This window comes from Aurantiacibacter marinus (assembly GCF_001021555.1).
Classification (GTDB): Bacteria; Pseudomonadota; Alphaproteobacteria; order Sphingomonadales; family Sphingomonadaceae; genus Alteraurantiacibacter; species Alteraurantiacibacter marinus.
Genome location: NZ_LDCP01000001.1, coordinates 566,161 through 1,338,863, shown reverse-complemented (window position 1 = coordinate 1,338,863; position 772,703 = coordinate 566,161). Strand labels below are relative to the sequence as shown.

The window sequence follows — 772,703 nt, the reverse complement described above, 5'->3', positions numbered from 1 at the left end:
TTACCGCGCCAGCCATCCGCCATCGACGGCAAGGATATGGCCCTGCACATAATCTGCTGCGCTACTGGCAAGGAACACTGCTGCGCCGCCAATATCTGCCGGATCGCCCCAGCGCCCTTCCGGAATACGCTCCAGGATCTGGCGGTTGCGGTTTTCGTCTGCCTGCAAGGCGGTTGTATTGTTGGTCGCGATATAGCCCGGAGCAATCGCGTTCGCATTGATGCCCTTGGTCGCCCACTCATTCGCCATCAGCTTTGTCAGACCGCCCACGCCGCTTTTGCTGGCGGTGTAGCTGGGCACCCGAATGCCGCCCTGGAAGGTCAGCATGGAGGCGATGTTGATGATTTTCCCGCGCGGCCCGTCCTGGCTCGCCCAGCCCACCATGTGGCGGGCCACAGCCTGGCTGAGGAAGAACAGCACTTTCAAGTTCACATCCATCACCGCATCCCAATCCTCTTCCGAGAAATCGAGCGCATCTTCGCGGCGGATGATGCCGGCATTGTTCACAAGGATATCGACCTTGCCAAAGGTCTCTACCGCCTCGTCCACAATGCGCTGGCACGGTTCGATAGAGGAAAGATCGGCCATGATGACATGCGCGCGCACGCCCTCTGCCTCTACCATTTGCCGCGTTTCTGCCGGATCACGCCGTGCCGTCAGCACAATATCTGCACCGGCTTTGGCCAGCGCCACGGCGATACCCTGCCCGATGCCGGTGTTGGCACCGGTCACAAGCGCTACCTTGCCCGAAAGATCGAAAACACTGGCCGACATGAACTATCCTCTTGTGATTGGAATATGGCGCGCGTCATTGGCCGCGAAGCTAGGCATGGCTGCCGCTTGCAGCCTGATCAAGGCGGAGACTATCGACGCCGCCGTACCGGACCGTTATCACCCAGCAGGTACATCCGGCGATCATTTGTGCCGGGCGGTCTTTCTGCCACGATCACCCGCGCATCGGGATGCGCATTGCGAATGAAAGCGCTGGTGGCAAAACTGGAATTGGGACGCTCTAGCAGGGTCTCGCCCTGTTCAAAGCTTTCACCGCCATCATTGCTGTTCCACCAGGACACGATACCGTTCCCTTCAGAGGTGCGCGAACTCAGCAGGAAGCGGACACTATTGGCTGTTGGCGCCTCCAGATCACCATTGCCAATCGGCAACGCGCTGGGATGGCCGCCGACCCATTCCTCGCCCGACCAGCGGAAATGGCGCATATATTTGGGACCACCTGCGTGATCCCCGATATCTTCGCCCATCGTGATGCCGATATTGGGCCGTCCCTGAGGGTCCAGCGCCACTGATCCATTGAAGGTCCACAAACCGTTACTGCGGCCGACCAGCGCCATTTCTTCCGCGTCCTGACGGTACAGCGGCATCGGCAATTGTTCGCCTTCGATGTTGTGCCACGCGCCTGTCGAGGTATCGAAAACCATGTAGAACAGGTCTTGACGGTTGGGAGTATGGCCACGCTCGTCGGGTGCACCGTCACGATCCCAGCAAAGGTGGTAGTCAAAGCTGACGATAATGTCGTCACCTTGGCCGCGCCTTACGAATGGATACCAGCTGTCTACAGCTTCCAGATCGTCACGCCTCCTATGCCCGAGGAAAGACACCGCCTCGCCAAAGGTCCGGCCATTGTCGCTGGATTTGTGATACACCCAATCGCTACGGTGGGCGCCGTGGCGATAGAAGATGTACATGTCGCCATTGTCCATCTTGATGGCCTGATTGTACGTCCCGAATGGCGGGATATTGTCCAGATCGACCCATTCCGTGATGTCATAGGGACGAGCAGAAACAGCGTGGCGATTTCTGCCGTTATGCACATTGCCCAGCGGGTTCACCCCGTCACGGGCCGATCCGCCATGACCGCCGTAGAAGATGTGGATGTAGCCTTCATCATCAATGATCAGAGTCGGCTTGCCGTGATTGTCAATGCGGCCTTCGCTGAGCGGCATTCGGCCAAGCTCGCTAATGCCAGCCTGAAACGGGCCGAACCATTGCTCGGTTTCGTGATTGTATGTCGCAACATAGGGATCTTCCAGCGGCCCCTGGTAAGACACATAAGTGATACCATTGAGATACTCGCCAGCAGGATGCTGCACGACGGCCACAGCATTGCCGAGGCCATTGTCCGCAAAATAGTCATTATATTGTGCGGCCCTATCGGTTGACGACGGGCTCTCCATGTTTGCGGTGCAGGACGCCGCCGCGCCCATGCATAACGCAAGCGCGATGCCCTTTGCGCCCCTGGTCATGGTGGAAAAGATCATGATGGTCAGCCTCGTTCAATTAATCGTGGTCAAGCATTTCGGAGGCGAACAGCAACATGCCGCCTGACGCATAAAGCTGGCTTGTGCCGGCCGTGGTGGATTGCGGATCCTTGCCGATTTGCTGGACCCATCCGACCATTCCGCTGTTTTCCGTCGCAGCGCGCATCGCATCCCATGCCCGGTCGCGTGATTGCACATATTCATCACCCTCGATGAAGCCATTGTTCAGGCCCCATGCGAGACCGAAGCCGAAGAAAGCGGTGCCGCTGGTTTCGGGTTCAAGGATCAGCGTGGGGTCGAGCAGTGAAGTCGGCCAATAGCCATCCTCCCGCTGGATCGTCACCAGTCGCGCCGCCAAAGTCTGGAAGGTTTCCACCATCAGCGGGCGTTCCGGATGATCTTCCGGCATGGCTTCGATGAAACGGGCAAGGCCTGCAAAGACCCAGCCGTTCCCGCGGCTCCAGAACACCGGCAAACCATGCTCGGTGCGCGCTTCGAAATAACGACTGTCGCGGAACAGCAATCCGCTTTCGGGATCCTGCAAATATTCGATAATCGCGCGCGTTTCGCTGGCGGCATAATCAAGATAGCGGTCATCGCCTGTTACCTGCGTGGTAAGAGCCCATGCGGGTGGCGCCATGAAAATTGCATCGGCCCAGCACCAGCGCAACTGGCATGTCCCCTCTGTGCTGCCATCGGTAGGCTCTATAAATTCAAGGCTGTTGGTGTGATTTTGAGCGATTATGTGATCGAATTGTTCTTGCGTCTTTTCCATCATGCCGGGATTGCCATCACGCAGCGCGACATTGGCATAGATCGCGGCAACAGCCTGATCATCGCCGTGCCAGGGCCGGTCACCCAGCTCCAGCCCGTTATCGAAAGAATACTGGCGTACGCGGGCGAGCAGATATTCATCACCCATAGCCGCTGCAAACCGGTCTAGCCCTACGTAAAAGGCCGCCTTCACCCAGCCCCGGCCATACGAACTTTCCGGATATTTGACATCGAGATAGGTCATGTCCTGAGCCGCAGCCAATTGCCATTGAGCTACCGCACAACCGGCCTCTTCCGCTGTCGCTTCCGTCGGGGCATGCAAAGCTGGTGCACGCAAAGGCGGAATGATCGAAGCGCATGCCTGCCGGCCAGTTTCGGTACCGCTCTCATGGTCGTGAGCGGAAACGCTGGTCGCGCCAGCCAGTGCGATTGCGGCTGCAATCGTAGCGGTTGTGATGCGGTAATTCATGAGCTTTCCTCTATCCCGGTCAATGTCTGATTGACCGCAGTTTTGCACCATCAGCCATCCGTTTTCTTTGCACGCAGTAACGCCTGTTTTGGTTGCAATTGCAATATTTAAATGTTCAATTACGATCAAGAACGCGCAAAAGTGATAGTTTTCCAGATGGAACGCACGACTGCCGATCCGGGAGAGTTGCAATGTTGATTAATCGCAGGACGTTTTCGCTGGGAATTATGGCCAGCATGGCGGCGCTGGGCGGCTGCACCTTCCCTTCAGCTTCGGGCGGCGCTTCGCCCAAAAATTTTCTGCTGCTGATGATTGATGATCTCAATGACTGGGTAACTGCCCTTGGCGATCACCCACAGGTTTTCTCTCCAAATATCGACGCCCTCGCCGCGTCCGGCACCGTATTTGCGAACGCGCACGCACAGGCACCAATTTGCGGCCCATCGCGGGCGAGCCTGTTTTCCGGCCTCTATCCGGCGCAGACCGGCATTTACGGTCAGATTCCTGACGATCAGCTTGGCGCTGCCGTGGCTGCGGTTTCTCCAACGCAATTGATGCCGCAACATTTGCGCGGCCATGGGTTCTACATCGCCGGATCGGGCAAGGTGTCCCACCAGGGCGGGCAGGAAGGCATGTTTGATGAATATGTCGGCCGAGTGGACGAGCATCGCGGGCAATACGGCCCCGGACCTGAACAACGGATGCGCTGGTTCGACAATCGCACCCACACAGATTGGGGAGCATATCCCGACCGCGACGAGGACATGTTCGACTATCAAACCGCAGCGTTCGGCGCCGAATTCCTGAGGCGCGACCATGCAACGCCTTTCATGCTGGCGCTGGGTTTCGTGCGCCCGCATGTTCCGTGGTATGTGCCGCAGCGCTGGCTCGACATGTTCCCGCTGGACGAAATCGAACTGCCGGTTGTGCGCGAAAACGATCTGGACGATGTGCCGCAGGCCGCCCGCGATCTTGCCGCAGTGCCGCAGATGCCGACGCTGGAATGGGCGCAGAGCAATGACGAATGGCGTCCGATCATGCAGGCCTATCTGGCTTCCATCGCATTCGTGGATCACTGCGTTGGCATGGCCATGGATGCCTTGCGCGAAAGCGGTCATGCAGATGACACTCTGGTCTGCCTGTTATCCGACAATGGCTATCACCTTGGCGAAAAACAGCGGTTTGCAAAAATGTCTCTGTGGCAGCACTCCACCCGTGTCCCGCTAATCTTCTCTGGCCCCAATGTGCAGCAGCGCGTCTACACCGATCCCGTTGGCCTGATCGATATTTTCCCGACCGTGCTCGACATGCTTGGCCTGCCTGCGAATGCCGAAAACGCAGGGCGCAGTCTGAAGCCCATTCTCGCCAGCGATGCCGTAATGGCTCTCCAGCCGCAAGTTTCGGTATTTGGCGCAGGCAATTTTGCCGTGATCGACCAACGTCATCGCTACATCCGGTATACTGACGGTTCGGAGGAACTGTACGACCATGAAAGCGACCCGATGGAATGGCACAATCAGGCCGCCAACCCAGCCATGGCAGAGGTGAAGGCCCGGCTCGCCGCCTATATCCCCGCCGAACCGGCAGCGGACATTGCGGCATAGGTGGTCTTAGGTTGAATGTATTCGCATGTTGCACAGCGCACCCGCTCGGCAGCAAAGCAAATTCTATCTCAGCACAATGTCATCCTCGGCGAGCAAAAGCCGGTCCTCACTGCCATCTGCAAAGGTGATACGGGCTTCGAAACTGTGGTGCTCTTCGCCCGGTACAATCCGGATTTGCGGTACATCATCGCCTGAAAATGGAATAACGAAGCTGATCAGCTCCGGGCTTTCATCGATGAAGTTGGCCGTTAAACGGCGCATATAGTCGTCATAGCGAAACTGCGTCCCGCGCCTTCGCAGCACTGTTTCGGATAGGTCGTCTTCTGCTATCGCAATGGGCTGCGTGCCGGAAAATGCCGCCAATAGCGCCTTGCCGCCATGCCGCTCCCCATGGATGATGACCGCGTCACCGTGCTGTTCGATCCGGTTGCCGGGATAGGTGATATACCGGCTGGAGAAAGGTGTGTCTCCGCCGTTTTCCGTCCGCAGATCATCCCGAAACACCATGTATGGCCGTGGGGACCGCACGAAATACATCTTTCGGTCGGCCTGCCCGATAAAGGCAGCTTCGAAATCATACGCCTCTTCCGCTTGCCCGCGCACCATCGCGCCGCGCGTATCCTCGCGGTATTGGACAATTCGTCCGTCGCCGCCCTTGATTTGTTCCGCCCCTTCGACCGTCAGCGTGGTGTGCGCGTCACTGGTTTCCAGCCAATATTGCGGATCGATCAGAAAGCCTTCGCCATTGGCGTAGAAGGTGACCGAGTTTTCATCCTGATGGTCGTGTCCGCGGTGGAAATCATAACCGGAAGTGAAAGACGCATGGGCGGCGTCCTCCCCTTCCCACGATGATCGCAGCATTACGCGCCCGGACTGGAAATGATGGCCAAGGGGCAGGTTGGCGGTAACCGGATCGACCGGCACCACTGCCTCGTCACCCCACAGAAACAGGAAGGGCGAGGTGTAAGTGATCCCGAAATAGCCGCCCAGTTCATCCACGCTGCCGGATTGCTCCAGACTTTCCAGAAACGCCCAAAGCTGGTCCCCGCGCCCTGCCCTCAAAGTTGCGGCCAGCGCAGCAACTTCGCCAGGACGTTCGAAATTGTCGTTGAGGGCAAGCATCCGGCCTTCGAACGGCAGCAGCTTCCACAACATCTGATCACCTACCAGACCCAGCGCGTGATGCTCTTCCGCCTCGGCAAGCAAGTCTGGACCGCCGTGGCGCGCCAGTGCCATAGCAAAGGGCACCGCCCCGCCCATGCCATAACCGACATAGTGATGGCCTTCGGTGGCATATCCTGTGTCATCGGAGAAATGTTCGAAATATAGCCTGATGCGATCAGTCGACGCCGCCAACCATTCCGGCTTGTCACCCAGTGCCAGAGCAACAAGGCCAAGCGCCCCGAAATGCACCGAGTTATGATTGCATGACGCGACACCCGGAGCAGGCGCGCCCCACGGGGTGTCGGATTCGTAAAGGACCGTGCCGATTGCCACCAACTCGGCGCGCACCTCTGCGCGCTCTGCCGGAGTCATCACGTCGAACATCCAGTCGTAACCCATCGCGAGGGCATGGGCTGCGTCTGCCTGTTGCAAATGGCCGCGCCAGTGATCGTGATTGTCAGGCTCTGTCTGGCGCACCACGGCGAGCAACATGTCGCGGCCCTTCTGCGCGTAACGCTCCTCTCCGGTAAGATAAGCGGCAAAGCCCAGCGCACCGAGCCGGTTTTGCAAGGCCCGACCGGCTGTGCCTGTATCGTTTTGCGGTCCGACCAGCGGATACGGATCGAGCGGCGTCGCCATATATTGGTCTGCCCGCTGCAGAATTTCGGTCCGCGCCTGTTGCAGCCAGGGCAGCGCAGTAGAGCGAGCCTCTATTGCGGCGTGATCGCTTTCATCGAAGAACAAATTCGGCGCATCGGCCTGTGCCAAAGCCGGTGTTGTGAGGGACACTGCCAGCATCGCAGCAGAAACCAGAAAACCGGCACGACGTAACTGCGTCATATTTGTTGCCTCTCCAAGCGAACTATTGCAGCAACATTGACCCGTTATGATCATAAATGCAATAATATGATCATAGTCGGCGGTGCTAAACAAAAAAATCTAAGTTGCAGAATTTTCGACACCGGTTACCTTCAGGGAAATAACCGGGTCTGCATCAAACGGACTGGATCAAATTAGGAGAGGGTTCTTGCTGGTGCATTCCAGACGCAGACATCTGCAATTTCTGGCCGCTGCCGGGCTGACAACGCTCTTGCCGGGCTGCGGCTCATTCGGCGGCAAAGACCGGATCACGCTGGCGCATACGCTGGATGAAGCGCACCCTGTGCATCTTGCGATGGAGCGGTTCAGGGATGAACTCATCGCCCTGTCGGGCGGCAGCATGGCAGTAGAGATCTTTCCCAATGCCCAGCTCGGCACCGAACGCGAGCTGGTGGAGCTGGTGCAACTGGGCGCGCTGTCCATGACCAAGGTGTCTTCGCTTTCGCTTGAGAACTTTTCCGAAGACATGCGGGTCTTTTCCCTGCCCTACATTTTCAATGACAGTGCCCACCAATGGCGCGTGCTTGAAAGCGAAACCGGTCAGGAAATTCTCGGCAGCCTGTCAGATGTCCTGCTGAAAGGCGTGGGTTATTACGATGCAGGCGCGCGCAGTTTCTATATGACTGACGGGCCTGTTCTGACACCTGCCGATATTCGCGGCAAAACCCTTCGCGTCCTGCCTAGCGAAGCCCTGGTCCAGACGATCGAGGTATTCGGCGGGGCTGCGACACCGATTGCATTCGGAGAGCTTTATGCGGCCCTTCAGCAGGGTGTGGTCCAAGGTGCGGAGAACAACCCGCCCAGCCTGCTTAACGCGCGCCATTACGAGGTGTGCAAATACTACTCGCTCGATGAGCATGTCAGCGCGCCCGACGTGGTAGTGATGAGCCAGCGGGTGTGGGACGATCTGAACGAGGAACAGGCTGGCTGGGTCCGCGAGGCAATGGCAATCTCTGTCGCCTATCAGCGAGAGGCGTGGAACAGTGCGTCAGACGCGGCGCTGGCGGAACTGGAAGCGAATGGCGTTGCCATCAACCGGCCGGACAAGACACCATTCCGCGAAGCGACAGCCGCTCTGCGCGCCGGTTTTGACGGAACCCGCGTGGGCGATCTTGCCCAGAGGATTGCCGCGATGGAAGGAGGCGTGTGATGCGACTGATCATCGAAAAAGCGCTCGCCGCAGTGCTCGTCTTCCTTTTCGTTATCACTGTCATGACGGTGACATGGCAAGTGATTGGCCGCTATGTGCTGGCCGCCCCAAGCTCCGCCACCGAAGAAGTTGCGCGGTTCCTGCTCATCTGGCTCGGCACGCTTTCAGCAGCCTACGCCTTTGCCCGCCGGATGCATGTCGGGGTTGATCTGATTTCCGCCAGAATGTCGGAAGGCTCCCGCGTAATGGTCGCCCGGTTTATCTGGTTTATCTGCGCTGTCTTCGCCCTTGGGGTGATGGTTTATGGCGGCGGCCAACTGGTCAATATCACCCGGACACTGGGGCAGACATCGGCTGCGATGGGGTTGCCTATGTGGACTATTTACACCGTGATGCCGATCAGCGGCCTCATCATAGCCTATTTCGCCATATCCTTCCTGATCAGCGGCACACCGAGCGACCATGCTCCGACAGAGGAGCCAGCCAATGAATAGCGGTCTCATACTGGTTTTCGTGTTCTTCATTCTGGTCGCGTTGAACGTGCCGATTGCCTTTTCCATCGGGATGGCGACCATCGCGGCCCTGCTTTCGATCATGCCGTTTGACCCGGCGACAACCACCATGGCGCAGCGCATGGTTGCGGGGTTGGACAGCTTCACCCTGCTCGCCATTCCGTTCTTCATTCTCAGCGGATATCTGATGGGCGCAGGCGGAGTAGCTTCGCGCCTGATTGCAGCGGCCAAGGGGCTGATCGGGGCGCTTCCGGGCGGCCTGGCGGTGGTGAACATCATTTCCTGCATGCTGTTCGGATCGGTTTCCGGTTCCGCAGTTGCAGCGACTTCGGCTATCGGATCGTTCATGGTCCCGGCGATGAAGAAGGAAGGCTATGACGCGCCTTTCGCCGCCTCTCTCACCACATCGGCATCCATCCTCGGCCTTCTGATCCCGCCGTCCAACGTGATGATCGTATATGCGGTCGCTGCCGGCGGTGTATCCATCGGCGCTCTGTTCCTGGCGGGATACGGGCCTGGTCTGGTGGCCGGTCTTGCCCTGATCATAACCGCAATTATCATTGCCAAACGGAAGGGATATCCCGTTTCGGAACGGCTTCCCTTACGCGAATCGGTCAGCACGCTTGTTGCCGCGCTGCCCAGCATTGCCATGTTGGTGGTGGTAGTTGGCGGGATTGTTGCGGGTTATTTCACAGCGACAGAGGCCAGCGCCTTTGCCGTGATCTATTCGCTCATCCTTGGCCTGTTCGTGCACCGCGAAATGCGCTTTGCAGAGCTGCCCGCAATCATCGCAAAATCTGCCGAGACGACCGGTATCGTCCTGTTCCTGATCGCCGTTTCCACAGGAATGGCGTGGATGCTCGCCTATTCCGGCATGCCCGGCGCAATTGCCGAGGCCTTGCTGACAATCTCGGACAATCCGATCCTGCTGTTGTTGCTGATCAATGTGATCCTGCTGGTGATTGGTGCGTTCCTCGATATCACGCCCGCGATCCTGATCTTCACGCCGATCCTGTTGCCCGTTGCAGTGGCGATGGGGATCTCTCCGGTGCACTTCGGGATGATCTTGATCTTCAACCTATCCATCGGACTGTGCACCCCGCCGGTCGGGACCGTCCTGTTTGTCGGCGCGGCTGTCGGGCAAACCAAAGTTGCGCACATGATAAAGCCGCTCTTGCCGCTTTATCTTGCGATGCTAGCCGCACTCGCGCTGACAACAGCAGTCCCTGCACTTTCCGAAGCCTTGCCACGCGCATTTGGTATGATGTGATGGCGCCAACGGATTAAGGTCCCCTATCCGGCACAATTCCGGAGTGATCTATTTTGATCACTTCCGATCAATTTGTTGCATAAACCGAAAAGGCAGCTAGTCTTGCCGAAAAAACGGGATTGGAAGGGATTCTCTTGGAAGAGTATGAACAGAAGCCGGTGGCGCCGTCTGCGCTGAAGCCTGGACGCTATTTTGCTGCATCTTATGCAGGGGAGCATGTTGCTGGCACCGAATTTGTGATCGGGGCGATGTTTGTGTCCTGGGGCGTAGGTGCAGGCGATGTGATCGCCGGATTGCTCGTTGGCAATTTGCTCGCGGTACTCAGCTGGGTGCTGATCTGCGCGCCCATTGCAACCGACACCCGTCTTACCCTTTACGCCTATCTCGAAAAGATCGCCGGTCCGGCATTTATAAAGATATACAGCGTCATCAACGGCCTGCTGTTCTGCATCCTTGCAGGCGCGATGATCACCGTTTCGGCCAGTGCCGTTCGCATTCTCTTCGGCATTCCGCCGCAGGTAGAATGGTATCCCACCAGCGGGACCTTCATCCTGATCGCGCTGGGCGTCGGCGCGGTCGTGTCGTTCGCCGCCATGCGCGGTTTCAGCTTTGTCGCCCGGTTCTCCGAAGTGGCTGCGCCATGGATGATCGCGATGTTCTTCGTTGGCGGTGCAGCCCTGCTGCCGGTCATTCTTGCGGGGACGCCATCAATCTCCTCGATCGACGGATACAGTGGCTTTCTCGAACTGGCAGAAACCAGCATCTGGGTCGATCAGGGCACAGAGATGGGCTTCTGGCACGTGGTTGCGATTGCTTGGGGAGCGAATCTCGCTTTCCACGGCGGATTGGGCGACATGTCCATCCTGCGTTACGCCCGCAAATCCTCCTATGCGTGGTATTCCTCGCTCGGCATGTTCATCGGCCACTTTGCCGCATGGCTTGCAGCAGGCATCATGGGTGCAGGCGCGGCCATGATCCTGAGCCAGCCCCTGACCTCGCTCGACGCGGGTGAAGTGGCGTTTCAGGCACTCGGACCGATCGGCATTCTTGCCGTGATCGTTGCTGGCTGGACGACGTCCAATCCCACGATCTACCGTTCCGGCCTGGCGTTCCAGTCACTCCACCCCGCATGGTCCAGGCAACGTGTGACATTGATCGTCGGTGTGATCACCACGATCATCGCCTGCTTCCCATTTGTCTTCACCCGCCTGCTGGATTTCCTCGGAATCATGGCGCTGGTGATGGCACCGATTGGCGGTTTGATTTTCTCCGAACACTTCCTGTTCAAGAAGGTCGGACTGACCCGCTACTGGCGCAGTGCGACAGGGGCCGCGCTTAACATGCCAGCCTTGCTGACATGGATTGCCAGTGTCGGCGTTGCAGCCCTGCTGGGATATGGTCTGGGCATCCACGTGTTGTTCCTGTTCGTACCTGCATGGATCACCGCACTGGTGCTCTATCCGGTCTTGGCCGGAGCGATGGGCGCGAAATCGGTGGACCCCGTTGCGCTGGCAGAGGCCAATCAGGCCGAAAGCCAGCGGCGCGTAGCCGAAGACGCGTATCTCGCCAGCCATTCCAAGACCCGGCTGGCAGGATCGGGCAGCAACCGCCTGATGCTGGCAGGCGCAGCATTGTCGCTCGCCGCGGCGGCATGGCTGGGGATTTCAGCACTGGTCACAGGCGACCTGGAAACTTTCCAGACGCTGATCATCTGGCCCACGGTCACCTATTTCATTTTCGCAATCATGCTTGTGATGCGCGAATCCGCACAAGAAAAACTCGCCGTGGATGAAGGCTGATCATCGCCTTACAGTCATCGGAAGGATATCGACAATGAAGCCGCTTTTCATCAGTTCGCTTGCCGTATCGCTGACACTGCTTGCCGCCTGCACGTCCGAGGCAGGTTATCCGGAAGCTGGAACCGAAGACCCTGCCGCCGCTAGCGGTTCTGTGAAGGTTGATCTGCGTCTCCGCGATGATCCGGAAGGAGCTTACCGGTCGGTCGACGAATTCACCGTTCCCGCTACTCACGAGATTGGCGATGGCATGTTCCCGTATGAAGGGATCGGCTGGGAGAACGGTCTGGTTGGATATCGCCTGTATCTGGACGGACGACTGGTCAGTGACATTTTCGGCAAGCAGGGTGCAGATCCGGTTCTGGGCCAGATCGGCGAACTGGGCAGCTATCACGATCTTGCGCCGTGGGGCATGGATGTTCTCAAAGTCGGCCCAAGCCTTGGCATTGGCGGTCTGGGTATCATGCGCGGCGATGCACCGGCACAATTCGGCAGCGTGCCTGAACTCAGCGCAAGAATTTCCGAAAGTGGCGGCGATGCGGGCCGCTTTACGATTACTGCCGGCGGAATTGATGTAGGCGAAGGCGCAAGTGGTGGCTTTACTGCAGACTATTCGATTGGCGCACAAAGCCCCCTGACCCGTGTTTCCGTCAACGCCAGCGACACCCTCCCGCTCGCAACGGGCATCGTCATGCATGATGGTGCAGAATTCATCCGGTCCGCCGGGGCGAGCTCAGGCGACTGGCAATATATCGCGACCTGGGGCGATACACAGAGCGAGAACGGAGACGGCCTTGGCATGGCGCTGTTCTATCGCGCAGATCAGGCAGGCTACGGCGGCCTCGCCAATGAAACACATTTCGTCACATTTGATGACGCGGAGTTCGAATACGGTTTCCTCGCCGCCTGGGCACTTGATCCGATGGCCATAACCGACCGTGATGGCTTCGTTGCCCTTCTCGAAGAAGAGCTGACCAAACTTGAAGGAAGCGCGCAATGATGCGTAAGTTTGCACCGATCCTGCTGGCTGCCAGCGCCCTGGCGCTGCAAGGATGTGCCACGACGACGCCTACCGCTACAATCGAAACGGCTGGCCCTGCTGTGGCAGTGGAGGCGCCCCGGCCCAATGTCTTGCTGATCCTGCTGGACGATCTTGGCTACGGACAGCTTGGGGTGACAGGTCACCAGATCATCGAAACTCCCAACATAGACAGGCTTGCAGCCCAAGGCATGATCTTCGCCAATGGCTATGCCGGCAGCACAGTCTGTTCGCCATCGCGCATCTCTCTGCTTACAGGGCGAGACACTTCGCGCCTCAGCAGCGCGGCTAACGATATCCAGCTGCGTGCCGGTGACAGGACGGTCGCCCACACACTTAGCGATGCCGGCTATATGACGGCGCTGTTCGGCAAATTTGGCGTTGGCACCAGCTTTGGCAGCACTGATCCAATGGCGATGGGTTTCCAGCACTGGGTCGGATTGATGCACAATATCCAGGCGCACCGGCAATATCCGCCGTTTGTGTACACTGACAATCAGGTAACCTTTGTTCCAGGCAATCTTGCCGGTGCCGAAGGCTCCTACGCACAGCGCTTGTTTACCGATGCCGCGCTTGATTTTCTCGGTACGCAGGACGGTCAGCGGCCGTTCTTCGCATTCGTCAGCTACACCTCGCCGCATTCCGAAATGGCGGCGCCGGAAGAATTCGTCGCACCGTATCGCGGACGCTTTGCCGAAACGCCTTATAACGGCCTTGCCGGACCGACACCGGCGGGCCAGTTTCCTGAATATTATCCGGACCCGATAGATGAACCCAATGCGGTTCAGGCAGGTATGATCGCAGCGCTGGATTCCTATATCGGAGAACTGCTGGCCAAGCTGGAAGAGCAGGGGCTTGCCGATAACACGCTGATCATCCTTTCATCCGACAACGGCCCGCATTCGGAAGGCGGCGGCGATCCCATCGGCATTGCCGCGGCAGGGCCGTTTCGCGGCGGAAAGCGTGATCTGACAGAGGGCGGCATCCACATGCCATTGATTGCCCGCTGGCCAGGAACTATCCGGCCCGGCCGCGTGGAAGACGAGCCGGTGATGTTCGCTGACATTCTGCCCACGCTGGCAACCCTTGCGGGTCTACCGGACGCAGCCGAAGAAATCGACGCCAATGGCATGTCTCTGGCCGAACTGATGATGCGCGAAGATGCGCAGCTTCCCGAACGGATGCTATACTGGGCCTTTGCCCGCCAATTGGGCGATCCCAATTCCGGAACCATCGGGATCACCCAGCAGGCAGGCCGCATCGGCAATTGGAAGGCAATCCGCAGAGATCCGAGTGAAGCGGTCCAGCTTTACAACCTCGCCAATGATCCGGGCGAAGCTCGCGATCTGGCTGCATCCTACCCGGACATGGCCGCAGATTTTGCAGCCCGCTTTGATGCAGAACTGGTTGAACAGGAAGCCTACCGCTGATCAATTTCGGCGGGCAGGCTTCCTGCCATCCCGGTCAATAAGTGGATCAGGCCAATGCGGCCTGTTTCACATGATCCATATCGTCAAATTCCTGATTTTCGCCGCCCATTGACCAGATGAAGCTGTAGGCGCCGCTGCCGACACCGCAGTGCATCGACCATGAGGGCGAAAGGGCTGCTTCCTCATTGCTCATGGCAAGCGCTTTCAATTCATCCGGCTTGCCCATGAAGTGGAACACGCGGGCATCATCATCGAGATCGAAATAGAAGTAGAATTCAGAGCGCCGATCATGGGTGTGCGGCGGGAAGGTGTTCCACACGCTGCCTTCGGCAATGCAGGTGAAGCCCATCACCAGCTGGCAGCTTTCAACAATGCCGGGACGCAGCGACTGGAAGATCGTCCGTTCGTTGCAGGTCTTGCCCTCGCCCAGATCTATCCGGTGCGCTTCAGCTTGTGTCACCCGCTTGTGCGGATAGCTGGCGTGGGCGGGATAGCTGACGAAATAGAAGCGTGCCGGATCAGCCGGATCGTCGCTCTTGAAACTGACGGAGTGATCGCCGCGCCCGATATACAGACTGTCCAGCCGGTTCATGGCAAAGCTTTCGTCGCCAACCGTGATAGAGCCGGGCGCACCTATATTGATAACGCCAACTTCCCGGCGCGATGTGAAGGCGCCGCCGCCAAGTTCCTCGAAGGAACCGAATGCAAGGATTTCGCCAGTCGGCACGGCACTGCCGATAATGCCGCGGTCGATATCGGACAGGGTCATGGCGAGCACGCCGTCCTGCATCAATTCGCCCACCACAAAACTCTCGCGCAGATCCTCGTTGCGCATCGTGCGATAGCGGTGCTGGTCGGCGGCGAATTTTCTCTCAAGCTTCAAGGGGTATCTCCATTACATCAAGCGATGATCACTTATGATCAAATGCGGCTTTTCGTGCGCGTTTATGCCTGCTAAGCGCCGCAATGGAAAGAGGGAGATTTGTGATGGCGTCTTATGCGTGGGTCCTTGAAATCCGGCCGGGTTACGAAGACGAATATCTCAAACGCCATGACGAAATCTGGCCCGAAATGACCGAAGCTCTTCAGCAGTCGGGCATTCACAATTACCACATCTTCAAGCACGGTCTGACCCTGTTCGGCTACTTTGAAACCGATGATTTCGAAGCGACTGCCGCCTTTCTGGCCGGCAATGATGTCAACGCGCGCTGGGCCGAATATATGGCCCCGATCATGCGTGTAGAGATCGACCCCTCAACCAGCTTTCCCTATCTTCTGCCGAAGCAGTTTTCACACAATTGATACGCATCGCGCGTCCGCTATTCGAAACTGATTGCATCGAGCGCGATGCGGCCCCGCTCATCACTTTGCAGGGCGATGACCAGGCTTTCGGTCTCGCCCAGCGCGCCGAGCGGAATGCGCCATTGCCGCGCGCCGGACAATGCATGACGAACGATCGGTGCAGAGGCGCCTTCGCGCCTGACTGACAGGGTGAAATCGGCATCAGCCGCTCCCATCATGTGCAGGAGCAGCGTATCCTTCCCGCCCAGCCCGCGGATATTGGGGAAAGTCAATTCACCTGAGCCACTGTCCAGCAAAGCGACAAAGCCGTTCGATGCACCTGCATCCTCCTGCTTTGCAAAACCGCTGTTCGCGAAGAATTCCTCCGCCTCTATTACACCGCTTTGCGCATCATATTCACCCACCCCCGTCAGATCGACACGGATCGGCGCAATGGATCCATCAGCGCGGTAGTGGACGTAACTGATGAAGGTATCGCGGAAGTAGCGATTGCCGCTTTGCGAGATATCGCAATAGGCGAAGTAGTCTTGTCCGTGCCAACTGAAGAAGGAACCATGCCGCCCCTGCTGGAAGCTGACGGGCCAAGTCGGCGTGCTCAGCCCCGTGGGGAAGCTGGCCTCGGTGAGTACAACTCCGCGATAGTCATAGGGGCCGTAAAGGTCCTCCGAAGTGGCGTAGAACGCCCCCCAGGAAAGGTAATACAAGCCGCCGCGATAATGGAGGAAGGGTTTGTCATCCGTCAATCGCCCGTCGTACGGCGTGCCTTGCGCAAATGTATAAGGCCCCTGAGCGCCGCGTATCTCGATCCGCTGTGGCTCTTCCGCCAGCGAAACCATATCATCGCCAAGTCGGGCAAGATAGTAATCCCATACACCGAAGATGATGTACCGGTCGTCACCTTGGGCAAACAGGCCGGGATCATATTCGTGTGTGGGCGTCAGATCTTCAGTCAGCAGCGGACCGCCCAGGGGATCGCGCCACGGGCCGACTGGGCTATCCCCGATCACCACGCCGGTTTGCCGGTTGGCTTCAGAGAAATACCAGTAATACAGCCCGTTTTTCTCGGCGATATCGGTGGCCCATGCGGAAGCGAAACCCGGCTCTTCGCGCAAATATGTCTCTTCAGGAGAGAGGGTGGAGCGCAGCGTCCAGTTCACCAGATCGGTTGAGGACCAGACCTGCCAATCCTCCATGATAAAATCTGCATTGCGTGCAGATTTGTCATGCGAGGCGTAGAGATAGGCGGTATCCCCGAACACGTGGATATGCGGATCATTGACGCCTTGATTGGCAACAATCGGGTTGCCTGCAGAAACCGGCGATCCTGTCGCTATCAAGGCAAAAGTCGCCGCTGTCAGGGCGCGCCTTGCTGAGGCTCTCGATGTCATCACTTTCACTGCATCCCGCATCATTCGAAAGAGATATCAAAGACCTGCAAGGGCGATGAAACGCCGTTGCTTTCAGGATCTCGGTGCCACAGCATTGTTGCGCGTCCACTTTCAAGCATCGACAAATCCCATGTGATGAAACCGCCGCTGGGATCAAACTTGCCACGCTCACCCACTTCGATATCCAGTCTGCGCCAACGACGGAAATTATCGCTCCGCTCTGCATAGTATATCTGACCGCGATCGCGCCCGACAAAGGCGTAAAGTCTGTCACCTACTACCGTCAGGGAGGCGTTATTGCCGTCGAAGTCGGTGCGGTTCTGTGTCCACGTGCCATCAGGTTGGCCAAGGTAGTGGAAATAAGCAGTTCCGTTTGCTCCCGGACCGGGCAAGTGGCGAAGCAGCACGTGCATTTCGTCGCTTGCTGTATCGATCGTCGATGTGATCGAAGGATTGCTCGGGCCCAAACCCTTGGGCACGTCGAATACCGGCCCACCCAGGTTGTCGATCGACATGACCTCTCCCGCCTCTGTATCCGCAATCACGGTGCCATCGGCACGAAGCCAGGTGCGTCCTTCATCTTCGGATCGGGCATAAAACAGGCCGTGGTTGCAGAATATCTCGCTGCGCGATGATGTCGTGAAGTCACAAGGCCTCTCACGGAATAGCCATGCCGCATGCAAGGAACCGTCTCCGCCAACCTGCATCCCTTCGGCAAGATATGGCCCGCGCGTCGTCTCCTCTCCTTCAAATGTCCCTCTGCGGCTGGAGATATTGCGCACCTGCCCCCATGATCCGGTTTCTGAATCATACCTCGCCACGCGCATTTCGCCGCCAGTGGATCCGCCCGAACGGAAATACACCAGCAGGTTTCCGCCCGGGAAAGGCGTAAAATCAGGATAAGTTACATTGAGGCGTTCCGATGCGTCACCGCCGAGGTTTTCCGCATAAGTGAAAACGTTATCGTCCCACTCAACCGAGGACGGATTTGTTGCCACACCAACGGCGGTAGCAGCGTAATTCATCTGTGGGCGATTATGGTGGTCGAACGAAATATGGATGACGCCATCGCCTTCGGAAATACCGATTGTCTGGCGATTGTGCGCATCATCTGAAGTAACCTCGTAATTCTGCAACGTTGCGCGCTGCCAGCCGAATGCGCCAAGCTGCCGCCGGGCGACAACAACCCGCGACGACGCTTCTTCGCGGTCCACAGTTCGGTCCCGGCCGGTATAATAGACAACATATTGATAGCCGTTGTAGCTGACAGCTTGCGCCCCCATCGGGCCGGTAAAGATCGGGCTGCCGTCTCGCGAGCGTTCCATACCGTCAGATACGTGTGAAGCAGACGCCAGCTCGTCCCAGCCGGTGATGTAGGCGCGGTCTGCATCCTCTGCCTGGGCCAGCGCGGCCGCAGGCACCAGACTTCCTGCCATCAGTAGGGCGGGAATGATTGTGTATCGCATCGGCATTTCCTCTCAATATTACTGCGCGGTCACTTCAGTGCCCTGCGCTTTGCTGGCGAACAGGGCGCGCAGCCTCGTTTTGCTCCATCAATTCGTGTGGTGGATAGGGGCTCTGCGTGAGATAAAAGGCGTCGAAAACAAAGCCGTCTTCTCTCATCGAAAACTCGACATTGTGCGTTCCCGCAGTTGGCACATCGAGCCACAATCCGCCGCGCACCCCGCAATGATTTTCGCGCGTGCGCTGGCTGCTTTCCCAGAACCATTGATTGCGGCCTTCGCAATATTGGATACGCGCGCCGCTTTCGGGCCAATCGCCGTTCAGCCCCGCGTGCAAGCCATTGTCTTCCGAGCCGCTCGAATAGGCGCGCACCCAAAGATACCAGCGACCGGCTTCGGGAAATTCGACATCGTATGACAGGATGGCCATGCGCCCGGGTTCCCCGCTGAAGTTCTCCCCGCGCACAAGTTCATCGTCATGGGTACGGCGCGTGTCCGGAACCAGCGCGATGTAATTCTGTGCACCTGTGCGCTCCCAACCGGCGGGGCAATCAGCCGCGATGCACCACTGGCGAACGTCATCATCGCGCTGTGCCGCGAAATCTTCCGCCTCGACCAGAATGCCGTCATGCACGCGGGACACCACCGCGACCCATTTGCCGCTGCCGCCAGCGGGAGGGTCGCCTAGCGCTGTGTTCCGGCTGTGCGGTTCGATCATATCGAGCGAGCCGGTTTGCAGCGCCCCGCCCTGCGCCCGGTCAAACCAGCGTACGGCAAAACGGCCCTCGATCCCGCCAGTGCGCCAGATGGTTTCTTCATCCTCCCGGCTAGTGACGATGACATAAAATTCACCCGGTTCGGCAAAGACGTAATCGTCCAGCGGCGAGGTAACGTAATCGGCTGGCATCATCCGCACCGCGCGGTTGCCCACGTGTTCACGGAAGAAATCGAGCGCGATGCGCCCTTCCCGCCACAAGAGTGCGCGTGTCCGGTGGTCCTGACAGTCCAGATCACTGCAACCCGTGCGGTATCCGTAATAGGCCTCCACACCATTGGCGCCCGCCGTCAGCGCATTCCACAACCCGTCACGCAGGAAGATATCCGGATCGAGCTCTATGCCGCGTGCGCTGGGCAGCAATTCATCCGGGTAATCGGGATCGACGCCTGCACCGCCATCGGCACGCCCCGGTTCGTCATAGGACATAACCATTGGCCGGCCCGCCAGACGCGCGGCGCTGGACCATGTCATTACATCAAGCCGTAGGTCGGAAATATCGTCCTGCCGTCCCTGAAGGCTCAGGCCATTCAGCGGCGAGCGCGGACCCAGAAAAGCGCGGTATCGTTGCTTCTGGTCAGGGTAGGAATGCAGCACCAAAGGATGATCATACGGGTCCAGCGCATCCATATAGGTTGCGATATGGCGCACATCGCCGGGCTGCTGGACATTCTCCTCCCCCAGATTCCATGTCAGCGCGAGAAAATGGCCGAAACGGGCGACCATTTCGCGCAGGAATATCCGGCGGGTCCGCCCCAGCGCCCCGTCATCCATGAAGAGATCGTTTTCAGTTTCCTGCAGTTTGAAATGCAGGTGGAGGCCAAGACTGTCGGCATAGGACAGTGCGCGCTGCCACTGATCCAGCTTTGAAATGTCGAACCGGTCCTGATCCAGTCCTTCATCCCACTGCGCACGCGGTTCCATTTGCGCGTATTCTTCCGGTCCGACATTCAGCAGATGAGGGAATACGTTGCGATCATCGCCGCCTGCATTCCACAGCAGCATGGAAACCGAATTGGCCCCTGCTCCGGCAAGATAATCAAACGTACCGAGCAATCCTGCCCCGCGTGCTTCCTCTCCCCAAAGATGAGACAGGCCCTCTGCCCGCAGATCGCCCGCATGCGCTTCCCATGTCTTGCGGAAGCCCAGCGAATTGGGTGTTTCGTCAAAATCGGCAAAGGCGAGCATGTTTTCCGGGGCATCCGGCCCGAATTTGAAGAAGATGCTCTCGTCACCTGCAAAGCGGTAATAATTCTCGCCCGTATATTGCAAAAGGCCGCGTGCGCGCACCGGATCGGCTGATTGGCCGGATACGGTAAAGCCGCCTTCAGCGCCGTGGCCATCCAGTCGTTCACCGGGCGATGGCGCAATGGCCATGTCGGCCCCGGCGCGGAAATCGACTTCCCAGCGGTAATCGCCTGAAAGAGGCGGTACGAAATGCGCGCGCCAGATGTTACCCGAGGTACAGCCGCTGTCCGCCGCATCGCCGCATCCGGCAAAATAACCCGGAATGGTCCAGCTTTCGCCGCCGGAAGTGACGGTCCAATCCAGCTTTACATCGGTAAAGGGATTGCGCCCGCTGCGCTCATCAAGAACAGGACCTTCGATCTCGAGAGTGACTGTTTCAAATGGCGCGCCTGCGTCAGTCACAGTTTGCGCCTCCGCCACTTCAGCGAAAAGTAACAGGGCTGCCACAGTCATTGCAGCGTGAAACGGGGCCTTGATCATATCAGTCTGCCTGCTCGTAGATAGTTACCGGGCCAATCAGACCGGACGGGACCAACGGATCATCCGGGGACTGGAAATATTGCGTTGCAAAGGTTCGGCGCGGGCCGGGTGGTGGAGGCTCATTGGCGCTGTACCATTCAATCATCTGGCGTTCGGGCCAGCGCCCTTCGGGTTCAAAGCCGCTGGTGTCTTCCAGCGCCGCATCACCGATCAGGCGATTGACCCAGAGTGTCGCGACCTCGATCTCAAGAATGTTCTCGCCCTGCCGGATCGCATCGCTCACATCGAGCGCGAAAGGCCGTGTCCACGCCGTCCCCACGGCCACTCCGTTGAGCTGCACCGTTGCCACGCTTTCGACTTGGCCAAGGTCGAGCATCGCGCCATCCCGTTTGCCATTCCACGAAAATGTCGTGCGCCAGGTCGCCTTGCCGGAGAAATGCCGGATTTCAGGATCGTCCAGCGTGCTGAGGTCTGTCAGATGCTCCAGTTCGATAGTGCCAGCATCGCTATAGGCAGGATCGAAAGCGACAGTCCACGGCCCCTCAACGCCGGTCACAACATTGGCTGAAGCGCTTTCTGGCTCAGCGACGACGGGCAAGAATGCATTCGCGGTGTCGAAAATCAGGAAAGTGGATTGGCCAGCCCGAAGCGGGAGGGACAATTGTGTGCGCCCGTCATCACCCACTTGCGCGGGCAGAGCCACAGCTTCGCCGGTCACCGGGTTCCACATCTCGGGCGCGTGTCCGCTGGCGGCGAAGGCCAGATCATACTGCTGATCCATTTCGCCAGCATTCAGAACGAAGAAAATGTGCGTGTCACCAACGCGGCGCTCGGTGAACATGGGCAGTGTCCCGTCGGACTGCACGCGCGAAGCAAGACCCGCCCCGTCAAATACCGCCGCTGCATCTTGCCCCATATGAGCCAGCGCAACAGGGACACCGGCTGCCCGGGCTTCTTCCATCCGGGCAAGTGCCGCATCGCTGGGCACGCGGTCTTGCGGCCACCATATCATCCCGTATCGTGCGCCATTGGGAAGCTCTAAAGTGCCATCCACAAAGCGCGATCGTGACAGCAGCGTTTCCGCATTGAGACAGTTGAATTCCACACCGGCAGGCAGGCGGTCCTGATAGACCTGCCGTTCAGGACATCCAACGGGACTGTCTTCACCAACGAACATGGCGACATCAGTCACCGGCAGTCCTTGCCGCAGCAAATGCTGGCCACGCGCCATATAGGTGAACCATGCCGCACCGCCTTCATCCCACCATGGCTGTGTGCGATCGAAGTGCGACCCATAACGATTCATCGTCATGCCCGGCATCACATGTGTATTGGCCTGATGGGCAAAGCGATGAAACATGAACTGGTTGATCCCGCCGATCCACGCCCGATCTCCCCACACGCGGCCCATGTCCGGGTCGAAGTGCCAATTTACCTCGTCCTGCGAAGTGAACCCTTCGGCGGCCACGATATTGCGGCCATACAGGCGGGCGGCGGATACTGCATCGTTGAAATGCGCGGATTCCCGGCCCATCCAGAATTCACCGGCGGGAATTGAGGCAGTCGCACCGACATCGACATCATTCGTCGGGCCCATGCCATATGGTTCTACAATACTTTCAAGTCCTTCGCGCGCCATCGTATCGGCAAAAACACGGTAGTAATTCTCGCGCATCAATTCGGCATTGTAGGAACGAACCCGGGCCAGCATGTCACGTGTTTCAGCGGCGCTGGATACCAGCCTGCCCGTATAGGCCGGCAGCCAGGGGATGATGGATTGGCCGAACCTTTCGGCGAACATGCCATCGTAACCTTGCGTCCAGTTTTGTCCGCCGACCTCATAACTGTCTATCACCACGCCGGTCAGCGCGCCGGGCGCAACTTCGCGGGACCGGGCAATGACAGGGCCGATGAATGCATCGTAATGCGCCATGAAGGCGGAAGCAGAAAACTTGTCGACTTCAAGCCCGGTGCCTTCAGGCGAGGCGATAACATTGGTCGCCCCGGTCGAAGTATAACCGAAGCGCATGATCGTCCAATCGCCTGCGGGCAGGCGCGCGGTGATGCGGCCATCGCCGCCCATTTGTGCCGAAAGATCAATGATCCGGGCCGGATCGATAATCGTCTCCGCCGCCATATCCAGCCTCTCGGGCAGCCGTATGCCTGTCCCTTGCGCCAGGCTGGTATGGAGCACCAGATTGGGGATGCGCGGTAAAGTAGAGAGTTCCAGCTCCCCCAGTTCGAAGCTCTCCGGCGCGCTGATGCGAAAATGCTGCGCTGCGACTGGTTCGAAAGCTTCGTCCAGCATCCATTCAAACTTGCCGACCCGCTGTTTGGCAAAGCTGTCGACCATCTCCCAGTTCTCACCATCCTGAGAAATTTCGAGCGAAGCATCGAGACTTCTGCTTGGCGAATTCAACAGGCTGATGCTTCGTATTTCTACCTGCTCATCATAGCTGAAGCGGATCCATCCCCGCGTGCCAGCAGGCACTGCAAGGGTTGCCGAGGTGTCAGGATTTCCATCACGAATGATGTCTGTTGCAAATTCCGGATCCGATGCCGTGACAACCGGCTGCAATGCGGCATCGCGCAGTTCGCCAGGAAGCGCAGGATACGCCAGCACTGCGATATCGCGATAAAAGCCTTCGCGCGCAGGTGGCTGTGGCAATCGCAATGATACCGCCCCGCCATCAACCAGCGTCTCGCTCCAGACAACACGCTTCATGGATTGTTCGGGTGTAATCCAGGGGCCACCCGATGACGACCAGCCATCGGCATTATGGAACATGAATTGCAGGCCCAGCCGCTCGCATTCGGCAGCGACATGGGCGATCAGATCAAGATGCTCGGCCGAATTGAACCGCACCGTGCCATGAGAAATGCCTTGGGTCACATGGAACAGAACGATCCCGCCCACACCGACATTTGCCAGCGATTCCAGATCACGGGTAATGCCTTCGCGGCTCATATTGCCGCTCATCACATGGAACCATGTCCACGGACGGGCTTCTGCCGGTGGTTGGGAAAAATCCTGCCGAAGCTGCGCCAGTTCTGATTGTGCCTGAACTGATTGTGCCTGAGCTGGCGAGGCCATTAGAAGCATCGCCAAAGGGCCGAGTGAGGCCGAAGCCAGGCGCTTGTTCGTGCCAGACATGTCAGTCTTGCTGCCGGTAGATAGTCACCGGCCCGATGAGGCCGGAAGGTATCAGCGGATCGTCCGGTGTCTGGAAGTAATGCGTTGCCCAAGTCCGGCGCGGCCCCGGCGGAGGTGGCTCGTTGGCGCTGTACCATTCGACCATCTGGCGCTCAGGCTCTCTGCCTTCGGGCACATAGCCGCTGGTGTCGGGCAGCCCTGCATCGCCGATTAGCCGATTGACCCAGAGGTTAGCGACTTCGATCTCGATTACATTATCCCCAGCCCGCAGCGCGTTGGTGATGTCCACCATATATGGCGCAGTCCACGCCGTGCCCGTTTCCACGCCATTGACCCGCACACTGCCCACGGTTTCCACTTTGCCGAGATTGAGCAGTATCCGCGCATCACCTTCCAGATCACCACTCGAGAGCGATACAGAGTTGCGATAGGTGGCCTTGCCGGAGAAATGACTGATCTCCGGGTCGTCACTTGTGCTCCAATCGAACAGCGCGAAATCGGTAATTGTCCCGGCATCGCCATAAGCGGGATCGAAAGTGAGAGACCAGCCGCTTTCCAGCGTGGTCAGCACTTGCAGCCCAGTTGATGCGCGATCATCGGCGGACCGGAAGCGCAAGGACGGATCGAAAACCACGAAGCGCGATTCATACGGGGCGAGCGTCAGGGAAATGCGCGAGCAGCCGTCGTCCTCCACTACGCCCACAATCGCTTCGCTCGTCCCGGTTACTGCATTCCAAACCTCGCCCGCATTGCCGCCAACGCGGAAACACAGGTTGAAGCTGCGTTCCTGCGCGGCATCGTTGAATGTGAAGAAAACATCCCTCGTCCCGGCCCGGCGCTGGGTGAAGCCCGGCAAATCACCTTCTGCTGAAAGTCGGGGAAGAAGACCCGCAGCCGCAAACGTGGAACGGACATCGTCACCCAGATGCGCCATGGCCACCGGAACCCCGGCAGCCCTCGCCGCTTCCAGCCGGGCCAGCTCTGAAGGACGCGGCGCATGATCGTACGGCCACCAGATCAATTGATATCGCGCACCATTGGGTAGAACGAAGGCGCCATCCTCGAACCGGCCGCGTTCAAGCAATGTCGGAGTGTCGACGCAGTCGAACTCCACCCCCGCAGGCAGCGTGTCGGCAGCAGTCCATTTCTCGGGGCATTCAACCGGGCTGTCCGATCCTACTATCATCGCGACATCCGCAACGCCGTACCCCTGCCGCAGCATATGCTGTCCGCGCGCCATATATGTGAACCACGCCGCGCCGCCTTCATCCCACCACGGCTGGGTACGGTCGATATGCGCCCCCCAACGGTTCATCGTCATGCCCGGCATCACGTGCGTATTCGCTTGATGCGCAAAACGGTGGAAAAGGAACTGGTTGACCCCCGCTACCCAGGCGCGGTCACCCCACGGCTTGCCGAAAGAAGGAGAGAAGTTCCAATTGATCGGTGAATTGGCCGTAAAGGATTCCGCTGCGGCAATGGGCAGGCCATAGGTGCGGGCGGCGGATACGGCGCTGTTGAGGTTGAAGGGATTGACATCCCGCACCCAGAATTCGCCCGCCGGGATAGAAGCGATCGCGCCTACGCTCACTTCGTCGAGCGGGCCATTCCCATAAGGCTGGACAAGGCTTTCCAGCCCATCCTCGGCCATGGCATCGGCGAAGGCACCGTAATAGTTTCGGTTGACGAGCGCTGCGTTGAAATTCCGGATACGTTCAAACATGGCACTGGTTTGTGCCCCACTCGCCACTACGCGCCCGGCATAAATGGGCAGCCAGCGGGTGAGATTCTCGCCGTACGCTTCCGCGAACATCGCATCATAGCCTGCTGTCCAGTTCTGCCCTCCCACTTCATAACTGTCGATCATCACGCCGGTCAGCGCCTGCGGGCCGGCAGCGCGTGTGCGGGCTATTACCGGGCCCAGAAAAGCGTCATAATGCGTGCGGAATGCGTCTGCATCGAACTTGTCGACTTCCAGCCCCAGCCCTTCGGGCGATGGATTGACATTCTGCGCACCTGTAGTGGTGTAACCGAACCGCAAAATCGACCATTGGCCGCCGGGCAGTTCAGCCTCGAGACTTCCGTCGCTGCCCATATTGGCAGACAAATCGCGGATGTCGGCAGGTGCAATCGTAGCCTCTGCCGGGAAGTCATCGGCTGGCGCAATATTGCGGCCAAAGACATAACCGAGCGTACTGTGCGAAGCCGGATTGTCGAGCAATTGCGCCTGCGAAAGCGCCACTTCGCCGAACTCGAACGTCTCGTTCCCTACGAGGCGGAAGTATTGGCCAGTCACCGGTTCAATAGCGGAATCGACTTCCCATTCGTTCTTCATGATACGGGTCTTGGGAAAGTCCTGCACATGACGGAACGATATCCCGTCGTCGGAAACCTCCAGCGATAGTTCCAGATTTCGCACCGGCACATTGGCGAGCCGCGCATGGCGGATCGTGACGGGTTGATCGTAGCTAAACTGTACCCAGCCGCTTTCGCCCTGCGGCACGGTGACCGTGCCCATGCTCGTGATATCGCCATCGCTGACGCGCGAGAGGTCAAGCGAACTGTCTGAAGCTGAAAGGCGCGGCAGGATTGCCGCATCGGCCAACTCGCCCGCCAAGGCAGGATAGGCAATGACTGCGATATCTTCGTAAAATCCTTCGGCCGTCGAAGGCTGCGCCAGCTGTGTGGTGATCGGCCCGCCCTGGACGAGCGTTTCCGACCAGACCACACGCTTCATGGATTGTTCGGGTGCAATCCAGGGACCGCCGGTGGAGGACCAGCCATCAGCATTGTGGAACGAAAATGCCAGCCCCAGCCGCTCACATTCGGCAGCGACATGGGCGATCAGGTCGAGATGCTCGGGCGAATTGAACCGCACCGTGCCATGAGAAATGCCTTGGGTCACATGGAACAAAACGATCCCGCCCACACCGACATCTGCCAGCGATTCCAGATCACGGGTAATGCCTTCGCGGCTCATATTGCCGCTCATCACATGGAACCATGTCCACGGACGGGCTTCTGCCGGTGGTTGGGAAAAATCCTGCCGAAGCTGCGGAAGGTCTGATTGTGCCTGAGCTGATTGTGCCTGAGCTGGGGTAGCTATCAGAAGCGTCACCAAACTTCCGAATACGGCCGTGAACGGATGCTTCATCATATCAGTCTTCCTGCCCGTAAATGGTCACTGGGCCAATCAGACCAGACGGGATCAGCGGATCGTCTGGCGTCTGGAAATACTGCGTTGCCCAAGTCCGGCGCGGCCCCGGCGGGGGTGGCTCGTTGGCTGTGTACCATTCCACCATATTGCGGTGCGGCAGGTTATCTTCTGCGCGATATCCAAGGTTGTCTTCGGGTTCATACCCGCTGGTGTCCGGCAACGCCGCGTCACCAATCAAGCGGTTGACCCACAGGTTGGCGACTTCGACTTCAATTGTGTTGTTTCCTGCTCGAAGCGCACTGGTAATGTCGATTTGATACGGCGCGGTCCACAAAGTGCCCAGTTCGATCCCGTTTATGCGCACGGTCGCCACTGTTTCCACCTGACCCAGATCAAGAGCAAAACTCTTACCGGAGGCAAGTTCATCAGGGGCCAGGTTCACCGTCCTGCGATAGGTGGCCTTGCCGGAATAATGGCGGATTTCAGGATTGGCGCTCTGGCTCCAATCAAACAATGAAACATCGCGCACGGTGCCGGCATCGCCGTAGGCCGGATCGAAAGCGAGCGACCAGCCGTCATCCAGCGTGGCAATCAAGCCCGGTATTGGCCGGGCCGCATCATTTTCAGGCAGGAACTGCAAGCCTGCGTCGAATATTACAAAGCGGGATTCATTGGGGGCAAGATCCAGCACTACGCGCGAACACCCGTCGCTATCCACGCGCCCTGCAACCGCCGCGCCAGTGCCGTCTACCGGGTTCCACACTTCTCCGGCTTTGCCATCGACGCGGAAGCAAAGATCAAAGCTGCGCCGGTGATCCGCATCGTTGAACGTGAAGAAAATATCCATTCCGCCCACGCGGCGCTGTGTGAAACCGGGTAGGTCTCCTTGAGCTGAAACGCGCGGCAGAAGACCCGCATCTGTAAATACCTGCCCAGGCAATTCGCCCCGATTTGCCATCGCGACCGGCACGCCGGCAGCGCGCGCTTCTTCCAGCCTCGCCAGTTCTGCAGGACGTGGTGCGTTTTCGTGCGGCCACCAGATCATCTGGTAGCGCGCGCCATTTGGCAGCACGAATTCGCCATTTTCAAAACGCCCGCGGCCAAGCAGCGTAGGCGTATCCAGGCAGTCAAACTCCACTCCTGCAGGAAGAACGCCGGACGCGGTTGATTTTTCTGGACATAACACTGGCGTGTCAGACCCCACCGCCAAGGCAACATCTGCCACTCCATGACCTTGCCGCAGCATGTGCTGGCCACGTGCCATGTAGGTAAACCACGCCGCGCCGCCTTCATCCCACCACGGCTGGGTGCGATCGAAATGCGAGCCCCAGCGGTTCATCGTCATGCCCGGCATTACATGCGTATTCGCCTGGTGAGTGAACCTGTGAAAGAAGAACTGATTGATACCGGCAACCCATGCGCGGTCACCCCAGGGTTTCCCGAACGCAGGAGAGAAGCTCCAGTTGTCGTCCCAGATCGCGGTAAATGCTTCTGCCGCAACAACAGGGGCATCGTACATGCGTGCTGCCGAAACGGGCCCGGCAAGATGCGTATTAACGTTGCGACCAACCCAGAATTCCCCTGCCGGAATAGAAGCGATAGCGCCCACGCTCACCTCATCAATCGGGCCATTGCCATAGGGTTCGATCAGGCTTTCCAGCCCGTTTGCCGCCATCAACCGTGCAAATTCGCCAAAGTAATTATCATTCATCAGCCCCGCATTAAAATTGCGGATGCGCGCGAACATGGCGCTGGTTTCCGGCCCGCTGGAGACGAAACGGCCAGCGTAAATCGGTAGCCATGGAGTCAGATCTATTCCGTGGGCCTCGGCAAACTGCTGGTCGTAGCCAGCCGTCCAGTTCTGCCCGCCCACTTCATAGCTGTCGATCATAACAGATGTGAGCGCTTCCGGCGCCGCTGCTCGGGTGCGAGAGATTAGCGGCCCGAGAAATGCCTCGTAATGGGTGCGCAATGCAGCGGCATCGAACTTATCAACCTCCAACCCGCTACCTTCAGGAGAAGGCACAACATTACGCGAACCGGTGGAAGTGTAACCGAAGCGCATGACCGTCCACTGACCATCCGGCAAGCTGGTTTCAACGCGGCCGCCGGCATCCACCAATCCGGTGAGGTTGATGACACCGGCCGGATCGATCACTGCACTGGCAGAAACTTGTCTGGGTTGCGGCAGGTCCTGTCCGGGGACATGGGCCATAGTGCTATGCGCCGCCGGGCTGGCCAACCGCTCTTGCTGCGACAAAGCAATTTCGCCGAAATCGAAGCTGCGGCTCGCCGCCACGCGGAAATGCTGGGCAGTTACGGCTGCGAAGGGAGTGTCGACTTCCCATTCGGCGCGCAGGACACGGGTCTTTGGAAAAGCGAACAGAGGGCGAAATGTCTCGCCATCGTCGGATACTTCCAGAGAAAGCTGTACGTCACGCTCTTGCACATTGGCAACGCGAAGATGACCAATGCTGGTCGGCTCCGCAAAGCTGAACTGTATCCAGCCCGCGTCGCTCATATGGGCAGTGGTGCTGGTATCACCATCGGTCAAACGCGCCAGGTCAAGAGAACTGTCGGAGGTTGTTATTTCGGCCGGACTGGCGGCATCGCCAAGCTCCCCGGCCAGCGCCGGATATGCCACGACGGCAATGTCTTCGTAAAAACCTTCCAGTGTCGATGGCTGCGGCAGCACGACTGACACATCGCCGCCCGCAACCAGACGCTCGCTCCACACGACCCGCTTCATCGACTGTTCCGGGGTGATCCACGGTCCAGCAGTGGAAGACCAGCCATCGGCATTGTGGAAGGAAAAAGCCAGACCCAGCCGTTCACACTCTGCTGCGGCATGAGCCATCAGGTCGAGATGTTCCGGTGAATTGAACCGCACTGGTCCGTAGGAAATGCCCTGCGTGACATGGAACAGAACGACCCCGCCCACACCGACTTCAGCCAGAGATTCCAGATCGCGGGTTATGCCCTCGCGGCTCATATTGCCGCTCATCACATGGAACCAGGTCCACGGCCGGGCCTCCGCAGGAGGCTCGGCAAAGTCCTGCCGAAGCTGCGCAATGTTGGACTGCGCGCTTACCGCGGTGGCGGGCAACACAATAACAGCGCCGAGATAAAGCGCACGCAGAACTGCTTTTGTAAACGTGTGAGCGGCCTTTGATTTCATGCGGACCGACACGTCAGCTCAGCGTGGTATGCGGTGCAACCGCAGGGTCGACGGCGCAGGAATGTCTCCGCGCGCCTGATCCTGATTACTGGGGTTGGCTTCCCAGCTTAAATAGAAATCATACCGGCTATCCTCAGCCACGCCCTCTGCCCGCCGGACATATTGAACAAGCTCTTGATTGTCCTGAAATCCCGGAATGACACCGGGCACGACTTCGTAGCTGCCGATGTCTGCAGTGGTGTTGGTCCGTGGATCTACTGTAAATTCTATCGCATTCCCGTCACGGATGGCGCGCACCCGGATGGTGCCGTCATCCGCTACGAATGGGGCCTCCTGCACGAGGATGGATACGTTCAGGCTGCCGCCGCGGTCCAATTGCTGAACGCTGCCGGTCCAATCGCTGATCTGGTGAACTGCCCAGCCGTCGCCAACCTTGCGCGCCAGCATGATCTGCGTGTCGCCATTTTCGTCATGCTTGTAATATGAAATCATGGGCAAGCCATCGCTATCGAAGCCGAGGCGTTTTTGGCCATTGAGGATACCGCCGTATGGCGGAACCGGATCAACGATATCACCGGTCGATCGAACAATCGGAAGAGCAACCGGGTTGCCGTTGGAATCTTCCCAATCAATCAGATTTGCGCTGCGAGCATAGGAGAGGTTGTTGTTGGTCGCGGCGGAGGGCGTTTCACGCCATACCCAGACCGTGTGAAACAGCCCGTCGGGGCCCAATACAGGGCCGATATAATAGGTCCCGCGTTCACCCTCGCCGTCAAAGAAATTCTGGTCGTGAAGAAGTTCCCAAGTCATCGTTCCAGTATCGAAGCGATGATAATAATACCGCCCGTCGCCGCTCGATCCGATGCGGAAGATCGCAATCAGATGGCCTTCGGTATCATGCAGGAAAGTCGGGTAGGTTACACGCTGCTCACGCTCCGCATCGACCATGTAATCGACCTGCTCAAGTGACCGCACATTCCACGGCTCAGTTGAACGAAAATACACCAGTGGATCGGCGTGCATGTTGCCCATGACGTGGATGTAACCCGCTTCGTCCACATCGACTGTCGCGTAATTGTGACTGTCCCATCCCACGAAACTTGGCAGTTTCTGATAACGCCAAGGGGCGCGTTCATGAGGGCGGTGAGCAATGCTCATCTGGCGACTTGCGTCATAGTAGATGATGAACTGGTGACTGCCCCGCTGAATCATCTGGGAATTGACCCTGTGGCCGGACCACACGAAATCAATCGCTTCCACATCGGAGGCCAGATTGAGCTGGGTATCATCGAGGCGATCTGAATCCTGCGCCTGCGCCGGAGTAAACGACAAGACCATCAACGCCGCGGCAAACATCAGATTACGCGTCATCAGAACGCTCCATCAAAAAGTTTGGGGCCGGTGCGCGGTATGAACGCACCGGCCCCTGGGAGAAACGCAGGTTAGAAACGCACTGTCGTAGAAACAGAGTATGTCCGACCGTCATATTCATACAGGCGGAAAAGTTCTTCGAAGCCCACATATTCACGGCGCGATGTGTTCGTGATGTTGAAGACTTCAAAACGGAGCTCGACGTTCTTGATCGGCTGGATGCGACCAGTGAAATCAAGCTGGTCACGCGGCGCGATGATGGTCGATCCACCCAGGAATGACGAACCACCCTGACGCTGGATTTCAGACTGGCTGTTGTATGCCAGACGGAACTGGAACAGTTCATCTTCATAGTAGCCAATGAGGTTGTAAGTATCCTCTGCCACGTTGAAGAGTTGCACATCATTGTCACCGCCCGAACGGACGCGGGTATAGTTCGCAACGAAGCCGGTGTTGCCAAGCAGGCCCGGCAGGAAGTCGAAGGACTGCTGAATCTGCGCTTCGAAGCCGGTCACATTGATGGTGTCCGGATTGTTCACGCTGCGATTGACACGGATACGTTGCGGATCGCCCAGATCGTTGGTGAACACGCAGTTTCCTGCAAATGAACTTTCGATCGGGTTGGGCGAGTTCACGTCCGCAAAGCGGATGTCCTGAAAAGTCCGACCACCCACTGTGAGATCTTCACCTGCAGGACAGAAATTGCGCTGGGTGGAGATATCTCCGATCAGGGATTTGCGGAAGAACCCGATGGCGACGACGGAACCGGGACGGTTGTACCAGCTCAGTCCAAGATCGAAGCCAGTGGAACGACGCGGCTCAATGTCGAGCGAACTGATGCTTACAGTCGTCCGCGGAATGGGCTGCCCGTCTGCACCTACGATCGAATCGTCAGCATTCTCATCGTCGAATTCCGTGCCAGGCTCGGATTCCCGGATGAAAGTCGGCGAAGGTGAAAATTCGGCAAGATCGAGCGCTTCGAATGTTTCATAATAGGCGGCACGAACCACCAGATCCGGAGTGATCTCATAAATGAGGTTGGCCGATGGAAGGAACCGCTCGAAGGTGTTGTTGGCTTCATCGAAGTTAAGCTCAGCCCCTTCGCGGAATACCAGCGGGTCGCCGCCGTTTGCCGCACGAATTGCCGCCAGATTTGCGTAAAATTCTGCCGAGATCGGGCGGACCAGACCGGTAAGATCGGTACGGACATAACGCCCGCCGACATTGCCGCGTAGCTGGAAATCGGAAACCTCGCCAAAATCGAACTTGGCCATGCCGTAAAGTTCAATGGTATCCCGCGAGGAATCGAAGTTGGTATCGATCGTGCGGTTCTGCGGCAGTCGCGGCAGATACGTAGTACCTGGAACCACCGGCAATGCAGCCAGCAGTTCATCAACCGTAACCGATTGCGCGCTCGCCGTTGTCAATTCCGGCATATAATTGCGCAAATTGCCGTTGTTGGGCGAGAAGGCAAGTCCATCGACCTGGCCGCCGTTCGCAGCACCCAATTGGCTTTCCAGAACCGGGATATCGATTGAAAGGAACTGGTCGGTTTCAATTCCCGGAATGTTTCCGCCTGCGAAAAAGCTGCCACTAGTAACGCCATCATTCAGACGAAGAATATCAGCTGTGATCGCCGGAAAGTTCAGGCCAAGAGCGGAAAATTCCTGGCGGAAACGGGCCGAGTTTTCCTGCGAGTAATAACCACCGATACCGACTTCTGTGATGAAGCTGTTCGAGAATTTGCGAGCGACATCGAAGTCAACGGATGCAAGGTCGCGTTCTGCGCCTTCGAGGAAGCCCAATGCAAGGATCGAAACTGGCGAATTGAACGCCCCGCCGTTAGGTGCGGTGATGCGGAAATCATCGCGCGCACCGATCGCACTGCCGGTCTCAATCCGCCAATTGCCGAGCGTATTTCCGAGATCCAGAAGTTCGGCGGGGACGAAATTATCGACAAAGATATTGTTGAGATTGCCGAGACCCTGATCGAAGATGGCAAGTTGTCCGGTACCACGATCATCGATGCCATCCAGATTGGCATCGGGTGAGCGTGTGGAAGCGCTGCCGCCGCGGTTGCGAATGCGCACGTCATACTGGCTGAGAGCTGAAGTACCGGTTGCCTCCGAATAGGTCCCGATGATGTCGACCCGCCAATCATCGTTTTCGAAATTCATTTGCGGGTAGATTGCCCACGATTCATCAAGAGCCGGAAAACTGCGGTTGCCGATTGCGGTCTGTTGGTCGCTGACCTGAATGCGCGGCACGATGTACACGTTTTCCTCGACGTTGTTTTCGTCAAAGTCAGTTGTGCCCAAGCGGACCGGGTTTGAAAGCGGCGAAATGAGCGAGCTGCCATTGTTTGGCGCTTCCGTGATGAAAATATCCTGATTGGATTCACCAAGATCGCGGCGCGTATAAAGACCGTCGAGACGGAATTGCAGGTTATCGGTCAATTCGTAAGCGAGGCCGGCGGCACCAGAGACACGGTAGCCGCGATTGTTCTGGACAATCTGCCGGATCGCCTGCGGATAGATTACAGAATTGTTCAGGCCATTTTCGCCCACAGGCGCAATATCGAAGAATGAATTCGGCTGAGCACTCAAGGTATCGCCAGTGCCGCTAACGGCGCTGCCGTCAGCATAGGCAGCTACTTCGGCATTGCTGAACGCGCGGTACTGATTGATGCGGAAAGTATCGCGGCGGAAGCTTTGGTCCGAATAGGACACGGTTCCGTAAACGCCAAAGCGATCTCCCAGGCGCTGCGCCCCGGTGAAATAGAAGGACGGATTGTAATCTTCCGTCGTACCTTCGTAAGTCAGCTCTGCGCGGGCCGCAAAGCCTTCGCGCCGCTGCAACGCACTGTTGAGGCGAAGATCAACCTGGGCAGCAAGGCCGCCGGCAGGCGTATCCGCAGTGAACGACTTGATGACATTTGCGCCATTGAAGATCGCACTTTCGAAAATCCCGAACGGGTTACCGGTGTTGCTGCCACGCGTGGTCGACGCAATCGCCTGACCCATAACAGTTGTCTTGGTGAACTGGCCCGGAAGCCCGCGGACGGAGATCGTCGCATCGCGGCGTGCCCCTTCGCGGTTGATCTGGACACCGGGGATACGCGCAAGCGCCTCACCCAGGTTAAGGTCCGGCGTCGAACCGATGTCATCGGCAGAAATACCGTCGAGAACAACGTCAGCATTCCGGCGAATATCCAGCGCATTCGCAAGACTGTCGCGGATACCGCTGACGATAATCACATTGTCGTCGGTTGTTTCTGCCGTTTCAGGAGCCGGCGCATCCTGCGCCGAAGCAAATCCAGGAACACAAAGCGCGGTGAGCGCAACCCCTGCAAAAAAAGCCGATTTACCAACGAATGAGCCATTGCAGGCGCCGCGAATTTTCATAATTTCTCCCCAAGTGAATTCTTATTATTTGATCAAAGTGTATCAAGCCGACTGAGCAGGTCAATGCTCTTAAGTGATGTTTTATGATTTTTTATGATTGATTGCGCTTACAGTTGCAAATCCGCAACTAGCGGCGATTATGCAACCATCACGTTAAGCCATTGACCTTGGTCGTTTTTGCCGATTCGAGGCTGATTGCGCTCACCTCGTGCGAAGGCGCTCGATCTGTCCTGCTGCAAGCAGGAATGCTCCGACTCCGTAAAGCTGCGTATCGTCCGGCTGAACCCCCTCGGGCTGATCGCCAACCTGCTGCACGTAACCCAGCCGGCCATCGGCATCGACATTTGCGACAAGCGCATCCCAGCCTGCATTTGCCGCGGTTTCGTAGCGATCGCCCACAAGCACGCCTTCGTTCAGGCCCCACGCCAAGCCGTATGTGAAGAACCCGGTACCGCTGGTCTCCGGCGGGGTCTCGCTAGTTGCCAGCAAGGACGCACGCCACATGCCTTCATCAGTCTGGATAGCGACAAGGCTGTCGGACATACGCCGGAACAGCGAGATATAGTAATCGCGGCGCGGATCATTCACGTCCATGACCTGAAGAATGTTCACCAGCCCGCCGTACACCCAGCCGTTTCCGCGGCTCCAGAACAGTTTTTCACCATCGGCGCCGCGCCGATCGAAGAACCGACTGTCACGGTAGTACAGCCCCACTTCCTGATCGAAGAGCAGATCGGTCGCCACCACGAATTCTTCATGCGCAAAATCTGCATAGGCCGCATTGTTCAAAGTCGATGCAGCGTCCCACCATGTGGCTGGCGCCATGAATAGAGCATCGGACCAGCACCAGCGCCGGGCACAACCAGGATCGCTCTCGACATCAGGATGCATCATCTGGTTGGTCGGGCGATCAGCCAGAATGGCATCAAGTGTCGCCTGTGTTGGAGCAAGGTCTGCCGACGCCACGCCGGCGCGATCCAGCGCGAAATAGACTTGCCCGATCAGGTGATCATCGGCGTGATACAGCCTGTCACCAAGACGCCAGTCCTGATCATCGGCAATCCGCGTTAACGATTGGAGATAGAGCGGCTGATCGGTCCGCTGGGCGTAATCCGCCAGTCCAAGGAAGAACGTGCCCATAACCCAGCCGCGTTTGTTTGGCGTTTCGCGGGAAATGTAGCGAATCGTTTCTTCCAGATTATCCAGGTTTGCCAGCTGCCAGTTCGCCGCACGATTGGCGACCTCGCGGATCTCCGCTCTCGTGTGCTGTTCCGCCATGACGTTCTGTGTCGCCGGCACCGGCACTGTTGCACAGGATGACAACAGCATCGCCATAGGGGCCAGCACCAAACCGGCCGCGGACAGTGGATTACGCATCTTGGACATCATCTCTCGCTTTTTGTCTTGATTTCAGGCGCCTGTTCAGACGATGCCGGCACCAAGGCCGACTGCTTTGCGCTCTTGCGCTTTGCGTTCACGGTATTTGCTGGCGCGATAGACCCCAAGCCAGTCGATTGCCCCGCCCTGCTCTTCTCGGGCCTTGGCAAGTATCGGGCCGACATCGGTATCATAGGCGGCACGCAGAGTGCGGAACGCGAGCATCACGTCATTATCGTTTTGCGCGGCCGACAAGGCTTCGCGGTCAACGATCACGGCACGCGCAAAGCATCCGGCAATTGTTTCCGCCGAAGACAACATGCTTTCGATAGGGTCCGTGACGTTGTGCGACTGGTCTATCATGTAGGAAGGATCGAACCCTTCCCGCGGATTGCGTTCCGCCTCGATCAGTTCGTTGAACACCAGAAACAGCTGGTGTGGATTGATACTGCCGCTGTCCAGATCATCGTCGCCGTATTTGCTGTCGTTGAAATGGAAGCCGCCCAGCTTTCCGGCACGGTGCAGACGCGCAACGATCTGTTCGATATTCACATTCGGCGCATGGTGACCAAGGTCGACCAGACACTTGCACTGATCGCCCAGTTCCTGCGCTGCCATGAGCGAACTGCCCCAGTCCGCAATCACGCTGGAGTAGAATGCAGGTTCGAACATCTTGTGTTCCAGCATCATTGTCCAGTCTGCTGGAAGCGCGTCATAAACGTGGCTGGTGGCATCGATATAGCGATCAAGAGAGCGCCCGAGATCCTGCTGACCTGGGAAATTGGTGCCGTCACCAACCCATACTGTCAGCCGCTTCGAGCCGATCTTCTTACCGATCTCGATACAATCAATATTGTGCTCTATCGCCTGCTGGCGGGTCGCCTCCACTGTGGAAGAAAGCGAACCGGTGGCGTAGGTCTGCACCTGATCGGGCTGATCCTGAAATGTGTTGGAATTGACTGCATCGAAGACGAGGTCATAAGCCGCCGCCTCTTCACGCAGGCCGGCGTAATCATCCACGCAATCCCACGGGAAATGCGGACTAACGCCGGGAGTGCTTTTCCCAAGCTGATGGATTACCGCGCAATCCTCCAGCTTTTCATGGATGTTGGTCGGTTCGCCGGCCAGCGGGAATTTGGCAAAGCGCGTACCGCCCCTGCCCGCACCCCAGCTTGGCACTGCAACGCCAAAATCTTTTACGCGGTCCTTGATCGCATCGATTGCGATTCCGCGCCGTTCAAGCTTCCTGCCCAGTGCCGCATATTCGTCTTCCAGCACTTCGCTGGCGGACGCGTTGGACTGCGACACCAGATCGATTGAAATTGGTGATCCCGTCATGTGAACCCCTCCCGGGTTTTGATTTTCTAACGTGTAAATGCCTGCGCGTTGCCCGCGTCTACATTGATCATATTGCCGGTTGATTTGGCCGAAGCCTCACTGGCGAACCAATAGGTGGCTTCAGCGATATCATCGGGAAGAACCGAACGCTTCAGCATGGAACGCTGGCGATAGTGTTCTTCAAGCTCGTCACCGGAATCGATGCCATGCGCACCGGCACGTTCCTGACGCCAGTCGCCATCCCAGATGCGGCTGCCACGAATGACTGCATCAGGATTAACGACATTCACGCGGATACCGCTGTCTGCCCCTTCAAGCGCGAGGCAGCGTGCAAGGTGATTGGCAGCAGCCTTTGCACTGGCATAGGCGCTGGCATTCTTTGCAGCAGCCACAGCGTTCTTGGAACCGATGAACACGATGCTGGTACCACCCATGTCGGCCATACCCTCCATCAGGGGCCAGGCGTGCTTTGCCGTAAGGAAATAGCCCTTTGACAGAACATCGAAGTTCTTGTCCCACAGCTCTGTGGTGGTTTCCGAAATCGGGGCCGAGGATGCGATACCGGCATTGGCCACCAGCACATCAATACCGCCGAATTCGCGGGCACATTCTGCAACCGCTGCTGCGACCTGCGCCTCGTCGGTTACGTCGCACTTTACAGACCGCACAACATCAGCACCGAAAGCCTTGGCGAGATCGCCATGCACAGTTTCGACGCTGCCTTCATCGCGGTCTGCCAACATAACACATGCGCCATCCTGCAACATGCGGCGCGCAACGGCTGCACCGATGCCGCCAGCACCGCCGGTTACCAAGGCGACCTTGCCGACCATTTCCTTGGGGGCAGGCATGCGCTGTAGCTTGGCTTCCTCAAGCAGCCAGTATTCGATGTCGAATGCTTCCTGCTCGTCCAAAGCGATGTAATCACCGACAGCTTCTGCGCCGCGCATCACATTGATCGCGTTGAGATAGAATTCACCTGCAATACGCGCGGTGGCCTTGTCTTTTGCGAAAGTCATGCGGCCTACGCCAGGCACCAGCACAACCACCGGATTGGCATCGCGCACGGCAGGCGAATTGTCGCGCTTGCAGCGGTCGTAATATGCGCCGTACATGGCGCGATAATCGGAGATAGACTGCGCCAGATACGCGTCATCTTCCAAACGGTCAGCGTCCAGCGTCAGCGGAGCGATTTTGGTGCGCAGGAAGTGATCCGGGCATGATGTTCCCAGCTCCGCCAAACGGTGGAAGTCCTTGCTGCCCACAAACTCCATCGTGGCCGCATCATCGGAGAAGTGGCCGACCTTGCGGCGATCGCCAATCATCAGACCGCGAAGGCGCGGCATCAGGCCTGCCGCAATTTCCGCACGATCTTCACGCGCACCGGTCACCGCGCCACCGAAGGCCGGGGCGCTTTCAAGCTTGCCGTTGAGATATTCGGCAGCCTCGGCAATCAGACGAACAGTCTGGTCGTAGCAATCCTTGGCAGTGTCGGCCCAACAGATGATGCCATGGCCAGCCAGCATTGCGCCCTTGGCATTGGGATTGGCCTTAGCGAAATCGCGGATTTGAACACCCAGCGTAAAGCCGGGGCGCTTCCACGGTAGCCAGCCTATCTCTTCACCCCAAAGCTCCCGCGTGGCAGCTTCGCCGCCGCTTGAAGCAGCCAGAGCGATGATCGCGTCCGGATGGACATGATCAATATGCTTGGACGGAAGCAGGGAATGCAAAGGTGTATCGATGCTGGCAGCGCGGCCATTCAGGTTGAAAGTGCAATGCGGAAGGAAGCCGACCATCTTGTCGTCATCTTCATCGCCGGAATAGTGCGATTCAAGAGCGAGAAGCTTTTCCTGATAAAGCGTCGAAAAGCCATCAAGCCCCATGGAGCCGATATCGCCGCCGGAACCCTTTACCCACAAGACCTCCACTTCCTCACCCGTCAGCGGGTCCCGCTCCATAACTTTCGCGGAGGTGTTCCCCCCGCCAAAATTGGTTACAGTCAGATCGGCACCGAGAAGGTTGGAGCGATAGAGCAACAGCTCCGATTCGCTCATGTTCGATGCTTCACTAGCGTCCCAGTTGTTTTCCGGGATCGCAAACGGGATGGCTTTCTCAGCCAGAGGCGTGTGCATGTTCATAACGCCGAGCGTTACCATCGGGACTTTTCATAAGCAATCAATTTCGCTAATCAGCAATCATAAAACGTATAAGTCTTGGTGCCGGGAGAGTGTATTGCAAAGTGGGTTCGCGGTTGTTGTCGACATCGGCAAAACTCTCAGCAAACTGACCCTTTGGTCGCGTGAAGGTGAGATACTTGAACGATTTACGCGGCCCAACGAGCGCATCGTAGAGGAGGGCGTAGCCCGCCTCGACGAAAGCGGGATCGCAGGCTTTGTTCTCGATTCGCTTGCCAAAGTATCTGATCATCCGGTCGAATTCATCGTACCAGTAGCGCACGGCGCTGGGGCAGTGGCGATAAAGGATGGATCCATCACCCATCCACCGTTTGATTATGAAGCCGAACCGCCAGAAGAAATTGTCTCGGCCTATCGCCAGATCCGCGCGCCATTTGCCGAAACCGGATCTCCTGCCCTTCCAGCGGGACTCAATCTGGGAATGCAGCTGTACTGGGCCGACTCGAAGTTTCCCGAACAGACCAAAGGTGCGACCCTGGTGCCCTGGACGCAATACTGGGCGTGGCTTCTGTCCGGCGTGGCCGCCAGCGAAGTTACCAGCCTGGGTTGCCACACGGATTTATGGGATCCGGTGTCCGGCGATTTCTCCTCCCTCGCCAAACAGCGCGGTTGGGCAGATCGATTCGCCCCGCTTCGCAAGGCAAACGATGTGCTTGGCACGCTTCGTCCGGAATTGGCTGCGAAGACCGGCTTGTCGCCTGATGTCAAAATTCTTGCCGGCCTGCACGATTCGAACGCCGCGCTGCTCGCAGCGAGAGGCTTTGCCGAGATCGAGGACAATGAGGCGACCATTCTATCTACCGGAACGTGGTTCATCGCTATGCGGCTTGCCCGATCGGCAGTCGATCTTGCAGACCTGCCCGAAAGCCGTGATTGCCTGGCGAATGTCGATCCCTTTGGTCAACTTGTCCCGTCGGCCCGCTTTATGGGCGGACGGGAGATCGAAAGCCTGATCCAGATCGACACCCGCCGAGTGGACATCAAACCAGACCAGCCCAAGCTGCTCGAAGCGGTGGCCGATGTTTTCACTCAGCAGGCCTTTGTGCTGCCCACCCTGTCAGCCGGAAATGGCCCATACCCCGATCTTGCAGGTGGCTGGGTCAGGCGCCCGGAAGATTGGTATGCCCGCCGCGCGGGGGCATGTTTGTATGCAGCACTTGTAGCCAACACCGCGCTTGATCTGGTGGGCGCACAGGAACGGCTTCTGGTAGAAGGCCGCTTTTCCGAAGCGGAGGTTTTTGTCCGCGCGCTCGCATCGCTCCGGCCCGGCACGAAGGTTTATGTTGCCAATGCCCATAATGATGTCAGCTTCGGAGCCATGCGCCTGATTGATCCTTCTCTTCGTCCGTCCGGCGAATTGCGACAGGTCCAGCCACTTGACGAAGATATCAGCCTTTACGCCGCCGCGTGGCACGCACAATTGGAAGTTCCGGCATGAAACCCGCCAGCACAACAGACTACCGCGAACTGGCCCGTCGCCGCCTGCCGCATTTCCTGTTCGAATATATCGACGGCGGTTCCTATGCGGAACAGACGCTGGGCCGGAATATCGCGGATTTGCAGGACATTGCCCTGCGCCAACGCGTGTTGACCGATGTTTCGAAACTTGATTTGACCACGCAGCTGTTCGGCAACAAGCAGCAACTTCCTGTCGCACTTGCGCCGATTGGCCTTGCCGGCATGAACGCCCGTCGCGGTGAGTGTCAGGCCGTTCGGGCTGCGAACAAGGCGGGTATTCCGTTTACGCTATCCACCGTGTCGGCCTGCGATCTGGAAGAAGTCGCCGCGGCCGCAAGTGATCCGTTCTGGTTCCAGCTTTACATGATCCGCGACCGGGAATTCATGCGCGATCTGATGGCCCGCGCTGTCGCAGCAGGCTGCACGGCACTGGTCTTTACGGTGGACATGCCTGTGCCCGGTAGCCGTTACCGCGATTACCGTTCCGGCCTTGCCGGCGCACCGGGTTTCGCAGGCGACCTTCGCCGCGCCTGGCAAGGTGCGATGCGTCCGCGCTGGGCATGGGACGTTGGCATCCACGGTCGGCCGCACAGTCTGGGAAATGTCGCTCCGGTTCTTGGTGAAGGTTCAGGCATCGAAGATTTCTTCGCGTGGATGCGCGACAATTTCGATCCGAGAGTAACGTGGGATGACATCGCTTTCATCAGAAGCGAGTGGAAAGGGCCACTAATTATCAAGGGCCTGCTGGATGCAGAGGATGCCCGTATGGCTGCCGACGCCGGAGCGGACGGAATCGTGGTATCCAATCACGGCGGCAGGCAGCTGGACGGCGTACCGTCCACCGCACAGGCGCTACCGCCAATTGCTGATGCGGTGGGCGACCGGCTTACCGTTCTGGCAGACGGAGGCGTTCGCACGGGCCTGGATGTTATTCGGATGCTGGCACTCGGAGCGAAAGGTGTTCTGCTTGGGCGCGCATGGGCATATGCGCTCGCCGGCAACGGCGAGGCCGGGATCACGCATATGCTTGCGCTTATCGAAGCGGAAATGCGGGTCGCGATGGCGCTGACAGGGGTGACCTCGATTGATGCCATCTCACGTGATATTCTGGTGAAGGACCACTGACTGTGTGCGATCTGCAGCCTGAAGGCCGCAGAAAGTCAGCTGGCGTCAGCTCGCGTCAGGCTCAACGATCTCGATGTGCTTGAGCCCGGCATCGCGCAGCTGCGCAATCAGTTTGGGGTCGGCATTACTGTCCGTGATCATGCGATCGATACGCGCCAATTCGCACACGATTGCGCCCGATGATACTTCCAGCTTGCTTGAATCGACCATCAGGATCGTTTCATCCGTGCGTTCAAGAAAGCGCCGCTGGCTCGCCACGAGAAGCGCGTCAGCCTGAAATATTCCGCGCGGGCTGACAGCGGCCGCCCCGATAAACAGCTTGCCCGCGTGAAAATTGGGCATGCTGGTTTCGCCCGCAGGAGCAAGAATGATGTTCTGTTCGCGGAAAATAGGCCCTGACGGCACCAACAATTGCGTAGTTTCCTGCCGTAGCAATGCATTCACGATATGCAGCGAGTTTGTGAGAACCTGCAGTTCGATCTCGTCCAGAAATTCGCACATCTGGTAGGTCGTCGTCCCGCCGTCGATGATGATGCCTTCGTGGGGCCTGCAATATTTTGCCGCCGCCCTCCCGATGGCCCGCTTCGCCAAGACGTTCTGTCGCAGGGATTTATCGAATGGCGTCCCGGTCAGACTTGGCAGGGCGGACTGCTCTGATGAAGAAGGATCGACTTCCTTGGCCCCGCCATGCAGCCGCGTGATTTTGCCCAGCTTCTCAAGCCGCGCCAAATCCCTTCGGATCGTTGCCGGGGAAGCGTCCACCTTTTCTTCCAGATCACGGTAGGTCGCAAAGCCCTTTTCACGCAGAGCGCCGAGGATAATATCCTCTCGCTCCGATGCGTGCATGCCCCGCGCTTTTTGAATGTCAGCCATAACTTGAAAATCGCCTGTTCAATCAAATTCCCCTTCTACCACTACTGCATGTTGGCCAAGTGGGTAGCAAGGCACAAACTGACGCAATTGTATCACAGCGCGCACGAGGTTGAAGATTCATGCAAGCTGTCCGAGGCTTTTCAAAGCACGAGATGTCATCTTACCATAAGCAACCCTGGCCAATAACCCGCTGTTGTATAAAGAAATACTATCCCACGCAGACTCATCTGCCGCACGTCGGGCCAGTCGGCACGAACAGGTGGCAAGCTGCGCAAGGCTCATTCTTAAAGTAGGCAATATTTGAGACAATCCACAACGCAGGATGAAACAATAAAGCAACAATGTTAATTCAAGTTCAGTCATTATATTGCAAGACTGATCATAATTTTGCATAGACCCGATTCAGGCCCTCACAAAAGACAGGGTCGACATTGGAGAGGGAAATGCGAAAGACAATCAAATCGGCCCTATGCACGGCCGCTTCCACTGCTGTGGCATCGGCCCTGCTACTGGTTTCGAATCAAGCACTTGCACAATCAACCGATGATCAGGATTCTACTTCGCCAGACAATGACACCAATGTCATTATCGTTAGCGGCATTCTCGGTTCGCTCGCCAGCGCGCTTGAAGAAGAACGTCGTGCGGACAATATCGTGGAGGTCATTCGGGCCGAGGATATCGGAAAGCTGCCCGATCAGAACCTCGCCGAAGTGCTCGAAAACATCACGGGCGTTCAAATTGATCGTTCAGCGGGGGTTGGTACATCAGTACAGATCCGCGGCACGGGCGCAAACCGGGTTGAGATTAACGGCGTTTCTACTGTCGGCGCTGGTAATGGCCGGTCAGGTATCAGCTTTGAAGATTTGCCCGCAGCACTGATTGCCGCCGTTGAAGTAACCAAGGTCTCTGAAGCAAGCACGATCGAAGGTTCAGTTGGCGGGACGATCAATCTGCGCACGATTCGCCCGCTCGACCTGCGTGGCCCATTGATCTCGGTGCGCGCGCAAGGCGAGTACAGCGATCTGTCCGACACAATTTCACCGCGCATCTCGGCGACGGTCGGCAACAATTGGGATACGGGGGCGGGAGAGATCGGTCTCGTGTTGAGCGCGAGTTACGCTGAACTCGACGTCACCCAATTTTCGCCGCGCGTTGATCGCGACCGCGCGGTGCTTCCCAATTCCGGATTGGCCAGCGCTGAATCGTTTCCCTTCCTGCGCATCCAGTTTCTTGATCAGCAACTGACGAACCAGGAGTATGAAACTCTCAACTTCACCGGCTCAGTCGAATGGAAGCCGACGGACAACCTTCGGCTTTATGTTGACGCGACCATCAACGATCAGAGCCGCATTCAGCAAAGTTCGCGCGCATTCTTTTCGGGAACTACCGCCACACCGGTAATCAACAACACCGATAATACCTCTTTCGAAACCGTAGATCTCGGAACAGTCGATGGCCCTAACGGCCCGCTCGTGTTGGGCGAGGTCCAGGCAGTTACGTCGGGTGTTCTGGGCGTTGGTGTAGCCGGCAATGGCTCAATTGATGCCAATTTACGAATGGGCACGCAGACAGGTTCACGCCTTACTGAAAGTTCGGTGCTCGCCGCAGGCTTCGAATGGAATTTCGACAGGCTGACAGCCAACGTGGAACTTTCGCGCTCGAAATCGGTCACAGATCTTCCGAACCTTTCGTCAGAGATCGATTTCATCAACCCCCGCGGCCCGCAACCTTCGTTGGGTCGCAGCAGCGACAATGGCGTTCCCGCCATTTTCGACACTCGCGATGGAATACTGCAATTCGGGATTGCTCCCGGCCTTGCAGAAAGCCCTACGAGTGCGGATCTGCTCAATCCGGCGAACTATCGCCTTCGGGGTCTTGGCCAAGGGGCCAGCAGTAACGACAATCAGGAAGACGCGTTTCGGGTCGACCTCAATTTCGACACTGTAGGGGTTTTGCCGCTGTTTTCGTCGATCGACGCAGGCTGGCGACACAATGTGAGTTCTGCGGTAAATCTGGACAGCACTTTGTCCAGCAACTTTACAGCAACGAGTTCACCTTCGTTCTTCCGCCCTAGCCTTGATCAGTTCAGTCAGTTCGTCGTCGCCGGACCGAACAATTTCAACGCCGCCGATAGTCGGACATTGTTCATTCCGGATTATCTGCAAATCGATCCTGTCGCATCTGTGACAGATCGTGCTGGTTTGATTACAGCGATCAACGCTGCCATCAGCGAAAACAATCAGGCCAACAATGTCAGTCTGCCTCTCATCGGAGAGCCAACGCAAACGCTGACTGCGTTTTTTGACATCGAAGAAAAGACCAATGCCTTGTATGTACAAGGCAATTACGACTTCGACGTCGGGAATATCCCCATTCGCGGCAACCTGGGCGTGCGCTGGGTACAAACCGATATCAATTCAACGGGCAACAATGTCATCAACGGCGTGGTGGAGGGACAGCTCAACCAATCGTCGAGCTATGACTTCCTCCTGCCAAGATGGAGCTTTGTTGCAGAGCCGGCTGCAGATTTACTGATACGCGCTGGCATATCGCGTGACCTTCGCCGACCGAATTTTGATGATTTGTCGATCTCGGTCGCTTTTTCCGGCAGCGCAACGGCACCAGTTACGATCGGCAACCCTGATCTTCAGCCGGAAACTGTGTGGTCATATGATCTGGCGGGCGAGTACTACTTCTCCGATACAGGATTGATCAGTGTCGGCGTCTTCCACAAGCGGCGTACAAATCTGTTTGCTCGCGAAACCGCATTTCCGACAGAAACCACCGGTGCAGGAGGCCAGATTGAACGGGATATCACTCCGCCATGCGAAGGTGGCGGTATCTTCAATCCGTTTGCAGACCGTAACGTCTTCTCGTCCATACAGGGCCAAGGACTGTGCGTGCCCGTCGCCTCGACCATTAACTCAAGCGGCGTTGCCACACAGACCGGTGTAGAAGTTGCCTTTCAATATGATCTGTCCCGCTTCGAAAACACGCTCGGGTTTGCGTCCGGCTTCGGATTTATCGGCAATTTCACGTATCAAGAAGATGGTGGTGACGTCAGCAACTTCTACAACGGAAGTGGTGGAGGCAATGCTCTCAACCAGTTGCTGGGCCGGACAGATACAAACCAGTCAACCCAGACGCTCGATGATGATGTCGTGTTTCAACGGATAACGCTCCCGAATTTGTCGAATTACGCTTACAACGCTACGCTCTTCTACGACAAATATGGCATCAACTTCCGCGCCCGCTACACTTGGCGGTCCGACTTCGTCATTCAGGAAACGCAGCGTTTCGGCCTGCCCCGCGTAGTCGATGATCGTGGTCAGCTGAATGCTAGTCTGAGCTATGCGATCACGGACCGACTGAGCGTCGGTATCGACGGGATCAACCTGCTACGCGAAGACCGGAATGAATGGTGCATCAATGACGATGCACTCCTGTGCGAGCAGGGCTTGACCGACCGCCGATTTGTCGCCGGCGTCAGCTTCCAGTTTTAAGGCACAGGCAGTTGAACAGGAAAGGGGGTGCCGCGCTGCGGTGCCCCCTTTTTCCTGCGGCCCCAGATCATGAAATCCGGAGCACTACCGGCCTCTTGACCACAATAACAATCATGTTAGGTCAGAAAGAATCATAAATAATCATAATGTGTTTAATGGGACGACGGGATAGATGCGCAGGATTGCCAAAGGGATTACAGCCAAACCAATAACGCTCGCCGTAATTCTGGCTGCATCGATGCCGCTTGTCGCATGCGGAGGAGGTTCCAGCAGCTCACCTACTCCGACTGTGTCAGGCACGCCAACACCATCACCAAGTCCAACACCCAGTCCATCACCTCCGCCAAGTGGTAATACCTTCGCGGCTACTGGAGGGGAATGTGATGGAACTGCCGGTTGGCTCGCAATTGCAAATGACGGGCTGGACGACACGCAGGCAATCCAGACCTCGCTGCAACAGGCTGCCAGCAAGGGCGACACACTTACTATCCCTGCGGGCACGTATAACATCAACAGCGCAGATGGCGTCACTGCAGTGATCCAGAACAAGAGCTTTGCCATTATTGCAACCGGTGCGGTCTTTGTGGCCGGGCCGGATGTGAATTCCGATCTGATAGATTTCGATGTGACTGCTTCCTCCTTCAGCGGAAATTGCGGCGGCAATGATGTCGTGGACATAGGCTGGACGGGAGGAGAGCTGAATATATCCCAAGCACGCCTTTCCGGCACAGTGCCACAGGGAACCGGCGTTGGGGCTACCACCACAGGTACGCCGGTGGCGGGCACTACAGATGGCCTATCCTTCCGCGGCATCAACGGCGGCGGCACCCTGTCAACCAGCCCGCCACTCAAGGTCGGGGCAGTAACCGTACGCAGCCTCACAGTAATCGGCGCGCCGATCGCGGATGCCAACCGAAATGCCTATTTCGACAATCCCCGGACTGCCCCCGCGATTGACAGCACTAGCGACACGTGGCGCAATGCTGGCGGGGACAGCGGATTATTCATCACTGGCGTCAGGTCTGCACTGGTGGAGGATTCCACATTCTTCGGCATCCGCGATGCCAGCATCTATGTCTCCGCTTCCCCATATGATCCCACACTCGGCGGTAATTACGTGCTGCGAAACAATCGCTTTTACGGCGGGTTCGACGGCATCTCGTCCAAACGCGGCGCACAGAACATTCGCATGGAAGGCAATCTGTTCGTGAATATCGTGCGCGGCCTTTCGCTCGAATCCCTCAGCGGTCCGCTGCGCACTACCAATGGGCAGACAATAGAGCGGATTGTCCAACCCGTGGTGATGAAGGACAATATCTTCAATGGCGTACAGCGTAACATTCAAGTCGAATCCGCCAATGATGTTACCATATCGGGGAACCTGATCCGCAATCTTGGCGCCCGCGTTTCGCAGGCCGACAGCCCCGTTCGCTACAGCCGGTACGAAGGCATTGTGCTTGAAGGCGTTACCAATGCCAGCGTGGCCGACAACAGCATTTTCGGCGTTGAGGGCGCACGCAGCACGGCCTCCACGACGGTCGGCATCACTATCGGCTCCCATGCCGGGATCGCCGGAACAATTGCATCCGCCAATGTCGATATCGCGGCAAGCAATGCTTTCAGCGATCTGGACAGCAACATTGAGTAGGCACTCCCGATTGGATTGCTGATTGCTTCTGCGCCTTAATGATGCATATTGATCATATCGAATCTGGAGGGGTTTATGTCTCGATTTAGTTGGCGCTCAGGCGTGTTCGGTCTTCCGCTTGTGGCCGCAGCTGCGCTTTTCCTAAATCCGCAATCAGGTTTGCAGGCAGGGTCGCCCGTTACATCTGCCGCAACAATCGCGCCGCTCCACCTTCAGGTAGAGAATCAACTGGTGCCCCGCGCAGTGGACCGCACCTCTCCGCGCCTTTCATGGCGCAGCCCGGTCACTGCGCAGGATGCCTACCAGATTGAAGTGGCGAGCACGGCTGGACGGTTAACCGCGGGCGAAGCTGACCTTTGGAACAGCGGGAAAGTGTCTGACGGCCGCTCGCTGGCCATTCCCTATGCCGGCGCCCCACTGGCTTCGCGGCAGCAGGCGTTCTGGCGGGTGCGGATCTGGGCTGACGGAGCGGATGCTCCCGGCGCGTGGAGCGAAACTGCATCATGGAATATGGCCCTGCTGGAACAGACTGACTGGCAGGCGCGCTGGATAACCAGCCCGTTGTTTGATCCGGCAGAATCAACGCCCGGCCTGGAACGCTGGCTTGCTGCGACGGCTAATGATCCACAGTTCCGTGACCCGGCGACGGTCGCAGACACGTTCGGGCGGCTGAGGGCGATGCGCCCCGCAACCTATTTTCGGCGCGATTTTACAGTTGATCGCCCGGTTCGCTCGGCCATGCTGTATTCTACATCAGCGGGCTATTCCGAATTCTTCCTGTCCGGCGAGAAAATCGGCGACCGTATCCTGAACCCGGCACAGACTGATTTCGACAAGCGCATCTATTACGATGTCGATGATCTTACCGACCGGCTGGGCATGGGCGAACACACGCTGGCCATCCATCTGGGCAACGGCTTTTACGCAGAGCGCACGGCGTTCGGGCTGGACAGGCTGTTCTACGGCGAACCCGCCGCCATCGCCCAGTTGGAAATCGAGTATGAGGATGGATCGCGCGAAGTGATCATCAGCGATGAAAGCTGGCAGGCCCACCCCTCCCCCATTCTGAAGAACGGCGTCTATTCGGGTGAAGTGTTTGACGCGCGGGCGCAGCTTTCCGGATGGACAACGCCAGCTGGCGCGTCTTCCGCTGATTGGGTGCCTGCAGCCGTCTTTGCCGATGCTCCCACTCAGCAACTTGTCGCTGCTGAAATGCCGCCTGTGCGCCGGGTGACAGAGGTAACACCGCAGGCGGTGCTGAACCCTGCAACGGGTGTCTGGACAATCGACTTCGGGCAAAACTTCACCGGAATTCCCACGATCGATTTCTCGCAACTGAATCTGGAGCCGGGACAGACGGTGATCTTCCGATATGCCGAGTGGGCGGACGATACCGGCCAGGTTGGCATGAATTCAGGAGGAGGAGCGCCGCGCACCAAACAAGTTGACGCCTATGTTTCAGACGGCGTGGACGCGCAGCCGTGGTCGCCTTCTTTTACGTGGCACGGGTTCCGTTATATGGAAGTTACAGGCCTTTCAGGCCCTCCTCCGATCAATGCGTTCACGGCCCACCTTACCCGCACCGATGTTGACCGGATTGGCCATTTCCAATCGTCGAGCGAATTGCTCAACCGCATTCACGAAACCGCTCTCTGGTCCTTCGAAACCAATTTGGTCAGTGTGCCTTCGGATTGCCCGATCCGGGAACGAAATGGCTGGACCGGCGATGCCCATGCCACTGTAAACATGGCCAGTTACAACTTCGATATGGCGCCGTTCCTTGAAAAATATTTGGGCGATTTCGAAACCACCGACCAAATCGCCCCCACCATCGTGCCGGGTCGCCGGACGCGGTCCGGCATGATTGACTGGGCTGCGGCCGAAGTTTTTCTGGCGTGGGAGCATTATCTGCACAGCGGCGATCTTTCAGTGATCGAAGGGCAATATGAAAGTCTGCTGGAATATGTTGCCTATGTCGAAACCGTCGCAGATGGCGACCTGTTCACGGACGACACACATTTCTACGGCGACTGGTGCGATACCCTGCCAGCGGTCGGCGCGGCGCGTCCGCTGGGACGCTGCATGTCCGTCAGCACGCCGGGCGAAGTGACCGCCACAGCGCTGATTGCGCGGGTCTACGACCAGATGGCAGATATGGCAGCGCTGACGGCCCGGAATGACGATGCCGAAGCGTTTACTGCGCGCCGCGATGCGATCCGCAATGCCTTCAACGCTGCCTATTACGATGCCGCTGCGGGCAGCTATGGCAGCCAGACGGCCAACGCGATGGCGATATCCTTCGGGATCGCGCCAGATTCTGAACTTGAACGTGTCTCTGCCGCGATTGAACATGATGTGCGCGTAACCTGGGGCGGGCACGCCAGCGTAGGCGCGTTGGGACAGACCTGGCTTTATCCGGCTCTCAGCGATCATGGCCATGCCGATACAGCTTTCGCAATTTTCACGGCGCCGGGTGCGCCGGGATACTCTTACCTGTTCGATACGCTTGGCGGCACGACCCTGTGGGAAGACAATATGCAATATGTGCCGGAAGACGGTGCTGAACCGGGCAAATCACTGAACCACCCGTTCAAAGGGGGTTACGATGCGTGGTTCTACAGCGGACTAGGCGGCATAAATCCCGATCCCGACAATCCGGGTTACAAGCATTTCCGGCTCAGCCCTGTGTTCCCGGCCGATCTTGATGAGGCAATTGTCTCTCTGGAAACAGGTTACGGCCTTATCCGCAGCGAGTGGGCGCGGACCGATGATACCATCGGCTGGGAAGTCGAAGTGCCGTTCAACACGCAGGCTACTGTCCGGCTCGGCGTGAACGATATCGCCGCGCGCAGGATTGGCCCCGGAACGTACCACTTCACCCTGTCTCAAGCAGGTGACCGCATCGTTTCCGTGGAACGGGAATAACAATCAGACTGGGAATTCAGACTATGCAAATCCGCATTCCGGCAAGAATAGTGGCGACCATCGGGTTGCTCTCGATTTTGGCAAGCTGCGCCTTTTCGCAGGACAACCCTTTGGCAGAGGCTGCGCTGGAGCAGGAAACCCCGCCAAACATCGTCTGGATCATCGCCGATGATCAGGCCTATGGCGATTTCGGTTTCATGGGGCATGACATTGTGCAGACCCCGAACCTCGACCAGCTTGCTGCTGAATCGGCGGTCTTTCCCAATGGCTATGTGCCGACCAGCCTGTGCCGTGCGTCACTGGCCACTCTGATTACCGGCAAATACGCTTGGGATCACGGTATCTGCTTCAATGATCCGCCCGAAGGCATGGCGCATTCTGATACTTTCCGTTTCCTCGAAATGCAGACTCCGATGCCGATGGATCTTCGCAGGCAGGGATATCGCAGCATGCAGACTGGCAAGTTCTGGGAAGGCCCCTTTGCCAATGGCGGCTTTACCGATGGAATGACGCAAGGGACGCGTCATGGCGACCAGGGACTGAGTATTGGCCGCCGCACAATGCAGCCGATTGATGATTTTCTGGGTGATGTCGGGGATGATCCATTCTTCGTCTGGTTCGCGCCTTACCTGCCGCACTCGCCCTTCGATGCCGAACCCCGCTTCAGGGAGCCTTATGAAAACATGGGCCTCGATGATCGGACCCTTGGATATTATGCCAATATCGCCTGGCTCGACGAAACTGTCGGGCAGATGATGGATTTGCTGGAAGCGCATGGTCAGGCAGACAACACCGTTATCATGTTCATCGTCGACAATGGCTGGGTCCCCAACCGGCAAGGGGAAAGCTTCCGTGACCTTCAGGGGCGCACGCTGCGGTACGATCCGCGAAGCAAGAGCTCGCCCTACGAAGGAGGGGTTCGCACACCGATCATGGTACGCTGGCCGGGACATATCGAACCAGGCCGACGCAACGATCTGATCAGTTCTGTCGATTTCTTCCCGACCACATTGGCGCTAGCCAATCTGCCGCAGCGGCCCGAACTGAAAGGCACAAATCTGCTGCCGTACCTGCGCGGCCAGTCCAGCCTTGCCCCGCGCACGATGTTCGGGGAAATCTATTACCACACCTCGGTCGATCTTGATAATCCGACGGTCAATGTGACCCATCGCTGGGCCCGCGAAGGCGATTGGAAGCTGATCGTCAATGATCACGATGGAGGCCGGGCAGAACTGTATAATCTGGTTAACGATCCTGATGAGCGTGATGATCTGGCTGGGGACGCTGCGCAAACCCAGCGGGTCGCCTCGCTGCGCGCCCAAATCGAAGAATGGTGGCCGGACTAACTCCATGCAGCATCTGAAAAGCCTGCTCGCCGCCCTCGCGGTGCTGCTGCTGGCAGGATGCGTAGCCACCTCTGCTGGAACGGGTTCGGAACCATCACCCGATGCGCGGCCCAATATCGTTTTGATCGTTTTCGAAGATATGGGCCCGCGCATCGGTGCCTTTGGCGATGATATCGCCACAACCCCCCACCTCGATGCCTTTGCCCGGCAGGCGGTCCGCTATCCCAACACTTTCACCACTTCGGGTGTATGCTCGCCAAGCAGATCATCGCTGATCACTGGCGTCCATCAGCAAACGCTCGGCACACAGCACATGCGCACCCGCTCTCCGGTCACGTGGATTTCCGGCGGCGGTCCGATTGAATATGAGGCGGTGCCGCCAGCCGATGTGAAGGCCTTCCCCGAACTGCTTCGCCGCGCAGGATATTACACGGTCAACAACGGCAAGACGGATTACCAATTCGGCGACCCCTTCACCATTTGGGACGCCAATGGCGGCGATGCGGACTGGACTGGCAGAGCCGAAGGGCAGCCCTTCTTCGCCATGGTCAACATTTACGAGACGCACGAAGGGTACATGTGGCCGGAAGATCGCGTAAGCGATGATCCGCTTGTCACCAGAGTGACAGAGCGGAACCGGCGGGCGCTTGCGGGTAAGCAGCGGCTGACTGATCCCGCGTCCGTTGAAGTGCCTCCATACCTGCCCGACACGCCAATCGTGCGGCGCGATATTGCCACGCTTTATGACAATGTCGCATTCGCCGAACAAAAAGTGGGTGAAATTGTCGCGCGGCTTGAGGCAGAAGGGCTGGCGGACAACACCATTGTCATCATCACCACAGACCATGGCGATGGACTGCCGCGCATGAAAAGAACCGTTTACGACAGCGGTATTCAAGTGCCCATGATGGTCCGTTATCCCGATGGCAGGCGCGCAGGCGAGATTGACACAAGCCTTGTAAGCTTTGTTGATCTTGCACCCACATTGCTCGCTTTTGCAGGCGCGGATAGTCCGGCCTTTATTCAGGGCCGCGACTTCACCACCCAACCTGCGGCTGAGTACGTTTTTGCAGCCGCCGACCGGCTTGACGCTGTTCCGGGACGGACAAAGGCGGTGAGGGATGCACACTTCAAATACATCCGCAATTATCAGCCGGAACTCGCTGTCCTGCGGCCTCTAGCCTACAGGGACAATCTGCCCACGATGCAGGAATTCTGGCGCGTCGCAGCAGAAGGCGGCCTTCCGCCAGCCGCCGCCCGGCTAACACAGCCGCGCGGGGCCGAAGAACTGTATGACATCATCGCCGACCCGCATGAAATCCATAATCTCGCCAGCGATCCCGCCTATTCATACCATCTGCGCAGGCTGCGCGGTGCCATGGACGACTGGATTACGTCCACAGGTGATCTCAGCGCCCTGCCCGAGATCGAGATGATCGAAGCGATGTGGCCGGGACTGGTCCAGCCGCAAACCGCCACTCCGCAGATCACGGTCGAACAAGGACTTGTCACCCTGTCGAGCGGGACGGCGGGTGCCAGCATCGCCTATACGCTCGGAGCCGAGGCACCCGAACCGGGGCGCATCTACACAGGGCCGTTCCACGCCGAACCGGGCACCACCATCAGCGCGCGCGCAATAAGGTACGGCTTCATGGCCAGCGAACTTGCAGCAACCCAGCTACCCTGAATATCCGCGTCCAGTCCTCTTGGGACGGAAGGCCGCTAAAGCTTGATCACTTACTCCAAAACAGTCAGAACAAATCATAAGCAATCAATATTGCACAAATGGTGAAGAGGTAAACAGACATGCAGGTAAGCAGACGCGCCCTACTGGCCGGAATTTCAGGCGCGAGCCTTACGGCTGCGTTTCCAATGCCGGTGCTTGCCGCAGTAAATCAGGCAAGCGACGATTACCGCGACAGAAGCCTTTCTCCTGCAAGGCGCGCAGCGGCACTGGCCAATCTGATGACGCTGGACGAAATGGCCGCCCAGCTCAATTGCCCCCGCGCTGCCGATGTCATGTCTGACCCTGCCGGGTTTGAAGCGGATTTCCCCTATTTCGCGCACGGGATCGGCGGCGTCTATTCCGCCAGCCTTGAAGCCGGGCCGGAAGACAACGCCCGCGCCGTGATGGCGATGCAGCAGGAAGTTGTCAGCCGCAGCCGCTTCGGAATTCCCGCCTTCGTGTTTGAAGAATGCCTGCATGGCCTGCTCGCCGACGGGGCAACACAGTTCCCGCAAGCGATGGCAATGGCCTGCGCCTTCCGCCCCGATATGGTGAGGCAGGTGTTTGAAGCCACCGCCAAAGAAGCGCGCTCACGCGGGTCGCAGGGTTGTTTCTCTCCGAATATCGACATCTGCACAGACCCGCGCTGGGGCCGTTCGGAAGAAACCTGGGGCGAAGACCCACACGTTGTTACCGTGTCTGCGAAGGCTATTGTCGAAGGGCTGCAAGGTGCTCCTGCGGAATACCTCCCAGCTAACCGGATCGCTACCAGCGTGAAACATTTCGCCGGGTACGGGCAAGGCATTGGCGGCCGAAACTTTGCACCGTCGCACATCGGGCCGGTGGAAATGCAGAACGTGGTGCTTCCGCCTTTCCGGGCGGCGATCACAGAGGCGGGATCGATTGGCCTGATGGCTTCGCACGGGGAAATCGACGGCGTGCCCGCCCATGCCGATACGCATTTGCTGAATGATGTGCTGCGCGATGACTGGGGTTTCGAAGGCTATGTCGTGTCCGACTGGGACGATGTGCGCCGCATTCACAGTTTGCACGGCGTTGCCGGATCAGAAGCAGAGGCGGCCATCATGGGTTTGCGCGCGGGCGTTGATATCGAACTGGCGAACAATGGCGTTTACCTCATGTTGCCCCAGCTTGTCCGCGATGGCTTGCTGGAAGAACGTTACGTGCGGCGCGCGGCCGAACGCATCCTTGCCGCCAAGTTCAAATGCGGTCTGTTCGATATGCCGTTTGCCGATCCTGCCCTTGCCGGCCGGTTGGCCCGCAGTACCGAGCACAAACTGCTCGCCCGGCGCATGGCAGAGGAATCAATCGTCCTCCTCCAGAATGAAGGCAATGTCCTCCCCCTGCAAAGCTCTGCGGTACGCAAGATGCTGGTGGTCGGCCCAAATGCCGCATCAGTCCATCTGGGCGGATATTCGCCCAAACCCTTCGTCGGGGTCAGCGCGCTCGAGGGGTTGCAGGCCTATGCCGAGCAGGCGGGATTTGAAGTCGAATACGCGCAAGGCTGCGCTATCACTGCAGGCGATGAAGGCAATAATGAGATCGAGACCGATGCCTCGGATGAAAGCGTTCAGGCCGATCCTGCGCGCAATCGGCGCTTGATCGCAGAAGCTGTTGCTACCGCACAGGATTGCGATGTCATCGTGATGTGCCTGGGCGGAAACGAATCCACCGCAAGAGAAGCCTATTTCGCCGGAGATTCACGCGGTGACCGTGATGATCTGGAACTGATCGGAGAGCAGAATGAACTGGCAGAGGCCCTGCTGGCGCTCGGCAAGACCACCGTCGCCGTGCTGATCCATGGCAGGCCGCTATCTCCGCTGGTTCTGGCAGAGAATTGCCCGGCGATCCTTGATGCCTTCTATCCCGGCGAACAAGGCGGCCACGCCATCGCCAGCATCCTGTTCGGTGACGTGAATCCCAGCGGCAAACTGCCGGTGACAATCGTACGCAATGTCGGACAATTGCCGGGCTATTATTACCAGAAGCCGACGGGGCGATTCCGCAATTATGTGTTCTCCGATTCGACGCCGCTCTATCCGTTCGGGCACGGGCTGAGCTACACGAGTTTTGGTTATGGCGCTCCGCAAGCAGAGCGTGCTTCAATCGGTCTGCAAGACAGGTTGCGGGTATCGGTGTCAGTCAGAAACACTGGTGACCGTGCCGGGCAGGACGTTGTCCAGCTCTATATTCGCGATTCCATCGCCAGCAGGGCGCGCCCGATCAAGGAAATGCGGGGATTTCAGAAAGTCTTATTGGAACCGGGGGAGGTGCAAGTTGTGCAGTTCGAGCTTGGGCCGGAAGATTTCGGGTACCGCGATGCCGACGGCAAACTGCTGGTAGAGCCAGGCGAAATCGTGATCATGGCCGGGCCAGATAGTCAAAACCTGCAAGAAACGCGCATCACGCTTGTCTAGAGCGTGCGGAGTTTCGGCGGCTGGTAAGTGGCGGAGAGGGAGGGATTCGAACCCTCGGAACCCTATAAGAGCTCAACAGTTTTCGAGACTGCCCCGTTCGACCACTCCGGCACCTCTCCGCGAGATGAGGTTGCGAGATTACCCGCATGGCCTTTTAGGAGCGCGGCGGTTAGCGGATGGGCGAACGCTTGCCAAGTCCTTGTGTGCCATTCGCAGCCAAAAACCGGTGATTGGCCGAAGGTCCGCCTTGTTGTGACAGCTTCCCCGCCTATATTTGTTATCATGGACCGCGCCGATTTCTATTCTTCCCACGCCGGACGCCGGGTGGACGCACCTCGCCGTTCCCGAGCCCGCTTTGCCATTGGCGACATTGTAAGGCACCGCAGCCATGATTTTCGCGGCGTCGTGTTCGATATCGACCCCGTCTATGCCAATTCGGAAGAATGGTACGAACAGATACCGGAAGGCCAACGTCCGCGCCGCGATCAGCCGTTCTATCATCTGCTCGCCGAAAACGATGAAAGTTCTTATGTTGCCTATGTCAGTCAGCAGAACTTGCTGATGGATTTGGCTAGCGAGCCGATTGACCATCCGCAAATCGGCCAATTGTTCGAGGACTTTCAAGGCAGTCGCTACCGTTTGCGCCGCTCACTCACGCACTAGCGGGCTTCCGCGATCAGCTTTTGAGCTTCCAGCCGCTTTTGAGAACCGCGTAGGTAAGCAGGCCCAGCACCACATTCAGCACACCAACGCCAATGGCTGCGCCCAGCACCGCCGTATTTGTGTTGCCGATGTCGCTTTCACCCAGGAAGCCGAAGCGGAAGCCGGAAATCATATAGAAAAACGGGTTCGCGCGGCTGATCGTCTGGAAAAAGGGCGAGAGGTTGGAAATGACGTAAAACGTGCCCGACAGAAGGCTGAGCGGGGCGACAATAAAATTGCTGATCGCCGAATTGTGGTCGAACTTTTCTGCCCAGATGCTCACCAGAAAACCAAACAGCGCCAGCATTGTCGCGCCCATCAAGCCGAACCAGATGACAGCCCATGGATGCGCGACATGCAAATCGACGCCGGGATAAAGCCACATTGCCAGCGCCACCGCGCCGCCTACCAGCACTGCGCGCGTCACCGCTGCGGCGACAATGCCCAGCATAAGCTCCGCATTGGAAATGGGCGGCATCAGCAGATCAATGATTGTGCCTTGCATCTTTCCTGCCAGCAGGCTGAAGCTGGAATTGGCAAATGCGTTCTGCATCATGCCCATCATAATCAGCCCCGGCGCAACGAAGGTGCCGAACGGAACGCCCAGCACTACCCGCCCCTCACGCCCGAGCGCGACGGTAAAAATCACCAGGAAGAGCAGCGTCGTGACAGCAGGGGCCCAAACAGTCTGCGTCTGCACCTTGAGAAAGCGCCGAATCTCCTTAATATAGAGGCTCCACAGTCCGATCCGGTTGATACCGGTGATCTGGGGCTCCCCCTTTGGCGGGAACTGGCGCTTGGCACGGTTTTGCGTGCCCGCGAATTCGGCGGAAGCGGCTTTGCCCATTCCGGCGGTTTCAGATGCTTGTTCAGCCATGGGAGTGCGCCTATCTTGAGCGGAGCGGACTGGCAAGAATTACGGCACGCAGCTTTTAAAAGCGCCTGCACGAACACGATTGGACAAGATTGCATGAGTTGGACGGAAGAACGCATTGGAACGCTCACCAAAATGTGGGAGGGCGGCTCCACTGCCAGCCAGATTGCAGAGCAACTTGGCGGCGTGTCACGCAATGCAGTGATCGGCAAAGCGCACCGGCTCGGCCTGAAAGCGCGGCCAAGCCCTGTGAAGGCCAAGGACACCAAGAAAGCGCCTGCCAAGAAGAAGGCGGCGGCAGCGCCCGCAGCGAAGCCTGCTGCGCGCAAGCCGGCCGCACCGGCACGGCAAGCGGCGCCTGCCGCTGCCCCTAGTGCTGCGCCAACCCCTTCTCCCGCCCAATCCGGCATTCCAAGCCAGCCGATGCCGAACAAGCAGAACGATCTTCCCAAAATCGTGTCTTACGGCCCTGGCGGGTTTCTGCGTCAGGGACCGGGTGACCAGCAGCCACCCATCCCGCCGGCGCCTCCGCGTCGCCTGGTGCCCGCCAAGCCGAGTCCCGAAATGGCTGAAAAAACCAGCCTGCTGGATTTGAATGAGCGTGTGTGCCGCTGGCCGATGGGCCATCCGGGCGAACCGGACTTCCACTTTTGCGGCGTGAAGGTGAACCCCGGCTTCCCCTATTGCGTCGAACATTGCGGAAGGGCCTATCAGGCACAGCTGCCCCGGGGTGCGCGCCGTCCCCCACCGCCTTTGCCGTTTGGCGGCCCACGCGTGCGCTGATTCACCGGCAAATCATGGCCTACCGGGCCGGAACAAACCCGCCGTGTCATATTTGACCGGCGGGTTTTTTCACGTCTGCTCAATGCAAAAAAAGCGCCCTTTCGGAGGGGGGCTCCGAAAGGGCGCTTCGTAAGGTATCGGCTGCGGACCTATGAAGGTCCACGGCAGATAATTTGGCGTCCCGGTGTGGGTTCCAAAACGCCAAGGCGCTGTGAGTCCACGGTGCGACCCGAAGCCTCAGCCAGCGCCTCTGTAGGTTCATATACGGACCACGTTCTTCATAGTCATGTTACGCAATCGCTTGAATCTCAGATATTTACGCTTTTTTACACTTGCGCCTGAGCTGTGCCGTCAGCGGCGCGGCTCATCACGCACGCGCGCTTTTTCGACAAGTGTTACAACCTCTTGGCTGGCAATCAGGCCCAGCGAATAGGCCCGCACACAGGCGGCAGTGCGGTCCGTGGTTCCCAACTTGGCAAAGATCCGCCGGATATACGCATCTATTGATGATCGAGAGACTCCGATGATTTCCGCCATCGCAGGATTGCTCTTGCCCGAACACATCCAGCCCAGCACCTCCAGCTCGCGATTGGACAGCGGCGTTATATCGATGTGTTCGCGCATGATCTGGCAGTACCGCTGAAACGATGTCTGCCCGATCTGGTGGACGGTCAGCAGGATATTATCGGAAGGACGGATATCGCCAGTCCAGGCCGTCCCAAGAAAACCCGCTCTGCCATGAGGCCCGTAGCAGGCAACCCCTATTCCGCATGCCAATCCATACTGCGACGCAATTTCCATATAGCGGCGTTCTTGCTTGCTGAGTTTGCCGCTGTGCACATCTTCCGGCCAGAAAAACGCATTGCTGAAATCAAAGGACAATGTGGGCAGCGGATCGACAAAATGCAGGCGAGCACGATAGTGGCGTTCCCACACACGGGGGAAACCCATGTTGGTCAGCAAGCGGCCGGCGCGCATATCGCGGGCCAGCGGCGCCACAAAAAAGGCTGCGTCAATCCCGCACAATCCAAGGGCGTGCATCACCTCTGTGCGCAAGCCAGCGACATCAGTCGCGTCCCGGATCGCACCGAGAGCCCTGGTCATAGCGTCATTATTTACCTGCATCGCCAAACCCCCACACAGCGGCGTGATGCGACCGGTCAATCGCTTGTTGGATAAGCAGAGTATTGCGGACTGACTCGGTCTTGTTTTTGTCATGCTTCAGTATGGGGCGCAAATGTGGAACATAAGGCCCTAATTTGTAACATGAATTTCGATGTGGCCAATTTCGCGAGCGACAAGCCAAGGCGAATCGGCTGAATGCTAACTGCCCTTTTGGCGCTGGTACGGCAACCCGCAGGACGCTTGAAAACAGCTGCAGCGAGTGGCAGCAAGTTCCAATACATTGATCGCGCGTCCCTGCGCGGCTGTCAGGAGCTTTAGGTCCATGTCTTTTTCTCTATATGAAGCCACTATTCCGTCGATGATCCAGCTTTTGAAAGCCGGACAGGGCTGGATTGGGAAAGCCAAGGATTGCGACATTCCGGAAGAGGAACTGGCAGGGGCCCGTATGGCCGAGGACATGCTTCCTTTTGCCTATCAGGTAAAAAGCATGGTCGTGCATTCGGTGGGTGCGATCGAGGGCGTACGGCGCGGCGCATTCTCTCCAGATATGGAAGAACCCGCGACAGGGCTTGAACAAATGCGCCTGAACCTAGGAGCCGCGGAAAATACGTTACGCGCCATTTCGAAGGGCGAAATCGATAGCTTTGTGGGCGGAGAGACACGGTTCGTATTCGAGCGCGCCAAGATTGATCTGCCCTTCGCGAGCGAGGAATTCCTGCTGAGTTTCAGCCAACCGAACTTCTATTTCCACGCGACCACTGCCTATGCCATTTTGCGCATGAAAGGCCTGAAGGTCGGCAAAATGGATTACATGGGCGCGCTGCGGATGAAGCAGGCCTAGGCAATACTGATCAGCGCCGGCGCGCAAACCAGATCGTGTGGTGCGGGCCCTTGTTATTGGGGCGCGCACGCACGGTGCGCACTTCGACATCCAATTGCGCATCACGCAGTCGGCCGGTGAACTTGTGATCTGGTGCGGCGGACCAGATCGCGATGATCCCGCCGGGCTTCAGCGCATCGCGCATGCGGGCAATGCCGGTGCGCGTGTACAGCCGTTCATTGCCTTCACGCACAATACCATCTGGCCCATTGTCAACATCCAGCAGGATCGCATCGAACAGGGGCGTTGTGCCGTCGACTGCGTCATCTATCAGCGCAGCGACATCGGCCAGTACGACTTCGCCGCGCGGATCGGAAAGGCTTTCGCCGGTCAGATCCGCCAGCGGCCCCTTCGCCCATTCGAGAATACCGGGCACCACTTCGGCCACAATAACACTGCCGCCTTCAGGCAGATGTTCCAGCGCAGCGCGGTACGTGAACCCCATGCCGTATCCGCCAATCAGGAGGCGAGGACCTGGCACGTCCAGCCGCTCCAGCGTCAGCTGGGCAAGCTGTTCTTCGCTGAACTGCATCCTGGTGCCCATCAGCTCATCCCGGCCGAGCATGATGATGAAGTCACGCCCATGGCTGACGAGGGTCAGCGTATCGCCGCCGGGTATCTGCGCAGTTGCTATTTCTTCGCGTGGTAACATTTCACATTATCTCGTCTTCATCGAATAGGGGATCGTCGATTGTAGCTTCCTCAATCGCCGTGAGGCGGGCATCGGCGGTGCCCGGAATGCGCACTCTGGCGATATGCATCAGCGCATCGCCCTGGTTGACGACCGGCATGACGCTGCGCCCTATTATCAGGCCCGTGAGAGGCGCCAGGACTGGGGTATCGTGGTCGCCGAAGGGATCGCTGATATAGCCAATCTGTTCATGTTCAAGAACCATTGTGCCGGTGTTCCGCATCGCACGGAATATGCCGCCTTGCTCTGCGCGAACCCAGCGACTGCCATCGCTGCGCACTGCACTTGCCGCAGGTGCTGGTTGTTTGCGCACGCCCATCTGTAGGTGAGCCATTACGCGCAGTATCCCGCGAACGCCGATACGAATGGCATATTCATTGAACCGCAGCGCTTCTCCCGATTCCATCAGCAACATTGTGCAGCCCGCCTCGTCCGCTGTCTGGCGGAGCGACCCGGGGCGGAGCGGCGACGCAATAATTGCAGGTGCGCCGAAGACATCTGCCAAAGCAGAAGCACCCAGATTATCCGGACTAAACCGGATTTGCGGCAAGTTTTCGCGGTTCATGCCAGCGGAATGCAGATCGATGCCGTAATCACTGCGCGCAAGAATCTCTGTTGTGAAAACATTGGCAAGCTGCGCTGCCAGAGAACCACGCTCGTTTCCGGGAAACACGCGGTTGAGATCGCGGCCATCAGGCAAATAACGACTGTGTGCGGTAAAACCGTATGCGTTCACCACTGGAATACACAGCAGCGTCCCGGCAATGCGCTTCGGCGATACATTTTTCAGCAACCGGCGGATCATCTCGACGCCGATGATCTCATTGCCATGCACCGCAGCGCTGACAAACAGGGTTGGCCCGGGCTTGGTGCCATGCAGCACCCGAACAGGCATGTTGATTTCAGTGCGTGTGGACAGGCGGCTGATAGGCAAATCGATCGTACGGGACGCACCCGCCTCGACGGTTTCCCCGCCAAGTGAAAACGGTTCACGCAAGGGTGCTCGCCTGCGGGGCGTGACTTGGGGCTTATCGTCCAACAGGAAATCCTCCAGCATTGCAGACAACGGTTTGCCTCGTTCCCATATTGGTAGCCTGCGCGGTTTTGGGGAAGCAACGCAGTCCCGGATCAACAGTCCCAGATTAGCTGTCAGAGAACAACCCGCCGCCATGAAAAAGGGCCGCGATCGCTCGCGGCCCTTTCCCTATAGTATGGTCGACGCGATTAGTCGTCCTTGAGGAAGGCAGGCATGTGGTCGGCACTGCCGCCACTGTCCTTGCCGCCGCCATCGTTGCCGCGAGGACCACGATCACCGCCACCGCGAGGACCACGGCCACCGCCGCCGCTGCGTGGGCCACGACGATCGCCACCGCCGCCGCCGCCGCTGCGCGGCTTGCTTTCGCGGGGAGGACGGGTGTCTTCCAGTTCCTCGCCGGTTTCCTGATCGACAACCCGCATAGACAGGCGAACCTTGCCGCGCTGGTCGATTTCAAGAACCTTGACCTTCACTTCGTCCCCTTCGGAAACGACGTCGGTCACTTTTTCGACGCGCTCGTTCTTCATTTCGGACACGTGGACGAGACCGTCCTTGCCGCCCATGAAGTTCACGAAGGCACCGAAATCAACGATGTTGACGACCTTGCCGTCATACACCTTGCCGACTTCGGCTTCTTCCACGATGCCGGCAATCCATGCCCGCGCCGCTTCGATCTGGCTGATGTCGGAGGAACTGATCTTGATCAGGCCTTCATCATCGATGTCCACCTTCGCGCCGGTTTCAGCAACGATTTCGCGGATAACCTTGCCGCCGGTGCCGATGATGTCACGGATCTTCGCCTTGTCGATCTGCATCGTTTCGATACGCGGTGCGTGAGCCGAAAGTTCAGTCCGTGCGCCGGTGAGTGCCTTGGCCATCTCGCCCAGAATGTGCGCGCGGCCAGCCTTGGCCTGCGACAATGCCTGTGTCATGATTTCCTGGGTGATCCCGGCAACCTTGATGTCCATCTGCATGGTGGTGATACCCTGTTCGGTACCGGCCACCTTGAAGTCCATGTCGCCAAGGTGATCTTCGTCGCCCAGAATGTCGGACAATACGGTGAATTCGTCACCTTCGAGGATCAGACCCATGGCGATCCCGGAAACCGGACGCGTCACCGGCACACCGGCATCCATCATCGACAGACAGCCACCGCAAATCGTGGCCATCGAAGATGAACCGTTGGACTCGGTAATGTCGCTGAGAACGCGGATCGTGTACGGGAAATCTTCCTTGGAAGGCAGAACAGCACGCAGAGCGCGCCATGCCAGCTTACCATGGCCGATATCGCGGCGGCTTGGTGCGCCAAAACGGCCCACTTCACCAACCGAATAGGGCGGGAAGTTATAGTGCAGCATGAAGTTGGTGTACGTCAGACCTTCCAGCCCGTCGATCATCTGCTCGCTGTCCTTGGTGCCCAGCGTCGTGGTGCAGATTGCCTGCGTTTCACCGCGCGTGAACAGCGATGAACCATGTGCACGGGGCAGGAAGCCAACGATGGCTTCAATCTGGCGCACTTCGTCGGTCTTGCGTCCGTCGATGCGTGTGCCGTCCTTCAGGATAGCGCCGCGAACGATTTCGGCTTCGAGCTTCTTGACGACCTTGCCAGCTGCCATTTGCGTCTGGCCGTCTTCGTCGGCAAACGCTTCCTTGGCCTTGGCCCGGACTGCGTTGAGCGCGTCCGAACGCGCAGACTTGTCGGTCAGTTTGTAGGCAGCAGCAATATCGCCGCCGACTACGCCGGCCAGCTTGTCCTTGATGGCGGAGTTGTCGGAAACGGCAACATCCCAAGGTTCCTTGGCAGCCTGCTCGGCCAGATCGATGATCGCACTGACGACCTTCTTGATCTCGTCATGAGCGAACATGACGCCGCCCAGCATGACTTCTTCAGAAAGCTCTTTCGCTTCCGATTCCACCATCATCACGGCATTGCCGGTCGCGGCGACAATCAGGTCAAGCGCGCCATCGGCAGCAACCGACTGAGCCGGGTTCAGCGTATATTCGCCGTCTTCATAACCCACGCGGCATGCGCCGATCGGGCCCATGAAGGGAACGCCGGAAATGGTCAGTGCAGCGGAAGCTGCGATCATTGCGACGATATCCGGTTCGGTTTCGCCATCATAAGACAGGACCTGGCAAATCACGTTGATTTCGTTGTAGAAACCTTCGGGGAACAGCGGGCGAACCGGACGGTCGATCAGGCGGCTGGTCAGCGTTTCCTTTTCGGTCGCGCCGCGCTCACGCTTGAAGAAGCCGCCGGGAATGCGGCCTGCTGCGGAGAATTTTTCCTGATAGTGGACGGTCAGCGGGAAGAAATCCTGCCCTTCCTTCACACTCTTGGCGGCGGTCACGGCGCACAGCACCACGGTTTCGCCATAAGTGGCCAGAACAGCGCCGTCGGCTTGACGGGCGATTTGGCCTGTTTCGAGGGTGAGGGTCTTGCCGCCCCACTCAATCGATACGGTTTTCTTGTCGAACATGTATTTTCCTTATTGAACCCGCCCGCCACATTGCGATGCGGGGCCTATTTGTCTGGTTGTATCGCGGTCGCAGAAACCGGTTTCCACTTTCTGCCGCGATACTTCCAATCCGGGAAAACCGTCCCGGTCCGGTGCGAGGCGCTTGTAAGCCCCAAGGATGGCAGCCGGATGCCGCCATACCCCAAATGCGAGAAAGGCGGCCCGTTGGAGCCGCCTTTTTCACGAAACTCTTATTTACGAAGACCCAGCTTCTGGATCAGCGCGTTGTACCGCGCCAGATCTTCTTTCTTCAGATAGGCCAGCAGCGAACGACGCTTGTTGACCATCTTCAGCAGACCACGGCGGGAATGGTTATCCTTGTGGTTGCCCTTGAAGTGATCGGTCAGGTTGCGAATGCGCTCTGTGAGGATCGCTACCTGTACTTCGGGGGAGCCGGTGTCGCCGTCGCTCTGGGCGTTTTCGGCAATGACTTCGGCCTTACGTTCTGCAGTAATCGTCATGTAATTCGTACCTTCCGCAGTATCTTTAAAGGTTGAACCCCCGCACGACCTTCATCGCGCCCCCGTTAAGTTCCACCAAAGCCACCGGAACATCGTCCAGTCTGGCAAAGTAGAGCCCGTCGGGGTGGGGCAGATCAGAAACGACCCGGCCTTGTCTGGCCGCCTGCGCACTTGTCTGATCGAGAGCGAGAACCGGGATACCGTCCAGCCCCGCCTCCAGTGACAGGAGGTGGTCTTGAAGAGGCGCGCCCTTACCGATTTCATTCAGCATGTCCAGCGAAATCGCCTGTTCCTCGCGGAATGGGCCAGCCTGTGTTCGCCTTAGATAGGTGACGTGGCCAACTGTGCCAAGGGCGCGCGCGATGTCCCGTGCAAGAGAACGGATGTAAGTCCCTTTGGAGACACGCGCGACCAGCGTGACGGCATCGGCCATCTCCAACGGCGCCTGCGGGTCCCACGGGTCAGGCCTGCCAAGCGTGGTGTCGAAAGCAGAGACGCCTTCGCCGGACAAATCAGGGCCAGTGAAAGAAAGCGAATGAATGGTGACGCGCCGCGTCTTCAGCTCAACTTCCTCCCCTGCCCGCGCCAGATCATATGCGCGTCTGCCGTCCACCTTCAGCGCGGAATATTTGGGAGGGACCTGGTCAATCTCGCCAGTGAAATGCTCACAAATTGCGGCAATGGCGGCCAGCGGCGGGCGGCGGTCTGACGTGGCGGTGACTTCGCCTTCTGTGTCGAGAGTGGTCGTTTCTTCGCCAAACTGGATCGTGAATTCATACGTCTTGTCGGCATCAAGCATACGGCCGGTCAGCTTCGTCGCTTCTCCCAACGCAATGAGCAGAACACCCTCTGCCAGCGGATCGAGAGTGCCGCCGTGGCCCGTCTTGACCTTGCCGTAACCTGCTTCGCGCAAATTTCGCTTCACCGCGCCAACCGCCTGTGTAGAGCCAAGCCCGCGCGGCTTGTCGAGGATCAGCCAGCCGTTTGGTGCGGTCTTATCAGGGACTGGCCTGTCACTCACCGGCAATTGCTCCAGCCAGCGACAGATATTTGTCCATCACCCATTCGACCGGCGGCAGCACCACATTCTCGACGATGCCAGCACCGGGGAAGATATACGGCACGGCCACCAGCAGGACGAACAGCAACGGGAATCCGAGCGGGCGGATTTTCTCATAAGCCTTTGCGGCAGAGCGCGGCAGGAGTCCCTCAATCACGTGCGATCCATCAAACGGCGGGATTGGCAGCAGGTTGAAAAGCGCAAGGAAGATATTGATCGAGATGAAATAGACCAGGGCTGTGACAAACAAGTGCGGTTCCCCGCCTGGGCCACCGGCAAGATTCGGCGCGATCAGGCCGAGCAACACCGCCCCGATCGCCGCCAGCACGAAATTCGTACCGGGCCCTGCCGCCGCCACAGCCATCATGCCAAACCGCGGATTGTTCAGGCGTTGTTTGATGACCGGCACCGGCTTGGCCCAGCCGAACACCGGCATTCCGGCCAGCGCGAGCGCTCCCGGCACCAGCAGCGTCCCGATGGGATCGACATGGCGGATGGGATTGAGGCTGAGCCTGTTCTGCTCCTGAGCGGTCGGATCGCCCAGCATCAAAGCGACCCAGCCGTGGGCCACTTCATGAAAAACGATGGCGATGATCAAGCAAGGGATCAGGATGCTTGCCAGAAGAAGGGTGTCAGTCATTGCGTCCTAGATGGGGAAGGCTGCAGCAAGGGTAAAGACCTGCGGCCATCTGCATGTTAGCAGACGCCATATTGTTTTTCGGGACAGGACGCAAAATGAACGATACCGCCGCCGCTGCGCCTCAGGCTCAAACAGGTTTTCTCGGATACGTTGAACGCACGGGCAATAAATTGCCCGATCCTGTTTTCATCTTCTTTTACCTGATCTTGGCGCTCGTAGTGATATCGATCATCTGCGAACTGGCAGGCGTTTCTGCGTTCCATCCGACCTTGGTGGACGAGGCGACCGGATTGCCAAGCACGATCCAGGCCACCAGCCTGCTTTCGGCGGAGAACATACAGCGGCTCTGGGTGCAAATGCCGACGACGTTCACCCATTTCCATCCTCTCGGCTATGTTCTTGTCGTAATGCTGGGCGCAGGTGTGGCGGAACGGTCCGGCTTTTTTGCTGCAGGCATGTCCGCCGCAGTCAGAAAGGCACCGACAGCCCTTTTGACGCCCGTAGTTGCACTGGTGGCGATGCTGGGCAACCATGCCGCCGACGCAGGATATGTGGTGTTGATCCCGCTCGCAGGCATTCTGTTCGCCGCGGCGGGCCGGCACCCGCTGGCAGGTATTGCAGCCGCCTTCGCCGGTGTGTCCGGCGGTTTCTCGGCTAACATCTCGCCCGGTCAGCTTGATGCACTATTGTTCGGGATTACCGAAGAAGCGGTTGGCGGCAGCGGGCTTGACCCGATGTGGACCACCAATATTGCGGGCAATTGGTATTTCATTACCGCAATGACGTTCCTGTATCTGCCGCTGATCTGGTACGTCACCGACAAGATAATTGAACCGCGTCTGGGCGCTTGGAAGGGCGGTGCCTCGGCACCGGGAACTGCGTCTACCGTGGCCACGGAAACCAGCCCTGATCCGGATGAACATACTGGCCCCGCAGCAGCCAAAGGCCTGCGGCATGCGGGCCTTGCTGCAATCTTTGTCGTCGCCCTGTGGGCGGCCATGGTGTTCGCGCCGGGAACTCCGCTCATCAATGAGGCTGCGTGCGAGGGTTTGACCGATTGTTCAATCCACACGGAGCTCGATCCGTTCTACAAATCGCTGGTCGCTGCATTCTTCATTCTGTTTCTGCTGACGGGCTGGGCCTATGGCCGCGCGGCGGGGACAATCAACGATCACCGTGACCTCGTGGCCATGATGGCGGAGTCCATGAAAGACATGGGCTACTACCTCGTCCTCGCCTTTGCCGCAGCGCATTTTGTGGCGATGTTCAACTGGTCGAATCTCGGGCTTATTTCGGCCGTTCACGGCGCAGATGCGATCCAGTCGACTGGCTTGCCGCTTCCGCTGGTCATCGGCCTGATGGTGCTGTTCGCGGCGCTGCTGAATCTTTTCGTGGGTTCGGCCAGCGCGAAATGGGCTTTGCTCGCGCCGATCCTGGTGCCGATGCTAATGCTGCTCGGGATTAGCCCCGAGGGCGCTACCGCAGCGTACCGTGTTGGCGACAGTGCAACCAACATCATTACTCCGCTGATGGTCTATTTCCCGCTGATCCTCGTCTTCGCCCAGCGCTGGCAGAAGGATTTCGGCCTTGGTAGCCTGACCGCCATGATGCTGCCGTACTCGATATGGCTGTTGATTTCGGGCACCTTGCTGATTGTTGTCTGGTTCTATCTCGGCATTCCGCTTGGGCCCGATGCGCCGGTCGGTTACGTCCTGCCTTCGGCAGCAGATGCGTCCGGCATGGCTTTACCAGCTACGCAATAGTCCGAATTTGCCAGCATACCGGGGGGGAAGAGATGAACACGAGCGGCACGCCAACTGCGCAAAGCGGTTTTCTCGGCTGGATCGAACGGACGGGCAACCGCCTGCCCGATCCGGTGCTATTGTTCGTTTATTTCATCGCCATCCTGATCGCGCTGTCTGTGGCGGCGAACCTTGCCGGATGGGCCGCGCCGCATCCGGCAGAGATAGATCCGGACACCGGTACCAATCGCCTGATCACGGTTGAGAGCCTGCTGTCGGAGGAAAACCTGCGCCGGCTGCTGACGCTGGTGCCCGAAACCTTCACCCACTTCCCGCCATTGGGCTTCGTGCTGGTGGTGATGCTGGGCGCTGGCGTGGCAGAGCGGTCCGGCCTGTTCACCACCGCCATGCGCGCCAGCGTCGCCAACGCACCGCGCTTCTGGCTCACCCCCGCGATGGCGCTGGCCTGCATGATGGCGAACCACGCCGCCGATGCCGCCTTTGTGGTGATGATCCCGCTGGCCGCGATCATCTACCACGCAGCGGGCCGCCATCCGCTTGTGGGCATCGGGGTTAGCTTTGCCGCAGTGTCAGGCGCGTTCAGCGCGAACCTGGTACCGGGCCAATTGGATGCGCTGCTGCTGGGCATTACAGAGGCCGCCGTTCAAACGGTGTTCGGCGATTACACGATCAATATCGCAGGCAATTGGTACTTCATCGCCGCGATGACTGTTGCCTATCTGCCAGTCATCTGGTTCGTGACGGACCGGATGATAGAGCCGCGCCTTGGCGCCTATGATCCATCGCTTGCAGGTGAAGCGGCCACCGAAGAAGCGCCCACGGCCATTACCGCGGATCAGAAGCGCGGTATGCGCAACGCCGGGCTGGTAGTGCTGGGCCTCGTGGCCCTGTGGCTGTTCCTCTTCTTCGGACCTGTGACACCTCTGATAGACCCGGCCGCCCCGCCCGAAGCACAGTTGAACCCCCTTTACAAAAGCCTGCTGCCGTTCTTCCTGCTGGTCTTCCTGCTGCCCGGATACGCCTATGGCAAAGCTGCCGGGACAATTGGCGATCACCGCGATCTGATTGGCATGATGGCAGACGCAATGAAGGACATGGCCTATTACCTCGTCCTCAGTTTCGTAGCGGCGCATTTCGTGGTCATGTTCGCGTGGTCCAATCTTGGTATCGTGCTGGCGGTGACTGGCGCAGATACACTGAAGGCGAGCGGGTTGCCGGTGTGGGCCATGCTGATCGCCATCGTGCTGTTCGGTGCGGCGCTGAACCTGATCATCGGTTCTGCCAGTGCGAAATGGGCGCTGCTCGCCCCGGTCCTGGTGCCCATGCTGATGCTGCTCGGCGTCTCCCCCGAAATGACCACAGCGGCCTACCGCGTGGGCGACAGCGCGACCAATATCATCACCCCGCTGATGGTGTATTTCCCGCTCATCCTGATCTTTTGCCAGCGCTGGAACAAACATTTCGGCCTGGGCAGCCTGACCGCGCTGATGATGCCGTATTTCTTCGGGATTATGGCAGCGGGGCTGGCGGTAACGGTCAGCTGGGTGGTGTTCGATATTCCGCTTGGGCCGGGCACGTCAGTGTTCATGGATATTCCCGCTGCAACGGGCTCAGGGTGACAAAGGTTACACCCTGTCACCTTGTACGATAGGCTGGTTTTCCGCAGAAATCCGCCATGCACCGGCTGATTGAGACAGGGTGACACTTTTCGTTTGAAAAACGCGCAATGCCGGGATCAACAGTGTCAAAGAACTGTCCGGTCCAATGCACAACGCGCCGCTTGTAGGACAGGCCAGAGCCTCTAAGCTGCCGGACGATGGAAAAGACACTTGCGATCATCTGGTACAGTTTCACCAGCGGCTCCCGCCAGTTGGCGGATGCCGCGCGCGGCGGCGCCGTGGAGGCGGGGGGCGTGGACGTGCGCCTCCTGGCAGCAGAGGACGCTGAATCCGCCGATTTGCTGAACGCAGACGGCTACATTTTCGTCTGCCCGGAAAACCTCGCCGCGATTGCCGGCGTGATGAAAGCCTTTTTCGACCGGACCTATTACGATGTCCTCGGCCAGATCGAAGGCCGACCCTACGCCGCGATGATCTGCGCCGGATCGGACGGGAGCAACGCACAACGCCAGTTGGAGCGGATTGCAACCGGATGGCGGCTGAAGCGGGTGGCTGAGACGCGGATCGTCAATGTGAAGGCGCAGACGAAAGAGGAAATCCTCTCGCCGAAGCAAATAGACGAGGCTGAATTGGCCGAGGCCCACGTACTAGGCGAAACTTTGGCGGCTGGTCTGGATCTAGGGGTTTTTTGATGCAAGGTAACTTCAGGAAATCAACGTCGCTTTCGATGGGAACATGCTCGAATGGCTGAAATCTTCGAGCCGACCAGAGCCGCGCAATGGCTGATGTTCAGCGGCGCACTGGCGATCTTCTGGGCCTCTCTGCTGGGCCTGTTCATGATGATCCCGCACTTGCAGATGAGCACTCTTTCCAAAGCAACGCGGAGCGTCAACTTTCGCCTGCTCCTATCCGCGCACCTCGACTGGATTATGCTGGCCTTCATGCAAGGCCTGGCGGCAGGACTACTCGTGCTCTTCGATCTGTCAGCACCGGTTTGGCTGGTCGCAGGCATCATCTTTGGCGGCTGGATGAACGCAGTCCCCTATTTCCTGCGCGCTTTCGGCATAAACGCTTTCGTTTATGGCGGGGAAACCATCCAGAAGACCGCGTTTATCCTAGGCGGTATCTCCGTCTTCATCTTGACGATAGCGTGGGGAATACTGGCCTGGAAAGCCGGAGCGGTATTGCTCGGATAATCCCTGTTCCCGGGATTAGTGACCGCACCTATTTGTACATCGCAAGCGATTGCGCAAAATGCCGCCGGCACAGCGCGAGATAGCGTTCATTCCCGCCGATTTCGGTCTGCGCCCCCTCGCCCACCGCTTCGCCGGTGTCGGACACGCGCAGGTTCATGGTCGCCTTGCGGCCGCAGTGGCACACCGCTTTCAGTTCCTGCATCGAGTCTGCGATGCCGAGCAGCACGGCAGAGCCGGGGAACAGATCGCCGCGAAAATCCGTGCGAAGGCCGTAACACAGCACTGGAATATTAGCCTCGTCCGCCAACCGTGCGCATTGCCACACCTGCATCGCGGTGAGGAATTGCGCCTCGTCGATCAGCACGCAGGCGAGCGGGGATGCGGCGTGCTGCGAAGAGACTTCACTCCACAAATTCGTGCCGGGGGTGAAGCGCCGCGCGTCTGCGGTCAGGCCGATGCGGCTGGCAATAGGGCTTTCGGTTCGCGTGTCGATCGCGGCGGTCCACAGCATGGTGGCCATGCCGCGTTCGCGGTAATTGAAATCTGCCTGCAGCAGCGTGGTCGATTTGCCCGCATTCATGCTGGCGTAGTAGAAATAGAGTTTGGCCATGCTTCACGGTATGAAAGCAAGGACGACCCTTCGACAAGCTCAGGGTGAACCGAATTCGGGAGTTATTCCCCGCCCGCTTACCTGCCCGCTTCCCCGTCCGCTTCATCGTCCGTAATATCCCGCCGCACCTTCGGGTCATCCAGCAGTTCCTCGATCCGGCTCGCCTCATCGAAGCTCTCGTCGGCACGGAATTGCAGTTTCGGCGCAAATTTCAGGCCAAGGCGCTGGGCGACTTCGCGCTGGAAAAACGCCGTGTTGGTACGCAGCGCCTTGATGATCACATCTTCGTCCTGGCCCAGCAGCGGCTTCACATAGACCTTGGCATTGCGCAGATCGGGCGACATGCGCACTTCGGTGACGGAGATGCTGGAGGCGCGCAGAAGCGGATCATGCGCCTCTTCCCGCGCGAGCAGTTCGGACAGGATATGGCGCACGCGCTCACCCACCTTCAGCAGGCGGACGGATTGTTCTTCAGGGGCGGAATGGCGGGGCATTATTCTTCCATCTTGTCCAAAATGCGCTGCAGGGATCGCATGTTGCGTGCCGTGCCGCGCATCTGCATTCTGCGTTCGATAAAATCGCCGGTCAATTTGCTGGAGCCGACGCCGCCAGCGTAATCGATATAGAGGCAGCGCGGCCCCTTGGCGATGCGTTCCGGTCCGCGTGCTCCTTTGCCGCGTCCGTTGTGATCGTACAGCAGCGCATCGAAACCTGACGGATCGACTTCCCCTTCGAGGAACAGCGTGTGGACGAGATTGTCCTCGCCCTCACCGTAAAACGGGTTGTCTTCGATGGCGGAGCGCACTTCGGCAGCATTGCGCACGGCGGCAAAGGTTTCAAAGCGGAAGCGGTCCTGCACGATGAAAGCGAGCATTTCGGACAGGCCATCTGTCGGGCGATCTTCGTAGGAGAACAGCACGTTGCCGCTGGCGACAACGGTTTCGATGTCTTCCAGTTCTTCGCGCTCCAACGCCTCGCGCAATTCCGCCATGGTCAGCCGGTTGCCGCCGACATTCATGCTGGCGAAAAAGGCGACGTAACGCTGCATCAGGCGTCTGGCCCCTGCTCCTTGGTCGCGCCGGGCCAATCGGTCGGGATCGTGGTGGCGGTTGCGCGCGCGCACAGCTTTCCGCTGGCGTCGAACAATTCGCTTTCAACAAAGGTCACTCGCCGGCCAGCTTTCACCGCCCGCGCTTTCACCGTGATTCGTTCCAGGGGCACCGGCCGCAGCAGCGACAGATTGATGTCCAGCGTCAGTTGCAGCTTGCCCTGCGTGGCAAGATACACCGCCGCGCCCATCGCTTCATCCATCGGCGCCGCTAGCAATCCGCCCTGCACGCTGCCGCGCATGTTGGAAAACTCGGGCGGCATGGTGAACGCCATTTCGACGGTCATGGTGTCTTCATCCATGCCGACGAATTCAGCGCCCATCAGCTTGGCAGAGGGCCATTGCAGGATCCCCGACCGCTCTGTCATCGGTGGTGCGTTCAAAGCGTACGCTCTTGCTCGTTCACCTCATACACTTCGAGCTGATCGCCAGCCTTGATGTCGTTGGTGTCTTCCAGAACCACACCGCATTCGAGGCCCGCGCGGACTTCGTCCACATCGTCCTTGAAGCGCCTGAGCGAGGCGATGGTGGTGGCGGACACGATGATATCGTCGCGGGTGAGACGAGCGTGCAGACCTTTGCGGATGACGCCTTCCTCGACCAGCAGACCAGCCGCCTTGTCCTTCTTGCCGGACTTGAACACCTCTTTGACAGCTGCACGGCCGACAACGGTTTCGACTTTGAGCGGGCCGAGTTCACCCAGCAATTCGCCGGTGACTTCGTCGGTCAGGTGATAGATCACATCGTGATACATCATCCGCACGCCGTCCCGCTTCACCAGTTCGCGCGCCTTGGCATTCGGGCGCACGTTGAAGCCGATGATGGGGGCCTTGGACCCTGACGCCAGCTGCACATCGGTTTCCGTGATAGCACCAACGCCGGCGTGCAGGACGCGGACCTTGATGTCATCGTTGGAAAGATTGTGCAGCGCCGTGGTGATAGCTTCCACAGAGCCCTGAACGTCCGCCTTCACCACACATGGCCATTCGATGACGTTCGATTTGTTGAACATCGTATCAAAGCTGGTGGGGGCAAGAGCGGTACGCTTTTCAGTCGCCTTTTCCTGACGATATTGCGCCACTTCACGGGCGCGCTGTTCGTTTTCGACCACGGTGAGCAATTCACCAGCCGACGGAACGCCGCCAAGGCCGAGGACTTCGACCGGCATGGAAGGGCCAGCTTCCTTGATCTGCTTGCCCTGATCGTTGACGATCGCGCGGACCTTGCCGCTTTCGGTGCCGACAACAAAGGTATCGCCGCGCTTCAGCGTGCCGCGATTGATCAGCACAGTGGCAACAGGGCCGCGACCCTTGTCCAGCTGTGCTTCGACCACGGTGGCTTCGGCCGGACGGTCCGGGCGGGCCTTCAGTTCAAGCAATTCAGCCTGCAGCGCGATCTTCTCGATCAGTTCTTCCAGGCCGGTGCCGTTCTTGGCGGAGATTTCCACGTCCTGCACATCGCCGGACATGGCTTCCACCATCACTTCATGTTCCAGCAAACGCTCGCGAATTTTCTGGGCGTTGGCTTCGGGCTTGTCGATCTTGTTGATCGCCACGATCATCGGGACATTGGCCGCCTTGGCGTGCTTAATCGCCTCGATCGTCTGCGGCATGATGCCATCATCGGCGGCAACCACCAGCACCACGATATCGGTGACGTTGGCACCGCGCTGGCGCATTTCGGTAAAGGCCGCGTGGCCCGGCGTATCGAGGAAAGTGACCTTGGAGCCGTCCTTGGTCGTCACCTGATAGGCACCGATATGCTGCGTAATCCCCCCAGCTTCGCCGCGTGTCACATTGGTTTTGCGAAGCGCATCAAGCAGGCTGGTCTTGCCATGATCGACATGGCCCATGACCGCCACGATGGGTGGACGCGGAACCATTGTTTCAACCGGATCATCGTCCTCGGTCGTCTGAATATCGACGTCGGCTTCGGAAACCTTCTGAATGGTGTGGCCGAACTGTTCGACCAGCAATTCTGCGGTGTCCTGGTCAATCGTCTGGTTGACGGTGACCATCATGTCGAGGTTGAACAGTTCTTTCACAAGATCTGCGCCCTTCTCGCCCATGCGTTTCGCCAGTTCACCAACGGTGATGGCTTCCGGCACGACCACGTCGCGGAACTGCTTTTCACGCGGCGCGCTGGAGCCGCCGCCATGTGCACGGCGTTCCTTTTCACGGGCCCGCTTGAGCGCAGCGAGACTGCGGGCACGGCGGCCTTCGTCTTCGTTCAGCGCACGGTTGACCGTCAGCTTGCCCGAACGGCGCTTGTCGGCCGGGGAACTGCCCGCACCGCCGCCGCCACGTTTCGGCTTTTCTTCGCGCTTCTTTTCCGGACGTTTGGGTTCAGGCCGGGCAACAGGGGTAAACTTGCGTGCAGCTGGCACAGTTTTGGCTTCAGCTTCCGGAGCCTCTGCCGGCGCGTCCTGCACTGCCTGTTCGGCCTCAGCTTCGGCCTTGGCCTCAGCCTTGGCTTCCTGCTCAGCATCCTTTGCAGCAACAACTTCTGCCTCACGATTGGCCTCGGCGCGCTGTTTCTCTGTCTCGGCGGCCTTTCTGGCCTGCTCTTCCTCACGCTTCCGCGATTCCTCGCCCTGGCGCAGCCGGTCTTCCTCAGCCTCGCGCTGCATCCGAGCGACGCGTTCCTGCGGGGTTTCGCCCGCCGGTGCAGCCTTCTTGGGCGCAGGAGCCTTGGCCACCGGAGCCGGGGCCGGTGTCGGCGCCGGAGGGGGTGGCGGCGGAGGAGGAGGCGCCGCAACGGGTTCTTCGCCCGGCTTCACGAGCTTACGGCGACGCTTCACTTCAACCGCAACCTTGTTGGTGCGGCCGTGGCTGAAGGTCTGCTTGACCTCGCCTGCGTCTACCGAGCGCTTGAGGCCAAGCGGCTTGCGGGTGCGCTTCGGTGTGTCGTTTTCTTCGCTCATGTGCTCGTACTAGTCCTTCAAAATCAATCAATCACGCGGAAAGGCCGGCAGCAGTTTTACTGCCAGCTTCTTCGCTTGTCCCGGCCACATCTGCGGCCCCAAGATAGGTCTGCAAGCGCCCCAGCGGGATCGCTACCCGCTGCGCCGATTGGTAATCGGCTAACGCCAGATGGACGACATTGTCGCGGCCCAATGCCACAGACAGGGCCTCCCGGTCCAGTGTAAGCCGCGTTCCGGTTTTTCCCGAACCTTCAGCATCACTGCCGACGCGCCATGCCTGGTCCAGCTTCTTGCAGCCGTCTTCGCTGGCATCGACCGCGTGATAAAGCGCAGATACCCGGCCCATGCGCGCTTCCTGCGCAATCCGGTCAGACCCGAGAATAAGGCGTCCGGAGCGCATTTCCAACCCAAGCCGCTGTAGGAAAGCGCGTTTTAGTGCGTTTTCCGTCATGGCAGGAAGATCGTCTGGAATGGCGAGCTTGCCGGTTTTGCCCAGTTTGAATGCCCGCGACAGTGCGCCGCGCAATTTGCCAGAGGCCATGGCCTCAGTCAGCGCATCGCGCGAAACGCCGATCCACGCACCCCGGCCCGGAGCCTTGGCCAGCGGATCGGGCGCCACGTGGCTGACCCCATCATCATCGGCAGGCGACAAGGCAAGGCGCACGAGATCATCCCGCGCAGAGCTTTCTCCGCTCAGCACGCAGCGGCGTTCGCTCCCGCTTTCGCGAGAAACGCCGGTGTCGGTTTTAGGCGAGCCTAATGGGTCACGTTGAGGATTCCGCATCGGCGGCCTCCTCTGCTTGGGGCTCAGCGTCAGCAGCCGGAGCGGCCTCTTCTTCAACCTTGGTGTCTGCGTCGGCAGCCGGGGCGGCCTCTGCTGTGTCCTCATCTTCAAACCAGTGCGCACGCGCGGCCATGATGATTTCGTTGCCCTGCTCTTCAGACAGACCGAACACGCCAAGCACGCCGCCCTTGTCTTCAGCGCGCTGCGGACGGCGCTGCGGCGGACCATCTTCGGTCTTGCGGCGACGCGGCGCTTCACGCTTCTTGGCGATCAGTTCATCGGTGGCCAGATCGGCCAGATCGTCCAGCGTCTTGATATCGGCCTTGCCCAGCACCACCAGCATTTGCTCAGTCAGGTGCGGCAGTTCAGCCAGATCATCTTCAACGCCAAGTTCACGGCGAGCAGTCCGGAAGGTTTCTTCCTGACGCTGCAACGCTTCCTGGGCGCGGCTTTGCAGTTCTTCGGCCAGTTCGTCGTCAAAGCCTTCGATGCTGGCGAGTTCGGCCAGTTCGACATAGGCGACTTCTTCCAGCTCCACGAAACCTTCGGCAACCAGCAGCTGCGACAGGGTTTCGTCGACGTCCAGTTCTTCTTCGAACATCTTGGAACGCTCGGCAAATTCCTTGCTGCGCTTTTCCGAAGATTCCTCTTCGGTCATGATGTCGATCTGGCTGTCGGTCAGTTGGCTGGCGAGCCGCACGTTCTGGCCGCGGCGACCGATGGCGAGCGAAAGCTGGTCATCGGGGACAACCACTTCGATGCGGCTTTCGTCCTCGTCCAGCACCACGCGCGACACGGTAGCCGGCTGCAATGCGTTAACGACGAAGGTGGCGGTGTCTTCCGACCATGGAATAATGTCGATCTTTTCGCCCTGCAATTCCTGCACCACCGCCTGAACGCGGCTGCCCTTCATGCCGACGCAGGCGCCGACGGGGTCGATGGAGGAATCGTGGCTGATCACGCCAATCTTGGCACGGCTGCCGGGATCGCGGGCCGCAGCCTTGATCTCGATAATGCCGTCGTAGATTTCCGGCACTTCCTGCGCGAAGAGCTTGCGCATGAAATCAGGGCTGGAGCGGCTGAGGAAAATCTGCGGGCCGCGGTTGTTGCGTTCGACCTTGCTGATCAGCGCGCGGACGCGCTCACCCACACGGGCAGCTTCGCGCGGGATCTGCTGATCACGGCGGATCACACCTTCGGCGCGGCCGAGGTTGACGATCACATGGCCGAATTCCACCGACTTGATAACGCCGGTGATGACTTCGCCTGCGCGGTCCTTGAATTCTTCAAACTGGCGTTCACGCTCCGCATCGCGGACCTTTTGGAAGATCACCTGCTTCGCGCTTTGCGCATCGATGCGTCCCAGATCGTCCATGGCGGGAAGCGGATCGACGATGAAGTCGCCCACTACGCTACCCGGCTCCAGCTTTTCAGCCTGTTCCAGATCGACCTGCTTGAAGTAGTCCTCGACTTCCTCGACCACTTCGACAACGCGCCACAAGCGCAGATCACCGGTAACCGGATCCAGCTTGGCGCGAATATCGTTTTCCTGGCCGAAACGCGCACGCGCGGCCTTCTGGATTGCTTCTTCCATCGCTTCGATCACGATGCCTTTGTCGATCATCTTTTCCGATGCGACGGCATTTGCAATTGCAAGCAGTTCCGCTTTGTTAGCTGAAATGGGGCTGGCCATCAGGATTGAGCCTCTTCTTCCTCGTTGGATTCTTCAATATCGTCGACACCGCTCATATCGAGCGGCTGGGTAGCGGCAATCAGTCTGTTTGTCAGGACAAGCTGCGCCGAATGAATGGTGCTGAGCGGAACCGCAACCTCGCCGGATGTCTTATCCGCGATGGTGACAGTCTCGCCTTCGATGCCAACAAGCTCCCCATGGAGCTTGCGGTGGCCGTGGACTTTCTCGGCAAGGTTGATCCGAGCTTCATGTCCGGCCCAATTAACGTAATCCTTGGCGCGGGTCAGCGGGCGATCGATGCCGGGGCTGCTGACTTCGAGGTGATAGGCGCCTTTCACAAGTTCCTCGCCCTCTTCTTCAAGAGCGTCGATCCGGGCGGAAATGGCGCGCGACAACTTCGCGCACTGCGCAACGATCAACTGACCGTTTTCCGGGTCTTCCGCCATCACCTGCAACGTGCGCTCCAGGCCAGAGCCGGTCAATTTCACGCGCACAAGCTCGAAACCGAGAGCTTCGGCTTCGGGTTCAAATACTTCAATCAGGCGCGCAATATCGGCCACACGGTCTCCATCATTGGATCGGCAGTGTCATGACAAACCGGTTTCGCGCCGGCCCCTTTCGGCGCCAGCCCCACTCTGTCAGACAATGTCGGGATGGCGGCTATGTAGGGCGAGCCGCGCAGGAAAGCAATATGCGAAATTGGTGCGCGCTTCAGTTCGCCGCGATGTCGTGCTTCTTTATGCAGTGGCGCAGCTGGTCGTAACTCAGACCCAGCGCTTTCGCAGTCTGGCGCTGGTTCCAGCGGTTTGCGCCCAGTGCATGTTCGACGATAGCGCGTTCATGCGCGTCCACTGCAGCGCGCAGGTCGTTTACATCGTCAAAGCGCGGCGCGGCTGGCGCAGGTTTTGCAGCCACCCTCCCCGTCTTGTCATGCTCATGCTGCGCGGCAACGGGAAGCGGCTTCCACGGACTGTCGAACGGATCGAACACGACTTCACCGACAGGCTGTTCCCAATTGTCCCAGCGGTAAATCGCGCGCTCTGTTACATTGCGCAATTCGCGGACATTGCCGGGCCAGGGATGATCTTCCATCGCCTGGGCAATGTGATCGGCAAAACCGGGCCACTGTTCCCAGCCCAGTTCCGCTGCCATGCGCCTGCCGAAATAATCGGCCAGCACCTGAATGTCTCCTTCGCGCACCCGCAGAGGGGGCAGAGTGATGACTTCGAAGGTAAGCCGGTCGAGCAGATCGGCGCGAAACGTGCCTTCCTCCGCACGGCGCGGCAGGTCTTCATTGGTGGCCGCGACGATCCGCACATCGACTTGCGTCGGGCGCGATGATCCGATGCGGGTCACTTCGCCATATTCCACCGCGCGAAGCAGCCTTTCCTGTGCGCCCATGGACAGCGTGCCCAGTTCGTCGAGAAATAACGTGCCTCCGTCGGCTTCTTCGAAACGGCCCTCGCGCGCTCTGGTAGCGCCGGTGAATGCACCCTGTTCATGGCCGAACAGTTCGGCTTCGATCAGGGTTTCGGGCAAAGCCGCGCAGTTCATCGTGACCAGCGGATTTTCCCAGCGATTGGACAGGCGGTGAAGACGTTCGGCAATCAGTTCCTTGCCGGTCCCGCGCTCTCCGATCACGAGCACGGGCCGCGCCATCGGAGCAGCTTTACTGGCCCGCTCCACCGCATCGAGAAAAGCACCCGACTGGCCGATAAACTGGTTCTTCTGCTCCATGACCCAATATATAGGGAAATTTCCCACATCTTGGCAAGCAGAACCACATTGCGTTACGCCGCGTTACCAAAAACCCGCAGAAATCCGCCATTCCGAACATCTGGCACGGGTGTTGCTATTAATCGGATGTACAGAATTTCAGGAGGGTTTCACAATGTTCAATCACAGCTTCTTCTCCAGCAAGGTAGGACACGCCGCGATGGTTAGCGTGATGGCAATGGTTGCATTCACCGTTTTCGCGCAGATGCAGTCCGATGTGTCAGACGCTGACGCCATTTTGAGCCTTGCCACTGTTGGCGAACTGGCGTGAGCGACGAGAACAACAACCCCCTAGCGCCGATTGGCGACGGGCTGAAGCGCGCGGGAACGCGGCTCGATCAGGAAATCGAGCGCCTGCGCACCAGCCCCACCCCAACCGCGCGCGCACTTAACTCTGGAGGAAACTGGATGGGCATTTTTAGCCGCACCCGTGATATTATCGCTGCCAACTTCAACGAGCTGCTCGACCAGGCGGACGACCCCACGAAGATGATCCGCATGATTATCCTCGAGATGGAAGAAACGCTGGTCGAAGTTCGGGCAAGCGCGGCGCGCACCATTGCCGATCAGAAGGAAATGCATCGCCACACGGTGAAGCTGGACCGCTTGCAGGCCGACTGGGGCGAAAAGGCCCAGCTGGCGCTCAGCAAGGACCGCGAAGACCTGGCGCGCGCTGCGCTGATGGAAAAGCGCAAAGCGACCGACATGATTGATCAGCTGAAGCAGGAAATGGCTGTGCTGGACGATGCATTGCGCGCTTACGAACAGGATATTGCCAAGTTGCAGAACCGCTTGCGCGAAGCCCGCAGCCGCCAGACCCAGATCGCGGCCCGCCTGGAAAGCGCGGAAAACCGTGTGAAGCTGCGCAGCCTGATGACGAACGAACGCGTGGACGATGCACTCACTCGCTTCGACCAGCTCGAACGCCGTGTCGATTACGCCGAAGGGCGCGCAGATTCGCTGCAGATTGCCCAGGGCAGCAGCGGCAGCCTCGCCGATGAATTCGCAGCGCTGGAAGGCGGCGACAAGGTGGACGAGGAACTGGAAGAAATGAAGCGCGCGCTTGGCAAAGGCGGCGACGTTAAAAAGATCGAAGGGGAATAAACGTGGAAGAAATCATCATCATACCGGCCATTTTCATCGGCCTGCCGTGGGTGATCCTCCATTACGTAACAAAATGGAAAACCGCCGCAACCATCACCACCGATGACGAGGCGCTGCTGGAAGACCTCTACAGTCTGGCCAAGCGTCTGGATGAGCGGATGGACACGGTTGAACGTCTGGTCGCGCATGACAATGCCGATTTCCAGCCCGCCCGCATCCAGCACAACAAGGAAGCGGACAATGTGCCGCTCCGCGAACTGGAAGAAATGCTCGCCGCAAAGAAGGGAGAACGCGCATGAATACCCCCCGCACCACGCTTTACCGTGACAAGCAGAATGGCAAGCTCATGGGCGTTTGCTCCGGCATCGCCGACTACACCGGGGTCAACGCAATCTGGGTCCGTCTGGCAACCATTGTGCTGACAATAACGATGGGTTGGCCGTTCCTGATCTATATCGTCATGGGCGTCCTGCTGAGCAAGAAGCCGGCGCATCTTTACTCCGCCGATCCGGGTGAGAACCAGTACTGGCAGGGTGTTCGGCAGAATCCGAAACGCACGGCCCGCGAAATCCGCGGCCAGATGAAGGATGTCGATCGCCGGCTGGCCGAGGTTGAAAGCTACTACGTCAGTTCTAACCCGCGCCTGACTTCCGAAATCGAGCGCCTGCGCTGAAACATTTGCATACGAGGGGACGTTACGATGGGTGAACTTGCACTGCTGATACCAATTCTGGGCGTGAGCATCCCGATCATCGCGATCTGGACCAGCCACCAGCGCAAAATGGCGGAAATGCGCATCGGCGCCACTGCCGAACACACCGCCGAAATGGCCGCCCAATATGCCGCCAAGACGCAAGCGCTGGAAGACCGGGTGCAAGTGCTGGAACGCATCGTCACCGACCGCGGATATGATGTCGCAACCCAGATCGAAGCATTGCGGGACACCCGTGACGTGGAGGCCAGAAGCAGCGGCGTACAGATGAACTTTGATCAGAAGGAAAAGGCATAATGGATTGGGGCAGCCCTGAATTCGTCATCGCGATCATCGCCGTCAGCACGCTTGGCTGGCTGATCAACAACTGGATCCGCGCCAAGCACGGCTATTCGCTGGAAGACGAATGGGGCGGCAAGACCGAACCACGCGTCCAGCGCGATGATAATGCGCTGCAAGAAGCGAACCAGAAGCTGCTGCAAACGATGGAAAAGATGCAGGACCGCATGGTCGTGCTGGAACGCATCGTTACAGACAAAGGCTACACCGTGGCCGAAGAAATCGAGGCGCTGCGTGATGCGCCGCCTGCAAGGAATGCCGCTCCGGCAACGGACAGCGGCGTACAGATGAACTTTGAACAGAAGGAACAGGTTTAATGGATTTGAGCATCATCACACCCGCAGTTCTGGGCGTTGGCGTTGTTTCGCTATCCGTGGCCTGGGTGATCAACACCTTCATTCGCGTGCGCCACGGTTATCCGCTGGAAAACAGCTGGGGCAAGGCCGTCTATCCCAAGGGCGCTGAAAACGAGGAGCGCGTGAAGCTGCTCAGCCAGGAAAACGCTGCCCTTCGCGCCGAACTTGGCTCCATCAAGGACCGCATGGCCAATGTGGAGCGGATTGTGACCGACAGCGGATACCAGCTGACCCATGACATCGAGAGCCTGCGTGGTTCCAAGACGGAGGCCAACTGATGGGTGAACTGGTCGTCATATTCACTTTCATTCTGCTCGCGGCCTCTCTGGTTTTTGCCATGGGGCAGAAATTTCACCAGCGGGCAGTCGATCATGAGCAGCGCAAGCTGGAGCTGGAATTGCAGATCGAGCAGGCGAAAAAGGGCCAGGCTGGCGCACGCAATCAGGATTTCCAGCAAATGGAAGATCGCCTGCGCGTGCTGGAACGCATCGCCACTGATCCTTCCGCCGACATATCGCGCCAGATCGAAAATTTGCGCGAAATCAAGGTTGATGGAGAGAAAGTCGCATGAGCTTTTATAGTGCCATCGTACTGATCGTGCTGATTGTGGTCGCGGCTGGCGTGTTTCGATCACGTAGCGGGAAAAATAACGAAATCCGCCACGTTCATGATGATCCGCAGCAGGTGTCCAGCCTGCGCGAGAAGGAACTGGAAAACGAAGTCGAAAGCCTGCGGGAGCGGGTGAAAGTGCTGGAACGCATCGCCACAGATCCATCGCGGCGCACCGCCGAAGAAATTGAAAAACTGCGGGACGAATAGGAATATCGCAAATGGCAAGCTCGGCAGGGAGAACATGATGATGATGGAAATCGACATGATTGTTGCTGCAACCGTGCTGGTTGCGCTGGTGATTACCGCGGGAACCATGCTGCTGGGATGGCAAGGATGGCTCGCGCTGAAGAACCGCGAACTGGAACTGCGCCGCCTGCCGCCGGAAATGGAGCACGGCTCTCCCGAGGGAATGGCCCGCATCGAAATCGCGGACCTGAAAGAACGCATCCGCAAGCTGGAAGCGATCGCCAGCGGGGTGGACCTCTGAGGCGAAACGCCTACATGCGCATGCATGCGCACACTTGAAGACATCCACGAAGAGTATGATTTCCTCGATGCTGACGAACGGTATCGTCTGCTGATCGAGCTGGGCCGCGATCTGGAGGAGATGCCAGCAGCGCTGCAAACGGACGCCACTCTGGTGCGCGGCTGTTCGGCGCAGGTATGGGTCTATCCTACGGGAGAGGCAGACAAATTGCATTTCCTGGCAGACAGCAACGCGGCCATTACCAAAGGCATCGTCGCGCTGGTTATTGCCGCCGTGCAGGACAAACCCGCAAGCGAAGTGGCACAGATGGATGTGGCGCAGGCACTCGCGCCATTCGATCTGAAGAACCAGCTCAGTTCGCAGCGCACCCAAGGCGTGCCGAACATGATCGCACTGGTGCGTGAACACGCGGCCCGCCTTGCCGCTGGCTGAACCGCTGAATGTTCCGCTGATTGGGCCGCGCAACTGGCAATGGGCCGCACGCCCTTTGGTATAGATTGCAGCGCGCCACCGCCCGTGCCATCCTCCGCGGTGGTATCAGGGGACAGAAATGCGCGAACATGAACTCAGGCGGCGCGTCGTATCGGAAATGCATTTGCGCCGCTGGCCGCAGCTCAGTGTGCCGGGCAAGGTGTTGCAATGGGTTCTTGTTGTCGAAAAGGACGAGCGCAGCGCGGAGGCCGAGTATCTCGACCATATGTTGCCCGCCCCGCTCGACAATCCCGGCGCAGCGCATCGCTCCGGCCAGTTTGCACCCGGCGTCTCCATTGCCTGGGAACGGCATAGCGAAGGCAGCAGCCTTGCGCTGTTTGCCGAAGGAACCGATCCTGACCTGACTGCCGCAATGGGCTGGGCCACCGGCCTGCCGGGCCGGATAGTACGTGCGACCAGCCTGACGCTGGTAAAGGATGAGCGCGCCGCCACACGCCTGCTGCCCAAGATGAATTTCAATTCCGACGAAATCGTCAGCTGCATGATCAGCGGCAAAGCGCGCATCTGGGCGGATTTCAGGCTTCAGGGTGACGGATTTGGCCATTTGCTCGTCGCGCAGAATGGCCTCGATGACCGCGATTTCACCCGCACGGTGCAGCGGCTTCAGGATTTGGGCAATTACCGCAACAAGGCGCTGCTGGGTCTGCCCGAAGCGCAAAAGAACTGGCCGCAGCTGGACGATATCGAACACAAGCTGGCCGATCTGGCGGACCGGCTGTGCGCCAAGACAGGGCGCGATGATGATTTGATGAGTGAATTGTCGGCGCTTTCCCTGCAGCTGTCCACGGTGGCAACTTCAACCGGATATCGGATGAGCGCCACGCGCGCTTACGCGCAGTTGGTGCAGGAACGGCTGGAGGAATTGCAGGTCCAGCCTCTGGACGGCTACGCCTCGCTCAACACTTTCACCAAACGCCGCTTCCAGCCCGCTGTGCGGTTTTGCGATGCGCTGGTCGTGCGCGAACAGCAATTGTCGGAACGCGCCGACCGGCTCGGCAGCCTGCTGCGCGCACGGATCGACACGCGGATCGAAAACCAGAACGCCGAACTGATGCGCAGCATGGAACGCTCCAGCAAGCTCCAATTGCGGCTGCAACAGCTGGTCGAGGGCCTGTCCGTCGTCGCGCTCAGTTATTATCTGCTCGGACTCGTCCAGTGGGGCTTGCGGGGGTTTGACGGCGTGGATGTGGAACGCACGTTGGCCATTCTGGTCGTGCCGACAGTGCTGACAATGTGGATCGGCGTTCGCGTTGCGAAGCGGCGGCTGCTCGGTAGCCCGGAAGAGTAACCGGAACGACTCCGCCAACAAGCCGTTGGTTTTCCATATGAACGGCGGGACACCGTCAATTTAGGGAAAACATACAAATGGCAATTCTTGTTCTTATCGCGACTATTCTGCTTCCCCCATTGGGCGTTGCAGCCAAGCACGGCCTTGGCAAGACGACGCTGATCAACCTTGTGCTGACGCTGCTGGGTTTCATCCCGGGCCTGATCCACGGATTGTATGTGAATTACGCTCGCTAAGGCTGGCCATCACATGATGAAAAGGGGCTGCGGACGAAGGTACGCGGCCCCTTTTCGTATCTATAGCCTACCGCTCCACAACGATTTCTGCCTCGCGTTCTTCCTCTGCCTCCGCACCGCCGCGCCGAGTCATTTCGAAGGTGCCGTTCATGTGCAGCAGGCTCCAAACACCGGTGATCCGTTCGCCGCGATCCAACAGTTGACCGACATAATCGACCGGATTTTCGTAACCCCGTGTCGCCTTGCGGTATGTCTTGGTGAAATCGACCGCATCCCCTGCGATCACGCCCACAATCGTCGCTTCTGCCGCGTTGCCTGCCAAATGAATGTCCGGTTCCATGATGAAGCCGGTAAAACTGGTGCCGCGCTGGTTTAGGTTGGCCAGAAACGGAGTGACCGGGCCGCTCCCCGCAGGATAGGAAAACTCCCCGTCCCATTCGCCCGAAAGATCGTTCGTCCGCGACGTCATGCGCGGCTCTTGTCAGGCCCCGGCGCTTTCGCGCACCACGGCGATGCCGGCCTCTCGCTGGCGTTTCAGTTCTGCCTTCAGCTTGGCAGGATCGCGCGCGAACAGGAAGCCGAAGCTGACCCCGCCTTCCTTGCCGATCGTCGCATGATGCAGCTTGTGGGATTGTACCAGCCGCTTGGCATAGCCGCTTTTGGGGACCCATTTGAAATAGCGCTGATGCACGAGCCCATCGTGGATAAGCGTGTAGATCACGCCGTACAGCATGATGCCGATGCCGATCCAGTTGGCCGGTATCCATGCGCTTTCACCCAGCAGGACCGGGCTGCCGATGCCGAACATCGACAGGCTGAAAACTGCGCCGAATATGCCAAACAGATCGTTCTTTTCCAGCGTGTTATCGTGGGGTTCGTGATGGTCGCGGTGCCAGCTCCAGGCAAAGCCATGCATGATATATTTGTGCGAAAACCATGCGACGCATTCCATGAACAGGACGGAGGCGGCGATCAGCAGGAGGATGGCAAAAACAGACATGCTTACTTCCGAATAAGTTGCGCGGACCGGCGATATCGCGGCAACCCCCACCACGGGGTTTGCGGCGACCGATGATGTTCCGCATGATAACCGAAATGGAAGCAGGTGGCGAGGCTTAGCAAAACGGGAAAATCATCGGACCGGGCGTTGTGCCGGTCTTCAAACGCAACACCGCCGTGGCGATGCGGGCGAAAGGTACCGAAATAGAACAATTGCAAGCTGCTGCCGATGGCAGGCAGACCGAATACCAGCACGATCTGCGCCATGGGCACACCCACCACCAGCCAGTAAATGCCCACGACCACATGGACATACAGCAGCGATTGCCAGCCGAAATAGCGCTTGAGAAATGTCCCGTACCAACGCCAGAAACTGGTGGGATTATCGGCGTCGAAATCGGGATCACCTTCCGTCCCCGAATGGCGGTGATGATCGAAATGGGCCTCACGCATTTTGCGCCAGCCAAAACCTGCATAAAGGAACAGCAAGGCTCCGCCGATTGCACCGTTGAGCCGCTTCCAGCCGGGCACCAGCGAACCATGCATCGCATCATGGCTGATGATGAATACACCCACAGACAACCAGCACTGGACCAGTGCAATACCCAGCGCGGCGGGAATATTTGACCAGTTCAATTCGAAAACGAATATCGCATAGAAATGCAGGCCCAGCCAGCCGCCGGCGATCAGTATGGCCAGCGCCAACCCAATGGCCGCTTGCGCCGTCCGTTGCGGATTGCGGGCGTATGAGTTGGAGATGGCCGGGTTTTCCATTTGGTTACGCAGCAGTAGACGTAAATTCGCGCAAATGCAGCATGGGCAAAGGCCCATATGAACGGCTGTTATTTGCGCGGGATGCCGAAATGCGTTTCCGCCACTTCCCGGTTGATGCGCGCGGGGCGCAAGGTTGCCGCGTCAATGCAGCACCACATGGATTCTACCTCTGCCAACACTTCTTCACCGCGGCGTATGACCGTGTTGTAGAAGCTGCGCGCACCGGCAATCTTTTCCAGCACGGTTTCGGCAATCACATCATCGTCGATAAAAGCCGGGCGGCGATAGGTAATCTCATGCTTGAGTGCGACCCACGCCTTGCTCGCCACTTCTTCCGCCGGGGCAAGTTTCTGCCAATGCTGTAGCACAACATCCTGCACCCAATTCAGGTATCGGGCGTTGTTCACATGGCCCATGAAGTCGATATCTTCGGGCAGAATGCGAATAGGAATCGCGAATGGTTTGATTGACATGGTTGTCAATTAGCTACGGAGCCTCGAGATTCCAAGCCGCATGCGGTGAAGCGATTGAATTTCTTGCCGCTCCCCGCACGGTTGGGCTATCAGCATCCCATGGCAAGCAAACCGCGCACTTTGTATGAGAAGATCTGGGATTCGCATGTGGTGGAACGCCGCGATGACGGCACCTGCCTGATCTTCATCGATCGTCACCTTGTACACGAGGTAACCAGCCCGCAGGCGTTTGAAGCGCTACGCATCGCGGGGCGCAAGGTGCGCCGCACCGATCTGACGCTGGCTGTGCCCGATCACAATTTGCCGACTACTGCGCGCCTCGATGCACATGGGCAGCATGTTCCCATTGCCGATCCGCAAAGCGCGCAGCAGCTCGCCACACTTGAAAAGAACGTTGCCGATTTCGGCATCCGCTATTTCAACGCAACAGCGCGCGAACAGGGCATCGTGCATGTCGTCGGGCCGGAGCAGGGTTTCTCCTTGCCCGGAAGCACAATAGTCTGCGGGGATTCCCATACAGCCTCGCATGGCGGGATCGGTGCGCTCGCCTTCGGTATCGGAACGAGCGAGGTCGAACATGTGCTCGCCACGCAAACGCTGCTGCTTACCCCGTCCAAATCCATGGAAGTGCGTGTGGAAGGGCTGCTTGGCCCCGGTGTGACGCCCAAGGACCTTATCCTGCACATTATCGGCGTGCTCGGTACGGCAGGCGGGACCGGCCATGTCATTGAATATCGCGGCAAGGTGTTCGAGGAAATGAGCGTGGAGGGGCGCCTCACAGTCTCCAATATGAGCATTGAGGCAGGCGCACGTGCGGGCCTGATCGCGCCGGACGAAACAACCCTCGCCTACCTGAAGGGCAGGCCACTCGCGCCGCAGGGTGCGGAATGGGATGCAGCAGTGAAATACTGGCGCACTCTGCACACCGATCCGGGTGCAGAATTCGACACATCGGTCTTGATTAACGCCGCCGATATCGCGCCAACCGTCACATGGGGTACCAGCCCCGAAGACGTCGTGCCAATCACCGGGAGCGTGCCCTCCCCCGGCAGTTTTGCCGATCCGTCAAAGCAGCAGGCAGCGGCCAAAAGCCTGGAGTACATGGGCCTTGTTCCCGGCACACCGATGACGGAGATCCCGGTCCAGAACATCTTCATCGGCAGCTGCACCAACAGCCGCATCGAAGACCTGCGCGCTGCGGCAGAGGTGCTGCGGGGACGCCGGATCGCCAGTAATATCAAATGGGCCATTGTCGTACCCGGTTCGGGATTGGTGAAGGAACAAGCCGAGGCGGAAGGGCTGGATAAGGTCTTCACCGATGCCGGGATGGAATGGCGGGAACCCGGCTGTTCAGCCTGTCTGGGCATGAACCCGGACAAGGTTCCCCCCGGGGAATCCTGCGCCTCCACCAGCAACCGCAATTTCATGGGCCGCCAAGGTCCCGGCGCACGCACCCATCTTGTCAGCCCGGCAATGGCAGCGGCAGCAGCAGTGACCGGTCGGCTGGCTGACGTGCGCGATTTCCAGCGCGAGGATGCGTAGCCGTTTTCAAGCACGGCCCGCTTTCAAACACGGCAGCGTACTGGAACTGCGCGAATTCCTGCCGATCATCTTGTCACCGCAATTCACAAGGCCCATTGAAGAAACATGACGAAGAAAATCCCCGGAAAGGCCGCGATGGCGGCAGGCGCGATCGGTTCGGCAGCGGTTGCTGCTGCCCTGTTGTACGTGAACAAGCGCAAGAAGAAGAACGAGCCGACCCAGCCTGGCCCCATTCCCAGCGGTGAAAAACCGGAAACAGATTGATGGAAGCCTTGCGAGCAGTCGATGGGCGCGCGATCCCGTTCGGACGTGAGAACGTCGATACAGACCTTATCATTCCGGCGCGCTGGCTGAAAACCATCAGCCGCGAAGGGCTTGGTGAAGGCGCTTTCGAAGCGCTTCGGGCAAGCGATCCGGACAATATCTTTGACCAGCCGGAATACACCGGCGCCCCGATTTTGGTGGCCGGTGATAACTTCGGCTGCGGGTCAAGCCGCGAACATGCCGCATGGGCCTTGCTCGATATGGGCATTCGCGCCGTCATCGCGCCCAGCTTCTCCGACATCTTCGCTGGCAACGCTTTCAAGAACGGCATTCTGACTGTGGCCCTGCCGCAAACTGCAATCGACCGTTTGATGGAAGTTGCGGCAACGGATCCGATAAGCATCGACCTTGAAGCGCAAAGCGTAACCACGCCGTTCCAGGATCGCTTCAGCTTCGAAATTGATCCGTTCCGCAAAGAATGCCTGCTGCAAGGACTGGACGAAGTAGGCCTGACGTTGGCCCGCGATGCTGCTATCACGGATTACGAAACACGGCTGGCAAATGCCCGCCCGTGGCTTGCACGCGGAACCGCCGCCGCAGCGTGAGCCCGGCCGCAGACACTAGAACAAGGACAGTAGCAACATGACAGATTTCAAAGACCGCGAACGCGCCGAAGAAGCCAAATTCGCAATGGACGGGGAAACCGCCTTTCGCGTTGCCGCACGCCGCAATCGCCTGATGGGAGAATGGGCTGCCGAGCTGATGAGCCTCACTCCCGAAGAAGCCGAGGCCTACAAGAAGGCCGTTGTGCAGGCCGACTTCGAAGAAGCTGGCGATGAAGATGTGATCCGCAAGCTGCTGGGCGACCTGACCCAGGCCGAATGCGATGTGGACGAGGCGACCGTGCGGGCGAAGCTCGATGAAAAAATGATCGAAGCCAAGCGCCAACTGATGAGCGAGTCCTGATTTGATGCCCCCGGAGTATTCCTGATGCCGATGCCCGCAGAACAAATCGAGGCGCTGATCAAGGAAGCGATCCCCGACGCCAATGTCGTAATGGAAGCGCTGGCCGATGATAATGATCACTGGCTCGCCCGCGTCACATCCGCGCAGTTCGCAGGCAAGAACCGCGTGCAGCAGCACAAGATGGTATTTGCGGCGCTGGGCGGACGCATGGGCGGGGAACTTCACGCCTTGCAACTGCATACCAGCGTTCCCAACTGACGCTTACACAAGAACATCCGGGTGGGTAAAATGACTGAACTGAACGCCGAAACCAAAGACCGCATTTCCAAGATCGTTGAAGGCAATGATGTCGTGCTTTTCATGAAAGGCACGCCGCTTTTCCCGCAGTGTGGCTTTTCCAGCCGGGCTATCGCAATCCTCGATCACTGCAAGGTCGCCTTCGACAGTGTTGATGTGTTGCAGGACATGGAAGTGCGTCAGGGCATCAAGGCCTTTTCCGACTGGCCGACCATTCCGCAGCTCTACGTTAAGGGCGAATTCGTCGGCGGCAGCGATATCATGATGGAAATGTTCGAAGCTGGCGAATTGCAGCAACTGATGGACGAACAAAAGGTCGCCAAAGCCGAAGATTAATCGCCTTGGTTTGCGCACCCCTATCAGGGCGCGCGTCCTTACGGCTTTTCCCTCGCCCTGAAACGCGTCCAGGGTGCGGGGCCGGTCCGGGTGGCCATTGGGCCTCGCGGGCCGCGTTTTGCAGTCCGGTTGTGTTCAGGAACGCTCCGCTTAAACACGCGCAGCATACCCAACTGGAGCACCTATGATCCGCACCCTCGTCCTCGCCCTTGCCGCAGCAAGTTTACTGCCTGCACCACTTTGGGCGCAGGACCAGTCCGATTTCGACGCAAATATGCAAGCCGCCACACAGGCGCAGGAAATCGCACAATTGATGGGCGAAGTGCAAATTGCATCTGCGCTCGCGCAGGCGCAATATGCCGGTATGACCGTGGGCAATACCGGCCCCGGCTATCAAGGCGCTATCGCGCTTCCCACAGAAATTCCGGATGTGTGGCTGGCGGTAATCGTTGGCAAACGCAGCGATGCACCCGACGCGGATTATCTGGCGCTGGCCGAATATGAAGTATCGGGCGGACGCATAATCTCGGAGATTATTCATCCCACTGATGCCATTCCGCTTCTGGATGGACCCGCATCTGCAATGGCGCAGGCCCGCAGCTTTGCCCCGCGTGCGGTGCTCGCATCCGGCCAATCCGCCTTTTGCGCTGCCGAGAGCGGCGACGGCGCAGTGCAACCCTCCGTCACCTTCGCCACTATCGTGCTCCCACCGCGAAGCAATGGCACATTTGACGCCTATGTTCTCAACGGCCCGATCGAAGAAGGCGCGATCCCTCTGGGAAAGCACTTCCGCGTCGGCTTCGACAGCTTTGGCCTCGACGGTGAACCGGAACTGGTGACAGACACATGCGAAGTCGTGACTTGGGATACAGCTGATACCGATCTGGCGATGAGCGTCTATGTCACCGAATATGAAGGTGCAAATGCGCCCAGCCCGGTGCACATTTATGTATCCGGCCTGCTGCCGATGAGCATGGGTGTGGTGACTGGCGAAATGATCTGGCCCATGGCTGGCGGCATGATCGCCCCGCCCGTGCCGGCAGCAGAAGCGGGCTACGTATCCGGGGAATAGGCGCGCGATGTGCAACCTTTATAAAATGTCCAAATCGCAGGACGAAGTTGCGCATTTCTTCGATGCCATCGCGCAGGACATGGCAGTTTCTCCCGCCGGAAATGCGCCCGAAGCGGTCTATCCCGGCTATCCTGGCATGGTGCTGGCAGACGGCACATTGCAGCAAATGGTGTGGGGCTTTCCGCTTGCACGCAAGGGCGCAAAAGGCCAGCCGCTGAAACCGAAACCGGTCAACAATGCGCGCACCGATAAGCTTGGCAGTTCGTTCTGGAAGCCCAGCTTTGAAAACCGCCGCTGCCTGATTCCGGTATCCGCCTTTGCCGAGGCCGAGGGGCCAAAAGGCAGCATGACCCGCACCTGGTTTTCACCCGCCGATGCACCGCTATTCGCCATAGCTGGCTTCTGGCGCGACACTGCCGAATGGGGCCGCGCCTATACCATGCTGATGACTCAGGCGAGCGAAGCCATGCATGGCGTGCATGACAGAATGCCGGTGATTTTGGCTCCGGAAGACTGGAACACCTACCTCACCGCCCAGCCGCGCGATGCCTATACGCTGTTCAAACCTTATGCGGGCGCCATGCAGATGGACCGCACGGACGAGCCTTGGGCCGCACGCCGCTAAGACGCGTCGCTGTCAGGTCGGTTAGCCAAAATGTGAGAGGGAAAGCTTCGGGTGGCGGGGCCGGGAGACTGGTTGAGGACCATTTGAACGGCCCCGCCGTTATCGAAGACTTAGATTTCCCCTGTAACATTGCATGTCCCGTGCCAGTTTCGCTGATCCGCAGTTTCCTGCGGGACACGATGGTTGGCGATAAGTTAACACGGGTGCGTGATGTAAAGAAAACCGGCATCTGCTTTCCTTTCGAAGGCGCATCCGCGCCTTCGTCCTCGGTGCTAATCTCTCCGCTACGCTGCGGGGCACCTGCGGTCGCGCAGTCGCGCTCTGTCGTCGCCTGGTCGGCGACGATTTGAGCGCTTGGCTATCACAAGGTTAACTGACCTCGGTCGCGACCAGCGACCGACAAAGGGCGACCGCCCGCCCGGACCGGCCCCGCAGCGTAGCGAAGGGAATAGCCGGGAGGACGCTCGCCCGGATGGGCGAGCGAAAAGCAAGAAGCACCAATTCTATTCTCCGAAAAGAATTGGTGCGCCCGGCAGGACTCGAACCTGCTGCCTCAAGATTAGAAGTCTCGCGCTCTATCCAGATGAGCTACGGGCGCCTGATATGGGCCATTAGCGATGTTTGAGCTCCACGCAAATGCAGGTAGACCCATGCGATGTCCGAAACCCCGAGAAAAATTGCCGGTAGCGAAGTCGCCAATGCGAATTTCCGCTATTTTCCCTATATTATGGCCGCGTTTGTCGCGATCCTGCTGCTCAGCAATATCATCGGCGCATCAAAGCCCAGCTATCTTGTGCTGCCGAACGGCACACAATGGGCCTTCGGTGCGGGCGTGTTGTTCTTCCCCATCAGCTACATCATCGGAGACGTGCTGACCGAGGTTTACGGTTATGCCAACGCCCGCCGCGTGATCTGGACTGGCTTTGCAGCGCTGATCTTCATGGCGTTTATGGCTTGGGTGGTCGTCTCTCTGCCCGCCGCAGAAGGCTGGCCGGGGCAAGAAGCGTATCAATTCGTGTTCGGGAACAGCTGGCGTATCGTTCTGGCCAGCATTGTCGCCTTTTGCGTCGGTGAATTTGCCAATTCCATCGTCATGGCGAAGATGAAAGTCTGGACCAAAGGCAAGATGCTGTGGAGCCGCACGATTGGTTCAACCGTGGTCGGACAGGGGCTGGACAGCCTGATCTTCTATCCGCTGGCCTTTTATGGCCTGGCCGGCTGGCCGATCGAACAATTGTGGGAAGTGGTCGTGTCGCAGTGGCTCATCAAAACGGCGTGGGAAGCACTCCTCACGCCGGTGACCTACTGGGTCGTAAATTTCCTCAAGAAGCGCGAGGGGGTCGAAGTGTACGATACGGACACTGACTTCTCGCCGTTTGGGCATCGAGAAAGCCGCAGCTGAGGGGGTGGCGGCTGGCCGGCAATCCGTGGGGATTACTTGGCCAGCAACCAGATCGCGAGGTAGATAAGGATGAAGCTGCCGAAACCGGCGACTGCACCTACCAGGAAGACCAGCCGAACGATCAGCGGATCAACACCAAAGTATTTGGCGATACCGCCGCATACTCCGCCGATTTTTCCGTCAACTTGATCGAGGCGGAATTTCTTGGATGGCGGGCCTCCATTGGGATTGCTGATATTGTTCACACCAGCATCCGGGTGAAAGTGGTGGCAGCCGGGTTGGCAAAGCTGCTGATGAACAGCGTGGCAGAAATGGCCAGCGCGCCGATGGCGGCAAAGATCCGGCCTGTAATGTCATTGGTGTTAGTCATTTTTGTCTCCTGTTGATTGTATTTGAGTCAGCGGGCGATCAGGCAAGCATGCCGATGACGCTGGTTGCATTGGGGTTGGCAAAGCTGCTGACGAGCAGAGTTGCAGTGATTGCGAGAGCGCCGAAAGCAGCGAAAACGCGGGCGGTGAAGTCATTGGTCGTAGTCATGTCGAAATCCTTGTGTGATAGTTGGAAGTAAGACTGCCGGTTCAGGCGAGCCCAGATTACGCAAGCAAGCTCACAACGCTGGTGGCGGCAGGGTCTGCAAAGCTGCTGACGAAAAGCGTCAGGCTGATTGCGACTGCACCAAAAGCGGCGAAAACCTTGGTGGCGAATTCATTTGAGTTTGTCATTTTGTGTCTCCTCATTGGTATATTCAAACTGTTACGTCTCTTGCACCAAACATTGCAGGAGGCGTGCCAATTGGAAAAAACGGGAGAATTCTGCCATTCCTGTTCATCCACCAGACAGGTTGCAGGTTTTTACATCCTAACCCTTGGGATATTTTCCCAACTTCTGGTGAGTGACATTTCCGGTGGCCTGCTTCCCGCCGCTCGCATAGGAACTTCAGCCTCACATGGCGCTCGACCGCATCACTCTTTCGACCTTTCGCAATCACGCTGAAACGCGGCTGGATGGCACGCGCCAGATCAATTTGCTGGTCGGGGAGAACGGCGCAGGGAAAACCAATGTGCTCGAGGCCCTGTCTCTATTCTCGCCTGGCAGGGGACTGCGCCGCGCAGCACTTGCAGATATGGCGGCCCAATCCGCGCAGGGCGGGTTCGCCGTCAGCGCTTTGCTGAATGCAGGCGATAACGGAGAGCCGGTGAAGCTTGGTACCGGGATGCAGGCAGACCGGCCCGGCAGGCGTATTGTGCAAGTGAACGGCACAGAAGCGAGCGCAATAAGCCTTGGCGAATGGCTCGCGGTTGGCTGGCTGACCCCGGCGATGGACCGCCTGTTTGCCGAAAGCGCGGGCACAAGGCGCCGCTATATGGACAGGCTCGCCGTCGCCATAGATCCGGCCCATGCGCGCTATGCCAGCCGTTACGAAGCATCATTACGGGAACGCAACAAGCTGCTGTCAGACGAGCGGACACCCGAACCGGCATGGCTGGACTCAATCGAGGCGCAAATGGCGGCGGCAGGTTCGCAATTGGCGCAGGGGCGTGCGCGGCTCATCGAAGCGCTTTCGCAGGAATTGTTTGCCCTTCCCGCGCAGCCTTTTGCGCGCCCGGCCCTGACCCATATACCGGGCGGAGCACTGGAGGAGGACGCACTGGTCGATCAACTCGCCAGCAACCGCAGGCGTGACCGCGCAGCGCAGCGCACGCTGAACGGCCCTCACCGCGATGAATTGAAAGTGGTGATGGATGGCAAAGGAATGCCTGCTGCCGAATGTTCGACCGGCGAACAAAAGGCGATGTTGATCGCGATTACGCTTGCCCATGCCGCACTTGCCGCACGCGGGCGCGCCAGCCTGCTATTGCTGGATGAAGTCGCCGCGCATCTCGACCCTGTGCGGCGAGAGGCCTTGTTCGAGCGGTTGCAGGATAGCGCCACTCAGGTGTGGTTGACCGGAACGGAAGCCGGCCCTTTTTCTGGTATTGCCAGCGTGGCGGCAAGCTGGCGGGTCGCCGATGGTGCGGCGGAGCGGCTCTAGCTACCTTCGTTATCTTCCGGCAAAGCGCCAATAACCGTATCCACCGTCGCCGCGACCATTTCCTCAATGCCCTTGGCAGTGGGATGGATGCGGTCCGGCATCAGCAGATCGGGGTTCGCCATCAATGGTTCCATGAAGAAGGGCACCAAGGCTGCGTCATATTGCCTGGCCAGATCGGGATAGAGGCCGTCGAACGCAGTTTGGAATTCACTGCCGAAATTGGGCGGCGCGCGCATACCCATGATCACCGCAGGAATATCGCGCGCGGCCAGCACATCCATAATGCCTGCAAGATTGGCGCGCGTCTGATCCGGCGTAATGCCGCGCAGCAGATCATTCCCGCCCAGTTCCACAATCGCCAGGTCCGGTGTCTCCGCCAGATTATCGAGAACGAAGGCAATCCGCTGCAATCCCGCCGCTGTCGTATCGCCGGAAACGCCCGCGTCGATAAGGCGTGCGTTCACGCCGCGCGTGCGCATCACCGCTTCCAGGCGTTCGGGATAGCCCTGCGCCTCTTCGAGGTTATAGCCAGCCATCAGGCTGTCGCCAAAGCCAAGGATCACCCGCTCCGGCCCCATGACCGGCAGCACATCCGCAATCGGCGTTTCGGCTTCGCTCACCGGCTCCGCCATGGGAGCCTCTGTTCCGCAGGCGGCCAGCATCAAAGTCGCAGCTCCTAGGGGTGCAATCGACAAAAGGCGGACAGGCTGCGCCCACGGGCTTTGGTATGGCTTGTTCATGCCCTCTAGCTATGCCATCGCACCGGTGTGACAAGCCCTTCTAACAACTCACCCGTCATTTCCGCCCGCAACCTGCGCCTGACCCTTGGCGAAGGGGACGCTGCTGTGGAGATCCTGCGCGGCATCGACCTTGATGTTGCGCGCGGAGAAACACTCGCCCTGCTCGGCCCGTCCGGCAGCGGGAAAAGCTCGCTCATGTCCGTGTTGTCCGGGCTTGAACGCGCAACGTCCGGCAAGCTTACTGTTGCGGGCGAGGATTTTACCGCGCTGAACGAAGATGCGCTGGCCATGGCGCGGCGCGGACGGATCGGTATTGTTCTGCAGGCCTTCCACCTGCTGCCCACGATGACCGCAGTCGAAAATGTTGCCACTCCGCTGGAACTGGCGGGCGAGGACGGAGCGTGGGAACGGGCAACAGCTGAACTTGAGGCTGTTGGCCTTGGCCACCGCCTTACGCATTATCCCGCACAGCTTTCCGGCGGAGAGCAGCAACGCGTGGCCATCGCCCGCGCCATCGTTTCCCGGCCGCCGTTGATCTTTGCCGATGAACCGACCGGCAATCTCGACACCAATACCGGCGCAAGCGTGGAAGACGCCCTGTTCGAACGCCGCGCAGAAACCGGAGCGACGCTGATCATCATTACCCATGATCGCAAGCTGGCGGAACGCTGCAACCGCGTGGTGACGCTTGGCGACGGGTTGATTGCCACCGATACGGCCGCCGTTTGAACGCCATGAGCTGGAGCCGCGCCTGGAGCATCGCGAAACGCGATTTGTCGAGCGGATTTCGGGGCTTGCGCTTGCTGCTCGTATGTCTTTTCCTGGGCGTGGGCGCGCTGGCGGCAATTGGATCGCTGACGTCTGCCATTCAAAACGAACTGGATTCGCAAGGTCAGACGCTGCTTGGCGGCGATTTCGAAATCGAGCTGTGGCAGCGGACGCTGAATGCGGAAGAAACGGCTTTCCTTGAACAATACGGCACGCTGTCGCCTGGTTACCGGCTGCAGGCGATGGCCAGCACGGTAGAAGCTGCGGTCCCTATCGAGCTGAAGGCCGTTGCCGACAATTATCCGATGTATGGCACGCTGCTTCTGGAAGGCAGCGGTGCGGCGAGCGCACCCACAGGCAATGATGCCTATCTCGCCCCTGGCGCAGCGGAGCGGCTCAATGTCGGAACGGGCGATATCATCACCATTGGCACGCAGGCCGTTACGGTTGCTGGAATCATTGCCGAAGAACCTGATCGCCTGAGCGAAGGCTTTGCGCTGGGCCAGACTGTCATCGTCCCGGTTGATTTTCCGCAAAGTGCAGGCCTTACGGCGCCCGGTGCGATGTTCGAAAGCAAGACGCGCCTTGCCTATAATGGCAATCACGACCCGGAGCAGCTTCAGGAAGCGCTGGAAAAGGCCTTCCCCGGCGTTCCCTTCGACACCCGCAGCAGCGAGCGTGCGTCACCAGGAGCAGACAGATTTGTCAGCCGCATGGGTGAATTTCTGACGCTGGTCGGACTTGCTGCACTGGTGATCGCCGGCATCGGCATTGGCGGCGGGGTAAATTCCTATCTGGAAGCGCGGCGCAACTCGATTGCCACGCTCAAGATACTCGGCGCGACATCGCGCGACATCACCCGCATTTACGGTTTGGAAGTGGGCGCAGCGGCCTTGGCGGGCTCGCTTGCCGGGCTGGTGGTTGGTGTGCTGGTGACGCCGTTGCTCGCGGGCGCTTTGGGCGCGCTGCTGCCGGTCAGCAATACGCTGGTGTTCGACCCGTGGGCGCTGCTGCGTGCCTTGTTGTTTGGATTGCTGGTAGCGCTCATTTTTGCGGCTCCTCCTTTGATTCGGGCCCGCGATTTCCCGGCCATGGCGCTGATGCGTGCGCGCGTTTCCCCGCTCGCACGGCAATGGCGCGGCGCGATTGTACCCGTCGGTCTCGGTCTGCTTGGAATAGCGATCCTTGCGATCGGTTTTTCGCAGCAGCCGCTGCTTTCGGCAGGCTTCCTTGGCGGAGCTGCATTGGTGCTCGGCTTTCTGGCGCTGCTCGGCCGCGCTATCCGCAGCGGTGCCGCCCGTGCGCCGCGCGCCGTTAATCCGATTGTCCGCGCCGCCGTGGCCAATCTCCACCGCCCTGGCGCGGCGACAGGATCGCTGGTCACTGCCCTCGGGTTTGGCCTTTCCGCCTTCGTTCTTCTGGCCGCCATGCAATCCAGCCTTGACGGTAATATCCGCCAATCCGTGCCCGAACGCGCGCCGGATTACTTTGTCCTCGATATCCCCAAGGATGGGCTGGAGGAATTCTACGCCACGGTGAATGCCGTTTCGGCTGATGCTGCTGTCGATGCTGTACCAACCATGCGCGGATCCATCGTGTCCTACGGCCCGGACGATGCACAGATAGTGGTGGCCGAACTGGAAGAACTGCCGGAAGGCGCTTGGGGCCTCAGCGGTGAGCGCGGGCTGACATATTCCGCAGCGCTGCCCGACGGCAACGTGCTGACCGAAGGCGAATGGTGGGCAGCGGACTATGACGGTGAACCGTTGGTATCGGTTGATGTCGATCTTGCGACCGCCGCCGATATGTCCATTGGCGATATGATCACCATTTCGATCCTCGGTGTGGAGCGCAGTGCGCGCGTTGCCAATTTCCGGCGGGTGGACTGGGAAAGCCTTGGTTTCAATAACGTATGGGTCTTTTCTCCAAATACACTTGAAGATACGCCGCATAATCTTGCCGCCACGATCGACTTGCCCGAAGGCACCGATACCGGCGGGTTGTTGCGCGATCTGGTGCGCGCCTTCCCATCCTCAAGTGTGATTGAGGTTGGCCCGATCCTGAACGAAGCACGGGCGATCCTTGACCAGGTCTCGCTCGCCATTCTCGCTGCGGCTTCGGTTGCGGTATTGGCAGGTATAGCCGTCTTGCTGGGCGCAATTGCCGCCGCGCGGGCAGCGCGAATTTATGACACGGTGATCCTGCGCGTGCTGGGCGCAAGCAAGCGGCAATTACTCGCGCTGCAATTTGCTGAATTCGGCCTGCTTGCCGGGTTGCTGGCAGGGGTTGCGCTGGCGCTGGGTACAGGGGTGGCATGGCTGATCGTCACGCAGCTGTTCGAATTCGACTGGCTGCCCGACTGGACCGAAATCCTCAGCGTTCTTGGCGGCGGGCTGGTGCTGGTGCTGGCTTTCGCATTGAGCGCTTCGCTGCCGTTGCTGCGTGCGCGTCCTGCGCAAACGCTGCGGTCCCTTTAATCCGCTAACACTACTAGACACGCTCGCCTGTCCCGGGTCCTTCGGGCTTGAGCCCCATTTATGGGGAACCACTTCTCCCTCCAGGCACAGGAATATCAGCAGCACTAGATAGCCGGGAAGGACAAGTATGTTCAAAGGCGGCACGAAGCCAAGCAGCAACAAGGCGCCGAACCACCAGCCTGACAACCCGCGATCATGCAGGCGCCGCATTGTGACGGCCACGAATGGGACAAGCGTTGCAAGAAACCTGATTGCATAGATGGCAAGCCCGGTCATGAAGATCAGGCCGAAGCCTTGTCCCGAGTGGGTGCCGCGATTGTCCATTTCACGCCAAAGCATTTCAGCAAGGATCAGTGCATAGATCGCGAAGGTGGCAATCCAGTACAGCAACTGGAACAGCCAGAATTCCTTGCGCCGCGAACGCCCCTTGAAATCAGCATAGCGTTTGAACGGCAGGATCATCCATCTTGTATCGATATTGCTCCGTTTGCCGAGGGCACGAAAACCGGCAAGGAAAAGGGGGCGAATTGCCCCCTTCCCGATTAAGTGTTTGTGGCAATCAGCCGCGCCTCAATCGAAGACGCCTGCGGTGCCATGGCTGCCGGGCTGGCCTTTCACGACCAGAGTGCTTGCCAGCATATCATGCAGGCCCTGCTTCTTGTCAGTGAAGGCCACCATGATGAAACCGATGAAAATGATGATGGCCGAAAGAATCTTGGCGAAATAACGCCCAACGCCTCTGAGGAAACTGATGCGATCACCGCTATTGTCTGTCACAATCAGACCCAGCGCCTTCTTGCCTATGGTTGCCTGCCAGTTGGAGCTTTCCATGCCGGCAAAATACGCGACACCAACGACAATGTTGATGAGTGAACCGAACGAGCTCGTGGTCTGCGTACCCCCGGAAATTGCGGCGTCATCAAGGGCAGCGCTGAAGTCCATGCCCATGTCGATGCCCGTAACCGTCTGCACGATATACAGGGCGATACTCAGAAGAATTACGTCAATCAGATACGCAGCCACGCGAATCCAGAAACCTGCATATGCCATTGGAAAGTCCCCTCAAAAATTTAGCACCGGCAAAGCACCATACATTTGCGCCGCGTGCAACCCGCTTTCCACACAAAGAAAAGGGGGCCCGAAAGCCCCCTTCCCCTCCCATTATTTCTTAGGCCGCCAGGACGCGGCCAAGGCGACTACCAGCGGAAACGACCGGTAATGCCGTATGTGGCCGGATCGTTCGGGTAACCCGAAACGCTGAGCGGCTGTGCCGGGCTGTCGAACACGGTTCCGAGGAAGCGTTCGTCCAGAATATTGCGGCCCCAGATAGACACCGAATAACCCATGTCGCTTTCGTAAGTCAGCGATGCAGTCAGATTGTTCTGGCGACCAGTGAACGGCAGGCCGGCATCGATGGACGGCTGACCGTCAGCAATCGTACCGTCAGGATTCTTCACTGCGAAAGCCGGCAGGCCTTCAACCAGCTGATATTCCGACGTCCAGAGGTAGTTCACCCGCGGGACCAGTGTACCGCCGCCCAGATCGGCTTCATACTGCGCGCCCACAATCACGGTGAATTCAGGGATACCCGATGGCGTTGTGCCAGAGATATCGCCCTGTGCCGACTGCAGGAATTCGTCGAACACCGGATCGAGATACGTCACCGCCGTGTTGATCGTCAGGCCGTCTACCGGGTAGAACAGGCCTTCATATTCAACACCGAAGGTCGACTGGCTGCCAGCGTTTGCCAGCACAAAGCCGGAACCGGTGAAGATGTTGGACTGGAAGCCCTCGATCTCCTGCTGGAACACGGTCAGGTTGAGCGCAGCGATATCGAAATCGGTCTTGATACCAAGTTCGTACACCGTCGATTCTTCCGGACCGGCAAAGCGCGAACCGTACGTCTGATTCGGCTGTTCAAGATTGGCTGCGATAATCGCTGCCCGATCGGCCAGAGTCGGGCGAGCATCGCGCGACAGGTTGACCGAGCTTGCCTTGAAGCCCGTGGCGTAGCTGAGATACACGTTGACGTCTGGCGACACATCATATGCCAGGCGCGCGGTGTAGCTGAACTTGTTATCGCTGACGCGGCCATCTTCGACCGTATTCGGTACGTTGATGAACGGCGGCAGGAATTGCAGCGCACGGAGCGGGTTCAGCGGGTTGGCCAGCGGATTGTTGACATTGGCAGCGGCAAAAGCCTGTGCCCCTGCAAGGATTGTCGGGAAAGCAGCAGCACCGGCAGCACCAGCAGGACTGGTGCCCGTCGCAAACGCCGTTACCTCAGCTGCAGTCGCACGGCGGCCGAGGTTCAACTGATTACCTACAGTCGTCGCTACCGCGCCCTGTGTCAGGACCTGACCACGGAACGGCGCAAGCTGCGGCGCATCGAAGTCAATCGAGGAAAACAGATCGGTCGACACAGCATTCTGCGTAAACTGCTTGCTGTCATCCGTGTAATTTCCGCCCAGCGTCAGTACGAGACCATCGATCAGCTCGAAATCGACCTGGCCAAAGATGGAGTAGGCTTCGGAATCCAGCGTGTAGGCTTCGGTGAAGCCCTGACCCTGAAGGTAGAACTGGTTCACATAGTTCTGACCGAAAGCCTGGCTGAACACCAGATCAAGCGGAACTGCGGTAGGGTTGTTCGGGTCCTGGAACAGGGAGAACGCCCCGCCGCTTCCGCCAACTGTCAGCAAATTGGCATAGTTGCGGAAATCCGCACCATACAGCAGCTGGTTGGACTGTTCGACATCTTCGTTGATGTAGAACACGCCCAGCAGCAGATCGATGCGGTCACCAATGGTTCCGGATACGCGGAATTCCTGGGTGAAGGTGCTGATTTCCAGATCCTGTGAGTTCGGGAAAATCAGATCGGCAGTGGAGAAATCCGAGTCCTGCTCTGTGAAGGATTCGGTCGTGCGCGACGCTGTGATGGATGTGAAGGTGAAATCACCAACATCATAATCAAGCTGCGCGGATATGCCGTGGTTGACGATCTGGTTGATCGAATCGAAATTGTTCGTGACCACATCGGCAAACGGATCGTTCGGATCAGTAAACTGACCGCCAACACCGCGGATGGCATTGGCTGCCGGGCCGCTTTGCGCGTTGATAACGGCACAGCAAATTTCATCGATGCTGTCATAATCGGCAATGATGCGCAGGCTGAGGTCGGTGCCATTGTCGATCAGGGCCTGACCGCGGACGAACCAGCGATCGCGGTTGTTGGACTCGTTACCTGTGCCAAGGTCTTCATAGAAACCTTCGCGTGAGTTGAGGCCACCACCCACGCTGACAGCAACCGTATCGGACAGCGGGCCGGTTACATAAGCGCGCGCCACGATGGCATCGTAATTACCGTAGGAAAGTTCGGTAAAGCCGCCGAAATCGAACTGCGGCTCTTCGGTCACGACCGAGATGACACCGGCAGAAGCGTTCTTGCCGAACAGGGTCGACTGCGGTCCGCGCAGAACTTCGATCCGCTGCACGTTGGGCAGATCGCTGATGGAGGAAGCCGTACGGCTGCGATACACACCATCGATGAACACGCCGACAGACGGTTCGATGCCGGCGTTGTTCGCACCGTTACCGAAACCACGGATGAAGAAGCCGGTGTTGGCACTGGACTGCCGCTGACCGACCGAAAGGGAGGGAACAACGGTCTGCAGATCGCGAATGTCGCGAATCTGGTCACGTTCCAGCGTTTCACCGCCGGTAACAGAAACAGCAACCGGAATTTCCTGCAGTGTTGTTTCGCGCTTGGTCGCCGTCACAAGGATTGTGTTGCCCTGGGCAACTTCTGCCTCTTCTTCCTGATCGTCCTCAGGGACATCTTGCGCTAGAGCAAGCCCGGGAACGGTCAAAGCAGCGGCAGCAACGCTGCACAGGAACAGGCGCGAAAGACCGGCAGTGCCGGCGTGAATGTTTTTCATCGAAATCTCCATCTCTCCCTCGGGACCGAGCGATGCCGCCGTTTTCGGCGATCTTCACTGGTACCTTGGCGACCTATTATCAGGTGGTGCTGTATTAGTCGTCGATATTCGGGGGCACAATCGGCGTAATTGCGATGATTAAGCAATGTGATACCGACTGTAGCAATATCGCAACAGGTAGAACCCTGACCTATACGTAAAGCACTTTACCCTGACGACTGCCAGACCAGAGTTTGCCTATCCTCCTTGCAGCCAAGGCAGTTACAAGCTAGGGGCGCGCGTATTCGCAGGTGCAGCATAGCCGCACTGCATTATTTTGGTCCGGTTTCGGCTGGGCCCCTCAAACCCAGGAATACAACAGCATGTCCGCGCCCCTTCGTAACGTGGCGATTATCGCCCACGTTGACCATGGCAAGACCACTCTTGTCGATCAGCTCTTCCGTCAATCCGGCACCTTCCGCGAAAATGAGCGCGTTGAAGAGCGCGCAATGGATTCCAACGAACTGGAGCAAGAGCGCGGGATTACCATTCTTGCGAAGCCCACCAGCGTCGAATGGTTGCCGCCGGGTGCGAAGCAAAGCTACCATATCAATATCGTCGATACGCCCGGCCACGCCGATTTCGGCGCCGAGGTGGAACGCATCCTCAGCATGGTCGACGGTGTCGTGTTGCTGGTAGACGCTGCCGAAGGGCCCATGCCGCAGACCAAGTTTGTGACCGGCAAGGCGCTTGGCCTTGGCCTCAAGCCCATCGTCGTCGTCAACAAGATCGACCGTCACGATGCGCGCGCCACCGAAGTGCTGGATGAAGTGTTTGACCTGTTCGTCAATCTCGACGCAAACGACGAACAGCTCGACTTCCCCGTGCTCTACGCCTCGGGCCGCTCAGGCTATGCCAGCGCCGATCAGGATGCGCGCGAAGGCGATCTGATCCCGTTGTTCGAAATGATCGTGAATCATGTTCCTGCGCCTGATCTCGATCCCGACGGCGAATTTGCAATGCTGGCAACCCTGCTGGACCGCGATGCCTTCCTTGGCCGTATCCTGACAGGCCGCATTGAAAGTGGCCGCCTTGAAACCGGTATGCCGATCAAGGCGCTGGATGTGCACGGCAACCAGGTCGAAGTGGGCCGCGCCACCAAGGTGTTTGCATATAACGGTCTGGAACGAGAGCCTGTTCTGCACGCCAAGGCGGGTGATATTGTCGCGATTGCCGGACTGACAGAGGCAACCGTATCGAACACGCTTTGTGCACCGCACGTCAGCGTACCGATCCACGCATCCCCGATTGATCCGCCGACCCTTTCGATGACTTTTGCCGTCAACGACAGCCCCTATGCGGGCCGCGAAGGCGACAAGGTACAAAGCCGCGTCATTCGTGAACGTCTGGAGCGTGAAGCCGAAGGCAACGTCGCCATCCGCATCACCGAAGCTGAGGGCAAGGACGCCTTCGAAGTGGCGGGCCGCGGCGAATTGCAGCTTGGTGTCGTGATCGAAACGCTGCGCCGCGAAGGCTTTGAACTTTCCATCAGTCGCCCCCGCGTGCTGTACAAGGAAGAAGACGGCCAGCGGATGGAACCGTATGAAACGGTTGTAGTCGATGTGGACGAGGAATATTCGGGCACAGTCGTTGAGAAAATGGCGACTCGCAAGGCGGAAATGACCGACATGCGCCCCAGCGGCGGTGGCAAGACCCGTTTGACCTTCATCGCACCCAGCCGCGGCCTGATCGGCTATCACGGTGAATTCCTGTCCGACACGCGCGGCACCGGCATCATGAACCGTCTGTTCGACAGCTACGGCCCGTACAAGGGCAAGATCGCAGGCCGCCAGAACGGCGTGCTTATCAGCATGGAAATGGGCGAGGCGCAGGCCTATGCGCTCAACATGCTGGAAGAACGCGGCACATTGTTCATCGGCCCGGGTGAAAAGCTGTATGAAGGCATGATCATCGGCGAAAATGCCAAGCCGGACGATCTTGAAGTGAACCCGCTGAAATCAAAGCAGCTCACCAACTTCCGCGCCAGCGGCAAGGACGAAGGCATCCGCCTGACCCCGCCGCGCAAGATGACGCTGGAACAGGCGATTGCCTACATTGGCGACGATGAGATTGTGGAGGTGACGCCGAAAAGCATCCGCCTGCGCAAACTCCACCTTGATCCGCATGAGCGCAAGCGCCATCGCCGCAAGGGCGACTAAACCATTGCCGATTTCCCTGCTTCGCCGATTTGGCGAAGCAGGGGCTCAAATCGGTCTTTGCGTCGAAACGTCGCTTCCGCTAATTCCCCGTCCCACAACCGGGCGCCTCGTGCCCGGAGGTAAGGGTCGCTTCTTATCTTTCTAAGGGAAATACGAATGGTTGATGCCAAGCTTTGCTGGACACGCCCGACGATCACCGACCTCGATCGTGCCGAGATCGAGAGCAATCCCATCAGTGCGGTGACCGATTCGCTGGATCTGCCTTCCAGCTAGGCAGCGATAATTGGCGGCGCAGTGGCGATCGCCGAGCGCCTTTACCTCCCTGCATGGCCGTCCTGACGAAGCAGGGTTGGACGATAGCGTGACGAATAGATCATGACGAGAGCGCCACAAACCACTTCCCCCGTGAACAGGTTATAGCTACGGCTTGGGCATTCACATGATTAGGGGGAAGATAGATGACTGAAGACCAAAAGCGCCGCACCTGGACCAAACCGCAGCTTGTGGAGGTCGATGGCGGCAATGCTGATGCGATTGAGGCATTGACTGGCCCCGGTACCGATGGCGGCGAAATGACGAGCTAGGGTTTCCGCCGGGAGCAAGCACGTGTTGCACAGGTGGTGCTGATGCAGATTGATCTCCCGATACCGCGCAAGCTGGTTCGCGCCGAACACTATCGCCTGCTCGGCCAGATTGCCAAGCCATCAACGTCGCTACGCGAGCAACGCGCCGCCCTGGCGCTCGCGCTAGACGATTTCGCTACCGCCAAGGCAGATATTACCGCAATTGCGCCAGACTCTCGCTCTCCCGGTGCAAGTTTGCTGCTGGCCCGCGCTTGCCTGAAAATGGGTGAGGCGCAAGAGGGCGAAAATTGCCTCGCACTGCTTGATACCGCAGTTCTAAAGCCTCGGTTGCGCTGTGCCGTAATGATTGAACAGGCAGCGGTGCTGAGAGCGCTTGCGCGGCCCGAAGAAGCCACCATTCTGCTCGAAAGCGTACTGGCCGAAGATCCTGCAAATTCGGCGGCGCTGCGCAAATTGGCAGCAATCCTGTTTGATCTTGGCAAGCCGGACGAGGCGCTGCGGATTTGCGAAGCTCTCCGTAACCGGGGCATCGTCACCACGCGCCTCCTCGGAACGCAGGCCACCGCGCTGGCCGCGCTCGGGCGCCGTGGAGAAGCCGAAGCTGTGCGCGGAAGCAGCGCCTTTTTCTCATCAGAGCAACTGGAGGATGTGGACGCCCTCAACAGCGAAGTAATCGAGGAATTGCGCAGCCATCCGGCGCTGCGCTTCGGCAATAGCGCACAGGCGAGCCGGGACAGCTGGCGGGTGGACGAATTGCGCCTGCGCGAACAGCCTGCAATCACCCGCTTGCTGCAAGAAATCGCACATCATGCCGCCGGCTTCGCCGCGTCGCTGAAACCTTCGGACCATCCGTGGTTCACATCCCGGCCGGATCGCGTACGCATGAACGCCTGGGCTATCATCGCCCCGGCAGGGGGATGCGAGACATGGCACACACATGACGGCGGCTGGCTATCGGGGGTCTACTATCTCGCCGTACCCGGTGGCATGTCGAAAGGGCCGGATGATCCGGCCGGCGCGATCGAGTTCGGCTGGACCGAGCGGCTGCTGGATGCAGCAACCCACGCCTCGCTGCCGTCACACCTGGTGCATCCGGAACCCGGGATGCTGCTGATGTTCCCCAGCCATATCCACCACCGCACCTTTCCCCACATGTGCAGCGAAGACCGCATCTGCATCGCCTTCGATATGGTGCCGGAAGGCTGAAACCTTGCCCGCAACACAAACAGAGAAAACCCGGCCAACCGGGGGGCGGTTGAACCGGGCCCAATCCCCGGGGCGACCCGAAGGATTGTCGGGGGGGCTTTAAAAGCCAAAATCTTAAAATCGCGTGGTGAATTCCACCAATGATTGCGGCAGAGCATCCAGCACCAGGATTTCGATCACCTTGTCGAAACCTGTCACCACCAGCACACCGGCCAGCAGAACCGACGCGCCAAGGATGGGCTTTGCATATCTGGCAACCGCCAGCATCGTCTTGCTGCGTTCCCCCAAAGCCTTGCGGGAACCGTAAGCAAAGGCGAGGATGGAGGTTGCAACCCCAAGCCCGAAGATCAGGAATATGCCAAACGCGCTGAACAGGTTTTCGCCCTGCGCCGCCGCAGCAATGGCAATACCCAGTGTGGGCCCCACACACGGGGCCCACACCAGACCAAGCAACAGTCCAACCACGAACTGGCCTGCTGCACCATCACCGCTTGTCCGGCCGAGCAAACGTTGCCCTGCCCCGGTCAGCGGCGCGGCAGCCCCGCTTAACGCCATCTGTGCGCGCGGAACCAGCAAGACGAAGCCAGCCGCAATCAGCAAAGCCCCCGCCACAAGCCGTACCAATCTTTCATCGATGCCAATGCTGAAACCGAAGCTGAGGATCAGCAGGCCGAATACCGAAAAACTCAGCACCAGCCCGCTTGCCAAGGCCACCGGCCCCCAGCGGCTTTTGCCCATGGCTGTGGCGATAATTATCGGCACCAGCGGCAGGACACAGGGATTCAGGATCGTCACCAGACCGGCGACAAAGGCCAGGGCAAGGCTAGCTAACATGATGCCGAGCTTTCAGTGATTGCCGCGCGGATCAGATCTGGCCGAGGACGAATGTGCGCAGGCGGCCGCGATTGGTTTCCGCGATGGAACGGCCCTTTTCATCACCATCCCTGAAAACCAGAATGGTGGACTGTCGCGCAATGCGGTGGGCGCGCAGGAAATCCCGGTCATTATCGAAGTCAACACGCATGAAAATGGCATCGGCGAGCCGCGGGTCGGAGCGAAGCTCGTTCAGGATCGGCGTCTGCGCGCGGCAGGTTGGGCACCAGTCGGCATGGACATCAACGACAATGGTGCGCCCTTCCTGCTGCGCGGCGGCAAAGCTGGTGGCGGAATAATTTGTCCAGCTGACCTGCGCAGTGGCCGCCAGCGGAAGCGCCGCAAACAGCGCGGCAATGGCAAGGATAAGGGCTCTGATATGCTTCACGAATAATCTCCTGGAGTAAGTGATACACCGCCATTCGCCATGAGCGGACGGGCGGTTACTCAGGGTGCGTGAATTATTTATGCGGATGGGACGAACGGGGGGTACGAACAGGAGCTACGATCAGGAGCCGAAGTCACGTGGCCGGTCAGCTTTGCCAGTCCGCCCCTTCAACAGCCTTCAAAATCCTCCCACAGCCTTCATCGCATCCGCAGTCGCGTTTGTATCCTCACCTATCCGCACGACTTTGGCGAGCATGGTGATTATGTGAGGGGGAACCCGGCACTTTCATTTGTCCCGCCCCTCCTCCTCTTGCGCCGTCCCGCCTGGCATCACAGCGCTCAGCCCACCCGCAAACGCGGTACAGGGAAACTTCGCAAGGTTCTGGTGCCTGCAACCTCTCGCCAACCGCGCGCCACTCCCCTAAGGGATTGCGCAATGGATGTGACCGACCTTCGCGTTGCGCTGTTCAGCGGCAACTACAATTATGTTCGTGATGGCGCGAACCAGGCTTTGAACCGTTTGACCGAGTATCTGCTGCGTCAGGGCGCACAGGTGCGGGTTTATTCGCCCAAGGTGGACAATCCCGCCTTTCCGCCTGCTGGTGATCTGGTCGGTGTGCCCAATGTGCCGATCCCCGGGCGCGGTGAATACCGTGTGCCTTTGGGCTTCAACGCCGCTGTGAAGGCCGATCTGGCGGCTTTTGCGCCCAACGTTATCCACGTCTCCTCCCCCGATCCGACCGGCCATGCTGCGGTTCGCTGGGCGCGGGAACGGGGATTGCCGATCCTATCCAGCGTGCACACACGGTTCGAAACCTACCCACGTTATTACAAGATGGCTTTTCTTGAGCCTGTGGCGGTGGCGATTCTGCGCCGGTTCTACAACCGCGCCGATGCGCTGGTCGCCCCTTCGCAGAGCATGGCGGAGGTTTTGCGCGAACAGGGTATGGGGGATGACATCACCATCTGGGCGCGCGGGGTGGACCGGGAGATTTTCCATTCCGGCCAGCGCGATCTGGAATGGCGGCGCAGCCACGGGATCGGCGATGACGAGGTGGCTGTGGGCTTTCTCGGGCGTCTGGTGCTGGAAAAGGGCCTCGATGTCTTTGCTGAAACGGTGGAGGAACTGCGCGGACGCGGCGTCGCGCACCGCGTGCTGGTGGTGGGAGAAGGGCCGGCCAAACCATTCTTCGCGCAGCATTGCCCCAATGCGGTGTTCGTCGGCTTTCAAGGCGGACAAGATCTCGGCCGCGCGGTCGCGAGCATGGATATGCTGCTCAATCCGTCCGTCACCGAGACATTCGGAAATGTGACGCTGGAAGCCATGGCCTGCGGTATTCCGGTGGTTGCAGCGCGCGCCACGGGTTCAACAAGCCTGGTGCTGGACAATGCGACCGGCCGATTGGTCACGCCAGGCGACGCACCAGGCTTTGCCGACGCGGTCGAAGCCTATGTTCGCGATATCGGCCTGCGGGAAGCGCATGGCCGCGCAGGCGAAGCGCGCAGCCGCGAATACGCATGGGATGCGATCAATTCCGCTGTTGCCGATGCCTATCTGCGATTGGTGTCCGAACGGGGCGGAGCGAAAGTCGGGACCCTAGCGTAGCACCCCGGCTGCGATCATCCGCTTGCTGTAATAAATCACCGCCAGAAGTACGATTACAACAATGGCGCTGAAGCCCCACATCGATGGCGTATTGAGAGCATCCGGCAAGTCCGATGTAAGGGTGTGCACCGTCGTCAGCGCAAGCCCCGCAATCGAGACATAGAATGCAGGAAGCGCAAAGCGGCTTCGCAGCAGCAACAGCAGTGATCCTGCAACCGCACCCCATACGCCAAATGCCCATGCGGCGTCGGCCCAAACCGGCCAGTCGGTGAAGTATTCCAGTATGACCGCCAGCGGCACATCGGCCTCATCGGCTGCCATTTGCAGGTAATCCATGTTGCGCGTCTGGGTCATCGCGTAATCGAAAGCCCCGCCCGCATGCCACAGCAGCGTAACCAGACCGACGGCCCAAAGATGCCACGGCGTCGATGATGTTTGCGTGTTCATGATACCCTCCCCCGGGAAACGCCCCGGGGAAGGTTTATCATGGCTCACGCAGCTTGCAAAATCGCGCAGCTACAGCCGCTCGATCCGGCGGGCGAGTTCGTCGATCAGATCGATGACCTTGTCCTTATCGACAGAATTCATCCCGTTCTTTGAAGCACGGTTGGTGATGACCGTCGCCAGATTGCCAAGCGAACGGAACAGGTCGGCCGATGCCGTCGGACGGGCCCGCTCTGCCTTGCGGCCAAGCCGGTTCCACAGCCCTTCAAGATCGTCTGCGCGGTCTGCCAATTCGGCAAGACCTGCTTCGGTGGCCTGATACAGCTTGCGTGCGTCTTCGCTTTCCTGCGCGGCAATGACGCCTTCATCATTAAGCAGTTGCAGCGTCGGGTAAATGATGCCTGGACTTGGCGAATAGGCACCCTCGGTCATTTCTTCGAGCGCCTTGATCAGCTCATAACCGTGGCGCGGCTCCTCGGCGAGCATGGCCAGCAGGACCAGCCGCAATTCTCCGGGCCCGAACATGCGCTCCCGTTTCTGCATTGGTCCGCCTTGGCCGCGGCGCCGACTGCGGTGGCCGCCACGTTTGCCGCCCTGCCCGAACAATCCGCCAGGACCGAACAGGCCTTGGGAACCGAACGGCCCGCCTGCCCCGAACGGCCCGCTTGCGCCGAACGGACCGTCGGGTCCGAATACGCCGTCGGAGCCGAACAAATTCTGGCCGTCGAATTCGCGGCGATAGCTGCGGCTTCTGCGGCGCGAGCCATTTCCGATCTCTACCTCTATCTCGATATCATCATTGTCGTGGCCGTGATCCGCATCACCATCGACCGCTTCCATCTCTTCCGGCTCGATCACTTCCTCTTGCGCCTTGGCGGTGCGGCGACGTGTCGCTGGCTTGGGCGGCTTGGGCGGCTTCGAGGGTTTGCGCGGTTTCGCGTTCTTTTCAGTCTTCTTGACCATGATAAGCTCCTGACTTGTCCCACCACTAAGATATATCTTAGATCTATCGCAACAAGGGTTCGTGCAAAATTTTTCGAGCACGTTAAAAGGCACGCACATGGCCGACCTATTCAACGATGACCCGCCCCAGCCTTCGGCAGATGAGAGTTCCGCTGATGCGCCACTGGCCGATCGCCTGCGACCCGCTGTGCTCGCCGAGATTATCGGGCAGGAACATCTGACCGGTCCGGAAGGCGCAATCGGCCGAATGGTGACAGCCGGGCGCCTGTCCAGCACGATCCTGTGGGGACCTCCGGGCACCGGCAAGACCAGCATCGCTCGATTGCTCGCGGATGCAGTAGGCATGCGGTATCAGGCTGTCAGCGCAGTATTCAGCGGCGTGGCTGATCTGAAGAAGGCTTTTGCCGCTGCTGAAACAGCCAAGAAAGCTGGTCAGCGCACATTGCTGTTCGTGGACGAGATCCACCGGTTCAACCGCGCACAACAGGACGGTTTTCTACCATTCGTAGAACGCGGCGTAGTAACGCTGGTCGGCGCGACGACGGAAAATCCCAGCTTCGAGCTCAACGCAGCATTGCTCAGCCGTGCGCAGGTCCTGATCCTGCACCGCCTTGATGCGGAGGCCTTGGGCAAATTGCTTGACCGGGCAGAGGAACTGGAAGGCCCCCTGCCTCTTACTCCGCAAGCAAAAGACGCCTTGATCGCCAGCGCCGACGGCGACGGGCGCTTTCTGCTCAATCAGGCCGAAACGCTTTACAATGCGAAGATCGAAAGCCCCCTTGATCCCGCGGCCCTGGGCCAATTCCTGCAACGCCGCGTGGCCGTTTATGACAAGGACCGGGAGGGGCACTACAACCTCATTTCAGCCCTGCACAAGGCAGTGCGCGGGTCCGACCCTCAAGCCTCCTTGTATTACATGGCGCGCATGCTTGTGGCGGGGGAGGAACCGCTGTTCCTTGCCCGGCGACTGGTACGTATGGCGGTGGAAGATATCGGCATGGCCGACCCTGCCGCGCTGACGCAGTGCATGGCGGCAAAGGATGCTTACCAGTTCCTCGGCAGTCCTGAAGGCGAACTGGCACTGGTTCAGGCCTGCATCTATCTTGCCACCGCACCCAAATCGAACGCGGTTTACAAGGCGCAGAAAGCAGCTTTCCGCAGCGCCAGGGAAACTGGCAGCCTGATGCCGCCAATGAACATCGTGAATGCGCCGACCAAGCTGATGAAAGACGTGGGGTACGGCAAAGGGTACACCTACGACCACGATGCGGATGAAGGATTTTCCGGCGACAATTATTGGCCAGAGGGCATGCCGCGGCAGGAATTTTACCAACCCGTCCAGCGGGGTTTTGAACGCAAGGTGCAAGAACGCCTGGATTATTGGGCGAAGCTGCGGGACGAAAGATCTTGAGAGGCTTGACCGCACTTGCAAGCTTTCTGGTTCTGACCGCATGCCAGATCCAACGGCCCGCAATGTCACTGTCGCAACCCGCAGTCGCTCCGCCCGATCTCGCGGCCTGCCAATCGCTCCGGATTGAGCCGATGGACCCGGAAGAATTCGGCCCACCCGAGGCAATCCCTGTACCAGACGGCTTTCATCACGCGGCCGCGACAGATGTTTCATACATCGCCGTTTCGACGCTTGGCGGCAGCACGGTCTGCGTCGACAATACCAAGACCGGCGAGATTACCGAGATGGAATGGTTCTCAGGCGAGCGTTTTCTTGGCTGGCAATGGTGGGGGTATGAAGGCTTTGGCTACAAGATCGTCGATCGCCAGGGCGATGGCAGCATCATGGACGTAGGCGCGCGCCCGCATTTCTCCCCCAGCGCAAATCGTATGGCCAGCCTGCAAGTCTCCGGCGCGGGATGGGGCGGATTGGAAGGCTTTGCTGTCTGGCAAGTCAAACCGCACGGGTTCGATCTGCTCAGCGCCCAGGTGGCGGATGAACAGGGCACACTACCGCAGATTATTGCCGATAACTTCGGGCAATGGTCCTTCGTTGGTTGGCGGGGCGAGGATTGCATGCAGATGGCTCTGGATCCTTTCAGGGTATCTCCAGCCGATCCGCGCGGCACTGCCCGGCGCATTTACTTCGCGGATAAGGACAATGCGTGGGAAATCATGGAAGGGCGCTGCTCCTGACGGGTTTTCGCGACTTCGAATGGTTTGTCGCCGTTGATTGGTCGGGTGCACAAGGGGCGCGGCACAAGGCGATTACCATGGCGATCGCCCATGCCGATGGCGGACCTCCTGTGCTGGTGGAGCGAAAACGCGGTTGGGCGCGCAGTGAAGTACTGGCAGTTTTGCGCGATAAACTTCCCGCCAATTCGCTCGTTGGCCTTGATCTGGGAATTGCCCTGCCCTTTGCCGATGCAGGCGCGTATTTCCCTGGCTGGGACCGCAGCCCTGCCGACGCACGGTCGCTGTGGAGAATGATCGACGCAGTGTGCGAAGGCGATGATCATCTGTCCGCCTCCAGTTTTGTCGACCATCCGGTCGCCAGCGCCTATTTCCGCCGCCATGGCGGGCGAGAGGGAGAGTTGTTCGCGCCCCAAGGGGAAGCAGGTGGCCGCGGGCGTTTCAGGATTACGGAGCGGGCGCAGGAAGCCGTTGGTTGCAAGCCCTATTCCAATTTCAACCTCGTCGGCGCGGCGCAGGTTGGCAAATCCAGCCTGACAGGTATGCGGGTCCTCCATGCGCTTGATGGCTCTATTCCCGTATGGCCGGTAGATCCCCTGCCGCGCGAGGGTTCGGTCATTGTAGAAATCTATACTGCCCTCGCCGCCATGGCGGCGGGGCGGAGCGCCTCGCGCAGCAAAGTGCGCTTCCGCGAGGAACTGGACATAGCGCTCATCAACCTCGGCAGCGCCCCGATTGGTGGCACCGGGCCAATGGATGACCATTCCTCCGATGCGCTGATGACGGCTGCGTGGCTGCGCAAGGTGGCAGGAAACATTGCACTTTGGGCACCTGAGGGAATGAACCGCCGGATTGCGCAAACTGAAGGCTGGACCTTCGGGGTGCCCTGACGCATCATGACGGTGTGAGCGATTTTTCGATCAGTTTCGGTCTGTCTGGCGTTGCACCTCCAGCGTGGCAGGCAGCAGCTGGCAATGGCGATAACCATGGTGATGGCGATGGCGAGCCACGCATAGAATTTCTATGCGATCCCGGCCTTGAAGGCACAATCCCGCCGCCGGAGCGCGCAATCCGCTTCGCTCCCGAATGGTTCCGCAAGCTCGAACGCGAAATGGGAATGCCCGATGCCCATGGCCTGCCCGGCCTCACTGCAAAGGCGTGCTTGCCAATGACCGACGCGTTCTCGCTCGGCTTCGTCATACCGCTGCCGTATGATGTGCAATTGCGAGTGCCAGATGATGGCATGAATATTGCGATGGGCTGGCCTGAAAACGTGGCTTTCCAGCCGCTTGAACAGCATCATCCCGCGCAGCTTGGCGCTCCACAACCGCCGTTTGCAGGGACCATGCCGCTCAAATTCGTCAATCCGTGGCGGATCAGGGTGCCAGACGGATACTCCGTACTGTTCCAGTCTCTCACCAATCGGCCCGAGCTGCCATTCTATTGCTTTTCCGGCCTGGTTGATTGCGACAGGTTCGCCACTACCATCAACTTTCCGTTTATCTGGACCGGTGGTCCAGGCGAATTCGTGCTTCCGGCCGGATCGCCGATTATTCAGCTCATCCCGATCCGGCGTGATACGTTGATCAAGGCAAACGCCGTACGGATCTCCACCAAAGAAGAGCTCGCCGATCAGAAAGCTGCCAACGCGCGCAAATACGGCGAAGAGTCCACATATCGCAAAGACTGGCGTGTCAAAAAGTAGGTACGGATGCGCCGCGCGAAAACGATGCTGGACAAGTCAGGCAATTTGGCGATAGAGGCGCGCCTTCTTGATTCCCGAACGCCATCGTGGCGATGGGACAAAACGGTAGCCGGCTTAGCTCAGTTGGTAGAGCAGTTGATTTGTAATCATCAGGCCGAGGGTTCGAATCCTTCAGCCGGCACCAGTTTCCGCTAGAGAAAACCGTCCTGGGCACGGTTTTGCATGAAACGGATCAACGCCCCACGGCGATGTAAGTGAAACCGTGCTCCTCGACATCGCGGCGCGAATAAAGGTTCCGCAAATCAACGAGTAGCGGAGATTTCAGCAAGCTCTTCATTCGTTGCAGATCGAGCGCGCGGAAAGCATCCCATTCGGTCACAATCACTGCCGCATCCGCTCCGTCCAGCGCTTCGTATGGGCCATCGCAATAGATTACGTTGTTCAGCACCTTGGCGGCCTGATCCATCCCCTCGGGGTCGTAGGCCTTCACCTTTATCCCTGCATCCTGCAAAGCTTGCACCACGCTGATTGCCGGGCTATCGCGCATATCGTCCGTATTCGCCTTGAAGGTCAGGCCCAGGACAGCAACGGTTTTGCCGTGCTGTTCCCCGCCGCCCATCGCACTAACGACCTTGCGGCCCATGGACCGTTTGCGCTGATCATTGCTGGCGACCACGCTTTCCACAATGCGCAGGGGCGATTCATAATCCTGGCCGGTTTTCAGCAGCGCCAGCGTGTCCTTGGGGAAACATGATCCGCCATAGCCCGGGCCCGGCATCAAGAAACGGTTGCCGATCCGGCTATCAAGCCCGATTCCCTTGGCGACATCACCCACGTCGGTGCCAACTTTTTCGCATAAATCAGCGATTTCATTGATGAAGCTGATCTTGGTAGCGAGGAAGGCGTTGGCGGCATATTTGGTCAGTTCCGCGCCCCGGCGGCTCATGGTGATGAGCGGACTTTCGTTGCGTGTGAGCGGGCGATAAATCTCTTCCAGTACCCGCTCTGCATGCTCGTCGTTCACGCCGATCACGACACGGTCGGGTCGTTTGAAATCATCAATTGCAGCGCCTTCGCGCAGGAATTCGGGATTGGAGGCAACGGAGAATTCCAGGTCCGGCGCTTCTTCGCGGATGATGCGCTCCACCTCGTCTCCCGTCCCTACTGGCACGGTGGATTTATCGACCACGACTACACCTTTGGGAAGCAATGGTGCCATTTCGCGTGCGGCGGCATAGACATAGGAAAGGTCTGCATGGCCGTCGCCGCGACGGGAAGGTGTGCCGACTGCAATAAACACGGCATTTGCAGTTGGCAGAGCTTCTGCAAGATCAAGCGTGAAGGAAAGCCGTCCGGCTTCGACATTTTTGGCGACCAGTTCATCAAGCCCTGGCTCGAAAATCGGGATTTCTCCGTTGAGGAGAGCATCGATCTTGGACTGGTCCTTGTCCACGCAGATTACATCATGGCCAAAATCGGCGAAGCAGGCCCCCGAAACTAGCCCGACATAGCCGGTGCCGATCATCACGATGTGCATCGATGTATCCTTTGCGTGATAGGTAATGCGGCAAAAAAGCTTGCCGGAAGAAGTGTTGCCCGCCTCTAATCGAAACGCAATCGTGCAGGCAAGCCTCGGCCTTTAACCAGAAGCTTGGCCAGCTTTCTGGTCAACCGCGCCCGCGATAGGGAGCAACGCCCTGGTCGGGCAGCCACAGACCAGCCGGGGGCGCGCCACTTTGCCAAAAGACGTCAATGGGAATGCCGCCGCGCGGATACCAATACCCGCCGATCCGCAGCCATCGGGGCTGCATTTCTGCAAACAACCGCTGACCGATGCCAACTGTCACATCTTCATGAAAGCCATTGTGGTTGCGAAACGCACCAAGGAACAGCTTGAGGCTCTTGGATTCGACAATCGTCTCACCGGGCGCATAATCGATGACCAGATGGGCAAAATCAGGCGCACCGGTCACTGGGCACAGGCTGGTGAATTCCGGCGCTGCGAAGCGTACCAGATACAGCGCGCCTGCTCGCGGATTGGGGACATAATCCAGCACCGCTTCTTCCGGGGAAGCTGGTAATGGTGTCTGCTGGCCAAGGAATTGCGGCTGGCCCTGCTGTAATTTCGTGTTTTGCGTATCGTTCATGGTTTGCACAAATGGCGCGAAGCGTGCCTGCGCACAAGTGCCGGAGAGACATATGCTAGGCAGAATTGGCTTCGCAGCCTATTCGGCGAGACATGGATGAGCAGGACCAACAGCCAGAAGATGCCGTGAATGCGGTTGACGCCAGCCATGAGCATGCTTTGGCGCTGGAACTTTTTCCAATCCGCGTATCAATCGGGCCGACGCGCGTGTTGCTGAACTGGCGCCTTAATCTGACGAACGGCGGAGCCAGTCATATCGTGGCGCTGCGGGTGTGGAGCGACATGGTCAGCGCCCACAGCAGCCTGGCTAGTGCGGAACAGTTGGGCGGGCCGGACATGGCAGATGCGCGATTGCACAAGATCTCCCAGCTTGATCCAGGTGCGCGGGAAAGCGTGGTGGGCGAATGGCAATTGCCGCGTCATGCAATAATGCCGGTGGGCAATTCGCCGGACCAGATGATCCTGCCGCTGGCGCGGCTGCGCTGCATCGGGGCGGGAATTGCCCCCATCCGGCAGGCATTCGTGATTGGCCAACCGCCAGCCGCCGGAGAAGAAAGGCTTCGCGCGCTGCAATTAAGCGGTGATATGCAAATCCACACGCGGCTTTCCGCAAGGGCGGTAATGTGACCGCGGATCACTGGCCGATTTACCTGAGTGTACGCAGCGGCTATCCCCTGGATCATGCAATCACTCGTCACAACGCAATGGCTCGAAGATAATCTGGGTGCCACTGGCCTGGTGGTACTGGATGCATCGGCGCACTTGCCTGCCGCGCAGCGTGATCCGTCGCACGAATATGCGCAAGGTCATATTCCCGGTGCGCGATTTCTTGATTTGAAAGCGCTGACAGATCCGGACGATCCGGTTCCATCTGCCCCGCCAACCCGCGCACAATTTGACGCCCATATGTCCGCTTTGGGCCTTCCTGAGAACGCACGCATCGCGCTGTATGACAACAGCCCCATGCGAACTGCGGCAAGGGCGTGGTTCTTGCTGCGGATGTACGGCGTGAAGGCGATGGTGTTGGATGGCGGACTGGAAAAATGGCGCGCCGAAGACAGGCCGATCGAGACAGGCGAAATTCCTTACCACCCGCGCCCGTTTGCTTCTGCCGGAGGCACAGAGACAAGCTCGCTACGATACAAACAGGGTGTGCTTTCCAACATCGACACCAAGTCGGAACAGGTTGTCGACGCGCGTGACGCTGCCCGGTTTTGCGGCGACGCGCCCGATATTCGCGCAGGAACAGCAACAGGTCACATCCCCGGATCGCGCAATTTGCCGTTCGGCTATGTTCTGAACCCGGATGGTACGTTCAAGGATGCTGACGGAATACGCGCCGCGTTTGAATCAGCCGGCGTTGATCTTGACCGGGCAATTGTCGCCTCTTGCGGCAGCGGAATAACCGCATCGGTGCTGCTGTTCGCACTCCATCTGATTGGCAAGGAGGGCGCGTTGTATGATGGCAGCTGGAGCGAATGGGGCGCCGACCCCGCCTTGCCTGTGGCGACCGGAGAACCTGCATGAGCGGCAAAGACCATGCCAGCAAATATGGCCCCGCAACCCGTCTGGTGGAAGCCGGTCGGCGCAAACAATGGACCAGCGCACCCGGGCAGAAAGGCGGGGTGGTCAACCCGCCCGTCTGGCGCGGAAGCACCCATTTGTATGAAGATACTGCCGATCTCGCCAAGGGCAGGCCTAATGCCGATGGACATTTCTATTACGGGCGGCGCGGCGGGCCTACCCAATGGGCGCTTGCCGATGCGCTGACCGGGCTCGAACCCGGGGCAGACGGGACTGAATTGTTTCCAAGCGGCGTTGCCGCCATCGCCTGCACGCTGATGGCTATCCTCCAGCCAGGCGACGAATTGCTGTTCTCCGACAATTCCTACGAACCGACGCGCGGCATCGCGCTGGGTATGCTGGAACGCTTCGGCATAACAGCACGTGCATTCGATCCGCTGGATCCAAAAGCCCTGGCGGCGATGATCTCAGATCAGACCAAAGCGATCATGCTGGAAAGTCCTGGCAGCCTGACGATGGAAGTCTGCGACATCCCTGCCCTGACCGACATAGCTCGGGATCGCGGCGTCATTTCCATTGTCGACAACACCTGGGCATCCGCGCTTGGCTTCCCTGCGCTGGAGCGTGGCTGCGATATCAGCATCATGAGCCTGACCAAACACGTTGGCGGCCATTCCGACCTGATGATGGGCTGCGCATCAGCGGCCGCGCCGCTAATCGACCGAATAAGGCAACATTCGCAATATATGGGACAAGTCGTATCGCCTGATGATGCGGCGCTGGCACTGCGCGGCCTGCGCACGATGGGCATCCGGCTGGAGCGGACCACGGCAAGCGCGATTACAATTGCCAGCTGGCTGGAAGCCCGCCCGGAAGTTTCTGCCGTGCTTTGTCCGATGCTGCCCGGTGCGCCCGGGTTCGGCCTTTGGGAGCGCGATTTTACCGGAGGCTGCGGGCTGTTCTCTTTCATATTCCGTGACGCCGACAAGCAATCGCGCGCGCGCTTTATTGATGCGCTCGACCTTTTCGGCATCGGATACAGTTGGGGCGGGTATGAAAGCCTTGCTATTCCTGTAGATCCCGGCCGCGTGCGCGACTTCAGGGCATGGCCCGGAAGCATCGATACAGGATGCGGGCTTGGCGTGCGGCTTGCCATCGGGCTAGAGGATGCAGACGACTTGATGAATGACCTGATACGCGGGTTTGCCGCGATGGAGATCTGATGAGCGCGACTGCCGTAACCCCGCCCGATACCACTGGCACCGAAGCAGACGCTGGTGCTGGCGCTGGCGCCCTCACTGATGGATCGGTCACGCCTGCATCAGAAGGCACGAACGAAATAGTTACACCGGTTGTCGAAGCAACGCCCCAAGCGAGCGCTGCCGACGAAGCGATTGCGGGTGCGGAAGCGCTGAAAGACGCTGTTGCTGATTCTGCGCCCACCGTTGGCGGGATTATCGAACAGCTTGATGCATGGGGCTTTACCATTGCCGATACGCGGTTCTCTGTCTGGACAGTGCTCACCGTCGTCATGGTCATCGTGGGCGTGTTCCTGTTTGCGCGGATCAGTACCTCCCTTGCCAAGTCAGGCCTGAAGCGCGCTACGAAACTGGATGTTTCACAGCGCCTGCTTGCTGAAAAGCTGATCACCGTAGCTTTATGGGCCGTAGCGCTGCTGATCGGTATCGACATTCTCGGCATCGACCTGACTGCTCTGGCAGTCTTCTCAGGCGCGTTCGGTCTGGCCATCGGTTTTGGCTTGCAGAAGACATTCGGTAACCTGATCGCGGGCATCATCCTGCTGATGGACAAATCGATCAAGCCCGGCGATGTGATCAATATCGCCGATCAGGCAGGCAACGAGGTTTTCGGGCAAATTCGCAAAATCGGCATTCGTGCTGTTTCCATTACCACCCGTGATGAGCGCGAATATCTTATTCCCAACGAAAACCTGATGATCAATCAGGTGGAAAACTGGTCATACTCCAGCCGCAAGGTGCGCATCCAGGTGCCTGTCGGGGTCAGTTATGGCGCCGACATGAAGCAGGCGCAGGAATTCATGCTGGAGGCGGCGAGAAGCTGCAAACGCATCTTGAAAAGCCCCGCCCCAACTGTTTGGATGAGCGAATATGGCGACAGCAGCGTCAATTTCGTCATCCACTGCTGGATCACCGATCCGGAAATGGGCGTTGGCAATATCCGATCCGAAGTGCTGACCAATCTTTGGTATCTGTTTCAGGACAATAACGTGGAAATTCCCTTCCCCCAGCGCGATCTCAACTTGCGGGACAGCGAGCAATTCCAACAGCTGGTTGCGGCGATTTCGCAGCGAGTTGAGCAGAGGTCGGTTAAAGACAGCTAAAGCTAACCTACACCCGTCCCAACCCATTCTCGCTGGTGGCGCTGGCGCCCCGCGTCCATTTAGCTGCCATGCAAACTGGCACCATACATCTTGTCGGAGCAGGTCCGGGTGATCCTGACCTGCTGACCTTGCGCGCGGCGCGGCTGATCGAAAATGCCCGGCTCATCGTTCACGATGGGCTGGTCGATCCTGCCATTCTGGCACTGGCGCGGCCCGGTGCACGGCTGATTTCTGTCGCGAAGCAACGCTCCAAACACACTCTCCCGCAGGAGGACATAAACGCCCTTCTGGTCCGCGAGGCACAGGCTGGACGCGATGTCGTGCGGCTGAAAGGGGGCGACCCGTTTGTGTTCGGCCGCGGCGGAGAGGAAATGGAAGCAGCCAAGGCTTATGGCGTACGCGTTGAGGTCGTTCCGGGCATTTCCGCTGCCAACGGCGCAGCGGCGGCTTCCGGTATCGCCCTTACCCACCGCGACAGCGCCAGCATCGTCAGCTTTGTGGCGGGCCAGTGCAAGGGCCTGTCCGATCAGGACTGGGCCGGACTTGCAGGCAAGGGGCGCACGTTGGTGATCTACATGGGCGTCAAAACCGCCCCGCAAATCGCTGAGAAACTCATGGCAGATGGCCTTGCGCCGAGCATGCCGGTGGCCGTCATTGAAAACGCCTGCCGCCCGGAAATGCGCGTGCTGCGCGGACCGCTGGCCGCCTTGCCCGATCTGGTCGAGGCGGAGGCGGTGCAAAGCCCGGCGCTCATCATAATTGGCGAAGTGACCGCGCGCGAAAACGCCGCACTCGAACAAATTGCAGCGGAGGTTGCAGCGTGAAAATCCTGACTGGTAACGATCTGAAGACCGGCGCGGTCGTGTGGTGGGATGGCCAAGGCTGGTCGCTCCACATCGCCGATGCCGCCGATGCTGGCGAAGAAGCCGCCGAAATTCTCGCCCGCGAGGAATCGGCGCGCCGCGTCAACGCCGCCTACGCAATCGCCGCAGAGGCAACAGATGGCGGGCCGCGCCCTGCGCATATCAAGGACCGCGTACGTGCGCTCGGCCCCACTGTGCGCCCCGACCTTGGATATAAAGCAGCCGAGAAAAACGGCTGGGACTGGGTAATCTGATGTACAAATATGACCAATATGATCAGGCGATGGTGGATGCGCGTGTCGAGGAATTTCGCGACCAGTGCCACCGCCGCCTCGAAGGCAAGTTGACAGAAGACCAGTTCAAGCCGCTGCGGCTGATGAACGGGCTGTATCTGCAATTGCACGCCTACATGCTGCGCGTCGCCATCCCCTATGGCACGCTGAACGGCACACAGATGCACGCGCTGGCGGACATCGCCGACAAATATGACAAGGGTTACGCCCACTTCACCACGCGGCAGAACATCCAGTACAACTGGATCAAGCTGGAGGAAGCAGGCGACCTTCTGGCGGACCTCGCCAAGGTCGAAATGCACGCCATCCAGACCAGCGGCAATTGCATCCGCAACATCAGTTCAGACCATTTCGCTGGCGCTGCCGGGGACGAGCGTGTGGACCCGCGCCCTTATGCAGAATTGCTACGCCAATGGTCCAGTTTTCATCCTGAATTCAGTTATTTGCCGCGCAAGTTCAAGATCGCCGTTATTGCGTCTGACAAGGACCGAGCAGCGATGCGGCTTCACGATATCGGCATCAATCTCGTGCGCAATGAGGCGGGCGAATTGGGCGCAGCATTCTATGTCGGCGGCGGGATGGGCCGTACGCCGATGATTGCACCGCTGATCCGCGATTTCGTGCCGCTTGATCAGCTGGTGACCTATTCGGAGGCGTGTTTGCGCGTCTACAACCGCCACGGTCGCCGCGACAACAAGTACAAGGCCCGCATCAAGATCCTCGTCCACGAAATGGGCGCTGAGGAATATACCCGGCAAGTCGAAGCGGAATTCGCCCACCTTCTGGAACAGGGCGTGGAACCGCCCTTGGCCGAGCTGGAGCGGATCAAGCCGTATTTTGATGCCCCTGCATTTGCCAGCGGATTGACAGATCGCGCAGACCGGTCGGACCCGGACTTCGCGCTGTGGATCGACCGCAATTGCGTGGCCCACAAGGCACCCGGCTATGTCTCTGCTGTTATCAGCCTGAAGCCGGTCGGCGGTATTCCCGGTGATGCCAGCGCAGAACAAATGCATCTGATGGCAGACCTCGCCCGCGAATATTCGTTCGACGAATGCCGCGTGATGCACACCCAGAACATCCTGCTGCCACATGTCGAAATCGGACGGCTGCACGAACTCTGGACCAAGCTGGAGGCAGCAGGCCTTGGCGCGCCCAATCTGGACCAGATCGGCGATATCATCGCATGCCCCGGCCTTGATTATTGCAGCCTTGCCAATGCCCGCTCCATCCCCGTGGCGCAGAAAATTTCGGAACGCTTCGCCGCCAGCGGCAAGGGAGAAGCTCTGGGCGAATTGAAGCTCAAGATCTCCGGCTGCATCAACGCCTGCGGGCACCACCACGCAGGCCATGTCGGTATTCTTGGCGTCGATAAGAAAGGCGTCGAAAACTATCAGCTGCTGCTTGGTGGCAGCGAAGCGGAAGATGTCGCTCTCGCCAAGATCACCGGGCGCGGCTTTGACGAGGCAGGCATTATCGCGGCGGTCGAAACGGTTGCCGATGTCTATCTCGAAAAGCGCCAGGATGGCGAACGCTTCCTCGATACATACCGCCGCATTGGCATGGATAGCTTCAAGGAGGCGCTTTATGGCTGATTCCGATACGGGCACTGATCTTGGTACTGATCTTGGTACTGATCTTGGTACTGATCTTGGTACTGATCTTGGTACTGGCCGCGACGAAGTTCAGCTGCGCTTCCGCGACGATGAAGCGCCAGACGGCGCACAGGTGACCGTCGATGCGTTCCTGGAGCAGGCCGATGCCAGCGCCGTGCGCGTGGAACCGGGCGATGACGCGCGCGACTTGCTGCCGCACCTGCCGCGCATCAGACTAATCGAAGTGAACTTCCCCGTTTACGGAGATGGGCGCGGCTATTCCGCAGCCCGCCTCTTGCGCGAAAATGGCTACACCGGCGAACTGCGCGCCGTGGGCGATGTGCTGGTGGATCAGATCGCCTATATGCGCCGCTGCGGGTTTGATGCTTTCGCGCCCGATCAGCCGCTGGATGAGGGCGATGTTGCAAACGCCCTTGCCCGCTGGCCACATGTCTATCAGCCCGCCGCCGACGAGGCTGTTCCAATCTGGAAATTGCGGCATGGGTGAACCTGCGCGCGACATCGACCGGATCGAAACCGGGCCTGCGTTTACACAGGCCGACGCTGATGCACTTAATGCCCGCTTCACCGGCGTTGGAACACTCGATATGCTGCGCGTCCTGTTTGCGGAAAATCTGCTGGGCGAAGTCGCTGTCGTATCCAGCTTCGGTACTGAAAGCGCGGTGTTGCTGGACCTCGTCGCCCGCGCAGATCCCACTGTGCCGGTGGTCTTTGTCGATACGCTGAAAATGTTCGAGGAAACCCTGGCCTACCGCGACGCTTTGATTGAGCGGCTTGGCCTGCGCAATACATCCGTAGTCCAGCCGGATCCTGCCGTTCTGGCGGCAAAGGACGAGACGGGGCTGCGGTGGTCCTACGATCCCGATGGCTGCTGCGCGATCCGCAAGGTAGAACCGATGGCCCGCGCCAAAGCCGGGCTGGATAGCTGGATTTCCGGTCGCAAGGCATTCCAGTCGGTAACACGGCAGGACATCCCGCGCTTCGAAATCGAAGAGGGCCGCCTGAAGCTTAACCCGCTGGGCGACTGGGTGAAGGCGGATCTGGAAGCATATTTCGTAGAGCGTGATCTGCCGCGCCACCCGCTGGAGGCCAAGGGTTTCCTGTCGGTCGGGTGCGAGCCTTGCACTTCGCCAGTCGCACCCGGAGAAGACCCGCGTGCCGGACGCTGGCGCGGGTGGGACAAGACCGAATGCGGCATCCACTCGCCTGGCAATGCTGACGCGGACGACGGCGCGCTCCCACCGGGCTACGAACCGTTCCTGTAAAGCCTTCGCTTCAGCGGATCAGCAATCCGTAGGCGACAAGCGTTCCGATCACGTCTTCCAGTTCCTCTGCGTCGCTGACATCGAACTGGCTCTTGCGGAGACTGCCGGACGAGAGCCGCTCCTGCAATTGCGCACCCAGCTTGTCCGATAACGGAATGCTGGATCCTGAAAGCACAATCTGAAGCTCTTCACCTTCCCCATCGGCAGCGGGCGTCGTTTCAAAGCTGTAGAGAATGTGGTCACGCACATGCAGCACATCATCCGAGCCAATCCCTTCAGCGAGCGCCAACAGCGCACCGCGAACGCGCGGTCCCTGCGCCCGCACGAAATTGCCCGAGAACACGTTGAGCGTAGTTTCGAAATCGGCCTTGGCAGCAAGTTCATCCGATAATTGCCGGAACATGCCAGCATGCTCGGCCAGCGCCTTGTCCCGGTCGAAGAACATGTCACGCGGTAAGGAATTGCGCATGGCCGGGATACGCAGGCTCGCCTCCGCCACCGCTTCCAGCATGAATTCAGCCCATGTCTGGACAAGAATGCCAACGGTGATGTGCAGGCTGGGCTCATTGCCGTGATTGGGTGCGCGGTGCGCAGTCCCACGCGGCACATACAGGCACTCTCCCGCAGACAGGACGAATTTCTCTTTCAACTCGCCCGTTTCATCCACGCCTTTGCGGAAGCCTTCGCCGCGGAACGGCAGGCCATCACGGCTCCCGTAAATTTCCCACTCCTTGGCTCCGCTGACCTGGATCACAAAGACATCGTGATTGTCGTAATGCACGCCAAAACCATGTGCCTCTGGCGGAGTGAGATAGACATTTGTTTGCACCCGTGCGCCAAATTCCCGCTCCAGCCCGAGGCAGAAACTGTACAGCTTCCCGTCGGCGAAATGCAGCTGCGGCAGGATAATCGTCGCTCCGTTGCGGAAATTGTCCAGCACCGCGCCACGATCTACTGCATTGTTGCCGCCGATGAATTCGGAAGACTCCAGCCCCTGACCGGATTTCGCCATCCCGATTGCGGTGGCGGGCAATTCGCTGTCAGAGATAATCTCGTCGATGCGATCAAGGCTCAGCAGATCGACAATGTCCGGATGCTTGACCGGACTGCGAAAGACAGACCGTTCGTAATACTGGGCAAAAAATTCATCGGCGGAAAGCGGGGCAATAAGCTTTTCCAGCGCGCCGGTTACCGGGGATTTGTCTGTCATGGAATACTTCCAGCCTAGTGCAGAAATACGAAGGGTCGGAAGCCGAATTTTCGGATCCGTCCCCACAATATCAGATAATGAGACGCTTACCCGTTTGGTGGACGTGGCCCTGCGCAGCTTGGCCGGCCATGGCCCCTTTCATATCGCGGATCTCAGTTCGTATGGCCACTGCCGGTGCCGCGACCACGATTAAGACAGTCCAAATATCACCCTTGGGGAAGACCAAGGGAAAGGATATCTAGCTTACTAAGGGCAGGTGCCACGAGGGCCAGCGCCACGACGACTAGGGCCACGGCCGTAACCGGCACGGTCGGACCCGTCCTGATCAGACCGGCCACTGCGGCCATTGCCACGCACATCGCCGCTGCGGCCGGAATCGCGGTCTGAATCTCCAGTGATGTTGCCACGACCGAGACCAGCGCAGTCGCGATTGGTACCGGTGTCGTAATCGGTGACATTTCGGTTACGACCATTGCCCGCCAGGTCCTCGCCGCGGCCAGTGTCACTGTCTGTGACGCCAGAGCTTTGCGCCATAACTGGCGTGGCGATTACTGTGGTCGCTGCGGCGCCGGTAATTAGACCAACGAACGAACGGCGTGAAACTGATTGTGCTTTTTTGGCCATTATGCCCCCAATTTACATCCCTTCCCCGACGTGTGTCGAAGAGCCCGATGTGATGCCTATCGCACGGGAACAGCTTTGCAAGTGCGACTGAAGTTTTTGGTACTGTCAGCGCAATAAGTTAGGCCGCCGCCCCCGCATAGGAAAGCTTAAGGGCCTCCTGTAGGGGAGGCCAAAGCCACGTGGACCTCTATCATGAAGCGCAGGAACCCCGGCCGCGGCCATAGCCCGATGAATCGGTCGGGTCGGAATCTGTCCTTCCGGTCCGGCCATTGCCACCTGAATCGGCATAGGATCCGGAATCACTATCCGTTTCACCGGTAGCATTGCCACGGCCTCGCCCGGCGCAATCGCGGTTCGAACCGTTATCGGCATCGGTCGTTCCTGAGCTACCGCGACCATTGCCGGCAGGATCAGCGTATTTGCCGCTATCGCTGTCTGTCTGTCCAGAGCTGTTGCCCCGGCCATTTCCGGCAGGATCGGCATAGTTGCCGCTGTCGCTATCTGTCAGTTCCGTGCTTCTACCGCGGCCATTTCCGGCGGAATCGGCATAGGATCCAGTATCGCTGTCCGTCAGACCGCTGCGGCTTCCGCGGCCGTTGCCTGCTCGATCGGCGTAATTGCCGGTATCGCTGTCCGTTATTCCTGAACGTCCGCCACCTGCAGGATCAGCGTTCGAGCCTGAATCGCTGTCAGTATAGCTGCGCTGCGCCGATGCTGGCGCGCTGATGACTGTCGCCGCCGCTGCGCCTGTAATAAGTCCAACGAATGAACGCCGTGAAACCGGCCGAGTTCTCTTTGCCATGAAGCCCCCCTTTTTCTTTTTCGGCAACAATCCCCGAAAATCCCTAGCTGGAGCGTAACAATTGAAAACTTAATAGCAAGTGACCGGACCGAACAATTGCCGTGACATCACAACCAGCCCGTATCGCGGTACCACTTCGCAGTGGCTGCAAGCCCTTGATCTGTCTTTATAACAGCTTCCCAGATTGCAGCCGGAACGCGCTTTTCGGGATCGGACACCCAATCAGGATGGGACATGTAACGGGCCCGGTCTGGCGTCAATTTGGCCTTTTCACCCCGCAGGGCGCGGTCAATTCGGGCGGCCCCGGCAAGCCATTTGCCTGGAAGACTAGGCGCCCAAACGCCTTTGCCCATTGCCTTGCCGATAGCCCGCGCAAGTTCCTTGTGCGTAAAACCTCCCGCTGCCCCATCGTCCGGTTCGAATATCCGGTCCTGCACTATGGGAGGTGACGCAAGCAGGCTTAGCAGCAGCCGGGCAAGATCATCGACATGGATAATCGAAGTCCGCCCTGGCGGCGGCATTGGCAAAAAACGCCAGCGTGCAGCTCGGAACAGCTCGAACATTTCCGTATCGCGGGGCCCGTAAACGGCGGGGGGGCGAACAATGGTCCAGTCCAGGCCGCTCACTTGCACAACTTCTTCAGCGAGACGTTTGGATCGCCCGTAATCGGACAGCCCCGGCTCACGCGCGGCCAGTGAAGACACATGGACAAAGCGCGGCACATCGGCCTGCCTCGCGGCCTCCGCCACATTCTGCGTGCCTTCTACATTACCCGCAAGAAATCCTGCTTCATCCGGCGCATTCACCACCCCGGCAATATGCAGCACCGTGTCGCAGCCTTTCATCAGCCGTCCGAGCGCATCAGCGGACGAAAGATCACCCCTGACCCACTCGACACCTTGGCGCGGATCCTGTTCGCGGCGAGCAAGCGCGCGGACCGAAAGGCCGCGCCGCGCCGCTTCATCCAACACCGCCTGACCGACGAAGCCGGTCCCTCCAGTCAGCGCTAGGGTTTTTGCGCCGCTCATCCGCGAACCATATGATCACGGTGTACAACTGCGGCACGCGGCGCGTAACCCAGCCGATCCTCTTGTTCGCTGCCTTGCAGACCAAGGATCGCTCGGCATTCCTCTGCGCTGTATTCGACGAGGCCCTGCCCCAACCGTTCACCATTCGGGCCGTGCAGACTGACAAGCGCGCCGCGTTGAAATGCGCCGTCAACATCGGTCAATCCGGCGGCCAGCAAACTTGCGCCATTGCCCAGCGCATCCACGCATCCGGCATCGACTGTCAGCACACCTTCAGGGGCCAGGCGTCCGCCAAGCCAGGCCTTGCGCGCGTTGTCCGTCCGAACCGGCAAGAACACCGTTCCGCGATTTGCAGCGATCGCATTGGCAATTGGCGATTCATACGTACCATTGATAATGCCAAGCATAATCCCTGCACGCTCTGCTATCCGGGCAGCCTGCAATTTGGAGGTCATCCCGCCAGAGCCGAGGCCAGAACTGGACCCGTCGCTTGCCATGGCGATGATTTCCGGCGTGACCCCTTCGATCCGTTCGATCAACCGGGCACCGGCTTGGCCCGGCGGACGGTCATACAGGCCATCCACATCGGAAAGCAGCAACACCGCATCAGCCCCTGCCGCCTGCGCTACGCGGGCGGCCAGCCGATCATTATCGCCAAACCGGATTTCTTCGGTCGCAACGCTGTCATTTTCGTTGACCACCGGCACAGCGCCGGCTTCCAGCAACCGTTCCAGCGTTGCTGCCGCATTGAGATAACGCCGCCGGTCTTCCAGATCACCCAGGGTTACCAGCATCTGAGCCGCTGTGAGATCGTGCTTGCCCAGCGCTTCTGCCCATAACTGCGCCAACACAACTTGGCCGACCGATGCGGCAGCCTGCGCATCGGCAAGGCTGGCCCGCCCCCCCTTGGGCAGACCCAACCGCGCCGCGCCAAGCGCGATCGCGCCGGAACTGACCACGATAATTTCGACGCCCGCTTCACGCAGCGCCCACAAATCCTGTGCGAGCGATTGCAACCGCAACAGGGCGGGCTTGCCGTCTTCGACCAGCAGCGCGCTCCCGATCTTCACGACCAGCCTGCGTGCTGAGGCAATATCCCTGATTGCGCTTACGGCCATGGCCTCAGATCGGCGACCAGGGCTTGTCATCTTCGATCACGCCATCATCATCGATTTCCGCCGATGGTTGCTCTGTCATGGTGCGATGGGGCAGATAACCCAGCACTGCATCCATCAGCGCTTCCATGCCCTGGCCGGTCGCGCCCGATACCGGGAACACCTTGTCCGCGCCCGCAGCTATCAGTTCTTCGGCAAAGGCTTCGCCCAATTCAGCGTCAGCGAGATCCATCTTGTTGAGCGCAATCAGGCGCGGCTTGTCTTCCAGCGCTGCGCCGTAAGCTTCCAGCTCGCCTTCAACGATGCGCATGGCTTCGACCGGATCATCGCCATTGATGTCGATCAAGTGGACGAGCACACGGCACCGCTCGATATGACCCAGGAAACGGTCACCGATACCGGCGCCATCCGCTGCACCCTCGATCAGACCGGGGATATCCGCGACCACAAACTCACGCCCTTTGTGGCGCACGACGCCCAGTTTCGGGATCAGCGTGGTAAAGGCATAGGCGCCCACTTTGGCGCCAGCATTGGACACGGCATTGATAAAGGTCGATTTGCCCGCATTCGGCAAGCCGACAAGGCCAACGTCTGCCAGCAGTTTCAGGCGCAGCCAGACCCACATTTCCTCACCCGGCTCACCAGGCTGATGCTGACGCGGAGCGCGGTTGGTGGAGGATTTATAGGCAGCGTTACCGCGCCCGCCCAATCCGCCTTCAAGCAAAAGCTCGGTCTGTCCTTCATGGGTGAAGTCGAACAGGACCTCTTCCTTGTCTTCCGACAGAACCTGGGTGCCCACCGGCACTTCGATCACCAGATCTTTTGCGCCAGCGCCATAACGGTCCCGGCCCATGCCGTGCCCGCCGCGCTTCGCTTTGAAATGCTGTGCGTAACGGAAATCGATCAGCGTGTTGAGACCCGGTGCTGCCACCATGATGACATCGCCGCCTTTGCCGCCATTGCCGCCGTCAGGGCCGCCATATTCGATGTACTTTTCACGCCGAAAGCTGACCGCTCCGGGACCGCCGGGTCCGGATTTGAGGAATATCTTGGCTTGGTCGAGAAAATGAATTGGTGGTCTCCTGGGGCGCCAGCGAGGTGATCAGCCCCCTTGGCTGTCCTCGCTTACAGACAAATCTGCCCATGTCGCGGGCGCATGGTCGCGCTTCCTGCCGTTTCGGGCAGATGTTCAATTTGTCCGATAGGCGCAAGATCGGGCCGCGACAAGACAATCGCAAGACCTGTAGTTTGCCTGACCGTAGTCCTGAAGCCGCAAATCGACCTATTGCGCGGCGTCATCACCAGCTGACGGGGGCGGCGGAACGACCACTCCTTCACCTGACAACGGCTGCACAACAGGGGTGCCGGACGCTGCTTGATCAACAGGAATTATGGGAATCGTTGCCCCCGTTTCCGCGTCGGGCACAGAAACCGGATCCAAAGGAACAAGACCAGTCGTGGCAACGCCCGCTGCCGCCTGCTGCGCGCGATCGCCATAAATCGCGACCCAACCCGGCTGGGACCGGCCATATTGGGCGCCGTAACGGGCATCCCAGTCGGCCGACGCGAGTTGATACTGCTCGTACGCGCTGAAGAACTGTTCAAAAGCCATTTCATACCGCTGAAGCCCAGAGAGCGCGAAGCTCATGAAATCGGCTGGCTGCGCTGCCGTATACTCATTCGCTATAGCCAGGGCCGTGCTGCAAAAGTCGCGCCGCGCAGGTGGCGATGCAAAGTAATTATACATCTCCGTCGAATGCGTTTCACGCGCCAGCAAGGCATCACGGCGCGACCCGCCTGTTGATTCGCGGAACTGCGCTTCAACGCGGGTATTTACAGACGACAACAGCCTGGCCTCCTGCCGCAACATGACAGCGTAGGCATCAAGGATAGGCTGATCGATATCGCGGGTGCAATTAAGCGCCGCCACGTTCCAGCCAGACCGGAAATGCCATACCGCTTCGTCCTGCGACAGCATGGAGTTGACCGTCTGCCGCATACCAAAGGCGTTCTTGGCCGGAATCGTCATCTGGTACGCAGCCTGTGGCGGCGGAAGCGGGCGATAGGGCACGGCTTCCACGACCGGCGGCGGAGGAGGAGGAGGAGGGGGAGGCGGAGGTGGAGGCGGCGTCGTTGCGCATGCGGCGAGTAGAACGGTTGCCGTGGCGGCAAAGACGGCGCGCGCGGCAATAGACCTGATCGTCACAGGAGCCTTCATCTCAGGCGAACATTCGGGTTTCAATGAACGGTTCATATCGCGCAAAAATCCTCTCGCCGGGGATCATTCCCCAATCGGCGTTAAGCCAAGCTGACTAACCCGCCGAAACAATAAAGAAAATGCCCGGAGCGCAGATTTGCACCCCGGGCACGTTCAAACGAATCCTTTGTGCGACCAATGGGGCCGCCAAGGCATATCCTATTCGCGGGCGGAGCCCATAAAGCGCAGCAGGAAGAGGAACATGTTGATGAAGTCGAGGTAGAGCGACAGCGCACCCATTACGACCATCTTGCCCAGCGGGTAGGCAGCAGCCGCCGATGGATTGGTCATCTTCATCTGCTGGATCGTCAGATATTCCGTCTTCAGACGCTGTGTGTCGTAAGCCGTCAGTCCGGCGAAGATCAGCACTCCAAGGAAACTGATGGCCAGCTCAAGAGTGCTGGATCCCAGGAACATGTTGATCACAGTCGCGATGATCAGGCCGATCACACCCATGATGAGGAAACTGCCCATACCGGACAGGTCCTTCTGCGTGGTGTAGCCGAACAGGCTGAGGCCGGCAAAAGCACCAGCCGTTGCGAAGAACGTCGCTGCAATCGAGCCGCCTGTGTACACCAGGAAGATCGTCGAGAGCGAAAGGCCCATCAGAACCGCAAAGCCCCAGAACATTCCCTGCAGCGTTGCTGTCGAAAACTTGTTCCGGCCAAAACTCATGGCGAACACGATCGCCAGCGGCGACAGTGCGACCAGCCACATCATCGGCCCCTGGGCAAATGTGATCGCCAGGCCGCTTTGCGCAGTCAGCAGGGCCACAATGCCTGTGAGCATGATGCCCGATGCCATATAATTGTAAATCGAGAGCATGTGCTTGCGCAGGCCCGCATCAAAGCTTGTGCGGCCAGTCACGTCACCCATCTGGCTCGGCGCCACACCCAGCCCTTCAGGGCGTGTGCGGTTGTCGTTCCAGTTTGCCATGTTTTCAAACTCCTTTGTCCGGCCTCTCCGTAGTGGGCCGGGTTGAAAACAATATCGGGTTTTTGCGAATGATTTTCAAGCAAAACCGGTCGATTTTCGATAAACCGCCGGTTAACCGAAGAAACGGCTCAATCGCGGGCTTCTCGGGCCATTTCAACGCTGCGGTCACGGGCTGCGCGCAGGGTATCCGTAATCAGGCGGGTTAGTGCTTCGCCATCATCGAGCACATCCATGCCCTTCCGCGTGACCCCGCCAGGGCTGGCAACCATGTCCGCCAGCTTGCCCGGAGGATATTCCGAACTGGCAGCGAGCGCGGCTGCGCCCTCTGTCATGGTGATAGCAAGTTCGCGCGCCTGATCTTCTGGCAAGCCAAGCCGCACAGCCGCAACACTCAGCGCATCGATAAAACGGTAGACGAAGGCCGGACCGCTTCCTGCAAGCGCTGTCACAAGGTCGAACTTGTCTTCCCCCACCCAGGCAGGCGTCCCAAGATGGTCGATCAATTCCAGAAGCTCGATACGGCCCTGCTCGCTCAAACCTTCCTCTGCCAGAGCGACCGGTGATTTGCCCAGTGCGCAGGCCAGATTGGGCATCACACGAACGACCGCGCCTGCTGCCGGAAAGCGTTCCCGCAGGACATCCAGCTGAACGCCTGCCAATACGGAAAGCACAGCCGTTTGCGGCCCGCATACAGCTTGCAACGCGGGCGCAATTTTAGCGAGCATGTACGGCTTGAAGCCCAGCAGAACAGCGTCAAAATCGCGCCCGTCCGGCACTTCGCGAAGCAATTCGACATCGCCGGGCACGCTTTCCCGCGTCGGCGTGACGACCGTGAAGTGTTTCTGCGGGAGGCCAGCAGCCAACCAGCCTTCAAGCATGGACCCGGCCATATTGCCGCAACCGACGATCAGGATGGATTCGTAAGACATGCAGCGCCGTTTAAGCCTCTCCGGCTGCATCCACCAGTGCTGCGTCCAGTGCATCACGCGGGTTCTTGTCACCCCACAACAGGAATTGGAACGCGGGGTAGAAGCGATCGCATTCGGCAACAGCGGATTCGATGGCGTGCTGCGCCATGTCGATGCTGAGCATCCCGTCATCACCCAGCATCAAACCGTGGCGATACAGCAGCATTCCGCCCTGCGACCAGATATCGAAATGACCGAGCCATAACTGTTCGTTGATCATCGCCAGCAATTCGTAGGCAGGAGTACGCTTGTCATCGTTCACGCGGATTTCGGGCAGGCAGAGCAATTGCAGGACATGGTCCTCCCGCCGCCATACGGCGCGCAGTTGATAGGTCGTCCAACTCCCTGGAATCTCTACGGTAACTTCGTCTTCGGAGACTTGCTCATGACTCCAGCCATGGGCTTCGAAGAGCGCCGTCAACATCTCCACCGGAGCCGCATCATCGGCCCGTTCCATTGTCGCGCGATCCGTATTCATCGGGCCCTTGCCAGTTCATATGTCATGCAAGGCTTAATGCGTCGGCAAGCATCTTTGGCGCAATCGAAGCGGGTCAAACGGTCGGGCAAAACTCGACTGGGTTGTTCACAAGGTGTGCACAAATTGCCCTCGCCCTAGGGCAGCCGATCATCGCAGCGGAACCACCTCTTCACCCGCGGCACTGGTGAAGCGGAAGGAATCCACCCCAGCTTCAGCCAATTCGGCGATGAATGCTTGCGCTGCAGAACGCGATTCGAACGGACCGGTGACCAGCCGGTTGGTCTGGTTCCACGGGGCTGTGTAAGCTTCTCGCCCATCCAGCAGTCCGCCGGCACCGCGCACAATCCGGCGCCAGTCGAAACGGAATGCGCCGACATCCTGTCCGGTTGCAACCTGGACCCAGTGCCTGCTGGGGTTTGCGGGCGGCGGCGGAGATGTGGGTGCCGGTGCCGGTGCCGGTGCCACAACTTCGCGGGCAGGCTGGATCGCAGTGATATCGACCGCGCCCGCACTGGGCGCGACCGGCAGGCCCTGGCCCGGCAAGGTGAAATCGGCGAATGCTTCCGCAAGGCCAAGCTGTTCAGCTGTCTGTTCGGATTCAGCTTCGAAAATCGGAGAACTCTGCGCCACCGGCTCCGACAAGGAAAACGAAGGCCGTGACTCTTGCTCGGCTGGAAAGGCCGCATCTTCGCCGATAGTTGCTACAATTACCGGGGACTGTTCGCGCGCTGGTTGGGGCGGTCGTATCGGGCGTTCAAAGGCCGGTTGCATGGTAGGTTGGGCGGTAGGCTGAACCGCAGCTTCCGCCATGCGCACCGCTTCGGACGTAGTGATGGCAGGAAGCTCACCTGATATCGCGGGAGTGGGTGTCGGGGTTGGTGCCTGAACACGTGCCTGAACGGGTGCCTGAACAGGTGCAGGCTCGGGTGCGGAGGCTGGGGGCGCAACCACTGGTTCCGCCGCAGCTTGCCGTGCAGGACCAAGCGCTGCACCGCTTGGCGTCAGGCGGTCTCCACCGGACACAGGAGCGCTGGTGGTTTGGCCTGCGCCTCCGGCCAAGGCAGCAATTTGCGGCGAGTCCTGACCGATCCGAGAGGCCGCCGGAAAACGGCCAAGATTGGCGGCTGCGGCCTGCTGCGAGGGGGTAAGTCGCGGCATATAGCGCAAATACGGCGCCAACCGGCCTGACAGGCGAGGAGGCAGCATTGTTTCCGCAATCGTAACTGCCTCTGTATCGCGGCCCATTATGGCCAGCGCGAAGGCGCGGCTGCGATATGCGCTGCGATCCTGCCGTTGCAGGAGCGGCAACAGGGTCGCCTCCGACGCCGCAGCATCACCCGAAATGGCATAGGAAAGGGCCAGTCGCCGAATGACTTCGTCGCTTGCCTGGCGAGAAAGTGCTTGGCGGTAGAGCCTCTGGGCGCGGGCATTATTGCCGATCAGATCATAGGCCAGCCCACGTTCGGCGGCGACATCCGACAGCGATGCGCCCGCCGCATTGGCGTTGTCGAACAGCTGGACCGCTGTGATACCTTCTCCGCGCCGAACCGCGACCAGTGCCAGTCCCGTCAAGACGCGGCCATCTTCGGGCCGCCGCGCCTGCGCACGACTAAGAAAGCTGAGCGCTCCGCTCACATCGCCAAGCGCCAGAGAGGCGCGTCCGGCATCAACCAAAGCCGCCACATTATCGGGGCTACGCGAAAGGCGGCGCAAGGCATCGCTCAGTTCAGCACTGGCCGGATTGGGCAGCGCCTGTACCACTTCCTGCGCATGCGCAGGTGCGTTCAACGCCGATGTAAGGGTAAACGAAGCCACACTTGCGGCGAGCATGAAACTGATAGGGCGGGGACGATTCATATACCCCGCCCTATACAGTCTTCACTGAACCGAGCGAAAACGAATTCGTTCGGCTGGTCCGATTACTGGTTGTTCTGACGGCCCAGGAAACGCGGAATCCGCATGGCGCTGCCATCATCATCGTCTTCGTCCGCTTCGCTGTCTGTATCGTCAGCTTTGCCCTGGCGCGAAAGGTTTGCCATGCGTTCGAACAAGGTCGTTCCTGACGCGGCTTCACCGACTGCGGCTGCGGCAGGTGCCACAGGTGCGGACGACGCGGTATCGACCGATGCGCCGTCTTCATCCGCGTCATGCGGCGCTGCGGCTCCGCCCAGCATCCGCGCACGGCGGCCACCTGTGCCCGGCTCGACCGGCTCGTCCTGCTCGGCAAGGCGATCAGCATCAAGCAACAGCTCGTCATCTCCGCCAGCGTCATCGCTTTGATCTGCAGTAGCACCATCCATCTCTGGCTCTACTTCCACTTCCTCATCGCTGGAGGTCAGGTCAAACGTGTCATCCCCGTCACCGGAAGCACTGGCACTGCTGCCAAAACCTGTATCGTCCATACCGAAACTGTCATCACCAGCCGGTTCGGGCAGCGAGGTATCAGCGGTATCCACGGCTTCTGAAAGGACAACTTCGTCTTCCTGCTCTTCCATGGCACCAAGATCGAGCGCATCGTCTTCATCCATGTCATCCGAAAGATCATTATCGGTGGGAATAGGGATTGCAGGACGTGAAGGGCCGCGCGCGGAAGTCAAATCAACCGGACGTGTGTTTTCGGCCATCTGTTCCGCACTTTGCTCAATCCCGGTAGCGACGACGCTAACGCGGATTTTGCCATCCAGCTCGGGATTGAAGGCGCTGCCCCAGATGATGTTGGCTTCCTGATCGACCAGTTCGCGAATGTGGTTCGCGGCTTCGTCTACTTCCAGCAACTTCATGTCTTCGCCGCCGATGATGGAGATGATGACGCCCTTGGCGCCCTGCATCGAGACACCATCCAGCAGCGGATTGGCGATGGCGCGTTCGGCTGCTTCGAGTGCCCGGTTATCGCCCTCGCCTTCGCCAGTGCCCATCATTGCCTTGCCCATTTCACCCATGACAGAGCGCACATCGGCGAAATCGAGGTTGATCAGGCCTGGCATCACCATCAGATCGGTGATGGAGCGCACGCCCTGCTGCAACACTTCGTCGGCCAGCAGGAACGCTTCCTTGAAAGTCGTTTCCGCCTTGGCGACAAGGAACAGGTTCTGGTTGGGGATGACGATCAGCGTATCGACATGCTTTTGCAATTCATCGATGCCGTTCTCGGCGCTGCGCATCCGGCGCGTGCCTTCGAACAGGAATGGCTTCGTCACCACGCCAACTGTCAGAATGCCGCGATCGCGCGCGACCTTTGCGATTACGGGTGCAGCGCCGGTCCCGGTGCCGCCGCCCATACCGGCCGCGATAAACACCATGTTCACGCCTTCCAGCGCGCGTTCGATTTCCTCGGTCGTTTCTTCGGCAGCCGCACGGCCGACTTCGGGACGCGAGCCTGCGCCCAGACCCTGCGTAATATCAGGGCCAAGCTGGATGCGATGTTCGGCAGAGGAGGTGTTGAGTGCCTGTGCGTCCGTATTCGCGACAATGAAATCGACGCCCTCGATATCCGCCTCGATCATGTTGGCGATGGCATTGCCACCAGCACCGCCTACACCGATCACGGTGATGCGGGGGCGGAGTTCTTCGACGGAAGGGGGGCCGATATTGATGCTCATGGTGATGTTCCCTCGGGAAGCAGCTAAAACTGTCCGGTGATCGTTGTTAATACTTCTCTGTGCCACAAAGCGATTCACTGCGTGACATATAATCTGACACTATCCACAATTGTGCATAAGTTCAGAAATACTCCCTCATTGCCGACCAGACCCGCATGACGGTTGCAATCGGCCCATATGTAGACGTGCTGGTAAAGCGCGATCCGACCGAACGGATATCGATCGGATCTTCCGCAGCATAAAGAACAAGGCCCGCCAGCGTTGCGAAACCGGGCGCGGAATGGGCCTCTGGCAGTCCCTTCAGCGCGACCGGGCGGCCAATCCGCACAGGCACGCCAAGTGTGCTCTGCGCGTAATCTGCAAGGCCGGCCATTTCCGCGCCGCCACCGGTTATCGCGATCTGCCGGGCGGCAGAGCCAGGTTTTCCGCCTTTGAAGCCCATAACCTCCAGTGCCTTGCCAATGTCCCGCATCAGCAGGTCCAGCTCTCCTGTAATAACGCCGATCAATTCCGCACGCGGGACCTGGTTGCGGTCATCCGCCCCGCGCGCGACGGGTCCGCGCCCTTCTTCACCGGGAGCGGTTACCGGGATCATTTCGCGGTGGTCGGTCGGGCTGGCGATGGCCGAGCCGTTCACGCATTTCAGCCGCTCTGCCTGAAAGCGGCGGATGGAAAAGGCGCTCGCGATGGCATCGGTTATGTCATTCGATCCGCGCGGGATGGCCGTCAGACCGACCAGCATTCCGCCCGCATAGATGGAAACATTGGTTACTTCACCGCCAAATTCCACCATCGCCACGCCCAGATCGCGTTCCTCTGCGGTCAGGCAGGCAAGGCCGGTGGCGAGCGGAGAGGCGACCACGCCTTCCACATCGAAATGTGCGTTCTGCACAGCCTCGGTCACATTTCGCACCGGCGCGCCATCGGCAAGCATCACGTGGATATCCACGCCCAAGCGTTCGGCATGAAGCCCCTTCGGATTGGCAACGCCGTGCGCGCCATCAAGGAAATAACACGCCGGCTGGGCATGCAGCACCGTGCGGCCATCGGGCGCGATCGCTTCGCGCGCAGACATCAGCAGCGCCTCAATATCCTCTTCCTCGATCCGGCGACCACCAATGGCAATTTCAACAGGCCGGATTTCGCTGGCGAGACCTGCCCCCGAACACCCGATCCACACGCTTTCGACATTGGTTCCGGCGAGCTTTTCGGCCCGGTCAATGGCATCGCGCGCGGCGTAGGTTGCTGCTGCCATATCAACTACATAGCCTCGCGAGATGCCCTGGCTGGCGCGGTGGCCGCTGCCCAGCACCTGAAGTTCACCGCTTTCGGTTACTCCTGCGATCATGGCGGATATGCGGAACGATCCGATATTCACGGCACCAATTACACGCGTAATTCTCTGCTGGGATGCCATCAGCTTTCCTCCCCCAAGGCCAATTCCTGCGCCTCGGCGCGGCCCGGAACATTCATGTACATGCGCGGCGCATTGCGCATGTCGAAGCTGGCCGCCTGCCCGCCAATCAGGCGATGCACGCCGTCAGCCTGCGCAAAACTTATAAGCGCCGCGGCAGCCCGGTCTCCGCCTTCAGGCAGGGCGAGCCGCTGATCTGTGATGAACGTCAAATTCCACCGGCGATTGCCGACCCATTCCGCAGCCTTCACTTGCGACTGCAATGCAGGTGCGGTGTCGAGCAATGAGGTCAAATCGCGTACGCGGTCTTGTGCGCCAGGCCCTTCGATCAACAGATAATCCTTCGCTGCATCGCGGCTGATCGGTTCCAGTTCGACACCGGAGGGATCGATAAGCATCAGGCGGTCTGGCCGTTGCAATACAGCATGGGGCTGGCGTTCGATGATATCGACCACCAGCGTTGAGGGCAGTTGGCGCGAGACCCGGGCATCCCGGACCCACGGCAGTTCGAGCAGCTCTTCACGCAGGCCGTGCATATCCACCCGCGTCATCGCCAGATCGTTCTGTCCGAACGCGCGTTCATAAACGCTCATTTCATTCATGCGCTGCGTGCCATTTACCTCGACATTGCCGACTTTGTAACCGGCATTGGAGGCGACATGCGCGAACCGGTCGGACGCCACAGCGCTCGCGCCCGAAACATTGGCAAGAAACAGTGCAAAGGCCACGCCCCCCGCGAGGATCATCACGGTGAAGGCCTTTTGCAATTGTTCGTCCGTGAAAGGCAACATGCCAAGCGCCCGCCAGATGATCGACTGGCCGGTATTGCGCGCGGAGCGAACACGGCGGCTGTTACCCTGCGCCCGGGCCTGGCGGCGCACACCTTTGGTGTTGCGGGTGACTTTGCGCGCCATCAATCCTGGCCCGAGCCTGACGAGTGGAGCGTACCGGTGCGGCGCAGCGCATCCTCGACGATCATTTCGCACAAATCGGGATATTCAATTCCGCAATAGCGCGCCTGCTCGGGCACCAGACTGAGCGGCGTCATCCCGGGCTGCGTGTTGGTTTCGAGCACAAACAATCCGTCTTCGCCGCGTTCGTCATCCCAGCGGAAATCGGTCCGGCTGGTGCCGTGGCAGCCCAGCACGCGGTGTGCCCGTTCCGCATAACGGAGACAAAGGGCGGCAATATTGTCCGGGATATCGGCGGGGAAGACGTGGGTTGTTTGTCCCTCGGTATACTTGTGCTCGAAATCGTAGAACCCGCTCTCGATTATCAGCTCTGTCACGCCGAGCGCCTTCACGCCTTCTGCCGTGTCGATCACTGCTGTCGTCATTTCGCGGCCGCGAATATATGGCTCTGCCAGCAAGCTTTCGAAATCCTGCCACGGTCCCTTGGCATCGCGCGCGATTGGATTGCCGTAGGTACTATCATCCATGACGATCGCCACGCCAACAGACGAACCTTCGTTCACCGGCTTCAGCACATAAGGCCGCGCAATCGGATCGGCTTCGAACAGGTCTGCGCTTTTTACCACGCGCCCGCCGGGCATAGGCACGCCGTGCGGGACGAGTGCCTGCTTGGTCAATTCCTTGTCGATGGCGACAACCGAGGTGGCGAGGCCGGAGTGCGTATAGGGCACCCCCATCAGATCAAGCATGCCCTGAACCGTGCCGTCTTCCCCCGGAACGCCGTGGAGTGCATTGAACACAACATCGGGCGCAGCTTCGGCAATTTTCGCAGCAACATCCCGGTCCATATCGAGGCGAGTCACACGATGCCCCGCGCTTTCCAGAGCATCAGCCACACCTTTGCCGGACATGAGCGAAACTTCACGCTCGTTAGCCCAGCCGCCCATCAGGACAAGTATGTGCAAGGGAGAAAGACGCGCCATTATTCTAGGGCCTCCCGACCCGCTTGATTTCCCATTCCAGCGACACGCCGGTCTTCTCGTTCACACGGCGGCGCACTTCCTCGCCCAGGCCTTCGATGTCGGCACTGGTGGCATCGCCGGTGTTGATCAGGAAATTGGTGTGTTTTTCGCTCACTTGCGCTCCGCCCTTGGTCAGTCCGCGGCAACCGGCCTTGTCAACCAATTGCCACGCTTTCCCGCCTACGGGGTTCTTGAAGGTCGATCCGCCGGTCTTGGTCCGCAATGGCTGCGAATTCTCGCGTTCTTCGGCGATGCGGTCCATTTCTGCGCCGATTGCCTCGGGATCGCCGGGTTCGCCTTTGAAACGGGCGGCGGTAACGATAGCGCCTTCAGGCAGCCGCGAATGGCGATAGCTGTAGTCGAGATCCGAGGCGGGAATGGTTACACAATTACCGTCAGGCATTACAACATCGCAGTCGACCAGAATATCGGCCACTTCGCGGCCATAGGCACCGCCATTCATGCGCACGAAGCCGCCGACTGTTCCTGGAATGCCGCGCAGGAATTCCATGCCGGCAATCCCTGCATCACGGGCTTTGGAAGCAACCAGAATACCCGGCGCACCACCGCCGCATTCGATCACATTGTCGCGTTTCACCTCGATACTGGAAAATGCCTTGCCCAGCCGCACGACCACACCGGGAATCCCGCCATCGCGGATTATGAGATTAGATCCCAGGCCCAGCGCCATGATGGGAGTGCCCGGCTGCAGCCCGGAAAGGAAATTGGTTAGATCTTCAAGGTCGGCAGGCTCAAACAGCCAGTCCGCCGCGCCCCCGCTCTTGAACCAGACCAGCTTGGCCAGCGGCGCGTCCTTTTTCAGATCGCCCCGCACTCCAGTTGGCACAGAACCGCTGCCGACGGGCTCTTCGTCAGAACCGGGTGCCGGTTGGGCATTCATCTGATCGTTCGGCTGAATACTCATCCGCGCGCCTCTCCGGCCCGGTATTTCGCTACATCGCCCGCAAGACCTGCTGCCCATTTGGTAATATCACCCGCGCCGAGACACACGACCATGTCACCCGGAGCAAGCGCCCGTGAGAGCTTTTCCGCAAGATCAGCCGGACCATCGACCGTTTCGGCGTGGCGATGGCCGCGCGCTTTCAAACCTGCCACCAGCGCATGTTCGTCCACGCCCTCGATGGGGTCTTCACCTGCAGTATAAACCGGCGCGGCGTAGATCAGATCGGCATCGCCAAAGGCGCCCTGAAAATCCTCCAGCAAGTCACGTAGCCGGGTAAACCTGTGCGGCTGGGCGACCGCGACTACGCGGCCTGACGCGGCATCTTTTGCCGCCGACAGTACGGCGCGGATTTCAACTGGATGGTGCGCGTAATCATCAATCACTGTCACGCTGCCGCCGCCATCCATGGCAATATCGCCAACATGGCTGAAACGCCGCTTCACCCCGCCAAACCGGGAGAAGCCATCGCGGATTGCGTCCGCCGTGCAGCCCATTTCCAGCGCCACGGCAATCGCACCGCAAGCATTCTGCACATTGTGCCTGCCGGGCATAGGAAGAACAATATTGTCGATGCGGGTTTCGCTTCCGTCACGGTCCGTCTGCACAGCGTCAAACCGCGTTACACCCCCGTCAGGCACCACATTTTCGGCGCGCACATCAGCATGGGCGGAAAAGCCGTAAGTGATCACGCGCCGGTCACGCACCTTGGCAATCACATTGCGCACTTCGTCATGATCAAGGCACAGTACCGCCGCGCCGTAAAAGGGTACGTTTTCGATGAACTGCACGAAGGCATCCTTTACGGCATCGAAATTGCCGTAGTGATCGAGGTGCTCGGGATCGATATTGGTGACGACTGCAATCGTACCGTCTAGCCGCAGGAAGCTGCCATCACTCTCGTCGGCCTCCACCACCATCCATTCGCTATCACCAAGCCGCGCGTTGGAGCCGTAGCTTTCGATAATGCCGCCATTGATAACCGTGGGGTCAACGCCGCCAGCATCCAGCAAGGCGGCGATCATGCTGGTCGTGGTCGTCTTCCCGTGCGTACCTGCAACAGCGACCGTACGCTTCAAGCGCATGAGTTCCGCCAGCATTTCTGCACGGCGCACCACCGGGATGCGGTTTTCCAGCGCAGCGGCAACTTCGGGATTGGTGCGGCGTACCGCCGTGGAGGTCACCACCACGGCGGCATCGCCCAGATTGGCTGCATCATGGCCGATGGCAATGATCATGCCGCTGGCACGCAAGGCCTCTACCCGCGCACTTTCGGCGATATCGCTGCCTTGCACTTTATAGCCAAGATTGTGCATCACTTCGGCAATGCCGGACATGCCGATCCCGCCAATACCGACGAAATGGATCGTGCCAATATCGGTGCCCACGCCCTTCATTCGCCGCGATCCCGCGCCGCGCCATTGGTGGCAGTTGCCTGAGATGCGCCACGCGCATTGTTTTCGCCAACACGAATGACATCCATCATATCCGCGCCGCCAAAACCTTCGACCAGATCGGCAAGGTCACTTGCTGCTTTGGGTCTGCCACAATTCCATGCAGCGTGGGCTGCATTGGCCAATGTTTCCGGCCGTTGTGCCATCGCCTGGATCTGGCGGCTGATATCCTTGGTGAGCTTCTGCAAGGTTTCCGATTGACGTTTGCGGTCTTCATTATCCTTGTCGGTAAAGCCTGCGTTCTCCAGATCGGCCACGGTCGACATAGGCTGACGGATAGAACGGGCACCACCTGACTTGACCATTTCGCGCGCATTAGCCGTCTGATGATCGTCTGTTGCGATCGGCAAAGGCAACAGGATGGCCGGCCTCCCGACTGCTGTGAGTTCGGCAATGGTCGATGCCCCGGCGCGCCCGATGAACAGGTGCGCATCGGCGAGCGTTGCGGCCATATCTTCAAAATATGTGGCTAGTTCTGCCGGGATATCGTGATCGGAATAGCGTTTGCGAACCACTTCGATATCTTCGGCCCGGCATTGCTGGGTCACTTGCAGCCGGCTGCGCAAGGCCGTGGGAAGGATCGAAAGCGCATCCGGGACCAGCGCCGACAGCACTCTTGCACCCTGGCTGCCGCCAGTTACCAATACGCGGAAAAGGCCGTCTTCTGTAAAAGCCGGAAATGGTTCTTCACGTAAAGCAAGCACGTCTGGGCGTACCGGATTGCCGACCAGATGAACCTTGGCGCCGTATTTCGGCTTCAACCGGTCAACTTCGGGATAGGCCGTGGCGATGGCATCGACGCGGCCCGCCATCAGGCGATTGACCCGGCCCAGCACCGCATTCTGTTCGTGAATTACCGTCGGGATGCCCAGCGCCTGCGCACCCAGCAATGCTGGCAAGGCGGGATAACCGCCAAAACCGATCACGGCGCTAGGCGCGAAGGTTTCATACAAGCGCTTCGCCATGCTGCGGCCCTTCAGGACTGCAGACGCGCCGCGCGGCCAACCGAGCGGGTTCTTGCCAAAGCGGCCAGCAGGCAGAACATGGGCGGTCAGGAAATCGGGCTTGCCGGGAATTGCCGCCCCGCGTTCATCGGTGATCAGCGCCACATGGTGGCCGCGACGTTCCAATTCGTGCGCCAATGCGAAGGCCGGCGTCAAATGGCCGCCGGTGCCCCCGGCAGCCAGCACGAAATGGCGGGCAGATGCGGTCATATTTCCTCGTCCTTCTCGAAAGAGCCTTTGATGTCGAAGGGCTCTCGCTCGAGATAGGGGTTTCGGCGGGTTACCGCCAGCAGCAGTCCCACAGTGAAGCAGATCGCGAGCGTTGACGATCCGCCGTAACTGACCAAGGGCAAGGTCATGCCCTTGCTGGGGAAGAGCTGAAGGTTCACCAGGATATTGATGAAGGCCTGCCCGCCGAACATCGCGGTCAGCCCGCTTGCGGCAAGGATGATGAACAACCGGTCTTCCTCCACCAGCCGCACCAGTACGCGCAGCACGATCGCAAGATACAGCAGCACGACAACGCCGCAGATCAGCAGGCCGAACTCCTCACCGATAACGGAGAAGATGTAATCGGTGTGCGCTTCAGGCAGGCGCATCTTGTTTTGACCCAGCCAGAACCCGCTGCCTGTCCAGCCGCCGCCTTGTAAAGTCCGCCCGGCCAGATCGACATGATCATAGGCGGTAGGCCCGCCAAGAAAGGAGTCGATGCGGTTGCGGGCGTTATCGTAAAATACGTAAGCCGCCATCAGCGCTGCAAGCCCCGCACCGGTCAACATTCCGATCCTTTGCAAAGGCAGGCCCGCCAGCATGACCATCACAAACCAGGTACCCACAAACAAGATCGCGCCGCCCAGATTGGGCTGAAGCATCAGCAGCGCCACAATCAAACCGACGAATGCCCCGGATATGCCGATGACCGGCAATTTGGGGTCGCGCATTTTCCAAGAAAGTATCCACGCAATTGCAATTGCAAAGGCAGGCTTCATGAATTCGCTGGGCTGCAACGACATTCCGACGTTCAGCCAGCGCCGCGCTCCATTGACCTCTGTGCCGATTACCGGAACGAGGAACAGTGCCGTCAGCATGAGGCCTGCCAGAACAACGCTGCCGCGCCGCAAAAGCGTGACCGGCATCAATGACGTTCCGATCAGGACGCACAGGCCAAGTACCTGCATTCGGACATGTGCCCAGAAGAAATACAAATCCGGCAGGGTTTCAGAAACAGTGGACAGACGCCCCGCACTGGCGGGCGACGCTGCCGCGACGGCCAGCGTGCCGACCAGCATCAGCAGAAGAATGAAGAACAACAGCCAACGATCAACCTCGCGCCACCAAACGCGCAATTCGCGTTTCCAGTCACGCTGGATGCGCGGCCCCTGCGGTCCGCTGCCGCGTTCTCCGGGACGCGGAATGAAGATCGGGCTCGTCGTCATGCCGCCGAACTTCCCGGATTGCGCCCGGAATCCGAACCAGTGAGCCCGCATGCTTCGCGGTCTCCGCCGCAGCAAAGCGCGGCTACCAGTTCGCGGAACGTATCGCCGCGCACTTCGAAATCGCGGAATTGGTCAAAGCTGGCACAGGCAGGGCTCAGCATGATGACATCGCCCGCGGCGGCCCGTTTGCGCGCCTGATTGACAGCTTGCGCCAGCAATTCGCTCCGCTCGACGGGCATATGCGGCTCCAGAATATCCGCGAACATCGCACCTGCCTCGCCGATCGTATAGGCTCCAGCGATATTCCCGAAGTACGGCACGCAATCGTCCAGGTTGTCTTCCTTGGCAAGGCCACCGCAAATCCAGTGGATGCGCTTGCGTCCTTCTTCCGGCGGAAACGCGGCGAGTGCCGGGGAAGTGGATGCCGGATTGGTGGCCTTGCTGTCGTTGATGTACAGCACGCCATCGCGGACCGTCACACGTTCCATACGGTGCGGCAGGCCGGGGAAACTGGCCAGGCCTGTCAATATCTGTTCGCGGCCAAACCCCATGTCTTCCATCATTGCCGCAGCGATGGCGACATTCTGTAGGTTATGGGGACCTTGCAAGCTTGGCCAATCGGACTGGTACTCTGCCCATTTGCCCGCATCGATGCAAACCGCCCGGCCCGGAGCGCGGCGCGCTGCTTCAGCCTGCTGCACAGCCTTGGTCGGCGCATCAGCACAGCCGAATACAGCGAAATTTTCCGCGCCCTGCATCGTGAAAAGGCGGCCTTTGGCGAAGGCATAGGATGCAAACCCGTCGTAACGATCAAGATGGTCCGGCGTAATGTTGATCAGCGCAGCCAGGTCGCACGCCAGCGAGCGCGTCAGATCGATCTGATAGCTCGACAGTTCAAGAACATAAACTCCGCCTTCCGGCAGCGGTTCTTCAGCAAGGATAGGCAAGCCGATGTTGCCCCCCATGCGGGCCGCAACTCCGACGCTAGAAAGCAGATGGTGGACAAGCGCGGTCGTGGTGGATTTGCCATTGGTGCCAGTGATTCCGACAACCTTGTGCGGCGGCAATTCAGGCCGGGCCAGCGCGAACAGTTCAATATCGCCGATAATCGGCACGCCCGCCGCCTTCGCCTTTTCCGTGAGCGGGTGCGTGTTCAGCGGCACGCCCGGTGACAGGATGATTGCATCGAAACCGAGAAGATCGATTTCCAGCGGATCGGCAATCCTGGCAATCCCCGCCAGTGCTTCACGCGGTTCGCTGCGGCGGTCCCAGACAGTCACGTCAGCTCCGCTGGCAAGTAGCGTCTCAGCCACAGCCATACCCGACCGCGCCAGTCCCAGCACGCAATAGCGTTTCCCGGAAAAGGCGCGCGCAGTAATCACCGGACTTTCAACGTCGCAAGGCCGATCACGGCAAGAACTATGGCGATGATCCAGAAGCGGATCACAACGGTGGATTCCTTCCAGCCGAGCTGTTCGAAATGATGGTGAATCGGCGCCATGCGGAATATCCGCCTGCCGGTCCGTTTGAACCAGAAAACCTGAATGATGACGCTCACAGCTTCGAGGACAAACAACCCGCCCACGATACCCAGTACGATTTCATGATGGCTTGCCACAGCAATCGCGCCCAGCGCACCGCCAAGGGCAAGCGATCCGGTATCGCCCATAAACACGGCCGCAGGCGGCGCGTTGAACCACAGGAATGCGAGACCCGCCCCCATGATAGCCGCGCACATGATAGCCAGCTCGCCTGCGCCTGCGACATGCGGGATGCCCAGATATTCGGAAAAATCGACGCGGCCGACAAGGTAGCAGATAATCAGGAACGCGCCCGCCGCGATCACCACTGGCATGGTCGCCAGTCCATCCAGCCCGTCAGTCAGGTTCACCGCGTTGCCGGCACCCACGATCACCACGGCTGCAAAAATGTAATAGAACCAGCCCAGCGCAACCGATGTACCGAAGAACGGGATATAGAGATTGGTGTTGATCTGACTGACAATCAGATAGCTGGCGATCCCGGCCACGACGAATTCACCCAGCAGCCGCACCTTGGCCGACACGCCCTTGTGACTGCTTTTGGTGACCTTGTCGTAATCATCCAGAAAACCGATCAGGCCGAAGCCCAGCGTCACGGCAAGGCAGGCCCAGACAAAGGGGCTGGCAAGATCCATCCACAGCAGCATGGAAAGCGTCAGCGCAGTCAGGATCATCAGCCCGCCCATGGTCGGCGTGCCAACCTTGGCTTGATGCGATTCTGGCCCGTCTGCACGGATCGGCTGGCCTTTGCCCTGCCGCACGCGCAGCATGCTGATGAATTTGGGCCCTATGACCAGCCCGATGATCAGCGCTGTCATCATGGCCGCACCGGCGCGAAACGTCTGGTAGCGAATGAGGTTCAGAAGACCTTCGAATTCGAACAGTTCGGCGAAAAAATACAGCATGGGTTCGCGGCAAGGCCTTTTTGTCAGCGTTTTCGGGCGGCGAAATGTTCTACCACGCGGGAAAGCCCTACTGAATTGGAACCCTTCACCAGCACAGCGTCTCCGCCAGCCAATCCGAATTCCTGTAGCGCCGCGATAGCTTCACCCGCATTCTCGCAATGGGCAAAGCGGATAGCGTTGCCAAGCGTGTCGCGCGGAAGTTTCCCCATTTGCCGAGCGAGCGCCAACATTTCCGGGCCGACCAGAACGGCAAAGTCCACGCCAGCTTCTGCCACGGGCTGCGCCAGCTGGGTATGAAATGCCTCAGCAAAATCGCCCAATTCCTTCATGCTGCCAAGCACGGCAATGCGGCGGGTGGCGGGTGTTTGCCCCAATTGCTGCAAAGTGGCGCGCATGCTGGCTGGATTGGCATTGTAGCTTTCGTCGATAAACAGCGCTTGCCCGCCGGGAACCTTGGCCGATAGCCGCGCCCCGCGGCCCTTGAGACCGCCCATTTCAGCCAGTGCAAGACCGGCAGCGCCCAAATCGCCGCCCGCGGCATGGACTGCGGCCATCACGCAAAGCGAATTGTCGATCCAGTGCTCTCCCGGCTCCGCGACATTGTAGCACAGCCCTATCGCACCCATTCTGGCAGTCACGAGCGCGCCCCCATTGGCCTGCGGCACCGCATCCATCAGGCGCATATCGGCGTGGGCAGAGCGGCCAAAGCTGATCACCTTCGCGCCCAGTTTCAGCGCAGTATCACGCAGCAATTCAAAATGATCGCTGTCCGCCGGGATAATCGCCGTGCCACCGGGCTCGAGTCCGCCAAAAATCTCTGCCTTGGCGGCTGCAATTGCCGCCATGCTGCCGAGGTTCTCGATGTGAGCGGGGGCGATTGTTGTGATCACGGCAACATGCGGGCGAACCTGTACCGTCAGGTCTGCGATTTCGCCGGCGTGGTTCATACCCATTTCGAGAACGCCAAAGCGGCTGCGTGCCGGCATGCGCGAAAGGCTCAGAGGTACGCCGACATGGTTGTTGTAACTGCGCACAGAGCGATGCGCACCGCCTCTGCTGGCGCGTTCCAGCGAAGTGAAAATTGCCTCTTTCACACCCGTCTTGCCGACTGATCCGGTGACACCGATTATCGTGGCAAATGACCGTACGCGCGCGGCATGGGCCAGCGCATGCATGGCGGATGTTGTATCTTCTACCAGGACATGTGGATAATCGACCGGGCGGTCCACGATGGCAGCTGCCGCGCCGTTGGCGATTGCTGCATCAAGGAAACGGTGGCCATCCATCGCTTCGCCCTTCAGCGCGACAAACAGATCACCTGCCTGCACATCGCGGCTGTCCATTTCGACACCGCTAACCTGAAATTCACCATAAGCAGTCCCGCCTGTAGCGGCTGCGATTTCAGCAGAAGTCCACAATGCAAGGCGAACCCCGTCGGAACGGACGCGCGGCCAGCTGAGTGCCTGTGCCAAGGCGCTCATGCCGCCCCGCCCGCTGCGAATGCTGCAGCGCATTCACGCGCCACAGCCACGTCGTCAAAGGGCAAAACCCGCATGTTTTCTCCTGACCCCACTATTTGTCCCTGTTCATGTCCTTTGCCGGCAATCAACACGATGTCGTCGCGCCCCGCCTCGGCAATTGCGGCAGCAATGGCTTCACGCCGACCGGCGACTTCACGTGCACCGGATGCTCCGGCGAGCACTTGCGCGCGAATTGTTGCAGCATCTTCGCCGCGCGGATTGTCGTCTGTAATGAATACCAGGTCTGACCCGGCCATTGCAGCTTCGCCCATCGGTGCGCGTTTGCCGGTATCGCGGTCTCCGCCCGCTCCGAACACGGTGATCAGGCGGCCTTCCACGTGTGGACGCAGGGCGGCAATCGCAGCGCTCAATGCGTCCGGGGTATGGGCATAATCGACATAAATCGGCGCGCCGGTTGCAGCAATTGCTGCGCGTTCCAGTCGGCCTCGGACGGGCTGCAAGCGTGATACCGCGTCGAAAACCTGTGCCGCCGGGCTGCCGGTTACCAAGGCAAGGCCTGCAGAGATCAGCGCGTTGGCAACCTGATAGGCTCCGATCAGGGGCAAGCGGAAGCGATAGGTTTCGCCGCCATGCGCCACAGCAAGTTCCTGGCCCAATTGCGTTGCTGTACGAGAGAGAATGCGAATGCCCTCATACTCTTGCGCGCCTTGCTCACCCACTGTGAAGATTGTCAGGCCCCGTGCCTGCGCCACATCCATGGCGCGTTGCGACCATTGATCATCGGCCCAGATTACCGCAGCGCCGCCGTCATCAACGACTTCGCTGAACAACCGCATCTTGGCGGCAAAATAGTCTTCCATGTCGGAATGGTAATCGAGATGGTCGCGGCTAAGATTGGTGAAAGCGCCAGCAGCGACAGGCAGACCTTCGTTGCGATACTGCGACAGCCCGTGGCTGGATGCCTCATAAGCGACATGGGTCACGCCTTCACGCGCAAGACCGGTGTTGTTGGCGAGGAAAGTGACGATATCGGGCGTGGTCAGCCCGGTGGAAACGCTTTCATCAGGTGTGGTGACACCCAGCGTACCGATGCTGGCAGCGCGCAATCCGCACATGCGCCAAATCTGCCGGGTCATTTCAACGCAGGATGTCTTGCCATTTGTACCGGTCACCGCGACGACGACATCCGGCGTCGGGCGGAAATACAGCGCAGCCAGTTGGGCAAACAGCTTGCGCGGCGTGGCATCTGCAATGTGCAACGCGCCTTCGACCTTGGCTTCGGGCCGCGCGACAATGGCGACCGCGCCGCTGGCAATTGCTGCAGGGATGAAATCCTCGCCGTTTACAACCGCGCCTTCGAACGCGCCAAAGACATTACCCGGAGCGATCTTGCGGTGATCGATGGCAAAACCTGTGATGAGCGCGTCACCAGCAGATCCCGCATCGATCCCGGCGTGTTGGGCGAGATCGAACAGGCGCATCAGTTGCCCCTCTCGACCAGTGGGCGCAGATCAGTCAGATCGATATCACGGTCCGCATCGGGCAGGACGCCGAGCTGCGGGCCGATACGCGGCACAAGGCGGCCTACGATCGGGGCAGCATTCCATGCAGCAGTCCGTTGATAGGAACTGGCAGCAGTTCCCTGCGGTTCATCCAGCATTGCGATCACGACGTAGCGCGGGCGATCCATCGGGAACGCCGCGGCAAAAGTAGAAACCAGCGTTGTACGGCGATAGCCGCCAACGCCCGGCTTTTCCGCACTGCCTGTCTTGCCGCCAACGCGAAAGCCCGGCGCATCTGCATTGCGGCCTGTGCCGTAAACAGCGATCATGCGCAGCAATTGGTTCATCCGTGCACTGGTGCTGGCCCGAAAAACGCGGCGTCCGCGGGGGGCCTGGCCCGGTTCCACCCGGTGCAGCGTGGCTGGACGCCAGATGCCGCCATTGACCATGGCAGCGTAAGCACTTGCCAGATGCAGCGGCGTAACCGCGATACCGTGACCAAAGCCGGCATAGATCGCCTTTGACTCGTTCCAGTCACCGCGCATGCCGAGCGGAGAGCCCCGAGCGGGAAGCTCGATATAGGCAGGCTCTGCCATGCCGAGCTGCGTCAGATAATCGAGCATGCGCGGCCCGCCGACTTCCGCAGCGATCTGGCCCGATGTGATGTTTGACGAATGGATCAGCGTTTGCGGCACATTCAGCCGTTCGCCGATAGTGTGGCTGTCGCGCACCGGATTGCCGCCAACCATCAAAGGACGCGAGGCCTGCCAGGTGCGGCCAAGATCGGTAATCGTCCCGGCATCTATACCCATCGCCACGGTCAGCGGTTTGAAAGTTGAACCAAGTTCATACACCTGGTTGGTCACGCGGTTGAACGAACGCGGCATTTCGCCCGCGTCACTGCGTTCCTGCGACAGGACAACATCTTCGGTCACGACCTGGTTGGGATCGAATTCGGGCAAGGATGCAAGCGCCAGGACTTCGCCGGTATCGACATCGAGCACGATGCCTGCCGCGCCCACAGCATTTACCGAAAGCATGCCGCTGCGCAGTTCGTCTTCCAATGCGCCCTGCACGCGCATATCGATGCTGAGAGCAACAGGTTCCCCGCGCGTGGCCGGATCGAGCAGGCGATCATTAAGCACCTGCTCCATTCCCACGCGGCCGTTCCCGTCCGCTGCGACATAGCCGAGGATATGCGCCGCCAATGACCCTTGGGGATAGTGGCGATCATCCTCCTGCGGCAATTCCAGCGCCAGTTCACCGATGCGCATTACCCGGTTGGCATCGTCAGGCAGCACGCGGCGGCGCAAATATCCGGGGCGACCGGATGCCAGCTGCTGCGTGATTTCATGCGTATCGAGATCGGGGAATATGGCTTTGAGTTCCAGCGCAACTTCTTCCGGCGTGCGCACCAACGGAGGGCCGCCATCACCGCCCTCTGTCATCGCGGCTGGATTGTACCACAGGGCGTAGGCCGGAAAGGCGCGCGCCAAAGGCACACCGTTTCGATCCGAAATCTCGCCGCGCGGAGGCAGCAGCGCATCAGCCATGCTCTGATGCGCAGGGCCCGGCTGGACGAGGCCGATGAATGCGATCTTGAACAAAGCCGCCATCGCGACCAGCACGAACACCACGATAACCAGAAGCAGGCGGAGGCGCGCAATCAACAGGGATCGGCGGCGCTCGTCAACCAGCGCGGCCTGCCCGGCAATGATCGTACGCGGTACAGCGTAAACGGTCACCTTTGGGCAACTCCCACAGTGGCTTGTGCGCGGCCCGCAATCGGAATGCGCAAGGGACCTGGAGCAATAGTTACAGCCAGAGTGCCTTCCCTTTCGGAAGACCGATCTTCTTCGAGCAGGTTTGCGTCAATCGGCTTGCCGGTGAGCGGGGAAACGATCTGCGGAAATTCAGGCACATCCTCGCCGGAACGCAGACCCGCAAGGCGAATAGGCGGCGGCGCGCCTTCCGCAGGAGCCATGCCGAATTGCGCCAGTTGGCGCGGGCTATCGATATACTGGTCTGCAGTCGGCGACTGGAAGCCGAAATCAACCCGGTTCCACGCCGCAAGCTGGACCTGATTGGAACGGGTGAGGAATTCTGTTTCCAGCAGCATGTTCTGTTCTTCAAGAAATACAATCTGCCGTTCTGCGCGGACGACATCGGCATGCACAGCTGTCACCTTGATGTGAAGCATCCCGTAAAGCGCAAGGCATGCGCCAAGCGCCGCGAACCAGCCGATCCGGCGAATGCCGCGCGGGCCATTGGAAGCAAGCGCGTTCATGCTGCATCCTCCCGGGCCGGTTCCGCCGTGCGGGTCGCGCTACGCAGAGTGGAAGATCGCGAACGCGGATTACGTGCGAGTTCCGCAGCCGATGGCCTGATCGCTTTGCTCAGTTGCCCGAAGCGCGGGGAGGGGGCGATCCGCGCTTCGGGCAGATGACGCGAGCCGCGGGGGTTCATGTTTGCGGCATCGCGAAGAAAGGTTTTCACAATCCTGTCTTCAAGGCTGTGAAAGCTGACAACAGCAAGACGACCGCCTTCGCGCAGCAGGGTTTCGGCGGCATTCAGGCCCGCCTCAAGTTCGTCCAGCTCTCCATTCACATGGATGCGGATCGCCTGAAAACTGCGCGTCGCCGGGTCTTTGCCCACGCCCGATTTATACCGCAGCGCTTTGCGTACGACATCAGCCAGCTCGCCCGTCGTGGTCAGCGGACGCGCTGCTACGATGGCGCGTGCAACGCGGCGCGACTGGCGCTCTTCTCCGTAACGATAGAGCACGTTGGCAATATCTTCTTCCGCCGCCTCATTGACAAAATCGGCAGCGGTCGGACCTGCCTTGCTCATTGTCATATCGAGCGGACCGTTAGTGGAAAAGGCGAAGCCACGTTCCGCCTGGTCCAGCTGCATGGAGGAAACACCGATATCCATGGTGATACCGTCCACCTGCGCGATGCCGACTTCGGCCATCCCGGCAACCATTTCGGAAAACCGCCGCGGATGCAGCACCAGGCGCGGGGCATCACCTTTCGTTTCTGGCCATTCCTCGCCCGCGGCGATGGCATCGGGATCACGGTCGAAGGCATGTACGGTCACGCCCGCATCCAGCAGTGCCCGGGTATACCCGCCTGCACCAAAGGTCGCATCGATCATGACATCGCCGGGCTGAGGGGCAAGCGCCTCAATCACTTCATCGAGCAGTACAGGGATATGCGGAGCAGGGGCGATCATTTGCGCTTCGCCTCCGCCTTGGCCATTTCGGAACGGCATTTGGCCTGCGGGCCGCGGAAATTGGGGCCTTCCTGCGCCAGCAAGACCTGCGGGTTCCACATAGTGATGAATTCGCCCACGCCCTGAAAATAGATTTCGCCCGCAACGTCGAACATGCCGACCACCGTGTCTGGCAAAACGAAGCGGCCGCTCTTGTCGAACGGCACTTCTTCGAAATCCCACAGGTTGAGCATCATTTCATCACGGTCGAACTGGTTGCCCAATTCGGTTGCAATGCGCTGTTCGCGGTCAAGGATGGTGTCGAACTGTTCCTGCCGATCAAGACCAAAGCCGGTCAGGCAGGGCCATTTGGAATGCTGGCCGATGCACAAGGTACGCTCGCCAGTGGCTTCGAAGATACGATTACGCAGCTTGGGAGGCAGGACAAAGCGATCCTTCTCGCCGCGAAGCGAAAAGCCTTGTCCTCCAAATCCTGTCGGCCGCTGCGACACGTCCTCACTCCCCGGTTCAAATTTCCCCGCCGGACAAAGCTCTCTCGTATCCAGCCGCGCGCAAGCGCAGCCAGACCGCCCCAGTTCGAGGCGCAACACAGTCGGCTTCTCCGATGAAGCAGAGGAATAACGCGGGTTTGCGCGGGATGGAAGGGGAAATTGCGGGAAATTGTGGGAGAAGCCCGCAAGTCGTTGATTTTACTAGGGCGGATTCGCACCTCTAGCGTGATGATTGGCCACAGATACTAAAGGGAAACTTGGCGGATTTCCGTCACTTCCGACTCGAGCCTGGGGCAAATCCTCGCGATTTCCCGCATTTTCCCCGATTTGTGGAAAAATCTGCGTCAGGAGCGACTCGAGGCCCGCTTCGGCATGGAGGTAAGGCCCTGCAACGTCGAGAATCGCTGCATCTGCCATGACCAGCACTTCACCCTCTCCGATCCGGCAATGGGCGAGCAGTCCGTCCAGCAGGAGCGTACAAAGTTCACTTTCAGGCAGAATAACGAATTGCCCGGCCAGACTGGTCGGCAACACCTGATCACCATGCCGGACATATTCGACTTCGCTGTGATCGTGGTCACCGCCGGAATTGTCCTCAAGGCGCATCTCAAGACCCCAGCGGGCCAGAATCGGTGACAACAGTGCAATATCCTGCGGCCTGCGCCTGTCTCCGACATGAAAGCGCGATTCGCCTGTCATCCACGGATCGGCAAACAGCAGCAGGCGCCCTCCCCCGCGCACCCACGCGTCGAGCGCGACGTTTTCCTCCCCGTTCAAACCGCGCGGCTGAGCGAGCAGGAGATGACGGTGGGGCGAAAGGGCTGCTTCCGATAAATAGTCCAGCGGAGCAATTGCCGCGCGGCGTTCCAGCACCTTGCGCGCCCAATGGGGTGGCGCATTGCCGGCAATCAGCTCTTCGAACCCGGCGGCCTCTCCCCAGTAAATCGGAACCGTTCCCATCAACCCAATTGTATGCGGCGATGGCACTTCCTGCGGAGATGCCTGGTCCTGCGCAGCAGCCGGTACCGTCGACAATGCAAGCAGCATTGCGCCGCACAGCGCCTTATTGGAGCGGAGCATTGGGAACGCTGGAGGGCGGCGGGACATCGCCCGTCTTGTTTGCGGAAGGATCAGCTGCCGCGGGCGTCGGGGTTGCAGGTACATCGGGCACCACACCTGCATCAGCAAGAGGATCACTCGGCGCGCTCGTTTCGCTTGCGGCCACGGTAGGCGCAGCTTCGGGTACGGAATTCGCTTCTGTTTCCTGAGCGCGGGTGATCACAATATCGGCCAGCCCGATGAGCAGGATCATCGCAAGGATGCCAAATCCACCAATCTGAAGCCGCTGAAACCGCTCCGCCCGCGTGCCGCCAAGCGCAACGTAAACCTGTTCTGCCGGTGCAGCAGGCGTTACAGCCGCCGACATCCGGGATTTCAAAAGATCGCGCGGGTCCAAAACCATGACTGCAATCCTAACCGATCAAGATGAACCTAGCCAGTCGAATACCGGCAGGCCTTTCTTCTTCAGCCATTCCGCGTTGTAGAGCGTTGAAAGATAGCGGAATCCGCTGTCGCACAGGATGGTGGCAACCCGCGCGTCCTCGCGCCCTTCGGCCACCAATTGCCGGCCGAGCGCAACCGCGCCTGCCACATTGATGCCGGACGACAGGCCAAGGCACAGGCCTTCTTCGCGCAATAGCCGGGCAACCCAGTCCATCCCTTCCTCATCCGAAATGCGGAATTGCGTATCGATGGGCGCATCTTCCAGATTGGCCGTGATCCGGCCTTGCCCAATGCCTTCTGCTACGGAAGACCCTTCGGACTTCAGCTCCCCATTGGCGTAATAATTGAACAGCGCCGCGCCATGCGGATCGGTCAGCGCGATGCGCACATTCTCGTCCTGCGCTTTCAGCCCCATGCCCACACCCGCCAGCGTACCGCCGGTGCCAACGGCACAGGTAAAGCCATCCACCCGGCCTTCCAGCTGCGCCCAGATTTCCGGCGCTGTGCCTTCGATATGGGCGCGGCGGTTGGCGACATTGTCGAACTGGTTCGCCCAGATCGCATTGTCCGTTTCCTCCGCAATGCGGCGGCTGGTGTGGACGAAGTGATTGGGATCCGCGAATTTGGTTGGCGGAACGGTGACCAGCTCCGCGCCCAATGCCCGCAGCGTATCCATCTTTTCCCTGGACTGGTTGTCCGGCATGACAATCACGGTCTTGTAGCCCAGCGCGTTGGCCACCAGCGCAATCCCGATGCCGGTATTGCCCGCCGTACCTTCGACTACGGTTCCGCCCGCCTTCAACTCACCGCGCGCTTCCGCATCGCGAACAATGTACAGCGCGGCACGGTCTTTTACAGATGCGCCGGGGTTGGCGAATTCACACTTCCCCCAGATCTCGCACCCCGCAGCCTCGCTTGGGCCGGACAGGAGAACGATCGGCGTGTTGCCGATAAGGTCGAGTGTGTCGGTGCGGACTGGAGCAGTTGTCATGTGCACAGAGTTAGGAGCGCCGCGCGCCTTGCGCAACGCGAGATGTCTTGATCAAAGGCAAGCTTGGCTATTCACTATGGAAAACGGACACCTTGGTGATCGCGGTACAAAAGATTAGTCTTCTTCGGCGCTAGTCTTCTTCAGCGATAGTGACCTTCAGCCCGTCAAGCGCACTGGTGAACGGAATCTGGCACGACAGGCGCGATGTGTCGTTGCGGTGATCGCTGGAATCCAGCAGGTCATCTTCGTCCACGCCCATTTCCGGCAGCTTGTCTGCAAAGGCAGGGTCGACATGCACATGGCAAGTCGCGCAGGAACAACAGCCACCGCATAGCGCCAGCAATTCATCAAATCCGTTATCGCGGATCGCTTCCATCACGGTCAGGCCTTCGGCGGCCTCTATAGTGCTTTCTTCGCCGGAGCGGTTGACGACTGTGAGCTTTGGCATGGGTGCGTTATTCCTCTGGTGAGCTTCTCTGCGGCTGCTAGGGAATGGCGAAACGAATGGCAAGCACGGGCAAAAGGGCACGACATGGGATTAACTGCAGGGCAAATTGAAACCGCGCTGAATGAAGTCGCTGCCCGCGAGCCCGCGATTGCCCGCGCGCTGGAACTGGCAGGCTACCCAGAGCCGCGCATTCGGGAGACCGGCTACAAGACCTTGCTGCGCACCATTGTCGGCCAGCAAGTCAGCGTAGCAGCGGCAAGCTCCATGTGGAACAAGCTCGAGGCCGAACTGGGCGAGGATTTCACGCCCTCATGCTTGCTGGAGCGCGATTTCGACACGCTGCGCGCCTGCGGCCTTTCGCGCCAGAAGCAAGGCTATGCGCGTTCGCTTTGCGAGTTGGTGTCAGCGGACGAGCTGGACCTGACCAATCTGCCAGCGGATGACGAGGAGGCCATAACCGAACTCACACGCATCAAGGGAATCGGCCGCTGGTCAGCGGAGATCTATCTGCTGTTCGCCGAAGGCCGCCCCGATATCTGGCCCGCCGGAGACCTCGCGGTAATGGCAGGCATCGGCAAGATATTGGGCCTTGCAGAACGCCCTGATGAAAAGGCCACCCGCGCGCTGGCCGAACCATGGCGCCCCCACCGCGGCGCGACGGCGATTTTCACGTGGCATTGTTATAACAACCCGGCGCTTTGAGGCGTATGGCAAAAAGGTCCAGCATTCCGAAAACTCTTGTGATGCCGGTATCAGGCGCCGTTTTGCTATTGATCAGCGCGTGCGCCAGCCCGTCAGGGCAAACACATACGACTGTCCCGATCACGACCGCCGCGCCTGCGGTCGCCCAAATGGACCAAACCGTTTTCGCTTACGGGAGGATGATCGACACCAGAGCGAATGCTCCACTGGCAAGCTTGAACGCCGGGACCGGCAAGTTGCAATATGCGCTCTACGCCAATCATCGGCAAACCAACGCTGACCATATGTTGCCCGATTTTTCCTATGCCGGGTACGGCGGCGGCGGAGTGGCTTTGCCAAGCTATGCCAGCATCGAGGTGAAGCGAACGCTCACGCCAGTCGCAGGTGACAATCACACAGCAATCCAGGCTGCGATCGATTCCGTAGCCGATATGCCAAAAGATAGCCGCGGCATTCGCGGCGCAGTGTTGCTGCGTGCAGGCGAATACGAAATCAGCGCGCCTCTGGAATTCACCGCAAGCGGCGTGATCTTGCGCGGCGAAGGACAGGGTTTGGGCGGAACCGTTCTGATCGCGACAACTTCCGTGCCGCAAAGCACCCTCATCTCCGTTCAGGGTTCTGGCGGCGGTGCCTTGCCCGACATGGCCGCCGAAGGCGCGCGAACCGCAATCGTTCAAGACTATGTTCCCGTCGGAACTATTGCAGTCAAAGTTGCCGACGCGTCCGATTACCGGCCCGGCGATGCCATTGCGATCGTCCGCACGCCCAATAATAACTGGATCGGCGCGAACGGTGTCGACATGGCTCAATTCGGCTGGGACGCCGAAACATATACTCTTGCCATGGAGCGCACAGTCACTTCAGTCTCTGGCAACTGGATCACCTTCGATGCTCCTGTGACAGACACGATAGAGGCGGGTTTTGGCGGCGGCTATGTCTACAAAACCGAAACGTCTGCTCGCCTGCAACAGGTCGGTATCGAGAACTTGCGCCTGCAAACTCTGGATTATGACGATGTCACGCGGGATGACCGCGCTTTCTTCGCCGTCGCGTTCAGGGAAGTGGAAAACAGCTGGGTCCGTGATGTCACGTCGCGGTTCTTTTCGCGGGGCTTCAATATCTACGACGGGTCACGCTTCAATACGATGCAGGATGTGGCCTTCATCGATCCGGATTTCGAAGTTGTTGGCGGCCAGCACTACGCTTTCGATTTCAATGATGCCGGGCAGAATTTCTTTCAACGGTGTTACAGCCGCGAAGGTCGCCACAGCTTCACCTCAGGATCCCGCACGACTGGCCCGAACGTGTTCCTGGATTGCCTTGCAGAAAACAGCACAAATGATAGCGGCCCCCATCACCGGTGGGCCACCGGCACTCTGTATGACAATGTCAGCGACAATTTGCTGCGCGTGCAGAACCGCGCCAATTCCGGTGGAGGTCATGGCTGGGCAGGGGCACAGCAAATGTTGTGGAACAGCGCATTGGACGAGTACGTTCTGCAAACTCCGCCGTTTGCCATGAATTGGGCAGCAGGAATTGTCGGCACGCGCATTCGCGGTAGCTTTTCGCCGGATGAGCCCGATGGCATCATGCAGGACATGGGCGGCCACGTCGCCGTGCGCAGCCTCTACCTACAGCAACTGCAAGATCGGCTAGGCGCTGAAGCCGTGGGCAATATCACCCTGCCTGCGCAGCGCGGCGGGAGGATCTGGGATAAATTGTCCGATTGGCGCGGTGAGGGAAAGTTTGCGCCTTAACAGCGCAACAAAGCCGAAGTTGCCCGGCCCCGCCACCCGCCTTCATTGCTTTTTCCTATCCGGTCCCTAACTCCCACACCTGACATTTGGGAGTTTCCATGACCGATACCGCCTCCGCCACTACAGCCGCCACGCGCATTTCCGACACGCCGCTGATCCCGCGCGATCATCTGTTCGGAAATCCGGCCCGCGCGGGAGGAAAAATCAGCCCGGATGGCAAGTGGGTCAGCTGGATGGCGGCTTGGGAAGGCGTGATGAATGTCTTCATGGCCCCGGCAGATGACGAGACAAATGTGCGCCGGATGACCAGCGCCAAGGATCGCCCGATCCCGCAATATTTCTGGGCACCCGACAGCCAGAGCCTGCTGTATATCCGCGATAAGGAAGGTGATGAAAATTACCTGCTGTATCAGGTCGATTTGGAAGCGAAGGCGGAAACCTGCCTGACGCCGTTCGATGATACGCGCGTCCAGATTGTCGGCGGGTCCGAAACGCACAAAGACAAGCTGCTGGTCGGCATCAACAACCGCGATGCGCGCTTCCATGATGTCCACATGCTGGATCTGAATACCGGCGAGTTGACGCTGGTGTTCGAGAACAACGATTGGGCCGGGTTCGAGGCGGATGACAGCCTGACCCTGCGCTGGGCCGTGCGGCAGAATGCCGCTGGCGGCACCGACATGCACGAAATCACCGATGGCGTGGTGGCTGAAACCCCTCGCGAAGTGACCGGGCTGGACGATGCGCTGACCACTGCCATGGCAGGCTACACGACCGATGGATCGATCCTGTACTGGCTCGACAGCCGGGGCCGCGACACCGCTGCCCTGTTTGCCGAAGATACCGCGACGGGTGATCGCACCTTGATTGCGCAGCATGACAAGGCCGATATCGGCGGCACCATGCGCCATGCCAAGACCGGCGTAGTACAGGCGTGGAGCGCAACCTATCTGCGCAGGGAGGACCACCCGCTCGACAAGGATATCGGCGATGCTCTGGCTTGGCTGCGCGAACGGCTGGAAGGTGATTTCGGCGTGCAGTCGCGCACTGATGACGATCGCCGCTGGCTGGTGTGGAACGATCCGCTGACCGGACCGATTGCAGCCTATCTGTTCGACCGCGACGCGATGAGCCTGCGGCAATTCTATGTGACCAAGCCGGAGCTGGAAGGCGCTCCGCTCCAACCGATGCACGCGCTTGAAATCAAGGCGCGTGATGGCCTGACCCTCCCCAGCTATCTCACCCTGCCCCCGCAATCTGATCCGGATGCGGCAGGCGTGCCCGATGCGCCGGTGCCGATGGTCCTGCTGGTCCACGGCGGCCCCTGGGCGCGCGATGGATACGGTTTCAATCGTACGCACCAATGGCTCGCCAATCGCGGCTACGGCGTGCTGAGCGTCAACTTCCGCGGCTCGACCGGCTTTGGCAAAAGCTTCATCAGCGCCGGTGACAAGGAGTGGTCGGGCAAGATGCATGATGATCTGATTGATGCGGTGAACTGGGCCGTCGATCAGGGCATTGCGGAGAAGGACAAGATCGCGATCATGGGCGGCTCCTACGGCGGTTATGCCACGCTGGTCGGACTGACATTCACGCCGGAAGTGTTCGCCTGCGGAGTTGACATCGTCGGCCCGTCCAACCTCGAAACGCTGCTGGAAACGATCCCGCCCTATTGGGAACCGATGGTAAAGCAGTTCCATGAACGCATGGGCGACCCGACCACGCCCGAAGGCCTGCAATTCCTGAAAGACATCAGCCCGCTGTACAAGGCGCATGAAATTACCAAGCCGCTGCTGATTGGCCAGGGCGCGAATGATCCGCGCGTGAAGCAGGCCGAAAGCGATCAGATCGTGGAAGCGATGGAGCAAGAGCAGGTGCCCGTTACCTATGTACTGTTCCCCGACGAAGGCCATGGCTTCGCGCGGCCCGAAAACAACATTGCCTTCAACGCGATTGCAGAGAATTTCCTTGCCGAAGTTCTCGGCGGGCGCGCAGAGCCGGTGGGCGAAGTGCTGGACGCCTCAACTGCGGAAATCCGCACCGGGCGAGAGCATGTGAAGGGACTGAACTGATGGACGATTACCAAAGCATATTTATCACCGGCGGTGGCAGCGGCATCGGGCGCGCCGTGGCACAGCGCTTTTCGCGTGGCGGCTGGTTCGTCGGCCTCGCCGACGTGGACGAAGCGGGCATGGCTGAAACGGGCGCATTACTGCCGGACGGCACATGGTCAGCGCACAAATTGGACGTGCGCGATCCGCAGGAATGGGAAACGGCGTTGTCCGATTTCAACGAGGCTTGCGGCGGCCGGATCGATGCCTTGGCCAACAACGCCGGTGTTGCTTTGGGTGGCCGACTGGATGCGCTTTCTACCGAGGAAATCGACCGTACGCTGGCTATTAATCTCAGCGGCGTGATCTATGGCGCACGCGCGGCCTATCCATATCTGAAGGCTGCTGCGCCGGGGTCATGCCTCGTCAACACATGCAGCGCTGCCGGCCTGTACGGCCAAGGCGGCATGACCATCTACTGCGCCAGCAAATTCGGCGTGCGGGCGCTTACCGAAAGCCTCGATATCGAGTGGGCCGCCGACGGTATCAGGGTAACCGATGTGATGCCCAGCTATATCGACACCCCGCTTCTTGCCGGGTCCAGCCACGCCAAAAGCAATACGCCCATCCGTGAAAGTGTGCAGCGTGCCGGGCTGGAATTCACTCCGGTGGAGGAAGTCGCAGAAACATTCTGGCGCGCAGTCCAAGGCGGCGATCTGCATAATCCCGTGGGCAAGACCGCCAAGATGGTCGCCCGCGCTGCCCGCTGGATGCCGTCCTACGTGCGTGGCAAATCGCGCAAGCTGGCCGAAAAGGGCGCGAAGCTGATGGGTTGACGGGGTCTCCCCTCACCCGGATACGGGCACGGAGAGGATACATCCATGCAGAAGAGCATTTTCATCACCGGCGGCGGATCGGGCATCGGGCGCGCCATGGCGCAGCATTTTGCGGCGGAGGGCTGGCTGGTCGGTATTGCCGACCGCAATCAGGCAGGAATGGATGAAACCAGCGCACTGCTGCCCGAAGGCCAGTGCCGCACTTACAAGTTCGACGTCACCGACCGCGAGGCATGGGCCGCAGACCTGTCTGCCTTCACGCAGCATACCGGCGGCAGGCTGGATGTGCTGGCCAACAACGCCGGCCTGCCCTCAGGCGGACCGCTGAGCGAAGTGACGCATGAGGAGCTTGACCTGTTGCTGGATGTAAACCTGCGCGCAGTGTTTTACGGTGCGAAGGCCGCCTTCCCCTACCTCAAGGCCGCAGCGCCGGGGTCTTGCCTGCTCAACACCGCCAGCGCGGCAGCGATCTACGGGATGGCCAATCAAAGCGTTTACGGCGCGACCAAGGCTGGCGTTAAGTCGATGACCGAAAGCCTCGATGCCGAATGGGCGCCGCTCGGCATCAAGGTCCGCTCGCTCATGCCAAGCTTTATCGACACACCGCTGCTCCAAAATCCGCCTAACCGCAGCCGCAATACGCCTATTCGCGAAGCTGTGATCAAGGCTGGCCTGGAATTCACGCCGGTCGAAGTGGTCGCGCAGGAAGCATGGAACGCGGTGCACGGTGACAAGGTGCACATCCTTGTTGGCAAGACGGCGAAAAAGATGAACCTGATCGCCAAGCTGTTCCCCGGCAAGCTGCGCCAGCGTGCGCGGACCTTGGCCAGCGCGCATGAACGTAGCGAGGGCCGGCCTGCGAGCGATTAGCGGCGGGCGGCCAAAGCGGTGCCAGCCATGCGGATTACGCCAACAGTTCCTCGATCGCGCGGGCCATTTTCATGTCGAGCAGCGAAAGCCCGCCCGCATCATGGGTGGTCAGCTCAATATCTACCTTGTTGTATACGTTGGACCATTCGGGATGGTGATCCATTTTTTCGGCCAGCAGCGCCACTCGCGCCATGAACGCAAACGCTTCGCTGAAATCGTCGAATTGAAATGTGCGGCCAATGGCATCGCCCCCGCGTGTAAACGCCCAGCCGTTTAGCGTCCCGAGCTCCTCTTCAGCGTCGCTGCGCGTCAGACCTTCAACTGCCATCATGTAATTCCCCAATTTCGAATGCTTGCGCGCTGCGCCTACATTGCCCTAACGCAGAATGCGATGGAACCGTGCCGATTAGCCGCGACTGAACTTGCCTGCAGGCGCGGCGACCGCGTGCTGTTTAGCGGCCTTTCCCTGGCGCTGGAAGCCGGCGAGGCATTGCAGGTCACTGGCCCCAACGGCACAGGAAAATCCAGCCTCATCCGGATTCTTGCCGGATTGATGCGACCTTTCGCGGGGGATGTAGAACGCGCAGGTTCCATGGCGCTCATTGATGAACGGCTTGCGCTGGACGAACACCTGCCGCTGGGCAGCGCACTGGACTTCTGGCAAAAACTGGATGGCTGCGGCGTGCCGGATGCCGCTCTTGCAACATTGCAGCTTCAAGGATTGCTCGAAGTCCCCGTGCGCTTTCTTTCCACTGGCCAGCGCAAACGCGCAGGCCTGGCCCGTCTGCTGAACAGCGGGCGGCAAGTGTGGCTGCTGGATGAGCCGCTGAACGGATTGGACGATCAGGCGCGCGGCGCGGTAGAGGCCTTGCTGGCACTGCATTGCGGCGGCGGGGGAATTGCTGTTGTCGCCAGCCACCAGCCAATTGCCCTGCCCGGCCAGAAAACACTGCATCTGCCGAATTTCACCGCATGAAAGCTTTGATGGCTCTGCTCCGGCGCGATCTTGGGGCGCTGCTTCCCGGTTCCTCGCGCGGCAACTCGCTTTTACCGCTGTTATTTTTTCTCGCCGTGTCGATGCTATATCCTTTTGCTGTGGGACCGGAGCCGGAATTGCTGGCCGCAACCGGCGGCGGCGTGATCTGGGTGGCCGCACTGCTGGCTGCGATCCTTCCGCTCGACCGGTTGCTTGCGCCGGATGTGGAAAGCGGTTTTTTCGATCAATGGGCTTTGCGCGGCATTGCGGAAGAGGTGGTGGTCGCTGTGCGGTTGCTGGCCCATTGGCTCAGCTTTGGCCCCTTCATTATCGCCGCAGCATTCCCTGCAAGTGCACTGGTCGGGATCGATGGGCCAACACTGCACGTAGTGCTGCTGGGCTTGCTGGCGGGAACCCCCGGATTGGCTGCCATCGGCATAATCATTGCCGCTGTGACAGTAGGGCTTAAAGGCGGCGGAGCGGCGCTTTCCGGCCTGCTTATGGTACCGCTCGCGGTTCCGTTGCTCATCTTTGGCGCCGGCTCCCTATCGACCGGCGGTGAAAGCGGGCTTGCGCTGACGGCGGCAATCAGTCTGGTTCTGGTCGCCATTGCGCCTTTTGCGGGCGGCGCCGCGATCAGGGCTGCCCGAGAGGGTTAAACCTTCTCAGTATGGCGGGTGATAATCGTCCCGCCGTAACGTCAGCATGTAATCGACAAGCTGCTCAACTTCATCTTCGTCCAGATAAAAATCCATCTGCTCGGGATAATTATGCGCCTCGGTAAGCCAGAAGGTCAGCGTTTCACGCGTCAGGCCGGGAGTATTGGCAATAACCGGCCATTCCGGTGCGGCAGAATTGGGCGACAAGCCATAGGCTTCGACAGAGTGGCACCCCGCGCAAGCGGCCTGCGCCAATGCGTGAGCCTCCCGGTGCTGTTCTGCGACAGGGGCGGCAGTTACGGGTTCGGGTGTTTCGGCATACTGGCAAGCGCCAAGCAGCGACGCTGCGGCTATGACAGCGGCGATGACAAAGGTGGTTTTGATTTCCATAGTCCGAACCTTCTTGTGTGATTTCACCAACACTTAGGCCCAAATGACAGACAATCTTTGCGCCAGATCAAATATAGGGCGGCTTGTCCAAACCGGTTGGCGATTTGGTGAAAAGCTCTGCACCGTCTTCTGTGATGCCGATAGAATGTTCAAACTGTGCCGATAACGACTTGTCCCGCGTTACCGCAGTCCAGCCGTCATTGAGCAATTTGACATGGGCGCGGCCCAGATTGATCATCGGTTCAATGGTCATGAACATGCCGGCCTTCAGTTCCGGACCGGTGCCAGCTCGCGCCGCATGGACGACTTCGGGCGCATCATGGAACAGACGCCCCAGCCCGTGCCCGCAAAAATCGCGGACGACACCGTACCGGCGGCTCTCGGCAATTTTCTGGATAGCTGCACCAATATCGCCCAGCCGCGCGCCGGGCCGAACCTGGGTTATGCCTGCCATCAGGCATTCATAAGTTACGTCCACCAGCTTTTTCGCCTTCAGCGGCACATCGCCGACAAGGAACATCCGGCTGGTATCACCGTGCCATCCATCCAGCAGCGGGGTTACATCGATATTGACGATATCGCCGTCTTTCAAACGTTTGTCGCTGGGGATGCCGTGACAGACGACGTGATTGATGGAAATGCAGCAGCTGTGGGTATAGCCGCGATAGCCAAGCGTCGCAGGAACTGCGCCGCCGTCCAGCGTCATTTCGCGCACCACGCGGTCAAGTTCTTCCGTGGTCACACCGGGCTGCACCCGCGCTGCCATCTCGTCCAGAATGCGCGCGGCCAGCTGGCCAGCCTTGCGCATGCCTTCAAAGCCTTCCGGCCCGTGAAGTTTGATGGTCCCGTCGCGGTAGACAGAGGTGTCGGCGGTTACGTGCTGATATTGCGTCATGCCGGTGTATGTAGCGACTGGCGCGCCAAATTGCGAGACAGTTGAAGGTCCGCCCTTTTGGCGCCCGTTTCAGTTCCGCACGCTAAAGGCTTCGCGGTACTCTGGTCGAACAATGGCAAGCAGATCTTCATCCATGTTAAACGTGAATTCGTACGAGCCTTCGGCATACGGACCGGCAAGATAAGGCGCGATCTGGATGCCGATCCGGTTGAAAGTCCGCCCGTTGCTGGAACCGAGCAGCAGGTTTGTTTCATCCGGCTTGATGCAGGCATCGAAAATGTCCGTCGAGCCGGCCTCTACCGGTGCCCCTCTGCGCTTCTCACGTTCGGCATTCAGCGCTTCGCACAATCGTTCTCCGAGTGCATTGTCCAATGCTTCCGCCGAGGTGAAGAAGGCAACCGGTTCAAGCGGGCGATCGCCTTCCTTATCCCAAACGATGGTATCAAAACCGTAATTGGGATGTGCGCCGCCGCGATAACTGTCGAGCGCGGCAGAGAGACTGAGCCAGCCTGGCAGGTCTGCGACAACTTCCCACGAAGTGCCGCTGGAATACATGTTGAACGGAAATCCATTTTCGCGTGCCTCTGCCCGTCCCCGCGCCGCGTCCCGTTCAATGGCCTGCCGCCGTCTTTCCATCCGCTGGTCGAGCCAGGCAGCAAGGGCCGGAAGCTCTCCGGCCTGTTGCGGATAGGAATATTCGAACAGGAAACTGTCCGTTTCGGTCGATACATCGCGTGCACCGCCAGTCGCTTCGCCTTTTGCAGTTTCGCTGGCATCCGGAACCGGCAAATCCGTCACAGGCACGTCTGGCGTAGCTGGGGGAACGGGTTCGTCGCCACCAGAGGGTACATTACAGCCCGACAAGGCGAGCAGCGGTGCCAAAACCAAAATGATTCGTCGCAACATCAATTCCCAGCTTTTCAAACGCGGGCGAAAACGGCAAGCGATATTCCATGAGTATTGCAGACAACCTGATACGCCCGGATCGCGGGCAAGACGCTATTGCGATCCACCTTGTCAACAAAGATACGTTCGAGAGCTTTGCGAAAGCGCTGAGCGGACCGCAGCGCGCAGCCCTTTCGGCGCAGAAATTTGCCGGCGGCGGATACCAGACAGGGATCGTACCTGATGGAGAAAGCTGGTTTGCCGTTGGCGGCGTTGCCGATCCGGCAGAGCTTTCAAGCTGGTGCCTCGCCAGGCTTGCCGAGACGCTCCCGGAAGGAACATACCGCTTGCATGGCCGACAGCCCGGTCCGGCCATGCACGGCTGGCAAACAGCACAATACACATTCGAACGATACAAGAAGGACGAGGAGGCCGAAGGGCCGCGCGTTCTGCTTACAGAAGATGTAGCGAAGATCGATCTGGCAATCGCGGAAGCGGTCGCCACCGGGCTAGTAGCCGACATGGTCAATACGCCAGCCGAAGACATGGGCCCAGCCGCAATCGAAGCGGAAGCAGAGCGCATGGCAAAGGCGCACAATGCCGATCTTAACGTGATCCGCGGTGACTCGCTGGAAACCGGATACCCGATGATACATGCCGTAGGCCGGGCGGCAGACCGCAAACATGCGCCCCGTCTGGTCCATTTTACATGGGGCAGTGCGGATCACCCGCGCGTGGCCATTGTGGGCAAAGGTGTGAGCTTTGATTCCGGCGGTTTGGATGTGAAATCAGCTGCCGGAATGAAGCTGATGAAAAAAGACATGGGCGGCGCTGCCCACGCGCTCGCGCTGGCCGAATTGATTATGAAGGCTGGCCTAAAGGTATATTTGCACTGCCTGGTGCCCACGGTCGAAAACGCCATCTCGGGCAATGCTTTCCGGCCCGGAGACATATTGAACAGCCGCAAGGGCCTGACCGTGGAAATCGGCAATACCGATGCCGAAGGCCGCCTGATTCTGGGAGATGCCCTGACTTTGGCAAGCGAAAGCGATCCTGAGCTGATCATTGATTTCGCGACACTGACAGGCGCGGCCCGGGTCGCTGTGGGTCCCGATCTGCCTGCCCTGTTCACACGCCGCGATCAAACCGCAGACCAGCTGATTGCCGCGGGCCGCGCGCATGATGACGAGCCCTGGCGTCTGCCGATCCATGATGCATATGCCGAATGGCTGAAATCCGACCTTGCCGATCTCAACAACGCGCATGGCAATTCCTTTGCCGGCGCCAGTGTGGCTGCATCTTTCCTCGACAGATTTGTGGGCGAGGACATCGACTGGGCGCATTTCGACACGTTCGCATGGCGCCCTTTTGCAAAACCTGGTCGGCCGAAAGGCGGCGGAGCGCTGGGCCTGCGCGCGGCATTCCACATGTTGCGCGGTCGGTATGGCTGATGCCACACTTGCCGGGTGAGAGCGGTGCGTCTAAGCGCGCAGCTTCACGAATGGACAAAGCAATTTCCAAGAGGGTGGCTGATTGAGCCAAGCTGATACTTCCAATGGCGATAGGCCAACCGGCGCCAGCCAGGTGCAAGGTCCATACGTTTTGGCCGGTGCCATCGCACGCCCTGATCCGCGGAAGGATCCGATCCGAGGTGACTTGGCCCATATCGCTCTGGCCGGAAAGCATTTCGTGCCCCACTATGCCGTGCCGCAGCCGCGCACAGTGATGCCCGGCGGCGCATCCTTGCTTACCGACCCGCAGGACGATGCAGAGGAATTGTGCGTGTTGATGGAAGGTGACAGTTTCGAAGTGCTGGACGAGGCAGGCAAATGGGTCTGGGGTTGCTTGTCGGTCGAAGGGCCGGTGGGATACATTCGGGCAGACCGTCTTGAGAGACTGGCCTGATGGCGCATACGGTATTTATTGACGGTGCCGAAGGCACAACCGGGCTGGAAATCGTAGACCGGTTGGAAGGCCATGCCGATTTCGAACTTGTCCGGCTGAGTGACGCAGAGCGCAAGGATACCGAATGCCGCCGCTCCGCACTCAACTATGCCGATTTCGCGATACTGTGCCTGCCGGACGACGCCGCCCGCGAAGCGGTTGCCCTGCTTGACGAAAGTTCAGGGACCCGCGTGATCGACGCATCCACGGCACACAGAAATGCGGCCGGCTGGATATATGGTTTTCCCGAACTTGTCGGGCCCAGTGTGATTGCAGGCGCTGCGAGGGTCGCCAATCCGGGATGCTATCCGACCGGTTTTCTTGCCCTGATCGCTCCACTGGTGCGGGCCCGCCTGTTGCCGCGCGACTGGCCGTATACGGTCAATGCCGTATCGGGATATTCCGGCGGCGGAAAATCCATGATCCAGCGTTTCGTGGAAGAGCCTGACATCGCCTACCGCGCTTACGGCATGACGCTTGACCACAAGCACCTGGAAGAAATGCAGCGCAAGGCAGGGCTGGAACATTCGCCTGTATTTTCGCCAGCCGTCGTTCCTGCATTCCGCGGGATGCTGGTGGAAGTGCCGCTCGCAATATCTGCGATGCGCTCCGCTGCGAAGCCGGACAAGCTGCGCGCCGAACTGAAGCGCTACTTTGCCGAATCCGCCTTGATCACCGTCCATGACAATGAACAGCCGTCGGAACTGCTGTTGCGCACCGATGCAGAGCCGTCGGACCGGCTCGACCTATGGGTATTCAGCGACCCGGAAGGCAAGACTGCGAGGCTTGTCGCGCGGCTGGATAACCTTGGCAAAGGCGCCAGCGGGGCCGCTGTGCAATCACTCAACCTCATGGCTGGTTGTAACGAACTGGCAGGCCTGCGGGTCTGACAAACGCGGCTCGCGTGCCCAGCAATTGGGCACGCTTGCCTGCATTTTCACCATGCACGTTTCAGCGCAAATGCTGCCGTGCGCACGATTGTTCTGCGAAACACCCGGTCAGCGCTGATAATGTTGCGAATCCGCCCTTTCGCATAGGCGTGTGATTGTCTACGCCTCGTTGTCACGCTCTGGCATGATTCTTGAAACTCCCTGTGGCAGGTGATCCAGCCGCAGACATCGGTTTCAGAACGATGCGGACCGGATGGCGTGTTTGCGCGTTGACCGTGTGGGGCGCGGAGATGCTGATAGGGACGGTAACAATAACGTGAAAAAAATCGAAGCCATCATCAAGCCATTCAAATTGGACGAAGTGAAAGACGCGCTGCACGAAGTGGGTATTTCCGGAATCACGGTAACCGAAGCCAAGGGCTTTGGCCGGCAGAAGGGCCACACGGAACTGTATCGCGGTGCCGAATATGTGGTCGATTTCCTGCCCAAGGTGAAATTGGAAATCATCGTACCCGATGCCATGGCAGACCAGGTCGTCGAAGCTATTGCCGGGGCCGCCCAGACCGGGCGCATCGGCGACGGCAAAATCTTCGTATCCGATATCGGAACGGCAATCCGCATTCGCACCGGCGAACGGGATGAGGACGCGCTTTAAAGCCGCCAGCCCGACACAAACTTATCCAACATCACAACAATTCTATCCCAGAAGGAACGACAACAATGGCCAGTGCAAAAGACATCGTAAAGCTCATCAAGGATGAAGAAATTGAATGGGTTGATGTGCGTTTCACTGATCCCAAGGGCAAGTGGCAGCATCTTTCCATGTGCGCCGACGTCATCGATGAAGACGCGCTTGAAGAAGGCCTGATGTTCGATGGTTCTTCCATCGAAGGCTGGAAAGTCATCAATGAAAGCGACATGATCCTGAAGCCGGATCTGGACGCGACCTATATCGATCCGTTCAGCGCCACGCCGATGTTGATCATCGTGTGCGACATTGTCGAACCCAGCGATGGCTCCCTGTATGGCCGTGACCCGCGCTCAACCGCAAAGCGCGCCGAGGAATATGTGAAGTCCAGTGGCCTTGGCGACACGATCTATGTCGGGCCGGAACCTGAGTTTTTCATGTTCGATGATGTGCGCTTTGAAGATGGCTATGCCGGATCAGGCTACCAGATCGACGATATCGAACTGCCGACCAACACCGGCACCGAAATCGAAGGCGGCAATATGGGCCACCGTCCGCGTGCCAAGGGCGGTTATTTCCCCGTGGCACCGGTCGACAGCTGCATGGATATCCGCGCCGAGATGGTCACGACCATGAAGGAAATGGGCCTGCCGATGGACAAGCAGCACCACGAAGTGGCCGCTGCCCAGCACGAACTAGGTATGACCTTCGGCACGCTGGTGGAAACCGCTGACCGTATCCAGGTGTACAAGTATGTCGTGCACCAGGTCGCCCATGCTTACGGCAAGACGGCGACTTTCATGCCCAAGCCGATCAAGGACGATAACGGTTCCGGAATGCACACCCACATGTCGATCTGGAAAGACGGCAAGAACACATTTGCGGGCAATGGTTATGCCGGCCTGTCGGAACAGTGCCTGTATTACATCGGCGGCGTCATCAAACACGCCAAGGCGATCAACGCTTTCTCCAACCCGACCACCAACAGCTACAAGCGTCTGGTACCGGGCTTTGAAGCACCTGTGCTGCTCGCCTACTCGGCGCGCAACCGCTCCGCTTCGTGCCGCATTCCGTACGGCGCAGGCGAAAAGGCCAAGCGCGTTGAATTCCGCTTCCCCGATCCGCTCGCCAATCCGTATCTGTCCTGTGCAGCGCTGCTGATGGCCGGCATTGACGGGATCAAGAACAAGATCCACCCGGGTGAAGCCATGGACAAGAACCTCTACGACCTGCCGCCGGCAGAGCTCGCCGAAGTTCCAACCGTTTGCGGCTCCTTGCGTGAAGCTCTCGAATCCCTCGAAGCCGATCACGAATTCCTTCTGGCCGGCGGTGTGTTCACCAAGGACCAGATCGATGCCTATATCGAACTGAAGTGGGACGAAGTGCACCGTGTGGAAATGACTCCGACCGCAGTTGAGTATGATCTTTACTACAGCGCCTGATTTGCCGCGCTAACGATCAACCAGATCACCAAGAGGGGCCGCTCGGGAAACCGGGCGGCCCTTTTTGCTGTTTCGGTACAGAACTGGGCCTTCAACGCATTGCCAACATGCCGCGCCTGCCGGTCACAATGAACGCGGCGAGCAGCATCAGCGCCCAGAACATCGTCAGCCAGTCGAGCGGTGCTGGACCAGTGACAAACCCGAGATGCGCCAACAACGCCCATGTGCCGCCAACAAGGACAACGAGGTAGAACGATGTCGATCCCGCCTCTTTTCCGACCGCCTGCATCAGCTCATCCTGGAATTTGATGGACTTGAGTGAGGTAAACACGGCCACAACGCTCAAGACGACATAGGACACCAGCGCCACCACCGGGCCAATCACCCCGCCCTGTCCTGACAAAGCGACGATAAGCAAAGCAAGCCCCGCAACGGCCATGCCGATGGTTGAAAACATGAGCATGCCGCGCTGCTCGTCCAGTTCCTCCGCATCCTCAACATTCAAGAACCGCGCACCAGCCTTCGGATTGACAAGGCCAATCCCGATAGCCCCTGCCGTCAGCAGATAGACAAGCGCAACCAGTGCGGCGACTTCACGCGATGCTCCCAAGTCGCCCAGCAAGCCAGTGTCAATCAGTTCCATAAGGCCCATAGCGCCTAAGAAACCGGCCACTCCTCCCAGTATTAGCGCAAACAGCGTTTTCTTGAGCTTACGCTTCTTTTCAGTCGCTTCGAATTCTGTGTCGGTCATGGCTGCGGCTCCCAATCGTCAATAAAAAGCTCCGGCACGTTCACGCCGAATAATTTCGACATGCGCAGTGCCAAGGGCAGTGATGGATCATATTTATCTGTCTCGACCGCGTTGACCGTCTGGCGTGATACACCCAGTCGCCGGGCAAGTTCACCCTGGCTCCAGCCATGCTTTTCGCGATATTCCTTCAAGCGGTTCTTCACCAAATCATCCAATCTACCTGTAAAGAGCTCTTTACTGTAAAGACCTCTTGTCAGTCAAGAGCTCTTTACAGGCCTTTCCTACACAGAGCCTTGCTCCCTAGCGCCGTGATCCAATTCAGCGCAGGAAAGGCCGCAATCATGGACCGCAAGCCACTCTTCGATATCATCCGACGCATCATCGGGCGTCCGTTTCGCCAGAACGAGGTGGACGCAATCGATCGCGTTCTTGACCGCGGGATTGCGGATCCGGTCACCGGTGGCTCCGGAGATGCAAGCGAGATGCACCATCGTTCGATCGGGCCAGACGGCATTGCTCTCATCAAGCGATTTGAAGGCTGTGCCAGACGGCGCAGCGACGGGCAGTTCGCCGCATATCCCGATCCGGGCACAGGCGCTGATCCCTGGACCATCGGTTGGGGAGCAACTGGCAAAGGGATCGGTCCGGGAACCGTGTGGTCGCAAGAACAATGCGATGCGCGGCTGGAGGCGGATCTGGTGCGTTATGCGAATGACGTTGATCGCGCCTTGGGCGACGCGCCGACCAGCCAGTCGCAGTTCGATGCCATGGTCAGTTTTCACTACAATACCGGTGCCATCAGCAAAGCCACTTTGACGCGCAAGCATAAGGCAGGCGACATTGCCGGGGCGGCGCGCGAATTCGATCGCTGGTGCTACGCCGGCGGGCGCGTGATGAAAGGCCTTGTTCGCAGACGCTGCGCTGAAAGTACGCTGTACCGAAAGTGACGAATGTTTACTCGGTTCATCGTATTCGTGGAACTCGAACCACGCGCGCTCCGTTGCGGCTTGTAACGGAGATAAAGAAATGAAGTATCTGGTCACAGCAATATCCGCGCTCGCATTGGCTGCAAGCCCTGCGATTGCGCAAGGCAACGGCAATGGCGCTGGCAACGGCAACGCCAATGGCGCTGGCAATGCGAATGGCAATCGCGGGGGCGCGTCTCAGCAGGCAGATCGCGGCAGTCCCGGAAACGGGAATGCGCAGAACCGCAATCGCGGCGAAGGCCAGCGCGGCGGCCAGGGAAGTAATCAGCGCCCCGACAATCGAGGCGGGAACGCGGATCGCGGCAATACCGGTCGTGGCAACCAAGCCCAGCCAGATCGCGCTCGCGGCAACGCAACTGGTGGTTCCAATCGCAATGATCGCAATCGCGCAGACCGCGATCGTAATGACGGATTGATTGATCGCATCTTCTATCGCGAAACCGGCATCATAGACGGGTGCCCTCCCGGCCTTGCCGCCAAACGCAATGGCTGCCTGCCGCCTGGACAGGCGCGGCAGCGTGACAGGACGAACCGGTTCGGCAGAAATGCTCCGAACTGGTGGGGCCTTCCTTACCAGAGCGGCAACTTTTTCTACGATGATGGCGTCCTGCTGCGTTACGATGGAAACCGCGTTTCGGGCTACATTCCGCTGCTTGGCGGCGCATTGGCCATCGGCAATCCGTGGCCGCGCGGCTACGGTAATAACCGGGTGCCGGATTACGAATCGCGCTTTTATGGACTTGGCGACAACTATCGGTACGCCGATAACGTAGTATACCGCTTAGACCCGCAGACTGCTGCGATCACCTCTATCGCGGCGCTCCTGACGGGGAACGAATTCGTGGTCGGTCAGGCCGCACCGCAAGGTTACGACGTTTACAATGTGCCCTACGGCCAGCGAGAGCGGTATCGCGATACACCGGATGCCTATTACCGTTACAATGATGGCTATGTTTACCGGATCGATCCGGAAACGCGGCTGGTTGCCGCTGCTTTCGAACTGCTGCTTTGAGGGAATTGATCATGTTGCCTAATAATTTCGGGCGCGCGTCCATGTGCGCGATTGCCGCAGCAAGTCTGCTGGCTCTTGCCGCATGTGGTGCGGAGCCATCAGCCCAGGGACCAGACACAGCGCAAAACGCGCCCGGTACGCAGAATATTGCCGCCCTGATCGCCGGCGCGGATAATTTGAACACGGTGGAGGAGCTGGTCGAAGATGCAGGCCTGGCGCAAACGTTTGACGGAATGGCTGCCTACACCGTTTTCGCTCCGACTGATGGCGCGCTTGCAGCGCTGGATGAAAGCTTCAGCGGTGCTGAAGCGCGGCCCGCATTGATTGCCGCGCTGCGTGATCATATCGTGCCTGGCTATCTGACATCGGAAGACCTCGTGGCCGCGATCGAAGCCAGTGGCGGGCCGGTCGAAATGCAAACGATGGGAGCAGGCGCGCTGACCTTCGATATGGACGGGGATACTTTGACTGTGACTGCGGCTGATGGTTCTTCATCCGCCGCCATCACAACTGAAATGCTCGGCGTGAATGGCGTGGTTTTGCCGGTTGATGCGGTTTTGAAGGACATCAGCCCCGAAGGTTAATAGTCGCGCCGGTATTCCAACGCTGCGCTATTGCGGCCCACAGTACTTACGGTCGCCAGCAGGTTGAGCCAGCTGGTCACGCGGAATTCCACATTGCTGGCGGAATAGCCCGCACCGTCCGTGATAATTTCGACATAGAACCGGCGGCCGAAGTTCTTGCCCAAAGCGACAGAGGTACCCCTGTCCAGCGCCGGGTCAGCGGCCACAATGCGCAACCGGTCGAGGCCGATAGCGTTGCGCAGCTGGTTGATCGGGCCAACGCCTGATCCACCACGAAGGCTAGCGACCGCAGCGCCCAATTGCAGGGCATCGGTAGCCGAAAGATTGGTTATTGAACCGCCGAACAGCAACCGCGCCAACAACTCTTCCTCCGGCAACGCAGGTACGGACGAGAATGCTATATCCGGCTGGCTGGCGTTGCCACGCACGTTCACTGTCACAGAAAGCGCATCCACCTCGGTCTCTGCGACCAGATCAATCCGCGGATCGATGGGCGCATTTTCATCGAAGTAGATATCACCTTGCGTGATCTCGAACCGCGTTCCTGCAAATGAGTAGAAACCCTGCCGCGGTACCACGCTGACTTCGCCGCCAAGACGCGGATCGTCAGTCGTCCCGCGGATTTGGAGGTTATTTGTCCGCCATTCGCTTTCCAGACCCATTCCGTCGACCTGGATACCGCCCGGTGCGCGAACATCGATCAGATAGCGCCATGGGCCGGTGTTCACAGCAACCGGGGCCACATCAGCCGGCAAATTGATTTGCCTGGTATTGACGCTTGGCAATTGCGCAATCGCTTCTGCAGTCATGCCCAGTCGCCATCGAACATCACTGGCGCGCAGACGGCCTGCAATCGTGCCGCCCACGCCGTTCGAAACAATCCGCATCGGCCCGGTAATCGTGGCGCCCATATTGGCGATATCAAGGATCTGGGCATTTGTGGCAGCCAGTCGAATATCCATCCTGGGCCCACGTGATGCGGTGATGCCCGAAAGATCGATAAAGCCGCTCCCGCTCACACGCCCGCCGTTCGGCGCCGTCCCGGCAAAGCTGGTGAGGTTGAAACGCGATCCGTCGAACCGGCCACGTGCACTTACGCCGGTGACGTCTGTTCCAGTCAGCCCGCTGCGCACACGCAGCGCATCGCCTGAAATTGAACCACGCACTTGCGGATCACCCAAGGACCCGCGCAAATCCGCGGCCACTTCAAGATCGCCGGTAACATCAAGAAGGTCGATTGCGGCCAATCGCCAAAGCGCGGCAGCGTCACCGTTAAACCGCAATTGCGCGAACAAATCACCAGCATAAAGGCGCTGAATCAGGCTGCCGGTCTGCGGCAGATTGGCGATGCGCCCCTGCAAGCGCCCGTCCGCGTTACCGCCGTCGGATATGACTGCGCGCGCCTGAGCCAATGTCTCTGACAATTGTCCAACAATCGCGATATCCATCGGGCGCGAAGTCAGGAGGGAACTTGCGCGTGTCAGATCTTCGATCATCAGCCGAGCTTCACCGGTTGGCAACCCGCCGGCCCCGCCAGTAAATTCAAGCACGCCAGATACCGTACCGCCCACACCCAGTTCGCCTGTGAGAACATCGGCGAGGCCAAGCGGCATATTGGCGAGCGACACATTCCCCGACATCGAAGCGTCTGCACCGATGCGCCCGCTGGCGAGCACAAAGCCGTCGCCGAACGACAATTGCGACCGCTCCAACTGCCAGCCGCCGCCTTCCAGTGCTGTAAGCACAGCGCGGCGCGGCATGCTAATATCACGTCCGGCGTAGGATCCATCCACTGCCACCGCAATCCGTTCTGCGGTTGCATTGCCGTTGATCGCCAGTTCGAAGCGGCTTCCCCGCCTGCCCGTCAAAGCTGCGTCAAACGATCCGATCCCGTCGATCAGCTGCGCTCTTGCAGCCAGTCGGCCAATGAAAATGTTGCCGTATGACAGGCCCTGCAAACTGGCAAAGCCACGCACAGTCGTCCCGTCAGCCGATATCAGTCCGCTTGCGTCGATAGTTCCGCGATTGATGGCAAGCGGTGTGTCACCGCCGAAACGCGCATTGTTCGCATTCACATCGATATCGAAACCTTGCCCGCCATCGCGCACAGCGAGGCCGATAGTGCCGTCGATACCACCGCGCGACAGGTCCAGATCGCCCGCAACGCCGCCTTCGATGATTTGCAATACGCCCGAAACGCGCGATTGAGCCACGTCCAGCCGGGTAATGTCGATAAAAGTGTCACCATTCTCGGCGATGTTCAGATTGATCTGTCCATCGAATGCGCCAAGCAGCGATCCTCCTTGCGTATCGATGGCAAATCCGTTTTCTGACGGGGCCAGCACCACGCGCACATCGGTAAGTCCGGCGGCTGGAAGAGGATCGGCGAACACCAGTGCAGCGCGCGGGCCATCATCGGCCAGCAAGGCTTCCACCGTAAAGGGGCCGTAATCCACATGCCGTCCGGATCCGGCCAGTGTCGTGCCCTCTGCATCAACACGCCCATCAAGCGTCAGTGAAAGCTTGCTGGCATTGATGCGCATGTTATCGAAAGCGACCGGTGAGCCGGAGCCAAGCGAAAGGCCGCCGGTAAAGCGGATGTTCTCGCCTGCCAGGTTTGCGAGCGTAGCATTCGTGACCGTATCCACGCGGCCCTGCAAATCGGCATCAAGGCTCCACGGCGCTCCGCCGCCAATGGCAAAGCGGATTTGCGCGCCAGCGTCTATTGTCCCGATCCCGTCGAACGGCAGGTCTGCGATGTTCACTGGCCCCGTGACCTGCGTCAGGCCGGTCCCTAGATTGCTGTTAAGGCCTAGTTGCGCCTCCAGCCCCGAGAAGTTCACCGCCAGATTGTCTGAAAGAAGTTCACTGCCAGCATAGACCAGTGTCCCGCCGACTGTGCCGTTCACCAGCCGTGGATCGAACAGCGCGTTTCCGCTGACAATCCGTGCGATGCCAGCATCCACAGGCACAGTGAAGCGCGTTCCGTCATACGCCAGCGTACCGTTTTGCGTGACGCCGGACACTATGATCCCGCTCGCGTCGATTTCCGCGACATTCAGACGGTGGGGCACTGTCAGGTCGCGGAAGGCCCCGTTCAGTGTCGCCTCGAGATTGGCGCCATTCAGCGCAACATCTTCGGAAAACAGCGTGGGGTCGAGCAATTGTGCGGCGAGACGAACATTGTCGAAGCTGTTATTGGCCAGATCGATTGCGCCAGCACCATCGGCATTCACTCCGCTCGCGCGGAGTACGAAATCGCCTTCCAGAACGCTATCCTCCAACGTGCCGGACGCAGTCAGCATGACCGTCTCGCCCAGAGCGCGGGCTGGCAGACCCTCTACATATGTGCCGGGACGCGCCCGGCCGACAATGCGATATTGCCCGCCGTCGTTATAGATATCGAAATCAAGCAGGTCGGCACCGCCCTGTACCGCGTCCAGCTCGCCTTCCCAGGAAGTCCAGGTGCCATCGCCCTTCAATTGGACCGAAAGATCACTTTGCGCGCCGACCATGGCCGCCAGGAAGCCGTCACGGGGAGCCTGCCAATCAAGATCGAGGTCGAACCGGTCGCCATCCGGTTCGGCATGGACAAGCGCTTTAAACACATCGCCGCCGCCAAACTCACCGCCTGCATCCAGGTATACCAGCCCGTCGCGGATATTGGTTTCTGCGGCGAAATCCACTGTCCGCTCTTCACCCAGCAAGCCTTCGGCAACGGTCAGATTGACGATGGCAAAGCGGTCAATCCGGATATCGAAGTCGGGCAGAACCGGCGCATCGGGATCGCCTGCGATCAGTTCCGGCGCGGCGTAGAGCGTGCCGTCCGTCAGCACCAGATGGCGCACATCCAGCCCGCTGGTGAACCATTTGTACGGCCGCCAATTGAGATCAATCAGAGGGACTTCCAGGAACAGCGTGTCATTCGCATCGCGGAATTTGACGTCCTTCAGCGTGGCGCTCCACAGGACCGAACCTTCTATCTCGCCCACTTCCACAGATAGCCCGGAAGCTGGCGCGACTTGCGAAATCTGATCGACGATGAATTGTCGTCCCGGCGGTGTGTGCAGAAAGCCGACGAACAGAATCACGAGGGCGGCAATGCCCAGCAGCAGCCAGACAATCGCCTTGAGCGGAGCTGTCAGGAAGCGCCGTTTGCGCTTTGCCGGCGCGCCGGTTTCTGTCTCAACCAGAGCTTCGCCATCAGTGACCGCATCTCCGGACATCAGAAAGCCTGCCCCAAAGCGACATAGACCGCGATCCAATTGTCATTGGGACCCGGATTGACCGGAAAAGCTACGTCCAGCCGCAACGGGCCAAATCCGGTGGCGTAGCGAACACCTACACCCGCGCCGAATTTGATGGAGTCAAAGCTTGGCACCGCACCCTCGCCGACAGACCCTGCATCCACAAAGGGCACAACGCTGATCGCGCCATCCATGAAACTGGTGCCGATACGCGCCTCTGCCGACAGTTCGACCACGCTGCGACCACCGATGGGATTGCCTTCATCATTACGCGGACCGATTTCTCGGTAACCGTAACCGCGCACTGATCCGCCGCCGCCTGCGTAGATCCGCCGTGACGGGGCGATGCCTGCGATTTGCGCTCCTGGTATGCTTGCCACCCGCACCCGGCCCGCCAGCACGTTGTTTTCGCCGATCGACTGGTAATAGGATGCATCGGCCTGACTGCGAACGTAAAAGCTTTGCACGCCGTCATTGTCCGATATTTCAGGTGAAAGATTGGCGGATACGCGCCAGCCTTCGGTGGGATTGAGCAGATCGTCCGAATTATCCAGCTGCGCAAACAGCGGCAAAGCGGCGACAAAATAGGTCTCCCGTTCCAGCGCGTTGCCTTCGCTGTCCAGTTCGCTTTCCTGTGTCGCGACCAGTTCCAGCCCGACTGACCAGCTCAACTGTTTCTGGAACAATAGCGTGCTGATACGCTCGAACGTGCCGACGGCAGAGATGGTCCGTGCGTCATAGGCATCATAATCAATCGTGCTGGCATAGGCATCAAGCGTCAGGATACGGTCACGCCCGGTGAAATTGTTCTTGCGAACGGTGACGCCAAGCAGCTGTTCCTGAGTGCCGATTGTACCGCGCACACGAAGCAGGCCTTCGGACGGGAAGAAATTGCGGTGTTCCCACGATCCATTGATGCGAATGCCGGTTTCTGTACCGATGCCGATACCGGCCGCCAGGGAACGCAGCGGCGCCGGTTCAAGCGAAGCAGCCATGTTGAGCAGTCCCGGCTGGTCGCCAACCGGCTCTTCGACCACGACCGGGGTCAGTGTGACAGAGCCAACCAGACCGGTGGCAAGAATTGCGCGGCGCAGATCCATTTCATCACTGCGCCGATAAAGATCACCGGATTCCCAGCGCGCAATTCGCGTAAGGTGCTCGCCCGAAAGGAAATCGGGAAGATCGCTGGTCACGACACCAAGATTATATTTCCCGCCCGGTTCGACCGGCATGGTGAGATCACCTTCCACGCGGTCATGGTCGATCAGCAGCGCTGGCTCTTCAATCGCAGCAAACGCGAAACCGCTTTCGCCAAGCGCTGTATCAAGGTCTGCCTGCTCGGTTTCAATCGCATCGAGCGAGACGGGATCACCCGGATAAATCTCGAATACAGAACGCAACGCCGCGAAATCATCGCCTGCAGCGGAAAGGTTGCCAAGATCAACAGCGCCAAACCGGTACCGCACGCCCGGAATGATATCGAAACGCGCAGCCGGGTCCTGGAGATCAACTTCGATCCCCTCATCCACTTCGCCAACGCTCCTGATAATTTGTGCGTCGTAATAGCCATACACGCGAAGCATCTGCTGGAGCAGCGCCTCGTCATTGCGGGCCTGCACCCTCAGCCGCGCGAGATTGCCTTCATCGTCCAGCTGTTCAATCGTTGAAAGCGCTTTGAACCGGTCAAGGAATTCATCGCGTTCGGGGAACAGCGACGTGTCCGACGGGAAGACCAGTACCAGTTCTTCGGAAATGCGTTCTTCACTGCCTGCGGGGATCGGCGGGATTTGCTCTTCGAAGGTGGCAAACTCTATCGGCTCTTCGGGTTCGAGCGGCGCAAGCTGCGGCAGATCGACCTGTTCGGGCCACGGAATCGTAATCTGTGGCATTTCCGCCAGCGGAGCATCCGGATCAAGCGGAAGCGGCGCATCTTCCTGCTCTGCCGCCTCTGCAGTCACACCGTCGCGCGCCCATTCTTCAGGATTATCGACGGCAGAATCCGGAATCAGATCCTCAAGGCTCGGTGCATCTTGCCTGTCTTGCGCAAGCACAGGTTGCGCGGTGAGCGCCAGGACCGCCGCCAAGGCAGTGGTCAGTCTGGATAGAGCTGGGGCGATATCAGGCGAGTTTGTATTCGCGCTGCAAGCCAGGTGTGTTGTCTTTGGAACCGCCATCGGGTGCTGGTGCTCTTTCTCCGCCCCCGGAGGTAACCCGCTCGATAAGATCGCGCTGTTCTGCATCGGACAGACGGTGCCAGCCATCCGGGCCAAGCAGTTCAAGCGGGCGGAAGCGTACCTTGTACTGCATCCGGTCCGATCCTTCCACCCAGTAACCAAGGTAGACATAGGGAAGCCCCAGGTCCGCAGCCCGGCGAATATGGTCAAGAATGACATATGTACCAAGCCCGTTGCGGTCCTCGTGCTCCGGGTCATAGAAGCTGTAAATCATGGAAAGACCGTCGGCCTGCCTGTCCATCAGGCAAGCCGCGACCAGGCGACCCTGTGTTCCGTTATCAGAAGGTTCCCTGTATTCAACGACAAAACTCGAAACGCTGGTGTGTTCGACCATATCGGCGAAGTCGATTTCATCCATCGCTGCCATGCCGCCGCCGGGATGGCGATGTTCGAGATAGCGTTGCAGCAGATCAAATTGTTCAGTGGTTGCCCAGGGGCGGCATTCGGCAGTCACTAGATCGGAATTGCGCTTCAAAATGCGCTTCTGCGAACTTGATGGCCGATAATCCATGGCCGCGACGCGAACCGATACGCAGGCGCGGCAATCCACGCAGGACGGGCGATAGGCAACTGTCTGGCTGCGGCGAAAGCCGATCCGCCCAAGTGCATCATTCAGCTGTTCGGCATGCGGCCCTTTCAGTTCCGTAAAGACCTTCCGCTCCGTCTTCCCGGCAAGATACGGGCACGGAGCAGGGCTCGTCACGAAAAATCGGGGGAAGCGAACGGGAGCCGTCACGGGTGGATGAGATCCTTTTGCCTAATGGTCTGTCACACAGCGGTACGTGCGGCGAACACCTGTATTGCACATGGGATTCGCTCAGGAGAACCATGTTAACCACAAAATGTGTCTTGTGCAGAGATAATTTCCACAATCGCCTGACCTGCGCCGACAAGCGCCCCGTAACGGGTCAGTTCAATTCCACTTGGCTTACATGATAACCTTTATCGGTCAGCGATTTGACCAGAGCTTCCAACTGCTGCCGGTCTCGCGCTTCGCATTCGATATCGGTCACAAGGCCTTTGGCAGGCAAATTGGTGAAAATACGCTGGTGGTAAATCTCGATTATATTGACATTATGCGCATCGAACTCGCGCATCACCTTGAACAGGGCACCGGGGCGATCCTGCAAGGTAATCTGGAGCCGCGCCAATCTGCCGGACCGGGCAAGATCGCGTAGCAGCACATTGGCCAGCAGCCGGGTATCAATGTTGCCTCCGCACAGGACCAGCCCGATATTCTTGCCCTTGAACCGTTCTGGGCTGGAAAGAATGGCCGCCAGCCCGGCTGCGCCCGCCCCTTCGACCACGGTCTTTTCAATCTGCAACAGCAGGCTGACCGCTTCTTCCAGATGGGGTTCATCGACCAGCACGATATCATCGACCACCCGCTCAATTACCCGGCTGGTGAATTTTCCCGGCTCTTTCACCGCAATACCTTCAGCAAGCGTATCGCCGCCGCATGGCAGACCTCCCCCGAAGCGGGCGTTGTGGCTGCTGGGAAAAAGCCTTGCCTCGGCTCCGATCACTTCGATGGGGGGTTCGTGGGCTTTGGCCACCGTCCCCATCCCGCTGACAAGCCCGCCGCCGCCGATCGGGACAACGATACAGTCGAGCGCAGGCGCATCTTCCAGCATTTCAAGCGCCACCGTGCCTGCACCTGCAGCCACATGTGGATCATCGAAAGGATGCACGAACGTAAGGCTCAGTTCCGCTTCCAGTTGGCGGGCGTGAGCATAGGCATCGTCGAATGTTTCGCCTTCAAGCACGACATTGCCGCCCACCGCTTCGGTCTGCATCACCTTTACCACCGGCGTGGTGCGCGGCATCACGATGGTGACGGGCACGCCCAGACGGGTGCCATGATAACTAAGGCCTTGGGAATGATTTCCGGCAGAGGCCGCAATCACGCCGCGTGCACGCTGTTCGTCGGTCAGTTGCAACAATGCGTTCAGCGCGCCGCGCTCTTTATAAGCGGCGGTAAACTGCAGGTTTTCAAACTTCAGCCAGATATTCGCGCCGGTAATCGCAGACAGCGTTTTCGAATGAAGCGTTGGCGTTCGTACCACCGCACCTTCGATGCGCTTTGCGGCTTCACGGATATCGGCGAGTGTGAGGGTGGCTTCAGTCATGGGCATTGCGCCTAGCCAAATGGAAGCGTCAGGGGAATAGGCGGAGGTGTTTCCGCGCACAAACTTTGTCTTTGCCGGATTGCGTCTTGGCAGCGAACACGGCAATCACGCATCCCATGACAAATATTGCATTTCTGGGCCTTGGCGTGATGGGCGCGCCCATGGCTGGCCACCTCGCCCGCGCCGGACACATCGTTACAGGATACAACCGCACCACCACTCGCGCAGAGGCGTGGCAACAAGGTTTGGCGGATGAAGGGGTGGAGGTTGTCACCGCTGCGACCGCGGCAGAGGCTGTGGCGGACAAGGATGTGGTCCTTGCCTGCCTTGGCAATGATGATGATCTGGCGCACGTCATGCTGGGCGCTGATGGCGCCCTTTCGGCGATGCGCAAAGGCGCTGTTTTCGTAGATCATACGACCGTTTCGCCCGCACTTGCGCGCTGTATTGCCGAAACCTGCCAAAATCACGGTCTGCTGGCGGTCGATGCGCCGGTATCGGGCGGGCAGGCCGGTGCGCAGAATGGCAAGCTGGCCATCATGTGCGGCGGATCGGACGCGGCGATGGCTGCGGCCACGCCCGTGATGGAAGCTTATGCCGCGCGTATCGTTCACATCGGCGGTGCCGGCGCGGGGCAGGCCTGCAAGGCTGTCAATCAGGTGTGCATTGCAGGGGTATTGGCAGGCCTTTCCGAAGGCGTGCGGTTGGCGCAGGCGACCGGCGTGGATACGGATAAGGTGCTTGAGGCCATATCCGGCGGCGCGGCGCAAAGCTGGCAAATGGAAAACCGCTGGCAGACCATGGTTCAGGGAGAGTTCGACTTCGGTTTTGCAATAGACTGGATGCGGAAAGATCTCGCTATCGCTTTGGCTGAAGGCAAGGCGAAAGGAGCCTCGCTTCCCGTCGCCGCCCTGGTCGATCAATTCTATGCGCAAGTACAGGCCGCAGGTGGCTCCCGTCAGGACACGAGCGCCCTCATCCGCCACCTTCCGGAGATCAAGCAATGATTACCCGTTTTGCAGCTGCCCTCACGCTGCTTTGTATGTCATCCACTGCACTTGCCGACACATGGATCGACAACGTCAACGGCATCTCTGTCAATCGGGACGGATCTGTCGACCGGTTTGCCGGACTGGTGATCGACGAAGACGGGCGCATTTCCGAAATTCTCGATTTTGGAGACAGGCCGACGCGCGAAATCGAATACCGCGTGGATGGCGACGGGCGCGTAATGGTGCCGGGATTTATTGACGGTCACGCGCATCTCATGGACCTTGGCCTGGGAACTCTGGTGCTTGACCTTTCCGGCACGCAATCGCTGGAGGAAGCGCTCAGCCGGATCGCAGCTTACGCCGCCGCCAATCCCGATCGCCCGTGGATCATCGGGCGCGGGTGGAACCAGGAACGCTGGGGTCTTGACCGGTTTCCCACGGCAGCCGAACTGGACGCAGTCGTATCGGACAGACCCGTCTGGCTCGAACGGGCAGACAATCATGCGCACTGGGGCAATTCCCTGGCTCTGGCTGCGGGCAATGTCACAGCTCAGACGCGCAATCCCGCTGGCGGCCGGATTGAACGGCTTGCGAACGGCGCGCCTGCCGGGGTGCTGATCGACAACGCGACAGACCTTGTAACGTCTCAAGTCCCCCCGCCCTTACCCGAAGACCGCGACCTGGCGCTGTATAACGCGCAGCAATTGCTGCTCAGTTTTGGAATAACGGCCATGGCCGATATGGGCACAACCGTAGAAGACTGGATGACGATACGCCGCGCGGGCGATGCGGGATGGCTGCAAATCCGGATAATGGCTTACGCCGACTCTCTGGCAGAAATGCTGTTGATCGGCGGACCGGGGCCAACGCAATGGCTGTACGAAGATCGACTGCGCCTCAACGGATTGAAAGTGAAGCTGGACGGCGCGCTTGGATCTCGAGGTGCCTTGCTGAAGCAACCGTATGCCGATGATCCAGGCAATCAGGGACTTCCACTCACCAGCGGCACGCAGTTGCGCAATCTCATGAGCCGCGCAGCGCTCGACAACTTCCAGATCGCTGTCCACGCCATTGGCGATGCGGCCAATGCCGACCTGCTGCAGGCCATCGACGAGCTGGCCAAAGACTATACAGGCGACCGCCGGTGGCGCGTCGAACATGCGCAGATCGTGGACACCTCGGACATGGCAATGTTCGGCCAGCACGGCATCATCGCCAGCATGCAGCCGGTTCACCAGACCAGCGACATGTTCATGGCAGAAGCGCGGCTGGGTGCCGACCGGCTGGACGGCGCATATGCCTGGCGAACCATCCTGGATCAGGGCGGCACGCTGGCTTTCGGAACCGATGCACCTGTCGAACCCGTTGACCCGCTGTCGGGGATTGCCGCTGCGGTCAGCCGCACGAATGCAGAGGGCGAACCATTTGGCGGATGGCTACCCGAACAGACGATAAGCCGCGAACAAGCGCTAGCCGCGTACACCGCCAACGCTGCCTATGCAGGTTTTGCCGATGGCCGCTTTGGCCGCCTCGCCCCGGGAGAACGTGCTGATTTCGTGTTCCTTTCCGCCGACCCGCTGCTCGCAAGTCCCGAACAGATTCGCGGGGTTCAGGTTATGGAAACGTGGATAGCTGGACAGCGTGTTTATGATGCGGATGTTCAGAACCCGCTGATAGAAGGCCCGCACGGGGCAGAAGCTGCTGGTCGATAAGCCAAGATTTTTTCTCGCCATCCGAACAAAATCGCGCTAAGAGACTGGCTACGACGAGTAATTAGAGGATAAGGATCCCATGATCGCCAAGACGTTTACAACTGCCGCCGCCGTTATCGCGCTTACCGCAACACCAGTGCTCGCGCAGGAATCGTCCATCGATCGCCTGCCCGCTTCCGTGGATGCACAGGGCGAACAGCTTGAGGGGCAAAACGGCATCTTCATCGCATTGCTCGCCGCTGCGGCAATCATTGCAGGCATCATCATTGCGGCCAGCGATGATGAAGAACCGCTGCCGACCAGCCCGTAAGCTGATCACATCATACAGATTTCAAAACGGGGTCCTGAGTGGCCCCGTTTTTTTGTGCAGATTTTCGGTACCGGATTGATCCATATTACCACATGGCGGTGCGGTGCGCACTGATCGGTCATCATGCGGCCAAGCCGCGTGATGACCTACTCCGCGGGGTCTTCCGCCTTCTTTACGACAGAAGTAGCGCCTTCTGTGTCATCTGTGCTTTCGGCAGCCTTGGCCTTGAGGCCGCGCTTTTCGGTAATGCGCATCAGCAACAAAGAGCCTTCGAACAGCACGATAAGGGGGGCAGCAAGCATGATCTGGGTGACCGGATCGGGCGGCGTGATGATCGCTGCCACAGCAAACACGGCCACAATGACATAACGGCGCGCTGCCACCAACTGCGTGCGCGATACAAGGCCCGCCCGGTTGAGCAGCATCAACAGTACAGGCAGCAGAAAGCTGACCCCAAAGGCAAGGATGAACCGCATCACCAGATCGAGGTAATCGCCCATTGCAGGCAGCGCCTGCGCCTCCAGCCCGCCCGATTCTCCCTGGAACCCCAAGAACCAGGTGAAAGCCAGCGGCATCACCACGAAATAAGCGAGCGATCCGCCTAGTGTGAACAATACCGGTGTAGCGATAAGGAAAGGCAGAAAGGCCCTCTTTTCCCGCGCATAAAGTCCTGGCGCGACAAAGGCCCAAAGCTGGTTCGCGATCACAGGGAACGCTATGAAAAAGGCTGCAAACAAAGCGACTTTGATTTCCACGAAGAAAGCTTCGTAAAGCCGCGTATAGATCAGTTGCCCCTGCCCTTCGGGAAAAGCCCGGGTCAGCGGGCGCACGAGGAAACCGAAAATCTGATCAGCAAAATAGAAACATACCGCAAACGCCGCGCCCAACGCCGCAACAGCACGGACCAACCTGCCGCGCAGTTCAATCAAATGATCGAGCAGAGGTGCCTGCGTATCGTCCAGATCTTTCAGTTTGAGGGCCATCGGCTAGGCTTCCTTCGCCGGGCCTGGCGGTGCTTTCGGCTCCGCGTTAGCATCACCCTCTGACGCAGCCAGTTTGCTCTCTGCCGTGGCTGCGGGCGCATTACCGGCAGCTTCAGGTGCGGGATCGACTGCGGCTGCCGCTTCCTTGGCCGCGATTATGGCTTGCTCTTCCTTTACAGCGATAATGGCCTGCTCGTCACCCTGTGCCGCCAGCTTGCGAATTTCCGCGGCCTTTTCAGGCGGCAAATTTGACGGATAGGCTCCTGTCGGTTCCATTTCTGCAGATACGCCGCCGGGATGTTCGCGCATGATCTTTTCATTTTGCGCTTTCCACTTTTGCTCCATTTCATCCAGCTCGGCTTCGCGGACGATATTGTCGAAGCCAGTACGGAACTGGGCGGACATCTTGCGGAACTTGCCGACCCACTTGCCCACAGTGCGCAGCGCAAGTGGCATATCCTTCGGGCCGATCACCAGGATCGCCACCACTATCAGAAGCAGCAATTCGGTTGCGCCGATATCAAACATGGCTGCGGCGCTCGCTTAAAATGTTTAGGACGCGGGCTTGTCGGCCTGAGACTCGGTAGTTTCGGAAGCGGCGGGCGCGGTAGTGGGCGCAGTTGTGGTCGCCGGCGCTTCGATTTGCGGGTTCACTTCGGAAGACGCGCGGTTTTCCTCTGTCATACCCTTCTTGAAGCTACTGATTCCCTTGCCGAAATCACCCATCATTTCAGAAATTCGTCCTCGACCAAAAAGGACGAGAACGACGAGGGCGACAATCAAAATCTGCCAAATACCTGGCTGCATGGGACTTTCCTTAGGGTAACGCTATGATACCAATCTAGGCGCTTTCGCCGCGGTTTTCCAGCATTGCCGCATCTTCCGCGTCAGAATTCTCTTCTTCGCCTTCTTCAACCTGAGCTTCTGCGGCAGCGAGCTGTTCTTCCTTCTGCGCCACCATGTCTTCATAGGTGTCATCAACCGGATCGAGCAGGCCAGCCGCTTTGAGCTCATCCAGGCCCGGCAAATCCTTGCGGGATTCAAGGCCAAAATGGCTCAGGAAATCGGGCGTTGTGGCGTAAATGACAGGGCGACCGGGGACTTCGCGCCGGCCCGCCGCACGAACCCAGCCCGCTTCCATCAGTACATCCAGCGTGCCGCTGCTGGTCTGCACGCCGCGGATTGCCTCGATCTCCGCGCGACTGACGGGTTCATGATAAGCGATAATCGCAAGCACTTCGGTAGCAGCGCGGGAGAGGCGACGCAGCTGTTCCTTCTCGCGGCGCAACAGATGGGCAAGATCGGGCGCGGTCTGGAATTGCCAGTGCTTTCCGCGCTCTACCAGAACCACGCCGCGCCCTGCATAGAGCGCCTGCAATTGTAACAGCGCCTCCCGCACATCGGCATCGCCCAGATGCGCGCCAATCTGTTGATGCGTCATCGGCTCTTCGGCAGCGAACAGGCATGCCTCAACAGCGCGGACGAGTTCCGATGGCTGATCACTCATGCAGATACCCGGCGCAAATGCAGCGGCCCGAAGATATCGGCCTGCCGCAGTTCTGCCCGGCCGGTGCGCGCCAGTTCCAGTGCTGCGACGAAACTGGAAGCCAGTGCAGATTTCTTCAGCCGAGGATCAGCGTTGTTCGGCAGGAAGGAGCGGATTTCCATCCAGTCCACACTGACACCAAGTATGGCCGACACACGTTCGAGCGCGGAATCGAGCGTCATCACCGGACGCTCTGCCACCATATGCACCACTGGTTCGGTCCGCAGTTTCACCTGCCCATATGCGTAAACGAGGCTGTACCAGTCACATTGCCACGCATTCTTGCGCAGCACCTTCAGGCCTTCCGGCGCACCGCGCGCAAAGACATCGCGCCCCAGCCGGTCCCGCCCCATCAAACGCGCACCTGCTTCGCGCATCGCACCAAGGCGTTGCAGGCGTAATTGCAGTTTCAGGGCGAGTTCTTCGGGGCTCGGGTCTTCCTGCTCCTCCTTTGGTAGCAGCATCCCGGATTTTAGATATGCCAGCCAGGCGGCCATCACGAGATAGTCGGCGGCGATTTCCAGCTTCAACGCCTCCGCCCGCTCGATATAGGCGATATACTGGTCGACCAGTGCAAGAATGGAAATCGACTTGAGATCGACTTTCTGCCGCCGTGCCAGGTCGAGCAGCAAGTCCAGCGGGCCTTCCCAGCCGTCAAGCTCCAGATACAGCGCACTATCATCATCGGGCGCCGGTGCAGCGACGCCATTCCAATCTTCTCCGCTGCCGGCTTCGACTGCAAAAAGATTGCCGGTGTTCATGCAGCAACTCCGGCGATGGCGAGCAGGCTGTCCCGGCTTTCCACCAGGTCTGCCCGCAAGGTTGCATCGCCGATTGTGCCGACATGCATCAACGCATTTTCAAGCCGTGTTGCAGTCGCCTGAGACATCGCCGGCAGGGCGGCGACGATGCCCGTCATGTCACGCTGTTTGCCCCAGCAATTCAGCACAATATCGCATCCAGCCGCGATGGCACGGGCTGAACGTTCAGGTACTGACCCGTCCAGCGCTTCCATATCAATATCGTCCGTCAACAGCAGTCCGCCAAAGCCAATCCGCTGACGGATGATCTTTTCAATCACGTATTCGGATTGTGTCGCCGGGCGTTCTGCATCCCATGCGGTGAAGCGGATATGCGCCGTCATTGCCATGGGCGCCTCATTCAGCTTCGCGAAGGGCGCGATATCGGTTTCAAGCTCCTCTGCAGAGGCGGTTACAAGGGGCAAATCCTTGTGGCTATCCACCGTCGCCCGGCCATGCCCAGGCATGTGCTTTATGCAACCGGCAACACCGCCGCGCGCCAGCCCATCCAGCACGGCGCGCCCCAACGCGGCGACCTGCATCGGTTCGTAGCCCATCGCACGGTCACCTATGACATCATGTGAACCCTTTATGGGCACATCAAGCAACGGCAGGTAATCGACCGTAATGCCAACCTCGGTCAGGTCCAGCGCAAGCAATTGCGCATTGGCACGCGCCGCCTGAATCGCGCTCGCCGGGGCGATCTCATACAGCTTCGCGAAGACACCCTGCGGCGGATATCTATCCCACTCTGGCGGCTTCATCCGGACGACGCGGCCGCCTTCCTGATCGATTGATATCAGCAGGCGATTGCGACCATGGATTGCGCGCAATTCATCGGTCAGCGCGCGCAATTGCTCGCGGTTGTCGCAATTGCGCGCGAACAGGATGTAACCTGCCGGATCGGCCTCTTTGAAGAAGGCACGTTCATCATCGGTCAGCTTGGGACCGGACAGGCCAAAGATTGCAGGCGTCATACGCCTGTTTACGCCTTAATCCGGTGCTTCACGCAAGCGGTTTGACACAAGCCATCGGGGAAAACATCCGCCACCGGCCATCCATTACCGGATGTAGCAATCACCGCCTGCATTGCGGATTGCGCGGCATGTAGCGTCGGCGCTTGAACGATTCCCGGCGATGGCTTGCAAACGATACACTTTCGCCCCGTTTACATCAGCCTCTACAACGCGGTGACGCAAACCGGAAAGCGCACTGTAACGGCCCGAAGCACTGTTCCATGCGGTTTCAGCATCGGATTCGCTGCCAAATGCGCCGATCTGGACATAGACCGCACCACTGCTGTCAGCCGCAGGTGCCGCGTCGGTAGATCCGCTTTCGCTGCTGCTGCCATTCTGATTGCGGTCAATAGTGGGGCGTGCCGCGCTGGCGGTTTGGTCGTTATCTGCGATCCGGCTACGGGTGCTTTCGCCTTCCGCAACTTCAAAAGCCTGATCGCCTGTGCCCGCAACTTCGGTGCCGCCGGGATCGTCCGGGCGCTGCTTATATGCACCTTCGGGCGCCTCTATCGTGCTGCCATCGGCGACAAGTTCCGCGTCAGGGCGATCGCGCAGGCCAAACCACAGTGCAGCAAGCGCGGCACCGACAACGGCGAGACCTAGCAGCGCATATGTGACAAGGCGCCAGTCGAAGCCGCCTTCTTCTTCATATTCGTCTGCTTCGAGCCAGGGCAGGTCTTCATCTTCGTCGGCGAGAGCAAGCTGCTCCTCTTCCGCCCAGGAATTCCCGACGCCTTCCCCCGGATCGTGTTCCAGGTTGTTTTCTTCGTCACCCGGATACGTCATCGCTTACAACTCCTCGACCGCCTCAACGCCCAATAACGCCAAACCGTTTCGAATCACCTGCCCGATTTGGGATGCCAGAAAAAGCCTCGCCGCCGATAGTGCGGGATTCTGTGCCACAATGAAGCGTTTTTCCGCATCATCATTGCCCATGTTCCACAGCGCATGAAACTCCGCCGCGAGGTCATAAAGGTAAAAAGCAATGCGGTGCGCCTCGCGGGAGCGCGCGGCGGCTTCGACTTCGCGCGGGAACTGCGCAGCCTGTTTGATCACTGCAAGATCGTGCTCACCCAGCAAATCAAGCCCATCGGCCGAAGGGGTGATGCCTTCAGCTGCAGCCTTGCGCAGGATAGAGCTGATCCGCGCATGCGCATATTGGACATAGAATACCGGATTGTCCTTGGACTGCTCCACCACCTTCGCAAAATCGAAATCCATCTGCGCTTCGGGCTTGCGGGTAAGCATTGAGAAACGCACAACGTCCTTCCCCACTTCTTCCACCATGTCCGCGATGGTGACGAAATTGCCGGAGCGTTTGGACATTTTCACCGGCTCTCCGCCGCGCAAGAGCTGGACCATCTGGACCAGTTTCACGTCGAACGGGATTGGTTCGCCCTGCCCTTCGGACAATGCCGCGACTGCCGCCTTGATCCGTTTTACAGTGCCGGAATGATCCGCACCCCATACGTCGATCAGCGCATCGGCGCTTTCGGCCTTCTGCATGTGATAGGCGAGGTCAGCGCCGAAATAGGTCCATTTGCCGTCTGACTTCTTGATCGGGCGATCCTGGTCGTCGCCATATCTGGTGCTGCGAAACAGCGGCAGCTCAACCGGCTCCCAATCTTCGGGTGGAGCCTTGCCTTTGGGCGCTTCCAGCACGCCATCGTACACCAGATCATGTTCGCGCAGCCACGCCTCGGCAGCTTCGGGCTTTTTTGCCGCCTGCAAAGCTGCTTCCGATGAGAAAACGTCATGCTTGATGCCGAGCATTGCGAGATCCGATTTGATCAGATCCATCATCCGTTCGACTGCAAAAGCGCGGAAAATCGGCAGCCATTCGCTTTCCGGCAGGGACTGGAAACGATCGCCGAATTCTTCTGCGGCGGCCTTTCCAACCGGCACCAGATAATCGCCGGGATACAGACCCTCAGGGATATCGCCTATGTCGTCGCCAAGTGCCTCGCGGTAGCGCAGGTGTGCCGACCGGGCGAGCGTGTCGACCTGCCCGCCAGCGTCATTGACGTAATATTCGCGCGTGACCTCATGACCGGCAAATTCGAGCAGTGATGCCAGCGCATCTCCCACAACCGCCCCGCGGCAATGGCCCATGTGCATTGGGCCGGTCGGGTTGGCGGAGACATATTCCACATTCACGCGGGCACCCGCGCCCATCGCGGACTTGCCGTAATCAGCGCCAAGCTCCGCTATGGCGGCGAGTTCTTCGATCCAGTTTTGCCGCGCAAGGCGCAAATTGATGAAACCGGGTCCTGCAATCTCGGCGCTTTCGATCATTGGATCGTGTGCCAGATGCTCGACAATCTTTTCCGCGAGAGCGCGCGGGTTGGTCGCGGCACCCTTCGCCAGGACCATGGCGGCATTGGTGGAAAGGTCGCCGTGCGACGGATCACGCGGCGGTTCTACGCTCACATTGGCACGGTTGGTATCAGGCGGCAGATCGCCTTCCATCTCCAGCGCGTCCAGAACAGCATCGATCCGGGCCGTAAATGCGGAATACAGAGTGTTTGCTTGTGTCTCGGTCATATACTTCGTGAGCTCCCGCGAAGGCGGGAGCCTCCCTCAAACAGGTCACAGCATTCGCTGCGACTCACGTCAATTTAAAGAGCGCTCTTACCGAGTCGCGTTGTAGGCGAGTTGATCTTCGTCCAACTGAAAGCCGATCAGCAATTCGAACGTGGCGCGGGCCACGGCTGCGCGCACATCAGGTTCGGACAAGGGATCGATCGCAGCGGACTGATCACCTGCTCGCCTGCGGCGGGTAATCCGGTCACGAATATCTTCCGGCAGTGTTGCCGCAGCGCGGTCCACATAGGCTCCGGCTGTGCCGCTGCCCTGTGCGCGCTCCTGCCCGTCGGCAAAATTCAGCGTTACCGTTCCGATCCGCTTGGCGACAACTGACGTTCCGCCGCGCATGACGGTAGAGAAGTAAGGCAGCTCAACGGTTCGTGCGCCACGCACATCGCGCCGTACAGCGACGACATCGAAGGTGGCTGAGGTGTAAACCTGCTCGCCTGTATCATTACAATCGCTGCGGACATTGGTGATTGCCGCTGATACATCCAATGCATCGGCAGTGCGCGCATCTGGGCGGGAAAACAATGTCACATCACCGGTGTAATCCGGCACGCCGACAGCAGGGCATACTGAACGTAGCGAGGTGATTCCCACGCCCTGGTCGACAACAATATCACCATCTTTGGCACAGCCCGAAAGCAGGGCGGCGGGTATGGCGAGTGCAAAAAGGGCGGATCGAAACTGCATATGCGTCCTTGATAATGGCGAGAACGGGGCAACATGAGGCCCGTTCAAACGAACAGGCTCCTAGCCCTTTCACGGGAGCCCTACAACCGCTAGAGACAGCACTATGAACGCCCCCTTTCAAGAAACGCCCGCCGACACCTCTTCCGACAAGGGCAAATTGCCCCTGAAGGTGCTTATCGCTGCCCCGCGCGGCTTTTGCGCAGGAGTGGACCGCGCCATCGAAATCGTGGAGAAATCGATCGAGCGCTTTGGCGCGCCGGTCTATGTCCGCCATGAAATCGTCCATAACCGCTATGTCGTTGAAGGCTTGCGTGAAAAGGGCGCCATTTTCGTGGAAGAGCTGGACGAGGTGCCAGACGATGCACCGGTCGTGTTCAGCGCGCACGGCGTGCCCAAGTCTGTGCCCGCAGAGGCAGAGCGGCGCGAAATGATCTATCTCGATGCAACTTGCCCGCTGGTCAGCAAGGTTCACCGTCAGGCCGAGCGGCAAATCGAAAAAGGCCAGCACATCATTTTTATCGGCCATGAAGGCCATCCCGAAGTTATCGGCACAATGGGCCAGGTGCCCGAAGGCCGGATGACGCTGGTGGAAACCGTGGCTGATGTGGCAGAATTGACGTTTTCAACAGAAGACAGCCTTTCTTTCCTCACCCAGACGACCCTGTCGGTGGATGACACTGCAGAAGTGATCGCTGCATTGATGGAACGCTATCCGCAGATCGTGGCTCCGCGCGCGGAGGACATTTGCTACGCCACATCCAACCGTCAGGCCGCGGTGAAGACTATTGCTGCCGCATGCGACCTGCTGCTGGTCATCGGTGCGCCGAATTCATCCAACTCGCTCAGGCTGGTCGAAGTGTCGGAGCGGCTGGGCACCAGTTCCAAGCTGATCCAGCGCGCCAGCGAGATCGATCCGGCCTGGCTGGATGGCGTAGGAACACTTGGCCTGACTGCTGGGGCATCCGCACCAGAAGTTCTGGTGCGTGAAGTGGTCGACAAGCTGGCCGAATGGCGCGACATCGACGAAGAGAAAGTGCGCACTATGGACGAGAAAATGGTTTTCAAGCTGCCGCGCGAATTGACTGAATAGGCACTTTAGTGGCGGTCTACACGCAGCTGTCTGCCGAAACCCTTGGCCATCTGATCGCCCATTACGATGTCGGCGGCCTGGTGTCGGCAAAGGGCATTGCCGAAGGTGTATCCAATTCCAACTGGCTTCTGGAAACCACCGGCAGCGTGGCCAATGGCACGCGCTTCATCCTGACCATGTACGAACGCCGCATCGACACCAGCGAACTTCCCTTTTTCCTTGGATTGCTGGATCATCTTTCAGAGCGCGGCGCACCTGTGCCGCGCACGATCCATGATCGCAGCGGCGGCGCATCGCGGGAAATTGATGACAAGGCCGTGGCATTGATTGAATTTCTGCCGGGTGTCTCTGTTGACAGACCCACGCCCGCGCAGGCCTTCAACGTTGGTGCAGTGCTGGCGCAGATGCACCTGGCCGCGCAGGATTTCCCCATGCGGCGGGCGAATGATCTCGGGCCGGATGTCTCGGCCGCAGTGCTGGCGGATTGCGGAGAAGCGGCGCTTGCCGACATCGCACACGACCTGCCAGCTGCCGTTGATGCGGCGCGGGTGGTGGCGGACGGTTGGCCACAAGGTCTGCCGCGCTCCATCATCCATTCTGACCTGTTTCCCGATAATGTGCTGATGCTGGGCGACACGGTGAGCGGTCTCATCGATTTTTATTTCGCCTGCCATGATGCAATGGCCTATGATCTGGCGGTGACCCATGCGGCGTGGAGCTTCACTGATGCCGGACGCAGCTTTCGCTCCGAAATCGGACAGGCACTTGTGGCAGGCTATGAATCGGTGCGCCCGCTGGATGCCGTGGAACGCAGCGCGCTGCCTTTGCTGGCGCAAGGTGCTGCCATGCGATTTGTGTCCAGCCGCGCGCAGGACTGGATTGAAACCCCCGCAGATGCGCTGGTGACCCGCAAGGACCCGATGGATTTCATGCGGCGATTTGCATTCTACAAACACAATGGCGCAAAGGCGTTCGGATGAAACATGTCGAAATTTTCACCGATGGCGCATGCAAGGGTAATCCCGGTCCGGGCGGTTGGGGCGCATTGCTGCGCATGGGCCGCCACGAAAAGGAGCTGCACGGCGCCGAACCGGATACAACCAACAACCGCATGGAAATGACGGCTGCGATCCGGGCGCTCAAGGCCTTGATTGAACCTTGCGAGGTTACGCTCCACACAGACAGCCGCTATCTGATTGACGGCATGACCAAATGGATTGACGGCTGGCAGCGAAAAGGCTGGATCAACGCCAGCAAAAAGCCGGTTCGCAACGAAGATTTGTGGCACGAGCTGATCGAAGCTGCCGCGCCGCATGTCATCCAGTGGGAATGGGTAAAGGGCCATTCAGGCCACGATGAAAATGACCGCGTGGATAGATTGGCCAGCGATGCGGCGGATGCCATCAACGGCAAATAAAACGGCCGGCCCCGTGAAGGACCGGCCGATCGGTAATTCTATTTCCGCAAAAGCTCAGCTTTCGTCGACAACCTTGGCGCCGGGGCCGTTCTTCTGAATGGATTCAATCGCGTTCTTCGCGCTTGCCTTCGAAGAATATCCTTCGGTCGAGAACATTATCTCGTCATTATACTTGAAGCGCACACGGAACTCGCCGGCCTTATCCTTGTAGATCTGGAAATGGTGACCCATCGAAACTCTCCTGTTGTTGAACCAGTGCACCATAACAATTGTGCATCTGTTGGCTAGGCTTTGACCGGCGCGAATCTGTCCGGCGCATATAATTTTACATTCAGGTTTGCGGTCATCGCATCCCGCTGTTTGCCCGTTAGCAATTGGGCGCCAAGCCGCGCGGCCGCCGGGGCCGTCTGGATGCCGTAGCCGCCCTGCCCCGCAAACCAGAAGAAGCCCGGCACTTGCGGATCAAATCCATACACTGGCCGGCGGTCAGGCGTGAAGCTGCGCAAACCGGCCCATTTGTGTTCCACCGCCTGAATACGCCAATCCAGTGCCTTCTGCAGTCGGTCTATCGCTGTAGCAATATCGATTTCCTCTGGCGCTGCATCGCAGGGGTCGGACGGAATTTCATCATGCGGACTAAGCCACAAGCGGCCATTCTCAGGGCGAAAATAAAAGCTGCCGGAAATATCGAGGCACAGCGGCATGTCGGCTGGCGGCGCAGGATCGGTGCGCAATTGCACGACTGTGCGGCGAAACGGCTGAATACCTATCGCCTTCGCGCCCGCCATTCGAGCGATGTGATCGGCCCATGCCCCGGCGGCGTTGACCAACACGCCAGCGCGCACAGTCTCCCCATTGCCTAGCTGTAATTGCCATTCGTCATTAGAACGCTGTGCCGAGGTAAGGCGCGCGCGGCAGCGCATTTCGACGCCGTCACTTCGAGATGCGCTGAGGTAATGTCCGTGCACCCCGGCCACATCAATATCTGCGCAGCGCGGCTGGTGGATCGCCCTGTCCCACGCCGGACGGATGCCGGGCACAAGGCGTTCAACCTGACCGCGACCGATTCGCCGCGGGTCAGCGCCCGATCCGGCAAAGGTCCTGAAGAAATTCTCAATCTGCGGCTCGTCTTCTTCCCGCGCGAGATACAGCGCGCCGCGTTTGGCCAGAAAGCCGCGCTCTTGCAGCCACGGGCCGGACGCGCTGGTGAGCGGGACGATATCCGGCCCGCCATAACATTCCTCCCAGAAAGCTGCCGAACGCCCGGTCGCATGGTATCCAGGCCGTTCTTCTGCCTCCAGCATGACGATCCGGTATTCTGGGCCGATTTCGGCCGCCAGGCTGGCCCCTGCCATGCCCGCGCCAACAATTGCGACGTCAAAACGATCAGCCATCGGGTGCAGTCTTCCGCATCAGAAAGTCATCGATGGCGGCGAGCGCTTTGCCACGTACGCCGTCCTCTTCACGCAATATCTCGTGCCGCGCTTCTGGGCCCAGCATGAGTGATTCGGCATTGGGGATGCGAGCAATCGCGCTGCGAATTGCCGACGGGCTGACGAGTTTGTCAGCAGTCGTGCCGAGAATGAAGACCGGCAGATCAACGCTTTCCAGCGCGCCCCGGCGGAACATTGTTGCAGAGCTTTCCATTGCGCCGTTGACCCAGCCCCAGCTGCCGGGCCCGAGCTCCAGCTCTGGCCGGTATTTGCGCCACCAAAGCTCATCCTCGTAGCGAATAACATCATGTGTAAGCAGGGTTTGCCGCAGGCCCGGCTTGGCCCCGGGTTTCTCGCTCATTTTCCAGGCCGGGCGTTTCGGATCGCCCAATTTCAGCATAGCCCAGGCAAAACCGCGCTTGATTGGCAGCGGCACGATTTCAGGAAAAGTGTCGAGCATAGGTGCCGACAGCACCAGCGCATCCGGTGCAGGATCGAGCACCTTTTCCATGACCGCGCGCAGCGTCAGATGCCCGCCCATGGAATGTCCGACCAGCACCAGAGGGCCTGTGCGGCCATCGGCCCAGCCGCGCCAGTAATCGGCCAGATCGGCAATCCAGAGGGCAAAATCGTCAATATGGCCGGTGGCATCATCATTGCCTAGCCGACCCGATCCACCCTGTCCGCGCCAGTCTGCTGCGCTGACTTGCCAGCCTTCCAGTCGCCAGTGTTCGAAACTTTCAAGATATTTTTCATAGGCGTCACCGCGCCCGGGCATAAACAGCATGGACCCGCGCGGCATTACGCCTTCGGGGGGACCGGGCCATTCGATGGAGCGAATTTTATGCCCGTCTGCGGCATGCCAGATACCTTCCTTGGCCTCGGCGGGAATGGCCCGGCGATCGAATGGTATGGCGGTGACCTTTGCAACTTGGCTAATTCTAACCTCCTGCCCTTGGTTACTTTTTGGTAAGTGATAGGCGCTAGCACAAGGCTCCAAGAGATACCTGGGGGCTTTATGCTAGACGATCCGATCAAATACGCACTGCTTGCCGCGCTTGCAATCGCGCTGGTTACCGCTGCGTTTACCGATCTCAAAAGCCGCCGAATCGCCAATTGGCTGAACGGCGCAATTGCGCTGGGCGCGCCATTGTTCTGGCTTGCGAGCGGTATGGCCCTGTGGCCGGACATCGCAATGCAAATCGGCTGCGCGGTCGCAACCTTTGCCATCCTTTCCATTCTGTTCGCGCTGCGCGCCATGGGCGGCGGAGATGTGAAACTGCTGACTGCGCTGGCGCTGTGGATCCAGCCTCTGATCTTCGTGAAATTGCTTATCATGATGGCGCTGCTGGGCGGCGTGCTGACCATTGGTTTTGGCATGTGGCACGTTGCCCGCCGCCAGAAAGACAAGCTTGCAATCCCTTATGGTGTGGCCATCGCGCTCGCCGGATTGTGGACCATCGGCACATTTTATCTTCCCGCAACTGCCGTAGCGGCGGTCGCGCAATGAACCTGATTTTAACCATTGCTGGACTAACCAGCGTCAACGTTAATCCAAGATCCAACTGAGGGGGCTTGAAGCACCATGGACAAGAAGAAGCTCATCCTGCTGGTAGGGGCACTGATCGTAGCGATCGGGACCGCTCTTGCTGCCCGGAGCATGTTCGCAGGCGCTGCGGCTCCCCAAGTCGAAGCAGCCGCACCGGAGCCGGAAGGCCCCAAAGTACTGGTTGCCAAGCGCAGCCTGCCAGTCGGCACTATCGTGACAGCTGATGCGGTCGCATACCAGCTCTGGCCACAGGAATTGGTGCAGGACGCCTATTTCATCGACGGCGAAGCCGACATGGAACAGCTGCTCGGCACCGTGGTTCGCAACCCCATGACTGCTGGTGAACCAGTGACGCAGGGCTCGCTTGTGGCTCCTGGTGATCGCGGCTTCCTTGCAGCGGCGCTTGGCCCTGGCATGCGCGCAATTACAGTACCCGTATCAGCCCGTACCGGCGTCGGCGGCTTCGTTTTCCCGGGTGACCGGGTGGACATGATGCTAGTTCAGTCGGTTCAGGGTGAAGGCGGCGGCGCACAGGCGCTTCAGACAGCTGAAACGATCCTGACCAACCTTCGCGTGCTTGCCACCGATCAGTCTACCGAGACAACTACCGGCGAAGATGGCCGCACCGTTGTTCGCGCCTTCCGTACAGTGACACTGGAAGTGACACCGCGGATCGCAGAGAAGATCTCTGTCGCGCAGACCATCGGCACAATCAGCCTCGCGCTGCGGTCCATTGCCGATAACCAGACCGAACTCGAACGGGCACTTGCCTCGGGTGATATCCAATTGCCGGAAAATGCCACTGCGGAAGAAGAAGAAGCATTGCTGCGCCGTGCCGTCTCCCGCCCGTCTGAAGGTGGAACCACATTCGTAACCGGCGGCGATGTGTCGCGCTTCCAGCGCAGCTCCATCCCATCGCGTAGTCCGGTCCCGAGCGCCGCACCCCAGGGCGCTGCACCTCAGGGCAATCCCGGCTTCGCCGCTGCTCCTGCTGTGCCTACCGGCCCGACGGTCCGTGTGACCCGCGGCCAGAGTACCAGCGTGGAAGCTGTGGACCGCGGTGCCGGTGCCCTGCTTGACCGTCAGGCCGGCTCCATGGGTCAGGCTGGCCGGGTTGCTCCGATCAGCACTTCGACCCTGCGGTGATCGCCATGACCATGAACAACACACACGAACACCAGACTTCCACCGGAATCGTTCCGAAAGGCAAGACTATGACGAGCCGTCTCATCAAGACCGTATTGAGTGCCGCCTGCGCGCTCGCGCCGCTGGCAATGCTGCCTGCGACCTCCGCCCAGGCACAGTCCGTTCGCCCGGCTCAGGACATGGTCCTGTCTATCGGCCGCGGTGAACTGGTGACGGTACCCGGCAACATGGCCGACATCTTCATCTCCAATGAATCGGTTGCCGATGTACAGGTGAAGTCGCAGCGCCAGTTGTATATCTTCGGCCTGGCAGGCGGTGAAACCACGATCTACGCCAGCAACGCTGCCGGCGATATCATCTGGTCAGCCAATGTCCGTGTCGGCTCCAACCTCGACAGCGTAGATCAAATGTTGGGCCTGGCCATGCCGGAAGCGCGCATCAATGTTGCCACGATGGGTAGCAACACTGTTTTGCTGACCGGTACGGTTGCCGCGCCGGAGGATGCCTCGGAGGCCGAGCGCCTGGTCCAGGCTTTCGTTGGAGCAGACACCAATGTGATCTCCCGCCTTCGTATGGCCACGCCGCTACAGGTCAATCTGCGGGTCCGCTTTGCCGAAGTCAGCCGGTCGCTGGTGCGCAGCATCGGCGCGAACGTCGCGACGATCGACAGTTCCAGCGGTTTCCAGTTCGGTGTGGCACAGGGCCGCACACCCACTTTCGGACGCGCGCCTTCACTGGGCGTAGGTCCGAGTGATATCATCGGGCAGATCGCAAACCCGGATTTCAATCCGACTCTGCCGGCTAGCGTGACCAACCCGCGCCTTATCGATGCACCAGGTTCTTCGATTTCGGGCATCTCGCCAGGAACGACGCTCGGCGCGCTCGGCCAGTTCCTCGGTCTCGATATCGGCGCTGCGCTTGACCTTGGCGAACGCCGCGGTCTGGTGACAACGCTGGCCCAGCCAAACCTGACCGCGCTTTCAGGCGAAACAGCCGAATTCCTTGCCGGTGGCGAGTTTCCGATCCCGCTGAGCCAGGGTCTGGGCACGACAACCATCCAGTACAAGAATTTCGGTGTCAGCCTTTCGTACACGCCGATCGTGCTGGCCAATGGCCGCATTTCGATGCGCGTACGTCCGGAAGTGTCGGAACTGTCGAGCCAGGGGGCGGTCACGCTCAACGGCTTTAACATCCCGGCACTGACGATCCGCCGCGCGGAAACGACAGTGGAACTCGGTTCGGGCGAGAGCTTTATGATCGCTGGCCTGCTACAGAACAATGCGCAGCAAACCATCGATCAGTTGCCTGGCGTGGGTGATCTGCCAATCCTTGGTAATCTGTTCCGCTCTACAGAATTCGCACGCGGCGAAACCGAACTTGTGATCGTGGTTACGCCTTATCTGGTGGAGCCTGTGAACGATCGTGACATTCGTCTGCCTACCGATGGCTTCAATGTTCCCGATGCCGCTGCGCAGTTCATGATGGGCCAGGAAACAGATGGCGTCACCGGCGGATCGCGCCCGATGCCGCGGCCAGCCAATCCGAGCCCGACCGGCCCGGATCTCAGCCTTACCGACCAGAACGGTACTGCACTTGCGGGTGGCCAAGCCCCCAACGGTGCCGCCCCGCAATCCGCCGCCGCAGCTCCCCTGCCCGGCTTCAGCTTCAACACCGGAGAGTGATCGCCATGACCAACCGTACCAAACGCATTGCCGGAACGGCCCTGGCGCTCTCGCTCGGCTTCGGCTTGTCCGCCTGTGGAACTTTAAACGATGGACCGCAGAACATGTCGCTCAACTCCGTCAACCAACCGGTTGTGGAGCGCAACAACTACGCGCTCGATCTTGTCAGCGGTGGCAGCGGCCTGACCGTGCCGGAACAGGCACGCCTGGCCGACTGGTTCGAAACGCTGGACCTTGGCTATGGTGACCGTGTTGCTGTGGACGACCCGGCCATGAGCCCTGCCGTCCGTCAGGATGTTGCCGCAGTCGCCAGCCGCTTCGGCATTCTGGTCAGCGAAGGTGCACCTGTCACCGAAGGTTACGTCAATCCGGGCAATGTCCGCGTCGTCGTTACTCGCTCGATGGCTTATGTCCCCGGCTGCCCGAACTGGGAAAACAAGTATGGCATCGAACAGGGCAACCAGACTTCGCCCGGCTTCGGTTGCGCGGTGAACAGCAATATCGCTGCGATGGTTGCCGATCCGGAACACCTCCTTAACGGAGCCAGCGGCACAGGTGTCACCACCGTGATGACATCGAACCGTGCGATCAATTCTTATCGCGATGCAGTGCCAACCGGTGGTGGTGGAACCACGGCTGGCGCAGTCGCAACGGAAGGGAACTGATCCAATGAGTGCACAGTGGAAACCAGGGCCGCTCGGCAATCGCGAGCCGTTCTCCGCCTATATTTGCGACGAAGGCGCGCTTGATGCGCTGCGTCCTGTCATCATCGAAATGGGCTGGCAGCCAGAGAAGTGCAACAAGGGCGGCCTGCGCAATGCAGTCCAATCCTTGTCGATCTCAGCCAGTCCCGCCATCCTTATGGTCGACCTGTCCGAAAGCGGTGATCCGCTGAACGACATCAATGCGCTGGCCGAGGTTTGCGAACCCGGTACCGTAGTGATTGCAGTTGGTCAGGTGAACGATGTTCGCCTGTACCGCGACCTGCTGGCAAGCGGCATTCATGATTACCTGCTGAAGCCGCTTTCCGCGAGCCAGCTGCGGGATTCATTGACGGCAGCACAGGCCGTGTTCTCCTCCCCCCGCGCTGGCGCGGAAAATGATGGCGAGCACGAACACGTCGCCACCGCAGTTGTTGGTACCCGCGGAGGCGTTGGTGCATCCACCCTCGCCACCTCGCTTGCATGGCTGTTTTCGATCGAACACCAGCGCTCGACCGCATTGCTTGATCTTGACGTACACTTCGGGACAGGCGCGCTGTCGCTTGATCTGGAACCGGGCCGCGGCCTGACCGACGCGATCGAGAATCCCAGCCGTATCGATGGCCTGTTCATTGAACGTGCCATGATCCGTGCGAACGATAATCTTGCGATCATGTCTGCTGAAGCGCCGATCAATTCTCCGCTGATGACCGACGGCACTGCCTTCGTGCAGCTGGAAGAAGAGTTCCGTCAGGCATTCGACATGACCGTGATCGATCTACCGCGCAACATGCTGATCAACTTCCCGCACTTGCTCACCGAAGTGAACGTGGTGACGCTGGTGACGGAGCTGACCCTGGCATCGGCACGCGATACGATCCGTATCCTGTCATGGCTGAAGCAGAATGCGCCTGGTGCACATCCGATGATCGTCTGCAACAAGATGCAGTCTGGCACGGCGGAAATCAGCAAAGCCGATTTCGAAGCCTCTATTGAACGCAAGATCAATTTCCAGATCAGTCTCGACCAGAAAGCCGCAGCCAATGCTGCAAAGCTGGGCCAGACCTTTATCGAGGCCAACAAGGGCTCGCGAACTGTCGCTCCTATGCGTGAGATCGCAAAGACGATCGTGGGCGTTGCCGAAGATGATGGCGCCAGCCTTTCTGAAGGTGGCAAGTCATCGTCCATGCTCGGCAAGTTCGATCTGAAATCGCTGCTCAGCGGCTCTTCCAAGAAGAGCAAGAAGAGCGAAGCTGCGCCGCAGCCTGCCGAATGAACGGGGCCGGGGGCAGGCCTGACCTGTCCCCAACCCCAATCAGTCAAATGCCCATTGATACACAAGAATAGAGAAGGCGGATCATGAACATCATTCAGCTCGTGCTAGTGGCCGGCGGCCTGATGGGATTGATGATCCTGGGCTACGTCCTTATGAACGGCAAATCGCCGGCCAAGGAAGGCCAGCGCCGCCTGGAAGCGGTTCGATACCGGCATTCCGAAAGCACGACCGACAAGGTCGAAAGCCAGCTGAAGAAGGCGATCGCTGCGCGCAAGCCGAAAAAGCACCGCGTTGCGGGCTCCGGTTCGCGCATGGAAGCCCTTGCAATTCGGCTCAACCGGACCGGTATGGGCTGGTCGGTGACGAAATACCTTTATGCCTCGCTCGGCCTCATGCTCACAATAACTGCTTTGCTTTACATTCAAACTGGCGGCGCGATGTTGTCGCTGGGCGTGGGTGTCCTGATCGGTGCCGGCCTTCCACACCTGGTGATTGGCCATTTCATCAAACGCCGCACGAACCAGTTTAACGCCAAGTTTCCGGACGCGATCGAACTGCTGGTGCGCGGTTTGCGTTCCGGCCTGCCAGTAGGTGAAACGCTTTCTGTGGTAGGTCAGGAAGTGCCTGGTCCGGTGGGCGTAGAGTTCCGTTCGGTTGTCGAACGGATCAGGATCGGCCGCACGATGGAGGATGCCCTTCAGGAAACGGCAGACAGACTCGGCACGGCAGAATTTCAGTTCTTCGTCATCACACTGGCTATCCAGCGCGAGACAGGCGGTAACCTGGCCGAAACACTCTCCAACCTTGCCGAAGTGCTACGCAAACGCGCGCAAATGAAGCTGAAGATCAAAGCCATGAGCTCTGAATCGAAAGCCTCGGCCTACATTGTTGGTGCGCTGCCGTTCATCGTGTTCATCATGATCTACTGGATCAACCCCGGCTACATTGGCGGCTTCTTCGAGGATGACCGCTTGATTGTTACCGGACTTGGCGGGCTTGTTTGGATGAGCATTGGCGCAGGCATCATGGCCAAAATGGTCAGCTTTGAGATCTGAGCGGGGAAAATAGATGACATATTTAATCGCTCAATCCACCAGCCCTACGCTTCTTGGCGTGGATGTGATCCTTGTCGGGTCTATCCTGGCCGGAATGGCTGCCGCTGCCGTGCTGATGGCTATCTATGCCGCCGTCACCGTGCGGGATCCGATGGCCAAGCGGGTCAAAGCGCTCAACGATCGCCGGACCGAACTCAAAACGGGCATGCTTACCCAGACTGCCAAAAAGCGGCAGAGCCTGGTTCGCAAGACCGAAACCACCGAGAAGGTAAAAGACACGCTGCAGGGCATGAAAGTCCTGCAGGAAAGCCAGGTCAAAGACGTACAGCAAAAACTGGCGCAGGCAGGTTTCCGCAACAAGGAAATGGCCGTCGTCATCATTTTCGCTCGCATGGTCTTGCCGATCGTTCTCGGCTTGCTGGGCGTTGTTGTGCTGTACTGGACCGAAACCTTCCCCGAGTGGGGCAGCATGAAGCGTTTCATGGCCTTCGCCGCACTGGTGATCGCAGGCTACAAAGGGCCTGAAGTCTATCTCAAGAATGCCTCGAACAAACGCACCAAGCTGATCCAGAAGGGTCTGCCGGATGCGCTTGACCTGCTGGTTATCTGCGCCGAGGCAGGCCTGACCGTTGATGCCGCTTTCAACCGCGTGGCCCGCGAATTGGGGCGCGCCTATCCGGAGCTTGGCGAGGAGTTCGCGCTGACCGCAATCGAACTCGCCTTCCTGACTGAACGCCGACAGGCTTTCGAAAACCTCGCCTACCGCGTTGATCTGGATGCTGTCCGGGGCGTGGTTACCACCATGATCCAGACCGAGCGTTACGGTACGCCGCTGGCCAGCGCCCTGCGCGTCTTGTCGGCCGAATTCCGCAACGAACGCATGATGCGCGCCGAAGAAAAGGCCGCACGTCTGCCAGCCATCATGACAGTTCCGCTGATCATGTTCATCCTGCCAGTGCTGTTCATCGTGATCCTTGGTCCGGCAGCATGTTCTATCGCCGACGCCTTCTCTGGCGACGGTCCGGGAACCACAGGCGGCTGATACCGCCAGTCTCCTGACACACCCAAACGAAGAAAAACCCCGCGAGGCGAAGCGCCGCGCGGGGTTTTTCTTACCTTGGCCAGATGCCAAGTCTAGCCGGAGCCAGCCTGGCGCCTAACGGATGCCGTAACCTCCTGCGAGATCATCTTCGGCAAGCCCTTCTGCCTGCACACGGGCGCGTTCCAACAAATTGCGGAACAAGTTCAGATCCTCGGCGGAGAATCCGGCAAACAATTGCCGTTCCATTTCCAAAGCCAAAGGCATGATCTCCGAATGCATGGCGTGTCCCGGCTCAGTTAATTCGAGCAGGTGCGATCGTCCGTCCTGCGCATTGGGTGTGCGCTGCGCCAAGTTACGTTCTTCAAGAACCTTGCAAGCGCGGTTCACCGCCACCTTGTCCATCAGGGTCCGCTTGGTCAGGTCGCGCTGCGTTTTCGCACCGGAATCGCCCAGCACTGCCATTACCCGCCATTCGGGAATGCTGAGACCCCAGCGCTGTCGATACTCCATCGCGATCCGGCCGCTTACGGCATTGGACGCGAGTGAAAGTTGATAGGGCAGGAAACGGGAGAGGGTGCTGGTCGGTTGCATATGGAATCACCCTGTTGAATTTTGCGCAAGTTTGCAAGTTTATGAATGAAATTGAACGGTGCGCACTCTATTTCTTGCGCGGTGGCGTCAGATTGACGAGCCGCCCCGCGACCGCATCCAGTTTGGTCCGCGCAGATACGTCCCAAAGCTCACGCGGAGTGATGATGGCGGTATCGAGAACGGTATCGATTGCGCTTGCCTTGCGCTGTTTGGGTAAGCCTGCTGCAAATTCAGCCAACATGGCGCGTGCATTTTCGGCATTTGTGGTCATCGTTTTTATGATCTGTGCCACATCGACGTCCTCTTCGGAGTCGCGCCAGCAATCGTAATCCGTGACCATGCCGACAAGTGCGTAGGGCAGCTCTGCCTCCCGGACCAGCCGGGCCTCCGGCATTGCCGTCATGCCGATCACATCCGCACCCCAACTGCGGAACATATGGCTTTCTGCGCGGGTCGAAAATTGCGGCCCTTCAATGGCGACATAGGTGCCGCCTTCATGAACCTTGGCCCCCGCCCGGTCGGCCGCCTTCGCCGCCAGCTTCGTAAGCCGGGGGCAGACGGGATCAGCGAGCGGCACGTGGGCGACGATCCCGTCACCAAAAAAGCTGCGTTGGCGACCAGTCGTGCGGTCGATCAGTTGCTCTACTGCGACAAAGTCACCAGGCGCGTATTCTTCTTTCAAGCTGCCGATAGCGGAAATCGCCAGCACATCGGTTACCCCGCACCGTTTGAGCACATCCACATTTGCGCAGTAATTCACATGGCTCGGAGAGAAGCGATGTCCGGCACCGTGGCGCGCAATGAAGGTAAACTGCACGCCGCCGATGCGCCCGGTGGTGACCGGGCCCGACGGTTCGCCAAATGGGCTTGCTACGGATATTTCCTGCGCATCTTCCAGCGCGCCGGGATCATACAGGCCCGAACCGCCGATTACGCCGATATGCCAGTTGGACATGATTTCCCCTTACGCCTCTTGCTTCATCAGATTGACATGCCCCGCCATTATTTCGGCGGCATACGGATGGCCCCGTCCAGCCGGACACATTCACCGTTGAAATAGCCGGTTTCAACCATGAAGCACACAAGGTTGGCATATTCTGCCGGATCGCCCAGCCGTTTTGGGAAAGGCACTGCTTGCGCCAGCGCCGCCTGCGCCTTTTCCGGCAATCCCGCCAGCATTGGGGTGCGGAAAATACCGGGCAGAATTGCATTCACACGAATGCCTTCGTTCATCAAATCCCGCGCTACCGGCAAGGTCATACCCTTCACGCCGGCCTTTGATGCAGCATAGGCAACTTGCCCTATCTGACCGTCTTCCGCCGCTACGGATGCAGTGTTGATGATGCACCCTCTTTCACCTTGCTCGTCTAGCGGATCCAGAATCATCATGCCCGCTGCCGCTTTGGCCATGCACTGAAATGATCCGACCAGATTGATATCGATCGCATTGCGGAACGCTTCGACGGGGAGATGACTGATCTCACCGGTTTCCCGGTCGCGGCGCACCAGCTTGCCGACGGGTGCAATGCCGGCACAATTGACCAGCACACGTTCTTGTCCATGCGCATCGCGGGCCTTTGCAAATCCTGTATCGACGGAAACTTCATCGGTAACGTCGACGCGGCAGGCCACCCCGCCGATATCAGCCGCGACCTGTTCTGCGGCTTCGATATTCATATCGAAAATGGCGACTCTTGCGCCTTTGGCGGCCAGCGCCCGCGCCGTTGCCTCCCCCAGGCCCGATGCAGCGCCTGTAACGATGGCGGAAATAGTCTTGTCGATATTCATGCGTGGGCTCCTGACGGATGCGCGCCATTGCAGCGACGCTGTATCATTCTGCCATGGTCCTACCGCGCATCACGGCCCGGTCAAGCAAGCTAAGTTGCGGCGCCGTGATGGATGTGGCCTGCGCAAAAAAGAAGGCCCCGCAACCGAAGTTGCGGGGCCTTCCCTTTTATCAGTTTGACGTTCTGAAAGATCAGAAGCGGACGTTTACCGAAGCAAAGATCTCGCGGCCATCGAGGTTGAAAGTACCACCGATTGGAACGTTGGAGATACAAAGGCCAACTTCACCGCAATCAACCAGCGGCGGCGCGGTGTCGAAAATGTTCGACACGCCGAGACGCAGAATGAACAGATCAGTCGTGTAACGGATCGAAGCAGCGTGCTCGAACCAGTCGTCGGTGTAGCCGATGTCACGGCAGTAAACGCCGTCACCTTCAACAATTCCGTTCGGCTGGCCGTCAGTTCCACGCGAACCACCGCCGGTACACGTGCTGCCGATGAAGCCGGTACGCTGGCCGTCAGGACCGAAGCCGAAGGCATCAGACAAAGCGTCAACACCTGCAGGGTTCTGGTTCTGTGCGCCAACCCAGCGTGTCTGCCAGGTGAAGCCGAAACGATCGATACCAGCTGTAAAGGTGGCACGGCCGGTCCAGTTCGGAAGACCGAATTCGCCAGTGGAATCGTCAAACGTTTCGTTGTCATTCAAGTCGATGAATGTCGTGCTACGTTCGATGAGGTGGTTGGCACGCAGATCAAGACCGAGATCAACTGCCTGGCCACCAACCATGAATTCGCGGCCAAGGCTGGCGTTGAAATCAAGGCCCTTCACCTTTTCCTGGTCAAGGTTGAGGAAGCCGATGTCAGCGGCCGTGATGAGGCCGAAATCGCCCGGTGCTCCGCTCGGGAATACGCTATCGCAGAACTGGCTGCGGGCGCCGTCACGTGTGAAGCAATCGTTGACCGCAAATGGAGCCGACAACTGGACGACCGAGTCCTTCACTTCGATGCTGTAATACGTGCCCGAGAACGCGAAGTCCCAATCACCATAGCTTTCGGCGATCGACACACCGGTTGTGAAGGATGTTGAACGTTCAGGATCGAGATCGAGACTACCCTGGCGGGTAATTTCAACACCGGATGTCTGAGTAACGCTCGGGACACGGCCGGTCAGATTGATACCGACGGTAGTCGGGTCACGACCTTCACGGATACAGTTTGCAAGTACGGTCGCTTCACGCTGGTCCAGGCTTTCCACATAGGCGCCGCCAACAAATGCGACAGTCGGGACTGCGCAAGGGTCGGTGATGGTCTGGAAACCAGTTGTACCGGTCAGGAAGTTTTCACGCAGGTTTGGTGCGCGGAAAGACGTACCGTATGTGGCCCGCAGCAGAACTGCGTCAACCGGACGCCAGCCACCTTCCAAAGAGTATGTTCCGGCGGAGCCATAGAACTCTTCGTCAGTAAAGCGGGCTGCTGCGTTGAAGTTGAATTCACCCCAGCGATCATCATCGAACACCGGAACATCGATTTCAGCGAAAGCTTCACGGATCCACTTGCTACCCGTAGCACCGCGGTCGGCGTTGAAGTTGTAGAACAACCCGTTGCCGGTCACGAAGTTGGTGGTCGAAGTGATTTCATCCTTGCGCCATTCGAGACCGAAGGCTGCGCCAACTGGTCCTGCAGGCAGTTCGAAGATGTCGCCGGTTACGAAGGCCGAGATCAGGATCTGGTCGTACTGCGTGTCGAATTCACGAACACCCAGAACATAATCCCGCTCTGCCTGTGTGGCGAAATCACCGGTTGCCGGACCAATCAGGCTTGGAGCAAACAGGTTAACGGGAACACAGCCGTTGAGCAGATCAGGCGACGCATTGTCCGGATTGGCCAGGATGGTGGTGTCGCAAGGCGTGCCAGCGGACGGGAAGCCGAAAAGCGAACCGAACTGAGCGGAGGAGTCGAAGTCGTCAGCGATACCGTCACCATCGTTATCGACGATGCCGTCACCGTTGAAGTCGGCAGTCGGATCGATGCCGAGTGCAAACGCCAGCTTGTCTTCACGAAGGCCGACAGCGCTCGAGAAGCCGGTCGACGTGGTGTAAGTACCAGCAACTTCGAATGTCCAGCTGTCACCGAGGAACGGCAGATCGCCGCGCACACCCAAGACACCGCGGTACTGTTCAATCGTGGTATCGAAGTTATCACGATCGCCTGCGATCACGTTACGGGCACGGACCGGCTGATCAATGACGAGACCAAATGGTGCAACACCATTGAAGATCTGGCCGAGGTTGAAACAGTCAACACCATCTGGCTGGAACGGGTTACACGGATTGAACTGGTTCGTCGCAGGAACGCTGATTGCGTTACCGATAACGTTGTTGTTCCGCGATTCGATATCGGCACGCGAATACAGCGCTTCGAAGAAGGGAGTGATGTTCGCATCGCCGCCCAATTCGTATTCACCATACGCCATGACGTTGTAGCGTTCTTGCTGCGGGATCAGCTCCGTTTCAGGATAAGCACCGTTGGTGCTGACGTCTGCGAAGCGGAAATCCTGCACACCATCGTTGTTCAAATCGACGGGGCGGCCGTTGAAGAAGCCGGATTCGGTGAAGTTCGGCACGCCGGAGTTCGATTCACCAGGGGTGAAGTAGAGAACGCCGAAGCGGCTGAGATCCTGGATACCACCACGAAGGCCCTGGCCCGTACGCTGACAGTCGTTGTCCGGAAGGCCGATTGTGCCGCCACTTGCGACCAGCGTGTTGACACGGTCGAGCACTTCAACAGTGCGGATTTCGCCGGTGTTGGTGATTTCATAGTCGGTCGTACAACCGGCAAGGAAATCGCGGTCCCGCGCACGAACGCGGTCGCGGAAGTCATATTCTGCACCGATGCCGATGAAGCCGCGGTCGAAGTTTACACCCCAGCCAGCACCGATTGTGTAGTCGTCGCCACCACCCTGCGGATTGATATTGCCGCTGGCGGAAAGTTCCAGACCGTCAAAATCACGCTTCAGGATGACGTTGATAACGCCGGCAACAGCGTCCGAACCATAAACCGACGATGCACCGTCAAGCAGCAGCTCCGTACGCTCGATCAAGGAACCTGGAAGCAGGTTGGTCGAAGGTGCGGTTGGCGAACCACCGACGCCCGATGGCGCAAGACGGCGACCATTGAGCAGCAGAAGTGTACGGTTGGCACCAAGGCCACGCAGGTTAACTGTCTGGTTGCCCGGGCCGTTATCGAGAACGAAGCCCTGGAAGGTGGAGTCGATCTGCGTACCGGTTGCAGCTTCTGCGCGCTGCAGAACCTGGGTCGGATCGAAAACGCCGGCATCGCGGGCTGATTCAGCCGTGATGATCTGGATTGGCGAGTTGCTGTTGTATGTATCGCGGCGAATGCGCGAACCGGTAACAACGATATCGCCTTCTGCGTCTGCAGATGCGGAGCCGTCACCTTCAACGCTGACCAGATCATCGCAATCCTCATCAGGATTGCCGGCCGCGTCGATTTCGCAGTCTTGATCAGCGTCCTGCGCATATGCAGGCGCGCTGGCCAGAAGTGCAGCCGCCGATACGGAAACTGCGAAACCCGTAAGGGCCTTTGTGTGAAATTTTTTCATGTTTGTCCCGTCCACCTTAGATAGTCGAATTCACAAGTCGTTCAGCGCGCGTCCTGCAACACACGTGTTGGTTATCGAAGAAGCAGGTGATGGGCAGAGGTAAGCTGCTCATATTGCGACGCTTGAGCGTGTATCAGTGCAATAGCAGGTGGCCCTTGTCAAAACGGCATACGGGCTAGGTGGGGCTTTGTTGCCCGATTTAGTTGAGTCTGTGACTAAATTCACACACAGGCCAATTCGTGCCATAATTTCCGATTGTTGCGTACCGGCGCACGTTGGCGGCGGCAAAAATTCTGTTCAACGCATCACTGTTGCTGCATTGCAGCATAATCTTGCGAATGACACCGACAAAAACGTAGCACATCGTGGCTGTGTCTTTGTAATCTCTCTGTTTTTTATTTATTCAGACTTGCTGCATCATCCGAAGTAACAATCATAAGGTATGGGGCCACTTTGCGGACTGCTGGCCCCGTGTGGGGACTTTCCATCGCTCTGCCTGCGTCACCCGCTTTTGCACAAGATGCCCCGGACACGCACTCTGCCGACCAAACGGCAAAGAGCGTGACCTTGGGCGGAGCGTCTTAGCTGACCACCATTTCCAGCGCACCATCCCCCTCGTCGATCTTGACCGTGCTGCCATCAGGCACTTCGCCGGCCAGTAGCATTTCGGCCAGAGGGTCCTGGAGATAACGCTGGACCGCGCGCTTCAGAGGCCGCGCACCATAGACCGGATCATAGCCTACCCGGCCAAGCCATTTGCGCGCACCATCGGTCAGATCGAGCTCGATCTTGCGATCCTTCAGCAGTTTCTGCACCCGGCCAACCTGAATATCGACGATCGGCGCCATGTGTTCCATGGCCAGGCGGTGGAACAGGATGATTTCGTCCAGTCGGTTCAGGAATTCGGGGCGGAAATGACTGCGCACCACTTCCATCACCTGATCTTCGACATCGGCTACAGTCTGATCATCACCGAGATTGGAGAGAAACTGGCTGCCCAGGTTCGACGTCAGGATAATCAGCGTGTTCGAAAAATCGACCTTGCGGCCCTGTCCGTCGGTCAGATGGCCATCGTCCAGCACTTGCAGCAGCACGTTGAACACGTCGCCGTGCGCCTTTTCCACCTCGTCAAACAGCACGACCTGATAGGGCCGCCGCCGCACAGCTTCGGTCAGCACGCCGCCTTCTTCATAACCGACATAGCCGGGAGGCGCACCGATCAACCGGGCGACCGAATGCTTCTCCATGAACTCGCTCATATCGATTCGCACCATCGCCTGATCATCATCGAACAGGAATTCGGCCAAGGCCTTGGTCAGCTCCGTCTTGCCGACGCCGGTGGGGCCGAGGAACAGGAAGCTGCCCATCGGGCGGCCCGGATCCTGAAGGCCCGCGCGTGCACGGCGAACCGCCTTGGACACCGAGTTGATCGCCTTTTCCTGCCCGATCACGCGCTTGGACAGCACATCTTCCATATTGAGCAGCTTCTCGCGCTCGCCTTCCAGCATCTTTTCCATCGGGATGCCGGTCCAGCGACTGACGACGGAGGCGATATCGTCCTCCGTCACCTCTTCGCGCAGCAAAGCGTTTTCCGCGTGACCGGCTGCCTCCGCGAGCTGCTTTTCCAGCCCGGGAATGGTGCCATATTGCAGTTCCCCTGCCGCCGCGAGATCGCCACCGCGCTGGGCCTGTTCCAGTTCGATCCGCGCCGCGTCGAGAGCTTCCTTGATCTTGGCCTCGGCATTGATCTTGTCGCGTTCATTCTGCCAGCGCGTGGTCAGTTCGGACGATTGCTGTTCCACATTCGCCAGTTCCTCTCGCAGAACCTTCAGGCGGTCCTCGCTTGCAGAATCGGTCTCTTTGGAAAGCGCGGATTCTTCAATCTTGAGTTGGAAGATACGCCGGTCGAGGTTCTCGATTTCCTCCGGCTTGCTTTCCACTTCCATGCGGATGCGGCTGGCGGCTTCATCCATCAGATCGATGGCCTTGTCCGGCAGGAAGCGGTCGGAGATGTAGCGTTCGGAAAGCTGGGCTGCGGCAACTACCGCTGCATCCGTGATGCGCACGCCGTGGTGCAGCTCGTACTTTTCCTTGATGCCGCGCAGGATGGAGATTGTGTCTTCCACGCTCGGCTCATCCACGAAAACCGGCTGGAAACGCCGCTGGAGCGCCGCGTCCTTTTCGACATACTTCTGATATTCATCCAGCGTGGTCGCGCCGATGCAGTGCAGTTCCCCGCGCGCCAAAGCAGGCTTGAGGAGATTGGAGGCATCCATGCTGCCTTCGCTCGCGCCCGCGCCGATCAGCGTGTGCATTTCATCGATGAACAGGATGATCTCGCCGTCCGCACCCTTCACCTCGTCCAGTACGGACTTCAGCCGTTCTTCAAATTCGCCGCGATACTTCGCGCCTGCAATCAGGGCGCCCAGATCGAGGCTCATCAGGCGGCGATCCTTCAGGCTGTCCGGCACATCGCCATTGGCAATGCGCAACGCGAGGCCTTCGGCAATCGCCGTCTTGCCGGTGCCGGGTTCGCCGATGACGACAGGATTGTTCTTGGTCCGCCGGGCAAGGATCTGGATGACGCGGCGGATTTCCTCATCGCGCCCGATCACCGGGTCCAGCTTGCCCTCGCGTGCAACCTCAGTCAGGTCGCGGGCGTATTTCTTCATCGCATCATAAGATGCCTCGGCATTGGCGCTGTCCGCCGTCTTACCGCCGCGCAATTCATTGATCGCGGTGTTGAGCGCCTGCGCGGTGAGACCTGCATCGGCAAGCGCCTTGCCCGCCTTGCTGTCCTTGGCCAACGCTAGAGCCAGCAGCAGACGTTCGACGGTCACGTATTCATCGCCCGCCTTGGCTGCGACTTGCTCGGCGGAATCGAGCACCCGCACCGCATCATTATCGAGCCCCGGCGTCTGCTGCGCCCCGCCGCCACTGACAGCGGGGATTTTGGCAAGCAGCGCATCAACCTGCTGCACCGCCGTGCCGGGATTGCCGCCTGCACGCTGGATCAGCCCTGCGGCCATGCCTTCCTCATCTTCCAGCAAGGCCTTCAGAATATGTTCGGGTGATATGCGCTGGTGGCTGTTCCGGATGGCGACGGTTTGTGCGCTCTGCAAAAAGCCTCGCGCACGATCAGTGAATTTTTCGAGATTCATGTCGGGTCCCTCACTCTGTATGCAACCAAGATAATGTTGCCCTTATGCAACACAAGGCCTGCCGCCCCTGAAACTCTATTTTGGAACGAATTCGTCTTTCGCCAAGGCCCTGCCCATGTCTGGAATGGCCAAAGCGTCGATGGTGATCGACCAAACACAATTTGCTGATGCAAAACCGCTTTCCCACGCGCCTGACAATGCTAACAGGTCACGCATGAAACTTGCGCAAACACTCCGCTCACTCCTTCCCGCAACCGCCGCTTTCGCGCTGCTGGGCTGCACGACCACCGTGGCACCGCCCGCCGGTGTGCCCGCCGCCATCGCGGAGCCGCAAGCTGCCGCTGCGCCCGCAGCCGCTTCGCTGGACGAACTGATCGCCGCCGTGGACATTCCCTTCGAGACGTTCACGCTCGACAATGGCCTGCAAGTGGTGATCCACACAGACCGCAAGAGCCCGCTGGTCGGCGTCACCACCTATTACCGCGTGGGTTCGAAACATGAACCGCGCGGCCGCACAGGATTTGCCCATCTGTTCGAGCACCTGATGTTCGGCGGCAGCGAAAATGTCGAAAATTTCGATATTCCGCTGGAAGCGGCAGGCTCCACCGGCACCAATGGTTCCACCTGGTATGACCGCACAAATTATGTCGAAGTCGTACCCACCGGTGCGCTCGATCTGGCGCTGATGATGGAAAGTGACCGGATGGGCTATCTGCTCGGCGCAATCAGTCAGGAAAAGCTCGATAACCAGCGTATGGTTGTCCAGAATGAAAAACGGCAGGGTGACAACAATCCCTACGGCCTGGTCGATTACCTGATCAATGACGGGCTGCTTCCCGTGGGCCATCCCTATCGCCACTCGACCATCGGTTCGATGGCGGACCTTTCTGCCGCCAGTCTGGAAGATGTGCAAACCTGGTTCCGCGACAATTACGCCCCCAACAACGTGGTACTCGCGCTGACCGGCGATATCGACGTCGCAACAGCGCGGCCGATGGTAGAACGCTGGTTCGGCGAGCTGGAGCGCGGCCCCGCAGTGGTAACACGCGATGCTGGCCCGGTCACTTTGGCAGAGCCGCAATATCTCGAAATCACAGATCAGGTGCCCCTTGAGCGGATCTATCAGGCATGGACTGGTCCCGGAATGGAGCATCCCGATGCCGTGCCGTTGCAAGTTGGCATGGCGATCCTTGGCGGCCTCAGCTCCTCCCGGCTAGACAATGCCATGGTGCGCGGAGAAGAGCTGGCCACAAGCGTTTCCGCCTATGCGCAGCAGCAGGAACAGATCAGCTTCCTGCAAGCCACGGTGAATGTGAAGCAAGGCGTTGATACCGCCGCCGCGCGTGCACTTCTCGAAAGCGAAATCGCGCGGATGATCGCCAGTGGTCCGGCTCAAGACGAAATCGACCGCGCCGTGACACAATTCGTTTCCGCCACTATCGGCTCACAGGAGCGCGTCGGCAATTTCGGCGGCAAAGGCCAGATCCTTGCCGAGGGCCTGCTCTACACCGGGAACCCAGGCCATTTCCGCAGCGAACTGGAGCAGATGGCAGCTCTGACGCCGGAAATCGTGCGCAGCGCGATGGAGCGCTGGCTGTCCCGCCCGTCATATACACTGGTGGTTGTGCCTGGTGATCGCACGCTGGATGGCGGCGAATTGGGCGGCTGGGGCGACGAACATCTCAATCCCGCGCCGGAACCGGACACCGGCTCCGACGTGCAAGTCACACGAACAGGTCCTGAGCGCGCTCTGCCTGAGCCGGAACCTGTAGGCGAACTCACATTCCCGCAGCTTGAGCGTGCAAGTCTTTCGAACGGTATTCCCGTCGTGTTGGCGCGCCGCGATGCAGTACCGCAGCTTTCTATAGCCATGGTTTTCGATGCCGGATCAGTCGTTGATCCCATCGGGCAGGCAGGTGTGCATCAGACCATGATCGATGTGCTGAGTGAAGGAACAACGACCCGCAGCGCGCTCGATATTGCGCAACAGCAAGAAGCGCTCGGTGCCTCGCTCAATGCGGGTGCAGGCGTGGATCGGTCTGTAGTCTCGCTGACTGCGCTGACCGCAAATCTTGCTCCGTCGCTCGATCTTATGGCCGATGTGGTGCGCAACCCGGCCTTTGCGCCCGATGCCGTTGCGCGCGTCCTTCAGCAACGCGAGGCATCTATTGCCCAGCAACTTGCGTCGCCAGCAGGAATTGCCCAGCGCGCTTTTCTGCCGCTGATTTATGGGCAGAACCACCCCTATGCCTACGCCTCCACTAGCGGCAATGCAGCGGCAGTCGCAGCATTGCAGGCGAGTGATCTTCGGGCTGAACATGCGGAGTGGATGCGTCCTGACCTCGCCTCGATCACAGTTGTCGGCGATATCGCAATGGATGATCTGGTGGCCGCTCTGGAAGCCAGTTTTGGCGATTGGCCCGTTCCCGCAACGCCCGCACCGACCAAGGACCTGGATATTGCCACCCCCGCCCCGGCCTCACGTCTGGTGGTGGTCGACCGTCCCAATTCACCGTCGAGCTACCTCACGCTCGGCCGCCTGACACAGTTTCAAGGGCGGCCAGAAGGTTTCGAAGCGGTCGAGCTAGCCAACGAAGTGGTCGGCAACGGCTTCCTTTCGCGCCTCAACAACGATCTGCGCGAAACGAAGGGCTGGACCTACGGGATTGGCTCCTCGATCCCCGATGCGCGCGGCCCGCGCCGCCTGCAAGTCGGCACGCAGGTGCAGGCCGACCGGACGGCGGATTCGATCCGTGTGATCCTTGATCAGATGCACGCCTTCCCTGCCACGCGCCCGGTCGATGCGACAGAATTGCAGCGCGTGACCGATGGCAACATCCGCAATCTGCCCAATCGCTTCGAAACCAACGGGCAGGTTCTGGGCGCATTGCTCAGCAATCAACTGAATGGCCGCGATCTGCGCTACCAAGTTGGTCTGCCGGACATTTATCGCAGCATCAGCGGTGATCAGATCAATGCCGCGGCGGCAAGCTATCTCCAGCCGGAGAATTTGGTGATTGTCGTGGTTGGAGATCGTACGGTCATTGATCCGCAGCTGGAAACGCTGGGGATGGAAATCGAATATCTGGATGCAGACGCCCTTTAAGGGCCGCCTGCACAACACGACCGAAACACCCTTCAGGAGAGAATAATGAGCAATGTCGGCGGTACTTATGATTTCGTGGTCAACAGCCCGATGGGCGAACAAAAGGGCACGATGATCGTGGTGCCGGATGACAGCGGAACCAGCTTCACAGGCTCGCTCAACGGCTCGCTTGGCGCGATGGACATCAATGACGGCACTATCAGCGGCAACACGCTGTCCTGGAAGATGAAGATGAGCATGCCGCTGCCGATGACGCTGGATTGCGAAGCAACGGTCGACGGTGACGATGTGACCGGCACGATTGATGCGGGCATGATGGGCAAGATGCCGCTGACGGCGAAACGCCAGCAAGCCTGATGCCCTGCGCGGCGGGGCGGACCTAAGCCCTGCTCGCCACGGCAGCCCGAATTTGCGAATGGGTGACGGGAATAGACCCGCCGCCCCTTTCGCTTGTGTGGGCAGGAGATGACCGCTTGGACGACGATACGCCACAAGGCCCTGACGCTAACGACCACCGCAGCCGCAAAGTGCCGAGCAGCCGCGCTGGACGCATTGGTGCTTTCGGCAGGCTTGCAGGCGGCGTTGCTGGCGGAATGCTGGCCGAAGGTGCGCGCCAGCTTTCACGCGGAGAACGCCCGCGACTGCGCGATGCGATGTTGACGCCGGGCAATGCCAAACGGCTGGCGGATCGTCTGTCACACTTGCGCGGCGCGGCGATGAAAATGGGCCAGATGATCAGCATGGACGCTGGCGATATGCTGCCGCCAGAACTTGCCGATATCCTCGCCCGCGTGCGCGAACAAGCTGATCGGATGCCCCCCAATCAGCTGCGCGATGTACTGGACAAGGAATGGGGCAAGGGCTGGCTCGGCCGATTTGCCAAATTCAACCCGCGCCCCATCGCTGCCGCTTCCATCGGGCAAGTCCACCGTGCCGTGACGAAGGACGGGCGCGAGCTGGCGATCAAGGTGCAATATCCCGGCGTGAAGGAAAGCATCGACGCCGATGTAGACAATGTCGCCACCCTGCTGCGCATTTCCGGCCTGCTGCCCAGGGAACTCGATTTCTCGCCATTGCTGGCAGAGGCAAAGCGGCAATTGCATGAGGAGGCGGATTACGAGCGCGAAGGCGCGGAAATGATGCGGTACCGTGCGCGTCTGGAAGGCCATGACGATTTCCTGGTGCCTGCCATTGCAGAAGAATTTTCAACCGGCCGCGTGCTGGCGATGGACTTCCTACCCGGCAAGCCGATCGAAGTGCTGGACGAGGCACCGCAGGACGAACGCAACCGCGTGACAACCGCGATCATCACGCTGGTGTTGCGCGAAATGTTCGAATTCGGCGTGATGCAAACCGATCCCAACTTCGCCAATTACCGCTTCCAGCCGGATACCGGCAAGCTGGTGCTGCTCGATTTCGGGGCCACGCGCGATGTCGATCCGGTCATCGCCGAGGATTACCGCAAGCTGATGGCTGCTGGCCTGGCGCAAGACCGTGACGGAGCGCGCAAGGCGGCGCTGGAGGCGGGCTATCTGCCGCAGGGCGCGGTCGACAATCACGCAGACCGGGTCAATTTGATGATCGACACGATAATAGAGGAAATGAACCGAGCCGGCCCCTTCGACTTCGGCGACCGCGGCTTCGTGTCCGTCTTGCGCGATGAAGGCATGGAAATGGCAGCGGACAAATCCACCTGGCACATCCCGCCCGTGGAAATGCTTTTCGTCCAGCGCAAGATCAGCGGCACGGCGTTGCTGGGCGCACGCTTCAAGGCGAAGGTGCATGTGCGCGACCTGGTGCGGCCTTATGTAGAAAGCGTGCCTCTCAAGGCCTGATAGGCAACCGCCGTCACCGTGCTTGCCAGATTAAGCGATCGGATATGCGGTGAACGCATCGGCAGACGGAATTCACGGGTTTGATATGGCTCCCGGATTTCGGGCGGCAATCCCTTCGTCTCGCAGCCGAACACCAGATAGGCATCATCGGGATAATCGGGCTCATAAAAGCTGCGCGGTCCGTCATCCTCGAACAGGAAAAGCTGATCCTCGCGCGGCGTCCGCTCCGCTACAAACGCATCCCAGCTATCGAATTCGGCCAGCCGCACGTGCTGCCAGTAATCCAGCCCTGCCCGCTTCACCCGCGTATCGGTAATCTCGAACCCGTAGGGACGCACCAGCACCAGTTCCATATCGAGCGCCACGCAGGTGCGCCCGATGGAACCGGTATTTCCGGCTATTTCCGGATGAACGAGGACAATTGCGGGCGTAATGGGAATTACCTTGTTTGATTTGGCGGTGGTGAAGGGACCTGTGCAGCTGCTGCACAATCGATCAGCAAAGGCGCCAATGCGCGTTGACCCTCGGCATTGAGATGTATGTCGTCGCGGTAAAGGTCTGCGCCACTTTCATTCTGTGTGCGGTAGACATCCCGGGCCGAGATGACCGGCACTCCCCGCTCTTTGAAGAGTTCCTGCAGGCGCACGCCCGCCGGAAGGATTTCTGCCAGAAGTTCCCTGCGCATCGGGTTATGCACAATGCATAGTGGCACCCCATCTTCTCTGAACCGGTCCATCAATCGCGCGATCTCGATCTCGCCAGCTCCCGACCGAGCTCTGGCTTGTCTGCGGGGCTCCGCCTCACTGCGCCAGCCGAACTCCGGCAGGAGGTACCGGGTAATCAGCTCGCCAAATGCAGATACCGGTTTCTCGACCGGATAATCCAGGGAATCAAGGGGGTCGAAGCTCGGGATATCGTTGAGATCTTTCGAATTCAGCACCAGAACCGCGCTATCGGCGCCAGCATAACCGAACCGCTCTATCCAACCAGCCAGATTGGCAGGTCCCCAGCTTCCCGCGCTCGCGTTGCCAAAGAATATCGCATCGTTCGAAGCGATGGTGGTCGCGAGGTCCGAATGATCGGTCAAGCCGCCGCCATTAATTACGGAATCACCCAGCACAATCACGCGCCTGTCAGCGCTGACTTGATCGAGCGGCGGGCTGCGCATGGAAAATTCATTGTAAAGCTGGCGGTTATGGAACCTCGTCACGTCCTGGTTTGGGGCAAACCGATATTCTGTCACCTCGTCAACAATAGTCAGCGGCGGGGTGCCAAGGCCGATGACATAACGAGCCGTGAGTTCACCGATGACCAGTACCAATGCAGCGACCACCACGACGCGCGTAGCACGGCGGCGAAAAGGCGGCCTCTTTTGAAGAACACTCAGCCCAGCTTGTCCTTCAGGATCTGGTTAACCACCGCCGGGTTGGCCTTGCCCTGCATGGCCTTCATCGTTTGGCCGACGAAGAAGCCGAACAGCTTGTCCTTGCCGCCCTTGTACTGCTCCACCTTGTCGCCGTTGCCGGCAATGATCGCGTCGATAGCGGCTTCGATCGCGCCAGTGTCGCTGACCTGCTTCAGGCCCTCAGTGTCGGCAATCTCGTCCGGCTCGCGGCCGGTCTTCAGGACGATCTCGTAGATTTCCTTGGCCTGTCCGCCGGAAATCTCGCCCGCATCCTGCATCTTGAGGATGGCAGCCTGCCGCGCGGCAGTGCCATGGCTTACATCAGCCTCGTCACCCAAGGACTTCACCACACCCGGAGCGACCGAGAGCGCCCAGTTTGCCACCTGCGTAGCCACCTTGGCTTCTGGCTTGCCGATCGCACTCGCGGTTTCACCCAGCAGCGTTTCAAAGCGCGCAAACACTTCCACATCAGCGGTCAGTTCGCGAGCGTTGTACGGCGTCAGGCCGAGTTCGTTTTCGTACCGCAGCCGCTTGGCATCGGGCAGTTCCGGCAGGCTGGCGCGGCAGGCCTCCAGAAATTCATCGTCCAGTTCCAGCGGCAGCAGGTCGGGATCGGGGAAATACCGATAATCATGCGCGTCTTCCTTGGACCGCATGGACCGCGTGGTGCCTGTGCCTGGATCGAACAGGCGCGTTTCCTGCACGATTGTGCCGCCGTCTTCCAGCACATTGACCTGGCGCTGCGCCTCATGTTCGATGGTCTGCATCACGAAGCGCACGGAATTGACGTTCTTCGTCTCGGTCCGCGTGCCAAGCTCTGTATCGCCGACACGGCGCACGCTGACATTCACGTCTGCGCGCATGGAGCCTTCTTCCATATTACCATCGCAGCTGCCGACATAGCGCAGGATGGCGCGCAATTTGCGCACATAGGCCCCGGCCTCTGCGGGCGAAGTCATATCGGGATCGCTGACGATTTCCATCAGCGCGACACCGACGCGGTTGAGATCGACATAAGACATGGTCGGGTGCTGATCATGCATCAGCTTGCCCGCGTCCTGCTCGATATGAATGCGCTCAATCCCGATGGTGCGGTCTTCGGGGATTCCGGCCTTCTCATCAGCTTCAATGGTCAGTGCGCCCTTGCCCACGATGGGGTGGTACAGTTGGCTGATCTGGTAGCCCTGCGGCAGATCAGCGTAGAAGTAGTTCTTCCGGTCGAACCGGCTCCATTTGTGGATTTCCGCTTCAATAGCCATTCCGGTGCGCACCGCTTGGCGGACGCATTCGCGGTTGGGCACGGGCAGCATCCCCGGCATTGCGGCGTCCACCAGGCTGACCTGCGTGTTGGGTTCTGCCCCGAACTGCGTGGACGCGCCCGAGAACAGCTTCGCGTTGGAAGTGACCTGCGCATGGACTTCGAGACCGACAACGATCTCCCAATCGCCCGTTGCGCCGTGAATGCGGTAGTTACTCATTGTCGATCAACTTTCCGTCTTTGTCGAAACGCGCCTCACCGTGCTTGATGCGGCGTGATAGGAAGGCGGGCACCAGGACGGCGACGATAGTGACCGCGAGCCCCGCGATCAGTGTTATCGCCTCGGAGGTCACCACCATTTCTCCGGCTGCGCAGTGAATCCGGCACGCTGCTCAATCGCCAGACCGGCGTTCAGCACGCTCTGCTCGTCCATCGCTCGGCCTACGATTTGCAGGCCGAGCGGCAGGCCGTCTTCGGTCAGCGTTGCGGGCACGCTCATCGCGGGCAGGCCAGCCAGCGAAGCAGGCACGGCGAACACGTCGTTCAGATACATCGTCAGCGGATCATCATTGAGCGAATTCAGCGGGAAGCTGGCGGTCGGCGTGGTCGGCGCGAGGATCACGTCGCATTGCTCGAACGCCGCGTCGAAATCTCGCTGCACCAGTGTGCGCACCTTCATCGCCTGCGTGTAATAGGCATCATAGAAGCCTGCGCTCAGCACATAGGTGCCGAGCATCACGCGGCGCTTTACCTCGTCACCGAAACCGGCGGCGCGGGTGGCGGCGTACATATCCTGCAAGCCAGCGCCATCTGGCAGATCGCGCAGGCCGTACCGCACGCCGTCATAGCGAGCGAGATTGCTGGACGCTTCCGCCGGAGCGACAATGTAATAGGCCGGCAGCGCATATTTGGTGTGCGGCAAGCTGACATCGACGATTTCCGCGCCAGCATCGCGCAGCCACTCCGCCCCGCGGTCCCAACTGTCCAGAATTGCCTGATCGGTGCCTTCCATGCGGTATTCGCGCGGAATGCCGACTTTCTTGCCGCGCATATCGGCATCGAGATTGCCGAACCAGTCGGGCACTGGCGCATCTAGGCTGGTTGAATCTTTCGGATCGAACCCCGCCATCGCGCCAAGCATGATCGCGCAATCCTCTACGCTCCGGGCCATCGGTCCGGCCTGATCGAGGCTGCTGGCAAACGCCACAACGCCCCAGCGCGAACACCGGCCATAGGTCGGCTTGATGCCGCAAATCCCGGTGAACGCAGCGGGCTGGCGGATTGAACCGCCGGTATCGGTGCCGGTCGCCGCCGGGCAAAGCCGCGCGGCAATTGCGGAGGAGGAACCGCCCGAAGAACCGCCCGGGCTCATCGGGGCATTGCTGCCCGCCTTGCGCCACGGGGAGGATACATTGCCGAAATAGGATGTCTCGTTCGACGAGCCCATCGCGAACTGGTCCAAATTCAGCTTGCCCAGCATCCCCGCACCTGCCGCCCAGAGATTGGCCGAGACAGTGCTTTCGTAATGCGGAATGAAGCCTTCGAGGATGTGGCTGGCAGCTGTCGTCTGCACGCCGTTGGTGCAGAACAAATCCTTCATGCCAATCGGCACACCCGCCATCGGGCCAAGCGCCTTGCCAGCCGCGCGCGCGGCATCGGTGGCATCGGCAGCTTCCAGCGCCTTTTCCGGCGTGGTGACGATAAAGGCGTTGAGGCTGGTGGCTGCTTCGACGGCAGCGTTGAGGCTTTCGGCCACTTCGCGCGCGGTAAAATCGCCGCCCGCCACGCCATCGCGGATTTCGCGGATGCCAAGCTGCGTAAAGTCATTTTCGGTTCTTGGCATTATTCGATCACCTTGGGCACGCCGTAAAAGCCGTGCTCTGCCGCCGGAGCATTTGCCAGCACATCATCGCGGCGACCGCCGCCGGTTTTAGGATCGGCATCGATCACATCATCGCGCAGGCGCAATTTCTGGTCGATCACAGCGGTCATCGGTTCGACACCGGCGGTATCGACCTCTCCCAGCTGTTCGACCCATTCCAGGATCTTGTTGAATTCGGGCACGAGATGGTCGAGGTCGCCCTCGCCCATCTTTATGCGTGCCAACTGGGCGATTTTCGCCACTTCTTCTCGGGTAACAGACATGCCTTCGCACTAGCGGCGCACGGGATGCGCTTCAAGCGGTCTTAGCGCCTATTTGAAAGGCTCGCTGGCGGGCTTGCCGTCAACGTAAAGCTGTTGACCTTCAAATGGGCGCAATTCCACTTGGCCGCCAGCGCCTCCGGGCCCTTCTTCAATCGCCACATCGCCCATCAAGCGGCCGTCACGAACAAATTGTGGAACCGCTTTTTCGCTGTCCGGCCCAACCAGCAGCAATTTGGGTCGCTCGTATTCGGCATCCGATAGCAGAGCGATCAATTCGCCGCCGTCTGTCTGGCCGAGGGAAACTGCGCGGCAACCCTCGGCGCACTGAAAAATCTCGTCCCGGACGTAGGCGGCAACGGCGGCGCGCGCGGTTTCGCCGAGATCGCCGTAATCCAATGCCTCAGCAATCTCGCGCCGGTCTGCTTGCGTCCGGCGACCATAGGGCCGGCTTTCCATGATCTGCGCATCCTGCGCCAACTCGGCAATTTGCTGGTCGGGACTGGCGACAAGCTCTTCCAGAGCGTCCCGCCCGGCTTCACCGAAGTCCCAGCGAAGGGCCGCATAGTCGAAATCCTCGGCCGAAACTTCTCCGCTTTCCAGCCGCGCGATCTGGTCTCGCGCTGAAATCGCGCCGAAATCCAGCAATGGCAGGGCGAGGATCAGCGCGATACCGCAGGTGACCACTGCCAGATGAAGATTTGCGCGGCGTATGTAATCGCTCCACGCGCCCAGCCGTCCAAGTGCCAGCCCGACCCAATACGCTAGCCCATATGCGGTGGAGATCGCGATCGCGATCAGCGCCCAGATGCGTTCCGGCGCAAGGCCGTACTGGTCGATCCGAATGCCCATGCTGATGGCAGCAAACACGGTCAGCGGCAGGATGCACACCGCCAGCACCAGCGCAGCAGCCTGCATCACCGCGCTGCCGCTGCGATGTTCGTCATCATCCCGGACAACGGCATTGGAGAGGATAAAGCAGCCCACCGCGCAGGTCAGCAGGACAGGCGTCGCGCTGTCGGTTGCTTCCCACAGCGCTCCGCCGCCGGAGAACAGCAGGATCACCAGGAAAATCATGATGGCGAGGCCAAATGGCACGGCCAGCAGTGAAAACACCAGCATTACCACGCGCTGCAATGTGCCGATGATGCCCAGTTGGTTGCGCAGGACACCCAATGCCGCGCCGAAAGTTGCCCCGGCAAATATCGCACTGAACCAGCCGGTTTCGATCAGCTCTTCGATAATTTCGATGCCGATCAGGCTGAAAAGACCGTGCAAAAGCCATAACAACATCCAGCTCAAACCCATGAACAGGAACGCGCCGCCTGCGCTGACCGCATCGGTCCAGACATGGAAATGCGTTTCGGCGTAGGGGGTGGCCAAGCGCTTGCGGTGAAAACCGGCCTGAAACAACGGAATGGCAAGGATGGAGAAGAATACTCCGGCGGCAAAGGCAAACTCCTCGCCCGCACGGCTGTCCCCTGCATTGACTGCCAGATAGGCGATCCCGCCCATCACCACGCCGACTCCCAGCGCGAATCCAGCGGTTTCGATCAGGTTTTGCGGCCGAAGAACAAATCCTGTGGCTACCGCGCCGAAAAACAGCAGCGCCGCCAGTGCCGCGCGCCACGGCTCTGCAGTAAATCCGTCCAGAAGTTCGTAAACACCAAGCCCGGCAATGCCGCCTGTCGCAGCCAATATCCACGGCCTCAGCGGCCAGTCTGCGAGCAGACCTTGGGATACAATGGCGGGATTCGCGGTGGAGGGTTCAAATGCCGTGCCTTGCGCCATATCCCCCTCCCCGCTCACAAATTATTGCGGCGCTGGCTGCGGGACCGGCTGCGGAGCTGTTCCCTGACCCGGCGCACCTTCGGCACCCTGGGCTTCCTGCAAGACCTGCATCATGGTCATATATTTTTGCTGTGCTTCTTCCTCGGACATGAAATCAACCAGCGTGATATCGAAATACAGATCCGAATTCGGCGGGATCGGGCCATCGGCCGGAACATCTTCGCCATAACCCTTTTCAGCCGGAATGAATACTTCGTAGCTGCCGCCCTTCTGCATCTGGACCACGGCCTCGGTAAAACCGGGGATCATCTGGCCCAAAGGCAGCGCAGCGCCATCGGGCAGAATGCCGGGCACGGGCCAGCCGCCTGCTTCGGTCTGATCGAACACGGTCCCATCTGCCAGTTTCCCCGTGTAGCGAAGGAAAACCACGTCTTCTGCGGTGGGATTGGGGCCTTCACCCGCTGTGATCGTATCGACGGTCAAGCCCTTCGGCATGGCCGCCCAGGCAATAGCTGCTGCAACCAGTACGGCAACGAGCACGCCAAGCCAGAGTTTCGTAAGCGATCCCTTGGCGATCGGCTGCAATGGTACGCGAGTGACTTCGGTCATTAGGGTCAGGTCCTGCAAAAATGGGCCCGGAGTTTTGCACCGGGCAAAGCAAAGGGGCGCGGAAATCTGTCTCCACGCCCCTTTGGCTTAGCAATGTCCAGCTTTCAAGCCAGACGATTCGGTAAATCGGTATGCCGCCTTAGCGGATGCCGTCACGTTCCATACGCTTACGGTCCAGCTTGCGGGCGCGGCGCACCGCAGCAGCCTTTTCACGGGCGCGCTTTTCGCTGGGCTTTTCGTAGTGGCGACGCAGCTTCATCTCGCGATACACGCCTTCACGCTGCAGCTTCTTCTTGAGCGCGCGGAGGGCCTGTTCGACATTGTTATCGCGGACGATGATCTGCATAAAAATGAACTACCTTCAATATATCAAAACGATCAGAGCCCGCGGATCAAGGCGCGGGTTGCACCGTAAATTTGCAAAAGACAATTGCGCCGAATCCGCATTCGGACCGGCTCGCTGAGAGCGCAGATATGCGAATCAAGGACCAAAAGCAAGCAGAGACGCGCCTTTCGGGTTCCGCACTGGCTCTCCAACGTCTAAGAGGCGCGCCATGTCCAATAATTCACCGCAACTATATGCCTCCCTTTCTGTCGCCCTTGGCGGCGGAATCGGTGCGCTGCTGCGATATCAGCTGGGCCGTTCAATCACGGGCTGGCTCGGCGCGCCCGTCGTCAGCGCTTTTCCCTTTGCCACGCTGGCAGTAAACACGTTCGGCAGCCTGCTGATGGGTATTCTGGCCGGATGGCTTGTGCGCAGCGCGCCAGAAAATGCCGAAGGGCTGCGGCTCCTGCTGGGGATCGGTGTTCTTGGCGGTTTCACAACTTTCAGCGCCTTCAGCCTTGAACTCGCGATGCTGATCCAGCGCGGGCAAGTGGGCATGGCGGCGATTTACCTGATGCTTTCTGTCGGGCTGGGCGTGACCGGGTTTATCTTCGGGCTCGCCATGACAAGGATGTTCTCATGACCGATACAAACAGTAATCAGGGCCAAGACCAGGTACGACAGTTTACCGTTGCCGAGGATGATGAAGGCGTGCGGCTGGACCGGTGGTTCAAACGCCATTTGCCCAAGATCGGCTTCGGAACGGTCAGCCGCTGGGCGCGGACTGGCCAGATTCGCGTTGATGGAAAGCGTGCCAAGGTCGAAGACCGGCTGGCGGAAGGTCAGGTCCTGCGTGTTCCTCCCGGCGGGGAAGATCGCGCGCGCACCCTGCGTGAGCGCAAGGAACTGACGGCGGAAGAAGAAGCATTGGCAGAATCGATGCTGATCACCCGCACCAGATCCGCACTTGTGATCAACAAACCGCCGGGCCTTGCAACTCAAGGCGGCACCAAGACCACGCGCCACGTCGATGGCTTGCTGGATGCCTATGCCGGCGAAGATGAAGGCCGCCCGCGCCTCGTGCACCGGCTGGATAAGGATACATCCGGCGTCTTGCTGGTCGCCCGCTCCGCTGCCAGTGCAGCGTTTTTCTCGAAGCGCTTTTCCGGCCGCAGTGCCAAGAAGATTTACTGGGCGCTGGTTGTGGGTGTGCCCGAAGTCCATGAAGGCACAATTGACGCTCCGCTTGCCAAACAGCCGGGTACCGGCGGCGAGAAGATGCATGTCGATCTGGAAGAAGGCCAGACTGCCCGCACCGTCTACCGGGTAGTGGAACGCGCAGGCAACGCGGCCGCGTGGGTCGAATTGCAGCCTTTCACCGGGCGCACTCACCAGCTGCGGGCCCATATGGCCGCCATTGGCCATCCGATCGTGGGGGACGGCAAATATGGCGGGCAGGATGCGTTTCTGACGGGTAGCGTAAGCCGCAAGATGCATCTTCACGCGCGCCGTCTGATAATCGACGCGCCCAAGGATGAAACGATCGATGTGACAGCCGATCTGCCCGAGCATTTCGCGCAGAGCATGGAGCATCTCGGATTCGATATCTCGCTCAGCGATGCAGGACCAATTGCCACGCCTCCACCAGAGCGCAACCGCGCCGAGAAGAAGCAGGCAGCCAAAGCCCACGCGAAGCAATATCGCAAGGCCCGCCGCGGGGAGCGCCGGGCGCGTATTGACGAAGGCGGGAAGAAGCGGGGTGTGCGCAAACCTCCTGCAAAGCCGAAGGCCCCGCGCAAATGAGCGTCATCAGGCTCGCCGTGTTCGATTGCGACGGCACTTTGTCTGACGGGCAAGCCGGTGTTTGCCATGCCATGGAAGTTGCCTTTGCGGAGGCTGGTCTTGTGGCCCCTCCGCGCGCGCTTGTCCGCCGGATTGTCGGACTGAGCTTGCCGCAGGCTGTGCGCCAACTTGCCCCCGATGCGTCGACCGGCCAGCACGATGCAGCTGTCACGGCCTACAAAGCCGCCTTTCGCCAATCGCGCGAAGATGGATCATTGCGGGAGCCATTGTTCGACGGGATCGTGGACCTGCTTCACCGATTGCACGCCAATGGCTGGGCGCTGGCTGTTGCCACCGGCAAATCGGACCGCGGCCTCGCGGCCACGCTCGGCGCCAATGGGCTGGGCGATCTTTTTGCAGCAACTCATACTGCCGACCGGCACCCGTCCAAACCGCATCCTGCCATGTTGCAGGCAGCGATGGCGGATGTGCTGGCCGATGCTGCCAATACCGTGATGATCGGCGATACGGTGTACGATATGGAAATGGCCGCTGCAGCTGGAGTGCAGGCGATCGGCGTGAGCTGGGGCTATCACGAACCCGCCGAACTGCTCGCCGCCGGAGCGCGGGGCGTGGCAGATGATGCGTATGAGTTGGAGGCTTTGCTCGATGGCTGATCAGGGCCATGATCCGGCCAAGGCCCGCTGGGCGATGTTGCAGCTGATCCGCGCAGGCGGCTTGCTGTTTATTCTTGGCGGGATGGTGATCCTGTCAGATGCCATTGCCGGTCCGCCGATACTTGGTATCGGCCTGCTGCTGATCGGAATGTTCGAATTCTTTTTCCTGCCGGTGTTGATTGCCCGCCGTTGGAAGTCCCCTCCTGAATGAAACGGTTTTACAAGAATGTCGGCGTCACTGCGCTGGACGCTGGATGGCAGGTAACGCTGGACGAACGCCCGCTTCGCACGCAGCTGGGCGGGCAGCAGATCGTGCCAACTTCGGCGCTGGCGCACTTGCTTGCCGGAGAATGGCGCGCGCAGGGTGAGGAAATCAATCCCCGCAGCTTCGTGTTCCGCGATCTTGCCGACTTCGCCCTGGACATTGTGCGGCCAGACCGCGCCGCTGCAATTGGCAAGCTGCTGGATTACGCAGGCACGGATACGCTGTGTTATCGCGCTGATCCGGACCAGCTGCTTTACAAACGCCAGCAGGAAATCTGGGAGCCGCTGGTCAAGGCCTGTGAGGATCGACACGGGGTCACCTTCACCCGCGTCAGCGGCATCGTTCACCGGGCCCAATCCGATGCGACCATCGCCGTCTTGCAAAAGCGGTTGGAAAGCGAAGACCATTTCACTCTCGCCGCGCTTCTCACACAAGCATCGCTTGCCGCATCGCTGGTGGTGCCGCTGGCAGTGCTGGAAGACGGCGCAGATGTGACCGCGCTGTTTGCTGCCGCGAATGCCGAAGAGGATTGGCAGGCGGAGTTATGGGGCTGGGACGAACAGGCCGAAATTGTACGGGCGCAGCGTCTGGAAGCGTTTACGAAAGCGGCTGAATTTGCCGCCGCGTCGCAGGCTTAACCCACCCACTCCGCAACCTGATCGGCCACGGTGTTGGCCGCGTCATTCATCGCCGCACCCACTGCGCCAGCTTCCGCAGGAACTCCGCTGACGGTTTCTTCAAACCGGCGCGTCAGGATACGTCCGTCGGGCAGCCGGAGAACTGCGTCATATCGCACCACCACGCTGCCGCTGACGGCATCGTAATCCATGGCGGATAGCGCACCGGATAGCTGCGTTTCCGCGACATATTCCAGTTCACCCCCGGTCGCGACCAGGCGATTGCCCTTCGCGCGGATGGTTTCTGCAAGGACGTTGCGGAACAATCGTGCCGGCTTTTCGACCCAGAATGCATCCACCAGATAGGCAAGCGAACTGTCCGATGTGACCACCGGGATACGGTTGACGTTCAGCCGCTGCGTAACGCTTGGCACCTGCACAGCAAGCGCTGCACTTGCCTGGCCTTCGGTCGCCGAACCGGCAGGCACGCTTGCGGCAGAAGTGAGCGTCAGAAGCTGTTCCGGCGGCTCGGCCCCGAAGCTGATGCAGCCTGACAGCAAACCGAGCGCTGCAAGTGCCGCAACTGCGGGACGTGAGATAATACGATTGGTGCGGTGGCGCATGGCGTTCACTCTCATGGCTCGTAATCCGGCAGGGCCGGGCCGCCGATTAGCGATCTTGCCCCTTCGGTTTCCAGCCGCTCTGTCATGTTGCGAAGGCTTTCGCTGGTCGTGCGCAAATCGCGCAAGGTGGCCGTGGCGGCTGGCAAGGTATCTTGCGAAAGCTGGCGAGTCAGCGGTTCTACGTTGGCAAGCGAAGCTTCCAGCGCCGCTGCGGCTTCGCGGGCAGACCCGAGCGTTGCGCGCAAATCTGCGGAAAGTGCCGCACCGTCATTCTCCACAAGTCCGTTGACGGAACCCAGGGTCTGTTCGAATGCCGCCAGCGTGGCGGTCGACTGGTTGAGCGTGCCCTGCAATTCCTGCAAGGTCGCTTCGATTTCGGGCGAAGTGCGCGCCAGTTCACCGCTGATCGCATCGGTATTGCGCAAGATACCTGCGATTGAATCCTGGTTGTCATCATCCAGAACGCGCGTCAGCCGGTCTGTCAGCGTCGCGAGACGTTGCAGCAGCAACGGGGCGCTCGCGAGGATTTCGCCAATCGCTCCGGGCGCTGGCGGGATAACCGGGACACCTTCAGGGCAATCGGTCGTGTCGCAGGTAATCTCTGGCAGATTGCTCCGCCCGCCTGCGAGAGAAATGTTGGATACGCCAGTAAAGCTTGCCGAAACGCTTGCTTCTGTACCCACATGGATCCTCACAGCCTCTTCCAGCCGGATGCGTACTTTCACAAATTCGGGATCTTTGTCCCAAATCGAAATATCGCTCACCTGGCCCACAGGAACACCCGAATAGGTCACCACGGAGCCTTCCGCGACGCCGCCAACCGATTGTTCGAAAAAGATATCATATTCCGCGACGTCACCTTCGCTCAGCCGCGCAAGCCAGACGAAAAAGATGGCGGCTCCGGCAAGCAGTAGCAAAGTGACTACTCCTACCCAGACATGATTGGCGCGTGTTTCCATTGCCTTGTCTATGCCCTTCCGGCTTGCGGCTTGTCCAATGCTTTCCGGCGATCATCCGCACCTTCATGCGACTTCGCTGCGGCGCGGCTGCGTGGTCCGTTGAAATATTCCTGGATCCAGGGATGGTCGGTTTCAAGCAATTCGGGAATCGTCCCGACTGCGATGACCTTCTTGTCCGCCAGCACTGCAACCCGGTCACAAATGGCATACAGCGTGTCCAGATCGTGTGTGATCAGAAACACCGTCAGGCCCAGCGTATCGGTGAGTTCACGTGTAAGTTCGTCGAATTTGGCAGCGCCGATCGGATCCAGGCCCGCCGTCGGTTCATCCAGAAACAGCAGTTCAGGGTCGAGCGACAGCGCCCGCGCAAGACCTGCACGTTTTTTCATACCGCCCGACAGTTCGCTGGGGAATTTGCTGGCCGCCTCGGCAGGCAATCCGGTCAGAACCGTTTTGTAGCGCGCAATCTCGTCGAGCAGCGTCTGATCAAGTTCGGGGTAAAATTGTTTGAGCGGCACCTGTACGTTTTCTGCCACCGTCAGCGTAGAGAACAGCGCCCCGCCCTGGAACAAAACGCCCCAGCGGTTGCGCACGCCGATGACTTCATCCGGTTCCGCATCGGTGATGTTCTGGCCGAAGACCTCGATATCCCCTTCGCGCGGGAATTGGAGGCCGATAATGGATCGCATCAGCACAGATTTGCCTGTGCCAGACCCGCCGACCACGCCCAATATCTCTCCCTGTCGCACATCCAGATCGAGCGCATCGTGCACGACGTAATCGCCAAAGGCATTGGTCAGCCCGCGAATGCGGATCGGAAACTTGTTGTCATAGCCTTCGGGCAGCTCAAGCGCGGAATCGTTCAGCGCAGCTTCGTCCAGCGCGGCATTGTCCGGCGCAGCTTCCTGCATAGGATCGTCGCTCATGCCCAGCCCACCTCTGTGAAGAACACCGCGAAAAACGCATCAAGCACGATCACCATGAAAATGGCCTGCACCACAGCCATGGTCGTGCGCAGGCCGACTTCCTCGGCGTTGCCTTTCACCTGCATCCCCTGATAGCAGCCCGAAAGTGCGATGATCAGGCCAAACACCGGCGCCTTCACCATGCCTACATAAAAGTCATAAGTCGGGACGACTTCCTGCACCCTGGCAAGGAAGGTCCAGAACGGGATTCCCAGCATGACATCCCCGATCACCGCCCCGCCCACGATTGCAACGACAGAGGCGTAAAATCCCAGCAGAGGCATCATCAGGATGGCTGCCAGGATACGCGGCAGAACCAGCGCTTCCATCGGTGAGACACCGATGGTGCGCATCGCGTCAATTTCCTCGGTCAGCTGCATCGTGCCGATTTGCGCCGCGAAAGCAGAGCCTGAACGGCCCGCCACCATGATCGCGGTCATCAGCACGCCGAGTTCCCGCAGGGTAATTCGCCCGACGAGATTGACGGTCAGCGTTTCCGCACCGAATTGCTGCAATTGCACCGCGCCCTGCTGCGCGATGACGATACCGATAAGGAAGCTCATCAGGCCGATAATCGGCAGGCTGCTGACGCCGACCAGTTCCATCTGCCGCACCAGCGCCTTCACACGGAAACGGCTGGGATGGCGAATAACCGTCAGGAATGCGATCAGGATCGCGCCGAGGAAACCGACATTCCGGCGCATCCCATAGCCGAAATCAACGACCTTCTTGCCGAGTTCTTCTGCGACCCGCCCAAGGACATATGGCCGGGGCGGCGTTATATCGGCGTCGCTGGAACATTCCTCGACCGCTTCAAGCAACACCTCTGCCGCTTCGCTTGCGCCAATGATTTCCGCGCCCTGTTCTTCGGCGAAACGGTGGACAATCCAGGCTCCGACAGTGTCGACGCGGCTGGCCCCTGAAATGTCGATGAACTGCGCAGAGCCGCTAAAGCCGCGCAATTCAGGATCAAGCTTGCCAATGCCGGAAACCACCAATGGTCCGGTGATGGAGACGGTTACCCGTCCCCCGCGTTCATCCACGCTATACTCGGCCCATTCGCGCATCGGGGCATTCTATGAGAGCAAATGACGCGCCCCGCAAGATTTTCGCGTGTTGCCCTTGGGATAAGGCGCTGGCAAAGGTGATTGTTCAAAGCACGGCTTCGGCCCGCTCCCCCTCCCAGCCACCCGGTACCTTATCGGACAGACTATCGGGCGGCTGGGAGGGGGAGCGGGCCGGCACCGCATGTGAGCATAAGCGAACCTGAGAATGACCAAAGAGCTTTCAACAACTTTCGATCCCGCCGCAATCGAGGCGAAATGGTATTCCCATTGGGAAGAAAACGGCAGTTTCCGGCCTGAACGCCCGGACGCCGAGCCTTTCACCATTGTAAATCCGCCGCCAAACGTGACGGGGTCCCTGCATATCGGCCATGCGCTGGACAATACGCTGCAGGACATCATCGTCCGTTATGAACGGCTGCGCGGCAAGGATGCCTTGTGGGTTGTGGGCATGGACCACGCGGGGATCGCCACGCAGATGGTTGTCGAACGCCAGATGGAAGAGCGGCAGGACAAGCGCACCAACTATTCGCGCGAGGAATTCGTGCAGAAGGTGTGGGACTGGAAAGCGGAAAGCGGCGGCACGATTACAAAACAGCTGCGCCGGCTGGGCTGTTCGATGGACTGGAGCCGCGAACAATTCACCATGGACGATCACTTCACCAAGGCCGTGCTGAAGGTGTTTGTCGATCTGCACAAGGACGGCCTGATCTACCGCGACAAGCGTCTGGTTAACTGGGACCCGAAGCTGAAGACCGCGATCAGCGATCTTGAAGTCGAAACGCAGGATGTGAAGGGTAGTTTCTGGACCCTTATCTATCCGCTGGCCGATGGCAGCGGCGACATTCGCGTATCGACCACGCGGCCTGAAACCATGCTGGCCGATATGGCCGTGGCGGTGCATCCGGATGATGACCGTTACAAGGCTCTGGTAGCGCGCGGCGCAAAGGTGCGCCTGCCCATCACCGGCCGCGAAATTCCCATCGTGTTTGACGAACATGCCGATCCTGAACTCGGCAGCGGCGCGGTGAAGATAACGCCGGGCCACGATTTCAACGATTTCGACGTGGGCAAACGCGCCGGATTTGCTCCGGCGGACATGCTCAATATGCTCGATGCGGAGGCGCGGGTGTGTCAGGTAACAGACGGGCTGATCCCCGAGGAATTGGTCGGTATGGACCGCTTCGATGCACGGACGCGCGTGGTCGCAATGCTGAAGGAAAGCGGTCATCTGGTACCGCACATCACCAAGACCAAGAAGGGCGAGGAGGTCGAACTCGACGCAGAGCCACGCACCATCCCGACGCCGTTTGGTGATCGCGGCGGCGTGGTGATCGAACCGTGGCTGACCGATCAATGGTATGTCGATGCCGAGAAGCTAGCCGAGCGCCCTATCGCGGCAGTGAAATCCGGCGAAATCGAGATTGTCCCGAAGACTTGGGAAAAGACCTTCTTCAACTGGATGGAGAACATCCAACCGTGGTGCGTGTCTCGCCAGCTTTGGTGGGGCCACCGGATTCCAGCCTGGTATGATGCAAACGGCAATGTCTGCGTTGCCGAGAGCGAAGAAGAAGCGCAGGCGCAGGCTGGCGCAGGCGTTGTTCTCACCCGCGACGAAGACGTCCTCGACACATGGTTCTCCTCCGCCTTGTGGCCTTTCGCCACGCTCGGCTGGCCGGACGAGACGGCCATGCTCGAAAAGCACTACCCCAACAATCTGCTGATCAGCGGGTTCGACATCCTGTTCTTCTGGGACGCACGGATGATGATGATGGGATATTACAACATGGATGCCCGTCCGTGGGAGAAGCTGTATCTGCACGGCCTGGTGCGCGCAGCCGATGGCTCCAAGATGTCCAAATCCAAGGGCAATGTCGTCGATCCGCTGATCCTGATCGAGAAATACGGCGCCGATGCGCTGCGTTTCTTCATGGCATCGATGGAAAGCCAGGGCCGCGACATCAAGATGGATGAACGCCGCGTTGAGGGTTACCGCAACTTCGCCACGAAGCTGTGGAACGCGACCCGGTTCTGCCAGTCTAATGGCATCGGCGCGTCCGACACGATCAAGGCCCCTGAGGCCAAGCTGGCGGCGAACCAGTGGATCATCGGCGAGGTGCAGCAGACTGTGGTTGCACTGGAAGCCGCGATGGCAGACCTGCGCTTTGATGCTGCGTCCAACCTGATTTACCAATTCGCATGGTCGCGTTTCTGTGACTGGTATCTGGAACTCATCAAGCCGGTTTTTGCCGGTGATGCCAGCAGCCCGGCTGCGGTCGAAACGCGCGCAGTGGCCGGATGGGCGCTCGACCAGATTCTCGTGATGCTGCATCCTTTCATGCCGTTCGTGACCGAGGAACTGTGGCACTCGCAGGGGGAGCGCAGCTACGATCTCATCCTTGCCAAATGGCCCGATCCGCGTGCCGAAGTGAGCAAGCAGGCCACCGATGCCATCGACTGGACCATTTCGCTCACCACCGCCACACGCGGCGCGCGCAACGAACTGGGCATTTCGCCGGGCGAAAAACTGCCCGCCTTCTGCCCTGCCCCCTCCGATCTGGCGCGCAGCGTGATAGAGCGCAGCGCGGCGGCAATCGAGCGTCTGGCACGCCTGACGCCCGTTGAATTCGCCGAGGCACCTGAAGGCGCGGCGATGCAGGTGACGGCTGGCGAGGACGTGTTCATCGTTCCGCTGGCTGGCGTGATCGATATCGACGCGGAACGTGCGCGTTTGCAAAAGGCGCTGGAGGCATCGCAAAAGGAGGCGAAGTCGCTCGAAGGACGGCTGGGCAACGCCAATTTCGTGGACCGCGCCAAGCCCGAAGCGGTCGAGAAAGCGCGGGACGATCTGGCGCATCACACAGCTGAAATTGCGCGCAACGAAAGTGCGCTGGAACGGCTGGGGTAATGTGCCGCTAGTTCTTGCAACCGATGACACTGGCGGGCCGGAAATCTTCGCCAGCATCCAGGGCGAAGGCCCGTCTGCCGGAATGCCGGTCACCTTCGTGCGCCTGTCGCGCTGCAACCTCGCCTGCGTGTGGTGTGACACGGCCTACACCTGGCATTTCGAAGGCGACAATCGCCCGCACCGCAGCGGAGAGACTTTCGCGCGGTCGGCCAACCAGCTGTCGCTTGAGGTTGAGGACGTTGCTGCGCGCATCGCGGCCCTAGGCCAGAACCGCCTTGTCATTACCGGCGGGGAACCGCTGATGCAGGCGGGCAAGCTGGCGCAAATGCTGGAGCATTTGCCCGATATGCAGGTGGAAATTGAAACCAACGGCACAGTCGATACGCCCGCGCGGCTGGATGTCAGGGTCGATCAATACAACGTCAGCCCGAAACTGGCCCACAGCGGCAATCCGGCAGAGCTGGCGTTGAAGCCGGAGATGCTTGACCGCTGGGCAACGGATCCGCGTGCGTTCTTCAAATTCGTGATTGCCGAGCCGGGTGATGTGGAAGAAGTCCAAGCCCTCGCCCGCACCCATGCGATCCCGGCGGGCCGGCTATTCCTAATGCCCGAAGGCACGACGAGCGCAGCACTGCGTGAACGCGAGAAATGGCTCGTGCCGCTATGCCTTGAGAATGGCTACCGCATGAGCGACAGGCTGCATATCCACCTGTTCGGGGACACTAGGGGGACTTAGCTTGTTTTGCGAAGGCGCATCCGCGCCTTCGTCCTCGGTGCTGTTCCCTCCGCTCCGCTTCGGGGCACCTGCGGGCGGCCAGTCGGCCTTTGTCGGTCGCTGGTCGCGCCCGAGACAAGCGCTTTGCTATCTTGGCAAGACCGAAACCGTCTCGCTTGAGACGGCAAGGCCAAACGGCCGCCCGCAGCGGGGGCAGCTTGCTGCCCGTCTAGCGAGGACGAAGGCGCGGATGCGCCTTCGCAAAACAAAACAACAAGGCAGCCTTAGCTGCCTTGCGCACGCCAGCGCTGGACCGTGCGCTGCACCATGTCCTCTTCGCCGCCGCCAGTGTTCCACAGGTCCACGAAGCTCGGGTCTTCGGATGCCGGACGCTTGCTTTCTTCAAGGTTGTCGAAGCTCACGCGGATCGGGATCGAAACACCCTCCCCGCAAATGATGCACTCACGGTTGCGCAGCGCCGGGATAGAATCGAGGAAACCGCGCGCGCCTTCGGGCATCGCCGCTTTCACGAAAGCCTGATCGCGGTCGTTGTTCAGTCGCATGGAAATGATGGTACCGCACTGTGATAGCACGCCTTCGGCAAGGTCGGACGGGCGCTGTGTGATCAAGCCCAGAGAAATTCCGTACTTACGACCTTCCTTGGCGATACGGCTCAGGACCGTGCCAACCGAGTTGCCGTCCGCATTGCGTTCATTGGGCACGTAACGGTGCGCCTCTTCGCAAACGAGCAGGATCGGGCTGGTCTTTTCATTCCGGCTCCAGATGGCGAAATCGAAGACAAGGCGGCTGAGTACAGCGACCACCGTGCTGGTGATATCTGACGGTACGCCCGACACATCGATGATCGAAATCGGCTTTCCGCCCGATGGCATGCGGAAGATCTTGCCGATAAAGTCAGCCATTGTATCGCTGACCAGCATGCCGGAAAACATGAACTGGTAGCGCGGATCGGACTTCAATTCGTCCACTTTGGTCTTGATCCGCATGTAAGGTGCGGTGTTGGTTGCCTTGTCCAGCTTGCCCATTTCGTCCTGGATCATGCCCGTCAGGTCGGACAGCAGATAGGGAATAGGCGAATCGACCGTAATCTTGCCCAGCTGTTCTGCGAGACGGTTCTTGCCGCGCGCAGCCAGCAGACATTTGGCCAGAATATCGCGGTCGTTCTGCAGATCATTGCCGCTGGATTTCAGCAACACTTCGCAATGTTCTTCAAAGTTCATCAGCCAATAGGGCATCTGCAAATTGGAAACGTCGAAAATCTGGCCGGTACTGCGGAATGCGGCGGAATATTCGCCGTGCGGGTCAATCATCAGGATGTGGCCCTGCGGCGCAGCCTGGCAAATGCGGTGCAGGATCAATGCGGCACTGGTCGATTTACCCGTACCGGTGGAGCCGAGCAGCGCAAAGTGCTTGCCCAGCATCGCGTCGATATACATGCCGGCGCGAATATCACTGGTGGGATAGACCGTGCCGATCTGGATGGAGCTGCGCCCGTCGGATGCGTAAATCTGGCGCAAATCTTCCGAAGTCGCGGGATACACCAGCGCGCCCGGAATGGGGTAACGCGTTACGCCGCGACGGAAGCTGTGGATCTTCCCGGTCAGCCGTTCTTCCATGCCTTCGCCAAGGAAATCGATATTGGCAACGATGGAATTGCCGTCACCGCGGCGGTCCTGCCGCTGGTTGCGCACAGAAGCGAGCAGCCAGCCGTCATTCGTCTTGATCTTGATCTGCGAACCGACCTGACCCGCCAAGGCAATCGACGGGTCGATATCCGCCATGCATTCGTTCAGCCGTTCCAGATCAAGCGCAATGGCAGAACCGGAACCGGCAATCTCCAGTACCACGCCGATAGGCTGGCGCGCGCATTCGGCGCTCTGCGCCTGACGCAATTCGTTCTCATTATCCAGGGAAGTACCCGAACCGGAATTGTCCACCGGGGTTGCGTCCGCAAACTGGCTTCCATGCATGTCGGTCATAAACTGCTCACAGCGCTGTTAAAGTCGCAAAATAACTAGCGCCTACGAGGTTAAGATCGCGTCAATATCCACATTTTCAGCAATATCAGACGAGCGCGAACAGCCGTCCTGCCGCCCACCCCATGAATACCGATAGTCCAACGGCGAACAGTCCATAAAGGAAGGAATTGTCCTCTGCCTCTTCCGCGACCACGCCTTCGAACCCTTCCTTGCGCACATCGACTTCGGATGTGGCAGAGGTGATGACCCGTCCATCGGCGATGGCAAAGGTTTCGGCCACATAACGGCCCGGTATCACGTTGGACGGAATCGGCAGGCGCGCCCGGTACAGAACGCCTTCCCTTACTGTTACGCCGGTTTCGTACTGGGCATAAAGGCCTTGCCGCTCTCGTAAATCCACCAGACCTGCGGAAAAACGCGCCTGTTCTTCCGGGTCAATCGAACCGGTCGGGGAAAGCTGGAGGTAAGGCAGGCCAAGTTCGTAGATAGCGGCAGTGCGTTCATCGACAATGTCGGCAATGGGGCGCGAGCTGGCGACGGCATAGAAGCTGGGGACAGACCTGTAAGCCGTACTTTGGGCATTGACCCAGATCGTGCCGAGAAGACGGCCTTTTTCACGCAGTTGGATTTCTTCCGACGGGCCTTTGAGCACGACGACGACATCATAATTGCCCTGCATCCGGCCCCCGCCGGGATCAAGAATTACGCCGAACAGCAAGAGATCTGCGCCGGTAAAGCCTTGCCGCAACACGATATCATGTTCGGATATGTCCGGCACCAGGATCGGCTCGCGGCTTTGCGCGCCGACAGGCGTTGTGCTGGCCAATGCCAGCATCGAGGCCCACAGCAGGATGACCAGCCGGCGGATCATAACGGCACCACCGAATACACTTCGTCCGGGGTAACCGTAAGCCCAAAGGCCATTCTCAGTGCAATGATCACAACAATCAACCCCAGCCCGATTCGCAGATATTCCGGCTTCGCAAATTGTGCGATTCTGGTGCCGAGTTGCGCACCTGTTACAGAACCCAGCAACAGCAGACCTGCCAGGACTATGTCGACGGCGCGCGTCGTGAAAGCGTGGACCATCGTTACCAGCATGGTGATGAACAGGATGTTGAACAGGCTGGTGCCCACCACAACCTTCGCGCTCATGCCCAGGATATACAGCATGGCAGGTACCATGATGAAGCCGCCGCCAACCCCCATCAGCATCGTCAGCACACCCACCACCAATCCAAGGATCATCGGCGCGATGGGGGAAATGTACAGACCCGAGCGATAAAAGCGCCAGCGATAGGGCAGCGCCGCAATCCACGGGTGATGGCGGCGCTTTGCAGCCCGGCCTTTTTCTCCCTTGGTGTCGAACACACCCAGCGTTTGCAGTGCTTCACGCAGCATGAGGCCGCCAATCGTACCGAGCAGCAGGACATAGAGAATATTGATCACCGTATCGATCTGCCCGATCGAACGCAGCACGTTGAACAGGCCCGCCCCGACCAATGCGCCGAGCATGCCGCCTGCCACAATCACCAGTCCGATCTGATAATCCACGCCATTGTTGCGGCTATGCGCGAATACCCCGGAAACGCTGGCACCGGTCACCTGAGTCGCGGCAGAAGCGGCGGCCACGGTTGGCGGGATACCGTAAAAAATCAGCAGCGGGGTAGTCAGGAACCCGCCGCCCACGCCAAAAACGCCCGACAGGATACCCGTTGCCAGCCCGAGCAGGATGATGACCAGTCCGTCGACCGCAAGATTGGCAATGGGAAGGTAAACATCCATCTGCGTCGCCTAACCCAACCAGCGCCGGTATAGAAGGCGAATGACGATGGGTGCCTAAAATCCGGCAGACAGTGTGAGCGCAGGGCCACTCGAAGGCTCTGCTCCGCCTGCCACGCGGAAACGGTAATCGGCAGACACCCGGCCGCGCGCTGGCCCGACCCGAAAGCTCACACCGGCAGTCGGGCCGACATCCAGCCGCTGCGCATCTTCCTGCGCTCCGCCCCACGCACCGGCGCCCGCTGTCAGGCGGAAATCATCCACTCCTGCCAATTCACGGGTAATGCGCGCCTGCCCATCGACGAAGGCCGTGGCAAAATCGCCGGTCACATAACCACCCTGGACATAGGCCTCCCCGGTCAGTCCGCCGGGAAGGTTGAGCGGCGGAAATTCGCCGACAGCATAGGCGGCGCCGCGCAGTTCTGTCCGGCGATCTGTTTCACTCACCCGCGCTTCTGCGGCAAGCCGGACAGGAATGGCGGGAATGGGCCGCGCCGATACGCCCAGTGCAACTTCGCGTTCCCGCCGCCCTTCCAGCGCCGCACTTGCCCGCAAATGAAGCTGCGGGGCATGACCGCTGGACGGCGCCAGATTGTAACGCATGACCGCACCAATCTGGCTGCGGCCATAGCTTGGGCGGCCCGAAAGCAGGGGCGAATCATCTGCCTGCCTCCACAGCGCCCAGGCATCCATGGACCAGCGCGGCGAAACGGCCATCCTCCGCATCGCTTCTGCCGCATGGGGGGCATAGACCGGAACCGGCGTGCCATTTGGCCTGGCCTGCGCGGCCAGATTGCCGTTCTGCGCAGATAGCCCCGTTGCACCCGCGCTGCTGCGGTATGCGGCACCGAGCAGATAGGCATGCGCAACCAGAGACCCTGCCCCGGCAAACCCGCGGCGCGACAATCCGGAACCGCCTCCGCCAAATCCCGAATATGCCACTGGCGCAAGCGGAAGTGGTTTTTCGATCGGCGTTGGGTCAGGCTGCAATTGCCACGTTGGCGCAGGCGGCGGAGCATAGGGGGGCGCATATCGCTGCGATGTGTCTACTGGCGCAAGACCGCGCTGCCTCGGCGCGATTTTCTCTATGCGGACCGTTTCGGCAGCATCTGATCCGGAAATCGGCAGGACAGCAAGCGATGCCGGCATGAAGGGCGGTTGCCAGATAGCCACCCGCATCAGCAACCAGACCGCAAGTACAGCGCCAAGCATCACCAGAGCACCGCCCCGCCGCGCGGCTGGATTGGCCGGAGCCTGCCTCACGCACCGCGCTCCATGACTGCGGCAAGGTTCTGTGGCAGCGCCGGTTGATCGCGGTGCACGGTCTTGTCCCATATGACATCCGCCCCACCCAATGTCCGGCCATAGGCAAACAGCGCACGCCGTCCGGCCATGATTGCGATGATGTTGGAAAGCGGGATCCGCAGCACTGCGTGCAGTCCTTCCATCGGTCCGTATTCGCGCGCGGTGAAGGTAAACCGCATGATCACGCGCCAGACGAATGCCGCCATATTCAGCCCGAGCAAAACCACCAGCAGCGGTGTCGGCTCCCACGGCCTGTCGTAACCGGCGACTTCCAGTGCTGTCAAAGCCAGCGCCAGCACCAGCAGGCTGTACCCGGTAAGCAAAACAACTGCCGACAACGGGCCGCGCCGGTCGCGCAAACGCATCCAGTTTTCAACCAATGTGCCGCTCCAGCCGAGGCGGTCCCAACCTTGAAATGCAATCCCGTGGACCCAGCGCGACTTTTGCCGAACCGCTTCTGCCAAAGTTGCCGGGAAGTAAGACCGGGTTGCAATCAATTGGCCATCCTCGCCGCGAACCCGAAGGAAGCGTGACCGCCCACCGGCAGCACCAACCATCAACCCCAGTTCGTAATCTTCCGTGAGAGACAAGCCGGAAAACGGCCCCGTCCCGTCGCCCGCCATATGGCCTGAAGGGACCATCCTCGCCAGCAAGCTCCGCCGGAAAGCGCAGCCTACCCCCGCTGCCGGGATACCTGCACCAAGTGCATCGCGCACAACCATGGCCTTGCCGTGCGACTCTGCAAACTCTTCACAATAATGGCTGCCGACCCATGGCGATGACGGATGCGGGATGGGCAGAACGGGCAATTGGACAAATTCGCAATCGTCTATCGCCCTGTCGATGAGGCCAAGCGCAGCAGGATCAACCAGGTCTTCCGCATCGTGCAAAACAACGGTTCGAAATTGCCGGCCACGTACCGCCTCATCCCGTTCCATCGCGCGATATAGCCGGTTGAGGCAATCGGCCTTGGTGGTTGGCCCAGCGCGGTCATGCACAACCAGCCGGACACGCGGGTCTCCCCCCGCCCCTTCGATTGCAGCCTGCAAACTGGACGGATCGTTCCGGTAACAACCAATGTAGAAATCCACATTGCCATGCGTCCACGCTTTCAGCGCATGACCAAGAGTTTGGCCGATGACCTCGGCTTCCTGCCAAGCGGGAATGAGGACGGCGATGTTTCCCGATAAGCGGCGATGCCGCACATCGGCGCGTTTGACACTGTGCGTTTTGCTGCGCCCTGTAATGCGCAGCCACAGCCAGATCGCATCCATCGCAAATTCGTCAATCGCGCCGAGCAGGAAAAAGAACCCTGCAAACAGCAGCAATTCGTATTCGATCAGCGCCAGCAACTCCAACGCCGACCAATCCGTCAAATCCATGCCTGCGCCCCTAGAACCACCCGTCTCGCGAGTAGGTATCAGTACTTACAGTACTATTTGCAACTACAATTGTAAAATCGCTGAAATTTTCGCTGCAAAATTGTGCCTGAAAGCTCTCAGCACTTGAAATGATCGGCGGTTTCGGAAAGGGACACTTCCCATGTCCGAACCCAACATCCTCCGCTCCGCTGTCCGCAACTTCACGGCCTTGTTCAAGGCCGATGCGTTTGAAGGGATGTTGCTCATCGCAGTTGCCATTGTGGCGCTGGTGGTGGCCAATTCAGGCGTAGCCGATGCATATTTCGCCCTGTTCAACGGCTATCTCTGGTCGAAGGAAACATTCTACCTCAACACGATCCACCTGTGGGTGAATGACGGTTTGATGGTGATATTCTTCTTCGTCGTCGGGCTGGAAGTAAAGCGGGAGCTGTACCGCGGCAATCTGTCCGACCCCAAGGCGCGCACCTTGCCGATCGTGGCGGCAGCCGCGGGCATGGCGGCGCCAGCGGCGGTCTATATGCTGATCGCTGGGGGACAGCCTGAGCTGATGCGTGGCTGGGCCATTCCGGCGGCAACAGATATTGCCTTTGCAATGGGCGTTGTCGGCCTGCTGGGGACCCGTGTTCCTGCACCGCTGCGCCTGTTCCTGCTGACTGTCGCCATCGTGGACGATATTGGCGCAGTCACTATCATCGCCATTTTCTACACCGAAGAAATCAAGATGATGTTCCTGGCCGCATCCGCCGTGGTGCTGGGCCTCATGTTTGTAATGAACAAGATGCGCGTGATGCACATGGCACCCTACATCCTGCTCAGTATCGTGCTGTGGTACTGTGTGCTCTATTCGGGCGTTCACGCGACCATTGCAGGCGTTCTCGCCGCGCTGACCATCCCGATGTACGGCAAGAATGATGGCTGCATGCTGGAAGATATGGAGCACTCGCTAGTGCCATGGAACGCCTATATGGTCGTGCCAATCTTCGGCTTTGCCAATGCCGGTGTCGATATATCGGGCATCGGTCTGGAAGAGCTGCTGGCACCGCTGCCTTTGGCTGTGGGTGCAGGCCTTGTGCTGGGTAAGCAGATCGGCATCTTCGCCACCGTCTTTGCACTGGTGAAGCTGAAGATCGTGCCCAAGCCGCCAGGTTGCAGCTGGGCAGAAATCTGGGGCGTCACGATCCTGTGCGGTATCGGCTTCACCATGAGCCTGTTTATCGGTGAACTGGCCTTCACCGGCACTGACGAGGCCGCGCGCCTGCTGCGCGACGAAGCCAAGATCGGCGTGCTTTTAGGTTCACTTATCTCGGCGGTGATGGGCTACACCGTGCTGCGGATGACCGGCAAGCACGGCGAGGAAAAGGACGATCCCAACAGCCCGGTTGTTTAGGGGCTTTTGGTTTCGAAGCTGCATCCGCAGCTTCGTCCTCACGGCTATTTCCTCTGCTTGGCTGCGCTAATGCTTCCGGGCCGCAGATGGCCCGGAAGACCTAGTCTTTCTTCGCGACTGGCGCGTTTTCGCCCAGATCTTCGTACCAGGCCTGGACAGGGCCGTTCAGCTTGATCGTCAACGGGCGGCCCTTGCGGTCAACAGTCTTGCCGGCCTGTACCCGGACCCAGCCTTCGGAAATCGAATATTCTTCAATATCGGTGCGAACGCGGTCCTTGAACCGGATCGCCACGCCGCGTTGCAACTTGTCGGCATCGAAATGCTCGCTCCGCGGATCGATGGAGAGGTGATCGGGGGGTGTGTCGACGCCGTTTTCAGGCATGCTTGGGGTTTCTTGTTCGCTCATAAGGCAAGGCCACTAACCGCAGCGACGCAAAAATCAATCAGAATGGCCTCACAATACACACTGCGCCTTGCCCTTTGGTCCGGCCCCTTATAAGGGCGGCGCTTCGTTTCGCAGGTGGTTTGCCTGCGGGTTCGCTTGGCTGCGGGCGTGGCGGAATTGGTAGACGCGCTGGTTTTAGGTACCAGTATCGCAAGATGTGGGGGTTCGAGTCCCTTCGCCCGCACCAGTTTCGCCTTGTGGTGACGCTGGTCGCTTCCCGCCAAAGTCGAACCGTTAGAGAGAGATTTATAAAGGCTGGTCATGGAAATCGTAGAAAATACAAATGAAGGCCTCAAGCGCGCCTACACCCTTACTATTTCTGCAAAAGATATCGACGCCCGCGTCGAAGCAGAAATCAAGAAGGTTGCTCCGCAGGTGCGTATGCCAGGCTTCCGTCCCGGCAAGGTTCCGGCAAACCTCGTGCGCAAGATGCACGGTGAGGCAATGCATGCCGATGTGCTGAACAACACGCTGCGCGAATCGGTTGAAAACCTGATCCGCGAAAAGAAACTGCGCCCCGCGCTCCAGCCCAAGGTCGAAATGACCGAAGGGTATGAACAGGGCAAGGATGCCGAACTGAAGGTCGAAGTCGAAGTGCTGCCCGACATCAAGGCACCTGCGATTGACGGACTGAAGCTGGAAAAGCTGAACGTTCCTGTCAGCGACGAACAGCTTGACGAAGCGCTGGGCAAAATTGCCGAGGGCCAGAAGACCTACAAGGATGCACCCAAGACTAAGAAGGCCGCTGACGGCAACCAGCTGATCATCGATTTCGTTGGCCGCGTCGACGGGATCGAATTCGAAGGCGGGAAAGCGGAAGACGCTCCGCTCGTAATCGGCTCAGGCCAGTTCATCCCTGGCTTTGAAGAACAGCTTGTCGGCGTGAAAACCGGCGACGAGAAGACCATCAAGGTCACCTTCCCCGCTGATTACCAGGCAACGCATCTTGCCGCCAAGGACGCCGAATTCGACGTTACCGTGAAGCAGGTAAAGGTTGAGGCCGAAACCAAAGTTGATGATGACTTCGCCAAGCAGCTTGGCCTGGACGGCATCGACAAGCTGAAGGAACTGGTGAAGGGCCAGATCGAGCAGGAAAGCGCCGGTCTCACCCGCACCCAGATGAAGCGCCAGCTGCTGGACACGCTGGCTGCCGATCATGATTTCGACGTTCCCCCATCAATGGTGGACGCTGAATTCGAACAGATCTGGAACCAGCTGACGCAGGAAGCCGCCCGGGAGGAAGACTCCGCAGCGGCGATGAAGGAAATCGAAGCCGACAAGGACGATTACAAGCGCATTGCAGAGCGCCGCGTGCGTCTTGGCCTGCTGCTTTCCGAAATCGGTCAGGCCAATGGCGTGGAAATCAGCCAACAGGAAATGCAGATGCTGATGCAGCAGGCTGCGCAGCAGTATCGCCCGGAAGACCGTGACCGGTTCATGGAATATGTTCGCAACGAACCGATGGCCCAGGCCCAGCTGCGTGCTCCTTTGTATGAAGACAAGGTCGTCGATTTCCTGTTCGACAAGGCTGAAGTGACCGAGCGCGATGTTACGCGCGAGGAACTGGAAGCTGCGATCGAAGCAGAAGAAGCACCTGCCGACACGAAAAAGAAAAAGGCCCCGGCCAAGAAAAAGCCGGCGGCTGAAAAGGCGCCTGCAAAGAAGGCCCCGGTCAAGAAGGCTGCCGCCAAGGATGATGGCGACAAGAAGCCAGCTGCAAAGAAGGCCCCTGCCGAAAAGGCTCCGGCCAAAAAGGCTCCGGCCAAGAAGGCGGAAGCCAAGCCAGCTGCAAAGAAGGCTCCTGCAAAGAAGTCTGCAGCCAAAAAGCCAGCCGCCAAGAAGGCACCTGCCAAAAAGTAGGCCGTCAGCTAGGCATTAAATAAGAGCCCTCCCAGCATCAGCTGCGGGGGCTCTTTTATTGCCTAGAAGCTGCCGGTCAGGGTGAGAGTAATCGTCTGTCCGCGGTCGCGGCGGCGATTTTCGGTGAACAGCACGGGAGAACTGCCGCGCGGTCCGTCATACACGGTGCGCAGCAGAGTGTCGGGCCCATTGAAGATGTTGCCCAGTTGCAGATTGGCAGTCGCGCCAAGCACGTCCTTATGCTCGACAAAAAAGGAGCCGGACGTGCTTGGTCCGTACTCGAAGGATTCCTGTTCCACACGAAAGGACGGCGCACGTTCGGTGTCCTGGAAATTCCAACCGTAGGCCCAGTCGGTGCGCGGAATATCGTGGCGGAAATCGAGTGAGATTTCGAACGGGTCGTTGCCATCAAACCGTCGCTCTGCCAGCGTGACAGGGTCAATCAGTTGTGATTGCTCCCACCGAACCGAAACCTCCAGTTGCGCACCCTCCACACCCAGCGGCGCAAGCTGCAACGTGCCGAGCAGATTGGCGCCTGTACGCCGCGCAGCTTCGATATTGCCGCGCGCTTCCCCGCCACCAGCAACTGGCAAGATCAGAACAAGGTCTTCGATCTGTTCATCGAAAAGCGCCAGCGTGGCAGAGCCGAACTCGCCGAAGTTCTTGGCAATTTCCAGCTTGATATCCCAATTCTGCTGCGGTCTGAGATCGCTGTTCCCGGCATTCGCCTGTTCTTCTGACAAGTCCACACTGGCAAGAAAGTCACCAAAAGACAGCTGCCCTACCGTGCGCGCCAGTTCGAAATTGACATCCAGTCCATCCGTTGGCGTCCAGGCAAGCCCGATGGAGCCCTTTGGCCGGCGAAAAATGCGTGATCGGGCGTTCGCTCCGGTTTGCGAGATTTGCGAATATTCGGCGCCGCCAACAAGCTGGATGGAGAGATTGTCCGTCAAGGGGAAGCCTACACTGAGCAAAGCTTCATACCGGTCCTCGCGTACTCCGCCCGCGCCGCCGGGGAATTCCACCTCGGCAAAGCTTGCCGCTGCTGGATCGTAGTCGAACAGGCGCCCGTCCTGATCCAGCCGGTTGAAGGCGGCCTCTGCCGAAACCTGGAAGTCAGCGCCCCACATGCCCCAGCTATATTCCCCTCGCCCGATGCGTTCGCCTTGATCGGCCACGCGGATGAACTGCGATCCGCTGGTCGGAAGGCCCGCAGTGTCGAGCAGGGAATTGGTTATCCGGTCACGGTGGTCAAAACTTTCCAGCGCAATCACCTTCAGCTGGCCGGGGCCAACCGGGAAAGTAATGTCCCCGCCGATTTCATAATACCATTCGTCGCTGTCTGTGACGAAGCGTTCAACAAAAGGCGGCAGCGGGCTGCTTGCTTCCCGAAATTCCTGCTCCTCTGCATCGAAAATTTCAATTCCGCCCGTCAGGTTGAGATTGACCTCCACTTCCGGCGCAATATCGAAGCTGAAGAAACCGCTGATATTGGGCCGGTTGAACAGGGTCGAAGCTTCATTGATGCGCGCATCGACCACGCCGTCCGCGGTTGTAATGATGGACGGTCCGATGCGCCCGCGGGCAAAATCGCGGTTTTCCAGCGCAAGGGTGTAATCAACGCCACCAATGCTGCCGGTCAGCGAAATTTCGCCTTCAAACCACTGTGCAGGCGCGCTCAAAGTGTTCCATTCGGGCCGCCAGCGAAACTGTCCAGAGACAGCGCCCTGCAGCACGATGATATTGGCAACGCGGCCTGACAGGCCCGGAATGTCGAGCATCGCACCATCAACCACTTCGACCCGCACGACATTGCCGACCGGAATGCGCGCAAGAAGATCGGCAGTGCTGGTGGATTTGCTCGAAACGCGCTCTCCATTGATCAGCAGGTTTTCCGATGCCTGACCAAAGCCGCGTCCTCCCCCGCCACCTTGGTCAACATCAAAGCCGGGAATTTGCTGGATCAGATCGAGCGCGTTGCGCGGGGCGAAGCGGGCGAAATCTGCCGCGGTGTACACCTCGCGGGCGACCGCGCGGGATTGGGGCATCTGCTCCTCCACGCTGGCATCCCGAGGCAACGTGTCAACGCCCCGCGTGTCTTGCGTGTCTTGCGTGTCCTGCGCATGGGCGATGCCTGCCTGACCCGCCAAAGCACAGGCCAGCGCCAAAAATCCCGTTTGAGGGCGGCGAAGTGACAATGAAAATCCAGTCCCGGTAAGTATCAGCGGGCGGCCTTCAAGAAGCCGCCGCATCGGCAAAGCGCGCGCGTTAATTACTCGCGGCAGGTACCAACGGTTCCCAAGGTGCAAGGCGCGGCTGTGGTATGGCAAAGCTACGTTCCCGCTCATAAGCGGAGCCAGCCTGAAGAATGGCATGGTCGTCCCACTTCGCGCCGATGAAGGAGAGGCCCACAGGCAGCCCTTCGATATGCCCCATCGGTACCGTCAGATGCGGATAGCCGGCAATTGCGGCGAGGGAGCCGACGCCGATACCCCCGCGGAAGTTATCGCCGTTGACCAGATCAGTGACCCAGGCCGGGCCGCGTGTGGGAGCAATCAGGAAAGCGACCCCATGCTGCGCCAGCATCGCATCGATTCCTTCCGGCCCGGCCAGCCGGAAACTGTTGGCGCGGGCGGCCTCATAGGCATCGCGGTCGGTCGTTTGCAGCGCAAGCTCAAGAATATCCTGCCCGAACCACCGCAATTCGGTGTCGGCATGGGCAATGTTGAAATCTATCACATCCTGCAACGACCTGACCGGAATATCGGCGGGGGAGCCTTGCAGATAGGCGTCAATCCCTTCGCGGAATTCATACAGCAGGACCGTGTATTCATCGCGGCCCATCGCGGGATCACCGTCATAGGTCACGTCGATCAGAACAGCGCCGGCCGCGCGCAAATCGGTAAGCGCTTGCTCATACACCGCGCCAAGCGGTTCATATCCGCCATAACGCCCGCGCAGCACACCGATGCGCACACCATCCAGTGATGCTTCGGTCAGGCCGGCCGTGAAATCGTACGCGGGGTCTCCGTCTCCGATTTCGCCGTAATCCGGCCCGGCGATGGCGGTGAGCAGCAAGGCTGCATCGGCCACGCTGCGCGCCATTGGTCCGGCGGTGTCCTGGCTGGCGCTGATCGGCACGATATGCGTCTGGCTGACGAGGCCAACGCTGGGTTTGAATCCGACCACACCGTTCAGGCTGGCTGGACAAGTGATCGACCCGTCTGTTTCTGTGCCGATTGCAGCCCAGCTGAAGCCCGCCGCAACCGCAGCACCGCTGCCGGAGGATGAGCCGCAGGAATTGCGATCGGTGGCGTATGGATTGCGGGTGATACCGCCCACGGCGCTCCAGCCGCTGGAGCTTTCGGAAGAGCGGAAGTTGGCCCATTCGGAAAGGTTGGTCTTGCCCATCACCACGCCGCCATTCGCGCGCATTCGCGCAATCAGCGGCGCATCGCGGCCTGTGTCGTTGGCTTCCAGGGCAAGACTGCCTGCCGTTGTCGGAAGTTCGCGCGTTTCGATATTGTCTTTCACCAGAACTGTCCGGCCCTGAAGCCGGAGGCGCTGCGCGGCGCGCACCTGCGCAGTGATATCCGGGGCCAGTGAAATGACTGCACCGATCCCTTGAGGACCATCATCGTAGTTCACTATCCTGTAGATATGGCCAACGGCCCGCCCCTCCGCGACATTGGTGAAAGGCTCAACCCCCGGCGGAAGCACAATCCGCGGAATATCGATCTGGGCCAAAGGGAGGTCACTATCCTGCGCGTGAAGAGGAGAAGTGAGTGCAATCAGTGGTATAGCAAGAAATAATTTTCTCATGCCAGGCACTCTGCGCCAGTCCCCAGCCGCTGGCAATCCCTCTAAAAGTCTCCGCTCAGGCTGAAGTTGAAGATCGGCTGCACCGACAGGTCTTGTGTTTCACGGAACAACAACGAGCTCCGGTCGCGGTAACCATCGTAGACAAAACGGTCCTGCCGCGCGCGGCCATCGGTCAGGTTGAAAACCGTGAGGCTCCCGGTCATCCCGAACACGTCTTTGTGCTCCACAAAAGCGAAAGTGTAGATCGGGCCTTCGTAATTGCGGCCGGTTTCCCCCAGCCGGAAATAGGGCTGCGCGCGATCATAATCCAGACCCACGCCCCAGGCCCAGTCAGAACCGGGGATGTCGTGCCGCAGGGTCGCATCGATTTCTAAGTCGCGATTGCCGCTCCATTTGCGGGTTTCGCCGGTCAGCGGGTCTGTCAGGCTGGTCCGGTCCCAATCGATCGTCAGATCCAGTTGCGCGCCGTTGAAGCCCAGGGGGGCAAGTTGGAATGTGCTGTTTGATCGAATGCCGTAAACGCTGGCGGAATCGATATTTCCGCGCGTTTCCCGGCCGCCGGAAACCGGAATGAATTCGACAAAATCTTCAATCTCGCGGCCATAAAAACGGAGTTCTGTACTGCCCCAGCGACCCAGCGTCTTGGTAACATCAAGCTGCGCTTCCCAGCTCTGTTGCGGTACCAGTTCCACGTTACCGGCATTCTGCTGATCCTGGTTGAGCGACACGCTGGCGAGGAAATCACCGAAACTGAGTTGTCCCACGCGGCGCGCCACTTCCAGCGATACGTCCAGCCCTTCCTCCACCTGCCACGCGAGGTTGGCGGAACCTTTGGGCCGCCAGAAGCTGCGCGTAAGGCCATTTGTGGCGGTTTGCGAAATTATGGAATATTCACCACCCGCACCGATTTGCAGCGTGAGATTGTCCGCCAATGATCGGCTGTGGGTAAGGATGGTTTCGTACCGGTCCTCCGTTACGCCGCCTGTGCCGTTGGGAAAGGCGATTTCGGCAAAGCCTCCCGTCGCGTCCAGTTCGAACAATTGCGCGCTGCGGTTCAGCCGGTTGAATGCGGCCTCCCCGTCCAATTGCCAGTCCCCGCCCAGCATTGCCCAGCTGAATTCGGCGCGCCCGATCCGTTCCCCTGTTTCGGTACGCGAGGCAAAACGACTGCCGTTATCGGGCCTGCCATCCTCAAATGAAATTATCGAATCGGAGCGTCCGCGATTGCGGCTGTAACGTTCCAGCCCAATCAGCTTTAACCTGCCGGGTCCAAGACCGAATTCCACGTCACTTCCGAATTCATAGCCCCAGCCGCGATTGCGGTCTTCGAACATGCGGAAACGATCAACGCCCACGGTCAGATCGCGCTGCTGATTGTCCCGGAAGTTCTCATAAACGCGGCGGTAATTGGCATTGGTGTTGACGATTGCACCGCCGGGGCTGGTCCATTGCAGACTGCCCGAAACGCGCGGCTGATCGGCGATGAATTGCATGCGAATGTCGCGCGTTTCGATCACATTTCCCTGCGGATCGAAGATGAACGCCTCTCCGCCGCCCGCCGCTCCGCGACCCACACCATTGGATACTGCGACTGTCCATTCCAGCGCTTCGCTCGACCGGCTAAGCGATACTTCGCCGCCAATAAAGCTGGGCCGCGCATATTTGGGCCGGAAGCCTGCGCGGTAATTGAAGCGCCCGCTGATATCGCTTGGGCGGGTGATAACATTGGCGACCTGACCAGACAGGCCTGCGATGCCAAGCGTCGCCGCCTCTACAATCTCGATCCGCTCGACCCGGTCTGTGGCAATCCGCTGGAGCTGGGTGAAAATGCCATCGGACTTGTTGGTTATGCGCTGCCCGTTGATCAGCACATTGGCGCTGGCCTGCCCGAGCCCGCGCTGCCCGTCTTCTCCGCGCAGAGTGAAGCCAGGCACTTCATTCAGCATGTCGAGCGCGTTGCGCGGTACGAAGCGTGCAAAATCTGCGGGCATGAAAACACGCGTACCGGAGGCAGTTTCCTGCGCCAGCGGCGGCGGCGGCGCGGACGCCATATCGCCAGATTCCTGCGCCTGCCCGTGTGACGGCGTCGCAGCGACCAGGCTGGCGGCTGTGACGGTCAAAAGAAGTCTATGCAAATCATTCCCCAACCCGCAACTACGATTGTAGTCATGTTGGTTACACGGGAAATCTGTTCGCGCTGCATGTGCATTTCGACCAAACCCGCATGAGCCCCGATCAGGGGATTCACCATTACCGTCAAAGCTCCCTCTTGAACTTGGACGCGTGCGGGGCGACATAGGCGCACTATCAGCGACACGAGAGGAAGCCTGCGCATGTTCGACCTGTTCGGCGACAATAAAGACCAGTTTACTACCGACCCTGTGACCGGCCAGCTTGTGCCGGTTGTTGTCGAATCGACCAGCCGCGGCGAACGCAGCTTCGATATCTTCAGCCGCCTGCTGCGCGAACGGATCGTGTTCGTCACCGGCCAGGTGGAAGACAATATGGCCAGCGTTATCGTGGCTCAGTTGCTGTTCCTCGAAAGCGAAAACAGCAATGATATCAGCATGTACATCAACTCGCCCGGCGGTGTGGTGACAGCTGGCATGGCGATCCACGACACCATGCAATACATCAAACCAAAGATCCGCACCGTGTGCATCGGGCAAGCCGCCAGCATGGGTTCGTTCCTGCTCGCAGCGGGAGAGCCCGGCATGCGTGTGGCCCTGCCCAACGCGCGAATCATGGTGCACCAGCCAAGTGGCGGCGCACGCGGTATGGCATCCGATATCGAGATTCAGGCCAAGGAAATCCTGCGTATTCGCAAGCGCCTGAACGATCTTTATGTCGATTACACCGGCCAAAGCCTCGACGATATCGAGAAGGCAATGGATCGTGACACTTTCTTGGAAGCGGAAGAAGCCAAGGCTTTTGGTCTTGTCGATGCCGTTTTTGCGCACCGCCCGAAGGGTGAAGAAGGCAAGGAACCGACCGGTTCCGGCGGCGCGCCCACCAAGGATTCCGAATAATATTGGCGCGACCGGTGCCGACAAAGCGCCTGCACAATGCGTATTTCATCGCATTCTCGCACTGCGAAGGCACCGGTCCGCCAGTATTGTAGCATTTTGGCAACCCTCCATCTTCAGTGTGGAGCAAGGGTCTTATGCTATGCATGGACATGATTGATATTGTGGCCCGGTCCCCTAGGATGAACGGCCGACTCCCGCACCCCGCGCACAACTGCGCAGAGTCGCACTGGATTTAAGGAATATGACGAAGTTGAGCGGATCCGATAGCAAAAGCACCCTGTACTGCAGCTTCTGCGGGAAGTCGCAGCATGAAGTGCGCAAGCTGATCGCTGGCCCCACCGTGTTCATCTGTGATGAATGCGTGGAGCTGTGCAATGACATTATCCGTGAAGAGGCCAAGAGCGGCCTGAGCGGGCGCAAGGACGGCGGCGTACCCACTCCGCAGGACATTTGCGACACGCTGAACGATTACGTCATCGGGCAAGACCGCGCCAAGCGCGTCCTCTCCGTTGCCGTGCACAATCACTACAAGCGTCTGCAGCACAGCGGCAAAGGCAGCGATGAAGTTGAATTGGCGAAGTCCAACATCCTTCTCGTTGGCCCCACAGGTTCGGGCAAGACCCTGCTCGCACAGACGCTGGCGCGCACGCTCGATGTGCCCTTCACCATGGCTGATGCCACCACGCTGACCGAAGCGGGTTATGTTGGTGAAGATGTGGAAAACATCATTCTCAAACTGCTGCAATCTTCCGATTATAATGTCGAAAAGGCGCAGCAGGGCATCGTCTACATCGACGAAATCGACAAGATCACCCGCAAGGCCGAAAACCCTTCCATCACCCGCGACGTGTCGGGCGAAGGCGTTCAGCAGGCTTTGCTGAAGCTTATGGAAGGCACCACTGCCTCCGTCCCGCCGCAGGGTGGCCGCAAGCATCCGCAGCAGGAATTCCTGCAGGTGGACACCACCAACATCCTGTTCGTCGTCGGCGGAGCATTTGCCGGGCTGGACAAGATTATCGGTGACCGTCTTCAGAAACGCTCGATCGGTTTCGGCGCGAACGTCGATGAGCCGAGCAAGGCCAAGATCGGCGAAATGCTGGAAAAGTGTGAGCCGGAAGATCTTCTGAAATTCGGGCTTATCCCGGAATTCGTCGGTCGCCTGCCGGTTATCGCCACGCTGCACGATCTGGATGAGGACGCGCTCGTCACCATCCTGAAAGAGCCAAAGAATGCTCTGGTGAAGCAATATGCCAAGCTGTTCGAGCTGGAAGACGTGGAGCTTACCTTCACGGACGACGCACTTATTGCCATCGCCAAGCGGGCAATCCTGCGCAAGACAGGCGCACGCGGACTGCGTTCAATCGTAGAAGCGATCTTGCTGGACACCATGTTTGACCTGCCGAGCATGGAAGGCGTGACCGAAGTCGTCGTCGATGCCGATGTTGTCGGCGGCCGCAAAGAACCGGTCCGGGTTATGGAAGGCAAGAAGGGCAAGCAGAAGGAAGAGGCTGCCTAGGCAAGCCTCCACCCAGACGCAAACCTGCCAGACGCAAACCTGCACAAGGGACTGCAATCGGCCAGTACTGCAATTAGCCCCGCTGGCCGCTGCGCCTTCTGGCTAGATTCGTATGGCTGCACCCGCCATCACTCGACAGCAAAAACCCCGCCCGGCATTATGCCGGACGGGGTTTTTCTGCGCCGCCAGAGTGAGGGGGGTAAACGGCGCAAAGGGAAGGGATCGCCTTCAACCGGGCAGCAGCACCCGGTCCAGTACGTGGATCACGCCATTCGATGTCTCGATGTCGGTCGCTGTCACCAGCACCTGACGATCGGCTGCATCGGTCAATACGACATTGCCGTTGTTCAGGCGCGCGATCAGCGTTCCGCCGCCCAGGGTGGTGATGCGGGCATGGCCGTCACCAGCCTCGATCAGGCCTATCAAGTCGCTGGCGCTGACACGGCCGGCAACCACATGATATGTCAGCACGCCGGTCAGGGCGTCCTTGTTTGCCGGCTGGAGCAGCGTCTGCACGGTTCCGGCAGGTAGGGCATCAAACGCCAGATCGGTGGGGGCGAAAACGGTAAAGGGGCCATCGCCAGACAGTGCGCCTGCCAGATCGGCGGCCTGCACGGCAGCAACCAGCGTTTCAAAATCGTCATTCGCGGCAGCAGCCTGTACGATATTTGGCGCGGTGTCGTGATGATGGTTGTGATTATGCGCCGCAGCAGGTGCTGCAAGCAGCATGGCCCCTGCCAGAGTGGCGGCGAAGCGAGCAGTAGGTTTGAACATCAGAAAATCTCTCCTTTTGGTGCAAGCCCGTCCGGTCTTGCACAAGGAGTTACGAATCGAACTTCGAGAAGGTCGCAAATTTTTTTGAAATAACTTCAGATGACCTGAAACACGCCCTCGGCAACAACCGGCCCGGCAGCGGCATCGGCGGGCTTGCCGCCCAGCGGCTCTCTGGTGAGAACCAGCCGCGTCCCAGCCCCGAATTCACTCGCCAGATCGGCCGCCACGGCGAAACGCGCCTCTCCGCCCGGTACGATCACGCCGAGTGAATGCAGATCGCCCTGACGGTCAACCAGCCACAATTCGTGATCATGCACACCGTCTGGCGTAAGGCCAGCAGACGAAACACTCAGTTCCTCGCGGCCCGGCACATAGGTCAGCGCAAGTCGCAGCGGCGTTTCGCCAATGGGAATATTGGCGGCAAGCAGCGGCGCGTCGGCGGTTGGCACCGGAGCTGCCTGCTGTATCGCCGGCCCTGTCAACAGAACCAGGGCAAGCGCAGCAGCAGCTGCAACGGAAAATCCGCCGATAAAGCGCCAACGGTCCCGGCTCTTGCGCAGGCTGTCCAGATCCACCACCGGCGCAGTATTATCGCTGCCGGATGCAGTGGCTGCCTCTATCCGTTTCCAGACAGCGGGCGGCGGGGCATGGTCTTCCCATTGCTCCAGCAAAGGCGCGAAGTAATCTTCCCAGCGTGCCACATCTGCAGAAAAGGCCGGATCGCGCGCCAACATGCCACGTGCACGCAGCAAATCCTCTCCGCCAAGCAGGCCCAGCACCAATTCGGCGGCGAGCGTTTCCTGGTCGGATAATTCCGTGGGGGAGGCGATAGGGTCGGTCACAGTCTCTCGATACACTTTTTCAATGCGGCAAGCCCGCGGTGCACGCGGGACTTCACAGTACTCAGCGGCACATCATCATCCTCGGCAAGCTGGACATACGTCGCTCCGCCAAAAAAGGCCCGCCGGATCGCGCCGCGCTGGCGTTTTTCGAGCTTGCCGAGACAATGATGAATGCCCGCGTCACGTTCGTCCAGTTCCAGCTTTGCATCGGCAGGCAATTCACCGTCGGGCACGTCGCTTGCCGCATCTTCGGCCACCGCGCCTGCGCGGACTTTGCCGCCCGCGCGGAGCCTGTCGACAGCTCGGTTGCGGGCCATGCAGGCAAGCCAGCTGATCGGGCTTGCGCGCGATGGATCATAGCGATCAGCACGCTTCCATAGATCGATATATACGTCCTGCAAGGCATCTTCGGCTTCCCGGTCATCGCCCAAGATACGAAAGCAAATGCCGAAAAGTTTCGCTGAAGTTGCGCGGTAAATGGGCTCCAGAGCCGCGCGATCGCCTTTGGCGAGCCGCGCGATATCGGCGCGCAGGGCCTCCCGGGCCAATGTGGCATCATCGTCGTTCATGCTTGGGGATGGTTCTCACGCAGGCACTTGAAGCGCAAGGGCTTACCGGCTCTCCGGCTGCTCCGGAAGTGGCGGCGGCGTGATGATCTGGACGCCATCAGGCAATTGCGGCGGCGCAATCACATCCCGCAGTTCCCTGCAGGGATTATCAAACCCGGGAAGACCGCCGGAACGGTTGCGGCCAGCGTTGCCCGCGACAAGACAGCCATCACCTTGGCTTTCCCGGATGATCAGCTCGCTGACAGATTGGGCGCCTAATGGTTCTGCAAGCAGGCTTGCCTCATCCCTATCGGTGCGATCCGGCGTGGCGCATGCCGCCAAGGGCAAAACCAGTAGTGATGCGGCGAGTGATCGGCCCAGCAGGCCATGCACGGTAATCCTCATCCGCAAACCTCCTTCGCAACCCGTCTTTCCGTTTCAACCTGAATGGTAACATGAACGATGGCGTGATGATGTTCCAGCACATGCGCCGCGTCATGCAGGAATGCGTCCCCCGGGTGACCGCCTGGCATGACAAGGTGCGCGGTAAGAGCGGTTTCGGTGGTGGACATCGGCCAGATGTGCAGATCATGCACCGCTGCCACACCGGGCAGACCTTCAAGATAGCCGCGCACGGTGCCTTCCTCGATCCCCTCGGGCACTGCGAGCAGGCCCATTTTCACGCTGTCTTTGAGCAGGCCCCATGTGCCCCAGCCAATCACGGCTACGATCACCAGACTGACCACCGGATCAATCAGCACATAACCGGTCAGCAAAATGGCAATCCCTGCAATCACCACGCCAACGCTGACCAGCGCATCGGCAGCCATATGCAGGAACGCGCCGCGAATATTGAGATCGTTCTTGCGCCCGCGCATGAACATCAGCGCGGTGGCCGTGTTGATGACAATTCCGATGCCTGCCACCCAGATCATCGTCCAGCCATCCGGCTCTACCGGGTCAAGGAAACGATGCAGCGTCTCGAACAGGATCGCCCCAATGGCGATCAGCAGCAGAATCGCATTGGCGAAGGCGGCAAGAATGGTTGAGCTTTTGAGGCCATAGGTGAAGCGTGCGGAGGCTGGTTTCCTGGCCGCCACGCTTGCGCCCCAGGCAATCAGCAGGCCAAGCACATCGGACAGATTGTGTCCCGCGTCAGCCACCAGCGCCATCGAACCGGATATGAAGCCGTAGGTTGCCTCGACAATGACAAAGCCTGTGTTAAGCACCACCCCGATGGCAAACGCGCGCCCGAAATCGGCAGGCGCATGGGAATGCCCATGGCCGTTGCCATGCGCATGATCAGAGCCATGGTGGTTATGTGCGTGACCCGAACCCATCGCGCCTAGTCGTAGACGCAAGTATCAAGCCCGTCACGCCGAACTTGCCCGATGCGCGCCTCGATCGTGTTGCCGTAACGTGCGGTAAAGCCTGAAGGATTGACCGCAGCGCGCGTTTTCGGGCTGGGCAGGACAGCGGCGATGCGGCTTGCCTCGTCAGCCGTCAGGCGCGCGGCGGAATGGCCGAAATAGCGCTGCGCCCCGCTTTCCACGCCATAAGTGCCAAGCCCCGTCTCTGCGACGTTGAGATAAACTTCCATGATCCGCCGCTTGTCCCACAGGTTCTCGATCAGGAAAGTATACCATGTCTCCAGCCCCTTGCGGAACCAGCCGCCGCCTTGCCACAGGAACACGTTTTTCGCTGTTTGCTGGCTGATGGTGGAGGCCCCGCGCTGCCGTTCTCCGCGCGCGCGTTCTTCCAGCGCGTCCTCTATCGCTTCGACATCGAAACCATTGTGGGAACAGAACTTGCCGTCCTCCGCCGCGATTACGGCGCTCACCATATTGCGGTCGATGCGGCTGAGCGGCTCCCAGTCGCGGGTGACCGAATGTTCGTCCATCAGCATGGTCGCGGTATAGGTAACCGGCACAAAGCGCAGCAGGATCACCAGCGCCAGGCTGATTAGCACGAAGAAGATGATTGCCTTGAGGATGATGCGAAGAATGCGGAGGACCATGCTGGCGTCATAAGGCCGCCTCTGCCTGCCAGCAACGAAAAGGACGCGCACAAACAAAAAAGGGCCGGACGTTTCCGCCCGGCCCCGATTGTTCGTTGCTTGTCCTGCTTACGCAGCGACCGGCATCAGCCTGTCGCCAGCGATCCGCTGCATTGCCTTTTGCAGCTTTTCAAACGCGCGCACCTCAATCTGGCGGATGCGTTCGCGGCTAACTTCATACACTTGGCTCAGCTCTTCCAGCGTCTGTGGACTTTCGGTCAGGCGGCGTTCGGTCAGAATGTGCTTTTCGCGGTCGTTGAGCGAGTCCATCGCTTCGACCAGCATTTCCCGGCGAACATCGGCTTCTTCTGCGTCAGCTACGGTTTCGTCCTGCAACGGACGATCATCCGTCAGCCAGTCCATCCATTCGCCGCTACCGTCTTCGCCATTGCGCATGGGCACGTTGAGCGATCCATCGCCGCCCATCATCATCCGGCGGTTCATGTTGACGACTTCCTGCTCAGGCACGCCGAGATCGGTGGCGATCTTGGTCACGTCGTCAGGATGCAGATCCGAATCCTCATAGGCCTCGAGCTGCTTCTTCATCCGGCGAAGGTTGAAGAACAGCTTCTTCTGCGCAGCGGTGGTGCCCATTTTCACAAGGCTCCAGGACCGCAGGATGAATTCCTGGATGCTCGCCTTGATCCACCACATCGCATAGGTTGCGAGGCGGAAGCCGCGATCGGGTTCAAATTTCTTCACGCCCTGCATCAGGCCGACATTGCCTTCGGAAATAAGATCCGAAACCGGCAGGCCATAGCCGCGATAACCCATGGCGATCTTCGCCACGAGTCGCAGATGGCTTGTCACCAATTGCGCCGCTGCATCCTGATCTTCGTGTTCGGCATAGGCCTTGGCGAGCATATATTCCTGCTCTGCCGTCAACACGGGGAATTTCTTGATTTCACCGAGGTAGCGGTTGAGGCTCTGCTCTCCGCTGAGTGCCGGTACACCTGGTCTTCTATTGCTCACTTGGTCCCAAACCTTTCTATCGTCGACCGCTGTTTCCGGGCCCCTGCTGGGCACCCGACCTTGGCGGCCACATTCGGTGCGTTTGCTTTGCTCTTATACACACTCTCAACGCTAAATAGTGTGTATTTCATCGATTGGAATGACCTATTTGGTCGATAAGTTCCCGCATATCGTCAGGTAATTCGCTCGAAAACCGGCATTGGTTACCCGTGACCGGGTGAATAAAGCCGAGAATCGCTGCGTGAAGCGCCTGACGACCAAACCCAAGCGATTTGAGAATCGGCCTGAGCGGTGCGGGATCACGTCCATAGACAGGGTCTCCCAATAGCGCATGGCCGATTGATGCAAGGTGAACCCGCACCTGATGGGTTCGCCCGGTTTCCAGCCGGCATTCGATCAATGCGCTGTGATCCAGCCGCTCTATGGTCTTGTAATGCGTGACCGCGTGTTTGCCGCGTGATGAATTCCTGGGCAGCACGGCCATTTTCTTCCTGTTCGCATCGGAACGCCCCAGCTTTTCGTCGATCGTACCCTGCGCCGGGCGCGGGTGGCCGCCGCAGACCGCCAGATAGGCGCGTTCCAGCGAATGATCGGCAAATTGCCGCGCCAGGCCTTCGTGCGCCGCATCCGATTTGGCGACGACCAGCAGGCCGGAGGTATCCTTGTCGATCCGGTGGACAATACCGGGCCGCGCCACGCCGCCGATGCCGCTGAGACTTCCGCCGCAATGATGCAGCAGAGCATTGACCAGCGTTCCATCCGGATTGCCCGCAGCCGGGTGCACGACCATGCCGGCAGGCTTGTCCACCACGATCAGATGCTCGTCCTCAAATACCGTCACGATGGGGATATCCTGTGGAAGAGCCTGTGGATTATCTGGGGGTGGAATGTGGATAGAAAAGCTCGACCCTGCTTTAGCTTTGGCTGAAGGGCTGGTGGCAGCCTGCCCGTCAATCAACACTTTCCCGTCTGCTATCAGCGCCTTGACGCGTTCACGTGACAATTCGGTCAGTTCGGCCAGTGCCTTGTCGAGGCGGGCGGCGGCGGGAATGGTGCCGGATAGGGTTTGTGCGGCGTGCATGTTAGTTCTCCTGCAATATGGCAGTCGAAGTCTCAATAGCGGTGTTAGACACGCTTCGCGCCGAAGCGGTTCATGCACATCCATGCGAATGCTGCGGCATCCTTACAGGCAAAGGCGATTGCATCACAGCCGCCCTGCCCGCCCCGAACATCCATTCATTTCCCGAAACCCATTTTGAAATAGACCCCGGCGCGCTGATTACCGCGCACCGCAATGCCCGTAAGGGCGCCGAACAGGTGCTCGGATATTACCATTCCCACCCCCAAGGTCCGGCCCACCCGTCCGAAACAGACCGGGCCTTGTCCGCCAGGGACAACGCAGTGTGGGCAATCATCGCACCGGACAAGATAACATGGTGGCGGGATACGGCAGATGGCTTTTCGCCACTTCCCTACTCCGTCACCTCCGGCTAAGACGGCGTGGTAAACAAGAGCATGTTTCCAGCTTTTTCCGGCACAGTGTCACCACAGGCGTTTCGGTGATAAAAGTCTGGAATAAAAGACTCTTCTGCAATTTTCGCAAGGTGACGCAGTGTCACCTTTGTCACCCATGTTGTTAATTTTGAACGGCCAATATCTGAATGACCTCGCAAACCGATCTTGCTGCACTTCTTTGCTCACGCCTTTGCCATGATATGCTCAGCCCCGTTGGCGCGTTGAACAACGGGCTGGAATTGCTCGCCGACGAAAGCGATCCGGCCATGCGCCAGCGATGTCTTGAGCTGCTGGAGCAAAGCGCGCGCACCTCCGCCAACAAGCTCAAGTTTTTCCGGCTCGCCTTTGGCGCAGCAGGCGGTTTCGGCGACTATGTGCCATCGGAAGAACCGCATGAACTGCTCACCTCGCTGACCGCGGATGATGAACGGCTAACCCTTGAATGGTCCGTGGCAGAACCAAGCCTTGCCAAGCCTGCTGTGAAAGTCCTGCTTAACCTCGCTGCCATCGGACTGGACTCGCTGGTGCGCGGCGGCACTCTGGAAGTGGGCGCAGAACGCACCAATGGCGCAACCGAAATCGCCATTCGCGCATCCGGCCCGAAGGTCGTTTTCGACGCGGTAATCGGAAAAGCGCTGTCGGGAGAACTCGCCGATGAGGATCTTTCGGGACGCACCGCCCCTGCCCACATGATCCGCCAGCTCACACAGGAACAGGGTGGCGGGGTGCAATTTGCGCATACAGCTGATGCCCTCGTGCTCGGCGCGGTCCTGCCCGAAGGCGAAGGGATGATTGGCTGATGGGCGACGAGCTGGTCCACCGCGAGCAGCTCTCGCCCAATTTCAATGTGCGCAAGCTGCCAGTGTCGATGGTGGTGCTTCACTATACGGAAATGAAGCCGGTCGAAACCGCGATCGCGCGCATGTGCGACCCCGATGCAGAAGTCAGCGCGCATTACTGCATCACCGAGGAAGGCGAAGTCGTGCGGCTGGTGGCGGAAGACAAACGGGCATGGCATGCCGGAGCCAGCTATTGGCGGGGGCACAGGGATGTGAACTCGGCCAGCATCGGGATAGAGCTTGACCATCCCGGCCATGCTTTGGGTTACCGCGGATTTGCCGATGCCCAGATAGAGGCGCTTGTGCCGCTACTGCACCGCATCGTGAAGGCGCACGATGTTCCCCGTTCCAACGTTGTGGCCCATTCGGATGTAGCCCCCGGCCGCAAGATTGATCCGGGAGAGCTATTTCCATGGGACCGGCTGGCGGAATACGGCCTGTGCCTGCCCCGCCCGAAGAAACTGGAACAGGGCGATCCGTTCGACAATGATGCAAGCTTCTATCTCGCGCTGGAACGCTTCGGTTATGACATCACGGAAGGGTTCAAGGCAGTGGAGGCCTTCCAGCGCCGCTGGCGGCCGGAACGGATCGATGGCCAGATAGACGGCGAAGTTCGCGCGATACTGTTCCAGCTATTGCTCGACCGGGACCGGGGGCTGGCTCGCTAATTCGGCTGGGTTCCGTCTGACCTGGCATCCCCGAACCGACTGGCCTTGGGAATTTGCAACCGCTTTTCCTCGGCCGCCCGGCTCATGGAAATCACGTGATCGACACCTTCGATGGTGATCGCAATCGTGCCCGATTCCGTCCGGACGATCAGTCCCTTGGATTTCAGATACCAGACATGAAAGTCGAAATTGTCGTCGCTACAACCAAGCATTCTCTGCAAACGATAAACCATCACCCCCGCGTCTTCCGGCTGTTCTCTGCGTTGCTTGTAGAGAAAATAGAGCATTTTTTCATGCATCTCGGCGTCGACAAGCGCGTCCTGTGCATCAATGCGTATATCGTCAAAAACGTGCGCAGTTTCAAAACTCTCGCCCTTTTGGGCCTTGTATGACTTGTCATATTCGGCCCGGGCATTCGGCTCTCGCAGCAACCGATAGGCGCCAAGGATTTCCTGAAACTTGTCTACATCCGCAGTGTCGGGATGATCCGGGTGATACATGTGCGCAAAGTGCCGGTAGGCTTTCTCGAGCATCGTAATATCGCAAGTCGGGCTGACTTGAAGAAGCGCGTAATAGTCCACGAACTCACTACTTTCTTCCATTCTTCAACCCCCCAAAGGCCATCGTGCAACAACAACGCGTTCCATTCTACTTTCAGCATATTTGCATATTCGGATGAAGACTGACAGCCCGTATTATTCATTACATCTTTCAACCGCAGCGCAAGATTTTCGCCCCGCCTATTGCACAATTCGAACCCCCGATGCCGAAAGGATCACACGTTTTACATCTGCATCTCATTTTTTGACCTAGGTTGGAATTCGATATCTTTGCGATGAGGGGAAATTTGATGTTTCGAAAATTGGGCGCCGAATTCTTTGGCACATTTTGGCTGGTATTTGGCGGCTGCGGCTCCGCAGTACTTGCAGCAGGCTATCCGGAGCTTGGTATTGGATTTGCCGGTGTATCGCTGGCATTCGGCTTGACCGTCCTCACCATGGCCTATGCCGTAGGCGGTATTTCCGGAGGTCATTTCAATCCGGCCGTTTCGCTTGGCCTGGCCGTTGGCGGCCGCTTTGCATGGAAAGAATTGCCCGCATATTGGGCCGGCCAGGTAATCGGCGCCTTCTGTGCTGCTGGCACGCTCTTCCTGATTGCATCCGGGCAAGACGGCTGGAGCGCAGGTGGATTCGCTTCAAACGGTTTTGGCGATCTGTCGCCCGGCGGATACTCCATGACAGCGGCCCTGCTGATCGAGATTGTCCTGACGGCTGGCTTTCTGGTCGTGATCCTCGGATCGACTTCCAGCAAGGTACCAGGCGGCTTTGCCCCGATCAGCATCGGTCTGGCCCTTACGCTGATTCACCTGATCTCGATCCCGGTGACAAACACATCGGTCAATCCGGCACGTTCGACAGGCGTTGCGTTTTATGCAGAAACAGGTGCTGTATCGCAGCTTTGGCTGTTCTGGCTTGCACCGCTGATCGGCGCGGCAATCGGTGCGGTCATCTGGCGGTATGTGCTTTCGCCGGATGAATCGCTGGAAGGTATCGGCGGGGACGCGGAGTAATTGCCAATCCGTTTCGCAACATCGGCCCCGGCGATCCTTCGCCTGGGCCGATGTTGTATTGGCACACGACAACAATCGCGGCCTTTCCTACCGGACGGCTAGGTAATAGCCGAGGGCCGTCGCCAACAAGTATTTGAATGCTGCGCTGGCAGAGGAGCATTTCCTTGATCGCCACGAGCACCATTCAACCATGCATCATTCTGCTTCTGAAATCCGACCGCCTCGCTCAAGCGCGGGGCGCGACGCCAGAAACCTCACCAAGCAGCAGGTCCTGAGTGCTGGTATCGGATTGCTGGCGCTGACGGTTCTGATTTTCGGCTGGGGCTTTGGCATCAATCAGATAAAAAGCTTCGGTAACCAGTTTTCTGCCATGGTCCCTTCCACGGCTTTCTTGCTGCTAATCGCATCTTTCGCATTGCTTCTCGATGCCATTTATCCGCGCGGCCGACTTGCAAGCGGGGCAGCGCGTTTTGCGAGCATGACGATCATCGCCTGTTCCGCCGCGAATCTGGCCGTATCGCTCGGCGGTATTGCCACCGGAGTGGACGCCCTGCTGTGGCCCGAAACGCACATTTTTCGCAGCGAACACATGTCAGAAGCGACCTCCGTCTCTTTTTTGTTGCTCGGTTGGTGCCTGTGGCAATGGCCGAACCGGGTACCGTCTATCAATCGACTGATCGCCTGCGCTACTTTGGGGGCAATCCTTTCTTTCCTGGCCTTGATCGTGTTCACTTTCGATGCCCGCTCGCTGCATTCAGCTGCGCTGTATTCGACCATGTCCTTGCCCACTGCCTTGGCTTTTCTCACGCTGTTTTGTGCGATGCTCCTGCGTGAAAGAAACGCTGGATGGCTCGCGGTTCTCATGGGCGATGGCCGGGGCAGCATCCATATTCGCCGGATCATGCCTTGGGTGATCGGACTGCCCTTCATGCTGTCTCTGGCGAGCAGTATTACGCTGCGACTAGGCCTGTTCGACAACAGTTTCCTGCTGGGCCTTCTGGCCCTGTTTACGGCTTTGGTGGTCGCGACCATCCTGATCCGCGATGCGAACAAATCCAATCTTCAGGAAAAAGCGGAACGCGCGGCAATGTTGCGGGCAGAAATCGCGGAAGCACAGCAGACCGATCTCGATCAACGCCGGGTAGCAGCAGAGCTTGCCACTGAATCAAAGACCAAATTTCTGCGCAATATGAGCCATGAGATTCGCACGCCGATGAACGGGATTTTGGGATTTTCGGAGTTACTGCTGAGAGAAGACCTTACTGAAAGCCAGCGTTCCAAGATCACACTGATTCACGAATCCGGCCAGACCATGCTCAGATTGATCGATGACATTCTGGATCTGTCCAAGATCGACAACGGCCATCTTACCATCCTGCAAGAGCAGGTCGATATCCGGCATGTCGCGCAAAGCTGTGTGACGATGTTTCAGGTTGCAGCCGCCCAGAAGGGCCTCCAGCTGGAAATGCATGTTTCAGACGATACGCCCAGATTTGCCTGTGCCGACATTCTGCGCACAAGACAGGTCATCACCAATATCATCGGCAATGCGCTGAAGTTCACCGAACAGGGCCGTGTCGATCTGTTTATTCGCCAAAACGGCGAGTCGATCGAATTGGTGACGCAAGACACCGGGATTGGCATCGCCACCGAAAATTTGACGAGCGTGCTCGGAGAATTCGTTCAGGCAGATGATACTACGCAGAGGCGTTTCGGCGGCTCTGGTCTAGGTCTGCACATCAGCTCAAAACTGATCGAGATGATGGATGGGACATTGGCGATTTCAAGCGTGGAAGGCGAAGGCACACGTATCACAATTATGCTGCCGGCGTATCACCCGCAACAGTTCACCCGGTGTGCCAGCAATGCCTCCGATGAAATTGGGCCGGGTGCGGAAAGCCAGGGATGGGACGGCAAGAGGATCGCCGTTGCCGAAGATCACGACATCAATCAGATACTGATCACCGATATGCTGCAGCGGCTTGGTACGGATGTCACTGTGTTCGGCAATGGGCGTGCGGCAGTCGAAGGCATTGCCGCTGCCGCATCAGCGGGCAACGGATTTGACCTTGTACTGATGGATGTCCAGATGCCGCAAATGGACGGGATCATGGCGACCAGGGAACTGCGCCAGCAGGGCATGACGGCAATCGACCTGCCGATCATTGCGATGACCGCCAACGCCTTCGATTCCGATATCAGTGACTGTCTGGCCGCTGGGATGCAGGCGCATCTTTGCAAACCGGTATCATTCGGGAGGTTGAAGAAAGCTCTCGGCATCTGGCTCGGCATCGAAGTACAAGTGGACGCCAATCCCGTCAGGGCGCAGATGTCTGCCTGATACCGTCTGTCTGAGCGCTTTCCCTTGGAATCATGGCAAGATCGGCCTATCTGATACAGTGCCGGGGGGCCGGGCAGCCGCGTTGCCGCAAGGCATCGAGGAAAGTCCGGGCTCCGCGAAACAAGGGTGGCGGGTAACGCCCGCCGGGCGAAGGTCTACGGGCCGAAGTCTAGGGATAGTGCCACAGAGAGCAAACCGCCGATGGAGGGCAACCTCACAGGCAAGGGTGAAAGGGTGCGGTAAGAGCGCACCGGGGGTCTGGCGACAGACCCCGCATGGTAAACCCCACCCGGAGCAAGACCGCATAGGGGTCTCGCGCCAACAATTCTTCGGATGCGGAGGCAGGAGCGTTTCGCTCCGAGAGGCCCGGGTTGGTTGCATGAGCGCGTAGGAGCAATCCTCCGCCGAGATGAATGGCTGCCACCGCGGCGCTGATGTGCAAGCATATCGGCCGCGGGACAGAACCCGGCTTACAGGCCCCCCGGCATCAAGCGGGGTCTTCTGGGAAAAGTTTGCCGTGCCGGCCATACCGCGACGGCAGCCGGATCAGACTTTCAGCTTTGCACCGTCAACACTGATCGCGCCATTCTTGCCTTCAATTGCGGTCAGGTAACGCCGTTTCTTGCCCTCGAGCACAAGCGCGGTCAGCCTCCCGCTGGCATAGGCACCCGTGTCGATCCCTATCCGATTGCCGGCGTCTACTACTTCATCGGTAATGGTATGCCCGTGTACCACCACCAGTCCATGCGATTTGCCATAGCTGAGGAACGGTTCACGAATCCAACGCAGGCTGCGCTGCTTCTGTTCATCCAGCGGCACGCCCGGTTCGATGCCGGCATGGACAAACAAATAATCGCCAAGCTGCACCATGTCCTCGAAGCCGCTGATGAATTTGCGGTGTTTTTTCGGGACGAATTCTTCCAGCATCTGCTGAATCTCGTCCAGCGTAGCCTTGGTGAAGATTTTCCGGTCCATTCCGTAGCTGAGCAGCGTTTCGCGCCCGCCATGGCGCAAGAAGTGGCGCAGGATGTCCTTGTCTTCGAAACTGTTCAGGAACATCTCTTCGTGATTGCCGCACAAGACATGGACAGTGCGCGTCCTTGTCCACTTGCGGGCCAATTCGATAACGCCCGCACTGTCCGGTCCGCGATCGACAAGATCACCCAATAGTACGATATCGGGCTCCAGCCCCTCAGCTTCGCCGTCGCGGATATCTTCTTCGATCGCATCGACAAGTGCCGTGAACAGATCGCTACGACCATGTACATCGCCCACGGCATAGACCCGGTGCCCCTTGGGCACGCGCGGCAATTCCTGCTTCGTCTTCGCCTTAGACGGGGTGAACATGGATTTGAGATACTGGATCATGACGTAAAATCTAACCGCCTCCCTAAACATTACGCACAGTTGCGCAATTCGGATGCCGGTTTGAGCCGCGGTGTGGCCTTTTTCCTGTCTGCGTCCTGAATGTGGTGCAAATTTCACACAGTGTTACGCCACATCGAATTTTCGAGCAATAAATCTTGTGCAGTGCAGCACGAATGTGCATGTTCATTTCGCAATCGCGTGATTTGGCACATTAAAGATGCTGAAAACGTGAACCGCGCAGGTGGGACGAAGCATTTTTCACCACAGCAATTGAGGAATTGCCCATGCTTACGTCCGTACGCAGCCTTCTGGCTGCAACCATTCTTACATCTACCGCTGTGTTTGCGGCCCCTGCCATGGCGCAGGACGACGACGGCATTGGCGTCGAAGTTTCCGCAAATGTCGCCATCGTCAGCGATTACAAATTCCGCGGCGTCAGCCTTTCCGACAGCGAAATCGCCATTCAGGGCGGCGTCGATGTCGGCCTGCCCAGCGGCTTTTATGTCGGAACCTGGGCCTCGTCGCTTGACGAAACCACCGTCGGATATGGCTCGACAGAGCTTGATCTGTACGGCGGCTGGGCCGGTGAATTCGGCAATGTATCCACCGATATCGGCGTGATTGCCTACATTTACCCTGACGCAGGCCCAGGGGATTTCGATTATGTTGAAGCTTACGGTTCACTCGGCCTGGCCGTTGGCCCGGCGGAAGCGACACTTGGCGTTGCATATGCACCTGAGCGGGATTCGCTTGGCGGGACGGACAATTTCTATGTCTACACCGATTTGGGTGTCGGCATTCCCGGCACACCTGTGACGGTTACTGGACACCTCGGCTATACCGATGGTTTCCTTACCTTCACACAGGACAGCACCGCCTGGGATTATTCCATCGGGGCAGAAGCAGGCATTCCTGGCACTCCGTTGTCAGTCGGTGTCGCATTCATCGGCGTTGAAGGCGATGGCCTCCTCGATCCGGGCGGCACGTTCACCGAGGACTCGGTGGTCCTGACGCTTTCCGCCAGCTTCTAAGCCCGGCGCACGGCTAACTTCGCAAAAGCGAGGAACGGGAGGGCTCGTACCGAGGGGGGTGCGAGCCCTTTCGCGTTGGGCAAAGGTGCTGCTATGGCTTCGTGAAACGGCAAGGAGCCACCAATGACCCGCTACCTCCATTCCATGATCCGCGTTTCAGACCCGCAAGCCACAGTCGATTTCTTCAAGCTTATCGGAGTGGAAGAAGTTCGCCGGATGGACAGCGAAAAAGGGCGCTTCACACTTATCTTCCTGGCCGCACCAGGGCAGGAAGGCGTGGCGGAAGTAGAACTGACGTACAATTGGCCGCCGGCAGACGGCAGCGTGCCGGAACACTATGACGGGGGGCGCAACTTTGGTCACCTGGCGTACCGTGTGGAGAACATCTACGACACCTGCCAACGCCTGATGGATGCCGGAATTACCATCAATCGGCCTCCGCGCGATGGCCACATGGCTTTCGTCCGCACGCCAGACGGCATCAGCATCGAATTGCTGCAAGACGGCAACCTTGACCCCTGTGAACCGTGGGCCAGCATGGAAAATACCGGGAGCTGGTGAGGATGCCAAAGCGCCTTCTCCCTTGCCTTTCGCGCGCCTGAGCGCCACCTGCGCGGCATGAAACCGATTATCCCCCTCCCTCAGGTCGTCATTATCGGGCGACCCAATGTGGGCAAGTCCACGCTGTTCAACCGGCTTGTCGGCAAAAAGCTTGCTTTGGTTGACGATCAGCCCGGCGTAACCCGCGATCGTCGCAAGGGCGTGGCTGGCCTTGCCGGCCTTGAATTCGAAGCCGTCGATACGGCTGGCTGGGAAGACGAAGATGATCGTTCGCTTCCGGGCCGGATGCGCGCGCAAACACAGGTCTCGCTCAAGGATGCCGATGCTGCGCTGTTCGTAATCGACAGCCGCGCGGATCTGACTCCGCTGGACGAGGAAATCGGCCAATGGTTGCGCGAGCAAAACGTGCCGGTCGTGCTTATCGCCAACAAGGCCGAGGGCAGGTCAGGACAAAGCGGCATACTGGAAGCCTACTCGCTTGGTCTGGGTGAGCCGATCCCCGTCAGCGCCGAGCATGGCGAAGGCATTGCCGATCTTTATACAGCGCTGTTCCCCTTGATCGGCGACAAGGCCGAACAGTTGGAACTGGAAGCCGAACAGGCCGCTGCAATTGCCGCGGACAAGGCCCGCGCCTTGGCCGAAGCTGGCGAAGATCTGGAAGAACTCGACCCCAAAGCGCCGCTGAGTCTGGCAATTGTCGGACGGCCCAATGCGGGCAAATCCACGCTGGTGAACCGGCTGCTGGATGAAGACCGGATGCTGACCGGCCCCGAAGCCGGCATCACCCGCGATTCGATTGCAGTCGACTGGGTATGGACCGATCCGAAATCGGGCGAGGACCGCGTTATCAAACTGATCGACACGGCCGGTATGCGCAAGCGTGCCAAGGTGGTGGACAAGCTGGAAAAGCTTTCCGTCGCTGACGGGTTGCATGCAGTGGATTATGCAGAAGTGGTCGTGTTGCTGCTTGATGCGACACGCGGGCTGGAAGTGCAGGACCTGAAAATTGCCAGCCGCGTGATTGAGGAAGGCCGCGCGCTGATGATCGCGATCAACAAATGGGACATCGCCGAGGACCCCAGCGGGCTATTCAACGGCATCCGTGCCGCGCTGGAAGAGGGCCTGGCGCAATTGCGCGGTGTACCGCTGTTTGCAGTCTCCGCCATGACCGGCAAGGGGCTGGACACAATGCTTGGCGCCGCATTCGAACTGCGCGAACAATGGAGCAGGCGTGTACCTACCGCTGCGCTCAACCGCTGGTTCGATGATGCGCTCGGCAAGAACCCGCCGCCTGCACCCGGAGGCCGGCGGATCAAGCTGCGCTATATCACTCAGGTCGGCACACGGCCGCCCCGTTTCGTGATATTCGGCACAAGGCTGGATGCGCTGCCCACCAGTTATGAACGGTATCTGCTCAACGGCATACGAAAAGCGCTCGATTTTGGCGCAGTGCCGGTACGATTGACTTTGAAGAGCCCGAAGAACCCGTACGATTCCAATCGCGGGGGCGGGGGCAAATTCAGCGGTGGAAAGGGCCGGGATTGATCGATTATCTCTCGCTGACAGGTGACCTGATAGCGCGCACCTCCAGTACGGCCCGGGTGCAGCAAATCGTGCAACTGAGCCTGGCCCCGGTTTTCTTGCTGGCCGCTATCGGGGCAATTCTCAATGTGATGAACGCCCGGCTCACCTGGCTGATCGAGCGGATAGACTTTATCGAGCGGCGCTTCGAAAAGGGCCTTGGCGAGCGCGAAGCTGAAGAATTGCCTGCACTAAGACAGCGTCAATATTTCGCCCAGATGGCGGCTAGCCTGTCCACCTCGGCAGCACTGACGATCTGTATTGTCGTTGTAATCCTGTTCGTCAGCGCATTTATCCAGCCGCGCATCGGTACAATCGTGGCGGTCCTTTGGATTGCAACGATGTCCCAACTTTCAATCGCGCTTCTGCTGTTTTTCAGGGAAACAAGACTGGCAACTTCAACAGCGCGCGACAGACGCAAGCGCAGCCGCGAACTGCTCGCGCGCAAAAATGAACAGGTTGATCTGCCGGAGGAGTGATCCTTGGCCAGCAGACCAGCCGGAATTCAGCCCTCGCCTTCACCCTCACCAGCGGCGCGGCTGTTCATCTGGACATAATTCTGGATGCCCGTGCGTTCGATAATATCGAACTGCGTTTCGAGGAAATCGACGTGTTCTTCCTCGCTGGCGAGAATTTTCGCGAAAAGATCACGGCTTGTGTAATCCCGCGCTGTCTCGCAATACTCAATGGCATCAACCAGCAGCGGTATGGCCTCATGCTCCAGCGCGAGATCGGCCTTCAGAATTTCCTCAACCGTTTCGCCAACCTTCAGCTTGTGGATTGCCTGAAAGTTGGGAAGCCCGTTCAGGAACAGGATCCGGTCCGCCAGCCAGTCGGCGTGCTTCATTTCGTCAATTGATTCGTGCCGTTCGTACTCGGCCAATTTGTAAACGCCCCAGTCATTGAGAACGCGGTAGTGGAGCCAGTATTGGTTGATCGCGGTCAGCTCGTTCGTGAGCGCCTTGTTCAAATACTCGATGACCTTTTCGTCGCCCTTCATGGCATCCCTTTCGTGAATGGATTCTGCGTAACCATTGGTCAGTTGGCGGCTTGCAAGGCAAGCGAAACCGGACCGACAGATGCGGAAAAACGGCAGAAAACTGCGCTATTGCGAATGCGTAGCAGAATATGGGAGTCCCGTGGAGGACCGCCGGTCAGGCAGCAGAGGCGGGTTCGAACAGAGCAGCGCGTTCTTCTTCGATGATGTCCTGCGCGTCTTCCAGGCAATGTCCGCAGTTGGGCCGCTTGCCAAGTTTGGCATAAACGCTTTCCGCACCGCCGGTCTGATACTGGCGCGCAGCCTTACGAAGTTCGCACTCACGGATCGCATTGCAGATGCAGGTGTACATTGGCGGCGCTCACTCCAACTGGTGTGCCGCCATTGTTAATGCGAGTCGCTTGCAAAAACAAGCCTCTTGCGAATAATTCTCAAACGCAATTAACGCCGGAGGGGGAACAGGCGCCAATAAGTAAGGCACCGCCAAAGCCACTCTAGCGGGCCGTAGCGAAAACGCTCCAGCCACGGCTTGGACCACGCCAGCATCACTGCCCATGCGGCAACTACGACAAAATAGAGTTCAGGCCGCGAAAGCTCACCCCAATAACCGCCTGCCCAAGGGTGGAACACCAGCATCATCAGCACTGACGTGCCAAGATAATTGCTGAAGGCTGCACGGCCAGCGGCAGACAGCCGTTCTGCCAGCCAGCCGCTTGCATGCCCGCCCCACAGCGCCAGCAGTGCCGCAAGGCCCAGCACGACAGAAAGGCGCGGATAGTGGGAAAAGCCGGTAAATGCCGCCATCGAACCCCAATAGGTAAGCCCCCGCCCTTCGATCCAAAGCGCGAGCATCAGGGTGAGAACCGATCCGCCAATCAGCCCTATCCACCCCCAGATCGCCTGCTTCCTTGCCGACAAACCGCCGTTGAACAGGCCTGCCCGGTAAAAGGCCATACCAATCAGCATCAGAGGAAGCGTCTCAAACACCATGAACACCAGATTGTTCAGCGGATCAGCCAGATGTTCCGAGAAATTGTGGCGGACGAAATCCGCGTAATTGCCTTCGGTGAGAATCTGCGTTTCAGCTGCATCATCGGCCAGTGCCTCATTCTGAGCCTCATTCATGGTGACGACCATTTCGGCCATTTCAGGGACCTGGCCAGCCGGCGTATCGACAATGGCAAATGGCACAGCCGTGAGCAGAATATAGACCAGCCCTCCCATCAGATAGCCGAGCAGGCCGAAAACCAGCAAATTTCGCACCGACCACCGGATGAACAGGACAGCGACCGCGCCAGAAACAGCATAAAGCGCGAGGATATCGCCGCGCCAGATGAAGAAGAAGTGGAACAAACCGAACGTCAGCAGCCAGCCAAGCCGCCGGAATTGCAGGCCGCGCCCGGCACCGCGTTCCCACGCCTTATCCATAAACAGCGCCAGACCTGCGCCAAACAGGAGGGTGAAAAGGCCGCGCATCTTCCCATCGACGAGAACGAACTGCGTTACCCACTGCCAGTTTCCGGGATCGTTCACTTCCCCGTTCCATGCGGCAGGCCACATATACGCACTGAAGGGCTGACCAAAGGCAACGATGTTCGCCGCCAGAATACCCAGCACGGCAATGCCGCGAATAAGGTCGAGGCTGGCGATGCGCTCCGCAGCCTTTGCAGGCGCCGGCAGTGTTTCATCTGTAAAGACCGCGTCTTCCGGCGCGCTATCGGGCGTTATCAACTGGTCGGTCATGTGGCTCCCCTGTCCGTCGCGAATGACCATAGCTGCGCTAGAAAATTTGGGAAGCCAGCGACCGTACGAAAACTCGGTCGCAGCGCCAGTTGCCCATTACGCGGTAACGCGTGACCTAGTTGCGCGTGACCAGGCAGTCCTGCCCGGAACGGCGCAAGCTGTTGCACGCTGTCTGGGCTTCGCTCTGCGAGGCATAGCCCCCTGCCAACAGGCGGGTAACGCGCCCTGTCGGTATCAACAGCCGCTCTCGGCCAGCAAGCTCCGACCGTGAAGACAGGCGGCTCCACAACCGTTCTGCATTGCCTGCAACGCCAAACGCCCCAAGCTGCACGCGCCATGGCCCTCTGGTGAGGTTCGCACCTGACGAAGCAGGAACGGGAGCTGGCGCCGAAGTCGCCGCAACAGATCTTGGAGCCGTGACACCTGTCGGACTGGGCGCTGGCACTTCCCGGACCGGCGGCAACGCTTGCCGCGGCACTGCGGCATTGGCGAAACTCGCGCCGGCATCTGCCGGGCTGCCCGTTCCTGTCGCCTGCCGTGCCTGCCTGACCGCATCTTGCGCTGCGGCCACTGATGGAGAGACACTCACACTGGGAATTGGACGCGGAATGGCCTGACTTGCAACGGGGCCGGCCGCAGAAGACGCTGCACCGCTGGCGGACGGACCCTGCTGTACCGCCAGATCAGCAGCAGCCAGCTCCACAGAACGCGCCTGTTCCGCTGCCGCCTCCAGCTCGCGCGCGAGACCGGCAGCACTTTGGCGCTGGTCCAGGGGAATGCCGACGTCCATTTCCGAAATCGCTGCCACTGCCTGCGGCAGCCCTGCGCTGTTGGCCAGGGTCATCAAGGCATATGCAAGGACCCAGTCGCGGGCGACGAGGTCACCGTTGAAATGCGCAATTCCCAGCAGGTACTGCGCACGCGGATCGCCACGCCGGGCAGCAGCCTGAACAAAGGGCAATGCAGCTTCGCGCCGACCATCCTGAAACAGCATAAGACCATATATATCGGCAGCCTGCACATGGCCTGCCTGAGCAGCGCGGGCGTATAATTGTTCTGCCATGCCGAGGTCCTGCGTCACGCCGCGACCAAGACGGTAAGCCTGGCCGAGGTTGAACATGGCGTCGGGATCACCCGCCTCAGCCGGACCCCGCCATTCGGAAACTGCAGCCGTGTAATCACCGCGGCTCCACGCCTCGACCCCGTCACGCACCGTGTTCGTGGCATGGGCGGGCAAACTGCCCGACAGCGCGGCCAGAGCGGCAAGCGCCGTGCCCAATAGCCATCCGGATTTCATCTGCAACATGTGTTCGATCCCTGATCGGCGAAGCGGCTTTGATAATGATGCCATAGTAAACAGGCCATTAGCAAAGCGTTTATGACATCGGATATATTACGGTGCCGCTCCAGCGGACCTTCAACCGGGATGCGTTTTCCGGCTGCACCTGAAAGCTAAAAGCGGAAGCGGTCCAGCGAGGCGGATTGTAAAGTTTGCTTCCATTCCATGCGGCGCGATTAACCTAAAATAAAGGGTATCCTGCGAAGTCAGAGGAGGAAGACCCACAGACCGTCTTGGTCCGGGTCAGAGACTTTAGGGGAATCGCCTTGCGCGTTTTGGCATTGGCATCGCAAAAGGGTGGATCGGGCAAGACCACCATGTCCGGTCATCTGGCCGTTCAGGCACAGCGCGCTGGCGCTGGCCCGGTAGTCCTTATCGACATCGATCCGCAAGGTTCGCTGGCGGACTGGTGGAACGAGCGGGAGGCGGAATTTCCGGCCTTCGCACAGACCACCGTGGCCCGGCTGGCAAATGACCTTGCGATCCTGCGTCAGCAGGGTTTCAAGCTGGCCGTTATCGACACACCGCCTGCAATTACCATGGCTATCCAGTCGGTGATCGCGGTTGCGGAATTGATGGTAGTTCCGACTCGCCCCAGCCCACATGATCTGCGCGCTGTTGGCGCAACTGTTGATCTGTGCGAACGTGCGGGCAAGCCGCTGATCTTCGTCGTGAACGGTGCCACGCCCAAGGCGCGGATCACTTCAGAAGCCGCTGTCGCGCTGTCGCAGCACGGCACTGTCGCTCCGATCACCGTCCACCACCGCACCGATTTTGCCGCATCCATGATTGACGGCCGTACGGTGATGGAAGTGGATCCGGAAGGTCGCAGCGCACAGGAAATCACAGCGCTATGGCACTATGTTGCAGATCGGCTTGAAAAGAATTTCCGCCGGACAGTTTTTGCAGCTCCCGGCTCCAAAATCTCGCAAGCCAACGGCGCAGCCCGCAGCCAGCAAGGTGGCTTTGGCCGCCGGGTGGCACAATGATGGGTGGCCCCGCAGTTAGCGAAAGCAAAAGCTTCGCCTCCTTGGGGCCGATGCTGCTTGCCCGTAAAGGAACGGCCAAGCCCGCAATGCGGTTGCAGATCGAACAATCTGACCGTGTCGCATCCATAAATGACGATTTTGACGATCTTGCCAGTAGCCAGAATGCACTAGGCTGGAACGACATGGGCGACACCGATGATGTTGGCAGCAATGACGACGATGTCATCAGCCTGCCGGTCACAAGGAAAGCGCCCACACAGAAAAAGCCTGCCGCACTGACCAAGATCAAGGCTGCGTCCAAAGCCGTGAAGGCTACGGCCGAACAGAAAACCCGCGCTGCCTTTACCTTGCGGCTTGATGCGGAGCGTCACCTCAAGCTTCGCCTGGCGAGTACGCTGCAAGGTTCCAGCGCCCAGGCGCTCGTGACCGAGGCGCTCGACAGCTTTCTTGAAGAAATTCCCGAACTCGGTGCAATCGCGGCGCGCATGCGCCGCATGAACCACAAGTCCTGAAGAGGAAAACTAGCGATGAACGCGATGCAAAAGCGCAAGCCCACGATCGGCCTTGGTGTCACCACCGCAATGGCAGCAGTTCTGCTCAGCGGCTGCGCCTCCAACCCGGCACCGCGCGCTGCGGCTTCAGCCGCTGAGACACAAATGGCAATCGTCAATGGTCAGCACAGCCAGGCGATCCAGGCCGCTGAAGTCGCCGTTGCTGCTGATCCGCGAAATGCTTCTTATCGCATGGCCTTGGGCAATGCCTATCTGGACGCAGGCCGTTTCGCTTCGGCATCTGCAAGCTTTCAAGACGCGATGGCATTGGGCGATAACAGCCCCCGCGCCGCGCTCAGCCTTGCGCTCGCTCTCACCGGGCAGGCACGCTACACCGAAGCCGCCTCGCTGCTGAACGATTGGGAAACCGAAATCGCTGCATCCGATCTGGGCCTTGCTCTGGCACTCAGTGGACAGCCTGATCGCGGAATTCACGTCCTCTCGAACGCTATTCGAAGCGGCGAGAACACGGTGAAAAGCCGCCAGAACCTCGCTTATGCCTATGCAGTCGCCGGCCGCTGGCGCGAAGCCCGCATGATGGTTGCGCAGGATGTTCCCGCGCATGAAGTGGGCGACCGCATGGCAGAATGGGCGCAGATGACCCATGCAGAAGCCTATGGCACCCGCGTTGCCAGCCTGCTTGGCGTTCCTGCCAATGTGCGTGACGCCGGACAGCCGGTGCACCTAGCCCTCGTCAGCACACCGGATGCAGTCCAGCTTGCGTCGGAAGCATCTGCCCAGCAGCCTTTTGCTGCCCCTGAACTCGCTGCACTTGATGCAGGCCGCATGAATATTCCAGCAACCGGCGGCGAACTGCCTTCGGTCGGCACCCCTGCCGTTGGAATGGCTCCGCCCGCATTGCCCCCTGTGACGGTTTCCACACCGCGCAGCTCCGCTCCCACCAACTTTGCAGAAGCCTTCACAGCCGAAGCCAGCGCTCGCAGCGCACCGGCACCCGCCACATCACGCTATGAAACTGCACCTCGGGTTCAGCAGGCAAGCCCGCAGGGCAATTTCGCCCCGCCAGCAGCAGTGCCCCGCGCAATTGCAGCAGCCGCACCCTCAACAGCCACACGCGCTCCTGCATCGCGCCGGGTCGCAGCGGCAAACACGCCGGCAATTGCGCGTCCCGCTCTCGACACAGGCGCTGCGCCAAGCACCGGCTCATCGCACCTGATCCAGCTTGGCAGTTTCTCCAGCGAGGCAGGTGCCACACGGGCGTGGGGCATTTATGTCAGTCGCTATCCTGAACTTTCCGACCGCGAGATGGTCATCACCCAGGCAGTGGTCAACGGCCGCAATTACTGGCGCGTATCCGCTGGCGGTTTCGACCGAGCAGGCAGCCGCGCCATGTGTGGCCGCGTTGATGCTGCAAGTGGCGAAGGCTGCATCAGCTGGGCCGCAAACAGCCCGCTTCCCGGTGCGATCGATACCGGCGTGCGCCTTGCCCGCCGGTAATCACGAGTTAAACCCCTTCTTAGCCCCCTGAGAAGACACATGGCCCCTCCCCTCACCGGGAGGGGTTTTTGTTTGGGTCAAAGGCGGAAGCCGCCATCGCTGACCAATGTTGAGCCGGTGATGTTGGCGGCATGGTCTGACAGCAGGAACATGATTTGACCGGCGATTTCGTCGGCGGAGGCGAAGCGTCCACTGGGCGATACCTGCTGCGCCATCGTGGCGATTGCGCCAGCGCGGTTACCCTGATGTTTTTCCACCAGATCATCGAAGAACGGAACGCCGTCCCAGATTGCCGTGTCGACGCCGCCAGGTGCGATGGCATTGACCCTGATGCCGCGATCGGCGCTTTCCTTCGCGGCGACTTTCGCGAGCTGCATGACGGCCGCCTTGGAAGAGGCGTAGGCTGCAATGCCTTTTTCCGCTTTCACGCCGGTGACCGATGCCGTCAGCACCATTGCGCTGCCGTCCACGGCCATGCGCATCGCGCTGCGCAGTGACAGAAACGCCCCGTCCAGATTGACCGACATTATGTTGCGCCAGTTATCCAGCGTCATCTTGGTAATCGGTGCGGCGTCGCCAGAAATGCCCGCGTTGAGCACGGAAGCATGGATCGGCCCGCCTTCGGCCTCCACTCTGTCCCACAGGGCTTCATCCGCCACGTCGCCGGCATGGATGGAGGTTTCGCAATTCAATCCGAGATCTTCGAGCCGTTCGCGGTCCAGATCGACCAGGATGATCTTCGCCGCACCAGATTCAGCTAGGGCCCGCGCACAGGCCGCACCGATGCCCGATGCAGCGCCTGTTACCAGCGCAGTTTTTCCAGTCATGTCACAGATCAATTTGTGTTCCTCCCTTGAACAGCTTCGTCACGCGGCCCTGCACGGGCTGGCGATCAAACGGCGTATTGCCCGCTTGTGCCGTCATTTTGGCAGAGTCCACGATCCACGGAGCTTCCGGATCAATGATGGCCAGATCGGCCTCCTTTCCCGGAGCAATCTCACCCGCATTCACGCCCAGCAAGCGTGCCGGATTACGCGAAAGCAGATCGAAAGCGCGCGCCAAGTCGATTACTTCGTCACGCACCAGCGTCAGCGTCATCGCCAGCAGCGTTTCAGCCCCTGCCATGCCCGGCGCAGCGTCGGCAAACGGCAGGCGCTTGTCCTCTGGTCCGCGCGGATCGTGGCCGCTGGAAATCACATCGATTGTACCATCGCCGACCGCTTCAATCACAGCCTGCCGGTCCTCTTCACTGCGCAGAGGCGGAGAAAGGCGCGCAAAGGTGCGGTAATCGCCCAGCGCCAGGTCTGACAGCATGAAATGCGCCGGTGTCACGCCCGCTGTGACGGACAGACCGCGCGCCTTTGCACTGCGCACAAGCTCCAGCCCGCCGCGCGTTGTAACTTGCCGCAGATGGAGCCGGGCACCGCTTGCCTCGGCCAGCGCAATATCGCGTGCAATCGCAAGTGCTTCAGCTTCCTTTGGCGCACTAGGCAAGCCCAGCCGCGTCGCCATTTCGCCAGCCGTTGCGGCTGCATTGCCCGCAAGACCTGCATCCTCTGCGTGCGTAACGACCACCAGATCGAGCATCGCGGCATATTGCAGCAAGCGCAGCATCACGCCGCTATCGCCGATCCATTTGCGCCCCGTCGCAATTGCTCTTGCCCCGGCATCCTGCATCAGCGCGACTTCAGCCAAATGCGTGCCATCCAGACCCGCGGTCGCCGCTGCAATCGGATGAACCCAGAAATCAGGCTTGCCACTTTGCGCCGCGAAACGCACCCGCGCCGGATGATCTAGCGGCGGCGACTGGTCGGGCATCAATGCGGCGCGGGTAATCCCGCCAAAATGAAACGCAGGTTTGTCGATGGCGAACACGCCCAGATCGACAAGCCCCGGTGCGATGAGCTTGCCGCGAGCATCGACCACTTCATCGCCGTCATACCAGGCGGATTGGCCAACCGCCGAAATCGCTCCATCTTCGCAGCGGACTGCGCCTTCAGCAATGCCGGAAGGCGTCACGACGAGACCATTCTTGATGGTGAATGGGCGTAGCTGTTTCATACCCATTCCCCCTCACCCCAGCCAGAAATCTGCCGGGTCTTCCGCGTCAACACGTCAAGGCTCGCCATCCGGATGGCCACGCCCATTTCCACCTGACTGGTGATGATCGATCGGCTTTCCAGATCGGCCACATCGCTATCAATCTCCACGCCCCGGTTCATTGGCCCCGGATGCATCACGATGGCATCAGGCGCGGCAAGCGCCAGCCGCTCCGTCGTCAAACCGTACAAGTGGCGGAATTCACGCGGCGAAGGAATGAACTGCCCGTCCATCCGCTCATTCTGAAGGCGCAGCATCATCACCACGTCCGCACCTGCCAATGCATCATCGAACCGGTGATGCACTTCAATCTCCATCCGCGCGATACCTGACGGCATGAGCGCAGGAGGGGCGCAGACGCGCACGGTCGCGCCCAAGGCCTGCAGAGACAATATGTTGGATCGCGCCACGCGGCTGTGCAGGATATCGCCGCAGATCGTGACTGTCAGTCCGGTAAAATCCTCTGCATCATGGCCCCGCTCGCGCAGCTTCATGCGCAGGGCGAGCGCATCGAGTAGTGCCTGCGTGGGGTGTTCATGCTGGCCATCGCCTGCATTGAGAACAGGGCAATCGACCTTGCTGGCGATCAGCCCCACTGCCCCGCTGGAACCGTGGCGGATCACAATCGCATCGGCGCGCATCGCGTTCAGCGTTACCGCTGTATCGATCAGCGTTTCGCCCTTCTTCACGCTGGACTGGGCCGCGTGCATATTGACGACGTCCGCCCCAAGACGCTTACCCGCGATCTCGAAACTGAGCAGCGTCCGCGTGGAGTTTTCAAAGAAGGCATTGATGATCGTCAGGCCCGCCAGCCGGTCCGAATGTTTGGATGCCTGCCTGTTGAAAGCGACATATTGTTCCGCCTCCGCCAGCAGGTACAGGATCTCGTGGCGTTCCAGATCGCCGATGGCAATCAGGTCGCGGTGCGGGAACGCGCGGCCACCCGCAGGAAAGCGGCCGCTGGCGGGAATATTGTGCGTCGATGTCATTAAAGCCAAGCCCTTAGTCTAGCTGTATGGACCACTCAAGCTGTTAGTGCTGGCAGTCACGCCTCTGCCTCCCTAAATGAAGGCATAGACACATCTGAACGGGGTTATAGCATGGGTTTCGCACGCAAGGTCTGGCGTCTGCTGGTCGGCATTAAAGACGGGCTCGCGCTCCTGTTCCTGCTGTTGTTTTTTGGATTGCTGTTCGCAGCTCTAAGTGCGCGCCCCAATCCTGGCGTCGTCCGCGATGGCGCGTTGCTGCTCGATATCGACGGTGTGATTGTTGAGGAGGTGGCTCCGATCAATCCGATCCAGGCCCTGATCTCCCAAACCGTTCCGGTGCGCGAATATGCATCACGTGATCTTGCCCGCGCCATTGATGCAGCTGCAACCGATGACCGGATCAAGGCTATTGCGCTTGATCTGTCCGACTTTCTGGGCGGCGGCGCCGTTCACATGCAGGAAGTGTCTGGCGCGCTGTCGCGGTTCCGCGCGGCGGAAAAGCCGATCTACACTTTCGGCATGGCCTACAGCGATGATGCGATGCTGCTGGCCGCGAATTCAAGCGAGATCTGGGTCGATCCGATGGGCGGTATCGCCATCACCGGACCTGGCGGACAAAACCTGTATTACGCTGCCGCGCTGGACCGGTTCAACGTCACTGCGAATGTCTACAAGGTCGGCACGTACAAAAGCGCAGTCGAACCCTACACCGAAACCGGCATGTCGCCCGAAGCACGCGAAAACCTCAGCCAGCTGCTGGCGACGCTGTGGCAAGAATGGCGCGCGGTCGTCAGCGCTGCGCGTCCGGATGCCGATATTGACCTTGTGACCACCGATGTGGAAGGCTGGCTGGCAGCGTCCAACAATGATCTGGCGCAGGCAGCGCTTGCTGCCGGCCTTGCAGACCGCGTCGGCACCCGCGTGGAATGGGGAGAACGCATCGCGGAACTGGTGGGCGAAGACCGCTGGAATAATGATCCAGGCAATTTCACCGCAACCGAATATGATCCGTGGCTGGCCGATGTTAACGGCGGGCTGGACTTTGGCTCGGAAGGCCGCATCGGTATCATCACCATTGCAGGCGAAATCAACGATAGCGATGCCGGGCCGGGAACTGCTGGTGCAGAGCGGATTGCGCGCCTGCTCGATGATGCGCTCAATGATGATCTGGATGCTCTGGTTGTCCGGGTTGATTCACCGGGTGGCACCGTGACCGGATCAGAAACCATCCGCCGCGCGATCTTGCGTCACAAGGATGCCGGAATTCCCATCGCTGTATCAATGGGCAATTACGCGGCCAGCGGCGGTTACTGGGTGGCCACTCCGGGCGACCGCATTTTTGCAGAACCTGAAACACTGACTGGCTCTATCGGCGTTTTTGCGGTCTTTCCCAGCTTCGATGAATTGCTGGCAGAATATGGCGTGACCAGCGACGGCGTGCGCACAACCGGCCTGTCAGGACAGCCAGACTTGCTCGGCGGCCTTACGCCTGAAGTCGATGCCGTGTTGCAAGGCTCGGTCGAAAATTCCTATGCCCGGTTCCTCGGGCTGGTGTCCGAAGCGCGCGGTATCAGCATCCAGCGGGCGGATGAACTTGGCCAAGGCCGCGTTTGGGATGGCGGTGCAGCGCGGCAATTGGGGTTGGTCGACCAATTCGGCGATCTTGATGCAGCGATTGCCTGGGCAGCAGAACGTGCAGAACTCGCCGAAGGCTCTTACGAGCGGCGCTATCTGGGCGACAACGCACCGCAATTCGGTTCGCTGTTCGCGCAATTGATGGCATCGGACGGCGAAAGCGGTGACGCGCGCGGGCACGATCTGGCCGCAATCTTTGCCCGCGCGGAAATGGCGCGGATGGCGAGGGTGCTGGACGATGTCGATATGTTGATGGGCAGCGAAGGTGTGCAGGCGCGGTGCATGGAATGCGCTGTGCTTCCGTCATCATCAGCGGCATTCCAATCACGCGTGCGCAGCGATAGCTGGCCAGCCATGCTTTTGCGCCTGTTAGGAACGTAACGCAGCTCGGCAAGCGCTTGTCATTCACAGCATCGCATGGCAAAGGCGCGCCCCTGCCGTGAATCGCTGCTTGCAGCGAAAGGCCCGGCGGGCGCGTAGCTCAGTGGTAGAGCACACCCTTCACACGGGTGGGGTCGCAAGTTCAATCCTTGCCGCGCCCACCATCTTTTCCGACTTGCTGTCTGCTCGCCCGGCCTAGCCGCTCGGCTCAAAACCGCGCTGGACAAGCGCGCCCGCAAAAAGGCATAGGCTGGCGCCATGCATGACCTGCGAATGATCCGTGAGAATCCCGAAGCTTTCGATGCCGCATTGGCGCGGCGCGGGCTGGAACCTGTTGCCGCCACAATCCTGTCCATGGACGAGGAACGGCGCGCCTTGACCACGCAGTTGCAGGAGGCGCAAAGCCGCCGCAACGAAGCGTCCAAGGCCATTGGTCAGGCGATGGGCAAAGGCGACAAGGATACAGCAGAGGCGCTGAAGGCCGAAGTTGCCGAAATCAAAACGACCATGCCCGCGCTGGAAGAGCGTGAGCGCGCGCTGGGTGAGGAATTGACCGGACTGTTGGCCACCATTCCCAATCTGCCCGCAGAAGACGTGCCGCAAGGCGCGGACGAAGACGGCAATGTCGAAGTCAGCCGCTGGGGCACTCTGCGCGAGTTTTCCTTCACGCCTATTGAACACGCCGACCTTGCTCCGGCGCTGGGCATGGATTTCGAAACCGGCACAAAGCTGTCGGGTGCACGCTTCACTTTCCTGCGCGGAGACATGGCCCGCCTGCACCGCGCCATCGCGCAATTCATGCTCGACACACAGACGCGTGAGAATGGCTACACCGAATGCAATCCGCCGGTTCTGGTGAATAATGCCGCGATGTATGGCACGGACAAGCTGCCCAAGTTTGCCGAGGACAGTTTCCGCACCACGGAAGATCACTGGCTCATCCCCACATCCGAAGTCAGCCTGACCGCCTCGGTCGCAGGCGACATCCTGCCCGACCTTTCCCAGCCCATCCGCCTGACCGCGCACACGCTCTGTTTCCGCAGTGAAGCGGGTTCTGCCGGAAAAGATACGCGCGGGTTTATCCGCCAGCATCAGTTCGAAAAGGTGGAGCTTGTCAGCATCTGCGCACCGGACCAGAGCGAGGCAGAGCATGAGCGGATGACTGGGTGCGCCGAAGGCATTCTTAAGGCGCTCGATCTGCCATACCGCAAGGTTCTGCTGTGCACCGGCGACATGGGCTTTGGCGCGCGAAAAACCTATGATCTGGAAGTCTGGCTTCCGGGCCAAGGTGCCTACCGCGAAATCAGTTCCTGCTCCAACACGGGCGATTTTCAGGCACGCCGGATGAACACGCGCTTCCGCCCGGAGGCTGGCGGCAAGAAGACGGAATTTGCCCACACGCTCAATGGCTCCGGCCTTGCAGTCGGGCGCACACTGGTGGCGGTTCTGGAGAATTACCAGCAGGAAGACGGCTCCGTTCTGGTGCCGGAAGCGCTCCATCCCTATATGGGCGGTGTGACCAAGTTGACCCCAGCCTGATGCGCATCCTGCTGACCAATGATGATGGCATTCACGCTCCTGGCCTTGCTGTGCTGGAAGCTCTTGCCGCTGAATTGTCAGACGAAGTGTGGGTTTGCGCCCCTGCGGAAGAGCAATCGGGCGCAGGACATTCGCTCACCCTGCATCAGCCTGTGCGCCTGCGCGAACATGGCAATCGGCGCTATTCGGTGACCGGCACGCCGACAGACTCGGTCAATCTGGCTTTGCGCAAACTGTTTGCAGACAAGCTCCCCGATCTGGTGATTTCAGGCGTGAATGCGGGTGAGAACCTTGGCGATGACATCACCTATTCCGGCACGATTTCGGCGGCGATGGAAGCCGCACTGGCGGGCATTCCGGCCATTGGCCTCAGTCAGGCCTTCCGCAATAATGGCGGCAGTTTCTCCGCCACGGAAGGCTGGGGCAAGCGCGTACTGGAACCGCTGATCAATGTGACCATGGCCAAGCGCACGCTGGTCAATGTGAACTTTCCAGCCCTTCCTGCCGACAAGGTGCGCGGCATCCGTGTGGTCCGCCAGGGTTTCCACGATTACAGCCGCGGTTCGCTGGTCCAGGGTGAAGACCCGCGCGGGCGGCCCTATTACTGGTTCGGCCTGCAGGATGCCGAACACACACTGGATCACGGCACCGATCTTGAAGCGGTGGAGGACGGCTACGTTGCGGTTACTCCTTTGCAGTTGGACCTCACGCATCATGCCGCCATCGGCGCGCTGGCCGACAGGTTTTCTGCATGAAGTGGATGATCTGAATCATGGCAAAGCCGCCCAAACGCAAAGAGCCTATCAGGGTCGGCAAGCGCCGCACCGCGCCGCTGCGCCGGGCGGTGAGCATTCCCGTGTGGGGCGATCTGGGCATTCGCCTCAGCCTTGCGCTGTTCCTGATATTCACTGTCATCATGATCCACTGGTGGGACCGGGATGGGCTGGTCGACAATCTGGACGGGCATGTCAGCTTTCTGGATGTCATCTATTTCACGATGATTTCCATCACCACCACCGGCTTTGGCGATATCGCGCCGATCAGTGACCAGGCGCGTCTGGTGGAAGCCCTTATCGTGACACCGGTCCGCTTCGCAGTGCTCTTTATCTTTGTGGGCACTGCCTACAATTTCATCATCAAACGCAGTTGGGAGAATTGGCGCATGGCCAAAATTCAGGATCAGCTGACCGACCATGTTGTCGTGCTCGGCTTCGGTGTCTCGGGCGCGGAAGCGGTAGGCGAACTTATCGAGCGCGGGACCGACCCGGCGCATATCGTCGTCATGGATACATCGGCCGAGCGGCTTGAGCAGGCCGAGGTCATGGGCTGCAATGTGATCGAGGCGGATGCGACCCGCGATGACAATTTGAGAGCCGTGCGCATATCCGAGGCGCAAACCATTCTGGTGTCGGCGGGGCGTGACGATGCCTCCATCCTGATCGTCCTTACCGTGCGCCACCTTGCCCCCAACGTTCCGATCAGCGTGGTTGTTCGTGCTGCCGATAACGAACTGCTGGCGCGGCAAGCGGGCGCAGACAATGTCATCAATCCGGTGCGCTTTACCGGTCTGCTGCTGGCAGGTTCTGCCCGAGGTGCGCATATTTCGGAATACATGTCCGACCTCGCCTCTGTCACCGGACGCGTGCAATTGGTCGAGCGAGAGGTCATGCCCGATGAAATCGGCAAACCGCTTAGCCAGCTTTCCAGCGGCGGACGGGGCCTGCGGATCTACCGCAACGGCGGAGCCTGCGGTTTCTGGGAGCACGAGGCCGATTGCCTTCAGGCAGGCGATATCGTTGTCGAGATCTTGCCGTCAGAACTTGCAGCACAGGAAGGCGGCGGCGGCTAGCTGTTATCCCAACCCGGCATGCACCGCGCCCATCGCGATGTAAAACAGTAGCCAATATCCTGCATCGATGAAAAACAGCGCCTTGCTCTTCTGGCTGAACAGATAATTCGTGCCGATCGCCGGCACGATAAAGCCCAACGCTACGCCGAAACTGGTCATCACTTTGACGGTGAAACTCAGGTCCTGCGCATAGCTGGAAAAGGTGTGCGCCAGCGTCCAGCTTGCCAGCAATGAGAATGCAAATGCGCCCCCGTAGATCAGGCCCATTCTGCCTTCCTTGATCTGCTCCTCTGTCAGACCGACAGCGCCCATCCACTTCTTGCCCATCACCGGGCCATACCAGATGCCGCCGACCACAAAGCCCGCCAGCGCGCCGACAACCACGGCAATCCAGTTCACATCAAGCAGGTTCATTCCCTGTCTCCCCTTTTCATCCCGGTCATTCTTCTAGCCCAAAGTGCATCCCTCGTGTAGGGGCGCGCTCGCAATGGCTACTCAACTTCCCGAACCCAAGCGCATCGGCATGGTCAGCCTCGGCTGCCCGAAAGCTCTGGTCGATTCCGAACGCATCCTCACCCGCCTGCGGGCAGACGGTTATGCGATGAGCCCCGATTATGCGGGCGCAGACGTGGTGCTCGTCAACACCTGCGGCTTCCTCGATAGTGCCAAGGAAGAAAGCCTCGAAGCCATCGGAGAGGCCATAAATGAGAACGGCCGTGTTATCGTAACCGGCTGCATGGGCGAAGAGGCGGAGATGATCCGCGCCCGCTTCCCGCAGGTTCTCGCGATTACCGGCGCGCATCAGTATGAGGACGTTGTCGAAGCCGTCCACGAAGCTGCGCCGCCTTCGCAGGGGCCCTATATCGACCTCATCCCGCAGCCGTCAGAGCATGATATCAAGCTGACGCCGCGCCACTATTCCTACCTCAAGATCAGCGAGGGGTGTAACCACTCCTGCGCGTTCTGCATCATCCCGCAATTGCGCGGAAAACTCGCCAGCCGTCGGATCGATGCGGTGCTGCGAGAGGCCGAAAAGCTGGTCGCGGCGGGCACCAAGGAACTGCTCGTCATCAGCCAGGATACCTCGGCTTATGGTGTCGATACGCGCCACGAAACCAAGCCCTGGAAGGGACGTGAGCCGCGCGCCCACATGACCGACCTGGCCCGTGAGCTTGGCCAGCTCCGCACGCCAGACGGCCATGCCCCTTGGGTGCGGCTGCACTATGTTTACCCCTACCCCCATGTCGATGCGGTGATCCCGCTGATGGCGGAAGGGCTGCTGACGCCGTACCTAGATATTCCGTTCCAGCACGCCGCGCCGAAGGTCCTGAAGGCAATGCGCCGTCCGGCGAACGAGGCCAAGGTGCTTGAACGCATCCACAAATGGCGCGCCATCGCTCCCGATCTCACCATCCGTTCCAGCTTCGTGGTCGGCTTTCCCGGTGAGACAGAGGAAGATTTCCAATATTTGCTCGACTGGCTGGAAGAAGCCCAGCTGGACCGCGTGGGCGGCTTCCGGTTCGAGCCGGTAGCAGGCGCCGCAGCCAACGATTTGCCCGATCCCGTGCCCGAAGAAGTGAAGGAAGAACGCTTCGCCCGGCTGATGGACGTCACCGCGCGTATCTCCACCGCAAAACTCGCCGCCAAGGTAGGCCGCACCCTGCCCGTCATCATCGACGAAGTGGGCGAGCCGGACGAAGACGGCGATATCGGCGCCACCGGCCGTTCGCAGGCCGATGCACCCGAAATCGACGGCGCGGTATATTTGCGCAACGTGCCGGACACGCTGGCGGCTGGCGATATCGTGCAAGTGGAGGTCGAAGAGGCCGACGCGCATGATTTGTTCGGAGTTATCAATCCCGCCCTCAAGTAGCGGAGCGGTAGGGCAGCAAGAAATACCTCAAGTAGCGGAGCGATAGGGTGACAAACCAGCTTAGGGTGACAAAGGTTACACCCTGTCACCCTGCCGAAAGTACGGATTGTGGTGCAATTATAAGTCCCTAGCTCATTTCCAGCAGGGTTACACTCTTGCGCTTGGAAAAAGCATCATGACCAGACCGACAATGTGAAAGAGCCACCAACTCGGTGGCCCTTTCCCATGTCTGTAGGAAAGCGCCCCCGCCTACCGCACCGCGCGGCTCACCACTTCGCCTTCGATCACAACGCCAATCGCGTGGCTGGTGAATTCGAACGGATCGCCGTCGAACATCGCCACATCGCCGTCCTTGCCGACTTCGAGGCTGCCGATACGGCTGTCCATGCCGATCACGCGGGCGGCATCAATCGTGATACTCGCCAGCGCATCTTGCGGGGCAAGGCCATTGCCGGCGGCAAAGCCTGCTTCCCACAATACCACGCGGGTTTTGGGCACATAGGCTTCATATCCCGATTGCAGCGCGAAGGGGATGCCCGCTTCTGCCAGCACGCTGGCGGTGGTGAAAGCGGCGTTTTCAAGCTCGCCCTCGTTGCGCGCCATGGTCGGGTGGAGGATGACCGATACGCCTGCCTCGCGCAGTTCATCCAGCATCAAATGCGAGTCCGCTGCGCCGTCCAGCACCACGGTGATGCCGAATTCCTCGGCCAGCCGCAGCGCGCTTTGCATGTCCTGCATCCGGTTGGCTGTGATCATCAGCGGAGTGTCGCCTTCGATCACCTGTACAAAGGCACGGCGCACCAGATCGCTGACCTCATCATCGGTCGCATTGCCGCGCGCCGCTGTCAGCGCCTGGCGCAGCATCGACATCTGCTTGGCCCGTGTGCCGGGGGCGCTATCGCGGTCCAGCGCCCATGCACCCAGATTGGCAGCGATCATCGTGCCATCCTGCACCAGCGCCGCGTCCACCGTATTGCCACGCGTTTTCACCACCATCGTCTGCCCGGATACCAAAGCGCCGGGGCCGTGGCCGGTGTGGAGCGTGGTCACGCCCAGTTCGCGCACCCATTGCACCAGCCGGTCATGCGGATTGTAGGCATCGATGGCGCGCAGATGCGGCTGCACCGGATCGCTGCCGTCCAATTGATCCTGATCGTCGAACTGGTTGAGGTATCCTGTCAGGCCGACAGTCGAATGCGCATCGACAAGGCCGGGTGTAACAACAGGCGCTTCCAGAACTTCCATGCCCTGCGGAATGGCTATGTCGGCAGCGCGACCAACAGCTGTGATGCGGCCATCCTCGATCACCACCACGCCATCTTCGATCACGCCAGCGGGTCCCATCGTCCACACTTGCCCGCCGCGCACAGCGACATCCTGGGCCGCTACTGAAGCAGGGGCAGTGGTGGAGAGCAGAGCGGCTGCAAAGCCCGCTGCGATGGTTTTTGAAAGCGCGTTCATCGGGCGTCCTCCAGCATATGAGCCTCTCTCTCGAGGACGTGGGTATTAAGCTGCGGATTGCCGGCGCCGTATCCGCCAGTGGCGTGGATCAGATCTTCAGGGTTGGCGCTGTCAAACAGCATCTCCCCCAGCACCCAAGTCTGGGTGATGTCAGTGTAAACACTCAGCGGATCGCCGGTCAGCACGAGGAAGTCGGCGAACTTGCCTTCTTCCAAGCTGCCCACGCGGTCTTCCAGACCAAGCTGCACCGCGCCATTGATGGTCAGCGCCCGCAGCGCGCCATCGCGGGTCATCCCTCCGCGCACAGCGATGCCTGCGTGACGGAACATCAGACGGCTATCGATGATATTGTCATCCGAATGGAGCGAGAGGAACACGCCTGCCCGCTCCAGCACACCGGCGGTTTCAATATTGGCTTCTGCCGCTTCCAGCTTCCCGCCGGGGCTGTCGACCAGAATGGCCGAGACAGGCACGCCAGCCGCAGCGATTTCTGCCGCCACCAGCCCGCTTTCAATGCCGTGCTGGATCAGCATGTCGAAACCGAATTCACGGCGCAGGCGCAGCGCGGTCATGATGTCGTCCGACCGGTGGGTGTGAAAATGGACGAGGCGCGTGCCATCCAGAACTTCGCACATGGCATCCATCCCGATATCGCGCGGCGTCTTATCTCCTGCGCAATATTCCTGCGCGGCGATGAAGTGGCTGCGCACCATCGCGGCAGAACGCGCGCGGGTGCCGGGAAAGCCGGGCGTTTCGCGGATCGGATTGGTCCCGTTGGCCATTTTCATGCCGCCCATGATCGCGCCGTCATCACGGGTATGCGCCATGCTTTCGATGGAATTTCCGTCCACCAGATGCATGTAGAATGTCTGCCCGCTCATCAAATGGCCGCTGCCGGGCATGATGTTGGCAGTGGTCACGCCGCCGGAACGGGCGCGCGGGATCGAGCTGTCGCGCACATTGATATTGTCCAGCGCACGCACATCGGGCTGGATCGCGGCAGAGCTGTCCGCGCCGGAAACCTGGCCGATATGCGAATGGGTGTCGACTATGCCGGGCATGATCACCAGGCCGGTGGCATCACGGATGTCCGCACCAGCCGGGATCGCCGTATCCGCGCCGCCGATGGCAATAATACGGCCGCCTTGCACAATAAGCGTGCCGCTTTCGATTGTGCCCGTTCCGCTGGTGCCGTTCATCGTGTGAATGGTCGCGCCGGTAAAGGCGACCGGCGTTTCCTGCGCTACGGCCTGCCCGCCCAGAACTGCGCCAATCGCACTCGCGGCAAGAGCAGCCGCTTTCATCAATCGCATTGAGAATTCCCCTGATCGGTTGGTTGCGGGTGAGACTAGGGTGTTCACACACGCAGGCAAGCCTGTTTCCGGAAAGCGGACTGTTTCGGTAATACATCGGGCCGAAATCTTATTTCGCGCTGGCGAAACGCAAGCGCTTCCCCCACGTTGGGTGACTATGCCTATAAACATAAAATCCAGCTTCGCCTTCCATCTTGAAGAGCCGACCGATCTGCTGTTGCAGTTTCAGGCGGCGGCCATCCCGGAACAAACGCTTATTGAAACAGATACATGGCTGACCAAGGCCGAACATATCGCCAGCGTGCCTGCGCAGGATGATGTGGGCGAGCGGGTGTGGGTGCGCGCGCAAGGTCCGTATAAGGTTGATTACACTGCAAAGGTGCAAGTGAACCGGCAGGTTTCCAATCTGTCGCAGCTCGCCCAGCTTGATCCGCATGATCTGCCGGGGGAGACCGTGGAATACGTATTCGATTCGCGGTACTGTCAGGCGAGCCGTATGCAAACCTTTGTGGAGGATCGGTTCGGTAAATATACAGGCGGCGCAAGGGTTGCGGCCATGCGTGACTGGATTGCAGACAAATTTACCTATGAACCCGGCATTTCGGACGCGACGACCACCGCGATAGACAGCTTTGTGGAACGGCGCGGGATTTGCCGCGATTATGCTCACGTGCTGATCAGTCTGGCCCGCGCCTCGACGATACCGGCGCGCTATGTCAGCTGTTATGCGCCGGGAGTAACACCGCAGGACTTTCACGCCGTGGCAGAGGTGTTTCTGGCCGATGAAAATACGCCGGGCGGCGGATCATGGCAGATCGTGGATGCAACGATGATGGCGGACCCGGCGAAGACGGTAAAGATCGGGATAGGCCGGGATGCTGCGGATGTCAGCTTCATGACCAGTTTCGGATTTGCCGATTTTCAAAACAGCTCGGTAGAAGTGAGCGAGACGAATTGACATAACAGGTCCGAACCGGGCCAAAAATGGAGTTTTGAGCAGCGATGAAAAACAAGGCTGACACGCTGATCCTGTTCGGGGCAACCGGTGATTTGTCGCAGCGTATGCTTTTGCCATCGCTCTGCGCGCTGGACGCGGATAATCTCCTCAGCAGTGAATTGCGCATCGTCGGCACCGCAAGGTCTGCCATGGATGACAGCGAATTTCGCAATTTCGCCCGCGCAGCTATCGAGAAATACTTGCCCGCGCACCGCCGCGGCGGCATGGCGGATTTCCTCAACCGGCTGTCCTATTCCACGCTCGATGTCACAACGCCCGAAGGCTATGCCGATCTGGCCGCCAAGGCGGGCCTGAATGATGGCCTGAAAGATGGAGCGGACCGCGAAATCGCGATTTTCCTGTCCACCGCGCCCAGCCTGTTCGAACCCACGATCAAGGGGCTGGCCGATCACGGACTGGCGGACAGCAATTCGCGCATTTGCCTTGAAAAGCCGCTCGGCACCGATCTGGAAAGCAGCTGCGCGATCAATGATGCGGTGGCCGCCGCTTTCAGCGAAGACCGAATTTTCCGCATTGACCATTATCTGGGCAAGGAGACGGTGCAGAATTTGATCGCGCTGCGCTTTGCCAATATCCTGTTCGAACCGCTGTGGAATTCACAGCACATCGATCACATCCAGATCACCGTTGCCGAAACCGTGGGCCTTGAAAGCCGGGTCGATTTCTATGACGGCGCGGGCGCTTTGCGTGACATGGTGCAGAACCACATGCTGCAATTGCTGGCACTGGTCGCGATGGAGCCGCCGAGCAGCTTCGATGCAGGCAGTGTGCGCGACGAAAAGGTGAAAGTGCTGCGCGCGCTGCGCAAGATGGACGCCAAGGAAAGCGTGACCGGCCAGTACCGCGGCGGCGCATCCAGCGGCGAAATCGTGCCCGGCTATGATGAAGAGCTTGGCCGGGAAAGCGACACAGAAACCTTTGTCGCGATGAAAGGCCATATCGACAATTGGCGCTGGCAAGGCGTGCCTTTCTATTTGCGCACCGGCAAGCGTTTGTCGGAACGCGTGACCGAAATCATCGTGCAGTTCCGCTGCGTGCCGCATTCCATCTTCCCCGGTGCCAAACTGGTGCCGAACAAGCTGGTGATCGGTATCCAGCCCGAAGAAAATATCACCCTGTCGATGATGGCAAAGGTGCCCGGTATCGAACAGGAAGGCATCGCCCTTCGTGAAGTACCGCTCAATATCGCCATGCCTGATGCCTTCACCGGCAAGCACAAGCGCATCGCCTATGAACGCCTGCTGCTCGATCTGATCGGCGGCGATCAGACGCTGTTTGTGCGGCGTGACGAGGTGGAGGCCCAGTGGCGCTGGGTGGATGATATCCGCGAAAGCTGGGAAGCGGAGGGCAAGAAGCCCAAGACATACAACGCCGGAAGCTGGGGGCCGAGCGCCGCCATCGCTCTGGCCGAACGTGATGGGGTAAGCTGGCATGAGTAATCTTGACACGGTAATTTCGCGGGTCACCGACCGGATTATCGAGAAATCGAAAGACAGCCGCGCGGCCTATCTGTCGCTGATCACGCGAGAGGCGGAGAACCGCCCCGATCGCGGGCAAGTCAGCTGTTCCAACCTGGCCCACGCCTTTGCTGGCGCGCTGGAAGATCAGGAGGCGCTGAAGGCAAATCGCGGCCCGAATATCGGTGTCGTTACATCCTATAACGATATGCTGTCCGCGCATCAGCCTTATGGCCGGTATCCCGAACGATTGAAGATCTACGCCCGCGAAGTCGGCGCCACAGCGCAAGTCGCTGGCGGCACGCCCGCCATGTGTGACGGAGTAACGCAGGGCGAAAGCGGCATGGAACTCAGCTTGTTCAGCCGCGATGCCATTGCCATGGCGACCGGCATCGCGATGAGCCACGCCATGTATGACGGAATGCTCTTGCTGGGCATTTGCGACAAGATCGTGCCCGGCCTGCTGATGGGCGCGCTGCGCTTTGGCCATTTGCCAGCCATTTTTGTGCCCAGCGGCCCCATGCCCAGCGGCGTTTCCAACAAGGAAAAGCAGCGCGTCCGGCAGCTTTATGCAGAAGGCAAGGCGACCCGTGCGGAATTGCTCGACAGCGAACTGGGCAGCTATCACTCGCCTGGCACTTGCACCTTTTACGGCACCGCCAATTCAAACCAGATGATGATGGAAATGATGGGCCTGCATATTCCCGGTTCCGCCTTCATCCAGCCGGGCACGAAGCTGCGCCAGGCGCTGGACCGCGAAGCTGTTCACCGGGTCGCTGCCATGAATGCCGATGGCAATGATTACCGCCCGCTGGGCCATTGCGTCGATGAAAAGGCCATCGTGAACGCGATGGTCGGGCTGCTCGCCACTGGCGGTTCCACCAATCACGCGATCCACATTCCCGCTTTCGCACGCGCGGCCGGGGTGCAAGTGGACTGGACGGATTTGAGCGAACTCAGCTCCGTCGTGCCGTTGCTCTGCCGCGTTTACCCCAATGGCTCCGGCGATGTGAACCATTTCCACAATGCGGGCGGCATGGGCTTCGTCATCCGCGAACTGGTGGGTGCTGGCCTTGCCCACGGCGATGTGATCGGCGTTGGCCGGGAACGCGGCATGGGCCAATATGCGCAGGAGCCGGGGCTTGATGACGATGCGCTGACCTGGCGCGATGTCGGGCCATCTGGCGATGATGAAATGCTGCGCACTGCGGACAAGCCGTTCCAGGCCGATGGCGGTATGCGGCTTGTCACCGGCAATCTGGGGCGCGCTTGCTTCAAATCTTCTTCTGTCGCGCAGGAACGCTGGACTGTGCAGGCACCCTGCCGTGTTTTCCAGACCCAGCACGATGTGCTCGCGGCCTTCAAGGCAGGCGAACTGGAGCAAGATGTCGTGGTCGTCGTGCGGTTCCAGGGCCCGCGCGCCAACGGGATGCCGGAACTCCACAGCCTGACCCCGCCGCTGGGCGTGTTGCAGGACCGGGGATACCGCGTGGCGCTGGTGACAGATGGCCGCATGTCTGGCGCGAGCGGCAAAGTGCCGGCCGCGATACATTGCTCGCCAGAAGCTTTGGGCGGAGGCCCGCTGAGCTTGTTGCAGGACGGCGATGTGGTGAAAGTCTGCGCCGCCACCGGAGAGCTTTCGACCACGGCGGATCTGTCCACCCGCACGCCAGCCGCCGATCCTGCACCGGAAATCGGCACTGGCCGGGAATTGTTCGCCATGTTCCGCACATTGGCGGATGAGGCGGAAAAAGGCGGCAGCGCAATGCTCGCCACCGCAGGCCTTTAAGGGAGAAAGTGAAGATGACCGAGATCGTAACCGTCGACATTGGCGGAACTCACGCGCGTTTCGCGCTTGCCAGTTGCACCGCGGATGGCGGCATCAGCATGGACGATCCGGTCACGCTCCACACGCAGGATCATGTCAGTTTCCAGACCGCGTGGGAAGATTACCGCGCGCAAAAGGGCGGTACCCTGCCGCGCCATGTTGCCATGGCAATCGCCGGGCCGGTTGGCGGCGATGTGATCCGCTTCACCAACAATCCCTGGATTATCCGCCCTGCACTGGTGTCCGAAAAGCTGGGTGTGGACGATTATGTGCTGGTCAATGATTTCGAAGCGGTCGCGCATGCAGTGGCGCGCGCGCAGGACGATGAATTCCTGCATTTGACGGGGCCGGAAGGCGCGCTGCCTGCCACAGGCCGGCTGACCGTGCTTGGGCCGGGCACAGGCCTTGGCGTGGCGCATCTCTACCGCGAACCCGATGGCACCTACCGCGTTTCCGCAACCGAAGGCGGCCATATAGACTTCGCCCCGCTCGACCAGATCGAGGATGCGATCCTTGCCCGCCTGCGCAAACGCCATAACCGCGTTTCGGTAGAACGCGTGGTCGCAGGGCCTGCTATTTCCGACATCTACCACACGCTCGCAGCGCTTGAGAACAAGAGCGTGCCAGAGCTGGCCGATATCGAGATCTGGACCAAGGGCATGAGCGGTGAGGACAGCCTTGCCGCCGCTGCGGTAGACCGGTTTTGCCTGTCACTCGGCTCTGTCGCGGGCGATATGGCGTTGGCCCACGGGGCCAAAGCTGTCGTGATCGCTGGTGGCCTGGGCTACCGGCTTCGCAACCATCTGCCCAATTCCGGCTTCGCCGAACGCTTCCGCGCCAAAGGCCGGTTCGAAAGCCTGATGGCAGGATTGCCGGTAAAACTCATCACCCATCCCCAGCCCGGCCTGTTTGGTGCAGCGGCTGCCTACTTCCAGAAATTCGGAGAGCAAAAATGAGCGGCCACATCGGTATCGAAGCAATCATGCGCAGCGGGCCGGTTATTCCGGTGCTGGTGGTGGATGATATCGGCCACGCCCGCGAAACGGCAGAGGCGCTGGTTGAAGGCGGGCTGAAAGTGCTCGAAGTCACGCTGCGCACGCCTGACGCGATGAAGGCCATTCAGCGGATGAACCTTGTGCCCGGTGCCATTGTAGGCGCGGGCACCGTTCTGAATGAAAAGCAGTTGGAAGATGTTCTGGCAGTGGGCAGCGAGTTTATCGTCTCGCCGGGCCTGACAGAGCCGCTGGGCCGCGCCGCAGTCAAGGCGGGCGTTCCCTTCCTGCCCGGCATCGCCAATTCGGGCGACATCATGCGCGGGATGGACCTGGGCCTGAAGCATTTCAAATTCTTCCCGGCAATGGCGGCTGGCGGCATTCCTGCTTTGAAAGCGCTTGCCGCGCCTTTCAACAAGGCGAAATTCTGCCCGACCGGCGGTATTTCCGCCGCGACTGCCCCTGATTGGCTGGCGCTGGACCCGGTCCTGTGCGTTGGTGGAAGCTGGGTGGCCCCTGCCGGTGCGTCGCCCGAGGAAATTGTCCGCCTTGCCCGCGAAGCCAGTGAGCTTGCCGCATGACCAGCGTTGCCAAACTTACCCAGCGATTGCAGGAATTGCACCGGACAACGGTAGAAACGCCGTTGTTTAATCCGGTATTCCAGCTTGCCCATGAACTGTCGCGCCAGATGGAAGCGGGCGAGATTTCGCTCGACGATCTGGAAGCTGCCATTGCAGAACTGGAAGTGGGTTCATTGCAGGAACGGTCCCACCGCCTGTCTCGCATGGTCGCTCCGCTGGATGAACCCAGCAACAAGGCCGCACTGGCGGAAACGCTTACGACAGACGATTTCGCCGCATTCCGGGCGCGCTGGGAACAGCCCAATCTGCACGCCGTTTTTACCGCGCACCCGACCTTCCTGCTGACGCCCGATCAGTCCCAGGCCGTGGCCTCGTCCGCTGTTTCGGGCGATGCGATAAGCAGCGATGTGGTTGGATCAGAGCGCCCGCAAGTCACTCTGCAATATGAACATGGACGCGCAATGCGGGCCATTGCCCATGCGCAGGAAGCGCGCAATGCCATCGTCGCCCAGGTCTTGACCCATGCGCAGGCGACCTGGCCCGAAACCTGGCATGAACTTTCACCCCTGCCGTTCCGCTTCGCCAGCTGGGTTGGCTATGACATGGATGGCCGGACCGACATCACTTGGTCCAATTCCATTGGCTTCCGCCTTTCCGAAAAGGCCGAACATCTCGGCATGTATGTTGCGGAGCTGGAGGCGATCGATGCCGATCACCCGCTTCTGGCCGAATTGCGCCCTGCGGCGCTTTACGCGGCCGAACGCGCGCAGGATTTCTCAGCCGACTTGTCCGATCCCGCCGCGCTGTCGATTGCGGCCAATCGCCTGACTGCCAGCGACCCGCGCAAGCTGCTCACCCTTGCGCCGTTCATTGACGCGCTGGAAAGCGAAGCTGCCAAGGCGCGCGATGCGAAGCGCGCCGTGCAGCTGAAAACGCTGTCCGCGGCCATGCGCGCCGATGGTCTGGGCATGGGCTGGATTCACTTCCGCGTGAACGCCAAACAGCTGCACAACGCCATTCGCCGCCGGATCGACCCGGACGGCAACCTTGATCTGGCAAGCAAGGGCGCGGTCGTGCACCTGCGCCGCGCCATTTCCGACGTAAAGCCGCGCCGCAGCAATTTCGGCGCACTCGCAATCGAAGCCAGCACCGCTATCCGCCAGTTCCTGGCGATGGCGCAGATCCTCCAGCATATCGACGCTGATGCGCCGATCCGGATGCTGATCGCGGAATGTGAAGAGCCTGCGACAGTTTTAGCCGCGCTGTATTTCGCGAAGCTGTTCGGCATCGAAGACAAGGTCGATGTCTCTCCGCTGTTCGAAACCGAAACCGCGCTGGAACATGGCGGGCGTTTTCTGGACGAGTTGCTGGCTGAAAAGGTCTATCAGGATTACGCTCGGAAACGTGGCCGTGTCGCCATTCAGGCAGGCTTTTCCGACGCGGGCCGTTTCGTCGGGCAAGTGCCCGCCAGCCTCGCGATTGAACGTTTGCAGGGCCGCCTTGCCCAGGCAATGCAGGAAAACGGCCTGACCGATGTGGCCGCGTTGATTTTCAACACCCACGGCGAAAGCATGGGCCGCGGCGCGCACCCCAACAATATGGCAGACCGGCTGGACTGGGCGCTGTCCCCATGGGCCAAGCGCCGCTTTGCGCGGGCCGGTATCGCGCTGGAGCCGGAAGTCAGCTTCCAAGGCGGCGATGGCTACCTTTGGTTCGCCACGCCGGAACTTGCGCAAGCGACCCTGACGCGCATCGCCTGCCTGCGCCCCTGCGCAACCGATCCTGATGCCCCCAAGGACAGCTTTTACCAGCGCACCGATCTCAGCCTGGATTTCTACCGCGCTGTGAAGGAACACCAGCAGGATCATCTGGCAAGCGCGACCTATAACCGCGCCATCACCGCGTTTGGACTTGGCCTGCTCAATTCCACCGGCAGCCGCGTCAGCCGCCGCCAGAGCGATCTGAATGCAGACCGCGAAATGAGCCTGCGGCAAATTCGCGCCATCCCGCACAATTCGATCCTGCAACAACTGGGTTATCCGGTGAATGTCATCGCCGGGATCGGCCATGCGGCAGAAGGCAATTACGAGGAAATGGGCACCCTGCTGGCAGAAAGCCCGCGCGGGCGCGAAATGATCCGCCTGGTGCGCGCCGCCAATGCGCTAGCCAGCGTGAAAACGGTTGCGGCTTATGGCGAACTGTTCAATTCCGCCTATTGGGCCAGCCGTCCATATCGCGGCACCGAAGGCCATCTGACCGCCGCCTGCGAGAGTTTGAGCGAATATCTGGTCAAGGACGACCGCGTCGGCACCTTCCGCCGCCTTGCCAGCCGCTTGCGCGTGGATGCCATGAAATTGCACCGCCTGCTGGAACACATTCCCGATGAAGCCCCTGTCGAAGGGCGCGAGGACAAGCGCCGGATGATCGGCGTGCTGCAGGCGCTGCGCATTGCCCTGCTGCAATCCATGTTCATCCGCGCCGTCAGCGTGCCAGTGTTCAGCCGCGCAAACGATGTCAGCCGCGATGATGTGCTGGAGATGATCTTCACTCTGCGCGTGGACGAGGCGCTGGCGCAATTGCGGCGCGCCTATCCGGTCAGTTTCCCCCGCATTTCCCGCTTCGACCTGACCGAGCCGACCGATTGGCCGGATGGCTCTGACGAGGGATACGAAGCGATCCACCGCGACTTTGTTGACCCGATCGAGCGTGCCCATGGCTTGTCCCTGCGCGTCTCCACCGCCATCGCCAATATCTTCGGCGCGCATGGCTAGGCGCATTTAGACCATGCTCCGTACCCGTTTCGCAACGGGACAGCGGCGGCGATCTTGTGGAATCTGCAAGGGTTTTGCCCTATGCGGCCAGCATGGATAATGGCATCAAGTGGATCGGTGGATTGACGCTGGGCGTCGTCGCACTTTTGGCGGCTGCGCTTTTGTGGGGCAATCCGCTTGAAGCCCAGGACGCAAGCTCTGGCTGGCTGACGGCAGACGATGTCCTCGCGGCTGATGACAACGTTGCTGGTAATCAGGCGGATGCAGCGGCGACAGGCGGCCCCATCCTTGCTGACGGCGATTATTATTCCAACGATCCTGTTTCTGCCGAAGAACGGCTGCAATATGCCTCCAATCCGGTGGTGCAGGACATTCCCGCTTATGATGCGGAAAATCCCTTCGTTATCCGCCGCGTGCTGCCGATCGAAGGGCCGATCCGGTACGGCGAATGGCACTGGGATGATGAGGGCGTGCCCGATGGTCCGCTTGTCATGACAGTCGATTTGCAGGCGCGCGTGATCAGTGTTTTTCGCAATGGCTATGAAATCGGCGCAGCGGCCGCACTGCTCGGAACAGAGCGCCACCCTACACCCACAGGCGTATTCCCGATCCTGACCAAGGAACGGCACAATGTGTCAGAGAAATACAACAATGCGCCTATGCCCTGGACCCTGCGCCTGACGTGGGACGGCATCGCGATCCATGGCGGTTCAACGGTGGAACTGGGCTATGCCAGCCACGGCTGCATCGGTGTGCCGGATGAATTCGTTTCGCGCCTGTATGACATTGCGCGCGTTGGCGATGTGGTGATTATCACAGACGGCGTGCGCACCGGCGTAGGCGGGTCGCTGGACCACCGCGAGAGCTGAGGCTTAGCCCGTTTTACGTGGGGGCTCGGGGCGGAAGACCCATACCGGGCGTTCGGCCCCACCCCATTCTCCCTCAACCGTCGCCAGCACGCCGGCGACATTTCCACTGCGGCAGTTCTCGAGACTGTCCAGCAGGTCTGCGATTTGAGAGCCACGCGCAGCTCCGCCGAATTGTCTGATTATCCGGTCCACGATCCGGAAACCAATTTCACGGTCCATGGGGGCAACGCATTCCACGCGATCCTCATGTCGCGTCACAAGTTTGCGCATGGCTTCATTTGTATAAGCTTCAAGAGTCTCATCGGCATCGCCAAGGCGGCTCGCAGACCGTGAAAGGGCGACCGGGTCAATCCAGTCGACATGCTCCAACGCCTTGCGGATTCGCACACGGTCGAAACTGATGTCGTCATTGCTGGGATCGGTGCAATGCTCGACCCCTGCAGCTTGGACGATTGCAAGGAGTTCCGCTCTTCTGAATGTCAGCAACGGGCGCATGACCGGCACTTCGTTGGCGATGAATTGCACCCACTCGCGAACGCCTGCCAATCCGCTTACCCCGCTCCCCCGGTTCAACCGCATGAGGAGCGTTTCCGCCTGATCATCTGCATGATGCGCGGTAGCGTAGACGGCAAGTGAGCGGGCCTGCGCCCAAGCGTCCAGCGCCCGATATCGTTTGTTTCGGGCGGCCGCCTGCAAATTACCCGCGCCGACCTCCACGCTCAGCACTTCGCAAGGCACCCCGCGTTTCTCGCAAGCTGCCACAACCAGCGCGCATTCGTCCTTTGCCTCAGGCCGCAACCCATGGTCCACCGTCGCCACTTCGAAACCGCCCGGAATCGCTTCTTGCGCCAACAGCAGCATAGCCATCGAATCCGGCCCGCCGCTCACGGCCAAACCAATCTTCCCGCCGTGCGGATTCAGCCGGTCGAGTGCCTGCCTGAAGCGCTCGACAAGTCCGGCATCAATTGCAGTCGACGCGCCCACTCAGGCCTTCGTACATTCCCTGCAAGCGACCGACCGCTAGCGCAGGATAAGTGTCGCCAAATTCGGCCAGAGCAATACAGGCACGGCGGGTATCACCCAGCGCGATCATGCTTTCGGACAGATAGAGCAGGCTATCGGGGGCGCGGTCGCCCTGGGCATCGCCTTGGAAGTTTTCGAAGAAATGCGTCGCGGCGGCGCGCGGCTCGCCTGCATCAAGGAAGGCGCGGCCAAGCAGATTTCGAGCTCGCGAGTTAAGCCGGTGCCCGCGATGCTGTTCGAGATACAGGGCCAATTGTTGCTGGGCCTCAGGATAGAAGCCTGCATCCCACAGGCGGAAGCCGTAAGTATATTCGTCTTCAGCACCATCGCCTGTGACAGGCTTCACAATAGCTTCCACGGCAGCAACGCGCGCTGCACTAGGTGAAGACTGGGTTGGCTGCGGCGGCGGTGCGGGCAGTTGAGCGCGCTCATCAGGGACAGGAATCGTGCCTGTTGGCGCCGGTGTTGAAACAGGCGTTGGCGCAGGCGTGGCGAAAGATCCGCTGGGCGCACTGCCGCTGCCTTCCAGCGCATTCAGCCGCCGATCTATTGCCGACAGCGCATTCTCGTTTACTTCCGTCGCGGCCGTCAGGCGCGCAAGCTGGGTTTCCATCGCCTCTAGCCGTGCCAGCACATCTGTCAGAGCCGACGTTGTTACCTGCGGCGAAGCCGGTTGACCCGTGCGGCGCACCTCTGGTGTAATCTCGGGTTCGAAAAAACGTTCATCCCCACCGGGGAAGACGGCCCGCTGGAGCGCGCTGATCTGCTGTTCCAGACGCTGTATGCGCGCTTCCGACTGGGCCGCGACAGGCGTAGCGACCACGATCAAGGCCGCGCCAACCACGCTGCTCAGGAGTTTCGGGGTAAGCGCCCTTGGTGCGCACATCCATTTCATCGCCACAGATCCTTCGGATTGGTTTCAGTCAGCAGGCATTGTGCCATCTTTGGACAAGATAGAAGATTAACAGCCCGGCGGAAGCGGGCAAAACTGCGTATTCCCCCGCAAATCGGGCTCAATTTCCGGCAGGAGCGTCAGTATCTGGCGCAGACCCGGCGCGCGCCAGCAGTGCTGGGGCCGAAACATTCACATCCTGAATGGTCTGAAGCTCTTCCGAAAGCTTGGGCACACTGCGGCCACCGATGGTGATAGCCAGCAGGTCGGGCCGCCCGGTTATGATCTTCGGGTCCACGGCATCGGCGGGGATTGTATAGCTTTCCCCTTCGGCCAGTGTCCGTTCGGTCAGCACACGGTTCTGCGCATCATAAAAGCGGACCCAGGCTTCACCTTCGGCAGTAAAGACCACCTGGCCAGATGCATCGACCGGCTGCGCGGCCTCTTGCTCGGCGGCATTCGCGGCGGCGGCCAACTCCTGCTGCTCGGCTTCTTCCTGCGCGACTAGAGACGGAAGCTGTGCTGCCGGCGAAAACAGCACGCGGGCGGCAAAGAATATCCCGACCAGCAATATCACGACTGCAAAGAGAGAGAACCAGACCAGCTTCCCGCCGGGCGCACGCGTTGGATCGCCCGGTTCGAAAGTGCCGCCGGGGGCCGCCGGAGCACTTCGCTCACCCGGCCTTTCCATATCCAGCTCTGCCCGAACCATGGCCGCCACATCAGCCTGGTTCAGGCCGACAATCTTGGCCACAGTGCGCGAAAAGCCCACGGCATAAGTCCGGCCTGGAAGATCATTGAAATGGCCCGCCTCGATACTCGCAATATGCCGGTTTGAGATGCGCGTTTCAGCGGCCACTTGATCAATTGTCAGCCCCTTCGCTTCGCGGGCGGCACGCAGTTGCGCGCCGACGCCTTGCGGCGCCACGGTATCAGTCGTTTCAAATTCCAGTTCTTCGTTGTCGGACATGTGCGCTCCAGCCGGGGGGTTGCTGGCTCGGTTTGCGAACCTTAGCTCCTGACAGAGAAACTGCCCTTGGCCTCGCAAGTCAAGCTATTGTGCAGCGCAATCGTTCTTAATCCATATCAATGCCGCGTTGCTTCGCCCAATCCTGCAAGGCCACGCGCATGTTTTCGGGCGGTGTCAGGAGCCAGCCGCGCATTGCTTCGCCGATTTCCTTGGTGTCTACTTTACGCACCAATTCCTTGATTGGCCCTACGCCTGCAGGGGTAATGGACAGGCGGCGGATACCCAGACCGATCAGCGCAAGCGCTTCCAATCTGCGCCCGCCCATTTCGCCGCAGACACCAAGGTCCACCGGATATCCGACACATGATTTTACCACCCGGTCCAGGAACCGCAGGATCGCCGGGCTGAGCCAATCGTACCGTTCGGCCAGCATTGGATTCGCCCGGTCAGCGGCAAACAGGAATTGCGTAAGATCGTTGGTGCCGATCGAAATGAACGACAGCTTGGGCAGCAATTGATCGAGCATTTCGGCAAGCGAGGGCACTTCCAGCATCGCGCCATAACGGATCGCACTGGGCAATTGATGTTTGTGTTTGCGCAGGAAATCCAGCTGCTGTTCGAAGACGGCTTTGGCAGCATCAAATTCCCACGGTTCGGAAACCATGGGGAACATGACGTTCAATTCGCGCCCCGCGCACCCTTCCAGCAAGGCGCGCGCCTGCACTTTCATCAAGCCTTCGCGTTCCAGCGCCAGCCGCAACGCGCGCCAGCCCATTGCGGGGTTTTCATCCTGCTTGCCAATTTCGTTGGTCAGATAAGGCAGTGTCTTGTCGCCGCCGATATCAACCGTGCGGAAGATCACGCGCTTGCCCTTCGCGGCATCCAGTACATCACGGTAAAGCCGCGCCTGCCGCTCACGCTGGGGCAAGGCGGAGGATACGAGGAACTGGAATTCTGTGCGGTACAGCCCGATGCCGTCAGCGCCGGTCATCGCAAGCATGCCGACATCATCGCGCAGGCCCGCATTCATCATCACCTCGATGCGTTCTCCATCGCGCGTAAAAGGTTCGACATCGCGCAGTTTCGCATAGGCTGCCTTCTGCTCCCGCGCACGGGCAAAACGTGCTTCGAAAGCGGTCAGAACGCCTGGACCGGGGCGCAGCGTGACACTGCCCGTGTCACCATCGACCAGCACTTCATCGCCTTCTCGCACAAGGCCCCGCAAATTGCGGATCCGGCCAACGACCGGGACACCCATGGCGCGCGCAACGATCACCACATGCGCAGTGAGGGAGCCTTCTTCCAGCACCACGCCTTTCAACCGGCGCTTGTCATATTCCAGCAATTCTGCCGGGCCGAGGTTCTTGGCGACCAGAATGGAATCGCGCGTCAGCCCCTTTTGCGCAGCTGTGCCCAATTGGCCGGACACGATACGGATCAGCCGATTGGCGAGATCTTCCAGATCGTGCATCCGGTCCTGCAACAGCGGATCGGAAATTTCACGCATGCGCATCCGGGTGCGCTGCTGCACACGCTCGATTGCGGCTTCGGCAGTCAGTCCGGAATCAATCGCCTCGTTGATGCGGCGTGACCAGCCTTCGTCATAAGCGAACATCTTGTAGGTTTCGAGAACCTGCTCGTGTTCTCCGCCCACGCCAAACTCGGCGTGGCCAGTCATATTGTCGATCTGTTCGCGCATCCGGTCAAACGCCAGATAAACGCGCTCTCGTTCAGCCTCTGTATCTTCGGCGACAGTGTGTTCAATCTGCACCCGCGGCTGATGGAATACGGCCTCACCGATGGCGAGGCCCTTTACCAGCGTCAGCCCTTCGATCTGATCCTGTCCGGTGCGCGCTTCCGAAAGCCCGCCAACCGTCTCTTCATCGACCAGGTTCGCATTGTTGATAAGTTCAGCCAAAACCATGGCGACCGTTTGCAGGGCCTCCACCTCCACCTCTTCATAGCGGCGCGGCTCGACATGCTGGACGGTCAGAACACCAATCGCGCGTTCGCGCCGCACAATCGGCACGCCGGCAAAGGAGTGAAACTTTTCCTCGCCGGTTTCCGGACGGTACTGGAATTCAGGATGGGTCGCTGCCTCATCAAGGTTCAGCGTTTCGATATTCTGCGCGATTGTGCCAGTCAGGCCTTCGCCCACCCCCAGCCGGGTGACATGCACTGCCGCCTGATTGAGACCGCGCGTGGCGAACAGTTCCAGCATCCCGTCGCGCAGCAGGTAAATCGTGCAAACTTCGCTATCGAGCGCTTCGCCGATAACTTCGACGACCTGATTGAGCTTGGCCTGCGCGTGGGTGCGCGAAGCCATCACTTCATGCAGTGAGGTCAGGATGGAACGTGCGGCGGAAGCTGCTTTCATAGCTCCCGCCTATAGCACGTAAGATGTTTTGCAAATTGCCCCAATTTCAACAGAGGCGAATAGTGGAGCAATTCAGCAGTTCAATGCAGCGCGATCTCTTCCTTGATGCGCAGTTTTTGTTTCTTGAGTGACTGGATGGTCGCTTCGTCGGGTGCTGGCCTGTTCATTTCCTGCTTGAGGCGGCTTTCAAGGCCCTGGTGTTTTGCCTGTAGCGCGCTGACGTGCGAAGAATCCATCTATTCGTCTCCTTGCCAATCGAAGGCGGGAATCCGCCTGTGGGGGACGGCCAGGAGGCTGAAACAAAGCCGCGAGGCCGCGATAAGCGGCGACTCGCCAGAGCGGCGAGCGCCGCGTGATTGTCATAAAACCATAATAGTTTTAAATCTCCAAACAGCATCTCGGTGAAACGCCCTAAAGACCGGATGCGCCGGACTGTGAAAGCCCGGTATCCGGTATATGCGAGGAATGATTAAACGTGACCGAGTTGGAAATGAAGAAGCGCCTGGCGGCGCTCAGGTCTGAACACCGCGACCTCGATATTGCCATTTCTGCTCTTCTGGAAACAGGCGGCCCGGATCAATTGCAGGTCGCGCGCCTGAAGAAGCGCAAACTGAAATTGCGCGATCAGATTGTCGTCCTGGAAGATTATCTGACTCCCGACATTATCGCCTGAAAAATTACGCAACCCGGTGTTGTAAAACCGTGCCTGTGCGGGACAGCATTTTCTGCCGCGAATATTAACCACGGATCGGCTGGAGTATCCGGCAAAGCGGCGCTACCCGAAATCATCATGCCTGCCCCTGCCACCATAACGCCCACGATCGTGGACACTCTGTACGAGGATGCGCTGATCCTTGCAGACGAAGCGCGCATGGTGTTCGAGATGGCCGAAGCTGCACCCCATGCCGATAAACGCGATAGCGCAGGCCGCGTGGCATTATCATGCGAGGCTCTCCGCACCACGACACGGATGATGCATGCAATGGCGTGGCTGCTAAACCACCGCGCATATTTTGCCGGAGACCTGAGCGAATTTCAGCTGCGCCGTCACGGGCGGCTTCCGCCCGCCCAGCCCAATGCCGAAGCGCACCAGCTTGCACTGATCGACCTCTACACGAGAGACCTGATTGACCGCACGAAGGCGTTTTATGCCCGGATCGAGCGGCTCGACCGGGCGTGGCGCGATCATTATGCGATGCAGCCCGCCGCGGTCCACCGCCTGCGTGACCGGCTGGGTAAAATTTACTCCACCGGCTAGGCCAAGGTTCCAGACCGCATAATCAAGACCGGGCGCATTTCAGACTTCAGCCAGGGCAGCATCCCAGCGCGCAATCCGCTCTTTGCGAACAGCGTCTTCCATCGCCGGTTCGAACACCTGGGTCATGCCTATCATGGCTGCTGCCGCGTCTTCCAGCGACGCGTTCCAGCCGCAGCCGACGGATGCCAGCATCGCCGCGCCCAGCGCTGTGGTCTCGACGAAGTCGGGGCGAATGACGGGCAGGTCCAGCAAATCGGCGATATCCTGCGCCATCCAATTGTTTGCCGCCATTCCGCCGTCAATTTTCAGCGATGTCCACGCCGCGCCGTCAGCGGCAAAGGCTGTGGCAAGATCGCGTGTCTGGTTCGCCATCGCCTCCAGCGCGGCACGGGCGATATGCCCGCGCCCGGTGTCGAACCCGAGTCCGGAGATGATCCCGCGCGCTTCGGGCCGCCAATGCGGTGCGCCCAGACCCGATAGCGCTGGCACAATTACCACGCCGCCATTGTCCAGAACGGATCGCGCAAGCTCTTCCGTTTGCTCCGCGCTCTCGATCAGGCCGAGCGTGTCGCGCAGATACTTGATCAGGCTTCCGGCCACGAACACCGCGCCTTCAATCGCGTAATGTCGCTTGCCATCAAGCTGGTGCAGCACCGTGCCCAGCATCCGGTGCTGCGAATGTGGCATCCGGCTTCCGGTATTGCCCAGCACGAATGCGCCTGTGCCATATGTAGCCTTGGTTTCGCCGGGGGAGAGGCAACCTTGCCCGATTGTTGCCGCCTGCTGATCGCCTGCCATGCCGCAGATGGGGATGGCCGCGCCAAACAGGTCCGGATGGGTCATGCCAAGTTCGCCTGCGCAATCGACGACGGCGGGCAGCGCGGAATGCGGCACGCCCATTAACCCGCACAGTTCTTCGTCCCAACTCGCCCCGTCCAGCGCGAGAAGCAGCGTGCGGCTGGCATTGCTGGCGTCGGTGATGTGGGTGTTGCCTCCGGTCAGTTTCCACACCAGCCAGCTTTCAACCGTGCCAAGGGCCAGCCTGCCACTTCGTGCCGCCTCTGCCACGCCATCATCGTTATCCAGCAGCCAGCGCATCTTTGTGCCGGAAAAATAGGGGTCGAGCAGCAGTCCGGTTTTCTTCCGGAGAGCATCTTCATGCCCCGCTTCTTTCAGCGTGGTACAGAATTCCGCTGTGCGCCTGTCCTGCCACACGATGGCCCGCGCCAGCGACTCACCGCGCGCCTTGTCCCACGCCACCACTGTTTCGCGCTGATTGGTGATACCGATTGCGGCGATACGATCCGCTCCGCCCGCCTGCTCCACCATGTCCCGCGCACAGGCGAGCGTCTTGTCCCATATCTCGCCCGCGTCATGTTCCACCCAGCCACTGCGCGGGTAATGCTGCACCAGCTCTGCCTGCGCGACGCCGCGCATTGCCCCGTCCTGCCCGAACAGCATGGCGCGCGTGCTGGTGGTGCCTTCATCAAGGACAAGGATGGACTGGTCGATCATTGGCATTCCTCTGTTTGGCCGCCATATTGCGCAGATGATTATCCCCCCGCAACCCTGGCCGACCGGCGACCTCGATCAGATCGAGCCGCTGGTGGCACGCGTGCTCGCTCCGAATGCCTCGCCTTTCACCTATACCGGCACGCAAACCTATCTTGTCGGGACAAGCGATCTGGCGGTCATTGATCCCGGCCCTGCCGAGGATGAACACCTGACGGCGCTGACCAGAGCAATCGGCGGACGCAAGGTTGCCGCGATCATGTGCACCCACACCCACCGCGATCACTCGCCCGCCGCCATTCCGCTGGCCGAAGTCACCGGCGCGCCCATCGTCGGCTGCGCGCCGCTGGTACTGGAAAGCAGCGCCCCGCGCGTCGATGCACCGTTCGACAAGACCTATGCGCCAGACCGCGTGCTGGAGGATGGCGAGGCGATGACCGGCAGCGGTTGGACCTTGCGCGCCGTGGCAACGCCGGGCCACACCTCCAACCACCTCTGCTTCGCGCTGGAGGAAAGCGGCGCGATGTTCACTGGCGATCATGTGATGGGCTGGGCCACCAGCGTTGTCGTCCCGCCCGATGGCGACATGGCTGACTATATGGCCAGCCTTGCGCTTTTGTATGCGCGCGAAGACCGCATCTATTACCCTGCCCACGGTCCCGCCGTCGAAAAACCGCGCCAGCTGGTGCGCGGAATGATGGGCCACCGAAGGGCGCGCGAGCGGCAGATCACGAAGCTGCTGGCCGAAGAAGCGCGCGCTATCGAGGCACTGGTCCCGGTCATGTACAAAGGCGTTGATGAGCGCCTGTGGCCGGCCGCAGGGCAGAGCGTACTGGCGCATCTGATCGACATGGAACGCAAGGGTGAGGTCAGCCGTTCTGATGATATATGGACAATCAATTGAAGCAGGATGAACGCTCCCGGATGGACGTGCAGACAGGCCCTGCCGCGCAAGGCGATCTGGCGGTTCGGCGCGCAGGTATTGCGCCGTGGATCATCATCGCCCTGCTGGCCGCCGCGCTGGCGTGGCTCGCATGGGAGAAATGGGGTCCGCAGGATCAGGGTGATATCGTCGCCACATCGCTGCTCGCTTTTGAAAAACAGAATTCGCTAACGGTCTTTTCCAGCCGGTTTGATGTGGTGGCCGAAAGCACATCCACCCCAAGCATCGGGCCTTTGGAAATCGACGCGCTGGAAACACGCCAGGCGATGATTGTTCCGGCAACAGTGGAATACCGCCTCGACCTGTCAGCGATGGACCGCGATGAATTTACCTGGGATGCCGCGACGCAGACGCTTTCTGTCCAGCTTCCCGGTCTTACCGTTTCGACGCCCAATCTGAACGAGGCGCAGGCGCGTTATTTTACCGATGGTCTGTATGTAAGCCGTGATACGTCCGTGTCTCTCAGCCGCAGCAATTCAGAAGTGGCGGAGCGGAGAGCGCGCGATTTCGCGGAAAACCCTGAAGTGATGACCTTGGCCCGCACCGCCGCACGCCAGGCGGTGCAGCAAAATCTCGCCATTCCCTTGCAGGTCGCGGGCTTTGGAGACGTGCAAGTCACCGTCCGCTTCGCCGATGAGGAATAAGGCACGGCTTGGCACGGCAGGTGATGCGGTCTAGCCAGTAAGACAGATTCGAGTGAGGGGGCTCACCATGGCATCATCGCCGGCACAGGTTTTTGTTCGCGAGAACGCGTTTTACCGAAAACTCGGTATTGGTCTGGCGCTTTTTGCGGGGACAATTTTCCTCGCCGCCGGCATTGCCGGTTTTACAGATATCCGCGCGATGCCAGGGGCCACGCATGTCCACGCGGCAGTGATGACCGCATGGCTGGCGCTGTTCGCAGTGCAGAACTGGCTGGGTGCCGGCGCGAATATCGCGCTGCACCGCAGGCTGGGTTGGCTGGGCGCGGGGCTGGCTGTACTTGTGGTAGTGTCAGGCGTGTATGCGCAATTCGCTACAATAGGCGCAGGACGTGTGCCTGTGTTGTTCGGCAATGGCTATTTTCTGGCGCTGGGTCTGGTCAACCTTGCGCTGTTCTCGGCCTTCTTCATTTCCGCCATCCGAATGCGAAAACGCACAGATTGGCACCGCCGCCTGATGCTCGGTTCGTTGATCATCATCTTCGAACCCGTGCTCGGCCGGGTCCTGCTGATCGCTACGGTTCTTGCGGCGGGCGAAGTTCCGGGCCCGGAATTCGAACCACCGCCCCGCCTGGCGGTGGAAGGAATGCGCATGGGTCTGCACCTGCTGATCGTTCTCCCGATTATGCTGCGGGATCGGGCCATCCGCGGTAAAGTCCATCCGGCGCTGTGGTGGGTGCTCGCCTCCTTGTTCGCAAGCTATGGCATGATCAACCTGCTCGGCGAGTTCCCGCCCGTAGACGCCTTTGCAGACAGCCTGGTGCGTTAGAGCGGGAGAAAGCGCCGGAACGGTCTCGCATCCTTGGCCGTTCTGCTTATAAGCGCAGCCAAGACCAACGATTGAGGCCAAGACATGACCGACCAACCCGCCAGCCTTGCAGGCCTCGACCTGCGCGAAGAGATCAACCGTCTGCGTAAAGATCGCAACGCCGTGATTTTGGCTCATTATTACCAGAAGCCCGAATTGCAGGATCTGGCGGATTTCGTGGGAGATTCGCTCGAACTTTCCAAAAAGGCGGCTGAGACGGACGCCGATGTCATTGCATTTTGCGGCGTGAAATTCATGGCGGAAACCGCCAAGATCCTCTCGCCCGAAAAGATTGTAGTGCTGCCCGATATGGATGCCGGCTGTTCGCTGGAAGACAGCTGTCCGCCAGACAAGTTCCGCGCCTTTCGGGAACGTCACCCCGATCACATCGCGCTGACGTATATCAATTGCTCGACCGAGGTGAAGGCGCTGTCCGATGTGATCGTGACGAGTTCTTCCGCAGAGACCATCCTGTCGCAAATCCCCAAGGACCAGAAAATCATCTTCGGGCCAGATCGCCATCTCGGCGGCTATCTCAACCGCAAGTTTGACCGGGAAATGCTGCTGTGGCCGGGCGTGTGCATCGTGCATGAAGCCTTCAGCGAGCGCGAGTTGCTGAAGCTGAAGGCCCAGCATCCCGAAGCACCCATCGCAGCGCACCCCGAATGCCCGCCGCACATCATCGACCATGCCGATTATGTAGGATCGACCAGCGGTATCCTGAATTTCGCCAAGACCTTCCCCGGCGACACGTTGATCGTGGCAACAGAACCGCACATCATCCACCAGATGGAAAAGGCACTGCCGAACAAGACTTTCCTTGGTGCACCGGGCGCAGACGGCAACTGCAATTGCAATATTTGCCCCTACATGGCGCTCAACAATCTGGAAAAGCTGTATCTGTGCCTGCGCGATCTTGAACCGCGCATCGAGATTGAAGAACAACTGCGTCTAGACGCACGCAAGAGCCTCGACAAAATGCTTGAAATGGCGGCCGGGACGATTGGCAAGGGTGATCTGGGCGATCCAAGCGGCGATTGATGCTGTGCGGAACCGGCAACCATTGGCGGCCAGATGCGTTAGGCACTTGATATGAACGCCAAGATCAAATTCATCTGGAAGCGCCTGAACGCGAATTACTGGTTCTACCCGGCGCTGTTCTCCATCGCTGCCGCGATACTCGCGTTGACTATGGTGGCGCTCGATCGCGCGGGCGCAGCCGATTTTCTCTCCAGCGTAGATTGGCTTGCACCGGCCCGCCCCAAAGGCGCGGCAGACATGCTGACGGTTATGGCCGGGTCCATGATCGGTGTGGCCGCCACAGTCTTTTCCATCACCATCGCAGCGGTTGCCTATGCCAGCGGCAATTACGGCCCGCGCCTGCTGACCAATTTCATGGAAGATCGCGGCAACCAGCTGAGCCTTGCGACCTTTATCGGCACCTTTGTATACGCTCTGATCGTCTTGAGAAGTGTGCGCGCCGAAGACGAAACGCCGGTATCCGGGGTTGAGGCAGCGGCAACAGCACTACCCGGGTTCACGCCGCAATTATCGCTGCTGGTCGCGTATCTGCTGATGGCGCTTTGCGTCGGTGTGCTGGTCTATTTCCTCAATCATATTCCGTCCTCGATCCGTATCAACAAGGTGCTTGAGGGGATCGGCCGCCGCCTGCTCGATGCCATCCGCGAAACGTATCCGGTAGAGGACGAGCTGGGCGAAGCGCCGGAAAGCCAGGGCGGTGAGGAATTGCCCGCGTGGGACACCGGCTATGTCCAGCTGATCGATTTCGCAGAACTTGAAAAGCTTGCCCGCAAGGAAGGAGCCATCATCTCCCTGATCGTGCGAACCGGCGATTTCGTCCACCGCGATCTGCCGCTTTTGCGGGTGAAGGATGCCGACGTGAGCGAGCTGGAAAGCAAACTGCGAGAATGCTTCACCCTCGGTCCGACACGCACGCCCGAACAGGATCCCCAGTTCCTTATAGACGAGCTGGTTGAAATCGGGCTGCGCGCATTGTCACCCGGAATAAACGATCCCTTTACCGCCATTACTGCGCTGCATTGGCTGGGCGCGGCAACCGCCGAAATCGGACGCCGCGATTTGCGCAAAGACGTGTGCGCCAAGACCGGAGAAGCCAAGACCGGAGAAGAATGCCCGGTCATCCCGCGATCGGATGACTTTTCGCATTATTCGGACCGCGGCTTCGGCACTATCCGCAGCGCCGTCGCGACTAGTACAACTGCCGCGCAGGTCATGCTTGAATCGCTGGAGAATGCCGCACGAACTGTCCAGCATCTTGCGCGCAGGGATATCTTGCGCAAGGAAGCCGATGGGCTGATGGCCCAGGCCCGGGAAAAATTGACCGGGCCGGATCTGGCAGCGGTGGAAGAACGATACCGGCAATTCCAGCAGTGCGTGCCTGCTACGCAGTTGCGCGAGGCGTCGTAACCTTCGCCAGAACAAGTGCACTTCCCACCAGTGCAATCCCGAGAAAATCGAGCGGCAGCAGCACCTCGCCAAAGCGCCACCAACCTATAATCGCGGCTACTGCCGGCTGTGTCAGCAAAGCTATCCCGATGATCAATGGCGGGAAGTGGCGCAGCGCATAGACCAGCAGGCCTTGCCCGACGACCTGGCTGGATAGGGCAAGTATCACCAGCGGCGTCCAGTCGGTTGGCCACACCGGCTCTCCCAACACCAGCGCCGTGCCCAGCAGAACCGGCGCGCTCGCCAGCCCGGCCAAGGTTAGCAGGGCCCAACCGCCCAGCGCCTTGCGTGCATCCTGTGCAAGCAGCAAATATCCTGCGTACAGCACTCCGGCTAGCAGACAGAAAAGATCGCCTGTCAGATTGGCCGGAGAAATCTCCAGCGACCGGCCCATCAGGATTGCGCAGCCCGTCAACGCCGCAAGAATGGCTGGCCATTCACGCCCGAACGGCAGGCGCCGCAATGCGAAGAAGGCCCAGACCATAAGGATGACACTACCCGAATTGCCAAATAGCACGGCGTTCGCCAGCCGCGTTTCCCCGATGCCGAGATGCCAGCTGGCAATATCGAACCCGAAGAAGACCCCGGCCAGCAGCACCAGCCCCGTCCCGCGAAGACCAAGCCCAGTGAACCGCTGACCATTGGCCAAAGCAATCAGCGCAAGGAACGGCAGAGCAAGCGCGACACGCCAGAATCCGGCAGCGACCGGGCCTGTATCAGCCAGCCGCACAAGCCACGGACCCAACGCCAGAGCGACATTGCCCGCCAGCAACGCCGCCATTGGCAGCGCGCGGCTGCGAATCTCTTGCCCGATGTGGTCCACAGGCACGGTCTAGCGTGCGCCGCCACCATGGCTATAGAAAGCACAACAAGACAGTTGGAGAGTACACTTGCCGATACGGTCCTGGATGTTCGTGCCCGGAGACAGCGAACGCAAAATGACAAAAGCGCCAGCTTGCGGTGCTGACGTGGTTATTTTTGATCTGGAAGATGCGGTTGCGCCCGGTGCCAAGGCCGAAGCGCGGCAGATGACCCGCGACTGGTTGAAAGAGCAACGCGGCGGAGCGGCGGGCGGAACCGGTCAGCCGGTGCCGCAGTACTGGGTGCGTATCAACCCGCTCGACACGCCGCTGTGGCAGGATGATGTGGAAGCTATCTTGTCCGGCAAACCGGCCGGCATCATGGTGCCCAAGGCGGAGGGACCGGCGCAGCTGAACCGCCTCATCAAGCTGTTGTATGAACAGGAATCGCGTAACGGCGTCATTCCGGGAGAAACCAAATTGCTGCCGCTGGTCAGCGAAACGGCGTATGCCGCCAATGGCATCGCGTCTTATGGCAAGCGCAGGAACGCCAGCTCTCGCATCGCCGGTCTGACATGGGGGGCAGAGGATTTGTCAGCCGCCATCGGTGCCAGTCGCAAACGTGATGAAAAGGGCAGGTGGACCGATCTGTTTCGGATGGTGCGTGCACAAACCCTGCTTGCCGCCCATGCCGCGGGCGTTGCCGCAATCGATACGCTACATGCCGATTTCCGCGATGAGGAAGGGCTTAAGCGTGTGGCGCGCGAATCCTATCAGGACGGGTTTGCCGGAATGATGGCGATCCACCCTTCTCAGGTAGCGATTATCAATGCTGCATTTACGCCAGACGAAAAAGAGCTGGCAGAGGCGCGCGCGATTGTAGAATTGTTCGCCGCCAATCCAGGTGTCGGCGCACTACAGCTGGATGGCCGCATGATTGACCAACCGCATCTGGCTCAGGCGATAAAGCTGTTGGCGAGTATCGGCGAGGCGCCCGGAACCTAGAGCGCTATTCGCTCTCGTCCACTTCAGAAGCCTCGCTGGATGCCTCATCATCTGCTTCGGCCTCCGGCTCTGCCAGCGGTGCCTGTGAGCGTACCTTGTCGAGCGCGATCATTTCGTCGCTGATTGTGCCTTCCAGCACATCGTCACTAGCTTCCCGCTCGCCATCTTCGGACATGGGCACAGGATCATCACCGCAAGCCGCAAGCATCAAGGCGAACCCGGCGGCGGTAACAAGGCCAAGGGCTGGACGGAATTTCATGCAGGCATCCTATCTTTAATGTCCAATGCGCGCAGGAATTCCGGCGCGCGCGCCAGCAATGCCCTATCCCATTCCTCCGGCGCAACTGCTTTCCCGAGTGCTGCCATGCTGGTGACGCCGTAATCGGCAATTCCGCACGGCACGATCCCGCCAAAATGGGTCAGATCAGGCGAAAGGTTCACGGCAAATCCGTGCATCGTGACCCAGCGCCGCACGCGCACGCCGATGGCCCCGATCTTTGCTTCCGTGCCTGCCGCATCACGGGTCCAGATGCCGATTCTGTCGGGCACGGCAAATGCTTCGACAGCAAAATCACCTAGCGTCGCGATAACCCAGTTTTCCAGCGCGTGAACAAAGTTGCGCAAATCCTTTTCCCGGCGGGCGAGATCGAGAAGCACGTAAGTCACCCGCTGGCCCGGACCGTGGTAGGTATACCGCCCACCTCGTCCGGTGGTGACGACATCGAAACGGGGATCGACCAGTTCGGCCACATCGGCGCTGGTTCCGGCGGTGTAGACAGGTGGATGTTCGAGCAACCAGACAAGCTCCCCTGCTTCGCCTTCAGCAATTGCGGTGTTGCGTGCCTCCTGCTCGGCCATTGCCGCGCGGTAATCGACCAGTCCGTCGGACCGGCGCCATTCGATGCCCACTGGAAGGTCGTCGGTCAGATTATCAGCGGATTTCATATCACTCATCGGCTTGCAGTGGTTGCGCGGTGGGCCTTGCGCGGACTATCAGGCTGCGCATGGTCATTACGGGGAATACGCATGGCGATTAAGCTGGATATGGGCAAGGCATGGAACGACGCGGTCGCGATGCTTGTCGCGAACAAGGACGTGGTTCTGATTATCGCCGGTGTGTTCTTTTTCCTACCTAACGCCATTGCCTCGCTCGCCATGCCGCAGGCGACCGCAGAGCTGGAAGCGATGACGGCGTCCGGCGCAGAGCCCGACCCTGAAGCAATGCTGGAAATGTTCACCGCAATGTATGCGGAAATCTGGTGGGTGATCGTGCTGCTGGCGCTGTTCCAGGCTGCCGGTGTGCTCAGTCTGCTTGCCCTGCTTACCGATTCGGCGCGGCCGACAGTAGGAGAAGCGTTGAAACTTGGTGCAAAAGCACTGATTCCCTATATCGGCGTGCAGTTGCTGGGCGGCCTGCTTCTCGTGGTTGCGATCGCCCTGCCCGCCGGCCTGGGCGCACTCATCGCGCCAGGCATCGGCGCGTTGCTGGCCCTGATAGGGATGGTCTTTGCCGTATATATGTACGTGAAGATTTCGCTCACTTCCCCGGTCATTGCCATCGAAAAGGTGATGAATCCGTTCACCGCCCTGCGCCGTTCATGGCAGCTGACGAAAGGCAATTCCTTCCGCCTGTTCGCGTTTTACCTGCTGCTCATTCTCGTACTGATTGTGATTTCCGCGATTACAGGCATGGTGTGGGCGATTTTCAGCATCATGGGTGAACAGGTCGGACTTTTCGCAAGCGCCATCGGCGGGGCGATCGTCAGCATGGTGACAGTGTCCATTTTCATGGCAGTTCTCGCCGCCGTACACCGCCAGCTGTCAGGCGGCACTGCCGAAACGACCAAGGAAACATTCGCCTGATCATTACAAGCCTGCAGCGGCGTTAGGCTCCTTCGGCACTTTCTTTCCAGCCCCATGCAAGAACGCATGGCGGAATGTTGAGCCAGACAAATCCGGTATCCACGCGCGGAAAATACCGTGCGGTAAGGTCCCGCGCCACGCCTTTGAACTGGTAGGTAAGGAAAGCACCGCCTTCGCGGATGATGCGATGTGTGGCCGCTGCAATATTGTTGCCGACACCAGCTGGCAGCGTGGAAAATGGCAGGCCGGACAGTACGAAGTCTGCGTGATCATGCCCGATGGAACGCACGATCGCTTCTACGTCTTCTGCTGATCCAAGCACGGCATGGAAGCGACTGTCGCGGATTGTGCGTTTCAGATAATCAATGAAAAGCGGGTTGGTGTCGATGACCAGCAATTCCCCGTCACGAGGCAACCGGTCAAGCACTGGCTGGCAGAATGTGCCCACGCCGGGGCCATATTCGACAAACAGTTTGCAGCGTTCCCAGTCAACGGGCGCGAGCATGGCATCGATGGTAACACCGGACGATGGGATAATCGATCCGACCATGCGCGGTTCTTCCAGAAAACCGCGAAAGAACACGCCAGCAGGCCCCAGCGCGCGCGAAATCCGCTTGCGCAGGCCGGGGCGGCGCTCTTGCGCCAGTTCATTGCCATTCATGCTGCGATATCGTCCTTCTAACCCGAATGTCGGCAAACCGTTCGCATTGCCGCATCCGCTTTGCAAGGCCGGAAAGCTTACCGTGCTCGCGCCAGCTTAAAGGATTTCGGTAACTTTTTCCTTTGGACGGCACAGCCTTACGCCCTTTCCTGTCTCGACCAGCGGTCGCTCGATCAGGATGGGCTCTGCCGCCATGGCATCCAGCACCGTGTCTGCATCGGCATCTGGAAGACCGCGTTCTTTCGCGTCTGTCCCGTTGAGACGCAGCCCCTCGGCAGGGGTAATCCCGGCATCGGCAAACAGCTGGCGGAGCTTGTCCCGGGTTGGCGGGTTCTTGAGATACTCGACTACCTCAACGTCTACGCCGTCCGTTTCCTGCAGGATCGCCAGCGTATTGCGCGAAGTGCCGCATTTGGGGTTGTGCCAGATGGTTGCCTTCATCGGATTGATTCTCCTGTGTGGACTTCGCGCCTAGCGCGCGAAAAACTTGCCGCCAAGCGCACATTTCCTGTTGTCAGTGATAATCATTCTCATTAGGGCTGCTTTTGCAAATCAGTCGCAATAACCGAGTCTCGCAAAGAGAAGAACGAAGGAATTTCCTATCCGTACGACCGCCATCCGTCTTGCCTTGTTTACCAGCGCGGCCGCGTTTTTGCCCGTTGCAGCGCAGGCAGAGGAAGATCCCCAGCGTGTTTACCTGCCCGATGACATCGTCGTGACCGGTGATTTGCAGGGCTATGTCGGCAATGACGGCAGCACCGCGACCCGCACACCCACGCCGATCATCGATGTCCCTCAGGCCATCACCGTCCTCACGATTGATCAGATCGAGGATCAGGGCGTCACCCAGCTTGGTGATGCACTGCGGTTCGTGCCCGGCGTGACCATGGAAACCGGCGAAGGTCACCGCGATGAAGTCTTCATTCGCGGCCAGGAAACCACGGCTGACTTTTATCTCGATGGTCTGCGCGATGATGCGCAATACTACCGCTCGTTGTACAACATAGAGCGGGTGGAGGTGCTGAAAGGTGCCAATGCCCTAATCTTCGGGCGCGGCGCAGGCGGCGGCGCGATCAACCGGGTCAGCAAGATCGCCAGTTTCGACGCGCCAGAATTTGGCGCAGCCGCGCAGGTCGACACATTCGGAGCATTCGCGCTAACCGGCGATCTGAACTTGCCGGCAACAGACGCACTCGCCTTTCGATTGACCGGCACATACGAAGAATTCGCCAATCACCGTGACGCCTATGAAGGCCGGTTCTACGGCTTCACTCCCACGTTGACTGCGCAGCTTGGTGCAAACACTAACCTAACTGCCAGTTATACCTATGACGACGACCAGCGCGTCGTGGACCGCGGCGTGCCGAGCCTGGACGGCCTGCCGCTGACCGGCTTCGATGAAACCTTCTTTGGCGATACTGAATACAATTACAGCGACGTTGAGGTGCATATCGCGCGCACGCGCATTGATCACGCCTTCAGCGAAAGCTGGAGCATCAATGCCAGCCTGCAGTTTGCAGATTACGACAAATTCTACAGCAACATCGTGCCCGGCAACGCGACCGAGACGACTGTTTCGCTTTCGGGATATGAAAGCGGAACGGACCGGCAGAATGTCATCGGGCAGGTCAATATCGTCGGCCAGTTCGAAACCGGCACGATCGGGCATACCTTGCTGCTGGGAGCTGAAGCCACCTCGTCGGACACCGACTCTATCCGTGACCGGGCCCTGTTCAACAACGGTGCGGACACCAGCGTGACCGTGGCTCTCGAAGATACGATCACAGTGCCCGCATTTACGCTCGCACCCCAGCGAGCCAGCGCGACGCAGCTTTCCACATTTTCGCTCTATGCACAGGAACAGCTTGATCTGGGCCTTGTGCAAATAGTGGCAGGCCTTCGCTATGACCGTTTCGATCTGGAAAGCCGGGATCTCGTGGCCAACTTTGATGGCGCGCGCGTGGATGATCGTGTCAGTCCGCGTTTCGGCGTAATCGTGAAGCCGCAGGATAATCTTTCCATTTACGCCAGCTATGCCGAAAGCTTCCTGCCATCAGGCGGCGACCAGTTCACAGTGCTCAGCCAACAGGCAGAGGCGCTGGAGCCCGAAGTGTTCGAGAACATCGAACTGGGCGTGAAGTGGGCACCACACCGCGGGCTGCTCGTCACCGGTGCGATTTTCCAGCTGACACGGTCCAACACGCCTGCCGTTGACCCGCTCACCAGCCTGACGACGCTTGATGGTGAAAGCCGGGTCGAAGGGGTTGAGCTGGGTCTGGTGGGTGAACCGGTCGATGGCCTTTCTGTCAGCCTGGGCTACACCTATCTCGACGGCGAAATCAGCGACAATCCCGATCCGGCGCGCATCGGCACTGTGTTACAGCAAGTTCCGGAACATCACCTGACCGCTTGGGCGCATTATGATGTGACCGACCGCTGGGGCCTGGGTGCCGGACTGATCCACCTGTCCGATCAGTTTGCCAGCAACAGCAATGCCGTTGTCCTGCCCGCCCATACCCGCGTGGATGCAGCGATCTTTTTCAAAGCGACGGATACGCTGTCATTTCAAGTGAATATCGAAAACCTGCTGGATGAAGATTATTACGCTTCTGCACACGGCGATAACAACATCCAGCCCGGCACTCCGTTGAACGCCAGCTTCGGTGCGCGGCTAAGGTTCTGAATCTTTGGGTTCTGAATCTTGGGGTTCTGAATCTTTGGGTTCTGAACCTTAGGGTTCTGAAGCCTGGTCCGCTGCGGAAGGTGGCCCACCCTCGACATCCGCTCCGCGCATAGCGGGAACAGCGCGAGCCGCGTCGGCCGGATCTATTCCTGGTGCAGGCGCGGCGCTGATTGTTTCGCGGCGGCGCGTGACGCGGCCAGCGCGCTGGATCGCTTCTACCAGCCGGGGATAGACGCCGCACCGGCACAGGTTGGGTATTGCCTGGCGGATATCCTCGATGCTCGGATCGGGATTGCGGCGCACAAGCGCGGCAGCAGCGATGGCAATCCCCGGGGTGCAGAAACCGCACTGGATCGCCTGTTCTGCCACCAGAGCCTGCTGCACCGGATGCGAACGGTCCCGGCTCAACCCCTCAATGGTGGTGATGTAGCGGCCCTCTGCTTCCGCAATGGTGACAAGGCAGCTGCGCAGCGCCTCTCCATCCACCAACACCATGCACGCCCCGCAATCGCCCACGCCGCAGCCATATTTGGCACCGGTCAGGTTTGCCGCATCGCGCAGCGCGTGCAGCAACGGCGTATCGGGGTCCATGTCGAACTCGACGGGCCGTTCGTTCACGGTCATTGCGGGCATAGGGGCTTCCGTCAGTTGCGCCGGTTTTGGATCACAGATGCACCTTTGCGCAAGTCACCAGCTAAGTCGAGAGCGTCGCAGCCTTCCGTCAACGACGGGCATGCAAGAACCCACCGGGAGTTGATCGGTTTCCACCGCCGTCCTAGGGCCAGCCTGCAGCCATTCCGGTTGCGCTTAACGGAGGCTCATGGCCGAAACTTCCGACAATCAGAGCAGCCGCGCAAAGCTGATTGATGGCTCCATCGCCGGCCACCTGGTGCGCCAGACCGCGCCGGGTGTCGTGGGTGTGGCAGCGATCATGTCTGTCGGCATTATCGATGCCTATTTCATCGGCCAGCTGGGTTCTGCCGAACTGGCTGCGATTGCCTTTATCTTTCCCGTCATTACCGCGCTGCAAAGCCTTGGCGTGGGCGTGATGGTGGGGATCAATTCAGTAGTCAGCCGCGCGCTGGGCGAAAGCGACAGGGACCGCGCGCTTGCCCGCGCCAATCTTGGCATGGTGCTGGGACTGGTCTCGGGACTGGTGGTGGGTGTGTTGATATATGCACTGCGCCAGCCGCTGTTCGTATTGATGCAGGCCGATGCTGCCATTCTGCCATTAATCGACGAATATATGGGACCTTTCGCGATCGGTTTCCCTCTGATGATGGCGATGATGGGCATGAACGGCGTGCTGCGCGGACAAGGCGCTGCAAAAAGCAACACCCTGGTGCTGCTGGTCTATTCCGCCGCCAACTGGATACTCGATCCAATCCTGATCACCGGAGCATTCGGCATAGAGGGTTACGGCGTGGCAGGCGCGGCCTATGCCACCATAGGCGGGTGGCTGATTGCCATAACGTTTGCTTTCTGGCTGCTTGGACGGCACGATTTGCCGTTCACGCCGTCTGCCATGAGAAATTGTAACTGGAAGACGCAGCTTTCCGCAATTTCGCGTGTTGCCGGGCCAGCGGCATTCACCAATTCGATCAATCCCGCCGGGCTCGCCATCCTTACCGCATTTCTTGCAGCAGAAAGCCAGTCCGCCGTTGCCGGCTTTGGCGCGGGCGGGCGGTTGCAGGGCTTTGCCGTTGTGCCTTTGCTGGCGCTGTCCGGCTCTATCGGAGCGATCGTCGGGCAAAATTGGGGGGCGCAGCAATACGCCCGGGCCCGCCGCGCACTGGTTCAGGCGGGTATCGCGGCCATCGCCTACGGGCTGGCAGCAGCAGTTGTCCTGTTTATGGCGCGCGAATGGTTCGCCGGCCTGTTCAGCGACGAACCGCAGGTTTTGTCCGCTACCACGGAATATCTGGCAATTTCGGTTTGGGGATATGCCGGATTCGGCGTGCTGATCACCGTTAACGGAGCTCTCAATGCAATAGACCGGGCATCCAATGCGCTTGCCTTGTCAATTGCGCGCGTGGTGTTGGTGATGGTTCCCGTCGCGTGGCTTGCCCGAGCCATATTGGACACCAAGGCGGTGTATATAGCGGAACTGGCCGCCAATCTTCTGGGCGGACTCGCGGCTGCGGCTATCGCATGGTGGGTGCTGTGGCGGCGCCCGGACGCAGATGGCCCGGGCGCCGGCCCAGATTAGTCGAGCGGGCGGCTGGTGCCGAAGAACAGCGCCTGGCTGATCGCGGCGCGCACAGTGTCTTCCTGAAATGGCTTGGTGATCAGGTAAGTCGGTTCTGGCCGGTCACCTGTCAGCAATCGTTCGGGATAGGCAGTGATGAAAATCACCGGCACGCTATCCATGGCAAGAATATCGTCGACTGCATCCAGACCCGATGATCCATCCGCCAGTTGAATGTCAGCCAGTACCAGACCCGGCGTTTTCTCGGCCACGACTTCCTGTGCCTGCGTGCGGGTAGCAGCAGTGCCGCAAATATCATGGCCGAGCGACCGAACGAGATCTTCCAGCTGCATCGAAATGAGCGGTTCGTCTTCGATAATAAGAACGCTGGTGGTATTCTCGCGCTGAATTTCAGCCACGGCTTCGCTCACCAATGTGTTCACATCATCTACGGCCATACCCATGATGCTGCCGGCATCCTCGGGCGAGAAATCCTCAACCGTAGTCAGCAGCAACGCCTGCCGGTTCACCGGAGTGATACGCTTCAGCTGGTTTTGCGCCGCAGCTTCATGCGAGCCGCTTTCCGCGCCGGCATCGGCGACTTCCATATAGGCGCTGGACCAGACTTTGTTGAATGCCGCGTACAGCGGAACGCGTCCGCCGCGCAGCGATGTGGCCAGCTCTTCATCGGCCAAAGCGGCCTCCAAGGTGGCTTGAACAAAGGCATCGCCGGTTGACTGCGAGCCTGTCAGCGCGCGAGCATATCGGCGGAGAAAAGGAAGATGAGCTGCTACTTCGGCCCCAATGGACATATTTACCCTTCCGGAAGTGTTGATCGACAATGAACGCCTTGTACGGCACTCGGTTCCAGCTAGTTTTTTGCCAGGTGGGACCGATGGTATTTGGTCTTGTATCCTACTGCCACGAAAAAAGATTCGAAAATCGTGAAACCGCCGGGAACTGAAAATCGGGCCGGCCATTTAAGCTACATCACCGCCGAGACCCCCCCCTCCCGTCCAAGCGGCGGTGATATGATCCCGAAGGCCTCCGCTCACCAGAGCGGGGGCCTTTTTTCGGTTATGATCGAGACATTCTAGGAAACTGTCTTAGCTATCAGGATGATAACGCGCTCATCCTGTTAGACACCATTAGCCAAGCAGGCGGGCGAACAGGCCTTTTTTGCGTCCTGCAGCCAGCTCCGCGACGAGCAGGTCAGGATCATAGGGTTTTTCGAAAACCGGCCCCATTTCCGCGATCGTAGCCGGAATTTCGTCTGGCGATCCAGTCGAAAACGCGATGCGTGGTCGGCGCGGACCAAGCATGTCGACAAGTTCTGCGATAGCCCAGCCATCGTCCCGGTCTGCCAGATGCACATCCAGAACAATCGCATCGGGGCGGCTGCCCTTTTCCAGTTCCTGGACGGTGGCCTTCATGCTCTGGCATATGACCACATCAGCGGTTCCGGCATTGAGGAACGCATCCTCCAGTGCCATCGCCAGAATTGGATCATCTTCCACCAGCAGAACCCGGTTCAATACAGTTCGCTCCGCCTGCGGTTTTTCTTTGCTCTGCGGGCGAGGTTTTGCGCTGGTTTTCTTGAACGACGGCGATTTCACACAGGGACCCTCCGGATGCTACATTAGCATCTGCGGTCCAAACGCTGACTGGTCCAAAGTGGTTCCCCGGCCAGCAAGCAATATCCATGAACGGTCTGACTACAAAGTCTTGCTGTAGATACGATATTCGCGATTGACCTTGGAATCGATGGCGTCCGCAATGGCAACCATCCCCTGGTTGTCTTCCAGCACCCAGCCAACTTCGCCGCGCTCCGCATTATGTTCGTCCATGGCATAACGGCGAATGTATTCGATCATCATGAAAGCAAGCTGGCTGGCAAGGCGGGAATTCTGGTATTTCGACACCACGCCCATCAACGGAACACGAAACGAGGCCTGGGGCGGATCCCGCAGCCACCAAAGCAGCTTTGCCCAGTTGAACGGCAACAGCTTACCATCGAATTCCTTCAGCTTTTGATTGATATCCGGCCATGCCAGCATGAAAGCGGCAGGCTCTCCATCAACTTCGGCAATCATGTTTGCGCCTTCGAGTATCAATGGTTTGAGCTTTTTTGTGCCGTAGGAAATTTCGGCTTCGGTAAAAGGTACAAAGCCCCAGTTCTTCGACCACGCATCGTTCAGGATCTTGATGCAGATCGCGGCATCCCGCGCGAAATTGCTCTTGTCGACAGTTCGCAGATGGATGCGCGGGCTGCGCTCTCCTGATGTCACGATGCGGTTGATCAGCGGAGAGAAGCCCTTTCTGACATCAAGATCATAGGTGAACAGGCGCTTTGCCGTGTCATAGCCCTGGCCTTCGACCCAACCCTGATACGCGGCATTGTGATGACCGGTCAGCAGCATGGGGGGATGATCATGCCCTTTTACAAGCAGCCCGGGCTCTTCCCAGATCGATAGGCTGATAGGCGCAAGAACCCGCGTCATGCCCTGTTCCCGCAACCAGTCTTCGGCCCGCGCAATCAACGCTGCCGACACATCCGCGTCTGCCGCTTCGAACATTCCCCAATTGCCAGTTCCCGGCCCCATGCCCTGTTCCGGTGGCTGGGCCAGCGCCAGCTCGTCATAATGGGCCGAGATACGTCCCACGACTTCGCCGCCGCGCTTCGCCATAAACAATTGCATCTTGGCATGTTCGTGAAACGGGTTTTTCCCCGGGGTGAGCAATTCGATCATATCGGCGCGCAAAGGGGGCACCCAGTTGGGGTCATTTGCATTCAGTCGATAAGCGCAATCGATAAATGCACTAAGGTCTCCCTTGCCCGAAACCGGCACGATATCTATCTGGCTGCTCACGTTATCGCCTTTGTTCAAGAAGCCTTGTTCATGTGGCAGAAGCCCTGCTTGTGCTTGGGGCGGTATGTCAAGCGCGCGGCAATTGCGCTATTGGCAAAGGTTCACAGCGAATGCGCCACTGCACTGGCCAGTTTTCGCAGGGCCATTTGGAAAGTTTGTAACGCGATGAGCGCCACGACACATCCTGAAGACACCGCTGCCGGCCCTGCCGCCGGAAGCCGCCGCGTGCATGCGCAAATTCCGGATGACAAGGCAATGCTGCGCGCAGCAGTAGAGCTGACCCGCGACATCAATACCGCGCGACCTGAAATTTACTGGCCGGACATGCTTATCAGCACCGCCGTAGGATACAGCGCGCTGGCAGGCGCTATCCTGCTGGAGCCGGTATGGCTGGCATTGCTGAGCGCCGTAGTCGCCGTGTTCGCACTTTACCGCGCACTGCTGTTCATTCACGAAATCAGTCACCTGCACCGCGATGCCCTGCCCGGCTTTCGCACCGCGTGGAACATGCTGGTGGGAATGCCGATGCTGACGCCCAGCCTGATGTATGAAGGCCCCCACCGCATTCATCACACCCGCACGCGGTACGGAACGGTGGAAGACCCGGAATATATGCCATTGGCATTGATGAAACCGTGGAGCCTGCCGCTGTTCGTGCTGGTTGCTGCACTGGCGCCAATTGCGCTGATCGTACGCTGGGGCGTGATAGCGCCACTGGGCCTGTTTGTTCCCCCGCTACGGCGTTTCGCATGGGAGAGGTTTTCCACCCTCGCCATCAATCCGGAATTTCGCCGTCGTCCGCCGGAGGACAAGGAGCGCGGCTGGTTCCTGTTTCAGCAAGCGGGCGCGAGTTTCTGGGCGATCCTTCTGATGACTACGCCGCTGTGGCTCGGTTGGAAGCCGTTGCTTGTTGCGATGGGCGTGACAGCTGCCGTTGCCGTGTTCAACCAACTGCGCACGCTGGTGGCCCATCTCTGGGAGAATGATGGCGAAGCGATGACAGTGACCGCGCAATATCTCGACAGCGTCAACGTGCCCCGGACGATTGCGGCGATCTGGGCACCTGTCGGACTGCGCTACCATGCTGTCCATCACCTGATCCCCTCGATGCCGTACCATTCGCTGCATGAAGCGCACACCCGCATCAGCGCGCATCTGGGCGCCGGTTCGACGTTCGAGGAAGCGAGCCACCGGGGTATGTGGCCGCTTGTCGGGCGGATCGCCAAAAGCACGATGGGCCGGAGCGACTAGTCACTTTGTCAGCAGGCGCGATTGTGCCCGTGATTATTCTTCGGTGCGTACCAAGACAGTTTCACCAACCAGCAGAAACAGGAAGAACGGCGCCCATGCCGCCAGCAGCGGCGGGTATCCACCAAAACTGCCCATTGCCAAGGCGGCATTGTCGACCACGAAATAGGCAAAGCCAAGCGCCATGCCAATCACAGCGCGGACGAAAAGGTTACCTGATCGCGCAAGGCCAAACCCGGCGACAGCGCCCAGCAGCGGCATCAGCATGGCAGACAGAGGACCCGAGATCTTGTGCCACCATTTCGCTTCCAGCTCGCTTGTGCGGCGGCCGGAGGATTCAAGCGCCGCGATACTGCGCGAAAGCTGCGGCAAGGTCTCGGCATCGGGATTGACCCGGCCAAGCTCCACCTGGCCCAGCGTTACGCCGGGCGCGACGATTACATCGCCCAGTTCCTGCGTTTGTGCGCGCGCCACGGAGAAGGCGACGGCGCCCTGCAACTGCCAGCCGGGATTGGCGAAGCTGGCGGATTCTGCACGAATCTGACGCGCGATCATGTCGTTATCGTCGCGTTCGTAAAAGGTGACATCGGTAAACACCGTCTGCTCACCCCGGCCCGATGCGCTGGCCGCCATCAAGATATTACGCCCGTCGCTGAAATAGACATTGCCGCGCGAAGCCGGTTCAACAGGAACAGCCGCGTAATCAACATTCTCCCAGGCCGACAGCGTGGCGTTGGCGCGCGTAACGACGCGTTCGTTAAATGTGAAGGAGATAACCGAAACTACCATCCCGCTAAGCAACAGAGGCGCAAGGATCTGATGCGCCGAAAGCCCCGCGGCCTTCATCGCAATCACTTCGGAATTCTGGTTCAGCCCCGCCAGCGTGATGATCGTTGCCAGCAGAACCGAATAGGGCAGGAACCGCGCCGCCAGTTGCGGTGCGCGCAGCGAAGCATATTTCCAGATTTCGGCATCGCCATTGCCGTCTACGGCAAGAATGTTCCCGGTTTTTCCGAGCAGGTCGAGCATCAGCAATACCAGAACCAGCATCGCCAGCACTGCAATGATGCGCAGCGCGAACATCTTGGCGAGATAAATCGTCAGTCGCCGTGAGGGAAAGAAATCAAGCAGCACCGCGCGCCTCCTGCAAGGCCGCTTCGATGGCCTCGTTAGCTTCTTCATCCTCGCCGAACTGGCTTTCCGGAACCACGCCCTTCAACCTTTCGCGGCCAAACAGGCGGCCGATGGCGCGGCCGATCTTGGAATAAAATGTCTCGAGGAAGCCAATCGCCTGCCCGCCAGGCACATAGGCAATCTGATAATACATCCACCCGATCATCGCAGCGAGGACCGCGAATGGTCCCCAGAGAGCCAGGAACGGATCAAGCTGGCCAATAGCGGCGACTTCCGCGCCGTATTGATTGACCTTGTGATAAGCGACGACAATCACGATCGAGAGAAATACGCCAAGCGAACTGGTCGATCTTTTGGGAGGGATGGCCAGCGCGACCGCCAGCAGCGGCAACATGATCATCATCACAACTTCGACCATCCGGTAATTGAAATTGGCAAGGCTGCCGACGCGTTCCTGCGCCGTGCTGCTAGAACTCCATCCGATTTCGAGCAGTTCGGGCAGCACATATTCGCGTTCATCTTCTCCGCGTTCACGGAATTCTTGCAACGCAGGCAAATCTATCGGCAAGTCATGCTGGCTGAAGCTTAGAACGCGCGGAGAGCCTTTCTCCACCTCGTGCACAATTGTACCGTCCATCAACCGCAGGATGATCGTATTGCGATCCTCCCGATTGGCAAGAAAGCGCCCTTCTCGCGCGGTAATGGACAGGACCTGTCCGTTGTCATCGGCCAGCCGCGCAAAAATGCCGCGCAATTCGCGGCCCGAATCCTCACTGCCCTCGATGCGCAGTGCCATGCGGTCCTCTATGGAATTAAATTCCCCGACTTTGATCGATGCGCCCAACGCGCCGGAACGCAGTTCGAATTCCATCTCTTCATAGGCGAAGCGCGATTGCGGCTGGATAAATCCGACGATCGCGAAATTCAGCACCATCAGTGCAATGGTGATAAGATAGGGTACGCGCAGCAGGCGGTTGTACGACCAGCCAACTGCCCGCATCACATCCAGCTCGCTCGACACGGCCAGTTTGCGAAAGGCGAACAATATGCCCAGCATCAGGCCCAGAGGGATCGCAAGCCCTGCATATTCGGGAATAAGATTGAGCAGCATCTTGAAAACGACACCGACAGGCCCGCCTTCCATGCTGACAAATTCGAACAGGCGCAGCATCTTTTCCAGCAGCAGCAAGCTGGCCGCGAGCACGAACACGCCGATCATCGGCACGATAACGAGCCGGAAGATATAGCGGTCTGTTGCGGTAATGAAGCGGGACAAGGGTTTCACACTGTTGCGGAAGCTATCCGTGCCTTAGCGGCATTTGCGGGGCAGGTCAGCCCCGCATGAAACCTTTGTTTGTGCGCTCATGTTTGTGCGCTCAGGCCTTTTCCAGCGTGCATTGCAGCGGGTGCTGGTTTTCCTTGGCGAAATCCATCACCTGATTGACCTTCGTTTCGGCGACTTCATAGGGGAAGATACCGCACACGCCGACGCCCTTCTGGTGGACCTGCAGCATCACGCGCGTCGCCTGTTCCAGATCCATCCGGAAATAGCGTTTCAGCACAAGCACAACGAATTCCATCGGAGTGTAATCGTCGTTCAGCATCAGCACCTTGTACATGCTGGGCTTCTTTGGCTTGGTCCGCGTTTTGGTTGCCAGCCCGATCTGACCTTCATCTCCTGAACCCGGATCGCCAGAGTCCCCGTCGCCAGAGTCCCCGCCACCAGCATCAGCGCCATCATCTGGCCCGGCAGCAATGCAGGTTACAGCCCACGGCAGGGCAGAATCGGATGGATAATCGCAGTTCATGAGGAAGAGCAAATATCGTATCGGAAGCGAATGCTGCAAGGGGTGCTTTGGTCTTTCATCAAAGAAAGCGGCAAGACGAGTCGATTTGGCGTCTGGCTTACGCGCAAAAAATGCAAAAAGGCCGGGCAGCTCACGCCGACCGGCCTTTTGCATCAACCGCCATCACGGAGTGTGACGGTTGCAATACGAAAAATCGCTTAGGCGACCTTAGACATCTTTTCCGTGGCAACGCTCACGCGGCCCGAAATCGGAGCGACAGCGTCGTTTGCCAGCTTCATTGCGGCATCTGTATTCTTCGTGGTGGCGGCAATCATCGCGTCAAAGTTGCGACGCATGATCTTGCCCTGAAGCTGGAACAGGTCGGTCGGGCTCTTGATCGAGGCCATTTCCTTGATGTCCGCAGTTGCGGTTTCATAGGCGGTCTTGGCTTCGTCAGCATAGGTTGTGCCCATGGTCTGCACGCCTTCAACGAGGAGCTTGCCGCTTTCGACAACTGCTTCGACGTTGCCCTTGGCGAAATCGGTCATTTCCGACATCGCTTCGGTGCTCTTTTCGTAAGCGGACTGAGCGCGGGTCTGCATTTCGTTGACAGCGCCGGTCAGCGTGTCGGTCACTACATTGGTGAAGTCGGTGGTCTTGGTGGTCTTGGTGGCCATGATTTTTTCCTTGAGTACTTTAACAGTTGATTTCGGTTTCGCTGCCGCATTTGCCTTCACAGGCTTCGCAGCAGATTTGGTCGGAGCCGCCTTCTTGGGCGCAGGTTTTGCACTGGCCTTGGGGGCGGGTTTTTTGGCGGCAGGCTTTTTGGCGACTGCCTTCTTGGCGACCACTTTCTTGGCGACTGGCTTTTTGACAGGCGCTTTTTTCGCAGCAGCCTTTTTCGCCGGTGTCTTTGCGACTGGAGCCTTGGCAGGCACTTCTGGTGCCTTGGATGCGGTATTTTCCGCAGCGTCAGCTTTCAAAGAATCGACGAGAGGGTTTGCCTTGGCGGGCTGCGGTGCAGCAGAAGCAGCCTCGGCGGATGCCGTGGTTACGCTGTTCTCGCTCTTCACAGCTGTATCGATATTCGACTCGGCCATTTTTCCTCACTTTCGTGGTCGCGCAATTACGACCTCTTGTTGCAGTGCACAAAATAGGAATGCACAAGCGCTGAGTCAAGAAAAATGTTGCACTGCACAAAACTCGAAAATATGAACAAAAACTGCGCCTTGAGGCGGCCTAGCGTAATTTTACGTAACGGCCTGGTGCGTCCTCGATCGCCGGATTGGCCTTGCTGCCGGGCTTGCGAGCTCCGGTAGCTTTAACCTGTTTGGGGTCTTGAGCTTCGAGCCATGATAGCCAATCCGGCCACCAACTGCCGGGATGTTCCTGCGCCCCGTCCACAAAGCTTTCCAGCGACTGATGCTCACCCTCGCTGGTCCAATACTGGTATTTATTCGCCTCAGGCGGATTGACGACGCCTGCAATATGTCCGCTACCGGCAAGCACGAAACGGACCGGCCCCGAGAAATGCTCGGTGATTTTCCAAACGCTTTCCGGCGGTGCGATGTGATCCTCCCGGCCTGCCTGGACGTAGCTCGGGGTTTTTACCTTGGTCAGATCAATGGGCGTACCGTCCACGCCGAGAGCCCCGGGTTCGACCAGCAAATTGTCGCGGTACAGGTCGCGCAAGTAAGCCGCGTGCCACTTTGCTGGCAGATTGGTGACATCGCCGTTCCAGAACAACAGGTCAAAAGCCGGATACTCCTCGCCCAGCAGGTAATGATTGACCACGTAGTTCCAGATCAGGTCGCTACCGCGCAGCATGTTGAAGGCCGCCGCCAGATAACGCCCGTCGAGATAGCCGCCCTTCGATGCCTGCCGGATCATCTCCAGCTTCCCGTCATCGATGAACAGTTTCAGATCGCCCGCATGTTCAAAATCGACCTGCGCGGTGAAGAAGGTGGCGCTTTTCACCTTGTCCGCTTCGCCGCGCTCCGCCAGCACGGCCAGGGTGCCCGCCAGCGTGGTGCCTGCCACGCAATATCCGATGGTATGGACGCTCGGCACTTTCAGCCGTTCTCGCACGACATCTATCGCTTCTATCTGCGCGCGGAAATAATCGTCCCAGTCGATATGGGCGAGGCTTTCGTCGGCCGAGCGCCAGCTGACCATTACCACCGTGACACCCTGATCCACGGCCCAGCGCACAAAGCTTTTCTTGGCATTGAGGTCGAGGATATAGAAACGGTTGATCCACGGCGGAAAGATTATCAGCGGGGTGGCCATGACTTCGGGCGTGGTGGGCGAATACTGGATCAGCTGGAACAGCTCGGTCTCGTAAATCACCTTGCCGGGCGTTGAAGCAATGTTTTCGCCCACTTCAAACTGGCTGGTGTCGGTATGCGTCAGCTGGCCCTTTTCCAGATCGCCAGACAGCCGTTCCAGCCCGCGCATCAAGTTCTCTCCGCCGCTTTCCATTGTGCGTTCAAGCACAACCGGGTTCATCAGCGGGAAGTTGGCCGGGCTCATCGCGTCGAGCACATTTTGTGTGGCGAAACGCAGGTTTTTGCGATCTTCGCCGGACAGGCCCTCTGCCGTATCGATGCTCTGACTCAGCCGCTCTGCAATCAACAGATAGGTCTGATGGATCAGCGCAAAGACAGGCTGTTCGCGCCATGCCTTGTCCCTGAAGCGGCGGTCGTTACGCGGCAATTCCGGATCGCCGGCATCCTGTTGTCCATCGCCACTGACCGCATATTGTGCGAGCACATTCTGCCAAAGTTCAAACCCGTCCGACCACAGTTTTTGCTGCGCGGCAGGGTCCAGCATGGGCACGCTGGCCGACCATTTCTGCATCGCTTCCATCCAGCTTGCGGGATCAGCCAGCATCGGTTCGGTTCGCTGGTCGTCCGGTATGAAGAACTGAAGCCAGTTGCGCTGGAACTGCGTCATCACCTCGCCCATCGCGTCCACCGCAGTCCGGTCTGGATCCGGGCTCTTCGTGTCGGGCGCGACGGTCAACATCATCTGGCGGGCGGCCTCCCCCTGCATGCGCAGCATTTCGGTGAAGATGTCGGCAGCGTCGCGCGTCTTTTCGTTTCGATCGGTCATATGCCGGGCTTATAGCGCAATTTATGGCAATTGGGAGATAGCCCCCGCTTTTCACATGAAAAGCGACGAGGTGTAACAGTGCGCGTTGCACTGCCTTCGCGTTTGCGTCATTTACGTCACGCAATAACGCACCCGCCTGTTCAGAAGGACATTATGGACAACGAGTTTTACCGCATCAAGCGCCTGCCGCCCTACGTCATCGCCGAAGTCAACGCGATGCGAGCGGCCGCGCGTGCGGAAGGGCGCGACATTATCGATCTCGGGATGGGCAATCCCGATCAGCCGCCACCGGCGCATGTGATAGACAAGCTGTGCGAAGTGGCGCGAAAACCCGACGCGCATGGCTATTCCCAATCGAAGGGGATTCCCGGCCTTCGCAAGGCTCAAGCGGATTATTACGAACGCCGGTTCGGAGTGGAGCTTAACCCTGAAAGCGAAGTAATCGTCACGCTCGGGTCCAAGGAAGGGCTCGCCAGCCTTGCCACGGCGATCACGGCGCCGGGTGACACAATTCTTGCCCCCAACCCCAGCTATCCGATCCATACCTTCGGTTTCATCATCGCTGGTGCATCGATCCGATCGGTTCCAACCACGCCCGATGAACATTACTGGAAGGCGCTGGAACAGGCGATGAATTTCACCGTCCCACGCCCCACGGTGTTGGTCGTCAATTTCCCGTCCAACCCGACTGCCGAGGTGGTTGATCTGGAGTTTTACGAGCGGTTGGTGGACTGGGCAAAATTCCACAAGGTCTGGATCCTGTCCGACCTCGCTTATTCCGAGCTTTACTATGATGGAAAGCCGACACCATCGATCCTGCAGGCGAAGGGGGCGAAGGACGTGGCGATCGAGTTCACCAGCCTTTCCAAAACCTATGGCATGGCTGGCTGGCGGATGGGCTTTGCGGTGGGCAACCGCACACTGATTTCTGCGCTGACCCGGGTTAAGAGCTACATTGATTACGGCGCTTTCACGCCCATTCAGGCAGCCGCCTGTGCCGCGCTGAACGGGCCGCAAGATTATGTCGCACAGAACCGGGAGATGTATCACAAACGGCGTGATGTGATGGTGGAGGCGTTTGGCCGCGCAGGATGGGATATTCCTGCCCCGCCCGCCAGCATGTTCGCCTGGGCACCGCTCCCGCCGGGCCTCAAGGAGATGGGCAGTCTGGAATTTTCCAAGCAATTGCTGACCGAGGCCGAAGTGGCTGTGGCACCGGGCGTTGGCTACGGTGAAGATGGCGAAGGCTATGTCCGCATCGCGATGGTGGAAAACGAACAACGCCTGCGGCAGGCCGCGCGCAACGTGAAGCGTTACTTGCAAAGTATGGGAATCAACACACCTTCCGCCTGACGGACTTTTTGCGCATCGCCCATCGGAACACTGCCCTGTGCGCGTGATACTACGCACTTGCACATGGCAGCCAAACAGGCTGACGTGCCCCCAACTGGGTTTGGAGCAGCAGATTGGCATTTTTCGGCTGGATTGCTGATGGCGCTACGCCGCCTCCGAAATGGGACCTGCGGCTGGGCGGTTGGTCGCTGTGTCATGGCACCTGCGGATGCCGCGCGGAATGCCGGCATGTGCTGATCTGCGATACCCGTTCGCTATCGTTCCGGCACCGCATTGCTCTGGCGGAGGCTGATCGGCCAGCCTGGCGATTGATCTTGCTGGGAGTGGAAAAGCCCGAAGAGCGTGCGCAATTGCTGACCATGGGCTGCGCAGAAGCCCTCCCCGCCGCCACCGATCGCCATGAACTGCAGGCGCGGGCGAAGCGGGTCAGCGATATGTTCGGCATGCTGCCGCGCTGGCGTAATTGCGGCCCGCTGACGCTGGACCTGTTCCACCGGGATGCCCGCCACGGCGCGCGCTGGCTTGGCCTGCATCCCCGTGAATTCGGAGTGATCTGGCGGCTTGCCGATATGCCGGGCGAAAGGGTCACTCGCCGGCAGCTGCTGAAAGATGTCTGGCGCATCAGCCACGAGCCGGAAACCAACAGCGTCGAAGTCCATGTTTCTCGGCTACGATCCAAATTGGCAGATGCAGGCTGCGGCGATCTGGTCGCAACGTCATCAGAAGGAGGCTACAGATTGGCCAAAAGCGACGAATTCATGCTGAAAAGCCATCCCCCCGAAAGCGACTGTCTGGATGAATATTTGCGCGATCTGGGCTGGATGGAAGAAACGGTAACCTGACTCGCCCCGCGCTCAGCGCGCAACCATGCCATTAAATTTGTCGAATATTGTTTCATGCAGCGGTTGTTCGAAGACGATACCGGCGCGGCCATCCTCGATCCAGATAAGTTCCGCAGGCTGGGCAGACAAACCGGGCAGCGTAACCAGCATCCGGTCACCTTGTCGCCCGGTCCAGCCTTGCGCTGCAACCATGGCGCCACCGATGGAGATGTCGAGCACTTCCAAATCCGCGCTCATCCCTCTGCGTGAACGGCATTTGATCCGTAAAACGGCCTTTTCCTGCGCAGCCAGCGAAACCATGCCCGTTCTTTCCTATCTCAAATTACCAGGTGGAGCGTTCGAGTATGGCGCCAGTCTATTGAGAAGCCGTTTACTCCATCCTCATTCTAATGCCTAAGGCACGATTTAGTACCATGCGCCAAATTGCGTTGCGCCAATGCAAGGAAGGGCATTGCACCTTTGCGCGCCTTGCGTTAATTGGCGCGCCTTCCGGCCCGATGGCGGAGTGGTTACGCAGCGGTTTGCAAAACCGTGCACGCCGGTTCGATTCCGGCTCGGGCCTCCATTCCCTTGGCAATATGCGTATTGCGACCGCAATCGTCCTTGCCTATGGGCGACGAATTGCCGCCTTAGCTCAGCTGGTAGAGCATCGCATTCGTAATGCGGGGGTCACAGGTTCGAGTCCTGTAGGCGGCACCATCCCTTTCAGTAGTGTAGATTGAAGCTTGCGGCTGGAAGGCCGTTCGGCTGATTGCGTGTTTGGGTGCTGTTTGGGGCGCTTTGGGCAGGAACACCTCTCATAGCCAACTGAGGGTCCGAAAGTGGGCCAGAAGCGGACATTCAGCATTTGGCTAGGCGGAGCGCGAAAGCAGACTGACCGCTAACGACCCAATTGCGGGCATTGCCATTATTGCTTCCGAGCCAATTTTCTTACCACAAATGGGCGACCGAGAAATGTAGCGCAAGAAGCAAAGGGACTGTGATCCAGAAGACGATGTGGATTCTGCCTGAACGCATGAGATCGTGGATTAAGAACGGGATCAGCAGCGCAGTCATATACAAATGGCCAATGGTTGTCGCGCGATCGAGCCCCCAATCAGGCAGGAATGTCATGCGGAAGAACGCGGCGTCCAATACTGCAAAGGAGCCGATGAACATCAGGCGCTTGTGCGCCTCAGGCCCTGACTTGCGGAGCCAGATTGCCGCGCCAATGCAGCCACCGAAGAAGGCTATTCGCTTTGATTGAAGCAACTGGACCGCCAAGGGAACCTCGGAGGAGAAGAATGCAGGAAGCGCGATAACCAGCATCAATAGTATTACAATCGGCGCCAGGACCATCGACGCAACTCCAAGCTTCATATGAGCCTGCATTTGCCCTCGGCTCGCTAAAGCGCTCTGAGCCACAAGCAGTACCATCCATAAGCTCATGGCTGCTGCATGCATGTGAATGAGCAGCGGCGGGTTCTCTTTCGTGCCGGTGATTATAGATATAGAATTGGGCGCAAACCCTACGATCGCGGAGAGTGCGAACACCGTCGCCATGGCGAAATAAAAGGATCGGCTCCGATCTCGGGCCAATCTAGATTCCGATCTTGTCAAGAATACCCCCGCGCCCTCCGCAAGTCATACTACACTTGCCCCTGCATACCTTGAGGCTCCTAACGCGCTTGGTCAATTCGCACGATCAATCTACATCGGCTTTCGATCCATTTGCGGACGTTGGGTGCAAACATTAAGCAAACGAGAAATAGCGGGAGTGTCCATTGTCGATAGTTGCCAAATTATGTCATCGCTCAGTCTGGATCATTTGCTGGGCGTTTATGGCCGCAATACTCGCCCTTACAAGCTCTTCCAGCAAGGCCTCTGATGAGGCTTCCGTGAGCGACGAAGCCCGAATCTTCATGGAAGCCTACGGAGAAGACCTAGAGAACCATGACCGCGAAGCCATCATTGAGCGGTATGCTTCGAGTGGAGCTTACATCGTCTTCAATGGAGCAAGCCGATATGCAAGCAAGTCCGACCTTGAGAGCCGATACCTCGAAGAGTGGCAGGGGCCGATTAGCTTTTCTTGGAACGAGCTGACGATTGATGAGGTCAGCAGTGGTGTCGTCCTTGTCGTTGGAACCTTCAACTGGGAGAGCTCGGACGGAATTGCGCTGTATTCTTACACGGGCCTATTGGTCGGTGAAGGAGACGGATTACGAATCAAACTGGAGAATGAGAGCATCCTACCAACAGAGTGATCTCTCACTCGTCTGCCCCTTGACCCGAACAAGCCGACTAACCGCTTTCGACCCAATTGCTGACAGTCATCAATTGTGCGAGATTTAACTCATGGCGGAGATATCTTGATCTGCCCCCCAAGGAGCAATCGTATGGACAAGATCAATCGCCGACTGATGCTGGGCGGTCTGGGCATGGTCGGAGCAGGTCTGGCAGGTGCGGTACGCGCACAATCGACTGGGCAGGGCAACGGGGTTTCCGCCAATGCCGCGCCAACGGCCCCCGACCCCAGCGCCAGACACCGGCTGCGGTTCGCTGTTATCGGGTTCGACCATTCGCATATCTACGCGATGACAGACGCGCTGATCCGCGGCGGCGGCACGCTTGTCGCGGTGCATGCGAGCGACCCGCGGCAACTGGCGCCCTATCTCGCCCGCTATGGCGACGTGAAAGTTGCACGCACCGAAGCCGAGATTCTCGAAGACGAGAGCGTGCAGGTCGTGGCCAGCGCTTCTATTCCCCATCTTCGCGCGCCGCTTGGCATTCGTGTGATGCGCGCCGGAAAGGACTTTCTTTCGGACAAACCGGGGATCACCAGCCTTGCCCAGCTGGCCGAAGTGCGCCGCACGATCGCTGCGACCAGGCGCAAGTTCGCCATCATGTATTCGGAACGGCTTGAAGTGCGCGCTGCGGTCAAGGCGGGGGAACTCGTTCGTGCCGGTGCGATCGGGCGGGTGATTCAGACGATCAACATCGCCCCACACCGCATGGGCGCGCCCAACCGGCCCGAATGGTTCTGGGATGTGAAGAACTATGGTGGCATCCTGACCGACATCGGCAGCCATCAGGCCGATCAGTTCCTGTTTTACACCGGCTCCACCGAAGCGCACGTCGTGGCGTCTCAGGTCGGCAATCTGGACACTCCCGGCCATCCGAAATTCCAGGATTTCGGGGATATGACACTGAGCGGCAATGGTGGGACCGGCTATGTCAGGGTCGACTGGTTCACGCCTGACGGTCTGCCGACGTGGGGCGACGGGCGTGTGTTCATCCTGGGAACCGAAGGCTACATTGAACTGCGCAAGTACGTCGACATTCAGGGCCGCCCGGGTGGAGATCACCTCTTCCTGGCTGACCGCGAGGGCACGAGCTACATCAATTGCAGCAATGTGCCACTCCCGTTCGGCCCGCAGTTCGTTTCGGATGTGATGGAGCGGACAGAGGTCGCTCAAAATCAGGCCCAGGCACTGCTTGCCGCCGAACTGGTGCTCACCGCTCAGTCCAGGGCAAGAATACTTGTCGATGGGCCGCGTCCAGTACTTCAGGGTGGATAAAGTCCGGTCAGGCATCAGACAAGGCATCGAATGACAAGGAAGACAGCAAGACCGGGCTGCGCTCAAGCGCGTCCGTGACCTGCCCCCTGAGAAGTGGTCCGTTTTGAGAGTTAGGATTTCGGCTATTTACGGCTTGAATAGAGCTGGAGAATGGCACGGAAGAGATACACGCCAGAACAGATTATCGGGATGCTGCGTGAGGCCGAGGTTCGGCTGTCGCAGGGAGAGAGGATCGGGGAGATCAGCCGATCACTCGGGATCTCGGAGCAGAGCTACTATCGCTGGCGTCGTGCCTGGCTGACCTTCAGCCCGCCATCCAATAGTGGGTGTTTTTCCGATTGGGATGCAGTCTATTGGCTTCGGAGAGAAAGTGGATTTCTCTCGCTGGATTCTGAATGGCTTGTCATTCGGTTCGATGAGACAAGTCATGTCCTCGAATACCAGCTCATGAGAGACTAACTAACGTCCGCTTCCCACCCAGCACCTGACCAACCTGCCGAGTGGCGCGCTGTCCTAAAGCGGACCAGCCGCCAATAGCTCACGACCGCAATCTCTCGCTGTCGCTTCCAAGGCAAGCTACCGAATGATGGTCCGCCAGGGTTGCGGAGGTTTCGTCTTCCATGCAGACAACTCCGGCGCTGAGCAGGATTTGCCAAGTGCAATTGCGGCCTAAGAAACGGGATGAGACTATGAAAAGCTTGTGGGGAATAGCGCCATTTGCGACATTTGCTCTGGCAGCATGCTCAGCTCCAGCAACACTCGACAATGGATCGAACAAGTCTACTTCTCATAATGAGAAGACGATATTCGTCATAAGACATTTGCAGAAAGAGCAAGGTGACGATCCTTCACTCACTTCCGAGGGTGCAGCAGCCGCAGAACGCCTTGCGCATTTGCTAGCAGACGAAGACATCTCTGCGATTTATGCCACTCGAACCCGCCGGGCGATGGAAACCGCCGCTCCACTTGCAAATATGACCGACATCGCGATCACAGCGTATGATCCTCAGAACCCCGAAGCCTTGGCAACCCCCGTCGCAGAAAACGAAGGAGCAGTGCTAGTTGTCGGCCACAGCAACACGGTTCCCGACCTGATTGTCCGCTTTGGCGGGAATTCGGCACCTCAACTAACCGAAGAGGACTACGGGACAGTTTTCGCAATTGATTCTGCAGGTGAAGTCCACGAGATCAAAGTCGATTGAGCAATCACACGGTTTCATAAAACCTAGCGATTGGCTGGGCCTAAGCCAGCTGAGCGACCTTAGCGCGCCTGTAAAAAGGTAATTGTTGGGCCGAGAGCGCAACTTCAGGCTTTGCTCTACTGACGCGGCAAAGCAGACTGTTAGTAAACGACCCAATTGCAGACGTCAGGATGGCAGGACGATAAAGTGATCGATGTAAGCTAGGTAAACCCCCATCACCGAAGTTGGCTCTCTTGATCTGGGCCGTTCGTTCGACGACTGACAGCACCGTTTGAGGGCCTAATTCAAAGGTTCTTATCCTGCGAAAATTGTAGCACGTGAGGCCTCAGCTGAAAATAACACCGCGGTGCGAGCAAGACCCCTTTCGGTTATTCAGGCCGCCCCATCTTGAACAGCTGGTCTTCGGTGATTTCGAAATAGTCTTCCGGGCCGCCGCCGCGTGTGATCGGACGCGGGCGTGCGGTTTGATACACGCCATCTTCCAGCATAGCCGTGTCGATATGAATGCCGATGGCCTCCCCGATCACGAGCCACTGATCGAGCTTGTGGCCTTCCTTGTTTTCGAGCTGGATAAGCTGGGTCAGGCGACATTCGAAATGCACCGGGCTGCCCGCCACGCGATCCGGTTTGACGAGTGAAGCCGGCAACGCGTCCAGCCCGGCAAGCGCAAACTCGTCGACGTCGCCACCCACGCTTGCCGAACTTAGGTTCATCTGCTGTGCCTGCGCCATCGTCGTAAGGTTCCAGACGAATTCGCCTGTGGCCTCCACATTGGCAACCGAATCCTTCCAGCCCGTCGAAGAAAAAGCGACAAGCGGTGGGCGATAGTTGATCAGGCTGAAGAAGCTGTAGGGCGCGAGGTTGCGCACACCTTTCGCGCTAACCGTCGACACCCACCCGATGGGCCGCGGCGCGACGATGGCGTTGAGAGGGTCATGTGGCAGTCCGTGGCCCTCTGTTGGCTTGTAATAGTGATATTCGGTCATGGCGGGCTGTATGCCTGACTCGCGCATTGCTTCAAGGCTAATAGCACATGTCAACCGGACCGTTAGCTTCCAGACCGATCGTAAACGTAAACCCTAGCTGGTTAGAATGTCAGCTTTCCACCCTATTTGTTGCCATTCATGCCATCCGAATGGGTCCCTGAAAGCTGCCCATCCGCCCTCGGATCGAATGGGTATGGAACGGGTCGCCAATCGACTCTCAATTGAAGTTATGCGCTTTGGGTAGGAAGCGAGCTGAAACACAGACTAACGCACTTTGGGTCTTGCTTGGGCTTACCCAATTCTCACCCCAAAGTCTGCCGCAAGGCATTTGAAAACAATAACAATTCACCCTCTTATTGAACCGACTTCGTAATGCGGGGGTCACAGGTTCGAGTCCTGTAGGCGGCACCATCCCTTTCAGTAGTGTATTGCGCAGGTAGCGGCTGGAAGGCCGTTCGGCTGATTGCGTGCTTGGGTCCTGCTTGGGGCGCATTGGGCAGGCTCCCATCTCCTAGCCCCGCAAAACCATCAATGAACCCGGTTCCTTTGCGGGTGCCGGGCTCTCGTCTTGTATCTTTTTTGTTCCGACTTGCGGCTGGCCATGTTTCTATCATCAGCAATGAGCAGAGTTTCACAACCAGCCAGTGAGCGCGGTAGCCTCACTACTTGGAACGACGTGGCACCTAGAGTAGTTTCTTCAATAAGTTCTGGATGGATTCCATCATCCTGGCTGTTGCACACTCGGTTCTGGCAGTAGCCGCCATGATCAAGAATCTTTTAGGTTAGATGAAAGGACTTCTCTGTGGCTTACACAATAAATCGAATGATCTCCGGAGCAGCGATCGATGACGTTGACGACCGCACCCGTAAGGCGCTTGCGGACCAGGGATTCGGCGTTTTGACGGAGATCGACGTCAAGGCGACGATGAAAAAGAAGCTGGATGTCGAAATGCCTGCCTACCGCATTCTTGGCGCCTGCAATCCGAAGATGGCGCACCAGGCGATCGGTATCGAACCGCGGGTGGGCGCTATGCTGCCCTGCAACGTAATCCTCCGGGAAATAGAAGGCGGTGTAGAGGTCAGCGCCATCGACCCGGTAGCGTCGATGCAGGTGATTGAGAACGCTGAATTGACGGCTGTAGCAGGTCTGGTGCGGGACCTTCTGGCGAAGGCCATCGATGAGATCTGATGGTAAGCATCAGACAGAAGAAAGCGTGCGGCAGGGTTTCTGCAGAATGCGCACGCCTTGCTAGTGGATGGACTCGCCCGAGCTGCCTGTCGCCTAAGATCAACCAACCAGACGAGGCCGGTGCTCCGCCAGTTTACGCAGCTATCATGGCGCAATTTTGGATGCCTTCATCGTAATTGCCTAACTCGGTGTGTCCGCTGTCTAACCCGTTGGCTGACATTGGAGATGCGCTCGCTGCCTTCTGAAACCTGACTGGCAACTAATCCAGCGCATCAGGCAAAAGCAGCCGGTCGGCAAACGACCCAATGGCGGATGCTGCTTCATTGACATTCAACGCAGATGCCCAGAACCAGTGGCATGATCGAATTACAAACATTCTTAGACCAAGCGTTACAGCGACACTCTCTTCCAGGCGCGGTGGCAATGATTGGGAACAGGCAAGGCGTAATTGCCTCTGCAGCATCAGGACTTTCTGATCCCTGCACGAACCGGGCGATGTCCTTGGACAACATCTTCCAAATCGCGTCGATGACCAAAATCGTAACGTCAGTCGCGGCAATGCAACTCGTCGAACGCGATCTCTTGTCTTTGGATGAACCAATCGACGAAATTCTCCCTGAACTTGCCAATCCAAACGTCATTGCCGGAATCGACGAAGACGGCCGTGTCCAGTTGAAGCCAGCGCAGTCTGCGATAACTCTCAAACATCTACTGACGCACACATCTGGCTTGGGATACGCATTTACCAGCGCCGAAATGGCGAATGCGCAAGGCGAGGTGGCCGCTGCTAGCATTGCCAGCATAACCTCCCCGCTTGTATTCGAGCCGGGCACAGATTGGCTTTATGGAGTGAGCACCGATTGGGTGGGGCGTGCTGTTGAGATGGTCAGCGGGCAGAGCCTTGGCAGCTACATGGATGAGCACATTCTTGGTCCCTTGGCGATGCATGACACAGGTTTTGCCGTCGCACCGCACGACGAGGGACGCAGAGTGGCCCTTCTTTCCAGAACGTCGGATGGCTTTGAGCCGTTTCCACTAGAAATCGGTGGTGGAGAAGCTGCCGAATTTCATTCGGGCGGGGGCGGGCTTTACTCCACCGCGGCGGATTACATGCGTTTTATGCGGATGTTGCTGAACCAAGGAATGGGAGAGGGAGCCCAAATAGTGGGTGAGGATTCTGTCGCTCTGATGTCGCGTAATCAGGTTGGTTCGATCCGGGCCGGAGCGTTTCAAAGCACAGTTCCATTGCTTTCAGAAGATTTCGACAGTTTCCCAGGCATGAAAACTGACTGGGGGCTCGGCTTTCTGATAAATCAAAACGCTGGTCCTCATGGGCGCGCTCCGGGCAGTCTGTCGTGGGCCGGACTGGCAAATTGCTATTTTTGGATTGATCCGGTGAACGATGTTGCGGGGCTTGTTCTGATGCAATTCCTGCCGTTCGCGGACAGGGCCGCATTGGATCTTTTGAATGGGCTTGAATCGGCTGTCTATCACTCCGCATGACTAAGAGTGGCCTTGGTCTGCTTCCCACCCCAGTTGTTGACATTCATGCCATCCGCATGGGTCCCTGAAATCTGCCCATCCGCCATTGTTTGCAACATCCGCCCCCCGGAGCAAATGGGTATGAAAGGGGTCGCCAATCGACTCCAAATTGAAGTTATGCTCTTTGAATAGGATACGGGTTGAAACACAGGCTAAAGCACTTTGGATATTACTTGGGTTTACTCAATTCTCACACCAAGGTCTGCCGCAAGGCCCCTGAAAACAATAGCAATTCACCCTCATATTGAACCGACTTCGTAATGCGGAGGTCACAGGTTCGAGTCCTGTAGGCGGCACCATCCCTTTCAATACATAATTCGAAGCTTACAGCTGGAAGGCCGTTCGGCTGGTTGCGCGTTTGGGTCCTGTTTGGAGCGCTTTGGGGAGGGTTCCAACGCCAGACCCGACGAAACGCCGCGAGTTGGGCCGGCTGCCGACAGTCCGCGACCTGGCGCGCTAGCCACGCAAGCCGCCATTCCGCTAACGGCCCAGTTGCGGACACAGCTTGCAGCTCATAGGCTCATAGCTGTGGGACGGCTCTATTCATTCGATCTCGTACGGGGTCTGGCTGCAGTTGCCGTCATGGCATATCACGCCGAACGGCTTGTTCCTCGGGGCTATTTGGCTGTCGATCTGTTTTTCGTGCTTAGCGGGTTTGTCCTATATCGAGCGTATTCGCCACGATTGGGCAGTCTGAGACAATTTTGCTCATTTACGCTGCGACGGATCGTGAGGCTCTATCCATTAATGTTTGTAGGGGCAGTCTTAGGGCTCGCGATCAACGGCGGTTCTCTTTTGACATTGCTCCTTGTGCCAACCGGCGAACAAGTTCTTTTCCCGGCAAACATTCCTCTGTGGTCACTCGTTTATGAATTGATCGCATCGATACTTTTTGCAGCACTTTTTCGTTATGGTCGCATGGTCTGGGGTGTGGTTTGGGTTGCTAGCGGCATCGTTTTATCCGTCGCAATTCTGACATACGGCAGTGCTGACCTTGGCTTCAGTCCTGAGACTGCCCAGCATGGTTTGTTTCGCGTGGGCTATTCTTTCAGCTCTGGGATCGCTGCGGCATACCTGGTTCAGGTCCGGCCGCGCATATCCAGATGGTGCATCCCATTCGCGCTCATGCCGCTGGCATTCTTCATGTGGCCCGTTGGCTCTGTGGCTGTAGATATTCTCTCAATTCTCTTCGTTTTTCCGGCTCTCACTATTGCTCTCGCATATTTCGAGACCGATCAACGATACATTGCCACAGAATTGGGTGGACTTTCCTACGCGCTATACGCGATCCATCATCCAATCGTTAAACAGGCAGATGGAGCAGGACTGCTTTACGTTCCGCTTTTCTTCGCGATCATCGCAGTGGCGTGGGCGCTTGAACGGTACTTTGACCGACCGCTGCGCCGACATTTGCATTTTTTGATTTCGCGAAGAGAGTCTTCGCCTGATTAAGTGTTTCGAAAACGTGCAGTGCCTTCCATCTGCTCGCCGGTTCATTGGAATAATGGTTGAAGCCGGTTTAAATTCGTTTGCCGACTTTTTCAGGTTTCACTGAGGTTGTGACATCACCACCAACTAATCGCCAAATGTCGAAACCGGGTCCCAAACGGCGGCTTGCCACCCAGTTTCGGTCATTCAACCCTATGCTAAACGCTCGCATTCTTACTGTTGGATGACGCCAATGGGCCTCATTACTTGACAGGAACGTATGCGCAGTGCCGAATGCAAATGCTTTGGGGGGCGGTTGATTAAAATTGGTACGCCCGCCTCCTGGGCAATAGCGCTGCGATTGTCGCCGTGCACAAAATAGGGGGACTTTATGAAAAGAATACTTTTGACGGCCGTTGCTGCCATTTTGATGGGGGCTGCTTTTCCGGCTACCGTAGCAGCGCAAGATGATCCGCCATTGCAGCCCGCCGAATATGTAGAGGTTAGCGCCATCCATATCGACGACGGCCATCAAGGCGATTACGCCAATCACCTTGCAACCTTCTGGCGCAGGTCAATGGATTACCGGGTCGAGCAAGGGTGGATCAACAGCTACGAAATCCTGGCCAATGTCCACGCTCGGGAAGATGAACCCGATCTCTATCTTTTGACGCGCTTCAGCGAGTGGACGACACCCGAAGAAGGCCGGGCCAGAGGGGAAGCCATGCGGGCTCATATGGCTATGACCGTGGACGAGATGCAGCAGGCATCCGCCGGTCGCGCCGAGTATCGGACTTTGGGAAGTGAAACATTGTTACGCCGATTGGTCTGGAACGACTGACAACTGCCGTAGCCTTGGTAGGTGGGCTGGCGATTGCTTCCATGAAAGGCAACGCCAGTCCGCTTGCCACCCAATTGGTCCCATTCCATCCGCATGGGTTCCTATTAGCTGCGCAACCACCACTGTCTTCGGCATACACTCCCGCAGCAAATGGATGTAGAATCTGACGCCAAACCGTTCCAGTGGTGCAATACGCAAAGCTGCGGCTGACAGGCCGTTCAGCTGGTTGCGCGTTTGGGCAAGATTCCGTCACGCGCCTGCTTTTATGCTCGCCTGCCGACGGGCACATTTCAACTACATCCAACGGCTGAACACTTGTTTGGCCGACCTTTTCGCCAAGAGCGCCCTTTCTCAGACGGTGGGCTTCGACAGGCTCTTGCGAATCGGCATTTATTCTCCTCGAAACCGGATCATCCCGAAGTCTGGCCCTTTGCCTGTTCGCACAGCTCGCTGTAATGCATAAAGCAAGCTTGGAAGCTGAGCGCCAAATATGCATGATCTGAAGACGCAACTCGAGACTCTCACGCCAGAGAAACAAATTGAAATCTTGCTCCGGCGGCTCGGCAGGTCCGAGCAGGCTCGCCTGGATGCAGAGTCGCTGCTTGAACGGCGTGCGCGTGAGCTTGACCGGATAAACTCGGAGTTGCGCACGCGAGAAGAGATCCTTCTTGAGCGGCTTGAACTGGGCAATAGGCAATTGCTGGCGGCGCAGCGCACCGCCCGCATCGCGACCATGCATCGATCCAGAGGCGGGCAATATCAGTTTTCGCCAGAATTCGCGGTAATATTGGGCCGTGATGCACGGGAAACTGTCGGACCGGAAATGTTGGCCGATGCAGTCCATCCGCTGGATCGGAAACGGGTAGCCAGGCAAACTATCGAGTTTTTGGCCGAGGTTTCGTCCACCTTGGATCACACATACGAGCACCGCATTATCCGCAAAAGCGATCGCGAGGTGCGCTGGCTCCGCTGGACGCTGCGGCGTGAGATCGACAGCGCAAACAAGTGGCAATCGGTTTTTGGAACAGTCCAGGATATTACTGAGCAGCGTCGGACTGAGCGCAGGGTTGCCGCGCTAGGTCTAATGGCGGAACGTCGCGTCAGGAATCTAACCAAACTGACTGGCGAGCTCGAAGAAGCACAGCTGTCACAGCAAAAGACATCGGAATTTCTACGGGCCATTATGGACGCGGTTCCGCAAGGAATTGCAGTCTTCGACCCTGACCTGAAACTGGTTACGTGGAATTCGCCCTTGGCCGAAATAATAGAATTCGATGCAGCGTCTCTAAAGATTGGTCTGCCGTTCGAGGCACCCCCGGTCCTTGGGGCGGATCAACCAAGCAATGCAGTAAGCGTTCACGAGATAGAGCGTGATGACAATGGGAAGATTGTCGACAAGACCTTCGAGCGCAATCTCAAGGATGGGAGGATCATTCAGGTCAATGTGGTTGGCCCCGATGATGGCACGATGATCAGGATCTATTCTGATGTAACGCGCTACAAGCAGGTCGAGCTGGAGCTTCGGACGAAAGGAACGCAGCTGTCCGAGCGGGTTCAGCAACTGGTTACGCTTTCCGGGGAGCTTCGCCGGTCAAGGATCGAGGCTGAGACGGCGAATCGTTACAAATCCCGCTTTCTCGCCATGATGAGTCATGACATCCGCACACCCATGAACGGCATACTTGGGATGTTGGAAACTCTGGCCGACAGCAAGCTTGATACCAAGCAAGCTCGCCAATTGGAGTTGGCGAAGGAATCCGGCAAGCAGCTGAATGTCCTGCTGAACGATATCATCGAGATTGTCAGGGCAGAAGCCGGCAAACTGGATTTGCAACCGGTTCCGCTGACCCTTTCAAGGACTATTGAAGGGATCACCGAATTCTGGGGCGTAGCAAACACCAATCCTGCCATATCTCTACATTGCGAACTTGGCGGCAATCTTCCTGTCGTAGCTATGTTGGACCCGGTCCGGTTCCGGCAGCTTATCGACAATCTGTTGTCAAACGCGCTCAAATATACGGGCAAAGGACGCGTTCGCTTGCGGGCTTTCGCAGTTGATAGCAATTTGCGCATCGAGGTCGTCGATGAAGGTCCAGGCATTTCCGAAGAACAGCAAAAAGGGCTGTTCATGGATTTCAATCGGCTGCAGAACATGGAGACCACCGGAGGCCAGAGCGCCGGACTTGGCCTCGCAATCTGCAGGCGTCTTGTCGAAGCGATGGACGGGCGCATCGGCGTTTCGAGTAAGGTCGGTAAGGGAAGCACCTTCTGGTTCGAAATTCCGTTGGCAGAGGAAGGTAACGGCGGTGCCGATACGCTGCAATTAGAGGGCCCTGCACCAATTCCAATTTCACTTGGGGGATCGCACGTTCTTGTCGCAGAGGACGTCGAGACGAACCGGGAGGTAATCAAGGCGATCCTGGAGCAGATCGGGTGTACATATGATTTGGCCAGCAATGGTATAGAAGCAATCGAACTGCTGCAGGACCAAGATTTCCAGCTCGTGCTGATGGACGTCAACATGCCTGAAATGGACGGGATCGAAGCAACCCGGGCAATCAGATCATCGCAGGCCGATTATCAAGGCATACCCATTATCGGCGTTACTGCGCATGTCATGCGGGAAGAGCAGGACAAGCTGTTGGCCGCAGGTATGGATGCGTTGGTGCCCAAGCCGATCGACCGTGAAATGCTTTACGCGGCAATGCGGGATTTGCTCGGCCCGGCCACAACGCTCTCCCCATCCGTATCTTCGGAAGCGGGCGATCATGGCAGCATTCTGGATATGGAAGCGGTGTCCATGCTTCTTGAGGCCATCCCGGAAGCACGCCGAGAGGCGATCCTGTGTGCATCGATGCAGGATATTTCTCAATTGTCTGAGCAATTGGTCGCGGCGAAAAAGGCCGGTGATGCTGATGCTACGCGGCGCGCGAAGCACAGTCTGATAGGGGTTGCGGGCAATATTGGAGCGTCGCGGTTGGCAGCAGCACTAAGCGGACAAAATGATGTAGACGCGGGCACGCTTCAATCGCTGGCGGCGGAAACCTTATCGGAAATCCGCCGCGCATTCGATTTGGAGCAAGAGCAGGCCGCCGCTCAATAAGCGCCTCGCCCAGTAATGACAGCAGGCACCGTTCGCAGGAGAAGGACGATGTCATGCAGAGGATTATGCCGCTCGACGTAATCGATATCCATTTCCACCTGCTCGGCAAACGGAATCTCGGCGCGGCCGGAAACCTGCCACGTGCAAGTGATGCCCGGTTTTGCATGCAAGCGGTGCAGCGCGCGGTCCCAGTAGGCATTCACTTCCTGCGGCAGAGCAGGACGCGGGCCCACCAGAGACATATCACCCGTCAAAACATTGAAAAGCTGCGGCAATTCATCCATCGACGTACGACGTAGCAATGCTCCGACCCGAGTAATGCGCGGATCACGCCGCATCTTGAAGCACACTGAATCACGGTCCGAATGCGCCTCTAGCTGTGCGCGGACGCGTTCCGCATCGATAATCATGCTGCGGAACTTCCACACCCTGAAAGGCTTTCCGCCTTCCCCAATGCGCGTCTGGCTGAAGAAAACCGGTCCACGATCTTCCAGCTTGATGGCAAGCGCGATGACAGCAAAGATGGGCGCAAGAAGCATCAGGCCGATAAAGGTCGCCATGAAATCGCCAGCACGCTTGATAGCCGCGGTTGGCGCTACACCGGTGCGGACCTCGACGGCATGAATGCAGGCCCGCGCCAGAAATGCCGCATTCCCGATAAGATATCGCTCCGCAAGCCGGCGCGGCTCCTGCGCAAGGCGCCATACCCATTCGCAACCCATCTCACGAACCGCCTGGGGAGCGCGCGGGATGCGATTGGAATAATAATCGAAAAGGCCGCCTACACCCATCTGTACGGATGCCGCGATGCTACCGGCATGGTCGGCCAGCCAGCGTTCCTGCATCGGGACGCCAAAACCTACGAGCAGCATGTCTGCGCCGCTGCCATTGATGCGGCTGATCAGGCCCGCGGTGTCCTCCCGGCGGAAATAGCCATGCTCGGCGCCCACGATCCGCAGACCAGGATAACGGCGCATCATTTCCAGCGCCGCGCCAATTGCAACGCCGTCCTCGCCACCAAGCAGAAACAGTGTGGCACCGCGCTGCGCGGCTTCATCGCAAATGAGCGGGAAGAGATCAGTCCCATTGAGATTGTCGCGATAAGACTTACCGGCAAGCCGCGCGGCTATGCGGACACCTGATCCATCAGGAAGCAGATGGTCGCAGTTTTGAAGCGCGTCCCGGTAGGCCGCGTCCTTGGCCGCGACATTGACGCAGTGCGCATTGATAAAACCAACGGTTGCCCGTTCGCGGCGGATCGCCTTTTCCACGAGCATCCGAGCCGTGGCGACCTTGTCACCGTCAAGCAGATCGAGGCCAAAGAGGCTGGTGGTCTTCGGCTTGCTAGCAAAGCGGGAAGGCAAGGAGCGCGTTGCCCAACTGTTATGCTGGGCTGCGGCGTGTGCGGTAGAGGTATCAAACGACTGGTACATGGCAAATCCTTCCATCGGTAACGACGGAGCATTCGCAGGAAGCGTGCCAGCCTGAAAAATACGTTCATAGTCAGGTATTTACGATAATTCATGAGCTTCCAGATGGTCGACAGACCAAACGGATTCGCATTTTGCAATGCCAATCAATGCATTTCGCAATTTACCGGGGCGTTTTGCATTTTGCCAAACCTGAAATAGTCCAGGAAGGACAGAATTCTGCGGGTTAGAGCGATTGGCACGCCTCTTGAAAGGTGACTGGTGGATTGATGCCAGGAACCTTGAAATGCTTTTGCTTGAACGCCTTGAATCCATGCTGCCGGAAGGGCTGAGGCCTATCCTGCGCGGCTTGGTGGCCTACGGTCTGGCGGAAGCAGGCTCACGCATTTTGCGCGTATTCGCGATCATTGTCATCGCGCGCCAAGTTCCCCCTGCGCAAATCGGCGTGGCAGCGCTTGCTCTTGCCGTTTTCGAAATCGTCCGCGTTCTTGCCAATAGCGGTATCGGGCAGCGCATCATCGCGGCCAGCGATGCAGAGCTGCCAGGCATCTGCAATGCAGCGCACCGGCTGTTCTATATATGGTGTACGGGCGTCGCGCTGGTGCAGCTGATTGTCGCTGCGATTATCTGGCTGGCGTTTGCACAGGGTGAGATCGCCTTGATGCTGGTTGTTCTGACCGGCGTGTATGCGCTGATGCCGGGCGGTCTGGTTCGGGTATTCCTGCTGATGCGTGACGGACGGCTCGGTACGACAGCGCGCATCGGCGCGGCGCAGACCATGCTCGATCACGCTCTGTCCATGGCGCTAGCGCTCGCTTGGCCAAGTGCCTGGGCAATCGTCTTGCCCAAACTTCTGACTGCTCCGGTTTGGCTTATTCTGGTTCGCCGGGCGCGAAAATGGTCTCCCGCGCCCGGCGTCACCCCTGCCCCTGCAAGGCAGTTCATGCGCTTCGGAGCGGGCGTATTGGGCACCGAACTTGTGGTCGCTGCACGCCAGCAACTGGACAAGGTTGTGATCGGTGCGCTGCTCGGCACCGAAGCGCTCGGCTATTACTATTTCGCCTTCAACGCCGGAGTGGGGATCACCAACAGCTTTATCGCCGCACTTTCCATTGTTCTTTTTCCGCAATTGTGTTCGGAGAAGGATAATTCCAAGCGCCGCCAGCGGCTCATCCAGGCCACGATCCTGTCGCTTGTGTTGTTTGTGCCGATCATCGCGGCACAGGTTCTGCTGGCCGACATTTACGTGCCGCTGTTGTTCGGCGCGCAATGGACCTCTGTTGCACCTTTGGTGGCGATCCTTTGCCTTGCCGGCATACCTGCCATCTTCGGCGCGCTATGCACCGCGTGGCTGCGCGCCACGGGCCAGCCGGAGCGTGACGCTGCCATCGCGCTGGCCGCTTCTGCTGGCGCCTTGCTTGCCCTGTGCGGCGGTACCTCCTTCGGCCTCACCACTGCTGCATGGGCCTATGTTGCCGCGCTCTGGTTGATCCAGGTGCCTATCGCATTCGTCATACTGTTTCGCCTGCCAGGCCGAACTTCCCCAACATTTCCTCAAGCCCTGAACGGAGCAAGCTCATGATCTATGATGCCGCCCAAAACCGACCAACTTTTTCCGTGATTGTTCCGGTCTACAATGCTGCCGAAACGATTGAAGACACAATTGCTTCAATCCGCAGTCAATCGCTCGAAGATCTCGAACTGATTTTGGTCGATGATGGTTCTAGCGATGACAGCTTGCTGAAAATGCTGCGTCTGGCTGGCAGTGATCCGCGTGTCAGACTGGTCGCACAGCCGAATGGCGGCGTTTCCGCTGCGCGCAACCGCGGCGCTGCAATTGCGCAAGGTGGATTGTTGGCATTCTGCGATTCCGATGATCTTTGGCATGCGGAAAAGCTTGCCGCCCATCACGCCTACCATTTGGCGAATCCTGCACTTTCCGGAAGCTATGCGCAGATTGCCTTTGTTGAAAGGCACTGTTCCGCGTCACATCAGAAGCGCACATTGTCGAGCGTGCCTGACGGAGATCTGACACTCGCACAGATCATTGGCGAGAATCCCGTCTGCACCACATCAAACCTTGTGGTGACCCGCGCCGCATTCGAACGCATCGGGGGATTTGCCGAAGGCATGAATTATGCCGAAGATCAGGAGTGGCTGGCCCGCGCGGTGACGCAGGGGGAGAGCATCTCCGGCATTGACGAGCTTTTGGTGGGCTACCGTCTCTCGCCGGGCGGCCTCTCTGTAAATCTGGAGCAGATGTATGCCGGATGGCGCGAACTGACCGGTCTCTATGGTGCGGACCAAGATACCGCCGCTGCCGAAGCCATTTACTGCCGCTATCTTGCGCGCCGTGCCTTGCGTGGCGGCAATCCTCCTGCGGATGCCCGCCGCTACGCCTTGCGCGGCCTTTCGCTCAACCCCTCAGCCTTTCTGTCCGACATGCGCCGCGGTGGCGCGACCCTGATTGCAGCATTTGCTGCCGGGGCGATGCCTTCATCCATGCGCTTGCGCCTTTTCGCCTGAAACACACTTATCCAAGGTATATTTCCATGCATTCTCCCGAAAAAATTTCCGTCATCATGCCTGTCTACAATGTGGAAGCCTATATCGCAGAAGCGATCCAGTCCGTGCTCGACCAGACCTACGAAAACTTCGAACTGATCGTTGTTGATGATGGCGGCAGTGACAGCAGTATGGACATTGTGCGCAGCTTTCAGGATGGCCGGATCTGCATTGTCAGCCAGCCCAATCGCGGTCTGGCAGGTGCGCGAAATACCGGCATCGCCAATTCCAGCGGATCGTTTGTTGCATTGCTCGATTCCGATGATCGCTGGCACCGCGATAAACTGATGCTGCATGCGATCCACCTGCGCACAAACCGCATGGTCGACGTAAGCTATTCCGGCTCGCAAATGATCGATGCGCAAGGCAAGCCACTGGCTCTCGCGATGCGCCCCAGACTGAATGGCATATCGGCCGCACATATCCTCAAACGCAATCCCGTCGGTAACGGTTCAGCGCCGGTAATCCGCCGCACAGCGCTGGATCTGGTGCGATTTCTCCACCCTCAAGAGACGGGCCGCCCCTGCTGGTTTGATGAGAATTTTCGCCAGTCCGAGGATATTGAGCTGTGGATCCGCATGTCAGCCGGTTTCGCTTGCCGCTTCGAAGGCATTGACCCTCTTCTGACGGAATATCGCATCGTCGGCGGCGGTCTGTCGGCCAATATCGTTCGGCAGTTTGAATCCTGGCAGCGTGTCATCGATAAGGCGCGTGATTATGCTCCTGACCTGATCGCTGATCATGGCAATGCGGCTGCAGCTTATCAGCTGCGCTATCTGGCGCGGCGCGCTTTGCAGTTGGGTGATTACGGATTTGCACGGTCGCTCACGATTCAGGCGCTGCGCCGCTATCCCGGAATTCTGTTTGAAGAGCCGAAGAAGTCGCTTGTGACTGCCGCGGCAGCATTGGCGAGTGCGGTTTTGCCGCAGACCATGCTTGCCCGCATGGCGCAACGCACGCTCGGCCAGGCAGGTGCGGCATGACTTTCATGAGCTGCATTCACTTGAATACGGATTTCGCCATGGGCGGCGTCACCAAAGCGCTGAGTCTGTTCGATCACCCCGATCTGCGTGAGTTTGCCCGCAGCCGGGTCATCCCTATCGATCCGCGCAGAGTGACTGCGCCGCGCCTCGATGCTGAAATTGTGATAAACCACGCCACTCCGAACTGGGCGAGCTTGCCGTTCTATTTCATGCTCCGCCTACGTCATCGCCGATCGTATCTGGTGCATATCGAACATACTTACACAGCTTCTTGGGAAGCTGCACATGTGCCTGACACGGGCCGTTTTCGGGCGATGCTGAAGTTGATGTACGCCAATTTCGATCAAATTGTTGCGGTATCCAAAGCGCAGCGTGAATGGCTGTTATCGACTGGTGTTGTACCGGCCGCGAAGATCCGCGTCATCCATCCATGGAGCGGTACGCGCGGACTTGATAAGGTTTCTCCGCTGGAAATTGATCCCACCCAGCCTCTTAAAATCGGCGCTATCGGTCGTTTCGACGAGGCCAAGGGATTTGATACGCTGATCCGGTCGATGGGCCTGTTGCCACGAAGCAAATTCGAACTTACCCTAGCTGGCGCCGGACCGGATGAAGACCTTTTCCGCGCCTTGGCCAGGGGCGTTCCGAATGTCCGCTTCGCTGGCAAGGTGGATGACGTCGCCCGGTTCTATGAGCAATGCGATCTGATCGTTGTTCCGTCGCGCAGGGAAGCCTTCGGCCTGGTCGCCGCAGAGGCGCGCATGGCTGGGCGCGCAGTGCTCGTCAGTGATTGCGATGGCCTGCCTGAACAGGTCTTGGGTTGCGGCATCGTGGACGATTGCAGCCGCCCGGGAAGCCTTGCGCGCGCAATAGAAGAAGCTGCACGGGCCGATCTGGCCAGGATGGGACGCAAGGCACAGCTTTCCATGGCAGGTGCAGAAACCAGCCGTGTGTCAGCCTGGCTTGCCCTGTTCGTGCAGGCTCGGCGCGCACTGGGCGAATGCCAGCCGGACCTGGACACCGGCGAAACTCTTCTGGCTGCCGATTGCTAAGCCGTTTGCTCTTCGTGTCGCTATCGAGTGACGGCTCACAGGGACCTCGGTTGCGCGATGCAACCGGGGTTTTTTCCGTTTTGCAAATAGCGTGTAGTGGATCTGGCGTCAGGCCTGCGGTGCGCGCCGCATGTCAATTGCACGGGCTGAAGGCAAGCGCTTACAAGCGGTGCCAGACCATGACGGTAATCAATGCAGGTTTGCAGCTACCGATTGCCGGGCGGCGACGCCCAGAAGAGCCAGACCAGGCCAATACAGATACGCCAGTATCTCGAGGTTCTCTCCGAAGCTGTAGAATACCAATACCAGCACCATAGACAGACCGATGCGGCCAAGCGGATGGGATATGGCCAGCTTCGCCATGACCAGCGCAGCGATCAAAAGCGGAATGGCAAGTGCGAGCAAGCCGGTCACACCTTTTACGAACAGCAGTCCGTACCAGCTGTGATGGCTGCCGATGGGCATGTATTCGACCAGATGCGGACCGCTTTCAACGATACCATGCCCGAACCACGGCGCTTCGTTCTGCCAACGTTCCATTGCAATGCGGCCAAGCGCAGCGCGAACGCGGCTACTGTCTGCGCGGGCACTGCTGAAATCGCTGACGAGTTGGTCAGCGATTTCCACCAGGATAGGTGCGAGCAGCCCGAGCGCGAGGATAGCTGGAGCACCGAGCCACCAGATCCACGATTTTCCGAGGCGAGAAATCGCAAAGCTCACCGGCCAGATTAGCACGAGGGCTACCAGAGCAAGGCGCGACTGGGACAGGATAGCCATCAGCAAAGCCGCAGCAATGCCGACAAGTTTCCAACGGATGTTTTTCTCCTCGGCGGCGCAAAGTGCATGTATCACAGCGACCATCCCGGCTGCTGGCGACCAAGGCGCGAAAAACTGCCAGCGCGGTGTCCCCGCGCCAGGTTCGATCGTGTAGAGGATTGTCGCGAAGTACTCAGGCCCAGATCCGCCGAAGATCTGCAAGGGCGAAACCCAAAGCATTTCCGGCAATCCCGCATAAGGTGCGATCACGAAGATCGGCAGCACAACCAGTGTCTGGCGGCCCAATTTGCACACGGCGCGGTAAATAACTTCTGCGCGCACGTTCAAAACAGCTGCGGCAAACGGGAACAGCGCGATCAGCGCCCAGCCCTTGGCCCACCCAATTGACGATTTGATGGTTTGCCCGAAGCCAAAACCATTGGTGGCATGACCGGTCAACAAAATGACCTCCATCGCGGCCATCCCGATCAACAGCGACCATATTAATGCACCAAGCTGCAAGGGCCGTTGCGCGGCTGGCAGTGCTGGCGCTGCAAACAATTTCCATCCTGCGATCATGGCCAGAACCCAGCCGAGGGAGGGCCCCGCGATATAGAGCCCGCCCACCAGCCATAGCAGCCACGTAGCGCCGATGGTGCCAGCGATCAGGCGCTCGGCAGCAATTTGGCAAGGATCGGTTGACGAAGCCATGCGAGAGCAAATCCCATGATAATGAAAATGGATGCAGCGATTGCGCCCAGCAAGGCAATCAGAAGCGAAGGAGAGGACTGATCCGCTGGCAAGGAAGGCACTTCAAAAGTCTGGACCAACGGATAGGAAGCAAACGGGTCAGCCTTATTGGTGTCGAGCCGTGCCAGCGCGGAGGAAAACGTTGCCTCTGCTACGCGATGTTCGCGCAGCAGATCTGCAAGTTCGCTTGCCTGCACAACCAATTGCGGATTTTGCGCGTTCTGTTCGCCGATCTGGTTCCGGATTTCCGAAACGATTGCATTCGCGCCAGCGGCCATGCCTTCGGCGCCGATCAATGCTTCGAACATGCGTTCCCGGCCATCGCTGACTGAAATGTCTGCGAAACCGAGCAAGGCCTGGCTGGAAAGGCCGCTAACCGCGCCGCCACGCGATACGATCTCGCTGCGCAAGGCATCACGCTCTGCTTCCAGCTCTTCGCGTACGGCATGAGCCGTCCCCAGAGTGCCGCTCGCTTCGGTCGCTTCGGTGTTGATATCGGCATAACGATCAAGCAGCGACCGGAACACCGGGTCAGCTTTCAAACGCAGTGCGCGGCGAACGTTGGCAGGCGAAATATCGAGCACAGAGGCCAGGCGTGAGCGCACCGCGCTTTGCTGTGCCCGTCCAGCACGCGCTTCCCGCTCGCGTGCCCGCAAATTATCAACCGCACCAACGCGTGTATCGAATTGTTCAAGGCTCACGAGCCCAGTGCGGCCCTGAAATTCCAGCAAGGCCCGCTGCGTTTCCTGCACCTGCCCTTCAAGCTCTGCGATATAGTCGAGGTCCGCATCTTCGCGTCCCGCGGCTTCATCGCGCCGCAGTTCTGCCAGGATTGTCAGGAATGTCGAACGCAGCGCTTCGCCGCGCGCTTGGGCGAGTTCCGGTGTCGCGCCGGTGATGCGGATTTCGATCAGATTGGTCTGGTCCACCAGTTTGATGCTGGGTTCCGGAAACGATGCCGGATCTTCCCCAAGGCTTTCCGCTGTGCGTGTGCGCGTAGTATCCGACATCAATAGACGCTTGTAGTTCTCGGTGGGACTGAGCGACGTGCTGGCAAACGCGGAAGACGTTACCGTGGTCGCCTGGCCGACATCATTGAGATTAAGCGAGCCGCCAACGCCTGAACCGGGCAGAATCAGCGTGGTCGCGCTGGAGTATTTAGCCGGTGCGAAAACCAGATATGCAGCGGTTATGCCCCATACCAGCAGCAAAGCCGGAGCAATTGCCATGATGTAGCGGCGGTAGCGGCCAAAAGATGGCAGGCCATCGCGCACGATGTGCCACAGGCGAACCAGGCGGCGCGGCTGGTGCTCAGCCTGGGTAGTTGCTTGTTGCAACATCAGTTCGTGACCGTCTGTTCAAGAAGGATAGCCGGTGTCAGAGTACTGGCGGCGTTGGACACAAGACTGACCGCGTCACGCAAATTCATCCAGCGGCTGTCGTAACAGGCAAGCGCATCACCCGGCATGAGATAGGGATCAAAGTCATCACGATTTGCGTGACGGACCAGCTCCTCCACTTCGCGCTCGACCACCACGGATTGACCAGTCATCGGGTTGCGGCTGATCAGAACGGCGCGGCGCCCTGCATTCATGGCAGAGCCGCCAATACAATTCATCGCTACCAAACCCTGCAGGAACCGGGTGCCATACGGCAGGCTGCCGGTCCGTTCGCTGATTCCGGCGCCTGCATTGTTGTTGGCTGGGCGAGACAAGTTGGACATGTGAACGCGTATGCCTGGCTGGGTAACGACCGATGGTCGCACAAGGTTGGGATCGAAGCAGCCGGTCGACGGAACTATCAGCCGGTCACCGGGTGCCAGCAGAACATCACCCACGCTGGTGCCATCATGGCTGGCGCGCAGATCAAGCACCATCATCCGGTCATGGCGGACCAGCCCGATCTGGCGGATATCGGCATCCGGACGCACCCCGCCTGCAGCACGCAGGGCAGTGGATACGGTGCGGCCGACATTCGTATCACCATATGCAGCGCCTTCGCTCTGGCCGACGCGGTTTTCAGGAGTACGCTCGCCGGCCCGCACGCTGCCGGGATTAAATACCGCGCCGCTTACAGCGATGGAAACGCCCGCGCTTTCCAGCAGATTGATGCGCACGGCATTGCGCAGCGGGCGGACAATTTCCTGCGCCATCAATTGCGTGCGCAGACGGCTTTCAAGATCGGTCTGCGATAATCCGATGGCACTGATCCGACCAAGGCCGTTGATGCTCAGATGGCCATCGTCACCGATAACATAAACGCCGCTGACCCGGTCTGTATCGCCAAGAACGTCCAGACGAAGCCTGTCCCCCGGTGCAAGCAATAGTCCGACGGGGTTGGCCATGTTCGCTGTAGGAATGGCAGGCAGTGCTGTGGGTGTGTGGGAGCAGCCATAGGTTGCAGGCTGCGCGCGCTGCTGGGGCATCCATGCGGCACCTTCGTAATTGGCAGGAGCATGGCCCGCAACGCACCCCCCAAGCAGGGCCGCGGCAATGGCGAGGGTCAATGATGTGGCACGCATGGGACAATTCTCCGAGTGGGATTTGTCCGCTGCTTTTCAATCATCGTGCCAACTGGGTTTTCCGACAGTTTTCGGACAAATCGCGTTCTCAGATTGCCATTCTGTGCATTTTGCGACGAAAAATGTTGCAATTTGCGAAGGCTGTTTTGCATTTTGCAACAGTTTAGCGCTATGCAAATGTGCGGAATGGCAGATTGCCAAGCTTTTTGCATTTGGCACGTCTCGTGCTTGCTTAATAAGGTAGTCAAACTGCCGGAGTGTCTGATGAAGGGTGTCATTTTTACCGAGTTGGTCAATTTCATGGAAGATGCCGTGGGCGTCGTTTTTGCCGATGAAGTGCTCACAAAAGCCGATCTGCCAAACGGCGGTGCATTCACCGCCGTCGGTTCCTACCCCTCTGCTCACGCATTGAAGATGGTCGATATTGCGTCGGAAATGTCCGGTATTCCCGGAGACGAACTGTGCCGCAAATATGGCTCATTTCTGTTCGGTCGATTTCAGGTGCTGTTTCCCGATATCATGAAGCTCTACGCCACTGTCGATGCGCTGCTCGATCATGTCGGGCCGCATATTCATGAAGAAGTGCGCATTCTGTATCCCGGCGCACAGCCGCCCAGCGTTGTCACAACACGCGACGGTGATGACCTTGTCGTCACCTATGAATCGCATCGTCCCCTGGCCCATATCGCCTATGGCCTGATCGCGCAGAGCATAAAACATTACGAAGATCCGCGCATTCTGACGTGGGAAGCCAATGCAAGCGGCAACCGGGCAGTCTTCAAACTGGCGCCTCCGGCATGAGCAAAGCTGGCGCCAACATTCTGATTGTTGAAGACGCAATTTCCATCGCGCACACCTTTGCCGGTATCCTGGAAGGGGCCGGCCATCATGTGCAAATGGTCGAAACGGGCGGCGCTGCGGATGACGCAATTGCCGGGGCCGATCAACCTTTCGACATCATTCTGCTGGATTTGCAGCTTCCCGACTATGACGGGCTGGAGTGGCTTGAGGATAGACCGGGGCTGGTCGAGAAGAGCACTATCATCGTTGTGACAGCTGATGGCTCGATCAACCGCGCCATCACTGCCATGCGGCTGGGCGCCTATGATTTTCTGGTCAAACCGGTCGCACCGCCACGTTTGCTCACCACCGTTCGCAATGCATTCGAGCGGCAGGATTTGGTGGAGAAGGTCGAAACCGCGCAGAAACTGGTGGGGCGTGACACGTTTCAGGGCTTTATCGGCAAGTCACCCAGCATGCAGGTCGTTTACCGCGCAATCGAAAATGTCGCACGATCAGCCGCCACAGTTTTCATCACCGGCGAAAGCGGTACGGGCAAGGAAGTCGCCGCCGAAGCAATCCACAATTCCGGCCAGCGCGCCAGAAAGCGTTTTGTGGCCATCAACTGCGGCGCAATTCCGGAAAACCTGCTCGAATCCGAGATTTTCGGCCACGTCAAAGGCTCTTTCACAGGCGCGGTTGCCGACCGGAAGGGCGCCGCGCGGGAAGCACATGGAGGAACCCTGTTTCTCGATGAAATCTGCGAGATGGATCTGGCTCTGCAAGTTAAACTGCTGCGCTTTCTGCAAACGGGGATGGTGCAGCCGGTCGGCTCGAACCGGCCTGAAGCTGTCGATGTGCGTGTGCTATGCGCCACAAATCGCAATCCCGCTCTCGAAGTCGCAGAGGGACGCTTCCGCGAGGATTTGTTCTACCGGCTGGCAGTCATCCCTTTGGAGCTGCCGCCCTTGCGTGAAAGAGAAGGCGATATCGGGCTGATAGCGCAGACGTTTCTAGATCGCTTCGCAGCCGAGGAAGGCAAAGCGTTCGATCAATTGGCACCAGATATCCTCGCGTCGCTCCAAAGCCGGCGGTGGCCCGGCAATGTTCGTGAGCTGCAGAATACAATTCGCCGTATCGTTGTCATGAATCCCGGACCTGTTCTGGAACTGGAAACCTTCGCCAGAGATATCCCAGCCCCGCCCCCCGCACCAGTTGCAGGCTTGGCGCCTCATAATTCACAATCACGTGTTCAACACGTCCAAATCACGGACTACGCCAGTGCTCCTGCAATCGCGAACGGCAACGTTCCGATGACTCTGGCGGACGCAGAGCGACAGATTGTAGAAGCCGCAATCGAAAGAGCAGGCGGCAGCATTCCGAAGGCTGCAGTAGAGCTCGATGTAAGCCCATCAACAATTTACCGGATGCGCGGCCGGTGGAATTCGTAGATTGACCTTTGAAGGGTGGACTTCAGGTTTTTGCTGAATTTAGGCTAACCAATTCGCCGATCATGGTCGCAAAACCCGGAATACGGTAACACGCTGTTCCCTAAGGAAACAGGCCTTGTATTGCGGGGCTCACAGGTTGCATTCCTGTAAACGGAATCATGCCTTTCAGAAGTGCTTTGCGCGAGCTGCCATTCTGCCCACGACCCTACTGACGACCCGGATGGCACATCGAGTTTTGCGAGCCAGGTGTCGCCCAACAAACCAATTGCAAGTGTGCCGCGCGGTGATAGTCTTCATGCTTACATTGGGGGGACTGATGATGAAGAAGTTGGTGGCCGTTGCGGCCATGCTCGGAGCACTGTGTACCGGCACGGCAGCGCAAGCTGACATTGTTACGGATTGGGCTCAGTTCGGACGCACAATCGCAGGCGGGGACGATTCGCCTAGCTCGCCCGAGCATTTCTTTGCTCAAACGCAGCTTGCGTTAGCAATGTTTGAAGCAGCAAACGCAATTGAGCAGGAATACGAGAGCCATCTAGCGGTTCCTCCAGAGGAGGCCGCGGCGTCCGTAGAAGCGGCGGTCATGACTGCGGCGAAAGACGTCTTGCTGGCTCATTTCAGGTCGAGAACGGAAGATATTGAGCGCAGCTATGAACTTGCCTTGGCCACGCTTCCTCAGGGCGATGAAACAGAGCGGGGAATTGCGGTGGGCACACGAGCAGCTGCTGCGGCGTTAATGGCCGGAGCTGTCGATCCTGAACGCGTTGCGAGCCCTTATCGGCCATTCACGGCTCCTGGCACCTGGGTCCCTGTTCAATTGCCTGTGTTCCCCGATTGGTATGCGAATTTGCCGTTCTGGTCGCTTGAAGATCCGGAATCCTACATGCCGCCTCCGCCGCCCGAATTGAGCAGCGAAGTCTGGGCGCGCGATTTTGATGAAGTCAGACGGCTTGGCGGAAGAGAGAGCACGGAAAGGACATCCATTCAAAGCCGCATCGCCAGGTACCGGATCACACCGATCATCATGCCTACACTTGAAGCGATCGCGGACATGCCCGGTCGAAGCACTACGGCGAATGCGCGAATGGTTGCGCTGCTTTACATGGCAACAGACGATACTGGTGTAATTACCGGTCTGGCAAAGCTGCGGAATAACTTTTGGCGGCCGATTACTGCCATCCGGAACGCGGACATGGACGGAAATCCGGAAACGGAAATGGACCCCAACTGGGAGCCCTATATTCGTACACCCAACCATCCTGAGTATCCTTGCGCGCACTGCAGCTGGGCTTCGGCGGCTGCAGAGGTATTGAAGGCGGAAGTCGGTGACGCACCTCCTGGTGGAGTGCAAGTTGGCTCGCGGTCTCTCGACTATGCGGTTGTGCAGGTGCTGCCTACTTTTGACCAGTGGGTGGAGGAAGTCTCATTTTCACGGATTGTTGGCGGCGTTCATTATCGTTTTTCCAACGATGCCGCCGAAGATATCGGGAGGACGGTTGCGGCAGAAACATTGAAGCTGATGCCGCCGCGGCAATAGTCCAATAGGAACGCTTCCCAGATGCAGGCGGTCACAGGTTTTAGTCCTGTAGGCGGCACCGTCCCTTTCACCAGAGACAAACCAAGCTTTCGGCTGAAAAGCCGTCAGGATAGCCGCCGGTTTTGGTCCTGTTTGGTCGATTTGGGCAAAACTACCTTACTCCTGGGAAGGAGCATGGAGCGGAATAGAAGAGGTACATTTCTTCTACAGCTTGCGCCAGGAAGCGCAGAAGTCGTTACGCTATAATTCCTCTGCAGCAGCGATAAACCGCAGAGCGAGAAGTTCCGCCGCGCGCCTGATCGCCGCGCGATCTGTCTCGTCACCGACCGCATATGTGTACGCCGGTATGTTGTATCGTTCGAAAAACCAGTTCTTGGCCGTGCCCGATCCAGGGTTGGCGTTGCGCCGCTCTATTGTGAACGGATAGCCAGGGATTGCTTGCCCTTGCCCGCCGAACGATTACGACAAAAACCGCTCCCGTGCTTCGTTTGCCTCGTCTTCCGCCTGCACATAAAACAGGTTTCGCTGAGTTGAATGGAAATCGATCATGGCGATCGGTCGTATGCAAGGCGGAAAGGCTTCTGTTCTCACTGACGGCCTTCAACACTTGCCTGATGGCAAATCGAAGCCGTCGGGAACGGCCACCCGTGGAAACCAATTCGAAAGTTCGGGCCTGCAGATTCGGCAGTGGGAGCACATTTTCCTTCGACATTACCGTTCCGGCTGGTGCACATGGAGGACAATAGCGTCGGCCAAGAGGTGGAGAACGGTCTGGGAATGGCAAGACATTGGCTTTTACTGGCAAGTGCGTTCGGGCTCACCGCCTGTGCAACGATGCCGACTTCGAATGCGACGCTCGCTCCGAGGTTCGCGCCGGATTGCCAGGCGATTGGCAGCTTTCTCTCAAGTGCGGTCGGCGAAGGCCGGGTGGTCGGGGCATCTGCCTTGGTCTGGCAGGACGGACGCGAGGTTTGTTTCGAGAACGCGGGTTTGTCGTCGCGCGAAGATAACCGTCCATTTGCGCGCGATACGCTCGTACAGATTTTTTCCATGACCAAGCCTGTAACCGGCGTCGCGCTGTTGCAGTTGTGGGAGCAGGGTAAATTCGGGCTCGACGATCCACTCTATTGGCATCTTCCCGAATATGAATATCTGCAGGTAGCAACCGCAATCGGAAGCGATGGCAATCTTGTGCTGCGCGATCCATTGCGCCCGCCAACTGTCCGTGACGTCATGCGCCATACGGCTGGCTTCACCTATGGTGATTCAGGTGAGCCGGCAGACAACGTCTGGAATCGGCTGGAACCGCTGTCAGCAGACAATACCCTCGCCGAATTTTCCGAGAGGATGGCGCAAGTGCCGCTTCTTGCAGATCCTGGTACCCGCTGGATCTATTCGGCCGGCGTTGATGTTCAGGCACGGCTCGTCGAAGTCTTATCCGGCATGGCGTTTGACGACTACGTGGCCGAAAACATTTTTACGCCGCTACGCATGACCGACAGCGCCTGGGAACGCGACCGTGCGGATATTGACCGGCTGGCTCGCATTTACATCGCCGACGAGCACGGCTCCTTGAACCCGATGCCGCGCGAAGAATGGCTCACGCCGAATTTCTACGGGAAGCCGATGACAATGGGCGGCGCTGGCATCGTTACCACGGTGGACGATTACATGCGTTTCGCCCGCATGCTCTTGAATGAAGGCGAACTGGATGGACGCCGGATTCTGCAACCGGCGACGATCCTGCTTATGGCCACAGACATGCTCGACCCACGCATATCCATGGAAGATCGCATGTGGCTGCCGAGTAAGGGGGCAGGAGGCTTCGGATTAAACGTTTTCGTGCGCAATTCGCCGCCCATGTCGGCGGAAGAAAACAGGGGAACGGTCGACGAATTTTTTTGGGATGGCTTGCCGTCGATGCTGTTCTGGGTGGACCCTAGACAGGACATGGCAGTCGTTTTTGCAACGCAAAAAGTCCCGTTCGACAATGCAATGCATCACGATTTTCGCGATGCTGTCTATGGCGCAGAATATTCAGGTGTCCCGCCGGAATAAGCGTACGCAGACGCCAATGGGGCCAACCTGCTTTGTGTTCCCGCTCCCATCGTTGCTAATCTTGGTTCCATTGGCCGAGCGCCAGGCACCCAGTCATTGACGGCAAACGGATCGTTGGCAGACCATCCGCTTCAAGAAGGTCAAAGCCGCAAATCCGCCACTCGGCTAATCCAACAGGAAGTCCCTGACTGCCTGAACGAATTGCGCCGAGGCAGGCTCCCTACCCAAGAGCAGGTGATTGCTGCTGTTGACGCTACAAAATCGCGCATCCGGTATCTGCGAGGCCATGTTAACACCGACACCAAGGGGAATTCGCTGATCTCGCTGTGAATGCACTACCAGCGTCGGGCATTTAACCTTTGCCAGGCTGTGTCTGACATCGAGTGTCGAAAAGGCCTCGAGGAACCGTACCGCATTGCCAGGCGATGTCGTGAGCCGCTGGAACTCGTCGAACCATGACAGTTCCTCTACCGTCGCATCCGGCATGAAACTTTGAGAGAACATATTGCGATACACGGGATTGTCCCGGCCCCAACCCGTTTCGGTAAGCACCATCACGGCTTCGCGTTCCCGGACCTCTTCTTCGTTCGCCGTATGCCGCCAACCGCAGGGATAGCCTCCAAAAAGTACAAGCTTGCTTACTCGCTCCGGATAACGCGCTGCAAATTCGATGGACACCGCAGCACCCTGACTGATTCCGAGCAAAGGAAATCTGTCGAGACCCGAGGCATCGGCAACCAGCTTCAGATCGTCGACAAAGCTTTCGAAATCGATGTCAGGGACATCCCAATCAGAAAGGCCACAACCACGCTCATCGTAACGCACCAGATGAAAGGTTTCGGCTAGCTGCCGAAAAAGAGGGCTCCAGATTGGCGCTTCCCAGTCCAGTTCCAGATGATTGAGCCAATTCGCAGCTTTGATAAGCGGAGGGTTATTCTTGTCGCCGACACGTGCCCAGGCAATGGATGCCTTGTCCTTCGCCTGGACAAAGCGGATTGACTGCCGGGGTGCGGCGGCCTTCATTGCCAAGCCGACATTCGGCACCGGACCGGCAGCAGTGTGCCCCTCCTTGGAAAACTCCGGCGGAGTTAGTCCTGCTTCGCGAAAACTCCGCTGCAGGTCTGCCTGCAACTGATCAGCCTGGGCTTCCATTCCAATCGCGCGTTTCGAAGCGACAGCGTTCTCCGCCGCTTCGTGGTCGAAAGGAGCTTCGGTCAGCCATCGCTCGGCCCACCTGTCACTATCGATGGTCGAAAACTGGTTCGCCAAGGCTGCGCGCTTCGCGATTTCGAAGCGCAATCTAGAAAGTTCGTTCCGCTGCTGGCCAAGCCAAATCATGAATTCAGGCTGGTTCGAAAGTTCGCAATCTTCCAGCATCTCACTGTCAGACATTTCCCATGCTTTCGCCAGATCATCGGGAGCGGCAGCCGGGTCTCGAACGGTTTCCCGAACTGCCAAATAGTCCACTTGGATGCCTTGAAGTTCGAGCCTCACGCCTTGCCGATCAGCCAATAGCCTCTCGGTATCTTCGGAATTCAAGACCGTACGCAACTTGCTGAGCGACCAGCGAAGCGATGCGCGCGGATCATCCGGAAGTTCCCAGAACATATCGCATAACGCAGACCTCGTGTGTGAACCCGGTTCAATAGCCAGATATGCGATAAGAGCTCGCGATTTGCGCGAAGCGGGAAGCGCCACAGTCTGTCCATCTTTGCGCACAGATACGGAACCCAGGATATTGATCTGAAGCACGTCGCCCCCTCATTTAAATCTTATGCCGCTTTGCGGCGCGGCCTGGATTTCATCGGTTCTGCTGTCTTTAGGTTGGAGAGAAGCTGCACTGCGTCCCCCATACCCTCACGCTCGGCATCGGCGAGAGCTGTATTGCCCCAGCGATCTTTCTGCTCTGCATCGGCACCGATCGACAAGAGAAAACGCACCACGCCGACACGACCTTCAGATGCCGCAAGATGCAAGGCTGTTCGTCCGTCGTAGTCAGCTTGCAGGATGTCCGCACCGCTGGCAACCAATCGCCGCAGTTCACCAAGGTCTCCAACCGAAGCGGCCGAACAAAGAGAGCTTGCCACCTCCGCCACGCGCTCGGCTTGAGACTTGGTCGGATCGATCAGTTCCTGTCCCGGAACCATCGTCGCATAACTGTGAAAGGAGTATCTCTTCGACAGTTCCTGGGCGAACCGAACGCCGCGCACGCTGTTGCCGCACCGGTCCAGTCGCGGGCTCCAGATCGCAATGCCGCATACGCCGGGTATCACCAGCATAAGTGCGCCCGAAACGCCAGACTTTGCAGGAATGCCGACGGTGAATGCGAATTCACCAGAGTAGTCGTACATACCGCAGGAATACATCAGCGAAAGGCAGTTACGCACTGCCTCCGCATCGAGCACGCGCTGGTTCGTCGTTGGACACACGCCGCCATTTGCCAGCGTGGCAGCGATTGTTGCCATATGCCTGACGTCGATGCTGATCGAACAGCACTGGAAATAAAAATCGAGTGTTTCCATCAGATCGGTATTGGGCGGGAATGCGCCGTTTTCGCGCATGAAATAGGCCAGAGCAAAGTTCCGGTCTGCAGTCGCTTTTTCCGAAAGAAAAACCGTATTGTCGAAGCCCGGCTCAACTCCTCCACCAAGGTCTCGCCATGTTGACATCACGAAATCGAAACGATCGGCCAGACTTTCGCGCGGCTTGATGAGCGAACTCGCCATAATGGCCCCTGCATTGATCATCGGATTGTGAGGCAATCCGGCGGGGTTTAAGGTCAGTTCGTTGAAAGACCGTCCGGATGGTTCGCGGCCCACATGATTGTGGATGGAGTCGGCGTTAGAGAGCCCATGTGCGATGGCATAGTTCACCGGCTTGCAGGTCGACTGTACGCAAAACCGGTCCTGATCATCCCCGATTGAGTGGCGTTGCCCGTCAATCGTGCACACAGCCATTGCAAATTTCTCGGGGTCGACCCTTGCGAGCTGGGGGATATAGCTTGCGACAGATCCGCTGGATTCGCCGCGACAGGTTTCGAAAATTGAATTCAGTTGGTCTCTGAATTCTTCGAATGCAGGAATGATGAGCGAACCCGACAGCGCTCTCCCCACCAGCGATGCCTCGACTTCTCCCAGCAGCGAGCGCAGCCCATCTTCGTCGAGCGTCCCACTACCCGGCATCTTGTCGAGTTTCTCGAAAAGCGAAGAGAGACGCGGGTCGTCGCGCTGGAGTCCCATTTCCTCCAGTGCGCGGATCAGCATTGCATTGGAAACCGCCTGGGTATGTTCGCTTTTCAATGAGTTTATGAGGTTTTTCGCCGCAAACCCCTTTGAATCTGCCGCAATGCTTTTGAGCGTGACCATATATTTACTCTCTAAAAGTGCGGCCGGACATGCGGGAAGGTGCACATCCGGTCGCGAATTTGCCTTGTTTGTGAATTCTAGGGGGCCGGAGATGAGGCCATACTCATTCTCCTGTTGGATTCTTCAACGTCGGGGCAAAGGCCGTACAGGGCCTGCCTTGCATGTTTGCGCCCTCCTCGGAGACCTCGTCTCGATCACATCTCATGCCGCGCCGCTTGCGCGCGGGATGGTGCGATGGGCCATAGGTACGGCCCTCGCATCGAGGTTCTTCGCTTGAGTTGAGATCGTCACTCTCTCTGGCCTGTGCATCTGTAACCGCCACAAATGAGGCAGTGCTGATCATCAGCGCAGCAAGAGCGGACACCAATTTGTCCAGTTTGATAGTCATTGTTCAATTCCCGTGTTTCCGATGGGAATTGTCTATGAAGCTATCGTTGGAGCGAGAGTGGTATCAAGCGTTGTATTTTGCATCCAATCGGCGGTTAATCGTTTGGCTGGCGGCATTGGTGCAACGATAAATCAAATCGAGATCGGTTTATTCTGGGCGCTACGTTGACAAACGAAACCATTCAGCGACTATGCCCATTGGGTCGCGCCGGAAGTACAGGGCGGGGTAAATTCGATGAATGGCATAAGCAATGTACAGGTTCGGCCTGAACGCATTGAATTTGTCGATGCCCTTCGAGGCTTCGCTTTATTCGGCCTGCTCATGGTGCATGCGGCTGAAGCATTTGGTGTCGGTCTGTCGCGAGGGACTGACGATCCGTGGGGGCAGGCCATTTTCTTCCTCTTCGGGAGCAAGGCTTTCGCGATATTCGCACTGCTTTTCGGTTTCAGTTTCGCAACAATCATGGCCAACCAGCGCGGACGCGGCGTTGACTTCACGGGCCGTTTCGCGTGGCGACTATTGCTGCTTTTGGCGATCGGGTTTGTCCACTCCCTGCTGTATTCCCCTGAAATTCTCCGGTTGCTCGCGTTTTTGGGCCTTCTGCTCATCCCGCTGGACAGAGTTCGAAGCAATTACGCACTGCTGGCAATTGCGGGCCTGTTTTTCCTTCAGATCCCGCTGCTCATCCAGTGGGCTTTGGCTCAATCAGGCAATGCCTTTGCGGCTTCAGAGCCCTATTATGCCAGGTCCGGCCTTTGGGATGTCTTCAGAAACGGTAGCTTGGGGGAACTCATCAGGGCCAATATGATCGAGGGCAACCTCGTCAAGTGGTCAATAAACTGGTCGTTCGGCAGGGTAAGCGAGATTGCCGGACTGTTTGCCGTTGGCGTTGTCATCCAGCGCACAGGTTTCTTCGCCCGCATCGCGAAAGATCGCGGGATTGCATTGGCACTGGTGCTTATTGCCGGCACCATCTTCGCGATCCTCGAATTCATCGTGAAGCCAATAGTCCCCGGATCACCATCGGGCGCAGAGTTTGCGATCGGACCCTTTACCGAACGCGCGATCCTGTTCCAGTGGATAGGGATCAGCGCAATAGCAGCGCAAATCGGACTTTTGGCGCTCCTGTGGAATTCGCCAATGCAACGGCTCGTTGGCCTGTTCAAGGGTCCCGGGCGGATGACACTCACGCTCTATGTCGCGCATTCATTTGTCGCCGTTCCCATACTGTATCAATTCGGGCTCGGAATGGCTGAGGTGTGGGACACGCAAACGAGAATCTTGCTCGCAATCGCCTTTTTTGGATTGCAGATCCTGTTCGCACATTGGTGGTATGCGCGATATCGCTATGGGCCGCTGGAGTGGACCTGGCGTGCGGCGACCCTGAACGACTGGAACGTGCCGCTGCGCAAAAGTGCTCAGCCAGCGTGACTGGGTAAGCTCGGTGATGGCTGCATCTCGCTCTTAGGAACTGACGAGGAAAAGATGCCTGGAAAGTAGTGGCCGGTTTGACGCTTCTGGGGTGTTGAGACTGAGAGAATAAGAGATTGAGAGTCTGTGGCCGCCGACCAGCCAGTATCGCATCTACCGCAATAGGCCACGGCCTTTACTCCGTCTTTCCTTTGGAAATAGAGTGTTAAGGAGACAAGTTGCGGCTTGCGTTTGCAAGCCGCAGGGCTCCGACGATCCCGGCATCATTTCCAAGTTTCGGAGACACGATTTGATGTCGGGCGCCCCCCGGAAGATAGCGATTGTCCAGTGACTGCGCTGACGCATGGACACGTTCCAGAAGCCCGGGCGTCTTCATCACTCCGCCCCCCATGACAATGCACTCAACCGCACAGAAAGCGAACAGCGTATGGCATAGCTGGGCAAGATACCCGGCGACCAATCCATGGGCCTCATGATCATCTGGCAAGTCCGACAAATTGCGGCCCCACCGGGCAAGAATCGCTGGTCCGCTGGCCAACCCCTCCAGACAATCGCCGTGATACGGACACACACCGGCAAACGCGCGGTCAGATGCTTCGCGGCGTGGGTAGAAGTGGCCCATTTCCGGATGGCTTACGCCATGCACGATTTCGCCATTAACGATGATGCCTCCGCCAATACCGGTCCCCACCGTGATATAGGCCATGCCGCCCGTCATGCGCCCCGCACCAAGACGATATTCGCCAAGCGCGGCACCGTTGACATCGGTATCAAATCCAACGGGAATTTCAAACCGGTTGGCAAAGTATCCGGCGATGTCACAGTGCGTCCAACCAGGCTTTGGCGTGCCGAGAATATGCCCCCAGTCAGCAGCGTTCCGATCAAGCTGCGCCGGACCGAATGCGGCGATACCAATGGCGGCAACCGGGCCCTGCGACTGGATCCAGCTGGCGGCCTCCGCCAACGTTTCTTCCGGCGTGCGCGTGGGAATTTCATGTCTGGCCGCGATCGCACCAGATGCATGACCGACTGCCAGAACAAATTTGGTTCCCCCAGCTTCGATAGCTGCCAACATAGGCCTACTCTCTTGCGTCATCCGCCATGTACCAGCTGTGATCGGTTGCCCTCCAGAGCGATCTGGAGAAACGGCGCAAACGTGCCGCCGAAACGGGCACGCCGCGTATGCAATTCGGAGGAAGACCGATCTTCCGGGCCCCAGTAATCTATAAAGCTGGCAACAGTAAGATCAGGCAGGACCCACCAACTGTAAGCCTGTGTCGGACATTCGGCGGGATTGGCAACGACAAGGCCGCTACCGTTCAGCAAGTCCCACGGACCGGCGAGTGTTTCAGCGGTGGCTCCGTAAAGACCCGTTGGCGCTTCGACACCCGGCGCAAAAACACCGCGCTGGGTTGACCAGAACAGGTAGAGCCGTCCCGCATGCTCGACGATATGCGGGCGTTCGAGTTCGTTATTCACGCCAGAGGCATCAATCAGCGGCGCTGATAGTCGGTAACCGCCGCCCTCAATCGCTGCGGCAAGACCGATCACACCGTCGTGAGCGCCCGGCTTGCTGGCCGATGATCCGGTAAACAAAACGAAGTCATTGCCCCCCGCGTCACGGTAATGTGCGGGATCGCGAAAAGCCTTGATTTTGCCGGGCTCTCCTTCGTTTTGGTCCGCCGGACGATAGACTTCTCCGTCCGCTGTGAATATCTCTTCGGGAATGGACCACTGGGAAAATGGGGCGTCTCCATCCAGCCAGGTAGTCGACGACGAAAACAGTCGCTGCTTGTAGGAAAGCTGCGTGTCGCCCCTCTCTCCGGCCGCGGTGAAGAACATGGTGACGTTCCCCTCGACTAGCCGCGCAGAACCTGACCATTCCCTCGCGCCCGGAGTGAAGCCATCGGGAAAAGTGGATCCAACATGCTGGAATGTGTCACCGATCCGGTGAAAGTGATGAATGCGCGCCAGATGATGGCGTTGTTCCGGGTCTTCTGACCGTGGCACCGAGAGCGCAAACCAAAGCTCTCCGCCTTTCCATGCCACAGGCTGACCGCCTGCATCGGCAAGTGGCCACGCGTCCCAAACGTCAAGCTCAGGAGACATCGGACGGGCTTGGTCCGCATCCAGAACAGGGGCCTGGTTCGTGCTGCCAAGTTGCAGTCCGTCAAGCATTTGAGCTGTCCAGGATTTGGTCACGGGCCTTGGGTTGCTCAAATCGATCGCGCTCGCATTCATGCCTCTCACCTTCATCTATCAAGCGCACTGCTGCGTCGGACCCAAACGGGTGAAGCTGTACGTTTGCTCTATTGATTGGCCGGCGGACAAGGGAGAAATGTCCGCCGGCCAAAGTAATCCGCTAGTGGATCAGAAGTCGATCCGGACCGATGCCGAGACCGTACGGCCTGCAATCGAACGCGCCCGAATAAGCCCGTTGCCCGGGATCGAACCTTCTTCAGCCTCGGTATAACCGAATGCATTGAAGAGGTTATTTGCATTCAGCGAAAGTTCCAGCCGGTCGAGCGGGCGAACTGCAAGGAAGGCATTCACCTGAGTATATGCAGGCAGCACCAGATCGTTGTTGTCCTGGGTGAAGCTTTCGGTTGTGCCGATCAGGTTCAAGCCAGTGGTGAAGAAGTCATCTTCATACTGGGCCGTAGCTTGATACACGAAGTCTGCCTGACGGCGGGGCGTGTTGCCGATGATGGCAGCATTGTTGGCATCGACGATTTCAGAATCGGTCCATGTGCCACCTGCGGAAAGCGAGAACGGCCCGAAGGCGTAGCTGCCTTCCAGCTCGAGGCCAAAGGCTTCGTATGTGTTGTCAGTAAGTAGCAGAGGCGCGATCTCGACATTTGTCTCAGCCGTTTCTGCGTAGAAGGCCGTTGCGTAAAGGCGCAAACCGCTGCCCTGGTATTTCAGGCCGGCCTCAATCTGATCGACTTCCGCAATCACACCGCTGTCACCGCCTGGCAGGCTGCCATCAACGGCGCTGATGGCTGGCGAGAACAGGCTGCGGTCAGCAGTATGGCGGCCACCCTGACTGTAACGAGCGAAGATCGAAAGATCGTCCGTCAGAAGATAGTTTGCACCCAACGAAAACGAGAAGAAATCGTAATCGTAATTTACCGGCCTCGCATTGGTCAGTGGCAAAATGCTCGTCTGTGCTTCGGCTGGATCGATGCTGCCATCATTATTGAAATCAAATGATGTCGTGCCGGTGCCGAATCCGCTGTCTGCACCCGTGATCGTGCCGTTTGCGGAGCCGAAGTCATAACGCACGCTGGCATCCAGCGTCAGATCGCCGGTTTCGACCGATATAGATGCGAACGGTGCATAGGTATCATAGCTGACATCGTAATTGCGGCGGCAGCAATTGCCGAAGAAGCTTGCTCCAAAGCCGACAACTCCGTTTTGCGTGACGAGATCGCCGCCCGCATCGCGGACATCGACCAGCACAGATTCACCATTACCTTCGATTGTCTGCACAAAAGAGGTCCAGAGCCAATCCGTGTCCACTTCCTGACGCGAGGCATAGAAGCCTGTGGTAAACAGGGCCGATGCGCCGCCAAGATCGAATTCCCGCGAGATACGCAGGTCGTTCGAAATGTTGTCGAGGCTGTTGAGGCGCACGTTGAACAGAACGATATTCGTCAGCAGGCCGTTGCCGCCAATGGACGCCGGATCGGCTGCCATGCCCATGTTCGGGCCGGACGCGAATTCAAGTGTCGAACCTGCACCGCCAATACCATCGGCAATGGACTGGGCAGAGCCCGCACTGGCCGGGAACGGCGAGACAAAACTGCCAGAATTATCGGCAAACCGGAAACGCTCTGTCAAAACCCAGCCGTCAGCGAATTCCACTTCCGCTTCGAGGCCAAGCGAAGCTGACTGAACCGACAGACCATCATGAATGTCGAATGTAGTCTGGTTGTTGTTACCATCCAGCGTAGCGGACGTGGTGATATACCGGCTGTAGAGCGAATCTGTACGCGGGTCGAAATTGCTGACCGCCTGATAGTCAGGATCAGACGCGGTCCCGCCAACGAACACTGGCTGCGGCAGGATCGTTGGCGTGGTGTCGTCCAGGTACTTGCCGTAAATGCGAATATAGCCGCCATCGAATTCTTGCGTGAAATTTGCGCGGATCTGGCCGCCATTGCTGCCGTTGTAGCCAATATCACGGGGGCCTTCACCGGTGCGATAGAAGCCGCCGATATGGAAATAGCTGTCGTCGGTCAGGCTGGCGCCATAATCGAAATCAAGCCGGTAGGTTTCATGATCAAGGCCGATAGTCCCCGCGACCGCGCCGCCTTCCTGTTGGCCGGTCTTGGAGATGAAGTTTATCACGCCGCCCGGAGAGTTCGAGGCAAATGTCGACGCTGAACCACCGCGAACCGCTTCAACGCGGCCGACATTGCGATCGGCGCGCAGGAAATTATCTGCATTGCCGAACACGATGTCACCAAATTCCAGGATTGGCAGACCATCTTCCTGCAACTGGATATAGCGCGCGCCTCCGGTAGAGACCGGTATTCCGCGGACGGCGATGTTGGCATTGCCTTCACCGCCCGATGCCTCGGCCCGGATTCCGGGGATCTGGCGGACCAGATCAGCAGAAGACTGCGGGTTGAGCTGTGTGATTGTATCGGAATCGATGAAGCTCAAGGAAACCGATGTCTCAAGCTCGTTACCGCCGCGAGCAACAGCCGTGACGAAGATGGTGTTTACCTCGGTTTCGGCTCCTTCTTCGGCGGGATCGTTATCTTGCGCAAAGGCGGGAACGGAAAATGCCGACAATGCGACACTATAGGCCAGGACGTGGCGGAATTTCATTGCTTATCTCTCCTCAATCGCTCGCGCTTTGAACGCGATTCGCCATCTAGACATAAATGCAATGCAAACGTTTGCAACACATTTATGCAAACGTTTGCATAAATCACATTTTTGTGTACGCAGGGACAGGGATCGCCAAAAGAGCGTTCCGGTTTGAGAGGACAGGATTGATGGCAAGCGCCGGAAAACCGCGGCTTTCGCTGCTGCGAATCATCGAAATGAATATCGGCTTTTTCGGTCTGCAGTTCAGTTTTGGATTGCAGCAGGCCAACATGGGGCCGATCTACGGCTTCCTTGGCGCAGACGAAGCGACAATGCCGCTGTTATGGCTTGCCGGCCCAATGACCGGGCTCATTATCCAGCCAATCGTCGGGGCGATGAGCGACCGCACCAGCAGCCGCATGGGCCGGCGCACACCGTACTTCCTGATCGGCGCGATAATCTGCACCATCAGCCTGTTTCTGATGCCCTATTCCAGCACGTTATGGATGGCTGCCAGCCTGCTCTGGATTCTCGATGCGGGCAACAATATCACCATGGAACCTTACCGCGCCTATGTGGCGGACAGGCTCGAGCCCGGTCAGCGATCAGTCGGTTTCCTGACACAAAGTGCATTTACCGGATTGGCACAAACCTTGTCCTACCTTGCCCCGACCTTGCTGACAGCTTTCGTTGCGCAGGATGTGCTGGATGACAATGGCATCCCGGTCATTGTGCGGATTGCGTTTATCATCGGTGCGATATTGTCGATCAGCACCATAGTGTGGTCGGTATGGCGCGTGCCCGAATTGCCGCTGGATGCAGAAGAACAGGCCGCTATCGATGCCAAGCCGATGACCGTGCGCGATACTGCCCGTGAAATCGTGGATGCCATCAGGGATATGCCCAAACCCATGCGCCAGCTTGCGCTTGCCATGTTATGCCAGTGGTATGCCATGTTCGCCTATTGGCAGTATATTACCTTTGCAGTTGGCCGGTCGCTGTATGACACGTCCGATCCGTCGACTGCGGCCTTCCGTGAGGCAACACTGACAACCCAGCAAGCCGGAGCGCTGTACAATTTCATTGCATTCCTGGGCGCCCTGCTTTTGATCCCGATTGTCGCTAGACTGGGCGCACGGGCAGTTCACGCCGTTTGCCTTACAGCATCCGGTATCGCGATGTTGATGATCCCCGGTGTCCAGACTCCGGCCGCGCTTTTCGTGCTGATGATTGGCATCGGTATCGGTTGGGCCGGGATGATGGGCAACACATATGTCATGCTGGCGGATTCCATTCCTGCTGATCGCAATGGCATTTATATGGGCATCTTCAACATGTTCATCGTTCTGCCCATGCTATTCCAGACCTTGACGATGCCTCTGATTTACGAGCCGGTATTGGGCGGCGATCCTCGCAATGTCCTGCTTTTGGGTGGCGGATTGATGCTGCTGGGTGCATTGGCGACTATGTTTGTCGATGCTGGCCACCGTGTGCCACGCGAACAGAAGCCGGTTACAGCGGTTTGAGGGGCTTTGGATGAACAGAAAGAGCGAGTTGGAAGGCAGCATCGATCCGGAAGCAAAAGTGCGCCCGATCCGAACAATTACCGATCTTGCTCGGGTCGCAGGCGTGTCGCCAGGCACGGTGTCCCGCGCGCTGGCGGGCAAGAGCCTGGTGAACACAAAAACACGGGAGCGCATTCAGGCGCTCGCGCGCGAGCATGGATTTCAGCCTAATCAAATGGCGAGCAAGTTGCGCCGCCAGAAGACCGGCGTAATCGGCGTTGTTATCCCGCTGGGCCATGATCGCGAACAGCAGGTTTCGGACAGCTTTTTCATGACTCTCCTGGGCCATCTGGCGGACGAGCTGACAGAGAAGGGCTACGACATCATGCTTCGCCGGGTTATCCCGGACCGTGATGAGGATTGGCTCGATCGATTTATCGGATCAGGTATGATCGACGGGGTTATCGTAATCGGTCAGTCGAACCAGTTCGCCCGTATCGAAGAAGTGGCTGATGGCTATTTGCCCATGGTCGTCTGGGGCAACCACCAGGAAGGGCAACGGCACTGCGTGGTAGGGGCAGACAACCGGTTGGGCGGACGGCTCGCGGCGGAGAGATTGATCGCCGCAGGCGCGACGCGCCTCGCGTTTTTCGGCGATACCGCCCCGTTTGAATTTGCCGCACGATATGCCGGGGCGTGTGATATTGCGAACAGCATGGGTGCGACCATTACAGCTGTGTCCACCCATCTTTCACCCGCGCAAACTGCCCAGGAACTTTCCAGGTTCCTTGCCGAACACCACGGCGAGATCGACGGCGTGTTCGCGGCCAGCGACACGATCGCTTTTACCTGCCTTCAGGAACTTCGAAAGCTCGGCATCGCTGTACCTGACCAGATCAAGATCGTTGGCTTCGATGACTTGCCCATCGCGGAACAGACTTTGCCGGCGTTGACGACCATCCGCCAGGATATCCAGGCAGGTGCCCATGGACTGGTGGATTTGCTGCTGCGCCGTTTGCAAGGCGAGGAAACCGAAAGCCTCGTCCTGCCGCCCAAACTCGTTGTGCGGGGAACGGCATGATGATCGGCAGGCAAATCGTGTAGGCCCTGCCTCACGCGAGCCGCGGGCTCACTCTATGTCGCTCGCCAGACATGTGCGCATTTGCCTGAAGACCTCGTTACGGGACTTGCCGGGGGTGCCAGGAAAACCGGCGGTGGAAAGCAGTCTCTCATAGTCCTGCTGGCCGAACGCGCTGTCGAGCCTTGCAGCAAGCCGGACCGTATCCTGTGCCTGTTTGTTTTTCCCCAGAAGGCATTTGAAACTGGCTGAAGCAAAATAGAACGCAGGATAGTTTGGATTGCGCAAGATAGCTTCGTCAGCGGCCCGTTCGGCACTTTCCAGATCGCCCTGTACCGATTGGCAGGCACCTCTGAACCACGCCCAGATTCCATAGCGGGGGTCACGAGGTGCCCGGACTTCCGCGTTGCGAATAAGCGTCAGGCCTGCGTCGGCCTGGCCCGAATAACACCGGATCAGACCAAGCACCACGGCGGCGTGCGGTTCGTTCGGATCAATGGCGAGTGATTGTTCCAACAATCCGCGCGCTTGCTGCATGTCACCATTGATATAATATTGGACCATCGCAGATGATGTAAGGACTTTCGGATCGTTGGGCGCAATCGCCCTCATTTCATCCAGATACCTTAGCGCAAGCGGGGCATCGCGAGCGGGATCATCCGAAAAACCGCTGATGACATTTTGCGCCAATTGGATGGCCATTGCTGCACGGGATGAATAATTGTCCGGATCAATTGCCAGGGCACGGCGCAGGTAGGATACGATCCGCATGGCTGGCTCCCGTCCATAGGCGTACCGTTCCGATTCTGCTTTCTGAAGCAGTTCGTACACAGAGAGGTCAAATTCGTCCCGGCTGCTTACGCTGGCGATTTCGGATGCCTGAATTTCGGAGAAAATCGACGTGGAAATTTCGCGAACGATTTCATCTTCCAGTTCATAAAAACTGTCCAGCGGCCTCGCGAAGCGTTTCGACCATATTTGCCGGTTGTCGATCATGTCAGCCAAATCAATTCGCAGGATCAGCAGGTCACCCTGCACCCCCATTGCGCCGGTGATGACATACTGGACGTCCAGATCTTCTGCCGCAGCGACCGCATCAACCATGTTGCCCGACAGTAGCCTGGTGGAACTGTATGGCGCGACCCATGCATTGGACACCTGTGACAGGGCTGCGGTCAGATCACGTGTCATGCCCTCTGCCAGAAATGGCCGATCCTCGACCCCCTTCATCAACTCAATCGGCAGAACCGCCAGCGAAATACGCGCCTGATTGTTTGCAATTTGCGATGCAGCGTTGACCGAATTCCGATTGTCTTGCGGAAACCAGATAAATGCGATGCCGGCCAGCACCAAGGCAGCCACGATGAACACATGTATCCTGCTCAATCTGCTCTGTGCCGCTACGGCATTGCCCGGTCCGATTGCTTCGATTGCCGGGCTCGCCGCCGCTTGTTTCGCGGTCCCCTCCGGGTCAGGCAATTCCACTGAGGCGTCCAGCCTGTATCCCAATTTGGGTATTGTCTTGACGGTGTTTTCGAGGCCGTGATCGCTCGCCAGGGTTTTTCGGAGGAGCGAAACAAGCCTGCTGAGGCCTTCATCGCTACCAGAACCGTTGGCCCAGATTGCTCCGAGTAATTCATTTCTTTGCCACAGCTCTCCCGGCTTTTGGGAAAGCGCGACCAGCAGCGCCATTACTTTTGGCTCTAGAGTAGTTTGGCCCATAGAACTGGAAAGACGAAGAGCCGATGGCTCCACAAGCACGCCATCGATAACGAACGCTTCAAGCGCGAACGTCGATGACGCTGTGTCATTCATGAAGACATCCCCCAAAAACCCGGTATCAAATAATCGCGGGCACGCTCCGATAGTTGCGCAGGCGGACATCTAACGCATTAGTAATTGTATGAGAACAACAAATTTGTTGAATAAATACAAGACCTAAGAAATTCATAAGAATAATCTAACCGGAAGATCAGGACCTCAACCGAGAATCCCGATTACCAAGCGCGCACCGGATCTGATGTCGGGGGGCGTAATCATGATCAGAAAGAGCAGGTACCAGACGACTGGCGGCAGGCGCAGTCAAAGCCGCCGTCGCCTGCTCTACGGAGAGCTTAGGTTCTTGGTAACAAGCTGGAATTGCGAACCTTCGGCAGCACAGGCAGAAATTCCTGTGCTGCCGATTTTTCGAGGGGCCGCATTGCGTTGCGCGGTTCCGGCAGGCGCCGCAGTCTCTCGATTGCTGGTCAGAACCCAATCGTACGCCGACCAATGGGCCGATCGGACCATCATGATCGGAGACTGCCTGAAGCAATGCGCCAGAACCTGGGGGAAGCCGGTCTACGGGCCACCCTAACTCCCAGCAAATTCGAAGGCTTTTTAGCAATACCCTCAACACCGTGGGTTGATGACAGGAGAATACCCAGTGAAATTGATGAAGCATCTGTTGATGGCTGCCAGCGCAGCTCTGGTCGCAGCCCCGGCGGTTCTGCCCGGCGTCGCAGCAGCACAGGACTTCCCGCTGGTGGGGGGCGAATACACCAGCATGACGGGCATCACGATCGAAGACGGTGGCGGTCTGGCATATGCGAATTACCTGGCCAGCGAGTGGGCCCGAAATCAGGAATTTGCCAAATCGAACGGCTGGATCAGCGACTACAGGATTTACTCCAATGTCGATGCACGCGACGGCGAACCCGACCTGTACCTGATGGTGACATATCCTTCCGTGCCTGATGCGGCGGAAAGCGAACGCCGCGGAAATGAATATCGGGCATGGCGTGAGATGACAGATGCCCAGATGGAAGCGGCAGCAGGCGACCGCGCCGAATACCGCACCGTGCGTGGCACGATGGTGTTGCAGGAATACACAATTCGCTGATTTGACAGCTTGGCCTTGCCGGAAGGAGCGCAGTTTTGCGCCATCCAGGCAAGCCACAACCTAGTCCGGCGGATGAATTAGCGACCCTTCATCCGCCGGGCTAACCTTCCGAACATTGGCGGCAGAGCGTTCGATTTATCGGAGGCTGCATCACTTTGCGTTGTTGCCATCAGGAGCTGGCTCGCCCTGCTCTGCGGGGTGCGCATCTGGACGAATTCCAGGCAAGCGATCTGGATATACCTTCGGGAGGTTTGCTTTCGCAGAGCGCATCCCTATGCTCTGCGTCCCCTGGCAAGAAACGCAAAGTTGGTTGCCTCTCGTGCGAAGCTGCACGGAAAATCTTACCCCTAAACTGAGAAAAAATGTCGGAAAAAACCCGAAACCAGATCGCCCCTCCACTTATCAAACTTCTGATCAAGACGCATGACAGCGGATTTTACGACGGGTTCAGCCGGTCTGTAACAATTCCGGCGAAGATTATCGTTGCGCTGATCATCATGTGGGCGATTTTCTTTCCGGTCAGCGCAGGCGCAACACTGGCCGCTGCCAATACGAGCATCATCTCCACCTTTTCCGGCTGGTATGTCTATCTTGTCGCTGCGGTCATGCTGGTTGCTCTGGTGCTGGCGATTGTTCCGCAGACAGGCAGCCTGCGCATCGGCAATCCTGGCGAGAAGGCAGAATTTGGCCGCTTCAGCTGGTTCTCCATGCTGTTCGGGGCTGGAATCGGGATCGGAATGCTGACGTATTCAGTCGGAGAGCCGATGGCACATTTCGCCAACAACCCGGACATCATACGCGGCACGATTGATCCGCTTACGCAGGAAGCTGTCCGTCCGGCATATGTTTACACCTTCCTTCACTGGGGCCTCGCGGCCTGGGGAACATACGGACTTGTTGGCCTTGCCATCGGCTATGTCGCCTATCGCCGCAACTTGCCGCTGACCATCCGTTCTGCGCTGGCACCGCTATTCGGCAAGGTAATGTCCGGCAATGCCGGGCATGTCGTGGACATTGTCGCAGTTGTGGCAACAATCCTTGGTGTGGCCGTAACGATGGGCCTCGGCGTGGAGCAATTCGTGGCCGGTCTTTACCGGCTGGGGGTCGGAGACTGGCTGCTGGATGCGGAGGGCAGCTCTACTCCTGCCGCCATCATCATCTCGCTTGTGTTACTGGTCGGCGCATCGACACTGAGCGCATTGTCCGGCGTAGGCCGCGGGATCAAATGGCTTTCCAATCTGAACATGGGCCTGTCCTTCGCGCTGCTGGCGCTGTTTGCCGTGGTGGGTTCCGGCATGTTCGGCCTGAAGCTGCTCGGCACCGGGATCTACGACTATTTGCGCACCCTTCCCCAGACCGCGCTGACCCTGTTTTCAAGCGACGGCAGTGAAACCGGCAATGCGCTGGTTCAGTGGCAGCTGGATTGGTCGGTGTTTTATTGGGCATGGTGGATTGCCTTCGCGCCTTTTGTGGGCATGTTCATTGCCCGCATTTCACGCGGCCGCACCGTCCGCGAATATGTGCTGGGCGTTATGCTTGTGCCTTCGTTGATGTGCTTTGCGTGGATGTCGCTGGTGGGCGGCACGGCGATCGATCTGGAACTGAGCGGAGCGGCGCAAGGCAGCATTGTCGCGGCGCCGATCTCCGATCAACTGTTCGCAACACTGGCCGTGCTGCTCGATCCTGCCCTGGCATCGGTTGTTTCCGGCCTCGTCGTGCTTCTGCTGATGACATATCTTATCACCAGTGCGGACAGCGCCATCCTGATCGTCAATACGATCAATGGCGCGGGCGAGAATGAAGGTCAGCATCGCAATCATATCCTGTTTTGGGGTGCGGCGCTGGCCTTTGTAGTCGGCTCCATGCTGATCATCGGGGGGATAGATGCTATCCGCATCACCATGATAATTGGCGCACTTCCTTTCTCTGTCGTGGTGGCGCTGATGGCCGTTTCGATCATCAAGGCGATCACATTCGATTTGATCCGAAAGCATCACGGCGTGCCGACTACTGCCCTTGCCTGTGAGGGATGGCAGCCAGAAGAGTAGAATTAGAAGTAATAAAACTCATTATCAGAATGAAATAGAATATAGAATATTTACCACTTAAATTATACTGCATTTATTCTCCAATAAACCGGAATAAAAATAGAATACAATCTTTAACTTCTTCATATAGTATGAGTGAAAAAATCAATATTATATATATTCTCATCTTTTATTTACATTGTTGTTATTATACAACATACATAAAAACAGTCTCGAAATGTGGCCGCAGACTGTGGAGTCCTTGCGCAGTCCTCACTATCTAACGCGTCACGGGCGGATATTCTCTTCGCCGTTTCCAGATCAAGATCGCGTTCGTTTTCGCAGTTTTGCGGCGTGATCACTGAATTGTGACCTCAAGGGACTTCTTACATGTTGAAATTTACCAGCGGCGCGTCATTCGGCGCGTTGGCCATCGCAATCGCTTCGCCGGCCTTGGCGCAAGACGCCGAAGTTCCGGCCGCGCAGGAACGTACTGGCGGCGTTGGAACTATCGTTGTTACCGCGCAGAAACGCGAAGAAGATTTGCAGGATGTGCCGATCAGCGTGCAGGCGCTTGGCGAAGAAGGTCTGCAAGAACTCGCGATTGCCACTTTTGACGATTACCTCGATCAGCTTCCCAGCGTTACCGCGGGCGGCAGCGGCCCCGGCCAGTCCACGATCTACATTCGCGGTCTTGCCTCCACCACGCCGAACCTGACAACGGCTGGCGTCGCCGGTCTCGCTCCCAACGTGGCGCTGTATCTTGACGAACAGCCGTTGGCGCAGCCGGGCCGTAATCTTGACGTGTACGCCGCCGATCTGTCGCGCATCGAAGTTCTGTCGGGCCCGCAAGGCACGCTGTTCGGTGCCAGTTCGCAGGCAGGCGTCGTGCGCCTTATCACCAACAAGCCAAGCCTTGCCGGTTTCGATGCTGGCGCGTCTGCTGGCGTCTCCTTCACCAAGGGCGGCGAGACGAGCTACAATGCCGAAATGATGCTGAACCTGCCGGTGACGGACAGCTTGGCTGTGCGCGGCGTGGTGTATCTTGACCATCAGGGCGGCTATATCGACAACGTGGCTGGAACCCGCAACGCTTCGGAAAGCGCGCGCTTCCGCTCCGCCGGAACCGTGCGTTCCAACGGCGTGGCTGTCAGTCCGCTGCGCGGCGGCTTTCAGGCCGGCGCCGATCTAAGCAATGTGACATTCCTCGATGCCGACAATGCCGGCATCGTGCAGGAAAACTTCAACGATACGCAGTATTCGGGTTTCCGCGCCTCGGCGCTTTGGGAAATCACTCCGGATTGGACTTTCACCGTCGCCCACACTCGCCAGAGTGTTGAAGCAGACGGCGTATTCTTCGCTGATCCAGAACTGCCCGGCGGCCTTGATGCGTTGGACGTGCAGCGTTTTGAAGAAGATCGTCTGGAAGACAATTTTTCGAACACCAGCTGGACGGTTGAAGGCCGCCTTGCGATGCTCGATGTGGTCTATACCGGTGCCTATACCGACCGCGAGACAAACCAGCGGGTCGATTACACCGACTATCTCTTCGTCGGCCAGTATCTGCCATATTACATCTGTGACGGCAGCGTCAGCTATCCGGGTGCAGGCAATGATCCCAGCGGCACGTGCCAGGCGCCAAACCTGTATGTTACGTCTGCTTCGGACACGACCGTGTTCACGCAGGAACTGCGTTTCGCCACACCGGCAGACTGGCGGGTGCGTGCACAGGCCGGCGGCTTTTATTCCGACCTTCAATTGGAAGAGCGCAATGACTTTGCCTATCCAGGTAATGTCCTCGCGCAGCCATTCGGTGCTTTTGCCCCGAACTTCCCGCAGGACGGCTTCACCACGCAGCCCGGCCCCTTCCCGGCTGAAACGATCTTCCGCAACGATATTCGCCGGACCGATCAGCAGCTTGGTTTCTTCGGTGAAGTCAGCTTTGATATCATTCCGGAGCTGCTGACCATTACCGGCGGCGCGCGGTATTACGATATCGAAGTGGATTTTGAAGGCAGCGCCAACGGCTCTTTCTGTAACTCCGGCGCGGCGCAGGATGCCAACGCCTTCGGCACCGATATCAACGATTTGTATGATGGAGACGGCGTGTACACCTTCATCGGATCATGCAATGCGGCCCTGCGTCAGACGTTTGATCTGAACGACAGTCTGCAGGACATTCAGAACGCGGGCCTTTCCGCAACGCAGGCACAGCAGGTTTTCAACGCTGTGCGCGCACCTGATGTGGCCGCAGCTTCGGGCACGATCTTCAAGGGGACGGTCACGCTGACTCCAACGCCTGATACGCTGTTCTACGCGACTTATTCGGAAGGCTTCCGCCCTGGCTTGCTGAACCGTCCGGGTGGCTCAACCAATGGCGCGGGCTTCACCGTTCCGTTCGAGCTCGATACCGATGAAGTGCAGAATTACGAATTCGGTTGGAAGCTTGATCTGGTTGACGGCCAGCTGCGTTTCAACGGCAGTGCGTTCTACGTGGACATCAGCCGTTTGCAGACCACCATCTTCGATCCCAGCATCACCAATCTGTTCTTCTCGGACAATGCGGCCAATGCAGAGATTTACGGTTTGGAAGCTGACTTCACCATCGCGCCTTATGCCGTTCCGGGCCTGACCATTGCCGGTGCCGTGTCGATCCTCGACACGAAAATCACAGAGGTTCTGACCCCGACAACGGATGTGCTGGTTGGCGAGCCGCTGGCCTTTGCTCCGGAATTCCAGGGCAACATCCGGGCGCGTTACGAATGGGACCTGTCGAACGACCTCGAAGCGTTCATCATGCCGCAGTTCACCTACTCGGCATCGAAGTTCACCGACATTATCGAGATCAACAAGCTTGAACTCGACAGCTATACCGTAGTCGATCTGTCCGCCGGTGTGGTGGCCAACGAATGGCGTTTCGAAGTGTTCGGCGAAAACCTGTTCAACGAGCGCGCGCAGATTTCCGGCAACTACGTCAACGACCGTCCACGGATTTCCGTGAACCGTCCGATGACCGTGGGCTTCCGGGTATCCTACGACTACTAAGTCGCAGGCAGATGTGAAACAGCAGGCGGCGGGAGTGAACCATATGTTCGCTTCCGCCGTTTTCTATTGGTAAAGGCAGACGATGGCGACACGGGACGACCAATTGGCGGCGGCGCAAATAGCGCTTCAGGCGGGCGATTTTGCTGGCGGCCTGGCGCAGGTCGATGCGATTCTGGCGGATGCCCCGGATGATGGTGAAGCGCTGTATATGGCAGCGGTCGCGCAGCGTTATCTCGGCCAGTTTGCCAAGGCGGAAGGCGCATTGGCGCGGCTGCATGCAGCCATGCCCGAATATGGCCGTGCGTGGCAGGAGGCAGGGCATCTCGCCAGCGCAAGGGGCGATGCGCCAATTGCCATTGCAGCATTTCAGCGGGCAACGCGGTTCAACCCTGCCTTGCTCGCCAGCTGGACCGCTTTGGCGGAATTGCAATCCGGGCCAGCGGCAATTGCCGCAAAGGCTCAGGCGGACCGGATTGCCGCTCTGCCACGCGAATTGGTCGCTGTTACCAACCATCTGCACGAAGGCCGCCTGCTGCGGGCCGAGGAAATCTGCCGCCACTTCCTGCGCACCAACCCGAAGTCGGTTGAAGGCATGCGGCTGCTGGCGCAGATCGGCATCAAGCTGGGCATTCTGGATGATGCCGAATTCCTGCTTGAAAGCGCGGCCGTGTTTGAACCGGATAACATTCAAGTCCGGCTCGATTACATGGACGCGCTGCGGCGGCGGCAAAAATTCGCCAAGGCCCGCGAAGAGGCGGAAGCGCTGTATCAGGCAGACCCGGACAGCCCGCTGTTCCAGTCTCACCTCGCCATCGAAAGCATGCAAACCGGCGATTTTGATCGCGCCTTTGCGTTGTTCGATCAGGTGCTGGAAAAGCTCCCTTCTGATCCGGCCACGCTCACCAGCCGGGGTCATGCGCTGAAGACAACTGGCCGCAGCGATGATGCGGTAGCAAGCTACCGCGCAGCCTTTGCTGCAAAGCCCGATCACGGCGATGCATGGTATGCGCTGGCGAACCTCAAGACCTATCGTTTTTCGGATGAAGAGATCGCCGCGATGGAAGCGCAGGCTGCGCGTCCCGAACTGGCGTTTATGGACCGCGTTCACATCTCTTTTGCGCTCGGCAAGGCGCACGAAGACCGCCAGCAATATGAAGCGAGCTTTGGCTATTACGACGCCGGCAATGCGCTGAAACGCGCGCAGACCCGCTATGATGCAGGCCGCATGAGCGAGGAGCTGGCGAAGCAGCGCGAGGTCTGCACGCCTGATCTTTTCGCCAAGCATGAAAGCGCTGGTCACGGCGCGCGGGATCCGATCTTCATCCTTGGCCTGCCGCGTGCCGGATCAACTTTGCTGGAGCAAATCCTTGCCAGTCATAGCCAGGTCGATGGCACGATGGAGCTGCCCGATATCCTGGCGCTGGCCCATCGCCTTCGCGGCCGTAAGGCAGGGCAATCGCTTTACCCGCAGGTGCTGCATGATCTGACGGGCGAGCAGCTGACCGGCTTCGGCCACCACTATATCGCGAACACACAGGTCCATCGGCAGGGCGGTGCGTTTTTTATCGACAAGATGCCGAACAATTTCCGCCATATCGGCCTGATCCATCTGATCTTGCCGAATGCCACCATCATCGATGCGCGCCGCGCGCCGATGGACTGCTGCTTCTCCGGCTTCAAACAGCTGTTCGCGGAAGGGCAGGAATTTACCTACGGCCTCCACGAAGTGGGCCGGTACTATGCTGATTATGTCAAGCTTATGGACCATTGGGACGCGGTGCTGCCGGGCAAGATATTGCGTGTTCAGCACGAAGATGTGCTGGATGATCCCGAAGGCCAGATCCGCCGTCTGCTGGACCATTGCGGCTTGCCGTTCGAAGAAGCCTGCGTGAATTTCCATCAGACAGATCGCGCAGTACGCACTGCCAGCAGCGAGCAAGTCCGCAAACCCATCAATCGCAGCGGCCAAGGTGCGTGGAAGCCATTCGATCCATGGCTTGGTGACTTGCATGAAGCGCTGGACGAGTTGTCCTAGCTTCGGGTCGAAACCCGGATTATGGCCGCTAGATGATCGGCTCTCTTAATTCCGTGCGGACTTTGCTGCTCGCCATATTCGTCTTGATGGCCGGAAGCGGGTTCCTATCGACACTGATCGCCGTTCGGCTGGAACAGGATGGCGCAGGCTCCCTTGTCATCGGGCTTGCCGCCACCGCCTATTTCGGCGGTCTGGCTCTCGGAGCAATGCGGGTTACACCACTGATCGCCCGCATCGGCCATATCCGCGCTTTCGCTGCATTTGTGTCGATCTATTCAGCAACAAGCCTGACCTATGCCATTGTTGACGTGCCCGCCGTTTGGACGGGGCTGCGTTTCATTGACGGATTTGCGATGAGCGGGGTTTTTGTATGTCTTGAAAGCTGGCTGAACAGGCTGGCAAAGCCCGCCAACAGAAGCACAATTCTTGCTGCCTATATGATCGCGTTATATGCGGGCCAGGCAGTCGGACAATTTCTGCTCAATCTGGGCGATAATGCTCCGGCATTGCCGTTTATGCTGTCCTCCATTCTGCTGTCGCTTGCGGTCTTGCCGGTAGTGCTGACACAAATCGAGCAGCCAATTCTCGAAAAGGTGGAACCATTCTCTCTTGGGCGCCTCTATACCGCGTCTCCGCTTGGTATCATCGGAACGCTGGTGACGGGAATAATGCTCGGCGCGTTCTACGGGCTTGGCGCAGTTTTTGTTCAGCGGATTGGTTTGCCGCTATCGCAAATTGCCTTGTTCACTTCCTGTGTGATTTCGGGCGGCGTGATCCTGCAATATCCGCTTGGTCGCCTTTCCGATCGATTTGACCGGCGCCGCATCATCATCATTTGCATGGCGGTATCCGCGGCGCTCAGTCTTGTGCTTTCTGTGTTGGCGGTGCCCGCAGCAATCTTTGTATGTGGCGCACTTTTCGGCGGCTTCGTGTTCGCGCTTTACCCGCTTTGCGTGGCCCATTCCAACGATCACCTGAACGAGAGCGAGCGAGTGGGCGCCAGTAGCGGTCTGGTTCTTGTCTATTCCGCCGGTGCAGTCGCCGGGCCGCAAATCGGTTCTGCCGCAATGTCGATCTTCGGGCCTTCAGGGCTGTTTGCTTCCATTGCTGTAGTGGCGCTTGCAGGCGCGATATTCGGAATTTGGAGGATGGCCACCAGCAAACCTGTCCCAAGTGCCGAACAGCAGACCTTCCGTAGCTTTCCCCGGACCACGCCGGTTCCATCGCCCCTTGATAGAAAGCTGGGCGAAGGCCTGTAGACTTATCTCCGTATCATCGAAGCGGGCGCAACCAACGGCTCTGCCAAAGCGGTTCTGATCCCTTTCCCGCGGCCGACATTTTCCGGCCTGCAACGTGAAAAAAGAGGCTGACGCGCGCAAGGCGAGCCAGCCCCCAGGGGAGATTTACGGTATATTAGAAGCGATAGGTGGCGGACATCGAATAGGTCCGGCCATCATATTCATAAACGCGCAGCAGCTCTTCAAAGCCGACATATTCGCGGCGCGACGAATTGGTGATGTTGAACACCTCAAACCGCAGTTCGAAATTGCGCGCAGGCTTGATCGCACCACTGAAATCGAGCTGATCGCGCGGGGCAATCAAGGTCGAACCACCGGTGAAAGAACCGCTGCCTTCGCGCTGGATTTCAGATTGGTTGTTATAGGCAAGACGCGCCTGGAACAGATCGTCCTCGTAGTAACCGATGATGTTGAAGGTATCCTCGGCCACGTTGAACAGCTGCACATCGTTGGCCCCGCCTGAACGCACGCGGGTATAGTTGACCACAAAGCCAGTGTTCTCCAACGGTCCCGGCAGGAAATCCAGCCGTTGCTGGATCTGTGCCTCGAAGCCGGTCACATTGATCGTATCCGGGTTGTTCTGGCTGACATTGATCCGCACCCGCTGTTCGTCACCCAGATCATTGGTGAAGACACACTGGTTGGCATTGGGGCCGGACAGCGACGTGCGCAGATCGGTGAAAGTGCGGCCTTCGAAAGACAGCGTTTCACCATTCGGACAGAAGCCGCGGAAGCGGGTGATGTCATTGATCAGCGATTTGCGGAAGAAGCCGACCGAGACCACGCTACCGGGGCGGTTGTACCAGCTTAGGCCCAGATCGAACGCGTTGGAGCGGCGGGGGCTGATGTCCAGCCCGCTGACATCGACCACGGTCGAAGGGATCGGATTGCCATCACTGCCAAGGTTAATCGGCGCTGCCGGATCATCGGGATCACCGCCAGGCTCGTTATCGACAATGATTGTCGGCGAAGGCGAAAATTCTGCAAGATCGAATGCTTCGAATGTCTGATAGTAGGCCGCCCGCAGAACAAGGTTCGGGGTGATTTCGTAAATCAGGTTCACCGATGGCAGGAAACGTTCGAAAGTATTGTTTTCCAGGGGAAACTGGGTGAACGCACCGGAGCGGAATTCCAGCGGAGCGCCGCCATTGGCAGCCCGGATGGCCGCCAGATTATCGTAGAACTCGGTCGAGATAGGCTCGAGACTACCGGACAGATCAGTACGTACGTAACGTCCGCCGATATTGCCGCGCAGACCGAAATCGGAAACTTCCGAAACGTCGAACTTCAGCATCGCATAGGCTTCCACCGTCTCGCGTGCGGTGGCGTAATTGTCGTCGATCACGCGGCGTTGCGGAAGACGCTGGGAATATCCCGTGCCCGGATTGGCGGGAAGCGCGGCCAACATTTCCTCGTAAGTGACCGATTGGGCGCTGGCATTTGTCAATTCGGGGAAGAAGCTGCGCAAGTTGGCGGCGTTGAAATTGGCCGTGATGCCGGTAATCGGCGTGTTGGTGATAGGCAGCAAGGCCCCTTCCACCAGCGGAATATCCAGAGAGAGGAAATTCTCCAGTTCGGCGCCCGGAATAGAGCCGCCCAGATATTCTCCGCCGCGCGATACGCCATCATTCAAGCGGAAAACATCATCAGTCAGAGCAGTGAAATCGGCCCCAAGGACGCCGTTTTCCACTCGCGTACGCAGCGCGTTTTCCCGAGAGTAGAAGCCGCCGACTGCCACTTCTGTGATCACACTGCCTTCGAATTTGCGCGCGACATCGAAATCAATCGAAGTGACATCGCGGGCTACTTCGTCGGTGAAACCGGCAATCAGGAAAGACACCGGCGAATTGAACGTAGAACCACTGGGAGAAACCGTGGGGACGTTGAAGCGGGCACCGATGGTGCTGCTTTCGAGCGACCAGTTCTGCCCGGTCCCCGGAGTAACCGTCAGGAGCGAAGCGGGGACGAAATTACGGATGAATATCTGATCAAGATTGCCTGCGCCGGTATCAAAGATCGCCGTCTGGCCGGTCCCAAGATCGTCGATCCCGTCAAAATTGTTGTCACGCCGTCCGCCGCGTTCACGCACGCGTACGTCATACTGGTTCAGGCGGGCAAAGCTTTCGGCTTCCGAATAGGTACCGATAACATCGATCCGCCATTGATCGTTTTCGAAATTGAGCTGCGGGTAGATTGCCCATGACTGATCGAACGATGGGAAGTTGCGATTACCGATAGCCGTCGTCTGGTCACTGGCCAAGATGCGCGATACGAGAAACACGTTCTCCTCGATGCCGTCGTCATTATAATCAACGACACCGACTGAAAGCGGGTTGGACAATGGCGAAATGATCGCATTGGCCGGGTTCGGGTTGACAAGGAAGATGTCCTGATTTGCAGCGTTGAAATCGCGGCGGGTGAAAATCCCGTCCACGCGCAGGCTCAGATTGTCCGAAACTTCATAGCCCATTCCCGCAGAGGCAGATACGCGGGAGCCATCGCTGGTTTCCACAAATTGACGTATTTCGCGCGGGAAAATAACCGCATTATCCAGGCCGTTTGCGCCGACTGCGGAAATATCGAAAGCCGGGTTGGCAACAAGGCCGACTGTTTCCCCGATGCCAGACGGTGAAGTACCTGCAGCAATCCCGTCAATCTGAGCTTGGCCGAATGCGTTGTAGGCGTTCACCCGAAAGGTATCGCGGCGGAAGCTCTGCGCGGAATAGGCTACTGCGCCGTATAATGCGAAACGATCGGAAAGGTGCTCCGCGCCGGAAACGAAGAATGCCGGATTCCAGTCCTGCGTGGTCTCCTCATAGCCCAATTCCGCGCGGGCAACGAAGCCATCGCGCCGGTCCAGCGCGCCGGTCAGGCGAAGATCCACCTGCGCCGCCAGACCGCCAGATGGCGTGTCAGCGGTGAAAGACTTGATGACATTCGCGCCATTGAAGATCGCGCTTTCGAAAATGCCAAAAGGATTGCCGGTATTGTTGCCACGGGTGGTAGAAGCAATTGTCTGCCCCATGATCGTGGTCTTTGTGAAGCGCCCTGGCAGGCCGCGTACCGAGATGGTGGCGTCGCGGCGGCCAGCTTCACGGTTGATCTGCACGCCGGGAATTCGCGCAAGCGCTTCACCCAGGTTAAGATCGGGAGTGGAACCGATATCATCGCTGGAAATACCATCGAGGATCACATCGGCATTGCGGCGGATATCAAGAGCATCCTCCAGACTTGCGCGTATCCCGGTCACCACGATCTGATCTTCTGCGGCCGGGGGCGATGCGACAGTGACCGGCGGAGCAGTCTGCTGGCCGGCAGCCTGCGGCTGGCGTGACGCTTCTTCGGCATTCTGCTGGTCTTGCGCCAGCGCGTGCAAAGGCATGCACAAAGTAGAGGCCGCGACACCGGCCATGAGCAATGAAGAAAAGGAACGCGCGTAATTATATTTCATGAGACTCTCCCAGACCTTTTATTGGCATAGGAATTGATACCAAGTGATCACATGGTCAATATAATTTGTCGTTCTGATGATTGTTTTTGATGTTACTTTGTCAGAAAAGGGCAGATTTTGGCCACATATAACAACAATCAATCAACCTGGCGCAGTTGCGCAACCCTTCCAGAATCGCAAAATGGGTCAGATAGCTCGCGCGAATCAGCACGAATCACCCGCTCAATCCGGCACAATTTTTCCGGAGTCCGAGGCGGCAGACGATGCTTCTATCGGCCCCGGTAGCAGAGGCCAATCATGCGCCGCTCAATGCCAGTATTTTTCGTTCGCGATTTCTGCGCCCTGGGCCAGCGCGGCAAGCTTGGCCCACACGATCTCCGGGACCAGAGTATTGCTGCCTGCGTGAACGGAAAAGCCGCAATCGACACCGGCCATCACGCGTTCGCGGCCAACCAGATCGGCATAGCGGCCGATGCGTTGCGCAATCAGTTCGGGATGTTCGATATAGGTGCTTTGCGGTTCGACCATGCCGGGGCACAGGATTTTTCCGTCCGGTAGCGGATGCTCCTCAAACAGGCTGAACTCGTGCGCATGGCGCGGGTTTGCCCCTTCCAACAATACGGTTTGCGGCTTCGCCTGCCAAACGATGTCGGCGATTTCGGCCAGCGCTACATCGCAGTGATGCGGCCCGGGATAATTGCCCCAGCATAGATGCATCCGGCATTGTTCGGCGGGAATGTTCTGCAAGGCATGGTTGAGTGCCGCGACATTCATGCCGATACGTTTGCGGAAATCCTCCAGCGACAGATCGGTGAATTGCACGTGCCGGCCCATCGCCAGATCGGGACAATCGACCTGCAGCTTGATCCCCGCAGCGGCAATGGTCTCGTATTCGTGGCGCAATCCCTCTGCCAACGCGAATACGTACTCCTCGTCAGTTGAATAAAACTGGTTGGGAAAAAACAGCGCGGTCACACCGGGAGAAGCGGCGGACATAAAGGTGGCGTGTCCGTCAGCAAGGCGGGACAATCGCTCTGCATCAATGCGCGGGGCGTCCATATCGATCACTTCGATCGGCGCGGTGCAGGCTGGTGCGGAGCGCTTGGCCCTTCCTTTATTGCCGAACACCTGGGCCTTCGCATCCGGAAATTCTTCCAGATCCTGAAACTCATATTGCCCGGCTTCACCTCCAAAACCCGACAGGCGATGCTTGATGTAAGTGGCATAGCTGGGCTTTGACATCTCCCCATCGTTCACGAAATCTATGCCAGCCTGCCTTTGCCGCGCAACCACCTCGGCAGTGGCGCTTTCAACCGCTTCGTTGAATGCCGCCGCCGTTATGGTGGCACCTTCCTCACGCGCGAACATCATATCGAGCAGATATTCCGGGCGTGGGAGACTACCGACATGGGTGGTAAGGAAACGTCCTGAAGTCATGAAAAGGGCCTTATGTTTGGCGTTGCGACACGGGTACCCAGCAGGTTCCCGGGAGATTAAGTCTTCGGCCTAATGCATTTGTGCAGAAATTCGCCGACCACCTCGTTGAAGCCTGCCGGATTGTCCAGATTGGCCATGTGGCCCGCCCCTTCGATCAATGCGCTGCGCCCACGCGGGACCAGATCACCGAGCGCCCGCGCGCAATCGCGCCTCCAGACGCTATCGCTGGCACCTGTCATGGCCAGCAGCGGCATTGGCAAATGCGCAAGCGCATCGCGCGGAACACCAGGCAATGCCGATGGAGAAAGCAGATCACGTCCGGCGTAATCGCCGAGAATTTGCTCGACCAGCGCACTTGTGGCGGGATTATCGTGCCGCATCAGCTCGTGGTGCGACCAGTCTGTGCGCATCGCGGCCAGATCCCCATCCCGCGCCCAAGCCTCATACCGGGCAATGTCGATCACTTCGTCACGTTCGACCAGAGCCGGTAGCGGCGCACCGGAAGCGATGAGGCAATTGATTCGCCAGCCATGTTTGTGCGCGCAGTCGAGCGCCACTGCGGCGCCTTGTGAAAGGCCGAGCAGCGCATATCGTTCCAGCCCGAGGAAATCGGCGATCCGCTCCACATCGTCAGCTTCGCGCGATAGGTCAGGCGGTGCGGTGGACATGCCAAAGCCGCGCCTGTCGGGCATCACCAGTTGGAAATGCTGTGCCAGCGCATCGATCTGCGGCTGCCACATGCGCCAATCCAGCGTCCAGCCGTGGAGCATGATCAGCGGCGGGCCGTCGCCGGCCAGAGCAACCGGGACGATGCCATCGCCGACATCGACTTCACCATGCCAGATCGCTCTTGCGACAGGCGGCATCGGGGCATCGGTCATACCTGATGCCCCCATAACCGATATCAGGCCGCTTCTTCTGCGCGGAACGGATTGTTGTTGTGATGATCACCCGCCAGCCAGCGTTTCAGTTCACCATGCGCATTCTCGCGGCGCTGCGCATCAAGCGGTTCAGCGCGCGGATCATCGTATGTGAATTCCAGGATCATGCCGTTGGGATCCTTCACATACAATGAGCGGCAGTATCCGTGTTCGAGGACATAGGTATTGGGCGGCGTGATCCCCGCGGCTTCAATCCGGCGTCCCAATTCCGCCTGTCCTTCAACATCGACCTGAAGCGCGATATGGATGAACGGGGATTCGGGCATGTCCGGGCCGAATTCTGCCTGATCGTCAGGATCGGCAAACTGGAAGAACGCCAGCGCGCTGCCATCGGCCATTTCAAAGAAGCAATGGCAGTAGGTGCGTTCCTTGCCGAACAGTTCGTCCTTCTCGCAATACGTTGCCATCAGCGGGAAGCCGAGCACGTCTTCGTAAAACGCGCGGGTCGCTTCCAGATCTTTGGTAACATAGGCTGTATGATGCAGCCGCTTGGCCAGGATTTTCTGCGTCATGACTTTCCTCTCTTTTCTCAGCAGTGCGGCGTTCAGGCGGCCAGCTTTGCTGCAAGTTTGGCGACGTGACCGCCCTGGAAACGGGCGCCCGCCAGCTCGTTTTCGCTCGGCATACGGCTGCCATCTGAGCCTGCCAGCGTGGTCGCACCATACGGCGTTCCGCCGCTGATTTCACCCATCTCGTTATTACCGGCAAAGGTATAGGGAAGGCCCGCGATTACCATACCGTGATGCAGCAAAGTAATGTGGAACGAAGTGATCGTGGTTTCCTGCCCGCCATGCTGGCTGGCTGTGGAACAAAACACGCTGCCGACCTTGCCGACCAGCTTGTTTTCGAACCACAAAGGCCCTGTCTGATCGAGGAAGTTGCGCATCTGCGCTGCCATGTTGCCAAACCGCGTTGGTGTGCCGAAGATGATCGCGTCATAATCGGCAAGCTCGCCCGGGGTGGCGATCTCAGCATCCTGGTCCAGCTTGACACCTGCGGACCGCGCGACATCTTCCGGCATGATCTCTGGCACACGCTTTACCGTAACTTCGGTGCCCCCCACGCCTGCGGCACCTTCGGCCACGGCACGCGCCATTGTCTCTATGTGGCCGTAGCTCGAGTAGTAGAGGACCAGCACCTTTGCCATTATTCTTGCTCCTTAGAATTCATATCCGATTTCGAGACCATAACGCAAAGGCTTGGCCTTGTAGACAAAGCCGCCGGGCGAAAACTCGGCGTTATATTCTTCGTCAAACCAGTTTTGCGTGAACGCGGTAACAGACCATCCGTCCATCCGCAGCCCCACACGCATATCGACGATGTCTACCGGATCACGGACAGTGGTGTTGAATGGCTCCCACCAGGTTTTGCCGGTGCGGCGGTAATCAATGCGGAAAAGCGCATCGACATTATCATTCAGCGGGCCATCATATTGTGCGCCAAGATTGAATGTATAGCGCGAGATCAGCGGCGCTTCATTGCCGATGACGGAAGGATCGGGGAAATCCTGAATGTCGCTGTAAGTCACGCCCAGTGCGGCGCTCACGTCAAAGTATGGAAACAATTCAGCAGTCGCTTCAAGCTCGAACCCCTGAAGCTGGACTTCGGGGATATTGCCGAGATTCTGCGTGGAGTTTTCAGCGAGGAAGACGAAGAAATAGCTGTTGCGAGATTGCGTGGTGTAAACCGCACCATTGATATCGGCAAAACCGACATCCGCCTTGAAGCCTACTTCGAACGTATCGGCGGTTTCCGCTTCGAAAATATCGGACACGCCAACAATACCGGCATTTGCCGCAACACCGCCCACGCCGGTCTGGTTGAAACCGCCCGAACGGAAGCCGCGGCCGTAACCGCCGTAAATCGTCAGATCGTCATTCGGTTCATAGGTGACAGTCAGGCGCGGCTGCCAGTCATCGAAAGTGCGTGTGCGCACTTCGCCCGTCGCGCCCTGCGGGAAGCCCGGGACATTGGGCAGGAAAGCAGTCGGCGTCAGCGTGGTGTTGCGGCGGCGGTCTCGGTCATACCGAAGCGAACCGTCGATCCGGAACTGTTCGCTGAATTCATAACCGGCATTCACGAAAAGTGCCCAGGCGAAGTTATCCTGCCCGTCTGCGAGGAAACTGAATTGCGGGTTGAGCGGATTGGTCGATGGTTCACGAAATACCGGGAAGGCCCCGGCGCCTGTATCAATCATGTTACCAGTCGAGATGAACCGCTGGGTATCGATCAGATATCCACCGACCATCCAGTTGAACGGCCCGGCATTGCGCGGCGATTCAATCCGGACTTCCTGGCTGAAGGCTTCAACATCAAGGAACTGGCTCTGGTTGAGATCGAACCCGTTACCAGCGCCAAAAATATCTTCGAAAAGGTTGAAGAAGAAGGAGTCCTGGATCGGCAGGAAGTCGAAGGCATCGCCCGTCAGCACTTCTTCAAGCGTGTCGTAAGACGTGACCGAGGTAAAAACGGCGTTGTCCCCCTCGAACGTGGTTTTCAGAGAGACATTGTTGATGTCGCGGTCGTTCTGGCCGCGATTGTTGACGCGGACCGGAAGGCTCGTATCGTTTACGTCGTTGACGATATTGAAATACAAGGCCTGCGTGCGCAACCGGTTCATGGAAGCGCGCAGGTCGAAGGACAGTTCGTCGGTTGCATCGATCAACAAATTGCCGCGCAAACTGTAATCTTCAACGGGATCCGCATCTTCACCAAGGAAGGTGTTCGGGATGAACCCTTCTGTGTCGTAATATGAACCGGCAACGCGGAAGGCGACGCCGTCTGCCAGCGGGCCGCTGAGGCCGCCACGGGCATAATATCCAAAGCCATTGTCCACACCAAGGCGAATATTGCCTTCCAGAACATCGGATGGCTGACGGGTGGTAATGATAATCGCGCCGCCAATGGCATTGCGGCCGTAAAGACCGCCCTGCGGCCCCTTCAACACTTCGATCTGCTCAATATCAAACAGATCCTGGTTGAATTGCGCGGGGTTTACTTGTTGCACCCCGTCCACAACCACTGCGACCGAAGGCTCTGAATTGCGGGCCTGGGTTATCCCGCGAATAATGATGAATGCGTTGCCCGCATTCTGCGTCTCGACCAAATTCACGTTGGACGTGAGCGCGATAAAATCGCCTGGGCGTTCAATGCCGGCGTTCGCGATAGCTTCAGCATTGAAAGCGGTAATCGCGGCCGGCGTATCCTGCAGGCTTTCGTCGCGCCTCAGCGCGGTGACAACAATATCGTTGCCCTGCGCCTGAACTTCTTCCTGAGCGTCGTCCTCTGCCTGATTGTCCTGCGCCTGAACCGGCGCCGCGCTCATTGCTGCGGCAATTGCGATCGTACTCGCCAAGGAAATTCCAAGAGCTCTCATCACTTCTCTCCCGATGGAACGCGTTATTCCGCGCCTTATGAACTGCCCCTAATCACTTCGCCATGCGAAGTCAAATTCGATATGCGAAAAACTATCATCCACTTCCGAGCGATGCTGCGAGCGCCGGCCATTGCTGCAGTGCAGCCTGAATTTCACTCGCTGCGGCCCGCAGCAATGGCAGACGGGTCCGCACCAGTTCATCCTGCGAAATGCGCGTGGTGGAGGTAGAACAGTTGATCGCCGCGATGACTTGCCGCTTTTTGTCGAACAGCGGGATGGCGAGCGAAACGATGCCATAATCAAGCTCGTCCAGCGCGGAATCGTATCCGCGTTCGCGGATCAGGGCGAACCGTTGTTCCAGCACTGCCGGGTCGGTCAATGTGCGTTCCGTAAAACGCTCCAATGCAGAATTGGCCAACAGGCTTGCCCGCGCATCATCGTCCAAAAAGGCGGCAAGTACCTTGCCCATCGACGTGGCGTGAAACGGATACCGGGTACCGACATTGGTTTGCAGACGGAAACGGCGATCGGTCGAGACATGCGAAATATACAGGATGTCGCTGCCTTGAAGGACAGAAAGCGAAGCGCTGTCCCCGGTCTGGTCGCGCAGGTTCTGCAAGCCGGGCAAACACACGTGCTCCACATGCATCGAAGACAAGAATGCCGAGCCGATTGTGAGGACCTGCGGGCGCAGCAGGAATTTGCGCTCCCGCTTGCCGACATAACCCAATTCCAGCAACGTGTTGAGGCACCGCCGGGCGACTGCCGGGCTGAGTGAGGTTTTCGCCGCCACTTCGCTCAAGGTCATTTCGGAATGATCTTCATCGAACGACTGGAGCACACGCAGGCCGCGTTCCAGCGTTGACAGGAATTCCGGGTCCTTGCCTTCTGTTTTCATCCATTAGCCTTTCAAAGAAGCACGTATCGCCTCATCATCCTGCCCCAGCACCGGCGGCGCAGTCACGCTGGTCATGCGCTCCCCGTCGAAGCTGAGCGGGGACCGGATCGTGCGGAACTCTCCATGCGGCCCCGCAGGATCAGATACTTCGATGCCCAATACCTTCGCCTGTTCAGATGCAAGCACTTCGGTGGAACTACGCACTTCGGAATTGGGGACTTCCAGACGCGTCAGCTCCCCTACCCAGTGCGCGCGGTCTTTCATGGCGAATATCGGGGCGAGGAAAGCGATCACATCATCATAATGGCTGATGCGGGCATTGCGGCTTTCGAACGCGGGCAGTTGCAGCATATCAGGCTGGCCAACTGCGGTGGCAAGGTTTTCCCAGAACTTGGGCGGGGATGACATGTGCAGCGCCAGCCATTTGCCGTCGGCACATTCGAACACATAGCTTTGGGAAACATGCGGCCGGCTGTACGGCCCCATCACCTCATCGACTGAAAGCAGGTGGGTGAAATCGTCCAGATTGAAGTGGCACATGGCCTCAAACATGGAGGTTTCCACCACCCTTCCCTTGTCGCTGCCCTGCCGTTCGTTCAGCGCCGCCAGAATGCCCAGCGCCGTGTAGAATCCTGTCATGGCATCGGCAATCGCCGGACCAACGACGCGCGGATGTTCCGGATTCACAAGCAGCCGCAAGAATCCGCTGGCGGCCTGCGCAACGGTATCGAAGGCCGGGCGATCGCGGTCTGGCCCTTCGGTGCCGAAGCCGGAAATCGAGGCATAGACCAGCTTGGGATTGATTGCCTGAAGGCGCTCTGCATCGACGCTCAGCCGGTCTGCGACGCCGGGCCGGAAGTTCTGGATAAAGACATCCGCCTTAGCCACCAGCGCATCGAACACTGCCAGATCTTCCGGATCTCGTGTGTCGAGCGTCAGGCTGCGCTTGTTGCGATTGTAGGTCTGGAAATGCGGACTGTAGAGGCCACCCTTGAAGGAACGGAACGGGTCGCCTGTACCTGGTCGCTCGATCTTGATAACGTCTGCCCCCAGATCAGCCAGCAGCATCCCTGCAGCTGGTCCGGTTATGAAGGTGCCCATTTCGAGCACGGTGACGTTCTGCAATGGCTTCGCCGTCATCGTAGTGTTCCTGTGTTGTGCAGCACAAACTTGACATGGCTCTATATTCTTCGGATAGCGAAATCAACTTCGACATACGAAAAAGAGGCCAGCCATGCGTATCGGGAAACAAGACAACGCAGTCACGTCCATCTGCGATTCAGACGCAACCAGCATAACGGTACGCGGAATGGACCTGTGCGATGAAGTGATCGGGAAGGTCGATTTCACAAGTTATTTCTGGCTGCTTGTTACCGGCGCGATGCCGGATCAAAGCCAGAAAATTCTGGCCGATGCGGTACTGTGCGCGATTGCCGAACACGGCCTTGTACCCAGTGTCGTCGCCACCCGCATGACCTATGCAGCTGCGCCGGAAGCCTTTCAGGGCGCAGTCGCGGCAGGACTGCTTGGCTGCGGATCGGTAGTACTTGGCAGCGCAGAAGTTGCCGGACGGTTCTATGCCGATTGCATCGCCCGCGCCGAAGCGGACGGCATCAGTTACGAAGACGCCGCTAAGGCCGGCATTGCCGAACTGCGCGCCGAGAAAAAAGCCATTCCCGGCTTTGGCCATCCGCAACACGCAGGCGGCGATCCGCGCGCGCACCGCTTGCTTGAAATCGCTGCGCAGCACACGTCCACGAGCAAACACGCCGACATGCTGCGCGCTATCGAGAGCGTCCTTCCCGAAGCTATCGGGCGCACGCTACCGATCAATGTGAATGGCGCGATACCAGTGGTCATGCTGGACGCGGGCTTTCCGCTGGCCGCATTGAAAGGTGTGTCTTTGCTGGCCCGCACCGCCAGCTTGATCGCTCATCTGCAAGAAGAAACCGAGCGGCCGATCGGCTTTATCATGAGCGGCGCAGCTGCCGCCCGCATCGAATTCGAAGAGCCTGCAGCCTGAGATTTTTTCCAGAATTTGCCACAAGGGAGGCCCTGCGCATGACAGCCTATCTCGTCGCCAGCTACACCATCACCGACCCCGAAGGATACGCCCCCTACCCCGAGGCGGTAGCGCCGACATTGGCGCCCTTTGGCGGGGAATTGATCGCAGCCGATTTCGAAAGCGTCGCGCTTGAGGGAGAGCCGCATCCCGTCACAGTGCTGGTCCGCTTCCCATCTAGCCAGGCCGCGCATGATTGGCACACGTCGGAAGCCTACCGGGCAATTTGCCACCTGCGCACCGATCATTCCACCGGCACAGTTGCAATCACGGAAGGTTGGGACCCGCAGCCCTAGCTGGCGGGATTGAATTGCAGCTGCCAAAACCTGCGCTTTCAGTACCACAACAATCAGCGCAGCAGGGGATTACAGGCCGTTTCAGGCTCTGGATCAAACGTGTGCGCCGCAGGTCCATAAAGGTACGGCATGTGGCCACCTGCCTTGCGATCATCGCAGCAATGGACAGGCGCTCCGCCAATCTCATGAGCAAGAGCACGCGTGCCGGTCACGCATATTCCTTCCGGGCCGCAAACCAATCCGCAACCCGGGCATGGGCGTGCCGATCCAGATGCAGGCCAAGTTTGCTACGCCGCCACAGCGCATCTTCTGGCTTGATCACAAATTCCTCAAGCACCAGATACTCCAGCTCCGCAGCATAGAGATCACCTCCCATACACGCGCCGAGATCATCCAGACATGTGGCATCGCCCAGAATGCGGTCGATCCGTGTGCCATAGGCCCGTGCCAGCCGGTGCACGCCATCGGCAGGAAACCAACCGTAACGCTGCTTGGCTTCGGCCAGGAACCCTGCAAATTGCGACGCCCCTATATCACCGCCGGGCAAGGCTTCATCAGCAGTCCAGCTACGGTCGGCGAAGCCGCCCAGCTTGTGCAACGCGTGTTCGGCAAGCTTGCGGTAGGTCGTGATCTTGCCACCAAAGATCGACAGGATCGGCGCTCCTCCTTCCTTATCCAGCTCGAACACATAATCGCGCGTGACGGTGGAATTGCTGGAGGATTTGTCGTCATACAGCGGGCGCACCCCTGCGTAGCTCCATACAGCATCACCGGGCGACACATCATGCTTCAGATATTCATTCACCGCATCGCAGAGATAAAGCGACTCCTCATCTGAAATTGCGATGCCCGACGGATCGCCGGAAAACGACTGATCCGTTGTACCAACCAGCGTGTAATCACGTTCATAGGGGATGGCGAAGACGATCCGGCCATCTCCGTTCTGGAAGATATAGGCGTGATCCCCATCGTACAGCCGGTTGAAGATCAGGTGACTGCCTTTGACCAGTCGCAGATTTTCATGAGGTTTGTCTGGCGTGGATTGGCCCAGGACGGCATCAACCCATGGCCCGGCAGCATTGACCACTGCGCGCGCTTCAATCTGCTGCGTTCCGGCTGACGATCGCAGGGTCGCCGTCCAGCTATCCGCCTTTCGTATCAGAGCGGCACATTCGGTCTGACTGCGAATATCTGCGCCGCGCTCCCTTGCGTCCATACAATTGAGCGCAACCAGCCGTGCATCTTCTACCCAGCAGTCTGAGTATTCAAACCCGCGCGTCAGGCGATCTTCCAGAAACGCGCCATGCGGTGGCTGTCGCAAATCGACTGTTCGGGTAGGAGGCAGCAATTTGCGGCCGCCAATGTGGTCATACAGAAACAGGCCGAGCCGCAGCAGCCATTTCGGCCGCAGACCCTTGTCATGCGGCAGAACGAAACGCAGCGGCCAGATGATATGGGGCGCAATGGCCAGTAACCGTTCGCGCTCTATCAGGCTTTCGCGAACAAGCCGGAATTCGTAATGTTCAAGATAACGCAAGCCGCCATGCACCAGTTTTGTGCTGGAAGAAGACGTGTGCTGGGCGAGATCGTCCTTCTCTACTAGCAGCACTTTTGCACCGCGACCGGCGGCATCCCGCGCGATCCCGGCACCGTTGATGCCTCCGCCAATAACAAGCAGGTCATAAATCACAGGCGCGCCTATTCCTCAGCTTTCAGATGATAGATGTGACTATCTGACAGAGTGAGCCGCGGTTGCAAGCCATGCCCCATCCGTGCCGAGCCTGAAAAGACCGCTCCTTCGCCCGGCAGATCAGCCCAATCCACGACTGAAGGCTCAGTTACCGAAGGGTCGGCCTTGGGGCCACACCTGCCACAGACGGTATTGGCGCTCCGTGATGTGACAGCGGCCCTGGCCGACATGGCTTTCCCATTGCCCGAAGCGAAAATGAATCCGAAAAGGCGCGCTGGATCGCCTGCCACTGGCACGCGTCACTGAGTACCAGTCTGCTCGATTTTCGGACACACCGTTCAACTGTCGATAGGACGTTCCGATGGCGAAGGCATGGTCACGACCTGATCGGCCAGCCGCTCTACCTCGCTGGCAGAATGGCTGACCAGCAGGATGGGGATCGCCAATTCGTCACGAATACGTTCAATCAATGCGGCAAGCCGTTCGGCGCGCGCAGGATCGAGCGAGGATAATGGTTCGTCCAGCAGCAGGAATTTTGGTGCCGCCAGCAGTGCCCTTGCGATTGCCACGCGCCGTGTTTCCCCGCCTGAAAGTGTCGCTGGCCAGCGGTCAAGCAAAGCACCGATTTCCAGAAGGTCGCAAACTTCGCCTCGGGTGATCCACACTTCGGCAGGCCGGGCAAGTTTTTCCCCGTAGGCGAGATTGGCCGAAACACGGCGGTGCGGGAACAGGCGCGCGTCCTGAAAGACGTATCCGGCCCGGCGCTGATCCGGCGGCACATCAAGCTTTGCCGCGCTGTCGAACAACATGTTCCCGGCCACGGCGACCCGTCCCGAACTGGGTTTGAGCAAGCCCGAAATAGCGTTCAGAACGCTTGTCTTTCCTGCACCCGACGGCCCCACCAACGCCGCCAGCTTTGCATCTGAAGCAAACGCTATGGCGATGCGCTGATCGCCAAGGGTCAATTCAAGATCGACATCAAAGGACATGCGCGCGCGATCCTTGCGAACGGCGCACCAGCCATTCTGATGCCAGCAGCGCGCCTAGCGAAAGCACGATCGAAATCACCGCCAGCCGCGTGACCGCGCTTTCGCTGCCGGGCACTTGCAGTCCGGTGTAAATTGCCAGTGGCAAAGTGCGGGTTTGCCCTTCGATATTCGCCGCAAAGGTGATCGTCGCACCGAATTCGCCCAGTGACCGGGCAAAGCCGAGCATGGCTCCGGCTGCAATTCCGGGCAGGCTAAGCGGCAAGGTGATCGTAAGAAATGCTTTGAGCGGGGTTGCCCCAAGCGTGCGCGCCGCGCCGACCAGCCGCCGGTCGACTGCTTCGATCGATAAACGCATTGCGCGCACCATAAGCGGCAAGGCCATTACCGCTGCCGCCACCGCTGCACCCAGCCAGTTAAACACCAGCGTTATGCCAAAATTCGACTCCAGCCAACCGCCGACAGGGCCATTGCGCCCCAGCACTATCAACAGCAGCCAGCCGGTGACAACCGGCGGTAAAACAAGCGGAAGATGAATTGCCGCATCCAGCAGCATCCGTCCGGGAAAGCGCCGCCGTGCAATCAGCCAGGCCAGCGCATATGCAGGCGGCAGCGTGACCAGCATAGCCACCAGGCTGACGCGCAAGGACAAGGCAATTACCGCCCACTCTGCGCCGGACAACATCAGGTCGCGGCCTTTTGCGGAGTGAACCCGTGCGCAGCGTAAATCTCTTGCGCGACGGGCCCTGAAAGGAACTCCAGCAACGCGCCGGTCTGCGGGTGCTGTGCAGCAGAGAGGCGTGCTGCGGGATAAGAAATTTCCGGCGTATCACGGGGATCGAAGATCGCCGCCAGGTAAACCCGGTCCGACGCGGCAGCATCGGTGGCGTAGACGATACCCAATTGCGCCTCGCCTGCCTGCACCAGCGCCAGCGCCGCACGCACATTTTCGGTCGGCACGATTTTGTCCTGCACGTCATGCCATAGGCCCATGTTCTGCAAAGCGGCACGGGCATAGCGGCCAGCCGGGACCGACCCAGGATCCCCTATCGCCAGTCTGGTATTTCCCGCCAAGCGCAAGTGACCGGCAATGGAGCTGTGCGCATCCACCGGGCTTGCTGCAATCAGCGCCAGCGCATTGCCGGCAAGTACGCGGCGCGTTTCCGGGACAATCAGCGCACGCGCTTCGAGCCAGTCCATCCATTCCGCATCGGCGGAAACAATGATATCCGCTGGCGCTCCGCGTTCGACCTGGCGGGCAAGCGCTCCGGATCCTGCAAAGGACAAGACAGGACGGGCATTACCTTGTGCCGCCCATGCATCCGCCACAGCTTCGAGCGATTCCTTCATGCTGGCAGGAGACAACAATACCGGACCCCGGCTCTGCGCCGCAGCGCAGCTACCGAGTAGCGCAGCCAGAAACAGGCCCGAGAGGAATCGCACAAAGATCGAAAGGGGCCGCATTGCCCGGTGTGTAGAATGGCCTATGTTGCCAGTCCAGCAACCCTTCAACCGAACGCCGCCGCCGTTTAATTTTCGGTCGGCTTGTCCCGATTGGCGCGGATCATGAATTCCGTCGCGCGGCGCACCGGAATAAGCAGCACGCAGCGGACGCCCTCTGGATCAAAATCCAGTTCAACAGGGTGGCGCAGTTCGTGGGCCACAATCCGCTCGATCAGATCCGTTCCGAAGCCGCGCTTGCGATCCTGCGAAACTGCCGGGCCGCCGCGTTCCAGCCATTCCACCCGGCAAAGCGTCGGCTCCACCAATTTCCACACAATCGTGACCATGCCGCCAGATTGGCTGAGCGCGCCATATTTTGCAGCATTGGTGGCCAGTTCATGGATCGCCAGACCCAGTGAAAGCGCGTCATTGGGCGCAAGCTCAACATCGGGGCCAGTCATGCTGACCTTTTGATCACTGCCCTGGGCATAAGGCAGCAATTCAGCCTGGACCACGTCCCGCACCGGCGTCGATCCCCAATCCGACTGGGTCAGCAGATCATGCGTGGCCGACAGCGCACGAATGCGGCCATCAAGCGACGTCGCAAAAGTTTCGACACAATCGGCTCGCCTGCGGGTGAGTGCGATGATCGAAAGGACATTCGCCAGCGTGTTCTTGACGCGGTGGTTCAGTTCCCGCGTCAGAGTGTTGCGTATCGACGCCTGCTCTTCGAACCATACAAGGGATGCTTCATCTTCCTGTGCCTGCTGGGTCAGCATCCGCACGAGTAACATCATCAACGCAGCAACCAGCAGACCGAAGATGAGCGTAGCCATAGACAAACCGGCAAGGCCGGCAGCATTCCGCTCACTTATAACCAGTACCCAGGGATTGTTGGCGATTGTGACGATCTGGCTGATCTGGCGCACACCTTCGGTTTCATTATCGACCGTGGCCGCGATCAGGGCATCCTCGCTGGGCGTGCCATCATAAAGCCGGACGCCGTATGTACCGGCGTCCTCCAGTTCCAGCGCGCTCTGCAGGAAATCTTCTGCGTTAAACGGGCTGTAGATAAATCCCTTCAAAGCCCTGCCGCCCCCGCGTGCTTCGAATACGGGCATATAAACCAAGAAGCCCGGTGCCTCTTCGGAACCTTCCTGCTGCAATACCACCATATTACTGGCGGTTGGACGTGCAGTGCGTTCAGCCTCTTGCATGGCGGCGCGGCGAACAGGCTCGGAATACATATCGAAGCCGAGCGCGCGGCGATTACGTTCAGTATCCGGCTGCAGATATGTTACCGGCAATGAAATCGGCTGGCTTCCATCGGGCAGCGGATACAATTCATAACCACCGGTATCCGATTGCGCGGCGAAGGCATTGAAATCTTCAACCTGCGATGGCGTCACAACACGCGCCCAGCCAATTCCTTCTGCACCACGGTAATCGGCATCAAGTCGCAATTCGGAGACAAACCGACGGAAATCGTCGGGCGGTACTTCGTCCATTGTGGAAAGCAGTGCTGCGCCCGCCCGCAGGTAAGCGCTGCTAGCATTTGCACGTCTTTCCAGCGCAGATGCAATGGCAGTCGCCCGGGCGTTAAGCTGCGCATTATCGCGCTGAACCTGTACCCGCTCGATTGCGAAGATACTGAGCACGGTAATCGCCGCGATCAGACAGAAGATGCCAAGCGGCATGGCGCGCGGATAGCGCAGCAGCCACCGTTTCGTCCTGCTTCTCTGGCCACTTTGCTGCTGCAAGATAACTCCTTAACCGCCCCAAGCGATCACCATACAAGTTCCCGGATCGCCAACTGCTTCGCTTTCATGCAATTTGGCAATCACGCAAAATACAATATCCGGGGAACCGGATGCGCGGCGTGTCGTTCCGATGTGACATACCAACACCAACTTGCGCAGGCTGTTCCCGAACAAAAGCGATCGGACAGCCCTGACGGGAAATAATACTGCAATGACATCCTCCAAGGACGACAAGAAGGTTGCATCGGTTCCGCAAAACGCGGATGATACCCATCCGAGCGATCCAGATTGGGCTTCCGGGCTGAAACGCCTTTATGACAGCGTGCTGGACGAGCCGCTGCCCGACACTTTCAAGGACCTGCTCTCCCAGCTGGACGGTAACGAGGGTAAATGAGCAAGCCTGAAACAAAACGCGAGCTGCCCGAACGCAGCGAGCAGGACAAGCATGACTTCAAGCGGGAACTGACCGAGGTCGTTCCGCACCTGCGCGCCTTTGCACGCGGCCTCTGCGGCCGTCCCGACATGGCTGACGATCTGGTACAGGAAGCTTTGCTAAAGGCCTGGGCTGCGCAGCAACGCTTCGAACCGGGCACATCCATGCGTGCCTGGACGTTTGTGATCCTGCGCAATGCCTACCTTACCGACATGCGCCGCAATCGCTTTCGCGGCGAATATGATGAAGGTGTGGCGGAACGTATTCTCACCGCGCCTGCCGGTCAGGAAGAACCGATCCACCTGTCTGACCTGCACCGCGCGTTGCTGACCTTGCCGCCAGAACGGCGTGAGGCATTGTTGCTGGTTGGTGCCGGCGGCTTTTCATATGAAGAAGCAGCCAATATTTGCGGCTGTGCTGTTGGTACGATCAAAAGCCGTGTGGGCCGCGCGCGATCGGCATTGGCCAGCATGATCCAGGACGGCGACATTCCTGATCGCGCAATCGGAGATCCATCCGCGCATCGCGCCATCCTGGAGGAGCTGGATGAAGTAGCAGCCGGTCGCGGGGAAACGACAGCAATTATTAAATAACACATCGCCTGCGCATCGCGGGCGACTGGCACAGGGGCCGCGCGATGACCGCGTCACGGGATAAGAGCGACACCCACGAACCGGACTTGCCGGACCCTACACCCTTGACCTTTGCTGCACAGGAAGTGCGGCTGATTTCCGCGCTTGTTGTGCTGCTGGCGATTGGGCTGTTCCTTGCTCTGCCTTTCGTCTTGTCGATAGGCTCGGTGGTGTTTCTGCCGCTGGTTGCCGGCCTGATCGTAACCATCATTCTGTCGCCATTGGCGGACAAGCTGGCCTATTGGGGCATCCCCAACTTCCTCGCTTCCCTGATGGCATTGCTCGTATTCTTCGCCGTTCTGGCTTTGGCGCTTACCGCCGTGCTGACGCCGGCGATCACGCTTTATGACGAGATACCGTCAATGGCCCGGCAGGTGGGAGAGCATTTCAACGATCTGCAAATGACCTTCGCCTGGGTGGGCGAGCTGAACCGGCAATTGGCCGCATTGTCCGGCGATGGTTCGCAGAAAGTCGTGCTGGCAAGCCCTACAATGCTCGAGCAGCTTGCCCTGGCGACACCCACCGTCTTGCTGGAAGTGCTGCTGACTTTCCTGCTCGCCTTCTTCATGATCGAGGCACGCGTGCGCCTGCGCCGCCGATTGCTGCTGGAACGCCAACAGGTCGGCTCCAGCCTGAAAGCTGCGCGCGCGATGCGCGAAGTACAAGACCGTGTGGCAGCCTATATCCTGACCGTCGGCCTCATCAACACAGGTGTCGGAGTGGTGGTTGCTTTAGGCGCGTGGGCGCTCGGTATGGATGCACCGGTTATGTGGGGCGGGCTGGCGGCGCTGCTCAACTTCGTACCTTACGTCGGCCCGCTTCTGATGGTGGTATTGCTTGGCCTGTTCGGCCTTGGGTCGGCGGAGTCGGTGTTTCTGGGAATGATCCCGGCAGCAGCCTATTTCGGCCTGCACACGATTGAAGCGAACGTGGTAACCCCAAGCGTTCTCGGGGCGCGCTTTACGATGAATCCCGTCGCGATCCTGCTCGCCCTGTCTTATTTCGGATGGATATGGGGCGTGGTCGGCGCGTTGCTTTCGGTGCCCATCCTGCTGACGCTGACCGCTCTGGTCGATCACCTGGGGCGCCCCAACTTCATCGGATTTCTGTTCGGGGAACCGCTGTTTGCTACCAATGTCCTTGATCTTCAGGCGGAAGACTAACTCCACCAGATCCTGAGCGCCCATGAAAAAGGCCCGCACTCCTTGCAGGAATGCGGGCCTTTTCAGATCATTTGATGCGCCTGTCAGGCGGGGTAAGTCCAGGCCGTACCGCGCGCCAGGTTCTCGGCGGCGAAATCCCAGTTCAGATGGCCGTCAACAACAGCTGAAAGATAGCTCGGCCGGGCATTCTGGTGATCCAGATAATAGGCGTGCTCCCACAGGTCGATGACCAGCAACGGGTTCATACCCTTATCGGCCACTGTGTCGGCATCATGCGTATCGACCACTTCGAGCTTGCCGCCGTTTTCAACGAGCCATACCCAGCCGCTGGCAAAATGGCCTGCGCCCTTGCTTTTGAGCAGATCGGTAAGTTCGCCCAGCGAACCGAAGCTTTCTTCGATCTTCGCAGCAAGTTCACCGCTAGGCCCGGTGCTGTTTGGCGTCAGCGAATGCCAGTAGAAACCGTGGTTCCAGACTTGTGCGGAATTGTTGAACAATCCCTGATCGCTGCCACGCGATGCTGCAACGACCTCTTCCAGAGACTTGTCGGCATGGGCAGTGCCTTCGATTGCGTCGTTGGTCTTGGTGACATAAGCCTGATGATGCTTGCCATGATGATAGCTGAAAGTTTCTGCTGTAATCGCAGGCGCAATTGCTTCTGAATCGTAAGGCAGCGGCATGAGTGTGAAAGCCATTGGGTTTCGTCCTTCCTGTTTTGAAATTTGTGTCTTGCCATGCCAACGCCCGAGACGCGCTGGAGTTGCATGTTTGGCGGCTATAAATTCTTGCTGATGATGTCTACCCGCTTCGCGCGTGACAAGATGGGCTCAAGGCGGCATGCAGGCGCCGAGCTTCACCTCTGGCAAGAGAGAACTATGGGACGCACCTATTTCGGTACCGACGGCATACGCGGACGGGCCAACAGCAAGAAACTGAATGCAGCGATCGCGATGAAGGTAGGTCAGGCCGCTGGCCGCCACTTCCTGCGCGGCGATCACAAGCACCGCGTTGTGATCGGCAAGGATACTCGGCTGTCCGGCTACATGATGGAAAACGCTCTGGTCGCGGGCTTCACCAGTGTCGGCATGGACGTAATCATGACCGGGCCCCTGCCCACCCCGGCAGTCGCTTTGCTTACCCGCGAAATGCGCGCCGATATCGGCGTGATGATTTCCGCCAGCCACAACGCCTATCCCGACAACGGCATCAAGCTGTTCGGGCCTGACGGCTTCAAACTGTCCGACGAAGATGAGGAAGCCATTGAAGCAGCGATGGAAGTCGAGCAGCCGCTGGCAGAGGGCGATGCCATTGGCCGGGCCCGCAGGATCGACGATGCGCGCGGGCGCTATATCCACGCGGTCAAACGCGCACTGCCAGTGGACCTGCGGCTCGACGGGATGAAAATCGTGGTCGATTGCGCCAATGGTGCTGCGTACAATGTCACCCCCACCGCCATCTGGGAATTGGGCGCGAAAGTCATCGCCATTGGCGTGGAACCCAATGGCAAGAACATCAACGACGGTGTCGGCTCCACCGCGTTGGGCGCGATCAAGGCCCGCGTTGTCGCGGAGGGTGCAGATATCGGTATCGCGCTGGACGGTGATGCCGACCGCCTGATTGTAATCGACGAGAAGGGCCAGGAAGTCGACGGCGATCAGATCATGGCGCTGATCGGCAGCCGCTGGGCCGCGCGCGGCCTGCTGCGCGGCGGCGGCGTTGTCTCGACCATCATGTCAAACCTCGGCCTCGAACGTTTCCTTCAGGGCCAAGGGCTGGACCTTGTGCGCACGCAAGTGGGTGATCGCTACGTGCTGGAGGCGATGAAGGCGGGCGGATACAATGTCGGCGGCGAACAGTCGGGACATATGATCCTGCTTGACCATGCGACCACCGGCGATGGTACCGTTGCCGCATTGCAAGTGCTCGCCGCGATGGTCCGGACCGGCAAACCTGCCAGCGAACTGCTGCATGTCTTCGATCCTGTTCCGCAGGTTCTCAAGAACGTCCGTTATGAAGATGCCGATCCTCTGGAGGCACAAAACGTACAGGACGTTATCGCGGCCGCGCAGGCTGAACTAACCGGAAACGGACGATTGGTAATCCGCAAATCGGGCACGGAACCACTCGTGCGCGTAATGGCCGAAGGCGATGACGAGGTGCAGGTCAACCGGTTGGTGGATGACATTTGCGAAGCGGTGACCAAGGCCATCTGATGCTGGAAATGCGCCCCGATTGCGAACGCTGCGGTACGGGCTTGCCTGCGCAATTGCCCGGAGGATTCATTTGCAGCTTTGAATGCACCTTCTGCGCGGCGTGCTCCGAAGCCGTGGATGATGTTTGCCCCAACTGTGGTGGCGAATTGCTTGATCGTCCCACGCGGCCACGTGAAATGCTGGAACAATACCCGGCGAGCACACAGCACAAGTTCAAGGGATGATGAGCCGTCCGCCGCGCATCCTCGCCATAGCCGGGTCCGACAGTTCAGGCGGCGCAGGCATTCAGGCCGACATAAAGACCGTCACCATGCTGGGCGGCTATGCCATGACTGCCATCACAGCGCTCACGGCGCAGAATTCCCGCGGCGTGCGAAGTGTAGAGGTTATGTCGCCCGAATTCGTAGCGGCGCAAATGGATGCCTGCATGGAAGATATCGGCGTTGACGCGGTAAAGATCGGAATGCTGGGCAGCGCCGATATCGCGGAAGTCGTGGCAGACCGGCTGGAAGACCTGCCCTGCCCGATCATCTTCGACCCGGTCATGGTCGCCACCAGCGGATCGGTGCTGGCAGACCCGGCTACGATCGAAGTATTCGAATGGCTGATGGACCTCGCAACCCTTACCACTCCCAATGTGCCGGAACTGGAAGCGCTGGGCGGTTCGCGCGGCATGGCGGAGCGCAATATCGCCTATCTCGCCAAGGGCGGCGATGCTGATGGCCCGATGGTGGAAGATCGACTTGTGCGCCCCGGTGCAGGAGACACAGTGTGGACCGAAGCCCGCATCGTCACCAAACACACGCACGGCACCGGCTGCACGCTATCCAGCGCCATCGCCTCCCATTTGGCGCGCGGATTACCGCTGGAAGAAGCCGTGGCAGAGAGCCGCAAGTTCGTGCGCGAGGCATTGAAAAACGCACCCGGTTTCGGCTTCGGCAACGGGCCGCTGGGGCATCAGGCGGTACGGTAAGCCAATCAAGCTACGCCATTGGCATCACTTCGCCAGCACAGCGTGGGCCTCATTCCCGCACTGCACCACCCGCAGCCACGAAGCTTCCGTCAACAAAGCTATATGCTGCGAAGCAGGCCTGATATCCATATCGGTCGCATGCCGAGCCATGTAGCGCGAGCAGCAGAATTGGGACACGCCGCGAGTGGAGGATTTGATAGCCCTGCATTTGCATCTGGCGCGTCCCGCCATCAGCACTGAGAAATATGCTAAGGATTGTTCCGCCGGTTCCACCGGAAAAGCTGGCAGAAGTAGAGCAGTTCAGGCCAGCACTATCAAAGATTGCATCTGCCAGCCCGTCGCCGTCAAAATCAGTGGTCTGGTCGATTTGGCTATATTCGATCGCCAGCACGCCATCGTCAAAAGAAGCGCATTCGGTTCGGGATGCGTCAACATATTGCGCAAAAGCAGTCGCACTCCTCGGCGCCATTTGCGGACCGGCATTCTGTGCAAGCGCCGGAAACCCCACAACCATTGCCACAGCTGCACCACTGACCTGAATTAAGAATTTCGATCCATTCATCTGCGTCACCCCGCCGATTTACCGATCACCAGATAAACCACTATTTTTACCCGGTGTAAAATTTGGACCAAGCTGGTTCTGGAGAAAGGCCAGAATGGGGGATTGATCGTATTTGATGCAACGCTGACAAAACTAACGAAACACCACGGTCCGTTTGTCATTGAGAAACACCCGCCGCTCTGCTGTCCATCGGACTGCGCGGGCCAGCACCTGCGCTTCAATGTCCCGCCCGATGCGCGCAAGATCGCGCTCTGTCGCACGGTGGTCCACACGTTCGACATCCTGCTCTATGATCGGTCCTTCATCAAGATCGCTGGTCACGAAATGGGCGGTGGCACCGATTAGTTTAACGCCGCGCTCCTGCGCCCGCAAATACGGCCGCGCACCTTTGAAACTCGGCAGGAAACTGTGGTGGATATTGATACACCGCCCGGCCAGCTTTTCTACCAGACCTTCAGACAGAACCTGCATATAACGGGCAAGGACGAGATAGTCGGAGGCACTCTGTTCGAAAATCGACAGCAGCTTCGCTTCCTGCGCGGCGCGCGAACCTGCTTCGACGGGAAGGTAATGGTACGGCACGCCGTGCCATTCGGTCAGGTCGCGCAAGTCGGGATGGTTAGAAACAACTCCGGCCACATCAATTGGCAAATTGCCGGTCTTCCAGCGATGCAGCAGATCATTCAGGCAATGGCTGCCTTTTGAAACCGCGATCAACAGTTTTGGTGTGTGGGAGGAAGGTACCAGGTCCCATTCCAGACCGAACTGCTGCGCAATCGGTTCCAATCCGCCACGAAGCTCATCCAAAGTGCGCGGAAATTCAGCGCCGGCTGCTTTGAACTCCAACCGCAGGAAGAAGCTGCCCGCATCAAGATCAGCATACTGCTGGCTGTCTAGGATGAAGCCGCCAATCCTGGCCAGATGTCCGGTCACTGCGGCAACAATGCCAACCCGGTCCTTGCAGGACAAGGTCAGGATATACGAAGTCGGTCCGGCAGGATTGGTCATCAGGCTTCTAACCCGGCAAGTCGTAGAAATCTGCAATCGCCGACCACGCGTCCTCAGCCGTCTCGCACCACGTAATGAGGTCGAGATCCTTCTTCGAAATTGTGCCTTCTTCGGCAATTGCTTCGAAGTTTACGACACGGGTCCAGAAGTCCTTGCCGAACAGCAGGATCGGTATCGGCTTCATCTTGCCCGTCTGAATCAGCGTCAGCAGCTCGAAGAACTCATCGAACGTGCCGAACCCGCCAGGGAACACCGCGACAGCGCGGGCACGCATCAGGAAGTGCATCTTGCGCAGAGCGAAATAATGGAAATTCAACGAAAGATAGGGCGTCACATAAGTATTGGGCGCCTGCTCATGCGGCAAAATGATATTCAGCCCGATGCTTTCCGCACCGGCATCGCTCGCGCCCTTGTTGGCGGCTTCCATGATCGAAGGTCCCCCGCCGGAGCATACAACGAACTGGCGCTTGCCATCTTCGATGATTGCCTTTTCACCGGACAACTTGGCCAGCTTGTAAGCCTCGGTATAATATTTCGCCTTGGCCGCCAGATTGCTGGCGACAAGTTGATCATATTCGGAACCGTTCTTCGCCGCCTCGACCTTGGCATCGGCCGTTTCCGGGGAAGGAATACGGGCAGAACCGTACATTACCAGTGTCGAACCGACGCCAGCCTCGTCCAGCAGCATTTCGGGCTTGAGCAGTTCCAGCTGGAATCGCACCGGGCGCAACTCTTCGCGCAGCAGGAAATCGGTATCGCGGAACGCCAGCTTATAAGCGGGGTGCCGTGTTTGCGGTGTGCTTTGCGGGATGGATTCCGCAAAACCTGCCTCACTGTCGGCATGATAAAAGCGGTCATCGCTCAGTCCGCAATTGGGACCATTGTCTTGGGCACTCACAAAACTCTCCTGATAGGCATTTGTGTTGGCCCTATAGCGGGTTGGCGATGTTGGAAAGCCCGGTAAGCGCGGCGATTGCGGTCCGCTCCGCAGATCGCCCGGTCAACAGGTCATGAAGCAGGCAACGGATTGACCGACGCGCCATTGACCCTGACTTCATAGTGTAGATGCGGACCAGTAGACCGGCCTGTAGAGCCAGACCTTCCGATCAAATCACCTTCGCTGACCATTTGGCCCGCAGACACTGCGATAGATGAAAGGTGGGCGTAGCGTGTTTGCACACCTTCACCGTGATCCAATGCAACAAGCAGCCCGTAGGCCCCCTGGTAATGAGCAATACGAACTTCGCCGTCTGCGGTGGCAACCACCGGCGTACCGGTGGAAACGGCCAGATCGATCCCGCTGTGGTTCGATCCGCGACCGGTCACGGGATGGACACGGTACCCGTATTGGCTGGTCAGGCGCACACGCGATACCGGCAGACGATCAGGGATGTCACCAGCGAAGCCCGCCCCGCGCGGAGGTGCCGAGGAAAAACGCACATTGGCCACACCGTTGTCATTTGCAGAGCGGACAGCATACCTTCTTTCGCCCGCGACCGTGTCGAAGCCAATGCTGATGAGGCTGCGCGCTTCGGAGTTTCCGCTGCGCGGCCTTTCAAGCACGGTTACAGTTGGCGATGTATCGCGCGCCAGCGGAACGTCCGCCGCGGCATCGACAGCGGCGAAATCCTGCGCACCAGTAATTTGCGGCAAACAGCAAAAGGCCACCGTCAAAACGAAATTTCGAATGTTTTTCAGTCGCCCCATCGACTCGCCCCCCAGCGCCAGCAAGATGCGTATGTTGCTCTGCAAAGTTCCGAAATGCCAGACGATAATCGAATCTGTGTGATTGTGGGCAGCAAATATCTGCGAGGCTGCATAACGAATCCCGTATTTTCACGTGAAGTCGCCAATGCCTCAAGTCACGCATGTGCTGCCAAGCGGCAATAAGGCATTTCCCCGGCTATTACATTGATATTAGCAAATTATTGTATTAGAGCACCATTTAGAAAGAGCATGACTGTTGTAGAAAACGGCCTGCATCTTCGATTTTGGGAATTCGCTGTCGGGGGGCAGAGCGCAAATGGGCAAAGCCGAACCTGAAATCTACGCCTACGTTGTTAAGGCAGAAGAGCTTTTGGCGCTGAATTACCTGCCACATGAACATCCGCGTCCGCAGCATGTGGAATGGATCAACCGCGCGACCGACCGCGTCATGTCGCCATCCACGGTGGAACAGCTGCTTCGTACACTGCATCTGACAGAGGCATCGGCCAGCGTCATCCAGCTGCGCGAAACTTCCGGCGTAAGAGCCAGCTTTGCATCAGAGCACGACCGCAACGTTTTTGCGCGTGAATTCCATGAAGCCTGTAAGCAACAAAAGGCCGACCTCGAACATTTGGTGACCGCAATCTTCCCGTCACCCGAAGTGGCGAACGCTGTGACCGGGGAGCTGATTTCGAACGGTATCGCCAAAGACGACATTTCTGTGCTTTGGCGCTCTCCGCTCGTCCCCGAGGCCGGGACAGGCCAGCTTCAGGGCCACAGCCGATCGAGAGTGCTTGCCAGTGTATCAGGTGGCGGAATTGCAGGTGCCGCCGTTGGCGTCGCCATCCTGTTTGTGCCGGGCGTGGGTCCTGTCGCAGCCGTGGGAGCTGTATTGGCATCGACCTTTCCGGCGCTGGCCACAGTCAGCGGCATCATTGGCGCAACCGGCGCTGCCATGGCCACCATGCTTACTGATCTGGATGTCGAAGACTTTGCCGAGAACCATATCGAGCGGCAGTTCAAGCAGGGAAAAGCCTTCGTCGCCGTCAAAATTCAGGACAACGCCATGCCGCGCGAAGAAATTGCACAATTGCTGGAGCAAAATCAGGGGCGCTGCATTATGTAATTGAGGGTGGGATGAAGTACAGGAGCCAACAATCGTCCCTGAGCTAACCACATATTTACCAATGCTGGCGAATATGGCGGCATGATACAGCGCCGCACTTCGATCCTTCGCTTCATCCTGCGTTCTGCAGCGTTGCTTATCGCGCTGAACGAAATCCGCGGCATCATCCTTGCTGCTCCGGTCTTCTATGCAATGTACCAGGCGGGCGGCACGCTGATGGCGCTGTGGCTTGGCGCGAGCTCCCTGCTGGGCATAGCCCTTTCTGTCATCATTCCGCTTTTCGCAGTAAAACGACTCGAAGCGAAGCTGACACCAGAAGTCGCGCGAACGTAAGCGCCACGCCCTTCCCAAGACCACTAATTGTATATTTGCGACAAGAGCCACCCAATTGGGTGGTTTACGTAGAATAGGCATTCGCAATCGCAAACTCTTCAAGATTTTGCGAATCGGTGACTTCATATTGCACCGCGATTCGAATATTTTACAAACTTGTTGGTCCAAACCGGAACGTGGTTGACGCATCGTTAAGCATTCATCTTAGGATTCTTGCTTTATAACCCATTGAATAACAGAGATGTTTTTTTGCAATCTTAAGATTCGTTGACCCAGGGACTGATTCCACGGAAGTTTTATGGCGTCGGAGGGGGCAAGTTCCTCATCGCCAGATCTGATCGAAGTTTTCGAACAGGGCGCTTGGCGGCAGGGGTTCTACCTCAGGCAAACATGGATTCCGGAAATAGATGCCGGACCAATTGGTTTGAACAACTGAATTGAGAGAACGAACATGAAAACTTTTCTGAAAAACTTCATTGCTGACGAATCCGGTGCTTCGGCTGCAGAATACGCCTTGATCATCGCCGTTGTCGGCGTTGGTATCGGTGCTGCTGCACTGGTTCTGGGCGCAAACGTTGAGGCAGCAGTTGGCGGCGCCGCCAACGAAGTCGATAACTGCAACAATGCGACCGGTACTGCTGGCCAATACACCAATGGTTCGAGCTGCACTGCTGGCGGCGGTTCCACTACCAGCACAACTACTGGCGGCTAACCCAAATCGCAGCCCCCGCGAGAAAAGTCTCGCGGGGGCTGTTTTTTTTTGTTATGATAACCAAACAATTATCTTTCTTGGGGGGAAAGTAATGGGGGGTCGAAATCTCGCTATTCTGGCTGTTGCCGTAGTACTCGGCATCATTGCCGTCATTATGGCCAACGCCTGGTTCTCCGGCGTTGAAGAACGTCAGGAACGTGTTGCTGAAGAACTGCAGCTAACCCGGATCGTTGTCGCAACGCAGCCGCTTGAATTCGGTTCTGCACTTACATCTGAAAATCTCCGCATGCAGAATTTCCCCGCCGCCTCTGTGCCGGTCGGGGCTTTCGGCAGCATTGCCGATGCCATGAGCGGCGGCCGGGTTGCCTTGCGCCCTATCGTTCCGGGTGAGCCTGTGTTGGCAGACAAGGTCAGCGGCGCTGGCGGACGCGCGGTTCTTTCCGCCCTGCTGCCCGACGGCATGCGCGCGGTTTCCATTCCCATCGGCGCTGTCACGGGCGTTTCCGGTTTTGTCCGGCCCGGCGATATTGTCGATATCATCCTGACCCGCCAGATCCCCGGCGACGGCGCAAGCGCTCAAGACATGATGAATGATGTTATCATGGAAGGTGTGCCCGTTCTGGCGATTGATCAAATCCGCGCCGAAAGCGCGACCGAGCCGAATGTCGGCAGAACAGCCGTTGTGCAGGTCGATACGCTTGGCGCGCAAAAGCTGGTACTGGCAGATCGCCTTGGCACCTTGACCCTGGCGCTGCGCAATGTTGAAAGTCAGGAGCCAGGTGCCCTGACCACTGTTACCGCACGCGATATAGGTGATCCTCGCATGTTTATCAGGGGCCGCAATAATTCCGCGCCAGCCCAGGCCGCCGCTCCTGCTGCCCCGTCGGTGATCTTTGCGCCGGCTGGATACGGCAATGCGCCGCAAGCAGCCACCAGACCAACTACACCGCCACCACCGTCCGGACCGACAATGTCGATCATCCGCGGCACTGAATCGACCGATTATCCGGTCGGTCGGCATGGAGGACGCTGAGCATGATTAAAGCGAAAACACTTGTCGCATTTGCCGCCGTTTGCGCGCTGTTCGGGGCAGTCCCGGCAGCGGCACAGTACGAGACCGATTACGGTTTGCATGCTGGCGAATTGATCGTCCCGATCAACAAGAGCCAGGTCGTGACGACCAGCGAACGTATTGAGCGCGCGATGGTCGGCAATGCCGACATCGCAGATGTGCTGCCCATTTCCGAACGCTCGATCTACGTGCTCGGCAAATCAATGGGGACCACCAGCCTTACCCTATATGACCGGAACAACCGCGTGATCGCGGTGATGGACGTGTCCGTCGGCCCTGATGTCGATGGCATGCGCCGCCAATTGCAGGAATTGATGCCAGATCAACCGATCGAGGTGGGTTTGTCCAACGGATCGCTGGTGCTTTCCGGCACTGTGAATGATCCCGGTGCGGCTGACCGTGCTGCGCGGCTCGCCACTGCTTTTGCAGGTGGAAACGTCATAAATCTTCTCGGCATGGGCGCCAGCCAGCAGGTGATGCTGGAAGTACGCTTTGCCGAAGTCAGCCGCACGGTTGGCGAGCAGCTTGGCGTCGGCGGCTTTGGTAACAGCAGCAGTGGAGATTTCTCCGCTGCTATCGGTCAGGGTGCAAACGCTTCGGCCGGAACCAACGGCACGACAGATCTGGGCATCGGCTCGATCACCGATGCGTTTGGTGTATTCGGTGCGCTGTTCGAACTCGGCGATCTGAGCGTCGAGGCCTATCTCGACACGCTTGAGCGCAACGGCCTTTCCCGCACTCTGGCTGAACCGACGCTGGTCGCCTTGTCCGGCGAAAGCGCGTCCTTCCTGGCTGGCGGTGAATTTCCGGTGCCCGTGTCGCAAGGCGGCAATGACGGCAACAACGCCATCACTGTGCTGTTCAAACCGTTTGGCGTGAGCCTGGCCTTTACGCCAACCGTACTAGGCAACGGGGTCATCAACCTGATTGTTGAACCCGAAGTCAGTTCCATCGATCCCAGCGCGTCTGTGACTGTGAATGGTTTGACCGTTCCCGGCCTGCAAACCCGCCGCGCACGAACCACGCTTGAAGTGCGCGATGGTGAAAGCTTCGCCATTGCAGGACTGCTGCGCGATGAAACGCAAACGACAGTCAACCAGCTGCCGATATTGGGATCATTGCCAATCATCGGATCTTTGTTCCGGTCCTCCAGCTATCAGCGGGGTGAAACAGAACTGCTGATCGTCGTGACGCCGCGTCTGGTACAGCCGATCCGCCCGGATCAGGTGCGTTTGCCGACAGATCGCGTTCCCGCACCAAGCGTGCCGGACGTTTTGCTGAACGGCGATATCTACCAGCCGCAGGAACTGGCTCCGTCCGCCCCTGCGCCGCAAACCGATCAGACGGGAGGTACAGGTTATGAATATTAAGGGCCCCATCGCCGTTTGCCTAATGGGCGTGATGCTGGCCGGCTGCGCCAGCACCTACAGCGCAAAAATGGGCGTAATCGATCCCGATGAATTCGGCGAAGCCAACCGTCAGACTTTTGCAGCTCAGGTCGTCAATCCCGATCCGCAATATGACAAGCCGATAGAAACCAGTGCGGAATCAGCGGCCGCAGCGGCAGAACGTGTGCGCACCCGCACAGTCGTTCAACCGGTGGGCGAGGACACCACCTCAACCGGCAGCGGCGGCGGAGGCTAACAGGAGAGCGATCATGTCCCGGCGTATATCGTTTCTTTCCGATGAAGGCGGTGCAGTCGCAGCGACCTATGCGATTGCGATCACCGGTCTTGTCATCGTTGCCGGGGCGGCTTTCGATTATAACCGGCTGATGGCTCTTGATTCAGAGATGCAAACGGTGGCGGACAACGCCGCGCTTGCCGGTGTCACGCAGCTCGACGAGAAAAGCGGCGCTTGCGCAAGAGCGGGCAATGTCGCTGTCGATCTGGTGCGCAACATCACGCTGATGTCGAATGACGGGGGCGGCAACGGCACTTCCATCAATGGTGGCGCCACTATTTCTGTGACGGACGATGCCTGCGCGTCTTTCACCGGTGTAGTGTTTTACGAAGATGCCGGCAAAACCAGAATTGCAACCACCGATGAAGAAGCGAAATTCATTGAGGTTAGCGTCGATACGCGGCGCGCACGCGTCGCGTTTACCTCCCTGGGCGATTTGTTCGCTCCGGAAATGAGCGGCAGAGCCATGGCTGGCCTTGGGTCTGCCGTCTGTGAAGTGCCGCCGTTGATGATCTGCAATCCGTCGCCTGGCACGAGCTTGTCCACGCTTGTCGGTTTTGGTGTACAGGCCACCGGGCATGGCAACACCCGCGATGGCGGGACGAATTCGGGCGGTACGGGCGGTTCCACCGTCAGTGCCTGGGCACCCGGCGATTTCGGCTTTCTGGAAGTGGGTGGCGGACAAAACTCTGACCTCCTGAAGGCCCTTGCCTTCGACAATGTACCACTTAATTGCGCGCCCGTTGATGGTACGTCGCCCTCTACGGGTAATCCGCAATCGCTGTACGATGCGGTCAATACGCGCTTTGATATTTTTGATTTTTCGCAAGGCGCAGGGACCACACTTGCTCCCTGTTTCAGCGGCAATTGTCCTTCCTCCACCAATAATGTGAAGGATGTATTCTATTCCGCTCCCGGAGGGAACGGGAACGGGAACGGGAACGGTGGAGGCTCAGGCCCCTCTTGCGGCCTTGCTAATGGCGTAGGTGGTTCAGGCTGGCGACTTCCGGCTACCGATGCCCGGTTCCACCCGAAGGCATCGTCAAACATCGTCAATGCGGCAACCGCATCAGTCCAGAACACGTCGGTTGCACCAACTGTAGCTGCAATGGGCCTGCCGCGCGATCTGTGCCACTACTCCAGCTATGGCATGGCTTGCGGCCTGGATAGCAACAACCGTTTCGGCAATGGAAATTGGGCGCGTTACGATTACTTCTTCCGCAATCACGGCATCGTCCCGCCCTCCTCCACGATGACACGGTACGATGCGTATCTGTGGGAACTTGGCCTCAAAACCGTTGGCGGCACGACCGGAACAGTGCCCGACACCGGCGGTAATGGACAACGCGGCGCGCCGCTTTGCACACCCTCCTTCGGCGGAGTTCCCGATCCCAACCGCCGCGTGTTGCAGGTTGCTGTTGTCGAGAATTGCTCCTCACTCAGCGGGGCGTCGACTCCGGTTGATATTGGCGAGTGGATCGAAGCCTTCCTTGTAGAGCCGACAATCGACGGGCGCGGTAACGGGGCCTTACGCGATTCGATCTATATCGAGGTTATCGGTCCGGCATCGCTCGGCAATGGTTCGGGCGTGAATGGCGGGCCGCAGTCATTCCGCAAAGACAAGCCTTATTTGGTCGAATGATGGAGCGCTTTACCCGATCTTTTCTGCGCAACACGCAAGCTGCCGCCGCCGCGGAGATGGCGCTGATCCTGCCTATGGCATTTGCGCTGATCTTCACCACGATGGAAGCCGGGTATTATTTCCAGACCGAACACAAGGCGATCAAATACGTGCGCGAAGGTGCGCGCTATGCCGCCCGGCAGAACTTTGCATATTACGATTGTTCGGGTGCCGGGGCATTCGACACCAATACTGCAAATGCCGCTGCCGTGCAGTCGCAGATCAGAAATGTCACCTTGACAGGCGGCGTCGCCGGCGGAAACGCGCGTATCGCGGACTGGGAAGCTGGCGACGTTTCGATCTCTGTTTCATGCAATAGCACCTATGGAACCGGCCTGTATGCGGGAACTGACGATGTAAAAGCGCCCACGGTGCTGGTTGCCACGCGTTTCAGCTACACACCGATACTGGGCTTGCTCGGCTTCGACGTGAGACAGATCGATGTGGTTGCTCAGGCAGAATCAGCGGTGGCCGGACTATGATCAGCCTGCTTGCCATCAGGCGCGATCAGCGCGCATCATCTGCGGCGGAATTTGCGTTGGTGCTGCCGGCATTCCTCTTTCTCCTCCTCGGCACGATTGATGTGGGCCGGTACATGTGGAACGTGGGCCAGGTTGAAAAGGCCACGATGATGGGCACACGCTATGCGGTGGTCACCGACATGGTTCCATCGGATTTGTACACTTACAGCTTCGCGATCAGCGGGGGCGTTCCGCAGGGCACAGTGGTCCCGCAAACAAGCTTTTCCGCCATCACCTGCTCATCGGCAAATGGTGCGGTTGCGTGCGCTTGCCCAGCCGGGGCGCCGTGCGCCTTCGGCACCACGGCCAATCAAACGGCCTTCCTGAGAATTGTTGACCGGATGCGATCGTTTTACGGCGGAATCTCTCCGGACAATGTGGTTGTAAATTATTCGTGGTCGGGCCTTGGGTATTCAGGCGATCCCAACGGATCCGACGTCGATCCAATCGTGACGGTCTTTTTGAAAGACCTTCCCTTCAAACCGCTCATCACTGGGACAATGGGAAATCTGGGGCTGCCCGGGACAAGCCATTCGCTCACCATGGAAGATGGTGAGGGCTTTCGTGGGAATTAGGCTTGGTCAATTAGTATGAAAAATATTCTGAAACTCTCAAGCAGGGATGCAGTCAGCATGGCCGCAAAGACCGCCGTCATTGCGGACGCACAATGGATGTCCGCCATGGCGCAAGGGGCGCTTGGCATGCTTTCCGACGTTACGGTCTTGTCGCTGAAACCAGATGCCGGGGTTGATCGGGAGCACTTGCGCGAAATCGAATTGCTGGTTCTGGAAGTCGATGCAGAGGTCACGGCAACACTTGATCGCCTTGCCGCTATCAAGCGCATGCGGCCTGACATGGAAGTGATCGCAGCGGTCAAGAACGCCGATATGCAGGTCATGCGCAGCCTTCTGCGCCATGGTGTTTCAGATGTTGTCAGCCTGCCTTTCAATGCAGACGAACTGACGGCGCAAATCTGCACTGTCGGGGCCCGCCTGGCCGAAAGCCAGAATGTCCCGCTGGCACCTACCATTTCGTTTGTGGGTTCGCTTGGGCGCAGCGGATCGACCTGCATTCTGCATCATCTGGCCGATGCCCTTGTACGGCAAGCCGATCGTCCGATCCGGTGCTGTCTGATCGATCTTGATCTGCAGGCTGGCCAGCTCTCGGCGCATGCCAGAGTCGATAATTCGCGTTCGATTTTCAACTTGCTCGAGGCGGAAGAGCGGCTCGATCAGGATATGCTTCGCAATGTCGTTACAAAGGCGGGCGATGGCCTTTATATCTTGCCGGCCCCGCAGGAAATTCTGCCTCTTGAACAAGTGGATGCCGACCAGGTGCTGCGTATTGTCGCGCTGGCCCGCGCCGAATTCGACGTGGTCCTGCTGGATATGCCATCGGCATGGACGAATTGGTCACTTTCGGTCGTCGCAGAATCCGAAAGGATCATGCTTGTGACCGAACAAAGTCTGGAGCATTTGCGCCAGAGCCGCCGCATTGTCGAGCTGTTCAGCGAAGTGGGCATCGCCAAAGACAAGGTGGATGTGGTCGTAAACCGCTCCACCAAAACACGGTCACGCACCATTTCCGTGCAAGATGTCGCGGACACGCTGGGCACAAATGTCATCGCCGAAATCCGCGAAGATCGCGGCGAGCTGGCGCAGGCCGTCGACGAGGGCAAGCTGGTTACCAGCTATTCGCGCCGCAATGTTTTTGCGCAAGGCATCGAAACTCTCGCGGAACGCTTCGCCGATCTGACGAAAGAGGTCCAATCATGAAATGGTCGCTCAAACAGTCTGGTGCACTACCTGCCGGAACCGCTTCCGAAGATGCTGAAGCCTCCGAACCATCCGTAGATGGTGACGCTGCTGCGCAAGACAGCGCAGCTGCCCATACCGCGCTCACGACAGCTGTAGGCGGGGCCGCAAGTTTCAATCGCTCGCTTGAGCTGAAGGTCTCGATCCACAAAGCGCTGCTGGACCGGATCAACCTTAGCACTCTGGACAAGATGCCTCACGAGGAACTGCGCAAGGGCGTCTCTGAAATCGTAGTCGAATTGCTCGTGGAAGAAGACGAAGTTCTCAATCGCACGGAGCGTGATGCGCTGATCAGCGATGTGCTTGACGAACTGCTCGGCCTCGGCCCGCTTGAGCCATTGCTGCAGGATGAGGATGTCACCGATATTCTCGTCAATGGTCCCAAGAATGTCTTTGTCGAACGCTTTGGCCTGCTGGAAAAAGTGCGGACCGAGTTCAAGGATGATCGCCATCTGATGCGGATCATCCAGAAGATCGTCAGTGCAGTTGGCCGCCGGGTCGATGAAAGCTCACCATTTGTCGATGCGCGCCTGGCTGACGGTTCGCGCGTCAACGCAATCGTTGCACCGCTTGCTGTGGACGGTTCGCTTCTATCCATTCGGAAATTTGCCAAGAAGAAAATCGGCATCAAGCGCCTGGTCGAATTCGGATCGATGCCGGAAGCAATGGCGGAAGTGCTTTCCGCTGTGGTCAAATCCCGCCGCAACGTGCTGATTTCCGGTGGGACAGGCTCGGGAAAGACGACGATGCTGAATGCCATGTCGTCCTTCATCGATGAACGCGAGCGTATCGTAACGATCGAAGACAGCGCCGAATTGCAATTGCAGCAGGAACATGTCGCCCGGCTGGAAACGCGCCCGCCGAACATCGAAGGGCGGGGAGAAATCACGCAGCGCGATCTGGTGAAGAATGCGCTGCGTATGCGGCCCGATCGCATCATCGTTGGCGAAGTTCGTGCCGGTGAGGCTTTCGACATGCTTCAGGCGATGAACACCGGCCATGATGGATCGATGACGACAGTCCACGCCAACACGGCGCGCGATTCGCTTGCCCGGCTCGAACAAATGGTCGGCATGAGCGGCATCGACATCACCGCCAAATCCAGCCGGTCGCAAATCGCATCGGCCATCAATGTCGTTGTGCAGGTCGGGCGCCTGTCGGACGGCCGGCGCAAGGTTCTGAGCCTTTCGGAGATTACCGGAATGGAAGGCGATGTGGTCACGATGCAGGATATCTTCGTATTCAAGATCACTGGCCGGGAAGAGGACGGAAGGGTCATTGGAGATTTTGAAGCGACCGGCATCCGGCCGAAGTTCCTGGAGCATGCCAAAGCGGCCGGCATCAATCTCCCTGCAGAGCTTTTCCGCCCGGATATGAAGGTTTCCTGATCATGGTAGAGCTGTTCATCAAGGTTGGATTGTTGCTGGCGGTTTTCGCCTCTATCTTTCTGGTCAGCCAGATTGCGCTCAATTCCTTCTGGACGCGCACGGCCCATTCGCGCGCGGTGAATGAACGGCTGTCGCTGATCAAGCGCGGGTTTGATCGTGAACAGGTTGTCGCGATGCTGCGGAAGAACCAGCCCAAGGAACTAACGGGTCTGCCGGCTTTCCTTCGCGGGCCAGCTACTGCCTTGCAAAGAACTATAGCTGGCTCAGGCACGCCTTTCACAGTCATGCAGGTGCAATTGGGCATGGTGGTCGGCACTTTGATCGTGTTCGCACTAATCCTGGTGCTTATTGCGACGACCGATGTTGCAGCTTCTGTAGGCGTGTTGCTGCTTGCCACGTTGATTTCGATGTGTGTCGGTGTGCTGCTGCCGCTGATGATCCTGTCGATGATCGCGACGCGCAGACGGCGGCGTGTGGAACAGCAATTTCCCATCGCGCTCGACGTTTTTGTTCGGGCCTTGAAGGCCGGTCACCCCATCGCTTCTGCTCTGGTAATCCTGACGCAGGAAATGGAAGACCCGATCGGCAGCGAATTCGGGCTCGTTTCGGACGAGGTTTCTTACGGGGCGGAATTGACCGATGCGCTAACGGAAATGGCAGAGCGCTGGGACTTGGATGATATCCGCATGTTCGTTGTTTCGCTTTCGGTGCAAAGCGAAACCGGGGGCAACCTCGCGGAAATCCTGGAAAACCTGTCGGGTGTTATCCGCGAACGCGCATCTCTATTCATGAAAGTGCGGGCACTCAGCTCTGAAGGCCGCATGACCGGCTGGCTGCTTACGGCCCTGCCCATCTTTGCCTTCGTCGGAATGTTTTCGGTTAATCCGGGTTTCTACCTCAGCGTGGCAGAAGACAGTGCCTTCACCATCGGGCTCTGCGTGCTGATGGCGATGTATACGATGGGCTTCCTGATGATCCGCAAGATGATCGATATCAAGGTCTGATATGCTAGAACAAATCCTCGCCAGCAACGTCCTTCGTCTTGCCCTGCTTATTGGGATATTCGTCGTCGTTGTTATCGCAAGTTTTGCCGCAATGGCCTATTACAACCGCCGCCGGGCCATCCGGGGCGGCCTTAGGAAGCTGCAAGAGGAGTCAGTTTTCGAAGGGCTCGCGCCGCCATCACATGACCGCGAAAAGAAAAACGCGTGGACGGCAATCGTCGACCGTGTTGAACGATCCGGGCTGCATCTGGGCGATACAAAGGATGTGCGCCTGCGAGAGAAGATGATTGCAGCCGGCTATACATCACCATCCGCGCCGCAGGTTTATACCCTTACACGGCTGGCCTTGGTATTCTTGCTGCCCGCCGCGTATCTCGCCTTTGCAATGACCCGGCCCGAACCACCCGGTTTTGCCACGCTTTACATCTTTGGCTCTATCATGGGCCTTCTTGGCCTGTTCCTGCCATCGCTCGTTGTTCAGGCAAAGGCTGACCGGCGCCAGGAAACCATTATCAACGGCTTCCCCGACGCGCTTGATCTGATGCTCGTCTGCATGGAAGCTGGCTTGGGCATTGAAGCCGCGCTGGACCGCGTCGCCAGAGAGATGGCGGCATCGCACACACTCGTCGCCAGCCTGCTGGGAACAGCCGTGCTTCGACTGAGAGCGGGCGCAACACGCCAGGATGCATTTCATTACATGGCCGATTCCGCAGGCGTCGATGAAATCCGCAGCTTCACCACCTTATTGGTGCAATCGGACAAGCTGGGAACTTCAGTGGCTTCCACGTTGCGCGTATACGCCGAAGAAATGCGCGAGAAGCGCCGCATGCGTGCCGAAGAAAAGGCGCACCGATTGCCGGTGCTCATTTCCATCCCGCTTGTAGTTTTCATGCTGCCTACAATGATCGGCGTGGTGATGCTGCCCGCCGGAATTCGAATGGTACGCGACATCTTCCCAATGATGGCCGGAGGTTAAGGGCAATGAACAAAATCCAAGGATCAATGCTGTGCTGCGCAATCGTGGCGCTCAGCGGTTGCCAAAGCTTCCCGATGCATTTCGGCATGCAAGATCGCGCGGAAGCGTCGGTGCCGGATATGTCCAGCTATTTCGCCCAGCGTTTGAATGATGGCAGGCGGCACTTGTCCGCACAGCGCCCCGGGGCGGCTGTGGATGCCTTCCGCCAGGCATCATACCATCCCGACTTTGCAGGTGAGGCCTACAATGGCATGGCAATCGCCTTCGATCAGATGGGGCGGTATGATCTGGCCGAAAGGTTCTTTGCCCAGGCCATGGAAGCTGCTCCTGAAGATGAGCGGTTTGCGCGGAATGCGGCGCGCTTCGATACAACTATGCTGGCCCGCACCAGAACGGAAGTTCCGGTGCAGTTTGCCAATAAGAGCGCAACGCCCGCAGCGACAGAGATCACAGCGACCCTGTCTGCCATCGCGGAAGAATTGGACGCCGAACTGGACGCCGAACTGGGCGCTATGCCTGAAGAGCGGATGCAGCGCGTGTCGACACGCGAAGTGCGGATCGCTAGCCGGGAGGACTGGACCTCTCGAGCACAGGTCAGTGCCGCAGCCCGGCCAGCGGTCATGCACATCGGAAGCGGCAGAAGTCTTGCCGAGCGCGGCCCGGCTGCTGAAGAAGCGCAATATCCGGTCAGGATCGCTCTGACTGCCGTGCCGATCGCGCGGCAAAGCAATACTGCAGAGACCGCGTCATCACGCTTCGTTGGCTCGAACGGCGATGCTGTCCGCGTGCGGGTTTCGGGCAATCTGATAGCCCGTGATCGGCCGATTTATCCCATAAGCCTGGCACTCGATTCTCCCGGCTGACCTTTATGCCCGAAGTCATTCCGTTTGCCGCTTTGGCCGTCCTCGCTGTTGCCGGCGCAGTTACGGACGTGCTGACACGCAGGATACCCAATTGGCTGAATCTCGTAATCTTCGTGGGCGGGATCATTGTTGTGGGCGCGGCCGGAGCCTGGAGCGAAATCTGGCCCCACCTGCTTCATTTCGTCATTGCACTGGCCGCCGGGTTGACGCTTTTCGGGTTTGGCATGTGGGGCGGCGGTGATGCCAAATTCTACAGCGCCCTGGCCCTGTGGTTTCCATTAGGCGATGGGCCGATGCTCGCCCTGAGCATTGCCGTTGCTGGCGTTGCGGTACTGGTTCTCATGCTGATCTGGTCGAGAATACGTCCCCGCCCTGACTGGTCAAAAGAGCTGCCCTATGGCGCTGCAATTGCGAGCGGCGCTGTGATCACTACAGTCCTGACGACTTTATAATTCAAAGGGATTCTGGACGCATATCTCCGGGCGGCGTCCGTCCTGCGGAGGATTCACAGTGACAGAAATTCTGGCTATCATCATCCTGGCGGGCGCGTTGGTGGCAGGCAGTTTCTATATGCATTACAGCGCCCTGCGCCTTGGCGCCCGGTTGATCATTCACGAAGAGAAATTCACGAAGCGGCCATTGCTGTTCGTGCTCGCGCTGGTCTTCCTTGCGCATCTGGCTGAAGTGCTGCTTTTTGCCATCACCTATTATGTGATGCATTGGTCGCAATGGATGGGTTCTCTGAGTGATCTCAATCCCGCCAATGCAGACGATTTTACCCGCTATTTCTATTTTTCGATCTCATCCTACACCACCCTTGGTGTGGGCGATGTGGTGCCCGTCGGACCGATGCGCATTCTCGCCGGGATCGAGGCGCTGACAGGTCTCGTCCTGATCGCGTGGACGGCCAGTTTCAGCTATCTGATGATGGAGCGATATTGGAGCGAGGCCGAGGGCAAGTGATGCGCCAGTTGCCAAACGCATTTGCACAGGCATAAAGTTGATTGCGAGATTGGGGGGATATCGACGCATGCGTATTGCAGCCTTGCTGATTGCCGGCGCTCTGGGCCTCTTGGCATCGAGAGGACACGCACAGACATTGCCGCCGCCAGACGAGATACTTTCTGACCAGACCAATGGCGGAGAGATCGATACTGGCGATGATGATTACGCCCAATCGGCACTCGCAGAACGGCGCGATGCGCGGCAAGCCCGCGATCTGCCAACCGAACCGGTCGATTATAGAGGGCATGAAATCCGCTACTTCCGGGAACGGGTCAATGCGCTCGAGAACCACAAGGCATCTTGTTATCCAGGCGCCCCCGACTGCGATCGACCGCTTGTTTTCTCCTTCGGCAGCACACCTGTTTTGCGCGGTGCCGCACCATTTCAGGCGCAGGTGACCGCGCCGGAAAACTATACACTCCGGAACGGAACCGTCGTCGCCCCAGATGACTGGGAGGAGCGCCATTGGTGCGGCGGAGCGCTTATTGCCCCCGGATGGGTGCTGACAGCGGCGCATTGCATCGATGAAAACTTCGTCCGGCGCGGCTTCCGCATTCGTGTGGGCATCAATAATCTTGCAGAAGATGACGGCCGCGCATTCCCCATCGACCGAATAGTATGCTTCAATCCGGTCTATTGCCGCACTGCGGACCGGCCACCCGTATTGTATCAGGATGATATCGCGCTGCTGCATTTCACCAGCGGAGCAGACGATCTTGTCGATGCACCTGATCGTGCATCATATGACAATATCGGCATAGAAGACGCCTTTCCGGGTACCTCTGACAATGGGCTTATCACCTGGAGCAGGGACGGCATGGTGCGCGAATGGGATATCGCCAATGGCGCTGAGCTTGCCCGTTACCCTCGTGATTCGTCGCGCGAACCGATCCGTCGCGTTGAACTGCAGCGGCCCGGCACATTCCGTCCAGTCGAAAATGACGGACGGCTTGAAAGCGCCCGGGGTCAATTGATCTTTCCCAGCCAAGCAAGGCGGTTGAATTGGGACCTTGGCGACAGTGATATCTGCGAACCCGGTGAGGACAGCATTGTTCTGGATAACAATGACGGACGGCCGCCGTTCGCTACCGCGTGCCTGCACAATATCAGGGCCCTGCACATCGCCGAGGATGAAAGTTATGTCCTCTCCGTCGAGGTGGCCGATGTGAATCTTGTGCGGGCATGGGATGCCCGAACGCTCGCACTGCTATGGTCCCGCGAAAGTGATATCGCGCTGGAAGTTACCGACTATCCACGACAGCAATTTTTCTCTGAAATATTCGTGATCGCCGCCGATGGGATTCGCATCAGCGAAGCAGATGCTGTGGTTGTGATCGACCCCGCCAGCGGCACAGAACTGCGTCGCTATACCCATCCTCGAAGCGCATCATGGCAAAGCCTCCACGGCGGCGGACCTGATGGCGGGGCGCGCAATCTGGCGACCAATGCCGCTTATAGCGATGATGGAAGCCTGCTCGTCACGTTCACCCAGCGATATGGCGAATCCGATGTGTGGTTGTGGGATGTCGCGAGTGGCGAAATCATCCAGCGCTTTGTTCACAGAGATCCATTGATCAGCGAAATTGTCGACGGTGCAGGTTTCACCCTGGATGGCCGGCACCTGTTTACCTGGACCCAGTTTGGAACCTTGCGGTTGTGGAATGTCGAAACAGGTGCGCTTGTCTCGACGATGGACCAACGGCTGAAAATGCGCGAGGCCAGCTTCATAGGAGACAGCCTGAGAGTTCTGGTGGACGACACTGCCGGTGCGATTCTGTGGGATGCCGGGACCGGGCAGGAAGTTCATCGCTTTGTCCATCTGGACAGGATGGACGGCGCGATCATTTCACCGGACGAACGCCATTTGCTGACCTGGGGCCTTGATGCCACCGCCCGTTTGTGGGACCTGGAAAGCGGGGCCGAGGCGAACCGCCTTTACCATTCCGGTACCGTAAACGGCGCAGCTTTCCTGTCCGATCCTGATCGCATTCTGACATGGAGCGAGGATGGCACTGCACGCGTCACACCAGTTCAAAGCCCGTCTGACCGGATCGTGTTCGATGTGTTGCGCAGTCCGCCCGGATCACCGCTGCAACAACCCATCAGCGAACGCGGCCGGTTGCCTGCCGAAGTCGATTATATCGGGATTGCCGATTCCAGCACCGTGCTTGCTCCAGATTCGACGGTTACCGTATTCGGATGGGGTAAGACCGAGTCTGTCGAGGGTTATGCGTTCTATGCCACCTTGATGGAGGTGAACCTGAATGTCATGGACAACAGCGATTGCAGCGCGCTTCCCGGCATGGGTCCGGTCACACGCGGCGGGGTCGTGAGCCAGCGAGTCCATCCGAACGTGTTTTGCGGCAGAGATGACCGGCGCAAGACATGCGTGGGCGACAGCGGCGGCCCGGTTGTGCAAGACGGCATCATTGTCGGCATAGTCGCCTGGGGTAAGCTTGAATGTGCAGCAGATGGCCAACCAGGTGTATACACCCGGGTTGCGCAATATGCTGACTGGATCGAAACAGTTATAGAAAAGCCGGCAGAAACTGCCGGCCTTCCCTGATTGATCGTGGATGGAGGCTCGGCCCTAGCCGACTCCGCCCGCACCTGTGTCACGGCCTTGGCCACCGTCGCCACTGCCATCGTCTACCGGACCAGGAACCGGAGCCGGCGCTGTTGGTCGTACCGGAGCTGGAGCACGAGTTGGAACTGGGCCCGGAACTGGAACTGGCGCAGATGAGGCGTCATTTTCGGGGGCTTCCTCGGTTATTACATCACCGTCCATGCCATCTTCGGTCATGGCGTCCTCTGCCATCGCGCCGTCTTCCGCCACAGCATCCCCGGCCATGACATCTTCGGCACTGGCGTCTTCCATCCCGGCATCGTCAGCCTCTTCGGTTGCGCCGCACGCAGTCAACAAGACAACGCCAGCAGCCGCAAGGATCGCCTTGGACGATTTCGGAGCGAGAATTGTGGTGGCAATTTTTTTCATCGATTTCATTCCCCTTATGATGCGACAACAGCGGTGAACCCCAGTCGCTGCTGCAAGTCAATAAAGTCTGCGCGATCACGCAACGGGTCCAGCATTGGGTCCATTCGCAGGTAGTTCAGCCCGGCGTCTCCGATTTCAAAGGCATTTTGAAGCTTTAGCATCGCTTCACCAGCATTCCCCCACTGTGACAGCACCTGCGCCTGTTGATACAATCCGGCATCGCCGTAGCTATCAACCAGCTCTCCCAGCGCGGCTTCAGCTTGCTCCGCATTGCCCTGAAGATGGTAGACAATCGCGAGGGATGGCGTGCGCAACAACCGCGAGGGCTCCAGCAAACAGGCTTCCAGCGCGGCCTCCAAATCGCCTTGATGGATCAGCGAGCTGCCAATCCAGGAATGTGAACCGCTGATGTCAGGGTTTAACGACAAGGCCTGCCGATGCAGTGCGATCGCGCGATCAAACCGCCTGGCAGAATAGTGCACCAAGCCGGCTTCCTTGAAAATCGTCGGATTGAGAGGATCGAGGTCCATCGCTTTTTCGATGGCACGCAACGCGGCGTCTTCCCGGCCCGTAAGGGCAGAAAACGCGGCATAGCGCGCTTCGATAGGTGAGGAACCCGAACCAAGTTCGATGGAGCGTTCATAATGCGGCGCAGCTTCACGCGCCTGCAATTGTGTCTCAAACAGGATCGTACCCAGCAGCGAATGCGCCTCGGCCAGATCCGGCCCCAGCTCTATGGCACGGCCCGCTGCGTCCTGCGCGCGGGCGTAATACTGCTGTGTCTCTGCGGCGCTGCTGGCCGTGTGACCCAACGCAGTGAGCGCTGCGGCCTGCCCTGCCCATGCTCCGGCAAATTGCGGATCGAGCCGGACGGCATTCTCGAACATCACCAGGACCTCTCCAAGCCCCTCGTGGCCTTGGACATCGATATAGTGTTGCCATCCGCGCAAATACGCCTCGAAAGCCGCCGGCACCGTTGTCTCTCCCAGCTGGAGGACGCCTTGCGCATCGGAAATTTCCAGCGACAATTGCGAGGAAATCGCGCTTGCCAGCTCTTGTTGCAAACCGATCAGATCGTCCGCGGGCTGGCTGTACATCCGCGACCAGCGGCCCAGGCCGGTTGCGCCGTCGATAAGATCCGCGGAAAGATTGGCGACTCCGTCTGCGACACGGACCGAACCTTCAACAACGTAATCAACGCTCAACTCCCTGGCTATCGTCAATGCGTCATCTCCGCGTTCCTGCACCGCTTCCGATGTGGAGCGGGCGATAACGCGCAAGGCCTGATTGCCTGAAAGCATGGAGCGCAGTTCCGCGGCGATACCGGCGGCCAGATAAGTCTGTTCGGCATCAGGGCTGTCATCGCGAAATGGCAGCACGGCGATGGAATTGCCAGCGCTGGCACTGCCGCTGTCAAGGAGCGAGACAACCGCAAATCCGCCCCCGACGACAATGGTGCCGCCAAGTCCGGCGAGCAGCAAGTTGCGCCGTGTGGGCGAAAGTAACGGGGCTACAGCCGCATCCAGCGGCATTTCGGGCACGTCCCGATCGTGCAGCTTGGCTACGGCCCGCAGCAATTCGCGCGCAGCCGGAGTATCGTGCTGCCCCTTGCATACGGAAAGGTCGAGTACCTGGAATTGGCGAAAACCGAGCGGTGGTAATGACCCGTCGACCGAAATCGGCACCAGGCAGCCCCGTTCCCGCCCGCTCATCGCTTCATCACGGACCCAGTTCGAGCCAATCGAGGTTTCGGTCCACAGGACCACAACCGCCCTGGCGGACTCCAACGCTTCTTCGGTGGTTTCAAGATACTGTGCACCAGCACCCAGCATTCCATCCCACCACACCCTGAAGCCTGCCTGTTCCAGCAGGCTTATGATGGGCAGGGCGATAGCCTGGTCCGCGCGGGAATAGCTGAAGAAAACGGTCATCGCGCCGCTACCCTCTGCGCCTGTCTCTGCCGTTGTCACTGAGGCCCCCCGTCAATTCGGCGTAACTATATCGCAAGTGCAAAGGCAAGCAAGCAGCACCGCATCGCTGGCTGGACTTGGCAAAGATGCGCAACTAACCCTACAGCCCGGGGGAATTATTGCAGCCATGGTATCGGAAAGTATGACACAATGTGATCCTGGTTGCACGCAGCAGCCTTGTCTTGGTGCGGTATGTCTTGGTGCAGCATCTCTTGGGGCCGACTGCTCGGCATGACCATTACTGCACCTGTTGCGTGCCAGGCGCATTTGTCGCTCGGAATCACGGGACATCGCACAGGCAATGCTGCATTCGGCAAGTCGCAGAAAGCAATAGAGGCCGCGCTTGCCGCTTTGTTTGATCGCATCGACGAATTGCTTGAAGACAAGCGCAAGGACCTGTCGGCCGTACGCTTCCACAGCCTGCTGGTAGACGGGGTGGATCAGATCACTGCGCAGATGGCGGTGGATCGCGGCTGGGAACTTGTCGCGCCGCTGCCATTCGGCAACGCTCTGAATATCGCGATCAATGCACAACCGGAAACCGCCGCCGATGCGCGACTGCTCGCTGCCGGCAAGCCTGCAAACGACCCTGCAGTTGAAGCGCGGGCGCAGGCCATCCAGAATGTAACGCGGTCAGCAAAACTGTTTGAACTGGCGGACCGCGATGCGGAGATCGCTGAACTGTTTTTCGATACTCTGGACAATTCCGGTGATGTTCAAAGATCAACTGCATTCCAGACGCAAAGTTCGGATCAGGCGGCATTGGCGGGCAAGGTCATGCTGGAGAGGTGCGACCTGCTGATTGCGGTCTGGGATGGTGAAGTGGCCAACATGCGCGGCGGCACCGGACATACTGTAGTCACCGCGTTGGAAATGGGCACGCCAGTCCTTCTGATCGATCCTGGCAAGCCGCACGAATGGTCTGTCCTGTCGCGGCCGGAAAGGCTGCTGCATGAAAGGCAGCATAATCCTGCGCAGTTGGAGACGATCATCACTGCCAGTATCGGTTCAGAATTGCAGGCTGATGCCAGCATCGCTGGCGAGAAATGGCACGCCTCGAGCGCACTTGTATGGAATCTCCATCGCCGGATCGAGGCAGTCTTTGGCGGCGGTGCAAAGCCCTTGCGCTCGCTCAAGACGCGCTATGAAACGCCAGATGCCATCGCCGCAGGTAGTGCAGCCGGGATGCTGGACGGCGCGCGCGCCATACCCGGAGCCGACCAGCAGCAGATCGACCGCATCGCGGCCACCATTCTCCCGCAATTCGCCTGGGCAGATGGAATTTCAAGCTGGCTGTCCGATGCCTATCGCAGCGGCATGTGCTTCAATTTCCTGCTCTCCGCACTCGCCGTGGTCATCGGGGCGGCGTATTTGCCGTGGGATCTTTCGGACCAGAAATGGATCTTTGCTTCGATAGAGCTTCTTTTGCTGGTGCTGATCATCGTGATCACATTCATCGGCAGCAAACGGCGCTGGCATTCACGCTGGTTCGAAACACGCCGCGTCGCCGAATATCTGCGCCATGGACCGATCATGCTGCTGCTGGGTGTTTCGCGTCCGCTGGGCCGATGGCCACGGGGGCAAGCAGGCATTCACGGGGCACATTGGCCCGAGAATTTCGCCCGCCATTGCCTGCGCACGACCGGTCTTCCGCAAGTCGCAGTGAACCATGAATATCTGCGCCATGTGCTTGAACATGTGGTGGAACCTCATGTGGCCGCCCAGCGCGATTATCACCGCGTGAAGGCGGAACGGCTGCACAAGGTCCATCACCGGCTCGACAAGCTGGCAGAAACGTTCTTCATTCTCGCCATCTTTTCGGTGCTGACATACCTGCTGCTGAAACTCGCCGCCGTGCTGGGGTTCGCGCCGGAGGCCTGGCCGGCGGCATCATCCAAGCTGTTTACCTTTCTTGGCATCGCATTCCCCACCATCGGCGCAAGCATCGCCGGCATTCGCTTTTTTGGCGATTTCGAGCGCTTTGCCGTCATTTCGGAAATCGCCGCGGAGAAGCTGGACGAGCTGAACACACGCATCAGCCTGCTGCTCACCGGACCGGGCCGCGGCATCAGTTACGGCGCAGTCGCCGATATCGCCCACGCAATAGATGAAGTTGTCGTTGATGAAATCGAGAGTTGGCAAGCAGTTTTCGGCGGCAAGCACATCGCCCTGCCCGCTTGAACAATCAGTCCGGCCTGACCGGCCCGCGATCGTTTTGTGCCTGAGATCTGAAAAACTGGATGCCCCGCAAGGACTCGAACCTTGATTGACGGAGTCAGAGTCCGCTCTCTTACCATTAGAGGACAGGGCAATACCGTGAAGCGCGGCCCTCTATAGCGCGGGCCGGATTCGGTCAAGCTTTTGCACGCGTCGCGATGGTCAGCCTGCTGCGCTCCAGTTTACGGTTCGGCAGAATAGGGTAACACAGCCCTGCACTTCAAGACCGCCGCCGCGTGCCGGGCGCACTACTGCGCGGTAAGTGCCGCCATCTTCGGGGTTGTAGACCTGGCCTCGCCACGCGCCATCGGACCAGCGCAGGTTTTGCAAAATGTTGATCCCAACGATGGGCCGGCTGCGCAGCGCAGGATCGTCATTGTGCCTGTCACGGTTGGTTTCACCCGGCTTGTTGCGAACGATGCGGGTGATTTCGCCGCAGCGCGCACTGCCGCACGGGCCGACCGTGATCTGCACATAGCCTCCCTGATCAAGATAAGTCCCGTCGATGGACCGCTGCGCCGGGGCAGAGGAGGAGATGGCGGCGATAGCTGCCGCTGAAGCAAGTACGAGTCTGATCATGATAGGTTTACGCTTACAGTTGCAAAAAGTGCCCTAGGCTGAACAGCTTGCGCCTCCCAATACGCAAAAGCGCGCGCAATGCGGGTGATTGAGTGGCACTTCGCGGTCAGCCTCCGCCACGGTTGCCCCCAGATCGAAGCCGGGATCGTATGGCAGCAGAGTGCAGGCGACTACGCGCGGTTCAGGCTCCCCCTTGCGGTGAACGACCATGCGGCTGCTTGCGCACATCTGCGCGTCCGGCAATTTGCCAAGAATACCCCAGCACGCCTCGGTGATTTCGGGCACGTCTGCCCTGGCGTCCATTTCCGGGAACAGCACCAGCCGTGCCGGATTGCCGGTGTCTATCGCAATGCCTTCCCTAGCGAACAGCAGACCGTATGACCGGCGCGCCAATTCATCGCTTTCGCCGCCCAGATGCCGGCCGGCAGCGGCAAGGGAAAAGCCGTGCGCGGAAAGCCAGCGCAGCCCGTCCAGCATCGGCTCCCAGCTATTCGGCCCGCGCTCTGCTTCATGCACGGCCTGCGTATGGTGATCGATGCTCACACGGATCGTCAGCTTGTCGCCAAAGGTCGCACGCAGGCGCAGCAGTTCCGCCTCATGCCGCCGCATTGGCTTCATGGCATTGGACAGCACCAGCACGTCGTACCCGCGCGCCAGAGCATCTTCCAGCATCGCGATGATGTCCGGGTTCATGAAAGGCTCGCCGCCGGTAAAGGCGATTTCGCGCGCTTTAAGTCGGCCTGGCGCGCTCTCCATTTCATCCAGGGAACGCCCCACGTGCTCCGCCGTCATATAGATCAGCGCATCATTCGTAGGGCTGCTTTCAATGTAGCAATTGGCACAAGCGAGATTGCACAATGTGCCGGTGGCGAACCACAACGTGTCCAGCTTCTTCAGCGCGACGCTTGCACGCGGGCTGCCATCTGCGGTTACCTTGGGGTCTGCGAATTTTTCAGCGACCAGCCGCTTTGCCTCCACCGCGAATGGTGAAGCCCCCGCAGGCGCATTGCGAGAGGCGGAACGTGTCGCCATCAGAAGGACCGCCGGATCTTGGCCACAAAGGCGGCCCAGCGTTTGGGCCATATGCCGAACACCGTCGGCTCCCACACTGCAAAGGCTGCCGCCTTGATGATTTCAGAGCGGGTGGGATAGCTGATGATCGCCCCGCCCATATCGAAGCTGCCCGACTTGCCGGTCATCATCTGCGTGAACGGCAGCAGCAATTCGCCCGCATTGATGCCGCAAATGCTTGCCCCGACGACCTTTTTGCCTTTGAACATGACCTTCAGATGGCCTTTCTCCAGCCCTTCCGCAATGGCGCGTTCGTTATGGTCAAACCCCTCTGTGACGACGCGCAATTTGTCACCATAAGCTTCGCGTGCTTCGCTTTCGGTCATGCCGATCTGGGCGACTTCGGGTTCGGTGTAGGTACACCACGGCAGGGCGGTGAAATCGGCCTTGGCCGGCACGCCGAGCGCAATTTCCAGAACGGCGTTGGACCCTTCATAGCCTGACACATGCGTCAGCCGCGGCCCTTCGCGGCAATCGCCAATGGCGTAGATATGTTTAAGGCTGGTGCGGCGGCGCGCATCGACCTTTATGCCGTTGCGGCCCAGCTCAACGCCCAGTTCCTCCAGGCCGTAACCCGCAACGCGCGCCTTGCGGCCTACTGCGATCAGCAGGTGGCTGCCGGTTACGTCTTCTCCGCCATCGGTGGTGACAGTAATCGCGCCATCGCTGCCCTGCGCCACTTTCGCGCCCTTGCCATCGACAAAGCGGACGCCCTCGGCCTTCATCACATCGACCACGATGGCGACCGAATCGCGGTCATCGCGGCCCATCGGATTGCCCGGCTCGATAACCGTGACTGCACTGCCAAGGCGGCGGAAGCTTTGCGCCATTTCCATGCCGATCACGCCGCCGCCAATGATAACGAGATGCTCTGGCTGCTCGGTCAGGTCGAACAGGTTTTCATTGGTGAGATAAGGCACGTCATCCAGCCCCGGGATGGGCGGGATTGAAGGCGATGATCCGGTGGCGATCACGATGCGCGGTGCAGTCAGCGTGCGGCCACCGACCTCAACCGATTTGGGACCTGTAAACTTCGCCCAGTCCTCAATGACCTCGCAGCCCATTTCCTCGAACCGTTCGACTGAATCATGCGGCTCGATATCGGCTATCGCCTTGTGAACATGCGCATGAACGCCGGTCCATTCCACATGCGGAGCGGCCAACCCAACACCGGCGCGCATTTCCTCGCGCGCCTCGGCTGCGCGCTTGGCAGACGCGATCAGCGCCTTTGACGGGACGCAGCCATTGTTCAGGCATTCGCCGCCCATCTTGTGGCCTTCGATCAGCGCCGTCTTCAGCCCGAACAGAGCGCAACCGCCCGCCGCCGTCAGGCCCGCAGCACCGCCGCCAATCACAATCACGTCATGCGTGTAATCCATCAATATTTCCCATGCGTAACTGTTTGAGGATGACCAGCGAAGATCATTCCGTCTATGCGATCCCTATTCGCACAAAGAAGGGCCACGGTTTCATGAATCTTGAAAACTCGCAGAATTATTACGGCAAAGTGCTGGCGCAATCGGCCGATTTGCGCACTGATGCCTGCTGCACGACTGAAAGGCCAGCGCCCGATATTCTGACCGCGCTCGCCAATGTCCATCCTGATGTAAAGGCCCGCTATTACGGATGCGGACTTGTGACCCCGCAGGCGATGGGAGGGTGCAATGTGCTCGATCTGGGATCGGGTAGCGGGCAGGATGTCTACCTTCTCGCGCAGCTCGTCGGACCGAACGGCAGCGTGACGGGAGTGGACGCGACGCCTGAACAGCTCGCCGTGGCCCGCGAGCATCAGGATTGGCACGCGGAGCGGTTTGGATACGCCAACACGCACTTCGTCGAAGGCGATATCGAGAAGCTGGATGATCTTGGCCTTGAAGAAGGCAGTTTCGATGTGATCGTATCCAATTGCGTCATCAATCTGGTGGCCGACAAGGAAGCCGTTTTCCGCGCTGCGCACAAGCTGCTGAAACCTGGCGGGGAGCTGTATTTCTCTGACGTATATGCAGACCGCCGCGTGCCCGCGCATTTGCTGGACGATCCGGTATTGCACGGGGAATGCCTTTCCGGCGCGCTGTATTGGGGTGATTTTGACCGGCTCGCAAAGGCAGCCGGGTTCGCCGATCCGCGCCTTGTCACCGATCGCCCGCTCGGCATCAATGATGCAGAAGTTTCCAAAAAGCTGGAAGGCATCAACTTCGTTTCTGCCACCTATCGTTTGTTCAAAATGCCGCAGCTGGAGCCGCAGTGCGAAGATTACGGGCAGGCGGTGCGCTACAAGGGAAGTGTTGCGGGCCATGAGCATACCTTCCACCTCGACGCACATCACGCGATAGAGGCGGGCCGTATTTTCCCGGTCTGCGGCAACAGCTGGCTGATGCTGGCGCAAACGCGCTTTGCCCCGCATTTCGAATTCATTGGCGATTTCAGCCGCCATTACGGCGTGTTCCCTGGATGCGGCACGGCTGTGCCGTTCGGGCAGTCGGACGCTAATCCCGCATCCGCTGCTGCTGCCTGCTGCTGAGATAACGCATGGCGAAAATACTCGTAACGGGCGCTGCCGGCCTCATCGGCGGTGAAGTTTGTGCGCGGCTTGTTGCTGCCGGGCATGATGTGGTCGCGATGGTCCGCCGCAACCCGGTGGTGCGCGCGAATGACGGGACCGAAGTAGCGGACCTGCGAACCGTATCTGGCGATGTGACCCATGATTTGATGGGACTCACGCCAGAGCCGTACGATGTCGTGATCCACTGCGCCGCCAGCCTGGAATTCGATGCGCCCGAAGAGGATTTGCGCGCCATCAATATCGAAGGCACGCGCAATGCGCTGGCCTTTGCGAAGGCTGCGGGCGCACGCTTTCTGCATGTCAGCACGGCCTATGTTTGCGGGATGCGCGAAGGCGAGATTATGGAAGGGCCCGTGCCGGAAGGCACCCGCTTCACCAATCGCTACGAAGCCAGCAAGGCCGCGGCAGAGCGGGTTGTGGCGGAAAGCGGCGTACCCTTCGCAGTAGCGCGGCCATCCATTGTGCTCGGTGATAGCACGACCGGTGCAATCCGAGATTTTCCGTCGCTGTGCAATGTCTTCCGCTTGATGGCGCGCGGGAAGGTGACGCAGCTTCCTTGCGTTCCCGGATCAACTCTCGATTTGGTGCCCATCAACCATGTGGCCGCCGGAATTGTCGCGTTGGCGGAGAATATGGATGCGGCACAAAGCGGCTATTTCCACCTCGTCGCCGATATGCCGATACCTGCCGCAGAACTGGCGCATGGTGTGGCGCGGGTTGAGCATTTCCCGGACCCACTGGTCGTCAGCCCGGAGGATTATGATCCTTCCGCGCTGCGCTCTGGCGAAAGGATGCTGGCGGAGCGGATGTTGGGGACTTTTGGCGCATACTTCACCCGCGATCCACGCTTTTCGGACGCTGAATTACGGGAAGTCACCGGCCTTTCCTGCCCGCCAACCGACAGCGCATGGCTGGACCGGCTGATCCAATACGGCATCGCGCAGGGATATCTCCCGGCACCGCGCTAACGCACGTCCGGGTAATATCGCTCCAGCCGCTTTTTCGCGCCAATCCCCCACAGAAAACCGACTTTCAGATAAATCCAATTGGCCTTCAGCGCGCCCCATTCTGCGATACGGCGGTCTGATGTTTCGACGGTGCGCAGAACAAGTTTCACACGGCCAAAGCGGGTCATGCGAATGCACAGATCAGCCTCTTCCATCACCTTGGCCTCCGGGTCGCAGCCGCCACATTCCAGAAACTGGGTCTGGCGGAAAAACATCGCGTGATCGCCAAACAGCAGGCGGCAACCTTTCACGAAAAGATGCGGCCGGAACAGCAGCGGGGCATACCAAGTCTTGGCAAAATTGTGCGCAGTCGTGCCCCACCGGGTTTTCTCCGGACCTCGCAATACAGGCGTAAACCCGGCGAGCGAAATTCGGGAATCGGAAAGTGTCCGGGCAATAACTGCCACCATATCGACAGGCGGCACGGTGTCGGCATGAAGCACCACGACAAAATCCTCCCGCGCCGCCGCAACACCGGCATTGATCTGCCGCCCCCGGCCAGCCTCGGTCTGGACAACCCGCCAACCTGCCGCCTCTGCCAACGCGGTGGACCTGTCATTGCTGCCGCCATCGACCGCAAGCACCTCCGCAGGAGCCGGATCAAGCTTTGCGATATGTTCTACCAACGCAGGCAAGGCACGCTCTTCCTCGAGCATCGGAATGACTATGGAAACGCGGCTCATTCTAAAAGGTCAGGCCATTTCACGAGGTCTTCCGGCCGGTCGCAATCGTCAAGTTCATCCAGCAACCGATAAGCGATTTTCTGTTCCCTCAGGAGCATCTCAGTGCGTTCTCGGACCGTTTCAGTCCCCCACGGCATATCACGCCACAAGAATGGCATTTGATGTTGAAATCCAAGGAGATAATACCCACCGTCGCTGGCGGGGCCAATCACCGCCGGCACTTGCGCCAAGCCCGCTGCAGCGTCGCGCAAATGCTGCACCGTCAGTCCGGGAATGTCTCCGCCCAGCACAATGCCCGGGGCCGGCACACGCGCCAAGCGCGCCCCAAGGTCGCCCTCGCCCTGCTCAACAAACCTGATATCGTCGCCCAACCAATCGGCAAATTCCGCATGGCTCGCTCCCGTAGTCCAGACAGAAAATGGCAGGCCGCTTGTCCGGATAGTCACCATCGTACGCTCAACCAAGCGGCGGTGAACCTGCGCAGCACCTTCTTCGCCCAAGGCAGGCACCAGCCGCGTTTTCGCACGACCCGGTGTGGGAAATTTCGCGATCAGCGCGATTTGGGGAAGCACATCAACCATCCCGTGCTCTGTAGCTTTCCTGACCACGGCTGGCGAGTGCCCGGCGTCAGCTTAACTTGTATCAAGTCCTGGCTTCGTCTAACCTGATTTCAGGTTCCGCTCAGATGTGGCGGGTGATAGATTATTGGAAAGTACGATCATGGCGGATCAATTCCCGCCGGACGGTCGCGAAAAAGCCCAAGTTCGAGCGGGCGGCAAGGCCAGCACCACAGCTGGACGCCCCCGCAATCCGATACAGGGCCCGAAACGCACTCCCGGCGACGGCAGACCAGGCAATCAGCGCGAAGCGTCTGGTTGGAGACGCCCGCCGCACAAATCATTCAAGCAGGCCTATGCCGCGATCGATCTTGGCACCAACAATTGCCGCTTGCTGATCGCGCGTCCATCGGACGAAAACTTTGTCGTGATCGATGCCTTCAGCCGGGTTGTCCGGCTTGGGGAGGGATTGGCGCAGACTGGGCAATTGTCCGATGACGCCATGGACCGGGCGCTGGGCGCGCTTAATATCTGTGCAGACAAGCTCCGCAAACGCAATGTCCACCTCGCCCGTTCTGTTGCGACAGAGGCTTGCAGACGCGCCAAAAACGGCGAGGCATTCATTGAACGCGTCCGCCAGGAAACCGGCGTTGTGCTGGATATTATCAGCGCGCAGGAAGAGGCACGGCTCGCGGTTCTAGGCTGCCATATCCTGCTGGAAGACGGCATCGGCCCGGCTGTGATTTTCGACATTGGCGGCGGCTCGACAGAACTCGTGCTGATTGAACCGGGTGCCCCTGTCCCGCGCATTCTGGATTGGCAAAGCGTGCCATGGGGCGTCGTCTCGCTTACCGAAACCGTCGGTCACGAAAGCGGCGGCGAAGCGGACCGCCTCGCCCGCTATGAAAGAATGAAAGCCCTTGTCCGGGAAAGCTTTGCCGAATTTGCACAGCGTATCGAAACTCACAAGGCGGACAACCAGCGCCTGCTTGGCACAAGCGGCACGGTGACAACGCTGGCCAGCGTGCATCTTGGCCTTCCGCACTACAGCCGCAAGGAAGTAGATGGCCTGATCGTGCCGACAGACAGCATGCTGGATATTTCTCAGCGCCTTTCGGGCATGTCGCCCGAAGATCGCAGCAAACTCGATTGTATCGGACATGAGCGGGCAGAGCTGGTCGTGGCAGGATGCGCAATACTGGAGGCGATACTGGAAATCTGGCCCGCACCGCGCCTTGGCGTTGCAGACCGCGGCATTCGCGAAGGCATATTGCGCAGCCTGATGACCGCCGATGCCGAAGGCGTCGAAGCACAAGCGGCGCTGCGGAAAATTAATCCAGGGACAAATGACCGATGAGCCGTGCAGGAGATGACACACACCGCCACCTGAAGGACAACAAGAAGCGCAAGGAAAGTTCGAAACGCTGGCTCGAACGCCAACTGAACGATCCTTATGTGAAGCGCGCAAAGGAAGAAGGCTGGCGCAGCCGTGCGGCCTTCAAACTGATCGAACTGGATGACCGGTTCCATCTCGTGAAAGGCGCAAACCGCGTGGTCGACTTGGGAATCGCTCCCGGTGGCTGGTCGCAAGTGGTGCGCAAGCGCGCGCCCAAGGCAAAAGTGGTCGGCATCGATTATCTCGAAACTGAACCGATCGATGGCGTCACGATATTCCAGATGGACTTCATGGATGAAGCTGCCCCGGCGGCATTGGAAGAAGCTCTAGGCGGACCTGCCGATCTGATCATGTCCGATATGGCGGCCAATACCGTCGGCCACAAACAGACCGATCACTTGCGCACAATGGCCCTGGTTGAGGCGGCGGCGTGGTTCGCGGTTGAAAATCTGGTCGAAGGCGGTGCGTTTATTGCCAAGGGATTTGCCGGGGGAACGGACAAGGATTTGCTCGTTCTTCTCAAGTCTCATTTCCGCACGGTCAAGCATGCCAAGCCGCCTGCCAGCCGCAAGGGCTCCAGCGAATGGTTTGTGGTCGCGCAGGGCTTCAAAGGACGCAAGGATGAAGACGGCAAAAGCGCACAAATCAACGGCGGCTGATGGTAATCTCTCCGCGTAAGTCCGCACGCGGCGAAATCTGCGTTATTTCCCCTTCAGGCCATGCGATCTCAATCAAATTCACGCGCCCTGCTGCGTGATCATTGCGATGGACGACGAACGAAAGAAAATCTGGCGAACGTATCACCGTCCCGGTCAAAATCGCTTAGGGCGTAGCTGCATGATGGTGCGAATTCGTCAAAGCCGAACGCAGCGGTCGCTTCGGGAGCGAACTCTTCCTGGTATCACCCTGGCGAGCTGCGCTTCCAAGGCAAATGAACCTGACACCGGAGAGACAGGCATCGGCAACTGGTCAGCATGATAGCCAGACCCGCCCAACACCGCGTCCCCGGCGCGAACCGGGCTTTTTACCTGCTTACAATTGCAGAATGTCAGGTGCCGGGAGGATTTTCTGGCACAGGCTGATCGGCACCCATTGCGCCGGCAGCTTCCACAGCACTGGCAGGCTCGCCTTCGACTGCACCAGGACCTGCGCCGGGGGCATCCCCTGCTTCACCGTCAGCCGGCGCAGCAACTTCAACCGCCGGAAGTTCCGGGCCGCCGCCATATTCGCGCATGTAGAGGATGATGTTGGCGCGGTCTTCACCGCTGCCGAGGCCGGCAAAGCTCATCTTCGTGCCGTCTGCAAAGCCGCGCGGGCTGGCGAGCCATGCATCCATGTTCTCATAATCCCACGCCCCGCCATGGCCGCTGAGTGCGCTCGAATAATCATATCCGGGCACGTGGCTGCCAATCGACGCGCCAAGGACTGCATAAAGGTTAGGGCCGATCCCGTTGGCGCCGCCCTGCTCGATGCTGTGACATGTGCTGCATTTTGCAAATACAGCCGCACCTGCTTCGGCAGAACCCGTGGCGAGCAATTCCGCTAGCGAAGGTCCGGCATCGACTGCTGCGCCTTCTTCAGGCGCTTCGATCATGTAGCCGGGGGTTTCGGGCAGTTCACCGCTGCCGCCGTGGAAGTACATGTCGGCGACGATGGAGCCCCCGAGCGCGAAAGCAGCGCTGCCAAGGACCCAGCCCATTGTAGTATTGAGACGATCGTTCATGGTTATGTTCGTTCGGCAAGATGTTGAATGTGTCGGCGGCTCTAGTGTCCAGCCGCGCGCGGCGCAAGGGGGCTTTAGTCGCTTGTCGCCCGGCTTGTCCCAAGCTAGGCGCTTGATCCACGATGGACAGTTTCCCCTCCCCCGCCCTCGCCATGGTCGAATCGATGAGCGCTGCTGCACAGGCAGAACCCGCGCGCGCCATTTCTTTTCAGGGCGCTCCGGGCGCAAATTCGCACCGCGCAGTGCTGGAGTGGGAGCCGGACGCGTTGCCGCTGCCATGCTTCAGCTTTGCCGACGCAATCGATGCGGTGAAGACCGGGCGCGCCGGCTGCGCGATGATCCCGATCGAGAATTCGCAGGCCGGGCGCGTTGCCGATATCCATTTCCTGCTGCCCGAAAGCGGTCTTTCGATAGTGGGCGAGCATTTCCTGCCGATCCATCACGCGCTGATGGCTTTGAATGCTAAAGGCCCGTTCGATGCGGCCTACAGTCATCCCCATGCCCTGAGCCAGAGCCGACATTACTTGCGGGAACGCGGTATAGTACCGCTCAGTCATGCCGATACGGCTGGTGCTGCGGCCCATGTGGCAGAAACCGGCGATCCAAGAATCGCTGCGATTGCACCACTGCTGGCCGCTGATCTTTACGGCTTGAAAATCGTTGATGAGAATGTTGAGGATAGCGCAGACAACACCACACGCTTCGTCGTGCTGGCGCCAGAACCGCTCAAGCCTGCCGACGTGGCCGGGCAGGAATGCATGACAACCTTCGTCTTCGAAGTGAAGAACATCCCCGCCGCGCTGTATAAGGCGATGGGCGGATTTGCGACCAATGGCGTCAATATGACCAAGCTGGAAAGCTACCAGCGTGGCGCAAGTTTTGCTGCAACCATGTTCTATGCCGACATCATCGGTGCGCCGGGCGATCCGGCAGTTGACCGGGCGATGGAAGAACTGGCGTTCCACTGCAAGGGCGTGACCATGTTTGGCACCTATCCGCTCGCCAGGCAGAGGGGGTAAGTGCGGGGCGGGCAGTTGGCGCGGGCACGGGGCAAGGAGCTTGTGATGGCCGGCAATAATCGATGAATCGGCTGCCAGCGATCATTGCTTAGTAACTTTCCCCATGGCACTTAGGTACTTGTGACCACAGGCAAGGGGAATGACGCGCTGCCGGCGCAGGGCGAGGATTTCGCAAGTGCATGGCAGAATATGCGCGCCGACGACGCCATCCAATATGCCGAAGTGGCGATGCCCGAACGGGCTCCACCGCCGGACTGGTGGGTCCGCTTCATGGCCTGGCTGGCCGAACTTCTCTCTCCTGTGGGTGCTTTTTTTGTCACGATCTGGCCCGTGCTTTCCTGGGTGCTGGGTGTGGGCGGCATTGCCCTGCTCGCCTATCTCATATTCCGGACATTCGGCCCGGACTTGCTGGCAAAACGCAATCGTCCCGAGAAGTCAGAGGAATGGACCCCTGACCAGCAGGAGGCGCTGGCATTGCTGGAGGAGGCAGACCGCCTGGCCGCTGCAGGGCAATATGATGAAGCTACACATTTGCTCCTGAAACGCTCTGTCGGACAGATCGCTCAGGCACGGCCCGATCTCGTCGAACCATCCAGCACAGCCAGAGAGCTTTCGGCAGAACCACGCCTTCCCGAAGGTGCGCGCGCAGCCTTCGCCGTAATCGCGGGACGGGTGGAGCGCAGCCTGTTTGCACTGACGGCATTGTCCGCCACTGATTGGCAGGCAGCGCGCGATGCCTATGCCGATTTCGCGCTGGCACAAAACGCACTGGGCAACAAGGCGGTCACCGCATGAGCCGTGCCGGCAACCCATTCAGGCCCGGTGTTGTGCTGGCGGTTTTGGGCATCGGAGCGGTCGCTTTCTTGCTGATGCTGTATGCGCTTGGCCAAGGCTGGGACGGCAGCAATGATCGCAACGGCGGCAATCACGCCGCCTCCAACGGCCTAAACGGATTTGCAGGTCTGGCAGGGCTGCTGGAAGACACAGGCTATGACGTGGAATTGTCGCGCAGCCGCGCCAGTTACAATGAATATGGCCTCCTGATCCTGACACCGCCAATGTTTGGTGATGGCGAGGAACTTGCAGACATTCTCGACGATCGCCGCCGGAATGATAGCGGCCCGACGTTGGTCATCTTGCCGAAATGGATGGCCTTTCGCATCCCGGAACAAATGGAGGTTGAAGCTGAGGATGGCTGGGTCTTCCTGATGAATTCAGGGAGCCCCGAATGGTTTGAAACGCTTGACTTTGCAGAAGGGGCGCAGCTTGGATTAGGGGAGGCGAAGGGCTGGAATGGCCTTGGTATGATCGGCGCCTTGCCTGATGCAACGCAGGTCCAGGCACTCTCGACGCAGCCTAACAATGAAATGCGCGTCCGCGTACTGGACAGCGAAGGCAATATGCTGGTTGCCGATCTTCCCCCTGAATATCCGAAAGGGGATTACGACTACGCGCCCTATACCGTCACTTTCGTTTTCGAACCGGACCTGATGAACAATTATGGCATGGCCGATGAAAACCGGGCGCGGCTTGCCTTTCTGTTAATTGAAACCGCTGTTGACGGTGATCCATCAATGCCGGTGATTTTTGATCTGACGCTGCCAGGTCTCGGCGCCAGCGAGAACCTGCTGACGCTTGCCTTCAGCCCGCCGTTCCTTGCCGCAACGCTATGTCTGCTGCTGGCTGCACTGGTCATTGCATGGCGCGGGTTCCAGCGCTTTGGGCCGCCTGTTGCGGAACCGCCCGTCATGTCGCAAGGCAAACGGCAACTGGCGCGTAACGGTGCATCGCTTATCCAGCGGGTGAAGCGCTTTCATCTGCTCTCCGATCCCTATGCCGCGCTGATAAACAAGCGCATCGGCGATACACTGGGACTGCGTGAACCACGCCCCGAAGCGCGGGCCGCAGCAATCGACAGTGCGTTGGAGCGGCGCGGTTATGAAGGGCCGGGCTATGCCCGGCTGGCCCATGATTTACGCACCGCATCACGCCCGCGTGACATTATCCGCGCCGCTGGCGCACTGAAATCGATCGAAAGGACGCTGAAAAGATGACCATGACCCTGGAACAGACCGCCCATCTGGCGGGCACGATCCGCAATGAGGTCGGCAAGGCCATCGTCGGCATGGACCAGACGATAGAGCATTTGCTGATCGCACTGGTGGCGCAGGGGCATGTCCTGCTGGAAGGACCTCCAGGAACCGCCAAGACATTCCTCGCCAACTGCTTTGCCCACGCGACCGGCCTCGATTTCGGGCGCATCCAGTTCACTCCCGATTTGCTGCCGGGCGATATCCTGGGATCAAACCTGTTCAATTTCCAGACCAGCCAGTTCACCCTGACGCGCGGGCCGATTTTCTGCGAACTGCTGCTGGCAGATGAAATCAACCGCACTCCTCCAAAAACGCAGGCTGCATTGCTAGAAGCCATGCAGGAACGCCGCGTAACGCTGGACGGTGAAACGCACACGCTGAGCGACAATTTCATGGTCGTCGCCACGCAGAACCCGATCGAGAACCAAGGAGTATATCCGCTGCCCGAAGCGCAGCTGGACCGCTTCGCATTCAAGCTGCTGATCCCGTATCCCAGCGTCGAGGAAGAGGCACGCATCGTGCAGCGTTTCGGCGACCGCAGCGGGCCGCAGAAGCCCGCCGATTTCGGCATCGAACAAGTCGCAACGCCGGAAACAATCTCTGCCGCGCAGGCCGCCGTCAAATCGGTAACCATGTCGCCAGAGGTGCTGCAGTACGCCGTATCGCTTGTGCGGGCGACCCGTGAAACCGCTGATCTTGCGAGCGGGGCAAGCCCGCGCGCTGCCGTGCTGCTGGCCAATACCGCCCGTGCGCGCGCCGCTTTGCAGGGCCGCAATTATGTGATTCCGGATGATGTGAAGGCGCTCGCCACCGCTTGCCTGCGTCACCGCCTGCTGCTGTCACCGGCCGCCGAAATCGAAGGTAAGCTGGTGGAAGATCTGGTCGCTGGCCTGATCGAGGAAACAGAGGCACCGCGCTAGGCGATGCTTGCGTGAAATTGCCCAGCATCAATCTGCCATCGTCACCGATCGTGCCTACCGGCCGCACGTTGGCGCTGCTTGCCTTTCTGGCACCCGTGGCGGTGGTAATTGCGGCAACTGCTCCTGGCGCCTGGATCATCGCGCCTGCTGCGGGCATCGCACTTCTATTGCTGGTCCTGCTCGACGGATGGTTGGCGGGCGGCATAATCAAGTTCGACTGTTCCGTACCTGCCGATGCCGAAGTTGGCCAGCCGGCGATGCTGCGCATCGATGCAACGATAGAACGCGACAGCGACGCCCGACTGCCCGAGGTCGCTATCGGGTTTGAAGCGCGCCTTGGCGACCGGGGCGTTGTGAATTTCCAACTCAAGCCAACGGGAGAAGCCAGCCGCTTTTCCGGTACAGGCGAAGCTGTGCCAGTGCGGCGCGGAACCGGGGTAATGCATGATTTGTGGCTCCGCTGGGCCGGACCGCTTGGTCTGGCGGTGCGGCAAGTTCGCAAGACGCTGGACGCACGCATCCGCGTGTGGCCCGATCTTTCGCCGGTCCGCTCTCCGGTACTGCAAGCGTTCCTGCGAGACAGCCAGTTCGGCCTTGTCGCGCGCCGGATACGCGGAGAAGGCACGCAGTTTGAAGCGCTGAGCGAATATGAAGCCGGCATGGACCGCCGCCGCATCGACTGGAAAGCCTCTGCCCGCCACACTGCACTCTACGCGCGTGAAAACGAGGCCGAACGGGACAATCAGGTCGTTTTCGCCTTCGATTGCGGGCAATCCATGTGTGAGCCGGTGGACGGTCTTCCGCGCCTTGACCGCGCTGTGTCGGCAGCTTTAACCGCCGCTTATGTGGCGCTGAAAGGCGGAGACCGGGTCAGCCTGTTCGGGTTTGCCGATCATCCGCAGGTCATGACGCCGTTCGTCACCGACACACGCGCATTCTACCGCCTGCAAAGCGCTGCGGCAGAGCTGGACTATGTGCCGCGCGAACCCAATTTCACACTCGCCCTCGCGACACTGGCTTCCCGCCTGAAACGCCGCTCCCTGATCGTGTTGTTCTCCGATTTTTCAGATCCAACCTCGGCTGAAATGATGGTGGAAAGCGTGGAACGGCTGGTGCGGCACCACTTGGTAATTTTCGTCACCATGGTCGATGCTGAGCTTGAAGAACTGGCCGCAACACAGCCAGATACGATAGGTGATATCGCCATTGCTGTCAGTGCAGATGCCTTGGCCCGCCAACGCGCGCTGGTGCTGCAAAGGCTGCGGCGGTTGGGGGTAAATGTAATCGAAGCACCCCATGACAAGATCGGCTACCAATTGATCGACCTTTATCTGCAGACCAAGCGCGCGGAGGCGATCGGCTGATGGCCCTCCCGTTTTTCAGAAGCGCAGAGATCGAACCGCCCGCCGATATCGAGGCCGCATCGCTACGGTCCGATCGGTTCCGGCTGGAACGCGAAGTCGACTGGCAGCGGCTGGAGGCGATTGTCGTCGCGCTGGAAAAAGGGCGGCCGGGGCGTATCAGTGATGAAGATTTGCTCGACCTGCCCGTGCTGTATCGCAAAACCGCATCCAGCCTTGCTGTGGCGCGTGAAACTTCGCTGGATGCGGCGACGCTGAGCTATCTGGAGGCGCTGGTACGCCGCGCATGGTTCCAGATATACGGTCCGCGCATTGGCCTGTTCGGCTGGCTGAGGCGCTTTCTCGGCGGCGGATGGAGTACATCTGTTCGCGAAATCTGGCTTGATATCTGCATCTCTCTTGCCGTCATGGTTGCGGGCACTGCGGTCGGCTGGCTGTTGGTGGCGCGCGATCAGGACTGGTTCTACGCGCTGGTTCCCGGCGAGATGGCAGGGGGCCGCATTCCGGGTGCTGACCGCGCCGTGCTTGAACAATCGCTCGCCCAGACCGAAAACGCAGAAGGCCTGACGGTATTCGCCGCATACCTGTTTTCGAACAATACCGGCGTGACGATCATGGCCTTCGCGCTCGGCTTCGCTTTCGGCATCCCCACACTGCTCCTGCTGGTTTACAACACCGCCTTGCTGGGTGCGATGCTGTATGTATTCGCTGATGCCGGACTGGGTCTGGACTTCCTTGGCTGGCTGTCCGTGCATGGAACCACGGAATTGGGCGCAATCATGCTTGGCGGGGCCGCAGGGCTACATGTTGGCCGGACGATGGCGTTTCCGGGGGAAAGATCCATTCTCGCGGCGATGCAGGACGCCGGAATCCGTGCTGCACAGGTGATGGCCGGCTGCACGATCATGCTGATCGTTGCCGGGCTGCTTGAAGGTTATGCCCGGCAGCTTGTCGGGGATACGACCTCCCGCCTGGCAATCGGCGGCGGCATGCTGCTGTTCTGGGCGGTGTACTTCGCGTTCGTCAAGCGCCCGCCGGAGCATGACGCTTGAACGCGGCGCTGGGCATGACGCGCGGTGAGCCGGGCAAGCGCGACCGCATGCTGGTAACGCCAGAGGGCCTTGCCTTGCCGCTCACCGTGGGCAGCCGCGGCAACCGTGCAGGCGCCCTCCTGCTCGACCTGACATTTATTGTCATTGGCGTGATTGTGTTCTTCGTGGTTCTGGGCGCAATCGGCTTCGGCGTTTTCGATCTGGCCAATACGACCAACGCCAATCCGGTGCTTGAACTGATCATTGTGCTGATTATCCTGTTCATGTTCCTTGCCCGGTACGGTTATTTCCTGTGGTTCGAGCTGGGGCCAAGAGGAGCAACTCCGGGCAAACGCCTATTGGGCCTGCGCGTCGCTGCACGCGATGGCGGGCGGCTCACGGCAGAAATGGTGATTGCCCGCAATCTGGTGCGCGATGTGGAAGTGTTCCTGCCGCTCTTCTTTCTGTTTGGCGGCGGAGGGCAAGGCGGCATTGCGGGACTGGCTGCATTCTTCTGGCTTGCCGTGTTCGTGACCTTCCCGTTCTTCAACAAGGATGCCTTGCGCGCCGGTGATCTTGTTGCGGGAACCTGGGTTGTGGAAGCGCAATCTGCAAAGTTGAAGGAGGCCATGTCTCTCGCCCCGGATCGCAGCACGGATTACCGTTTCGGTGCAGAGGAACTGTCGGTTTACGGCGAACACGAACTGCAGGTTCTGGAAAAGGTCTTGCGGCAGAACCAGCCCGAGGCGCTGCGCGATGTGGCGGATGCCATCACCGCAAAGATCGGCTGGCAGCTTGGCCGGGGTGACGAACGCGAATTTCTTGGTGCGTTCTATGCTGCGCTGCGCGGACATCTGGAAAGCGGAATGCGATTTGGCAAGCGAAAGCGCGACAAACACTCGTAAGCTATTGTAAAATATTCCGGCAATGCGTTAGCCGTTTGCCCCCTGGCATGGTATAGGGGCAGCATAATCAGAACAGGGGACATATAAATGCCAAGCTCAAGCCTAAGCTTTGACCCCGATCTTGCGATGCAGATCGCAGAGAAGGTCGGGTTCGCAGTCGCAATTCTCATCGTCACATGGCTTCTCGCCAAGGCCGCCAAATGGGCCTTTGCCAAGCTCGTAGATGCTGTTCCGCTGCTTCAGCGCGGCACGGCTTCTGGCGAAAGCGTCGGCGTTTCGCTCGGCAAGATCGTCTCGCTCTTTATCTGGCTGTTCGGCCTTCTCGCTGTCCTTCAAGTGCTCAACTTGAATGCAGTTGCCGGTCCGATCAACTCGTTGCTTGAAAACGTTGTGGCCTTCGTGCCGAACCTGATCGGCGCGGGCATTCTCGCCTATGTCGGCTTCATGATCGCAGGTATCGTCCGCGATATCGTGGTGACAACGGCGCAGACACTCAATGTTGACCGCTTCGCCAATACGGCAAGCGCAGGCAATGTGGAAGAAGTCACCGGCAGCACAGCGATCAGCAAGACGCTGGGAACTATCGCCTACATCTTCATCGCCATCCCTGTCGCCATCGGCGCGCTGGGCGTGCTGAATATCGCATCGATCTCCGGTCCGGCGACAGAGATGCTGAATATGATCATGGCTGCCATCCCGCGCATCATTGCTGCCGCGGTCCTGCTCGGCCTTGGTTATGTGATCAGCAAGTTCGTGGTCGGAATCCTGACAGAGCTGCTGGCTGGTCTTGGTGTTGACCGTTCGCTCAGTGCAACCGGCCTTGTTGGCGAAGGCACCAGCGCATCGGGCATCATCGCCCGCGTTGTGCAGATCGCCATTATCCTGTTCTTCGCGATCGCCGCGACACGTATGCTCGGCTTCCCCGAGCTTACCGCGATCCTGAACGAGGTGCTCGAACTTGGTGGCCGCGTGGTCTTTGGCGCAGTTGTAATCGGTGCAGGCTTCCTGATCGCCAATATGCTTGGCAAACTGATTGGCGGCACACCCGGCATGATTGTGCGCTGGGCTACTGTGATAATCTTCACCTTCATGGGCCTCAGCTATACCGGCGTCGGGGAAATCATCACCGAGACCGCCTTTAGCGCGCTTGTGATTGGTGCATCTGTCGCAGGCGCCCTCGCCTTCGGCCTTGGTGGCCGCGAATGGGCCGCCAAGAAGCTGGAAGAATGGGATCGCACGATTGGCAAGGGTGAGTAATCGCCCACTCACCAAGTCGATAACGGCCTGATCTTTACGACCGGCCATGAATAAGGATACGGGGCGCAGGATGATGATCCTGCGCCCCGCTTCTTTATCGGATGCCGAAAACCTCGCCCATTTGGGGAGGACGAGCTTTTGTGCGGCCTTTGCACATCTGTACCGGACGGAAGACCTCGGCATTTTTCTGGATCAAGCCTATTCGGTGGAGGCTGTAGCTGCCGAAATCGCCGATCCTGCGGTCACGCACCGGCTTGCACAGGACAGCGAGGACGGCGCACTGACAGGCTTTGTCAAAATCAAGCAGCCGAGCGGATATGAGGAGCTTTCGGATGCTGCCAATCCGCTTGGTCTGGGTCAGCTGTACTGCGACCCTGATCGCATAGGTGAGGGCATTGGCGGCGCGCTGATGGAATGGGCACTTGCAGAGGCCAGGACGCGCCAATGTGATGCCATCCAACTGTCAGTATGGAGCGAAAATTTCGGCGCGCAGCGATTTTACGCCCGTTATGGCTTTACCAAGATCGCCGATATCGATTTTTGGGTCGGCCTGCACCGTGACGACGAGTTCCTTTACGAACTGCGGCTTTGACCACCTCCGCCAAGCATCGCAGTTAAGCGAGCCTTAGGGGTTTTCCTGCACAAGCCGATGTATGGCCAATGTCGCTCATATCCTGCCCGAATTCGAGGCACCTGCATCACCGCTTCCCTATGAGCTGGTGTCCGACTCCTCGATTGATCGCATTTTGGCGAGTGTGCGCGGGCATCTCGGCGTCGAGATCGCGTTCGTATCGCGCTACATCGAAAACCGCCAACGCGAGCTCACCCATGTCAGTTCCGATCTGGAATTGCCGATGGGGCCGGGTTTTCGAGAGGACCGCGAAGGAACCTATTGCTGGAACGTACTGCAAGGCCGCTTGCCCGAATTGATCCAGGACCCTGCCGATCATCCGATGACGCGGGACATGCCGATCACGGATTTCCTGCCTGTCGGCTGTCACGTAAACACTCCGCTCAGACTGGCAGACGGCACGGTCTGGGGCAGCTTTTGCGCCTTGGGACGAACTCCCGACCGCACAATGAACGAGCGTGACCTGTCGATCCTCAAAAGCTTTGCCAGCCTTGCGGCAGAGCGGATCGAAAGTTCGCTGGAAAGCGAGATGAGTCTCATGGAGGCTCGAAAGCGTGTCGAATCCATGCTTGACGGTCACGGCGTGTCGACTTTCCAGCAGCCGATTATTTCTTTGAAAACCGGTGAGCCGGTTGGCGTTGAATGCCTCTCACGGTTCCCCGATCTGACAAAGCGCGGGCCTGATGCCTGGTTCGACGATGCAGAACTGGTGGGACTTGGCAAGGAACTGGAAATGACCGCTGTGCGCTGCGCGCTCGATTCATTGTCCCATATTCCGGATCACATGTACGCCACGATCAACGTTTCACCCGCCACCGTGGCATCCGGCGTCCTGCGCGAATTGCTCGAAACGGTAGAGACGAAAAACCTTGTGGTGGAAATCACAGAACACTGTCAGGTCACCGACTTTGAAGAGCTGGCCCGGGAAATTGCCGCACTGAAAGCCTACGCCAGGATTGCGATCGATGACGTGGGAACGGGCTATTCCGGGCTGCGTCATATTGTCGATCTGCAACCGGATATCCTGAAGATGGATATGGTGCTTACGCGCGGCATCGAGGCCGATCCGGCCCGAAAGGCAATGACTGCAGCGCTGGTGAGGCTGGCCAGCGAAATCGGTTGCATCGTCGTCGCGGAAGGTATCGAAACCGAACACGAAGCGCGGGCGATGAAAAATCTGGGCGTCGATTGCGGTCAGGGCTATCTCTATTCGCGCCCGCTCCCGATCGTTGCCGCCCAGCAATTCCTGCTCGGCGGAAGTACCCGCGGATAGGGCTGAAGATCAGTTCTCGCCGCGCAATTCGCTCTGTTGTTTGCGCGTCATTTCCTGAGCTGCGTAAATGTCGCCGCTTTCGATCTGGACCTCCATGCGTTGCTGGTCGTTCTTCCGATAGGTGGCCTCTGCGCGGTCCATTTCCTCCTCGCTCAGTCCGATCTTCTCCAGCGCGATCCGTGCCATATAGATTGCGGATTCGTGGACTTCGCGCACGACATATTCGGCGCTTGTTTCGGCAAGAGCGATCACTGATCGGCGGTCGAACCCGCGCACATAGATCAACGCATCGGGGAATGTTTCGTGCACAGCTTCGATCAATTCCGCGTCCGGCACTTCATCCATGCAGAACATGATCAATTGCGCCTCTGCCCCGCCTGCTTGCCGCAACAGATCCATTCGCGTGCCATCGCCGTAGTAGACCTTGCTGCCAAACTCCTCCGCAATGTCGATCTGTTCGGCATTCTTGTCGATCACGGTTACGGAAAGTCCGCCGGCGCGCAGCGTGTTGGAAACGCTCTGGCCGAACCGCCCGTAGCCCACAATCAGGGCGCCAGCGCCGTCAGCCTGCGGGCCTTCGCGGGTTTCTTCCTCCCCACCGGGCTCTTTCCGGATGCGCGCTGTGGCCATCATCAGGAATGGTGTGGCGGCCATGGACAGGGTCACAATCGCCCCGAACACGCTGGCGGTTTCCTGCTCGATAAGCATCGCGTTTTGCGCGGTAGTGTAGAGCACAAAGGCAAACTCACCGCCTTGACTAAGCAGCAAGCCCAGCGCGAGAGCGGCGCGCCAGGTCATCTTCGCCAGCAACCCAAGACAGGTAATGATAGCCGTTTTCACAATGATCAGCAGTGCAGCAAATCCGACCACAAACAGCGGTTGTTCTGCTACCGCGCCAAGGTCAAGCATCATACCGACTGCCACGAAGAACAGTCCGAGCAGGATGGACCGGAACGGTTCGATGTCCGCCTCCAGCTCGTGGCGAAACGGCGTATCGGCCAGCATGACACCGGCGATGAAGGCACCCAGCGCGGCGGATAACCCGAGCGCCTGCATCACATAGGCGCTGGCAAGCACGGTGAAGAGCGCGGCAACAACGAACAGCTCTCGCTCTCCCAATTTACCGATCAGGCGGAACAGCGGACGAATAATCAGCCTGCCCGCAAGGATCAGCCCGGCAATCGCGCCCACGGTAATCAACGCCAGCATCCATCCCGATGGTCCGGTTTCGGTCGCTGGATTGCGGCTCATGGCGGCAACAATCGTGATCAGCGGGATGATCGAAAGGTCCTGAAACAACAGGATACCGAAGGCTTTTTCACCAAAGGGCGTACGCATCCGCCCGGCCGATTGCAGCATCGGCAAAACCTGCGCGGTGGAGGACAGCCCCAGTGGCAGGCCGATCGCCAGCGCAGCCGCTGTCGTATACCCGGTCAGCGCCAGAACAGTCGCCGTGACTGCCAGCCCGCAGGCCACAACTTGCGTCAGGCCAAGGCCGAAGATCAGGTGCTTCATGCGCCACAACCGCGCCGGGCTCAGTTCCAGACCGACCACGAACAGCAGCATCACAATGCCCAGTTCAGCAACCGTGGCCATTTCCTCTGCATTGCCAACCAGTCCGAAAACTTGCGGGCCCAGCAATGCGCCTGCAACCAGATACCCCAATGTTGCGCCCAATCCCGCCCGGCGAAATGCCAGAACGGCCACCAAGGCGAAGCCCAGCATCAGCAGCGCATCGCGCAGCATCAATCCGCCGTGTTGTTCCATCAGCCTTCGCCCCTATCGTCGCCTGGTGCCGGTCACAGCCATTTCCACTTCCAGAACAGCAGCAATTGCATGGTCAATATCGCACCGCATAGACCGGTGACGATCCAGAAGCCGTCGGGATTATCAATTCCCGGCATTCCGCCGACATTGATACCCATCAGGCCCGTCAGGAACCCCAAAGGCAGGAAAATAGCCGCAACAATAGTCAGCAAATAGTTTGTGCGTTCCGAACTGGCGAGCGATCGGGCGCGGATATCATCCTGCAGCACCAGAACACTTTCCTTGGAGATATTGATATCCTCGAGAAAGCGGCGCAGCCGGTCAATGCTTTCGGCGATTTCGCGGCGATCATCAGCTTCAAACCAAGCCGGGGCACTTCGTGAAATGTTTTCCAGGGCTTCATGTTGAGGAGCCATATGGCGTTGCAGCGCAAGGCAGTTGCGGCGGATAGTGGCAATGCGGGCCAGAGTGGTGTCGGTATCCGCACCGGAGCCCGCGTCCTCCATTTCGTCGATCACTGAATTCATATCGACAATGGAGGAGTTCATCCGGTTGATCAGCGCTTCGACGATTTCGGTAATGATGCGGCCAGCATCACGCGGGCCAGTCTTGTTGTCGATAGTAGCGAGCACATCGCGCGGACTCTGCAGCGGACTGCGGCGCAGCGTGACAAGCCTTTGTCCATCGCACCACAATTGCAGCGCAACCATGTCTTCCGGCTGGGCGCCCGGATTGAAATTGATCCCGCGCAAAGTGGCCACCAATGCCTGGCCTTCCACAAATGCGCGGGGCCGCGTCTCATTGCTGACCAGAAGTTCGGCCGTCGGTTCGGGAATGCGCAGCTGTTCTTCCAGCCATTCCTGGATGCCGGCCTCGCTGCGGCAAAGATGCATCCAGAGCACTTCGGCAGCGCTTGCCGGTTGCCAATCCCTTGCCTCGTCCCAGCTGATTTTTCGTCCGCCGCCTGCACCATCCAGCACCCGGGCGAATAGCAGAGGGCCATCAAGTTTCTGATTATCGATCGACAAGGAAGTCATTTTCGAGACTTAGCCGCTTGATGCTCTGCTGTCATGCGGCAGCTGTTCAACCAACTGCTGATACCTCGATCGGGAGTTCATCAACGGCTTTTCTGGTCGGCAAGGAAATGAGCCACGTTAGACAGAGCGCGACGCTGAAAGCTGCCGCAAGGGCAATCAGGGTCAGTTGCACACCGCCCGCTCCCGCCAGTATGGCAAAAGTGAAACCGGCAAAACTTGTGCCCTGATTCACGAAGGCCATATAGATCGAAAACTGTGTCGCACCGGTCTTGGGATCGCAAAATGCCATCACAATGGCAGACATCGGCGTTCCGACGATAACGTAAAGCACCGACCACCCGACAATTATTGCCCAGACCATCGCGCTAAGGTGCCAAAATTCTTCCATCAGGACGAAACCGATCACAGCCGCAACAAATGCGGCGAAGCTCATGATCTGGAAACGCTTGGCGCCAAGTTTGGTGCACAAGTAGCCGCCGACTGTCATCGCGCAAATGGCTGCCAATAGCTGCGCAGTGCCGTTCGCAGTCCCTATTTGTGCTTCGTTCCAGCCTGCGTAATTGGCCGCGATCAGCGGGGTCGCAATCACCATCGTTCCATAGCCCATCCCGCGCAAGAAAAGCGCGCCAGACCATATGATGCTGTCCTTTTGCCACAGATTGCGAAACGCGTCTTTGATCAAGACAAACCAGTTGTCGGCCTGAATGGCCAGGCTTGCAGCGTGTGATTTTCCGGGACTCCACGGAAGGCGCCGTTCACCGGTCCGTTCTCTTACCCACACCAGATAGGCAGTGACGACTGCGATAAGGGCCGCGCACGCAATATAAGCTGCGCCCACGCCGAAAAGGTAGATGATGGTGCCTGCCAATGCCGCGGCAATAGCGATGCCCAATGACTGGCCTCCGGCCATCAGGCCACCGGTGTAGCCTCGCTCACCCTCATCCGCGATATCTACAGCCAGTGCGTCTGCGGCGACATCCTGGAAAACCACCGCAAGACTTACCACGAACGCAATTCCCCCGAGGATGACTTCATCGCGCGGCCCTGGTCCAAGGAGCGCGCAGATCAAGAGACTTGCAACGATGACAGTCTGTGCGCCGATCAGCCATGCCCGTCGTCTCCCCATTGGCAGAAAAGCATAGCGGTCCATGAGCGCGCCATTGATGAATTTGAGGCTCCACGGGATTGACGCCATGCCTATGACGAAGCCGATTTCAGCTGCAGTCGCGCTGTTCGCTGCCATCCACGCCGGAATGGCAAATTCGAGCAGTCCGATGGGAATGCCTTGCGCTAGATAAAGGATTAAAATGGTCGATAACCGCATTTTGCGGCCATCCGTCATCGTCGGATTTGCAAACAATGCCAGCCCCCCAGCAATCCATGACGCAGACCCGAATGACCGTGTTTAGCGCACGAACAATTCCCGAACACCGATGGGTCAAAGAATATGCGAAGTCAAACTGCAGGTGTCATTGCCCCTTCACACCGGGACCGCTATATCCCCGGCTATGTCCATAGACGCCATATCCTCCGTGCGCCCGTGGCGCATGATAGACCGCCGCAAATCCCGCCAGATCATGGTTGGAAATGTTCCTGTTGGCGGCGATGCGCCAATCACCGTACAAACGATGACGAACACACCGACGGAGGACGTGGGCGCCACAATCGACCAGATCCGCCGCTGCGAAGATGCCGGCGCAGATATTATCCGCGTGTCCTGCCCGACGGCGGAATCGACCGCGAATTTTGATCAGATCACCCGCGCATCGGGCATACCGATCGTGGCTGACATCCACTTCCATTATAAACGCGCGCTGGAAGCAGCCGACAAGGGCGCAGCCTGCCTGCGGATCAATCCGGGCAACATCGGATCCAGCGAGCGGGTGGCCGAAGTGGTCCGCGCGGCCAAGGCCAATGGCTGCGCAATCCGTATCGGAGTGAATGCGGGCAGCCTGGAAAAGGATCTGCTGGAAAAATACGGAGAGCCTTGCCCGGAGGCTCTGGTCGAAAGCGCGCTGGATCATATCAAGCTGCTGCAAGACCACGACTTTCATGAATTCAAGGTGGCTGTGAAGGCCAGCGATGTGTTCCTGGCGGTGGCGGCCTATCATTCATTGGCCGAAACGGTCGATTGCCCGCTGCATCTTGGCATCACAGAGGCTGGCGGTTTGATTGGCGGGACGGTGAAATCGTCTATCGGGATCGGCAGCCTGCTGTGGGCCGGTATTGGCGACACGATCCGTGTCAGCCTGTCCGCCGAACCGGAGCAGGAAGTCAAAGTCGGGTTTGAGATGCTGAAAGCACTCGGCCTGCGGACGCGCGGTGTTCGGGTGGTGTCCTGCCCATCCTGCTCGCGCCAGGGCTTCGACGTGATCCGCACGGTTGAGGCGCTTGAGGCGCGGCTGGAGCACATCAAGACACCGATGAGCCTTTCCGTGCTCGGCTGCGTGGTCAATGGCCCCGGCGAAGCGCGCGAAACCGATATCGGCATTACCGGCGGCGGCGCGGGCAAGCACATGGTGTATCTGTCCGGCGTTACCGATCACACGGTCGAAAGCGACAGTATGCTCGATCACATTGTCTCGCTGGTAGAAGCCAAGGCTGCCGAAATAGAAAGCGGCGCTTCCACCGCGTTCGATCCGCATGCCGAGGCAGCACAATAACGGCAGAGCGCAGCACGGCGTGAGCTTGACGATCCAGAGGCTCCGCCTCGAAGCTGCGAGGGCCGCGATATGACCGATCTTGCCACCGACTATCTGATCATTGGTGCGGGCGCCGTCAGTCTCGCCTTCGTCGATACCTTGCTCGATGAAGATCCCGATTGCCATGTTACCATTGTGGACATGCACGCCAAACCCGGCGGGCACTGGAACGATGCCTATGGGTTTGTCGCCCTGCATCAGCCGAGCGCTTTCTATGGCGTCAATTCGATGGGCTTCGGGGATGACGTGCCGGAAGTTCACGGCCCCAACAAAGGTCTGTTCCCGCTCGCCAGTGGCCTGCAGGTCAGCGCCTATTTCGCGCAGCTGATGGACCGCCGTTTCCTGCCAAGCGGACGCGTCGATTATCATCCTCTATGCGAATATATGGGCACCGGTGCGGACGGTGTGGGTGCTTTCAAATCGATCCTGCCCGGCAAGACCACCAGCATCACGGTGCGCCGCAAGACAGTCGACGGGACCTTCTACAAGACCAGCGTCCCCGCCACCCATACGCCGCAATACACCATAGCAGACGGCACCCCTTTCGCCGTGCCCGGCGATCTGCCCAATCTATGGATGCGCGGTGACGACCTTCCCGGCCATTACGTCATCGTTGGCGCCGGCAAGACGGCGATGGATGCGGGCGTCTGGCTGCTTCAGGCCGGTGTTTCGCCAGATAAAATCAGCTGCGTCCGTCCCCGCGACAGCTGGCTGATAAACCGCACATATTCTCAGCCCGGTCCGGAGTTTTTCGGACGTGTGGTGGAAAACCAGATCGCCCAGCTCAATGCAGCGGCAGAGGCAGAGACCGGCGACGCAATGTTCGAGATCCTCGGACAAGGCGGTTACATGCTGCGCATCGATGAAAGCGTGAAGCCGGAAATGTTCCACTATGCGACCATCTCCGAAGGCGAAATCGCCCTGCTGCGCACCATAACCAATGTCATTCGGCGCGGGCGAGTAAGTGCGATTGCGCCGGGCCGTATGCGTTTTGCCGATGGGGAGGAAACGGTCCCCAATGATGCGCTGTTTATCGACTGCACGGCATCGGCAGTGCCGTTCAGCGAAAGCCGTGTGCACGGACCGCAATTTCGCGGTGACACAATCGTGCTGCAGCCGGTCCATGTTCCGCTAGTGACGCTCAGCGCGGCGCTTACCGCCTTTATCGAGGTTCATTTCGATGATGACGCGGCCAAGAATGCGATAGCCATGCCCGCGCCGCTCACCGATACGCCAAACACCTATCCGCTTGGAATGCTGGCCAATCTGATGAACCGCGGGAAATGGTCGAAAGACCCCCTGATATCGGCTTGGTTGGCAAAGGCTCGGCTCGATCCGACAGGCACAACGGTAGCAAAAATGATGGCGGACGGTGATCCGCGCCTGGCGGTGATGGCGGGGTTCGCGCCGGCGGTCGAGCGGGGTTTGCCCGGCTTGCAACGCCTTGCAATCGCTGCGCAGCAGGGGCATCGGGACAGGTAATGAAAAAACCATTTGCCGCTTTGGCCTTCGTAATCGCCGCGCCACTTGCGCTCGCAGGTTGCACCACCCAGGCCGGACAATCGGCGGAGGCGCAAATGCCCGCTCATCCTGAGGCTACCTCTTACGCTGTAACGGCAGATCCGATGGCAGAAGTCGAAGCCGCGCTTGCGCGGGCCGCGGCAGAGGACACCCGCCTGTTGCTGGTGATGGGCGCGAACTGGTGTCATGATAGCCGCGCGCTTGCAGGATGGCTGGGCACGGAGCGTTTTACCGCCCTGATGGACGAACATTTTGAATTGGTATTCGTCAACATCGGTCTGCCGCAGACCGGCGATGGGCACAATCTGGAAATTGCCCAGCGGTTCGGATTGGAAGAATTGCCGGGAACGCCAAATCTCTTGGTCGTGACACCCGAAGGCCTGCTCGTGAATTCAGACACAGCGACCACCTGGCGTAATGCCGCGAGCCGCAGCGAGGACGAAATTTATACAGAGCTGGCAGAACTGGCGCACCGCCCTGCCCGCTCGATCGTTCCCGTCGAAGGCATTGAAATCGCTGAATAGCTGATCCCGTGCTGCACGTTGTTCATCATGCCGATTACATGGCCCCGCAGCCTACGCGCGGCAGCTTCAAATTCGATAAGTATTATCTGGTGATGGAAGCACTGCGTAGCAGCGGATTTGCCATCACCGAACATGCACCGGACCCCATGCCGCGCGCTTGGCTGGAGGCTGTGCATTGCCCCGATTATGTCGAACAAGTGTTCAACGCCAATGTCCCGCGTGACAAGGAACGGCGCATCGGCTTTCCGGTTACAGAGCGGATTGCCAGCCGCGTACGGCACACCAATGGTGGCACTTGGCTGGCTGCAAAGCTTGCGATGGTGCATGGCTTTGCCGCCAACAGCGCTGCGGGCAGCCATCATGCCCTGCACGATACGGGTGCTGGTTATTGCGTATTCAACGATCTGGCCGTCACCGCCAACCGACTACTTGCAGAAGGCGATGCAAGACGGGTGCTGATCGTCGACTGCGATGTGCATCAGGGCGATGGCACCGCCAGCCTTATGGCCGGGCGCGAAGACGTGTTCACGCTGTCCTTCCACGCCGAAAAGAATTTCCCCGCCAGAAAAGCCCGCTCTACGCTGGATGTCGCTCTGCCGGATGGAGTGGGCGATTATACCTATCTGGAAATGCTCGAGCAGCATTTGCCGGGTATCATGGAAAGCTTCTCGCCCGATATCGTGCTGTATCAGGCAGGTGTCGATCCGCATGAAGATGATAAGCTTGGCCGATTGGCATTGAGCGATGCGGGGTTGGTCGCGCGGGACCGCTATGTTGTTGATCAGGCATATGGAAAGGGCCTTCCCATAGCCAGCGCTCTGGGCGGTGGATATGGCACCGACCAGCGCAAGGTCGCCGCGCGCCACGCCCGGTCCATGCTCGCCATGGCGTTCCCGCTGGCACCCTTGGACGAACTGAAAAGAGTAGAGGCAGTCTTTACCGGGGTTTAAGGCCCTGAAGTTATATTTACGCGCATGATGGATATGCGAATTCTTCTGGCCTGCATTCTGGTCGGCGGCGGGCTTGTCGGCCTTGCCCTGCCGATCATATCACCCGAACCGGAACCGGGTGCCGAACAGATCGCCTTGGACGATCGCTCATCCCGGGACAGCAATGAAACACTGGCGGCCGTAACCGGGCCGAATGAGCCCGCCACATGGGCTGCAGACGTCACGCTTGACCGCGAAGTTGACGGGCACTTTTATGCCGATGTCACAGTCGACGGCGTCCCCAGTCGAATGTTGGTCGACACCGGCGCTAGCGTTATTGCGCTAACTGGCGACGATGCGGAGGCGATAGGACTGCACTGGGATCCGAGCACGGTTGCCGTCGTGGCACAGGGTGCCAGCGGTCCCGTCCGCGGGGTGCAAACGCGCCTTAGCACCGTAACCCTCGGCAATTTCGAAGCGCGCGATGTCGACGCGCTGATCATTCCTGAAGGTCTTGGCATATCACTGCTTGGCCAATCATTTCTTTCGACCGTGGATTCGGTGGAAATCGCCGGCGACAAAATGGTCCTGGAGAATTGAGAAGCATGAATATGAATAGCCTTCTCCCCCGCCGCTGGCGCACAAAAATCGAGGCCAATCGCCATGCCGAGGCGATTTCCGGCATTCTGCACACCCCGCCCATCGTATCCAGGAAAGATGGCGTGGTGATTTTCTCCATGATCGGCACGGCCGTTTTGCTGCCCTATCTGGTCGCGGTGAAAAGCCTGTGGGGCGAGCTTGGGCGCGGCCGCGTCGCCATTCTCGATGATGGTACGCTGACCGCGCAAGACCGTGCGATCCTTGCCCATCACTGCGGCGATCCCGAAATCATGCGCATTCAGGATGTGATATTGGGAGAATTCCCGAAAGGCGGCACATGGGAACGGCTACTGACCATTATCGACCGGCGGACGAGCGAATACTGGATCCAACTGGACAGCGACACAGTAACGCTCGGGCCGGTTCCCGAAGTTGCCGAAGCCATCGCCCGCAACCGCAGCTTCTTGTTTCTCGGCGAAGAGGCAGCGTCCGACGGGCCGCTGCCGTTGCAGGAATTTCACCAGCGTTTTTATGGCAATGGCCGTGAACACGAACATGTGCAGTCCCGTATCGAAGATGCGATGATCACCATCAATCCGGAACGCGGATGGCGCTATGCCAGGGGCTGTTCCGGATTTGCCGGATTTGCGGCAATGGGTGCCGGACGCGGCCTGGCATCTGCATTCCTGTCCGAAATGAAGCGGATGATTGGCGAGGATGACGTCACAATCTGGGGAACGGAACAGGTGACTTCCAACTTCTTGCTGGCCAATGAATCTTCACCCGCCGTGCTGCCCTATCATCGCTATTCGAATTATTGGGCGCAAGATTGGGGCGAGGACACCAGCTTCGTGCATTTTGTCGGCACGCATCGGCACGACAATGGCGCCTATATCCGTGCCAGTCAGCAAGCCATCGAGCGGCTGAAAAAGCGGTAGCCCGTTATGAGTCGGTGGACGAATAGGGTGCCACACCCTCCATGCCGGCGCCGCCCTCTCCGTATGCAATATTATCGGGGGTCTTATCGTGATCAATGACCTCGGGACAGGTCCAGATTTCTTTGATGTTCCCGATAATGGCATTTTTCAACAGCGCTATCCCTTTATAATCTTTACGTATTCTCTTCCAGATAGACACGGTTCATCTACTTCGTGCAAGATAGTGCAATGAATCGCCGTCAACTTATCGCCGGAAGTCTTGCCGGCGCCGCCGCGCTCGCATCGCCAGCCCGTGTTTTCGCGCAGGCAGCGCCCGATCCGCTTACCCGCCGAATTCTTGATGTGGCCGCGCGCGAAGTCGCCCGGGCCGGCAGTGCGATCTGGCACCGCGATACCGTTGGCATTGCCGATTTTGGCCTCCATTCCAGCCAGCCGCGTTTTCACCTCGTCAATTTGGAAGCGGCGACAGTCAAATCTGTTCTGGTGACCCACGGCAGCGGCTCTGATCCGGAGCATGATGGCTGGCTAAACGGCTTTTCCAATCTCGAAAACAGCTGGGCAACAAGCCGCGGGGCCTATGCCACTTGGGAATGGTATGAAGGGCGTTACGGAACGTCAGTTCGTCTTGGCGGGCTGGATGCCGACAATTCCAACGCCTTGATGCGCGCCATTGTCTTGCATTCGGCAAATTATGCCAGCGCTGCTCATGTCGAGCGCTGGGGCCGCCTTGGCCGATCCAATGGTTGCCCGGCTTTCGGTCCGGAAGTGTTTCCGGAGATATTGTATCGCCTGTCAGGTGGCCGGCTGATTTTCGCCGATACGCTGGGGATTGGCGCGAATGGCGAAGACATCGCGCGGCCCGCGCAGGCGCAAGTCGATTTTGCTGCCCTCGCCGCAGAAAATCGCGGGGGTGTTACGCAGTCAACAGGCTCCAGCGAATTGGCGGATATCTATGCAGCAGCCAATCCGGGGCTGGCGATCAGTCCCGGGGAATAGGGCCGGAGAATAGTCCCGACAAATAGCCTTCGCAGGGGGACAATCAGCTCACAGTTGTGCGTATATCGTCTTCGATTTCGATGACTTCTTCGCTCGTGGCGCGGGCGCGATTGCCTTGGCGCGGCGCATCAATGGCAGCAAGAACGGGCGCATCACGTTCGTAAATATCTTCGAAATTGCGCAGATTCCCGTCGATATCCACGCCCATCGTGAAATAGGTGATGTAGACCGGCATGGTCCGTTCAACCGGCACGCGGGTGTACTCGCCACTGGTGGAAATTTCGACCGCCTCGTCCCGCGAAGCACCCCGTCCCAGGATTGCCACTGTCATCGCCAGTTCCAGCGCGCGTTCCACGCGGATGCAGCCGTGGCTGCGTGCGCGGTTGTCGCTGCCGAACAGGTTACGGGCAGGCGTATCGTGCAGGAAAATTGCGTGAGGATTGGGCATGTCCAGCTTCATCCGGCCAAGAGAATTGCCCGGCCCTGGCTGCTGCACAACACTGATCCAGCCATTCGCTCCGCGGGTCGCGGTGTAGCCATTGTTGCGCGCCCAGCGCGGATTGTTCAGGACACGCTCGCCCAGACCTTCACCTTGCACGATGCTTTGCGGCACGGTCCATGTCGGGTTGAATACGACACCTTCCACAGTCTCCGCCAGTTGCGGCGTGGCTGTGCGCCCCGGTGCGCCAACAATAGTGCGATAGGTACTGATGATGCGGTCATTGACCGTCAGCCGCAGCTGGTATTCCGGCACATTGGTGATCAGATATTGTCCGCCCAGATCACGTGCCAGCCAGCGCCAGCGGTCCATGTTTGCACGAATGATGCGGCGGCGCTCTGTATCGCTTTGCGGTGTTTCGGCCAGTTCGCTCCGCAAGGCTGCGTAATCGGGATGGGTCGGATTGAGTGAGGCAAGCACGCCGGCAACATCGCCCCCCGCCACCGCCTCTTCCATCAACTGGCCCGTTGGCAGCAGGTCTGAATCGGGGTCGACCACGAACCATTGGCGGCGCGATTCCATCGGGGTGCGGCCATCGCGCAGATCTTCGACGAGCCACGTGAACGTTCCGCTGGCGCGCAAATTCAGCTCCGCGCTCGGGCCGTTGGCAATTTCGTCACGCAGAAGATCCGGGCGATAATCGGCAGGGCTCAGGCCCTCGGCCTCAACGGCATCAATCGCGGCAAGAAGCGCGTTTGCATTGTCGATCGACCATTCCTGCACCATCGGCAGGAGCGGAACTTCCTGTACGATTTCCTGGGATGAAACGCCGGGCGTTTCAGTTACCTGCGCCGCATCGTCTTCCTGCAGGATGTCTTGCGCAAAAAGGGTCTGGGCATAGCCCTGCCCGGTAATCATTGCAGTAGCTGCAACAGCGCCGAAAACACCTACGAAACGCATCAGTTTCTTATCCCTGTTATCTTTCATCACCCACCGACTTTGGCGGTTTAAGCGCAATCTATCAAGCATGTGCGCTTTCACAGGGCTGAACCGAGAATTCTGGCAGGTGACGGCGGCACGCTTCGCCCGTACAGGCAATGCCGATGGAACAGCCGGATCGCCCCCTTCTGCCTTATCTCGCCGCGCTGGCCGGCGTCGGCTTTCTGTCGCTGATGGACGCGTTCATGAAAGAGGCTTCCTTGGCAAGCGGGGTATACACCGCATCACTGCTGCGATCATTGATGGCAGCAGCTATCGTCGCGCCCTTATGGCTGGCCCGCGGCTTCGCCTGGCCGCGCTGGCAGGTGATGAAGCTGCATATCGAACGCGGCGTGGTCTCTGCGCTGATGGCGCTGACTTTTTTCTTCGCACTTACCAGATTGCCCATTGCAGAGGCCATCGCAATCAGCTTCGTCGCGCCGCTGTTGGCACTGTATTTTGCACGGATCTTCCTGGGAGAGACAATCGGGCGCGGGGCGGTCCTTGCCTCTATCCTCGGGCTGGCCGGAACGCTTGTGATCATCAGTGGACGGCTCGGGCGCAGCGATTTTGACGAAGGCGTGGCGCTGGGCATTGCATCACTGCTGGTGTCAGCGATGTTATATGCCTATAATTTCGTGGTAATCCGGCGCCAATCACAAGCTGCCGGACCGCTGGAGGTGGCGACGTTCCACGCCGGTATCGGTGGGCTGGTTCAATTGCTCGCCGCACCGTTCTTTTTTGCTGCGCCCAGCGCTGAGGCGCTTGGCACTATTGCCATTGCCGCTGCCCTGACCGTGGCAGGATCCATCGCAGTGGCCTGGTCCTTTGCCCGTGCAGAAGCACAGGCGCTGGTGCCGGTCGAATATACCGGTTTTCTGTGGGCCGCGCTATTTGGATGGCTGTTCTTCAGGGAAACGGTGACCCCCACTACAATTGCCGGCGCGGTACTGATCATGGTCGGCTGCTGGATTGCTGCGCCGAGGCGCAAGGTGAAGGTGACCTAGGAGAGCGAGCGCTGCTTTGTCAGCACTTCTTCCTCAGGCGCCTCAGAAAGCCAGTCTGAACTTTGCCAGATCAGTCCCGCCGCCGCGCCGAAAAATGCCGCCAGCACCAACGCAATGATCATGACAAACACACCAAGCGGGGCTTTTTTGCGTTTTGGACTTCCGATTGCCATTACCATTCCTTTGCTTGCGTCAGGCCGTAACAAAATTCCCCATGTGATCAATTTGAAACCGACCACTTGACGAGGCAGCGTCAAACGCGCAGGTCGCCCTCAAACATGGCCTTCCCCCTCGCAGATTGAAGGCCACAACCGCAACTCTTTAACAGGAAATGCAGCACATGACCCAGGTCGGCGCCAATTCGCTCGGAACTCGTAAGACACTTGAAGTGGGCGGCAAAAGCTACGCCTATTATTCGCTCAGCGCAGCGGAAGAGAAATTCGGCGATGTTTCCCGCCTGCCGCACTCGATGAAAGTGCTGCTGGAGAACATGCTCCGCTTCGAAGATGAAGGCTTCACTGTGGGTGAGGAGCATGTCCGCGCCATCGTGGACTGGCAGAAGAACCCCGTGACCGGAAATGAAATCCAGTACCGCCCCGCTCGCGTGCTGCTGCAGGATTTCACCGGCGTGCCCTGCGTTGTCGATCTGGCCGCGATGCGCGATGCCATCGGCAAGCTGGGCGGTGATACCGCGAAAATCAATCCGCAGGTGCCGGTAAACCTCGTCATCGATCACTCTGTCATGGTGGACGAATTCGGCCACCCCAAGGCGTTCGAGCAGAACATGGCGCTCGAATATGAACGCAACGCAGAACGCTATGACTTCCTGAAATGGGGCGCGGTCAGCCTTGAGAACTTCTCCGCAGTGCCCCCGGGCACCGGCATTTGCCATCAGGTCAATCTGGAACACATCGGCAAGGGCGTATGGTCTTCCGAAGACCAGAACGGTGAACTGGTCGCCTATCCCGACACCTGCGTCGGCACAGACAGCCACACCACCATGATCAACGGCCTTGGCGTGCTTGGCTGGGGCGTTGGCGGGATCGAAGCAGAGGCGGCCATGCTCGGCCAGCCCATTTCCATGCTGATTCCCGAAGTTGCCGGCTTCCGCCTCGACGGAAAAATGGCCGAGGGCGTGACTGCCACCGATCTGGTGCTTACCTGCGTTCAGATGCTGCGCGAACATGGCGTGGTCGGCCGCTTTGTGGAGTTCTATGGCCCCGGCGTTGCGAACCTCAGCCTTGCTGACCGCGCAACCATCGCCAATATGGCGCCGGAATACGGCGCGACCTGTGGCTTCTTCGGCATTGACGACAAGACGCTGGAATATTTGCGCCTTACTGGCCGCCCTGAAGAAACTATCGCTTTGGTTGAAGCCTATGCGAAGGCGCAAGGCATGTGGTTCACGCCTGAGGCGGAGCCCGTGTTCTCCAGCACGCTCCAACTCGACATGGCTACCGTCGTGCCGAGTCTTGCCGGCCCCAAGCGCCCGCAGGACCGTGTTGCGCTGCCCGAAGTGGACGAGCTGTTCAATTCCGACCTCAAGAAAGTCTACGGCAAGGATGCGCCGGCACGCGTGAGAGTCGAAGGCAAGGATCACGATGTCGGTGACGGCGACGTGGTGATCGCAGCCATCACCAGTTGCACCAACACTTCCAACCCCGATGTGCTGATCGCCGCTGGCCTTGTGGCCAAGAAGGCGCGCGAAAAGGGCCTGATGCCCAAGCCTTGGGTCAAGACCAGCCTCGCCCCCGGATCACAGGTGGTTACAGACTATCTGGTCAAGAGCGGCCTGCAGGAAGACCTTGACGCTATCGGCTTCGATCTCGTCGGATACGGCTGCACCACTTGCATCGGCAATTCCGGCCCGCTGGCCCCGCCAATCAGCGCCGCCATCAACAACAACGATTTGGTCGCTGCGTCCGTGCTTTCTGGCAACCGCAACTTCGAAGGCCGCGTATCGCCCGACGTGCGCGCGAACTTCCTCGCATCGCCGCCGCTGGTGGTAGCCTATGCGCTGAAGGGTACGGTCACACAGGATATCACCACCACGCCAATCGGTCAGGATCAGGACGGCAATGATGTCATGCTGGCCGATCTGTGGCCGTCGAACCTTGAAATCGCAGAGAACCGCGCCGCCAATATCGACCGCTCCATGTTCGAAGCCCGGTATGCCGATGTCTACAAGGGTGACGAGCACTGGCAGGCGATCAAGGTCGATGCATCCGACACCTACAATTGGAACCCCGCCAGCACCTACGTCGCCAACCCGCCCTATTTTGACGGCATGAGCATGGAGCCGGACGCGATCAAGGATATCGAGGGCGCAAAACCGCTCGCCATTCTGGGTGACAGCGTGACGACCGACCACATCAGCCCGGCCGGTTCGATCAAGGAAGACAGCCCCGCTGGCTCCTACCTCGTGAACCATCAGGTGCCGAAGAAGGATTTCAACTCCTACGGCTCACGCCGCGGCAATCATGAAGTCATGATGCGTGGCACATTCGCCAATATCCGCATCAAGAACGAAATGGTGCCCGGCGTTGAAGGTGGCGAGACCACCTACAATGGCGAACAAATGCCGATTTACGATGCGGCGATGAAACACAAGGCGGACGGCACGCCGCTGGTGGTCATCGGAGGCAAGGAATACGGCACCGGCTCCAGCCGCGACTGGGCAGCCAAGGGTACCATCCTGCTGGGCGTGCGCGCCGTGATCGTGGAAAGCTACGAGCGTATTCACCGCTCCAACCTAATCGGCATGGGCGTGCTGCCTTTGCAGTTCAACGACGGCGATACCCGCAATAGCCTCGGTCTGACCGGCGATTGCACTTTCAGCATCAAGGGTCTTGGCGGTCTCTCGCCAAGCCAGGACGTCGAAGTCGAAGTCACCAAGGCTGACGGCTCTACCATGAGCTTCATGGCCAAATGCCGCATCGATACCGCCAACGAAATGGAATATTACCGCAACGGCGGCATTCTCCATTACGTGCTACGCAAACTGGCGTCCTGATGATGCGAGGCCTGCTTATCGCCTCGGCATTGTTGGCATTAACTGCCTGCTCGAATGAGCGCGCACTGCCGACACCCGAGGCGATGGCGGCCGGGACATTCGAAAGTGCGCGCGCTTCTGCGGCGATGGTCCAGACGCTCGACGTGGCAGAACTGAACGCGCTGATAGCACGCGGCGAAGTCGTTCTGGTGGATGTTCGTACGCCAGAGGAGTTTGGCGCCGGCCGGTTGCCAGGTTCGCTAAACGCTCCTGTCGAAACCTTTGATGCCGCCAGCATTCCTGTCGAGAACACCCGCGAAACGATCCTCTACTGCCGCTCCGCACGCCGGTCGGAGCAGGCCGCGCAGATGCTTGCCGAACATACCGGCAGCACTGTGCGCCATCTGGCGGGCGGGATTATAGCCTGGGAAGAGGCCGGCGGCGATGTGATCGGGGTCGCTCCCACCCAATAGGTCTGTCGGCGCACAGGTTATTGCTCATGCTTGCTGATTGCAGCTGGGCGGGAGAAGCACGATGCGGGCGGCCACATCAACGGAGCAGTGAAACTGAAGGGCCAAGTTTATCAGGAAATCTGAAAGCTTGGCGAAAGCCTCACTCTTGACCGGGTCGATTGGGTCAACGAAACAGGCTGAAACGAAAAAGGGCGGCCCGCTAAGGCCGCCCTTTTTGTAGGAAGATGAAGGCTGCCGGTCAGGCGGCTGCCATTTCCTGATTGCCGTTCTTCTTGCTGCGGCGGCGCCGCACAAAGACTGCGCCTGCGCCTGCACCGAACAACAGCAACATGCCTGGTGCCGGAACCGGCGTACCGGTGGTGCCGGACGTTCCGCTCGTGCCCGAAGTTCCGCTGGTCCCGGTCGTACCCGAGCTGGTGCTTGTGCTGCTCGAAGAGCTGGTCGACGTTGAGGTCGACGAACTGGTCGAGGTGGAGCTGGACGAACTGGTCGAGCTGGTCACATCGCCAGAGCTGGACGTGGTGGATGTAACGCCGCCGGTGGTAGTGCTAACCCCGCCAGTTGTCGTGCTGACCCCGCCGGTGCTGGTCGATGTCGAGGTGCTGACGCCGCTAGTCGTGCCGGAGGTGCCGCTTGTACCCGAAGTCCCGCCCGTGGTGGTGGAGCCCCCGGTCGTGGTGGTCGATCCGCCGGTGGTTGTCGTCGTCCCGCTGGTGGTGGTGGAAGTGGTGTTGCCGCCACTGGTGGTGCTGGTCACGCCGCCCGTGGTCGTGGTCGAACTGATTCCGCCCGACGTGGTGGATGTGGTCGAGCCGCCAGTGCTAGTTATGCCGCCCGTCGTGGTCGACGTGCCCGAAGCGCCTGATGTACCGCTGGTGCCAGAGGTACCCGATGACGTACCCGGATGGCCGGTCGTGCCCGACGTACCGGATGTGCCGCTCGTTCCCGAAGTGCCGCTGCTGGTCGAGGTGCTGGTGCTACCGCCGCCCGAAGAGCTGGTGCTGGAAGAAGTAGACGACGAGCTGGAGCCCGAAGTCGACGAGGTCACATTACCGGAAGACGATGACGTGCTCGTCACGCCGCCAGTAGTGCTCGTCACACCGCCGGTAGTGCTGGTCACGCCGCCCGTGGAAGATGATGTCGTACTGGTCACGCCGCCGGTTGAGGAGGACGTGGTGCTCGAGAATTCACCGGTAGAAGACGTACTTGTTACCGTTCCCGAAGAACTGCTGACATCGCCCGATGTGGAAGTCGAGCCGCCGGAGGTCGAGGTGGAACCGCCCGATGTGGAGGTCGAGGAGCCTGTTGAGGAGTTGTCGATATCAATAATGATATCGCCGCTCGAACCGCTGGTGCCTTCGCCGCCGGTTGTTGTTGTGGTTGTGCTCATGTCGACTACCGCGCTGGCGCTGCCGCCGCCGCTGCTGCCGCCAAAGAAACCGCCGAAGAAGCCGCCGCCGAAGCCGCCGCCACCCAGGCCGCCTCCGATCACTACCGGTTGGCCACCGCCGCCGCCGCGCAATGGTGCGCTCGGCAAGGCTGGAAGTGGCAGGGGAACGCCCGCCAGTTCGTAATCAGGCTCTTCGTCACAGCAAACGCGTTCGATTGTCCGGCGCAAACGGCGCTGCGGACGTGGATCGACAGTGCGGCGCGCAGTGTGGACCACTGGACGCTCACCGTCTGTTTTCACATCGATGAGTTCGCCAGCGCCAGCATCGTCCGATTTGTAGCGGACAACGGAGGTCTGCGGTTCAGCGACGTGAACAGCGCCTCCACCAATGATTGCTCCGCCTGCAGCTGCGGCGCTCAGTTTCGCAATAGCCATGCGTACCGACATGAATAATCTCTTTCACTTTTCCGCGAAGCCAGCCTGCAGCACCCTCAATGGCGCCGACGGCTTCTTTCGCGTTCTGGCAAAGAGACTTGGAAATGCAGTCACGGCAATGGTATTAACCATGAATTCGTGACCTGAACTGCGATTAAAATACCGGATTTCCGCGGCTCGGAGGCTTGTGTCCCACAATGGAACCGAATTGCCTGCAATTGCGCACAAAACCTTAATGAAATGCGATCATTTGTCTCCGTCGAACAGCCCCTCCTGCTGGCCATTCGGAGCAGGCAGACCCAGGTGATTCCATCCGCCATCGTTCAGGCAGCGCCCCCGCGCTGTGCGCGCGATCAGGCCCAGCTGGATGAGGTAAGGCTCGATCACATCCTCCACCGTATCGCGCGGTTCGGCGAGGCCGGCAGCCAGCGTTTCGACACCTACGGGCCCGCCCTTATAGGTGGTGGCAATCATGGTAAGATAGCGGCGGTCCATGGCATCCAGGCCCAGCGCATCGATTTCCAGCCGGGTCAACGCCTCGTCTGCAATGGCATCGGTCACGGTGCTTTCACCCATCACCTGCGCAAAATCCCGCACTCGGCGGAGCAATCGTCCGGCAACGCGGGGCGTGCCTCTGGAACGCCGCGCAATCTCGCCCGCGCCGGAGGGATCGACCGGCATTCCCAGCAGCCGCGCCCCGCGGGTGACGACCTGCGTGAGTTCCTCCTGCGTGTAGAACACCAGCCGCACTGGGATGCCGAACCGGTCGCGCAGCGGCGTGGTCAGCAGGCCCTGGCGCGTGGTTGCCCCCACCAGCGTGAAGGGCGGCAAGTCGATCCGCACGGATCGGGCAGACGGCCCCTCCCCAATAATAATGTCCAGCGCGCGGTCCTCCATCGCAGGATAGAGCACTTCCTCCACCACCGGATTGAGGCGATGGATTTCGTCGATGAACAGCACGTCGTTCGGCTCAAGATTGGTGAGCAGCGCCGCCAGATCGCCTGCCTTGGCGATAACCGGGCCGGACGTGGCCCGAAACCCTGCGCCCAGTTCCCGCGCAACGATCTGCGCCAGCGTGGTCTTGCCAAGGCCGGGAGGGCCGAAGAACAGCACATGGTCCATCGCTTCGGACCGGCCACGCGCCGCTTCGATAAAGACGCGCAGATTATCGCGCGCCGCTTCCTGCCCGATGAACTCCTTGAGCGTTTTCGGACGCAGAGCCGCGTCCGGATCTTCCGGCTGGCGGTCGGGGGAGTGGATGGGTTGGTCGGTCAAAACGGGTTCACCGTATATCCCTGCTGCTGCAACCGCGCATGCGCTGTCATCGCAGAAAGCGCCATCTCCACGCCAGGAATCAGGTCGCCGCGTTCCACGCCTTGCCCTGCCGCGCTTTGGCCGCAGACGATAAAGCGCACGCCGTGGTCCAGCATTTCGCGGACCATCGCGCCGCTGGCGTTGCTTTCCCGCTCATCCTCGCGCGCCACAAGCGCCTCATCGGTCAGCAGGTCGAGCACGGCGCTGCCATGCACCACAACGGCGGCGCGCATATTGGCGGGGTCCACCCCGTGGGCGGCGTGCATATTGATGAACCGCGCAGCGCTTTCAAAGCCGCGATTGCGACGATCCCCTTCGGCGCGGTCTGCCACGTCGAAGCTGTGTGCCAGTTCGGTATCGGCGGGAAAATCCTCGACACCCTCCACTGCGGCATGGGGGCCGAAATCCGCAAAAATGGGGCCAAGCTGCCACTCGGTATCCTGTGCTGCAGCGGGGGCGGCGAAGGCCAAGGCAGCGAAAATCAGAACGCATCTCATCGTCATTCTCCTACCCTGCCGCCTTTTTCAACGCCACGCGGATAAGATCGCCCTCGGCAGCACCCTCGCCCAGTTCTTCCTGCGCACGCGCCACGGCCTGAGCCGCAACGGCAGGCTTGAAGCCGAGGTTCTGCAAGGCGCTGACTGCATCGGCGCTTGCTCCGCCCGCATGGGAGATCATCGTTCCGCCAACCGAAACTCCCGGCATTGCGCCTGGTAGAGCTTGGGCCTTGTCCTTCAATTCGTTCACGATGCGACCGGCCAGCTTTGGGCCCACGCCGTTCGCGCGCGCCACAGTCGCCGCGTCGCCCGCCGCACAGGCATCGCGCAGTTCGCCAGCCGACAATGCCGAGAGGATCGCCAGCCCCACTTTGCTGCCCACGCCCTGGACCTGTGTGAGAAGGCGGAACCAGTCGCGTTCTCCGGCGTCGGCAAAGCCAAGCAGGCGCATGTCGTTCTCGCTCACCTGCAAATCGGTGTAGACGGTGCACATCTCCCCCGAACCGCCGAGCGCGGCCAGCGTCCGGTTGGAGCAGTGGACCAGATAGCCCACGCCCTGCACATCGAGCACGGCCCAGTCTTCGCCGCTTTCGTCCAAGCGTCCAGTTAACTTAGCAATCATGTCAGCTTTGCAATCATGGTTTGTTCTCTGCCCGTCGCTGGATCAATTTGCCAGCACCAAGCGCAATTTGTCCGCAATGTCGCGGGACGCGTGCACCCGGGCCTGCAAACAGGGTGACAAAGGTTACAGTGTGTAACCCATGCATTCTTACGATCAAAAGCAAACAATTCCAGATCGTTACATCCCGAAAAGCGCTGCGCCGAGCAGGGTGACACATCGGCGCATAAAAACACTGTTCCGAAAGGCGGGAGCATTTCATGGCCGGCAGGCTTGCACCTCAAAGGCCGTGTAGGAAACTCGACAGACGCGAAACAATCGCGCAAAGGACGCCGCATGAGCTGGAACACATTCGGACGCGTCTTTCGTTTCACCACATGGGGGGAGAGCCACGGGCCTGCATTGGGCGTGGTGGTTGACGGGTGCCCGCCGGGCATCGAACTTTGCGAACAGCATATCCAGCCCTTCCTTGATGCGCGCAAGCCCGGCAAGAACCGCTTCACCACGCAGCGGCGGGAGGCGGACGAGGTGCGCATTCTTTCAGGCGTATTCGAAGGACGCACCACCGGCACGCCGATCAGCCTGATGATCGAGAACACCGACCAGCGCAGCAAGGATTATTCCGAAGTCGCCAAGGCATACCGCCCCGGCCATGCGGACTACACTTATGATGCGAAATACGGTTTCCGCGATTATCGCGGCGGCGGACGGTCGAGCGCACGCGAAACAGCGGCGCGGGTGGCAGCAGGCGCAATCGCGCGGCTGGTCATTCCCGAAGTCACCATCACCGGATGGGCCGAAGCAATTGGCGAGCATCCGATCGACTATTCCCGCTTCGACGCAGGGCAAATCCGCGAAAACCCGTTCTTTTGCCCCGATGCGCAAGCCGCGGCCCATTGGGAAAGCGTAATCGATGAAACGCGCAAAGCCGGGTCATCACTCGGCGCGAGTGTGGCCTGCGAAGCGACCGGCGTTCCCGCCGGTTGGGGCGCACCGGTCTATGCAAAGCTGGACAGCGAACTCGCTGCCGCCATGGTCAGCATCAATGCGGTAAAGGGCGTGGAGATTGGCGACGGTTTCGCCGCAGCGCGCCTGTCTGGTGAAGGCAATGCCGATCCGATGCGCCCCGGCGAGGATGGACCGGAATTCAGCGCCAATCACGCGGGCGGCATCGCGGGCGGCATTTCGACCGGACAGCCAGTTGTGACGCGTGTGGCGTTCAAGCCGACCAGCTCCATCCTGACCCCTGTCGAGACGATTACCAGTTCGGGCGAAGCGACCGAAATCCGCACCAAGGGCCGTCATGACCCTTGCGTCGGCATTCGCGGTGTGCCGGTGGTAGAGGCGATGATGGCGCTGGTGCTGGCGGATCAGAAACTGCTTCACCGCGCGCAATGCGGCTGAAAGCTACCTCCGCCATCGCGTAAGTGTTGCGTAGAACGCACCACCTGTTGCACTTTATGAAAGTTCTACGCCCTTAATCGATTATTCCGATGATACTTATCGCACAATATCGCTTTTGTGCATTGCAACAAATCCTACCTGTCGTGCGTTATCAGATCAAACCGCCTCATTTCGGGGCTTTGACTTTCGCACCAATCAGACAGGAAAATTTCACATGGGTATTATCGGCAGCCAGATCAAACCGTTCACGGCAACCGCATTTCAGGCGGACAAGGACTTCTTCGATGTCACCGACGAAGACGTGAAGGGCAAGTGGGCGATCTTCTTCTTCTACCCAGCCGACTTCACCTTCGTATGCCCGACAGAGCTCGAAGACCTCGGCGAACATTACGACATGCTGCAGAAGCTGGACGTTGACGTGTACGGCGTATCCACCGACACTCACTTCAGCCACAAGGCATGGCACGACAGCTCTGACAAGATCAGCAAGCTGAAGTTCGCCTTCCTGGGCGACCAGAACCACAATCTTGCGCGCAATTTCGATGTGCTGCGTGAAGGCGTTGGCCTTGCCGACCGCGCGACATTCGTGGTCGATCCCGACGGCGTGATCCAGATCATGGAACAGACCTGTGAAGGCGTGGGCCGCAACGCGAACGAACTCGTCCGCAAGATCCGCGCCGCGCAGTACGTACGCGCCAACCCGGGTCAGGTCTGCCCCGCCGCATGGGAAGAAGGCAGCGACACGCTTGCACCTTCGCTCGACCTGGTCGGCAAGATCTAATTGAAATTGCGCGTCCGGGCTTCGGCCCGCCGCGTTTCACTCGGACCGCCCCCCGGTCCGGGTCGCAAGAAGGCCCGGAGCACCCCCCCTCCCTCGCTCCGGGCCTTTACGCTTCACTCAACGACAGGATGCACCGATGCTCGACCAGAATTTGAAAGACCAGCTCAAAAGCTATCTCGCCAATCTGCGCGAGCCGATCGAGCTTGTCGCGTCTCTGGGTGAAGGCAAGAAATCGGAAGAAACGCGAGAGCTGCTGGAGGCTATCGAAGGCCTGTCAGACAAGGTTTCCGCGACATTCGACGGGGACGACACGCGCCGTCCCAGCTTCATCGTCCGCCGTGCATCGGACGCATCGCGCTGGGTCCGCTTTGCAGGGCTGCCGATGGGCCATGAATTCACCTCGCTCGTGCTCGCACTGCTGTGGGCAGGCGGCCACCCGCCCAAGGTTTCTGACGAGGTGCTGGAGCAGATCCGCGCGCTCGAAGGCGATTTCAATTTCGAGATGTATTTCTCGCTCAGCTGCCACAACTGCCCGGACGTGGTGCAGGCATTGACGCTGATGGCACTCGAAAACCCGCGGATAACTGCGACCCTGATCGAAGGCGGCACCTTCCAGGATGAAGTGGACGCCCGTGACATCATGGCCGTGCCCGCGACTTTCCTTAACGGGGAAAGCTTCTTCAACGGCAAGATGACGCTGGAAGAGGTACTGGCCAAAGTGGACACCGGCTCGGCAGCGAAGGCCGCCGAGAAGCTGGATGCGAAAGAACCGTTTGAGGTTCTGGTCGTCGGCGGCGGTCCTGGCGGGGTTTCCTCAGCTATCTATACCGCGCGCAAAGGCATTCGCACCGGCATTGCCGCAGAACGCTTTGGCGGGCAGCTGAACGATACACTCGGCATCGAAAACCTGCCCGGTACGGAATATACCGAAGGTCCCAAGCTGACAGGTGATCTGGGCAGGCAAGTTGCCTCTCAGGACTCCATAGATCTGATGAACCTTGCGGTCGCAAGCAAGCTGATCCCGGCGGATCGCCCCGGCGGCCTGCACAAGGTCGAGCTGGAAAATGGCGCGGTGCTCAAGGCGCGCTCTCTCATCCTCTCCACCGGGGCTCGTTGGCGCTCGCTTGGCGTGCCGGGTGAGCAGGAATACCGGAACAAGGGCGTGGCGTACTGCCCGCATTGCGACGGACCGCTGTTCAAGGGCAAGCGCGTTGCAGTAATCGGTGGCGGAAACTCCGGCGTCGAAGCTGCAATCGACCTCGCTGGTATCGTCGGCCATGTCACGGTGATTGAATTCGATACACAGCTTCGCGCTGACAAGGTGCTGGTAGACAAGCTGCGCAGTTTGCCGAATGTAGAAATCCTCGTGAACGCCCAGACCACCAAGGTCACCGGCGATGGCGACCGGGTGAACGGCCTTGGCTGGAAAGACCGCGCCAGCGGCGACGAACACGATCTCGCACTCGAAGGTGTGTTTGTGCAGATCGGGCTCGTGCCCAATACGGAATGGCTGGAAGACAGCGGGCTGGAGCTTTCAAAGCACCGCGAAATCGTGATCGATGCGCATGGCAAGACCAACATGCCCGGCATATTCGCCGCCGGCGACTGCACCACCGTCCCATACAAGCAGATCGTGGTTGCGATGGGGGCAGGCTCCAAAGCCGCCCTGTCCGCCTTCGATTATCTGATTCGGACCGAAGCGGCAGAGGATGTCGCCAAGGCAGCCTGATTTCTGATCACCCTTGGACCACCATAAAGGCCCGCTTCCGAAACCCGGACGCGGGCCTTTTTGCAGTTGAACGCAGCGTTGAAACGTCTCGCCCGCCCTGCGGGAAAAACGATCAATGAATGCCAACTAATCGATTGGACTAATCACCCGAATTGGCGCAGTTTGACGATCAGAGCCGACTCAATCGGTCAAAGATCAATGCAAAGAGGATATTATCATGGACGCAGAAACAGGTTCCATCTCAGGCGGCTGCCCTTTCACTGGTGACGGCGGCGTACGCAGTCTTCTTGGCCGTACCAATCGCGATTGGTGGCCTGACGCGCTCAACCTCGAAATCCTTACGCAGCAGGGCAAGTCCGCCGATCCGATGGACGAAGACTTTGATTATTCAGAGGCGTTCAACACCGTTGATTATGCCGGGCTGAAGGCAGACCTGACTGCGCTGATGACAGACAGCCAGCCGTGGTGGCCGGCCGATTACGGCAATTACGGCCCCTTCTTTATCCGCATGGCGTGGCACGCAGCGGGCACTTATCGCACCGGCGATGGTCGTGGCGGCTCCAGCAGCGGCCAGCAGCGCTTTGCCCCGCTCAACAGCTGGCCAGACAATGGCAATCTGGACAAGGCACGCCGCCTGCTGTGGCCGATCAAACAGAAGTACGGCAAGAATATCAGCTGGGCTGACCTGTTCATCCTGACCGGCAATGTCGCCATTGAAAGCATGGGCGGACCAGTGTTTGGTTTTGGCGGCGGCCGTGCCGACGTTTATGAACCAGAAACGGTCTATTGGGGTACCGAAGAGCTGTGGGTCGACCAGGGTGTTGAAACCCGCATCCAGCCTGATGCAGGAAAGGCGCTGGAAAACCCGCTTGCGGCCATCCAGATGGGCCTGATCTACGTCAATCCAGAAGGGCCGGGCGGCAATCCCGATCCATTGCAGAGCGCGCGGGATATGCGCAGCACGTTCGAACGCATGGCAATGAATGACGAAGAAACCGTCGCGCTGACCGCTGGCGGTCACGCCTTCGGCAAGGCGCACGGTGCCAAGCCGGCTGATACGTTTGGCGGAGCGCCTGAAAGCGAGAACCTCGCTCTGCAGGGCTTTGGCTGGCTCAATGACGAGCAGGAAATCGCGAGCGGCAACATCACCACATCGGGTATCGAAGGCGCCTGGACGCCCAACCCGACGCAGTGGGGCGGCGATTATTTCCGCTTGCTGTTCAAATATGATTTCGAACTTGTCGAAAGCCCGGCGGGCGCAAAACAGTGGCAGCCGATCAACCCGGACCCGGAAGACATGGCCCCTGACGCCCGTGATCCTTCAAAGAAGGTTCCGACCATGATGACCACTGCCGACATGGCGCTGAAGATGGACCCCGAATATCGCAAGATATCCGAACGCTTCCTCAACGATCAGGCGGCGCTGGACGATGCCTTCGCCCGCGCATGGTTCAAGCTGTGCCACCGCGATATGGGGCCCAAGGTTCGTTACCTGGGGCCAGAAGTCCCGGCGGAAGACCTCATCTGGCAAGATCCGGTACCAGCAGGCACCACGCCTTCGGACAGCGACGTTGCGGCATTCAAATCCGCCGTTCTGGACAGCGGGCTTACCGTCAGCCAGTTGGTAAAAACGGCTTGGGCCTCCGCCTCGACCTTCCGCAATTCTGACATGCGCGGCGGTGCCAATGGTGCCCGCGTGCGGCTCGCCCCGCAAAAGGACTGGGAAGCTAATGAGCCGGCCCAACTGGCCAAGGTTCTGTCCAGGCTCGACGAAATCCGCGGCGATTTGTCGATGGCCGATGCCATTGTGCTGGCAGGTGCAGCGGCGATCGAAAAGGCAGCCAGGGATGGTGGCCATAAGGTCAGCGTCAATGTCACCACCGGCCGCGGCGACGCGGGCGATGAGCATACCGATGCCGAGAGCTTTGAGCCGCTTGAGCCATTTGCCGACGGCTTCCGCAATTACCTGCGCACCAAGGCGAGCGTGAAGACGGAAGATATGCTGGTCGACAAAGCTAATCTGCTCGGCCTTTCCATTCCGGAAATGACCGCGCTGGTTGGCGGAATGCGCGTACTGGGTGCAGTGAATGCGCATCCGACGCATGGCGACAAGGTTGGCGTATTTACCGACCGCGTCGGTACACTGACGAACGACTTCTTCGTCAATCTGCTCGACATGGGTACCAAATGGACTGTGGTCGATGAAAGCGGCGACGAGGAATTCGTCGGGACCGATCGGGCAAGCGGCGCGGAGAAATATCGCGCCACCCGTACTGATCTGGTTTTCGGTTCCAACTCCCAACTCCGTGCGATTGCTGAGGTATTTGCGGAAAATGGTGGGGAAGAAAAATTCCTTTCCACTTTCATTCGAGCATGGACGAAGGTAATGGACGCCGACCGATTCGACGTGAGCTACGCAAAGTACCACGGTTGAACGAAAGCCTTTACCGGCCACAACCCCGGAGAGCTTGCCCCCCAAGCAATTCGGGTCGCTGGAAGACCCCCGTCGGTTCGCTGACGGGGGTCTTTTTCTTTCCAAGTCACGCGATTGCGCTAGGGACCGGGAATGACCCTTCTATCTTCCTGCACACGCGCTGCACGTATCTCTGCTGCTGTTATTGCTTTGCTCGCCTGTGGCAGCGTCTTGCTGCAGATCGGCCTGAACCTGCTTGGGGGGGAGCCGTTGGCCGAAGCATTGTGGCGGATGTCGCGCTTCTTCACGATCCTGACAAACCTGATCATCGCCGCAACATTTGCCGTGGTGGCAGGCGGCCGTTCGGTCGCACCGCGATGGCTCCTGGCCATGACTGCTGCCATTGCCGGTGTGGGCATCGTCTATCACGCATTGCTATCGCATCTGTTGGTCCAGGTGGGCGCAGAAATCATCGCCAATCACGGTGTCCACACAGTCGTACCAATCCTCAGCGTGATCTGGTTCGCGATGTTCGCGCCGGTAGATGGCCTTCGCTGGCGTGACACCTGGACCGTTGTTATCTGGCCCGTGCTGTACTGTGTTTACATTCTGGCACGCGGATCGGTGACCGGGATGTATCCATACCCTTTCATCGACGCGAATACGCTTTCCCCTGTGCAGATGGCGATCAACATTGCGGGGCTGACGCTGTTCTTTCTGGCGCTCGGCTTGCTGCTGGTCGGCATGCTGCGGCTACGTGGCCGCAAATCTGCCAATTAAATACGGCCAGTTAAATACGGCCAGCTAGATCCAGCCAGCTTCTTTCAAGGGAGTGACATTGGCCCGGCTGACAGGCGCTTCAACGCCATTATCCAGCACCAAGCGGACATTGCGCCCTTCGCGCTTTACATCGGCCACCGCGCCGCGCGCGACCCACCAGCTGCGATGCACCTGCTCACCATCCATGCCATCCAGTTCGGCTACCGCATCACGCATTCGCAGCAGCACCAGTTCATTGCCCAGTGCGGTATGCGCGCGGACGTAATGGTCTTCCATCTCCAATGCGATAAGCTCGCCCCCGAGTTCTGGCGGCAAGCGGTCAAGAAAACGCGGGGTGATGGCTTGCTGTTCTGGCAGGATGGCAGGTTTGGCACCGACAGTATCAGACGTGACTGTTGCCGGTGGCAATTCGTCATCCCGCTTCATCACCGCGAACAGCAGGGTTATTAATCCGCCAACGATCAGGACATACAGATACTGGGATACCGCCGTCGACAGATCAGGAATTCGCACCCGGTCCGGCAAGCGGGGAAGTACCCAGACGGCCAAAGTCATCGGAACAGAGGCAGCCATCACGCCAGCGACCTGCAAGCCCCAGGCAGGCAGTGCCAGTCCCGGCGCCAGCCTTTTCGCAAGGCCATCAATGGGTGAGTAAACCGCATATCCGATATAGGCGAAGCCCAGCCACACGACGAGGCGCAGGGCCAACGGATCACCGAAACTGCCAAACGGTCCGATCAGCGCCAAGCCCACGCCGATCACCGTCATGATCGCCAGATCGATCAGTGTACGCCGCAAGAAAGCGGAGCGGCGAGATGTGGGGAGCGCATTCATGTTCGTGCGAAACTAACGCCCATTCGCGTTTCGTAAAGTGGCATTACAGCGAAAATCCGCGCGCTTTGCGAAGGAAAGTGCCCAAACACGCAAAGCGCGTTGCCCGCGAAAGAGCGCAGGGCACAACCGGTCTCACGAACTCAACGGGAGACTTTTCATGACCAGCACAAGCGCCAATCCGCTCAATTTTTTCAGCCGTTTGGGTCGTAATGCGCAGCGCGGCCAAATGGATATCAACCCTCTAAGCCGGGCGTTGATAATCGTAGCGGGAACGCTGATGACCACCATCTGTGTGATCGCCTTCGCCCGCGCCGCCCTCGGCCTTTCCGGCGATCTGCCGCATCTGCAGCACTTGGTTCTCGTTTTCCATGTAGCCACAGTGATCCCCTGTGTACCGCTAGGCGTGTATCTCATTATCGCCAAAAAAGGCACGCCGATGCACAAACAGCTCGGCAAATTGTGGGTCTCACTGATGGTTGTGACGGCGCTTTCCACGATGTTCCTCCGTCCCGGGATGGAGATGACATGGATTCACATCTTTGTGCCGATTACGCTGCGCGCCGCCTATCTCATCGTCGCCAAGGCGCGTCGCGGAGATATCAGGGGCCATGGCAAGGAATTTGTCAGCCTTTACCTCGGCGCACTGATGCTTCCCGGCATCGCCGCCTTTGTCCTCGATGGCCGACTTATGAATACAATGCTGCTCGGCTGAGATGCGTCAGCGACGCCGCTTCAGCACAAGATAAAGCGCACCCTCGCCTCCGTGGCGGCGGTGCGCCTTTCGTATGGCGGCAATGTCTGACGCGTGCTGGCCTGCTGCAAGCCAATCGAGAATTTTCGCCCGGATAGCCCCGCGCCGCTCGGCCCGGTCTGCCGCATCGACCGGGCGCGGTTTCCCAGTCACCACCAGCACCAGCCGCGCGCCCATCGCCTTGGCCTGCATGATGCCTGCATCAAGCCGCCGATACGCTTGCTCCAGCGTATGGCCATGCAGATCGAGCGTGAAATCAGGATCGGTCGAATTGCGCGAAAGGCGGCGCTCCCAATGCGAATCGAGTCCAGCGTTCCGCGCGGGAGGCGGAGCGGGAGGCGGGGCGGACGGCGCAGCGATGCCGCTCATACGCGGCCTTTCCCGCACAGAACCGGGAACGCCAGCCTTCGGTTTTGAAAGTGGTGAGGCAGCTTTCCCGGCAATGATCGGGGCCGGGCTGGAGGGCTTCAAAATACCGTCCTTGCGCATTGGCTCAACCGTGCTGGCAAGCTTCCCCCACAGCGCCGCCTCTTGCGGAGTAAGGCCGCGCGGCGAGCTCATCGCTGAAGGCGCGCGGCAGCAGCGTTTGGCAGCAGGATTACGGCTTGGCCGCGTCCGCTCATGCCGCCGGCGATTTCGCGCGCCTGATCGCCTGCACCCCAGAAGGTGTCGAACCGGTTGGGGCCGCGAATGGCACCGCCGGTATCCTGCGCAACCCACAACCCATTGGCGACAGTGCGATCAAGGTCGAGCAGCACAGGTGCACCGTAAGGCACGAATTTGGGGTCGACCGCGACGGAGCTTTCCCGGCGAACTGGCACACCGATGGAACCGATGGGGCCTTCGCCGGTAAGCTCGCGGAAGAACACCCAGCTTTCATTGAGGCGCATCAGGTCCGCGCCATCGCCAGGGTTCTCGCGCAGATATTGCATGATACCCTGCATGCTGCCGGCATATTGACCGGGGCCATCACCCAGCAGACCGCGTGTCCGCATGACACCGCCAATGCCGGTGTAACCGTGACCATTTTGCCCGTCATAACCGATACGGATGATCTCGCCGTCCGGCGTGCGGACACGGCCCGATCCCTGTATTTGCAGGAAGAAAAATTCGATTGGGTCGCTGGCATAGCCGAGCACTGGCGCAGAGCCGTCAAGCGCGCCTGCCTCAATTTCGGCGCGGGTGAAGTGCGGCACGCATGACCCGTCCGGCAGTCGGCGACTGAGCGGGGCGCGGCCTTCGCCTTCGCGCTCGCTTTCCGGCGTGCCATCGCGCCAGCAACGCTCAAGATCGTTGGGGACTCCATATATCGGCACGTCTGTGGCGGAGCGGCGGGTTCGGTTGCCCAGGATTTCGGGTTCGAAATATCCGGTAGCAAAGGCCGTGCCTTCGCCTACACGCACCGGTGTGAATTGGCTGGCGAAGAATTCCGGCGCCCGTGCATCGGACCAGGCGGCTGCGGCGTCGCACGGCACGGACCAGTCCGATGGATTGGTGAGGCCGGAGAGGTCTTCCCGGCTTGTCGCAACGCGGCAACTGGTGCGGAACGCGCTGAGCGCAGCGGAGGCATCATCCGGATTGATCGTGCCAAGGCCGATCGCAGGAAGGCTAACCGCGCCAAGCTGCAGGGCGCTGGCCGGAGCGACCGGCAAACCCGGCTGCGGACCAGCTTCAGGTATAATCCGGCTGCAGGCCGCAAGCAGACCCAGTGCGAAAATTGGCAGAAGGCGGCGCATCATCATCACGCCGCAACGCTATCAAGCCGCGTCAGTCTCGTCGAGCAGCCAGTTTGGATCATCGCTGCGCACATCGCGGCTGAAGGTCCAGATATCGCGGCTTTCTATGGCATCATCGAGCGATCCGGCCACCATATTGCCATCGGCATCATAGGTGACGCTGGCGATATCGGCGACGAAGCGAATCGCAATGCGCGCGACCTTCTTGTCGAGCACTGCGGAATGTACCGTCGTGTCTTCGATACGGATCAGGCGATTGTCCACCTTGAAGCCGGCGGCTTCACGCTCTTCGATCGCAGCGGAGAAGCTGGCGTAGACATCGTCATCACACAGCTGCTTCAGCTCTTCCTTGTCCCCGCGCCAGAACGCATCGAGGATCACTTCATAGGCGCTTTTTGCACCTTCAAGGAACGGGATCAGTTCAAACTGGCGGTCTGCGGTCGAAATTTCGCGCAGACCCTGCTCGATAGCCGGCGTAAAGCCTGCCAGAGCGCGGTCATTGCGCGGTGCCTCTGTCAATTGCGCCTGTTGACCTTGCTGGCGGTTTTCGTTTTCCTGCTGAGCACGTTCAAGCTGGCTGGCAATTGCTTCCTCCTCATGCTCCGCCTTGCGGCCCAGCACCGAATACAGTCGCATACCAAGAAAGGCAGCGATCATGGCGAGGATGACGATTTGCCAAATCATTCGAAAAACTTCCCAAACTTGCCCGGCTGAAACATACTGCCCGGGCTTTAACAGCAATTGTGAACGAGATAGGTGCTTTTGGCAAATGAACAAGCAGGACTTAAGGGTGCCTGAAGCAGCAATAAAACATTTTCTTGCAATGGTGCACGGCGTTGCAGCGCGCACGCAAGGGTGATAGGCGCGCGGCACGAAATCGCAGCGGGCGAGTCCCACGGCAAAGCCACCGCATAAACAGACTTATTGATACGAAAGACATGATCCATGGCCGATGAAGGCGACGTCCTCACCAACCTTGATGCACAGCCAGCTGGCAACGGCGCCGATACGCAGCCGATTGCGGGCATTGTTTCGCAATATGTGAAGGATCTTTCGGTTGAGAACCCGAAGGCTCCGGAGAGCTTCCAGTGGCGCGAGCAGCAGGAAATGGATGTCCAGTTCAATATCGGTGCACGCAAGGTCGCTGACGATCTGACCGAAGTGGAGCTGAAGATCACCGCGACCAGCAAGACATCGCAGGGCGCGGCCTACATCGTGGATCTCGCATATTGCGGCCTGGTCGGCATGCGCAACATGGGTGAAGAACAGCAGCATGCCTTCACCTATGCCGAAGCCCCGCGCATCCTGTTCCCCTTCGCCCGCCGCGTCATATCCGATGCTGTACGCGATGCCGGATTTACTCCGCTGATGCTTGATCCGATCGATTTCAACGGATTGTATGTGCAGCAATTGCAGCAGAAGCGGGCTCAGGAAGAAGAAGCAGGCGGTATGGCTCCCGGCGGCGATATGCCAGTCGGCGGCAGCAACTGATCTGCCGGGAAGCTGAATTTGAACCTGCAGGCGGCTGAACGATGAGCCTCCTCAAGAATGTCGGCACGATCGGCGGGCTGACGATGGTCAGCCGCGTCGCTGGCATGGTGCGCGAGATGATTTTCAGCCGCGTCCTGGGCGCGAACGAAGTCACGGATGCCTGGTTTCAGGCTTTGATCATTCCGAATGTGTTTCGCCGCCTTTTTGCCGAAGGCGCGTTTTCTGCTGCATTCGTGCCGATGTTCTCCAAACGCCTTCACAATTCCGCGGGGGGCGCCGACGGGCTGGAGGAAGCGCGCAGCTTCAGCAATGATGTGATTTCGGTCTTCGTACCGGCGCTGATAGTGCTGACAGCTATCATGCAAATCGCCATGCCCGGCGTGATCTGGCTGCTGTCGGACAAGCCGATTGACGATGCAACATTCGATTACTCAGTCGATTTCGCACAGATCATGTTCCCCTACATTCTGCTGGTTAGCGTGGTTACGCTGCTGACAGGTATGCTCAATTCGGTCTCCCGTTTCGGGCCCGGGGCAAGCTTTCCGATCATCTTCAACCTGGTGCTGATCGGCACATTGCTGGCCATCAGTGCTTTGGGGATGGGCGAGGCCGACATTATCGCCATGGGCTATATCGTCGCATGGGCCATTCCGGTGGCGGGCGTCTTGCAGCTGGGCTGGCTGGTATACTGGGCCCATAAAGAGGGTTTCCGCCCGCGCTGGATCCAGCGCCCGCGTATGACACCGGAAGTGAGACGGCTGGGAATTATTGCCCTGCCCGCTGCAATCGGCGGCGGCGCGTACCAGATCAATACGCTGCTGCAGGTCTACTTCCTCAACCAGCTGGAAGGCAGCGCGGTCAGCTGGATGAACTATGCTGATCGTCTGAACCAATTGCCTCTGGGGATTATCGGAATTGCACTCAGCACGGCGATCCTGCCGACGCTGTCCAAATTCATCGGCGCGAAAGACACTGCGGGCGCCGCGCGGGTACAATCCAATGCGATTGAGCTGGGCATGTTGCTGACTCTGCCCGCCGCGGTCGCGCTGTCGATTTGCGCTGTGCCGTTCATCACCATCATCTTTGGCGGGGGCCGGTTCGATGCTGAAGATGCAGCGATGACCGGCGGCGTTCTGGCGGTGCTGGTTGCAGGCCTGCCCGCCTATGTGCTGGTGAAAGTGCTGGTGCCCAGCTTCTATGCCCGTTCGGATACCCGCACGCCGGTCTATGCGGCCGTAGCAGCACTGGTGGTGTTTGTCGGTTTCAACATCGCATTCCTTCAACGCTTTGGCGTGGAAGGCGTGGCAGCCGCCAGCGCGATTGGGGCATGGCTTAACTGCCTAATCCTTTATCTGGTGCTGCGCCTTCGCGGTTATTACCAGATGGACTGGCCGCTTATCGGGCGGCTTGCGCGGCAGCTGGTTGCGGCGGTGGCCATGGGCACAGCCTTGTTCTACACGCGCGAATTGCTAACGCCCTATTACAACGCGAGCATACCCGAGCAGCTGCTGGCCCTTATCGCCCTCGTCGCCTGCGCCATCATTGTATATTTCGGCGTGGCATTTGCGCTGGGAGCAGTCAGCAAGCAGCGGCTGGCCACGTTCATGAAGAAAAGAGAGCCTGAGGCCCCATGATTGTCGTTTCTGGAATTCAGCCCACAGGCAAGCCGCATCTGGGCAATTATCTTGGTGCGATCCGCAATTATGTGAAGTTGCAGGACGAGGCAGTGGCGCAGGATGGCAAGTGCCTGATCTTCCTCGCCGATCTGCACGCCATTTCGATGCCGCATGATCCGAAGGACCTGCACGCCAGCACACTGGAAATGGTCGCCACACTGGTCGCCTGCGGGCTCGATCCGGCGAAAACCGTGCTGTTCAATCAGGCGCAAGTGCCCGCCCATGCAGAGCTGCAATGGTTGTTGATGGGCACCGCGCGCATGGGCTGGCTTAACCGCATGACGCAGTGGAAGGACAAGGCGGGAAAGAACCGTGAAGGCCAGTCAGTCGCATTGTTCGGCTATCCTGTGCTGCAAGCTGCCGACGTGCTGCTGTATCAGGCGACCCACGTTCCCGTGGGAGAGGACCAGAAGCAGCATCTGGAGCTGGCACGCGACATAGCGCAGAAGTTCAACAATGACTTCGGGACGGAAGACGCGCCTGTTTTCACACTTCCCGATCCCTACATTCCCAAGGCCGCCGCGCGGATCATGTCGCTGCGTGATGGTTCGCGCAAGATGAGCAAATCCGAACCTTCGGATATGAGCCGGATCAACCTGTCCGACACGCCCGACGAAATTGCGGCAAAGGTGAAGAAGGCAAAGACCGATCCGGAACCTCTGCCGAGTGAAATGGCCGGACTGGAAGGCCGCGCTGAAGCGCTCAACCTCATCACCATTTTTGCTGCATTGGCAGAGACAACGCCCGAAGCCGTGCTGGCTGAACATGGCGGCCAAGGCTTCGGCCATTTCAAGCCAGTACTGGCTGAAAAGCTGGTCGAGACCCTCGGCCCGATCCGTGAACGGTTTGTGGAACTGAAAGAGGACCGCGAGGCTCTGGATGCGATTCTGGCGCGCGGAGCTACACAAGCGCGCGAATTGAGCAGGCCGACCCTTGATTCGGCTTATCAGGCGTTAGGCCTGGTGCGCGGCTAGCCCCGTTCATTTTACAACAAGTCACTCAAATCAATCGGTTTTGCCGCATTGGTTCAAGCCCGGTTCAGCCCGCCCTTGCTATTGCACGCTCTGTCGTTGAAATTGGCTTGCGTCTGAAATGTGATGGCGCACGCCCCCAGGCCTCCGGCTGCAGGAAGATAAGCCATGAATATTACCACCACGCTGAAAAAAGGCACCAAGCTGGCAACACTGGCCGCGCTCACTCTGGGCCTTGCCGCGTGTGCCACGCCTTTCCGTGCGGACGTGTCGCGCTTCGAAAGCCAGTTGCCTGCACCGCAGGGGCAGAGTTTCTTTGTACTGGCAGAAGATCCGGCGCTCGCCGGCGGGCTGGAATTCAGCCTTTATGCCGACCGGGTCGAGGAAGAAATGGCACAGCTTGGCTATGTTCAGGCTGCCACGCCAGAGGACGCCACCTTGCTTGTGCGCTTCGATTATGGCGTGGATAATGGCCGCGAACGTGTCCGTTCGACAGGTTTTGGCCGCGATCCCTTCTTCAGCCCATGGAATTCCTATTCCCGCCGGGTCGTATACCGCGACCGGCTAGGCCGAGCGCGTGTGGCCTATGTGCCTAGCAGCCGCTGGGGATATGGGTGGCAAGACCCCTTCTTCGGTCGCGGCAATGATGTCGTCAGCTACACCGTCTTTACCAGCGGGATCGACCTGAAGATCGATAATGCCGCCACCGGCGAACGCTTGTTCGAAGGCAGCGCGCAGGCCGTATCGCAATCGAACCGCCTGCAATATCTGGTGCCCAATCTGGTAGAAGCGATGTTTACCGACTTCCCCGGAAATTCGGGTGAAACCGTGCGCATTTCCATCGCACCCGAAGGCCAGCGCGGCGAGCGTTAACAGCAGCGCCGGTTGCATAAGAGACAATGAAAGGGCGGACCGCATTGGTCCGCCCTTTTCTTTTGCCCCACACCAATCACCACCTTAGGCTCGCAGACATGGCACTGACCTGGTCAATACGTGCGCTGGCCGCAGTGGTCTGGCTGAGTGGCGCGCTTTTCGCTCTTTTCATTCTGGCATTTTATCTCTGCGCCATCGCAAAAGGTGAACCGGCCGCGTGGAACGCCTTTCTTCCCGCACTTTATGCAGAAGGTCAGTCGCCTGCGGCCAGCATCGGCATTGGCGTGCACTTTGCACTCGGTGCTGTCATCCTGTTGCTCGGGCCTGTCCAGTTCATCGGCGCTGTTCGCCGGCGATGGCCGCGCATGCATCGGATTATCGGCAGGACATATGTCGCCAGCGCGCTGCTGACAGCGATTGGCGGCCTTGTGTTCATCAGCTTGCGCGGCACAGTCGGCGGACCGCTGATGAGCGTGGGCTTCGCTCTGTACGGGATATTGATGGGCGCGGCGGCACTGCTGACAATCCACCACGCCCGAAACCGCCAATTCAAACGTCACCGCGCATGGGCCATTCGCCTATTTGCGCTGGCCATTGGATCGTGGCTGTACCGGATGGATTACGGCTTCTGGTTCGCGCTGTTCGGAAAGGCCGGCCATACCGCTGATTTCAGCGGGACGTTCGACAAGATCATGGTGTTCTGGTTCTACCTGCCCAACCTGCTGGTGGCAGAATTTGTGATCCGAACTGCGGACCGTGATTTCCCCACCTTTGCCCGGCGCATTGCGATCATGCTGTTCGCGGGTGCATCTGCTTTCATTGCGTTGGCGACATTTTTCTTCACCAGCAAGGCATGGGGCCCAGCTATCGCGTGGGGATTGGGCTTGGGCGAATGACCGCCCGCTTTATACTGGTCAGAGTTTTCCGTGTCCGCCGGTTGAACCAAATCCGCCAGCGCCGCGCGCCGTATCCTCCAGCTCTGCAACTTCATCCCACGCCGCCAGCGTAACAGGTGCCAGCACCAGCTGCGCTATCCTGTCACCGCGCTTGATTGGAAAGTCGGCATCGCCGTGGTTGATCAGGATCACTTTCAGTTCACCGCGATAATCGGAATCGATAGTTCCGGGGGTATTGGGTAGAGTGATCCCGTGTTTCAGAGCCAGGCCTGAGCGGGGGCGGACCTGGATTTCATACCCCTCAGGGATGGCCATCGCAAAGCCGGTTGCAACGGCATGGCGGCCACGCGGCGCAATAGTCACATCCTCGGCAGCCACCACGTCCATTCCAGCCGCTCCGGAAGTGGCGTAAGACGGCAGGGCAAGCCCGTCGCCGTGCGGCAGGCGCATTACCCGTACAGAAACCTTCGCCCCGCTCGCCGCCTCAGGCATTTTCGGTCAGCCGTTCGGCGATTTGGGTGACGAGCTTCATCGCGACATCCTGCTTGGTCATGGCATCCCAATGCTCGACCTTGTTTTCGCGCACAAGGTGAACCTGGTTGTCGTCCCCGCCCATGACTTCGCCGGATACATCATTGGCAACAATCCAGTCGACGCCCTTGTTCTTGCGCTTCTTGCGGGCGTTATCGACCACATCATTGGTTTCCGCCGCGAAACCGATAAGCAGTTCCGGGCGTTCTGCACTGGCGGCAACGCTGGCCAAAATGTCGGGATTTTCGGATAAGATCAGCGCCGGCGGGGCAGAGCCGCGTTTCTTGATCTTGCGTTCGATATAATCGCGCGGGCGCCAATCAGCGACGGCGGCGACCATAATGGCGACATCGGCAGGCAAGGCACCGCGCACGGCAGCGGCCATTTCCTCTGCACTGCCTACGTCGATCCGGTCAACGCCCAGCGGGGTACGCAAATGTACCGGTCCGGAAACAAGCGTGACCTTCGCGCCTGCAGCAGCCGCTGCAGCAGCGATGGCATAGCCCTGTTTGCCGGAACTGCGATTGGCAAGATAGCGAACCGGATCAATCGGCTCATGAGTTGGCCCTGCTGTCACCAGAACATGTTTGCCGTACAGCGGGCGGTGCTCGATATCCTCATCGAAGCCCGGCTGACCGGCGAGTGGATCGAAACCGTCAAAATCCTGTTCGGGCGCCGCTGGCACGCCGCTTTCGCCGCGCGAATCAATGGAATTGACCGGTGCCGCAGCTTCTTCGCCTTCGAATGGCTGAGGGGCAGCTTGCCGCGCGTTGACCTCGTGATTGATCGCTTCGCGGTCGGTGGGCGGCGCAGCGCTGGCTGCGCCCTTCTTGGCGAAGAGATGTTCCGATCCAGTCAGATCGGGTTCGGGCAATTCAGGACCTTCGATGATGCCTTCGGGCAATTCCATGCCTTCGAACTCATCATCGTCCTCTGCAACCTTGGGCGCGGCTGCGCGCGGGATAAGCGAGGAGAGCAGACCGCCAAGCCCGCCCCCGCGTGCGGCGGCTTCCTCTGGTTCGTATTCTTCCTCGCCCCATTCCTCGTCCGCATTGCGGTTCGCAAGGTAGCGGGCGATGTCGCTGCTGGCAGCAGCCGCATCCAGGCCGAGCGCATTGGCGATTTCCATCCAGACAGCTTCGGGTTCGGGCAACCGGCCAGGACCGAATTCCCCGCAAGCCATGTCACCCATATCGGGCTCCATCACCTTGATGCCGGATGCGCGCAGGGTTTCGACATTGCGTGTGGTCGCTTCATGCTGCCACATTTTCACATTCATCGCCGGAACCGCCATCACCGGCTGGTTGGTGGCGAGCAGAAGTGTCGTGGCGAGATCATCGGCGATGCCAGCGGCCATCTTCGCCAGCATGTTGGCAGTGGCAGGACAAACGACGACTAGGTCTGCTTCGCGCGACAATTGAATGTGGCCGATTTCGGCCTCGTCCTTCAGGTTCCACAGCGTGGTGTGAACTTCATTGCCGGACAGCGCTGCAAGCGACATCGGTGTGACGAACTGAGCGCCGCCTTCGGTAAGCACACAGGTAACCTCTGCCCCGCCCTTTCTGATCAGGCGGACAAGCTCGCAGGACTTATACGCGGCAATACCGCCGCCCACGATAAGCAGAATTCTGGGAGTAGTCGTTGTATCCTCCGTTGCGGGTTCGATGCGCTCATGCAGCAAAGCGTAGGGTCCGCTAATAGTCCAAGCGTACGCCTTCGCAAATGATGGTTAAATTTGCCTTTCCGTGCGCCCTCTTATCGCAAAGACGAGATCGGACAAAGCGCGGGGCACAAATGCGAAACCGGCCAGATAGGCAGGCAGGGTCAATTGCACCCAGTAGAAATTTTCTGGCCGCGCAAACAGCGCCATCGCGGCAAAGAACCCTGCGAACCACAATGCTGAGAACAGGCCGAGGCGTCCTCCCAGCCCGAGCCAGCCCAGCAAGGGCAGTACAGCCAGCGGCATGGCAAGCCAGAGCGGCAGGATGAGCAGCACGGTAAGCTTTGACAAGGCGAGCAGCGGCAGGCTGATCCCGGTAAACGCGTCCCATCCTTGCGACGAGGCATCGCCGGGAAGGCGCTGCGCCTCGACGCCGAGCCAATGCAGATACAGACCAATCGCGAACACCGCGAGCAAACCCGCAACGCCCGCCACTTCGATCCAGCGCCTGCGCGAAACAGCAAAGACCAGCCACAACAGCACGAATGCCACGGCAAGTTCACGCACAGCCAGGGCCAGCCCGGCGGCAATCAGCGCGGGCCACCAGCGATCGGGCCGGTACATGGCCAACGCCAGTGTCAGCAGCAGTCCGGCTAGCAATTCATGGATTAGTCCAGCCTCGGGCGTAATCGCAGCAGCACCGCCCAGCAGCAGCAATATGCCTGCCCCCACCCGTTCCAGCGGCAAGGTTTGGTCGCGCAGATTGTGCATGAAAAGCAGGATGGTACCGACCAGCAGCACGAGCAGCAGCATGTTCGCGCCTTCCACCCCGATCGCCTTGTGGATCATCGCCAGCATTGGCAGGCGCACGGTGACAAAGGGCCGCGTCGGATAATTGCCGGCGCGCTGCTCCGCCATGGCGGCGGCGTAATAATTTTCGCCCGCGATGACTCTTTCGGAGATACGCCGATACAGAGCCAGATCGCCGCCATCGTTATCAGCCGGCGCGGCCTGGCTGGCTTCATCGGCGGGAAGCGCTGTTTGCGCCACGGGTGCGACAGTCGCAGCGCTCCACGCCATGACGGCGGCAGTAAGGATGATCAGTGCCAGCGCCGCCCAGCGCGGCAACAGGGCAAGCGGGCGGCCCTGCCCTTCCCACCAGCCTACAGGATCGCGCAGCAAATTCATTGCAGCACTTTGAAGTGCAGCGCCGACAATCTCAATTCCCGCGCGCAGATTGCCACAGACTCATCAAAGCACGCGGAACAAAGGCATAGCCGACGAACCAGATCGGCATGACGATCAGCGCCCAGTAGAAATTATTATCGCGGCCCGCGATCATGAACAGCACGCCGTAACCAAGGCACAGCAGAAATCCGGTCAAGCCAAACCACGAGCGCCACCCGGCCCAGCCGATCAGCGGCAGCAAAGCCAGGGGCGCAGCCAGCCATCCCGGCAGATATTGCAGCGGGCTGGACAGCACGATGTTGGCAGTCAGCCCGCCAAATCCGCGCAGCGCCATCCAGCCGGGCGATGCGGGGTCTTCTGCAGTGGTATATTGGCCGACCAGCGACAGGTGGAACAATAGCAATGCCCCGAAGATCAGTACCGCGCCAAGCCATGCAGCCGCTTCACCGCGATTGCCCCGCGCCCACGCAAACACTGCCATCAGCAGAATAAACGGCAAGGCATGTTCACGGATGGCCAGCGCAAGCACACCAGCAAGGAAGGCCCAAATCCATCTGTTGGGCCGGTAAAGTCCCAGAGACAGCGCGATCAGCAATCCCGCCCAAACTTCATGCAGCACAAGATATTGCGGTTTGAATCCCGTCACCACGCCGATCAGCAGCAGCAGCAATATATACCGCAGCCGGCCTGGCCCGCCCGGCGCATCGCGCAATCGGTAGTGCCAGGCGACTAATGTTGAAAGCACCAGTACGATGCCCAGCGCAAACAGCCCCCATTGCCCGATGGCAGCGGTGATGAAGGCGAGCGTTGGCAGGCGAACCGCCAATCCGGGCCGCACGGGAAAATCGCGTGCGCGCTGTTCTTCCACAGCCACCTGATAATAATTTTCGCCGCCCCGAACCCGCTGGGCAATGCGGTCATACAATTGCAGGTCCGTATCACGGGAGGATGACTGGATTTGCGCCTCGTCCGGAGCGCCAGCAGGCGCAGCAGCGACATCAGGCGCAGCTGTTACGTCGGCGGCAGGTGCATCGTAAATCGCGGAACGCTCGGTCAGCACAGCCGCCACAAGCACTGCCAGGGCAAGCGCCAGCACAAGCATCGCCGCCCCCGGCGCCCAATTCGAAAAACGGTCCCATGGTTTGGGACGCGATTTTATCCAAGCCACCCCATTGCACTCCCCGCGAACACTATACCGCCCCCTGCAATCGCGGCCACCACATAACCCGTCCAGCCACTCAGCACACCGCCCCCCTTACGCGCGCTGCGTTCCCACACAAGCTCCACGTCAGGCAGCGGCGGTTGATCCGGCGCACCGCCCTTCGCCGGGAATTGCTCTTCCATCCGGCGGACGAGCTGCGGCAGGCGCAGCAGCGTCTGCGTATCTTGGCGAATACGGTCGGCAATGGCAGCTTCCGGCCCCAATTCGTCGCGCATCCAGCTGCGCACATAGGGCGCGGACGTTTCCCACATGTTGATCGACGGATCGAGCTGCGTGGCAATACCTTCGACCATTACCATGGTCTTTTGCAGCAGCAGCAGATGCGGCTGCGTCTGCATGTCGAAATCGCGGGTAATGGCGAACAAGCCGTCCAGCATCTGACCCACGGACAGCTCGCTCACCGGCTTGCCGCGCATGGGTTCGCCCACAGCCCGCAGCGCCGTCGCGAATTCATCGACCGAATGATAGCTGGGCACATATTGCGCTTCGAAATGAATTTCCGCCACGCGTTTGTAATCGCCCGTAATCAAGCCATAAAGGATCTCTGCCAGCCATTGCCGGGCGCGCTGGTCGATCCGGCCCATGATGCCGAAATCAATTGCCACGATGGTGCCGTCGGCTTGCACGAACAGATTGCCCTGATGCATATCGGCATGGAAAAACCCGCCGCTGATGGCCTGCGTAAGGAAAGCCAGAACCAGCCGCCGCGCCAGATCGGGCATATCATGCCCGGCAGCAATCAAGGCCTGCTGGTCGGATATCTTGACCCCGTCGATCCATTCGATCGTCATCACGCGGCCATTGGTACGATCCCAATCAATCGACGGGATGCGGTAACCTTCCATGCCGCGCATGGCATCGGCGAGTTCGGAAGCTGACGCGGCCTCTCTGCGCAGGTCCAGCTCGCTGTTCGTCCAGCGTTTGAAATTGGCTATGGTCAGACGCGGGCGCAGCCGGGTGGCTTCTCCGCCCAGCGCTTCAAGATGGGCCGCTGCCCATTCATATGTGGTGATGTCATCCGCAAATTTCTCCCGAATGCCGGGGCGCAGCACTTTGATCGCCACGTCGCGGCCTTCGATGGTCTTGGCCCTGTGGACCTGTGCAATGCTGGCTGCGCCCACCGGATCAGGGTCCACTTCGCTGAACAGTTCTTCCAGCGGGCGTTCGAAACTGCTTTCGATCTGGCGGCGCATTTGCGCGAAAGGAACCGGCGGGAGACTGTCTTGCAGGCTGAGCAAATTGTGCGCGGCTTCATCACCGACAAGGTCGGGCCGCGTAGCCAGCGTCTGCCCGAGCTTGATCGCGGCAGGGCCGATAGCGCGAAAGGCTCCTGCATAGTCCGGCTCTTTAGGCTGGATCGTGCCGAAGCGCGCGATGCGCGCCAGACGTTTGACAGGATCGGGCGTATTGGCATCACGCTCAATCCCGCGCAGTGCACCGTGACGCGCCAGAGTGCGGCCCCATTTCAGGAGCCTCCAGATATGGGTAGCAGGCCGTGTCACGCCTAGATCTTCCATCCCGAATGAATGGCGACAGCGCCACCAAGGATTTCTTCGACCTTGGTCCGTTCGAACCCGGCATCACGGATCATGCCTTCGAAAACGGGTGGCTTCGGAAAGCGACGGATAGATTCGGCGAGATAGCGATAACTGTCTTCATCATCGGCAATCGCCTTTCCGATGCGCGGCATCAATTGATGCGAGTACAGGTCGTAGGCCTCCTTGAAGCCCGCCCACTGCGTGGTGCTGAATTCCATGCAGAAAAACCGTCCGCCATATTTCAGCACCCGGTGCGCTTCTTTCAGCGCACGGTCGATGTGGGTGACGTTCCGAATACCGAACACGATGGTGTAGGCATCGAAATGACGATCGGGATAGGAAAGTTCTTCGGCATTCTGGCAAGACCATGTCAGGCCATCAATTCCCCGCTCCATCGCCCGTTCAATCCCGACATCGAGCATGTCCTGATTGATATCGGCCACGACGACTTCGGCGCCTTTGGCAGACATGCGGAAAGCGATATCGCCCGTGCCGCCCGCCATGTCGAGGATCGCCTCGCCCGGCTGCGGCTTTACCCGCCGAACGAACTGATCCTTCCATAATCGGTGCATTCCGCCCGACATGGCATCGTTCATGATGTCGTACTTGCTCGCGACATTGGAAAAAACGCCTCCAACTCGGGCCGTTTTCTCTTCCGGGGCGACATCTTCATATCCGAAGGAAACCTGATCACTCATGCGCTGGGCTTTAGGAGGAATTGTCGAACACGCAAAGGGTGATAGAGGACTGTATTATGCCTGAACTTCCCGAAGTCGAAACTACTGTACGCGGTCTTGCGCGTTTTCTGGACGGTCAGCGGATCGAGCGGCTGGTGCTGAACCGGCCCGATATGCGCTTTCCCTTTCCCGAAGGGTTTGTGCAATCTCTGAGCGGAGCAAGGGTGTCCTCGCTCGGTCGGCGGGCGAAATATGGCCTCATCCATACCGACCGCGCAACGACCATGATCTTCCATCTGGGCATGAGCGGGCGCTGGCGGATCGACCCTGATACGCCGGACAAGCATGATCATCTGGTGCTGGAAACAGCAAACCACCGCTTCGCGCTCAATGATCCGCGCCGCTTTGGCTATGTCGATCTGGTCGATACCCCTGCACTCTACGAATGGCCCGCCTTCGCCGCGATGGGGCCGGAACCGCTGGGTGACGGGCTTAGCGTCGATCACCTGCGCACGGCGCTGAAAGGGCGCAAGCAGGCGATCAAATTGCTGCTGCTCGACCAGCGGGTGATTGCAGGTCTCGGCAATATATATGTATGCGAGGCGCTGTTCCGCGCCGGGATCAATCCGCGCAAGGCTGGTGGCCGCGTGTTCCGGCCCGCGCTGGAAAAGCTGGTGCCCGCGATTCGCGATGTACTCGAACAATCGATCATCGATGGCGGCTCTTCCTTGCGCGATTATGCCCGCCCGGACGGTGAACTCGGTTATTTTGCGACCCGCTTTCAAGTCTATGGCCGCGAAGGTGAGCCTTGTGTTCATGGCGATGGCGGCGTTATCCGGCGCACCGTGCAGGGCGGCAGATCAACCTGGCACTGCCCGGTCTGCCAGACATAGCCGGTCTGCCACGCACAGCGAATCCTTGACCTCATCCCGCGTGCGCCCTATGTGGCCCCCTTTCCGGCGCTTGGGCGCTGCGTTTACCGATTCATACAAAGACCAAGGACCGGCCGCTTGCGGGCGGCTGAAAGACAGGAACGAACATGGCCAATACGCCGCAAGCCAAAAAGCGCATCCGCCGCAACGATAACCGGGCCGTCATCAACGGCGCCCGCAAAAGCCGCATCCGTGGCTTCGTGAAAAAGGTCGAAACGGCCTGCACCGAAGGTGACAAGAAAGCCGCTGCCGAAGCGCTGAAAGTTGCCCAGCCGGAAATCGCCAAGGGCGTATCCAAGGGTGTGATCCACAAGAATACTGCAGCGCGCAAGATGAGCCGCCTTTCCAAGCGAATCGCCGCTCTCTGATTCGCGGATCGACGGGCCTGTTAAGGCAGCCGTCGGATTGCTTTACAGAACGAAATTAGAACGGGGCCCGTGTTTTGCGCGGGCCCCTTTTTTACATCTGCAAACACCCTGCCGAAATTTGCCATAAAAGTAAGGGATTCCCGCGATTCGCGCGACTGTCACAAAATTATTCATATAAAACAGTGACTTGAATGGAAGTCTGCGGCTTTGCGGCGAGTCAATATCCTAAATTTTAATAAATTCGCTGCCCGAGCCTTGCCCGTTCTGACAAGATGTTCATAACAGTAATCAGACAATGGCTCACACAGCCGCTGTTTGATTTTGAAGAGCTATCTGCGCGAAAGATCCGGTGCCCGGTCCGAGGCACTGGTTGGGGAAGTTTTGTCTGACGCGCAGATGGAAACTGGGGGCTGATCGGACCGGCAAGAGCATCAGGGTTCATACGATGATTCGGATGGGTCAGCACGTCACGCGCAAATGCGCGGTAAAAAAGAACGGGACTGAGGGAAGCATGGAAGATCAACAAGCCGCAGACTTGGCCGCCGACTGGTCGGATATTTGCCAAGGACTGCGCAAGGATTTGGGCCACCAATTGTTCACGCAGTGGGTCAAGCCAATCCAGCTGGGCAAACTCAACCAGGACAATGGGACACTCGACCTTTTCCTGCCGACTGAATTTTCCGCCAATTGGGTGAAGGATCGCTATCACGACCGCCTTTCGCTGGCGTGGAAGATCGCGTCCTCCGAAGTTCGTCACATCTCAATTCAGGTGCATCCGGGCCGCCGGAAGATCGCCGACTTCGATCTGCGCGGGCAGGATGGCTTTGGCCACCGCGCCGCCAATGATGCGACGATGGCGATGGAATCGATCGGCGACGATGGCTTCACTTCGTCCGTGGGTCTGGACCCGACACAGACGTTTGCGGCTTTCGTAACGGGCACAGGCAATGTGCTGGCAAAGAACGCTGCAGAGCGCATGTCCAAGGCGGAAAAGCCGCAGTTCAGCCCGCTTTATCTCAAGGCCGCGACAGGGCAGGGCAAGACCCACCTGATGCACGCCATCGGTCATTCCTATTTGCAGGCCTTCCCCCGCGCGCGGATTTTCTACTGCAGCGCAGAACGATTCATGGTGGAATTCGTGCAGGCGCTGAAATCGAACGAAATGATCGAATTCAAAGGCCGCCTGCGCGCTTTTGATCTGCTGCTGGTGGACGACATCCAGTTCATCATCGGCAAGGCCGCCGCGCAGGAAGAACTGCTGTACACAATCGATGCCCTGCTGGCCGAAGGAAAGCGCCTAGTGTTTGCCGCCGACCGCGCACCGCAGGCACTGGACGGGGTGGAGCCGCGCCTCCTCAGTCGCCTGTCGATGGGCCTTGTTGCTGACATCCAGCCTGCCGATATCGAGCTGCGCCGCGCCATTCTGGAAAGCAAGCTCACCCGCTTTGCTCCGCTGGAAGTGCCCGCCGATGTGATCGATTTCCTGGCTCGTACCGTCAGCCGTAATGTGCGCGAACTGGTCGGCGGTTTGAACAAGCTGATCGCCTATGCGCAGCTTACCGGTCAGGAAGTGTCGCTCCAGCTCGCTGAAGAACAGTTGACCGATATCCTTAGCGCCAATCGCCGCCGGATCACGATCGACGAAATCCAGCGCACCGTCTGCCAGTTCTACCGCATCGACCGCAGCGAAATGAGCAGCAAGCGCCGCGCCCGCGCCGTGGTCCGTCCACGTCAGGTGGCGATGTACCTGGCAAAGGTCCTGACCCCGCGCAGCTATCCCGAAATCGGGCGCAAGTTCGGTGGGCGCGATCACTCGACTGTGATCCATGCTGTGCGCCTGATCGAAGACCTGCGCACCCGCGATGCCGATATGGACGGCGACGTGCGCAGCCTGCTGCGGCAATTGGAAAGCTGAGAAGGTAGACCCCGCCCCTTCCCGCAAGCGGAAGGGGCGGGTGTCCATCGGCCATCCCCCAATCGATCCACTAAACGGTCCACAGGGCTCCCCGCGCGGTTTTCCCGCCGCGGCCCACAGGCTTGTCCGCATATTTTCACGGGTCCATCCACAGGTTCATTCACAGGCAACAGGGTGACAAAGGTTACACCCTGTAACCCTGCCTGAAGGGGCGGTTTCCTTGGTGTTTTCATCGCCTTGAAGCTCACGCGTACAGGGTGACACTTTGCCGGCAAAAGCGCGCTTTTTGGGTTTTGAACAGACAGAACCATGACCGGAGCATGGCTGCCACCATCCACAGGATGTAGGACGGCCCCCACCCGCTTTCCGCACGACAGGACATAAACCCCATGACCGCTTATCTCGATACGACCCAGGATGCCGCGCGGGCGCTCGTCATGCGCGGAATTCGGGGGCCCCTCGTGATGCTCAACCTGCTGCGTTTTCGGGAAGTAGCGGACTATTCGCATGCTCCGCAGCTTGCGCCCGCCGAGCCCATCAGCGGCGCAAAGGCCTATGATCTCTACACCAAGCAGGTCCAGCCTCTGCTGGAGGCGAGCGGCGGCCGGTTGCTTTTCAAGGGAGAAGCCGGGCGTTTTCTGATCGGCCCGGAAGACGAGCAGTGGGATTTGGCCATGCTGGTCGAGCAATCCTCACTCGAATCGTTTTTCGCCTTCGCGCAGGAGCCGAAGATGGAGGCGATCCTCGCGCATCGTACCGCTGCGCTGCTCGATTCGCGCTTGCTGCCGCTGGCACAGCTCGCCTGATTGCTGTGTCCCCCGCTTTACCCGCGCGCAAATGCCACTAGGTGTGGACCGCGATGAACGACGATCCCCCTCCCCACTCCCAGGCCCACCCGCATCCGCTGTCCGCCGACCGGCTGGATCGCTACGCGCGGCACATCGTGCTGCCCGAAATCGGCGGCGCAGGTCAGGCCGCTTTGGCACGTAGCCATGTCATGCTGGTGGGGCTTGGCGGGATCGGTGCCCCGGCACTGCAATATCTTGCTGGCGCCGGCATCGGACAATTGACGCTGGTGGATGACGACAAGGTATCGGCCAGCAATCTGCAACGCCAGACAATCTACACCGTCCGCGACATCGGCCACGGCAAGGCCGTGTCCGCCCGCCGCTGGCTCGCCAATTTCGATGATAGGCTGGGCGTGACCATTCATGACACGCGGATTACGGCGGACAATGTAGGCGCGATGGTGTCTGGCGCGGATCTTGTGCTGGATGGCACGGACAATTTCGCCACGCGCCTTGCCGTATCCGATGCGTGCACAACTGCCCGCGTACCGCTTCTATCGGCAGCAGTGGGCCGTTTTCAGGGTCAGGTCGGAGCCTTTGCCGGACATCTGCCCGATCAACCTTGCTACCGCTGCTTCGTAGGCGACGCTTTTGATGCGGAGGACTGCGACACATGCGCCGAAGACGGCGTTCTGGGCGCGATGGTCGGCTGGGTCGGCACCTTTGCCGCCATGCAGGCAGTGCGCATTCTGGTGAGCGGGACCGGCGGAATGGGAGATTCAGGCTGGGGAAAGCTGCATCTGATGGACGGGCTGAAACCTGGTATGCGAACGTTGAATATCGCAAAGGATCCAGCATGCCGCGGATGCGGCGCAATTTCTGTCTGATTGACAACTAAAGCATTTTCGTGGACTTATCGGGGCGTCCGGGGGTGGTCCATTATGACAGGATGGGTCGCCCGCTCCTTGGCTGAAGCACGTCACTTTTGGCGTGCGATTCACATTGGGGGACTATTATGAAAAATCTGATTCTCGGCAGCATGGCATTCGCGCTGGCAGCAACGGTGGTCGCGGCTCCGGCTTCGGCGCAGGTGCGCGAATACGAAGACTACGAATATTCCGAATCAGTCGTCGAACTGACCACGGTGCGTATCGAGCCGGGCCAGCTGAATACCTATCTTGCAGGCTTGGAAACCACCTGGGTTGCCGCCAACGAGATCGCCAAGGGACTTGGCCACATCACCGATTATGGCATTTATACGAATATGGCCCCAAGCAGCGGCGATTTTCATCTGATGCTGGTCATCACTTTCCCGGGCGAAAACATGCAGCCTTCTCGCGCACGCTATGATGAATTCATGGCTGCCTGGGGTGAGGCGAACATGAATCGCTCCAACGAAACCGTGGTCAACATTTACAACGAGATCCGCGAGATTCAAGGCGTGTACATGCTGCGCGAACTTGAATTCAACGACTAAGTCCAGTCATCGAAGTCTGGCGGGCTGTATCCCTGGGATCAGCCCGCCAGCACTTTATTTACCCAAGACTCCATTCACACATTGCCGCATGCGGACGCTGGTGATTGTAAAGAATGCGGCTTGCGGGGGGTGTTCTTCCTGAATTGCGACCGGCGCGAACGTCGATTTTCACTCCAAAAACATGTTGGTCAGTTCTTCCAGCCCTGAATCGTCATGCAACCAGAACCGCCTCTCTGCGCCCTCTTTCGTGTCAAACAGGTAGATATGCGAGCAGTCGTAGTGACTGTAACCGACATGCCTCAGCGTGACCTGCTCGCCGCAAACAAATCCCGCCATACAAATAGCCGGCGTATCGAGCACCACCCGGTAGCTTTTGCCTACCTGCATGCACTGCGCCGTTTGGCCCAATCACTCACCTAACACCGCATCCACCCACTCCGGCACCAACTCACTCGCCGGGCCGAGCCGTGTTTCATCGAACCGGTGCGAACCGGCGCTGCGTTCCAGGTTCAGTTCCAAGGTCCGCGAACCGGTGTCGCTGGCGGCCTGCACGAAACCCGCTGCCGGATAGACCGCGCCGCTGGTGCCGATGCTGACGAACAGGTCTGCCGCTGAGAGCGAAGCGAAAATGCGGTCCATCTGATACGGCATTTCACCGAACCACACGATATCGGGGCGCATCGCTGCCGCTCCGCACGAGGGGCATGGCGGGCCATCGCGCAGAGTTCCTCGCCACGGATGGCGTGCATCGCAGGCGGTGCACCATGCGCTCAGCGCCTCGCCATGCATGTGCAGCACCCGCTCCGCGCCGCCGCGCGTGTGGAGATCGTCGAAATTCTGCGTGACGATCAGCAGTTCACCGCCGAACTCACGGTCCAGTCGCCCAAGCGCCTCATGCGCAGCGTTGGGCTGCGCCGCCAGCACCTGCGCGCGCCGCTCGTCATAAAAGCGCTGCACCAGATCAGGATCGCGGGCAAAACCTTCAGGCGTTGCGACTTCTTCGACCGGATGGTCCTCCCACAATCCGTCCTCTGCACGGAAGGTCTTCAGGCCGCTTTCGGCGCTGATGCCTGCGCCGGTCAGGACGACAATATTGCGGAAGGTGGCCATTGCGGTCAGATACCGACAATGTAGGGACGTGAAAAGCAGCGCATTCGGTATGCGGTGAGAAGGAGTGGCCATGGCACGAATAGGCATCATCGGCAGCGCAGGGCGCATGGGCGGGGCTTTGCGCGAAGCTGTCGCCGCCGCAGGTCACGAAGTCTCGGGCGGTGTGGACAAGGGCGGCAATGTCGCCAATCTGGCCGACAATAGTGATGCGCTGGTCGACTTTTCCGCACCCGCCGCCCTGAAGGACAATCTTTACGCCGCAGTCGGCGCGGGCATTCCAATCCTTATCGGCACCACCGGCCTTGATGAGAGCCACCACGCTGCGATCGAAAGCGCGTCAGGCGCAATCCCCGTCCTGCAAACCGGTAACACCTCGCTCGGTGTGACCCTGCTGGCGCATCTGGTGAAGGAAGCCGCCGCGCGGCTCGGTCCGGACTGGGATATCGAAGTGCTGGAAATGCACCACCGGATGAAGGTGGATGCACCGTCCGGTACAGCCTTGCTGCTGGGGGAAGCAGCGGCGGAGGCACGCGGCATCGATCTGGCCGCCAATACCGAAAGCGGGCGTGACGGCCATACCGGCGCACGCGCATCAGGGGCGATCGGCTTTGCAGCCTTGCGCGGCGGAACCGTGGCGGGCGATCACAGCGTGATCTTTGCCGGAGAACAGGAACGCATCACCTTGTCCCACAGTGCCGAAAACAGACTGATTTTCGCCAATGGCGCGGTGCGCGGCGCAACATGGTTGATCGATCGTGAAGCAAAACGCTATACCATGCGCGATGTACTTGGGCTTGCTTGAGAAAATCGGGCAGTCTTGTGGGGGCAAAACTGAGTGACATTCGACCCGGCGGGCGCAACGCAGGCCTATCTCGACACGCTTGATCCAGAAGCGTTGGCCATGGCGCGGGACTATACAACAGGCAACCACTTGCTGATCCTGGGCGGGCTGGCTGTTTCGGCTCTCGTGACATGGTTGATCGTCCGCAGCCACGTGCTGGACAAGCTGGCGCTGCGGATGGAAAAGCGCAGCACGGCCTTGCGCACTTTCGCCATCGGCGCTGTCTATTTGCTAATCTCCGCCCTGCTCACCCTGCCGTGGAATATCTACACCGGGTGGTGGCGGGAAATACAATTTGACCGCACCAGCCAGCCGTTTGGCGATTTCCTTTCGCAAGGCGCTGTCGAGGTGGTGCTTGTTGCCATTATCGGAGCGATCTTCCTGACCGGCGTTTACGGGCTCATTCGCCGCACCGGGAAAAACTGGTGGATATGGAGCGGCGGCCTGGTGGCAGGCGCGCTCGCATTCTTCCTGCTGCTCTCCCCGATGCTGATCGAACCGCTGTTCAACGATTATGAACCCATTCCTGAAGGCGAAGTGCGCGATGCCGTTCTGGCACTGGGCGCCGATGCAGGCGTGCCAGAGGGCCGCGTCTTCATGTTTGACGGATCGCGCCAGTCGAACAATTTCACTGCCAATGTCTCTGGCGTTGGCAGCAATGCCCGCATCGCCATTTCGGATGTCGCCATCTCCGAAGCCTCGCTTGACGAAGTGAAGGCTGTGACCGGGCATGAAATCGGTCATTATGCGCTCGGTCATGTCTGGCGCGCTATCGCGGTTTACGCCCTTATCGCCATCGCACTGTTCTGGCTTACTGCAAGAACCTACCCTTTTTTCGCGCGGGTTTTCCGCAGTACGGCGACTTTGGAAGAGGTGCGCGGCGTGCCGGTTTTTGTCTTTGTGGCAGGCTTGTACATTGTTCTTGCCCAGCCTGCGATGAATGCCGTTGTCCGCGCCGGAGAGCGGGAAGCGGATATCTATTCGCTGGAAACGGTTGGCCTACCCGATGCGCTTGCCGGCGCTCTGATCAAGACCGCAGAGTACCGCTATCCGCGGGCCAGCGCGCTGGAGGAAGCCTTGTTTTACACCCACCCCACTATCGAGGACCGCATCCGCGCGGCGATGGAGTGGAAGGCAGAGCAAGAGGGCGCGGCGGAGTGACCAAAGACCAGATATTCGAGTTTTTCCGCCGTCTGGCAGAAGACAATCCGGAACCGGAGACGGAGCTGGAGTATGGCAATTGCTATCAGCTTGTGGTGGCCGTCGCCCTATCGGCGCAGGCGACAGATGTGGGCGTGAACAAGGCCACCAGAGCGCTGTTTGCCAAAGTCGAAACGCCCGAGCAGATGCTGGAGCTGGGGCTGGATGGCCTGATAGATCACATCAAGACAATCGGCCTGTTCAATTCCAAAGCCAAGAACGTGATCGCGATGAGCCAGTTGCTGGTGGACGAATATGGCAGCGAAGTGCCTGACACGCGCGATGATCTGGTGCGCCTGCCCGGCGTGGGCCGCAAGACCGCCAATGTCGTGCTCAATTGCTGGTTCAAACAGGAAACCTTCGCGGTCGACACCCACATCCTGCGCGTTGGCAACCGCACTGGCTTGGCAAAGGGCAAGACACCGGAGCAAGTGGAGGCGAAACTGGAGAAGCGCGTCCCTCAGCCTTTCCGCCTGCACGCCCATCACTGGCTGATCCTGCACGGGCGGTATGTGTGCAAGGCGCGTACGCCGGAATGCTGGCGCTGCGGGCTGGCGGATTTGTGCAGCTTTCGCCAGAAAGTGCTGGAAGTGCCAAAGGGGCGGTAACCTTGCCAATTGCCCGGAATCGGCGCAGCTTGCGACTCAGCAGGACATTCGGGGGGATTTCGATGCACAATTCAACGGTTTTGAAGTTTGGCGGAGCCGCAGTTCTTGCAATCGCGGCGATTCTGGCCAGTGCGCCAGCCGCCGCTCAGGCTGCGGCGGAAGAAGCAGTTATCCTGAACAGCACAGGTCAGGGAACTGGTGCAGCTGCGCGGGACATGGGCAACGCTGTCAGAGGCAGCATCGGCGGGGCGAGCGATGCCATCGCGGCAACCCGCTCCCGTTCATCGCGTGCCAGACGCGGCGGATCATCCACGCCCGGATCATCTTCAGGCGGAACGCCAAGCCGGTCGGCAAGCAGCTACACGGTATATTGGATCACATCGGACGTGGATGCGCTGGATAAGTTCGCAGTGCCGACCTACCGGATGAACAATGGCGCTATCTTGAGGATGAGCGGAACCCTGATTGCGACCCGGGACGCGATATGCCTGAGCACTTGCCCGGCCTATTAAACTGAACCCGGTAGAGATGGAGTGCCGCTGCGGGTTTTGAGGAAAACGAACCCGAAAAACAGCATGAACGCGAAATCATTCGGGCCATAGATCGTATAAAAAACCCCGGCGAGAGCGTCTTGCTGGAAGACCGCTGCCAGTGATCCTGATGTCTGGAATGCAATCCACGCGATCACATAGGCCAGCTTCTCGATCACAAACACCGCGACAAGCCAGCGCACATGCGCAAAATTTCGGCTGACGGCGATGTAAGCAAGACCCCACAGCACGATGCAGACGAGGCCGAACAGTCCCATCACGCCGGGCTGCGTTTCCATCATCACGTCGTTCGTGAAGAGGCGAGAACAGATGAGGACGCCCAGAATGTTGCTGAGGCCAGCGAGGACAAAGCCTCTGCGGATATTTTTCTCACTCATCGCGCAAGGCCCCTAAACATCATCCGCCGAGATCATTTCTTCCTTGTCGATCTCGCCCAGCATGCTCGCCACGGTGGTTGCCACCGCAGCATCGCCTGAAACATTGGTGGTGGTGCGCATCATGTCCATGATCCGGTCCACGCCTGCCACGAAGGCGATTGTTTCCAGCGGCACTCCGACAGCGCCGAACACCAGCGCCATCATGATGAGGCCCGCGCCGGGAATGCCCGCTGCGCCGATGGCTCCCAGCGTGGCGAGGATCGAGATCAGGAAGTACTGGCCCCAGCTCAAATCCACACCGAAGATGCTGGCACCAAACAGCGTTGCCAGCCCCAGATACATCGCCGTGCCATTCATATTGATCGTCGCGCCGAGCGAGATCACAAAGGCTGCGATGGAATTGGGCACACCCAGGTTCCGTTCCGCACAGCGCAGCGTGACGGGCAGTGTCGCATTGGAACTGGCGGTGGAATAGCTGACTGCAACCGCATCCACGATGCCGCGGAAGAAATCGACAACCGGCAGCTTGGCGATGAATTTGATCATCGATGAATACATCACAAGGATGATCAGCAGGCAGCCCGTGTAGTTCAGCACAACCAGCCAGCTGAGCGCCTTCAACGCGTCGATACCCAGCGTGCCTGCCACCCACGCCATTAGCGCGAACACGCCGAACGGGGTAAGCTCCATCACGATCATCGTCACCTTCTGCATGATGATCGCGCCGCTATCGAAGATTTTCTGAACAGGTTCCCCGTCCTTGCCGGCCATCAGAATGCCGATGCCAAGCAGCAGGGAAAATACGATCAGCGGCAACACCGCCACATCGGCCATCACCTGCACCGGGCTTTCGGGCACGATGCTCAGGATCATGTCGACCGCCGTCGTCTCATTCGGCTCAGGCGTGGCGACTTCGGGCGTACCAAGCTGTTCCTTGCTGGGGAACAGGCCAAGGTTCACCGCGGCCGTGCCCAGCGCAAGGCCAAGCCACACGGCGATCTGCCCGGTCACGACGAACAGGATGATCGCGCGCCCGCCAACTGCACCCAGTTTGCGCAAATCGCCAATCGCGGCAACGCCCGCGACAAGGCTGAAGAAGATCAGCGGGACGACCAGCATCTTGATCGATTTGATGAAGAAATCACCGATCCATTTGATGCTTTCCGCCTCAGGCCCCCACCACAGACCCAGCACAACGCCAAGGATGAGCGCACCAATCACCCGCTGCCACAGCGGAATTGCGAACCAGGCTTTCAACATGCTCGGATTATCCTTGTCTCAATTGCGCGCCAGTGCAGCTTTTGCCACGCGGGTATAAATGCGGGTTAGCGTAATCAGGTCGGCAATGGCTACCGCCTCGTCCGTCTTGTGCATGGTTGCATTGACCAGGCCGAATTCGATCACCGGGGCGAGATCCTTCAGGAACCGCGCATCCGATGTGCCGCCTGTTGTAGATGCTTCGGTCTCCACGCCCGTTTCTGCCGCAATGGCCTCCGCGATCATGGCGGAGAATTCGCCGGGAGGCGTCAGGAATGGTTCTCCGCTGATCACAGGCTTCGCCGTGCCGCCGTGCTTTTGCGCAATGGCGGTGATCTTGGCAGACAGGGATGCGCCGGAATGCTGATCGTTGAAACGGATGGAAATGCGCGCAGTCGCCTTTCCGGGGATCACATTGTGCGCCTTGTTGGTCACATTGAATTCGGTGATTTCCAGATTGCTCGGCTGGAACCAGTCGGTCCCTTCATCCAGCACCAGCGCGTCCAGCTCTGCCAGTATCGCGACCATCTTGGGCATGGGATTGTCGGCAAGGTGCGGATAGGCAACGTGGCCCTGCGTGCCATCGACCTCCAGCCAGATATTGACCGACCCGCGCCGCCCGATCTTCATCATATCGCCCAGCCGGTTCACGCTGGTGGGCTCGCCCACAAGGATCATGTCGGGAATGTCGCCGCGTTCCCGCATCAGGTCGATCAGGGCACGGGTGCCGTGCAGCGCCGGCCCTTCCTCGTCACCGGTTATGATAAAACTAAGCGTGCCGCTCTCTGCCGGTATATCGGCCACCGCCGCCACCATGCAGGCGATGGAACCCTTCATGTCGACTGCCCCTCGCCCGTGCAGCAGCTCGCCGCGTTCCTGCGGTACGAAGGCATCGCTGGCCCAGCCGTCTCCCGGAGGCACAACGTCCAAATGGCCTGCAAAGGCGAAATGCTGTGAGCCTTCCGGCCCCTTGCGGATGGCGAACAGGTTCTCGACCGCTTCTTCCTCGCTGCCTTCCGGCCCGTCACCGCGCGTGAACCGCTGCACTTCGAACCCCATCGGAGTGAGCATTTCCTCCAGCATGTCGAATACCGGCCCGCGCGCCGGGGTTACGCTTTCGCAGGCGATCAGGTGCTTGGCGTTCGAAAGCGGGTCTGCGCTCATGCCGTGTCGCCCACTTCATATTGGGAAATGGTCCATTCCTCCGCCATCGCGGCATCGACCCACTGCTGCATCCAGTCATGTTCCCACACCGCCTGCATATAGGCCTGCGCAAAACCTGGCACGCCGATGCCATAGGTGATGAAGCGGCTGACGATGGGCGCGTAAAAAATGTCTGCCGCACCGAATGTGCCGAACAGGAACGGACCGCCGTTACCAAACCGCGCCCGCGCCTCTGCCCACAGGCCAAGGATACGCACGATATCAGCCTTGGTCTCTTCAGTCAGATCCACACCCACACGGGCACGGATATTCATCGGGCAATTGCGCCGCAGCGACATGTAGGACGAATGCATTTCGGCAACCATGGCTCGGGCCATGCCGCGCGCATCGTCCGTCTTGGGCCAGAACCTGTCCCGCCCGACCTTGTCGCCCAGATATTCCAGGATCGCCAGACTGTCCCACACGACAACATCCCCGTCCCACAGCACTGGCACCTTGCCTGCAGAAGGGCGGAATTCGCCTTTGCTGGACTTCATCGCCTGCCAGTCGTCACCATCGATATTGACGGTCAATTCATCAAAATGCAGCCCGCTTTGCTTGGCCGCCAGCCAGCCACGCAGCGACCAGCTGGAATAGTTCTTGTTGCCTATAATCAGCTTCATAGTGGCGCCATTTCCCCGTTTCGCGGAGAGTTAGACGTTAAGGCTGGGAGTGTCGAGACTGAACAAAGCCGGTTGTTGCACCATTTGCCGCGCAATCCAGCCCGCAGGAAATGTAAAATCACTTTCGCGTTTGTTAACCATCCTGTGCCAGAGCGGTGTTCTCGCACTGCGCGAAATCGTAATTACAAGGGTGATCAGTGGTCGGACCAAAGCCGACAGAACGGACAAGGGTCCGACGCAATGATCGGTTCAGGCATGTGCTCTGGGCCGGGCTGATTTCGCTTGTCTTGACGGTTTTGACACTGCTCAATCCGATCGATCAGATCATCTGGACTGCCCAGAACAGAATGGTCACCACGTCTGCTTCGGGCGACATTATATTCATCAGCAGCCAGCAGGATCTGTCCGATCCGGAGTTTCCATCGAGGCGCGTAGAGCTTGCCCAACTTGTTCGTCAGCTGAACGTTGCTGGCGCAGAGTCCATCTACATCGACAGTGTTTTCGATACAGCCACGACTGCGGAAATCGATAACGATTTAAACTCGGCATTGCTCGACTTCGGGCCGGGAGCCTATCTTGTCCAGGATGTTCGAACAGGGCTGAACGGACAATTGCGCCGCAATCAATCCATCTCGATTATTGCTCATGATGTAAATCAAGTAGGCGGCGATCTGTTTCGGAACTTCATGGGATACGTATGGGACGCGCCATATGTTGTGGGTTTCGGCGAAAACGATCTGCCCAATCTTGCTGCGCAGATAGCCGGCACCACAGGTGTTGCGGGAGAACGGTTTCCGATCGGCTATGATCTCGCGCTAGACACGATACCTGTGCTTTCGCTTCAGGAAGCGCGATCGGGCAATGGATTGCCCACCGATCTCCGTGACAAGATATTCGTAATTGGCAGCGAGAACCGCGCTGACGGCCGCCCAATCAGTATTCCCGGACTGACAGATGTCTCTCCTACACTGATCCATGTCTACGCTGCGGAAACTCTTATGGCAGGCAGAGCGCGCTACATCGGCGGAGCCTATGTTACATTCTTTGCCTTCGCACTCCTGCTTGCAATCGGACAAATTCAATTCTGGCGGTGGCGCCGTATTGCATATGGCGCGATTGTCGTGGCCATTTTGATCGGACTCATAGTTGCAGCGCATGTGGGCTGGCGCGTGGGGCTGTCAGGACCGATGGGATTGATTGCGATCTATGCGATTTTCCGATTGCGATCACTGTGGAAGGATTCTTTCACACTGATCGATGCCGATACAAATCTGCCAACTTTCGCTGCGCTTGAAGCAGACAGCGCAGCCGCCGAGACCTTGCCCGCCATCATCGTGGCGAAAATCCACCGGTTCGAACAGGTGCGCCGCACCCTGCCCAAGGAACTGCATTCGGAATATCTGCTGCGCATTATCGGTCGCTTGAAAGCGGCGACGCAGGACGCGACAATCTATCTGGGCCAAGGCCATCTGATAGCCTGGACCCTGCCGGAAAAAGAGCCGGCGCTGCTGCACGAACACCTTGAAGGTCTGCGCGCGCTATTCTCATCGCCGTTGATTGTGGGTGATCAGCAGGTCGATGTCGGCATCACTTTCGGTGTCGATATCACTCCCAGTCCCAATGTGTCGCGGCGCCTCGCATCTGCGGTCGCTGTTGCCGAGCTGACCAACGAAACATTCGAGCCGATCGCGATTGCTGACACGACGTCGGACGAAGACCTTATCTGGAATATCTCTCTTCAGGCCCGTATCGACGCTGCGCTTTCGAACGGTGAAATCTATCTCGTCTATCAACCCAAGGTCATGGTGCAGACGGGCGAGATCGTTGGAGTTGAAGCACTGGTCCGCTGGAATGATCCAGTGCGCGGCCATATCCCGCCAGACAATTTCATCCGCCAGTGTGAAACTGCTGGCCGTATGAGCCATCTGACCCGCTTCGTGCTGGAGGAAGCCTGCAAAGCAGGAAACGCGATGGAAAATGGCGGGCTGAGCATACCGGTTGCTGTCAACATCTCGGCGACGCTGGTGCATGAACATGCCATCGTTGATCTGGTGTCGGAAGTATTGCGAAAAACCGGCTTTGAACCGCGCAGGCTGACGCTGGAGATCACCGAGACTTATCGTATTTCCAATCTTGATCGTGCTGCGGAAATCCTGGGTGAGTTGAAGGCGCTTGGCGCAAAGATTTCCATGGATGATTTCGGCGTTGGCGCCGCCAGCCTCGAAGCGCTGCTGCGACTACCCTTCGGCGAATTGAAAATTGACCGCCTGTTTATTGCCCAGATGGCCAATGACGAAAAGGCGGCCGGCATTGTGCGCAACGTCCTGCAACTTGGGAAAGATTTGCGAATCATCGTGGTCGCTGAAGGGGTCGAAGACACGCAAACGTTAACGATATTGCGCGATTCCGGGTGCCTTGTGGCGCAAGGATTCGGGATATCTCGCCCCATCCCAATCGATAAACTCCTTGATTTTCATAAAGATAAGGAAAAATTCCTTCTGAAAAACATGGTTTAGACTTTACAAACAACCATGGTTAACGCACCTTCTCCTACATCAACTAGGAGAGTCGCCATGGGTAAAGGTTTCTGGGATTGGCTTTTTGGCGGACGTCACGTCTAAAAAAAGCCGACACAAACTATACGAAGAAGGGTGCTTACAGCGCCCTTTTTTGTGTCTGAAGCAGATGTGACGGGAATGGCAGTCTGCACCAGGACGGTGCTTTCCTGAAGTTACTGACGAACGTCGAACAGGATTGCTGCGCGCAATTCTTCCAGGCCCATGCCCTTTTCGGCACTGGTGACATGCACGTGCGGATAGGCCGCCTGATGCTTGCGCCCCTCTGCCAGAACATCTGCAGCAACCTTTTCCAGCTCACTGGCCTTGATCTTGTCCGCTTTGGTCAGGACGAGGCGATAGCCAACGGCTGCTTCATCCAGCATCGTCATCATCTCGCGGTCGCTGTCTTTCAGCCCGTGGCGGCTGTCGATCAGCACCATCGTCCGGCGCAGTGGAACACGCCCGCGCAGGAAAGTGCGCACCAGCTTGCGCCACTTCTCGACAATCTTCAGCGGTGCCTTGGCAAAGCCGTATCCGGGCATGTCGACAATGCGGAACTGCGTCGGGTCGCCCACTTCAAAGAAGTTCAGTTCCTGCGTGCGGCCCGGCGTTACCGAAGTGCGCGCGATGCTCTTGCGTCCGGTAAGCGCGTTGATAAGCGAGCTCTTCCCGACATTGGAGCGGCCACAAAAGGCGACTTCGGGGAAATCGGGATCGGGGATGAATTTCAGCTGCGGCGCGGATAGCAGGAATTCGACCCGGCCTGAAAACAGGCGGCTCGCTTCCTTTGCCAGCTGTTGCTCTTCCTCTGTCATCCTTCCGACTTTCCTGCGTTTTCGGCCTTTTCGGCCTTCTCGCGCTCAGCGGCACGCGACTTTTCTTCGCGATCCTTTTCCATCTGCGCTTTCAACTGCGGGTTCTTGGAATAAAGATATTTCTGCTGCGCCAGCGTCAGCACGTTGTTGCTGATCCAGTACAACAGCAGGCCTGCCGCAAACGGCGCCATCACAAACATCAGCACCCACGGCATGATCATGAAGATCTGCTGCTGCATCGGGTCCATCGCGGCCGGGTTCAGCTTGAACTGCAACCACATGGTGAAGCCCAGCATCACTGCCAGCACGCCGATGGCCAGGAAGCCCGGCGGATCGAACGGCAGCAGGCCGAACAGATTGAGCACGGTCGCCGGATCGGGCGCGGAAAGGTCGCGCAACCAGCCGTAGAACGGCTCATGCCGCATTTCGATGGCCAGCAGCAGCACCTTGTACAGCGCGAAGAAGATCGGGATCTGGATGAAAATCGGCAGGCAGCCTGCCAGCGGATTGACCTTCTCTTCTTTATAGAGCTTCGCCATCTGCTGTTGCAGTTCCGGCTTGTCGTCCTTGTAGCGTTCCTGCAGCGCCTTCATCTTGGGCTGCACCGCGCGCATCTGCGCCATCGAGGTGAATTGCTTCTGCGCGATGGGGAACAGGAACAGGCGGATGATAAAGGTCAGGCCGATAATCGCGAGACCGAAATTACCCACCAGATTGAACAGGAAAATCAGTACCTGCCACATCGGCCAGGCGATCCAGCGGAACCATCCCCAGTCAATGGCAAGGCCGAATTTCTCCACCCCTTGCGCCTGATACATATCCAGCACGGCGCTTTCCTTGGCGCCGGCGAAAAGCCGGGTGGAGCGGGTAATGGTTTCGCCTGCGCCGACATTGACAGGATCATAGATCAGGTCGGCGCGGTAATTCTCGCCGCCTGCCGAGCGGAATGTGCCGGAAGCGGGCTGACCCTCTTCAGCGATAAGCGCGGACAGCCAGTAGATGTCGGTAAAGCCAATCCAGTCCGTGCCGCCGCCAAGCTCGACCGGGCCTTCTTCGCTGACTTCGTCATAGTCCCAATCGAAATTCACGCCCTCGCCGCTGGCAGCAATCGGGCCGGAATGGACATTCCAGGTACTGGCACTGGCAGTCGCGCTGGTGCGGTTGACGAAGGCGTAGGGGCGCAGCGCCACCGTGCCATCGCCCGCATTGGCAACGCTTTGCGTGACAGTAAGCATGTAGTGCTCGTCAATTTCATAACGCAGCGCGAAGCGCAGGCCCGCACCATTGTCCCAGCCCAGCGTTACCGGCGTTTCCTGCGTCAGCCGTTCGCCGTCGATGACTTGCCACGAAGTAGTCGCTCCGGGCAGCGAAACGCCTTCACCGACCCAGCCAAACTGCGCGAAATGCTGCATGTCGGTTCCGGCAGGTGAGAACAGACGGATATTCGCGCTGTCCTCTTCCACCGTCTGGCGATGCGTCTTGAGATCGATATCATCGATTCGCGCGCCAATCGGATTGATGGAGCCGTGAATTTCCGGCGCATCGATCACGATGCGGTCTGCACTGGCAAGCGCGGTGCCGACGTCGATCGCCGGAATAGTCTCCGTCGCCCCGTCTGCGGCAGGCACATCGATCACGCCATCAGCGCGAAGCGATGGCGCATCTTCACGGCTTGCCATGTTTGCCGGCGTTTCTTCGGCTTCCGGATAATAGGTCCGCATCGCGAAATCCCAGCCGAACAGCAGAACTGCGCTCAGCACGACGGCGATGATTAGGTTACGCTGGTTGTCCAAGGTGAATGATCCGTCACGAATGTCTGTTGCAAAGCTTTTGCAAGGTTAGGTTATGGGGCATCATGGCACCGGGTCATGCCCGTGTCCCCCCCAAGGATGGCAGCGCAGTATACGCTTAGCCGCCAGCCATCCACCCCGAATTGCGCCATGCTTGTTGAGGGCTTCTATCGCATAAGCGCTGCAAGAGGGTTGAAAGCGGCAAGACGCGGGCAAAATCCGGCTTGGGCCAAGCTGCCAAAGTCGGGCAATGAAGATGAAAACATGTTTCACGTCACCCTGCGATTGCCCCCACGGTCACCTTGGCGAGGGCGCCGGGCACGGTCACCTTTACCTTCGGAAGCGCGCTGAAGTGCGATTTCAAGCTCTTGGGAGAGTTGGGCGAAGTCACGCTCGACCCCGCCTTCGCGGCCGATCAGCACGTGATCGTGATCAGGCAGGCCGTGCTGCGGCAAGGCCGCGCGCAACAATTCCCGGAAACGCCGTTTCATGCGGTTGCGCACCACCGCATTGCCGATCTTTTTTGTAACAGTAATGCCATATCGAACGCCCTGGCCGCCATTTGGCCCGGAATTTGGCCGCACGAGCAGTACGAATCCCGGCCGCGCAACGCGCAGCCCCCGATTCGCCGCGAGAAAATCCGCGCGCTTGGTGAGGGTGGTCGGCGTCATGGCGAGATAGATAGGTAGTGTTTCGGTTTTTGTCATGAACTCGCATCCGCGAGTTCGTCCTCCCGGCTGTTCCCTTCGCTACGCTACGGGGCCGGTCCGGCCGCGCGTTCGCGCTTGCCATCGCAAGAGCGACGGTTCTGGCGTGAGTTAGCGTATGTGTGGGTTTATTTCAGGCGCGACTAGCGACCGACAAAGGGCGACTGCCCGCCCGCAGGTGCCCCGAAGCGTAGTGGAGGGAATAGCGCCGAGGATGGCACGCCCGGATGGGCGGGCCGAGGAGAATCAGGCGCTAAGTTTCTTGCGGCCCTTGCGGCGACGGTTGCGCAGCACGTTACGGCCACCGACGGTGGCTTTACGGGCGAAAAAACCGTGGCGGCGTGCACGCACCAGATTGCTTGGCTGGAATGTACGCTTCATCGCGAAATACCTCGAATACTGAATAAAAAGGGCCGCCAATCGAAGGGCGGCCTCACAATGTTGAAGCGCTTACTGAAGCGCAGGACCCAAGTCAAGATAGGCGAGGCGGGGCGCAGCAGATTCTGCATCAGCCTTTTCGCGGATTTCAGGCTCGGCGGCAAGCTGCGTGTCACCACCAGCTTCAATCCAGCCGCGCATTTCCCTGCCGGTCAACCACATCGCGTCTTCAAACGGGACCGAATTGGTCATCGCGTAGAAGGCCGATGCCTCTGCCTCACCCATGCCCATTTCGGCATAATAATCGAGATAGCGGCGGTGTTCCGGCGCGCTCATCGGATAATCTTCTGCACCCATACCGCGATCATCCAGCCAGCCGTGGACGGCAAATTCGCTGTTCTCGTCGATCTCCCGGCGCACGCCGGCAACAAACAACTCCACTGCGCCCGAGCGAATCGAACCGCCTTCAGGAGCGCGGGTGACAATGCCGTTTTCGCGAATCATCCGGCCAAGCTGCAAATTGGCACGGTCATCATGTGTGCCCGGAGCTTCAATGAATTCCAGCGTATCGATTTCGGGATAAGCCGCCAGCACGCGCGCGAAATTCGCGGGCGAACGGTCTGTGGTGATGCCGACGAGCGCGGCGGTGTTTTCGTCCAGCACCCGGAAAGCCCCAAAGGCAGCGATAGCGCCGGTCTCCGCTGCTGCCTGCTGCGGCGAGACATAACGGCCTGCCGTGTGGGGGCCTGCGGTGTGAAGAGAGGTGTCCACCTCAATCCATTCCTCGGTCACGATCACGTGTTCCTGTGCCGCCACAGGCGTAGCGACCAGTGCGAAAAGCGGTGCCAGCAGGGCGGACAGAACAGGTAAACGCAAGGCCATCGCGCGATATGTGGCCATCACACCCTACGGAATGCCGAATTTTCGAGGTTGCTGCACTTTTAACCACGATGGCCGATACGATGGCCTCGACACAGCGAAACTGGCCGCTATCACATTGTCGCAAAGGGGTTTTCACTTGGTTTCATTGGTTTCGACCGTCGCCTATCTCGGGCTGGAGGCGCGCGCTGTTGAAGTGCAGTGCCAACTTGCTGCCGGGATGCCGCGCTTTTCCGTTGTCGGCCTGCCGGACAAGGCAGTGGGCGAAAGCCGTGAACGGGTGCAGTCAGCACTCAGTGCCATGGGACTTTCGCTTCCGCCCAAGCGGATCACCGTGAACCTTTCCCCTGCCGATCTGCCCAAGGAAGGATCGCATTACGATCTGCCTATCGCACTGGCATTGCTGGCGGCGATGGGCGTGGTCGATGCCGAATCGATGAGCGAATGGGTGGCCGTGGGCGAGCTGTCGCTGGATGGCCGCATCGTGCCCTGCCCCGGCGTACTGCTCGCGGCGCTGCATGCCAGCGAGACGGGCAAGGGCCTGCTATGCCCCAAGGCGCAGGGGCCGGAGGCACGCTGGGCAAGCGATGTGCGGGTCTGTGCCGCGCCCGACCTCACCAGCCTGCTGAACCATCTGAAGGGCAGCCAGCGCCTGCCCGATCCCGAACCGGGCGAAGTCGAGCCAGCGGCGCATGGGCCGGATATGCGGCAGGTGAAGGGGCAGGAAACCGCCAAGCGCGCGCTCGAAATCGCGGCGGCGGGCGGACATAATCTGCTGATGAATGGACCTCCCGGCGCAGGCAAGTCCATGCTGGCGGCGTGCCTGCCCGGCATCCTCCCCCCGCTCACCCCGGCAGAGGCGCTGGAGGTGAGCATGGTTGCATCAGTTGCGGGCACTTTGGAAGGCGGCAAGATCAGCCGCGCACGCCCTTTCCGCGCGCCGCACCATTCCGCCAGCATGGCCGCGCTGACGGGCGGCGGATTGCGGGTGCGGCCCGGGGAAGTCAGCCTGGCGCATCTGGGCGTATTGTTTCTGGATGAATTGCCGGAATTTCAGCGCGCCGTGCTCGATTCGCTGCGCCAGCCGCTGGAAACGGGCAAGGTCGATGTCGCGCGCGCCAATGCGCATGTGTCCTACCCGGCGCGGGTGCAGCTGATCGCGGCGATGAATCCGTGCCGCTGCGGCCATCTGGGCGATGCGGCGCTTGCCTGTTCCCGCGCACCGAAATGCGCAGTGGACTATCAAAGCAAGGTGAGCGGCCCGATGCTCGACCGGATCGATCTGCATGTCGATGTTGATCCTGTCAGCGCCGCCGACCTCCACTTGCCGCCATCTGCCGAGGGGTCTGCTGAAGTCGCCGCCCGCGTGGCCAAGGCCCGCACCCGTCAGACGGAGCGCGGTGTGCGCTCCAATGCAGAACTGGACGGTGATGCGCTGGAGAAATACGCGACACCTGACGAGGCAGGCCGCGCCTTGTTGATGCAGGCAGCCGAAAAAATGCGCCTCTCCGCGCGGGGCTATGTGCGGATGCTGCGCGTGGCCCGCACAATCGCTGATCTGGCCGGAGCCGAGCACGTGGGCCGTGTGCATATCGCCGAAGCGCTCAGCTACCGGAGGCAGGCGCCGAGGGCTTGATGGACGGTTTGCGAACGACTTTGAATTATGGCACGTAACCTTCGATGGCACGCAAGAGGTTGATCCGTTTCGGTTTAGCGGCCGCGTTCCTGGCAGCCTTCCCATTCGTGGCGCCGGTCGCCTGCACATCGCCTGATCGCGCTACTCAGACACTTCTTGCGCAAGGCTATACCGATATTCAGACCACAGGTTATGCCTATTTCGACTGCGGGAGTGATGATATCATCGCCACCGCATTTCAAGCGAACGGGCCATCGGGCCAAAGAGTTGAAGGAGCTGTTTGCTCAGGATTCTTCAAAGGCAACACGGTCCGATTGGATTAAGAGCGCGAGCCCCGCGAAGTCCGCTTTCCACTCAATACCGGATATGATGCCGTGGTCGCGCAGTTGCAGTCTTTGTGAAGTGCAATCCCGCCTAGCAGCAGTCTTCCTCACCCATTTTCGTGGACTGCCCAACAACCTCAGCCTTCGTATACGCCCCGCTGTGCCGGTCCACCGGCGTGCCCAGCTTGTCTGCCGTCTGCCAGCCCAGCTCTTCCCAGCTTAGCTCTCGCCCGTCATGCGCGCGGATGCCGATGGGGGCCACCGGCAAGCCATCGCGGCAATCGACCAGCACCAGATCAGCGTTGAAGTTCTCGGTATATCGCTCCCCCCACTGGCGCAGCGCGAGCATTGCGGGCAGCAGGCCAAGGCCCTTCTCCGTCAGGCGGTATTCGACCTTGCGCCGGTCCTCTTCGCACGGCGTCCGTTCCAGCACGCCGTGCCGCACCAGATTGGCGAGCCGGTTGGAGAGGATATTGCGGGCAATGCCCAGCTCACCTGAAAATTCCTCGAAATGATAGAGGCCATTGAAGGCGGCGCGCAAGATCAGGAACGACCAGCGCTCTCCCATCACTTCCAGTGCATGCGGAAGGCCGCAGCCTAGCTCACGTAGCGGTTCTCTTATTCCCATAAATGCATCTCTATCCCGCACTTCTCCTACAGGGAAATGCGGATATGCCAAAATATTCGCGCAAAAGGGTTGCGAAACGAAACTCTCCTAGATAGGTGGTGAATCACAACTGGTTGTCAAACGCAACCTACACTGATGTCCAGAAGGAAGATCCCATGTCACGTTTCGCAGTCACATCCCTTGCCGCTCTCCTGTCATTCGGTGCAATTGCCGCGCCTGTCACAACTGCGACCGCATCGTCGCAGGCGCGCGGGTCCTACTTCTCCGTACAGCTGGCAGAGCCGACCGACGAGGCGACTGCCATCGCAGGCGGTGTGGTGTTTGCTTGCGAAGGTGTGACCTGCACTGGCCCACGCAGCGGCGACCGTCCCTTGCGCGTATGCAGTGAATTGCGCCGGAAGGTCGGCACGATCGCCAGCTTTACTGCCAATGGCGAAGCAATTTCGGACAGTCTGCTGGCCCGCTGCAACGGCTAGGCCGCATCCACATTCCGCCGCCCCCTCTCCATCCTGGGCGGCACTCCATTGCCCCGGTACCTTCGCGTGCCGGGGCTTTTTTTGCGGGAATTAAAGCAGACCTCGCCGAGCCAGGTCTGTTTCAAGCCGCATGGCATCGGTGAAGACATGCCCTTGCCACCCACGTGCGGCGGCAGCGGCGATGTTTTCAGGCTTGTCGTCAATGAAGAACAATTGCTGTGGCGGCAGTGCAAAGCGCGTCTCTGCCAGTGCGTAAATCGCAGGATCAGGCTTTGCGAGTTTCTCCGTGCCGGACACCACGATATCCGTGAACAGGTCGAAGACTGGTTGCGTGGGGCGGAACATCGCCCAGAACTCGTGGCCGAAATTGGTCAACCCGAATACCGGTACGCCGCGGGCATGCAGCCGGCGGGCAAGATCATGGGTGCCGGGGACATTTCCTGGAATTGTCTCGTTAAAGCGTGTTGCGTAGGCGTGGAGGTGTTCGGCGTAGTCCGGAAATTCGGCAATCCGTTCCGGCACCATATCGGCCAGGGCGCGGCCTTCATCGTGCTGGTGATGCCATTCTTCAGTCACGACGTGGGTGACAAACCACTCCAGCTCTTCCGGGTCGCCTATCAGTTTCGCGAACAGGCAGCGCAAATCCCACTGCACCAGCACTCGCCCGACATCGAATACAACTGCTGTCACCTGCGTGCCCTCCAGACATGCAAAAAGCCCCCGTGGTGGCGGGGGCTTTGCAAAAGACCAACCATCTTGAGGCCAGCGCCGCGAATCACTCGCGCCGCAGAACCGATTAGCCCTGGCGGGCCTTAAAGCGACGGTTGGTCTTGTTGATCACATAGGTGCGCCCACGACGACGGATAACGCGGCAATCGCGGTGGCGGTTCTTCAGCGACTTGAGGCTGTTACGGATCTTCATGACAATTTCCTGCAAAAAATAAGCGGCACCGGAGATAGTCCCCGATGCCGGAATTTCAAGGCGGGCCAATATGGGCCGCGGGGGGCGAAGTCAACCCAAACCTACCCGGTCCGGCGAGCCATTAACCGCTAATATCCGCCAGCTTGCGCTCCCACGCGACGGCGTGAGCCACGATCGCATCGAGATCGGCGTGCTGCGGCTGCCACGGCAAGGTCGATTTGATGCGCGCGGGGTCCGAAATCAGCGAATCGGGATCACCGGCACGGCGCGGCCCAAGCACCCGGTTGATCTGCATATTGGTTACGCGGTCCACCGCATCCAGCACTTCGAGCACGGAGAAGCCCCGGCCATAGCCGCAGTTCATCGTCATCGATGTGCCCGGCTGCGCGATAAGTTCTTCCAAAGCCAGCACATGCGCTGCCGCCAGATCGCTGACATGGATGTAATCACGCACGCCGGTGCCATCGGGCGTATCGTAATCAGTGCCAAACACGCTTACGCTGTCACGCTTGCCCAGCGCGGCCTCTACCGCGACCTTGATCAGATGCGTCGCGCCAGCCGTCGATTGGCCGCTGCGCGCCTGCGGATCGGCGCCAGCGACATTGAAATATCTCAGCGCGCAGTAATTGATATCATGCGCCGCTGCCGTGTCCGCCAGCATCTGCTCCGTCATCAGCTTGGACCAGCCATAAGGATTGATCGGCGTCTTCGGCATGTCTTCGCGCACCGGCGATTCCTCGGGAATGCCATAGGTCGCAGCTGTCGAGCTGAAGATGAAGTGCGCGGCACCTGCCTTTACCGCCGCATCCAGCAAGGCGCGGCTCTTCACGGTGTTGTTGTGATAATATTTGAGCGGGTCTTCCACGCTTTCGGGTACCACGATGGAACCGGCGAAATGCATGATCGCTCCGTTGCCTTTGCCGATGCCCTGTTCGGCAAAGATCCGCGCGAGCAATGCCCCGTCCTCGATATCGCCTTCATACAGCGTCACCCCGTCAGGAACGGCAAATCTGAAGCCGGTGGTGAAGTTGTCGATCACCGCCACAGGCCATCCGCGATCAAGCAAGGCAAGGACGGCATGGCTGCCGATATAGCCGGCACCTCCGGTGACGAGAACGGGTATCTGCTTATCCATGGGGCCCAGCGGTTAGCATGATTGAACGGAGTGGCAATCGCTGAAATTGGTCTTTTCAGGCCCGCGTTAGGCACCGGGGCCGATCTGGTGCATTATGAAGGGTATGAAACAGCAAGCCATCATCCTCCTCGCCGCATGTGCACTCGCCACAGGCTGTGCAACGCCCGCCTATGTCTCTCCGGTCGAAGTGACCCGGTTTGTGGGCGATACGCCGACCTTTCTCGCCCAAGGGACCATTGAAATCGTCGCCGGCCCGGCAATGGACGGCGACTCGCTCGAATTCGGCGTTTACCGCGAAGCCATTCGGCAGGAACTGGAGGCGCTGGGATATCGCGTTGTCGCCAGCAATGGCGGACAAATCGCAATGTTGGATCTGGAAGCGTACGCAACCGAAGGCGAAGACCGGCGCGGAGGCGTTGGCGTTGGCGCCGGCGGTTCGACAGGTCGATATGGATCGGGCGTTGGCGTTGGTGTCGGTATCAATCTCAATAGCCTGCTCTCCGGCCCGCCAGCTGAACGCATCGAGCGGCAGATTTTTGTCGCCATCCGCTCGCCTGAAGGCGGCGCGAACCTGTGGGAAGGCCGCGCCAGCATGACAGCCACCAGCAACAGTGACTATGGCAGCGAGGCCGCCGCCGCATCGCGCATGGCCGACGCGCTGTTTACAGGCTTCCCTGGAAATTCCGGCGAGACTATCGAGGTAGAATGACTCAAGCCAATATCGTGATCGACGCCGCCTTCGACAGCGGCAATATCGAAACTGTGTCCGTTGACGGTGCAACCGCCCGTTTACGCATCCCGCGCGACCACAAGAGCGAATTTGCACAGTGGTTTCACTTTCGCGTGTCCGGCGCGGCAGGGCGCGAACTTGTGCTGCATATCGAGAACCTGAAGGAAAGCGCCTATCCCGGTGGCTGGCCGGGCTATGACGCCTGCGTATCCGAAGACCGCGATTACTGGGGCCGAGCCGACAGTTCTTACGACGAGGCCGCGGGCGATGGCACGCTGACGGTGCGGTATACGCCGGCATCCGACATGGCCTATTTCGCCTATTTCGCGCCCTATTCGATGGAACGTCATAATGATCTGGTGGCAGAAGCCGCCAGCGCGGAAGGCGTGGAATATCGCCGCCTTGGTGAAACGCTGGATGGCCGGTCCGTGGATTGTCTTGCCATGGGCGATGGCGACACGCAGGTCTGGCTTTATGCGCGGCAGCATCCCGGCGAAAGCATGGCCGAATGGTGGATGGAAGGGGCGCTGGAAGTGCTGACCGATCCCGCCGATGTCGTAGGCCGCGCTCTGCGCCGCCACTGCCGCATTCATGTAGTACCCAATTGCAATCCCGACGGTAGTTTTCGCGGCCACCTGCGCACCAATGCAGACGGCGTGAACCTGAACCGCGAATGGGCCGAGCCTAGTGCAAAGTCGTCTCCCGAGGTGCTCGCCATTCGCAATGCGATGGACGAAAGCGGTGTCGATTTCGCCATGGATGTGCACGGGGACGAAGCGATTGCCGCCGTGTTCCTCGCAGGGTTTGAAGGCATCCCTTCGTGGACGGACGAACAGGGAGAGAGCATGTACCGCTACCAGCGCATCCTCGACCGCCGTTGCCCCGATTTCCAGACCGCCAAGGGTTATCCCAAGTCAGCCCCCGGCAAGGCCAATCTGGCGATCAGCACCAATCAGGTGGCAGAGCGTTTCGGCGCCTGCGCGATGACGCTCGAAATGCCGTTCAAGGACAATGCCGACTGGCCCGATCCGGCGCAGGGCTGGAGCCCGGAACGCTGCAAACTGCTGGCGCGTGAATGCCTTGCGGCGCTGGTCGAATGGTTGGAAAGCGGCGAAGAGTGATTACAGAATGATCCTTGTCTGCGCGCCGTCAGCACTTCAGGGCTGCAGCACTACCCAGCGCATGTTCTGTCCGTTGGCAGGGTTTTTCAACTGGGCATTGGCCGTCCACAGCGTCCAGGGGCGGCCTGCATAATCGGGCTGTAACCAGTCATTCTCGAGCCACAGATTGCGCTCAATACGGGACGCGATGGTGTAGCTTTTTTCGAAGCTTTCGCTCACTTTCAAGACCACCGGCTGCCCGGCATGCCCTTCGACCTGGTTGATGAATGTGGTGAGTTCGCTTTCCAGCGCTGCTTCGACCACCGGATCACCGCATGCGCTGGCCGGTTTGTCGAGCGCGATGGCAGGCGGCAGCATTTCCGGATCACGCGGCACGATGGTAACGAAATTGGCCGCTTGCCGCTCTGCCGGGATGCACGGATCATACGCATGGATTGCGCCGTGCATGATGCCGGTATCTGCCAGCGCCGCCAGATTGCGGCCGAACAGATCATCGCGGCCATCGGCGCCGCTGCTAGCTTCCAAGTAAACGAAATCGGCGCGCGCTGTGCGCAGGGCGGAGATATCGACCGGCCCGTCTGCGGCTCCCATTGCGACGCCTTGCACCGGAAATTCCGCGCGCGACGGGCTCCAATTATGCGTTCGCCACCACAGGAACACGCCGGTGCCGACAAGCGCGAGCAGGAGGAGCGCCTCGATCCAGAAGCGCCAGACAGATTTCTTCTTCTTGCCCATCGGGCGCGACCTTCAATTCTGGATGTGTTGGCTGGGTAAGCGGATGTGGCGACAGGCAATCACCGAACTAGGTCATGCCTTGATATGCAGCACGCAAATTAATGTAAACAAGCGTCGCGCGGTTTCAAAATCGGTATCGACCTTGCCATCCAGCGCCTCTTCCAATTGCCGTGTGCCGCGGTCGTGAATGGCGCGGCGGGCCATGTCGATAGTTTCGATTTCCTGCGCGGATGTGCGCCGCAGTGCCTTGTAATAACTATCGCAGATGGCGAAATATTCACGCACCACGCGGCGAAGGCGGCCAAGACCCAGCCCGATTGTGCCCGCATCAGCGCCCGCGCGGTCTTTCAGGCCCAGCGCCAACATACCTTCGACAATGCCGAGATGGACGTGCCACGGGCCAGCATGACCATTGGCGATTGCGCGAAGCGGGCTGAAGAGATTGTCCTCCACAAGATCGCGCATTGCGACCTCGCGTTCTTTCTCGATCTCATCATTGCGCGCAATGACCGTCGCTTCATCGAGCGTGATCGCTTCGATCCGGTTGTCTGAACTCGTCTCCATCTCACCTCTCTCTTGGCCTAGCGCAGGGGTATATTGCAATTGCGAAAAGGAGGCGGCGCGAATTCGTCCCCGCTTTCCACAGGCATTGATGAAAAAATGTCGCAAGGTCTGCCTTGCCCGCGCCGCAACTCCCCCGCATTAGAGCGGCATATGTCAGACGAAGCCCTTCTTACCCGCAGTGATTCTAAATCCGCCGACGGCGCGCCTGCCGGCAAGGCTCTGCCCACCAATCTGGAGGCGGAAGCCGCCTTTATCGGTGCTGTGCTGATCGATAACCGGGTGCTGGAAGAACTGCCGATCGAACTGATGCCCAAGCATTTCTATGCGCCGGTCCACCAAAGGATATACGACCGTATCCTGATCAGCGTCGAAAAGCAGATGATCGTCACTCCGGTAACGCTCAAGCCCTATTTCGAAAATGATGAAGGGCTGAAAGAACTGGGCGGCAGCGCCTATCTGGCGCAATTGACCGCAGATGGCCAAGGCCTGCTTGCCCCGCGCGAACTGGCCCAGCAGATTTACGATCTTGCCCTGCTGCGCGAACTGGTTGGCGTGGGCCGCGAACTGGTGGAAAACGCGCTCGATACATCGCAGGATGTAGAACCGATGCGCCAGATCGAATCTGCCGAAGCGCGGCTGTTCGAAGTTGCCGAAGGCGCGGTGAGCGAAAACACCGGCACCAGTTTCCGCAGCGCATCGCACGAAGCGATCCGTATGGTCGAAGCGGCGATGAATTCCGGCGGCGGCCTCTCCGGCAAAACGACCGGACTGGAACTGATCGATAACAAGACCGCCGGCCTGCACAATTCCGATCTGATCATCCTGGCTGGCCGTCCGGGCATGGGCAAAAGCTCGCTCGCGATGAACATCGCCTTCAATTGCGCAGAAGAACACATGCGCTTCCAGCGCGATGGCGGCCCGCACAATTACGGCGCGCCAGCGGCCTTCTTCAGCCTGGAAATGAGCGCGGACCAGCTCGCCACGCGTATTCTGGCCGAGCAGGCAGAGGTGTCTTCCGAAGCTTTGCGCTCGGGCAAGCTCAACCGCGAAGAATTCCAGAAGCTGTCCTATGCGGCACAAAAGCTGTCCGAATTGCAGCTGTTTATCGACGATACGCCCGCACTGACGATTTCAGGCCTGCGCACCCGCGCCCGGCGGTTGAAGCGGCGGCATGATATTGGCCTGATCGTGGTCGATTACCTGCAACTGCTGCAAGGCTCCGGCCGGGCGAGCGACAACCGGGTAAACGAAATTTCTGAAATCTCGCGCGGATTGAAAACGCTGGCCAAGGAATTGCAGGTTCCGGTAATCGCGCTCTCGCAGCTCAGCCGCGCGGTGGAATCGCGCGAGGACAAGCGCCCGATGCTGTCCGATCTGCGCGAATCAGGCTCGATCGAGCAGGACGCCGACATGGTTTGGTTCATCTTCCGTGCCGAATATTACCACGAGGCATCGCGCCCCGACATGCCGAACGAAACCAGCTCCGAATCGGATCAGGAAAAGTACCGCGTGTGGGAAGACCGCTATCTGGAGCTGAAGAACAAGGCGACATTGATGGTCGCGAAGCAGCGCCACGGGTCCACCGGCAACGTGCCGCTACATTTCCAGAGCGAATTCACGAAGTTCACCTCGCCCAATATGAAGGATTATTCGGACTACGGGTTCGAATAGGGCCGCCAGGCCGATGGAGTTTGATCACGGCGCGGAAGTTCCATGCCTGCCTCGCGCCTGATCCGGAACAAATCTTAAACCTGCGTGACAAATTTGGCGGCGCGCTCTAGCGGTATTCGCGTGAACTCTCCCGAACATGAAGAAATCCGCATTGATGGAGCCCGCACGGCGGGCCCTGCCCCGATTGCTCCACCCCTGATCGATCCGCAGCAGCTGATGCGCGACCTGAAGGCATTTCGCGATCCGCGCCCGGTGCGCAGCGGATGGGAATTGGCGATTACGCTGATACCGTTCCTGTTGCTGTTTGCCGCTATCGTGACTGCGGTGGAGGCAGGCTATCTACTGGCGCTTCTCTTGACGCCGGTTGCGGGGCTCTTTCTGCTCCGGTTGTTTATCATTCAGCATGACTGCGGGCATGGCGCGTTCTTTCGCGGCAGGGCGGGCAATGATTGGTTCGGCAGAGCGCTGGGCGTCTTCACTTTGACGCCCTACGATTGCTGGCGGCGATCCCATGCGCAGCATCACGCCGCTACTGGCAATCTGGATGCCCGCGGAATTGGTGATGTGGACACGTTGACGGTCCGCGAATTCCAGGAACGTGGCCGCTGGCAGCGCTTCCAGTACCGTCTGTACCGTCATCCGCTGGTTCTGCTGGGTCTCGGCCCTGCCTATCTGTTCCTCCTGCGGCACCGGCTTCCGATTGGCCTCATGAAAGAAGGGCGGAAATATTGGGTCAGCGCGCTCGCGACCAATCTGGTGACCGCGATGATCCTTGTCTTGCCGATTTATCTGGCTGGTTTCGGCGTTACAGCGATGGTGTTTTTCCCCGTGCTGCTGACCGCCGCGTCGACAGGTGTGTGGCTGTTCTACATCCAGCACCAATTTGCAGATGCGCATTGGCATGAAGAATCCGATTGGTCGTTCCACGATGCGGCCTTGCATGGCAGTTCACACCTCGACCTGCCGCCTGTCTTGCGCTGGTTTACCGGCAATATCGGCATCCATCATGTCCATCACCTTGCCAGCCGAATTCCGTTCTACCGCCTGCCCGAAGTGCTGGAAAAGCATCCGGCTTTGCGCGATCTGAACCGGTTCACGGCACTGAAGACGATCAGCGCCTTGCGGCTCGCCTTGTGGGATGAAGGTCAACGAAAGCTTGTGACTTTCCGCGAAGCAGCCCGCATTTCAGCCGCGGCCTGAAGGCGAGGCAACTCCTGCCGGGATGCGCAACTGGGCCGAAACCGGTCATTTGCGACCCGTTTATAATCCCAGGTTGAGCCGCCGCGTCACGGTGTAGTCCAGAACGCCGACCAGCAGCCAGCTGAGCCACCACTTGCCGCGCGTCCATAATGTCGCCCGTCTGGCATGGTCTTCGGGCGTGATCTCGTCGCTGGCATCCAGATGGCCGTGAATGAACTTGCGCATGGTTTCTGCCAGCGCCGCGTCTTCTATCCGCAGCACGATTTCCAGGTTGAGATACAGGCTGCGCATGTCGAAATTGGCGCTGCCCATGTAAACAGCATCGTCCAGCACCAACAGTTTTGTGTGCATCTTGCAGGCCTGGAATTCGTAAATCCTTGCACCCGCCTCCAGCAGTTTCTTGTACAGCGCGCGGCTGGCGCCGATGGTCGCGCTGTTATCGCTTTTTCCGGCCATCACCAGATTGGTCTGCCCTTTGCGCGCGATCTGCCTGATCATGTGACGCAGTTTCTTGCTGGGCGAAAAATAGGCCATCATCATGTCCAGCTTTTCCCCCTGCCGCAGGTCCTGCCGGATACAGCGCGCCCAGCTGGAAAGGCCCTTTGTCGGGCCGCCAATCAGCAATTGGACTGGCCCCTGCCCGCCATCCCATTCGCGCACCCGGCGGCGAATGTCGCGGAACTGGGCCTTGTCATCGCTGGCCCATGCCTTCAGTTCGCCAAACCATTTGGCAACCTGCCCCACCACGCTGCCTTCCAGCCGAAAACCAAGATCATTCCAGCCATTTTGCTGCGGCGGAGCGAAGTAATCGTCCTCGACGTTAAAGCCGCCCATCATCGCAACGCTGTCGTCCGCAACCACGATCTTCTGGTGATTGCGAATCAGCGCACGGTGGGACCATCTGGCCATGAACAGATAGTAGGTGCCGCCCGCTTCCCGCAGTTCGTCAAAGAATTTTTCGTCCACACTGGCACCGAACCCATCGACAATCAGCGTCACATCCACTCCGCGCCGCGCGGCCGCCACCAATGCATCGCGCACTGCCGTGCCGACTCCGTCGGGCGCGAAGATATAGAACGCGATTTTCAGGCTTTCCTGCGCACCGGTTATGATATCCAGCAGGGCCGCCCGGCGATCCTTGCCCGCAGGGTAAAAGGTGAAAGACTGCCCCTGTGCTTCTGCGGCAAAAGGCTCCGGATCGGCGTAGGCGGGCAAATCCGCAGCTGCTGGGTTCGATAGCATTTGGTCCATCTGTACCTGATAGCACGCTTCGCCCTGCGGAAAACCTTGACTGACATGCCGTTCCCGCCTAAATGACACGCTTTCCGAAAACACCAGACTATCGGAGTGCCCATGGCGCGCGTTACCGTCGAAGATTGTGTCGACAAGATTCCAAACCGTTTCGATCTCGTCCTGCTTGCCGCTCAGCGCGCGCGGGAAATTTCCGGCGGTGCCGAACTTACCATTGACCGGGACCGGGACAAGAACCCCGTTGTGGCCCTGCGTGAAATCGCAGAACAGACGGTCAAGCCGAAGCATTTGCAGGAATCACTGGTCCAGTCGCTGCAGACGATTCTTCCCGATGAAGAAGACGAAGCTGACGATATCGGTTCGTTGAGCCAGTCGGCCGAAGCCATGCGCCTGTCCGCATCTGCGCCAACCCGGTCCACCTCGATCGGTGCCGACTACGACGGCTAAGGCGCCAACGCCGTTTTTATCAAGCCAAGGGGCCGCGCCGAAAGGTTGCGGCCCCTTGCTTTTGCGCCATAGATTCGCCGTGCGTCTATTTGCCGATGAAGGGCTGCTTTAGCGCGAAGCCAAGCTGCGCAGGCCGTTCATCCTGCCATTCTTCCAGCCCGATAGTCATCTGCGCCTGCGGATCATGTGGAAGTGCACGGTATGTGCCAAAAAGCCTGTCCCACAGCGACAATGTGGTGCCGTAATTGCTGTTGGTCTCCACCATTCGCGCCGAGTGGTGGATGCGGTGCATATCGGGCGTCACAATCAGCTTGCGCACCATCTTGTCCATCCGGGCCGGAAGCGCGAAATTGGCATGGGTGAACAAAGTGGCGACGGCAAAACCTACTTCGAATACAAACACCGCCATCACAGGCGCTCCTAGCGCGATCACCACAGCGCATTTGTAGGCCATCGACAAAAGTATCTCGGCCGGGTGAAAACGTGCAGCGGTAGTCACGTCGAAATCGCGGTCGGTGTGGTGCACACGGTGAAGGCGCCACAGCAATGGGACACGGTGCGTCGCCCAATGCTGCACGTAAAGCGCAAGGTCGAGCACGAGCAGCGTTGCTGTGAAAGCCAGCCATGCGGGTGCTTCCAAAACGTTGAACAGGCCCCAGCCGCGCTCCTGCGCCAGCACCGCCGCGCCAACCAGAGCCAGCGGCAACAGCAGGCGGATTGCAGCGGTGTCGATAAAAAACAGCGACAGATTGGTCAGCCGGCGGCGGCCGCGCGGAAGTACGTAGCCCCGGACAGGCGCGCTTATCTGCACAGCCAGGAACACAAAGAAAGCGGTGCCGACAATGCAAAGGCCAATCAGCGGCAATTGGTTCAGGGTGATGTCCGGCGCGATGTTCAGGGTGATGTTCGGGGCGATGTTCATGCTCGTTATGTGGCTGCCCGTCAGCAGTCGCACAAGGTGAGACTTGGCCCCGATTGCCACGACGCGATGCAGCCTATAGTGCAATGCGTTACAAACGGAGACGATATGAGCGATCTTCTGGATGGAATTGGTACAGCGACCGAAGGCGGGCTCTTCGCGCGCGCATTGGAACCGGATTCCGGTGCCCGAAAGCCGCATCCGGATCAGCCTGAAACCTGCCTGAACTGCGGCGCGCAGTTGACCGGTGCCTATTGCCAGGCCTGCGGCCAAAAGGGCCATTTGCATCGCACGATTGGTGCGTTCATGCACGATCTGCTCCACGGGGCGCTGCATTTCGAAGGCAAACTGTGGCGCACACTGCCTGTCTTGATATTCAGACCGGGCAAGTTGACCCGCCGGTATATCGACGGGGAACGCGCGCGCTTCGTATCACCCATGGCGCTGTTCCTGTTCGGCGTATTCCTGATGTTCGCCGTGTTCCAAATGGTTGGGCTGACCGCACCGAGCGATATCGACCCCGAACAGGCTTTTGAAGACACGCTGAGCGACGCGCACGCAGCGGCCGAGACAGAAATCGGGGTAATCCGCAACGATCTTGAAACGCAAGATTTGAACGACGCCGAGCGAGCGGAGTTGGAAGAGCGTCTGGCCCTGCTGGAGACCTATCTGGGAGAGAACCCCGATGCCGAGCGTTCGATAGCCGGCGACTTATTGAGAGGCATCCGCGACGGGGCGAGCGGAGAACGTGATGGCGCGGCAACATATCCAGCCAAGACCAGCCCTGCGGCAGATCAGAATGACGAGAGGATCGATCTTGCCGAAGGTGGCGGAACCGCAGTGTCGCTTGCCAGCGAAGAGACCGGGGTGGACTTCATCGATAGTGCCGTGGCCAAATGGCGGGCCAATCCAAGCCTGATGCTCTACAAATTGCAGGCCAACGCCTACAAATTCAGCTGGCTTCTGATCCCCATTTCCATACCCTTCGTGTGGCTGCTGTTCGCGTGGAAGCGGCGCTTCAAAGCCTATGATCACGCAATTTTCGTAACTTACTCGCTGAGCTTCATGACGCTGCTGTTTGTCACCGCATCACTCGTTGCGAATGCCGGCGCGCACGAGATTTTCGTGGTGCTGCCGCTGCTGATCATCCCGCCTGTTCATCTCTACAAACAATTGCGCGGTGCATACGAATTGTCGCGCTTCGGCGCGTTCTGGCGATTGCTGGTGCTCAGCGCGTTCATCTGGATTGTGGCCGCGTTGTTCTTCCAGATTCTGTTCCTGCTTGGATCGACGTGAGCGGAACCCGCGAATTCCTGCACCGGGTGGACGGCATCCGGAGGGAAGCCCAGTGGGTGACGACCCGTCCTGCCGATTTGCGCGCGGCAACATTCCTCGATGGACGGGAGACATTCTGGAGCGCGCAGCGGGTGGAAGCGATTGCCGCTCGCCAGCCTGAAGCTTCGCCGGCGTGCCGGATGATCTTTCACACCGGCTTTTGCGGATCGACCCTGCTCGCCCGCCTGCTGGATTCACCCGGAAGCGTGCTGGTGCTGAAGGAACCGCAGGCGCTTACAGATATTGCCAGTCAGGCCGCTCACATTCCGGCTGCACGAACAAATGATCTGCTGAGCTGGACGCTTGCTCAGATCACAGCGATCGCCCCCGCCGGGGAGGCACTGGCGATTAAGCCATCAAACTGGGTGAGCGGTCTCGCCCCGGCGCTTGTGGCAGGCGGACAGGTGGCGTGCGCGGTGTTCCTGACGATGGAACTGCGCCCATTCCTGCGCGCGGCTTTTCGCGGTGGCCGGGACAGGCTGGCCCATTGCATGCGCCTGGCAGAATTGCTCGCTCCGCAGCTGGAGGAGGGTGAATGGCTGATGCAGCGCGCCATGGCCGATGCTGCCGATCCGCTGGACCGTGCCGCACTGGTTGTCGCGCTCGCGCATCGCTTCCAGCTACAGTTGTTTGACCGCGCCCAGGATGGTCTTCTGCCCGCGAATACCGCGCGCATCGATCACGCCGAGCTAATTGCCGATCGCCGAGCAGCAGTGCAGCGTGCGGCAACGGCGCTGGGCCTTCCGCCGCCTGCGGAAAACCCGGCCGGTCTGGATCTGGTCGCCCACGCCAAAGACCCGGGCCGCCGTTATTCACTTTCGGAGGAGGACGAGGCGAACCGCGAAATAGAACTGCACCACGCCCACCGGTTCGATCTGGCGCTGGATTGGCTGGAAGGGATCAGGGTTTGAGTATTTGAGCGCTAGCGCTGTTCTGACCGGCGCAGCCAGCCGGTGACCGAATACCGGCGATAGGGCGTTGCGCGGGTTACCTCTGACACAGAGTGCATCTGCGGCACGGCAAACAGATTCAGCCGGTTGAACCCCGGCACTATCGCGTCTGCGCCATGGCCGTCGGCATCATGCATCAGGAACAGGCCACCCCATTCGATCCGCCATTGCGGATTAAGACTCATCACATAGGCGGCGCTGCGGTGTTTGCCTGCCACGTCATCATCATGGCGGGTCAGGAAATCGCCGGGGGCATAGGCTGTGGCTTGCGCATCAGCGAAGGCGATGGCCGCATCACCAGTAATGAATCGCAGCAATTCGCGGGCCGGGCCGTGCGATAGAAATCGCGCGAAGGCAAACACCAGATCATCGGACGCGGCGCGAACGGTATCATCATCAGGCACGCGCAGGGTTTCGTAGCGAAACTGGAAATCATGGCGCGCCCCGGCATATACCGCCTGATCCAGCGCTTCCTTCTGCGGCGCGTCCAGCCCTGCCTGGGCGGTACGGTCGAATTCAAAAATCTTGTCCGCACCGCTGTTGATCACCTGTTGCCAGTCAGTGCGTTCACGCAGCAATTGATACAATGCCTGAGCCTGATCCGGCTGGACGAAAGGCGCAATGGTCACACGTCCCGTGCGGGCGTATTCACCTGCCAATGCGGCTGCATCAATTCCCTCGTGGAGGGAGAATTCGCCCGCCAATGCCGTTCCCCTTTCGCCTGCCGTATAGGATCAGGCTCCCTGTGGCGCCTCGTCACTGCCGCCGAAGCGCTTGCCAGCCTTGGGGATGGCAGAACCGTGTGTCGGTACAACAGGGATCGGACCGCTTGGTGCATCGGGGCGATCAATCTTGCCGTCTTTCAGCAGCGAAGTAATCTCGTCGCCTGTCAGGGTTTCATACTCAAGCATGGCCTGAGCGAGAAGGTGCAGCTGGTCCTCATGCTCTTGCAGCAGGTCGGTGGCGCGCTTGTGCGCCCCTTCGACAAGGTCCTTGATTTCCTGATCAATGAGCTTGTTGGTTTCAGCACCCGCCATTGTCCGCGTGGTTTGACCCATGCCGAGATAGCCTTCCTGACTCGATTCATACTGGAGCGGGCCGAGCTTGTCGGACATGCCCCACTTGGTCACCATGTTGCGCGCCAGATCAGTGGCATACTGGATGTCGGAGCTTGCGCCGCTCGACACTTTATTGTGCCCGAAAATTATCTCTTCCGCCACGCGGCCGCCCATACTGACAGAGAGGTTCGCATGCATTTTGTCGCGGTGGTACGAGTAATTGTCGCGTTCCGGCAGACGCATCACCATGCCAAGGGCACGACCGCGCGGGATGATGGTGGCCTTGTGGATCGGGTCCGATGCCTCTTCATGGACGGCAACGATGGCATGGCCAGCCTCATGATAGGCGGTCATCTTCTTCTCGTCTTCGGTCATGACCATGGACTTGCGTTCCGTGCCCATCATCACCTTGTCCTTGGCGTCTTCGAACTCCTGCATGGCGACAAGGCGCTTGTTACGGCGCGCAGCCAGCAAGGCAGCTTCGTTCACGAGATTGGCAAGGTCTGCCCCAGAGAAACCGGGCGTACCGCGCGCAATCGTGCGCGGGTTTACGTCAGGCGCCAGCGGCACTTTCTTCATGTGGACGGCAAGGATTTTCTCGCGGCCATCGATGTCGGGAATCGGCACCACAACCTGACGGTCAAACCGGCCCGGGCGCAGCAGCGCGGGGTCCAGCACGTCGGGGCGGTTGGTCGCCGCGATGATGATGATGCCTTCGTTGGCTTCAAAACCATCCATTTCGACCAGCAGCTGGTTCAGCGTCTGCTCGCGCTCGTCATTGGAATTGCCAACGCCGTTGCCGCGGTGGCGGCCCACAGCGTCGATTTCGTCGATGAAGACGATGCACGGCGCGTTTTTCTTGGCCTGTTCGAACATGTCGCGCACGCGGCTCGCGCCGACGCCAACGAACATTTCGACAAAGTCGGAGCCGGAAATGGTGAAGAACGGCACCCGCGCTTCGCCTGCAATTGCGCGGGCAAGCAGCGTTTTACCAGTACCGGGTGAGCCAACCAGCAGCGCGCCCTTGGGGATCTGGCCACCCAGCTTCGAGAAGCGTTGCGGATCACGCAGGAATTCGACGATTTCCTGCAATTCTTCGCGGGCTTCATCGATGCCTGCAACGTCTTCAAACGTCACACGGCCCTGCTTTTCGGTGAGCAATTTGGCCTTGGATTTGCCGAAACCCATCGCCCCGCCAGCGCCGCCGCCCTTCTGCACCTGACGCAGCGCGAAAAACGCGATGCCGAGGATCAGCAGAAACGGAAGCGTGTTGATCAGCAGCGCGATCCACAGATTGCCCTGCTCCGGCTGGGTACCGGTGTACTGGACACCTGCGTCTTCCAACTGCTCGGTCAGGCGAGTGTCGCCCGGTACCGGAGTGGTGGAGAACCGCTCATCATTGCCCAAAACGCCCGTAATGCGATCGGAAGCGATGGTGACTTCGCGAACGCTGCCTTCTTCCACCTTCTCTTTGAAGTCGGAATACAGGATCGGCGTACCGGGCACTTCACGATCGCCCCCAAACATGGAGACGGCCAGCAACAGGGCCAGGAAAATGCCGCCCCAGACAAAGAGACTCTTCATCCAGGGGTTCGGTGTTTCTTCAGGTTCGCGATTCTCGCTCATGCGCAGGGCATCCTTTCGTGACCTCCAATGTAGGCGCACACGGGTGAATGGCAAGATAACGCGAACACGGGATTTGGACGGCATTTTCGATTGCTGTGAACGGCTGACCGCGCTGCGGAACGGCAGATTCGTCAAGCCCGCCAATCATTATGACAAGGTTCCTTGACTTATTTGCGAATCGTGTCTAGGTTCCTTTACATAAATTCAAGGAGGCTTGATATGATCAGGATTTACGAAGCACTCGGGCTTGCGGCCATCATGATTGGCATTGCACTTCTCAACGTGGCTGGTCTGGTTTCGGACGATGCCGCGCAAATGGCATTCATCACTATACCCGGCGTGACAGCCATCATGATTACGAGAGGCCAGCGCGGATGTACGCCTTGCTCGCCGTTTAGCCGGTTTGGAGGCAAGTCATGAACGCCAGTTCGCGCGCGAAGCCTGAAAAGCTGCGCTATCTGATCCGGATTGCACTGGCGATGGCGCTGTATCTCGGCTCGCTTTTCGCCGCCGAAATCCTGATCGAGGATCGCGGACTGTCAGGGTGGCCAGCCTATATGCTGGCTGCCCTGCCCGGCCTCGCCTTCGCAGCAGTCTTCTGGATCTTCGTGCGGCTCATCGTTGAAGAACGGGATGAGTTTTTCCGCATGCTTTATGTGCGCCAGTTGATGGTCGCGACCGGCATTGCCTTGACTGCCGCAGCCGTCTGGGGGTTCCTCGAAACCTATATGCCGGTACCGCATGTGCGCGCATTCTGGTGGCCCACGATCTGGTGCTTCGGCCTTGGTATCGGGGCGATCTACAACAAGATCACGATGGGCACCTTCGGGGAGTGTGCATGATGACGAGCGCAGCACACAGACACAACAAAGCCAATGCGAAACCAGGCATATGGGCTGGCCTGTTCGGCGCGAATGTCGCCGTTATCGCGGTACTGCACATCACCGGGGCCCTTGAGGGTGCGGCCCCCTTCATACTCTACGCGCTGAATTTCACGCTGCTGATCCCGCTGGTTCGAACAATATATCAGCGGCAGGAACAACAAGGCGCGATGAGCCCCGCGATGCGCAGCTACAACCGCCGGTTCTTCAGCTTCAGCGCGCTCTATATGGTCGTGATGCTGGCAGCCTCTGGCCTGTATGACAAAATGGCCGAGGGATCGGCAGTCGTGTGGCTGCTGGCCATCGCCCCGGCGCTTGCCGCCATGGGAATGATCTGGGCGATGTACCGCTATTTGCGCGAAGAGGCAGACGAATATCTGCGCCAGCGCGCCGTCAGCGCCGCGATGGTAGGCCTCGGTTTCGTGCTGGTCTTGGGCACAGGCTGGGGCTTCCTGGAAACCTTCGGCCTCGTACCGCATATCTGGGCTTGGTGGGTCTTCCCCGCATGGGCGATTGGCCTTGGCATCGGCATGGCGCGGCCTGAACGGGATGCTGGAGACCTGCCGTGAAGAACCGCCTCCGCGTCCTTCGGGCGATGCGAGAATGGAGCCAGCAGGAACTGGCGGACCGGCTGGAAGTCAGCCGCCAGAGCGTGAATGCCATTGAAACCGGCAAATACGATCCGTCACTGCCTCTCGCGTTCAAAATCGCCGATGTGTTCGGCCTGCAAATCGAAGAGATTTTCCTGCGCGATGTCGCAGAACAAGCGGCTGAATAACCGCGCAATCAGAGGATCTTGTCATGACGCCTTTCTTCAACCGGCTTCGGCCGGAACGCCTGTTCTTTGCCTATGCCTCCGTGCTGTTACTGCTGGCAGGAGTGACGCTCCTGATAGCTCGTCCGGCGGCGGCACAAGACGCATCCGGGCCGGTTCGTTTCAGCGTGGAAGTGAGCGGGGAGGGACCCGATGTCCTCTTCATTCCAGGACTTTCGACCAGCCGGGAAGTCTGGCGTGATACGGTGGACGGGCTGGATGGCCACCGCGCCCATCTGATCCAGCTGCGCGGCTTTGGCGAGGACGCAGGGGTCAATGCCCGGGGGCCGATCATGCAGCCTGTCGTGAACGAACTGGCGCGCTATATTCGGGACAATGATCTACGTCAGCCCGCTGTTATCGGTCATTCGCTTGGCGGTTTGCTGGCGATGAAGCTTGGCGTATCGCATCCTGATCTTGCAGGCCGGATCATGATCGTCGACAGCATGCCGTGGTTTGCGGTGATTACCGTCATTCCGGGCACCGAACCGCAAATGACCGCAGTCACGGCGCAGGCAGAACAGATGCGCGCCATGATGCTGGGTCTTTATGGTCAGGAGATACCCGAAGCGGCAAATGACGCACTGCTGCGAAGCTATATCGTCGATCAGACCAATTTACCGCTTCTTCGCGAATGGACTGCCGACGCCGACCCCCGTGTGACCGGGCAGTTGTTCTACGAAGTAATGATTGCGGACATGCGACAAGATATTGCCGCCATCACTGTGCCGGTTACTGTGATTTATCCGCACCGCCCCGGTGCGATGCCGCAAGAAAGCGTCGCCGCCTTTTATCGCCAGCAATATGCCGCTTTGCCGGCCGCGCAGCTTGTCGGTATCGGTCCAGCGGCGCATTTCGTGATGGTCGATCAGCCGGAGGCGTTTCGCGAAACGCTCCAGATGTTCCTCTCGGGCCAATAACAACGGCTTTGGGTAAATGCGCAGGTTTCGACCAGCAACCGGCACAAATGAATCCCGCAATACTGGAAAAGCGCGGCGCGTTGTGCAAATCGCAACAATCACGCACTAAACGGCAGCGTACTGGACGCTGCACACTCTTTCAAAAGGTCACACATGCTGCTGCCTACGCGCACGGTCGAAAAGGTTTGGGGCAAGGATGTCCTGCCCGCGCCATTCGTCGCGCCAGAAGGTGTCCGTGTGGGCGAAATCTGGTTTGAACCGCCGGAAAATTTGCCGGAACTGCTCGTCAAATACCTCTTCACCAGCCAGAAACTCTCGATTCAGTGCCATCCCGATACGGTACAAGCGCGGGCTGCTGGTGTGGGCCGTAGCGGAAAGGAAGAATGCTGGCTGGTGATCGCTGCCGAAGCGGGCGCAACGCTGGGTGTGGGCTTCGATAATGAAATCGGCGCCGCAGCCATGCGCGGCGCAGCGCTGGATGGTTCGATAGAGGATTTGCTGACCTGGCACGTAGTGCAGGCGGGCGATTTCTTTTACATTCCGGCAGGCACGGTCCACGCAATCGGGCCCGGCTGTTCGATTATTGAAATCCAGCAAAACTCGGACATTACCTACCGGCTCTACGATTACGGCCGCCCGCGCGAATTGCATCTGGACGAAGGTTTGGCTGTTGCACGCGGAATCCCGCATCCGGAAACGCTGCGCGGCAGCATACCACAAAACGGTCATGCGACGCTTGTCGATGGCCCGCACTTCCGCCTCGATCTGGTGGACGGCATCGCCGATGACGGCCTGCTGTATGCCTATGCTGAAAGACTGCTGGTCGTTCCGCTGTCGGGCGATGTGCTGGTCACAGGCAATGTCGTCAAGCCCGGCGAATGCGCCTATGCACCCGGGCTTGCGAGCGTCACATTTGCCCCCACTGGCAAATGCCTGGTGACCGCACCGATAGGCTGATTACACCACCCCGAATGCCAGCATCGCGTCGGCAACTTTCTTGAAGCCTGCGATATTTGCACCCTTCACATAGTCCACGTGGCCTTCGCCCTGATCACCGTACTCGACACATTTTTCATGGATGTCGGCCATCAGTTCGGTGAGCATGTCGCCCAGACGTTCCTGGTTCCAGCTGATGCGCTCGGAATTCTGGCTCATTTCGAGGCCTGAAACCGCAACGCCGCCGGCATTGGCCGCTTTGCCAGGGCCGTACATGATCTTGGCGTCGTGGAAGACTTTAACCCCGTCCAGCGTGGTCGGCATATTCGCGCCTTCGGATACGGCGATGACGCCGTTTTCCACTAGCTCTTTCGCTTCACCTTCGTTCAACTCGTTCTGCGTGGCACAAGGCAAGGCGACATCGCACGTTACATCCCAAGGCCTTTTGCCGTCGTGATAGGTCGCGCCGGTGAAATGGTCGGCATATTCGCTGATCCGGCCGCGCCGCTCGTTCTTCAAACGTTTGACCCAATCGATCTTCTCCTGATCGATGCCATCAGGATCGTGAATGAAGCCGCCTGAATCGGACAAGGTCAGCACCTTGCCGCCAAGCTGGACAATCTTCTCGGCCGCATGGGTGGCGACATTTCCTGAACCGGAAATTACCGCAGTCTTGCCTTCCACATCATGCCCTGCATGTTTGAGCATGTTCTGCAGGAAATACACGGCGCCATAGCCAGTCGCCTCGGGCCGCATCTGCGATCCGCCATATTCCGTGGCCTTGCCTGTCAGCACGCCTTCCCAGCGGCCTGTCAGACGTTTGTACTGGCCGAACATATAACCGATTTCACGCCCGCCCACGCCGATATCGCCGGCAGGCACATCGGTATTGGGGCCGATATGGCGGTACAGCTCGCTCATGAAGCTCTGACAGAAGCGCATCACTTCGGAATCGCTTTTGCCCTTGGGATTAAAGTTGGATCCGCCCTTGCCCCCGCCCATCGGCAGACCGGTGAGCGAGTTCTTGAAAGTCTGCTCGAAGGCGAGGAATTTCAGCACGCTTTCATTCACGCTGGAATGGAAGCGGATGCCGCCCTTGTAAGGGCCAATGGCGTTATTGTTCTGTACCCGCCAGCCGCGCTGCACGCGGATGTTGTGCTCGTCATCTTCCCAACACACACGGAACGATACAATACGGTCGGGTTCGGCGATGCGGCGAAGGATTTGCGCGGTGTGGTACTGTTCCTTGTCTTCGATGAATTCGAAGATGTCCTGTGCCACTTCCTGCACTGCCTGGATGAATTCGGTTTGCCCGTGATTGCGCTTCTTCACGCCCTTCATGAACTGATCCAGATCAACGTGACGATCGTATACTGAAGCCATATCGCGGCCCTCCCCTTATGCCGTTATAATTTTCTGTTCCCGCTGCACTATGGCGCGTTTTTTCTCCAATGATCAATGCCTGCACGCTTGCAAATGCATAGTCGCGCGCTGCAAGAGAGGATGAAAGAGGGGGATTTAGTGGCACGGGAAGCGCCTTTGCGCATGATAAACAGCGGTTGGCGCAGTGTGCGTGAGGCCGGACCCAAACGGCTGGTGCTGACAGGCCTGCTGCTGCTGCTTGCGCTGTTGCTTGCGCGGTTCAGTTGGGATGTGCCTTTCACCGGGCAGGCGGAGCGTGCGCTGTATGATTCCCGCGCTTACACCTTGGCTCAGGAGGTGGAAGGCGATGACCGCGTAACGATGGTCGTCTACACCGATCAGACCCTGTTCGATTACGGCAAGCGATCCCCTCTCCCGCGGGATCTGCTCGCCAATGCTTTGACCGCGATCGATGCCATGGGAGCAAAGGCCATTGGCATCGATATCCTGTTCGATCAGCCGCAGGCAGAAGACGAAGAATTGATCGCTGTGCTGCAATCCATGCGGACCCCGGTGGCAGTTGCCTTTGCCGAAACGGAAACAAACGCTGCCGATATCGAATATTTTCAGCAAGAATATCTGGTTGAATTCCTGAACCGGCTGGAGGGCAGCAATGCCCGCCCTGCCAGCATCAGGCTGGACGACCAATACGGCGCTACCCGCGTTTGGCCGCAAGTTTTCGATCACTTGCCGCCGGTTCTGGGCAGAGTGATGCTGGAGGACGCAGGCCAAGGCCCGCTGACCATGCCCGGTTACGAAGGCGGCATCCGCTATCGGCATACCGCGCTGGAAAGCCAGATTGATGCAGAGACCGGGCAGGCGATGGACGCAACATCGATCTTCCCCATGCTCGACATTACCCTGTTTGCGGATCCGGCGCTGCTGGAAATCCCGGCCATCGCTGAGGAAATTCGCCCCGCGATCGAAGGCAAATACGTGCTGATCGGCGGCGATCTGACAGACTTCGACCGGGTCGAAACCACCTTCACAAGCATTGATGGTGAAACACCTCCAGGGCTGGAAGTTCACGCCGCGCTGATCGCGCAAATGCTCGACGGCGCCGCGCTTTCACCGATCTCGCCTTACTATCTGTGGGCGCTTGTCATCCTGGTGGTGATCGCCGCGACGCTGACTGCGCTGCTGGAGCTGCGCGACTGGCGCATCTTGCCGCTGCTCGCCGGCCAGATACTGCTGTTCATCGGTCTGCCGTATTTCCTCCACGCGCGCGGGGTCGACACATATGGCTTTCCAGCCATCGGCCCGGCGCTTGGCTGGGTCATTGCCTTCACTGCCGTCACCAGCGCGGCGCGCGCATCGGGCGCAGTGCAGCGACGTTTTGCGCAGGGTGCATTGGGCAAATATCTGCCGCAGAGCATTGCGGATGAAATCATCGAAAAGCCCGAATTGCTGAGACTTGGCGGAGAAAAGCGTGAGATTTACGTGCTTTTCTCCGATCTCGAAGGCTTCACCAAGATGAGCCATGCGGTCGAACCGGAAATGGTCGCCAAATTGCTCAATCGCTACCTCGAAATGCTCAGCCAGGTCGTGCTTGATCATGATGGCATCCTCGACAAATTCGTGGGCGACGCTGTCGTCGCATTCTGGGGTGCGCCCATTTCGCGGCCCGATGATGCCAGGCGTGCGGCAGAGGCCGGTTACGCCATCTGGCAGGCAGGCGAAGCGTTTCGCGCGGAGGTCGCCGCGATGGACCCGGATCTGCCCAAGATCGGCAAGACCCGTGTGGGCCTGCATTTCGGCGAAGCTGTCGTTGGCAATTTCGGCGGGGAGAACCGTATCCAGTATACCGCGCTGGGCGATTCCATGAACACTGCCGCGCGGCTCGAATCCGCGAACAAGACACTGAAAACATCAGTCATGGCGAGTGCGGAATTTGCCACCCGTTCCGGCCTCGACTGGTGGCGGCGTATGGGCCGCGTGGTGCTTTCCGGCCGTGCGCAGCCAGTCGATCTGTATGAGCCGGCACCCGATTTCGCCGCTGCCAGCCGAGCGGAATTGGCAGAGGCGGTGGCATTGCTCGATACCGACAGGGCCGCTGCGCTGGAGCGGCTGCAATCGTTAGCGGCAGCCAATCCGGATGATGCTGCACTTGCAGCCCTCGTCATCCGCAGCCATGATCTGGATATGGATGGTGCCTATGTGATGGCGGGGAAATAAATTGGCTGCAATCAATCAACGCAGTGCTGCGCAATCGTGTTATAGATGATCAACACACAAGGGAATCTGTCCATGAATTCGGTCCGCAAGACCATCTTTGGTATTATCGCCGCAGTCATCTCACTGGCATTTGTTCCGCAAATTGCACTCGCTGGCACTGTTGTCGCGGCAAGCGGGCCGTCAGCTTCGCAATATCCGGTTGGCACCCGCCTTTCGGATACGCAGCGGGTGACGCTGCGCGAAGGCGATACGCTAACTGTCTTGCAAGACGGCCGCACACGGACTTTGCGCGGACCCGGAACATTCGTGCTGGCGCAGCGCGCACCGCAGGGCCGCAACCGGGCGCTTGCCGCGCTAACCACGCGCCGCGCTGCGGACCGGGCGCGCACCGGGGCTGTGCGCGGCGATGGGGAGGAAGTGACCAATCCCAACCTCTGGTATGTCGACGTCAGCGTCTCGGGCACGGTGTGCCTTGCCAATGCCGATCCGGTTCGGCTGTGGCGGGCAAGGACAGAGGATGCCGCTGTCTATACGTTTTCACGGGAAGGCGCCTCGGAAGAGCCCGCGCAGCTGATTTTCCCCGAACGCGAAATGCTGGCCATGTGGGAATCTGCCGTACAGCTGCGCGAGGGCGAGATGTACACGATCTCCTCCACGGTTTCGGACGATGTGGCACAGGTGCGTTTTGTGTTCCTGCAGGAAATTCCCGAGGATCCGGAGGATTTGGCGCTTGCGCTGATCGAAAACGGCTGCACAGTGCAACTTGAACAAATGTCACAGGCTTTGGCTGCAAGCTAGATCCGTGATCCGCGCAAACCGCGCGGACACTGGCATTGTAATTTACGATTGTGGAATCACGGCCAGGGGGGCCGCCACCATCGATGGGGAAGGGGGAAAGCAATATGGTCAGCCACGCGCGATATACCGTGCTCGCGCTTGCAATGGCGGCCATCCTTACCCTGACACTAGGTCTGACAGCGGGCGAACCGCTGAATGCGCAAGGCAGCTATTCCTTTACCGGCGTTGCTTCCTGCGCAGGGTCGACCTGCCATGGCCGCAGCGAAGGCAATGGCGCGATTGTCCGGCAGGACGAAATCGCAACTTGGCAAAGCCCCTCTGCCGTTAGCGGCGCACACAGCCGCGCTTATGCAATCCTGGGTTCACGCCGTTCGCGCCAGATCGCGGGCACGCTGGGTCTGGGCGATCCGCAATCGGCGCAGTCCTGCCTCGGTTGCCATTCGACTTTTGCGCCCGCCTCCGAACGCGGACCGCGCTTCCGGCTCGACGACGGCGTTGGCTGCGAAAGCTGCCACGGCGCCTCTATCGGTTGGCTGTCGAGCCATTACGAAGTGCGCGGGACGCACCCGGCCAATGTCCGCAATGGCCTGGTCCCGCTCGAACAGCCGACAACGCGGGCGCGTGTATGTCTTGATTGCCATTATGGCAGCACGGAAACGGGGCAGTTTGTCACCCATGAAATGATGGCGGCAGGCCACCCTCGCATCACTTTCGAACTCGATCTGTTCAGCGCATTCCAGCAGCACCACGATGTCGATGACGATTATATCCAGCGCAAGGGCCGGCCCGATGCTGTGCAATTGTGGGCCGTTGGCCAGGCAGAGGCAGTAGCGCGCGCGACGGACCTGTTCGCCCGTCCGGCTTTCGGCACCCAAGGTGTATTCCCGCAACTGTATTTCTATGACTGCCACAGCTGTCACCGTTCCATCACTGATGGCGATGACCGGCGTCTGACGTTCGAGACAAATCCGGGCCGGCCGATCGCCTTCGGCCAACCGCCCTTCAATGATGAAAATATCATCATGCTTTCGGCCGTTGCGGATACGCTGGCGCCCGGGCGCGCGCAAAGCTTCCGCAGCGCCAGCCGCCAGTTCCACTCAGCCATGGATGACGGCCGCGCAGAGGCGCAAACAGCAGCGATTGCGCTGCGCAGTGAAGCGCTGGAACTGTCCGGCGCACTGGCAGCGCGTCCCTATGGGCCAGACAGCGCCTTTGCCGTAATTGAACGGATCGGCAATGGTGCAACCTCTGCACGCTTCACCGACTATGCCGGTTCGGTGCAGGCCGTGATGGCAATCGATACACTTCTCAATGCGCTGGTGAGCGATGGCCGCGTGACCGTGGGTGCAGCAGCGGGCATCCGCACCAACATCAACCGCGCCTATGCTGCCGTGCGCAGCCCCGAAACCTATCGTCCATCAGATTTCCGAAGCGCTCTGGGTCAGGCAGTCGTCGCGATAGAGCGGCTGCAATAATGCATTTGCGAAGGGGGATCACTTTCCTGACGGCAAGCGCCCTGGTGCTGGCGAGTTGCGGCGGCGGTGGATCGCAGGGCGGGCAGAACGGCAGCGGCAATGCCGTGGTCCCCACACCAACGCCCACTCCTCCGCCATCAGGCCGGTTGTTTGCCCCACCAGCGCAAGAGGCGCTTTCTGTTTCCGAAGTGCAGACCATCATCGCACAAGCGGTAAACGAGGCGCAGACACGAGGTTTGCCCTCCATGATCGCGGTGACGGACCGGGTCGGCAATGTGCTGGCCGTGTTTGCCATGAACGGCGCGAATCCGGAAGCCGTGGTCAGCCGCAACCGCATCGGCGCGCCTCTGCCGCAGGGTGACATGCTTGGCTTGCAAGGCGTGGCAGTTCCTTCTCAGGTCGCCGCCATAGCGAAGGCAGTAACAGGCGCGTATCTGTCGAGCGGAGGCAACGCTTTTACCACCCGCACCGCCAGCATGATCGTGCAGGAACATTTTCCACCAGCACCAACCACCGTGGGGCTGGAAAGCGGGCCATTGTTCGGCGTGCAGTTCAGCCAATTACCGTGTTCCGACTTGTCGGCACGGGCGAGCGACGGGCTGATCGGGCCCAAGCGTTCTCCGCTGGGCCTTTCCGCTGATCCCGGCGGAATTCCACTGTACAAGAACGGCGTCGTCGTGGGCGGTATCGGCGTGATGGGTGATGGCAATTACGGATTTGACGCCAATATCCTCGATACGGAAAACGACGCGGAAGAAGCGATTGCCGTGGCAGGCGCGCAGGGCTTCATGGCGCCCACCGACATTCGTGCGGACCGGATTTTCGTGGACGGGACAAGCCTGCGTTTCAGCGATGTCACAGAAGCGCAAATCGCGCCGTCATCGGGCAATTTCGCCGCGATCAGCGGAACTGCGGGCATGCTGCTGGCCGTGGAAGGTTATAACACCGGCGTGCTTCGCGCCGGGACAGCTTACGGAAGCGAAGCATCCGGCATGCGCGCGGCCACGCCTGCCGAATTCAGCAACCCCGATGCATTTGTCCTCAGCGATGGTGCGGGCAATGCGCGGTACCCCATTCGCGGCGGAACCGATGCGGCCAGCGTTGCCCAGCCGCTGAGCGCTGGGGAAGTGCGCGCAATCATGGAAGAAGCGTTCGCCGTCCTCAGCCGGGCCCGTGCGCAAATCCGCCGCCCGCTCGACAGCCGGATGCAGGCGAGCATCAGCGTGGTCGATACGCATGGCGAAGTGCTTGGCATTGTGCGCTCTCCCGACGGGCCGATCTTCGGGGTCGATGTGTCCTTGCAAAAAGCACGCACTGCGACATTCTTCTCAAGCGCAGTTGCAGCGCCCCAGTTGCAAGCTGTTCCGGCACCGCCGGGCGGCCTGAGCGGCGCGGATTACGTCACGCGTGTGCGGAGTTTTCTCGGTGATCCAAATGCGCTGACCGGTACATTTGCTTTCGCAGATCGTTCGGGCGGCAATCTGTCGCGCCCATACTTCCCCGATGGCGAAGTGGGCCAGATACCCGGCCCGCTTTCGGTATTGGCATCGGACACATTCAGCCCCTTTGCGGTTGGCCTGCAAACCGATCTGGTGGTGCCCAATATCGTGGACCACGTGGTATATGTCGCGTCCAATGGTGCAAACGCAGATACGCAGCGCGGCTGCACGAAAGTGCCGAATTCGCCTTCTGGCAGCCCGCGCATCGCCAATGGCATCCAGATTTTCCCCGGCAGCGTGCCGATATATCGCGCCGGAGAGCTGATCGGCGGCATCGGCGTGTCAGGCGACGGGATCGATCAGGATGACATGGTCAGCTTCCTTGGCCTTAATAACGCAGGTGTCCGCCTGGGCACCCTTGGCAATGCCGATCCGGCCATCCGCGCAGACCGGATCGTAGTCAATGTAAACGGGCGCGGCGTGCGCCTGCGCTATATCAATTGCCCGTTCGCACCGTTCCTCGATACTGCCGCCCAGAACGTGTGTCAGGGATTATAGGCGATGAGCACAGCCCTAGCCCTTCTCATCTTGCTTCAAGCGGCCCCATCCCAGGATGCGCCCCAAGAGCAATCGCAAGAGCGCCCCGATGGCGGCCTCGGTACGCAAGTAGATCCTGCCGATCCGATCGATCCGGATATAATCGATGGTCGTCGCCGCCCCGGCTTCACCGGTGAACTGCCCGATCCCGTTACCCAGGATAATCGAGGAGCTGTGCGCGCTCCGCCGCCGCAAGCTTTTCCGGCTGATCAGATACCCATCCCCGATCGCTGGCGGCTGATCCAGAACCTTGGCCTTGTGACCGAAGACGCGCTCGATCCCTACAACCAGAATACCTACAAGGGCGATCGCCCGATCTGCATCAATTCGGATGAAGAACGGCAATACCGCGCCGGACTTCGCGCCGCTGCGGAAGAGGAAGAGCGCGCCCGGGCCGCCGAGGAAGGCCGCATTTACGATCCTGCTGGCGTTCCCTACCCCTATGGCAGCGATGATTGCTGGACACCCCGCTTCCTTGGGCTGGAAGGCAATGACTGGTTCTTTGTCGCCAATGCCATCAGCGATACGGTAATCGAACCGCGCACCTTCCCCATCCCCGTAGGCGTGCAGACTACATCCGATCCAGACCGGCTGGATGTGTTCGGCAATGATTTTTCGCCCGTATTCAGCCAGACATTCATCTTCGGCGCCGCGCTGATAAAGGGGTCCACCGCTTACAAACCGCCTGACGTCGAATACCGCCTGACGCTGGCTTACAACATCAGTCATGTCGATGTGCCCGAACGGCGCGTGCTTCTGGTAGAGCCGAGCCGCGCGTCCAATCGCACCGACCAGTTCCTTGGCGTGCAGGAAGCCTTTTTCGACTATCACATCCGCAACACATCGGACCGGTACGATTTTGACAGCTTCCGCATCGGCATCCAGCCATTTCAGGCCGATTTCCGCGGCTTTCTGTTTCAGGACAGCCAGCTAGGCCTGCGCTTCTTCGGCACGCGCGACAACAACCGGTTCCAGTATAATCTGGGCGCGTTCTGGCGACTGGAGAAAGACACTAATTCAGGCCTGAACTCGGTCGTGCAAGCACCACGCAGCGATTTTGTTTTTGTTGCCAACGCTTACCGGCAGGACTTCCTCATACCCGCGCTCACCAGCCAGTTCACGCTGGTCTACAACATGAACCGCGAAGGCGGCGATGTGGAGATTGACGACAACGGATTTCCGGTGCGCCCCGCCCTGCTGGGCGATCTGCGTGGGCGCGATTACGATGTTGTCTATGTAGGTTACAACGCCGATGGCCGCATCGGGCGCATCAATGTCACCGCCAGCCTATACGGGGCCTTTGGCGAAGACCGCAATTCTATCTTTACCGGCCAGCCTGCCGATATCCGCTCTTTCTTCGGTGCAGCGGAACTCAGTTATGACCGGGACTGGGCGCGCTTCCGGCTTTCCGCCTTGTTCGCCAATGGCGATTCCGATCCGTTCAACAATGTCGAGGCGGGCTATGATGCAATCTTCGAAAATCCGATTTTTGCAGGCGCAGATACGTCGTACTGGATGCGCCAGACCATCCCCTTTGCCGGCGGCGGGCGCGCGATCAGCCTGAATGGCCGCAACGGCCTGCTCAATTCGCTGCGCAGTTCGAAAGAACAGGGGCAAAGCAACTTCAACAATCCTGGCCTGATCCTGACCGGCCTTGGCGCGGATTTCGATCTTACGCCGGAACTGCGCATATCGACCAACGCCAACCATTTGTGGTTTGAAGATACGACTGTGCTGGAAACATTGCGCGTCGAAGGTTCGATCCCGGCCGACATCGGCTATGATGTGTCGACAGCTGCGATCTGGCGACCACGCGCAAATCAGAACCTTGTATTTCGCCTGTCTGCGGCCGCTCTGGTAGCTGGTGAGGGCTTTCAGGATCTTTTCGACAACCGGGGCGGTGATAATGTCTATTATTCCGTCCTCGCCAATGCGACACTGAGCTACTGATGCGGCGACTATCCCCCACCACAATCGTCACGGTCTTCTTTGCCGGCTGTGCGGCCATGCTTGGAACCGGCAGCCTGCTGGCAGAAGGATATGAAACCGCAGTGGTGCGGGACTATGAAGCCGCTGGCGTCATCGCGCCGCCCGCCCCGCAAAACCAGACCCAAATGCTCGCTGATGAAAAGTCCGCGGGGTGCAATTCCTGCCACGTGCGCACCGATGCACCGACCATGCATGTATCGGACGCGGTCGTGCTTGGCTGTACCGATTGCCACGGCGGCAACGCGGATGTTTACGGCGATCCCGATCTTGGTTTTGAAGCGGCGGAATACATCACTGCCCGTGAAGCAGCGCATGTTTTGCCCACCTATCCAAGCAGTTGGCACTATCCCAGCTCCGCCAATCCGGAACGCAGCTATTCCCTGCTTAACCGCGAAAGCCCGATTTTCGTGCGCTTTGTGAACCCCAGCGATTACCGCGTGGCGCGGGAAGCCTGCGGATCGTGCCATATGCCGGTGATCGAGGCGGCGGAGCGTTCTCTCATGGCATCAGGCGCGATGCTGTGGGGCGGCGCAGCCTACAATAACGGCATTTTGCCCTACAAGAATTACGTGCTTGGCGAGGCTTACACCCGCGAGGGCGAAGCGGCAGTCATCCAAAGTCCAGGCGAACCGCATGGCACGGTGACCGAAGAGCAGGCCGCACGCGGCGCGCTCGCCACGTTGTACCCGATGCCGACGTGGCATGTCGTACCGCCGGGCGATGTATTCCGCGTTTTCGAGCGTGGAGGCCGCACGATCAACACGCAGTTCCCTGAAATCGGCCTGCCCAATCCGACCGGTCTGCTGCAACGCCTGGAAGAACCCGGTCGTCCTGACTTGCGCCAATCCAATCGGGGGCCCGGCACCGGCCTGCGCGCCGCCATACCGGTCCTGAACATTCACAAGACCCGCCTGAACGATCCCTTCACCTGGTTCATGGGGACGAACGACCAGCCTGGCGATTATCGCCATTCCGGCTGCGCATCGTGCCATGTGGTTTACGCCAATGACCGCGAACCGCGCCACTCGCTGATCTACGCGCAATACGGGCGCGACGGGCAGACAGTGACTTCCGATCCGACCATCGCGCAACAGATCAATCGCCTGCACGATGACTATTCCGGCGATCACGGCGAAGAGCATGGCGATGAGCCGGAGCACGGCGATCTGATCGGCCCCGGTGAAAGCCATGATGACGAAGGCGGCGCCCTGTCGCTCGACCCGCCGGATGACCGTGAACGCGGTCACCCGCTGCGCCACGTGTTCACCCGCGCCATTCCTACTGCGCAGTGCATGAATTGCCACATGCACCAGCCCAATATCTTCCTCAATTCCTACCTCGGTTATACGATGTGGGATTATGAAAGCGACGCGCCCTTCATGTGGCCCGGGCCGGAAAATACCACGCCACGCCCTGCGGGAATGAGCGACGAGGAGTATGAGGAATTCTTCCTGCGCCAACGCTACCCCACCGCAGAACAAGTGCGCGAAGTGCTGGACCGCAATCCCGAAGGCGCCGCCCCGCGCGGTCTTTGGGGCGACATGGATTTCCTGCGCAACGTCTACGATCTCAATTCAGAGCTCGAAGACACGCAGTTTGCCGATTACCATGGCCACGGCTGGACCTTCCGGGGCATCTTCCGCCGCGACCGCGAAGGCAATCTGGTTGACGAGGACGGAGAAATCATCCGTCCGCCAGAGGAAACCGACACTCCCGAAGATGCCGCCCGCCATGAAGATCGCTGGCGCCAGCGCTTCCGCCGCGACGGAGAAGAACAATTCGTGCAGCCCGGCACCAATCCAGGCGAAGCCGTGCATCTGATGAGCATCCATGCCGAAGCCGGCATGCAATGCGCCGATTGCCATTACGCGCAGGACAGTCACGGCAATGGCCTGATCTACGGCGAAGTCGCCAATGCAGTGGAGATCGGCTGCAAGGATTGCCACGGCACGGCAGACGATTATCCCACCCTGCGCACCTCCGGCCCGGCGGCCCCGCCGCAGGGGCACGACCTTGCCTTGCTGCGCAACCCCGATGGCCAGCGCCGCTTTGAATGGACCGAAGAAGGCAACGGACGCCGCACGCTGATCCAGCGAAGCATCGTGGATCCTTCTCTGGAATGGGAAGTCAGCCTGGTGCGCGACAGCGTTGACCCAACGCATCCCGACTTCAACGCCCTGTCCGCCCGTTCCAAATTGATGAGCGCGGACGGCGCGGAAACAGGCCGCTTCGAATTTGGCCCCGGCGTCGCTCTGGAAAACCGCGCCCATGGTGAAGAGGAGATGGCGTGTTTCACCTGTCACCTGTCATGGACGACAAGTTGCGGAGGGTGCCATCTGCCGATCGAGGCGAACTGGCAAAGCGAAAGCCACCGTTATGAAGGCGAAACGACGCGCAATTTTGCAACCTACAACCCGCAGGTCGCGCGCGACCAGATGTTCCAGCTGGGCATTCACCAGACGACGAAAGGCAACCAGATTGCACCTGTCCGCTCCACCAGCGCGCTGATCCTCAGCTCCACCAATATCAACCGCGAACGGATCTATGTGCAGCAGCCGCCGATCAGCGCGGCGGGCTTTTCCAGCCAGGCCTTCGCGCCGCATTTCCCGCATACGGTGCGCCTGACAGAGACCAAGCAATGTTCCGATTGCCACCTGTCTGAAGCAGAAGACAACAATGCAATCATGTCGCAGCTGCTGCTGCTCGGCACCAATTTTGTAAACTTCGTGGGGATGAATGCATGGACCGGACAGGAAGGCGGCTTCGAGGCCACGCGCGTTACCGAATGGGAAGAACCGCAAGCCGTGCTCGGCAGCTATCTCCACCGCTATGCCTATCCCGATTACTACCGCATGCATGTGGACGATAATGGCCGCGAACTGATCAATTGGGCACGCGGCGATATCTTTGACGCAGACTTGTCGGGCGAAACCCGCGCGCTCGAAGAATTCGCCAATGTCCATGAAGGCACAGGCGACCGTGTCGGCTGCCTGCAGATGCGCGGCGAGTATATGTTCGTGGCAGAAGGCAGTGGAGGCTTCCGTGTCTATGATATCGCCAGCATCGCCAACAAGGGCTTTTCCGAACGCATCATCACCGCGCCGTTCAGCCCGCTGGGGCATGATACCCATGTGAGCAGCGAAAACGCCACCTGCATGGCGCTCGCCACAACGCAGCCCATCGCACCAACCCGCAACACCGCAGAACTGCGCGCAATGAACCAGGAACAGCCGTTCCTGCCGATTTATTCCTACGCCGCCGTCACCGATGCGGTTGAAGGGCTGATCATGATCAATGTGGATACGCTGGCTGACGGGGAACTGCGCAACAACAATCTGGACCGCCTGACCTATGCTGATGGGTCTGACGCGTGGAACCCGGACGGCGTGCTGACCGGTGCGCGGCATATCACGTTGGCAGGCGCAGTGGCCTATATCACAGCCGATGTCGGGCTGGTGGTGGTCGATCTGGCAGACCCGGCCAATCCGCGCCTTGCCGCCGTGCGCCAACTGACGGACGCGCGCGCGACCACTCTGCAATTCCGCTATCTCTGGGTCACCGATGCCGAGGGTGTAAAGCTATTCGATGTAACTCAGCTTTCCAATCCCGTTGCGCGGCCTGAAGGCACTGTGCCGATGGCCAATGCCCAGCGCATGTATATCGCGCGCACCTATCTTTACGTGGCGGCCAAGCAGGAAGGACTGGGAATTGTCGACGTCACCCGCCCGCTAGCCCCGCGGATATACCGCATGGAAACACTCGGCGGCACGATGACCGATGCTGAAGACGTAATTATCGCCAGTACCAACGCCAGCCTGTTCGCCTATGTTGCGGACGGGGTGAACGGGTTGAAAGTGCTGCAACTGACCAGCCCCGAAAGCCAGCGCAATTTCTACGGATTCAGCCCCGCACCGATGCCCCAAATGGTGGCATGGGCGCGAACGGAAACGCCCGCGATCGCGCTGAGCAAGGGCCTGGACCGGGACCGGGCGGTGGACGAAACAGGCGGGCAGATGGCTGTATTCGGCAGGCTTGGCTCTCGGCCATTCAACCGCAGCGAAATGGAAAACCTGTTCCTGACCAGAGCTGGTGTGCCGTGGCGCGTTTCTGACGAGCCGGATATGTCGGCTTGGCAGCCCGGTGCAGGGCCGGTTGCAGGGCGGCGCAGGCCGGGGCAGTAAAAGCGCGTTCGCTTTTTGCGGTAATTCCAGAATTCCAGAACGGTTTCGCTGCTACATTCCGCTTCGTGCTCGCCGGAATCAACCAGTCGTTCGATGGTTATGGGGCGAGCGGCCCCCGGTGTATTATCCCGTCCCCTTTTCCGCCTCCATCTCGCGGATCATCGGCTGCAAATGCGGGCTGTAATAGGCGATGGTTTCCCAGTCGCACACGCGTTCATAATGGCTGACAATATTGGTCCCGTCCCAGCGGTGCAGCGCATAGGTGGGCGGTTCGGTAGTAATAAGCGAGCGGCTATCAGGAATATCGCTGCTGATGGAACGCAAATCCATTGACACCAGCGGCGCGACAGACGGCGTGACGGAGACCGGAATACCGCAAAACCGCGCGTTCAATTGCCGGTGCAAATGGCCGCAATGGATGGCCTGCACCTGATCGGCCCGCCCTTCAAGCGCAGCGGCGAGATTGGCGATCCATTGCTCTGACGGGTCCGGGTCCATCCATGCAATGCCGGAAACGACAGGCGGATGGTGCATGAAAATCACTGCAGGCGTGTCTGAATGTTCCTCCAGCACGGTCATGAGCCAGTCACGGCGCTTTGTACAAAAGGCTCCGCCGTGGCGACCCGGCTCGAACGTGTCGAGCGACACCACCAACAGGCCGTCCTGCACAAAAGCGGACTGGATAAAACCATGTTCGTCGGTTGCTGTGCCGGGAAAAGCGCGCAACAATTCCTCGCGGCTATCATGGTTGCCGACCAGCGCCTTCACCGGGAACGGACATTCGGCCAGCATTTCAGCCGTGCGGGTGAAGCTGTTGCGGTCTCCGCGATCAGTAATGTCGCCAGTTACCAGCAGCAGGTCCGGCGTGTTGGGCTGGGCCAGCAATCTGTCCAGCGTGGCGCGAAAACGCGTACGGTTCAGCTCCTCCGGCCTGGCGTCCGGTTCAAATCCGATATGTATGTCGGTCATCTGCGCGATCAGCATCGCGGTTCCCCTTCAACTGGCCTTCTTGTGGGCCCTGCCCTCAACCGCCGCCTTCCCGTCTTCGTGCCGCGATTTGTGGCGGAGCAGCGGCAGCCCCGTCACGCGGGTGATAAGAATGGCACATGGCGCAGCTGGAGGGGACATCAGCCTCAAGCGCGGTCTCTCCCAAATGGCAATCACGGCAGCTTTCCAGATCTGGCAGCAGCAGATCGCTCGCCGAATCCGATGTATCGGCGGCGTGGCAGGTGGAGCATTCCTCCTGCGTATGAGAGTCATGATCAAACCAGCCGTGCTGGAAATACCTGTCTCGCTGCGTCACCGGATGCACCGCAAGCGCGCCGGTAGCCGAAGTGTCGCGGTAATGGCATTCGCCGCAAATGCCTTCATCGGACATCGCGTTGCGAATACTGGGCACCGAAACACGGCTGAAGTTACCGTAATAGATACCGCCTTCGGCATATTGGCCGGGGCGGCGGCGGCCACTTGCAACCGGTCGGCGCGGGGCACGGTCTGCGGCGCGCAGATCAGCCTCTACCTGATCAAGATCACCGTGACTTAAGGAACGGAAAGTGCTGCCGACCTGATCATAGACAAGGCTGTGACAGCTTTCGCAGCTCGTCTCCATATCGACCGGCAGGAAGCGTACGCCGTCCGCAGTAGGCGTGTGGCAACTGGCGCAATCCAGAACTTCCCCGTCCAGCCGCATAGCCATGCGCGCGACACCGTTGGTGGTGGAGAGATGTTCATCATGCGGAAATTTGAGCCCGTTGAAGTCCCTGAGGCCCGCTGCAAGCTCGCTGCGCTCCTCCTCGGCCCCGCGTGCAGGGCGCACCAACGCCTGAAATTGCGGGTGGAGTGTGCCGAAATCGCGCGCATTGCCAAGCGCAGTGTCAGTCAGACGACGATCCAGCGTATCATGGCAGTCGGCGCAGAATTGCTCCGAAGTAGGCTCCATCCGGCCCGCGCCTTCATGTTCCGTATGGCAATCTGTGCAGGCACCCGGACCGGGCTTGTTGAACGCTTGCGCAATATCCCACAGAACCGCTTCGCCGCCGGAAAATTCGGGCATGCCTGTGACAAGGCGCCGCGGTTCTGCATGATCTCCCAGCCCTTCATGACAGCTGACACATGTTTCATCGCGCACGGCGACAAAGGGTTCAACATGGCAGGCTTCGCAACTGTCTTCCAGACTGTGATGGGCGCTGGATAAACTTCCAGTCGACCAGCTTGCATCCATGATTGTCGCGCCCGGCCCGTCGCCGGGATCGCCGCCCGTCGGGCGATTCATGTGGGAGTAAATCGGTACAGCGAGAAATGCGATCAGTACGGCCAGCGCCCCTGCCCACGCCATCGCCCGCTTGCCCGGTAACGTGCCCGACAGGCCGAAACCTGCCAGTCGGTCCCGCGCTGCGCCGGTGGATGCTTCCACCTTGCGCTGGGTAATAACGGCGCGGCCCTGATCATCGCGGGAAAATTGCAGGCGGTATGCGCCCAGCCCGATTTCACCGCCCTTGGCAGGATCAATCACCGCATGTTCGGTAGCTACGCCATCAAGGGTGAATCCGAGCGTTCCTGCTGCCCGGACGTCCAGCGTGTCCTTCAGGCCCGGCGTGATGATGATGTGTTGCTGCTCAATCGCCAGATCGGGCAGATGGATGGTGTTCTCGCTGGCCCGTCCAATGGTGAGCTTGTCTGTCTCGGCCTCGCGCTCGCGCACGATTTCCCGCCCGCCAGACGTGACATCAATGCTGCGTATCAGGATATTCATCGCAGCCCCCTCACCAGTAATAGAACACGGAAACGATATGCGCCGTGAGCGCCGCAATCAGCGCGATCGTGACCGGCACATGTACATAAAGCCAGATGTCGAGCAATGCGCGCAGGCGCATCTGGCGGCGGATCTGTTCCAGTTGGGCGCGGCGTTTTCGCAGCAGCGACGCAACTTTCTCCACCGGAGCCTCATGCGGGGCAGTGGCGTTCAATTGCTTCAGTGCGGCAATGGTCCGGCATCGGCGATACTGGCCTGAAAGGCGCGCACCGATCCCGAAATCGAACGGGTCCTGCTCCAGCGCTCCAATCACCAGATCGGCTTCATCGCGCGCAAGCGGCTGCGCAGCGCTTTCCAGTTGGCGATCAATCGCGGCGAGTGCTTCCAGCATATCCCCCTTGGTCATCTGCCGCCGGTTGCTGCTGATTTCCTTGGGCAGAGCGGCGTAGGCACTGATGCCGTAAATGCCCGAAATCACCACCACCAGCATCAGCGCCCAGGCCAGCGTATGAACATTCCAGCCAAGCTGAAAGCCGGTGTGCAGCGTAGCGATTACGACCAGCGCCAGGCCGAGATAGACATGCGCAGATGTCCATGCCTTCAAACTCCAGCGCCCTTCGCTCATGTTCCGCTTGCGCACGCCGAGCATGCTCAACCACAGGATGAGCAATGCACCAATCGTGCCCAGCGTATAACCATACCAGCTGCCGCCATTATGACGCGGCGTGACGTCGACCAGCAGATAGCTGGCGATGGCGACAATGCTCAACACAGTCGCGATTTTCGCCCACCGCCAGCGGCGATGCTTCAGAAAACTGACGTGATCGGAATCGCGGCGTGCCTCGTCCTGCACAAAGCGCCCGTCTGGTGCCGTCGCCATTATTCGACCTCTTCCGTCAATTTGGTGACGCTGAGGAATTTGTCCGGTGCCACGCGGATTGCTGCACCCGTGGGGCAAGCGCGGACGCAGGCGGGGCCGCCCTTGATACCGGCGCACATATCGCACTTGATGGCTTGCTTCGGCTTATCCGGATCTGCGTGTTTCTTGCGCCAGCCATAGCTTGCCTCACCCGGCCCTGGTCCGGCGCCAAACAGCATCCAGCTGAGCAGGCCCGGCTTTTTGGGCGGCACCGCATCCATGCGGATCACGCCGTAAGGGCAGTTGCGCTGGCAATTGCCGCAGCCGATGCAGGTATCGTCAATAAACACTTCGCCGTCAGGACCGCGCTTGATTGCGTTCGGCGGGCAATCGGCCATGCAGTGCGGGTGCTCGCAGTGACGGCAGGACGTGGGGACGTGGAGGTGCGCATAAGACCGGCCCGCTTCGCGGTCGAGCCGGGAGAGGCCGTCATGGCTGTCTGCGCAAGCCTTCTCGCAATTGTCGCAGCCAACGCACAATGTCTCGTCGATCAGCAACACATCGGTTGCCTCGCCAATGCCGTTGTCGACCAGGAAGGCGGCGGTTTCGGAATACATATCCGCTGCGCTGCCGAAGCTTTCCTTGCGCGCTTCGACAAAGGCGCTGACTTCGCGGCGGCCCTTCATGTCTTCCAGCGCGCGGTGTTTCAGATCGGGCTTGGCATCCAGCAACCGCAAGAACATCTCGCCCGGAAACCGCACGACTTCGCTTTTGATCGCCGCCTTGACGGTGGCAGTGCGCGCCGATCCGTCAATCACCGCCATTTCCCCGAAATAGGACCCTGCGGGCAGGTAGGAGAGGAATACCGGCTGCCCGCCAATGCTCTTTTCCACGATCATGGAGCCGCGCCGGATAATGAAGATATCCTTGTCGTCCGCGCCTTCTGTCACCACCACTTCGCCCGCGCGCACGTCTTGCACTTCGCCCGCTTCTACAATCTCTGCCACATCTTCGCGTGTGAGGCCCGATCCGAACATCTGCAGGAATTGCCGTTCCACACTGATTCGATTGACCGCGCGTCCCGCGCTTGGTGCCGTGGCGATCAGCTTTAGCGCGGCATTGCGTGAAAGTTCGATGGTGACGAGGGGTTCGGCCGCGCGAACGGTGGCCCCCCGCCTGCGGCCAGAAATCAGCCCGACCTCGCCAAAGATGGAACCTTGCTCGATCGGCACGGTAATTGACGGATCTTCCGGATTAACCTCCACCACCACCGACCCTTCGGCAATGGCGAACATGGACGACCCGGGATCGTTACGGGTAAACACGATGTCACCCGCATCGAAGGCGCTTACCGTGGAGTCGAGCATGAGCTCGCGCAATTGCAGCGGTGAAAGCTCTTCAAAGATCACCACATTCGCACCGAACACATCCAGCCATTCCTCGACTGATCGGCGGCCCGGTAACGGGGCAAATTTCTCTTCCAGAATGGGCTGGTCGGCAGGCTTCAGATCGGTGTTCCCGGCAAGGAATTCGATCACGTCATAGCCCTGGTTCATGCAGTGCTTGATCAGCGGATAGCCCGCCAGCGCACCAATCACGTGGACGCCGCTCTTGGTTGTTTCGAATGTCTGCGTCAGCGCCGGAAAGGCATCGCGCTCTTCGCTGGTGAAATCGACGCCTATCGCCGTCACGAAGTCGCGCGGAGGCTTGGAACCGGTGCGCGCGATTATGCGGTCGCAGCGGATCACTTCTTCACCGTCGCGGGTTTCCAGCACCAGTTCGCCGGGCTTTACTTCACTGGGGCTGGTTTCCCGCCGCACGATGATCCGGCCATCTCCCTCCGCCTCTTCCAGCAGTTTGACGTTTGCCCCCTTGGCGCGGGCAAAGCTGTCTCCGCGGTTGAGGATGGTAACGGTGTTGGACTGCGCTGGATCAGCCGCCAGGCCAAGCGCATTTTCAATACCCGCATCACCCGATCCGACTACTGTAATATGCTCGTCGAAATACTCGCCCGGATCATCCAGCTGATACTGGATATGCGGCAAATCTGCGCCGGGAACGCGCAGGCGGTTGGGATTGCCCTGCGTACCAATGGCGAGCACAACGCGCTCTGCCTGAACTGTATCCTGGCCCTTGATCTCCAGCAGAAAATCGCCGGGCTCGCCGGTAATCGCGGTGACTTCGGCACGGTAAAGGACATTGACCTTGCCCTCTTCGATCTGGCTGTCCCACATTTCCAGAATGGCTTCACGCTTGCCCGCATCGAAATCAAGATCGCTGCGCAGCACCAGATTGCTGGGCGTCGCCATCACGTGCTTGCCCTTCTGATACTTGAAAATCGTATCGGACAGGTGATCCGTCTTTTCGATCAGCACATGGCTCATACCCAGCGCGGCCGCATGGGCGGCGGCGCTCAGGCCAGCCGGGCCGGACCCGACAATTGCAACCTGAACCTTCTGCGTTACTTGCCCCATTATTCCCCCTAAGGCCACCATGCCCAAACAAACTGCGATTGAAAAGCAATGGCGGTCCCCTTGCGGTGTGGCGGGGGCGCGCTAATCTGGCAAGTGTAACGAGTGGGGTTTTTCGACATGGCTAGAATAAGCAAGGGCGGGATCGCAACGCTGGCGGGCGTTGCGCTGGTCGTGGCAATCGTCGGTTACCGCACAATGGACGCACGCAGCGATACACAAATCGCCGGAACCGATGCGGCTGGCATGTCCCTGCCGCCCACGCTGGAGATGCTGGCAGCGCGTGCGCAGGCAGACCCGAACGATCCCGTGGGCTGGCAGGAACTTGGCGCAGCGCAGTTTGCCGCCAATCGTTTTGCCGAAGCCGCAGATGCCTACGGGAAAGCCGTAGAAGCCGACCCGGATAGCGCCGTCCTGTGGTCATCGCTGGGCGAAGCGCGGGTGATGGCGAGTGCGGACGATCCGATGCCGGATGCCGCAAAGCAGGCCTTCCGCCGCGCCGTTGAACTGGATTCAGGAGATCCGCGGGCGCGCTATTTCCTTGGCGTAGCGCGGGATCTGACCGGCGATCATGATGGCGCAATCGGTGATTGGCTTGCCTTGCTCGCCGATAGCCCGGCTGGCGCGCCGTGGGAAAACGATCTGGTGCGCACGATTACCCAGGTGGGCGCGATCAATGAAATTCCGGTGGAAGACCGCATAAGTCGTGCCTCCGCGGCACGAGACATTCTTCCCGCCAATATCACCGGCGCGCGCCCTGGCCCCACACAGGAACAGATGGCGGCCGCCGCCTCGCTCGCTCCGGATGAGCAGCAGGACATGGCCGAAGGCATGACCGCACGGCTGGCAGCACGGCTGGAAAGCGATGGCGGCAGCGCGCAGGACTGGGTCATGTTGATGCGCAGCTACGACCAGCTCGGAAGAACCGGTGATGCACGCCGCACCCGTGATCGGGCGCTTGCCGCACATCCCGGCGAAGCTGCGAACATCAATGCGGCCGCTAACGCCATTGGCGTAGAATGAATGGCGGGAAACCGGGCCAGCGCGCATAGACACTGCCCGTTTATGGGCGCATAAGTTTTACACACTAGGGTCATCCCGTGGGGGGGCGATGGGAGACGACCGAATGCGTAATCTACGGCAATCACGACTGGTATCCTGCCGAGGAAGCAGGCCGCGCCGTAGTATCTCATTCGTTCCGCGCGCTTTGGCAGGGGCAAGCATGCTCGCCGGGCTCATGCTGCCAAGCGCAGCTGTAGCGCAAGATGTCAGCCCGCCAACGCGTGACGAGCTGACCGCTCCGCAGGCGCGCCCCGATGCGCGGCAAGACACCACCTTGACTGTCGACGGACAGATGGAGCGATCACCCTGCGCGCTCGACAATCCCGATTATGAAACCCTGACCGTAACGCTGACCGGTGTCGATTACACCGGCGCGGAACGCGCAGCCGAAGTTGCCCTGGCACTGGCGCATGAGGGATATCTGGGCCGCGAGCTGCCAATTCGCGCGCTGTGCGACATTCGCGACCGCGCCGCCGCTCTGCTGGAACAGGCAGGTTATCTCGCCGCCGTTGAAATTCCGGCGCAGAGCCTTGGCGATGGCCGTGCCGAAATGCGCGTCATATTGGGCCGGCTGGTGGCAATTCGCGCGCGCGGCGACACTGCGGGCGCAGAAGGCCTGATCGAGAGTTATCTTGAACGGCTGGTCGGGCAGGATGTATTCAACGTAAATCAGGCGGAGCGTTATCTGCTGCTCGCCAATGATGTGCCGGGAATGAATGTGCGGCTTTCGCTGCGCCCTGCTCCCACGGGAGAGCCTGGTGATCTGATCGGCGAAATTGCGGTGTTGCGCCAGCGCGGCGCGCTTGACGTCAATGTACAAAACTGGGGCAGCCGCGCGCTTGGGCGCTACGGCGCGCTGGTTCGCGGTGAAATTTATAACCTTACGGGCAATGGCGACCGGACAAGCATTTCGGCCTTCACTACGCTGGATTTCGATGAGCAAAGAACACTGCAATTCGGCCACGACATGCGGCTCGGATCGGACAGTCTCGTCGCGTCTGCCCAGCTGACTTACGGCTGGACCAATCCCGACGCGCTGCCCGGCTTCGATATCAAATCCGAGACACTCTTTGCCTCACTCGAGGCAAGTTATGCGTTTCTTCGCACACAGGAAAATTCGTTCTGGGGCGCAGCGGGGTTCGACTATGTCGATCAGGATGTAACGGTAAACGGCAATCCCTTCACTCGTGATCGCGGACGCACTGCCTTTGTGCGCGGAACATTCCTGCATGTTGATGCCGGCTCCATTGCGCGCCGCGACGGCTATTCACCGTACGAACCGCGTTACCGGCTCGCCGCCACGGCGGAGGTGCGACAGGGATTTGGCATTTTTGGGGCGAGCGATGATTGCCGCGGCAATATCGCCGCCTGCCTGATCGGCGGCAATATCGGGCCGTCGCGCATTTCGCAGGATCCGACACCGCTGTATGTGCGGGCTGAAATTGCCAACGAATTCCGTCCGACTCCGATGTTTGCCATCGCCTTCGATCTGGAGGCGCAGCTGAGCGGTTCCGCCTTGCCTGCCTTCGAGGAATTTGCAGGAGGCAATTACGCCATCGGGCGCGGATATGATCCCAGCGCGATACTGGGAGATAGCGGGATCGGGACCAGTCTGGAGCTGCGCTATGGCTCGCTCGTCCCGCGCAACAACACCGACCTGAACTTTCAGCCCTATGTTTTCACAGACGCAGCGTGGACCGACAACAAGGATCCCGGCCTGTTCGATCCGACCGATCATTTGTGGTCAGCAGGAGCGGGGCTGCGGTTTGTGCGCGGCGCCAATATTCAAGGCGATTTGACGGTCGCTGTGCCGATAAATCGGCTCGATTCCACCGGGCAGCGCGGCGATGTGCGCGTCCTCTTCACTTTGAACGCCCGGCTGCTGCCCTGGAGGTCCTCATGACCATGCGCCCATTCGCCAAACCTTCACTGCTGCGCGGCTGCGCGCTCGCAGCTTTAATCTCCGGGGCGAGCTTTGCCGCGCAAAGTGCGCAGGCGCAGGGAATTCAGGCAAGCCCCACTGTGGTGCAGGGGACAGTCAGTATTGATACCATGGTGCCCGGTGAAACCCGGGTTTTCGTGGACGGAACCGATGCTGTCGTCGACTGGTTTCCCGATTTCGATGAAGCGAACGGCCAGCCTTTCACATTTCTGCCAGACGGAAATACCGCGATTTTCCAGGGCACGGCCAATTTCGCAATCCTCAACCGCATCCTCCCGGACGGCACGAACAGTCCGGCGCAGTTTGACGGATTGGTGCAGGCTTTCCTGACCGATTTCTCGGGCATCCCGATCGGCCCGGGCGGTTTTGTGGCCTTTTACTCCCCTACAGGCATCATTGTCGGGTCAACCGGCCGCTTTGAAGTACCGCAACTGATGCTGACATCGCAGGATGTCGATCTCGCCAGCTTTAGCAATTTCGCCAATGGAACAGGTCCGCTTCTGCTGAATGGTTCAAGCGGATTTGTCGACATTCAAGCTGGTGCGAGCCTGACCGGCACTCCGGAAAACAGCTTCCTGATTGTTGCATCGCCACAGATCACGATGGCGGGCGATGCCTATTACAACGGGTCCATCGCCTATGTCGCGACAACGGCGGTCCAGCTGACCCATTCAAGCGGCCTGTTTGATATCATCGTCCAGAACGGTTCAACGGGCGGATTGACGATCGACCATTCGGGCAGTTCTGGCGGCCCATCCAGCACCGGGGCCGCCGACGAACATGTCATCTACGGCGTTACGGCGGGCGCAATCAGCGGCGGCGGCGTTTCGATGCTGTTTGGCGGCAACCTCGGTTTTGATCCGGCCGTTGCAGCTGGCGTGGTCAATGGTGATATTATCCTGTCGGCCGATTTCAATGTGACGGGCCGAACGGTTGACGGCGACGACAATCGGCAAGGCGCAGGCAGTTTCTTTGACGGGCGCAGCCTGACCTCCGGCGTACAGGCCGACATCGTGTTGAACGGCGTGACCGCGACAAGCAATCTGCTGGCAATAGCAACAGGCCAGACCAATCTTGACGCAGTAACGGTATCGTCAAGTTTTGCGGGCGACCTGACGCTGGTCGGGCGGCAACAGGCAGTCGTCAATGCCGATGCAGGCCAGCAAATAATCGTCGGCGGCGACCTGTTCGTCTCTGCGCGCAGTTTCGGCACCAATTCGCTGATTTTCACAAACGAAAATGCTGTCGGCGGCTTCGCTGCGGTCCGCTCCGGGATTGGCAGCCTGGTGAGCGTGACCGGCCAGACAATGGTCGCCGCGAGCGCGCTTCCCGGCATCAATCCCAACTTTGGCACGATTGGTTCGGGCGCGGGCGGCCAGGCGCAAATATTGGCTGATGGCGGAACGATAGATCTCACCGGTGATGTGCGGATGGAGGCCTTTGCGCGAACCGACCAAACAGGGGCTTTTGCCGGCAATGGATTGATGAGCGGAGGTTCGGCGCAATTCGTATCCGTATTGGGCGGGACACTGGCCGCGCTGGGTGGACTTTCGATTGACGCAGGCGCGCAAACACCTTCCATCGCCGCCTCCGATGATACTTTCCTGAATGATGCCGCAGGCGGCGATATCCTGATCGGTACGGATACAGGCGGCGGCCTCACCCGCATCGCGGGCAATGTTGTGGCGAGCGCGGCCAGTGTATCGGCACCTGCTGATATCCTTACCGGTACTGCGGCCACCGTCACTGGCGGTAATGTGCAAATCAGCGCCATCGATTCCGGTATTGTCGATCTGCAAGGCGATGTGACGCTTGATGCAAGCAGTTCTGGCGGGACGGTGATCAGCGGCGGTAATGCCGGGCAGGCAATTGGCGGTCGCACGGCGATCAATATTGCCAATGCCGATATAACGGTTGGCGGTCAGCTTGTTCTCGACAGTTCTGCCCTGGCATCGGGCGGCTTTAACGGCGGCGCTGCGCAAGGTGGTTTCGCAGACATGATCGCAACCGCCGGCGTCCTGTCGGTCGGCGGCATCCTGACCGTGGCGGCAGATGCCCAGGGCGGAAACGTCAATACCGCAGGCGCGGGCGGCAATGCAACATCCGGCGACATCGCCATACTGGCTGATGCGAACGGGCAGATCATCATTGCCGGGGCCAGCGGCGCAGCGCTTGGCAGCACGGCAACAGGTGGCAGTTCGATAGGCGGCACTGGCGGCGCAGCATCCGGCGGGAGTACAGCCGTTATTGCCGATGGGGCGGGTGCCGCCGTCAGCATCACCAACACATTGGTCCAGACCGGCACCGTCACAGGCGGCTTTTCGCAATCCGGTGCAGGCGGCAACGCCGTGGGCGGTCTGCATGAAGCTGCTGCAGTCAACGGCGGAATTGTCGCTGTTACCGGTGTGCTATCGCAAGACGCACAGTCCATTGGAGGCAATGGCAGCGCGGGCGGTTCTGCCATCGGTGCTGGTTTGAATCTATTTGCCGGGAATAGCAGCCAGATCAATCTCGGCAGCTATACGGCCGATGGTGGCGCGTTTGGCGGCGCTGGGCTTGCGGGCGACGGCGGCCAGGCCACCGGGGCAACCATTGCTGTCGATATCGATGGCGGCATTATCAGTCTGACCGGACCGCTCAATCTGGGGAGCATCGGCACGGGCGGCGCATCAACCGGGGGCGTCGGCGGCGCGGGATTTGGCGGCGATGTGCAGGTGCAAAATGCCCTAGGTACCCTGGACGCAGCCGCCACCGTACTGACTATCAACGCAATCGGCGTCGGCGGAGATGCCCTGACTGCCGGACAGCCAGCTGGAAATGGCCGCGGCGGAGATGTGGTATTCGCCACTTTCGCTGGCGCGAATACCACTATCGATAGCTTCATACTGACCGCTGACGGGATTGGCGGAACTGGCGCAAATGCGGCAGGGGGTAGCGGGGACGGCGGCACGGCAACAGCTTCGGTCAGCGGCGATGGGGGGCAGCTTGTTCTGGCGGCGTCGTCGTCCATTGTTTCTGCCAGCGGCACCGGCGGTGCGAGCACTGCCACAGGCTTTGCAGGCGGCACGGCAACAGGCGGAACGGCCACGATCTTAACGAGCGAAATCGGCAATTTGCAATCTGGTGGAACGCTGGCGGTACGCGCCAGCGCTGTTGGCGGCGGCAGTCTGACAAGCGGCGGAACAGCGACGGGCGGTGACGCCAGCATTGCGGCAGAACTCAGCGGCGTAATAGTTGCGACAGACCTGGACGTGCGCGCCAACGGATCGGGCGGAGATGGTCCTCTGGGCGGCACCGGCACAGGCGGCAATGCACGCGTGCAAGCCGATGCAGCGACGTTGGCAATTGGCGGCGGAGCACAAGTGGAGGCAAGCGGGCGCGGCGGTGAAGGTGCCACAGGCGGCGCAGCGGGCGATGGATTTGGCGGCACATCCAGCTTGCTTGTCACAGGCGGCACCGCGTCATTTGACGCGCAAACGAACGTCAGTGCTTCTGGCGACGGCGGCGAAGGCATCGACGGCGCAAGCGGCGGAAACGGCCAGGGCGGCACTGCGATTACGCGCGTTGATAACGGGGCGCTCGTGTCAACCGCAGGGATCATTGTTCGTGCCCAGGGTGCCGGCGTGGGCACCAACGGCGGCAGCGGCACTGGCGGCACTGTCACGCTTTCTGCTGTCAACAACTCCTCTTTTGATGCAGCATTTCTCATCGGCACCGCATCGGGATTTGGCGCTTTCTCAGTCGATGGTAACGGCGGAGCGGGCCAAGGCGGCGATGTCAGCTTGACCGTAGACAACAATTCGGCTGCCACAGTAGACACTTTTGCCTTGCTCGAAAGCATCGCATTCGGCGGCAGCAGCGAATTGGTAGGCGGGACTGCGGGCACAGCCAGCAGTGGCGGAATCGCTTTGGATCTTACGAACAGCGGCACTCTTAGCGCGGCTCAAACGCAATTGAGAAGCACAGCGACGGGTGGCTCTGAATCAGGTGCAGCTACTGGCATTGCAGGTGCCGATGCCACGTCCGGGGCGATCAACGTAACCGTCACCGACAGCACGCTGACTACCGCTCTGGATGGGAGCAGCACAGCGATCGGAGGTACTTCGACATCTTCTTCTGGCGGAACTGCCAGTGCGGGCGATGTGCTGCTGACAGCCAGCAATGGATTGCTGGACTTGACGGGCGCTTCACTGCTTGCGTCGGATGCTGCAGGCGGCACGGGCAATGGCGGCGGCGCGGCGACCAGCGGCAATGCAGGGGCCGATCTGTCCGGTACAGTCCTGAACGCAGCTGCGCTTGCCATCCGCTCTGATGCGCGCGCAGCCGGAGCGGGTCCGGGTGGTGATGCAGCGGCTGGCAATGCCTTTCTGGCGACCACGGGAAGCGGTTCAGTAACACTGGCCGCGCTCTCTCTGACATCTAATGCCGAGGGCGTAGGCGGCGCAGTGGCCACATCAGGCACGGCCCGGTTCGATGTCGATCTTGGCCTGGCCACAATCACCGACCTGACGCTTAATACCGATACGGCTGGCGCTGCGGACGGGACACCGGGACAGCTATTGCTGACCAGCACCGGCGGACTGATCGAAACCGACACCATCACCATCAGCGCCCTGGGCGCCAATCCTGGGCCACAGGCGCAGATCAGCGCCAGCGACGGCGGGCAGATCGGCGCTGCCGTCTCGCTTGATGCCAATGCCACAGGCGATATTGCATTCACGACTGCCAATGGCGGCTTGATCATCGGCGGCGCCGACCCCGGCACGCTGACCGCCACGTTCAATGTGCAGGCAGGCGGGACCATTTCGCTGGACGGCGATGATGCGGGCGTCGGCTCCATCCGCGCACTGGATTCCACTTACACTTCTGCCGATCTTGCCATTGGCGCAGATACGCAATTCGGAGGTGGCAGCGTTACTCTGGTATCGACCAATACCGCCGAACAGGCAGTGCTTGGCGGAACCACGGCAGGAGCTGGATATTCGTTGCTGCAAGCAGAGGTCGATGCGATCCGAGGTGACACGCTCAGTGTCATTTTGCCGGACGTTGCCGGCACCCTGATTGACGCAGTGGTGGGTGATCTTTCGTTCATAGGCACAGGCACAGGTACAGGCACAGGCTCAGGCAATTCGGGCTTTTCCCGGGTGGGCATTTCCGTTGGCGGATCGCTGGATATCATTGGCGCGCTGTCTTTAACCTCTGCGGGAGCGGGAGATGTGCTGGCACTCGGCGCGGCGCAGCAGGTGCAGATCACCTTGCCAACAGGCAGCATCAGCATTGACGATGGCAGCGGCGTGTCAGGGCTGCTGCAAATCGGCGCGAGCCGTATCGTCGCAGCAGATGCCGCGTTGATTGCACAAATCGCCGCCGATCCTGCCAGTCAGGCCATCGCAGATGCCTTGCTTGACAACGGCGGAGCGGCCTCTCCTTCCAGCTTTGTTTCGGCTGGCCGAGTAGAACTGTCTGCCAGTGAATTGGTGCTGACACAGAATACCGGCGCAAATGATATTTACGGCGGCATTACAGTTGGCGCAGGCGGCTTGCTCATCACCAGCTTGCCAGGTGCAACAGCTTTGCTGCAAGTCATCGCATTCGGTCTCCGCGATGTTGCCGGGGCGCAGACAACGAATGATGACTGGTTTGCACTGGTCGAATTCAGCGCCGACCCCGCATCGACCTATTCTTCGGAATCGGTCTTCAACAATTGCAACATTGCCGCCGGAGCATGTCCCGTTCCGCCCGAACCCGAGCCGGTCGACCCGATCATTCCGGACATCAATCACAGGCTGATCGAAGAGCCACTGGCTGTGCCCGAAATTGTCGAAGATGGCGCCACCAGTGATTTCCGGTTCGGGGTCGACTTCCCCAGACTGCTCGATTCAGCACTGATCAGCGAGGAAGAGGTGATTGACGAACCGGTGACAAGCGGCGGTGACAGCGCTGTTCAGGCTCTGATCGGTGGCGGCGCTATTGGCGGGGGAGAAAACTGATGGCTCGCACTCTTGCCGCGTGGCTTACAGGAATTGGCCTTATCGCCTCCACACCGGCGGCTGCGCAAGATGTGCCGATGGCGCTGCGTGACAGCGTTCCGATCGGCTCCAACGGATTGTGCGAGGCGCAAATACAGTCACCCACGCAGGCTGATGGCCTGTTTGACCGGCACTACGCGATTATCTGTCAGGATGCCTCAATCTCCGTCGGCAGCCTTGTGGTCCTGCCCAGCCGTTCTCCGGACCAGGTGTTTGCTGCCTTCTCTGCCGACGGGCGCGATTGCACTCAGGCGGCGCTTACCGGGATGACACCTGGCATTTCCAACGCGCGCGCATTTGCCTGCACGCAGCCGGGCAGCACACTGAACAGATTGCTGGTCATTGGGACTACCGGTGCGGGGCACACAATAGCGGCGGAGGGGATCGCAGTTTACAGCGATGCCTTGCGGCTTGGTGTGGCAACGCTTGCCACCGATCGGGAAGTAGCGGGCACAGTCGATATTCCGCTCACCATGGCGGGCGATGCAAGTGCCTTTGCCCGCGCGCAGGCCGAAGCGATTTCGGCGCAAAGTGCGCTGGCCGAAGCCTATCGCCGCGCAAATGCAGGCAATTACGCCGAAGCCGCCGAATTCTTTTCTGCATCGGCGGGCGCGCTGGATGGCCGCAGTGCCACTGAAGCACTGCTGAATTCCGCGCTCCAGCAGTCAAACCTTGGAAACTATCTGGAAGCAGCACTGCTGTTTATCGATATCCGCGACGTGCTTGGCGAAGATCCGATCCTGCACCGGCTCGCGCGCAATTTCGAAGCCATCGATGCGCTCAACCGCGGCAGTGCAGCGGAAGCGATCATGACGCTGGACATGCCACTGCCTGCCAATACGTCCAGCATTCAAGAGCTCCGGCAGATGCAGGTCAGCAGCGGATTGGCAGAGCGGCTCGCCGCGGAAAACGGCAATGCGATCAGCGGCGGTACGGGCCAATTGACAGGAGGCGAAAGAGCGCAACTGCTTGACGCACAGGCATTGTATATCCGTGCGAGCGCCCTGCGCTCTCAGGGTTTGCCGCAGCAGGCCCGCAGCGCGCTGGTTGATGCCCGGTCACAATTGCTCGATGTTCGTGGAGGCCGCATCGTCTCGGTATTGTGGTTGCGTGCGCAGGTACTCAGCGAAATTGCCGAGATTGACGAGAGGGACGGTCAGCTTGGGGCCGCAGAAGCCCTGCACCGCGAAGCGGTAGGCATGCTAGAGGCCTATTATCCCGGCTCCCCCGCACTTGCGAGTGCGCAGGCCCAATATGCCGGATACCTTGCGCGGAACGGGCGCGAAGGTGAAGCGCTGTCGCTGTACCGTTCTCTTGTAGATACCGCCGGCACAAAACCCGCTGCCAGTCTCCGGCGTCTGCTTGCCCCCTATTTCAGCCTCCTGGCGGAGCGCGGCGGCCAAGGAACGGCAGCGGAGATGTTTACTGCCAGTCAATTGCTGCTGCGGCCCGGACTGGCCCAGACACAGGCCGTGCTTGCACGCGAGCTTTCAGGCGGAAGTGATGAAGCCTCGCAGCTGTTCCGCCAATCGCTCAATGTGGGCCGGGGGATCGAGCAATTGCGCGCCCAAATCTCGCAGGCGAGTCTCGATGCTGCTGGCACGCAAAGCGCCGCACCGGGTTCCGATATGGCGCAATTGCGGCAGCAGCTGGATGCGCTGGAAGTGCGCCAGCTCGAACTGCAACAGGATCTCGCGCGGTATCCAAGGTATCGTGTGGTCGAGGACGGGCGCATGACACTTGCCGACTTGCAAGGCACGCTCCGCGAAGGGGAGGCCTATTACAAACTGGTGATGCTGGATGAGGCTACTTATGCGATTTTCGCGTCACCTCACACCGCGCAGGCTTTCCGCATTGATGCCGCCTCCGATGCCATTGCGCGGATGGTCGATGACCTGCGCGATTCCATCGCGGTAGAGCTGGCCGGACAGACGATTACCTATCCCTTCGACATGCCGACAGCGCGGGCGCTTTATGCAGAACTGTTCGGACAGTTGGGCGAAGCAATGGCAGGGGTCGGTCATCTCGTTTTCGAGCCCGATGGTGCCCTGCTGCGTATGCCGATCAACCTGCTCGTTACCGATGACGCCAGTGTGGAACGGCAGCTGGCCCGCGCTGCCGGACCAGAAGGCGACAGCTTCGATTACACCGGTACCGCATGGCTCGGAAGGGATGTGCGCGTGACCACGGCTGTTTCCCCGTCATCCTTCCGCGATGTGCGCAATTCGCCCGCATCTGATGCGCGAATAGAATATCTCGGACTGGGTCAGAACCAGCCGGTCACGGAAACATCGGTCGCTGCCGCACAAACGGCACAGGGCGCCGGACGTGCCGAGCGTTGCCAATGGTCTGCTGCTGCATGGAATAACCCCATTGCCGCGACCGAATTGCGCGCTGCAGAAACGCTTGTGAAATCCGAAGGTTCGAACGCAGCAGTGCTTACCGATGCTGCTTTTACCGATACGGCGCTGCTGGCGATGGATCAGCTGGACGAATACCGCATTCTGCATTTCGCGACCCACGGCCTTGTCACCGCGCCGCAGCCCGATTGTCCGCCGCGTCCTGCCTTGCTGACCAGCTTTGGCAGCGGTGATTCGGACGGCCTGCTTAGTTTCGCGGAGATTTTCGACCTGCGGCTTGATGCCGATCTGATCATCCTGTCCGCTTGTAATACCGCGAGCGAAGGCGGGCTTGTGGCCAGCCGGGAAGCTGGCATTGGCGGCTCCGGCGATTTTGCACTGGACGGTCTGGTGCGCGCATTTGTGGGGGCAGGCGGGCGTACTGTTGTGGCAAGCCATTGGCCAGTGCCCGATGATTTCGGCGCCACGCAAAGGCTCGTCAGCGGAATATTCAGCGCCCAGGACGGCGAAACCACGACGGAGGCACTACGCCAGGCGCAGCTTGGCCTGATGGACGATGCCAATACCTCGCACCCGTTTTATTGGGCAGCATTCGCCGTGGTGGGTGATGGTACGATCCCGGTCCGCCGCTAGCTTTCAATCATATTCTGTAATGATGGCGGAAAAATCCCGTGCGCCATTTCCCGCTGCATCGAAAGCTTCGTACAATTCCTTCGCCATGCCGCCAATGCGCGGAGCCACGCCGGCAGTTTCCGCCGCTTCCATCGCCAACCGCAAGTCCTTGAGCATCAGACCGGTAGCAAAACCGCCCTGATAATCATTATCTGCTGGCGATTTTGGTCCCACGCCGGGCACCGGGCAATAGCTTGTCATGGACCAGCACTGCCCGGAACTGACGCTGGAAATATCGTAGAAAGTCTGCGGATCCAGGCCAAGCTTTTGCGCCATGGCAAACGCTTCTGCCGTCCCGATCATCTGGACGGCCAGCAACATGTTGTTGCAGATTTTCGCGGCCTGCCCGTTGCCCGCATCGCCAGCGTGGATCACCGCCTTGCCCATATCGTTCAAGATTGGTTCGGCCCGCTTGAACCCTTCTTCGGTTCCGCCGACCATGAAGGTCAATGTACCGCCCTCTGCCGCCGCAATCCCGCCCGATACCGGGGCATCAACCATGAGGTATCCGGCCTTGGCCGCCGCCTGGCCGACTTCACGGGCAGTCGCAACATCTATGGTAGAACAATCCAGCAGCACGGCACCTTTGGGCGCATGGCCGATGACGCTGTCGGTATAGACGCTGCGCACTATGGCACCATTGGGCAGCATAGAAACCACTGCATCCACGCCTTCGCAGGCCTCCTGCGCATCATGAAAAACGGTGCAGCCCTTCGCCTCTGCCGCCGCCAGAGCATCCGCAGACAAATCGAATGCGCGCACGTCATGACCGGCCTTGGCAAGATTTGCCGCCATGCCGCCGCCCATGTTTCCCAGACCGATAAATGCGATTTTCATGTGTCTCTCTCCTTGTCATGTTGCCTGACATTTCATGCTGGGTCACGCAAGCGCCAGCACTCCGGTAAGTACGTGGCGCACAAGATCCACCTGCCCGCGCGCGCCGGTCTTGGCATAGATTTTCTTGGAATAGTTACGCGCTGTCTCGATTGTCAGGCCGTGCTCCTCGGCGGCCTCGGCAATGGAGAGCCCCTGCGCCATGGACCATGCCAGCCGCGCTTCGCTGGGTGTCAGATCAAACAGATCGACCAATTGTTCGGCACGATCTGCCGAGGATGAGCGATCGCCCCGGATATACACCACCGCTACTGCATCTGTCCCGCCTGCCAAGGCTTCAAGCCGCAAAGGCGCCGCCAGAATATCGATCCACGGATCATGGCTGAGATTGATAGCGCGTGGCCGCGCGCGTGGCGTTGTCGCAAATTCTCGCACCAGCGCAGTCAGTTGGCGATCGACTGCGGGGGCAGCCGGCGTCAGCCGGTTATAATGCCCGCGCCGCAAAATGCCCGATTGCTGCATCAATCGCTCCGCCTGCGGGTCGCAGTCGACGATCCGGCACTTGGCATCAAGCGATATCCAGCCGAAGTTGATCCGGGCAAAAACCTCGGCGCTCATTTCCGATCGCGCCCGTTCGCGCTCAACACTGGCAAGCACGCGCAGAGCAGTGCTCATGTGCGGGGCGAGCGCGGAAAGCAGACTCGCGATGTCCGCGCCAAGATTCGCATCACCGGCCAGTATCAGCGCGGCATCCAATCCCGATTCCTCGCAAATGCGGACCACTTGCAGAGCGGGGATAATCGCAGTGATATCCGCATCAAATTCACTGCGCCCGTAAACACGGCCTTCGCGCAGCGCGATCTCGCCTGTGCCAGTTTTCGCGATCAGCGGCCGAAGGCGCTCTTCCCAACCTTCCTGTCCGGATGCAAGTCGTACCGTTTCCGCGCCTTTCGTAGGGCGAAGCATGATCGCGGCGAAGCCCGCCCCTGTCACCTGCCGCAGACGGGAGAGAAAGGTATGCCACATAGGCTGCTCAAACATGCCATCATACAAAGGGACCAGCAGTTCTGTCTCGCCAAGATTTGGAATGCGCATGAACTGGAGCATACCCCCTCCCAAATGGGAGGTCCACCTTGATTGCGTCCGTCCTATGCCGCGCTGCAACAAGAGCCACAAGGGACACCATCCGTGACCGCACCACTGACTCACCTGCAACGCCTCGAAGCTGAAGCGATCCACATTATCCGCGAAGTCGCGGCCGAGGCTGACAAGCCCGTCATGATGTATTCGGTCGGTAAGGATTCTGCCGTGATGCTGCATCTGGCGAAGAAGGCCTTTTACCCCTCCCCCCCGCCGTTTCCGCTGCTGCACGTCGACACCACTTGGAAGTTCAAGGAAATGTACGCGCTGCGCGAAAAGGCAGCTGAAGACGCGGGCATGGAATTGCTCGTCCACCAGAACGCCGAAGCGCAGGAACGCGGCATCAACCCATTCGATCACGGACCCTTGCATACCGACATGTGGAAGACCGAAGGGCTGAAGCAGGCGCTCACGATGCATGGCTTCGATGCAGCCTTCGGCGGAGCCCGCCGGGATGAGGAAAAGAGCCGCGCGAAAGAGCGCATCTTTTCCTTCCGCACCGCCAGCCACGGCTGGGACCCGAAGAACCAGCGGGCGGAACTGTGGAACCTGTACAATGCCCGCAAGAACAAGGGCGAAAGCATCCGCGTTTTCCCGATCTCCAATTGGACCGAGCTGGACGTATGGCAGTATATCCAGCTGGAAAATATCGAGATTGTTCCGTTGTATTTCTCCGCGCCGCGCCCGACTTACGAATGGGAAGGCGGTCTGTTCATGGCCGACGATCCGGAGCGGCTGGAACGTGTTTTGGGATATATGCCCGAAATCACCATCAAATCGGTCCGCTTCCGCACGCTCGGCTGCTCCCCGTTGACAGGAGCAGTCGAAAGCGAGGCCAAGACGCTTTCCGAAGTGATCCAGGAAACGCTGCTCACAACCACAAGCGAACGGCAGGGACGTGTGATCGACAAGGATGCTGGCGGTGCCGGCATGGAGAAAAAGAAGCAGGAGGGGTATTTCTGATGGCTCAAGATACCAGCGGCAATTCCGTCTACCAGACCGAAGCCCTCATTGCAGAAGACATCGACAGTTATCTGGAAACGCACCAGCACAAAACGATGCTGCGCTTCATCACCTGCGGCAGCGTGGATGACGGCAAAAGCACGCTTATCGGGCGGCTGCTGTATGACAGCAAGATGATCTTCGAAGACCAGCTCGATGCGCTGAGCGCAGACAGCAAGAAGGTCGGCACGCAGGGGCAGGAAATTGATTTCGCGCTGCTGGTGGATGGCCTGGCGGCGGAACGCGAACAGGGCATCACGATCGATGTTGCCTACCGCTTCTTCAACACTGAAAAGCGCAAGTTCATCGTCGCCGATTGCCCGGGGCATGAACAATATACGCGCAATATGGTGACCGGTGCTTCCACCGCTGATCTTGCCGTGATCCTGATCGATGCGCGCAAGGGCGTGCTCGTGCAGACGCGCCGCCACAGCTATCTGTGCCACTTGATCGGTATCAAGAACATCGTGCTGGCAGTGAACAAGATGGATCTGGTCGATTACGATCAGGCCAGGTTCGATGCGATCGTTGCCGACTACGCCAAGTTTGCAAGCGAGATCGGGATCGAGAGCTTCACCGCCCTGCCCATCAGCGGGTTCAAGGGCGACAACATTACGGCAGCACCTTCAGAAAAGACGCCGTGGTACGTCGGCCCAAGCCTTGTCGAGCATCTCGAAGGCGTCGCGGTGCTGTCCGAAGTCGCTTCGCAGAAGCCGTTCCGCATGCCGGTGCAATGGGTCAATCGCCCCAACCTCGACTTCCGCGGCTTTTCCGGTCTGATTGCGACCGGATCTGTAAAGCCGGGCGATGCCGTGCGCGCTCTTCCCTCGGGCAAGACCAGCACTGTCAAAAGCATCGTGACGTATGACGGCGATCTGGAGGAAGCGATTGCCGGTCAGGCCGTCACCATTACACTTGATGACGAGATCGATTGTTCACGCGGCGATGTATTGTGCGTCGCGGACAATCCGCCCGAAACCGCCGACCAGTTCGAAGCGACACTGGTGTGGCTGAACGATGAAGACCTGCATGTCGGGCGTGGCTACTGGCTCAAACTGGGCACACAGACCGTATCCGCCACCGTGCAGCAGCCCAAGCACCGCGTTGACGTAAACACCATGGACGAACTGGCGGCCAAGACCCTGTCGCTGAACGATATCGGTGTCGCCGAAGTCTATGCAGACAAGGCATTGGTGTTCGAATCCTACGCCGACAACCGGACTCTGGGCGGCTTCATTCTGGTCGACAAGATCACCAATGCAACCGTCGCTGCCGGAATGCTGAATTTCAGCTTGCGCCGCAGCCAGAACGTGCATTGGCAGGCGAGCGACATAACGCGCGAACATCATGCGAGCATGAAGAACCAGACACCGCGCGTTCTGTGGTTCACGGGCCTTTCCGGCTCCGGCAAATCGACAATTGCGAACGAGGTTGAGAAGAAGCTGGCACTGATGAACCGCCATACCTTCCTGCTCGACGGGGACAATGTCCGTCACGGCCTGAACAAGGACCTTGGCTTTACCGAAGCGGACCGGATAGAGAATATCCGCCGCATTGGCGAAGTGGCCAAGCTGATGACCGATGCGGGGTTGATCGTGCTCACCGCCTTCATTTCGCCCTTCCGTGCAGAGCGGCAAATGGTGCGGGAAATGCTGGAAGGCCATGAGTTTGTGGAGATCTTCGTCGACACTCCCTTGGAAGTTGCTGAAGAACGCGATGTGAAGGGTTTGTATAAAAAGGCCCGGGCAGGCAATCTGAAGAACTTTACCGGGATCGACAGCCCCTATGAAGCGCCCGAAGCGCCTGAAATCACCGTCAACACTGTCGAGATGTCGCCCGAAGAAGCGGCAAATTACATCATCGACAAAATCCTGCCTTTGAAGTGAGTAGTGCCCACATGACCTCTCCCCGAACCGACGCCGAGCTTGCTGCACACCTTGCCGAATGCGCTGGCCGCATCCTGATCGAAGTGCGCAATTCGGGCATGTTCGAAGGTAAATCACTGGGCAAAGCGGGCGACCAGACGGCCAACGAATTCCTGATGCACGCGCTGCGCCAGCAACGCCCCGATGACGGGCTGCTGTCGGAAGAAAGCAAGGATACAGAGGAGCGGCTGGAGAAAGATCGCGTGTGGATCATCGATCCGGTGGACGGCACTCGCGAATATGGCGAGGAACGCTCCGACTGGGCAGTGCATGTTGCACTGGCCGTTGGCGGCGTGCCGAAGATCGGTGCTGTTGCCCTGCCCGGTTTAGGCCAGGTCCTGCGGACCGACCGGCTGGTGGAAGTGCCCGCCGCGCCTGAAAAGCTGCGCATGGTTGTCAGCCGCACCCGACCTGCTGCGGAGGCTGTCATGGTGGCAGAAGCAATCGGCGCGGCGCTCGTGCCGATGGGCAGCGCCGGAGCCAAGGCCATGGCGATCTTGCGCGGAGAGGCAGACATCTATCTGCATTCGGGCGGCCAGTTCGAATGGGACAGCTGCGCCCCTGCTGCCGTTGCCGCAGCACACGGCCTGCATATCAGCCGGATCGATGGAAGCCCGCTGATTTACAATCAACGCGATACCTACCTGCCCGACCTGCTGATTTGCCGGAAAGAGCATTCAGAACTGGTGCTGGGAATTTTGCAGTCAGCGGCGTAAGTCCGGGCCTAATTAGCCGATCACGCCGAGCGCTTCTGCCTCGCTGATAACTTCGGCATATTTGGCCTGAAGATCGAACAAATTCGCTTCATGCGGGCCTTCATGACGATCAGCGCAGGCCTCCCGCACGATCAGCGGGATAAACCCGTGCTGCATGGCATCCACGCCGGTGGCGCGTACGCAGCCCGATGTCGAGTAACCGGTGATCAGCAGCGTATCGACGCCGATCGCCGTCAATGTCGCGGCAAGCGGAGTGCCGAAGAACGCCGAGGCATATTGCTTGGTCATTACCAGTTCGCCCGCTTGCGGCTCCAGCCTGCCCGGAAAGGCGCCGCGCGGCGAGCCTGCGTCAAAAACCTTGAGCACCGGCGCCTTGCGATAAAACACCCCGCCATCCGCGCCGCCCGCCTGATATTCGAGATTGGTGAAGATGACCGGCATCCCCGCAGCCCGCGCGGCGTCTGTCAGCCTGACATTGCTTTGCAGCGCTTCCTCGGCAGTTTGCATAAACAGTGGCGAGCCTTCCTCAAGGTAAGCCATCACCACATCGACAATCAGCAGAGCCGCTTTGCGGCCCGGCGCTAGCTTGCCATTGTAAACGCCCGCATAATTGTCCTGCACGCTGCTGTCAGTCATCAGACAACGCCTTCCTCGGCCAGTCTGGCAAGTTCAGCTTCGTCCAGCCCCAGCGCAGCACCATAAATTTCCGCATTGTCCTGCCCCGGCACCGATGGCGCCGCGCGCCGCACGCTGGACGGGGTTTCGGAGAATTTGGGAAAGGCGTTCTGCATCTTCAGCTTGCCGTAACGCTCCGTCTCGACCTCGATGATCGCATCACGCGCCTTGAAGTGCGGGTCCGCCAGCATGTCCGGCGCGCGGTAGACACGGCCTGCCGGGATCGAATGTGCGATCATCGCTGCGTCCACCTCTTCAACGGTGAGCGTGCTGGTCCAGGCATTGACCATATTGTCCAGCTCTGTCTGGTTCTTGCCGCGCGCAATGTGCGTGGAATACCGGTCATCCTGTGCCAGTTCGGGTTGACCCATGGCCTGCGCCAGCCGCGCGAAAATCGCATCATTGTTGGCCGCGATCATGAATGGCCCGTCCTTGCACTGATAGACGTTCGAAGGCGCAATGCCGGGCAGGATCGAACCGGACCGTTCGCGGATGAAGTCATTGTGATCGAATTCAGACACCAGCCCTTCCATCACCTGCAATACCGCTTCGTATAACGCAGTATCGACAATCTGGCCTTGGCCGGTTTTATCCCGGTGATGCAGCGCGGCGAGCACGCCCATGCAGCCATAACTCGCGCACAGCGTGTCGCCGATGGAAATGCCCATGCGCGATGGCATACGGTCCGGTTCGCCCACGATGTAGCGCCATCCGCCCATTGCTTCCCCGATGCCGCCAAAGCCAGCGCGGTTGGAATAGGGGCCATCCTGACCGTAGCCGGACATGCGCGCGATAATGAGTCCCGGATTATCGCTATGCAATATCTGGGGGGACAGGCCCCACTTCTCCAGCGTTCCCGGCTTGAAATTCTCGATGAGCACATCGGCTGTGGCAATCAGTTTCCGGGCTATCGCCTGTCCTTCTGGCACGCGCAGATTGCAGGTGACCGACTGCTTGTTGCGGCCGATGACTTCCCATTGCACCTTTTCTTCGCCCTGCCCCCAGTCACGCATGGGATCTCCGCGGCCGGGCGGTTCCACCTTGATGACATCAGCGCCCATATCGCCAAGCAATTGACCGCAGAACGGCCCGGCCAGCAGCTGGCCCATTTCCACGACGCGCAGACCTGCGAGTGCGCCAGTGGCCGGAGCATTCTTGGGTGTGCTCACTCTGCCGCTTCCGCCATGTGTTTGTGATTGGCCCATTCCGGCTGCGTGGGTGCGGGCAAGCCTGTTTCCGCAAGGCAGTTGGCTCGCAGTTCATCAAGATTGGGACCATAGTCGAACAGAGGCAACTCGCCGCGATCCGAAGTGATCTCCTTTCGCAAAGCCGCCGTCGCATTCTGATCCACAGTGCCATCGGCAGCCAACACCACGCCATATGCGCGCGCGCCTTCTGCTGTCACGAGGCCCTGCTCCACTTCCAGCGCCACCAATTCAGGATCGCGTTCAAGCGGGTCGCCCCAGCCGCCACCGCCCCAGGTGACGAAGTGCAGCAAATCGCCTTCCTTCACGTCAACATCTTCAACCTTGTTGCCGACGACTTCGCTGGTCCCGTCGGCACGTTCAAGCAGCTTGGTCGCCCGTCCACCCGGAGCGCCGCCATTCACGCCCCACGGGGGCACGAACCAGCGATCATCATGCACCGCGATCTGGCCGTCGGCCAGGAAGCGGTACGTCATGCGGATGCCATTACCGCCGCGATGCTTGCCCGCACCGCCGCTGTCTGGTTCTGTCGCGTAACGTTCAATCCGCAGCGGGAAATAACGCTCGAGGAATTCGTTCGGGACATTAGTAAAGCCCGGCCACAGCGAGTGGCCATCCGGCCCGTCGCCCATCGGCCTGCCGGGAATGCCGCCAAAGCCGATCTGGAACAGCTGGAACCATTCCCCCGATTTGCCTTCACGGTTATCCCACCCGCTGTAGAACAGATGCGGGCTGGAACTGAATCCGGCAGCGTTAAGGAATTCCGGTGTCTTCTGGCCCAGCAAGCCGCCCAGAATGTCAAAAATCCGTCCCAAGGCGTGGGTCCGGCCCGAAAGCGCGGCGGGGAATTTCGGCTTCAGCAGCGATCCTTCGGGGATGCGCACATCGATCAGATCATAGAACCCGTCATTGAACAGGATCTGCGGATCGAACACCATGATCATGTAGATGCCGAAGAACATCTTGAACATGTTTTCATTAAGATAGAAGTTGATCGACGCCGCGCTTTGCGGATCGGTGCCTTCGAAATCGAGGATCACCTTGCCGTCTTCGCGCCACATCGTGCATTTGATCTTGTAAGGGCCAAAGCCCTTTCCATCATCGCAGACGTAGTCCTCGAAACTCACCGGCTCTTCCGCGATAGCCATGCCGATCAGCGCGTTCATGGCGCGGTGGTTGCGTTCCAGCAATTCCTGCGTGGCGGAGAAATACACATCGTCGCCAAAGCGCCCCGCCATTTCGATGACGCGGTTGGAGGCAACCCGGCAGCTGGCAATCAACGCATTGAGGTCAGCCTGGCACCAGTCGGGTTTACGCGTCTGGTGCATCACCAGCTTCATCAGATCATCGTTATATTCGCCCTTCTTCCAGATTTTTACCGGCGGAATGCGAACGCCTTCTTCAAAGATGGAGCTGGCCTTGATCGGCATGGAGCCAACAACGCTTCCGCCAATATCGGACTGATGGCCGAACATGGCAGTATAGGCGATCAGGCGGCCATCCTTGAACACAGGCAGCAGCACGAGCCAATCGTTGGAGTGGCTGACGGCGCCTTCGCAGGAATAGGGATCCGACAGGAAGATCATGTCGCCATCCTCCAGCGTCCCGTCGAACTGGCGCAGGAAGCCGTCGATGAAGCTGCCGAACTGGCCGACGATCATCTTGCCCTTCGCATCCGCAATCAGCGGGAAGGCATCCCCCTGTTCACGGATACCGGGCGACATGGCAGTGCGCACCAGTGTAGCATCCATTTCGATGCGAGCATTGCGCAGGGCGTTCTCGATAATGTCCAGCGTGACCGGATCGATGGCAACACGCTCGAATGGAGTGTCGTTCGTTTGAATGATTTCAGCGGGCATCGCGTGTGCCTCCTCAGGCCGGATTGATCAGGATGTTGCCGACAGCGTCGATTGTGGCGACGCAGCCGGTTTCGACCAGCGTGGTCGAGTCCATTTCGGTGATGATGGCAGGGCCGGGGATCGTATCGCCCTGACGCAGCCTGGAACGGTCGTAGATGATCGCCGCATGCTCTTCCCCGTCCATCCAGAGAGTGTGATCGCGGATCTTCGCAGCCGAAGGGTCGCCGTCGCCTTTCTCAAGCTGCGCCGCCGGCAATTCCAGCGATGCACCCTGCGCCACGGCGCGCAGGTTCACGATTTCATGCGGGGTATCCATATTGAAGGTGAACAGCCGGTGGTGCTCCTCATCGAAGCGCGACAGGATGCCTTCCAGCCCCTTTTCACGCAGCGTGGCCTGATCAATGGTCAGCGGCACTTCAAACGCCTGCCCTGCATATCGCACGTCGATTTCAAATTCACTGGTGATGCTGTCTGCCGGGATTCCATCGGCTTCCAGTTCAGCACGGGTTTGCGATGCCATTTCATCCAGCAGCGCAATCAGTTCGTTCACATCGGTAGCGGTCGCAAGGCGGCTGAAACTGCGCGCAGTTTCGGTCCGCATCCGCGTGGTTGCATCACCCAGCGCACACAGCACGCCGGGGGAAACGGGCGAGACAGCAGGCCAACTGCCCATCAGCCGCGCCACGGCGTTCACATGCAGCGGCCCAGCCCCGCCAAAGCCCATCAGCGCGAAGTGGCGCGGATCGTAACCTTGCTGGACGCTGATCATCCGCAGCGCGCCGAACATGTTTTCGTTCACGATATCGATGATGCCGCGGGCGGCTTCCATCAGACCCACGCCCAAAGCATCGGCAATTTTCTGCACCGATGCCTTCGCGCCTTCCCGGTCCAGCTTGAAGCTGCCGCCGAGCAGGTTTTCCGGCAGATAGCCAAGAACAACATTCGCGTCGGTCACAGTCGGTTCCTCACCGCCCTTGCCGTATGCGACAGGTCCCGGGACCGCGCCCGCGCTTTGCGGGCCGACACGCAACGCGCCGGTCAATTCAGGCACGAAGGCGATCGAGCCGCCGCCCGCACCCACGGTTTTCACATCAAGCGACGAAGCGCGAACTGACAGGTGCCCGACCTCAGTCGTGCGCACCCGGCGCGGCTCCAGATTTTCGATGAGCGCAACGTCGGTTGACGTGCCGCCGACATCGAGCGTGAGAATGTTCTTCAGGCCGGCATTCTTCGCCACCCAAACGGCACCGGTCACACCGCCAGCAGGTCCGGACATCAGGATATTGACGGGATGCTCCTCAGCCTTCTGGCTGCTCATCAATCCGCCGTCGGACCGCAGCAGCGACAATTTGCCGGTCACGCCTGCATCGGCAAGGCGGGAGCGCAGATTGGTGAGGTAATTGCTGACCACAGGCCGCACCGCCGCATTGGCAACGGTGGAAAGCGTGCGTTCGTATTCCTGCATTTCGGGCAGGACTTCATGACTTAGAGATACAGGAATGCCGGGCATGATTTCTGCCGCAAGCTCTCCGATGCGCGCTTCGTGTGTGCCGTTGGTATAGGCGTTGATCAGGCTGACCGTCAGCGCCTCTACGCCTGCATCCTTCAGCTTGGTCAGCGCGGCGCGAACAGATGCCTCGTCCAGTTCTCTCACCATCTTGCCATCGGCGCCCATGCGCTCTGCCACTTCCACAGTGTCTTCCAGCGCGGCCAGCGGCTGCGGCTTGGGCCAGACGATCCAGCCTGCCAGCCCGCCGGGTACAAAGCTGCGCGCAATCTGCATGATATCGCGGAAGCCTTCGGTAACGATCAGGCCAACCCGCGCGCCCTTGCCTTCCAGAACCGCATTGGTGGCCACGGTTGTGCCGTGCAGGAAGAATTCGATATCACCAGCATCAACGCCAGCCTCTTCGGTAATCGCAATCACGCCATTCAGAATGCCTTCGGAGCTATCCTGCGGTGTGGACGGGGTTTTGTGCCGCCAAAATTGGCCGCTGTCATGATCGAACAAGAGAAGGTCGGTGAATGTCCCACCGACATCCACTCCAAGGCGATAGCGCATCAGGCGTGTTCCTTTTCTATTGTTGCAGCGGGCTTTGGAAAGCCGCCCGCTCTGCCCACCAATGCAGGCAATTGTTTATCCATCACGCCGGTAAGCCAGCGGTGCGTGTCGATCAGTTGTTCAATGTCGAGCCCGGTCGAAATCCCGGCCCGTTCAAGCATGTAAACCACGTCCTCGGTTGCCACATTGCCTGCTGCACCCGGCGCAAACGGGCAGCCGCCAAGTCCGCCGATGGAGGCATCCACTGTGCGAACACCGGCAGCAACGGCGGCCCAGACATTGGCAAGGCCAGTGCCGCGCGTGTTGTGGAAGTGGACGCGTACCGGGATCGGAGCGATCACCTCAGCGACCGCATTCACGAGACGGGTAACATGCGCCGGGTTGCCGACGCCTATGGTGTCGGCAAGCGCGATTTCGACGGGGTTTGCTTGGGCCAATTGTTCAGCCATGGCGACGACGCGCTCTTCAGGGACTTCGCCTTCAAACGGGCAGCCGAAGCTAGCGCCAATCGTAACCTGCCCGGTTTTCCCGGCGGCCTGCGCCATCGCTACCAGCTCCTGCGCCACCGCAACCGATTGATCGCTCGTCTGGCGCTGGTTCTTCTGCGCGAAAGTATCGGTGGCAACGCAGACCGCGCCCAATTGATCAATGCGGCCGGTCGCCAGCGCGCGTGTCGCCCCGCGGTCATTCAGCACAAGACCGATATATGTCACGTCATCGCGCTGGGGCAGACCAGCGCAGACAGCATCGGCATCGGCCATTTGCGGCACGGCCTTCGGACTGACGAAGCTGGTGACTTCGATCCGTCGACTGCCTGCCGCAATGGCCCGCTTAATCAGGTCGAGCTTGTTGGCGGTCGAGACGTGCACGCTCTCGTTCTGTAGGCCATCGCGAGGCCCGACCTCGACCATCTCGATCACACTTGTATACAATTTGTCAGTCATGCGCGGCGCTTCCGGTCTGCCGCGTCGATGGCCGTCAGTCCATGATGTGCGTCTGCATATGCGTGATACGCGCGGCGAATGTGCCCCGACATGATGGACTGTGCCCAATCGGCATCTTTGCGCGCGAACGCAGCAAGCAACTCATCATGCTCCGCGCTGGAACGCGCAAGCTCATCGACACCGTAATGGTGCGCGGTGCGCCAGATAACAGGCTGTTCGATCAGAGTGGCCAGCAAGGTCGCGAGTCGCCGCGACGAAGCAACTTTCAGTATGAGCGCGTGAAAATCGCGATTCAATTCCAGAAACAAATCAACGTTCGGCGGAGTGGCCTTTACCGCCCTGCGCAGCTCGGCATTGCATCTACGAAGCTCTTCCAGCGCGGCATCACTCATGCGCTCTGCAGCAAGCTTCGCAGCATGACCTTCCAGCATCGCACGAAGCTCGAACATGTCAGCGACATCGTCCAAAGACCAATCCGCAACGAACGTGCGCTGCGTGTCGTTTCGCCTGACCAACATATCCGATTCGAGCCGCCGCAACGCATCTCTCACCGGCGTGCGCGATACACCGCATCGATCCGCCAACGCTTCCTCGACAAGCTGCTCTCCAGGAGAGAGTTCGCCAGATACAATCATTGAGCGAATTGTCTCGAAAGCACGATCCGATGCGCGCGACATTTCTGGCCTCCAAGGGTTGACGAATAGGATTTGTATACAATAATGCGGCTCTACTGCAAGCTGCACTTATCCGATTCACGAACACGCCGGTCGGAAACTTTAGGGGAGAATTTCCAATGCGCGGATTCAAATCACTGCTTTTCGCCGGCATCGCCGCCAGCCCTTTGATCGCCTTTCCCGCCCTTGCCCAGGATGCAGGAGAGGAAGGCGCGCAAGAGCGAGACGACAACACCATTATCGTGACCGCTCGCCGGCAAGACGAGCGTTTGCAGGATGTGCCGGCTTCTGTATCCGTTCTTTCGGCTGACACCCTTGCAAATACCGGCGCAAACAGCGCCGATGATTTCGCGCAGCTCACTCCGGGCGTCACCATTGTGACCGGTACGGCGGAAGCTGGTGACACGCAGATCAATATCCGCGGGATCAACGGTGCCCGCGATGCGGAAAGCTCCGTTGCACTGGTTGTCGACGGAATTCTGAAAACCAACACCGCCCAGCTTAACCAGCCGCAAGGCACATTGCGCCAGGTGGAAATCCTGAAAGGCCCGCAAGGCGCGCTGTATGGACGTAATGCCGCCGCTGGTGCAATTGTTATCCAGACGCTCCTGCCAGGTCCGGTGCTGGAAGGCGGCGGGCGCGTATCTTACGCCAACGAAAACACGTTTGAAGGCACAGCCCATCTTTCCGGTCCGATTTCGCAAGACATCGGCTTTGTCCTGTCCGGCTACTACCGGACAACCGATGGCTTTTTCGAAAACACTTTCCTGCCGGACCCAAACACGGTCGACAATCAGGAAGTCTGGTCGCTGGACGGGCGGATTGTGGCTGATCTTGGTCCGGCCACCGAACTGGATATCAAGGCGCGCTATTCCGAGCTGAGCGGTGCCTCGATCAACTTCAACTCATCCTTCCACCTGCCCAATTTCGCTGGCGTAAACCCTGCATTCTATGAAGATGTGAACGAGCATCCCTTCGGCTATTACGGCAACATCACACCTTCCAACACGCAGGAAAGCTTCGATATTTCCGCGAAGGTCGAACACGAATTCGACAGCGGCATGGTGCTGACAACATGGGCCTTATATTCCGACGTCTCGCAGGCACTGGTTGCGGACGGCACTTCCGCTGATTTCGCGCGCTTCATTTCCAATGTCGATCCGGCTGTGGACGGCGCTGTGGCAAGCTGCTTCGCCACAACCGATCAGCTCACCGGATTTCCCGTCAATCAGCCGCTTGGCATTGGCGAAATCCCTGTCCCCTTCATTTTCGCACCGGCCAATGGCTCCACATTTGGCGCGTATAGCCCGACGACGTGCGATGGCACGCAGTACCAGACGCGCAGCCAGTCTGACCTCAGCGCAGAAATCCGGCTCGCTTCAAGCGGAGACGGTCCGCTTGACTGGCAAGTGGGCGCGTACTTCCTTACAATCGACCGCGAAGTAGGGGTGAGCATCGGCGCTGATACGGGTCAGGGCGTCATCCAGAACCTCTACAATCCGCCCAACAGCACGAACCCCACTTCGCTGTTGCTGGCCGATCAATTTGATACGGACGTCTATGCTGCTTTCGGCTCTCTCGAGTATGAATTCAGCCCGCAATTTACCGCTGGGCTGGCACTGCGGTACGATATTGAAGAGCGGTCGACCAATTCGCTGGTTCCGGAAGCGTTTGATCCGTTTACCGGCAACGAGATAAATCCGGGTCAACGGTTTGGCACGCTGTCGCCGCAAAATGAAACCTTCCAGCAACTGCAGCCGCGCATCAACCTCAGCTATCAGCCGACACCCGATCTCAATCTTTACGCAACCTGGGGTGTCGGATTCAAATCTGGCGGTTTCAATAATCAGGGTGCCTCGGCATTGATTGATGCCGAATTCAACCAGTTCATCGGCGCAAACGTTACGATTGAAGACCAGTATCGCAAGGAAGTCAGCTCCGCTTTCGAGCTTGGTTTCAAGGGCTCCTTGCTGAACGATGCAATCACCTTCGATCTGGCAACATACTACACCCAGATCGACGACATGCAGTTCTTCGAATTCTTCGTGGGTGGATTTGGTCTGCTGCGCGTTGTGTCGAATATTGACGAGGTCGAAGTGCTCGGCGCGGAACTGAACCTCGCGGCAGAGCCGATCGATGGCTGGACAGTTTATGGTGCGTTCAACGTGACCGATAGCGAGATCATAGCCAACAGTTCGCGTACATATACTGTAGGCAACAAATCGCCTTACACGGCAGACTGGACGCTGAACCTGGGTACGCAGCTGGATGTGCCAATAAGCGCCAGAGCCGATGCGCTGCTGCGCGTTGACTACCGCCTGACAGGCCCGACTTGGTTCCATTCGGTGCAGGATCAGGTGCGCCCGACCTTGTTCTCCGGCCTGCTGCCGATATCGGCACTGGCCCCTATCCCTGCAGAGGTTGGTGATGCCGATTATTCTGTTGCACAGCGTGATACATTCGGCGTTTTCAATGCGCGGGCAGGCGTCGATTTCGGTAACGTCCGAGCGTATATTTTCGCCGACAATCTGTTCAACGAAAAATATCTGAACGAAGTTATTCCGGCCATTGAGTTTGGCGGTTCCTTCATTTCGCCCGGCGCGCGTCGTTTGATCGGTGTGGAGCTCGGTTTCGACTTCTGATCGATAAATCCCGGACCGGCCAAGCGTTTGCTGACATGCAAGGCTTCGCCGGTCTGAGGACATTTCTGCGGCTTTCCGGTCAAGCTGGTGGAGGGCGATACACACAGCCGCTTCGCGCTCCAGGTTTTGCCTGATGACTGGGGCGAGCTGAGTGTAACGATGCATCTGCGATGCCGAGTTCCGATCCCCGCTTCCCAATGTGCATTCTCCGCTTCATACACCCGCCCGGGCAAGGGCTCGGGCAGGAATGTTCTGCCAAGCTCTTTGCGGTAAAGTCTTGATGGGGTGGCAGTGGTTAAAGATCCTGTGTTTTTGATCGTAATGACTACGATCGCGGGCCTCGCAGCGACCGGAGTGTTTCAGAGTTCGGCTGCGTGTGCGCAGGATACCGTCATCGCAACGGGCGAAGCCTTAGCAGACACCATCATAGTCACTGCGCAGGGCCGAGACGAGAACCTTCAGGATGTTCCGTTGGCATTGACGAAATTGACCGAAGAGATGCTGGTCGCCCGCGACATCCGAAGCTTGCAGGATCTCAACGGTGTAGTTCCGGGTTTTGTCACCACCAGCACCGTAGGATACAGTGCAGCACCGCTGAGCATTCGCGGGATAGGCGGCGCGAATGGTGGCGGGAATGTTTTCAATGACGAGCCGGTCGCCGTTTATGTCGATGGGGTCTACATTGCCCGCTTGAGCTTCCCTACCGCAGATTTGCTCGATGTCGGATCAATACAGGTGCTGCGCGGACCACAGGGCACGCTTTACGGCCGGAATTCGACCGCAGGCTCTGTTCTTGTGAGTACGAACAGGCCCACGAAGTATTTCGAGGGGTACGTCAGGATGAGCGGCACCAGCGTCGGCAATTACGCCACAAGCGCCATCGCTTCCGGGCCTCTGTCTGACCGCTTGTCCGCTAGACTGGCACTTCAATATTCGAACCGCGATGGCTTTGGCACCAATACCGTCACGGGCCGCGATGCTGGCGGTTCGGAAGTTTCCACCGGTCGACTATCGCTTCGTTACGAGCCCAATGGTTCAATCACACTGGATCTTATCGGTGAGTATCAGGAGCGCTCGGCCAACCCGGCACTCATCGCTCTCACAAGTGTCGGGGAGACCGGCGTCGCCTCACCCTTTGTGCCGCGAGAAGACCTGGCACAGGTTCTGGAACGCGATGAGTTTGCCTTCGATGATCAGTCCTTCACCAATTCGGAAACCTACGCGATCACCCTGTCAGGCCAGATCGATTTAGGCTTCGCGCACCTCCGAACGACCACCGGATATCGCGAATGGCAGCAGGTCGGCGCCCAGGATTCCGATAGTACCGCTCTCCGGCTTTTCAACAATGAGGGCAGTACATCTTCCCATCAGTTTTCCCAGGAATTCCGGCTGGCATCCAAGGACGATGGCCGCTTGTCCTGGCTCATTGGCGGCTATTATCTGGATGAGCAGACAGGGCTTTCCTTCGCTATCAGGAATTTCCAAGGATTGTTCAGGCTCGGCACGCAGGCAAGCTACGTTGCTGCACAACAAACCCAGACATTCGCGGCCTTTGCCGATTTTACCTATGCCATCAACGAGCAGTTTTCGGTAACGCTTGGAGGACGATACAGCACAGAAGAAAAGCATTTCACGAACGACCAGATCGTAACAATCATCAACGGAGGGACCTTGCCGCCATTCTTCCTGGGCGGGGCCACCCTTCCTGCGGGTGCGGTTTTTGTCGATCCATCCCTTTTCGAAGATGCCGCATCGTTCGACGATTACTCCCCCCGCGCGGTGATCAGCTACTCGCCCGGTGACAATACTCTGCTGTACGCAAGTTACAGCCACGGCTTCAAGAGCGGCGGATTCAATTCATTTGGATTGGCTCCCGCATTCGGCTCTGAAGGTATCGACGCTTTCGAAATCGGGCTTAAGTCCGATCTCGCTCAGGATAGGATCCGGTTAAATTTAGCGGGTTTCAGCTACGATTACACCAATCTGCAAATCCGTCTTCCCGTGCCGACTGGTGGAGTGGACATTCAAAACCTCGGCTCTGCCGAGATTGTGGGATTTGAACTGGAGGGGACTGCCGTTGTCAGCGATGGATTAACGTTGTCAGCGAATATCGCCTTCCTCGATACAACGATCAGCGAGGGAATGATCCCTGCGGTCTTTTCCGGAACGCCGCCAATACCGATTGGCGCTCCACTGCCACTTGCGCCGGTCGATGTCACCGGCAACCGCTTGACCAGGGCACCTGAATTCCAAGGTTACGCCAATGTCCGATACCAGCGCCCGATTGGTTCGCTGGAGGCTGTCGCTAGCGCTACGTACAGATACCAGAGCAGTGTTTATTACCTTGAGACCAATCAGGATGCGTCAACCTTCAGAAATACTGCGTGGGATGAGGTCGACATAAGGGTATCGCTTGCGGATCCTGGCACAACTTGGGAATTGGCATTTTTCGGCCAGAACATTTTCGACAACCGGCACATTACTGCTGTTACTGCCCTTGGCGGATTTCCCAATGCGGCACTAAATGAGCCGGCACGGTGGGGATTGGCGGCAACCGTCAGATTTTAACGGCACAGTCGCGGAAACGATGCGCTTCTTTCAAACTAAGATCCGGATAGATTCCAAGGGAAAGCTTCGTCTTCTTGCCCGCGAATCCGATTTTCAAGTTCCAGCGCTTTGAGCCGCTAGGAGTTACAAGAAGATAGAGCCCCTTCTCATCTCATAATTTCCAATGCTTCTCTCATGGCTTAGCGCCACGGATCATTATGTCCGTCAGCGACATTGGGGCCTTTTCATCAAGACCAGCCGAAATCAGCCAGTGAAATCTCGAAAAGCCCCCGGTTGCGAGCGGTCTTTGGTGAACGCAGGCGGCCAGCGAAGCTTGTTTTTCGGCAGATTTCTGCGGTTTTGGCAACCGTCAGCGGCCACCTCTGAATGATGTATGGTGCCAGAAGAGGACTCGAAAATGCCTTATATCTGATTGATCTACAAGGTCTTTTAAATCGGGTTTTTCAATTATTCCCCCAATGATGCCCCCAGATCGATCTTCCGTCCCCGCATTTGTAGGGGTACTTCCTAGCTTTCGCGCCCTACTCCGCGCTGGTCAAATTCGATCCATTGTTACCGCGACGAATACGATCGTATACCTCGCGCGCCAAGTGGTCCTGTGCAGCAATGCGAAACTGTTTGTCGCTCATCACCCGGTTGAAGATTTCATCATTCCCTTCCATCCGCTGAATGAAGAGGTCATCGAGCACGCGGCTGAAGAAGGCGCTAAAGTTTGCCTCATTGTTTGCCTTCGCCGCTTCGACAATCTTCTCATCCCTTTCAGCGGAGGCGCGAACCTGATCGAAGAAGAGCTGATCTGCCTCGGTGAAGTCGGTGCCAAAGCGTTCGTTCAGCTTTTCCACCAACGTCGATAGGGCAACCGCGATGTCCTTTTCGCGCGCCGTGCCAACATCGGTCGGCCCCTTGAGTGGATCGGTTTCGCCCTCGGATAGATCGATCGTGCCCTCCCCCACCTGCTGAAGGCGGAAAAACTTGAGCGCAACGTCATCATCGAGCGTGAACTTGGTCCCATCGCCCGGCTGGGGCAGCTTAGGCGACAGATTGCGGAGGAAGGCATAGAGCTGCTCAAGCCCATCATCGAAGTAGGGCATGATCTGCGAGAGGAAGGAATACAGGTTTCGGAAGGCAGTAAGCTGACCGCGAAACTCGTCCTGAATTGCCTCTGCTAACCTCTCGAACCGATCAACGCAGCGATCGAGTATCGCGTTCATAATGCGATGGTCCTGCCCACTATGGTCACGGCGGGCTTTGAACCAGATTTCAGAAAAATCCCGCACGTCATCCGGCGTGAACACCGCAGGTTGCAGCAGCTTGTGGTGCAACTCGTTCAGCTTCTGGGGATCGGCGTTTTCGCCAACCGGCGTCGTCTCGTAGTAAGGCTTGAAGGCTGCAAAAATGTCGCCCTCCTCATTCTTGAAGTCGAGCACGAAAGTGCGCGTCTTGCCGGGTGCCGTGCGGTTCAATCGTGACAAGGTCTGCACGGCCTGCACACCCGCCAGCTTTTTCACCACATACATGGTTTGCAGCAACGGCTGGTCGAAGCCGGTTTGATACTTCTCCGCCACAATCAGCACGCGGTATTCATCGCCGCCGAACCGTTCGGGCAGCTCCTTTTCGGGCAGGCCATCATTCATGCCGACTTCGGTGAAGGCAGAGCCGGGATCATCTGGGTCTTCCACCGTGCCGGAGAAGGCCACCAGTGCCCGGATGCCCTGATACCCTTTGTCCTTGATGTAGCGATCGAAGGCCTGCTTGTATTTCACAGCCGAAAGCCGAGAACCGGTGACGACCATCGCCTTCGCGCGCCCGCCCAACTCGTGCATCACCTTCAGTCGAAAATGCTCAATGATGACCTGCACCACCTGCTCGATATTGACGGGGTGCAGCTCCAGGAATTGTCCCAGCGCCTTAGCAGCTTTCTTCTTCGGCACGTCCGGATCATTCTCGACCTGCTTCACCAGCCCGAAGAAGCGCTTGTAAGTCGTGTAGTTTTGCAGAACGTCGAGGATGAAGCCTTCTTCGATCGCCTGCCGCATCGTATATTCGTGAAACGGCGAAGCGCCCGACGGCCCCGGTTCGTCAAACACGGCCTTGGTCTTAAACTTGGGCGTTGCGGTGAAGGCGAAGAAGCTGAGATTCGGCTGTCGCGCGCGGCTCATCATTTCCTGCCGGATGCGCGCCTTGGCTTCATCCGAAACGTCGCCATCCTCTTCATCATCCAACTGCCCAGCTATAGCATCTGCAATGCCGTCCTTGTTGAGGATGCCCTTGAGTGCCTTCACCGTCTCGCCCGATTGCGAACTATGCGCCTCGTCCACGATCACCGCGAACCGCCTTTCGCGCGTAGCGATGGCAAGGCTCTCGCCCTTGCCATCGAGTGTCTTGATAGCTTGGCTGATGAAGGGAAACTTCTGGATGGTCGAAATGATGATTGGCGTTCCGCCCGCCAGCGCTTTGGCAAGCTGCTGCGTGTTTTCGTCGATCTTCTCGACCACGCCTGTCTTGTGCTCGAATTGATAGATCGTGTTCTGCAATTGCTGATCAAGCACGCGCCGGTCCGTGATGACGATGACCGAGTGAAATACCTTCTGGTCATCGGCATCGTGCAGTGTCGCCAACCGGTGGGCCAACCACGCAATGCTGTTCGATTTGCCCGAACCAGCCGAATGCTGAACCAGATAGTTGCGCCCCGATCCATTCGCACGGGCATGGCCGACCAGCTTACGCACGGCGTCTAGCTGATGATAGCGCGGGAAGATCATCGCTTCCTTTCGGATGATGCGATGACCGCTGGTTGTCTCAACCCGGCGCTCGGTCACGTCGAGATGCATGAAGCGTTGCAAAATATCGAGCAGGCTGTCGCGTGCCAGCACTTCATCCCACAGATAATGCGTTCGCCAGTTACCTTCGACTGGGGGATTGCCCGCGCCGTAATTGTGCCCGCGGTTGAAGGGCAGGAAGTAGGTATCGGCTCCCTTCAGCTCCGTCGCCATCCACGCTTCATCGGGATCTACCGCAAAATGCACCAGCGCCCGCTCCTTGAAGCGGAACAGCTGATCGCGCCCGTCGCGGTCGATCATATATTGCTTGCGGGCATCCTCAGCGCGTTGGCCGGTGAGCGGGTTCTTGAGTTCCACGGTGACGACGGGCAGACCGTTGACGGACAAGACTACGTCGAGGATGCATTTGCGCTTCTGCCCATCAGGGCGCTTCAGCACCTCGGAAAGAAATTCGACTTGCCGGGTGATGGTCAGCCGGTTGGCGGCATAGCGCGCCGCGGCTTCCGGGTTCATGGCCGAATTGGGCTGGAAATAGGCTAGGCGCAGTTCCTTGCCATAGCATTTGAAGCCATGGCGTAGCACGCCGAGCGTGCCCTTGCTCGCCAGTTCCTTGGTCAGGCTATCGATGATCGTGGCGGCTGTGCGCTCCTTCAGCATCGCCTCAAGCTGGTCCCAGCGCGTTGGCTGGCTCGCGCGAATGAAGGCAATCACCTCGTCGGGGAACAGCGCGCTCGTGGGATCGAAGCCTTTGGGATCGTCCTTGGCATAGCCGCCATTGGCAATCAGCCCATGCTCAATCGCTGTTTCGAATGCATATTCGGTGTGGTTTGGCATTGTCAGCTGCTCACTTCAAAGGCCACTGCTTGCGTGTGAGCAGGAAATCGTCGGGGTTGCGATAGGTCACGAAAAACTCATAGTGGCCGAACAGGACTTTCAGCTCCTCCGTATAACCAGCGGTGTGGGTCATTTCAGAAAAGATGTCTGCGAGCCAGCGGACCACGCTTAACGTGTAAAATCGCCCATATTTGCGCGCTCGCTCGGTCTGCCCAGTGCGCTCTGATGCCGTTGCAAGATCGGTCATCGCCCTGCCGCGCTCGTCAAAATACAGGACGGAAGCATTGTCGCCCATCATGTCCGCGACCGCCTTTGCCCTTTCGCGCACCCGCGCTTCGCCAGCACGACCGCGATAGTGCTTGTCCAGAGCTGGCTCGACGACCTTCGCCCACCAGCGTTCGACTGGCTCATTTGCTGGATCGAAGGACGGATTGCCAATGGCCTCGAAGTTGGCATAGCGCCCTTTTGATGCTTCCGCGAAAGACGCGAGGCAATCGACAGCGGCCCAGCAGAGGGGATCGCTTGGTTTCGCATATTCCAGCGACAGGCCATGCTTGGTCGCAATCTGATCGGCCTTCTCGACCAGTTCCTTAATTTTGTGACCGTAAGCCTTGACCGCTTTGGCATCGGGAAGCGCGCCGTTATGATCGATCGCATGATCGGCAATCAGGATCAGCTTAGCCAGCCGCTCAATGCCAATCGATAGGCCAAAGAATGCCGTATAGTATTCGCCAAAGCCATCGGCATAGCTGGCGCGGCCTAAGGCGGTCGCGCCCGATCCAATCAATTGGCTGACCAGCGATGCTTCTCGGCGGAGCGCGTGCCATTCAGGCAAGGTGAACGGATCGGTGCGGCCCTTGCTCATTGCAGACCCTCGATCTGGCCAGTGACGGCGGAAGTGATGAGCGCGGAGCGGTATTCGCTGAGCTTTGCAACGCTCTCTTCCACCATTCCCCTTTGGCGGTCGTGCGCGATCATTGCCGCGTCAATATAGGCTGAAATCTCACACTGCTCATGTGCTGGCGGCAATGAGAGTACAACCTCTTTCGAAGTTTCGACGTTGAAGTGCTGCTGAAGCGCACCCTCAGACCCCATCTGGTATTGCGTCTTGGCAATATCGCTATTGAGGAACCAACCAATGTAGCGTGCGTCAGCATTGGTGGGACGCCGGATGATAACGAGGTCAATGCAATTGCAGCCGGCGAGGTCTTGGCTGACCACTGCGGTTGTTCCCGGCGCGCCCGTTCGTACCGAGACAAGGTCGCCTTCGCGCAATGTCGATTTGCGATTTAGCTCATGACCATCGTCGGTGATATTCCGCGTGTCGGATAGGTCGAAGTCCATCGTCTTGATGTTTAGACCGCGAAGGGCGAGTGTTCCCTCATCCGCGTAATAGGCCGCAGGTGTAACAACGATGCCCACTGTGACGCGCGGCGAAACGTATTTCAGCCTCTTGATTTCCCAATGGGCGGGAATTTGGCCGAGCCAGTCGATGCCAGTGTCTTTCATGTGGGCGGCTGGGTCTAGACCGTAGGTGACGGCTTGGGTGATGATCGCCTGCCGCTTTTCGACCAGCCGACCCAGCAGCGCCTGCTTCTTCCCAATCAGCGCATCGATCCGCGCCGTCTTCTCATCCAGAAAAGCGGCAATGCGCTGCTGAATTTGAAGCGGAGGCCACTTCCAAGGCAGCTTCAGAATATCGGCTGGGAGCACTCGCTGATGGCTACGCGTAGCTGATTGCACGATTGCAGAAAGACGGTCAGTGACCTTCTCGCTGCCCCAAAGATAGTAGGCATAGCGTTGGTCAAACTGATCGGACTGGATGGGGATGAACTCGCCCGACGCCAAGGTCGGCATTTCGTCCTGCGGCTCCGCAATGCAGATCGTCTTTTTTCGTGGGTTCAATTTGGACACAAGCAGAGTCGGCGCACGGATCAGTAACTTGGCGCTGTCTATGTCATCAGCAGGTTCGATAAGCGGGCCGCCCGTCGCCTGCACCTGTGGTATCGAATAATGGGCAACCATCTCGCCTTCAAAACGGTCTGGCGAAACCGTTGCGCGATAAGGGTTGCAGAGAAAATCTGCGCGCAACTCCTCCCAATCCGCCGGGAACTCGCTGAGCCAGTTGCCGTCGCTCACACCACCAACCCCTTGAGCAGATCGGCAATCTCGCCTTCGAGGGCCTGAATGTCGTTCTCGATCTCAGCCAGCGGGCGCGGCGGCTTGTAGACATAGAAATGCCGGTTGATCGGGATTTCATAGCCCACTTTAGTCTTGGCGTAATCAACCCAGGCATCGGGCACATGGGGCAGCACTTCGGCGGCCATATAGGCATCGATCGCGGGACGCATTGCCGCCACCAGATCGTCATTGGGCATGTCCGGCCCGAACTTCATCGGCAGGGGCAATCTGGTTCCGGCTGGTAGCGGGATATTCTCGGTATCGCGCAATTCGCTGTCAGCTTCCGGTCTGCCCTTGCTGTCGCGGCATATTTCGGCCTTAGGATCACGCTCGCCCACCGCGGCAAAGATCGCCTTCTTGATCGGGGCGGGCAGTTTCAGCTTTGCCTTCTTCGCGGCAACCTCAAGATCAGCCTCGAACCGATCGCGGTCCATATAGCGCCCATGGCCTTCGAGCGTTGCCAGCAGTGCGCGAATGGCATCCTGCTCAGCCCGCCCAGCCGCTTCCTCGGCCTCGATGGCTTTCCCATCCTTGCGCTTCTTCGACACGGCGAGATTTGCAAAAGCGGTCTGCTCATCCAGCCGCGCAATGCGCTCCGCCGTGGCCTCAAAATTGAGACGCAAAGGCCGCTCGACCGTGACTTTTAGAAAGCCGAACTCGTTGTTGTCGAAGATGCGGCTGACGACCCGCTTTTCCTGCCCGCCGTTGATGGACACAACCTCCGTTTCGCTGTCGCGGAAATTGCCATACAGCTCGGTCAGGCGGGCAATGTGCCCGTCGCTCAGTTCGTTGCGCTTGTTATTGAGGCTCTTCTTCATCTTGGCGAAAAACCGCGTGCCGTCGATCAACTGCACCTTACCCTTGCGCTCTGTCTCCTTGCGGTTGGTGACAAGCCAAACATAGGTGAAGATGCCGGTGTTGTAGAAAAGCTGATCGGGCAGCGCCACGATCGCATCAAGCCAATCATTCTCGATGATCCAGCGCCGGATATTGCTAGGGCCGGAACCGGCGTCACCGCTGAACAGCGGGGAGCCGTTGAAGATGATGGCGATCTTGGAACCCTCGCCGCCCTGATCCGGCGCATCCTTCATCTTGGAAATCATGTGCTGAAGGAAGAGCAGCGATCCATCGTTGATGGCGGGCAGGCCCGCGCCAAAGCGGCCTGAGAAGCCCAGCTCGCCCGCTTCTTTGCTGACGACCTTCTGCTGATCCTTCCACTCGACGCCGAAGGGCGGGTTGGCGAGCATGTAATGGAACTGACGACCAAGGAAGCCATCGCCAGTCTTGCCATCGCCCAGCGTATCACCCAGCACGATGTGGTCGGTTTCCTCATCCTTGATGAGCATGTCCGAGCAGCAGATCGCCCAGCTTTCGTCGTTGTATTCCTGACCGTAGAGGCCGAGGTTGGCGGCGGCGTTTCCGGCGCGTATCGTCTCTTCGGAGACGGACAGCATTCCGCCCGTGCCACAGGCGGGATCGTAAACCTCGCGGTAGACGCCGGGTTTATAAACGTCCTCCTCGCCCGTGTAGACGAGGTTGGTCATTAGACGGATCACCTCGCGCGGGGTGAAGTGATCGCCTGCCTCCTCGTTCGCCTGCTCGTTGAACTTCATCACCAGATGTTCAAAGATGTAGCCCATTTCGATATTGCTGATGGTGTTCGGGTGCAGCTCCACCCCGGCCATGGCTTGCACGATGGCATAGAGGCGATTGCTCGAATCCAACTTTTCGATCTGATCGCCGAACTTGAACTTTTCAAAGATGCGCCGCGCGGTGTCGGAAAAGCCGTTGATATAGGCGACAAGGTTGGGGGCGATGTTCTCACTGTCGCCCAGCAGCTTCTGGAACGTGTAGGGACTGACGTTATAGAGCGGCTGGGTGCGCTTCTCGTCCACAATCCGGGTGAGCAAGCGAGGGATAGCGTTTTCAGGCGTCCCGGCTGCCACAAGCTGCGCGTGCTTCGCGAGCACGGCATCCTTGGTCGGTTCAAGGACGCAATCGAGGCGGCGCAGCACGACCATGGGAAGCATGACGAGACGGTATTGCGGCGGACGGTAAGGGCCGCGCAGCCGGTTCGCTATCTCCCAGATTTTGCCCGCGATTTCCTTGTGACGTTCGGTAAGCACATTATCCCCTCTGTATGGAATGGCTTGATGCCATCGGGGAGCGGTTAAGTCAGCAAAAAGATCGAGAATTCTGAAGGATATTGCATTTTGAGAAAACGAACGCCCTTGTTTTAAGTTGTTTTATTCGTCTTCGAAGAAGATTTGAATAAATATCCAGCGCAGTCTGCGCCTCTACCTCGGAGAATCATCACACCTCCTTGTCTGCGTAAAGCCGCGGAAGTCTGCGACATGCAACGAATGCAGTATGTGTTCATGCCCAAAAACTTGGATATCCCAATGAGTGGCGGGAGTGCGGCACATCATGTTTTAGGGCAATCACAAATCAATGTGCGGTAGGGTGGGAAAGTGGGTAGGTGGGGTAGGGGCGCGATGGCGCTGCAATCCTGACTTGCCACACATTCCCCAGTTTCCCACATTCCTTCTCTTACCCCCACATTACGGGGTATTTGATGGAGGGCGTTGGCGACGGCAGAACCATTTCCCTCCATCGTTCTGCTTCTCTAAAAATTCGGCGCTGTGCTTATTCCACCAGCTTAACGAGACTATCTTGTCTACGGAGACAGCGGCAGCCTTCACCTTTTCGATTTCAACCCATTCTTCAGGTTCGAAATGTCGGAAAAAGTTGTTCAGCCAGAGACGAAACATATTGGGCTTGGCGCTTACCGGTCCGCGCGCTTTACCCACGATGTTTTCGGGACTGAGCGCGGCGTCAAGTTCGCCCCAGTTTGGGCGAGTGGCAAAGATTGGCTTGCCATTGCGAGGATCAATCCCGACTCCGGCCTTTTCTGTCGTGAACCGCCATCCCCCGCCCGGATGCTCAGGCAGATTCCCTTTCACCTGCAATAGCACCTTTGCATGGGGATCGACAAAGCCCTCCTCGTCCGATGGCTGCTGAAGTACCGCGCAAAGGCTACGGCAGGTCTGCGCGAAGGCTGCCGAACCTAGAACTCGATTGAGCATCGAGCGCGACGTGTCCTTGCTAAAGTGCGTTACGCAGACGACCGCGATATTCTGGGCGCTGGCGAAGCGCAGCCAAGGTTCCAGAATGCTGCGAAGCTGACCAGCATCGTTGAGATCGACTTTCCGCAGGCGCTGACCTGGCAGGTAGCTCGTTATCGGGTCGATAACGAGCATCTGGATTGGACGACCTTCTTCGCGAGCATATTGCAACCAGTGCTCGACTAGCTTGAGATCGTCTTGCAGGGAAAAGGTGCTAAGGCTTCCAGCGACCCGTGTTCCAATGATTTCCAAGATGTTGTTAAGGTCCGCGCCGCACGCCGTCAGCCTCGGCACCGTCATTTCTTCGATGCTGTCCTCGCTGCCAAGCCATAAAACGCGCCCCGGTGGCCTGCGCCGGTCCTCATCTTCACCCGGCCATGGGTCACCAGTGCTCACGCGAGCAGCGATATCTGCCAGTACTGTGGACTTTCCAGCCCCGGACTCGCCAGCGAAAATTGTGAGGTAACCAATCGGAATCCAGCCTTCCCAAAGCCAATCGATCGCCCGCATGGTAACACCTGCAAGCAGGCGGCCGACGAGTTCGCGCGAAGACGTTCTTTGCCCCGCGGAACCTGACTGGAACTGCGCCGCATTGCTGTTCGGGTTGACCCATCCCATGCGTTGCGCTTCCGCAAAGACAGCCTTGTAGCCGGTTGAACGCGGGTTGAAGCTTTCCCAGCTTTGCGCGGCATCCCGTGCATTGAATTTTTCTGAAGTCTGGGACCAGTCCACCCAAAGTCCGCGACCAGTGTCGCCCAGCTCTTTGAGGGCCATGCCCATCCTAATCCAAAGGTCACGTTCGTCCGAGCGCAAATGGGCGAGCGCTGATCGAAGCTCGCTCACGGTTTGGGAAGATGCGAATGTGGTCCCAGTCTGGCTGTCACGTTCGGCGGGCTGCGGACTATGCCGGGTCGCCAATTCGGCTTCGACATATTCGGCGAGATCGATTTTCTCACATTGACTGCCGAGTATCGCAGACTGGCCCGTGAAGGTGAAAAAGCGCGCGCGGGGATAGGCTTCAATTCCACTCCCGTTTGCGTTCAAAGGCGTAAATGGGCGACCATAACCGATGATATGCAAGCCATTCCCACTGGGGCTTTGTTCTACGTACCCTTTGCCAGCAAAGTCGCCACGCACCCAGCTATTGGCAATATCAGATAGACCGTTGGCCTCGATATCGTCGAAATCGCAGCCTTGAACTTGCCCGCCCCGACCATCGGGTCCAAGAGCGATGCCAATCCCCGAATAGAATCCATTGACGCCATCAAATGCCGCCAAGGCGGCGTCAAATGTGCAAAGCTGCTGGCGATCAGTTGGACTATCAAGCGTCCCCTTCCTCCTTTTGCCATTGCAGTAATAAGGCACCTTGCGCGGTTTGCCGCCCGGAGATTCGTTCGGCTCGTATTTCCAGAGCAGCCAAATCGGTTGCGCCTGAAGCTCCGCGAGAATGCCGACGGCTGGGGATGAAAATGGTGACGGAGAGCCTTGCTCAGTCATGTTGAAGGTTCCTCCTGAATATAGCTACCCGATTTGCACAGGGGAATCCGCACGGAGATATCACGACGGGGCAACTCTCCCCGATCGCACCTCAACGCGTTCACAGGGCGGTTTCCGGGGCGAATGCAGGATGTTTTACGAGCGACCCGCTCCCAGCCGGGCATGAGCATATTTAGGCGCATGGTTCACGCGCCCCCTTCGATCAATACACGGAGACTTTCGGCAGAAACGATGGTGCGCCGACCAACTCGCGTCACTTTCAGGCGCCCTGCGGCAATGTGGCCATAGATCGTTGTCCGGCCCAAACTCGAGATGCGGCAGGCTTCCCTAATGGAATAGCCCAGCGGGGGTGTTTCAGAATGGGGAAATATCATCGGCTTCGCTCCCACGGGGTCGCGGACGGATTGTCCGGACGCTACGGGGACGAGCAGATAGAGGGAACGAGGCGCCCGAAATACGCACCCGAAATAGGCTCTATCATTTTATTTCGGGTGCAGCCCTCCAAGCGTTGTAGGCGATGCGAATCCGGTTCGTTATGGTTTTTGTGGTTGGCGCTTGTCGCCCCGGATGCTGGTTCAAAAACCATGCCAACAAGGCAGCAGCCTCTTCACTCAAAGTGGGGAGTGTGTCGCCACGTTGCTTACGCCGGTCAAACTCAGCCATATAGAGTGTGAAGCCCTTTTCAGTTCTGCCGGGGTCTCCCGTTCCTTCAGCTTCATCCCTGAACACGGCAGTTGAAGATTGCTCAGGAAGATACGACCGATCGAATTCTACGTTCTTTGCAAAGCCTGAGTAGGTGCCTGCGTCATCCTCAAAAGGCGGGAGATCAAATTCCCCTAGATGCCAATTTGCACTCATGTTTGCGCCTGACTTTACGATGATCTGCCAATAATCCTTTGGGATGATCCTCTCATCATTTTCGTCATTGGGAACCTTGTCTATCTTCTGCCCTCCTCCCGTGACGGGCCTGAATTCGCAATGATAGGCCCCGGCTCGCGCCGGCCAATGTCCGGCAGCAAGATACCGAAAAATCGACGCCTGCGAGCGCTTCCTAGCCTCTGCAATATCCACTTCCATCGCCGAAGCGTAGGCGCGTGTCATGATGGCAAGGGCATCGGCGGGCGAAATCCATCTGCTTTCAAGGTCGCTCATGTGTCTGCGAATAGAGTGAAAAGCCATTGACGAGAAGGCCGGCAATCGTGAAGGCCATTATTGTCGCAAGGCGTCTGTTAATCCAACTTCAATTGATACCGCTATGCTGGAATGCAGCGATTCCGAAAACGCGGTGGCATCCAACAAGCTGTAACGCCAAGAAGGCTGATTTGTGCTAAGTTTTCATGTCATTCCAAGGAACGTCTCAACGCCATCGAGCGCGCGAAACGCCGTTTTCCTTCGGATAGATCAGTGGAACGACTATTCCTTCATCACAATGTTCGATGTTTTAGCTTTCGACGAACAAGGCATTCCTCATGAGCTCGGCAATGTCAAAATAGGCTTCGCAGGGCAAACTGAATCTGTTGCAACATATTCAACGATAAGGGATTCATTCTCGCAGTTGCCTGAAAACTATTTCTCAGCAGGGACCGAAGTTGAATATTATGTGAAGCTTCGAGACGGATTTTCAGACCAATATAGAAAGGCATTTCTAACCGGTCTTCGCGATGTAGTGTTTGACGCGGCCAGGCTTGAAATTGCAGCAAAAGAGAATGTATTTAAGACCGCACATTTGCGATCTTTGAGCATAACTTCGCTCGAAGGCCAGTTTCGACGCGTTCTTGCAGGCCACGCGCCGGTAACTGACTACGATTTTCGCTTCACGCTCGACCCGCGCCCGAAGCGAGCTGGATATCAGCTATCATTCAAAGTATCGGCCCATTCGAAACCGAGCACCAACGTTCATGCCCTTATAGGTCGCAATGGTGTCGGCAAAACAACATTGCTCAACGCGATGACGAGGTCGATCGCAACCGAGGCAAATGAAGGTGCACGTTTCGAATCTGAAGACGCTTGGGGACTGCAGTTCGAACCAATCGGTCCAGGCTATTTTAGCAGTGTTGTATCGATTTCCTTCAGCGCTTTCGATCCATTCAACCCGCCTGAAGAACAGCACGATCCGACTAAGGGGACGTGTTACTTCTATATTGGGCTAAAGAGCTATGCAGATGAGGACGGCGCGATCCTCAAATCGCTCAATGATCTATATATTGAGTTTGTCGAGAGCTTGGACATCTGCCTTAGCGAAGCGGGGAAACGGCGGCGCTGGTTGGCTGCGATCCAGACGCTAGAGAGCGACGATAACTTTGCCGAAATGAATCTTGCAAGTCTGAGCGGTCTAGAGGACGACGCGAGGAAAGAGGCAGCCCTCTCGCTACAAAAGCGGATGAGTTCTGGTCATGCGATTGTGCTTCTAACGATCACCAAACTGGTCGCACGCCTTGAAGAAAAGACGCTAGTTCTTTTTGACGAGCCGGAGAGCCATCTGCATCCGCCGCTTTTGTCAGCCTTGATTCGAAGTCTGAGCGAGTTGCTTTACGATCGCAATGCGGTTGCCATCATTGCGACACACTCGCCGGTAGTCCTTCAGGAAATCCCAAAATCCTGTGTATGGAAGATCATGCGTATCGGGCTAGCTTCGTCCTCTTCGCGCCCGGAGAACGAAACATTCGGCGAGAATGTCGGCCTTCTAACGCGCGATGTCTTTGGACTTGAGGTAGCTAAATCGGGTTTCAATGCCCTGCTCGCAAAAGAGGCTGAACAAGCCCCGACATACGAGCAAGCCCTCGCTGCATTTGGGCAGCAAGTTGGCTTTGAAGGCCGCGCCATTCTTCGGTCACTGATGCGTGGTCGAGGCAAACCGTAGATCATGCGTCGTTTGCCCTCGCCTCTTATAGATTTTCGCACAGCCCTTTCCGAAGCCATTAGCGGAGTCGGGGACGCGACCGTTCGGGCAAACTATCAGGCGCAGTTCGCCGATCCAAATGATGTCGCGATCGAGACTGAGTTTCAAGCGAGTGCGCAAACTGCGATGCTTTATAGCCTGCCCCGCATCGCGAGCGATGACGGCGATCTAGTGGTTTATGGCAACTTGCGAAAATCGGCTCTTACAAAACTATACACTCAGTACTTTGTGCCGAAGGGAAAGCCTGCGCGGCAACTTTACGACCGGCTCAAGCTAACGGCCAATGGAAAGTGCCCGCTTTGTGGTGATATCGGCCACGTCCGCACACTCGATCACTATATTCCGAAGGCTAATTTTCCGCTCTATTCCGTGATGCCGGGAAACTTGATCCCATGCTGCCGCGATTGCAACACAGAGAAGCTGGACGCCTTTTCGGCAACACTCGATGGGCAGACTCTTCACCCTTATTTCGACGACGAAAAATTTTTCGATGAGCAATGGGTTGCCGCACGAGTGATCCCAAGCGGACCTCCTGTTATCGAATATTACATCTCACCCCCGGATTACTGGTCTCCGGCAGAAAAGAGCCGCGTTGCCGCTCATTTTCTAGAGTATGACTTGGCCGAACGTTTTGGCGTTGAAGCCGGAGCGGACCTTTCCGAAACTATCGATACCCGTAGAACCACGCTTCGAGATTTCAGTCCCGTAGAGTATGCCGAATATCTCCGGGAAAAGAGCGTCAATATGAGTCTGCCCGTGAACAACTGGCGTAGAGTAATGTTCTCGTGTCTCGCTAGCGATGAATGGTTCTGTTCACATCCCCACTGATTATCGGACGTTCCGACGTTCATCTAAATAGTCGCTCCACCACTGCGCCATGCGGACACGCTCATCCCAATATAGCCCGCGATGGTAGGCGCCGCGTGTTGCATTGCTCTCGCCATGGGCGAGAGCGCGCTCGATCGCGTCGGGGTTCCAGAGCCCGCTTTGATTGAGCAGCGTCGAGGCCGTGGCGCGCAACCCATGTGCGGTAACTTCGTCTTTATCGAAACCCATTCGCCTGAACGAGGCGTTCAAGGTATTCTCACTCATCGGGCGCGAGTGCCCATAGGCTGAGGGAAACACATATTTACCGGAGCCGGTAAATTCGCGCAGTTCTAGGAGCATGTGCTTGACCTGATCCGACAACGGCACCGAATGAGGTCGCCGCGCTTTCATTTTTCCTGCGGGCAAATTCCAGATGCCTGCTTCAAAGTCGAACTCCGACCATTCGGCGTGACGCAATTCGCCCGGTCTTACGAACACATGTGGAGCAATTTGCAGAGCCGCCTTGGTTACGGGGCCGCCGGAGAACACCTCGATGGCGCGCAGAAGCTCGCCCAGCTTGGTTGGTTCGAGGATTGCAGCATAGTGCTTGGCCTTGGGAGTGGTCAGCGCGCCTTTGAGCAGGTGGGCAGGATCTGAACTGCATCGCCCGGTCGCCGCTGCGTATCGGAAAACACGACTAGCGAAGGATCGGCACTTCTTGGCCGTTTCAAAGCGCCCGCGCATCTGCACTCGCATGAGAGCCGCTAGCAGCATTTGCTGATCGACCTCTGCGATTGGCATGTTACCAATGGCAGGCTCCAGCTGCTCAAGAAACCAATGCGCTTTGCTGATGGTTGTTTTCGCGCGTGCCTCGGCGACCATCTTCCTTTCAATGTATTCACGGGCGACCGAACTGAAAGTGTTAGCTGCGCTAATCTTTGCCGCCACTTTACCGCGTTTGCGCTCAAGTGCTGGATCGAGACCATGGGACAGCTTGGCCTTCTCTTCGTCGCGCTTGGCGCGCGCATCTTTGAGCGAGACTGCCGGGTATGCCCCCAGCGCCAACCGCTTTTCCTTCCCTGCAACGCGGAACTTCCAACGCCACAGTTTTGAGCCGTTTGGGAAGACTTCGATGTAGAGGCCACCACCGTCCGCCTTGCGGTAGTTCTTCTCGCGCGGCTTCATCGCTTTGATTTCGATGTCTTTTAGAGGCATCTGGGGGCACCAAGTTTCACCAAAAACGAGCAATTGGGGGAACATGCCCCCTCCGATGCCCCCAGAATCAGGCGATTTTCAACGAACATGCGCGAATGCTCCCGAACGCTTCGGAGCAATTTATCCCAGATTTCCGTGAGTTTCTCAACCGTTCGCGAACATTGACGAACAATAAAATGGTGCCCAGAAGAGGACTCGAACCTCCACGCCCTTGCGAGCGCCAGCACCTGAAGCTGGTGCGTCTACCAATTCCGCCATCTGGGCACCGGAGCAGTTCGGTCGTCTTGATCCGACTGCGGGTAGGGGCGCGCAGTTAGGACAGGGCGGGCTGCGAGTCAACGCGGCTCTTGGCTTTGCGACACGAATTTCCGCTTGGCAGGTTGCGTTTGGAGAACGGCTAATGCGATTCATGCGTAATCGCAGCATTGCCCGCCGCGGCCCTCCTGTGCATAGGGCTACGCAAAGCTCATCGTTCCAATTTGCCAAGGCAGGACCCAATGGCCAAATCATCTTCGCTCGAAGGCAAGCTCGTCACACTCATTGGCGGAAGCGGCTTCATCGGCACACATCTTGCGCAGGATCTGCTTGAGCGTGGCGCCCGGGTGCGCATTGCTGCGCGGGAGCCGGAAAAGGCATTCACATTAAAGCCGCTGGCCAATCTGGGGCAAATCCAGTTCGCCCGGTGCAATGCGATGGACAAGCGCAGTATCGAGGCATGCGTTGAGGGATCGGACGCTGTTGTCTATCTTATCGGCACATTCGATGGAAACCAGCAGGCACTGCAAGCAGACAGCGCCGGCCATGCTGCGAGGGTTGCGGCCGAAACTGGCGCCAAAGGATTTGTCTACATCTCGGCGATCGGCGCGTCTCTGGATGCAAACACCGGCTACTATCGCACCAAGGCCGATGGTGAACGTCAGGTTCTGGAAGCCTTCCCAAAGGCCAGCATCATCCGACCCTCTGTCGTGTTTGGCGAAGAAGCCGGGCTGGTGCCGATGTTTGCCGATATGGTGAAGATGATGCCGGTGATGCCGGTATTTGGTGCAGATTCCAAATTCCAGTTGGTGTGGGTGGACGATGTCGCGGCCGCTGCGGTTGCTGCGGTTGAAGATCCGGCCAAGCATGGCGGCAAGATCTTTGAAGCTGCCGGACCTGACGCACTGACAATGATGGAAATTCACGAGATGATTGCGGCAGGTCAGGACCGGAAGCGCACTTTCTTCGCCATGCCTGATCCATTGGCAAAAGTGTTTGCCGCATTGCCGCTGTCGCCAATTAATGGCGATCAGCTGGCTATGTTAAAGACTGGCAGCATGGCGTCTGCCGGCACGCCGCAACTTGCCAAGCTGGGCATTGATCCCAAGCCGCTTTCGCTGTTCCTTGAACGCTGGATGGTACGTTACCGAAAGCATGGCAGGTTTACCGAACCCAAGGCGTAGTGGCTCATCTTACCGCGAACGGCCCTCAGGCGCGACGCAGCAGAGGAAATCTTGGCCTGCCCTGTGGCGGTAGGCTGTAAACCGCGCCTATAGCCGAAACACGAAAAGCCAGCCGCACAGGAAATCTCAGACAATGCAATTCTTCGTCGACACTGCCGAAATTGACGACATTCGCGAGCTGGCCTCTACGGGTTTGCTGGACGGAGTGACGACCAACCCGTCGCTTATCGCAAAATCCGGCCGTGACTTCATGGAAGTGACCAAGGAAATCTGCGGCATTGTCGATGGGCCGGTCAGCGCAGAAGTCGTAGCACTGGATCACGAAACAATGATGAAAGAGGCCGAAGTGCTGCGCAAGATCGCAGACAATGTCTGCATCAAAGTGCCGCTGACGATGGACGGCCTGAAGACTTGTAATGCGCTGAGCCGTGATGGCACCATGGTGAATGTCACGCTGTGCTTTTCCGCCAATCAGGCACTGCTCGCGGCCAAGGCCGGTGCGACATTCGTGTCGCCGTTCGTTGGCCGGCATGATGACAACGGCACCGACGGCATGGATCTGATCCGCGACATCCGGCTGATCTACGATAATTACGCGTTTGAGACCGAAATCCTTGTCGCCAGCGTGCGCCATGTGGTCCACGTCCTGGAAGCCGCACGTATCGGCGCAGACGTGATGACTGCCCCACCCAAGGTAATCCACGCGCTGGTAAAGCATGTTCTGACCGATAAGGGCATTGACGGCTTCATGGCGGATTGGGCGAAGACGGGGCAATCGATCCTCTGACCTTTTTCCCGGTCACCCTGCACCCGCTCCGGCTGTGCCAATAGCGCGGAGCAAGGGGGCGTATGCAGACCATTCTTCAATTCTTCGTGCAAATCCTTATGGCGCTGTTCGGCGCTATCGGCAGCGCACTGGCCGCGTTCGGCTTGGCCGGTCTTTTGTGCGGTAGCGGGGTTCTCGGAGGCAGCTGGTGCTGGCGGGCCTGGCGGCGCAGACGCGCACTACGCAGGCCGCCAGACCACTGAATTCACACTTGATCAGGCTCCGGTAGCGGTTTCCGCTACGCGTTCGGCGATCCACTGGTCGCGCAGTTTGAACTTCTGGATCTTGCCCGATCCTGTCAGCGGCCATTCGCTGACCTGCTGCCAATGGGCAGGACATTTCTGCGGCGCAATTTGCGAACGGCAATGCGCGCGCAGGGCTTCCGGGTCAAAAACTGCGCCATCTGTCATGCGGACAAAGGCGGCTACCGCTTCTCCCAGCACTTCATCCGGAACTCCGACGACTGCGCATTCGGCCACCTCGTCCAGTTCAAGCAGGACATTCTCGATCTCGGCAGGAAACAGGTTTTCGCCGCCGCGAATAATCATGTCGCGCACCCTGCCCGTGATCCGGACAAAGCCGCGATCGTCCATCGTGCCAAGATCGCCTGTGTGAAGCCAACCTTCAGCGTCAACCGCTTCGGCAGTGGCTTCGGGATTGTCATTGTAGCCAAGCATGGTCGCATAGCTGCGCGAGCGGATTTCACCGACCGTGTCGCAAGCCACAATCTCATTGGTCTCAGGGTTGAAAATGCCGACCTCGCAGCCAAGTGCCGGGCGGCCAATGGTCGTAGTGATGTCTTCGATGGAATCGCTCGGCCTTGCGCTCGTGATCACCGGGCTGCTTTCGGTCTGGCCATAAGCGACAAGTGATTTGGAACCCAGCACAGCCTCTGCCGCCTTGGCAAGGTCAGGTGAAACCATAGCGCCGCCCATTCCGATCATCTTCAATGACGACAAATCGCGCGGGTTGGCTTTCTGCATCGCAATCATTGCCACCGCCATAGTCGGCACGGCCAGCGTCCATGTGACCTTTTCGCGCGCGATCAGATCAAGCGCCGCATTCGGATCAAAGGACGGGAGCGGACAATAGCTCGATGCTGTCTGCAACGCTCCCAGCACGCCCATCGAACACCCCATCGTGTGGAACAGCGGCGTCAGCCCGATGGTAGACTGGCGATCGCCCAGATTGCCGGATTTGGCAAAAATACGGGCGTTGTTGGTGAGGTTGCGGTGCGACAGCACGACGCCCTTGGGGAAGCCCGTAGTGCCTGACGTATACTGGATTTGCGCAGGATCATTGGTGTCGACTCCCGGCAGAGTGCCGATAGGATCGGTGAACAATGCATCATGGTCGAGCATGTCGACCACTTCGCGCAGGTGCGGAATTTCTGCGGCAACCTCTTTCGCAATCGCAGCCATCGGATTGCCACGGAATTCGTTCACGAGGAACAGTGCAGCAGCCGTCGATTGGCGCAGCACGTAATCCAGTTCACGTTTTTGATAGGCCGGGTTCACCGTCACCAACGTCAGCCCGGCAAGCGCACAGGCATATTCAACCAGCACCCACTCGGGGATATTTGGGCCCCATACGGCAATTCTCTCACCCGGCTGAAAACGCGCTGCCAGGCCTTTCGCCAATCGCTCCACATCGGCCAGCAATTCAGCGTAGGTCCAGCGCCGCCCGCTTGTTCCATCGGGCAGGCCTTCGATCAGGGCCTCGGCGTCTCCGTTTGCAGCTGCTTGTTCGCGCAGCAATCCGCCAATCGTGGTGTCGAGGATTTCCTCGTCCGCATACCAATCGCAATGGGCCTTTTCGAGACGCTGCTCGGTCATCATTCTCTCCGTTTGGGACCGATCATTCAAAAGCGCCGGTCAGTACAGGATGCACTATACCGGCTTGTCGCCCGCGTCCAAGAAGCAAAAAACCCGCCTGTGAGTGGACGGCGAGGTCAGGTGCTTTCGACCCGGCTGGCAACGGGCGGGACAAATTGCGCGCGGTTTCCTCCATGAACGTATCGACATGCAGATCGCGCGTGTGCAATGTGCATCGCCCGCAGGCATATCCGGCAATCTGATCGTCGCTGAAGGCCGCTGGTGCCGGCCAGGGCGAGAAAAAGCGTCATCGCGTTGATCCTTCCAAGGAAGATTGTCTGGCCTTCGCAAGAAAGGCTGCGCGCCACACGCTTCATGGCCAATTGGCGAGCCGCTCAAACGCTTTGAGAAAAGGATAGCTGGGGGAAAATGTGGCGCAGGCTTCGGCCCATCCTTTTGCACGCGCGAATCACGCGGGGTTTGTCTCCGTCCGCGCCTGACCCTTACAGATTGGCATACATCGCCAAAAGCGCCGCCCATGCCCGTTCAGCCTCGGGCTCGTTATACGCCGGGCTATCCAGCACGGTCCAGCCGTGATCACCATCGTAGACCTCTACGGAAACATCGGCCGCCGCAGCAGCACCGGCCGCCTCAAGCTGATCCTTGGCCGATGTGTCACGGGCGTAATCATCGCGCGCCATGCCAATCAGAACTTGCGCATCAGCGGCAAGATCACCCAGCAGGTTGACCGGAGCCATCGCTTCCCCGCGCGTCAGCCCGCCACTATGAAAACTGGCCGCAGCCTTGATCCGGCCTGGAACCGCTGCGGCACTGTAGATCGTCCAGCTGCCCGTCATGCAGTATCCCTGATTGCCGATGCCTCGGGCACTGTCGACGGCATCCTGCGCATCTAGCCAACCGACGACGCTGCGCGCTGTCGCCATGACAGCATCTGGCGTGTTCACTTCCCGCCAAGGGGTGACGCGGTTCCAGCCATCATTGCTGCGCCAATCGTCGAAATCTTCAAACTGCTGGCCAGTGACGGAGCGGTAATAGGGGTTGGCAACAAGCACAGCGTAGCCAGCTTCTGCCAAGCGCATTCCCATTGCAATCTTCGCCGGACGCAATCCGGCAATATCGGGCCACAATATGACACCTGGGCTGACCGTGCCCGACCGGTGGATGAAGACACCGTCCATAGTGCCGCCATCGGCTGCGAAGCTTACAGCTTGTGTCGCCAGACCGGCCGCTTCTCCTGCCGCAACCGGGGCGCAAGCTGCAACTGCACCCGCGGCCCCTACAGCGCCAAACTTGCCGAATTCGCGGCGATCCATGCGGCCTGTTGCCGCAAACTGATCCTGATCACACATTGCTTCACACCTTTATCTGCCCCGCTAAAGATGAGCGGTAGCAGCGAAGAATGCGGTCATGCAATCATGATGGATTATGTGTCAGCCTTCGCGTCGCCGCGAGGATGGGCGGGATGTGTGTATCTTCCCGCGCATAAGTTGCCGTTCCCGCTGACGATGGCGCTTCGCTGCCCATATGGCCCAGGCAGCAGCAATCATGAGGAGAGCAATCAAGATATAGGCAATGATCTCGCGCAGTGTCACCATGCAACCCCTTTTGGCTTCGAACAAATGCAACTCTTGCTGCACTGCAGCAAGACTAACAGAATACGCACCGCGCAACAGCGCAAAATGTTACACTTGTTAAAGGAAGCAATCCGATTTGCCTCGGGCACCTTCTAAGCAGCGAAAAAGTTCAGCTCAAGCAACACGTTATTGGGATCGGTCGTGAATACTTGTCTCAGATTGATCGCCTCTACAAAATTCTCGCGGTAGTTTGCGCCGTGCGCCTTCAGTCGCGCCACCACCTCTTCATAACCTTGCATTCGCAGCGCCACGTGGTGAACAGCGCCAGTGTGGGAACCTGGATCAACCGGGCGATCAAAGGTCCTTTTGAATGCGAGCGAATTCAGATGGATTATCGCACGCCCCTGCCCGTCATGCATCCATTGCGCCGCTTCCGGCATCATCGGAGGCGGAGCATTGCGCCGTTCGAGATCGAGCATCGTCGCATACCAATCTGCGGTTTCATCCAACCGGTCAGTGACGATGTTGATGTGATCAAGACGTTCGACATGCATTGCCATTCTCCTGAGGTTGCAATCTGGCACTAGCACCTGCCAGGCCGCCATCGCCATCGCCATGGCCAGCGCACCCGTCCTGCCCGAGTCGTTTTTGAAAGCAGCGAGAGCCGAGTCCGGTACTTTCGCCATTGTGTTGGAAAATTATCCACGGAACAAAGAAATTATCGCGCAGTTTCCGCAAAAATGAAGATTGTCGTAATTGAAGTGTGCTTTGTAGATTTGTGCTTCATTTGAACACAATCCAGGAGTATTTCGACTTTGCCCCTGAAGTTCCGCAGACTTCGGGGACGTGATCGACCTTGAATCGAACACGCCGAAATTTGGGACGCGTTTGGCGCGCACATTCTGTGGCCGGTCATCTTTTTAAATCGAAAGGATGATCTGATGAAAAATCTTAATATCGCAAAAATTGCACTTGCATCGGCAGGTATCGCTTTGTCCGCGCCGCTGGCAGCGCAAGACCGCTCGCAAGATCAAGACAACATTCTCGTCCAGCCGACATCGGAAGACGCACGGTTCGCTACGCGATTATCGCGGCAACTGGACACCAATCTATCGCGCTACAGCTTTCCGCTCAGATTGGATCCGACCGGCATAGTTCGCGTGCGATTTATCGCCAATGGTGCCGGCGTTGCCGAAAATATGACCATCGTTGGTGAATCGGGAAGCAACCAGCTCGACCGTGCAGCGCTTTGGGCTGTCCGTAGGCTCGACAACATTTCTCCTCCCCATATGGCCGGGTTCTCCGAAGGCCGTGTCATCCAGGCGAATATTGTATTCGCCCAAAGCGAAAGGCAGGCGGCGCGGCTGTTTGCCCAGCTGGAGAGGGAAGAAACGGCGCGCATGGCTCTTGCGCGTGAGCGCGGCGATGCCCCGGTCCTGGCGTTGACCCTGGCGACCGCCACACGCGCTCACTAGGCGCACGGCTGACAGTTTCTCTGGCGTCGCAAGAAGCCCTGCTGCGGAGGGCATCTTGCGGCGTCGGGGTTTGTTTGCCATCCGCCGCTCCGGAAGCGCGCTTGGTCGATTGTCCATTCCAGCCACAAATCCGCCCTTTGATAATGCGCCACAATCGGGCATTCTTGCCGGGCAGATGGGAGTTGGGAATGCCAAGTCGTTCAGAAGAAATTCGCGCCATGCTGAAAAAAGGGCCGCTTGACGAAAGCAATCCTTCGCTCAGAATTGCTCCAGAGGACACAGGCGCTTTGCCGGCGACCGCAGACGCTATTGAAGCGGTGCGGATCAATTGTCCGATCTGTGATGAAGATATCTCAGCCCGCGCCAGGAAATGTCGCCATTGCGGGGAAACGCTGGATCCAGCTTTGCGGCAGAAGGAATTGATGCGCCAGGGCGGAACTGCTGCCCCCTACACACGCGCGAAAAGCAAAGTTGCTGCTGGGATACTCGGCATCTTGCTCGGCGGTGTGGGCGTCCACAAATACTATCTCGGCCGCATCGGCCAAGGCATCCTTTACACACTGTTCTTCTGGACTGGCATCCCGGCGCTGCTCGGCATTGTCGAAGGCATTATCTACCTGACGATGGACGAAGAGCGGTTCTGGCAGAAATATGGCTGATCAGCGGCCCGAAAGCGCAGCTTCGCTTTCCGCCATCAGCGCGGCAATAATATCGGCAACTGGTTCTTCCTGCTTCACCATACCGACGCTTTGCCCGGCCATCAGTGATCCGTTTTCCACGTCGCCGTCCACCACCGCGCGGCGCAGTGCCCCTGCCCAGTAATGCTCGATCTGAAGCTGCGCTTCGCCCATATCGACTTCGCCTGAATCCAGGATGCCCGCAACTTCGCGCTGCTTGGCGGTGAATTCGGCGGTCCCCTTGTTCTTCAGTGCGCGCACGGGGATAACGGGAAGGCGCGGATCGACTTGCACGCTGGCCTCTGCATCGCGGGCCTTGGCGCGAAAGAAGGCTTTCTTGAAATTGGGATGGGCGATGCTTTCCGTAGCGCAGGCAAAGCGAGTGCCCAACTGAACGCCGCTTGCGCCCATTTCCAGATAACCCGCCATCGCCTCGCCGCGGCCAATGCCGCCAGCGACAAATACAACATGATCTGCGCTGAGTTCGGGCAGGAATTCCTGCGCCAGCACACTGGTGGAAACGGGACCGATATGGCCGCCCGCTTCCATCCCTTCAATCACCAGCGCATCCGCGCCTGATCGTAGCAGCTTCTTCGCGAGTGCCAGCGTTGGAGCGAACACGATGACCTTGGCGCCGAAGGCCTTGATCGCCTCCACACTGCCCTTGGGCGGAATGCCGCCTGCCAGCACCACATGCGTAACGCCGTGCCTGGCGCACACGCCGATAAGATCGGTCAGTGCCGGGTGCATGGTGATCAGGTTCACGCCGAAAGGCTTGTCCGTCATCGCGCGGGTCGCGGCGATTTCCGTATCGAGCAGTTCGGGCGTCATTGCCCCGCAGGCGATCACACCGAAGCCGCCGCCATTGCTGATTGCAGACACAAGATTGCGTTCGGAAACCCAGCTCATCGCGCCGCACAAGATCGCATACTCGCTGCCGAGAAATTCGCTGCCGCGCGCCATCAGCGCCGATGTTTTTGGATAGGTGTTCATGCAAAGGCGCTTAAGGCGCAATGCCCGCTTCGGCAAGCGTCAGCGCCTGTAGCCGATGTGCAATGCGTCCGCCGCCGCCTGCGCCTTGCGCCGCGCTTCGTCCGTATTGCCAGATGTCGCCAGCGCCACGCCCATGCGGCGATAGGGGCGGCTGGTGGGCTTGCCAAAGATACGCAGATCGGTGCCGGGTTCGGCTAGCGCTTCGGCCAGGCCATCGTATGAAAGTGTTTCGCTATCGCGGTCTGCCAGGATCACGGCCGAGGCAGACGGGCGCGCCTTCACATCAGCAGGCACTGGCAGGCCGAAAATTGCCCGCGCATGAAGATCGAACTCATTAAGGTTCTGGCTGGAGAGAGTGACCATGCCGGTATCATGCGGCCGCGGGCTGAGTTCGGAGAAAATCACCTCATCGCCCTTCACGAAAAATTCGACACCAAACAGACCGTAGCCCAGCCCTGAACTGCACAGATCATCAACAACTTTGCGCGCCATATCCTGCGCGTTTTCGAGCGCCGCATCGGTCATCTGCGCGGGCTGCCAGCTTTCCTGATAATCGCCGCGTTCCTGCCGGTGACCGATGGGCGGGCAGAATGTCACGCCGCCCGCGTGCCGAATGGTAAGCAGGGTGATTTCATAGTCGAAGTCGATAAATTGTTCGACAATCACGCGCTTGCGATCACCGCGCATATTCGCGACTGCCATCTCCCATGCCCCTTCCAGACCGGCTTCCGAATGAACCGTGCTCTGGCCTTTGCCGCTGGAGGACATGACCGGCTTCATGACACAGGGAAAGCCTGCATATTCGGCGGCTTTGCACACTTCTTCAAAAGAGCTGGCATAGCGGTAGCGGGAAGTGGTGAGGCCAAGCTCGTTCGCCGCCAGATCGCGGATCGCATCGCGGTTCATGGTCAATTGCGCTGCTCTGGCGGAGGGCACAACGGCAAAGCCTTCGGCTTCCAGCTCTGCCAGCACTTCGGTGCGGATCGCCTCGATCTCCGGCACAATATAGTCGGGGCGATGCGCCTCGACCGTGCTGCGAAGCTTGTCTCCGTCGAGCATGGAAAAGACCTCGCGCGCATCGGCCACCTGCATCGCGGGTGCATTGTCATAGGCATCGCAGGCGACGACATAAGCGCCCAGCCGTTTGGCAGAGATCACGAATTCGCGGCCCAATTCACCCGAACCGAGCAAGAGTATTTTCGCGGTGTAGCTCACACTTCTTCCGGAGCATCCAGACCGTAGGCAGTGTGCAGAACCCGCACGGCCAATTCCGTCTCGTCCTCATCGATCAGCACGCTGACCTTGATCTCCGATGTGGAGATCGCCTGCACGTTGATGCCGCGATCGGCCAGCGACTGGAACATCATGGCCGCAACGCCGGCGTGGCTCTTCATGCCCATGCCGACAACGCTGATCTTGGCAACCTTGCTGTCCGTAATCAGACGATTGAATCCGAGCTTTTCCTGACGGTCCTCCAACAGGGCCTGAGCCCGCGCCAGCTCTGCCTGGGGGACGGTGAAGGTCACGTCGGTCTCACCCTTGTCGCGGCCAACGTTCTGGATGATCATATCCACATTGATGCCGGCATCGCCCAGCGGAGTGAAGATATCGGCAACCGCGCCCGGTTTGTCCGGCACGCGGGTCAACACGACGCGCGCCTCATTCTTGTCATGTGCGATACCTGTTACGGATTGGCGTTCCACTTGGCCTTCCTCCAGTAATTTTGCCATCTCCGCTTCGGAGACGATCATGGTGCCCGGCAGCGTGTCGGCAGACGGTGACGAATCTTCGATAAAAGACGACAAGACCTGCACCGGGACATTGTGCTTCATCGCCAGACTGACAGAGCGGGTTTGCAAAACCTTTGCCCCGACCGATGCCAATTCCAGCATTTCTTCAAACGCGATATGTTTGATCTTGCGCGCCCGCGCCACGATACGCGGATCGGTGGTGTAGACCCCGTCCACATCAGTGTAGATATCGCAGCGATCCGCGCCAATCGCGGCGGCAATAGCAACCGCGGAAGTATCCGAACCGCCGCGGCCCATGGTGGTAATCCGGTCTTCATCACTGATGCCCTGGAAGCCGGGAATGATAGCGATTTCGCCGGCGTCCATGCTTTCCAGCAGGCGTTCGGCGTGAATTTCGCCGACGCGGGCATTGGCATGGGCGGAAAATGTCTTGAGCGGCAATTGCCAGCCAAGCCAGCTGCGCGCCTTGCAGCCCATGGACTGCAGCGTCAGCGCCAGCAAACCTGCGGTCACTTGCTCTCCGCTCGATACAACTACGTCATATTCGGCGGGATCATACAGCGCGTTCGCCTCACGGCAAAAATTGACCAGCCTGTCGGTCTCGCCCGCCATTGCGGAAACGACCACGGCGACAGAATTGCGCTCGCCGTTCTTGGCCGCAGCCTGCGCCCGCACAATGTTCGCGACGCGGCGGATCCGCTCGGTGCCAGCCACCGATGTTCCGCCGAATTTCATTACTATTCGCGCCAATGCCGCCTCTTATCGGTATGGTTGAATCCCCCGCGCGCTGTTAGGGGTGCCTGATGCCAGACGCAACTGTCACATCTGAAACCAACTCCGCAACCATCCGTCCGGAAGAGGCGGCGCATTTCGGAAAGCTGGCGCGGGACTGGTGGGATCCGAAGGGTTCCTCTGCGATGCTGCACAAGCTTAATCCGGTGCGCCTCGGCTTTATCCGGGATGCGATAGACATGCATTGGGCGGGCGATGTTGAAAGCATCAAGCCGCTAGCCGGCAAAACCGCGCTGGATGTAGGTTGCGGCGCGGGCCTGCTGTGTGAACCGCTGGCGCGTCTGGGCGGCGAGGTGACAGGCGTGGATGCTGCGCCCGAAAATACGCAGGTCGCGGCGCTCCATGCAGAAGGGGCTGGCCTCGATATCCGCTACGTTCCGGGAGAGCTGGGAACCCTGGGCCTTGGCCAGTTCGATCTTGTCACTTGCATGGAAGTGATCGAGCACGTTTCCGACAAGGCCGCGTTTCTTGCCGCGCTTACCGCGCGCCTCGCGTCCGGCGGACTGCTCATCATGTCCACGCCAAACCGCACGCTGAAAAGCCGTGCCTTGTTGGTGGAAGGGGCGGAGGCTTTGGGCGCAGTTCCGAAAGGCACGCACCACTGGGAAGATTTCGTTACGCCCGAAGAACTGACTGACCTGCTCGAAGCGACAGGGCTTGAAGTGACGCAGATGAAGGGCATTGCCTTTTCTCCAGTCAAGAGCCTGCATGTGAGCGATGATATGTCCCTGAATTACATACTGACCGCACGGCGCAGGTGATTGTTTGAGGACCGAGTATGGCTCTTCAGGGCGGTCTTCCCGCAGTTGATTACCAGATCGCCCTGCTCGCGCCGGTTCATCGGTGAACTCAATAAAGGTCGATCTCGCGTCCCGTTTCAACTTCCTTCGCACGAACACGCTGGATGATCTCGGCAAGTGCGGGCACCCGATACAGCCCGTCATAGCGCGTATTTCGCGTACAAATTTCGGTTGATCGGCAATAACGGTGGTGCCGGAAATCTCGCTTTTTGTGCCGCGCCGCCAGCACGCCGTCTGATGTCGTCATCAGCCCCGGCTCGATGTAATCCGCGCCGTGATCTATCGCGAGTTCATAAACCGCCAGCGTATGTTCGAGCCGCTTTTCACTTGCACCGCGGTGCGCGATTGGCAGCATGCCCCGGGCTTTTGATTGCTGCGAATATCGGGTGTAAATATTGCTACCAATGCTGCGCAGCAAAATGTTGTAAATAAAGAAGATTACCTTAGCGAAATGCGTTCTCCCATTCACTCGGCGCAAAACCCACGAGGACACGGTCGCCATCGTCGGTTTCTGCCACCGGTCGCTTGATCATGCTGGGGTGCTCGGTCATCAAGGCCAATGCTTTTTCGCGGCCAATATCAGCCTTGTCCGCCTCATCCAGCTTGCGGAATGTTGTGCCCGTGCGGTTGAGCAGAATGTCCCAACCTGCACGGTCGGCCCAACGCTCCAGATTGGGCGCGTCCACGCCTTCCTTCTTGTAATCGTGAAAGCTGTATTCCAGCCCTTGCCCGTCCAGCCATTTGCGTGCCTTCTTCACCGTGTCGCAATTTGGAATGCCGTAAACGTGGATCATGAATCCTCCTCTGCCGTGAATTTGTGTATCCTAGGGGAAGCGCAGGCGAACAGAGTGTAGCTGGCGTAATATTCCGCGCGAGAGAAGGCCTGCATCTGCCGGTGTTCTTCTTGGCGCCCCCAACTGCGCGCGCTTTCTTCGTCCTGCCATTCTGACACTGCGACCACCTCGCCGTCATCTGCGGTGTAGGTTTTGAAAGAAAGGTAGCCTGGCTGCGTCGCGGCCATCGCTTCCATATGCGCTGCGTCAGCCTGATATGCCGGCATATCGATATCGGCGCGTTTGCGATTGCGAAAAACGACAAGATACACAGAGCCGCTTCCCTACCCCAGATTTGCATCGGCAATAGCAACCGCCAACGCATCGGCTGCATCCGGTCCTTCGATCCGCGCAGCGGGTAAAAGCACCTTCAGCATCGCCTGCACCTGCGTTTTTTCCGCTGCTCCTGTGCCGACAACCGCTTTTTTCACGAGCCGCGCGGCATGTTCGCGCACTTCAAGATTGGCACTTCCGCATGCCGCCAGAACCGCCCCCCGCGCCTGGGCCAGCTTGATCGTGCTCTGCGCATTCTTGTTGGAATAAACTTCCTCGGCCGCGGCGCGGTCCGGCGCATGCGTCGCAATTACCGCCCCGATGGCGGCATACAAATGATCAAGCCGCGCAGGCATCGGGGCCTTCGGATCAGTTTTCACCTGCCCATTGGCAATATGGCTGATGCGGTTGCCTTCGGCACGGATCAGCCCCCAGCCGGTGCAGGTAAGTGACGGGTCGAGCCCGAGGATCAGCATGGTTTCCCCTCCTGCAATCCGGAGGGAAGCGCGCTCACCCTTCCAGCTTTTCCATCACCTCGTCAGAGATGTCGTAATTGCCCCACACGGTTTGCACGTCGTCATCATCGTCCAGCACGTCGATCAACTTGAGCAAGGTGCTCGCGCCGGATTCGTCCATGTCTACGGTGATATTGGGCTTCCATGCCAGCTTGACCGTTTCAGCCTCGCCCAGCGCCTTTTCCAGATCGCCTGCAACCTGGTGAAGATCGTCTGCCGCGGTCCAGATGGTGTGGCCATCGTCAGTGCTTTCGATGTCCTGCGCGCCCGCTTCCATCGCGGCTTCCAGCACAGTATCTTCGTCGCCAACACTGGCCGGATACTCGATCAGGCCGAGCCGTTCGAAGCCATGCTGAACGCTGCCTTCGGTGCCCAGATTGCCGCCGTGCTTGCTGAACGCGGTGCGCACGGCGGTGGCGGTGCGATTGCGATTGTCGGTCAGCGTTTCCACGATGATCGCGCTGCCACCGGGGCCATAGCCTTCGTAGCGCACTTCTTCGTAATTTTCGTCATCCCCGGCAGTCGCCTTATCAATGGCGCGCTGGATATTGTCCTTCGGCATCGACTGCGACTTGGCGGTGTTGACCGCCAGCCGCAAACGCGGGTTCATGTCCGGGTCGGGCGTGCCCATCTTGGCCGCAACGGTGATTTCGCGGGAAAGCTTGGAAAACAGATTGGACCGCTTTTTGTCCTGCGCACCCTTGCGGTGCATGATATTTTTGAATTTGGAATGGCCTGCCATGGGTCTTCTTCAATATGTCTGGAATTGAAAACGGGGCCTAGCCCAGCCCCGCCTTCGCTTCAACATGCCGTGTAAATGAAGCTGTTCGATCAGATTTTAACAGCGGTGCCGCTCGCCGACACCATCAGCATCGAACCTGTCTTTCCGATCACTTCATAATCCAGATCGACACCGACCACACCATTGCCGCCGCGCGACGCGCTTTCGGCCTGCAATTCCTCGATCGCCTGATTGCGCGCATCGGCCAGAATACGCTCATAACTGCCCGAACGGCCGCCAACGATATCGCGGATATTGGCGAACATATCACGGAACACGTTGGCGCCGACGATCACTTCGCCGGTGACGATACCGAGATATTCCTTGATCGGCTGCCCTTCGAATGTGGGCGTAGTGGTCACGGGAATTCCGCGCGCGTCTTTCCATTCCTTGGCCATAATTTGCTTTCCTGCTGAGCATTTTCGAATAGCTGTATTGTTATAGCAATACAGCTATTCGATCAAGCCGGTCAGCCCATGCCGAGCGCAGCCTTGTATGTGTCGAGGATCATTTCCTGTTCGCTACGGTCGTTCGGCTCCATCTTCCGCAGGCGGACGATCTGGCGCATGATCTTTGCGTCATAACCGACCGCTTTCGCTTCGGAATAGACATCGCGGATATCGTCAGCGATGCCCTTTTTCTCTTCTTCAAGGCGCTCGATACGCTCGATCAGCAGGCGCAGGCGGTCGTCGGTGGCTTCGGCCATTTCGTCTATAACTCCGGTGATGTGAGAATCGGTTGGCCGCTGGTTAGCGGGGCGCGCGCGCCGGGTGAAGGGCGCAATCCACAGATCGTCAATTAACGCAGATCAGGGCCGTTCTTCTCAAGACTTGTCGCCATGCGATCCAGCTGGTCCTGTGTCGCTGCGCTTTGCCGGGTGGCTTTCCACTCTTCCATCGGCATCCCGTGGATCAGTTCGCGCGCAGCGGCTTTGTCACCGTCATACCCGGCATCGCGAATCCAGTCCGCCAGGCAATTGCGGCAAAATCCCGCCAGTCCCATCAGCTCGATATTCTCGGCATCGTGGCGATGCTGCAGATGCTTTACCAACCGCCGAAAAGCTGCCGCAGCAACTTCATCAGGCAGCGCGTCCAATGGCTCTTGTTGTTCATGCATACAAATGTGTCCTTGTCTTGTCACAGGACATTGCCATAGGCCTTGGCAATGGCACAACAACAACACGTCAAACTCGCCCCGCGTGACCGCAAGGTCAAAATCCTCGCCACCACCGGGCCGTCCACTGCCGACCCTGACGTGCTACGCCGGCTGTTTCTGGCAGGCGTCGACGCCTTCCGCGTCAATATGAGCCACGGCGAACATGAGGTGCACGCGCAGACCTTTGCCAATATCCGCGCGCTCGAACAGGAATATGGCCGCCCGATTGCGGTGCTGGCCGATTTGCAGGGGCCCAAGCTGCGCGTTGGCAAATTCGCCGATGGCCGCGCCACAGTTGCGCACGGAGCGAACTTCACTTTCGACAGGTCTGATGAGCCGGGTGATGCCACCCGCGTCGAACTGCCCCATCCTGAAATTTTCGAAGTCATCGAAGTCGGCCAGCGCCTGCTGGTGAACGACGGCAAGATGCGCTTCCGCGTCAAAACGGTCAGTAGCGATGCTATTGTCTGCAAGACCGAAGTCGGCGGCGTAATTTCAGATCGCAAGGGGGTGAACGTGCCCGATGCGGAAATTCCCATCCCTGCGCTTACGGAAAAGGATCGGCGCGATCTGACCTTTGCGCTGGAACAGGGCGCGGACTGGATCGGCCTCTCGTTCGTACAGCGCCCGGAAGACCTTATCGAGGCACGCCACCTGATGGGCGGCAAGGGAGCGCTCTGCGCCAAGATCGAAAAGCCATCTGCAATCCGCCGTCTGGCCGAGATTATCGAGCAATCGGACGGCATCATGGTCGCCCGCGGCGATCTGGGTGTCGAGCTGGAGCCGCAGGAAGTCCCGCCGCTGCAGAAGAAAATCGTCAATATGACGCGGCTGACCGGGAAACCGGTGATCGTGGCGACACAGATGCTCGAATCGATGATCGAAAGCCCCGCGCCGACCCGCGCCGAAGTCTCCGATGTGGCCAATGCCGTATACGACGGCGCCGATGCTGTCATGTTGAGCGCGGAAACCGCTGCGGGCGACTGGCCTGAAGAAGCGGTGATGATGATGGACGCCATTGCCCGGCAGGTGGAGCACGACGAAGGCTATAAGCAGCGCGTGCGCATGCTGGACACTCCGCCCGACGCAACCACTGCCGATGCTATGGCCCACGCCTGCATGACCATTGCGGATACGGTCAACATCAATGCCATTACCGTATTCACGAACTCGGGCAGCTCCGCCCGACGCGTGTCGCGTGAACGGCCATCGGTACCCGTGATGGTGCTGACACCCAGCATGGAAGTCGCACGCCGCGTGGCATTGCTGTGGGGAGCGCATCCGATCGCCACGCGCGATATCGGCAGCTTTGAAGAAATGATCGCCAAGGGCAAGCGCATGGCACTGCGCCACGGTTTCGGCGGATCGGGATCAAAGCTGGCAGTGATGGCCGGAGTACCCTTTGGCCAGTCGGGCGCGACGAACCTTGTGCATGTGGTCAACGTGCAGGGTGACGAGCTTGAGGGTTACGAGGATTAGATCGGTCTCGGCTCAGGCCAGCACGTTTTTCTAAGAACATGTCCGGATTATCGGCAAGGTGCAGTGCACCTTGCCCTACAAACACGCGTCAGCCACCGCTAAGGGCGGCTGACGTGTTGGTCCACAAATATGGAAAATGGAGCGGGCGAGGCGATTCGAACGCCCGACCCCAACCTTGGCAAGGTTGTGCTCTACCCCTGAGCTACGCCCGCTCACTGGCGCTCATCCAAAAGGTCTCTTCCGGATGGGGAGGAGGGCGGTTAGCACCGGCTTCCATACCCTGCAAGAGGAATTCGCGCTGATTTTGCGCGCGCGCACAACAATCCCGCTTTGCAGCGCGTGGCCCCTTCACAAACCGCACAATAACGCCACATTGGGACCTTACGCGCTTGAAACTCGATTGACGGCGCCAACACAGTAGCACGAACAGGAGCATCACCTTGGCAAGCATCGGCCTTAATATCGACGAGCAGAAGGCTGTCGACCGTTTCCGCAAACAGGTAGTAGAGCCGAGCCAGACCAAGCTGGTTATCGTGGATTTCTGGGCGGAATGGTGCGGGCCGTGCAAGGCGCTCACTCCGATCCTGGAAAAAGTGGCCGCCGAATATGCCGATAAGGGCGTGATTCTGGCCAAGATCGATGTCGATTCGGAAAAATTCATTGCCGGCCAATTTCAGGTCCAGTCGATTCCCACCGTCTATGCGATGTTCCAGGGGCAGCCGGTTGCTGACCTGACCCCTGCCCGCACCGAATCGCAGCTGAAGGCCGCGCTCGACCAGTTGCTGGAGAAATTGCCGATACAGCAGGGCGCAGATGCAGGTGACGAGATGGCGCAGATGGAAGCGCAGCTTGGCGAAATGACCGCGATGGGTGAACAGCTTCTGGCCGCCGGAGAGTATGACAAGGCTATCGAGCTTTACAGCCAGATTTCCGAAAACGCCCCGCCTCCAATCGCGCACCGGCCCGAAGTTCAGGCTGGCCTGATCCGCGCGCTGGCCGGTGCCGGACGCATGGAAGACGCTCAGGCCGCTTTTGATGCACTGCCGGAGGAATTGCAGGGCGACCCGCTGGTGAAGCAGGCGCAAGCTGCGCTGGAGCTTGCCGTGCCGCAAGTCGATGCGGGTGAATTGCAGACCCTGCGCGCCGCAGCGACCGAGAGGCCCACAAATACGCAGGCGCAGCTTGCCTTTGCCGAAGCTGCCTTTGCCGCTGGCGAGCGGGACGAAGCCGCCGAAGTATTGCTGCGTTCTATCGATAGCGCAGGCGAAGAGGGCAACGATGACGCAAAGGCCAAATTGCTGCAGATTTTTGAAGCGGTGGGCATGGAAGACCCATGGGTTTCCGCCCAGCGGCGCAAGCTTAGTCTGATCCTGTTCGGATGAGTATCAAGCGCCTCTCCATCTTCCCGCTGACCGGTGCAATCCTGTTTCCCGGCCTGCAATTGCCGCTGCACATTTTTGAACCGCGTTACCGCGCGATGATAGGCGATGCTTTGGCGCGGGACCGCCTGATCGGGATGATCCAGCCGACCGACACTGTGGATGATGCACCGCTGTACAAGGTGGGCTGCATCGGCAAGATTCAGGACGTGGAGACAAGCGAGGACGGGCGTTATAACGTCATCCTGCAGGGGGAGTCCCGCTTTAGGGTCATCCGAGAGCTGGATGTCACCACGCCATTCCGGCAAGTCGAAGCAGAGCTGATCGAAGAGCTGGAGGAGGAGTTTCTCTCTTTGGGGGAGCGCGCCAGTTTCGAATACGAAGCGCGCAAATTCGCCGATGCGCAGGGCTATGCGATTGACTGGGATTCGGTTGCACAGCTTGATGATGTCACGCTGATCAACGGTGTCAGCCAGATCGCGCCTTTCGATGCAGCGGCAAAGCAGGGTCTGCTGGAAGCAAAGAACCTGCGCGAAAGATGTGACCTGCTTGTGAGTCTGCTGGAATTCTTCGCAAAGGGTGACCCCGATGAAGGTCACGTAACGCTGCAATAGCCTGCCTCATGAACCCGAATCCGCGGGTTTTTCCTCCCAGGCAAGGACAGAGTGCTACTGCGCGACCGCAGGTGCCCTGCAGCGTAGCGAAGGGAAGGGAATAGGGCCGAGGATGCTCGCCCGGATGGGCGAGCGTGACCTCGAAACTCTTAAACCCCGAAGCTGCCCCGCAGTCCGTCGATCACATATTGCGCTGCGAGCGCTGCCAGCAGCACCCCGAGCAGACGCGTGATCACCGCTTCCACGCGGTCACCCAGCAGACGGATCAGCGGCCCAGCCGCAATCAGGGCGAGCATCGTCAGCACCAGCACGGCGGCCAATGCGCCAAGCACGACCAGCGTTTCCTCCAGGCCTTCGGCCTCGTTCTGCAACAGCATGACAGCGGCAATCGCGCCCGGACCGGCAAGCATCGGCATGGCCATGGGGAAGACCGAAACGTCCTCCACTTCGGGCGTCAGGGCGACCTTCTCGGCGCGTTCCTCACGGCGCTGGGTGCGCTTTTCGAAAACCATTTCCCATGCAATCCAGAACAGCATGAAACCGCCTGCAATGCGGAAACTGTCGAGCTCAATATGCAGCGCACCGAGCAGATCCTGCCCGAACAGCGCGAAAACCAGCAGGATGATCGCGGCGATGAAACACGCGCGGATCGCCATGTTGCGTGCCTGCGCAGGCGCCGCGCCCTTGGTCAGCCCGGCATAAATGGGCGCGCAGCCGGGCGGGTCGATCACCACGAACAGGGTGATGAAGGCAGAGAAGAACAGCTCTGGCATGACTTATTCAGCGCCCGGGGGAACAGAGAATTGGACAGCCTGCTGCCGCTCTCCATCACGCCACCAGTCTACGGTCACAGCCCGTGTCCCGTCAGAATGGTGGAACCATTGCCAAGACAGGCTACTGTCATCGGATTGGCCAAAGCCGCCGGTCGTTCCCTGCGACAGTTCCGGGATCGTGGAACCGGAGTTATTTTCCGGTAATACACATTCCGCCACGCGCCCTTCGATAGAGGTCATGCCCGGCACAATGATTACATCTTCGCCTTCGGGAATATCCGGACCCGCTTCGAGTTCGGGCTGCGGATTGTCGAGCGAGCGGACATCGTAGGTCCATTTGTAGCTGCGATCGGACTGCAATTCCCACACAGTGACATAGCTGCCCACATCGCCGTCTGGCACCTGATAACGGCCAAAGGTGACGGCGAGCGTGCCGTCACAGCTGGCCCAGATGGTGTTTGGAGTCCACGCGTTGGAAACCGGCGGATTGCTGCGCCCGGCGATGTAGTCTTCGACCGGAACAGGGCCGTTTTCGCCGTGAACCACTGCATCAGAAGCAGCAGTGGCGCGATAGGCCGCCCATTGGCCTTCATCGCGCGCCTGCCTTGCAAAAGCGATATCGGCAGCAGCGACGCGGCCCGGATCACCGATTGTGCCAATGCGGTCCAACACCCGCTCTGCCATGCGCGATTGCGCCGCGCGGCGTTGTTGCTGCGGCGATGTGCAGGCGGAAAGCAGCGCAGCTAGCGCGGCGGAAGCGATGATATATCTGCCGATCATGCCGCGCCCCCTGCTCCTGCCGCCAAGCTTTGTCAAAGTCCCTTAGCGTAGGTTGTCCAGCACGATGCCGACAATCTGCAACAGGATGATCAACACCAGCGGGGAAAAATCAATCGCGCCGGTTTGCGGCAGGATACGGCGGATTGGCCCGAGGATCGGCTCCAGCAAGGAATTGATCGAATTATAGACTTGCGTCAGGAACTGGTTGCTGGGGCTGACCACGTTGAAAGCAAACAACAATCCAATCACGAATTGCACGATCACCAGCATCACGATGGCACTGGTCAGAAGGCCGACAATTTGAATGAGTGCGTCCAAAGTTATGTTCCGTTCGGTTCTGTATCAGGCGCGTATTGTGCCTGCCTGTGTTGCAATCCCAGTGCCTATCTAGACATCGCGGCGACCACTCTCAAGCCGCAGGTCTCAAACCGCTTCGCCAGCCGAGCTGACAAGCGTGCCTGCACCGCGGCTGGTAAAGAATTCCAGCAACATCGCGTGGGGTACGCGCCCGTCCAGCACGACGGCGGCTTCACATCCTGCCTCCACTGCATCGACGCAGGTCTGCAGTTTGGGGATCATGCCGCCGCTGACGGTGCCATCTGCCTGCAGTTCCGCGATGTCGGCCGGGGTCAGATCGGTCAGCAGTTTGCCGTCTTTGTCCAGGACGCCCGCCACATCGGTCAGCAGGAACAGCCGCGCCGCACCAAGCGCAGCAGCCAGCGCACCGGCCATGGTGTCGGCGTTGATATTGTAGGTCTGCCCGTCGGCGTCGCTGGCGATCGGGGCGACGATGGGAATCATACCCGCATCGCTGACGGTTTTCAGGACTGCGGTGTCGACATGCGTGGGTTCGCCCACAAAGCCAAGATCCACCACCTGTTCAATCTGGCTGTCCGGGTCCTTTACCGTGCGGCTGACCTTTTCCGCGCGGACCATTTTGCCATCTTTGCCGGACAAGCCAATCGCCTTGCCGCCCGCCTGATTGATCCATCCGACCAGTTCCTTGTTGATGCCCCCGGAAAGGACCATTTCGGCCACTTCGGCAGTGGCCTTGTCGGTGACGCGCAGGCCATCGACGAAGGTGCTTTCCACGCCCAGCTTTTTCAGCATCGCGCCGATTTGCGGACCGCCGCCATGAACCACGACCGGATTGATGCCGACAGCTTTCAGCAGCACGATATCTTCGGCAAAATCGCGCGCCGCCGCCGGGTCGCCCATCGCGTGACCGCCATATTTCACCACAAAGCTCCGGCCTGCATAACGCTGGAAATAGGGCAGTGCCTCGATCAGCGTTTCCGCTTTCGCCAGCATCCTGTCATCATTGGGCATGGTGGTTGCTTTCTTCGTCATGAAACAGGCCAATAAGGTGCAAGCACGCGAAGGGCCAGTATTTCCGAACGCGGCGATTTGGGGGCAACTTAATCGAAAAATAATGAAGATCAGACATTTTTGCAGTTAATGCGCATTTAAAATGCGCTTGTTCTGGCCCGAACGGGTGCTGTTTTGGAAAGAGAGCCCATGCCTGCGCCAACCGATAGTGATGAAACAAACCACGGCGGGCGCCGCGCAAAGGATCGCCGCAACGCGCAACTGCCCTTTGACAGCATAGAGCGCCGGAAGGGTGAACGCCGCAGCGGGGATGATCGCCGCTGCAATCCGCGCATCACCACAAACTAATCGCATGACATAAGGCTGCATGCAGCAGCGCCATCTGGCATTTGCAGCATACTTGCGGCAAAGATAGCGGCCATGAAACGCAATCAATATGAAGAACTGCTCGAACCGCTGGAGCTTGAACTGGTGGCCATGGCGCGTTGGGCAAAGGCCACCGGAGAACGCATTTGCGTGCTGCTGGAGGGCCGCGATACAGCGGGCAAGGGCGGCACAATCAAAGCCATCTCGGAACGGCTCAATCCCCGCCAGTGCCGCGTAGTGGCCTTGCCCAAACCCAGCGATGCGGAGCGCACGCAGTGGTATTTCCAACGTTACGTGCAGCATTTGCCAGCTGCCGGTGAAATCGTGCTGTTCGATCGCAGCTGGTACAACCGTGCAGGTGTGGAAAAGGTCATGGGATTTGCCTCTGACGATCAGGTGGGCAAATTCCTGCGCGAAGTGCCCACTTTTGAAAAACTGCTGGTGGATGACGGTATCCGACTGTTCAAATACTGGCTGAGCGCCAGCCAGGAAGCTCAGGAAGAACGCTTTGCAGAGCGTCTGGAAGATCCGCTGAAACGCTGGAAGCTTTCCCCCATCGATATCAAGGCGCGCACCAGATTTGCCGAATATACAGAGGCGCGCGAAGCAATGTTTGCTGCGACCCATACCGATCATGCGCCCTGGACTGTGGTGGATTACAATGATCAGAAACATGGCCGCCTGACATTGATCCGCCACTTGCTCGATAGCTTGCCCGACATGGATGTGCCGGTAGAGCCACTGGAGTGGCCCGAGCTAGGTCATGAACCGCAAAGCGAAAACTTCAAACATCTCCATCCCATCGCGCCCTTTCCGCTGGCGGATTGATCGCTGGCCCGGTCCAGATTTTCGCCAGGCAAGCCCCTTCGGTTCGATGCTGCATGGCAGCGCCGCCGCAGGCTCTCCCGATTGTGGGACAAGCTGCGCTGGATGCTAGCATTGCTGGGGCTGGCGGGCGGCGCGGTGTTCGCTGCGTATTACAAGGAAAGCTCCGCTGGGTGGGAGCAAGCCCGCAACCAATTCACACAATGTGATCAGCGCAGCAGCGCAGCCTGCACGGTTGATGGTGACACGGTCAGGATAACGAACCGCCGCATTCGTCTGACCGGTTTTGACACGCCCGAACTTCGCGGTTCCTGTCAGGCGGAACGGCAGCTGGCCGTGGTCGCCCGGGAGGAGCTGACGCAGTGGCTTAATCGCGGTCCGTTCGAACTTGACGGAGGGGCAGAACCGCCGCGTGACCAATATGGCAGGGAATTGCGCGCTGCACGGCGCGAGGGAGAGTATCTGGCCGATGTCATGATCGCGCGGGGCCTGGCGCGCAGCAACGGCTGGGGCGCGGGCGCGGCAGATTGGTGCTAGACCCGAAAGGGCAGGCTCGCGAGGATTTCTGCATCGTGATCGCGCGGCGTTGTTTGGGCCAGGGCATCATCGCGCCGCAATAGCAGTGCCTCGATATCGTCGCGGCTGGCCCGCAATGCGCAGGTTAGCCATTTCCCGAGATAGGCGATGCCCTTTGCCTCGCCTGCGCGGGGCATATCCAGGCCATCAAGTCGCGCGATGATCGCTTCGGCAGGATACATGAATTCCTCGGTTACCCACTGATTGGTCGCGATCCAGTGCGTTGGCAGACCATCCGTGTCGAAGCACAACGCCGCGACATGCACGACCTTGGCGGGGTCATCTTTTTCCGGCGTGGCAAGCGGTTCCAGTCCGCCAAAGGCTGACAACGGCAGAAACATATGAAAATGGCCGTGTTCTTTCGGCTCGCGCTGTTCCGGAGGGTGTGCATGGTAAAACCAGCGCGCACCGCTATCCGGGTCGATCGCATCTCCCTTTGGATAATGCGCCCATTGGGTAAATTCCTCTGGCGGCGGAGGCAGGACGCGTTCGATCAGCATCCTGCCCTCGCCCGCCATCGTCTCGCTTAGCGTTATCAGCTCGGCAAGTGCGGTATCGCTGTTACTCGGCAGCTTCGGTCTCGCCATCAGCCATTGCGTCTTCCGCTATCGCATCGCCTTCAGCCATTGCTTCATCGGCCATCGCGTCATCGCTCATCACATCTTCGGCAGCTGCGGCACAGCAGCCGTCTTTCGCAGCAGCGCAGCAACCGCCAGCTGCAGCACAGCAGGAATAGGCCGAGCATGCGCTGCAGGCACCGCAGGCAGACAGGGCCGGCGCGGCAAGCGCGAGGCCGCCGGCTACTTTCAGGAATTGGGTCAATTTCATTTCAGGCATGGCTTTCTCCTTGGTTGAACAGTGCCAACCAAGATATTCGCACCAATTCGATGACCAGTTACCGCACCCTGAAATAAATCGCGCAGAACGATGCTACTCGGCAGCCTCGCTGTCATCCGGCATTTCTTCCGTCATGGTCTCCGGCGGGACGTTGGTCATTTCGGTCTCGGGTAGCTCTACCGCAACGCCTTCGGCATCAGGATCAGCCATTTGCAATTCACCGCCCGACAAATCTTCGACCGCGGGTTCATAAACCGTCTCTTCTTCAGCGCTTCCACATGCACCAAGCCCGAAGGCAAGTGTGGCAACAGCAGCAAAGCGGGTGAGTGTGCGTTTCATATGATCCTCCATCATGGGTTTGAAACCTGCACAGGGTAAACCTGTTGTACATTCGGGCACAAGTCAGGTGCGTTACGCAGCATGGCCGCGGACGGCGAACCCATGCTATTGCGCTTGCATGATCAGAAAAACACTCATTGCAACCGCCCTTGTCCTGTCCGTATCTGCATGCGTCAGCACACCGGAAATCCCCGCACTTTCCGCCTCGCAGGAGGCGTATTGGGATGCGCTGGAGAGCCATTGCGGCTCAAATGGTGTTGGCCGGGCCTATTCCGGCGAACTTGCCAGCTCCGATCCGCGCGATGCAGATTGGGCGGGCAAGCGGATGGTGGCGCATTGGGCCGAATGTTCCGGCACCCGCATCGCGATCGCCTTTCATGTCGAGGACCCGTCAGAACCGGGCGGCTGGAACCGCAGCCGCACCTGGCTGATCACCCGCACCGCTGACGGCCTGCGGCTGAAACATGATCACCGCCACGCCGATGGCAGCGAAGATGCCGTTACGCAGTATGGCGGCGATACGCTGTCTACCGGCACCGCCAGCGTGCAGGATTTCCCGGTCGATGCGTACTCCATCGCCCTGTTCGAGCGTGAAGGGCTGGATGCTTCGCTTACCAATGTCTGGCGCGTTGAAGTCAGTTCAGGTGATGCCCGCGCCCCGCGTTTCGCCTACCAATTGACGCGCCGGAATGATCCGACGCGCCTGTTCCGGGTGGAATTCGACGCCGGGGACGACATTACGCCGCCGCCCCCGGCCTGGGGATGGTAGAGTTTAGGCGGTTGGTAAGAAGCGATCACGCGGCGGCCTTAACCTCTACTGCCTCAGCATCCGCATCACCGGCAGGCAGCGTGGCCCGCAGCAGCAGGTAACCCGCCACCGCCGCCACCAGAGAGCCTGACAGCACGCCGATCTTCACCGCATCCACCTGCGCCGGATCGGCGAAGGCGAGGTTGCCGATAAACAGGCTCATGGTGAAGCCGATAGCCGCCAGTAGTGACAAGGCGTGTATCTGCTTCCAGCTGACATTGTCCGGCAGGCTTGCCATGCCGGTTTTCACCGCGATCCATGCAAAGCCCAGAATGCCCAGCTGCTTACCGATCAACAGGCCCAGCGCGATGCCCAGCGGAAGCGGGGACAGCAGCGTGTCAAAGCCCACTCCGGTCAGGGACACACCGGCATTGGCAAAGCCGAAAATCGGGATGATCAGGAAGGCGATATACGGATGCAGCGCGTGCTCCATCCGCTCCAGCGGCTGGCCGCCATCACGCGATGCAATCGGCACACACATGGCCGCCGCCACACCGGCCAGCGTCGCGTGCACACCGGATTTCAGGACGAACACCCACAGCACCACGCCAAGGATCACATAGGGAATGCTGGAGCCGACCTTGGCCCGGCCAAATGCAGCCAGCACAGCCAAGGTCACAGCGCCGCCCAGCAGCATCCCGAGATCGGTTTCAGCGGTGTAGAAGATCGCGATGATCGTGATCGCGCCGATATCGTCGATCACGGCGACAGCCAGAAGCAATGCCTTCAAGGCAACAGGAACACGCGGCCCCAGCAGGGCAAGCACGCCCAGTGCAAAGGCAATATCGGTCGCGGCAGGAATGGCCCAGCCGTTCATGTTTTCCGGCGAACCTGAATTGATCGAGAGGAACACAATCGCGGGCAAGGCCATGCCGCCAATCGCCGCCATCAGCGGCAGGCTGGCCTTGTTCCAACTGTTCAGCTGGCCGACCAATGCTTCACGCTTCACTTCCAGCCCGACGAGGAAGAAGAAGATCGCCATCAGGCCATCGTTGATCCACAACAGCAGCGGCTTGTTTATCACCGCATCGCCAAATCCGGCGATAACGGGAACAGCCAGCACACCGAAATAGGTGGAGGCCGCGGCGGAATTGGCAATCACCAGCGCCAGCGCGGCGGCAACCATCAGCACGATGCCACCGGCGCTTTCCTTCTTCAGGAAGTCCTGCATCATGGGTTGAACGGTACTAAGCATGTCAAATGTGCCCCCCGGGGAAAATGGTAATTGGCAGGCAGGACCGCGGATTTTATGCGCCCTGCCCGCCCTTCTAAGTTCAGCTGTAGATTCAGCTGCAAGTTCAGCCGCGTGACAGCTGGTTGAAACGCATTGGCCGGCGGGCCGCGCGGGCCAGCAGGTCCTTCACGCGCAGCTTGCGGCGTTTCAGTTCCATCAAACGGAACTGGTCCGGAGTAAGCCTGCGCATTTCATAACGCAGCCTTTCATCGAGCCTCTGGTGAAGCTCTGTCAATCTAAACAAACGGGCCGTCATCCTAATTCTCCCAAAACGGGTTGAAGGGTGATCGGTCAGCCGGATTGTGTTGTTGTGGAAGGCAGAACCATCCCTCAAACTCGCATCGGCTGTCCGATGCGGTCCGACATCACGAGCGCCATGAAGGCGCGCGCCAGAGGGGCCCGGTCCGCAAGTATCCAAATGCGACCAAATCGGTCTGGTTCCAAGCGAAATCGTGTTTTTCGCCAATTTTTTCGCATTCGGGTGACAAAGGTTACACCCTGTCACCCTGTGAAATCGGGCCATAAATCGCGGTTTTGTGCGGGTTACAGGGGCGCGGCGACAGGGTGACACTGTGCGCGGCGATGTTGGTATGTCGCGGGATGAGGGGGGTGGATACAACACGGATGCGTGATGGACCGCGCCCGCCCCTGTAGGAAAGCGCCGCGCGCGGGACGCTATGCCGCTCCGCGCGCCTGGGTGACAATCGCGGTAATTTCATCGAGCAGGCCAAGCCGCTGCCGCTTCAGCCCCTCCATCCGCTCATCACTCGCCGCCTCTGTCTCGGCCTCGATGCGGTGCACCTGCCGGTTGACCTCATGATACTCGTCCGCAAGCCGCACATAATGCGCATCCCCGGCCTTGAGCCGGGTGAGCAGATCACGGTCACGCTTGAAGACTTCGGTGAGTTCGTTGGGCGTATGCTGTGACATGGGGGAGGTCCTTCCTGTTGGTGCTTGGGAAGGGGTTTAGCGCGGTGTGAGCGTGCGGGCTTTGATGTGGGTCAAATTGATGCGCCAGACCTTGCTACGCCGTGCATAATCGTGAAATCATGCGCAGCATGGGACGGCGCAAATCCAATGTGGTTCAATTTCGGAAGCCGTTCCGGGCTGTTCCCCTGCGGCGTATTGCCAATCCCCCGCCCGGTGGTGGCCCGAAACTATTAAAGCGCATTTGGCGGGCGATAGTGCGTTGGCGGCTGCGCATTTTGATCGCGCTGGTTCTTGTCGTTGTAGTTGCGGGATCGTTTCGCGGCGGAACGGTGGCGCATTGGGATTTCCTGACCCGGACACCCCACCCAACGGCGACGGACCCGGAGGCCGCATGGTTCCAGCTTTGCGCGGGGCCTGTGCGCTATACCTGCGTCGTGGATGGCGACACGATCTGGTATCGCGGCGAGAAAATCCGCCTGCTGGATATCGACGCAGCCGAAGTCTCCTCGCCGGGATGCCCCCGCGAAGCCGAGATCGGCGAGCGCGCCACCTATGCCTTGCGCGATATTCTCAACGAAGGTCCCTTCTCGCTCACCCGCGACGGATTTGAGCCGAATCGCGACGTTTACGAACGCTTACTTCGCCGCATCACCCGTGAAGGTGAACCGATTGCTGACCGGCTGATAGAGCAAGGACTGGCCGTGCGCTACCGAGCGGCGGGGCCGGGGTGGTGTGATTGATTAGATAGCTCTGCCGGGCAAGCGCCAGTCGCCCCCAAACCCCTACTCCGCAGCAACGCTCCCGGCGCTGTTGCCGAACATGTCCGGACCATCATCCACGGCCTCTTCCTCGTTCGCGGCGCTGGCTTTGCGGCGCTTGTCGAAATTGCCCCACACGTCGTTCCAATTGCCGGTGGTCGCGGCCTTTGAATATTCCGTGGCGCGGGTTTCGAAGAAGTTGGCGTGCTCCACACCGTTCAGCAGCGGGGCGAGCCATGGCAGCGGGTGGTCTTCGACCATGTAGATGCTCGGCAGGCCAAGCTGCGAAAGCCGCCAGTCCGCGATATAACGGATGTACTTCTTGATTTCCTTCGCCGTCATACCGGGGACGGGGCCTTGTTCGAACGCCAGATCGATGAAGGCATCTTCCAGCCGCACCGTTTTCTGGCACATGTCCATGATGTCTTCCTTCACGGATTTGGTCAGGCAATCGCGTTCTGCGCAGAAGGCGTGGAACAGGCGGGTGATGCCTTCGCAGTGCAGGCTTTCATCGCGCACCGACCAGCTGACGATCTGCCCCATGCCCTTCATCTTGTTGAAGCGCGGGAAGTTCATCAGCATCGCAAAGCTGGCGAACAGTTGCAGCCCTTCGGTAAATCCGCCGAACATGGCGAGCGTGCGGGCGATATCTTCGTCCGTATCGACGCCGAATTCCTGCAGGTAATCGTGCTTGTCCTTCATCTCCTCATATTCGAGGAACATGCCGTATTCGCTTTCGGGCATGCCGATGGTGTCGAGCAGGTGGGAATAGGCGGCGATGTGCACCGTTTCCATGTTGGAGAACGCGGCGAGCATCATCTTGACCTCAACCGGCTTGAACACCGTACCGTATTTCTCGTGGTAGCAATCCTGCACCTCGATATCGGCCTGGGTGAAGAAACGGAAGATCTGCGTGAGCAGGTTCCGCTCATGATCCGTGAGGTTCTGCGCCCAGTCGCGGCAGTCTTCGCCCAAGGGCACTTCTTCCGGCATCCAGTGCACCTGCTGCTGCCGTTTCCAGAACTCGTAAGCCCACGGATATTCAAAGGGCTTGTAGGTCTTACGGGCTTCGAGCAACGACATCTGGTATCTCCGGGTATAGGTGCGAACTTCCTATATAGAGAATCATATCACCGATTCGATAGCAATAGGGGACTTAGGTCGGGGGATAATTCAAAGAAGTTTTGCCGGACTTATCCAGCGCGCACGGAATCCCTCCGGCGGGCAGGCAGGACTAGTCCTCGCCCTTGCTCATGCGGCGCGAAATTTCCAGCGCGACCAAGAGCGGCGTTGCCCACAGCCAGGTCAGCAATGCCGCCTCTCTCCAGCCGCCGCCGTCAGAGGGCAAGCGGGCCGAACAGCCATAGATTTCCAGCAGGTTCTGCGGCTGGCAGCTGGAAGGCCAGTAGGCGCCGGAATACAGATAAATGCCGAGCGTGAACCAAACGACCTGCGCCAGATACAGCGCGAAATAGCGCGATACTCGCACTTCGCCATACCCGTGATGGTTCAAGAACCGTTTGTTCACCCGCTTTGCCATAGCCATGTTTTACATTCCGAATGGTTAGGATAACCTTACCCCTACGTCATTTTCGATTTGAAAAATCCGCACGTTGAGGTTGCATGGAACGCACCGGTCACGCCATGAAGCTGGTGATGGACACCGCCGCCTATCTCGCCCGTATCGGCCTTGCGCAGGCCCCCGCCGCCGATCCTGCGGGGCTGGCCGCAGTGCAGGCGGCACACCGGCAGACGATCCCGTTTGAAAACCTCGCGGTCATGGCTGGCGGCACCATTGCCTGCGATAGCGGGCCCGTCTTTGCCAAGCTGGTAACGGCGCGGCGCGGCGGCTTTTGTTTCGAACACAACCGGTTGATGGCGGATATGCTGGGCGCGATGGGCTTCGATGCGGCGCTGTTGCTGGCGCGGGTGCTGCTGGGGAGCCCGGCAGAGACTACCCCGCGCACCCATTGTCTGGTGCTGGTGCGCTTTGACGAGGAGGCGTGGATTGCCGATGCGGGATTTGGCGGCGGCTACGCTCCGCCCATGCCGCTGGAGGATGGCGCGATGGTCGGCAGCATGGATGGCGCACAGCACCGCCTGCGCCGGATTGGCGAGGAAGGGTCCATCCCCGGCGCATGGCTGCTGGAACGCAAGGGCCCGCAGGGTCCGACCGATGGGCGCTCTGCCAGCGATACTCTGTGGGAACCGCAATTTGCCTTCGATCTTGCCGAAGTGGCGCAGGCAGACATGGCGATGGGTTGCCACTGGGCGGCGACACATGAAAGTTCCCGCTTTACCAGTTTGCATGTCGCCAGCATGTGCCTGCCCGATGGCTTTGTCAGCCTGGTCGACCGCGAGCTGTCATTATGGCGCGCAGGGACCGAGCCGGAAAAGCGCACTGTTCCAGATGCGGCAGAATATCGCCGCCTGCTCGATCACCATTTCGGCCTTGAGTTGAGCGCAGAGGAAATCGCCCGCCTTCCGCTGTGGCGCCAATCGCCTAGCTAATCGCCCGTCTAGTCCCTGCGCTTCTTCGATCCGAAGAAGCTGCCGCCGCCCAGCACCGTCACGCCCAGAAAGAAGCCGAAATCATACCAGCCGCCGCGATTGGGCACGGCGTATACGGCGATATCAGGGCTGAAGAGCGATCCGATGAAGGACCACGGGAAGATAAATCCGTGCCACAAGCCCCACCAGAAACCGGGCGAGCCTGCTTCGCGCGTAACGCCTGCGTCGATCTGGGATGCGCATCCTGCAAGCAGCAGGGATATCGCCAAGAGGGTAAGAATGCGGCTGGTCATGGGCATGGTCTCCTCGCGTCAATACGCGCAGGATGGGCGCGAATACGCAGTGCTGCAAGCCCCCTGCGGTACAGGTCAGCTCAACAGAAACGCTGCCGGGTCTGGGGCGGCATCGGCGGGAAATCCGCCTCTGTGCCCTCGTCAGAAAAATCGGCAATATGGCTGTTCTGGAATTGCTCGAAAGTCTCCGGGCTCAATGGCACCGTGAAGGTCACGCCGCATTCGCCATCAGCGCACCATTTGACGCTGGCCCTGTAGGGCCCGCGTCCGGCGATGAGGATGTAGACCTGGCTGCCGCGCATCAACGCGCTGTCACTGCTGGCAAAACGCGCGCCGCCGACAGACAGATCGCACAGGTGCACGTCCACAGGATCGCCGTCTCCAGCGACATAGCGCCCCGGGACAGTCAGGGCCTTGCGGGGTTCTTGCCGCGTTTGCATGGACACTTGCCCTAGCGCGCAATGGTTACCGCCCGGTAAAATCAGGCGGGCATGAGCACCATGATGATCCACCAGGTCATCGGGACAAACAGCACGGCCATCAACATGTGCAGTCCGCCCAGTGTGCGCCCCTGGTCCCCTTTACGGCGCATCCGCCAGCCGTTGACGAACACGAACAGCGCAGCCAGCGTGCCCAGCACTCCAATGATGATCGGTGTATTTCCGTCCACGGGTGTTCCTTCCGGTCAGTACGTTATTGGAGATACCTAAGGCACACATGCGCTTGTTGATAGAGGACAAAGGTCGGCGCGGCGCGCATCAACTGATCAGTCCGGTTTTCCCTGCCAGCATAGCTGCTCCGACAAGTGCGAGAATCGGACCGAACATGATTGCCAACCAATGATTGAGAGCGCCAGGAAATCTGTCGAGAGCGGTTCTCGGCAGAGGCTCTTCCACGCTAGTTTTCAACATCACCTGCTCAATTCCCGAAATGCCATTCTCGTGCAGCCGGAAGCGAATTGATCGCCATCCACTCCACGTCAGAAGAATTCCGAAAACCAAAAAACCGAAGGCGGCAATCCATTCTTTCGTGGTTCGCCGCCTTCTTTTTGTTCAGCTAAGATCGAAGCCTACTGACAGGCCAGACACTCGTCGTAATCCGTCGTCGGCAGCTCGTATTTTGACGGCTCGGCGGTGTTGTCCGCTTCCACGCCGCCGGCAAAGCCTGCGCGCTGCACGGACTTGGAGCGGAGGTAGTAGAGCGACTTGATGCCCTTTTCCCACGCTTGGAAGTGCAGCATCGCCAGATCCCATTTGTCCACGTCAGCCGGGATAAACAGGTTGAGCGACTGCGCCTGATCGATGAAAGGCGCACGGTCGGCGGCGAATTCGAGCAGCCAGCGCTGGTCGATTTCGAAGCTGGTCTTGTACGCAGCCTTTTCTTCGGGCGTCAGGAAATCGAGGTGCTGGACGCTGCCGTCCTTTTCCAGGATCGAATTCCAGATATTGGTCGAATTCTTGCTCTTCTTGTCGAGCAGCTTTTCCAGATACGGGTTCTTCACCACGAAGCTGCCGGACAGCGTCTTGTGGGTGTAGATATTTGCCGGAATAGGCTCGATACAGGCGCTCGTGCCGCCGCAGATGATCGAAATCGACGCGGTTGGCGCGATCGCCATCTTGCAGCTGAAACGCTCCATCGCGCCCATTTCTTCGGCATCCGGGCAAGCGCCGCGTTCCTGCGCCAGCATCAGGCTGGCCTCGTTCGCCTTGGTGTTGATGTGCTTGAACATCTTCAGGTTCCACACCTTCGCCATGGGGCTTTCGAAACCGATGCCCTTTGACTGGAGGAAGGAGTGGAAGCCCATGACTCCCAGCCCGACGCTGCGTTCACGCTCTGCCGAATATTTGGCGCGGGCCATTTCATCAGGTGCGCGGTCGATATAATCCTGCAGCACATTGTCGAGGAAGCGCATGATGTCTTCGATGACCTGCTTTTCGCCTTCCCACTCTTCCCATTTTTCAAGGTTGAGCGAGGACAGGCAGCACACGGCCGTGCGGTCATTGCCGAGATGGTCGATGCCGGTTGGCAAAGTGATTTCGCTGCACAGATTGGAGGTTGAAACCTTCAGGCCCAGATCGCGGTGATGCTTTGGCATCATGCGGTTCACCGTGTCGGAGAACACGATGTACGGCTCTCCGGTGGCAAGACGCGTTTCGACCAGTTTCTGGAACAGGCTGCGCGCATCCACGGTCTTGCGGACGCTGCCGTCCTTCGGGCTGAGCAGGTCGAAATCATCGCCGGAGCGCACGGCTTCCATGAATTCATCGGTCAGCAACACGCCGTGGTGCAGGTTCAATGCCTTGCGGTTGAAATCGCCCGATGGCTTACGAATTTCGAGGAATTCCTCGATCTCCGGGTGGTGCACATCGATGTAACATGCCGCCGAACCGCGCCGCAGCGAACCTTGTGAAATGGCCAATGTGAGCGAATCCATCACGCGCACGAAAGGAATAATGCCGCTGGTCTTGCCGTTCAGGCCAACAGGTTCGCCAATACCGCGCACATTGCCCCAATAGGTGCCAATGCCGCCGCCCTTGGAGGCGAGCCAGACGTTTTCATTCCACGTGCCGACAATGCCGCCAAGGCTGTCCGACACGGAATTGAGATAGCAACTGATGGGCAGGCCGCGCGTGGTACCGCCGTTCGACAGCACCGGCGTTGCGGGCATGAACCAGAGGTTGGAAATATAGTCGTACAGACGCTGCGCATGTTCGGCATCATCGGCATAGGCATCGGCCACGCGGGCAAACAGATCCTGATAGCTTTCGCCAGGCAGCAGATAACGATCTTCCAGCGTTTCCTTGCCGAATGCGGTCAGATTGGCATCGCGCGCAGGGTCTGTCTTCACGTTGAAACGGCGCGGCAGAATGGATTTGGAATCGATATCCTTCTGCGATGCGGCGCGCGTGGCTTCGGCTAGCGCAGCCGCAGTCGCTCCGGCAACTTCTGCCGCGATCAAATCGTCTGTGCCGATGTCGCTCTTGTCCATTTTTACCGCTTTCTTGGTCGCCTTCTTGGGGGCGACGGTTTTCTCAGGGGCATCACCCGCGACATTATCATCCAGGCCCATTGCCGCATCGTCTCCGTTTCGAAATTCCATTAGCCCCGTATCCCGTCTCTCTGAATGAGCGCGCAGATACTACGCCTGCCGCGCTTCCAATGTTCTATTTGTGTTCGACTCGGGGAAGCACCCCCTATGTAGCCGTTCACGCCGCTTTTTTCACCCTTCGCGAGACAATATTTGTCCCCCGATATGTCCACTCGTGATCCGCAATCTATCCCCCGGCAATCCACCGATTGCCCACAAAAAGCTCCCCAATTCCAGGACTCCGGCCCCAGCCGCGCGAATCGCGAGTTAAGGCCAAAAATCTAGGTCTTGTGGGTGCCCCCGGCATTACGACCACAACCCATAGTGAATCAGACATGGTTCACACGCAAGAGGGTTAAGGTCGATTTACTGGTCCGATCGAGGTTATTCTAATGGTGTATGGCGCAGACAACACGCCGCGACGCGTGGGTTTTCCATGGCTCGCGAGCAGCGCAAGAGGCAAAATCAATCTGCGGAAAAAAATTTGCGGGGTTTCATGATCGGAAATGAAATGAGCAGAGCCGCGAGTCATAAAGAATCAGCGCGCGTAATTTGCTGTCAATTTGTCCGCTTTAGGGCTTTGGGCGGTGGACGCGGCCCGGTGGAGCGTTAAAGAATGTTCGCACAAGTTACACAGGAAATGGATGGGCCATGATTTCCTTCCTCAAAGCTATCCCCTTCGGGGCATTCCTCACCCTCATCATCGCCCTGTTCATGGGATCAGGCGGTGCGACGGGCGGATTGCTGAACGTGTTCAAGGTGGATGTGAATTATCCCGACCTGATGCTGGACTTCAGCTTTTACTGGAGCTGGATGCTGTTCCTGGGCGGAACTTTCCTCGCCTTCATCTTGGTCCTGATGATGGGTGATTGACGATAGGTCGTCAGCTTTGCGCTTCAACGCCACTCCGGTCCGCTGATATCCAGCCCTTGGGCGGATAGCTGATCCAGCACGCCGTCGTCTTCCGCCAGCACGCGCAGCGGGACGACCACCAGTGTGACGCCGTCCTCTGCCATCGCGCCACCAATCGCGCCGAGCCACTGGGTGCGCAGTTCCGGCCCCATGTCCGCATCGGTCCACGGCCAGCATTGGCCCAGCGCCATTTCCAGCGGGTTGGCCATGACAGCGGGCACATTGTAACTGCGCCAGTCGCGCCCGCGCTGTTCGATCATATCCGGGCCCAGCTCTGTCGCAGTCATCGCAGCGTCAAGGCAGGCAAGATGCGCCTGCGGCGGCGTGTCCGCCAGGTTGTCCAGCATATCTTCCCCGCGCACCGAGCCAACCGGCTCTGACGGAACTTCGGCGCGGCGCGCGGCGCGGCGCACCACATCTGATGCATCGCGGCCCGTATCGCGGGTAAAGCCGAGGCGGCGCGAAAGGAGGTCGAAGGACGTGAGCAGGAAGCTTTTGCGTTCGTAATCCTGGTCATACTCTTCTTCCAGCGAGGTCAGCCGGGCTAGCTGGCCCGCGTCCAGATAATCGGCGGCCACGGTATCATCGGGCAGGCGCGTGATGCGTCCGCCGGCAAAGATCATGCGCAGGATATCGCCGGGGGAAATGCGCGGCTTGATGCCAAGGATCACACGCTGCGCTTCCCGCGTTGCATCCTCCAGTCGGCCTGGCTGCCACGGTGTGTTTTCGGGAACAGCAGCAATCTCGCCCACCAGAATGACCGCGCCGCGGGGCGTGTCGATGGTCCACATCGGCGCGCCGGAACGCTGCGCTGTAACGATTATGGATTCGGTCGCCGCATTACGTTCCTGCGCGATGGCTGGCGCGGCGAGGATGCAAAGTGAAGCGGCGAGACTGAAGGCGAGCATTTTCATGGCAGCGCAGTGGCCTCTACGCCATGAATGCGGCCTTACTCTACGGCACCAGAACCGTATCGCGTACCTCGTCATCGGTTTCCGGATAATCGAGGATGTAATGCAGCCCGCGGCTTTCGTGCCGGGCCAGAGCGCTGCGCACGATCAGGCCTGCGCATTGGTGTAGATTGCGCAGCTCGATCAGGTCGGTGGTGACCCGGAAATTGCCGTAATAATCGGCGATCTCGCCTGCCAGCAGGTCGATACGGTTGCCCGCGCGTTCCAGCCGCTTTGTCGTGCGCACAATGCCGACATAGTTCCACATCATCCGCCGGATTTCGGTCCAGTTCTGCTTGATGACAACCTCTTCATCCGAGTCCGTGACGCGGCTTTCATCCCATTCGCGCACGGGTGGCGGCGCTTCGAATGTATCCCAGTTCGCCAGAATATCGCGCCCTGCCGCTTCACCGAACACGAAGCATTCGAGCAGCGAATTCGACGCTAGCCGGTTTGCCCCGTGCAAGCCGCTTTCGGTGCATTCACCCGCCGCATACAGGCCCGGCAGATCGGTGCGGCCATTGAGGTCGATGACCACGCCGCCGCAGGTATAATGCTGTGCCGGGACGACCGGGATCGGCCCCTTGGTCATGTCGATGCCCAGACCCATCAGCTTTTCATGGATTGTCGGGAAGTGCTGCTTCACGAATTCAGGTTCTTCGTGGCTGATATCCAGATGGACGTAATCCAGACCATAACGTTTGATCTGGTCGTCTATCGCGCGCGCCACCACATCGCGAGGTGCAAGCTCCATCCGTTCCGGATCGTAATCAGCCATGAAGCGGTGGCCGGTTTCAGGGTGGAACAGCCGCCCGCCCTCACCGCGCACGGCCTCCGTGATGAGGAAGTTCTTGACGTCCAGATTGTACAGGCAGGTAGGGTGGAACTGCATCATCTCCATATTGGAAACGCGCGCGCCTGCACGCCATGCCATTGCGATACCGTCTCCGGTCGCGCCGCGCGGTGCGGTAGAGAATTGATAGACGCGACCAGCCCCGCCCGCCGCCATGATCGTGGCCTTGGCAGTATAAGCTTCCACCTTGCCCGTCGCCGTATCGAGCGCATAGGCACCCCACACGCGGCCGGACCCTGAATATTTCGCCTCATGCCGCCCGGTGATCAGGTCAACGCAGGTGCGGTCCGGCAGCAAGGTAATATTGGGACTTTCCTCTGCCGCCTTCAGCAGCGCGGCCTGTACGGCCCAGCCAGTCGCATCATCGACATGGACGATGCGGCGGTGGGAATGCCCGCCTTCGCGGGTGAGGTGCAGATCCCCGCTTTCGCGGTTGAACGGCACGCCCAATTCGCACAACCGGTCAATCGCACGCGGCGCGCCTTCGATGACGAATTCCACCGTCTCCCTGTCATTCAGGCCCGCACCCGCCACCATCGTATCGCGGATATGATCTTCAAACGTGTCGCCGGCATCGAGAACAGCAGCGATCCCGCCCTGCGCCCACGCGGTAGAGCCACTGCGCAGCGTGCCCTTGGCGAGAACAAGAACCTTGCACTTTTCCGCCAGAGTGAGCGCGGCGGTAAGCCCGGCCGCGCCGGAGCCGATGATCAGGACGTCATGATGGTTTTGGTCAGGCAAATGAAACTCCGCTCATCCTGGGCTTGTTGGGGACCGCATCGCGTCAGATCAGGTTGCGGCTTCGGCTGGCGCAGTCAGCTGCACGAACACATCTTCCAGATCAGCCTCACGCGTGGTTACGTCCTCTATGACATAACCGTGCTGCTGGATCAGCGAGAGCACTTGCCCGGCGCTGGCACTGTCCCGGTTGTAAGTCACTTCCAGAATACGGTCCTCGATCACTTCGGCCTTGGTGAAAGCCTCTTCCATGATCGGACCGCCAAGGTCCTTGTCTACCGAAACGCGCACGATTTTCTCGCGGCCCATGGCAACCAGTTCGCGGGTGGTCCTGTTGGCGATCAACTCGCCATTGTTGATGATCGCGATACGTTCACACAATTGCTCTGCTTCTTCGAGGTAGTGTGTGGTCAGAACAACGGTCACGCCTTCGGAATTCAGTTCGCTCACCAGTTCCCACAGCTGGCGGCGCAGTTCCACGTCCACACCGGCGGTCGGTTCATCCAGCACAAGGATCGGCGGGGAATGGACCATGGCCTTCGCAATCAGCAAACGCCGCTTCATCCCGCCGGACAATGTCCGGGCATAGGCGTTGCGCTTGTCTTCCAGCCGCACAGCCTTCAGCAATTCCTCGGACCGCCTCAGCGCCTTTGCAACGCCGTACATGCCGCCCTGGTTTTCCAGCACCTCGAAAGGGGTGAAAAACGGATCGAAGACGATTTCCTGTGGTACGATGCCGATGTTCAGCTTCGCATTGCGGTGATCGGTATCGATATCGTGGCCCCAGATTTTTACCGTGCCACCGGTCTTGTTCACCATGCCCGCCATGATGTTGATCAGCGTGGACTTGCCCGCGCCATTAGGGCCGAGCAGGCCGAAAACCTGGCCTTCGGGCACATCGAAGGTAACGCCTTTCAGCGCCTCTTTGGGCGGCGCATCGCCGCTGCCGGCGTAGACTTTGCGAAGATCGCGGATTTCGATTGCATTATCGGCCATATCGCAGCGCTCTTAGGGGCTTTTCCCGCCCCGCGTAAAGCGATAGGAGCACAAGGATGGAACAGGTACCCGAAACCACAATCGTTGATACTCCTCGAGTCTGGTGCGACGGCGCAGGCGATATTCGCGGCGGCGAGAATTATTTACCCGTCAGCCTCGGCCATCCACGCGTGTGGATGCAGATCGACGAAAAAGGCTATGCCGATTGCGGCTATTGCGACCGGCGTTTCATCCTTCAGGGCGGCCCGGCGGATGATGGCAACGTACCTGACGTGGCGGCGTAGGTTTACCGCGCGCGGGGCACACCCGCATGCGCTGTCAGCCTAGGTTCAGCGGTATTGTGTATCATGACCGTGTCTGGAGAAGCGATATGAAACTGATTCTTGCCGCAGTCGCGACCACTTTGCTGGCCGCCACCGTTCCTGCCGCCGCGCAGGACCGCGAAGCCCAGCGCGAAGCCCAATATGAAGAGGCATTCGAAGAGCTGGTCGAAGGCCGGGTCGCGGGTGAGCCGACTTCCTGCATCTCGACATTCAACAGCAATCGCCTGCGGGTGGTCGAAAACGTCGGTCTGGCGTACGAACGCGGCGGCACCTTATGGGTCGCCCGGGCAAGCGATCCGCGTAACCTTGGCCCGTGGGATGTGCCGATCATTGAACGTACCGGCAGCCAGCTCTGCCGCCATGATGTGCACCGCACGATCGACCGCAGTTCTGGCATGTTTTCCGGCATTCTGTTCCTGAGCGACTGGACACCCTACACCGAAGCGCCCGAAGCCGAAGGCTGATTTTGCAGTGGCCATGGCGCGCAGGCGATGGGCCGCTGAGATCCTCCACTTCTGGTTTCACCGCCTTGGCCCGCGCGATTGGTGGGGTGGTTCCGGCAATCTCGATCAAGTTTGCACAGAGCGCTTTCAGCCGGAGCTGGAGGCGCTTTGCCGCATGCCCCGGACCACCTTTACCTCAGATCCGGGCACTGCACTCGCCAGCGTCCTGCTGTTCGACCAGATGCCGCGCAATATCTATCGCGGGACACCGCGCGCATTCGCCTTCGATCCGCTGGCCTGCGCCATTGCGCATGAAGCGCTGGATTGCGGATACGATCTCGCTGTGCCGCTCCGTCAGGCGCAATTCCTGGCTATGCCTTTGATGCACAGCGAGGACATTGCCGACCAGCGCCGCGCGCTGGAAATATTTCGCCGGATCAATGGCGGCCGGAACTTTGGTTTTGCGCGCAGCCATTACCGCATGATCGCGCGGTTTGGGCGCTTCCCGCATCGCAATGATATTCTGGGCCGGGAAACGACATCTGCGGAAAGGCGCGCCATCGATGCCGGGTTCGCCTGGTAAAGGCGGCAGGAACAGCGGCGGCGGCGGCGACGGCGACGGCGACAGCAACGGCGCGTCGATCAACAGTCAATAAGGGCGCGGCGCATCTGAATGATCACGTGTGTCGCCAAAATATTCACAAAGATCGCTGACCGGGCATTGTTCGCATTTGGGTGCGCGCGCGCTGCAGATCCGCTTGCCGAATTGGATCAGCCAGAAGTGCCCGTCACGCATGGCCCAATCAGGTGAACGGTCTTCCAGTTGCTGTGCTGTCTTGTCGGCTGTTTTCGCCTGCGTCAGGCCGATGCGATTGCAGACGCGGTGGACGTGAGTATCAACCGCGATGACATCTTCACCGAAGGCAAAACTCATGACGATATCGGCGCATTTGCGGCCGATACCCGGCAGGCTGAGCAGGCCTTCACGCGTGGCCGGCACCCTCCCGCCATGGTCCGCCAGCAGCGCCTCGCAGAACTTGCGGATATTGCGCGCCTTTACGTTGTAGAGTCCGCACGGCTTGATCGCGGCGGCGATCTGTTCACCCGTAAGGGCCAGCATATCTTCCGGTGTACGGGCGAGCGCAAACAGCGCTTTGGCAGCTTTCGCAGTATTGCTGTCGAGCGATTGGGCAGACAGCATGCAGGAAATGCAGCTGCGAAACGGATCGGGTTGTCCCTTGGGGCCTTTGGCATCTTTCGTGCGCCCCGGCATGGCTTGGGAAAGGCGGGCGTACACCTGTTCCACCTGTGCGCGGTCCAGCATCAGTTGCGCCTTTCAAGCGTCAGCAGGATACCGCCAAGGATCAGCGTGCTGGCAAGGGCCAGCGACAGGGTGAGCGGTTCTGCCAACAATAAAGCCCCGCCCAGCGCTGCCACCACAGGCGTGGCCAGTTGCACTGCCGCGACAGTCGCCAACCCCATGCGCGGGGCGACCGCATACCAAACGACATAACCAAGGCCCGAAGTCAGCGCGCCAGATAGCACAGCCATGACAACGCCGAACCCTGTTGGCCAGGCGCTATCCAACAGCAGCATCGGCAGAACCATCGGTGTCGCCAGCAGAAAATTGCGTGCAGTGCGGCCAGCGGGATCGCCGGCGCCGCGCCCCAGAAGTGTGTAGACGCCCCATGCGGCGCCCGCCATTGCCATCAACAGTGCAGGAGCAATCTCCACTGCGCCTGCACCGGGGGCCAGCAGATAGGCCACACCAGCCAATGCCAGCGCCATACCCAGCCAGCCGCGCAAGGCCGGAGCATCGCCGCGTATTGCTGCGATCAGCAGGATCGTCGCCTGGACGCAGGCGAACAGGATAAGCGCCCCGCTGGCTGCGCCAAGGCTGATGTAGGCGAACGAAAAACTGCCGATATAGATCGCCAGCGCAGTGGCTCCGAACAGGTCGGCGCGGCCCGGAGTACGGCCCAAAACCGGCAGCAGGATAAGCGCGCCCGCCGCCAGCCGAAACGCGGAATAGGCACCTGCGCCCATCGCCCCGTCGGCCAATGCGGCGCGTGCGAAAAGGGAATTTCCAGCAAAGGCGATGATCGCAGCCGCTGCCAGCAGCATCACTTTGGCAGGGGTCATCCGGGCGCGGGAAAGGTCATTCATGCACGGCCAGTGGCACAATTGGTACGGATCGGACAGTCATGACATTTGGGCACGGCGGGGCGGCAATACACTTGCCCCAGACGCTTAACCAGCAAGTGATGTTCGTCGATATCGGCGGCAGACCAGCCTTCCGGCAACAGCGGCATCAACGTATCGTAAACTCGCGCAGTGTCGGCCTTTGGCGGGACGAGACCGGCGCGCTGCATGACGCGCCGATGATGTCCGTCGATCACCAGGGCGCGGCGTACAAAGATGGAGGTGTTCATGACACCCGCAGCGATTTTTCGCCCCACACCGGGCAAGGCCTGCAGCCATTCCATCGCATCATGATCGGGCAAGTTGGAAAGATGGCGCAGGTCCACGCTCCCGCGCTCTTCGATGATGGCCGTGAGGCAGGCCTTCACCCGCTCCGCCGCGACGGAGGGAAAAGTCTGCGGCCGGAGCAATTCTTCCAGATCGGCAACATCGGCGCGCGCCACACCTTCCCATGAACCAAACCGATCGCGCAGCGCGTCGGTTGATGCATTGGAAATCGCGGTCTTCGTCTGCGCCCCGATGACGCCCTGAACCAGTGTCCAGACAGGATCGCGGCGCTTGTCATCGGGCCGCACGATACGTCCGAACGCGCTGATGAGCGTGCTGTGGATAGTCTCAAGCTGGTCCGTGCGCGGGTCGGGGCCGAGCGGCAATAATCCAGTCATCGGCTAATAAACAGCGCGCCTATCGGCCCAACTATCGACGAAGCTGCCCGCGAATCGCCCCGCGTGGATATTCCGCCGTGTGGACGTTGACGTAGTAATTCGACAGCCCTTCATCGAAAGCTTGCTGCACCCAGCCGGTTTCGGTGCTGCAACCGCGCCAGCCGCCTTCGGTTGCCCGGGCAAGTGGCAAGACGACCGGGCCGTCAACGCCGGCAGCCCCGCGGTGGATATGCGCAGCGGTAATGGGGCCCAGGTTTTCAAGATCGTTCAAGTCCCAGCACACCCGCGACAATTCATCCGTAAAGGTGATTTCAGCCGTGCCACTGCCATTGGGGCTGGCGCTATGCACTTCATTCGCGCCGCTCAGTTCCACCACGTAAGTAGGCGATGTGTTTTCGAAATACGTCTCTTGCAGCGTCTCGCAGGCGGACAAGGACATCACGGCGGCGGTGGCTGTTACCACCATGAGAATACGGCTGTTCATCGAAATCACCTCGGATAAATTGAGCGTCACAAGGGGAACGCATGCTCCCAGCGCCCGTTCCCCGTGCGCTTGGCTGACACGTCCAGTTACTTTACCGGCAGGGGATCATTCACAGCGCCAAGCGCAGGGTAGTCAACATAGCCATGCGCTCCGCCGCCATAGAACGTGTCATAGTCAGGCTCGTTATACGGTCCACCTTGCGCGATACGCGCAGGCAAATCCGGGTTGGAGATAAACTGGCGACCGAATGCCACGGCATCGGCGCGGTCCTCTGCAATCCAGCGGATTGCGTCTTCGGGCGAGAGATTGCCGTTGGCGATGAAAGCACCATCGAAATTCGCGCGCATGTCTTTCAGAATTGCGTCGCCGTCGGAACGCTCGCCATCCGCTCCGCCGTGGTCCGTGGCACGCACGACATGCAAATAGGCAAGGCCTCTTCCAGAAAGCAGTTTGGCGGCGGCAGGATAAGTTTCTTCGGGCTTTTCGTCATGGCTGCCGCCAGCTCCGCCGATGGGCGTTAACCGCACACCGATCCGCCCTGCAGGAAGTTCTTCCGAGAGAGCTTCGATGACCATGCCCAGCAGCCGCAGCCTGTTTTCAAGGCTGCCGCCGAATTCATCGGTGCGGCTGTTGACGCCGGAACGCATGAACTGGTCAATCAGATAGCCATTGGCCGCATGCAGTTCGACACCGTCGAACCCTGCCTTGGCCGCATGCCGTGCAGCGTGGCGATAATCTTCGATAACGCTGTCAATTTCGTCTCGGGTAAGCGCGCGCGCTTCTTCATGGGGAACGGTCGGGCCATCGGGCAGCAGATCGCCGACAAATGCCTCGCCTTTCGGTGTCCATGCACTGGAGGAAACCGGCGCTTTGCCGCCAGGCTGGAATACCGGATGGCTGACTGCACCGACGTGCCACAGCTGGCAGAAAATCCGCCCGCCTGCATCATGCACCGCATCAGTCACCAGCTTCCAGCTATCGACCTGCGCATCGCTGTGGATGCCCGGCGTCCAGGCATAGCCCTGCCCCTGCTGGCTGATTTGCGTCGCTTCGGAAACGATCAGTCCAGCCCCGGCGCGCTGCGCATAATAAAGCGCATGCAGAGCCGTCTGCTCATTGCCGTCTGCAGCGGAACGGCTGCGCGTTAGCGGTGCCATCCACACACGGTTGGGGAAGGTGATATCGCCTGCTGTGATGGGTTGGAAAAGAGTTTGTATGCCTGAAATGTTGTCGCTGCGCGCCATGGTCTGGTCTTTCGATGCAAGATGGAATTGTTGCATTGGAAATGGTTGGCTGCGGGGCCTGTTCCAGCGCTGCAGACAAGAAAAGCTTGGCCTGCCTCAAGCGGTGATAGCATAAAGCCGGTTCTTTCAGCTGGCAGTGCGCGGAGATCGCAGCGTCCAGCGCCCCGTCAGCGCCAGAACGGCGCAGGGCAGCCATACCCAAATCAGCTCCGACTTCAGCGTTTCCAGCCCACGCATGGAGAATAAGTCCGCACCACTAGGCGATACGCGGATCGGCGTGACGGAGGCGAAAATTCGCACGTCACTGACTGGCTAGAGCAAGGCCGGACCAAGCCCGCCGCTGGTTAGAGCATCGAGCAGACCATGGCTCGCCATCGCCAATGCGAGCGGGACGATGGCGTGAGTCATGATGGTGGGCGTGGTGTTCCGATCAGGCTCGTTGTGCTATTCAGCCGGGGCAAAACGCGCAACAAATTCGCCCACACCCTTCATGTCGTAAAACCCCAGGATATAGGCGATTTCAACCGTGTCAGAAAAGTCCAGCCCTCCAGCTGCGACCGCCGGATTGACGTATTCGGCAACTGGGTTGTGAAGGTCCGAAAGGCGCTTGGCCTCACGCCAAATCAGGCCCACGTCTGGATCGGCCAGCAGCGCGCTCCAATGCGAGCCATCATCCGTGTTGAACGCAGGCGAGCCATTGCCCGCAAAATTGCCGTCCTGCACGCGGTGATAGGTGGTGTTGTAAACCACCATGTTCATCGCGTCCTCGCTCGTCTGGCTCTCGTTCCAATAGCTGTGTTGGACGATATTGACGCTGCGCCGCATGTCTTCGGGAAGCATCCCTACCGCGGCCGCTGTCACATCGGATTGGCCGGCCTCGGCAACCCAGACTTTGCCGCCGCCGGAAATGGTTGTCCGCATCCGCTCCGCCAGTGCCGCAATGGTCCCTTCACGGTCCTCATGCGCATCGAGCCATTTGTCTCCGAAAGCGAGGTTGAAAAGTTCGGCTGCGGGAAGAAATTCGCCGGTCTGGATACCGTAGGCGCCATGGGTGGCGACAAAGTCCACACAGGAATAGGCCGGGTCCTGGAGCACTGTACCCGCCGCCGCGACCGCTTGCAGGTCGTCAACATCGGGCTTGGAATCATAATTGGCGATGAGCAGGTCGTTTGCGGGATCGAACAGACCGATCATACCGCCGGATGAGCAATCGCTGGTGGACGCGTTTGCAGTTTCCGGCGCGGACGCGTCTTGGGTGCAGGCCGCAAGGCCGAGGGCAGCGAAAGCAGCGAAGGCAGCGACGACAGGCCTCACCCGGTCACTCCCACTCAATCGTCCCGGGCGGCTTGCTGGTGTAGTCATACACCACCCGGTTCACGCCCTGCACTTCGTTGACGATGCGGGTTGCACAGCCGGTCAGGAAGGCGGCGTCGAAGGGGTATACATCCGCCGTCATGCCATCGGTGCTGGTCACAGCACGAAGGCCGCACACATTATCATAAGTGCGGGCATCGCCCATCACGCCCACGGTTTTCACCGGCAGAAGCACGGCAAACGCCTGCCAGATCGCGTCATACAGACCGGCGTTGCGGATTTCCTCGAGATAGATCGCGTCGGCCTTGCGCAGGATATCACAGCGTTCCTTCGTCACTTCGCCGGGAATGCGGATGGCAAGGCCGGGGCCGGGGAAAGGATGGCGACCAACGAACATGTCCGGCAGGCCGAGTTCACGTCCCAATGCGCGGACTTCATCCTTGAACAGTTCGCGCAGTGGCTCGACCAGTTCCATATTCATGCGTTCGGGCAGGCCGCCGACATTGTGGTGGCTCTTGATCGTTACCGAAGGCCCTCCGGTGAAGGAGACGCTTTCGATCACATCGGGATAGAGCGTGCCCTGCGCGAGGAAATCCGCGCCGCCGATCCGGTTTGCTTCTTCCTCGAACACGGCGATGAATTCGCCGCCGATGAACTTGCGCTTCTTTTCCGGATCGGTCTCCCCAGCAAGGCCGGCCATGAACCGGTCTTCCGCATCCACCACCACCAGCGGGATATTGTAGGCCCCGCGGAACATGGCCTCTACCTGCTCACGCTCATTCTGGCGGAGCAGCCCGTGATCGACAAACACACAGGTCAGCTGGGCGCCAATAGCCTCATGGATAAGGATCGCCGCGACAGAGCTGTCCACGCCGCCAGACAGGCCGCAGATGACCTTCCCGTCACCCACTTGCGCGCGGATTTCGGCGATCTTGGTGTCGCGGTAAGCGGCCATCGTCCAGTCGCCGGCCAGCCCGCACACATGCCGCACGAAATTGGCGAGCAGCTTTGCACCGTCGGGGGTGTGATAGACTTCAGGATGGAACTGCGTGCCGTAATATTTCCGCGCTTCATCAGCGATTACGGCGAAAGGCGCACCGTCGCTGGTTGCAACAATTTCAAAGCCATCTGCAAATTGTGTGACCTTGTCGCCGTGGCTCATCCAAACCTGATGCCGCTCGCCAACTTGCCAGAGGCCATCGAACAGCGCGCACTCCTTGGTTACGGTCAGGAAAGCACGCCCAAATTCGCCGCCCCGATTTCCTTCGGCTCCAGTCTCATGGCCGGGGCGCACTTCGCCGCCGAGCTGGTGTGTCATCACCTGCTGACCGTAACAGATACCAAGAATCGGCAGGCCACTTTCGAACAGAATGTCCGGCGCGCGCGGGCTGCCGTCTTCGGGCACACTGGCAGGAGAGCCGGAGAGGATGATGCCTTTGGGCCGCATCCGCTTGAATGCTTCTTCCGCCATGCTGAACGGCGCAATTTCGGAATAGACGCCGGCTTCGCGCACACGGCGCGCGATAAGCTGCGTCACCTGGCTGCCGAAATCGACGATAAGGATGGAATCAGGGAGATGATCTGTCTGCATGCAGGAGGCTTTGGCGCGAAGCTGCGCGCGTGTCCAGCATGGGCAGAATGCACCACAATTCACTCGTGTTGCAAAATGCGCAACACATGTCGATAATTACTCAATTGTAGAATTATCAAACAAGGGCCACTTGGGCGGCAACGGCGGTGCCGGGGCGATTCCCGGCATCACGCTTCAAAAACAAGACAGGAAACAATCCATGCGCAATTTCGCATCAAACATTCTCGCGACACTGGCAGCTGTAACCATCAGCTCAACACTGTTTTTCGGCATCCTCTAAGGAATTTGCGCCGCGACAAAAAGGGCCGCTCCATACGCTGGAGCGGCCCTTTTTGTTGTGTGGGTGCGACGCAAGTGAGCGTCCGGCGTCAGATACGCGCCAGCAGCCGGTCCATCGCGGCACGTTGCTCCGTTCCTGCGAATTGGCGCAGCTCGCCGATAATGCGCCGGGCGTCGGCGCTGCGACCATTGGCGATCAGCGCATTGGCATAATGCCAGCGTATCTGAAGATTGCCCGGCTGGCCCTCTACAGCTGCGGTCAGATGATTGAGCGCCGGTCCTGCTTCCCCGTTTTCCAACAGCACCCAGCCCAGCGTATCGCGCACCCGCGGGTCGCGCGGCGCAAGTTCGTGCGCAGCGCGGGCGCGGCGCAGGGCCTCCTGGGGATTGCCCGCAGCCAACGCAGCATGGGCACCATTGTTGAGGATGACCGCATCACGGTCCCCGCCCTCTGCGATCAGCGCTGCGAAACGGCGCTCGGCCTCGGCACCGTCACCTCTGTCCAACGCGTTCTGTGCGGCGCGATATTCCTCTGCAAAGCCATCAGGCAAAATGGCCGCAAGGCGGGCAGCGAAGCGATCCGGTTCGCCCACGCGGCCTGCCAGATCGGATGCCAAGGCAAGCATCTGCGGCGTGGCAACCGCGCTATCGGCCAGCGGCGCAATCAGGTCCCAGGCGCGCTGTTCCTCACCCTGTTCGGAATATGCGCGCGCCAGCACCGTACTGCCGTGGGCGTGGCCTGGCAGAACAGCAAGAAAGGCTTCGAGATGCACGATCGCCTGCGCCGGAAAGCCGCGCAGATAGGCGATTTCGCCCATCAGCAGGCGGCCTTGCGGGATCCGGCCGATATTGCTTTCTGATTGCTGGACGATGGTATGCGCTTCATCCAGATCGCCTTCCACAAAGGCGAGGCGCGCGCTCAACAACAATCCCATCGGATGCCCGGGCGCGGCTGACAACAGGCTGGCGAGATGCGTTTCGGCCTGCTCATATTCGCCCATGTCCGCTTCGACAGCTGCCAGCGCAAACAGCGCCCCAAGGTCGGCTGGATGCTCCCCGTGCGCCTTGGTGTAGAATTCATGCGCCGCGGCATAATCGGCGCGCATCACGCGCAATTGCCCGGCAAGCATCAACGCATCGAGATCATCGGCATCGGCAGCCAGCGCGCGCGCGGAATATTCCTTCGCCTCACTAACTTGCCGCATCGCCACCGCCATCGCGCCGCGCATGGCCAGCAGCGGGGCGTGGTCAGGATAGGCTTCAATTGCGGCATTGGAGCGGATCATGGCCTCTTCGCCGCGGTCCAGTTCCCCCAGGGCACGGATCGCAACCCATTCCCCCAGCGGCTGCCCGTGCGCCGCGCCGGCACGTTCCAGTGCAAGTTCGAAGTCGCCGCGCAGCAACGCCGCCTGTGCGGAAAGGCTGGCCAGATCGGCCGGGGGACTGGTGCGGCTGCGCAAGGTATCCAGAATACGCTCAGCTGATTCGCCGTCACCCAAAGCCAGCAGCGTGCGGGCGTATAGCTCGGCAGCTTCGGGATCCGCATTTTCGGCATTCATCGCCGTGGCAAGGGCAACGCGCGCCGTGTGGTAATCGCGCTGCGCATAGGCATCGCGCCCGGTTTCGAACGGATCGCTGCCGAATATGCCGCAGGCCGTGCAAGACAATGCCAGCAAGACGGCAAGGGCTGATTTGTGCAATTTCATAACCGCAACGCCGTAGCGCAATGGTCTTAAGACACGCCTAAGCGGCGGAGGGGCTTACCCGCCGCCGCCTGGCTATTCGCGATAACACCGTTATTATGCAGCAATCTTCTTGCGGCGGCGCATACCATAGGCACCGGCAAGGCCAAGACCGAAGAGCAGCAGGCCCGCAGGCGCCGGAACCGGAGTGCCGGGGATCAGCGCAAGATCGAAATTGATGTCCCAATGGGCCAGCGCATGGCCATGCGGATTGAGCAGGTTGAGCCATGCAGAACCGCCGAAATCGCCCGTCTTGTCATTCGCTCCGGTGCCGAACTGGAACACGGTATTGCCAGCCATCGGATCGGTGGAATTCAGCGTGTAGGTAACGCCGCCGATGGTGATCGTACCGCTGGCATTGGTGAAGTAATCCTGCACGGATGGGTCATAGGGGCCGCCGCCGGCCTTGTAATCGAAGCCGGTGCCGTCGAGAGTATCAAGAAAGCCGCTAAGCGTCAGGTCGAGCGTTGCTGTCTGGCCCGAGGGGTTGATCGCCGTGCCGGTGAATGTGCCGGTGCCGGCATCGGTATCGATCGAAAACAGCGTGTCGTCCTGGAACGAATGATGGCGTTCGCAGCCACTGTTGAGCGTGTTTGTCCACAAACCGTGAGGGCAGGACCCGCCGGTTGCATCGGTCACGCCGTAATTCAGGATATCCGCCTGGGCCGGTGTTGCCATACCCAGCGCAAGGACCGTTCCCGCCAGTGCAATATACTTCTTCATTCCAATTCCCCCACTGGCCGCGCCAGCTTTCGTGCCATCTGTTCGTGTCGATGTTGCGAAAAGCAGAGGAGCGCAGTGCAATCCACCGGCGCACAGGCGGTGTTTCAAAACGAAGCAGGCGCGCGGCTCTAACTTACGCTGGCGTAAAGAATTGCAAATTCCGCAACACATGTCGCTTATTACGCATTTGAACAACAATGTTGCGGGCCGTATTTACGCTGTCATGAGACGCGCCTGGGTAAGAGGCGCGTTTGTTCCAGACCCCTGGCCCGGAGTTCCCCCCCCTTATGACTCCGGGCCAATTTGCGAATGGCCGCTGACTTGAATCACACGGTTCGGGCAGCGGCCATTTTCGTGTGGGTGCCCGGTCATTCATATCTGTGGAACACCAGAGCCATAAGTGAAGCGGCGCTTCCTATTTGCAGGTGGAAATCCTATATACCCGGCATGGTAGATACCCCCGAAACGACTCCCGCCACTTCGACTGAAATCGCAAGTGAACCCACTTCCCAAAATGCAAAGCGCATGGGGGAATATGGTGCCGAGAGCATCAAGGTCCTCAAAGGCCTCGACGCGGTGCGCAAACGCCCGGGAATGTACATTGGCGATACCGATGATGGCTCCGGCCTGCACCACATGGTGTTCGAAGTGTCGGACAACGCCATTGACGAAGCACTGGCCGGTCATTGCGACCTTGTTCTCATCGAATTGAATGCCGATGGCTCGGTCAGCGTGGAAGACAACGGGCGCGGTATTCCGGTGGGGATCCACAAGGAAGAAGGCGTTTCTGCAGCGGAAGTCATCATGACCCAGCTGCACGCGGGCGGTAAGTTCGAAAACACATCGGACGACAACGCTTACAAGGTGTCCGGCGGCCTGCACGGCGTGGGTGTGTCTGTCGTGAACGCGCTTTCCGAATGGCTCGAGCTGCGCGTCTGGCGTGACGGCGAAGAGCATTGGATGCGGTTCGAGCACGGCGATGCGGTCGAATCGCTGCGCGTCGTTGACACTGCTCCTCCGGTAGACAGCAATGGCGATGACAACGGCCTAAAAAAAGGCACGCGCGTTACCTTCCTGCCCAGCACGGACACGTTCAAGAACGTCCTCGATTTCGACTTTGACAAGCTTGAGCACCGCTACCGCGAGCTCGCTTTCCTCAATTCCGGCGTGCGCATCCTGATCCGCGATAATCGCCATGAAGAGCCGCTGGAGCATGATCTGTTCTACGAAGGCGGCATCGGCGCGTTCGTGAAATATCTCGATCGCAACAAACAGCCGCTGGTGCCCGAACCGATTACCGTCAGCGCGGAAAAGGAAGGCATCGGCATCGATGTCGCGCTGGAATGGAACGATTCGTATTACGAAAACGTGCTCTGCTTCACCAATAACATCCCGCAGCGTGATGGCGGGACGCATCTGGCAGCATTCCGCGCTGCACTCACCCGCACGCTGAACAATTACGCCACCAATTCAGGCCTTCTGAAAAACACCAAGGTCTCCCTTTCAGGTGAAGATATGCGTGAAGGCCTGACCGCTATCGTCAGCGTCAAGCTGCCCGATCCCAAGTTCGGCAGCCAGACCAAGGACAAGCTTGTCAGTTCCGAAGTGCGCCAGCCCCTGGAAAGTCTGATGAGCGAGAAGATGGGTGAGTGGCTGGAGGAAAACCCCGCCGACGCCAAGTCCATCATCGGCAAGATCATCGATGCCGCCGCTGCCCGCGAGGCCGCACGCAAGGCCCGCGAAATGAGCCGCAAGGGCGCGATGAGCATCGCCAGCCTGCCGGGCAAGCTGTCCGATTGCCGCGAACGTGATCCTGCGAAATCGGAAATCTTCCTGGTCGAGGGTGACTCCGCCGGTGGCTCCGCCAAAAGCGGGCGCGATTCCAAATATCAGGCGATTCTGCCACTGAAGGGCAAAATCCTGAATGTGGAGCGCGCGCGGTTTGACCGGATCATCAGCTCCAAGGAAGTCGGCACGTTGATCCAGGCGATGGGCACGGGCCTGCGCGATGAATTCAATCTGGAAAAGCTGCGCTATCACAAGATCGTGATCATGACCGACGCCGACGTCGACGGAGCGCATATCCGGACGCTGCTGCTCACCTTCTTCCATCGCCAGATGCCCGACATTATCAAGGCCGGGCACCTCTTCATCGCGCAGCCGCCATTGTTCAAGGTCGCCAAAGGCAAGAGCGAGGTTTATCTGAAGGATCAGCCTGCGCTGGACCGTTATCTGGTCGAAAACGGTCTGCAAGACCGGGTTCTGGAAACCGGCGGCGGTGCGCGCTCGGGTGCGGATCTGGCCGATCTGGTCGATAAGGCACTGCTTTTGAAGAACCTGATGGCGTTTGCTCCGCGCAAGTACAATCCCGCCGTCATCGAGGCGATGGCGATGGCAGGCGCGCTGGAGCCCGGCGTGACGGAGGCGGAACGCAACACCCGCCTTGCCCACGCAGCGGGCCAGATGCAATTGAGCGACAGCGAGGCCGATTGGTCCGCGCATGTTACCGAAAACGGCGATGTGCGGTTCAACCGCGTGTGGCGCGGCGTCACCGATGTGCATTTGATCGAAGCCAAGTTCCTCGACAGTGCAGAGGCGCGCAAACTGCACACGCGCGGCGTGGAACAGGCCGAAACCTATTCCAGCGCGACCCGTCTGGTGAAGGCAGGCAGCATCGAAGCGCAACCGGTTGACGACAACACGGACGAGACCGATGCAGATACGCCAGCCTTCGATCCGGACACCGCCATCACGCGTCCTTCACAATTGCTGGAAGCTGTGCTGGCCGCTGGCCGCAAGGGTCTTTCCATCAGCCGTTACAAAGGGCTGGGCGAAATGAACGCGGAACAGCTTTGGGAAACCACGCTGGATCCGGAAAACCGCGAGCTGTTGCAGGTCAAGGTCGAAGACGCCGATGTGACGGATGAAATCTTCACCCGCCTGATGGGCGACGTGGTCGAACCTCGCCGCGAGTTTATTCAGGACAATGCACTGAATGTCGCGAATCTTGATGTCTGATGGCATCATCGTTCGCTCCGGGGCACTGAATGTCGCGAATCTTGATGTCTGATCGCATCATCGTTCGCTCTGGGGCACTGAATGTCGCGAATCTTGATGTCTAATAGCATCATCGTTCGCTCTGGGCCGCTCAACATTGCCAATCTGGACGCCTGACCTACAGGCCGGAACTGAAGCGCCAAAGAGGAGGCAACGTTGGAAACTGCTGAAGGACGCGCACGGCTCGAAAGCGGCGGCTATCTGATCTTCCTTGCGCTGATCACGCTCGCCTTCATTGCTGTCATCTGGCCTTTTGTGATGCCGATACTGTGTGCGGCATTGGCCGCCATCATGTTCCAGCCGCTGTATCTGTGGTTCCAGCGCCGGATGGGCGGCACCAATCGCGCTGCGATCGCCACACTGCTTGTGATCACTGTTGCCGTGATCATCCCGGCGATCATGATCGGTACGGTAGTGGTGGAACAGGCAACTTCGCTGGTCGTCGCCTTTCAGGAAGGCCGCATCGATCTGGCATCGATGTTCAACGTCATACATGGCGCGCTGCCAGAAGTGATCAGGCAGAATCTCGATCTGGAGGGCTTCGGCACGGCTGAGTTGGTCCAGCAGCGGGCGCAGGAAATCGCCCTGGAAAGTTCCGGGCTTATTGCGCGTGAAGCTCTTGCCATCACCGGTAACGCTCTCGGCTTTCTGCTTGCTTTCGGCGTCGGACTTTATGTGGCCTATTTCCTCCTGCGGGACGGCAGGGACATCGGCGAACGGCTGCTGTCGCACATGCCTGTTGCCCGGCCGATTGCGGAACAGTTGGCAGAACGTTTCCTGTCCATCGTCCGTGCCACGATCAAGGGATCCATAGTCGTCGGGCTGGTTCAGGGTGCGCTTGGTGCGGCGACCTATTGGATTGTTGGCATGCCTTCGATCGTCTTGCTCGGACTGCTGACAGCCTTCTTCTCTCTCTTGCCCGCAGTCGGCCCCGCGATCGTCTGGGGGCCGGTGGCCCTTTATCTGCTCGCCACGGGACATATCTGGCAGGGCGTGCTGGTGCTGGTTTCCGGCGTGGCGATTATCGGCATGGCAGACAACGTCCTGCGCCCTATCCTGGTGGGGCGGGATACCGGCATTCCTGATTGGCTTATCCTGATTTCGACGCTGGGCGGCATTGCCGCGATGGGACTGGCCGGTATCGTCGTCGGGCCAATGGCGGCGGGCCTGTTCCTTGCCGGGTGGTCGATCCTGTATCACGCACGGGAGTCTGGGACAGGCCCGATAAGGTCACCGGCGGACTGATGTTACGTGTGCCCCCCGGCAGTCAGGCAGAACAGGTCGGGCGCTTGATACTGGCGGGCGTGCTGGTGCTGTTCCTGCCGGCGTTGCCGCTGGGCAATTACCTGATCTACCCCTTCATCATCCTGTCGACCTGGTATCACGAAATGGGCCATGGCCTGACCGCGCTGGCAACTGGCAACGGATTTGAGATGCTGGTGCTGAATGGCGATGGCTCCGGCTATGCCACGTCCCGCATGGCGTTCGAGAGTTACGGCCTGGACCGCGCGCTGATCGCCATGGGCGGGCCGCTTGGGCCAAGTGTGATGGGCGCGGGCCTGATCCTGGCCAGCAGCGCGCGCAAATATTGGCAGCCTGAGCTCATGGCGCTGGCAGCCGCTCTTGTTCTTTCGACGCTGATCTGGGTGCGCAGCATCATCGGCTGGATTGTCCTGCCACTGATCGCGGCCGCCCTTACGTGGATCGCATGGCGCGGGCAGGATTGGCTAAAACGCTTCGCGCTCCAGTTCCTCGGGATGCTCGGCGCTCTCAGCATGTTTTCCGATTGGAATTATCTGTTCAGCGAAAGCGGCATCGTGGGCGGACAAGTGATGCGGTCCGACACCGGCGCTATGGAAGCAGCCCTGTTCCTGCCACACTGGTTATGGGCCATGCTCATCATCGGGTTTTCCGCTCTGATGATTGGAGCCAGCTTGAAATATGCGCTTAATCGGGAGGGCTGAGAGCCTCGTCCTCATCGCCATCGTCGGTCACCGTCAGGCGTTCCGCGTCGGGCCCTTCACCGCCCAGCGATGCTTCTTCAAGCTCGTCACGCGCTGTCTCGATTGCATCCTGCGTCAATTCTGGCGCTTCCTGCTGCGGCGCAAACCGATCGCGCTGCTGGCACAATTCCACTTCCAGCGGGAAGTGGTCTGATCCGACACCCTGACCCGTCGCAAATCGAATGACGCCGAAATCATCGGTATGGAACACATGATCGAGCGGCCAGCGCATCAGCGGGTTCTTGGCATCGAAGGTGGCATAAAAGCCGCGCCCGACACGCGGATCGATCACTTGTCCCAGTCGCTGGAATGTTTCGGTCACATGCGACCAGCCGACATCATTGAAATCGCCAATGACAATCGTGGGCCTGCCCGAACCCCGCACCAGATCTGCCAGCAACATCAATTCCGCATCGCGCTGGCCGCTATCCTGACCAGGGCTGGGCGGCCGCGGGTGGACTGCGAACAGCGTGGGCAGACTGCCATCCTCACGGCGAATGCGCGTCCGGATTGATGGCGTACCGCCGCCGGCCAGCTCGTTACGCTCGGCCCCCACCAGCTCGAGCCGCGACCACATGGCCATGCCATAGGTATTGTCCTGCGGAATTTTCACCGAATAGGGATAGTCCTCGTCCAACCCGGCAGAGAGCGCATCGGTCCACGCCTGATCATTCTCCATCACCAGAATGACATCGGCACCGGTCGACTGCAGATAGGCAATTGCCGCGTCGAAATCGCGGTTGTCCTGATAGACATTGAGCGACACGATATGCAGCCGGTCTACCGCCGCACAACTGGGCGCATCCACCGCCTGCTTTGCCGCGATCGGGGAATAGGGAAACAGCTGGAACAGCTGAAGGCCCAGCGCCACTACGGCAATACCGCTCCATAAATACAACCGCTTGGATTTGACCGCGATAAGAACCGCGAGCGCGACAGCAAGCAACAGCGCAAATTGCAACCGCGGAAAATCGAAAACGCGGATCCACCATTTGTCGGCTGCCAGCAGCGCGATGAAGGTGGCTACTGCGACAAGGATTATGACAAGGCGGGCAATGCGGGCGATCCAGGATTTCATGCCTGCGCCAATTACACGTCCGACCGGCGATGTCACGCTTTGGCGTTTTCCCTTGGCGGCAACGGGATGAACCCGGATGTACGGCGGACATACGCAGCAAATTCATCACCATACTTATCCCGCATCCCACTTTCGGTCATGGCCGCGCCCGACCATTTCACGAGCGTGAAGGTGAGAAATATCGGCCCCGCAATGGACCACAGGCCATATATCCATCCGGCCGAAGCGCAGGCCAGCCAGATACCCCACCACACGCAGGCATCGCCGAAATAATTGGGGTGCCTGGTATAGCGCCACAGGCCCTCCATCATCACCTTGCCCTTATTGTCCGGGTCGGCCTTGAAGCGGGCGAGCTGCGCATCGCCAACCCATTCAAAAAACACACCAACCAGCCAGAGTGCGAAACCCAGCCATGCCAGCAGGGGAATGGCCATGCCTCCGCTCGCCAGAATACCAATTTGCGCCGGACTGCTCACCAGCATGATGAGGCCGGCCTGCAGCAGCCACACTTTCCAAAGCGCAGTGATGGCAAAGGCCATGCGGTCATCGGGCGATGGCAGCATTTTGCGATAACGCTCATCTTCGCCATTGCGAAAGAAGCGGGCAAGCAGATGGTAGAACAGGCGGCCGCCCCACACCGCAGTCATCAACAGAATCAGCACCGCCAGATTGCCGGGTGTTTCCACCTGAAAGGCACTCGACACAGCCAGCCCGGCCATAGCGCCACCCCAGATGGAATCGACGAAACTGACTTTGCCGGTAGCCGCCGAAATCAGCCAGAAGACCGCCGCTGCGCCCAGCAGAAATGCGGCATTCGTCAGCAGCGCATCAATCACGCTTGCGGCCCGGATCTTCCACCTCGCCGCGCGCTTGTTTGGCGAGCAGATCGAAGCGGTCGCAATCTGGACGGTGCTGTTGATAGAACGCCGCAAGCTTGGCGAGGTCGGCGTGGAAATCGCCGGTCGTGATCATCGGTTCCCCCAGCCCGCCGCGGCCCGTCTCATGGTTTACCCAGGCAGGCACGATTGGAATGCCTGCACCGTGGGCAATGTGGTAAAACCCGCTGCGCCAGCGCCCGTCTGAAGAGCGGGTGCCTTCGGGCGCGATCACCAGTGCAATATGATCAGCCGCGCCAATCGCCTGGATGACGCTTTGCACATAATTGCCCTTCTTCGATCGGTCCACGGGTATGCCGCCCATGTCATACATGAAGCGAGTCATCGGCCATTTGAACAGCGTGTTCTTGCCGACAAAATTGGGCTTGATGCCCAGTTCACGCACCGCGCCTGCAAAGAATATGAAGTCCCAATTGGTCGTATGCGGCGCACCGATCAGGATATATTTCGGAATGTCAGGCGCGCCGCCTGCCAGCTTGAAGTTTTTCCAGCGGTACAGGCCCCGCAGGATACGCCAGACCAATCTGGAGAGAACAGTGGGGCGCGAAATGTTTGTGGGTTTGGTCAAGAAATGCCCTTGCTAATGCAGCTTCGTGGCACTCTAGCCCTAAGACGAACGCCGTGGGAAGCCGTGGCGTTCATTTAGGGCGGCCAGCAGAGCGTCCTGATCGTTCCCAAAGCCACCTTCTGCGAATACCAACGCGGGCAAGTTCTGGTTCTCCTCACCAATGGCATCGACAATCGCGGTGCGTGGGCGCGGCCAAGGCACGCGGATCACCTCCAGCTTCGCCGCATGCTCGGGGAACATTGCGAGCAGGCCGTCCACTTCGATGCAATCGCGGCAATAGAACTCCGCGCCATCATCACCCGAATAGCTGCGCTCAAGAATGAAAAGGCGATCTTTGGTGTCCATCATCACATCCTGAACACGCCGAATTGCGGACGCTCCGGTATCGGCGCTTCAAGACAGGCCGCAAGGCTGAGGCCGAGCACGTCGCGGGTTTGCACAGGGTCAATCACGCCATCATCCCAAAGCCGTGCAGTGGCATAATAGGGATTGCCCTCGTCTTCGTATTTCTGGCGGATCGGCGCCTTGAATTCCTCTGCCTGCTCCTCGGTCCAGCTGTCCGCGTCGCGGTGGACTGTCGCAAGCACGGATGCGGCCTGTTCGCCGCCCATCACGGAAATGCGCGCGTTGGGCCAGGTGAACATGAAGCGCGGGGAGTATGCCCGCCCGCACATGCCGTAATTGCCCGCGCCGAAACTGCCGCCGATCACCACGGTCAGCTTGGGCACCTGCGCCGTCGCCACTGCGGTCACCAGCTTCGCCCCGTGTTTGGCGATGCCTTCCGCCTCGTATTTCCCGCCGACCATAAAGCCGGAGATGTTCTGCAGGAACAGCAGCGGGATGCCGCGCTGGCACGCCAGCTCGATAAAATGCGCGCCCTTTTGCGCGCTTTCGGAAAACAGCACGCCGTTGTTGGCGAGGATCGCCACGGGCATTCCCCAGATATGTGCGAAACCTGTCACCAGTGTGGAGCCGTATTCGCGCTTGAATTCATGGAACTCGCTGCCATCCACCAGCCGCGCAATCACTTCGTGCACATCGTATGGCGCGCGCACATCATCGGGAATGATGGCGTAGAGGTCGTCGGCGTCGAATTTCGGCGGACGCGGCTCCTTCAACTCCACCTGAGCCTTTGGCGGATTGCCCAGATGGCTGACGATATCGCGCACGATGGTGAGTGCGTGCTCGTCATTCTCTGCCAGATGATCGACCACACCCGATTTCTTCGCATGGAGCGCGCCGCCGCCCAGATCTTCTGCGCTGATTTCCTCACCTGTCGCGGCTTTCACCAGCGGCGGCCCGGCGAGGAAGATGGTGCCCTGTTCGCGCACGATCACGCTTTCATCGGACATGGCAGGGACATAGGCGCCGCCCGCGGTGCAACTGCCCATCACGCAGGCGATCTGCGGGATGCCCTTCGCGGACATATTGGCCTGATTATAGAAGATACGCCCGAAGTGGTCGCGGTCTGGGAAGACTTCTGCCTGAAATGGCAGGTTCGCCCCGCCGCTGTCGACCAGATAGATGCACGGCAGATGGTTCGCCTCTGCAATTTCCTGCGCGCGAAGGTGCTTCTTGACCGTCATCGGATAATAAGCGCCACCCTTCACCGTGGGATCATTGCAGGCGATCATCACCTGCCGGCCCGAGACGCGCCCAATCCCCGCAATCATGCTCGCGCCGCTGACGTCCCCGCCATACATGCCGTTCGCGGCGAGCTGGCCGATTTCCAAAAAAGGCGAGCCCGGATCGAGCAAGCGTTCCACGCGCTCCCGCGGCAACAGCTTGCCCCGCGCCACATGCCGCTCACGGTGCTTTTCGCTGCCGCCGAGCGCGGCCTTGGCAACGTGCTCGCGCAGTTCCTCCGCAAGCTCCTTGTTGTGCGCAAAGCGCGCCTTGGCTTCGGGGCTTTCGCGGTCGAGCGTTGAGGTAAGTACGGGTGCTGTCATATGTCGCAGTTCCTTGATGCCTTACGCGGCGGGTGGCAAGCCCTCGACCATGATCGCCTGGCCCTCGCTGGCGTTGAGGAGATCTTCAGCGATGACGCAAGATTCGGGTGAGGTCGTCCAAGGCTTGGCACAGACTTTGTCCGGAAACTCGATCAGCCGCGAGTGGGTGTGGGTCCGTTCGCCTTCCAAAACATCGGGCTTTTCATCAATGCTCATCAGCTTGCCAGTGAACTTGGCGAAGACCGGCATGAGGGCTGCCTCTTGGCTGTCATGCTTTCGCGAGTGTCGATCGTAAAGCGGGCGTTGCTGGAGGCGGGCAATCAGCGGCGCTCCATATCGTCGGCGGGACTGCGCAGCTCATCAGGCACATTGGTTCCTTCCAGCCAACGACCCTTCATCCATTGCTTCACCGCCGTCTTCGTGTTTTCGGCATAATCCTCTGTATCAAGACCGATCAGCGGAAGGCCGAATTTCCCAGCCTGCTCGGCCAGTGTCGCATCGTTAATCGGCTGGCCATTGCGCACGATATGGCGCGCCAGCTCCAGTTCCTGACCCCAGAAATAAACGCCCTTGGCTCCGATATTCTGCTGCATGCGCAGCGTTTCGTCAGCGCGTCCATCGCTCACCACTTCCAGCCATATATCGGGCATAAGCAGATCGACCGGCGCATCTGGCGTCCATTCAAAGGCGTCACCCTGAACCACGGTGATCTTGTCGCCCAGCCCGTCCGGCAGGCGATCAAACAGGCCGATCCTGCGGTTGAGTTCGATGATTTCTGGATCGCGCTCCACCACCGTTACGCGCTCGATCAGAGGGTGGAAGGCCGTCATCGCGGCCGACCAGCCCATCCCCAGCCCGCAGATAACCGTGTGCCCGCTGGCGTTGTCGATGCCGATCCACTGGCTTTCGACTTCCATCGGGACAAGCGACATCCACACATCGGTGCCGCGCGTGAGCACAGGCATGTTCCAAACCCGCTGCAGGCCGGTGAAATAGCCCATCGCCACAACGAACGGGCAGCGCGTGAGCGCCCAGGACTCGGTCTCCATCGGCTCGTAATAGACAGTCAGCGGATCGCCCTGCCAATCGGGCAGGCTATCGATATCGACATCGGTCAGGTCGGGAATGCCGCTGCGCGGATCCGGCCTTCCGCCAATTTGGTCAACCACGTGCTTTCCCCCTCACCCATTCGTATTTTCGTTGCCTATGCCCCGATCAATTCGCGCCCGATCAGCATCCGCCGGATTTCATTCGTCCCTGCACCGATATCAAGCAACTTCGCATCGCGCAGATAACGCTCCACCGGCCAGTCGGTCGTATATCCCGCGCCGCCCAGTGCCTGTATCGCTTCACCCGCCACGCGGAACGCATTCTCGCTCGACAGTAGGATTGTGCCCGCGGCATCGAAGCGCGTTGTCTGGCCCTTGTCGCAGGCTTTCGCCACAGCATAGGTGTAAGCGCGCGCCGATTGCAGCGCGACATACATGTCCGCCACTTTGGCCTGTATCAGCTGAAAATCACCAATGCGCTTGCCGAACTGGTTGCGCTCGCGGACGTAGGGGATGACCGTGTCGAGGCACGCCTGCATGATGCCCAGCTGCACGCCGGAGAGCACCACGCGTTCGTAATCCAGGCCGCTCATCAACACCTGCACGCCCTTGCCCACTTCGCCCAGCACATTGGCATCGGGAACTTCGCAATCCTCGAACACAAGCTCGCTGGTGGGGGAGCCCTTCATGCCCATTTTCTCGATCTTCTGCCCGCAGGAAAAGCCCGGCATGTCCTTTTCGATCAGGAATGCCGTGATGCCTTTGCTGCCGCCAGTGGCATCTGTCTTGGCATAGACCACCAGTGTTTCGGCATAATGGCCGTTGGTGATCCAGAACTTGGTGCCGTTGAGCACGTACCCTCCCTGAACGCTATCTGCCTTCAGCTTCATGCTGACCACATCCGAACCCGCCCCGGTTTCGCTCATCGCAAGGCTGCCGACATGCTCACCCGATATAAGGCCGGGCAGGTATTTCGCCTTCTGCTCCGCACTGCCCCAGCGCGCGATCTGGTTGACGCACAGATTGGAATGCGCGCCGTAGCTGAGACCGACAGAGGCGCTGGCGCGGCTGACCTCTTCGATGGCGATGGTGTGTTCCAGATAGCCGAGCCCCGTGCCGCCATCATCTTCGCTCACCGTCATGCCGTGCAGGCCCAGCGCGCCCATTTCCGGCCAGAGCTCGATCGGGAACCAGTCCTCTGCGTCAACCTTCGCCGCCAGTGGCGCGATGCGTTCATCGGCGAACCGTCCCACACTGTCGCGGATCATCTGCGCCTCTTCACCAAGGCCGAAATCAAATTCTGGAGTGGCACGCATTGTTCAGGTTCCTTGAATTATTGGCCCTCCAGATAGCAATAGCGTCGGCCAAGGCAAACTTGTTACATCTGCAACCAGCCAAGTCCCCCTTCCAATTGTCACAATCCGGCGCTAAGAATCGCCCATATCGGAATAACTATTTGAATTTGCACAAACCTTCACCTCAGGCCGTCATGCCAGAACCTTCTCCGCAATTTGTGGATGAGGCAGAGCGTCTGCGCGTTCTGGAAAGCTTTAGCCCTGACGCTCTCGATGATGATCCCGAACTGCTCGCGATTGTGCGTTTCGCGGCGAAGCTTTGTCATGTGCCCGTGGCACAGGTTACACTGGTGGAAGAATCTCGCCAGAGGTTTCTCGCTGGTGAAGGACTGGAAGAGCGGGAAACGCCGCGCGAAGTTTCCTTCTGCGCCCATGCGATGAAAACCCCCGAGCTGCTGGAAATACTGGATGCCGAGCGGGATTCGCGGTTCTCCGACAATATCCTTGTCACTGGCCCGCCTGGGGTGCGTTTTTATGCCGGGCAACCGCTGATTTCTGACGAGGGCGCGCCTCTTGGTGCGCTGTGCGTGGTTGATACCGATGTCCATGCTGCCGGCCTTGACGATTTCCAGCGGGAAGGGCTGGCGGTTTTGGCACAGGCTGTGATGCGCCGCCTGAATGCGCGCCGCGCGCATATTACGGCCACTCGCGAGATTGAAGAGCGTGACGAACGGCTTCGCCGCGTGATCGAAGGCGTGCCGCAAATCGCCTGGTCCGCCGATGCAGACGGCAATTTCGATTATTTCAATGCCCGGTGGGAGGAACTGATCGGTTCCAAGCCGCCGAAAGTCGCAGAGGAATGGCGACAATACGTCCACCCGGACGATGCTGAAAATACCTTCAACGGTTGGTATGCCGCGGCTGAAGAAGGTACGGATTTCGAAGCCGAATACCGGATGCTGCACGCAGATGGCAAATATCGCTGGGTGCTTTCGCTTGGCGTTCCGACAGCTGAAACCGCAGGCGAGCCGCTGCGCTGGTTCGGCACGATAACCGACATTCACGAGACAAAGCAGGCGCTGGAAGAGCGTGACATGCTGACCAATGAACTGTCTCACCGGATCAAGAATATTTTCGCGGTCGTCATCAGCCTCGCCACGCTGAAAGTGCGCAAGACGCCGGAACACGAACCCTTCGCCCGCGAATTGACCGGCGTACTGCGCGCGCTTGGACGCGCACATGAATTTGTCCATCCGGGCGCGGGCATCGTCCAGGAAAAGCTGCAAGGCCTGCTTCAAGCTCTATTCGCGCCTTACAACGGCGATGACGACGAACCCCGCGTGGCCATCAGCGGGGTTGATGCGGACATATCTCCGCGCGCGGCGACGCCGCTGGCGCTCGTGTTCCATGAACTCGCAACCAACTCGGCCAAATACGGGGCGCTTTCGGCCGACGAAGGACATGTGACCCTGGCTGTGGAGGATCGCGGAGACGAACTGGCGATTCTCTGGACCGAAAATGGCGGGCCGCCGCCGCAAGATACCGGCAAGACGGGCTTCGGCTCGCGCCTCGTGGAAATGAGTGTGCGCGGGCAGCTGGAAGGCGCGTGGGAACGCCGTTTCGATAAAAGTGGGCTGGTTGTCGCCCTTACCGTCTCCAAAGAGGCAATGGCCCGGTAGCGCTGGATGCCCAGACACTGCGCTTGCTGACAAAAATCAGATGGTAATCATGCCCGCGCCCTGTAATCAAATCATCCGGGATTGAAGCCTACGCCTTCGCCCCAATCAGGATGCGCTAGGCCCATAACCTTGAACAATTCGCCCATTTGATCAGGCGCGGTGAGCCGCTCCGTCGCGCGCATCAACGCTTCCCTGTGCTGCGGGGCGAATTCTGCAAGCGCGGCGGCACGTTGCGTAATGCCAAGCCGGTTCAGCCATTCCCCTTGCGTCGCCGTGCCCAGCACACGGCATCCACGCGAACGGGCAATCTGTTCCATCTGCGCAAAATCGACATGGGCAGACAAGTCAGCTTCGCCGGGCGCATCGAACACTCCCGCCCTCTGATGCTCGCGGACTGCCTGCAGGCTTGAGCCATTGCTGCTGTCGCTGTGGCCATAATCGATGAACAGCGCCGCGCCTTGCTGTTCGGCCAGCCGCCCGGCCACTTCAAACATGATCGTCGCACATGCGGGGCTAGTCTCGATAACCGTTCCCGGCGCAGCATGTCGGCGCGCCTCGGCGACAGCCGAATCCATGGGTTGGCGGCCCGGCACTTCGATGAAATTGCCGGCGGCATCGACGCTGACCATCACTTCACGCCAGCCTTCGTCGGTCATGACCAATTGGCGAACCGGCAGCGCATCGAGAAATTCATTCGCGACAATCAGCACCGGGCCTTTTGTCGGAATGCGTGAAAGATCATGATGATGGATGGCGCCGGGCACGGCAGCCAATTGCGCATCGCGCATCCTCCGCGACGTTTCCACAAGATGCATCTTCGGCGTCAGGCCATACCGCTTCATTGCGCGCTGCGCGTCGGCCGCCAGCGTGCCTTTGCCCGGCCCCAGTTCGACATAATGGACCGGCTCTGTGCGCCCAGCCCTGATCCACATATCAGCCAGCCACAGACCGATCAGTTCACCGAACATCTGGCTGACTTCGGGCGCAGTGATGAAATCGCCGCCTTGGCCGCCAATCGGGCGTTTATCCGCGTAGTAACGTTGGTTTGATTCGCCCATGTAATGCGCCAGGCTGATAGGCCCGGTGGCTGCAATCAGACGGCGGAACGTATCGCCAAGATCGCGTTTGGCGTCTTCGTCGCGCAGGTCGTTCACACGGCCTCCGTATCGATCTCGGGAGGTGCTCCCTTGACCACAGGCCTCGTAGTCGTACCGGATTTTCCGCTTGCAAGTTCACGCCGCGCCAACGCCCAAATGACCAGCGCAATGCCGAGCACGATCATGGGAATTGTAAGCCATTGGCCCATGGAAAGGCCGGTGCGTTCCGCAAATTCGGTCAATTGCGCATCGGGCTGGCGGAAGAATTCGACCGCAAAGCGCGCAGCGGCAATGGTGACGGTAAATACGCCGACCATAAGGCCGGGGCGGAAGCGCGCGCGGGTGAACCAGAAAAGGCACAGCATGACGACCAGCACCAGAAACCCTTCGCCGGCGGCCTGATAAAGCTGGCTCGGATGACGGGCAACTTCACCGCCTGTCGGGAAGACCATCGCCCACGGAACATCGGATTCGACCGGACGGCCCCACAGCTCGCCATTGATGAAGTTTGCCAGCCGGCCCAGCATCATGCCCATGCCGACATTGACGCTGATATAATCGCATACGCGCAGGAACGGCAGGCCGCCGCGCCAGCTTACCCAGCCGATCGCCACGACAACGCCGACCAAGCCTCCGTGGAAGCTCATCCCGCCATCCCACAGTCGCAGGACACGCCAGGAAATGAAGCTATCCGGATCAAACGTGGTCCACAGCGATGGTTCGTAGAATGTCGCGTAGCCCAGCCGTCCGCCAAGGATGACGCCCAGCGTGCAGTAGAAGAACAGATCATCCACATGCAGCTGCCCCATCGGCGCACCGGGCTGCTTGATCATCTTCGAAAGATGCCAATAGGCGAAAATGATCCCCGCCAGATAAGCGAGCGAGTAATATTTCAGCTCAAAAAATCCAAGGTCGATGCTTGGGCTAAGGCCCAGCCCGCTAAATCGGATTGCTTCGCTCGCTGCTGTAGTCAGCATGTCCAGCATTGCTTGCGTTCCCTACCTGTCTGGCCGGCGCGTTTGCAGCACTAAAGCCCGGTTCGGCTCGCGCTTTGGCATACAGCGGGCCTTGGCGAAAGCCCTCCTTCGCCGGGACGAAGCAATCCGGGCTTTGCATCCCCCGCACCAAACGCCTATTTCCTGTCGGCATGAGCCTTCCCCGCATTCCCAAACAGCGCAAAATCATTGGCCGCCGGCGCTTGTCCGCAACGATTGCCGGAATCGTTGCCGAAAAAGGCGCCCAGGCAGGGCGGCAGGATATTGTCGAGGCTCTGCGCACTGCGCTGGCCGATGGCCGTAAGGAATTGACGCACAGGCTTTCCAGGAAACCAGGCGCAGGGCATGAACATGCCAATGGTCAGGCGTTCCTGATCGATCAGCTGATCCGCGTGATCCACGATCATGTGCTGGAAGATGTCTATCCGGTGGGCAACAGGTCGAGCGGAGAACGGATCGCGCTGCTGGCGGTGGGCGGATATGGCCGCGGCGAAATGGCGCCGTTTTCCGATGTCGATCTGGCTTTCATCACACCTGACAAGCCGACCAGCTGGTGCGAACAGGTGATCGAGGCAATCCTGTATTATCTGTGGGATCTCAATTTGCAGGTCGGGCATTCGACCCGTTCGTTGGCAGAGGCCGCACGCATGGCCAAATCGGACCTCACCATTCGCACAGCCTTGCTGGAAGCGCGGTTTTTGTGGGGCGATCAGGATGTGTATGACGCTGCCAGCGCGCAGTTCTGGAATGAAGTGGTTTCCGGCTCGGAAGCGGCATTTGTGCAGGAAAAGCTGGCCGAGAGAAACGCGCGGCACAAACGCATGGGCGATTCGCGTTACGTGGTGGAACCCAATGTAAAGGACGGCAAGGGCGGCCTGCGCGATCTGCAAACGCTGTACTGGATGGGCAAATATGTTCACCGCGTTCGCAGCGCTGCAGAACTGGTCGAAAAAGGCCTGTTTACGGACAAGGAATATCGCAGCTTCCGCCGCGCCGAAAGCTTCCTGCTGGCCGTACGCGCGCACCTGCACACCATCTCCGGACGGGGCGAAGACCGGCTGACATTCGATCTGCAACGCGAAGTCGCAGCGCGGATGAATTATGCTGACAGGCCTGGCAAAAGCGCGGTCGAACGCTTCATGCAATTCTACTTCCTGCAAGCCAAGCACGTCGGCCATCTGACCGGCGTGTTTCTGGCGCATATGGAAGATCATACCGCGCAGACCAGCCGCGTGGCGAATTTCTTTTCGGGCATGTGGCCCGGGAAATCGCGCAAGGTTGATGGCTATCTGGTGGAAGACGATGTGATCGCCGCGCCGTCAGACGACTGGTTCCAGCAAGACCCGGTACGGCTGATCGAAATATTCACAGTGGCAGAACGTGAAGGGCTGGAAATCCATCCCGGCACCATTCGCATTGCCCGCCGTGATGCTGCATTGATTACCGCCAAGGTACGCAAGGATGAACGCGCCAATGCGCTATTCATGGATGTGCTTGCCGGCCGCAACAATCCTGAAAACGTGCTGCGCTGGATGAATGAAGCCGGCGTGTTCGGTCGCTTCGTGCCGGATTTCGGCAAGGTCAATGCGCAGATGCAATTCGATATGTATCACCACTACACCGTGGATGAACACACGATCCGCGCCATCGGCCTGGTCAGCGCGATTGAACGCGGTGCCTTGCCGGAGGATCACCCGCTGGCAACGGACATCCTGCCCAAACTGGCCCACCGCAAGGTTATCTATGTGGCCACCTTGCTGCATGATATCGCCAAGGGACGCGGCGGCGATCATTCGGTGCTGGGGGCGGACGTGGCGCGCAAATTGTGCCCGAGGCTCGGCATGGACGAAAAGGAGACCGAGCTGACCGCATGGCTGGTTCGCTATCACCTGTTGATGAGCGCGACTGCGTTCAAACGCGACCTTTCCGATCCCAAAACGATCTCCGATTTCGTGGCTGAAGTGCAAAGCCTGGAACGCCTGCGACTGCTCACCGTGCTGACAATCGTCGATATTCGCGCCGTCGGCCCCGGCATCTGGAACAGCTGGAAACGGCAGTTGCTGGCAGATCTGTTCGAAGCCGCGCAGGAAATGCTGCGGCTGGGACACAAATCGCACGGGCGCCCTCAACGCATCGCCGCCAAGAAGGCGCAAGTGGCACAATTGCTGGGCAAACAGGCATCGCTGGTCGATGATCTGGCAGAAATGTTTGGCGACACTTACTGGATCGCTGAACCCGAAGACGTGATCGCCATCAACCTGCCGCATTATGCCGCGGCAATAGAGGCGCAGCATTCGCTTTCGATCCACACCGAATATTACGAAGCGCTGGGATCAACACTGGTCACCGTGATCGCGGACGATCATCCGGGCCTGTTCTTCCGCATTGCCGGCGCCATCCACCTTGCAGGCGGCAATATCATCGACGCGCGCATCCATACCAACCGGATGGGCAAGGCTGTCGACAATTTCCTGGTGCAAAATCCGATGGGTCAGCCATTCAGCGAAGCGGCGCAGCTGCAGCGACTGAAAAAGGGCATCGAGGATGCGCTGGCCAATCGCATCGATATGGTGCCGAGCCTTGAAAAACGGCCCCTAAAGCAGATGCGGGCGGAAAATTTCCGGATCACGGCCAATGTCGAATTCGATAACGACGCATCGAACCGCTTCACGGTGATTGAAGTGAACGCAACCGACCGGCCCGCTTTGCTCAACCGCCTGACCCGCGCCCTGTTTGAACAAAGCCTGCTTATCAATTCAGCACATATCACCCATTACGGAGAACGCGCGGTCGATACATTTTACGTGACCGATCTGCTCGGCATGAAACTGGATTCAGCAAACCGTATGGCCAAGGTGGAGCGCGCCCTGCTTGATGCTATCGCTGCGGGTGAACGTGAACTGGCGCAGGCCGCGGAATAGAAAGCGGCTGCACAGCCCTTTGCGGATCTATTTGTAGGTCGCGAGGATGTGTTCGAAAACATAGCTGCTGATGGGCGTTATGAAGCGGCAGCCAGCTGTATCCATTTTTGACCAGCAAACCTCAGCCTGCAACATTTGAATGCCACCGAAGCGCACATAGACGGGCGTACCGCGCGTCGGCATGTCGAGAAGCGTAACCTGGAAACCACCCGGCGTAAGGTCGGCCAGCCGTGTCTTGCGCCAGCAACGCGTTCCCACACGAATTTCGCATTGCAGATCAACCTGCGCCCGCCCATTGTCGCGGCGCTGCTCGTCATCTCCGGCCTTCAGGCTATCGTGATACATACCGGCGTCCTGCATGATGGAATGTTAACCTTGCTGATGCTTGCTACGGGCTGATTGCCAACAGCTATATGCCTGCAGTGTTAACTTTTGGTATTGCCGGGACCAAGGCTATGCCCAGGCCTTCGGATCACTGGACGCGGGCCACGCGCAGATAGCCTGTCCGCCCTTCAAAGCGCATTTCATAGGCGCCGCTCCAATGCCGGGTAATCGTGGCCGTCCAACCTTCGCGGATACGGTTGCGCAAGGTGGAGCCGGATATCTCGCGCCAAAGCTGGCCATTGTCCATCAACAGGACCTGCGACCGCAGCGCGCCTTGCAACACCTCGGATACCGTTGCCGTGATCGAGGCGTCAGGATCCCGGGTCCGTTCCAGCACAGCATCTTCATCGCGGAAACCGAACACTTCTGCGCGCTCCTCCTCTGCCCGCACTGCACGTTCGGCAATGACAACGCGCTGGCGGGCATAGGTGTTATCGAAACATTCCAGCCGCTCTGCGCTGTCTTCGATTGCGGCGCATTCGCCGTAGGGGTCGTCCGCGGCATCCTGCGCGTTGGCAGGCACAGCCAGCGCCGCGAGGATCGGACTAGCAAGGATGATGGCAAAACGGGTCATGGGCGTAATATTCCAATCGAGGTGCAATATGCAGCTTTTGGCGCGGAGCGCGCCCTTACGTCAACTCCTCGCTATTGCGCGCCGCGTGTCCCGAATAGCGCAGTGCCAACGCGGATATGTGTTGCGCCCAGCATGATCGCGTTGGGGAAATCACCGCTCATGCCCATGCTGCGCCCTGCCAGACCGTGATCGTCCGCCAGCTTTGCCAGCAGTGCGAAATAAGGCACCGGCTCGATTCCGAACGGCGGCACGCACATCAGGCCAGCGATCGGAATGTCGGCACTGCGAGCCTTGTCCAGCAATGCAGGCAGATCGGCAATCGCGCAGCCGCCCTTCTGGTCCTCCGCCCCGATATTGACCTGCACGAAGCACGGCACTTGCCGGCCTGCCTTGTCGAATGCCTTCGCCAGCGCTTTTACCAGGCTGGGCCGGTCCAGCGAGTGGATATAATCGAACAGCGCCGCTGCCTCTTCCGCCTTGTTGGACTGCAATTGGCCAATCAAATGGAGCTCAATATCTGGCGTTTGCTCCCGCAGCCCCGGCCATTTGCCTTCGGCTTCCTGCACCCGGTTTTCGCCAAACACCCGCTGCCCGGCAGCGATCAGCGGGGCGATATGCTCTGCCGGATGCGTTTTGCTGACAGCAATCAACGTGACCTCTTCGGCCTTGCGCCGCGCGATCTTGCACGCCTTGGCGATTTCGGCATTTACGTCCGCGAGTCGGGCGGCCGGTGTATCGGCGTGTGCGGTGGCAGTGGTGTTCTTGCTCATGCCCGCGCTATAGCTGCCGGATGAATGGAGGAAACCCCCTGCCGGATATGTGGCTGCTTTCGGATGAGCGGAACGCGCAGACGCTAGGCCGTATTCTCCGCTCTTTCAGCAAACAGATCGCATTCGTTTACCGCCATTATCACCTGCCGCCGTCCGAACGATATGCCGAATTCCGCAAACTCAGCCGTATCGCCAGAGCCGAAGGGCACTGGGTAATCCTGTCGGACAGCGCCTTGACCGCGCGCGAATGGGGGGCGGACGGAATTTATGGCGCACCGCTGTCGCTCTATCCGCGCCGCCGCGAACTGCTCCAGATCGCCACCGCGCACAATATGCGCGAAATAGCGCAGGCGAACCTGAGCGGAGCAGACGCAGTAATGCTATCGCCCGTATTCCCTACGCGATCTCACCCCGGAGCCAGGACATTGGGGTCAAACCGCTGGCACACACTGGCGCGCCATGCAAAAATGCCCGTAATCGCGCTAGGCGGGATGAATTTGGAAGCGGCGTGGCGATTGAAGTCCCCTCGTTGGGCCGCAATTGATGGCCTAAGCCAATCCGACTAAAGGTCGGCAAGGGCAACCGCCCGCCCGCAGCGGGGGCAGCTTGCCTGCCCGTCTTGCGAGGACGAAGCCGCGGATACGGCTTCATGAGACAAACAATTTGACCCCCGAGTCCCTCTGTGGGATTCTCCGCGCCGGGACGCATCGCAAGGGGATATCTCATGGCCACGAAGGCCAACCAAAACGCGGATTGGAAAGCCGCCTTTCGTCGCTCGCTGGCGCGCAGCGCGCAGCTTACGGGCGCGGTGCTGCTGTATGCCTTCACCGCATTCCTCGCGATTGCCCTCCTCAGCCATAGCCAGACAGATCCCTCGCTTTCCACCGCAGCGGGCGATGTGGTGGACAACTGGATGGGCAAGCCCGGCGCATTCGTCGCCGATCTGGCCCTCACCGCGTTTGGCTGGGTTTCGGTCCTGTTCCTGCCGCTGACCTATGTTGTTGCGCGCAAACTGTGGCGCGATGCCGATGAAGAAGAACATTGGGGCGGCCAGTGGTGGCGCACTGTTGGCCTGTTGCTGATCGCGATGACGCTGTTGTCGACCACGCTCTCGCTCGTAACAGATTCGCGTGAGCACAGTTGGCCTGCCGGATTTGGCGGGTTGACCGGTCTTCTGGGCGAAGGCGGCATTCGCGCAATTGCCGGCCTGGTCCCGGAAGCCGGGCAGTTCTGGACCATTCTGGCGGGCGGGCTCATTTCGCTGGTCGGCGGCGCACTGCTGGCAGGCCGCGTTTTCGCAATCGACTGGGCCACGTTGCTGACGTTGCCCGAATGGATCAGAAATCCGCCGCAGCTGTTCAAATCTTCCAATCCGTTCAAGGACGAGACAACGCGCAAGCAGCGCCGCCGCCCGGATGCACAGGCAGATGACGGCGATGATGGCAACAGCCCCTCTGACGGGACTGCGGCAATGGCAGGTTCGCCTTTCGACAAGCGCCGTCCGCCAGAAATCAGCGATGCCGCCAGCCCGCCCCAGCGCGCGAAGTCGGCGGCAAAGGTCTCGCAGAAAGATCTGTTCGCCGAATATGATCTGCCGACGGTCGATCTGCTGGAAGATGGGCCCACCAATCAGGCCCCGCCACTGGACAAGCTGGCGCTGGAACGCAACGCACGCCTGCTCGAAACCGTGCTCGATGATTTCAACGTCAAAGGTGAAATCACGGCGGTCAAGACCGGACCAGTGGTCACCATGTATGAACTGGAGCCCGCACCGGGCATCAAGGCCAGCCGCGTGATCGGCCTTGCCGAAGACATTGCCCGCAATATGAGCGCGATCAGCGCGCGCGTCGCTCCCATTCCGGGCAAGACGGTCATGGGCATCGAATTGCCCAATGCCGACCGGCAGATGGTCAATTTCAAAGAGATGGTCGCTTCCGAAGCCTTCGTCAGTTCGAAGGGCGGCCTGCCGATCATTCTGGGCAAGGGTATTTCCGGCGAACCAATTGTCGCCGACCTTGCGGCCATGCCGCATTTGCTGGTGGCCGGTACTACCGGATCGGGCAAATCTGTCGGCCTCAACGCCATCCTGCTCAGCCTGCTGTACCGCTTTACACCCGCCGAGTGCCGCCTGATCCTGATCGATCCCAAAGTGCTGGAGCTGAAAAGCTACGACGACATCCCGCATCTGCTCGCCCCCGTGGTGACAGAGCCGCACAAATCAGTCCGGTCGTTGAAGTGGGCGGTCGAGGAGATGGAACGCCGCTACCGGATGATGAGCGAAATCGGTGCGCGTAACCTTGGCGGCTTCAATGAACGCGTCGCCGCCGCTTCGGCCAAGGGCAAGCCGCTGAAACGCACGGTGCAAACAGGCTACGACCCCGAGACGGGCGAAGCCGTGGTCGAGGAAAAGGAGCTCGATTACGAAGTCCTGCCCCAGATCGTGCTGATCGTGGACGAGCTGGCCGATCTGATGGTCACCGTCGGCAAGGAAATCGAAGTGCTGATCCAGCGGCTTGCCCAAAAGAGCCGGGCGGCAGGCATTCACCTGATCATGGCGACGCAGCGCCCGTCCGTCGATGTCATCACCGGCGTTATCAAGGCCAACTTGCCGACCCGCATCAGCTTCAACGTCACCAGCCGCATCGACAGCCGCACCATTCTTGGCGAGCAGGGCGCGGAACAGTTGCTGGGCAAGGGTGATATGCTGTTCAAACCCAACACTGGTCCGCTGAAGCGCGTTCATGGACCTTTTGTGTCCGATGAAGAAGTTGAGAGGGTGGCGGAACACTGGCGCGCGCAGGGTTCACCCGCCTATGTCGACAGCGTCACCGAGGAACCGGAAGATGGTGGTTATAACTTCGAAGATGAATTAACCGCATCGGATAATCCGGAAGAGCGCAAATACCGCCAGGCGTGCCAGATCGTTATCGAAAACCAGAAGGCCAGCGGCAGCTGGCTCCAGCGTCAAATGGGCGTGGGTTACAACACCGCCGCCAAGCTGATCGAACGGATGGAGGAAGATGGCATCGTCGGCCCCGCCAACCACGTAGGCAGGCGCGAAATCTACCGCGACCGGGACGGCAATCCACTGTAGCCGAACGCCCGATAACCTGCTTTAACCGCGTCCGATGAACGATGAAGCCTCGCCGCAAAAGAAAAAGCCCACCAAATTGAGAACCGTCGGGTGGCGGGAACTGGTCGACCTGCCTCATCTGGGCCTTACCGGCGTGCCGGCGAAAATAGACACTGGCGCACGCACGTCCTCTCTCCATGCTACCGTTTTGGAAGAGTTCGAGCGCGATGGAGAACGCTTCGTTCGATTCGCGGTCGATTTCGGTCCGCACAATGAACGTCATATCTGCGAGGCCATCCATATCGACATGCGCGGGATCACCAGCTCCAACGGGGAAACCCAGGAACGGATGATCATCAAGACACCGCTCAAGATCGGCACGCTGACCTTTCGCGCGGAAATCAGTCTGGCTGACCGGTCGGACATGCGCTTTCCGATGCTGATCGGGCGATCCTCACTCAGGCGGCGATTTGCCGTCGATTCTGGCCATTCCTGGCTACAGACACCCGGCGGAAAACCGGACAAAGGACAAATTCCATGAAAATTGCAATGCTCGCACGCAATCCCAACCTGTATTCGCACAAGCGCCTCGTCGCCGCCGCCAAAGAACGCGGGCACACTCTCGATATTCTCAACACCACTCGCTGCACCGTGAATATCGCCAGCCATCGGCCTACGGTGATGTACAAGGGCGAAACGCTGAACGGATACGAAGCGGTCATTCCGCGCATCGGCGCCTCCATTACCGCGTATGGTCTGGCCGTGCTTCGCCAGTTCGAAATGGGCGGCGTCTGGTCACTGAATGAAAGCGTTGCCATCGGGCGTAGCCGGGACAAGCTGCGTTCCACCCAGATTATGGCGAAATACGGCCTCGGCCTGCCACTAACGGCCTATGCCAACGATCCCAAGCAGGCAGAAGCCATCATCAAGGCGGTGAATGGCCCCCCGGTGGTGATCAAGCTGCTGGAAGGTACACAGGGCATCGGCGTTGTGCTCGCTGAAACACTCAAGGGCGGCGCCTCCATCATCGAGGCATTCCGCGGCGCGAATATCGCCATCATGGTGCAGGAATTCATCAAGGAAGCAGGCGGGTCGGACATTCGCTGCCTGGTGGTCGGCGGCAAGGTGGTCGCGGCAATGAAACGGCAGGGTGCAGAAGGCGAATTTCGCAGCAACCTCCACCGCGGGGGCAGCGCACAGCTCATCAAGATCACTCCCGAAGAACGCAGCACCGCAGTTCGCGCGGCCAAGGCAATGGGCCTGAATGTCTGCGGCGTGGACCTGCTGCGAAGCAATCATGGCCCGGTGATCATGGAAGTAAACTCGTCTCCTGGCCTCGAAGGTATCGAAAATGCTACCGGCAAGGATATTGCTGGAATGATTATCGAATTTATCGAAGGCAATGCAAAAGTCGGTAAAACGCAGACACGCGGCAAGGGATAAACCGGAAGGCCGATGGCCCAAGGTTTCGGTTTTACAGTTAGCAATTCGTAAACCAGCATCTGCGTAATACCCCTGAACATGTTCGGGGATAAACTTCTTTGCGTCTTGAAGGCGTTGCGCATGGCGGCCTGTACCGGGCTCGCCATCGGTTTCGCGCATGCGCCGGCCACGGCTCAGGATGCGCAGCAGAATTGGTCACTTGACCCGTTTGGCCGTGTCGAGCTTGGAATTGTGCTATCCGAAAGCGAAGACCGCGATGATGAACTGATCATCAATGGTGATGGCGGTTATCTGCGCGGCCAGATCGGTGTCACGTTCGGCAATGAAAAAACCGAAGTAAGGCTTGAGGCGGACCGCATCGAAGTGGAACGCTTCGGATCTGCCACCGGCCGAGACAGCTTCAACCGGGATCGTCTGACAGCAGGCATCACGCAAAAGCTGGACGATGACTGGGAAGTGGAGCTTCGCGGACGGATCTATGATGATCTGGTGACCGTGGAATCAAGCGATACGGATGAAACACAGGTTTCCGCCCGCGTTGAATTCGAACCTGAAAGCGCGCACCGTTTCACTCTGCGTGGCACCTGGCGAGACCGCGAATATGACGATGGCGACGGTCCCGGAGGCGCTTCATCCAAGGGTGAAGGCGCGCGGGTCGATTTCGAATATCGCCACCGTCTGGGCCGCTACCATTACATCAACTTCGATTTGCGCGCCGAAGAGATCACCTCGGATAATCCGCTGCGCGGCTACTCACGCGAGTCTGCAAGCATATCGTACACCCGCCCCATCACATCCGATCTGCGCGTGCGCCCTGCACTGGAACTGCGCCAGACCAGTTTCGACGGACGCCTTTTGCCGGGGTCTGCACCGCGAGAAGATACGCAAATCGTCCCCGAGGTCGAACTGCTGTGGTGGACCGGCAATTGGCGCGCTGAAGCAGAGGCCAAGTATATCTTTGCTAACAGCAATGATCCGGTGCGTGACCGCGAAGGGTATCGTTTCAGCGTGAGCCTCGGTTATGTCTTTTAGAGGTTTGCGCAAATGGCGGCTCAGCCGCTGGCGTAAATTGCGACGAGTGCTGACCAAGGCTACGCCGCAGATCAGGGCGCCAGCCTACATCGGCGCTGCCGTTTTTGGCGTGATTGGCCTGCTTGCCGTTCTCGGCATCGCCAACACCCAACAGCTTTTCTATATGCCGCAATCGCTTGGCGAACAGGCGGTTTCCTATGCTGTTTGGGGAATGAAACCGTCAAACCTGCTGATGGCCTTGCCCATTGGCGCATTCCTGGTGGTGCTTGCCCGGAGTTTTGTCGGCATGAAAGCGTTCGGCCTGTTTACGCCGATGCTGATTGCCATAGCCTTCTTGCAAATCGGCCCGATTTTCGGTCCGCTGGTGCTGATATCGGCGGTCGGGGTCGGCATGCTTGCCGCGCCGACGCTGCTCAAATTGCGCATGACGCGTGTGGGCTTTCTGGGCGTGCTGATCAGCTTCGTCGTGTTTGTGCTGGCCGGGCTGCAGGTGGCCTTCGACACCGAATTGCAGGTTGACGCATTCCCCGTTGTGGTGACGGCGCTGGTGGTGGAACGCTGGTATCGCCAGTGGGAAAAGGACGGCGCAAAGGAAGCCTTTCATATCGCCATGAGCACGTTCTTGCTCGCGCTGATCATACAATTCGTGATGGTGAGCCGGGTGGCGCTGACCCTGATTGAAATTTCGCCCTTGGTGCTGCCCGGATTTGCCGGGCTCGCGATTGCCCTGCTGGGCCGATATCGCGGCCTGCGCCTGTCTGAACTCAAACGGTTTGCACCCATCTGGCTCGAAGGAATACGAAATGCCAAGGCTGCCGCAACTCTTGACCAACGCGCTGAAGCCGCCCTTGATATCGAAGGCAACAGCGATACCGGAATCCTCCCGCAATTTGATCTCCCGGTTCTCCCGCAACCGCGCTTCGGCGGCGGCTGGGACGCGGGGCCAAGACCTGCGCTCGCAAATTCCCCAGGCAGGGCACATCGACGAGATACTCGGGATCAATCTGCGCAATTCGATTATCGCGAAATACAATCCGCGCTGGGCAATCGAACAGGCGCGCGACAAAGTGGCGGCGAAAGTGGCCCTGAACGCTGGCGGCGTCGTAACTACCGGCACGGTATGCGTAATCTCCAGCTATGGGGATCTGCTTGATTTCGATCCCTTGCGCGATTTGCCGGACAGTTGGGCGATAAAGCCGGCTCGCGGCAGTCAGGGTGACGGCATTTTGCTGGCAGTGCGCCGTGAAGCGAACAATTGGTACAAGGGATCAGGCGGAAAGCTGACTCCGGCAGATGTCATGAACCACCTGCGGCGCATCGTGGATGGCGGCTTTTCGGGTGATACAGCTGCCGAAGATGCGGCGCTGATCGAACCGCTTATCCGACCGGACAAGCGCATTGCAGGGCTGGTGCCGGAAGGCCTGCCCGACGTGCGCGTGATATCTTTGCGCGAACACCCGCTGATGGCGATGATGCGCCTTCCCACCAATGCCTCCGACGGCAAAGCCAACCTTCACCAACGCGCCATCGGTGCTGCGGTGGACATTGAAACAGGCATCATTACGCGGGCCATGGTGGTCGGCGAGGTCATTACGCATCATCCTGATACCGGCGCAAAGCTGATCGGGCACCAATTGCCGGAATGGGACACGGTACTGGAAATGAGTTCCAGGTGCAGCGCCGCCATCGGCCTTGGTTATTTGGGCGTCGATATCATTCTGGATGAAAACGACGGACCGATGATTCTGGAGGTGAACGCGCACCCGGGTATCGAAATCCAGAACATCAATCAGAAGGGCCTGCGCCGTGCGATGGCGCTGGCGGGTGAGAGGTTCAACTGATCCGACGCCACAGGCAAAGGGTTACGTTGACCCTGCATTTGGATAGGCCCCGTAATACGCAGCCCTATGTAAGAGCGCGCTTTTTGGAGATTTCCTGTCCGATAGCCACTGTTGCAGTGACTGCCCACCACCACCTGTGAGACAGCGGAAATTTCGAACATGTCCCGATGTGTCCAGAAAGCATCAATGATTGTTCTTTCGTAGAGCGAAATACGAAACATTCTTCCGCGGAAAATAAACCGCCTGTATTCGTCTTTCCCTGGCCAAGAGGGCCATTGGGAGAACAATTTTGTCGGTAAAGAACAATCTCAAAGCCGGTTCCGCTCTGGTAACCCTGGCCATCGCAACATTCGCTCAGCCTGCGCTTGCACAGGACAACGCGCCCAGCGCGAGCTCCGCTGAAGATGCCCCGCAGATCATCGTGACCGGTACACGCCGGACTGACAGGACCGTGGCCGAGAGCACGGTGCCGATTGACGTCATCACTTCGGAAGCGCTCGTCAACCAGGGCACAACCGAAACGAACCGCCTGCTCAACAATCTTGTCCCATCGTTCAACTTTCCGCAGCCTTCGCTGACTGACGGCACGGATTCCCTGCGCCCCGCAACGTTGCGCGGCCTTGCGCCGGATCAGGTTCTGGTGCTGGTCAACGGCAAACGCCGCCATCTGTCCTCGCTGCTCAATCTCAACGGTTCGATCGGACGCGGATCTGCCGCGGTCGACATGAACACCATTCCCCCGCTGGCCATCGAACGTATCGAAGTGCTGCGCGATGGTGCCGCGTCGCAATATGGTTCGGATGCCATTGCCGGGGTGATCAACGTCCAGCTCAAGACGCGCGAAGGTGGCCGTGCCCAGGCAACCTATGGCCGCTACATTACGACTATGGACGGCGTCGATCAGGTGGCATCGGTAGGCCCGACCACGACCACAAGTTCCAGCGAACTTCCGCCTATCACCTTTACCGGTGAAGACCGGACACGCCGCGACGGCGACACCTGGACAATTGCTTCCAATTTCGGCCTGCCGGTGGGCGACGACGCCTTCCTGAACCTGACAGTGGAATATAAGGACCGCGATCCGACCAACCGTTCCGGCCCCGATCTGCGCCGCCAGTATTCCGGCCTTGGCGATGTGCGGGAAACGACGATTGATCGTTACAGTCACCGGTTTGGTGACGGCGAATCGCGTGATATCAACCTGTTTGCCAATGCAGGCATGGATCTGGGCGATACGTTCGAGCTTTACGCTTTCGGCAGCTACGGCAACCGCGAAGGCAATGGCGCAGGCTTCTACCGCCGCTCGCTCGACGCGCGCAACCGTGACAACGCCAATGGCGGCGTGCCGTTCTATCCCGATGGCTTCCTGCCGCTGATCAACAGCACGGTGGAAGACATCGCAGGCGTCATCGGCCTGCGCGGCGATGTGAGCGGATGGAACCTCGATTTCTCCGTCAACTACGGCTCCAACCGTCTTGATTATCTCATCTCGAACACCTGGAACGCTTCGCTGGGCGGCAATGTCAGCCCCACGGAATTCGATGCCGGCGGCCTGCGATCGGGCCAGACATCGGTGAATATCGACGTTCAGCGCGAAGTGGACTTCGGCATCGGCGATACCTCGATTGCTTTGGGCGGCGAATGGCGCAACGAAAACTACAAGATCGTGGCCGGAGAAGAAGGCAGCTACATTGCCGGTCCGTTTTTCTTCAGCAACGGCTCTGCCCCGGGCGCACAGGTTTTCCCGGGCTTCTCGCCCACCACAGCGGTTGACCGTTCGCGCGATTCGTTTGCGGCCTATGTCGAACTGGACACCGATCTTTCGGAAATGTTCAACGTGCAGGTCGCTGGCCGCTTCGAAGACTTCTCCGACTTTGGCAGCACGCTGAACGGCAAGATTGCCGCGCGGTTCGAGCCGGTTGAAGGCCTCGCCTTCCGTGGCTCTGTCTCCACCGGCTTCCGCGCACCTGGCATGGCGCAGCAGTTCTTCTCCACCACCTCCACAAACAATGTTGGCGGTCAATTGATCGAAATCGGCACCTTCCCGGTCGATTCGCCCATTGCGATCGCGCTTGGATCAGAGCCGCTCGAAGCTGAAAAATCGGTCAATCTGGGTGGCGGGGTCGTGTTTTCGATGGTCCCGCGCTTCAACCTCACGGTCGATTACTACAACATCAAGATCAATGACCGGATCGTGCTGACCGAAAACCTGACCGGTGCAGACGTCCTCTTGCTGCTGCAGAACGCCGGTGTTGTCGGATCCTCGGCCCGCTTCTTCACCAACGGGATCGATACGCGCACACAGGGCATCGATATCGTCGGCAGCTACCGCATACCAGATGTCGCTGGCGGATCGCTGACGCTGACGGCAGGCTATAACCTCAACGATACCGAGATTACCGATCGCCGGGTGTTCAGCGGATTTACCGCCAACCGGCTGTTCGCCCGCCAGGAAAGTTTCCGCCTGACGGACGGCCAACCAAGCAACAAGCTGAACCTGGGTGCGGTATTTGATCGCGATCCTTTCGGCTTTTCGATCAATGCCAACCACTTCGGCAGCGTCTTCCTGCCAGATGGCGTGACCACTGCCACACTCAACGGCCTGCCCTCATCGGACACCAACCAGCAGATCCGCAACGACATCAATGTCGGTATGGGCGATGCTCCGGGAGACAATACGCTGACGCCGAAATGGGTTGTCGATCTGGAATTGCGCTTCAACCCCGTCGAAATGATCCAACTGGCAGTCGGGGCGAACAATGTGTTCGACGAATATCCCGACCGCTTGCCGTTCGGCACAGTTGACGGGGTGAATTACGGCCTGAACACCAGTTTCCTGCCGTACTCCTCGCAGTCGCCCTTCGGCTTCAGCGGGCGCTTCCTGTATGGCCGCGTAAGCATCGAATTCTGATCGCGGCATCAACGCTTCACCGGTAACATCATGACAGGGGCGTCGCTTCGGAAAGAGGCGGCGCCCTTTTCATTGTTGCACACTTTTCGTCCGCCCATTGGGCAACAATCGCTGGATAAACGCCGTCTTGCGGCTAGGCCGGACGGGCCTCGTGACCTATCGCTGTCCGAGTGAAAGCAGAAATCGAAATCGGCAAGGACGCGCACGGCACACCAGTGCCGATCGGCGTGGAAGAATTGCTCGCCACGCGTTTGCTGGTGCAAGGCAATTCCGGCAGCGGAAAATCGCATCTGCTGCGCCGACTGCTGGAACAGAGCGCCGGGCTTGTGCAGCAGATTGTGATCGACCCGGAAGGTGATTTCGTAAGCCTTGCCGACCATTTCGATCACGTTGTCATCGAAGGGGCGAGCTATTCCCCGCGAGAGATAGAAGCGCTGGCAGGCCGCATACGGCAGCACCGCGCCTCTGTCGTGCTGGCGCTGGAAGACCTGGAAGTCGAACAGCAAATCCGCTGCACTGCGCAATTTCTTACCGCCCTGTTCGATGCCCCGCGTGAACATTGGTATCCCGCATTGGTGGTGGTTGACGAGGCGCAGATGTTTGCCCCTTCCGCCGCAGGTGAAATGGCGGAGGACACGCGCCGCATGACGCTGTCCGCCATGACCAATTTGATGTGCCGCGGTCGCAAACGGGGCCTTGCCGGAATTGTGGCGACACAGCGGCTTGCCAAGCTGGCGAAGAATGTCGCGGCAGAGGCTTCCAACTTCCTGATGGGGCGCACCTTCCTCGATATCGATATGCAGCGCGCCGCAGATCTGCTTGGCATGGACCGCAAGCAGGCGGAGCGCATTCGCGATTTGCAGCGCGGGCATTTCCTTGGCCTGGGCCCGGCGATCAGCCGCCGCCCGGTCGCCGTGCATATCGGATCGGTGAAGTCGGGCGGAAAAAACGGGGCGAGCGCGCTGACGCCTCTACCGCAAGCAGATGCAGCACAAATGGGCGCTCTGCTGCATGATCAACTGGCGGAAGAAGCGGCCGAAACCGTGCATCGACCGCCTCCGCCAGCGCCGCCGCCCGCGCCTGACGCAGATGCCCTGGCGCAGAGCATTGCCGCACGCGCCGAAGCGGAGCTTTCCAAGCCCGCCTCTGCAAAGGCAGCGCCGACTGGTTCGGTTGAAGATATCCTGCGCGAAATTGCAGCGGAAGAAGGCGCAACCTTCCGGCCTGCTGCCACCCTGTTCCGCGATTTCGCAACCCGCTGCCGGGAGCAGGGTGTGAACTCCGCCCATATCGACATGCCAGCCTTCCGCCGCCAATTCGCTTTCACCAGTGCCGGTGTTGACCGTCTTGACGAAGCACCGCGCGAAGCGATCGAGCGCATGGCGCAGGGCGTGGCCGACGACGTTCTTGCCCCCTATCTGGCGATTGTTGTGGCTGCTGCCGCAGGTAAACGGGCCCCGGACGAGGATCATCTGGCGCGGGTTTACGGCACGGCATCACCCGGGCGCATTCGCCGCTTGCTCGAGCATCTGGAGAAAACCGGGCTCATATCGGTGCACGAAGATTTCGGAGGCGAACGCACGATCACGGTGCCAGGCATCGAGGATGTGATGGCCTGACGGACCGCCTGATACCCCTGTCGACTCTTCTTGCGCGCAACTGGTTGCAAATGTAACGGCTCATTCCGACCACTAACCGGAGACTTCCCATGCGTATCGGCTGCCCACGCGAAATCAAGAACCGCGAATATCGTGTCGGCCTGACGCCGGAAAGCGCAGGCGAACTGGTCGCCAACGGCCATGACGTTTGGGTCGAAAGCGGCGCAGGCGAAGGCATCGGCGCATTCGATATCCATTACACAGATCGCGGCGCCAAGGTCGTCGAAACCGCTGAAGAAATTTTCGCGAATTGCGAAATGATCGTGAAGGTGAAGGAACCGCAGGCCGGAGAGCGCGCCATGCTGCGCGAAGGGCAATTGCTTTACACTTATCTCCACCTCGCGCCGGATCCTGAACAAACTGCTGACTTGGTGAAGTCAGGCTGCACGGCCATCGCTTATGAAACAGTCACCGGTTCGCACGGCGGGTTGCCGCTTTTGAAACCCATGAGCCAGGTCGCGGGCCGGATGAGCATTCAGGCGGGCGCAACGGCACTTGAAAAAGCCAATGGCGGGCGCGGCGTGCTGCTGGGCGGCGTGCCTGGCGTGATGCCGGGCAAGGTCGTGATTATCGGCGGCGGCGTGGTTGGGTTCAACGCAGCACAAATGGCCGCAGGGCTTGGCGCAGACACTGTAATCATGGATCTCAATCCGGAAGTGCTGGAAAAAGTCGGCACTCATTTCGAAGCGCGCGCCAGCACCCGCTTTGCCAGCCGGGCCAATATCGAAGAAGCCGTGGCAGAGGCCGATCTGGTGGTTGGCGCTGTTCTGGTTCCCGGCGCTGCTGCGCCGCGCCTTGTCACCCGCGCCATGCTGAAAACCATGAAGCCGGGCGCGGTGCTCGTCGATGTTGCCATCGACCAGGGCGGCTGTTTCGAAACCAGCCACGCCACCACGCATGATGAGCCTACCTATGTGGTGGACGATATCGTGCATTACTGCGTTGCCAACATGCCCGGCGCGGTCAGCCGCACCAGCACCTACGCGCTGAACAATGTGACCCTGCCGCACGCCCTGCGGATCGCCAATCTCGGGTGGAAAGAGGCAATGCGCGCCGATCCCCATCTGGCGGAAGGGCTGAACGTCCACGCTGGCAAAGTGACTTATCCGGCCGTGGCGAGCGAGCTGGGCTATGAGTTGTTGGAGATCGCAGAGGCGATTGCCTGACAGGCACGCCAGCACAACGGTAACGTGCGCATTAACTCCGATATAACCGATTAGACCTATCACCATGCGATGCGTGGTGGGTGTGTGGAAAAATTCGCGAGGCTCTGGGTCGCGGCGATTGTGCTGCTTTTGGTTGCGGTACCTGCTTCCGTGCGCGCGGAAACTTTTACTGCCCCCCCTGCCTTTCCTTCCGCATCGGTCTGTCACGCGGCAGTCACGGCTTCAGAAACGGTAAAGGACATTGTCCTCGACCGGTCTCGCTGGAGTTGCGACACACCCGGGACTCTGGCGGACAACGCGCAACAGCTTCTGCTTCGCTTCGACCTGCGCGGTTCTGCAATCGAAACGCCCGGCCTGCTGATCAATTCGCACACCTACCGGGAAATAGACCAATTTGCGCGCTTCCAACTGTCCTCCATCAGCGGGCAGGAAGTGATAACGGATAACTGGCTGTCGCTCAGCGACCTTACGCCAACGTCGCCGGTCTGGAAAACGCGCGTTGTTGCACCGCCTGTGTCAGGCGACCTGGAAGCAGTCGTCGTCCGGATCGATGCGCCCACAAGTGCAGGCGTCATAGACCGGTTCGAACTGGAAGACACCGCTCCAGCTGCCATGCTGGCCAATGCAGACCAGCTTATCGCAGCCGTACTTTGCGGCCTGCTGATTGCTCCGGCCCTGTTCGGGCTCGGATACTTTCGCGTCCTGCGCACTAGCTTCCCGATCTATCATTCGCTCTATTGCCTGCTTGCAGTTGTCCAGGTGGCCGCTCTGGCAGGACTGCTGCCGCTGATGATGGATATTTCGCGCACAGCGCAAATCATCATTCTCCACATGAGCTTCGATCTGATCGCGGCTACCAGTACGATTTTTGCCGCCAGCTTTATCGAACGTGACAAGATCAACGCGCTCTCACGCCGCATGTTGTACGGTGTTGCGACCCTTGCGGTTATGCTGGGGCTGATGCGCGTCACCTTCGGGCTTACCGTCGGTATGCCTATCGCGGTGGCCTATTATGCTGGTTACGCTGTGTTCCTGGGGGGATTGGCCTTTGCGCTTATCCATCCGCTACGGTGCGGAAGCCGTGCAACGCTGTTTCTGGTGTTATCTTACCTGCCGCTGATCCTGATCGGCACGGCCCGGGTTGGACTGGCGCTGTTGACCGAATTCGAAATCCGGTTTCACGCTGTCATGCTCCAGCATTTTGCCCTGAGCTGGCAAGTGGTCGTAAGCGCCCTTGCGGTCGCAGACCGTTTCATGCTGATCAAGCGTGATCGCGATAGTGCACGGACTGCTGCCATCTTGATGGAACGCGCGTCCGAACGCGACGTGCTGACCGGCGTGTACAACCGCAGGATCATTACGGAGCGGTATGAGCGGCTGCGCGCGCAAGGCTTCACTTCATTGGCACTGATCGATCTCGATCACTTCAAGGCGATCAACGATACATTCGGCCACACTGCTGGCGATAAAGTGCTGTGCGCTGTGGCCAAAGCACTGGAGCCCGATAGTGAAACAGTCGTTATCCGCATGGGCGGCGAAGAATTTGCCCTGCTTATGCGTGGGCGCGGCGCGTTCGATCGCGCCGAACACCGCCGCCGCATGGTGCCCGCCGCAGCGAAGGCGGCGCTGGGCAATGACCATCTGTTGACCGCAAGCATGGGCCTTGTCGAGTTGCAGGCAGATGCCATGCCCGATGCAGATTTCGCGGCCTTGTACGAACGTGCCGACCGGCTGCTTTATGAAGCGAAAAATACCGGGCGGGACCGGACCGTCAGCGAACGCGTAAAGGTTTTCCGCACGCGCAAATCAGTCAATCGGCGCGAACGCAGGGTGGCTGCCTGAAATTCAGCTTGCGGCGTTCCAGCCGCCTTCGGGCATGAACGGCGCGGCAACTTCGCCGGGCACACGCATCAGCTTGCCGGTAGCCTTGTCCATCATCGCCCACGTCGTTTTGGCCCGCACCAGTTCCTTGCCGTCTGCGCCTGTAAAGCTGAAATGCCTGTTGAAGCGCGGCCCGCGCGGACCTTCGCGGATCACGGTTTCGCCCGTCACCTGCTCACCCTCGGTAATATTTCCGCGATAATCGATCTCATGCCGCAGCACGAGCCAGACATAGTGGTCGGCATGTTCAGGCAGAGCGTCAGATTCCCAATGCGCGCCAGACAAATCCTCCATCCAGCGCAGCCAGACAGTGTTGTTGACGTGCCCGTTCATGTCGATGTGCTCGGGCAGCGCGGTAAAAGTGAGAGTGAAGCTGTTGCTCACGCCTTCAATCCTATCTGCCACAGGATAAACGCCACCTCCTCAGCCGTTTCGCGCAGGCCCTCGAACCGGCCCGATTTACCGCCATGGCCCGCACCCATGTTGGTTTTGAGCAGCAGGATATTGTCGTCCGTTTTCAATTCGCGCAGCTTGGCGACCCATTTGGCAGGCTCCCAATATGTGACGCGTGGATCGTTCAGGCCAGCAGTCACCAGCATCGGAGGATAGGCCTGCGCCCTGGTCTGGTCGTATGGGGAGTAACTGCGGATCAGCTTGAACATCTCTTCGCTCTCGATCGGATTGCCCCATTCCGGCCATTCGCCCGGCGTGAGCGGAAGCGTGTCATCCAGCATGGTATTGAGCACATCCACAAACGGCACATGCGCCACGATGGCGCCAAACAATTCAGGCGCCGCGTTGATCACAGCGCCCATCAGTTCACCTCCGGCAGAGCCGCCGCTGGCAGAAATGCGCCCCTCTGCGGTCAGTCCGCGTTCTACCAGAGCGCGCCCGACGTCGATGAAATCGTTGAAGGTATTGGTCCGCGCTTTCATCTTGCCCTGCAGATACCAATTACGGCCCAGATCATCCCCGCCGCGAATATGGGCAATAGCGAAGGCAAAACCTCGATCGACAAGGCTCAGACGGGTCGTCGAAAAGCCCGGCGCAACGGCATAACCATAAGCGCCGTAGGAATAGAGATGCAGCGGGCCGCCAGCCCCGCCATTCATCTCGTCGCGGTCTTTCCGGTAAAGCACGCTGACAGGGACGATCGCCCCGTCCCGAGCCGTGATCTGCAATCGTTCGACAGTGTAAAGCGAGGGATCAAACCCGCTGGGGATTTCCTGCACCTTGAGCTGTTCCAGTTCCCGGCTGGCGACGTGATAGTCATACACGGTGTCGGGTGTGATCGGGCTTTGGTAATGCATCCGCAGCCGGTCCATCGCCCATTCGGGATTGTTGCCGAGGCCGGCAGAATAGGCCTCCTCCGGGAAAGCAATCGTCTCCACTCGCCCAGGGTCATCGTAATAGCGGATTTGCACCTGATCGAGACCGGCAATGCGCCCTTCGGTGACGTAGAAATCACGATAGAGATCGAAATCGGTAAGATAGAACTCGTCCGACCCTTCGATCAGCGTGGTCCATTCAGCAGGCGCAGACATGGGCGCGGTGGCGAGGCGGAAATTTACGTGCTTGTCATTGGTCAGGACGAATATCGTCTCGTCCCGAACATCCACATCATATTCCACGCCAGTCTGACGCTCGCGCACCAACAGCGGTTCTGCCAGCGGATCGGATGCGGGCAGCAGGCGGACTTCGCTCGTTTCATTATCGCCAGCCGCAATGATCAACCATTCGCGGTTGGAGGACAGGCCCGGCGATGCGGTAAAGCCCAGCTTTTCTTCGTGGTATATCTCGCGGTCATCGCCGCTTGTCCCCACTTTGTGCGCGAAAATGCGGTCCACGCGCCAGCTTTCATTCGCGCGGCCATAAACGATCATCGTATCGCCTGCAGTCCAGATCAGGCCGGTATTGACGTTGGCAATCCGGTCCGGGAGCAATTCACCGGTCTCAAGGTCCTTGATAAAACCGGTGTAATATTCGCCGCCGGTCGTATCGGTCGAATAGGCGAGATAGCGACCGTTCTCACTGACAGAGAGAGCGCCGAGGCTGAAATATTCAAGACTCTCAGCCAGCGCTGGGCCATCCAGCATCAACTCGCGATCCCTGGTGCCCGCCGGGCGGCGATAGTATTTCCGGTATTGCCCGCCTTTTTCGAATTCGGACCAGTATTCGTAGTCGCCATCGCGCTGCGGAACGGTGGCATCGTCTTCCTTGATACGGGCGCGCATTTCCTTGAACAGAGCATCGACCCGGGCTTTCTGCCCTACCATCTGCGCTTCGAAATAGGCATTTTCGGCGCGTAGATATCCTAGCACGTCCGTATCTTCGACAGTGGGATAGGCAGGATCGCGCAGCCAGTTATACGGATCCGAAATCGTAACGCCGTGGTGGGTGTGGCTATGCTCGCGCTGTTCGGCGCGGGGCGGCTGTATGCTGGTGTCGTAGTTCAAGGTTTCGCCTTTATGATTTGGGGCATTTTCTCGGGCTGAGATCCCGCACGGCTGGAAAGCTGCGCGGCAAAAGACTATGTCGGTTGCGTATAAACAAACGAACCAAGTTGAAACTGGAAAACACGCCATGCTGATGCAAACCCACGAAGCCCGCCTTTCCGCACTGCGTGAAGAACTTGCCCGGCGCGAGCTTGATGGCTTTGTCGTGCCGATCAGTGATGAACATTTGTCCGAATATGTCGGTGCCTATGCCCAGCGGCTGGCGTGGCTGACAGGTTTTGGCGGCTCCGCCGGAAGCGCGGTGGTTCTGAAGAACAACGCCGCCATGTTCGTGGACGGCCGTTATACCATCCAGGTGCGCGATCAAGTTGACGGCAAGCTGTACGATTACAAATCCGTCCCGAAGGACAATATGGGTGACTGGATTGCCGAAACCGCTGCCAAGGGCGCGCGGATCGGCTTTGACCCGTGGCTCCACACGCGCGGCTGGGCAAAGGCGATGGCGAAGCGGCTTGACAAAGCCGGGGCCGAATTGGTCGCGGTGGACGGCAATCCGATTGACGCCGTGTGGTCCGATCAGCCCGAACGCTCCATGGCGCCAGCTTTCGTGCAGGATGATACCTACGCTGGCCGCTCCAGCGCGGAAAAGCGCGGCGAGATTGCCGACTGGCTGAAGGATGAAGGGCTGGATGCTGTTGTCATCAGCGCGCTCGATTCGGTCGCATGGACACTGAATATCCGCGGCAGCGATGTCGATCACACGCCGGTCGCCCTGTCTTATCTGATGGTCCAGTCAGACGGGACGGCAGACTGGTTCATCGCTCCGGAAAAGGTCACGGACGAAGTTTCCTCGAAGTTGGGCAATGCCGTGCGCATTCGCAACGCGGACGAATTCTCCGCGGCTTTCGCGCAGCTCGCTGGCAAGCGCGTAGCCGCTGATCCGGAACGCTCGGTCTACGCTATTTTTGAACGTCTGGACGAAGTCGGCGCAGACGTGGTTCTCGAAACCGATCCAGCGGTATTGCCCAAGGCGATCAAGAACTCTGCCGAACGACAGGGCCACCGCGATGCGCAGGCCCGTGACGGGGCCGCTGTCAGCCGCTTTCTCAACTGGCTGGAGGATGAAGGCCCAAAAGGCACGGTGGACGAGCTTTCTGCCGCTGCGAGACTGAAGGCTTTCCGTGAAGAGAACGCCGCACTGGTCGACCTCAGCTTCGATACGATTTCGGGCGCAGGCTCCAACGGCGCGCTGTGTCATTACCGGGTGAGCGAGGAAACCTGCCTGCCGCTTGAACCCAATAGCGTTTATCTCGTCGATTCGGGCGGCCAGTACAAAGACGGCACGACCGACATTACCCGCACGGTATGGATCGGCCCCGATACCCCGCCCGCCGAAGTGAAGGACCGGTTCACCCGCGTACTGAAGGGGCATATCGCGCTCGACATGCAAATTTTCCCGACCGGCACAGCGGGCAGCGCTCTGGATGTGCTGGCCCGGCAGCATTTGTGGATGGCAGGTGTCGATTATGCCCACGGGACCGGCCACGGGGTTGGCAGTTTTCTGGGTGTTCATGAAGGGCCGCAGCGGATTGCCAAGGGGCGCGGCGGGCAGGCCGGAACCGATCAGGAACTGGTCGCTGGCATGATCCTTTCGAATGAGCCGGGTTATTACAAGGCCGGTGAATACGGCATCCGCATCGAAAACCTCGTGCTTGTCGTGGACCGCCAGATCGATGGCATGGAAGGCGAATGGTTCGGCTTCGAAACGCTTACCCTGGTGCCGATCGACCGTACACTGGTGGACCGCGAAATGCTCAGCGAGGCCGAAATCGCATGGTGGAATGATTATCATGCAAAGGTGCACGCCGTGCTTGCCCCGCAGTTGGAAGGCGGCAATCTGGCCTGGCTCGAAGCTGCCTGCCAGCCGCTTTGACCCCGCGCGGCGGGAGTTCCTGAACGCCCGCCAAACGAAAGATAACGGCCCGCTGAACGGCCCGCCCTTTGCGCGACAAACTGCGACACTTATCCGGAAATCCGGCGAATTCCTGCGACACACGCACTCTAGAACCGGCATCAAGAGTAGCGAGGCGCCAATTTCCCCCTCTCCCCCTTCAAGCTGGCGCTCCGCTGCTCTACCTTTGAACACAGAGTGGAGAATACCGATGAACAAGACTCTTATGATCGCAGTCGCAGCTGCCGGCCTGACCTTTGGCGGTGCCGCCGTGGCGCAAGACCAGATGCGCGGCGCTGACATGACCCGCGCCGATGTTGAAACCCGCACTGCCACACGTTTCGCCCGGATGGATGTGAACGGTGATGGCGTGCTGAACCCCGCCGACCGTGAAGCCCGCGCATTGGCACGTTTCAATGAAGCAGACGCCAACGATGATGGGGCGCTGACATTTGAAGAAACGCAGGCCGCACGTGAGGCCCGCCATGCACAGCGCCAGCAACGCCGGGCAGAGCGCGGCGCACAGCGCGCCGGTGGCGGAGAACGCCGCGGTGGCCGCGGTGAGCGGCATGGCGGTCGGCGTGGTGGCGGCGAAGGTCGCGGCCAGATGATGGAACAGGCCGATACCAACAGCGACGGCGCCATCAGTCAGGCCGAATTTACCGCTGCTGCCCTTGCACGTTTCGACGCTGCCGACGCCAATAATGACGGCACGGTTACTGCTGAAGAACGCCGCGCCCAGCGCGGTGAACGTGGCGGCCGCCGTGGTGCCCGTCAGCAATGATCGAACAGCAGGTCAAACTGCTGCTGGTGGATGATGAAGCCAGTCTGCGTGAACCCCTGGCCGAGTACCTCTCGCGCCAGGGGTTTGCCGTTACGCAGGCCGCCGATGCCTCCAAAGCCCGCGCCGTTTTGCTGGACGATGTGCCCGATCTCGTCCTGCTCGACATCATGATGCCAGGTGAAGACGGGCTTTCCCTGTGCCGCCATCTGATCGAAGCGCGCAATCTGCCGGTCATTTTACTGACCGCAAAGGGCGAAGCGACCGACCGGATTGTGGGGCTGGAAGTCGGCGCTGATGATTATGTCGTCAAACCCTTTGAACCGCGCGAACTGGTCGCCCGTGTCCGCTCTGTTCTGCGCCGCACGGCCAGGGGCACGCCTGCCGTTGACCCTCTGATTGAGGCGCATTACGAATTCGAAGGTTGGCGGCTGGATCCGCTCAAACGCCGGTTGACTGACTCCGAAGGCGTTGTTGTGCCGATTTCTTCTGCCGAGTTCCGCCTGTTGGTTGCATTTCTCAGCCATCCCAAGCAGGTGATGGATCGGGACCGCCTGCTCGACATGGTGCAAGGCCGCGAGGCGCATCTGTTTGACCGGGCGGTCGACAATCAGGTGAGCCGCCTGCGCCGCAAGATCGAAGAAGACAATCGCGACCCCAAATTGATCCAGACCGTCTGGGGCGGAGGCTACCGACTTGCCTGCGAAGTACGACGCATCGCGGCTGGCAAGGACTGATGACAGCAATGCGCCGCTTCGTGCCGAAAAGCTTGCTGGGCCAGATGCTGCTGGCGGTCGCGTTGGCGTTGCTGGTGGCGCAGACGATTTCTGCCGTGCTGCTTTACCGCGCTGAAGAAAACCGCATCGAAAGCGGGCTGGCGAATGAACTGGCCTTTCAATTGATTACAGATCGTCAGGCCAATGGACGCGCGGCAGATCGCCGCGAAGCGCGGCCTGATGGCGTTCGCCAGCGTGGCCAGCGCAGGCCGGGTCTGCGCCGTGTGCGGGTAGAGCGCGCCGTTACCTCTCCGCTGGCGCAAGGCGAATCGCGCGATCCGGCGCGGGAAGAAACGCTGCGCAACGTATTGCAACGGCAAGGCGTTGTGATCGGCGAGCTGGTCGTGCTTTCGCGCCAGATTTCTCAGGACCCGTTTGTCCTGCAGCGGCTGAGGCGCAACCCGCGCTTTCTGGAACGCCGGGGCTGGTCTTCGGAAGGCGAACTGGTTGTCGCGGGATTGAAACGGCAGGGCGCAGACACGTGGGTTATCGCCCGGTCTCCGCGCCCGCAGCCTGCGCGCAGGACCATGATCGGGATCATCATCCAGACACTGATCCTGTATCTGGTGCTTGTTGGCGGGCTGGCCTTCCTGCTGCGGCGACTCACACGGCCGCTGGCACAGTTGACGAAGCGCGTGGAAGGTTTTGGCGGAACATTGGGAACAGAACCCCCGCTTGAACCCTCTGGCCCGCAGGATGCCCGGCGACTCATCACTGCACACAATGCAATGGAAGGACGCATTGCCGCCCTGCTCGATGAAAAGAACGTGATGCTTGGTGCCATCGGCCATGACCTCAAAACCCCTCTCGCCGCTTTGCGCGTGCGGATCGAGAGCGTCGAAAATGAAACAGAGCGCGCCCGCATGGCCGCCACTATCGAAGACATCACATCCTCGCTCGACGATATCCTCTCGCTGGCCCGTGTAGGCCGTCCGACTGACCCGCTGGAGCGGACGGAATTGTCGGCACTGGTGGCATCTGTATTCGAAGAATTCGAAGACATGGGCGAAAATGTCGTGCTGGGCGAAACACAGCGTATGGCCTCGCCGCTGCGGGCCACCTGGATGCGCCGGGCGCTGCGCAATCTGATCAGCAACGCCCTGCGGTATGGAAAGCAGGCGCGTATTGCCTTGGCGCGCGAAGGGGATACAGCCGTGATCCGCATCGCCGACAGCGGCCCCGGCATATCCGATGATCAAATCGCTGCAATGATGGAGCCGTTCGCGCGCGGTGACACATCGCGCAACCGATCAACCGGCGGTGCAGGCCTTGGCCTGACACTGGCGCGCGCTATCGCGGAGCAGCACGGCGGCAAACTGCTGCTCACCAATCGTATCGGCGCAGATGGCGGCGTGGTCGGCCTGCTGGCGGAAATACGTTTGCCTTTGGCCTGATCGGCCCCGAGACCGGCGAAGCAGCATTATCGCATCAGCCCGCCAATAATATTGCGCACGAAACGGCCTGCAACCGGCCCCGCAAGATCGGTGGCGATAGAACCCAGGCCCGACGTGACAGCAGTCTTGGTCGGATTGGCCCGGCTGCGGCGACCCGTAACGGCGGCGGCTGCAACGGATGCCATAGAGCCAGCAGCGGCGCCCATCGCGCGCTCCCGCGCCTTTTCCCAGATGCTCCTGGATTTGCGCGGCTGCTTGGCCACTTCCTCGGCGCCCTTCTCAGCGACTTCTTCAGCGGTCTTCACCGCATCCGCAGCTTTTTGGGCAAGCACTTCCTCGGCGCTTTCGCGGTCGATCACTTCATCATATTTGCCATCAAACGGGCTGACCGACTGGATGATCGCGCGTTCTTTCGCATTAACGGGGCCAAGGCGGCTGCGCGGCGGCTTGATCAAGGTGCGCTGAACAATCGTGGGTGCGCCATCATCGTCCAGCGTGCTGACCAGCGCTTCACCCACCTTCAACTGGGTAATCGCCTCTGCCACGTCGAGATCGGGATTGATGCGGAAGGTTTCGGCCGCCGCACGAATCGCGCGCTGGTCTTTCGGGGTAAAGGCCCGCAGCGCATGCTGCACGCGGTTGCCCAACTGTCCGGCGATTTCTTCAGGGATGTCGATAGGGTTCTGCGTCACGAAAAACACGCCAACGCCCTTGGACCGGATGAGCCGCACTACCCGTTCGATCGTGTCTTGCAGCGCCTTTGGCGCATCATCGAACAGCAGGTGTGCCTCGTCGAAGAAGAACACCAGCTTGGGCTTTTCCGGATCGCCCACTTCGGGCAGCGTTTCGAACAATTCGGCCAGCAGCCACAGCAGGAACGTCGCGTAAAGCTTTGGGCTGCGCATCAGCTTGTCGGCGGCGAGCACGTTGACCATGCCCCGGCCCTGTTCGTCCACTTTCAGGAAATCGTCGATTTCCAGCGCCGGTTCGCCAAAGAAATGGTCCGCCCCTTGCGATTCGAAACTGAGCAATTGGCGCTGGATCGCACCAACCGATTGCTTCGACACATTACCATATTCCCCGGACAACTCCTGCGCATTGTCATAGGCCCAGGCGAGCATACTGCGCAGATCGTCAAAATTCAGCAGCAGCAGCTTGTTATCGTCGGCATGGCGGAAAACGATCTGCAATACGCCCTCCTGCGTCTCGTTCAGATCGAGCAGGCGGGAAAGCAGCAGAGGCCCCATTTCCGAAACCGTGGTGCGGATGGGGTGGCCCTGTTCGCCGTACAAATCCCAGAAAACCACCGGATTATCCGAATAGGCGTAATCCTCCATGCCCAGCTCTTTGGCGCGGGCCTCCAGCTTGTCGGCATGTTTGAAGCTGGCGGAGCCCGGCATGGCAACGCCCGACAAATCGCCTTTCACATCGGCCACGAAGACCGGCACGCCTGCTGCGGAAAAGCTTTCCGCCATGCCCTGCAAGGTCACGGTTTTGCCCGTGCCGGTTGCACCCGCGATCAGCCCGTGGCGGTTGGCGCGGCCCAGATCCAGCGCCTGCCGATTGCCGTCCAGATCATTGCCAATGAAAATATCGCCCATTTGCGCGCCCAATCTCTGTTATTGCTCGATTCTTGAAGGAACCCTAGAGCGGGGCGGATGGATGGCAAGACCCCCTTCGTCTTACTCGACGATGCGCGCGAGCACGGAGCGAGCGATGCGCATTACTTTGTCTCGCCCGAACAGACCTTCGTGGCGCGCAGGCCAGGGGAGGTCGCGGGCGTGCTGGCGGCGGCGGAAGCTGCTCGTGTAAAATCTGGCAAACACCTGGCTGGCTACATCGCCTATGAGGCAGGTCTGGCGCTGGAAGATCGGCTTGAGCCACTCGCTGCGCCCCGCACCGGAGCCGACGGGCCACTCGTCTGGCTGGGCCTGTTCGATGATCCCGAAATTATTCCCGCCGCCAATATGCGTGACTGGCTTTCCGCCCAGCATGATGGGTCAGGCGAAGTCAGCATCGGCCCGCTCGATCCGCAAATATCCGCAGGCGAATATTGCGAACGGTTTGCGGCCTTGCAGGAAGCAATCCGCGCTGGCGATATCTATCAGGCGAACCTCACCTTCCCGCTGGCCGGCCCGGCGCGCGGTGACCCGGCAGCGCTTTATGCCGCGATCCGTCCGACGGCAGCGGCAGGGTACGGCGGGCTGGTGTTTGACGGCTCCCATTATCTGCTCAGCTTCAGCCCGGAACTGTTTTTCTCGCTGAAAGGCGGGGAGGCCAAGGTGAAGCCGATGAAAGGCACACGGCCACGGGTGGCCGACCCCGCCGCCGATGCCGCGATGAAGGCGGAACTGGGCGAATCGATCAAGGACCGGGCCGAAAACCTGATGATCCTTGATCTGATGCGCAATGATCTCAGCCGTGTCGCTGATGCTGGCAGCGTGCGAGTTGACGATGCTTTCGCAGTCGAGACCTACCCCACGGTGCACCAGATGGTCTCGACCGTCTTTGCCCGTTTGCAGGACGGCAAGGGCGCGGTTGACCTGATCAATGCTTTGTTTCCCTGCGGCTCCATCACCGGCGCGCCGAAAATCCGGGCGATGGAACTGATCAATCAGGTGGAGCGCGATCCGCGCGGGCCTTACTGCGGTGCGATTGGCCGCATCGGGGCAGACGGCGATGCCGCGTTCAATGTCGCGATCCGCACAATCCGACTCACTCCGGGGGAGAACCTGCGGCACAAGGCCGTGCTCGGCGTCGGCGGCGCGATTGTGGCGGATAGCGACCCGATGGGCGAATGGCGCGAATGCCTGATCAAGGGCGCCTTCACACGCGGCCCGGCAGGCGGGCACGATTTGATCGAAACCATGCGCTTCGACCCGCAAGATGGCATCCCGCTGCTGGAACTGCATCTGGAACGGATGAAGGCCAGCGCGGCAGAGCTGGGTTTCTCCTTCGACCGGCACGAAACGCGCAACCGCATTCAGGCGCTGTGTTTTGAACTGGAGGCGGCGGCGAAAATCCGGCTGGTTCTGGCGCGCAGCGGCGCGGTTACGCTGGAAAACGGACCGCTGCCTGAAGCTATGGCCAATCCCGCACCCTGCATCGCCTTGCCGCACCCTACCGTCGCGCATGACTGGCGTTTGCAGCACAAGAGCACCGACCGCAGCTTCTATGAAGCTGCCCATCATGCAGCGCGCGATGCTGGCGCGGTGGAAGCTTTGCTGGTCCGCAGTGACGGCGCGCTGACCGAGGGCAGCTGGACCAGCATTTTTGTTGAAGGCGATGATGGCGTGCTGCTGACTCCGCCCGCCGCGCTTGGCCTCCTGCCCGGTGTTCTGCGCCGCTCGCTGATTGAACAAGGCAAGGCACGCGAAGCGGTCCTGACGCTGGACAACCTATCCGGCGGCTTTTTCATCGGCAATGCCTTGCGCGGCCTGATCCCTGCGGTGCTCAAGTGACCGTGCCGTCGCTCAGCCAGGCATTGCAACGCATCGAAGCCAGCCCGACCACGGCGATGACCGACCGCGCCAGCGCGCTGCGGGCAGAAGGGCGCGACATCATCTCGCTCAGCGTGGGGGAGCCTGATTTCGATACGCCGCCGCATGTCATCGCCGCCGCCAAGGCGGCTCTCGATGCGGGTGAAACGCGCTATACCCCTGTTGCAGGTACAGCGCGTCTTAAGGAGGCTGCCGCACTGCATTTCCGGCGTGACCTCGGCATTGCCGCAAATCCCGCCAATGTGATCGTGACCGCTGGCGGCAAGCAGGCGATATTCGAGGCGCTGGTGGCAACCGTCAGTGCCGGCGATGAAGTGATCGTGCCGTGCCCGTGGTGGGTCAGCTATCCGCAGATGGTGCGTTTTTGCGGCGGGCGCGTCGTCCCGCTCATGACACATGCGCAGAACGGCTACCGCTTCGATCCGGGCCAGCTGGAGGCGCTCATCACGCCAGCGACCAACTGGTTGATGCTCAACAGCCCTGGCAATCCGACCGGCGCGGTTTTCACCGCAGACATGTTGCACGGCATTGCAAAGGTGCTGCGCCGTCATCCGCAAGTCATGGTGCTGAGCGATGATATCTACGCGCCGCTATCATACACGCGGCAGCCGCATGCGACGCTTGCCGCGCTCTGCCCGGACCTCGCGTATCGAATCCTCACCGTGTCAGGTGTTTCAAAAAGCCACGCGATGACAGGCTTTCGCATTGGTGTCGCCGCGGGCCCGGAATGGCTGATTGCTGCGATGGCGCGGTTGCAGAGCAATTCCAGCGGCAATGCGGCCAGCATCAGCCAAGCCGCTGCGGCCGCTGCTTTTGAAGGGCCGCAAGAGTTTTTGTCGGACTGGCGTGAGGTATTCCGTTCCCGCCGCGACATGGTGGCGCGCCGAATCAATGCGATCCCCGGCCTGTCTACGCCTCTGCCAGACGGCGCGTTCTACTGCCTTATCGACGCTTCGCCCATGATGGAACGCTTCGGCGGAGACGACGGAAAGCTGGCGCTGCACCTGCTTGATCACGGTGTCGCAGTGGTAGCTGCGAGTGCATTTGGCGGAGCCGATGGCTTCCGGTTGAGCTTCGCCGCAAGTGAGGAAGTGCTGGACTCGGCGCTGGGACGCATCGAAAGCGCCTTTGCATGACACATATTCCCATTCTTTATGAAGACGGCGAAGCCCTGGTGATCAACAAGCCAGCCGGTATGCCCATCGAAACACCGCGCAAGGGCGGCCCTGCCCTGACCGACCATCTGGACAGTCTGAAGCTGGGCTTCCAGCGGGCGCCGCAGGCGGTGCACCGGCTCGACACGGACACCTCGGGCTGCCTGCTGCTCGCGCGCAATCCCAAGGCCCTGAAGCGGTTCAATGCCGCCTTTGAGCAGAAAGTCGTCTCCAAGACCTATCTCGGCATCGTTGCAGGGCCGGTAGAGGACGATGAAGGCACGATCGACCTTGCCCTCTCCAAGATCAGCAGCGCCGAAAAGGGCTGGCGCATGATCGTGGCGAAGAAGGGCAAGCCTTCCGTCACTCACTGGACCAAGCGGGCCGAACTGGCCGGCGGGCTGACGCTGGTCGAATTTCGCCCGGAAACCGGCCGCACGCACCAGATCCGTATCCATGCGCAGCACGCCTTTGGCCATGCGCTGCTGGGCGATCCGGTTTACGGCAGGAAAGACCCGCGCGTCAGCCGCACCATGCTGCATGCCAGCGCCGTCACTATGCCGCGCGAAGGCAAGCCTGATATCACCGCCACCGCGCCCCTCCCCGCCGATTTCGAAAAGCTTGGCGCGGAGTAATGGGCGCCGTCCTAGATAGGGCGAACGCCATTGCGGAGGAGCAGTTTGTCACCGCCTCCGGCCCTGGCGGGCAGAACGTTAACAAAGTGGCCACCGCAGTGCAGCTGCGGTTCAATATCTACGCGCTCGGCCTCACCCCGCGCGTGTTTCACCGGCTGAAGGATCTGGCGGGCAATCGCCTGAACAGCGCGGGCGAGATTGTGATCGACGCGCGCAATCACCGTACGCAGGATGCCAACCGCCGCGATGCTCGTGAACGGATGGCGGCCATGATCGAAGCTGCGCTGAAAGAACCCAAGACGCGCAAGAAAACCCGCGTGAACCGCATCGGCAAGACGAAGCGGCTGGCGGGCAAGAAAGCGCAAGGGCAAAAGAAGGCGCTGCGCGGCAAGGTGGATTTCTAGGGTCAGATACGAGCAGCCCGATTAAGCAGATTGCCTTGACTTTTCCCCGACTCTGCCGCAGAGGCGCGCGCTGAAGGGCGGCGCATCGCGTCGCTTTTGTTTTTTTCCGGACCGCTATGGTCCCTCACAGACATTTGAAAGTAAGACCATGGCGAAGCCTGCAACTATCAAGATCCGCCTGAATTCGACTGCGGACACCGGCCACTTTTATGTGACCAAGAAAAACCCGCGCAACCACACCGAGAAGTTTGTCTTCCGCAAGTACGATCCGGTTGCGAAAAAGCATGTCGAATACAAGGAAGGCAAGATCAAGTAAGCCGTTTTACCGGCTGCGATCTGCCAACCGCGCACCTCAATTCTGAACATTGGGAACTGACCTAGTTCAGTGACAGTTCAACGCTGCACACCTATGGAGTGCAACATGAACGCTATCAAACGCCATCTTTCGAAGCCTGCCCGCACTTTGGGGGCCGCCGCCATGCTTGGCGCGGCCGCACTGGCCATTCCGGTATCGCTTGCGGTGCCCGTCACATCTGCTGTGGCTCAACCTCAGGCCAACCAGCTTGATCGTGCCGTCCGCGCGTTGCGCGCGGTTACCACGATGCGCGCCGATTTTACCCAGACGGACAGGGCCGGAAATTCCGTTTCCGGAGAACTGACGCTGCGCAATCCGGGCCGCATCCGCTTCGAATACGAAGACGATGTGAACATGCTTGTCGTGTCTGACGGGCGCGCTCTGACGCTGGTGGATTATGATGTCAGTCAGGTAGAACGCTGGCCGATCCGCAATTCTCCGCTGGGCGCGCTGCTTGATCCCAATCGTGATATGCGGCGCTATGGCACATTGCAGCCATCTTCCACCAACAACGTCGTCAGCATCGCAGTGCGGGATCCTCAGCGTCCTGAATTCGGCATCATGACGCTGATCTTTGTCGAAGATGCAAGCGCGCCGGGCGGGCTTGAACTGGCCAGCTGGGTGGCACTCGATTCGCAGAACACACGCACTACGGTGCGCCTCCGAAACCACCGGTATGGCATGTCCGTGCCCGACAGCGCATTCACTTACCGCGATCCGCGCCGTTCGTCCCGTCGCCCCGGGTAAACCGATCAGCGCCAGTTCGTTGTAAATTTGCGACAAACGACCGCCGATATTCATTGGCCAGACAGGCCGGAACGCCTAGTTTGTGTCAACAAGACGCGGTGAGACGGGTTTCCCCCCTGTTGTCCGCTCTCGATAAAGCCCGTCTTGCGAAGCGTGACGAACGCTCAATAGGAACCCCCGTCGCAACGCCCCCGCGACGGGGGTTTTTGTTTTTTTGTGGCATCTGACTGCGCCATGCGCTGCGCCCGGTTCCAGCCCCGTCCCCTTCCAAGCCATCCGATGATTCTCCGATAAGGTATTGGGTGGCCAGGAGGGGAGAGGGCTAGTGCCGCAAGGGAGGGGCGGATGCCGCGACCACGCGAAAACAGACGCCGCCTTGCTGGCAGCGTATCATGCACCTAAAGCCTTTCCGCATGATCTCTATCGCCACCTGGAACATCAATTCCGTCCGCCTGCGCATGCCGATCGTCGCGCGTTTCCTTCAGGAGGAAGCGCCCGATGTGCTGTGCCTGCAGGAAATCAAATGTCAGGAACACCAGTTCCCTTATGAGGCATTTGCGGAGCTGGGCTATACCCACACTGCTGTCCATGGGCAGAAAGGCTATCACGGCGTTGCCACCGTCAGCCGCGTGCCGCTGACCGAGTTTTCCCGTCATGATTGGCAGGACAATGGCGAGGCGCGCCATGTCGGTGTGGAACTGGGCGGCGCAGGCAAGGGCATGATCCTGGAAAATGTCTACATCCCCGCTGGCGGAGACGAACCGGACCGCGAGAAAAACCCCAAGTTCGGCCAGAAGCTCGATTTCTTCGAGCGGATGACTCGCTGGGCAGACAAAGTTGACCGGCCCACTCTGATCGTCGGCGATTTCAACGTTGCCCCGCTCGAAAGCGATGTCTGGAACCATAAACAGCTGCTGAAAGTCGTAAGCCACACACCAATTGAGGTGGAAACATTGCAGCGGTTCAAGGACGCGCATGGATGGACCGATATCGGGCGCGAACATATTCGCGATCCGGAACGGTATTACAGCTGGTGGAGCTACCGTTCGAAAGACTGGCGCGAAAATGACCGCGGGCGGCGGCTCGATCACATGTGGGCGAGCCCTGATCTCGCGGCGCAAAGCACGCGGCACTGGCTACTGGAAGATGCGCGCAGCTGGGAAAAGCCATCCGACCATATCCCGCTCATCACGGAGTTCGATCTCTGAGCGAGAGAGCGCCTTCCCCTGAGCGGCGCGTGGCGCAAGCGGTGGACGCTTTGCGCCATGGCTGGCCAATCAAGATTGGCGAGGCGCCCGTGCTGCTGCCGGTGGAAACTGCGCCGCTTCGCACGCCCACCTCCGCGCATTTGCTGGTTTCAGCGGCGCGCGCCGAAACGCTGCGGCTGACCAATCAGCGGGCTGCTGCCGGCGGCCATTCACCCGCGCTGATCCGGGCCGCCGAGCCGCTCGATCTTCATGCCGCACTGCCCGTCGCCGACCCGGCGCTGGACAACGACTATCCGCTCAAAGGGCCGTTCAAAGCGGAGGAACTTGCGTGGCGCACTGCGGCAGTTGCTGCGATGGAACTGGCGCGCATTGCCGGAATCTTGCCGGCTTTCATGGTCGACCCTGATCCACCAGGCGAAGCAGTGGCGCTCAAAAGCATGGATCTGGCCGCTTGGACCAATCCGCATAACCTTGCCATTGCAACCCGCGCACACCTGCCGATCGCGCGCGAGGAGGATGCTGAAATCATCGCCTTTCGCAGTGTGAACGATATGCGCGAACATGTCGCCATTGTGCTGGGTCAGCAAACGTCAGACCGCGCGCCATTGGTCCGGCTGCATTCCGAATGCCTGACGGGCGATATTTTCGGCAGCCTCAAATGCGATTGCGGGCCGCAGCTCGATGCAGCGCTGGCAGCGATGAGCGCCGAGGTCGCAGCAGGCGGTTGGGGCATATTGCTCTACATGCGGCAGGAAGGGCGCGGGATCGGGCTGGTGAACAAGCTGCGCGCTTACCGGTTGCAGGATGAAGGCGTCGACACGCTGGAGGCCAATCGCCGCCTTGGCCTACCCGAAGAAGCACGCGATTTTCCGCTGGCCGCGCGGATGCTCGATCTGCTGGCCGTCGGCAATGTGCGGCTGATGACGAACAATCTGGAAAAGGTCGTCGCGCTGGAGGATGCCGGCGTCAAAGTCATTGAGCGCGTCCCGCACGAATTGCCCGCCAATCCGCACAATGTCCGTTATCTTGCGACCAAGCGAGACCGCGCCGGGCATTTGCTCAAATAAGCTAGAGCCACCGTCCCAGTGCCTGACCCATGCGCACAGCGTCACCAGCGCGCATGTCGGCATTCCAGGCGACGCGTCCCGGTTCAAACAACAGCACCGCGGTGGAGCCGAGGAAGAAGCGGCCCATTTCGTCGCCAGCGGCGAAGGTGTGCTCGCCATCGGCAAAGTCATGCCGAACCGGCGCGGGGTTGTGCGCTTCCACGCGGCCGCTCCACACGGTTTCGATTCCCGCCACGATCATCGCGCCGACCATGACGCTGGCGAATTGCCCGTGCGGCCCGTCAAAGCGGCATGCCAGCCGTTCGTTGCGGGCGAACAATCCATCGACATTCTCTGCCGTGACCTGATTCACCGAAAACAGATCGCCCGGAATGTAGCTGGTCGATTGCAGCGCGCCTGCTGCTGGCATGTGGACGCGGTGATAATCCTTGGGACTGAGGTAGATCGTGGCGAAACTGCCGCCTTCAAACCGCTCCGCCGCAGCAGCGTCACCGCCAAGCAATTCGCTTGCAGTGAAATGGCGGCCTTTCGCCTGAAAGATGCGGCCTGCCTCTATGGTCCCGATCTGGCTTATCGCACCATCGGCGGGGGAGAGGACATGCACCGCGCTGTCTGCCAGCGGGCGAGCGCCCTCTTTCAGTTCGCGCGTGAAGAAGTCGTTGAAGCTTGCGTAAGCTTCGATCGGCCGTGCGGCCTCCGCCATGTCGACACTGTAGGAGGCTATGAAGCGGCGGATCAGCAAATCCTTCAGCCAGTTTACCTCGCTGCCAGCGAATTTTCCGGCAAAGCGGGAGATCGCATGGTGCGGCAGCATATGCTGGAGGCGGATAAAATTGTTGGACATCACCGGGCTTTAGCGCAGTTGGCTGTCCTTGGAACCCCGCCTGTTGATTGCCGAATGCCGCACATTCGCATCGCGGCCAGACTGGCAGGCAACACAGGTGCGGACACCGGGCACGGCCAAACGCCGCTTTTCCGGAATGTCTTCTCCGCACAGGTCGCAATATTCGGCGCTTTCACCCTTGGGCAGGCGCGCGCGTGCAGCGGCGACCGCATCGCTCACCGTATCGTCAATCTGTTCCTGAACCGCGCCATCGCGGGACCAACCACCAGCCATGCTGTATCTCCTTGCCCGATTAACGGGCAAGGAGGGGAGAGCGTTCCGGCCCCCTGTTTTGTCAGCGCACTTCGTAACGCGACAGGCCCCGGCCCAAGGCGTTGTCTCCAATGCCTCCCATATCGCCCGACCAATCGGCCACGAACACGGTGTTGCGATCCACCCCGGGGGCGAGGCGGGCATCATTGCCGACCACGTTGAGCGCGCTGGAATCATGGCTGCGGCCTTCGGCGGCTACAGCGATGAAGGCACTGTAATTTTCCTTGTCGGCACCTTGCACAAACCAGTTGTTGCTGATCTGGCCCATGGCGCCGCCTGGCAGATCGATCATGTAATTGGTGGCCCGTCCTGCGGCATCGTCAAAGCTGCTGGCAGCGATATCCACGCGGGTGGCGCGGGATTTGACATAATGCCCGCCGCGCCCCTGTTCAAACCGGCTGTTGGTGACGCGCACCTGCGCCAGATCGCCCGTATAAACCGAGTGAGCGCAGCCGCCTGCGCCTTCGCAAGTGCCAAGGCGGGTGAAGGTGGAGCGATCAATCACCAGACGCGCAGATGTGTCGCTGGCGGTCAGAATGCCCTGCTGGCTATCGCGGAACCAGCTTTCAGCCACCGTCAGATCGCCGGTTTCAAGCCGAATGCCTGCGCCGTTGTAATCCGGCACGCGCATGTTTTCGAAAATCAGGCCCGCCACTTCGGCACTGCGTCCGCGCAGCACCAGTGCAGCCTTGCCTTCGCAGGTCACGCCGTCAAAAATGGCAGAGCCGGGCTCACTGGCGAAATAGCTGATGTCGCCGGAGGTTTGCACGGCGCATTGTTCATGACGGCCCGGCGCGATTGCAATTGTCCCTCGTGCATCGCCGATGGCGTTCACTGCGTCCTGCAAATTGCCGTAACCGCGTCCCGTTTCCATCACCGTATAGGGCGCCGCCGCGCCCTGGGCCAGCAGAGCAGCAGCGGGTATCGCGGCAATCGCAATCCCTGCCAGAGCGAGGATCGCCTTGCTGGAAAGACGCTTGGCCGAGATGGGGGCGGAAGGGTTGAAGCGCATGGTCATCATGCCCGCGGGCGTAGCGCAAATGGGTTAATGGCCTGATAAGACCTGCACCTTGTCAGCTTCCATTGCGCCAGCGCCAGCCGCCATCGGTGTGGCGCTTCGCCAGCAAAAGATACGCTAGTGTAAACAGGATCATGCAAAAAATACCGAGTATGACTTGGCCTGTTTCGATGAGCAAACCGCAGCCGATAATGGCTGCAACGAATACTGCGGTAAGCGCCCACCCCTGCCACGCGATTGGCAAGCCGGAGCCGTAGCCATACCGCTTCGGGGCAAACCATGGATCCCTGCCAATCAGAGCTTCGAACATGATTATTCTCCTTTCGGCGGCCGGCCCCGGCGCGGGGGCTCCGGCTTGGGAACGCGGATGCCGCGTTTTTCGAGGGCTTCCCGCAGCAGCATCTCGAGCTGGGCATTGACCGAGCGGAGTTCGCCTGCCGCAAGGCGCTCCACCGTATCATGGAGCGCCGGATCAAGCCGCAGGGCAAACGCCTTTTTGGATGCAGAAGTGCGGGGCATCGTTCTACTGGTAAAGCGTGCCTGCGTTGACCACAGGGTTCACTTCACGCTCCCCGCACAGTACGACCATCAGGTTGGAAACCATGGCCGCGCGCCGTTCATCATCCAGTTCGACGATGCCATCCGCACTCAGTTTCTCGAGCGCCATTTCGACCATGCTGACCGCACCGATCACCAGCTTTGTGCGTGCAGCAATAACGGCTTCTGCTTGCTGGCGGCGCAGCATGGCGCCAGCGATTTCGGAGGCATAGGCAAGGTGCGTCAGGCTGGCTTCGTCGACCACCACGCCAGCGGCGGAAAGACGTTCGTTCAGCTCTGTCTGCAGTTCGGAATTCACCACATCAGGGCTGCCGCGCAGTGTCGTTTCATCCTCCTCGAAATCGTCATAGGGATGCCGCGCGCCGACCGTGCGCAAACCCGCTTCGATCTGGATGTTCACGAATTCCTTGTAATCATCGACATCAAACACGGCCTGCGCTGTATCCTTTACGCGCCACACCACATTGCAGGCGACATCGATGGGATTGCCGCGCAGATCGTTGATCTTGATGCGTTCGGAATGGATGTTGTGCGCGCGCACGCTGACCTTTTTCTTGGCCATCCAGGGCCATACCCAGCGCAGGCCTTCGGTCCTGTCTGTGCCGCGATATTCGCCGAACAGCGTGATCACTGCGCCCTGATTGGGTTGGATCATGTAAAAGCCGATCCAGGAGATCAGGCCGACCAAGAAGGTGATAAGGGCCATGAGTATCATGCCGCCGCCTGATCCGCCCGATTTCTCCGCAGCGACGCCCATCACCACGAACCACAGGGCAAGGGCCGTCAGCCCGAGCGATACAAGCAACATCACAAAGCCATTAAAGCCGCTCGCGGCTTTTTCGCGGCTGCGCTCCATCGGGATATGTTCTTCGGCCATGCAATTCCTCCTGTTTGATATAAATATGATATCACTATTATATCAAACTCGGAGCTTGCGCAATCGTAATCGGATGCCGTCTAATTGTCCCGAATGGCCTTGAGGAAAGCCGCGCCGTAGGCGGAGCGCTTTTTCTCGCCCACACCGGGTATCGCGGATAGTTCTTCCAGCGATGCGGGCCTTCCCGAAGCCATCGCGCGCAATACGGCATCATGGAACACCACATAGGGTGGCACACCGGCCTGCGCGGCCAGATCGCGGCGGAGCGCGCGCAAGGCCTCGAACAAGGGATCACCAACAGGATTGGGTGCCTGGTCGCGCGTGCCCCTGCCTTTGCGGCTCTGCTTGGGGGGCGGAACAACGATGGCGACCGGCATGTCGCCCTTCAGGATCTTGCGGGCATCGCCGCCAAGCTCCAGCCCTCCGTGGGCATTCGCCACCAGTGCGCCAGTCGCCTGCAATGCGCGCGCCAGAGGACGCAGCAGGGCGGCCTCCTCGCCGTCAACAATGCCGAAAACCGACAAGGAATCGTGCCCGCGCTGCCGCACCCGTTCATCCGCGTCGCCTGTCAGCACTTTCGCCAGATGGCCAAAGCCATAGTTTTGCCCCGTGCGATAAGCGGCACTGAGCAATTTGCGCGCCAACTCCGTCGCGTCAGAAACTTTGGGCGGATTGAGACAATTGTCGCAATTGCCGCATTTTGGCGGAGGATCTTCGCCGAAATGCCGCAGAAGCACCGCACGGCGGCACCCCGGTGTCTCGACCAGTCCGGCCAGAGCATCCAGCCGCGCATGTTCGCTTTGGCGGCGGTGTTCGTCCACATCGGACAGCCGCCCACGCGCCGTCATGAAATCGCCTGCGCCCCACAGCATGACTGCGCGCGCCGGATCGCCGTCGCGGCCCGCACGGCCCGTTTCCTGATAATAGCCTTCAATGGACTTGGGTATGCCCGCGTGGGCGACGAAGCGCACATCGGGCTTGTCGATCCCCATGCCGAAGGCCACCGTGGCGACAATCACCATGTTCTCCGAACCGACAAACGCCGCCTGATTGCTGGCGCGCACCTGCGGATCAAGGCCTGCGTGATAAGGCAGCACCGGCCTGCCGGTGTTTGCCGCCAATTGTTCGGCCAGTTTTTCCACCTTCGCACGGGTGGGGGCGTAAACGATACCGGGGCCGGGTTCCTTATGCATCAGATCAGTCAATTGCGCCGCAAGAGTTCCGCGCTGGGCAATGCTGTAGTTGATGTTGGGCCGATCAAAGCCCGCCAGCACCATGCCTTCTTCAGGAATGCCGAGCTGCGTCAGTATATCGGCGCGCGTATGTTCATCTGCCGTGGCAGTCAGCGCGACGCGGGGCACATCAGGAAAGGCATCCAGCAGACTGCGCAGCTGGCGATAATCAGGCCGGAAATCATGACCCCATTCCGAAACGCAATGCGCCTCATCAACGGCAAACAGGGCAATCTTGGCTGACGACAGGAGATCGCGAAAGCCAGGCTGGCTGGCGCGTTCGGGCGCAACGTAAAGCAGATCCAGCTGTCCGGCACGAAACGCTTCCATCGTTTCCCGCCAATCGGCATCAACGCTGGTCAGCGTTGCAGCGGCAATCCCGTTGGCCCGCGCGCTGCGCAATTGATCATGCATCAGGGCGATCAAGGGCGAAATCACCACACAGGTGCCGTCCAATATCGTGGCGGGCAGTTGGTAGGTGAGCGATTTGCCCGCGCCCGTGGGCATTACCGCCAGTGTCGATTCACCTGCCAGCACGCGGGCGAGCACCGCCTCCTGTACGCCGCGAAAGCTGTCGAAGCCGAATATCCGGCGCAATTCTGCGCGTGCGACGGTCAAATCGGCAGGGGGTGGGGAAAGCGAGGCCATTGCGGCTCGTCTGGCAGATCGCACGGCACGCCACCACCCACGATAAAGCGCATTTCCACTTTGCTTCGCGCTGCGCTAAGGCTGACGTTCCATTTGATTACGATGAGAAGGGTCTCTCTCCATGAAGAAATTTGCATTTGTTGCCGCGACCGCGGCTTTCGCATTGGCCGCCTGCGGCGATACTACGGATGCTTCGGAAGAAGCTGTTGCAGACACTGTTGAAGTACCCGCAGACGAAGCGATGGCTGACCTGCCGGAGCCGGTTGCCGTGGCAGAGCCCGAAATGACCGACGAAGAAGCCGAAGCGACCATGAACGTCACCGAAGAAGAAGCCGAGACGGCCGCCGACGAAGCCATGGATGCAGTGGGCGCAGCAGAAGCTGCCATGGCCGAGATGGAAGCTGCCGAATAATGATTACCGAACGGGGAGCGCGCGCCGCCTTGCTGCTGGCACTGTGCAGCACGCTCCCCGCTTGCGGTGATGGTATGGCTGCAGATCCGGTTCCACCTATCACACAGGATGAAGAACAGGCGATCAGCGAGGCCGCCGAAATGCTTGATGAGCGGATCACCGCGCCAGATGCCGAGCCAGCTGAACCAGCCGCGCAAGATAGTATCGAGTGAAACTGGATTGGGCCTCCGCTCTGTGGTAATGTTCACAGTATGAAACACGCCGCTGAATTGTCCCATGGGGCAGAGGACTTCGCAACTCTCCCCGAAATCTCTCCCGAGGTCTTTACCGCCCCGCTGCAACGGCCTGCGCATGTCGGGCTGGATTGGCTGGAGCCCGCGCAAACCCGCTATACGTCCGAAGACGATGCGATCTGGAACGATCTGTTCGCGCGCCAGATGGAAATCCTGCCGGGCCGCGCCTGTTCGGCCATGCTGCACGGGCTGGAAAAGCTCGACCTTGGCAAGGGCGGCGTGCCCGATTTCGGCAAGATGTCGGAGGAACTGGACCGTCTTACCGGGTGGAGCGTGGTGCCTGTGCCCATGCTGATCCCCGATCACGTGTTCTTCTGGCATCTCGCCAATCGCCGCTTCCCGGCGGGCAATTTCATTCGCACGCGCGAAACCTTCGATTACATCCAGGAGCCGGACGTATTTCACGATGTGTTCGGCCATGTTCCGCTGCTGACCGATCCGACCTTCGCCGATTACATGCAGGAATATGGCCGCGCCGGTTGGAAGGCGATGCGGTACAACCGGCTGAAAGCGCTCGGCGCGCTGTACTGGTATACTGTCGAATTCGGTCTGATCATGGAGCATGATGAGCTGCGTATCTTTGGCGCAGGAATCCTGTCAGGCCCGACCGAAGCCATTTTTGCGCTGGAGGCGGAGTCGCCCAACCGCATCATGCTGAATGTCGACCGGGTCATGCGCACCGATTACGTGATCGACGATTTGCAGCCGACCTATTTCGTGATCGAGAGCTTTGACGACCTTTACCGCAAGACGGTGGAGCGCGATTTCGATCGTCTGTACCGCGATCTCGGCCCCAGTTTCACCTACGCCAATTCTGCCGTGATCGATGTCGATAATGTGGTGCATAAGGGCAGCCAGGAATATTTCCTGCGCGGCGGCCGCGGAAGCAAGGCTCGCCCTATTTAATCAGAAACTGTCTAATCAAAAAACTGTGTAATCAGACACACGTGAACGCAGGACAAAAGAAAACCGGCGCCGGATTGCTCCGACGCCGGTTTTTCTGTTTCGTAAGGCGAAGGCCTTAGGAAGGTTCAGCATCCATCGTGTCTGCTGCTTCTTCCATGGCTTCTGCGTCTTCGTCGACAGCATCTTCCATGGCATCGGCCTGGTCGTCGGTGATTTCACCGGCATCTTCCATGGCATCAATTTCTGCGTCCATGGAATCTTCCATTTCTTCAGCCTGGTCTTCCATTTCGTTTTCGGCGGCGCTGTCACATGCAGCGACACTGAGGCCGAGAACGGCGGCGGAAGCAACTGCGATAATCTTCTTCATGGTATTCCCCTTCATAGAAAGAGAGGGCCAGTCTCAGCCCTCTCGGAGTGAATCACCCCTCGGGGCATTCGACACTCGGATAAAGAAAAGCACACAGAGGCAACAAGTTCCCAGCAAAATATTCTGTGTGCAACTCTGTGCCGGCAATTCAGCCGGCGGATCTAGAACAAGGCGAGCAGCGCCACGCCCATCGCAACGCGGTAAATGACGAACACCAGCATGGACGCTTTCTTCAGGAAGTTCATGAGAAAGGCCATCGTCGCAAAAGCCGCTATGAAAGTCAGCACACCGGCGATCAAAGCTTCCATCGCAAGGCCGCCACCAGCTTCGAATATCTCCGGCACGATCAGAATGCCTGCTCCGGCCACAGCCGGGATCGACAGCAGGAATGAAAAGCGCGCCGATTCAAACCGGCTGTATCCAAGCGCGCGCGCCGCGGTCATGGTGACGCCGGAACGGCTGGTACCCGGAATGATGGCCAGCGCCTGCGCAATACCGACCAGCAAACCATCGCGCCAGGTCATGTCTTCGAATGTCTTGTCCTCGCGCCCGAAGTAATCGGCAATGCCCAGCAGGATGCCATAAAAGATCAGATTGACCGCGATAAGATCGGTAAACCGGATGGAGGACATCAGATCATCATCGATCACGGTGATGTTGAACCAGCTTTCCGCAATGCCGTTGAAAAGGCCCATCTTGATCGACAGGCCAAATGCAACCGCCGGAATGGTGCCCAGCGCAATCCACCAGAACAGCCGCCGCTCCACCGGAGCCTTGCCCACGCCAATCGAGGCAAAGCCGCCGCGCGCCAGCACCACCACATCTTTGAAAAAATAAACGATGATCGCCAGCAAAGAACCCACGTGGACTGCGACATCGATCAGCGGCCCCTGATCGGCAAAATCCGTCAGATACGGTATCAGAATGAGGTGGCCCGACGAAGAAATCGGCAGGAATTCGGTGATGCCCTGAACGATGGCAATCAACAGAAGCTGGAGAAAGGTCATGGGATTGGCTCAATGCCGCCTGGCCGCTTCAAGTCAAGCAATTGCCCGCACGCCGCATGCAAAAAGCCCGCTGCCGGCATAATACCGGCAGCGGGCCTTTTGGTGCATTTCCGCGGCGTACGTTACCAGATGCGGATACGGTCTTCCGGCGGCAGATACAGTTCATCGTCCTGAGTGACGTTGAACGCATCATACCAGGCATCGAGGTGGCGAACCGCATTGTTGACGCGGAACTCGCCCGGCGGGTGGTTGGCAGTCATAACGCGGTTGCGTAGGGATTCCTCGCGCTCCATCCCGCGCCAGATCTGGCCGAAGCCGAGGAAAAAGCGCTGATCGCCGGTCAAACCGTCAATGACCGGAGCTTCTTCACCGTTCAGCGACAGGCGGTAGGCGCGGTAAGCCATCTGCAAGCCGACCACATCACCCAGCGTCTCTCCCATAGATTGGCCAGCGCGCAGGCAGACAGGGCCTTCGGGGCTTTCGACCGGGCAATATGCCTCGATCAGAGCGCCCATGCGGCTGGCGTAGTCTTCGAACCCTTCGCGGTCCGCATCCTGCCACCAATTGCGCAATGTGCCGGTGGCATCGTATTGCGAGCCCTGGTCATCGTAGCCATGGCCGATTTCGTGACCGATGACTGCGCCGATCCCGCCATAGTTCACCGCCGGATCGGCATCCGCGCTGAAGAACGGTGCCTGAAGGATCGCCGCCGGAAAAACGATGCGGTTGGTCAGCGGCGAGTAATAGGCATTCACCGTCTGCGGCAGCATGCCCCATTCGCTGGGGTCGACCTGCGTGCCGAGCTTGGCCAGGTTATCCTGCTGCCGCCAGCGCGATGCGTTCATTGCATTGGTCAGCGGATCGGTAGCGCTGATTTCGAGGCCTTCGTACTTCTCGAATTCATCGGGATAGCCGACCATGGGCACAAAGCCGTTGAGCTTGTTGCGGGCTTCGGCGACGGTTTCGGGCGTCATCCATTGGTTGTTGTCGAGCGCGATATTCATCGAGCGCGACAGATTGCCCACCAGCTCTTCCATCTGCGCCTTGCTTTCAGGCGGGAAGTACCGCTCCACATACAGCGCGCCCAGCTGCTCGCCGAGCAGACCCTGCACTACGCCAATACCGCGTTTCCAGCGGGGACGCTGCTCTTCCGCACCGCCTATCGTGCGGCCGAAGAAATCGAAATTCGCTTCGTCGAGCTCGCTGCTGAGAATGGAGGCGTTTCCGGCCAGGAAACGCACCGCCATATAGGCCTTGATCGTGGCGAGCGGTGCTTGCGTCAGGAATTCCATCATGGCCGGCAAACCGCCGCCAATCATGCCCAGCTGTGCGTCGGTCAGGCCGAGTTCTTCGATTTCTTCCGGAGTCGGGGGAAGCTGCGAGGCAAGGAACCGGTCCTGGCCCGCAAAGCCGCCTGAATTGAGCAATGTCTCAACCGGGAAATCACCGCCCAGCGCAACCAGTTCTTCCCGCGTCAGTTCATTGTAGGTCATCTGCGGAATGCGAAGCATCTGGCGTGCCCACTCCAGTTCAGCCACCTGCGCTTCAAATGCATAGACCGCGCGGGCCGCTGCTGCCGGATCGGTATAACCCGCCGCGCCAAGCATGGTGGCAAGATAGTCCATATAAGCTTCGCGGATCGCCAGATTGCTTTCCGAATCGACCAGATAATAGTCTCGGTCGGGCAGACCCATTCCGTTGAAACCGATGGAGACCGCATAGTCGGTCGGGTTGCGCGCATCGGCGCCTACGCCGGCGCTGACCAGGCCGGGGTAGCCAGGCTCTTCGAACAGTTCGACCAGACGGTTGAGATCGGGTGCGGAGAAAATTTCCTGCAGATATGGCTGCGCCGGAGCAAGGCCGGTCGCATCGATCGCTTCGACATCGACATAGGCGTTGTAGGCATCGACGATGCGGCGCGCGGTGGTGCCCGGGGCAGGATCGGAAGCCACGAGATCGCGGATCAGCGTTTGCACGTCTTCGGTTGATTTTTCGGCCAGCACATCGAACGCGCCGAAACGCTGGCGATCAGCGGGGATAGTGTTTTCGCGAACCCATTTGCCATTCACATAGGCATCGAAATTGTCGCCCGGATCGATTTGCGCATCGATGCCTTCGATGCCGACACCCCAGGTGCCGAAATCCATTTCCGGAAGCGGGGCGGGCTCTTCTTGTGCAGCGGCAGGTGCGGCCAGCGCGAGGCCAAGGGCAAGCACCGGCATACTGGCAGTGGTGGCAAGAAATTTGCGGATCATTCGGCAGTCCTCTTTGGAAATTTGTTCTGATTGCGATTGTTTTTATTATTATTTTTGGCAGCCTCTGCCCAAGCAGGGCAAGCGGTTGCTGTCGTTACCGTATCGATTTAGGGCCGATTCTACTCGACACAAGACATTGCGCTTTCCGGGCTGTTTCGGCGCTTCGAACCTGCACCAATGCGTCAGGCGCTTGTCGCAGCCATCGCCTGTTCGTCGAATTGCAGGGAGGCAAGGCGTGCATAAAGCCCGCCAGCCGATGACAGGCTGGTATGATCCCCTACTTCAACAATGCGTCCGGCTTCCATAACGATGATGCGATCTGCTGCGCGGACAGTGGCCAGTCGGTGCGCAATGACCAGCGTCGTTCGGTTCTGCATCAGCACCTCAAGCGCATCCTGCACCAGTTTTTCGCTTTCGGCATCCAATGCGCTGGTGGCCTCGTCCAGCAGCAGGATCGGCGCATCGCGCAGCAAAGCCCGGGCGATGGCCACGCGCTGGCGCTGTCCGCCGGAAAGGCGCGCACCGCCTTCGCCAAGAAATGTGTCGAGACCTTCGGGCAGATCGCGCAGGAAGTCTTCCGCATTGGCATTGCGAGCAGCTTCCCAGATCGCATCTTCGGACGCTTCCCACGCACCATAGCGCAAATTGTCGCGTGCGCTGGAAGCAAACAGGATGCCTTCCTGCGGCACCAGCGCCATACGGCGGCGGATGTCTGCAGGGTCCACCTGCCTCAGCGGCACTCCATCCATCTTGATGGTCCCGCCCTGCGGATCATAGAACCGTTCCGCGAGCTGGAATATCGTGGATTTTCCGGCACCCGACGGGCCTACGATGGCTACTGTCTCACCCGGTTCTATCGTCAGGTTGAAATCGGCTATGGCCTTCTCGCCAAGGCGGGTTGGATAGCTGAACGTGACATTTTCGAACGCCAGTCCCCCGCGCGGCGGCTGCGGCAAGGCTTGCGGGCGAGCAGGCGGGCCGATTTCCGGCTCCGCCCCCAGCAGTTCATTCAGGCGGCTGGCCGCACCTGCACCGCGCAGCAGATCGCCATAAACCTCGGTCAGCGCGCCATATGCGCCAGCTGCAGTGATCCCTGCCAGAATGAAAGCGACGATTGTGCCGCCGCTGATTGTGCCTTCTGTCACCATCAACGCGCCGCGCCACAGCAGCAGAGTGATTGCGCCCATGATCAGCGTAATCAATGTGGCTGTCATTGCCGCACGAATGGCGACGCGCCGCTTGGCGATGGTGAAGGTTTTTTCCACCACGTCACCGAACCGCTGGCCTTCGCGCTGTTCCTGATTGAAGCCCTGCACGATCTTCATCGCAGACAGGGTTTCGGTCGTAATGCCGCCAACATCCGCAACGCTATCCTGACTGCTGCGGCTGACATCGCGCAGGCGCCTGCCGAATACGACGATAGGAACGATAACAACGGGAATCCCGGCCAGCAGCCATATGGCAAGCTGCGGCACCAGCCAGAACAGAAATATCGTGCTGAGCACGGCCATGATCGAATTGCGCAAAGCAATGGAAAGCGTGGTGCCGACCACCTGTTCCACAATCGCTGTATCCGATGTCATCCGGCTGCTGATTTCCTTGGGGCTGTTTTCCTCGAAGAAAGACGGCGAAAGGCGCAGCAGATTGTCATATACCTTGCGCCGGATGTCAGCGACGACGCGTTCTCCGATCCAGCTTACGAAATAGAAGCGGACTGCTGTGCCTACGCCCAGCACTCCGACCAGGACGAACAGGTAACGGAACCACCGATTGATGTCACCCTCTCCGCTAAAGCCGCGATCGATCACCAGCTTCAAGGCATAGGGTATCGCGAGTGACATGACCGCAGCTGTTACCAGCAGCGCAATCATCGCAAAGGTGATTTGCAGCGGGTATTTCTTCGCTTCACGGAAAATCATCCGCAGCGGGCCCAGAGTGCGGGCCGGTTGGGGCCCCTCTGCCTGTCCAGAGTCTTGCTGCTGCGGGTCTTGCTGTTTGGAGGACACCATATTGCATGCCGCCCTACCTCAATCGCGGTGCCCGTCAAGCCAGCCCAAAGGGTAGCCCACGCGATTGCGGGACCCTGACCCATTATGCCGCATTGCAACACGCCGCAGAAACGGGCATGCCGTGCACTATTCATCATCCAATGCGCGCCGCATAAGATAAAAAATGACGCGTATGGGCAGCCGCTGACATGCTTGTGAGTGGCCCAAATGTTCGCAAGGCCGAATTCTTCTTAAGGGACGCAAAGTTTGCTTTATTCCGCATATGAAATGCAAAAAGCCTGGTTCACCTCAGCCGGTAACTGGGCCACCGTAGGCGCCAATTTGCTGGACAATCCGGCTCTGCCGATGGGCTATTTCGGCATGGGCCCTGCCGCTGCCAGCGCGCTGAAGGTTTTTGCCCATCTTTATGAAGATCGCGGCAAGCCTGACTTCAATCTTGAGCCAATCGAGATCGATGGGGAGCTCAAAGCCATTTCCGAAAGCGTCGTGCTGGAAAAGCCGTTTGGCGGCCTGCGCCGGTTCGTGCGCGATGACCTGCCGAAAGACGCGCCGAAGCTGCTGATTGTCGCCCCGATGAGCGGCCACTTCGCCACGCTGTTGCGCGGGACCGTCCACCGCATGACGCAAAACCATCAGGTCTGGATCACGGACTGGACCGATGCGCGGCTGGTGCCGACCGAAGAAGGCCGCTTCGATCTGGACGATTACATCGACTACCTGATTGAATTCCTCCAATTCCTCGGCCCCCAGACGCATATGCTGGCCGTGTGCCAGCCTTCCGTTCCGGCCTTTGCTGCAACGGCAGTGATGGCAGCGGACAAGGACAAGTGCCGCCCCGCTTCGCTCACCATGATGGGTGGCCCGATCGATACGCGCGCCAGCCCGACCAGCGTGAACGACCTGGCGATGAACAAGCCGCTCAGCTGGTTCGAAGACAATGTAATTGCGACTGTGCCGATGAATTATCCCGGTGCGGGCCGCAAAGTCTATCCCGGTTTCCTGCAGCTGGCAGGTTTCATCAGCATGAACCTGTCCGATCACATGCTCAGCCATTATGAAATGTTCAAACACATGACGGTGGGCGATCAGGACAGTGCGGACCGCACGAAAGAGTTTTACGACGAATATCTCTCGGTCTGCGACATGACGGAGGAATTCTACCTCCAGACGATCGAGCATGTGTTCCAGAACCATACCCTGCCCAAGGGCGAATTTATGCACCGCGGCAAAGCGATTGATCCCGATGCGGTGAAGGACACAGCCCTGCTCGCCATCGAAGGTGAGCATGACGATATTTCCGGCATCGGCCAGACGCGCGCCGCGCTGGACCTTGCCGAGCATCTGCCGCTGTCAAAGAAGAAATACCACCTTGCCCGCGACGTGGGGCATTACGGCATTTTCAACGGCAGCAAATGGCGTAATCGCATCGCACCAGTGGTCGATGAGTGGATTGAGGCGCATAATTAAATATTTGCGTCATAAACCCGCATTCGCGGGTTCGTCCTCCCGGCTGTTCCCTCCGCTACGCTACGGGGCCGGTCCGGGCGGGCATTCGCCCTTTGTCGATCGCTGTTCGCGACCGAGACTAGCACAGTCTATCAAATAAGGCGCTGCATTCGGTGCCGACCAGGCACCGACAGAGCGCGACCGCGCGACCGCAGGTGCCCCGCAGCGAAGCGAAGGGAATAGCACCGAGGACGAAGCCGCGGATGCAGCTTCACGAAACAAACCAATCCTACCCTTCGGCAGGATCCTTCTTGGGACCGCCAAACACTCTACGGATCAGCCTCCGCACAGCCAGCATCAGCCCGACTGCGAGTGCCGCCAGAAAAGCCGCCACGCCAGCCGCCGCCCACGGATATTCGTAAACGAACCACAGCAGGCCGACTGTCGCGACATCTTCTGCCGTGGACATGGCGATATTGCTGACAGGTTCGGGGCTGGTGTTGATCGCCGCGCGCGCGCCTGCCTTGCCGCCATGCGCCAGCAAAGCACCGCCGCCGCCCAGCAGGAAGGCGACCACCTGCGTCGCCGGGTCGCCCGGATCGACAATCGCCAATGCCAGCAGCGCGCCGCCGATCGGGCGAACGAAGGTGTGTACCGTGTCCCACGCGCTATCGAGCCATGGCACCTTGTCGGCAAAAAATTCAGCCAGCGCGCCGAAGCCGGCAATGCCCAACACCCACGGATTGGCAAGGACTTGCAGCGATTCCAGATGTTCGGGAAGCGGTACAAACCCGCTGCGCATCGCAAGGCCCGTCGCCAGCACCACGATGTAGAGACGCCAGCCCGCCAGCAGGCTTGCGCTGCCGGCAATGCCGATAATCTCCATTATGCCGAGTGCTGCGATCCCATCCATAGGTGCGGACTATCCAAGGTATTCCGCCACTTGTCGAGAAGGGTCTTGATTTGCGAAGCTAGATGGCCAGCAAGCTGGCCCCGCTGCGGGCGGGCGTTCGCCCTATGTCGGTCGCTGGTCGCGCCCGAGACTTGCAACTGCTTAGGATTGAAGCGCTGAAATCGGTGCCGACCAGGCAACGACAAAGCGTGACCACGCGCCCGCAGGTGCCCCGCAGCGCAGCGAAGGGAATAGCACCGAGGATGCAGGCGCGGATGCGTCTGCCTAAAACAAATAATCCGGCTTCACGAAACCAACGACACCTCACGGTTATGCGCCAGCCGTTTCGCCACTGCCGATGGTTCAAACCCTTTGCGCTTCAATCGCCACTGGCTCCACAAGGCGCATTGCATCGCGATCAGGATGAACACGAAGGACTGGAAGGCAATGCCCACAAACAGCGCGCCGACAAGGAAGATAATCTGCGCATGCTGAAGCGCAGTGGCGAGATCGTGCATGAAAACGTCGCGGTCATCATGCTTTGGCCCTTCACGCCAGCGTATCCGCTCCATCTGCAAAAGGCCAAGACCTTGCAGGGCCAGCCACAGGAACAGGCCGATCCAGCCCTGCTCCCCCAGCACTTCGAAATAGGATGAATGATAGGCGCGCGCTTCGTCCGTTACTTCGGTGTAAGTGATCTGGCGGTTGTTTCCCTCACCCGTCACTTGCGGCAGATCATAGGTGAAGCTGTTGCCGCGGTAGGCATCAAAGCCGCCGCCATTCGGATTGGTGAGCGCATAATGGTAAGTCCATTTCCACACCTCGATGCGGGTGGATGCGCTTTCGTCAGAGCGGAAGCCGGTTATTGTTTCCATTCGCTCGACAAATTCGGCGGGCAGGAAAGGCAGAGAAGCGGCCAGGGCCACCCCTGCCATTCCGGCAAACAGGAAGCGATGCCGGACCTGCCGCATCATCAGAACGCCAAAAACCGCGATGCAGACAAGGCCAGTGCGGGCATTTGTGCCGATAGGGATCAGCATGCAGGCGAAGATCAGCGCAATGGCAAAGGTCCAAACCATCCAGTTCGGCGGGAAAATCGTGCCGCGCCGGGCCAGAAACAGCACCAGCGGAATGGTCGCAATGGCGGCAGTCGACATGATGGAGCCTTCGTAAAGGCCCGAATCCATGTCCACCAGCATGGTCAGCGTGCCGTACCCCCCGCCGCCGAAGACCGTCTTCATTCCGCCATTGATCGCATTCGCGCCAATGGACAGGACAAACACAACCACCGCTGCCTCCAACCGCAGACGGGTGCGCAGGGCCAGCGGAAGGAAGGCGGCAAAGAACATGCCTTTCCAGACCCAGTCCCATTTCTGCCACGCAAATTCCTGAAAGACCGCGCCCAATGTGGTGTAGCCGCACCACACCAGCAGCGCGGCGATAATAGCCTGACGCAAGGTGAAGCGGCTGCCTTCCTTGCTATCCAGCACGACATATCCGGCAAAGGCGGCAATGAATGTCACCAGCGAAAGGTGCAGACTGCGGATGACGCCCCAACCGATCAGCTGCGGCGAAACGATATCGACGTAGATATACAATAGCACCCACAGGAATGGACGTTTGAAGCCCATCAGCAGGATGGCGGTGATAAAGATCAGCAGGACGATATCACGCATCGCCGTTCGCCCCGCTATCGCCGGGAGCCAAATTTTCGCGGTTTTTCAGCCATGGCCGCTCTGGCGCAGCCGCAGCCGCGGTATCGGTGTCCAGATCGTCCCGCATCAGCAAACGCCAGGCGGCGACCATGATCAGGCCGTGCGTAAGCGCGATGGAGAAATAGTCGATCAAGGATAAGGTCCGGTAGCTTGTGAAGTCCCGCCATAGGGCCAAGCTCTTGACGGTGCGTTAAGCACAATCCGTTTAAGAGCCGCGGAATGACACGGATTCTGCACGTTCTCGACCATTCCCTGCCGCTCCACAGCGGCTACACCTTCCGCACGCGCGCCATCCTAACGGCGCAGCAGGCGCTCGGGCTGGAAGTGCGCGGCATCACCGGCCTGCGCCACGGAGCAGGCGGGCCTGCAGTAGAAACAGTGGACGGCTTCACCTTCCACCGCACACCGGGCGCGGCAAGTGGCCCTGCAGGCCTGAAGGAGTGGCGCGAAATTGGCGCGCTGGCCGATGCCATCGTTGCATTGGCGCAGGAATGGCGACCTGATGTGCTGCATGCCCACTCGCCCGCGCTGGACGGGCTTGCCGCAGTGCGCGCCGGTAAAAAGCTGGGCATTCCCGTAGTCTATGAAATCCGTGCTTTCTGGGAAGATGCCGCTGTCGGCAATCTAACAACGCAGGAAGGGTCAGTGAAATACCGCCTTACCCGCCAGCTTGAAAACATGGCGGTCGCAGGCGCGGATGCGGTGATGACGATCTGCCAGGGCCTGAAGGACGATCTCGTCTCGCGCGGCGTGGCGGAAAGCAAGATCGGCATCATGCCCAATGGCGTGGACCTGACCATGTTCGGCAAGCCGGCCGCGAGGGATGCTGCCCTGGCGCAGGAACTTGGCATGGGTGATGGCCCAGTGATCGGCTTTATCGGCAGCTTCTATGATTATGAAGGGCTGGACGATCTGATCGCCGCCATGCCCATGCTCGTCGAACGCCATCCCGGTGCGCGCCTGCTGATGGTGGGCGGCGGACCGATGGGTGACGCATTGAAAACGCAGGCAGAGGCATCGCCGGTCGCCGATGCAATTCGCTTCACCGGCCGCGTGCCGCATTCCGAAGTGGAGCGGTATTACGCGCTTACCGATGTGATGGCCTATCCGCGCAAGAAAAGCCGCCTGACCGATCTTGTGACCCCGCTCAAACCACTTGAAGCGATGGCGCAAATGAAGCTGGTGGCCGCAAGCGATGTCGGGGGGCACCGCGAATTGATGACGCACGGCGACACCGGCGTATTGTTCACACCGGACGATCCGGCCGCCTGTGCTGCGGCCCTGGCGGACCTCATCGACCGCCGCAGCGAATGGGGTGTAATCCGCGCCCGCGGCCGCGCCCACGTTCAGAACAATCACGATTGGCACCGCAATGCAGAACGTTATCAGAGCGTTTACCAAGTGCTGTTAGGCCCCGAAATCAACAGCCGGACTTGCGCCGCCGCCTGATCCTCAGGTGGCAGTGAAATCGGGCGCAAAACAGGACTTTATCGTGGCATCAATCCCGTTGGATCAGAACGAAGGCAAGAGCAGGGTCGGCGGGAAACCGCCTGTCAGCGCACATCCTGCTTTCCCGGCGATTGTCGCTTTGTGGTTTGCAGCATTGCTTGGCATTGGCACGCTGATCGTTCCCGTACAGCTGATTGAGCAGTTCATATCTGCCACCGGAATTGCGGGCGTGGTCTCTTCCGCAGCACCGCCGCTGGGCTTCACTGCGCGCGCCGCCATCGCATTGGTAGCAACAATTCTGGGCGCTTTGCTGGGGCTTTTCGCCGCGCGCCGCATGACTGTGCGCACCAAGGCGCCATTTGCCATTGCTCGCAAGGACAGCGGAATGCGCGCGCTCAATCCGGTTGAAGATCTTGACGATGACTTCCTCGATGCCGATTTGCCGCCGCTGCGCGAAACGCCGCCGCCGTCTGGCCGCCGCCGTTCATTGGCCATTGCAGAGGACGAAACCCGGAGCGATTTCCTGGAACTCGCTCCGCTACCCGGTAATGCGGCCAATCGTGATTTGCAGGACGATGCGCTGGAACTGGATGCGGAATATCTCTCTGAGGATGATCTGGAAGATGACCCGGTACAAGATGGCCTCGACCAGGCACCTGTAAGGCAGGAATTCATGCCGTCAGCTCCGGTCCCGCAGAGCATGGACGATCTGATCGCTGAAGAACTGGCAGCACAGGCAGATGGTAGCGAACCCCCATTGGAAATTGCCAGCGTTGCTATCGCGCAACCGGTCCATGCCAATACCGGCGCGAAGCCGCTGGCGTTTTCACCCCCTTCCCTCGCCCGTCAGGCCGAAGCGGAGTCCGGGGCATTCACAAATTCCGAGACCATGCCGTTTGAAGCGGCCCATTCCGAAGAAACATTCGTCGAACAGGCCGATGGGCCTGATCAGGACGCAGAACCAACAAATGAGGTTAGTGTGCCAGAAACACCCACTTTCGACGACGGCGAAGCGACCCGCCATGAAATTCCTGCTGCGTTTGGCGAACTGCCCCACGACGGCGCAGATCATGAAAAAACTGCCAGTCAGGCCGCCACCGGCGAGGATACCGTCGGCCTGGTCCAGCTTGTCCAGCAGCTGGGCAGCACATTGGAAAAGCATCGCGAATGGAGCGCCCAACGCGCCGCAGCCGCGCAGATCGACGCTGAATTTGCTGCAAAAGCAGAAGTAGAGGCCGGTCCCGCTGCAGAGGCAGTGTCCGGCAATGTTGAAATCACGCAGGAATTTTCTCCTGCCGCGCCGGACGATGCGGCAGAAGCAATGGCTGCCTATTTCGGCAAGCCGGCCGAACCTGCTCAACAGCTGGAAGAGGCAGAGCCCGACGAACCTGCACCTGTTGCAGGCTCCAGTTATCAGCCTTTTGCCGGCATGGGGCGCCTGACGGTGGTTGACGATGAAGATAGCGACGTTGACGACAACGAGATGAACGAACTCGCTGCATCGTTCTCGCTCTCGATAGGCAGCAAGATCCGGGACGATGCGGCCGGGCAAGCCCCATCTCCGCGTCCGTCGTTCGACATTCCGCCTGGATATATCGCCGCAAGTGCTGACGATGAAGCCGGCGTGGCCGAAGCAGCTGAGGCCGCCGCACCCGCGCCTGCGTCACAGCCGGCAAGTGATGCGAGCTATCGCTCTCTTTCGCAGATAAACAATCCCTTCAAGCGGTCTGCGGAAGAATTCGTGCGCGTCGAAGAGCCGGAATCCGAAGCCGGATCGAACGAGCCTGCCGTACTGTTCCCCAACCAGCAATCGCACAAACCTTCGGCAGGCAGCCCGGCAGACGCATCTGCGACCAGCAAGTCTCGCGCTTTTGATCCGCCTTCCGGCGAACCAGCGCCAGCTTCCCCGTTCGCGCCTGTACCCGCAGCACCAACAGCGGCGCGCAATCCGGCAGCGCATGAAGACAATGAACAGGCCTTGCGCGCTGCGCTGATGAACCTGCAACGAATGGCCAAATGAACAGGCCAGATCGACCGGCCAGCAAAAGCGTCTCACCAGGCTGGTAATACCGCAATCGTGCCGCATTCTTGTGCGGCGCAACAAAACTTGCAAATTTCGCTTCCTGTCGCCATTACGTCCTCTCGCGACATTTTCGTGCAGTCTTGGGCTGTTGATTCGCGTTTCGTTACCGATGAAACCGGTTCCGAAGCGCGGTTAGCATCCGCCTCAAGGCTTGGCGAGCAACAGGAAGAATTGAAGATTGACCGAGTTTTCAGCCGAGTTTCCAGCAGCCCAGGGTCTGTATAATTCCGTAAATGAACATGATGCCTGCGGAGTGGGCTTTGTTACCCATATCAAGGGCGTGAAATCGCATGCGATTGTAACGCAGGCGCTGGAAATTCTCGCCAACCTGGATCATCGCGGCGCCGTTGGCGCAGACCCGTTGCTGGGTGACGGCGCGGGCATTTTGATGCAGATCCCGGACAAGCTCTATCGCAAATGGGCGAAGACTGAAGGCCTGACGCTGCCGCCGCCGGGCGATTACGCTGTGGCGATGTGTTTCTTGCCGCAGGATGATGCCGCGCGGGATTTCATAACCGGACAGTTTGAAAAATTCGTTGCCAAAGAAGGACAGACGCTGATCGGCTGGCGCGATGTGCCCACAACGGAAACCGGGCTGGGCAAGGCCGTGCTCGCTTCCATGCCGATGATCCGCCAATGTTTTATCGCCCGCGGCGAAAATTGCGCCGATCAGGACGCTTTCGAACGCAAGCTGATCGTGATCCGCAAACAGACGCAGAACCCGCTGGCCGAGCTGGCTGAAAAGCACAGCATGCCGGAACTGACCAAGCTTTACATGCCCAGCTTCTCCAGCCGCACGGTCGTGTACAAGGGCCTGCTGCTCGCCACGCAGGTTGGCAGTTTTTACGACGATCTGCGCGACCCGGATTGCGAAAGCGCCCTCGGCCTTGTCCACCAGCGTTTCAGCACCAACACTTTCCCCAGCTGGCGACTTGCCCAGCCGTTCCGGATGATTGCCCACAATGGCGAAATCAACACGGTGCGCGGCAATGTGAACTGGATGAACGCCCGCCGCCGCACGATGGAAAGCGAACTGCTTGGCGCTGACCTTGATAAGCTGTGGCCGATTGTGCCGCACGGGCAAAGCGACACCGCCTGCCTCGACAATGCGCTCGAATTGCTGCTGCTGGGCGGATACAGCCTCGCGCACGCCATGATGATGCTGATCCCGGAAGCCTGGGCACGCAATCCGCTGATGGATGCGAAACGCCGCGCTTTCTATGAATATCATGCAGCCTTGATGGAACCGTGGGACGGCCCCGCCGCTGTCGCCTTCACCGATGGCCGCCAGATTGCCGCCACGCTGGACCGCAACGGCCTGCGTCCTGCGCGTTACTGCGTCACCAAGGACGATCTGTGCATTCTTGCTTCCGAAAGCGGCGTGTTGCCGGTTCCGGAAGAAGATATCGTGCGCAAATGGCGGCTGCAGCCGGGCCGCATGTTGCTGATCGATCTGGAAGAAGGCCGCATCATCGAGGACGAGGAGCTGAAAGCGCAGCTCGCCGCGGCCCATCCCTACGAAGAATGGCTGGATGCAGCGCAATACAAGCTGCGCGATCTGGAAGCGATAGAAACCGATGAAGAAGCGGTGCAGGAAAACGAAGTCAGCCTGCTCGATCGCCAGCAGGCCTTTGGCTACACGCAGGAAGACATCTCCCGCTTCCTGGAACCCATGGCCATATTGGGCGAAGATCCCATCGGCTCCATGGGCACAGATACGCCGATTGCCGTGCTATCGAAGCGTCCGCGCCTGATTTACGATTATTTCAAACAGAACTTTGCGCAGGTTACCAATCCGCCGATCGATCCGATCCGCGAGGAACTGGTGATGAGCCTGCTGACCATGGTCGGCCCGCGCCCCAATCTGCTGGGCCGCGATGCAGGCACGCACAAGCGGCTCGAAATCAGCCAGCCAATCCTGACCAACAGCGGGATGGAGAAAATCCGTTCCGTTGAAACCGTGCTGGACGGAGCTTTCCGGACCGCCACCATCGACATAACGTGGGATGCCGAGGCCGGGGCCGAAGGTCTCGAAATGGCGATCAAGGAAATGTGCTGGGCCGCTACAGAGGCGGTGCTGCAGGACAAGAACATCCTGATCCTGTCTGACCGCAAGCAAGGGCCTGACCGTATTCCCATGCCCGCTTTGCTTGCCACAGCAGCCGTGCATCACCAACTGACCCGGCAGGGCCTGCGGATGCAGACCGGCATCGTCGTGGAAACCGGCGAAGCGCGCGAAGTGCACCATTTCTGTGTTCTGGCAGGGTACGGCGCGGAAGCGATCAACCCCTATCTCGCGTTCGAAACGCTGGAAGATATCCGCGCCAGAAAGGCCCCTGAACTTTCCACCGAGGAGGTGGAGAAAAACTACATCAAGGCGGTCGGCAAGGGCATCCAGAAGGTCATGTCCAAAATGGGCATCAGCACCTACCAGTCATATTGCGGCGCGCAGATTTTTGATGCGGTTGGCCTGTCATCTGAATTTATCGAGCAATATTTCACCCGCACCGCCACCACCATCGAAGGCATCGGCCTTGCCGAAGTGGCGCAGGAAACCGTGCGCCGTCACGCGGCAGCTTACGGCGACAATCCGATTTACCGCAACATGCTGGATGTCGGCGGCATCTACCAATATCGCCTTCGCGGCGAGGAACATGCGTGGACGCCCGCCAATATCGCGCAATTGCAGCACGCCGTGCGCGGTGACAAATGGGACCAGTACGAAGAATTCGCGAAATCGATCAATGAACAGGCCGAACGCCTGCTGACCATTCGCGGGCTGATGACACTGAAGAAAGCGGACGAGCCGATCCCGCTGGACGAGGTCGAGCCAGCCGCCGAAATCGTCAAACGTTTCAGCACCGGCGCGATGAGCCTTGGCTCCATCAGCCATGAAGCACATTCGACCATGGCAATCGCGATGAACCGCATCGGCGGACGTTCGAACACCGGCGAAGGCGGGGAAGAACCGTTCCGCTTCCAGCCGATGGACAATGGCGATTCCATGCGCAGCCGGATCAAGCAGGTTGCCTCCGGCCGCTTTGGCGTGACGACAGAATATCTCGCCAATTCGGACGATATCCAGATCAAGATGGCGCAAGGTGCAAAGCCCGGCGAGGGCGGCCAGCTGCCCGGTCACAAGGTGGACAAACGCATCGGCAAGGTGCGCCATTCCACGCCGGGCGTGGGCCTCATTTCGCCGCCGCCGCACCACGATATCTACTCGATCGAAGATCTGGCACAGCTGATCCATGATCTGAAGAATGTTAACCCTGCTGCGCGCATCTCGGTCAAGCTCGTGTCCGAAGTGGGCGTGGGCACGGTGGCCGCTGGCGTATCAAAGGCGCGCGCCGATCACGTCACGATTTCCGGATACGAAGGCGGTACGGGCGCATCCCCGCTCACCAGCCTGACGCATGCCGGTTCACCTTGGGAAATCGGTCTTGCCGAAACCCAGCAGACGCTGCTGCTGAACGATCTGCGCAGCCGCATTGCGGTGCAGGTCGATGGCGGCCTGCGTACAGGCCGCGATGTGGCGATTGGCGCCTTGCTGGGCGCGGACGAGTTCGGCTTTGCCACCGCCCCGCTGATTGCGGCGGGCTGCATCATGATGCGCAAGTGCCACCTCAACACCTGCCCAGTTGGTGTTGCCACCCAGAACCCGGAACTGCGCAAACTGTTTGTCGGCACGCCGGAACATGTGATCAATTACTTCTTCTTCGTGGCCGAGGAACTGCGCAGCGTGATGGCCGAAATGGGCTTCCGCACGGTGCAGGAAATGATTGGCCGGGTGGACCGGATCGACATGAACCGCGCCATCCACCACTGGAAGGCAGACGGCGTGGACCTTTCCCGCCTGCTGCACAGCGTGGACGTGCCGGAAGGCAAAAAGCCGTACCAGACCGAAGTACAGGACCACGGCCTTCACGCTGCGCTCGACAATGAACTGATCGAAGCGTGCCAGCCTGCCATCCAGGCCGGCGAAACTGTACAGCTCGACCTGCCGATCAAGAACCTCAACCGCACCACTGGCGCGATGCTGTCCGGCGTTATCGCCAAGGCGCATGGCCATGCCGGTCTGCCGGTCGATACGATCCGCGTGAACTTCACCGGCACGGCGGGGCAAAGCTTTGCCGCGTGGCTGGCGCATGGCGTTACGCTGGATCTGGTCGGCGATGCCAATGACTATGTCGGCAAGGGCCTGTCAGGCGGCCGTGTGATCGTGCGCGCGCCCGAGGCTGCGGGCCGTGACCCGCTCGACAATATCATTGTCGGCAACACCGTTCTGTACGGCGCGATTTCGGGCGAAGCTTATTTCTGCGGCGTCGCGGGTGAACGTTTCGCAGTGCGCAATTCGGGTGCGATTGCGGTTGTCGAAGGCAATGGCGATCATGGTTGTGAATATATGACCGGCGGCGTTGTGATGGTACTTGGCAAAACCGGGCGCAATTTCGCTGCCGGAATGAGCGGCGGCATCGCCTATGTGTACGATCCGGACGGCGCGTTTGAACAGCACTGTAATATGGCGCAGGTCGAACTGGAAAAGATCGACGCCTCGGCAGAGGATCCCGAAGGAACGGGCTTGCCGCAGCAACGCCCCTCCACCGTGGATGATCTGGGCATGGGCGATCCGCTGTATCACGATGCGGCGCGCATCAGGATATTGCTGGAACGACACAAGCTGCACACCGGATCAGCACGTGCCACCGCGCTGCTGAATGATTTCGAAAACACGCTGGGCCACTTTGTCAAAGTGATGCCCACCGATTACCGCCGCGCATTGAAGCAGCTTGAGGCAGAGCGCGATTCTGCCGCCTCGGTCGCAGCGGAATAAGGGTCAGATACGATGGGTAAAGAAACAGGTTTCCTCGAAATTGACCGCGAAGAGCTTGAATATGACGATCCCAAGGAACGGGTGAAGCATTACAAGGAGTTTGCGATTCCCCCGGGCGAGGAGCGGCTGAAAAACCAGGCCGCGCGCTGCATGAACTGCGGCATCCCCTATTGTCACAACGGCTGCCCGGTGAACAACATCATCCCGGACTGGAACCATCTGGTCTATGAGGGCGATTGGCGAAACGCACTGGAAGTGCTGCATTCGACCAACAATTTCCCTGAATTCACCGGCCGCATCTGCCCTGCTCCCTGCGAGGCGAGTTGCACGCTGAACATCACCGACCAGCCGGTCACCATCAAGAACATCGAACGTGCCATCGTCGATCGCGGGTGGAGCGAAGGCTGGATCAAGCCGCAGGTGCCTGCAACGCAGACCGGCAAAAGCGTGGCGGTAGTCGGCTCTGGCCCTGCCGGGATGGCCTGCGCGCAACAATTGGCGCGTGCGGGACATTCGGTAACGGTCTTTGAAAAGAGCGACCGCGTTGGCGGTCTGATGCGATACGGCATTCCCGATTTCAAGATGGAGAAAAACCAGATCAACCGCCGCGCGGTGCAGATGGAGGCAGAAGGCGTCACTTTCCGCACCAGCACCGAAGTGGGCGTGGATATCTCGATGAAATCGCTGAAGGAAAACTTTGATGCAGTGGTACTTTCGGGCGGCGCGGAACATCCGCGCGTGCTGGAAATTCCCGGCGCAGAACTGCCCGGTGTGCGCCTTGCGATGGAATTCCTCACCCAGCAGAACAAGCGCAATGCGGGCGACGATGAAACACGCGCCGCACCGCGGGGATCGCTAACGGCGACCGGTAAGCATGTGATCGTGATCGGCGGCGGCGACACTGGCAGCGACTGTGTCGGCACATCCAATCGGCAGGGCGCGAAGACCGTCACCCAGATTGAAATCATGCCGCAGCCCCCGGCGCATGAAAACAAGCTGATGACATGGCCCGACTGGCCCATGAAGCTGCGCACTTCCTCCAGCCATGAAGAAGGTGTGGAGCGGGACTGGGCCGTGCTGACCAAGGAAGTGGAGAGCAAGGACGGCCAGGTCACCGGCCTCAAATGCGTCCGTGCCGACTGGTCCGAAGGCAAATTGCGGGAAGTGCCCGGCAGCGAGTTCACCCTGCCAGCCGACCTCATCCTGCTCGCCATGGGCTTCCTCGGCCCGCGCAAGCAGGGCATGATCGATCAGGCAGGTATTGATCTGACAGCGCGCGGCAATGTCGATGCAAATACGCATGATTATCGCACCAGCGATCCTGACGTGTACGCATGCGGCGATATGCGGCGCGGACAAAGCCTTGTCGTCTGGGCCATCCGCGAAGGCCGCCAATGCGCCGCCAGCGTGGACGAGGCACTGATGGGGGTCACGCAGCTACCGCGGTAAGCCGGGACAGCACTGAAAATTCCTTGGGAGGATAGGCGCTCGATTGCTCTGCGCTTCTCTCCGTGGCGAGAAGAGCGCTTACCTGGGCGGTTGGTCAGGTGGCCTATCTGTTTCCCTCGAACTCCCTAGGAACGCAGCAGGGGCTGCGTCAGGCAGTGCGGTCCGCCATGCCAGTTCCACAATTCCCGACCCGGAAAAACGTCCACGGCCAAGCCATCGGCGGCAAGCGCGGCAATTGTTGCAGGATTGCCGTCGTAAGCGATCACACGGCCGGGCACGGCTTGCACCACATTGGATGCCTGCCGTCTTTGTTCGGGATAGGTCACGCTCATGAAGTGGGCAAAAGCATCTGCATCATTATCGGGAACAGGACCGCCTGTATTGGTTACGCGGTAACCTTGCGAGCGGCAGAAATCGACAAGCTTCATATCTGCAATCGCCGTGCGCTCTCCTGAGCCTGCGGCATATCGCGTTAATGTGCCGATGCCCTTGAGCAATTCCAGTCCCTTCTCGGCATCTTCGCGCGACAGGATCGACTGGCGAACTGCGCCGCGAATATAGCGAGACAGGGGCCCTGTCTCGCTATATTCGGCCTCGAACACGTAGGGCAGTGCAAGAGCATGCTGCGGCCCGACGAGCGTAAAGCTGGTATCGAGATGGAGGAACAGCGTGCGCAGCGGATCGGATGTGCGCGCTTCCCCGGCTTGCCATTCGCGCAGGAACGGATCCGCGCCGATCTGTACCGTGTAAACGTTCATTCCCAACGCTCGGGCAAGCGCGGGAGCAGCGTCTGGCGACGTTCGGTTACCAACACCAAGGAACATGGTGTTGCGATCGACAACGATGGCATCGCCACCTTCGATGATGAAACCCTCCTCAACCGCATCCAATGCGATCGGCACCTCTGCCAGCATGGGGGAATGGCGATAGAGAAAGCGCAAAAGAGCATTCTCGCGCCCTCGTCGGGGCGAGCTCGAATTGCATATGACCAATCCGGCAGGCGTCATGAACGCGCTGTCACGGGTCCAGATCGCGGACCCGAAATCGTCAACGAAGTGATCGTAATTTCCCGATCCATCGAGGCGATAAAGCCAGTCTTTGTCGTGTCCCATCACGGTTTCGGCAGTGACTTCTCGCGGATTGCGGCCAAGCCGGGGAAAGGCAGCATCGATCCAGGTCTCCCAAATCCCGCTGGACAAGGTTGCCTCACGCGCGGCGTTCAAGGCGTCGGTAATTTCTATGACTTCCGCGCCGCTCTGGCGCAGGATGGCGTTCAGGGCCGCATGTTGCGCCTCGGCCGCGACAGGATCGAAATCAATTCCCGGAATAAGGTCCCGGCTGATCTGGCTGGTGATGCCACCCATCGCGCGCCTGCTGTGAACAAGAACGCTGTCCAGCTTTCCGATATCAGATTGGAGCGGAAAACCCGGCGCAGATTGCGCAGCCAGCGGTATGGAAGAAGCCGCCAGTGCTGTTGCCGCCGTAGCGCCGCTCCCTGCCAGAAATTCTCGTTTCGAAATTTGCATCCGTAATGTCCCCCCAAAATCGACCCGCGCCCGAAGCTAGCCTAATGCTCCCCAAGCACAAGCTGCGCCCGTCTTCTCGCTGCGCACGACCATTTAACTGGCACCTGCACATCGCACACACTGGGCCTCGCTTGGGTCATTGCGCAAGCGGCCCTCCGCTTCCAGCACCGCAAGCTGATCCAGCTCTTCCAGTCGCGCAGCAAGTGCGGTGCGGGCTTCTTTCTCGGTCATTTTGGGCGCAGCTTTCCTACATCGGGCCGCTTTGTCAAAGCGCAGGCATGATTGCATCGCCAGCCCCGCCGAAAATTGCCTGGCAAAGTGTAACCCTGCCCATTTTCGCCATTCATCTATTTATTACAGGTATTTGGGATAGAATATCCCGGGTTACACAGTGTAACCTTTGTCACCTTCTCATCGGTGTGGAGGATACGTCAAAGCCGCCAGTCGATGGTGTCGCGGCCATTTTCTCCCAGAAACGAATTCGCCTTGGAGAACGGGGCAGAGCCGAAGAAGCCGCGATAGGCGGACAGCGGACTGGGGTGCGGGCTTTTGATCAGCAAATGGCGGCCGTTTTCGTGCAAGGCTGCAATCCGTCCGGCCTTCGCCTGCGCATGGCTGCCCCACAGAATGAACACGCTGGGCGCCTCGCGCTCCGCCACGGCGGCAACGCAGGCATCGGTAATTGCATCCCAGCCCTTTTTGGCATGACTACCCGCCCGCCCCAGTTCCACCGTCAGCGAATTGTTGAGCAGCAAGACGCCCTGCCGCGCCCAGCTTTCCAGATTGCCGTGACCGGGCCGCGCAATGCCAAGATCGCTTTCCAGCTCCTTGAAGATATTCACCAGCGATGGCGGCGGCTTTACGCCTTCGGGCACGGAAAAGCTCAGCCCATGCGCTTGGGCCGCGCCGTGATAGGGGTCCTGCCCGAGGATCACGACTTTCACAGTTTCAAGCGGCGTAAGCTCCAGCGCTCTCAGCCGTGTGCCGCGCGGCGGATAGATTTGCTTGCCCGCATCCTCCTCCGCCCGCAACCAGCCTCCCAGCTCGCGCGCCTCTGCCGTGGCCAGCGCCGGTTCGAGCACAGATGCCCAGCTTGCAGGAATACTTTCACTCACGCTGCATGGTTTAGGCCAGACAAACAGGAGCGCAAAGCCGCCCTTCCCTCCAATCCCCAATCCGCCTAAAGGCTGTTCCACAATGACTGTACATTATCATGAAGAAGACCTGCCCGCAGGCGTACTCGCAGATGGCCCCGTTGCCGTCGATACCGAAACCATGGGCCTTGTCACCACGCGTGACCGGCTGTGCGTTGTCCAGATCAGCGATGGCAAAGGCGATGAGCACCTGGTGCGCTTTGCCAATGGCAGCGCCTATGATGCGCCCAATCTGAAAGCTGTTCTGGCCGATCCTGCGCGGGTGAAAATCTATCACTTTGCGCGTTTCGATCTGGCCGCGATCGAGCATTATCTGGGCGTCGAAGCCAGCCCCGTATTCTGCACGAAGATCGCCAGCAAGATGACCCGCACCTACACCGACAGGCACGGACTGAAGATGATCGTGTCGGAATTGCTGGGCGAGGATATTTCCAAGCAGCAGCAATCTTCCGATTGGGGCGCGCCGGAATTGAACGATGCGCAGCGCGAATATGCCGCATCCGATGTGCGTTATCTGCACCGCTTGCGCGATGTGCTGACTGAACGGCTGGAGCGTGAAGGCAGGCTGGAAATGGCGCAGGCGTGCTATGATTTCCTGCCCACCCGCGCCCGCCTTGATGTGGCCGGCTGGGCTGACAGCGACATTTTCAGCCATATGTAAAATTGCCCGCTTTCAGGAGCACATAGCTTGCGGAAATGACAATTGCTGCCGATCAGATGCGCACCAGGCGCCAGGCTTTTGCCGCACCGGGCAGCGCGCTTGACCGGATCGTGCGCCTGCTTGCGATTGGATTGCCTGCCCTGGTTGGCGTCGTAGCGGCACTGATGGTTATCACGCCCCTGTCTCCGCGCGGCGAAATCAGCTTCCTGCTGGACCGCAACAAGGTGGCGATGGCTGACGACAGGATGCGCGTGGACGATGCCATGTACCGCGGGCAGGACCGGCGGGGCCGTCCCTTTTCGCTCAATGCCGGTGAAGCCGTACAACGCAGCAATGCCGTGCCCCAGGTCGAGATGAAGGATCTGGTCGCGCGGATCGTGCTGCCGGAAGGACCAGCGATCCTGTCCGCTTCTGCCGGCACATATGCCATTGATGATGAACAGGTGCGCGTTCCCGACATCGTGCAATTTACAGCTTCTGACGGTTACGAGATGTCCGCTCGCAATGTGACGATCGATCTCGCAAACCGCAGCTTGTTCGGGCAGGGCCGCGTCAGTGGAGAAGTGCCGGCAGGCCGGTTTTCTGCAGATTCCATGCGGGCGGATCTCAATGCACGCACCATCACTCTTGAAGGCAATGCCCGCATGACCATGGTTCCCGGCCAGTTGCGTCTGCCGAGCGGTATGTAATGAAGGCGACTGAAATGACCGAGACCACACAGACGCATCCGATCACACCGCGCGCAGGCCTGCGTAAGCTTGCCATTCGCGGGCTTTTTGCCGGGCTGCTTGCGGGTACAGCCAGTGCTTTTGCGTTCGGTTCATCGGCCGAAGCGCAGAATATTGCCGGTTTGAGCGCAAACACGCCTGTCACATGGTCGGCAGATTTCGGCCAGTTGCAGGATCGGCAAAACCGCGTCGTTCTTTCGGGCAATGTCATTATCGAGCAAGGCGATCTGCGACTGACGGCAGAGCGCACCACCATCGCCTACACCGATGCAGGCACTCTGCGTATCCAGCGGATCGATGCGACCGGTGGTGTAATCGTCACACGCGGATCAGAGCGGGCGCGAGGCGATGCAGCAGTTTATGATTTCAATCGCCGGGTGATTGTTATGTCCGGCGGCGTTGCTCTCAATCGCGGCACCGACAGGCTTGATGGCGGGCGACTGACGATTGATCTCAATACCGGCGTATCCAGCGTGGATGGCGCGGGTTCGCGGCCAGCCGATGGCCAGAATGCCGGGCGGGTTTCAGGAACCTTTGCGGTCCCTGAAAGCGATTAATCCGGGCAAATTTCCCGGAGGCGCGCGGCGGGGACGGTTTGACCCTCGCGCTCGTAGCGCTGGATGATGTTCCGTAGCCGGCCGCAATTGATGCTTGCGCCCAGCTCTTCTGCCATTGCCAGTGTCGCTGCAAAGTCTTGGGCCGGCATCGTGGTTCCCAACTGCCGCACAGCGTTGTCCTGCCAGTGGCCGGGCGCGGCATACTGCCGGGCAAAGGCAGCTTGCCCCTCCTGCGTTGTCGTCAACCGGGCCGCCAGATCGAGCGCAAAATCGCGGGCGGACCCTGTTGCAAGCAGTGCTGCAATGCGCTGCGCAGCGCGATCATATTCGCCCTGTTCAAGCGCCGCCTGCGCCACCGCCTGCTGGATGATTGGCGCGCGCCAACCGCGTGTGCTGGCCGCCTCTATCGCGGCGATTGACTGATCATTCTGCTCGTTCATCGCGGCAGCGATTGCAAACAGGGCTAGATTCTCCGCTGGCAGAGGACGAGCTGCAACGAGAGCCTTCGCCTCCGCAATTGCCCGATCTGGCTGCTGCGCTGCAATGGCCTGACGCGTGCGCTGTTCGGCTGCAAATCCGGAGAATGCGGGCGGAACCAAGGATGCGAGGTGCGGCGTAAAGCGCGCCGACCGGTCGATCTGCGCAAACCCCGTGACAATACCAATGGCTGCAAGAACAGCCCACCAGGCAAACCGCCCGATCATCGCACCTCATCCCGTTCACGCACAAGCATCACGATCAGTAGCGCAGCAAAGCACAGCAATGTCTGATTGCGCAGAGGATAGTCGATCAATGACTGAAGCGCGATGCATGCTATGCCCACGCCCGCCGCTAGCGGCATCCACGGATTTGGCGACGACCGCCGCGGAATTGCGTTAGTCGCGCACCATGCCAGCCATGCCATCCCCAGTACCAAAGCCGCGAGGCCGCCCTCTATGGCTATTTCCAGCCAATCACTATGCGCGCGTCCTGCTTTGCGCGGCGATATGTATTCCAGTGATTCATGCAATTGGAATACTTCATCAAACGTGCCCATCCCGCTCCCGACAGGCCAGTACTGCCCGGCAGCATAGGTGCCGTCGTCCCACATTTCGGGTCGGTCTGCAGCCCCGGCAGAAAAGCGATCGAGGCTATCGGCAATGCGGCCGCCCGACAGGAAAGAAGTGCCTAGAACGGTGCCCAACAACGCCAAACCGGCCAGGGCCATGATGATCGTACGGGCTTTGGGGGCATCGCCGGCATCGCGGCGGCGCAGCAAGTCGAACCCCAGACGGAACAACAAAAATGCGCCAACCAAGGCTCCGATCGCCATGCCTGAACGTGACTGCGTCAGGATTACCGCGAGTGCAAAAAGAGAAGCAGCGGCTCCTGCAATCCAAATCCACAGTGGAGATTTTGGTCGCGGCATGCCGGCCAATAGCGCAAGAGCGAGCACAAACAGAAGCGCGGTCGAATTGCGGTTGGTGAAGGTTGCGTAGAACGTGTCTGCACTGGTGCGCTCTGAATAAAGCAAACCCGCCGTGTTCGCAGAGGTGTATTGGAAAACGCCCAATGCAAACGCAGCAAGGCATGCCCACAATGCAGCGCGCACAAGCGAGAGCCTTTGCTCAGCCGGGAGCATGGAGCCGATCGCTATGATGGTTGCTGGCGCCAAGGTGCCGCAGAATGCGACCAGTGTGCGGGCCGGATCAACGCTGGCCGGGAACCAGGCGTTCGCGTTGGTACCAACCAGTTCCAAACCGGCCACAATGGGCTCGCGGGCAGGGAGGGATTGCCAGATCTCAGGCGGAAGCGGAACGAGCTGCAATAGCGGCAAGGCAAGGCTTGCGCCGACCAACACACGCAGCGCGAGTGGCGCATCGCGTATGAACCGCAGGGCTGTTTCGCGATGAACCGCAAGAATCAGGAGCGCGCACAACTGGATCACCAGGTTGTGCAAACCATATGCCAAGCCACCGCCGCCAAGAAACAGCGCGAGCACGGTCAGGATCTTAAGGTGGAGTTGCGGAGAAGTGAGACTTCCCGGCGACAAGCCCGGCAAATTAGAGGGGGCGACTGGCGCCCCCGCCGAATTAGCCACCGGTGCCTGGCGAAGCGTCATCACCTTCCGATGCGTCGCCACTAATCGCAATAGCGATACCAGCTGCGATCACGAAAAGGCTGATGAGCAAGTAAAGATTGCCTCGGTCATCTTCTTCGTTGGCAAGCATCGAGGAGCCAGTCATGGCAGCAGGGGCGCGCTCGATAAGCACGCCAGCGTCTGCGGCGCGGGTGTTCGCTTGTGCAGCAATCGGCGCGAAAACGAGGCCAACAGCGGCAACAGATGCGAGTACATTCTTCATAACGGCGTCTCCTAGGACGGACTTTAATCTCGATATTTAAGGCGCATACCGCGCTGCAACATTCGATGCAAGGCTCGATAAGGGTAATTACTTAATTTTTTTCTCTGCGGAAAAGATGATTTGGTACGTTTCCGGCAATCATTCTGCTCGGATAATGGCCTCGTAGCCTGAGGGATCGCCTCCTGTAACCACGTGATTTCCGTAGACGAGCCATGCATGTGCCTCCAACGGCTTCGACGCCGTTTTGCGCACTCCCATCACAACAATTGTAGCAATGCCGCAGCGCGATAGCCATCGCTGTCCAGCAAGGGCTTCGATCAGACAATCCGATCTCCAAGGCACACGCGCTGCTACCCGGCCAAGTAATGGTCCTATCCTGCGCACATGCTCCAGATCGCCGGGCTCAGCCGCATCGGGAGACCGGCACTTGCGAGTAATCTTGTGATTCTCTTGCTCGATTTTCTGCGGTGTGATCGTTGAAAAACGCAAACGGGCTATGGCAACTTCCCACGTGGCGCGTGCGTATGGTGGCGCGTTGGCCGGAAGACTGCAGGCCCGCCGCGCCAGCCTTTGAAAACGGGAATCAGGTGCAGGATTAGACATCGATTATGCTGCTGCCATGCCATGTCGCTCTCGCCAAGGGGAAGCCAGCCGCTTCATTGCAATTACTGCAAACCGCTCAGTTCTCACGAAGCATCTGGCGCCATCGTCCGATGCCATCTAGCTTGTGACGTCATGATACTACCTGCAGGCGCACCAATTGTCCGATAGTCAAACCCACTTGAGCTTGTTGCCCCGGCTTGGCGATCCTGCCTATCTGGACGGCCATCTCATCGCAGTCAAAGTACTTCGCGACCTTGATCGTTTCGACTGGTATGATTCGGTTTTCCTGCGTCGGTTCGAAGCAGCAAAGGCCTTTCTCGCCTTGGCAGCTCCCGAAAAACTTGCGTATTTTGTCGATGGTTTTTCCATTCTGAAGCCTTCGCCTGATTTTACACCTGCAGTGATAGACGATCTGCTTGATGATGCCGGCCATGCTGCAGTCAAAATGGAAATGGCAGGCATCGCGCATGATAAGTTGGAAAAGCACGAAATCAGCTCTTTCGGGCGGTATGTAGTGCACGACCACGCCCCATTTATTGACCTGCAGCGCAAATTACTGCCGCTTGCGAGCAGGCTGGCCGGCCGCGAACTGGAAACGGGATATAATTTCCTCAGCCGTTACGGCAACGCAGGTCGCTGTGATCCGCACATGGATCAACCGATATCAATGTACACGCTTGATTACTGCATTTCGCAAACGGTGGATTGGCCTATTCATTTCAGCCAGATCGTTGAATGGCCAAGTGCGGCAGGCGGGCCGCAGTCCGGCGCGGACGCGATCGCCGATCCGCAGATCCGATTTGAACCGATTGCGTTGCGGCCGAACAAAGCGGTATTTTTTTGCGGCAGTTCGCAATGGCATTATCGTGACGCGATGCCCGATAACGGCAATTGCGACCTGCTCTTCTTCCATTATTTCCCGGCGGGATGCTCCATGCTTGTGAATCCATCAGGTTGGATAGAGCATTTCGACCTGCCGGAGTTGCAACCGCTGTTCGACCTGCTTGATGGTCGCTTAAGTCAGGCGCGCTAGGCAAGATGGCAGGGATTGCCGCGATACTGTGCACCAACGGTGCGCCAGCTGACGATCTCCGTTTGGCGCGCATGGTCGATAAAATGGACTATCGTGCACCCGATGGCGCGATCTACAGTTCCCTTGGTCCCGTCGCGCTTTGTCAATTGGCGCAAAATACGGACGGTACCGAGGCTCTTGCTGCGCCACATGTCTGCCCCGACAAACGTTTTACACTCGTTTTTGATGGCTATCTTTTAAATACGCCAGAGCTTCGCGCCGACCTGTCTTCACATAATCAGGTTTGCCGCGACATGTCCGACGCCGAGGTCGTGTTACAAGGCTTCCGGAAATGGGGCGAAGCCCTATTCCCTAAGCTTGAGGGCGAATTTTCCTTTGTGATCTGGGACGCTGCCAAACGGCGTATCATTTGTGCACGGGATCATTTCGGCATGAGGCCGCTAACCTTCCATTGGGATGGGCGCGTCTTGCTGGTGGCATCGGACATCGCCGCCATTGTTGCCGCGCTGGACCGGAAACCTGAGGTAAATACTGGCTATCTCGCAGAGCACCTTGCCAACGAATGGTACACACAAGATGAAACTGCGTGGCAGGGCGTAATGAAGCTGGCGCCAGCGCATCAGCTATCACTCGAAATCGGCGACACAAAGCCGCGCGTGCGGCAATACTGGCAACTCCCAACCGAAGTTTCGATCCTTTACGCAAGAGAGGAAGAGTATTTCGAACATTACCGGGAAATGCTGGACGATCTCGTCTGCCGCACTTCACGAACCAATCGGGCGCTCGCGATTGAGGTAAGTGGCGGATTGGATTCCTCGGCCATTTTCTGCCTCGCGGACAGGGCGATCAAAAACGGCAGGCTGCCAGCCCATTCGCTGCATGGTTTCACTTTGGCAGGCATCGAAGACGACATCTCTGACGAAAGGCAGTACAGTGGCGCAGTTGCAGAGCATACGGGACGCGTTCTGGCTGCTGCGGAGCTGTTCCAGCCGGGGCTAGACTGGTTTCTCGATCAGTCAGCATCGGATGCGACACCCCCTTTCCCCCCAAATGCTGTCATGAATACAGGGATTCATCGCGCAATCAGGGATGCGAACTGCCGCGTTGCCCTTACCGGTCATGGCGGGGACCATTGGCTGAACGGCGGCAACAACCAATTGCTCGAGGCATTGTCCCTCCATCATTGGTCTGCAGGCCTAAGGAGCATTGCCGCTGACCGCCGCGATTTCGGCTTTTCCTACGCTGCCAGGAAAGGCGTGCGGCAAACAGCCGCTTGGCTTTTGCCAGAATCCGTAAAGACTGCGGTCAAAAGGATCACAGCGAGAGACCCTGACGGACCCATGGCGGATGACCTGGAGGCCAATTACTGGCTGTCACCCAGTGCGCAGGAAGACCTGGCGCACAGGAAAGACGCGTATGACCGACGCCTCTCCAATTCTTCTCCGTCAGCTCGGCAAAAAATCGCCAGGTGGCTCGATCCCTATACCGTGCTCGCGATGGAAATGGTCAATTTGCAATCTGCGCGGCACGGATTCGAATATCGTCATCCGATGCTGTCACGCCGGTTCATGGAATTCAGCACCACTACGCCAGAATATCTTCGCAGACGCGGGAAGCTTCGCAAGTATATCCACCGAGAGGCCTTGAAAGGTATTTTGCCGGAAACAGTCCGCCTGCGCCGAGACAAGGCATTCTTTGATACAACTTTTTACGATCTGCACCGCGCAACCCGCTTGGTTTGCGAGAAGGAGATGACTATGCCGCCTTTATCAGGTCTCGTCAGCCAGAATAGAGTTGCCTCTCTTTTCAATCGACATGGTAAAACTGATATTGACTCTGGCGCGATCTGGGAATTATGGGGCGCGTTCGCATCTGCAACATTTGCGCTGCAGTCACGCGATCATTAACGTAAGGGTGATGACATGGAAAAAACTAACGAAAAGAAGTCCCGTTACGAACGTCCTGCTCTGACCGCTTTCGGCAGCGTTCGCAATCTGACCGGCGGCAGCGGCGGCACTACCACAGGCGACAGCACTACAATGGACATGTTCTGATAGCTGTTCCTTCGCTGTTAAATTGAACTAAGAAAAGCGCCCTTTTCGGGGCGTTTTTCGTATGGCGTACGCCAATAGTGCTCTTGGGCATTGCGCTGCGGATACAAGTTGTGGACATGATGCTGCATGCCGCGCCTTCTGGACGAACATTATAACTACCTCGCACTGGCCAACCGCTTACCGCTGTTCGAGCGCGCGCTTGGCGAAACGATCCGTGACGGTGATATTGTCGCAGATCTGGGCTGCGGGTTCGGCGTGCTGGGAATACTGGCGCTCAAAGCGGGCGCTGCGCGATGTTACGGTATAGATAGTTCGGACGCTGTCGAAATAGCGCGCGAAACCGCGCGACGAGAAGGGCTGACGGATAGCTATCGCCTGATGCGCGGCTCTACTTTCGACATTTCTCTGCCCCAACCGGTTGATGTGCTGATTTGCGACCATGTCGGCTATTTCGGGTTCGATTACGGCATTATCGCGATGCTGGCTGATGCGCGGGCCCGCATGCTGCGGCCGGGCGGACGGATCATACCGGAACGTATGAATATCGGTGTGGCGCTCGTCGAAAGCGAGGACGCATACGCGCTGGCGGACCGGTGGTCTCGCGAACCTGTCCCTGAAAACCTGCGCTGGCTGCAAGAGCATGGGGTCAATTCACAACACGCGATCAGGTTGGCCGCAAGCGACCAGGTGTCTCCGGCCGTCACTATTGCCAGCGTCGACTTTAATCAGGAACCAGGCGTTACGATGTGCTGCGATATAGAACTGATCGCGGCGCGCGATGCTGTGTGCCACGGCATTGCAGGCTTTTTCGATTGCACCTTGTCGCGTTCCGTCCGGATGACAAACTCGCCGCTGGCAGAAGACCGGATAGACCGCGCAAATGGCTTCCTGCCTGTCAGGAGGCCATTCGCGGTGAAGGCTGGGGACACGGTGCGCGCATCATTCACAATCCGCCACGATCCGGCTTTTATATCGTGGACGGTCCAACCCTTGGGCGGCAAAAAGCAGTCCATGTCCACTTGGCACAGTACCATATTGGAACCCGCAGATCTGGCGCCAGGTGTCGTAAAGTCACCGAAACGCAGCAGCAAAGGCGATGCAGTACTGGCTGTCCTGCAACTTGTCGGTGATGGGATCAGTGCCGCAGAAATAGAGCACAAACTGCTGGAGACACAGCCGGATATCTGCCCAACGCCAGAGCGGGCGCGCGTATTCGTGCGCGACACTTTGAAAAAATATACGCGATGAGCAGAGAATTCAGTTTGGCTGCCGAATGCGAGCAGGTTTCGGTCAGCGGTGCCCCTTACGATCGCTGGGTCACACCAGACGGCGATATTGCAGCCGAGTTTTACCGTGAAGATAGTGGTTTCCTGGTCCGCTTCCCTGGCAACGCCGATTTCCATATTTCGAAAAAGCTGACGCAGATAGTTTGCATTCCTGCACCCGGAATTGCGCAAACAGTGATCGATACGCTATTTGCCAATTCGGTAACCCCGCTGATTGGCAATCATGCCGGCGGTCTCAACCTGCATGGAAGTGCTGTGGATTTTGGCGGCGTTGGCGCGGCGTTTGTTGGCACGTCACGGCGCGGAAAGACCACTCTGGCAGGCGCTTGTGCCCGCGCCGGCCATCCTTTCCTGAGCGAGGATTCGATCGCCCTGGATTTATCGGACCAGGGATTCTTGCTTCAACCGGTCCGCCCTGTCTTGCGGGTTTTTGGCGATAGTGCCGCCTATTTGACCGGCGCAGACTGCGACACGTTCGACGGTCAGCAAAAGGCAGCGCTGGATGCCGGAGAGGCGCTGCCCTTTGCGACACGGCCAGTCGTACTGAGGGCAATCTACGTGCTTGGCCCGGGCGATGCTGAAATGCCCAAAATTACGCGGCTCGGTGCCAGTCAGGCTCTTACCGAAATCATGCGTCATGCGTTCGTTCTGGATGTCGAGGACAAGGCTCGCTTGTCTGCACATTTCTTCCGCCTGTCCAACCTTGTGCAGGCAGTTCCATTCTTGATGCTCGATTATCCGCGACGCTTCAGCGTTCTGCCCGCAGTCGTGAATCTGCTGGCGGAAGACCTTTTGGGGCGGTAACATTCCAACATGACCATAAGCGAAAATGAAATTGTCACCCGCAATGAAAATGTGGTCGCCCGGGAAGTAGGGGGAGAGACCGTCTTGCTTGATCTCGAAGCTGGCACCTATTTCGGCCTGAATGCGGTCGGCGGCGCAATATGGACAGCGCTTGAAGATGGGCCGCGCACGCTTGCCGACCTGTGCAGCCTGGTTGCAAGCACCTTCGATGCCCCTGACGATGTGATCGAAAGCGATATCAAGGCGCTGATATCAGACTTGCAGGCCAACGGGCTGGTCGCATGAGGGCGGCCAAGCGCTAAGCCGATCTGCGGCCCGTTATTGATTTTACCAGAGAAAGCGGCGCCTGCGACAAACGCCGCAAACGCAGCAGCGCCAACGGCATTGAGGCCATATCTGGATATTTGCGGCGCAAAAAATCTTCATTACTGAAAAGATTGGCACGCAGGACATCGACGCGCTGCGCCCAATTGGCGGCATGGCCGAAATTGAAGCGAAATCTCTCCCAGGTACCTGCGTGCAGTACGAAACGGTCGATCTCGCCGCTGTCTCCTTCTCGCACCAGCGCTGCCCGAATGCTTTCGGGGACGCAGGTCCCGAAATCGTCTTCGGCCCGGTCAAGTGAGCGCAAACAGATCTGCGCAAGTCCGCGTTCGCAGCACAAGTCCCGCAATTGCGACCATTGGGTATCGGTGAATCTGCTGGCCTGCAGATATGTCCCATAGGACCAGATGAGGCGGTGGCCACCGCGTTTGACTTCACCGTCGACAAGATACCCGGCCACACTGTGCATTGCCTGATTCAGTGCATCGCTCATGAAGGTCAGGACCGGATCTGTAGCGCGCGCCTGATCACTCAGGCCCGGCAATTTTACTGACCGCAGGAACGCTTCTTCTGCTTCGTATAGCCCCCGCAGACCCGGCGCGGACGATGCCTGCCAATGAAGGTCGAACAGATGATGGAAACCTGCCTGAGGCGGAAAGCGCCAATCCTCCTGCAGGGACATCTGTGCCACCCGCTGGCAGTCCAATTCGCGCAACACCTGCCGGACCGCATTTGCGTCGCGAGGTCTCGCAAGCAAATCGGTGTCACCCCGGCGCCTTAGGGCAGGATCGGGAAATACATCATAGGCAATCGCAGTGCCCTTGATGACCAAAAGCTCCAGATCCGCATCGGCCATAGCGGAAAGCAGTTTTTTCAAAGCAGCCTTGTGGGTCGCCTCCCAAACTGCCTGTAAACGCGCTTCGTCCCTTATGCGTCCGGCAAGTGCTTCCGGCCATCCGGCAAGACTTCCCCGGTGCTGCGCGATCGCCAGCGCACAACCATGAAATTGGATGATTGGCCATAAGCGGGCACCATCAGATTCCAGATTTTCGGTTGACGGCCACGTCGCGGCACCCAGCATCGCATCGCGCAAGAATGTCCGGGAATCGGGACCGCCCTGAAACTCCAGATCATGATCAAAGTCATCAAAACGGTGCGGTGCGCGGGCCATAACAAACCGCTAGGTTCTCCAGTCTCTCCATGTCAAATCATCACCGCCTGTCAAACCCAATTGGAGTTGACCGGAACACATGATGCTGCAATGCGGCATAAGTATTCACACTGACAGGGCAAAATCATGGCAGGGCAGCGACGAAGGGGCATCATCCTGGCCGGTGGTTCGGGAACGCGGCTTTATCCGCTTACTCGCGGTGTATCAAAACAGCTGATGCCGGTTTTCGACAAACCGATGATCTATTACCCGCTCAGCACGCTGATGCTGGCAGGCATTCGTGAGATATTGATAATAACCACGCCTGAAGACTTGGCTCAATTCCAACGCGTGCTGGGTGACGGGTCGGATTTCGGTGTGGATTTGAGCTATGCAGTGCAGCCCAATCCTGAAGGACTGGCCCAGGCCTTCCATATCGGTGCGGACTTTGTCTCCGGCCATCCCAGCGCACTGGTTCTTGGCGACAATATTTTTTACGGCCATGGCCTGCCCGATGTGCTTGGAAGCGCCCACCAACGCACGACCGGCGCCACTGTGTTCGCCTACAGGGTCGACGATCCTACCGCTTACGGTGTGGTGGCTTTCGATGAAAATGGCCGCGCTTCCTCGATCGAAGAAAAACCAGCACAACCCAAGTCGAATTATGCTGTGACAGGCCTGTATTTCTACGATGAGACTGTGGTGGATCGCGCCCGCGAACTGCAGCCTTCGGTGCGCGGTGAGCTGGAAATCACCGATCTGAACCGCTTGTACATGGACGAAGGCCAACTCTCGGTAGAGATGATGGGGCGCGGATTTGCCTGGCTGGACACCGGCACGCATGGCTCTTTGCTGGATGCAGCTACTTACGTTCGCATCACCGAAGAGCGCCAAGGTCTCAAGATTTGCTGCCCGGAAGAAATTGCCTGGCGCAAGGGCTTTATCGACGATGCACGTCTTGAAGAAATCGCCGCTCCGCTCGTGAAGTCGGGATACGGCAGATATCTGATGTCGCTACTTGCCGAAGGCCGCCACTGATGCAGATGATCCCGTGCGAGATCGAAGGTCCGCTGATCATCGAACCCGATGTATTCGGAGATGAACGCGGATTTTTCATGGAAAGCTGGAGCGCTGCAAAATTCGCAAGCGCCGGCCTCAATCCGAATTTCGTTCAGGACAATCACTCCCGCTCGCAAAAGGGTGTTTTGCGCGGCATGCATTTCCAGAACCCGGGGCCACAGGGCAAGCTGGTGCGTGTCGTGTCTGGTGCGGTATTCGATGTCGCGGTGGATCTGCGCCGCAGTTCGCCCGGCTTTGGCAAATGGACAGGTGTGGAACTTTCCGCCGAGAACAAGCGGATGTTCTGGGTGCCGCAGGGCTTCGCGCATGGGTTCCTAACGCTAGAGGACGACACTGACTTTCTTTACAAATGCGATGCCTCCTATGCCCCCGGAAATGAGCATTCGCTGGCCTGGGACGATCCCGAGGTCGCCATCGATTGGCCAACAGAAGGATTGACTGTCCAGCTGTCGGCAAAAGATCGCGAAGGTCTGCCGCTAAAGTCGATCAAGGCTTTCGCGTGAAAGTTCTCATTACAGGGGCCGCAGGGCAGCTGGGCCGTGCCTTGAAGGAAACTGCGCCAGCCGGAATTACGATCCACGCCGTTGATATCGCCGATTGCGACCTGACCGATGGCACAGCAATAGCGGCATTGGTGAGCAATGCGGCTCCGGATCTGATCATCAATGCCGCGGCTTATACCGCTGTCGATAAGGCGGAAAGTGACGAACAAACGGCACACGCTATCAATGCCGACGCAGTCGCCGCATTGGTAACTGCGCATCGCGGCAAGCTGGTTCATGTCTCGACGGATTTCGTCTTCGATGGAGCATCCAGCCGCCCGTACCGCCCCGAAGATACGCGTAACCCGCTGTCAGTCTATGGTAGCACCAAAGCAAAAGGAGAGGACCACTTGCGCGGTACTGATCTTTTGGTGCGCACGTCATGGGTCTACACTGCCGGGGGCGCAAACTTCGTTCGAACCATGCTGAGGTTGATGGCCGAAAAAGACGAACTGCGCGTCGTTTCCGATCAGATTGGCACGCCTACATGGGCTCCGGGCCTCGCAAAAGCCATTTGGGGGCTGGTTGCCGCCAATGCGGCGGGCGCTTTTCATCATAGCGATGCAGGCGTTGCAAGCTGGTATGATTTTGCCGTTGCCATTCAGGAAGAAGCGCACGCGCTGGGCCTGCTTGATCGCAGCGTGCCAATCATTCCGATAAGCAGCGCGGGCTACCCCACGCCTGCCAGGCGCCCGGCTTTCTCGCTGCTCGACTGCAGTGCGACGCGGGAACTGCTGGACGACGGCCATACCCATTGGCGCACCAATTTGCGCCACATGCTACGAGCGGAGAAACATTTTGGCTAACCTTCTGGTCACTGGGGGTGCCGGCTTTATCGGTGGCAACTTCGTTCATTACTGGGCGGAAAAGCACCCCGATGATACGCTAATCGTGCTCGATTGCCTGACCTACGCGGGCAATGAATCCACGATTGCGGGGGTCGAAAAAACCGAACTGGTTATTGGCGATATTCGCGATACAGCACTCGTCGAAAAGCTGCTGCGAGAGCGGGAAATTTCCACCGTCGTCCACTTCGCAGCCGAAAGCCATGTCGACCGATCCATCACCGGGCCGGATGCCTTCATCGATACCAATATCCTTGGCACCAACAGCCTGTTGAAAGCTGCGCGGGCAGTATGGCTGGACGAAGGCAGCGGCAGGCCGCACCGCTTCCATCACATCTCTACCGACGAAGTCTACGGCTCCCTCGGCCCCGAAGATCCGGCCTTCAGCGAAACTCACCAGTATCAACCCAACTCGCCTTACTCAGCCTCGAAGGCGGCGTCCGACCATCTCGTGCGGGCCTATCACCACACCTACGGGCTGGAAGTGACAACCAGCAATTGCTCCAACAACTATGGACCCTACCAATATCCTGAAAAGCTGATCCCGCTTTTCCTGCTGAATGCCCTGCATGGCCGCGACCTGCCAATTTATGGTGATGGAATGAATGTGCGGGACTGGCTGCACGTGGTCGATCACTGCCGCGGCATCGAAGCATGTTTGAACGGCGGTCAGCCCGGTGAAACATATAACATCGGCGGCGGCGCCGAATTGCCGAACATGGCTGTGATCGACCACATCTGCGCCGAAGTCGACCGCGCCTTCACGCGGGTCGATGGGCTTGCAAATCGCTTCCCCGGCGCGCCTGCCGCACTTGGGAAGCCAACTGCATCGCTCAAGAAATTCGTGACGGATCGCAAGGGTCACGACAGACGTTATGCCATCGACGAAACCAAGGCACGCAGCGAATTGAATTACGCCCCATCGCGCGGATTCGAAGAAGGGATCTCACAAACACTATCCTGGTACCTTGAGAACGAGGATTGGTGGCTGCCACTTCAGTCCACATAGGATCACGTCTGTGCCGGCCGTATTATCGCTTCCGGCCATCGAAGCGTCACAAGATTAAGGAAAAACGATGCGCCAGAGAATCGTCAACAAATTGCGGACCTTTCAACTGAGCAAGACCAGCCGGGCGGTCAGGCGCGAGCGCCTCACCTATCTTGCGCCCCAGAAAATGCTCAGGCTTGAAAAAGCGGCAGGTCAGCTCAACAAGCAAAAGGTGCCCGGCGCCTTCTGCGAATTTGGCATTGCGCTGGGCGGTTCGGGCATTGTGATGGCCGAATATGCGTCGGCGCAGGGGCGCAGCTTTCATGGCTTCGATGTGTTCGAAATGATCCCGCCTCCGACTTCGGAAAAGGACGGGGAGAAGGCGCACCAACGCTATGAGGCAATCCGTGACGGGAAATCGAAGGGCATTGGTGAAGACACTTATTACGGATATTTGGATAATCTCTACGATCGCGTCGTGACATCTTTCAAAGACCATAATCTGGCTGTCGATGGGACAAAGATCGTGCTCCACAAAGGTCTTTTTGAGGAAACCTTGCCCAGAGCACAAATTGGCCAGATCGCTCTCGCTCATATCGACTGCGATTGGTACGATCCGGTCCGTTACTGTCTGGATAATGTCGCCGGTCATATGTCGACCGGCGCGCTTTTCCTGATAGATGACTATCACGATTTTGGAGGCGCCAGGATCGCCGTCGATGAATTCCTGCAAGAACGCGACGATTTCATGATGGAACCCGGCCCTAACCCGTATCTCATCAAGCTATAATCGCAGAAATCTCCCTTCCCTTGCCTGCGAGAACAGGAAGGGAAGGGACAATCCCCGCGATCAGGTTTCCAAAAGCTATTCTTGGGGAACAGCCGGTTCTTCTACGGTACCGGTATACTCTAGCCGGGTGCTCCCTTTGGGACACCAGATGCATCGATTTTGCTGAACAGCACCGCTGGAAGGCGCGGCGCGCTCTTTACCGCCAGTAATGGCGGTGCTGCGGCGAAATCGCCATTTGCCGCGTCTACGAAAAGCGTCGTGCTATCGCCGCCGATAGTCGTTCGAACTGAGCCCGACGTGTCTGCCTTCGCCGCGTGTATGTGGTTGTCGACACCCGGATAGCCCGCGATCGCACCTCCCACCGAATTTATTTCGCGGAATACGTTATTGGCCAACAGGCAGTAAGCATCTGCTGTGTAAGGGCCGTCAGTTCGCAGCATAAGGCGCTGGTTGGCCATCGTGTTGTGAACGATCATAACGTGGCGGTGCGCAGTGCCCGCCAATTGGGTCGAAAGGTCACTCTGCCCGTTCTTCTGGTGAAAAGCGTTGTTCGCAATGAACCAGTCCCGCGCCTCACCGTTTTGCATCAGGATGTTCTGCGAATCTAGCGCCCAGCCACGATTTCCGAAGATCACCACGTTTTCGAAAAGCGATCCACCTTTACGCTTCTGATACCAATCGGAATGAATGTCCCAGCCCGAAGAAAGTGCCAGCGCAGTGTCCTTTACATTTTGGGCAGCGAATCCGTTATTGATGGCCGCGCCTTTTGTGGCGCGAAGCTTGGTCGCGCCCAGACTGATATTGTCGTCGAGTAAGGCCGCGCTCCACCCTGCATCCAGGCCCGCCAGTGTTGCGTTCACCCACGCCACAATACCTCGCGGCCAGTAGGCGTCATTGGTGAAATCCGCCGATACAACAAAGGTCGCACTTTGCGCGCCCCATGTAGCGGTAAAGATTCTGCTGGCACGATCAAAGGCCAGCGTTGCCGTGGTCTCTGCCCCATTATAATTCACGCTGAATGTATCGGGGTAGCCGGTCGTGTAAGTATCACTGTCCCAGCTAAGGACCGTGTTGGAAAAAATCGTCGGAGAGTCCGCAAAGATATCTCTGATCCCGCTCGAGATCGTATTGCCACGAGCAAGAGCTGACTCGATACACGCATTTTGCGCATGGTGAATGTTGCACTCTAGGAAGATCGGACTTCCGCGAAACATAAAGCCCAAGGCGCGCAGGCTTCCTTTATAAAGCACGGTATCTGCCGTGATGTTCACCCCGTCGAGAACGTGATTACGGGCAGTGCCTTCGTGATAGATTTCCTCCGTAGTGCTGAAATCGAAAGTGATATTGGATCCACGGAACCACAGGCCGTCATACTTTGATCGCATGTTCTCTGTGCCGCCATTCGAGGCAAACGGAGGGCGGGTAATTGTAATCGGGGCGGTTGCCTCAATCATGCAATAACCCTGACCTAAATAATTCGTGTTGTTGCCGCTCCACAGGCTGTTGAATGTCGCAGTCTCGGTGCAAGTTATCTTGGGGTTTTGCGCCCCTTGCGACTTCAGCCACGTAATAGCCGCGGAAAGCGACTGATAACGGACGCCGGTGATTTGGGGCTTCGAGGGCGCTACTTCCAGCTCCACATCGTGACGATTGCCCTGGGGGCTGAACTGATAGGGGCCAACAACCCGTGGCTGGAGTGTAGGATCACGCGGCGTCGCCTTCAGATAAAGGTGGCCATGTCCGGACCGGCCGAGCGGCTTGGCCAGCGTTATCCAATACCCGAAATAACTTCGCTCAATCCCATTGGCATCGACCAGGGTTGAGTAGCTGGGACTGCCGATTTCCACTGGGCTGTCATTCTCGAAGTAGGCTTCTAGCTTGGCTATGCCCATATCATTGTGCAGCGACCCGCCATCGTTTGCCGCGGCAAATGCCAGAATGCGCAATTTATCCGTGAAATATTGGTGGTCATGCACAAGCAGGTGCAGAGTTGGCTTTGCTGTTGTTCGCGGCGGATCTTGCGGAACGGCCGAAAAGCCGCTGCCTGCAGTGCCGTCCCAGCTGGCAGAGGGCTTTGCCACAATGGCAGCTGGGGTGATGCCGTCACGCGCCGCCTGCAATTCACGCCGTGTCCGTGTGCGCGAACCAACGCCAAATCCATAGCCCGGCATCAGATCAGGCCGATCAGGTCAGTAGCCGTCGTTCCTGAAGAGCGGACATCTGTGACCCGAATGTCCAATATCGTGCCGCTACCCAAGTTCCGGAATGTCAGATCCTCGTCGTTATCGACCAGACGTACTGCAAGATCGCCGCCCGTGCCGACGAAAATCGCCTTGGTGGCTACGTCCAGCGAGGTGGCATCGTCAGGGATTATCGCAAATGCCTGCGCAGCAGGTGCCGTGAGGCTATTCCCGGAAAGGGCGAAAGGATCGATGGTCATACATTGCTCCGTGAGGTCGATTAAGGAGCAGCGTCGTTAAGTCAGTGATTTTCTTGTAGGAAAGGATCAAATGGCCGCAATCTCGTGATCCAGCTTGGGCGCGTTGACAACCTTCGCCGGATTCCCCGCCACCCGCTGACCGTCCGCAACATCGCGCGTCACGACCGCCCCCGCAAGGATATGGCAATGTTTTCCGATGGTGATGCCAGGCATGACGATGGCCCTGATTCCCAAGTAGCTGCCTTCCCCGACATGAGTGTCGAGATAGATACCGCGCGTCATATCATGCGTTAGGACTGAAGCTTCTTCATCGACGATCGCGCCGGCTCCAATATGGATACCTCCCGGCCAAGTCCGGTCGATATAGGCAGTGTTCGCAATACGCGCCGAAGGATGGATATCCATCTTCCAATAACGCTGCATAACAAAACGGCGGATTCTCGCTTTGACGTTCATATTTGCCGCGATATCATCTCGACTCCGTCTAGACTACGCTTCAATGCAATAGCCTGGAAACAGGGTTTGAAAGAAGCGACATATGGCCAAGCGCAGTCTCAATAACCTGATGTGGCTGAGAGCCATTCTGACTGATGCACGACGCAGATATCTCAATGTATTTAAAGGCACGTCCGTGCACGAGACTGCTCGTCTCTCTTTGGCGGCTTCGTTACGATCATCTCAGCCGGGCGGTATCGTGATCGGCGCGGAAACGCTTGTAGCGTTCAAGACCCTCCTTATCACTGATGACGCGATCTCGGGTTTTTCACCGATAACGGTCGGCAGCCAGTGTTTTATAGGGGGAGGCTCGACCCTGTTACCTGGCACGGTAGTCGGAAATAATTGTATCATAGGGTCCGGGTCTGTCGTTGCAGGGCACGTTCCAGACGCGTCGATCGCTGTTGGAAACCCAGCGCGGATTATCAAGTCCAATCAGAAAATCGGTCCCTTCGGTCAACTGGAAATCGCACGTGAGAACCGCGCCAAAGCGAGAATTTCCAATTGAGGCACATTGAAGTTATTTTGTGCGCAATCATCTTGTCAGGGACAGCCGTTCTGTTGCTAACACTTTGGAATGAAATTCCATATTTTGCCAAGAACGGGGTCAAGCTAGCTCCGTACCAGCATCTTGAGACCTCGGGTCAATTACCGATTGAACTGGGCAATAGCTCAACTGTGGTATTTATGGGGGATAGCAATACTGGCGGATCCCAGCGCCACGACGGGTCTCCTTTTCCTGACCTTATCGGGCGGCAGCTGGTGGATGTCACAATCGTTAATATGGGGCGCGGCGGTGACACCGCCAAAGACGGTTTGCGACGCTGGGCTGCGATTGGCAGAGCCGATATCTGCTTTATAAATTTTGGGACGAACGATGCGGCACCGCGGCGCTGGCTCGGTGATCGGTCACCAGTCTCCATTGCAATCTACATGCAATCCTTGGAGCAACATGTTCACCACTGCAGCGCTTTGGGCGCAAAATCTGTCATTGTTGCTCCACTGCCAGGAGGCTCAAGAGCCATTGCGCGACGATTGGAGCCATATCGTACCGCCGCGCGGCAAGTGGCAATCGAACTTGAGACATATTTCGTGGATCCGAGCATGGCGTTTGACGAGGTTAGCGATCTTGCTCCGCTGACGGAAGACGCGCTTCACCTCAATCAAGAAGGTCACGAGCTTTTGGCAAGCTGGATTGTCACCCATGTCCTGACCCACGTCATTCGCGCGTCGTAGTGGGAAAAGGCGCCACAAACGTCTGCTTTTACCAAGAGGTGCTCATACAAGATCTGGTCGTTCAGCTTACAATATCGGCCAGGATATTTCCGCCAGGTTTGACGCGAACATGGAAGTATTGCACTGCAGCATCTGCAGCATGACCTGGAGCGATTTGTGTCGACATCATTTTCATTCGGTCGACCCATCAAAAGGGGCGCGGCGACCTGGGCGCCGCGTCAGTCATTTTCGGAAACTACCGCTCCGAAGGCTGGCCCCAAAAGCACGAGCGGCAGGCTGATCCTCGCAATTATCTTCTGCTATTCACTGTTGCTGCCAGCTGGATTTTTCTTCGATCTAGGCACGATTCGATTGCCTGTTTTCCGGTTTTTAGGATTGATCGCAGTTCCATTCTTGATCGTGGAAGCTACCCGGCAACGGCCCAAGTTCAATATCGTTGACGGGTGCATGATACTGTGCGCGCTCTGGATTGGTGGTGTGCTGGTTTATCACCAAGGCCTTGCAAACGGTTTTGAGCCTGCCGGACGCGAGACCGTGGACCTTCTTGCAGGCTACTTCATAATGCGGATTTGTGTGAGGAGCGTAAGCGAGTTGCGCGTGCTCCTGATCGCCTTTTTGCCGGGACTTCTGCTGACGGGAGTTTTGTTGGCGTATGAAAGCACCACGGCCAAACTTACGTTTCTAGAATGGTTCCCGCCTGAAAATGCAAAGGATTCGGCGAAGTACCAGGCTCGACTCGGACTTACACGAGCTTGGGGTCCGTTCCCTCATCCCATTCTCGGCGGGCTATTCATGGCCACCTTCCTCCCTCTCTATGCTTCCATTGCCAATCGTCATCGGGTCGCCGCGTTTGGAGTTATCGCAGCGATTTGCGGATTCTTTTCCTTAAGCTCTGCTGCAATCATGGCTCTTATCCTGGCAATTGGCCTGACCGTATTTTGGCGGTCAAGCATGACTATCACGCGCCGTGCGAACTGGCCGCTGATCGGCGTGCCGGTCGCTTGCATTCTGGTTTTTGTGCAACTTTTCGTTGGAGGCGGCGCTGGTGGTTTTGTGATGCGCTATTTGTCACTGACCCCCGAAACAGCCAATTATCGTCGCCTCATTTGGGAATATGGCAGCGCTTCTGTGGCCGAAAATCCCATTTTTGGAATTGGATATGCTGGATACGAACGTATTGGCTGGATGGTCTCTGCGAGTATCGACAGTCACTGGCTTGCAATAGCGGTCAGGTATGGTTTGCCAGCTCTGTTCCTGATGATAGTCGCCGCCGTTTTTGCTATTCACTTCCTAGCTCGATCGCAACCGAAGGATCTGAGCGAAGAATCGATCCTGCATGCAGGACTATTGATAGCTCTGATCTGTTTGTCGGTCATGCTTCTTACAGTGTTTGCCTGGCTTCAGATGCAGGCGCTGTTCTCTGTTCTTATAGGCCTTGCCGTCGGTATCGGAGTGAAGGAAGCATCTGCAAAAGGTAGAAAGATTGCTAGCCATGCCGCCCGGCCGGTGTTGAGAAAGATCCAGCGAAGAAGTTGACCGTAGAGGCTTTCCTAAACCATCCGGGCATTCCGCCGCCTCAAGGCAATCTTGCCAAAACCTCGAACAACAGTCGCCTGGCAGCATCGACCGCACCGCCAGATTTTGATGGCTTGGATCGCGAGGCCTCCCCTGCCGATCTCTCTGATGCAATTGAAGAGGGCACCATCATTTCAAACAAAGCTGGAGGAAAGACTGCCAAATTATCAATGCGGTGGCTCCATGAACGATCAATCTGGTCGTCAATTGGCCTAGAGACATGTTCACAGGCCTCTTTCAAGCGACGTGCGCCTTCCTTTCGGATCACATATCCTTGAGTGCCAAATGCATGGCCTAGCAGTTGAACTATCGACGTATCGTGCCCGGCCCAATGCCAAGATTTCACAATTTGCCGTGACGGGTATTTCCAGAACAGTCTGAGGTAGTCGAAGCCGTCTTCGCGTGAATTGCGCTCGATGATCTTGTCAAGGTACGGCCAATTCACGACGACATCGTCTTCGAGGACAACATACTGATCAAATTCAGCATCTTCAGTCAGTGCGTGCCATATCTCGAAATGGCTCGAATAGCAGCCCAATTCCCCTGGAGTCAGTTCTCTGCCATGCTTTCGGATGGCATCCGACGGGTCATATTCCAGCAGCGGAGACAGGCCGGTGCAAGCATCGAAAAATGCCCAGGAAACGGGTGCCTTTCCCTCGGCCATATCAGTGAAATCCTGGCGCCTTTCACGCGCCGATTTCAGGCTCACCACTTTGATGGCTGTCCTCATTTTCTCTAATCCACTTTGCAACCGGCATCCGCTGCCTCTTTGGCCCACCGCACAGCATCTTCTAGGTTATCTGCCCGGTAGACGAACGAAAGATCTCCGATGAATTCGTCCATGAACCGCCCGATCTTGCCGTAGGAATTATCAAGCACGGCATGGGGAATTCCAAGCAGTACGGACATGATATGCACATGGAGCCTGTCCGTTACGATTGCGTTGGCTTGCGAAAGTTGGCGCTTGCCCCGTTCGAAACGGGTGCCTGCAGCGCCGTTGAACTTGCCCAAGCGGCGAGCACCTAGCCCTCCATGAAAGGCTGCACTGGCAATCCCGAACGCCTTGCCGATGCGTAAAGGCCATGCAGGCTCTTCGAGCCAGTCATCGATACGGCCCCCGGCCAATACCGGATCGCGTTCGCTCAACCGGGATTCCTTATCCGCCCTCAACATCGCGAGCACGTCAATGTCGGCTTTTTCCCGTTCAATTGCACCGATCGCAAACGCCATGTCGGGGCACAGTTCAACTTGGCAGGCAAAGCTTTCGCTGGCCAGATCGTATGATGGCCTGTCTCTCACCAGCAGCAGGAAGTTCGGGTGGGTAGCGATTGCGTCCGCTGTTTGCTGGATACGCGCAGGATCGGAAAAATGGATTGACTGCGGAAGCTGAACGATCACGCGGTCCGGAAAGTCGCGCAGCAGCTGTTCGCGAAACAATTGGTGGGCGGGCCAAACGTCACCAAAATTTCCCCCGCCATGAATGAAAATGGGGCCGGATGGGACAGCCGCCTTCAGATCTTTACGTTCATAATCAGACAGCTGGCAGACATAAGAAGGCATGCCTGCACCAGCGCGATCGAAATGCGCGATTTCTCCCAGCCAGATAGCCGTATCACCAACATTGGCATGGTTCGGAAAGTCGACAAGAGCGTAATCACCCTTTGGCATTACCGGCAGCAGGGCCGTGTCGATGCGGGCTTGTAGTTCATTGATCAGTTCAAGACGCGATTTCATTCGAGCTCGGTCCTTTCGATTGCTGTTTTGTTGCCGGGCAATATCTTGCGCAGCGCGGTGTGCGCGTGACCCATGATTTCCGTCTCTCCGCCATCAGGGCGGCCCGCAACCAGCCAAAGCACAAACACACTGCAGAGGTAAGTTGCCGCGCCCACTACCGCTGTCAGGGCAATCCGGACCGCGTGTCCTTCTGCCCCGACCAAACCGATTGGCACGTTTTGCAATGCCAGCAGCGCCAACGCCATCATTCCTGCCGCCGCGCCCGGCCTGGCTGCGGAACGTATCTGCCGAAGCATTGAAACGCCCGCCAGTTCACGAACGATATAGATGTTGAAACCAATGCCGACGATACCGGAAAGGCAGCGCGCGTAAACAAGGCCGGACAACCCGCCGAACACTGCACCTGCTATGATCAATGGCATTCGTACGATCAGCATTTGCATGCTCCGCACAAAAAGTCTGCGCGTATCGCCTGTTGCCATTGCGATTGCAGGGGCAAGCGAGCCAAGTGACTGCAACGCGAAAATCGGTGCCAGCCAAGCTATGATAAAAACAATCGG

The 772,703-nt window shown here is 59.1% G+C and carries 716 protein-coding genes, 10 tRNA genes, 1 other RNA gene and 2 pseudogenes (1 of these 729 running past the window's edge); 356 read left to right on the top strand and 373 right to left on the bottom strand.

The window, feature by feature from the left end; all coding sequences use genetic code 11:
- From kduD to AB731_RS06335, 3 genes are all read right to left on the bottom strand, one after another.
- The gene (kduD, locus tag AB731_RS06345) at positions 1-774 is read right to left on the bottom strand and encodes a 2-dehydro-3-deoxy-D-gluconate 5-dehydrogenase KduD (RefSeq protein ID WP_047094627.1); all 774 of its coding nucleotides are present in this window, start codon (positions 772-774) and stop codon (positions 1-3) included.
- Between the two features lie 89 nt (positions 775-863).
- A complete protein-coding gene (locus AB731_RS06340) occupies positions 864-2,261 on the bottom strand; it encodes a BNR-4 repeat-containing protein (protein WP_082126403.1) in 1,398 nt (465 codons plus the stop codon).
- 34 nt (positions 2,262-2,295) lie between these two features.
- The gene (locus AB731_RS06335; RefSeq protein WP_162199445.1) at positions 2,296-3,519 is read right to left on the bottom strand and encodes a glycoside hydrolase family 88/105 protein; all 1,224 of its coding nucleotides are present in this window, start codon (positions 3,517-3,519) and stop codon (positions 2,296-2,298) included.
- Positions 3,520-3,710: 191 nt separating this feature from the next.
- On the opposite strand from AB731_RS06335, the gene AB731_RS06330 reads away from it, so the two are divergent.
- Positions 3,711-5,123, top strand: a complete 1,413-nt coding sequence (locus AB731_RS06330; RefSeq protein WP_082126368.1) for a sulfatase — start codon at positions 3,711-3,713, stop codon at positions 5,121-5,123.
- Positions 5,124-5,186: 63 nt separating this feature from the next.
- Here AB731_RS06330 and AB731_RS06325 read toward each other — a convergent pair whose 3' ends face one another.
- Complete coding sequence (locus AB731_RS06325) at positions 5,187-7,127, bottom strand: heparinase II/III family protein (RefSeq protein WP_047091977.1); 1,941 nt, start codon at positions 7,125-7,127, stop codon at positions 5,187-5,189.
- 193 nt (positions 7,128-7,320) lie between these two features.
- On the opposite strand from AB731_RS06325, the gene AB731_RS06320 reads away from it, so the two are divergent.
- The 6 genes from AB731_RS06320 (at position 7,321) to AB731_RS06295 (ending at position 14,363) form a co-directional block, all read left to right on the top strand.
- Positions 7,321-8,316 carry a TRAP transporter substrate-binding protein gene (locus AB731_RS06320; protein WP_231638869.1) on the top strand — a complete coding sequence of 332 codons (996 nt, stop codon included), beginning with the start codon at positions 7,321-7,323 and terminating at the stop codon, positions 8,314-8,316.
- Positions 8,316-8,810, top strand: a complete 495-nt coding sequence (locus AB731_RS06315) for a TRAP transporter small permease (protein ID WP_047091978.1) — start codon at positions 8,316-8,318, stop codon at positions 8,808-8,810. Before AB731_RS06320 ends, AB731_RS06315 begins: the two co-directional genes overlap by 1 nt.
- Entirely contained in the window at positions 8,803-10,098 is a 1,296-nt protein-coding gene (locus AB731_RS06310; protein ID WP_047091979.1) for a TRAP transporter large permease, read from the top strand. Before AB731_RS06315 ends, AB731_RS06310 begins: the two co-directional genes overlap by 8 nt.
- 134 nt (positions 10,099-10,232) lie before the next feature.
- On the top strand, positions 10,233-11,897 hold the full coding sequence (locus AB731_RS06305) for a purine-cytosine permease family protein (RefSeq protein ID WP_197076215.1): 1,665 nt from the start codon (positions 10,233-10,235) through the stop codon (positions 11,895-11,897).
- A 34-nt stretch (positions 11,898-11,931) separates the two neighbouring features.
- Positions 11,932-12,894 (top strand): DUF4861 family protein, encoded by a 963-nt coding sequence (locus AB731_RS06300; protein ID WP_162199446.1) that lies wholly within the window; start codon positions 11,932-11,934, stop codon positions 12,892-12,894.
- Complete coding sequence (locus tag AB731_RS06295) at positions 12,891-14,363, top strand: sulfatase-like hydrolase/transferase (protein ID WP_052845697.1); 1,473 nt, start codon at positions 12,891-12,893, stop codon at positions 14,361-14,363. The genes AB731_RS06300 and AB731_RS06295 overlap by 4 nt, the downstream gene beginning before the upstream one ends.
- Before the next feature lie 46 nt (positions 14,364-14,409).
- On the opposite strand, the gene kduI is transcribed toward AB731_RS06295, so the two are convergent.
- Positions 14,410-15,246: a 5-dehydro-4-deoxy-D-glucuronate isomerase gene (kduI, locus tag AB731_RS06290; RefSeq protein ID WP_197076214.1), complete on the bottom strand. Its 837-nt coding sequence runs from the start codon at positions 15,244-15,246 to the stop codon at positions 14,410-14,412.
- A gap of 104 nt (positions 15,247-15,350) precedes the next feature.
- On the opposite strand from kduI, the gene AB731_RS06285 reads away from it, so the two are divergent.
- Positions 15,351-15,665, top strand: a complete 315-nt coding sequence (locus tag AB731_RS06285) for an L-rhamnose mutarotase (protein WP_047091982.1) — start codon at positions 15,351-15,353, stop codon at positions 15,663-15,665.
- A gap of 17 nt (positions 15,666-15,682) precedes the next feature.
- Here the strand turns inward: AB731_RS06285 and AB731_RS06280 are convergent, their stop codons facing one another.
- The 11 genes from AB731_RS06280 to AB731_RS06230 all read right to left on the bottom strand — a co-directional run bounded on the left by AB731_RS06280 (position 15,683) and on the right by AB731_RS06230 (position 40,136).
- Positions 15,683-17,053 (bottom strand): family 43 glycosylhydrolase, encoded by a 1,371-nt coding sequence (locus AB731_RS06280; RefSeq protein WP_156167379.1) that lies wholly within the window; start codon positions 17,051-17,053, stop codon positions 15,683-15,685.
- Between the two features lie 20 nt (positions 17,054-17,073).
- Positions 17,074-18,519, bottom strand: a complete 1,446-nt coding sequence (locus AB731_RS06275) for a BNR-4 repeat-containing protein (protein ID WP_162199447.1) — start codon at positions 18,517-18,519, stop codon at positions 17,074-17,076.
- A 34-nt stretch (positions 18,520-18,553) separates the two neighbouring features.
- Positions 18,554-21,019 carry a DUF5060 domain-containing protein gene (locus AB731_RS06270; protein ID WP_047091984.1) on the bottom strand — a complete coding sequence of 822 codons (2,466 nt, stop codon included), beginning with the start codon at positions 21,017-21,019 and terminating at the stop codon, positions 18,554-18,556.
- 1 nt (position 21,020) lies between these two features.
- Positions 21,021-24,113, bottom strand: coding sequence for a glycosyl hydrolase (locus tag AB731_RS13640; RefSeq protein WP_162199448.1), 3,093 nt, complete (start codon positions 24,111-24,113; stop codon positions 21,021-21,023).
- A 61-nt stretch (positions 24,114-24,174) separates the two neighbouring features.
- Positions 24,175-27,330 (bottom strand): glycosyl hydrolase, encoded by a 3,156-nt coding sequence (locus AB731_RS06260; RefSeq protein ID WP_082126366.1) that lies wholly within the window; start codon positions 27,328-27,330, stop codon positions 24,175-24,177.
- A gap of 1 nt (position 27,331) precedes the next feature.
- Positions 27,332-30,508: a glycosyl hydrolase gene (locus tag AB731_RS06255; RefSeq protein ID WP_047091985.1), complete on the bottom strand. Its 3,177-nt coding sequence runs from the start codon at positions 30,506-30,508 to the stop codon at positions 27,332-27,334.
- Between the two features lie 18 nt (positions 30,509-30,526).
- The gene (locus AB731_RS06250) at positions 30,527-31,879 is read right to left on the bottom strand and encodes a BNR repeat-containing protein (protein WP_047091986.1); all 1,353 of its coding nucleotides are present in this window, start codon (positions 31,877-31,879) and stop codon (positions 30,527-30,529) included.
- A gap of 71 nt (positions 31,880-31,950) precedes the next feature.
- Positions 31,951-35,283: a TonB-dependent receptor gene (locus AB731_RS06245; protein ID WP_047091987.1), complete on the bottom strand. Its 3,333-nt coding sequence runs from the start codon at positions 35,281-35,283 to the stop codon at positions 31,951-31,953.
- Positions 35,284-35,484: 201 nt separating this feature from the next.
- Positions 35,485-36,660 carry a glycoside hydrolase family 88/105 protein gene (locus AB731_RS06240; RefSeq protein WP_064971804.1) on the bottom strand — a complete coding sequence of 392 codons (1,176 nt, stop codon included), beginning with the start codon at positions 36,658-36,660 and terminating at the stop codon, positions 35,485-35,487.
- Positions 36,661-36,705: 45 nt separating this feature from the next.
- Positions 36,706-37,998, bottom strand: coding sequence for a TIM barrel protein (locus AB731_RS06235; RefSeq protein WP_047091989.1), 1,293 nt, complete (start codon positions 37,996-37,998; stop codon positions 36,706-36,708).
- 26 nt (positions 37,999-38,024) lie between these two features.
- Positions 38,025-40,136, bottom strand: a complete 2,112-nt coding sequence (locus AB731_RS06230) for a bifunctional rhamnulose-1-phosphate aldolase/short-chain dehydrogenase (protein ID WP_047092956.1) — start codon at positions 40,134-40,136, stop codon at positions 38,025-38,027.
- A gap of 94 nt (positions 40,137-40,230) precedes the next feature.
- On the opposite strand from AB731_RS06230, the gene AB731_RS06225 reads away from it, so the two are divergent.
- Together AB731_RS06225 and lldD are read left to right on the top strand one after the other, a co-directional pair.
- The gene (locus AB731_RS06225; RefSeq protein ID WP_047091990.1) at positions 40,231-41,631 is read left to right on the top strand and encodes an FGGY-family carbohydrate kinase; all 1,401 of its coding nucleotides are present in this window, start codon (positions 40,231-40,233) and stop codon (positions 41,629-41,631) included.
- Entirely contained in the window at positions 41,628-42,776 is a 1,149-nt protein-coding gene (gene lldD, locus AB731_RS06220; RefSeq protein ID WP_047091991.1) for an FMN-dependent L-lactate dehydrogenase LldD, read from the top strand. The genes AB731_RS06225 and lldD overlap by 4 nt, the downstream gene beginning before the upstream one ends.
- A 45-nt stretch (positions 42,777-42,821) precedes the next feature.
- Here the strand turns inward: lldD and AB731_RS06215 are convergent, their stop codons facing one another.
- Together AB731_RS06215 and AB731_RS13975 are read right to left on the bottom strand one after the other, a co-directional pair.
- Positions 42,822-43,649, bottom strand: coding sequence for a DeoR/GlpR family DNA-binding transcription regulator (locus tag AB731_RS06215; RefSeq protein WP_231638857.1), 828 nt, complete (start codon positions 43,647-43,649; stop codon positions 42,822-42,824).
- Positions 43,650-43,766: 117 nt separating this feature from the next.
- Positions 43,767-44,012 (bottom strand): hypothetical protein, encoded by a 246-nt coding sequence (locus AB731_RS13975; RefSeq protein ID WP_156167377.1) that lies wholly within the window; start codon positions 44,010-44,012, stop codon positions 43,767-43,769.
- A gap of 80 nt (positions 44,013-44,092) precedes the next feature.
- On the opposite strand from AB731_RS13975, the gene AB731_RS06210 reads away from it, so the two are divergent.
- From AB731_RS06210 to AB731_RS06185, 6 genes are all read left to right on the top strand, one after another.
- Positions 44,093-47,152 (top strand): TonB-dependent receptor, encoded by a 3,060-nt coding sequence (locus AB731_RS06210; protein ID WP_047091992.1) that lies wholly within the window; start codon positions 44,093-44,095, stop codon positions 47,150-47,152.
- A 289-nt stretch (positions 47,153-47,441) separates the two neighbouring features.
- Positions 47,442-48,800: a right-handed parallel beta-helix repeat-containing protein gene (locus AB731_RS13635; protein ID WP_052768800.1), complete on the top strand. Its 1,359-nt coding sequence runs from the start codon at positions 47,442-47,444 to the stop codon at positions 48,798-48,800.
- Positions 48,801-48,875: 75 nt separating this feature from the next.
- Positions 48,876-51,725, top strand: a complete 2,850-nt coding sequence (locus AB731_RS06200) for a family 78 glycoside hydrolase catalytic domain (protein WP_082126364.1) — start codon at positions 48,876-48,878, stop codon at positions 51,723-51,725.
- Between the two features lie 23 nt (positions 51,726-51,748).
- Entirely contained in the window at positions 51,749-53,071 is a 1,323-nt protein-coding gene (locus AB731_RS06195) for a sulfatase family protein (RefSeq protein WP_082126363.1), read from the top strand.
- Between the two features lie 4 nt (positions 53,072-53,075).
- The gene (locus tag AB731_RS06190) at positions 53,076-54,758 is read left to right on the top strand and encodes a sulfatase-like hydrolase/transferase (RefSeq protein WP_047091994.1); all 1,683 of its coding nucleotides are present in this window, start codon (positions 53,076-53,078) and stop codon (positions 54,756-54,758) included.
- Positions 54,759-54,877: 119 nt separating this feature from the next.
- Positions 54,878-57,235, top strand: a complete 2,358-nt coding sequence (locus tag AB731_RS06185; RefSeq protein ID WP_047091995.1) for a glycoside hydrolase family 3 N-terminal domain-containing protein — start codon at positions 54,878-54,880, stop codon at positions 57,233-57,235.
- A gap of 28 nt (positions 57,236-57,263) precedes the next feature.
- On the opposite strand, the gene AB731_RS06180 is transcribed toward AB731_RS06185, so the two are convergent.
- Positions 57,264-57,354, bottom strand: a tRNA-Ser gene (locus AB731_RS06180).
- 163 nt (positions 57,355-57,517) lie between these two features.
- On the opposite strand from AB731_RS06180, the gene hspQ reads away from it, so the two are divergent.
- The gene (gene hspQ, locus AB731_RS06175; protein ID WP_047092960.1) at positions 57,518-57,898 is read left to right on the top strand and encodes a heat shock protein HspQ; all 381 of its coding nucleotides are present in this window, start codon (positions 57,518-57,520) and stop codon (positions 57,896-57,898) included.
- Between the two features lie 13 nt (positions 57,899-57,911).
- Here hspQ and AB731_RS06170 read toward each other — a convergent pair whose 3' ends face one another.
- Positions 57,912-58,784: an ABC transporter permease gene (locus tag AB731_RS06170; protein ID WP_047092961.1), complete on the bottom strand. Its 873-nt coding sequence runs from the start codon at positions 58,782-58,784 to the stop codon at positions 57,912-57,914.
- Positions 58,785-58,907: 123 nt separating this feature from the next.
- Between AB731_RS06170 and AB731_RS06165 the strand changes: the two genes are divergently transcribed.
- The gene (locus tag AB731_RS06165) at positions 58,908-59,594 is read left to right on the top strand and encodes a GcrA family cell cycle regulator (protein ID WP_047091996.1); all 687 of its coding nucleotides are present in this window, start codon (positions 58,908-58,910) and stop codon (positions 59,592-59,594) included.
- 351 nt (positions 59,595-59,945) lie between these two features.
- Here the strand turns inward: AB731_RS06165 and AB731_RS06160 are convergent, their stop codons facing one another.
- Entirely contained in the window at positions 59,946-60,698 is a 753-nt protein-coding gene (locus AB731_RS06160) for a helix-turn-helix transcriptional regulator (RefSeq protein WP_162199449.1), read from the bottom strand.
- 343 nt (positions 60,699-61,041) lie between these two features.
- Between AB731_RS06160 and AB731_RS06155 the strand changes: the two genes are divergently transcribed.
- Positions 61,042-61,560: a DUF1993 domain-containing protein gene (locus AB731_RS06155; RefSeq protein ID WP_047091998.1), complete on the top strand. Its 519-nt coding sequence runs from the start codon at positions 61,042-61,044 to the stop codon at positions 61,558-61,560.
- 10 nt (positions 61,561-61,570) lie between these two features.
- Here the strand turns inward: AB731_RS06155 and AB731_RS06150 are convergent, their stop codons facing one another.
- From AB731_RS06150 to AB731_RS06125, 6 genes are all read right to left on the bottom strand, one after another.
- Complete coding sequence (locus AB731_RS06150) at positions 61,571-62,251, bottom strand: spermidine synthase family protein (protein WP_047091999.1); 681 nt, start codon at positions 62,249-62,251, stop codon at positions 61,571-61,573.
- Between the two features lies 1 nt (position 62,252).
- On the bottom strand, positions 62,253-63,287 hold the full coding sequence (locus AB731_RS06145) for a succinylglutamate desuccinylase/aspartoacylase family protein (RefSeq protein WP_047092962.1): 1,035 nt from the start codon (positions 63,285-63,287) through the stop codon (positions 62,253-62,255).
- A gap of 227 nt (positions 63,288-63,514) precedes the next feature.
- Positions 63,515-65,806 carry a polyribonucleotide nucleotidyltransferase gene (pnp, locus tag AB731_RS06140; protein WP_047092000.1) on the bottom strand — a complete coding sequence of 764 codons (2,292 nt, stop codon included), beginning with the start codon at positions 65,804-65,806 and terminating at the stop codon, positions 63,515-63,517.
- 230 nt (positions 65,807-66,036) lie between these two features.
- On the bottom strand, positions 66,037-66,306 hold the full coding sequence (gene rpsO, locus AB731_RS06135) for a 30S ribosomal protein S15 (protein ID WP_047092001.1): 270 nt from the start codon (positions 66,304-66,306) through the stop codon (positions 66,037-66,039).
- Positions 66,307-66,331: 25 nt separating this feature from the next.
- Entirely contained in the window at positions 66,332-67,327 is a 996-nt protein-coding gene (gene truB, locus AB731_RS06130) for a tRNA pseudouridine(55) synthase TruB (RefSeq protein WP_047092002.1), read from the bottom strand.
- Entirely contained in the window at positions 67,320-68,006 is a 687-nt protein-coding gene (locus AB731_RS06125; protein WP_047092003.1) for a site-2 protease family protein, read from the bottom strand. Before AB731_RS06125 ends, truB begins: the two co-directional genes overlap by 8 nt.
- 95 nt (positions 68,007-68,101) lie before the next feature.
- Between AB731_RS06125 and AB731_RS06120 the strand changes: the two genes are divergently transcribed.
- The 4 genes from AB731_RS06120 (at position 68,102) to AB731_RS06105 (ending at position 72,584) form a co-directional block, all read left to right on the top strand.
- Positions 68,102-69,769 (top strand): AbgT family transporter, encoded by a 1,668-nt coding sequence (locus AB731_RS06120; protein ID WP_047092963.1) that lies wholly within the window; start codon positions 68,102-68,104, stop codon positions 69,767-69,769.
- Positions 69,770-69,801: 32 nt separating this feature from the next.
- The gene (locus tag AB731_RS06115; RefSeq protein WP_047092004.1) at positions 69,802-71,388 is read left to right on the top strand and encodes an AbgT family transporter; all 1,587 of its coding nucleotides are present in this window, start codon (positions 69,802-69,804) and stop codon (positions 71,386-71,388) included.
- 197 nt (positions 71,389-71,585) lie between these two features.
- Positions 71,586-72,080, top strand: coding sequence for a flavodoxin family protein (locus AB731_RS06110; RefSeq protein ID WP_047092005.1), 495 nt, complete (start codon positions 71,586-71,588; stop codon positions 72,078-72,080).
- 51 nt (positions 72,081-72,131) lie between these two features.
- A complete protein-coding gene (locus tag AB731_RS06105; protein WP_047092006.1) occupies positions 72,132-72,584 on the top strand; it encodes a hypothetical protein in 453 nt (150 codons plus the stop codon).
- Positions 72,585-72,612: 28 nt separating this feature from the next.
- Here the strand turns inward: AB731_RS06105 and AB731_RS06100 are convergent, their stop codons facing one another.
- The 9 genes from AB731_RS06100 to pspF all read right to left on the bottom strand — a co-directional run bounded on the left by AB731_RS06100 (position 72,613) and on the right by pspF (position 81,439).
- Positions 72,613-73,194 (bottom strand): thymidine kinase, encoded by a 582-nt coding sequence (locus tag AB731_RS06100; RefSeq protein WP_047092007.1) that lies wholly within the window; start codon positions 73,192-73,194, stop codon positions 72,613-72,615.
- A gap of 77 nt (positions 73,195-73,271) precedes the next feature.
- On the bottom strand, positions 73,272-73,688 hold the full coding sequence (gene rbfA, locus AB731_RS06095; RefSeq protein ID WP_047092008.1) for a 30S ribosome-binding factor RbfA: 417 nt from the start codon (positions 73,686-73,688) through the stop codon (positions 73,272-73,274).
- Positions 73,688-74,242, bottom strand: coding sequence for a DUF1697 domain-containing protein (locus AB731_RS06090; protein WP_047092009.1), 555 nt, complete (start codon positions 74,240-74,242; stop codon positions 73,688-73,690). The genes rbfA and AB731_RS06090 overlap by 1 nt, the downstream gene beginning before the upstream one ends.
- Positions 74,242-74,685, bottom strand: a complete 444-nt coding sequence (locus tag AB731_RS06085; RefSeq protein ID WP_231638856.1) for a PaaI family thioesterase — start codon at positions 74,683-74,685, stop codon at positions 74,242-74,244. Before AB731_RS06085 ends, AB731_RS06090 begins: the two co-directional genes overlap by 1 nt.
- Positions 74,682-77,225, bottom strand: a complete 2,544-nt coding sequence (gene infB / locus AB731_RS06080) for a translation initiation factor IF-2 (protein ID WP_047092011.1) — start codon at positions 77,223-77,225, stop codon at positions 74,682-74,684. Before infB ends, AB731_RS06085 begins: the two co-directional genes overlap by 4 nt.
- A 31-nt stretch (positions 77,226-77,256) precedes the next feature.
- Positions 77,257-78,009: a DUF448 domain-containing protein gene (locus AB731_RS06075; protein ID WP_047092012.1), complete on the bottom strand. Its 753-nt coding sequence runs from the start codon at positions 78,007-78,009 to the stop codon at positions 77,257-77,259.
- Positions 77,990-79,702, bottom strand: coding sequence for a transcription termination factor NusA (gene nusA / locus AB731_RS06070; protein WP_047092013.1), 1,713 nt, complete (start codon positions 79,700-79,702; stop codon positions 77,990-77,992). Before nusA ends, AB731_RS06075 begins: the two co-directional genes overlap by 20 nt.
- Positions 79,702-80,262 carry a ribosome maturation protein RimP gene (gene rimP / locus AB731_RS06065; RefSeq protein WP_047092014.1) on the bottom strand — a complete coding sequence of 187 codons (561 nt, stop codon included), beginning with the start codon at positions 80,260-80,262 and terminating at the stop codon, positions 79,702-79,704. Before rimP ends, nusA begins: the two co-directional genes overlap by 1 nt.
- Positions 80,263-80,413: 151 nt before the next feature.
- A complete protein-coding gene (gene pspF / locus AB731_RS06060; protein WP_047092015.1) occupies positions 80,414-81,439 on the bottom strand; it encodes a phage shock protein operon transcriptional activator in 1,026 nt (341 codons plus the stop codon).
- 154 nt (positions 81,440-81,593) lie between these two features.
- Here pspF and AB731_RS13970 point away from each other — a divergent pair, with 154 nt between their 5' ends.
- The 13 genes from AB731_RS13970 to AB731_RS13795 all read left to right on the top strand — a co-directional run bounded on the left by AB731_RS13970 (position 81,594) and on the right by AB731_RS13795 (position 87,104).
- The gene (locus AB731_RS13970) at positions 81,594-81,749 is read left to right on the top strand and encodes a hypothetical protein (RefSeq protein WP_156167376.1); all 156 of its coding nucleotides are present in this window, start codon (positions 81,594-81,596) and stop codon (positions 81,747-81,749) included.
- Entirely contained in the window at positions 81,746-82,582 is an 837-nt protein-coding gene (gene pspA, locus AB731_RS06055) for a phage shock protein PspA (protein WP_407921635.1), read from the top strand. Before AB731_RS13970 ends, pspA begins: the two co-directional genes overlap by 4 nt.
- Positions 82,583-82,584: 2 nt before the next feature.
- Positions 82,585-82,881 carry an envelope stress response membrane protein PspB gene (gene pspB / locus AB731_RS06050; protein WP_047092016.1) on the top strand — a complete coding sequence of 99 codons (297 nt, stop codon included), beginning with the start codon at positions 82,585-82,587 and terminating at the stop codon, positions 82,879-82,881.
- Positions 82,878-83,255 (top strand): envelope stress response membrane protein PspC, encoded by a 378-nt coding sequence (gene pspC / locus AB731_RS06045; RefSeq protein ID WP_047092017.1) that lies wholly within the window; start codon positions 82,878-82,880, stop codon positions 83,253-83,255. The genes pspB and pspC overlap by 4 nt, the downstream gene beginning before the upstream one ends.
- Positions 83,256-83,282: 27 nt before the next feature.
- Positions 83,283-83,591 carry a hypothetical protein gene (locus tag AB731_RS06040; protein WP_047092018.1) on the top strand — a complete coding sequence of 103 codons (309 nt, stop codon included), beginning with the start codon at positions 83,283-83,285 and terminating at the stop codon, positions 83,589-83,591.
- A complete protein-coding gene (locus tag AB731_RS06035) occupies positions 83,591-83,950 on the top strand; it encodes a hypothetical protein (protein WP_047092019.1) in 360 nt (119 codons plus the stop codon). Before AB731_RS06040 ends, AB731_RS06035 begins: the two co-directional genes overlap by 1 nt.
- A complete protein-coding gene (locus AB731_RS06030; RefSeq protein WP_047092020.1) occupies positions 83,950-84,267 on the top strand; it encodes a hypothetical protein in 318 nt (105 codons plus the stop codon). Before AB731_RS06035 ends, AB731_RS06030 begins: the two co-directional genes overlap by 1 nt.
- The gene (locus AB731_RS06025) at positions 84,267-84,560 is read left to right on the top strand and encodes a hypothetical protein (protein WP_047092021.1); all 294 of its coding nucleotides are present in this window, start codon (positions 84,267-84,269) and stop codon (positions 84,558-84,560) included. The genes AB731_RS06030 and AB731_RS06025 overlap by 1 nt, the downstream gene beginning before the upstream one ends.
- Complete coding sequence (locus tag AB731_RS06020; protein WP_047092022.1) at positions 84,557-84,808, top strand: hypothetical protein; 252 nt, start codon at positions 84,557-84,559, stop codon at positions 84,806-84,808. The genes AB731_RS06025 and AB731_RS06020 overlap by 4 nt, the downstream gene beginning before the upstream one ends.
- A gap of 34 nt (positions 84,809-84,842) precedes the next feature.
- The gene (locus tag AB731_RS06015; RefSeq protein WP_052768803.1) at positions 84,843-85,088 is read left to right on the top strand and encodes a hypothetical protein; all 246 of its coding nucleotides are present in this window, start codon (positions 84,843-84,845) and stop codon (positions 85,086-85,088) included.
- Positions 85,089-85,112: 24 nt separating this feature from the next.
- Positions 85,113-85,520: a SufE family protein gene (locus AB731_RS06010; protein ID WP_047092023.1), complete on the top strand. Its 408-nt coding sequence runs from the start codon at positions 85,113-85,115 to the stop codon at positions 85,518-85,520.
- A 118-nt stretch (positions 85,521-85,638) separates the two neighbouring features.
- Positions 85,639-86,868 (top strand): DUF3422 domain-containing protein, encoded by a 1,230-nt coding sequence (locus tag AB731_RS06005; protein WP_047092024.1) that lies wholly within the window; start codon positions 85,639-85,641, stop codon positions 86,866-86,868.
- 77 nt (positions 86,869-86,945) lie between these two features.
- Positions 86,946-87,104 (top strand): YqaE/Pmp3 family membrane protein, encoded by a 159-nt coding sequence (locus AB731_RS13795; protein ID WP_047092025.1) that lies wholly within the window; start codon positions 86,946-86,948, stop codon positions 87,102-87,104.
- A 67-nt stretch (positions 87,105-87,171) separates the two neighbouring features.
- Here AB731_RS13795 and AB731_RS05995 read toward each other — a convergent pair whose 3' ends face one another.
- From AB731_RS05995 to AB731_RS05980, 4 genes are all read right to left on the bottom strand, one after another.
- Positions 87,172-87,573 carry a hypothetical protein gene (locus AB731_RS05995; protein ID WP_047092026.1) on the bottom strand — a complete coding sequence of 134 codons (402 nt, stop codon included), beginning with the start codon at positions 87,571-87,573 and terminating at the stop codon, positions 87,172-87,174.
- Positions 87,574-87,585: 12 nt separating this feature from the next.
- Positions 87,586-88,104, bottom strand: a complete 519-nt coding sequence (locus AB731_RS05990) for a sterol desaturase family protein (RefSeq protein WP_047092027.1) — start codon at positions 88,102-88,104, stop codon at positions 87,586-87,588.
- Positions 88,105-88,106: 2 nt separating this feature from the next.
- Positions 88,107-88,877 (bottom strand): fatty acid desaturase, encoded by a 771-nt coding sequence (locus AB731_RS05985; RefSeq protein ID WP_047092028.1) that lies wholly within the window; start codon positions 88,875-88,877, stop codon positions 88,107-88,109.
- A gap of 68 nt (positions 88,878-88,945) precedes the next feature.
- Positions 88,946-89,350 carry an acyl-CoA thioesterase gene (locus tag AB731_RS05980; protein WP_047092029.1) on the bottom strand — a complete coding sequence of 135 codons (405 nt, stop codon included), beginning with the start codon at positions 89,348-89,350 and terminating at the stop codon, positions 88,946-88,948.
- Positions 89,351-89,449: 99 nt separating this feature from the next.
- Between AB731_RS05980 and leuC the strand changes: the two genes are divergently transcribed.
- The 8 genes from leuC to AB731_RS05940 all read left to right on the top strand — a co-directional run bounded on the left by leuC (position 89,450) and on the right by AB731_RS05940 (position 94,452).
- Complete coding sequence (gene leuC, locus AB731_RS05975) at positions 89,450-90,892, top strand: 3-isopropylmalate dehydratase large subunit (protein WP_047092030.1); 1,443 nt, start codon at positions 89,450-89,452, stop codon at positions 90,890-90,892.
- A gap of 105 nt (positions 90,893-90,997) precedes the next feature.
- Positions 90,998-91,156 (top strand): hypothetical protein, encoded by a 159-nt coding sequence (locus AB731_RS05970; protein ID WP_047092031.1) that lies wholly within the window; start codon positions 90,998-91,000, stop codon positions 91,154-91,156.
- A complete protein-coding gene (gene leuD / locus AB731_RS05965) occupies positions 91,156-91,761 on the top strand; it encodes a 3-isopropylmalate dehydratase small subunit (protein WP_047092032.1) in 606 nt (201 codons plus the stop codon). The genes AB731_RS05970 and leuD overlap by 1 nt, the downstream gene beginning before the upstream one ends.
- A gap of 37 nt (positions 91,762-91,798) precedes the next feature.
- The gene (locus tag AB731_RS05960; protein ID WP_047092033.1) at positions 91,799-92,122 is read left to right on the top strand and encodes a DUF1476 domain-containing protein; all 324 of its coding nucleotides are present in this window, start codon (positions 91,799-91,801) and stop codon (positions 92,120-92,122) included.
- A gap of 24 nt (positions 92,123-92,146) precedes the next feature.
- Positions 92,147-92,380, top strand: coding sequence for a BolA/IbaG family iron-sulfur metabolism protein (locus AB731_RS05955; protein ID WP_047092034.1), 234 nt, complete (start codon positions 92,147-92,149; stop codon positions 92,378-92,380).
- A 30-nt stretch (positions 92,381-92,410) separates the two neighbouring features.
- Positions 92,411-92,755, top strand: coding sequence for a Grx4 family monothiol glutaredoxin (grxD, locus tag AB731_RS05950; RefSeq protein WP_047092035.1), 345 nt, complete (start codon positions 92,411-92,413; stop codon positions 92,753-92,755).
- Between the two features lie 184 nt (positions 92,756-92,939).
- Positions 92,940-93,827: a hypothetical protein gene (locus AB731_RS05945; protein WP_047092036.1), complete on the top strand. Its 888-nt coding sequence runs from the start codon at positions 92,940-92,942 to the stop codon at positions 93,825-93,827.
- 7 nt (positions 93,828-93,834) lie between these two features.
- The gene (locus AB731_RS05940; protein ID WP_047092037.1) at positions 93,835-94,452 is read left to right on the top strand and encodes an SOS response-associated peptidase; all 618 of its coding nucleotides are present in this window, start codon (positions 93,835-93,837) and stop codon (positions 94,450-94,452) included.
- 521 nt (positions 94,453-94,973) lie between these two features.
- On the opposite strand, the gene AB731_RS05935 is transcribed toward AB731_RS05940, so the two are convergent.
- A tRNA-Arg gene (locus tag AB731_RS05935) sits at positions 94,974-95,050 on the bottom strand.
- Positions 95,051-95,107: 57 nt separating this feature from the next.
- On the opposite strand from AB731_RS05935, the gene AB731_RS05930 reads away from it, so the two are divergent.
- Positions 95,108-95,854: a queuosine precursor transporter gene (locus tag AB731_RS05930; RefSeq protein ID WP_047092038.1), complete on the top strand. Its 747-nt coding sequence runs from the start codon at positions 95,108-95,110 to the stop codon at positions 95,852-95,854.
- 32 nt (positions 95,855-95,886) lie between these two features.
- Here AB731_RS05930 and AB731_RS05925 read toward each other — a convergent pair whose 3' ends face one another.
- Genes AB731_RS05925 through AB731_RS14295 form a run of 4 tightly spaced genes read right to left on the bottom strand, consistent with a single transcriptional unit; the run spans position 95,887 to position 96,576 of the window.
- Entirely contained in the window at positions 95,887-96,099 is a 213-nt protein-coding gene (locus AB731_RS05925; protein ID WP_047092039.1) for a PspC domain-containing protein, read from the bottom strand.
- Positions 96,096-96,224, bottom strand: a complete 129-nt coding sequence (locus tag AB731_RS14305; RefSeq protein ID WP_269429509.1) for a hypothetical protein — start codon at positions 96,222-96,224, stop codon at positions 96,096-96,098. The genes AB731_RS05925 and AB731_RS14305 overlap by 4 nt, the downstream gene beginning before the upstream one ends.
- A gap of 38 nt (positions 96,225-96,262) precedes the next feature.
- Positions 96,263-96,391 carry a hypothetical protein gene (locus AB731_RS14300; protein WP_269429508.1) on the bottom strand — a complete coding sequence of 43 codons (129 nt, stop codon included), beginning with the start codon at positions 96,389-96,391 and terminating at the stop codon, positions 96,263-96,265.
- Positions 96,392-96,447: 56 nt separating this feature from the next.
- Positions 96,448-96,576: a hypothetical protein gene (locus AB731_RS14295; protein ID WP_269429507.1), complete on the bottom strand. Its 129-nt coding sequence runs from the start codon at positions 96,574-96,576 to the stop codon at positions 96,448-96,450.
- Positions 96,577-96,800: 224 nt separating this feature from the next.
- Between AB731_RS14295 and recF the strand changes: the two genes are divergently transcribed.
- Positions 96,801-97,886 carry a DNA replication/repair protein RecF gene (gene recF / locus AB731_RS05920; protein ID WP_047092040.1) on the top strand — a complete coding sequence of 362 codons (1,086 nt, stop codon included), beginning with the start codon at positions 96,801-96,803 and terminating at the stop codon, positions 97,884-97,886.
- Here recF and AB731_RS05915 read toward each other — a convergent pair.
- Positions 97,883-98,626, bottom strand: a complete 744-nt coding sequence (locus AB731_RS05915; RefSeq protein WP_047092041.1) for an arylesterase — start codon at positions 98,624-98,626, stop codon at positions 97,883-97,885. The two genes, recF and AB731_RS05915, sit on opposite strands and share 4 nt — an antisense overlap.
- Before the next feature lie 27 nt (positions 98,627-98,653).
- On the opposite strand from AB731_RS05915, the gene AB731_RS05910 reads away from it, so the two are divergent.
- Positions 98,654-99,355: an ABC transporter ATP-binding protein gene (locus AB731_RS05910; RefSeq protein WP_047092042.1), complete on the top strand. Its 702-nt coding sequence runs from the start codon at positions 98,654-98,656 to the stop codon at positions 99,353-99,355.
- Positions 99,356-99,360: 5 nt separating this feature from the next.
- Positions 99,361-101,871, top strand: a complete 2,511-nt coding sequence (locus AB731_RS05905) for an ABC transporter permease (protein ID WP_173425726.1) — start codon at positions 99,361-99,363, stop codon at positions 101,869-101,871.
- Between the two features lie 111 nt (positions 101,872-101,982).
- Here AB731_RS05905 and AB731_RS14385 read toward each other — a convergent pair.
- The 3 genes and pseudogenes from AB731_RS14385 to AB731_RS05890 all read right to left on the bottom strand — a co-directional run.
- Positions 101,983-102,333 (bottom strand): annotated as a pseudogene (locus tag AB731_RS14385) (DUF805 domain-containing protein); the annotation flags it as partial.
- Between the two features lie 108 nt (positions 102,334-102,441).
- The gene (locus AB731_RS05895) at positions 102,442-102,921 is read right to left on the bottom strand and encodes an RDD family protein (RefSeq protein ID WP_047092045.1); all 480 of its coding nucleotides are present in this window, start codon (positions 102,919-102,921) and stop codon (positions 102,442-102,444) included.
- Between the two features lie 146 nt (positions 102,922-103,067).
- Positions 103,068-105,806, bottom strand: coding sequence for a TonB-dependent receptor (locus AB731_RS05890; protein ID WP_047092966.1), 2,739 nt, complete (start codon positions 105,804-105,806; stop codon positions 103,068-103,070).
- Positions 105,807-106,168: 362 nt separating this feature from the next.
- Between AB731_RS05890 and typA the strand changes: the two genes are divergently transcribed.
- The 3 genes from typA to AB731_RS05880 all read left to right on the top strand — a co-directional run bounded on the left by typA (position 106,169) and on the right by AB731_RS05880 (position 109,794).
- A complete protein-coding gene (gene typA / locus AB731_RS05885; RefSeq protein WP_047092046.1) occupies positions 106,169-108,004 on the top strand; it encodes a translational GTPase TypA in 1,836 nt (611 codons plus the stop codon).
- A gap of 458 nt (positions 108,005-108,462) precedes the next feature.
- The gene (locus tag AB731_RS14290) at positions 108,463-108,588 is read left to right on the top strand and encodes a hypothetical protein (RefSeq protein WP_269429506.1); all 126 of its coding nucleotides are present in this window, start codon (positions 108,463-108,465) and stop codon (positions 108,586-108,588) included.
- A gap of 42 nt (positions 108,589-108,630) precedes the next feature.
- On the top strand, positions 108,631-109,794 hold the full coding sequence (locus AB731_RS05880) for a putative 2OG-Fe(II) oxygenase (protein ID WP_156167375.1): 1,164 nt from the start codon (positions 108,631-108,633) through the stop codon (positions 109,792-109,794).
- A 114-nt stretch (positions 109,795-109,908) separates the two neighbouring features.
- On the opposite strand, the gene AB731_RS05875 is transcribed toward AB731_RS05880, so the two are convergent.
- Complete coding sequence (locus tag AB731_RS05875) at positions 109,909-110,628, bottom strand: cytochrome c biogenesis CcdA family protein (RefSeq protein WP_047092048.1); 720 nt, start codon at positions 110,626-110,628, stop codon at positions 109,909-109,911.
- 31 nt (positions 110,629-110,659) lie between these two features.
- Positions 110,660-111,055 carry a thioredoxin family protein gene (locus tag AB731_RS05870; protein ID WP_052768804.1) on the bottom strand — a complete coding sequence of 132 codons (396 nt, stop codon included), beginning with the start codon at positions 111,053-111,055 and terminating at the stop codon, positions 110,660-110,662.
- Between the two features lie 435 nt (positions 111,056-111,490).
- Here AB731_RS05870 and AB731_RS05865 point away from each other — a divergent pair, with 435 nt between their 5' ends.
- On the top strand, positions 111,491-112,660 hold the full coding sequence (locus tag AB731_RS05865; RefSeq protein WP_047092049.1) for a glycosyltransferase family 4 protein: 1,170 nt from the start codon (positions 111,491-111,493) through the stop codon (positions 112,658-112,660).
- On the opposite strand, the gene AB731_RS05860 is transcribed toward AB731_RS05865, so the two are convergent.
- Both AB731_RS05860 and AB731_RS05855 read right to left on the bottom strand, forming a co-directional pair.
- Positions 112,652-113,107 carry a hypothetical protein gene (locus AB731_RS05860; protein WP_047092050.1) on the bottom strand — a complete coding sequence of 152 codons (456 nt, stop codon included), beginning with the start codon at positions 113,105-113,107 and terminating at the stop codon, positions 112,652-112,654. The two genes, AB731_RS05865 and AB731_RS05860, sit on opposite strands and share 9 nt — an antisense overlap.
- A 69-nt stretch (positions 113,108-113,176) precedes the next feature.
- A complete protein-coding gene (locus tag AB731_RS05855; protein ID WP_052768805.1) occupies positions 113,177-114,067 on the bottom strand; it encodes a PadR family transcriptional regulator in 891 nt (296 codons plus the stop codon).
- A gap of 97 nt (positions 114,068-114,164) precedes the next feature.
- Here AB731_RS05855 and AB731_RS05850 point away from each other — a divergent pair, with 97 nt between their 5' ends.
- From AB731_RS05850 to AB731_RS05830, 5 genes are all read left to right on the top strand, one after another.
- Complete coding sequence (locus AB731_RS05850; RefSeq protein ID WP_047092051.1) at positions 114,165-115,478, top strand: replication-associated recombination protein A; 1,314 nt, start codon at positions 114,165-114,167, stop codon at positions 115,476-115,478.
- 62 nt (positions 115,479-115,540) lie between these two features.
- A complete protein-coding gene (locus AB731_RS05845; protein WP_156167374.1) occupies positions 115,541-116,212 on the top strand; it encodes a hypothetical protein in 672 nt (223 codons plus the stop codon).
- Entirely contained in the window at positions 116,182-117,099 is a 918-nt protein-coding gene (locus tag AB731_RS05840; protein WP_407921634.1) for a hypothetical protein, read from the top strand. Before AB731_RS05845 ends, AB731_RS05840 begins: the two co-directional genes overlap by 31 nt.
- A 14-nt stretch (positions 117,100-117,113) precedes the next feature.
- Positions 117,114-117,914, top strand: a complete 801-nt coding sequence (locus AB731_RS05835; RefSeq protein WP_052768806.1) for a hypothetical protein — start codon at positions 117,114-117,116, stop codon at positions 117,912-117,914.
- A 108-nt stretch (positions 117,915-118,022) separates the two neighbouring features.
- Positions 118,023-118,098 (top strand) — tRNA-Thr (locus tag AB731_RS05830).
- Positions 118,099-118,146: 48 nt separating this feature from the next.
- Here the strand turns inward: AB731_RS05830 and AB731_RS05825 are convergent.
- The gene (locus AB731_RS05825; RefSeq protein WP_047092053.1) at positions 118,147-119,451 is read right to left on the bottom strand and encodes a UDP-glucose dehydrogenase family protein; all 1,305 of its coding nucleotides are present in this window, start codon (positions 119,449-119,451) and stop codon (positions 118,147-118,149) included.
- 130 nt (positions 119,452-119,581) lie between these two features.
- Positions 119,582-120,061 (bottom strand): preQ(1) synthase, encoded by a 480-nt coding sequence (queF, locus tag AB731_RS05820; protein ID WP_047092054.1) that lies wholly within the window; start codon positions 120,059-120,061, stop codon positions 119,582-119,584.
- A 92-nt stretch (positions 120,062-120,153) separates the two neighbouring features.
- On the opposite strand from queF, the gene AB731_RS05815 reads away from it, so the two are divergent.
- The 9 genes from AB731_RS05815 to AB731_RS05775 all read left to right on the top strand — a co-directional run bounded on the left by AB731_RS05815 (position 120,154) and on the right by AB731_RS05775 (position 127,983).
- Positions 120,154-120,687 carry a hypothetical protein gene (locus AB731_RS05815; RefSeq protein ID WP_047092055.1) on the top strand — a complete coding sequence of 178 codons (534 nt, stop codon included), beginning with the start codon at positions 120,154-120,156 and terminating at the stop codon, positions 120,685-120,687.
- A 54-nt stretch (positions 120,688-120,741) separates the two neighbouring features.
- Positions 120,742-121,587, top strand: coding sequence for a sulfurtransferase (locus tag AB731_RS05810; protein WP_047092056.1), 846 nt, complete (start codon positions 120,742-120,744; stop codon positions 121,585-121,587).
- Positions 121,584-122,807, top strand: coding sequence for a cystathionine beta-lyase (gene metC, locus AB731_RS05805; protein ID WP_047092057.1), 1,224 nt, complete (start codon positions 121,584-121,586; stop codon positions 122,805-122,807). Before AB731_RS05810 ends, metC begins: the two co-directional genes overlap by 4 nt.
- Positions 122,807-123,946 carry a mechanosensitive ion channel family protein gene (locus AB731_RS05800; protein WP_082126356.1) on the top strand — a complete coding sequence of 380 codons (1,140 nt, stop codon included), beginning with the start codon at positions 122,807-122,809 and terminating at the stop codon, positions 123,944-123,946. The genes metC and AB731_RS05800 overlap by 1 nt, the downstream gene beginning before the upstream one ends.
- 68 nt (positions 123,947-124,014) lie before the next feature.
- A complete protein-coding gene (cobA, locus tag AB731_RS05795; RefSeq protein WP_082126355.1) occupies positions 124,015-124,770 on the top strand; it encodes a uroporphyrinogen-III C-methyltransferase in 756 nt (251 codons plus the stop codon).
- Complete coding sequence (locus tag AB731_RS05790) at positions 124,767-125,063, top strand: DUF2849 domain-containing protein (RefSeq protein WP_047092059.1); 297 nt, start codon at positions 124,767-124,769, stop codon at positions 125,061-125,063. The genes cobA and AB731_RS05790 overlap by 4 nt, the downstream gene beginning before the upstream one ends.
- A complete protein-coding gene (locus AB731_RS05785; protein ID WP_047092060.1) occupies positions 125,063-126,697 on the top strand; it encodes a nitrite/sulfite reductase in 1,635 nt (544 codons plus the stop codon). Before AB731_RS05790 ends, AB731_RS05785 begins: the two co-directional genes overlap by 1 nt.
- Entirely contained in the window at positions 126,690-127,205 is a 516-nt protein-coding gene (locus tag AB731_RS05780; protein ID WP_082126354.1) for a DUF934 domain-containing protein, read from the top strand. Before AB731_RS05785 ends, AB731_RS05780 begins: the two co-directional genes overlap by 8 nt.
- Entirely contained in the window at positions 127,198-127,983 is a 786-nt protein-coding gene (locus AB731_RS05775; RefSeq protein WP_047092061.1) for a phosphoadenylyl-sulfate reductase, read from the top strand. Before AB731_RS05780 ends, AB731_RS05775 begins: the two co-directional genes overlap by 8 nt.
- 10 nt (positions 127,984-127,993) lie before the next feature.
- On the opposite strand, the gene AB731_RS05770 is transcribed toward AB731_RS05775, so the two are convergent.
- From AB731_RS05770 to AB731_RS05620, 31 genes are all read right to left on the bottom strand, one after another.
- Positions 127,994-129,193: a cupin domain-containing protein gene (locus AB731_RS05770; protein ID WP_047092062.1), complete on the bottom strand. Its 1,200-nt coding sequence runs from the start codon at positions 129,191-129,193 to the stop codon at positions 127,994-127,996.
- 246 nt (positions 129,194-129,439) lie between these two features.
- Positions 129,440-129,817 carry a hypothetical protein gene (locus tag AB731_RS05765; protein WP_052768807.1) on the bottom strand — a complete coding sequence of 126 codons (378 nt, stop codon included), beginning with the start codon at positions 129,815-129,817 and terminating at the stop codon, positions 129,440-129,442.
- A gap of 190 nt (positions 129,818-130,007) precedes the next feature.
- A complete protein-coding gene (locus AB731_RS05760) occupies positions 130,008-130,619 on the bottom strand; it encodes a hypothetical protein (protein WP_047092063.1) in 612 nt (203 codons plus the stop codon).
- A 107-nt stretch (positions 130,620-130,726) separates the two neighbouring features.
- Positions 130,727-131,647, bottom strand: a complete 921-nt coding sequence (locus AB731_RS05755; protein WP_047092064.1) for an NAD-dependent epimerase/dehydratase family protein — start codon at positions 131,645-131,647, stop codon at positions 130,727-130,729.
- Positions 131,644-132,765 carry a glutamate 5-kinase gene (gene proB / locus AB731_RS05750; RefSeq protein WP_047092974.1) on the bottom strand — a complete coding sequence of 374 codons (1,122 nt, stop codon included), beginning with the start codon at positions 132,763-132,765 and terminating at the stop codon, positions 131,644-131,646. The genes AB731_RS05755 and proB overlap by 4 nt, the downstream gene beginning before the upstream one ends.
- Positions 132,766-132,769: 4 nt before the next feature.
- Entirely contained in the window at positions 132,770-133,834 is a 1,065-nt protein-coding gene (gene obgE / locus AB731_RS05745) for a GTPase ObgE (protein ID WP_047092065.1), read from the bottom strand.
- A gap of 210 nt (positions 133,835-134,044) precedes the next feature.
- Positions 134,045-135,016, bottom strand: a complete 972-nt coding sequence (locus tag AB731_RS05740; protein WP_156167373.1) for a hypothetical protein — start codon at positions 135,014-135,016, stop codon at positions 134,045-134,047.
- 162 nt (positions 135,017-135,178) lie between these two features.
- Positions 135,179-135,955 carry a Bax inhibitor-1/YccA family protein gene (locus AB731_RS05735; RefSeq protein WP_047092066.1) on the bottom strand — a complete coding sequence of 259 codons (777 nt, stop codon included), beginning with the start codon at positions 135,953-135,955 and terminating at the stop codon, positions 135,179-135,181.
- Positions 135,956-136,083: 128 nt separating this feature from the next.
- On the bottom strand, positions 136,084-136,884 hold the full coding sequence (locus AB731_RS05730) for a pyrroline-5-carboxylate reductase family protein (RefSeq protein WP_047092067.1): 801 nt from the start codon (positions 136,882-136,884) through the stop codon (positions 136,084-136,086).
- 10 nt (positions 136,885-136,894) lie between these two features.
- Positions 136,895-137,401 carry a type III secretion system chaperone family protein gene (locus AB731_RS05725; RefSeq protein ID WP_047092068.1) on the bottom strand — a complete coding sequence of 169 codons (507 nt, stop codon included), beginning with the start codon at positions 137,399-137,401 and terminating at the stop codon, positions 136,895-136,897.
- Between the two features lie 147 nt (positions 137,402-137,548).
- On the bottom strand, positions 137,549-139,258 hold the full coding sequence (locus AB731_RS05720) for an SPOR domain-containing protein (protein WP_156167372.1): 1,710 nt from the start codon (positions 139,256-139,258) through the stop codon (positions 137,549-137,551).
- Positions 139,259-139,320: 62 nt separating this feature from the next.
- Entirely contained in the window at positions 139,321-141,000 is a 1,680-nt protein-coding gene (gene ftsZ, locus AB731_RS05715; protein WP_047092070.1) for a cell division protein FtsZ, read from the bottom strand.
- A 121-nt stretch (positions 141,001-141,121) separates the two neighbouring features.
- A complete protein-coding gene (ftsA, locus tag AB731_RS05710; RefSeq protein ID WP_047092071.1) occupies positions 141,122-142,417 on the bottom strand; it encodes a cell division protein FtsA in 1,296 nt (431 codons plus the stop codon).
- The gene (locus tag AB731_RS05705) at positions 142,417-143,328 is read right to left on the bottom strand and encodes a cell division protein FtsQ/DivIB (protein WP_047092072.1); all 912 of its coding nucleotides are present in this window, start codon (positions 143,326-143,328) and stop codon (positions 142,417-142,419) included. Before AB731_RS05705 ends, ftsA begins: the two co-directional genes overlap by 1 nt.
- The gene (locus AB731_RS05700; RefSeq protein ID WP_047092073.1) at positions 143,328-144,308 is read right to left on the bottom strand and encodes a D-alanine--D-alanine ligase; all 981 of its coding nucleotides are present in this window, start codon (positions 144,306-144,308) and stop codon (positions 143,328-143,330) included. Before AB731_RS05700 ends, AB731_RS05705 begins: the two co-directional genes overlap by 1 nt.
- 4 nt (positions 144,309-144,312) lie before the next feature.
- Complete coding sequence (gene murB, locus AB731_RS05695; protein ID WP_407921633.1) at positions 144,313-145,272, bottom strand: UDP-N-acetylmuramate dehydrogenase; 960 nt, start codon at positions 145,270-145,272, stop codon at positions 144,313-144,315.
- Positions 145,269-146,705 carry a UDP-N-acetylmuramate--L-alanine ligase gene (gene murC / locus AB731_RS05690; RefSeq protein WP_047092074.1) on the bottom strand — a complete coding sequence of 479 codons (1,437 nt, stop codon included), beginning with the start codon at positions 146,703-146,705 and terminating at the stop codon, positions 145,269-145,271. The genes murB and murC overlap by 4 nt, the downstream gene beginning before the upstream one ends.
- Positions 146,702-147,976, bottom strand: a complete 1,275-nt coding sequence (gene murG, locus AB731_RS05685; protein WP_047092075.1) for an undecaprenyldiphospho-muramoylpentapeptide beta-N-acetylglucosaminyltransferase — start codon at positions 147,974-147,976, stop codon at positions 146,702-146,704. Before murG ends, murC begins: the two co-directional genes overlap by 4 nt.
- Entirely contained in the window at positions 147,973-149,202 is a 1,230-nt protein-coding gene (locus AB731_RS05680; RefSeq protein ID WP_047092076.1) for an FtsW/RodA/SpoVE family cell cycle protein, read from the bottom strand. The genes murG and AB731_RS05680 overlap by 4 nt, the downstream gene beginning before the upstream one ends.
- The gene (murD, locus tag AB731_RS05675) at positions 149,199-150,584 is read right to left on the bottom strand and encodes a UDP-N-acetylmuramoyl-L-alanine--D-glutamate ligase (RefSeq protein WP_047092077.1); all 1,386 of its coding nucleotides are present in this window, start codon (positions 150,582-150,584) and stop codon (positions 149,199-149,201) included. The genes AB731_RS05680 and murD overlap by 4 nt, the downstream gene beginning before the upstream one ends.
- A complete protein-coding gene (gene mraY / locus AB731_RS05670) occupies positions 150,581-151,648 on the bottom strand; it encodes a phospho-N-acetylmuramoyl-pentapeptide-transferase (protein WP_047092078.1) in 1,068 nt (355 codons plus the stop codon). Before mraY ends, murD begins: the two co-directional genes overlap by 4 nt.
- Before the next feature lie 23 nt (positions 151,649-151,671).
- The gene (locus AB731_RS05665; protein ID WP_047092079.1) at positions 151,672-153,129 is read right to left on the bottom strand and encodes a UDP-N-acetylmuramoyl-tripeptide--D-alanyl-D-alanine ligase; all 1,458 of its coding nucleotides are present in this window, start codon (positions 153,127-153,129) and stop codon (positions 151,672-151,674) included.
- On the bottom strand, positions 153,126-154,610 hold the full coding sequence (locus tag AB731_RS05660) for a UDP-N-acetylmuramoyl-L-alanyl-D-glutamate--2,6-diaminopimelate ligase (protein WP_047092080.1): 1,485 nt from the start codon (positions 154,608-154,610) through the stop codon (positions 153,126-153,128). Before AB731_RS05660 ends, AB731_RS05665 begins: the two co-directional genes overlap by 4 nt.
- On the bottom strand, positions 154,610-156,376 hold the full coding sequence (locus tag AB731_RS05655) for a peptidoglycan D,D-transpeptidase FtsI family protein (RefSeq protein ID WP_047092081.1): 1,767 nt from the start codon (positions 156,374-156,376) through the stop codon (positions 154,610-154,612). Before AB731_RS05655 ends, AB731_RS05660 begins: the two co-directional genes overlap by 1 nt.
- Positions 156,373-156,918, bottom strand: coding sequence for a hypothetical protein (locus AB731_RS13630; protein ID WP_052768809.1), 546 nt, complete (start codon positions 156,916-156,918; stop codon positions 156,373-156,375). Before AB731_RS13630 ends, AB731_RS05655 begins: the two co-directional genes overlap by 4 nt.
- Positions 156,915-157,865 (bottom strand): 16S rRNA (cytosine(1402)-N(4))-methyltransferase RsmH, encoded by a 951-nt coding sequence (gene rsmH / locus AB731_RS05645; RefSeq protein ID WP_047092082.1) that lies wholly within the window; start codon positions 157,863-157,865, stop codon positions 156,915-156,917. The genes AB731_RS13630 and rsmH overlap by 4 nt, the downstream gene beginning before the upstream one ends.
- Complete coding sequence (locus AB731_RS05640; RefSeq protein WP_047092083.1) at positions 157,862-158,356, bottom strand: MraZ C-terminal domain-containing protein; 495 nt, start codon at positions 158,354-158,356, stop codon at positions 157,862-157,864. Before AB731_RS05640 ends, rsmH begins: the two co-directional genes overlap by 4 nt.
- A 201-nt stretch (positions 158,357-158,557) precedes the next feature.
- The gene (locus AB731_RS05635; protein WP_052768810.1) at positions 158,558-159,436 is read right to left on the bottom strand and encodes a motility-associated ABC transporter substrate-binding family protein; all 879 of its coding nucleotides are present in this window, start codon (positions 159,434-159,436) and stop codon (positions 158,558-158,560) included.
- The gene (locus AB731_RS05630; protein WP_052768811.1) at positions 159,420-159,818 is read right to left on the bottom strand and encodes a hypothetical protein; all 399 of its coding nucleotides are present in this window, start codon (positions 159,816-159,818) and stop codon (positions 159,420-159,422) included. Before AB731_RS05630 ends, AB731_RS05635 begins: the two co-directional genes overlap by 17 nt.
- Before the next feature lie 18 nt (positions 159,819-159,836).
- Positions 159,837-160,850 carry a cysteine synthase A gene (locus AB731_RS05625; RefSeq protein ID WP_047092084.1) on the bottom strand — a complete coding sequence of 338 codons (1,014 nt, stop codon included), beginning with the start codon at positions 160,848-160,850 and terminating at the stop codon, positions 159,837-159,839.
- A 130-nt stretch (positions 160,851-160,980) separates the two neighbouring features.
- Positions 160,981-161,298 (bottom strand): 2Fe-2S iron-sulfur cluster-binding protein, encoded by a 318-nt coding sequence (locus AB731_RS05620; protein WP_047092085.1) that lies wholly within the window; start codon positions 161,296-161,298, stop codon positions 160,981-160,983.
- Between the two features lie 84 nt (positions 161,299-161,382).
- Between AB731_RS05620 and AB731_RS05615 the strand changes: the two genes are divergently transcribed.
- From AB731_RS05615 to AB731_RS05595, 5 genes are all read left to right on the top strand, one after another.
- Positions 161,383-162,000, top strand: coding sequence for a DNA-3-methyladenine glycosylase family protein (locus AB731_RS05615; RefSeq protein WP_047092086.1), 618 nt, complete (start codon positions 161,383-161,385; stop codon positions 161,998-162,000).
- Positions 162,001-162,149: 149 nt separating this feature from the next.
- A complete protein-coding gene (locus AB731_RS05610) occupies positions 162,150-163,757 on the top strand; it encodes a hypothetical protein (protein ID WP_156172336.1) in 1,608 nt (535 codons plus the stop codon).
- A 98-nt stretch (positions 163,758-163,855) separates the two neighbouring features.
- Positions 163,856-165,829 (top strand): S9 family peptidase, encoded by a 1,974-nt coding sequence (locus AB731_RS05605; RefSeq protein ID WP_047092087.1) that lies wholly within the window; start codon positions 163,856-163,858, stop codon positions 165,827-165,829.
- Complete coding sequence (locus AB731_RS05600) at positions 165,829-166,644, top strand: SDR family oxidoreductase (protein ID WP_047092088.1); 816 nt, start codon at positions 165,829-165,831, stop codon at positions 166,642-166,644. Before AB731_RS05605 ends, AB731_RS05600 begins: the two co-directional genes overlap by 1 nt.
- A gap of 45 nt (positions 166,645-166,689) precedes the next feature.
- On the top strand, positions 166,690-167,514 hold the full coding sequence (locus AB731_RS05595) for an SDR family oxidoreductase (RefSeq protein WP_047092089.1): 825 nt from the start codon (positions 166,690-166,692) through the stop codon (positions 167,512-167,514).
- 34 nt (positions 167,515-167,548) lie between these two features.
- Here AB731_RS05595 and AB731_RS05590 read toward each other — a convergent pair whose 3' ends face one another.
- Positions 167,549-167,842, bottom strand: coding sequence for a 4a-hydroxytetrahydrobiopterin dehydratase (locus AB731_RS05590; protein WP_047092981.1), 294 nt, complete (start codon positions 167,840-167,842; stop codon positions 167,549-167,551).
- Between the two features lie 63 nt (positions 167,843-167,905).
- On the opposite strand from AB731_RS05590, the gene ccmA reads away from it, so the two are divergent.
- Positions 167,906-168,490 (top strand): heme ABC exporter ATP-binding protein CcmA, encoded by a 585-nt coding sequence (gene ccmA / locus AB731_RS05585; RefSeq protein WP_047092982.1) that lies wholly within the window; start codon positions 167,906-167,908, stop codon positions 168,488-168,490.
- 8 nt (positions 168,491-168,498) lie between these two features.
- Positions 168,499-169,149 carry a heme exporter protein CcmB gene (locus AB731_RS05580; RefSeq protein WP_231638855.1) on the top strand — a complete coding sequence of 217 codons (651 nt, stop codon included), beginning with the start codon at positions 168,499-168,501 and terminating at the stop codon, positions 169,147-169,149.
- Positions 169,150-169,155: 6 nt separating this feature from the next.
- On the opposite strand, the gene AB731_RS05575 is transcribed toward AB731_RS05580, so the two are convergent.
- The 3 genes from AB731_RS05575 to AB731_RS05565 all read right to left on the bottom strand — a co-directional run bounded on the left by AB731_RS05575 (position 169,156) and on the right by AB731_RS05565 (position 171,340).
- Positions 169,156-169,539: a c-type cytochrome gene (locus AB731_RS05575; RefSeq protein WP_052768813.1), complete on the bottom strand. Its 384-nt coding sequence runs from the start codon at positions 169,537-169,539 to the stop codon at positions 169,156-169,158.
- A 67-nt stretch (positions 169,540-169,606) separates the two neighbouring features.
- The gene (gene map / locus AB731_RS05570) at positions 169,607-170,434 is read right to left on the bottom strand and encodes a type I methionyl aminopeptidase (RefSeq protein WP_047092091.1); all 828 of its coding nucleotides are present in this window, start codon (positions 170,432-170,434) and stop codon (positions 169,607-169,609) included.
- 69 nt (positions 170,435-170,503) lie between these two features.
- A complete protein-coding gene (locus tag AB731_RS05565) occupies positions 170,504-171,340 on the bottom strand; it encodes a DUF4163 domain-containing protein (protein WP_084828049.1) in 837 nt (278 codons plus the stop codon).
- Between the two features lie 47 nt (positions 171,341-171,387).
- Between AB731_RS05565 and AB731_RS05560 the strand changes: the two genes are divergently transcribed.
- The 5 genes from AB731_RS05560 (at position 171,388) to glnA (ending at position 176,283) form a co-directional block, all read left to right on the top strand.
- Positions 171,388-172,770: a leucyl aminopeptidase family protein gene (locus AB731_RS05560; RefSeq protein ID WP_047092092.1), complete on the top strand. Its 1,383-nt coding sequence runs from the start codon at positions 171,388-171,390 to the stop codon at positions 172,768-172,770.
- 82 nt (positions 172,771-172,852) lie between these two features.
- Positions 172,853-173,224 carry a hypothetical protein gene (locus AB731_RS05555; RefSeq protein ID WP_231638854.1) on the top strand — a complete coding sequence of 124 codons (372 nt, stop codon included), beginning with the start codon at positions 172,853-172,855 and terminating at the stop codon, positions 173,222-173,224.
- A complete protein-coding gene (argC, locus tag AB731_RS05550; RefSeq protein WP_047092093.1) occupies positions 173,224-174,153 on the top strand; it encodes an N-acetyl-gamma-glutamyl-phosphate reductase in 930 nt (309 codons plus the stop codon). The genes AB731_RS05555 and argC overlap by 1 nt, the downstream gene beginning before the upstream one ends.
- Positions 174,154-174,469: 316 nt before the next feature.
- Entirely contained in the window at positions 174,470-174,808 is a 339-nt protein-coding gene (locus tag AB731_RS05545) for a P-II family nitrogen regulator (RefSeq protein ID WP_047092986.1), read from the top strand.
- A 65-nt stretch (positions 174,809-174,873) separates the two neighbouring features.
- A complete protein-coding gene (gene glnA, locus AB731_RS05540; RefSeq protein WP_047092094.1) occupies positions 174,874-176,283 on the top strand; it encodes a type I glutamate--ammonia ligase in 1,410 nt (469 codons plus the stop codon).
- 91 nt (positions 176,284-176,374) lie between these two features.
- On the opposite strand, the gene AB731_RS05535 is transcribed toward glnA, so the two are convergent.
- Together AB731_RS05535 and AB731_RS05530 are read right to left on the bottom strand one after the other, a co-directional pair.
- Positions 176,375-177,034, bottom strand: coding sequence for a hypothetical protein (locus AB731_RS05535; RefSeq protein WP_047092095.1), 660 nt, complete (start codon positions 177,032-177,034; stop codon positions 176,375-176,377).
- Positions 177,031-177,237, bottom strand: a complete 207-nt coding sequence (locus AB731_RS05530; protein ID WP_047092987.1) for a helix-turn-helix transcriptional regulator — start codon at positions 177,235-177,237, stop codon at positions 177,031-177,033. The genes AB731_RS05535 and AB731_RS05530 overlap by 4 nt, the downstream gene beginning before the upstream one ends.
- Positions 177,238-177,375: 138 nt before the next feature.
- Between AB731_RS05530 and AB731_RS05525 the strand changes: the two genes are divergently transcribed.
- The 3 genes from AB731_RS05525 (at position 177,376) to AB731_RS05515 (ending at position 179,616) form a co-directional block, all read left to right on the top strand.
- Positions 177,376-177,981 (top strand): lysozyme, encoded by a 606-nt coding sequence (locus AB731_RS05525; RefSeq protein WP_047092988.1) that lies wholly within the window; start codon positions 177,376-177,378, stop codon positions 177,979-177,981.
- Between the two features lie 79 nt (positions 177,982-178,060).
- Positions 178,061-179,032: a hypothetical protein gene (locus AB731_RS13625; RefSeq protein ID WP_052768815.1), complete on the top strand. Its 972-nt coding sequence runs from the start codon at positions 178,061-178,063 to the stop codon at positions 179,030-179,032.
- Between the two features lie 11 nt (positions 179,033-179,043).
- Complete coding sequence (locus AB731_RS05515; protein WP_082126352.1) at positions 179,044-179,616, top strand: fasciclin domain-containing protein; 573 nt, start codon at positions 179,044-179,046, stop codon at positions 179,614-179,616.
- Here AB731_RS05515 and AB731_RS05510 read toward each other — a convergent pair.
- The 4 genes from AB731_RS05510 to AB731_RS05495 form a co-directional block, all read right to left on the bottom strand.
- Positions 179,613-183,842 carry a translocation/assembly module TamB domain-containing protein gene (locus tag AB731_RS05510; RefSeq protein WP_052768817.1) on the bottom strand — a complete coding sequence of 1,410 codons (4,230 nt, stop codon included), beginning with the start codon at positions 183,840-183,842 and terminating at the stop codon, positions 179,613-179,615. The two genes, AB731_RS05515 and AB731_RS05510, sit on opposite strands and share 4 nt — an antisense overlap.
- Positions 183,842-185,947, bottom strand: a complete 2,106-nt coding sequence (locus AB731_RS05505; protein WP_231638853.1) for an autotransporter assembly complex protein TamA — start codon at positions 185,945-185,947, stop codon at positions 183,842-183,844. The genes AB731_RS05510 and AB731_RS05505 overlap by 1 nt, the downstream gene beginning before the upstream one ends.
- A 34-nt stretch (positions 185,948-185,981) precedes the next feature.
- Positions 185,982-186,833: an arginyltransferase gene (locus AB731_RS05500; protein WP_047092096.1), complete on the bottom strand. Its 852-nt coding sequence runs from the start codon at positions 186,831-186,833 to the stop codon at positions 185,982-185,984.
- A gap of 172 nt (positions 186,834-187,005) precedes the next feature.
- Complete coding sequence (locus AB731_RS05495; RefSeq protein WP_082126350.1) at positions 187,006-188,226, bottom strand: threonine ammonia-lyase; 1,221 nt, start codon at positions 188,224-188,226, stop codon at positions 187,006-187,008.
- A 116-nt stretch (positions 188,227-188,342) separates the two neighbouring features.
- On the opposite strand from AB731_RS05495, the gene AB731_RS05490 reads away from it, so the two are divergent.
- The 3 genes from AB731_RS05490 to AB731_RS05480 all read left to right on the top strand — a co-directional run bounded on the left by AB731_RS05490 (position 188,343) and on the right by AB731_RS05480 (position 191,240).
- On the top strand, positions 188,343-189,233 hold the full coding sequence (locus AB731_RS05490) for an NAD(P)-dependent oxidoreductase (RefSeq protein ID WP_047092098.1): 891 nt from the start codon (positions 188,343-188,345) through the stop codon (positions 189,231-189,233).
- On the top strand, positions 189,230-190,930 hold the full coding sequence (locus AB731_RS05485) for an amidohydrolase (protein WP_047092099.1): 1,701 nt from the start codon (positions 189,230-189,232) through the stop codon (positions 190,928-190,930). Before AB731_RS05490 ends, AB731_RS05485 begins: the two co-directional genes overlap by 4 nt.
- 79 nt (positions 190,931-191,009) lie before the next feature.
- Positions 191,010-191,240 carry a hypothetical protein gene (locus AB731_RS05480; protein WP_047092100.1) on the top strand — a complete coding sequence of 77 codons (231 nt, stop codon included), beginning with the start codon at positions 191,010-191,012 and terminating at the stop codon, positions 191,238-191,240.
- A 146-nt stretch (positions 191,241-191,386) separates the two neighbouring features.
- Here the strand turns inward: AB731_RS05480 and tatC are convergent, their stop codons facing one another.
- The 9 genes from tatC to AB731_RS05435 all read right to left on the bottom strand — a co-directional run bounded on the left by tatC (position 191,387) and on the right by AB731_RS05435 (position 198,867).
- The gene (gene tatC, locus AB731_RS05475; protein WP_047092101.1) at positions 191,387-192,223 is read right to left on the bottom strand and encodes a twin-arginine translocase subunit TatC; all 837 of its coding nucleotides are present in this window, start codon (positions 192,221-192,223) and stop codon (positions 191,387-191,389) included.
- A 3-nt stretch (positions 192,224-192,226) separates the two neighbouring features.
- Positions 192,227-192,751, bottom strand: a complete 525-nt coding sequence (gene tatB, locus AB731_RS14360; protein ID WP_047092102.1) for a Sec-independent protein translocase protein TatB — start codon at positions 192,749-192,751, stop codon at positions 192,227-192,229.
- Between the two features lie 24 nt (positions 192,752-192,775).
- Positions 192,776-193,030, bottom strand: a complete 255-nt coding sequence (tatA, locus tag AB731_RS05465) for a twin-arginine translocase TatA/TatE family subunit (RefSeq protein ID WP_047092103.1) — start codon at positions 193,028-193,030, stop codon at positions 192,776-192,778.
- A gap of 34 nt (positions 193,031-193,064) precedes the next feature.
- On the bottom strand, positions 193,065-193,730 hold the full coding sequence (gene scpB, locus AB731_RS05460) for an SMC-Scp complex subunit ScpB (protein WP_047092104.1): 666 nt from the start codon (positions 193,728-193,730) through the stop codon (positions 193,065-193,067).
- The gene (locus AB731_RS05455; RefSeq protein WP_047092105.1) at positions 193,727-194,530 is read right to left on the bottom strand and encodes a segregation and condensation protein A; all 804 of its coding nucleotides are present in this window, start codon (positions 194,528-194,530) and stop codon (positions 193,727-193,729) included. The genes scpB and AB731_RS05455 overlap by 4 nt, the downstream gene beginning before the upstream one ends.
- Positions 194,527-195,546 carry a beta-N-acetylhexosaminidase gene (nagZ, locus tag AB731_RS05450; RefSeq protein WP_047092106.1) on the bottom strand — a complete coding sequence of 340 codons (1,020 nt, stop codon included), beginning with the start codon at positions 195,544-195,546 and terminating at the stop codon, positions 194,527-194,529. Before nagZ ends, AB731_RS05455 begins: the two co-directional genes overlap by 4 nt.
- Positions 195,547-195,630: 84 nt before the next feature.
- Positions 195,631-196,371, bottom strand: a complete 741-nt coding sequence (locus AB731_RS05445) for an SPOR domain-containing protein (protein WP_052768818.1) — start codon at positions 196,369-196,371, stop codon at positions 195,631-195,633.
- Positions 196,372-196,374: 3 nt separating this feature from the next.
- Positions 196,375-198,129: an arginine--tRNA ligase gene (gene argS / locus AB731_RS05440; protein WP_047092107.1), complete on the bottom strand. Its 1,755-nt coding sequence runs from the start codon at positions 198,127-198,129 to the stop codon at positions 196,375-196,377.
- Between the two features lie 87 nt (positions 198,130-198,216).
- Entirely contained in the window at positions 198,217-198,867 is a 651-nt protein-coding gene (locus AB731_RS05435) for a hypothetical protein (RefSeq protein WP_047092108.1), read from the bottom strand.
- 103 nt (positions 198,868-198,970) lie between these two features.
- Between AB731_RS05435 and ispH the strand changes: the two genes are divergently transcribed.
- From ispH to rnhA, 3 genes are read left to right on the top strand one after another with little or no spacing between them, the layout of a single operon-like run.
- Positions 198,971-199,957, top strand: a complete 987-nt coding sequence (gene ispH, locus AB731_RS05430) for a 4-hydroxy-3-methylbut-2-enyl diphosphate reductase (RefSeq protein ID WP_047092109.1) — start codon at positions 198,971-198,973, stop codon at positions 199,955-199,957.
- A gap of 8 nt (positions 199,958-199,965) precedes the next feature.
- Positions 199,966-200,937: a homoserine kinase gene (gene thrB / locus AB731_RS05425; RefSeq protein ID WP_047092110.1), complete on the top strand. Its 972-nt coding sequence runs from the start codon at positions 199,966-199,968 to the stop codon at positions 200,935-200,937.
- Positions 200,934-201,374, top strand: a complete 441-nt coding sequence (gene rnhA, locus AB731_RS05420) for a ribonuclease HI (protein ID WP_047092111.1) — start codon at positions 200,934-200,936, stop codon at positions 201,372-201,374. Before thrB ends, rnhA begins: the two co-directional genes overlap by 4 nt.
- Positions 201,375-201,428: 54 nt before the next feature.
- Here rnhA and AB731_RS13785 read toward each other — a convergent pair whose 3' ends face one another.
- Genes AB731_RS13785 through AB731_RS05410 form a run of 3 tightly spaced genes read right to left on the bottom strand, consistent with a single transcriptional unit; the run spans position 201,429 to position 203,594 of the window.
- Positions 201,429-201,605: a YegP family protein gene (locus AB731_RS13785; protein ID WP_064971806.1), complete on the bottom strand. Its 177-nt coding sequence runs from the start codon at positions 201,603-201,605 to the stop codon at positions 201,429-201,431.
- Between the two features lie 53 nt (positions 201,606-201,658).
- Positions 201,659-202,768 carry an NAD(P)/FAD-dependent oxidoreductase gene (locus AB731_RS05415; protein WP_047092113.1) on the bottom strand — a complete coding sequence of 370 codons (1,110 nt, stop codon included), beginning with the start codon at positions 202,766-202,768 and terminating at the stop codon, positions 201,659-201,661.
- Complete coding sequence (locus AB731_RS05410; RefSeq protein ID WP_231638852.1) at positions 202,761-203,594, bottom strand: alpha/beta fold hydrolase; 834 nt, start codon at positions 203,592-203,594, stop codon at positions 202,761-202,763. Before AB731_RS05410 ends, AB731_RS05415 begins: the two co-directional genes overlap by 8 nt.
- Before the next feature lie 231 nt (positions 203,595-203,825).
- Between AB731_RS05410 and AB731_RS05405 the strand changes: the two genes are divergently transcribed.
- The 7 genes from AB731_RS05405 to AB731_RS05375 all read left to right on the top strand — a co-directional run bounded on the left by AB731_RS05405 (position 203,826) and on the right by AB731_RS05375 (position 211,258).
- Positions 203,826-204,317 (top strand): A24 family peptidase, encoded by a 492-nt coding sequence (locus tag AB731_RS05405; RefSeq protein WP_047092114.1) that lies wholly within the window; start codon positions 203,826-203,828, stop codon positions 204,315-204,317.
- A 75-nt stretch (positions 204,318-204,392) separates the two neighbouring features.
- Positions 204,393-205,502, top strand: coding sequence for a Flp pilus assembly protein CpaB (cpaB, locus tag AB731_RS05400; RefSeq protein WP_047092115.1), 1,110 nt, complete (start codon positions 204,393-204,395; stop codon positions 205,500-205,502).
- Between the two features lie 68 nt (positions 205,503-205,570).
- The gene (locus AB731_RS05395) at positions 205,571-207,184 is read left to right on the top strand and encodes a type II and III secretion system protein family protein (RefSeq protein WP_082126398.1); all 1,614 of its coding nucleotides are present in this window, start codon (positions 205,571-205,573) and stop codon (positions 207,182-207,184) included.
- A 5-nt stretch (positions 207,185-207,189) separates the two neighbouring features.
- Positions 207,190-207,849 (top strand): CpaD family pilus assembly protein, encoded by a 660-nt coding sequence (locus AB731_RS05390; RefSeq protein ID WP_047092996.1) that lies wholly within the window; start codon positions 207,190-207,192, stop codon positions 207,847-207,849.
- 4 nt (positions 207,850-207,853) lie between these two features.
- The gene (locus AB731_RS14405; protein WP_047092116.1) at positions 207,854-209,161 is read left to right on the top strand and encodes a pilus assembly protein CpaE; all 1,308 of its coding nucleotides are present in this window, start codon (positions 207,854-207,856) and stop codon (positions 209,159-209,161) included.
- A gap of 83 nt (positions 209,162-209,244) precedes the next feature.
- Positions 209,245-210,216, top strand: coding sequence for a type II secretion system F family protein (locus AB731_RS05380; RefSeq protein WP_047092117.1), 972 nt, complete (start codon positions 209,245-209,247; stop codon positions 210,214-210,216).
- A gap of 13 nt (positions 210,217-210,229) precedes the next feature.
- A complete protein-coding gene (locus AB731_RS05375; protein WP_047092118.1) occupies positions 210,230-211,258 on the top strand; it encodes a type II secretion system F family protein in 1,029 nt (342 codons plus the stop codon).
- A 114-nt stretch (positions 211,259-211,372) separates the two neighbouring features.
- Here the strand turns inward: AB731_RS05375 and AB731_RS05370 are convergent, their stop codons facing one another.
- The 6 genes from AB731_RS05370 to AB731_RS13960 form a co-directional block, all read right to left on the bottom strand.
- Positions 211,373-211,849, bottom strand: a complete 477-nt coding sequence (locus AB731_RS05370) for a MarR family winged helix-turn-helix transcriptional regulator (RefSeq protein ID WP_047092119.1) — start codon at positions 211,847-211,849, stop codon at positions 211,373-211,375.
- Positions 211,850-211,916: 67 nt separating this feature from the next.
- Complete coding sequence (gene mtnP, locus AB731_RS05365) at positions 211,917-212,804, bottom strand: S-methyl-5'-thioadenosine phosphorylase (RefSeq protein WP_047092120.1); 888 nt, start codon at positions 212,802-212,804, stop codon at positions 211,917-211,919.
- 47 nt (positions 212,805-212,851) lie between these two features.
- The gene (locus AB731_RS05360; protein ID WP_047092121.1) at positions 212,852-213,637 is read right to left on the bottom strand and encodes an SDR family oxidoreductase; all 786 of its coding nucleotides are present in this window, start codon (positions 213,635-213,637) and stop codon (positions 212,852-212,854) included.
- A gap of 190 nt (positions 213,638-213,827) precedes the next feature.
- A complete protein-coding gene (locus AB731_RS05355) occupies positions 213,828-217,256 on the bottom strand; it encodes a TonB-dependent receptor domain-containing protein (RefSeq protein WP_047092122.1) in 3,429 nt (1,142 codons plus the stop codon).
- A gap of 581 nt (positions 217,257-217,837) precedes the next feature.
- Complete coding sequence (clpB, locus tag AB731_RS05350; protein ID WP_047092123.1) at positions 217,838-220,417, bottom strand: ATP-dependent chaperone ClpB; 2,580 nt, start codon at positions 220,415-220,417, stop codon at positions 217,838-217,840.
- Positions 220,418-220,492: 75 nt separating this feature from the next.
- Positions 220,493-220,633: a hypothetical protein gene (locus AB731_RS13960; protein ID WP_156167370.1), complete on the bottom strand. Its 141-nt coding sequence runs from the start codon at positions 220,631-220,633 to the stop codon at positions 220,493-220,495.
- On the opposite strand from AB731_RS13960, the gene AB731_RS05345 reads away from it, so the two are divergent.
- From AB731_RS05345 to AB731_RS05335, 3 genes are all read left to right on the top strand, one after another.
- Positions 220,632-223,523, top strand: a complete 2,892-nt coding sequence (locus AB731_RS05345; protein WP_047092997.1) for a M16 family metallopeptidase — start codon at positions 220,632-220,634, stop codon at positions 223,521-223,523. The genes AB731_RS13960 and AB731_RS05345 overlap by 2 nt on opposite strands.
- A 45-nt stretch (positions 223,524-223,568) precedes the next feature.
- Entirely contained in the window at positions 223,569-223,880 is a 312-nt protein-coding gene (locus AB731_RS05340; RefSeq protein WP_047092124.1) for a hypothetical protein, read from the top strand.
- A gap of 116 nt (positions 223,881-223,996) precedes the next feature.
- Positions 223,997-225,358, top strand: a complete 1,362-nt coding sequence (locus AB731_RS05335; RefSeq protein WP_047092998.1) for an ABC1 kinase family protein — start codon at positions 223,997-223,999, stop codon at positions 225,356-225,358.
- Here AB731_RS05335 and AB731_RS05330 read toward each other — a convergent pair.
- The 9 genes from AB731_RS05330 to rpsU all read right to left on the bottom strand — a co-directional run bounded on the left by AB731_RS05330 (position 225,328) and on the right by rpsU (position 232,909).
- Entirely contained in the window at positions 225,328-225,849 is a 522-nt protein-coding gene (locus AB731_RS05330) for a tRNA (cytidine(34)-2'-O)-methyltransferase (RefSeq protein WP_241462070.1), read from the bottom strand. The two genes, AB731_RS05335 and AB731_RS05330, sit on opposite strands and share 31 nt — an antisense overlap.
- The gene (locus AB731_RS05325) at positions 225,798-226,691 is read right to left on the bottom strand and encodes an SGNH/GDSL hydrolase family protein (protein WP_156167369.1); all 894 of its coding nucleotides are present in this window, start codon (positions 226,689-226,691) and stop codon (positions 225,798-225,800) included. Before AB731_RS05325 ends, AB731_RS05330 begins: the two co-directional genes overlap by 52 nt.
- A 50-nt stretch (positions 226,692-226,741) precedes the next feature.
- Positions 226,742-228,241 (bottom strand): Asp-tRNA(Asn)/Glu-tRNA(Gln) amidotransferase subunit GatB, encoded by a 1,500-nt coding sequence (gene gatB / locus AB731_RS05320; RefSeq protein ID WP_047092126.1) that lies wholly within the window; start codon positions 228,239-228,241, stop codon positions 226,742-226,744.
- Complete coding sequence (locus AB731_RS13955) at positions 228,234-228,380, bottom strand: hypothetical protein (protein ID WP_156167368.1); 147 nt, start codon at positions 228,378-228,380, stop codon at positions 228,234-228,236. The genes gatB and AB731_RS13955 overlap by 8 nt, the downstream gene beginning before the upstream one ends.
- A complete protein-coding gene (gene gatA, locus AB731_RS05315; RefSeq protein WP_047092127.1) occupies positions 228,371-229,864 on the bottom strand; it encodes an Asp-tRNA(Asn)/Glu-tRNA(Gln) amidotransferase subunit GatA in 1,494 nt (497 codons plus the stop codon). Before gatA ends, AB731_RS13955 begins: the two co-directional genes overlap by 10 nt.
- Positions 229,864-230,166 (bottom strand): Asp-tRNA(Asn)/Glu-tRNA(Gln) amidotransferase subunit GatC, encoded by a 303-nt coding sequence (gatC, locus tag AB731_RS05310; protein ID WP_047092128.1) that lies wholly within the window; start codon positions 230,164-230,166, stop codon positions 229,864-229,866. Before gatC ends, gatA begins: the two co-directional genes overlap by 1 nt.
- A 48-nt stretch (positions 230,167-230,214) precedes the next feature.
- Positions 230,215-231,954, bottom strand: coding sequence for a DUF4153 domain-containing protein (locus AB731_RS05305; RefSeq protein ID WP_052768819.1), 1,740 nt, complete (start codon positions 231,952-231,954; stop codon positions 230,215-230,217).
- A 21-nt stretch (positions 231,955-231,975) separates the two neighbouring features.
- A complete protein-coding gene (locus tag AB731_RS05300; protein ID WP_047092129.1) occupies positions 231,976-232,563 on the bottom strand; it encodes an FKBP-type peptidyl-prolyl cis-trans isomerase in 588 nt (195 codons plus the stop codon).
- Between the two features lie 139 nt (positions 232,564-232,702).
- Complete coding sequence (gene rpsU, locus AB731_RS05295) at positions 232,703-232,909, bottom strand: 30S ribosomal protein S21 (RefSeq protein ID WP_047092130.1); 207 nt, start codon at positions 232,907-232,909, stop codon at positions 232,703-232,705.
- Positions 232,910-233,117: 208 nt separating this feature from the next.
- Here rpsU and crcB point away from each other — a divergent pair, with 208 nt between their 5' ends.
- The 5 genes from crcB to AB731_RS05270 are packed head-to-tail and all read left to right on the top strand — an operon-like array spanning position 233,118 to position 236,250.
- A complete protein-coding gene (crcB, locus tag AB731_RS05290; protein ID WP_047092131.1) occupies positions 233,118-233,531 on the top strand; it encodes a fluoride efflux transporter CrcB in 414 nt (137 codons plus the stop codon).
- The gene (locus AB731_RS05285) at positions 233,528-234,691 is read left to right on the top strand and encodes an RluA family pseudouridine synthase (protein ID WP_047092132.1); all 1,164 of its coding nucleotides are present in this window, start codon (positions 233,528-233,530) and stop codon (positions 234,689-234,691) included. The genes crcB and AB731_RS05285 overlap by 4 nt, the downstream gene beginning before the upstream one ends.
- On the top strand, positions 234,688-235,347 hold the full coding sequence (locus AB731_RS05280; protein WP_173425727.1) for an HAD-IA family hydrolase: 660 nt from the start codon (positions 234,688-234,690) through the stop codon (positions 235,345-235,347). The genes AB731_RS05285 and AB731_RS05280 overlap by 4 nt, the downstream gene beginning before the upstream one ends.
- Complete coding sequence (locus AB731_RS05275; protein WP_047092133.1) at positions 235,340-235,558, top strand: hypothetical protein; 219 nt, start codon at positions 235,340-235,342, stop codon at positions 235,556-235,558. The genes AB731_RS05280 and AB731_RS05275 overlap by 8 nt, the downstream gene beginning before the upstream one ends.
- On the top strand, positions 235,555-236,250 hold the full coding sequence (locus tag AB731_RS05270) for an ATP12 family chaperone protein (RefSeq protein WP_047092134.1): 696 nt from the start codon (positions 235,555-235,557) through the stop codon (positions 236,248-236,250). Before AB731_RS05275 ends, AB731_RS05270 begins: the two co-directional genes overlap by 4 nt.
- Here AB731_RS05270 and AB731_RS05265 read toward each other — a convergent pair.
- The 4 genes from AB731_RS05265 to AB731_RS05250 are packed head-to-tail and all read right to left on the bottom strand — an operon-like array spanning position 236,247 to position 239,843.
- Entirely contained in the window at positions 236,247-236,867 is a 621-nt protein-coding gene (locus tag AB731_RS05265; RefSeq protein ID WP_231638850.1) for an ABC-type transport auxiliary lipoprotein family protein, read from the bottom strand. The two genes, AB731_RS05270 and AB731_RS05265, sit on opposite strands and share 4 nt — an antisense overlap.
- A complete protein-coding gene (locus tag AB731_RS05260; RefSeq protein ID WP_047092135.1) occupies positions 236,864-237,811 on the bottom strand; it encodes an MlaD family protein in 948 nt (315 codons plus the stop codon). The genes AB731_RS05265 and AB731_RS05260 overlap by 4 nt, the downstream gene beginning before the upstream one ends.
- Positions 237,812-237,819: 8 nt before the next feature.
- Positions 237,820-238,737 (bottom strand): ABC transporter ATP-binding protein, encoded by a 918-nt coding sequence (locus AB731_RS05255; protein ID WP_082126349.1) that lies wholly within the window; start codon positions 238,735-238,737, stop codon positions 237,820-237,822.
- Entirely contained in the window at positions 238,734-239,843 is a 1,110-nt protein-coding gene (locus AB731_RS05250; RefSeq protein ID WP_047092136.1) for an MlaE family ABC transporter permease, read from the bottom strand. The genes AB731_RS05255 and AB731_RS05250 overlap by 4 nt, the downstream gene beginning before the upstream one ends.
- Before the next feature lie 205 nt (positions 239,844-240,048).
- Here AB731_RS05250 and AB731_RS05245 point away from each other — a divergent pair, with 205 nt between their 5' ends.
- On the top strand, positions 240,049-242,748 hold the full coding sequence (locus AB731_RS05245) for a valine--tRNA ligase (RefSeq protein ID WP_047092137.1): 2,700 nt from the start codon (positions 240,049-240,051) through the stop codon (positions 242,746-242,748).
- 1 nt (position 242,749) lies between these two features.
- Entirely contained in the window at positions 242,750-243,484 is a 735-nt protein-coding gene (locus AB731_RS05240; RefSeq protein WP_047093004.1) for a 7-carboxy-7-deazaguanine synthase QueE, read from the top strand.
- 263 nt (positions 243,485-243,747) lie between these two features.
- Here AB731_RS05240 and AB731_RS05235 read toward each other — a convergent pair whose 3' ends face one another.
- From AB731_RS05235 to AB731_RS05215, 5 genes are all read right to left on the bottom strand, one after another.
- The gene (locus tag AB731_RS05235; RefSeq protein ID WP_082126348.1) at positions 243,748-245,463 is read right to left on the bottom strand and encodes an ATP-binding protein; all 1,716 of its coding nucleotides are present in this window, start codon (positions 245,461-245,463) and stop codon (positions 243,748-243,750) included.
- An 85-nt stretch (positions 245,464-245,548) separates the two neighbouring features.
- Complete coding sequence (locus AB731_RS05230) at positions 245,549-246,334, bottom strand: TIGR02186 family protein (RefSeq protein WP_047092138.1); 786 nt, start codon at positions 246,332-246,334, stop codon at positions 245,549-245,551.
- Positions 246,331-247,248, bottom strand: a complete 918-nt coding sequence (locus AB731_RS05225; protein WP_047092139.1) for a sulfite exporter TauE/SafE family protein — start codon at positions 247,246-247,248, stop codon at positions 246,331-246,333. Before AB731_RS05225 ends, AB731_RS05230 begins: the two co-directional genes overlap by 4 nt.
- A gap of 54 nt (positions 247,249-247,302) precedes the next feature.
- On the bottom strand, positions 247,303-248,508 hold the full coding sequence (locus tag AB731_RS13620; protein WP_052845695.1) for a hypothetical protein: 1,206 nt from the start codon (positions 248,506-248,508) through the stop codon (positions 247,303-247,305).
- On the bottom strand, positions 248,505-249,932 hold the full coding sequence (locus AB731_RS05215) for a glycosyl transferase family protein (protein WP_047092140.1): 1,428 nt from the start codon (positions 249,930-249,932) through the stop codon (positions 248,505-248,507). Before AB731_RS05215 ends, AB731_RS13620 begins: the two co-directional genes overlap by 4 nt.
- Positions 249,933-250,092: 160 nt before the next feature.
- Here AB731_RS05215 and nhaA (AB731_RS05210) point away from each other — a divergent pair, with 160 nt between their 5' ends.
- The gene (gene nhaA, locus AB731_RS05210; protein WP_047092141.1) at positions 250,093-251,319 is read left to right on the top strand and encodes a Na+/H+ antiporter NhaA; all 1,227 of its coding nucleotides are present in this window, start codon (positions 250,093-250,095) and stop codon (positions 251,317-251,319) included.
- 100 nt (positions 251,320-251,419) lie between these two features.
- Here the strand turns inward: nhaA (AB731_RS05210) and AB731_RS05205 are convergent, their stop codons facing one another.
- Positions 251,420-251,725: a DUF3297 family protein gene (locus AB731_RS05205; RefSeq protein WP_047092142.1), complete on the bottom strand. Its 306-nt coding sequence runs from the start codon at positions 251,723-251,725 to the stop codon at positions 251,420-251,422.
- A 141-nt stretch (positions 251,726-251,866) separates the two neighbouring features.
- Between AB731_RS05205 and AB731_RS05200 the strand changes: the two genes are divergently transcribed.
- Positions 251,867-251,951: transfer RNA gene (locus tag AB731_RS05200), tRNA-Leu, on the top strand.
- 74 nt (positions 251,952-252,025) lie between these two features.
- Positions 252,026-253,624 carry a trigger factor gene (gene tig / locus AB731_RS05195; protein WP_047092143.1) on the top strand — a complete coding sequence of 533 codons (1,599 nt, stop codon included), beginning with the start codon at positions 252,026-252,028 and terminating at the stop codon, positions 253,622-253,624.
- Between the two features lie 62 nt (positions 253,625-253,686).
- Here the strand turns inward: tig and AB731_RS05190 are convergent, their stop codons facing one another.
- The 3 genes from AB731_RS05190 to AB731_RS05180 are packed head-to-tail and all read right to left on the bottom strand — an operon-like array spanning position 253,687 to position 259,566.
- A complete protein-coding gene (locus AB731_RS05190) occupies positions 253,687-255,876 on the bottom strand; it encodes a TonB-dependent receptor domain-containing protein (RefSeq protein ID WP_052768821.1) in 2,190 nt (729 codons plus the stop codon).
- A gap of 16 nt (positions 255,877-255,892) precedes the next feature.
- Positions 255,893-257,446, bottom strand: a complete 1,554-nt coding sequence (locus AB731_RS05185) for an amidase (RefSeq protein ID WP_052768822.1) — start codon at positions 257,444-257,446, stop codon at positions 255,893-255,895.
- 41 nt (positions 257,447-257,487) lie between these two features.
- Complete coding sequence (locus tag AB731_RS05180; RefSeq protein WP_047092144.1) at positions 257,488-259,566, bottom strand: TonB-dependent receptor plug domain-containing protein; 2,079 nt, start codon at positions 259,564-259,566, stop codon at positions 257,488-257,490.
- A 213-nt stretch (positions 259,567-259,779) separates the two neighbouring features.
- Here AB731_RS05180 and AB731_RS05170 point away from each other — a divergent pair, with 213 nt between their 5' ends.
- Positions 259,780-260,475 (top strand): ATP-dependent Clp protease proteolytic subunit, encoded by a 696-nt coding sequence (locus tag AB731_RS05170; protein WP_047092145.1) that lies wholly within the window; start codon positions 259,780-259,782, stop codon positions 260,473-260,475.
- Positions 260,476-260,716: 241 nt separating this feature from the next.
- Complete coding sequence (gene clpX, locus AB731_RS05165) at positions 260,717-261,991, top strand: ATP-dependent Clp protease ATP-binding subunit ClpX (RefSeq protein ID WP_047092146.1); 1,275 nt, start codon at positions 260,717-260,719, stop codon at positions 261,989-261,991.
- Between the two features lie 228 nt (positions 261,992-262,219).
- Here the strand turns inward: clpX and AB731_RS05160 are convergent, their stop codons facing one another.
- The 8 genes from AB731_RS05160 to AB731_RS05125 all read right to left on the bottom strand — a co-directional run bounded on the left by AB731_RS05160 (position 262,220) and on the right by AB731_RS05125 (position 268,264).
- The gene (locus AB731_RS05160) at positions 262,220-262,765 is read right to left on the bottom strand and encodes a fasciclin domain-containing protein (RefSeq protein ID WP_047092147.1); all 546 of its coding nucleotides are present in this window, start codon (positions 262,763-262,765) and stop codon (positions 262,220-262,222) included.
- Between the two features lie 95 nt (positions 262,766-262,860).
- Positions 262,861-263,607: an anti-sigma factor gene (locus AB731_RS05155; protein ID WP_047092148.1), complete on the bottom strand. Its 747-nt coding sequence runs from the start codon at positions 263,605-263,607 to the stop codon at positions 262,861-262,863.
- A complete protein-coding gene (locus AB731_RS05150; RefSeq protein ID WP_052768823.1) occupies positions 263,604-264,176 on the bottom strand; it encodes a sigma-70 family RNA polymerase sigma factor in 573 nt (190 codons plus the stop codon). Before AB731_RS05150 ends, AB731_RS05155 begins: the two co-directional genes overlap by 4 nt.
- Positions 264,177-264,218: 42 nt before the next feature.
- On the bottom strand, positions 264,219-264,560 hold the full coding sequence (locus AB731_RS05145; RefSeq protein ID WP_047092149.1) for a hypothetical protein: 342 nt from the start codon (positions 264,558-264,560) through the stop codon (positions 264,219-264,221).
- Entirely contained in the window at positions 264,557-265,495 is a 939-nt protein-coding gene (locus AB731_RS05140; RefSeq protein ID WP_047092150.1) for a cation diffusion facilitator family transporter, read from the bottom strand. The genes AB731_RS05145 and AB731_RS05140 overlap by 4 nt, the downstream gene beginning before the upstream one ends.
- 5 nt (positions 265,496-265,500) lie before the next feature.
- Positions 265,501-266,172: a monofunctional biosynthetic peptidoglycan transglycosylase gene (gene mtgA, locus AB731_RS05135; protein WP_047093010.1), complete on the bottom strand. Its 672-nt coding sequence runs from the start codon at positions 266,170-266,172 to the stop codon at positions 265,501-265,503.
- A 108-nt stretch (positions 266,173-266,280) separates the two neighbouring features.
- Positions 266,281-267,183, bottom strand: coding sequence for an RNA polymerase sigma factor RpoH (rpoH, locus tag AB731_RS05130; protein WP_082126345.1), 903 nt, complete (start codon positions 267,181-267,183; stop codon positions 266,281-266,283).
- 127 nt (positions 267,184-267,310) lie between these two features.
- The gene (locus AB731_RS05125; RefSeq protein WP_047092151.1) at positions 267,311-268,264 is read right to left on the bottom strand and encodes an RluA family pseudouridine synthase; all 954 of its coding nucleotides are present in this window, start codon (positions 268,262-268,264) and stop codon (positions 267,311-267,313) included.
- 17 nt (positions 268,265-268,281) lie between these two features.
- Between AB731_RS05125 and AB731_RS05120 the strand changes: the two genes are divergently transcribed.
- From AB731_RS05120 to AB731_RS05110, 3 genes are all read left to right on the top strand, one after another.
- Complete coding sequence (locus AB731_RS05120) at positions 268,282-268,677, top strand: Mov34/MPN/PAD-1 family protein (protein WP_047092152.1); 396 nt, start codon at positions 268,282-268,284, stop codon at positions 268,675-268,677.
- Positions 268,678-268,844: 167 nt separating this feature from the next.
- A complete protein-coding gene (locus tag AB731_RS05115; protein ID WP_047092153.1) occupies positions 268,845-269,498 on the top strand; it encodes a histidine phosphotransferase family protein in 654 nt (217 codons plus the stop codon).
- Positions 269,498-270,205 carry an N-acetylmuramoyl-L-alanine amidase gene (locus tag AB731_RS05110; RefSeq protein ID WP_047092154.1) on the top strand — a complete coding sequence of 236 codons (708 nt, stop codon included), beginning with the start codon at positions 269,498-269,500 and terminating at the stop codon, positions 270,203-270,205. The genes AB731_RS05115 and AB731_RS05110 overlap by 1 nt, the downstream gene beginning before the upstream one ends.
- Here the strand turns inward: AB731_RS05110 and AB731_RS05105 are convergent.
- Complete coding sequence (locus AB731_RS05105; protein ID WP_047092155.1) at positions 270,202-270,807, bottom strand: DnaJ domain-containing protein; 606 nt, start codon at positions 270,805-270,807, stop codon at positions 270,202-270,204. The genes AB731_RS05110 and AB731_RS05105 overlap by 4 nt on opposite strands.
- 248 nt (positions 270,808-271,055) lie before the next feature.
- Between AB731_RS05105 and aqpZ the strand changes: the two genes are divergently transcribed.
- The 3 genes from aqpZ (at position 271,056) to rnpB (ending at position 274,605) form a co-directional block, all read left to right on the top strand.
- Positions 271,056-271,775, top strand: coding sequence for an aquaporin Z (aqpZ, locus tag AB731_RS05100; RefSeq protein ID WP_047092156.1), 720 nt, complete (start codon positions 271,056-271,058; stop codon positions 271,773-271,775).
- Between the two features lie 133 nt (positions 271,776-271,908).
- Positions 271,909-274,116 (top strand): ATP-binding protein, encoded by a 2,208-nt coding sequence (locus AB731_RS13615; protein WP_052768824.1) that lies wholly within the window; start codon positions 271,909-271,911, stop codon positions 274,114-274,116.
- A 61-nt stretch (positions 274,117-274,177) separates the two neighbouring features.
- Positions 274,178-274,605: RNase P RNA component class A (gene rnpB / locus AB731_RS13645), an RNA gene on the top strand.
- Positions 274,606-274,662: 57 nt separating this feature from the next.
- On the opposite strand, the gene AB731_RS05090 is transcribed toward rnpB, so the two are convergent.
- Positions 274,663-275,514, bottom strand: coding sequence for a metallophosphoesterase (locus AB731_RS05090; RefSeq protein ID WP_231638849.1), 852 nt, complete (start codon positions 275,512-275,514; stop codon positions 274,663-274,665).
- Positions 275,515-275,768: 254 nt separating this feature from the next.
- Between AB731_RS05090 and AB731_RS05085 the strand changes: the two genes are divergently transcribed.
- From AB731_RS05085 to AB731_RS05070, 4 genes are all read left to right on the top strand, one after another.
- The gene (locus AB731_RS05085) at positions 275,769-276,515 is read left to right on the top strand and encodes a TorF family putative porin (RefSeq protein WP_047092158.1); all 747 of its coding nucleotides are present in this window, start codon (positions 275,769-275,771) and stop codon (positions 276,513-276,515) included.
- A gap of 123 nt (positions 276,516-276,638) precedes the next feature.
- Positions 276,639-277,076 (top strand): VOC family protein, encoded by a 438-nt coding sequence (locus AB731_RS05080; protein ID WP_047092159.1) that lies wholly within the window; start codon positions 276,639-276,641, stop codon positions 277,074-277,076.
- Between the two features lie 57 nt (positions 277,077-277,133).
- Complete coding sequence (gene der, locus AB731_RS05075) at positions 277,134-278,621, top strand: ribosome biogenesis GTPase Der (RefSeq protein ID WP_047092160.1); 1,488 nt, start codon at positions 277,134-277,136, stop codon at positions 278,619-278,621.
- Complete coding sequence (locus tag AB731_RS05070; protein ID WP_047092161.1) at positions 278,618-279,136, top strand: DUF2721 domain-containing protein; 519 nt, start codon at positions 278,618-278,620, stop codon at positions 279,134-279,136. Before der ends, AB731_RS05070 begins: the two co-directional genes overlap by 4 nt.
- A 26-nt stretch (positions 279,137-279,162) precedes the next feature.
- Here AB731_RS05070 and bfr read toward each other — a convergent pair whose 3' ends face one another.
- From bfr to AB731_RS05050, 4 genes are all read right to left on the bottom strand, one after another.
- Positions 279,163-279,657, bottom strand: a complete 495-nt coding sequence (gene bfr, locus AB731_RS05065) for a bacterioferritin (protein ID WP_047092162.1) — start codon at positions 279,655-279,657, stop codon at positions 279,163-279,165.
- Between the two features lie 154 nt (positions 279,658-279,811).
- Positions 279,812-280,006, bottom strand: coding sequence for a (2Fe-2S)-binding protein (locus AB731_RS05060; protein ID WP_047092163.1), 195 nt, complete (start codon positions 280,004-280,006; stop codon positions 279,812-279,814).
- A gap of 89 nt (positions 280,007-280,095) precedes the next feature.
- Complete coding sequence (locus tag AB731_RS05055; RefSeq protein WP_047092164.1) at positions 280,096-281,397, bottom strand: DUF418 domain-containing protein; 1,302 nt, start codon at positions 281,395-281,397, stop codon at positions 280,096-280,098.
- 115 nt (positions 281,398-281,512) lie between these two features.
- Positions 281,513-282,748, bottom strand: a complete 1,236-nt coding sequence (locus tag AB731_RS05050) for an SPOR domain-containing protein (protein ID WP_231638848.1) — start codon at positions 282,746-282,748, stop codon at positions 281,513-281,515.
- Between the two features lie 254 nt (positions 282,749-283,002).
- Here AB731_RS05050 and AB731_RS05045 point away from each other — a divergent pair, with 254 nt between their 5' ends.
- From AB731_RS05045 to AB731_RS05035, 3 genes are read left to right on the top strand one after another with little or no spacing between them, the layout of a single operon-like run.
- A complete protein-coding gene (locus AB731_RS05045) occupies positions 283,003-283,725 on the top strand; it encodes a ParA family protein (RefSeq protein ID WP_047092165.1) in 723 nt (240 codons plus the stop codon).
- Positions 283,722-284,237 carry a hypothetical protein gene (locus AB731_RS05040; RefSeq protein WP_052845693.1) on the top strand — a complete coding sequence of 172 codons (516 nt, stop codon included), beginning with the start codon at positions 283,722-283,724 and terminating at the stop codon, positions 284,235-284,237. The genes AB731_RS05045 and AB731_RS05040 overlap by 4 nt, the downstream gene beginning before the upstream one ends.
- Positions 284,238-284,252: 15 nt before the next feature.
- Complete coding sequence (locus tag AB731_RS05035) at positions 284,253-285,734, top strand: SPOR domain-containing protein (protein ID WP_047092167.1); 1,482 nt, start codon at positions 284,253-284,255, stop codon at positions 285,732-285,734.
- Positions 285,735-285,811: 77 nt separating this feature from the next.
- Here the strand turns inward: AB731_RS05035 and AB731_RS05030 are convergent, their stop codons facing one another.
- Genes AB731_RS05030 through AB731_RS05020 form a run of 3 tightly spaced genes read right to left on the bottom strand, consistent with a single transcriptional unit; the run spans position 285,812 to position 288,823 of the window.
- Positions 285,812-286,561: an SDR family NAD(P)-dependent oxidoreductase gene (locus tag AB731_RS05030; protein WP_047092168.1), complete on the bottom strand. Its 750-nt coding sequence runs from the start codon at positions 286,559-286,561 to the stop codon at positions 285,812-285,814.
- A 1-nt stretch (position 286,562) separates the two neighbouring features.
- Positions 286,563-287,795 (bottom strand): dihydroorotase, encoded by a 1,233-nt coding sequence (locus tag AB731_RS05025; protein ID WP_047092169.1) that lies wholly within the window; start codon positions 287,793-287,795, stop codon positions 286,563-286,565.
- A complete protein-coding gene (locus AB731_RS05020; protein ID WP_047092170.1) occupies positions 287,792-288,823 on the bottom strand; it encodes an aspartate carbamoyltransferase catalytic subunit in 1,032 nt (343 codons plus the stop codon). The genes AB731_RS05025 and AB731_RS05020 overlap by 4 nt, the downstream gene beginning before the upstream one ends.
- A gap of 111 nt (positions 288,824-288,934) precedes the next feature.
- Between AB731_RS05020 and sppA the strand changes: the two genes are divergently transcribed.
- From sppA to AB731_RS04995, 5 genes are all read left to right on the top strand, one after another.
- On the top strand, positions 288,935-290,839 hold the full coding sequence (gene sppA / locus AB731_RS05015) for a signal peptide peptidase SppA (protein WP_047092171.1): 1,905 nt from the start codon (positions 288,935-288,937) through the stop codon (positions 290,837-290,839).
- An 89-nt stretch (positions 290,840-290,928) separates the two neighbouring features.
- Positions 290,929-291,003: transfer RNA gene (locus AB731_RS05010), tRNA-Val, on the top strand.
- 94 nt (positions 291,004-291,097) lie between these two features.
- On the top strand, positions 291,098-292,378 hold the full coding sequence (gene serS / locus AB731_RS05005) for a serine--tRNA ligase (protein WP_047092172.1): 1,281 nt from the start codon (positions 291,098-291,100) through the stop codon (positions 292,376-292,378).
- Positions 292,378-293,133 (top strand): 5'/3'-nucleotidase SurE, encoded by a 756-nt coding sequence (surE, locus tag AB731_RS05000; RefSeq protein ID WP_047092173.1) that lies wholly within the window; start codon positions 292,378-292,380, stop codon positions 293,131-293,133. Before serS ends, surE begins: the two co-directional genes overlap by 1 nt.
- A 17-nt stretch (positions 293,134-293,150) precedes the next feature.
- Positions 293,151-294,227: a potassium channel family protein gene (locus AB731_RS04995; protein WP_047092174.1), complete on the top strand. Its 1,077-nt coding sequence runs from the start codon at positions 293,151-293,153 to the stop codon at positions 294,225-294,227.
- 3 nt (positions 294,228-294,230) lie between these two features.
- Here AB731_RS04995 and AB731_RS04990 read toward each other — a convergent pair whose 3' ends face one another.
- Positions 294,231-294,641, bottom strand: a complete 411-nt coding sequence (locus AB731_RS04990) for a DUF1761 domain-containing protein (protein ID WP_047092175.1) — start codon at positions 294,639-294,641, stop codon at positions 294,231-294,233.
- A gap of 73 nt (positions 294,642-294,714) precedes the next feature.
- Here AB731_RS04990 and rimO point away from each other — a divergent pair, with 73 nt between their 5' ends.
- Positions 294,715-296,100 (top strand): 30S ribosomal protein S12 methylthiotransferase RimO, encoded by a 1,386-nt coding sequence (rimO, locus tag AB731_RS04985; protein ID WP_047092176.1) that lies wholly within the window; start codon positions 294,715-294,717, stop codon positions 296,098-296,100.
- Between the two features lie 249 nt (positions 296,101-296,349).
- Here the strand turns inward: rimO and AB731_RS13610 are convergent, their stop codons facing one another.
- Complete coding sequence (locus AB731_RS13610; protein WP_064971796.1) at positions 296,350-297,561, bottom strand: amidohydrolase family protein; 1,212 nt, start codon at positions 297,559-297,561, stop codon at positions 296,350-296,352.
- Positions 297,558-298,874 carry an amidohydrolase family protein gene (locus AB731_RS13605; protein WP_052768825.1) on the bottom strand — a complete coding sequence of 439 codons (1,317 nt, stop codon included), beginning with the start codon at positions 298,872-298,874 and terminating at the stop codon, positions 297,558-297,560. The genes AB731_RS13610 and AB731_RS13605 overlap by 4 nt, the downstream gene beginning before the upstream one ends.
- Positions 298,875-299,031: 157 nt before the next feature.
- On the opposite strand from AB731_RS13605, the gene AB731_RS04975 reads away from it, so the two are divergent.
- The 7 genes from AB731_RS04975 to AB731_RS04945 all read left to right on the top strand — a co-directional run bounded on the left by AB731_RS04975 (position 299,032) and on the right by AB731_RS04945 (position 308,390).
- The gene (locus tag AB731_RS04975; RefSeq protein ID WP_047092177.1) at positions 299,032-299,832 is read left to right on the top strand and encodes a transglutaminase-like domain-containing protein; all 801 of its coding nucleotides are present in this window, start codon (positions 299,032-299,034) and stop codon (positions 299,830-299,832) included.
- Positions 299,833-299,876: 44 nt separating this feature from the next.
- Positions 299,877-301,331, top strand: a complete 1,455-nt coding sequence (gene zwf / locus AB731_RS04970) for a glucose-6-phosphate dehydrogenase (protein ID WP_047092178.1) — start codon at positions 299,877-299,879, stop codon at positions 301,329-301,331.
- Positions 301,324-303,138 (top strand): phosphogluconate dehydratase, encoded by a 1,815-nt coding sequence (edd, locus tag AB731_RS04965; protein WP_047092179.1) that lies wholly within the window; start codon positions 301,324-301,326, stop codon positions 303,136-303,138. Before zwf ends, edd begins: the two co-directional genes overlap by 8 nt.
- A gap of 14 nt (positions 303,139-303,152) precedes the next feature.
- Positions 303,153-304,133, top strand: a complete 981-nt coding sequence (locus AB731_RS04960) for a glucokinase (protein ID WP_047093014.1) — start codon at positions 303,153-303,155, stop codon at positions 304,131-304,133.
- Complete coding sequence (eda, locus tag AB731_RS04955) at positions 304,130-304,750, top strand: bifunctional 4-hydroxy-2-oxoglutarate aldolase/2-dehydro-3-deoxy-phosphogluconate aldolase (RefSeq protein ID WP_047092180.1); 621 nt, start codon at positions 304,130-304,132, stop codon at positions 304,748-304,750. Before AB731_RS04960 ends, eda begins: the two co-directional genes overlap by 4 nt.
- The gene (locus AB731_RS04950; RefSeq protein ID WP_047092181.1) at positions 304,747-307,521 is read left to right on the top strand and encodes a phosphoenolpyruvate carboxylase; all 2,775 of its coding nucleotides are present in this window, start codon (positions 304,747-304,749) and stop codon (positions 307,519-307,521) included. The genes eda and AB731_RS04950 overlap by 4 nt, the downstream gene beginning before the upstream one ends.
- 92 nt (positions 307,522-307,613) lie before the next feature.
- Positions 307,614-308,390 (top strand): L,D-transpeptidase family protein, encoded by a 777-nt coding sequence (locus tag AB731_RS04945; RefSeq protein ID WP_047092182.1) that lies wholly within the window; start codon positions 307,614-307,616, stop codon positions 308,388-308,390.
- A gap of 3 nt (positions 308,391-308,393) precedes the next feature.
- Here AB731_RS04945 and tilS read toward each other — a convergent pair whose 3' ends face one another.
- The 5 genes from tilS to AB731_RS13780 form a co-directional block, all read right to left on the bottom strand.
- The gene (tilS, locus tag AB731_RS04940) at positions 308,394-309,374 is read right to left on the bottom strand and encodes a tRNA lysidine(34) synthetase TilS (RefSeq protein ID WP_052768826.1); all 981 of its coding nucleotides are present in this window, start codon (positions 309,372-309,374) and stop codon (positions 308,394-308,396) included.
- A complete protein-coding gene (locus tag AB731_RS04935) occupies positions 309,352-310,308 on the bottom strand; it encodes a tetratricopeptide repeat protein (RefSeq protein WP_156167367.1) in 957 nt (318 codons plus the stop codon). Before AB731_RS04935 ends, tilS begins: the two co-directional genes overlap by 23 nt.
- A gap of 118 nt (positions 310,309-310,426) precedes the next feature.
- Entirely contained in the window at positions 310,427-311,275 is an 849-nt protein-coding gene (locus AB731_RS04930; RefSeq protein WP_047092184.1) for a helix-turn-helix domain-containing protein, read from the bottom strand.
- A 106-nt stretch (positions 311,276-311,381) separates the two neighbouring features.
- Positions 311,382-313,652: a phosphoenolpyruvate--protein phosphotransferase gene (gene ptsP, locus AB731_RS04925; RefSeq protein WP_047092185.1), complete on the bottom strand. Its 2,271-nt coding sequence runs from the start codon at positions 313,650-313,652 to the stop codon at positions 311,382-311,384.
- An 80-nt stretch (positions 313,653-313,732) separates the two neighbouring features.
- A complete protein-coding gene (locus AB731_RS13780; protein WP_082126344.1) occupies positions 313,733-313,888 on the bottom strand; it encodes a YdcH family protein in 156 nt (51 codons plus the stop codon).
- A 239-nt stretch (positions 313,889-314,127) separates the two neighbouring features.
- Here AB731_RS13780 and AB731_RS04920 point away from each other — a divergent pair, with 239 nt between their 5' ends.
- Both AB731_RS04920 and AB731_RS04915 read left to right on the top strand, forming a co-directional pair.
- Complete coding sequence (locus tag AB731_RS04920) at positions 314,128-314,325, top strand: YdcH family protein (protein ID WP_047092186.1); 198 nt, start codon at positions 314,128-314,130, stop codon at positions 314,323-314,325.
- A 117-nt stretch (positions 314,326-314,442) separates the two neighbouring features.
- Complete coding sequence (locus AB731_RS04915; protein WP_047092187.1) at positions 314,443-314,910, top strand: DUF1465 family protein; 468 nt, start codon at positions 314,443-314,445, stop codon at positions 314,908-314,910.
- Between the two features lie 39 nt (positions 314,911-314,949).
- On the opposite strand, the gene glpK is transcribed toward AB731_RS04915, so the two are convergent.
- Positions 314,950-316,425 carry a glycerol kinase GlpK gene (gene glpK, locus AB731_RS04910; RefSeq protein ID WP_047092188.1) on the bottom strand — a complete coding sequence of 492 codons (1,476 nt, stop codon included), beginning with the start codon at positions 316,423-316,425 and terminating at the stop codon, positions 314,950-314,952.
- 34 nt (positions 316,426-316,459) lie between these two features.
- Between glpK and AB731_RS04905 the strand changes: the two genes are divergently transcribed.
- The 5 genes from AB731_RS04905 (at position 316,460) to AB731_RS04885 (ending at position 321,322) form a co-directional block, all read left to right on the top strand.
- Entirely contained in the window at positions 316,460-317,326 is an 867-nt protein-coding gene (locus AB731_RS04905; protein WP_047092189.1) for an MBL fold metallo-hydrolase, read from the top strand.
- A complete protein-coding gene (locus AB731_RS04900; RefSeq protein WP_047092190.1) occupies positions 317,311-318,009 on the top strand; it encodes a DUF4230 domain-containing protein in 699 nt (232 codons plus the stop codon). Before AB731_RS04905 ends, AB731_RS04900 begins: the two co-directional genes overlap by 16 nt.
- 67 nt (positions 318,010-318,076) lie before the next feature.
- Complete coding sequence (locus tag AB731_RS04895) at positions 318,077-318,835, top strand: hypothetical protein (RefSeq protein WP_052768827.1); 759 nt, start codon at positions 318,077-318,079, stop codon at positions 318,833-318,835.
- 84 nt (positions 318,836-318,919) lie between these two features.
- Positions 318,920-319,915, top strand: a complete 996-nt coding sequence (gene nadA / locus AB731_RS04890; RefSeq protein WP_047092191.1) for a quinolinate synthase NadA — start codon at positions 318,920-318,922, stop codon at positions 319,913-319,915.
- A 51-nt stretch (positions 319,916-319,966) separates the two neighbouring features.
- On the top strand, positions 319,967-321,322 hold the full coding sequence (locus tag AB731_RS04885; RefSeq protein ID WP_047092192.1) for a DUF2254 domain-containing protein: 1,356 nt from the start codon (positions 319,967-319,969) through the stop codon (positions 321,320-321,322).
- On the opposite strand, the gene AB731_RS04880 is transcribed toward AB731_RS04885, so the two are convergent.
- Positions 321,297-322,190, bottom strand: coding sequence for a DMT family transporter (locus tag AB731_RS04880; protein ID WP_047092193.1), 894 nt, complete (start codon positions 322,188-322,190; stop codon positions 321,297-321,299). The genes AB731_RS04885 and AB731_RS04880 overlap by 26 nt on opposite strands.
- Before the next feature lie 79 nt (positions 322,191-322,269).
- Here AB731_RS04880 and AB731_RS04875 point away from each other — a divergent pair, with 79 nt between their 5' ends.
- Positions 322,270-323,166 carry an HpcH/HpaI aldolase/citrate lyase family protein gene (locus tag AB731_RS04875; protein WP_047092194.1) on the top strand — a complete coding sequence of 299 codons (897 nt, stop codon included), beginning with the start codon at positions 322,270-322,272 and terminating at the stop codon, positions 323,164-323,166.
- Between the two features lie 4 nt (positions 323,167-323,170).
- On the opposite strand, the gene AB731_RS04870 is transcribed toward AB731_RS04875, so the two are convergent.
- Together AB731_RS04870 and lipB are read right to left on the bottom strand one after the other, a co-directional pair.
- Complete coding sequence (locus tag AB731_RS04870) at positions 323,171-323,425, bottom strand: hypothetical protein (protein ID WP_047092195.1); 255 nt, start codon at positions 323,423-323,425, stop codon at positions 323,171-323,173.
- Complete coding sequence (lipB, locus tag AB731_RS04865) at positions 323,422-324,111, bottom strand: lipoyl(octanoyl) transferase LipB (RefSeq protein ID WP_047093017.1); 690 nt, start codon at positions 324,109-324,111, stop codon at positions 323,422-323,424. The genes AB731_RS04870 and lipB overlap by 4 nt, the downstream gene beginning before the upstream one ends.
- A gap of 81 nt (positions 324,112-324,192) precedes the next feature.
- Between lipB and AB731_RS04860 the strand changes: the two genes are divergently transcribed.
- The gene (locus AB731_RS04860; protein ID WP_052768829.1) at positions 324,193-325,029 is read left to right on the top strand and encodes a glycerophosphoryl diester phosphodiesterase membrane domain-containing protein; all 837 of its coding nucleotides are present in this window, start codon (positions 324,193-324,195) and stop codon (positions 325,027-325,029) included.
- Between the two features lie 22 nt (positions 325,030-325,051).
- On the opposite strand, the gene AB731_RS04855 is transcribed toward AB731_RS04860, so the two are convergent.
- Positions 325,052-325,690 (bottom strand): class I SAM-dependent methyltransferase, encoded by a 639-nt coding sequence (locus AB731_RS04855; RefSeq protein WP_047092196.1) that lies wholly within the window; start codon positions 325,688-325,690, stop codon positions 325,052-325,054.
- A gap of 96 nt (positions 325,691-325,786) precedes the next feature.
- Positions 325,787-326,131: an arsenate reductase (glutaredoxin) gene (gene arsC / locus AB731_RS04850; RefSeq protein WP_047092197.1), complete on the bottom strand. Its 345-nt coding sequence runs from the start codon at positions 326,129-326,131 to the stop codon at positions 325,787-325,789.
- 187 nt (positions 326,132-326,318) lie between these two features.
- On the opposite strand from arsC, the gene AB731_RS04845 reads away from it, so the two are divergent.
- Entirely contained in the window at positions 326,319-328,373 is a 2,055-nt protein-coding gene (locus AB731_RS04845; RefSeq protein ID WP_231638846.1) for a TonB-dependent receptor, read from the top strand.
- 48 nt (positions 328,374-328,421) lie between these two features.
- On the opposite strand, the gene AB731_RS04840 is transcribed toward AB731_RS04845, so the two are convergent.
- Entirely contained in the window at positions 328,422-329,006 is a 585-nt protein-coding gene (locus AB731_RS04840; protein ID WP_047092199.1) for a (2Fe-2S)-binding protein, read from the bottom strand.
- A 187-nt stretch (positions 329,007-329,193) separates the two neighbouring features.
- On the opposite strand from AB731_RS04840, the gene AB731_RS04835 reads away from it, so the two are divergent.
- Positions 329,194-330,582: an MATE family efflux transporter gene (locus AB731_RS04835; RefSeq protein WP_047092200.1), complete on the top strand. Its 1,389-nt coding sequence runs from the start codon at positions 329,194-329,196 to the stop codon at positions 330,580-330,582.
- Here AB731_RS04835 and AB731_RS04830 read toward each other — a convergent pair.
- The 3 genes from AB731_RS04830 to AB731_RS04820 form a co-directional block, all read right to left on the bottom strand.
- On the bottom strand, positions 330,579-331,373 hold the full coding sequence (locus tag AB731_RS04830) for a response regulator (protein ID WP_047092201.1): 795 nt from the start codon (positions 331,371-331,373) through the stop codon (positions 330,579-330,581). The two genes, AB731_RS04835 and AB731_RS04830, sit on opposite strands and share 4 nt — an antisense overlap.
- Positions 331,374-331,709: 336 nt before the next feature.
- Positions 331,710-332,096: a response regulator gene (locus AB731_RS04825; RefSeq protein WP_047093019.1), complete on the bottom strand. Its 387-nt coding sequence runs from the start codon at positions 332,094-332,096 to the stop codon at positions 331,710-331,712.
- A 180-nt stretch (positions 332,097-332,276) separates the two neighbouring features.
- Positions 332,277-333,431, bottom strand: coding sequence for a hypothetical protein (locus AB731_RS04820; protein WP_047093020.1), 1,155 nt, complete (start codon positions 333,429-333,431; stop codon positions 332,277-332,279).
- A 165-nt stretch (positions 333,432-333,596) separates the two neighbouring features.
- Between AB731_RS04820 and AB731_RS04815 the strand changes: the two genes are divergently transcribed.
- Complete coding sequence (locus AB731_RS04815; RefSeq protein WP_047092202.1) at positions 333,597-334,682, top strand: fatty acid desaturase family protein; 1,086 nt, start codon at positions 333,597-333,599, stop codon at positions 334,680-334,682.
- 33 nt (positions 334,683-334,715) lie between these two features.
- Here the strand turns inward: AB731_RS04815 and lptG are convergent, their stop codons facing one another.
- The 4 genes from lptG to AB731_RS14225 form a co-directional block, all read right to left on the bottom strand.
- Entirely contained in the window at positions 334,716-335,813 is a 1,098-nt protein-coding gene (gene lptG / locus AB731_RS04810) for an LPS export ABC transporter permease LptG (RefSeq protein ID WP_047092203.1), read from the bottom strand.
- On the bottom strand, positions 335,803-337,098 hold the full coding sequence (locus AB731_RS04805; protein ID WP_456236325.1) for an LptF/LptG family permease: 1,296 nt from the start codon (positions 337,096-337,098) through the stop codon (positions 335,803-335,805). The genes lptG and AB731_RS04805 overlap by 11 nt, the downstream gene beginning before the upstream one ends.
- A gap of 91 nt (positions 337,099-337,189) precedes the next feature.
- The gene (gene clpS / locus AB731_RS04800) at positions 337,190-337,621 is read right to left on the bottom strand and encodes an ATP-dependent Clp protease adapter ClpS (RefSeq protein WP_082126394.1); all 432 of its coding nucleotides are present in this window, start codon (positions 337,619-337,621) and stop codon (positions 337,190-337,192) included.
- Between the two features lie 197 nt (positions 337,622-337,818).
- A complete protein-coding gene (locus AB731_RS14225; RefSeq protein WP_231638845.1) occupies positions 337,819-338,277 on the bottom strand; it encodes a phasin family protein in 459 nt (152 codons plus the stop codon).
- On the opposite strand from AB731_RS14225, the gene AB731_RS14220 reads away from it, so the two are divergent.
- On the top strand, positions 338,276-338,815 hold the full coding sequence (locus AB731_RS14220; RefSeq protein ID WP_231638844.1) for a hypothetical protein: 540 nt from the start codon (positions 338,276-338,278) through the stop codon (positions 338,813-338,815). The two genes, AB731_RS14225 and AB731_RS14220, sit on opposite strands and share 2 nt — an antisense overlap.
- A gap of 24 nt (positions 338,816-338,839) precedes the next feature.
- Here AB731_RS14220 and AB731_RS04790 read toward each other — a convergent pair whose 3' ends face one another.
- Complete coding sequence (locus tag AB731_RS04790; RefSeq protein ID WP_047092205.1) at positions 338,840-340,714, bottom strand: PHA/PHB synthase family protein; 1,875 nt, start codon at positions 340,712-340,714, stop codon at positions 338,840-338,842.
- Between the two features lie 153 nt (positions 340,715-340,867).
- Between AB731_RS04790 and AB731_RS04785 the strand changes: the two genes are divergently transcribed.
- A complete protein-coding gene (locus tag AB731_RS04785) occupies positions 340,868-342,067 on the top strand; it encodes an LL-diaminopimelate aminotransferase (protein ID WP_047092206.1) in 1,200 nt (399 codons plus the stop codon).
- A 113-nt stretch (positions 342,068-342,180) separates the two neighbouring features.
- Positions 342,181-342,909: a winged helix-turn-helix domain-containing protein gene (locus AB731_RS14215; protein ID WP_052768831.1), complete on the top strand. Its 729-nt coding sequence runs from the start codon at positions 342,181-342,183 to the stop codon at positions 342,907-342,909.
- 12 nt (positions 342,910-342,921) lie between these two features.
- Here AB731_RS14215 and AB731_RS04775 read toward each other — a convergent pair whose 3' ends face one another.
- Positions 342,922-343,209 (bottom strand): PilZ domain-containing protein, encoded by a 288-nt coding sequence (locus AB731_RS04775; protein ID WP_047092207.1) that lies wholly within the window; start codon positions 343,207-343,209, stop codon positions 342,922-342,924.
- Positions 343,210-343,400: 191 nt separating this feature from the next.
- On the opposite strand from AB731_RS04775, the gene AB731_RS04770 reads away from it, so the two are divergent.
- A tRNA-Cys gene (locus AB731_RS04770) sits at positions 343,401-343,474 on the top strand.
- Positions 343,475-343,532: 58 nt separating this feature from the next.
- Positions 343,533-343,608: transfer RNA gene (locus tag AB731_RS04765), tRNA-Thr, on the top strand.
- A 231-nt stretch (positions 343,609-343,839) separates the two neighbouring features.
- On the opposite strand, the gene AB731_RS04760 is transcribed toward AB731_RS04765, so the two are convergent.
- The gene (locus tag AB731_RS04760; protein ID WP_047092208.1) at positions 343,840-344,451 is read right to left on the bottom strand and encodes a hypothetical protein; all 612 of its coding nucleotides are present in this window, start codon (positions 344,449-344,451) and stop codon (positions 343,840-343,842) included.
- Positions 344,452-344,786: 335 nt separating this feature from the next.
- Between AB731_RS04760 and AB731_RS04755 the strand changes: the two genes are divergently transcribed.
- The 4 genes from AB731_RS04755 (at position 344,787) to AB731_RS04740 (ending at position 347,668) form a co-directional block, all read left to right on the top strand.
- On the top strand, positions 344,787-345,152 hold the full coding sequence (locus tag AB731_RS04755) for a hypothetical protein (RefSeq protein ID WP_156167366.1): 366 nt from the start codon (positions 344,787-344,789) through the stop codon (positions 345,150-345,152).
- Between the two features lie 132 nt (positions 345,153-345,284).
- On the top strand, positions 345,285-346,466 hold the full coding sequence (locus AB731_RS04750) for a Gfo/Idh/MocA family protein (protein ID WP_047092210.1): 1,182 nt from the start codon (positions 345,285-345,287) through the stop codon (positions 346,464-346,466).
- A gap of 150 nt (positions 346,467-346,616) precedes the next feature.
- Positions 346,617-346,925 (top strand): transposase, encoded by a 309-nt coding sequence (locus AB731_RS14375; protein WP_082126343.1) that lies wholly within the window; start codon positions 346,617-346,619, stop codon positions 346,923-346,925.
- Between the two features lie 230 nt (positions 346,926-347,155).
- Entirely contained in the window at positions 347,156-347,668 is a 513-nt protein-coding gene (locus AB731_RS04740) for a histidine phosphatase family protein (protein WP_047092211.1), read from the top strand.
- A gap of 368 nt (positions 347,669-348,036) precedes the next feature.
- Here the strand turns inward: AB731_RS04740 and AB731_RS04735 are convergent, their stop codons facing one another.
- Positions 348,037-348,654 (bottom strand): flavin reductase family protein, encoded by a 618-nt coding sequence (locus AB731_RS04735; protein ID WP_047092212.1) that lies wholly within the window; start codon positions 348,652-348,654, stop codon positions 348,037-348,039.
- Between the two features lie 802 nt (positions 348,655-349,456).
- Between AB731_RS04735 and AB731_RS04730 the strand changes: the two genes are divergently transcribed.
- The 5 genes from AB731_RS04730 to AB731_RS13600 all read left to right on the top strand — a co-directional run bounded on the left by AB731_RS04730 (position 349,457) and on the right by AB731_RS13600 (position 356,757).
- A complete protein-coding gene (locus AB731_RS04730; RefSeq protein WP_047092213.1) occupies positions 349,457-349,843 on the top strand; it encodes a DUF302 domain-containing protein in 387 nt (128 codons plus the stop codon).
- A gap of 357 nt (positions 349,844-350,200) precedes the next feature.
- Positions 350,201-351,346, top strand: coding sequence for a serine hydrolase domain-containing protein (locus AB731_RS04725; RefSeq protein WP_047092214.1), 1,146 nt, complete (start codon positions 350,201-350,203; stop codon positions 351,344-351,346).
- Between the two features lie 567 nt (positions 351,347-351,913).
- On the top strand, positions 351,914-352,837 hold the full coding sequence (locus AB731_RS04720) for an acyltransferase family protein (protein ID WP_084828050.1): 924 nt from the start codon (positions 351,914-351,916) through the stop codon (positions 352,835-352,837).
- 367 nt (positions 352,838-353,204) lie between these two features.
- Complete coding sequence (locus tag AB731_RS04715; protein WP_047092216.1) at positions 353,205-353,654, top strand: hypothetical protein; 450 nt, start codon at positions 353,205-353,207, stop codon at positions 353,652-353,654.
- 490 nt (positions 353,655-354,144) lie between these two features.
- A complete protein-coding gene (locus tag AB731_RS13600; protein WP_052768834.1) occupies positions 354,145-356,757 on the top strand; it encodes a PAS domain-containing hybrid sensor histidine kinase/response regulator in 2,613 nt (870 codons plus the stop codon).
- Here the strand turns inward: AB731_RS13600 and AB731_RS04705 are convergent.
- Positions 356,751-358,190 carry a WecB/TagA/CpsF family glycosyltransferase gene (locus AB731_RS04705; protein ID WP_047093026.1) on the bottom strand — a complete coding sequence of 480 codons (1,440 nt, stop codon included), beginning with the start codon at positions 358,188-358,190 and terminating at the stop codon, positions 356,751-356,753. The genes AB731_RS13600 and AB731_RS04705 overlap by 7 nt on opposite strands.
- A 283-nt stretch (positions 358,191-358,473) precedes the next feature.
- Between AB731_RS04705 and AB731_RS04700 the strand changes: the two genes are divergently transcribed.
- The 4 genes from AB731_RS04700 to AB731_RS04685 are packed head-to-tail and all read left to right on the top strand — an operon-like array spanning position 358,474 to position 362,787.
- Positions 358,474-359,769: an oligosaccharide flippase family protein gene (locus AB731_RS04700; RefSeq protein ID WP_156167365.1), complete on the top strand. Its 1,296-nt coding sequence runs from the start codon at positions 358,474-358,476 to the stop codon at positions 359,767-359,769.
- Positions 359,766-360,713, top strand: coding sequence for a glycosyltransferase family 2 protein (locus AB731_RS04695; protein ID WP_047092217.1), 948 nt, complete (start codon positions 359,766-359,768; stop codon positions 360,711-360,713). Before AB731_RS04700 ends, AB731_RS04695 begins: the two co-directional genes overlap by 4 nt.
- A gap of 26 nt (positions 360,714-360,739) precedes the next feature.
- On the top strand, positions 360,740-361,735 hold the full coding sequence (locus AB731_RS04690; RefSeq protein ID WP_082126339.1) for a glycosyltransferase: 996 nt from the start codon (positions 360,740-360,742) through the stop codon (positions 361,733-361,735).
- Positions 361,732-362,787 carry a glycosyltransferase gene (locus tag AB731_RS04685; RefSeq protein WP_047092218.1) on the top strand — a complete coding sequence of 352 codons (1,056 nt, stop codon included), beginning with the start codon at positions 361,732-361,734 and terminating at the stop codon, positions 362,785-362,787. Before AB731_RS04690 ends, AB731_RS04685 begins: the two co-directional genes overlap by 4 nt.
- A 189-nt stretch (positions 362,788-362,976) precedes the next feature.
- Here the strand turns inward: AB731_RS04685 and AB731_RS04680 are convergent, their stop codons facing one another.
- The 3 genes from AB731_RS04680 to AB731_RS04670 are packed head-to-tail and all read right to left on the bottom strand — an operon-like array spanning position 362,977 to position 366,814.
- Positions 362,977-364,254 (bottom strand): O-antigen ligase family protein, encoded by a 1,278-nt coding sequence (locus AB731_RS04680; RefSeq protein ID WP_047092219.1) that lies wholly within the window; start codon positions 364,252-364,254, stop codon positions 362,977-362,979.
- Positions 364,209-365,633: a GumC family protein gene (locus AB731_RS14400; RefSeq protein ID WP_047092220.1), complete on the bottom strand. Its 1,425-nt coding sequence runs from the start codon at positions 365,631-365,633 to the stop codon at positions 364,209-364,211. Before AB731_RS14400 ends, AB731_RS04680 begins: the two co-directional genes overlap by 46 nt.
- Positions 365,633-366,814 carry a polysaccharide biosynthesis/export family protein gene (locus tag AB731_RS04670; RefSeq protein WP_047092221.1) on the bottom strand — a complete coding sequence of 394 codons (1,182 nt, stop codon included), beginning with the start codon at positions 366,812-366,814 and terminating at the stop codon, positions 365,633-365,635. Before AB731_RS04670 ends, AB731_RS14400 begins: the two co-directional genes overlap by 1 nt.
- 264 nt (positions 366,815-367,078) lie before the next feature.
- Between AB731_RS04670 and AB731_RS04665 the strand changes: the two genes are divergently transcribed.
- The 4 genes from AB731_RS04665 (at position 367,079) to AB731_RS04650 (ending at position 372,640) form a co-directional block, all read left to right on the top strand.
- Positions 367,079-367,615, top strand: coding sequence for a heme NO-binding domain-containing protein (locus tag AB731_RS04665; RefSeq protein ID WP_047092223.1), 537 nt, complete (start codon positions 367,079-367,081; stop codon positions 367,613-367,615).
- Entirely contained in the window at positions 367,612-369,045 is a 1,434-nt protein-coding gene (locus tag AB731_RS04660; protein ID WP_173425729.1) for a sigma-54-dependent transcriptional regulator, read from the top strand. Before AB731_RS04665 ends, AB731_RS04660 begins: the two co-directional genes overlap by 4 nt.
- A 316-nt stretch (positions 369,046-369,361) precedes the next feature.
- Complete coding sequence (locus AB731_RS04655; RefSeq protein ID WP_156167364.1) at positions 369,362-370,582, top strand: vanadium-dependent haloperoxidase; 1,221 nt, start codon at positions 369,362-369,364, stop codon at positions 370,580-370,582.
- 834 nt (positions 370,583-371,416) lie between these two features.
- Positions 371,417-372,640, top strand: coding sequence for a serine hydrolase domain-containing protein (locus tag AB731_RS04650; RefSeq protein WP_197076213.1), 1,224 nt, complete (start codon positions 371,417-371,419; stop codon positions 372,638-372,640).
- A gap of 165 nt (positions 372,641-372,805) precedes the next feature.
- Here the strand turns inward: AB731_RS04650 and AB731_RS04645 are convergent, their stop codons facing one another.
- Positions 372,806-374,248 (bottom strand): alpha/beta hydrolase, encoded by a 1,443-nt coding sequence (locus tag AB731_RS04645; protein WP_156167363.1) that lies wholly within the window; start codon positions 374,246-374,248, stop codon positions 372,806-372,808.
- Between the two features lie 164 nt (positions 374,249-374,412).
- Positions 374,413-376,005, bottom strand: a complete 1,593-nt coding sequence (gene glsA, locus AB731_RS04640) for a glutaminase A (protein ID WP_047092224.1) — start codon at positions 376,003-376,005, stop codon at positions 374,413-374,415.
- Between the two features lie 622 nt (positions 376,006-376,627).
- Between glsA and AB731_RS04630 the strand changes: the two genes are divergently transcribed.
- Positions 376,628-377,824: a DUF418 domain-containing protein gene (locus AB731_RS04630; RefSeq protein WP_047092226.1), complete on the top strand. Its 1,197-nt coding sequence runs from the start codon at positions 376,628-376,630 to the stop codon at positions 377,822-377,824.
- A 205-nt stretch (positions 377,825-378,029) separates the two neighbouring features.
- Here the strand turns inward: AB731_RS04630 and AB731_RS04625 are convergent, their stop codons facing one another.
- From AB731_RS04625 to AB731_RS04615, 3 genes are all read right to left on the bottom strand, one after another.
- Positions 378,030-378,899, bottom strand: coding sequence for an ROK family protein (locus AB731_RS04625; RefSeq protein ID WP_047092227.1), 870 nt, complete (start codon positions 378,897-378,899; stop codon positions 378,030-378,032).
- Positions 378,900-378,916: 17 nt separating this feature from the next.
- Positions 378,917-380,026, bottom strand: coding sequence for a glycoside hydrolase family 68 protein (locus AB731_RS04620; RefSeq protein WP_047093033.1), 1,110 nt, complete (start codon positions 380,024-380,026; stop codon positions 378,917-378,919).
- 168 nt (positions 380,027-380,194) lie between these two features.
- The gene (locus AB731_RS04615) at positions 380,195-382,663 is read right to left on the bottom strand and encodes a TonB-dependent receptor (protein ID WP_047092228.1); all 2,469 of its coding nucleotides are present in this window, start codon (positions 382,661-382,663) and stop codon (positions 380,195-380,197) included.
- A gap of 170 nt (positions 382,664-382,833) precedes the next feature.
- Here AB731_RS04615 and AB731_RS04610 point away from each other — a divergent pair, with 170 nt between their 5' ends.
- Together AB731_RS04610 and AB731_RS04605 are read left to right on the top strand one after the other, a co-directional pair.
- Complete coding sequence (locus AB731_RS04610) at positions 382,834-384,171, top strand: MFS transporter (RefSeq protein ID WP_047092229.1); 1,338 nt, start codon at positions 382,834-382,836, stop codon at positions 384,169-384,171.
- A 10-nt stretch (positions 384,172-384,181) separates the two neighbouring features.
- Positions 384,182-385,231, top strand: coding sequence for a LacI family DNA-binding transcriptional regulator (locus tag AB731_RS04605; protein WP_047092230.1), 1,050 nt, complete (start codon positions 384,182-384,184; stop codon positions 385,229-385,231).
- A 48-nt stretch (positions 385,232-385,279) separates the two neighbouring features.
- Here AB731_RS04605 and AB731_RS04600 read toward each other — a convergent pair whose 3' ends face one another.
- Complete coding sequence (locus AB731_RS04600) at positions 385,280-387,043, bottom strand: winged helix-turn-helix domain-containing protein (protein ID WP_047310194.1); 1,764 nt, start codon at positions 387,041-387,043, stop codon at positions 385,280-385,282.
- Between the two features lie 619 nt (positions 387,044-387,662).
- Here AB731_RS04600 and AB731_RS04595 point away from each other — a divergent pair.
- From AB731_RS04595 to AB731_RS04575, 5 genes are all read left to right on the top strand, one after another.
- Positions 387,663-388,109: a hypothetical protein gene (locus AB731_RS04595; protein WP_407921640.1), complete on the top strand. Its 447-nt coding sequence runs from the start codon at positions 387,663-387,665 to the stop codon at positions 388,107-388,109.
- Positions 388,110-388,471: 362 nt separating this feature from the next.
- Positions 388,472-390,157 carry a BCCT family transporter gene (locus tag AB731_RS04590; protein WP_047092232.1) on the top strand — a complete coding sequence of 562 codons (1,686 nt, stop codon included), beginning with the start codon at positions 388,472-388,474 and terminating at the stop codon, positions 390,155-390,157.
- A gap of 369 nt (positions 390,158-390,526) precedes the next feature.
- A complete protein-coding gene (locus AB731_RS04585; RefSeq protein ID WP_047092233.1) occupies positions 390,527-393,181 on the top strand; it encodes a TonB-dependent receptor in 2,655 nt (884 codons plus the stop codon).
- Between the two features lie 82 nt (positions 393,182-393,263).
- On the top strand, positions 393,264-395,216 hold the full coding sequence (locus tag AB731_RS04580; RefSeq protein WP_047092234.1) for a tetratricopeptide repeat-containing sulfotransferase family protein: 1,953 nt from the start codon (positions 393,264-393,266) through the stop codon (positions 395,214-395,216).
- A gap of 32 nt (positions 395,217-395,248) precedes the next feature.
- Entirely contained in the window at positions 395,249-396,475 is a 1,227-nt protein-coding gene (locus tag AB731_RS04575; protein WP_047092235.1) for an MFS transporter, read from the top strand.
- Between the two features lie 154 nt (positions 396,476-396,629).
- Here AB731_RS04575 and AB731_RS04570 read toward each other — a convergent pair whose 3' ends face one another.
- The 8 genes from AB731_RS04570 to AB731_RS04535 all read right to left on the bottom strand — a co-directional run bounded on the left by AB731_RS04570 (position 396,630) and on the right by AB731_RS04535 (position 407,757).
- Positions 396,630-399,896, bottom strand: coding sequence for a TonB-dependent receptor (locus AB731_RS04570; RefSeq protein WP_197076212.1), 3,267 nt, complete (start codon positions 399,894-399,896; stop codon positions 396,630-396,632).
- A gap of 375 nt (positions 399,897-400,271) precedes the next feature.
- Positions 400,272-401,402: a cobalamin-independent methionine synthase II family protein gene (locus tag AB731_RS04565; protein ID WP_047092237.1), complete on the bottom strand. Its 1,131-nt coding sequence runs from the start codon at positions 401,400-401,402 to the stop codon at positions 400,272-400,274.
- Positions 401,403-401,458: 56 nt separating this feature from the next.
- Positions 401,459-402,283, bottom strand: a complete 825-nt coding sequence (locus tag AB731_RS04560) for an alpha/beta fold hydrolase (RefSeq protein ID WP_047092238.1) — start codon at positions 402,281-402,283, stop codon at positions 401,459-401,461.
- Positions 402,284-402,306: 23 nt separating this feature from the next.
- Complete coding sequence (locus tag AB731_RS04555) at positions 402,307-402,855, bottom strand: VOC family protein (protein ID WP_047092239.1); 549 nt, start codon at positions 402,853-402,855, stop codon at positions 402,307-402,309.
- Positions 402,856-402,887: 32 nt separating this feature from the next.
- A complete protein-coding gene (wrbA, locus tag AB731_RS04550; RefSeq protein WP_047092240.1) occupies positions 402,888-403,490 on the bottom strand; it encodes an NAD(P)H:quinone oxidoreductase in 603 nt (200 codons plus the stop codon).
- Between the two features lie 12 nt (positions 403,491-403,502).
- A complete protein-coding gene (locus AB731_RS04545) occupies positions 403,503-405,668 on the bottom strand; it encodes a TonB-dependent receptor (RefSeq protein WP_047092241.1) in 2,166 nt (721 codons plus the stop codon).
- A 145-nt stretch (positions 405,669-405,813) separates the two neighbouring features.
- On the bottom strand, positions 405,814-406,617 hold the full coding sequence (locus tag AB731_RS04540) for an IclR family transcriptional regulator domain-containing protein (protein WP_047092242.1): 804 nt from the start codon (positions 406,615-406,617) through the stop codon (positions 405,814-405,816).
- A 3-nt stretch (positions 406,618-406,620) separates the two neighbouring features.
- Positions 406,621-407,757 carry a CaiB/BaiF CoA transferase family protein gene (locus AB731_RS04535; RefSeq protein WP_047092243.1) on the bottom strand — a complete coding sequence of 379 codons (1,137 nt, stop codon included), beginning with the start codon at positions 407,755-407,757 and terminating at the stop codon, positions 406,621-406,623.
- A 94-nt stretch (positions 407,758-407,851) separates the two neighbouring features.
- Between AB731_RS04535 and AB731_RS04530 the strand changes: the two genes are divergently transcribed.
- Complete coding sequence (locus AB731_RS04530) at positions 407,852-408,640, top strand: citryl-CoA lyase (RefSeq protein WP_047092244.1); 789 nt, start codon at positions 407,852-407,854, stop codon at positions 408,638-408,640.
- A gap of 38 nt (positions 408,641-408,678) precedes the next feature.
- Positions 408,679-408,975, top strand: coding sequence for a DUF1330 domain-containing protein (locus AB731_RS04525; protein WP_047092245.1), 297 nt, complete (start codon positions 408,679-408,681; stop codon positions 408,973-408,975).
- 53 nt (positions 408,976-409,028) lie between these two features.
- Here AB731_RS04525 and AB731_RS13945 read toward each other — a convergent pair whose 3' ends face one another.
- The 6 genes from AB731_RS13945 to AB731_RS04500 form a co-directional block, all read right to left on the bottom strand.
- Positions 409,029-409,187: a hypothetical protein gene (locus tag AB731_RS13945; RefSeq protein ID WP_156167360.1), complete on the bottom strand. Its 159-nt coding sequence runs from the start codon at positions 409,185-409,187 to the stop codon at positions 409,029-409,031.
- Positions 409,184-410,665: a glycerol-3-phosphate dehydrogenase gene (gene glpD / locus AB731_RS04520; protein WP_047092246.1), complete on the bottom strand. Its 1,482-nt coding sequence runs from the start codon at positions 410,663-410,665 to the stop codon at positions 409,184-409,186. The genes AB731_RS13945 and glpD overlap by 4 nt, the downstream gene beginning before the upstream one ends.
- 338 nt (positions 410,666-411,003) lie before the next feature.
- Positions 411,004-411,654 (bottom strand): ATP-binding cassette domain-containing protein, encoded by a 651-nt coding sequence (locus AB731_RS04515; RefSeq protein WP_047092247.1) that lies wholly within the window; start codon positions 411,652-411,654, stop codon positions 411,004-411,006.
- A complete protein-coding gene (modB, locus tag AB731_RS04510; RefSeq protein WP_156167359.1) occupies positions 411,644-412,336 on the bottom strand; it encodes a molybdate ABC transporter permease subunit in 693 nt (230 codons plus the stop codon). The genes AB731_RS04515 and modB overlap by 11 nt, the downstream gene beginning before the upstream one ends.
- Positions 412,336-413,115: a molybdate ABC transporter substrate-binding protein gene (gene modA, locus AB731_RS04505; protein WP_052768839.1), complete on the bottom strand. Its 780-nt coding sequence runs from the start codon at positions 413,113-413,115 to the stop codon at positions 412,336-412,338. The genes modB and modA overlap by 1 nt, the downstream gene beginning before the upstream one ends.
- A 65-nt stretch (positions 413,116-413,180) precedes the next feature.
- The gene (locus tag AB731_RS04500; RefSeq protein ID WP_269429505.1) at positions 413,181-414,854 is read right to left on the bottom strand and encodes a CHASE domain-containing protein; all 1,674 of its coding nucleotides are present in this window, start codon (positions 414,852-414,854) and stop codon (positions 413,181-413,183) included.
- Positions 414,855-415,065: 211 nt separating this feature from the next.
- Here AB731_RS04500 and AB731_RS04495 point away from each other — a divergent pair, with 211 nt between their 5' ends.
- From AB731_RS04495 to AB731_RS04485, 3 genes are read left to right on the top strand one after another with little or no spacing between them, the layout of a single operon-like run.
- A complete protein-coding gene (locus tag AB731_RS04495; RefSeq protein WP_047092250.1) occupies positions 415,066-415,248 on the top strand; it encodes a NepR family anti-sigma factor in 183 nt (60 codons plus the stop codon).
- Positions 415,245-415,880: a sigma-70 family RNA polymerase sigma factor gene (locus AB731_RS04490; protein WP_047092251.1), complete on the top strand. Its 636-nt coding sequence runs from the start codon at positions 415,245-415,247 to the stop codon at positions 415,878-415,880. The genes AB731_RS04495 and AB731_RS04490 overlap by 4 nt, the downstream gene beginning before the upstream one ends.
- Positions 415,881-415,924: 44 nt before the next feature.
- Positions 415,925-417,082: an AI-2E family transporter gene (locus AB731_RS04485; protein WP_082126336.1), complete on the top strand. Its 1,158-nt coding sequence runs from the start codon at positions 415,925-415,927 to the stop codon at positions 417,080-417,082.
- An 83-nt stretch (positions 417,083-417,165) separates the two neighbouring features.
- Here AB731_RS04485 and AB731_RS04480 read toward each other — a convergent pair whose 3' ends face one another.
- Positions 417,166-417,777 (bottom strand): superoxide dismutase, encoded by a 612-nt coding sequence (locus AB731_RS04480; RefSeq protein WP_047092252.1) that lies wholly within the window; start codon positions 417,775-417,777, stop codon positions 417,166-417,168.
- A 180-nt stretch (positions 417,778-417,957) separates the two neighbouring features.
- Between AB731_RS04480 and glmM the strand changes: the two genes are divergently transcribed.
- Genes glmM through thiD form a run of 3 tightly spaced genes read left to right on the top strand, consistent with a single transcriptional unit; the run spans position 417,958 to position 420,268 of the window.
- Positions 417,958-419,295 (top strand): phosphoglucosamine mutase, encoded by a 1,338-nt coding sequence (gene glmM / locus AB731_RS04475; protein WP_047093037.1) that lies wholly within the window; start codon positions 417,958-417,960, stop codon positions 419,293-419,295.
- A complete protein-coding gene (locus tag AB731_RS04470; RefSeq protein WP_047092253.1) occupies positions 419,295-419,519 on the top strand; it encodes a DUF1272 domain-containing protein in 225 nt (74 codons plus the stop codon). Before glmM ends, AB731_RS04470 begins: the two co-directional genes overlap by 1 nt.
- Positions 419,519-420,268: a bifunctional hydroxymethylpyrimidine kinase/phosphomethylpyrimidine kinase gene (gene thiD, locus AB731_RS04465; RefSeq protein ID WP_047092254.1), complete on the top strand. Its 750-nt coding sequence runs from the start codon at positions 419,519-419,521 to the stop codon at positions 420,266-420,268. Before AB731_RS04470 ends, thiD begins: the two co-directional genes overlap by 1 nt.
- 49 nt (positions 420,269-420,317) lie before the next feature.
- Here thiD and AB731_RS04460 read toward each other — a convergent pair whose 3' ends face one another.
- From AB731_RS04460 to AB731_RS13595, 4 genes are all read right to left on the bottom strand, one after another.
- Positions 420,318-420,737, bottom strand: a complete 420-nt coding sequence (locus AB731_RS04460; RefSeq protein WP_156167358.1) for a hypothetical protein — start codon at positions 420,735-420,737, stop codon at positions 420,318-420,320.
- Positions 420,738-420,962: 225 nt separating this feature from the next.
- A complete protein-coding gene (gene purU, locus AB731_RS04455) occupies positions 420,963-421,838 on the bottom strand; it encodes a formyltetrahydrofolate deformylase (protein WP_047092256.1) in 876 nt (291 codons plus the stop codon).
- A 7-nt stretch (positions 421,839-421,845) separates the two neighbouring features.
- Complete coding sequence (locus tag AB731_RS04450) at positions 421,846-422,736, bottom strand: LOG family protein (protein WP_231638842.1); 891 nt, start codon at positions 422,734-422,736, stop codon at positions 421,846-421,848.
- Positions 422,737-422,846: 110 nt separating this feature from the next.
- Positions 422,847-423,491, bottom strand: a complete 645-nt coding sequence (locus AB731_RS13595) for a M23 family metallopeptidase (RefSeq protein WP_231638841.1) — start codon at positions 423,489-423,491, stop codon at positions 422,847-422,849.
- Between the two features lie 370 nt (positions 423,492-423,861).
- On the opposite strand from AB731_RS13595, the gene AB731_RS04440 reads away from it, so the two are divergent.
- The 17 genes from AB731_RS04440 (at position 423,862) to AB731_RS04360 (ending at position 440,289) form a co-directional block, all read left to right on the top strand.
- A complete protein-coding gene (locus tag AB731_RS04440; RefSeq protein WP_047092257.1) occupies positions 423,862-424,671 on the top strand; it encodes a hypothetical protein in 810 nt (269 codons plus the stop codon).
- Positions 424,672-424,752: 81 nt separating this feature from the next.
- Entirely contained in the window at positions 424,753-425,004 is a 252-nt protein-coding gene (locus AB731_RS04435; protein ID WP_047092258.1) for a hypothetical protein, read from the top strand.
- Positions 425,005-425,455: 451 nt separating this feature from the next.
- Positions 425,456-425,716 carry a Flp family type IVb pilin gene (locus tag AB731_RS14205; protein WP_231638840.1) on the top strand — a complete coding sequence of 87 codons (261 nt, stop codon included), beginning with the start codon at positions 425,456-425,458 and terminating at the stop codon, positions 425,714-425,716.
- 91 nt (positions 425,717-425,807) lie between these two features.
- Positions 425,808-426,749: a Flp pilus assembly protein CpaB gene (gene cpaB / locus AB731_RS04425; RefSeq protein WP_047092259.1), complete on the top strand. Its 942-nt coding sequence runs from the start codon at positions 425,808-425,810 to the stop codon at positions 426,747-426,749.
- Between the two features lie 2 nt (positions 426,750-426,751).
- Positions 426,752-428,158 (top strand): type II and III secretion system protein family protein, encoded by a 1,407-nt coding sequence (locus tag AB731_RS04420; RefSeq protein ID WP_047092260.1) that lies wholly within the window; start codon positions 426,752-426,754, stop codon positions 428,156-428,158.
- Entirely contained in the window at positions 428,148-428,432 is a 285-nt protein-coding gene (locus AB731_RS04415; protein WP_231638839.1) for a hypothetical protein, read from the top strand. The genes AB731_RS04420 and AB731_RS04415 overlap by 11 nt, the downstream gene beginning before the upstream one ends.
- 13 nt (positions 428,433-428,445) lie before the next feature.
- The gene (locus AB731_RS04410; RefSeq protein WP_047092262.1) at positions 428,446-430,113 is read left to right on the top strand and encodes a TadE/TadG family type IV pilus assembly protein; all 1,668 of its coding nucleotides are present in this window, start codon (positions 428,446-428,448) and stop codon (positions 430,111-430,113) included.
- Positions 430,110-430,634, top strand: coding sequence for a TadE/TadG family type IV pilus assembly protein (locus AB731_RS04405; RefSeq protein WP_052845692.1), 525 nt, complete (start codon positions 430,110-430,112; stop codon positions 430,632-430,634). The genes AB731_RS04410 and AB731_RS04405 overlap by 4 nt, the downstream gene beginning before the upstream one ends.
- Positions 430,631-431,248: a TadE/TadG family type IV pilus assembly protein gene (locus AB731_RS04400; protein ID WP_047092263.1), complete on the top strand. Its 618-nt coding sequence runs from the start codon at positions 430,631-430,633 to the stop codon at positions 431,246-431,248. The genes AB731_RS04405 and AB731_RS04400 overlap by 4 nt, the downstream gene beginning before the upstream one ends.
- Before the next feature lie 57 nt (positions 431,249-431,305).
- A complete protein-coding gene (locus AB731_RS04395) occupies positions 431,306-432,448 on the top strand; it encodes an AAA family ATPase (protein ID WP_156167356.1) in 1,143 nt (380 codons plus the stop codon).
- Positions 432,445-433,875 carry a CpaF family protein gene (locus AB731_RS04390; RefSeq protein WP_082126335.1) on the top strand — a complete coding sequence of 477 codons (1,431 nt, stop codon included), beginning with the start codon at positions 432,445-432,447 and terminating at the stop codon, positions 433,873-433,875. The genes AB731_RS04395 and AB731_RS04390 overlap by 4 nt, the downstream gene beginning before the upstream one ends.
- 2 nt (positions 433,876-433,877) lie before the next feature.
- Positions 433,878-434,879: a type II secretion system F family protein gene (locus AB731_RS04385; protein WP_047092265.1), complete on the top strand. Its 1,002-nt coding sequence runs from the start codon at positions 433,878-433,880 to the stop codon at positions 434,877-434,879.
- Between the two features lies 1 nt (position 434,880).
- On the top strand, positions 434,881-435,855 hold the full coding sequence (locus AB731_RS04380) for a type II secretion system F family protein (RefSeq protein ID WP_047092266.1): 975 nt from the start codon (positions 434,881-434,883) through the stop codon (positions 435,853-435,855).
- Positions 435,856-435,860: 5 nt separating this feature from the next.
- Positions 435,861-436,718, top strand: a complete 858-nt coding sequence (locus tag AB731_RS04375) for a tetratricopeptide repeat protein (protein WP_047092267.1) — start codon at positions 435,861-435,863, stop codon at positions 436,716-436,718.
- A gap of 5 nt (positions 436,719-436,723) precedes the next feature.
- Entirely contained in the window at positions 436,724-437,170 is a 447-nt protein-coding gene (locus AB731_RS04370) for an A24 family peptidase (RefSeq protein ID WP_047092268.1), read from the top strand.
- A gap of 58 nt (positions 437,171-437,228) precedes the next feature.
- Positions 437,229-437,681 (top strand): potassium channel family protein, encoded by a 453-nt coding sequence (locus tag AB731_RS04365; protein WP_052768842.1) that lies wholly within the window; start codon positions 437,229-437,231, stop codon positions 437,679-437,681.
- A 67-nt stretch (positions 437,682-437,748) separates the two neighbouring features.
- Positions 437,749-440,289, top strand: coding sequence for a trypsin-like serine protease (locus AB731_RS04360; RefSeq protein ID WP_047092269.1), 2,541 nt, complete (start codon positions 437,749-437,751; stop codon positions 440,287-440,289).
- A 24-nt stretch (positions 440,290-440,313) separates the two neighbouring features.
- Here the strand turns inward: AB731_RS04360 and AB731_RS13590 are convergent, their stop codons facing one another.
- Both AB731_RS13590 and AB731_RS04350 read right to left on the bottom strand, forming a co-directional pair.
- Entirely contained in the window at positions 440,314-440,718 is a 405-nt protein-coding gene (locus AB731_RS13590) for a hypothetical protein (RefSeq protein ID WP_156167355.1), read from the bottom strand.
- A 14-nt stretch (positions 440,719-440,732) separates the two neighbouring features.
- Positions 440,733-442,688: a TIR domain-containing protein gene (locus AB731_RS04350; RefSeq protein WP_047092270.1), complete on the bottom strand. Its 1,956-nt coding sequence runs from the start codon at positions 442,686-442,688 to the stop codon at positions 440,733-440,735.
- A gap of 231 nt (positions 442,689-442,919) precedes the next feature.
- On the opposite strand from AB731_RS04350, the gene AB731_RS04345 reads away from it, so the two are divergent.
- Positions 442,920-444,869, top strand: a complete 1,950-nt coding sequence (locus AB731_RS04345) for a hypothetical protein (protein WP_047092271.1) — start codon at positions 442,920-442,922, stop codon at positions 444,867-444,869.
- Between the two features lie 56 nt (positions 444,870-444,925).
- Here AB731_RS04345 and AB731_RS04340 read toward each other — a convergent pair.
- The 4 genes from AB731_RS04340 to AB731_RS04325 all read right to left on the bottom strand — a co-directional run bounded on the left by AB731_RS04340 (position 444,926) and on the right by AB731_RS04325 (position 447,934).
- A tRNA-Gln gene (locus AB731_RS04340) sits at positions 444,926-444,999 on the bottom strand.
- Between the two features lie 68 nt (positions 445,000-445,067).
- Complete coding sequence (locus tag AB731_RS04335; RefSeq protein ID WP_047092272.1) at positions 445,068-445,484, bottom strand: DUF2147 domain-containing protein; 417 nt, start codon at positions 445,482-445,484, stop codon at positions 445,068-445,070.
- Between the two features lie 33 nt (positions 445,485-445,517).
- A complete protein-coding gene (locus tag AB731_RS04330; RefSeq protein ID WP_047093045.1) occupies positions 445,518-446,516 on the bottom strand; it encodes a radical SAM protein in 999 nt (332 codons plus the stop codon).
- The gene (locus AB731_RS04325) at positions 446,516-447,934 is read right to left on the bottom strand and encodes a dihydrolipoyl dehydrogenase family protein (RefSeq protein WP_047092273.1); all 1,419 of its coding nucleotides are present in this window, start codon (positions 447,932-447,934) and stop codon (positions 446,516-446,518) included. The genes AB731_RS04330 and AB731_RS04325 overlap by 1 nt, the downstream gene beginning before the upstream one ends.
- Positions 447,935-447,963: 29 nt before the next feature.
- Here AB731_RS04325 and AB731_RS04320 point away from each other — a divergent pair, with 29 nt between their 5' ends.
- Together AB731_RS04320 and AB731_RS04315 are read left to right on the top strand one after the other, a co-directional pair.
- A complete protein-coding gene (locus AB731_RS04320; RefSeq protein ID WP_231638838.1) occupies positions 447,964-449,076 on the top strand; it encodes a methyltransferase domain-containing protein in 1,113 nt (370 codons plus the stop codon).
- A gap of 8 nt (positions 449,077-449,084) precedes the next feature.
- Positions 449,085-450,086, top strand: coding sequence for an SDR family oxidoreductase (locus AB731_RS04315; RefSeq protein WP_047092274.1), 1,002 nt, complete (start codon positions 449,085-449,087; stop codon positions 450,084-450,086).
- Here AB731_RS04315 and AB731_RS04310 read toward each other — a convergent pair.
- Positions 450,083-450,808, bottom strand: coding sequence for a glycosyltransferase (locus tag AB731_RS04310; protein ID WP_047092275.1), 726 nt, complete (start codon positions 450,806-450,808; stop codon positions 450,083-450,085). The two genes, AB731_RS04315 and AB731_RS04310, sit on opposite strands and share 4 nt — an antisense overlap.
- The gene (locus AB731_RS04305) at positions 450,805-451,416 is read right to left on the bottom strand and encodes a TIGR04282 family arsenosugar biosynthesis glycosyltransferase (RefSeq protein WP_231638837.1); all 612 of its coding nucleotides are present in this window, start codon (positions 451,414-451,416) and stop codon (positions 450,805-450,807) included. The genes AB731_RS04310 and AB731_RS04305 overlap by 4 nt, the downstream gene beginning before the upstream one ends.
- 112 nt (positions 451,417-451,528) lie before the next feature.
- Here AB731_RS04305 and AB731_RS04300 point away from each other — a divergent pair, with 112 nt between their 5' ends.
- Together AB731_RS04300 and AB731_RS04295 are read left to right on the top strand one after the other, a co-directional pair.
- Positions 451,529-452,722 (top strand): Ppx/GppA phosphatase family protein, encoded by a 1,194-nt coding sequence (locus AB731_RS04300; protein WP_047092277.1) that lies wholly within the window; start codon positions 451,529-451,531, stop codon positions 452,720-452,722.
- Positions 452,719-453,420 (top strand): RlmE family RNA methyltransferase, encoded by a 702-nt coding sequence (locus AB731_RS04295; RefSeq protein WP_047092278.1) that lies wholly within the window; start codon positions 452,719-452,721, stop codon positions 453,418-453,420. Before AB731_RS04300 ends, AB731_RS04295 begins: the two co-directional genes overlap by 4 nt.
- On the opposite strand, the gene AB731_RS13940 is transcribed toward AB731_RS04295, so the two are convergent.
- Positions 453,407-453,565 (bottom strand): hypothetical protein, encoded by a 159-nt coding sequence (locus AB731_RS13940; protein ID WP_156167354.1) that lies wholly within the window; start codon positions 453,563-453,565, stop codon positions 453,407-453,409. The genes AB731_RS04295 and AB731_RS13940 overlap by 14 nt on opposite strands.
- Before the next feature lie 244 nt (positions 453,566-453,809).
- Positions 453,810-454,484 carry a c-type cytochrome gene (locus AB731_RS04290; protein ID WP_047092279.1) on the bottom strand — a complete coding sequence of 225 codons (675 nt, stop codon included), beginning with the start codon at positions 454,482-454,484 and terminating at the stop codon, positions 453,810-453,812.
- A gap of 122 nt (positions 454,485-454,606) precedes the next feature.
- Here AB731_RS04290 and AB731_RS04285 point away from each other — a divergent pair, with 122 nt between their 5' ends.
- The 10 genes from AB731_RS04285 to AB731_RS04240 all read left to right on the top strand — a co-directional run bounded on the left by AB731_RS04285 (position 454,607) and on the right by AB731_RS04240 (position 464,974).
- The gene (locus AB731_RS04285; RefSeq protein WP_047092280.1) at positions 454,607-455,503 is read left to right on the top strand and encodes a prephenate dehydratase; all 897 of its coding nucleotides are present in this window, start codon (positions 454,607-454,609) and stop codon (positions 455,501-455,503) included.
- 120 nt (positions 455,504-455,623) lie between these two features.
- Positions 455,624-456,298 (top strand): hypothetical protein, encoded by a 675-nt coding sequence (locus AB731_RS04280; protein ID WP_047092281.1) that lies wholly within the window; start codon positions 455,624-455,626, stop codon positions 456,296-456,298.
- Positions 456,295-457,557, top strand: a complete 1,263-nt coding sequence (locus AB731_RS04275) for a DUF4350 domain-containing protein (RefSeq protein ID WP_047092282.1) — start codon at positions 456,295-456,297, stop codon at positions 457,555-457,557. Before AB731_RS04280 ends, AB731_RS04275 begins: the two co-directional genes overlap by 4 nt.
- Positions 457,554-458,516: an AAA family ATPase gene (locus tag AB731_RS04270; protein WP_407921632.1), complete on the top strand. Its 963-nt coding sequence runs from the start codon at positions 457,554-457,556 to the stop codon at positions 458,514-458,516. Before AB731_RS04275 ends, AB731_RS04270 begins: the two co-directional genes overlap by 4 nt.
- A 17-nt stretch (positions 458,517-458,533) precedes the next feature.
- Positions 458,534-459,880: a DUF58 domain-containing protein gene (locus tag AB731_RS04265; protein ID WP_231638866.1), complete on the top strand. Its 1,347-nt coding sequence runs from the start codon at positions 458,534-458,536 to the stop codon at positions 459,878-459,880.
- Complete coding sequence (locus tag AB731_RS04260; RefSeq protein WP_047092284.1) at positions 459,880-460,929, top strand: stage II sporulation protein M; 1,050 nt, start codon at positions 459,880-459,882, stop codon at positions 460,927-460,929. Before AB731_RS04265 ends, AB731_RS04260 begins: the two co-directional genes overlap by 1 nt.
- Positions 460,926-461,813 carry an RDD family protein gene (locus tag AB731_RS04255; RefSeq protein ID WP_231638836.1) on the top strand — a complete coding sequence of 296 codons (888 nt, stop codon included), beginning with the start codon at positions 460,926-460,928 and terminating at the stop codon, positions 461,811-461,813. The genes AB731_RS04260 and AB731_RS04255 overlap by 4 nt, the downstream gene beginning before the upstream one ends.
- 87 nt (positions 461,814-461,900) lie before the next feature.
- The gene (locus tag AB731_RS04250) at positions 461,901-463,070 is read left to right on the top strand and encodes a mechanosensitive ion channel (protein ID WP_047092285.1); all 1,170 of its coding nucleotides are present in this window, start codon (positions 461,901-461,903) and stop codon (positions 463,068-463,070) included.
- A 46-nt stretch (positions 463,071-463,116) separates the two neighbouring features.
- Positions 463,117-463,662 (top strand): GNAT family N-acetyltransferase, encoded by a 546-nt coding sequence (locus tag AB731_RS04245; protein WP_231638835.1) that lies wholly within the window; start codon positions 463,117-463,119, stop codon positions 463,660-463,662.
- Positions 463,663-463,723: 61 nt separating this feature from the next.
- Entirely contained in the window at positions 463,724-464,974 is a 1,251-nt protein-coding gene (locus AB731_RS04240; RefSeq protein ID WP_052768844.1) for a sensor domain-containing phosphodiesterase, read from the top strand.
- Between the two features lie 9 nt (positions 464,975-464,983).
- Here AB731_RS04240 and AB731_RS04235 read toward each other — a convergent pair whose 3' ends face one another.
- The 3 genes from AB731_RS04235 to AB731_RS04225 are packed head-to-tail and all read right to left on the bottom strand — an operon-like array spanning position 464,984 to position 469,120.
- A complete protein-coding gene (locus tag AB731_RS04235) occupies positions 464,984-466,741 on the bottom strand; it encodes a cation:proton antiporter domain-containing protein (protein ID WP_047092286.1) in 1,758 nt (585 codons plus the stop codon).
- A gap of 32 nt (positions 466,742-466,773) precedes the next feature.
- Positions 466,774-467,778: a zinc transporter ZntB gene (locus tag AB731_RS04230; RefSeq protein ID WP_047092287.1), complete on the bottom strand. Its 1,005-nt coding sequence runs from the start codon at positions 467,776-467,778 to the stop codon at positions 466,774-466,776.
- Positions 467,779-467,824: 46 nt separating this feature from the next.
- On the bottom strand, positions 467,825-469,120 hold the full coding sequence (locus AB731_RS04225) for an MFS transporter (RefSeq protein WP_047092288.1): 1,296 nt from the start codon (positions 469,118-469,120) through the stop codon (positions 467,825-467,827).
- 181 nt (positions 469,121-469,301) lie between these two features.
- On the opposite strand from AB731_RS04225, the gene ispG reads away from it, so the two are divergent.
- The 7 genes from ispG to AB731_RS04185 all read left to right on the top strand — a co-directional run bounded on the left by ispG (position 469,302) and on the right by AB731_RS04185 (position 475,988).
- On the top strand, positions 469,302-470,441 hold the full coding sequence (gene ispG, locus AB731_RS04220; protein WP_047093051.1) for a flavodoxin-dependent (E)-4-hydroxy-3-methylbut-2-enyl-diphosphate synthase: 1,140 nt from the start codon (positions 469,302-469,304) through the stop codon (positions 470,439-470,441).
- Between the two features lie 69 nt (positions 470,442-470,510).
- Positions 470,511-471,962, top strand: a complete 1,452-nt coding sequence (locus AB731_RS04215; protein ID WP_047092289.1) for a hypothetical protein — start codon at positions 470,511-470,513, stop codon at positions 471,960-471,962.
- Positions 471,962-472,525 (top strand): thioredoxin family protein, encoded by a 564-nt coding sequence (locus AB731_RS04210; protein WP_047092290.1) that lies wholly within the window; start codon positions 471,962-471,964, stop codon positions 472,523-472,525. Before AB731_RS04215 ends, AB731_RS04210 begins: the two co-directional genes overlap by 1 nt.
- Before the next feature lie 8 nt (positions 472,526-472,533).
- Positions 472,534-473,475: a histone deacetylase family protein gene (locus AB731_RS04205; protein ID WP_047092291.1), complete on the top strand. Its 942-nt coding sequence runs from the start codon at positions 472,534-472,536 to the stop codon at positions 473,473-473,475.
- Between the two features lie 24 nt (positions 473,476-473,499).
- Positions 473,500-474,054, top strand: a complete 555-nt coding sequence (locus AB731_RS04200) for a retropepsin-like aspartic protease family protein (protein ID WP_052845691.1) — start codon at positions 473,500-473,502, stop codon at positions 474,052-474,054.
- Between the two features lie 11 nt (positions 474,055-474,065).
- Positions 474,066-474,992, top strand: coding sequence for a hypothetical protein (locus AB731_RS04195; RefSeq protein WP_156167353.1), 927 nt, complete (start codon positions 474,066-474,068; stop codon positions 474,990-474,992).
- A 228-nt stretch (positions 474,993-475,220) separates the two neighbouring features.
- A complete protein-coding gene (locus tag AB731_RS04185) occupies positions 475,221-475,988 on the top strand; it encodes a murein L,D-transpeptidase catalytic domain-containing protein (RefSeq protein WP_064971797.1) in 768 nt (255 codons plus the stop codon).
- A 43-nt stretch (positions 475,989-476,031) separates the two neighbouring features.
- Here AB731_RS04185 and AB731_RS04180 read toward each other — a convergent pair whose 3' ends face one another.
- Positions 476,032-477,387, bottom strand: a complete 1,356-nt coding sequence (locus AB731_RS04180) for a L,D-transpeptidase family protein (RefSeq protein WP_082126392.1) — start codon at positions 477,385-477,387, stop codon at positions 476,032-476,034.
- A 143-nt stretch (positions 477,388-477,530) separates the two neighbouring features.
- Between AB731_RS04180 and AB731_RS04175 the strand changes: the two genes are divergently transcribed.
- Positions 477,531-478,412, top strand: coding sequence for a DMT family transporter (locus tag AB731_RS04175; RefSeq protein ID WP_047092294.1), 882 nt, complete (start codon positions 477,531-477,533; stop codon positions 478,410-478,412).
- Here AB731_RS04175 and AB731_RS13935 read toward each other — a convergent pair.
- The gene (locus AB731_RS13935) at positions 478,409-478,651 is read right to left on the bottom strand and encodes a hypothetical protein (RefSeq protein ID WP_156167351.1); all 243 of its coding nucleotides are present in this window, start codon (positions 478,649-478,651) and stop codon (positions 478,409-478,411) included. The genes AB731_RS04175 and AB731_RS13935 overlap by 4 nt on opposite strands.
- 101 nt (positions 478,652-478,752) lie before the next feature.
- Between AB731_RS13935 and acnA the strand changes: the two genes are divergently transcribed.
- Positions 478,753-481,425 (top strand): aconitate hydratase AcnA, encoded by a 2,673-nt coding sequence (gene acnA / locus AB731_RS04170; RefSeq protein ID WP_047092295.1) that lies wholly within the window; start codon positions 478,753-478,755, stop codon positions 481,423-481,425.
- Positions 481,425-481,877, top strand: coding sequence for a rhodanese-like domain-containing protein (locus tag AB731_RS04165; protein WP_052768846.1), 453 nt, complete (start codon positions 481,425-481,427; stop codon positions 481,875-481,877). The genes acnA and AB731_RS04165 overlap by 1 nt, the downstream gene beginning before the upstream one ends.
- A gap of 238 nt (positions 481,878-482,115) precedes the next feature.
- Here the strand turns inward: AB731_RS04165 and AB731_RS14090 are convergent, their stop codons facing one another.
- Positions 482,116-482,208: a PEP-CTERM sorting domain-containing protein gene (locus AB731_RS14090; protein ID WP_082126333.1), complete on the bottom strand. Its 93-nt coding sequence runs from the start codon at positions 482,206-482,208 to the stop codon at positions 482,116-482,118.
- Between AB731_RS14090 and AB731_RS14085 the strand changes: the two genes are divergently transcribed.
- Positions 482,207-483,451 (top strand): hypothetical protein, encoded by a 1,245-nt coding sequence (locus AB731_RS14085; protein WP_162199453.1) that lies wholly within the window; start codon positions 482,207-482,209, stop codon positions 483,449-483,451. The two genes, AB731_RS14090 and AB731_RS14085, sit on opposite strands and share 2 nt — an antisense overlap.
- A gap of 497 nt (positions 483,452-483,948) precedes the next feature.
- Here AB731_RS14085 and ruvB read toward each other — a convergent pair whose 3' ends face one another.
- The 3 genes from ruvB to ruvA are packed head-to-tail and all read right to left on the bottom strand — an operon-like array spanning position 483,949 to position 486,135.
- Positions 483,949-484,977: a Holliday junction branch migration DNA helicase RuvB gene (gene ruvB, locus AB731_RS04150; RefSeq protein ID WP_047092297.1), complete on the bottom strand. Its 1,029-nt coding sequence runs from the start codon at positions 484,975-484,977 to the stop codon at positions 483,949-483,951.
- A complete protein-coding gene (locus AB731_RS04145; protein WP_052768847.1) occupies positions 484,974-485,513 on the bottom strand; it encodes a DsrE family protein in 540 nt (179 codons plus the stop codon). Before AB731_RS04145 ends, ruvB begins: the two co-directional genes overlap by 4 nt.
- 10 nt (positions 485,514-485,523) lie before the next feature.
- The gene (ruvA, locus tag AB731_RS04140; protein WP_047092299.1) at positions 485,524-486,135 is read right to left on the bottom strand and encodes a Holliday junction branch migration protein RuvA; all 612 of its coding nucleotides are present in this window, start codon (positions 486,133-486,135) and stop codon (positions 485,524-485,526) included.
- A 333-nt stretch (positions 486,136-486,468) separates the two neighbouring features.
- Between ruvA and aroC the strand changes: the two genes are divergently transcribed.
- The 5 genes from aroC (at position 486,469) to AB731_RS04115 (ending at position 493,239) form a co-directional block, all read left to right on the top strand.
- Positions 486,469-487,536: a chorismate synthase gene (aroC, locus tag AB731_RS04135; RefSeq protein WP_047092300.1), complete on the top strand. Its 1,068-nt coding sequence runs from the start codon at positions 486,469-486,471 to the stop codon at positions 487,534-487,536.
- A 214-nt stretch (positions 487,537-487,750) separates the two neighbouring features.
- Positions 487,751-488,317: an alkyl hydroperoxide reductase subunit C gene (gene ahpC, locus AB731_RS04130; RefSeq protein WP_047092301.1), complete on the top strand. Its 567-nt coding sequence runs from the start codon at positions 487,751-487,753 to the stop codon at positions 488,315-488,317.
- A gap of 136 nt (positions 488,318-488,453) precedes the next feature.
- Positions 488,454-490,046, top strand: coding sequence for an alkyl hydroperoxide reductase subunit F (gene ahpF, locus AB731_RS04125; RefSeq protein WP_047092302.1), 1,593 nt, complete (start codon positions 488,454-488,456; stop codon positions 490,044-490,046).
- Positions 490,047-490,263: 217 nt separating this feature from the next.
- Positions 490,264-492,480: a catalase/peroxidase HPI gene (gene katG, locus AB731_RS04120; protein ID WP_047092303.1), complete on the top strand. Its 2,217-nt coding sequence runs from the start codon at positions 490,264-490,266 to the stop codon at positions 492,478-492,480.
- A 132-nt stretch (positions 492,481-492,612) separates the two neighbouring features.
- Positions 492,613-493,239: a Pr6Pr family membrane protein gene (locus AB731_RS04115; protein WP_047092304.1), complete on the top strand. Its 627-nt coding sequence runs from the start codon at positions 492,613-492,615 to the stop codon at positions 493,237-493,239.
- Between the two features lie 24 nt (positions 493,240-493,263).
- Here AB731_RS04115 and AB731_RS04110 read toward each other — a convergent pair whose 3' ends face one another.
- On the bottom strand, positions 493,264-494,073 hold the full coding sequence (locus AB731_RS04110) for a LytTR family DNA-binding domain-containing protein (protein WP_047092305.1): 810 nt from the start codon (positions 494,071-494,073) through the stop codon (positions 493,264-493,266).
- A 157-nt stretch (positions 494,074-494,230) separates the two neighbouring features.
- Between AB731_RS04110 and AB731_RS04105 the strand changes: the two genes are divergently transcribed.
- A complete protein-coding gene (locus AB731_RS04105) occupies positions 494,231-494,785 on the top strand; it encodes a DUF2306 domain-containing protein (protein ID WP_047092306.1) in 555 nt (184 codons plus the stop codon).
- Positions 494,786-494,791: 6 nt separating this feature from the next.
- On the opposite strand, the gene AB731_RS04100 is transcribed toward AB731_RS04105, so the two are convergent.
- From AB731_RS04100 to AB731_RS04090, 3 genes are read right to left on the bottom strand one after another with little or no spacing between them, the layout of a single operon-like run.
- On the bottom strand, positions 494,792-495,385 hold the full coding sequence (locus AB731_RS04100) for a Smr/MutS family protein (RefSeq protein ID WP_047092307.1): 594 nt from the start codon (positions 495,383-495,385) through the stop codon (positions 494,792-494,794).
- The gene (mltA, locus tag AB731_RS04095; RefSeq protein WP_047093057.1) at positions 495,382-496,563 is read right to left on the bottom strand and encodes a murein transglycosylase A; all 1,182 of its coding nucleotides are present in this window, start codon (positions 496,561-496,563) and stop codon (positions 495,382-495,384) included. Before mltA ends, AB731_RS04100 begins: the two co-directional genes overlap by 4 nt.
- A gap of 18 nt (positions 496,564-496,581) precedes the next feature.
- Entirely contained in the window at positions 496,582-497,244 is a 663-nt protein-coding gene (locus AB731_RS04090; RefSeq protein WP_047092308.1) for a Tim44/TimA family putative adaptor protein, read from the bottom strand.
- Between the two features lie 261 nt (positions 497,245-497,505).
- Between AB731_RS04090 and secB the strand changes: the two genes are divergently transcribed.
- The 5 genes from secB (at position 497,506) to AB731_RS04065 (ending at position 502,467) form a co-directional block, all read left to right on the top strand.
- Positions 497,506-498,051, top strand: a complete 546-nt coding sequence (gene secB / locus AB731_RS04085) for a protein-export chaperone SecB (RefSeq protein WP_047092309.1) — start codon at positions 497,506-497,508, stop codon at positions 498,049-498,051.
- Positions 498,052-498,092: 41 nt separating this feature from the next.
- Complete coding sequence (gene murJ, locus AB731_RS04080) at positions 498,093-499,685, top strand: murein biosynthesis integral membrane protein MurJ (RefSeq protein WP_047092310.1); 1,593 nt, start codon at positions 498,093-498,095, stop codon at positions 499,683-499,685.
- Positions 499,682-500,701, top strand: a complete 1,020-nt coding sequence (gene trpS, locus AB731_RS04075; protein ID WP_047092311.1) for a tryptophan--tRNA ligase — start codon at positions 499,682-499,684, stop codon at positions 500,699-500,701. Before murJ ends, trpS begins: the two co-directional genes overlap by 4 nt.
- Before the next feature lie 165 nt (positions 500,702-500,866).
- Positions 500,867-501,571 carry a DUF4136 domain-containing protein gene (locus AB731_RS04070; protein WP_047092312.1) on the top strand — a complete coding sequence of 235 codons (705 nt, stop codon included), beginning with the start codon at positions 500,867-500,869 and terminating at the stop codon, positions 501,569-501,571.
- 98 nt (positions 501,572-501,669) lie between these two features.
- On the top strand, positions 501,670-502,467 hold the full coding sequence (locus tag AB731_RS04065; protein WP_047092313.1) for a DUF2306 domain-containing protein: 798 nt from the start codon (positions 501,670-501,672) through the stop codon (positions 502,465-502,467).
- A gap of 18 nt (positions 502,468-502,485) precedes the next feature.
- Here the strand turns inward: AB731_RS04065 and dut are convergent, their stop codons facing one another.
- From dut to AB731_RS04035, 6 genes are read right to left on the bottom strand one after another with little or no spacing between them, the layout of a single operon-like run.
- Positions 502,486-502,959 carry a dUTP diphosphatase gene (gene dut, locus AB731_RS04060; RefSeq protein ID WP_047092314.1) on the bottom strand — a complete coding sequence of 158 codons (474 nt, stop codon included), beginning with the start codon at positions 502,957-502,959 and terminating at the stop codon, positions 502,486-502,488.
- Complete coding sequence (locus AB731_RS04055; RefSeq protein ID WP_407921639.1) at positions 502,952-504,676, bottom strand: bifunctional phosphopantothenoylcysteine decarboxylase/phosphopantothenate synthase; 1,725 nt, start codon at positions 504,674-504,676, stop codon at positions 502,952-502,954. Before AB731_RS04055 ends, dut begins: the two co-directional genes overlap by 8 nt.
- 51 nt (positions 504,677-504,727) lie before the next feature.
- Entirely contained in the window at positions 504,728-505,846 is a 1,119-nt protein-coding gene (locus AB731_RS04050; RefSeq protein WP_047092315.1) for a hypothetical protein, read from the bottom strand.
- A 31-nt stretch (positions 505,847-505,877) separates the two neighbouring features.
- Complete coding sequence (locus AB731_RS04045; protein WP_047092316.1) at positions 505,878-507,014, bottom strand: hypothetical protein; 1,137 nt, start codon at positions 507,012-507,014, stop codon at positions 505,878-505,880.
- Entirely contained in the window at positions 507,002-508,570 is a 1,569-nt protein-coding gene (gene ubiB, locus AB731_RS04040; protein WP_173425730.1) for a 2-polyprenylphenol 6-hydroxylase, read from the bottom strand. Before ubiB ends, AB731_RS04045 begins: the two co-directional genes overlap by 13 nt.
- Before the next feature lie 2 nt (positions 508,571-508,572).
- Complete coding sequence (locus AB731_RS04035; RefSeq protein WP_047092318.1) at positions 508,573-509,304, bottom strand: class I SAM-dependent methyltransferase; 732 nt, start codon at positions 509,302-509,304, stop codon at positions 508,573-508,575.
- Positions 509,305-509,360: 56 nt separating this feature from the next.
- On the opposite strand from AB731_RS04035, the gene mutM reads away from it, so the two are divergent.
- From mutM to AB731_RS04005, 6 genes are all read left to right on the top strand, one after another.
- Positions 509,361-510,176 carry a bifunctional DNA-formamidopyrimidine glycosylase/DNA-(apurinic or apyrimidinic site) lyase gene (gene mutM, locus AB731_RS04030; protein ID WP_047092319.1) on the top strand — a complete coding sequence of 272 codons (816 nt, stop codon included), beginning with the start codon at positions 509,361-509,363 and terminating at the stop codon, positions 510,174-510,176.
- Between the two features lie 146 nt (positions 510,177-510,322).
- The gene (gene rpsT, locus AB731_RS04025; RefSeq protein ID WP_047092320.1) at positions 510,323-510,583 is read left to right on the top strand and encodes a 30S ribosomal protein S20; all 261 of its coding nucleotides are present in this window, start codon (positions 510,323-510,325) and stop codon (positions 510,581-510,583) included.
- Positions 510,584-511,094: 511 nt separating this feature from the next.
- Positions 511,095-512,498 carry a chromosomal replication initiator protein DnaA gene (gene dnaA / locus AB731_RS04020; protein WP_231638832.1) on the top strand — a complete coding sequence of 468 codons (1,404 nt, stop codon included), beginning with the start codon at positions 511,095-511,097 and terminating at the stop codon, positions 512,496-512,498.
- Between the two features lie 389 nt (positions 512,499-512,887).
- On the top strand, positions 512,888-513,304 hold the full coding sequence (locus tag AB731_RS04015; protein WP_047092322.1) for a DUF1330 domain-containing protein: 417 nt from the start codon (positions 512,888-512,890) through the stop codon (positions 513,302-513,304).
- A 53-nt stretch (positions 513,305-513,357) separates the two neighbouring features.
- The gene (locus AB731_RS04010; RefSeq protein ID WP_173425731.1) at positions 513,358-514,173 is read left to right on the top strand and encodes a HesA/MoeB/ThiF family protein; all 816 of its coding nucleotides are present in this window, start codon (positions 513,358-513,360) and stop codon (positions 514,171-514,173) included.
- A gap of 152 nt (positions 514,174-514,325) precedes the next feature.
- Positions 514,326-514,763 (top strand): hypothetical protein, encoded by a 438-nt coding sequence (locus AB731_RS04005; RefSeq protein ID WP_047093060.1) that lies wholly within the window; start codon positions 514,326-514,328, stop codon positions 514,761-514,763.
- A 168-nt stretch (positions 514,764-514,931) separates the two neighbouring features.
- On the opposite strand, the gene AB731_RS04000 is transcribed toward AB731_RS04005, so the two are convergent.
- Together AB731_RS04000 and AB731_RS03995 are read right to left on the bottom strand one after the other, a co-directional pair.
- Positions 514,932-515,150: a hypothetical protein gene (locus AB731_RS04000; protein WP_047092323.1), complete on the bottom strand. Its 219-nt coding sequence runs from the start codon at positions 515,148-515,150 to the stop codon at positions 514,932-514,934.
- A gap of 21 nt (positions 515,151-515,171) precedes the next feature.
- The gene (locus AB731_RS03995; RefSeq protein ID WP_047092324.1) at positions 515,172-515,873 is read right to left on the bottom strand and encodes an NAD-dependent deacylase; all 702 of its coding nucleotides are present in this window, start codon (positions 515,871-515,873) and stop codon (positions 515,172-515,174) included.
- 70 nt (positions 515,874-515,943) lie between these two features.
- On the opposite strand from AB731_RS03995, the gene dapB reads away from it, so the two are divergent.
- The 4 genes from dapB (at position 515,944) to AB731_RS03975 (ending at position 519,034) form a co-directional block, all read left to right on the top strand.
- Positions 515,944-516,675, top strand: coding sequence for a 4-hydroxy-tetrahydrodipicolinate reductase (gene dapB / locus AB731_RS03990; RefSeq protein ID WP_047092325.1), 732 nt, complete (start codon positions 515,944-515,946; stop codon positions 516,673-516,675).
- Between the two features lie 33 nt (positions 516,676-516,708).
- Complete coding sequence (locus tag AB731_RS03985) at positions 516,709-517,875, top strand: M48 family metallopeptidase (protein ID WP_047092326.1); 1,167 nt, start codon at positions 516,709-516,711, stop codon at positions 517,873-517,875.
- The gene (nth, locus tag AB731_RS03980; RefSeq protein ID WP_047092327.1) at positions 517,872-518,522 is read left to right on the top strand and encodes an endonuclease III; all 651 of its coding nucleotides are present in this window, start codon (positions 517,872-517,874) and stop codon (positions 518,520-518,522) included. Before AB731_RS03985 ends, nth begins: the two co-directional genes overlap by 4 nt.
- A gap of 62 nt (positions 518,523-518,584) precedes the next feature.
- Entirely contained in the window at positions 518,585-519,034 is a 450-nt protein-coding gene (locus AB731_RS03975; protein WP_047092328.1) for a hypothetical protein, read from the top strand.
- On the opposite strand, the gene AB731_RS03970 is transcribed toward AB731_RS03975, so the two are convergent.
- Genes AB731_RS03970 through AB731_RS03955 form a run of 4 tightly spaced genes read right to left on the bottom strand, consistent with a single transcriptional unit; the run spans position 519,031 to position 522,533 of the window.
- Positions 519,031-519,450, bottom strand: coding sequence for a hypothetical protein (locus AB731_RS03970; protein ID WP_047092329.1), 420 nt, complete (start codon positions 519,448-519,450; stop codon positions 519,031-519,033). The two genes, AB731_RS03975 and AB731_RS03970, sit on opposite strands and share 4 nt — an antisense overlap.
- A 12-nt stretch (positions 519,451-519,462) precedes the next feature.
- Entirely contained in the window at positions 519,463-520,710 is a 1,248-nt protein-coding gene (locus tag AB731_RS03965) for a dicarboxylate/amino acid:cation symporter (RefSeq protein ID WP_047092330.1), read from the bottom strand.
- Positions 520,711-520,728: 18 nt separating this feature from the next.
- Positions 520,729-521,871 carry a succinyl-diaminopimelate desuccinylase gene (gene dapE / locus AB731_RS03960; RefSeq protein ID WP_047092331.1) on the bottom strand — a complete coding sequence of 381 codons (1,143 nt, stop codon included), beginning with the start codon at positions 521,869-521,871 and terminating at the stop codon, positions 520,729-520,731.
- A complete protein-coding gene (locus AB731_RS03955; RefSeq protein WP_047092332.1) occupies positions 521,868-522,533 on the bottom strand; it encodes a glutathione S-transferase family protein in 666 nt (221 codons plus the stop codon). The genes dapE and AB731_RS03955 overlap by 4 nt, the downstream gene beginning before the upstream one ends.
- A 287-nt stretch (positions 522,534-522,820) precedes the next feature.
- Between AB731_RS03955 and AB731_RS13580 the strand changes: the two genes are divergently transcribed.
- The gene (locus AB731_RS13580) at positions 522,821-525,049 is read left to right on the top strand and encodes an EAL domain-containing protein (RefSeq protein WP_156167349.1); all 2,229 of its coding nucleotides are present in this window, start codon (positions 522,821-522,823) and stop codon (positions 525,047-525,049) included.
- A gap of 215 nt (positions 525,050-525,264) precedes the next feature.
- On the opposite strand, the gene yihA is transcribed toward AB731_RS13580, so the two are convergent.
- The 6 genes from yihA to AB731_RS03925 all read right to left on the bottom strand — a co-directional run bounded on the left by yihA (position 525,265) and on the right by AB731_RS03925 (position 529,681).
- On the bottom strand, positions 525,265-525,906 hold the full coding sequence (gene yihA, locus AB731_RS03945) for a ribosome biogenesis GTP-binding protein YihA/YsxC (RefSeq protein ID WP_047092333.1): 642 nt from the start codon (positions 525,904-525,906) through the stop codon (positions 525,265-525,267).
- Positions 525,903-527,699: a membrane protein insertase YidC gene (gene yidC, locus AB731_RS03940; RefSeq protein ID WP_047092334.1), complete on the bottom strand. Its 1,797-nt coding sequence runs from the start codon at positions 527,697-527,699 to the stop codon at positions 525,903-525,905. The genes yihA and yidC overlap by 4 nt, the downstream gene beginning before the upstream one ends.
- Positions 527,700-527,759: 60 nt before the next feature.
- Positions 527,760-527,969, bottom strand: a complete 210-nt coding sequence (yidD, locus tag AB731_RS13755) for a membrane protein insertion efficiency factor YidD (protein ID WP_082126331.1) — start codon at positions 527,967-527,969, stop codon at positions 527,760-527,762.
- On the bottom strand, positions 527,966-528,403 hold the full coding sequence (rnpA, locus tag AB731_RS03935; RefSeq protein WP_231638831.1) for a ribonuclease P protein component: 438 nt from the start codon (positions 528,401-528,403) through the stop codon (positions 527,966-527,968). The genes yidD and rnpA overlap by 4 nt, the downstream gene beginning before the upstream one ends.
- Before the next feature lie 246 nt (positions 528,404-528,649).
- Positions 528,650-528,784, bottom strand: a complete 135-nt coding sequence (gene rpmH, locus AB731_RS03930; RefSeq protein ID WP_047092336.1) for a 50S ribosomal protein L34 — start codon at positions 528,782-528,784, stop codon at positions 528,650-528,652.
- A 69-nt stretch (positions 528,785-528,853) separates the two neighbouring features.
- On the bottom strand, positions 528,854-529,681 hold the full coding sequence (locus tag AB731_RS03925) for an alpha/beta hydrolase (RefSeq protein WP_193787998.1): 828 nt from the start codon (positions 529,679-529,681) through the stop codon (positions 528,854-528,856).
- Positions 529,682-529,799: 118 nt separating this feature from the next.
- Here AB731_RS03925 and AB731_RS03920 point away from each other — a divergent pair, with 118 nt between their 5' ends.
- Entirely contained in the window at positions 529,800-531,296 is a 1,497-nt protein-coding gene (locus AB731_RS03920; RefSeq protein WP_047092337.1) for a YifB family Mg chelatase-like AAA ATPase, read from the top strand.
- Between the two features lie 44 nt (positions 531,297-531,340).
- Positions 531,341-531,619, top strand: coding sequence for a hypothetical protein (locus AB731_RS03915; protein WP_047092338.1), 279 nt, complete (start codon positions 531,341-531,343; stop codon positions 531,617-531,619).
- A 91-nt stretch (positions 531,620-531,710) separates the two neighbouring features.
- On the opposite strand, the gene AB731_RS03910 is transcribed toward AB731_RS03915, so the two are convergent.
- Positions 531,711-532,247 carry a winged helix-turn-helix transcriptional regulator gene (locus AB731_RS03910; RefSeq protein ID WP_082126330.1) on the bottom strand — a complete coding sequence of 179 codons (537 nt, stop codon included), beginning with the start codon at positions 532,245-532,247 and terminating at the stop codon, positions 531,711-531,713.
- A gap of 155 nt (positions 532,248-532,402) precedes the next feature.
- Between AB731_RS03910 and AB731_RS03905 the strand changes: the two genes are divergently transcribed.
- Positions 532,403-532,723: a CC_3452 family protein gene (locus AB731_RS03905; protein ID WP_047093064.1), complete on the top strand. Its 321-nt coding sequence runs from the start codon at positions 532,403-532,405 to the stop codon at positions 532,721-532,723.
- 90 nt (positions 532,724-532,813) lie between these two features.
- Here AB731_RS03905 and AB731_RS03900 read toward each other — a convergent pair whose 3' ends face one another.
- The 3 genes from AB731_RS03900 to galE all read right to left on the bottom strand — a co-directional run bounded on the left by AB731_RS03900 (position 532,814) and on the right by galE (position 534,780).
- The gene (locus AB731_RS03900) at positions 532,814-533,413 is read right to left on the bottom strand and encodes an HAD family hydrolase (protein WP_231638830.1); all 600 of its coding nucleotides are present in this window, start codon (positions 533,411-533,413) and stop codon (positions 532,814-532,816) included.
- A gap of 106 nt (positions 533,414-533,519) precedes the next feature.
- Positions 533,520-533,645 (bottom strand): type B 50S ribosomal protein L36, encoded by a 126-nt coding sequence (ykgO, locus tag AB731_RS03895; RefSeq protein ID WP_007165381.1) that lies wholly within the window; start codon positions 533,643-533,645, stop codon positions 533,520-533,522.
- Positions 533,646-533,766: 121 nt separating this feature from the next.
- A complete protein-coding gene (gene galE / locus AB731_RS03890; protein ID WP_047092340.1) occupies positions 533,767-534,780 on the bottom strand; it encodes a UDP-glucose 4-epimerase GalE in 1,014 nt (337 codons plus the stop codon).
- 103 nt (positions 534,781-534,883) lie between these two features.
- On the opposite strand from galE, the gene AB731_RS03885 reads away from it, so the two are divergent.
- Both AB731_RS03885 and AB731_RS03880 read left to right on the top strand, forming a co-directional pair.
- Positions 534,884-535,489 carry a DUF4136 domain-containing protein gene (locus tag AB731_RS03885; RefSeq protein ID WP_047092341.1) on the top strand — a complete coding sequence of 202 codons (606 nt, stop codon included), beginning with the start codon at positions 534,884-534,886 and terminating at the stop codon, positions 535,487-535,489.
- The gene (locus AB731_RS03880; RefSeq protein ID WP_047092342.1) at positions 535,486-536,631 is read left to right on the top strand and encodes a M14 family metallopeptidase; all 1,146 of its coding nucleotides are present in this window, start codon (positions 535,486-535,488) and stop codon (positions 536,629-536,631) included. Before AB731_RS03885 ends, AB731_RS03880 begins: the two co-directional genes overlap by 4 nt.
- Before the next feature lie 36 nt (positions 536,632-536,667).
- Here AB731_RS03880 and AB731_RS03875 read toward each other — a convergent pair whose 3' ends face one another.
- Entirely contained in the window at positions 536,668-537,366 is a 699-nt protein-coding gene (locus tag AB731_RS03875; protein WP_047092343.1) for a glycoside hydrolase family 25 protein, read from the bottom strand.
- A gap of 72 nt (positions 537,367-537,438) precedes the next feature.
- The gene (locus AB731_RS03870) at positions 537,439-537,930 is read right to left on the bottom strand and encodes a UPF0262 family protein (RefSeq protein WP_047092344.1); all 492 of its coding nucleotides are present in this window, start codon (positions 537,928-537,930) and stop codon (positions 537,439-537,441) included.
- A 150-nt stretch (positions 537,931-538,080) separates the two neighbouring features.
- On the opposite strand from AB731_RS03870, the gene AB731_RS03865 reads away from it, so the two are divergent.
- Both AB731_RS03865 and AB731_RS03860 read left to right on the top strand, forming a co-directional pair.
- Positions 538,081-539,601: a replicative DNA helicase gene (locus AB731_RS03865; protein ID WP_047092345.1), complete on the top strand. Its 1,521-nt coding sequence runs from the start codon at positions 538,081-538,083 to the stop codon at positions 539,599-539,601.
- A gap of 120 nt (positions 539,602-539,721) precedes the next feature.
- On the top strand, positions 539,722-540,801 hold the full coding sequence (locus AB731_RS03860) for a fatty acid desaturase (RefSeq protein WP_231638829.1): 1,080 nt from the start codon (positions 539,722-539,724) through the stop codon (positions 540,799-540,801).
- Positions 540,802-540,861: 60 nt separating this feature from the next.
- On the opposite strand, the gene AB731_RS03855 is transcribed toward AB731_RS03860, so the two are convergent.
- On the bottom strand, positions 540,862-542,043 hold the full coding sequence (locus AB731_RS03855) for a phospholipase D-like domain-containing protein (protein ID WP_162199454.1): 1,182 nt from the start codon (positions 542,041-542,043) through the stop codon (positions 540,862-540,864).
- 111 nt (positions 542,044-542,154) lie between these two features.
- On the opposite strand from AB731_RS03855, the gene rpoZ reads away from it, so the two are divergent.
- Complete coding sequence (gene rpoZ, locus AB731_RS03850) at positions 542,155-542,499, top strand: DNA-directed RNA polymerase subunit omega (RefSeq protein WP_047092347.1); 345 nt, start codon at positions 542,155-542,157, stop codon at positions 542,497-542,499.
- A gap of 85 nt (positions 542,500-542,584) precedes the next feature.
- On the opposite strand, the gene AB731_RS03845 is transcribed toward rpoZ, so the two are convergent.
- Positions 542,585-543,421: a sterol desaturase family protein gene (locus AB731_RS03845; RefSeq protein WP_082126329.1), complete on the bottom strand. Its 837-nt coding sequence runs from the start codon at positions 543,419-543,421 to the stop codon at positions 542,585-542,587.
- 105 nt (positions 543,422-543,526) lie between these two features.
- Between AB731_RS03845 and AB731_RS03840 the strand changes: the two genes are divergently transcribed.
- Both AB731_RS03840 and AB731_RS13575 read left to right on the top strand, forming a co-directional pair.
- Positions 543,527-544,714, top strand: a complete 1,188-nt coding sequence (locus AB731_RS03840; protein WP_047092348.1) for a DUF3667 domain-containing protein — start codon at positions 543,527-543,529, stop codon at positions 544,712-544,714.
- Complete coding sequence (locus AB731_RS13575; RefSeq protein WP_052768852.1) at positions 544,711-545,664, top strand: hypothetical protein; 954 nt, start codon at positions 544,711-544,713, stop codon at positions 545,662-545,664. Before AB731_RS03840 ends, AB731_RS13575 begins: the two co-directional genes overlap by 4 nt.
- An 11-nt stretch (positions 545,665-545,675) precedes the next feature.
- Here the strand turns inward: AB731_RS13575 and AB731_RS03830 are convergent, their stop codons facing one another.
- Positions 545,676-546,407 (bottom strand): 2OG-Fe(II) oxygenase, encoded by a 732-nt coding sequence (locus tag AB731_RS03830; RefSeq protein WP_052768853.1) that lies wholly within the window; start codon positions 546,405-546,407, stop codon positions 545,676-545,678.
- A gap of 30 nt (positions 546,408-546,437) precedes the next feature.
- Positions 546,438-548,387 (bottom strand): ATP-dependent zinc metalloprotease FtsH, encoded by a 1,950-nt coding sequence (gene ftsH, locus AB731_RS03825; RefSeq protein ID WP_047092349.1) that lies wholly within the window; start codon positions 548,385-548,387, stop codon positions 546,438-546,440.
- 219 nt (positions 548,388-548,606) lie between these two features.
- Here ftsH and AB731_RS03820 point away from each other — a divergent pair, with 219 nt between their 5' ends.
- The 6 genes from AB731_RS03820 (at position 548,607) to AB731_RS03795 (ending at position 551,959) form a co-directional block, all read left to right on the top strand.
- Complete coding sequence (locus AB731_RS03820; protein ID WP_047092350.1) at positions 548,607-548,807, top strand: hypothetical protein; 201 nt, start codon at positions 548,607-548,609, stop codon at positions 548,805-548,807.
- The gene (locus AB731_RS03815; RefSeq protein ID WP_052768854.1) at positions 548,804-549,229 is read left to right on the top strand and encodes a hypothetical protein; all 426 of its coding nucleotides are present in this window, start codon (positions 548,804-548,806) and stop codon (positions 549,227-549,229) included. Before AB731_RS03820 ends, AB731_RS03815 begins: the two co-directional genes overlap by 4 nt.
- Complete coding sequence (locus tag AB731_RS03810) at positions 549,226-549,837, top strand: hypothetical protein (protein WP_052845689.1); 612 nt, start codon at positions 549,226-549,228, stop codon at positions 549,835-549,837. Before AB731_RS03815 ends, AB731_RS03810 begins: the two co-directional genes overlap by 4 nt.
- Positions 549,834-550,046 (top strand): helix-turn-helix transcriptional regulator, encoded by a 213-nt coding sequence (locus tag AB731_RS03805; RefSeq protein ID WP_047092351.1) that lies wholly within the window; start codon positions 549,834-549,836, stop codon positions 550,044-550,046. Before AB731_RS03810 ends, AB731_RS03805 begins: the two co-directional genes overlap by 4 nt.
- Before the next feature lie 23 nt (positions 550,047-550,069).
- Positions 550,070-551,002 (top strand): alpha/beta fold hydrolase, encoded by a 933-nt coding sequence (locus tag AB731_RS03800; protein WP_052768856.1) that lies wholly within the window; start codon positions 550,070-550,072, stop codon positions 551,000-551,002.
- 153 nt (positions 551,003-551,155) lie between these two features.
- Entirely contained in the window at positions 551,156-551,959 is an 804-nt protein-coding gene (locus tag AB731_RS03795) for a class I mannose-6-phosphate isomerase (RefSeq protein WP_047092352.1), read from the top strand.
- Here AB731_RS03795 and gdhA read toward each other — a convergent pair whose 3' ends face one another.
- Positions 551,960-553,321, bottom strand: a complete 1,362-nt coding sequence (gene gdhA / locus AB731_RS03790; protein WP_047092353.1) for an NADP-specific glutamate dehydrogenase — start codon at positions 553,319-553,321, stop codon at positions 551,960-551,962. It lies immediately after the preceding gene.
- A 162-nt stretch (positions 553,322-553,483) separates the two neighbouring features.
- On the opposite strand from gdhA, the gene AB731_RS03785 reads away from it, so the two are divergent.
- The 6 genes from AB731_RS03785 to AB731_RS03760 all read left to right on the top strand — a co-directional run bounded on the left by AB731_RS03785 (position 553,484) and on the right by AB731_RS03760 (position 566,014).
- Complete coding sequence (locus tag AB731_RS03785; protein ID WP_231638828.1) at positions 553,484-555,535, top strand: adenylate/guanylate cyclase domain-containing protein; 2,052 nt, start codon at positions 553,484-553,486, stop codon at positions 555,533-555,535.
- Between the two features lie 72 nt (positions 555,536-555,607).
- Positions 555,608-556,333, top strand: coding sequence for a hypothetical protein (locus tag AB731_RS03780; protein ID WP_047093072.1), 726 nt, complete (start codon positions 555,608-555,610; stop codon positions 556,331-556,333).
- Between the two features lie 83 nt (positions 556,334-556,416).
- On the top strand, positions 556,417-557,808 hold the full coding sequence (locus AB731_RS03775; RefSeq protein WP_047092355.1) for a multiheme c-type cytochrome: 1,392 nt from the start codon (positions 556,417-556,419) through the stop codon (positions 557,806-557,808).
- Positions 557,808-559,805 carry a heme-binding protein gene (locus tag AB731_RS03770; protein ID WP_047092356.1) on the top strand — a complete coding sequence of 666 codons (1,998 nt, stop codon included), beginning with the start codon at positions 557,808-557,810 and terminating at the stop codon, positions 559,803-559,805. The genes AB731_RS03775 and AB731_RS03770 overlap by 1 nt, the downstream gene beginning before the upstream one ends.
- Before the next feature lie 3 nt (positions 559,806-559,808).
- On the top strand, positions 559,809-561,794 hold the full coding sequence (locus AB731_RS03765) for a hypothetical protein (RefSeq protein WP_047092357.1): 1,986 nt from the start codon (positions 559,809-559,811) through the stop codon (positions 561,792-561,794).
- Positions 561,794-566,014 carry a multiheme c-type cytochrome gene (locus AB731_RS03760; RefSeq protein ID WP_047092358.1) on the top strand — a complete coding sequence of 1,407 codons (4,221 nt, stop codon included), beginning with the start codon at positions 561,794-561,796 and terminating at the stop codon, positions 566,012-566,014. Before AB731_RS03765 ends, AB731_RS03760 begins: the two co-directional genes overlap by 1 nt.
- A 123-nt stretch (positions 566,015-566,137) precedes the next feature.
- On the opposite strand, the gene AB731_RS03755 is transcribed toward AB731_RS03760, so the two are convergent.
- From AB731_RS03755 to AB731_RS03740, 4 genes are read right to left on the bottom strand one after another with little or no spacing between them, the layout of a single operon-like run.
- A complete protein-coding gene (locus tag AB731_RS03755; RefSeq protein WP_047092359.1) occupies positions 566,138-566,998 on the bottom strand; it encodes a metallophosphoesterase in 861 nt (286 codons plus the stop codon).
- Between the two features lie 40 nt (positions 566,999-567,038).
- On the bottom strand, positions 567,039-568,766 hold the full coding sequence (locus AB731_RS03750; protein ID WP_047092360.1) for a cytochrome c3 family protein: 1,728 nt from the start codon (positions 568,764-568,766) through the stop codon (positions 567,039-567,041).
- A 10-nt stretch (positions 568,767-568,776) separates the two neighbouring features.
- Positions 568,777-569,646 (bottom strand): hypothetical protein, encoded by an 870-nt coding sequence (locus tag AB731_RS03745; RefSeq protein ID WP_173425732.1) that lies wholly within the window; start codon positions 569,644-569,646, stop codon positions 568,777-568,779.
- The gene (locus AB731_RS03740) at positions 569,646-572,099 is read right to left on the bottom strand and encodes a cyclic nucleotide-binding domain-containing protein (protein WP_047092361.1); all 2,454 of its coding nucleotides are present in this window, start codon (positions 572,097-572,099) and stop codon (positions 569,646-569,648) included. The genes AB731_RS03745 and AB731_RS03740 overlap by 1 nt, the downstream gene beginning before the upstream one ends.
- A 117-nt stretch (positions 572,100-572,216) precedes the next feature.
- Between AB731_RS03740 and AB731_RS03735 the strand changes: the two genes are divergently transcribed.
- The 4 genes from AB731_RS03735 to AB731_RS03720 all read left to right on the top strand — a co-directional run bounded on the left by AB731_RS03735 (position 572,217) and on the right by AB731_RS03720 (position 584,122).
- A complete protein-coding gene (locus AB731_RS03735; protein ID WP_047092362.1) occupies positions 572,217-573,119 on the top strand; it encodes a tetratricopeptide repeat protein in 903 nt (300 codons plus the stop codon).
- 199 nt (positions 573,120-573,318) lie between these two features.
- Positions 573,319-575,061, top strand: a complete 1,743-nt coding sequence (locus AB731_RS03730; protein ID WP_047092363.1) for a ShlB/FhaC/HecB family hemolysin secretion/activation protein — start codon at positions 573,319-573,321, stop codon at positions 575,059-575,061.
- The gene (locus tag AB731_RS03725) at positions 575,058-581,090 is read left to right on the top strand and encodes a beta strand repeat-containing protein (protein ID WP_047092364.1); all 6,033 of its coding nucleotides are present in this window, start codon (positions 575,058-575,060) and stop codon (positions 581,088-581,090) included. Before AB731_RS03730 ends, AB731_RS03725 begins: the two co-directional genes overlap by 4 nt.
- On the top strand, positions 581,090-584,122 hold the full coding sequence (locus tag AB731_RS03720; RefSeq protein ID WP_047092365.1) for a CHAT domain-containing protein: 3,033 nt from the start codon (positions 581,090-581,092) through the stop codon (positions 584,120-584,122). Before AB731_RS03725 ends, AB731_RS03720 begins: the two co-directional genes overlap by 1 nt.
- Positions 584,123-584,125: 3 nt before the next feature.
- Here the strand turns inward: AB731_RS03720 and mmsB are convergent, their stop codons facing one another.
- Positions 584,126-584,998: a 3-hydroxyisobutyrate dehydrogenase gene (mmsB, locus tag AB731_RS03715; RefSeq protein ID WP_047092366.1), complete on the bottom strand. Its 873-nt coding sequence runs from the start codon at positions 584,996-584,998 to the stop codon at positions 584,126-584,128.
- Positions 584,999-585,040: 42 nt separating this feature from the next.
- On the bottom strand, positions 585,041-586,102 hold the full coding sequence (locus tag AB731_RS03710; RefSeq protein ID WP_231638827.1) for a helix-turn-helix transcriptional regulator: 1,062 nt from the start codon (positions 586,100-586,102) through the stop codon (positions 585,041-585,043).
- An 81-nt stretch (positions 586,103-586,183) separates the two neighbouring features.
- On the opposite strand from AB731_RS03710, the gene cysD reads away from it, so the two are divergent.
- From cysD to AB731_RS03695, 3 genes are read left to right on the top strand one after another with little or no spacing between them, the layout of a single operon-like run.
- Positions 586,184-587,098, top strand: coding sequence for a sulfate adenylyltransferase subunit CysD (gene cysD, locus AB731_RS03705; RefSeq protein WP_047092367.1), 915 nt, complete (start codon positions 586,184-586,186; stop codon positions 587,096-587,098).
- Entirely contained in the window at positions 587,098-589,023 is a 1,926-nt protein-coding gene (gene cysN / locus AB731_RS03700; RefSeq protein WP_047092368.1) for a sulfate adenylyltransferase subunit CysN, read from the top strand. Before cysD ends, cysN begins: the two co-directional genes overlap by 1 nt.
- A gap of 11 nt (positions 589,024-589,034) precedes the next feature.
- A complete protein-coding gene (locus tag AB731_RS03695; RefSeq protein ID WP_047092369.1) occupies positions 589,035-589,778 on the top strand; it encodes a 3'(2'),5'-bisphosphate nucleotidase CysQ in 744 nt (247 codons plus the stop codon).
- A gap of 12 nt (positions 589,779-589,790) precedes the next feature.
- On the opposite strand, the gene AB731_RS03690 is transcribed toward AB731_RS03695, so the two are convergent.
- The 6 genes from AB731_RS03690 to AB731_RS03665 are packed head-to-tail and all read right to left on the bottom strand — an operon-like array spanning position 589,791 to position 597,200.
- Positions 589,791-590,414, bottom strand: coding sequence for an isochorismatase family protein (locus tag AB731_RS03690; protein WP_047092370.1), 624 nt, complete (start codon positions 590,412-590,414; stop codon positions 589,791-589,793).
- On the bottom strand, positions 590,414-591,622 hold the full coding sequence (locus AB731_RS03685; protein ID WP_269429502.1) for a CaiB/BaiF CoA transferase family protein: 1,209 nt from the start codon (positions 591,620-591,622) through the stop codon (positions 590,414-590,416). Before AB731_RS03685 ends, AB731_RS03690 begins: the two co-directional genes overlap by 1 nt.
- Entirely contained in the window at positions 591,619-593,517 is a 1,899-nt protein-coding gene (locus tag AB731_RS03680; RefSeq protein ID WP_047092371.1) for a hydantoinase B/oxoprolinase family protein, read from the bottom strand. Before AB731_RS03680 ends, AB731_RS03685 begins: the two co-directional genes overlap by 4 nt.
- Positions 593,518-593,530: 13 nt before the next feature.
- Positions 593,531-595,579: a hydantoinase/oxoprolinase family protein gene (locus tag AB731_RS03675; protein ID WP_047092372.1), complete on the bottom strand. Its 2,049-nt coding sequence runs from the start codon at positions 595,577-595,579 to the stop codon at positions 593,531-593,533.
- Complete coding sequence (locus tag AB731_RS03670; protein ID WP_047092373.1) at positions 595,579-596,523, bottom strand: hydroxymethylglutaryl-CoA lyase; 945 nt, start codon at positions 596,521-596,523, stop codon at positions 595,579-595,581. Before AB731_RS03670 ends, AB731_RS03675 begins: the two co-directional genes overlap by 1 nt.
- Positions 596,520-597,200: a GntR family transcriptional regulator gene (locus tag AB731_RS03665; protein ID WP_047092374.1), complete on the bottom strand. Its 681-nt coding sequence runs from the start codon at positions 597,198-597,200 to the stop codon at positions 596,520-596,522. Before AB731_RS03665 ends, AB731_RS03670 begins: the two co-directional genes overlap by 4 nt.
- Positions 597,201-597,316: 116 nt before the next feature.
- On the opposite strand from AB731_RS03665, the gene AB731_RS03660 reads away from it, so the two are divergent.
- On the top strand, positions 597,317-599,839 hold the full coding sequence (locus AB731_RS03660) for a TonB-dependent receptor (protein ID WP_047092375.1): 2,523 nt from the start codon (positions 597,317-597,319) through the stop codon (positions 599,837-599,839).
- A 321-nt stretch (positions 599,840-600,160) separates the two neighbouring features.
- Positions 600,161-602,407, top strand: a complete 2,247-nt coding sequence (locus AB731_RS03655) for a TonB-dependent receptor (RefSeq protein WP_156167346.1) — start codon at positions 600,161-600,163, stop codon at positions 602,405-602,407.
- Here AB731_RS03655 and AB731_RS14200 read toward each other — a convergent pair.
- The 8 genes and pseudogenes from AB731_RS14200 to AB731_RS03625 all read right to left on the bottom strand — a co-directional run.
- Positions 602,397-602,546 (bottom strand): annotated as a pseudogene (locus AB731_RS14200) (Arm DNA-binding domain-containing protein); the annotation flags it as partial. The gene AB731_RS03655 and the pseudogene AB731_RS14200 overlap by 11 nt on opposite strands.
- A gap of 382 nt (positions 602,547-602,928) precedes the next feature.
- On the bottom strand, positions 602,929-606,021 hold the full coding sequence (locus AB731_RS03650) for a type I restriction endonuclease subunit R (protein WP_047092377.1): 3,093 nt from the start codon (positions 606,019-606,021) through the stop codon (positions 602,929-602,931).
- 10 nt (positions 606,022-606,031) lie between these two features.
- Positions 606,032-606,886, bottom strand: coding sequence for a hypothetical protein (locus AB731_RS03645; protein WP_047092378.1), 855 nt, complete (start codon positions 606,884-606,886; stop codon positions 606,032-606,034).
- A complete protein-coding gene (locus AB731_RS13570) occupies positions 606,883-608,160 on the bottom strand; it encodes a restriction endonuclease subunit S domain-containing protein (RefSeq protein WP_052768858.1) in 1,278 nt (425 codons plus the stop codon). Before AB731_RS13570 ends, AB731_RS03645 begins: the two co-directional genes overlap by 4 nt.
- Positions 608,157-610,328, bottom strand: a complete 2,172-nt coding sequence (locus tag AB731_RS03635; RefSeq protein ID WP_047092379.1) for a type I restriction-modification system subunit M — start codon at positions 610,326-610,328, stop codon at positions 608,157-608,159. Before AB731_RS03635 ends, AB731_RS13570 begins: the two co-directional genes overlap by 4 nt.
- A 435-nt stretch (positions 610,329-610,763) precedes the next feature.
- Entirely contained in the window at positions 610,764-612,824 is a 2,061-nt protein-coding gene (locus AB731_RS03630) for an AAA family ATPase (RefSeq protein WP_047092380.1), read from the bottom strand.
- A 185-nt stretch (positions 612,825-613,009) separates the two neighbouring features.
- Positions 613,010-613,198 (bottom strand): helix-turn-helix domain-containing protein, encoded by a 189-nt coding sequence (locus tag AB731_RS13750; RefSeq protein ID WP_082126327.1) that lies wholly within the window; start codon positions 613,196-613,198, stop codon positions 613,010-613,012.
- Positions 613,199-613,301: 103 nt separating this feature from the next.
- Positions 613,302-613,976 carry a hypothetical protein gene (locus AB731_RS03625; protein ID WP_047092381.1) on the bottom strand — a complete coding sequence of 225 codons (675 nt, stop codon included), beginning with the start codon at positions 613,974-613,976 and terminating at the stop codon, positions 613,302-613,304.
- Positions 613,977-614,253: 277 nt separating this feature from the next.
- Between AB731_RS03625 and AB731_RS03620 the strand changes: the two genes are divergently transcribed.
- Both AB731_RS03620 and AB731_RS03615 read left to right on the top strand, forming a co-directional pair.
- Positions 614,254-615,684, top strand: a complete 1,431-nt coding sequence (locus AB731_RS03620) for an AAA family ATPase (RefSeq protein WP_197076211.1) — start codon at positions 614,254-614,256, stop codon at positions 615,682-615,684.
- Positions 615,685-615,687: 3 nt separating this feature from the next.
- Positions 615,688-616,551 (top strand): HNH endonuclease, encoded by an 864-nt coding sequence (locus AB731_RS03615; protein ID WP_047092383.1) that lies wholly within the window; start codon positions 615,688-615,690, stop codon positions 616,549-616,551.
- Here the strand turns inward: AB731_RS03615 and AB731_RS03610 are convergent, their stop codons facing one another.
- On the bottom strand, positions 616,552-617,745 hold the full coding sequence (locus AB731_RS03610; protein ID WP_047092384.1) for a tyrosine-type recombinase/integrase: 1,194 nt from the start codon (positions 617,743-617,745) through the stop codon (positions 616,552-616,554).
- A gap of 177 nt (positions 617,746-617,922) precedes the next feature.
- Positions 617,923-618,009, bottom strand: a tRNA-Leu gene (locus AB731_RS03605).
- 233 nt (positions 618,010-618,242) lie between these two features.
- Here AB731_RS03605 and AB731_RS03600 point away from each other — a divergent pair.
- The 3 genes from AB731_RS03600 to AB731_RS14080 all read left to right on the top strand — a co-directional run bounded on the left by AB731_RS03600 (position 618,243) and on the right by AB731_RS14080 (position 620,213).
- Positions 618,243-619,184, top strand: coding sequence for a complex I NDUFA9 subunit family protein (locus tag AB731_RS03600; RefSeq protein WP_047092385.1), 942 nt, complete (start codon positions 618,243-618,245; stop codon positions 619,182-619,184).
- Positions 619,185-619,317: 133 nt separating this feature from the next.
- Entirely contained in the window at positions 619,318-619,971 is a 654-nt protein-coding gene (fsa, locus tag AB731_RS03595) for a fructose-6-phosphate aldolase (RefSeq protein WP_047092386.1), read from the top strand.
- A 62-nt stretch (positions 619,972-620,033) separates the two neighbouring features.
- Positions 620,034-620,213: a hypothetical protein gene (locus tag AB731_RS14080; RefSeq protein WP_047092387.1), complete on the top strand. Its 180-nt coding sequence runs from the start codon at positions 620,034-620,036 to the stop codon at positions 620,211-620,213.
- Positions 620,214-620,225: 12 nt separating this feature from the next.
- Here AB731_RS14080 and AB731_RS03590 read toward each other — a convergent pair whose 3' ends face one another.
- The 3 genes from AB731_RS03590 to AB731_RS03570 form a co-directional block, all read right to left on the bottom strand.
- Positions 620,226-621,845 carry an AMP-binding protein gene (locus AB731_RS03590; RefSeq protein WP_047093077.1) on the bottom strand — a complete coding sequence of 540 codons (1,620 nt, stop codon included), beginning with the start codon at positions 621,843-621,845 and terminating at the stop codon, positions 620,226-620,228.
- A gap of 482 nt (positions 621,846-622,327) precedes the next feature.
- Entirely contained in the window at positions 622,328-623,194 is an 867-nt protein-coding gene (locus AB731_RS03580; RefSeq protein ID WP_047092389.1) for a dienelactone hydrolase family protein, read from the bottom strand.
- Between the two features lie 377 nt (positions 623,195-623,571).
- Positions 623,572-623,979, bottom strand: coding sequence for a VOC family protein (locus tag AB731_RS03570; protein WP_231638825.1), 408 nt, complete (start codon positions 623,977-623,979; stop codon positions 623,572-623,574).
- 55 nt (positions 623,980-624,034) lie between these two features.
- Between AB731_RS03570 and AB731_RS14285 the strand changes: the two genes are divergently transcribed.
- From AB731_RS14285 to AB731_RS14195, 3 genes are all read left to right on the top strand, one after another.
- A complete protein-coding gene (locus tag AB731_RS14285; RefSeq protein ID WP_269429501.1) occupies positions 624,035-624,163 on the top strand; it encodes a hypothetical protein in 129 nt (42 codons plus the stop codon).
- 197 nt (positions 624,164-624,360) lie between these two features.
- Entirely contained in the window at positions 624,361-624,894 is a 534-nt protein-coding gene (locus AB731_RS13565; protein WP_052768859.1) for a TonB family protein, read from the top strand.
- Positions 624,895-625,082: 188 nt separating this feature from the next.
- Positions 625,083-625,553 carry an NINE protein gene (locus tag AB731_RS14195; protein ID WP_231638824.1) on the top strand — a complete coding sequence of 157 codons (471 nt, stop codon included), beginning with the start codon at positions 625,083-625,085 and terminating at the stop codon, positions 625,551-625,553.
- Here AB731_RS14195 and AB731_RS03555 read toward each other — a convergent pair whose 3' ends face one another.
- From AB731_RS03555 to AB731_RS03545, 3 genes are read right to left on the bottom strand one after another with little or no spacing between them, the layout of a single operon-like run.
- Entirely contained in the window at positions 625,554-626,564 is a 1,011-nt protein-coding gene (locus tag AB731_RS03555) for an NAD(P)H-dependent flavin oxidoreductase (RefSeq protein ID WP_047092391.1), read from the bottom strand.
- A 39-nt stretch (positions 626,565-626,603) separates the two neighbouring features.
- Positions 626,604-627,779, bottom strand: a complete 1,176-nt coding sequence (purT, locus tag AB731_RS03550) for a formate-dependent phosphoribosylglycinamide formyltransferase (RefSeq protein WP_047092392.1) — start codon at positions 627,777-627,779, stop codon at positions 626,604-626,606.
- Complete coding sequence (locus tag AB731_RS03545; protein ID WP_047092393.1) at positions 627,776-629,065, bottom strand: aspartate kinase; 1,290 nt, start codon at positions 629,063-629,065, stop codon at positions 627,776-627,778. Before AB731_RS03545 ends, purT begins: the two co-directional genes overlap by 4 nt.
- Positions 629,066-629,118: 53 nt before the next feature.
- Here AB731_RS03545 and ubiG point away from each other — a divergent pair, with 53 nt between their 5' ends.
- On the top strand, positions 629,119-629,868 hold the full coding sequence (gene ubiG / locus AB731_RS03540; protein ID WP_047092394.1) for a bifunctional 2-polyprenyl-6-hydroxyphenol methylase/3-demethylubiquinol 3-O-methyltransferase UbiG: 750 nt from the start codon (positions 629,119-629,121) through the stop codon (positions 629,866-629,868).
- Positions 629,869-629,956: 88 nt separating this feature from the next.
- On the opposite strand, the gene AB731_RS03535 is transcribed toward ubiG, so the two are convergent.
- The 8 genes from AB731_RS03535 to AB731_RS03500 all read right to left on the bottom strand — a co-directional run bounded on the left by AB731_RS03535 (position 629,957) and on the right by AB731_RS03500 (position 633,425).
- Positions 629,957-630,262, bottom strand: coding sequence for a glycerophosphodiester phosphodiesterase family protein (locus AB731_RS03535; RefSeq protein ID WP_047310190.1), 306 nt, complete (start codon positions 630,260-630,262; stop codon positions 629,957-629,959).
- Positions 630,263-630,350: 88 nt separating this feature from the next.
- The gene (locus tag AB731_RS03530; RefSeq protein WP_047092395.1) at positions 630,351-630,701 is read right to left on the bottom strand and encodes an ArsC family reductase; all 351 of its coding nucleotides are present in this window, start codon (positions 630,699-630,701) and stop codon (positions 630,351-630,353) included.
- Positions 630,698-631,012 (bottom strand): antibiotic biosynthesis monooxygenase family protein, encoded by a 315-nt coding sequence (locus tag AB731_RS03525; RefSeq protein WP_047092396.1) that lies wholly within the window; start codon positions 631,010-631,012, stop codon positions 630,698-630,700. The genes AB731_RS03530 and AB731_RS03525 overlap by 4 nt, the downstream gene beginning before the upstream one ends.
- Positions 631,013-631,024: 12 nt before the next feature.
- On the bottom strand, positions 631,025-631,489 hold the full coding sequence (gene ruvC, locus AB731_RS03520) for a crossover junction endodeoxyribonuclease RuvC (RefSeq protein ID WP_047092397.1): 465 nt from the start codon (positions 631,487-631,489) through the stop codon (positions 631,025-631,027).
- Between the two features lie 34 nt (positions 631,490-631,523).
- Positions 631,524-632,270, bottom strand: a complete 747-nt coding sequence (locus AB731_RS03515; protein WP_047092398.1) for a YebC/PmpR family DNA-binding transcriptional regulator — start codon at positions 632,268-632,270, stop codon at positions 631,524-631,526.
- An 89-nt stretch (positions 632,271-632,359) separates the two neighbouring features.
- Positions 632,360-632,707, bottom strand: a complete 348-nt coding sequence (locus AB731_RS03510) for a heavy metal-binding domain-containing protein (RefSeq protein ID WP_173425734.1) — start codon at positions 632,705-632,707, stop codon at positions 632,360-632,362.
- Between the two features lie 71 nt (positions 632,708-632,778).
- Complete coding sequence (locus AB731_RS03505; protein ID WP_047092399.1) at positions 632,779-633,015, bottom strand: DUF2312 domain-containing protein; 237 nt, start codon at positions 633,013-633,015, stop codon at positions 632,779-632,781.
- A 92-nt stretch (positions 633,016-633,107) separates the two neighbouring features.
- Entirely contained in the window at positions 633,108-633,425 is a 318-nt protein-coding gene (locus AB731_RS03500) for a DUF1244 domain-containing protein (protein WP_047092400.1), read from the bottom strand.
- 48 nt (positions 633,426-633,473) lie between these two features.
- Here AB731_RS03500 and pyk point away from each other — a divergent pair, with 48 nt between their 5' ends.
- Positions 633,474-634,943 carry a pyruvate kinase gene (pyk, locus tag AB731_RS03495; protein ID WP_047092401.1) on the top strand — a complete coding sequence of 490 codons (1,470 nt, stop codon included), beginning with the start codon at positions 633,474-633,476 and terminating at the stop codon, positions 634,941-634,943.
- Positions 634,944-635,080: 137 nt separating this feature from the next.
- Here pyk and AB731_RS03490 read toward each other — a convergent pair.
- A tRNA-Gly gene (locus AB731_RS03490) sits at positions 635,081-635,155 on the bottom strand.
- 237 nt (positions 635,156-635,392) lie between these two features.
- Between AB731_RS03490 and AB731_RS03485 the strand changes: the two genes are divergently transcribed.
- Together AB731_RS03485 and AB731_RS03480 are read left to right on the top strand one after the other, a co-directional pair.
- Complete coding sequence (locus AB731_RS03485) at positions 635,393-636,325, top strand: tetratricopeptide repeat protein (RefSeq protein WP_047093083.1); 933 nt, start codon at positions 635,393-635,395, stop codon at positions 636,323-636,325.
- Positions 636,322-636,936 (top strand): LON peptidase substrate-binding domain-containing protein, encoded by a 615-nt coding sequence (locus tag AB731_RS03480; RefSeq protein WP_047092402.1) that lies wholly within the window; start codon positions 636,322-636,324, stop codon positions 636,934-636,936. The genes AB731_RS03485 and AB731_RS03480 overlap by 4 nt, the downstream gene beginning before the upstream one ends.
- A gap of 149 nt (positions 636,937-637,085) precedes the next feature.
- Here the strand turns inward: AB731_RS03480 and AB731_RS03475 are convergent, their stop codons facing one another.
- The 5 genes from AB731_RS03475 to AB731_RS13920 all read right to left on the bottom strand — a co-directional run bounded on the left by AB731_RS03475 (position 637,086) and on the right by AB731_RS13920 (position 640,187).
- On the bottom strand, positions 637,086-637,709 hold the full coding sequence (locus AB731_RS03475) for a MarC family protein (protein ID WP_047092403.1): 624 nt from the start codon (positions 637,707-637,709) through the stop codon (positions 637,086-637,088).
- Between the two features lie 3 nt (positions 637,710-637,712).
- Positions 637,713-638,489 (bottom strand): hypothetical protein, encoded by a 777-nt coding sequence (locus tag AB731_RS13560; RefSeq protein ID WP_052768861.1) that lies wholly within the window; start codon positions 638,487-638,489, stop codon positions 637,713-637,715.
- Positions 638,490-638,531: 42 nt separating this feature from the next.
- Complete coding sequence (locus AB731_RS03465) at positions 638,532-638,813, bottom strand: YggT family protein (RefSeq protein WP_047092404.1); 282 nt, start codon at positions 638,811-638,813, stop codon at positions 638,532-638,534.
- Positions 638,814-638,912: 99 nt separating this feature from the next.
- Positions 638,913-639,818, bottom strand: coding sequence for an acetylglutamate kinase (argB, locus tag AB731_RS03460; protein WP_047093085.1), 906 nt, complete (start codon positions 639,816-639,818; stop codon positions 638,913-638,915).
- A 126-nt stretch (positions 639,819-639,944) separates the two neighbouring features.
- A complete protein-coding gene (locus tag AB731_RS13920; RefSeq protein ID WP_156167345.1) occupies positions 639,945-640,187 on the bottom strand; it encodes a hypothetical protein in 243 nt (80 codons plus the stop codon).
- Positions 640,188-640,238: 51 nt separating this feature from the next.
- Here AB731_RS13920 and ppk2 point away from each other — a divergent pair, with 51 nt between their 5' ends.
- Together ppk2 and AB731_RS13555 are read left to right on the top strand one after the other, a co-directional pair.
- Complete coding sequence (gene ppk2, locus AB731_RS03455; protein WP_047092405.1) at positions 640,239-641,012, top strand: polyphosphate kinase 2; 774 nt, start codon at positions 640,239-640,241, stop codon at positions 641,010-641,012.
- Between the two features lie 81 nt (positions 641,013-641,093).
- Entirely contained in the window at positions 641,094-641,546 is a 453-nt protein-coding gene (locus AB731_RS13555) for a thermonuclease family protein (protein ID WP_052768862.1), read from the top strand.
- Here the strand turns inward: AB731_RS13555 and AB731_RS03445 are convergent.
- From AB731_RS03445 to AB731_RS03435, 3 genes are all read right to left on the bottom strand, one after another.
- A complete protein-coding gene (locus AB731_RS03445) occupies positions 641,543-642,172 on the bottom strand; it encodes a DUF6969 family protein (RefSeq protein WP_052768863.1) in 630 nt (209 codons plus the stop codon). The two genes, AB731_RS13555 and AB731_RS03445, sit on opposite strands and share 4 nt — an antisense overlap.
- On the bottom strand, positions 642,147-642,422 hold the full coding sequence (locus AB731_RS03440) for a hypothetical protein (RefSeq protein WP_047092406.1): 276 nt from the start codon (positions 642,420-642,422) through the stop codon (positions 642,147-642,149). The genes AB731_RS03445 and AB731_RS03440 overlap by 26 nt, the downstream gene beginning before the upstream one ends.
- A gap of 93 nt (positions 642,423-642,515) precedes the next feature.
- Positions 642,516-642,761: a hypothetical protein gene (locus tag AB731_RS03435; RefSeq protein ID WP_047093088.1), complete on the bottom strand. Its 246-nt coding sequence runs from the start codon at positions 642,759-642,761 to the stop codon at positions 642,516-642,518.
- A 118-nt stretch (positions 642,762-642,879) separates the two neighbouring features.
- Here AB731_RS03435 and AB731_RS03430 point away from each other — a divergent pair, with 118 nt between their 5' ends.
- Positions 642,880-643,530 (top strand): hypothetical protein, encoded by a 651-nt coding sequence (locus tag AB731_RS03430; protein WP_047092407.1) that lies wholly within the window; start codon positions 642,880-642,882, stop codon positions 643,528-643,530.
- A 25-nt stretch (positions 643,531-643,555) separates the two neighbouring features.
- Here AB731_RS03430 and nhaA (AB731_RS03425) read toward each other — a convergent pair whose 3' ends face one another.
- The 3 genes from nhaA (AB731_RS03425) to AB731_RS03415 all read right to left on the bottom strand — a co-directional run bounded on the left by nhaA (AB731_RS03425) (position 643,556) and on the right by AB731_RS03415 (position 645,733).
- On the bottom strand, positions 643,556-644,764 hold the full coding sequence (nhaA, locus tag AB731_RS03425) for a Na+/H+ antiporter NhaA (RefSeq protein WP_047092408.1): 1,209 nt from the start codon (positions 644,762-644,764) through the stop codon (positions 643,556-643,558).
- A gap of 103 nt (positions 644,765-644,867) precedes the next feature.
- Positions 644,868-645,059 (bottom strand): YdcH family protein, encoded by a 192-nt coding sequence (locus AB731_RS03420; RefSeq protein ID WP_047092409.1) that lies wholly within the window; start codon positions 645,057-645,059, stop codon positions 644,868-644,870.
- Positions 645,060-645,478: 419 nt separating this feature from the next.
- Entirely contained in the window at positions 645,479-645,733 is a 255-nt protein-coding gene (locus AB731_RS03415; protein ID WP_047092410.1) for a YdcH family protein, read from the bottom strand.
- 254 nt (positions 645,734-645,987) lie between these two features.
- Here AB731_RS03415 and AB731_RS13745 point away from each other — a divergent pair, with 254 nt between their 5' ends.
- Positions 645,988-646,473, top strand: coding sequence for a thermonuclease family protein (locus AB731_RS13745; RefSeq protein ID WP_162199455.1), 486 nt, complete (start codon positions 645,988-645,990; stop codon positions 646,471-646,473).
- 42 nt (positions 646,474-646,515) lie between these two features.
- On the opposite strand, the gene AB731_RS03405 is transcribed toward AB731_RS13745, so the two are convergent.
- Together AB731_RS03405 and AB731_RS03400 are read right to left on the bottom strand one after the other, a co-directional pair.
- Complete coding sequence (locus AB731_RS03405; RefSeq protein ID WP_047092411.1) at positions 646,516-647,574, bottom strand: ribonucleotide-diphosphate reductase subunit beta; 1,059 nt, start codon at positions 647,572-647,574, stop codon at positions 646,516-646,518.
- Between the two features lie 151 nt (positions 647,575-647,725).
- Positions 647,726-648,037, bottom strand: a complete 312-nt coding sequence (locus AB731_RS03400) for a hypothetical protein (protein ID WP_156167342.1) — start codon at positions 648,035-648,037, stop codon at positions 647,726-647,728.
- 77 nt (positions 648,038-648,114) lie between these two features.
- On the opposite strand from AB731_RS03400, the gene AB731_RS03395 reads away from it, so the two are divergent.
- Complete coding sequence (locus tag AB731_RS03395; protein WP_231638823.1) at positions 648,115-649,002, top strand: arylamine N-acetyltransferase family protein; 888 nt, start codon at positions 648,115-648,117, stop codon at positions 649,000-649,002.
- 8 nt (positions 649,003-649,010) lie between these two features.
- On the opposite strand, the gene AB731_RS03390 is transcribed toward AB731_RS03395, so the two are convergent.
- The 4 genes from AB731_RS03390 to AB731_RS03375 form a co-directional block, all read right to left on the bottom strand.
- The gene (locus tag AB731_RS03390; RefSeq protein WP_047093091.1) at positions 649,011-649,295 is read right to left on the bottom strand and encodes a hypothetical protein; all 285 of its coding nucleotides are present in this window, start codon (positions 649,293-649,295) and stop codon (positions 649,011-649,013) included.
- Between the two features lie 80 nt (positions 649,296-649,375).
- Positions 649,376-649,735: a PilZ domain-containing protein gene (locus tag AB731_RS03385; protein ID WP_047092413.1), complete on the bottom strand. Its 360-nt coding sequence runs from the start codon at positions 649,733-649,735 to the stop codon at positions 649,376-649,378.
- A 41-nt stretch (positions 649,736-649,776) separates the two neighbouring features.
- Positions 649,777-649,965, bottom strand: a complete 189-nt coding sequence (locus tag AB731_RS03380; protein WP_047092414.1) for a hypothetical protein — start codon at positions 649,963-649,965, stop codon at positions 649,777-649,779.
- Positions 649,966-650,364: 399 nt separating this feature from the next.
- On the bottom strand, positions 650,365-652,395 hold the full coding sequence (locus tag AB731_RS03375) for a ribonucleoside-diphosphate reductase subunit alpha (protein ID WP_047092415.1): 2,031 nt from the start codon (positions 652,393-652,395) through the stop codon (positions 650,365-650,367).
- Between the two features lie 639 nt (positions 652,396-653,034).
- Between AB731_RS03375 and AB731_RS03370 the strand changes: the two genes are divergently transcribed.
- Positions 653,035-653,256, top strand: coding sequence for a hypothetical protein (locus tag AB731_RS03370; protein ID WP_047092416.1), 222 nt, complete (start codon positions 653,035-653,037; stop codon positions 653,254-653,256).
- Positions 653,257-653,279: 23 nt separating this feature from the next.
- Here the strand turns inward: AB731_RS03370 and AB731_RS03365 are convergent, their stop codons facing one another.
- The 3 genes from AB731_RS03365 to AB731_RS03355 are packed head-to-tail and all read right to left on the bottom strand — an operon-like array spanning position 653,280 to position 656,832.
- Entirely contained in the window at positions 653,280-654,209 is a 930-nt protein-coding gene (locus tag AB731_RS03365; protein WP_047092417.1) for a TraB/GumN family protein, read from the bottom strand.
- Positions 654,210-654,249: 40 nt separating this feature from the next.
- On the bottom strand, positions 654,250-655,839 hold the full coding sequence (gene nadB, locus AB731_RS03360; RefSeq protein WP_047092418.1) for an L-aspartate oxidase: 1,590 nt from the start codon (positions 655,837-655,839) through the stop codon (positions 654,250-654,252).
- Between the two features lie 48 nt (positions 655,840-655,887).
- Positions 655,888-656,832 carry an ABC transporter ATP-binding protein gene (locus AB731_RS03355; protein ID WP_047092419.1) on the bottom strand — a complete coding sequence of 315 codons (945 nt, stop codon included), beginning with the start codon at positions 656,830-656,832 and terminating at the stop codon, positions 655,888-655,890.
- A 56-nt stretch (positions 656,833-656,888) separates the two neighbouring features.
- On the opposite strand from AB731_RS03355, the gene AB731_RS03350 reads away from it, so the two are divergent.
- The 3 genes from AB731_RS03350 to AB731_RS03340 all read left to right on the top strand — a co-directional run bounded on the left by AB731_RS03350 (position 656,889) and on the right by AB731_RS03340 (position 658,181).
- On the top strand, positions 656,889-657,116 hold the full coding sequence (locus tag AB731_RS03350; protein ID WP_047092420.1) for a zinc-finger domain-containing protein: 228 nt from the start codon (positions 656,889-656,891) through the stop codon (positions 657,114-657,116).
- A gap of 86 nt (positions 657,117-657,202) precedes the next feature.
- Positions 657,203-657,619, top strand: coding sequence for a hypothetical protein (locus AB731_RS03345; protein ID WP_047092421.1), 417 nt, complete (start codon positions 657,203-657,205; stop codon positions 657,617-657,619).
- Between the two features lie 13 nt (positions 657,620-657,632).
- A complete protein-coding gene (locus AB731_RS03340) occupies positions 657,633-658,181 on the top strand; it encodes a DUF924 family protein (RefSeq protein WP_047092422.1) in 549 nt (182 codons plus the stop codon).
- Between the two features lie 66 nt (positions 658,182-658,247).
- On the opposite strand, the gene AB731_RS03335 is transcribed toward AB731_RS03340, so the two are convergent.
- The 8 genes from AB731_RS03335 to guaA form a co-directional block, all read right to left on the bottom strand.
- The gene (locus tag AB731_RS03335; protein WP_047092423.1) at positions 658,248-658,922 is read right to left on the bottom strand and encodes an endonuclease III domain-containing protein; all 675 of its coding nucleotides are present in this window, start codon (positions 658,920-658,922) and stop codon (positions 658,248-658,250) included.
- Positions 658,922-659,764, bottom strand: coding sequence for an EamA family transporter (locus tag AB731_RS03330; RefSeq protein WP_052768866.1), 843 nt, complete (start codon positions 659,762-659,764; stop codon positions 658,922-658,924). The genes AB731_RS03335 and AB731_RS03330 overlap by 1 nt, the downstream gene beginning before the upstream one ends.
- Positions 659,761-660,465, bottom strand: a complete 705-nt coding sequence (locus AB731_RS03325; protein WP_047092424.1) for an endonuclease III domain-containing protein — start codon at positions 660,463-660,465, stop codon at positions 659,761-659,763. The genes AB731_RS03330 and AB731_RS03325 overlap by 4 nt, the downstream gene beginning before the upstream one ends.
- 31 nt (positions 660,466-660,496) lie before the next feature.
- Positions 660,497-660,949: a CHRD domain-containing protein gene (locus tag AB731_RS03320; RefSeq protein WP_231638822.1), complete on the bottom strand. Its 453-nt coding sequence runs from the start codon at positions 660,947-660,949 to the stop codon at positions 660,497-660,499.
- 86 nt (positions 660,950-661,035) lie between these two features.
- On the bottom strand, positions 661,036-662,193 hold the full coding sequence (locus tag AB731_RS03315) for an alkene reductase (RefSeq protein WP_047093094.1): 1,158 nt from the start codon (positions 662,191-662,193) through the stop codon (positions 661,036-661,038).
- Positions 662,194-662,319: 126 nt separating this feature from the next.
- The gene (locus AB731_RS13915) at positions 662,320-662,493 is read right to left on the bottom strand and encodes a hypothetical protein (protein ID WP_156167341.1); all 174 of its coding nucleotides are present in this window, start codon (positions 662,491-662,493) and stop codon (positions 662,320-662,322) included.
- A 144-nt stretch (positions 662,494-662,637) separates the two neighbouring features.
- A complete protein-coding gene (locus tag AB731_RS03310; RefSeq protein WP_052768867.1) occupies positions 662,638-663,507 on the bottom strand; it encodes a hypothetical protein in 870 nt (289 codons plus the stop codon).
- A gap of 4 nt (positions 663,508-663,511) precedes the next feature.
- On the bottom strand, positions 663,512-665,098 hold the full coding sequence (gene guaA, locus AB731_RS03305) for a glutamine-hydrolyzing GMP synthase (protein ID WP_047092425.1): 1,587 nt from the start codon (positions 665,096-665,098) through the stop codon (positions 663,512-663,514).
- Between guaA and AB731_RS13910 the strand changes: the two genes are divergently transcribed.
- Positions 665,097-665,378, top strand: a complete 282-nt coding sequence (locus AB731_RS13910; protein ID WP_047092426.1) for a hypothetical protein — start codon at positions 665,097-665,099, stop codon at positions 665,376-665,378. The genes guaA and AB731_RS13910 overlap by 2 nt on opposite strands.
- An 88-nt stretch (positions 665,379-665,466) precedes the next feature.
- Here the strand turns inward: AB731_RS13910 and AB731_RS03300 are convergent, their stop codons facing one another.
- Complete coding sequence (locus AB731_RS03300) at positions 665,467-667,083, bottom strand: tetratricopeptide repeat protein (protein WP_047092427.1); 1,617 nt, start codon at positions 667,081-667,083, stop codon at positions 665,467-665,469.
- Between the two features lie 93 nt (positions 667,084-667,176).
- The gene (locus tag AB731_RS03295) at positions 667,177-667,842 is read right to left on the bottom strand and encodes a PEP-CTERM sorting domain-containing protein (RefSeq protein WP_047092428.1); all 666 of its coding nucleotides are present in this window, start codon (positions 667,840-667,842) and stop codon (positions 667,177-667,179) included.
- A gap of 447 nt (positions 667,843-668,289) precedes the next feature.
- Here AB731_RS03295 and gyrB point away from each other — a divergent pair, with 447 nt between their 5' ends.
- From gyrB to AB731_RS03280, 3 genes are all read left to right on the top strand, one after another.
- Positions 668,290-670,860, top strand: a complete 2,571-nt coding sequence (gyrB, locus tag AB731_RS03290; RefSeq protein ID WP_173425735.1) for a DNA topoisomerase (ATP-hydrolyzing) subunit B — start codon at positions 668,290-668,292, stop codon at positions 670,858-670,860.
- Between the two features lie 195 nt (positions 670,861-671,055).
- Complete coding sequence (locus AB731_RS03285) at positions 671,056-672,144, top strand: AI-2E family transporter (protein ID WP_047092429.1); 1,089 nt, start codon at positions 671,056-671,058, stop codon at positions 672,142-672,144.
- Positions 672,144-672,863: a M50 family metallopeptidase gene (locus tag AB731_RS03280; protein WP_047092430.1), complete on the top strand. Its 720-nt coding sequence runs from the start codon at positions 672,144-672,146 to the stop codon at positions 672,861-672,863. Before AB731_RS03285 ends, AB731_RS03280 begins: the two co-directional genes overlap by 1 nt.
- Here AB731_RS03280 and AB731_RS03275 read toward each other — a convergent pair.
- The 8 genes from AB731_RS03275 to AB731_RS03240 all read right to left on the bottom strand — a co-directional run bounded on the left by AB731_RS03275 (position 672,847) and on the right by AB731_RS03240 (position 679,758).
- A complete protein-coding gene (locus AB731_RS03275; protein WP_052845688.1) occupies positions 672,847-673,980 on the bottom strand; it encodes an endonuclease/exonuclease/phosphatase family protein in 1,134 nt (377 codons plus the stop codon). The genes AB731_RS03280 and AB731_RS03275 overlap by 17 nt on opposite strands.
- A gap of 32 nt (positions 673,981-674,012) precedes the next feature.
- Entirely contained in the window at positions 674,013-674,816 is an 804-nt protein-coding gene (locus tag AB731_RS03270) for a DUF1295 domain-containing protein (protein ID WP_052768869.1), read from the bottom strand.
- Positions 674,809-675,444: a 1-acyl-sn-glycerol-3-phosphate acyltransferase gene (locus AB731_RS03265; RefSeq protein ID WP_047092431.1), complete on the bottom strand. Its 636-nt coding sequence runs from the start codon at positions 675,442-675,444 to the stop codon at positions 674,809-674,811. The genes AB731_RS03270 and AB731_RS03265 overlap by 8 nt, the downstream gene beginning before the upstream one ends.
- A 39-nt stretch (positions 675,445-675,483) precedes the next feature.
- Positions 675,484-675,792 carry a DUF3088 family protein gene (locus AB731_RS03260; RefSeq protein ID WP_052768870.1) on the bottom strand — a complete coding sequence of 103 codons (309 nt, stop codon included), beginning with the start codon at positions 675,790-675,792 and terminating at the stop codon, positions 675,484-675,486.
- Positions 675,792-677,393 (bottom strand): carboxyl transferase domain-containing protein, encoded by a 1,602-nt coding sequence (locus AB731_RS03255; protein ID WP_047092432.1) that lies wholly within the window; start codon positions 677,391-677,393, stop codon positions 675,792-675,794. The genes AB731_RS03260 and AB731_RS03255 overlap by 1 nt, the downstream gene beginning before the upstream one ends.
- A gap of 21 nt (positions 677,394-677,414) precedes the next feature.
- On the bottom strand, positions 677,415-677,642 hold the full coding sequence (locus AB731_RS13550) for a DUF1330 domain-containing protein (protein WP_052768871.1): 228 nt from the start codon (positions 677,640-677,642) through the stop codon (positions 677,415-677,417).
- 71 nt (positions 677,643-677,713) lie between these two features.
- Positions 677,714-678,562 carry a hypothetical protein gene (locus tag AB731_RS03245; protein ID WP_052768872.1) on the bottom strand — a complete coding sequence of 283 codons (849 nt, stop codon included), beginning with the start codon at positions 678,560-678,562 and terminating at the stop codon, positions 677,714-677,716.
- Positions 678,563-678,597: 35 nt separating this feature from the next.
- Positions 678,598-679,758, bottom strand: a complete 1,161-nt coding sequence (locus AB731_RS03240) for an isovaleryl-CoA dehydrogenase (RefSeq protein ID WP_047092433.1) — start codon at positions 679,756-679,758, stop codon at positions 678,598-678,600.
- A 173-nt stretch (positions 679,759-679,931) separates the two neighbouring features.
- Between AB731_RS03240 and AB731_RS03235 the strand changes: the two genes are divergently transcribed.
- Entirely contained in the window at positions 679,932-681,416 is a 1,485-nt protein-coding gene (locus AB731_RS03235; protein WP_047092434.1) for a PAS domain-containing protein, read from the top strand.
- Positions 681,417-681,487: 71 nt separating this feature from the next.
- Here AB731_RS03235 and AB731_RS03230 read toward each other — a convergent pair whose 3' ends face one another.
- On the bottom strand, positions 681,488-682,570 hold the full coding sequence (locus AB731_RS03230) for a class I SAM-dependent methyltransferase (RefSeq protein WP_047092435.1): 1,083 nt from the start codon (positions 682,568-682,570) through the stop codon (positions 681,488-681,490).
- Entirely contained in the window at positions 682,567-683,499 is a 933-nt protein-coding gene (gene lgt / locus AB731_RS03225; protein WP_052768873.1) for a prolipoprotein diacylglyceryl transferase, read from the bottom strand. Before lgt ends, AB731_RS03230 begins: the two co-directional genes overlap by 4 nt.
- A gap of 161 nt (positions 683,500-683,660) precedes the next feature.
- Between lgt and AB731_RS03220 the strand changes: the two genes are divergently transcribed.
- Positions 683,661-686,429, top strand: a complete 2,769-nt coding sequence (locus tag AB731_RS03220; RefSeq protein ID WP_047092436.1) for a [protein-PII] uridylyltransferase — start codon at positions 683,661-683,663, stop codon at positions 686,427-686,429.
- Between the two features lie 27 nt (positions 686,430-686,456).
- Here the strand turns inward: AB731_RS03220 and AB731_RS03215 are convergent, their stop codons facing one another.
- From AB731_RS03215 to AB731_RS03205, 3 genes are all read right to left on the bottom strand, one after another.
- Positions 686,457-686,789: a PilZ domain-containing protein gene (locus AB731_RS03215; RefSeq protein WP_052768874.1), complete on the bottom strand. Its 333-nt coding sequence runs from the start codon at positions 686,787-686,789 to the stop codon at positions 686,457-686,459.
- Between the two features lie 112 nt (positions 686,790-686,901).
- Positions 686,902-687,387, bottom strand: a complete 486-nt coding sequence (locus tag AB731_RS03210; RefSeq protein WP_047092437.1) for a hypothetical protein — start codon at positions 687,385-687,387, stop codon at positions 686,902-686,904.
- 71 nt (positions 687,388-687,458) lie between these two features.
- Positions 687,459-688,157: a YggS family pyridoxal phosphate-dependent enzyme gene (locus tag AB731_RS03205; RefSeq protein ID WP_047092438.1), complete on the bottom strand. Its 699-nt coding sequence runs from the start codon at positions 688,155-688,157 to the stop codon at positions 687,459-687,461.
- 47 nt (positions 688,158-688,204) lie between these two features.
- On the opposite strand from AB731_RS03205, the gene AB731_RS03200 reads away from it, so the two are divergent.
- From AB731_RS03200 to AB731_RS13540, 11 genes are all read left to right on the top strand, one after another.
- Positions 688,205-688,723 carry a thiamine phosphate synthase gene (locus tag AB731_RS03200; RefSeq protein WP_231638821.1) on the top strand — a complete coding sequence of 173 codons (519 nt, stop codon included), beginning with the start codon at positions 688,205-688,207 and terminating at the stop codon, positions 688,721-688,723.
- A gap of 158 nt (positions 688,724-688,881) precedes the next feature.
- Positions 688,882-691,251 carry an FtsK/SpoIIIE family DNA translocase gene (locus AB731_RS03195; protein ID WP_047092440.1) on the top strand — a complete coding sequence of 790 codons (2,370 nt, stop codon included), beginning with the start codon at positions 688,882-688,884 and terminating at the stop codon, positions 691,249-691,251.
- Between the two features lie 34 nt (positions 691,252-691,285).
- Positions 691,286-691,771 (top strand): ATP-dependent zinc protease family protein, encoded by a 486-nt coding sequence (locus AB731_RS03190; RefSeq protein WP_047092441.1) that lies wholly within the window; start codon positions 691,286-691,288, stop codon positions 691,769-691,771.
- Entirely contained in the window at positions 691,768-692,673 is a 906-nt protein-coding gene (rimK, locus tag AB731_RS03185) for a 30S ribosomal protein S6--L-glutamate ligase (protein ID WP_047092442.1), read from the top strand. The genes AB731_RS03190 and rimK overlap by 4 nt, the downstream gene beginning before the upstream one ends.
- Positions 692,674-692,793: 120 nt before the next feature.
- The gene (locus AB731_RS03180; protein ID WP_156167339.1) at positions 692,794-693,705 is read left to right on the top strand and encodes a hypothetical protein; all 912 of its coding nucleotides are present in this window, start codon (positions 692,794-692,796) and stop codon (positions 693,703-693,705) included.
- The gene (locus tag AB731_RS13545; RefSeq protein ID WP_156167338.1) at positions 693,695-694,858 is read left to right on the top strand and encodes a 7TM domain-containing protein; all 1,164 of its coding nucleotides are present in this window, start codon (positions 693,695-693,697) and stop codon (positions 694,856-694,858) included. Before AB731_RS03180 ends, AB731_RS13545 begins: the two co-directional genes overlap by 11 nt.
- On the top strand, positions 694,773-695,546 hold the full coding sequence (locus AB731_RS03170) for a sugar-transfer associated ATP-grasp domain-containing protein (protein WP_231638820.1): 774 nt from the start codon (positions 694,773-694,775) through the stop codon (positions 695,544-695,546). Before AB731_RS13545 ends, AB731_RS03170 begins: the two co-directional genes overlap by 86 nt.
- Positions 695,547-695,835: 289 nt before the next feature.
- On the top strand, positions 695,836-698,457 hold the full coding sequence (locus AB731_RS03165; protein WP_052768877.1) for a TonB-dependent receptor plug domain-containing protein: 2,622 nt from the start codon (positions 695,836-695,838) through the stop codon (positions 698,455-698,457).
- Positions 698,458-698,627: 170 nt separating this feature from the next.
- Positions 698,628-700,076 (top strand): ATP-binding protein, encoded by a 1,449-nt coding sequence (locus AB731_RS03160; RefSeq protein WP_047092445.1) that lies wholly within the window; start codon positions 698,628-698,630, stop codon positions 700,074-700,076.
- Positions 700,077-700,165: 89 nt separating this feature from the next.
- Positions 700,166-701,281: an alanine dehydrogenase gene (gene ald / locus AB731_RS03155; RefSeq protein ID WP_047092446.1), complete on the top strand. Its 1,116-nt coding sequence runs from the start codon at positions 700,166-700,168 to the stop codon at positions 701,279-701,281.
- A gap of 150 nt (positions 701,282-701,431) precedes the next feature.
- A complete protein-coding gene (locus tag AB731_RS13540; RefSeq protein WP_162199457.1) occupies positions 701,432-703,123 on the top strand; it encodes a GGDEF domain-containing protein in 1,692 nt (563 codons plus the stop codon).
- 3 nt (positions 703,124-703,126) lie between these two features.
- Here AB731_RS13540 and AB731_RS03145 read toward each other — a convergent pair whose 3' ends face one another.
- Positions 703,127-703,546, bottom strand: a complete 420-nt coding sequence (locus AB731_RS03145; RefSeq protein ID WP_047092447.1) for an acyl-CoA thioesterase — start codon at positions 703,544-703,546, stop codon at positions 703,127-703,129.
- Positions 703,543-705,747, bottom strand: a complete 2,205-nt coding sequence (locus AB731_RS03140; protein ID WP_082126323.1) for a S9 family peptidase — start codon at positions 705,745-705,747, stop codon at positions 703,543-703,545. Before AB731_RS03140 ends, AB731_RS03145 begins: the two co-directional genes overlap by 4 nt.
- Here AB731_RS03140 and AB731_RS03135 point away from each other — a divergent pair.
- The 4 genes from AB731_RS03135 to AB731_RS03120 all read left to right on the top strand — a co-directional run bounded on the left by AB731_RS03135 (position 705,746) and on the right by AB731_RS03120 (position 710,520).
- Positions 705,746-707,551, top strand: coding sequence for an aminopeptidase P family protein (locus tag AB731_RS03135; RefSeq protein WP_047093107.1), 1,806 nt, complete (start codon positions 705,746-705,748; stop codon positions 707,549-707,551). The genes AB731_RS03140 and AB731_RS03135 overlap by 2 nt on opposite strands.
- Positions 707,552-707,780: 229 nt before the next feature.
- Positions 707,781-708,353: an EF-hand domain-containing protein gene (locus AB731_RS03130; protein WP_047092449.1), complete on the top strand. Its 573-nt coding sequence runs from the start codon at positions 707,781-707,783 to the stop codon at positions 708,351-708,353.
- Positions 708,350-709,087: a response regulator gene (locus AB731_RS03125; RefSeq protein WP_047092450.1), complete on the top strand. Its 738-nt coding sequence runs from the start codon at positions 708,350-708,352 to the stop codon at positions 709,085-709,087. Before AB731_RS03130 ends, AB731_RS03125 begins: the two co-directional genes overlap by 4 nt.
- Entirely contained in the window at positions 709,087-710,520 is a 1,434-nt protein-coding gene (locus AB731_RS03120) for a sensor histidine kinase (RefSeq protein ID WP_331386695.1), read from the top strand. The genes AB731_RS03125 and AB731_RS03120 overlap by 1 nt, the downstream gene beginning before the upstream one ends.
- 26 nt (positions 710,521-710,546) lie before the next feature.
- Here the strand turns inward: AB731_RS03120 and AB731_RS03115 are convergent, their stop codons facing one another.
- The gene (locus AB731_RS03115) at positions 710,547-712,121 is read right to left on the bottom strand and encodes a helicase HerA-like domain-containing protein (protein WP_047092451.1); all 1,575 of its coding nucleotides are present in this window, start codon (positions 712,119-712,121) and stop codon (positions 710,547-710,549) included.
- A gap of 57 nt (positions 712,122-712,178) precedes the next feature.
- Between AB731_RS03115 and pabB the strand changes: the two genes are divergently transcribed.
- The 8 genes from pabB (at position 712,179) to ribA (ending at position 719,590) form a co-directional block, all read left to right on the top strand.
- The gene (gene pabB, locus AB731_RS03110) at positions 712,179-713,981 is read left to right on the top strand and encodes an aminodeoxychorismate synthase component I (protein ID WP_047092452.1); all 1,803 of its coding nucleotides are present in this window, start codon (positions 712,179-712,181) and stop codon (positions 713,979-713,981) included.
- Between the two features lie 56 nt (positions 713,982-714,037).
- Positions 714,038-715,156: a pyridoxal phosphate-dependent aminotransferase gene (locus AB731_RS03105; protein WP_047093109.1), complete on the top strand. Its 1,119-nt coding sequence runs from the start codon at positions 714,038-714,040 to the stop codon at positions 715,154-715,156.
- Positions 715,153-715,809 (top strand): RluA family pseudouridine synthase, encoded by a 657-nt coding sequence (locus AB731_RS03100; protein ID WP_047092453.1) that lies wholly within the window; start codon positions 715,153-715,155, stop codon positions 715,807-715,809. Before AB731_RS03105 ends, AB731_RS03100 begins: the two co-directional genes overlap by 4 nt.
- Positions 715,809-716,213, top strand: a complete 405-nt coding sequence (gene arfB / locus AB731_RS03095; RefSeq protein ID WP_047092454.1) for an alternative ribosome rescue aminoacyl-tRNA hydrolase ArfB — start codon at positions 715,809-715,811, stop codon at positions 716,211-716,213. Before AB731_RS03100 ends, arfB begins: the two co-directional genes overlap by 1 nt.
- A gap of 148 nt (positions 716,214-716,361) precedes the next feature.
- Entirely contained in the window at positions 716,362-716,529 is a 168-nt protein-coding gene (rpmG, locus tag AB731_RS03090) for a 50S ribosomal protein L33 (protein ID WP_047092455.1), read from the top strand.
- 105 nt (positions 716,530-716,634) lie between these two features.
- A complete protein-coding gene (locus AB731_RS03085; RefSeq protein ID WP_047092456.1) occupies positions 716,635-717,315 on the top strand; it encodes a LolA family protein in 681 nt (226 codons plus the stop codon).
- Positions 717,316-717,728: 413 nt separating this feature from the next.
- The gene (gene xth / locus AB731_RS03080; RefSeq protein WP_047092457.1) at positions 717,729-718,523 is read left to right on the top strand and encodes an exodeoxyribonuclease III; all 795 of its coding nucleotides are present in this window, start codon (positions 717,729-717,731) and stop codon (positions 718,521-718,523) included.
- 41 nt (positions 718,524-718,564) lie between these two features.
- Positions 718,565-719,590, top strand: a complete 1,026-nt coding sequence (gene ribA / locus AB731_RS03075) for a GTP cyclohydrolase II (RefSeq protein ID WP_231638819.1) — start codon at positions 718,565-718,567, stop codon at positions 719,588-719,590.
- 1 nt (position 719,591) lies between these two features.
- Here the strand turns inward: ribA and asd are convergent, their stop codons facing one another.
- From asd to recQ, 7 genes are all read right to left on the bottom strand, one after another.
- Positions 719,592-720,434: an archaetidylserine decarboxylase gene (asd, locus tag AB731_RS03070; RefSeq protein ID WP_047092459.1), complete on the bottom strand. Its 843-nt coding sequence runs from the start codon at positions 720,432-720,434 to the stop codon at positions 719,592-719,594.
- A 9-nt stretch (positions 720,435-720,443) separates the two neighbouring features.
- Positions 720,444-720,707: a DksA/TraR family C4-type zinc finger protein gene (locus AB731_RS03065; RefSeq protein WP_047092460.1), complete on the bottom strand. Its 264-nt coding sequence runs from the start codon at positions 720,705-720,707 to the stop codon at positions 720,444-720,446.
- A gap of 61 nt (positions 720,708-720,768) precedes the next feature.
- A complete protein-coding gene (locus tag AB731_RS03060) occupies positions 720,769-721,758 on the bottom strand; it encodes a right-handed parallel beta-helix repeat-containing protein (protein WP_407921638.1) in 990 nt (329 codons plus the stop codon).
- Positions 721,759-721,819: 61 nt separating this feature from the next.
- Entirely contained in the window at positions 721,820-722,074 is a 255-nt protein-coding gene (locus AB731_RS03055; RefSeq protein WP_047092461.1) for a hypothetical protein, read from the bottom strand.
- Positions 722,075-722,076: 2 nt separating this feature from the next.
- A complete protein-coding gene (locus AB731_RS03050; RefSeq protein ID WP_047092462.1) occupies positions 722,077-722,283 on the bottom strand; it encodes a hypothetical protein in 207 nt (68 codons plus the stop codon).
- Between the two features lie 4 nt (positions 722,284-722,287).
- Positions 722,288-723,199: an SPFH domain-containing protein gene (locus AB731_RS03045; RefSeq protein ID WP_047092463.1), complete on the bottom strand. Its 912-nt coding sequence runs from the start codon at positions 723,197-723,199 to the stop codon at positions 722,288-722,290.
- An 80-nt stretch (positions 723,200-723,279) separates the two neighbouring features.
- The gene (recQ, locus tag AB731_RS03040) at positions 723,280-725,079 is read right to left on the bottom strand and encodes a DNA helicase RecQ (protein ID WP_047092464.1); all 1,800 of its coding nucleotides are present in this window, start codon (positions 725,077-725,079) and stop codon (positions 723,280-723,282) included.
- 121 nt (positions 725,080-725,200) lie between these two features.
- Between recQ and AB731_RS03035 the strand changes: the two genes are divergently transcribed.
- Genes AB731_RS03035 through phhA form a run of 3 tightly spaced genes read left to right on the top strand, consistent with a single transcriptional unit; the run spans position 725,201 to position 726,690 of the window.
- Positions 725,201-725,491 carry a hypothetical protein gene (locus AB731_RS03035; protein WP_047092465.1) on the top strand — a complete coding sequence of 97 codons (291 nt, stop codon included), beginning with the start codon at positions 725,201-725,203 and terminating at the stop codon, positions 725,489-725,491.
- Positions 725,491-725,703, top strand: coding sequence for a hypothetical protein (locus AB731_RS03030; RefSeq protein WP_047092466.1), 213 nt, complete (start codon positions 725,491-725,493; stop codon positions 725,701-725,703). The genes AB731_RS03035 and AB731_RS03030 overlap by 1 nt, the downstream gene beginning before the upstream one ends.
- A gap of 39 nt (positions 725,704-725,742) precedes the next feature.
- Positions 725,743-726,690, top strand: coding sequence for a phenylalanine 4-monooxygenase (gene phhA / locus AB731_RS03025; RefSeq protein WP_082126321.1), 948 nt, complete (start codon positions 725,743-725,745; stop codon positions 726,688-726,690).
- Between the two features lie 115 nt (positions 726,691-726,805).
- Here phhA and AB731_RS03020 read toward each other — a convergent pair whose 3' ends face one another.
- The 4 genes from AB731_RS03020 to AB731_RS03005 all read right to left on the bottom strand — a co-directional run bounded on the left by AB731_RS03020 (position 726,806) and on the right by AB731_RS03005 (position 732,328).
- Complete coding sequence (locus AB731_RS03020; protein ID WP_047093112.1) at positions 726,806-727,057, bottom strand: hypothetical protein; 252 nt, start codon at positions 727,055-727,057, stop codon at positions 726,806-726,808.
- Positions 727,058-727,218: 161 nt separating this feature from the next.
- Positions 727,219-728,064, bottom strand: coding sequence for an undecaprenyl-diphosphate phosphatase (locus AB731_RS03015; RefSeq protein ID WP_047092467.1), 846 nt, complete (start codon positions 728,062-728,064; stop codon positions 727,219-727,221).
- A 122-nt stretch (positions 728,065-728,186) separates the two neighbouring features.
- Positions 728,187-730,319, bottom strand: a complete 2,133-nt coding sequence (locus tag AB731_RS03010; RefSeq protein WP_047092468.1) for a M13 family metallopeptidase — start codon at positions 730,317-730,319, stop codon at positions 728,187-728,189.
- 182 nt (positions 730,320-730,501) lie between these two features.
- A complete protein-coding gene (locus AB731_RS03005; RefSeq protein ID WP_047092469.1) occupies positions 730,502-732,328 on the bottom strand; it encodes an ABC transporter transmembrane domain-containing protein in 1,827 nt (608 codons plus the stop codon).
- A gap of 246 nt (positions 732,329-732,574) precedes the next feature.
- On the opposite strand from AB731_RS03005, the gene AB731_RS03000 reads away from it, so the two are divergent.
- Positions 732,575-733,795 carry a polyhydroxyalkanoate depolymerase gene (locus AB731_RS03000; RefSeq protein WP_047092470.1) on the top strand — a complete coding sequence of 407 codons (1,221 nt, stop codon included), beginning with the start codon at positions 732,575-732,577 and terminating at the stop codon, positions 733,793-733,795.
- 268 nt (positions 733,796-734,063) lie between these two features.
- Here AB731_RS03000 and AB731_RS02995 read toward each other — a convergent pair whose 3' ends face one another.
- The 3 genes from AB731_RS02995 to AB731_RS02985 all read right to left on the bottom strand — a co-directional run bounded on the left by AB731_RS02995 (position 734,064) and on the right by AB731_RS02985 (position 736,514).
- A complete protein-coding gene (locus AB731_RS02995) occupies positions 734,064-734,687 on the bottom strand; it encodes a DUF4126 domain-containing protein (RefSeq protein ID WP_047092471.1) in 624 nt (207 codons plus the stop codon).
- Positions 734,688-734,971: 284 nt separating this feature from the next.
- A complete protein-coding gene (locus tag AB731_RS02990) occupies positions 734,972-736,342 on the bottom strand; it encodes a putative O-glycosylation ligase, exosortase A system-associated (protein ID WP_047092472.1) in 1,371 nt (456 codons plus the stop codon).
- On the bottom strand, positions 736,335-736,514 hold the full coding sequence (locus AB731_RS02985; RefSeq protein ID WP_052768879.1) for a hypothetical protein: 180 nt from the start codon (positions 736,512-736,514) through the stop codon (positions 736,335-736,337). Before AB731_RS02985 ends, AB731_RS02990 begins: the two co-directional genes overlap by 8 nt.
- 86 nt (positions 736,515-736,600) lie before the next feature.
- Here AB731_RS02985 and AB731_RS02980 point away from each other — a divergent pair, with 86 nt between their 5' ends.
- The 4 genes from AB731_RS02980 to AB731_RS02965 all read left to right on the top strand — a co-directional run bounded on the left by AB731_RS02980 (position 736,601) and on the right by AB731_RS02965 (position 746,196).
- The gene (locus AB731_RS02980; protein WP_047092474.1) at positions 736,601-737,830 is read left to right on the top strand and encodes a TIGR04063 family PEP-CTERM/XrtA system glycosyltransferase; all 1,230 of its coding nucleotides are present in this window, start codon (positions 736,601-736,603) and stop codon (positions 737,828-737,830) included.
- A 13-nt stretch (positions 737,831-737,843) separates the two neighbouring features.
- A complete protein-coding gene (locus AB731_RS02975) occupies positions 737,844-739,850 on the top strand; it encodes a sulfite exporter TauE/SafE family protein (protein ID WP_156167337.1) in 2,007 nt (668 codons plus the stop codon).
- A 241-nt stretch (positions 739,851-740,091) separates the two neighbouring features.
- A complete protein-coding gene (gene gltB / locus AB731_RS02970; RefSeq protein WP_047092476.1) occupies positions 740,092-744,747 on the top strand; it encodes a glutamate synthase large subunit in 4,656 nt (1,551 codons plus the stop codon).
- Between the two features lie 12 nt (positions 744,748-744,759).
- Entirely contained in the window at positions 744,760-746,196 is a 1,437-nt protein-coding gene (locus tag AB731_RS02965) for a glutamate synthase subunit beta (RefSeq protein WP_047092477.1), read from the top strand.
- A 125-nt stretch (positions 746,197-746,321) separates the two neighbouring features.
- Here AB731_RS02965 and AB731_RS02960 read toward each other — a convergent pair whose 3' ends face one another.
- The 3 genes from AB731_RS02960 to ung all read right to left on the bottom strand — a co-directional run bounded on the left by AB731_RS02960 (position 746,322) and on the right by ung (position 748,837).
- Positions 746,322-747,722, bottom strand: a complete 1,401-nt coding sequence (locus tag AB731_RS02960; RefSeq protein ID WP_047092478.1) for an arginine deiminase family protein — start codon at positions 747,720-747,722, stop codon at positions 746,322-746,324.
- A 93-nt stretch (positions 747,723-747,815) separates the two neighbouring features.
- A complete protein-coding gene (locus tag AB731_RS13905; RefSeq protein ID WP_156167336.1) occupies positions 747,816-747,953 on the bottom strand; it encodes a hypothetical protein in 138 nt (45 codons plus the stop codon).
- A 200-nt stretch (positions 747,954-748,153) separates the two neighbouring features.
- Positions 748,154-748,837, bottom strand: coding sequence for a uracil-DNA glycosylase (gene ung / locus AB731_RS02955; protein ID WP_047092479.1), 684 nt, complete (start codon positions 748,835-748,837; stop codon positions 748,154-748,156).
- An 82-nt stretch (positions 748,838-748,919) separates the two neighbouring features.
- Between ung and AB731_RS02950 the strand changes: the two genes are divergently transcribed.
- Genes AB731_RS02950 through AB731_RS02940 form a run of 3 tightly spaced genes read left to right on the top strand, consistent with a single transcriptional unit; the run spans position 748,920 to position 750,822 of the window.
- Positions 748,920-749,537, top strand: coding sequence for a ribonuclease D (locus tag AB731_RS02950; protein ID WP_047092480.1), 618 nt, complete (start codon positions 748,920-748,922; stop codon positions 749,535-749,537).
- A gap of 56 nt (positions 749,538-749,593) precedes the next feature.
- Positions 749,594-750,226 (top strand): LPS export ABC transporter periplasmic protein LptC, encoded by a 633-nt coding sequence (locus AB731_RS02945; protein ID WP_231638818.1) that lies wholly within the window; start codon positions 749,594-749,596, stop codon positions 750,224-750,226.
- 14 nt (positions 750,227-750,240) lie between these two features.
- Positions 750,241-750,822, top strand: coding sequence for an LptA/OstA family protein (locus AB731_RS02940; RefSeq protein ID WP_047093113.1), 582 nt, complete (start codon positions 750,241-750,243; stop codon positions 750,820-750,822).
- Here the strand turns inward: AB731_RS02940 and AB731_RS13535 are convergent.
- The 5 genes from AB731_RS13535 to AB731_RS13900 form a co-directional block, all read right to left on the bottom strand.
- Entirely contained in the window at positions 750,819-751,526 is a 708-nt protein-coding gene (locus AB731_RS13535) for a hypothetical protein (RefSeq protein ID WP_052768880.1), read from the bottom strand. The two genes, AB731_RS02940 and AB731_RS13535, sit on opposite strands and share 4 nt — an antisense overlap.
- Complete coding sequence (locus AB731_RS02930) at positions 751,523-752,803, bottom strand: O-antigen ligase family protein (RefSeq protein WP_047092482.1); 1,281 nt, start codon at positions 752,801-752,803, stop codon at positions 751,523-751,525. The genes AB731_RS13535 and AB731_RS02930 overlap by 4 nt, the downstream gene beginning before the upstream one ends.
- A 91-nt stretch (positions 752,804-752,894) precedes the next feature.
- Entirely contained in the window at positions 752,895-753,164 is a 270-nt protein-coding gene (locus AB731_RS02925; RefSeq protein ID WP_047092483.1) for a hypothetical protein, read from the bottom strand.
- 138 nt (positions 753,165-753,302) lie between these two features.
- Positions 753,303-753,767, bottom strand: a complete 465-nt coding sequence (locus tag AB731_RS14365; RefSeq protein ID WP_082126319.1) for a lasso peptide biosynthesis B2 protein — start codon at positions 753,765-753,767, stop codon at positions 753,303-753,305.
- A gap of 130 nt (positions 753,768-753,897) precedes the next feature.
- Positions 753,898-754,200 carry a hypothetical protein gene (locus AB731_RS13900; RefSeq protein WP_156167335.1) on the bottom strand — a complete coding sequence of 101 codons (303 nt, stop codon included), beginning with the start codon at positions 754,198-754,200 and terminating at the stop codon, positions 753,898-753,900.
- Between the two features lie 18 nt (positions 754,201-754,218).
- Between AB731_RS13900 and AB731_RS02920 the strand changes: the two genes are divergently transcribed.
- Positions 754,219-754,800: a hypothetical protein gene (locus AB731_RS02920; protein ID WP_156167334.1), complete on the top strand. Its 582-nt coding sequence runs from the start codon at positions 754,219-754,221 to the stop codon at positions 754,798-754,800.
- Here the strand turns inward: AB731_RS02920 and AB731_RS14190 are convergent.
- The gene (locus AB731_RS14190) at positions 754,797-754,991 is read right to left on the bottom strand and encodes a hypothetical protein (protein ID WP_231638870.1); all 195 of its coding nucleotides are present in this window, start codon (positions 754,989-754,991) and stop codon (positions 754,797-754,799) included. The two genes, AB731_RS02920 and AB731_RS14190, sit on opposite strands and share 4 nt — an antisense overlap.
- Between AB731_RS14190 and AB731_RS02915 the strand changes: the two genes are divergently transcribed.
- The 5 genes from AB731_RS02915 to AB731_RS02900 all read left to right on the top strand — a co-directional run bounded on the left by AB731_RS02915 (position 754,947) and on the right by AB731_RS02900 (position 759,229).
- Entirely contained in the window at positions 754,947-756,707 is a 1,761-nt protein-coding gene (locus tag AB731_RS02915; protein ID WP_231638865.1) for an asparagine synthetase B family protein, read from the top strand. The genes AB731_RS14190 and AB731_RS02915 overlap by 45 nt on opposite strands.
- 15 nt (positions 756,708-756,722) lie before the next feature.
- Entirely contained in the window at positions 756,723-756,854 is a 132-nt protein-coding gene (locus AB731_RS13895; RefSeq protein WP_156167333.1) for a lasso RiPP family leader peptide-containing protein, read from the top strand.
- Between the two features lie 126 nt (positions 756,855-756,980).
- Positions 756,981-758,102 carry a 50S ribosomal protein L11 methyltransferase gene (locus AB731_RS02910; RefSeq protein WP_047092486.1) on the top strand — a complete coding sequence of 374 codons (1,122 nt, stop codon included), beginning with the start codon at positions 756,981-756,983 and terminating at the stop codon, positions 758,100-758,102.
- Positions 758,099-758,944, top strand: a complete 846-nt coding sequence (locus AB731_RS02905; RefSeq protein WP_047092487.1) for a phosphoenolpyruvate carboxykinase (ATP) — start codon at positions 758,099-758,101, stop codon at positions 758,942-758,944. The genes AB731_RS02910 and AB731_RS02905 overlap by 4 nt, the downstream gene beginning before the upstream one ends.
- A gap of 9 nt (positions 758,945-758,953) precedes the next feature.
- The gene (locus tag AB731_RS02900) at positions 758,954-759,229 is read left to right on the top strand and encodes a PqqD family protein (RefSeq protein WP_047092488.1); all 276 of its coding nucleotides are present in this window, start codon (positions 758,954-758,956) and stop codon (positions 759,227-759,229) included.
- Between the two features lie 13 nt (positions 759,230-759,242).
- On the opposite strand, the gene AB731_RS02895 is transcribed toward AB731_RS02900, so the two are convergent.
- Positions 759,243-760,439 carry a nucleotidyltransferase family protein gene (locus tag AB731_RS02895; RefSeq protein WP_047092489.1) on the bottom strand — a complete coding sequence of 399 codons (1,197 nt, stop codon included), beginning with the start codon at positions 760,437-760,439 and terminating at the stop codon, positions 759,243-759,245.
- A gap of 126 nt (positions 760,440-760,565) precedes the next feature.
- On the opposite strand from AB731_RS02895, the gene rfbA reads away from it, so the two are divergent.
- The 5 genes from rfbA to AB731_RS02870 all read left to right on the top strand — a co-directional run bounded on the left by rfbA (position 760,566) and on the right by AB731_RS02870 (position 764,663).
- Positions 760,566-761,456, top strand: coding sequence for a glucose-1-phosphate thymidylyltransferase RfbA (gene rfbA / locus AB731_RS02890; RefSeq protein WP_047092490.1), 891 nt, complete (start codon positions 760,566-760,568; stop codon positions 761,454-761,456).
- Positions 761,456-762,001: a dTDP-4-dehydrorhamnose 3,5-epimerase gene (gene rfbC, locus AB731_RS02885; protein WP_156167332.1), complete on the top strand. Its 546-nt coding sequence runs from the start codon at positions 761,456-761,458 to the stop codon at positions 761,999-762,001. Before rfbA ends, rfbC begins: the two co-directional genes overlap by 1 nt.
- Complete coding sequence (rfbD, locus tag AB731_RS02880; RefSeq protein ID WP_047092492.1) at positions 761,998-762,846, top strand: dTDP-4-dehydrorhamnose reductase; 849 nt, start codon at positions 761,998-762,000, stop codon at positions 762,844-762,846. Before rfbC ends, rfbD begins: the two co-directional genes overlap by 4 nt.
- A complete protein-coding gene (gene rfbB / locus AB731_RS02875; protein ID WP_047092493.1) occupies positions 762,839-763,894 on the top strand; it encodes a dTDP-glucose 4,6-dehydratase in 1,056 nt (351 codons plus the stop codon). The genes rfbD and rfbB overlap by 8 nt, the downstream gene beginning before the upstream one ends.
- A gap of 67 nt (positions 763,895-763,961) precedes the next feature.
- Positions 763,962-764,663: a TylF/MycF/NovP-related O-methyltransferase gene (locus AB731_RS02870; protein ID WP_052768881.1), complete on the top strand. Its 702-nt coding sequence runs from the start codon at positions 763,962-763,964 to the stop codon at positions 764,661-764,663.
- A gap of 119 nt (positions 764,664-764,782) precedes the next feature.
- Here the strand turns inward: AB731_RS02870 and AB731_RS02865 are convergent, their stop codons facing one another.
- The 3 genes from AB731_RS02865 to AB731_RS02855 form a co-directional block, all read right to left on the bottom strand.
- Positions 764,783-766,555, bottom strand: coding sequence for a hypothetical protein (locus AB731_RS02865; RefSeq protein ID WP_156172337.1), 1,773 nt, complete (start codon positions 766,553-766,555; stop codon positions 764,783-764,785).
- A 278-nt stretch (positions 766,556-766,833) separates the two neighbouring features.
- Positions 766,834-767,103 (bottom strand): spike base protein, RCAP_Rcc01079 family, encoded by a 270-nt coding sequence (locus AB731_RS02860; protein ID WP_047092495.1) that lies wholly within the window; start codon positions 767,101-767,103, stop codon positions 766,834-766,836.
- A 66-nt stretch (positions 767,104-767,169) separates the two neighbouring features.
- Positions 767,170-767,508 (bottom strand): acyltransferase, encoded by a 339-nt coding sequence (locus AB731_RS02855; protein WP_162199459.1) that lies wholly within the window; start codon positions 767,506-767,508, stop codon positions 767,170-767,172.
- A 133-nt stretch (positions 767,509-767,641) separates the two neighbouring features.
- Between AB731_RS02855 and AB731_RS02850 the strand changes: the two genes are divergently transcribed.
- The 3 genes from AB731_RS02850 (at position 767,642) to AB731_RS02840 (ending at position 770,370) form a co-directional block, all read left to right on the top strand.
- Complete coding sequence (locus AB731_RS02850; protein WP_052768882.1) at positions 767,642-768,106, top strand: acyltransferase; 465 nt, start codon at positions 767,642-767,644, stop codon at positions 768,104-768,106.
- 32 nt (positions 768,107-768,138) lie between these two features.
- The gene (locus AB731_RS02845; protein ID WP_156167331.1) at positions 768,139-768,834 is read left to right on the top strand and encodes an SGNH/GDSL hydrolase family protein; all 696 of its coding nucleotides are present in this window, start codon (positions 768,139-768,141) and stop codon (positions 768,832-768,834) included.
- 156 nt (positions 768,835-768,990) lie between these two features.
- A complete protein-coding gene (locus AB731_RS02840; RefSeq protein ID WP_047310189.1) occupies positions 768,991-770,370 on the top strand; it encodes an O-antigen ligase family protein in 1,380 nt (459 codons plus the stop codon).
- A gap of 40 nt (positions 770,371-770,410) precedes the next feature.
- On the opposite strand, the gene AB731_RS02835 is transcribed toward AB731_RS02840, so the two are convergent.
- The 3 genes in view from AB731_RS02835 to AB731_RS02825 are tightly spaced (at most 5 nt apart) and all read right to left on the bottom strand, a layout consistent with a single transcriptional unit that may run on beyond the window.
- A complete protein-coding gene (locus AB731_RS02835) occupies positions 770,411-771,139 on the bottom strand; it encodes a glycosyltransferase family 25 protein (RefSeq protein WP_052768883.1) in 729 nt (242 codons plus the stop codon).
- A 5-nt stretch (positions 771,140-771,144) separates the two neighbouring features.
- Positions 771,145-772,143 carry a polysaccharide pyruvyl transferase family protein gene (locus tag AB731_RS02830; protein ID WP_047092499.1) on the bottom strand — a complete coding sequence of 333 codons (999 nt, stop codon included), beginning with the start codon at positions 772,141-772,143 and terminating at the stop codon, positions 771,145-771,147.
- On the bottom strand, positions 772,140-772,703 hold the 3' end of the coding sequence (locus tag AB731_RS02825; protein WP_047092500.1) for a lipopolysaccharide biosynthesis protein. It continues 969 nt past the right edge of the window; only the last 564 of its 1,533 coding nucleotides appear in the window; the start codon falls outside the window, past its right edge; it ends in the stop codon at positions 772,140-772,142. Before AB731_RS02825 ends, AB731_RS02830 begins: the two co-directional genes overlap by 4 nt.

Bases quoted from the DNA above. Each gene is read 5' to 3' on its own strand.
- kduD (WP_047094627.1), bottom strand. From the start codon at position 774: ATGTCGGCCAGTGTTTTCGATCTTTCGGGCAAGGTAGCGCTTGTGACC.
- AB731_RS06340 (WP_082126403.1), bottom strand. From the start codon at position 2,261: ATGACCAGGGGCGCAAAGGGCATCGCGCTTGCGTTATGCATGGGCGCG.
- AB731_RS06335 (WP_162199445.1), bottom strand. From the start codon at position 3,519: ATGAATTACCGCATCACAACCGCTACGATTGCAGCCGCAATCGCACTG.
- AB731_RS06330 (WP_082126368.1), top strand. From the start codon at position 3,711: ATGTTGATTAATCGCAGGACGTTTTCGCTGGGAATTATGGCCAGCATG.
- AB731_RS06325 (WP_047091977.1), bottom strand. From the start codon at position 7,127: ATGACGCAGTTACGTCGTGCCGGTTTTCTGGTTTCTGCTGCGATGCTG.
- AB731_RS06315 (WP_047091978.1), top strand. From the start codon at position 8,316: ATGCGACTGATCATCGAAAAAGCGCTCGCCGCAGTGCTCGTCTTCCTT.
- AB731_RS06310 (WP_047091979.1), top strand. From the start codon at position 8,803: ATGAATAGCGGTCTCATACTGGTTTTCGTGTTCTTCATTCTGGTCGCG.
- AB731_RS06300 (WP_162199446.1), top strand. From the start codon at position 11,932: ATGAAGCCGCTTTTCATCAGTTCGCTTGCCGTATCGCTGACACTGCTT.
- AB731_RS06295 (WP_052845697.1), top strand. From the start codon at position 12,891: ATGATGCGTAAGTTTGCACCGATCCTGCTGGCTGCCAGCGCCCTGGCG.
- AB731_RS06285 (WP_047091982.1), top strand. From the start codon at position 15,351: ATGGCGTCTTATGCGTGGGTCCTTGAAATCCGGCCGGGTTACGAAGAC.
- AB731_RS06280 (WP_156167379.1), bottom strand. From the start codon at position 17,053: ATGACATCGAGAGCCTCAGCAAGGCGCGCCCTGACAGCGGCGACTTTT.
- AB731_RS06275 (WP_162199447.1), bottom strand. From the start codon at position 18,519: ATGCGATACACAATCATTCCCGCCCTACTGATGGCAGGAAGTCTGGTG.
- AB731_RS06270 (WP_047091984.1), bottom strand. From the start codon at position 21,019: ATGATCAAGGCCCCGTTTCACGCTGCAATGACTGTGGCAGCCCTGTTA.
- AB731_RS13640 (WP_162199448.1), bottom strand. From the start codon at position 24,113: ATGGCCTCGCCAGCTCAGGCACAATCAGTTCAGGCACAATCAGAACTG.
- AB731_RS06260 (WP_082126366.1), bottom strand. From the start codon at position 27,330: ATGATGAAGCATCCGTTCACGGCCGTATTCGGAAGTTTGGTGACGCTT.
- AB731_RS06255 (WP_047091985.1), bottom strand. From the start codon at position 30,508: ATGAAATCAAAGGCCGCTCACACGTTTACAAAAGCAGTTCTGCGTGCG.
- AB731_RS06250 (WP_047091986.1), bottom strand. From the start codon at position 31,879: ATGACGCGTAATCTGATGTTTGCCGCGGCGTTGATGGTCTTGTCGTTT.
- AB731_RS06245 (WP_047091987.1), bottom strand. From the start codon at position 35,283: ATGAAAATTCGCGGCGCCTGCAATGGCTCATTCGTTGGTAAATCGGCT.
- AB731_RS06240 (WP_064971804.1), bottom strand. From the start codon at position 36,660: ATGCGTAATCCACTGTCCGCGGCCGGTTTGGTGCTGGCCCCTATGGCG.
- AB731_RS06235 (WP_047091989.1), bottom strand. From the start codon at position 37,998: ATGACGGGATCACCAATTTCAATCGATCTGGTGTCGCAGTCCAACGCG.
- AB731_RS06230 (WP_047092956.1), bottom strand. From the start codon at position 40,136: ATGAACATGCACACGCCTCTGGCTGAGAAAGCCATCCCGTTTGCGATC.
- lldD (WP_047091991.1), top strand. From the start codon at position 41,628: ATGAAACCCGCCAGCACAACAGACTACCGCGAACTGGCCCGTCGCCGC.
- AB731_RS06215 (WP_231638857.1), bottom strand. From the start codon at position 43,649: ATGGCTGACATTCAAAAAGCGCGGGGCATGCACGCATCGGAGCGAGAG.
- AB731_RS13975 (WP_156167377.1), bottom strand. From the start codon at position 44,012: ATGACTGAACTTGAATTAACATTGTTGCTTTATTGTTTCATCCTGCGT.
- AB731_RS06210 (WP_047091992.1), top strand. From the start codon at position 44,093: ATGCGAAAGACAATCAAATCGGCCCTATGCACGGCCGCTTCCACTGCT.
- AB731_RS06200 (WP_082126364.1), top strand. From the start codon at position 48,876: ATGTCTCGATTTAGTTGGCGCTCAGGCGTGTTCGGTCTTCCGCTTGTG.
- AB731_RS06195 (WP_082126363.1), top strand. From the start codon at position 51,749: ATGCAAATCCGCATTCCGGCAAGAATAGTGGCGACCATCGGGTTGCTC.
- AB731_RS06190 (WP_047091994.1), top strand. From the start codon at position 53,076: ATGCAGCATCTGAAAAGCCTGCTCGCCGCCCTCGCGGTGCTGCTGCTG.
- AB731_RS06185 (WP_047091995.1), top strand. From the start codon at position 54,878: ATGCAGGTAAGCAGACGCGCCCTACTGGCCGGAATTTCAGGCGCGAGC.
- hspQ (WP_047092960.1), top strand. From the start codon at position 57,518: ATGGACCGCGCCGATTTCTATTCTTCCCACGCCGGACGCCGGGTGGAC.
- AB731_RS06170 (WP_047092961.1), bottom strand. From the start codon at position 58,784: ATGGGCAAAGCCGCTTCCGCCGAATTCGCGGGCACGCAAAACCGTGCC.
- AB731_RS06165 (WP_047091996.1), top strand. From the start codon at position 58,908: ATGAGTTGGACGGAAGAACGCATTGGAACGCTCACCAAAATGTGGGAG.
- AB731_RS06160 (WP_162199449.1), bottom strand. From the start codon at position 60,698: ATGACCAGGGCTCTCGGTGCGATCCGGGACGCGACTGATGTCGCTGGC.
- AB731_RS06155 (WP_047091998.1), top strand. From the start codon at position 61,042: ATGTCTTTTTCTCTATATGAAGCCACTATTCCGTCGATGATCCAGCTT.
- AB731_RS06150 (WP_047091999.1), bottom strand. From the start codon at position 62,251: ATGTTACCACGCGAAGAAATAGCAACTGCGCAGATACCCGGCGGCGAT.
- pnp (WP_047092000.1), bottom strand. From the start codon at position 65,806: ATGTTCGACAAGAAAACCGTATCGATTGAGTGGGGCGGCAAGACCCTC.
- rpsO (WP_047092001.1), bottom strand. From the start codon at position 66,306: ATGACGATTACTGCAGAACGTAAGGCCGAAGTCATTGCCGAAAACGCC.
- AB731_RS06125 (WP_047092003.1), bottom strand. From the start codon at position 68,006: ATGACTGACACCCTTCTTCTGGCAAGCATCCTGATCCCTTGCTTGATC.
- AB731_RS06120 (WP_047092963.1), top strand. From the start codon at position 68,102: ATGAACGATACCGCCGCCGCTGCGCCTCAGGCTCAAACAGGTTTTCTC.
- AB731_RS06115 (WP_047092004.1), top strand. From the start codon at position 69,802: ATGAACACGAGCGGCACGCCAACTGCGCAAAGCGGTTTTCTCGGCTGG.
- AB731_RS06110 (WP_047092005.1), top strand. From the start codon at position 71,586: ATGGAAAAGACACTTGCGATCATCTGGTACAGTTTCACCAGCGGCTCC.
- AB731_RS06105 (WP_047092006.1), top strand. From the start codon at position 72,132: ATGGCTGAAATCTTCGAGCCGACCAGAGCCGCGCAATGGCTGATGTTC.
- AB731_RS06100 (WP_047092007.1), bottom strand. From the start codon at position 73,194: ATGGCCAAACTCTATTTCTACTACGCCAGCATGAATGCGGGCAAATCG.
- rbfA (WP_047092008.1), bottom strand. From the start codon at position 73,688: ATGCCCCGCCATTCCGCCCCTGAAGAACAATCCGTCCGCCTGCTGAAG.
- AB731_RS06090 (WP_047092009.1), bottom strand. From the start codon at position 74,242: ATGCAGCGTTACGTCGCCTTTTTCGCCAGCATGAATGTCGGCGGCAAC.
- infB (WP_047092011.1), bottom strand. From the start codon at position 77,225: ATGAGCGAAGAAAACGACACACCGAAGCGCACCCGCAAGCCGCTTGGC.
- AB731_RS06075 (WP_047092012.1), bottom strand. From the start codon at position 78,009: ATGCGGAATCCTCAACGTGACCCATTAGGCTCGCCTAAAACCGACACC.
- nusA (WP_047092013.1), bottom strand. From the start codon at position 79,702: ATGGCCAGCCCCATTTCAGCTAACAAAGCGGAACTGCTTGCAATTGCA.
- pspF (WP_047092015.1), bottom strand. From the start codon at position 81,439: ATGGAGCAGAAGAACCAGTTTATCGGCCAGTCGGGTGCTTTTCTCGAT.
- AB731_RS13970 (WP_156167376.1), top strand. From the start codon at position 81,594: ATGTTCAATCACAGCTTCTTCTCCAGCAAGGTAGGACACGCCGCGATG.
- pspC (WP_047092017.1), top strand. From the start codon at position 82,878: ATGAATACCCCCCGCACCACGCTTTACCGTGACAAGCAGAATGGCAAG.
- AB731_RS06040 (WP_047092018.1), top strand. From the start codon at position 83,283: ATGGGTGAACTTGCACTGCTGATACCAATTCTGGGCGTGAGCATCCCG.
- AB731_RS06035 (WP_047092019.1), top strand. From the start codon at position 83,591: ATGGATTGGGGCAGCCCTGAATTCGTCATCGCGATCATCGCCGTCAGC.
- AB731_RS06030 (WP_047092020.1), top strand. From the start codon at position 83,950: ATGGATTTGAGCATCATCACACCCGCAGTTCTGGGCGTTGGCGTTGTT.
- AB731_RS06025 (WP_047092021.1), top strand. From the start codon at position 84,267: ATGGGTGAACTGGTCGTCATATTCACTTTCATTCTGCTCGCGGCCTCT.
- AB731_RS06020 (WP_047092022.1), top strand. From the start codon at position 84,557: ATGAGCTTTTATAGTGCCATCGTACTGATCGTGCTGATTGTGGTCGCG.
- AB731_RS06015 (WP_052768803.1), top strand. From the start codon at position 84,843: ATGATGATGATGGAAATCGACATGATTGTTGCTGCAACCGTGCTGGTT.
- AB731_RS06010 (WP_047092023.1), top strand. From the start codon at position 85,113: ATGCGCACACTTGAAGACATCCACGAAGAGTATGATTTCCTCGATGCT.
- AB731_RS06005 (WP_047092024.1), top strand. From the start codon at position 85,639: ATGCGCGAACATGAACTCAGGCGGCGCGTCGTATCGGAAATGCATTTG.
- AB731_RS13795 (WP_047092025.1), top strand. From the start codon at position 86,946: ATGGCAATTCTTGTTCTTATCGCGACTATTCTGCTTCCCCCATTGGGC.
- AB731_RS05995 (WP_047092026.1), bottom strand. From the start codon at position 87,573: ATGACGTCGCGGACGAACGATCTTTCGGGCGAATGGGACGGGGAGTTT.
- AB731_RS05990 (WP_047092027.1), bottom strand. From the start codon at position 88,104: ATGTCTGTTTTTGCCATCCTCCTGCTGATCGCCGCCTCCGTCCTGTTC.
- AB731_RS05985 (WP_047092028.1), bottom strand. From the start codon at position 88,877: ATGGAAAACCCGGCCATCTCCAACTCATACGCCCGCAATCCGCAACGG.
- AB731_RS05980 (WP_047092029.1), bottom strand. From the start codon at position 89,350: ATGTCAATCAAACCATTCGCGATTCCTATTCGCATTCTGCCCGAAGAT.
- leuC (WP_047092030.1), top strand. From the start codon at position 89,450: ATGGCAAGCAAACCGCGCACTTTGTATGAGAAGATCTGGGATTCGCAT.
- AB731_RS05970 (WP_047092031.1), top strand. From the start codon at position 90,998: ATGACGAAGAAAATCCCCGGAAAGGCCGCGATGGCGGCAGGCGCGATC.
- leuD (WP_047092032.1), top strand. From the start codon at position 91,156: ATGGAAGCCTTGCGAGCAGTCGATGGGCGCGCGATCCCGTTCGGACGT.
- AB731_RS05960 (WP_047092033.1), top strand. From the start codon at position 91,799: ATGACAGATTTCAAAGACCGCGAACGCGCCGAAGAAGCCAAATTCGCA.
- AB731_RS05955 (WP_047092034.1), top strand. From the start codon at position 92,147: ATGCCGATGCCCGCAGAACAAATCGAGGCGCTGATCAAGGAAGCGATC.
- grxD (WP_047092035.1), top strand. From the start codon at position 92,411: ATGACTGAACTGAACGCCGAAACCAAAGACCGCATTTCCAAGATCGTT.
- AB731_RS05945 (WP_047092036.1), top strand. From the start codon at position 92,940: ATGATCCGCACCCTCGTCCTCGCCCTTGCCGCAGCAAGTTTACTGCCT.
- AB731_RS05940 (WP_047092037.1), top strand. From the start codon at position 93,835: ATGTGCAACCTTTATAAAATGTCCAAATCGCAGGACGAAGTTGCGCAT.
- AB731_RS05930 (WP_047092038.1), top strand. From the start codon at position 95,108: ATGTCCGAAACCCCGAGAAAAATTGCCGGTAGCGAAGTCGCCAATGCG.
- AB731_RS14305 (WP_269429509.1), bottom strand. From the start codon at position 96,224: ATGACTAACACCAATGACATTACAGGCCGGATCTTTGCCGCCATCGGC.
- AB731_RS14300 (WP_269429508.1), bottom strand. From the start codon at position 96,391: ATGACTACGACCAATGACTTCACCGCCCGCGTTTTCGCTGCTTTCGGC.
- AB731_RS14295 (WP_269429507.1), bottom strand. From the start codon at position 96,576: ATGACAAACTCAAATGAATTCGCCACCAAGGTTTTCGCCGCTTTTGGT.
- recF (WP_047092040.1), top strand. From the start codon at position 96,801: ATGGCGCTCGACCGCATCACTCTTTCGACCTTTCGCAATCACGCTGAA.
- AB731_RS05915 (WP_047092041.1), bottom strand. From the start codon at position 98,626: ATGAACAAGCCATACCAAAGCCCGTGGGCGCAGCCTGTCCGCCTTTTG.
- AB731_RS05905 (WP_173425726.1), top strand. From the start codon at position 99,361: ATGAGCTGGAGCCGCGCCTGGAGCATCGCGAAACGCGATTTGTCGAGC.
- AB731_RS05895 (WP_047092045.1), bottom strand. From the start codon at position 102,921: ATGGCATATGCAGGTTTCTGGATTCGCGTGGCTGCGTATCTGATTGAC.
- AB731_RS05890 (WP_047092966.1), bottom strand. From the start codon at position 105,806: ATGAAAAACATTCACGCCGGCACTGCCGGTCTTTCGCGCCTGTTCCTG.
- typA (WP_047092046.1), top strand. From the start codon at position 106,169: ATGTCCGCGCCCCTTCGTAACGTGGCGATTATCGCCCACGTTGACCAT.
- AB731_RS14290 (WP_269429506.1), top strand. From the start codon at position 108,463: ATGACTGAAGACCAAAAGCGCCGCACCTGGACCAAACCGCAGCTTGTG.
- AB731_RS05880 (WP_156167375.1), top strand. From the start codon at position 108,631: ATGCAGATTGATCTCCCGATACCGCGCAAGCTGGTTCGCGCCGAACAC.
- AB731_RS05875 (WP_047092048.1), bottom strand. From the start codon at position 110,628: ATGTTAGCTAGCCTTGCCCTGGCCTTTGTCGCCGGTCTGGTGACGATC.
- AB731_RS05865 (WP_047092049.1), top strand. From the start codon at position 111,491: ATGGATGTGACCGACCTTCGCGTTGCGCTGTTCAGCGGCAACTACAAT.
- AB731_RS05860 (WP_047092050.1), bottom strand. From the start codon at position 113,107: ATGAACACGCAAACATCATCGACGCCGTGGCATCTTTGGGCCGTCGGT.
- AB731_RS05855 (WP_052768805.1), bottom strand. From the start codon at position 114,067: ATGGTCAAGAAGACTGAAAAGAACGCGAAACCGCGCAAACCCTCGAAG.
- AB731_RS05850 (WP_047092051.1), top strand. From the start codon at position 114,165: ATGGCCGACCTATTCAACGATGACCCGCCCCAGCCTTCGGCAGATGAG.
- AB731_RS05845 (WP_156167374.1), top strand. From the start codon at position 115,541: ATGTCACTGTCGCAACCCGCAGTCGCTCCGCCCGATCTCGCGGCCTGC.
- AB731_RS05825 (WP_047092053.1), bottom strand. From the start codon at position 119,451: ATGCACATCGTGATGATCGGCACCGGCTATGTCGGGCTAGTTTCGGGG.
- queF (WP_047092054.1), bottom strand. From the start codon at position 120,061: ATGAACGATACGCAAAACACGAAATTACAGCAGGGCCAGCCGCAATTC.
- AB731_RS05815 (WP_047092055.1), top strand. From the start codon at position 120,154: ATGGATGAGCAGGACCAACAGCCAGAAGATGCCGTGAATGCGGTTGAC.
- AB731_RS05810 (WP_047092056.1), top strand. From the start codon at position 120,742: ATGCAATCACTCGTCACAACGCAATGGCTCGAAGATAATCTGGGTGCC.
- metC (WP_047092057.1), top strand. From the start codon at position 121,584: ATGAGCGGCAAAGACCATGCCAGCAAATATGGCCCCGCAACCCGTCTG.
- AB731_RS05800 (WP_082126356.1), top strand. From the start codon at position 122,807: ATGAGCGCGACTGCCGTAACCCCGCCCGATACCACTGGCACCGAAGCA.
- cobA (WP_082126355.1), top strand. From the start codon at position 124,015: ATGCAAACTGGCACCATACATCTTGTCGGAGCAGGTCCGGGTGATCCT.
- AB731_RS05785 (WP_047092060.1), top strand. From the start codon at position 125,063: ATGTACAAATATGACCAATATGATCAGGCGATGGTGGATGCGCGTGTC.
- AB731_RS05780 (WP_082126354.1), top strand. From the start codon at position 126,690: ATGGCTGATTCCGATACGGGCACTGATCTTGGTACTGATCTTGGTACT.
- AB731_RS05775 (WP_047092061.1), top strand. From the start codon at position 127,198: ATGGGTGAACCTGCGCGCGACATCGACCGGATCGAAACCGGGCCTGCG.
- AB731_RS05770 (WP_047092062.1), bottom strand. From the start codon at position 129,193: ATGACAGACAAATCCCCGGTAACCGGCGCGCTGGAAAAGCTTATTGCC.
- AB731_RS05765 (WP_052768807.1), bottom strand. From the start codon at position 129,817: ATGGCCAAAAAAGCACAATCAGTTTCACGCCGTTCGTTCGTTGGTCTA.
- AB731_RS05760 (WP_047092063.1), bottom strand. From the start codon at position 130,619: ATGGCAAAGAGAACTCGGCCGGTTTCACGGCGTTCATTCGTTGGACTT.
- AB731_RS05755 (WP_047092064.1), bottom strand. From the start codon at position 131,647: ATGAGCGGCGCAAAAACCCTAGCGCTGACTGGAGGGACCGGCTTCGTC.
- proB (WP_047092974.1), bottom strand. From the start codon at position 132,765: ATGGCCGTAAGCGCAATCAGGGATATTGCCTCAGCACGCAGGCTGGTC.
- AB731_RS05740 (WP_156167373.1), bottom strand. From the start codon at position 135,016: ATGAACCGTTCATTGAAACCCGAATGTTCGCCTGAGATGAAGGCTCCT.
- AB731_RS05735 (WP_047092066.1), bottom strand. From the start codon at position 135,955: ATGGCAAACTGGAACGACAACCGCACACGCCCTGAAGGGCTGGGTGTG.
- AB731_RS05730 (WP_047092067.1), bottom strand. From the start codon at position 136,884: ATGTCTTACGAATCCATCCTGATCGTCGGTTGCGGCAATATGGCCGGG.
- AB731_RS05725 (WP_047092068.1), bottom strand. From the start codon at position 137,401: ATGAATACGGATCGCGCGACAATGGAACGGGCCGATGATGCGGCTCCG.
- AB731_RS05720 (WP_156167372.1), bottom strand. From the start codon at position 139,258: ATGAATCGTCCCCGCCCTATCAGTTTCATGCTCGCCGCAAGTGTGGCT.
- ftsZ (WP_047092070.1), bottom strand. From the start codon at position 141,000: ATGAGCATCAATATCGGCCCCCCTTCCGTCGAAGAACTCCGCCCCCGC.
- ftsA (WP_047092071.1), bottom strand. From the start codon at position 142,417: ATGGCATCCCAGCAGAGAATTACGCGTGTAATTGGTGCCGTGAATATC.
- AB731_RS05705 (WP_047092072.1), bottom strand. From the start codon at position 143,328: ATGGCGCGCAAAGTCACCCGCAACACCAAAGGTGTGCGCCGCCAGGCC.
- AB731_RS05700 (WP_047092073.1), bottom strand. From the start codon at position 144,308: ATGGCGCGTCTTTCTCCCTTGCACATACTTGTCCTGATGGGCGGCTGG.
- murB (WP_407921633.1), bottom strand. From the start codon at position 145,272: ATGAGTATTCAGCCGAACGATCAGATGAATGCCCAACCGGCACCCGGT.
- murC (WP_047092074.1), bottom strand. From the start codon at position 146,705: ATGAAGGGCGTGGGCACCGATATTGGCACGATCCATTTCGTCGGTATT.
- murG (WP_047092075.1), bottom strand. From the start codon at position 147,976: ATGACCGCATCTGCCCGCCATTTCGTGCTGGCTGCCGGGGGCACCGGC.
- AB731_RS05680 (WP_047092076.1), bottom strand. From the start codon at position 149,202: ATGACGACGAGCCCGATCTTCATTCCGCGTCCCGGAGAACGCGGCAGC.
- mraY (WP_047092078.1), bottom strand. From the start codon at position 151,648: ATGCTGTATTTTTTCGCCGAACTGTTCGAATTCGAAGGTCTTCTGAAC.
- AB731_RS05665 (WP_047092079.1), bottom strand. From the start codon at position 153,129: ATGAGCGCCTTGGCACAGGCACTCAGCTGGCCGCGCGTCCGTTCCGAC.
- AB731_RS05660 (WP_047092080.1), bottom strand. From the start codon at position 154,610: ATGCGCCTGTTCGATCTCGCCCAACACGCCGGGATCGATGCGGGATCT.
- AB731_RS13630 (WP_052768809.1), bottom strand. From the start codon at position 156,918: ATGAACGCGCTTGCTTCCAATGGCCCGCGCGGCATTCGCCGGATCGGC.
- rsmH (WP_047092082.1), bottom strand. From the start codon at position 157,865: ATGATCGCCCCTGCTCCGCATATCCCTGTACTGCTCGATGAAGTGATT.
- AB731_RS05635 (WP_052768810.1), bottom strand. From the start codon at position 159,436: ATGCTCCGCTCCAATAAGGCGCTGTGCGGCGCAATGCTGCTTGCATTG.
- AB731_RS05630 (WP_052768811.1), bottom strand. From the start codon at position 159,818: ATGGTTTTGGACCCGCGCGATCTTTTGAAATCCCGGATGTCGGCGGCT.
- AB731_RS05625 (WP_047092084.1), bottom strand. From the start codon at position 160,850: ATGACAACTGCTCCAGTCCGCACCGACACACTCGACCTTATCGGCAAC.
- AB731_RS05620 (WP_047092085.1), bottom strand. From the start codon at position 161,298: ATGCCAAAGCTCACAGTCGTCAACCGCTCCGGCGAAGAAAGCACTATA.
- AB731_RS05615 (WP_047092086.1), top strand. From the start codon at position 161,383: ATGGGATTAACTGCAGGGCAAATTGAAACCGCGCTGAATGAAGTCGCT.
- AB731_RS05610 (WP_156172336.1), top strand. From the start codon at position 162,150: ATGGACCAAACCGTTTTCGCTTACGGGAGGATGATCGACACCAGAGCG.
- AB731_RS05605 (WP_047092087.1), top strand. From the start codon at position 163,856: ATGACCGATACCGCCTCCGCCACTACAGCCGCCACGCGCATTTCCGAC.
- AB731_RS05600 (WP_047092088.1), top strand. From the start codon at position 165,829: ATGGACGATTACCAAAGCATATTTATCACCGGCGGTGGCAGCGGCATC.
- AB731_RS05595 (WP_047092089.1), top strand. From the start codon at position 166,690: ATGCAGAAGAGCATTTTCATCACCGGCGGCGGATCGGGCATCGGGCGC.
- AB731_RS05590 (WP_047092981.1), bottom strand. From the start codon at position 167,842: ATGGCAGTTGAAGGTCTGACGCGCAGCGACGCTGAAGAGGAGCTCGGG.
- ccmA (WP_047092982.1), top strand. From the start codon at position 167,906: ATGGAACCGTGCCGATTAGCCGCGACTGAACTTGCCTGCAGGCGCGGC.
- AB731_RS05580 (WP_231638855.1), top strand. From the start codon at position 168,499: ATGGCTCTGCTCCGGCGCGATCTTGGGGCGCTGCTTCCCGGTTCCTCG.
- AB731_RS05575 (WP_052768813.1), bottom strand. From the start codon at position 169,539: ATGGAAATCAAAACCACCTTTGTCATCGCCGCTGTCATAGCCGCAGCG.
- map (WP_047092091.1), bottom strand. From the start codon at position 170,434: ATGACGCAATATCAGCACGTAACCGCCGACACCTCTGTCTACCGCGAC.
- AB731_RS05565 (WP_084828049.1), bottom strand. From the start codon at position 171,340: ATGTTGCGACGAATCATTTTGGTTTTGGCACCGCTGCTCGCCTTGTCG.
- AB731_RS05560 (WP_047092092.1), top strand. From the start codon at position 171,388: ATGAGTATTGCAGACAACCTGATACGCCCGGATCGCGGGCAAGACGCT.
- argC (WP_047092093.1), top strand. From the start codon at position 173,224: ATGGCGCATACGGTATTTATTGACGGTGCCGAAGGCACAACCGGGCTG.
- glnA (WP_047092094.1), top strand. From the start codon at position 174,874: ATGGCCAGTGCAAAAGACATCGTAAAGCTCATCAAGGATGAAGAAATT.
- AB731_RS05535 (WP_047092095.1), bottom strand. From the start codon at position 177,034: ATGACCGACACAGAATTCGAAGCGACTGAAAAGAAGCGTAAGCTCAAG.
- AB731_RS05525 (WP_047092988.1), top strand. From the start codon at position 177,376: ATGGACCGCAAGCCACTCTTCGATATCATCCGACGCATCATCGGGCGT.
- AB731_RS13625 (WP_052768815.1), top strand. From the start codon at position 178,061: ATGAAGTATCTGGTCACAGCAATATCCGCGCTCGCATTGGCTGCAAGC.
- AB731_RS05515 (WP_082126352.1), top strand. From the start codon at position 179,044: ATGTTGCCTAATAATTTCGGGCGCGCGTCCATGTGCGCGATTGCCGCA.
- AB731_RS05510 (WP_052768817.1), bottom strand. From the start codon at position 183,842: ATGTCCGGAGATGCGGTCACTGATGGCGAAGCTCTGGTTGAGACAGAA.
- AB731_RS05495 (WP_082126350.1), bottom strand. From the start codon at position 188,226: ATGACTGAAGCCACCCTCACACTCGCCGATATCCGTGAAGCCGCAAAG.
- AB731_RS05490 (WP_047092098.1), top strand. From the start codon at position 188,343: ATGACAAATATTGCATTTCTGGGCCTTGGCGTGATGGGCGCGCCCATG.
- AB731_RS05485 (WP_047092099.1), top strand. From the start codon at position 189,230: ATGATTACCCGTTTTGCAGCTGCCCTCACGCTGCTTTGTATGTCATCC.
- AB731_RS05480 (WP_047092100.1), top strand. From the start codon at position 191,010: ATGATCGCCAAGACGTTTACAACTGCCGCCGCCGTTATCGCGCTTACC.
- tatC (WP_047092101.1), bottom strand. From the start codon at position 192,223: ATGGCCCTCAAACTGAAAGATCTGGACGATACGCAGGCACCTCTGCTC.
- tatB (WP_047092102.1), bottom strand. From the start codon at position 192,751: ATGTTTGATATCGGCGCAACCGAATTGCTGCTTCTGATAGTGGTGGCG.
- tatA (WP_047092103.1), bottom strand. From the start codon at position 193,030: ATGCAGCCAGGTATTTGGCAGATTTTGATTGTCGCCCTCGTCGTTCTC.
- scpB (WP_047092104.1), bottom strand. From the start codon at position 193,730: ATGAGTGATCAGCCATCGGAACTCGTCCGCGCTGTTGAGGCATGCCTG.
- AB731_RS05455 (WP_047092105.1), bottom strand. From the start codon at position 194,530: ATGAACACCGGCAATCTTTTTGCAGTCGAAGCCGGCAGCGGAGAAGAT.
- nagZ (WP_047092106.1), bottom strand. From the start codon at position 195,546: ATGACGCCTGCAATCTTTGGCCTGTCCGGTCCCAAGCTGACCGATGAT.
- AB731_RS05445 (WP_052768818.1), bottom strand. From the start codon at position 196,371: ATGACGTATCCGGGTGACGAAGAAAACAACCTGGAACACGATCCGGGG.
- argS (WP_047092107.1), bottom strand. From the start codon at position 198,129: ATGACCGAGACACAAGCAAACACTCTGTATTCCGCATTTACGGCCCGG.
- AB731_RS05435 (WP_047092108.1), bottom strand. From the start codon at position 198,867: ATGCAGTTTCGATCCGCCCTTTTTGCACTCGCCATACCCGCCGCCCTG.
- ispH (WP_047092109.1), top strand. From the start codon at position 198,971: ATGAACGCCCCCTTTCAAGAAACGCCCGCCGACACCTCTTCCGACAAG.
- rnhA (WP_047092111.1), top strand. From the start codon at position 200,934: ATGAAACATGTCGAAATTTTCACCGATGGCGCATGCAAGGGTAATCCC.
- AB731_RS13785 (WP_064971806.1), bottom strand. From the start codon at position 201,605: ATGGGTCACCATTTCCAGATCTACAAGGATAAGGCCGGCGAGTTCCGT.
- AB731_RS05415 (WP_047092113.1), bottom strand. From the start codon at position 202,768: ATGGCTGATCGTTTTGACGTCGCAATTGTTGGCGCGGGCATGGCAGGG.
- AB731_RS05410 (WP_231638852.1), bottom strand. From the start codon at position 203,594: ATGCTGTTTATGCCCGGGCGCGGTGACGCCTATGAAAAATATCTTGAA.
- AB731_RS05405 (WP_047092114.1), top strand. From the start codon at position 203,826: ATGCTAGACGATCCGATCAAATACGCACTGCTTGCCGCGCTTGCAATC.
- cpaB (WP_047092115.1), top strand. From the start codon at position 204,393: ATGGACAAGAAGAAGCTCATCCTGCTGGTAGGGGCACTGATCGTAGCG.
- AB731_RS05395 (WP_082126398.1), top strand. From the start codon at position 205,571: ATGACGAGCCGTCTCATCAAGACCGTATTGAGTGCCGCCTGCGCGCTC.
- AB731_RS05390 (WP_047092996.1), top strand. From the start codon at position 207,190: ATGACCAACCGTACCAAACGCATTGCCGGAACGGCCCTGGCGCTCTCG.
- AB731_RS14405 (WP_047092116.1), top strand. From the start codon at position 207,854: ATGAGTGCACAGTGGAAACCAGGGCCGCTCGGCAATCGCGAGCCGTTC.
- AB731_RS05380 (WP_047092117.1), top strand. From the start codon at position 209,245: ATGAACATCATTCAGCTCGTGCTAGTGGCCGGCGGCCTGATGGGATTG.
- AB731_RS05375 (WP_047092118.1), top strand. From the start codon at position 210,230: ATGACATATTTAATCGCTCAATCCACCAGCCCTACGCTTCTTGGCGTG.
- AB731_RS05370 (WP_047092119.1), bottom strand. From the start codon at position 211,849: ATGCAACCGACCAGCACCCTCTCCCGTTTCCTGCCCTATCAACTTTCA.
- mtnP (WP_047092120.1), bottom strand. From the start codon at position 212,804: ATGTCCAACTGGCATATCGGCGTAATCGGCGGTTCGGGCCTGTATGAT.
- AB731_RS05360 (WP_047092121.1), bottom strand. From the start codon at position 213,637: ATGAATATCGACAAGACTATTTCCGCCATCGTTACAGGCGCTGCATCG.
- AB731_RS05355 (WP_047092122.1), bottom strand. From the start codon at position 217,256: ATGAAAAAATTTCACACAAAGGCCCTTACGGGTTTCGCAGTTTCCGTA.
- clpB (WP_047092123.1), bottom strand. From the start codon at position 220,417: ATGAATCTCGAAAAATTCACTGATCGTGCGCGAGGCTTTTTGCAGAGC.
- AB731_RS05345 (WP_047092997.1), top strand. From the start codon at position 220,632: ATGAAACTTGCGCAAACACTCCGCTCACTCCTTCCCGCAACCGCCGCT.
- AB731_RS13960 (WP_156167370.1), bottom strand. From the start codon at position 220,633: ATGCGTGACCTGTTAGCATTGTCAGGCGCGTGGGAAAGCGGTTTTGCA.
- AB731_RS05340 (WP_047092124.1), top strand. From the start codon at position 223,569: ATGAGCAATGTCGGCGGTACTTATGATTTCGTGGTCAACAGCCCGATG.
- gatB (WP_047092126.1), bottom strand. From the start codon at position 228,241: ATGAGTAACTACCGCATTCACGGCGCAACGGGCGATTGGGAGATCGTT.
- AB731_RS13955 (WP_156167368.1), bottom strand. From the start codon at position 228,380: ATGGTGGTGACCTCCGAGGCGATAACACTGATCGCGGGGCTCGCGGTC.
- gatA (WP_047092127.1), bottom strand. From the start codon at position 229,864: ATGCCAAGAACCGAAAATGACTTTACGCAGCTTGGCATCCGCGAAATC.
- gatC (WP_047092128.1), bottom strand. From the start codon at position 230,166: ATGTCTGTTACCCGAGAAGAAGTGGCGAAAATCGCCCAGTTGGCACGC.
- AB731_RS05305 (WP_052768819.1), bottom strand. From the start codon at position 231,954: ATGGCGCAAGGCACGGCATTTGAACCCTCCACCGCGAATCCCGCCATT.
- AB731_RS05300 (WP_047092129.1), bottom strand. From the start codon at position 232,563: ATGACCGAAGTCACTCGCGTACCATTGCAGCCGATCGCCAAGGGATCG.
- rpsU (WP_047092130.1), bottom strand. From the start codon at position 232,909: ATGCAGATCATCGTCCGCGATAACAATGTCGAACAGGCCCTCCGCGCG.
- crcB (WP_047092131.1), top strand. From the start codon at position 233,118: ATGTCCAATAATTCACCGCAACTATATGCCTCCCTTTCTGTCGCCCTT.
- AB731_RS05285 (WP_047092132.1), top strand. From the start codon at position 233,528: ATGACCGATACAAACAGTAATCAGGGCCAAGACCAGGTACGACAGTTT.
- AB731_RS05280 (WP_173425727.1), top strand. From the start codon at position 234,688: ATGAGCGTCATCAGGCTCGCCGTGTTCGATTGCGACGGCACTTTGTCT.
- AB731_RS05275 (WP_047092133.1), top strand. From the start codon at position 235,340: ATGGCTGATCAGGGCCATGATCCGGCCAAGGCCCGCTGGGCGATGTTG.
- AB731_RS05270 (WP_047092134.1), top strand. From the start codon at position 235,555: ATGAAACGGTTTTACAAGAATGTCGGCGTCACTGCGCTGGACGCTGGA.
- AB731_RS05265 (WP_231638850.1), bottom strand. From the start codon at position 236,867: ATGAGAGTGAACGCCATGCGCCACCGCACCAATCGTATTATCTCACGT.
- AB731_RS05260 (WP_047092135.1), bottom strand. From the start codon at position 237,811: ATGGAAACACGCGCCAATCATGTCTGGGTAGGAGTAGTCACTTTGCTA.
- AB731_RS05255 (WP_082126349.1), bottom strand. From the start codon at position 238,737: ATGAGCGACGATCCTATGCAGGAAGCTGCGCCGGACAATGCCGCGCTG.
- AB731_RS05250 (WP_047092136.1), bottom strand. From the start codon at position 239,843: ATGCGCGAATGGGCCGAGTATAGCGTGGATGAACGCGGGGGACGGGTA.
- AB731_RS05245 (WP_047092137.1), top strand. From the start codon at position 240,049: ATGACCAAAGAGCTTTCAACAACTTTCGATCCCGCCGCAATCGAGGCG.
- AB731_RS05235 (WP_082126348.1), bottom strand. From the start codon at position 245,463: ATGACCGACATGCATGGAAGCCAGTTTGCGGACGCAACCCCGGTGGAC.
- AB731_RS05230 (WP_047092138.1), bottom strand. From the start codon at position 246,334: ATGATCCGCCGGCTGGTCATCCTGCTGTGGGCCTCGATGCTGGCATTG.
- AB731_RS05225 (WP_047092139.1), bottom strand. From the start codon at position 247,248: ATGGATGTTTACCTTCCCATTGCCAATCTTGCGGTCGACGGACTGGTC.
- AB731_RS05215 (WP_047092140.1), bottom strand. From the start codon at position 249,932: ATGGATTTGACGGATTGGTCGGCGTTGGAGTTGCTGGCGCTGATCGAA.
- nhaA (WP_047092141.1), top strand. From the start codon at position 250,093: ATGTCCGAACCCAACATCCTCCGCTCCGCTGTCCGCAACTTCACGGCC.
- AB731_RS05205 (WP_047092142.1), bottom strand. From the start codon at position 251,725: ATGAGCGAACAAGAAACCCCAAGCATGCCTGAAAACGGCGTCGACACA.
- tig (WP_047092143.1), top strand. From the start codon at position 252,026: ATGGAAATCGTAGAAAATACAAATGAAGGCCTCAAGCGCGCCTACACC.
- AB731_RS05190 (WP_052768821.1), bottom strand. From the start codon at position 255,876: ATGCGGCGGCTTCTTGAAGGCCGCCCGCTGATACTTACCGGGACTGGA.
- AB731_RS05185 (WP_052768822.1), bottom strand. From the start codon at position 257,446: ATGAGAAAATTATTTCTTGCTATACCACTGATTGCACTCACTTCTCCT.
- AB731_RS05170 (WP_047092145.1), top strand. From the start codon at position 259,780: ATGTTCGACCTGTTCGGCGACAATAAAGACCAGTTTACTACCGACCCT.
- clpX (WP_047092146.1), top strand. From the start codon at position 260,717: ATGACGAAGTTGAGCGGATCCGATAGCAAAAGCACCCTGTACTGCAGC.
- AB731_RS05160 (WP_047092147.1), bottom strand. From the start codon at position 262,765: ATGTTCAAACCTACTGCTCGCTTCGCCGCCACTCTGGCAGGGGCCATG.
- AB731_RS05150 (WP_052768823.1), bottom strand. From the start codon at position 264,176: ATGAACGACGATGATGCCACATTGGCCCGGGAGGCCCTGCGCGCCGAT.
- AB731_RS05145 (WP_047092149.1), bottom strand. From the start codon at position 264,560: ATGAGGATTACCGTGCATGGCCTGCTGGGCCGATCACTCGCCGCATCA.
- AB731_RS05140 (WP_047092150.1), bottom strand. From the start codon at position 265,495: ATGGGTTCGGGTCACGCACATAACCACCATGGCTCTGATCATGCGCAT.
- mtgA (WP_047093010.1), bottom strand. From the start codon at position 266,172: ATGGTCCTCCGCATTCTTCGCATCATCCTCAAGGCAATCATCTTCTTC.
- AB731_RS05125 (WP_047092151.1), bottom strand. From the start codon at position 268,264: ATGCACGCCGCACAAACCCTATCCGGCACCATTCCCGCCGCCGCCCGC.
- AB731_RS05120 (WP_047092152.1), top strand. From the start codon at position 268,282: ATGGCAGTCGAAGTCTCAATAGCGGTGTTAGACACGCTTCGCGCCGAA.
- AB731_RS05115 (WP_047092153.1), top strand. From the start codon at position 268,845: ATGACCTCGCAAACCGATCTTGCTGCACTTCTTTGCTCACGCCTTTGC.
- AB731_RS05110 (WP_047092154.1), top strand. From the start codon at position 269,498: ATGGGCGACGAGCTGGTCCACCGCGAGCAGCTCTCGCCCAATTTCAAT.
- AB731_RS05105 (WP_047092155.1), bottom strand. From the start codon at position 270,807: ATGGAAGAAAGTAGTGAGTTCGTGGACTATTACGCGCTTCTTCAAGTC.
- aqpZ (WP_047092156.1), top strand. From the start codon at position 271,056: ATGTTTCGAAAATTGGGCGCCGAATTCTTTGGCACATTTTGGCTGGTA.
- AB731_RS05090 (WP_231638849.1), bottom strand. From the start codon at position 275,514: ATGTTTAGGGAGGCGGTTAGATTTTACGTCATGATCCAGTATCTCAAA.
- AB731_RS05085 (WP_047092158.1), top strand. From the start codon at position 275,769: ATGCTTACGTCCGTACGCAGCCTTCTGGCTGCAACCATTCTTACATCT.
- AB731_RS05080 (WP_047092159.1), top strand. From the start codon at position 276,639: ATGACCCGCTACCTCCATTCCATGATCCGCGTTTCAGACCCGCAAGCC.
- der (WP_047092160.1), top strand. From the start codon at position 277,134: ATGAAACCGATTATCCCCCTCCCTCAGGTCGTCATTATCGGGCGACCC.
- bfr (WP_047092162.1), bottom strand. From the start codon at position 279,657: ATGAAGGGCGACGAAAAGGTCATCGAGTATTTGAACAAGGCGCTCACG.
- AB731_RS05060 (WP_047092163.1), bottom strand. From the start codon at position 280,006: ATGTACACCTGCATCTGCAATGCGATCCGTGAGTGCGAACTTCGTAAG.
- AB731_RS05055 (WP_047092164.1), bottom strand. From the start codon at position 281,397: ATGACCGACCAGTTGATAACGCCCGATAGCGCGCCGGAAGACGCGGTC.
- AB731_RS05050 (WP_231638848.1), bottom strand. From the start codon at position 282,748: ATGGCATCATTATCAAAGCCGCTTCGCCGATCAGGGATCGAACACATG.
- AB731_RS05040 (WP_052845693.1), top strand. From the start codon at position 283,722: ATGATGGGTGGCCCCGCAGTTAGCGAAAGCAAAAGCTTCGCCTCCTTG.
- AB731_RS05035 (WP_047092167.1), top strand. From the start codon at position 284,253: ATGAACGCGATGCAAAAGCGCAAGCCCACGATCGGCCTTGGTGTCACC.
- AB731_RS05030 (WP_047092168.1), bottom strand. From the start codon at position 286,561: ATGACTGGAAAAACTGCGCTGGTAACAGGCGCTGCATCGGGCATCGGT.
- AB731_RS05025 (WP_047092169.1), bottom strand. From the start codon at position 287,795: ATGAAACAGCTACGCCCATTCACCATCAAGAATGGTCTCGTCGTGACG.
- AB731_RS05020 (WP_047092170.1), bottom strand. From the start codon at position 288,823: ATGACATCGACGCACAATATTCCCGCCAGCGGCCGCTTTCCTGCGGGT.
- sppA (WP_047092171.1), top strand. From the start codon at position 288,935: ATGGGTTTCGCACGCAAGGTCTGGCGTCTGCTGGTCGGCATTAAAGAC.
- serS (WP_047092172.1), top strand. From the start codon at position 291,098: ATGCATGACCTGCGAATGATCCGTGAGAATCCCGAAGCTTTCGATGCC.
- surE (WP_047092173.1), top strand. From the start codon at position 292,378: ATGCGCATCCTGCTGACCAATGATGATGGCATTCACGCTCCTGGCCTT.
- AB731_RS04995 (WP_047092174.1), top strand. From the start codon at position 293,151: ATGGCAAAGCCGCCCAAACGCAAAGAGCCTATCAGGGTCGGCAAGCGC.
- AB731_RS04990 (WP_047092175.1), bottom strand. From the start codon at position 294,641: ATGAACCTGCTTGATGTGAACTGGATTGCCGTGGTTGTCGGCGCGCTG.
- rimO (WP_047092176.1), top strand. From the start codon at position 294,715: ATGGCTACTCAACTTCCCGAACCCAAGCGCATCGGCATGGTCAGCCTC.
- AB731_RS13610 (WP_064971796.1), bottom strand. From the start codon at position 297,561: ATGAACGCGCTTTCAAAAACCATCGCAGCGGGCTTTGCAGCCGCTCTG.
- AB731_RS13605 (WP_052768825.1), bottom strand. From the start codon at position 298,874: ATGCGATTGATGAAAGCGGCTGCTCTTGCCGCGAGTGCGATTGGCGCA.
- AB731_RS04975 (WP_047092177.1), top strand. From the start codon at position 299,032: ATGCCTATAAACATAAAATCCAGCTTCGCCTTCCATCTTGAAGAGCCG.
- zwf (WP_047092178.1), top strand. From the start codon at position 299,877: ATGAAAAACAAGGCTGACACGCTGATCCTGTTCGGGGCAACCGGTGAT.
- edd (WP_047092179.1), top strand. From the start codon at position 301,324: ATGAGTAATCTTGACACGGTAATTTCGCGGGTCACCGACCGGATTATC.
- AB731_RS04960 (WP_047093014.1), top strand. From the start codon at position 303,153: ATGACCGAGATCGTAACCGTCGACATTGGCGGAACTCACGCGCGTTTC.
- eda (WP_047092180.1), top strand. From the start codon at position 304,130: ATGAGCGGCCACATCGGTATCGAAGCAATCATGCGCAGCGGGCCGGTT.
- AB731_RS04950 (WP_047092181.1), top strand. From the start codon at position 304,747: ATGACCAGCGTTGCCAAACTTACCCAGCGATTGCAGGAATTGCACCGG.
- AB731_RS04945 (WP_047092182.1), top strand. From the start codon at position 307,614: ATGGATAATGGCATCAAGTGGATCGGTGGATTGACGCTGGGCGTCGTC.
- AB731_RS04935 (WP_156167367.1), bottom strand. From the start codon at position 310,308: ATGAAATGGATGTGCGCACCAAGGGCGCTTACCCCGAAACTCCTGAGC.
- AB731_RS04930 (WP_047092184.1), bottom strand. From the start codon at position 311,275: ATGTCCGACAACGAAGAACTGGAATTTGAAACGACTGATACCGTGGCG.
- ptsP (WP_047092185.1), bottom strand. From the start codon at position 313,652: ATGAAAGCAGCTTCCGCCGCACGTTCCATCCTGACCTCACTGCATGAA.
- AB731_RS13780 (WP_082126344.1), bottom strand. From the start codon at position 313,888: ATGGATTCTTCGCACGTCAGCGCGCTACAGGCAAAACACCAGGGCCTT.
- AB731_RS04915 (WP_047092187.1), top strand. From the start codon at position 314,443: ATGCCTGCCCCTGCCACCATAACGCCCACGATCGTGGACACTCTGTAC.
- glpK (WP_047092188.1), bottom strand. From the start codon at position 316,425: ATGATCGACCAGTCCATCCTTGTCCTTGATGAAGGCACCACCAGCACG.
- AB731_RS04905 (WP_047092189.1), top strand. From the start codon at position 316,460: ATGATTATCCCCCCGCAACCCTGGCCGACCGGCGACCTCGATCAGATC.
- AB731_RS04900 (WP_047092190.1), top strand. From the start codon at position 317,311: ATGGACAATCAATTGAAGCAGGATGAACGCTCCCGGATGGACGTGCAG.
- AB731_RS04895 (WP_052768827.1), top strand. From the start codon at position 318,077: ATGGCATCATCGCCGGCACAGGTTTTTGTTCGCGAGAACGCGTTTTAC.
- nadA (WP_047092191.1), top strand. From the start codon at position 318,920: ATGACCGACCAACCCGCCAGCCTTGCAGGCCTCGACCTGCGCGAAGAG.
- AB731_RS04885 (WP_047092192.1), top strand. From the start codon at position 319,967: ATGAACGCCAAGATCAAATTCATCTGGAAGCGCCTGAACGCGAATTAC.
- AB731_RS04875 (WP_047092194.1), top strand. From the start codon at position 322,270: ATGTTCGTGCCCGGAGACAGCGAACGCAAAATGACAAAAGCGCCAGCT.
- AB731_RS04870 (WP_047092195.1), bottom strand. From the start codon at position 323,425: ATGAAATTCCGTCCAGCCCTTGGCCTTGTTACCGCCGCCGGGTTCGCC.
- lipB (WP_047093017.1), bottom strand. From the start codon at position 324,111: ATGAAATCCGCTGATAATCTGACCGACGACCTTCCAGTGGGCATCGAA.
- AB731_RS04860 (WP_052768829.1), top strand. From the start codon at position 324,193: ATGGCGATTAAGCTGGATATGGGCAAGGCATGGAACGACGCGGTCGCG.
- AB731_RS04855 (WP_047092196.1), bottom strand. From the start codon at position 325,690: ATGAATGGCAATGAACTGGCGCAAGAGCGCCGCCCCGGCCTGCGCAAG.
- arsC (WP_047092197.1), bottom strand. From the start codon at position 326,131: ATGAAGGCAACCATCTGGCACAACCCCAAATGCGGCACTTCGCGCAAT.
- AB731_RS04840 (WP_047092199.1), bottom strand. From the start codon at position 329,006: ATGCCCGCAATGACCGTGAACGAACGGCCCGTCGAGTTCGACATGGAC.
- AB731_RS04835 (WP_047092200.1), top strand. From the start codon at position 329,194: ATGGCCGAAACTTCCGACAATCAGAGCAGCCGCGCAAAGCTGATTGAT.
- AB731_RS04830 (WP_047092201.1), bottom strand. From the start codon at position 331,373: ATGTCCATTGGGGCCGAAGTAGCAGCTCATCTTCCTTTTCTCCGCCGA.
- AB731_RS04815 (WP_047092202.1), top strand. From the start codon at position 333,597: ATGAGCGCCACGACACATCCTGAAGACACCGCTGCCGGCCCTGCCGCC.
- clpS (WP_082126394.1), bottom strand. From the start codon at position 337,621: ATGAACTGCGATTATCCATCCGATTCTGCCCTGCCGTGGGCTGTAACC.
- AB731_RS14220 (WP_231638844.1), top strand. From the start codon at position 338,276: ATGATTTTTTCCTTGAGTACTTTAACAGTTGATTTCGGTTTCGCTGCC.
- AB731_RS14225 (WP_231638845.1), bottom strand. From the start codon at position 338,277: ATGGCCACCAAGACCACCAAGACCACCGACTTCACCAATGTAGTGACC.
- AB731_RS04790 (WP_047092205.1), bottom strand. From the start codon at position 340,714: ATGACCGATCGAAACGAAAAGACGCGCGACGCTGCCGACATCTTCACC.
- AB731_RS04785 (WP_047092206.1), top strand. From the start codon at position 340,868: ATGGACAACGAGTTTTACCGCATCAAGCGCCTGCCGCCCTACGTCATC.
- AB731_RS04775 (WP_047092207.1), bottom strand. From the start codon at position 343,209: ATGGTTTCGCTGGCTGCGCAGGAAAAGGCCGTTTTACGGATCAAATGC.
- AB731_RS04760 (WP_047092208.1), bottom strand. From the start codon at position 344,451: ATGGCGACGGTGTTCGCACTCTCCGCGATCGTAGGGTTTGCGCCCAAT.
- AB731_RS04750 (WP_047092210.1), top strand. From the start codon at position 345,285: ATGGACAAGATCAATCGCCGACTGATGCTGGGCGGTCTGGGCATGGTC.
- AB731_RS14375 (WP_082126343.1), top strand. From the start codon at position 346,617: ATGGCACGGAAGAGATACACGCCAGAACAGATTATCGGGATGCTGCGT.
- AB731_RS04740 (WP_047092211.1), top strand. From the start codon at position 347,156: ATGAAAAGCTTGTGGGGAATAGCGCCATTTGCGACATTTGCTCTGGCA.
- AB731_RS04735 (WP_047092212.1), bottom strand. From the start codon at position 348,654: ATGACCGAATATCACTATTACAAGCCAACAGAGGGCCACGGACTGCCA.
- AB731_RS04725 (WP_047092214.1), top strand. From the start codon at position 350,201: ATGATCGAATTACAAACATTCTTAGACCAAGCGTTACAGCGACACTCT.
- AB731_RS04715 (WP_047092216.1), top strand. From the start codon at position 353,205: ATGAAAAGAATACTTTTGACGGCCGTTGCTGCCATTTTGATGGGGGCT.
- AB731_RS13600 (WP_052768834.1), top strand. From the start codon at position 354,145: ATGCATGATCTGAAGACGCAACTCGAGACTCTCACGCCAGAGAAACAA.
- AB731_RS04705 (WP_047093026.1), bottom strand. From the start codon at position 358,190: ATGTACCAGTCGTTTGATACCTCTACCGCACACGCCGCAGCCCAGCAT.
- AB731_RS04700 (WP_156167365.1), top strand. From the start codon at position 358,474: ATGCTTTTGCTTGAACGCCTTGAATCCATGCTGCCGGAAGGGCTGAGG.
- AB731_RS04695 (WP_047092217.1), top strand. From the start codon at position 359,766: ATGATCTATGATGCCGCCCAAAACCGACCAACTTTTTCCGTGATTGTT.
- AB731_RS04690 (WP_082126339.1), top strand. From the start codon at position 360,740: ATGCATTCTCCCGAAAAAATTTCCGTCATCATGCCTGTCTACAATGTG.
- AB731_RS04685 (WP_047092218.1), top strand. From the start codon at position 361,732: ATGACTTTCATGAGCTGCATTCACTTGAATACGGATTTCGCCATGGGC.
- AB731_RS04680 (WP_047092219.1), bottom strand. From the start codon at position 364,254: ATGGCTTCGTCAACCGATCCTTGCCAAATTGCTGCCGAGCGCCTGATC.
- AB731_RS14400 (WP_047092220.1), bottom strand. From the start codon at position 365,633: ATGTTGCAACAAGCAACTACCCAGGCTGAGCACCAGCCGCGCCGCCTG.
- AB731_RS04670 (WP_047092221.1), bottom strand. From the start codon at position 366,814: ATGCGTGCCACATCATTGACCCTCGCCATTGCCGCGGCCCTGCTTGGG.
- AB731_RS04665 (WP_047092223.1), top strand. From the start codon at position 367,079: ATGAAGGGTGTCATTTTTACCGAGTTGGTCAATTTCATGGAAGATGCC.
- AB731_RS04660 (WP_173425729.1), top strand. From the start codon at position 367,612: ATGAGCAAAGCTGGCGCCAACATTCTGATTGTTGAAGACGCAATTTCC.
- AB731_RS04655 (WP_156167364.1), top strand. From the start codon at position 369,362: ATGATGAAGAAGTTGGTGGCCGTTGCGGCCATGCTCGGAGCACTGTGT.
- AB731_RS04650 (WP_197076213.1), top strand. From the start codon at position 371,417: ATGCCGACTTCGAATGCGACGCTCGCTCCGAGGTTCGCGCCGGATTGC.
- AB731_RS04645 (WP_156167363.1), bottom strand. From the start codon at position 374,248: ATGTTCTGGGAACTTCCGGATGATCCGCGCGCATCGCTTCGCTGGTCG.
- glsA (WP_047092224.1), bottom strand. From the start codon at position 376,005: ATGGTCACGCTCAAAAGCATTGCGGCAGATTCAAAGGGGTTTGCGGCG.
- AB731_RS04630 (WP_047092226.1), top strand. From the start codon at position 376,628: ATGAATGGCATAAGCAATGTACAGGTTCGGCCTGAACGCATTGAATTT.
- AB731_RS04625 (WP_047092227.1), bottom strand. From the start codon at position 378,899: ATGTTGGCAGCTATCGAAGCTGGGGGAACCAAATTTGTTCTGGCAGTC.
- AB731_RS04615 (WP_047092228.1), bottom strand. From the start codon at position 382,663: ATGAAATTCCGCCACGTCCTGGCCTATAGTGTCGCATTGTCGGCATTT.
- AB731_RS04610 (WP_047092229.1), top strand. From the start codon at position 382,834: ATGGCAAGCGCCGGAAAACCGCGGCTTTCGCTGCTGCGAATCATCGAA.
- AB731_RS04605 (WP_047092230.1), top strand. From the start codon at position 384,182: ATGAACAGAAAGAGCGAGTTGGAAGGCAGCATCGATCCGGAAGCAAAA.
- AB731_RS04600 (WP_047310194.1), bottom strand. From the start codon at position 387,043: ATGAATGACACAGCGTCATCGACGTTCGCGCTTGAAGCGTTCGTTATC.
- AB731_RS04595 (WP_407921640.1), top strand. From the start codon at position 387,663: ATGAAGCATCTGTTGATGGCTGCCAGCGCAGCTCTGGTCGCAGCCCCG.
- AB731_RS04590 (WP_047092232.1), top strand. From the start codon at position 388,472: ATGTCGGAAAAAACCCGAAACCAGATCGCCCCTCCACTTATCAAACTT.
- AB731_RS04585 (WP_047092233.1), top strand. From the start codon at position 390,527: ATGTTGAAATTTACCAGCGGCGCGTCATTCGGCGCGTTGGCCATCGCA.
- AB731_RS04580 (WP_047092234.1), top strand. From the start codon at position 393,264: ATGGCGACACGGGACGACCAATTGGCGGCGGCGCAAATAGCGCTTCAG.
- AB731_RS04575 (WP_047092235.1), top strand. From the start codon at position 395,249: ATGATCGGCTCTCTTAATTCCGTGCGGACTTTGCTGCTCGCCATATTC.
- AB731_RS04570 (WP_197076212.1), bottom strand. From the start codon at position 399,896: ATGCCTTTGCACGCGCTGGCGCAAGACCAGCAGAATGCCGAAGAAGCG.
- AB731_RS04565 (WP_047092237.1), bottom strand. From the start codon at position 401,402: ATGACTTCAGGACGTTTCCTTACCACCCATGTCGGTAGTCTCCCACGC.
- AB731_RS04560 (WP_047092238.1), bottom strand. From the start codon at position 402,283: ATGACCGATGCCCCGATGCCGCCTGTCGCAAGAGCGATCTGGCATGGT.
- AB731_RS04555 (WP_047092239.1), bottom strand. From the start codon at position 402,855: ATGACGCAGAAAATCCTGGCCAAGCGGCTGCATCATACAGCCTATGTT.
- wrbA (WP_047092240.1), bottom strand. From the start codon at position 403,490: ATGGCAAAGGTGCTGGTCCTCTACTACTCGAGCTACGGCCACATAGAG.
- AB731_RS04545 (WP_047092241.1), bottom strand. From the start codon at position 405,668: ATGAGCGCGGCGCCGGTTCAGGCGCAGGACAATCAGGCAGAGGACGAC.
- AB731_RS04540 (WP_047092242.1), bottom strand. From the start codon at position 406,617: ATGAAAACAGAAGGCAAGGACCCGGAATTCCTGTCAACGCTGGAACGC.
- AB731_RS04535 (WP_047092243.1), bottom strand. From the start codon at position 407,757: ATGACGGCGAAGCCATTGCAGAACGTCACCGTGCTCGAAATGGGCACC.
- AB731_RS04530 (WP_047092244.1), top strand. From the start codon at position 407,852: ATGCGTATCGGGAAACAAGACAACGCAGTCACGTCCATCTGCGATTCA.
- AB731_RS04525 (WP_047092245.1), top strand. From the start codon at position 408,679: ATGACAGCCTATCTCGTCGCCAGCTACACCATCACCGACCCCGAAGGA.
- AB731_RS04515 (WP_047092247.1), bottom strand. From the start codon at position 411,654: ATGTCCTTTGATGTCGATCTTGAATTGACCCTTGGCGATCAGCGCATC.
- modB (WP_156167359.1), bottom strand. From the start codon at position 412,336: ATGTTGTCCGGCGCAGAGTGGGCGGTAATTGCCTTGTCCTTGCGCGTC.
- modA (WP_052768839.1), bottom strand. From the start codon at position 413,115: ATGCGGCCCCTTTCGATCTTTGTGCGATTCCTCTCGGGCCTGTTTCTG.
- AB731_RS04495 (WP_047092250.1), top strand. From the start codon at position 415,066: ATGACATCCTCCAAGGACGACAAGAAGGTTGCATCGGTTCCGCAAAAC.
- AB731_RS04490 (WP_047092251.1), top strand. From the start codon at position 415,245: ATGAGCAAGCCTGAAACAAAACGCGAGCTGCCCGAACGCAGCGAGCAG.
- AB731_RS04485 (WP_082126336.1), top strand. From the start codon at position 415,925: ATGACCGCGTCACGGGATAAGAGCGACACCCACGAACCGGACTTGCCG.
- AB731_RS04480 (WP_047092252.1), bottom strand. From the start codon at position 417,777: ATGGCTTTCACACTCATGCCGCTGCCTTACGATTCAGAAGCAATTGCG.
- glmM (WP_047093037.1), top strand. From the start codon at position 417,958: ATGGGACGCACCTATTTCGGTACCGACGGCATACGCGGACGGGCCAAC.
- AB731_RS04470 (WP_047092253.1), top strand. From the start codon at position 419,295: ATGCTGGAAATGCGCCCCGATTGCGAACGCTGCGGTACGGGCTTGCCT.
- thiD (WP_047092254.1), top strand. From the start codon at position 419,519: ATGAGCCGTCCGCCGCGCATCCTCGCCATAGCCGGGTCCGACAGTTCA.
- AB731_RS04460 (WP_156167358.1), bottom strand. From the start codon at position 420,737: ATGGCGCCGAGGAGTGCGACTGCTTTTGCGCAATATGTTGACGCATCC.
- purU (WP_047092256.1), bottom strand. From the start codon at position 421,838: ATGACCAATCCTGCCGGACCGACTTCGTATATCCTGACCTTGTCCTGC.
- AB731_RS04440 (WP_047092257.1), top strand. From the start codon at position 423,862: ATGGGCAAAGCCGAACCTGAAATCTACGCCTACGTTGTTAAGGCAGAA.
- AB731_RS04435 (WP_047092258.1), top strand. From the start codon at position 424,753: ATGATACAGCGCCGCACTTCGATCCTTCGCTTCATCCTGCGTTCTGCA.
- AB731_RS14205 (WP_231638840.1), top strand. From the start codon at position 425,456: ATGAAAACTTTTCTGAAAAACTTCATTGCTGACGAATCCGGTGCTTCG.
- cpaB (WP_047092259.1), top strand. From the start codon at position 425,808: ATGGGGGGTCGAAATCTCGCTATTCTGGCTGTTGCCGTAGTACTCGGC.
- AB731_RS04420 (WP_047092260.1), top strand. From the start codon at position 426,752: ATGATTAAAGCGAAAACACTTGTCGCATTTGCCGCCGTTTGCGCGCTG.
- AB731_RS04415 (WP_231638839.1), top strand. From the start codon at position 428,148: ATGAATATTAAGGGCCCCATCGCCGTTTGCCTAATGGGCGTGATGCTG.
- AB731_RS04410 (WP_047092262.1), top strand. From the start codon at position 428,446: ATGTCCCGGCGTATATCGTTTCTTTCCGATGAAGGCGGTGCAGTCGCA.
- AB731_RS04405 (WP_052845692.1), top strand. From the start codon at position 430,110: ATGATGGAGCGCTTTACCCGATCTTTTCTGCGCAACACGCAAGCTGCC.
- AB731_RS04400 (WP_047092263.1), top strand. From the start codon at position 430,631: ATGATCAGCCTGCTTGCCATCAGGCGCGATCAGCGCGCATCATCTGCG.
- AB731_RS04395 (WP_156167356.1), top strand. From the start codon at position 431,306: ATGGCCGCAAAGACCGCCGTCATTGCGGACGCACAATGGATGTCCGCC.
- AB731_RS04390 (WP_082126335.1), top strand. From the start codon at position 432,445: ATGAAATGGTCGCTCAAACAGTCTGGTGCACTACCTGCCGGAACCGCT.
- AB731_RS04385 (WP_047092265.1), top strand. From the start codon at position 433,878: ATGGTAGAGCTGTTCATCAAGGTTGGATTGTTGCTGGCGGTTTTCGCC.
- AB731_RS04380 (WP_047092266.1), top strand. From the start codon at position 434,881: ATGCTAGAACAAATCCTCGCCAGCAACGTCCTTCGTCTTGCCCTGCTT.
- AB731_RS04375 (WP_047092267.1), top strand. From the start codon at position 435,861: ATGAACAAAATCCAAGGATCAATGCTGTGCTGCGCAATCGTGGCGCTC.
- AB731_RS04370 (WP_047092268.1), top strand. From the start codon at position 436,724: ATGCCCGAAGTCATTCCGTTTGCCGCTTTGGCCGTCCTCGCTGTTGCC.
- AB731_RS04360 (WP_047092269.1), top strand. From the start codon at position 437,749: ATGCGTATTGCAGCCTTGCTGATTGCCGGCGCTCTGGGCCTCTTGGCA.
- AB731_RS13590 (WP_156167355.1), bottom strand. From the start codon at position 440,718: ATGAAAAAAATTGCCACCACAATTCTCGCTCCGAAATCGTCCAAGGCG.
- AB731_RS04345 (WP_047092271.1), top strand. From the start codon at position 442,920: ATGACCATTACTGCACCTGTTGCGTGCCAGGCGCATTTGTCGCTCGGA.
- AB731_RS04335 (WP_047092272.1), bottom strand. From the start codon at position 445,484: ATGATCAGACTCGTACTTGCTTCAGCGGCAGCTATCGCCGCCATCTCC.
- AB731_RS04330 (WP_047093045.1), bottom strand. From the start codon at position 446,516: ATGGCGACACGTTCCGCCTCTCGCAATGCGCCTGCGGGGGCTTCACCA.
- AB731_RS04325 (WP_047092273.1), bottom strand. From the start codon at position 447,934: ATGGATTACACGCATGACGTGATTGTGATTGGCGGCGGTGCTGCGGGC.
- AB731_RS04320 (WP_231638838.1), top strand. From the start codon at position 447,964: ATGACCAGCGAAGATCATTCCGTCTATGCGATCCCTATTCGCACAAAG.
- AB731_RS04315 (WP_047092274.1), top strand. From the start codon at position 449,085: ATGGCGAAAATACTCGTAACGGGCGCTGCCGGCCTCATCGGCGGTGAA.
- AB731_RS04310 (WP_047092275.1), bottom strand. From the start codon at position 450,808: ATGAGCCGCGTTTCCATAGTCATTCCGATGCTCGAGGAAGAGCGTGCC.
- AB731_RS04300 (WP_047092277.1), top strand. From the start codon at position 451,529: ATGGCGGATCAATTCCCGCCGGACGGTCGCGAAAAAGCCCAAGTTCGA.
- AB731_RS04295 (WP_047092278.1), top strand. From the start codon at position 452,719: ATGAGCCGTGCAGGAGATGACACACACCGCCACCTGAAGGACAACAAG.
- AB731_RS04290 (WP_047092279.1), bottom strand. From the start codon at position 454,484: ATGAACGATCGTCTCAATACTACAATGGGCTGGGTCCTTGGCAGCGCT.
- AB731_RS04285 (WP_047092280.1), top strand. From the start codon at position 454,607: ATGGACAGTTTCCCCTCCCCCGCCCTCGCCATGGTCGAATCGATGAGC.
- AB731_RS04275 (WP_047092282.1), top strand. From the start codon at position 456,295: ATGAGCCGTGCCGGCAACCCATTCAGGCCCGGTGTTGTGCTGGCGGTT.
- AB731_RS04270 (WP_407921632.1), top strand. From the start codon at position 457,554: ATGACCATGACCCTGGAACAGACCGCCCATCTGGCGGGCACGATCCGC.
- AB731_RS04260 (WP_047092284.1), top strand. From the start codon at position 459,880: ATGGCCCTCCCGTTTTTCAGAAGCGCAGAGATCGAACCGCCCGCCGAT.
- AB731_RS04250 (WP_047092285.1), top strand. From the start codon at position 461,901: ATGCCAAGCTCAAGCCTAAGCTTTGACCCCGATCTTGCGATGCAGATC.
- AB731_RS04245 (WP_231638835.1), top strand. From the start codon at position 463,117: ATGAATAAGGATACGGGGCGCAGGATGATGATCCTGCGCCCCGCTTCT.
- AB731_RS04240 (WP_052768844.1), top strand. From the start codon at position 463,724: ATGGCCAATGTCGCTCATATCCTGCCCGAATTCGAGGCACCTGCATCA.
- AB731_RS04235 (WP_047092286.1), bottom strand. From the start codon at position 466,741: ATGGAACAACACGGCGGATTGATGCTGCGCGATGCGCTGCTGATGCTG.
- AB731_RS04230 (WP_047092287.1), bottom strand. From the start codon at position 467,778: ATGACTTCCTTGTCGATCGATAATCAGAAACTTGATGGCCCTCTGCTA.
- AB731_RS04225 (WP_047092288.1), bottom strand. From the start codon at position 469,120: ATGACGGATGGCCGCAAAATGCGGTTATCGACCATTTTAATCCTTTAT.
- AB731_RS04215 (WP_047092289.1), top strand. From the start codon at position 470,511: ATGACCGATCTTGCCACCGACTATCTGATCATTGGTGCGGGCGCCGTC.
- AB731_RS04210 (WP_047092290.1), top strand. From the start codon at position 471,962: ATGAAAAAACCATTTGCCGCTTTGGCCTTCGTAATCGCCGCGCCACTT.
- AB731_RS04200 (WP_052845691.1), top strand. From the start codon at position 473,500: ATGATGGATATGCGAATTCTTCTGGCCTGCATTCTGGTCGGCGGCGGG.
- AB731_RS04195 (WP_156167353.1), top strand. From the start codon at position 474,066: ATGAATAGCCTTCTCCCCCGCCGCTGGCGCACAAAAATCGAGGCCAAT.
- AB731_RS04185 (WP_064971797.1), top strand. From the start codon at position 475,221: ATGAATCGCCGTCAACTTATCGCCGGAAGTCTTGCCGGCGCCGCCGCG.
- AB731_RS04180 (WP_082126392.1), bottom strand. From the start codon at position 477,387: ATGCGTTTCGTAGGTGTTTTCGGCGCTGTTGCAGCTACTGCAATGATT.
- AB731_RS04175 (WP_047092294.1), top strand. From the start codon at position 477,531: ATGGAACAGCCGGATCGCCCCCTTCTGCCTTATCTCGCCGCGCTGGCC.
- acnA (WP_047092295.1), top strand. From the start codon at position 478,753: ATGACCCAGGTCGGCGCCAATTCGCTCGGAACTCGTAAGACACTTGAA.
- AB731_RS04165 (WP_052768846.1), top strand. From the start codon at position 481,425: ATGATGCGAGGCCTGCTTATCGCCTCGGCATTGTTGGCATTAACTGCC.
- AB731_RS14085 (WP_162199453.1), top strand. From the start codon at position 482,207: ATGCCTGGTGCCGGAACCGGCGTACCGGTGGTGCCGGACGTTCCGCTC.
- AB731_RS14090 (WP_082126333.1), bottom strand. From the start codon at position 482,208: ATGTTGCTGTTGTTCGGTGCAGGCGCAGGCGCAGTCTTTGTGCGGCGC.
- AB731_RS04145 (WP_052768847.1), bottom strand. From the start codon at position 485,513: ATGAGATGCGTTCTGATTTTCGCTGCCTTGGCCTTCGCCGCCCCCGCT.
- ruvA (WP_047092299.1), bottom strand. From the start codon at position 486,135: ATGATTGCTAAGTTAACTGGACGCTTGGACGAAAGCGGCGAAGACTGG.
- aroC (WP_047092300.1), top strand. From the start codon at position 486,469: ATGAGCTGGAACACATTCGGACGCGTCTTTCGTTTCACCACATGGGGG.
- ahpC (WP_047092301.1), top strand. From the start codon at position 487,751: ATGGGTATTATCGGCAGCCAGATCAAACCGTTCACGGCAACCGCATTT.
- ahpF (WP_047092302.1), top strand. From the start codon at position 488,454: ATGCTCGACCAGAATTTGAAAGACCAGCTCAAAAGCTATCTCGCCAAT.
- katG (WP_047092303.1), top strand. From the start codon at position 490,264: ATGGACGCAGAAACAGGTTCCATCTCAGGCGGCTGCCCTTTCACTGGT.
- AB731_RS04115 (WP_047092304.1), top strand. From the start codon at position 492,613: ATGACCCTTCTATCTTCCTGCACACGCGCTGCACGTATCTCTGCTGCT.
- AB731_RS04110 (WP_047092305.1), bottom strand. From the start codon at position 494,073: ATGAATGCGCTCCCCACATCTCGCCGCTCCGCTTTCTTGCGGCGTACA.
- AB731_RS04105 (WP_047092306.1), top strand. From the start codon at position 494,231: ATGACCAGCACAAGCGCCAATCCGCTCAATTTTTTCAGCCGTTTGGGT.
- AB731_RS04100 (WP_047092307.1), bottom strand. From the start codon at position 495,385: ATGAGCTCGCCGCGCGGCCTTACTCCGCAAGAGGCGGCGCTGTGGGGG.
- mltA (WP_047093057.1), bottom strand. From the start codon at position 496,563: ATGATGCGCCGCCTTCTGCCAATTTTCGCACTGGGTCTGCTTGCGGCC.
- AB731_RS04090 (WP_047092308.1), bottom strand. From the start codon at position 497,244: ATGATTTGGCAAATCGTCATCCTCGCCATGATCGCTGCCTTTCTTGGT.
- secB (WP_047092309.1), top strand. From the start codon at position 497,506: ATGGCCGATGAAGGCGACGTCCTCACCAACCTTGATGCACAGCCAGCT.
- murJ (WP_047092310.1), top strand. From the start codon at position 498,093: ATGAGCCTCCTCAAGAATGTCGGCACGATCGGCGGGCTGACGATGGTC.
- trpS (WP_047092311.1), top strand. From the start codon at position 499,682: ATGATTGTCGTTTCTGGAATTCAGCCCACAGGCAAGCCGCATCTGGGC.
- AB731_RS04070 (WP_047092312.1), top strand. From the start codon at position 500,867: ATGAATATTACCACCACGCTGAAAAAAGGCACCAAGCTGGCAACACTG.
- AB731_RS04065 (WP_047092313.1), top strand. From the start codon at position 501,670: ATGGCACTGACCTGGTCAATACGTGCGCTGGCCGCAGTGGTCTGGCTG.
- dut (WP_047092314.1), bottom strand. From the start codon at position 502,959: ATGCCTGAGGCGGCGAGCGGGGCGAAGGTTTCTGTACGGGTAATGCGC.
- AB731_RS04050 (WP_047092315.1), bottom strand. From the start codon at position 505,846: ATGAATTTGCTGCGCGATCCTGTAGGCTGGTGGGAAGGGCAGGGCCGC.
- AB731_RS04035 (WP_047092318.1), bottom strand. From the start codon at position 509,304: ATGAGTGATCAGGTTTCCTTCGGATATGAAGATGTCGCCCCGGAAGAG.
- mutM (WP_047092319.1), top strand. From the start codon at position 509,361: ATGCCTGAACTTCCCGAAGTCGAAACTACTGTACGCGGTCTTGCGCGT.
- rpsT (WP_047092320.1), top strand. From the start codon at position 510,323: ATGGCCAATACGCCGCAAGCCAAAAAGCGCATCCGCCGCAACGATAAC.
- dnaA (WP_231638832.1), top strand. From the start codon at position 511,095: ATGGAAGATCAACAAGCCGCAGACTTGGCCGCCGACTGGTCGGATATT.
- AB731_RS04015 (WP_047092322.1), top strand. From the start codon at position 512,888: ATGACCGCTTATCTCGATACGACCCAGGATGCCGCGCGGGCGCTCGTC.
- AB731_RS04010 (WP_173425731.1), top strand. From the start codon at position 513,358: ATGAACGACGATCCCCCTCCCCACTCCCAGGCCCACCCGCATCCGCTG.
- AB731_RS04005 (WP_047093060.1), top strand. From the start codon at position 514,326: ATGGCATTCGCGCTGGCAGCAACGGTGGTCGCGGCTCCGGCTTCGGCG.
- AB731_RS04000 (WP_047092323.1), bottom strand. From the start codon at position 515,150: ATGCAGGTAGGCAAAAGCTACCGGGTGGTGCTCGATACGCCGGCTATT.
- AB731_RS03995 (WP_047092324.1), bottom strand. From the start codon at position 515,873: ATGGCCACCTTCCGCAATATTGTCGTCCTGACCGGCGCAGGCATCAGC.
- dapB (WP_047092325.1), top strand. From the start codon at position 515,944: ATGGCACGAATAGGCATCATCGGCAGCGCAGGGCGCATGGGCGGGGCT.
- AB731_RS03975 (WP_047092328.1), top strand. From the start codon at position 518,585: ATGCACAATTCAACGGTTTTGAAGTTTGGCGGAGCCGCAGTTCTTGCA.
- AB731_RS03970 (WP_047092329.1), bottom strand. From the start codon at position 519,450: ATGAGTGAGAAAAATATCCGCAGAGGCTTTGTCCTCGCTGGCCTCAGC.
- AB731_RS03965 (WP_047092330.1), bottom strand. From the start codon at position 520,710: ATGTTGAAAGCCTGGTTCGCAATTCCGCTGTGGCAGCGGGTGATTGGT.
- dapE (WP_047092331.1), bottom strand. From the start codon at position 521,871: ATGAGCGCAGACCCGCTTTCGAACGCCAAGCACCTGATCGCCTGCGAA.
- AB731_RS03955 (WP_047092332.1), bottom strand. From the start codon at position 522,533: ATGAAGCTGATTATAGGCAACAAGAACTATTCCAGCTGGTCGCTGCGT.
- yihA (WP_047092333.1), bottom strand. From the start codon at position 525,906: ATGACAGAGGAAGAGCAACAGCTGGCAAAGGAAGCGAGCCGCCTGTTT.
- rnpA (WP_231638831.1), bottom strand. From the start codon at position 528,403: ATGACAAAAACCGAAACACTACCTATCTATCTCGCCATGACGCCGACC.
- rpmH (WP_047092336.1), bottom strand. From the start codon at position 528,784: ATGAAGCGTACATTCCAGCCAAGCAATCTGGTGCGTGCACGCCGCCAC.
- AB731_RS03925 (WP_193787998.1), bottom strand. From the start codon at position 529,681: ATGGCCACATATCGCGCGATGGCCTTGCGTTTACCTGTTCTGTCCGCC.
- AB731_RS03915 (WP_047092338.1), top strand. From the start codon at position 531,341: ATGGCACGCAAGAGGTTGATCCGTTTCGGTTTAGCGGCCGCGTTCCTG.
- AB731_RS03910 (WP_082126330.1), bottom strand. From the start codon at position 532,247: ATGGGAATAAGAGAACCGCTACGTGAGCTAGGCTGCGGCCTTCCGCAT.
- AB731_RS03905 (WP_047093064.1), top strand. From the start codon at position 532,403: ATGTCACGTTTCGCAGTCACATCCCTTGCCGCTCTCCTGTCATTCGGT.
- ykgO (WP_007165381.1), bottom strand. From the start codon at position 533,645: ATGAAGATCCGTAACAGCCTCAAGTCGCTGAAGAACCGCCACCGCGAT.
- galE (WP_047092340.1), bottom strand. From the start codon at position 534,780: ATGGATAAGCAGATACCCGTTCTCGTCACCGGAGGTGCCGGCTATATC.
- AB731_RS03885 (WP_047092341.1), top strand. From the start codon at position 534,884: ATGAAACAGCAAGCCATCATCCTCCTCGCCGCATGTGCACTCGCCACA.
- AB731_RS03880 (WP_047092342.1), top strand. From the start codon at position 535,486: ATGACTCAAGCCAATATCGTGATCGACGCCGCCTTCGACAGCGGCAAT.
- AB731_RS03875 (WP_047092343.1), bottom strand. From the start codon at position 537,366: ATGGGCAAGAAGAAGAAATCTGTCTGGCGCTTCTGGATCGAGGCGCTC.
- AB731_RS03870 (WP_047092344.1), bottom strand. From the start codon at position 537,930: ATGGAGACGAGTTCAGACAACCGGATCGAAGCGATCACGCTCGATGAA.
- AB731_RS03865 (WP_047092345.1), top strand. From the start codon at position 538,081: ATGTCAGACGAAGCCCTTCTTACCCGCAGTGATTCTAAATCCGCCGAC.
- AB731_RS03855 (WP_162199454.1), bottom strand. From the start codon at position 542,043: ATGCTATCGAACCCAGCAGCTGCGGATTTGCCCGCCTACGCCGATCCG.
- rpoZ (WP_047092347.1), top strand. From the start codon at position 542,155: ATGGCGCGCGTTACCGTCGAAGATTGTGTCGACAAGATTCCAAACCGT.
- AB731_RS03845 (WP_082126329.1), bottom strand. From the start codon at position 543,421: ATGAACATCGCCCCGAACATCACCCTGAACATCGCGCCGGACATCACC.
- AB731_RS03840 (WP_047092348.1), top strand. From the start codon at position 543,527: ATGAGCGATCTTCTGGATGGAATTGGTACAGCGACCGAAGGCGGGCTC.
- ftsH (WP_047092349.1), bottom strand. From the start codon at position 548,387: ATGAGCGAGAATCGCGAACCTGAAGAAACACCGAACCCCTGGATGAAG.
- AB731_RS03820 (WP_047092350.1), top strand. From the start codon at position 548,607: ATGATCAGGATTTACGAAGCACTCGGGCTTGCGGCCATCATGATTGGC.
- AB731_RS03815 (WP_052768854.1), top strand. From the start codon at position 548,804: ATGAACGCCAGTTCGCGCGCGAAGCCTGAAAAGCTGCGCTATCTGATC.
- AB731_RS03810 (WP_052845689.1), top strand. From the start codon at position 549,226: ATGATGACGAGCGCAGCACACAGACACAACAAAGCCAATGCGAAACCA.
- AB731_RS03800 (WP_052768856.1), top strand. From the start codon at position 550,070: ATGACGCCTTTCTTCAACCGGCTTCGGCCGGAACGCCTGTTCTTTGCC.
- AB731_RS03795 (WP_047092352.1), top strand. From the start codon at position 551,156: ATGCTGCTGCCTACGCGCACGGTCGAAAAGGTTTGGGGCAAGGATGTC.
- gdhA (WP_047092353.1), bottom strand. From the start codon at position 553,321: ATGGCTTCAGTATACGATCGTCACGTTGATCTGGATCAGTTCATGAAG.
- AB731_RS03785 (WP_231638828.1), top strand. From the start codon at position 553,484: ATGATAAACAGCGGTTGGCGCAGTGTGCGTGAGGCCGGACCCAAACGG.
- AB731_RS03780 (WP_047093072.1), top strand. From the start codon at position 555,608: ATGAATTCGGTCCGCAAGACCATCTTTGGTATTATCGCCGCAGTCATC.
- AB731_RS03775 (WP_047092355.1), top strand. From the start codon at position 556,417: ATGGGGAAGGGGGAAAGCAATATGGTCAGCCACGCGCGATATACCGTG.
- AB731_RS03770 (WP_047092356.1), top strand. From the start codon at position 557,808: ATGCATTTGCGAAGGGGGATCACTTTCCTGACGGCAAGCGCCCTGGTG.
- AB731_RS03765 (WP_047092357.1), top strand. From the start codon at position 559,809: ATGAGCACAGCCCTAGCCCTTCTCATCTTGCTTCAAGCGGCCCCATCC.
- AB731_RS03760 (WP_047092358.1), top strand. From the start codon at position 561,794: ATGCGGCGACTATCCCCCACCACAATCGTCACGGTCTTCTTTGCCGGC.
- AB731_RS03755 (WP_047092359.1), bottom strand. From the start codon at position 566,998: ATGCTGATCGCGCAGATGACCGACATACATATCGGATTTGAACCGGAC.
- AB731_RS03750 (WP_047092360.1), bottom strand. From the start codon at position 568,766: ATGAATATCCTGATACGCAGCATTGATGTCACGTCTGGCGGGCGGGAA.
- AB731_RS03745 (WP_173425732.1), bottom strand. From the start codon at position 569,646: ATGGCGACGGCACCAGACGGGCGCTTTGTGCAGGACGAGGCACGCCGC.
- AB731_RS03740 (WP_047092361.1), bottom strand. From the start codon at position 572,099: ATGGGGCAAGTAACGCAGAAGGTTCAGGTTGCAATTGTCGGGTCCGGC.
- AB731_RS03735 (WP_047092362.1), top strand. From the start codon at position 572,217: ATGGCTAGAATAAGCAAGGGCGGGATCGCAACGCTGGCGGGCGTTGCG.
- AB731_RS03730 (WP_047092363.1), top strand. From the start codon at position 573,319: ATGCTCGCCGGGCTCATGCTGCCAAGCGCAGCTGTAGCGCAAGATGTC.
- AB731_RS03725 (WP_047092364.1), top strand. From the start codon at position 575,058: ATGACCATGCGCCCATTCGCCAAACCTTCACTGCTGCGCGGCTGCGCG.
- AB731_RS03720 (WP_047092365.1), top strand. From the start codon at position 581,090: ATGGCTCGCACTCTTGCCGCGTGGCTTACAGGAATTGGCCTTATCGCC.
- mmsB (WP_047092366.1), bottom strand. From the start codon at position 584,998: ATGAAAATCGCATTTATCGGTCTGGGAAACATGGGCGGCGGCATGGCG.
- AB731_RS03710 (WP_231638827.1), bottom strand. From the start codon at position 586,102: ATGCTCCAGTTCATGCGCATTCCAAATCTTGGCGAGACAGAACTGCTG.
- cysN (WP_047092368.1), top strand. From the start codon at position 587,098: ATGGCTCAAGATACCAGCGGCAATTCCGTCTACCAGACCGAAGCCCTC.
- AB731_RS03695 (WP_047092369.1), top strand. From the start codon at position 589,035: ATGACCTCTCCCCGAACCGACGCCGAGCTTGCTGCACACCTTGCCGAA.
- AB731_RS03690 (WP_047092370.1), bottom strand. From the start codon at position 590,414: ATGACTGACAGCAGCGTGCAGGACAATTATGCGGGCGTTTACAATGGC.
- AB731_RS03680 (WP_047092371.1), bottom strand. From the start codon at position 593,517: ATGCCCGCTGAAATCATTCAAACGAACGACACTCCATTCGAGCGTGTT.
- AB731_RS03675 (WP_047092372.1), bottom strand. From the start codon at position 595,579: ATGCGCTATCGCCTTGGAGTGGATGTCGGTGGGACATTCACCGACCTT.
- AB731_RS03670 (WP_047092373.1), bottom strand. From the start codon at position 596,523: ATGACTGACAAATTGTATACAAGTGTGATCGAGATGGTCGAGGTCGGG.
- AB731_RS03665 (WP_047092374.1), bottom strand. From the start codon at position 597,200: ATGTCGCGCGCATCGGATCGTGCTTTCGAGACAATTCGCTCAATGATT.
- AB731_RS03660 (WP_047092375.1), top strand. From the start codon at position 597,317: ATGCGCGGATTCAAATCACTGCTTTTCGCCGGCATCGCCGCCAGCCCT.
- AB731_RS03655 (WP_156167346.1), top strand. From the start codon at position 600,161: ATGACTACGATCGCGGGCCTCGCAGCGACCGGAGTGTTTCAGAGTTCG.
- AB731_RS03650 (WP_047092377.1), bottom strand. From the start codon at position 606,021: ATGCCAAACCACACCGAATATGCATTCGAAACAGCGATTGAGCATGGG.
- AB731_RS03645 (WP_047092378.1), bottom strand. From the start codon at position 606,886: ATGAGCAAGGGCCGCACCGATCCGTTCACCTTGCCTGAATGGCACGCG.
- AB731_RS03630 (WP_047092380.1), bottom strand. From the start codon at position 612,824: ATGACTGAGCAAGGCTCTCCGTCACCATTTTCATCCCCAGCCGTCGGC.
- AB731_RS13750 (WP_082126327.1), bottom strand. From the start codon at position 613,198: ATGATATTTCCCCATTCTGAAACACCCCCGCTGGGCTATTCCATTAGG.
- AB731_RS03625 (WP_047092381.1), bottom strand. From the start codon at position 613,976: ATGAGCGACCTTGAAAGCAGATGGATTTCGCCCGCCGATGCCCTTGCC.
- AB731_RS03620 (WP_197076211.1), top strand. From the start codon at position 614,254: ATGTTCGATGTTTTAGCTTTCGACGAACAAGGCATTCCTCATGAGCTC.
- AB731_RS03615 (WP_047092383.1), top strand. From the start codon at position 615,688: ATGCGTCGTTTGCCCTCGCCTCTTATAGATTTTCGCACAGCCCTTTCC.
- AB731_RS03610 (WP_047092384.1), bottom strand. From the start codon at position 617,745: ATGCCTCTAAAAGACATCGAAATCAAAGCGATGAAGCCGCGCGAGAAG.
- AB731_RS03600 (WP_047092385.1), top strand. From the start codon at position 618,243: ATGGCCAAATCATCTTCGCTCGAAGGCAAGCTCGTCACACTCATTGGC.
- fsa (WP_047092386.1), top strand. From the start codon at position 619,318: ATGCAATTCTTCGTCGACACTGCCGAAATTGACGACATTCGCGAGCTG.
- AB731_RS14080 (WP_047092387.1), top strand. From the start codon at position 620,034: ATGCAGACCATTCTTCAATTCTTCGTGCAAATCCTTATGGCGCTGTTC.
- AB731_RS03590 (WP_047093077.1), bottom strand. From the start codon at position 621,845: ATGACCGAGCAGCGTCTCGAAAAGGCCCATTGCGATTGGTATGCGGAC.
- AB731_RS03580 (WP_047092389.1), bottom strand. From the start codon at position 623,194: ATGTGTGATCAGGATCAGTTTGCGGCAACAGGCCGCATGGATCGCCGC.
- AB731_RS03570 (WP_231638825.1), bottom strand. From the start codon at position 623,979: ATGGCAATGCATGTCGAACGTCTTGATCACATCAACATCGTCACTGAC.
- AB731_RS14285 (WP_269429501.1), top strand. From the start codon at position 624,035: ATGGCCAGCGCACCCGTCCTGCCCGAGTCGTTTTTGAAAGCAGCGAGA.
- AB731_RS13565 (WP_052768859.1), top strand. From the start codon at position 624,361: ATGAAAAATCTTAATATCGCAAAAATTGCACTTGCATCGGCAGGTATC.
- AB731_RS14195 (WP_231638824.1), top strand. From the start codon at position 625,083: ATGCCAAGTCGTTCAGAAGAAATTCGCGCCATGCTGAAAAAAGGGCCG.
- AB731_RS03555 (WP_047092391.1), bottom strand. From the start codon at position 626,564: ATGAACACCTATCCAAAAACATCGGCGCTGATGGCGCGCGGCAGCGAA.
- ubiG (WP_047092394.1), top strand. From the start codon at position 629,119: ATGCCAGACGCAACTGTCACATCTGAAACCAACTCCGCAACCATCCGT.
- AB731_RS03535 (WP_047310190.1), bottom strand. From the start codon at position 630,262: ATGCTGCCAATCGCGCACCGCGGTGCAAGTGAAAAGCGGCTCGAACAT.
- AB731_RS03530 (WP_047092395.1), bottom strand. From the start codon at position 630,701: ATGATCCACGTTTACGGCATTCCAAATTGCGACACGGTGAAGAAGGCA.
- ruvC (WP_047092397.1), bottom strand. From the start codon at position 631,489: ATGCTGATCCTCGGGCTCGACCCGTCACTTACCTGCACCGGCTGGGGG.
- AB731_RS03515 (WP_047092398.1), bottom strand. From the start codon at position 632,270: ATGGCAGGCCATTCCAAATTCAAAAATATCATGCACCGCAAGGGTGCG.
- AB731_RS03510 (WP_173425734.1), bottom strand. From the start codon at position 632,707: ATGGCCAAGGAATGGAAAGACGCGCGCGGAATTCCCGTGACCACTACG.
- AB731_RS03505 (WP_047092399.1), bottom strand. From the start codon at position 633,015: ATGGCCGAAGCCACCGACGACCGCCTGCGCCTGCTGATCGAGCGTATC.
- AB731_RS03500 (WP_047092400.1), bottom strand. From the start codon at position 633,425: ATGCATGAACAACAAGAGCCATTGGACGCGCTGCCTGATGAAGTTGCT.
- pyk (WP_047092401.1), top strand. From the start codon at position 633,474: ATGGCACAACAACAACACGTCAAACTCGCCCCGCGTGACCGCAAGGTC.
- AB731_RS03480 (WP_047092402.1), top strand. From the start codon at position 636,322: ATGAGTATCAAGCGCCTCTCCATCTTCCCGCTGACCGGTGCAATCCTG.
- AB731_RS03475 (WP_047092403.1), bottom strand. From the start codon at position 637,709: ATGCCAGAGCTGTTCTTCTCTGCCTTCATCACCCTGTTCGTGGTGATC.
- AB731_RS13560 (WP_052768861.1), bottom strand. From the start codon at position 638,489: ATGATCGGCAGATATATCATCGCTTCCGCCGCGCTAGCTGCGCTGCTT.
- argB (WP_047093085.1), bottom strand. From the start codon at position 639,818: ATGCCCAATGATGACAGGATGCTGGCGAAAGCGGAAACGCTGATCGAG.
- AB731_RS13920 (WP_156167345.1), bottom strand. From the start codon at position 640,187: ATGCAGCCTTATGTCATGCGATTAGTTTGTGGTGATGCGCGGATTGCA.
- ppk2 (WP_047092405.1), top strand. From the start codon at position 640,239: ATGAAACGCAATCAATATGAAGAACTGCTCGAACCGCTGGAGCTTGAA.
- AB731_RS03445 (WP_052768863.1), bottom strand. From the start codon at position 642,172: ATGGCGAGACCGAAGCTGCCGAGTAACAGCGATACCGCACTTGCCGAG.
- AB731_RS03440 (WP_047092406.1), bottom strand. From the start codon at position 642,422: ATGCCTGAAATGAAATTGACCCAATTCCTGAAAGTAGCCGGCGGCCTC.
- AB731_RS03435 (WP_047093088.1), bottom strand. From the start codon at position 642,761: ATGAAACGCACACTCACCCGCTTTGCTGCTGTTGCCACACTTGCCTTC.
- AB731_RS03430 (WP_047092407.1), top strand. From the start codon at position 642,880: ATGATCAGAAAAACACTCATTGCAACCGCCCTTGTCCTGTCCGTATCT.
- nhaA (WP_047092408.1), bottom strand. From the start codon at position 644,764: ATGCTTAGTACCGTTCAACCCATGATGCAGGACTTCCTGAAGAAGGAA.
- AB731_RS03420 (WP_047092409.1), bottom strand. From the start codon at position 645,059: ATGACGGCCCGTTTGTTTAGATTGACAGAGCTTCACCAGAGGCTCGAT.
- AB731_RS03415 (WP_047092410.1), bottom strand. From the start codon at position 645,733: ATGTCACAGCATACGCCCAACGAACTCACCGAAGTCTTCAAGCGTGAC.
- AB731_RS03405 (WP_047092411.1), bottom strand. From the start codon at position 647,574: ATGTCGTTGCTCGAAGCCCGTAAGACCTACAAGCCCTTTGAATATCCG.
- AB731_RS03400 (WP_156167342.1), bottom strand. From the start codon at position 648,037: ATGGCTATGGCAAAGCGGGTGAACAAACGGTTCTTGAACCATCACGGG.
- AB731_RS03395 (WP_231638823.1), top strand. From the start codon at position 648,115: ATGGAACGCACCGGTCACGCCATGAAGCTGGTGATGGACACCGCCGCC.
- AB731_RS03390 (WP_047093091.1), bottom strand. From the start codon at position 649,295: ATGACCAGCCGCATTCTTACCCTCTTGGCGATATCCCTGCTGCTTGCA.
- AB731_RS03385 (WP_047092413.1), bottom strand. From the start codon at position 649,735: ATGCAAACGCGGCAAGAACCCCGCAAGGCCCTGACTGTCCCGGGGCGC.
- AB731_RS03375 (WP_047092415.1), bottom strand. From the start codon at position 652,395: ATGGAATTTCGAAACGGAGACGATGCGGCAATGGGCCTGGATGATAAT.
- AB731_RS03370 (WP_047092416.1), top strand. From the start codon at position 653,035: ATGATTTCCTTCCTCAAAGCTATCCCCTTCGGGGCATTCCTCACCCTC.
- AB731_RS03365 (WP_047092417.1), bottom strand. From the start codon at position 654,209: ATGAAAATGCTCGCCTTCAGTCTCGCCGCTTCACTTTGCATCCTCGCC.
- AB731_RS03355 (WP_047092419.1), bottom strand. From the start codon at position 656,832: ATGGCCGATAATGCAATCGAAATCCGCGATCTTCGCAAAGTCTACGCC.
- AB731_RS03350 (WP_047092420.1), top strand. From the start codon at position 656,889: ATGGAACAGGTACCCGAAACCACAATCGTTGATACTCCTCGAGTCTGG.
- AB731_RS03345 (WP_047092421.1), top strand. From the start codon at position 657,203: ATGAAACTGATTCTTGCCGCAGTCGCGACCACTTTGCTGGCCGCCACC.
- AB731_RS03340 (WP_047092422.1), top strand. From the start codon at position 657,633: ATGGCGCGCAGGCGATGGGCCGCTGAGATCCTCCACTTCTGGTTTCAC.
- AB731_RS03335 (WP_047092423.1), bottom strand. From the start codon at position 658,922: ATGCTGGACCGCGCACAGGTGGAACAGGTGTACGCCCGCCTTTCCCAA.
- AB731_RS03330 (WP_052768866.1), bottom strand. From the start codon at position 659,764: ATGAATGACCTTTCCCGCGCCCGGATGACCCCTGCCAAAGTGATGCTG.
- AB731_RS03325 (WP_047092424.1), bottom strand. From the start codon at position 660,465: ATGACTGGATTATTGCCGCTCGGCCCCGACCCGCGCACGGACCAGCTT.
- AB731_RS03320 (WP_231638822.1), bottom strand. From the start codon at position 660,949: ATGAACAGCCGTATTCTCATGGTGGTAACAGCCACCGCCGCCGTGATG.
- AB731_RS03315 (WP_047093094.1), bottom strand. From the start codon at position 662,193: ATGGCGCGCAGCGACAACATTTCAGGCATACAAACTCTTTTCCAACCC.
- AB731_RS13910 (WP_047092426.1), top strand. From the start codon at position 665,097: ATGCAGGAGGCTTTGGCGCGAAGCTGCGCGCGTGTCCAGCATGGGCAG.
- guaA (WP_047092425.1), bottom strand. From the start codon at position 665,098: ATGCAGACAGATCATCTCCCTGATTCCATCCTTATCGTCGATTTCGGC.
- AB731_RS03300 (WP_047092427.1), bottom strand. From the start codon at position 667,083: ATGAAATTGCACAAATCAGCCCTTGCCGTCTTGCTGGCATTGTCTTGC.
- AB731_RS03295 (WP_047092428.1), bottom strand. From the start codon at position 667,842: ATGAAGAAGTATATTGCACTGGCGGGAACGGTCCTTGCGCTGGGTATG.
- gyrB (WP_173425735.1), top strand. From the start codon at position 668,290: ATGGTAGATACCCCCGAAACGACTCCCGCCACTTCGACTGAAATCGCA.
- AB731_RS03280 (WP_047092430.1), top strand. From the start codon at position 672,144: ATGTTACGTGTGCCCCCCGGCAGTCAGGCAGAACAGGTCGGGCGCTTG.
- AB731_RS03275 (WP_052845688.1), bottom strand. From the start codon at position 673,980: ATGAAATCCTGGATCGCCCGCATTGCCCGCCTTGTCATAATCCTTGTC.
- AB731_RS03260 (WP_052768870.1), bottom strand. From the start codon at position 675,792: ATGATGGACACCAAAGATCGCCTTTTCATTCTTGAGCGCAGCTATTCG.
- AB731_RS03255 (WP_047092432.1), bottom strand. From the start codon at position 677,393: ATGACAGCACCCGTACTTACCTCAACGCTCGACCGCGAAAGCCCCGAA.
- AB731_RS13550 (WP_052768871.1), bottom strand. From the start codon at position 677,642: ATGCCGGTCTTCGCCAAGTTCACTGGCAAGCTGATGAGCATTGATGAA.
- AB731_RS03240 (WP_047092433.1), bottom strand. From the start codon at position 679,758: ATGCGTGCCACTCCAGAATTTGATTTCGGCCTTGGTGAAGAGGCGCAG.
- AB731_RS03235 (WP_047092434.1), top strand. From the start codon at position 679,932: ATGCCAGAACCTTCTCCGCAATTTGTGGATGAGGCAGAGCGTCTGCGC.
- lgt (WP_052768873.1), bottom strand. From the start codon at position 683,499: ATGCTGGACATGCTGACTACAGCAGCGAGCGAAGCAATCCGATTTAGC.
- AB731_RS03220 (WP_047092436.1), top strand. From the start codon at position 683,661: ATGAGCCTTCCCCGCATTCCCAAACAGCGCAAAATCATTGGCCGCCGG.
- AB731_RS03215 (WP_052768874.1), bottom strand. From the start codon at position 686,789: ATGCAGGACGCCGGTATGTATCACGATAGCCTGAAGGCCGGAGATGAC.
- AB731_RS03210 (WP_047092437.1), bottom strand. From the start codon at position 687,387: ATGACCCGTTTTGCCATCATCCTTGCTAGTCCGATCCTCGCGGCGCTG.
- AB731_RS03205 (WP_047092438.1), bottom strand. From the start codon at position 688,157: ATGAGCAAGAACACCACTGCCACCGCACACGCCGATACACCGGCCGCC.
- AB731_RS03200 (WP_231638821.1), top strand. From the start codon at position 688,205: ATGTGGCTGCTTTCGGATGAGCGGAACGCGCAGACGCTAGGCCGTATT.
- AB731_RS03195 (WP_047092440.1), top strand. From the start codon at position 688,882: ATGGCCACGAAGGCCAACCAAAACGCGGATTGGAAAGCCGCCTTTCGT.
- AB731_RS03190 (WP_047092441.1), top strand. From the start codon at position 691,286: ATGAACGATGAAGCCTCGCCGCAAAAGAAAAAGCCCACCAAATTGAGA.
- rimK (WP_047092442.1), top strand. From the start codon at position 691,768: ATGAAAATTGCAATGCTCGCACGCAATCCCAACCTGTATTCGCACAAG.
- AB731_RS03180 (WP_156167339.1), top strand. From the start codon at position 692,794: ATGGCGGCCTGTACCGGGCTCGCCATCGGTTTCGCGCATGCGCCGGCC.
- AB731_RS13545 (WP_156167338.1), top strand. From the start codon at position 693,695: ATGTCTTTTAGAGGTTTGCGCAAATGGCGGCTCAGCCGCTGGCGTAAA.
- ald (WP_047092446.1), top strand. From the start codon at position 700,166: ATGCGTATCGGCTGCCCACGCGAAATCAAGAACCGCGAATATCGTGTC.
- AB731_RS03135 (WP_047093107.1), top strand. From the start codon at position 705,746: ATGCTGATGCAAACCCACGAAGCCCGCCTTTCCGCACTGCGTGAAGAA.
- AB731_RS03140 (WP_082126323.1), bottom strand. From the start codon at position 705,747: ATGGCGTGTTTTCCAGTTTCAACTTGGTTCGTTTGTTTATACGCAACC.
- AB731_RS03130 (WP_047092449.1), top strand. From the start codon at position 707,781: ATGAACAAGACTCTTATGATCGCAGTCGCAGCTGCCGGCCTGACCTTT.
- AB731_RS03125 (WP_047092450.1), top strand. From the start codon at position 708,350: ATGATCGAACAGCAGGTCAAACTGCTGCTGGTGGATGATGAAGCCAGT.
- AB731_RS03120 (WP_331386695.1), top strand. From the start codon at position 709,087: ATGACAGCAATGCGCCGCTTCGTGCCGAAAAGCTTGCTGGGCCAGATG.
- AB731_RS03115 (WP_047092451.1), bottom strand. From the start codon at position 712,121: ATGGGCGATATTTTCATTGGCAATGATCTGGACGGCAATCGGCAGGCG.
- pabB (WP_047092452.1), top strand. From the start codon at position 712,179: ATGGATGGCAAGACCCCCTTCGTCTTACTCGACGATGCGCGCGAGCAC.
- AB731_RS03105 (WP_047093109.1), top strand. From the start codon at position 714,038: ATGACCGACCGCGCCAGCGCGCTGCGGGCAGAAGGGCGCGACATCATC.
- AB731_RS03100 (WP_047092453.1), top strand. From the start codon at position 715,153: ATGACACATATTCCCATTCTTTATGAAGACGGCGAAGCCCTGGTGATC.
- arfB (WP_047092454.1), top strand. From the start codon at position 715,809: ATGGGCGCCGTCCTAGATAGGGCGAACGCCATTGCGGAGGAGCAGTTT.
- rpmG (WP_047092455.1), top strand. From the start codon at position 716,362: ATGGCGAAGCCTGCAACTATCAAGATCCGCCTGAATTCGACTGCGGAC.
- AB731_RS03085 (WP_047092456.1), top strand. From the start codon at position 716,635: ATGAACGCTATCAAACGCCATCTTTCGAAGCCTGCCCGCACTTTGGGG.
- xth (WP_047092457.1), top strand. From the start codon at position 717,729: ATGATCTCTATCGCCACCTGGAACATCAATTCCGTCCGCCTGCGCATG.
- asd (WP_047092459.1), bottom strand. From the start codon at position 720,434: ATGTCCAACAATTTTATCCGCCTCCAGCATATGCTGCCGCACCATGCG.
- AB731_RS03065 (WP_047092460.1), bottom strand. From the start codon at position 720,707: ATGGCTGGTGGTTGGTCCCGCGATGGCGCGGTTCAGGAACAGATTGAC.
- AB731_RS03060 (WP_407921638.1), bottom strand. From the start codon at position 721,758: ATGCGCTTCAACCCTTCCGCCCCCATCTCGGCCAAGCGTCTTTCCAGC.
- AB731_RS03055 (WP_047092461.1), bottom strand. From the start codon at position 722,074: ATGTTCGAAGCTCTGATTGGCAGGGATCCATGGTTTGCCCCGAAGCGG.
- AB731_RS03050 (WP_047092462.1), bottom strand. From the start codon at position 722,283: ATGCCCCGCACTTCTGCATCCAAAAAGGCGTTTGCCCTGCGGCTTGAT.
- AB731_RS03045 (WP_047092463.1), bottom strand. From the start codon at position 723,199: ATGGCCGAAGAACATATCCCGATGGAGCGCAGCCGCGAAAAAGCCGCG.
- recQ (WP_047092464.1), bottom strand. From the start codon at position 725,079: ATGGCCTCGCTTTCCCCACCCCCTGCCGATTTGACCGTCGCACGCGCA.
- AB731_RS03035 (WP_047092465.1), top strand. From the start codon at position 725,201: ATGAAGAAATTTGCATTTGTTGCCGCGACCGCGGCTTTCGCATTGGCC.
- AB731_RS03030 (WP_047092466.1), top strand. From the start codon at position 725,491: ATGATTACCGAACGGGGAGCGCGCGCCGCCTTGCTGCTGGCACTGTGC.
- phhA (WP_082126321.1), top strand. From the start codon at position 725,743: ATGAAACACGCCGCTGAATTGTCCCATGGGGCAGAGGACTTCGCAACT.
- AB731_RS03020 (WP_047093112.1), bottom strand. From the start codon at position 727,057: ATGAAGAAGATTATCGCAGTTGCTTCCGCCGCCGTTCTCGGCCTCAGT.
- AB731_RS03015 (WP_047092467.1), bottom strand. From the start codon at position 728,064: ATGACCTTTCTCCAGCTTCTGTTGATTGCCATCGTTCAGGGCATCACC.
- AB731_RS03010 (WP_047092468.1), bottom strand. From the start codon at position 730,319: ATGATCCGCAAATTTCTTGCCACCACTGCCAGTATGCCGGTGCTTGCC.
- AB731_RS03005 (WP_047092469.1), bottom strand. From the start codon at position 732,328: ATGGTGTCCTCCAAACAGCAAGACCCGCAGCAGCAAGACTCTGGACAG.
- AB731_RS02995 (WP_047092471.1), bottom strand. From the start codon at position 734,687: ATGGATGGGATCGCAGCACTCGGCATAATGGAGATTATCGGCATTGCC.
- AB731_RS02990 (WP_047092472.1), bottom strand. From the start codon at position 736,342: ATGCGTGATATCGTCCTGCTGATCTTTATCACCGCCATCCTGCTGATG.
- AB731_RS02980 (WP_047092474.1), top strand. From the start codon at position 736,601: ATGACACGGATTCTGCACGTTCTCGACCATTCCCTGCCGCTCCACAGC.
- AB731_RS02965 (WP_047092477.1), top strand. From the start codon at position 744,760: ATGGGTAAAGAAACAGGTTTCCTCGAAATTGACCGCGAAGAGCTTGAA.
- AB731_RS02960 (WP_047092478.1), bottom strand. From the start codon at position 747,722: ATGCAAATTTCGAAACGAGAATTTCTGGCAGGGAGCGGCGCTACGGCG.
- AB731_RS13905 (WP_156167336.1), bottom strand. From the start codon at position 747,953: ATGACCGAGAAAGAAGCCCGCACCGCACTTGCTGCGCGACTGGAAGAG.
- AB731_RS02950 (WP_047092480.1), top strand. From the start codon at position 748,920: ATGACTGTACATTATCATGAAGAAGACCTGCCCGCAGGCGTACTCGCA.
- AB731_RS02945 (WP_231638818.1), top strand. From the start codon at position 749,594: ATGCGCACCAGGCGCCAGGCTTTTGCCGCACCGGGCAGCGCGCTTGAC.
- AB731_RS02940 (WP_047093113.1), top strand. From the start codon at position 750,241: ATGACCGAGACCACACAGACGCATCCGATCACACCGCGCGCAGGCCTG.
- AB731_RS13535 (WP_052768880.1), bottom strand. From the start codon at position 751,526: ATGATCGGGCGGTTTGCCTGGTGGGCTGTTCTTGCAGCCATTGGTATT.
- AB731_RS02925 (WP_047092483.1), bottom strand. From the start codon at position 753,164: ATGAAGAATGTACTCGCATCTGTTGCCGCTGTTGGCCTCGTTTTCGCG.
- AB731_RS14365 (WP_082126319.1), bottom strand. From the start codon at position 753,767: ATGTCTAATCCTGCACCTGATTCCCGTTTTCAAAGGCTGGCGCGGCGG.
- AB731_RS13900 (WP_156167335.1), bottom strand. From the start codon at position 754,200: ATGGCCGGCATCATCAAGCAGATCGTCTATCACTGCAGGTGTAAAATC.
- AB731_RS02920 (WP_156167334.1), top strand. From the start codon at position 754,219: ATGGCAGGCATCGCGCATGATAAGTTGGAAAAGCACGAAATCAGCTCT.
- AB731_RS14190 (WP_231638870.1), bottom strand. From the start codon at position 754,991: ATGTGGCGCAGCAAGAGCCTCGGTACCGTCCGTATTTTGCGCCAATTG.
- AB731_RS13895 (WP_156167333.1), top strand. From the start codon at position 756,723: ATGGAAAAAACTAACGAAAAGAAGTCCCGTTACGAACGTCCTGCTCTG.
- AB731_RS02910 (WP_047092486.1), top strand. From the start codon at position 756,981: ATGCCGCGCCTTCTGGACGAACATTATAACTACCTCGCACTGGCCAAC.
- AB731_RS02905 (WP_047092487.1), top strand. From the start codon at position 758,099: ATGAGCAGAGAATTCAGTTTGGCTGCCGAATGCGAGCAGGTTTCGGTC.
- AB731_RS02900 (WP_047092488.1), top strand. From the start codon at position 758,954: ATGACCATAAGCGAAAATGAAATTGTCACCCGCAATGAAAATGTGGTC.
- AB731_RS02895 (WP_047092489.1), bottom strand. From the start codon at position 760,439: ATGGCCCGCGCACCGCACCGTTTTGATGACTTTGATCATGATCTGGAG.
- rfbA (WP_047092490.1), top strand. From the start codon at position 760,566: ATGGCAGGGCAGCGACGAAGGGGCATCATCCTGGCCGGTGGTTCGGGA.
- rfbC (WP_156167332.1), top strand. From the start codon at position 761,456: ATGCAGATGATCCCGTGCGAGATCGAAGGTCCGCTGATCATCGAACCC.
- AB731_RS02870 (WP_052768881.1), top strand. From the start codon at position 763,962: ATGCGCCAGAGAATCGTCAACAAATTGCGGACCTTTCAACTGAGCAAG.
- AB731_RS02865 (WP_156172337.1), bottom strand. From the start codon at position 766,555: ATGGGCATAGCCAAGCTAGAAGCCTACTTCGAGAATGACAGCCCAGTG.
- AB731_RS02860 (WP_047092495.1), bottom strand. From the start codon at position 767,103: ATGACCATCGATCCTTTCGCCCTTTCCGGGAATAGCCTCACGGCACCT.
- AB731_RS02855 (WP_162199459.1), bottom strand. From the start codon at position 767,508: ATGGATATCCATCCTTCGGCGCGTATTGCGAACACTGCCTATATCGAC.
- AB731_RS02850 (WP_052768882.1), top strand. From the start codon at position 767,642: ATGGCCAAGCGCAGTCTCAATAACCTGATGTGGCTGAGAGCCATTCTG.
- AB731_RS02835 (WP_052768883.1), bottom strand. From the start codon at position 771,139: ATGAGGACAGCCATCAAAGTGGTGAGCCTGAAATCGGCGCGTGAAAGG.
- AB731_RS02830 (WP_047092499.1), bottom strand. From the start codon at position 772,143: ATGAAATCGCGTCTTGAACTGATCAATGAACTACAAGCCCGCATCGAC.